Source organism: Pseudomonas sp. AC136 (genome assembly GCF_979258585.1).
This window is the reverse complement of the sequence record NZ_OZ409865.1, coordinates 1485522-2391298: the sequence shown is the minus strand read 5'-3', so window position 1 is coordinate 2391298 and position 905777 is coordinate 1485522. Positions and strand designations below refer to the sequence as shown.

Here is a 905777-nt window from a genome sequence, read left to right as displayed (position 1 = left end):
TGCTGGGCTCGGACTACATCTGGCCGCGCACCTCCATGAAAATCGCCCGCAAGCACATCGAAAACGTGCTCGGCGGCACCGTGGTTGGCGAGGAGTACTACCCGCTCGGCAACACCCAGTTCGGTTCGCTGACCAACAAAATCAAACTGAAAAAACCCGACGTGGTGTTCGCTGCCGTGGTCGGTGGCTCCAACGTGGCCTTCTACAAACAACTGAAAGCCGCCGGCATCACCAGCGACAAACAAACCCTGCTGACCCTGTCGGTTACCGAAGACGAAATGCTCGGTATCGGCGGCGAGAACATGAAGGGCTTCTACTCGTCGATGAAGTACTTCCAGACCCTGGATAACCCCAACAACAAGAAATTCGTTGAGGAATTCAAAGCCAAGTACGGCAAGGACTCGGTGATCGGCGACGTCACCCAGGCCGGCTACCTCGGCCCCTGGTTGTGGAAAGCCGCCGTGGAAAAAGCCGGCAGCTTTGATGTGGACAAAGTGGTCGCCGCCTCGCCTGGCATCGAACTGACCACCGCGCCCGAAGGCTACGTGAAAGTGCACGACAACCATCACCTGTGGAGCAAGGCGCGCATTGCCCAGATTCAGGCCGACGGTACGTTCAAGGTGGTGCATGAGTCGGACCTGATTGAGCCGAATCCGTTTCCTAAGGGTTATCAGTAAGGGCTGAAAGTCCCCCCTCACCCTAGCCCTCTCCCACGGGGGGAGAGGGACCGACCTGCGTTGCGTTGATGACGGCGTAACACCTGTCCGCCCCCTCGCCCCTCCGGGGAGAGGGCTGGGATGAGGGGCGGGTTTTACTCAGTCGCTTTGCGCATTCATCCCACCAACCATCAGGAGTCCACTCATGGAATGGCTTACCGACTTCGGCGCAATCGCCGTCATGCAGGGGTTCAACGGCTTGTCGGTGTTCTGTGTGCTGCTGCTGATGGCACTCGGCCTGGCAATTATTTTCGGGCAAATGGGCGTGATCAACATGGCCCATGGCGAGTTCCTCACCGTTGGCGCTTACACCACGTACGTGATCTCCACGCTCACGCTGCACTACGTACCGGCCTTGCAGCCGTACTACTTTTTCTTCGCGATCATCGCCTCGTTCTTTATCGCCGGCGCCCTCGGGTGGCTGGTGGAGTGGGCGATGATCAGCAAGCTGTACCACCGGCCGCTGGACACGCTGCTAGCCACCTGGGGCCTTTCGCTGGTGATGCAGCAAGCCTTCCGCTCGATCTTCGGCGCGCGTGAAGTGGGCGCGGAAATGCCCGAGTGGATCATGGGCTCCTGGAGCCCCACGGCAGCGGTGGATATTCCCAAGAACGGCCTGTTCGTGATGGCCCTCACCGCCGCGCTGACCGCCACCATTTTCCTCATGCTGTACCGCTCGCGCTGGGGCTTGCAGGTGCGCGCCACCATGCAAAACCGCGTGATGAGCCGTGCCGTGGGCATCAATACCAAGCGGGTCGACCGCATGACCTTTGCCCTCGGCTGCGGCGTGGCGGGCGTGGCTGGCGCCGCATTCACCACCATCGGCTCCACCGGGCCGACAGCGGGTTCGCTGTACATCGTCGACACCTTTCTCACCGTGGTCTTCGGCGGCGCTGCCAGCCTGGTGGGCACCATCGCCTCGGCATTCACCATCGCCCAGGCGCAATCGATCATGGAATTTTTCCTCTCGGGTTCGATGGCCAAGGTGCTGACGTTGTCGGCGGTGATTCTGATTTTGATGCTGCGCCCGCAAGGGCTGTTTTCAATCAAGGTTAGGAAGTGAGTTGGCTGGAGGTTCGCCAGCAAGCGGGCTACTACAGGCGAGTGCGGTCTGCTCTTCGTAGGAGCCAGCTTGCTGGCGAAGTGCACGAATACACGATAGGAAACCGCCCATGAAAAACGCATATGAAAGCCTGCTTGGTGGCAAGCAGGGGGCCATTGGCCTGTTGGTGCTGGCCACGCTGATATTGGTGGTGTTCCCGCTGCTGCTCGACACCTTCCGCCTGAACATGGTCGGCAAATACCTGACCTACGCCTTCGTCGCCGTTGGCCTGGTGTTGTGCTGGGGGTACGGCGGCATTTTGAGCCTGGGCCAGGGCATTTTCTTCGGCGTTGGCGGCTACTGCATGGCGATGTTTTTGAAGCTCGAAGCATCTGACCCCGAGAGCACCAAAATTCAATCCACACCCGGCATTCCGGACTTTATGGATTGGAACCAGATCACCGAATTGCCAATGATGTGGCAGCCGTTTCACAGCTTCAGCTTTGCGCTGTTGGCGGTGGTGGCGGTGCCCACGTTGCTGGCGCTGATCATTGGCGTGGCGATGTTCAAACGACGCGTGGGCGATGTGTATTTCTCCATCGTCACCCAGGCGATTGCGGCGATTCTTACCATCCTCATCATCGGCCAGCAGGGGCTTACTGGCGGCGTCAACGGCATCACCGATTTGAAAACCTTACTCGGTTGGGACATCCGCCCGGACAGCTCGAAAACCATTCTCTACTTCGTTAACGCCTTCCTGTTGTTGGGCTGCGTGTTGCTCGGGCGTTTCATCCTCACCTCCAAGCTCGGCCGCCTGCTCATGGCCATGCGCGACAAGGAAGAGCGCGTGCGTTTTTCCGGCTACGACGTGGCCAGTTTCAAGGTCTTCGTGTTCTGCGTGGCGGCGGCGTTTTCGGCCATTGGCGGGGCGATGTTTGCCTTGCAGGTCGGGTTCATGTCCCCGAGCTTCGTCGGCATCGTGCCGTCGATTGAAATGGTCATTTTTGCCGCGGTAGGCGGGCGCATGTCGCTGCTTGGCGCGGTGTACGGCACCTTGCTGGTGAGCTTTGGCAAAACCTATTTCTCCGAGAGCTTCCCCGAGCTGTGGCTGTACCTGATGGGCGGGCTGTTTATCGTGGTGGTCATGTACTTCCCCAACGGCATCGCCGGGTTGTGGGAAAGCCACGGGCGCAAATGGCTGTCGCGTTTTGCCCTGGGTAAAAAACTGTTTGGCGTGCCGGAAACCAAAGCCCGTGTGTTTGCCGTCAAGCCTGAACCGAAAACCGCACCGCGCGAACTGGAGACCACGCCATGAACAGCCCCGCCGGATTTCAAGCGGCCAAACCGGTATTGGCCATCGAAGGGCTGACGGTTTCGTTCGACGGTTTCAAGGCCGTGAACGACCTCAACCTGTACGTCGACCGCAATGAAGTGCACGTGGTGATCGGCCCCAACGGCGCCGGCAAAACCACGGTGCTGGACCTGATTTGCGGCAAGACCAAATCCACCGCCGGCAGCATCGAATTTGAAGGCCGCGAACTGACCAAGATGCGCGAGTACGACATTGTTCGCGCCGGCGTCGGCCGCAAGTTTCAAAACCCCTCGATCTACGAAAACCTCACCGTGTTCGAGAACCTGGAAATGTCATACCCGGCCGGGCGCAAAGTGTTCGGCGCGCTGTTTTTCAAACGCAGCACCGAAGTGATCGCGCGGGTGGAGGAGGTGGCCGGTGAAATCTTCCTCAGCGACTTCCTCGACAAGCAGGCCGACCTGCTTTCCCACGGCCAGAAGCAATGGCTGGAGATCGGCATGTTGCTGATGCAAGACCCGGCGCTGCTGATGCTCGACGAACCGGTGGCCGGCATGAGCGTGAGCGAGCGGGTGCAAACCGCCGACCTGCTCAACCGCATCAGCCAAGGGCGCTCGGTGCTGGTGATTGAGCACGACATGGAATTTGTGAAAAGCATCGCCCACCGCGTGACCGTGCTGCACCAGGGCAAGGTGCTGGCGGAAGGGAGCATGGAGGCGGTGCAGAGTAATCCGAAGGTGATTGAGGTTTATCTGGGGCATTGAGGTCGAACAGCCCCTCACCCGCCCTTCGGGCACCCTCTCCCGCAAGCGGGCGAGGGGATTGGACGGAGACCGCGTTTGAGTTCCCCTCGCCCGCTTGCGGGAGAGGGGCTGGGGGTGAGGGCCGGGTATTTCATCTATTGCGAACAAGAGGCACACCCTATGTTCACCATTTCCAACCTGGTGTCCGGCTACGGCCAGAGCCAAATCCTTCACGAGCTGAACCTTGATGTCGCGAAAAAAGAAATCGTCGCGGTCATGGGCCGCAACGGCATGGGCAAAACCACGCTGTTCAAAAGCCTGATGGGCGTGCTGCCGCAGTGGGGCGGGCAAATCTCGGTAGACGGGCACGACGTGTCGAAGCTGGAAACCCACCAGCGCGTCGAGCACGGCATCGCCTATGTGCCGCAAGGCCGAATGATTTTTTCCCACATGACCGTGCTGGAGAACATCCAGACCGGCCTGCCCGCATCAGCCAAAGGCAAGGTGCCAGACGACCTCTACGCGTTGTTCCCCGTGCTGCACGAAATGCGTTCGCGCAAAGGCGGCAACCTCTCCGGCGGCCAGCAACAACAACTGGCAATTGCCCGCGCCCTGGCCACCAACCCCAAGGTGCTGCTGCTCGACGAACCCACCGAAGGCATCCAGCCCTCGATCATCAAAGACATCGCCCACAAGCTCAAAGAAATCCGCAATCTGCGTGACCTGACCATTGTGGTGTCCGAGCAGGTGCTGAGTTTCACCATGGAAATCGCCGATCGTTTTTTGGTCATCGAAAAAGGCAAATTCGTGGTCGAGGAAACGCGCGATAACGTGGATGAGAAATCCATCAGCCGGTATTTGTCGGTGTGATTGCCTGTTCCACCAATCGCGGCTGAAGCCGCTCCCACGGGTGCGAGTACAACTGTGGGAGCGGCTTTAGCCGCGATGCTTTTCGCCCGCCCGAAAATCCGCTGTAGCCCCCGCCATTCAAGCCCTGCACGCATACGTCATCCAACGTATTTATCCATTTCCCCAGCCGAACAAGACTAGCTCCGTACCCCGGCGCTTCACTGCGCACCACCCTCACAAGGTCCAGGAGCTTTGTCATGACCGATACGCTGATCAAGGTTGACCTCAACCAGGCCGCCACCGAAAACGAGCAGATTCACAACCGCTGGCACCCGGACATTCCAATGGCCTGCTGGGTCAAGCCGGGCGACGATTTCATTCTGGAAACCTATGACTGGACCGCCGGCGCGATCAAGAACAATGACGACGCCAGCGACGTGCGCGATGTGGACCTGACCACCGTGCACTACCTCTCCGGCCCGGTGGGCGTGCACGGTGCCGAACCCGGCGATTTGCTGGTGGTTGATCTGCTCGACATCGGCGCCAAGCCGGATTCGCTGTGGGGTTTCAACGGCTTTTTCTCCAAGCAGAACGGCGGCGGTTTTCTCACTGATTATTTTCCCGAAGCGCAGAAGTCCATCTGGGATTTCAAAGGCATGTTCACCAGCTCGCGGCACATTCCGGGCGTTAACTTTGCCGGCCTGATTCACCCCGGCCTGATTGGCTGCCTGCCGGATCACAAAATGCTCGCCGAGTGGAACAAGCGCGAGCAGGAACTGATCGACACCAACCCCACCCGCGTGCCGCCGCTGGCCAACGCGCCGATGGCGCCAACCGCGCACATGGGCAAGATGAAGGGCGAAGCCCGCGACCTGGCCGCCATGACCGGCGCCCGCACCGTGCCGCCACGCGAGCACGGCGGTAACTGCGATATCAAAGACCTGTCGCGCGGCTCGAAGATTTTCTTCCCGGTGTATGTGGACGGCGCCGGGTTGTCGGTGGGCGATTTGCACTTTAGCCAGGGCGACGGCGAAATCACCTTTTGCGGCGCCATCGAAATGGCCGGCTGGGTGCACATGAAGGTCGAGCTGATCAAAGGCGGCATGGCCAAGTACGGCATCAAGAACCCAATCTTCAAACCCAGCCCCATCGTGCCGACGTACAACAATTACCTGATCTTCGAAGGCATCTCGGTAGACGACGCCGGCAAGCAGCATTACCTCGACGTCAACCTGGCCTACAAACAGGCCTGCCTGAACGCCATCAACTACCTGACCAAGTTCGGCTACTCACCGGCCCAGGGTTACTCGCTGCTCGGCTCCGCGCCGGTGCAGGGCCATATCAGCGGCGTAGTGGATATCCCCAACGCCTGCGCCACCTTGTGGCTGCCGACTGAGATTTTCGAATTCGACATCAACCCGAATGCCTCCGGCCCGACCAAGTACCTCGATGGCAGCATCGACCTACCCAAAGCGCCGGACAAATGAGTTTCGTCGCCTGGGCTGTGCCGGGGCCGGGCGGCGTTGGCATGGCCCAGGTGATGAAACCCTGATGTAGAGAACGTTGTTTTCAGGTTTGGCCAATCGCGGCTAAAGCCGCTCCTACAGAGGGTGCGGTTTGTAGGAGCGGCTTTAGCCGCGATTGGCCCTCAAGGGATAACCCAATGCCCATCTACGAATACGACTGCGCCGATTGCGGCGACTTTACGATGTTGCGTCCCATGGCGGACCGCGACGAACCGTGCCTGTGCCCGGCCTGCGGCAGCACCAGCAAACGGGTGATTCTCTCGGCGCCGTGCCTGTCGACCATGGCCGGCAGCCAGCGCCGCGCCCACGCGGCCAACGAGCGCAGCGCCCATGCGCCGCAAACGCTCGATGAGTACAAGCAAGCGCGCAAACACCCGGCCGGTTGCGGCTGCTGCAGCGCCAATAAACCCTTGGCGCCGACCAAGGCCAATCCTCACGCCATGAAAGGCAAACCGGCCGGGCGGCCGTGGATGATCAGCCATTGAAGAACCATTTATCAGGTAGTGGCGGTTTGCCGCCCCTACATGGCTGGCGGCGGCGTAAATTCGCCACCCTCAGCCAGCAACACGCCGTCGAAAGGCTCTAGAAAGGGGCCGTGGGTTAAGCTGGCAGCGGGTATGTGTCTTGCTAAGGTTAGGTAACGACTCATACCACCAATAAAAACAGCTGTTGGAACCCCTATGCCCAGAGCCTCCCACCATGCGCTGCGCGGCACCTTCCGTGCGTTGCTGTCATCCGAATTCTGCTACCACACCGCGTCGGTGTTCGACCCCATGTCCGCGCGCATTGCCGGCGACCTCGGTTTCGAAGTCGGCATTCTTGGCGGCTCGGTTGCCTCCTTGCAGGTACTGGCCGCGCCGGACTTCGCGCTGATTACCCTGAGCGAATTTGTCGAACAGGCCACCCGCATCGGTCGCGTCGCTAACCTGCCGGTGATCGCCGATGCTGACCACGGCTACGGCAACGCGCTGAACGTGATGCGTACCGTGAAGGAACTTGAGCGCGCCGGCGTCGCCGCGCTGACGCTGGAAGACACGCTGCTACCGGCGCAGTTCGGGCGCAAGTCCACCGACCTGATCCCCGTGGAAGAAGGCGTCGGCAAGATTCGCGCAGCGCTGGAAGCCCGTGTCGATGCGGCGTTGGCGATCATCGCCCGCACCAATGCCGGCGTGCTGTCGGTGGATGAAGTCATCAGCCGCACCCTGGCCTATCAAGCCGCCGGTGCCGACGGCATCTGCATGGTCGGCATCACCGACTTCGAACACCTGGAACGCATCGCCGCGCACCTCACCGTGCCGATCATGCTGGTGACCTATGGCAACCCGTCGCTACGTGACGACGCCCGTCTTGCCAGCCTGGGCGTGCGCATTGTGGTGGACGGTCATGCCGCGTATTTCGCCGCCATCAAAGCCACCTACGACTGCCTGCGCGAACAGCGCCAAGTGGTCGCCAGTGATCTCAGCGCATCGGAGCTTTCGCACAAATACACGCACCCCGAAGACTATTTGCTCTGGGCGAAAGAGTTTATGGAAGTGAAGGAATAATCCGACCGTTCATGCGGCTCCATACCGCTTGAGCTTGTAAAAAACCACCCGCGCGTCCATATCTTTCTCTAACGCAAAACGAGCGGGAGACAGATCATGGCCGGCGGTTGGGCAAGTGATGGAGCGGTACAAGAGCAGATCGACAGCAGCATCGAAGACGCCATCGCGCGTGCGCGCAGCAATCTGCCCAAGGGCGAAAGCCTGAAACACTGCGAAGAATGCGACGCCGCCATCCCCGAGGCGCGGCGCCAAGCCATCCCCGGCGTGCGCCTGTGCGTCGCCTGCCAGGCTGAACACGACAAAGCGAACTCGGCCAGCGCCGGGTATAACCGTCGCGGCAGCAAAGACAGCCAGCTTCGCTAGAAAAAACTACTGATCAGGCAATTGCCGCCGCTTTCCCGCCGAATGTAAAAACGTAGCGAGCGCAGGGAAAGCAAGGCGAAAGGTGGTGAAAAAAGCGGAGTTGGCTATAGCCAATGAGCATTTTTGAATCCACCTTTCAACGCCGCTTAGCCGTGCGCCGCTTTGCCGCTGACTTTAAAAACGTAGCGAGCGAAGGGAAAGCAAGGCGAACGGTGGTGAAAAAAGCGGAGTTGGCTGTAGCCAATGAGCATTTTTGAATCCACCTTTCAACGCCGCTTAACCGAGCGCCGCTTTGCCGCTGACTTTAAAAACGTAGCGAGCGCAGGGAAAGCAAGGCGAAAGGTGGTGAAAAAAGCGGAGTTGGCTGTAGCCAATGAGCATTTTTGAATCCACCTTTCAACGCCGCTTAGCCGTGCGCCGCTTTGCCGCTGACTTTAAAAACGTAGCGAGCGAAGGGAAAGCAAGGCGAAAGGTGGTGAAAAAAGCGGAGTTGGCTGTAGCCAATGAGCATTTTTGAATCCACCTTTCAACGCCGCTTAACCGAGCGCAGTAGGTTTCGCTCGGGTGCAGGCGACTGCCGTTGCCGATCGCCGCTTTCCCGCCGAATTTAAAAACGTAGCGAGCGAAGGGAAAGCAAGGCGAAAGGTGGTGAAAAAAGCGGAGTTGGCTATAGCCAATGAGCATTTTTGAATCCACCTTTCAACGCCGCTTAACCGAGCGCAGTAGTTTTTAGGAGTGACGATGGACTTTAAGGACTACTACAAAATTCTGGGCGTCGAGCCCACGGCAGACGAGAAGGCGATCAAAGCCGCCTACCGCAAGCTCGCGCGCAAATACCACCCTGACGTGAGTAAGGAAAAGGATGCGGAAGTCCACTTCAAAGAAGTGGCCGAGGCCTATGACGTGCTCAAGGATGCCGACAAACGCGCCGAGTTCGATGACCTGCGCAAGTACGGCCAGCATGGCCGCCCGTTCGAGCACCCGCGCGGTCGGCAGCCGGGTGCCGGTGCGTTTACCGATGCCTACGGTGGCGATTATTCCGACTTTTTCGAGTCGATCTTTCGCCGTGGCGGTGGCGCCGAGCAGGCGCGCAACCGTGCTCGCAAAGGCCAGGATGTGGAAATGGATCTGCCGGTGTTTCTTGAAGAAACGCTGACCGGCGAGGCGAAGAAAATTTCCTTCCAGCTCCCCGCCGCCATGGGCCAGGCGGCGCAGAGCAAAAGCCTCAACGTGAAGATTCCCTTCGGCGTTACCGACGGCGAGCGCATTCGCCTGAAAGGGCAGGGTGGGCCCGGCAGTGCCGGCGGGCAGCCGGGCGATCTGTACCTGAACGTGCGCTTCGCGCCCCATCCCTTGTTTGATGTGCAGGGCAGCGACTTGGTGCTCACCGTACCGTTGGCGCCATGGGAGGCCGCGCTTGGCACCAAGGTCGAGGCGCCGACGCTAAACGGCCGCATCACCCTGACCATTCCGGCCAACAGCCAGAGCGGCCAGCGCCTGCGCATTAAAGGCCGAGGCCTGGGCACCAAAGCCGGAGAGCGCGGCGATTTGTATGCGCAGCTCAAAGTTGTGATGCCAAAAACCACCAGCGACGATGCGCGCAAGCTCTGGGAGAAACTGGCGCAGAAAGTCGACTTCGATCCCCGCAGCGAATGGAGCAAATGAGCATGAGCGACCCATTAGGCATGCAAGAAATTTGTCAGACCGTGGCTATTCCCACCTCACTGCTGATGGAAATCGTCGAGCACGGCATCATCGATCCGGCCGGGCGCGGCCCGGACAACTGGCAATTCGATCAGCACGCGCTGATCACCTGCCGCCGCGCCGCACGGCTACAGCGCGAATTGGAGATGGAATGGTCGGGCATTGCCCTGGCCTTGCAGCTGCTCGACGACCTCGAGCAGGTGCGCCGGGAAAACCGTCAGCTGAAAAGCCAGCTAGGCCGTTTTCTCAGCGAGTAGCGGCGCCGTCAGAACAGCGACCGCTCTGCCTTGAACATGAAGTAATCCTCGCAATAGCCGTTGTGCCCCGAATACGCCACGCACTGCGGCCCGCTCAAGGTTGAACCGCTGTACGACAGGTTCAAATCAATGCCCGCCCACGGGCGCGACAGGTTCAGCGACCAATCGTTGAACACCCGCACCAACCCGCCATCGCCGTAGGTCACCGCGTCGTCCAACGTGTGGTTGGCGTACTTCATCGACAGGTTCATCGCCAACGGCGGATTCAGCGCCAAGTCCATTAACAGCGTACTGTCGGCGCGCCCCGGTGCCTGGCTGAAGGCCGCGCCGAAGCGGCTGTCGAGCAGGGTCAGGCCGGCGTAATACTCGTTGCTGTCATTGGCGCTGAAGCCGGGATGGCTGTAGCGGATCAAGCCCATTTCATAGCCGAAGCGGTTGTTGAACGGGCGCTTGAAGCCGCTGTAGGAATCGAGCTCCAGCTGGCTGTCACGGGCGATGCCCATGCTGGGCGACCATTGGCCCAGGTACCAGCCGCTTTCGTGAGTCAGGTCGAGGCCGCCCTGAAAGGTGCCGTTTTGCGCCGGCTGCACCAGGCCCTGCGCCATGCTGCGAGTAGGGGTGGTGCCGAGTTGCAGATCGTATGCGCCCAGTTCGCGTTCCAGCACCTGGCCGTGGGCAGCGGTGCAGGCAACCAGTGTGGCGGCCAGCACTGTGGCCTTTAAAGACGTGATCATTGTTCACTCCAGATGTTGATCAAGGAGTGGCTTGCACGCTGGCAGGGGCGCTCAGCCTGTAACGGCAGCGGTTGGCGCGCTGGCGTTACCCGTGTGTTGTTGCCTGCGGTGGGCTCTCTGTGGAGCTTTTATGACGCGAAGCCGCAGGCTAGAGCGGTCCGAGGTTACCGCCATCGGCGGAGGATGGACGGCCATTCGTCGATAGGGCGGGAAAAATCGACGGGCTGTCAGAAAGGCCACTATTTCAGCGCAAAGGCGCTGGCTAGACGCTACCAAGACGCTAGTAGGGGTTGTATCGGCCCAAACGCCCCGGCAGGATGCTTGCCACCCTAACGATCTCGCCTTCTTCCTTTGTCGTCTGGAGCGGTCATGTTTTCCCAGATTCTCTCAACCCTGATGCCGGTGTTCTTGATCACCGGCTGCGGCGCGCTGTACGGCCATTTGCGCAAGCCCGACATGCGCGGCCTGAACACCCTGAACATGGAATTGCTGGTGCCGCTGCTGGTATTCGCCGTGCTGGCCGACAGCAAGGCGGCGCTGCAGGACTACGCCAGTTTGGCGCTCGCCGGGGCGGGGATTGTGTTGGGCTCGGGGCTGGTGCTGTGGCCGTTTGCGCGCTGGCTGAAGCTGGACCTGCGCACCTTTCTACCGCCGATGATGTTCAGCAACACCGGCAACATGGGCTTGCCACTGATGGCCCTGGCATTCGGCGAGAACGCGCTGCCGGCAGCCGTGGTGCTGTTTATCGTGGAAATGCTGCTGCACTTCACCGTCGGCCTGCGCATGCTCGACCCCGCCACGCCGCTGTGGCGCCTGTACCGGATTCCCGTGGTGCTGGCGACCATCGCTGGTTTGGCCATCAACCTGAGCGGTCTGCACCTGCCGCACTGGCTGCTGGAATCGGCCACCATGCTGGGCACCACCAGCGTTCCGCTGATGCTCTTCGCCCTTGGCGTTCGCATGCTAGACGTGGACTTCAGTGCCTGGAAAATCGGCCTGCTCGGCGCGATTGCCTGCCCTGCGAGTGGCTTGATTCTCGCCTGGCCACTTATCCAACTGCTCGACCTGCAAGGCCTGCAACTGGCCTGCCTGTGGGTGTTCGCTGCGCTGCCGCCAGCGGTACTCAACTACATGCTCGCCGAGCAATACCACCGCCACCCGCACAAAGTGGCGTCGATGGTATTGATCGGTAATCTGGGAAGTGCGGCGGTTATGCCCGTGGTGTTGGGCCTGCTGTTTTCCGCCGGCTATGGCGCGCCGGTGATGGCGCCGTAAGCGCTCAACGCTTGGGTAACATCACCGTGAATGTGGTGCCGTCTTCGTGGTTGGAGCTCACGTTGACGGTGCCGCCGTGGGCGAGCACCACTTCGTTGACGATGAACAAGCCCAGACCCAGGCTGGTTTCGCCGGCGCGGTCGCTGGTGCTGCGCACGAGCGGGAAGAAGATGGTGGAGATGGCGCTTTCCAGAATGGGCTCGCCCTGGTTGTGCACCACCAGGGTCACGCTGTCGGTTTCACCGAGCAGGCGCACGGTGATCGGCAGATTGCTGGCGCCGTGTTGCAGGGCGTTGCCGATCAGGTTTTGCAGCAGCTGTTCAATCCGGCCCTGATCCCACTCGCCCTCAGTGTCGCCGCTCATTTCAAAGCGCAGATCGCTCAGCGGCTGGCCGGCGCTGGCTTCGTCGATAGCGGCCTGGCACAACAGGCTCATGTCGACGGGCGAGCGCACGATGGGCAGGCTGTTGCCCAGTCGGCTGCGCACGAATTCCAACAGGTCGTTAACCATGCCGCTCATGTGCCGGGTGCTGTTGCGGATGCGCTGCACATGGCTGCGGGCTTTGTCGTCCAGGCCCTGCTTGCTGGCCAGCAATTCGCTGGACATGCTCACCGCCTGCAACGGCGCGCGCAGGTCGTGGCCAAGAATGGCCAGGAAAATATCGCGGGAGTGATTGACCTGCTCGGCGTAGGCGGCCGTGGATTCGGCCAGCGCTTCGTCGATGGCTTCGTTAAAGCGGATCAGGTCGCGCATGTGCACCAGTTCCATCTGCACCAGGCTGTCGGTCCACAAACGGATAACACTGGCGCGCAGATGGCGGAATTCGGACGTCATTTGCACCAGGTCAAACCCCACCTGATGCCGCAGTTCGCCGTGGCTGGCGGCCGCTACGTCAAGGCTCGGGGTTTTGTCCGGCCCTTCGCCCATGGCTTTGGCCGCGCTTTCCATGCGCGTTTGCGCGGTGTTCATGTCGCGCGCGGCGGCCAGCAAAATGGCCTTGGCATGGTCGCGCAGTTCGACCTTATTCATGCTGTCGGCAGCGGGACGAATGGTCATGGCAAAGGCCTCCCATTCATCGACGATGCGGTCAACGGTGGCGACGATAAACTCGGCAAGACGCATGGCTTGAACACCCCGGACAGCTACGACGATCAGGCATATTAGCTGCTTTCGTTGCGCTTGCTAGCGGCGTTTTGCTGGCGTCGGTTTTCAGGGTTTTACCTCGACCAGTCGGTCATTTTCCAAGCGCAAGGTGATCACCACCGGCAGGCTTGGAAAATTGGGTGGATCGTCTTCGGTGTTGGCCATGGCGGGGATGTTAAACGTGACGGCGCCGCTGGTTTCGTCGCGACTGGCGGTAGCCTTGAGGGCATCAATCGAGCGGCGCATGTCACCGCCGATTTGCATCACATCAATCAAGCGGTAATGCGGGTCGCCGGCCTCGTTGGCATCGGGCTCGAACACCGCCAGGTACTGGTTGTAGCTGTTGCCCATGGAAAAGCCTTCCACGGTGAACACGGCCAGCGTCAGGTAATTGTGGCTGCCCAGGTCAAGGTCTTGCGCCAGGGTTGCTTCGGGGTAGCCGGTGGCGAAACTGTCGCTGAGTGCGGCCACCAAGTGTTCGACCTGGATGGTCAGCGCTTTGGGTGGCGCTTCGGGTGTTGTTTCGGCTTCACCGTCGGCATGGGCCAGCACACAGAACAAGGCCAGAGCGGCCGGCAGCAGAGCGATTTTCATACCTGAATATCCGCGAGAACAGGGGTGGCGGATGGTAGAACATCGCGGCTGAAGCCGCTCCCACAGGTTGTGCGATTTCTGTAGGAGCGGCTTTAGCCGCGAGATGTTGATCTGCTGCTTCTGATCAACGCTTACAGCGTCGTCGCTTTAAACGTATCGCACCCACTCACCTTGCCGCCTTCATAGCCCGCCTTAAACCAACGCACGCGCTGCTGCGACGTGCCGTGGGTGAAGGAGTCCGGCACCACGCGACCACGCGACTGTTGCTGCAAACGATCGTCGCCGATGGCGTTGGCGGCGTTTAACGCCTCTTCCAAGTCGCCCGGCTCCAGCCAGTTCAAGCGTTGCTGTGCATGAAACGCCCACACCCCGGCCAGGCAGTCGGCTTGCAGCTCCTGGCGCACCAGCAGACCGTTGGCACCTTCCATCTTGGCGCCGCTCTGCCGTGCGCTGTCGACCTTGGCCGACACACCCAACAGTGTTTGTACGTGGTGGCCGACCTCGTGAGCGATCACGTAAGCCTGCGCGAAATCGCCAGCGGCGGAGAAGCGTTGAGCCATTTCTTTGAAGAAGTCGAGGTCGAGATAGACCTGATGGTCGCCTGGGCAATAAAACGGCCCGGTGGCTGAGTCGGCGAAGCCGCAGGCGGAATTCACGCCGCCGCGAAACAGCACCAGGGTGGGGTCCTGATACTGCTTGCCGGCTTGTTGGAAAATGGCGCGCCAGGTGTCTTCGGTGTCGCCGAGTACGGAGCGCACGAACTCGGCTTGTTCGTCGTTGGCCGGCGGCGCGTGGCCTTCGGTTTGGCTGGGGGCGGTGGAGACGCCAGCCTGGTTGGCCAGTTGCCCGAGAATTTGCATCGGGTCTTGGCCGGTAACCAGCCCAAACACCACGATGATCGCCACGGCACCGAGGCTCAGTCCTTTGCCGCCGCCGATGCGCATACCGCCGCCACCACCGCCGCTGTCGCGGGCATCCACTACGTTGTCGCTGCGTCGGCCTTTCTTCCAGAGCATGGTGTTTCTCCTTTGTGTGGCGCTTGAGTGTTGCCAGTTAAAGGTGCTCGCGCCAGGCCGACGGTCTGTTACATCACTTGCCGTCGTAGTGGGTCAGCACCTGCTCGGCGCCATTACTCTGCACACCGATCACATCATAGGCATCACGAACGTCGCCATGTTCCATCCCTGGTGATCCCATTGGCATACCGGGCGCTGCGGCGCCGATCAAATCGGCGCGAGCACGCAGTTTGAGGATGTCACTGGCGGGTACATGGCCTTCGACAAATTTGCCGTCGATCACGCCGGTGTGACAGCTGCCGAGCTTGTGGGGAACGCCGAGGCGGGTTTTCACCGCGCTCATGTCGGTTTCCACATGGTCGTTCACTTTGAAGCCGTTGGTTTCCAAATGGCTGATCCAGGCTTTGCAGCAACCGCAATTGGCGTCGCGGTGAACATCAATGGCGATGGGCTCGGCGGCCTGCAGGGTGCCGGCGAACAAAAGAGAAGCGAGAGCAAAACGGCGCATGACGGTGACTCCACGGTTAAAAGTGCCATGCAGCATAGCCGCTGGTCATGTGGGGCCTAAGTGGGTCGCTGTTTATAGATATGTCAGAAGGACAGCAAGGCGCCTACGTTTCCTTCCGGCAGAACGACTATCCTGCAGCCTTTCCCAAACGCTGGAGCGTTCCGATGCTGTTTGCCCGTGTGTTTCTGCTGCTTCAGGCTCTGGTGTTGGGCGGCTTTGGCGTGGCGTATTTCGTGTACCCGCAAGAGATGGCCAATCTCACCGGCATGCTGCTGATGCAAACCGCGGCGGTGGTGGATGTGCGCGCCTACTACGGCGCCTTGCAGCTGGGGCTTGGGGTATTTCTGTTGTCCGCCGCCTTTCGCCCGGCTTACTGGCGCCCGGCGCTGAGCCTGCTGACGCTGCTGTTCGCCGCGCTTGCACTGGGCCGCATCGCCGGTTTGTACCTCGACGGCCTGATTGGCCAGACTTTCAACTTCTACGCCCTGGGTTATGAAGCGGCGTCGGCGCTGTTGGCCTATGTCGGTTTCCGGCGCCTGCCGGCGTAACCGTTCGCACCAAAACGAGCCCCGTTTTCAGCGTTAGTTTTAAAACGGAGCAGGCGCAAGGCCCGTGCTTGAGCGTAAGCGAAAGAATTCGGCGTTAACGTAGTGGCACTGTGCTTGCACGACCCTGTGTCTAACAGGGAGAACACAACTATGTTGCTACTGCGCACCAAAGCCCGTCGAGCCGAAGACGACGGCGCCTTGAGCTTGCTGGTGGACCACCTTGACCTGACCAGTCAGTTGTCCACCGTGCAGCCCATCAATACTCGCCTCAACCACTTCGCCCAGACCCTGCATAAACGCTTGGGCGACAGCCTCGCCGCGTCTGTCGATATTGCCGCCCACGCCCCGGAACTGGCGCGCATCGCCAGCGAAACCGAAGCCAGCGGCCAGCGCCTGGCGCAAGCCTCGGAGCTGATCGCCAGCGCCAGCGAAGAAGTCAGCACCACCCTGGACAGCGAGCTGGTGCCGGGTGCCGCGCACGTGGCGAAGCTGGCGGCCGACGTGTCGGCAACCTTGCGCAGCTGCCAGCAAACCGGCGACGCCGTGCTGCGCCAAGTGGATGCGATCGACGCCAGCGAAGCGCAGCTCGAAGGCGTGATCGGCCAACTGGTCGGGCAACTGGAAGAAGTCAGCCAAGTGCTCGGCGTGATCGCCAGCATTTCCCAACAAACCAACCTGTTGGCCCTGAACGCCGCCATCGAAGCCGCGCGCGCTGGTGAGCATGGTCGAGGTTTTGCCGTGGTCGCCGATGAAGTGCGGCGCCTGGCCGGCCACACCACCGAGGCCACCGGCAAAGTCAGCCAGATTCTCGAACGCTTTCGCGACGGCATGGCCCAGCTCGGCACCGCCGGCCAGCACATGCACAGCGCCGTTGCCGATGGCCGCGACGGCATGACCCGCATGGGCGAGGACCTGCGCAACACCCGCGCGGCCATGGACCAGCTCGACCAGCGCGTCGGCCATATTGCCGCCGGCACCGAACAGATCGGCATCGCGGTGCACGCCATCAATGGCGACGTGCAAAACATCGCCGGGGTGGCGGCCGAGCTGCTCAGCAAAGCCGGCCAGGTGTCCACCCACAGCCAAGCCGTGCGCCGCAGCGGTGACCAACTGCTTGATGGCCTCGGTGCGTTTCGCTTGCAGATTCACAAAGACGTGCAAGCCAGTGTCGAGCGCCTGGCCATGGAGGCCTCGCTGCACGGCGACGTCGCTCGCGCTGAAGACTTTCTGCGCGACACATTGAGGCGAGATCCGCGCTTTGAATTGTTCTACCTGGTCGGCAGCGACGGCACTCAACTGAGCGAAAACGTCTTCGCCCAAGGGCTGGACAAAGGCGATAGCTGCAAGGGGCGCAACTGGGCGCAACGGCCGTGGTTCCGGGCAGTGGCCGAACAACTGAGCAGCCACATCACCCCCGTGTACCGCTCCAGCGCCACCGACGCGTATTGCTTCACCGTGTCGGTGCCGGTGTTTACTGCCAGCGGGCAATTGCAGCGGGTATTGGGGGCGGATGTGCGGTTGTCGGCGTTGGTGTAGGGGAGGGCGGACTGCCGCCCGCGCAAGGATGACGGAGGTTTTTCTTGAGGCCTGCGCAAGTCGATGCACAAACCCCCGTCATCCTCGCGCAGGCGGCGGTCCGACGATTCGGGATCCAGAGTTTTGAGTCGTACGAAAAACGCCGACACATCCAATATTCTGGATCCCCGCCTGCGCGGGGATGACGGAAGTTTTTCTTGAGACCTCCGTATTGATGCACAAACTCCCGTCATCCTCGCGCAGACGATGGTCCGACGATTCGGGATCCAGAGTTTTGAGTCGTACGAAAACCGGCGACACATCCGAGATTCTGGATCCCCGCATACGCGAGGATGACGGAGGTTTTTCTTGAGATCTCCGCAAGTCGATGCACAAACCCACCGTCATCCCCGCGCAGGCGGGGATCCAGAGTTTTAAGTCGTACAAAAACCTCAGACACATCCGACATTCTTCGCGAGGATGGCGGAGGTTTCTGTTGAGCCCTCCGCCTTCGCGAGGATGACGGAGGTTTTTCTCAAGACATCCGCAAGTTGATGCACAAACCCACCGTCATCCCCGCGCAGGCGGGGATCCGACGATTCGGGATCCAGACTTTTGAGCCGTACGAAAACCGCCGTTCCATCCAACATTCTGGATCCCCGCATACGCGAGGATGACGGAGGTTTTCTTGAAACCTCCGCAAGTCGATGCACATACCCCCGTCATCCTCGCGCACGCGGGGATCCAGGCTCGTTCAGGCGATAAAGCACTCGGAATATTGGATCACGCCAACACCACGTTCCCCACCGCCGGCAGCGGCAACAACGGTGCATGCGGATCCTTGGCAATCGTCTCCCGCCAACTCTCAATCCACTCGCCCGGCTGGTCTTCCCAAACGGCAGCATGCAGCCGCGCCAAGGCCACCGGGTCGCTCAGCAAAGCCATGCGCGCCGTGCCGTCCAGCTGTTTCGGTCCAACCTTGAGGGCATGGCGCACCTGCTCCGTGCGCTGCCATTGCAGCGGTTCGGCCTGGCGATGGCGGGCGGTGGCCAGCGCGTAGGCGAGGGCGTTTTGTTTTGGGTCGACCACAGCGTGCACGAAGCCGTTGTGCAGCGCGTGCCAGTTGTTTTCGTGGTTGTACTCATCGGTGGCCACCAGCTCGCGCGGTGGCTGGTATTCCTCGGGAATCAGGAACAGTTGCTCGTCTTTGGCCTTTAAGCCCAAGCCCACGCGACTGGACAACACTGACAGCGGAATCGACAGCATCAGCGACCCCACAATCGGCGCCAGCCACCACAGAAAGCTCGGGTTCAGCCACGCCACCAACGCCGTCCACACCACGCCGAGCGCGGTTTGCGGGCCATGGCGCAGCGCCGCTTCGCGCCAGGTGGTGGAACCGTCGTCACGGCTTGGCGAATGCCACACGGCTTCCCATCCGAGAAACGCCGCCAGCACAAAACGCGTGTGAAACAGCATGCGCACGGGCGCCAGCAGGATGGAAAAGAGCATCTCCAACAGCATCGACATGGTCACCCGCAGCCGACCGCCGTAGGCTTTGGCGCCCTTGGCCCAGACCAGCACCACGCTCAGCAACTTGGGCAAAAACAGCAGCACCACGGTGGTGGAAAACAGTGCGATGGCTTTTTCCGGATGCCATTGCGGCCACAGCGGATACAGTTGGCGCGGCTCCATAAAGTACTGCGGTTCCATCAGCGTATTGGTCGCCAGCAGCGCGGTGGACAGCAGCAAGAAGAAGAACCACAACGGCGCCGACAGGTACGACATCACGCCGGTTAGAAACACCGCGCGGTGCACCGGGTGCATGCCCTTGACCATAAACAGGCGGAAGTTCATCAGGTTGCCGTGGCACCAGCGCCGATCACGCTTGAGCTCATCGAGCAGGTTGGGCGGCAGCTCTTCGTAACTGCCCGGCAAGTCATAGGCGATCCACACTCCCCATCCGGCGCGGCGCATCAGCGCGGCTTCGACGAAGTCGTGGGACAGAATCGCCCCCGCAAACGCACCCTTGCCCGGCAGCGGCGCCAAGGCGCAGTGCTCGATAAAGGGCTTCATGCGGATGATCGCGTTATGGCCCCAGTAGTGCGATTCGCCGAGCTGCCAGAAGTGCAGGCCCGCGGTGAAAAGCGGCCCGTACACACGGGTGGCGAACTGTTGAATGCGCGCATACAAACTGTTCATGCCCGACGCGCGCGGGGCGGTCTGGATGATGCCGGCGTCTGGTGTGGCTTCCATCAAACGCACCAGGCTGGTCAGGCATTCGCCGCTCATCACGCTGTCGGCATCAAGCACCACCATGTAGCGGTAGTCGCTGCCCCAGCGGCGGCAGAAGTCGTCGAGGTTGCCGCTTTTGCGTTTTACCCGGCGGCGACGACGGCGGTAGAAGATGCGTCCGAATCCTTGGGTTTCGCGGCACAGGTCGAGCCAGGCCTGTTGTTCGGCCACGGCGATGTCGGCGTCGTTACTGTCGCTGAGCACGAAGAAGTCGAAGTGCGCCAAATCGCCCGTGGCGGCCACCGACTCATATGTAGCCCGCAGCCCGGCAAATACTCGCGCCACGTCTTCGTTACAAATCGGCATGACGATGGCCGTGCGCGCCTCGGCAGGTATCGGTTCGTTGCCGGCGCTGGCGCCGGAAATGCGGTACTTGTCGCGCCCGGTGAGCAATTCCAGAAAGCCCATGAGCGCGGTCCAGAACCCGGCCGACACCCAACAGAACAAAATGCCGAACAGCAGCAAAATGCTGCCCTGCAAAAAATACGGCAGCACCTGGGTGACCGTTTGCAGAATGGTTTGCTGGCGCACTTCGTCCCATTCAAAAAACGCCCAGCCCTGGTACGGCATGATGCCTTTCATGTACCAACCGGCGACGAGCGTTTGCCCCAGCATCAGCACCAGCAAAATGTAGCGGCGAATGGAGCCGACATGCCGCCAGCGCGCCGACGGCAGCTCGCGCTTGGGTGCGCGCGGCGGATTTTCCCGACCGCGAAACGTGCGCCAGGCGCGCACCAGCACATTGGTGCGCCAGGGCTCGGGAATCACCCGCGTGCGTTTGATCGGCGGCGTCGCCTTCAGGCGCACGCGGCCTTCGGCATCGGCGTCGAGCAGTTGCGTATCGGTGCTGAGCAAGGTCAGCCGCTGCGCCACGGAGGCATGCACCGCCGCCTCGTTATTCTCGACAGGCTGCGCGGCGAGGCGCTGATGCACGTCCTGCAGCGAGGCACTGTCGCTGAGCGAGGCGCGTTGCGCTTCGCTCAGCGGCAGGTGCGCCAGGTACTCGCGCACGGTTTGGGCGGCTGGCTTATTCATCGGCGGGCAACTGGTTGCTCCAGGTTTCCGTCAGCACTTGCACGGCTGGCGGGGCGGGCGGCACGTCGTTCGCAGGCGCGGCAGGTGCCGGTGCGGCAGCAGGTGCCGGTGCGGCGGCGCTCCCATCGCCTGGCGCAGGCGCAGGGGCGGTGGCCGCAGTGGCGGGTGCTGCTGGAGCTGCTGCTGGTGCCGCTGGCGCATGGTCTTCATCCACCGCCGCCGGCTCCTCAACAGGCAGATCGCGCACCAAGGCCGCGCGCATTTCCACCGGCTTGTTTGGGTCGACCACTTTGAAGCGCAGCGTCAGGCGCCAGCCCTTGGTTTCAGGGTTATAGCGCACGTTGTTTTCCATCAGCTTGGCGTTGTCGTCCAGGCTGATCTGGCTGCGCACCGGCGCGTCTTCCAGCAGGGCTTTGAGGGCCGGGCCTTCGAAGTCGACCAAAAAGGCGATGCTGCCGTCAGGCTCGCGAATCAGGTTCGACTGCTTCACGTCGCCCGTGGAACGCAGCGTTTGTTTAACCGAGGCCAACTCCTGTGAGCCCAGCGCTTTTTCATCGCTGCTCCAGTGCAAGCGGTAGCTGAAGTCAATCGGCTGGCCGGCCTCAGGCAGCGACTCGGGTTTCCAGAACGCCACGATGTTGTCGTTGGTTTCATCGGCGGTGGGAATTTCCACCAGGTTGACGGTGCCCTTGCCCCAATCACCCTGCGGCTCAATCCACGCGCTCGGGCGCTGGTCGTAGCGGTCGTCGAGGTCTTCGTAATGGGAGAAGTCGCGACCGCGTTGCAGCAGGCCGAAGCCTTTCGGGTTTTCCACGGCAAAGCTGCTCACGCCCAAGTGCTTGGGATTGTTCAGCGGGCGCCAGATCCACTCATCGTTGCCGGTGTGAATAGATAGGCCGTTGGAGTCATGCAACTCGCGGCGGTAGTTCAGGGTTTTCGGCGGCTGATTGGCGCCGAACAAGTACATGCTCGTCAGCGGTGCAACGCCCAACTGCGCCACGTTTTCGCGCAGGTACATACGGGTTTTCACATCCACCACCGAGTCGGTGCCCGGGCGCAGCACCATGCGATAAGCGCCGGTAGCGCGCGGCGAATCCAGCAGGGCGTAAATCACCAATTGCTTCTCGCCGGCCTTGGGCCGCTCAATCCAGAATTCCGTGAAATGGGGGAATTCTTCGCCCGAGGGCAACGCCGTATCAATCGCCATTCCGCGCGCCGACAAACCATACGTCTGGTCTTTGCCGATCACGCGGAAATAGCTGGCACCGAGCAGGGTCATGATCTCGTCCTGCTTGTCGGCCTTGTTGATCGGGTACAGCACACGAAAGCCGGCGTAACCCAACTGTTCGGTGGCCTTGGCGTCGAACTTGAGGTCGCCGAAATCGAACCGGCTGGGGTCGTACTTGATTTCGCTCACCGTGGTGGCGGTGACTTCGTTGATCTTCACCGGCGTATTGAAGTGCATGCCCTGGTGATAGAACGACAACTTGAACGGCGTTTTCAGGTCTTGCCACTCGGCTTTTTCGGGGCGAAAGCGGATCTTCTGGTAATCCGCAAACTTCATCTCACTGAACTCGGCCGGCAGGTTGCTTTTGGGCACCACATACTTTTGCGCCGCCAGGTCTTTAGCTTTCTGCGCCACGTCGTCCAGGCTGAACGCCCAGAGCTGTCCGGCAGCCATTAACGACACCAGCGCCGCCATGGTGGTGAGGGAATGGCGCAGTCGTTTGCGCTTACCGGTTGCTGCGTTTGGGGTGCTGAAGGTCACTGAGGGCTCCTCGCTGTAATCGGGTTGCCAACGAAATTGCTAAGCGAGCTAAGCGAGTTGGCGGGACAAAGTTCCGACTGCAATTGGCTTCAATGATTCCGCGGCGAAGCGTCAAGCACGGCCTGACCAGGCTGGCGGGGGCTGTGCCCGCGTTGTCCGCCCCCCAGCGAAGCGCCACAACGGCGGGCGCTGGCGAGCGTCGAGCGGCGCTTGGCCAGTACCGGCTTTTTGCCGATGAAAGGTGCGCAAGCGATGCTATTTGTCGCAACGTATGGCCTTTCGCCGGCTCGCGCTTTACCTCGTGCTCGGCGCTGGTTCTAATGCGCGCCCGAAGACGGAGGTCTTCGCCAGTCCCCGCCATTGCAAGGAGCGCAGGCCTGCCATGTTCGTCCCCGCCGTTTCTGTTTTCGCCGCGCCGCCTCGCTGGAAAACCGCACCGTGAGCTGCTGGGAAGTGCTCGGCCTCGACGCTCAAAGTGATGCGCGTGCGATCAAGCGTCGTTATGCCGAGCTGGTCAAAGTGTTCCGCCCGGATGCTGACCCCGTAGGCTTTCAACGCGTGCGTGAAGCCTACGATCATGCGCTGTTCATGGCGCGGCTTGATGAAAGCGCTGCGCCGGTTCAGGCCGATACGCCACCGACCTCGCCGTCGCCAGGCGCGGATGCACAATGGCTGCACGCGCTGATGGCGACCCTCACGCTCGATGCCCTCGATAACGCCCTGCACACCGCCCGCACCCATGGCGGCCAGGCCTTGTTCGAGCGCGCGTTACTCGCGCACTGTGTTTCGCCACGCCCTGAGGCGCCGGCCTGGACGGCGTGGGCGCTCACCCACCTGCAATGGCTGACGCCTTGGCAAACCGCAGAGCTGCCCCAGGCGCAGCTCGACATGCTGGCGCAGCACCTGTTGCGCCGGCATTGGGCTGAGTTGAACGGTTGGGTGGACGCCGATGACTGGGCACAGGCCATTGCCTGCGTGCAGCGTTTTTACGCCCAGCCCTGGATGCAGTCGGTCGACCGCAGCCTTAGCTATTCGCAGGCGCTGGTGAACTGGCAGGTGGAAAACGACGCCGTCACGCTCGTTTTTTTCCTGGAGACCGCGAAGTTGTTCGGCTGGGGTGAGAACACTGAGCGGATGCCGATTGCCCATTGGCAGCGCGACGTTCTGCTCAAGCGTCAGGACGAGCGTTGGTTCAGCAGGAAAATCAACCGGCTATTGGCCGTAAAAGAACCGCGTAACACTGAGGAATCGGCGGCCTGGATGCTGTTCAAACCGCTCGGCGCTGCCCAGCGGCGACGCTTGGCTGATGATTTCATCAAGCTTGACTGGGCCGCCTGCGAGCAAATGCAGCGCATCGCCAACAGCCAGCCGAAGCACCTGTGGCCGCCTGCCGATCCTGACGGCGATGCCGAGCCGTTTGATTGGCAGCGCTACCGCGCCGGCCAACGGTGGTCGGGCGCTTATGCCTGGCTGGTGGTGTTGTGCATCGCGACCTTCGCCCTGATCAACAGCCTGCCGCATTCATTGTCGGGGGTGCGTGGCCAGACGCCCGGCGCCCCGGCCTGGGTGGTCATCCAAAGCTGCGTAAATGGTGCGTTCGCGGCCTTGCTGCTTAGCGGTGTGCATCGCACATGGAGTTGGCTGGCGCGGCGATTGACCGTCGTCGACTTTGCGCTCGGCAGGTTGTGTATGCCGGCCGCTGTTTTCTGTCGCGGTGCAGGCCTGCTGCCGTTACGCAACGGCGTGCCCTGCATCGGGCTCGGGGTGGTGGTCGGCGCTCTGCTGGCCAGCACCACGGATCTGTCGCCCTTGCTGGTGTTTGCTTTCGGGCTGCTGGCTAGTGGGCTCGCGGGGGCCTATTCGCTGTTGCAGTTTTTCCGTCCCGGCCTGCGTGCGCCCCGTCTGAGCCTATGGCTGAACGCCAACCTCGAAGGACTGCTCGCGCACGCCATGTGGATAGGCGGCTTGCTGGGCTTGGGCTGGATGCTGTGGTTCAGCACGCCGCGTTAATCATTTTTACTTTCTCGTCTTGGCAAGGAGCGGCGTCAGCATGATTGTCGGCATCGATTTAGGCACCACCAACAGTCTCGTCGCGGTTTGGCAGGACGATAAACCCTGTCTGGTTGCCAATGCCCTCGGTGGTTTTCTCACGCCCAGCGTGGTCGGGCTCGATGACCTCGGCCAGGTTCTGGTTGGCGAAGTGGCGCGCGAACGCCTGCAAACCCACCCGCACCTCACCACGTCGTTGTTCAAACGCTACATGGGCAGCAAGCGCGACATTCAGTTGGGAAAGCGCACCTTCCGCCCGGAAGAGCTCTCCGCGCTGGTGCTCAAAAGCCTGATGGCGGACGTGGAGCGCGCCTACGGCGAGCCGGTGACAGAGGCGGTGATCAGCGTGCCGGCCTATTTCAGCGACGCTCAGCGCAAAGCTACGCGCACGGCGGGCGAGCTGGCTGGGCTGACGGTGGAAAAACTCATCAACGAACCCACCGCCGCCGCGCTTTCTTATGGCCTGCACCGTAAGGAAGAAAGCTCGTTTCTGGTCTTCGATCTGGGCGGCGGCACGTTCGATGTGTCGATTCTTGAACTGTTCGACGGCGTCATGGAAGTGCGCGCCAGCGCCGGCGATAACTTCCTCGGCGGTGAAGATTTCGACGATGTGCTGGTGCAGCGCTTCGTGAAACTGCAAGGCAAGACGCCGGGCTTTCCGGACGCCAACCAGCCCGCTATCCGCAACCGTTTGCGCCGCGAAGCGCAACGCGTTCGTCATGAGCTGGGCAGCCGCGAAGAGAGCGTATTTAGCCTGCGCTTGAACGATCAGCAATGGTCCGAGCCGTTCACCGCCGAGCGCTTGCACGAAGCGGCCATGCCGCTGCTCGATCGTTTGCGTGCGCCCATCGAGCGAGCGCTGCGTGATGCCAGCATTCGTGCGGCCGATCTCGACGAAGTGCTGTTGGTGGGCGGCACCACCCGCATGCCACTGCTGCGCAAATTGACCGCCGGCCTGTTTGGGCGAATTCCTTCCATGCACCTCAATCCTGATGAAGTAGTGGCGTTGGGCGCGGCTGTGCAGGCAGCGCTCAAAGCGCGGCACGCGGCGCTGGAGGAAGTGGTGTTGACCGATGTGTGCCCTTACAGCTTGGGCATCGAAGTGACGAACCAAAGTGCGGTGGGCAATGAGCACGGCCATTACCTGCCCATCATCGAGCGCAACAGCGTAGTGCCGGTCAGCCGCGTGGAGCGGGTGCACACCACCCATCCCCAGCAGCGTCAGGTGCACGTCAAAGTATTTCAAGGCGAGAGCCGCCTGGTGAAAGACAACATTTTCCTTGGCGAGCTGCAGATCGAGGTGCCGCCGCAAACCGACAGCCTGCTCGACCTCGACGTGCGGTTTACCTACGACATCAACGGCCTGCTGGAAGCCTTCGTGACCATTGCGCTCACCCAGGAAAGCCACAGCCTGGTGATCGAAAACAGTCCGGGCGCGATGACGGCCGATGAAATTGCCGAGCGCCTGAAGCAGCTGCAAGACCTGAAAATTCATCCACGCGAACAACAGGTCAACAGCGTGTTGGTGGCGCGGCTCGAGCGCTTGTATCAGGAAAGCCTCGGGGAGCAGCGCCAATACGTCGGCACCTTGGCGCAGCAGTTTCAGCAACTGCTTGAGACTCAGGACGAACGGCAGATACGCGTCGGTCGCGCGGAAATTGGCCAACGCCTGGAAGCATTGGAAAAAGGGTTTAACGGGCTATGAACCAGAGTTGCTGGCAGGTGCTGGGCTTAAGCGATGAGAGTGATAGCGGCACCATCAAACGTCGTTATGCCCAACTGCTCAAAGTCACCCGCCCGGACGACGACCCGCAGGCTTTTCAGTGTCTGCGCGAGGCTTATGAAGCCGCGCTGCAACAGGCTCGCCGGTCGGATATGCACGCGTCGTTGCAGGTCGTAGCGTTGGAAATTGAAGCGGTGCAAGCGCCTTCGGAACCTGCGGCCTGGTCCGATCACAACCCTTGGCTGAACGAGATTTTCGCCGAGCTCAGCGTGGCGCAACTCGACGCTCACCTGCTCCAGGCACGTGAGCGCGACTGTCAGCCACTGTTTGAAGCACGTTTGCTGACCCACTGTCTGGCTGCTGGGAATGACGCCATTGCGTGCGTGCAGTGGGCGGTGGACGCGCTGCGCTGGTTAACGCCGTGGCAGTCGTCAGCGCTGGCCCACAAACAGACCGAGCAATTGGCCGCGCAACTGCTGAACGCGCGAATCGCTGAACTCGCCCAGTGGTTGGCAGAGGGGCAGGAAAGCCGCGCATTCGACGGGCTGACCGCCCTGTTGCGCAGCCCCTGGCTGGAAAGCGTGGACCGCCAGGCGCAGGCCCGCGAGGCGCTGCTGGAGTGGTTGGCCAGCGACGAAAACCGCACCCCTGCGATGGTCGAGCGTTTGTTTGATTTGCTGGGCATCGACGACAAACAAGCCCGCGAGTACCACCAACATTGGGCACTGACCCACTTGCACCAGTACTTGGCCAAACAGGCGGTGCTGCGACGACTGCGCAAGCAACTGGCCTTGACCTGGCCGGTGCGCCACGAGGAGCAAGCGGCATGGCTGCTGTTCAAAGACATGAGCGCCAGCGAAGGGCGGCGTCTGAGCGATGCGGTGGCGCCGGATGTCTGGGAAGCCTGCGCAACCCTGGAGTTCGAGATGCGCCATGAGGTCCCGGAGCTGGTCCCGGCACTGCGTGAGCAGGGTATTCAAAACTGGCGCAAATGGTTGGCACGCGCCGAAGGAGTTTGGCTGAACCTGTGGTTGATGCTGCTGGTGATGCTGGCCACCGCCGCGCCTGGGTGGGTCAAGATCATGGGCGGCGCGCCACTGCCGGACGATCTCGGCGCCAAGGCGGTGGCCACGGTTGGCGCCGGGGTTATCACGATGCTGCTGGTCCGATGGGTGGGCCGAGGTGTGGACCGCATCGCGCGGCTCCTGGCAGGCACAGACGCCTGGATCAGCGAGCGCCTGTTGCCTCGCTTCGTGGCGAATGACGGGGCCGGTTTTCTGCTACTGCGCCACGGTGTGCCTTGCGCGTTGCTCGGTGCCGTATACGGCGGTTGGGCCAGCGGTTTGGGCCCCTACGCTCCGCTCTTCGGCAGCGCGGTGGGGGTGGGAGCCGTGGCGTACGCGCTGCAAAACCTGCGCAGCGATGCGCCCACCAGTGGCCGCATGGACGCGCTGCGGGACTTTTGGCAGCGGCGCAAAGCCACATTTGGCTGGGCGCTGGTGGCGGTTCTGATCGTTTGCTTTGTGGCGATACGCAACGTGCAATTCTCAACGGCTCAGCAGCTAGGTGCTGGTCAATCATGCCAACAGAAGGTCGGCGAGTGGGGTCTTAAATGCGAGCAACGGCCTGCTGGGGCACGGTGATCGAAGAGGCAGCCACCGCTTGGCATAAACCCTGAACCCCCTTCCAAAGGGAGCAGTCGTACCCCATAGACGCAGCTAACTGCGCCGCCGCCCATGCGCGGCCCGCCGATTACCGCGAGGCTTCTATGAGTACGACTCTGACTGGCGAAGGCCTGGAAAATGAGCGCGACGATCTGTTCGCGCTGCACACCCTGCGTTTCACCATCAATGGCGAGCAGCGCCGGGTTCAGGTGCCGGCCTGGACCACGTTGTTGGACATGCTGCGTGAGCAACTGCAACTCACTGGCACCAAAAAAGGCTGCGACCACGGCCAATGTGGTGCGTGCACGGTGTTGCTCGACGGCAAGCGTATCAACAGCTGCCTGACCCTGGCGGTGATGCACGATGGCGCGGAACTGACGACCATTGAAGGCGTGGCCAACGGCGAAGAGCTGCATCCGTTGCAGCGCGCGTTTATCAAGCACGATGCCTTTCAATGCGGCTTCTGTACGCCGGGGCAAATCTGTTCGGCGCTGGCGATGGCCGGTGAAAACCGTGCCCACAGCACCGACGAAATTCGCGAGCAAATGAGCGGCAATCTGTGCCGTTGCGGCGCCTACAACAACATTCTGGCGGCCATCGAAGAAGCGTTGCCGGTGTGTCGCGGTGAGTTGGAAACCAGCGCGCCGGCGTTGATCAAGAAGGGGGACGCGGCATGAGTCCCTTTGCTTATGCGCGGCCCACGGCACTGGATGAAGCCCTGCGGTTGGCCGGGCCACATGCGCGTTTTATTGCCGGTGGCACCAACCTGCTCGATTTGATGAAAGAGAACGTCGAGCGTCCGCAACGCTTGATCGATATTACCGGCCTGCCGCTGCACGAACTCACCGATACGGTGGACGGCGGCCTGCTGATCGGCGCCTTGGTCAGCAACAGCGACCTCGCCTGGCACCCTCGCGTGGAGCGCGATTATCCGTTGCTGGCGCAGGCGATTCTGGCCGGTGCTTCGCCGCAGCTGCGCAACATGGCCACCACCGGCGGCAACCTGTTGCAACGCACCCGCTGCCTGTATTTCTACGACACCGCCACGCCATGCAATAAGCGCGAGCCGGGCTCCGGTTGCAGCGCGCTAAAGGGCTTGAACCGTAACCACGCGATTCTGGGCGCCAGTGAACACTGCGTGGCGACCCATCCTTCGGACATGTGCGTGGCCCTTGCCGCCTTGCAGGCCAAGGTGCATGTGGCCGGACCGCAAGGCGCGCGGGTGATTGCCTTTGCCGATTTCCATCGCCTGCCCGGCGATGAGCCGCAGCGCGACAATGTGCTGGCGCAGGACGAGCTGATTACCGCCATCGAACTGCCCCCCGCCGGGTTTGCCGCCCACAGCCACTACCTGAAGGTGCGCGACCGTGAGTCGTACGCCTTCGCCTTGGTGTCGGTGGCGGCGGCGCTGGATATCGACGGCCTTGTGATCCGCGAGGCGCGTATCGCCCTGGGTGGCGTGGCGCACAAACCGTGGCGCAACCCGGACGCCGAAGCGGCGCTGGTGGGCAAACCGGCGACGCCCGCGAATTTCCGCCTGGCCGCCGATTTGCTCCTCGACGGTGCCAACGGCCTGGGCCGCAACACGTTCAAAATTGAACTGGCGCGCCAGGCTGTGGTGCGTGCCCTCAACGATGCCGCGAAAGCAGGGGAGGCCGCATGAGCGCCACCGTTACAGCCCTTCACACGCCACTTGAAGCGCCCATGGGCGTGCCAATGGACCGCGTCGACGGCTACGCCAAAGTCACCGGCGAAGCGCGCTATGCAGCGGATTTTCACACGGCCGAGTTGACCTACGGTTGGGTGGTGTCCAGCCCCATCGCCCATGGCCGCATTGTCGATATCGACGCCCGCGCCGCCTTGGCATTGCCTGGCGTGTTGCTGGTGCTCAGCCACCTGAATCGGCCCGAATTGGCCAGCTACGACGAGGCGTATATGGACGCCGATGCGGGCGACGGCTCGCCGTTCCGTCCGTTCTACAACGACCGCATTCTCTACAGCGGCCAGCCGGTGGCGCTGGTGGTGGCGAAGACATTGGAACAGGCGCGCATGGCTGCCGCCCAGGTGCACGTTGAATACCGCAGCGAGCCCCATCACACCGATCTGCGCGAGCAGTTGGGCAACAGCCACAAAGCCCCCGCCGAGTTGCCCGAACCGCGCGGCGATGTCGACGCGGCGCTGGCGCGCTCCACCGCCCGCGTCGACGTGGAATACGAGACGCCGATCGAGCACCACAACCCCATGGAGCCTCACGCCTCCACCGTGGTGGTGCAACCCGATGGTGGCCTGCTGATTTACGACAAAACCCAAGGCACGCAAAACTGCCGCACCTTTGTCGAGCAAGTGTTCGGCCTGGAGCCGGGCAGCGTGCGGGTGGTGGCGCATTACGTGGGCGGCGCCTTTGGTTCCGGCCTGCGTCCGCAATACCAATTGACCTTGGCAGTGATGGCCGCGCTGAAGCTCAAACGCTCAGTGCGTGTGGCCCTGACTCGCCAGCAAATGTTCACCTTTGGCTACCGGCCGCGCACCATCCAACGCTTGAGTCTGGGCGCCGATGCCAGCGGCAAGTTGCAAGCCATTCGCCATGAAGCGATTGCGCAAACCGCCAGTTTTGAGGACTTCACTGAGCATCTGGTCGAGTGGTCCGGCATGCTTTACCACTGCGATAACGTGGCGCTCGACTACCACTTGGTGCCGTTGGATGTGTACACGCCGTTGGACATGCGCGCACCGGGCGCCGCCACGGGCGTGTCGGCACTGGAATGCGCTATCGACGAATTGGCCTACGCCGCCAACGTCTGCCCGCTGAAGCTGCGCATCGAAAACTACAGCGACCGTAACCAGAACGAAGACAAACCCTACTCAAGCAAGGCCCTGCGCGAGTGCTACAGCGAAGGCGCCGAACGCTTCGGCTGGGCCAGACGTTCGCCCGAGCCGCGCAGCATGCGCGACGGCAACGACCTGCTCGGCTGGGGCGTGGCCACCGGCGTGTGGGAAGCCATGCAGCAGAAAGCCAGCGCCCGCGTGGTGCTCGACGTTTACGGGCGCCTGCACGTCAGCAGCGCCGTGACGGACATCGGCACTGGCACCTATACCGCGCTCACGCAAATTGCAGCCGCTGCCATGGGGCTGGACACCGATGACGTGGCGGTGCTGATCGGCGACTCCAGCCTGCCCACCTCGCCGCTGCAAGGCGGCTCGTTCACCATTTCCTCGGTTGGCAGCGCCGTGCAGCAAGCCTGCGCCGCCCTGCAAAAACAACTGCTGGAAGCGGCGCAACAGCTCGACGATTCGCCGTTCGCCGAGGCCACCCGCGAGCAGGTGGAGTTCGCTGATGGCGCGTTGCGTCTGAAGGCCGACCCGAGCCAGCAAGTAGCCCTTGGCGAGATTGTGCGCGGCAGCGGCAGCGGGCATATCGAGGCCCATGTCGACGCTGAGCCGGACCAAGAGAAACGCGACCCCTACGCCACCGCCACGCATTCGGCGGTGTTCGTGGAAGTGCGCGTCGACGAAGCGCTGGGCAAAGTGCGCGTCAGCCGTGTGGTCAGCGCCATTGCCGCCGGGCGCGTGGTGAATCCGAAAACCGCCCGCAGCCAGATCCTCGGCGGCGTGGTGTGGGGCATTGGCATGGCCCTGCAGGAAGAGACGCAAATCGACCACAACCTGGGCCGCTACATGAACCACAACCTGGCCGAATACCACGTGCCGGTGCATGCCGACATGGGCGACATCGATGTGATTTTTGTCGACGAGCCCGACACCATCGTCAACGCCCTGGGCTCAAAAGGCGTGGGTGAAATTGGCCTGGTGGGCGTCGGCGCGGCGATTGCCAACGCCGTGTATCACGCGACCGGCAAGCGCATTCGGGAGTTCCCGATTACGGTGGAGAAGGTGTTGTAGGCGCGGCGGGTTCCGGCGCGCTGAGGGTTTCGCGGTTGGCCAGGGTGGGGAACAGCTTGTACCAAGTGCCGGTAATCAACAGCGTGCCGACCCCGCCCATGACCACCGCGTTAACCGTGCCGAACCAATGGGCGGTCAGGCCGGACTCGAACTCGCCGAGCTGATTGGACGCGCCGATAAACAAGCCATTCACCGCACTGACGCGGCCGCGCATGGCATCGGGCGTTTCCAGCTGCACGAACGCGCCGCGAATGACCATGCTGATCATGTCGGCCGCACCGAGAATCACCAGCACCAGCAGCGAGAACCACAACGAGGTCGACAACCCAAAGGCGATGGTCGCCACGCCAAACACGCCGACCGCAATAAACATCACGCGGCCCACCTTGCGCTTGATCGGAAAGCGCGCAATCCAGAACGCCATCAACAGCGCGCCCACCGCTGGCGCCGAACGCAGCATGCCCAGGCCCCACGGGCCGGTGAGCAGAATGTCTTTAGCGAATACCGGCAACAGCGCCGTAGCGCCGCCCAGCAGCACCGCGAATAAATCCAGCGAAATGGCGCCGAAAATATCCGGCCGGCTGCGAATAAAACGGATACCCGCCAACAGCGAATGCACTGACGGCCGCTCCTGGCTGAGCTTGGCCTGGTTCTTCGGCAGGCTCAGCATCAACCCGCACGCCAGCACATACAGCGCCGTGGTGGGCGCATACACCCAGATACTGCCAAACGCATAAAGAAAACCGCCCAGCGCCGGGGCGACGATGGTGGCCGTTTGAATCGCCGAGGAAGACGCCGCAATGGCCGCCGGAAACAACGCCGCCGGCACCAGGCTCGGCAACAGCGCTTGGGTGGCCGGCATCTCAAAGGCACGGGTACTGCCGAGCAGGAAAGCCAATACAAAAATCATCTCGCGCGTGACATCGCCGCTGGTGCTGCCCAGCACCAAAGCCAAGGCAATCACCGCCTGACAACCCTGACAAAACGCCGCCACCTTGCGCCGGTCATAGCGGTCCGCCACGTGGCCGGTGTGCAACATAAACAGCACCCGCGGCAAGAACTCCACCAAGCCGACCCAGCCCAGGTCCATGACGCTGCCGGTGAGCTGATACATATGCCAACCGATAGCGACCGTGAGCATTTGAAAACCACTCGCCGTGAATACGCGGGCGAGCCAGAACGTGAGGAACGGAACGTGATGACGCAAGAGCACGGGCGTGGTGGTGGACATAGTTCATCTGGGGAATTGGGGCGGGGACGGCAGAGGCTAGCATGGGGGCGGTTGGCGGTGACCATGAAGCGGCCAGTGATCGCCCGGTTTTTTTGGGGGGGGATTGGTAAAGCAAAAGGCCCCTCACCCCCAGCCCCTCTCCCGCGAGCGGGCGAGGGGAGGCGAGCATCGGCGTTTCCAGGAATCGCGGCTAAAGCCGCTCCCACAGTAGCCACGCATCCCCCTGTGGGAGCGGCCGGGCGGCGATCCGCTTTAGCCGCGATGGTGTTGATCTGCTGCTTTTGATCCACCGCTTTTGATCTACCCGCCCCATTCATCGCAGGCCGAGTGGAGTCGACGTGGAGGGGGTTGAGCGGCCGGGAGCCGCGAAAGGCGTGTCGGGCCAAGGATGGCCCGTCTCGCCGGCCCCCGTAGCGGCGATGGAGGGAGGGAAGTCGAAGCGCAGCGTAGACCCAAGGTAGGGGCAAGCTTTTTTGCTTAGTTTTTCATGGTCCGGCATACCGGCGACTGGAAAAAGTGAGTCGCGCGTAAGGCGCGAAACAAAACGTTCAGCACACGCGGTAATGAATACCTCTGCACATCCACCGTGCAAGGCTTGAGACTCTGGATCCCCGCCTGCGCGGGGATGACGGTGGGCTGGTTGAAACGCGCGTAAGGCGCGAAACAAAACGTTCAGTACACGCGGTAATGAAACCTCTGCACATCCACCGTGCAAGGCTTGAGACTCTGGATCCCGAATCGTCGGACCGCCGCGTTCGCGAGGATGACGGAGGTATGGCGAAGGATCTGCGTAAAGGTATTCGCCTAGCGGACGTTTCGGTGTCGTCTAAACGCCGGAAAACCTTCGCGCGACAATCCACCACATCAGCCCTCAACCCGCAAAAGCGTTAGGCTTTGACCCACATCAACACGCCATCAACCATGGCGTGCAGGGCCAAGCCGCCCATCCCGTAACACGCCGCCCTAACAATAATTTCCTGAACCGATCGCAAATTTTCGGGGCTAACGAGAAGCCCCCACGAACGCGCGATAACTGATTTCTGACGAGGAATATCCATGTTTGGCTTAGAGGCGCTGGATCTGGCCCGAATGCAGTTCGCGTTCACCATTTCCTTTCACATCATCTTCCCCGCCATCACCATCGGCCTGGCCAGTTACCTGGCTGTGCTCGAAGGGCTGTGGCTGAAGACCCGCGACGAAACCTACCGTGACCTGTACCACTTCTGGTCGAAAATTTTCGCCGTCAACTTCGGCATGGGCGTGGTCTCGGGCTTGGTGATGGCCTACCAATTCGGCACCAACTGGAGCGGATTTTCCGATTTCGCCGGCGCCATCACGGGGCCGCTGCTGACCTACGAGGTGCTCACGGCGTTCTTCCTCGAAGCCGGGTTCCTCGGTGTGATGCTGTTTGGCTGGAACCGCGTAGGCCCCGGTTTGCACTTTTTCTCCACCGTGATGGTGGCCATCGGTACGTTGATTTCCACCTTCTGGATTCTCGCGTCCAATAGCTGGATGCACACCCCGCAAGGCTTCGACATTGTTGACGGGCGCGTGGTGCCGTTGGATTGGTTCGCGGTGATTTTCAACCCGTCGTTCCCCTATCGCCTGATTCATATGTCCATCGCGGCCTTCCTGGCCACGGCGTTTTTTGTCGGCTCGTCGGCGGCCTGGCACTTGCTGCGCGGGCGCGGCAATCCGGCGATTCGGCGCATGTTGTCGATGGCCATGTGGATGGCGTTGATCGTGGCGCCAATCCAGATGGTGGTCGGCGATTTCCATGGCCTGAACACGCTTAAACACCAGCCGGCGAAAATCGCTGCCATCGAAGGCCATTGGGAAAACGTCGGCAACGAACCGACGCCGTTGATCCTGTTTGGCTGGCCCGACATGAAGGCGGAGAAAACCCGTTTCGCCGTCGAAATTCCGTACATGGGCAGCCTGATTCTGACCCACAGCCTGGACAAACAAGTGCCGGCGCTGAAGGAGTTCAAGGCTGAAGACCGGCCCAACTCCACCATCGTGTTCTGGACGTTCCGCATCATGGTCGCGCTCGGCATGCTGATGTTGCTGACCGGCGTGTGGAGCCTGTGGCTGCGGTTTCGCGGTCGGCTGTACGAGTCCAAGCCGTTTCTGTACCTGGCGTTGTGGATGGGGCCTTCCGGCGTGATTGCCATTCTGGCCGGCTGGTTTACCACGGAAGTCGGCCGCCAGCCGTGGGTGGTGTACGGCCTGATGCGCACGGCCGATGCGTCGTCCAACCACAGCTTCGCGCAAATGAGCCTGACCCTGATTCTCTTCGTGGTGGTGTACTTCGCCCTGTTTGGCGCGGGGTTCGGCTACATGATGCGCCTGGTGCGCAAAGGCCCGATCACCGACGAAGGCCGCGAGCCACGCGAAGGCGGGCCGGGGACCAAACGGACACCGGCGCGGCCGTTGTCGGCGCCGGGCGAAGGCCTGGAAACTGACCAGAACCTGGGCAGAGGTAACTGAGTATGGGCGGTATCGATCTTTCGTTGATCTGGGCGGTCATCATCGTCTTCGGCATCATGATGTACGTGGTCATGGACGGCTTCGACCTGGGCATCGGCATTCTCTTCCCGTTTGTGAAAGACGACGGTGAACGGGACATCATGATGAACACCGTGGCGCCGGTTTGGGACGGTAATGAGACCTGGCTGGTGCTGGGCGGCGCGGGCCTGTTCGGCGCCTTTCCGCTGGCCTATTCGGTGGTGCTCAGCGCCTTGTATTTGCCGCTGATTTTCATGCTGCTGGGCCTGATCTTTCGCGGCGTGGCGTTCGAGTTCCGCTTCAAAGCCAAAGAGCACAAGCGCCATCTGTGGGACAAAGCCTTTATCGGTGGCTCGCTGACCGCCACGTTCTTTCAGGGCGTGGCGCTGGGGGCGTATATCGACGGCCTGCCCGTGGTTAACCGTACCTATGCCGGCGGCTCGCTGGATTGGCTGGCGCCGTTCCCGTTGTTCTGCGGCGTGGCGCTGATTGCCGCTTACGCGCTGCTGGGCTGCACCTGGCTCATCATGAAAACCGAAGGCCGTTTGCAAAAGCAGATGCACGACATGGCGCGGCCCTTAGCATTCGTGCTGCTGGGCGTGACTGGCGTGGTCAGCCTGTGGACACCCTTGGCCCATAGCGAAATCGCCGAACGCTGGTTCAGCCTGCCGAACCTGTTCTATTTCCTGCCGGTTCCCGTGCTGGTGCTGGTGACGTTCGTGGCCCTGCTGCGCGCCGTGGAGCGCAACCGCAACTACGTGCCGTTCCTGCTGACGCTGGTGCTGATTTTCCTCGGCTACAGCGGCTTGGGCATCAGCTTGTGGCCGAACATCATTCCGCCGTCAGTGAGCATCTGGCAGGCCGCGTCGCCGCCGTCGAGCCAGGGTTTCATTCTGGTCGGCGCGCTATTCATCATCCCATTCATCCTGATGTACACCGCCTGGAGCTACTACGTATTCCGCGGCAAGGTGACACCGGATCAGGGCTATCACTAGGGGCGCGGCGATGGAAACCAGCGAAAAACAACCCTTTTGGAAACGCCTCGGCTGGCTGGTCCTCATCTGGACCGCCAGCGTGCTGGCCTTGGGCGTGGTGTCGTATTTGCTGCGCCTGTTTATGCAGGCGGCGGGCATGAGCACGCCGTAGGGCGAGGCCGGCGTTAAACAAACGCATCCCCTGTAGGAGAGGCTTTAGCCTCGAGCTTTTGATCTCCAGCGCCGCACTGCCTTCTCGCCATTAATCGCATTTGAAATCAATTCTCAACAAAGGTATGTTGCGCTTCCCTCGTTTCAGCCGGAAGCCGCCGTGCCTTCGCCTCTCGACCCTCACTCTGAGGACGACCCGTTTCAGCGCCATGCCGGCGAGCTGCTGCGTTTTTTCCAGCGGCAGTTGAAGTGCGCCGAGTTGGCGGCCGATTTGCGCCAGGAAGCGTGGTTGCGTTTCAGCCGCCGCGAGCAGACGGAGGACATCGGCAACCTGCGCGCGTTTCTCTACCGCATTGCACGCAATCTCATCATCGACCACCACCGTCAGCAGGAAGCTCGTCCGACTCAGGAAGCCATGGACGATCAGCTGGAGTCCGAGCTGCCCGGTCCCGAGCGCATTGCCAGCGGCGCGCAAGGCGTGAGCCGTTTGCAGAACGTGCTCGACGGTTTGCCCGAGCACTTGCGCCAGGCGCTGCTGTGGAATCGGCTCGACGGCTTGACCCAGCGTGAAATCGGTGAGCGCCTCGGTGTCTCGGAAAGCATGGCCGGACGCTATATCCTCAAGGCCCTCGAAACCTGTCAGCAGCACATGGACGCCGGCCAATGACACACACCCAACCCGCCACCGATTTGCCCTTGGCGCAAGCGCGCGAATGGCAGGTGCTGCTGCATTCCGGGCGCGCGACGGCGGCGGACCATGCACGGCTTGATGCCTGGCGGGCGGCGTCGCAGCAGAACGCCGAGGCCATGCAGCAGGTGGAAAATCTGTGGTCGCTGCTCGGCGAAGTGTCACGGCCGGCGCCGGCCGCGAACGTGGTCAAGGTGAAGCGGGCCCCTCGCGCGACGAGCTGGGGTTTGCCGCTGGCCGCAGCCGCCGCGTTGCTGCTGGCGGTGTGGCTGCCGCAAGGCACCTGGGTTGGCCTGTACGCCGACTACCACACCCAGCCTGGCGAGGTGCGCGAGGTGCGCTTGAGCGATGGCTCGGTGCTCACGCTCAACGGTGACACGGCGCTGGACTGGTCGGTAACCGAGGGCCGCCGCGAGGTGAAGTTGTATCGCGGCGAAGCGGATTTCCAGGTCGCCCATGACGCCACCCAGCCGTTCTTCGTGCTCGCCGGCCCGGCGCAGATTCGCGTCACCGGCACCCGGTTCGACGTCCACTACAGCGGCGACAGGCAGGTTCAACTGGCCGTCAGTCAGGGCCAAGTGCACGTCAGCGACGGCAACCAGCCCGCGCAGTTTGTGAACGCGCACCAGCAGATCGCCTGGCGCAACGGCGCACTGCAAACCCTCGAACCGCTGGACGAAGCACAACGTCTGGCCTGGCAACGGGGGCGGCTGGTGTTCCGTTCGCAGCCGCTGGTGGAGGTGTTCGCCCAGTTGCAACGGGTGCAGCGCGAGCGCGTGGTGTTTCTGGACGACGCGGCGCGGCGCCTGCAAGTGACCGGGGTATTTGCCAGCGCCGACCCAAACGCGCTGTTGCGTGCCATCGAAAGCAATTTGCCGGTGCGCCTCACGCGTCTGCCGGGGCTGTTGCTGGTGTCTTCACGCGAGCCGGCGGCCGAGTAAATTCCGGGCCTGCGCGACGGCGCGAAAAATAATCGAAAAAAAATGGCGGCGTCGGTTCAGAAAGCTCGCGCGCTTACGTCTTCTGTTTCTGCAAATGCGAAGTTATCGCAAAAGAGAACAGAAGCAACAGACCCGGCAGAACAGGACATCACCATGGGCCGCAAGCCATCGCGCGTTTTTCACTCTTTCCTGGCCATTCCGTTGGCCTGCGCCAGCCTCGCCGCGTCGGCCGTCGAACTGAACGTGCCCGCGCAAAGCCTGGAAGCGGCGCTGACCGATTTCGCTGAACAGGCCAACGTGCGCCTGCTCTACGACGCCGGCCTGACCCGCAGCCAGCAGGCGCCGGCGCTACAGGGTGATTACTCGGTGGCAGACGGTCTGCAGCGCTTGCTGCAAGGTTCTGGCCTGACTTACCGCATCGACGCCGACGGCACCGTGAGCGTGCAGCCGATTCCGGCAGATACCGGCGCGGTCGAGCTGGACGTAACCAACGTCAACAGCGTGGCCGATGGCCGTCGCGACCTGCCGGAAACCTACGCCGGCGGCGACGTGGCCCGTGGCGCGCGCGTCGGTGTGCTGGGCAACCAAGACATGCAAGACGTGCCCTTCAGCGTGTCGAGCTACACCAGCCAACTGATCGAAAACCGCCAGGCCCAAAGCCTGGGCGAGGTGATGGACAGCGACCCGGCGGTGCGTCAGTCCTATGGCTTCGGCAACTTCTCGCAAGTGTTCGTGATCCGTGGCCTGCAACTGTATTCCGACGACATTTCGCTGAACGGTTTGTACGGCGTTCTGCCGCGCCAAATCATTTCCACTGAAGCGGTGGAACGGGTGGAAGTGTTCAAAGGCTCGAACGCCTTTCTCAACGGCGTATCGCCCGGCGGTAGCGGCGTGGGCGGCGGTATCAACATCGTCTCCAAGCACGCTGAAGACACGCCCACCCGCAGCGCCACGCTGGATTACAGCAGCAGCGACCGCGTCGGTGGCAGCTTCGATCTGGGCCAGCGTTTCGGCGAAGACAACAAGTTCGGCGTGCGCGTGAACATGGCCAAACGCGATGGCGAAACGGCGGTGGACGACGAGCACCAGCACTTCAGCCTGGTGGCGTTTGGCCTGGACTACCGGGGCGAGCGCCTGCGTGTATCGACCGACTTTGGCTATCAGAAACAGCGGGTCAACGAAGGCCGCTCGGTGGTTTACCTCACGCCCGCCTCGCTAAGCAAAACCCCGAAAGTGCCAGACGCTGACCACAACTACTCCCAGCCCTGGGCGTATTCGCAGATGGAAGACACCTTCGGCATGGCCACTGTCGAATTCGACCTCAACGACACCTGGACCCTCTACGGCGCCGCTGGCGGCAAATACACCCGCGAGAACGGCGTGTACTCATCGCTGTACGTCAGCAGCCTGGATGGCAGCGGACGCGTCGGGCGCTTGTACGCCCCGCGCGATGAAGAAAGCCGCAGCGCCCTTGGCGGTTTGCGCGGCACGTTCGATACCGGGCCGGTCAGCCATAAACTCAACTTCGGCTTGAGCGGCAACTGGCGGGAATGGCGTAGCGCGAATGAGTCGACGTCTGAAGCCAATCGCTTGCCGGGCAATCTCTACGACCCTTTCGACAGTCCCATACCACGCGCCACTATCAACGGCGATATTCACGACCCACGCAAGACCGGATCCTCAATCGCCCGCAGCGCCGCCATTTCCGACACCTTGGGTTTCTTTGACGAGCGCGTGTTGTTCACCCTTGGCATTCGTCGTCAGCAGATCGTCACCAGCGCCTGGAACGCCCGCACCGGTGTGCGCAGCTCGGACTACGACCAAAGCATCAACACGCCCGTGTATGGCCTGGTGATCAAGCCCACGGAGTACCTGTCGTTCTACGCGAACCGCATCGAAGGACTCTCGCCGGGGCAGGTGAGCACGGCAGCGGGAAACCGTGGCGAGATGTTCCCGCCGTATCGTTCGAAGCAAATCGAAGCGGGCGTGAAGCTTGACTGGCAAACCTTCGGTGCCAGTTTCGGCGTGTACCGCATCGAGCAGCCGCAGCTGGTGACCGTCAACAACGTCTCCAGCGTGGATGCCGAGCAGCGTAATCGGGGCGTTGAAGTGAGCGTATTCGGCGAACCGCTGCCGGGCTTACGCCTGTTGGCGGGCGGTACGTGGGTGGACACCGAACTGCGCGGCACGGTGGCCAGCGTCGGCACACCGGCACGCACCGTGCGCGGCGTGAACGACGGCAATCGTGCCGTGGGCGTACCCAACTTCCAATACAACCTGAGCGCCGACTGGGACGTGCCGGGCGTGCAAGGCTTGGCTGTCAACGGCCTGTTGCTGCGCACCGGCGGGCAATACTACGACTCAGCCAACGACCTCAGCATTCCCGCCTGGACCCGCATCGATCTGGGGGCGCGTTATGCCTTCAAGCTGGATGAGCGCGATATCACGGTGCGGGCGGGGATGGAGAACGTGGCGAACAAGGATTATTGGGAGTCGGCTAATGGCGGGTACTTGACCCAGGGCGCGCCGAGGACGGTGAAGGTGTCGGCTACGGTGGATTTTTGAGGGGGGCTTCGGACTTTGCGCTCGGCTTACGACTCTAAATTCCGAGTCGTCGGACCGCCGCCTGCGCGGGAATGACGGGTTATGGATTTTCGAAAGCGTTTAAGTAAACACCGTCATTCCCGCGAAGGCGGGAATCCAGAGTGTCGCGTCAGCCTCGGTCCTCACCCAAACGGCAACCTACTTAACCCCCTTCAACACCACAAACTTCGGATTCGCCGCCACCTGCTCAACCCCCCGAAACAGCCGCTTCAACTTGGCGTGGTACCCCAAGTGCCGGTTCCCCACAATCCACAACTCACCCCCCGTAACCAACGCCGCGCGCGCCTGCTGAAACATGCGCCACGCGAGAAAATCCCCCAGCACTTGCTGCTGATGAAACGGCGGATTACACAGCACGATATCCAGCGAATCTTCCGCCTGTTCGGCCAACCCATCATCGGCACGGATCGTCACCGCCCGGTCGCCCAACGCCGCCTGCCAATTCTCGGCGGCCGATTGCACGGCCATGTACGACTCATCCACCAGCGTCAGCTGCGCATCCGGATTGCCCAGGGCGCAGGCGATGCCCAGCACGCCGTTGCCGCAGCCCAGGTCAGCCACGCGGGCGCTGCCGATGTTTTTTGGCAGGTGCGGGAGGAAGGCGCGGGTGCCGATGTCCAGGCCTTCGCGGCAGAACACGTTGGCGTGGTTGAGCAGCTCCAGGCGCGGCGAATCGAGCAGATAACGGCTGGGGTAGGGCGATGCGACCGGGGCTTTATGCGTCGGCGTTGCCAGCAGCAGGCGGGCTTTTTTCACCGCCAGCGAGGCCTGTACTGGACCGACGTATTGCTCCAGCAAATCGCCAGCGCTGCGTGGCAAGTGCTTGACCATGCCGGCTGCCACGACCTGTGCGCCGGGGGCGAGTTGGCCGTGCAGGCGGATCAGCTGTTCTTCCAGCAGTGCCAGGGTTTTGGGGATGCGGATCAGCACCCAGTCGAACGGCCCCTGCACGGTTTGGCTGGCCGGCACGAACTGCACGCTGTCCGCCGCCAAGTCGTTGCACGCCAGGTTATTGCGCAGCGCCAGCGCACCGAGGTGCGAGTCGCCGCTGCTGATGATCTGCGCCTTGCCCGCCAAGCTCGCCGCTAATGCACCAAAGCTGTCATTGAGCAGCAGCACGCGCGCCTCGGGCGCCAGACCCTGTTCGGCCAGATGATTGAGCAGGTATTCGTCTGCCGCATCGAACGCCTGCAACGGATCGTCGCGCTGCGGCGGCTGGCGGAACAGGTCGAGAGAAGCGAAGGGCGTGGTGAACACAGGCATGGCGCGAACCGCTGAAGAGCAAGGGCGGCAATGATGGCGGATGTGCTCGATGCTGCAAAGTGGCGCGAGCCGGGCGCGCCGTTTGGCCGGCTAAAACCCCATGCTTTGCAGGTATTGCCGCGCCGCACTTTGCGCGACACTTGGGCCATCGGCTTTGAAAGGATGTATGCGTATGACCGCTAGCGACGACAAGTTCACCCGCGAAACCTTGCTGGACGTGCGGCCCTGGTCGCCAACCCTGTTTAGCCTGCGTGGCACCCGCGATGCCGGCTTTCGTTTCCGCGCCGGGCAGTTCGCGCGCCTGGGTGTGCAGAAGGCCGACGGCAGCGTGGTGTGGCGTGCCTATTCAATGCTGTCGGCGCCCCATGACGAACACTTGGAATTCTTCTCCATCGTGGTGCCGGGCGGGGAATTCACCAGCGAGCTGAGCCGCTTGCAGGTTGGCGACGAATTGCTGGTGGAGCGTCAGGCGGTGGGCTATCTGACCCTGGACCGTTTCGTCGATGGCCGCGATTTGTGGCTGATCGGCACCGGCACCGGGTTGGCGCCGTTTTTGTCGATTTTGCAAGACTTCGAGGTGTGGCAGCGCTTCGAGCGCGTGGTGCTGGTGTACAGCGCCCGCAGCAGAACCGAGTTGGCTTATCAGGACATGATCGCCGGCCTGATGCAGCGCGATTACCTGGCCGAATACGCTGACAAGTTTGTTTACGTGCCCATTGTTACCCGCGAAGCAGTGCCCGGCGCGCTGCATGGCCGGGTCACCGGATTGATCGCCAATGGCGAACTGGAAAAAGCGGCCGGGCTTGAACTGACGCCGGAGCATTCACGGGTGATGCTGTGCGGCAACCCGCAAATGATCGACGACTGCCGCGCCGTGCTGAAGACCCGCGACATGCAACTGAGCCTGACCCGCCGGCCAGGCGCGGTGGCGGTGGAGAATTATTGGTAAAGGTCGCGCTCAATTGTGGGAGCAGCCGGGCGGCGATCCGCTTTAGCCGCGATTGGCCGGGCCTGGAACCGCAGTGGTCAAGGTCAAGAGCATCGCGGCTAAAGCCGCTCCCACAGGATTTCGAGGTCTGTGGGAGCGGCTTTAGCCGCGATGCTTTTTTCAGCCGGCGTGCTTCGCTGAAAATTCGCCGATTACTTCGTCAAAAATCGCTAACGCCTGCGCTACCTGCTCCGGGTTCACGATGCACGGCGGCACCACGTGAATGCGGTTTTCAACGATAAACGTCAGCAACCCACGCGCCTGAAACGCCGCTTTCATCTGCGCCATCACCGGCGCCGCCAGCGGTGTTTTCTTCTGCCGGTCGCTGACCAGTTCCAGCGCCCAGAACAGGCCGATACCACGCGCTTCGCCGATCAACGCGTGCTTGGCGGCCAGTGCTTTAAGGCCTGGGCCGAGGTATTCCTGGCCGATCATGCGGGCGTTGTCGACGATGCCTTCTTCGGCCATCACATCCAGCGTGGCAACGATTGCCGCCATCGCCAGCGGGTGTCCGGAATAGGTCAGGCCGCCGGGGAAGAAACGGTTCTCGTAGAACTCGGCAATCGGCTGCGAAATCATCACGCCGCCAGCCGGCACGTAGCCTGAGTTCACGCCTTTGGCGAAGCAGATCAGGTCGGGCACTACGTCGAAATTATCCAGCGCCAGCCAGGCGCCGGTGCGGCCGAAACCAGCCATCACTTCGTCGAGAATCAGCACGATGCCGAACTCGTCAGCCAGCGCCCGCACGCCTTTCATGTAGCCCTTGGGCGGCACCAGAATGCCGGCGGTGCCGGGCACGCTTTCCAGCAGAATTGCCGCCACCGAGTTCGGCCCTTCGCATTCGATAATTCGGCGCAGGTGCTGCAACGCTCGCTCGCATTCCTGCTCTTCACTGCCGGCGTAGAACTCGGTGCGGTACAGGTACGGGTTGAAGAAATGCACATGGCCACGGGCGAATTCATTGGGCACGCGGCGCAAGTCGCCGGTGGCGGCAATCGCCGAGCCGGTGCTGCCGTGGTAGGAGCGATAGGCCGAGAGAATTTTGTCGCGCCCAGTGAATTGGCGGGCCATGCGCATGGCGTTTTCGTTGGCGTCGGCACCGGCGTTGGTGAAGAACACTTTGCTGAAGTTGCTCGGCGCGTGGGACAGGATGCGCTTGGCCGCTTCGCCGCGCATCAGGTTGGCGGTGGCGGGCGCGACCGTCACCAGCGAGCCGGCCTGTTCTTGAATGGCCGCGATCACTTTCGGGTGTTGGTGGCCGATGTTGGTGTTGACCAACTGGCTGCTGAAATCCAGGTACTGATTGCCGTCGTAATCCCACAGCGTGCAACCCTGACCGCCGGCGATCACCAGCGGATTGAGGGCGCTCTGAATCGACCAGGAATGGAACACGAACTGGCGGTCGAGGGCGTGGACGTAGGCGTTGGAAATCTCGGTGCTCATGGCGGACCTCGCGAGCTGGACGGGGAATGGGGCCACCTTAGGAATAAACGCTGGCGGGGTCGTAGGGCCAGATGGGGGGAAAGGGTGGGTCAGGGCAGTTCGTTTGCCGCGGCCCTCACCCCCAGCCCCTCTCCCCGCGTGGCGGGAGAGGGGAGACCCGCCGCGCTCTGACGCCGATCGCGGTTGAATTCCCCTCTCCCGTTTACGGGAGAGGGGCTAGGGGTGAGGGCCGAACCCACCGCAATTCCATCTGGCCCATTGCGCCGGCCCATCTGCCCCTATCCAATCCAGCCAGCCCCGCTAGTCTTAGCCCATCCCACTTCACCAGGAGCCTGCCATGGCCCACGCCTTCGAACTCAACCGCGCCCCAGCCGCCGAGGTGCTTGCCGCCGACCTCAACACCGCCGCCATCCGCGAGGCGCGAATCGACTTGGCGGCGTGCTTTCGCATGGCCGCCCACCTGGGTATGGGCGAGGGCATTTGCAACCACTTCTCGGTGGTCCTGCCCGGCCATCCGCAGTTGTTTCTGGTCAATCCCTATGGCTTGGCGTTTGCCGAGGTCACGGCGTCGTCGTTGCTGATCTGCGACTTCCAGGGGCGTGTGGTGCTGGGGGAGGGCAAACCCGAGGCCACGGCGTTTTTTATTCACGCCCAACTGCACCGTTTGAATCCGCGCGCCACGGCGGCCTTTCACACCCATATGCCCAACGCCACCGCGCTGTGCATGCTCGAAGGGGAACCGTTTGTGTGGGCCGGGCAAACGGCGTTGAAGTTCTACGGGCGCATGGCCGTCGATGAGCATTACAACGGGCTGGCGCTGGACAACGCCGAAGGCGAGCGCATCGCCCGCGCGGCCGGCAATGCCGATGTGGTGATGCTGAAAAATCACGGCCCGCTGGTGCTGGGGCCGAGCATCGCCGAGGCCTGGGACGACCTCTATTACCTCGAACGCGCCGCCGAGGTGCAGCTCAAAGCCATGAGCAGCGGCCGCCCGTTAAAACCCGTGTCCCATGAAATTGCCAGTGCGGCGAGCAAGCAGATGCTGATCGGCAACGCCGACAGTGCGCGCCTGCATCTGGATAGCGTGAAGCGGCAGTTGGCCAAGCGCGAGCCCGAGTACAGCGTTTAAATCGCCACCAACCCGCGTACCCCATCCGCTTCCATGGTTTCGCCGCGCCCTTGCTGCACGATTTCGCCGCGTGACATCACCAGGTACTGGTCGGCCAGTTCCGCCGCAAAGTCATAGAACTGCTCGACCAGCAAAATCGCCATGTCACCCCGGGCGGCGAGCTTTTTGATCACCACGCCGATTTCCTTGATCACCGAGGGCTGAATGCCTTCGGTGGGCTCGTCGAGAATCAGCAGGCGCGGGTTGCTTGCCAGGGCGCGGCCAATCGCCAGTTGCTGCTGCTGACCGCCAGACAAGTCGCCGCCGCGACGCTGCTTCATTTCCTTGAGTACCGGGAACAGCTCGTAGATAAACGCCGGCACTTCCTTGGCCTGTGAACCGGGGAAACGCGACAGGCCCATCAGCAGGTTTTCTTCCACCGTCAGGCGCCCGAAAATTTCCCGGCCCTGGGGCACATAGGCGATTCCGGCGTGCACGCGCTGGTGCGGTTTGAACTGGGTGATGGGCTTGCCTTCCCACTGCACCGCGCCTTCCTTGGACGGGATCAAGCCCATCAGGCATTTGAGCAACGTGGTTTTGCCCACGCCGTTGCGGCCCAGCAGGCAGGTGACTTCGCCAACCTTGGCCTCGAACGACAAGCCGCGAAGAATGTGGCTGCCGCCGTAGAACTGGTGGAGTTTTTCGACTTGAAGCATGGTCATGTACTCGAATGTGTTGGTCAGACCGCTTCGCGAGCAAGCTCGCTCCTACAGGCGATGCACGGTCCGTAGGAGCGAGCTTGCTCGCGAACAGGCGGCGAACTCAGCGCCCCAAATAAACCTCAATCACGCGTTCATCCGCCTGCACATCGGCCAGCGAGCCTTCGGCCAGCACGCTGCCTTGGTGCAGCACGGTGACGTGGTCGGCAATGGAACCGACAAAGCCCATGTCGTGCTCCACCACCATCAGCGAATGCTTGCGCGCCAGCGACTTGAATAGCTCGGCGGTGAACTCGGTTTCGGCGTCGGTCATGCCCGCCACCGGTTCGTCGAGCAGTAGCAGTTGCGGGTCTTGCATCAGCAACATGCCGATTTCCAGGAACTGTTTCTGCCCGTGGGACAGCAAACCGGCGGGGCGCTGCCGCGAGCTGTCGAGACGAATGGTGGTCAGCACTTCATCAATGCGGTCGCGCTGCTCGCCGCTCAATTTGGCGCGCAGGCTGGCCCATACCGACTTGTTGGTTTTAAGCGCCAGTTCCAGATTTTCAAACACGCTCAGGGCTTCGAATACCGTGGGTTTCTGGAACTTGCGACCAATGCCGGACTGGGCGATTTGCACTTCGCTCATGCGCGTGAGGTCGAGGGTTTCGCCGAAGTAGGCTTTGCCGTTGTCGGGCCGGGTTTTGCCGGTGATCACGTCCATCATCGTGGTTTTGCCGGCGCCGTTCGGGCCAATGATGCAGCGCAGTTCACCCACGCCGATGTACAGGCTGAGGTTGGTTAATGCCTTGAAGCCGTCGAAACTGACGTTGATGTCTTCCAGGGTCAGGATGGTGCCGTGGCGCACATCCAGCCCCGGCCCGGCGGCACGGCCCAAGCCCAGGGCGTCGCGGCTGGTGCCGGCGTCGCTGTTGGGGTTCTGGTTCGCCGGGTCGTAGGCCGGTTCGAGCATAAATTCGGGTACGGGCGTGGCGCGCATTTACTGTTCCCCCTTTTTACGCAGCAAGCCGATCACGCCCTTGGGCAGATACAGCGTCACCAGAATGAACAAGGCCCCGAGAGCAAACAGCCAATACTCGGGAAAGGCCACGGTGAACCAGCTCTTCATGCCGTTGACCAGACCGGCGCCGAGCAGCGGCCCCACGAGACTGCCGCGTCCGCCGAGTGCCACCCATACGGCGGCTTCGATGGAGTTGGTCGGCGACATTTCGCTGGGGTTGATGATGCCCACCAGCGGCACATACAACGCCCCGGCCAGGCCGCACAGCACGGCGCTCAGTACCCAAATAAACAGCTTGTAACCGCGCGGGTCGTAGCCGCAGAACATCAGGCGGTTTTCCGCATCGCGCAGGGCAGTCAGCACCCGGCCGAATTTGCTTTTCGCCAGGCGCCAGCCCAGCAGCAGGCTGGCGGTGAGCAGCGCGACAATCGCCAGAAACAGCACGGTGCGAGTGCCTTGGGCGGTGATGTCGAAACCCAGAATGGTGCGGAAGTTGGTGAAGCCGTTATTGCCGCCAAAACCGGTTTCGTTGCGGAAAAACAGCAGCATGCCGGCGAAGGTCAGGGCCTGGGTCATGATCGAGAAGTACACGCCCTTGATCCGCGAACGGAAGGCGAAGAAACCGAACACCAGGGCCAGCAAGCCGGGGGCCAGCACCACCAGGCACATGGCCCAGAGGAAATGCTGAGTTCCGGTCCAGTACCACGGCAGTTCAGTCCACGACAGAAACACCATGAATGCCGGCAAGCCGTCGCCCGCGCTTTCGCGCATCAGGTACATGCCCATGGCGTAACCGCCGAGGGCAAAGAACAGGCCGTGGCCCAGCGACAACAACCCGGCGTAACCCCACACCAAGTCGAGCGCCAGGGCGACGATGGCGTAGCAGAGAATCTTGCCCACCAGCGTCAGCGTGTAGGCCGACACTTGCAGCGGGTTGTCGGCCGGCAGCAGGTGCAGCAGCGGCAGAATCACCAGAATGGCGAGCACCACGGCGCCCACGGCGAGGGTCAATTTGGGGCCGGCTTTTTGCGCCAGCGTAAGGCTTATTGGCTGGTTCAATCGATCACCCGACCTTTAAGTGCAAAGAGGCCCTGCGGACGTTTCTGAATGAACAGAATGATCAACGCGAGGATAAGGATCTTGCCCAGTACGGCGCCGATCTGCGGTTCCAGAATTTTGTTGGCGATGCCCAAGCCGAAGGCCGCCATGACACTGCCCGCCAGTTGCCCGACGCCGCCGAGCACCACCACCAGGAACGAGTCGATGATGTAGCTCTGGCCGAGGTCCGGGCCGACGTTGCCGATCTGGCTCAGCGCCACGCCACCGAGCCCGGCAATGCCTGAGCCAAGGCCGAAGGCGAGCATGTCGACGCGCCCGGTCGGCACGCCGCAGCAGGCGGCCATGTTGCGGTTCTGGGTGACGGCGCGAACGTTGAGACCGAGGCGGGTTTTGTTCAGCAGCAGCCAGGTGAGCAGCACCACAAACAGGGCGAAACCGATGATCACCATGCGGCTGTAAGGCAGCACGAGATTGGGCAACACCTGCACGCCGCCGGACAACCATGCTGGGTTGGCCACTTCCACGTTCTGCGCGCCAAACAGCACGCGCACCAACTGGATGAGGATCAGGCTGATGCCCCAGGTCGCCAGCAAGGTTTCCAGTGGGCGGCCATACAGATGGCGAATGACCGTGCGCTCAAGGGCCATGCCGATGGCAGCGGTGACGAAGAACGCTACCGGCAGCGCCACCAGCGGATACAACGCCAGCGCATCGGGAGCGAAGCGCTGAAACAGGATCTGCACCATGTAGGTGGAGTAGGCGCCGAGCATCAGCATTTCGCCGTGGGCCATGTTGATCACGCCCAGCAAGCCAAAGGTGATCGCCAAGCCAAGGGCCGCGAGCAGCAGAATCGAGCCAAGCGACAAGCCGCTAAAGGCTTGGCCCAACAGCTCGCCGAACAGCAGTCGACGCTTCACTTGCGCCAGGCTGGTTTCGGCAGCAGTGCGCACGGCGGCGTCCGTTTCAACCGCCGGGTCGAGTAAGGTTTCCAGACGCGTGCGCGCCAGCGGCTCGCCGGTGTCGCCCAGCAGGCGCACGGCGGCCAGGCGAATGGCCGGGTTGGGGTCGATCAGCTGCAAGTTCGCCAGCGCGAGTGAAAGGGCGCCGCGCACGGTGTCGTCGTCTTCGCTGGCGACACGGGCATTGAGCAACGCCAACTGCGCCGGCTTGGCGCTTTTTTGCAATTGCTGAGCGGCGTTCAGGCGCACGGCCGGGTCTTTGTCGAGCAACTGGTGACTGGCTTGCGCGGTGCCGATCAAGCCGCGCAGGCGGTTGTTCAGCGGGATCTTCTTCGGCGTCGAAGCCGGTTGCGCCTCGCCACCTTCAGCGGCTTGCCAGCCGGTGTCGGTTTGCAGGAACGGGGCTTTATTGCTGTCGCTCGCCAAACGGCCTTGTTGCAGCGCCTCGATCAGAGGCAGGCGATTGGCGTCCGGTTGCGCGGACCAGGTTTCCAGCAGCGTCGCCTGTTTGGCGGCGTTAGCGGCAACGAAGTCGGCTGCATCGCCGGCCTGCACGGCAGGCGCCAGCAGGGTCAGCAACAGCAGAAAAAATAATGGGGGGCGGAGCAGGGCAGTGAGCATGGAAGCGTCCTTGAGGGTGGTGCCGGACGAAGGGTGCAGGGTGCGAGATGTGGCCGCCGCTTTCTGTGGGAGCGGCTTTAGCCGCGATGCTCTTGCGACCAAAAGCATCGCGGCTAAAGCCGCTCCCACAGAACGTCGGCGTCAGGAGTGGAACGCTAGGTTCACAACCCCTGACGACTCAGCGTCTTACTTCGACTTAACCGCGTAATCCGGCTTCTTGTCGTTCCCTGGGATGTACGGGCTCCACGGTTGGGCGCGTACCGGCCCTTCGGTCTGCCAGACCACGTTGAACTGCCCGTCTTCCTGAACCTCGCCGATCATCACCGGCTTGTGCAGGTGGTGGTTGGTTTTGTCCATGACCATGGTGTAGCCGTCTGGCGATACGAATTCCTGGCCCGCCATGGCTTCACGCACTTTGTCGACGTCGGTGGTGCCGGCTTTGTTGACGGCTTGCGCCCACATGTTGATGCCGACATACGTGGCTTCCATCGGGTCGTTGGTGACCGCGGTCTGGTAGTTCGGCAGGTTCTTCGCCTTGGCGTAGGCCTTCCAGCTGTCGACGAATTTCTTGTTGGTGGGGTTATCCACCGACTGGAAGTAGTTCCAGGCAGCTAGTTGGCCCACCAGCGGTTTGGTGTCGATGCCGCGCAGTTCTTCTTCACCTACCGAGAACGCCACCACCGGCGTTTCGGTCGCTTCGATGCCCTGGTTGCCCAGCTCTTTATAGAACGGCACGTTGGAGTCGCCGTTGACGGTGGAGATCACCGCGGTTTTGCCGCCAGCCGAGAATTTCTTGATGTTGGCGACGATGGTTTGATAGTCGCTGTGGCCGAACGGGGTGTAGACCTCTTCGATGTCTTTGTCTGCTACGCCTTTGCTGTGTAGGAAGGAACGCAGAATTTTGTTGGTGGTGCGCGGGTACACGTAGTCCGTGCCCAGTAGGAAGAAGCGCTTGGCGGCGCCGCCGTCTTCGCTCATCAAATACTCAACGGCTGGAATCGCTTGCTGGTTTGGCGCAGCGCCGGTGTAGAACACGTTTGGCGACATCTCTTCGCCTTCGTACTGCACCGGGTAGAACAGCAGGCCATTGAGTTCTTCGTACACCGGCAGCACCGATTTACGCGATACGGAGGTCCAGCAACCGAAGGTCACCGCGACTTTGTCCTGGGTCAGCAGCTGACGGGCTTTTTCAGCAAACAGCGGCCAGTTGGAAGCAGGATCGACCACAACCGGCTCAAGCTTTTTACCGAGCACGCCACCTTTGGCGTTGATTTCATCGATGGTCATCAACGCCATGTCTTTAAGCGACGTTTCCGAGATGGCCATGGTGCCGGACAGCGAATGCAGAATGCCGACCTTGATGGTTTCGGCAGCTTGCAAGGTGTAAGGGAACAGGCCGCTGAGCAGCAGGGTACTGGCAGCGAGGGTAGCTTTGAGGAACGGGCGGCGTTTCATCGGGGGAAGCTCCTGGGCGGTCCGTGCACATCACTGGTGGAAGGCAGATGGTTTTTATCAGTGGGTGCGCTTGTCTCTAAGGCACCAATCTCTAGCCACAGCAGGCAGTTGCGTGAAGTCCGGCTGCGCGTCAATGCAATGGCAGCATCCGTGCCAAATCGCGCAAACCGCGTGGCCATGCGGTTGACTGCCTTCTCAGGTTTTTCCGTCGTCTACTGAATGCGCTGTATTGGTGCATTTTTTAGCGGTTTTTCCTAGCGCGGGCGCGTTTGTGTTCTGTTTTGTCGCTTTCAGAACAGGCCACGCTGAATCGTGCTTGCGGTGCTGTCTGGATATACAGTAGTCTGAGCGCCTTCTCCAGGTCGGAACCTTCCCCGCTTCCGGCCCATTAGCAGCTCTTTTATAGAGCTGCTTTTTTTTGCCTGTCTGTTGGCCGTCACATCCTACGAGGCCAGCGAACTGCATCGATATTCATCGCTTTATCCAGTTGTTCAAAAGAACTCTCCGAACTGCGCTTCGGACGTAGGCGATTTGTTTGCGCAAGAACCCTGACTACCTTCTTGTTCCGACGACCAAAGCGAATGCCGCTGGTTTCTTAATGATTTTTCAATCAGGAGTTGTATATGGGTCACTCACAATCAATAGCGCAAATGCAGGCCAAAGAAGATGAGTACCGGGCGTATATAAACAAGATCGAAAACGAGCTCGAGGAAAAAGCGAAGAAACACGGCGATGAGATGCAGGCGAAAATCGACAGTTTCTACAAAGACAACGACTACGATAAAACCGATTTTATCTCCGGCCGTAACTCAGATTTTATGCAGGCCTCTGATTGGTCGCTTGGTAATGTGCAGAAAATAATCGACTCCATTGCCAAAGCCGTATTGGGCGGTGAAGGCAAAGTACCGAAGGGCGTAGAAGTCAATAAAGACATTGATCTCGGTAAATCGGTTGCCAACTTAACCAGTCTGCAAACCTACGTGGCCGGCAAATGCTTTGAAGTGTTGGGCGGCATCGTCGAGAGTTTCGGCAGCGCCAGCTCGGTATCGTTTAACTCGTCCTACAAGAGCCAGCCGCTCGGCAACGGCATGCATCTGTTCGCCACGGTGGTTTGCGATTCGTACAAGTCGACCAGTTTTTTCGAAAACCAGCAGATCTACCAGTACCTGTATATCTATGAAGTTAAATACTCGGTAGGTGAAGCGCAAACACAAGCGAAAATGGAGCTGACCAAACTTTACGAAGATCAGATCGCCACATTTACGCAGAAAGTTCATGGCTACCTAGATCAGCTTGCGGCGGACAAGATCACCCCCGAGCAGTATCAGTCCAGTGTTGAAATTTACAGCGACTTAATTGCCAAGAGCACCAAGGCGCTCGCCGGGTTGCGCGCGAAACTTATGCTGGCTGCCCGCTAATTTATCCCACTCGCAGCCCTTAAGCGGGCTGCTTTGTTATCCCTATGAGAATTCGATATGAGTTATGAAATTGCGCTCTGGCGCGTACCTGCGCCGGTTGTGAAAGAAGGTAAGTATTCAAGTGTTATTGAAGATCGCGGAGTCCTGAAAAAAGCCATTGCCGATAGCAACTCAAACTACTTGTTCAGCGAAGCGGGCCCTGGCGTGCAGCCGCTGGCCATTATTGGCACACGCATGGAAATAGCAGCCTACCTGATCGGCAAGAAAGACAAAAAGGTCGTTAACAAGATCGCAGCCCTCCCAGACATTTACATGGGCATAACGCCTTACAAAAAAGGCGAGCGTTTTCGCGGTTTGTTTCCCGCTCAGGACTTTGGCACTCAGTTGTTTGGCAAGTTAGCCAAATTCTTCCCCAACGTCGCCGACCTCAACATTCCGTGGTTTGTCGACACCGCCGACCTGACGGGCGATGCCAAAGAGCTGCTGTCGGTGCTGGAGCGCTTCAATCGCGAGCAAGGCGAGTCGCAGGGTGACCTGGTGTACTTGAAGCTCAGCTATTTGCCGGAAGACCAGATGAGCAAGATCGGCACGTCCGAAATTTCGTTCGCCGCGATCCTTAATCTGCTGGCAGTAGCCAACAAAAAGTAAGCGAACCCGGAGGTCGCGATGATCATCGACTCCACCACCTACCGCTCACGACTGGGTTTCGACAGCCGGGTGCGCTTTTTGGTTATGCATTACACCGCATGCGATTTCGCGGCCTCCATCCAGACGTTGACCGGGCCGAAGGTCAGTGCGCATTACCTTGTTCCAGACCTCGAAGACCTGACCTATCGGAACGCCGGCTTTAGCGAAATGCGCGGCTTCAACCTGGTGGAAGAATCAGAGCGTGCCTGGCATGCGGGCGTGAGCGCATGGCGTGGCCGCAACAACCTGAATGACAGCTCCATTGGTATCGAAATCGTAAACCAGGCTCACGAAGGTGCCGACGGGCTGCCCGTTTTTCCATCCTATAGCCGCGCTCAGATCGACGCCATAAAGGCGATTGCGCTGGATATCTTGCAGCGCTACCCCAGCATTGAGCCGCGCAATGTGGTGGGGCATAGCGACATCGCGCCGCTACGCAAAATTGATCCGGGGCCCATGTTTCCTTGGCAGGAGTTGTACCGGGCAGGCATCGGCGCCTGGTACGAGCAAGCCACCAAAAATCGCTACGTCCAGGAATACACCATGGCGGGCGTCGATCCCCGCGAGTGCCTGAATCTATTTGCCCGTTTCGGTTACGACGTGAGCGTGGCCACCGATGCCGACAGCAAGTGCAAGTTGGTTCGCGCGTTCCAGCTGCATTTCCGCCCCAGCAACTACGACGGTGTGCTGGACGTTGAAACGGCGGCAATCCTGGCTGCGTTAACCGAGCGCTATTGCTGAGAACTGCTATGTCCATAAGCGTGCAACAACTGCTGCAAATATTCCCCGCTAGCCCTTCGCGCGTCAGCCTGTTTGCGGAGCCGCTGAGTGCGGCCATGGTGGCGTATCACATCAATAATCCCGCGCGCGTGGCCGCCTTTGTTGCTCAAGTTGGCTATGAAAGCGCGCACTTCAATCACTTGGTTGAGAGCCTTGCCTTCAACGCATCACGTCTGGCTGCCGTGTGGCCGAATCGCTTCGCCGAGGGGCCGGGTAAACCCAATGCGCTGGCACTACAACTCGGTGGACATCCCGAGGCGATTGCCAATTCGGTGTATGCCAACCGGCTCGGCAATGGCCCGCCAGAATCGGGGGATGGCTGGCGCTTTCGTGGCCGGGGGCTGATTCAGCTGACCGGGCGCAGTAATTACCAGGCAGCGGGCGTCGCGTTGGGTCTGGATTTGGAAAGCAAACCTGAATGGCTTGAGGAACCCGGTTACGCCTGTTTGTCGGCGGCATGGTTCTGGGCAGTGCATGGCTTGAATGAGCTAGCCGATTCCGGTGATTTCAAAACCATCACCTCGCGCATAAACGGAGGGTTGAACGGTTATGACGGCCGCGCCGCCTTGTGGGCAGCGGCGCGCCGGGCATTGGCGGAGTCGTCACAAGGTGAAGCGGTTGACCAGGTTGTTGAGGTCGACGGCCAGACGTGAAAGATCCTGGCTGGCGGCGCTGGTTTCGTGCGCGCCGGCTGACGTTTGCTGCGCCAGGTCGCGAATGTTTACCAGGTTGCGGTCCACTTCGCGGGCCACTTGCGCCTGCTGTTCCGAGGCGCTGGCGATCACCAGATTTCGCTCGCTGATATGGCTGATGGCCTGGGTGATTTCGCTCAGGGCAGCGCCAGCGGCACGGGCCAGTTCGAGGGTGCTGTTGGCGCGCTCGGTGCTGCTTTGCATGGCATTCATGGCCTGATCGGTGCCGTGCTGGATGCCGCCGATCATTTGCTCGATTTCCTGCGTTGATTGCTGGGTGCGGTGCGCCAGGGCACGCACTTCGTCCGCCACCACGGCAAAGCCGCGACCGGCATCACCGGCGCGCGCGGCTTCGATGGCTGCGTTCAGGGCCAGCAAGTTGGTTTGCTCGGCGATGGAGCGAATGACATCGAGCACCTTGCTGATGTCGCGCACCTTGGTCGCCAGTTGTTCCACGTGCTCGGAGGTGGTGGATACGTCGCCCGCCAGATCGCTGATGGAATTGACGGTTTTGTTCACCTGCTCCTGGCCAAGTCGGGCGGTGCGGTCGGAGGCATTCGAGGCTTCGGAGGTGGCCACGGCGTTGCGCGCCACTTCATCCACGGCGGCGGTCATTTGGTTGACCGCAGTGGCGGCCTGTTCGATTTCGTTGTTCTGCTGGTGCAAGCCACGGCTCGAGTCTTCGGTGACGGCATTGAGTTCTTCGGCGGCGGAGGCGAGCTGGTCGGACGACTGGGCGATGTGGTGAATGGTGTCTTTCAAGCTCTGTTGCATGGCGCGCAAGGAGCCGAGTAGCAGGGCAGGCTCGTCGGTGCCGTTGACCTGGATGGTGGTGGACAGATTGCCCTTGGCCACGGTGGCCGCCACCTCCATCGCCTCGTTCAACGGCGTGACGATGCTGCGCGTGAGCAGCACCGCGAGGATGCCGGTCAGCGCGGCGGCCACCAACATAAAGGCCACCACCACCATCACCGCATCGTCGTAGTTGCGGGCCGACTGTTTGGCCTCTTCGTCAGCGCCCACACGGTTAATTTCCATGAGCTTTTCCAGCTGCGCGCCGAGGCCGTCGGAGTAGGTTTTGTACTCGCTGGCAAGGAAGGCTTTCATCTCGTCGACCTTGTCCTGGCTGGAAAGGGCGGCGAGCTTGCTGTTGGCTTGGTAGTAGCTGTCGAGCATGGCCTTGAAGGCTTGGTACTGGTCGCGCTCGGCGGTGCTGTTGATCAGTGGCTCATACGCGGCCTGAGCCTGATGCAGCTGCTGGGTCAGCTCTTGCTGGCGACTGATGACGGCCGGCAGTTGCGTGTCGCTGCGCTCGACCACGAAGCGAAAGGCGAGGATGCGCAGGCGCAGCATTTTTTCATTGATGACGCCTAGCGCGGCGTAGCTGGGCATGCCGTTGTCGTTGAGATCGACGGTGGTGGCGCGGATGTCCTTCATTTTGCCCAGGGCAAAAAGTCCGAGAAGCACCACCAGCAGCGCCACCAAGGAAAAGCTGAAAATAGCCCTCGGCGCAATCTTCAAACGACGTAACAGCATGGCAAAACACCTCATTGTGTTAGGAGTCGGAGCGTCTGGCTGCTCCGTGTTACGGGCCTTATAGGGCTATATCGTCAAACACTGCGCGAACATGAGTTGGCAAACGTTTGCGTTTACACTGCGCCGCTTTACCCGCCGCGATAAACCGTTATGCACAGTCCCGCTCTAGCCGCTCTTCACACCCACCTGCTGACCGAATTGGCTGGCGACCTCAGTCATGCGCGCCGGTTGTTTCACGGCCGTGGCCTGCGGTGGCCGGGGCTGGAGGAAATCACGGTCGACTGGCTGCAAGGCGTGGTGTTGGTGTGGCTGTTCCGCCAGCCCAGTGATGACGAGTTGGCGGCGCTGACGGCAACGCTGTCGAACCTAACGCAAAGCCCTGAATGGCAACGTGCTCAGGCGCACAGCCTGTTGCTGCAACACCGCTACAAGGAAGGCGACAACGCGCAAGGTGAGCTTCAGCGTAGCCGCGCCGAATGGATTGTGGGTGGGCCGCATGAACAGTGGATCATCAGCGAAGACGGCCTGCGCTTTGAGCTGGACCTCGGCCAGAAGCAGAACACTGGTCTGTTTCTGGACATGCGCTACGGCCGGCGCTGGGTGCGCGCGCAGGCCGACGGCAAACGCGTGCTCAATCTGTTCGCCTACACCTGCGGGTTCTCGGTAGCAGCGCTGGCCGGTGGCGCTCGCCAGGTGGTGAATCTGGATATGGCCAAAGGCGCCCTCAATCGTGGCCGCGACAATCATCGCTTGAACGGGCAAGACCTCAGCCGCGTGAGCTTTCTCGGTCACGAGCTGTTCAAGTCGTGGAGCGCGGTGAAGCGCCACGCGCCGTACGACATGATCATCATCGACCCGCCCACGTTCCAGAAAGGCAGCTTCGCCCTGACCCAGGACTACGGCAAAATTCTGCGCCGTCTTCCCGATCTGCTGAACCCCCGCGGCGTGGTGTTGGCCTGCGTGAACGATCCCCATATTGGCCCCGACTTTCTGATCACCAGCATGGCCGAACACGCCCCGGCGCTGCGCTTTGAACAGCGCCTGGACAACCCACCCGAGTTCGCCGATGTGCACGAGCACGGCGGACTCAAAGCCCTGGTTTTTCGCCAGGTCGGCGACGGGCAAAATGCGCCTGCGCCGGACGCGCAAAACCCCTAAGCTGCCTCGCTTGCATTCCCGGAAAGGAGCTTCGCATGTCTGACTTGTCCGCGTTTCCCATCACCGCTAAATGGCCGGCACAGCACCCTGAGCGCATTCAGCTGTATTCGTTGCCCACGCCCAACGGCGTGAAAGTGTCGATTCTGCTGGAGGAAACCGGGCTGGCGTACGAGCCGCACAAGGTGCGCTTTGATCAAAACGATCAGCTGTCGGGAGAGTTCTTGTCGCTCAACCCGAACAACAAGATTCCGGCGATTCTCGACCCCAACGGCCCGGACGGTAAGCCGCTGATGTTATTTGAGTCCGGTGCGATTCTGCTGTACCTGGCGGACAAGGCCGGCGCGTTTATCCCTAACGATGCGGCTGACCGTTACCAGACTATCCAATGGCTGATGTGGCAAATGGGCGGCGTCGGGCCGATGTTTGGCCAGTTGGGTTTCTTCAACAAATTTGCCGGCAAAGACTATGAAGACAAACGCCCGCGCGACCGCTATGTCGCTGAGAGCAAGCGCCTGCTTGGCGTGCTCGACCAGCGCTTGCAAGGCCGCGACTGGATCATGGGCAGCGCATACAGCATCGCTGATATCGCCACCTTTCCGTGGGTACGCAATCTCATCGGCTTCTACGATGCAGGCGATCTGGTGGGCATCGATAATTTCCCCGAGGTCACCCGCGTGCTGAACACCTTCCTTGAGCGTCCGGCCGTGATCAAAGGCCTGACCATTCCTGAATGAAGCCGATAATCCGAGACGCCCGCGACGACGACATGCCGGCGGTGCAGGCGATTTATGCCCAGCACGTACTCACCGGCATCGCCAGTTTTGAACTGCAAGCGCCGAGCCTGGAGGAAATGCGCCGCCGTCGCGGTGACGTGCTGAGCAATGGTTTGCCGTATCTGGTGGCCGAGCTTGCCGGCGAGGTGGTCGGCTACGGCTACGCCACGCTATACCGTCCGCGCCCGGCTTACGGCAACACGGTGGAAGATTCGGTGTACGTGAAAGACGGCATGGGCGGGCGCGGCATTGGCCAGGCGCTGCTGGGCGAGGTGATCGAGCGCTGCATCGCCAATGGCCGTCGGCAGATGGTGGCGGTGATCGGCAACAGCGAAAACCACGGCTCCATTGCCTTGCACACACGCATGGGGTTTCGTTTGGTGGGCGTGTTCGAGTCGGTGGGTTTCAAGCACGGCCGCTGGGTGGACACCGTGCTGATGCAGCGCCGTCTGGGCGACGGTGCCGACACGCTGCCCGACGCTTAAGCCGTCATCACCTGCTCGTGCAGCAGCGCGAGCAGCTCGCGTTGCAGGGCGGTCACCACGCCGCCACCGCTGACCAGGGCCAATTCGGTTGGCGCCAGTGCCGGCATTTGTTCGCACACCTGATGTTCGGCGAGCACGGCGCTGGTGGGTAACACGGAAATGCCAAGGCCCGACGCCACGGCCGCCTGGATGCCGGTCAGGCTATGGCTGGCGAATGCCAGGCGCCAGGGTCGTTTGGCTTTGTCCAGGCTGCCGATAGCGCGTTGGCGGTAGAGGCAGCCTTGCGGAAATAGCGCCAGGGGCACCGGCTGATCGCTCAACTGCAAGCGCTGACTTTTTACCCAAACCAAGTCTTCCGGCCAACTGGCCAGGCACTCGCCGCTGCCGGGCTCGCGTTTGATCAGGGCAATATCCAGCTCGCCGTTTGCCAGTTTTTCCCGCAGGTCTGTGCTCATGCCGCTGACGGTTTCCAGCCGCGCCTCTGGCCGCGCCAGCGTGAAACCGGCGAGCAGGGCGGTCATGCGTTGGGCATCGAAATCTTCCGGCACACCCAGGCGCAGCGGCAGCAGCGTGCCGTCGCTGGCCAAGGCTTCCTCGGCTTCCTGTGCCAGGCTGAGCAAGCGACGGGCGTAGTGCGCCAGCAGTTCGCCTTGCGCGGTGGGCGTGACCTGGTTGCCGCTGCGATCGCGCACCAGCAGGCAATGGCCGACGGTTTCTTCAAGCCGCCGAACCTGTTGGCTGACGGTCGATTGCGTGCGGTGCACCCGTTCGCCGGCGCGCGTGAAGCTGCCTTCATCGACCACGCACACCAGGGTTTTCAGCAGTTCGAGATCGAGCAAACGGCGCACCTGCTTAGTTGATAGTCCACTGAGGTGAAGAGGTTAATTTAATTTAACACTATGCAACAGCGCTTCTATGCTGGCCGCTCATCTCTTTCAGGAGCGGGCCCATGTCCCTTGAGCACACCCCTCAGCCGTTGTGGCTGACCTTTGATTGCTACGGCACGCTGATTCAGTGGGACGAAGGGCTTCTAGCCGCCGTCGGTAAAATGCTCAGCCAGCGCCCCGGTCATGCCGTGGAGCCGGCGCGGTTTATCGAGGTGTATGACCGGCACGAGCACGCGCTGGAGCAAACGCCGCCGCACCGCTCGTTTCGCCATGTGACCCGCGAAGGACTGCGCCTGGCCATGGAGCAACTCGGGCTACCGTCCAGCCCGGCCGATGGCGAGTTGCTGGCCGACAGCATCAGCGCGATGCCGCCGTTTCCTGAGGTGCCCGCTGCGCTCGCACAGTTGAAAGCGATGGGCTTCAAGCTGTGCATTGTTTCCAATACGGATGACGACATCATCGCCGGCAATGTCGCCCAGCTCGGCGGCCATATCGACCGCGTCATCACCGCCCAGCAAGCCGGCGCTTACAAACCGGCGCCGCGCCTGTTTGAATTCGCCCATGAGCAGCTGGGTGTGGGCCGCGACGAGGTGGTGCACATCTGCGCCAGCCCGCACCTGGATCACGCCGCCGCTCGTGACATGGGCTTTCGTTGCGTGTGGGTTGACCGCGGCACCGGCCGCCAGTTGCTGCCTGACTATCGGCCCGACGCGACGGTTTCCACCCTCGACCAGGTACCGGCGCTATTCGCCAGCCTAGGTTGGGCGCGCGGTTAAGCGGCGACGCCGTCTCGATTAAAGCCTGAACCATTTGCCAGACCTCACACTCAAGTTTTATAGGCCCCACGTAGGAATCGCGGGGCCATAAAGCGCAATGCGTGAGGAAAAAAATAATGTTGAATTCAGATGCTTATGTTGCTGCCTTGGATGAATCTTCAACCGCCTCTGGCGTTTCGTGGGCGGCAGTATTTGCAGGCGCTGTTGCGGCTGCAGCACTGTCGCTGATCCTGCTGTTGCTGGGTTCCGGCCTTGGCTTTTCGGCTATTTCGCCGTGGGCCGACAAGGGCATGAGTGCAGAAGGGTTGGGCATTTCGGCGATTATCTGGCTGGCGTTCACCCAGTTGGTCGCTGCCGCCATGGGCGGTTACCTGGCGGGCCGTCTGCGTAAACGCTGGGCGACGCTGCATAACGACGAAGTGTATTTCCGCGACACCGCTCACGGCTTCCTGGCCTGGTCGGTGGCCACCCTGCTGACGGCGACGTTGGTGGTGGGCTCGGTCAGCACCTTGATCGGCGGCACCGCGCAAGTAGGCGCCACGCTGAGCACTAGTCCGGCCACGCAAGACATGGCCAACGCGGATAACAGCGACAGCTATTTCATTGACGTGCTGTTCCGCGACAGCCGTGGTGCGCCGGTTACTCAGGACGCTGCCCACGATGTAGCCGCGCGTATTTTCGCCCGTAACCTGGCCTCTGACGACGGCGCGCTGAACGCCGACGACCGTGCGTACCTGGCGCAGTTGGTAGCCCAGCGCACCGACCTCAGCCAAACCGATGCCCAAGCCCGCGTAGACGCTGTTTACGGCCAGGCGCACCAAGCGGTGCAAGAGCTGAAAGTAGCGGCCGATGCGGCCAAGAAAGCCGCGACCCACGCAACCCTGTGGATGTTCGTTGCCCTGTTGATCGGCGCCTTCGTGGCCAGCTTCGCTGCCATCTTCGGTGGTCGTAGCCGTGACGCGGTGGTGATTGTCGACGACCGTCGCACCGCCACTACCCTCCGTTAATTAGCCGGTCACTACGTGTTCGAAAGGAGAACAACATATGCGCTCATTACTGCTCTGGTTCCTTGGCATCCCAATTCCAATCATCATTTTGATTGCTCTGCTGACATAGCAGAAAACCCTGGGGCGCTTATTGCGCCCCTTTTGCTAAAAAGGAGAAACACCCCATGGCGACTCCTGTGATCCATTACAAAACCGCTGGTCATTTGGCGTGTGGTCGGGAAACCGGCCAACTCGCTGCGACCACGGAATTGGCGCGGGTGAAATGCCGTACCTGTCGAAACTCCGAGGCGTTCAAAAGCGCGCGCAAAGACACCCGCAATGCGGCGCGTCGTGCGGCACGCAAAGCCAAGGCCACCCACAGTTCTCTTGACTGGCGCGCAGGATGGCGCGAGCAAATTGGCGCGTTGCCGGGCCACAACCGACTACCCCGTGGTTTCGGCAGCCAGCCGTTTGTGTAAGTAGTGGCGGGTGGAAGAGGGGCCCGGCAGGCGACTGTCGGGCCTTTTTCGTTGTGCAGTAAACTTCACGCCTTCATCGGGCCTGGAGCACATCATGAGCGACGAACTGCAGATAGAAGACCTGACCCTTGGCGAGGGCAAAGCGGCGGTGAAGGGCGCGTTGATCACCACGCATTACCGAGGCTTTCTCGACGACGGCAGCGAATTCGATTCTTCGTTTGAACGCGGCAAACCTTTCCAGTGCGTGATCGGTACTGGCCGAGTGATCAAAGGATGGGATCAAGGCCTGATGGGCATGCGCGTTGGCGGCAAACGGATGTTGCGGGTGCCGGCGCACCTGGCCTATGCCGAGCGTGGCATGGGTTCACGGGTGCCGGCGCATGCCAATTTGCGCTTTGAAATCGAACTGCTGGAAGTGCTGACGCGCGACGACTGAGCGGCGCAAGCGGCCTTCTTGGCCCCATGTGTAACCCGCGCGCTTGAGCGGCGCGGCTATACTGCCGAGCTTTGTTGGCGAGGATGCTCTGGTGTTGGACGTTGTGAGTTTTGTTTTACTCGGTATGGCCATGGGCACCATGGGCGGTCTGTTCGGCATCGGCGGCGGGCTGGTCACCATTCCCATTCTGGGCGTGCTTTTCAACCTCGATCAGCAACTTGCCCAGGGCACCGCGCTGTTGATGGTGCTGCCCAACGTGCTGCTGGCGCTGTGGCGCTATAACCAACGCAATCGCATCGTGCCGCGCAACGCGCTGATGCTGATCGTGCCGAGCTTTTTGCTCGCCTGGCTGACGTCGCTGTTTGCCGTACGTCTCGACCCGCAGGTAATGCGCATCGCCTTCGTCGGCTTTCTGTTGCTGCTGGTGCTGTTCAACGTCGGCCAGATGTTTTGGCAAAAACCTGGCGGCGAACGGCAATTGCGCCATGAGAACCGGCTGTGGCTGTTGGGCGCGTTGTCGGGCATGACCGGCGGGTTGTTCGGTGTCGGCGGCGGCGTGGTGGCTACGCCGGTGCTGACCAGCCTGTTCGGCGCCACTCAAGTAGTGGCGCAGGGGTTGGCGCTGGCATTGGCGGCACCTTCTACCGGCATCACCTTAGTGACCTATGCCCTGCACGACCATGTGAATTGGGCGATGGGCATTCCCTTGGCAGTCGGCGGCTTGCTCAGCATCAGTTGGGGCGTGCGGCTGGCCCATGCGCTGCCAGAGCGCGTGCTGCGTTCGCTGTTCTGTGTGTTTCTGGTGATCTGCGGCGCGCTGCTGCTATCGAAGGTGTAAACATGACTGAACGCGCTCCTGAACACGCCCAAGAGCAGGGCTGGCACCACCTGTTTCCGCTGGTTACCGTGATGATCTGGAGCGGCAACACGTTGGTGACCAAGTTGTCGTCCGGCCTGATTGCACCCCCCTCGATCACGTTTTATCGCTGGGCGTTGGCGTTCCTGTTGCTCTCGCTGTTTATGCTGCCGAGCGCCTGGCGTGCGCGCCGCCAGTTGCTCGGCTTGTTGCCCAAACTGTGGGTGCTCGGCTTGCTGGGCATGCTGGTGTATCAGGGCCTGGCGTACTTCGCGGCGGCCAGTACCAGCGCGACCAACATGGGCATTTTGATCGCCTTGTCGCCGCTGTTGTCCTCGTTGTTTTCCAGCGTGCTGACCGACGAGCGTTTAACCCAAGGCGCGCTGGCCGGTGGCGTGGTGTCGTTTGCCGGTGTGCTGTGGTTGATCAGCGGCGGGCAACCACAGGCGTTGCTGCATTTTCAGCTCAGCCACGGCGATGCGCTGATGCTGGTGGCGGTGATGGCCAACGCCTTGTATGGCGTGTTGCTGCGGCGCTGGAATTTCGACCTCAGCCGCTGGCTGCAACTGTATGTGCAAATCGCCTGCGCGCTGGTGTTCCTCACGCCCTGGTTTTTGCTCAGCACGCCTTCGCCGTTAACCCGCGAGAACTTGCCGCTGGTGCTGTATGCCGGCACGTTGGCATCCATCGGCGCGCCGTGGTTGTGGATCAAGGGCATTCAAACCTTGGGGCCGGCGCGGGCCAGTCTGTATATGAATTTGATGCCAATCACTGTTGCTGTAGCCGCCATGTGGCTGTTGGGCGAAACACTCGGCTGGCACCACTTGGTCGGCGGTAGCCTGGCGTTGGCCGGTGTGTGGATGGGCCAACGGTTACGCAAACCGTTGCGCCAGAGCGCCTGACGGCCCGAACGCGCAGGCGCTTGCCCTGCGCGATTCCCTTCCTTTTAGTGTTTTTGCAGGCCTGGGCTTTTCAGCGCGGCTGACTGCGTGCTTTACTTGTACATACAAGTTCGTACGAGTTGTCTTATCTTCCGCCTGCGGGCGTCTGGGAGCCTTTCATGAGCACATCTAGTCGTTACCGTGACACCGTCGTGCGCGCCGCCCGTGGCACACAACTCAGCGCCAAAAGCTGGATGACCGAAGCGCCGCTGCGCATGTTGATGAACAACCTCGACCCGGAAGTGGCCGAGAACCCGAACGAGCTGGTGGTGTACGGCGGCATTGGGCGCGCCGCGCGGAACTGGGAATGCTACGACGCCATCGTTAAAGCGCTCATCGCCCTGGAAGAAGACGAAACCTTGCTGGTGCAGTCGGGCAAACCGGTCGGCGTGTTCAAAACCCACAGCAACGCGCCGCGCGTGTTGATCGCCAACTCCAACCTGGTACCGCACTGGGCCACCTGGGAACATTTCAACGAACTGGATGCCAAGGGCCTGGCCATGTACGGCCAGATGACCGCCGGCAGTTGGATCTACATCGGCAGCCAGGGCATCGTGCAAGGCACCTACGAAACCTTCGTCGAAGCGGGCCGCCAGCATTACAACGGCAACCTCACCGGCAAGTGGGTGCTCACCGCTGGCTTGGGCGGCATGGGCGGCGCGCAACCGTTGGCCGCGGGCATGGCCGGCGCCTGTTCGCTGAACATTGAATGCCAGCAAAGCCGCATCGATTTTCGCCTGAAAACCCGCTACGTCGACGAACAAGCCGACGACCTCGACGATGCCCTGGCGCGTATCGCCCGTTACACCGGCGAAGGCAAAGCGGTATCCATCGCCCTGTGCGGCAACGCCGCCGACATTCTGCCGGAGCTGGTGCGCCGTGGCGTTCGCCCCGATATGGTCACCGACCAAACCAGCGCCCACGACCCGCTGAACGGCTACCTGCCCAGCGGCTGGACCTGGGACGACTACCGCGCCAAAGCGCAAACCCAGCCGGCCGACGTGGTGAAAGCGGCCAAGCAATCAATGGCCGTGCACGTTGAAGCCATGTTGGCGTTCCAGAAAATGGGCGTGCCGACCTTCGACTACGGCAACAACATCCGCCAAATGGCCAAAGACGAAGGCGTGGCCAACGCCTTCGATTTCCCCGGCTTCGTGCCAGCCTATATCCGCCCGCTGTTCTGCCGTGGCGTGGGGCCATTTCGCTGGGCCGCGCTGTCGGGCAATGCTGAAGACATTTACAAAACCGACGCCAAGGTCAAAGAACTGATCGCCGACGACGCGCACCTGCACCGCTGGCTCGACATGGCCCGCGAGCGCATTGCCTTCCAAGGTTTGCCGGCGCGCATCTGCTGGGTGGGCTTGGGCCAGCGCGCGAAGCTTGGCCTGGCGTTCAACGAAATGGTGCGCAGTGGCGAGCTGTCGGCGCCTATCGTCATCGGCCGCGACCACCTCGATTCCGGATCGGTGGCCAGCCCGAACCGTGAAACCGAAGCCATGCGCGATGGGTCGGATGCAGTGTCCGACTGGCCGCTGCTCAACGCATTGCTGAACACCGCGAGCGGCGCCACTTGGGTATCGCTGCACCACGGTGGCGGCGTGGGCATGGGCTTTTCCCAGCATTCGGGCATGGTCATTGTCTGCGACGGCACCGATGAAGCCGCAGCGCGTATCGCCCGTGTACTGCACAACGACCCGGCGACCGGCGTGATGCGCCATGCCGATGCTGGGTATCAAATCGCGATTGATTGCGCCGAGGAGCAGGGCTTGAACCTGCCGATGATCACGCGGTGATGCTTTGCTCCCCTCTCCCGCAGGCGGGAGAGGGAACTGAACGTAAACGCTTCACTGGCTCGGAGGCTCCATGCAGCACCTTTGGTTCAACTGCCACGCCGCCACCCTGGCCGGCGGCGCATATTCGAACATCGAGAACGCCGCCATCGTCACGGCCGATGGGCTGATCCAATGGATCGGCCCCTCCGCCGAGTTGCCCTCCGCCGACTACGCCCAGCGCCATGACTTGCAAGGCGCCTGGGTTACGCCCGGCCTGATTGATTGCCACACCCACGCGGTATTCGGCAGTAACCGCAGCGCCGAGTTCGAGCAGCGCCTGCAAGGCGTGAGCTATGCCGAAATCGCTGCAGCCGGCGGCGGCATTGCCAGTACCGTGCGCGCCACCCGGGCGGCCAGTGAAGATGAATTACTCGCCAGCGCCACCCAACGCGTCCGCGCGCTGCTGCGTGATGGCGTGACCACCATTGAAATCAAGTCTGGCTACGGCCTGGATCTGGCCAACGAACGCACGATGCTGCGGGTCATCCGGCGTCTGGGCGACACCTTGCCCGTCACGGTGCGCAGCACTTGCCTGGCGGCACACGCTTTGCCCCCGGAATTTGCCGGACGCAGCGATGACTACATCGACCACGTCTGCACGCGAATGCTGCCCGCGCTGGCAGCGGAAAATCTGGTCGATGCGGTCGACGCTTTCTGCGAGCACTTGGCGTTCTCGCCGGCGCAGGTGGAGCGTGTGTTTATCACGGCGCGTGCCTTGGGCTTGCCGGTGAAGCTGCACGCCGAGCAACTTTCTTCGCTGGCGGGCTCGAGCCTGGCGGCGCGGTATCAGGCGTTGTCGGCGGATCATTTGGAATTCATGACGGCCGACGACGCCAAGGCCATGGCGGCGGCTGGCACCGTCGCGGTGTTGCTGCCCGGCGCGTTTTATTTCCTGCGTGAAACCCAATTGCCGCCCATTTCGCTGTTGCGCGAACACGGCGTGGCTATGGCCATCGCCAGCGACCTCAACCCTGGCACCTCGCCGGTGTTGTCACTGCGGCTGATGCTGAATATGGCGTGCACCTTGTTCCGTCTCACCCCAGAAGAAGCCTTGGCTGGCGTCACTCTCAACGCGGCAAAAGCGCTGGGGTTGGGCGCCAGCCATGGCAGTCTTGAAGTAGGCAAGGTGGCGGATTTCGTCGCCTGGCAAATCGCCCAACCGGCCGAGTTGAGCTACTGGCTCGGCGGCGATTTGAGCAAGCGCGTGATCCGCCATGGCCAGGAGCTAAGTGATGTCTGACTTGATCGAACGTCCCTACGAATTCGCCCAAGGCACGGTGCCGCTGCTGATCAGCATGCCCCACGCCGGCCTGCAACTGACGCCCGCCGTGCAGGCCGGGCTGGTGCCGCAAGCGCAAGGCTTGCCGGACACCGACTGGCATATTCCGACGCTCTACGCGTTCGCTGCCGACCTGGGCGCCAGCACTTTGGCCGCGAACTATTCGCGCTATGTGGTGGACCTGAACCGGCCAGCCGACGACCGCCCGTTGTATGCCAGCGCAACCACTGGCCTGTTCCCCGACACCCTGTTCGACGGCGCGCCGCTGTTTATCGAAGGCGGCGTGCCCTCAGCCTTGGAGCGCGAGCGTTATCTGCAGGAAATCTGGACGCCCTATCACCGCGCGCTGAATGACGAATTGGCGCGGCTCAAAGCACAGTTTGGTTATGCGCTGTTATTCGACGCGCACTCGATTTGTTCTCGAGTACCACGCCTGTTCGACGGCAAATTGCCCGACTTCAACCTAGGCACCAACGACGGCGCTAGTTGTGCTGCCGAGCTGGCGGAGCAATTGGTGCAGGTGTGCGCGCGGTCGCCGCGCTACAGCCATGTGCTCAATGGGCGCTTCAAAGGCGGGCACATTACCCGCCATTACGGGCGTCCGGCTGAACGGGTGCAGGCGGTGCAGCTGGAGATTGGCCAATGCATTTATATGGATGAACAAGCGCCGTTCACCTTCCGGCCGGACCTGGCCGAGGACGCGCAAGTGGTGCTGCGTGGATTGTTGCGCACGTACCTGGCGTGGGCGCAGACGCATTACGCCGGCGAAGCGGACGCCCTCTGATCTTTACTCCCAATTGATCCGCGCCAACTTCCATTCCTTGTCTTCCAACCACCACTCCAGTTTCACGCTGTAGTGGTTGGCGTTGTCTGGTATCAAACCTTCGGCGCCAGTAACCGCCACTTGCGCCTCGGTGTAACCCTTGCTGGACGAGGCAGGGTCCAGGTTGCTGGTTTTGCTCAGGGCGATCACCCGCACGTTTTTGTAGCGCAGAAACAGGCCGAGCATGGTGCGCTTGGCCCATTCGCTGTCGTACTGCTGCTGGGCGCGAAACTCGGAGTGCAGCTGTTCCATGACGTCGCTGCTGCGCTTGGCTTCAAGGTTGTCTTGTAGCTGCTGCACGGCGGCTTCCAGCGAGGCCATGGGATCACTGTTTGAGCAACCGGCAAGCACGGTCAGCGCCATGGCGATAAACCACAAGCGGGCAAAGGGAATTATCCGGTCTGGCATGCTCAACTCCGTTTTCATGGTTATGATGCCCGGCAGAGCTCAGGCGCCTTGCCGGGAAAATGTACCCGACCTTCAGGGATTGCGCGTGGCAGCGTCTTAATTAACAAGGGAGTGCAGCATGCAGACTTTGTATCCGGAGATTAAGCCTTACGCGCGCCACGAACTGGCCGTGCAGGCGCCGCACGTGCTGTATGTCGACGAAAGCGGCACGCCGGAAGGTCTTCCCGTGGTGTTTCTGCATGGCGGCCCTGGCGCCGGTTGCGACGGCGCCAGCCGCCGCTATTTCGATCCTAACCAGTACCGAATCATCACCTTCGACCAGCGCGGCTGCGGGCGCTCCACTCCCCACGCCAGTCTGGAAAACAACACCACCTGGGATTTGGTCGCTGACCTCGAAGTGATTCGCCAGCATCTGGGCATCGACAAATGGGTGCTGTTTGGCGGCTCGTGGGGCTCGACCTTGGCGCTGGCCTACGCGCAAACCCATCCTGAACGTGTACACGCCCTGATTCTTCGCGGCATTTTTTTGTGCCGTCCCCAGGAAATTCGCTGGTTTTATCAGGAAGGCGCCAGTCGCCTGTTCCCCGATTATTGGCAGGATTATGTGGCGCCGATTCCGCCGGAAGAGCGTCACGACTTGGTTTCGGCCTTCCATAAACGCCTGAGCGGCAGCGACCAGATTGCGCAAATGCACGCCGCCAAAGCCTGGTCGACGTGGGAAGGCCGCACCGCCACGCTGCGCCCAAACACCCAGGTGGTGGAACGCTTCAGCGAGCCACAGCGCGCGCTGTCGATCGCTCGGGTGGAGTGCCACTACTTTATGCACAACGCGTTTCTTGAACCGGACCAGCTGATTCGCGACATGCACAAGATTGCCCACCTGCCCGGCATCATCGTGCACGGGCGCTACGACATGATCTGCCCGCTGGATAACGCCTGGGAACTGCACCAAGCCTGGCCCAACAGCGAGCTGCAGATTATTCGCGACGCCGGCCATGCCGCTGCCGAGCCGGGCATCACGGATGCACTGGTGCGCGCCGCCGAGCAAATCGCTCGCCGCCTGCTTAACCTGGCACCGGACGAAGCATGAAGGGACTGATTCAACGCGTCACTCAGGCGCGTGTCGATGTGGCGGGCGAAACCGTTGGGGCGATCGATCAGGGCCTTCTGGTGCTGGTCGGCGTCGAACCGCAAGACAGCAAAGCCAGCGCCGACAAACTGCTGCACAAACTGCTCAACTACCGCGTATTCAGCGATGCCGACGGCAAGATGAATTTGTCGCTGACTGACGTGGCGGGCGGGTTGCTGCTGGTCTCGCAATTCACCCTGGCAGCCGACACCAAAAGCGGCCTGCGCCCGAGCTTTTCCACTGCAGCGCCGCCAGCGTTGGGCGCCGAGCTGTTCGACTATCTGGTTGAGCAGGCGCGGGTGAAACACCCGGTGGTTGCCACCGGGCGTTTTGGTGCGGATATGCAGGTGTCGTTGGTGAACGACGGACCCGTGACGTTTCTGCTGGAAACCTGATTAGCGATTCAACGCTTCGGCCACGAAATCCAGCCGATCCTGGCCGAAATGCATTTCTCCATCGACAAAGAACGTCGGCGCACCAAAGGCGCCGCGTTTGACGGCGTCCTCGGTAATGTCTTTCAGGCGCTGCTTCACGTCCTCGTCATTCACCAGCCGCTCGAACTCCGCCGGCTCCAGCCCGGCTGCGCTAAGCACCTGCGCGACCACGGCCGGGTCGCCCATGTTTTTCTGCTCGATCCACATTGCCGTGAACACAGCATTTACGTACGGATGGAAATTCGCGCTGCCCAAGTAACCGGCCGCGCCGCGCATCAAAAGCAGTGTATTGATCGGAAAGAACGGGTTGAACGCCATCGGCACGCCGTAACGGGTGGCGAAGCGCGCCAGGTCGCCAAAGGTGTACTTGGCCTTAGCCGGAATCGCGACCGGCGACTGGTTGCCCGTGGCCTTGAACACGCCGCCAAGCAGCATCGGTTTCCACGTGATTTCCACGCCGGCATCGGCCGCAATTTTCGGCAGTTGAGTCCACGCCAGGTAAGTGGTGGGGCTGCCGAAGTCGAAGAAGAATTCCAGGGTTTTGCTCATGTTTTGATCCGCTGTTTTTGTTGGTTGTCGGAAGGTGCCGTTACCGAGTTCGAGGTTTTCGGGGCTAAGGCATTGCAAGGCGCCCCGCAGCTTTAAAGCGCAGCGTACTTAGGTACGTGAGCATTTAAAGCGAGGACGCAACGCAGCAAGGCCGACGACCCGGAAACCGTCCATGGACTAGAACGTTTCTAGCCAGGGGCGTAGATCAAGTTCGTGGGTCCACGAGTCTCTGGGTTGGGTGTGAATCTGCCAATACGAATCGGCAATATGGTCCGGATTCAAAATCCCGTCCTGCTCTTTCATGGCGTAGCGCTCAGGGAAGTTGTCGCGGATAAACGCCGTGTCTATCGCGCCATCAATAATGGGATGGGCCACATGAATGCCCAGCGGCCCTAACTCGCGCGCCATGCTCTGGGCCGTGGCGCGCAGGGCGAACTTGGCGCTGGCAAACGCTGCGAAGCCTTTGCCGCCGCGTAACGATGCCGTGGCGCCGGTGAAAATGATGGTGCCGCGTGCACGGGGCAGCATGACCCGCGCGGCTTCGCGACCAGTGAGGAAGCCGGCGAGCGCGGCCATTTCCCAAACCTTGCGGTATACGCGCTCGGTGGTGTCGGTGATGGAGAAGTGCACGTTGGCGCCGATGTTGAACACCACCACTTCCAGCGGCCCGATCTCGCGTTCGATGGTGGCGAACATCTCGACCACTTGGTCTTCGAGCCGCGCATCGCAGCCGAAGGCGCGCGCTTGGCCGCCAGCGGCGGTGATCTCGGCCACCAGCGGTTCGAGTTTTTCGGCGTTACGCCGCGCTACACACGCCACATAACCTTCACGGGCAAAGCGCTTGGCTATCGCGCCGCCGGTGGCATCGCCGGCTCCCACCACTAACACTGCTTTGCGTTCGCTCATTGTTGTTCTCTCGTCGGTTGCGTGAGTAAGTTCCTTTTTGGAACTGAGCTGGATAGTCAGTTCCTTTTTGGAACCTGTCAAGCTAGAGTAGCCAGCAGAACGTTCTGGAGAATCGTCATGCGCTGGGAAGAACTGGGCGACCAGCCCTGCTCGCTGTCACGCACGTTATCGGTGGTCGGTGACCGCTGGACCCTGCTGGTGCTGCGCGAATGTTTTATGGGCGTGCGCCGTTTCGACGACTTCGAAAAGCGCATGGGCATCACCCGACATGTGTTGGCAGAGCGCCTGAAGCGCCTGACCGAGCATGGCGTGCTGGTGAAAAGCGCCTACCAACAGCGGCCTGTGCGCGAGGAGTATAGGTTGACCGAAAAGGGCCACGACCTTTACCCGGCCGTGCTCGCGCTGGTGAACTGGGGCGACCGGCACATGAGCGGCGACACTGGCCAACCGATTCGCCATGTGCACAAACGCTGTGGCCACGAGGTGCGCGGCGTGCTGGTGTGTTCGGAATGCGGCGAACCGCTGCACGCGCGGGATATGAGCCTGCGCGAAGCGCCGGAGTTAGAAGGGAAGTTATTGCCGGCGCACTGGCACCGCAAAGGCTGATCAGGCCTTGGAATCGCTTTTGGATTCAAGGACGCTTTCGCGAGCAAGCTCGCACCTACAGGGTATTCGTCACGCCCGAGGGCGCCGCGTGGCCTAAAACAGCCGCGCTATCAGCGCCGTTACCGCTGTTTCCACCCGCAGAATCCGCTCGCCTAATTGCACGGGCTGCAAACCCGCCTCGGCGAGCTTATCGACTTCGTAGGGAATCCAACCGCCTTCCGGGCCGATGGCCAGCGTCACCGGGCCGTCCACCGCGCGGGGGCACGCCGGGAATAGGCCGGGATGCCCGACCAAACCCTGGGTGCCGGCACAGAGCTGCGCCAGGTGGTCTTCCACAAACGGTTTGAAGCGCTTTTCGATGCGCACTTCAGGTAGCACCGTATCGCGCGATTGCTCCAGCCCCAGAATCAATTGCTCGCGAATGGCCGCCGGTTCGAGAAACGGGGTCTGCCAGAAGCTTTTTTCGACGCGGTAGCTGTTGAGCAGAATTAAGCGCGGCACGCCCATGCTGGCGACGGTTTGCAGCACGCGCCGCAGCATTTTCGGGCGGGGCAGGGCCAGCAGCAGGGTCAGCGGTAGTTTTGCCGGCGGCGGCTGGTCGAGGGTGATTTGCAGCTCGGCTTCAGCGCTTTCCAAACGCAGGATGTGCGCCTTGCCCATCAACCCGCCGATTTGGCCAACCCGCAGGCTGTCGCCCGATTCGGCGCGGTGCACCTCTTGCAGGTGAGTCAGACGGCGGTCGCGCAGAATCACGCGGTCGGCGCCGACAAAGTCGGCGTCTTCCAGAAGCAGCAGGTTCACGGTTGGGTGGCGGGCGGTTGCGCGTCGTCGCTGGCCGCTTCTTCGCGCGGGCGTTTGCGCACCATGGCGCCGAAGAACACGCCAATTTCGAACAGCATCCACATCGGCACGGCCAGCAGGGTCTGCGACAGCGGGTCCGGCGGCGTAAGGATCATGCCGACCACAAAGCAGCCGATGATTACGTACGGACGAATCTTGCGCAGGTACGCCACGTCCACCACGCCGATAGTCACCAGCAGCACCACGGCCACCGGAATCTCGAACGCCACGCCAAAGGCGAACAGCAGCGTCAGCACGGAGTCGAGGTAGGTGTTGATGTCAGTCATGGGCGTAACGCCGACTGGCGCCGAGCCCAGCAGGAAGTGGTAAATCAGCGGCAGCACGAGGAAGTAGGCGAACGCCATGCCGCCGTAGAACAGCACCACGCTCGAGGTCAGCAGCGGCACGGCGACGCGTTTTTCATGCTTGTACAGGCCCGGCGCAATAAAGCCCCAGGCCTGGTAGAGAATCACCGGCATGCTGGCAAACAGCGCCACCACCATGGTCAGTTTCAGCGGTGCCAGAAATGCCGACGCCGGGTCGATGGCGATCATCGTGGCGCCTTCGGGCAAGAAGCGGCGCAGCGGCTCCGAGGCCAGGGTGTAGATGTCGCGCGCGAAGTAGAACAGGCTGGCGAAAATCAGGAAGGTGGCCGCCACGCAGCGCAGCAAGCGCGAGCGCAGTTCGGTGAGGTGCGAGACCAGCGGCATTTGCTGGTCGTTTTCCGGGGTGTCTGCGCTCATGGGGCTCGCGGCGGTTGGGGGCTGACAGGCAGTTCCAGCTGGGTTTGCTGCTGCTCGGGCGGGCTGGGTTCAGGTGCTGGTTTGGGCGCCGGCGCAGGCGCTTCGGCGGCCGCGACGGCGGGCTGTGTCACGGGCGGCGCAACGGGCGTGGCCTCGGCAATCGGTGCGGCAGCCGGCACCTGCGGCGGGGCGATGGCGTTTCGGGCTTCCTGTTCCAGCGCCAGAATGTGCTCGTTGTGCAGCTGCCGACGAATTTCATCGGCGCCGATTTCGCGTTCCACTTCCTGTTTGATCGCATTGAAGCTGCGTTTCAGGCGCCCGATCCACAGGCCTGCGGTGCGCGCGGCACCGGGCAGGCGTTCAGGGCCGAGCACCAGCAGGGCCACCAGGCCCACCAGCAGCAATTCGCCGAAGCTAATGCCAAACATGGGTCAGTCCTTGCGCGCTGGCTCTTCGACTTTCTGCGCGTGCGCGTCGATGGTGTGCGGTTGGTTCAGCGGTGCGTTTTGCGCTTGGGTCGGCTGCGCCGGAGCGGGCTGCTCGCTCGGCTTCTCATCGTCATTCATGGCTTTACGGAAGCCTTTGATGGCCTCGCCAACATCGCTGCCCAGGCCTTTGAGCTTCTTGGTACCGAAGACCAACACGACCACGATCAGAATGACGACCCAGTGTTTCCAGTCAAAAATACCCATGGAACGGTTCCTCTCGAGATGGTGGGTTACGCAGCGCGGGCTGCGAATAACGCATTAAAACGGATAAGTCAGGACGGCTCGCGCGCGGCTTTTTCCGCATGGCCCGACAAGCCAAAACGCCGGTCCAGTTCGTCCAGTACCGCTTGTGGGTGCTGGCCCAGCGCGGCAAGCATCACCAGGCTGTGGAACCACAAGTCGGCGGTTTCGTAGATGACGTCGCTGCAGTCGCCACTGACGGCAGCATCTTTAGCGGCAAGAATGGTTTCGACCGATTCTTCGCCGACTTTTTCCAGAATTTTGTTCAAGCCCTTGTGATACAGGCTGGCCACGTACGAGCTGTCGGGCGCGGCGCCTTTGCGCTCTTCAAGCACCTGGGCAAGGCGGGCGAGGGTGTCGTTCATGCCTGCGTTATTCATGCCTGGGTTACTCATGTTTGTGTTCGCCGGCATAGATCGCGTGGGGGTCTTTGAGCACCGGGTCGACTGCCTTCCACGCGCCGCTTTCGTAAACGCGGTAGAAGCAGCTTTCACGACCGGTGTGGCAGGCGATGCCGCCGAGTTGCTCGACCATCAGAATGATCACGTCTTCGTCGCAATCCAGGCGCATCTCATGCAGCTTTTGCACGTGGCCGGACTCTTCGCCTTTGCGCCAGAGTTTGCCACGCGAGCGCGACCAGTAGATGGCGCGCTGCTCGGCGGCGGTGAGGCTCAGGGCCTCACGGTTCATCCAGGCCATCATCAGTACGCGCCCGGTTTTGTAGTCCTGGGCAATGGCCGGCACCAGGCCGTCACTGTTCCAGTTGATTTCATCTAGCCAATCGTTCATTGCAATTCCGTCGTTCGGGCGGGCACATCGTCGGGCGAGTTTGCCAGTTGAGGCCGCTACTGGCTATCGGCGCAAAATCAGGTACAGCCCGCTCGCGGCCATCAGCCAGGCCGGCCAGGTGGTCGCTGCCGTCAGGCTCGCGGCTGCCAACGCCAGGGTAATGCCGCCGCCCAACAGGGCGGTGCCCAGCAAGCGCAGCGTCCATTTATCACCGCCGCCCGGCTGCTGTTGCATGGGCGGGTTATACAGATGCGGCTGCGCCATGCGTTCGAGCAACTCGCGGGTCATGTGTGCCAAGTGCGGCACTTGTTCGACTTGCGATTGCAGGTTCTGCAGCAGGTTTTTCGGGCTCACGCGTTCACGCATCCAGCGTTCCAGGTACGGCTGTGCGGTGGCCCACAGGTCGAGGTCCGGATACAGCTGGCGACCCAAGCCTTCAATGTTCAGCAAGGTTTTTTGCAGCAGCACCAGTTGCGGCTGAATTTCCATGTTGAAGCGCCGCGCGGTCTGGAACAGGCGCATCAGCAGCAGCCCGAAAGAAATGTCTTTCAGCGGCCGCTCGAAAATCGGTTCGCACACAGTACGGATCGCCGCTTCGAAGTCGTTCACTTTGGTTTCTGCAGGCACCCAACCGGAGTCGATGTGCAACTGGGCGACCTTGCGGTAGTCACGCTTGAAAAAGGCCACGAGGTTGCGCGCCAGGTAGTCCTGATCTTCCGGGGTCAGGCTGCCGATAATGCCGCAGTCGATGGCGATGTACTGCGGGCTCCACGGCGTACGGGTGCTAACAAAGATATTGCCGGGGTGCATGTCGGCGTGGAAGAAGCTGTCGCGAAACACCTGGGTGAAGAAGATTTCCACGCCGCGCTCGGCCAGCACTTTCAGGTCGGTGCGCTGGTCGGCGAGGGTGGCGAGGTCGGTGACCTGCACGCCGTAGATGCGCTCCATCACCAGCACTTGCGGGCGGCACCAGTCCCAATACACCTGCGGCACGTATAGCAGCGGCGAACCTTCGAAGTTGCGGCGCAGCTGGCTGGCGTTGGCCGCCTCGCGCAGCAGATCGAGTTCGTCGTAGATGGTTTTTTCGTAGTCGCTGACCACTTCCACCGGGTGCAGGCGGCGCGCTTCGCCAGACACACGCTCGGCCAGTTTGGCCAGCAAAAACAGCCAGGCAATGTCGGCGCGGATCACTGGTTTCAAACCGGGGCGAACCACTTTCACCACCACTTCTTCACCACTGCGCAGTTGCGCAGCGTGCACCTGGGCCACCGAAGCGGAAGCCAGTGGCTGGGTGTCGAAACGGGCGAACACGTCGCCGACCTTGGCGCCCAGCTGCGCTTCAATCAGCGCCACCGAATGCGCCGGGTCGAAGGGCGGCACCTGGTCTTGCAGGAACGCCAGCTCGTCGGCCATGTCCAGCGGCAGCAGGTCGCGGCGCGTGGACAGTAGCTGGCCGAATTTAATAAAGATCGGCCCCAGATCCTGAAGCGCCAGGCGTACGCGTTCGCCCCGGCTCAGCGCCAGCTTGCGACGCGGCAGCCAACGCCACGGCAGAAAGTAGCTGACGCTGCGCAGCCACCATGGCAGCGGCAGCTCAAGAATCAGATCATCGAGACGGTAGCGAATGACCACGCGCTGGATGCGCAACAAACGGCGGACGGCAAGCAGCTTCATTCGGGTTCGCTAGGTTTGGAGTTGAGGGTCAGGGCCAGGCGCTCGACGCGGGCGTCGAGCCGATCAAGGGCAAGCTTGAGGTCATCCAGCTCGGCAAAACGCGCTTGTGCTTCGTTCTCGCCGACCAGGGTGCGCGACTCTTCGCTGAGGTAATCCGCCACGTTCTGGCGCAGGCTGTCGAGGTTCTGACTGGTCCAGCGCGCGCGGCTTTTCAAATGACTGCTGAGCAACTGGCTGCCTATCGGCCCGAGCCAGCGGCCAATTTCGTATTCCCAGTCTAATTCGAGGTCTTGCAGCACGCCGGCCAAATCGAGCAGTACGGCGCTGTCGCCATCCAACTCAACCTCGGGGCTGTGCAACACAGCGGTTTTGTCTTTGCTGACGCCCAACCGCACCAAGCTACTGGCCGGCGCGCGCAGGCGGCAGGCGATGTCGCCTTCCCACTGCGAAGCCAGACGCAGACCGGCACCGTCGGCCAGCACGAATGCCTTCACGGCCGGCGAGCTGCATTCCACGGCGATCACTTTACCGGCCAGGTGCGCGAGACGCGGCAAGGCGGTCGCGTCGAGGCGCAGCACGCGGTTGATGCCGGTCTCGGCCGCAGCCAGAAGCGCCTGGGTCAACATCAGGGTTTGATACCGCGGTGCAAGGCGACGATGCCGCCGGTCATGTTGTGGTACGTGGCGCGCTCGAAACCGGCCTCGATCATCATGGCTTTCAGGGTTTCTTGATCCGGGTGCATGCGGATCGATTCGGCCAGGTAGCGGTAGCTTTCCGAATCGTTGGTGATCAGCTTGCCCATTAGCGGCAGCAGGCTGAACGAGTAGGCGTCGTAGGCCTTGGACAGCAGGTTGCTGGTGGGCTTGGAGAATTCCAGAATCAGCAAGCGGCCGCCCGGTTTGAGCACGCGCAGCATGGAGCGGATCGCTTCATCTTTATGGGTGACGTTGCGCAAGCCAAAGGCGATGGTCACGCAGTCGAAGTGGTTGTCCGGGAACGGCAGCTTTTCCGCGTCGGCCTGCACGAACTGCACATTGTTGGCCACGCCGCTGTCGAGCAGTTTGTCGCGGCCCACTTTGAGCATCGAGGCGTTGATGTCGGCCAGGACCACTTCACCGGTGGGGCCGACCAAGCGGGAAAACTGACGGGTCAGATCGCCCGTGCCGCCGGCGATATCCAACACCCGATTGCCCGTGCGCACGCCCGAAAGCTCGATGGTGAAGCGCTTCCAAAGACGGTGAACGCCCCCGGACATGAGGTCGTTCATCAAGTCATATTTGGCGGCTACAGAGTGGAAAACCTCGGCGACTTTGTCGGCCTTTTGGCTTTCCGGCACGCTTTGGTAGCCGAAGTGGGTAGTCGGTTCGGCATCACTGCCTTTGCGCGGATCGTTCATATGCGGTCACCGGAAGAAAGTGCCGGCCATTCTAATCGCGGTCACCGGCTTTGTCTTGGCAAGGCGTGCGGTGGCGGTTACGGGGCGACTGCCCTTGGCGTGGCGCTCGCGTTATAGTCGCGCGACTTTTGGTCGCATGAGTTATCAACTATGGCCCGCATTACCGTCGAACGTTCACACACTCTTGGCACGCAAGGCGCGCGCGCCAAAGCCGAGGCGCTGGCCGAGCGCCTGGCCGAAGAGTATTCGGTGCGTTATCAGTGGAAGGGCGACGTGTTGGAATTCAAACGCAGTGGCGCTGACGGCACCATTGAAGTGGGCGAAGACAACGTGCGCGTCGAACTCAAGTTGGGCCTGCTGTTATCGGCCATGAGCGGCACGATAAAACGCGAAATTGAAAAAGGCTTGGACGAGTCCCTTAGTTGAGCCCGCGCATACCTAGTATGTGAATTCTAATTTTCCCGGCTAATTTCAGTGCAGGCCTGCAAAGAGCAGGCGGTTTTTTCCTTCTCTTTGTGAGGTGCACCATGGCCAAAGTTGCAGCTAAAAAAGTCGTCGTAAAAAAAGACGAAATCCAAGCGTCCCTGCTGACCGATGTTAAACATTACAGCCGCCAAATTTGGCTGGCCGGTTTGGGTGCCTACGCCAAGGTTGGCAAAGAAGGTGCGGGCTATATCAAAGGCCTGGTGAGCGAAGGCGAAGGCATCGAACGACAAGGCAAAAAACTGGTCACAACGCAGGTCGAAGCGGCGAATAGCCAGCTCGACTCGGTTAAACAATCAGTCAGCAGCAATGTCTCCAGCGTTAAAAGCAAAGTTGAAGTGCAGTTCGACAAAATCGAAAAACTTTTCGATCGTCGGGTCGCCAGCGCGTTAAATCGTGTGGGTATCCCTTCGCGCCAGGATGTTGATGCGCTCTCTGCTAAGCTGGACGTGCTGAATGCGTTGGTTGCACGTGTCGCTAAGACTCAATAAGGAGAGCGGGATGGTTGCTAAAAAGAAAGTCGAAAAACAAAGCAGCTCGTGGGTTGGCGAAGTTGAAAAATACTCGCGCCAAATCTGGCTGGCTGGGTTGGGCGCCTATTCGAAAATCAGCAAGGACGGCACCAAGCTGTTCGACACGCTGGTAACCGATGGCGAGAAAGCTGAAAAGTTGGCCAAGACCGAAGTCGAGAAGCAAGTTGGCGCCGTGAAAACGTCCGCTAAAACATCTGCCAAGTCGGCTAAATCCAAGGTCGATGAAGTTCGCGGCCTGGCGATTGGTAAATGGGGCGAGTTGGAAGAAGCCTTCGACAAACGTCTGAACAGTGCCATTTCGCGTCTCGGCGTTCCGAGCCGCAATGAAGTGAAAGACCTGAACAGCAAAGTTGACGTGTTGACCAAGCAGCTGGAAAAACTGACTGGCATTTCTGCCAAAACAGTGGCCGCTAAACCAGCACCGAAAGCCGCTGCCAAACCAGCCGCTAAACCGGCTGCCAAGGCCGCTGCTAAACCTGCAGCCAAGCCCGCAGCAAAAGCGGCGGCCAAACCCGCAGCCAAGCCAGCAGCAAAAGCCGCCGCTAAACCGGCTGCCAAAGCTGCCGCAAAACCGGCGGCCAAGCCTTTGGTTAAAGCCGCTGCTAAACCGGCTGCTAAACCCGCCGCCAAAGCCGCCGTCAAGCCAGCCGCAAAACCGGCCGCCAAGCCGGCTGTTAAAGCCGCTGCCAAGCCGGCTAATAAACCTGCAGCGAAAGCCGCAGCCAAGCCCGCTGCAAAACCGGCCGCCAAGCCAGCCGCGAAACCCGCTGCCGCTAAGCCGGCTGCCAAGCCTGCGGTAAAACCTGCACCGAAGCCGGCCGCTGCCAAGCCTGCTGCACCGAAGCCGGCGGCCGCTGCTGCCAAACCGGCGACACCCGCACCAACGCCAGCGCCAGCAGCTACCGCTGCAACTACGCCGGCTGCAACGCCAGCTGCACCGACGACGCCAAGCACGTCGTCCTGAGTGAATGTGCGGTAAATGAAAAACCCGGCCAGATGGCCGGGTTTTTTTATGGGCAACTCAAATCAAACAGGACCGCAGCTCATGGTCACGCTTGCAGGTAGCGCTGCGCCAAGAGTTCAGCCGTGCCGCGCGAGTCTTCGCGCAAATGCGGCGTCACCAGCATCATCACCTGAAACACCACCAACCGAAGCTCGCCGACGTTGCCCAGAATGCGTTGGTAGTCGAGGGAGAACAGCAGCGTCAGGGTGATTTGTTCCACCAACAATCCCAGCGCCTGGGTGTTGCTCGTGACATGCCCGTCCGCTTTCAAACCCGCCAGCAATGCCGCCAGGGTGCGCTTCAGCGAGTTGAGCCACAGGCGAATACCGCGTGCCAGTTTGGGCAAGCGGCCGGCCAGATTGGAAAGGTCTTGGAACAGGAAACGATAGTGCGCCAGGCGCTCGACGATCAGGTGCAGGAACAGCCAGTAATCCTCCACGTTCAAGCGCGCACCGGCCGGTGGGTCGAGCAGCGGCGCCATGTCGGTTTCGAAGCGTTCGAACAGCTCCATCACCAGCGGCTCTTTGCCGTGGAAGTGGTAATAGAGATTGCCTGGGCTTATTTCCAGCTCGTTAGCAATTTCCAGGGTGGAGACGTTGGGTTCGCCCTGCTGGTTGAATAACACCAAGGCACATTCGAGGATTCGGTCGCGGGTTTTCATCCATTCTTCTTATGTCAGACGATCCATTGGCCGACGTTAACTGGCCAGACGCCGCCTGGCCAGTGTTGTTGCGCTTTACACCTCGTGCACGTAGGTGCCGGGCGCGGCTTGCATCGGCGGGTAGTTCTGGTTGCCGATGGCCAGTAGCGTTTCGCGCTGTTCACCAGAGCGCGCTTGAATCCACTCCATCCACACGGGCCACCAACTGCCCGTGTGCTGCTTGGCGTCGTAATACCAGGCGCGCGGGTCGGAGGTGAGCTTGGCGTTCTCGAAGAAGTTGGCTTTCGGGTTGCCAGGCGGATTAAGGATGCTTTGGATGTGGCCGCTGTTGGACAAAATAAAACGCCGGTCGCCGCCCATTAGCAGGGTGGAGCGATACACCGCGTCCCACGGCGTGATGTGGTCGTTGATGCCGGCCACGCTAAAGCTGTCGACGTTTACTTTTTGCAGGTCGATGGGCGTGCCGCACACTTCCATGGCGCCGGGGCGGGTCAGTGGGTTGTGTTTGAAGAAGTCCAACAAGTCGCCATGAAACGCTGCTGGCAGGCGGGTGTTGTCGTTGTTCCAGTAGAGAATGTCGAAGGCCGGCGGCTGCTTGCCGAGCAGGTAGTTGTTGACCCAGTAATTCCAGATCAGGTCGTTCGGGCGCATCCAGGCGAACACGCGCGCCATGTCGCGACCGTCCAGCACACCGTTCTGGTAAGACCGGCGTTTGGCGGCTTCGAGGGTTTTCTCGTCGGCGAACAACATGGCCGGGCTCTCGATCTGGCTGTCGAGCAGACTCACCAAATAACTGGCGCTGCTGACGCGGCGCAGTTGCCGTTTGGCCAATAGATGGCCTTGCATCGCCGCGATGGTCAGGCCGCCAGCGCAGGCGCCGATCAGGTTGACGTCTTTGCTGCCGGTGATGGCGCGGGCCACATCGGTGGCCGCCTCCAGCGCTTGTACGTAACTCGACAAGCCCCATTCCCGGTGACGTGCATCGGGGTTGCGCCAGCTCACCATGAACACTTGCAGGCCGTTCTTCAGGCAGTACTGGACGAAGCTCTTTTCCGGGCTGAGGTCGAAGATATAAAACTTGTTGATTTGCGGCGGCACGATCACCAGCGGTTTGGCGAACTGCTTTTCGCTCATCGGTTTGTACTGGATCAGCTCCAGCATCTCGTTGCGAAACACCACGCTGCCCGGCGTGGTGGCCAGGTTGCGGCCCACTTCAAACGCCGTTTTGTTCACTTGCCGGGGCAGACCGCTGTTGTGTAGCAGGTCGTCATAGAGGTGGCGCACGCCTTTGAACAAGCTGGTGCCGCCGCTGTTGAGCAGTTCTTTGATGGCCAGCGGGTTGAGCACGCTGTTGGAGGGCGACATGGCATCGCCGAGCAAGGTGGCGATAAACCTCGCGCGGGTGCGGTCGTCGGCGGGTAGATCGCTCTCTTCGATCCAGCGGTGCAATTGCTGCTGCCAGGCGAGATACGCTTGCAAGCTGCGGCGGTAGAACGGGTTGAGTTGCCAGGTGGGATCGGCAAAGCGCGCATCGTTCGGGTTGGGTTTGTGCAGCGTATCGCCGATAAGCACACGGCCTAACTGCCCGCCCAATGCCAAGGCGTGCTTGGCGCTGTAAACCGGCCGGCGCAGGCCTTGCAGCGCCACGGTGCGCATGGTGCTGAGCAGGTCGCGCCCGCGCAAACCCATGACGGCGTTCTGCGCGTTCATTGCATTGGCCGGTGCAGTGGTCACCGGGGTGGTCACAGATTTGTCTCGCATGGGGCAACACTCCGTCGTCAAACCAGCAAGGGACTCAACGTCAATTGGTACAGAGCAAGGCTTGTACCAAGGCGCGCCGGAGGTGCATTCCAGACAACCGCGCAAAGAACAGCAGGTGGGGCGCCCAGCGCCCTATTGGGTCAGGCGCGCACTGCTCGAACTGATTCAGTGCGCACCGCTGGGCTGCTTGTTGTTATGGGTCAGTGATCGCGAGCCGGCGAAGGTGTCGGCTGTGGGTGCATCACCGCACGTTGGCGTTCCTCTTGTAAGAATTTCATGATGATCGGCGCGACCGCTTCTGCCCGGGTAATGAGGAAGAGGTGGCCGTCGTCGATCACATGCAGTTCCGAATTCGGAATTCTCCAGGCTAGCAGACGCATGTTGATCAGGGGGATCAACGGGTCGTCATCGCCCGCTAGCACCAGGGTCGGTTGGGTGATTTTGTGCAGCCAGTGCACGCTGGTCCAACCCATGCCGGCGAACAACTGCCAGTAGTAACCGAGCTTGCCGGAGGAGCGCACTTTGCTGGCGTGGGCCATCGCCAGGTTGGGGTCGCGGCGGAAGGCACCGCCGTAAATATCCGGGGCGATCTGCACGCCGTAAGACGGCTGCACGTAGCGCCGAGGACTGGCCATGCGCCACAGCACTTTTGGTTTGCCCGGCACCATCAAGGCGCCCGCTGAGGTGGCCGCGAGCACCAGCTTTTTACAGCGCTCCGGGTAGTCATGGGCAAACTGCTGGGCCAGCGCGCCGCCCCACGACACGCCGATGGCGTTGACCTGGCCGATGTCCAAATAGTCGAGCATGCGCGCCGCCAGTTTGGCCAAGCCAGGAAAGCGGTAAGGCCGATTGGGCGTCGACGAACCGCCTACGCCCGGTACGTCGAAGGCGATGACTTCGAGGTCGGGGTCCAGAGCGGCAACGAAGGGAAACACCAATTCGAGGTTGGCGCCGATGCCATTGAAGATCAGCAACGGCGTCAGGTGCGGCTTACCCGGTCGGACCGCCGTGCGAATGGTTTGCCCATCGAGATCGATGGTGCGGAAAACAAATGGTAACGGCATGCGCTAGCCCTATGGGTGACCCTACGAAGCTCTGGCGGCGCCGTCCCGCGCGCCTATCCAGAATAACGAAACCGGCATCCGTGCTGGCTTCGTGTCCACTGCAGGCGCGTAGCACGTCAGCAGTGGGCGGCACATCCGGGTGCCGCGGGCAGTGTATGCAGTCAATCGGTTGGTAAAACCGCTCAGCCGTTCGAGCATCGGCCGCGCGTATTGCAAACAGTGCTCGCCCTTAGCGCTCGTGAACATACGTGCCGGGCGATGCTTCGCCTGGCGTGTACTGTTTGTTGCCCAGCACCACAGGTGCCTTTTTCAATTTGCCCGAGCGATCGGCCAGCCATTTCTGCCAGTGCAGCCACCAGGAATCGGTGTGCTTGGTGGCGTCTTCTTGCCAGGCTTTGGGACAGTCCGGCAGGTCGCCTTCGCTGGTGGAGAAGCGCGCTTTCGGGTTGCCCGGCGGGTTGAGAATGCTTTGGATATGGCCGCTGTTGGACAGCACAAATTCGATCTTGCCGCCAAACAGGCGCGCCGAGCGGTAGCAGGCTTCCCACGGCGTGATGTGGTCGTTGGTGCCCGCCAGGCTGAAGATATCGGCGGTGACTTTCTTCAGGTCGATGGGCGTGCCGCACACTTCCAGCGCGTCGGCGCGGGTCAGCGGGTTGGTTTTGAACAGTTCGATCAGGTCGCCGTGGAAGGCGGCCGGCAAGCGCGTGGTGTCGTTGTTCCAATACAGAATGTCGAACACCGGCGGTTCATTGCCGAGCAGGTAGTTGTTGACCCAGTAATTCCAGATCAGGTCGTTGGGGCGCATCCAGGCGAACACCTTGGCCATGTCGCTGCCTTCCAGCACGCCGGCCTGATACGAACGACGCTTGGCGGCTTCCAGGGTCTGCTCGTTAACGAACAGCGCCACCTGGGTGTCGAGTTTGGTATCGAGCACGCTGACCAGCAGGGTCAGGGCATTCACCTTCTTCTCGCCAATGGCCTGGTAGTGGCCGAGCAGGGCGGCGGTGGTGATGCCGCCGGAGCAGGCGCCAAGCATGTTGACGTCTTTGGCACCGGTGATCGAAAGGATCACTTCAATGGCTTCTTTCAGCGCTTCGATGTACGTCGACAGGCCCCATTCACGCTGTGCCTTGGTCGGGTTGCGCCAACTGACGATAAACGTCTGCACGCCATTGCGCAGGCAGAAACGCGCCAGGCTTTTTTCCTGCGACAGGTCGAATACGTAGAACTTGTTGATTTGCGGCGGCACCACCAGCAGCGGACGTTCGTGCACTTGCTCGGTGGTGGGCTTGTACTGGATCAGCTCCAGCAGGTTGTTGCGAAACACCACTGAGCCTTCGCTGAGGGCCAGGTTTTTGCCGACCTCGAAGGCGTCCATGTTGACCTGGCTCGGCATGCCGCCGTTGTTGACCAAGTCTTTGGCCAGGTGGCCGAGGCCGTCTAGCAAACTCTTGCCGCCGGTTTCGAAGAAGCGTTTGAGCGCGGCCGGGTTGGCCATGCTGTTGCTGGGCGCCATGGCTTCGGTGAGCAGATTGATCACGAAGTGGCCCCGGCTGATGTCGGTCTCTGACAAGTTGCTGTGCTCGACCCAGCTGTGCAGTTCTTTGCGCCAGGCCAGGTAGCTTTGCAGGTAGCGCTTGTACAGAGGGTTTTGACTCCAGGCGGGATCGGCGAAACGTTTGTCGCCGGCGTCGGCGTCCAGTTCGGAGCTGCCGAGCAGGACGTTTTTCAATTCGATGCCCAGGTGGGCGATGTGCTTGGCACTGTGCAGCGGTTGTTTGTAAGCCTGTGCAAGGATCATGCGGGCAGAAGCGAGAATGTCTTTGCCGCGCAGGCCAATGACAGGATTGAGCCCTAGGGTGTTGTCCGAGGCCTGGCGTTGCAGGTCTTCATTATTTTTGTTGCTCATCAACGACGCTCCATTGTCCTGAGGCTGATACCGGCATGCTGCTGTGCACGGACACAGGGCGTTAGCGCCTAGTACTGCTCGGGTTACCGGGGGCGGAGCTAGCTCCGCTTCATTCATTGCATCTGACACAGTCAAATGCACGGAACCTGCCAGGTAATTGGTTACCCGAGTTTCAGCGTTTGCGCAAGCAGGCCAGTCACTTGGCCAAGCGCGTAGGGGAGTATGCCGAGGGGGTTTAGAAAGTTCGCCCTAACCTGTCGGAAGGGTCGGATTAGAGCATCAGCTTGACCACGGACACCGCCGGGTCACGCGACTTTCCAGCGCGCGCGAGCTCTTGAAGATAATCAGCCCAGAGTTCTTCCTGACGTTGCGCCAGTTGCTCCAGGTAGTCCCAGGTGAACAATCCGCTGTCATGCCCGTCGTCGAAGCACAACTTTAGTGCGTACTGCCCAGCCGGTTCGATACGGCTTAAGCCGACGCCTAATTTGCCAACCTGCAGAATCGGTTTGCCATGGCCCTGCACTTCCGCCGAGGGCGAATGCACCCGCAGAAATTCAGCGGGCAGGGTGTAGGTTTCGTGCTCGCCGTATTTCAGCGTGAGGGTTTTTGAGGCTTTGTGCAGCTCGATGGCGGTGGGAATACGCATGGTGCTGCTCGCTTGGAAAACAGGATGTTGAATCGTAGGAGCCAGCTTGCTGGCGAACCCTGGAAACGAGGTTTTCCAGGGTTCGCCAGCAAGCTGGCTCCTACGAAAAGAAGACCGCGTTAGAGAATATAGCGCGACAGATCTTCGTCTTGCGCCAACTCGCCCAGGTGGCTGTTGACGTACTCGGCGTCGATGCTGATGGCGTTGCCGTCCTGGCTGCTGGCCAGGTCACCGGCGCTGAACGACACCTCTTCCAGCAACCGCTCAAGCAATGTGTGCAAACGGCGCGCGCCAATATTCTCGGTCTTCTCGTTAACCTGCCAGGCAATTTCGGCCAGACGTTTGATACCGTCCGGGGCGAAGTTGATGGTCAGGCCTTCGGTCAGCAACAGCTCGCGGTATTGCTCGGTGAGCGAGGCGTGCGGCTCGGTGAGAATGCGCTCGAAGTCATTCGGCGTCAGGGCCTTCAACTCAACGCGAATCGGCAAGCGGCCTTGCAGCTCGGGCACCAAATCGCTTGGCTTACTCAGGTGGAAAGCGCCCGAGGCGATGAACAGGATGTGGTCGGTTTTGACCATGCCCAGCTTGGTGTTTACCGTGCAGCCTTCGATCAGCGGCAGCAAGTCGCGCTGCACACCTTCGCGGGACACATCGGCACCGCCGACATTGCCGCGCTTGGCCACTTTGTCGATTTCATCGATAAACACGATGCCGTGCTGTTCGACGGCTTCCAGCGCCTGAGCTTTTAATTCCTCTTCGTTGACCAGGCGCGCCGCTTCTTCGTCGCGCACCAACTTGAGTGCCTCTTTCACCTTGAGCTTGCGGGCTTTCTTTTTGCCCTTGCCCATATTGGAGAACAGGCTTTGCAGCTGGTTGGTCATTTCTTCCATGCCGGGCGGGGCCATGATCTCCACGCCACCTGGCGCGTCGGCCACTTCGATCTCGATGTCTTTGTCGTCCAGCTGCCCTTCGCGCAGACGCTTGCGGAACAGCTGGCGGGTGTTGGAGTCGTGACTTGGCGTCTGGTCTTCATTGAAACCAACGCGGGCCGGCGGCAACAGGGCGTCGAGGATGCGTTCCTCGGCGGCGTCTTCCGCGCGGTGACGGACTTTGACCATCTCCTGTTCGCGCAGCATTTTGATCGCGGCGTCTGCGAGGTCACGGATGATCGATTCCACATCGCGACCGACGTAGCCGACCTCGGTGAATTTGGTCGCTTCCACTTTCAGGAAGGGCGCGTTGGCCAACTTGGCCAGGCGGCGGGCGATTTCGGTTTTACCGACGCCGGTCGGGCCGATCATCAGAATGTTCTTCGGCGTCACTTCAGCACGCAATTCGGCAGGCAGCTGCATGCGGCGCCAGCGGTTGCGCAGCGCGATGGCTACGGCACGCTTGGCTTCGTCCTGGCCGATGATGTGACGGCTCAGTTCGTGAACAATTTCGCGGGGCGTCATGGGCATGGAATGGTCGGGCCTCAGACAGCGAGGTCCAGCTCCTCGATAGTCAGATTGTGATTGGTGAACACGCAGATATCGCCGGCGATACCCAATGCAGTTTCGGCCACTTCGCGGGCACTGAGTTCACTGTGCATCAGCAGCGCGCGGGCAGCGGCCTGGGCGTAAGGCCCGCCGGAGCCCATGGCAATCAGGCCGTCTTCGGGCTCAACGACGTCACCGTTGCCGGTGATGATCAACGAGGCGTCTTTATTCGCCACAGCGAGCATGGCTTCCAACCGGCTGAGGGAGCGGTCGGTGCGCCATTCTTTGGCCAACTCGACGGCCGCACGAACCAGGTGACCCTGGTGTTTTTCCAGTTGCCCTTCGAAGCGCTCGAACAGGGTGAAGGCGTCGGCGGTTGCGCCGGCGAAACCGGCAATTACCTGGCCGTGGTACAGGCGACGGACTTTTTTCGCATTGCCTTTCATCACGGTGTTGCCGAGAGAAACCTGGCCGTCGCCGCCCATGACGACTTTGCCGTGGCGACGAACTGAAACGATGGTGGTCAAGGGGAAAGTCTCCACGCTGGGGGCGAAAGTGCCCTAGTGGAAACTCATATGGGGGAGGGTGCCGGGCATTTCAACCGCTGCCGGGCAATGGGGTGGGATCAACGTTTACGTCAGTGTGTGTCAGGGTGGCGACGCTTAAGAAACAGCGAGGCAAGCGCCTCGCTGTTTCAACCGAACGCTAGTGGCTTCTCAGCTTATTCGCGGGTCCAGGCCATCTGCCAGTGCGAACCGGTGCCCGGCTCGTATTGGGTTGCGCTGGTGCTCCACTGCACGCAGTAGCCGCTGTAGGGGAACGGCTTGCAGACGTAAGTGTTGCCGTCGCGGGCCAACACTTTCGTGCCGGCTTTGTAGCTCTTCAGGCCTGTGGGGAACACGTAGTCATGGGCGCTGGCGCTTGGCGCGTCGATAGTGAAACGGTGGGTTTTTTGCAGCGGCTCGCCTTGTTCCGGCTTCGCCACCACCACCAGGTCGTAGGTGCCGCCCGCCGGGTTATCCAAGGTGAACATCAGGTGTGGCGAGGTTACGCCCGCAGCGCTCTGTTGATACGCCACGCTTTCGCCAGCGGCGTTGAAGATAGTGGCGCTGACGGTGTACGCGCCGCCTTGGGTGAGAGCGTTGAAATGCAGCTGTGCTTTACCGCCTTCCACCCGGTAGGTGTCTTGCAGGCCGTTTAGCTCGAGGCTACCCGCGGTGATGGGTGCGCCTTGAATTTTCTGGATTTCGACCCGCACGACATCGCTGTCGGCCTTGCTGTACACGCTGTTTTGCCCGTAGTTAGGCACCACTTCGTTGCGCGTGTTGAGCTCGCCCATCAAGTAACCGGCGTTGGCTTTTGCCACCTTTTGCGCCAGCAGGAACGGCCAGATGTTGGCTTGGGCCTGATCGACCGTTTCGATGGTCAGCAAGGTTTGGCGGTCGGCTTGTTCGCCTTGGGCAGTGAACACGCGGGTTTTTACCGTGTCGCCCACTTGCAGGGCTTGCGGCTGCACGGTGCCGATATTTCTCCAGGCAGCGGCCGGTACGGTAACAGGCGGTGTGGCTGTACCTGGAGCGCTGGCGCCGGTGCCGCTGATGTTGACGTCGATGACTTGGTAGAACGTGGCGGCGGTGTCGGCAATTTTCCACGTGGCCAAGATGACGTGGTAGCCACTGTGGTCGTTCGGAATATTCACCGTATGGTCGCTGCTGTCGCCGTTTGCGGGGCGCGCACCGTAGGCATCTTCATGCAGCAGCGGCGTCAGTTCGAAAGAGTCGCGCGTCAGCGGTTGGTTGGGATTCCAGTCTTTCTTGGTGATGTAGAACTGGTAGTACGACGTGGCGTGGCCAGCGGTGTAGTGCCATTTGAAGGTGTTCGGGCCGGGCTTGATCGGGTTCTTTGCCCAGCGCGTGGCGGATTGCTCGTTCAACTGACCGAACGCCGCCATGCCAGCAGCGGCGATGGTTTCGTTGGCCGGGCCGCACTGAGTGAAGTCGCCGGCACAGTAAGCGCCGTTGAAGTGATGGTTGACCGAGGGGCCGTACTCCAGGCTTTGAGGTTCGTATGCCACGTTGCCGCAGTTGCTGTTCAGGTTGCCGGCCGAGGCGGTGCACAGAACGGCACGCGATTTAGGTTGTTCCACATAACCGTGGGCCGATACCTGCTGAGCCGTAAGCCCGGCCAGACTCATCGCAGCTAGAAGTGGCAGATGACGTAAAGGCGAAGGAAGGGATGACTTATGCATACGAAGCGACCTTTTCATAGGAGAGGACGCTCGGGCGGATAGGGCGTTGGCGTAGCTTTTTCACGCTTGGCCCGAGCGGCATCGACTATGCCGCTCGGGGGTATGGCGCCTATGTAGGAAGCTGCCCAAGGGCATTGGGGCAACTTTGCGGCGCGTGGTGGCTTAACGTCCTTGTCGCTGTTGCAGCAGCAAGTTGCTGAAGCCGCTGCCGGCCAGCTTCTTCTGCGCGGCCGTGAGTTGCTCACGGTTGCTAAACGGACCCACCAGCACGCGGTACCAGGTTTCTTCGCGCACCATGCCCGACTCCACCTGAACGTCCTGCCCCAGCAGAATGATCTGCGCGCGCACTTTGTCGGCGTCGTCTTGCTTGCGGAATGAGCCGGCCTGCAAGAAATATTGGGTCACTGCCGCTTTAACTGCCGTGGGCAATGGCGGCGGGGTTTCGCCCTTGAGTGCCGCTTCCGCGCGCGCGGCGTCGGCTTTGGCCAGCTCGGCCGGCGTGGCAGGTGGCGGCGTTTTTTCCGGCACGGCTTCCGGCGGCACGATGACTTCCGACTCGGGCAGCAAGGTATAGAAGTCGTACTTGGGCTTGACCGGACCGCTGGGCGTCGGCGTATTGGGGTTCGCCGGCGTTTTCGGCACCACGGTGGTTTTGGTGTTTTTGTCGTCGGGCTTGTCGCGCTGGATTTCTTTGCGCCCCGGTTCAAGCTTCATCAACAGCACAATGAATGCGCCGATGGCCAAGCCGCACGCCAGCCAGATCCAGCCCGGAACGGGACGTTTTGCAGGCGCTTGATAGCGGCTTGCGCCGCGCTTGGGTGCAGGTTTTTTCTTAGCCGCCAACTTACATACGCTCCAGAGTTTCCAGGCCCAGCAATTCCAGACCCTGCTTGAGGGTGCGACCCGTCAGGGCCGCCAGGCGCAGGCGGCTTTGTTGGGTAGCCGGGTCTTCGGCAGCAAGAATTGGGCAGTGTTCATAGAAACTGGAGAACAGGCCGGCGAGCTCGTAGAGGTAGGTGCACAAGGTATGCGGCGTACCTTTCTCGGCCACGTTGCTCAACACTTCACCGAACTGCGCGAGCTTGGCGGCAAGGTCTTGCTCTTGTGCGGCGTCCAGACGGATCTGGCCTTCCACTTCGTCGTAACCCTTGCCCAGCTTGCGGAAAATGCTCGCCACGCGGGTGTAGGCGTAGAGCAAATACGGCGCGGTGTTGCCTTCAAAGCTGAGCATCTGTTCGAAGTTGAAGCTGTAGTCGCTGGTGCGGTGTTTGCTCAGGTCGGCATATTTCACCGAGCCGATGCCCACTACACGGGCAATGGTGCGCAATTCGTCTTCGCTAACGTCCGGGTTCTTTTCTTTAACCAGCGTATAGGCCCGCTCCTGCGCTTCGTCGAGCAGGTCGATCAGCTTGACGGTGCCGCCATCGCGGGTTTTGAACGGTTTGCCATCGGCGCCGTTCATGGTGCCAAAACCCATGTGCTCAAGTTGCATGCCGGGATGCACGAAGCCGGCGCGGCGCGCCACTTCGAATACCTGCTGGAAATGCAGCGCCTGGCGCTGGTCGACGAAATACAGCACGCGATCAGCCTTCAACACCTGGCTGCGGTAGCGCATGGCGGCCAGGTCTGTGGTGGCATAGAGGTAACCACCGCCAGCCTTTTGCACGATCACCGGCAGCGGGTTGCCTTCGGCGTTTTTGAACTCATCAAGGAACACGCATTGTGCGCCGTTGCTTTCGACCAGCAGGCCGGCGCTTTTCAAGTCGGCTACTACGTTGGCCAGGTCGTCGTTATAGGCGCTCTCGCCTTTTACGTCGGCGGGGGTGAGTTTCACGTTGAGGCGGTCGTAGGCTTTCTGGCAATGAGCCAGGGAGATGGCGTTAAAGCTGTGCCACAGGCGCATGCACTCCGGTTCACCGGCTTGCAGCTGTACCACGAGCTCACGGGCGCGGTCAGCGAATTCTGGGGATTCATCGAAGCGCTGCTTGGCCGCGCGATAAAATCCCTCGAGGTCTGACAATTCTGTTTCGCTGGTCGCCGGATTTTCCTGCAGGTAGGCCAGCAGCATGCCGAACTGGGTGCCCCAATCGCCCACATGGTTTTGGCGAATGACTGTATCGCCAAGGAACTCCAGCACCCGCGACACGCCGTCGCCAATGATGGTGGAGCGTAGGTGACCGACGTGCATTTCTTTCGCCAGGTTGGGCGATGACAAGTCGATCACCACGCGCTGGGCAGGACTGCCTTTGCGCACCGCAAGTTTGGCATCGGCCAGGGCCAGCTCAAGGCGTTCGGCGAGGGCCTGGGTGTCTTGGTAGAAATTCAGGAAGCCGGGGCCGGCGATTTCGACCTTGCGGATTTGCGGGTCGGCGGGCAGGGCAGCGATGATTTTTTCAGCCAGGTCGCGCGGCTTCATGGCAGCCGGTTTCGCCAACATCATGGCGATGTTGCTGGCGAAATCGCCGTGGCTTTTGTCTTTGGTGTTCTCGACCTGGATCACTGGCGTCAGGCCTTCGGGCAGTACGCCGTCGCTGACGAGGCGGGTGAGGGCTTGCTGGATCAGCTGGCGAATGGTGTCTTTCATGGTCTGCTCGTGCGGCCATCGGGGCGCCAGGGCGCCGGGAAGCGGGTGGAAAATGGGCCATTATCCGTGGCGATGACGGCATTGCCAACCGCACCGGTCATCGGTGGGCCTGCGATGGGGACTGACAGGGTGTACGAAAAACGCATCGAACCGTCGGTTTTTGCTTACGTCTAGCTAAAACAGATCGATCGGATCAACGTCCAGCGACCACCGAACGGCTCGGCCGCTGGGCATTTTTTCCAGCGCTGTCAGCCAGTAGTTGAGCAGCTTGTGCAGCGGCGCACGGGCGTTGGCTTGCACCAGCAATTGAGCACGGTAGCGGCCGGCGCGGCGTTCCATGGGGGCCGGCACCGGGCCGAGGAGTTCAATGCCGGTGAGGCTCAGCTCACCCAACAGGTGTTCTGCTTCGGCACAGGCCTCGTCCAGGAAACCCTCGGCTTGGCCGGGTTTGTGTGCTTCGGCGCGCAGCAATGCCAGATGACAGAACGGCGGCAGGCCCGCCGCGCGGCGCTCGCTCAGGGCTTGCTCGGCAAAGGCGAAATAACCTTGCTCGGTCAGTTGCACCAGCAGTGGGTGATCGGCGAGATGGGTTTGGATAATCACTTTGCCGGGCTCTTCCGCCCGGCCGGCGCGGCCAGCCACCTGCACAATCAACTGCGCCATGCGCTCGCTGGCGCGGAAGTCGGCGGAGAACAGGCCGCCGTCGGCATCCAGAATGGAAACCAGCGTGACCCTCGGGAAGTGGTGCCCCTTGGCCAGCATCTGCGTGCCGATGAGGATGCACGGCTCGCCTTTATTAATGGTGTTAAACAGGTTCTGCATGGCGTCTTTGCGCGAGGTGCTTTCGCGGTCGACGCGCAGCACCGGCACATCGGGGAACAAGGTAGCGAGGCGATCTTCAGCGCGCTCGGTACCGGCGCCGACCGGGCGCAGATCCACTTGTGCACACTTCGGGCAATTGCTGTGCTGACGCTCGACGTGGCCGCAGTGGTGGCAACGCAGTTCGCGCGAGCGCTGATGCACCGTCATGCGCGCATCGCAGCGGGGGCATTCCGACAGCCAGCCACAGTCGTGGCACAACAACGTAGGGGCAAAACCGCGACGGTTGAGAAACACCAGCACCTGTTGGCCTGCCGCCAGGGTTTGACCGATGGCTTGCTGCATGGGGCCGGAGATGCCGCTATCGAGCGGCCGGCTTTTTATATCCAGGCGCAAGAAACGCGGTTGCTGAGCGCCGCCGGCGCGCTGGTTCAGCCGCAGCAGGCCATAGCGGCCGGCGTGGGCGTTTTGCAAACTTTCGAGGGAGGGCGTAGCCGAGCCCAGCACAATCGGAATGTTTTCCTGTCGGGCTCGCACCAGCGCCAGGTCGCGCGCGTGGTAACGCAAGCCCTCCTGCTGCTTATAAGAGGCGTCGTGCTCTTCATCGATGATGATCAGGCCTGGGTTTTTCATCGGCGTGAACAGCGCGGAGCGCGTACCGATAATGATGTCCGCCTCACCGTCGCGCGCGGCGAGCCAGGCGTCCAGGCGCTCGCGGTCGTTGACGGCTGAGTGCAGCAAGGCGATGCGCGCATTGAAGCGACGCTCGAAGCGCGCCAGTGTCTGCGGGCCCAGGTTGATTTCAGGAATCAGCACCAGCGCCTGCTTGCCGGCCTCGAGCGTTTCGCGGATCAGCTGCAAATACACTTCGGTTTTGCCACTGCCGGTTACGCCCGCCAGCAAAAACGCATTAAAGGTATCGAAACCGCTGCGGATGGCCTCGGTGGCGGCGCGCTGTTCCGGATTGAGCGGCAGTTCGGGTTGGGCAAGCCAATTGCCGTGGCGCTCGATGGCGGCATGGCGGCGAGCCTCAACGGTCACAAGGCCTTTCTCGCGCAGCAGTTCGAGGCTGTCTTTGTTGAGCTGCAGCTGACTGAGCAACCGATGCGCTACACCATGGGGATGCTGCGCGATGATTTTCAGGGCGTCGCGCTGGCGCGGGGCGCGGGCGAGGCGCGGGTCGTCCTGGGACGCTCCTTCGGCGACCTGCCAAAAGCGTTCCTGCCGCGCTTCGGCCGGTTCGCCTTGGCGCAGCAATGTGGGCAGTGCCCAGCTAAAGGTGTCGCCAAGGCTGTGCTGGTAATACTGAGCGGTCCACAGGCACAGCTTGAAGAACGCGGGCGGCACGGGCGACTGCGCATCGATGAGCGCGATGGCGGGCTTGAGCTTGTCGGCCGGCACATCGCTGTGGTCGCTGAGCTCGACCAAGATGCCGATTATTTCCCGTTTTCCAAACGGCACTCGCAGCCGCATGCCCGGCTGCAAGTCGCTGCCTGACACGCCATTGGGCGGCAGATAGTCGAACAGGCGACGCAGGGGAGAGGGCAGGGCGAGGCGCAAAATGACGGCGGGCACGCGGTTATGTCCTGAAAAACGAGGCGCGATCTTAGCATGCACATGGCTGACGATCGGTCTTGCGTCAGCGCCGCACTCTGATAAGATGCGCGGCCTAATTCCGTGCGGTACTCGACAATAGTGTTGGGTGGCGGCGCGATAGACCTGAGGAATACACCATGAAAGCTGATATCCATCCAGTATACGAAGCCGTAACCGCTACCTGCAGCTGCGGTAACGTGATCGAAACTCGCTCCACCCTGGCCAAGCCGCTGAGCCTGGACGTGTGCAACGAGTGCCACCCGTTCTACACCGGCAAGCAGAAAGTGCTGGATGTTGGCGGCCGTGTTGATCGCTTCAAGCAGCGTTTCGGTGTGTTCGGCTCCAAGGCCTAATTGGTCTTGTTGCTTCGGAGGGCCTGATGGGCTTTTCGATGTTGTTGAAAAAGGCGTCCCTTGTGGGCGCCTTTTTCGTTTCTGCGATTTATCTATCCCCCGTTGCTGCGTTTTGCTCGGCGCCTGAGGGATTGCCCATCGTCGCGGTGCAGAGAGTGGTCGATGGCGACACGCTGCGTTTGGCCGACGGACGCAGCGTGCGTCTGATCGGCATTAATGCGCCGGAAGTTGCCCACAATCGCCGCCCCGCTGAGCCATTTGCCGAGCAGGCCAAGCGGCGGCTTCAGGCGTTGGTTTCGGAAAATTCTGGACGCGTGGCTGTGCAGGTCGGACAGCAAGAGAAAGACCGTTACGGTCGCACGCTCGCCCATGTTTACAACGCCCGCGGGCAAAACATCGAAGCGCAGCTGCTAGCGGAAGGGCTGGGCTTGCAGGTTGCGATTGCGCCGAATGTGGCGTTACTCGCGTGCCAGCAAGCGGCAGAGCGTCAGGCCCGTTCCGCACGACTTGGGGTTTGGCAGCAATCGCTGATGCTTACCGCAGAGCAGCTCAGCGCCAGCGGCTTCGCCTTGATTCACGGCAAGGTCGTCAAGGTTGAGCAGAATCGAGGCGGAATCTGGTTGCAAATGGATGGCCCGCTGGTCGTCCATGTCGCCGAAAAGGCGCTCCCGACGTTCGAGCTAAAAACGCTACGCTCATTGCAAGGGCGACGGGTTGAAGTGCGAGGCTGGGTCATTGATCGTGCGCGCCGTGGTAATCAGCAGTCAGGCCAGGCGCGCTGGATGTTGCCCCTGACCCATCCGGGAATGTTGGAGGTTCTGCCATGAGAATGCGGTTGTTTGGCCTGCTGACGCTGCTCATGTTGCTGCAGGGCTGCGCGCAGAATCCGGCTACCGGCGAGAGCAATTTCGTGATGATGAGCGAGCGCCAAGAGCTTGAGCTCGGCCAAAGCTATAGCCAGGAAATTGCTAAGCAATACCCGCGTTACCCCGACGAGAAATTGCAGGCTTACGTTCAGCAAGTGGGTGAGCGCGTGGCCAAGCACAGCCACCGCAGCAACCTGACGTACCACTTCACCGTGATCGATAGTCCAGACATCAATGCGTTCGCGTTGCCCGGCGGCTACATCTACATCCATCGCGGCTTGCTGGCGTACCTGAGTTCTGAGGCTGAACTGGCGGCGGTGCTCGGCCATGAGGTTGGTCATGTCACGGCGCGCCACAGCGTGCAGCAGCAAAGCCAGTCGCAAGCCTGGGGCATTCTCGGCCAGGCGGTGGCGATAGGCACAGGCGTGGGCGCGGCGGCAGATGTCACCAGCGCGTTGGGTTCAGCGTTCGTGCGCGGCTACGGGCGTGATATGGAGCTACAGGCCGACGGGCTCGGCGCGCAATACCTTGCCCGCGCCGGCTATGACCCGCAGGCGATGATCGAGGTGGTTGAGGTGTTGAAAAGCCAGGACGACTACGCCCGCGACGAGGCCAGAAAAGCCGGGAAAGCGGAGCCAACGTCGAGCTACCACGGCGTGTTTAATACCCATCCCGGCAATGACCAGCGCCTTCAACAAGTGGTCGGTCCGGCCCGCGCGTTGGCGTCCGGCCAGCAAGAGGTGGGGCGCGACGTCTTCATGCAGCACCTCGATGGGCTGCCCTACGGCGATTCTGAATCAACCGGCATTCGTCGCGGCCAGCAGTTCTACCATGCAGAACTGGATTTCACGTTCAGCGCGCCGCAGCGCTGGCAGTTGATCAATCGCCCCGATGCGGTAATTGCCACCACTCCCGAGCAGGACGCGTTTATTGCCGTGGTGTTGGAGAAGACCAAGCCGGGGCAAACGCCCCAGCAGTTCATCCGTTCGAAAGTTTCGGGAAGCCTCGCCGAGGAGCGCGAGTTGCAGCAAGCCGGGTTGCAGGGGCACACCGCAATTATTCCGGGGCGACCGGCCAAGCGTGTGGCTGTCATCTACAAAGGCGACTCGGCGTACGTCTTTATTGCGAGCGTTAAAGCGCCGGCCTCGTTGCAAACCGAAGACGAAAATTTCCTAAAAGTGATCAATAGTTTTCGACCTCTTAGGCCGGACGAGCGTAAGCTAGCGCAACCTCTCCGGCTGCAACTGGTGCGTGCCACAAGCGCGCAAACCATGACCAAGCTAGCTCAGGGCAGTACGCTGCCCGGTGACGCCGAGTCCCGTCTGCGCCTACTCAATCATCTATACCCAAGTGGCGAGCCCCGTCCTGGGGATTGGCTTAAAGTCGTACGTTAGAGCGCTTGACAGACGTGACTGATCAGTCTTGTTCGGGTTCGGCATCTTGCGTATCCTCGCTGCCTTGTCTGATTAACAGCATAAAAATGCGGAAATGCCACCATGTCTGATCTGAAAACTGCCGCTCTTGAGTACCACGCCCATCCACGTCCGGGAAAGCTGAGTGTCGAGCTGACCAAGCCCACTTCTACCGCACGTGACCTTTCTTTGGCGTACAGCCCGGGCGTGGCCGAGCCGGTACGGGAAATTGCCCGTGACCCGGAGCTGGCCTACAAGTACACCGGCAAAGGCAACCTGGTTGCAGTGATTTCCGATGGCACCGCCATCCTTGGTCTGGGCGACCTCGGCCCGCTGGCTTCCAAGCCAGTAATGGAAGGTAAGGGTGTGTTGTTCAAGCGTTTCGCCGGCATCGACGTGTTCGATATCGAAGTCGATTCTGAAAGCCCGCAAGCCTTCATCGACACCGTTAAGCGCATCTCCATCACCTTCGGCGGTATCAACCTCGAAGACATCAAAGCGCCTGAGTGCTTTGAAATTGAACGCGCTTTGATTGAGCAATGCGACATTCCGGTTTTCCACGATGACCAGCACGGCACCGCGATCGTAACGGCTGCCGGCATGCTCAATGCGTTGGAAATTGTTGGCAAAACCCTGTCCGATGCCAAGATCGTTTGCCTGGGCGCTGGCGCTGCCGCCATCTCGTGCATGAAGCTGCTGGTCAGCATGGGCGCCAAGATCGAAAACATCTTTATGGTCGACCGCAAAGGCGTGATTCACGCCGGTCGCGACGACCTGAACCAGTACAAAGCAGTGTTCGCTCACGAAACCCCGAAACGCTCACTGTCGGACGCGTTGGACGGTGCAGATGTGTTCGTGGGCCTGTCGGGCGCCAATCTGCTGACTGCCGAAAACCTGAAGCGCATGGCGGCGGACCCTATCGTGTTCGCCTGCTCCAATCCTGACCCTGAGATCTCGCCGGAGCTGGCGCACGCCACCCGTGACGACGTGATCATGGCGACCGGTCGTTCGGATTACCCGAACCAGGTGAACAACGTGTTGGGCTTCCCGTTCATTTTCCGTGGCGCACTCGACGTTCGTGCGACCCGCATTAACGAAGAGATGAAAATCGCTGCCGCGGTTGCCTTGCGCGAGTTGGCCAAACTGCCGGTGCCCAAGGAAGTATGTGATGCGTACGGTGGCGTTGAGCTGTCGTTCGGTCGCCAGTACATCATTCCAAAGCCGATGGACGCGCGCTTGATCACGGTTGTTGCTGATGCTGTGGCCAAGGCTGCGATTGAAAGCGGTGTGGCAACGCTGCCATATCCGAAGCACTACCCGCTGACTTCGGTTGAAGACGTGTTCAACGGCTAACCGCAGTGACCCAATAAAAAGCCCCGCTAAGTGCGGGGCTTTTTATTGGGCTGTGCATCAGCATTAAGGCGAGCTACCTGCCTTGCATTTGATGCGTTAGAACAGATCAATGGGCGCAGCGTCATCGGCGGGCAATGGGCTGCCGGGTGCGCTGGTGCCGGGATCTAGCTCGTTCATGGGTGGCGGAGAATCTTCATTCTTGAACACTTCGAAGTAGGCGTTTGGCGTGCCCGGCGCCGCAGCACGGCCGCTTACCGGATCGATGCGCAAAGTGAGCAAGCCAGGTGGTTCCGGCAAGGTATGAGCCGGTTTGTCTTTCAGGGCGGCGCTCATGTAGTTCATCCAGATTGGCAGCGCGACGGTGCCACCGAATTCATGGCTGCCGAGGCTTTCTGGCTGATCGAAGCCGGTCCAGACGGTGGTCATGTAGTCGGCGTTGAAACCTGAGAACCAGCTGTCCTTCGACTCGTTGGTCGTGCCTGTTTTGCCCGCGATGTCGCTACGACCCATCGACAGTGCGCGGCGCCCGGTGCCGCGCTTGATCACGTCCTGCAGCATGCTGGTGAGGATGTAAGTGGTGCGGGCGTCGACGATGCGTTCGGCAACAGCGGGGGCGGGGGCGTTGCTGGCTTGTACTGGCAGGTTCTCTGCAACCGCTGCTGGGTCGACCACTGTTTCCGGTTGGTCTTCGTTTTCGCCGGGTGCGCTGGGCGGATTGGCCACGAAAAGGGCTTCGCCATTGCGGCTGTGAATGCTTTGAATCAGGTATGGCTGAACCTTGTAACCGCCATTGGCGAACGTGCTCCAGCCGCCGGCGATCTCCACTGGCGTGAGGTTGGCGGTGCCCAGCGCTAAAGAGAGGTTGCGCGGCAACTCCTGCTTGTTGAAGCCGAAGCGGCTGACGTAGTCGAGGGCGTATTCGATGCCAATGGCCTGCAACAGGCGAATCGATACCAGATTGCGCGACTTATAAAGTGCTTCACGCAAGCGAATGGGGCCGAGGAACGTATTGGTGTCGTTTTTCGGCCGCCATACCTGGTCGAGGTATTCGTCTACAAACACAATCGGGGCGTCGTTCACCAAGGTGGCGGCTGTGTAACCCTTGTCCAGCGCGGCGCTATAAATGAAGGGCTTGAAACTTGACCCGGGCTGGCGCTTGGCTTGAGTGGCGCGGTTGTAATTGCTCTGTTCAAACGAGAAACCGCCGACCAGTGCTCGGATGGCTCCATTCTTCGGATCAAGCGAAACCAGAGCACCTTGCGCCGCTGGGATCTGGCTGAAGCCGAGGTTCCCGTCTTCCTGGCGGAGCACGCGAATCAGGTCGCCAACTTGTACAACATCATCCGGTTTTTGCGGGCGTGGGCCGAGGCTGTTGGTATTCAGGAAGGGGCGCGCCCATTTCATGCTCTCCCAGCTGACGGTTTCTTCCTGGCCGCCGCGAGTGAGTACCAGAATTCCGCTTTTTTCAACTTGCGTGACGATTGCAGGCTCGATGCCATTCTGCACTTTCTGCTTGGCTAGCTCGGTTTGCCACGCTTCACGGGTCATGCCGGGGAGGCGCGTTTCCGGGCCTCGGTAGCCGTGACGCTGGTCGTAACTGACCAAACCGCTGCGAACTGCTTCGTTGGCTGCTTCCTGCAAGTTGCTAGGAACTGTCGTCGTGACGTGAAAGCCTTCGGTATAGGCTTCGCTGCCATAGCGTCCGACCATTTCCGCGCGCGCCATTTCGGCAATGTAAGGAGCCTGAACTTCCGGGGTTGGCACGTGGTAACTGGCGTCGATGGGTTCCGCCAGGGCGGTCTCGTATTGGCCTTGATCGATCTTGCCAAGTTTGAACATGCGGCCCAGGATCCAGTCGCGGCGTTCTTTACTGCGCTGTGGATTGACCAGTGGGTTGAAGCGAGAAGGTGCTTTTGGCAAGCCGGCGATCATCGCCATCTGTCCCAGGCTCAAATCGTGCATGGGTTTTCCGTAGTAAACCTGTGCTGCTGCTTCGATGCCGTAAGCTCGGTTGCCAAGGTAGATCTTGTTGACGTAGAGCTCGAGAATTTCATCTTTGCTCAGCTCACGCTCAATCTGTAACGCCAACAGGATTTCATTGATCTTGCGGGAGAAGCTGCGCTCGTTGGTGAGGAAGAAGTTCTTCGCCACCTGCATAGTGATGGTGCTACCGCCTGACTGGATTTGGCCGCCGCTTTTTAATAATTGCGTGGCAGCGCGCATCAGGCTGCTGAGGTCGACGCCATAATGATTGGCAAAGTTGTCGTCTTCGGCTGAAAGCAACGCTTTGATGAAGTTTGGAGGGATGTCAGCGAAGCGGATGGGGGTGCGGCGCATCTCGCCAAATTCGGCGATCAGCTTGGCGTCACTACTGTAGACGCGCAGCGGGATCTGCAGCTGGATGCGGCGCAGCGAATCCACGGATGGCAAACCGGGGCTAAGGTACAGATAAGCGCCGGACAGACTGAGCAACAGTCCACAAAAAACGGCTACGCAGGACCACCAGAAGAACTTCAGCAGGCGCATCAAAATGTTTGGATTTCCAGATAAAAGAAAGAGTTAAGCGTAGGGCGATGTCGAAAGGGAAAAACTGTTCACATTATAAGCGCTTTTTTTGCCAGGTAGCCATTTGCGCTTATGTCAAGACTGTTATTTAATGTGAAAAAACATAAATAGTCCGTAAGTCGCGGATGCCAATAGGAAATCGGTCGTGCTAGGGCTCTTCAATAAGAAAGCGAATACGCTGCTGGGGATCGATATCAGTTCGACCTCCGTCAAGCTCCTCGAATTGAGTCGCTCAGGAAGCCGCTACAAAGTAGAGGCTTATGCTGTAGAGCCGCTCCCACCAAACGCAGTGGTCGAGAAAAACATTGCTGAACTGGAAGGCGTAGGCCAGGCACTGTCGCGCGTATTGGCCAAGGCCAAGACCGGCGTCAAGACTGTTGCCGTCGCAGTAGCCGGTTCTGCGGTCATTACCAAAACCATCGAGATGGAAGCCGGCCTTTCTGACGATGACTTGGAAAACCAGCTCAAAATTGAAGCTGACCAGTACATTCCTTATCCGCTTGAAGAAGTAGCTATCGACTTCGAAGTGCAGGGACCTTCGGCACGCAATTCTGATCGTGTAGACGTGCTGCTAGCCGCCTGCCGTAAAGAAAACGTGGAAGTTCGCGAAGCCGCGCTAGCGTTGTCTGGCATGACCGCCAAGGTCGTCGACGTTGAAGCGTATGCGCTGGAGCGTGCATACGGCTTGCTGTCTGCCCAGTTGGGTAGCGGTCATGATGAGTTGACCGTAGCAATTGTCGATATCGGCGCCACCATGACGACGCTGAGCGTTTTGCATAACGGTCGGACCATTTACACCCGCGAGCAGTTGTTCGGTGGTCGCCAGTTGACGGAAGAGATTCAGCGCCGTTATGGCCTGTCTGTGGAAGAAGCTGGGCTTGCTAAGAAGCAGGGCGGTCTTCCGGATGACTACGACAGCGAAGTATTGCAGCCGTTCAAAGAGGCCGTTGTGCAACAGGTTTCTCGATCGCTGCAGTTTTTCTTCGCTGCTGGCCAGTACAACGATGTCGATTACATCCTGCTGGCAGGTGGCACCGCCTCAATCCCTGATCTGGATCGCTTGATTCAGCAGAAGATCGGTACGCAAACATTGGTTGCCAACCCGTTTGCCGACATGGCGCTTAGTGGCAAGGTCAACGCAGGCGCTCTAGCTAGTGATGCGCCAGCTTTGATGATTGCCTGTGGTCTGGCGATGAGGAGTTTCGACTAATGGCGCGTATTAACTTACTGCCGTGGCGGGAACAGCTGCGCGAGGAGCGCAAACAGCGGTTTCTGGTGACGTTGGCAGGCGTATTGATTGTAGCCGGCGGTGCTGTTTTTCTCGGCGATCAATACTTGAATGGCGCGATTGACCAGCAGAACGCGCGTAACGAGTTCGTCAAGAAAGAAATTGCGGTACTGGACGCTCGAATTAAAGAAATCAGCGAATTGAAGACTCGTCGCCAGCAACTGCTTGAGCGAATGAAGATCATCCAGGACTTGCAGGGCAATCGGCCGATTATTGGGCGAGTATTTGATCAGTTGGCCAGGACGTTGCCTGATGGCGTGTACTTCACTTCATTGAATATGAAAGGCAGTACGATAGCTATTGAAGGCGCCGCCGAGTCTAACAACCGCGTCTCGAACCTTATGCGTAACCTCGATGCTTCAGAGTGGCTGACCGCTCCGAACCTGACGGCAGTTAAAGCGATTACCGCAGGTGAAATTGATCAGGCCAACGTATTCCAGTTGACGGTCCAACAGACCCAGCCTTCCATCGAAGCAGAAGGGGCTAAGAAGTGAGCATTTCTGATTCGTTAGCAAGTTTGCGGAACGTAGACTTTGCAGATCTGGATTTTAACAATTTGGGTTCCTGGCCCGCAGCTGTTAAAGCAATAGCCTGTTTTATTCTGCTCGTGGTGGTGTTGGCGCTCGGTTATAACTTTCACCTCAAAGAGCTCCAAGAGAACCTTGAGGCGCAGCGCGCTCAAGAGGAGACGCTTAAGCAACAGTTCTCCACAAAAGCATTTCAGGCTGCCAATTTGGAAGCTTATAAAGACCAGATGAAAGAAATGGAAGTTTCTTTCGGTGCGCTCTTGCGGCAACTGCCAAGTGATACCGAAGTGCCTGGTCTTCTGGAAGATATAACCCGTACCGGTCTTGGTAGCGGCTTGGAGTTTGAAGAAATTAAGCTTCTTCCAGAGTCCACTCAGCAGTTCTATATCGAACTGCCGATTCAGATTTCGGTTGTAGGCGCTTATCACGATCTGGCGACATTCGTCAGCGGCGTGGCAAGTCTTCCGCGTATTGTTACCTTGCATGATTTTGCTATTAAGCCTGTAAGTGCTGATAGCACCTCTAAGTTGCGAATGACCATCTTGGCTAAGACCTATCGCTACAACGATAAGAATGTCATCGATGACAAGGCTTCAGCGAAAGCCAAGGCGGGGGCGAAAAAATGAGACGCTCCAAACTAATCCTTAGTGCTTTGGTACTCGCTACATTGGCTGGCTGTGATTCGAGCGGCGATTTTGCCGACCTGCAGACGTATATGGACGAAGTCCGTACTCGTCCGAAAGGCTCGATTGAACCGCTTCCCAAGTTTCAGCCGTACGAAGCTTTTACCTACAGTGCTGCTGCGCTGCGAAGTCCTTTCCAGCCGCCGATCAAAATTGATCTGGTCAATCGCCAGAAAGGCTCGAAAGAGATCAAGCCTGACGAAACGCGCATCAAACAATTCTTGGAAGGCTTCAATATTGAAGTCTTCCAGATGGTGGGCACACTCTCAAACGAGGCCGGTATGTTTGCCTTGGTTAACGGCGCGGGTGGAGTGCACCGTGTGAGAGTGGGTGACTACTTGGGACGTAACAATGGACGCATCATTGCCATCAGCGAAGGCAAAATCGACGTAGTCGAAATTGTTCCTGATGGTGAAGGTGGCTGGCTAGAGCGGCCACGAAGCCTCTCTCTCAAAGAGCGCTCTTAAGGGTGGGGTGGAAGATGAAAAACAATTACCGGTCGGTACAACGGAACCTGAGTATGAAAAGCTCGCTGTCGCGCATCTGCATATCTGTTTTGGTCGCGGTTATGTCGCCAACCTTGTTGGCCGCTAACTTGAAAACGCTCGACGTCGCTGCTTTGCCGGGCGATCGCGTTGAGCTCAAATTGGCATTTGACGAGCCGGTCGCTGCGCCTCGTGGTTACACCATCGAGCAGCCGGCGCGCATCGCCCTGGATCTTCCAGGCGTAACCAACCAGACGGGTTCGAAGAACCGCGAACTGGGTGTTGGCAACGCACGCAGCGTGACCGTTGTGGAAGCTAAAGACCGCACGCGGCTGATTATTAACCTCGCCACATTGGTTCCCTACAGCACCCGCGCTGAAGGCAATAACCTGTTCGTGGTGGTAGGCGAAGGCGCGTTGTCCAACGCTCCGGTGGCAAGCGCCGTGGCGCCTGTTGCACCCCTCTCGTCTACTCCAGCGAAGAAGAACTTCGCACCAGTCAATAAAAGCATTGGCAACATCGATTTCCAACGCGGTGAGCAGGGCGAAGGTAACGTCGTTATCCAATTGTCCGATGCATCGGTGAACCCGGATATCCAAGAGCAAGGCGGCAAGATCCGCCTAGCCTTTGCCAAGACTGATCTTCCCGAGTCGTTGCGCGTTCGTCTTGATGTAAAAGACTTCGCCACGCCTGTGCAGTTCGTGAGCGCGGTTGAAGAGGGTGATAAAGCAATCATCACCGTCGAGCCTACCGGCATGTACGATTACCTGGCTTACCAGGCTGATAACAAACTGACAATTAGTGTCAAGCCGTTGAGCCAGCAAGATGCCGAAAAGCGTAAGCAGGATCGCTTCGCCTACAGCGGCGAGAAACTGTCGCTTAACTTCCAGGACATCGATGTTCGCTCGGTTCTTCAGCTGATCGCCGACTTCACCGACCTCAACCTGGTCGCGAGCGACACGGTTCAAGGCAACATCACTCTGCGTCTGCAGAACGTACCGTGGGATCAGGCGTTGGACTTGGTGCTGAAAACCAAGGGCCTGGACAAGCGCAAAATCGGCAACGTGCTGATGGTCGCTCCGGCTGACGAAATTGCTGCCCGTGAGCGCCAAGAGTTGGAGTCCCAGAAGCAAGTTGCTGAGCTGGCTCCGCTGCGCAAAGACATCATTCAGCTGAACTACGCCAAGGCTTCGGACATTGCCAAGATCTACGAAGATGAAGGCGCAAAAGGCACGCTGAAAGACGATATGCGTGGCTCGGTAATTTTCGATGACCGCACTAACAGCCTGATCGTGACCCTGACCCAGGAACGTATCGACGAGCTGCGCCGCATCATTACTCAGCTCGACATCCCGGTTCGTCAGGTGATGATTGAAGCGCGCATCGTTGAAGCCAACGTCAACTACGACAAGAGCCTCGGTGTTCGTTGGGGCGGTACCCAGACCTTCGGCAATGGCAAAGGAGTGGTCTACGGTAACGACGATCTCGGCGACGAAGGTGGCGACACTGGCGACGACATGTCCGGCAACGTGCCGTTCGTGGACATGGGCGTTGTGAATCGCACTGCCGGCATCGGTATCGGTTTCGTGAGCGACAACCTGATCCTCGATTTGGAATTGTCGGCCATGGAAAAAACCGGTAACGGTGAAGTGGTTTCCCAGCCCAAGGTTGTAACCTCGGACAAAGAAACCGCGAAGATCCTCAAGGGCTCTGAGATCCCGTACCAGGAAGCTAGCTCCAGCGGCGCCACCAGCACCTCGTTCAAAGAAGCATCGTTGTCGCTGGAAGTAACCCCGCAGATCACGCCGGACAACCGCATCATCATCGAGGTGAAAGTCACCAAGGATGAGCCTGACTTCGCCAACGCGTTGAACGGTGTCCCGCCGATTAAGAAAAACGAAGTTAACGCCAAGGTGCTCGTGAGTGATGGCGAAACCATCGTGATCGGTGGTGTGTTCTCCAACACCCAAACCAAGTCGGTGGATAAAGTGCCGTTCCTGGGCGACTTGCCTTACCTCGGTCGTTTGTTCCGTCGCGACATCGTTTCGGACAACAAGAACGAACTGCTGGTTTTCCTGACTCCGCGTATCATGAACACCTCGGCAATCGCTGTGAGTCGCTAAATCTGTGCGAAATTTGATTCTTGTAGGCCCGATGGGAGCAGGGAAAAGCACCATCGGGAGATTGCTGGCAAAAGAGTTAAGGCTGTCATTCAAAGACTCTGATAAGGAAATCGAGCAGCGAACCGGAGCCAACATTCCCTGGATCTTCGATGTTGAAGGGGAGGCTGGCTTTCGTGAGCGCGAGCAAGCAGTAATCGGTGAGCTCTGTGAGCTTGACGGAGTCGTGCTTGCAACCGGAGGTGGCGCAGTGCTGCGTCCGGAAAATCGCTCGGCGTTGCGTGCTGGTGGTCGCGTGGTCTATCTGCATACATCGGTTGATCAGCAGATAGACCGCACCTCGCGGGATCGTAATCGTCCTCTTCTTCGCACGGCGAATCCTGGCAAAGTGCTCGCCGATTTGATGCATATCCGTGACCCCCTTTACCGGGAAATCGCGGATGTGATTATCGAAACGGACGAGCGCCCACCGCGTATGGTGGTGCAGGAAATTCTGGAGCGCCTTGAGGCGCTTCATCCCCGTTAAAGCGCGCTTCGATATGCGCTATCCTATGGCCCTTTTCTCGTGGGGGCTTCATGCAGACTCTTCAGGTTGAGCTGGGCGAACGTAGTTATCCCATCTATATCGGCGCGAACCTTCTGGTTCAGTCCGCCCTTTTTTCACCGCACATTGCCGGCAAGCAAGTTGCCATCGTCAGCAATGAAACCGTTGCTCCTCTTTATCTCGAGTCCCTCAAGCAAGCGCTAAGCGGCTTTGATGTAGCGACCGTTATTTTGCCGGACGGCGAGGCTTATAAAGGGTGGGAAACGCTGCAGCTGATTTTTGATGGTCTGCTGACCGCGCGACACGAACGCAGCACCACGGTTATTGCCTTGGGTGGCGGCGTTATCGGCGACATGGCGGGCTTCGCGGCGGCCTGTTACCAGCGTGGAGTTGACTTTATTCAGGTGCCTACCACGTTGTTGTCGCAGGTCGATTCTTCGGTGGGCGGCAAGACGGGCATCAATCACCCGTTAGGCAAAAACATGGTCGGCGCGTTTTATCAGCCCAACGCCGTGCTCATCGATACCGCAACCCTCAACACATTGCCGCCGCGTGAGTTGTCCGCCGGTTTAGCCGAGGTGATCAAGTACGGGTTAATTTGCGATGAGCCCTTTCTGTCCTGGCTCGAAGAAAACATGGACGCATTGCTTCGTCTCGACCAAACAGCGCTTACCGAAGCCATTGCGCGCTCGTGCGCGGCGAAGGCCAAAGTCGTAGGCGCTGACGAGCGCGAGTCCGGCGTGCGCGCCACGCTCAATCTTGGCCATACCTTCGGCCATGCCATCGAGACCCACATGGGTTATGGCGTGTGGCTGCACGGTGAAGCTGTTGCTGCCGGCACCGTAATGGCGCTGGAAATGTCCTGCCGGCTTGGCTGGATCAGCACGGCCGATCGTGACCGTGGCATTCGCCTGTTCCTTAAGGCGGGACTGCCCGTTATTCCGCCAGAAGAAATGACCGCTGAGGACTTTCTCACCCATATGGCGGTCGATAAGAAAGTTCTTGGCGGTCGGTTGCGCCTTGTCCTGCTCCGCCAGATCGGCGAAGCCGTGGTGACAGGCGATTTTCCGCGCGAGATTTTGGATGCCACTCTGGTTGCGGACTACCGCGCCATGGTGGAACACCTTGAAGACTAATTGAGAGCCACATGACCAGTCTGCACGCCGACGAGGCCTTTCTCGGCCACTACCAATTCAGTCACGACCCTTTTGCCGCTCGCGTCCCAGGCTTCAAGTTTTTTCCTGCGCAGCGCAAGCCGGTACTCGGCCAACTGCACCACTTGGCGCGCTACAGCCAGTTGCTGCTGGTGGTGAGCGGGCCGCAAGGCAGCGGCAAAACCCTGTTGCGTCAAGCGCTGGTGGCCAGCACCAATAAACAGGCCGTGCATAGCGTGGTGTTCTCCGCACGCGGTGCGACCGATGCCGCTGGCGTGATGCGTCAAATTGCTCAAGGGCTGAACGTCCAGCAAGCGGACGCTCGGTCGCTACTCTCGCAGGTCGCGCAATTGTCGTTGACCGGCCAAGAGGTTTACCTGCTGATTGATGACGCCGAGTCGCTGGACGACGAGGCGTTGGACGCTTTACTGGCATTGGCCGCTGGCAATGCCGAAGGTCGTCCTCACGTGTTCCTGTTCGGCGAGTCTGGCTTATTGCCGCGCTTGGAGCTGTTAGCTGATGGCGAAGAGCGCTTTCACGCCATTGAGCTCGATCCGTACAGCGAAGAAGAAACCCGCGAGTACCTGGCCCAGCGCCTGGAAGGTGCGGGGCAGGGCGTCGAGTTGTTCACCGATGAGCAGGTGGCAGATATTCACCAGCAGTCGGCCGGCTGGCCGGGCGCAATTAACCAGGTGGCTCGGGAGACGTTGGTCGAATCGATGCTGGCCAACCGGGGCAGCGCGCCCAAGGGTGGTATGGCGTTTAAACTGCCGAAAAAGCATTTGCTGGCCTTGGTGGTTGTGGCCATTGCCGTCGGCGCAGCATGGATGATGCAGGGGCGCAGCAAGCAGGAATCCGAGGCACCAGCGACGGCTCAGTTGCCGCTGGGCAGCGGAGCCGCGCCCGCCACCGAAGGTGCGGCGCCAACTGACGGTAAAGGGCCGGCAATGGAGTTTGCTGGCTCGAACCAGCCTTTGCCGCTGCCGCTCGTAGGGCAGGCGCAGCCTGTTATTCGCGAGCCGCTCGCACAAGCGTCGGGGCTGGGTGACAGCGACGATGACGGCGCCATCGAGCCGCCGGCCAGCGCCGTTCCGCCGACGGTGACCAGCATGGCGCCACCGCAAGGCGCTATTGCCAGCACGCCCCCGGCCGCGCCCGTGATCGCCCCATCCGCTCCCGTTGTTGCGCCAGCCGCGCCGACCGTTGCCACGGCGGCGAAGCCACAGACGCCTGCGCCAGCATCGGCACCGACCACCAAACCGGCAACGCCAGCGGCGCCGGCTGCAAAACCTGTTGCCGCTCCAGTGAAACCTGTGGCGAAGGCTGAGAAGCCCGCAGCACCCGTCGCAAGCGGCTCCGGCGGCAGTTGGTATGCCAGTCAGGCGGGCGGCAATTTTGCGCTGCAGGTATTGGGTACGGGTTCGGAGAGCGCCGCGCAGGCGTTTGTTCGTCAGAACGGCGGCGAGTACCACTACTTCAAGAAAACCTTGAACGGCAAGCCGCTGTACGTCGTCACGTATGGCAGCTTCGCTAACCGCAGTGCCGCCCAGGCCGCGATCAAGAACCTGCCTGCCAAGGTGCAAGCCGGCAAGCCGTGGCCGCGTACCTTCTCCAGCATTCAGCAGGAAGCTCAAGCGCGCTGACCGATGCGCGCTTAGACGGCAATGACCGGGTGGTCTTTAGCACGACCGCCTGGTACTTTCTTATAAAAAGGCGACATAAGGTTTCGCGGTTTCGCCGCTCAACATTTGTTCGCTGATATTCGTCTGTGTACAATGACCCCCCTTTTGCCTGCGCAAAGCTGGCGCAACGACCTGCGCGCACGGTAAGTGTTTGAAATAGATCAAAGTTTGCCTGGTGAGAGTCCCTATGAAAGCAGGTCTATACCATCCTGATGAGTTCAAGGATAACTGCGGCTTCGGCCTGATCGCCCATATGCAGGGCGAGGCGAGTCATCACTTGCTGCAAACGGCTATCGAAGCCTTGACCTGTATGACGCACCGTGGCGGCATCAACGCCGACGGTAAGACAGGTGACGGCTGCGGCCTGCTGATCCAGAAGCCTGACGCCTTCCTGCGTGCCGTTGCCAACGAGCAATTCGCCGCCGAGCTGCCCGCGCAGTACGCCGTGGGCATGGTGTTCCTCAACCAGGACGCCGGCAAAGCCGACGTTGCGCGCGAGAACATGAACCGCGAGATTCTCGCCGCCGGCTTGCAACTGATCGGCTGGCGCAAAGTGCCGATCGACACCAGCGTTCTTGGCCGTCTGGCCTTGGAGCGTCTGCCGCAAATCGAGCAGGTGTTTATCGGCGGTGAAGGCCTGAGCGACCAAGAGTTCGCGATCAAACTGTTCAGCGCCCGTCGCCGCTCTTCGGTGGCCAACGCCGCCGACACCGACCACTACATCTGCAGCTTTTCGGCCAAGACCATCATCTATAAAGGCTTGATGATGCCGGTCGACCTGCAGCAGTTTTATCCGGACCTCGGCGACGAGCGTTTGATGACCGCTATCTGCGTGTTCCACCAGCGCTTCTCCACCAACACCCTGCCAAAATGGCCGTTGGCCCAGCCGTTCCGCCTGTTGGCGCACAACGGTGAAATCAACACCATCACCGGCAACCGCAACTGGGCTCTGGCCCGTCGCACCAAGTTTGCCAACGATCAACTGCCGGACCTGGATGAACTGGGCCCGCTGGTTAACCGTGTGGGTTCCGACTCCTCGAGCATGGACAACATGCTTGAGCTGATGGTTACCGGCGGTATGGACCTGTTCCGTGGCATCCGCATGATCATTCCGCCGGCATGGCAGAACGTCGAAACCATGGACGCCGACCTGCGTGCCTTCTACGAATACAACTCCATGCACATGGAGCCGTGGGATGGTCCGGCCGGCGTGGTGCTGACCGACGGCCGCTACGCGGTGTGCCTGCTCGACCGTAACGGTCTGCGTCCGGCGCGTTGGGTCACTACCAACAACGGCTACATCACCATCGCCTCGGAAATCGGCGTGTGGGATTACAAGCCGGAAGACGTCATTGCCAAAGGCCGTGTCGGTCCGGGTCAAGTGCTGGCCGTGGACACCGAGACCGGCCAGGTGCTGCATACCGACGACATCGACAGCCGCCTGAAATCGCGCCACCCCTATAAACAGTGGCTGCGCAAGAGTGCCGTACGCATTCAGGCGACCATGGACGACGACCATGGCGCCGCCAGCTATGGCAGCGACCAGCTCAAGCACTACATGAAAATGTTCCAGGTCACCTTTGAAGAGCGTGATCAGGTGCTGCGTCCGCTCGCCGAGCAGGGCCAGGAAGCCGTAGGCTCCATGGGCGATGACACGCCGATGGCCGTGCTGTCGCAGCGCGTGCGCCCGACGTACGACTACTTCCGCCAGCAGTTCGCGCAGGTCACCAACCCGCCGATCGACCCGCTGCGTGAAGCCATCGTAATGTCCCTGGAAATCTGCCTGGGCGCCGAGCGCAACATCTTTGAAGAGTCGCCGGCTCACGCTTCCCGCGTGATCCTCAGCTCGCCGGTCATCTCTCCGGCCAAGTGGCGTTCGCTGATGAACCTCGACACCCCCGGGTTCGAGCGTCACGTCATCGACCTCAACTACGACGAGAGCATGGGCCTGGAAGCGGCCGTGCGTAACGTTGCCGATCAGGCTGAAGAAGCCGTTCGTAGCGGCAAGTGCCTGTTGGTCCTCACCGACCGCAACATCGCGCCGGGCAAGCTGCCGATCCACGCCTCGCTGGCGGTGGGCGCTGCGCACCACCGTTTGATCGAGAAAGGCCTGCGTTGCGACTGCAACATCCTGGTCGAAACCGCTACCGCCCGTGACCCGCACCATTTCGCGGTACTGGTGGGCTTCGGTGCCTCGGCGGTTTATCCGTACCTGGCGTACGAAGTGCTGGCTGACTTGATCCGCACCGGCGAAGTGCTGGGCGATCTGTATGAAGTGTTCAAGAACTACCGCAAAGGCATCTCCAAAGGCCTGCTGAAAATTCTTTCGAAAATGGGCATTTCTACCGTGGCTTCGTACCGCGGTGCCCAGCTGTTCGAAGCTGTCGGCCTGTCGGAAGAAGTGGTCAACCTCAGCTTCCGTGGCGTTGCCAGCCGTATCAAAGGCGCGCGTTTCGTCGATATCGAAGCCGAGCAGAAGTTGCTGGCTGCCGAAGCCTGGAACAACCGCAAAGCCATTCAACAGGGCGGGTTGCTCAAGTTCGTGTACGGCGGTGAATACCACGCCTACAACCCGGACGTGGTCAACACCCTGCAAGCCGCCGTGCAACAAGGCAGCTACGCCAAGTACAAGGAATACGCCACGCTGGTCGACACCCGCCCGGTGTCGATGATCCGCGACCTGCTGAAAGTCAAAGAAGCCGAAACGCCGTTGGCGCTCGACCAAGTCGAGCCGCTGGAAGCGATCCTCAAGCGCTTCGACTCTGCCGGCATTTCGCTGGGTGCTTTGTCGCCTGAGGCGCACGAAGCCATCGCCGAAGCCATGAACCGCCTCGGTGCGCGTTCCAACTCCGGTGAGGGTGGCGAAGACCCAGCGCGTTACGGCACTGTGCGCAGCTCAAAAATCAAGCAAGTGGCCACCGGCCGTTTCGGTGTAACGCCGGAATACCTGGTTAACGCTGAAGTGCTGCAGATCAAAGTTGCCCAAGGCGCCAAGCCGGGCGAGGGCGGTCAGCTGCCAGGCGGCAAGGTCAACGGCCTGATCGCCAAGCTGCGTTATGCGGTACCAGGCGTGACGCTGATTTCGCCACCGCCGCACCACGACATCTATTCCATCGAAGACTTGTCGCAGCTGATTTTTGACCTCAAGCAGGTCAACCCATCGGCGCTGGTTTCGGTGAAACTCGTGGCTGAGGCAGGCGTGGGCACCATCGCCGCTGGCGTGGCGAAGGCTTATGCCGACCTGATCACCATTTCCGGCTACGACGGCGGTACCGGCGCTTCGCCGCTGACCTCCATTAAGTACGCCGGTGCGCCGTGGGAACTCGGCCTGGCCGAAACCCACCAGACCCTGCGCGGCAACGACTTGCGCGGCAAGGTCCGGGTACAAACCGACGGCGGTTTGAAAACCGGTCTGGACGTGATCAAGGCCGCGATTCTTGGCGCTGAAAGCTTCGGCTTCGGCACCGCGCCGATGATCGCCCTGGGGTGCAAATACCTGCGTATCTGTCACCTGAACAACTGCGCCACCGGTGTCGCGACCCAGAACGACAAGCTGCGCAAAGACCACTTCATCGGCACCGTGGAAATGGTGATGAATTTCTTCACCTTCGTGGCCGAAGAAACCCGTGAGTGGCTGGCGAAAGTGGGCGTGGCAAGCCTTGAACAACTGATTGGTCGTACCGATCTGTTGGAAATGCTGCCGGGCGAAACCGACAAGCAGAAGTTCCTCGACCTCAGCCCGTTGCTGGGCAGCGACCATATTCCGGCGGACAAACCTCAGTTCTGCCAGGTCGACCGCAACCCGCCGTTCGACGAAGGCAAACTGGCCGAGCAAATGGTCGGCATGGCCAAGTCGGCTATCGACGGTCTGACCGGCGCCGAGTTCGAGATGGACATTTGCAACTGCGACCGTTCCATTGGTGCCCGTGTTTCCGGCGAGATCGCCCGTGTGCATGGCAACCAAGGCATGGCCAAAGCGCCGATCACCTTCCGCTTCAAAGGCACGGCAGGCCAGAGCTTCGGCGTGTGGAACGCCGGTGGCCTGAATCTTTATCTGCAGGGCGATGCCAACGACTACGTCGGCAAGGGCATGACTGGCGGCAAGCTGGTCATCGTGCCGCCTGCCAATAGCGCTTTCAAAACCCAAGACGGCGCCATTGTCGGCAACACCTGCCTGTACGGCGCTACCGGCGGCAAGCTGTTCGCCGCCGGTACGGCCGGTGAGCGATTCGCGGTGCGTAACTCCGGTGCTCACACCGTAGTGGAAGGCACAGGCGACCACTGCTGCGAATACATGACGGGCGGTTTTGTCTGCGTGCTGGGCAAGACGGGCTACAACTTCGGTTCGGGCATGACCGGCGGTTTCGCCTACGTGCTCGATCTGGACAACACCTTCGTTGACCGCGTGAACCATGAGCTGGTGGAAATCCAGCGCATCAGCGGCGAGTCGATGGAGTCGTACCGTAGCCACTTGCAACGTGTGCTGGCCGAGTATGTGCAGGAAACTTCCAGCGAATGGGGTCGCAACCTCCTGGAAAACCTGGACGACTACCTGCGCAAGTTCTGGCTGGTCAAGCCGAAAGCCGCCAGCCTCGGGTCGCTGCTGTCCAGCACCCGTGCTAACCCACAATAATTTGCGCCTGCCGTAGTGTGATGAGGTTTTTACAATGACTGAACGTCTGAACAACGACTTCCAGTTCCTCGATGTCGGGCGCAAAGATCCGAAGAAGAAGCTCTTGCGCCAGCGCAAGAAGGAATTCGTCGAGATCTATGAGCCCTTCAAACCGGCCCACGCCGCTGACCAGTCGCATCGTTGCCTGGGCTGCGGTAACCCGTATTGCGAGTGGAAGTGCCCCGTGCACAACTTCATTCCGAACTGGCTGAAGCTGGTATCGGAAGGCAACATTCTGGCCGCCGCTGAGCTGTCGCATCAAACCAACACCCTGCCGGAAGTGTGCGGCCGCGTGTGCCCGCAAGACCGTCTGTGCGAAGGGGCGTGCACCCTTAACGACGGTTTCGGCGCGGTCACCATTGGTTCGGTGGAGAAGTACATCACCGACACCGCGTTCGCCATGGGCTGGCGTCCGGATATGTCCAAAGTCGTACCGACCGGCAAACGCGTCGCCATCATCGGCGCCGGTCCTGCTGGTCTGGGTTGCGCCGACGTGCTCGTGCGTAACGGTGTATCGCCGGTGGTGTTCGACAAGAACCCAGAAATCGGTGGTCTGCTGACCTTCGGCATCCCCGAGTTCAAGTTGGAAAAAAGCGTACTGACCCGCCGTCGTGAAGTGTTCACCGGCATGGGTATCGAGTTCCGCCTGAACACCGAAGTGGGCAAAGACGTCACCGTCGACCAGCTGCTCGAAGAATACGATGCCGTGTTCATGGGCATGGGCACCTACACCTACATGAAGGGCGGCTTCCCCGGTGAAGACTTGCCCGGCGTGCACGATGCGTTGGATTTCCTGATCGCCAACGTCAACCGCAACCTCGGTTTCGAGAAGGCGCCGGAAGACTTCATCAACATGAAGGGCAAGCGCATCGTCGTACTCGGCGGCGGCGACACGGCGATGGACTGCAACCGCACCTCCATTCGCCAAGGCGCCAAGTCGGTAACCTGTGCTTATCGTCGTGACGAAGAGAACATGCCCGGCTCGCGCAAAGAGGTGAAGAACGCCAAGGAAGAAGGCGTGAAATTCCTCTACAACCGCCAGCCAATCGCCATTGTTGGCGAAGACAAAGTCGAAGGCGTGAAGGTGGTCGAGACCCGTCTCGGCGAGCCGGATGCCCGTGGCCGTCGCAGCCCCGAGCCGATTCCGGGCTCCGAGGAAATCATCCCGGCTGAAGCCGTGCTGATCGCCTTCGGCTTCCGTCCAAGCCCGGCGCCGTGGTTCGAGCAGTTCAGCATTCAGACCGACAGCCAAGGCCGCGTGATCGCGCCGGAGCAATCCAAGTTCAAACACCAGACCAGCAACCCGAAGATCTTTGCGGGCGGCGATATGGTGCGGGGTTCGGACTTGGTGGTTACGGCGATCTTTGAAGGTCGCCAGGCGGCGGAAGGGATTCTCGACTACCTCGAGGTTTAATCCCGGCCGCTCCTACAGCGTCTGGCGCGCGACAAATTGACTCCATAGACAAAAGGCACGGCACCCGCCGTGCCTTTTGCTGTGCGCTCTGCGAAAATGCCGGCACTTTTTTGCTGCCTACTTTTTCTCAGGAAATGACATGACCGCCCTGAAGAACGACCGCTTCCTACGTGCTTTGCTAAAACAGCCTGTCGATGTCACCCCGGTGTGGATGATGCGCCAGGCCGGTCGTTACCTGCCGGAGTACCGTGCCAGCCGCGCCAAGGCCGGCGATTTCATGGGCCTGATGCAGAACCCGCAATTCGCTTGTGAAGTAACCCTGCAACCACTCGACCGCTACCCACAACTGGATGCGGCCATTCTGTTCTCCGACATCCTCACCATTCCCGACGCCATGGGCCAAGGCCTGTACTTCGAAACCGGCGAAGGCCCGCGTTTCAAGAAGGTGATCAGCAGCCTGGCCGACGTTGAAGCCCTGCCAATTCCCGATCCGGAAAAAGACCTCGGTTATGTGATGGACGCCGTGCGCACCATTCGCGGCGCTCTCAATGGCCGCGTGCCGTTGATTGGTTTCTCTGGCAGCCCGTGGACGCTGGCGACCTATATGGTTGAAGGCGGCTCCTCCAAGGACTTCCGCAAATCCAAGGCCATGCTTTACGACAACCCGCAGGCCATGCACTTGCTGCTCGACAAGCTGGCGCAGTCGGTGACCCTGTACCTCAACGGCCAAATCCGTGCCGGCGCACAAGCGGTGCAGATTTTCGATACCTGGGGCGGCAACTTGTCTTCGGCGGCGTACTTGGAGTTCTCGCTGGCTTATATGAAAAAGATCGTCAGCGGTCTGATTCGCGAGCACGAAGGTCGCAAGATTCCGGTGATTCTGTTCACCAAGAACGGCGGGCTGTGGCTAGAGTCGCTCGCCGACGCCGGTGCCGACGCGCTGGGCCTGGATTGGACGTGCGACATCGGCGAAGCGCGCCGTCGCGTGGGTGAGCAGGTCTCGCTGCAAGGCAACATGGACCCCACCGTGCTCTACGCCCAGCCCGCGGCCATTCGCAACGAAGTGGCGCGCATTCTGGCCAGCTACGGCAAAGGCAGCGGCCACGTATTCAACCTCGGTCACGGCATCACGCCGGAAGTGAACCCGGCCCATGCCGGTGCATTCCTGGAAGCGGTGCATGAGTTGTCGGCGCCGTATCACCAGTAAGGTGATAGGCCAAACAAAAAGGGCGCCGTGAGGCGCCCTTTTTGTGTGTAGATGATTACACCGTGCCGAGGACTCAACTCCCTATGGGAGCGGCTTCAGCCGCGATGCTTTTAGGGGAGTGGCGCAAACGGCGATCCACCGTCCGCCGTCTGCAACTCAATCAAGTAATTACGAAAAATCTGCCCCAGCACCTGCGTGGCGATTTCCAACTGTTCGCGGGGCATTTGCGCGGCGACCTGGTCGGCCGTATCCAACGCATCTTCGGCACCGTTTACCGCCGCCATCTTCAGCACGATATACGCCTGCACATTGTTGGCCGGCACGCCTTCGCCGCGGAAGAACATCATTCCCAACCGATACTGGCTTTGCGCGTGGCCTTGCAGCGACGCTTGCTCGAACAGGGTTAACGCCTGCGGCAAGTCACGCGGCGTGCGTTGGCCATCGTAGTAATACTCGCCAAGTTCGTACTGAGCTTCGGGGTCGCCACTTTGAGCGGCTTGCTGGCAGGAGGCCAAGGCTTCCGCCTGGTCTTCAGGAAGGGTGTTGAGCGAACAGCGGCCAGCGGCCGGAATCAGCAAGGAGTTGCCGCCCGCCGATGCAACCAGTGGCAGCAAAAGCAACAGGCAGCCCAGGGACAGGGTGCGGCCGATGCAATTCATAACAATCAACACGCCTCATCAAACAGTGCGGGCCAGGCCCGGCCGACGGAACGCGACGGCCCGCGCATTATGGAATAAGCCGGGCGCCCGTTACAAAGTGTTTACCGACTTTTGTGTCCCCTCTGTCACACCCTGGCGGCCGTGCAAGTGCAGCAGCAACCAGGCCAACAGCGGATACGCAACGCTAAGCAGCCCATGAAACAAGTCGACCCGCAGAAGCGGCCCGAAGTTTCCCTGAGTGCCGACCACCAGTCCCGCGACGATAAACAGCGTCACCGCAACCGCCGCTGCTGGCAGCGCTTTACCGCCTTGCGTAACGCCCGCGTAAAGCAGCATCAGCAACGTGGCCAGGTTGAGTAGAAGTGTGTAGCTGCCAAGCAATCCCCAGCGTTTGGCACCTTCGAACAAAACGCTGAGGCTGATGATCACCCAGCACCACCCCAACCGCTGCCAATGCCAGCCGCGCACCAGCGTCAGCGCCGCCACGCCGAGGGCCGGAAGGGCGAGCAGGCTGCTCGCCTGGCTGAGTCTGGCGTGCAAGGGTTGCCAGCTTTCGTTCACGCCGAAATGCAGTACGCCCACTGCCGCTGTGACGCCGGTCACCAGCAAGGCCGCGATCACCGCCAGCCAGGTGGCGCGCAACGGTTTCTCGCCCCAGCGCCGGCTACGCCAAATGCCCAGCACGCTGGCCAGACAGGCCAGGGCCAACAACGCATCGGACGCGGCGGTGCTGTATTGCATCAGCGCAGGGCCGCGAAGGCGCGCTCGGCGGCGTCGAGGGTGATTTGCAGCTCTTTGTCGCCATGGGCGATAGAAGTAAAGCCGGCTTCGAAGGCGCTCGGCGCCAGGTACACGCCGCCTTCCAGCATCAGGTGGAAGAATTTCTTGAAGCGCTCGGAATCGCTGCCCATCACGTCGTCAAAGGTGACGATGTCATCAGCGCCGCTGAAGTACAGGCCAAACATGCCACCCGCCTGCGTCGTTACGAACGGCACACCGGCCGCGTCGGCGCGTTGTTGCAGACCATCGAGCATGCGGCTGGTGTAGGCGGTGAGTTCGTCGTGAAAGCCCGGACGGCGAATCAGGTTCAGCGTGGTCAAACCGGCCGCCATCGCCAGCGGGTTACCCGACAGCGTGCCGGCTTGGTACACCGGGCCGAGCGGGGCGATCTGCTGCATGATTTCGCGCTTGCCGCCGAAGCAGCCCACCGGCATGCCGCCGCCGATGATTTTGCCGAACGTGGACAGATCCGGCGTTACGCCGTAATGCGCCTGGGCGCCGCCGAGGGCGACGCGGAAACCGGTCATCACTTCGTCAAAAATCAGCACCACGCCGTGTTTGTCGCACTGCTCGCGCAGGCCTTCAAGAAAGCCAGGCGCGGGCGGCACGCAGTTCATGTTGCCGGCCACGGGCTCAACGATGATGCACGCCACCTCGTTGCCCACTTCGCTGAGCATTTGCTCCACGGCGCCGATGTCGTTGAACGGCAGGGTCAGCGTGTGTTTGGCGAAGGCCGCCGGTACGCCGGCCGAACTGGGTACGCCTTGAGTCAGGGCGCCAGAGCCGGCTTTCACCAGCAGGCTGTCGGAGTGGCCGTGGTAGCAGCCTTCGAATTTGATGATGCTGTCGCGGCCGGTAAAACCACGGGCCAGGCGGATGGCGCTCATGGTCGCTTCGGTGCCGGAGCTGACCATGCGGACCATTTCCATCGACGGCACGATCGAGCACACCAGCTCTGCCATTTCGGTTTCCATGGCGGTTGGCGCGCCATAGGACAACCCATGTTCCAACTGCTTGCGTACGGCCTCCAGCACGTCCGGGTGGCTGTGGCCGAGAATCATCGGGCCCCACGAGCCCACGTAGTCAACGTACTGCTTGTTGTCTTCGTCCATCACATAGGCGCCGGCCGCGTGCTTGAAGAACAAAGGCGTGCCGCCGACGCTGCGGAATGCGCGCACGGGCGAGTTAACGCCGCCGGGAATGTGTTTTTGCGCGCTGGCGAACAGGGCTTCGGAACGGGACTGGGTCATGGGCAGACTCCTTTAACTGAACAGGTGGCGGCGGGCAGGCTGACCTGCCGGCGCACTGGAATTCGACGGTTACGACTGAAACAGGGCGCTGAAGGCGCGGGCGCGGCGGTTCACTTCCTGGGCGCTGTCGGCGCTGAACAGGGCGTGAATGACGGCTAACAAACTGACCCCGCCGGCCACCAGAGGTGCGGCATTTTCCAGGTCGATACCGCCAATGGCGCAGATCGGCAATTGCACGCTGGCGCGCGCTTGCTGCACCAACTCCAGGGTGGCAGCCGGGGCGCCCGGCTTGGTCTGCGAGTTGAAGAAACGGCCGAAAGCTACGTAACTGGCGCCTTCGCGGGCGGCCTGCTCGGCCAGCTCAAGCTGCGCCAGGCAGGTGCCGCCAATAATGGCTTTGCGGCCCAGCAAGGCGCGAGCGGCGGACAATGAGCCATCGCCCTGGCCCAGGTGCACGCCAACGCCCAAGCGCGCAGCAAGCTCGGCATCGTCATTAATCAACAGGTGGGCACCGTAGCGCTCGCAGAGGTTTTTCAGCGCTTGGGCTTCGCGCAGGCGACGGGCTTCGTCGCTGCTTTTGTCACGGTATTGCAGCAGCGTGGCGCCACCGTCGAGGGCGGCTTCCACATACGGCAGCAGCTTGCCACCGGCCAGTAATTGGCTGTCGGTGATGGCGTACAGGCCGCGCAACGTCACGAGTTGAAGTCCAGCGGCAAGCGGCGCGGCACGTACTGGCCTCGGCCCAACTGCTCGGCATCGCGCAAGGTGCGCCAGGTATAGGCCAGCGCCGACTGCACCGCGCTCACCAGCTCTTCGCCCTGAGCGAGCCGGCCGGCAAGGGTGCTGGCCAAGGTGCAGCCCGAGCCGTGATAACTGCCCGGCAGACGTTCACAGGTGAAGGTGTGCTGGCTGCCGTCGCGGCTGTAAAGACGGTTGTGTATTTGCGCTTCATCGCCATGGCCGCCGGTGATCAGCAGGTGCTGGCAGAACGGCAGAAGTTTAGCCGCGCACTCATCGGCCGTGCCTTCTGGCAGTTCGGCGAGAATGCGCGCTTCGGGCAGGTTAGGCGTGGCGATGGTGGCCACCGGCAGCAAGCGCTCGCGCATGGCGAAGCCCACTTCATCCTTGCCCAACGCGCCGCCGCCGCCGGCTCGCAGCACGGGGTCGCATACTAGGGGAACGCCGGGCAGTTTCTGCATGATTTCCAGCACGGTTTCGACCATCTGCACCGAGCCGAGCATGCCCAGTTTGACGGCCGCCACCGGCATGTCGGCGATCACGGCATGGGCCTGGGCCAGCACCCATTCCCGGTCGAGCACGCGGAAGTCGCTGACGTTGACGGTGTCTTGCACGGTCAACGCGGTTACCGCCGGAGCGGCGTGGCAGCCTTGCGCAAGCAGGGCTTCGATATCGGCCTGAAGGCCGGCGCCGCCACTCGGGTCGTGACCGGAAAGGCAGAGAACAACGGGGCGGGAGGTATAGGTAGTCATGGTGCGCGAGCTTATCACTTTTCACCTTTTTTGCCCCAGGCGGGCGCTCTGTTCACAGGGTGAGTAGTGAGATGGCGGATGGCACCAACGGGGCACCACATTTTCCCCTCAAGCTGGTGGCCAGTATCGCTGCTGGCACTCGCGATGCCTTGCTGGGGGCGGCTTTCAGCGTGGGGCGGCTATGCTAGAGTGGCCCCCATTTTTGAATAAATCAGGTCGGCAGGTGACGTCACTTACGGAGATGGGGCTCCGACGTCAACCGCCAGGCCTTTGCGGGGCAGCATGCGCTACGGTCTTCTACTTGTTCTGTGTTTACTGACGAACCTGGCCCACGCGGTCGAATTCGACGAGTACACCACTCAGCTGGTGCTCGGTCAGGAAATGGACGTGTTCGAAGATGTGCGCGGCGACGCCACCATCAACGACATCACCTCGCCGGCACTGCAAGCCAACTTCCGCCGCCACGACAAACCGGTGCTCAACTACGGTTACTCGCACTCGGTGTTCTGGCTGCGTATCGACCTCGCCTACCGCCCGCAAGCGCTGCTCGGCCAGCAACCCTGGCTGCTGGAATTGGCGTATCCGCCGCTCGATCATCTCGACCTGTATTTGCCCGATGGCCGCGGCGGCTTTCAACTAGCCGAGCGCACCGGCGATGCATTGCCGTTCGACAGCCGGCAGATCAAGCAGAACAACTACCTGTTCGAAATCAACTTGCAGCCGTACCAGCCGCAACGCGTGTACCTGCGCATTCAGAGTCAGGGCTCGATTCAGGCGCCCCTCAATCTGTGGTCACCGAAGGTGTACATGGAACAGATGCCCGGGCGCATTTACCTGCTCGGCATCATCTATGGCGTGCTGCTGGGCATGCTGATTTACAACCTGTTCATCTTCCTCAGCGTGCGCGACCCGAGCTACCTCTACTACATCCTCTACATCGCCTCGTTCGGGCTGTATCAGGTGTCGGTCAACGGCGCCGGCATCGAATATTTCTGGCCCGACAACCCCTGGTGGGCCAACGCCTCCACGCCGTTCCTGATCGGCTCGGCGACGCTGTTCGGCTGTCAGTTCGCGCGCACCTTTTTGCATACCGGCGAGCACAGTCCGTGGGTGGACCGCACGTTGCTGGCGCTTATGGCCGTTGGCGCGCTCGTGATGGTGCTGGCGCTCACGGTCAGTTACAGCGTGTCGCTGCGCCTGGCCACGTACCTGGCGCTGCTGTTCACGGTGGTGGTGTTTTCCGCTGGGCTTATCGCCTGGCGACGCGGCATGCGCGTGGCGCGCTATTTCATCTTTGCCTGGACCACCTTCCTGATTGGCGGCGTGATTAACACCTTGATGGTGCTCGGCTACCTGCCCAACGTGTTCCTCACCATGTACGCCAGCCAGATCGGCTCAGCGATTGAAGTGGGGCTGCTGTCGCTGGCCTTGGCCGACCGCATCAATTCCATGAAAGAAGAGCGCGCGCGAATCCTTTATGACTCGGGCCGCAAACTGGAAACCCTCAACCTTGAACTCGCCAACAGCAACCGCCTGAAAGACGAATTCCTGGCCACCGTCACCCATGAATTGCGCACCCCCATGAACGGCGTTATTGGCTCGCTGGAGCTGATGCAAACCGTGCCCATGGACGTCGAGCTGGAGCAATACCAGAAAACTGCCAGCGCCTCGGCGCGCGACATGATGCGCATGGTCAGCGACATCCTTACCCTCACCGAACTGCAAGCCGGCAAGCTGTACCCATGGCGCGAGCCGTTCAGCCTGCGCGGTCTGTTTGGCGGACTGCGCAGCCAGTTCGCCCCGCGTGCCGAAGAGAAAGGGCTGGGCTTCACCCTGGAAATGGACGAAAGCCTGCCCGACACCCTGGAAGGCGACGCCGGCAAACTCAGTCAATGCATCGGTTACCTGCTCGATAACGCGATCAAATTCACCCCCGGCGGCGCCGTAACCTTGCGCGTGTCGGCCGTGGAGCGTGGGCGCGAAGGATTGGTGCTGAAAGTGGGCGTCATCGACAGCGGCATCGGGTTCAGCACGCCGAAAGACGGCTCGCTGTATCAGCGCTTCCACCAGCTCGACGGCTCGATGACTCGGGAATACGGCGGCTTGGGCGTGGGTTTGGCGATTTGCCGCAAGCTGGTCAGCCTGATGGGCGGCGGCTTGAGCCATACCTCAGAAGTGGGCGAGGGCAGTCACTTCGAGCTGACCGTGCCGCTGTTTCTTTCCAACAGCGGCAACCACCTCGCCAGCGCGCCGTCCCGTGAGCCCGCGCGCCGTGGCGGCGGCCAGGCCCTGCGCCGGCCGGAGGAGTGCACGGTGTTGGTGGTGGAAGACAACGGCATCAACCAACTGGTGATGCGCGGCATGTTGCTCAAACTCGGGTACCGCGTGCGCTGCGCCGACAACGGCAGCGATGCCCTTGAACTGCTGCGCCGAGAGCCGGTAGACGCCGTGCTGCTCGACTGCCAGATGCCGGTGATGGACGGCTTTGCCACCTGCCGCGCCTTGCGCGCCATGTCCAACTGCGCCGACTTGCCGGTGCTGGCCATTACCGCCCACAGCCACAGCGGCGACCGCGAGCGCTGTTTGGCCGCCGGCATGAGCGACTACCTGGCCAAGCCGGTGAAATTTGAACAGCTGCAAGCGTTGCTGCATGACTGGCTGCTCAGCCTGGAGCCGCCAGCGCCGGTGCGGATTTCCTGAACGCCACGCTGATCCTGTAGGAGCGGCTTCAGCCGCGATGGGTGCCGACGCATCAAGAGCATCGCGGCTAATCGCAATGCCACCCAGCCGCTCCTACAGCGCCCCCTCGTTGACCCCTTTCTTTTGGCAAGAATGCCCCTTCTTCCAAACTCTGAATCCTGATTCACTAGCGCCAAATGAATCAGGATTCAGACTATGGCCTACCGACACAGCGCCGCCCGCATCGACCGCGACCAAGAACAACGCGAGCGCATTCTTGACTGCGCGTTGTTGCTGGTGGTCGAGGGTGGTTTCGCCGCATTGACCATGCAAACCCTCGCCGAGCGCGTGGGCATCGCCACGGGCAGCCTGTACCGGCACTTTCGCGGCAAGGGCGAACTGGCGGCCGAGGTATTTGCCCGGGCCAGCCAGCGTGAAGTCGACGCCATGGCCGGCGCGCTGCAACTGCCGGGCAGCGAACCAAAACGCCTGGCCGGCGCCCTTGAGCAATTCGCCGCCCGCGCCTGGCAAAGCCGTCAGCTGGCATTCGCCCTGATCGCCGAACCCGTGGATCCGGAAGTGGATGAACGCCGTCTCGAGTTTCGCGAGGCGTACGCCGCCCAACTCAGCACCGTCATCGAACAGGGCGTGGCCACTGGCGCGTTTCGAACCTCGTCGGTGGCGGTCAGCGCCGCCTGCCTGGTGGGCGCCATCAGCGAAGCGCTGGTCGGTCCGCTTTCACCCCAAGCCCGCGCCGCTCGCGAAGCGGGCGAGCCTGCTCTGCAATTGGCGGACGTCAGCGCCGCCCTTGTTTCCTTTTGTTTACGCGCCCTTGCCGCCGAGGAGTCACTGCCATGAGCACTGCCGTTAATAACTACGCCGCGTTTGCCGAAACCCACGAAGTGAGCAATCAGCCGCCGTCGCTCGACGGCATCAACCTGTACCGCGCCGACCTGCCGCTGCAGGAGTGGACGCGCCACTTCGGCGGCGGCTGGGCGCACGACCGCATCGATGCCTACGGCGCCTTGGCCGGCGGCCCGCTGATGGCGGCAGGCTTTCTCGCCAACGAAAACAAACCGGTGTTCAAAAGCCACGACCGCTACGGCAACCGCATCGACCTGGTGGAGTTTCATCCCGCCTACCACGAGCTGATGAAGGCGGCGGTGGAACATGGCTTGCCGTCACTGCCCTGGACCAATCCGCGCGCCGGCGCCCATGTGGCCCGCGCGGCCATGACCTACATGCACAGCCAGGCCGAAGCCGGCACCGGCTGCCCGCTGACCATGACCTTCGCCAGCGTGCCGGCGTTGCGTATGCAGCCAGACGTTGCCGAGGTGTGGGTGCCGAAAGTGCTCGCCACCCAATACGACCCGCGCAACGTGCCGCTGGCGCAGAAGGCCGGCGTCACCATTGGCATGGCGATGACGGAAAAACAAGGCGGCACCGATGTGCGCGCCAACACCACCCGCGCTTATCCGGTCGGTGTTCCCGGCCCCGGTCAGGCGTACGAACTGGTCGGGCATAAATGGTTTTGCTCGGCGCCCATGTGCGACGCCTTCCTTACCCTGGCGCAAACCGACAAAGGCTTGAGCTGCTTCCTGCTGCCGCGTCATCGCCCGGATGGCACCCGCAACGAGTTCTACATCCAGCGCCTGAAAAACAAGCTCGGCAATTGCTCCAACGCCTCCAGCGAAGTGGAATACCGCGGCGCCCTGGCGTGGATGCTGGGCGAAGAAGGGCGCGGCGTACCGACCATTATCGAGATGGTGTCGATGACCCGCTTCGACTGCATGGTCGGCTCCAGCGCCCTGATGCGCCAAGCGCTGAGCCAGGCGGCCAACCACTGCGCACACCGCACCGTGGGCGGCCGCGTCCTCAGCGAGCACGCCTTGATGCAAAACGTGCTGGCCGATTTGGCCCTGGAAAGCGAAGCCGCCATCGCTTTGAGCCTGCGCATGGCCAAAGCGCTGGATAACGCCCATGACGAAGGCGAAGACAAATTCGCGCGCCTGGTAACGGCCGTAGGCAAGTATTGGATCTGCAAACGCGCGCCGGCCATGATCAACGAAGCCGCCGAATGCATGGGCGGCGCCGGTTATGTGGAAGACAGCATTCTGCCGCGCCTGTACCGCGAAGCGCCGGTGAACTCGACTTGGGAAGGCTCCGGCAATGTGCAGTGCCTGGACGTATTGCGCGCCTTGTCGAAAGAGCCGGGCGTGCTCGACGTGTTGTTCAACGAGCTGGGCGACGGCCACGGCGACGCGCGCCTGAAAGCCCATATCGACGGGCTGAAGGCCGGCTTTCGCGACACCGCCGACATCCAGTACCGCGCCCGTCAGCTCACCGAAGACGTTGCCGTTGGCTTGCAGGCCAAACTGTTGCTGGAAAGCGGCAATGCCGTGGTGTCCGACGCGTTTATCGCCAGTCGCCTCGGCCAGGGCGGCCGCGCTTATGGCACCTTGCCGCGCGGGGCGGACGTGGAGGCGTTGGTTGCGCGCAGCACGCCCCATGTCATGGAGTAATGCCACGTGATCGATGCGGGGCAGGCTTCAGTCTCGATTGCCTTTTCCAGGAATCGCAGCTGAAGCCTTCCCCACAGTCATGCCTTTTGCGAACGATGCAGGCAAGATAGGCCGCATGCGAGTCCAGACAGGAAGGCCGATCGTGACCAGCAATACCGACAGTTTTGTTATCGCCCACACCCCCGAAGACGCCGTAGAACGCCTGGCCGAGTTGCATCAGCGGGCCGTGGATGGCCTTAGCCAGGCGCTCAAGGCGTACCTCAAAGATCGGGTCAAACCGGACCCGAGTCAGCGCGGTCTGTTCCGCTACCCCGAACTGCGCCTGACCTACCTGTGCCAAGGCGAAGTGCCAACCACCGTGCGCGCCTACGCCAAAGTGCAGGTGCCTGGCACTTACAGCGTGACCGTCACCCACCCGGCGGCGTTTCGTAAGTACCTGCTCGAACAACTGCGCCCATTGATGAACGACTTCACCGTGCAGGTGGAAGTCGGCGTGAGCCAACAGGACATTCCGTACCCCTACGTGGTGGAAGGCGGCGATGAACTGGCCGGTTCGGGCGTGACCGCAGCGGAATTGTCGCGCGTGTTCCCAAGCACCGATCTGTCAGCCGCCACCGACGGTATCGCCGACGGCTTGTACGATTGGCAAAACATCGACCCACTGCCGCTGGCCCTGTTCGACGCCGCTCGGGTGGACTTTTCCCTGCGCCGGCTGGTGCATTACACCGGCAGCGACTGGCGCCATGTGCAGCCGTGGATTCTTCTGACCAACTACCACCGCTACGTTGACCAATTCATTCGCCACGGCCTGGCGCAACTGCGCGACGACCCGCGCTTTGTACGAATGGTCTTGCCGGGCAACGTGATCATTGAGCGCGGTACGTCCGAAGAAGACGCGCAAGCGGTTGCCGATGCCGTGGTGTGGCACCGTTATCAAATGCCGGCTTACCACCTGATCGCCGCGGATGGCCATGGCGTGACGCTGGTAAATATCGGCGTGGGCCCCTCGAACGCGAAAAACATCACCGACCACTTGGCCGTTTTGCGCCCGCACTGCTGGCTGATGATTGGTCACTGCGGCGGCTTGCGTCAGTCGCAAACCATTGGCGACTACGTGCTGGCCCACGCCTATATGCGCCGCGACGGCATTTTGGACCGCGTGGTGCCGCCGCACGTGCCGATTCCGGCCCTGGCCGAAGTACAACTGGCGCTGCAGGAAGCCGCCGCTGCCGTTACCGGCGAAAAGGGCGAAGCGCTGAAACGGCGTTTGCGCACCGGCACGGTATTGACCTACGACGACCGCAACTGGGAACTGCGCTGGGCCCAGGAACGGCCGCTGATCAACCTGGCTCGCGCCATTGCCGTGGACATGGAAAGCGGCACCATCGCCGCCCAGGGCTATCGGTTGCGAGTGCCGTACGGCACGTTGTTGTGCGTATCGGACAAACCGCTGCACAGCGAAATCAAACTGCCGGGCGCGGCGGGCGCGTTCTACGAGCGCGCGGTGAACCAACACCTGCACATCGGCATCGCCGCCCTCGACCTGATGCGCACTCAGCTCGACTCACTGCACTCACGCAAACTGCGCAGCTTCGACGAGCCGCCGTTTAGATAAGGCGGGAGCTGAAAAAACGCCGTCATTCCCGCGAAGGCGGGAATCCAGAATCTCCAAGGGAACCCACAACCGTGGACATTCCCCGCTCGCGAACGACCAAGCCGCTCACACAGGATAAATACCGCCCCTGTGGGAGCGGCTTCAGCCGCGATGCTGTTGAAATCACCGTCTCAAAGCGTTACCCACCGAGGGCATGCTCAAGGAATGGCCCACGAATCCCCCGGCTGCGGCACGCGAAAGCTCTGCGGGTCCACGTCCTGCTCCTGCAACGCCGCCGCCAGATCCGCCGGCGGGGCGAACTGCCCTTCATCGGTGAGGCGGAAGGTGCCGAAGTGAATGGCCATGCTGTTTTTGGCCTGCAATTGCCGGTGCGCCTGCACGGCGTCGTCGGGGTTCATGTGATGGTCGCGCATAAACCAGCGTGGCGCGTAGGCGCCGATCGGCAAAAGCGCGAAGCGCATCGGCCCGAACCGTTCGTTGATCAATTTGAATTCCGGCCCCAACCCCGTGTCGCCGGGGAACAGCAGCGGACCACTCGGTGCTTGCAGCACAAAGCCCAGCCACAACGTGTGGTTGGTATCGCTGCGGGTGCGTGACGACCAATGCTGCACCGGCACGCCATGCACGCTGAGGGTCGGGCTGATGGCCAGTTCCTGCCACCAATCAATCTCTGCCACATCGGTAAAGCCGGTCTGCTTGATCAGCGTGCCGTTGCCCAGGCCGGTGACCACTTTGGCCGTCGGAAAGCGCAGCGCCAGTTTGCGCAGGCTTTCCAGGTCAAGGTGGTCGTAGTGGTTGTGGCTGACGAGAATCAGGTCAATCGGCGGTAACTGCTCGATGCTCAGCCCCGGTTGCTGGAAGCGTTTCGGGCCAATAAACGTGAACGGGCTGACCCGCTCGGACCACACCGGGTCCGTGAGAACGTTCAGGCCCTGATGCTGCAACAGCACGGTGGCGTGGTTGATATAAGTGGCTTGAAGCGCATCGCCCATCACCCGCTGCGCCAGCACGGGCGGTGTTTTTGCCGCCGGTTGGCTGACCCAGGCGTCGGTGCGCTCGCGGTTGAGCTGCCACTTGAGCAGGTCGCGCAGGCTTTTTTCCGGGGTGGGTTGAATGTTGCGGAAGCGCTCGCCATCGAAGTGGTCGCTGGTGGGGCCTTGGTAGGCGGAGTTGTTACAGCCGGCCAGGGTCAGCAGGCTCAGTAACCAGGTCGGGCGGAGGTTACGTGGCATCGACGAAACTCGCGGGGGAAGATGCAGGCAAACCTAGCATGGCCGCTTGGGTTTGCCTGCTCCCTTACATGTTTTGCAACTCAACGCAGCGCGTTATTTGCTGGCGTCGAGCACCACGCGGTAACGGGCTTTGCCAGCGCGCAGGTGATCGATGGCCTCGTTCACTTTGCTCATGGGGAACATTTCCACCTGAGGCACGATTTGATGACGGGCGCAGAATTCCAGCATTTTCGCCATATTGGCCGGTGAGCCTACGGGCGAGCCGGAGATGGCTTTTTGCGCTGGAATCAAGCTGAACACGTGCACCGGAATTGCGCTCGGCACGATGCCGACAAAGTGCAACCGGCCACGGCCACGCAAGGTGGCGAGCAGGCTGTTCCAGTCGAGGTCGGCGCTGGCGGTAACGAGCAGGAAATCCAGAGTGCCGGCGATCGCTTTCATCGCCGCGCTGTCGGTGGACGCGACAGCCTTGTGCGCGCCCAGGCGCTGGGCTTCTTCCTGCTTGCTTGGCGAGGAGGTAAACGCCGTGACTTCGCAGCCCCACGCATTGAGGAATTTCAGTGCCAGGTGACCGAGGCCGCCGATGCCAACCACGCCGACACGGTCGGTGGGTTTGATGTCCAAGTCCACCAGCGGGCTGAACACAGTCGAGCCGGCGCAGAACAGCGGGCCGGCCAGGCTTGGGTCGATGGCCTCTGGAATCGGAATGGCCCAGGCCCAATGGGCACGCAGGCGATCAGCGAAGCCGCCGTTGCCGCCAATGATGGTCGGCTGCACGGTGCGACACAGCTGATGCGAGCCTTCCATGCAGGAGGCGCAATGCATGCAGCTGCCTTTGTTCCAACCGATGCCCACACGCTGGCCAAGTTTGAGGCCGCGCACCTGGTCGCCCACGCGCACCACGGTGCCGACCACTTCATGGCCGGGAATGAACGGATAGCGGGTGCGGCCCCATTCGTTGTCGATCATCGATTGGTCGGAGTGGCAGATGCCGCAGAACTCCACCGCCACTTCAACATCTTCGGCGACCAGCGGGCCTGGATCGTATTCATACGATTGCAGCGGGGCTTTGGGCGCGGTAGCGGCCCAACCGGTGAACTTCTCGACCTCGGACTTGCTCATGCAAGGATTCCTTGTGGGTTAGACGGCGCAACGCAGCAGCATAACCATAGACGGCAAATGATGAAGCGAGATAAGCCCGGTTGATGGTGCGTGCATGGCCTCGCGTTACACTGTGCAGCCTGCTCGTTGCCCTGGATTGTTCATGTCGCGCCCACCTCGTCCCGCCCGCCCAGCTCCCCGCCGCGTCGCCAAAGCGCCGCCGGCTGAGCCGACGTTGTTGCTGTTCAACAAGCCGTTCGACGTGCTGACCCAGTTCAACGATGAGCAGGGCCGCAGCACGCTCAAAGACTTTATTGCGGTGCCCGGCGTTTACCCGGCCGGGCGGCTGGACCGCGACAGTGAAGGGCTGCTGCTACTGACCAACGATGGGCAGCTGCAAGCGCGAATTGCCGACCCCAAACACAAACTGGCGAAAACCTATTGGGTGCAGGTCGAAGGCGAGCCGACCGAAGCGCAGCTGCAACAATTGCGTGATGGCGTGACCTTGAATGACGGACCGACCTTGCCGGCTGAAGCGCGGCAACTGGCCGAACCTGAACTGTGGGAGCGCAATCCGCCGGTGCGGTTTCGCAAGAGCATTCCGACGTCGTGGTTGGAATTGGTGATCAGGGAAGGGCGCAACCGCCAGGTGCGTCGTATGACGGCGGCGGTAGGGTTGCCGACGTTGCGGCTGGTACGGGTGCGGATTGGGCCGTGGAGTATCGAGGGGCTGGGGTTGGGGGAGTGGAAGGCAGTTGAGGCGCGGCTTTGAGTCGTTCGTCGTAGGTTGGGCGGTGCGCGTGGCTCAGCGAGCGCGACCAACCCAACCAGCGCGCAAATTCTTGCTCGGCTCTAGAAGCCTTCCAGGCTTCCAATCACCACGGTCTTGATGATGAAGCCCAACACGCCCAGGCCGAGGGCGAGGAACAGGATCATGGTGCCGTAGCGGCCGGCTTTGGATTTTTTTGCCAGGTCCCACACGATAAAGGCCATGAACATCACCAGGCCGCCGACCAGGATGATCATCATCCACTCTTCAAACTTTTCCGGTTCCATTACAACCTCAGGTATTCGTCAGACACATACGTACGGCCACACGCCTCAAGGGCGGGCCTTGGCGGGCGATTATACGTCAGCCTCCAGGCCCGTGGCCGCAGGTTGTCGGGGCAAGCGTTTAGCTGCGCAGGTGTTGTAACGGCAGTTGGGTGCTGGAGATTACCTGGTTGAGCACGAAGCTCGACCGCACGCTGGTCACGCCTTCGATGCGCGTGAGCTGGCCCAGCAGGAATTTCTGATAGTGGTCCATATCCGGCACCACGACCTTCAGTTGGTAGTCGGCGTCCATCCCGGTTACCAGGCAGCACTCCAGCACTTCCGGGCATTGGGTAATCACCGCTTCGAAGTGCTCGAAACGCTCGGGCGTGTGACGGTCCATGCCGATGTTCACGTACGCCGTCAGGCTCAAACCGAGCTTCTTGCGATCCAGCAGCGCCACTTGGCGAAGAATGTAGCCGTCATCTTCCAACTGTTTGACCCGGCGCGAGCAGGGCGAGGGCGACAGGCCGATGCGTTCGGCCAGTTCCTGATTGGAAATGCGCGCGTCGCGCTGTAATTCGGCCAGTATGTTCAGGTCGTAGCGGTCTAGGTTGTTCAAGATGGCGCCCCATTCGGTGTTAATTGCGCGACATGGTGCGTTAGGAGCTAAAGATTGCGCAAGTGGCGTATCGATCAGCAATATTCGCAATCCTGTGTCGCACGGTCAGGCCTACACTTTCCTTCAAGTTAAATGACCCGGACGCAAGTCCAACTGGCCCGCTCAATCAGGCGCGCCAGAGCCGCCGATCCCACCGGGTCGCCTCGGCAACCGGGTCCGCACTGCCCAACCAGGCGGGCGAGACAGGCGGCGACACAATCGCCAGCAGAGGACAGAAATGGGCCCCCCTGAGGGCCCTTTTTTTTTGTGTTCCTAAGCGATCGGCTGCGCGTCGGCCTGGCTGCGTTGGAAACCAATTTCCAATGCTCATGGGCTACAGCCCACTGCGCTTGTAAATTGATTTCCGCCTTGCCAGACCTAGCTCGCTCGATCTGGAGCGGCGGGGCGGCGGAAATCTTTTTTGGTTGTGCTTCCTGTTCTGCAACTCCGCTAGTGGCCGTTGTCGAAGTGGTTACCGATGGGCTACAACTGCCAGCCGTTGTGCAATACGGGTGGCAGGTGTGTCGCGGTCTTTCCTCTCTGGAGTAACAGGCATGAAGTCGCAGTTGTGGCGTCTGGCAGGTGTAGGCGTTCTTTCCCTGGCGATGGGCGCCAATGCGCTCGCCGATGACGGGCCGGATGTGCGTTCGGTAATGGGCGGCAGTTCGCAGCGTGATCAGGGGCGCGGCAACAGCGGCGGCAATCAGGGCGGGCAGCAGCAAGCGCGTCCGCAGCAACAACAAGGGCCGCAAGGCGCTGCCCGGACGTTGGGGGCCAGCAGCCCGTTGCAGCGTGATCGTGATGATCGCGGTGGCAATGGGCACAACGGCGGCTACAACGGCGGCGGCTATAACCAGGGTGGCCATAACCAAGGCGGCTATGGCAATCAAGGCGGTTACAACGGCGGCGGATACAACCAGGGCGCCGGCCAGAACCATAACGGCAATGGCTACAACGGTGGTTATAACAGCGGCCACAACGGTGGCGGGCGCGATGATGACCGCAACCGTCCGAGCAACAACGAGCAGCGAGGTCCGCAGGGTCCGGCCCGGCAGCTGATCGTTAAATCACCGCCGCCGCCGAGCAATCAGTGGCATGGCGGGCGTCCGGGCGGCGGTTGGGGGGCAGGGCCGCGCTGGCAGCCGGGCTATCGGGTAAACACCATTCCTTCGGGCCGTTGGCGCGTGCCGCACGGCGGTGTCGACTATTACTACGCCGACGGTTACTGGTACCGGCCATATGGCCCGAGCTACATCGTCGTCACGCCGCCTTACGGCGTTCGGGTGCGCACGCTGCCCTCGTACGCCGAGCAGCTGTGGATTGGCAGCGCGCTGTATTTCATCGCGGCTGGCACCTATTACCTGTACCAGGCCGACCGCCAGGAATATGTGGTCACCAGTCCACCCGTTCAGGTGACGAGCAACAACGGCTGGCAGGGCAACGGTTACGACGTGGTGGCGTATCCGGCGCGCGGGCAGAGCGAAGCGCAGTTGGCGCAGGACCGCTACGACTGCCATCGCTGGGCCGTGAATCAAAGCGGCTTTGATCCCTCGCAAGCCACCTATGCGCCGGCGCAAAACGTGGCGGACATCTACCGCCGCTCGCTGGGTGCCTGCATGGCCGGGCGCGGTTACAGCGTGAATTAGCCTTTCAGCGCACACAAAAAAGCCCCGCAGTTGTCGGGGCTTTTTTATCGGCTGACCGTTTACAGGCGCTTGAGCAACCCTTCGAGCAGCACGGCTTGGTCTTCGGCCAAATCGATGATGTGGAAGCCCGACCAACAATGCTGACCGTCGGCGCCCGGGCGGCTCCACAGACAATCCGCACCCAGGCGAACTTCGGTCAGGCCTTCGACTGGCGGGTAGGAAACAAGGCGGCATTCCAGCAGCGCATCGGCTTCTTGCGGGCAGTCACCAAATAGCATGAAGCCCTCGGCGGAGAGATCCACTACGCGGCCCAAGTGGCGCTCGGTGTGCAAGTCGTACACTTCCAGATGCAGCTCTGCGGCGTGTCGGCTGTGCTGGCGACGATCGTCCATTACGGCTCCTTAACTGTTGTCGGCGCGACCGGTGAAGCGTTGCAACACCCGGTAGATGGCGGTCAGGGCGCGGTCCACCAGCGGGGCCTCGCGTTCGGTTTGGAGGATGCGAACCAGACCTTGTTCCATCTCATTGGCTAAAATCGTCAGCGGTTTAATCGCCACGCGCTGGCCGCTGTGGTCGACGAACATGTAGTTGTGCGTGGTCGGGCTGAACCATGACAGCTTGAGGTTACGCACCTGCGCGCCGTCGATAAATTCAAACCAGGTACCGAACTCGATACGGCCCAATTCCTTGGCAATTAGCTGAGCCTGGTGCGACAGACCCGAGGCTTGCGGGGCGATGGTCGCTAACGCGGCGTCCTCGCCAAGCATGGCGCCGAGCGGGCTTTCCGGCAGCACCGGATTGAGCTTGGCGGCCACTTGGGGCTGCTTGGCCTGCACCGCATGCTGGCAGGCGACGATGTCTTGAAGTAAGCGGCGGATGCCGTCTTCGTGATAGCCGCCGAGAATCTCCAGGCCTTTGCGCAGGTCTTCCAGAAGTTGCACTCGAATCGACTGCAAGCGTTCCTGACCGGCTGCGTTCAGCGGCGTGCTGCTCCAGGCAAGCTGCTCGGCCACATCGCTGTAGCGTTGCCACTCGGGGCTGCGTTCGCCGTGGCGCAGCAGCACAAATACCAGCGCGTCGGTCCAGGTGAGTTCGAGAAAATTGCGAATGAGCGGTGGCGGCTGACGGTTGGCTAGCGCGCGAGCAATGATGTCCACCGCTTGCTGGCGCGCACCGAGCAATTTGTCGCGACCTTTGGCGGCTTCCACCGCACGCCGCTCCCGCAGCGCCACCTTGTGTTGCAGGTTGGTGGTGAACTCGTTGAATTCTTCGAGCAGGCTATCGAACAGTTTCAGCTCGCCGTCGAAACCCTGAATGACGCGTTCGACCACCCAGTGAATTTTCGCCAACAGGCCACGGTCGTCTTCTTCGCCGCCATACAGCACGCCGGCCTGGGCCATGGCGTTGAGCAAGCGTCGCGCCGGGTGATGGTGTTGGGTGAACAGCGCCTTATCCAGCAGCGCCACTTTCAGGTAAGGCGTGTGCAGGTGGGAGAGGGCGGTTTTGCAATTGTCTGGCAGGTTTTCGTCATCAAGGATGAAGTCGAACAGCATGCCCACCAGGTCGATTACATCCGCTTCCTGGTCCGACAGTTTTTGCTGGCCGGGTTCGCTGCTGTGAGTTTCCAACTGCTGCTGCAGATCGACTTTGAAATCTTCGACTTGCTGCGGACGTTGCAAACGCTGTGAGAAATCCAGCGCCGACTGTTGCTGCAAACGGTTCAGTGCGTCGAGCAGGTCGCTGGCCGCGTAGGTACGTGTCGCGCCGCTGGGGGCGAAGCTGGCGATACTGCGCGTGCCGCCCAGAAGCGGCGCATCGACGTTGTAATGCCGGCGCTCGCCAAGCAAGGCAGCAAGGCTACTGAACAATGCGGTTGGGTCGGTCGGCTCCGGGCCAGACGCATCGTAAGGCACGCGTGCGGCTTCGGCGCTAGGTACGGCGGCCGAGGCGGCGGGCGCTGTGCCGGCGGGTGCCGGTTGCGCATTGCGCACGGGCTCGTTGGTCGCTGCGGGCGCTGCACTGGCCGGCTCACGCGGCGCCGTTGGGGCGCGTCGGGCATCGGGGGTGCGTTGCGGGGCGTACTTGAGGTTGGGCAAAACGCCGGCATCGATCAGGCGCTGGTTCATCGCTTCATACAGACGGTCGAGGCTCTGCATGACGTGGCGATCAAACAACATATAGAGGATGGTTTTGATCTGCGGCGGAAACGGCGTGGGCGCCAGCGCTTCGCGAAACGCCTGGGCAATCGCGCGCGGACCGAATGGGTTGTTGTCTTCGCCCAGCTTCTGGCCGTTGTTCAACACTGCCAGCCGTTGCTCGAGTGCGAACAGCGGCTCGGCGCAGCGGGCTTTGACCCGGCTGACCATATTGGTGACTTGCAGACTCTCTTCGTAATCTTCGTTTTGAATCAACGACAGATCTTCAGCACGCAACCCTGTCGCGTTCGCTTCGGGCTCGAGCGTGCCTTCAAGAAAATTAGAGAAGTTTTGCGCCACGCGCTGGTGGTAGCTGCGCTCGATTTGCGGTCGCTGCCGACGAATTTCGCGCATGTTGTCGAAAAACAACGACTGCACTTTATTGTTCTCGGCTTTCTCGGCGCATTCAAACAACGTGTCATCAACCTGCCCGAATACCCCAGTGAGGTGTTCGGCCAAACGATTCATCGCGAGCTTGCGGCAACCCTGCACCAGGTCCCCAAAACGCGGTTGAATTCCGCGGCTGGCAAGCGTCTGGTGGGTTCTCGATGGTGGGGGTACGTCCTGCGTGCTCATGGACTGTCCTGTTCAAGCCAAGCGGCTTATGCATCCTGCGGCGATCATATCTCACGCAAACATAGAGTGGCGATCACGTCGCTGCAAATCATTGTCTTAAAAGCTATTTAGGGGGTTGACAGGGTCGCGGATATCCTTAAAATGCAGCGCCTCGATACGGCAAATGGCTAACGCCAAATGACGTAAAGAGATGGAAGCAAGTAGTTCCGCGATAGCTCAGTCGGTAGAGCAAATGACTGTTAATCATTGGGTCCCAGGTTCGAGTCCTGGTCGCGGAGCCAATCTTTCAACCGGGGTATAGCGCAGTCCGGTAGCGCGCCTGCTTTGGGAGCAGGATGTCAGGAGTTCGAATCCCCTTACCCCGACCATTTTTGGGTCGTTAGCTCAGTTGGTAGAGCAGTTGGCTTTTAACCAATTGGTCGTAGGTTCGAGTCCCACACGACCCACCATTTTTGGCTCTTGATGTTTGAAGAGTTAAATCTTAGGTAAAGCGCTTAGCGGCGTGGAACCAACAAAAAAGGCGTCCTTCGGGACGCCTTTTTTGTTTGTGTTTTTTAAAGCCGCCGCATTCGACGGCGGCGCGTGGCAGGCGTGGGCAGAGCTTCGCCCACGCCTGCATCTCGTTGTCAGTGCAGCTTTAAACGTGGCTCCGTCCCACGTCCGATTCGGTCGCTGAGCATCAGCATCATGGTGCGGAACACGCCATACAGCGCCATCTGATGCATGCGATACAGCGACACGTAAAACATCCGCGCCAGCCAACCTTCCAGCATCACGCTGCCGGTGAGGTTGCCCATCAGATTGCCCACCGCCGAAAAACTCGCCAGCGAAATCAGCGAGCCGTAGTCTCGGTAGCGATAAGCCGGAAGCGCTTTGCCTTCAATACGCAGCTTCAGCGATTTGGCCAATAGGGACGCCTGCTGATGCGCCGCCTGCGCGCGAGGCGGTACGTTGCGGCCGTCTTCGCCTTGCGGGCAGGCGGCGCAATCGCCGAAGGCAAAAATATTGTCGTCACGCGTGGTTTGCAGAGTAGGGCGCACTTGCAACTGGTTGATGCGATTGCTCTCCAGCCCATCAAGGTCTTTCAAGAACTCCGGCGCCCGAATCCCCGCCGCCCACACCTTCAAGCTGGCCGGAATCTCTTGGCCCTGCACCGTTTTCAAACTGTCGCGCGTCACCTCGCTGACCGCTGCGTTGGTCAGCACCGTTACGCCGAGCTTTTCCAGGGTTCTATGCACCGGCTGGCCGATGCGCTCCGGTAGCGCGGGCAATACCCGCGGTCCTGCTTCGATCACGGTAATGCGCATGTTTTCCGGCTTGATTCTGTCCAGGCCGTACGCCGCCAACTCATGGGCGGCGTGGTGCAACTCGGCCGCCAGTTCGACGCCCGTGGCCCCGGCACCGACGATGGCTACGCTGATTTGTCCTGTGCTGTCCGCCTGATTGGCGTGGGCGCGCATGTAGTGATTCAGCAATTGCCGGTGGAAGCGTTCGGCCTGCACGCGGGTATCGAGGAACAGGCAATGCTCGGCCGCGCCTGGCGTGCCGAAGTCGTTGGTGGTGCTGCCGACCGCAATCACCAGCGAGTCGTAATCCAGCGTGCGCGCCGGTACGAGCTCTTCGCCGTGTTCATCAACGGTGGCGGCCAATTGAACTTTCTTCGCGGTGCGGTCCAGCCCCTGCATCCGTCCCAACTGAAACTCGAAGTGGTTCCACTTGGCTTGGGCGACATAGTTGAGCTCATCTTCGGACGAGTTCAACGAGCCGGCCGCGACTTCGTGCAGCAGCGGTTTCCAGATGTGGGTGAGGTTGGCGTCAACCAGGGTTACGCGCGCGATGTCGCGTTTACCCAAGGTTTTACCCAGGCGGGTGGCAAGCTCCAGGCCGCCGGCGCCGCCGCCGACAATAACAATGCGATGGGACATGGTGAGTTCTCACAAGGCTTTTAAGGATTCGGGGAAAAGCCGGCAAGGCGAGCGCGAGGCAGCTCATAGCACTAACCGGCTGAGTAAGCGGCTGAGAAGGCCCAGACCAATAACCGAGACCAACACGATTGAAAGCAAAAACCACGGACGGAACGGCCGGCGCTCGACTTGGTGATGCGGCGCGCTGAGGTGCTGGTCGACGCGTTGCTGGTCGTCTGGGCTGAGTCGGCTGGTCATGGCAGGCCTCGTTTGGGATAAATCCATTCTAGTCGTGGGATTTAATCTGGCTCAACGTAAAGCGTGTCCTGCAAACGAATAATCCCACCCTCCAGCACACGGGCGGTAATTCCGCCGTGTCCCCGCGCAGCCTGAAACGTGCCACGCCCCAAGCGTTGTTCGAGGCGGGCACAGGGCTGGCACCAACCGGTGGTTTCCAGCAGTGCCTGGCCCAAGCGGAAGCGCCGGTTCTTCAGGCTGAACAGATTGATGCCGCTCACCGCGATGTTGCGGCGCATGTCGGCCGGCGTGATCGCTTGCTCGGCGGGCCGACCTAACAGCGCGCTGATGACCGCCAAGTGCTCCCATTGAATCAGCGTCACTTGCCGTGCGTTGCGCGGTCCGGGCCGGCTGTGGTCGCCGGTCAAGCCGGCTTCTCGCCGTGCTTCCACTGCATCCAATTCGATCATCGGCTCGCGCGAAACCGGTCGCACACCAATCCAGCGAACCTCGCCGTGTTGCGGTACGTCGGCGATGAGTTCCAACAGCTGACTCATAGACTGATTCCAATATCCAACAGCACCGTGCGGCCAAGGTTGATGCGCAGAAAATCGGGCGCGCCGGGATGGGCGAACAACACCCGAGCGAAGTTCGGTCCTAACACAGACAGCGACCGCCAGCCCTGGTGCAGAAATTCGGTGGGAGGCGGGAAGGCGCTGTTGAAATTGGTGATCTCACGCTTGAGGTTCACGTAGGCGAGCATGTCGAGGTTGGCCACGTCGATACCGCGTTCGCGGTAGCTCGCGGTCTTTTTGCGAAGGGTCGGCGCTAACCGGTTATGCAGTTCGGCGGCGGTAATTTTTTTCGGCCGGGGCTCGTGCTCGACCAATTGGCTGAGGGAATACGCGTTGCGGCGCCGCTCCAGCTCCTGCCGCCATTCATCGTTAAGGCGGCGGCCTTCATCCAGCACGAAAAACACCTCGAAATGGGCGTCGTGAAACAGCACATCAGGCGGGTCTTTTTCAGCGGCGCTGAATTCTTCCAAGCGATGCGGCACATTCAGCGCCTGCAAAAAACGCCGGCATACCCAGCGCTCCCGCTCCCATTTCTGGGCGTTGGAAAGCAGGGCGTTGGCCTGTTCGGCTTGGTCGGTCAGTAGACGCAGGTAGTCGGAATCATCCATGCCCGCCAGTTTAGACGTCTGACAAGGCCGGTGTAGACTGCGATTTCGCCTAGGCAGGAGTCCTCTATGTCGATTCGCCCCGCGCTGCTTACTCGCCGTGCCGCATTACGCGGGCTGGGGAGCGTTCGCGTGTTCGCAGAGGACGTGCCGTCGTGATCGCCGCCGAGTTGCTATCCACCACTACGTTGACGGCCGGCTGGCTGATTTATCTGCTAGTGCTGGCATGGGCCGTATTTCGTTCGCCCTGGCTGGAGCTGTTCAGCGACACGCGCCGCCAGCACTTGCTGTTCGGCACCGTGCTGGGCTTGTTTGTGCTGTGGTTGGTCAGGCGCGATTTCGACGTGGGCGTGTCATTCCATTTTATCGGCATGACAGTCGTGACCCTGTTGCTCGACTGGCCGCTGGCAATCGTCGGCGGCCTGGTCGCCCAGCTCGGCTTGCTCGCCATTGGCCGGCAAGACCTAGCGGCCATCGGCGTGAACGGTGTGTTGCTGGTGCTGGTGCCGGTATTGGTCACCGAGGTGTGCGCGCTGTGGGTAGAGCGCCGGCAATCGCAGAATCTGTTCGTCTATATCTTCTGTTCCGGCTTTTTTCCGGCCGCGTTGGCCGCACTGCTTTGCGTGCTGTTGGGCCTGTGGGTGCTGTGGCTGGACGGCCGCTTTCCGATGCCGTTCTGGCTGGAAGACTTTGTCGGCTACCTGTGGCTGGTGATGTTTCCGGAGGCGTTTATCAACGGCACGCTGGTCACTGCGCTGGTGGTGTTCAAACCCGAATGGCTCGAGACCTTCAACCGCGATCGCTACCTGCAAGCGCCGTGGAACGATGATGAGTGATTCGCCGTTTTTATAGCGCTGCGCTGCTTGATCACGATCAGTTTTCGCGCCGAGCACGATTGTCACGCTCCAGCCCAGCCGCACCGGCATAAACCGAGGAGATCGCGAGATGAGTGCACACGCATGGGCCACACAGCAGCTGCAGCGCAGCCTGGAAGACGCTGGCACTCAAGGGCTTGAAACGAGCTTGGCGTTGAGGGCAATGCTCAGCGCGGTGATCGAACAGAGCAAGCACCACCGCAGCCCTGCGGACCTGGCACAGGAACTGCAGTTTCTCGCCGATAACCTGGACGACGACCGCGACTACAGCTTTATGCGGCCCTGAAACTCAGTGGCGTTGCGGCGGAACGTCGAAATCGCTGGAGAAGACGTCGTCTTCCACAGGGTCGCCCGGAATCGCATGTTCGCCGGACGCCCAGGCGCCAAGGTCGATCAACTTGCAGCGTTCGCTGCAAAACGGGCGAGTGACATTCTTCGGCGTCCATTCGACGGGGGCGCCGCAGGTAGGGCATTTAACGATGGGAGCAGGGCTCATGGCTGGCCTCCATGAAGAGTGAGATAGAAGCGGTGCAAGCGTTCAACTTCGGCTTGCAGCCAGGGTAAATCGCGGTCATTGAGCAACACGTCGTCCGCATGTTTCAAGCGGTCCTCGCGCAAGGCCTGGGCCTTGAGAATCGCATGGACCTGCTCCTGGGAGGCGCTATCGCGCAGCATCGTGCGCTCCAGTTGCAGGCTTTCGGGGGCGTCGACCACCAGCACTCGTTGCGTCAGCTTGTATTGACCCGACTCGATCAACAGCGGCGAAACCAGGATGGCGTACGGCGACGTGGCGCTCGCCAAGCTGGCCATGATTTCTTCGCCAATCAGCGGATGCAACAGCGTTTCGAGCCAGCGGCGTTCTTCCGGCGCTTGAAAGATAAGGCCGCGTAACGCCGTGCGATCGAGTTCTCCATTGGCTTGCAGCACCTGCGGGCCGAAGTGCTCGACGATGGCAGCCAAGGCCGGCTTGCCCGGCTCAACCACCCAGCGCGCGGCGTGGTCGGCGTCGACGCAGTGGACGCCTAGATCGATGAAGTGCTGCGCGACGGCGCTCTTGCCACTGCCGATGCCGCCAGTGAGCCCAAGAATCCAGGGTGTAGTCATTTAAATCCGGCGATTTGCAGATAGGTGCCGGTTATTTGATCACCCCAGAGCAGCGCAATCCAGCCGGCAATTGCCAGGTAAGGGCCAAAGGGAATCGGTGTGCTGGTTTCAGCGTTACGCAAACGCAGCATGATCACCCCCAACACCGCGCCCACCAGCGAGGACAGCAGAATCGTCAGCGGCAACACCTGCCACCCGCCCCACGCCCCGAGCATGGCCAGCAACTTGAAGTCGCCATAGCCCATGCCTTCCTTGCCCGTCACCAGCTTGAACAGCCAATACACCGACCACAAACTCAGGTAGCCGGCGACTGCGCCGAACAATGCGTCCTGCGCAGTGGCAAACAAGCCAAACTGATTAACGATCAAGCCGACCCACAACAGCGGCAACACCAACGCGTCCGGTAGCAACTGGTGGTCCGCATCAATCAGGCTCATCGCCAACAAACCCCACGTCAGCAACAGCATCGCGCCGGCTTGCCAAGTGAAACCGAAATGCCAAGCGACATAAGCCGAGAGAAAGCCGCAGGTGAGCTCGACCAAGGGGTAGCGTTTGCTGATCGGAGCTTTGCAGGAAGAGCATTTGCCGCGCAGGGCGAGCCAACTGACGACCGGAATGTTTTCCCATGCTTTGATTTCGTGGTTGCAATGCGGGCAGCTGGAGTTGGGCAGTATCAGGTTGAACGTTTTGCCCTTCGGCTCTGGCGGCAGCTCCAGAATTTCCCGCGCCTGGTTTTGCCAATCGCGCTTCATCATCACCGGCAGGCGATAAACCACCACGTTGAGGAAGCTGCCTACCAGCAGGCCGAGGATTAGGGTGCAAAAAACAAAGGCCAGCGAATCGCTGGCCAGGAGTTGGAATAGAGACATGTTTTTAAACTACGGCACCCAACTGGAAGATAGGGAGATACATCGCTACGACCAAGCCGCCAACCAAGACGCCGAGAATCGACATGATCAGGGGCTCCATCAGCGCGGTCAGGCCGTCTACGGCGTTATCTACTTCGGCTTCGTAATACAGCGCGACTTTGTCGAGCATCATATCCAGGGAACCGGACTCTTCGCCGATAGCTGTCATTTGCACAGCCATTGATGGGAACACGCCGGTCGACTTCATCGAGAAGTTCAGTTGCATACCCGAGGTCACGTCCTGCTTGACCTTGTTTACTGCGTTTCTGAAAACAATGTTGCCGGTGGCGCCAGCAACTGAATCAAGGGCTTCTACAAGTGGTACGCCGGCAGCGAACGTGGTTGCCAAAGTGCGGGCATAACGGGCAACGGAAGACTTGTAAATGATATCGCCGACGATGGGGGCCTTCAGGAGTGTGCGGTCCAAGCCATTGCGGAATTTTTCGGAGCGCTTATTGATCTCGATAAATCCGACCACTACCACAACGATACCGATCAGAAAGAGATACCAAGTTTCGGTTAGCCCTCGCGAAAGATTTACCACCATCTGGGTAAAGGCTGGAAGTTCAGCACCAAAGTTTTTAAACACCGACTCAAACTGCGGCACCACCTTCAGAAGAAGAATGGCGGTCACGATCACGGCAACACACACAACCGCGATCGGGTAGTTCATTGCCTTTTTGATCTTTGCTTTCAGTGCTTCAGTTTTTTCTTTGTAAGTAGCAACGCGGTCCAGCAAATTTTCCAGCGCACCGGCTTGTTCACCAGCGTCTACTAGATTGCAGAACAAGTCATCAAAGTACATCGGGCGGGTTCGCAGTGCGGCAGCGAAACTATTACCGGCCGCGACGTGCTGTTTGATCTCATCCACCAGCTTGCGCATGTTGGGGTTGTCGAGCCCTTCGCCAATGATGTCGAAGGACTGCAACAGCGGCACCCCAGCCTTCATCATGGTCGCCATTTGCCGAGCAAACAGCGCGATATCCATGGGCTTAATTTTTTTGCCGGCACTGAACAGGGAAACCGGTTTTTTGCGCACCTTGGTCGGGTTGATGCCCTGCTTGCGAAGTTGTGCTTTTACCAGTGCAGGATTCTGGCCGCTTGTTTCGCCCTTCAGCTTGGAGCCTTTACGATCAGTGCCTTCCCAGGTGAAGGTGCTGGTTTTTAATGCTTTAGCGGCCATGACTTAATCCTTAGTGACGCGGTTCACTTCTTCGAGGCTGGTGACTCCCTGCATGGCCTTCAGCAGTGCCGAGGTGCGTAGGTCGTTAAAGCCATCTTTGCGCATCTGCACCGAAATATCGATGGAGTTGCCTTCCTCCATGATAATGCGTTGCAGCGCAGGCGTGTTTTTAACCACTTCATATATTCCGACTCGGCCTTTGTAACCGCCGTTGCAGTTATCGCAGCCAACCGGGCCGTAAATCTTGAAGGTGCCGATTTTGTCAGCTGGGAAACCTTCTTCTATCAACGTCTCTGGTGGAATCGGCACTTCTTTTTTACACACGCTGCAAAGCTTGCGCGCCAGGCGCTGGGCAATGATCAGGTTGACCGATGTAGCGATGTTAAAAGACGGCACACCCATGTTGCGCAAGCGTGTGAGGGTTTCAGCCGCGCTGTTGGTGTGCAGCGTCGACATCACCATATGGCCCGTCTGCGCAGCCTTGATGGCAATGGATGCGGTATCCAAATCCCGGATCTCGCCGACCATGATGATATCCGGATCCTGACGCAGGAAAGATTTCAACGCGGCGGTGAAGTCCATGCCCTGTTTCGGGTTGACGTTGACCTGATTGATACCTTCCAGGTTGATTTCCACCGGGTCTTCTGCGGTGGAAATATTGACGTCCACAGTGTTGAGAATATTCAGGCCGGTGTACAGCGAAACGGTTTTGCCGGAGCCAGTCGGGCCGGTTACCAGAATCATCCCCTGCGGCTGCTTGAGGGCTGACATATAAAGCTCTTTCTGCGATTCCTCGTAGCCGAGGGCGTCGATGCCCATCTGCGCGCTGGAGGAGTCGAGAATCCGCATCACGATCTTTTCGCCCCAGAGAGTGGGGCAGGTGCTGACGCGAAAGTCGATGGATTTGGTTTTCGAAATACGCATCTTGATGCGGCCGTCTTGCGGCTTGCGGCGCTCGGAAATATCCAGGCTGGCCATCACCTTCAAGCGGGCGGAAATTCGGGGTGCCAATTGGATTGGCGGGCGGGCGATTTCGTGAAGAATGCCGTCGGTACGAAAGCGTACACGGTAGCTTTTCTCATAAGGTTCGAAGTGCAGGTCGGACGAACCCATTTTGATGGCGTCCAACAGCATCTTGTTTACGAAGCGTACAACCGGTGCGTCGTCGGCCTCCTGGCTTTCTTCCTTGCCAGGCCCATTCTCGTCGACCGTTTCGATATCTAGATCGAGGTCACCAAGGTCGTCCATTGCACTGCTGGCGCTGTCGAAGAATTTTTCGATGGCGTCGCCTAGCTTGTCGTCTTCCACCAAGATGGCTTCAGTGTTCAGACCGGTGCTGAATTGCACATCCGTGATGGCTTGGTGGTTGGTGGGGTCGGAAATCCCAACAAATAATTTGTTGCCGCGACGCCATAGAGGCAGAACGCGGTGCTGCCGCATAAGCTTCTCAGCTATGAGATCCCTAGGCTGGCTTTCTTTATCCAAGCTAGTCAAATCTAAAAAGGCTACCCCAAATTGGTCGGCCGCCAATTCAGCCAGCTGGCGGCTTCTCACCAGCTTGTTTTGAACCAGATAGGTTACGAGCGAAGTTTTGTTACGCTGAGCTTGAACATGAGCCTGCTTAGCGCTTTTTTCATCAAGCAGCTCCGCGAGCACGAGTTGTTTAGCCAGGCCAGACAGGTTGACTATGTCATTCATAGATGGAACTCGAGATGTACGTTGGCATGCATTCTAGACGTATGTGATTGCCAACTATAAACCAGCATTCGCAGCAGACAGGCGGTATCCCATGCTGAAGGCACACTCTTAGAACGATCGTTAGCGATCCAGATATTCTTTGCTATAGAAAAAGGCCGCATGTGCGGCCTCTTCTTATGTCGTCTTTCGATGCGTCTTGCTATCAGTTGCCTGCAGCAGGAGCAGCGGCAGTGGCGCGGCAGTTGGCTGGCAGAAACTTTTTCTTGATGGTCGTAGCTTGAGTGGTGCAATCCCATACGATCGAGCCAGTGGAGTGGTCATCGTCAATTGCATTGCCGTTGATGGTTGGGACGAGGGCGAGCTTGTTATCCGTGCCGAGCTGCGGAATGTCCATGGTAACGGTGATAGCGCCAGTATCAGCGATAGCTACGTCACTGATGAGCTTGGTTTTCAGGTTGGCGATGTCGGCGAGAACTTCAGTTTTATAAGCGGAGATACCCGCTTCGCCTTTATCGGCAAACGCGTCAGTAACACCGACTTTCAGGGCGCTGGCAGCGATAAAGCCTTCCGATACCTTGGCGCGAACGGTGTAGTCCTGATATGCCGGCAGGGCGATGGCAGCCAAGATACCGATGATCGCAACTACGATCATCAATTCGATAAGGGTAAAGCCTTTCTGCATAGTCTTCATGTAATGCTCTCCGGGGTTGTAAGTAGCAACGTCTTAGTTGCGTTGCAGGAGATATTGCAGCTTGCGTGCCAGGTTTTACGCGTCCCTTATTTGGCACTTCTTTTGGGCTTTTTTCGCTTGGTCTCACCGCCTGTGGTTTCACGCGGTGGCGGTAACTGACAAAAAGCGTCATCTGACAAGGTCGTGGGATGTCACCTACGGCTATTGGCCACCATTGCAGGCTTGCAACCCCCGGAGTCAATACGATTCGTCTCGCTTGCGTGATCGGGTAACCATTGCGCTTACCGCTTTTGAATGCCGCCTGATTTCCCTGCTAGATTGCCGACCACATCTGCTTACAGGAGGTTGCTGTGCCCATTCGCATCAAGGCTTTCGCCCTGCATCTGTTGATTTCCGCAGCGATTGGCGTGCTGTCGCTGCTGCTCATCTTCATGGTTTGGTATCCCGAGCCGCTGTATACGGCGTTGGGCGTGACCCACGTTTTTTTGATGTTGTTGGCGATCGACGTGTGCCTAGGCCCGGCGCTTACGTTGCTTATCTATAAGGAAGGCAAGAAGAGCCTCAAATTCGACTTGGCAGTAATTGCCGCGCTTCAGCTGTCGGCGTTGGTCTATGGGCTCTGGTCTGTGGCGGAAGGGCGGCCGGCTTGGCTTGTGTTTAACGCTGACCGATTCGATGCGGTGCGGGTGTTGGATATTGATACTCGGGACATTGGCAATGCGCCTGCCGCGTATCAGTCGGCCCCGCTATTTGGCCCCAAGTGGGTTGGGGCAGAGAACCCTGCCGACGTGCAAGAGCGCAATAACATTACTTTCGAGGCCACTAAAGGCGGGCCGGACCTGGCCCAGCGGCCAAAGCTCTATAAGCCCTTGGAGGACATGGCCTCAGCGGTACGTTTGCAGGCCAAGCCCCTCGATGAGTTGAAGCGCTTCAATAAAGACGACTCGGTCGCCGCCGCGTTGAGCGAGTACCCGGAGGCAGACGGTTGGCTACCGCTTATGGCTAGCGTTAAACCGATGGTGGTGCTGGTCGACCGAAAAGCGGGCCAGGTCGTGGCAATTGTCGATCTGAATCCCTGGAACTGACGGAAGCGGCCTGCCTGCGGTGCGGTTGAGTCAAATGCTCAACCGCATCGACAAATCCACCGCCTTAACATCCTTAGTCAACGTGCCAATCGACACGTAATCCACCCCCGTCTCAGCAATCACCCGCAGTGTCGTTTCATTAATACCGCCCGACGCTTCCAGCTTCGCCTTGCCGGCGGTCATTGCCACCGCCGTGCGCATCTCATCCAGGCTCAGTTCGTCGAGCATGATGATGTCGGCCCCCGCATCCAGCGCTTCTTGTAGTTCTGCCAAGCTCTCTACCTCCACTTCCACCGGCTTGCCTGGCGCAATGCCATGGGCGGCTTTAATGGCTTGCGCGATGCCGCCGCACGCGGCGATGTGGTTTTCTTTTATCAAGAAAGCGTCGTACAGGCCGATGCGGTGGTTATGGCAACCGCCTTGGGTGACGGCGTATTTCTGTGCCAGGCGCAGGCCAGGCAGGGTTTTTCGGGTGTCGAGCAGCTTCACGCCGGTGCCTTCGACGAGGTCGGCGTAGTGGCGGCAGCGGGTGGCGACGGCGGAGAGGGTTTGCAGGAAGTTGAGGGCGCTGCGCTCGCCGGTGAGCAGGGCGCGGGCGGGGCCTTCGAGGTGAAACAAAGCTTGGTTAGGCTGCACACGATCGCCGTCCTGAACTTGCCAGTGCACAGCGACGCGCGGATCTATTTGGGCAAATACGTTGTCAACCCAAGCGCTGCCGGCTATGACGGCAGCGTCGCGGGTGATGATGGTGGCGTGAGCAAGGCGTTCGGCGGGGATCAGTTGGGCGGTGATGTCGCCGCTGCCGACGTCTTCACGAAGAGCACGGCGTACGTTGGCTTGAATTTCTGCGCCAAGGTCGGCGAGGGCAAGGTTCGGCATTGGGAGCTCCCGTTTCGGATGGGAGCAATTATAAGGAGGCGAAGGTCTCTGTGCAGCGCCATTTATTTAGGCGGATCTGTGCGGAGTTTCGCGCGTTGGTCGTCCGTTAGTAGCCGTTTGGAATCAGATGCGGTACATGTGTGATGTAGGTCATATCTGGGCAAGAAGTAGGGTTTCATCTTGCTCCGGCTCTCTATAATCGCTTTTACTGCTTATTATTGACGCCATGCCCTTGACGTAAAACGGATGACGCTCAGTTGATCGTTATGCAGATGTGAGAGCCAGATGGCCGGTCTGCGGGAGAGTTGCAATGACTGATGCGAAAGTGGTGCACCTCAATAAGGTTGCCCCCGAGCACTCGCCAACATCACCGGCGGGGAGGCTGCCCGTGGCACTCATTCACGTGCGCGACAAAGCTGCTCAGCAGCTGAAACAAGCCTTGCAGGCGTTGTTCGACAACGCGGACGACACCCTCTTCGAGATGGCCGACCGCGCGACCAGTAACGCCGAGCAGAACGCCTTTTTCGAGGCCATGCGTGACCTGCGTCTGAAGCGCAAGGGCATTGAGCGCGGCTTCCTGCAGAAAGTCTTCGAAACCTTCGCCAACCTTAACCAGTACGAAATCGGCCGCGCGCCGCAGTTGGACGCCGTGTCGTTCGACACCCTGGCGTTGGTGCAAAACGATGAGCTGGAAGAGACCGTAGCGCTGGATTCCATGGTCGCCAAGGTGATGAGCCGTGATTCGGTTGCTCTCGGCCACCTGACCACGCGGATCAACGCGATGGTCAGCAAGAAAATCGACGACAAAACCAACCCGCTCGGTCCGACCGTTCTCTGTGAATTTTTCCTGGAGGCCTGCAGCCGTCTGGGCGTTGAGATCAAGGTCAAGCTGATCATTCTCAAGCTGTTTGAGAAATATGTACTGGCTGACCTCGACCAACTCTATTCCGACACCAACGAACAGCTGATTCAGGCCGGCGTATTGCCAGAGCTGAAGACGGCCCCGGTGCGTCGTAAAGCCGGTCCGGCCAGCAGTGGTATGCGCAGTTCTTCCGCCGCCGGTGCGCCTGGCGAAGCCAGCCACAGTGGCGGTTACGCCGATGAAGGCGTGCAGGAAGTGTTCGGCGTGCTGCAAGAGCTGTTGTCGCAAGTGCGCGGCAGTGGCCTGCCGCGTCGCGAAATGCCGGCCGACGCCTTGCCGATTTCCAGCAATGACTTGATGCGTCTGCTTTCGCATATGCAGCAGCGCCCGGCGTTCACTACCGCCGTGCAAGACGACTTCGACCTGCGCAACCAACTGGAACAACTGCTGGTGCGCGCCAGCGCCAAGAGCGGCAAGTCGCGCGTGGTCGGTGAGGTTGATGAGGACGTCATCAATCTGGTGTCGATGTTGTTCGAGTTCATCCTCGACGACCGCACCCTGTCCGACTCGCTGAAAGCGCTGATTGGCCGTCTGCAAATTCCGATGTTGAAGGTCGCGGTTCTCGATAAAACCTTCTTCAGCCGTGGCAGCCATCCGGCGCGCCGTCTACTCAACGAAATTGCTGCGGCCGCCTTGGGCTGGGCAGAGCAGGACGACGCCCAGCGCGACAGCCTGTATCAGAAGATCGAAAGCATCGTGCAGCGCCTGCTTAACGATTTCGTTGACGATCCGGCGATTTTCTCCGAATTGTTGGCCGATTTCCTCGCCTTTACCGGCGATGAGCGTCGCCGCAGCGAGTTGCTCGAGCAACGTACCCGTGATGCCGAAGAGGGCAGCGCCAAGGCTGAACTGGCCCGTCGCGAAGTCGAACATGCGTTGAATGAACGTCTGCTCGGTAAAACGCTGCCCGAAGTGGTGGTGCGCTTGCTCCAAGAAGCCTGGAGCAAAGTGATGATGCTCACCTGCCTCAAACACGGCGTGAATTCGCCGGAGTGGGACGCGGCGCTGAGCACCATGGACGATTTGGTCTGGAGTGTGGCCCCGCATGAAGATCCCGAGGCGCGTCTGCGTCTGCTGGAACTGGTGCCCGGCCTGCTGAAAGCCCTGCGCGAAGGCATGGCCAGCGCGGCGTTCGACCCGTTCTCCACCAGCGAATTTTTCAGTCAGCTGGAAAACCTGCATGTACAGGCGTTCCAGCGCTTCAAACGGCCGATGCCTGAGGCGGTTGAACCTGACGCCAATGCAGCCGCAGCAGACGGCGACGCACCGCTGCTGGAGCTGCCGCCTGAAGACGAAGTCGAGGCGGTTGCCGTGCCGGCGATGGTCGAGGTCGTTGAAGAAATCGTGCTGCTGGCGCCGGGTGAAAACCGCCTGCCGGAACCAGAAATGGTGCTGCCGGACGACGACGAAGGCCTGGCCCGTGTCGACAGCCTTGTGGTCGGTAGCTGGGTCGAGTTTCAGGAAGACGAAGAGCACAAAGTGCGTTGCAAGTTGGCGGCGATCATCAAGCCGACCGGCAAGTACATCTTCGTTAACCGCACGGGCATGAAAGTACTCGAGAAAACTCGTATGGGTCTTGCGGTGGAGTTCCGCCGCAACGCGATTCGTCTGCTCGACGATGCGCTGTTGTTTGACCGTGCCCTGGAGTCGGTAATCGGTAACTTGCGCCGGTTGAAAAACGCCTAAGCGCTACGTGCTGTTCCAACAACGCCCGGCCTTTGCCGGGCGTTGTCGTTTTCAGGGTTGGCCGCGGCGGTGGCCTGCTCTAGAGTGGTCGGCAGTTTGCGGCCCGGTTGCAGCGGGCCTGCCAAGGAGAATGTATGCAGTTGGACCCCACCACCGGCTGGTGCGACGGTATCCGCCATTGCCCGTCGCCAAATTTCAACGAGCGGCCCAATGGGGAAATTTCGCTGCTGGTGATTCACAACATCAGCCTCCCGCCGGGGCAATTCGGTACGGGAAAGGTGGTTGAGCTGTTTCAGAATTGCCTATGTGCTGACGAGCATCCGTACTTTGCCGGCATCGCCGAGCTGCGTGTGTCGGCGCATTTTTTAATTCAGCGCGATGGCAGCGTCATCCAGTTCGTGTCCTGCCTGGACCGTGCCTGGCACGCCGGCCTGTCGTTGTTTGAAGGACGCGACAACTGCAATGATTTTTCTATAGGCATTGAGTTGGAAGGCACCGACGACCAGCCGTTTACCGCTATTCAATATGCGGTGCTCGCGCAACTCAGTGCGCAGTTGTGCGCGGCATACCCCGCTATCAGCCCTGAGCGGATCTGCGGCCACAGCGATATCGCGCCAGGCCGTAAGACCGATCCGGGTGAATGTTTCGAGTGGCCGCGTTTTTTTGCCGGCCTGGCAGATCAAGGAAAGGCGGGCGAACGCCCGTCGTCAGAGGGAGGCGTGTCATGAGTTTTCTAGTGCTGCTCTTGGTGTTGTGGGTCGAGAAGTTCTCGTCCTGGCGCGCCAGAATCCAGCAAGACGGTGCCTGGTTGCGCCTGTTGGCGTGGGCCGAGCGGCAAGCCGCGTTTCGCCATAATCCGTGGCTGCAACTGGCGATGTTAGTGTTGGTGCCCGTCGCGGCGCTGGCCGTATTGCTCGCGGTGTTGGGTGTTCCGTTGCACGGTTGGCTGACGTTGCCGGTGCATTTGTGGGTGCTGGTTTACAGCCTGGGCCGCGGCGATCCACTGGTGGCGCTGGGGCCGTTTCGCGACGCCTGGCGCCGCGAAGATGTAGAAGGGGCGTACTTGGTGGCGCAACGTGATTTGAACGTCGAAGCGCCCGACCCCGACAGCCTGTTGCAGCAAGCGCAGGGTTTTCTTCTGTGGCAGGGCTATCAGAGCTTCTTCGCGGTGATCTTTTGGTACGCGTTGCTGGGGCCGTTGGCGGCGATTGCCTATCGGCTGTTGGCGTTGACCGTTGAGCACGCTGAAGACCCCGCCTTGCGCGCCCGCGCGGGGCAATGGCGACATGCGTTCGACTGGTTGCCGGTGCGCCTGCTGGCCGGCAGCTTTGCGCTGGTCGGCAGCTTTGTGGCGGTGAGCCGCGTGCTGCTCAATGAATTGCTGAACTGGAATATTTCGGCGGCTCAATTAATCGCCAACAGCGGTCGTGCGGCTGAAGATTTTGGCGCGCCGACCTTGGGCGAAAGCGGCGTATCGAGCCTCGACGGCTTGTGGCAACTGCTGGTGCGCGCCGGGGTGTTTTGGTACGCCGGTTTTGCCGTCTGGACATTATTGTTTTAGCCCCGTCACGGAACCACTGGTCGGGCTGAAACGCCCGCGCTGGCTGGGGTTGCGTTGCCATGGGGTGTGAAGTGCCATCACTCAGATCAATGGCCCTTCCTGGCGATGGACGCTCACTTAACCTTAAGTTACAAAGGTGCGTGCCGATATCGGGTATACAGAATGCCGCGCCCGGCAGTTTGTGACTCGTGTCACGCTCACTGCACGGTTAATGCGCACTGCGACGCGCACGGGTCGACAGAGACGAAAGCGATTGACCCCCGCTGCGTCCCCGCTCTGCCCTGTGACGATCCAATAACAATAATGTGATCAGGAGACGTCTTGTGAAGACCGTGCTGTATCCGGCCATCGCGCTGATGAATCGCCTCAGTTTTGGTATGAAATTCAGCTTGATCAGCGTCCTGTTCTTTCTGCCGATGCTGGTTACCAACTTCTATCTCGTGCAGGACTCGTATAACGAGTTCATCGGCACGCGCGCCGAGCTGCAAAGCCTCGACTTGATGAGCGCTAGCCTCAAGTTGCGCGGCGACCTTGAAAACCTCAACGACATGGTCGAGATCAACGCTGCCGTCGGCCAATCCGGCAAGGCGGGCGATCTCGAAGCGCGTATTGGCGCGCTGAGCAAACGCATCGAAGCTGACCTGCTCAAGCTCGAACCGGTGGTCACCGATGCCGACCAGATCGAGCTGTTCATCTCCAAGCGTGACGAGCTGGTAAAAGCCCTGCAGGCCGCTGACGCCGAAACGTCGTTGCAGAGCAAAGCGCCGATGATCGAGAAGCTGCAGGGCAACATGCAGGTGCTGATCAAGATCATCGCCAACCAGGCCGGCCTCAGCCAAGACAACCAGACCACCGTGCGCCAGATGATCGAGCTGGTCACCAACGGCACCACTTCCGTCACCGCAGCCCTGAGCACTGGTCGCTCGCTGGGCGCAGCGTCGCTGGCGCAAGGCTTCCTCAACTCCTCCGCGAGCGGCAAGTTCGATGAATTGCTGTTGCTGCTGGAAAAACTCCACGCTGAGTACGGCCTGACCATCAACGACGCGCTCGATGGCAGCCCGGCTGCACAAGAAGCGTTGAAAAGCCTGGCCGAAGCCAGCCGCGCCACATTGAAAGAAAGCAGCACGTTCTTCGAAGACCAAGTGGTGATGGCCGACTCCCTGGACGAGCCGTGGCAGGGGTTCTACGACAAAGTGTCGGCGTCGATGGAAAAAACCTACCAACTGAACGACGCCGCCTTGGTGTTCCTCAAGCAACAACTGCAAAAACGTCTGGAGCGTAAGCAAACCCAGATGGTGCTGTTGGTGGTGGCGCTGCTAGTGGTGTTCATCCTCATCGGCTATCTCTACGGCGCGTTTTATGTGTCCACCCGCACCACGCTGAAAAGCCTCGGCAAGGTAATGGACCAAGTCGCGGCCGGCGACATGACCGTCAGCTTCCGCGCCCAGAGTCGTGACGAACTCGGCGAATTGGGTGAAGTGTTCAACGGCACCGTGCAGAAGATTCACCACCTCATTGAGCGCGTCGGCCACACGGTTAGCGCCGTAGGCGTGCAGGCCGACCGGGTGGAAGACGTGTCCGCGCAAAGCAACCAGGCCGTCGCTGGGCAGCGTAGCCAGATCGAACAAGTGGCCACGGCGATGAACCAGATGTCCGCCACCGCGCAGGAAGTTGCCCGTAGCGCCGCGGCCGCCGTAGACAGCGCGCAAAGCGTTAATCACGAAACCGTCAACGGTCGCGCGCTGGTGGAATTGCAGGTTGGCAGCATCCAACGGCTGGCCGATGAGATTGACCAGTCGGTAACCGTCATTAATCAACTGGCCAGCGACAGTGCCTCGATCAGCCAAGTGCTCGACGTGATCAAAGGCATCGCTGAACAAACCAACCTCTTGGCCCTAAACGCGGCCATCGAGGCAGCGCGTGCTGGCGAGCAGGGTCGTGGGTTTGCCGTGGTGGCCGACGAGGTCCGCAACCTGGCCAAGCGCACCCAGCAGTCCACTGAAGAAATCGAAAAGATGATTGCCAAGCTGCAAGGCGGCGTCGGTGCAGCGGTCAAAACCATGCACAGCAGTCACAGCATGGCCGACAACACCGTGGCCGAGTCCGGCAAGGTGCAGGTGGCGCTGGAAAATATTCTTGGTGCGGTGGGCATGATCGTCGACCAAAACCAGCAGATCGCGGCGGCAGCGGAGCAGCAAACAGCTGTGGCGCACGACATCGACCAGAACATCGTCGAAATCAACCTGGCCGGCGAGCGCACGGCTGAAGGCGCAAGCCAGACCGAGCAAGCGAGCCGTGAACTGTCGGGCGAAGTGGCCCATCTCAAGCAACTGATCAGCGCGTTCCGCGTATAGCCACGACTCACGTTCTTTGGCTAAGCACCCCGCGCTCGGCGGGGCTGCGTTAAGGGGCAATAACGATTGATCGCGTATCAACGGTTATTGCCCTTTTTTCTTGCCAACCTGATTGCCCGACTTCTTCTTTCAGGCGGTTTCGCCAAACCGCAGCGCAGGGTCTGTAGTCTCGGTCGGTAGGATCGCTGCCGACAAAATAGGCCGACCTACGTCTACTCAATACGCGCGTCGTTAAGGTTCTGGCTCTTTTTGAGTTCGGGGCCGGTTATGAACAAGGGTTGCTTTCGTCTAGTTTTCAGTACGATTTTCGGTTGCTTGATTCCCGTCGCGGAAATCGCGCGCTCTCGACGCAAGCCTGGCCAATGCCCGGATGGCTTAATCGACGCGATGCCATTGCGCATCCAGCCGGCTCCCATTCTCAAGCCACTTTCGCTAGCTGTGCTGCTTGCTGGTTTACCGAATTGGGCCGCCGCAGAAATTCTCCTAGACCGGATGTCGCCAGGCCCCAGCGTCATCAGCTCAGCTAATGGAGTGCCCGTAATCGAGATTGCCAACGGTTGTTGATTTGACCACGCCTGCTGATCTTGCTAAGTATGATCTTACTGATTATCGGCCTTCTAACGCGGGCGAGGCTGTATCTAAATTGAGAGGTTATGCGGCGGAGTTTCAACTGGTCAACCGAAACCCACATAACTCTATAGCCGACGCAACTTCTGGAGGACTGGGTATTAAATTGACTTACCCTGATGGCTCAGTCGCTCACAACGAAGTTAAGTATTTAAATATACCCGTTAGTGACCTGCACACTAAGGAGACGGGTTGGCTCAACAGTGTTGCGGCGGATATAAACGAAGCCCGTACGGCGGCGAAAGACGCTGATAAATGCGTGGCGATACATTGCACGACAGGGGTTGGGCGCACGGGGATGGTCATTGTGGCGGCGCAACTGCAGACGGCTTATCTCAACCGAAAACTGGACACCCACAATACGAAACACGTAGTGGACGAGATGATTCTGGCTTTACGCACTCAGCGTAGCGATAAGATGGTGCACAACGCTACCCAGTATCGGATGCTTCGAAATTATGCGAATGATTTGACGGTCGGAAAGTTCGACGCCAGTTTCCCTGTTTATCAAAAGCTGGACGCTGCGACTGCAACGGCTGACAGGACGCAATATGTCTACAACGTGCCGTTGAGTGCGTCATCAAGCGGTGCGCATGCCTGGCCCGATGGGAATACTTCGGACCGATATGTGATGCTTCCCGCTGATTTCCCGAGTGCCGGCGGCAGTGCCGCAGTTCCGAAGGTTAAACCGATACCGAAACCGCGTAAAAAACAGAGACCTGTAGGTGAAGAATTTCCTCTCGCGGTAGAGCCTATTGGGCCAAATCCGTTTCACCCTACCCAACAGCCTAAGCGGAATGACGGTAATTAACGCTGTTTTACGATAGTTCTAAGGTACGGATGAATTAAGTGTCAGCCTGAATCAATAAAAGGAACATCGCTAAAGTCTTTGCGATAAATAATTAAGTCCAGCCAAACAGGGCTCGCGCGTTACCGGTAGTAGTCCGCGCGAGCTCTAGCGTGTTCACACCAAGCAACTGAGCGAGCGCCTGGCAAATTTCGGGAAGATGTTCGGGACTATTGCGCTGGTTGGGGTACATGGCTGGCGCCATATCCGGAGAATCCGTTTCCAGCACGATGGCCTCCAGAGGCAGTCGCTGCACCGTCTTGCGCAAGCGCAAGGCCTGCGGCCAGGTGGCGGCACCGCCAAGCCCCAATTTAAAGCCCAACTTCATGTATTCACGGGCTTCCTCATAGCTCCCCGCAAACGCATGAATGATGCCAGGGCGTTTCAAGTTGAAGCGCTTGAGCGTGGCGATCACCTGCGCGTGGCTGCGACGCACGTGCAAAAGCGGCGGTAGTTCAAAGTCGGCCGCCAGGGCGAGTTGTGCTTCGAACAGGGTTTGTTGGCGGTCGCGGTCCAGCTCTGGCAGGTAATAGTCCAAACCGAACTCGCCCACGGCGCAGAGCTTTTTGTCGCCGGCCAAGCGTTCCAGCCAGGTGCGCAATTCGTTTAGGTGGTCGGGGTGGTGCTGCTCCAGGTAAACGGGATGCAGGCCGAGGGCCGCATAGAGGCTGTCGTTTTCCTGGGCCAAGTCCCATACGCGCTGCCAGTTGCTCTGATAGACGCCGAGCACTACTAAACGCTCCACTCCTTTGTCTCGGGCATTCGCCAAGAGCTGGCTGCGATCGGCATCGAAGTCGGGGAAGTCGAGGTGGGTGTGGGTGTCGATTAGGCGCATGGGGAGTAGGGTAAATGGATTTACGTGGGCGTGCCAAAGGGTTGCGAGGGGCGGCGACGGAGGCGGAGCGGGTGATGTGGTTTAGGTTGAGGGACCGGCGTTTTTTGGGGCTTAAGTTCAGGCGTCAGGTGCCGCTTGGGCGATACATCGTGGATTTCGTTTGCAGGGAGTTGAAGCTGATTGTTGAGCTCGACGGCGGCCAGCACTCAGAACAAGTTGGATACGATAACTGTCGTAGCGATTGGCTGAGGACCCAGGGATATAGCGTGTTGCGCTTCTGGAATAATCAGGTATTTGGCGAGATGGACTCGGTTATGGAAGCGTTGCGGATTTGGGTGGAACAGCAAGGGCGGCCCTCACCCCCAGCCCCTCTCCCGCAGAGCGGGAGAGGGGAGACCGGCCCGACCGAGTTGCGCCGATTAGAACCCCTCTCCCGCTTGCGGGAGAGGGGCAGCGGTGAGGGGCCGTTGAGGCAACATCACTAAATCAATGATGTTCCCGCGTAGCCCTGAACTTCACCTCAGGCCAGCGCTCTTCCATCAAGCTCAAGTTCACGCGCGTCGGCGCCAGGTATGTCAGGTGCCCGCCGCCGTCGATGGCCAGGTTTTCCACGGCCTTGACCTTGAATTCCTCAAGCTTCTTCTTATCGCTGCTGTCGATCCAGCGGGCAGACCACACGGTGATCGGCTCGTACTGGCACTCGACCTTGTATTCCTCTTTCAACCGGCTGGCGACCACGTCGAACTGCAGCACGCCCACGGCGCCGAGGATGATGTCGTTGCTGCGTTCCGGGAAGAACACCTGTGTGGCGCCTTCTTCGGCTAGTTCTTGCAAGCCTTGGCGCAGTTGCTTGGATTTCAGCGGATCTTTCAGGCGCACGCGGCGGAACAATTCCGGGGCGAAGTGCGGGATGCCGGTGAAGCCGAGGTTTTCGCCTTCGGTGAAGGTGTCGCCAATCTGGATGGTGCCGTGGTTGTGCAAGCCGATGATGTCGCCGGCAAACGCTTCTTCCAGTTGCTCACGTTCGGAGGAGAAGAAGGTCAGGGCGTCGCCGATGCGCACGTCTTTGCCCAGGCGCACGTGGCGCATTTTCATGCCTTTGTCGTATTTGCCGGAGCAGATGCGCATAAAGGCGATGCGGTCGCGGTGTTTGGGGTCCATGTTCGCTTGAATCTTGAACACGAAGCCGCTGAATTTCTCTTCCTCTGGCTCCACGGTGCGCTCGTTGGCCACACGGGCCAGCGGCTGCGGTGCCCAATCGACCACGGCGTCGAGTACGTGGTCGACGCCGAAGTTGCCCAGCGCCGTGCCGAAAAATACCGGGGTCAGTTTGCCGTCGAGAAATTCCTGGCGGTTGAATTCATGGCAGGCGCCCTGAACCAATTCCAGCTGTTCGATAAAGCGCTCGTACTCGTCGCCCAGGTGCGCACGGGCTTCGTCGGAGTCGAGTTTTTCGATGATTTTGGTTTCGGTGCGTTCGTGGCCGTGGCCCGGGGTGTAGACGATGATGTAGTCGTCAGCCAGGTGGTACACACCTTTGAAGTCGCGGTAGCAGCCAATCGGCCAGGTCACCGGCGCCGCCTTGATTTTCAGCACGGCTTCAATTTCATCGAGCAGTTCGATGGGGTCGCGAATGTCGCGGTCCAGCTTGTTGATAAAGCTGACGATGGGCGTGTCGCGCAGGCGGCACACGTCCATCAGGGCGATGGTGCGCGGCTCAACGCCTTTACCGCCGTCGAGCACCATCAGGGCCGAGTCCACTGCCGTCAGGGTGCGGTAGGTGTCTTCCGAGAAGTCTTCGTGGCCGGGGGTGTCGAGCAGGTTGATCATGTGCTCGCGGTAGGGGAACTGCATCACCGAGGTGGTGATGGAGATGCCGCGCTGCTTCTCCATTTCCATCCAGTCAGACGTCGCATGGCGGTCGGATTTACGCGATTTCACCGTACCCGCCACGGCAATGGCTTTACCCATAAGCAGAAGCTTCTCGGTAATGGTGGTTTTACCGGCGTCGGGGTGGGAGATGATGGCGAACGTACGGCGTTTCGCGACTTCGGCGGCCTGAATGGACATGCGAGAACCTGGTCGTGGAGCTGGAAATTGGGCGCGAAGTATACAGGATGCCCCGCCTCGATGGGCGGCCGAGGCGTAAGCGCCGGTCGCTCCGTTGAGTCGATCCAAATGAACCCTGATGGTGATAGCCGGTCTGTCAAAAACGGACTGGATACTTCCCCTCAGCACCTGCGCTGGAAGCCAAGCGCCGCAACGGTTTGTGCAGCATTTCGGACGTTGTGTTTGGAATCCAAAACGGGCAATCGGTAAGGCGACAATCAGGTGCAAAACAGCGGCATTTTTTGATTGATCTTGCCCCCACATGCTCCTAAAGTTCGCGCCCGAACGTCCATGCTGGAAACGATCCATGCGGCTCAAGTACTGACGACGAGAGATCGGTTTCGATACTCGGCGACAAGCCTTGGGAAGTAGGCGAACCAAAGTGGGGAAACGGATTAGACGTTCGCGGCTTTGTCACAAAGCCACCCCTTACTACCTTTGTTTGTTTTGCCCATGGAGTCCCCCGCATGTCGATTAAGGTCGAAGACTACTACCCGCGCGAAACCTTCCAGAAAATGAAGGCCTTCGCCGACCAGCAAGAAACCCCGTTCGTGGTGATCGACACCAACATCATCAGCCAGGCTTACGATGACCTGCGCGCCGGTTTCGAGTTCGCCAAGGTCTACTACGCCGTCAAGGCCAACCCCGCTATCGAAATCATTGAGCTGCTGCGCGACAAAGGCTCGAACTTCGACATCGCTTCTATCTATGAGCTGGACAAAGTCATGTCCGCCGGTGTCGGCCCGGAGCGCATCAGCTACGGCAACACCATCAAGAAGTCTCGCGACATCCGTTACTTCTATGACAAAGGCGTGCGCCTGTACGCCACCGACTCCGAAGCCGACCTGCGCAACATCGCCAAGGCCGCTCCCGGTTCGAAAGTGTATGTGCGCATTCTCACGGAAGGCTCGACCACCGCTGACTGGCCGCTGTCGCGCAAGTTCGGCTGCCAGACCGATATGGCCATGGACCTGCTGATTCTGGCTCGAGACCTGGGCCTGGTGCCTTACGGCCTGTCGTTCCACGTCGGTTCGCAGCAGCGCGACATCTCGGTGTGGGACGCGGCTATCGCCAAGGTAAAAGTGATTTTCGAGCGTTTGAAAGAAGAAGACGGCATCGAACTGAAACTAATCAACATGGGCGGCGGCTTCCCGGCCAACTACATCACCCGCACTAACAGCCTGGAAACCTACGCCGAAGAGATCATTCGCTTCCTCAAGGAAGACTTCGGTGACGACCTGCCGGAAATCATTCTGGAGCCGGGCCGTTCGCTGATCGCCAACGCTGGCATCCTGGTCAGCGAAGTCGTCTTGGTGGCGCGTAAATCGCGTACTGCTGTTGAGCGTTGGGTGTATGTGGACGTGGGCAAGTTCTCTGGTCTGATCGAAACCATGGACGAGTCCATCAAGTTCCCGATCTGGACCGAGAAGAAAGGCGAGATGGAAGAAGTGGTCATCGCTGGCCCGACCTGCGACAGCGCCGACATCATGTACGAGAACTACAAGTACGGCCTGCCGCTGAACCTGTCGATTGGTGATCGCCTGTACTGGCTCTCCACCGGTGCCTACACCACCAGCTATAGCGCAGTGGAATTCAACGGCTTCCCGCCGTTGAAAGCGTTCTACCTGTAAGCGATAACTGAACGAAAAGCCCCGCCAAAACGCGGGGCTTTTTATTGCACTGAATCTGCCAATGACCAGCGCTGAATTTGCCAACAACCACCGTCGTCCTCGCGCACGCGGGGACCCAGTATCTGCCGCCGAGCGCGTTTTCCCGAACTGCCCCGGATTTCTGCCTGCGCAGGAATGACGCCGACGGGGCGCTGGCAAATCAGCAAAACGCAGCGTACGCCTCACGATCGCTCTCATCCCCCAATTCGGCCGCACGGCGAAAGTAATCCGCCGCCAACGCGCGAATTCCCGGCTGCTCGGCCTGTTGCAGCGAATGTCTCGCCACCCGCAGGAAATTCAGATTTCCATGCTCCAGCGCCAACTCCAGCCAGGCCGCCGCCGCGCGCACGTCACCTTTTTCCGCCAGCACGGCGGCGTAGCTGAACTGGCCGCGAAAATCGCCGGCCTCGGCGGAGCGGCGGTACCAGTCGTGGGCCAGCGCGACGTCGCGAATCACCACCTGACCTTCTTCGAAATAACGGCCGACCAAGTTCATCGATTTGGCGTGCCCTTGCACGGCCGCACGCTTGTACAGGGCGAACGCCTGCGGCGGGTCGCGCAGCACGCCTCGGCCGGTGGCGAGCAGGTTGGCGAGGTTGTATTGGCCCCAGTCCAGCCCGGCGTCTGCCGCGCGGCGGTAGTGTTCGGCGGCTTCGGTGAGATTCGCCTCCGCGCCCCAGCCATGCTCCAGACAGCGGCCGAGCATGTTGTCCGCCATGGCGTGGCCGTTGCGCGCAGCGATGCGGAACCAGGTAACGGCCAGCGCCGGGTCGCGCTGAATGCCGCGGCCTTCCAGCAACAGTTGGCCGAGCATGGTTTGCGCATCCAGCGAGCCCTGCCTGGCGGCGGTTAATACGGCATTGGCGGCGCGGCCGGGATCACTCGCCAGCAGTGCCGCCAGGTCGTCGGTGTCGAGGTGTTCTTCGCGGCGTAGGAGGGCGGTCAACGGTTTAGACCTCGGCCCAGCGGCGTAGCAGGTTGTGGTAGTTGCCGGTCAGTTGCAGCAGGGCAGGGTGGTCGGGCACGGCCTGGGTCAGTTGTTGAATGGCCTGGTCCATTTCAAACAGCAAGGCGCGCTGGCTGTCTTCGCGCACCAGGCTTTGCGTCCAGAAAAACGAGGCGAAGCGCGCGCCGCGAGTCACGGCTTCTACCTTGTGCAGGCTGGTGCCGGGGTACAGCACCATGTCGCCGGCCGGCAACTTGACGCGCTGGTTGCCGTAGGTGTCCTGGATGATCAGCTCGCCGCCGTCGTAGTCGTCCGGGTCGCTGAAAAAAACCGTGGCGGAGAGGTCGGTGCGTACCCGCTCCACGCTGTTTTTTACCTGGCGAATGGCGTTGTCGATGTGGAAGTCGAACGAGCCGCCGCCGGTGTAGCAGTTGAACAGCGGCGGGAAGACTTTGTGCGGCAACGCGGCGGACATGAACAACGGGTTTTGCCACAAACGGGTGAGCATTTCGCTGCTGATTTCGCGGACCAACGGATGGTCGTCGGGCAGTTGCAAATTATGTTTGGCCTTGGCCGATTGGAAGCCTGCCGTCACCTTGCCATCGGCCCATTCGGCCTGTTCCAACGCGCTGCGAATCTGCCGGACTTCATCGCTGCTGAAAACGCCGGGAATGTGCAAAAGCATGGCGGAACCGTTTGTATTTGAAAGTAAGTCGCAAATGATAATTCGCCGCCTGGCTCGCTGGCAACTGGATTAAACCCACGCGCCATGCGGCCTTCAGCGTTTTTTAAAAGTGTAAACATTATGTAAAGATTGTTACATGCGAATTATTACCAATTGCTAACCTTTAACTGTTGCTCTACATTCCGCGGCCTTTGCCATTCCTGGGGAGGGAAACCGCATGTCCGCCACGTCCACAGAATCCACTGTTTTTTCGCCACGTTTGCTCGCCACCGCTGTTGGCATGGCGATGTCCGCTTCGCCCCTCGCGCATGCTGCCGAGCCGGTTGCATTGGAAGCCACCAGCGTGGTCGGTGAGCAAGATCAGGCCGAGAACTACAAGGTCGACGAATCGGCTTCGAAGAAGTACACCGCGCCGCTGCGTGAAACGCCGAAAAGCATCACCGTTATCAGCGAGCAAGTGATCAAGGACACCGGTTCCCTCTCCCTGGCCGACGCGCTGCGCACCACCTCCGGCATCACCTTTGGTGCCGGCGAGGGCGGCAACCCAGCGGGCGACCGTCCGATCATTCGCGGCTTCAACGCCGAGAGCGACATGTTTATCGACGGCCTGCGGGATGTTGCGTCGCAAACCCGCGAAGTGTTCAACATCGAGCAAGTGGAAGTGAGCAAGGGCCCAGGCTCGGCCTTCACCGGCGCCGGTTCCACCGGTGGCAGCCTCAACCTGATTAGCAAGACTGCCAAGCAGCAGGACTTTGCCGACGCCGGTTTCACCTTCGGCTCCGACCAGACCCGTCGCTACACCCTCGACGTTAACCGCGTGCTCACCGAGAACATCGCCGCGCGCATTAACTTGATGCAGCACGACGCCAATGTCGCTGGCCGCGCCGGTGTCGACGTCAGCCGCTGGGGCGTGGCGCCGACCGTTACGTTCGGCCTGAACACGCCGACCCGCGCCACCGTGTCGTACTACCACGTCGAAGGCGAAGACACGCCCGACCTCGGCAACCCGCTGCAAAGCACCGTCGGTGCTGATGGCGTACGCACGCCCACCGGCAACAAAGACAAATTTTACGGCTTCGCCTCACGCGACTACCGCGACAGCACCACTGACACCGGCACCATCAAGCTCGAGCACGACCTGAACGAAAACGTCACCGTGTCGAACAGCTCCCGCATCGTGCGCACCACGCTGGACTACATCGCCACCAACCCGGACGACTCGCGCAATAACGTGGCGCGCGGTTTCGTGCAGCGCTCGGCGAAAAGCCGCAACTCGACCTCCGAAGGGCTGATTAACCAGACTGACCTCAGCGCCCGTTTCAATACGGCGTTCATTGAGCACTCGCTGAATACGGGCGTCGAATTCAGCAAAGAAGGCGTGCATAACCGCAACTACTTCGTGTCGCAGCGTGTAGCTGGCAACACCTGTAATACCGCGATGCTGAACTCGAACGACTGCACCACCCTAGCCGACCCGAACTACAACGACACCTTTCACGGCACCATCACCGACAGCGTTGCTTACACCGACACCGACAGCAAAACCCTCTCGGCTTACGTGTTCGACACGTTGAAGTTCAATGAGCAATGGTCGATCAACGGCGGCGTTCGATACGACGACTACCAAACCAAATCCCAAGGCCTTACTGCGAGTACAGCCAATCTTGTGTCTGGCTCGTTCGACAACGAAAACAACTCGCACTTTTGGAACTACCAGTTGGGCGTGGTCTTCAATCCCTTGCCAAACGGCAGCATCTACGCGGCGTGGTCGACCTCCAGCAACCCAGTGGGTGAAACCAGTGGCGAAGGCGCTGATGCCATTGCTGTGGGCACGCAGTCGCTTGAGCCAGAGCGCAACCGCAATTACGAAGTGGGCACCAAGTGGGACTTTTTCGACGAGCGCCTGGGCGTGAACGCGGCCGTATTCCGCACTGAAAAAACCAACGCCCGCGTGAGTGACGAGCTCGGTCTGACGCAGAACATCGGTGAAACTCGCGTCGACGGTTTCGAAGTCGGCCTTAGCGGCAAGATCACCAGCAAATGGCAAGTGTTCGCCAACTACACCTATCTCGACGGTGAGCTGGTTGATGGCGGTGTGATCAACACTGCCGGCCGAGGCGCACCACCGGTGTATGTGAAAGGCCTGTACGACGGCAACGACATCCCGAGCACCCCGCAAAACAGCGCCAGCTTCTGGACCACCTACCAACTGCTGCCAAAGCTGTCCCTGGGCGCCGGCGCTTACTACGTGGATTCGCGCTTCGGCAACACCGCCAACACCGTGCAGGTGCCGGACTACTGGCGCTACGACGCCATGGCCAAGTACGTGGTGAATAAGAATCTGGACTTGCAACTTAACGTGCAGAACCTGACGGATGAGCGTTATTACGATCAGGTTTATTCGACGCACATGGCGCACGTGGCGGCAGGCCGGACCGCCCTGGTCTCGACCAACTTTCATTTTTGAAAATGAGTTGGCTTGACGCGGTCGAGGGTTGATGGGCTAAGGCCCTGCAAGGCGCCCCGCAGCTTTAAAGCGCAGCGTACTTGAGTACGTGAGCATTTAAAGCGAGGACGCAACGCCGCAGGGGCGACGACCATCAGCCCGGCGCCAAACAACAACCCTGAGCGATGCATCGCTCGGGGTTTTTCTTTGCTAGGTAAACGATCAGTAAAGGTTGCGCGGTTGCTATAAATTCTCAAATAGAATTCGCCGCTATTAACGGTTGGTCGCGCTGAGAAGCGCCGGTTCAGGTGAGGTTGTCGTGTTCAAGAACGTGTTGTTCCAGTTGCATTGGCTGTTCGGCATCACCGCCGGCTTGGTGCTTGCCCTCATGGGCATCACCGGGGCGCTGTATTCCTTTCAGGAAGAAATCTCCACGGCGCTGAATCCGGAAGTGTTGCAGGTTCAGGTGCGCGAAAGTGGTGTGTTGCCGCCCGGCCAGTTGATGGAAAAACTGGAAAGCGCGGCAGGCATGAAAATCGCCGGCATGCGTGTGTACACGCTGGAGAACAAAGCGTCGCAGGTGTTCTTTGCGCCCAAGCCGGGCGAGCGTCGTGGGCCGATGCGTTATTTCGACCCCTACACCGGCGAGCTGCGCGGCGAGCCGGCAGGCAAGGCGTTTTTCGACCTGATGTTCCAGCTGCACCGCTTCCTGGCGATGGGCGAATTCGGCAAGCAAATTACCGGCGCCTGTACGTTGATGCTGCTGTTTTTCTGTCTGTCCGGCTTGTACCTGCGCTGGCCGCGCAATGCGCTGAGCTGGCGGACGTGGCTGACGTTCGACTGGGCCAAGAAAGGCCGCGCCTTTAATTGGGATCTGCACGCCGTGGCCGGCACCTGGTGCCTGGTGTTTTATTTGCTCGCGGCGGTAACCGGGCTGACCTGGTCGTACCAGTGGTTCAACAATGGCGCCACGGCGTTGCTTGGCGGTGCGCCGGCGGGCCAGCAGGGCGGCAAGCCCGGTGGTGGCCGTGGCGAGCGCGGTGATCGGCGCGGCCCTCCGCAGCAAGCGGCCGAATCGGTGCCGGTCAACTATGACGCGCTGTGGTCGGCAGTAGTGGGCATCGCTGGCCCACAGCTTGCGATGTACAACTTGCGTCTTCCACAAGCGCCGAAGCAGCCGGTCACCGTGCTGTACCTGCTGGACGATTCGCCGCACGAGCGGGCGATGAACGAAATTCAGCTCGATGCCTCCACCGGCGCAGTGCGCAGCCAGAAGCGTTATGCCGATCAGCCTCTGGGCAAGCAACTGTTGACCAGCATTTACAGCCTGCACGTGGGCAGTTATTTCGGCCTGACCGGCCGCATTCTGATGACCGCCGCCAGCGTGACCATGCCGCTGTTCTTTATCACCGGCTGGCTGCTCTACCTCGACCGTCGTCGTAAAAAACGCCAGGTGCTGGCGGCTAGAAAAGGTGTGAGTGCGGGTTCCGGCCAGGGCGATAACTGGCTGATCGGTTTCGCCAGCCAGAGCGGCTTCGCCGAGCAACTGGCTTGGCAAAGCGCCGGGCAACTGCAAGCCGCTGGCCATGCCGTCAACGTGCAACCTCTGGCCAGCTTGAGTTCAAGTCACCTGCGCGAGGCGCGCCATGCGCTGTTTGTGGTCAGCACCTTTGGCGACGGCGAAGCGCCGGACAGCGCCCGTGGTTTCGAGCGCAAGCTGCTGGGGCAAACCCTCGGCCTGAGCGAATTGAAATACGCCGTGCTGGCCTTGGGTGATCGCCAGTACGCGCACTTTTGCGGTTTCGCCCATCGTCTGCAGCATTGGCTCAGCCACGAAGGCGGCGCTCAGCAATTTCACACGGTTGAGGTCGACAACGGCGACGCTGCCGCGCTGCAACAGTGGCAACAGCACCTTGCGCAGCTGTCGGGCGGTTCGGTCGCCGCACCGTGGCAGGCGCCGTCCTACGGCAACTGGACCCTCACCGCGCGTGAACTGCTCAACCCAGGCAGCGCCGGCTCGCCGACTTACCTGCTCAGCCTGACGCCGCCCGATAGCCAGTCGGCGTGGCAAGCCGGCGACCTGGTCGAAGTGATGCCGCGCAATAGCGTCGCCGCTGTCGAGGCCTTCCTCGCCGGGCTGGGTATTGCCGCGACCACGCACGTGCAGGTTGGCGGCTTGCAGGAAACGCTGGCCCAGGCCCTGGCCCATCGCCAACTGCCTGCGAGTCGTGGGCATTTGGTGGGCTTGCATGCCCAGGCATTGGTGGATGCCTTGGTGCCGATCACCGCGCGCGAATACTCGATTGCCTCGGTGGTAGAAGACGGCGCGCTGCAACTGCTGGTGCGGGTTGAAACCCATGTCGACGGCAGCTTCGGCCTTGGTTCGGGTTGGTTGTGCGTGCATGCCCAGGTGGGCGACAGCATCAGCTTGCGCCTGCGCCGCAACAGCGGTTTCCATCTACCGAGCGAGCCGCGTCCGTTGATTCTGCTGGGCAACGGCACCGGTTTGGCCGGGCTGCGCAGTTTGCTGAAAGCGCGCGCGGCTGAAAGCTTGACGCGCAATTGGCTGCTGTTTGGTGAGCGCAATGAGGCTCACGACTTCTTCTGCCGCGACGAGTTGCAGGGCTGGCTGGCGACGGGCGAGCTGGCGCGGTTGGACCTGGCGTTTTCTCGGGATCAGGCAGAAAAAATCTACGTGCAGCATCGCTTGCTGGACGCGGCCGACGCGCTTAAAGCGTGGGTGGAAGAGGGTGCGGCGATTTACGTGTGCGGCAGTTTGCTGGGCATGGCCGAAGGCGTGGACCAGGCGTTGCGCCAGGTGCTGGGCGATGAGCGGGTTGTGCAGTTGACCGAAGAAGGGCGTTACCGGCGCGACGTTTATTGATCGGCTAAAAAGCATCGCGGCTAAAGCCGCTCCCACAGGATCTTGAGTACCTGTGGGAGCGGCTTTAGCCGCGATGGGTTGACCTCACAACCCGTTAATCACCTCGGCGTGGTGACACGCCACTTGCCGCGCATCGAGCAGGCGCAGTTGCGGCTCTTCGTTGATGCAGCGTTCGGTGGCGTGGGGGCAGCGTTTGTGGAAGGCGCAGCCGCTCGGTGGGTTCAGCGGGTTGGGCAGTTCGCCGACGATTTTGATTTTCGGCTTGTCCGGGTCCGGGTGAATGGTCGGGGTCGCCGACAGCAGCGCCTGGGTGTAGGGGTGCAGAGGCTTGGCGTAAATCTTCTCTTTCGGCCCCATCTCTGCCGGACGGCCGAGGTACATCACCAGCACGTCATCGGCCACGTGCTGAACCACGGCAAGGTTGTGCGAGATGAACACATAGGCGGTGTTGAACTCGGCTTGCAGGTCCATAAACAGGTTGAGCACCTGCGCCTGAATGGACACGTCCAGCGCCGAGGTCGGTTCATCGGCCACCAGCACTTTCGGGTTGAGCATCATGGCGCGGGCCAGGGCGATACGTTGGCGCTGGCCGCCCGAGAACATGTGCGGATAACGCTGGTAATGCTCAGGGCGCAAGCCGACCTGCTGCATCATCGCCTGCACTTTTTCTCGGCGTTCGCTGCGCGACAGGTTGGTGTTGATCAACAGCGGCTCGGCCAACTGATCACCAATTTTCTGCCGTGGATTAAGCGAGGCGTAGGGGCTTTGGAAAACCATCTGCACGTCGCGGCGCAACTGTTTGCGTTCGGCCTTGCTGGCGCCGTTCACTTCTTGTCCGCCAATTTGCAGCGAGCCGGAAGAAGGTTCTTCGATCAGCGTCAGCGCGCGGGCCAGGGTCGATTTACCGCACCCGGATTCGCCCACCACGGCCAAGGTTTTGCCAGCTTCCAGTTCGAACGACACGCCGTTCAAGGCGCGCACCGTGGCGTGCGGTTGGAACAACCCACGGGAGACGTCGTAGTGGCGAGTAAGGTCGCGAGCCGTCAGTACTACGCTCATCGTGCGGGCTCCTGATTCTCTGGGTGGCTGGGGGCGGTGTTCTGGTTACGCGGGAAGAAGCAGCGCACTTCGCCCAGTTCGCTGGGGTCCAGGGCGGGGCGCAGGTCGCGGCATTTCTGTTGCACATACGGACAGCGCGGCGACAGCAGGCAGCCCACCGGCCGGTCGTAACGGCCCGGCACGATGCCGGGCAAGGTGGCCAGGCGTTTGGCGCCTTGGCTGTGTTCCGGAATTGCGGCCAGCAGCGCTTCGGTATACGGGTGCGCCGGGGCGTCGAACAAGGCCGGCACCTGGCCGACTTCCACCGCTTGCCCGGCGTACATCACGCACACGCGGTTGGCGGTTTCTGCCACTACCGCCAGGTCGTGGGTGATCAGTACCAACGCCATGTCTTTGTCCCGTTGCAGGTCGAGCAACAGGTCCATGATTTGCGCCTGGATGGTCACGTCTAGCGCGGTGGTGGGTTCGTCGGCGATCAGCAGTTTCGGCTCGCCGGCAATCGCCATGGCAATTGCCACGCGCTGGCTCATGCCACCGGAAAGCTGATGCGGGTAGGCGTTCAAGCGGCTCGCGGCGCCCGGAATTTCCACCCGTTCGAGCAGTTCCAGGGCGCGTTGGCGTGCGGCTTTGCCAGACAGGCCCAAGTGCTGACGAATCACTTCTTCAATTTGGAAACCCACGGTGTAGCTGGGGTTCAGGGCGGTCATGGGGTCTTGGAAGACCATGGCCAGGTCTTTGCCGATGATCTTGCGACGCTGGCGGCTTTTCAGCGTCAGCATGTCGTGGCCATCGAAGTTCAGGGCGTCGGCCTTGATGATGCCGGGTGCGTCGATCAGGACCATCAGCGCCATCATGGTCACCGATTTGCCGGAACCCGATTCGCCGACAATCGCCAGCACTTCGCCTTTTTCCACGCTCAGGTCGAGACCGTCGACCACCGGTACGGCATTGACGTCGCCGAAGCGCACGCTCAGGTTTTTGATATTCAGCAGGCTCATTACGGGCTCCTCAAATGGCGTTCTTGAGTTTCGGGTCGAGCGCATCGCGCAACCCATCGCCCATCAAGTTGATTGCCAGCACGCTGAGCAAAATGGTCAGGCCCGGCAGGCTCACAACCCACCACGCGCGTTCGATGTAGTCGCGCGCCGAGGCCAGCATGGTGCCCCACTCAGGCGTTGGCGGTTGCACGCCCAAGCCGAGGAAGCCCAAGGCGGCGGCGTCGAGAATTGCCGAAGAAAAGCTCAGGGTCGCCTGCACAATCAGCGGCGCCATGCAGTTGGGCAGCACGGTGACAAACATCAGGCGGAACAGGCCGGCACCGGCCAGGCGCGCCGCCGTCACGTAGTCACGGTTCAGCTCGCCCATCACCGCCGCGCGGGTCAGGCGCACGTAGGAGGGCAGCGACACCACGGCAATCGCGATCACGGTGTTGATCAGGCCAGGGCCGAGAATGGCGACAATCGCCACCGCCAGCAGCAGCGAGGGCAGGGCGAGCATCACGTCCATCACACGCATGATGGTCGGGCCGAGAATGCGCGGGAAGAAACCGCCCACCAGGCCAAGGAAAATGCCCGGAATCAGCGACATCAGTACCGAGGCCAAGCCGATCAGCAGCGACAAACGCGCGCCGTGAATCAGCCGCGACAGCAGATCGCGCCCCAGCTCATCGGTGCCCAGCAGGAATTGGCTGTGGCCTTCAGCCACCCAGGCCGGCGGCGTGAGCAGGAAGTCACGGTATTGCTCACTCGGGTCGTGGGGCGCCACCCACGGCGCGAACAGTGCGCAGAACACAATTAGCAGCATAAACAGCAGGCCCGCCACAGCGCCTTTGTTGCGGGCGAAGTGCTGCCAGAATTCTTTCATTGGCGAGGGGTACAGGGTGCTCGGGTCGGCCAGTGCCGGCGCAGGAGACGGTGCGTTGGTGGTCATGTTCAGGCCTCCCTTAACGTTGATGGCGAATGCGTGGGTTGGCCAGGCCGTAGAGGATATCCACTACGAAGTTGACCAGAATCACCAGGCAGGCGATCAGCAAAATGCCGTTCTGCACCACCGGGTAGTCACGCGCGCCAATCGATTCGATCAGCCACTTGCCGATGCCCGGCCAGGAGAAAATGGTTTCAGTCAGCACAGCACCGGCCAACAGCGCGCCGATTTGCAGGCCGAATACGGTGAGTACCGGAATCAAGGCATTGCGCAGGCCGTGGACAAAAATCACTCGAGTCGGCGACAGGCCTTTGGCCCGCGCGGTGCGCACGTAGTCTTCGCGCAGCACTTCGAGCATGGCCGAGCGGGTCATGCGCGCAATTACCGCCAAGGGAATGGTGCCCAACACGATGGCGGGCAGAATCAGGTGGCGCAGGGCGTCGACAAACGCGCCTTCTTCATCGCTGAGCAGGGTGTCGATCAGCATGAAGCCGGTGACGGGTTCGATGTCGTAGAGCAGGTCGATACGCCCCGACACCGGCGTCCAGCCCAGCCACACCGAAAAGAACATGATCAGCAGCAGGCCCCACCAGAAAATCGGCATGGAATAACCCGCCAGCGAAATGCCCATCACCCCATGGTCAAACAGCGAGCCGCGCTTGAGCGCGGCGATTACTCCCGCCAACAACCCCAGCGTGCCCGCGAACAGCAAGGCCGCCAGCGACAGCTCCAGAGTGGCCGGGAACAGGGTGAGGAATTCGTGCCACACGCTTTCACGCGTGCGCAGCGACTCGCCCAGATTGCCCTGCGCCAGATCGCCGATGTAGTTCAGGTATTGCTCGTAGAGCGGCTTGTTCAGGCCCAGACGCTCCAAGGCTTCGGCGTGCATCTGTGGGTCTACGCGGCGTTCACCCATCATCACTTCCACGGGGTCGCCGGGAATCAGGCGAATCAGGGAGAAGGTCAGCAAGGTGATGCCAAAGAACGTGGGGATCAGTAACCCCAATCGTCGGGCAATGAAAGTGAACATCGCGGGGCGGTACTCCTGGTCTGGTGCAACTCATCAGCCGGTTAGGCATACCTGGCAGCGCTATGGGTCAACGGCGCCGGGCGTTTTTTATGGCTTCGCGTGGGTGTGCGCGAGGCTGTTATGGGTCAGCGGGTGGGTAGTGGTGCCCGTGACGGTGGTGTTCGTGTTGACTCGTTTCGTCCCCTCGCCCGCTTGCGGGAGAGGGTTAGGGAGAGGGCGGACGTTTCGCGAACTATTGAGCCCAACCTCTTGCGCAGGTTCAGTCTCCGCGCGAGCCCAGGCGAAAAGGGCGCGTATTTTTCTCGCATTCGCCAACCCGTGCAACCCAGCATAGGCGCTGGCTGACGGCCGGCCTCGGTGTCGGCGCGCAGGTTTGTAGGCTCATTCTGCAAAAGCACGGCGCTGCACCTTGGCGAAGTTGTTCGAGCCCATGGGGCTTAGCACAAAGCCCTGCACGTCACGGCGGATTACGCTGAATTGCTTCGGATGGGCCAGCGAAATCCACGGCGCCTGCTGATGAAAAATCCCAAGCGCCTGGCGGTAAAGTTCGGCACGTTGCGCCTGATCACTGTTCAGTCGAGCCTGGGTAATCAATCCGTCGAATTCGGCGTTGCACCAGCCGGCCTGGTTTTCGCCAGAACGGGCGGCAGCGCAGGACAGGTTGGGCGTGAGGAAATTGTCCGGGTCGCCGTTGTCGCCGGCCCAACCCATGAATATGAGGTCGTGCTCGCCATTCTTGGCGCGCTTGAGCAGCTCGCCCCATTCGTACACGCGAATGGTGGCCTTGATGCCGAGCTGGGCCAGGTCGTTTTGCAGTAATTGCGCGCCGATACCGGGGTTGGGGTTGGTCGGGCCGCCGCCAGGGCGGGTCCAGATGGTCAGTGCAAAACCGTCGCCATGCCCGGCTTCTTTCAATAACTGCTTGGCTCGCTGCACGTCGTGCGGCCAGTCTTTGATAGTCGGGTCGCTGCCCCACAGCGTGGGCGGGTAGGGCGCTACTGCCGGGGAGGCGCCGCCTTCGCCGAATTGCGCGCGCACATACACGGCTTTGTCGAACGCCAGGTTGATGGCCTGGCGCACACGCACGTCGTCCAGCGGCGGATGGCGGGTGTTGATGCCGACATAGGCGATCAGCAGCGAATCAAGCTCCAACACCTTCAGTTCGGGCTCGGCGCGCAGGGCGGGAATGTCGGTAGGGCGCGGATACACCGCCACCTGGCAATCATTGGCCTTCAGCCGTTGCAGGCGCACGTTGGGGTCGGGGGTTATGGCGAAAATCAGCCGCGTCAGCGTTGGGGCACCGTCCCAATAGTCGGGGTTGCTGCGAAAGCGGATCTGCGCGTCTTTGCTGTAGCGCTCGAACACAAACGGGCCGGTGCCGATGGGCTGTTGGTTCAGCTGTTCGGTGTTACCGCTGGCCAGCAATTGCGCGGCGTATTCGGCGCTGTAAATGGAGGCAAAACCCATGGCCAGGTCGGCCAGAAAGGGCGCTTCGGCGTGGTTAAGGGTAAACACCACGGTGTGTGCATCCGCTGCTTCGATGCGTGCGATCAGCGCGGCCATGCCCATGGCTTCGGCATAGGGAAAGCCGCGGGTGGCCAGCTTGTGCCACGGATGCGTTGGGTCCAGCTGACGCTGAAAACTCCAGAGCACATCCTCGGCATTAAATTCTCGGGTCGGCTTAAACGCCTTGTTGCGGTGAAACTTCACCCCGGCTCGCAGGTGAAAGGTGTAGGTCAAACCGTCTTGGGAAATCTCCCAGCTTTCAGCCAGACCTGGGACGAGTTCAGTGCTGCCCTGTTTGAAATTGACCAAGCGATTGAACACTGTTTCTGACGATGCATCGGCCGTGGTCGCGGCCGTGTACTGCACGATGTCGAACCCTTCCGGGCTGGCTTCGGTGCAGACCACCAAGGACTGTTCAGGCGCTGCAAAAGCAGCAGGTGCCAAAAGACCGGCCGCTAGAAGCAGCGCCCTGAAAAAATGGGCATTTTTCGGAGTCTTCAAACAAGCGCCTCTGCAATCGAGACCGTCCGGCGCGACGCCGGACGGTCGACGCGATAGCTATTTCTCTACGCTGACGCCGTAGAAGGAGTTAAGCGCGAACGGGCTGATCTTGAAATCCTTCACGCTTTTGCGCATCGGCTGGTAAACCGTGGAGTGGGCGATGGGAGTGATCGGCACCTGTGCTTTCAGCACCTGCTGAGCTTGCTTGTACAGCTCGGTGCGTTTGGCTTGGTCGGTGGTGCGTTTGGCGGCCACAACCAGCTTGTCGTAGTCCTGGTCACACCATTTGGAGAAGTTGTTGCCTTCTACCGCGTCGCAGCTGTAGAGGGTGCCCATCCAGTTATCGGGGTCACCATTGTCGCCGCTCCAGCCGATCAACATGATGTCGTGCTCGCCGCCTTTGGCGCGCTTCATGTACTCGCCCCATTCGTAGCTGACGATCTTGGCCTTGATGCCAATTTTGGCCCAGTCGGCTTGCAGCATTTCAGCCATCAGCTTGGCGTTGGGGTTGTACGGGCGCTGTACCGGCATGGCCCACAGGGTGAACTCGGTGCCCTCTGCTACGCCGGCTTCTTTAAGCAGCGCCTTGGCTTTTTCCGGATCGAAGGCCGGGTCTTTGATGCTGTTGTCGTAAGACCATTGGGTCGGCGGCATGCCGTTGGTGGCGAGCTGGCCGGCGCTTTGGTACACGGCGTCGATGATGCCTTTCTTGTTCACTGCCATATCCAGCGCCTGACGCACTTTCAATTGCTCGAACGGTTTGTGCTGCACGTTGTACGCGATGTAGCCGAGGTTGAAGCCCGCTTGTTCTGGCAGCACCAGGTTGGGGTCTTTCTTCAGCGATTCCAGGTCAGCCGGACGCGGGTTCAGGGTGATCTGGCACTCGTTGGCCTTGAGCTTTTGCATGCGCACGGAGGCGTCGGTGACGATGGAGAAGATCAGGTTGTCGATCTTCACGTCTTCCGGCTTCCAGTAGTCCTTGTTTGCCGTGTAACGAATCTGCGCGTCTTTCTGATAACGCTTGAACACGAACGGACCAGTGCCTACAGGCTTCTGGTTGATGTCCGAGGCTTTGCCGTCTTTAAGCAACTTGTCGGCGTATTCGGCCGAGAGGATGTCAGCGAAGCTCATGGCCAGGTTTTGAATGAACGCTGCATCGACCGCCGTGAGGGTAAACTTCACGGTTTTGGCGTCGATTTTCTCGACTTTGGTGATGTTGGTGTCCATGCCCATATCGGTGAAATACGGGAACTCGGTGGGGTAGGCCTTACGGAACGGATGGTCTTTATTGAGCATGCGTTCGAACGTGAACAGCACGTCGTCGGCGTTGAATTCGCGGGTTGGTTTGAAGTACTCGGTGGTGTGGAACTTCACGCCGTCGCGCAGGTGAAAGGTGTAGGTGAGGCCGTCTTCCGACACATCCCAGCTGGTCGCCAGGCCGGGCTCTACAGCGGTGCCGCCGCGCTCGAATTGAGTCAGGCGGTTAAACATGGTTTCGGCCGCCGCATCGAACTCGGTGCCGGTGGTGTACTGCGCGGCATCGAAGCCAGCGGGGCTGCCTTCAGAACAAAACACCAGGGTGCTGGCGGCGTGGGCGAAAGGAGCGCTGGTCAGCAATCCGCTTGCAAGTAACAAAGGAAGGGCAACTTTCTTTTGCATGGTGGCCTCAGGTTGTTGTCGTTTTTTGCGAGTTCGGCCTTCAGATCGTGAGCGACCGAGTGGCTGGAAAGTATGCAGGGCACATGCCCACTGCAAGCTGCATAGGTCAAAGAGTGTAGAAGCTGTGGCGGGATCGTCTGAGGATGTCGCGTTTTTATAAGTGTTAGGGAAAGTGACCGGGCGGTCGGGGAAGGGCGCGGCGGTGGCGGGTGGGGCGAGTGCTTCGAAAAGGAGCACGGGGGTGGGGCGTAGAGCATCGCGGCTAATCGGATCGCCGCGATGCAGGCTTGCGGGTAGCTTCGAGTTACTGCATCTGCACTTCAATCACGCCATCTGCCGCCACGGTCACTTCGCTGGTGCCGGCTTCAATTTCCTGCGGCGCCGCTGATTTGCTCATGCTGGACATCGCCTCCATGCGCATCGGCCGGATTGGTTGGAAGCCAGCGCTGTTGAGGTTCAGGCTCACCAGTTTGTAGCTCTTGCCGCCCACGGCTGCGGTCGCGATGTCGGCGCGTGCTTTGAAGGCGGCAACGGCTTCTTTGAGCAATTCGTCTTCGCTCTTTTTGCGGGTGGCGTTGGAGATGGCGAAGTCCATGCTGGCGACTTTCAGGTCTTTCAGCAGGTCGGCGGTGAGGGTGGACAGGGCGGCGAAGTCGCTGCTTTCCAGGCGAATTTCGCCGCGCTCGCGCCAGCCGGTGATTTTCTGGCCGTCGTTATCGTAGATCGGGTAGCTGTTGCGGCTGCCGAGTTTCACCGTCACGCCTTTGGCTTGGCGGGCGCGTTCCACGGCGATGTTGAGGGTTTCACTGGTGGCAGCGGCGAGCTTGGCCGGATCACTGTTTTGCGCTTCGGTGTAGAGCGTGACGTTCATCAGGTCGTGCGGCACGTCCTGATTGACTTCGGCGCGCAGGGAAACCTGGTTGTAACGCGCCTCATCGGCATGGCTGGGCAGCGCCGTGAGGGTGGCGGCACTGAGGGCGATGGCAGCGGTAAGGCGGCTGAGCGAAGACATGCAAACTCCTTATGGGCACAGGGCAGGGTTACGCGGTTCAGACTGTAGCGGCAGGGGCGGGTTCCGTCACGGTGCCGCTCGCGCAGGAGCGACCTCTGTCGCGAATTCTGCGTGCAACGCTGGAAATCACGTTTGCAGGGTTCGCCAGCAAGCTGGCTCCTACGGGGGCTGTATTGAATGGCGTTGCGACGGGTTGCCGCACTTGGCGCGGTTTGTCGCACTGCTGGTTATACTCGCCCGTCGTTTGTGGCTCTCATCAGGAGCGCTCATGCTCGCCCCCGTGTTGTTGCTTTCCGCCAGCCGCCAGAATCTTTGGCGCTTGAGCCTGATCCGCGTGCTGGTGCTGGCCGCGCAGGCCACCTCGGTGGGCGTCGCCTACCTGCTCGACCTCTTGCCACTGCCGTGGCTGCCGCTGTGTTTGACCCTCGTCTGTTCAGCCGTGCTGTGTTGCCTGACCGCCCTGCGCTTGCGCGGCCCATGGCCGGTGACTGAGTTGGAATATGCCGGGCAACTGGCCTGCGACCTGCTGATTCACAGCGTGTTGCTGTACTACTCCGGCGGCTCGACCAACCCCTTCGTTTCCTATTACCTGGTGCCGCTGACCATCGCCGCCGCCACCTTGCCGTGGCTGTATTCCATGGTGCTCAGCGGCCTGGCATTGAGCGGCTACACCGCGTTGCTGATTTGGTATCACCCGCTGCACCTGCATGGCGTGCAGCACGAGGCCATGTTGATCAGCCTGCACCTGTTTGGCATGTGGCTGAACTTCGCGCTGTCGGCGGCGTTTATTACCTTCTTCGTGGTGAAAATGGCCGGGGCGGTGCGGCGTCAGGTGCAGTTGCAGGCCGAGCGCCGTGAAGAAAGCATGCGCGACCAACAACTGCTCGCGGTGGCCACGCAAGCAGCCGGCGCCGCGCACGAGCTGGGCACGCCGCTGGCGACCATGAGTGTGTTGATCAAAGAGCTGCGCCGCGAGCATCCCGATCCGCTGCTGCAAGAAGACCTGGCCGTGCTGCAAGAGCAGGTGAGCCTGTGCAAAGACACCTTGCAGCAACTGGTACGCGCCGCCGAGGCCGACCGCCGCCTGACCGTGGAAGAGCAGTCGGTGGCCAGTTGGCTGGAAACCACGCTTAACCGCTGGCACCTGATGCGGCCCGAAGCCACCTACCGTTATCAGATTCTCGGCATCGGCGCCGTGCCGCGTCTGGCGCCGCCGCCAGACCTCACCCAAGCCCTGCTCAACCTGCTGAACAACGCCGCCGACGCGTGCGCCGACAAGCTCGACATTCGCGTGGATTGGAACGTGCTGGAAATGTGCATCAGCATTCGCGACCACGGCGCCGGCGTGCCGCTGGCCATTGCCGAGCAACTCGGCAAACCTTTTATCACCACCAAAGGCAAAGGCTTTGGCCTGGGTCTGTTCCTGAGCCAGGCCAGCGTTACGCGGGCTGGCGGTTCGGTGAAACTCTACAATCATGAAGACGGCGGCACGCTTACCGAGCTGCGCCTGCCTCGTCAGCCAAGCTGAACCGGAGAAGCCAATGAGCGAAGAAACCCCCATCGAAGGCGAAGAACAACCGCATCTGCTGCTGGTCGATGACGACGAAACCTTCACCCGCGTAATGGCCCGCGCCATGAGCCGCCGAGGCTTGCGCGTGTCGATTGCCGGCTCCGCCGAAGCCGGCCTGGCCCTGGCCGAGCAGGATATTCCCGACTACGCCGTGCTCGACCTGAAAATGGAAGGCGACTCCGGGCTGGTGCTGCTGCCCAAATTGCTCGCGCTGGACACCGAAATGCGCGTGGTGATTCTCACCGGTTATTCCAGCATCGCCACCGCCGTGGAAGCGATCAAACGCGGCGCCTGCAATTACCTGTGCAAACCCGCCGACGCCGATGATGTGCTGACGGCGCTGGTGTCCGAACATGCGGACTTGTCGACGCTGGTGCCGGAAAACCCGATGTCGGTGGACCGCCTGCAGTGGGAACACATCCAGCGCGTATTGGGCGAACACGACGGCAATATCTCCGCCACTGCGCGCGCGTTGGGCATGCACCGTCGGACGTTGCAGCGCAAATTGCAGAAGCGTCCGGTACGTCGCTGAACTGGCCGCGAGACAGGCTATCCAAGGGGGCTGGAAACTGTCTTAATCAGCGCCCCCACATGCAGTAAAGCGCCTGGTTAGGCGCTTTTTTTTCATCCCCGTCTTGAGTGCCATCCATGAGTAAGAACGCCGAATATTCAGCGGTCAATGATGCGCTGCCCAGCCACTTTTTCTCCCGTGTCTGGCACCTGGCCAGCGCCTACTGGCGCAGCGAAGAAAAAGGCATGGCCTGGTTGTTGTTGATTGCGGTGATCGCCATGTCGCTGGTGGGCGTGGCGATTTCGGTGTGGTTCAACAGCTGGTACCGCGACTTTTACAACGCCCTGCAAAACAAAGACCTTGAAGCGTTTACCCGGCTGATTCTGTACTTCTGCGGCATCGCCGCGGTGGCGATTCTGATCGCGGTGTACAAGCTCTACCTCACGCAAATGCTGACCATCCGCTGGCGTCGCTGGCTCACGGAAAAACACTTTGCCGCCTGGTTGGCGCACAAGAACTACTACCGCCTTGAGCAAGCCGGCTACACCGATAACCCGGACCAACGTCTGGCCGAAGACCTCAACAGCTTTACCGACAGCACGCTGAGCCTTGGCCTGGGGCTGATTCGCAACGTGGTCAGTCTGGTGTCGTTCTCGGTGATCCTGTGGGGCGTGTCCGGCAGCATGGAAATCTTCGGCATCGACGTGCCGGGCTATATGTTCTGGGCGGCGCTGCTGTATGCGCTGGTCGGCAGCTGGCTGGTGCATTTGGTGGCGCGGCGCTTGATCGTGCTTAACAACAACCAGCAGCGCTACGAAGCCGATCTGCGTTTTGGCTTGGTGCGTATTCGTGAAAACGCCGAGAGCATCGCGCTGTACAACGGCGAGCAAAACGAACAGCAGCGGCTGATGGGGCGTTTCACCAAAGTGTGGAGCAACTTTTGGGAGCTGATGAAGGTGCAGAAGCGTCTGACATTCTTCAGTTCGGGCTACGGCCAGATCGCCATTATCTTTCCCATGATCGTCGCTGCGCCGCGTTATTTCGCCGGCAAGATTCAGCTCGGCGATCTTATGCAAATCAACTCGGCGTTCAGCAACGTGCAGGAAAGCATGAGCTGGTTTATCGACGCCTACGCCAGCCTCGCGGCGTGGCGCGCCACCTGCGACCGGATTCTGAGCTTCCGTCAGGCGCTGGCCGAGGGCGAGCATCTGGACGCCAATCCGGCGATTACCCGTACGCGCAACGCTGAGCAGTTGAGCCTGAATCAGGTGCAACTGAGCCTCGCCGATGGCCGCATATTGCTGAAGCCGACTTCATTGAATATCGCGCCGGGCGAGCATGTGCTGATCAGTGGCGCCTCGGGCAGTGGCAAAAGCACCTTGCTGCGCGCGCTGAGTGGGCTATGGCCGTTCGGCAACGGCGCGCTGAACGTGCCGGACAGCAGTCTGTTCCTGCCGCAAAAACCGTATCTGCCCATCGGCAGTCTGCGCGCTGCGCTGAGTTATCCGCAGGCAGACGACACCTATTCCACCGAGCGCCTGAACGAAGTGCTGCAGACGTGCAACCTGGCCCATCTGGCCAGCCGGCTGGACGAGGAAGATCACTGGGAGCGGGTGCTTTCGCCGGGCGAGCAACAGCGCGTGGCCATTGCCCGTGCGCTGCTGGTGCAGCCGCGCTGGTTGTTCCTCGATGAAGCCACGTCGGCCATGGACGAGGCCAATGAGACGGCGGTGTATCGCCTGCTGACCGAGAAACTGCCGGGCAGCAGCCTGATCAGCATTGGCCATCGGGGCAGCCTCAAGCAATTCCATGGGCGGCAGTTGCGCCTGGAAGAGCAGGGGCTGGTCGAGGCTTAGTGGTGTTGGGCTTCGCCCAACCTACGATTTTGGCGTGGCCGGTTCGTAGCTTTCGATAACTTCCTGCGCGGCGCGGAAGGCGTCGATGGTGGCCGGCACGCCGGCGTATACGGCGCAGTGCAGCAGCGCTTCGCGAATTTCTTCGACCGTGCAGCCATTGTTCAGCGCGCCGCGCACGTGGCCCTTCAGCTCTTGCGGACATTTCAGGGCGGTAAGGGCGGCGAGGGTGATCAGGCTGCGGGTTTTTAGCGGCAAGCCTTCACGGCTCCAGACCGAACCCCAGGCGTGCTCGTTGACGAAGTCTTGCAGCGGCTGGGTGAAGTCGGTGGCGTTGTTCAAGGCGCGGTCGACAAAGGCATCGCCCATCACCTGACGGCGCATCTGCTCGCCGTTTTTAGGCTGTTCGCTCATAGCGTTTCCTCAAGAGATCAGTCGAGACTCTGCACGCGTACCGTCGCTACGCCGCTGCGCACCATGCCCAGTTGTTCGGCGGCCGCGCGCGACACATCGATCAACCGCTTGCGGCTGTAAGGGCCACGGTCGTTAACGCGCAGAATCACGGATTTGTTGTTGTCCAGATTGGTCACTCGAACTTGCGTGCCGAAGGGCAGGGTGCGGTGGGCAGCGGTCATTTGCGCCTGGTCGAAGCGCTCGCCGCTGGCGGTCTTTTTGCCATGGTGCTTGGCACCGTAATACGACGCCTCGCCGCGTTCATCGTAATGACCGTTGTAGGCCGGCGTGTTGTCGCTGGTGCTGCCGCGAAAGTAGGGAGTGGTACAGGCGCTCAACAGCGCGAGAAAGCTTCCTGCTACTAGAACGCGCCACATACCTGTGTCTCCGGGAGTAAGGCTTGCGCGATCAGTCCCCTCTCCCACGTGTGGGAGAGGGCTAGGGTGAGGGGCCGTTAAAGCACCCTCACCCCTCTCTCGCAGACGGAGAGGGGAGCTGATCGGCGTACGGTTTTAACCTTCCAGCTTCTGCTTCAACAGTTCATTAACCTGCTGCGGGTTGGCTTTGCCTTTGGAGGCCTTCATCGCCTGGCCCACAAAGAAGCCGAACATCTTGCCGCGCTTGGCTTCATCGGCGGCGCGGTACTGTTCAACCTGCTCGGCGTTGGCCGCCAGCATTTCATCGAGCACGGCGGAAATGGCGCCGCTGTCGGTGACTTGCTTGAGACCCTTGGCTTCGATGATTTGATCTGCGCTGCCTTCGCCATTGGCCATGGCTTCAAAAACCATCTTGGCGATCTTGCCGGAGATGGTGTTGTCTTTGATGCGCAGCAGCATGCCGCCCAGTTGTTCGGCGCTCACCGGCGAGGCGTCGATTTCCACGCCTTGTTTGTTGAGCAGGCTGCCCAGCTCCACCATCACCCAGTTGGCCGCCAACTTGGCGTCGCCGCTGATGCTGACCACGTGCTCGAAGTAATCGGCTTGCTCGCGGCTGGAAGCCAGCACGCTGGCGTCGTAGGCCGACAAACCGAACTGCGCCTGGAAGCGCTCGCGTTTTTGCGGCGGCAACTCCGGCAGGGTGGCGCGGGTGGTGTCGAGGAAGGCGTTGTCGATAATTACCGGCAGCAGGTCAGGGTCGGGGAAGTAACGGTAGTCGTTGGCTTCTTCCTTGCTGCGCATGGCGCGGGTTTCGTCTTTGTTCGGGTCGTACAGGCGGGTTTGCTGAATGACCTTGCCGCCGTCTTCGATCAGCTCGATCTGGCGCTGCACTTCGGTGTTGATCGCCTTCTCGATAAAGCGGAACGAGTTGACGTTCTTGATCTCGCAGCGCGTGCCGAATTCGGCCTGGCCCTTGGGGCGTACCGACACGTTGCAGTCGCAGCGCAGCGAGCCTTCGGCCATGTTGCCGTCGCAAATGCCCAAGTAACGCACCAGGGCGTGAATGGCTTTCACATACGCTACTGCCTCTTTGGCGCTGCGCATGTCCGGCTCGGAAACGATTTCCAGCAGCGGCGTGCCAGCGCGGTTGAGATCGATGCCGCTCATGCCGCTGAAGTCTTCGTGCAGGCTTTTGCCGGCGTCTTCTTCTAAGTGCGCGCGGGTGATGCCGACGCGTTTGACGGTGCCGTCTTCCAGGGTGATATCCAGGTGGCCTTTGCCGACGATGGGCAGTTCCATCTGGCTGATCTGGTAGCCCTTGGGCAGGTCCGGGTAGAAGTAGTTTTTGCGCGCGAACACGTTGTGTTGGCCGATCTCGGCATCAATTGCCAGACCGAATTTCACGGCCATGCGCACGGCTTCTTCGTTGAGCACCGGCAGCACGCCGGGCATGCCCAGGTCGATCAGGCTGGCCTGGGTGTTCGGCGCTTGACCAAAGGTGGTGGCGCTGCCGGAAAAAATCTTCGATTGGGTGGCGAGCTGGGTGTGAATCTCCAGCCCGATAACAACTTCCCATTGCATGGTGTTTCTCCTCAGAAGCCTGTCGGTGTGCGCGTGTGCCAGTCAGTGTTGAGCTGATACTGGTGAGCGACGTTGAGCAGGCGACCTTCCTGGAAGTAGGGCGCGAGCAGTTGTACGCCAACCGGCAAGCCCTCAACGAAACCCGCTGGCATGGAAATGCCCGGCAAGCCCGCAAGGTTGGCGGTGATGGTGTAGACGTCTTCGAGGTAGGCGGCGACCGGGTCGTTGTTCTTCGCGCCAATTTTCCACGCCGGGTTGGGCGTGGTCGGGCCGAGGATCACGTCCACATCCTGAAACGCGGCCATAAAGTCGTTCTTGATCAGGCGACGAATTTTCTGCGCTTGCAGGTAATAGGCGTCGTAGTACCCGGCGGACAACGCGTACGCGCCGACCATGATGCGCCGCTGCACTTCGGCCCCGAAGCCTTCGGCGCGCGAGCGCTTGTAGAGGTCGGTGAGGTCTTTGGGATCTTCGCAGCGGTAGCCGAACCGCACGCCGTCAAAACGCGAGAGGTTGGAGGAAGCCTCCGCCGGGGCGATGACGTAGTACGCCGGAATCGCGTGCTGCATGTTTGGCAGGCTGATTTCCTTAACCACGGCACCGAGTGCTTCCAGCTGTTTGACGCTGGCGTGAATCAGCTCGGCAATGCGCGGATCCAGGCCTTCGCCAAAGTATTCCTTGGGCAGACCGATGCGCAGGCCTTTCAGTGAGTCGTTGAGGGTGGCGGAATAATCCGGCACGGGCTCGTCGACGCTTGTGGAGTCTTTCGCATCGAAACCGGCCATGCCTTGCAGCAGCAGGGCGCAGTCTTCGGCGGTGCGGGCCAATGGGCCGCCTTGGTCGAGGCTCGACGCGTAGGCAATCATGCCCCAGCGCGAAACACGGCCGTAGGTGGGCTTGAGACCGGTGAGGTTGGTCAGTGCGGCGGGCTGGCGGATCGAGCCGCCGGTGTCAGTGCCTGTCGCGGCAGGCAGCAAGCGCGCAGCGACGGCCGCCGCCGAACCACCGGACGAGCCGCCCGGTACGTGCTCAAGATTCCACGGGTTTTTCACCGCGCCGTAATGGCTCGACTCGTTGGCCGAGCCCATGGCGAATTCGTCCATGTTGGTTTTGCCCAGGCTCACGGCGCCGGCGGCGGCGAGCTTGGCGACCACGGTGGCATCGTACGGGGCAGTGAAGTTGTCGAGCATTTTCGAGCCGCAGCTGGTGCGAATGCCCTGGGTGCAGAACAAATCTTTATGGGCCAGCGGCGCGCCAAGCAGAGCGCCGGTTTCGCCGGCCGCACGACGGGCGTCAGCGGCTTTGGCCTGCTGCAACGCGCTGTCTTGGGTCACGGTAATAAAGCTGTTGAGCTGTGGGTCCAGTGCGGCGATACGCGCCAGCAAACTGCGGGTCAGCTCTTCGGAGGAGAATTTCTTGGCTTCGAGGCCATGGGCAATCTCGGCCAGGGTCAGTTGGTGCATGTCCACGTCCTTACTCACTCGATAACCCTCACTCGATTACTTTCGGAACCAGATACAGACCGTCTTGCACGGCCGGGGCGATGGCTTGGTAAGCCTCGCGCTGATTCTGTTCGGTGACGGTGTCTTCACGCAGGCGCTGGGTTGCTTCCAGCGGGTGGGCCAGCGGCTCGATGCCGGTGGTGTCGACCGCTTGCATGCGGTCAATGAGGCCCAGAATGTTATTCAGTGTTTCGGTGGTGCGAGGGATATCGGCTTCGTTCAGACCCAGTCGGGCCAGATGAGCGATTTTCTCCACCTCGGAGCGTTCGAGCGCCATCGGGTGTTCTCCAATTAAATAGAACGGCCTGCGAGAGGCGAGTAGAAGTCCGTAGGGAATGTCGTACGGAACGGATAAGATCAGCGCGCGGTCATAAGCCGCTAACTGGGCGCTAATGCCGGGAAAAGGCGGCAATTTAACATATTGGCGCCTTGCCCAAAATCCCCGTCGTTGTTAGAGTTTGCCGCACTTTTTTACCCACGCGTTGCCTAGGGTCCCTATCCCATGTTTAAGAAACTGCGTGGCATGTTTTCCAGTGATCTTTCGATCGACCTGGGCACTGCCAATACCCTGATTTATGTTCGCGAACGCGGCATCGTGCTGAACGAGCCATCCGTGGTCGCCATCCGTACCCACGGCAACCAGAAGAGTGTCGTGGCAGTCGGAACCGAGGCCAAGCGCATGCTCGGCCGTACCCCCGGCAACATCGCAGCCATTCGCCCCATGAAAGACGGCGTGATCGCCGACTTCAGCGTCTGCGAAAAAATGCTGCAGTACTTCATTAATAAAGTGCACGAAAACAGCTTCCTGCAGCCCAGCCCTCGCGTGCTGATCTGCGTTCCGTGCAAATCCACCCAAGTTGAACGTCGCGCCATTCGCGAATCGGCCCTCGGTGCCGGTGCTCGTGAAGTGTTCCTGATCGAAGAGCCCATGGCCGCTGCTATCGGTGCCGGCCTGCCGGTAGAAGAAGCGCGCGGTTCCATGGTGGTGGACATCGGTGGTGGTACCACTGAAATCGCCCTGATCTCCCTCAACGGTGTGGTGTATGCCGAATCCGTGCGTGTGGGCGGCGACCGTTTCGACGAAGCGATCATCACCTACGTGCGCCGTAACTACGGCAGCCTCATTGGTGAATCCACCGCTGAGCGCATCAAGCAGGAAATCGGTACCGCCTACGCGGGCGGCGAATTGCGCGAAGTGGATGTACGTGGCCGTAACCTGGCTGAAGGCGTACCGCGCAGCTTCACCCTGAACTCCAACGAAGTGCTCGAAGCGTTGCAAGAGTCGCTGGCCACCATCGTGCAAGCGGTGAAAAGCGCCCTCGAACAATCGCCGCCGGAACTGGCGTCCGACATCGCCGAGCGCGGTCTGGTGCTGACCGGTGGTGGCGCCTTGTTGCGTGACCTCGACAAGCTGCTGGCCCAAGAAACTGGCCTGCCGGTGATCGTTGCCGAAGACCCGCTGACGTGCGTAGCACGCGGTGGCGGTAAAGCTTTGGAGATGATGGATCGTCACACGATGGACCTGCTCTCGAGCGAATGAGTCCCAGGCCTTGAGAAAACTACTGCGCTCGGTTACGCCGCGTTAAAAACAGCTTCACAATGCTCATTGGCTACAGCCAACTCCGCTTGTTCATCTGTTTTTGCCTCGCGTACCCTTCGCTCGCTACGTTTTCACCAGCCCTGAACATTAAAAAAGCATGGCTGTTGGGCCCACTCCGGTGGGCTCATTGCATTTAAGTCGGTCACTGCCGTTACACTTCGCGCTTCAGAATCCACGCCCACCAGCCAGCGATGCGGACCGTATGAATATTCACTTCAGCGTCGGAGCAATCAGCCATTAAGCCGCTCTTTGCCAAAGGACCGTCATTGGGTGTGCGCCTGCTGGTGCTGGTTGTGCTGTCGGCCACGCTGATGGTGGTCGACGCCCGTTTCGAATCCCTCAAGCCCATGCGCAGCCAGCTCGGTCTGGTGCTGACGCCGTTCTATTGGCTGGCCGACTTCCCCGTGCGTATGTGGGATGGCGCCACCGCGCAGTTCACCAGCCGTAGCGAGCTGCTCGGCGAGAACGAAAAACTCAAAGCTGAAGCGCTGTTGATGCAGCGTCGCCTGCAAAAGCTGGCGGCGCTCACTGAGCAGAACGTGCGTTTGCGCGAATTGCTCAATTCCTCCTCGTTGGTGGATGAAAAAGTGTTGGTGGGCGAGCTGATCGGCGTAGACCCCAACCCCTTCACCCATCGCATCCTGATCGACAAAGGCGGCAAAGACGGCGTGTTCCTCGGCCAGCCGGTGCTCGACGCGCGTGGTCTGATGGGCCAGGTGGTTGAAGTAATGCCGTACACCTCGCGCGTGCTGCTGCTCACCGACATCACCCACAGCATTCCCGTGCAGGTGAACCGCAATGGCCTGCGCGCCATCGCCAGTGGCACCGGTAACCCGGAGCGCCTGGAACTGCGTCATGTCGCCGACACGGCAGATATTAAAGAAGGCGATTTGCTCGTCAGCTCCGGGCTGGGCCAGCGCTTTCCGGCGGGTTACCCAGTGGCGGTGGTGAAAGAGGTGGTGCACGACTCCGGCCAGCCCTTCGCCATTGTTCGCGCCGTGCCCACTGCCGCGCTCAACCGCAGCCGTTATGTGCTGCTGGTATTTACCGACACCCGCACCCCGGAACAGCGCGCGACGGATTCGGCCGAAGCGCAAGAAAAGGTTGATCGCCAGGCTGAACAGAAAGCCGCTGAGGCCCTGCAAAATGAAGGCGCCGGCTCCGCGCCAGCGCCGTCACCCGCGCCCGCTGCCACGCCTGCACCCGCTGGCGCAGCTGCTCCAAGCCCAGCGCCGACGGCGCCTGCCAAACCGGCGACCACGCCCGCCAAACCTGCCGCCACACCGGCCAAGCCCGCCACTCAGGGAGAGCGTCGATGATTGGTCTGCGTCCACGTAATGGTTGGGTCATCTGGTTCAGCCTCGGTCTGGCGCTGCTGCTCAGCGTGGCGCCGTTGCCAGACTTCATGGAAGTGGGTCGTCCGCTGTGGCCTGCCTTGATTCTCACCTACTGGGTGCTGGCCCTGCCGCACCGCGTGGGCATGACCACCGCCTGGCTGCTCGGGCTGGGCGTCGACGTGTTGTACGGCACATTGCTCGGTCAGAACGCGCTGATCCTCACCCTCGTGACCTTCCTTGTGCTCAACCTGCATCAGCGCCTGCGCATGTTCCCCATGTGGCAACAGAGCCTGGTGCTGCTGGTGGTGTTTGGCTTGGCCCAGCTGGTGCAGTTGTGGCTCAATGCGTTGACCGGCAACCGGCCGCCTACCTTGGCTTTTGTGCTGCCCGCGCTGGTCAGTGCGCTGCTCTGGCCTTGGGTGTCGGTGGCCTTGCGCGGTGTGCACCAGCGTTTGAACGTCAACTAAGCGGGGCAGGGCCTAGGCCTGCCTCTTTACTGCTCGACAGGGAGAGGTCTGCATGGCCACGCTTTACCTGGCCTCCGGGTCTCCACGCCGGCGCGAACTGCTGACGCAGATCGGCGTAGGCTTTTCCATTCTTGCTGCCCCCATCGACGAAAGCGTCCAGCCTGGCGAGTCGGCCGAGCACTATGTGCAGCGTCTGGCGCTGGCCAAGGCCGCTGCAGGTTTGGCGACGGTGTCCGCTGCCACCGATGCCGTCGTGCTCGGCGCCGACACGGCGGTCGTCGTCGATGGCCACATTCTCGGCAAGCCTGCCGACCAGGCCGACGCCTTGGCCATGTTGCAATTACTCTCCGGCCGCGAACACCAAGTGATGACCGCCGTCGCCCTGGCGAATGGCCAGCGCAGCGAAGTGCGGTTGGTCAGCAGCGACGTCAGTTTCCGTTCCATTTCCACCGCTGAAGCAACCACCTATTGGGCCAGCGGCGAGCCGCAGGACAAAGCGGGCGGCTACGCTATTCAAGGCCTGGCCGCCGTGTTTGTCAGCGGCATGCGTGGCAGCTATTCGGCCGTGGTCGGCCTGCCACTGTGTGAAACCGCCGCCTTACTCGCCGAATTCGGTATTCCCTGCTGGCAGGCCATGAGCGAGAGCCGTCATGAGTGAAGAAATTCTGATCAACATCACGCCCATGGAATCCCGTGTGGCGGTGGTGGAAAACGGTGTGTTGCAGGAAGTGCATGTCGAGCGCACGCAGCGCCGTGGCATCGTCGGCAATATCTATAAAGGCAAAGTGGTGCGCGTGTTGCCGGGTATGCAGGCGGCGTTTGTCGACATCGGCCTGGAGCGCGCGGCGTTTATTCACGCCTCGGAAATTTCCACCCGCGAAGGTCCGGCCGTGGAAAGCATCAGCGCCTTGGTGCACGAAGGGCAGAGCCTCACCGTGCAGGTGACCAAAGACCCCATCGGCAGCAAAGGCGCGCGCCTGACCACGCAGCTGTCGATTCCGTCGCGCTACCTGGTGTACATGCCGCGCACCAGCCATGTCGGCATTTCGCTGCGTATCGAAGACGAAGTGGAGCGCGAACGCCTGAAGAAAGTGGTGGCCGACTGCATCGCCGCCGAAGGCATTGAAGAGGCCGGCGGTTTTATTTTGCGCACCGCGGCCGACGGTGCGGGCGCCGATGAAATCGTGGCGGACATCCGCTACCTGCGCCGCCTCTGGAGCCAGATCGCCACGCAGATGAAAACCGCGCCTACGCCTTCGGTGATTTACGAAGATCTCAGCCTGGCGCTGCGCACCCTGCGCGACCTGGTCAGTTTGCGCACCGAGAAATTGCGCGTCGATTCGCGGGAAACCTTCCAGAAAGTTACCCAGTTCGTTGACGAGCTGATGCCCGAAGTGGCCGACCGTATCGAGCATTACCCCGGCGAGCGGCCGATCTTCGACCTGTACGGCGTTGAAGACGAGATTCAGAAAGCGCTGGAGCGCAAAGTGCCGTTGAAGTCCGGCGGCTACTTGATCATCGACCCAGCCGAGGCGATGAGCACCATTGATGTGAACACCGGCGCCTTTGTCGGCCATCGCACGTTGGAAGAGACCATCTTCAAAACCAACCTCGAAGCGGCCACCGCCATTGCCCGCCAACTGCGGCTGCGCAACCTGGGCGGCATCATCATCATCGACTTCATCGACATGGAAGACGAAGAGCACCAGCGCCAGGTACTGCGCACGTTGGAGAAACAGCTGGAACGCGACCACGCGAAAACCAACATCATCGGCATCACCGAACTGGGCCTGGTGCAGATGACGCGCAAGCGCACCCGTGAAAGCCTCGAACAGATTCTGTGCGAGCCGTGCGTCAGCTGTCAGGGGCGCGGCAAACTGAAAACCCCGGAAACCATCTGCTACGAAATCTTCCGCGAGATTCTGCGCGAGGCCCGTGCCTACCAGGCCGAAAGCTATCGCGTGCTGGCCAACCAGAAAGTGGTCGACCGCCTGTTGGACGAGGAATCGGGTAATGTGGCCGACCTCGAGAGCTTTATCGGCCGCACCATTAAATTTCAGGTCGAGAGCATGTATTCGCAGGAACAATACGACGTGGTTCTACTCTGACACCTCTCGCGACCTTAACCGGCGCCGCGTTTAGCCGCGGGCCGGCAGCGTCGACCCGGCCTAACAATAAAAGGAAAGCCGCCTGATCATGCAGCGCCTCGCCCGCCTGATTGCCACCCTGACGCGCTGGGGCCTGTACCTCTGCGCCACGGGCCTGATCGTGGCAGCGCTCTATGTGAGCATCGGCCGCATGCTGGTGCCGATGGTTGCCGACTACCGCCTGCAAGCCGAAGACCGGCTGCGCGAAGCCGTCGGCCTGCCGGTCACCATTGGCAGCCTGGAAGGCAGCTGGCGCGGTTTGGCGCCGCTGCTGGTGGCCCATGACGTGCAGGTGGGCGAGGGCGCCAGCGCGCTGCGCCTGGATCAGGTTCGTGTAGTGCCCGCGTTGTGGGCCAGCGTTCAGGCTCAGCAGGTGCGCGTCGGCAGTCTGGAAGTCGATGGCTTGCAACTCAGTGCCGTGCAGGATGCCGACGGCAAATGGACGATGGAAGGGCTGCCCAAGCGAGAGAACGATCCGCCGCTGGACCCTGAACAACTGCTGCGCAACCTCAAACGGGTGCAACAGCTTTCCCTCTTCAACAGCCAGCTCACGCTGGAACCGCACGACAGCAAGCCGCTGACCTTTACCTACATCAACCTCGACCTGATCACCGGCGCCAGCCGCCAGCGCCTCGATGGCCGCGTTACGTTGCCTGACGGTCAGCCGCTGAGCCTGAGCATCGATGCCCGCGTGAAGCCGAAAACCTGGCGCGAGGCGCAGGCGCAGGTTTACTTGAGCTTGCCGCAGAGCGATTGGGCGCGTTGGCTACCGGCCGGCGTAACGCGTGACTGGCAGGTGGAGCGCTTTCAGGCGGGCGGCGAGTTCTGGCTGACCTGGGCCGACGGTGCGGTGCAACGCGCCGTGGCTCGCCTGAATGCCCCAGAGCTGCGCGCCGCCTATGCCGAACGCAAGGCCGTGCAGATCAATGACTTGGCGGTTATGGCCTACATGAACCGCACCGAGCTGGGCTATAACGTGCTGCTCAACTCACTGGCCGCCACACTCGGTGAAACCCGCTGGGGCGAAGTGCAAGTGGGTTTGGTCTATCAAAGCGCCGCTGAAAACCGCCCGCAGCGCTGGCAGGTCAGCGCCGACCGGCTCGACCTGGCGCCGTTGACGCCCACCATCGAAGCCCTGGCGCCGCTGCCGGCAAAAGCCGCCGAGGTGCTGCACGGCCTGAAGCCGCAAGGTGCGTTGCGCAACCTGCAGTTGAGTATTACGCCCGAGGCGCCCAACCGCGACCAGCGCGTTGAGTTTGCCGCCAACCTTCAGCAAATCACCTTTAGCGCTTACGGCGGCGCGCCGGCAGCGGAAAACGTGACGGGCAGCATCAGCGGCGACCTCGGCCATGGCGAGCTGCGCATGGACACCGAGAATTTCGCCCTGCACCTGGATCACCTGTTCCCCAAACCCTGGCGTTACCAGAAAGCCAACGCGCGCCTGACGTGGACGCTGAATGCCGACGCCTTCACCCTGATTGCCCCGTACATGAAGCTGGTCGGCGATGAAGGCAAGCTGGCCGGCGACTTCCTGATTCGCCTGACCCTGGCGCCCGACACCGAAGACTACATGGACCTGCGCGTCGGGCTGCAGGAAGGCAACGCCCAATACGTCGAGAAATACCTGCCGACTCTGGTGCCCAGTTTCAGCCAGGATCTGGCCAAGTGGCTGACGACGGCCATCCACCGTGGCGCCATTGATGAAGGTTATTTCCAGTACCAGGGCTCGCTTAACAAAGGCGCCGACCCGACAGCCACCAGCATCAGTCTGTTCTTTAAGGTGCATGACACCGAACTGGCGTTTCAACCGGGCTGGCCCGTGCTGCAAAACGTCACCGGCGATGTGCTGATCGAAGACAGCGGCGTTCGCGTTCGCGCCCCCAGCGGACAGATGCTCAACAGCACGGTCAGCAATGTGAACGTCGACGTACCGCACGTTGCCAAGGGTCAGCCGTCGCGCTTGCTGGTCACGGGTGATGTCGCCAGCAGCATGACCGACGCGCTGAAAATTCTGCAGGAAGCGCCCATCGGCACGGCCTCGATATTCGAAGGCTGGGGCGGTGAAGGCGATCTGAAAGCCAAGCTCAACCTCGATATTCCGCTGGGCCAGGGTCCGACCACGCGCGCGATTGTCGACTTCAGTGCCGACGGCGCCACGCTGAATATGGCAACGCCGAAGCTGGCGCTGAGTCAGGTGAAAGGCGATTTCCGCTACGACACGGCCACCGGCCTGAGCGCACCGGACATTCGCGCTCAGGTGTTCGGTCGGCCGGTTCGCGGCAAGGCCGTGGCGAGCAAAACAGTTGGTAAACCGTCGAGCCGCATCGAAGTGGCCGGGCAGGTGCCGGTGAAAACCCTCACCGATTGGTCGGGCATCACCCGGCCGCTGCCGGTCTCCGGCGAATTGCCGTTGCAGCTGGCGGTGGTGTTGGACGGCGACAACAGCTTGTTGCAGGTCAACTCGACGCTTAAAGGCGTGGCCATTGATTTGCCGGCGCCCTTGGGCAAAGCCGCAACGGATGAGCGCCCGAGCCAATGGCGCATGAGTTTGCAGGGTGCCGAGCGCGGCTACGCGCTGACGTACGCCAACCTCGCCAGCCTCGCTGCCAGTGCGCCGGCCAGCGGCTTCAGCGACGGGCGCGCCGAGTTGCGCCTGGGCAGCGAGCCGGCTCGTGTGCCCAACGCCAAAGGTTTGCAGGTTAACGGCGACATCAGCGAACTGGACGCCACCGCCTGGCAAGACGTCGCCAAGCGCTACGCCGGCGACCAGGCCGCCAGCGCCAAGCAATTCTTCAACAGTGCCGACCTGCACATCGGCGCCTTTCATGGCCTGGGCGCCGACATCGACAACCTGAACGTCAAGATGACCCGTATCGCCAGCGGCTGGAACGTGGGCTTGAGCAGCGACCGCGTCAGTGGCGTGGTGGGCTTGCCCGACGCTGACGGTGCGCCTATCGATATACAGCTCAAGCACCTGCGTTTCCCGGCGGCGCAACCGCCGCAGCCCGCCGACCCAGCCGCGCCCGAGGTGGAAGAACCGGACGCGTTGGCTGACGTCGACCCCCGGCAAATTCCGGCACTGAACCTGAACATCGAGCGGGTTTACCAAGGCGATGCGCTGCTCGGCGCGTGGTCGTTGAAAGCACGGCCGAACGCCAACGGCGTGGTGTTCAGCGACGTCAACATGGGTCTTAAAGGCTTGCAGCTGGAAGGCGACGTGGGCTGGGAAGGCGCGCCGGGCTCGACCAGCAGTTGGTTCAAAGGGCGCATTGGCGGCGGCAACCTGTCGGATGTGCTGCTGGCCTGGAACTTCGCGCCCACTGCTACCAGCCAGGACTTCCACATGGACATCGACGGCCGCTGGCCAGGATCGCCCGCATGGATCAGCCTCAAACGCTTCAGCGGCACGCTCGATCCCACGCTGCGCAAAGGCCAGTTCGTCGAAGCCCAAGGCTCGACGGCGGCGCTGCGAGTGTTTGGTCTGCTTAACTTCAACTCCATCGGCCGCCGCCTGCGCCTGGATTTCTCCGACCTGCTAGACAAAGGCCTGAGCTACGACCGGGTAAAAGGCCTGCTGGTCGCCACCAACGGCGTGTACGTGACCAAAGAGCCGATCACCCTCACTGGGCCGTCGAGCAACCTGGAAATGAATGGCACGCTGGACATGGCGAGCAACCAGGTGGATGCCAAACTGTTGGTGACCTTGCCGCTGACCAACAACCTGCCGCTGGCCGCGCTGATTGTCGGTGCGCCGGCCATTGGTGGTGCGCTGTTCGTGGCCGACAAGCTGCTGGGCAAACAAGTCGCCCGCTTCGCCAGCGTGCAGTACAGCGTGAAGGGTTCTTGGCAAGATCCGAAAATTGCCTTCGACAAGCCCTTCGAAAAACCTCGCTAACCTTAAGGGAGCGCCTATGTCCCTCGCGGTGATTCAAATGGTCAGCCAGGACGACGTGCTGGCCAACCTCGCCCAAGCTCGCCTGCTGTTGCAGCAAGCCGCCGAGCAGGGCGCGCAACTGGCGGTGCTGCCGGAAAACTTTGCCGCCATGGGCCGCAGCGACCTCGCCACACTGGGACGCGCCGAAGCCCTTGGCGACGGACCGATACTGCCGTGGTTGAAACAGACCGCCCGCGACCTCAAGTTATGGATAGTGGCGGGCACCATGCCTCTGCCGCCGCAGGATCAGCCAGACGCCAAGTCCCACGCGTGCTCGTTATTGATCAATGCGCACGGCGAGCAAGTCGCGCGATACGACAAGCTGCACCTGTTCGATGTGGACGTGGCTGACAGCCGTGGTCGTTACCGCGAGTCGGATGACTACGCGTTTGGCGGCAATGTGGTGGTCGCCGATACGCCTGTAGGACGCTTGGGCCTGACGGTCTGTTACGACCTGCGCTTCCCCGAGTTGTATGGCGCCTTGCGTGAGGCGGGTGCCGAGCTGATTACCGCGCCCGCAGCGTTCACCGCCGTGACGGGCGCCGCACATTGGCAGGTGCTGCTCAGGGCGCGAGCGATAGAAACGCAGTGCTACATCCTGGCCGCCGCACAGGGCGGTCTGCACCCGAAGGGGCGCGAAACATTCGGCCATGCGGCAATCATCGACCCCTGGGGTCGGGTGCTTGCCGAGCAGGCCCAAGGTGCGGCTGTGCTGCTGGCCGACCGCGATGCGGTTGAGCAGGCAGACATCCGTCAACGTATGCCGGTGCACACGCACCGCCGTTTTGCTGTGTCGTCGCTGAAGGCGCCGACCTGAAGGCTCACCAGAGCCTATGGAGTAACTAAATGAGCGACATGTTGCTGTCCGTGAGCGAGCATCTGCTGGGCCCTGGCGGTTTGAGCATTGACCAGTTGCCGGGCGTGCTCGGCGAGCTGGCTGGGCCGGGAATCGATGCGGCTGACCTGTACTTTCACGGTCAGGTTTCGGAAACCTGGGTGCTGGAAGACGGCATCGTCAAAGAAGGCAGTTTCAACCTCGATCAAGGCGTTGGCGTGCGCGCCCAATCCGGCGAAAAAACCGGCTTCGCCTACAGCAACGCCATCACCCCCGTCGCATTGAGCGAAGCGGCCCGCGCTGCCCGTTCGATCGCTCGGGCTGGCCAGAATGGTCGAGTGCAGGCGTTTGTCAGTCCCGAAGTGGCGCGTCTGTATGCGCCGGAAAACCCGCTGGAAGTGCTGACCCGTGCGGAAAAGGTCGAGCTGCTCAAACGCGTCGACGTTGCCACGCGCGCGCTTGATCCGCGCATTAAACAAGTGACCGTCAGCCTTGCCGGCGTGTGGGAACGCATTCTGGTCGCTGCCGCCGATGGCAGCCTGGGCGCCGATATTCGTCCGCTGGTGCGCTTCAACGTCAGCGTCATCGTCGAACAGAACGGCCGTCGCGAACGCGGCGGGCAGGGCGGTGGTGGCCGCTCCGACTACCTGTACTTCCTCACCGAAGACCGCGCCATGGGCTATGCACGCGAAGCGCTGCGCCAGGCACTGGTGAACCTCGAAGCCATTCCCGCACCGGCCGGCTCCATGCCAGTGGTGATGGGCGCGGGCTGGTCTGGCGTGCTGCTGCACGAAGCGGTTGGCCATGGCCTGGAAGGCGACTTCAACCGCAAAGGCAGCTCGGCCTACAGCGGCCGCATCGGTGAAAAAGTGGCGTCCAGCCTGTGCACCATCGTTGACGACGGCACCCTGTTCGGCCGCCGTGGTTCGTTGAGCATGGACGACGAAGGCACACCGACCCAATGCACCACCCTGATCGAAAACGGCGTGTTGAAGGGCTATATGCAAGACAAACTCAACGCCCGCCTGATGGGCGTGGCCGCCACCGGTAATGGCCGCCGCGAATCCTACGCACACCTGCCGATGCCACGCATGACCAACACCTACATGCTGGCCGGCGAAAGCGACCCGGAAGAAATTATTCGCTCGGTGAAGAAGGGCATCTACTGCGCCAACCTCGGCGGCGGCCAGGTCGACATCACCAGCGGCAAGTTCGTGTTCTCCACCAGCGAGGCCTACCTGATCGAAGACGGCAAAATCACCGCCCCGGTCAAAGGCGCCACGCTGATCGGCAACGGCCCGGAAGCCATGAGCAAGGTATCGATGGTCGGCAACGATCTGGAACTGGACAGCGGCGTGGGCACCTGCGGCAAAGACGGGCAGTCGGTGCCGGTCGGTGTGGGGCAGCCGACGTTGAAGATTGATTTGATTACCGTGGGCGGGACTGGGAGCTGATGGTCGACGGAGTTCTCAGCGTTATTGTCGATTTGCTGGCGTACCAGTTGGGGCGCGGTTTGCTGCTGCTACTGACCTGGGGCCGCTACGACGCTACCAAACGCAATGCCAATATCTGGCTGGTGGGTGGGTTTGGTGTGATGGTGTTTTTGGTTGTGGTGGTGGGCGTAGCCGGTTGGATAAACAACGGCTGGTCATAAGCAAACCGAGATCCTTGTGGGAGAGGCTTCAGCCTCGATGCTTTCAAGATCAAAAGATCGAGGCTGAAGCCTCTCCCACAAAAGTTCATCACCCGAGAAAACGGGGTAGGGCTTAGCGCAAGCCGCGTTTGGTTTCGTCCAGGTCGCGGATGTATTTGAAGATTTTGCGCGTGGCGGCCGGGGCTTTGTTTTGTGCCGCTTCGTGTTGGGCCTGGCGGATCAGCTGACGCAAATGGGTGCGGTCGGCGTCCGGGTATTCGGCGACGAAGGCTTCGAGCACATCGTCGGTGCCGGTGGCCAAGCGATCACGCCAGCGTTCTAGGTTGTGGAAGCGTTCGTTGTACTGCCGGGTCGAGGCATCGAGCTGGTCCAGCAGTACCAGAATTTCATCGACGTTCTGATCACGCATCAGCTTGCCGATGAATTGGATATGCCGTTTACGAGCGATGTTAGCCGTGTGTTTCGGCGCATCGGCCAGGGCGCGACGCAGGGCGTCGGTCAGTGGCAGTTTCTCGATCAGGGCGGGTTTGAGCGTGGTCAGTCGCTCGCCAAGGTCAACCAGCGCGTGCAGCTCGCGCTTGACTTGGCTTTTGCTCTTCTCTTCGGAGAAGTCGTCGGAATAGTCAGACATGGGGTCGATCCAGTTGGAAACGCCGCCATGATAACGAGTCGAAGGCCGCTTGTCCGGCCTGGCCAGGTGACTGGTCTCTGAACTGGAGTTGTAGGTTATGAGTGCAGCAGACGTAGTTGGGCCGCAGGCCCTGCCGCAATTGCAGGAGCAAGTGGCGCGGATTATCGCCGAGGCCAAGGCCCAGGGCGCCAGCGCCTGCGAAGTGGCGGTTTCGGTGGAGCAGGGGTTGTCGACCTCGGTGCGCCAGGGCGAGGTGGAAACCGTCGAGTTCAACCGCGACCAGGGCTTTGGCATCACCTTGTATCTCGGCCAACGCAAAGGCTCGGCCAGCACCTCGGCGAGCGGCGATGCGGCCATTCGTGAAACCGTGGCGGCCGCACTGGCCATCGCCAAACATGCCTCTGAGGACGACTGTGCCGGCCTGGCCGACGCCGAGCTGATGGCGCGCGACTTGCCGGACCTCGACCTGTTCCACCCCTGGGACATCACTCCCGAGCAAGCCATCGAGCGCGCCCTGGAATGTGAAGCGGCGGCGTTCGCCACCGATGCCCGCATCAAAAACGCCGACGGCACCAGCCTGAACACTCACCGCGGCTGCCGCGTCTACGGCAACAGCCACGGCTTTGTCGGCGGCTACGCCAGCACGCGGCAGAGCCTGAGCTGCGTGATGATTGCCGAGGCCGACGGCCTGATGCAGCGTGATTATTGGTATGACGTGAGCCGTCGCGGTGAAGATTTGGCTGACGCGGTCAGCATTGGCCGTCGTGCCGCCGAGCGCGCGGTTAGCCGCTTGGGCGCGCGTCCGGTGCCGACGTGCGAAGTGCCGGTGCTGTTTGCCGCCGAGCTGGCCACCGGGCTGTTCGGGCATTTTCTGTCGGCGGTATCCGGCGGCAACCTGTACCGCAAGTCGTCCTTTCTGGAAGGCAGTCTGGGGCAGGTGTTGTTTCCGGAATGGCTGAGCCTTGAAGAGCGTCCGCATATTCGCGGCGCCTTGGGCAGCGCCACGTTTGATGGGGACGGGCTGGCGACCTATGCCAAGTCGTTTGTCGAAAACGGTGAGCTGCGTTCCTACATTCTCGGCACGTATTCAGGGCGCAAATTGGGCATGCCGAGCACGGCCAACTCGGGCGGTGTGCATAACCTGTTCGTCAGCCATGGCGATGAAAATCAGCAAGCGCTGATCAAACGCATGGGGCGCGGCTTGTTGGTCACCGAACTCATGGGCCAAGGGCTGAACATGGTGACCGGCGATTATTCGCGCGGTGCCGGTGGCTACTGGGTGGAGAATGGGGAGATTCAGTTCCCGGTGCAGGAGGTGACCATTGCGGGCAACCTGCGCGACATGTTCAAACAAATCGTCGCGGTGGGTAACGATCTGGAGCTGCGCAGCAACGTGCGCACCGGGTCAGTATTGATCGAGAAAATGACGGTGGCCGGTAGTTGAGGCCGGCCGGCGCACGCCTGTCGTGCGCCGCGCTTGCTTAAGCGCGGGGCGTTATTCGCCTTCGTCGAAGCGGTTGTTGATTAGCTCCACCAAGGCCGCCAGCGCTTCATCGCCTTGCTCGCCATCGGTACTCAGGTGAATGTCGGTGCCTTTGCCGGCGGCCAACATCATGACGGCCATGATGCTCTTACCGTCTACGCAGCTTTCCGGGCTGCGACCAATGCGAATCTGGCAGGGGAAACGTCCCGCAACGCCGACGAATTTGGCCGCGGCGCGTGCGTGCAGGCCGAGCTTGTTGATGATGGTGATTTCACAGGCAGGCATCGCTGCTTAAGTCCTTCTATAGAGTCCCGCGGTTCTAGAGATCGCGGTGACGAACCTGGATATTTTTCAGGGTTTTCTTCAGTTCTTTTCCCAGCCGGTCCGCCAGGTATACCGAGCGATGATGACCGCCTGTGCAGCCGATGGCGACGGTGACGTACGAGCGGTTGCTGGCGGCAATGCGCGGCAGCCATTTGTGCAGGTAGGCGTAAATGTCGTCGTACATTTCCTGTACGTCCGGTTGTTCCTGCAAATAGTCCGACACCACCGAATCCAGGCCCGAATGCTCACGCAGTTCGGGCTTCCAGTACGGGTTGGGCAGGCAGCGCACGTCGAACACCAAGTCGGCATCGACCGGCATACCACGCTTGAAGCCAAACGACTCGACCAAAAACGCAGTGCCCGGCTCCGGCTTGTTCAGCAGGCGCAGCTTGAGGGTGTCACGAAGCTGGTAGAGGTTGAGGTGCGTGGTGTCGACCTTGAGGTCGGCCAGGTCGGTGATCGGGCTCAGTAGTACGCTTTCATCGCGGATGGCTTCAGCCAGCGAGCGCTCGTCGGTGGTCAATGGGTGGCGGCGGCGAGTTTCGGAGAAGCGCTTGAGCAGGGTTTCGTCGTCGGCGTCCAGGTACAGCACATCGCACTGAATGTGGCGGGCACGCACTTCGGCAAGCAGTTCGGGGAAGCGTTTAAGCTGGCTGGGCAGGTTGCGCGCATCGATGGATACGGCCACCAGCGGTTGAACCAGTTCGGTGTGCAGCAGGGAGCGTTCGGCCAATTCGGGCAAGAGCCCGGCGGGCAGGTTATCGATGCAGTAGAAACCGTTGTCTTCAAGCACGTCGAGCGCTGTGCTTTTACCTGAACCGGACCGGCCACTGACGATGATCAAACGCATGCACAGTCACCTGTTCGTCTAGCGGCCGTTTTGTACGTCGACGACGACCTGGTAAAGACTTTCGCTGGTTGAGGCGTGGCGCAATTGGTCACGAACCTCGCTGCGATCAAGCATGCTGGCGATCTGGCGAAGCAATTCCAAGTGCTCATCGGTTGCCGCTTCGGGCACCAGCAGCACAAACAGCAAGTCGACCGGCGCACCGTCAATGGCGTCGAAATCGACAGCGGAATCGAGACGCAGCAGGGCGCTGATGGGAGCCGTGCAGCCCGGCAGGCGGCAATGGGGAATGGCGATGCCATTGCCAAAACCGGTGGAGCCGAGTTTCTCGCGCGCCACCAGGCTTTCGAAAATGTCTTGGCCGTCGAGGTCGGGCAATTCGCGGGCGACCAGGTTGGCGATTTGTTCGAGTACGCGCTTTTTGCTGCCGCCCGGCACGCCCACGAGGGAGCGGCCGGGGGTCAGGATATTTTCAAGTCGAATCATGGGTTGGGGTGGTGTCAGCGAGCTGTGGCGCCTTGCAGGCGACCCAGTTGCTTTTCCTTATGTTTGATAAGTTGGCGGTCGAGTTTGTCGGTGAGTAGATCGATGGCTGCGTACATGTCGTCATGTTCGGCGTTGGCGACCACTTCGCCCCCGGCGATGTGCAAAGTCGCTTCGATTTTCTGCTTGAGCTTCTCGACCTCCATGGTCACTTGCACGTTGGTGATCTTGTCGAAGTGGCGTTCCAATCGACTGAGCTTCTCGTCGATGTAGTCGCGTAGGGCGTCGGTCACATCCAGCTGATGTCCACTGATGTTGACTTGCATACCGCTTTCTCCTTATTGCCGTGTGTAAGAGACAAGCTAACGGGCTTGTCGCCGGAACACTTTGGCCTTGGATCAGTGTAGCCGTCTTGCCAGAGCGAGGTTCGCAGGCGAACCGGGTCAGGCGTTTACATCAGTCGCTTACGTTCACTGGAAGGCGCTATCCCGAGGGATTCGCGGTATTTGGCGACTGTGCGACGGGCTACCTGAATGCCCTGTGCCTCCAGTAAACCAGCGATCTTGCTGTCACTCAACGGCTTTTTCGCATTTTCCGCCGCAACCAGTTTTTTGATGATTGCGCGTATCGCCGTTGACGAGCATTCGCCGCCTTCGGAGGTGCTGACGTGGCTGGAGAAGAAGTACTTCAGCTCGTAAATGCCACGCGGGGTGTGCATGAATTTTTGCGTCGTCACGCGCGAGATCGTTGATTCGTGCATGCCCACTGCTTCGGCGATGTCATGCAGAACCAGCGGTTTCATGGCTTCGTCGCCGTAGTCGAGGAAGCCGCGCTGGTGCTCGACGATCTGGCTGGCCACTTTCATCAGTGTTTCGTTGCGGCTTTGCAGACTTTTGATAAACCAACGCGCCTCTTGCAGCTGATTGCGCATAAAGGTGTTGTCGGCGCTGGAGTCGGCGCGGCGAACGAAGCCGGCGTATTGCGGATTGACCCGCAGCTTGGGCATGGCTTCCTGATTCAGCTCCACCAGCCAGCGATCGTTGTGCTTGCGCACGATCACGTCGGGCACCACGTACTCCGGCTCGCTCGGTTCAATTTGCGAACCCGGGCGCGGGTTAAGGCTTTGAATCAGTTCGATGACCTGACGCAGCTCGTCTTCCTTGAGCTTCATGCGGCGCATCAATTGGCTGTAATCGCGGTTGCCGAGCAGGTCGAGGTAATCGCCGGCCAAGCGCTGCGCTTCGGGCAGCCATGGGGTTTTTGTTGGCAACTGACGCAGTTGCAGCAACAGGCATTCGCGCAGGTCGCGGGCGCCAATGCCGGAGGGTTCGAATTGCTGGATGCGGTGCAGCACGGCTTCGACTTCGTCCAGTTCGATATCCAGTTCCGGATCGAACGCCTCCAGCACTTCTTCGAGGGTTTCTTCCAGGTAGCCCTGGTCGTTGATGCAGTCGATCAGGGTGACGGCAATCAGGCGGTCCTTGTCGGACATCGGCGCCAGGTTGAGCTGCCAGAGCATATGGCTTTGCAAGCTTTCGCCAGCCGAGGTGCGGGTGGTGAAATCCCACTCGTCATCGTCGTTGGAGGGCAGGCTGCTGGCGCTGGTTTGGTAGATGTCTTCCCACGCCGTGTCGACGGGAAGCTCATTGGGAATGCGTTCGCCCCATTCGCCGTCTTCCAGGTTGTCGACGGTAGGTGCCGAGGTTTCCTGGTAGCTGGTGTCTTGGTAGGACTCTTCGTTGTTCGGCGCGGGCGGCGCGCTTTCGGCGCCATCGGCCAGCGGATCGCTGTTATCGAAGTCCTCGCCTTCTTCCTGGCGTTCGAGCATGGGATTGGACTCCAGCGCCTCCTGAATCTCTTGTTGAAGATCCAGCGTGGACAGTTGGAGTAAGCGGATGGCTTGTTGCAGCTGCGGTGTCATCGTCAGCTGCTGGCCCATTTTTAGGACGAGCGATGGTTTCATGGAGGGGGCTTAAGACCTTATTCGCCGGCGCATACGCGCTTCCACAACGAGGGCGCCGAAGCGCCACCAGGAAGCAAATTATATGCCTAAGTCTGAGGCGTTTGCCTAGTCCTCAATCGAAGTCTGTAGTGCGCATCTGATTGCGGCTACAGAATGCTCTTAGAGGCGGAATTCGTGACCCAGGTAAACCTCTTTCACCAACTGGTTGGCGAGGATGGTTTCAGCGTCGCCTTCGGCAATCAATTGGCCGTCGTTGACGATGTACGCGGTCTCGCAGATATCCAGGGTTTCACGCACGTTGTGGTCAGTAATCAGCACGCCAATGCCTTTGGCTTTGAGGTGATGAATGATCTGCTTGATATCGCCGACCGAGATGGGGTCTACGCCTGCGAAGGGTTCATCGAGCAGGATGAATTTCGGCGCAGTGGCCAGGGCACGGGCGATTTCCACACGGCGGCGTTCACCGCCGGACAAGCTCATGCCGAGGTTGTCGCGAATGTGGCTGATGTGAAATTCCTGCAACAGGCTTTCGAGTTCTTTGCGGCGGCTGGCGCTGTCGAGCTCTTTGCGGGTTTCCAGAATGGCCATGATGTTATCGGCCACCGACAGCTTGCGGAAAATCGATGCTTCCTGCGGCAGATAACCAATGCCGGCGCGCGCGCGGCCGTGCATGGGCAGGCTGGTGACGTCCTGCTGATCGATCAGGACGCGGCCCTGATCGGCATTGACCAGGCCGACGATCATGTAGAAACACGTGGTTTTGCCGGCGCCGTTAGGACCTAGCAAGCCAACGATCTGGCCGCTTTCGATCGACAGGCTGACATCACGAACCACCTGGCGGCCTTTGTAGGCTTTGGCCAGGTGTTGGGCTTTGAGAGTCGCCATTACTGCGCCTGTTTGTCGGCTGGTTGAGCGCCAGCGGGTTTGTTCTTGGGCTGAATGACCATGTCGATGCGTGGGCGCGGTGTGGTCACGTTGGTGCCATTGGCGCGGCCGGCGTTGACGATCTGGCGCTGGGTGTCATAGACGATTTTCTCGCCTTCGAAGGTGTTGCCTTCCTGAATCACCTTGGCCTGGTCGATCAGCACGATGCGGTCTTTAGCAGCGAAGTACTGGATGGTCAGGCCGTAGGCCTTGACGATTTGCTTATCTACCGCTGGCTTCTGCTCGTAGTAGGCGGGGGTGCCCACGGCGGTGAACACTTCGATGTCACCCGTGGCGTTTTGCGTGATGGTCACTGTGTGGCCAGTGATCTTCATGCTGCCCTGGGTAATGACGACGTCGCCGCGGTATACGGCTACGCCTTGTTTGTCGTCGAGTTCAGCACTGTCGGCCTGCACACGAATGGGTTGCTCGCGGTCCGTTGGCAATGCCCAGGCGCTGGAGCTGGCAATCGCCGCACCCAGACTCATGAGCAAGGACAGGGTGTGAAGGGAGAATTTATTAACGAACCTCATGCTGGCCTCTTACGTTGGACAGCAGGAGCACCCGGCTGTCTTTCAAATACGCTTTCATTCCGTTAGCCGTGGTCACTCCATTGGCGGCCTCGATTCTAACGGCTTGCTGGGTCTGCGCAAATTCCTTGTCCGGGAACACGGTCATGCGACTGCTGGTAATGATGGTGGGGCGATTTTTTTCGTCGGTGCGGGCGATGCGCACATTGTCGATCAGCTCGACTTCGGTGCCGCCTGGCGCCACTTCGCCACGCTCGCTTTGAACGTGCCATGGCTCGGCGGCGCCGCGATAAAGCAGCAGGTCCGGCTTGGTCACCAGGCTCTTGTCGCTGTCTTTCAAGTGCTCGACTTTATCGCTGGTCATTTCGTAGTGCAGCTTGCCGTCGGCTTGGAATTCGACGCTTTTGGCGTTGATCACATAGAAGTCCACGGCGTTGTCGGTGCTGGCCTGTGGTTTCTGCTCCAGCAAACTTTCCGGGTTCAGATTCCAATAGCCGAGCGCCGCTACCAGCAGCGCCGCGAGGCCAAACGATAAGGTAAGAAGCAGTTTGCGCAGCATGATCGGCTCTATAGATAGGCGGCTTGCGCCGCTTCAAGGTTGCCCTGCGCCTGCAGGATCAGCTCGCAGAATTCCCGCGCCGCGCCTTCGCCGCCGCGGGCGTGGGTGACACCATGGGCATGTTGGCGAACAAAATCATTGGCGTTGGCGACAGCCATGCCCAGGCCAACGCGGCGAATTGCCGGCAGGTCTGGCAAGTCGTCACCCAGGTAGGCGACGTCTTCGTACTGTAGGCCGAGTTCGGCGAGAAGCTCATCGAGCACCACCAGTTTATCTTCGCGACCTTGGTACAAGTGCTGAATGCCTAGGTTCTGTGCACGACGCTCAACCACTGGGGTTGAGCGCCCGGTGATGATGGCCGTACGCACGCCGGAGTTGATCAGCATTTTGATGCCCTGACCGTCCAGCGTACTGAAGGTTTTGAATTCACTGCCGTCGACCAAGAAGTACAGCTTGCCGTCAGTCAGTACGCCGTCGACGTCAAAAACGGCCAGTTTGATGGCCTTGCCGCGTTGCAATAGATCAGCACTCATTACATCACTCCAGCGCGCAGCAGGTCGCCCAGGTTGAAGGCGCCAACTGGGCGGTCTTGTTCGTCGACGACAATCAATGCGCCGATTTTGTGGTCTTCCATGATCTTCAAGGCTTCGGCAGCGAGCATCTCTGGCCGTGCTGTTTTGCCGTGTGCGGTCATCACGTCGTCGATGGTGGCCTGGCGGATATCCAGGTCGCGATCCAGCGTGCGGCGCAAATCGCCGTCGGTGAAAATTCCGGCCAGTGTGCCGTCGGCTTCGAGCACGGCGGTCATGCCCAGGCCCTTGCGGGTCATTTCCATCAACGCATCGCGCAGCAAGGTGCCGCGTTGCACTTTCGGCAGCTGTTCGCCGGTGTGCATGACATTTTCCACTTTCAGCAGAAGACGACGGCCAAGCGCTCCACCCGGGTGGGAAAAGGCGAAATCTTCAGCGGTAAAGCCGCGCGCTTCCAACAAGGCGATGGCCAGGGCATCGCCCAGAACCAGCGAGGCGGTGGTGGAAGAGGTGGGCGCCAGATTCAGTGGGCAGGCTTCCTGCGCCACACGCGCATCGAGGTTGACCTCGGCGGCTTTGGCCAGCGGCGAATCCGGGTTGCCGGTCATGCTGATCAAGGTGATGCCCAGGCGCTTGATCAGCGGCAGCAGCGTCACGATCTCGGCGGTTGAGCCGGAGTTGGATAGAGCCAGCACCACGTCGTCACGGGTAATCATGCCCATGTCGCCATGGCTGGCTTCGGCCGGGTGCACGAAAAATGAGGTGGTGCCGGTGCTCGCGAGGGTCGCGGCGATCTTGTTGCCGATGTGGCCAGACTTGCCCATGCCGACCACAACCACGCGGCCTTTACTGGCAAGAATCAGCTCGCAGGCCTTGACGAAAGCCGCGTCAATACGGGGGAGCAGGCCTTCCACCGCTTCGATTTCAAGGCGCACGGTGCGCAGTGCCGATTGGATCAGGTCGTTGGTCTGGTTCATATCGTAAAGACAGTGGCCGCGGGAAAAGGCCGGGATTATAACGATAAAACCCCGTTCGGCTCATCCTCGAATGTGCGCGCATTGATGCAGCGATCACGGCGTCGCACTTCGCCGGTCACGCGCCGGGTTTGCCGCTGGCGGGTTTTCCACCTTGGGCGCGGCTGGATGCCGGTGATATAGTTGCCGCCCTATCCGGCATGTTCACTCCCGTGGTGTCCCCACCGTGAGACATGGCGTCCGATAGGCGGCTGCACCAAGGAGTTCAGATGAGTGCCGATCACGCCTACGCGGTCGAGCTGAAGGGCGTGTCCTTCATGCGCGGTTCGCGCAGCATTTTCAAGAATGTCGATATTTCCATTCCGCGCGGCAAGGTCACCGGCATCATGGGGCCTTCCGGGAGTGGTAAAACCACCTTGCTTCGTTTAATGGGCGCCCAGCTGCGGCCCAGTAGCGGGCAAGTGTTGGTCAACGGCCAGAACTTGCCGGACCTGTCGCGCAGCGACCTCTTCGACATGCGCAAACAAATGGGTGTGCTGTTTCAAAGCGGCGCGTTGTTTACCGATCTCGATGTGTTCGAGAACGTGGCCTTTCCCCTGCGCGTGCACACCGAATTACCCGAAGACATGATTCGCGACATCGTCTTGATGAAGCTGCAAGCCGTTGGCCTGCGCGGTGCCATCGAGCTGATGCCCGATGAACTGTCGGGCGGCATGAAGCGCCGCGTTGCACTGGCCCGCGCCATCGCGCTGGACCCGCAAATTCTCATGTATGACGAACCCTTCGTTGGCCAGGACCCGATTGCCATGGGCATTCTGGTGCGCCTGATCCGCCTGCTTAACGATGCGCTGGGTATCACCAGCATCGTGGTGTCCCACGACCTCGCCGAAACCGCCAGCATCGCCGACTACCTGTATGTAGTGGGCGACACTCAGGTGCTCGGCCAAGGCACGCCAAAAGAATTGATGGAGTCGGATAACCCGCGCATCCGTCAATTTATGAAAGGCGTGGCCGATGGCCCCGTGCCGTTCCATTTCCCGGCTGCGGACTACCGCGACGACCTGTTGGGGACGCGTTGATGCGCAGAAAATCCATTGGCGAACGTATTCGCCTGCTTGGCCGTGCCGGCATCGACGTGGTCGGTTCGCTCGGCAGCTCCACCCTGTTTCTGCTGCGTGCGCTGTTTGGTCGAGGCAATGTGGGTAACGGCTTTGGTCATTTATTGATCAAGCAGCTGTTCTCGGTTGGCGTGATGTCGCTGGTGATCATTGTCGTGTCGGGCTTGTTTATCGGCATGGTGCTGGCGCTGCAGGGCTTCAATATCTTGTCCAGCTACGGTTCCGAGCAGGCTGTGGGGCAGATGGTAGCGCTCACGTTGCTGCGCGAGCTCGGACCGGTGGTGACCGCCTTGCTGTTCGCCGGCCGCGCGGGTTCGGCTCTGACCGCCGAAATTGGCAACATGAAATCCACCGAGCAGCTGTCGAGCCTGGAAATGATTGGCGTCGACCCGCTCAAGTACATCATTGCGCCGCGCTTGTGGGCCGGGTTTATCTCGCTGCCGCTGCTGACCATGATCTTCTGCGTAGTCGGCATCTGGGGCGGCGCCATGGTGGCCGTGGACTGGCTGGGCGTGTTCGAAGGCTCGTTCTGGGCCAATATGCAGAACAGCGTGTCGTTCGAGAAGGATGTGCTCAACGGCCTGATCAAAAGTATCGTGTTTGCCTTTGTAGTGACCTGGATCGCCGTGTTCCAAGGGTATGACTGTGAACCCACGTCTGAAGGGATCAGTCGCGCTACCACCAAAACAGTGGTTTATGCCTCGCTTGCCGTGCTGGGCCTGGACTTCATCTTGACCGCCTTGATGTTTGGAGACTTCTGATGCAAAACCGCACCCTGGAAATCGGTGTCGGCCTGTTCCTCTTGGCCGGTCTGTTGGCCTTGCTGCTCCTGGCATTGCGCGTGAGCGGCCTGACCGTCGGCGCAGGACAAGACACCTACAAGCTGTACGCCAATTTTGAAAACCTGGCCGGGCTCACCGTGCGCGCCAAGGTGACGATGGCCGGCGTCGGTATCGGCAAAGTCACCGCCATTGACCTGGATCGCGACACCTTCACCGGGCGCGTGACCATGGAATTGGAAAAGCGCGTGGATAACCTGCCGGAGGACTCCACCGCGTCTATCCTCACCGCCGGTTTGCTGGGCGAGAAGTACATCGGCATCAGCGTGGGCGGCGACGAAGCGCTGCTCAAGGATGGCGGAACCATTCACGACACCCAGTCGTCGTTAGTACTGGAAGACTTGATCGGTAAGTTCCTGATCAACTCGGTTAATAAAGAATCCAAGTGAGGAATACAGGCATGGTTAGCGCTCTGCGTCGCGGTTTGCTGGTGCTGTTGGCAATGGTTCCATTGGTTGCCATGGCCGGCCCAGCCCCTCAGGAAATCGTACAGAACACCACAAACGAGCTGTTGAACGACCTCAAGGCCAACAAAGACCAATACAAGGCCAACCCGCAGAAGTTCTACGACTCGCTGAACCGCATCATTGGCCCGGTTGTGGATGCCGACGGCATTTCCCGCAGCATCATGACGGTCAAGTATTCCCGTAACGCCACCCCGGCGCAGATGAAGCGTTTCCAGGAAAACTTCAAACGCAGCCTGATGGAGTTCTACGGCAACGCCTTGCTCGAATACAACAATCAGGACATCCGCGTGCTGCCCAGCAGCGCCAAGCAGTCCGACCCTGATCGCACCAGCGTGAACATGGAAGTGCGCGACACCAAGGGCACCGTGTACCCAGTCAACTACACCATGACCAAAGTGAACGGCGAGTGGATGCTGCGTAACGTGACCATCAACGGCATCAACATCGGCAAGCTGTTCCGCGATCAGTTCGCCGACGCCATGCAGAAGAACGGCAACGACCTGGACAAAACCATCGACGGTTGGGCGCAGGTTGTCGCCAACGCCAAGAACACCGAAGAAGGGCAAAAGGCTGCGGGTCATGACGACTGATAGCGTGATTCGCCAGCAAGCGGACGGCGTGTTGCAACTGGTCGGCGTGCTCGATTTCCGTACCGGTGCCACGCTACGAAGCGAAGGCGAAAAGCTGATTCGCGCGACGCCGACTGCCACCGTAGTGGTCGACTGCGCGCAGGTCGAGCACTCCAGTAGCGTGGGCTTGTCGCTGCTGCTCGCGTACATGCGGGTCGCGCAGCAGGCAGGCAAGCAGCTGTCAGTGCGTGGCTTGCCGACCGACATGAAAAAAATTGCCGAGGTTTCCGGCCTGCTCGACATTCTGCCGCTGCAGGCTTAACGCCGTTGCGTTGCACATTGCTGCGACAGGTAGCAAAAAACCAAAGCCCCTCTGTCAGTGTTCCGATTTCGGGGTTCGCAGGCGGGGGGCTTTTTTGTATCATGGCCGACCCGCGCGCGTAGGGCGCCGATCGAGGTTTAGCATGCAGGCCATAGAAGTAAAAAGCCTCCTTGAGGAAAAGCTGTCCGACACTGAGGTCAACGTGGAAGGCGAAGGCTGTAATTTCCAGTTGAATGTGATCAGTGATGAATTGGCGGGCATGAGCCCGGTCAAACGTCAGCAGCAAATCTATGCCCACCTCAACCCGTGGATCGCCGATGGCCGAATTCACGCGGTTACCATGAAATTCTTCAGCCGCGCCGCTTGGGCCGAGCGTTCCTAAGCCCACGGGCGACGAGACTCCTATGGATAAATTGATTATTACCGGCGGCGTTTGCCTGAATGGCGAAATCCGCATCTCCGGCGCGAAGAACTCCGCCTTGCCGATTCTGGCTGCGACCTTGCTGGCCGATGCGCCGGTTACCGTGTGCAACCTGCCGCACCTGCACGACATCACCACCATGATCGAGCTGTTCGGTCGCATGGGCATCGAGCCTGTGATCGACGAAAAGCTCAGCGTCGAAGTAGACGCCCGCGCTATTAAAACGCTGGTTGCGCCGTACGAATTGGTGAAAACCATGCGTGCGTCGATTCTGGTACTCGGCCCGATGGTTGCGCGCTTCGGTGAAGCCGAAGTGGCCTTGCCTGGCGGCTGCGCCATCGGCTCGCGTCCGGTTGATCTGCACATCCGTGGCCTCGAAGCCATGGGCGCAATCATCGACGTTGAAGGCGGCTACATCAAAGCCAAGGCGCCTGAAGGCGGTTTGCGTGGCGCGCATTTCTTCTTCGACACCGTCAGTGTGACCGGCACTGAAAACATCATGATGGCCGCCACCCTGGCCAAAGGCCGCAGCGTGCTGGAAAACGCCGCGCGCGAACCGGAAGTGGTCGACCTGGCCAACTGCCTGATCGCCATGGGCGCGAAAATTACCGGTGCTGGCACCGACACCATCACCATTGATGGCGTTGAGCGTCTCGGCGGCGCGCGTTACAGCGTGATGCCTGACCGTATCGAAACCGGCACCTACCTGGTTGCCGCAGCGGCCACCGGCGGCAAGGTCAAACTGAAAGACACCGATCCAACCATCCTCGAAGCGGTTCTGCTGAAACTGCAGGAAGCCGGCGCCGAAATCACCACGGGCCCGGATTGGATCGAGTTGGACATGAAAGGCAAGCGTCCGAAAGCTGTGAACCTGCGCACCGCGCCGTACCCGGCATTCCCTACCGACATGCAGGCGCAGTTCATCGCCCTGAACGCCATTGCCGAAGGCACCGGCGCGGTGATCGAGACCGTGTTCGAAAACCGCTTTATGCACGTGTACGAAATGACCCGCATGGGCGCGCAAATTCAGGTTGAAGGCAACACCGCCATCGTCACCGGCACCCAAACGCTGAAAGGCGCGCCGGTAATGGCAACCGACCTGCGTGCATCCGCCAGCCTGGTGATTTCGGCCCTGGTGGCCGACGGCGACACCCTGATCGATCGCATCTACCACATCGACCGTGGTTACGAGTGCATCGAAGAGAAGCTGCAGTTGTTGGGCGCGAAAATCCGTCGCGTGCCGGGCTAGTCGAGCCAAGGCCCCGTTCGGCACTGCGCCGGGCGGGGCTGCACAACCGCTTGTAATCAGGTTTTAAGGACATTCCGCGCCATGTTGACCATCGCCTTATCCAAAGGCCGCATTCTTGACGACACCCTGCCATTGCTCGCCAAGGCGGGGATCGTGCCGACTGAAAACCCGGACAAGAGCCGCAAGCTGATTATTCCCACCACCCAGGACGACGTGCGTTTGCTGATCGTGCGGGCCACCGACGTGCCGACCTATGTCGAGCATGGTGCGGCGGACCTCGGCGTAGCCGGCAAAGACGTGTTGCTGGAATACGGCGGCCAGGGTTTGTACGAGCCGCTGGACCTGAAAATTGCCCGCTGCAAATTGATGACTGCTGGCGCCGTTGGCGTGCCGGAACCCAAAGGTCGTCTGCGCGTGGCCACCAAGTTCGTCAACGTGGCCAAGCGTTACTACGCCGAGCAGGGCCGTCAGGTTGAAGTGATCAAACTCTACGGCTCCATGGAGCTGGCGCCGCTGGTGGGCTTGGCCGACAAGATCATCGACGTGGTCGACACCGGCAACACTCTCAAAGCCAACGGTCTGGAAGCGCAGGAACTGATCGCCCATATCAGCTCGCGCCTGATCGTTAACAAAGCCTCGATGAAGATGCAGCACGGGCGCATCCAGCAACTCATCGATACGCTGCGCGACGCGGTTGAAGCCAACCACCGAAGCTAATACCTCTACGCGCGACTATCAGTCGCGCGCTGCTGTCCCTGTCTTAGCCATCTTTTCTCGGACGTCCACAGGGCTGGCTTGGTAGCCTAGCGACGCTCGAGAACCGGTTGATGTGGCATTCGTCATTCAGCCGCTCTAAACGTCCATGCCTATCACGAGGTCCGTCATGACTGCTCCCATTGCTCTTCGTCGACTCAACGCCGCTGACCAGGACTTTTCCAAGCATCTGGATCATCTGCTGAGCTGGGAAAGCGTGTCGGATGACGGCGTTAACGAGCGCGTACTCGACATCATCAAAAACGTGCGCGAGCGTGGCGACGCAGCGCTGGTGGAATACACCCAGCGCTTCGACGGCCTCAGCGTCAACAGCATGGCCGACCTGATTCTGCCGCGTGAGCGCCTGGAACTGGCGCTTACCCGCATCACTCCAGCCCAGCGTGAAGCCCTCGAAGTGGCAGCCGAGCGAGTGCGCAGCTACCACGAAAAACAGAAACAGGATTCCTGGACCTACACCGAGGCCGACGGCACCGTGCTGGGCCAGAAGGTCACGCCGCTGGATCGCGCCGGCCTGTATGTGCCAGGTGGCAAAGCGTCGTATCCCTCGTCGGTGTTGATGAACGCCATTCCCGCCAAGGTCGCCGGTGTACCAGAAGTGGTAATGGTGGTGCCGACGCCCCGTGGCGAAATCAATGAAATCGTGCTGGCCGCCGCGTGCATCGCCGGCGTTGATCGCGTGTTCACCATCGGCGGCGCGCAAGCTGTTGCGGCCCTGGCGTACGGCACTGAAAGCGTTCCGCCGGTGGATAAAATTGTCGGCCCGGGCAACATCTATGTCGCCACCGCCAAGCGCCATGTGTTCGGTAAAGTCGGCATCGACATGATCGCCGGCCCTTCGGAGATTCTCGTGGTGTGCGACGGCCAGACCGATCCGGACTGGATTGCCATGGATCTGTTCTCCCAAGCCGAGCATGACGAAGACGCGCAATCGATTCTGCTCAGCCCCGACGCCGACTTCCTCGACAAAGTGGCCGCCAGCATCGCCAAGTTGCTGCCGACCATGGAGCGCGAAGCGATTATCCGCACCTCGCTGGAAACCCGCGGCGCGCTGATTCAAGTGGCGGACATGCAGCAGGCCATCGACGTCGCCAACCGCATCGCGCCGGAGCACTTGGAGCTGTCAGTGGCCGATCCGGACGCCTGGCTGCCGCAGATTCGCCACGCCGGCGCGATCTTTATGGGCCGCTACACCGCAGAAGCGCTGGGCGATTACTGCGCAGGTCCCAACCACGTGCTGCCTACTTCCGGCACCGCGCGCTTCTCGTCGCCGCTGGGCGTGTACGACTTCCAGAAACGTTCGTCGATCATTCACTGCTCGGCAGACGGCGCTTCGGAACTCGGCAAAAGCGCCTCGGTGCTGGCCCGTGGCGAGTCGCTGACCGCCCATGCCCGCAGCGCCGAATACCGCATCAAAAATTAATGGTGCGGGCGTTTCGTCGCCCGCTTAGACCTGTCGCATTCGAGGAGAGAAGGGCAATGAGCAAATTCTGGAGCCCCTTCGTCAAAGACCTGGTGCCGTACGTGCCCGGCGAGCAGCCAAAGCTGAACAACCTGGTCAAGCTCAACACCAACGAAAACCCCTATGGCCCGTCGCCAAAAGCGATCGCGGCGATGCAAGCGGTGCTTAACGACGACCTGCGCTTGTACCCGGACCCTAACGGCGAGCGTTTAAAGAACGCCGTGGCCGAGTACTACGGCGTGCAGCCGGCGCAGGTGTTTGTCGGCAACGGTTCGGATGAAGTGTTGGCCCACGCGTTCCACGGCCTGTTCCAACACGGCAAACCGTTGCTGTTCCCCGACATCAGCTACAGCTTCTACCCGGTTTACTGCGGTCTGTATGGCATCGAATTCGACGCGGTGCCGCTGGACGAGCAGTTCCAAATTCGCCCGCAGGATTACGCTAAAGCCAACGGCGGCATCGTCTTCCCCAACCCGAACGCGCCCACCGGCTGCGTGTTGGCGCTGGATGCCATCGAGCACATTTTGCAAAGCAACCCGGACAGCGTGGTGCTGGTGGACGAAGCCTATATCGACTTTGGCGGCGAAACTGCCATCGCCCTGGTGGATCGCTACCCGAACCTGCTGGTGTCGCAGACCTTGTCGAAATCCCGCTCGCTGGCTGGCCTGCGTGTGGGTTTCGCGGTGGGGCATCCGGACCTGATCGAAGCCCTGGAGCGGATCAAGAACAGCTTCAACTCGTACCCATTGGATCGCATGGCGATTGCCGGTGCGGCAGCTGCATTCGAAGACAAGGCTTACTTCGAGCAAACCTGTCAGGCCGTGATCGACAGCCGCGAGAAGCTGGTGGGCGAAATGACGGCGCTGGGCTTTGACGTGCTGCCCTCGGGCGCCAACTTCATTTTTGCTCGTCACCCCGAAAAAGATGCGGCCGCGCTGGCAGCCGGCTTGCGGGAGCAGAGCGTTATCGTTCGGCATTTCAACAAGCCGCGTATCGACCAGTTCCTGCGTATTACCATCGGTAATCCGCAGCAGAATCAGGCGCTGGTGGAGGCGTTGAAGCAGTTGTGATAGTCGCTTGAAAGGAAAAGCCCGGTCATGTGCCGGGCTTTTTGTTGCCTCCACGTTCGGCTTGACCCGCGCGCCGATCCAACCTTGGTTCTGGCTCGGGCTTCTCCAACAAGCTCAACATTCTGGATTCCCGCCTACGCGGGAATGACGGAGATGCACCCACTACCACCGTCATCCCCGCGCAGGCGGGGATCCAGTATTTCGGATCACTCCTCCTGCTCGACGCTGACCAGCTCAGAGAATGTGGGTTGGGTCTGGTTGCGTTCAGTGAGCGCAGCGAAGCCCAACGTTTGCATGCCTACTCGCTGTGCGCGCTGCCGACGAAACTCAACGATGTAAACAACCCACGCTCATCGATATCCGCATTCTGGATTCCCGCCTACGCGGGAATGACGGAGATGCACCCACCACCATCGTCATCCTCGCGCAGGCGGGGATCCAGTATTTCGGATCACTCCTCCTGCTCGACGCTCGACAAGCTCAGAGAATGTGGGTTGGGTCTGGTTGCGTTCAGTGAACGCAGCGAAGCCCAACGTTTGCATGCCTACTCGCTGTGCGCGCTGCCGACAAAACTCAACGATGTAAACAACCCACGCTCATCGATATCCGCATTCTGGATTCCCGCCTACGCGGGAATGACGGAGATACACCCACCACCACCGTCATCCCCGCGCAGGCGGGGATCCAGTATTTCGGATCACTCCTCCTGCTCAATGCTCGACAAGCTCAGAGAATGTGGGTTGGGTCTGGTTGCGTTAAGTGAGCGCAGCGAAGCCAAACGTTTACATGCCTACTCGCTGTGCGCGCTGCCAATAAAACTCAACGATGTAAACAGCCCGCGCTCATCGATATCCGCATCGCCGCTGACCGGCACGCTGGTTTCGGCGGCGATGATATTCAGGCCCTCGTTGCGGACCAGCACCTGCGCTTCGCCGTTCTTGTCGGTGGTGGCGCTGGTGGTCGACGGTGCGCTGCGGTAGTCGCCGATCAATGCGATGCCGGCAACCGGCTTGCCATCGAGCAGCACCTGCACCCGCAGCGGTTTGCCAGGCCCAACGCTGAGCGGGTCTTGCAGCGGCTTGATTACCAGCTTGAGCGCACTTAAGTCCGGCAGCACCGCGCCTTGCTTATAGATGGCCAGGCTGTATTTCCAGGTGTGCAACGCGTGAACCGCATTAGGTACTTTCGAGCGCCCCTCGTTGATCCATTTGTTGTCCGGCGTTTGCGACCAGGCGCCGTTGTCCAGCGCCACGGCCAGGGTGGCAGGTGCGCTGGTTGGGTGGAGGCGGGCGTGGTCGTCGAGGCGTTCGATGTTGACATTGATGGGCTTGCCGTTGAGGTCGTAGGCCCAGGCGTCAGAGATTTTTCGGGCCTTGAAGGCGTCGTCTTCGGCGCCATGACCGTAGACCACTTCAAAGTTGCCGCGCCGTTGCTCGGTCCATAGCCCGTGGGCTTGAACTTCCATTGTGAACAGGGCGGCGATCAATAGCAGGTGAAGTTTTGGCATTGGGCTTCCTTGGCAGTGCGTGAGTTAGAGGGAGAGGGTCAGGCTGACGCTGACATTGCGCGGCTCGCCCGGCAGCACCCAGGTGCTGTTGTAGGAGCGCTCGTAGTAGCTGCGGTCGAACAGGTTGTTCAGGTTGAGGCCGACGGTGAGGTCTTCGCTGGCCTTGTAATGGGCTAGCAGGTCGACGGTGCTGTAGGCCGGCAACTCGAATGGCGTGCCGGTCTGGCCTGAGCGATCACCGACGTAATTGCCAGCGATGCCAAGGTCTGAGCCGCGCAGTTCGCCGTCTTGGAATTCGTAGACGGCCATCACGCTCGCGCTATTGCGGGCGATGCCCAGCAGGTCGCTGCCTTCGGCAATGACGTTGTCTTGGGTGACCTCGGCATCGATGTAGGCGTAGGCGCCGATGACCCGCACGGCGTCGGTCAGCTGCCCGCTGAATTGCAGGTCCAACCCTTGGCTGCGGGCTTTTCCGGCGGCAATGCTGTCGCCGTTGCCATCGGTGGTCAGCACGTTTTCCTTGTCGATGTGGAACAGCGCCACGGTCGCGCCAAGGCGGCCGTCGAGCAGGTCCAGCTTGAGTCCGGTTTCGTAGCCGATGCCCTTTTCCGGTTTGTACACCTGGCCCTGAGTGCCGATGCTGTTGGGTTTGAACGAGGTCGAGGCGTTGGCGAACACGCCGACTTGCGGGGTGAGCTGGTACAGCGCACCGATGCGCGGGGTGGCGACGTCTTTCTCCTGCACGTTATCGACGCCGGTGCTGCGGTTAAGCGCGTGCTGCTCGATGCGCTCCAGCCGAACGCCGACCAAGCCGCGCCAGCGTTCGGAGAACACGATCTGGTCTTGCAGATTGAGGGCGTAACTTTCGGTGTGTTCGAAGAAGTCGTTTTTGTTCGCCAGCGCGGGCTTGGGCTGACCGTACACCGGGTTGAACACGTCCAGGCCGTAGCCGAGCGACGTCAGGCTTTGCGGGTATTTTTGGCTGTTGCGGTAGTTTTCATACTCCAGCCCGGTGAGCGTCTGGTGTTCCCAGCCACCCAATTCAAATGTGCCGTGCAGTTCGGCCTGGGTGATGCTGTCGTTCCATTCGAAGTCGCGCTGGCGGTAGAAACGCGAGACCTGGCTGCCGATTAAACGCTGCGGTTCCGAACTGTCGCCCTTCAATGTGCCTTGGCTGTAGTGGGTGGCCAGGCGGGTTTTCCAGTTGTCGTTGAGGAAATGTTCGAGGCTGATTTGCAGCAATTGGTTGTCGTTGCGGACGTGGCCATCGTTAGGCTCGCCCAGAAAGGTGGAGCGTGACACCGCGCCCATCTCGCCATTGACGGCCGGAATGCCTCGGTCGAACACGGATTGGGTGCGGCTGAATTCGCTTTCAATCGTGAGGAAAGTGTCTGGGCTGAGCTGCCACGAAAGCGTTGGGCTGACGAGCTTGCGCTGGCTGGTCACGTGGTCGCGAAAGCTGTGGCTGTCTTCCACGGCCAGGTTGACGCGAGAGAGCAGGGTGCCTTCGTCGTTGAGGGGCGTGTTGACGTCCAGGCTGCTGCGGTAGCGATCCCACGAGCCGGCGCTGAGCTGGAGTGAACTGAACGCGTCTGCCTGCGGCCTTTTGCTGACGATATTGACCAGGCCGCCGGGGTCGCCACGCCCGTACAAACTGGCGGCGGGGCCTTTGAGCACTTCGATGCGTTCGATGGTGGCGGTGTCTGGCGCGCTGTTGCTGCCCCGGTTGTAGGCGAATCCGTTGCGGTAAAGCTCGCCGGTGGTGAAGCCGCGCACGCTGTAGTTGAGGAAGGTCAGGCCACCGAAATTGTTCTGCCGCGACACACCGCCGGCGAAATCCAGCGCACGGTCGATTCGTGTGCTGTTGAGGTCGACGAGCACTTGAGCCGGAACTACAGCGATGCTCTGCGGGGTGTCGCGGATATCGGTATCGGTGCGCGTGGCGGTGGCCGAGCGCGTGGCGCGATAACCACGAACGGGACCCTCCGCGCGCTCGTCGGCGTGTTCGGCCGAGATGCTGGTTTCCTCCAATTCCAGCGGTTCAGTCGCGGTAACGATGGGAGCGTTGAGCAAGCCGGCGGCGAGCAAAGCAAAAGGGGTGAGCGTGGGGGACTTCATGTCAGGCTTCCGTGTAAAACATGTAATAACATAACATTTTAAGCACGGAAAAACGGTCGCGTCATCTATGGCAATCGGTTTGAGGCCAAATCGCAGGCATAAAAAAGGCGCCTACGCGGCGCCTTTCCGGGGTGAAACCTTTATTCCGAGGCGTCGCTGGTGGCCGGTGGTGGGCGCAAACCAATCTCCGCTTTCAGCTCCATCGGTTTGCCATTACGCATGATTTCGATGCTGGTCGTCTCGCCCGGCTTGGCGCGCGCCACCTGGTTCATCGAACGGCGGCCGTCGCTGGCTGGCTCGCCATCGATGCTCAAAATAAGATCGCCCGGTTGCAAGCCCGCTTTTTGCGCCGGACCGTCACGGTAAATGCCTGCCACGATAATCCCGGGGCGGCCTTCCAAGCCGAACGACTCCGCCAGCTCCGGCGTCAGCGGCTGCACTTCGATGCCCAGCCAGCCGCGAATCACCTGGCCGTGCTCGATGATGTTCTTCATCACGTCCAACGCCAGCTTGGTTGGAATGGCAAAGCCGATGCCCTGCGAGCCATTGGACTTCGACAAAATCGCCGTATTGATGCCCACCAGATTGCCGTGCGCATCCACCAGCGCGCCGCCCGAGTTGCCAGGGTTGATGGCGGCGTCGGTCTGAATGAAATCTTCGTAGGTGTTCAAGCCGAGTTGATTACGGCCGGTGGCGCTGATGATGCCCATGGTCACGGTTTGGCCAACACCAAACGGGTTGCCAATGGCCAGCGCGACGTCGCCGATGGCGATGTTGTCGGAGCGGCCGAGGGTGATTGAGGGCAAATCCTTGAGGTCGATCTTGAGCACGGCGAGGTCCGTTTCCGGGTCGCTACCGATCACGCGTGCCAAGGTTTCGCGACCGTCTTTGAGCGCCACGACAATCTGGTCGGCGCCGGCGGTCACGTGGTTATTGGTGAGCAGATACCCCTCGGGGCTCATGATCACCGCCGAGCCGAGGCTCGATTCCATGCGCCGCTGTTTGGGCAGGTTGTTGCCGAAGAAACGGCGGAACTGCGGATCTTCAAACAGCGAGTTGGCCGGTTTGCTGACGATTTTAGTGGTGTACAGGTTGGCGACGGCGGGGGCGGCGATGGTTACCGCGTCGGCATACGACACCGGTCCCTGTTGCGCCACGCCGTACTGCGGAGCTTGCCGCATATGCACATCCTGGCGCGGCAGACCTACCCATTGCGGGTAGTACTGAATAATCAGCAACGCGAGCAACACACCGACCACCAGCGGCCAGCCAAGATAACGCAGAGCCTTGAACATCGATAAATCCTGAGGGTTGCGAGGGCCATGGCAGGCCCTTAAGGTGGCGCCATTATAGAGGCCGTCGCGGCAATAAAAAGCAGCTTACATTTGTACGGGAGAGTAAATGTTATGGCGATTGCGCTGACCACCTTGCTGGAAGAAGCCGAGCGTTTCCTCGCTGCTGCGCGCATTGCCGACTACTGCCCCAACGGCTTGCAGGTCGAAGGGCGGCCGCAGGTGCGCCGTATCGTCAGCGGCGTTACGGCGAGTCAGGCGCTGCTCGATGCGGCTGTCGAAGCCGACGCCGATGTGGTGTTGGTGCATCACGGCTATTTCTGGAAAGGCGAAAACCCCTGCGTGGTCGGCATGAAACAGCGGCGCCTGAAAACCCTGCTCAGCAACGACATCAGCCTGCTCGCCTACCACCTGCCGCTCGACCTGCATCCCCAGGTCGGCAACAACGTGCAGCTCGCTCAGCAACTCGACATCACCGTCGAAGGCCCGCTGGATCCTGATAACCCGAAAGTGGTCGGCCTGGTGGGCTCGCTCGACGAACCCATGAGCGCGCGCGACTTCGCCCGCCGCGTGCAGGATGTGCTCGGCCGTGAGCCTCTATTAATAGAAGGTTCGCAGATGATCCGTCGCGTCGGCTGGTGCACCGGAGGCGGTCAGGGGTATATCGACCAGGCCATCGCCGCCGGCGTCGACCTCTACCTGACCGGTGAAGCCTCAGAGCAAACCGTGCACAGCGCGCGGGAAAACGACATCAGCTTTATTGCCGCAGGTCATCACGCCACGGAACGCTACGGCGTGCAGGCGCTCGGCGAATACCTGGCCAAACGCTTCGCTCTGGAACACCTGTTTATCGACTGCCCGAACCCCGTTTAGCGGGCATATGACTAGATCGTTTAGGTCTAAGTAGCTGCCTGATTAGAATAGAGTGCTGTGCTAAAGTGCCGCCCTCGTCCACGGCCCGTAGGCCGTCCAATAACGCTCTCTTCGTGAGAAAGCCGTGAGTAGCCATGCTCGATAAATTGACGCATCTGAAGCAGTTGGAGGCGGAAAGCATCCACATCATCCGCGAGGTCGCCGCCGAGTTCGATAACCCGGTGATGCTGTACTCCATCGGTAAAGATTCCGCGGTCATGTTGCACCTCGCCCGCAAAGCGTTTTTCCCCGGCAAGTTGCCGTTCCCGGTCATGCACGTGGATACCCGCTGGAAATTCCAGGAGATGTATTCGTTCCGCGACAAGATGGTGGCCGATCTGGGTCTGGACCTGATCACGCACATCAACCCGGACGGCGTGGCGCAGAACATCAACCCGTTCACCCACGGCAGCGCCAAGCACACCGACATCATGAAAACCGAGGGCCTTAAGCAGGCGCTCGACAAGCACGGCTTTGACGCCGCTTTCGGTGGCGCGCGCCGCGACGAAGAAAAGTCGCGCGCCAAAGAGCGCGTGTATTCGTTCCGCGACAGCAAGCACCGCTGGGATCCCAAGAACCAGCGCCCTGAGCTGTGGAACGTGTACAACGGCAAGGTCAACAAGGGCGAGTCGATCCGCGTGTTCCCGCTCTCCAACTGGACCGAGCTGGACATCTGGCAGTACATCTACCTCGAAGGCATCCCGATTGTGCCGCTGTACTTCGCGGCCGAACGCGACGTAATCGAAATGAACGGCACGCTGATCATGATCGACGACGACCGCATCCTCGAGCATTTGTCGCCTGAACAGAAAGCCAGCATTCACAAGAAGATGGTGCGGTTCCGCACCCTCGGCTGCTACCCACTGACTGGCGCGGTTGAATCCACCGCCACCAGCTTGACCGACATCATTCAGGAAATGCTCCTGACCAGAACCTCCGAGCGCCAGGGTCGTGTTATCGACCATGACCAGGCCGGTTCGATGGAAGACAAGAAACGTCAGGGGTACTTTTAATATGTCGCACCAATCCGATTTGATCAGCGAGGACATCCTCGCCTACCTGGCGCAGCACGAGCGCAAGGAAATGCTGCGCTTCCTCACCTGCGGCAACGTCGATGACGGCAAAAGCACCCTGATCGGGCGCCTGCTGCACGACTCGAAAATGATTTACGAAGACCACCTCGAAGCCATCACCCGCGACTCGAAAAAAGTCGGCACCACCGGTGAAGACATCGACCTGGCGCTGCTGGTAGACGGCCTGCAAGCCGAGCGCGAGCAAGGCATCACCATCGACGTGGCGTACCGCTATTTCTCCACCGCCAAGCGCAAATTCATCATCGCCGACACCCCCGGCCATGAGCAGTACACCCGCAACATGGCCACCGGTGCGTCCACCTGTGACCTGGCGATTATCCTGGTCGACGCCCGTTACGGCGTGCAGACCCAAACCCGTCGCCACAGCTATATCGCCTCGCTGCTGGGTATCAAGCACATCGTCGTGGCCATCAACAAGATGGACCTCAAAGGGTTCGACGAAGGCGTGTTCGAATCGATCAAAGCCGACTACCTCGACTTCGCTGCCAAGGTGTCGCTGAAACCGACGTCGATTCACTTCGTGCCGATGTCCGCCTTGAAGGGCGACAACGTGGTCAACCACAGCGATCGCTCGCCTTGGTACACCGGCCAGACGCTGATGGAAATTCTCGAAACCGTCGAAATTTCCGCCGACCGCAACTTCACCGACATGCGTTTCCCGGTGCAGTACGTCAACCGTCCAAACCTGAACTTCCGTGGCTTCGCCGGCACTCTGGCCAGCGGCATCGTGCACAAAGGCGACGAAGTCGTGGTGCTGCCGTCGGGCAAAAGCAGCCGGGTGAAATCCATCGTCACCTTTGAAGGTGAACTGGAAAGCGCAGGCCCAGGCCAAGCCATCACGTTGACCATGGAAGATGAAATCGACATCTCCCGTGGCGACCTGCTGGTGCATGCCGACAGCAAGCCGCAAGTGACCGACAGCTTCGAAGCCATGCTGGTGTGGATGGCCGAAGAGCCCATGCTGCCGGGCAAGAAATACGACATCAAACGCGCCACCAGCTATGTGCCAGGCTCGATTGCCAGCATCGTTCACAAGGTTGACGTGAACACGCTGGAAGAGGGCGCCGCGAGCGCGCTCCAGTTGAACGAGATCGCCAAGGTCAAAGTCAGCCTCGACGCCTCCATTGCCCTCGACGGCTATGACCGCAACCGCACCACCGGCTCGTTTATCGTGGTCGATCGCCTCACCAACGGCACCGTTGGCGCCGGCATGATCGTCGCCGCACCGGTTGGTGGTCAGGCCGGCGGCGTGCACGGCAAGCTCGCTCACGTGGCCACTGAAGAACGCGCCGCGCGCTTCGGCCAGCAGCCAGCCACCGTGTTGTTCAGCGGTTTGTCGGGCGCGGGCAAAAGCACGCTGGCCTACGCCGTGGAGCGCAAGCTGTTCGATATGGGCCGTGCGGTTTACGTGCTCGACGGTCAGAACCTGCGTCACGACCTGAACAAAGGCCTGCCGCAAGACCGAGCCGGGCGTACCGAGAACTGGCGTCGTGCCGCGCACGTGGCGCGTCAGTTCAACGAAGCCGGCTTGATCACCCTGGCTGCGTTCGTGGCGCCGGATGCCGAAGGTCGTGAACAGGCCAAGGCCCTGATCGGCAATCAGCGTTTGCTCACCGTGTACGTTCAGGCGTCGCCGCAAGTCTGCGCCGAACGCGACCCGCAAGGGCTGTACGCAGCGGGCGGCGATAACATTCCGGGCGAATCCTTCCCATATGACATTCCGCTGAATGCCGACCTGGTGGTCGACACCCAGAGTGTGTCGGTGGAAGAGGGCGTGAAGCTGGTGCTGGATCTGCTGCGTAGTCGTGGGGCTATCTAAAAAGCATCGCGGCTGAAGCCGCTCCCACAGGAAAACGCGAATCCTGTAGGAGGGGCTTCAGCCGCGATTCCTGCAAACTCCGGTACATAAAAAAAGCCCCGCATCGGCGGGGCTTTTTGTTGCCTGCGAATTAACGCGGCGAGGTGTCGCTCACGGGCGGCTTCTTCAAGCCAAAGGTCGCGTCGAGCATGCCCGGTGCATCGGCACTTTTCGGTGCGTAGTCGCGGGGCACTTCGGAATCACGCGGCGGGGTCAAACGCTCGCGACTGCCCGGTTTTTCATCGTGCAAGGCGGCCAGCAAACGCTGACGGGTGAGTTCGTCCAAGGCCAGGCGATTAGCGCCTTCAGACAAGTGCTCCTGCACTTCCTGGTAGCTCTGAGTGAGCTTTTTCACCAGGCTGGCGGTGGTGTTGAAATGGGTGACCACTTCGCTCTGGTAGCTATCGAAGCGCTCTTGAATTTCGTCCAGTTGCCGTTGGGTACGGCTCGGTGCGGCGCTGGGAACCAGGCGGGCCACCAGAAAACCGATGGTCACACCTGCGAGCAGGGCGAGTGCCGGGAGTAACCAGGCCAATAGGGTCTGTTCCACGAGTCCTTCCTCTATAAACGGCTTTGCTTTACGTTAACGGCTCACACCGGCGCTGTATAGCGCGGCGCGGTCCTGAAGGGGCGGGCGTCGCTTGCAAGCGTCCGCAGGTTGCTAATCACAGGATCTTATCCAACGAGATCTTTCCCAAGACGTGTCGACCCTATCTCGGGTCACGGAGTTCCGCCGTTGTCAGTTCGCGAAGTCTCTCTGTTTATTGAAGGGCCCACCGGGCAACTTGAAGCGCTTTACCTCGACCTGCCCGAAGCCCGTGGCCTGGCGCTGATCTGCCACCCCAACCCGGCGCAGGGCGGCACCATGCTCAACAAAGTGGTGTCGACCTTGCAGCGCACCGCCCGCGACGCCGGCTTTGCCACGTTGCGTTTCAACTATCGCGGCGTGGGTGCCAGCGAAGGCGTAAGCGAGATGGTCAGCTGCGAAGTGGACGACGCCGAAGCCGTGGCCAACTGGCTGCTCACCGAACAACCGGACCTGCCACTCAACCTGTTTGGCTTCTCGTTCGGCGGCTTCGTCGCCGCCAGTTTGAGTGGCCGCCTCGAAGCGCGTGGCGTGGATATCGAGCGCCTGTTTATGGTCGCCCCCGCCGTCAGCCGTCTGAACGAGCAAACCCCCATCGCCCAGCGCGGCGCCCTGACGCTGATTCAGCCAGAGCAGGATGAAGTCATCGCGCCGGAAACGGTTTTCACCTGGTCGGCCCACCTTCAGCGCCCCCACGAGCTGCTGAAAGTGGCAGAATGCGGGCACTTTTTTCACGGCAAACTCACGGATCTCAAAGACCTGCTGCTGCCGCGCCTGTCGAACTGACTGAATAAGCGATCGCCATGACCACTCGTATCCTCACCGGTATCACCACCACCGGCACGCCGCACCTGGGCAACTACGCCGGCGCCATTCGCCCGGCCATTGTCGCCAGTCGCGCCGCCGACGCCGACTCGTTCTATTTCCTGGCCGACTACCACGCCCTGATCAAATGCGACGACCCGGTGCGCATTCAGCGCTCGCGGCTGGAAATTGCCGCCACCTGGCTGGCTGCTGGTCTGGATACCGACCGCGTGACCTTCTATCGCCAGTCCGACATTCCGGAAATCACCGAACTCACTTGGCTGCTTACCTGTGTAGCGGGTAAAGGTCTGCTCAACCGTGCCCACGCCTACAAAGCCTCGGTGGACAAAAACCTGGAGCAAGGCGAAGACCCGGATGCCGGCGTCACCATGGGGCTGTTTAGCTACCCGGTGCTGATGGCGGCGGACATTCTGATGTTCAACGCGCACCAGGTTCCGGTGGGTCGCGACCAGATTCAGCACGTGGAAATGGCCCGGGACATCGGCCAACGCTTCAACCATCTATTCGGCAAAGGCCGTGAGTTTTTCGTGATGCCGCAAGCGTTGATCGAAGAAAGCGTCGCCACCTTGCCCGGCCTCGATGGCCGCAAAATGTCGAAGAGCTACGACAACACCATCCCGCTGTTCAGCAGCCCTAAACAGTTGAAGGCGGCGGTGTCCTCCATCGTCACCGACTCGCGTGCACCGGGCGAAGCCAAAGACCCGGACAGCTCCCATCTGTTCACCCTCTACCAAGCCTTCGCCACCTCGCAGCAGCAAGAAGAATTTCGCAGCGACCTGCTCGGCGGTCTCGCCTGGGGTGAAGCCAAGCAGCGCCTGTTCGAATTGCTCGACAGCGAACTGGGCGAAGCGCGGGAGCGTTACAACACGCTGATCGAGCGGCCTGCCGACCTGGAAGACATCTTGCTGGCTGGCGCAGCCAAGGCCCGTAAAATTGCCACGCCATTTCTCGGCGAGCTGCGCGAAGCGGTGGGGCTGCGTTCGTTCCGTAGCGATATGCAGAGCGCTCAAACCAGTAAGAAAAAAGCCGCGAAGGGCGCACGGTTTGTCAGCTTCCGTGAAGACGACGGCAGCTTCCGCTTCCGCCTGTTGGCCGCCGAGGGTGAGCAATTGCTGCTGTCCAAACGCTTTGCCGACGGCAAGACCGCCGGCCAGGTGAGCAAGCGTCTTCAGGACGGCAGCGCGCTCGACGTGCGCGTGGACGGCAATGGCTTTGCCGTCTGGCTGGACGACGAAGCCGTCGGTGAAAGCCCGCAATTCGCCGATGCCGCTGCCTGTGAACAGGCCGTTGCCCAATTGCGTGAAGCATTGGCGCCACAGCCGGAATAACGCGCGAAGGCCAGCGTGCATGGCTGGCTGATTGCCAAGCAACGGGGTCGCCGCTAAAGTGACGACCCCGTTTTTGCGGTCTCGGGCGTTTCGACCCACCACGCGCGCCACAGCGCGTCGGCAAAACGCAGACCCTGGGTACTGTTTACTCGTTACCTGCCCATCACCTGCCTCGCGCTGCCCACCACTCGGCCCGGTCGCGAGCTAGTAAATAGTTGAGAGCATTACGCGATGACGCCCCTCGAGCGATACCAGGCGGACCTCAAACGTCCCGACTTCTTCCATGACGCCGCGCAAGAAACTGCGGTGCGCCATCTGCAACGCCTCTACGATGACCTGATCGCCGCCGGTGACAACAAGCCCGGTTTGTTCGGCAAACTGTTGGGCAAAAAGAACCACGATCCGGTCAAGGGTTTGTACTTCTGGGGCGGCGTTGGCCGCGGCAAAACCTACCTGGTCGACACCTTCTTCGAAGCGCTGCCCTTCAAAGAAAAAACCCGTACGCACTTCCACCGTTTCATGAAGCGCGTGCACGAAGACCTGACGTCATTGAGCGGTGAAAAAAACCCGCTGCAAGCCATCGCCAAGCGTTACGCCGCCGAAACGCGGGTAATTTGCTTCGACGAATTTTTCGTCTCGGACATTACCGACGCGATGATTCTGGCGACGCTACTCGAAGAGCTGTTCAAAAACGGCGTCAGCCTGGTCGCCACCTCCAACATCGTGCCGGACGGTTTGTACAAAGACGGCCTGCAACGCGCGCGCTTCTTGCCGGCCATTGCGCTGCTGAAAGAACACACGGTCATCGTTAACGTCGACAGTGGCGTCGATTACCGCCTGCGTGCCCTTGAGCAGGCCGAGCTCTACTACTGGCCGCTCAACGAAGGCGCGGAAATCAGCCTGAACAAAAGCTTTGTCAGCCTGGTGCCCGACTGCGTGAAGGCGCAGGAAAACGAAGTGCTGATGATCGAAAATCGCGGCATTACGGCACGTAAGGTTTGCGACGACGTGGCCTGGTTCGAATTCCGCGAACTGTGCGACGGGCCGCGTAGCCAGAATGACTACATCGAACTGGCAAAAATCTTCCACGCGATTCTGATCTCCAACGTGGAGCAGATGGGCGTCAACGAAGACGACTTGGCGCGCCGCTTCATCAACCTGGTAGACGAGTTCTACGACCGCAACGTCAAGCTGATCATCTCGGCAGCCGTCGAATTGAAAGACCTTTACACCGGTGGGCGCTTGAACTTCGAATTCCAGCGCACCCTGAGCCGGTTGCTGGAAATGCAGTCCCACGAATTCCTGTCGCGGGCGCATAAGCCGTAAGGGATTCGAGCGTAAAAAAGGCTGCCCAAGGGCAGCCTTTTTTGTGGGCATTGAGAGGCGAGCCTCGACCATTTACTCGGTCATCCCCGCGAAAGCGGGGATCCAGAATTTCGAATGGGACACGGTTTGGTGTTCGCCGCGCACCTCAGGAACCCGAATCGTCGACCGCCGCCTTGGGGATGACGGTGTTTAGGTCGGGTTCGGCCCCGCAAACCGCATCAGTTCTGCGCCACCTTCTGCTCATGCTCTTTCAGCAATTCCTTGGCATGCGCCACTTCCAACGCCTCCATGGCATTGATGGGCTTTAGCGCGACCGCCTGCTTCAGATGCTGAATGGCCTTGGCTTCTTCGTCATCGCCATACACGTAGGTAAGCGCGTTGGCGTATTCGTAATGGCCGATTGGCAGATTGTCAGCCTGCTTAAACGATTGCGCGAAGTAGGTTTCCATTTTGTCGGCACTGACGCCGTAGGTCATTTTCCCCACCATTTTCCCAACCTTGCGAATCACGCCGGCTTCGTAGCCGCCGTATAGCGCCAGAGCAAATGGTTGGTCCGGTTGTTTGGCCAGCAGTGCATCAAGTTCTTTCGGAATCTGGCTGGTGTAACCGCGCTTGAGCACGACCGGCACCGACAGCTCTTCACCGAGTCGCGCCTTGGCATACACGCGGCCGAACTGCGCGACCGTGTCGGCTTGCACCAGCTCGCCGGCCTTGTCGGTGTAGTCGATGACTTCTTCAAGTAAGCGGTGCTTTTCTTCCTGATTCGGTACCAGGAACATCGCGTACACCACTTGGGCAAACATCGCCGGCACCTGGCCGCCAACGCCGAGGGCCAGGCCTTCTTTCTTGGCTTGGGCGAAATCGCCCTTGAATACCAGGCGCCAGACGTTTTGCAGTTTTTGCGCGTAGACCTCGGCGTCTTCCGGCTTACCGGTAAAGCCGGTGTTGCCGGCTACGGTCATCTCCAGCGCTTTCGGGTAGCTGGTGGCCATCTTCATGACCCACTGCGCGTCGGGGAACGGATAGTTGTCGCCGAAGCCGCGGGTCAGCTGCGGCCAGGCCTGCCGCAGCTTGTCACCGGAGTAGTCGAAGCCGCTTTGATCGTACGGAAAAGGTTTCCATTGTTCGTCCGCCACAGCCACCAGGCTGCACAGCGTAAGCAGGGCAAAGATAAACGAGCGCATGACAAGTACCTGTTTTTGTTAGAGGTTCACAGGCCCGATCATAGGTCGCAGGGCAGGGCGACCAACCCCCATCCTAGGAATGGCTGTCCTTCTGCTGGAATTGGCGACGGTATTGGTTGGGCGACAATTCTGTGTGCTGACGGAACAACCGCGCGAAGAAGCTGGCATCGTCGTAGCCCACTTCGTAGCTGATGGTCTTGATGCTTTTGCGGGTGGCGCTGAGCAAACCCTTGGCTGTTTCGATCCGTAACCGTTGCAGGTAGTGCAGCGGCTTGTCGCCGGTTGCCGTCTGAAAGCGGCGCATAAAGTTGCGAATGCTCATGCCGTGCTGGCGCGCCACGTCTTCAAAGCGAAACTTCTCGGCGAAGTTTTCTTCCAGCCATTGCTGAATTTGCAGAATGGTCACGTCCTGATGCAGCTTCTGGCCGCCAAAGCCGATACGGCCTGGCGTGTAGTTGCGCTGCACCTCGTAAAGGATGTCGCGGGCGACGGCCTGGGCAACGCTGGCGCCGCAGAAGTGTTCAATCAGATACAGGTACAAATCGCACGCCGAGGTGGTGCCGCCGGCACAGTACAAATTATCGCCGTCCGAAAGATGTTTCTCCTGATTCAACAGAACCTTGGGGAAGCGTTCGCTGAACTCACGGAAAAAACGCCAGTAGGTCGTAGCCTCTTTGCCGTCCAGCAAGCCGGACTGCGCCATCCAGAACACGCCCATGGCCTCGCCGCAGATCATGCTGCCAGCGGCGTGCTGCTTGCGCAGCCACGTCAGAATTTGCGGGTAGCGCTGGTGCAATGTGTCGAAGTCGCCCCAGTACGCCGGCAGGATGATGATGTCGGCTGGCTCCAGGCCTCCTTCGACCGGCAACACCACATCGCTGAAGCTGCGCGCAGGCTGGCCATCAGGACTTACCAAATGGATTTCGAAAGCGGGCGTGAGGCCCAGCCCCAGTTGGCGGCCGTAGCGCAGGCTGGCCATGTGGAAGAAGTCTTTGGCTTGCATAAGCGTGGAGGCGAACACGCCTTCGATGGCCAGTATGGCGACGCGTTTGAGTGCGCTGGGCTGAGCGGTTGGCATGGATGCTTATTCTTATTAGGGGATAGTGGTCAGTGGCTGGCTGGATCGTCTTATTTTTTGTCGCATGTGTCCAGTGCGTCTGAACGTTTGACTGTCCTACAGTCGGCGCCATGCCAATCCCGGCTCCAGACGTATTCAGTGGGTAAAACAATGATTCCAAGAACCCTGTTCAGCTCGGACCATGAGCTGTTTCGCGACAGCGTGCGCAAGTTCCTCGAACAGGAAGCCGTGCCTTTCCATCATCAGTGGGAAAAGGACGGCCATATCGACCGCGCGCTTTGGAACAAGGCGGGCGAGGCCGGCATGCTCTGCTCCCATCTGCCGGAAGAATATGGCGGCATGGCGGCCGATTTCCTCTACAGCACTGTGGTCATCGAAGAAATCAGTCGCCTTGGGTTGAGTGGCATCGGCTTCTCGCTGCACTCGGACATCGTCGCGCCTTACATCCTGCATTACGGCTCTGAGCATCTGAAACTCAAATACCTGCCCAAGCTGGTATCGGGCGAAATGGTCACCGCCATTGCCATGACCGAGCCGGGTGCCGGGTCCGACCTGCAAGGCGTGAAAACCACCGCTGTGTTGGATGGCGATGAGTACGTGCTTAATGGCTCGAAGACCTTCATCACCAACGGTTTTCTCGCCGATCTGGTGATCGTCGTGGCCAAAACCGATCCTAAAGCTGGCGCTAAGGGCACCAGTCTTTTCCTCGTTGAAGCGGGGACGCCGGGCTTTTCCAAGGGCAAGCGCTTGGAGAAGGTCGGCATGAAGGCGCAGGACACGTCCGAATTGTTCTTCCAGGACGTACGCATTCCCAAGGAAAACCTGCTCGGCCAGGCCGGCATGGGCTTCGCCTACCTTATGCAAGAGCTGCCGCAAGAGCGCCTGACCGTGGCGCTGGGCGCATTGGCTAATGCCGAAGCTGCCCTGAAGTGGACGCTGGATTACACCCGCGAGCGCAAAGCGTTCGGCAAAGCGATCAGCGACTTTCAGAACACGCGCTTCAAACTGGCGGAAATTGCCACAGAGGTGCAGGTGGGGCGTGTATTCGTCGACCGCTGCCTGGAGCAGCATCTGGAAGGTAAGCTCGATGTGCCTACCGCCGCCATGTGCAAATACTGGACGACCGACCTGCAATGCAAAGTGCTGGATGAGTGCGTGCAGTTGCACGGCGGTTACGGCTACATGTGGGAATACCCGGTCGCGCGCTCGTGGGCGGATGCGCGGGTACAGCGCATTTACGCTGGCACCAACGAGATCATGAAGGAAATTATTTCGCGGTCGTTGTGAGTGCTTGGTGTAACTGAAAAGCCCGGCTGAGTGCCGGGCTTTTTCGTTCTTGCGGGGAATTACGGCGCCGGGTTCGGCTGGGTTTTGTGGATGGCGTCGATCTGTTCCAGCAGCTCGGTACTCAGGGTAAGTTCCGCGCTGGCCAGGTTGCTGCGCAACTGCTCGTTGCTGGTAGCGCCGATGATATTGCTGGTAACGAAGGGGCGAGCTGTCACGAATGCCAGCGCCATCTGCGCAGGATCCAAGCCGTTTTCACGCGCCAGCGCGACGTAGCGCGAGCACGCCGCTTCTGCCTGGGGGTTGGTGTACCGCGTGAAGCGGCTGAACAAACTGATGCGCGCGTTGGCCGGTCGGGCGCCGCCTTCGTATTTGCCGGAGAGCATGCCGAAGGCTAAAGGCGAGTAGGCCAACAGCCCGCATTGCTCTCTGATTGCCACTTCAGCCAGGCCGACTTCGAACGTGCGGTTCAGCAGGTTGTACGGGTTCTGAATCGACACCGCACGCGGCAGGCCCAATTGGTCGGCGAGCTGCAGAAACTTCATGGCGCCCCACGGGGTTTCGTTGGAAAGACCGATGTGACGGATCTTGCCGGCCTTCACTTGCTCATCCAGCACCTCAAGGATTTCGGCGATGGGCGTGAAGTCTTCATCTTTATGTTGATAGCCGAGCTGGCCGAAAAAGTTAGTGCTGCGCTCAGGCCAGTGCAGTTGGTAGAGGTCGATGTAGTCGGTTTGCAGACGCTTCAGGCTGGCGTCAACAGCGGCCACGATGTGCGCACGGTTGTGTTTCAGCTGGCCGTCACGGATGTGAGAAATACCATTGCCGGGGCCGGCGATCTTGCTGGCGAGAATCCAGTCGCCACGGTTGCCGCGGGCTTTGAAGTAGTTGCCGATGATTTGTTCGGTGCGGCTGTACGTCTCTGCGCGTGGCGGGACGGGGTACATTTCCGCGGTGTCGATGAAGTTCACGCCAGCGGCGCGGGCGATATCGATCTGCTCGAAAGCGTGCTCCTGGGTGTTCTGCTCGCCCCAGGTCATGGTGCCTAGACAGATAGCGCTGACGTTCAAATCGGTGCGGCCGAGCTTACGAAACTGCATGAATTTCTCCTCGTGCAAAAGTGACCATCAAATCAGGTTGATATTTTTCCTGCAATCGGCATAATTCCGCAGCTGTTTTCAGCAGGGGATGCCTAGCCTGCTTGAATCCGCCGTACGGACGTGATGACCCGAGCCCCCGATAGCGTCCGTCTCTGGCTGCCTTTGCTTGTCAAAGCGCGCACTATTCAGTAAGATCCGCCGTCTTATTTTCAGGGCGGCCCCTGAGGCTATTAAAGAATGAAAACTTTTACTGCTAAACCGGAAACTGTTAAGCGCGACTGGTTTGTCGTCGACGCTGCAGGTCAGACTCTGGGTCGTCTGGCCACAGAAATCGCTAGCCGTCTGCGTGGCAAGCACAAAGCCGAATACACCCCGCACGTTGATACTGGCGACTACATCGTCGTTATCAACGCTGAGCAAGTGCGTGTAACCGGTGCTAAGACCACTGACAAGATGTACTACTCTCACTCCGGTTTCCCGGGTGGCATCAAGTCGATCAACTTTGAAAAGTTGATCGCCAAGGCGCCTGAGCGTGTGATCGAGACCGCGGTTAAAGGCATGCTGCCGAAGAACCCGCTGGGTCGCGACATGTACCGTAAGCTGAAAGTGTACAAGGGTGCTGTTCACCCACACACTGCTCAGCAGCCCCAAGAACTGAAGATTTAACGGAATAGTTCATTATGTCGGCGACTCAAAATTACGGCACTGGCCGTCGCAAGACTGCAACCGCTCGCGTTTTCCTGCGTGCAGGCACTGGCAAGATCTCCATCAACAACCGCACCCTGGAAAACTTCTTCGGTCGCGAAACTGCCCGCATGGTAGTTCGCCAGCCGCTGGAGCTGACTGAGACTGTTGAAAAATTCGACATCTACGTCACCGTTCTGGGTGGTGGTGTAAGCGGCCAGGCTGGCGCGATCCGTCACGGCATCACTCGTGCTCTGATGGACTATGATGAAGCTCTGCGTCCTGCTCTGCGCAAAGCTGGTTTCGTCACTCGTGACGCTCGTGAAGTTGAACGTAAGAAAGTCGGTCTGCGTAAAGCGCGTAAGCGTCCGCAGTACTCGAAGCGTTAATTCGCACTTCGTTCAAAGACGCCCAGTTTCCCAAAGGAACTGGGCGTTTTTTATGGGCGAGAGTATTAATTGCGACAACTTGCCGCACCGGTAAATGCCACGTCCGGCAAGGCTTTCAGCCATTTTGTATCCAGTAATTGCCTTGTCAGAAATGGGGCTTTTCTTTACCATTTGGCAAATTTTTTGCGCGGCTTGAATTTTACTTAGTAGATGCCTGAATAACAGGCCACAAAGCTGATGGGAGACGACTGAATGAGCAATGACGGCGTGAATGCAGGCCGGCGTCGCTTCCTTGTAGCAGCCACTTCGGTGGTCGGTGCTGCAGGAGCGGTGGGTGCTGCGGTCCCGTTCGTGGGGTCATGGTTCCCGAGTGCCAAGGCCAAGGCCGCTGGTGCTGCGGTGAAGGTGAATGTCAGCAAAGTCGAACCAGGTCAGCAGATGATTGCTGAGTGGCGCGGCCAGCCGGTATTCATCGTTCGCCGTACAGATGAAATTCTGGGCAACCTGACCAAGATCCACGATCGGATGTCTGACCCGGAGTCGAAAGCTTCCGTGCAGCCCACCTATGTCGACCCGACTGTGCGTTCGATCCGCCCGGAGATTTTAGTGTTGGTCGGTATCTGCACCCACCTGGGTTGCTCGCCATCCTTCCGTCCTGAAGTGGCTCCGGCTGACCTCGGCGCTGAATGGGTCGGTGGCTACTTCTGCCCATGCCACGGTTCGCGCTACGACCTCGCGGGTCGTGTCTATAAATCGCAACCAGCCCCGTTGAATCTGCCAGTGCCGCCTCACTCTTACGAGTCTGACGACGTCATTGTCATCGGTGTGGACCAGGAGAAAGCCTGATGAGCAAATTCATGGAGTGGGTAGATGCGCGCTTTCCCGCCACAAAAATGTGGGAAGACCATCTCAGCAAGTATTACGCACCGAAGAACTTCAACTTCTTCTACTTCTTTGGCTCGCTGGCTCTGCTGGTTCTGGTTAACCAGATCCTGACCGGCGTCTGGCTGACCATGAGCTACACCCCGTCCGCCGAAGAGGCTTTCGCCTCCGTTGAATACATCATGCGTGATGTGGAATACGGCTGGATCATTCGTCTGATGCACTCCACCGGCGCGTCGGCGTTCTTCATCGTGGTTTATCTGCATATGTTCCGTGGCTTGCTTTACGGGTCGTATCAGAAGCCGCGTGAGCTCGTTTGGGTGTTCGGTATGTTGATCTACCTGGCGCTGATGGCTGAAGCGTTCATGGGCTATCTCCTGCCGTGGGGTCAGATGTCGTACTGGGGCGCCCAGGTAATCATCTCGCTGTTCGGTGCGATTCCGGTGATCGGCGATGACCTGACTCAGTGGATCCGTGGTGACTACCTCATCTCTGGCATCACCCTGAACCGCTTCTTTGCGCTACACGTTATCGCCTTGCCGATCGTGATTCTGGGCCTGGTCGTGCTGCACATTCTGGCACTGCACGAAGTCGGTTCGAACAACCCGCAAGGCGTGGACATCAAGAAGTTCAAAGACGAGAACGGCGTACCGTTGGACGGCATTGCCTTCCACCCGTACTACACCGTGAAAGATATCGTCGGCGTGGTGGTGTTCCTGTTCATCTTCTGTTCGATCATCTTCTTCTTCCCAGAAATGGGCGGATATTTCCTTGAGAAGCCGAACTTCGAAGTCGCGAACTCGTTCAAGACGCCAGAACACATTGCTCCGGTTTGGTACTTCACACCGTTCTACGCAATTCTGCGTGCGGTACCGGATAAGTTGCTCGGCGTAATCGCCATGGGTGCTGCAATTGCTGTTCTGTTCGTACTTCCATGGCTTGACCGTAGCCCGGTTAAGTCGATGAAGTACAAAGGCTGGATGAGCAAAATCTGGCTGGCGGTGTTCTGCGTTTCCTTCGTGATTCTGGGCGTGTTGGGCGTATTGGCCCCGACCGACGAGCGCACGTTGCTGTCGCGTATCTGCACCTTCTTGTACTTCGCATACTTCATCCTCATGCCGTTCTACACCAAGCTTGAGAAGACCAAACCGGTTCCGGAAAGGGTGACTGGCTGATGAAAAAGCTATTTGCTGCACTAGTTTTCGCTGTTCTGCCGGCCATCGCGTTCGCCAACACTGGCCATGGCCCTGAGTTGGATTCGGTTGATATTGACCTGACCGACAAAGCCGCCATGCAAGACGGCGCGCGTACCTTCGCCAACTACTGCATGGGCTGCCACAGCGCCAAGTTTCAGCGTTACGAGCGCGTTGCCGATGACCTCGGCATCCCGCATGACCTGATGCTTAGCAACCTGGTTTTCACCGGTGCAAAAATTGGCGACCTGATGAAAAACAGCATGTCGCCGGTTGATGCCAAGAAGTGGTTCGGTGCGGCTCCGCCCGACCTGACCTTGGTGGCTCGTGTTCGTGGCAACGATTGGCTCTACAGCTATCTGCGCAACTTCTACGAAGACCCGGCACGCCCTTGGGGTGTGAACAACAAGGTGTTCCCGAACGTGGGTATGCCTAACGTGCTGGTCGGTCTGCAAGGTCGTCAGGTTGTAGGCTGCAAGCAAGTACAGGTGGTTGAGGACGGTAAAAAGCAGTACGACCCACTCACCGGTACTCCGCTGACCCACGAAGCCTGTGACCAGCTCACCATCGTGCCGAAGACCGGCAAGTTGAACGAAGCTGAGTTCGACGAGAAGATCAAAAATCTTGTGACCTTCCTCGCCTACTCGGCAAACCCAGTGAAGCTTAAAAGCGAGCGCATCGGTACTTACGTGCTGCTGTACTTGGCCTTCTTCTTTGTGTTCGCGTATCTGCTGAAGCGTGAATACTGGAAGGATGTGCACTAAGTAACTGGTATTCTCCGCTGTCGACTTGCGCGCCCAATTGGGCGCGCACGTTTTTCTGCTTCAAATAACTTTAACAAGCGAGGAGGATCGCCATGGGCGTGACCAACCGGTTGGCCTGCTACTCCGACCCCGCCGATCACTATTCCCATCGCGTACGTATCGTGCTCGCCGAGAAAGGTGTTAGCGCGGAAATCATCAACGTCGAACCCGGGCGTACACCGCCCAAGCTGGTTGAGGTCAATCCTTACGCCAGTCTGCCGACCTTGGTGGACCGTGATTTGGCGTTGTACGAGTCAACGGTCGTGATGGAATATCTTGACGAGCGTTACCCACATCCACCGCTCCTGCCGGTGTATCCGGTGGCACGCGCCAATAGCCGTTTGCTGATGCACCGTATTCAGCGCGACTGGTGCGTATTGGTAGACCAGATACTTGATCCGCGCAGCAAAGAGCCAGCGCGCGTTCAGGCCCGCAAAGAACTGCGCGAGAGCCTGACCGGCGTATCGCCATTGTTTGCCGACAAGGCTTATTTCCTCAGTGACGAGTTGAGTTTGGTAGATTGTTGCCTCTTGCCGATCCTGTGGCGGTTGCCGATATTAGGCATCGAACTGCCCAAACCGGCGAAACCGCTGCTCGATTACATGGAGCGCCAGTTCGCCCGTGAGGCCTTCCAAATCAGCCTGTCGGGTGTAGAGCGCGATATGCGCTGAAGCTGAAGGAGCTTTTGATGAACTCCAGTCGTCCGTATCTGATTCGCGCTTTATACGAGTGGATCGTCGATAACGATTGCACACCGCATCTGTTGGTAAACGCGGAATACCCGAACGTGCAAGTGCCGCAAGGTTTCGCCAATGACGGTCAGATTGTCTTGAATGTATCGCCTAGCGCCGTTCGCCATTTGCACATGGATAACGAGGCGGTGAGCTTCGAAGGGCGATTCGGTGGCATTGCGCATACCTTGTTCATTCCGGCTTCTGCCGTGCTGGCGATTTATGCGCGGGAGAACGGCCAGGGCATGGTCTTTGATTTGGAATCGCCGGTGGCTGACGAAGAGCCAGACGATGATCCGGATGACGACGGCCCATCAGGTTCCGAGCCACCGCGTCCAAGCGGCCGGCCGAGCTTGAAGGTGGTCAAGTAAAGCGTCGGCGGGTTTCGCGCAACATGAAACCCGACCCAATAAAAAAGGCGATCCGAAGATCGCCTTTTTTATTGCCTGCGAATCGACTTAGTCGACGTACTCGAACAGCTTCACGATCTTCTGAACGCCCGATACGCCTTGGACTAGGTTGGTCGCCAGTTGCGCTTGCTGACGGCTTACCACGCCAAGCATGTAGACGATCCCGTTCTCGGTGACCACCTTGATCTGCGAACTCGACACGCTGCTGTCGGCGAGCATTTCGGTTTTGATTTTAGTGGTCAGCAAGGCGTCATTGCTGCGCGCCAGCGCCGAGGAGGGCGCGGTCACTTGCAGTTCGTTGTAAACCTTGCGCACGCCTTGTACAGAGCGAGCAGCTTGCTCGGCAGAGGCTTTCAAGTCCGCACGTGGGGTTTGTCCTGCCAGCAGCACGATGCCGTTGTAGCTGGTAACAATGATGTGCGAGCCATTGGCCAAATCAGGGCTGGCCTGTTTGATCTTCTGCTCGACGTTCGATGGGATGAATTGGTCATCGATCTTGTTGCCGAACGAACGGCTGCCACACCCGGAAAGCACCAGAGTGATGGCAAGAGCGGCAAGGATTAATGGCGAACGGGTCATTCTTCACTCCCAAACAGTTGGCTATCAATCAGGTCGCACAGGCAGTGGATGGCCAGCAAATGGACTTCCTGAATGCGTGCGGTAACTTTCGATGGAACACGGATTTCCACGTCTTCTGGCAGCAGCAGCGAGGCCATGCCGCCGCCGTCGCGGCCGGTGAGGGCGACGACGATCATTTCGCGGTCGTGAGCGGCCTGAATCGCCTGGATGACGTTGGCGGAGTTGCCGCTGGTGGAGATGGCCAACAATACGTCGCCAGGCTGGCCCAGGGCGCGAATCTGCTTGGAAAACACTTCGTTGTAGCTGTAATCGTTGGCGATCGAAGTAATGGTCGAGCTGTCGGTAGTCAGCGCGATGGCTGGCAAGCTTGGACGTTCACGTTCGAAGCGGTTGAGCAGTTCGGAGGAAAAGTGCTGCGCATCGCCGGCAGAGCCGCCGTTGCCGCAGGTGAGAATTTTGCCTTCGTTGAGCAGGGCTTGAACCATGACCAGACTGCCGTGCTCGATGTAAGGAATCAGCACCTCCATGGCTTGCTGTTTGGTTTCGATACTGGCTTGAAACAGCTGGCGGATACGGGCTTGCATGTCCATCGGAATGACCTTCAGTGTGGCTGCTGATCAGGTGGGCCAGGGTAATGCTGGCGCCTGCCTGTTACAGGTAAAAATCGCTCGGCGCCGCAGTCGCTGCTGGCTGTGCCGAAACCAGGTTCGGTCTTGCACTAACTTGCTGCCGCACAGCGTACTGCCGGCAATCGATTGTGTTGGTTCAGGCTGATTCAGGTATCAAACGCGTTGCGAATCCAGTTCAGGCGGCTCGACTGGGTTTCGGCCGTATTGATGGCTACGACATCGAAACGGCACGGATGTTTGGCCCAGCGAGGTTGCTGCTGAAGAAAGCTGCTGGCGGCGATTATCAGCTTCTGCTGCTTGCGGCCATCAACGCTTTCAACGGCGCCACCCCAGGCGCTATGCCGGCGGGCGCGAACTTCGACGAATACTACTGTATCGCCGTCCAGCATGACCAGATCGAGCTCGCCGCCCTTGCAGCGCCAATTCTTGCTTAGCAGCTTCAAGCCGTGCCGGCGCAGGTGCTCGAACGCCTCTGCTTCGCCTTCACGGCCTGCTGTTTGCGTGCTGGCAGCGATCAATCAGAAGCCGCTATCGGGCAGGCGCTGAACGGTGCCGTCGCGGAACTCGGCCCATGGCAACTGGCGCTCAACGCGTTGGCTGGCGGTGAGGCTCAGGCTGCCGGACAGGCCGTCGACGCGGCTTTGCGGCAATGCCTTGAGCTCGGTTAGGCGCGGTGCCAGGCGATACGCGTCCACGCCCATGGCGTACAGGCGGCCGAGGCTGCCCGCGGCCTGGGGCCATTGGCCGCTGACTTGTTGGCGCAGTGGGTCATTGGCGTCGAGCAGCCACGGCGTTTCGCAGAAACGGATGCCGTTCAGATCCTGATACTGCGCCGGATTGCTGCCGCCGGTGAACAGGTGCGAGGTGGCATACACCGGCACGTCACCGGCGTACTGGAAGGCCAGCGTGGGCTTGATCTGTTGGGCTTGCTGAGGCGTGGCGGCGAGGAAGATGAAGTCGATGTCCTGGCGACGTGCAGGTTGTGCGGCAACTTGAGTGCCCAGCACGCTCTGCAGGCGTTTGGCGCGTGCTTCGCTCTGGCGCAGCTGGAACAGGTCGGCAATCTGCTGAGCGAGCTCTACGGGTTGGTCGACGTGTTCAGCCGCGATCAGGCTGCCGCCTTTGGCTTGCCAGCTTTGACGGAAGGCGTCCAGTACACGGTCGCCCCATTCGCCACGCGGCACCAGAGCGACGGCGCGACGCATGCCGTCATCCCACGCCCGGCGTGAAACTTCGCGCGCTTCGTCTTCAGCGGCCAGGCCGAACTGGAACAACTGCGGCGGGCCTTCGCGGCCGACCTCGCTGTAGTTAAGCGCCAGCGTGGTAATCGGCAACTGCTCGCGATCACTCAGTTGCTTGACCAGATTTTTCTCCAGCGGGCCAATCACCAGCTGCACGCCAGACGCCTGCGCCTGACGGTAAAACTCGTCCATCGAGGCCAGGCGCGAGCTGTCGTAAAGCTCGACGCTTGGCGGATTCTGGCCGGCTTGCTGAGCCTGGAAGTGCGCGGCCATAAAGCCGTCACGCAGAGCGCGGGCCACGGAAGCCAGTTGGCCGTCCTGAGGCAGCAGAAGAGCGACTTTGGTCAGCGGCTGGCTGGCGAGTTCCTTGAGTTTGGTCAGCGGAGCGGGCAGATGTTCGGCAGCGGGGTGCTGCGGATTCTGCTGGCGCCAGGTGTCGATGGCGGCTTGCTGCTGTTGCAGCGTGCCGGCGGTTTTCACCACGCCTGCCAATTGCAGCCAGCCGGCGAGGTCGGCATCACCGCCGCCTTGCAACTGATCGACAGGCAATGCAGATACCAGAGTCCAGATGTGCTCATGGTTTTCGACAGCGCGGTCGCCGCTTAGCAGTGGCGCGATAAATACGCGCTCGCGTGCGGCAGCGAGAGTCTGGCCATCGGCTTCCAGCGCCTGAGCGCGAACCAGTTGGGTGCGTACCTGCTGCTCAACCGGCAGCTCGGCCAGGCGTTGCATGCCGGGCTGGTCGAGCGCCGTCAGGGCATTTTTCGGTTTGCCTCGGGCCAGCGCGAGTTCGGCGCTCAGCGTGGCGGCAAACACTTGCTGGGCCGGTTTCAAGGTGGCGATCGGAACCTGATCGAGAATCTGCGCGGCGCGACCGACGTCCTTCTGTTGGTAGGCCTGATCGGCAGCCGCCAGACGCAACGAAGCGGCTTCTTCCGGTTTGGCTTCGGCGGCTTGCTGCAACAACTGATCGATGCTGGCCTGCGGCGTGCGCGGCAATTCGCCAAGGGTGGAGGACGGCGAGCTTGAGCAAGCGGCCAGGAGAGCGGCAAGGCTGATAGCGAGGAGCGGGCGCAGGCCGGCGGTCAGGCGGTTGATCATGTAGACGTTCCTGGTACTTGATCGAAGAGGGCGGATTGTACCCAAGGGGCACCCCAGGCGCGATGTCGATGCTGTGAATCGGGCTACAATGCGCGCTTTCCGAGATTTAAGAGGTGTGCGTTGTGACCACTCAGGGTGCTTTGAATTCCACCGCCGGTACCCTCTATGTGGTCGCCACACCCATCGGCAACCTAGACGATATCAGCGCTCGGGCGTTGAAGATTCTGCGCGACGTTGCGCTGATTGCCGCTGAAGACACGCGTCATTCCATGCGTCTGATGCAACATTTCGGCATTCCTACACCGCTGGCGGCCTGCCATGAGCACAACGAGCGTGATGAAGGCAGTCGTTTTCTATCGCGCCTGCAGGCGGGTGATGACGTAGCGCTGATTTCTGACGCGGGTACGCCGCTAATTTCCGATCCCGGCTACCACCTCGTGCGACAAGTGCGTGCCGCTGGCATAAAAGTGGTACCGGTGCCCGGGCCTTGCGCGCTGATCGCGGCGCTGTCGGCTGCCGGGTTGCCGTCTGATCGATTTATCTTCGAGGGCTTCTTGCCCGCCAAAGCGGTCGGCCGCCGAGCGCGGTTGGAAGCTGTAAAAGAAGAGCCGCGCACGCTGATTTTCTACGAAGCGCCGCACCGTATTCTCGAATGCCTGGAAGACATGGAGCTGGTGTTTGGCGGCGAGCGCGTGGCCTTGTTGGCGCGTGAACTGACCAAGACATTTGAGACATTGAATGGCCTGCCGCTTGCCGAGTTGCGCGCTTGGGTGGCGGGCGACAGCAACCAGCAGCGCGGCGAATGTGTGGTGCTGGTGGCCGGTTGGCAGGCGCCGGAAGGCGAGGAAGCGGTAAGCGCCGACACCCTGCGCGTGCTCGATTTACTGCTCAAGGAAATGCCGCTCAAACGCGCGGCTGCCGTGGCGGCGGAGATCACTGGGGTGCGCAAGAACCTGCTCTATCAGGTGGCCCTGGAGCGGCAATAACGGATTTCGGCTTGTTCTAACAGGAGGCTGCCGCTACCCTAGGCGGCGGAGAGTCGATTGGACAGTCGCTGCCTCGTTTCGTTCACGCGAGCGGGGGGGAGGAAAGTCCGGGCTCCATAGGGCGGAGTGCCAGGTAACACCTGGGAGGCGTGAGCCTACGGAAAGTGCCACAGAAAATAACCGCCTAAGCACTTCGGTGCCGGTAAGGGTGAAAAGGTGCGGTAAGAGCGCACCGCGCGTCTGGTAACAGTTCGTGGCTAGGCAAACCCCACTCGGAGCAAGACCAAATAGGGTTCCATGGCGTGGCCCGCGTCGGAACCGGGTAGGTTGCTAAAGGCGTCCAGTGATGGCCGTCGTAGAGGAATGACTGTCCTCGACAGAACCCGGCTTACAGATCGACTCTCCACCTCCTTCCGCTGTTTCGTTTTACCTCCCGTCGCAGCATTTCTAAATCCGAAAAAATCTAACTCTTAAGAAGTTACTTTAACTTCGAGTCGCAGCTCATTGAACGGGCTTGCGTACACCCTCCGAAACACCCCTAAAACCGCCTTTCATCGCCCCTAAAAGCTCGCTAAATCACCGTCCCATAAGGATTTTTCCCTTCAAGCGCGCCTTGACGGTGGGGTAGCTGCGTTCCTATAGTGTGCCGAAGTGGTACAAAGTGGTACGAAGTGGGTTTTTTAGGCATGGAAAGCTAGTAAAAAAGGGGAAGCGCTGTCGTGTTTCGCGGAGCTAACGCAATCAGTCTCGACGCCAAAGGGCGCCTCGCGATGCCAAGTCGGTATCGGGACGAGATCGTGTCGCGTTCGGCTGGCCAGCTCATCGTTACCATCGACGCCATTGACCCCTGCCTCTGTGTCTACCCGTTGCCTGAGTGGGAAATCATCGAAACCAAACTCCGTGAGCTGCCATCGCTGCGTGAAGAAAGCCGTCGCCTGCAGCGTTTGCTGATCGGTAATGCGGTGGATATCGAACTCGACAGCGCCGGCCGCTTCCTGGTGCCGCCGCGTTTGCGCGAGTACGCCAAGCTCGACAAGCACGCGATGCTGGTGGGGCAACTGAACAAATTCCAACTGTGGGACGAAAACGCCTGGAACGCGCTTGCTGATGCGGACCTGGCAGCCATTAAACAGCCGGGCGGTCTGCCGGACGAATTGCGTGATCTGATCCTGTGACAACCCCAACTAGCAGCGGCTTTCGCCACATCACCGTATTGCTCGACGAAGCCGTAGAGGCTCTCGCCGTGCGCGCGGACGGCTGCTATGTGGACGGCACGTTTGGCCGGGGCGGGCACAGCCGGTTGATCTTGCAAAAGCTCGGGCCAGGTGGACGGCTCCTCGGATTTGATAAAGACCCTCTGGCGATTGCGACCGGAGAAGCGCTGGCGGCCGAAGACGGCCGCTTTGTCGTTGTGCAGCGCAGTTTTGCCGAGCTCGGCGAAGCGGTTGCCGAGCGGGGCGATGCGGGCAAAGTGTCCGGCATTCTGCTCGATCTCGGTGTGTCGTCGCCGCAGCTGGATGACGCCGAGCGTGGCTTCAGTTTTATGAACGACGGCCCGCTCGACATGCGCATGGACCCTACCCGTGGCATCAGCGCCGCGCAGTTCATTGCCACTGCGGCCGAAGAAGAAATTGCCCGCGTCTTTAAAGAGTATGGCGAAGAGCGTTTCGCCAAGCGCATGGCGCGCGCCGTGGTGCAGCGCCGTGACGTGCAGCCGTTCGAGCGCACTGGCGATCTGGCCGAAGTATTAAAAGTAGCGAACCCGGCGTGGGAGAAGGGCAAGAACCCGGCGACTCGTGCTTTCCAGGGTTTGCGCATTCACGTGAATAACGAACTGGGCGATTTGGAGCGTGGCCTGCAAGCGGCCATGGACGTGCTCGAAGTCGGCGGTCGTCTGGTGGTGATCAGTTTCCACTCGCTGGAAGACCGCATCGTCAAATTGTTTATGCGCCGTCTGGAAAAAGGCGAGGCGGACAAACTCCCGCGCAACCTGCCCGTGCGCGTCGAGCGATTTGAGCCGAAAATTCGCACTATTGGCAAGGCTCAGTTCCCATCCGACGCCGAGCAGTCGGCCAACCCGCGCTCGCGCAGTGCGGTCATGCGTGTTGCGGAGAAGTTGCGTTGAGCCGCTCCTTCGCCAAGCCGCTCCCGGCCGGCAGCACTGTGCTGCTGCTTCTCTTTATAGCGGTATTGGTTTCGGCCATCGCCGTGGCCTACAGCGCGCACTGGAATCGCCAGTTGCTCAACTCGCTGTATGGCGAACTCAGCGTGCGCGACAAAGCGCAAGCCGAGTGGGGCCGCCTGATTCTCGAACAAAGCACCTGGACCGCCCACAGCCGCATCGAAACCCTCGCCAGTGAACAGCTGAAAATGCGCATTCCTGAGCCAGCCGAAGTTCGGATGGTGGCGAAATGATGAAGCTCGAAGGCGCCCTCTATCCGTGGCGGTTCCGCGTGGTTCTGGGCCTGCTCGGAATCATGGTCGCTGCGATCTGCTGGCGCATCATCGACCTGCAAGTGCTCGACCACGCCTTCCTGCAAGGCCAGGGCGATGCCCGTAGCGTGCGTCACGTACCGATTCCTGCGCACCGTGGCCTGATTACCGACCGTAACGGCGAGCCATTGGCGGTGAGTACACCGGTCACTACGCTGTGGGCCAACGGCAAAGAACTGCAAGCCGGCAAAGATCGCTGGCCAGCGCTGGCCGCCGCCCTGGGGCAAGAGCCAAAAGCCTTTGCCGCCCGGCTGGAGGACAACGCCGGGCGCGAATTTATGTACCTGGTGCGGGGGCTGACCCCGGAGCAGGGCCAGTCCGTGCTCGACCTCAAAGTGCCAGGCGTCTACTCCATTGAGGAGTTTCGTCGTTTCTACCCGGCCGGCGAAGTGACCGCGCACGTGGTGGGCTTCACCGACATTGACGACCACGGCCGCGAAGGCGTGGAGTTGGCGTTCGACCAATGGCTGTCGGGCGTACCCGGCAAGCGCGAAGTGTTGAAAGACCGTCGCGGTCGCCTGATCAAAGACGTGCAAGTGACCCGCAACGCCAAAGCCGGCAAGGCGCTGGCGCTGTCCATCGACCTGCGTCTGCAGTACCTGGCCCACCGCGAACTGCGCAATGTGGTCACCGAGTTCGGCGCCAAGGGCGCGAGCCTGGTGATGCTCGACGTGAAAACCGGCGAAGTGCTGGCCATGGTCAACCAGCCCACTTACAACCCCAACAACCGCCGCAACCTGCAGCCGGCGATGATGCGCAACCGCGCGATGATCGACGTGTTTGAGCCAGGTTCCACCGTTAAGCCGTTCTCCATGAGTGCTGCGCTGGAAAGCGGGCGCTGGAAGCCGACCGATACGGTTGACGTTTACCCCGGCACCCTGCAAATCGGCAAATACACCATCCGCGACGTTTCGAAGAACGAAGGCGTGCTCGACCTCACCGGCATCCTCATAAAGTCCAGTAACGTCGGCATCAGCAAGATCGCTTTCGATATCGGCGCCGAGCCGATTTACAACGTTATGCAGCAGGTCGGCCTGGGCCAGGACACTGGCCTGGGCTTCCCCGGCGAGCGCGTCGGCAATCTGCCCAACCACCGCATCTGGCCGAAAGCTGAAACCGCGACCCTGGCCTACGGCTACGGCCTGTCGGTAACCGCTGTCCAGCTCGCCCACGCCTATGCGGTGCTCGCCAACAATGGCCGCAGCATTCCCATGACCATGACCCGCGTTGATGGCCGTACTCAAGACGGCGTGCAGGTCATTCCGGAAGACACTGCGAAAACCATCCAGGGCATGCTCCAGCAAGTGGTCGAAGCGCCAAGCGGCGTGTTCCGCGCCAAGGTGCCGGCGTATCACGTGGGCGGCAAGTCGGGTACCGCGCGTAAAGCCACCGTCGGCACCAAGGGTTACACCCAGAACGCCTACCGCTCGCTGTTCGCCGGCTTCGCTCCGATCAGCAATCCGCGCATCGCCATGGTGGTAGTCGTGGACGAGCCAAGCACCGGCGCCTACTTCGGCGGCCTGATCTCGGCGCCGGTATTCGGCAAGGTCATGGCCGGCGCCCTGCGCCTGATGAACATTGCCCCAGACAACCTGACCCCGGCTGACGTTGCGCCCGCCGTGGCGCTCTCTATTCCTCGGGAGTTAGCGCGCTAATGCCAATGCCACTGAACCAATTGCTGCCACAAGCCGAGAGCTCGGTGCTGATCCGCGAACTGACGCTGGACAGTCGCAAAGTGCGCCCCGGCGACTTGTTCCTGGCCGTGCCAGGCGGTCAGCAAGATGGTCGCGTGCACATCAGCGATGCGATTGCCCGTGGCGCTGCCGCCGTTGCCTATGAAGCCGAAGGCGCACCTGTTATCGATGCGCAAGGCACAGAGCTGGTGGCGTTGAAGAATCTGGCCGGTCAGTTGTCCGCCATCGCCGGCCGCTTCTACGGCGAGCCGAGTCGTGGCCTGCACCTGGTCGGCGTTACCGGCACCAACGGCAAAACCAGCATCAGCCAATTGGTGGCCCAGGCTCTGGATCACTTCGGCGAGCGCTGCGGCATCGTCGGCACCCTGGGCACCGGTTTCCACAATGAACTGGAGCAAGGCCGCCACACCACGCCAGACCCCATCGGCGTGCAAGCGGTGTTGGCCAACCTGAAACAAGCTGGCGCTCGCGCCGTGGCGATGGAAGTGTCGTCGCACGGTTTGGACCAAGGCCGCGTCGCGGCACTGGCCTTTGACGTGGCGGTGTTCACCAACCTGTCGCGCGACCACCTGGACTACCACGGTTCCATGCAGGCCTACGGCGAAGCCAAAGCCAAGCTGTTCCGCTGGCCGAGCCTGCGCTGCCGCGTGCTGAATCTGGACGACGCCTTTGGCCGCGAACTGGCCGCCGAACAGCATGAGTCGCGCCTGATCACTTACAGCCTCGAAGACCGCAACGCCTACCTGTATTGCAGCGAAGCGGTGTTCGACGACCACGGCGTGCGCGCCAAGCTGGTCACGCCCAAAGGCGAGGGCAGCCTGCGTTCGTCCCTGCTGGGCCGCTTCAACCTGAGCAACCTGCTCGGCGTTGTCGGCGCGCTGTTGGGCCTGGATTACCCGCTGGACGAAATTCTGAAAGTGCTACCCAAGCTCGAAGGCCCGGCCGGCCGTATGCAGCGGCTGGGCGGCGGCACCCAGCCGCTGGTGGTGGTCGATTACGCCCACACCCCCGATGCGCTGGAAAAAGTACTGACGGCCCTGCGCCCCCACGCCACCGGCAAACTGCTGTGCCTGTTCGGCTGTGGCGGCGACCGTGATCGCGGCAAACGTCCGCTGATGGCCGAAGTGGTGGAGCGCCTCGCCGATGGCGTGATGGTCACCGACGACAACCCGCGCACCGAATCGCCCGAGCAGATTTTCGCCGACATCCGCGCCGGTCTCACCGCGCCGCAAAACGCCCAGTTTGTATACGGTCGCGGCCAGGCCATCGCGCAGCTGATCGCCAGTGCCGATGCCGCCGATGTGATCGTGCTGGCCGGTAAAGGCCACGAGGATTACCAGGAAATCAACGGCGAGCGCCAACCGTTCTCCGACCTGCATCAAGCCACCACGGCCCTGGCCGCCTGGGAGGCCGCTCATGCTTAAAGCCTTGCGGTTGAGCGAAGTCGTCAATGCCCTCAATGGCTGCCTGGTCGGCGCCGACGCCACCTTTAGTGCAGTAAGCACCGACAGCCGCGCGATCAAGCCGGGTCAGCTGTTTATTGCCCTGACTGGCCCACGTTTCGACGGCCACAGCTATTTGCAGGAAGTCACGCAGAAAGGCGCGGTCGCTGCGCTGGTCGAGCGTGAAACCGTTGGCGTGAGCATTCCGCAATTGGTGGTAGCCGACACTCGTCACGCGCTGGGCCAACTCGCCGCGCTCAATCGTCAGGCTTACACCGGCCCCCTGGCTGCCATCACCGGCTCCAGCGGTAAAACCACGGTCAAGGAAATGCTCGCCAGCATTCTGCGCGCCGGCATCGACGGCGCCGTTCTGGCCACCCGTGGCAATTTGAATAACGACCTTGGTGTGCCGTTGACCCTGCTTGAGCTGGGCGCAGAACACAAAGGCGCCGTTATCGAACTGGGCGCCAATCGCGTCGGCGAAATCGCCTACACCGTGGCGTTGGCCAAGCCGCACGTAGCCGTGCTGAACAATGCCGGCACCGCCCACATCGGCGAGTTCGGCGGCGCCGACAAAATTGTCGAAGCCAAAGGCGAAATCATCGACGGCCTGAGCGCCAGCGGCACCGCAGTGCTCAACCTCGACGACAAAGCCTTCGGCATCTGGAAAGCCCGTGCGGGCGAGCGCAAGGTGCTGACCTTCGCCTTGAACAACAGCGCCGCCGACTTCTACGCCAGCGACCTCGGCCGCGATGCCCGTGGTTGCCCGTTCTTCACCCTGAACAGCGCTCAAGGCAGCGCCAAGGTGCAGATCAATCTGCTCGGCACCCACAACATCGCCAATGCGTTGGCGTCAGCTGCAGCCGCCGCTGCGCTTGGCCTGCCGTTGGTCAGTATCGTTGCCGGGTTGGAAAATGTGCAGCCGGTCAAAGGCCGCGCGGTAGCGCAGTTGGCGAGTAATGGCGCGCGCGTGATCGATGACACCTACAACGCCAACCCGACTTCCATGTGCGCCGCCGTTGATATACTCGCGGCCTTTTCCGGCCGGACCGTTTTGGTTTTGGGCGATATCGGCGAGCTAGGCGAGTGGGCTGAACAGGGCCACCGCGATGTCGGCGCTTACGCCGCCGGGAAAGTCGATGCTCTTTATGCCGTCGGCCCGAACATGGCCCACGCCGTGGCCGCTTTCGGCGCCAATGGCCGGCACTTTGCCGATCAGGCCAGCCTGATCGCCGCCGTCAGTGCCGAGCCAGGCAACACCACCATTCTAATTAAAGGATCGCGCAGCGCAGCGATGGAAAACGTCGTTGCGGCTTTGTGCGGCACCCAGGGGAGTCATTAAATGCTGCTGCTGTTGGCCGAGTATCTGCAACAGTTCTACAAGGGCTTCGCGGTCTTTCAATACCTGACCCTGCGCGGGATTCTGGGTGTATTGACCGCGTTGTCGCTGTCGCTGTGGCTGGGCCCCTGGATGATCCGCACCCTGCAGATTCGTCAAATCGGTCAGGCCGTGCGCAACGATGGTCCGCAATCGCACCTGTCCAAATCCGGCACGCCGACCATGGGTGGCGCGCTGATTCTTTCCGCCATTGCCATTAGCACGCTGCTCTGGGCTGACCTGACTAACCGCTACGTGTGGGTGGTACTGATTGTGACCTTGCTGTTCGGCGGCATCGGCTGGGTGGACGACTACCGCAAGGTCATCGAGAAGAACTCGAAAGGCCTGCCGAGCCGCTGGAAGTATTTCTGGCAATCGGTGTTTGGCCTGGGCGCTGCCGTGTTCCTTTATATGACTGCGCCTAGCGCGGTTGAAACCACCCTGATCGTGCCGATGCTCAAAGACGTCAGCATCGCCCTCGGTGTGGGCTTCGTGGTGCTGACCTACTTCGTGATCGTCGGCTCGAGCAACGCAGTGAACCTGACTGACGGCCTCGACGGTCTGGCGATAATGCCCACCGTAATGGTCGGCGGCGCGCTGGGCATTTTTTGCTACCTGTCCGGCAACATCAAATTCGCTGATTACCTGTTGATTCCCTACGTACCGGGCGCTGGCGAACTGATCGTGTTCTGTTCGGCGCTTGTGGGTGCGGGCCTGGGGTTTCTCTGGTTCAACACCTACCCGGCACAAGTCTTCATGGGTGATGTCGGCGCGCTGGCGCTCGGCGCTGCGCTGGGCACCATCGCCGTGATCGTGCGCCAGGAAATCGTGCTGTTCATCATGGGCGGCGTGTTCGTGATGGAAACCCTGTCGGTGGTGATTCAGGTGGCTTCGTTCAAGCTCACCGGCAAGCGCGTGTTCCGCATGGCGCCAATCCATCACCACTTTGAACTCAAAGGCTGGCCTGAGCCGCGCGTGATCGTGCGCTTCTGGATCATCACCGTAATTCTGGTGCTGGTCGGCCTCGCCACTCTGAAACTGCGTTAAGGACAAGGAACCCAATGAGCCTCATCGCTACTGACCACTTCCGCATCGTTGTCGGCCTCGGCAAGAGCGGCATGTCCCTGGTGCGCTTCCTCGCGCGCCAAGGCATCCGCTTTGCCGTGGCCGACACCCGTGCGAACCCACCGGAGCTGGCCGCCATCCGCGCCCAGTACCCGGAGGTGGAAGTGCGTTGTGGCGAACTGGACGTTGAGTTCCTCTGCCGCGCCGACGAGCTGTACGTGAGTCCGGGTCTGGCCTTGGCCACTCCGGCGCTGCAAGCGGCCGCCGCCCGTGGCGTGAAACTGCTGGGCGACATCGAGTTGTTCGCCCGCCACGCCAAGGCGCCGATTGTTGCCATCACCGGCTCCAACGCGAAAAGCACCGTCACCACCTTGGTAGGCGAGATGGCCGTAGCGGCCGGCAAGCGTGTAGCGGTCGGCGGCAATCTGGGCACGCCGGCGCTGGATTTGCTCAGCGACGACGTCGAGCTGTACGTGGTCGAGCTGTCGAGTTTCCAACTGGAAACCACCGACCAGCTAAATGCTGAAGTCGCCACCGTGCTGAACATCAGCGAAGACCACATGGACCGCTACAGCGGCCTGCCGGCGTATCACCTGGCCAAGCACCGGATCTTCCGTGGCGCGCGGCAAGTGGTTGTAAACCGTCAGGACGGTTTGTCCCGTCCGCTGATTGGCGAAAACACACCGTGCTGGACCTTTGGCTTGAACAAGCCCGACTTCAAAGGGTTCGGACTGGTGGAAGAGCAGGGCGAGAAACATCTGGCCTTCCAGTTTGAAACCCTGATGCCGGCGCGCGAATTGAAAGTGCGTGGCGCCCACAACCAAGTCAACGCCCTGGCGGCCTTGGCACTCGGCCATGCCGTGGGCTTGCCGTTTGAACCGATGCTGCAAGCGCTGCGCGAATTCACTGGCCTGGCGCATCGCTGCCAGTGGCTGCGTGAGCGTGACGGCGTGAGTTATTACGATGACTCGAAAGCCACCAACGTCGGCGCCGCGCTGGCTGCCATCGAAGGCTTGGGCGCCGACATCGCTGGCAAGCTGGTGCTCGTTGCGGGCGGCGATGGCAAAGGTGCGGATTTCTCCGCCCTGCGTGCGCCGGTCGCTGCCCATTGCCGCGCTGTGATTCTGCTGGGCCGCGATGCACCGCTGTTGGCCGACGTGCTGGCTGATACCGGCGTGCCGCTGATTCGCGTCACCTCGCTGGATGAGTCGGTCGCCAAGGCCGCCGAGCTGGCCCAGAGCGGCGATGCCGTGCTGCTGTCGCCAGCCTGCGCGAGCCTGGACATGTTCAAGAATTTCGAAGAACGCGGGCGCCTGTTCGCCCAGGCCGTCGGGGGGCTCAACTGATGCTCGCTCGCCTGCTTAGCATTCTGCGCCCGTACCCGTCGCCGCTGTTCAGCCGTCGCGGCATCGACCTCGATTTCCCGTTGCTGGCCGGCTGCCTGGCGCTGCTGGGCCTTGGCTTGGTGATGATCACCTCGGCCTCCACCGAAGTGGCCGCCGTGCAGACCGGCAACCCGTTCTATCACATGATCCGCCACGTCATTTACATGACCATCGGCCTCGGCGCTGCTGGCCTGATGCTGGTGATTCCGATGTCCACCTGGCAGCGCATGGGCGGCACCTTGCTGGTGGTGGCGTTCGGGTTGCTGGTGCTGGTGTTGGTGCCAGGCATTGGCCGCGAAGTGAACGGTTCGATGCGCTGGATCGGCTTCGGCGCATTCAACGTGCAGCCTTCGGAAATCGCCAAAGTGTTCTCGGTTATCTACCTCGCCGGCTATCTGGTGCGCCGCCAGGAAGAAGTGCGCGAGAGCTGGATGGGCTTTTTCAAACCCTTCATCGTGCTGTTGCCGATGGCTGGCTTGCTGCTGATGGAACCGGACTTCGGTGCCACCGTTGTACTGATGGGTGCTGCCGCCGCCATGCTGTTCCTGGGCGGTGTCGGCCTGTTCCGTTTCTCGCTGATGGTGGCCTTGGCAGTCGGCGCGGTATTCGTGCTGGTGCAGGCGCAGCCGTATCGCATGGCGCGGCTGGTGACCTTTACCGACCCGTGGGCCGACCAGTTCGGCTCGGGCTATCAATTGACTCAAGCGCTGATCGCCTTCGGCCGTGGCCAATGGCTAGGCGTCGGCCTGGGCAACAGCGTGCAGAAGCAGTTCTATCTGCCGGAAGCACACACCGACTTCGTTTACTCCGTGCTCGCCGAAGAACTCGGCTTGTTCGGTTCGCTGGCCACCGTGGCGCTGTTTGTGTTCGTCAGCGTGCGCGCGCTGTACATCGGGCTTTGGGCTGAAAAGGCCAAGCAGTTCTTCTCCGCGTACGTCGCGTTCGGCCTGGCCTTCCTGTGGATCGGCCAGTTCTTGATCAACATCGGCGTGAACGTCGGCCTGCTGCCAACCAAAGGGCTGACCCTGCCGTTCCTCAGCTACGGCGGCAGCTCGTTGGTGATTTGCTGCGCCTGCCTGGGGTTGCTGCTGCGTATCGAGTGGGAGCGCCGCACCATTCTTGGCAGCGAAGATGTCGATTTCGTCGAGAGCGATTTCGCCGAAGAGCCGGCTGCCAGCAAAGCGTCCAAGGAGGTGGTCCATGGCCGCTAATGTTCTGATCATGGCCGGCGGCACTGGCGGCCACGTGTTCCCGGCGCTGGCCTGTGCTCGCGAGTTTCAGGCGCGCGGTTACACCGTGCACTGGCTCGGCACGCCGCGCGGCATTGAAAACCAACTGGTGCCGGAAGCCGGTCTGGACCTGCACCTGATCAACGTCGCCGGCCTGCGTGGCAAAGGCTTCGTCAACCTGCTCAAGGCGCCGTTCAGCTTGCTGCGCTCGCTGTTCCAGGCGCGCCGCATCGTGCGCAAACTGAAGCCCGTCTGCGTGCTGGGCATGGGCGGCTACGTCACCGGCCCAGGTGGCCTGGCGGCGAAAATGGCTGGCGTGCCGCTGATCATTCACGAGCAGAACGCCGTGGCCGGCACCGCCAATCGCAGCCTGGTGCGTTTCGCCACGCGCGTGTGCGAAGCCTTCCCGAATACTTTCAGCCAGTCGGCCAAGCGCCGCACCACCGGCAACCCGGTGCGTGAAGAGCTGTTCCTGGAAACACCACGCGACACGCTGCAAGGCCGTCGTCCGCGTTTGCTGATTCTGGGCGGCAGCCTGGGCGCCGAGCCGTTGAACAAGCTGCTGCCTGAAGCCTTGCGCGAAGTGGCGGTCGAGATCCGTCCGGAAGTGGTGCACCAATCCGGCAAGAATCACGATGAAATCACCAAGGACCGTTACGACGCGGCCGGTGTCCAAGCGCACGTCGCGCCTTTCATTAAAGACATGGCCGGTGCGTATGCCTGGGCCGACCTGGTGGTGTGCCGCGCAGGCGCGCTGACCATCAGTGAACTGGCTGCTGCCGGTCTGCCGTCGATGCTGGTGCCACTGCCGCACGCCATCGACGACCACCAGACTCGCAACGCCGATTATCTGGCTCGTGAAGGCGCTGCCTTCCTGCTGCCACAAGCGACTACTGGCGCCGCCGAATTGGCCGAGCGCCTGACCGAGGTTTTGATGCATCCCGAACGCCTTATTTACATGGCCAGCACCGCGCGCCGCCTGTCCAAGCCCGACGCGACCCGCACCGTCGTCGACATCTGCCTGGAGGTGGCCCGTGGTTGAGAGCCAGAAAGCGTTTCCGCAGCCAGAAATGCGCCGTATCCGTCGCATCCACTTCGTCGGCATCGGCGGCGCGGGCATGTGCGGTATTGCCGAAGTGTTGTTGAACCTGGGCTACGACGTATCCGGTTCCGACATCAAGGGCTCGGCCGTTACCGAGCGCCTGCAGAACTTCGGCGCCCAGGTGTTTATCGGCCACCGCGCCGAGAACGCTCAGCACGCTGACGTGCTGGTGGTGTCCAGCGCCATCAACACCGCCAACCCGGAAGTGGCCAACGCCCTTGAGCGCCGTATTCCCATCGTGCCGCGCGCCGAAATGCTCGCCGAGCTGATGCGCTATCGCCACGGCATCGCCGTTGCTGGCACCCATGGCAAAACCACAACCACCAGCTTGATTGCTTCGGTGTTTGCCGCCGCAGGCCTGGACCCGACGTTTGTAATCGGTGGCCGCTTGAACGCTGCCGGCACCAACGCCCAGCTCGGCACTAGCCGCTACCTGGTCGCCGAAGCGGACGAAAGCGACGCCAGCTTCCTGCACCTGCAACCGATGGTGGCCGTGGTCACCAACATCGACATGGACCACATGAGCACCTACGAAGGTGACTTCAACAAGTTGAAGAAAACCTTCGTCGAGTTCCTCCACAACCTGCCGTTCTACGGGCTGGCGGTGGTGTGCGTGGACGATCCAGTGGTGCGCGAAATTCTGCCCCAGGTTAAACGCCCGACCATGACTTATGGCCTGAGCGAAGACGCCGATGTGCGCGCCATCAACCTGCGCCAGAACGGCATGCAAACCTATTTCACTGTGCTGCGCGCGGGCCGCGAGCCGCTGGATGTGTCGGTGAACATGCCGGGCAACCACAACGTATTGAACGCGCTGGCCACCATCGCTATCGCCACCGACGAAGGCCTTACAGACGAGGCCATCGTTCACGGCCTGTCGAAATTCCAGGGCGTGGGCCGCCGCTTTCAGGTGTACGGCGAACTGCCGGTCGAGGGCGGCAGCGTGATGTTGGTCGACGATTACGGCCACCACCCGCGTGAAGTGGCAGCGGTGATCAAGGCCGTACGCGGTGGCTGGCCGGAGCGTCGCTTGGTGATGGTGTACCAACCGCACCGTTACAGCCGCACACGCGATCTGTACGACGACTTCGTGCAGGTGCTGGCCGACTCGAACGTGCTGCTGCTGATGGAAGTGTACCCAGCGGGCGAGGAGCCGATTCCTGGCGCCGACAGCCGTCAGCTGTGCCACAGCATTCGTCAGCGCGGCCAGTTGGATCCTATCTATATCGAGCGTGGCACTGAGCTGGCGCCGATCGTTAAACCGTTGCTGCGCGCTGGCGACATCCTCCTGTGCCAAGGCGCCGGGGATATCGGTGGCCTGGCGCCGCAGTTGTTGCAGAGCCCGTTGTTTGCCGGCGCGGTTGTCGCCGGTGGGAGTAAGAAATGAGTGGCCTGTTAGATCGCAACCTGACCCCGGACGCTTTCGGCCGTGTGGCCGTGCTGTTCGGTGGCAAGAGCGCTGAGCGCCCGGTTTCGCTGAAGTCCGGCGCTGCCGTACTGGAAGCGCTGCAAGCGGCGGGCGTGGACGCCTTCGGTATCGACGTGGGCGACGACTTTCTGCAGCGTTTGGTCAGCGAGAAGATCGACCGCGCGTTTATCGTGCTGCACGGTCGCGGCGGTGAAGACGGCAGCATGCAAGGCCTGTTGGAGTGCGTTGGCATTCCGTACACCGGCAGCCGCGTGCTGGCATCGGCGCTCGCGATGGACAAGCTGCGCACTAAACAAGTGTGGCAGAGCCTCGGTTTGTCGACCCCGCGCCACGCGGTGTTGGCCAACGTCGATGACTGCCGGTCGGCAGCCATGGAACTGGGGTTCCCCCTCATCGTCAAACCGGCGCATGAAGGGTCCAGTATCGGTATGGCCAAAGTGAACAGCGTCGACGAGTTGATCAGCGCCTGGCGCGACGCCAGCGGCTACGACTCGCAGGTGTTGGTCGAGCAGTGGATCAGCGGTCCGGAATTCACCGTTGCCGTATTGCGCGGCGAGGTGCTGCCACCGATTGGCCTGGGCACTCCCCACAGCTTCTACGACTACGACGCCAAGTACCTGGCCAATGACACCCAGTACCGCATTCCGTGTGGGCTGGATGCCGCCAAAGAACAGGAACTCAAAGACCTCACCGCCCGCGCCTGCGATGCCGTTGGCATTCATGGCTGGGCCCGTGCCGATGTGATGCAAGACAAAGACGGCAAATTCTGGCTGCTGGAAGTCAACACCGTTCCCGGTATGACCGACCACAGCCTGGTGCCAATGGCCGCTCGCGCCGCAGGGCTGGATTTCCAGCAACTGGTCGTGGCGATTCTTTCCGACAGCGTTGAGGCACGAGGTTAAGACCATGCACGGCGCAACCCTCCGACATCAGCAACCTGTTCCCGGCCGTGGCGCTTTGCCGCGCAAGCCGGCGCAGCGGGGTGCCAGCCGGATGGTGGCCAAGGAACCGTTGTCGGTTCGCGTACCGAAGCCCAGCTTCTCGGCGATCAAGCGTGTGCTCTGGCCGGTGATGTTGCTGGTGCTGGGCTTTGGCACTTACGAAGCGGCCCAGCGTTTGCTGCCGTACGCCGATCGCCCGATTGCGAAAATCAGCGTGCAGGGCGAGCTCAGCTACATCAGCCAGCAAGCGGTGCAGCAGCGTATCGCGCCCTTCGTGGCGGCGAGCTTCTTCACCGTTGACCTGGCCGGGATGCGCGCTGAGTTGGAACAAATGCCGTGGATCGCCCACGCCGAAGTGCGCCGCGTTTGGCCCGACACTGTGAGCATTTCGCTGGAAGAACAACTGCCGGTGGCCCGTTGGGGCGACGAGGCGTTGCTGAACAATCAGGGTCAGGCGTTCACCCCGCGTGAACTGGCCAATTACGAAAACCTGCCGCAACTGGTCGGCCCGCAGCGCGCCCAGGAAGACGTGATGCAGCGCTACCAGATGCTCAGCCAGATGCTGCGCCCACTGGGGTTTTCGGTGGCGCGTCTGGAACTGCGTGAACGCGGCAGCTGGTTTATCACCACCGGGGTGAATAACACCGGACAAAGCATTGAGTTGTTGTTAGGTCGGGATCACTTGGTCGAGAAAATGCGCCGCTTCGTGTCCATCTACGACAAGAGTTTGAAAGACCAGATCGCGAATATTTCGCGCATCGACCTGCGTTATTCCAACGGCCTGGCCGTGGCGTGGCGTGAACCGATTGCGCCGGCGACGGACAAAACCGTCGCGCAGAAGTGAATTAGGAGAAGGCAGCAACATGGCAAACGTGCAGAGCGGCAAGATGATCGTCGGCCTCGATATCGGCACCTCCAAGGTGGTGGCGCTGGTAGGCGAAGTCACGGCTGATGGCCAGCTGGAAATCGTCGGGATCGGCACGCACCCATCGCGCGGCTTGAAAAAGGGCGTGGTGGTGAATATCGAATCCACCGTGCAATCGATTCAGCGCGCCATCGAAGAAGCGCAAATGATGGCCGGCTGCCGTATTCACTCGGCATTCGTCGGCGTGGCGGGCAACCACATCCGCAGCCTGAACTCCCACGGCATCGTCGCCATTCGCGACCGCGAAGTGAGCCAGGCCGACCTTGAGCGTGTGCTCGACGCCGCACAGGCCGTGGCCATTCCGGCTGACCAGCGCGTGCTGCACACCTTGCCGCAGGATTACGTGATCGATAACCAGGAAGGCGTTCGCGAGCCGCTGGGTATGTCAGGCGTGCGCCTTGAAGCCAAAGTGCACGTGGTGACGTGCGCGGTGAACGCGGCGCAGAACATCGAAAAATGCGTGCGTCGCTGCGGTCTGGAAGTGGACGACATCATTCTTGAGCAGTTGGCCTCGGCCTACGCCGTGCTGACTGACGACGAGAAAGAATTGGGCGTGTGCCTGGTGGACATCGGCGGTGGCACTACCGATATCGCCATCTTTACCGAAGGCGCAATTCGCCACACGGCGGTGATCCCGATTGCGGGTGATCAGGTCACCAACGACATCGCCATGGCCCTGCGTACGCCAACCCAGTACGCCGAAGAAATCAAGATTCGCTACGCCTGTGCCCTGGCCAAACTGGCTGGCGCTGGCGAAACCATCAAGGTGCCAAGCGTGGGCGACCGTCCGCCGCGCGATTTGTCGCGACAGTCGCTGGCCGAAGTGGTCGAACCGCGTTACGACGAGCTATTCACCCTGGTTCAGGCTGAACTGCGCCGCAGCGGTTACGAAGACCTGATTCCGGCCGGCATCGTGCTGACCGGCGGCACCTCGAAGATGGAAGGCGCGGTCGAACTGGCCGAAGAAATTTTCCACATGCCGGTTCGCCTGGGCATGCCGCAAGGCATCAAAGGCCTGGGCGATGTGGTGCACAACCCGATTTATTCGACCGGCGTGGGCTTGCTCATGTACGGGCTGCAAAAGCAGAACGACGGCATCTCGCTGTCCGGTGGCAGCAGCTACAACGACGAACCAAAGACACCTGTACTGGAGCGGCTGAAACGCTGGGTCCAGGGCAATTTTTGATGTTAAACCGCGTGTGCTGTAGGCGTTACAACTAGAAAAGCAAAGGAGAGGGGACCATGTTCGAGCTCGTAGACAATATCCCGCAAAGCGCTGTTATCAAGGTAATCGGCGTAGGTGGTGGTGGCGGCAACGCTGTTAACCACATGGCGAAAAACAACATCGAAGGCGTTGAGTTCATCTGCGCCAACACTGACGCCCAGGCATTGAAAAATGTCGGCGCGCGTACCGTGCTGCAACTCGGTACCGGTGTGACCAAGGGCCTGGGCGCTGGCGCCAACCCGGAAGTCGGCCGTCAAGCTGCAATGGAAGACCGCGAGCGTATCGCCGAAGTGCTGCAAGGCACCGACATGGTCTTCATCACCACTGGCATGGGCGGCGGTACCGGTACCGGTGCGGCGCCGATCATTGCTGAAGTGGCCAAAGAGATGGGCATCCTCACCGTTGCGGTGGTGACCCGTCCGTTCCCGTTCGAAGGTCGCAAGCGCATGCTGATCGCCGAAGAGGGCATTCGTGCTCTGCAGGCCAGCGTCGACTCGCTGATCACCATTCCGAACGAAAAATTGCTGACCATCCTCGGAAAAGACGCGAGCCTGCTGTCGGCTTTCGCGAAGGCTGACGATGTATTGGCCGGTGCCGTTCGCGGTATCTCCGACATCATCAAGCGTCCGGGCATGATCAACGTCGACTTCGCCGACGTGAAAACCGTGATGAGCGAAATGGGCATGGCGATGATGGGCACTGGCTGCGCCAGCGGTCCAAACCGTGCACGTGAAGCCACCGAAGCGGCCATCCGCAACCCGTTGCTCGAAGACGTGAACCTGCAAGGCGCGCGCGGCATTCTGGTGAACATCACCGCCGGTCCTGACCTGTCTCTGGGTGAGTACTCCGACGTGGGTAACATCATCGAGCAGTTCGCTTCCGAGCACGCCACCGTTAAGGTCGGCACCGTAATCGACCCGGACATGCGCGACGAATTGCACGTGACTGTTGTGGCCACCGGCCTGGGCGCGAAAATCGAGAAGCCGGTCAAGGTTATCGACAACACCGTGCAAGCTGCTGCCGTTCCATCGGCCGCCGCACCGCGTAACGAACAGCCTTCGGTTAACTACCGCGACCTGGATCGTCCAACCGTCATGCGCAACCAAGCCCACGCTGGCGCGGCTGCTGCAGCCAAGTTGAACGCTCAGGACGACCTGGATTACCTGGATATTCCAGCGTTCCTGCGTCGCCAAGCTGATTGATGAAATTTATCAGGAGTATTGGGGTGATTGGTGTTCAGCACGGGTCGGGTCTGGTATTATCCCCGGCCATTGTTGAAAACAATTCGCAACTAGTGTTATAGCGGCCAAGCCATGATCAGACAACGCACCCTGAAGAACATCATTCGCGCCACTGGCGTCGGCCTGCATTCCGGGGAAAAGGTTTACCTGACCCTTAAGCCGGCACCGGTCGATACCGGTATCGTGTTTCGCCGTACCGACTTGGACCCCGTCGTGGAAATTCGCGCACGGGCCGAGAATGTCGGTGAAACCACCATGTCGACCACACTGGTCAATGGTGATGTGAAAGTGGACACCGTGGAGCACCTGCTTTCGGCCATGGCTGGCCTGGGCATCGATAACGCCTACGTCGAGCTCTCCGCGTCCGAAGTGCCGATCATGGATGGCAGTGCTGGTCCCTTCGTATTCCTGATTCAATCCGCAGGCCTGCAAGAGCAGGAATCGGCGAAGAAATTCATCCGCATCACCCGCGAAGTAACGGTGACAGAGGGCGACAAGCGCGCCACCTTCGTTCCTTTCGATGGTTTCAAGGTGAGTTTCGAGATCGACTTCGATCACCCGGTTTTCCGCAATCGCACCCAAAGCGCGAGCGTGGACTTCTCTAGCACCTCCTTCGTAAAAGAAGTGAGCCGTGCGCGCACCTTCGGCTTTATGAGTGATATCGAGTTCCTGCGTTCGCAGAACCTGGCACTCGGCGGCAGCGTAGAAAACGCCATCGTGGTTGACGAGTTTCGCGTACTGAACGAAGACGGCCTGCGGTATGAGGACGAATTCGTTAAGCACAAAATCCTCGACGCCATCGGCGACCTCTACCTGCTGGGTAACAGTTTGATTGGCGAGTTCCGCGGCTTCAAGTCGGGACATGCGCTGAACAACCGTCTGTTGCGCACCTTGATTGAGCAACGTGACGCTTGGGAAGTGGTGACTTTCGACGACGTGAAGAGCGCGCCGATTTCGTACATGCGACCAGTTGCGGCTGGTTGAGCAATACCCTCCTTAGCTGTTTTTAAAGCCACCCTCGGGTGGCTTTTTTTATGCGTGTAAATAAACGATCGGCTGCGCGTCGGCCGGGCTGCGTTAAAAATCGATTTTGAATGCTCATTGGCTACAGCCAACTGCGCTTCAAAATCGATTTTTGCCTTGCGCGGCCCTAGCTCGCTCGATCTCGACTGTGGGATGCATAGTCTTGAACATCAAAAACGCCAGGCTGAATTAGCCTTTCCCATGCCGCGCGAGTCGTTCCAAGGCCGCACGCAACCCCGGATCGCTAATCCCTTCCGCCACTTCCTGAATGCCTTCAGCCGTTTCCGTGGAAAGCTGCATGGTGTGACCGCGAAGTTTCGCGACGCCCACGCGCGGCTGCACTTTAAACAGAATGCGGTTGAGGTTGCGGAACGGTTCCAGCGCTTGCAGCTGGCGTTCCAAACGGCGCTGTTGGTAGCGCAGGCGGGTGGCCCAATGGCCGTCGGTGACGATCAATAACAGACACCCTTCGCGCCACGAGGCGACGTGGCAATGCTCGCGCGCAGCGGGTTGCAATTGGCTTTCCACCAGACGCTGCAGGTGATCCAGGCGGTGCGCCTGATTGATCAGCGCCTGCAAAGGTTTAGCGTCGCGCAGGAGCGCAGTGTGACCTTTTGCGGGTAGAGGACGAAATGCCATGGCGAAGTGCCTGAAATAACCGGGCGCCAATGGTAGCAGAGCGATGATTCGTCAGCAGAACCATAGGGGTTGATTGGCGCACGTTCGCCCCCATATAGGGGCTTCGAGGAAAGCAATAGTGCCGCTCACCGATTCGTCACGCGCGTTGTACAAGCGGACCGTATAGTCATTTCCGCAAGCTGCCGAGCGTGCTGGCACCGTGCAACAACGCTACTTTCCTCGCTAACGATTCCGGGTAGAATGCCCGCTTCGCAAGCAGCCATGAAGGCTGCGCGGGCGACTCACGGGGCCGCCCTCCATCCCTATGTGTGGAAGATCCTGCCGATATGTTTGCGCCTTTGTTAAAGAAACTCTTTGGAAGCAAGAACGAGCGCGAAGTTAAGCGCATGCAAAAGACGGTGGTAGCCGTCAATTCGTTCGAAGAGCAGATGCTGACTCTGTCCGACGAGCAACTGCGCGGCAAAACCGAAGAGTTCAAGGCCCGTCTGGCCAAAGGCGAAACCCTCGACCAACTGCTCCCCGAAGCCTTCGCTGTCGCCCGTGAAGCGGGTAAGCGCGTGATGGGTATGCGGCACTTCGACGTACAGCTCATTGGTGGCGCCACCCTGCACGAAGGCAAGATCGCCGAGATGCGTACCGGTGAAGGTAAAACCCTCGTAGGTACGCTGGCCGTTTACCTCAACGCGCTGTCCGGTAAAGGCGTGCACGTGGTCACCGTGAACGACTACCTCGCTCGCCGCGACGCCAACTGGATGCGCCCGCTTTATGAATTCCTTGGTCTGTCGGTCGGCATCGTCAGCCCGTTCCAGCCGCCGGAAGAAAAGCGCGCCGCTTACGCCGCCGACATCACTTACGGCACCAACAACGAATTCGGTTTCGACTACCTGCGCGACAACATGGCGTTCAGCGTGGAAGAAAAATTCCAGCGCGAACTCAACTTTGCCGTAATCGACGAAGTCGACTCGATCCTCATCGACGAAGCCCGTACGCCGCTGATCATCTCCGGCCAGGCCGAAGACAGCTCCAAGCTGTACATGCAGATCAACCTGCTGATTCCGCGCCTCAAGCAGCACATCGAGGAAGTGGAAGGCGTCGTTACCCAGGAAGGCCATTTCACCGTTGACGAGAAGACCCGTCAGGTCGAGCTCAACGAAGCCGGTCACCAGTTCATCGAAGACATGCTGACCCACGCCGGCCTGCTGGCTGAGGGCGAGAGCCTGTACTCGGCGCACAACCTGGGTCTGCTGACCCACGTGTACGCCGGCTTGCGCGCCCACAAGCTGTTCCATCGCAACGTCGAATACATCGTGCAGAACGATCAGGTGTTGCTGGTCGACGAACACACCGGTCGTACCATGCCGGGTCGTCGTTTATCCGAGGGCTTGCACCAGGCCATCGAAGCGAAGGAAGGCTTGCCGATTCAGGCTGAGAGCCAGACCCTGGCCTCGACCACGTTCCAGAACTACTTCCGTCTCTACAACAAGCTGTCCGGCATGACCGGTACGGCTGACACCGAAGCGTTCGAGTTCCATCAAATCTACGGTCTGCCGGTGGTTGTGATTCCGCCGAACAAACCGTTGGCACGTAAGGATTACAACGACCTGGTCTACCTGACCCAGGAAGAAAAGTACGCCGCTATCGTTGCCGACATCAAAGAAAGCCAGGCCGTGGGCCGCCCGATTCTGGTGGGTACCGCGTCCATCGACAGCTCGGAATACGTGTCCCAGCTGCTTACCAAAGAAGGCATCGAGCACAAAGTGCTCAACGCCAAATTCCACGAAAAAGAAGCAGAAATCATTGCTCAGGCCGGTCGCCCCGGCGCGCTGACCATCGCCACCAACATGGCCGGTCGTGGTACCGACATTCTCTTGGGCGGTAACTGGGAAGTTGAAGTCGCTGCCCTGGAAAACCCGACCGAAGAGCAGATCGCGCAAATCAAGGCCGACTGGCACAAGCGTCACCAGTTGGTGATTGAGTCCGGTGGTCTGCACGTGATCGCTTCCGAGCGTCACGAATCGCGTCGTATCGACAACCAGTTGCGCGGCCGTTCGGGCCGTCAGGGTGACCCGGGTTCCAGCCGTTTCTACTTGTCGCTGGAAGACAACCTGATGCGCATCTTCGCCTCTGATCGGGTGAAGAATTTCATGAAGGCGCTGGGCATGCAGTCCGGCGAAGCCATCGAACACCGCATGGTCAGCAATGCCATCGAGAAGGCTCAGCGCAAGGTTGAAGGCCGCAACTTCGACATGCGTAAGCAACTGCTCGAGTTCGACGACGTGGCGAACGAGCAGCGCAAAGTGATCTACCACATGCGCAACAGCTTGCTGGCTGCCAGCGACGTGGGCGACACCATCGCCGAGTTCCGTCAGGAAGTGTTGGATAGCACCATCAACTCGCACATCCCGCCGCAATCGCTGCCAGAGCAGTGGGACATCGCCGGCTTAGAAGCGGCGCTGCTCAACGATTTCAGCATCAAGTTGCCGATTCAGCAGTGGCTCGACGAAGACGCTCAGCTTTACGAAGAACCGCTGCGCGCGAAAATTCTGGAAGCGCTGTTGGCTGCCTACAACGAGAAAGAAGACCAAGCCAGCGCCGAAGCGCTGCGCACCTTCGAGAAGCAGATTCTGCTGCGCGTGCTGGACGATCTGTGGAAAGACCACCTGTCCACCATGGACCACCTGCGTCACGGTATTCACCTGCGCGGTTACGCTCAGAAGAACCCGAAGCAGGAATACAAGCGCGAGTCCTTCACGCTGTTCCAGGAACTGCTGGACTCGATCAAGCGCGACACCATTCGCGTGCTGTCCCACGTTCAGGTTCGTCGCGAAGACCCGGTCGAGGAAGAGGCGCGTCTGCGCCAGGAAGCCGAGGCGCTGGCCGCCCGTATGCAGTTCGAACACGCCGAAGCATCGGCGCTGGACGAGCCCGAGCTGGAACCAGTGGGCGAGGTTGCAGTGCCGACGTATTCGCCGGCGCGTAATGATCAGAAGATTGGTCGCAACGAGCTGTGCTACTGCGGCAGTGGCAAGAAGTACAAACACTGCCACGGCCAAATTTCTTAGTCTGGCGGCCGATCTCCTGGTCGTCGGCCATACTGCGTTGAAACCGCGCTTTAAATGCTCACGTACTACAGTACGCTGCGCTTTAAACCGCGGTTTCGCCTTGTCTGGCCTTAGCCCAGTAGATCTCGAATGCGATGTCAAAAGCCGTTTTCGGCTTGAATATTTCCACGCCGTGACCGGTCTACCGTTCGCGGCGTTTTTGCCTGAATCGATGCTGCGCCGTGGTGGCGTGGTTTAACGTTTTTCTGCCAAGGAGCTCGCCCCATGCCTGTTGGTCTCGGTCCTCTGCCTACGCTGCATCCGGTTGCCGGTTTTGAATTGGGTATTTCGTCTGCCGGTATCAAGCGCGAGGGTCGCAAGGATGTGGTGGTGATGCGCTGTGCCGAAGGCTCCAGCGTGGCGGGCGTGTTTACGCTGAATGCGTTTTGCGCGGCGCCGGTGATTCTGGCGAAGAAGAATGTGGTCGGCCCGGTTCGTTATCTGCTGACCAACACCGGCAACGCCAACGCCGGCACTGGCGAGCCGGGCCTGCAAGCCGCCGCGCGTACCTGCGCCAAGCTGGCCGAGCTGACCGGTGTGCCGGAAACGGCCGTGCTGCCGTTTTCGACCGGCGTGATCGGCGAGCCGTTGCCGGTGGAAAAAATTGAAGGCGCACTGGCCGCTGCCCTGGCTGATCTTTCAGTCGATAACTGGGCCGCTGCGGCTGCTGGCATTATGACCACCGACACCCAGCCCAAAGGCGCCAGCCGCCAGTTTGTGCATGACGGCGTCACCGTGACCGTCACCGGCATCAGCAAAGGCGCCGGCATGATCAAACCGAACATGGCGACCATGCTTGGCTACATCGCCACCGACGCCAAAGTGTCCCAAGGGCTGCTGCAAGACTTGCTGCGCGACGCCGCCAACAAGTCTTTCAACCGTATCACCATCGACGGCGACACCTCGACCAACGACTGCTGCATCCTCGTGGCGACCGGTCAGGCGGCATTGCCTGAGGTCACGCAAGCCAGCGGCGCCTTGTTCGCCGAGCTCAAGCAAGCGGTGCTGGATGTGTCGATGGAATTGGCGCAGGCCATCGTCCGTGACGGCGAAGGCGCCACCAAGTTTGTCACCGTGCAAGCCAATGGCGGCGCGACCCACCAGGAATGCCTGGACGTTGCCTACGCCGTTGCGCATTCACCGCTGATCAAAACCGCCTTGTTCGCCTCCGACCCGAACTGGGGCCGGATCCTGGCCGCCGTTGGCCGCGCCGGTGTGGCGCAATTGGATGTCAGCAAAATCGACGTGTTCCTTGGCGACGTCTGCATCGCCAGCCGTGGCTGCCGTGCTGCCAGCTACACCGAAGAGCAGGGCGCTGCGGTGATGGCCCAGGAAGAAATCGGCATTCGTATCGAGCTTGGCCGCGGTACATGCAGTGAAACGATCTGGACCACCGACCTGTCCCACGAGTACGTGCGCATCAACGCCGAATACCGCTCCTGACCGGTCCCGGCCGCTGCGCTCTGCGGCGGCCATTCCTGCGGTTTATCCGCACATGAACAATCGGAATTTGCCCTCGGCCGACGCGCTGCCTATTGTCGCAGTTCGATAAATGGACGCTTAAACGGGTGACTCAAATGGCTTTGAATCTGGTAATCGGCGACAAGACTTACTCCTCTTGGTCGCTGCGCGCAGCGCTGGCTTTGGAATTGAGCGGCGCGCCTTACACTGAGCAGCTCGTTCGCCTGAATCAGCCCGACAGCCGCGAACGCATTCTCGAGCATTCGCCCACCGGCAAAGTGCCGTTGCTGAAAACGGACGAAGGCTCCATCTGGGATTCGCTGGCCATCAGCGAATACCTCGCCGAAACCTACCCTGAAGCGCATCTGTGGCCGCGCGGCGCGTTTGCCCGTGCGATCGCCCGCAGCGTCTGCGCGGAGATGCATAGCGGCTTTGTGCCACTGCGTGTGGCCATGCCCATGGATCTGTCGCGCGACGAAGCGTTGCCCAATGTGCCGGCCGACGTGCTCGCCGACATCGAACGTATCAGCGCCATCTGGGCGCATTGCCGCAGCGAGTTCGGGCAGGAAGGGCCGTTTCTGTTTGGTCGCGTCAGCCTCGCCGATGCGTTTTTCGCCCCGGTGGCCGTGCGTTTTCGCGGCTACCGCGTGGCACTTTCGGCCCAGGCGCTGGCCTATGTTGAAACCATTTACCAGTGGCCAGCCTTCCAGCGCTGGCAACAGGCAGCACGAGAGGAACAGCAGGCGTGAAACGAGTGCATGTGGCAGCAGCGGTTATCCGAGGCGAGGACGGGCGCATTTTGCTGGCCCGTCGCGCAGACGATAAACACCAGGGTGGCCTGTGGGAATTTCCCGGCGGCAAGGTCGAGGAGGGCGAGTCGGTACGTGCCGCGCTCGACCGCGAGCTAGCCGAAGAATTGGGCATTCAGGTGACGGCGGCGCGCCCGCTGATTCAGGTCCGCCACGACTACGCCGACAAGCACGTGTTGCTGGACGTGTGGGAAGTCAGCGCGTTTACCGGCGAGGCCCACGGTGCCGAAGGGCAGCCGTTGGCGTGGGTTAGCAATCGCGAACTCAGCGACTACGAATTCCCGGCCGCCAACCGCCCCATCGTCGCTGCCGCACGCTTACCTGAGCACTACCTGATCACGCCCGACAATCTTGAGCCGAAGGCGCTGCTGCTCGGCCTCAAAGCGGCGTTGGAAAGTGGTATTCGATTGGTGCAATTGCGCGCCCCGAATATGTACGACCCGCAATACCGCGACCTCGCCGTAGACGCCGTCGGTCTGTGCGCCGGCCGGGCGCAATTGATGCTCAAAGGCCCGCTGGAATGGCTCGGTGATTTCCCAGCGGCCGGTTGGCATTTGACCTCCACGCAGCTGCGCAAGTTGGTCACTGGCGGGCGCCCGTTCCCCACAAACCGGTGGTTAGCGGCGTCTTGTCACAACGCAGAAGAGTTGGCGCTGGCGGCGGAAATGGGCGTGGATTTCGTCACGCTGTCGCCGGTTCAAGCCACGCAAACTCATCCTGACGCGCAGCCGCTTGGCTGGGGCGCGGCGCAGGAAATGATTGCAGGCTTCAACCAGCCGGTGTTTCTGCTCGGTGGCGTTGGGGCTGGGGATACCGAGAAGGCGTGGCAGGTGGGCGCGCAAGGTGTGGCGGGGATCAGAGCGTTCTGGCCTCAGCCTGCTGACTGACGAGATTTTTGTAGGAGCGGCTTTAGCCGCGATGCTTTTGTTTGTTAAAAGCTCGCGGCTAAAGCCGCTCCTACAGACTGCGACATAACTCACTCCGGCTTCGCCGCCGCCTCCCACAGCACTTCGTTAATCTGCATCCGCCGCCCAATCAATCGCGCGGCCACAAACAGCAAGTCCGACAGCCGATTCACATACGCCAAGCCCACCCCAGCCAACGGTTCCATCGCATTCAATTGCTGGCACCGCCGCTCGGCGCTGCGTGCCTGCGCCCGGCATACGTGAGCTTGAGCCACTAGCAACGAGCCGCCCGGCAAGATGAAGTTTTCGAGCGGCCCCAGCTCCTCGTTCCACAGGTCGATCGCCGCTTCGAGGCGTTCCACTTCGGCCTGGTTCAAGGCTTGGTACTGGGGCATTGCCAGCTCGCCACCGAGGTCGAACAAGCGGTGCTGACAAGGGCTGAGCACGTCAATTACTTCGCTCAATCCCGGCCACATCACTTCATGCTCGGCCAACCCGGCCAGCAACAAACCGAGCTGGCTGTTCAGGCTGTCCAGCTCGCCCATGGCTTCTACGCGCGGGTGGTCTTTGGGTACGCGGCGGCCGTCGGCCAGGCCAGTCTCGCCGGCGTCGCCGGTGCGGGTGTAAATCTTTGACAGGCGAAAGCCCATGGCTCAGCTCACTTCAGGGTTGTCGGAAGGCGTTGCCAGCGGCAAGCGCAGGGTGAAGCAGGTGCCTTGGTCCAGCGCGGACTGCACCTCCATCTGCCCTTTGTGGTTGTTGGTGATGATGAAGTACGAAACCGACAGGCCCAAGCCGGTGCCTTGGCCGACTTCTTTGGTGGTGAAGAACGGCTCGAAGATGCGCTTGCGCACTAGCTCCGGCATACCGATGCCGTTGTCTTCCACTTGGATTTCCGCCCACGGCTCGACCAGTCGCGTACGCAATATGATGCGGCCCGGTTCCAACAATGAACCGGGTTTGGCTTCGCGCTGGTGGATGGCTTGTGCGGCGTTCTTCAGCAAGTTCAGCAGCACCTGTTCCAGCTCGTTGGCGATGCCGGGCACCAGGCCCACGTTCGGGTCGAAGTCGCGTTCGATGTTCAGGCCTTTGAAGTCGAAGCCTTCGGTCAGGTCGAAGTCATTGCCGGCAATTTCTATCGCCTGGTCCAGCAATGCCGGCAGCTGGCACGGCGCTAATTGGCGGTTGCTCATGCGGCTGAAGCTGAGCATGTGCGAGACAATTTTCGCCGCGCGCGAGCCGGCTTGTTGAATGCCGTCGAGCAGTTGCGGCACTTCTCGGCCGTGCAGGTAGCGGTTAACGGTTTCCAGCGGCACGCCGACAGCCTCTGCCACTTCCTGGTTGCGAGGTAATTCGCTGGAAAGTCGGCGGCGAATGTTCTGCACGTTGTGCAAAATCGCGCCCAGCGGGTTGTTGATTTCATGAGCCATGCCGGCCGCCAAGCCGCCTACTGAAAGCATCTTTTCCGACTGCACCATCATTTCTTCCAGCGACAAGCGCTGGCTGATGTCATCGATACGGATCACCACGCCTCGGCCCGCGCCGCCCATTAGCGGGTAGAACGTCAGCGCGTAATGGCATTTGGTGTCGCCCCGCGTCCATGTCACCCGCTCGATTTTCTCCACCGTGTGGCGCTCGGCGGTGCGCTTGAGTTGTTGCAGGTAAGGCTTGAGGGGCGGGAAGGCGAGAAACACCGGCTGGTTCAGCGCTTCGTCCAGACGTGTGCCGGAAAGTACGCTGGCTTCCTGATTCCACTGGCTGACATACAGCTGCTCATCCAGGGCGATCAGCGCGGATGGCATGGAGTCGATGATGCTGTTGAGGTAGTTCTGAAAACCGGTGAGTTTCTTCTCGATCTTGCTGCGAACCTGAACCTCCAGTTCCAACTTGCGGTTGGAATGGCGGGTCTCTTCGGCCAGACGCTGGGCTTGGTCGAAGGCCATTTGCGCGTCGTCCCGGGCGCGCTTGAGCTGCTGCTCGCGGGCTTCGATGCGCGACAACATGGTGTTGAACGCTTCGGCCAGGCTGCCGATTTCATCCTGATTGCCACGGGCGGCGCGCAGGGCGTAGTTCTCCTCGCGCGTTACTTGCCGGGAGAGTTCTTCCAGACGCCGAATCGGCCGCGTGACCAGCCGACGGATTTGCCGCGCCACCAGCGACCACAGCAACACGCTGCAAGCCAGAATCACCAGGCTGGCGGTTAACGTGCCGGTGTAGAAAGCGCCGGGCAATTCGCTGGAGGCCACCAACAACAGATGGCCGGGCGGCTTGCCCTCTTGCGGCAATTCGAACAATTGGTTGGTGCGGAATTCGCCGTAGCGCCAGGTCGACAGCTGCTCGATGCGGCGCGGCAGATGCAATTTGTCGCCATGTTCCAACTGCGCCAGGCGGCGCCCGTCGCTGCCATACAGCGCGGCTGCGCGCAGCGGGCTGTAGCTATCCAGGCGCTGCAACAGGTCTTCGGCGGTGGCACGTGAGCTCAACGCTTCGTTGCTGAGGGCGGGGGTGGACAGCAGCCGGCCCAACGTCTGCAACGCCTGCGGCGCCATGTTTTCCTGGGAGATCCAATACGCCGCGCTGATAAACGCGAGGTTGGCGACCAGCAGCACCGTGGTCAGCAACGCCAATAACGCCGCCAATAATTTGCGGCCGACCGAGAGGTTTTCCAGGCGCTTGCGCAGGGTCATAAGCCAAGGGTGCCTTCAGAAAGAGAGGTACGCAGGGTAGCGCCTGGCCGGTGACGGCTCAACGACTTCGACGGCTTGCCTTGGCGGCAGGGGTTTTAGTCGCGAGTCGGCAGGCACGCGGCGTAGCCATCGCGGCTAAAGCCGCTCCCACAATAGGCCGGGTTAATCGATGGGTAGGCCTTTGTTCTGCAGTTCGTTCTGCAGACGCTCAAGCAACATGTGCAGATGCGGCGCCGGGCAGTTGTGGCGCTGCGCCACGGCGCACACATGGCCGAGCAGGTAGCTGATTTCGGTGCGGCGCTGCTGGGCGACGTCCTGATGCATAGAGGAATAATTGGCCGCAGTGGCTGTGATCACGCGCTGCACTTCTTCGGCGAGATTTTCCGCCGCAGCCGGTTGGCCGCACAGATCGAGCAACTGGCTGAGTTCCGCGCAGAGCGTTGCCACTTCGGCAGGGTGTTCCAGCAAACCGCCGTTGCGGCAGTCGTGGAGCACGGTCAGCGGGTTGATGGCGCAGTTCAGCGCCAGCTTGCGCCACACGCGACTAAGGATGTCGGGCGTCCATTCATGGGAAATTTCAGCGCTTTGCACATCGGCCAACCAGCTCGGCGGCGTGGGATTGAGCGGGTCGCCCAGCCAGGTGTGACCATGGCCGGCAAATACCACCCGGAAATCTCCGTCGCGAAAGGCGCCCTCGGTGCTGGACGCCACGATGCAGCGCGCGCGGGGCAAGCGAGCGGCCACGGCGTCCTGGCTGCCCATGCCGTTTTGCAGCAGCACCACGTCGGTGTCGGCAGTCAGACGATGGGCCACGCTGGCAGCAGCGGCTTCGGCTTCATACGCCTTGCAAGCGAGCAACAACAGGCGGATCGGGATGGTGTCGTCAACGCTTTGCGCCGGCACCGGGTACAGGCTGCTGAGCCCTTGCTCAACCAGCGTCAAACCGCCCGCCTGGCGGTAACTGGCCAGGCGTTGGCGGTTGCGCAGCAGGAGCGTGACCGGCACGTTGGCCCGGGCGAGGCGGGCGGCCCACAAGGTGCCCAGGCTGCCCGCGCCAAGAACGTGCCAGTGCATTTATTTGTACAGCGGCAAACGCAGCGCCGCGACACGGCCGCTGCCGTAGGCTTCGGGAAGCAAGCCGGCGGCGCGATCGATGAGTTCTTGCGGCTGGATGGGCAGCGCTTTGGCGTCCATGCCGACCAGGCTGATGCCGGCCTTGAGCGTGATAAACCCTTCGCTGGTCTTGAACGCTTTGAGGTTGAGGCCCTCGTGCAGGCGCTTGAAGCTGCTGGGCGAGCATTCCTGCAAATCTTCCAGCAGGGTCAGCAGGCCAAAGTGGTGGTCGTCCAGGCGCACCAGCACATCCAGCGGCCGCACCAGTTGTTGCAGGCGACGGGCAACGCCGTGCAGCAACTCGTTGTAGAAGGCTTCGCCGTACTGCTGGCGCAGGTTGGGCGCGTCTTGCAGGCCGATGAGCAGGTAGCACACGGCGCCGCCGCGCGATTCCACCTGACGGATGCTGTCCACCAGCATTTGCTGCAGGTAGCGCGGGTTGCCCAGCCCGGTCAGCGGGTCGACCAGGTTGCGTTCTTCGAGGCTGGAAATGTTCTGCGTGAGCATGCGGTTTTCCTGCAACAGACGCTGCAGGGTGTTGCACAAACGGTCGGCGGCATACACGCGCGGCACCAATTGTTCGCTCATGGCCGACTTGCTAACGAAGTCGTCGACGCCCCGGTCGAAGGCCTCGCTCAACACGTTTTCGCCTTCTTTGCCGGTGAGCAGCATCACGTAGGTGTAGTGATCGGCCATTTCGTCGAGCTGGCGCACGCGGCCGGTGAGTTCAAGGCCGTCAATTTCCGGCATCAGCCAGTCGGCGAGCAGCACGCTGGCGGGACGTTCTTCCAACAGCGTCAAGGCCTCGAGCGCGCTGCTGGCGAAGCGCACATCGAGGTAACCGGCTTGGCTCAGGGCACGGCCGATCATGGCGCTGGAGAACTTGGCGTCGTCCACCACCAGGATGCTGAGATGGGGGTTGGGCATTGGCGAACTCGAGAGAAATAATAGAGGCGCTGGCTCATCGCCGGGCGGTGTTTGTATCGGCAGATATATAATGATCCGGCATTTTAACCGTCAAGCTTGGCGTGCACTGTCTGTAAGACTTATCGCGCCGTCTATCTGGAGATTTCCCATGCCCTCGTTCGACGTGGTGTCCGAACTGGACAAACACGAAGTAACCAACGCTGTCGACAACGCCATAAAAGAGCTGGAGCGTCGCTATGACTTGCGTGGCAAAGGCACCTTTGAATTCAAGGAGCTGACCATCAACATCACCGCTGACGCCGAGTTTCAGCTGGAGCAGATGGTCGAGATTCTCAGACTCAGCCTAGTCAAGCGCAAGATCGATGTGCAGTGTCTCGAGCTGAAAGACGCTTACCCATCGGGCAAGAGTGTGAAGCAGGAAGCGATTCTGCGCGAGGGCATCGATAAAGAGCTGGCGAAGAAAATCGTCGCCCACATCAAAGAAGCCAAACTCAAGGTGCAGGCCGCCATCCAGGGCGAGCAAGTGCGCGTGACCGGCAAGAAGCGTGATGACCTGCAAGAGGCCATCGCGGCGCTGCGGGCTAAAGAGTTCGGGATGCCGCTGCAGTTCAATAACTTCAGAGATTAAGCTTTCTTAAACGGTGGAGATTGGGCGGCATTCTGCTTAGCCGCGATGCTCTTTTGATTTAAAAGCATCGCGGCTGAAGCCGCTCCCACAGGAAAAGCGCCGGGAATTGTTGGGAACCATCGCGCCTCTGGCAGCGTCGCAAAAGACGCAGCCGCTGTTTTTTATGACTGGCATCTGGGCGGTCAGGCAGCGAAGGAGGCGCTATGGATTTCGATGCACAACTGGATCACTTGGTCGATGCCTCGCAGGCATGGCTACCCATCATCATGGCCTACAGCGGCCGCGTGCTGCTGGCGTTGGTGGTTTTGGCGATTGGCTGGTGGCTGATCAATCGGGTCACCGGCAACCTCAGCGCGCTGATCGGCAAGCGCCTCGGCGACCCGGCCTTGCAGAGCTTCATCAGCACCCTGGCCAATATCATTCTCAAAGTGCTGCTGGTGATCAGCGCTGCGTCGATGATCGGCGTGGAAACCACCTCGTTTATTGCCGCCATCGGTGCCGCCGGCCTGGCGATTGGCTTGGCGCTGCAAGGCAGCCTGGCCAACTTCGCCGGCGGTGTGCTGATTCTGCTGTTTCGCCCGTTCCGCATCGGTGACTGGATTGAAGCGCAGGGCGTAGCGGGCACGGTGGATAACATTCAAATCTTTCACACCGTGCTGCGCACCGGCGACAACAAAACCGTCATCGTGCCCAACGGCAGCCTGTCCAACGGCATCATCACCAACTACAACCGCCAGGCCACGCGCCAAATCATTTATGACATCGGCATCAACTATGACGCTGACCTGCAAGCTGCCAAGCGCGTGCTGACCGAGATGGCCGAAGACGAACGCGTGCTTAAAGATCCGGCGCCTGCGGTGGTGGTTGCGGGGTTGGGTGACAGCGCGATCAAGATGTCATTGCGCGTGTGGGTGAAAACCGCCGACTACTGGAGCCTGACGTTTAAATACAACGAAGAGATTCGTGATCGGTTGCAGGCGGCCGGTATCGAGATTCCGTTCCCGCAACGGGTGATTCGCATGGTTCAAGAGAACGCTTGAGGTTGTGGGAGCGGCTTTAGCCGCGATTGGCCGGCGCTGGCGACGCAGGCTTTGAATCAAAAGCTCGAGACTAAAGTCTCTCCCACAAATGAGCAGTCCTATCAGCTACGACAGTTTTTCTTCCGTCACAACCGCCTGCGCTTCTTCCACTTCCGGCACTTTCTGGCTCGCCATGCGCTGCCACTGCCAGCAAATCAAAATCAACGTCGGAATGCCGAGCAGGGCGGTGATGAGGAAGAACTTGTGGTAGCCAACGTTCTCGACCATCACGCCCGAGTAGCCGCCGATCAAGCGCGGCAGCAGCAGCATGATCGAGCTGAGCAGGGCGTATTGGGTGGCGGAGAATTTGAGGTTGGTCAAACTCGACAGGTAGGCCACGAACGCGGAAGTGGCCAGACCGGCACTGAAGTTATCGGCGGAGATGGTGAGAATCAGCATGTCGAGATTCGCGCCCATGTCGCTAAGCAGCATGAACAGCAAGTTGGTGCTGGCTGACAGCACGCCGCCAATCAGCAGAATCGGCATGATGCCGAAGCGCATGATCAGCACACCTCCCGCCCCGGCACCGAGCAGGGTCATCACCAGGCCGAACAGCTTGCTGACGCTGGCGATCTGCTCTTTGCTAAACCCTTGATCGATGTAGAACACGTTGGCCATCACGCCCATCACCGTGTCGGACATCCGGTACGTCGCGATCAGCCCGAGCAACAGCAACGCCTGCCAGCGATAGCGCTGCACGAATTCACTGATCGGCGTGACCACCGGCGCCATCAACAGGCGGCCCGGTGCCGACAAACAGGCCATGGCGATCAGCACATACATCGTGCCGCGTGGCCAGGCGCCGCTGTTGAATGCTTTGGCAGCGGCGGCGGCGGTGACCAGGATGATGATTAGTACAATCATCGACACGGCTTGGTGCACGAAGTCGAAGTTGGGAATCACCTTGCCGCGCGCCGCCACGATCAGCTGTTTACGCTGCTGGCTAAGCAGATCGCGCACGGGCGCAATCAAACGGCGGCCGGCGGGCATCAGGCATATGCCGAGGAAGATGGCGTACAACGCGGCGCGGGGCCAGGCGCGGTCGAGCAGGCCCGTAATCATGGCCGGCAGCGAGATCAGCATCACCAGCAAAATCAGTACGGAGTAGAGCTGGTCTTTGAGCTTGAAGCGCGAGGTGGTGGTTTGTACCGGCACGTCCACATGGGGTTCGCGCATCCACAAGGAGGTGAGCAAACCCGGCACCATCAGCATGGCGAACAATAGATAGGTGCTGGCCCAGGCGCCAAATTCGTAGGCGGTGGTGGTGGAGCCGAACCATTCGGCGAAATACAGCGCGCCGGCGGTGGCGAGCAGGGCGGCGACGCGGTAGCCGAGCATATAGCTGGCGGCCAGGGCGGCCTGACGGGTGTCGTCGGCAATTTCCAGGCGGTAAGCGTCAACGGCGATATCTTGCGTGGCAGAAGCAAACGCCACCAGCACGGCGATGGCGACCAGCCAGGTGAGGTTGGTGCGTGGGTCGCACAGCGCCATGCCGATCAGGCCCATGGCGATGACAATTTGCGAGAGCACCAGCCACGAGCGGCGCCGGCCCAAGCGGCCGAGCAGCGGCAGACGCCATTGGTCGAGCAGCGGCGACCATATCCATTTAAAAGCGTAAGCGAGGCCGATGAGGCTGGCGAAACCGATGGTTTCACGCGACACGCCGGCTTCGCGCATCCACACCGACAAGGTGGAGAACACCAGCATGTACGGCAGGCCAGCGGCGAAACCGAGAAGCAAGAGGGCCAGACTGGCCGGCGAAGCGTAGGCGGCGAGTGCCGCGCGCCAGGTTTTACGGGGCATTGGGCTGTGATCTGCCTGGGTTTAGCAAAACGTGGAGTGCCCAGTTGGCCAGGCCAAACTGGATGGCAAAAACAGGGCGCACTCTAACCGCTGTGCTCCATCGGGCGCCACCCATGGCGCTTTATATCCACGCGCTGATTGACCATCCGCACCCCTTCGGCGCGCAACCGCGCTCGTTGCTCCTCGCCCGATACAGTGCCGGCTGCCAGGCTCAGTCGGCCACCGGCGGCGACCACACGGTGCCAGGGCAGGGCGCTGCCCTCCGGCAACTGGCTCAAGGTGCGACCCACCCACCGCGCCGCGCGGCCCAGGCCTGCCAAATCAGCCAGTTGGCCATAACTGACCACATAGCCAGCGGGCACTTGCGCCAACGTCAGGTACAGTGCGGCGCGCCGAGCTTCAGCGTTTTCGCCAGCCACATCGGCGGCGGCTGTCTTAGTGCTGTCTTCTTTCGCTGGCATGTTTTGACCTTACACAGAGCGGTGCATGGCGGGCAGCTTAACTGAGCGTTTTCGCGCATCAAGCGTTCATGCCATTACGGTGCCCGTCTGGCCGTAGAACGTGCGCGCCGGCGTGCGCTGGCGTGAGCCTTGCTTTAGATTGCGCGGAACTTGCAGGACAGCCACCGGTCACTCCTTGCAGTGCTTTTTGGGCCAGCGGCTTTTTATCTTGGATAATGCCCGCCCTTCACATTTACGGAGCGGTAAATCTCCCCATGCGGTTATCCAACAAGCTGTCTTACGCCCTGTCCTGCGCCGCGCTCACGCTGGCCGCAACCCCTGCAATGGCCGACACCGTATGGTTGAAAAACGGCGACCGCATCACCGGTACCATCAAGGTGTTCGACGGCGGCAAGCTGGTGGTTGAAACCAGCTATGGCGGCACCATTCCGGTTGATTGGAAACAGGTCAAAACCCTGGAAAGCGACCGTGAGCTGATGGTTAAGCAAGACGAATTCACCGGCGAGCGCGCCAAGTCGCTGCAAGCCGCCGAAGACGGCAAGGTCACGTTGATCAATGGCGAGGCGCCGAAGACGGTCGAGCTGGCCAGCATCGAGCAGATCATCAAGCCCAAGCCGATCCTCGAAGACCTGGTGTGGAAGGGCAACGTCGACCTCGGGCTGGACTACAAGCGTGCCGAAACCGACACCGACGACTACGACGTCGACTTCAAAACCACCGCCCGCCATGGCGCCTGGCGCCACAACGCCGAGGGTGGCTACAACCGCGAGTCGCAAGACGACGTCACCACCACCAACAACTGGAACGCCGAATACGCCCTCGACCGTTTCTTGGATGAACATTGGTTCTGGCAAGGCCGCTTGAGCTACAAGCGCGACCACATCGAAGACGTTTCCAGCCAGCGCACCATCGGTACCGGTCCTGGCTACCAGTTCTGGGACGACGAACTCGGCGCGTTCTCGCTGGCGACCTTGGTCAACCAGAACGACTACGAATACAGAGACGGCGGCAGCGACAACTTCTACTCGCTGGGTCTGAAGTGGGACTACAACCGCTACCTGGTCGGCAAGACCTTCGAGATGTTCAGCAACGGCGAACTGGGCAAGCCCATCGGCGGCGACAGCGAGTACGAACTCGAAGCCGAAGCAGGCCTGCGCTACAAAGTCACCGACTGGGCGTCGCTTAACGTGAAGGCTGAGAAAAACATCGTAAGCGGCGCCAAAGATGGCGAAGTGGACGAGACCCGCTATAGCGTCGGGTTCGGTGTCGGCTGGTAATCGCCGTTTGCAGCAATCGCGGCTAAAGCCGCTCCCACAGAAGCACGCTTAGTGTAGGAGCGGCTTTAGCCGCGATGCATTTGATCTTCGAGCTCGGCCGCTCCGACGAATACCGAGCGCAATAAAAAGCCCCGCATTTAGCAGGGCTTTTTTGTGAGGTCGCGTTGCGCTGATCTTCGAACCCAGCAGCCAATCGACCGATTACAACCGCATGCCGCCGTCGAGCTCCAGAATCCGCCCGGTGTAGTACTCGTTTTCCAGAATGTAGGCCACCGAGTGCGCGATCTCTTTCGGCTGGCCCAGACGCTTGAGCGGAATGCCCGACGTCATTCTTTCCAACGCTTCGGGTTTCATGCTGGCGACCATTTCGGTCTCGATAAAGCCCGGTGCCACGCCCGCGACACGAATGCCGTAACGCGCCAACTCTTTGGCCCACACCACGGTGTCTGCCGCAACGCCGGCCTTGGCGGCCGAGTAGTTGGCCTGGCCCATGTTGCCGGCGCGGGAGATGGAGGAAATGTTGACGATCGCGCCCTGGTTTTTCAGCTCGATCATTTTGGCCGCCACTTCACGGGTGCACAGGAAAACGCCGGTCAGGTTGACGTCGATAACCGACTGCCACTGCGCCAGGCTCATCTTCGACAGCTCGCCGTCTTTCACTTTGATAGTCAGGCCATCGCGCAAGATACCGGCGTTGTTGACCAGGCCGTTGATGGCGCCGAAGTCGTCAGCAATCTGGCCCACGGTGTGGATCACTTGTTCTTCATTGGCCACGTTGCAGATATAGGCGCGGGCATCGCCACCGGCTGCTTTGCAGGCGGCAACGGCTTCATCGAGGCGTTCCTGATTGAGGTCTACCAGCGCCAGCTTGGCGCCGCGCGCGGCCAGGTACTCGCCCATGGCGCGGCCAAGGCCTTGACCACCGCCGGTAATCACGATGACTTTGTCTTTCAGTTCCATAACCACATCCCCAAAAAGTAGATTGAGCGCGCGCACCTTTTATAGGTGCCGCTGCCAACCGGATACGTTGTTCCCCGCTGATGCGCGCAACCGTTAAGCTGGGCACCTGTCCGTCTTCAATACGAATTCTCGACGAGGAGTCATAAGGTGAGCGTGAAAGTCGGCAAGCATGCCCGAGAATTGCTACTCAAGGAATACCGTGGGGCGCTCTCCACGTTGTCCAAAGCCATGCCCGGCTACCCGTTCGGATCAGTGGTGCCGTACTGCCTGGATGCCAGCGGGCACCCGCTGATTCTCATCAGCCGCATCGCTCAGCACACCCACAATTTGCAGGTGGAACCCAAGTGTTCGCTGTTGGTGGGCGAGCGCGGCGCCGAAGATATTCAAGCCGTCGGCCGTTTAACGGTGCTGGCGCAGGCGCGCAAAATTACCGATGAGGCGGCCACCGTCGCCGCTGCCGCACGTTACTACCGCTACTTTCCAGAATCGGAGGGCTATCACCAGGCCCACGATTTTGATTTTTGGGTGCTGGAGCCGGTGCGCTCGCGCTATATCGGCGGCTTTGGCGCCATTCACTGGCTCGATGAAGTGACGCTGGCCAACCCGTTTGCCGGCGACATTGAGCTGAGCATGGTCGAACACATGAACAGCGACCACGCCAGCGCCATCGCCCATTACGTTGAGCTGGCCGGGTTGCCCAACCATGTGCCCGCCGAGTTAGCCGGTATCGACAGCGAAGGCTTTCACCTGCGCATCGGCCAAGGCCTGCATTGGCTGGCGTTTCCAACATCCTGTAACACTGCGCTGGAAGTGCGCCAGGCCTTGGTAGCGCTGGCGCGGGCCGAAACCTGGCCGGCTGCCGGGCAAGAATCTGCTTGAATTAAAAGCCACGCAGCACCACCTAAATCTTTCCGGCGATAAAACGCTCGCGGGTTAAGCGAATCGCCGCCCGGCCGTCCTACAGGAACCCCATTGATGCGTGCTTTTCTGTTTTTGTTTTTGCTGTTCCCGATTATCGAACTGGCGGTGCTGATCAAAGTCGGCAGCGCCATTGGCGTGCTGCCCACGCTGCTGTTGGTCATCGGCAGCGCGGTGCTGGGCAGCGTGTTGCTGCGCGTGGCCGGCGTGGCCACCGCGTGGCGCGCCCGTGAGCGTCTGGCCCGTGGCGAATTGCCGGAACAGGAAATGCTCGAAGGTTTGCTGATTGCCGTCGGCGGTGGCCTGCTGCTGTTGCCTGGGTTTATCAGCGACATTTTCGGTCTGCTGTGTCTTATTCCGTTCACGCGCCGGCTGATGGTCGGCAAGCTTCGCCAGCGCGCGGCAGAGCAGGCGTTGCGTCAGCGTGCCTTCGCCGATGACCTCGCTGCGCGATCCGGGCAGGCTCGCCCGAACGTGATCGAAGGCGAGTTCGAGCACCGCGATCCGAAGTGAAAGCCGCGCGAATGAGCGCTGCCCGCAGCGCTCATTGTCTGGCGCAAACCGTGTAAAAAATTTTCACCCCCGCCCTTGTAATCCCTTTCCCCGCCCCTATGTAGTGGTCACCGCAAGGTCTCTGTCGGTTTTACGACAGTCAGTCTTCCGCGTGGCCGCGTTGCGGCTCGCGACCGGCCACGCCGGATAGCAAACAACCAGCCGGTGGATAAACCGGCGGCTTTAAACCACCTTACTTGGGAGAGATCGACAATGAAGCTTCGTCCTCTGCATGACCGCGTCGTCATCCGTCGCAGCGAAGAAGAAACCAAAACCGCTGGTGGCATCGTTCTGCCGGGCTCGGCTGCGGAAAAACCGAACCGTGGCGAGATCCTCGCTGTAGGCGCCGGCCGTGTGCTGGACAGCGGCGAAGTGCGCCCACTGGCCGTTAAAGTCGGCGACAAAGTGGTGTTTGGCCCGTACTCGGGCAGCAACACCATCAAGGTTGATGGCGAAGACCTGCTGGTCATGAGCGAGAACGAAATCCTGGCTGTTGTTGAAGGCTGATTTCCCGCTCCGTTGCTACCACTTGCGTTAACGAAACGAATTTGAGGAATAACGATCATGGCTGCAAAAGAAGTTAAGTTTGGCGACTCCGCTCGTAAAAAAATGCTGGCTGGCGTTAACGTCCTGGCCGACGCGGTAAAAGCCACCCTCGGCCCGAAAGGCCGTAACGTGATCATCGAGAAGAGCTACGGCGCTCCGACCATCACCAAAGACGGTGTGTCGGTTGCCAAAGAAATCGAGCTGAAAGACCGTTTCGAAAACATGGGCGCGCAGCTGGTTAAAGACGTTGCCTCCCGTGCCAACGACGACGCCGGTGACGGCACCACCACCGCCACCGTTCTGGCTCAGTCGATCGTCAACGAAGGCCTGAAAGCCGTCGCTGCCGGCATGAACCCGATGGACCTCAAGCGCGGCATCGACAAGGCGACCATCGCCATCGTTGCTCAGCTGAAATCGCAGTCCAAGCCATGCGCTGACACCAAAGCCATCGCTCAGGTCGGCACCATCTCCGCCAACTCCGATAGCTCCATCGGCGACATCATTGCTCAGGCAATGGAGAAAGTTGGTAAAGAAGGCGTGATCACCGTTGAAGAAGGCTCGGGCCTGGAAAACGAACTGTCGGTTGTAGAAGGCATGCAGTTCGACCGTGGCTACCTGTCGCCGTACTTCATCAACAAGCCAGACACCATGGTTGCCGAGCTGGACAGCCCGCTGATCCTGCTGGTCGACAAAAAAATCTCCAACATCCGCGAAATGCTGCCGGTGCTGGAAGCTGTTGCCAAAGCTGGCCGTCCGCTGCTGATCGTTGCTGAAGACGTTGAAGGCGAAGCCCTGGCGACTCTGGTTGTGAACAACATGCGCGGCATCGTTAAAGTCGCTGCTGTTAAAGCACCAGGTTTCGGCGACCGTCGTAAAGCCATGCTGCAAGACATCGCCGTTCTGACTGGCGGTACCGTGATCTCCGAAGAGATCGGCCTGAGCCTGGAAAGCGCTACCCTAGAACACCTGGGTAATGCCAAACGCGTCATCCTCAGCAAAGAAAACACCACCGTTATCGACGGTGCTGGCGTTCAAGCTGACATCGAAGCGCGTGTTGCTCAGATCCGCAAACAAGTTGAAGACACCTCGTCCGACTACGACCGTGAAAAACTGCAAGAGCGTCTGGCCAAACTGGCTGGCGGTGTTGCCGTGATCAAGGTTGGCGCCGGTTCCGAAGTGGAAATGAAAGAGAAGAAAGCCCGCGTTGAAGACGCCCTGCACGCGACCCGCGCAGCCGTTGAAGAAGGCGTGGTACCTGGCGGTGGCGTGGCACTGGTTCGCGCTCTGCAAGCCATCTCCGAACTGAAAGGCGACAACGCTGATCAGAACGTGGGTATCGCGCTGCTGCGTCGTGCTGTTGAGGCACCGCTGCGTCAGATCGTTTCCAACTCCGGCGACGAGCCGAGCGTTGTGGTCGACAAGGTCAAGCAGGGTTCCGGTAACTTCGGTTACAACGCTGCCACCGGCGAATACGGCGACATGATCGAAATGGGTATTCTCGACCCGGCTAAAGTGACCCGTTCTGCTCTGCAGGCCGCGGCCTCGATCGCCAGCTTGATGATCACCACTGAAGCGATGATTGCTGAAATCGTGGAAGACAAGCCAGCTGCCGGCGGTATGCCGGATATGGGTGGCATGGGTGGTATGGGCGGCATGATGTAATAGCTGTTGACGTAAAAAACCCCGCCTTGTGCGGGGTTTTTTTATGGCTGGTCGATCGGCTGCGCGTCGGCATTGCGGCGTTGAAATGTTTTTTTGAATGCTCATTGGCTACAGCCAACTGCGCTTCAAAAAACCATTTCGCCTTGCACTGCTCTAGCTCGCTCGATCTCGAGAGGCGGCGCGGCTCGTATCGCAACGGCAACGGCCAAAGCCTTTCCCGCAGGTGCCGGGTTGTTGTGGGAGAGGCTTTAGCCTCGAGTTTTTGATCTTATGGCGGGGTTATACGGCTGCCGTGGAGGCGGGTTTCGCCACCATGCTCTTGGCCGGCCTATACAACACCGCCCAATACGACCCCAAACAAATCAACCAACAAAAAATCGCCGTCCACAGGTTGTGGGAGAAGAAGTGCGCGCCTTGCAGCATGCGGCTCACGGAGAACACGGTGCCGAGTGTGAGGGCGAAGACGAAACCTGCACGGGCCCAGCGGGGTTTGCGGTCGCGCCACACGAAGTAAAGCGCGAATAACGTAAAGCCCGCTGCGGCGTGACCGCCTGGCCAGCAGCGGCCGGGTTTGTCGGTGGCGGGGCGGTGGCTGAGCAGGGGGCTGTAGGTTTCCTGGCCGCCAAATTGGCTCAGGCTCCACGGACACTGCACGGCGGTGACCGCTTTCATTGGCGTAACGAAACTGGTGGACAGCCCCATGGCCAATACCAGGTAACCCAGTTCTCGCCGCATTGGTTTCAGGCGGTTGATAAAGAAGCTGCCGACGAAGCCAAGAATGGCCAACACGGCGAAGGCGATCACGGCCTGTTTCGCGCGGTCGTGCAGGATGTCTTCGAGAAATGCGCTGTGTTTTCCCACAAACCCCACGCCCGGTGTGTACATCAGATTGGCCAGGGCGAAGTCCAGTTTGGTGGGTTCGATCAATAGCAGTAACGCGGCGATGGCCAGAGGAATGCCCAGGGCCAGGCGCAGGTTCAGGCGGTGTGAAAAAGTAGTGAATGGAGTCGACGACATGCTGAGTCCAGGCGTAGCGGAAGTAGCGTGCATGCTGCTCCAGGCGCTGTCAGCATGGCGTTAAGTTGTCGTGAAAAAATCGTGAAAGCCGCTTCAATCATTAAATGTTGAGGTAATGTCGCGCCCCGTGACGTGCCTGTAACGCCCCGCCTCAAGGAACCGCCATGCGCATTCTGATCGTTGAAGACAACCGCGACATTCTCGCCAACCTTGCCGATTATCTGGGCATGAAAGGCTACAGCGTCGACTGCGCGCAAGACGGTTTGTCGGGTCTGCACCTGGCGGCAACCGAGCACTACGACTTGATCGTGCTCGACATCATGATGCCCGGCATGGACGGCTACACCTTGTGCAAACGCCTGCGTGAAGACGCGCGTCGCGACACGCCGGTGATCATGCTCACCGCACGCGACCAACTCGACGACCGCCTGCAAGGCTTCCGCTCCGGCGCCGACGATTACCTGCTCAAACCTTTCGCCCTGTCCGAATTGGCCGCCCGCATCGAAGCCGTGCTGCGCCGCAGTCAGGGTGGCGGTCGGCGCATTTTGCAAGTCGCCGACTTGGTGTATGACCTCGACACCTTGCAAGTCAGCCGCGCCAGCAAAGCCCTGAAGCTCAACCCCATCGGCCTGAAATTGCTCGCCGCGCTGATGCAGAAAAGTCCCCACGTGCTGCGCCGTGAAGTATTGGAAGAAGCGCTGTGGGGCGACGATTGCCCGGACAGCGACAGCCTGCGCAGCCACATTCACCAACTGCGCCAGGTGATCGACAAACCGTTTGAATTGCCGCTGCTGCAAACCGTGCACGGCGTGGGCTATCGCTTGGCGGAAGTCACCGATGGAGTTTAAGCAAAGCCTGTCACGCCGCATCGTTATTGCGTTTGTACTGATGACCACGCTGGTAGCCGCCGCCTTTGCCATTGGCATTTATATGGCCGTGCACATGCTTGAGGAAAAGCTGATTTCCGGCGTCCTCAGCGGCGACCTCGACCGCCTGCTGCACATGGACAACATGGATGAATGGCGCACCCGTCCCGAGCCCGACCAGTTGTTTTACTTCTCCGGCGGCCACGGCGATTTCGCTCTGCCGGATTACCTCACGGGCATGACGCCAGGCTTCCATGAAATCTTCCGCGACGACTCGTCGTATCACGCGTTTGTGCGCGTGGTGGCGGGGCAGGAATATGTGTTGCTGCAAGACCAGAGCGAGTTCGAGGAACGCGAGCGAACGCTGTACACCACGGTGTGGATTGGTTTCGTGTTGTGCGTGGCGCTGGCGGTGTTGCTCGGACAATTTCTCGCGCGCAAGGTGATCGAGCCTGTGTCGCGGCTTTCGCGGCAGGTACGCCACCCCGATCAGCTGTTGTCGATGGCGCCGCCCTTGGCGCCCAATTACGCGGCTGATGAAGTGGGTCAGTTGGCTGCCTCGTTCGACACGACGCTGGGGCTGCTACGTCACGCCCTGACGCGTGAGCGCTTGTTCACCAGCGATGTCAGCCACGAGCTGCGAACACCGTTGATGGTGCTTGCCAGCTCGTGCGAATTGCTTTTGGAAAACCCCAACCTCGACGACCGCGCCCGCGCTCAAGTGCAGCGCATATTTCGCGCCTGTGAAGATATGCGCGCCTTGGTGCAAACCTTCTTCCTGCTGGCGCGGGCGCAGAACACCGATGTCAGCCAGATTCCTACCATCAGCGTAGAAAGCGCGGCCTGTGAGCTGCTCGAACAGTGGCGTCAGCCCATTGAAAGCAAGGGGCTGACGTTGAACTACCGCGCCGTGCAGGTGCTGGACGGAGAGTTCAACGCCACCCATTTGCGCACGGTAATGAGCAACCTGTTGCGCAACGCCCTGCATTACACCGACAGCGGGCACATCAGCCTGACCTTGGTGGCCGACGGTTTTGAAGTAGAAGACAGCGGCGTCGGTATTCCCGAGGCTCAACGTGAGGCCGTGTTCCAGCCCTTTGTGCGCGGCGACAGTCAGCGCGGCGATGGTTTGGGGCTTGGCCTGTCGTTGGTGCAACGTATCTGTGCAAGCCAGGGTTGGGATGTCAGCCTCAGTGCAGCGCAACCGCGAGGATGTTGTTTCAAGGTGGTGTTGGTGCCTAGGCGCAGTTAAACGGGTTGCCGGTGGATAGTCGTTATTTGGCCGATATTCGGTAGGAATTTTCGGAACTTGGCCTCCATTGTGCACACAAAGGCTGTTACATTCGTCGTCGGTCAGGGCTTACAAGAACTCACCCGACCACGCCAGCGCCTTCCCAGGCCTCAAGGATATGGTCGCCCCACGGGCGGCAGCTTTCTATCTTCTGTACAGGACATCACGCATGACACTAGCGCTGCACTCGCCGACTCCCGGTCTGTTCGAACAATGGTGGCAACAGCAGGGCGAGTGGGTTGAAGAGCCCAACAGCAGGCGCGGCGGCACCAGCGGTGTTCAGCGAATTCACGACCGAGACGGCAGCCTGTTATATGCCAAGCGCCAAGTCGGCCACATCTACCACAGCTTCTTCCATCCGTTCGGCCGCCCTACGGTGTTGCGCGAAGTAAAAGCGCTGACCTCGTTTGCGCGCTTGGGCATCAACGTGCCGAAAGTGGTGTATTGCGGCGCCGAGCGCGGTGTCGATAACGCCTGGCGCGCCCTACTGATCACAGCCGACATGAAAGGCTTCATTGAAATAAACCAGTGGCACGCTGGTGGCGGGCGCGAACGTCACGGCGAAGCGTTTCATGGGCGAGTCATGCAAGCGGTGGGCGCCATGATTGCGCGCATGAACAACGCGCGCTGGCAGCACAACTGCCTGTATTCCAAGCACGTGTTCATTCGCGTGGAAGGCGAGGGCGAGCACGCCACCTTCGAGGTGGGCATGCTGGATTTGGAAAAGTCGCGCCGTCGCCTGACCCGTCAGCAAGCCGCTCGTCACGATCTGCGTCAATTGCGCCGCCATTCGTCGTGGAGTTCAGCAGATTGGCAACAGGTTATCTATGGTCATTCCACGGCGTTTGGCAGCGCTATCAAAGGGTTGTGACATGAAGCTAGATATTGCACGAGGTATTTTCCTCATCGGCGCGTTGGGTGTGGCTTCTTTGGCGGCGGCGGCCTGGCATGAACCGGGCCCGGAAGTTCTGCATTCGGCCTCGGCGGCCAAGCAGTGCTCGATGCCCGCGAAATTGAAGTCGGCCGTGGCCGTTCGGCCCGACCAGGATTTGCTGCTACTGATGTTCGGCCTCGCGCAAGGCGGCACCCGCTAAGCCCTAGCTTTTGTGGGAGCGGCTTTAGCCGCGATAGGCGTTAAGCAGATCAATGACAGTGTCGCCCAGTCGCTCCCACAAGGTTTGACTGGGCCGGGCCTCGCCCCGCAGGTCGCGCTCCCAGGCGTGGTGGCTTATCATTAGCCACCTAACGACACCCGCCCGGTTCTGCTTCCCATGTTCGCGATCATCGCCGCCACCTTCGGCATCACCATGCCGGTGTTTGCCATGCTGTTTCTCGGCGTTTTCCTCAAACGCCTGGCCCTGATCGACAGCCATTTCATCAATACCGCCTCGGCGCTGGTGTTCAACGTCACCATGCCGGTCATGTTGTTTCTCGCCATTATTCACGCCGACCTCAGCACCGCGATGCAGCCTGCCGTGCTCGGCTACTTCGTGCTGGCGACCGTGGTGGGCTTTCTGGTGGCGTGGGGCTGGGCGATTTGGCGGGTGCCGGTGGCGGATCGCGGCGTGTATACCCAAGGGGCGTTTCGCGGCAACAACGGCATCATCGGTCTGGCCCTGGCCACCAGCCTTTATGGCGACTATGGCCTGTCGCTCGGCGGCATTCTGGCCGGCGTGGTAATCCTCTCCTACAACAGCCTTTCGGCCATCGTGCTGGCTATCTATAGCCCCAGCGCCAAGTCGGACGTGTGGAGCATCAGCAAAAGCATCATCTGCAACCCGTTGATTATCGGCGTGCTGTCGGCCATCCCGTTCGCGTACTGGAAAATTCCATTGCCGGTCTGGCTGACGACTTCCGGCGAATACCTGGCGCAACTGACGTTGCCGCTTGCGCTGATCTGCATCGGCGGCACCTTGTCGCTTGCCTCGTTGCGCAAGAGTGGGGCGCTGGCTGTCAGCGCTAGCCTGATGAAAATGGTCTGGCTGCCAATTATCTCCACCGCCGGTGCGTTCGCTTTTGGCTTTCGCGGCGCCGATCTGGGCGTGCTGTTTCTGTACTTCGCCAGCCCGACGGCAGCGGCCAGTTTTGTCATGGCCAAGGCGGCCAATGGCAATCATGAACTGGCAGCGGCAATCATCGTTATCACCACACTGGTGGCGGCGATCACGACGAATATCGGCATTGTTTTCCTGCAATGGGGCGGTTGGATGTAAGCCGCTGACCCTGGGCGGTGTGAGCCATTCGGTAACTCTTACAAAATGTGTCGCAAGGTCATTGTCAGGCTCGTGAGCTAGCGATACCTTTGCCGCCTTTCGCACGCTAAAGGATTACGCATGCGCTCCCTGCTGTTGTTCTGCCTGGCCGCTTTCTGCGCCTGTGTCGTGGCTGAACCTTCTGCTGACTTGCAAAACCCGGTCGCCGGCTGGCGATACTCCGGGCTGCTTGAGCGCGCCGACGATGCGCGCGTGGCGTACCCGACGCCGCCGATTGACCGTGGCGCCCAGCGCGGTCGCACCCTTATTCAAGGCACCCTGAAAAACCTGCAAGGCAGCCGCCAGCCCCATCGCCTGGTGGTCAACGGCAATCCGCTGCCGCTGTACACCGACGACCAAGGCCGCTTCGTGCGCCCTTACAACATGGGCGCCGGTTCCAACAGCGTGGAAGTGGTGAGCGGTGACGGCCAGTCGCTCAAGCGTGTGCAGTTTTACGAAGCCAATCACAGCAAAACCCCCGCCCAGGTGCGTATCGCGCTGGGCTGGGACGACCCCAAAGCCGAACTCGACCTGCACGTGGTTACGCCGGACGGTCAGCACGCCTTCTGGGCCGATCCGGTAATGAGCAACGGCGGCGGGTTGGACACCGACAGCGTCGACGGCCCCGGCCCCGAGATGTTCACCATGACCGCGCCGCTGCACGGCCGCTATCTGGTGTTCGTCAACTACTGGGGCAACCTCAACAATCAGGGTTACAACTTCGACGAAGGCAGTAACCAGAACGAAGTGATCACCGCGCAAATAAACCTGGTGTTCAACGAAAACACGCCGAACGAAAAACGCGAGACCTTTATCGTGCCGTTGCGCGGTATTGGCGATCTGCAACTGATCAAGTCATTCAACTATTGAGCTAGCGCCCGCACGCGGCGCCTGGCTACCAGCGACGCACGGACGAATTGGGGTTTCTTACATGAGCGATAACACCACCCAGAACGGGGAAACCGGTTCCACGGAAGGCAAAGCCGGGCGCAAGCGTCGCGTGCTCATCGCCCTGGCGGTTGCCGTGCCGCTGGTCGCGGGTGCCGGTGTGCTTGGCTGGTTGCAGCAGCACATGGCACCGCCGCGCACGCTGGCCGACGCCAGTGAATTGCAGCTCGACCTGCAACATCCGCAGGTTCTGATCGAAAGCGAATCGCTGAGCCGTCTGCCCAAAGACCTGCTGGCCGTGCCGCTGCTGCGCGACACCCTCACCGAAGACCTGGTGTTCTATTACGAAGCCAACCCGGATCGCCTCGGCATCACCGGCAGCCTGCGTCGCATCATCTACGAACACGACCTGCAACTGCAGGACACCCTGCTCGAACAGTTGCTCGACCAACCGGCCCAGGTCGCCCTGTGGCGCGGCGCCGACGGCAAGTTGAAAAACTTCGTGGTGCTGATGGAACGTGGCGGTCTGGCGCGTTTGCTCGAGCCGCTGGCCCACGTGGCCACCGACGACACCCAACTGCGCAAAGTGGCCGAGCTGCAAGTGGATGGCGACGCCGTGCCGCTTTACCGCCTGCGCTACAACGGCGAGCGCGCGCTGCTGTTCGCCAGCTACGGCGACAAGCTGGTCATGCTGTCCAACCCGAGCATGTTGCTCGAAGGCGATTACGACGGCGCCAACCTCGGCAAGGGCGCCACCGAAGCCGTGGAAGCCATGCTCAATGGCGACACCGTATTCACCGAAGCCTTCGGCCTGAAAGAGCGCGGCGAGCTCAAGCAGCGTATTTCCCTGGGCAGCGATTACGTTGCCATGGGCTACCAGCGCTTTATTCCAAGCTTCGCCGGTTTGCGTTTTGAAATGGACGGCGCTGGCTGGCACAGCTTCCTGGCGCTGAACGACAGCGGCGAAAAAACCAACCTCGACTTCAACCCCATCTGGCGCGCCATGCCCATGGGCGCCAGCGCCTGCGTGGCGTTGCCCGTTGCGCCAGCCGTGCATGAAAAAATGCTCGCCAAGGTCGGCGCCCAGCCGGATGTAGCCAAGCAACTGGCCGAGCACATGACCGGTGCCGCTGGCCTGTGCTGGTATCCGAATTCGCGCCTGCACAGCCCGTTGCTGGTCGGCCAACTCGACGACAAAGCCGGCACCAGCCTGGACGAGAATCTTGGCAAGTTGTTCGGCTCGGTGATCGGCGCCTGGGAAGCCAACGTAGAAGGCGGCATCTTCCCGCTGAGCGACGAAACCCGCGCAGACGGCACCCATGTCTGGCAGCGCGAAGTCAGCTCCAACTTCGGCCAATACCCCGCCAGCGAAGCCGAAGTGCCCGACGCCATGGCCGCCAGCGGTTTCTTCCGCGTGAGCATGGCGCGCCACGGCTCCACGCTGCTGTTCTCCCTGGACGACAGCATCGTCAACAAAGGCCTGGACGCGCTGAACAAACGCTTCCCGCCGTTGGCCGACGTATTGCCCAAGGACGCCGTAGTGCCGGCCTACCTGGCGCCGTCCACGCTCTCGGCCTTGTTCGAACAGGAAACCCTCGACGCGCTGCCCAGCGACATCGAGCCGGTGTTCCGCAACGCCGCGCAAACCCTGTTGCTGCCCAAGCTGAAAGCCTTGGCCGGACACAACAACTACGCCCTGACCCTGCCGGCCGACGCCGCGCCGGACTCCAACTGGCAATGGCTGCCACTGGAGTGGCGTTCGCTGTGAAATCGCGCGCTGCCATCACGCTGGTGCTGCTGGGAAGCCTCTTGCTGCCCACGCTCGCCTGCGCGACTGCATCGGCCATAACGCCGCTGGATGCCGAGCAGTCGCAGATTTTCCGCGCCTGGTTTGTGCGCATCGCACAAGAGCAACTGCGCCAGGGCCCGAGCCCGCGCTGGCATCAGCAAGACTGTGCCGGCCTGGTGCGTTTTGCCGCCAACGAAGCTCTGAAAGTGCACGACGCCAAGTGGCTGCGCGCCAACGGCCTGAGCAACCGCTACCTGCCGCCAGAACTGCAGGTGCAAAACGAACAACGCAGCCTGGCCCAGCAATGGCAGCAGGGCGGCGGCAAGGTTGGCCCGTACGTCAACGCGATCAAACTGATTCAGTACAACAGCCAATTTCTGGGCCGCGACCTTAACCAGGCGCGCCCGGGCGATCTGATTTTCTTCGACCAGGGCGATGAGCAACATCTGATGATTTGGATGGGCCGCGAAATCGCATACCACACAGGCACCACCACGCCGACCGATAACGGCATGCGTTCGGTCAGCGTGCAACAACTCATGAAATGGAAGGACACCCGATGGATACCCGACGATTCCAATCCGAACTTTATCGGCATCTATCGCCTGCAATTCCTCGCTCGATGAAACTGGCCCTAGCTCTGGTCGCCAGCGTGCTCCTGCCCCTGAGCAGCCTGCACGCCGAAGACACGGTAAACCCCAGCGGCTATTCGCCCGTGGGTGGCGAGTCGTTCTTTCTGCTGGCCGATGCCAGCTTCGCCACCGACGAAGTGGCCCAGGTGCGCCTTGAAGCGCCCGGTCGCGATTACCGTCGCTACACCATGGAACCTTACGGCGGCGTGGACATGCGCGTGTACCGCATCGACCAGCCGCTGGAATTCCTCAAGCGCCAAAAGAACCTGCACCGCGTCGTCGCGGAAGGGCAGTTCAAGGGGGAAGGGCTGTCCAACACGCTCTCGTACCTGTGGGATAACTGGTACCGCAAGTCCCGCCGGGTGATGCAGCGCGCGTTCTCTTATGAGTCGCGCAAGAACGTCACCGAAGAAGCGCCGGAACTGAAAATGGGCACGGCCATCGCCACGCCCACGCAATACGAAAACACGCCGCAATTTGCGCCGATGAAAGGCCTGCCACTGGTGGCGCAATTCCGCTATCCGCTGTGGGATGCCAAAGCCATCCAACCGCCTAAAGGCGTGGAGTTGGCCGGTTCGTCCAGCGACTTCGTCAGCGTTAACCCAGGCAATGTGTATGTGCCGTTGGGCAAACTGAAACCCGGCTTGTACCTGGTCGAAGCGCTGGTGGGTAAATACCGCGCCACCACCATGGTGTTCGTCTCCAACACCGTGGCGGTGAGCAAAATCGCCGGCGACCAACTGCTGGTGTGGACCGCGCGCAAGCACGAAGGCAGCGTCGTGCCCAAAGCCAAGGTGCTGTGGAGTGACGGCCTGGGCGTGATGAGCAGTGGTGAAACCGACGAGCAAGGCCTACTGCGCCTGAAACACGCCAGCCCCGAACGCTCTTATGTGCTGGGCGAAGACAGCGAAGGCGGCGTGTTCGTCTCGGAAAACTTCTACTACGACAGCGAAATCTACGACACCAAGCTCTACGCCTTCACCGACCGCCCGCTGTACCGTCCTGGCGATTGGGTGGAAGTGAAAATTCTCGGCCGCGAATTCAAAAACGCCCGTGATTCGGTAGCGCCCACCAGCGCGCCGGTGAAGCTCACCGTGCTCGACGCCAACGGCACCGCCCTGCAAACGCTCGACCTGAACATGGACAGCAAAGCCGGTAGCCAAGGCCGCTTCCAGTTGCCGAGCAACGCCGTGGCCGGTGGTTACGAACTGCGTTTCGGCTACCGCGACCAGCAATACAGCAGCGCCTTCCGCGTGGCGGACTACATCAAACCGCACTTCGAAATCGCCCTCGACCTGGCCAAGCCAGACTTCCGGACCGGCGAAGAAGTGAAAGGCAATCTGGTGCTCGTCTACCCCGACGGCAAGCCGGTAAAAGACGCCAAAGTGCAACTGACCTTGCGCGCCCAGCAACTGTCGATGATCGACAACGAATTGCAGTACCTCGGCCAATTCCCGGTTGAACTGGCGACCACCGAAGTCACCACCGACAGCCAGGGCCGCGCCGAGCTGAAACTGCCCGCCGCCGACAAACCCAGCCGTTACCTGCTGACCGTGTTCGCCAGCGACGGCGCGGCGTACCGCGTGAAAACCAGCAAGGAAATCCTGATCGAACGTGGCGCCGCCCGTTACCGCCTCAGCGCCCCGCAGCGCTTCAGTGCGGCTAAGGAAAAAGTGCGCTTTAGCTACCGCAGTGAAACCGCTGCCGGGCAGAAAAAAGAAAGCCACAAACCGGCGCACTACGAATGGGTTCGCCTGGAAGACCAGAGCAAAGACGACGGCAGCCTGGCCGCCGACGCCGATGGTTTCGACCTGAGCTTCGAACGCCCTGGCAGCTACAGCATCACCATCAAAGACAAAGACGGCCTGATCCTCGGCGCCACCGGCCATTCGGTCAGCGGCGAAGGCGTGAAAGCGGTCGCTGGCACCATTGAAATCGTGCTGGATAAAGCCGAATACAAAGCCGGCGAAGAAGCCCTGGCCTTGATCACCTTCCCGGAACCGGTGGGCGATGCCCTGCTGACCCTGGAGCGTGATTCGGTGGAAGCCACCGCCTTGCTGAGCAAAGGCGCCGACTGGCTGAAGCTGGAGAAACTCAGCGACACCCAATACCGCGCGCGCATTCCAGTTACCGAGCAGTTCTCGCCGAACCTGACCTTCTCTGCCCTGTACACCAAAGGCGGCGACTACAGCTTCCAGAACGCCGGCATCAAAGTGGCGGCGCCGCAAATCGACATCGCCATCGCCGCCGATAAAGAGCAGTACCAACCGGGCGACTTGGTCACCATCGACCTCACCACCCAGTTCGCCGGCAAGCCGGCCGGTACGCGTCTGACCGTTAGCGTGGTGGACGAAATGATCTACGCCCTGCAACCGGAAATCGCGCCGAGCATTGACCAGTTCTTCTACCACCCGCGTCGCAACAACGTGCGCACCAGCGCCAGCCTGTCGTTTATCAGCTACGACGTGGCGCTACCGGGTTCGCCCACCGCGCCGGGCAAAGCCAACCGCAGTGACCGCAGCGTGAAAGTGCTGGAGCGGCCGCGTCGTGAAGAAGTCGACACCGCCGCCTGGCAGCCTGACTTGGTGACCGACGAAAACGGCCACGCCAAGCTGACCTTCCGTATGCCCGACTCCCTGACCCGCTGGCGCATCACCGCGCGCGCCGTCAGTGACGCCGGCACCGTGGGCCAGAAGAAGCAGTTCATCCGTTCGGAAAAACCGCTGTACCTGAAATGGAGCGGGCCGACCCAGTTCCGCGCGGACGACCAACCGGCCATGGGTGTGTTCGTCTTCAATCAGGGCGAGCAAGCGACCAAAGCCGAATTGGTCAGCCACTTCAACGGCCAGGAAAAGCGCACGCCGATTGACCTGGAAAAAGGCATCAACTACCTGCCGCTGCCAAAAGTGCCGGTCGCGGCGGGCGAGTGGAAAGCCGAGCTGTTGCTCGACGGCAAGCCGGTGGACGCCCTGAGCGTCACCCTGCGTACCGTTGGCAAAGGCTGGCAAGACCTGCAAACCCAGCGCGTGGCCGCCAACGCCGGCGCCAATGCCCTGCAACTGCCCAGCGACGCCCGTGACATCAGCGTGCGCCTGGACGACAGCGCTAAAGCGTTGTTCAACAGCAACCTCGACGACCTGCTGGAATACCCCTATGGCTGCGTGGAGCAAACCGCTAGCCGCTTGCTGCCGTTGAGCCTCGCCTATCCATTACTGAGCAAGGCCGAGCAGGGCAATGCTGAAGGCGGGCGCATTGAAAAACGCGTCACCGACCGCTTGCGTCTGATCATGCAGAACAGCCGCCTGCGACTGGTGCAAATGGCCGGGCCGGAAGCGTTGTTCACCTGGTGGGGCGAAGGCGCCGAGCCGGACGCCTTCCTTACCGCTTACGCCTACTACGCCGACTGGTACGCCAGCAAAGCGCTGGAACTGAGCCTGCCTGCCGATCACTGGCAGCGGGTGATGGACATCTACGCCAAGCAGGCCGCGACTACGCCGCTGCTGCAACGCGCGCTGATCCTGGATTTTGCCAAAGACATGAACCTGCCCATCAATACCCTGGTGGAAGGCTTGATGACTGACCTGACCAACCACGACGCGCAGACCAAGGCCGACGCCGAAGTGGCAGCGAAAGTCGATGCCGCGACCCAAGCGGGCAGCAACGGCGAAGCCGAAGTGGCTGCCGATGCACCGCGCACCGACGTGGCCAGCGTGCAACCCGCCGACGCCGAGCCGACCCCGAGCGACGATGGCCTGACCAGTCTGGTTCTGGCTGCACCGAACTCCAAGCTCGGCCTGGCCGTTGCCCGTGTGCTCACCGCCGAACTGGCCAAGCAGAGCAAAGTGACCGCGCCTGCTGCGTTTAGCGCGCAGCTGCCGGCCGCGCAAGAGGTGGTGTACGCCAGCGAGCATCCGTTCGTGGCCAGCCTCAAAGCCAAGCTGGCCGGCGTCGATCAAGGGCAGGCCAAGGCCTTGCTGCAACGTCTGGCGCCTGAGCAGTCGACCCTGGAACGCGCCCTGGCGCTGACCTGGCTGCAAGCGGCCAGCCAGCAAAAAGCCGCGGCCAGTGAACTGAAACCGGGCGAAGGCTGGCAGGCGCAACAGCGCGCCAGTGGCGAAACCCAGTGGGTGTGGGTCGGCAATGGCGTGCCGAGCAACCTGGAACTGCCCGCCTCGGTGACCGAGCCGGTTAACGTCGCCGTTAGCTACCGCAGCGCGCAGAGCAAACCGGGCGTGTTGCCGGTGACGCTCAGCCGCCGTCTGCTGCGTCTGGTGCCGGGCGATGCCGCGTTTGAGTTCAGCGTGAAGGAAGTCGGCGAAGGCGAAGCTATCTCCGGCGACGACCTGTACCTGGACGAAGTGAGCCTCAGCAGCGAAGACGCCCGCGCCCTGCGCTACGGCTTGCTGGAAGTGCCGCTGCCGCCAGGCGCCGACGTGGAACGCACCACCTGGGGCATTCAAGTCAGCGGTCTGGATTCCGAAGAAGCCGCGCCGCTGGAAAAAGCCCGCTACGAAGACGGTCAACTGCTGTACGCGGTGCCGGTCGACAGCCTGCAAGGTGGCCTGACCGTGCGGCACTTGGTGCGCTTCTCGCAGAAAGGCGAATTCTCGCTGCCGCCAGCGCGCTACGTGCGCATGTACGCGCCGCAAGATCAGGCACTGGAAAGCGAACCGAGCTACGGCAGCCTGAAGGTCGAGTAAGCCGTGCGCCTTGGCTGGTTGTGCATTGTGTTGTTTCCCCTGCTCGCCAGAGCCGGGGACGCACCGCTGCAACTGGCCATTGGCGCCGCGCCGGACACGCAACTGCTGCACCTCAATCAGCAAGGCGTGACGAGTCGCGGCCCATTGCCGGCCGACCTCAGCGCGCCACTGGGCAGCCTGTGGAAATTGTTCGTGTATGCCTATTTGGTCGACACGCACAAACCCGAAGTGGGCTACACCTGCAAAGGTCAGGACCGCGACGAGGTGTATTGCTGCAAAGCCGGTGAACGCATCGAACGCGATCAGGCGCTGACGCAAAGCTGCGGCCTGTATTTTTCCCCCGCCAATCTCAAACTCGATGCCGCCGATTGGCGCGCCTACTGGCAGCAACGCCAGGCGCCGTTGTGGCTGAGCGACATGGCGCAGTTGCAGCCGCAACAGCGCGTAGCGGTTGGTGAACTGCTGCAACAACTCGCCAGCTTGCCGGCGCAGGAGCAGGCGCGTCGGGTGCTGCTCGACGTGATGCTGCATGCCCCCGACGGCGCCACCCTCGGCGCACTGGGCAGTCGCTTGCGGGTGAAAACCTGGAGCTGGCTCGCCGACCACGATGCCCAGGCGCGCCAAGGTGGTTTCGCCGGCTGGTTAGTGGACGGCACCCCGGTTTGGGCGGGCGGCGTGGGCACCAGCCAGCGCATTCTGAAAAACTACGCGCAAGCCTTGGGCGCTGCGCTGCCGACACCGCCACCGCTCGACCAGGGCCGCTGCGTGCAGGTGCAATTGTTCGCCCGTTACCCGGTTCGGCAAGTGCGCAGCAAAGCCAGCGGGCAACTGGTCGGCGCCGGTGCCTTGCGCGGCGACTACGAGGTGCAGTTCGCCAACGGCAACCGCTTGCCCATCAGTAGCGAAGGCGAGTTGTTTGTCGGCGCCGATGGCCAGCTCACCGCACGCCTCAGCCGCGAAGACTACGTCGCCCGCGTGCTCGACCGCGAAGCCTCGGCGCAACCGGCCGAAGCGGCGAAAGCCCTGGCCGTGACCATTCGCACCTACTTGCTGCAAACCGCCACCCGCAACGGCGAATGCCTGAGCATCAGCGACAGCAGCGCCAGCCAGCGCGTGGCACCACGCCCGGCCAGCGAAGGGGCCCGACAAATTGCAGCCTGGACCACCGATCTGGTGTTAGCCGGCAGCCCGGTGAACTACCACAGCGACAAAGCCGGAACGGATCGTCTGTCTTGGCAAAACGCCGTGGGGCAAGCCGGGCAGGGCCTGCGCTACGACGCCATTCTCGCCCGTGCCTTTCCCCGCGCCAGCCTCAGCCGATGGGACCAACCCACCGCCGCCTGCCAGGCGCTCGGTAACGCCGAGGAGTGGTTGAAAAACCAGCAGCGCGGCTGGCGTGAGCGCCTGCAACGCGAGCCCGGTTATGTGGAAACCAGTGATTTCGCCGTGTGCCAACTGAGCGGCGGCAAACCCCATGTCGACCGTGAGCGCCAACGCATTTTTGTTCGAGGCTTCTACTCACTGCAGGACCGCCTCGACCTGACCCACGAATACTTGCACCTGGCCTTTGCCGCACACCCCAACGGCCAGGACGAAACCTACATCGAAGGCCTCGCCCGCCACCTACTTCTGGAATAGCCCCATGCGTGTACGCCTGACTGAAATCGCCCTGTTCCTCGCCTGCTTGCCGCTGGCGGCGCTCGCCACCGACGGTGTGCAAATCGACACGCCGGTTGGCGGCTGGCGCAAAGGCTCCGACGAGGGCGCGCACTTTATGCAGGAAGTGAATTACCCCGCTTCCTCGGTGAACAGCGCGGCCGACCAAGCCAACACCGCGCGCATTGCCGGGCAGATCACGGCCACGCCCAAAGACGCGAGCAAGCCGGCGCGCTTGATCGTCAACGGCATCAGCATGCCGCTGAAAGTGCAGGAAGACGGCAGCTTCGACCGCCCGTTCGTGTTCCCCTCCGGCAGCAACAGCGTGGAAGTACGCAACGCCGAAGGCACCGCCAAACACCGCGTGCAGTTCTACAACCGCGGCAGCGGCGAAACCGCCGCCAAGCTGCGCGTGGTGCTGTCGTGGGACAGCGACAACACCGACCTCGACCTGCACGTGGTCACGCCCGATGGCGGGCACATTTGGTATGGCGATCGTTCGGCTGCCAATGGCGGCGCGCTCGATGTGGACGTGACCACCGGCTTCGGCCCGGAAATGTTCGCCTCGCCGACGCCACTGAGCGGTGAATACCTGGTGTACGTGAACTACTTCGGCGGCGGTTCCAGCAGCGATGAAGAAGGCGTGGAAACCCCCGAGCAAATTCTCACCACCGCGCAGGTCACCGTCATTTCCCAGGAAGGCACCGCCAACGAAAAGCAGGAATCGTTCATCGTGCCCATGCGCGCCACGGGCGAGTTGACCATGGTGAAGCGCTTCAGTTATCCCTGAGGGTTTTGCCGCCGGGCTCAGTGCAGTTCCGGCGTGGCCCGCAGCTGGCGCAAGCGCTCGCTGAGCAGCAAACGCTGCGCCGTGTCTTCGCTTAACAACAGCGCGTGTTCCACGTCGTAACGCTCGGCCTGCGGGCAGTCGAGCTGGCGGTAAATGTCGGCCCGCGCCAAGTGATCGACCAGATTAGGCGAACCGAGCAACAGCACCCGCTCCGCATCTTTCAACGCCGCCAGCGGCTCCTGCGCCTGCGTGTGCAAACCACGCAGATTGCGCGACAGGCGTTGCAGCATCTGCCGCGCAGTGCAGCTTTGCAGGTGCGTGGCATGCAGCTCCGCTTTCGGGCCCAGGGTGCGCAGCAGTAACTCGCGGCAGTCGCGGGTATACAGACGGCGCCCGCTGCTGGGGTCGAGCAGATGATCGGCGCCAGGCACACGCAGCAAAAAATGGCCGGGGAAATTCACGCCTTGCAGAGGAATGTGCAGGCGCTCGGCCAGCTCCAATGCGATTAGCGCCAACGACAACGGTTGTCCACGCTTGCGCAGCAGCACCTGATCGAGCAGGGCGGAGCGGGGCAGTAGAGGGCTGCTGTCGTCTTCGTGGAAATCGATTTCGCCCAGGCGCCGCAGCAACGGTTGCGCCAGTTCATGGGCGGGCAGATGGGGCAAGCCGCTGCTGACCTGATGAACCAAACCGGTGAATTCGCGCAGCACCTGTTGCGGCACCAGGCTGTCGTCGTGCTCAGCCGCAATCCATAGCGCGGCTTCGAACAGCGCAGGCGGTTCACGGTCCAGACAGGCAAGGCAGGCTTGGCGTGGGGTCATGGGCTTCTCCGGGTCGCCCTAGGGTTGTAGCGGTTAGCTAACACTTCGTCCAGCGCGGCGTTATGCCTGGCTTTGCGCAACGCGGCCTTGCTTATGCTCGCCTGGTCAGTTGGGTCGTATGCGGCCACCTATACTGCTCGGAACCACAACAATAAGGAGTCATCACATGTTCGCTTTAATGGAAGCGGCACGTGTCGAGGCCCTGCACTGTTTCAACGATGCGGCCACCGGGCTTCGGGCCGTTATCGTCATTCACAACAGCCGACTCGGCCCAGCGCTGGGCGGTTGCCGCTACCTCAGTTACCCCGACGAAAAAAGCGCCATCGACGACGCCGTGCGCCTGGCTCAGGGCATGAGCTACAAAGCCGCGCTCGCAGGCCTAAGCCAGGGCGGCGGCAAGGCGGTGATCTTGCGGCCGCCCGGCGTAGACAACCGCGCCGCCTTGTTCGAAGCGTTTGGCCGCGCCATCGACAGCCTCGGCGGCCAGTACATCACCGCCATCGACAGCGGCACCCTCAGCGCCGACATGGACTGCGTGGCGCAATACACCCGCCACGTCACCAGCACCACCAGCGCCGGCGACCCGTCGCCCCACACCGCCATGGGCGTGTTCGCTGGCATCCGCGCCACTGCCCAGGCGCGCTTGGGCAGCGACGACCTGGAAGGCTTGCGCGTGGCCATTCAAGGTTTGGGCAACGTCGGCTTTGCCCTCGCCGAACAGCTGCACGCAGCGGGCGCCGAACTGTTGGTCAGCGACCTTGACCCCGGCCGCGTGCAACTAGCCGTTGAGCAGCTCAACGCCCGGCCGGTGGCCAACGAAGCGCTGCTTTGCACACCGTGCGACATCCTTGCGCCGTGCGGCCTGGGCGGCGTTTTGAATTCGGCCAGCGTGGCCAAGCTGCGCTGCTCGGCGGTGGCAGGCGCGGCCAATAACCAACTGCTCAGCGCCAACGCGGCGGATGAACTGGAAGCGCGCGGCATCCTCTACGCGCCGGATTACGTCATCAATTCCGGCGGGCTGATTTATGTCGCCCTCAAACATCGCGGTGAAGAGCTGCCAGCCATTACCGCGCACCTCACCCAAATCGATCGGCGCTTAACGGAAATTTATGGCCACGCACAGGCAGACAAACGCTCGCCCGCGCGGGTGGCGGATGCGTTGGCGGAAAAGATTTTGTACGGGAGTCGATAATAAGCAGCGTAAAGAATGTCAAATATAAGGATTTGTAGCGTAGGGACTAAGAGTGTTCTTACCCTTATTGCAGTCCCGTACAGCTGAACCAAGTAAGGGCAAATGTATACGCTCTTCCGACACGCTTCTTCTACTGCGTGTTGGAGTTTGATCATGAACAAATCACTATTGCTACTTGCACTTTCATTGTCACCGCTAGTTGCCGATGCCGCGACTGCGTGGACACCCTGGAATCGCACCTATGTCCGTCTTGAAAACGATGGCAACATCGCCTGTGCTACAGGCACTGATCGCAAGGAGTGCAACTGGGACAGTAAAGGCGTGCCTTCAGCCAACACCCCTTCATTAGTATGCGGCGTAAAACATTTAAAACTGCATGGTATTACCGGGTACGACTACGTTGACCATTGGTGCAATAAAGCGTACGCGGATATTTACGCTAAGTGGACGCTGGCAAACTTTTCCGGATTCGACGTTTACCTCTCCGAGAATCCAGCTGGGGACCTGATGTGCGACTCGGCCAATGGCTCGGACTGCTACTGGTATCACGCTACGACTACGATTCTACCGTCCAAGCCAATCAACCCGCTGGTGTGCGGCCCCATCCACAAAGCCATAAAAGGCGAAAACGCCGATGGCCCCGACCACTGGTGCCACCAGGGGCGGCTAGTCGCGGACTATCGTGATTTTTCCGAGAACGCTTGGGCCAACGCAACTTTTGATTACGAGCGTGGCTGGGCTGGAATCGGCTTTGGTTTAACCGGCACGCAACGCGGAGCGCCGGAGTCGATGAGGATTACCAGCAAGGAGGGTCACCAGGGGCTTGGAATCAGATCGCTCGTCCGGGACGCGCAATGGTTTAAGCAGCATCCCACCGGTCCATACAGTACGGCGGACCGGGAGGCGCAAGACGATTTATTTATGTACAGCAAAAAAGTCTGGCAAGCAGACGACGAGCCCATTGTGGTCATGCATATATATCGGCCTAAAGGCACCACGGTGTCGTTGCGTATGCCGTCTATATATAACAACCGCGGCGCTGAAGATAAGCGTTGGCCCGGTATATGGTTAAAGCCAGAGGGAATTCGCTTGAGAACGGTTCAGGGCGATTATTTCGTAGCGGATGCGGCATTGGAAAATTCAGCGGGACGTTGGTGGACCCTGGGGATGAAAATTACCAAAGAGGGCGATATTGAATATTACGCGGCAGCAGATTGGCGAGACTCGCCGTTTGACTCTTCGCTTTTGCGTGGTGAACAAAGCACATTATTAGGCTCGTCAGCGTTCAATGTTATTCGTCAGGCTGACGCCGTCGTGATGATCTCCAATGTATTACCTGACAACAGCGAAGCAGTTATTGGCGATATTCGCTATGGCTTGAAAACCAAGGGACAGAAGACTGTGCCTTAACATTTAGTCAGGAGCGAATAACCCGGAGGTTATTCGCTCCACCCGCATTTACAGATCGATTTCGCCTTCAGCCTTGCGCTTCCAGCTGTCGTTACCCGGCAGCAGCAAATTCAAGGCGATGGCGACGATGGCACACAGGGCAATGCCTTTGAGGCCGACGTCATCCGGCCCGGTGCCGGTGCCGACCAGCACGCCGCCGATGCCGAACACCAGGGTCACCGACACAATCACCAGATTGCGCGCTTCGCTGAGGTCGACCTTATGGCGAATCAGCGTGTTCATGCCTACCGCTGCGATCGAGCCGAACAGCAGGCACAAAATGCCGCCCATGACCGGTACCGGAATGCTTTGCAGCAACGCGCCGAACTTGCCGATAAAGGCCAGCACGATGGCGAAGACGGCCGCCCAGGTCATGATTTTCGGGTTGTAGTTTTTCGTCAGCATCACCGCGCCAGTCACTTCGGCGTAGGTGGTGTTGGGCGGGCCGCCAAACAGACCGGCTACCGAGGTAGCGATGCCGTCGCCCAGCAGGGTGCGGTGCAAGCCAGGCTTTTTCAGGTAGTCGCGGCCCGTCACGCTGCCCACGGCAATCACGCCGCCGATGTGTTCAATGGCCGGTGCCAGGGCGACCGGTACGATGAATAGAATCGCCTGCCAGTTGAATTCCGGCGCGGTGAATTTCGGCAGTTCCAGCCACGGTGCGGCGGCGATTTTTGCGGTGTCGACCACGCCGAAATAAAACGCCAGGGCAAAGCCCACCAGCACGCCGGAAATGATCGGCACCAAGCGGAAGATGCCTTTGCCGAACACGGCGACGATCAACGTTGTGAGCAATGCCGGCATGGAGATCAGCATGGCGGTTTTGTACGGGATCAACTCCGCGCCATCGCCGGATTTGCCCATGGCCATGTTGGCCGCGATTGGCGCCATGGCCAGGCCGATGGAAATCACCACCGGGCCGATGACCACCGGCGGCAGCAGACGGTCGATAAACCCGGTGCCTTTGATTTTCACGGCCAAGCCGAGAAAGGTGTAAACGAAGCCTGCCGCGACAATACCGCCCATGGTGGCGGCCAGGCCGAACTGGCCCTTGGCAAGAATGATCGGCGTGATAAAGGCAAAGCTCGACGCCAAGAAAACCGGCACCTGCCGGCCCGTGACGATCTGGAACAAGATGGTGCCCAGGCCAGCGGTGAACAACGCCACGTTGGGATCCAATCCGGTAATCAGCGGCATCAGCACCAAGGCGCCAAACGCCACAAACAGCATCTGTGCGCCCGACAGCACCGTGCGCCAGAGTGGATCGTTGAAGTCGTCTTGCATCGCTTAGGCGTCCTTCTGCTTGGTGCCGAAAATCTTGTCGCCGGCATCGCCCAGCCCGGGAATGATGTAGCCGTGTTCGTTGAGTTTTTCATCGATGGAGGCGGTGAAAATCATCACCTCGGGGTGCGCGTCTTGCACCGCCTTGATGCCTTCCGGCGCGGCCACCAGCACCATGGCACGAATGTCTTTGCAGCCGGCTTTTTTCAGCAGGTCGATGGTGGCAACCATCGAGCCGCCGGTGGCCAGCATCGGGTCGATAATCAGCGCCAGGCGCTCATCAATTTCCGGCACCAGCTTTTCCAGATACGTGTGCGCTTGCAGCGTTTCCTCATTACGCGCCACGCCCACGGCGCTGACCTTGGCGCCTGGAATCAGGCTGAGCACGCCTTCGAGCATGCCAATGCCGGCCCGCAGAATCGGCACGATGGTGATTTTCTTGCCGGCAATTTTTTCCACATGAACAGTGCCGCACCAGCCATCGATGGCGTAGTTTTCCAGGGGCAGATCCTGGGTGGCTTCGTAGGTGAGCAGGGCGCCCACTTCCTGGGCCAGTTCGCGGAAGTTTTTTGTGCTGATATCGGCGCGACGCATCAGACCTAGCTTGTGGCGGATCAGTGGGTGGCGGATTTCGCGGATGGGCATGGGGTGGGCTCCGAACGTGCTGGCAAAAAATTGTGCCAAGAGTAAAGCATTCGATATGCCAAGTGGCGCCGTGACTGGGTGGTCGCCTACATTTCCTGTACCTGCGGACAGGAAATGTCGCCAACAGATACGCCGCGCATCATTGGCGACACGTGACCGATGGGGCTTGCCCCACGCCAAGGGGATGCGTACCTTTGCCGACTTTTATTTTGACGCCTTGATCAGGTTTTGATCAGCACCTAGACCCCGTGAGGAATAGCCCATGTCCGTCGATATCGCCCACATCCAGCAAGTGATGGCCGAGGCCGATTGCCTGTACAGCAACGCCGAGGTCGAAGTGGCCATCGACACCATGGCAGCTGCCATCAACAGCGAAATGGCCGAGAGCAATCCGGTGGTGTTTTGCGTCATGAACGGCGGGCTGATTTTCTCCGGCAAGCTGCTGCCCAAACTGAACTTCCCGCTCGAACTGTCCTACCTGCACGCCACGCGCTACCGCAACGAAACCAGCGGTGGCGAGCTGTTTTGGAAAGCCAAACCCGAGATTTCCTTCATTGATCGCGAAGTGCTGATCATCGACGACATCCTCGACGAAGGTCACACCCTGGGCGCCATCATCGACTTCTGCCGCCATGCTGGCGCCAAGCACGTGCGCATCGCCGTGCTGGTCGACAAAACCCACGACCGTAAGGCGCGGCCGGATTTGAAGGCCGATTATGTGGGTATGCCGTGTGTGGATCGGTATGTGTTTGGTTATGGCATGGATTACAAGGGCTATTGGCGTAATGCCCCCGGGATCTACGCCGTCAAAGGGATGTAATGGGTAAGTAACCGATCGGCTGCGCGTCGGCCCTCCGGCGTTAAAAAGCCCTGCTGAAATGCTCATTGGCTACAGCCAACTCCGCTTTCAGCAGGGCTTTTTGCCTTGTAGGGCTCTAGCTCGCTCGATCTCGATTTTTAGTGGGTTGGGGATTTTTTTAAGGTCAAGGGCATCGCGGCTGAAGCCGCTCCCACAGGTATCGCGCTGTCTGTGGGAGCGGCTTTAGCCGCGATGCTTTTAGGGCAAGAAAGACGAGGTTCCCGCCCAATAAGCCGCGATGCTTTTTACAACCCTACGTCCAACAACACCGGCCGCTTGGCCAGCGCGTTTTTCATCACGCTTTCTACAAATTGCCGATCACTGTCGGGCAGCGCGAGGCGCGGCGGGCGGGTGAGGGCGGTGCCGCGTTGCATGATCTGCTCGCACAGCTTGATGCATTGCACCAGGTCCGGGCGGGCGTCGAGGTGCAGCAGGGGCATAAACCATTCGTACAGCGGCATCGCCTCAGCGAAGCGGCCGGCTTTGGCAAGGCGGAACAAGGTTTCGCCTTCTTTGGGAAAGGCGTTGGACATGCCCGATACCCAGCCCACGGCGCCCACGGCAATGCTTTCCAACACCACGTCATCAAGCCCGGCGAACAGCACGAAGCGGTCGCCGACTTCGTTGCGCACGTCGATGAAGCGGCGGGTGTCGCCGGAGGAGTCTTTGAAGCAGACGATGTTGTCGCAGTCGGCCAGGGAAATGAGGATGTCGGGCGTCACGTCGTTTTTGTAGATCGGCGGGTTGTTGTAGACCATCACCGGCAGGTCGATGCTGGCGGCCACGCTGCGAAAGTGCGCGGCGGTTTCGAACGGTTTGGAGGAGTACACCAAGGCGGGCATCAACATGATGCCGTCAGCGCCCACGCGTTGAACCTCTTTGGCCACCTTGCTGGCGTTGAGGCTGGTGAATTCGGCCACACCGGAAATCACCGGTACGCGCCCGGCCGAGGCGTCTTTGGCCACTTCCACCAAGCTTATTTTCTCCTCGACGCTCAGCGAGGTGTTTTCCCCCACCGTGCCGCAGATCACCAGACCCGACACGCCATCGCGTACCAGCCCGCTGATGACCGCATGGGTGGCGTCCAGGTCGACGGAAAAGTCAGAACGAAATTGTGTGGTGACGGCGGGAAACACCCCGCTCCAGTTAGGCTTGTTGCTCATGTGCGACTCCTGGGATGGCTGTAGGTAACGGACGGGAAAAGACAGGACAAACGCCCACGCGCCGACGCGGAAACGTTTCCGGGCGGCATGCGATCAAGGGCAGTTAGTGGGCGAGGCTTTCGCGATAACGCGTCGGCGACAAACCGGTGAGGGCTTTGAATTGGCGGCTGAAAGCGCTGTGGTCGGTGTAGCCGCAGAGCAGGGCGATTTCGGTGATCGGCAAGTCGCCGGCCAGTAGCTGCGAGGCGGCGCCCAGGCGCGCTTTGTGAATCATCTGCCGCGGCGTGAGCTGGAAGATGCGCTTGCAGTGGCGCTCCAGTTGCGCCACCGACAACCCCGCCAGTTGCGTGAGGTCGCGCAAGCTGATGGGCTGGGCGTAGTGCTGGCGAATATGGGCGTCGACGCTGGCCAGTTTCTGGTACGCCGGATGGCTGGACTGCGGTGCCAGCAGGTCGTAGGAAATGCCCGCCATGCCAATGATCGCGCCGTGCACATCGCGCAATGCCAGCTTGTGCGTCAGGCACCAACCGGGCTCGCGACCGGGATACAGGTGCAGCTCCAACTGGTCGCTCAGCGGGTTGCCGGCGCTCATTACGTGCAGATCTTGCTCGGTATACAGCGAGCCAAACCGGGTGGGAAATACCTCGGCCGCCGTCTTGCCCAACAGTTCGTTTTTGTCGCGCAGGCCGCAGCGCTGCGCCAGTGTCTGGTTGGCCAGTACGTAGCGCGCCTGCATGTCTTTGATGAAGAACACCACGCCGGGCATGGCATCGAGCAGCGGCGCAATTTGCGTCAGGCGGCCGAGCAGGTCGGGCAAGTCCCGTGGGGTGGGCAGCGCGGTGGGAAACATGGGCGGCGATGGCTCCGGTCATGGTGGCGGCCCTTACTCTACGGCCGGCTGCGCGGCGCTGGGAAGCAGGCTTTCAACCCGCGCCGGCACAAACGGGGCGCGCAAGCCGGGCGCCGGCCAGCCGAGTAGAAATTCAGCCGCGCTGCCACACACGCGGCCCTGACACGCGCCCATGCCGCAGCGGCTTTGCAGCTTGGCCTGGCGCCAATCGTCGAACCCGGCCACGGCGCCATAGGGCACGTCTTCGCAGCGGCATAGCACGGTGTCGGCCTGGGGCAGGTGATTCAAGGCCGGGTCAAGGGCGAAGCAGCGGTTGAGTTGATCGGCAAAGTGCTGCCAGTGCTGGCGCTGTGCTGCCAGCGCTTGGGCCTGGTCGAGCAAGCCGGCTGCCGCATAGCCGGCAATGGCGCCTTCGACGCGTGCCAGTTCGTTGCCGCCAATGCCGGTGCATTCGCCCGCTGCAAAATGCCCCGCGCGGCTGGTGCGCTGCTGGGCATCGACGACGATGGCGCGCTCGCGTACCTCGCAGCCTAAGGCGCTGGCCAGCTCGGTATTGGCGCGCAGACCAAAGCCACAGGCCAGGCGCGTGCAGGTAATTTCCCGCACGCGGTTGCCCTGGCGAATACGCACCGCTTCCAAGCGGTCGTGGCCCAGCGCTTCGAGCACGTGGCTACTCATTTGATAACGCCAGTCGGCCAACTGCATGGCCTGACGCAGCTTGCTCGGCCAGCGCGGCAGCTGCGCGGCAAAGGCGGCGATAGAGCGGACCGGTGCCTGCTCGGCGATGGCAACCACCTGGGCACCCGCCGCTTTGGCGCTGGCCGCGCTGGCCAACAACAACGGCCCACTGCCGGCGATAACCACGCGCTCGTCGCGCACCGGAACGCCGCCTTTTATCAGCGCCTGCAACGCCCCCGCGCCGGTAACGCCTGGCAGCGTCCAGCCGGGGAAGGGCAGCAAGATTTCCCGCGCGCCGGTGCAGAAAATCAACTGCCCATAGTTCACCCGCCAACTGTGCGACGCGTTCTCTAGAAGCAATTGCTGGGCGCCGGTTTGGGCGATGACGCGGGTGCCGGTGAACAGCTCAATGTTGGGGGCCGCGGCCAATTGCGCGCGCAGGGTTTGCGCAGGGTTAGCGGCCGGGGAATGAATATCGGCGCGCCAGATTTGCCCGCCGGTAGCGGGGTTGTCATCGAGCAAGGCGATGCGTTGTCCGCTGCTGCTGGCAGCCACGGCGGCAGCCATGCCGGCTGGGCCGGCGCCGATGATCAGCAGGTCGAAATCGCGGGTCATGGCTGCGTCTCCACCTGCATGCCATCGGCACACAAGGTTTGGCAGGCCAGGCGGCGTTGGCCGTTGATGCTCACGCGGCATTCCTGGCATACGCCCATGCCGCAGAACGGCGCGCGACGTTTGCCGTCGAGCGCGGTGCGGCTGGTTCCGTCGCCGGCCAGGTACAGCGCGGCGGCAACGCTGGTGCCGAGGGCTACGCGCACGGCGCGGCCATCCACGTGCAGTTCGATGGCCGCGCTCATGCCGGTTGCTCCGCCTTGGCAAAGCGCAAGGGCGAGTAGGGCGCAGAGTCGATGGCGCTGGGTTGCTTGAGCACTTGGTTGACCAGCAACTGCGCGCTGCCCGGCGCCGTGGTCACGCCCAGGCCTTCATGGCCCAGCGCCAACCACAAGCCGGCTTGGCTCGGGTGCGGGCCGAGCAGCGGCAAGCTATCGGGTGTGGCGGCGCGAAAGCCGGTCCAGCTGCGGATGGCGTTCATGTTCGCCAGCTCCGGCAAGTAATCGAGGGCACGGGCCAACATGCGCGCGAGCACGTCGTGGTCTACGGCGGGGTCGAGGCTGTCGAACTGGCGCGACGAGCCGATCAGAATTTGCCCGGTGGGGCGCGGTTGGGCATTGAATGCTACCGAGGTGCCGCTGCTGCTGTGGGCGCTGCTGACGTAGCCCAATTCCACCAATTGATGACGAATGCGCGCGGGGTAACGGTCGGTGATCAGCAAGTGACCCTTCTTCGGCCGAATCGGCAACTCCGGGCACAGGTCGCGGGCACTGCCCGATGCCAGCACCACCGCCGAGGCGCTTAGCCATTCGCCGCTGTCCAGGCGCACGCGGTTGCCGCTCACTTCGCTGACCGTGGCCTGGCGCTGACGAATACGTTCGGGTTGTTGCGTGAGTAACCAGCGCACCACGTTAGGCGCGTAAACAATGCCGTCGCCGCTGACATGCAGCCCACCCACAAGGCCCGGTCGCAGCATCGGTTCCGCCTCACGGACGGCCTCGGCGCCGAGCATGCGGCAGCCCAAGCCTTCGGCTTCCAGCAGCGCACGTTTATGTTCGGCCACGGCCAGTTCTTCGTCGTTGGCTGCCAGCCACAACGTGCCGCAATTTCGATAGGCGCAGCCCTCGTCCAACGCCGGCGCCCAGCGTCGCCACAGGCCCAGCGAGTACTGGCTGAGCGCCAGTTCGGCGGGGTTGTCGTCCATCACCACCAAGTGGCCCATGCCGGCGGCGGTGGCGCCGCCGCGCAGGTCGTCGAGCAGCAGCACATCGAGGCCGTGCTGGGCGAAGGCGTGGGCGCAGGCCGCGCCGACGATACCGGCGCCGACGATGATGACGTCCGCATTCACAACACGATGCCCCAGGCGAACGGGTCGTCGTCTTGCAGCAGTAGCGTGGCTTCGGCGCTTAAATGCGCCCGGCCGCGAATGGTAGGAATCACTCGGCCGGGCTCGCCGTCATTGAGCCAGGTGTAGCTGCCTTCGAACTGGCTGCCGATGACGCTGGCCTGACGCCAGATTTCGCCGGGTTTGAGCTTGCCGTCTGCCGCCAGGCACGCCAGCTTGGCGCTGGTGCCGGTGCCGCAGGGCGAGCGGTCGTAGGCGTTGCCTGGGCATAAGACGAAGTTGCGGCTCTCGGCTTGGTCGTCGTCGGCGAACAGTTCGATGTGATCGATCACGCCGCCGTCTTCACCATAAATGCCGTTGGCTTGCAGCGCCGCGCTGATGGCCACGGTGTAGGCGGTAAGGGCGTCGAGGTTGCTGCCGTCGATGCGTTGGCCGTGTTCGCCGATGAGGAAAAACCAATTGCCGCCCCAGGCAATGTCGCCGGTCACGGCGCCGTAACCCGGCACATCCACCTGCACGGCGGAGCGATAACGGTATGCCGGCACGTTGCGCACGCTCACCGAGTGGTCGTCATGCAACGTGGCCTCCACGGTGCCCACCGGCGTTTCAATGCGGTGCGTACCTGCCCCGATGCGGCCCAGGTGCGCCAGGGAAATCACCAGGCCGATGGTGCCGTGGCCGCACATGCCGAGGTAGCCGCTGTTGTTGAAGAAAATCACCCCTGCGCAGGCCGACGGATCGACCGGCGCACAGAGCAGGGCGCCGACCAATACGTCGCTGCCGCGTGGCTCTAGCAACGTGGCGGCGCGGTAGGCGTCGTAGCGGTCCGCCAACAGCGCACGGCGCTCGGCCATGCTGCCGGTGCCCAAGTCGGGAAAACCGTCGATCACCAGCCGGGTCGGCTCGCCGCCGGTGTGGCTGTCGATAATCTGGATGCGGCGCATGGGGCGTCTCCGAAACCGTAGAAGGTTCTGCAAGACTGAGCGTTCAGGCGTCAATCGGCTTGAGGGTTTTGCGCCGCGCGGATGACGAAATCGGCACAGAACGCTGCCACTTGGCTGTAGGAAAACGCGTGCTAAGGTGGCGCGCTGATTTTTCCGAGGAGCTGACCGTGCTGCGTTTTTCTTTAATTGCCTTGTTTCTCTGTGCCGCACCGCTGGCCAGCGCCGCGTTGCCTCACGAACAGTACCTGCCGCCCGACGACCAGAACCTGCGCCATGAAGCGCCAGAACAGCAGCAAGTGCTGCAAGTGACCGAGTATTCGGTGGTGGTTGGCAGCGAGCGGGAGTCGAACCAGCAACCCATTCCCATCACCTCACCGGCCTGGCTGCTGCTCAAGACCAAAGCCGTGAGCAAGGGCGCCACGGTTACGCAGGTGCTGGTGCGCTTCGAGACGGAAGGCAAAAGCCTCAAGCGCCCGGGCCTGGACGAAGCTGGCAAAACCCTAAACCTTAATTACCCGCTGGCGCAGTACTCCATGTTGCTCGACCTGCTGCGCAGCGGCGGCGTGTATGTGCAGTTTCTGAGTTACCCCAACGGCCACGTCTGGGCTGATCTGCACAGCGCTGCCCAGCGTGTGCGTTGAGCCAGCGCCCCGGCGCAGAGTAAACTGCCGGCCCGGCGTTCCCCCGTTAAGAGAAAAGACCCATGCGTAAAGACAAGAAACAGGTGATTGGCGAAGAGATTGGTGACGAGCCGATCAAGCTGTTCCTCGCGGTGGAACCGGCCGATGAGACGCCGCCGTCGCTGCACAAATTGGTCAAGGCCTACCGTGGTTTGCGCATCGACGACTTCGAGCGCTTTCTGACCTTCTTCGTGGAAGCCGGCTACGACCTCAACGCCAAAGATGCCAAGGGCAGTGATTTCGTCGCCCTGATTCAGGATCAGCGCCTGGCTGAGCCGTACATCGAGGCGATCAAAGCGGCTCGCGGTTGAGTGGGTTGGCAATGCTGAAAAGCCCGTCCAGGTGACGGGCTTTTTTGTGGGCGCTACGGCGTGACGGGCAGGGTGCTGGTGCTGCGGCAGGTGTCGACCAAATAGGTTTCGAACTGCTGAACAATCGCCGGCCAGCCCTGGCGGCTGGCATGTTGCCGGGCATTGAGGCGTACGCGGCGCAGGGTTTCCGGGTCTTCGAGCAGCCAGCAGGCGCTGTCGATAAACGCCTCTTCATCACCGGGCATCGCCAGCGCGCCGTTGTGGCCGTGGCGAATATGCTGCGCCGCTGCCGCCTGGTCATACGCGACCACCGCCAGCCCCGACGCGAGCGCTTCGAGCAGCACATTGCCGAAGGTTTCCGACAGGCTGGGAAACAGGAACAGATCGCCGCTGGCGTAGTGCGCGGCGAGCGCTTGGTCGCGCTGCACGCCGCAGAACACGGCGTCGGGCAATTCCTTTTGCAGGCCTGAGCGCTGCGGTCCGTCGCCGACCATGATCAACTTCAGGCGCTGCTCGGGGTAACGCGATTGCAACGCTCGAAAACTGCGCACCAACAGCGCTAAGTTCTTCTCGGCGGCAATGCGTCCGACATGGATGACCGCCAGCTCGCCGTCCTCCACACCCCACGCACGGCGCAGTTCGGCATTGCGTTTGGCCGGATGAAACAGCTGACTGTCGACGCCACGGGCAAGCAAATGCACGCGCTCGAAACTGCGCCGCTGCAACTCCAGGCTCTGACTGGCACTGGGCACTAACGTGAGTTGCGAGCGGTTGTGAAACCAGCGCAAATAATTGGTCAGCACGCGAGTCAGCATGCCCAGCCCGTAGTGGCTGCTGTATTGCTGGAAATTGGTGTGAAAGCCGCTGATCACCGGAATGCGCAAGCGCCTGGCCGCGCGCAACGCCGAAAGCCCGAGTGGGCCTTCGGTGGCGATGTACAGCACGTCCGGCCGCCGCCGTTTCCAGCGCCGCAGCAGTTTGTGCATCGACGCCTGCCCCCACTGCAAACCCGGATAGCCCGGCAACGGCCAGCCGCGCGTGAGCAACAACTCGTCGGTACTTTTCTGCCCGTCGTCCACGCTTTGCCGTGGACGCACCAGCTGCAGCTGATGGCCGCGCTCACGCAACCCCGCACACAAACGCCCTAGCGTGTTGGCGACGCCGTTTATTTCCGGAGGGAAGGTTTCGCTGATCAGCGCGATGTGGAGGGGGAATTGGCTCATAACGCCAGTCTCGGCTGGCGTCGTTTAAGCCGTATGACGTTAGCGTTGCACGGTTGTGACAGCCGCTGCCGAGCGCTCACGCACCCAAAACAACGTAGCCCCAGCCACTGCGGCCGGCATCATCACCACGTTGACGCCGGGAATCAGCAACGCCAGGTACACCGAGCCGCCAAAACCCAAACTCTGCCAGCGCTTTTCGCGCAGCCAGGCGAGCATTTCGTTCCAGCCGAGTTTGTTGTTGTCGGCCGGGTAGTCGATGTACTCACAACGTTCATTTGTTAGCCGTAGGCCGCGAAATCACAAGCCCCTTTCCCAAGGGTTGTGGCACAAATGTATCAGCAACGTGGTTCAGCAAGCGAGTGTCTGCGATGAGGTCCATTCAGTACGCACCTTCCACATTCGACGGATTGGCATAGATCGATAGTTGGCCTTTAATGAAGGCATTCTGATGGCAACCAAGGAGAGAGTGGGTGCTTACGCTTATTGAAGGACGGAGTGAAAAGGTCGCCGCCCAGAGGCAGTTTGCCAAAGGAATAGAAGCTGCTTGGACAGGGGCGGAGCGCCGTACTGTTGTATGGAGACCGTCCAGCAAAGTACTACCGATTGCACACAACAATCGCTTTTGGTTTGCTCAAATCAGGCCACACGACGACCAGCAAACACCACGTTATTGGAACTCATTCGGAGTCTATGACCACGCTGGTAACCTTCAAATCGTAGTGGAGATAAACATCCCGACTGAAAGCAATACGCGACGAGTTTCTGGCTTCTTTGCGAAAGATACTGTCACTGGTCAAATCTTTGTAATGCATGACGGTGGGGTAGGTGGAGGCCGGGCTGGAATCGGCCAAGAAAACTTTCTTCGGTGGACCAGCAAACAGCCAGTTCCAGTAATAGCCGCTGATGGCAGTATTCGGTTTGGCATAATTGTATCGGCTATCAATTACGATCTTAGCGACAATGTTTCATCTTTTGTTCAATCGGTAATGGACTTTAAGGCTGCTGTGATAGCTGGTGATTATATTGCAACTCAGGAAGTGGAAACTGGGTCCAGTTATCAAGAGTATTTTAAGGAGTTTTCAGGTCGTAAGAAAGGTAAGCGTGAACGTGAGTTTGAATACATTACTCGCCATGGTGACATAGTTCATGCGTTGTCAACCTGGGTAACGCAGCGCGGAGTTGGCTCAAATCACAGAATAGTGAAGAGCCAGTTAATCGACTTGGGGGTCGAGGATGATAAAAAGCAGCTTGTGAAAGTGTTTGAGGTTAAAACTAACTCTAGTCGGCAGGCGTTATATACGGCTATAGGGCAGTTATTGGTGCATCAAGGGTGTGGTAAACAGCTGACCCAAAAGTATGTGGTGGTTCCGACGGGCGAAAAAATCCCGAATGATATTGAATCTGCCCTAAAGAGCTTGGATATTAATGTTATATCGTTTGTGCTGCATAAGAATCGCGTCTCGATTGAAGGTTAGCTGAACTGTTGGTGGTGTTGACAGGAATCTAAAGCCATGGCGTTTTGACCAAGGTTTGATTAAAACAAGGATGTCGAATGTGAAAGAGTTATCTGTAGAGCTGGTTAACTGCTATGGCATCAAATCATTAAAGTATTGTTTCGATTTTGGCGCCATTGAAAGCCGGAAAAAGTCATTTGCAATTTATGCGCCTAATGGATTGATGAAAACGTCATTCACCAAGACTTTTGATCGTCTTAGTGAAGGTGTAGCTCCTAAAGAAGAGAGATTTAATCGCACTTCTGAATGTACTGTAACAATCGATAGTGATCCGATAGCGCAGCAGGCAATTTTTGTACTTAAAGCTGAGGTGGATATATCACAGGAAAGTCCGGAAATATCCAATATTCTGGTAAGTCCTGACAAAAAAGTTCGATACGATGCATTGATTATTAATATCGAGAAGCAGAAAGTCAAAGCGATTAATGCTCTTCAGAAGCTGTCTGGGGTGCCGAAGAGTGAAGTTGAATCAAAGATAATAGGTGATGTGGGGGGTAGCGATCTTATAAGCTGCCTGGATAAATTGGCCCAAAGTAATTCAATTGATTCGCCTCCATTGAGTTATAACTATGCCACCATCTTTGATGGTAGAGTTGCCGATTTATTGAATCGTCCCGATTTTTTGAGTAATGCGCATGAGTTCAGTGAGCGTTACCAAGAAATTTTCACGCAGGAAGGTACAATCTTTAAAAGAGATATATTCAATCCGATCAAAGCAGAGAAGTCTTTCTCTACTTTGAAGTCTCAGGGTTATTTTGAGGGTGGTCACCTTTTGTATCTTCAGGGTGACAATGGTCCGGTGGGTTTGGATGAAGTGGAAGCCAGAGTTAAATCAATTCTCTCTAAAATCGAAGCCGATCAACGTTTGAATTCAATCAAAAATGAAATTGCAAAGAATGTTCAAACGCAAGCAATTGCACGTATCTTTGAAAACCGGCCGCTTAGTGAGATCGGAATTTTGTTGGAGGGGTTAAAGCCCGAAAACCAAAGTGACTTCAGGAATATGCTTTGGAAAATGTATTCCGATGCGCCTGAGGTATCGGCCTATGTAAGTCTGTATGCAGCTGCAAAGCAAGAAATAAGCGATATCGAACTGGAAGCGGCGACTTTGGTGCCGGAGTGGACCGAGGCTGTTGAACTTTTCAATAATCGTTTTACGGATATGCCATTTCGATTGAACGTGGATAACCATGTTAATGCTGCGCTTGGCAAAGAAAAAGCGCGACTTGCATATGTGTTCAAGGATGAAGATGGGACAGAGGCATCACTTAAGCGTGATGATTTGAAAACCCTTAGTCAGGGGGAGAAACGAGCGCTTTATCTTTTGAATTTTATATTTGAAGTCGAAGCTAAAAGTAAGCTGGATCATGAGGCGGTGTTTATTATTGATGATATTGCGGATTCATTTGATTATAAAAACAAACACGCGATAATTCAGTATCTTGAAGATATCGAAGCCAAGAATAATGTATATCAAATTATACTTACGCATAATTACGATTTCTTTCGCAGTTTGACAAAGTTTGTACATAGAAAGCGTTGTTTGATGGCAAATAAACATCCCGGGAAAATTGAGTTAGAGGTTGCGCAGGGGGTAGAGAATTATTTCATAGGTATTCTGAAGCGTGATTTTTCTACCAATCTACGTGCCATGTGTGCGTCTATTCCATTCACCCGGAATATCATCGAGTACACCCAAGGTCATGATGCTTTGCCGTATTTGACTCTTACAAGCATGCTGCATCAGAAGCCTGATACTTCCGGAATAACGCATCAAAATTTTGTGGATATTTACAATTCTACGTTTGGTTGCAATCATCCCGGTAGCATAAAACCCCTCCAGGAAATCATCTTCGAGCAAGCTGAGGCGATTATTGCTAATCCGGTACAGAGTGGACTGAATCTTGAGGACAAAGTGGTGATGTCCATCGCGATTCGGTTAAAGGCTGAGTATTATATGCTTGCTCGGATTCGTGATGAGTTGGCGAATCCCAATTATTGGTGTACGGATAACAGTCAGTTCGGAAAGCTCCTTGGTATTTATTCCAGAACTTTTTCCACCTGCCCTTCGTTATCAACGCTGCGAAAGGTTAGTGTTACTGTTAGTTCAAATATTCACCTCAATTCGTTTATGTATGAGCCTATCCTCGATTTGTCGACGGGGCATCTGGCTGCATTGTATGCTGAGGTCAATTTGCTGTAGGGCTTTAGATTTATAGTTAGTAGGTGTATATCAGCATATTGCTTGATACTTCTATGGCCTGGCGAAATATATTGTAATTTATGGGTGGGGTTTATATGGTTTTTTGATTTTATTTATACCTAGTTTTTCGATAGTGCGTTTAATGCCGGTTGCTGACCATTGTTTGCCTTTGATAGTTTTCAGGTTTTTTATATTCAAACAGTCAGCTATTCCCTGCAATGTTGTAATTTGGTCGAACATGCATGATTTGATTTCTTGCTCTATGGATTTTGCGAAAGCGTAAGAGCTTTTCTGACGAGCAGCCGTAGCGATCTTATGGGATTCCATTGAGTGCGCCAATTGGCGGCCTGCATCACGCGACATTATTTTTATTTTAGCTTCGACATCTCCATTCTGCGCCCGTTGTTTCAATGCCTTCAATGCGTCTCGCGTTCGGTTTGCAATAAAGGTTCTCTCTTGCTCGGCAAGTGCTGCATATAGATGTAATTGAAATTTGTCTGCTGTTGGCATAGTTGCGACTCTGAAATCTATCTCTTTCATAATTCGCGCAACATGTTCTACATCACGACTCAATCTATCCAACTTAGCCACTACCAGAATCGCTTTTTCCGTTCTACATGCGTTCATGGCTTTCATAAATTCCGCACGATCGCCCGGAGTAATTGAGCCGCTAGCGGTATCAATGAACTCTCCGATAATTTCCCAGCTGTAGCTATTCGCTGCGGTGGTTATATATTCACGTTGGGCTTCAAGTCCTAGGCCTGATCCGGCTTGACCTTTTGTTGAAACCCGCAGATAGGCAATTACTTTCATGTAAACGGCTCATTGGCAATGTATATCAACAATATTACATTTCCTGGACGGTGGTCAACGAAATGATAAATTTCAGTTTGTGCTTAACGATAATTGATCTGGTTTAATCGATAGATTTTGGTAATTTCGGCTTGTCGTTAGGTCACTCTGTGCGTTGTGTATTCAAGAAGCGTTTTGGATGATGGTGGAGCAGCGGACTGGTAGAATGCACCACTGATTTTTGTACGTGAGTTTCGCGTATGCATTGTTCCTGTTACGCAAGTCATGTAGTGGGTGTTATCAGTGAAGGGTCAACAGATTTGCAGACTGCATATAACAATGGAAAGCCGAGTGGCTTTTTCGGTTTAGGGGGCAAGGAATGAAGTCCGTTGAGCTTTTCGCTGGGGCTGGTGGTCTTGCAATGGGGTGTGAAATTGCCGGATTTTCGCATTCTGCGGTGGTGGAGTGGGACAAATGGGCGTGCGACACGGTTCGTGAGAACCAAAAGCGTGGTTACCCTTTAGTTAAAGATTGGACTCTCCACGAGGGTGATGTGCGGGGATTCGATTGGACCAGTATTCCCGAAGGCATCGAATTGCTTGCCGGTGGTCCCCCTTGCCAACCATTTTCCATTGGCGGTAAGCACGGTGCCTACGATGATAGTCGCGATATGTTCCCGGCAACGGTGGACGTGATTCGACGACTCAAACCAAAGGCGTTCATCGTTGAGAACGTCAAAGGCCTCACCCGTGCCGCTTTTGCAAACTACTACCAGTACATTCTGCTTCAGCTGGAATTTCCGGAATTGCCGCGTAGAAAGGACGAGGGTTGGTACGACCACCTGATGCGCCTTCAAATCGAACGCACGTCCGGTAAACGCAAGGGTAAAGGGCATACCTACAACGTGGTGCCAACCCTCGTGAATGCTGCGGATTTTGGTGTGCCACAGAAGCGCGAAAGGGTTTTCATCGTCGGTTTCAGAGACGACCTTGGCGTTGAATGGTCATTCCCAGAAGAAACCCACAGCTACGATGCCTTGCTTCATTCTCAGTGGGTCACTGGTGAATATTGGGCCAGGCATAGCCTGCGAATGCCTGAGCTGCCTGCCAAGCTCTATTCGCGTGTACGGAAGCTAAAAACCGATTTATTACCCATGGATAAACTTCCTTGGCGGACGGTTCGTGACGCGATTTCCGATTTGCCGGACCCCGAAAGCAAAGCCGCCGTAAAGGTGCCAAATCATGCGTTTCAGGGCGGTGCAAGATCATACCCTGGGCACACTGGCAGTCCGCTGGACTTACCTGCTAAAACGCTAAAGGCGGGCGATCACGGTGTGCCTGGTGGCGAGAATATGCTGGTCAAGGATAATGGCGATGTCCGTTATTTCACCGTACGTGAAAGCGCTCGGATTCAAACCTTCCCCGATGGGTTCCGCTTTCATGGCAGCTGGTCGGAAACGATGCGTCAGCTTGGAAATGCAGTGCCCGTTCTGCTTGCACAGCAGGTCGCTTCGAGCGTCGCTGAAAAACTGGCAATTGCAGAGCTAATTGCGATTCAGAAATCCGTTAAGAAAGTGGGACACGTCGCATGACAGGGAAGGTCGTTCCATTTAACCCGTTGGACAAGAAGAACCTAGGTGCAAGTGTTGCGGAAGCGCTTTTATCCAAAGAGGTGCATCCGCTTAACGCTCTACCATCCTTTGACGGTGCTGGGGTTTACGCCATCTATTACACAGGGGATTTCGCTGCATACTCTCGGCTAGCTTCGCTGAATCAGAACGGGCAGTTCATGCTACCTATTTATGTAGGTAAGGCTGTTCCAGCCGGGGCGCGAATGGGGGGGGATTTGGGTACTACGCCGGGCAAAGTTCTTCAGAAACGTCTGAAGGAACACGCCGATAGTATCCGTGCTGCAGAAAACCTAAGCATTGATGATTTCTACTGCCGCTTTCTGGTGGTGGATGACATCTGGATACCGCTGGGTGAGTCATTGATCATCGCCAGGTTCACCCCTGTCTGGAATTCACTCATTGATGGGTTTGGCAACCATAACCCTGGCAAAGGTAGACACGCCGGAATGAGACCCCGCTGGGACGTATTGCATCCTGGTCGTTCCTGGGCGATGAGTCTCGCCGACAGACCCGAAAAAGCGAAGGACATTGCAGATGATGCCGCAACCTACCTCCGTGAACGTACGCCGAGCCTGTCTACCCAATTCATTCAAGCCGAAGGCGAATAGCAGATAAGGCACTGCCAACGCAGCTCAATGCAACGCTTTTGGCTGATTCAACTGATGTTCAACTAACGGTCGAAGGAGTGACTGAATGCTGCTCGGAATTGCTCGCAAGCGAAGGCTCAAAAACATCGTGACACTTCGTCGTCATATCAAAATGATAGGTTCTGACCTTCGCCAATTACATCGCCAGCGGTTGTGTCTTGAAATCGAAATCTCGGAAGCCGAAAAATCAAAACCCAATCGGATTGCACGATTAGTCGCTGGTGCACGTACTGTTGCTAAGGCCAGCGTAGTAGTGGCGGGTGGGGCAATAGCTGTCGTCAGCGGTCAATCTGGCGGCGTTGTGGGAGCAGTAGGGGAGCGTGTCGGTCACGAAATATTGGGCGCTGCTGATTGGCTTTCGAACCCGTCAGGTGACGTTGTAGCCGCATACGATGAACGGATGAAAAGCGCCAAACTTAAGCTGGCCAGTGTTGTTAAAAGAACACACAAGACACAACAAAATTTAGCGTATTACGCTGACAGCCTTGCCCGTCTGACGGATAGAAGTGTCTACCATGATCTTGCTGTGCAATTGGCGGGATATGCCTTGGTGATAGCCTTGCCGGCGATCCTGGTTGCGATCTATCTGCAAAAAATTCAATCGGTACTGTCGAGTCTGTAGCCAGCAGCTGAGTCCTAACCACGGATCGGTTAGTTTACTTCCCCCCCAACAACTTACGAACAGCTTTTAGTACTTCAGCGAGCTGTTCGCTCTCATTGTTACGGAACACCAGCTCACAGATTTCCTGACGGATTTGCGACGCGCTCATTTGATCGTTGTCGTCCAACTGTACAAGCTGATGTAACGGAATTTCTAGCGCTTCAGCCAGCATCACCAACGCATCGAACCCCGGCGAATTCTCACCGCGTTCGAATCGGCTGATTGTCATCGGTTCGTAGCCGCACCGCTCTCCAAGCTTGGCTTGGGTCATACCCTTAGCCTTCCTCAGCGCTTTAATACGAATGCCTAACAGAACTGACGCTTGCTGATTCATTGGGCCACCAAATCTAAACCGCAATGGTTACCGGCCCGGGCGCTGTCATGAACAACACGTGGTGTTAGTTTTATGTTGAAAACTAGACCTGTGGCGTTAGAATCTGCTCCGTAAATTGTCGTCTGTCGGTACACAGACGAATCACGTATCAAGGAGCAGTAATCGTGAAAATCCTACTAGCCATATTTATCGCAGCATCCAGCACGCCAGTTGCTTTCCTCGTCGGTTTCATCGGTTACCGGATGCACTTATCCGCAGATATTCCAATGGCATTTGCGCAGGGGGCTTTGGTAACCGTCGCGATGCTTCTGCTGGCGTCGGTTCTGTTTCTTTGGGGAATACCGTCGGCACTGAAACGACTGAAATCCCAGCACCAGCAAGGTGTTTGAAAATGACCAAATCTAAATCTCTGCCGTTGGCTATTGGCCTGAATCTGCTTCTGCCAGGATTGGGTTATGTCTACATGTCTCGCTGGATTCTAGGCATCGCTGCGTGTGCGCTGATCCTGGCGATTTTCAAATCGAACGCTGCTCAAAATATCTTGATGGTATGGGCATGTATGAATGTGGTGATGGCAATAGATATGGTGATGTTGCACAGCAAAAATCAAAAGAAGATCGAAACTCGCGCCACCGTCAAATGTGGTTCGTGTGCCGAGCTGATTTTGAAACAGGCGAAGGTTTGTCGTTTCTGTAAGGCGTCATTCAAATGATGCCGCTCACACGGCGCTATGCCGCGATCCTAGGAGGTGTTTTGCTTAGTGGTATGGCATGTGCTGGTACGAACCAGGACCCCACTCAAACGGACTTTTACAAGCACGCTACCGGCCAGGATGAAGACGCAGTTAGGCAGCAACAAGCTGCTCGGATGAAGGCTGAAGCATACGAAGATTTTGCTAATGAATGGCAGCGTACAGGCAAGGGTTTGAAGGAAGAAAACGCGGTTGATACCAAGCAGGTAGTTAAAGATTGGAAAGCCAATCCTGCGCGTGCAACGATCAAGTACGACACACGAAACATCTATAAAGGTGTGCTCGGGCGGATCGCGGTTTACGATAATGCGGTCAACATGATCATCGACCCTGACACCCCTAGTGAAGTGGTTGTGACCCTGTACCGGCTGCAATCCTTATTGAGGGTCAAGAACGGCAAGCCGGAAGTAGAAGACGTGGTGCCGCAGATGCAGTTTGCAGCCCGCTATGATCCTGGCCAGCGGTTCTACTTCTTTTGCCCGAAAGCTACTCCCCTGTTCGGGAAAGTACATTTGCTTGAGTGCATAGCTGTTGAGGCAAAGCTAGCTGAAATGCCGTAATTCCCACGAATGAGAAGGGCCCATATGGACTCTTCTTGTCTATACTTTGAAGTAGCTATTCCTGATGTACTTTCCGGTGGTCTTTGATGCTGGCGAAAATTTTCTACCATTTATAAGGTTCAGTAATTGACTACGAAATCTGAATTTCGGCTGCGCAATAAAACTATTCAGTGAGTCAATAGGTATGAATCCATATAGCGTATCTTCAAGTTTGTTTTTTGTGGCACCTCTTGATGCGATTCCAATAACCTCCATTGAGTCATTGAAGACGGGGCCTCCGCTGTTTCCCTCCATTAATGCGACATCAATTAACCATAGCTCTAAATCGACCTGTCGTCGAAATTGAGTAGTATGCCCCTTGGTAATGTAGTGAGCAGTATCTTCCCGAGGTTTCGGAAAACCTATGGACAATATCGGGTCCATGGGTTTAATAGGTCTTTTGGTTGACCTGTTCAATAGGGGTATTTTGTTGAACTCCGGTCCAGGGTGAAATACAGCCAAATCAGCTTTGGAGTCAGCATGAATCAGCTGGGCCGTATACTGCTTACTATCCCCGTGACGTTTGAAATATATCATATTTGGTGCTGATGCCTGGTCAACGCCGTTTATTACGTGTTCGTTTGTGACTATTCCAACACCTTCAAGCAGGAACGCTGTGCCATAACTATAATTAGTTAAGTTTTCTACGGAAAAAATAGAATTACCCAAAATTTCTTGCGGGCTTTTCTTAAACTCAATATTTGGCTTTCCTATGGCGACAGTGAACTGATAGGCCAGTCTGCGATAAACAGTGTCTGTTCGGCCGCGAATCATTTGAATGTAGTTCAAACGTCCTTTGACGATTTTTATGAACAGGTCGCCGGAGTCTTTTTTGACCCTTTCATTTTGTCGAGCAGGTACGCTTTTTTTGCCCCCATTTATTATTTCAAAATATCTTTCTTCAGCGAGCTGCGCGCCGTATCTTCTGAGCGCATTAATCATAGAGCTTGTAAGGCGTATATACTCGCGAGGAACATTTGGAAACTTATTTACGACTAGGCCTGTCACCATTTGACGCTGTAAACGGTTTTGAAGTCTGGTCTTCTCTGGGTTGATTTTGAACCCATTTACCTTTATTACTTTTTCTAACTCTTCACCAGGAATCGCTCTGCCGTCTGCTGTAACCTCCACAATGGCCGGAGGTAAATGTCTAAGCGAGCTAGTAAACGAAAAGGAAATGTCATCTGCATAGCGCGTCACATGGCATTTATTGATTTTTGCTAATGCCTGAAGTTGCGCGTCTAGTTTTCGGCAAATCATGTTTGATATTAAAGGAGATATAGGCGAACCCTGCACAAGGGTTCCTTCGTGACAGCACATGTGGGCTACTACGGTCGCTACATTATGAGGCGCGTTGAATGGCGGAGCCATCATAAGGTTCTTAATGCGGCCGAAGTGTATGCTTCCAAAGAAGTCTTTTAAATCGATGTTAAATACGAAATTTTTGTTCGCATGAAGGATTGCATTGGATTTAATGCTTCTTCCTTTTATGAAGCCATGGCTTGATGATTTTGGTGTGTAGTATGGTTCTAGCTTGGAAAGTAGTCGTCTTTGTAATGCTTTCATTGCCCGTTTCGGAGCTTTGATAACGCGTTCGGAGCCATTCTTCTTGGGAACTGGAAAGCTTTTATAATGAATTGACTTCGTTTTGTATAAGAATTTAAGAAGGATTTCTTGATCAACTTCTAGCAGCTTGCATAAGCCGTAAAGGCTTTTGAGGTTGGGTTCGAGAATGTTGTCGAAGATTTCATCTAAATTCATTTAAAGGACCGAGTATAGGGGCTATTTTGTCTTTTACACTCATCGCCAAGCTGAATAATACTTCAAGGCGCGTAACGGGCAAAGCTAACTTTGACTAGACCACCGCATATAGTCAGTGGAAAGTTAAATTTTGCCCCTATACTCGGTAGGTAATTGATATCAGTGCGCTATGCCCCTGTCAAGGACGTGTCCGTTGTGGGACACCTGATCAGAGTGGGTTGATACATGAGTGAATGAGTTGCTTGGGTTATTCCCCAGACTTCGCCGACATCAATGACCTTTAGCAGCTTGTCACGGCGTTCAAGGGCGCAGATATCAACGACACCCCCTGTTGACTGTTGCCATCGCGTGATTTGCGAGCTTTGCGAGCGTCTTTGACGTGGCAATACCCACACCCACAGGTAAGCCGGTAGAACGCAACACACGCGCCCTGACGGCGTGCCTTTCCAGTGGCACGGTCATACCGGTTAAATCGGCGAAGCATTCATCAATGCTGTAAACCTCGGTCGCCCGAACCATGGATTCGATGACAGACATCATCCGTTCGCTCAATGTGTGGCGATCCGATGCGCAGCAGATCATCCAGCGAGATTTCATCTCCAGGTGATCCTGAGCTGGCGATGGAAATCCTGCTGACACCTTGCTGGAGTAAGGCGAATTGAAGGTGGTGGCGCCGCCGGCTGGGCCAAGGATGTGGGCGGTTGTCATGTACGTCACCTTGGAATGTAGCTGTATGTATATACAGTATTTATTCTCGGGCGTCCGGTGGTCAACGTCTGGTGACGGGTGGGGGGAAAAATGGGTTAACACCCAAGAGGTGGAATCGGGCTGACCGTAATCAGTTTAGAAGCGCAAGTACAGTCATGCCCAAAAGGCGGATGCTGAAGCGGGGGTAAGAGTTATTCAATTGCCTTACCGAGTATCACAGCTGAAAAATGGGCGAAACCAAAGTGTTGGACTTATACCATGGTTTAACGGAGTGGCCCGCTAGGGCAAATACGATAAGTGTGTTTATAACCTGTACCCACCAAATAGTTAAAAACTGATTGGGAACGAAGTTCCCGCCGAGCCGTAGGCGAAGGCTGACTAGTACGGTTTAGGTTCGGAAAGTCCTTATAAACCTTTAAGGTATTAACGCACTATGAATGTCTAAAAAGGGTCAGCGTTCCTTCGGACCGCTTCCCGAACCTACGGTTCTATTACTGTTCTGGTACGGTTTAGGTTCGGAAAGTCCTTATAAACCTTTAAGGTATTAACGCACTATGAATGTCTAAAAAGGGTCAGCGTTCCTTCGGACCGCTTCCCGAACCTACGGTTCTATTGCTGTTCTGGTACGGTTTAGGTTCGGAAAGTCCTTATAAACCTTTAAGGTATTAACGCACTATGAATGTCTAAAAAGGGTCAGCGTTCCTTCGGACCGCTTCCCGAACCTACGGTTCTATTACTATTCTGGTATGGTTTAGGTTCGAAAATTCTAAAGTATTAATAGCCGGTGACATTCGGGTATGTTGATGGCTCAAGCGGCTAATTTAAGTCGTCGCCGAATGTCCGATACCCAGGTTTTGCTCATGTTGAGCTTCACCGCTATTTCTGGCGTCTTTAATCGTTGCTTGATCATATCCTCCGCTTCAATGTGTTTTTCGGATTTTGGCCGACCTAGTGGTTTTACGGCCAGTTTGAATTCTAAGTCTACGTATATCTTCGCATTCGGTAGATGCTCCTTCAGGAAGTTTGCGATTTCGTGGTCTACTACAAAAAAATTGAATTTTTTTTCACATAGGGGATTCCGAATGCCGGTTCGGAACACGTTTTGTAACGCTACCTCGAGTTTGTTCGTAGTCTTCCAAGCGTCATAGAAATTACCGCTTGGTATTCCGTACTTTTCAGACAGATAGACAAACGCTTTCGACGCTAACGTCGGTGGGTTCCCGTGAATGGCAACGAATGCATTTTTATGATGCTGAAGGTTGTTGATTCCGCGACTGTCGTATTTGCAGGGTATGAACGTGTCGCCCAAATCAATCGATGCCCATGAATGAGTGAAAAACAGACATTGCTCATTTGGTATTTTAGCTTTTACGGAAGCGGCCATCTTCGAGAGCACAGAGGTTATATTGTCATCGGACGAAGTTGCAACGGTCTTTGAAAACTTCTTTGTTTTAGGTAGGGTTGGGTATATTGCTACTTCCGGGTAATCCTCACGTGGTTCAGGTGTAAAAAATGATCGCTCATAACCTATTGTGTTCAGCTTTGCATAAAGGTCAAAAACGGTGCCTTCAATGGTGGCGGTAAGTAGATCAACCCGTTTTACTTTCGATATTTTTTCAAAGAAATTTGATTCAATGACAGCGCAAACCACCCGCAGCCCCTTTTTTTTCGCTGCTTCGTATATCAACACGGGGTGATCATCTAATAACGCCTGATAGATGGTTCCTATTTCAGCACTTATAGTAGGACTTGCTAGTTTATTACTATCATCACGTTTTTTTGTAAGAGCAACTTCTTTTTCGACGTCTGGACGCTTGCCGTGACGTATTTTCAACTGACCATGAATCTCGTGTAACAGTCCAAGGTCGTCAATTTGTGTTTGATTGAACGTATTTAACGCGAACTTAAGTATCGTGGGAGTCTCGTCGACGATTAGCCACCAGTCCTTCAAGTGCTTTTCCGAACACGTAGGAAATGTTGCGTGTTGGCAGATAATAAAGTTGATGTTGCTGTCAGGTTTCAGTGCTTCGTCCAGATCAGCAGTGCAACTAACTCCACGTTCAACTTGACTGTCAATTCTGTAAGCATCCACACCCTCGGATTTCAATCGTCCAACAATTTCTACTGCTAAATCAATCGTTGGGGCGCAATAAATAATTTTATTGCCCTTCTGAAGGATGCGTGACATTGATTCAATAACTTTTTTTGATTTTCCTGTCCCCGGTAATCCGGTCGCTAAATGTATGGTTGTCGTTTGCATGGTTTCTATTCAGATTTTAATGGGCGAGTGGGTGCGCAGCAGGCAATCATGTGACTGCCAAGATACGTAACCCGCTTGTTTTGATGTCGCCCATGGTAAAACATCTTCAACCAGGATTAAACAAATTCGCCAATAAAAATTAGCTTTGTCAAGATTATTTCTATTGTATTAAACGGCCCTTGATAAAATTCACTTATAGGCCTTTAGATGCAGGCTTTTCGGAAGGTCGACAGGGGTACAGGGCAATGCAAAGCTATTAATAGATAATTGATGCAATCCTCACGTGAGTAATGATTGATATCTGTGTATTTGTTGTTACGAAGGTAACAATCCTGCTGCTTTTGCAATGCTTGGAAATTTATTCATTTCCGTCGCCATACGTGACAACGGGTTGATGCCGTAGTCATCACCAAGATTGTTTGACGCATGCCCTGTGATCCAGTCGCTGACCTCTTTGGGAATACCGACTTCGCGAGCAATGGTTTTGAAGGTATGACGGAATGCGTGAAGGGGATGTCTGCCGGGTCGGTACACGCCACATTGCTGGGTTATGGGGCGCCACGCTTTGGAAACGATGCCAGCAAAACCATCTGAAACCTTTGTCAATTGGGGGAACAGTCTTTGATCCGTGTGGGTACATTTCAAGAGCTCTAGCAACCCCAATGCCACTAGGTCTGAATGAATCGGTACGTTGCGGCGACTGCTATGGTTTTTCACCGATTGGTCAGGTTTGTCGTCGTTGATCCTAAAGTACCAATGCCCGTCGTCATTCCGACGAATGTCGTCAACATACAATTGCGCCGCTTCTTCACGACGCATTCCAGTGTAGGCGGTTAGTAGGGGAATCCAGTACACCGCGTTGCCTGGTCGTCCAGATACATGCTGACAGCGTTTAAATTGTTCACAGCTGAACATCGTGATCAGCTCATTCCATTTGTAGCCCTTGTCATCGTCAAATGACCGCTTGGGTTTGGTTGTACCGATCCGTTTGTGAATGCGTGATGCACTGACCGGGTTTTGAATCAGCCAGCCCGAATCCACGGCAAAAGACAGCACAGACGAAATCCGGGCGAGCAACAGCTTGGTGCTAGACGCTGCCAATGGTCCCGTTCCAGTCGGTGGATTGATTAGTTCAGCTGCGAACGAATGGATGTTTTCGGGCGTGACGGCTGTGATTGACTGGTTGCCAATGTTCGCTATCAGACGATTCACTGCACGGCTGTAATCCACCGAATGACGCGTTATGACGTGTTGAGGTTTGCCCGACATCGGCAGCGAGCTGACATAGCGTCTAAGCACCTCAGAGAGCGTTATAGGCGTATGGCCGATAGTGCGTAACTCGGGTCCAACTAGCGGGGCTGAAATACCGTTTAACGTGTTTCGGGTGTTTTGGAAAAGCTGTTCCGATTCGGCATACGCAGCGAGAAATGCAGCCTTTGCGACCTGCGGGTCTCGTGTATTCAGTGATCGGCGAATTTCGGTTTTGCCGAGGTCATCGCGAAGGTCATCGGGCACCCGTCGGCGTAAATAGTAGATTCCAGAATCAGGATGCCGGAATGGTTGTGCGATCAGTCCCATGTGTACCTGCCTTATGTATCAGTTGCAGGAAAGGGACTGAGATTTCACGTCTAAGGCATGACGCCGATTAGGTACTGACCACAACCGCCGGGCTGCGTTCACGCACCCAGAACAACGTGGCGCCAGCAACGGCAGCAGGCATCATCACCACGTTTACGCCGGGAATCAGCAGCGCCAGGTACACCGAGCCGCCAAAACCCAAACTCTGCCAGCGCTTCTCGCGCAGCCAGGCGAGCATTTCGTTCCAGCCGAGTTTGTTGTTGTCGGCCGGGTAGTCGATGTACTGCACGCACATCATCCAAATGCCGAACAGCACCCACAGCGGTGCAGCGATGATGTTCAGGCCGGGAATGAAGGAGAGGATAAACAGGCCGATGGCACGCGGCAGAAAGTAGCCCAACTTGCGCGCTTCGCGGCCCAGGGTACGCGGCACCATGGCGACCAATTCGCTCCAGCGGAAGGGCGGGAAGTTGTCTTCGCCGCGCACCACTACTTCCACTTTTTCTGAGAGAAAGCCGTTGAACGGCGCGGCGATGATGTTGGCCAGGGTGGTGAAGGTGAAGAACACCATCAGGAGGATCAGCACGAAGAATATGGGCCAAAGAATAAAGCTCAGAAAGCTCAGCCAGCCGTCCGGGTTGGGCATCAACGCATGGAGCCAGCCGTTGAATTGCTGGGTGGCGAAGACGATCAGGCCGACAAATAAAATCAGGTTGATGGCCAGCGGCAGCAACACGAACAGGCGCAGGCCGGGGCTGAGCACCAGCTTCAGGCCTTCGCGAAGGTATTGCGGGCCGGAGAGGACGGGAGCGGGCATGGCGTTTTCCTTGAATAAGACCGGCCGACCTTAGCGCCTTCGCTCAGGGATCGGAAGCGGTTGGCTGTAACGGTGTGTCTGAAGCGGGATAGCGTTCGGCTATGACGCACATAAGTATTCGACATTTCCTAGATAACAATCGGCTCCGTAACCTTGCCGCCATTGCCGTCCGCTAGCGGACACGGTTTACGGGACTGCCCCTCTTCAAAGCCTTCCCCAAGTGCTCGGGTGGTCTCTTTTTATTTCCGGTGATGCCGGAGGAGGCGGTCCATGGCTGTTCGTCACGCTCGGGTGATTATTCTCGGCTCCGGCCCTGCCGGTTATTCGGCGGCGGTGTATGCCGCGCGCGCCAACCTCAAACCGCTGCTGATCACCGGCATGCAGGCCGGCGGCCAACTGACCACGACCACCGAAGTGGATAACTGGCCTGGCGACGTGCATGGCCTGACTGGCCCCGCGCTGATGCAGCGTATGCAGGAACATGCCGAGCGTTTTGAGACCGAGATCGTCTTCGACCATATCAATGCCGTCGACCTGGCCGGCAAGCCGTTCACGCTCACCGGCGACAGCGCCACCTACACCTGCGATGCCTTGATTATCGCCACCGGCGCCAGCGCGCGTTACCTGGGCTTGCCATCCGAGCAGACGTTTATGGGCCAAGGCGTTTCGGCCTGCGCCACCTGCGACGGTTTCTTCTACCGCAACCGCGAAGTGGCGGTAGTCGGCGGTGGCAACACGGCCGTGGAGGAAGCGCTGTACCTGGCCAACATCGCCAGCAAAGTGACGTTGGTGCACCGCCGCGAAACCTTCCGGGCAGAGAAAATTCTGATCGACAAACTGTATGCGCGAGTCGCGGAGGGGAAAATCGAGCTCAAGCTCAATGCTTCGGTAAACGAGGTGCTCGGCGACGACAAAGGCGTAACCGGCGTGCGTTTGCAGCACAACGATGGCGGTACATCAGAGCTGAAAGTGGACGGGGTGTTTATCGCCATCGGCCACACGCCAAACACCGCGTTGTTCGAAGGGCAGTTGGCGTTGAAGGATGGTTATCTGGTGGTTAATGGCGGGCGCGAAGGCAATGCCACGGCGACCAGCATTCCGGGCGTGTTTGCGGCAGGCGATGTGGCTGACCACGTTTATCGCCAGGCCATCACATCCGCCGGTGCGGGTTGCATGGCTGCACTTGATGTAGAGCGCTATCTGGAAGATTAACGGTCTTGAGGCTACAGCCGCGCTGCGTTGCATGGCTGTAGCTCCGAAACCCTCTACTGCGTGATGGCGACGATTATTCTTTGCGCCGATGTCAGGCTTCTTCCGTGCTATTGAGCTCGTTCAACGCTTCTGGATTTTTAAAAGCTTTCGCGAAAACATCTCTGTTCTTCGCCATATAAATCCCGATTTCCTCAACCTGCTGTTCGCTCAGCGACGGCACGGCTTTTTGCAGCACCACGGCCAGTGATTCGGCCAGTTCGAGCATCTTGTCGTAACGATCGGCTTCGGCTTTATCCATGAACAAGCGCTCCGGATCGCGACTGCTGCGGTACACCACTTCGACGGCCATTCATCACCTCACCTTCTAGCAACAATTACTGTGTATTTATACAGGTAGGCGAGCATAAAGGACTCGCGCCTGGTTGAACAGTGGCACCCCGCAATCAGGGTTTGGGCAACGGCGAAAATTCGATAGGCACCCAGGCAAAGCCCGTGCCTCTTTTGCGCACGTGGCCGATGCCGGGGAAGGGCAGGTGCGCGCCGGCGACCAGGAATTTCTCTGCCGAGGCCTCGGCGAAGATGTGTTTGCGCGTGGCGATGGCTTGTTTGGCGTCGCTGTCGAATTCGATGGCCACTTGCGGATGGGCGAATTGAATCGAGTGGCTGTGCACCACATCGCCCCATACCAGCAACTTGTGCCCTTTGGAGGTGAACATGAATCCGCTGTGGCCAGGGGTGTGGCCGTACAGGGCCATGTCTTTCACGCCCGGCACCAGCTCGCTGCCGTCGGTGAACAGCTTCAACTTGCCGGCGGCTTTATAAGGCGCGGCGCTGGCGGCGATCATTTTCAGCCGTGCTTGTTTGTCGGCAGGTGCCTTTGCCAGCAATTCCGGGTTCAGCCAATAGTCGGCTTCGGCTTTGTTGAGCATCAGCGTGGCGTTGGGAAACGCGCGTTCGCCCTTGGCGTCGAGCACGCCGCAGGCATGGTCGGGGTGCAGGTGGGTGAGTAGCAGGGTGTCGACTTGTTCCAGCGTATAGCCGGCCGCTTCGATGTCGCGTTGGACGTTGCCGAGGTTGTCGGTCAGGCACTTGCCGGCGCCGCTGTCGACCAGCACCAGGTGCTCGCCGGTGTTGATCAGGAACGCGTTCACGGCGGTTTGCACGCCGTTGGTGGCGTCGAGGAACTGCCGCGCTTGCGCGCTCTGGATGGTGTCGGCGCTGGCGCCCTTGAGCAGTTTGTTGTTGATCAGGTTGAAGCCGTCGTACAGCGCGGTAACTTCAAAATCGCCCAGGGCCAGGCGGTAATAGCCGGGCACTTGGGTGTTTTGTTTGGCCACTGGGGCGGCAATGGCGAGGCCGGGGTGCACGAGGCTGAACGCGCACATCAACACCAGCACAATCAGCAGCAGCGCCTGGTGCGTGCAGCACACTGGATTTTTCATCTTCAAGCTCCCTTGCGAAGTGGTCTCAACCACCATAGACGGACGTGGGCCGGACGCAGGTTATCGCTGGGAAATAACCGCCGTGTCCAGCCCCCTGCGCTGTCACAGACTGTTTCAATGCGCTCGCCATGGCCTTTAACGTGCATATGAGCTTGTCATCTGCTGGCCATACCCTTGGCTGCACAGTTCCTCAAGGAAGCGCGTGTTGAAAATCAAATGGGCGGAACACCTCAAACAGTCCATGCATGGTCTGGCCGAGTCGCTGGGCGATTTGCTGGTGGAGAGTTTTCACTACCTGGCGCTGTTCGGCATCGGTGGCATAACGGCGTGGGCGGCGGTCACGGCGTTTTTGCAGATGATCGAAAAAGGCCACATCACGGTCGACGACATTCTGCTGTTGTTCATTTACTTGGAGCTGGGTGCCATGGTCGGCATCTACTTCAAGACCAACCACATGCCGGTGCGCTTTCTGATTTACGTGGCGATTACGGCGCTCACGCGGTTGCTGATTTCCGATGTGTCACATCATCAGAGACCGGATATGGGCGTGGTGTATGTGTCGGGCGCGATCTTGCTGCTGGCCCTGGCGGTGTTGGTGGTGCGCTATGCGTCGTCGAACTTTCCGTCGGTGACGGCGAAGGGGGAAAGCAGAAGCGCCTCGTCCTCACGTTCGACTGAAGCCGAAGCCGCGGACACCGACTAGGCGCTGTGCTCTAACAGGCAGGTTGAGAAATACCGGCGTTAAACCGCAGCGTGTTCGAGCTCGATGCGTTGTTGCAGCGAGCGGATCACGTTGCGCAGGCGCTTCTCGTCGTTACGTTGGTCCGGGCTGATCAGACGCTTGGCTACCACGGTCTGGTCTTCGGACAAGGTCAACATGATGCTGCCATCGAGCCGCTCGATGCTCAGGTTGACGCGGTATTGCGGGTGGAACGCTTCGGTCAGTAACTGAAAGGGATTGTGCATGGTCCATTACCTGTTTGCTAAATAGGGCTGAATAAAACTTGGCAGGGGCAGGTAGTTAAAACAGCCTGGTTTGCACACCAGTTAGGCAAGTCTTGTTATTCAAGTCTTGGTTGTTGACCGGTCACGCTCGTACAAAGTTCTAGTCTTCGGACAAGATGTTTTTAGCGCGCCGTGTTTCAGCGTAGACGGCCTTCGGCAAAGCTCAAACTTTCCCTTCGCAATTATTTTAATAGCACTTACTGGCCCAGTAGTGGCACCGGATGCTGACTGCCCGGTTAAGGGGCAAGTGGTTGTTTGCGGTGCACTTTTCGCTTAAACGGCCGTGTGAATTCGGGGGTGGAAAACGGCCTTCGTCGTGCGCGGAACTGCCAAGTCGAATAAATAACGACCTAAAGCCTTTCATTCCCGACCGCCTGTCGCGTTGCTGGCGAAGTTGGCCCCCGACTTGCGAAGGGGTTAAGCAAGTAATGAACAAACCGAGGTATGAGGCCATGGTTAATCCCTTTAAATACGTCAGCGACTCTTTTAAGGATGAGTTCCTGGTGCGTTTCAGCATTGGCGGCCCGGATGGCAGCGCAATGCTTTCGCTCTCCAACGATCAAGGTCGCGTGGCGCAGCGGATGTTGAGCAGCGATCAGTTGGCCGATATCGAAAAACTGGAGCAAGTCATCACCAGCATCCGCTTTGGTCTGGCCATCGATCAGGGGCGCGGGTTGTCGTGCCTCGGCAAGTTGAGCCCGGCGGCGAACGAAACCTTGGTCTGAGCCGTGACGTGCGTGACACTGTGTCTTAATTGAAATATATTCGCATTTAAGAACGTGTCGCTCATTCAGGTGCTGCTGTGCCGGCTCACTCCGCCTTTTCCTCTTTTCTGACCGCGCTCTACCACGACCATCATCGATGGCTGAACGGCTGGCTGCGTCAACGTACGGATTGCCCGCACAACGCCGCGGACCTGGCGCAAGACACCTTCGTGCGTGTGCTGCTGCAACGCGAAAGCAAACAGCTGCGTGAGCCGCGCGCCTTTCTCGCCACCATCGCCCGTGGCTTGCTGGTGGATCATTACCGCCGCGCCAGTCTGGAACGCGCGTATCTCGACGCACTCGCCGTGCTGCCAGAGCCAGAAGTGCCCTCGCCGGAATCACGCGCGCTTGTACTCGAAACCCTGATTGAAATCGACCGCCTGCTCGACGGGCTGAAACCGCGCGTGCGCGAAGCCTTTCTGCTGTCGCAGCTCGATGGCCTGACCTACCCGCAGATCGCCGAGCGCATGGGCCTGTCGCTCAGCTCCATTCAGCAATACATGACGCTCGCGTTCAGCCACTGCTACAAGGCGCTGTATTCATGAGCGCGCCGCTGAACATGGCCGTGGTGGAACAGGCCATTGCCTGGCGCGTGCGCTTGGCCTCGGGCGCGTGCGCGGCCGATGAACTCAGCGCCTGCCAGCATTGGCGTGCGCAACACCCGGACAACGAATTGGCCTGGCAGCGCTTGGACGCTTTGAGCGGACGCTTCGCGGCCGTGGGCCCAGGTGTCGGCCGCGCCACCTTGGACGGCGCCCGTCACGACCCGCAGCGGCGCCGTGCCCTTAAAGCGCTGGCGGTTCTTGTTGCAGCCGGCGGCGCCGGGGTGATCGCACAGCGCAACGATGCCATCCAGCCGTGGCTGGCCGACGTGCGCACCGGTATCGGCGAGCGGCGCAAGGTTGTTCTGCCCGACGGCGGCCGCCTGCACCTGAACGCCGGCACTGCGGTGGACATCCAGTACACCAGCGAGCAGCGGCTGATCCGTCTGTACCAGGGCGAAATCTTTGTCGAAACCGCCGCCGACCCGCAGCGCCGCCTGTTTTGGGTGAATACCGCCCAAGGCCGTTTGCGTGCGCTGGGTACGCGCTTTCTGCTGCGTGAACGTGGCGAGCTGTGCGAGGTGGCGGTGTACGAGGGCTCGGTAGAGGTGCATCCCGGCGATGGCAGCAACGCCAGCGTCATCAATCAAGGCTGGCAAACGCGCTTCAGCAGTCACGCGGTGCAAACGCCGCTAGCGGTAGAAAGCGAGCGCAGCAGCTGGATGGACGGCGTGCTGGTGGCGCGGCACATGCGCCTGGCCGATTTCACCGCCGAGTTCAGCCGTCAGCGCCGTGGCCTGTTGCGCTGCGATCCGGCTGTGGCCGAGCTGCGTATTTCCGGTGTGTTCCCCCTGGATGACAGCGAGCGTGCACTGCAAGCCGTGGCGCGAACCCTGCCGGTTCAGGTGCTGTATCGCACCCGTTGGTGGGTGACGTTGGCGGCCGTTTAGAACCGTTCATGTACACACCTTGTTAAAGACAGAGTGCCATTCGGACACGCGTCGATTGCAATTTCTTCGCCGATGTAAATAATTCCCAAAAAGTTTTGCAGGTTTTTCGGAGTTGCTCGGCCTCCCTTCCGCTAACCACTTTTTCTAGCCGAAGGATTCGTTCATGGCCGTTCTTTGCACTCCGCATCTCCTGGCTCGCGCGGTGCGCGTGGCACTGCTTAGCGTCAGCCTGCCTCTGGCAGCGCTGCCAATGGTCGTCAGCGCTGCGCCCGCCAACCAGAATTACCAGATTCCGGCGGGTTCGCTGGACAACGCCTTGAACGCGTTCGCCCGGCGTGCCGGTGTGCTGCTCAGCTTTGACCCGCAATTAACCGCCGGGCGCAGCAGCGCTGGGCTGAACGGCCAGTTTCCGGTGCAGCAAGGGTTCGCCCAATTGCTCGCTGGCTCAGGCTTGCGAGCGGTGCAGGCCAGCGATGGCAGTTTTCGTATTGAACAGGCGCCGGCCCTAAAGGAGGGACAGGTGGAATTGGGTGACGTCAACATCAACAGCAGCAGCCAGGTCGACTCTCCCGTCGGCCCGGTGGGCGGTTATGTGGCCAAACGCACCCGAGTCGGCACCAAAACCGACGCCTCGATTCTGGAAACCCCACAGTCCATTTCCGTGGTCAGCCGCGAACAAATGGAAGCCCGTGGCGTAACCACCGTTGAACAAGCGTTGCGCTATACCCCAAGCGTCAGCGTGCCGTACGGCTACGACCCGCGTTACGACTGGATGAGCCTGCGCGGCTTCGACTCGAAAAGCTCCACCTTCGTCAACGGCCTGCCATTGTCGCGCGGCACCTACGGCATGATGCGCCCCGACACCTATTTGCTGGAGCGCGTTGAAGTGCTGCGCGGCCCGGCCTCGGTGCTATACGGCCAAAGCGAGCCGGGTGGGGTGATCAACCTGGTGAGCAAACGCGCCCCCGATACGCCGTTGCACCAGGTCAGCGTTCGCGCCGGCAGTGATGAGCTGGGCGAACTCGCCGCCGACTTCGGTGGCCCGCTGGACGACCAAGGCACGTTGGCCTATCGCGTGACCATGCTCGGCAACGACATGAACGGCCAGGTCGACAAAACCGACAACAAGCGCCAAGCCTTCGCTCCGACCCTGACCTGGAAGCCGAACGACGACACCGAGCTGACGCTGCTGGCCACCTATCAAAAAGACGACGGCAACTTCGCCTTCAGCCGCGCCTTCGCCCCGGAGCTGATGCAAGCCTTCCGCCTGAAAGACAACCGCGACCCCGATTTTTACGAAGGCGACCCGAACTTCAATAAGTTCGAACGCACCCATGCCTCGCTCGGCTACGAGCTGTCGCACCGCCTCAACGACGTGTGGTCGCTGCGCCAGAACGTGCGCTACGAAAACATGAATTACGACTACCGCTACCTGAACAACATCGGCGTGCGCTTCGACGGCCGCACCCTGACCCGCAGCGCGAACGTGAAAGACGAGCAGTTCAGCGCCTGGTCGATGGACAACCAGGCCGAAGCGAATTTCGACACCGGCCCGGTGAGCCACGACCTGTTGCTGGGCGTGGACTGGCGCCGGCTCGACAACCACGAAATCAGCCGCCTGGGCACTGGCCCGACGCTGGACCTGTACAACCCGCAATACGGCCTCGACGTGCCGCTGCCGGCCAAAGATTCCGACAACGACATCATGCGTCGGCAGACCGGCTTTTACGCCCAGGACCAGATCAAGTTCGACGAACACTGGAATCTGCTGCTTGGCGGGCGTTACGACATCGCCAAAGGCGACACCACCAGCAACCTCAACGGCAGCCGCGTGAGCCGCGATGACGAAGCCTTCACCGGCCGCGTCGGCCTGGTGTATGTCGCTGACAACGGCTTGGCGCCTTACGTCAGCTACAGCGAGTCGTTCAACCCGACCACCGCCACGGATCCTGTAACCAACCAGCCGTTCGAGCCGGAAACCGGCAAGCAATACGAAGCGGGCATCAAGTTCCAGCCCGAAGGGCAGCGCAGCTTTGTGAGCCTGGCGTTTTTCGATATCACCAAGCAAAACGTGGTCAGCACCAACCCCAACAACATCACCGAAGTGCGTCAGGTGGGCGAGGTGCGCAGCAAAGGGTTTGAGATCGAAGCGCTGGCCAGTTTGGCCGAAGGCCTGGACCTGACCGCCAACTACAGCCGCACCGACGCCCGCGTGCAAAAGAGTGTTAACGCCTGGGAAGAAGACACGCGCATGCCGTATGTGCCGCGTGAATCGGCCGGCGCCTGGCTGGATTACACCCAACCGAGCGGCCCGCTGGCCGGCCTTGGCGCAGGCTTTGGTGCGCGCTACACCGGCGAAACCTCGTACACCGGCCGCAACGCCCTGTATGGCTTGTACGGCCCGCGCATCATCAACGTGGAAACCGGCGGCTACACCCTGTTCGACGCCAGCCTGCACTACAAAATCGACGGCCTGAAACTGGCAGTGAATGCCAGCAACCTGGACGACAAGGAATATTACAGTTCGTGCACCGAGCAAGCCTGCTACTACGGCTACGGGCGCACAGTGACCGCGAGCGCGACCTATGACTGGTAACGCTTGGCTATGAAGGAGTCCCGTGAGTAACGCTATTTCGAGCAAAAGCGCCGCCGGCAACTGGAGAACGTCTCCGGTGCTGGCGACCACGTCGCGCATCATCGCGGCCATCTTCGCCGGCTATGGCCTGGCTTACGCCAGCACCATGTTCCTGACGGTGTACCTGCCGCTGGTGCGCAGCGACCGGGTGGTGTTCGCCAGCCTGGCGAGTTTTATCGTCTACGCGGCGGCCATTATTTACACCTTCGCCGCCCGGTCCGCCTCGCGGGCCTGGTTGGTGTTGGTGGGGCTGAGCGTGGTATTGGCGGCAGCGGCGTTGGTCGCGGGTGATTTCGGAGCACGGCGATGAGTTCGGCAGAGAGCACGGTAAAAAACAAAAGTTTGCGTCAGGCCATGGCCGGGCTGCACACCTGGGGCGGGTTGCTGCCGTCCTGGTTGCTGTTCGTCATCTTGTTCGGCGGCAGCATTGCCTGCTTCGACAAAGAGCTGGAAGTGTGGATGCGCCCGACCCTGCACCCGGTTGGCGAAACCTCGCTGACGCTGGATCAGGTCAGCGCCTGGGTGCAGAAACAGGCACCGAAACCGCCGCACGCCATCTGGATGCGTCCGCCCGACGAGCGCCAACCTTACTGGTACGCCGGCTACGAGCCGCAAAACGAGCTGGAGCCGTTTGTTAGCTTCACCCTCGATCCGCAAACTGGCGAGGTGCTGCCGAAAACCCTCGGCGGTAACTTCTGGTTCACCCTGCATTACAACCTGTTTGGCGGCATGCTCGGCATGTACATCGTCGCCATTGCCGGCATGTTCATGCTGGTGGCGCTGGTCAGCGGCATCATCATTCACCGGCGCATTTTCAAAGATTTCTTCACCCTGCGTCCCGACGCCAACGGCCAGCGCGCCTGGCTCGACGCACACAACCTGTTCGGCGTGGTCGGCCTGCCGTTCCACCTGCTGATCGCCTACACCGGCCTGGCGATTTTCGTCACCTTCTATATGCCCGCAGGCTTGAAGGTGGGCTACAAGGGCGACATCGAAAAGATGTTCTCCGAAGTGCAAGGCCAGTTCGGCCGTGAAGAACTCAAACGTAAAACCGACCACGCTGCCTCCATCGACAAGCTGGTGCTGGACGCCAAACGGCGCTGGGCCGCGAGCGGCGAAGGCGGCACCGAAACCGGTTGGATCAGCGTGCACCACCCGGGCGACAAAGCCGCTGTGGTCGACATTCGCCGCTACGACCGCTCTCGCGTGGTCGACTTCCAATGGATCATGTCGTACGACGCCACTACAGGCGCCTTCCTCCACGAACAGAAACCCTACAAACCCGGCTACACCGCGTACGCCTGGCTGACCAACGTGCACATGGCGCAGTTTGGTGGCGCCATCGTGCGCTGGCTGTACCTCGGGTTGGGCCTGATGGGCTGCGCCATGGTGGCCGGCGGCTTACAGGTGTGGCTGCGCAAGCGCGAAGCCAAAGGCGGCTGGGGCGTGGGGTTTGTGCGCGCCATGAACGGCGCGGTGCTCGGCGGCTTGCCGATTGCCAGCCTCGGTCTGCTGTACGGCAACCGGCTGATTCCGAACACCGTCAACCTGCGCGACCACTGGGAGGCATACACCTTTATTGGCGTGTGGGTCGCCGTCGCGCTCTGGGCCATCGCTCGCCGCAACAGTGGCCGGGTAGGGCGAGATCTATTCTCCGTCGCTGCCGTGTTGGCGTTGGGGCTGCCGGCGCTGGACGTACTCACCGGCCAACCGGGCGCCCTGAGCGCCGCCATAGCGCGCGGTGACTGGCGCGTGCCGGGCATCGACCTGGCGATTTTTGCCGTCGGCCTGCTGTGCGCGAAATTGGCCTGGTGGCCGCGCGTGGCCAAAGAAGCGCCGGTGAAGGTCCGCGCGAAACGGGAACGCCGTGAGCTGGCAGAGGAGAGCGTCTGATGTTGTTTCTTGCTTTCGGCCTTAACTATCTGGGCATGACAGCCCTGTGCCTGGCCATGTCGCGCCACCATAAAGCGCTGCTCAACAGCGCACCGTCCAACGCCCGCACCTACGGTTTGCGCGCGGTCGGCGCGTTGTTGCTGGCGCTGGGCATGGCCTTGAACATCATCGAGCTGACTGCCGACATGGGCATCATCACCGGGCTGTTGCAGCTGATGCTCGCCGGGCTGAGCGTCGGCTTGCTGATGGCGTGGCGCAGCGGCTGGGTGCTGCCGCTGAGTGGGATTTTGCCGCTGAGTGGGTTGATCGCGTTGTTGGCATGAGTAGCGGCTTTAAACCAACCCACCGTCATCCTCGCGAACGCGGGGATCCAGGCTTTGCCGGCCACTGAATATACCTGCAGCACTCTGGATTCCCGCCTGCGCGGGAATGACAGTTTTTTTGTTCGGTTACGCTTTCAACGCCGCCCGATATTCCCCAGGCGTTGCCCCCAAGGCACTGCGAAACCTATTACTGAAATGACTGGCACTGGCAAACCCACACGCCAGCGCCACATCCCCCAGCGGCAGAGCAGTGTCTTTCAACAAATGCTGAGCCCGCACCAGACGCCGCGCCAGTAGATACCGGTGCGGCGGCACGCCAAAGCTTTCCCGGAACATGCGCGCAAAGTGGTATTCCGACAGCGCCGCCAGCGTGGCCAGTTGGCCCAGACTAATGGGTTCGCTCAGGTGCGCTTCGATGTACTCGCCCAGCACGCGGCGCAACGCCGGCGCCAGTCCGCCCTTAAGCCGCAGGTTTTGCCGCTGGCCCACCTGGTTGAGTAGGGCATGGCTGATCATTTCGTGCGCCAGGCTGCTGGTCAGCAAACGCTCGCCGGGCTCATTCCAGTTCAGCGACGTGAGTTGGTGGAAGCGTTGGGCTTGCAGCGGGTCGTCGACAAAGGTGCCTTCGCGCAATTCCACTTCCCGTGGCTCGCGGTCCAGCAGGCTGATGGCGCTCAGGGCGAAGCGTTCGGGGCTGATATATAGGTGCGCCAGGCGGATGTCGCCGTTTATGACCCAGGAAGAATCGTGGCCCACCGGCATGATGCACAACTTGCCCGGCGCGCCTTTTTCGCCCGGTTTTTCGCGGCGAAACGTGCCGGTGCCGCCAGCCAGATAACACGACAAGGTGTGATGACTCGGCCCCTCGTACTCGCGCGCGTCGTGGTGGTTGCTCCACATGGCGGCGCTCAAGCCGTCGCCCAATTCGGCGCAATGCTCCAGCTGCGCATTGGGCGAGCTGTTGAGCGCTTGGAACACCTGAATGTGAGAAAGCTGCGACATGGCACGGGGCGCTGACGGGGGGCGATGACGGCTATGGTAACGCCGACGCACGTGGCTGCCAGCCGCCGCCGGTAAATAAGCGCAAGTTTGTGCAAGCGGGCGCGAGGTGAGCTGAGCAGACTGCCGGCATCGCTCAGGAGCACTGCCATGAACCTCTCGTTGTACCTGCTTACCGTGCTGATCTGGGGCACCACCTGGATCGCCATCAAGCTGCAAGTCGGCAGCGTTGCCATCCCGCTGTCCATCGCCTATCGCTTCGGCCTGGCGGCGCTGGTGCTGTTTGCCGTGTTGCTGCTCAGCCGCCGCCTGCAACCGCTTAACCGCCGCGCGCAATGGCTGTGTCTGGCCCAGGGGTTGTGCCTGTTCTGCGTGAACTTCATGTGCTTTTACACCGCCAGTCAGTGGATTCCGAGCGGGCTGATCGCCGTGGTGTTTTCCACCGCCACGCTGTGGAACGCCATTAACGCGCGGGTGTTTTTCGGCCAGCGCATCGCCCTCAACGTAATGACCGGCGGGGCTCTTGGCCTGGCCGGGTTGGCGTTGTTGTTCTGGCCGGAAATGGCCGGCCATGAAGCCAGCCGCGAAACCCTGATCGGCCTGGCATTGGCGCTGTTCGGCACGCTGTGTTTTTCCGCCGGCAACATGCTCTCCAGCCTGCAACAAAAAGCCGGCTTCAAACCGCTGACCACCAACGCCTGGGGCATGCTCTACGGCGCGCTGATTCTGAGCGGCTATTGCCTTGTAACCGGCACGCCGCTGAGTTTTGACGCGAGCGCGCAGTACGTGTGGTCGCTGCTGTACCTGGCGATTCCGGGTTCGGTGATTGGCTTCACCGCGTACCTGACCCTGGTCGGGCGCATGGGGCCGGACCGGGCGGCGTACTGCACGGTGCTGTTTCCGGTGGTGGCGCTGAACATCTCGGCGTTTGTTGAGGGTTACCAATGGAGCGCACCGGCATTGATGGGGCTGGTGTTGGTGATGGTGGGGAATGTGTTGGTGTTCAGGAAGGCGAAGCCGGTTGTGGGGGTGGCGTTGGCGCGGTGACCGAGGTTTGGTCCGGCCCTCACCCCTAGCCCCTCTCCCGCCAGCGAGAGAGGGGAACTGAACGGCGTTCGACGCTTGATCTTCGGTCGGCTCCCTATCCCGCTAGGCCGACCGGGCAGGCGAGAGGGGCCGTTGATCTTGATCGACCGGCCATTGACCCAATTCTGACCCACGGGTTTAATTCCCGCTCTTCCAACGGAGCACGCCCCGTGTTAACCCATCTCGACTCCCAAGGCCGCGCCAATATGGTCGATGTCACCGACAAAGCGGTGACCTTCCGTGAAGCCGTGGCCGAAGCTTACGTGCGCATGCAGCCGCAGACGCTGCAATTGATTCAATCCGGCGGCCACCCCAAGGGCGACGTGTTTGCCGTCGCGCGCATTGCCGGTATTCAAGCGGCGAAAAAAACCAGCGACCTCATTCCCCTGTGCCATCCGCTGATGCTCACCGGCGTCAAAGTCGAGCTCAACGCCGAGGGCGAAGACCGCGTGCATATTCAGGCGCGGTGCAAATTGTCCGGCCAGACCGGCGTGGAAATGGAAGCCCTGACCGCCGCCAGCGTTGCCGCGCTGACGCTGTATGACATGTGCAAGGCCGTGGATCGCGGCATGGTGATCGAGTCGGTGCGCCTGCTGGAAAAACTCGGCGGCAAGAGCGGCCATTTCAAGGCCGACGAGGTGCAGTGATGATCCGCGTGCAGTATTTCGCCCGTTACCGCGAGGCCGTCGGCATCGACGCCGAGCAAATAAACGACACCAGCGCATTCGCTACCCTCGACGCCCTGCGCCTGCACCTGCTGGCCCGTGGCGGCGTATGGCAGGTGCTCGGCGAGCAGAACCTGATGTGCGCCCGCAACCAGGAACTGTGCAGCCTCGACGAGCCCCTGGCAGACGGCGATGAAGTGGCGTTTTTCCCCACCGTGACCGGAGGCTGACATGGCCATTCGCGTACAAGCTGCCGCCTTCGACCCGGGCCTGGAACTCAACACCATGCACGCCGCCAATGCCGGCGTGGGGGCGGTGGTGAGCTTTGTCGGCTACGTACGCGACTTCAACGATGGCCGTGATGTGTCGGGCATGTTCCTCGAACATTTTCCCGGCATGACTGAAAAAGCCCTCGGCAAAATTGCCGACGAAGCGGGCCAGCGCTGGCCGCTTTTAAAGGTTGAGGTGCTGCACCGCATTGGCCGACTGGAACCGGGCGAGCCCATCGTATTCGTCGCCACCAGCAGCGCGCATCGCCAGGCCGCGTTCGAGGCCTGCGCCTTCATCATGGACTACCTGAAAACCCGCGCGCCGTTCTGGAAACAGGAAGACACCCCCGAAGGGCCGCGTTGGGTTGAAGGCAAGTGCAGCGATAAGGATGCGGCGCAGCGGTGGGAGAAGTAGGGGCAAAAGCATCGCCCGCCCACGGTCTGTAGGAGCGGCTTTAGCCGCGATGCTTTTTTCACCATCCTCCCGCGCGCGGCGGTCTGACGTTCGGGGGCTAGGCTCGCCCAGGCGTGTGTATTTCCCTGACAAATACTGGATCCCCGCGTGCGCGAGGATGACGGAGGTTTTGTTGGAAGATTTCCGTCAATCATAAAAAAGCCCGTCACAAAGACGGGCTTTTTCGTAAAACCACCAGCGCTTTAGTGCTTACGCGGCACCGGCGTCAGTAACTCGGTCGGCGGCGTCTCGCAGTTGATCTTGCGACCGAGCAATTCTTCAATCGCCGGCAACTGATACGAGTCGTCTTCCCCGGCAAAGCTGATCGACACGCCACTGGCACCCGCGCGGCCGGTGCGGCCGATGCGGTGTACGTAGTCGTCCGGCATTTCCGGCAGGGTGAAGTTGATCACGTGGCTGATGCCGTCGATGTGAATGCCGCGCCCGGCCACATCGGTGGCGACCATCACGCGAATCTTGCCTTCGCGGAAGCCTTCCAGGGTTTTGATGCGTTTGTGCTGCGGCACGTCGCCAGACATTTGCGCGGCGCTCACGCCATCACGAAGCAGGCGTTCTTCAATGCGGCGTACTTCGTCTTTGCGGTTGGCAAACACCATCACGCGTTCCCAGTTGTTCTGGGTGATGAGGTTGTACAGCAGCTTGTATTTGTCGCTGCCGGCGACGGCGTAGATGTGTTGCTCCACGCTGTCGCTGGCGACGTTTTCCGGCTCGATTTCAACAATGGCCGGGGTGGTGGTCCATTGCTTGGCGAGGTTCATTACGTCTTCGGTGAAGGTCGCGGAGAACAGCAGCGTCTGGCGCTCGTTCTTCGGCGGCGTCTGGCGAATGATCTGCCGAACCTGCGGAATAAAGCCCATGTCGAGCATGCGGTCGGCTTCGTCCAGCACCATCACTTCGACCATATCCAGGTGCACTTCACCGCGTTGGGCGAAGTCCAGCAGGCGACCCGGAGTGGCCACCAGAATGTCGCAGTAACGCGATTCGAGCTGCTTGAGCTGCTTGTCGAAATCCATGCCGCCGACAAACGACATCACGTTCAGGCCGGTGTACTTGGTCAGTGCCACGGCGTCTTTGGCGATCTGAACCACCAGTTCGCGGGTGGGGGCAATGATCAGCGCACGCGGCTCGCCCATGTAGCGCTCTTTCGGCGCTGGGGTTTGCTGCAGCTGGGTGATGATCGAAATCAGAAACGCGGCGGTTTTGCCGGTGCCGGTTTGCGCGCGGCCGATGGCGTCTTGACCTTTGAGCGTGTAGCCGAGCACTTCGGCCTGAATCGGCGTGCAGTACGGGAAGCCCAGGTCATGGATAGCGTGCATCAGCTCGGGCGACAGGGCGAAGTCGTGAAAGCGGGTTTTGCCGGCTTGCGGCTCTACGGCGAAGTCTTCCAGTTTCCAGGTGCTGACCACCGGCGCAGGACGGGCGCGGCGCGGTTTTTCGGTTGGCGTGGCAGGCGCGCTAGGCGCTGGAGCGGCGTCGGTGTGCTCGGTTTTCGCTGCGCGTGGCGGCCGCGGCTGGCTGGTGCTGGCCTGGCGGGGGCTGTCTACGGCAGGAGAGGACGCGGAAGAGGGGGCGGCAGGAACAGACGTCGGCTGCTCGCCTTCGCCTTTGCCAAACATTTTCTTGAGTGCTTTGAGCACGGGAATCTCTTCAATTGGTTAAGGAATGAACGCCCGCCAGTGTAAAGCAATAAGCCGGTGCGGCGAAATGTTGCACGCAACCGGCTCAATATCTGCTAGCGACAGACGTTCCGTCCGTTCACCTCACGCCTCTGGCAGCGTTTGCAGCAACAGGCGCTGCACGTTGCCGCCCATGATCGCCGCGATGTCTTGCTGGCTGAAACCGGCCTTGAGCAGCCCCTCGGTCAGCTGCGCCAGGCCGGTGCTGTCGAACGGGGCATGAATGGTGCCGTTGAAGTCCGAGCCCAAGGCCACGTGCTCCACGCCCACTTTGTCTGCGGTGTAGCGAATGGCTTTGACGATGGCCGGCACGCTGGTTTCGCACACCGCCGTTTCCCAGAAACCGATGCCAATCACGCCGCCGGTGGCAGCAATTTTCTGGATGTGGGCGTCGCTAAGGTTGCGCGTGCCGGGGCAGGTGCCTTCGACGCCGGTGTGGGAGACCAGCACCGGGCGGGTGGCCATGGCGAGTACGTCATCAATCAATGGGCGCGAGGCGTGGGCCAGGTCGATGAGCATGCCTTTCTGTTCCAGGCGCGTAATCACCTGACGCCCCAGCGGGGTGAGGCCGCCTTTATCCCAACCATGGGCTGAGCCGCCCACTTCATTGTCGAAAAAGTGCGTGAGGCCGGCGATGCGGAAGTCGGCGTCGTACAGGCGGTCGACGTTCTCCAGTTTGCCTTCGATCACCTGCAAGCCTTCGGTGGCCATGATGCCGGCGACGCGGTGCGGGTCTTTTTTCCAGGCCTCTATAAAGGAAGCGAGGCCGCTGCGGGTTCTGATCACCACCAACTTGCCTTCGCTGCCGGCCGCCGCTTCGTTGAGCTTCTGGCTTTGGTACAGCGCGCGTTGCAACAGGCTTTTCCAGGTGTTGGTCGGCCAGCGCTGAGCCATGACCAGCAAGGTGATGTCGTCGCTGTCGCTGCCGTTTTTCTCGTAATTGAGGTTGTGCGGGGTTTTGGTCACGGTGGAAAACACCTGCAAGGCCACGCCGCCTTCGATCAGGCGCGGCAGGTCGGAATGGCCGTAGCTCACGCGTTTGAGCAGGTCGCGCTGCCACAGCAACTCGTCGTTGTGCAGGTCGGCGATAAACAGGGTTTTGTGCAGGGTTTCGGCTTGTTCGCTGGCGGGGTAGGGCGCCGGGTTTTCCACGCTGTTGAGCGTGCGGTCCAGGTACGTTGGCAGGCTGAAGAAAACCCCCAAACCAATGACCAGCAGAACCAGTACCACAATCGATAATTTGCGCATGGGGTGCTTCCGAGCTTTGTAATTGTGGGCGCGACTCTAGCAAATCGCGCAGAAGGCGTGGGGCTGGCCCCTGTCCCCTAAACGCAGGTGAGCGCGATAAATTTAGCCGCGTGTCGGTGCTCAAGCTCCCTCTCCCGCCAGCGGGAGAGGGCTGGGGTGAGGGCCTGCCGTTACGCTATCTCGGCATTCGTCGGAAACCCAACCAGCGTCATAAGCCTGGAGTAGAATCCGCCGCCGTAGCGCCCCGAATCCGGTCGGCGCACGGTTAGCCAGGGCCTTTCGAAGTGGCCCTGAAGGTGAGGTTGTTGATGTCGCTGCAAACGCTGTTTTCCCTCGCGTTGTCCCACCCCGCTCAATCGATTAACGCGCTGGCCCTGTTCTTCGCCGTCGCCGGTAGTTGGCTGTTGATCGCCACCCATATTCGTCAGCGCCGTGCGGTGAGTGGTCTGGTAGCCGACAGTGCTGAACTCGCCGCGCTGGATATCTCCACCCAGCAGCTCAATCGTTTTTTCACCAGCTTTGGTTACGCATGTTTGGGTATTGCGCTAGCGGTGTCGTGGTTTAGCACCCAGGTTTGATCGAACGCCACAAACAAAAAAGGCGGCCCCCGAATAACCGGGGCCGCCTTTTTTATTGCTTGGCTGAGGGCTACAACGGCAACCCCGCCTTGATGCGGTACTGATTACCCACCGGCTTTGCGTACTGCACCACCAAATAAGGCCGCTGCTCGGCAGGGCAGCTGTCCAGGCGCTTTTGCCATTCGGTCTGCGCCGCCGCCAATTCCTCGGCAGGAAACAACTCGGTGGCATCCGGCACCTGCAACGTCGGGTCGCGATCGGCCCATTGCGCATAGGCCAGGTAGTGCGCCGGGAACAGGCGGTAGCCGCTGAGAATCTGCCGGTCCATTTCCATTGCCAACTGCTTGGCGTCCTCGAAGCCTTCGGTTACCGGCGGTGCGAAGTTCAAATGCACGCGGCCTTTGTAGCCGGTGATGCCTTGGCCGATGCTCTTGTCATCTTCCCCGGCCGCCTTTTCGTAGCTGCCAGTGCTGGCGCGGATGTACAGCTCGCGCGCTTTGGCCTGGTCGCACGGGTCGTACTCGTAGCTGATGGACACCGGCACCAGATTCAGCCCAGCAATCACCTCGGCGAACGGCTCGTCTTTGCGGCTCATGTGGAACATCTTGAGAATGGCCGAATCGGTACGGTCGTCACCGTCCTTGGCGCGGCCTTCGGCCTGGGCGATCCAGATGGACTCACCGTCGTTACGAATCGAATGGTTGATGTACGCCGACAACAACTGAAACGCCGCCAGCTTCTCGCGGCGGCCGGTGATTGAACGGTGCACGATAAAGCTCTTGTTCAAACGCATCAGGTCGCTGACAAACGGCTTTTGCAGCAGGTTGTCGCCGATGGCAATGCGCGGCGTCGGCAGGCCGGCGTGGTAGACAGCGTAATTGACGAAGGCTGGGTCCATCACGATGTCGCGGTGGTTGGCCAAAAACAGGTAGGCGTTGCCAGCTTTCAAGTGCTCCAGGCCGCTGTATGTGACGCCATCGGTGGCGTGCTCAATGCTGCGGTCGACGTACACCTCAACCTTGTCCTGCAACGCGGCCACCGAATTGATCGAGGCAAACTGCGAACGCAGGCGGTGGGCGATCAGTGGCTTGAGCAGCCAGGAAAAGTGGCGAGACAAACGCGGAAAACGGAAGTGGGTAATGATCTGCAAAAACGCGGGGTCTGCCAGCAGGCGCGCCAAAACGGCAGGGACCTCGGCGTCAGCGTACGGTCGGATGGCATCGAATTCGCCCATCATGCTCTCTTGTTCTGGGAGTGGAATGGCACTGTGGGTGCGTGGTCAGCAATAGACCGGCGATTATACAGACAAGTCACAGCGCAGCTTGCGCCTTAATAATTAGGCGAAACGGCGGCGTCTGGAGTCTTATGGTTAACACCTCAACCTGAGAGGCTTTGCCCATGCTCGAAACCCAGTTCTACGACTGCCCGTACTGCGGCGAACCCGCGGAAGCGGTGCTCGATCTGTCTGGCGGCGATCAGCAGTACATTGAAGATTGCCCGGTGTGCTGCCGGCCCATTGTGTTTGATTTGCGTACCGATGGGGACGGCTGGGAGTTGGATGTTCGTGCGGAGAACGACTGATGCAACGCATATACGAGCCACAAGATTTGCTCGAAGCCGAATTGCTCACGCGCATGTTGGCCAGCGAGGGGGTTGAAGCCCACGTCACCGGCGGTCACCTGCTCGGCGCCGCCGGTGAGCTGCCGGCGTTGGGTTTGCTCGGTTTGATGGTGGCCAATCAGCAGGCCGAGCACGCGCGCAGCCTGATCGCCGCGTACAATGCCGCGCTGCCGTTGCCGGGTGAAGAACCGCCCGAAGACCCGCACGGCGTGCTGCTCTGTTGATCCCTTCTTTTTGTGAGCCCGTTGCCTGATGTGTGGACGCTACGCCCTGTTTCGTTGGACGCCCGCGCTGGCGGCAATTCCTGGCTTTCCTGCCGCGCAACAGCCGGGCTGGAACATCGCCCCGGCCAGCCAGGTGCTGATGCTGCGTCAGGTAGAAGGCGAACGACACGCCGCCCTCGCGCGTTGGGGCCTGACGCCGCCGTGGCTCACTGACCTGTCGAAAACCCCCGCCCACGCCCGCGCCGAAACCCTGGCCGAACAACCGATGTTTCGCGAGGCCTTTCGCCTGCGTCGCGCCCTGCTGCCGGCCAATGGTTTTTACGAATGGCGCGGCACGGTGCGCAAGCGGCCTTACTGGATTACCCGCGAAGAATCGCCGCTTTATTTCGCGGCTGTCTGGGAGGCGTTTCCGGTGGAAGGCCACACCTACCTGAGCGTGGCGGTAGTGACGCAGCCGGCGAATGGCTTGCGCCGACCGCTGATTCTCGATGCCCGGGGCCAGGACGTCTGGCTGGCCGACGATGCGCCACTGCCGGCGCTGCAGGAATTGTTATGCCAGCCCAACCCGGTGTTGCGCGAGCGGGCGCTGGCGCACTTTGTGAACGACCCAAAACTCAATGCGCCGGAATGTCTGACACCGGCTTAAGGCTGCTCGGGGAACAGGTTTTTGTCGCTGAATTGCGCGAGCAAATGGTCGAACACCAGCCGCACCCGAGGCGACACCGGCCCCCGCTGCGGGCGGTAGATAAACAAATCCCAAGGGCTTGGCGCCAGCGCATCCAGCACGCTGACCAGCGCCCCGCTGCGCAGGTGCGGCACGGCTAAATAGCTGGGTATTTGTGCATAGGCCAGGCCGGCCAACACCACTTCCAACTCCGCCTCCGGGTCGTCGCTGATAAACGCGGCGGGCTCGGGGAACAGCTGCTCGTTATTGGCAAACATCCACGGCCAGGGCCTGCCGCTGCGGCGGTCGATGAGCGCGCTCAGCGGCTGTTGTTGCAGGTGCTCAAGCGACCTCGGTTCCCCGCCACTGGCCAACAGCGCCGGGCTGGCGACCACATGCAGCGGCACTTTGGCCATGGGCCGGGCGATGTAGCGACGGTCGCGAATCATGCCGACGCGAATGCCGATATCGATTTGCCCGGCCACGGCGTCGGTCATTTCGTCCTCCAGGCGCAATTCCACCTGCAAACCAGGATGCTCGCGCAGCAACGGCACCAAGAGTTGCACCAGAAAACGTCGGCCGATGGCGTGGGGCGCGGTAATGCCAACCCGGCCGCTAAGGGCGACCGCCTGGCTGCGGGTGTTGCGTTGAAACAACTCGTCCACGCTTTCCAGTGTTTGCTGCGCCTGCGCGGCCACCCGCTGGCCGAACGCGGTTATCTGCACCTGGCGTGTACTGCGGTGAAACAGAATTTCGCCGAACTGCTGCTCCAACTCCTGGATCGCCCGCGTCACGCTTTGCGGCGAAATACTTAGGCGCGTGGCCGCCTCGCGAAAGCTGCCGGCTTCGGCGGCGGCGCACAGTATTTTCAGCAGTTCCATGCGGTTGAGCATTGGCGGGCGCCTTGTCTGATTGTTCCAGAATTAGGAATAGCTAAATCCTAACTGTTCCATTTTCAGTTGCAAGCGTGCTCTCCATACTCGCCTTCAACCGGAGCCAACTACCTGGCCCGACACCTTGAGGATTGCAGCATGAGCACGAACATTTCTGGAAAAGTAGTGGTGATCACCGGCGCCAGCAGCGGTTTGGGTGAAGCGACAGCCCGTCACCTGTCGGCCCTGGGCGCCTCGGTGGTGCTCGGCGCGCGCCGCAAAGACCGGCTCGACACACTGGTCAGCGAGCTGACCGCTGCCGGCGGCAAGGCCGTGGCCTACACCACCGATGTCACCAACCGCGCCGAAGTCGAAGCGCTGCTGCAAGGCGCCGTCGACACCTTTGGCCGGGTAGACGTGCTGATCAACAACGCCGGTTTGATGTCCATCGCGCCGATGAGCGAAGTGAAAGTGGACGAGTGGGACCGCATGATCGACATCAACATCAAAGGTCTGCTCTACGGCATCGCCGCCGCCTTGCCGCGCTTCCAGCAGCAGAACAGCGGCCACTTCATCAACGTCGCTTCGATCGCCGGCCACAAAGTGTTCAGCCCGGGCGGCACCGTTTACAGCGGCACCAAGTTCGCCGTGCGCGCCATCAGCGACGGCTTGCGCCATGAAGTGGGCGGGGCGATTCGCACCACCGTTATTTCGCCGGGCGCTGTGGACACCGAGCTGAAACACGGCAGCTCGCACAAGGCCAGCAGCGACACCGTCAATGAGTTCTACAAAATGGCCATTCCGGCGGACTCGGTCGCGCGGGCGATTGCCTTCGCCATTGAGCAGCCGGCGGATGTGGATGTCAGCGATATTTTGCTGCGCCCCACCGTGCAGGACTTCTAAGGTCGATCGGCTGCGCGTCGGCCGGCTCTAACTCGCTTGATCTTGGGTGAGGGCAGGGAAGATCAAAAGCATCGAGGCTGAAGCCTCTCCTACAGAGAACGGTTCCGTTGGGGAAACGGATCTCTTGTAGGAGAGGCTTTAGCCTCGATTTCCTGCAAACGACGAGCACCAACCCTGGCGCGGTTCATCCTTGAAGGGCGCCTCGGGTGGTGTGGAGGCAGCGAAGATCAAAGGCATCGAGGCTGAAGCCTCTCCTACAGGGAACGGGTTCCGTTGGGGAAACGGATCTCTTGTAGGAGAGGCTTTAGCCTCGATTTCCTGCAAACGATGAACGTTGACCCAGGCGCGGTCAGTCCTTGCGACGCTTGAGCTGATCCATCAACTGCGTAGGCAAGTTGCGGATGGTCAGGGTGCCTTGTTCTTCGTTGTAGTCGATGTTCGAGCCCAGCAAATGCGCTTCGAAGCTGATCGACAACCCCTCGGCCCGGCCGGTGAAGCGGCGGAATTGGCTGAGGGTGCGTTTGTCGGCCGGAATCTCTGGCGACAGGCCGTAGTCTTTGTTGCGGATATGGTCGTAGAACGCTTTCGGCCGTTCTTCGTCCAGCAGGCCCGACAATTCCTGCAGCGTCATCGGCTCACCGATTTTGGCTTGGCTGGTGGCGTAGTCCACCAGGGTGTCGGTCTTGGCGCGGGCCTGCTCTTCGGGCAGGTCTTCGCTTTCCACGAAGTCGCTGAAGGCTTTGAGCAGGGTGCGGGTTTCGCTTGGCGAGTCGACGCCTTCCTGGCAGCCGATAAAGTCGCGGAAGTATTCCGACACCTTCTTGCCGTTCTTGCCTTTGATAAACGAGATGTACTGTTTGGACTGTTTGTTGTTCTGCCATTCCGACAGGTTGATGCGCGCCGCCAGGTGCAGTTGACCGAGGTCCAGATGCTTGGCCGGGGTCACGTCCAGCGCGGCGTTCACTGCTACGCCTTCACTGTGGTGAAGCAGGGCGATGGCCAGGTAATCGGTCATGCCTTGCTGGTAGTGAGCGAACAACACGTGGCCGCCGGTGGAGAGGTTCGACTCTTCCATCAGCTTTTGCAGGTGCTCCACGGCCTGACGGCTGAAGGCGGTGAAATCCTGATTGCCCGCCTGGTACTCCTGCAACCAGCCACTGAACGGAAACGCCCCCGACTCCGCCTGGAAAAAGCCCCACGCTTTGCCCTGCTTGGCGTTATAGCTTTCGTTGAGGTCGGCCAACATGTTCTCGATGGCTTGCGACTCGGCCAACTCGCTGTCGCGGGCATGGAGCACGGCGGGCGTGCCGTCGGGTTTCTTTTCGATCAGGTGGACGATGCAGTGGCGGATGGGCATGGGATTACCTTTGAAGCGAATTCGGGTAGCAGCGCAGAAGCCGCCAGAATTGCTCTGGCCAGACCCGCGTGCACGTGGCGCGAAGTGTACCTGAGCTATTGGGCCGAAGGGCACGGCGGCGAGCTTGTGGACGGTCATCCTGACTGGCTAAAGTAGCGGCTTTATTGCTGGCCACGGACGGTGTCGATGCATTCTTCAAGCACTTTTGCGCCCCAGATGGAGAGCGCTGCAACCGCGCAAAACCTTGCTCACATCGAAGCGATGGTGGAGCGAGGCCTGTTTGCTCAGGCTCACAGCCTGGCGCAATCGCTGGGGGACTACCGCCAATGGCGCGGCCCGGTTGCTATGGCGCTGGCGTCGCGGTTGGTCAACCAACTGGGCGTACCGCGTCTGGCCGATGTGCTGGCCTACCTTGGCTACAAACGCTATCCGCTGGCACCCGAGTCGCGGCTGCGCTATGCCTATTTTCTGCTGGCACGGCGAGGGCCGTATCGGGCCTGGCAGTTTATGCGCCAGCTCGCCGAGTGGTGGCCCGAACACGCCACGCACCGTGCCGAGTGGCTGGCGTTTCAATCACGGGTCTACGCCCAGCTTCGCGACTTCTCCCGCAGCGCCGAGTTGCACGCCCAGGTGCAAGCCTGTGCGGTGGACGATCCGTGGCTGGACGTACAGCGCAGCTATAGCCTCGAGCGCGAAGATCGTTTTCACGAAGCGCTGGAACTCTGCGAAGCGGCGTTGTTGCGCCATCCCGACCATCACCATGCGCTGTTGCAGGCGGCCGATTTGCAGTTTCAGCTAAACCAGGACGAACAGGCCCTGGCTCGCCTGCGGGCGGCTGCAGCGCGCATGGAAAGTTCGGCGATGTGCGGGCAACTGGCCGAACAGTTGCTGGAGCGTCAGCACCTGGATGAAGCGTGGGAGTGGTTTGACCGCTCCCAGCAATGGGCGCTGTTGGCCGATAAAAACGGGGTGCACTGGTACGCCGGTCGGCGCTGCGACATCGCCTGTCTTCGCGGCGACTACGAAGCGGCTGCGGGCTACGCCGAAGCGGCCGGCGGCGGCTTCTATCAGGCGATACGCGAACGCCTGGCCGCGCCGCAGGGGCAGCGCAAGGTGCTGCCGGTCACGTTTATTCGTCAACACCACATGACCTGCGCCCCGGCCACGTTGACCGCGCTGTCGGGCTACTGGGGCCGCGCCGTGTCGCACCTCGACGTTGCAGAGGCTATCTGCTACGACGGCACCAGCCATTTAGCTGAGCGCACCTGGGCGCAGAACAACCAGTGGCTGACCGTGGAATTCACCGTCGACTGGCCGACCAGCGTGGCGCTAATTGAGCGCGGCGTGCCCTTTACGCTCACCGTTCAGTACACCGGCAGCGGTCACCTTCAGGCCGTGGTGGGCTACGACGAACCGCGCGGCTCGCTGCTGATTCGTGATCCGGCGCAGTCACAATTCGCCGAGTACCTGGCCGAGCCGCTGTTTATCAATCAGGCCGTGGCGGGGCCGCGCGGGATGTTGATGCTGCCGATGGACGAAGCAGCGCGAATCGACGGCGTGCACCTGCCCGACCGCGAGCTATGGGACATCTATTACCGGTTCAACGCAGCCTTGCAAAACCACCAGCGTGCCGACGCGGTGGCGTGCGTCGACGAGCTGCTGGCCTCTGCCCCGGACCATCGCTTGACCTTGCAGGCCCAGCGCGCGCTGTACGGCTACGACGGTCGCGAGCAGCAAACCCTGGAGGCGGTGGAAAAGCTGCTGGAGCGTTTCCCCGCCGACTCCAACCTTATTTTGTCGAAAACGTCGTCCCTGGCAGTGCTACAGCCGCGCGATGTGCAACTGGCGTGGTTGCAATCACACGGCCAGGAACGCTGGAGCGATCCGCTGATTACGCTGCGCTACGCCGACTTGCTGAGCGCGGACGAGCGCATGAACGCGCAGGTGCAACTGCTGGTGGAGCGCGCGTTGCGCCAATCGCCTTTCGAGCCGCACGGCTGGCGAATACTGGCCGGTCAACGTTGGAGCGAAGGGCTGCGCGAGCAAGCGTGCGAGTTGTACCGCATTGCCAGTTGCCTGAACGGCACCCTGGAGAGCTTCGCCGGCGAATACTTCCGTGCCATGCGCTGCGTCGGGCGGGTGGATGAAGGCCTGCTATTTCTACGTCAGCGTCAGGCGCGGCTGGGGCGACTGGACGCAGGCCCGAGCCTGACCCTCAGCGAGTTCCTCGAAGAACTGGAAATGAACCACGAAGCCCGCGCCGCCCTGGAGCAGGCGCAGCAATGGCGACCGCAAGACGCCGATGTGCTGCTGAGTCTGGCGAGCTTTTGCAGCCGCCACGGCGACCATGAGCAGGCGCTGGCCTGGCTGCAGCAGGCCGAACCCTACAGCCGCCGCAGCAGTTGGTTGCGCGCCTCGGTACTGTGCAGCCAGCGCAGCAATGGTGATCTCAACCAGGCACTGGTCTGGTGTCAGGAAGCGGCTGCACTGGAACCGCTGAATATGGTGTCGCACCGCATGCTGGTGCGCCTGTTGGTGCTTACCGAAGGCGATGAAGCGGCGGACGCTTATGTTCAAGGGCTGATAGCCGAGCACCCACACCATTACGGCATCGCCGAATTACATGTGCAGCGCGCTCAGCGTATTTCCCTTTCCCACGCTGAGGCAGCGTTGCGGCGCTTGCTTGAGCACCACCCGCAAGACGCCTGGGCATTGCGCGAACTGGCTGTTGTGCTAACCCGCCAGGGCCGACCTGACGAGGCATTGACCCTGTGCGAACTTGCGAAGCGCTTCAACTCCAACACGCCCGCGCTCTACCAAACCCTGGCCTATGTGTTGCTGCAACATGGCCAGCGTGAGCAAGCGCGCGACGCACTGCGCACCGCTCTGCGTCTGAGCGTCGACAGCGACTACGCCATCGGTGTGCTGCTCGACACCCGCGACAGCCGAGAAGAAGCCCAGCAAGACCTTGCATTTATTCACAGTGAACTGGCGCGCCAGATTACCTTCGGTGCCGGCTGGATGGCTTACGCCGAGCAGGCGCAAGGCCTGATTGAGCCGGAACAACTGCTCGAACAATTGAGCGACGCGTTGCACCACCGCTCCGATCTCTGGCAGCTGTGGGTGGTGTTGGCGCGCCAACATGGGCGCATGGGCCAGCCGGAAAAAGCCGGCAGCGTGTTGCAAAGTGCCATCGAGCGCTTCCCGTTCCTGCCCCGTTTGTCACTGGAAAAAGCCGACCTGCAAAAACAACAGGGTCAGCTCGAAGACAGCCTCGTCACCTTGCGTGAAAGTTTCCGCATCAGTCCCCATTGGACGGCCACCGTCAGCCTCTACGTGGATTGCCTGCTGGAGCTGGGCGGGCGGTTGCCGGAGGCCGAAACCCTGCTGCGCGATGTGCTCAAACGCGAGCCTGACGACAGCGAGCTGCGCGCCTACCTGGCCTATGTGCTGGGCGAGCAGGAAATTTATGTGTACGCCGCCGATGAGGCCGAACGCGTGTTACGCGACGAGCCCGGCAACGGCTGGGCCTGGAACCAATTGCGCCGTTACTGCGAAGCGCTGAAGGAACCCCAGCGGCCACTGCAACTGGCGCAGGAGTTGGTTCAGCGGCGCAGTGCTGATGTTGACGCCTGGTTGGCCCTGGCGATTCTTGAAGCAGACGCTGAAGCCAAAGAGCGGGCGCTGCGTGAAGCGCTGCGCTACTCGCCGCGTCATCGCCAAGGCAACGAACGCCTGCTCAACCTGCTGCTGCAAGCCAAACGCTACGACGAGCTGCATGCGCTGCTGGCCGCACCAGTTTGGGGTGGTTCTGTGCCGGTGGAGTTGGCGGTTTTCGGCCCGCGCGCGCTGTATGAAGCGGAGCAGGTAGACACGGCAATTGCCGGTATGCGGCAGCTCGTCGAGCTGCACCCAACGTACCGCGACGGCTGGGAAGAGTTAGCCAAGTGGTACGACGCTCAGGAGCGTTATGCCGACTACCTCACCGCGGCTCAGCAGTTAGTGCACATCGAACCCAAGTCGGCTGTCAGCTACGGCTACCTCGGGCACGCGTTGTTGGTTAGCGGGCGTGACGAAGAGGCGCTGCCCATGTTTGAAAATGCCTTCGCGCTGGACCCCGAGTACGCATTCGCCGGCTACCGCGAAGTCGACCTGAAATTGAAATTGCGCTCGCCGGTCGAAGCGCTGGAAACGGTGCAGCGCTTGCTACAGTCCTGCCCGTCGCCGGAGGCGTGGACGCTGGGCCTGAAAGTGGCGCGGGCCGCCAACGATTTCCCGTTGAAGGAACGTGCGCTGCTGGCGCTGGCTACGGAGGGTGAGGCGCAAAACGCCTGGAAACAGGTGATGAGCGATTATCCCTGGAAAGACAAAGTGCTCGCCCGTCAGCTTGAGGTGGGCGTCGAACAGGGCACCTTGCACGAGGCGGCGTTCGATACCTGGTTCCGGGCACAGGAACGTAAATGGGGGCTTGAACCGCTGGTCAAGGCGTTCAAAAAAGCTCTGCGCAACGACCCGAACCATGCGGCGAAAGCCGCCATGCTGACGCTGCTGGCAGACCGGCAGAACTGCAACCGCCAACTGAGCCTGGCGCTGGACGCTGCCCGCCCGGCCATTGCTACGGATGGTGCGCTGTGGGGCACGCTGACCTATGCGCTGATGCGCCACGGTCGCTACGAAACCATGTTCGCCTGGCTAAGCGATTGGCAGCGCGACGACGTGCCGGTGTGGGGCATCGACAACGTGGCCACGGCGCTGCGAATTCGCGGTCGCCACAAGAGCGCCCATGCCGTGTCCTTGCGTTCACATGAACGTGAACCGGACGGCGTAGACGCCATGGTCTGGCTGGCATTCGATGCCGCAGTGACAGCAGAGCATGATGCGCTGGCCCATTGGTTACAGAGCATCGGCGACACCACGCTGCGCCCGTACTTCAGCGCGGTGTGGCACCTGCTTAAAGGCTATGCCAAGGCCGTGGAGGGCAACGATAGCCAGTTGGCCGTCTGGTATTTTCGGGCCGGCAAGGCCCTGGCCAAGCGCGAGCGTCACCCGCCGTTCAAACATCTATTGCGGCTGCTGAGCAAACGCCTGGTCAATGGCGCGATGACGCCTTCCTGGCGGCGTCCGGCGCGCTATCTGCAGCTGCGCTTTTAAACGCCGTTGGCCGGCGCGTGTTCGGCAACGAGCGCGCGTCGCCGCTGCAACGCCTGAAGGCGCTCGATCATGTAGCGCAAATGCATGTGCAGCTCATACAGCTCGTTGGAGTAGGACAGCGGCACTTCCACCCGCGCCAGTTCGTCTTCCAAGTGCTCTAGGCGGATGATTTCGGCGCTGAGGTCGCTGGGCAGTTTGCCTTTGTAAAGCAGCTGGTCGATTTCACGCAGGTGTTTGTACCAGCGGTAAATGCGCGCGCGGATGCGCCATTGGTATATCGGGCCAATGGCTTTGAATAAGGGGAACAGCAACACCAGCAGCGGAATCGCCAGAATGATGTAGCGGTCGGCCAGGGAGGCGATGCGAAACGGCAAGTAGCGTTGCAGAATCGGCAGGCCTTTTTTGTAGTAATAGTCGGCCTCGTCCAACGTGCGCAGCGACAACGGCGGCGGCGCCGGATAGCTGCCGGCCGGGTCGAGCAGGCTGCCGTTTTTCAGCACGGTTTTCGCCGCTTCAAGAATCAAGGCGGTGAGCGAGGGGTGGAAGTTTTCGCCGCTCACCAGGGTTGCCATCGGGCCGAGGGTGACGATGTCGTGATCGGGCGTGTTTTGCGCCATGTCGAGCATGCCTTCGCCGACTTGCAGCTCGGTCAGGTACGGCAGCCGCGCCAGGTAGGCGGCCGTGCGACGCAGGCTTACCAGTTGCAACGTAGGGTCGGCCGCCAGACGCTGGATCAACGCGTTCTCTGCCGGACCGACGAAAAACGCGGCGTCCAGTTCACCGGCGATCAACGCGTCCGCCGCCTTGCCGCCGCCCAGCGCTTGCCAGGTGCCGGGGTATTGCGCGGGTTCAATACGGTTGGCGGCAAACAGCGCGGCCGTTACCGCTTGCGTGCCGCTGTCTTGCGCACCGATGGCGACGCGTAGCGTCATCAAGTCGGCGAGGCGGTCGAAGCGGGCGTTTTTGCCCAGAAATAGCCACAGCGGCTCGCGGTACATCACACCCAGGCCGCTGAGCTTGTTTCGCTCGTCAGTGGCGATGCTGACTTCCTGGCCGCTTTGCACCAACGCCAGTTCAACTTCGCCTTTGGCGAGCTTGTTGAGGTTGTCTTGCGAGCCTTGGCTTTGCACCAGCTCCAAGGTGAAGCCTTGCTTGTGCAGCTCGGCTTTCAGTTTTTCCGCGAAGGCGTGATAACCGCCGCCCACGGCGCCAGTGGCCATGCGCGCGTGCATGGGCGGGGGCGGGGCGACGAAATAGAAGAGGGCGCCAACCAGCGCTGCCACCACCGGCACAATCCACAGGTTGGTGAGCAGCATGATCTTGAGGTCTCGCAAAATCCTACGCATTGCACATCCTTAGCGGCGCTCGACAGTGGATAGAGCGTAACCGCGAAGAGGTGTTTCTGCTTGCCGGGATCCGCACATCAAGCGCTTCGCGAGCAAGCTCGTTCTTAAGTAGGAGCGAGCTTGCTCGCGAAGCGTCGGATTTAATGCGCGATAGGAGTCGTGCGCCGGGAGCGCATCAGGTCCATCGCCGCCAAGAGCAGCAACAGCCCCACCGCGTACCAGGCGTCATTGCCCAACGCGACCATCACCAACGCGCAGAGCATCGCGCTGAACGCCGCTACCCAGCGCCACAGGCCTTTGAGCAGCACCCAGCCGGCCGCCATGCTGAACAGGTAAATGAGCACGAAGTTGCCGTTGGCGTAGCGAATCAATTGGTCCACCGACACGTCCAGCAGCGCGGTCAAACTGGCGCATACCGCGCAGCTGATCACCACCAACAACAGCGCGCGAGCCGGCACGCCGTGTTGATTACGTTGCGCCAGCGAACTTGGCAGCTTGCCTTCATCGGCCAGGCTCCAGATCAACCGCGCGAAGCCTTGCACATACACATTCATCGAAGCGAAGCAGGCCAGGTAGCCAATCAGCGCACTTAGCCAGCGCGCCTTGGCGCCGAACAGTTGGTCCAACATGCGCGGCAAGGAAGCGGCGTCGGTGGTTACATCGCCGTACGCATGGAAGCTCAGTACCGCCAGCGAACAGGCCCAATACACCAAGCCCGCGAGCAGCACGCCCAGCAGCAGGGCCAGGGGGAAATCGCGGTGCGGGTGTTTGAATTCTTCGCCCATGTGAGTGAACGCTTCGATGCCCACGAAGCACCAGAACATCACGCCCAACGCGGCCGGCATCAGATGCCACGAACCGTTCAAATCCGGCAGCAGCGGTTGATTGGCGTGGGGCAGATCACCGGCCCACCAGATCAGCCCCACCGTGGCGATAATCGCGACTGCAATAATGCCCTGCACCATGCCCGAGGCTTTCGCCGGGCGTTGCCCGAGCAGCAACATGGCGCCGAGCGTTGCCAACTGAATCGCCAGCGCCTCGCCGCGGCCCATGTCGAACAGCGCCTGGAAAAACCCGGTGGAAATGTTCAGTGCCGCCGGCAAGCCGACCGGCAGCGCCGCGAGAAACAACAACGCACTGACGCGCTCGGATCGCGGCCCGAAGGCGCGACCAATCAAATGCGGTGCGCCGCCCGCGTGGGGAAAGTTTCGCCCTAGTTGCGCAAAGGTAAACGCCACCGGCAACACCAAGGCAATCAGCAGCACCCACGCCCATAGCGAGGCGCCGCCTGCCGCAGTGGCGGCCAACGCCGGCACCACGAAAATGCCCGTGCCGAGCAGTGAAGTACTCAGCAGGCCGATGCCCTGCAACAGGCTTAGTTCTTGGTTCAAGCGACTCATGGGGTATGCTCTGCGGTCCGTCGTTGCCCATGGTAAGCCGCGCGTTATTTCTGCGGTTTAGACAGACTGTCGGCATTGCCCGGCAAACTGGCGGAAGTCGCCGTCAACCTGCTTTCAGCGAGAAATTCCGTGGACAAATTCGATCAGCAGATCGTTGCCTTACTGCGTGCCGACGCCCGCCTGGCCGTGAGCCAGATCGCCCGCGAAGTAAACCTGTCGCGCTCCGCCGTGAGCGAGCGGGTGCGCCACCTCGAACAAACCGGCGTCATCCAGGGCTACCACGCCCGCATCGGCGAACCGCAGAGCGCAATCAAGGCGTTTCTGGAACTGTTTTACGAAGGCGGCCCATGTGAAAGCTACGTCGACCGCCTGCGCGCATTCAGCGAAGTACGACGCTGTAACGGCATCAGCGGTGAGACTGACATGCTGGTTTACATCGAAGCGCCGTCCATGCAACGGCTGGCGGAAGTGCGCGGGGAAATCGAAAAATTCCCCGGCATGCGCAAAGTAAAAACCCATGTGGTGGTTAAGGCATGGGAGTTCTGATCCACGACGCAAGGATGTGAACGTGTGTCGAAGGCAAGCACTGCCCTTCGACACACGCCATCGGCTTAGTCGTTCGCCAGTATTTTCGGGTTGGAATTGCCCCACACCGTGTACAAGTCAGCGAGCAGCGCATCGTTGATTTCTTCGGTTTCCGCCTGGGAAATCTCGGCCGATCCTTGCTTGCCGAACAGCACCACCTCGTCGCCACTTTTCACGGAGGGCACGTCGGTGACATCCACCATCACCGTATTCATCGACACCTTGCCCACCACCGGCACCCGCTGCCCATTGATCAGCACGATGCCTTTGTTGGTGAACGCGCGGCGGTAGCCATCCGAATAGCCCACGGTGACATTGGCCAGTTTTGAATCGCGTTTGAGCGTGAAGGTGCGGTCATACCCAACAGTGTTGCCCGCCGCGTAGTGATTCACCGACGCCACCCGACTTTTGAATTGCATCACCCGTCGGTATTCGGTGTGCGAGGGCACCGTATCGCCAAACAACAGCCCGCCCGTGCGCACCATGTCCAGCCGCGATTCGGGCACTTCCAACGTGGCGAACGAATTGGCGACATGCAGCGTGACCGCCTTACGATCCAGCTTCGCCTCCTTGATGACCCAGGCCGCTTGCTCATTGAAAACGTTCAGCCCCTTGCGTACGTCGGCGGCATCCTCTACCGCGAAGTGCGTCATGATCGCCTTCACCTGCACGTTGGGCAGTTGGGTAATGGCGAGCGCGTCGAGCCGCCCTTGTTTGCTGTTCAAATCAAGCCCGTTGCGGCTCATGCCACCGGCATTTAGCGTCAGGTGAACCACGAGTTTTCTCCCCGCCTTAGCCGCCAGCGCGTCCGCTTGTTGAACAAAGGCCAGGTTCCCCGCGAGCTCTTCCATACCGTACGGCAATGCGGCTTCCACCTCGCTCAATGAGGCGGCACGAACCCGCACCAGTTGGCCTTTGAAACCGCTGGCACGGACCACGCGTGCCTCTTCGTTGCTGGCGATACCCACGCACGGCACGCCCATCTTGATCACCGACGGCATTAGCAAACCGATGCCGTGGCCGTAGGCGTCCGCCTTGAGGATGGCGCAAATTTGCGAGCGGTCGGCGAGTGCCAATTGCAACGTACGAATGTTGCGCTCGAAGGCGGCCTTGTTGATTTCAACCCAGGCATTGCTGGTTTGTTCAGACACCTGCGCAACGCCGTCGATCATGGTCAAAGGCGGCGCAGCAAAGCCTGTGGTCTGGATAATTGCAGTGCTCAACGCAACGGCGAGCAGGGTTCGAGAGAAAAGCATGAAGGAGTCTCCAGCGCTGCACGCACGGACCAGCAGAGCCGTCAGCCGCGCCCGTGCGTCATGGAAAACCGATTGGTGGCCGACGCTGGGACTATGTGCTTCGAGGCTGGCAAGCGATGGAAGACGGCATGATTTGTTGTGTCGGAAATAAGCGGCAGCGGCTAATGACACTTCAGGAGTTGAGGCCATGTTCCCGCCGGAATCGGCGAGCGGCTTTAGACGGTGTAGGTTGCAAATGGCGTTGATGTAGCCCGCGTCCTGAAGTGCCTGAAAGGCCTTGTGGCGGCGATTACTGGCATCGACCTGGGGTTCGAGCCAGCCCAGCAGGCGCCACTGAGCGACATTGCGATTGCCGTGTCGAGCAGGTGCTCTGTAAGAGCCAGCAAGCTGGCTCCTACGGCATCCGCGGTTTGCGTTACACCAGCACGCTCTTCGGCGGCTCGCGGCGCAGGCGTTCGACCAGCGCTGGCAGTTCGTCCATTTGTTTAATCAAGTGTTCTACGCCCAATTCGCGCAGGGTCTCGCCGTGTTCCGGTGGAATATGGCTGGCGCCGAGAAAGCCGATCACGCGCATGCCGGCGGTCAGCGCGGCGGTGACGCCGGTGCTGCTGTCTTCCACCACCAGGCAGCGCTCGGGCGGCACGCCATTGGTTTTCGCGGCGAACAGGTAAACGTCTGGCGCGGGTTTGGGGCGGGGTACTTGTTCGGCGGCGAAGATGCCGCTGTCGACGCGTTCGGTAAGTTCGCAGCGGTGCAGGGAACGAACGATGCCGTCGAGGTTGCTGTTGGAGGCCACGGCCAACGGCAGGTCGATGCTTAGGTAGGCTTCGCGCGCGCCGGGAATGGGTTGCGCCAGTTCGTGAATGCGCGAGGCGGTGCCGTGTTGCAGGTCGCGGATAAAGCTGGCGGGCAATTCGATGCCGAAGTGCGCTTGCACTCGCGCCAGAATATCGCGCCCTTGCAGGCCGAACGTGCCATGCAGCACCACATCCAATTCATGGCGCGGAACCAGGGTGGCCAAGGCATCGCGCAGGATGCGCTCGGCGACGATTTCGCTGTCGATCAGTACGCCATCGCAATCGCTGATCAACAAGTCGATGTAGCTGGCTGTTGTCATGGGAATCAAGCTCCAGAGCGCTGCGACCACAGCGCGGTGTGATTTGCCAAGGGGGGCGCTTTGATTCAAGGTTGGCGCCTTGAAAACCGCGAGAATAAAACCGGGATGCGCATTCTGCACAGCTCTGACTGGCACCTTGGCCAGCATTTTATGGGCAAGACCCGCCAAGCCGAGCACCAGGCTTTTACCACATGGTTGATTGAACAATGTGCGGTGCATGCCGTGGACGCGCTGATTATTGCCGGCGATATCTTCGACACCGGCGCACCGCCCAGTTACGCCCGCGAGTTGTATAACGAATTTATCGTTGCCTTGCGCGCCACCGGCACGCAGCTGGTGGTGCTGGGTGGCAACCATGATTCGGTGGCCATGCTCGGCGAAAGCAAAAGCCTGCTGGCGCACCTGAATACCCGTGTTATTCCTGCCGTGTGCAATTCGCTTAGCGAGCAACTGCTGGTGCTTAACGACCGCACCGGCAACCCCGCTGCGCTGTTGTGCGGCATTCCTTTTATTCGTCCTCGCGATGTACTGCACAGCCAGGCCGGGCAGAGCGCGCAAGACAAACAGCTGTCGCTGCAAGAAGCCATTCACGAGCATTACCAGCAGCTGTTTGCCCTGGCCGAAGCGCGCCGCGATGAGCTGGGCGCTGCGCTGCCGATTATCGCCACGGGCCACCTCACCACCGTCGGCGCCAGCGCCAGCGAGTCGGTGCGCGAGATTTACGTCGGTGCCCTTGAAGCCTTCCCCACCAGTGCGTTTCCGCCGGCCGCGTATATCGCGCTGGGGCATATTCATCGGCCGCAGAAGGTCGGGGGGCTGGAGCATATTCGCTACTGCGGTTCGCCCATCCCGTTGAGCTTCGACGAAGCCAAACAGAGCAAAGAAGTGTTGTTGGTGGAGTTTGCCGGGCGCGAGTTGGCCAACATCCAGGCGCTGACGGTGCCGCGCTCGCAGGCGTTGGTGTCGGTGCGCGGTTCGCTGGTCGAGTTGCAGCAGGCGATCACCGAAGCGGCGCAGCAGGGTACGGCCGAGCGGCCGGTGTGGGTGGAAGTGTGCGTGAGTGGCGACGACTACCTGAGCGATCTGCAAACCCGCGTTCAGGCGATGACTGAAGGGTTGCCGGTGGAGGTGCTGCGAATTCGCCGTGAGCGCGGCAATGCCAACGCCAGCCTGCAAGGCAACGCCAAGGAAACGCTGGATGAGTTGAGCACCGACGATGTGTTCGCCCAGCGCCTTGCCAGCGAAACCGTCGAACCGGAACTGCATCAGCGCTTGCACGGCTTATACCGGCAAGTGGTCAGCGAATTGCGTGAGGAGGACGTATGAAAATCCTCAGCCTGCGCCTGAAGAATCTCAATTCCCTCAAGGGCGAATGGAAGATCGACTTCGCCGCCGAGCCGTTCAAAGACAACGGTCTGTTCGCCATCACCGGGCCGACAGGTGCCGGCAAAACTACATTGCTCGACGCCATCTGCCTGGCGCTTTACCACCGCACGCCGCGTATGAGTACGTTGTCGGCCAGTGCCAATGAATTAATGACCCGCCATACCGCCGATTGCCTGGCTGAGGTGGAGTTCGAGGTGAAGGGCCAGCGTTATCGGGCCTTCTGGAGCCAACGCCGCGCGCGGGACAAAAGCGACGGCGCATTGCAGGCGCCCAAGGTCGAGCTGGCCAAGGTAGATGCCAGCACCGGCGAGGGCGAAATTCTCAGCGACAAGATCAACGAAAAGTACCGGTTGACCGAAAGCCTCACGGGGCTCGATTTCGAGCGGTTCACCAAGTCCATGTTGCTGGCGCAAGGCGGCTTTGCGGCGTTTCTCGAAGCCAACGCCAATCAGCGCGCCGAGCTGTTGGAAGAGCTGACCGGCACCGACATTTATGGGCAGATTTCCCAGCGCGTATTCGAGCGCACCCGCGAGGTGCGTGACGAGCTGGGCCACCTGCGCGCCCGCGCCGAGGGCGTCGAGTTGCTCACCGATGAGCAGCGTCAGGTGCTGGAAGAGGAGGGCGCGCAGCTGGGCGCCAGCGAGGCCGTATTGCTTGCCGAACAGCAGCAGGTTCAGCAGCAGCGGCAGTGGCGCGAAGACCTCGCAAAAGCCGAGCGTCAGGCGCAGTTGGCCGCGACTCAGGCGCAACACGCCAGCGCCCAACTGGCCGAGGCAGAGCCGCACTTGCAGCGCCTTGCCGCCAGCGCCCCGGCGCTGAAATTGCAGCCCAGCCATAGTGCCTGGCAACGGGCGTTGCAGTGCGTGGCGCAACGCACTCAGGAATTGGAAAGCACCGAGCAGGCCCAGCGCCAGGCCAGCCAACAGGTGCAGCGCGACCTCTGGCAAGCGTGTCAGTTGAGTCAACACATCGCCGCCGCTCGCCACACGCGGGCTGCGCAATTGTCTGACCAGTTGCAGACGTTGAGTCAGCAGCTCGCCGAGCAACCGCATCATGCCCAGTGGGGCGAAAAACTTGGCGTATGGCGCGAACAATTCGCCGCCGACGCCGAACTGGCCGCCGCCATTGCGCAACTGCAACAGCGTCACCAAGCGCTCGCGCAATCCGCCACTAGCGTCGCGCAGCAACTGAACACGGTGACGGCCCAAGTGGCCGAGGCGCAGGAGCAACTACAGCGCACCGAGGCCGCCGAACAGGCGCAGCACCAACAGCTGCAAACTCTGTTGGCTGGCCAGGCCGACGCTCAACTGCGCGACCTTGGTCAACGTCTGGTCGCTCAGGGGCATGGCCTGGAGCGCTTGCAGCAGATTGGCCTGCAACGCCAACAACTGGCGCAACAGGCCCAGCAATTGGCAACGGCGTTAGCTGAGTTAGCACTGGAAAAAGACGCCAAGGAGCAAAGCCTTATCGCGCTGCGCGAGCAGTACAAAGACGTGCAGCAACAGGTACGTGACAAGGAAAAATTGCTGGAGCAAGAGCAGCGCATTCAGGCGCTGGATGCCTACCGGGCGCAGTTGCAAGCGCATGAGCCGTGCCCGTTGTGCGGCGCCTTGGAGCATCCGGCCGTCAGTGCCTATCAACAGCTCGACAGCTCGGCGACGCAACGGGAATTGCTGGCGAAAAAAACGCAATTGGATACGTTGCGGGCCCAGGGCGAAGCCGTCAGCGCCGAGCTGGCCGCGCTGGTAGAGCGCGCCCAGCAACAGACGCAGCAACAGCAAAACGTGGAGCGTGACCGAGTGCAGCAGGCCCAGCAATGGACCGAGCAGTGCGCCGCATTGAACGTGAACCTGGAAGACAACGCCGGACTCAAGGCGGAGCAGGCGCGTCATCAACACGCACTCGAAGACTTGCAGCAGCGCCTCGCGGCGGTGGACGTGCTCAAGGCCGCTATCGATTCGGCGCGCACCGCCAGTCAAGCGGCGCAGCTGCACCATCGCGACCGCCTCCAACAGCTCGCGCTGCTTCACAAAGACCAGCACGCCACGGCGCAGCAGCAGGCAGAACTCGACGAGCAATTGGCTCGTGTGATCGAACAACGCCGCGACCAGCAAACACGCCTGGCCGCCGCGTTGACTGAACTGGGCTACGCCTTGCCTGAAGACGGCGCCCAGTGGATAGCGGAACGTGAACAGGAATGGAGCCGCTTCCAAGCGCGCCAGCGCGCGCTGCTTGATGTGCAAGGGCAACTGGTCGACGCCCAGCATGCATTGAATACCGCCGCCGAAGTCACCGCGCAGTGGCAGCAACGTTGGCAAGCCCAAGGCCAGGAAGCACTGGCGCCGGTGCCTGAGGACGACGATGCATTGTCTCGCCTGGCAGCGGTTGAGCAGGACTACCACGCTGCGCTGCAACATGTCAGCGCCTTGCTCGGCAAACACCAGACCCTCAGCGAACTGCTGGAAGCGGATCAACGCACCCTGCAATCGGCGCAACAGGTCTGGCACGAGGCGCTGGCGCAGAGCCCGTTTGCCGACGAGGCGGCGTACCAGGCAGCACTATTGAGCGAGGCGCAGCAGGCGCAGTTGCACGCATTGAAAACCTCACTGGAAAAAGCCCTGACCGAGGCCCAGGCCCTGCATGCCGCCAGCAGCGAAGCGCTCGCGCGCTTACAAGCCACGCCGCTGACCGAGCTGGCGAGCGAGCAGCTGGATGCCCAGACGCAACAGCTTAGCGAGCAGCTCAAGCAGCTCAGCCAACGCCAGGGTGAAATCCGCGCGCAACTGCACAGCGACACCACTCGCCGTGCCAGTCAGCAAGCGTTGTTTGCGGCGATCACAGACAAGGGCGCCGAGCATGACCTGTGGCAGCACCTCAACGGTTTGATCGGCTCAGCGGACGGCGCCAAGTACCGCAAGTTCGCCCAAGGCCTGACACTCGATCATCTGGTCTATCTCGCCAATCAGCAGCTACAGCGCCTGCACGGCCGCTACCAACTAGCGCGGCGCGGCAGCGGCGAACTGGAACTTGAAGTGCTGGACACTTGGCAAGGCGACGTCGCCCGCGATTGCAAAACGCTGTCGGGCGGCGAGAGTTTTCTCGTCAGCCTGGCGTTGGCATTGGCTCTGTCCGACCTGGTCAGCCACAAAACCAGCATCGACTCGCTGTTCCTCGACGAAGGCTTCGGCACGCTCGACGGCGAGACGCTGGAGGTGGCCCTCGACGCGCTCGACGCGCTGAACGCCAGCGGCAAAATGATCGGCATCATCAGCCACGTGGAAGCCCTGAAAGAGCGGATACCGGTGCAGCTGAAAGTGCACAAAAATGTGGGGTTGGGGTATAGCGCACTGGATCGGCGATATGCGGTGACGCCCGGCTGATGCACGTTCCTGTAGGAGCGGCTTCAGCCGCGAGCTGTTGGTGTGGTGGCGGTGCAGGGCGCGGTGTGCAGGCCCGACCCATCGCGGCTAAAGCCGCTCCTACAGGAGTGATGTTGAGACTTATTGCACCGAACTCACTGTAGGAGCGGCTTCAGTCGCGAGCTGTTGATGTGGTGGCGGTGCAGGGCGCGGTGTGCAGGCCCGCCCCATCGCGGCTAAAGCCGCTCCTACAGGAGTGATGTGGAGACTTATTGCACCGAACTCACTGTAGGAGCGGCTTCAGCCGCGAGCTGTTGATGTGGTGGCGGTGCAGGGCGCGGTGTGCAGGCCCGCCCCATCGCGGCTAAAGCCGCTCCTACAGGGGTGATGTGGGGAATTATTCGACCGAACTCACCGCGCTGATCTGCTCTTCTGAATAGGTGCCGCGATAAAACGTGGCCAGGGTGCCGTCGCGTTTCATCTCATCAAGTGCGGTTTGCCAGCGCTGCACGGTGCTGTCGGGAGTGGCGAGGGAGAAAGCGATGTACAACTCCCGCATTTCCAGTTTAAGCACTCGGGTGATGGTGGTGGGCGGCAGACTGAGGCTGGCCAGGAAGGCGTCTTTTTCGACATCGCTGGTGGCCCACATGGCGACGCGTTTGTGCAGCAACATGCTTAGGCATTGTTCCGGCAAGGTCGGCAGGGCCAGGTTGGCGAAGCCCTGCTGCACCAGCAGGTCGGCGCTGCTGTCGCCGTTGTAGGCGCAAATGCCGGAGCTGGCGCGGGCATCTTCCAGGCGTTCCAGCGGCTGGGCATTCTCTTCGAGGGCATACAGCCCCCGAGAGATGCGCTTGATCGGCCCCACCCACTTGAACAGGCTTTCGCGTTCGCGGGTGCGGGCCGTTTCGAACAGCGCGACGGGCTGGTCGCTCAAGGCGTAGTCGTAGCCGCGCTTCCACGGGTGCAATTCTATTTCGGCGCTTTCGCCGGCACGCCGCATCAGCTCGCGCACCATCTCGGCGGTGGGCCCGGTGACGCGACCGGACGCTTCTTGGTATTCGCCAGGTGGCGAATGTTCGGTGAGTACGCGCAGCTTGCCGGCGGTGTTATTCGGTTCGGCTGAAGCCATCACGGGAAGGGTAAACAGCGCGGCCAGAAACAGTCGGCAAACGACATGAACACGACGGGCATACACGGCCATGCGGTCGGTCTCCTCAGTCATGTTTCATCTGCTCTGGCCAGTCGAAGGAACCGGAAGGCTATCAGAACTCTGCGGCTTCGACAGGGCAATTTAATGCCCCGAATCAGTGCGGTTTAGAGCGCTTGGTGGCCTGTTGGCGCTGTTCGCGTATCAGCTCGATAAAGTGCTGCGCACCGAGCCCCAATGGCTTGCTGTTTGACCACACCAGGTCGACCCACAACGACAGTTGAGAAATGTTGCTCAGCTGCAATTCCACCAGGCTGCCGGCCTGCAATGTTGGACGCACCAGCGACTCCGGCAAATAGCCCCAACCGAGCCCGGCTTGCATCATGCGCAGGGCGGCGGTGTGACTGTCGGTGCGCCAGTGGTGATGGGCTTGCAGAAAGCGCGGTTGCAGCGGCTCCGGGTCGCGGCCCGCCACGACGATTTGCCGGTGTTCGGCCAGTTCATCGATTCGCAATTGGCGGCCGCTGGCGATAGCGGGATGGTGCGGGGCAATCACCGCCAGCAAGGTTTCCTGGGTGGTTTCCTGGCAGCACTCGCGGCTGTCGAAGTTGGGATTCTCGAACACCAGCGCCAGCTGCACACGGCCTTCGTGCAGCAGGCGAATCGCGTCGGCTTCGGGCGCGGCCAGCACTTCCACGTCGAGCGTTGGGTAGCGTTCGGCCAGCTTGGCCAGAGGTGTAGCCCAATCGGAGGCAAGCAGTTCCGGGGCGATGGCCAGACTCAGGCAGCTCTCCAATCCAGTCGACAACGCCAAGGCTTGCGCTTCCCACAGCTCGAACTGCTGCAACATGAAACGAGCCTTGGCTTGCAGGGCGAGCGCCGCGGCGGTGGGTTGCGGCTCACGGCCGGAACGGTCGAACAGCTCCAAATTGAGGTCGGCTTCCAGATTGCTGATGGTCATGCTCACCGCCGAAGGCACACGCCCAATGCTGCGGGCGGCCGCCGAGAACGAGCCCTTGTCGAGCACGGCGAGGAAGACTTGCACGGCATCTTTGCTGAGGCTCATCTATCAGTTTTCCTGAAACAAGCTGACTTAAGGTTTCAGTGCATTAGAAATACAGTGGCCGCACATTGGCAAGCGTGAGTACGCAGTGATGCAAGGCAAAAAACGCAAGGTGGTTCAGGCGATCAGCTACGAAGCGGTGGCGCTGTTGTTTATTACCCCGGCCATGGCCTGGGCGTTTGATGGTGGTTTAGCGGTAACCGGTGCCTTGGCGTTGTCGCTGTGTTTGGTGGCGATGGCCTGGAACATGGTGTTCAACAGCCTGTTCGAAGGCTGGGAAAAGCGCCAACGCAAACCCCAGCGCACCGTGGCGCGGCGCGTGCTGCATGCCATTGCTTTCGAGCTGGGCTTGTTGCTGATGACGGTGCCGATGCTGGTGTGGGGGCTGAGCATCGGTTGGTGGCAGGCGCTGGCCACAGACTTCTCGCTGATGCTGTTTTTTCTGCTGTACGCGTTTGTGTTCCAGTGGGGCTTCGACCTGCTGTTCGGCGTGCCGAGCGCGACGTTGGGGGCTGGGCACGAGGTGCAGGCGGGGTAGGGTTTGCGGGTGCTGTTGGGCTTCCTTTGTCAGCCCAACCTACGGATCGGGTATCGCATCCCAGAGAAGAGCAGCGCGGCCGATCGAAAAGCCGCCCTGCCGCCCTCAGCTTCCGTACGGCTATTGCCGCTCTCAAACCTCACGCAAGCCCCGCAGGAGCTAGCTTGCTAGCGAACCCTGCAGACACAGATTGGGAATTTCGTTTCCACGATTCGAAGTGTCGGAGTTCTGTGGGAGCGGCTTTAGCCGCGATGCTTTTAACGAATATCGCCAACGGTCGTCACCTTCTTGATGTCCTTCAAAAAGTAGGCGTACCACTGCAGTTCATTGCGGCTGTATTTACCAAGGTCGCGCTTGGCGATGCGTTTGCCGTTGGCGTACGCGTCGGCATAAGAGGCGTGCTGGTATTTCATGGCATAGGCAGCGGCGATTTCGCCGGTGCGGTCTTTACCGGCTTCGCAATGGATGTACAGCACCAAGGGCAGCCCGGATTGCTGGGGTGCCTGAAGCAGGCTCTGGATGTTTTCCAGCAGCACGTCGGTGTTGCTCAGCGTGGGTATTTTTTCCAGCTTTTTGCGCACGCTTTTCGAGTAGTCGTTCGGCGAGGTCAAGCTGCCGTACACCGGATGGTTGATTAACCGTCCGAGCGCGCTGTTTTTCTCCCAAAACGTTTTTTCTACCTTCAGATCGTCCGCCTCCTGACGGTTGATGCCGTTCACCAAACTGATATCCACCAAGTAGAACTGTTCGGGCAATGACTGGCCCGGCGCAGCTTGCTGCAACGCCATGCGCAGTTCGTTGTAGGTGAATTGTTTGTCTTTGACCGGCATGTTGCCGCGGAACAGGAAATTGCCGGAATCCGCGCGCTCGATCAGCGCGATCATCCCCGGATTGAACGCACTCATCACGGCCGTTTCTTCGGCCTGCTGTTCAAGTACCTGGGCGTAGACGTCTCGCGAATCTTGTATGGGCGGCGCGCTGCAAGCGCTAAGCAGCAGGCAGAGCGGAAGCAGAAGGGAGAGGGCGCGGGCAGTGAACATGGTGGCTCCTGAAAGCGGAAATCGTCAGGTAGCGATGTTCTATTGAGCAGCGCGCGCGCTCTGTAGGCTGGCTCTTTCGGTGCGATGGCAATGGCGTCGCGCTACTCCTTCCCGTTCCGATGCCCGCGGGGCGGCATGGCAAGAAATTGCGTGTTATCGCTACAGCTGCCGGCCGCGTTAGGCCCAGCGCGCCTTACGCCACGCGCGGCGTTGGTTTTTGTCGAGGAAGGTCCAGGCCACGAAGCGGCTTTGTTTCTGCCCTTGGGCCATATCCACCACGCGAACATCGCCGGCGCCGAGTGCTTGTAGTCGCGCCTGTAGCAAGGCGACGTTGCTGACTTTCGACACCAGGGTGCTGAAGCAAAACACCTGCGCGCCGACGGCCACGCTTTCTTCCGCCATGCGACTGATAAACGCCAGCTCGCCGCCTTCGCAGTGCAGTTCGTTGCTTTGGCCACCAAAATTCAGCGCGGGCAGCGTGCGGTTGGGGTCGAGCTTGCCGAGGTTTTTCCATTTGCGCTGGCTGCCGCTGCGGGCTTCGTCCAGGGAGGCATGGAAGGGTGGGTTGCAGAGGGTGAAGTCGAAGCGTTCTTCGCTGCCGATCAGCCCTTCGAAGATATGCGTGGCATCTGCTTGCTGCCGCAATTCGATCGCCGCAGCAGCCTGCGGGTTGGCGCTGAGGATGGCGGCGGCCGAGGCCAGCGACTGCGCATCAATGTCGGCGCCGACAAAGCTCCAGCCGTACTCATGCTGACCAATCAGCGGATAGATGCAGTTGGCGCCGACGCCAATGTCCAGGCCGCGCACGCCCGCGCCGCGCGGGATGACGCCGTCATGGCTGGCGCCGAGCAGGTCGGCAAGGTAGTGCAAATAGTCGGCGCGGCCAGGCACGGGTGGGCACAGGTAGGCCGGCGGAATGTCCCAGTCGCGCACGCCGTAGAACTGCTGAAGCAGCGCGCGGTTGAAGGCTTTTACTGCCGCAGGATTGGCGAAGTCGATGCTTTGCTTGCCGTAGGGATTGATGATCAAAAAGGCGCCGAGCTCGGGGCTGGCTTTGATCATCTCGGCGAAGTCGTAGCGGCCTTGATGGCGGTTGCGTGGGTGCAGCACGGCTTTTTTCTCAGCCGGTGCCGGTTTTTTTGCGGACATTACGGATAACCCAGCACGCGCTTTATTTGTGGCAGGTTGGCGCCGATCCACTGTTTGTCGATGGCGCCCCAGCTGCGAATTTCGTAGTGCCCGGCGTTGTTGCGCTCGCCGGCTTGCTGGGCAAAGTGACAGTCAATATCCAGGTCTGCCAGCGCCAGCAAGGTGTCTTGAGCGGTACGCCGAGGCATGCCGGTGACACCCACCAACGCCGGCACATTGGTGGCGCCGCCGCTGTCGATCAGCCAGGCCACGTACAGGCGGCGGTAGTAGCTGCTTTTGGTTTTGCTGACATCCATGGCGGCGACCTCGATAAGAAACGGCCCTGAAAATCAGGGCCGTGGAGTAGAGAGCTTAGAGGCTGGCGATGCGGGCGCGTTGTTCATTGAACTTGGCCACGGCCTGTTCGGCCTCGGCCAGTTTGGCGCGCTCTTTGGCGATGACGTCGGCGGGTGCCTTGTCGACAAACGCGGCGTTGCCGAGTTTGCCGCCAACACGCTGCACTTCCTGGCTGAGACGTTGAATCTCTTTGTCCAGGCGCGCCAGTTCGGCGTCCTTGTCGATCAGGCCGGCCATGGGCACCAGCACCTGCATGTCGCCAACCAAGGCGGTGGCAGACATGGGGGCTTCAGCGCCAGCGGCCAGCACGGTGACGTTATCGAGCTTGGCCAGTTTATTCAGCAGCGGTGCGTTGTCGTTGAGGCGACGCTGGTCTTCGCTGCTGACGTTTTGCAGGAACACGTCGATGCGTTTGGCCATGGAGATGTTCATTTCGCCGCGAATCTGGCGCAGGCCGAGCATCAGCGCTTTCACCCATTCGATATCGCCTTCGGCAGCGGCATCGATGCGTGTTTCGTTAGCCACGGGCCAGGCTTGCAGCATGATGGTTTCACCGCTGACGCCGGCCTGCGCTTTGATGCGTTGCCAGATTTCTTCGGTGATAAACGGCATGAACGGATGCGCCAGGCGCAGGATGACTTCGAGCACGCGCACCAGCGTGCGACGGGTGCCGCGCTGACGTTCGACCGGCGCGTTCTCATCCCACAGAACCGGTTTAACCAGTTCCAAGTACCAGGCGCAGTACTCGTCCCACACGAATTCGTAGAGGCTTTGTGCGGCCAGGTCGAAGCGGAAGTTGTCGAGCTGACGGGTCACTTCGGCTTCGGTGCGTTGCAGCTGGGAGATGATCCAGCGGTCTACCGACGACAATTCGACTTCTTCACCGTTAACGCCAGTGTCCTGGCCATCGGTGTTTTCGATCACGAAGTTGGCGGCGTTCCACAGCTTGTTGCAGAAGTTGCGGTAGCCCTCGACGCGGCCCATGTCGAACTTGATGTCGCGACCGGTGGAGGCCAGCGAGCAGAAGGTGAAGCGCAGGGCGTCGGTGCCGTAGCTGGCGATGCCTTCGGGGAATTCAGCCTTGGTTTGCTTGGCGATTTTCTCGGCCATTTTCGGCTGCATCAGGCCGCTGGTGCGTTTTTCCAGCAGGGTGTCGAGGTCGATGCCGTCGACGATGTCCAATGGGTCGAGCACGTTGCCCTTGGACTTGGACATTTTCTGGCCCTGGCCGTCGCGCACCAGACCGTGCACGTACACGGTCTTGAACGGAATCTGCCCGGTCAGGTGGGTGGACAGCATGATCATCCGGGCAACCCAGAAGAAGATGATGTCGAAACCGGTCACCAGCACGTCGGTGGGGTGGAAGGTTTTTAGCGCTTCGGTCTGGTTGGGCCAGCCGAGAGTCGAGAAGGTCCACAGGCCCGAGCTGAACCAGGTGTCGAGCACGTCTTCATCCTGGCGCAGGGCGATGTCGCCGAGGTTGTGCTTGGCGCGCACCTCTGCTTCGTCACGGCCTACATAAACCTGGCCGGCTTCGTCGTACCAGGCCGGAATGCGGTGGCCCCACCAGAGCTGGCGGCTGATGCACCAGTCCTGGATGTCGCGCATCCAACTGAAGTACATGTTTTCGTACTGCTTGGGCACGAACTGAATTTCACCGCTCTCGACCACGGCGATGGCTTTTTCGGCCAGTGGCTTGGTGGACACGTACCACTGATCTGTCAGCCACGGCTCGATCACAGTGCCCGAGCGGTCGCCCTTCGGCACCTTCAGTGCATGGTCATCGACCTTTTCCAGCAAGCCCTGGGCGTCGAGGTCGGCAACCATTTGTTTGCGCGCGACGAAGCGGTCGAGGCCGGCGTATTGCTGCGGCAGGCTGGCTTCGAACTCGGCGTTGACGCTGCCGTCGATGTTGAACACCTGAGCGCGGCCAAGCAGGGCGGCGTTCTTGTCCAGTACGTTGATCAGCGGCAGGTTGTGGCGCTTGCCCACTTCGTAGTCGTTGAAGTCATGCGCCGGGGTGATTTTCACGCAGCCGGTGCCAAATTCGGGGTCGCAGTATTCGTCGGCCACGATAGGGATGCGGCGGCCAACCAAAGGCAGCTCAACAAATTTGCCGATTAACGCCTGATAGCGCTCGTCGCTCGGGTGCACGGCCACGGCGCTGTCGCCCAGCAGGGTTTCCGGGCGGGTGGTGGCGACTACCAAGTAACCCAGACCATCGGCGGTTTTGGCGCCGTCGGCCAGCGGGTAACGCAGGTTCCAGAGGAAGCCCTTCTCGTCGTGGTTTTCCACTTCGAGGTCGGAGATGGCGGTGTGCAGCTTGGTATCCCAGTTCACCAGGCGCTTGCCACGGTAGATCAAGCCGTCTTCATGCAGGCGCACGAAGGCTTCCTGCACGGCTTCGGACAGGTCGGGGTCCATGGTGAATTTTTCGCGGCTCCAGTCAACGGAGGAGCCAAGGCGGCGGATTTGCCGGCTGATATTGCCGCCGGACTGACCTTTCCATTCCCAGACTTTTTCCAAGAATTTTTCACGACCCAGGTCGTGGCGGCTCAGGCCTTGGGCGCCGATCTGACGCTCTACCAGCATTTGCGTGGCGATACCGGCGTGGTCGGTGCCGGGCTGCCAGAGGGTGTTGCGGCCTTGCATCCGACGGAAGCGAATCAGCGCATCCATGATCGCGTTGTTGAAGCCGTGGCCCATGTGCAGGCTGCCGGTGACGTTCGGCGGCGGAATCATGATGGTGTAGGAGTCGCCGCTACCTTGCGGGGCGAAATAGTTCTTCGACTCCCAGGTTTCGTACCAGGAGGTTTCAATGGCGTGGGGCTGGTACGTCTTGTCCATGCGGATCGGGACCCTGTTTTGGCAGCTAATCGGAAAGCCGGGAAGTATAACGGGGATGGCTGCGATCGGGGAACGCGAGTGATGCGGGGTTGGGGTGGAGCACCGGTTTGCCGGGGTTATAAGCGGTCCCACGGGGAAATGGTTGCGGCTGCTTTGAAATCGCATCCCTCTGCGTGAGCCTGGATCCCGCTTTCGCGGGGATGACGGTCGTTTGGGGCGGGTTATGGCGTGACTCACCGGTAAGGCGGGCGAGCCATCGAGCCGGCTCAACCCTTACGCGGCGGCAACAACCGGGTCAGGCGCGCTTCAAGGCGACGTTTGAGTTCGGCTTCAATTTGCGGCACGAAGTCGTCGATGACGTCTTGCAGAATCAACTGCGCGGCGGCGCGCAGTTCAGCGTCCAGGCGCAGCAGGTCGCTGGTGGTGTTGCTCGATTGCAGGCTGCGCTGCACGGTTTGCGCGGTGCTGGCTGGCGGAGGCGTTGGCGTCACGGCGGCGGGCGAGGGGTCTGGTCGGGCGACAGCAGGCGGCGGCACATGGGCGGGTGCAGCGGGAATGCTCGGGCGCGGCTGGGGCTGCGTGTGGAGGTGTGGCTGTGGCTGAAGCGGGGGCGGCGCAGTGGCAGGTACTGGCGCCGTGGGGCCGGGCGCAACGATGTCGGAGAGCAGCGGAATCTGGCCCATTTCCACCGAGTCGGTGAGCAGCGGCAAATCGGCAAAATCGTCGGTAACGCCTGGACCGGTGGGTTCCTTGTGGCTCAGAAACTCACGAATCGACTCCAGATCGTCGAGCAGGTGGTTGGGCTTTTGCGGCGGTTTTGGTGTGTCCATGGGCAGGCTACAGTTCAACTCGCTTGGGGTCATAACCCTGCTGGCGGTAGGTGCGGAAGTTTTCCCGCGAGCTCGCCAATTGTTCGGGTTGCTGGTTAACGATTTCGATCACCCGGCTGAAACGCTGCACATGGGGTGACAGGCTGCTGTTGAGGTTGATGAGCAAGCCTTGGCTGGCCGCCGGCTCGTCGTCCAGGCCAATCACCACCGGCGCATCCGGTGCGTCGCGGTGCAGGCTGTGGGGTACGAAGGTTTCGGCCTTGAAACGCCACAAAAGTTCGTCCACTTCGCTGCATTGCGCTTCATCGCTGGCGCGCATGAACACCGGCATACCGTGGCGCCAGGCCTTCATCGCCAACTGACACGCCGCGCGCAGGCGGTCGGCGGGGGCGGTGGAGGACAGGACGTAGAATTCGATGCGGGGCATGGTGGAGTGGGTTCTCAGAATGCGTAAAACGCTCTTTGTAGGAGCGGCTTTAGCCGCGATGCTCCGGAAAAACATCGCGGCTAAAGCCGCTCCCACAGGAACAGCGCCGTTTTAAACCTTGATGCGATCCAACAGATATTGCGTCAGCAATGGCACCGGGCGGCCGGTGGCGCCCTTGTCTTTGCCGCCGCTGATCCACGCCGTGCCGGCGATGTCCAGGTGCGCCCAGTTGAGGTTTTTGGTGAAGCGCGACAGGAAGCAGGCCGCGGTGATGGTGCCGGCCTTTGGGCCGCCGATGTTAGCGATGTCGGCGAACGGGCTGTCGAGTTGCTCCTGGTATTCGTCGAACAACGGCAACTGCCAGGCGCGGTCGTCAGCGGTTTGGCCAGCGGCGAGCAGCTGTTGCACCAGCTCGTCGTTGTTGCCGAGCAGGCCGGAGGTGTGGCTGCCCAGGGCGACGATGCAGGCGCCGGTCAGGGTGGCGATGTCGATGACCGCCTGTGGCTTGAAGCGCTCGGTGTAGGTCAGGGCGTCGCACAGCACCAGACGGCCTTCAGCGTCGGTGTTGAGAATTTCGACAGTCTGGCCGCTCATGGTGGTGACGATGTCCCCTGGGCGCGTGGCGCTGCCGCTGGGCATGTTTTCGGCGCAGGCCATCACGCCCACCAGGTTGATCGGCAGCTGCATTTCCAGCACGGCTTTAAAGGTGCCGAACACACTCGCGGCGCCGCCCATGTCGTACTTCATTTCGTCCATGCCGGCGGCGGGCTTGATGCTGATACCGCCGGTGTCGAAGGTGATGCCTTTGCCAACCAGGGCAAACGGCTGCTCACCTTTCTTGCCGCCGTTGTATTGCAGCACGATCAGGCGCGGCGGTTGCACGCTGCCCTGGGCCACGGCCAGGAACGAGCCCATGCCCAGGTCTTTGAGTTTTTTCTCATCCAGCACTTCGACTTTCAGCGACTTGTAAGCTTTACCCAAGGCTTTGGCTTGCTCGCCCAGGTAAGTGGGGTGGCAGATGTTCGGCGGCAGGTTGCCCAGGTCGCGGGTAAAGGCCATGCCGGCGGCAATGGCTTGAGCCTGAAGGCTGGCGCGCTCGACGTCGGCGAGGCTGGCCTTTTCAGTGAGCAGGGTAATTTTCCCGAGAGGGCGGGGTTTGCTCTTCTGGCTTTTGAATTGTTCGAAGCTGTATTGGTTGTCGGCGAGGGTTTCGACCACCAGACGGGTTTTGCTGTAAGTGTCGCGACCTTTTACCTGCAAATCGTCCAGGGCCAGCACCGCGTCTTTGCCGCCCAGGCTTTTCAGCGTGGTTTGCACGGCGGTGACTACCTTGCGCAGTTGGCGGTCAGAGAGTTCGCTTTCTTTACCGACGCCGACCAGCAATACGCGCTCGGCTTTGAGGTTGGGCAAGCTTTGCAGCAGGAGGGTTTGGCCGACTTTGCCGTTCAGGTCGCCGCGCTTGAGTACGCTGCTGAGTGCGCCGTTGCTGGCGACATCGAGAATCTGGGCGGCGCCGCTGAGTGCGCGGTCTTCGCCGACGGCGACTACCAGGGTGGCGGTTTTCAGTGCGTCTGGACGTGCGTTCTTAACAACAAATTCCATGGCGAGGAGTCCCCAAGACAACCGGTAGGTATTACAGGATAATGCCGCGCTCGATCGGTGTTGAACCGCGCGGCCAGAAAAGGCCTTTTGCAAAAACGGGCTCGGACTGCGCAGCTGGCTCTAGTAAACTCCGCGTCCTTGTCGTTGTTCGGCAGGCGTGAACCGCGTTGGTTTCGTATCCACACCTGCAAATTTTTCGGTCGTCGGCCTTATAGGGCCGGCAACAGGCAGCTAGTTTGAGCTTAGCCGCCTGAGCCTGACAACCCTGGAGTGTCTGGTTTGATTGTCTTCCGTTATCTGTCCCGTGAAGTGCTGCTGACCCTCAGCGCGGTGAGTGCCGTGTTGCTGGTGATCATCATGAGTGGTCGCTTCATCAAGTACCTGGCGCAGGCTGCGCAGGGTGCGCTCGATCCCGGCGTGCTGTTTTTGATCATGGGCTTTCGCCTGCCGGGCTTTCTTGAGCTGATTCTGCCGCTGGGGTTGTTCCTCGGTATTTTGCTGGCGTACGGGCGTTTGTACCTGGACAGCGAAATGACCGTGCTGGCCGCCACCGGCATGAGCCAGCAGCGCTTGCTGGCCTACACCTTAGCGCCTGCCACGCTGGTGGCATTGATTGTGGCGTGGCTGAGCATGGGTTTGGCGCCACAAGGCGTGGCCCAGGTGGCGAAAATTCTCAATGAGCAAGACGCCCTCACCGAATTCGACACGCTGGTTCCCGGCCGCTTCCAGGCCATGCGCAGCGGCACGCGCGTGACCTATACGCAGGAAATGTCGGATGACCGCAGCCAATTGGGCGGCATCTTCATCTCGGAAAAACGCCTGTCGAAAGAGGGCGACAAAGAGCGCGGCATCACCGTGCTGGTGGCCGATAAAGGCCGCCAGGAAATTCAGCCCGACGGCAGCCGCTACCTGATTTTGGAAAACGGTTACCGCTACGACGGCAACCCCGGCGCCGCCGATTACCGCGCCATCAAGTACGACACCTACGGCGTGTTGCTGGTGAAACCGGAAGTCAGCAGCGATATCAGCGAGCGTGAAGCGCTGACCACCCGTGAGCTGATCGGCAGTGACGAGCCACGCCATCAGGCCGAACTGCAATGGCGCATATCGATTCCCCTGCTGGTGTTTGTGGTCACATTGCTGGCGGTGCCGCTGTCGCGGGTGAACCCACGTCAGGGTCGCTTCCTCAAGTTGCTGCCGGCCATCCTTCTTTATATGGCGTACCTGTCGTTGCTGATCGCCGCTCGCGGCGCGTTGGACAAGGGCAAGATTCCCATGAGCCTTGGCTTGTGGTGGGTACACGGGTTGTTTTTGCTGATTGGTCTGACGCTGCAGTTCTGGGAGCCGATGCGCCTGAAGTTGGCGGGTCGCCGCATGGCGCGGGAGTTGGCGCATGGTTAAGTTGGATCGTTACATCGGCAAAGCCGTGTTTTTGGCGATTTTGTCGGTGCTGGGCATCATCGTTGGCTTGGCGTTGCTGTTCGCCTTTATCGATGAACTGGGTGACGTGCAGGGCAGCTACGGCCTGGACGACGCGGCGTGGTACGTGTTCCTGACCTCGCCCCGGCGGGTGTATGAAATGCTGCCGATGGCCGCGCTGATCGGTTGCCTGATTGGCCTGGGCAGCCTGGCCAGCAGCAGCGAACTGACGATTATGCGAGCGGCCGGTGTGTCGGTCGGCCGTATCGTTTGGGCAGTGATGAAGCCAATGCTGGTGCTGATGTTGGCCGGCGTGCTGATTGGCGAGTACCTCGCACCGTGGAGCGAAAACATTGGCCAGGCCAGCCGCTCCATGGCCCAGGGCGGCGGCGAAGCGCAGAGTTCCAAGCGCGGCGTGTGGCACCGTCAGGGCAACGAGTTCGTCCACATCAACGCCGTGCAACCCAACGGCGTGCTGTATGGCGTTACCCGGTACGAGTTCGACAAAGAGCGGCACTTGCAGTCGTCGAGCTTCGCCAAGAAGGCGCAGTATCAGGGCGACCATTGGCAGCTCGAAGACGTTGCGACCACCGTATTCCATGAGCGCAACACCGAAGTGGTGCAAACCCCGACCGAGCGCTGGGACGTGCAGCTGACGCCGCAACTGCTCGGCACTGTGGTGCTGGAGCCGGAAGCGCTCTCTGTGACCGGTCTGTGGCGTTACATCCACTACCTGGCCGACCAAGGCTTGGCTAACGGCAAATACTGGCTGGCGTTCTGGACCAAAGTGCTGCAACCGGTGGTGACCGCCGCGTTGGTGCTGATGGCCATCTCCTTTATCTTTGGTCCGCTGCGTTCGGTGACGCTCGGCCAGCGCGTGTTTACCGGCGTGCTGGTGGGCTTTGTGTTCCGCATTGCCCAGGACCTGCTCGGACCCTCGAGCCTGGTGTTCGGCTTCCCGCCGTTGCTGGCCGTGCTGATCCCGAGTTTGATTTGTGCGGTGGCCGGGTTCTGGATGTTGAGGCGGGCGGGGTAAATCTCGCGCAAAGAAAAGCCGGCTTAATGCCGGCTTTTTTGTGGGCCGATGTTGAGGCCGCGATGCTTTAGCTCTTTTTCTTCTTCGGAATATGCACCAGCCGCGTCTCCGAATAGATGTCATGCCAGCTGCGTTTTTGCTTGTCCCAGAGCGCCCATAGGAAACCCAGCCCCAGGCACAGCCACGACGCCATCGACACCATAAACCGCAGCAGTGCTTGCCAAAGGCTGATGGCGCTGCCGTCGGCGTTCTGCACGCGCACGCCCCACACTTGCATGCCGAGGGTCTGGCCGGAGTGAGTCCAGAACTTGGCGAAGAAGGCGAAAATGGCCAGCAGCACCACCGTGGAAAATACCGGATCAACATCCAGCGCTCGGTTGTTGGCCAATTCCTGCAAACGCTCGCTGCCGAAAATCAGGCGCAGCACCACCTGCTGATAGAGCAGGCCGGTGACGATGGCGATGGCCACGCACAACAGAAAGTCATAAAACATCGCGGCAAGGCGGCGGGGCAGGGCGACAGGGGGGAAGTCACCCTGGGGCTGGAGAAGACGTTTGGACATGCAAGGCTCGCGGTGAGTGAAAAGCGCGAGGCACTTTACTGCAAAAGTGGTGTTGGGAAAAAACTCGCTGTCTCGTCGGCCGGCTCTGTTGTAGGAGCAACCTTGGTCGCGAACCCTGCAAACCTCGGCGAATGGCGTTTCCAGGATTCGCCAGCAAGCTGGCTCCTACAACAAAAAGCCCCGCACTTGGCGGGGCTTTTTGTTTCGCGTTCGGATCAGCCGATAACTTGGACTTGATCTGCTTGCAGGCCTTTTTGACCTTGTACCGAAACGAAGCTGACTTTCTGGCCTTCTTTCAGGCTCTTGAAGCCGTCGCCTTCGATAGCGCGGAAGTGCACGAACAGATCCGGACCGCTTTCTGGAGTGATGAAACCAAAACCTTTCTCGTCGTTAAACCACTTGACGGTACCGTTCTGACGATTCGACATATCTTATTTCCTTGGAACTTGAGTTGATGACAGCCTCGGTTTTCTATCGAGGGCTGGACTGGTTGCAGGGAGTAAGAAAAGCCGAGCGGGATGTAGCAAATCGAAGATCTACTGCACCAGGTCGCGATTCAACAGCGACCCATGCAAACACAGTGGGCGAAAAGATACGCCAACTTTGTGGCGAAAAACAACCCCCGAAATTAGGCCTTACAGCGCCTGAATACGGTGCTTCCAGAGCTTTTTGGCATAGCTTCAAAACCGCTCGGAATAGCAACTGAGTTTCTGCTGAAACACGCTTGTAAAGTCACCGTGCGGTAATTGACGCGTGGAAATTTCCGAGAATACAATTAGCTTGCTAACTAATTAATTCCTCGTGTTTCCGATGACCCTCGACGCCCTCCAGCTCAGCATAACCAGCGGCATGGTTTCCACTGCGCGCCATTGGCGACGCATTTGCCAAGCCACGCTGGTCAACTACGGAATTTCCGAAGCCTGCGCAGTGCCGCTGTTGATGATCGTGCGCCTGGGCGATGGCGTGCGGCAGGTGGCAGTGGCGCAAGCATCGGGGTTGGAAAGCCCGTCACTGGTGCGCTTGTTGGATCAACTGTGCCGCTCGGGGCTTGTTTGTCGCTGCGAAGACCCGAGCGATCGCCGCGCCAAAGCCCTGAGCCTGACGCCGCGCGGTCGAGAGCTGGCCGAGTCGATTGAAAACGAGTTAGTGCGCCTGCGCCGCGATGTGCTCAAAGACATTTCCTTGGCTGACCTCGAAGCGACCTTGCGCGTGATGCGTGCCTTTGAAGACGCCGGCCGAAATCAGAATGGGGCGCCGACATGACTGGCTTTTTCGCCGGCATGCCACCGGCGCGCGATTGGTTTTACGGGGTGCGCACCTTTGCCGCCTCGATGCTCGCGCTGTACATCGCCATGATCATGCAGATGCCGCGTCCTTACTGGGCGATGGCCACGGTGTATATCGTCTCCAGTCCCTTTGTCGGTCCCACCAGTTCCAAGGCGCTGTACCGCGCGGTCGGCACATTTGTCGGTGCGGCAGCGGCGGTGTTGTTCGTGCCGATGTTTGTGCAGGCGCCGTTGATGCTTTCAGTGGTGGTGGCGCTGTGGACCGGCACGCTGCTGTTTTTGTCGCTGCACCTGCGCACGGCGAATAGCTACGCGCTGATGCTCTCGGGCTACACGCTGCCGCTGATTGCCTTGCCGGTGGTGGATAACCCCAACGCGGTGTTCGATATCGCCTCGTCGCGCACGCAGGAAATTTTCCTCGGCATCGTGTGCGCCGCCGTGGTGGGCGCGGTGTTCTGGCCGCGTCGCCTGGCGCCGGTTTTCATGGATGCTGCCCAGGCCTGGTTCGCCGATGCCACACGCTACAGTCAGCACTTTCTTACCCGTGGCGCGTCGCCTGCCGAGGTGGGCAATCTGCGCGCCGCCATGGTCGCCAGCTTTAACTCGCTGGAGCTGATGATCGGCCAACTTCCCCACGAAGGGGCGCAGCCGCAGACGGTGCGCAACAGCAAAGAACTGCGCGGGCGGATGATTCATTTACTGCCGGTAATCGACGGCCTGGACGACGCGCTGATTGCCATCGAGCGTCGCTCGCCCGATCTGGTCGCCATGCTTGCGCCACTTTTAGAAGAGACCCGGCAGTGGCTCCTGAGCACCACCGATAACGCCGACCCCGCCCGCTGGCGCGCCTTGCGTGATCAGCTTGAAGCGCTGCAACCCAGCGCCGAGGCATTGGATGAGCGCCGGCAGTTACTGCTGTCCAACGCCTTGTACCGCCTGGGAGAATGGATCGACTTGTGGCAAGACTGCCGCAGCCTGCAGCACGCGTTGCTGCTGGATGACCAAACACCGTGGCGCGCGGTTTATCGCCACTGGCGCCTAGGCCGTCTCACGCCGTTTTTCGACCGAGGTCTGATGCTGTATTCGGTGTTTTCCACCATCAGCGCCATCATTGTCGCCTCGTTGTTGTGGATCGGGCTGGGTTGGACCGACGGCGGCAGCGCCGTTATTTTGGCCGCCGTGGCCTGCAGCTTTTTCGCCGCCATGGACGACCCGGCGCCGCAGATTTATCGGTTCTTTTTCTGGACCGCAATGTCGGTGCTGTTCGCCAGCCTTTACCTGTTTCTGATCCTGCCGAACCTGCACGACTTCCCCATGCTGGTGCTGGCGTTTGCGGTGCCGTTTATTTGCGTGGGCACGCTCACCGTGCAGCCGCGCTTTTACCTGGGCATGTTGCTGACCATCGTTAACACCTCGTCGTTTATCAGCATCCAGGGCGCCTACGACGCCAACTTCATGACCTTTATCAACAGCAACCTCGCCGGGCCGGTGGGGCTGTTGTTTGCGTTTGTCTGGACCCTGGTGATGCGCCCGTTTGGCGTGGAGGTGGCGGCCAAACGTATGACCCGTTTCAGTTGGCGCGACATCGTCGCCCTTACCGAGCCGGCAACCCTGGCCGAGCATCGGCGCATGGGCGTGCGCATGCTCGACCGTCTGATGCAGCATTTGCCGCGCCTGACGCAGACCGCTCAGGACACGGGCGGCGCGTTGCGTGATCTGCGCGTGGCGCTGTGTTTGCTCGATGTGCTGGCGTATTTGCCGCGCTTGCCGCAGTCGGCGCAGGGCCAGTTGCAGCAGGTGGTGGCGGATGTGGGCGAGTACTTTCGCGCCTGCCTGAAAGCGGGTGAGCGGCTGCCGGCGCCTGTGGGTCTGTTGATGACCATGGACCGTGCGCGACGGGCGCTGAATGTATCGGCCTGCGCCGACGCCGAGCAGGCGCGCTTGCACAGCTTGCTGGCCCTCAGCGGCTTGCGTCTGGCCTTGTTGCCGGGCGCGGAAGTGCTGGTTGAGGCGGGTCAGGAGCCCGAGCAACTTCCTTACGGTATCGATGGAGCCTCTTTGTGATCGGTGATCTGGATATCAGCGGCGTGTTTCTACCCACGCTGCTGGTGATGATGGCGTTTACCTACGTGTTGTACCTGCTGGTGCACGGGCTATTGAACCGCGCGCACTTCTATCGCCTGGTCTGGCACCGGGCCCTGTTTAACGTTGCTCTGTATGCCGTGCTGCTTGGCGCGGTGGATGCCATTTGCCGAAGCCTGATGCTATGAAAAAACCGATGTTGACCTTGGGCCGCGTGGTCCTGACGTTGTTGATGGTGACCCTGGCGGCCGTCGTGGTGTGGCGCATGGTGATGTATTACATGTTTGCGCCGTGGACGCGCGACGGGCATATCCGCGCCGACGTGATTCAGATCGCGCCTGATGTGTCTGGCCTGATCGAGGGCGTGAACGTGCATGACAACCAGCCGGTCAAGCGCGGCGATGTGCTGTTCACCATCGATCAGGAGCGCTTCACCCTGGCACTGCGTCAGGCCGAAGCGAGCGCCGCCGAGCGCAAGGAAGCGCTGGCCCAGGCGCAGCGCGAAGCCAAGCGTAATCGCGGCTTGGGCAATTTGGTGGCGCGCGAACAATTGGAAGAAAGCCAGTCTCGCGAGAGCCGCGCGCAGTCCGCTGTGGCGGCCGCGCAGGTGGCGGTGGATGCGGCCAAACTCAACCTGGAACGCTCGGTGATTCGCAGCCCGGTCGACGGCTACCTCAACGACCGCGCGCCGCGCGCCCATGAATTCGTCACAGCGGGCCGGCCGGTGCTGTCGGTGGTCGACAGCGAGTCGTTCCATATCGACGGTTATTTCGAAGAAACCAAGCTGCAGCACATTCGCGTCGGCCAAGCCGTGGACATTCGCGTGCTCGGCGACAACAGCCGCCTGCGCGGCCACGTGCAGAGCGTGGCCGCTGCGGTGGAAGACCGCGATCGCAGCAGCGGCAGCAACTTGCTTCCAAACGTGAACCCGGCATTCAGTTGGGTGCAATTGGCCCAACGGATTCCCGTGCGCATCGCGCTGGACGAAGTGCCAGCAGACTTCCGCATGATTGCCGGGCGCACGGCGACGGTGTCGATCATCGAGGGCAGCGACAAGGCGGAGCCCCAGCAATGAAGCGTTATGCAGTGATGGGCTTCGCGCTGGTGCTGTCTGCCTGCCAGGCGGTCGGCCCGGATTATCAATTGCCAAAAGACGCGGCCCTTGAGCGCGGCGATTTGCAGGGGCAATTGGCAACCGGCAACAGCGACGTGGTGTCGGCGCCGGTGCCGGCCGATTGGTGGCGGCTCTACCAGGACGCGCGCCTGGATCAGTTGGTGCAGCAGGCGTTGGCCTCTAATACCGACTTGCGCGTGGCGGCCGCCAACCTGGCGCGCGCCCGCACGCAGGTAGAGGAAGCGCAGGCCGAAGGTGGCTTCAGTGGCAGCGCGCGGTTTGGCGCGGAGCGTTTGCAGGAGTCCGGCGAGGCATTCCTGCTGGAGGAGAAAGTGCCGGTGGCGAACATCGGCAGCGGCTCGATCAACACCTCCTACCAATTCGATTTGTGGGGCACCTTGCAGCGTGGCATCGAGTCGGCCCAGGCCAATGCCGATGCGGCGCAGGCGGCTGCAGATACGGCGCGCATCACCTTGGTTGCCGAAGTGGTGCGCGCCTACACGCAGGTGTGTGCCGCCAATGAAGAACGCCATATCGCCCAGCAGTCGTTGGACCTGCAGGAAAAAGGCGTGACCCTGGTGCAGCGCCTGCGCGATGCCGGGCGAGGGGATGAAACCCAGGTGACGCGCACGCAAACCCAGTTCAAATCGCTGCGCGCCGAAATGCCGCGCTACGACGCGGCTCAGCAAGCGGGACTGTTCACCTTGTCGATGCTGTTGGCCAAGCCGGTCAGCGAACTGCCGGCCGGGGTGAGCGACTGCGCCGAGCTGCCGCATATCGCCCAACTGGTGCCAGTGGGCGACGGCGCGGAGTTGCTTAAACGGCGCCCGGATATCCGCCAGGCCGAGCGCAATCTGGCCGCCGCCACGGCGAAGATTGGCGTGGCAACCGGGCAGCTTTACCCAAACATCAGCATTGGCGCGACGGTCGGAACGGTGGGCATTCTCGAGCACCTGGGCGAGCCGGCGACAAATCGTTGGGGCTTCGGCCCGCTGATCAGTTGGACCATTCCCACCAACGGCGCACGTGCCCGCATTCGCGAAGCCGAGGCGGCGACGCAAGCGGCGCTGGCGCATTTCGACGGTGTGGTGCTCAACGCCGTACGTGAAACGCAGACAGGACTGGTGCAATACAGCGCCATGCTCGACCGCCGCGACGCCCTGGCGGACGCCGAGCATTCGGCGCAGCAGGCGGCGGACCAGACGCACCAGTTCTTCCAGGCCGGCCGCGCTTCGTTTCTGGCCGACCTGCAAGCCACCAAAACCTACACCGACATGCGCGCGCAGTTGGCGGCAGCGAACACGCAGGTGGCGATGGCGCAGATCAATTTGTTTTTGGCATTGGGCGGGGGTTGGCAACAAGCAACGCCCTAAAAGCATCGCGGCTGAAGCCGCTCCCACAGGTACGCGTGGTCTGTAGGAGCGGCTTTAGCCGCGATGCTTTTAGCCAAATCAGAGGCATAAAAAAAGGCCTTGCTTAGCAAGGCCTTTCTAATGTGCTTGGTGCCCCGGGGGAGACTCGAACTCCCACTCCTTTCGAAAACGGATTTTGAATCCGCCGCGTCTACCAATTCCGCCACCAGGGCACATAGGGCGCGCAGTATAGGGAGAGGTTTGCGTGTGGTCAACGGGGTCGCGTGGTGAATTTTGCGTATTTCCGTTAAACTTCGCGCCCCTGAAAAATGACCTCCCACCATGCGTGTTGCCGATTTTAATTTCGAGCTGCCAGACGCCCTGATTGCGCGTCACCCCTTGGCCGAGCGCCAGGGCAGCCGCCTGCTTTGCCTCGACGGCCCGACCGGTGCATTGGCGCACCGTCAGTTTTCCGATTTGTTGGAATACCTGCGTCCGGGCGACTTGATGGTGTTCAACAACACCCGCGTTATCCCCGCGCGCTTGTTTGGCCAGAAGGCCTCTGGCGGCAAACTGGAAGTGTTGGTGGAACGCGTGCTGGACAACCGCCGCGTGCTCGCCCACGTGCGCTCAAGCAAATCGCCGAAACCGGGCTCGACCATTCTTATCGATGGCGGCGCTGAAGCGCAGATGCTCGCGCGCCACGATGCGTTGTTCGAGCTGGGCTTCAACGAAGACGTATTGCCCCTGCTTGAGCGCGTCGGCCATATGCCGTTGCCTCCTTATATAGATCGCCCTGACGACAGCGCCGACCGCGAGCGTTATCAGACCGTGTACGCCGAGCGTGCCGGTGCAGTGGCGGCGCCTACCGCCGGCCTGCATTTCGATCAACCGTTGCTGGAAGCCATCCGCGCCAAAGGTGTGGTCACCGCGTTCGTGACGCTGCACGTTGGCGCGGGCACTTTTCAGCCTGTGCGCGTGGAAAAGATCGAAGACCACCACATGCATAACGAGTGGCTGGAGGTGACCGAAGAGGTGGTCGAGGCCGTTGCTGCCTGCCGCGCACGGGGCGGTCGGGTGATTGCAGTGGGCACCACCAGCGTGCGCTCGCTGGAAAGCGCGGCGCGCGATGGCCAGCTCAAACCGTTCAGTGGCGACACCGACATCTTCATCTACCCCGGCCGGCCGTTTCATGTGGTCGACGCCTTGGTGACCAATTTCCATTTGCCGGAATCGACATTGCTGATGCTGGTTTCCGCATTTGCCGGCTACCCGCAAACCATGGCGGCCTACGCCACGGCCATTGCCGAGGGTTACCGATTCTTCAGTTACGGTGATGCCATGTTCATTACCCGCAACCCCGCCGCGCGCGGACCCGAGGAGCACGCATGAGCCGCACCTGCCGCATGACATTCGAACTGCTGGCCACCGATGGCAAAGCCCGCCGTGGTCGCCTGACCTTCCCGCGCGGCGTCGTCGAAACGCCGGCGTTCATGCCGGTGGGCACCTATGGCACGGTGAAGGGCATGCTGCCGCGCGACATCGAAGCGATTGGCGCGCAGATGATCCTCGGCAATACCTTCCACCTGTGGCTGCGCCCCGGCATGGAAGTCATCAAACAGCACGGCGACCTGCATGACTTTATGCAGTGGAAAGGTCCGATCCTCACCGACTCCGGCGGCTTCCAGGTGTTCAGCCTGGGCGCCATGCGCAAGATCAAGGAAGAGGGCGTGACCTTCGCCTCGCCGGTCAACGGCAGCAAAGTGTTCATGGGCCCGGAAGAATCGATGCAAGTGCAGCGCGATCTCGGCTCCGATGTGGTGATGATTTTTGACGAGTGCACGCCGTATCCGGCCGACCTCGACGTGGCGCGCACCTCCATGGAACTGTCGTTGCGCTGGGCCAAGCGTTCGAAGATTGCCCATGGCGACAACACCGCCGCACTGTTCGGCATCGTTCAGGGCGGCATGCACCAGGACTTGCGCATGCGCTCGCTGGAAGGGCTCAGCGAAATCGGCTTCGATGGCTTGGCCATTGGCGGCTTGTCGGTCGGTGAGCCTAAGGAAGAGATGATTCGCGTGCTGGACTACCTGCCAGGGCAGATGCCAGCGGACAAACCGCGTTACCTCATGGGCGTTGGCAAACCTGAAGACCTGGTCGAAGGTGTGCGCCGTGGTGTGGATATGTTCGACTGCGTGATGCCGACGCGTAACGCGCGCAATGGTCATCTGTTCGTTGATACCGGCGTTCTGAAAATTCGCAATTCGGCTCATAAGCAAGACAACAGCACGCTTGATCCGACCTGCGATTGCTACACCTGCCAGAACTTCTCCCGGGCCTATTTGCACCACTTGGATAAGTGCGACGAAATGCTCGGTAGCATGTTGAATACCATCCACAATTTGCGTCATTACCAGCGCCTGATGGCTGGTTTGCGCGAGGCTATTCAACAGGGTACATTGGCCGCCTTCGTCGATTCCTTCTACGCCCGGCGCGGGCTCACCACACCGCCGCTGGACTGATCGTTCACCTTATAAAAGAATCTTTAACAGGAGTTTTACATGGGCTTTTTCATTTCCGACGCGCTCGCTGAAACGGCACCAGCCGCTGCTGCTGGCCCGGTGGGCGGCGACAGCATGTCGATCATTTTCCTGGTCGGCTTCATGGTCATTTTCTACCTCATGATCTGGCGTCCACAGGCCAAGCGCGCGAAAGAGCAGAAGAACCTGCTGAGCAATCTTCAGAAGGGCGACGAAGTGGTCACCTCCGGTGGCATCGCCGGCAAGATCACCAAAGTGACTGACGATTTCGTGGTCATCGAAGTATCCGACACCGTTGAACTGAAAATTCAGAAAGGCGCCATTGGTGCCACGCTGCCCAAGGGCACGCTGAAAGCCATCTAAACTCCACCATTTTTACCATTCGACGGGGCGCTAAAGGCGCCCCGCGTCATAAGCGGGCGGCGTCATGCTGAACAAATACCCTCTGTGGAAATACCTGCTGATCGTCGCGGTTCTGGTGATCGGCTTCATTTACTCTGCGCCGAACCTGTACCCGGATGATCCGGCTGTACAGATCAGCGGTGCCAGCACCGCATTGCAGGTCGGCCAGGCTGACCTGGACCGCGCGAGCAAGGCGCTGACTGACGCAGGTATCGAGGTCAAAGCGGCCACCTTGGCTGCGCAGGGGAAGGGCGGTCTGATCCGTCTGGTTAAGAAAGAACAGCAACTGCCGGCCAAAGACGTCATTCGCAAAACGATGGGCGACGACTACGTGGTGGCGTTGAACCTGGCCCAAACCACGCCGACCTGGCTGCGCAACCTAGGCGCCAGCCCGATGAAGCTGGGTCTGGACTTGTCCGGTGGCGTGCACTTCCTGTTGGAAGTGGACATGGACAAAGCGCTGGACGCGCGCCGCAAAGTGTACGAAGGCGATGTGAAGAGCCTGCTGCGCAAAGAGCGCGTGAAATACCGCAGTTTGCCCGAGCAAGATGGCGCCATTCAGTTGGGCTTCAGTGACGATGAGTCGCTGAGCAAAGCGAAAACACTGATCCGCAAAGATTTCATAGATTTCCAGGTGACCGAAGTCGAGCGCAATGGCATGCAAGTGCTGCGTCTGGAAATGACCCCGGCCAAGCTGGCTGAAATTCGCGAATACTCGATCAAGCAGAACTTGACCACGGTACGTAACCGCGTCAACGAGCTGGGCGTGGCCGAACCGCTGGTTCAGCGCCAGGGTGCCAACCGCATCGTGGTTGAGCTGCCAGGCGTGCAAGACACTGCCGAGGCCAAACGTATTCTCGGTAAAACCGCCAACCTGGAGTTCCGTCTGGCGGCTGGCCCTGATGCGACCAAGGCGACCACTGAGTCGTTTGAGTTCCGCGAGCCGGGTCGTCCGGCTGTGCCGTTGGAGCGTGGCTTGATCATCACCGGTGATCAGGTGACCGACGCCTCGGCCAGCTTCGATGAGAACGGCCGTCCGCAAGTGAACATCCGTCTCGACGGCCATGGCGGCGAATTGATGAGCCGCGCTACGCGCAGCAACGTCGGCCGCAGCATGGCGGTGATCTTTATCGAGCAGAAGCCGACCACGCGCTACACCAAGCAAATGGTCAACGGTGTCGAGCAAGACGTAGCGGTTCAGACGTTTAAAGAAGATAAGAAAATCATCAGCCTGGCGACCATTCAGTCGCCACTGGGCAGCCAGTTCCGTATCACTGGCTTGGAAGGCAAGGGCGAGTCGTCTGAACTGGCTCTGCTGCTGCGTGCTGGTGGTTTGGCGGCGCCGATGTACTTCGCTGAAGAACGCACCATCGGCCCAAGCCTGGGTGCGGACAACATCACCAAAGGTATCGATGCTTCGCTGTGGGGCATGCTGCTGGTGTCGCTGTTCATCATCTGCATCTACCGCTTCTTTGGTGTGCTGGCCACTGTGGCTCTGGCCTTCAACATGGTCATGCTGTTGGCGCTGATGTCCCTGTTGGGCGCTACGCTGACCCTGCCAGGTATCGCCGGTATCGTGCTGACCATGGGTATGGCGGTGGACGCCAACGTGCTGATTTTCTCGCGGATACGTGAAGAGATTGCCAATGGCATGTCGGTACAGCGCGCGATTCACGAAGGTTTCGACCGCGCCTACGCCGCGATCCTCGACGCCAACCTGACCACGCTGTTGGTCGGCGGCATCCTGTTTGCCATGGGTACCGGGCCGATCAAAGGCTTCGCGGTGACCATGTCGCTGGGTATCGTCACTTCGATGTTCACCGCCATCATGGTTACCCGCGGCATGGTTAACCTGATTTTCGGTGGTCGTGACTTCAAGAAGTTGTGGATTTAAGGGGCCGCTATGAAACGTACGATTAAGTTTATGGCCGTGCGCAACATCGCGTTCGGCTTCACCTTGGTGCTCACTGCGATTGCGCTGTTCAGCCTGTTCACTAAAGGTCTCAACTACGGCCTGGATTTCACCGGCGGCACATTGATCGAGCTGACTTACGAGCGCGACGCCAACCTGCTGCAAGTGCGTGAAGAACTGCAAAAAGCCGGCTTCAACGATGCCGTTGTGCAGAGCTTCGGCGCTGCGAACGAATTGCTGGTGCGCATGCCGGGTGATGATCCGCAATTAGGCACGCGCGTCGCCGATGCGCTGCGTGCGGTAGACGGCGATAACCCGGCCACCGTGAAGCGCGTTGAATTCGTGGGCCCGCAGGTCGGTGAAGAACTACGCGACCAGGGCGGCCTGGGCATGTTGCTGGCCTTGGGCGGCATCATGCTGTACCTGGCTTTCCGCTTTCAGTGGAAGTTTGGTTTGGGCGCAATCGCCTCGCTGATCCACGACGTAATCGTAGCCATGGGTGTGATTTCCTACTTCCAGATCACGTTCGACCTGACTGTACTGGCGGCGGTACTGGCGATCATCGGTTACTCGCTCAACGACACCATCGTGGTATTCGACCGTGTGCGGGAGAACTTCCGTGTGCTGCGTAAAGCCACGCTGGTCGAGAACATTGATATTTCCACCACGCAAACCCTGCTGCGCACCATGGCGACGTCGATTTCGACCTTGCTGGCTATCGGCGCGTTGCTGGTCTGGGGTGGCGATAACCTTTACGGTTTCTCCATCACCCTGTTCATTGGCGTATTGGCCGGTACCTACTCGTCGATCTACATCGCCAACGTAGTGCTGATCTGGCTGAACCTGAGTGTTGAAGATCTGATTCCGCCAGTCTCCACAGAAGAGGTAGACGAACGCCCATAAGGCGCTTTGTCGACCAGACCGCGATGGTGCTGAGCAGCCCATCGCGGTTTTTTTTCGTCGGCAATTTTGAACTGGCTGTAGGAAAAAGACTCCAAGGCTAGGAGAAAGGCGCTACGGCGTCTCGGTGTAAACCAGGAGGTTCAAGTGAACAAGTCGATGCTAGTTGGTGCGGTGCTGGGCGCGGTAGGTGTTACCGCCGGAGGTGCTGTTGCAACTTACAGCTTGGTGGGTGGCGGTCCTGAATACGCGCAAGTGCTCGCGGTGGAACCGATCAACGAAACCATCAAGACTCCGCGGCAAGTTTGCAAAGATGTAACCGTCACTCGGCAAAAACCGGTCAAGGATCAACATCAAATCGTGGGTAGCGTATTGGGCGCTGTGGCAGGTGGTCTGCTCGGTAACCAGGTTGGCGGCGGTAACGGCAAGAAAATTGCCACCGTAGCGGGTGCGGTTGGCGGCGGTTATGCCGGTAACAAGGTGCAGGAAAACATGCAGTCCAATGACACCTATACCACCACCGAAACCAAGTGCAATACGGTCACCGACACCAGCGACAAGCTGGTCGGCTACAACGTGAAGTACCAGTTGAAAGACAAAGTGGGTCAGGTGCGGATGGATCGTGATCCGGGCAGCCAAATTCCGGTCGATGAAAAAACCGGTCAGCTGATTCTGGGTCAGAACCAGCCCGTCCAGCAGTAAGAAAAAAGCGTCCTTCGGGGCGCTTTTTTTCGCCCATAAAAAAACCGGCGCTTGGCCGGTTTTTTATTGTTCTTAGGCTTAGCGTTTTTGCTGAGCCGACAGGTGCGGCTGAATGGCCGTCAACACTGCCTTAAAGCATTTGGTGTTGCCGGCTACCACGTGGCCCTTTTCCAGGAATTCGTGGCCACCAGTGAAGTCGCTGACCAAACCGCCAGCTTCCTGAATCAGCAGCACGCCTGCGGCCATGTCCCATTCGGACAGGCCCGCTTCCCAGAATGCATCGAAACGACCGGCGGCCACGTACGCCAAGTCCAGACTGGCAGCGCCGGCGCGGCGAATGCCGGCGGTTTGGCCGACCAGGCTGCGGAACATGCCGAGGTAATTGTCGAGGCCGTCCATTTGGTCGTCGCGGAACGGGAAGCCGGTGCCGAGCAGGGCGCCTTCGAGGCTGGTGCGACCGCTAACGCGCAGACGACGGCCGTTCAGCTGAGCGCCACGGCCACGGCTGGCGGTGAATTCTTCTTGGCGGACTGGGTCGAGCACGACGGCGTGTTCCAGGCGGCCACGGTATTTGCAGGCAATGCTGACCGCGAAGTGCGGGATGCCGCGCAGGAAGTTGGTGGTGCCGTCTAGTGGGTCGATGATCCAGAGGTAGTCTTCGCCGTCGCCACTGCCGGCGTGCAGGCCGGTTTCTTCGCCGAGGATGGCGTGGGTTGGGTAGGCTTTGCGCAGCGCGGTGATGATGCTGGTTTCAGCGGCGCGGTCCACTTCGGACACGTAGTCCTTGGCGTCTTTTTCGTCGACCTTGATGGTGTCCAGGCGCTCGATGGAGCGGAAGATCAGTTCACTGGCGCTGCGGGCGGCGCGCAGCGCGATATTCAGCATAGGCTGCATGGAGGGTCACCTGGGTCGTTAAAGAAAGCCGAGCATTCTAACAGAAAACCATAGATGAAGAAGGCCCACCTGGCGTGCGCATGGTGTTTGCCGGGGTGCTTCTGTAAGATTTGCCTCCCTTTGTTGTCCGTGTGAGCGCTTTCGTTGCTGGAAAATATCCGCGTCGTTTTGGTCAATACCAGTCATCCCGGCAATATCGGCGGCGCCGCGCGGGCGATGAAAAACATGGGCTTGTCGCGCCTGGTGTTGGTCGATCCGCAAGACTTTCCCAGCCACGAAGCCAGCGCCCGGGCGTCCGGTGCCGATAGCATTCTTGAAGCTGCACACGTTGTCGCCACGCTCGAAGAGGCGCTGGTTGGGTGCACGCTGGTGCTGGGCACCAGTGCGCGCGATCGCCGAATGCCGTGGCCCATGCTCGACCCTCGTGAGTGTGGCGTGCACGCCGTCGAGCGTGCCGCCGAAGGGGGCGAAGTGGCGCTGGTTTTTGGTCGTGAATATGCCGGCCTTACCAATGAAGAATTGCAGCGTTGCCACTACCACGTACACATTCCGTCCGACCCCGACTTCAGCTCCCTAAACCTTGCCGCCGCCGTGCAGGTGCTCTGTTATGAGGTGCGTATGGGGTGGCTGGCCAGCCAGGGGCAAAGCAAGCGCGCGGAAAAAACAGAAGTGGCGTCGCCGCGCAGCGAGCAGTTGTCGACCATGGACGAGTTAGAGCGGTTTTACGGTCATCTGGAAACGACGCTGGTGCAGATCGGTTTTCTCGACCCGGAAAACCCCCGGCATTTGATGTCGCGCTTGCGTCGGCTGTTTGCCCGTAGCGCGGTAAGTCAGTCGGAAATGAATATTCTGCGCGGCATTTTGACCGAGACTCAAAAAGCCGCTCGCGGTGAGCCACACAAGCGGAGAAGTGACGATGTTTGAGCGCGTACGAGAAGACATTCAAAGCGTATTCCACCGAGACCCGGCGGCGCGTAACGCTTTCGAAGTTCTGACGTGCTATCCGGGTCTGCACGCCATTTGGTTGCATCGCCTGTCTGGCTGGTTGTGGTTGGCGGGCTGGAAATGGCTGGCGCGCATGGTGTCGAACTTCGGTCGCTGGCTGACCGGCATCGAAATTCACCCGGGCGCCAAAATCGGCAAGCGCTTCTTTATTGACCACGGCATGGGCATCGTCATCGGCGAAACCGCCGAGATTGGCGACGACGTTACCCTTTATCAAGGCGTGACCCTGGGCGGCACCAGTTGGAACAAAGGCAAGCGTCACCCAACATTGGAAAACGGTGTGGTAGTGGGAGCGGGCGCCAAGGTGCTCGGGCCGTTCACGGTTGGCGCGAACGCCAAGGTTGGCTCCAATGCGGTGGTAACCAAGCCGGTGCCGGCCGGTGCGACGGTTGTCGGCATTCCGGGGCGCATCATCGTCAAGGCTGATGACGAAGCAGAAGCAAAGCGCCAGGCCATCGCCGAAAAGCTCGGGTTCGACGCTTATGGCGTCAGTCCTGACATGCCTGATCCCGTGGCCAAAGCCATCGGTCAGATGCTCGATCACCTGCAGGCGGTAGACGGTCGCCTGGAAGGCATGTGCTCGGCGCTCAAGGCGCTGGGTAGCGATTATTGCGCGAAAGATCTGCCGACATTGCGTGACGAAGACTTCAACGACGTCTGCAAAGGTCTGGACGACAAGCCCGCCGCCTGACGCGCGCCGCTATGCGTTTTTTGCTATGATTCGCGCCCTTCATTTCGCGCAATCCCGAGTGTTTTAATCGGTCTTATAGTTGACCTAAATACTCGGGAATAGCATACTTACGGCATATTCAGTGATCTTGCGGTACAAGCCATGCGACTGACTACCAAAGGCCGTTACGCCGTGACCGCCATGCTCGATTTGGCACTTCATGCCCAGCATGGTCCGGTTTCTCTGGCGGATATTTCCGAGCGCCAGGGCATTTCCCTGTCGTATCTCGAGCAACTATTCGCCAAATTGCGTCGCGGAAATCTGGTTTCCAGTGTGCGTGGTCCCGGTGGCGGCTATCAGTTGTCCCGTGACATGGGCGGCATTCAGGTTGTGCAGGTGATCGACGCGGTGAACGAGTCGGTCGATGCCACGCGCTGCCAAGGCTTGAGCGGTTGCCACGATGGCGACACCTGTCTGACCCACCACTTGTGGTCCGACCTGAGCCAGCAAATTCACGAATTTCTTAGTGGTATCAGTTTGGCCGACCTTGTCACCCGTCACGAGGTGCAAGACATCGCCAGGCGCCAGGATCAGCGTCACTGCTCAGGCAGAACGCCACGCATGGATAAAATTGAAGCGTCCGCCATCGATTGAGTAGGGCGCCAGGCTGACCGGCCTACACCTGATTAGGAGACATCAATGAAATTGCCGATTTATCTCGATTACTCCGCGACTACACCGATTGATCCTCGTGTGGCGCAGAAAATGAGCGAATGCCTGTTGGTCGACGGTAACTTCGGTAACCCGGCCTCGCGCTCCCACGTGTTTGGCTGGAAAGCTGAAGAAGCCGTGGAAAACGGTCGCCGTCAGGTGGCTGAGTTGGTGAATGCCGACCCGCGCGAAATCGTCTGGACCTCCGGTGCCACCGAGTCGGACAACCTGGCAATCAAAGGTGTTGCGCACTTCTATAAGAGCAAGGGCAAACACATCATCACCTCGAAGATCGAGCACAAAGCCGTGCTCGATACCACGCGCCAACTTGAGCGCGAAGGCTTCGAAGTGACCTATCTCGACCCGCAGGAAGATGGCCTGATCACTCCGGCTATGATCGAAGCGGTGCTGCGTGAAGACACCATTCTGGTGTCGATCATGCACGTCAACAACGAGATCGGCGTTATCAACGACATCGCGGCCATTGGTGAGCTGACTCGCTCGCGCGGCGTGTTGTTCCACGTCGATGCGGCTCAGTCCACCGGCAAGGTCGATATCGATCTGAGCAAGCTGAAGGTCGATTTGATGTCCTTCTCGGCGCACAAAACCTACGGTCCTAAAGGCATCGGCGCCCTGTATGTCAGCCGTAAGCCACGTGTACGTCTTGAAGCTCAGACACACGGCGGCGGTCACGAGCGCGGCATGCGTTCGGGCACCTTGGCCACTCACCAAATCGTCGGCATGGGCGAAGCGTTCCGTATCGCCAAAGAAGAAATGGCTCAGGAAAACCAGCGCATCGCTGCCCTGAACGAGCGCTTCTTCAAGCAGGTCGACGGCCTGGAAGAGCTGTATGTGAACGGCAGCAGCACCGCTCGCGTGCCGCACAACCTGAACCTGAGCTTCAACTATGTGGAAGGCGAGTCGCTGATCATGGCGCTTAAAGACCTGGCGGTTTCGTCCGGTTCGGCCTGCACCTCGGCTTCCCTTGAGCCTTCGTATGTACTGCGCGCCCTGGGCCGCAACGACGAACTGGCACATAGCTCGATCCGTTTCACCTTCGGCCGTTTCACCACCGAAGAAGAAGTTGATTACGCCGCAGCCAAAGTGCGCGAGGCAGTTACCAAGCTGCGCGAACTGTCGCCGCTGTGGGACATGTTTAAAGAAGGTGTCGATATTTCCAAAGTGGAATGGGCGGCACATTAATTAGCTGCCAATAAGAGCGGCACCTGCTCCTGATGAGAGAGAAATGAATCATGGCTTATAGCGAAAAGGTCATCGACCACTACGAGAACCCGCGCAACGTCGGCAAGATGGACGCGGAAGATCCTGATGTCGGCACCGGCATGGTCGGCGCGCCGGCGTGCGGCGACGTGATGCGTCTGCAGATCAAGGTTAACGATCAGGGCGTTATTGAAGACGCCAAGTTCAAAACCTACGGCTGCGGTTCGGCTATCGCCTCCAGCTCCCTCGCCACCGAGTGGATGAAGGGCAAAACCCTGGATGAAGCCGAAACCATCAAGAACACCCAGTTGGCTGAAGAGCTTGCTCTGCCACCGGTGAAGATTCACTGCTCGGTACTCGCCGAAGACGCCATCAAGGCGGCCGTTCGCGACTACAAGCAGAAGAAAGGCCTGCTCTAACCAGCAGTCGTTTGCGACTAAGGAGTTCTCATGGCTATCAGCATGACCGAAGCGGCGGCCCAACACGTACGCCGCTCCCTCGACGGGCGTGGCAAAGGTGACGGTATTCGCCTGGGTGTTCGCACCACCGGCTGCTCGGGCCTGGCCTACGTCCTGGAGTTTGTCGACGAAGCACAAGGCGAAGACCAGGTGTTCGAAAGTCACGGCGTGAAAGTGATCATCGACCCGAAAAGCCTGGTGTACCTCGACGGTACTGAACTGGACTTCGTCAAAGAAGGTTTGAACGAAGGCTTCAAGTTCAATAACCCCAACGTGCGCGGCGAATGTGGCTGCGGCGAGAGCTTCAACATCTGAGGCTGGCTGTGGGCACCCCTTGTCACTTTGCATTGTTTGACCTGCAACCCAGCTTCCGTCTGGATCTTGAGCAGCTGGCTACGCGATATCGCGAGCTGGCGCGTAGCGTGCACCCCGACCGTTTTGCCGACGCCTCTGAGCGCGAGCAACGGTTGGCGCTGGAGCATTCGGCGAGTCTCAATGAGGCCTACCAGACGCTGAAAAACGCGCCAAAACGGGCGCGTTATCTGCTGGCGTTGCGTGGTCACGAGCTGCCGCTGGAAGTCACCGTGCAGGATCCCGAGTTCCTCATGCAGCAGATGCAATGGCGCGAGGAGCTTGAAGACCTGCAAGACAGCGCCGACCTGGCCGGTGTCGCCACATTCAAGCGCCGCTTAAAGGCTGCTCAGGATGAGCTCAACGACCGTTTTGCCGCCTGTTGGGATGAGACTGCGCGCATAGACGAGGCCGAGCGCCTGGTCCGCCGCATGCAGTTCCTCGACAAGCTCAGCTACGAAGTGCGCCAGTTGGAAGAGCGCCTCGACGATTAATTCCGCGCCGCCCAGGCGGCGCGCCTGATGCGCAGACAAGCATGGCATTACTGCAGATCGCTGAACCCGGGCAAAGCCCGCAACCGCATCAACGGCGTTTGGCCGTTGGTATCGACCTGGGCACCACCAACTCGCTGGTAGCGGCGTTGCGCAGTGGCGTTTCGGCGCCCATCGCCGACGCCGATGGCGAGGTCATCCTGCCGTCCGCCGTGCGTTATCACAGCGATCACGTTGAGGTCGGGGGCGCTGCCAAAGCCGCCGCCGCGAGTGACCCGTTCAATACCGTGTTGTCGGTCAAACGTCTTATGGGTCGCGGCCTGGCAGACGTGAAGCAGCTCGGTGAGCAGCTGCCTTACCGCTTTGTCGGCGGCGAGTCGCACATGCCCTTTATCGAAACGGTGCAGGGCGCCAAGAGCCCGGTGGAAGTGTCTGCCGAAATTCTTAAAGTGCTGCGAGTGCGTGCCGAAGCGGCCTTGGGTGGTGACTTGGTTGGCGCGGTGATCACTGTTCCGGCTTATTTCGACGATGCACAGCGCCAAGCCACCAAAGACGCCGCCCGCCTGGCTGGCCTCAACGTATTGCGCCTGCTTAACGAGCCGACCGCCGCAGCCGTGGCCTATGGGCTGGATCAAAAAGCTGAAGGCGTAGTCGCCATTTATGACTTGGGCGGCGGCACCTTCGATATTTCCATTCTGCGCCTGACTGGCGGCGTGTTCGAAGTGCTTGCCACCGGCGGCGATACCGCGCTGGGCGGCGACGATTTCGACCATGCCATTGCTGGCTGGATTGTTGAGCAGGCGGGTATTTCCACCGACATCGCCCCCGGTGAGCAGCGCGGTTTGTTGCAGGCCGCTTGTGCTGCCAAAGAAGCGCTGACCGACGCCGATTCTGTGAACGTCAGCTTCGGCGACTGGAGCGGTGAGCTGTCACGCGCCCATTTCGATAGCCTTATCGAGCCCATGTTGCAGCGCAGCCTCAAAGCCTGCCGCCGCGCCGTGCGTGACGCAAACATCGAAGTGGATGAAGTCAAAGCTGTGGTCATGGTCGGCGGCTCGACTCGCGTGCCACGTGTGCGCACGGTGGTGGGCGAGCTGTTTGGCCGCACGCCGCTGACCGATATCGACCCGGATCAAGTGGTGGCCATTGGCGCCGCGATTCAGGCCGACACCTTGGCGGGCAACAAACGCAATGGCGAAGAGCTGCTGTTGCTGGACGTCATTCCGCTGTCCCTGGGGCTGGAAACCATGGGCGGCTTGATGGAGAAAGTCATCCCGCGCAACACCACGATTCCGGTTGCCCGCGCGCAAGACTTCACCACCTATAAAGACGGCCAGACGGCCATGATGATTCACGTGCTGCAAGGCGAGCGCGAGCTGATCAGCGACTGCCGCTCCCTGGCACGCTTTGAGCTGCGCGGCATTCCCGCCATGGTGGCCGGCGCGGCGAAAATTCGCGTGACCTTTCAGGTGGATGCCGATGGCCTGCTCAGTGTTGCCGCACGCGAATTGGCGTCCGGCGTTGAAGCCAGTATCCAGGTGAAGCCGTCTTACGGGCTCACCGACGGCGAAATCGCCCGCATGCTTCAGGACTCGTTCCAGAACGCCGGCGATGACAAGGTCGCCCGCGTGTTGCGTGAGCAGCAAGTGGATGCGCAGCGTTTGATTGAGGCCGTTCAAGCGGCGTTGGAAGCGGACGGCGAGCGGTTGCTCGACGCCGAAGAGCGCATGGTCATCGACCTGCAGATGCAGGAATTGAGTGAATTGATGAAAGGCTCGGATGGTTATGCCATCGAGCAGCAGACCAAGCGCCTGTCGCAGGTCACCGACGCTTTTGCTGCCCGCCGTCTGGATTCGACGGTGAAAGCCGCGCTGGCAGGGCGCAATCTGAATGAAATCGAGGACAACTGATGCCGCAGGTTATTTTTCTGCCCCACCCGAAATTTTGCCCTGAAGGCATGGTTGTCGAGGCTGAGCCGGGCACTTCCATTTTGGATTTGGCGCACGAGCACCATATTGAAATGGAAAGCGCCTGCGGCGGCGTCTGCGCCTGCACGACCTGCCATTGCATCGTGCGCGAAGGGTTCGATTCCCTGGAAGAGGCGGACGAGCTCGAGGAGGACTTTCTCGACCGTGCCTGGGGCCTTGAGGCTCAGTCGCGTCTGGCGTGTCAGGCGATTGTTGGTACCGAAGACATCACCGTCGAAATTCCGAAATACTCGCTCAATCACGCCGCCGAAGCGCCGCATTGATTCAAGGAAGTGTCATGAGTCTGAAGTGGACTGATGTTCTGGAAATCGCCATTCAACTGGCTGACAGCAAGCCCGACGTGGATCCGCGCTACGTCAACTTCGTCGACCTGCAACGTTGGGTCGCTGCATTGCCTGAGTTCAACGACGATCCGCAACGTGGCGGTGAGAAAGTATTAGAGGCCATTCAGGCGGCGTGGATCGAAGAAGCCGACTGATTTCGCCTCAGTTGGCGCACCACAGCTGGGCGCCAGCCCTACGCATTTAACAGGAACCCGCGTATAATTCGCGGGTTTAATTTTTGGCTTAACTCTCAGTTTCTGGAGCTTCACATGGCTGTTCAACGCACTTTCTCCATCATCAAGCCCGACGCCGTTGCTAAAAACGTAATCGGCGAAATCGTTACACGTTTCGAAAAAGCCGGCCTGCGCGTCGTTGCTTCGAAAATGAAACAACTGTCCAAAGCTGAAGCTGAAGGCTTCTACGCTGAGCACAGCGCTCGTGGCTTCTTCGGCGAGCTGGTTGCTTTCATGATCTCCGGTCCGGTTGTTGTTCAGGTTCTGGAAGGCGAAGACGCCATCGCCAAAAACCGCGAACTGATGGGCGCTACCAACCCTAAAGAAGCTGCCGCCGGCACCATCCGCGCTGACTTCGCCGACTCGATCGACGCCAACGCCGTTCACGGTTCGGACTCCGAAGCCGCTGCTGCTCGCGAAATTTCGTACTTCTTCGCTGCAACCGAAGTAACTGCACGTACTCGCTAATCAGCGAACGGGCGAGGGTGAAGACATGACTGAAGCTACCGGCAAAATCAATCTCCTGGGTCTGACCCAGCCTGAGATGGAACAATTCTTCGACTCTATCGGGGAGAAGCGTTTTCGTGCCGGTCAGGTGATGAAGTGGATTCACCACTTTGGCGTCGATAATTTCGCCGCCATGACCAATGTCGGCAAGGTCTTGCGCGAAAAGCTCGAGGCCCGTGCCGAGATTCGTGGGCCGGAGGTGGTGAGTGAAGATATCTCCACCGACGGAACCCGCAAATGGGTCGTGCGTGTGGCCTCTGGCAGCTGTGTCGAGACCGTATACATTCCCCAAGGCAGTCGCGGCACCCTCTGCGTTTCCTCGCAGGCCGGTTGCGCGCTGGACTGCAGTTTCTGCTCCACCGGTAAACAAGGTTTCAACAGCGATCTGACGGCGGCCGAAATCATCGGCCAGGTGTGGATCGCCAACAAATCGTTCGGCAGTGTGCCGGCGAAAATTGATCGCGCCATCACCAACGTGGTGATGATGGGCATGGGCGAACCGCTGTTGAACTTCGACAACGTGGTCGCCGCCATGCACCTGATGATGGACGACCTCGGCTATGGCATCTCCAAGCGCAAGGTGACGTTGTCCACCTCGGGCGTGGTGCCGATGATCGACAAGCTCGGTGAAGTCATCGACGTGTCCCTGGCCCTGTCGCTGCACGCGCCCAATGATGCGCTGCGCAACACACTCGTGCCGATCAACAAGAAGTATCCTCTGGCCATGCTCCTCGCCGCGTGCAAACGCTACGTGGCGCGCCTCGGCGAAAAGCGTGTATTGACCATCGAGTACACCTTGCTCAAAGACGTCAACGACCGCACCGAACACGCTGAGGAGATGATCGAGTTGCTCAAGGACATTCCTTGCAAGATCAACTTGATCCCGTTCAACCCTTTCCCCCATTCCGGTTACGAGCGGCCCAGCAACAACAGTATTCGCCGCTTCCAAGACCTGCTGTATAAAGCAGGGCACAACGTCACCGTGCGCACCACGCGCGGCGAAGACATTGATGCTGCTTGCGGGCAACTGGTTGGCCAGGTTATGGATCGCACCCGCCGTAGCGAGCGCTACATTGCCGTGCGCCAACTGAGCAACGAGGCTGACGCTCCACGTACCGCTGCAAACCGAACCTAAGGTAGGACACCTATGACATTGCGCACTGCGCTGCTGCTTCTGTTCACTGGCTTACTGTTTGGCTGTGTCTCGACGGGTCAGGTCGACCCGATGAAAACCGACAAAGGGCGTGACGAAGCGCGTGATGCGTACATTCAACTGGGCATCGGCTACCTCAATCAGGGCAACACCGAACAGGCCAAAGTGCCGTTGAAAAAGGCCTTGGAGCTTGACCCAAGCAATGCCGACGCCAATGGCGCGCTCGCCATCCTGTTCCAAACCGAAATGGAACCGGAACTGGCCGATGAGCATTTTCGTAAAGCCATCTCCAGCCGTCCGGATCCGCGCTTTCTGAATAACTACGGGGCATTCCTGTACGAGCAAGGCCGTTACCAGGAAGCTAAAGACCGCTATCTCGAAGCGGTAAAAGACAACATGTACCCGGAGCGCTCGCGGGTGTTCCAGAACCTTGGCCTGGTGTCTTTGAAACTCAAAGATCGCGCCCAGGCCAAACAATACTTCGAACGCTCGATTCGTCTGAACAAACGTCAGGCGCGCCCGCATTTGGAGTTGGCCAAGCTGGCCTATGAAGACAAGGAATACGTGCCTGCGCGCAAGTATTACGACGCCTTCAGCAAGATCACCGAACAAAATGCTGAAAGCCTGCTGCTTGGCGCTCGACTGGCCAAGATTTTCGATGACCGCGACAAAGCGGCGACGCTTGGCCTGCAGCTCAAACGTCTCTATCCCGGTACGCCGGAATACAAGCAATACATGTCGGAGCAATGATGAAAGCGGTGCATCCAGAAGCTCTAGCGGTCCCTCGCAGTAACCCCGGCGAGACGCTGCGTAAAGCCCGCGAAAACCGGAACTGGTCGCTGGCCGACGTGGCCGGTCAGCTCAATCTGACCACCCAACGCCTTACTCAATTGGAAGCCGGACAGTTCGATCAACTGCCAGGCCACACGTTCGCGCGCGGCTATGTGCGTGCCTACGCCAAACTGCTGGGCATGGATCAAACCCTGATCGTTCAGGAGTTCGACCAATACACCGGCACCGATGCCACCGGCAGCAGCGTGCATGGCCTCGGCCGTATCGAAGAGCCCATGCGCCTTTCGCAAAACCTGCTGCGTATCGTGTGCCTGCTGCTGTTGCTGGCCATGGTGGCGGGTGGTTTCTTCTGGTGGCAGGACCAATCCGCTGGGCGCACCACTGAAACAGGCGGTATCAGCCTGGGCCATGTTGAAGTCGATGGCGCCGATGGTAAAACCGAAATTCATCCATTGGACGAGCCGGAAGATCAGGCGGTGGTCGACGCCGAAGGCGCCGAAGAAGCCGTGCCGGCCGAAGTGTCGCCTGAAGTGGCGATGCAGCCGGAAGCACCTGTCGCTCAAGCCCCGGTTACAACGCCCCCAGCCACAACCGCACCAGGCGCAACGGCTCCGTCCGTAGCGAGCCCTGCACCGGCCGCTCCCGCTTCCGCGCCGTCACTTACACAAGCGCCCGCCGCACCGACTGCGCCTGCTGGCCAGACACCTCAGGCCGCACCCGCCGCGCCGGTAGTGGCCGCTGCTGGCGAAGGCGTTGTGGCGTTGGACTTCAGCGCCAACTGCTGGATCCAGCTCACCGATGGCAACGGCAAAGTTGTGGTCAGCGGTTTGAAACGCGCCGGTGAAAAGCTCGAAGTCTCCGGCAAAGCGCCGCTTGAACTGCGCCTGGGTTATGCCCGCGGCGCGCAAGTGCGCTTCAACGGTCAGGCCGTTGACGTAGCGCCGTTCACCAGTGGCGAAACCGCCCGTATCAAGTTGGGACAATAACCATGCACGCCGAATCGCCAATCATCCGTCGCGTCTCGCGCAAGATCTGGGTCGGTTCCGTACCGGTCGGCGGCGACGCGCCGATTGCCGTACAGAGCATGACCAACACCGATACCTGCGACGTTGCCGCCACGGTCGATCAAATCCGTCGTTTGGAAGAAGCCGGCGCCGACATCGTGCGCGTCTCCGTACCGGACATGGACGCTGCCGAAGCCTTCGGCAAAATCAAATTGCAGAGCAATGTGCCGCTGGTGGCCGACATCCACTTCGACTACAAAATCGCCCTGCGCGTGGCTGAGTTAGGTGTTGACTGCCTGCGTATCAACCCAGGCAATATCGGTCGCGAAGACCGCGTTAAAGCCGTGGTCGAAGCCGCACGCGAACGTGGCATTCCAATCCGCATCGGCGTGAACGCCGGCTCGCTGGAAAAAGACCTGCAAAAGAAATACGGCGAACCGACACCTGAAGCGCTGGTGGAATCGGCCCTGCGCCATGTCGAGCACCTCGACCGCCTGAATTTCCCCGACTTCAAAGTCAGCGTCAAAGCGTCCGATGTGTTCATGGCGGTGGCGGCCTATCGCCTGTTGGCCAAGCAAATCGAGCAGCCGCTGCACCTGGGCATCACCGAGGCTGGCGGCTTGCGTTCGGGCACGGTGAAGTCGGCTGTGGGCCTGGGCATGCTGCTTGCCGATGGGATTGGCGATACCATCCGCATCTCGCTGGCGGCAGACCCGGTGGAAGAGGTGAAAGTCGGTTACGACATCCTCAAATCCCTGCGCTTGCGCTCGCGTGGCATCAACTTTATTGCGTGTCCAAGCTGCTCTCGCCAGAACTTCGACGTGGTGAAAACCATGAACGAGCTGGAAGGGCGCTTGGAAGACTTGCTGGTTCCGCTGGACGTGGCCGTAATCGGCTGTATCGTCAACGGTCCTGGCGAGGCCAAGGAAGCCCATATCGGCCTCACTGGCGGTACGCCGAATAACCTGGTGTACATCGACGGCAAGCCCGCTTCAAAGCTGACTAACGAAAATCTGGTGGATCAGCTTGAACAGATGATTCGCCAGAAAGCGGCCGAAAAGGTCGAAGCCGACGCAGCGCTCATCGCCCGCGGCTAATAAGAAGAACTCTAAGGATTCTGTGTGAGTAAGTCCCTGCAAGCCATTCGTGGCATGAACGACATCCTTCCGGAGCAAACCCCGCTCTGGCGCTACTTCGAAAACAGCGTCGCTGGTTTGCTCGACGGCTATGGCTATCGCCAAATCCGCATGCCCATCGTCGAAGCGACCGAGCTGTTCAAACGCTCCATCGGCGAAGTGACTGATATCGTCGAAAAAGAGATGTACACCTTCGAAGACCGCAACGGCGACTCCCTGACCCTGCGTCCGGAAGGCACCGCCAGTTGCGTTCGTGCCGTGCTTGAGCACGGTATTTCCGGCGGCGGCCAGGTGCAGAAGCTCTGGTACATCGGTCCGATGTTTCGCCATGAGCGTCCGCAAAAAGGGCGCTATCGCCAGTTTCACCAAATCGGCGTGGAAGTATTCAATCTCGACGGTCCGGACATCGACGCCGAATTGATCATCCTGACGTGGCGTCTGTGGGGCCTTCTCGGCATTCGCGATGCAGTCAAACTTGAGCTCAACAGCCTGGGCACCAGCGAAGCACGTGCCACTTACCGTGATGCGCTGGTGAACTACCTGTCGGCGCGTGTCGAGCAGCTCGATGAAGACAGCAAGCGTCGTCTGCACAGCAACCCGCTGCGCGTGCTCGACAGCAAAGTGCCGGAAACCCAGGCGCTGCTGGTCGATGCGCCGAAACTAGCCGATTACCTCGACGAGGCCTCGCGCCTGCACTTCGAAGGCTTGAAGTCGCGTTTGGACGCCGCCGGCATTCCGTACGTGCTCAATAGCAAACTGGTACGCGGCCTCGACTACTACAGCAAAACCGTATTCGAATGGGTTACCGACAAACTCGGCGCGCAGGGCACCGTGTGTGCCGGTGGCCGCTACGATGGTCTGGTCGAGCAAATGGGCGGCAAGCCTACCGCCGGCGTGGGTTTCGCCATGGGCATTGAGCGTCTGATTCTGCTGCTCGAAACCCTGGAAAAAGTACCAGAAGAAATTGCGCGCCAAGTGGACGTGTACTTCTGTGCATTTGGCGACACGGCCGAACTGGCCGGGCTGCAACTGGCCGAGCGTCTGCGTGATCAGATTCCGGGCCTGCGCCTGGTTGTTAACGCCGGCGCTGGTAGTTTCAAAAGCCAGCTCAAGAAAGCAGACAAGAGCGGCGCGTTGTTCGCCGTGGTGCTGGGCGAAGATGAACTGGCTCAGCAAGTGGTAGGTTTCAAACCGCTCCGTGGTCAGGGCGAACAAGAAAATATTGCCTGGGATGCTCTGGCCGAGCACCTGGTAACCCGCTTGCAACAGGCGTGACAGCGCGGGTTCAAAACACAACCGGTGTGAACACCAGGTTTGAGCATTCAGCAGGTTTAAGGAGCATTGGCGTGTCGAGTACCGAAGACGAACAACTGGCGGACATCAAGGACTGGTGGAACCGCAACGGCAAACCCCTGCTGACCGGCGGCGTGCTCGCCCTGGCAGTCGTGGCGGGCTGGAATTACTGGCACAAGTACCAGACCAGCCAGGCGCAAAACGCCTCGATGCTTTATCAGCAGCTGCTGGAAACGACCTTTGATCCAGCCGGTAAGCCCGATGTCGCCAAAGTGGCCGAGCTGTCCAACAAGCTCAAAAACGATTACGCAGGCACCTATTACGCCCAGTACGCCAGTCTGTTCGCCGCAAAAATCGCGGTGGATGCCGGCAAGCTAGACGATGCTGCAGCAGAGCTGAAAACCGTGGTCGACAAGCCTGTTGATTCCACTCTTCAGGAACTGGCACGTCAGCGTCTGGCCCGTGTTCTGGCTGCTCAGAACAAAGCTGAAGAGGGTCTCAAGTTGCTTGATGGCGATGCGGAAAAAGCGTTCGTCGCCAGCCGCGAAGAGCTTAAAGGCGACCTGCTGGTCAAAGTCGGCCGTGCCGACGATGCCCGTGGCGCTTATGAAAAGGCCAAGGCAGCCCTGTCCGATGAAGCGGCAGTGGGTGGCTTGCAAATGAAGCTCGACGATCTGGCCAAAGGGGATGCGTGAAGTGATGCGCTGGAAATATGCCGCACTGCTGGCCCTGGCCGTTCTTGCCACGGGTTGCAGCAGCACTAGCAAGAAAGAACTGCCACCAGCCGAGCTGCCTGACTTCACCGAAGAAGTTGAGCTGAAAAAAGAATGGAGCCGCTCGATTGGCGATGGCCAGGGCGACACCTTCAACATGCTGGTTCCCGCCATTGATGGCGACACCATCTTCGCCGCTGACGTAAACGGCGAAGTCATGGCCATTAATCGTTTCTCCGGCGACAAGCTGTGGGAAACCGACCTCGACCTGCCGGTATCGGGTGCCGTTGGCGCCGGTAGCGGTCTGGTATTGGTCGGCACCCTGAAAGGCGAAGTGGTTGCCCTGGACGGTGCGACCGGCGAAGAAAAATGGCGCGCCAAGGTCACCAGCGAAGTGCTGGCACCGCCGGCCACCAACGGTGATGTGGTCGTGGTGCAAACCCAGGACGACCGCATCATTGGCCTGGAAGCCAGCAGCGGCGCTCAGCGCTGGATCTACGAAAGCACCCCAGCGGTGCTGACCCTGCGTGGCACCGGCGCCCCTGTCGTCAACGACCGTTTGGCCTTCGCCGGCCTGTCGACCGGCAAGGTGATTGCTCTCGACACCCAGCGCGGCTTGCCGGCGTGGGAGCAGCGTGTTGCCGTGCCACAAGGTCGATCCGAGCTGGACCGCGTGGTCGATATCGACGGCGGCTTGCTGCTCTCGGGCAACACCTTGTACGCAGTGACCTACAACGGTCGCGTCGCCGGTCTGGATGCGAGCAATGGCCGCATCATCTGGCAGCGCGAAGCGTCGAGTAACGTCGGCCTGGCCGAGAGCATCGGCAGCGTTTACCTCTGCCTGGCCAATGGCACGGTGGAAAGCGTTGATGAGCGTTCCGCTTCGGCGCTGTGGAGCAACGAATCCCTGGCGCGCCGCGAGTTGTCGGCGCCGGAAGTGTTCTCCAGCTACATTGCCTTTGGTGACTTCGAAGGCTATTTGCACTTGGTCAGCCAAGTAGACGGTCGTTTTGTCGGGCGTACGCGCATCGACAGCGACGGTCTGCGTGCTCGGCCATTGGTGGTCGCCGACTGGCTGTATGCCTTCGGTAACAGCGGTGAGCTGGTTGCGCTGACCATCAAGTAGGCGTGGCTCAGCGGGCGGCTCCCACTAGGGAGCAACCCGTTGGCTAACCTACGCTTCATGAGTCCGGCCGCTGCCGTTCGACGGTAGCGGCCTTTGTGTTTTCTGCAATTGAGTGGAGGGGCCGCATGGTTCCCGTAATCGCCCTGGTGGGCCGTCCTAACGTCGGTAAGTCCACCTTATTTAACCGCCTGACCAGAAGTCGCGACGCCATCGTCGGCGACCTGGCTGGTCTGACCCGTGATCGCCAGTACGGTGAAGCCAAATGGCAAGGGCGAACCTACATCCTGATCGACACCGGCGGTATCTCCGGTGACGAGCACGGCATGGACGAAAAAATGGCCGAGCAGTCGCTGCTGGCCATTGAAGAAGCTGACGTTGTGCTGTTCCTCGTGGACTCGCGCGCAGGCTTCACCGCCGCCGACCAGATGATTGGCGAGCACCTGCGCAAGCGCAACAAGACCTCCTACGTGGTCGCCAACAAAGTCGACAACATCGACCCCGACCTGGCGCGCGCCGAGTTCGCCCCGCTGGGCATGGGCGATGCGATTCCAATCGCCGGCGCCCATGGCCGCGGTATTGCGCAGATGATGGAAATTGCCTTGGGCAGCTTTCCTAAAGATGACGCCGAAGAGCCGGAAGAAGGCGAAGAGGAAGTGGTTGCCGAAGGTCAGGAAGCCAAGCGCATTCCGGGCCCGAGCGAAAAAGACGGCATCAAGATCGCCATCATCGGCCGGCCTAACGTCGGCAAGTCGACGCTGGTGAACCGCATGCTCGGCGAAGACCGGGTCATCGTCTACGACCAGCCCGGCACCACCCGCGACAGCATCTACATTCCCTTCGAGCGTAACGAAGAGAAGTACACCCTGATCGACACTGCCGGTGTGCGCAAACGCGGCAAGATCCACGAAGAAGTCGAAAAGTTTTCCGTCGTTAAAACTCTGCAAGCGATCAAAGACGCCAACGTCGTGATCTTTGTAATGGACGCCCGCGAAGGCGTGGTGGACCACGACCTGAACCTGCTGGGTTTCGCCTTGGAATCGGGCCGTGCTCTGGTAATCGCACTGAACAAGTGGGATGGCATGGAGCCGAGCGAGCGCGACTACGTTAAAACCGAGTTGCAGCGTCGCCTGTTCTTCGTCGACTTCGCGGACATCCACTTCATTTCCGCGCTGCACGGCACGGGCGTGGGCAACCTCTACCAGTCAGTGCAGAACGCTTTCAAATCCGCTGTTACGCGCTGGCCCACCAGCCGTCTGACGCAGATTCTCGAAGATGCCGTAAGCGAGCACGCTCCACCCATGGTTGGCAGCCGTCGAATTAAATTGCGCTACGCCCACTTGGGCGGCGCCAACCCGCCGCTGATCGTGATTCACGGCAACCAGGTTGAAGCGGTGCCGAAATCCTATGTTCGGTACCTCGAAAACACCTATCGCCGTGTGTTGAAGCTGGTCGGCACGCCGATTCGCATCGAATTCAAAGGCGGCGAGAACCCGTACGAGGGTAAGAAAAACACCCTGACGGATCGCCAGGTGAACAAGAAGCGCCGCCTTATGTCGCACCACAAGAAGGCCGATAAAAAGCGCCGCGACAAGAAGTGATGGGTTCGGCTTCGATCGGCTGCGCGTCGGCATTGCTAGCGCTGGACTTGTGGCGCTGCGCAAGTCGGTAGATCAAAAGCATCGCGGCTGAAGCCGCTCCTACAACAGGCCCGCCGTTGAGGTTTCTGTAGGAGCGGCTTCCGCCGCGATCCCTGCAAACGGCGAGCTCAAGCAGTGGCCGCAAAAACGGTTATAGCGATAGACGAAAGGGCACCTGCGGGTGCCCTTTTTCGTGTCCGACCGATCCGTTATCCTCGCCCGTCATGGCCGCAGTAGAGCCATCAATGCTCACACCAGGAAGACGTGATGATCACCAGCAAGTTGCCCAACATCGGCACCACCATTTTTACTCGCATGTCTCAGTTGGCTAACGAGGTCGGTGCGCTGAATCTGTCCCAGGGCTTCCCGGACTTTGATGGTCCGCAGGCACTTCTGGATGCAGTTGCCCGCCATGTTCACAGTGGGCATAACCAGTACGCGCCGATGACGGGCCTGCCCGCTTTGCGTGAGCAGGTGGCGGCAAAGATCGCCGCTTGCTACAGCCGTAACGTCAGTGCCGACAGCGAAATCACGATTACTCCTGGCGCGACCCAGGCGATTTTTTGTGCGATTCAAACGCTGATTCGCCCGGGCGATGAGGTGATTGTTTTTGACCCGAGCTACGACAGCTATGAGCCGTCGGTTGATCTGGCCGGTGGGCGCTGCGTCCATATCCCGCTCAGCCAACCGGACTTCCGCATCGACTGGCAGCGTCTGGCCGATGCCATTTCCCCGCGCACCCGTTTGATCATCCTCAACAGCCCGCACAACCCGAGCGGCGCGCTGCTTACTCGGGCCGATCTGGATCAACTGGCTGAGCTGATTCGCAACCGCGACCTCTACCTGATCAGTGACGAGGTGTACGAACATCTGGTGTTCGATGGCCGCACGCATGACAGCGTGCTGGCCCATGACGAGCTGTACGAGCGCGCGTTTGTGGTCAGCTCCTTCGGCAAGAGCTACCACGTCACCGGCTGGAAAACCGGCTACGTGGTCGCCCCGCCCGCGCTCAGCGCTGAGCTGCGCAAAGTGCATCAGTACGTCAGCTTCTGTGGCGTCACCCCGTTGCAGTGGGGGTTGGCCGATTTTATGGCGGCCAACCCGCAGCACGTGAACGAGCTGCCGGCGTTCTACCAAGCCAAGCGCGATTTATTCTGCGATCGCCTGCAATCCTCTAAATTTCGTTTCACCCGCACGGCCGGAACCTTCTTCCAACTGGCTGACTACTCGGCCATTCGCGACGACCTGGATGACGTCGCCATGGCTGAATGGCTCACCCGCGAGCACCGCGTTGCGGTCATTCCAATTTCAGTGTTCTACCAAGAACCGCCGCAGGGCTTGCGGCTTGTACGGTTCTGCTTTGCCAAACGTGAAGAAACCCTTATTCAAGCCGCGGAGCAGCTATGTCGGATTTAACCAGCGGACGCGACATCACCAGTCTTCCTGACCTCAAGCTGGCCCTGGTGCAAACCACGCTGGCCTGGCACGACCCGGCGGCTAACTTTGCCCATTTCGAGGCGTTGCTTGAGCAAGCCCGCGGCGCGCATTTGGTGGTGTTACCGGAAATGTTCACCACCGGTTTTTCCATGGACTCCGCTACCTTGGCCGAGCCGGAGGAGGGCACCACGTACGCCTGGCTTCGCCAGCAGGCCAAACGCCTGGATGCGGTTATCACCGGCAGCGTGATCATTCAGGCCGCCGACGGCAGCCACCGCAATCGCCTGTTATGGGCGCGCCCGGATGGCGAGATTTTGCATTACGACAAGCGCCATCTGTTTCGTATGGCCGGCGAGCACAAGCACTACAGCCCGGGCGAGCGCCAGGTGCAGATGGAGCTGCACGGCTGGCGGATTCGACCGCTGATTTGCTACGACCTGCGTTTTCCCGTGTGGAGCCGCGACCCCCATAACACCGACCTGCTGCTCTACACCGCGAACTGGCCGGCTGCGCGCCGTCTCCATTGGAATCGGCTGCTACCGGCGCGTGCGATTGAAAACCTTTGCTTCGTCGCCGCCGTGAACCGTATCGGCAACGACGGTAAAGGCCATCCCTACAGCGGCGACAGCCAAGTGCTCGACTTTCAGGGCGAGCCACTGCTGGAGGCGAACGCCGGCGACGGCGTGTTCAGTGTTGTGCTCAAAGCGGCTGACCTGGCCGCTTATCGCACGCGCTTCCCGGCGCATCTGGATGCTGACGCCTTCACGCTTTAACCCGTCGACTAGCAGCGGCGTTAGAAGCGAAGCAGGCCGGCCTGGGGCAGGATTTCATTGTTCTCCATCAGCATCCCGCCTTCAGTGTTCAACTCTGAAAGCCGACCTTTGATGTTCAGTGACTCAAGCCCATGGATGATTGAGTCACGGCGGTTGTGAACGATGTCGGCGGTGATGCTGACTTGTAGGCCATCGATAGTTGAGTCCTGGTCGTTCGTCGCCCCTTTGCCGGCATCGATAACAAGCTTGCCGCCGCTGCTGATCATCGATTCAGTGCGGTTGTAAAAGTCGCCGGCGGAGGTGAGCGTAAGGTCTTCCCACGTCGTCAGGATTGCCACGTGCTCGTTTATAAACGACTGACCACTGCTCATGGTCAGGGCACCTGTGCTGAAAATCATGCCGGTGTTGGTCAAATTGCCCTTGGCAGTGACTGATGTCGTTCCGCCCGAGTCGATCTGCGCCGCTGTTGTCACGCTGGTTCCGGCGTTCAATTCGATATTGCCTGAAGAGGCGAGGGTCGAATTGGCTTCGCTGCGCAGGCTGCTCTTGGCGTCGATACGAATATCACCGAGCGAGGCGAGGCGCGCGCCGCTGTCGAGCTGGAATGTGTAGGCGGTTGCGCCTATTTGTCCTGCGGCAGTTATGTGGGTCGCATTGACGAGATAAAGATCGGCGTTCATTGACACGTCACCGGCGGCCGATACGGGGTTGTGCAGGTAAATGCTTTCTTCTGATGCAAGTTGAATGTCGCCGCCGGCAAACAGGCCAGGCTGTTCGGCGAAGGATTGAGGCGGCTGGACGTTGCCGCTTTCCTTTACGATCTCGATGTCGCCGCTGGATCGTATGACGATGTCGCCGTTCGCATGGATCGGTCCGGCGTGGCGCACGCCAGGGCCTTCTTCGGTGCTGATCAGTGAGATGTGACCACCGTACATGGCGCCGGCGGCGGAGCCATCAATCGCGATCTCTGGCCGGCCTTGGTCCGCTTTCGCCCCTTTGCTGATGCTGCGGTTGAGCACATTGTATTGGTTGGAGCCGGCGATGAGCTGAACGTCTGCAGTGGCGTTCGGTGCGCCGATGCTTCCGTTCAAAACAATGGCGCGGGCGATCACGTCGAAATAGCTGAGGCCGCTCGTATCGACGCCGCCCGCGTTTATCACCACCCTGTTGGCATTGGCGGCGACGCTCAGCTTAAGCCCATCGGCGCCGTTCGGGACTGCCGTAGTGGCCACGAAGCCTCTGACGTTCAGGGTCGTTACGCCGTTGAGCGTAAGGCCATTTGGGTTGGCAATAATGAGGTCGGCGCGGGGGCCGAATACTTCAAGAATGCCTTCCATGTTGCTGGGCAGCAGGCCCGTTACTTCGCCGAGAATCAAGGTGGCGTTTGTGCTCAGGTTTGGGTTGGCGGGCAGTGCTCCGGCCAGCTGACTTTGCCCTTGTTCCGTGCTGTTGTTGAAAACGACGCCAGGTTTCTGAACGTCAAAGTGCTCGAATCGATTGTGGGAAATGCCGTGGCTGTTGGGCGCGACAATGTTGATGACGGGCACCCCCGGCGTGGAGACAGGGAGAGCTGCGCGGCTGGTGATCACGATTTCGGCCGGGACCAGGCTTGAAAAACAGGTTGTTAGTGCGAGTACCGAATAAAGCGGCAGGGCGCGGCCGGGCAGTAACCGCGATGATGAGTGGTGCTTTCTGTTGAGTGAGGATTTCAAAGCGCTGTTCCCTATTTGTTTAATAGAGACACAGGCTAGCCCCCCTGGATTTTGCTAATGCAGCGCGGCTCGCTGCGAGCCGTAGGTAGTCTCTTTCTTGCGCCAGGTTTTGGTGTAAGAAAACTGTATTTGGATCTTCACCACCAATAAAAAGGGCAGCCCATGGGCTGCCCTTTTCTCAACACCTTCGCATCATTCTGCCAATGCCACTTCCGGTGTTTCCGGTGGCTTGGGCAGCGACGACAGCAACGCCATGATCAGCGCCGCCAGGTACGGCAAGGACTGCACCAGCAACATCGCCACCCAGAACTTCACGTCGTTGCTTGGGAAGCCCTGAACGATGCCGATGCCCACCGCAGCGCCCCACAGCAGCAGCATGATGAAGACTTCTTCCCGTGCTTCGGCCATGGCCACCATAAAGCCGTGGCTAGAGCGCATTTTCGGCGTGCGGAAGAACGGAATGCTGGTGGTGAAGAAGCCGTACAGCACCGCCTTGGCGATGGTGTGCGACAACGCCAAACCGGCCAGCGCCGCACAAAACGCGTCCTTCAAATTCACGCCAACCGCGCGTTGATAGAGGAACACGATCTTGCCGAATTTAAAGAAGAACAATGCCAGTGGTGGGATAGCGAAAATCAGCAACGGCGGGTCGACCCGCTGCGGCACGATGATCATCGCCGCCGACCACAACAGGGCGCCTGCGGTGAAGAAGATGTTCAAACCGTCGGCAACCCAAGGCAGCCAGCCGGCTACGAAGTGGTAACGCTGACCGCGTTTGAGCTCGGTTTCTTTACCGCGGAACAGCTGGCGAGCGTGGCCTTTCATAATCTGAATGGCGCCATAGGCCCAACGGAAGCGCTGCTTTTTGTAGTCGATAAAGGTATCGGGCATCAGGCCCTTGCCGAAGCTGTCGTACGCATACGCAGCGGAATAACCTTTTTCGAATACGCGCAGGCCCAGCTCGGCGTCTTCGCAAATGGTCCAGTCGGCCCACTTCAGTTCGTCCATTACGGTGCGACGAATCATGGTCATGGTGCCGTGCTGAATGATCGCGTCGCGGTCGTTGCGGGTCACCATGCCGATGTGGAAGAAGCCTTTGTACTCGGCGTAGCAGAGCTTTTTGAAGGCGCTGCCGTCCTGGTCGCGGTAGTCCTGCGGCGATTGCACCACGGCGATTTTCGGATCGGCGAAGTGCGGCACCATGTGCTTGAGCCAGTTCGGGTCGACGCAGTAGTCCGAGTCGATTACCGCCACCACTTCTGCATCCGGCGCGGTGTGCGGCAGGATGTAGTTCAGCGCGCCACCTTTGAAGCCATGCAGCGGCGCCACGTGGAAGAAACGGAAGCGCGGGCCGAGCTCTTCGCAGTAGGCCTGCACTGGTTCCCATACGGCCGGATCTTTGGTGTTGTTGTCGATGATCAACACTTCAAAGTCGGGGTAATCCAGGGCAGCGAGGGCGTCGAGGGTTTGTTTCACCATCTCCGGCGGCTCGTTGTAGCACGGCACGTGAATCGACACTTTCGGCCGGTAGGTGCTGTCGCCGCTCACGGGAATAAACGGACGGCGGCGCTTGTGCACCCACACCGCCTCGGCCAGTTCGTGCGCTTCGGTAAGCAGCACGATAAACACGCCGATGGCACCGACGCCCAGCAACAGGCCGACCGTGAGGCTGAACCAGGTGCTGTATTGCTGGCTGTAGTCGTAGCCGATCCACACCAATACCGAACCGCCGGCGAATGCCACGAAGGTTAGGAAGGTGCGACCGCGTTGGCGCAGGGCGCTGCCGTCAATCAGCAGCAAGGCCAGGGCCAGCATCGCCAGGACCACCGAGCCGATGGCCAATACGCGCCACTGCGGAATGGCGACAACCGGGCCTTCGAAGGCGAACTTCTGTTGGCGCGCGGCGTTGAACACGCCCCAGTACGCGCCTACGGAACCCTCGTCGCTGGCCTTCCACGGTTGGTCGAAGGCTTCGATCACGAAGTAGTTGTAGCCCTTGGCGTTCAGCGTGTTGACCAAGGTGCGCAGGTAAATGGCCTGGTCCGCCTGGGTGGCGTCGGCACCGCCGCGCATACGGCCGTTGCTCGGCCAGCCGACTTCCGAAAGCAGCAGTGGTTTTTTCGGGAAGATACGTTTCAAGTCGCGCGCGCGGTCGAGCACGAACTGCGTGGAGTCTTCCATGGGAATGAATTCCCAGTACGGCAGGATGTGCGCAGCTACCAGGTCGGTGTGGTTTGCCAACTGGGGATATTTTTCCCAGATGTGCCACTGCTCCGAGGTCGTCACGGGCACTTTCACCTGCGCGCGAACGCGGTCGATGAAGCTCATCAATTGCTTGGGCGTTACTTCGCGGCGGAACAGCGCCTCGTTACCCACCACCACGCGAACGACGCTGCGTGAGGAGTTGGCGATTTCAATACCACGGGCGATTTCGCGCTCGTTGCGCTCCTCGTCCGGGCTGATCCAGATGCCCAAGGTGACGCGCAAACCGAACTCTTCGGCGAGCTTGGGAATGTCGCCCAAGGTGCCGTCCACCGAATAGGTGCGCACGTTGTCGGTGTGCTTGCTGAGAAGACTGAGGTCTTCACGCATTTGCTCGTCGGTGGGGTATTGATCTTTCTGCGGGTTCTGGTCGAGCCGGAACGGCGAGAAGGAAAAACCGGAGATTTGTTCAGGCCAATCCGGCGCACTGACCGGACGGTTATACAGTGCCCAGATACCGGTGAAGAGCGCGGCGATTGCCACGAATACCACCAGGTTGAGTCCAAATTTACGCGATGACATAGACGTTTCAGGTTCCAAAGGGTGGAACGGAGAGGTGCCGGCGAGCGCCGGTCGGCGCGCATCCTACTCCGGCGATAAATGGCTGTATAGCTCAGCTCATTTACCCGGTTTTATCGCCCGCAAACCTTGGTCAGCGCCGTCTGGCATTAGTTCGCCATCAGCCAGACCGCGCGGGATCCATCGGTGTGCAGTACCGGTGGCAGTTAAGCATAAGCAGGCATCGCTGCGCACGCGCCAGGCCATACTCAAACGTGCGCGAGGGCACGTGCTGAAGCAGGCGTTTCACCGTCGGTACTTGGGCCTGGCGAGCGCGCTCCCTATAATGCGCGCCGATTTGCCGGCTGCTCGCGCTGAGCGCATGCCGTTATAGAGGTGCTGTGATGAGTACAGATGAACAACGCTTTGGCGGCATCGCCCGCTTATATGGTCGCGACGGTTTGGCACGCCTGGCCGCCGCTCATGTGGCCGTGGTCGGCATCGGTGGCGTTGGCTCATGGACGGCCGAAGCGCTAGCGCGCAGTGGCGTTGGCGAAATTTCGCTGTTCGACCTGGACGACGTCTGCGTCAGCAACACCAACCGGCAAATCCATGCGCTTCAGGGCGCGATTGGCCAGTCCAAGGTCGAGGTTATGGCTGAGCGCATTCGCGCCATCAACCCCGCTTGCGTGGTGCACGCAGTCAGCGACTTCGTCACGCGCGAGACCATGGCCCAATACATCACCGTGCAACTGGACTGCGTGATCGACTGCATCGACAGCGTCAACGCCAAGGCCGCGCTCATTGCCTGGTGCAAGCGCCGCAAGATTCAAATCATCACCACCGGAGGCGCGGGCGGGCAGATTGACCCGTTGTTGATTCAGGTTGGCGATCTGAACAAAACCGTCAACGACCCGCTGGCCTCCAGCGTGCGTTCGGCGCTGCGTCGCGATTATGGTTTTTCCCGCACGCAGGGCCGTCATTACAGCGTGCCTTGCGTGTATTCGCGCGAGCAGCTGCGCTACCCGAAACCCGACGGCAGCATTTGCCTGGAGAAAAAGTTTGTCGGCGACGGCGTGAAGCTCGACTGCGCCGGCGGTTTTGGCGCGGTGATGATGGTGACCGCCACCTTTGGCATGGTGGCGGCGGCCAAGGCGGTGGATAAGTTGGTGGCCGGGGTCCGTCGGCCTTCGGAGCGGATGCCGGGGTGACGGCGATGCTTTGAGTTGAGGTGTTGCTGGCGGTTTGGCGCGTTTCCTGTGGGGGCCAATCGCGGCTGAAGCCGCTCCCACAGGTTGTTCGTGCTTGTGTACCCAGAAACTTACCGAGTTGTGACGTGCTTTTCACAGCGCCTCAGGCACACTGCAAGCGCCTCCGGTTCGCCGGTTTTCTTGCGGATTTTTTCATGTCCTATCCCTCGTTCAAGGCGCGTCGGCTGCCTGTCGCATTGCTGTTGTCCACTGTGCTGCTGGGCGCCTGCGCCAGTAAGCCCAACGATTTGCGTAATCCCCACGAAGCGATTGCCGCCTTTGCGGAGAAGTCTTACCAAGCGCCAATTCACGGCTCGGTTCAGGGCTGGGAGGCGCAGTTCACCGTGGCCGAACAACCCATCGACGTCACCTGGCTAGCGCCGGCGCAGGGCGCTGCGCCAGCGCCGTTAGTGGTGTTCTTGCCCGGCCTCGGTGAAGGCGCGGGCGCGGGGCTGCAATGGCGTAAGGCGTGGGCGGAGGCGGGCTACGCCGTGGTGTCGATTCAGGCGCCGCAGGTCGGTCGCGGCATTTATTCCAGCAGTGAGGCGCAGGCCGGCACGTTTCGCGGTATCGCTCAGCGCGCCTATGCCGATGCCGCCTTGAAAGCCCGCCTCAACGCTGTTGCGCAGGTACTCAATCAATTACGCATACGCGGCCAGGGCGGTGACGCGCAGGTGGCGGGTGTCGACTGGAACACGCTGGCCTTCGCCGGCTACGACCTGGGCGCGCAAAGCGCTGCGGCATTGGCAGGCGACAGCATGCTCCCCGGTTGGCAGCCCAAAGCGGTGCTGCTGCTAAGCCCCTACGTCGGCCCCGGCGTTGCCGCCGCGCGCGTCGATGTACCGCTGCTGAGCGTGACCGGCCCCCACGATGAGGACCCGTTCAGTTGGGTGGAATCTCCAGAGCGGCGCCAGGCCATTTGGCGAGGCAATCCCAATCCTGGCAGCTATCAGTTGATCGCGAAAAATGCCCAGCATCCCTTGTTCAGCGGTTCGTTGGACGAGTTGCCCGGGCCAGACGATGCCGAGCAAAAACGCCCACCCCGTGACCCTGACCTGGGCGCCGGCGCCGGTGGTCGCGATGGCACCAGCGGTCCGCCCGGTGCCGACGGTGGCGAAACGCCGAAGCGTCGTCCGCGACCCGACACCATGGGCCACGGGCAAGACAGTCAGAACTGGTTTGATGCCCATCAAGTCGCCAACGTACAGGCGGTGAGTACGGCGTTTCTCGACGCCACGCTGCGTCATTCGGCCGAAGCCAAAACGTGGCTGGGTACTGAGGCGGCCAAGGCCATTGGCCCGGCTGCGTCTATCGAGGCGCGTTAGCGGTCAGTTCTGCCATGCGCGTGAGCACGGCCTGCAAGCCGTTGCTACGCGAGGGCGAGAGGTGGCGGGCCAGGCCGAGCTGGGTAAACCAGTCGGCCAGGTCGAGCTGTTTCAAGTGCTCCGCTGGCAAGCCGTTAACCCGCACCAGTAACAACGCCAGCAGCCCACGAATCAGGCGGGCATCGCTGCTGGCGCGAAATTGCCAGCCGTCGCCCTGCTGCACGCCCACCAACCACACCTGACTCTCGCAGCCGCTGACCCGAGTGCCCTCGGTGCGCTCCTCGTCAGTCAATCGCGCCAGCTGTTCGCCCCAGCTCATAAGAAGGCGCGCCCGTTGTTCCCAGCTCATGGGTTGGCTGAACGCCGCCAGGGCGGCGTGGGCAGCGCTCGGCAGGTTCATTGCAAAATCTCCAGGGCCTGGTCCAGCGCGGCGAAAAAGCGCTGCAAATCGCTGCTGTCGTTGTACAGGGCTAACGATGCGCGAATCGCGCCCGGCAACCCCAGGCCGCGCAGCAACGGCATCGCACAATGGTGCCCGGCGCGCACGGCGATGCCTTGTTCGGTGAGCAAATGTGCCAGGTCGGCGCTGTGCACGTCTTCCACCACAAAGCTGGCCAGTGCGATGTCCGGCTCGCCTAACAGGCGTACGCCAGCGCGAGCTTTGAGGCCGGCCACCAACTCTTGATGCAGGGCCGTTTCGTGGGCGAGCACCGCATGCGCGTCGAGGCTGGCGAGGTAGTCCAGCGTCGCGCCCAGGGCAATCACAGAGGACACCGCTGGCGTGCCGGCTTCGAACCCGAGCGGGGCCGGGCGGAACTTGGCGGTGTAGTAGTCGGTTTGCAGCAGCATTTCGCCGCCGAACTGCCACGGCAGCACGCGTTCCAAGGCGGCGGCGCGGCCATAGAGCACGCCCACGCCGTCCGGGCCGTAGAGCTTGTGGCTTGAGCACACGTAGAAGTCGCAGTCCAGTTGCTGCACGTCGTGGCGACCGTGAACCACGCCTTGGGCGCCATCAATCACGGTGATGGCGCCATGGGCTTTTGCCAGCGCCAGCAACTCATTCACCGGTTGCCAGGTGCCGAGGACGTTGGACAGTTGGCTCACCGCCAACAAACGCGTACGCGGGCCGATCAATTGCTGGGCAGCCCCCAAATCAATGCGCCCTTCAGCGGTGATCGGCAACACAATCAACGCCAGGTCGCGACGCTGAGCCAGTTGTTGCCAAGGCAGCAAGTTGGCGTGGTGCTCCAGGGCGCTGATGACTATTTCATCGCCAGAGTGGAAGTGCTCTTCGAGCCCATAAGCCAGCAGGTTCAGCGCTTCGGTGGCGCCGCGGGTAAACACGATTTCCTCACTGCTGGCGGCATTCAACCAACGCGCCGCTGTGCCCCGGGTTGCTTCAAACGCGCGCGTGGCTCGTTCGCCCGGCAAATGCTGGGCACGGTGCACGTTGGCCGCGCCCGCGCTGTAGTAGCCGAGCAGCGCATCGATCACGGCTTGCGGTTTTTGTGAAGTGGCGGCGCTGTCGAGGTAGGTCTGGCCTTCGGCTGCGAGGGCAGCGAGGGCGGGGAAGTCAGAGCGCCAGGGAGATGAGTTCGGCATGGTGTTATCGCTGCGCCGGGATATGGACACCGTCATTCACGCGTAGGCACCGGCCCGACGATTCGTAAATCCAGCATCGCGCGTTGTTCCGCGACCCTGGGTCCCCGCGTGCGCGAGGACGACGGTGTTCAGATTGTAGGTTGGGGTGAACCTATCAGTTGTGCGCGTGCAGGGCTTCGTTGAGTTCGATCGCGGTTTTGTGCGATTTGGCTTCGACGGCGCCGGTCTGCGAGTTACGACGGAACAGCAAGTCTGGCTGGCCAGCCAGATCGCGAGCCTTGAGCACTTTTACCAGTTGGTTCTGATCGTCGAGCAGCGCGACTTTGGTGCCGGCCGTGATGTACAGGCCCGACTCCACGGTGTTGCGATCGCCCAACGGAATGCCGATGCCGGCGTTCGCGCCGATCAGGCAGCCTTCGCCCACGCTGATCACGATGTTGCCGCCGCCAGACAGCGTGCCCATGGTCGAGCAGCCGCCGCCAAGGTCCGACCCTTTGCCCACGAACACCCCAGCCGACACGCGGCCTTCGATCATGCCTGGACCTGCGGTGCCGGCGTTGAAGTTGATAAAGCCTTCGTGCATTACCGTTGTGCCTTCACCCACGTAAGCGCCGAGGCGAATACGCGAGCTGTCCGCCAGACGCACGCCAGCAGGCACGACGTAGTCGGTCATTTTCGGGAATTTATCCACCGAGAACACTTCCAGCAGTTCGCCTTTGAGGCGCGCTTCCAGTTGGCGCTCGGCCAGTTCACTCAGATCGACCGCACCTTGGCTGGTCCACGCCACGTTCGGCAGCAGCGGGAAAATGCCCGCCAGGCTCAGGCCATGCGGCTTGACCAAACGGTGGGAGAGCAGGTGCAGCTTCAGGTAGGCCTCGGGCGTGGACGTCAACGCAGCGTCTTCGGCCAGCAGGGTGGCCACCAGCGGCCGCTGGCTTTCGGCCAGGCGGGTGAGCAGGGCGGCTTGCGCGGCATCGACATTTTTCAACAGGTCGGCCAGTTCACCAGCCTGATTACTGGTGAACGCGACAGCTTGGTTGCCGCCGCTGTAGCCGAGCTTGGCGCTGACTTTGGCGACCAGTTCTTCGGACGGGTTGAGCAGCGGCAGGGCGTAGAACACTTCCAACCAGTTGCCTTCGCGGTTTTGAGTGCCGACGCCGAAGGCCAGGCTGAACAGGGAATTGGACATGGTGTTTCCTCTTGCTGAATTAGGTCGACGCGCCGGATGGCGGCGGCTGTCACGGTGTTATTGCGCGTGCCTGGTCATGGCCAGGCCACGGGTTATTCGCGGTGCAAGTGCCCTACTTGAAAGCGGCCGAATAGCTATCGGGCTGGAAACCGAGCAGGGTTTTGCTGCCCAGGTCGAGCACCGGGCGTTTGATCATGGAAGGCTGCGCCACCATCAGTTCAATCGCCTTGGTTTGGTCGAGGTCGCTTTTATCAGCGTCGCTCAATTTGCGAAATGTGGTGCCGGCGCGGTTAAGCACCTTTTCCCAACCATGTTCGCTGCACCATTGCTGCAAATGCTCACGGTCGATGCCCACGGCTTTGTAGTCGTGAAAGGCGTACTCGACCTTGTGCTCATCCAGCCAGGTGCGGGCTTTTTTCATCGTGTCACAAGCTTTGATGCCGTAGAGGGTGATGCTCATGCGTTTGCCTTGTTCTGAAGGAAGGCGCGAATCCGCGTGGCGGCTTCCACGCATTCGGCCAGCGGGGCAACCAAGGCCATGCGCACGCGGCCGGCGCCGGGGTTGAAGCCGTCGACCTCGCGAGAAAGATACGAGCCAGGCACCACCGTGACGTGTTCCTGAGCGAACAATTCACGGGTGAAGTCGGCGTCGTCCATCGGCGTTTTCGCCCACAGATAAAAGCCGCCGTCCGGGCGCTGCACATCCATCACCGGCTGCAGTATGTCCAGCACGGCGTCGTATTTTTCCCGGTACAGGTCGCGGTTGGCGCGCACATGGGCTTCGTCGTTCCAGGCGGCGACGCTGGCCAGCTGGGTTTGTACCGGCATGGCGCAGCCGTGGTAGGTACGGTACAGCAGGAATGATTTCAGGATTGCGGCATCGCCGGCGACGAACCCGGAGCGCAAGCCCGGCAGGTTCGAGCGCTTGGACAAACTGTGGAACACCACGCAGCGGGCGAAATCGCTACGGCCCATGGCGGCGCAGGCGCTGAGCAACCCGGCGGGCGGATTGGCTTCGTCGAAGTACAACTCGCTGTAGCACTCGTCGGCGGCGATAACGAAATCGTACTGGTCGGCCAGGTTGATCAGCTTTTGCAGCGTTTCCTGTGGAATCAGCGCGCCGGTCGGGTTGCCGGGCGAGCACAGGAACAGAATCTGGCAGCGCTGCCAGACGTCGGCCGATACCGCGTCGAAGTCCGGGTTGAAGCCGTTCTCTTCCAGGCACGGCAGGTAGTGCGGCTTCGCACCGGCCAGCAGGGCCGCGCCTTCGTAGATTTGGTAGAACGGGTTGGGGCTGACTACTAGGCCGTCGTCGCTGCGCTGCACCACGGTTTGCGTGAAGGCGAACAGCGCTTCGCGCGTGCCGTTGACCGGCAGCACGTGGCGCGCCGCGTCGAGCCAGCCGGCCGGTACGTTGAAACGCCGCTCGCACCATTGCGCAATCGCTTCGCGCAGCGCGGGGATGCCCAGCGTCGTTGGGTACACCGCCAACTGGTCGAGGTTGTCGCTCAACGCCTTGGCGACGAAATCAGGCGAGCGGTGTTTGGGCTCGCCAATCGACAAGGCAATCGCGCGTTTATTGGCCGGCGGCTGAGCACTGGCCAGCAGGGCGCGGAGCTTTTCAAACGGGTAGGGCTGCAGGTTGTTCAGGGCGTCATTCATGTGCGGCGTGTCGTTCTATTCAAATACTGATTCGGGAAAGCTCGACCCGATTGCCGTCGGCATCGGAGAGCTGTTCGATGATCGCGTCCTGCAAACGGGCACACAGGTCGGGATCGGAAAGCGGCTGGTTGCGCGCATCGGTGACAAAAAACACGTCTTCCACGCGCTCGCCCAGGGTGGCGATCTTGGCGTTCTGCAACGACAGGTCGAAGTCGAGGAATATCTTGCCAATGCGGGCCAGCAAGCCAGGGCGGTCCGGTGACGTCAGCTCCAACACGGTGACCGGGCGGCCGGCGTCGTTGGAAATGATCACCTGCGGCGCGAAGGCGAAGTGCTTGAGCTGACGCGGCACGCGACGCTGGATGATGGTCGGGTAGTCATCCGGATGGCTCAGGGCGCTGACCAGCCCTTCGCGAATTTCCTTGATGCGCACCGGGTTGTCGCCAATCGAGCCGCCATCGGCATCTAGCACCACGTAGGTGTCGAGGGTGAACTGGCTGGTCGAAGTAATCACGCGGGCGTCATGGATGTTCAGGTTCAACTGGTCCATGGCCGCCACGGTTACGGCGAAGAAATCATGCTGGTCGGGCGCATAAATGAAGATTTGCGTGCCGCCTTCGAATTCGCGCTGGGTCGTTTCCTTGATCAGCACCAACGGGTCGTGCGCGGAGCTGTGTTGCAGGATGGCATCGGTGTGCCAAGCCACGTCGCCTGCGGTGTGGCGCAGGAAATAGTCATCGCCCAATTGCGACCACAGCTGTTCGGCGTCGTCGGGGTCGGTGCCGCTGCGCACCAGAATGTCGAGCGCCGCGTTTTGGGTCTGGCGAATCTGCTCTTCGCGGTCGACCGGATGCTCCAGCCCACGGCGCAACGCGCGCTTGGTTTCGCTGTAGAGCTGGCGTAGCAGGCTGGCGCGCCAGGAGTTCCAGAGGGTCGGGTTGGTGGCGTTGATGTCGGCGACAGTGAGCACGTAGAGGTAATCGAGGTGCACCTGGTCGCCCACCAATTGTGCGAAGTCGTGGATCACCTGCGGGTCGGACAAGTCTTTGCGCTGGGCCGTGGTCGACATCACCAGATGGTTCTGCACCAGCCAGACGATCAGACGGCTGTCCCAGGCGGGCAGTTGATGCCGTTCGCAGAACGCTTGGGCGTCTACCGCGCCAAGCTCCGAATGGTCGCCGCCGCGACCTTTGCCGATGTCGTGGTACAGGCCGGCCAGGTAAATAAGCTCGGGCTTAGGCAGCGTGCCCATAAGCTTACTGGCGAGCGGAAATTTCTCGGAAATGGGCGTGTACTGCAGCTTGCGCAGGTGCTTGATCAAATTCAGCGTGTGCGCATCGACGGTGTAGATGTGGAACAGGTCGTGCTGCATTTGCCCAACGATGTCGCCGAACTCTGGCAAGTAACGGCCGAGAATGCCGTAGCGGTTCATCCGTCGCAGGTTGCGATGAATGCCGATCTCGCACTTGAACAGTTCGATAAACAGGCTGGTGTTGCGGATGTCTTTGCGGAACTCGTCGTCCATCAGGTGCCGGTGTTCACGCAGCAGACGCACGGTGTCGGCACGCACGCCTTTGATTTCCGGGTTCTGCGCCATCAGCACAAACACTTCGAGAATCGCGAACGGGGTGCGCTTGAAGACGTTGGACGACGTGACTTCGATGTAGCCGTCGCGCAGCTGGAAGCGGCTGTTGATCGGCAGTACCTGGCAACCCTCTTCGCTGCGCAGAATCACCTCTTCGAAGTGCTGCACCACCAACTCGCTGAGCTCGGAGATGCTCATCACCACACGGTAGTAGTTCTGCATAAAGTGTTCGATGGCCAGTTTGCCGTTGCTGTCTTCAAAGCCCAGCAGCGTGGCAATTGAACGCTGGTGGTCGAACAGCAGGCGGTCTTCGGCGCGGCCGGCGAGCATGTGCAAGGCGTAGCGCACCTTCCAGAGAAACTCCTGGGACGAAGCGAGCAGGGAATATTCGCTTTCCAGCAAAAAGCCCTGGCCGACCATGGCGTGCAGGTTGAGCGTGCCGAAGTGGCGACGGGCTACCCACAGAATGGTCTGAATATCGCGAAGGCCACCGGGCGAGCCTTTGACGTTTGGCTCCAGGTTGTACTCGGTGTCGTTGTACTTGGCGTGCCGGGCGGTTTGCTCGGCGCGCTTGGCCAGGAAGAAATCTTTGCTGGGCCACATTTTGCTGGTGCTGGTGACCTCGATCATGCGCTGACGCAAGCGCTCCGGCCCGGCAATGGTGCGGCTTTCCATCAGGTTGGTGACGACCGTGAGGTCTGCCTGCGCTTCGGAGGCGCATTCGTCTACCGAACGCACGCTTTGGCCTACTTCCAGGCCGATGTCCCAGAGCAGCGTGAGAAAGCGCTCAATGGAGTCGCGGAAAATTTCGTGGTCCGCGCTGTCGAGCAACAGCAGCAGGTCGATGTCGGAATACGGGTGCAGCTCGCCACGGCCGTAGCCGCCAACGGCCAGCAGCGCGATATCGGCGTCTTCGCTCCAATCGAACTGCGCCCAGGCCTCGCGCAAGATCTGGTCGATGCACCACGCGCGGTCTTCAACCAGGCGGCGGACGTCACGGCCTTCTTTAAAGCGCGCGTCCAGCACCTCATGGGCGCGGCGGATGGCTTTTTTGAATGCCGCGATGGGGCTGGCTTTCAGCGCCAGTTCCGCCTGGAACTGGCCGCGGTCGAACAACTCGGGATCCACCTGCGGCATTCAGCAGCTTTCCTTTCTATCTATAGGGTGCGGGCGTCAGAGCAGCGAGCCTTCAGGCCGACGTGCGGGCAATGGTGTCGTCCGAGCGCAGGGTGAAGATTTCGTAGCCGGTGGGCGTCACCAAAATGGTGTGTTCCCACTGCGCCGAGAGCTTGCGGTCCTTGGTGATCGCGGTCCAGCCGTCGCCCAGCAGGCGGGTTTCGGCACGGCCCTGGTTGATCATCGGTTCGATGGTGAAGGTCATGCCTTCTTTCAATTCCATGCCTGTGCCCGCGCGGCCGTAGTGCAGCACTTGCGGCTCTTCGTGGAACACCTTGCCGATGCCGTGACCGCAGTATTCGCGCACCACGGAGAAACCGTTTTTCTCGGCGTGCTTCTGAATGACCTCGCCGATATCGCCCAGGCGCGCGCCGGGCTTAACCAACTCGATGCCTTTGTACATGCATTCCTGGGTGATCTTGGACAGGCGCACCGCCCATTCTGGGACATTGCCCACGTGGAACATTTTGCTGGTGTCACCGTGGTAGCCATCTTTGATCACGGTGATGTCGATGTTCAGTACGTCGCCATCTTTGAGCGGCTTCTCGTTCGGGATGCCGTGGCAGACCACGTGGTTGATCGAGGTGCAGATGGATTTCGGGTAGCCCTTGTAGTTCAGCGGGGCGGGAATGGCCTGTTGAACGTTGACAATGTAGTCGTGGCAGATGCGGTCGAGCTCGTCGGTGGTGACACCGGGCTTGACGTATTCGCCGATCATTTCCAGCACTTCACTGGCCAGACGGCCGGCGATGCGCATTTTTTCAATTTCTTCGGGCGTCTTGATAGTGACGGTCATACACACACTCTCTCAGCGCCCGTTGGCGCCTGGCAAAAATACGGAAACCGCGATTCTAGCATTGGGAAAGGGCGATCTAGCCACTTTAGGGGTGAGCCCTACGGGCATTGCCGGCTTTCCTTATAGTAATAGGGCGCTGGGGCTGAAGCGGTTGCGGCGTTTCGAGCAACTTTTTGGGTTCCGTTCCAGCGCCTCCTGTGCTATAAAGTGCGCCGCTTTCAGGGCAGCAGTCCGAAAGCCTAAACCCCACACACGTATCGACACGATGGCCTGGGTGCCTTTCAGTTAATTGCTCGCAGTTAATTGCTGAAGGTTGGTCATTGGGATACGTGGAGGCCTAACCCGACTTATCAAGGAACTATCATGTCCCAAGTCAATATGCGCGATATGCTGAAGGCCGGTGTGCACTTCGGCCACCAGACCCGTTACTGGAACCCGAAAATGGGCAAGTACATTTTCGGCGCGCGCAACAAGATCCACATCATTAACCTCGAAAAAACCCTGCCAATGTTCAACGACGCGCTGTCGTTCGTTGAGAAACTGGCTTCGGGCAAAAACAAAATTCTGTTCGTCGGCACCAAGCGTTCCGCTGGCAAGATCGTTGCTGAAGAAGCAGCACGTTGCGGTTCGCCGTACGTCGATCACCGCTGGTTGGGCGGCATGCTGACCAACTACAAAACCATCCGTCAGTCGATCAAGCGTCTGCGTGATCTGGAAGTTCAGTCGCAAGACGGCACTTTCACCAAGCTGACCAAGAAAGAAGCGCTGATGCGCACTCGCGATCTGGAAAAACTGGACCGCAGCCTGGGTGGTATCAAGGACATGGGCGGCCTGCCTGATGCCCTGTTCGTAATCGACGTTGATCACGAGCGCATCGCTATCACCGAAGCTAACAAGCTCGGTATCCCGGTTATCGGCGTAGTCGATACCAACAGCAGCCCGGAAGGTGTTGATTTCATCATCCCAGGTAACGATGACGCCATCCGCGCCATCCAGCTGTACATGGGTGCAATGGCCGACGCAGTAGTACGTGGCCGCAGCAACGCCAACGGCGGCACCGACGAATTCGTCGAAGCCCCGGCCGCTGCTGAACAAGCTGAAGGCTGAGTAGACCGCGTCTAGCGTCTCTCGGTTAGCAAAAAGGGGGCTAGGCCCCCTTTTTGCCACCTTAGAATTGATCATCATCCGGCTCGCCGGGTGGGACTTATCCAAGAGGATTTCGAAATGGCAGAGATTACTGCAGCGCTGGTTAAAGAACTGCGTGAGCGTACTGGCGAAGGCATGATGGATTGCAAAAAGGCCTTGACCAAGGCTGGCGGCGACATCGAGAAAGCCATCGACGATATGCGTGCTTCGGGCGCCATCAAGGCTGCCAAGAAAGCCGGTAACGTGGCCGCCGAAGGCGCCATCGCGGTTAAAGTTGCGGCTGACAACAAGCGCGCCGTGATCATGGAAGTGAACTCGCAGACCGACTTCCTGGCTCTGCAAGACGACTTCAAAAAATTCGTTGCTGACAGCATCGACCAGGCCCTGGCCGAAAACCTGACCACCGTTGAGCCGCTGATCGCTGCTCGCGAAACTGCCCGCGTTGAGCTGGTGGCCAAGGTTGGTGAGAACGTCAACATTCGCCGTCTGACCGCTGTTGAAGGCGACGTGCTGGGTGCTTACGTTCACGGCAACAAAATTGGTGTGATCGTTTCGCTGAAAGGCGGTACTCCGGAACTGGCTCGCGACATCGCGATGCACGTTGCCGCCAGCAACCCTGAGTTCCTGCTTCCGTCGGAAGTTTCCGCTGAAGCCATCGAGCGTGAGAAGGGCGTTTTCATGTCCCTCAACGAAGACAAGATCAAAGGCAAGCCAGCCGAGATCGTTGAGAAGATGGTTGCCGGCCGTATCTCCAAGTTCCTGGCTGAAGCCAGCTTGGTAGAACAGGCTTTCGTTAAGGATCCAGAAGTCACCGTTGGTGCTCTGGCCAAGAAAGCCGGCGCTGAAATCGTTTCCTTCGTACGTTACGGCGTAGGCGAAGGCATCGAGAAAGTTGAATCGAACTTCGCTGACGAAGTAGCGGCTCAACTGGCTGCCAGCAAGCAGTAAGACGGGTTTCAACCTGTCGCCCCGAAGAGGCTGCCCGCTCACGCGCGCAGCCTCTTTGTCGAAGTGGGGCCGACAATTGCATGTGTAAGCGGTATTGGTGCACTGTGCTGCACCAATTGCCATGGGCGCTGTCCAAGCGCTCGATCAATGCGGGCATATAGCCTGTTCAGAATTCAAACGCCGCAGGAGAGACACGCATGGCTCAGCAGGTGAGTGGTCGCCAACCTCGCTACAAACGCATTCTGCTCAAACTTAGCGGCGAAGCCTTGATGGGATCCGAAGATTTCGGTATCGACCCCAAGGTGCTCGACCGTATGGCCCTTGAAATCGGCCAACTGGTCGGTATCGGTGTTCAGGTAGGCCTGGTGATTGGTGGCGGTAACCTGTTCCGCGGCGCGGCATTGAGCGCTGCCGGCATGGACCGCGTCACCGGCGACCACATGGGTATGCTGGCCACGGTGATGAACGCCCTGGCCATGCGCGATGCGCTGGAACGCTCGAATATCCCCGCTATCGTGATGTCGGCGATTTCCATGGTTGGCGTGACCGACCATTACGACCGCCGCAAAGGCATCCGTCATTTGAATTCCGGCGACGTAGTGATTTTCGCTGCGGGCACCGGTAACCCGTTCTTCACCACCGACTCCGCAGCGTGCCTGCGCGCCATCGAAATCGATGCCGACGTGGTGTTGAAAGCGACCAAGGTGGACGGCGTTTATACGGCCGATCCATTCAAAGACCCGAACGCAGAAAAGTTCGACAAGTTGACCTACGACGAAGTGCTTGATCGCAAACTCGGCGTGATGGACCTGACGGCCATCTGTCTGTGTCGCGATCACAAGATGCCGCTTCGGGTCTTCAATATGAACAAGCCCGGCGCACTGCTTAACGTAGTAGTGGGCGGCGCGGAAGGAACCCTGATCGAGGAAGGCGAGCAATGATCAACGAAATCAAGAAAGATGCCCAAGAACGCATGCAGAAAAGCCTGGAATCGCTTGTCCACGCTTTCAGTCGCATCCGCACCGGCCAGGCGCACCCAAGCGTGCTCGGCGGCGTGATGGTGCCTTATTACGGCGCCGACACCCCGCTGAACCAGGTCGCCAACGTGACCGTTAAAGACTCCCGTACCCTGCAAATCGTCGCCTTCGAGCGCAACATGCTCTCGGCTGTCGACAAGGCCATCCAGAGCTCGGGCCTGGGCTTGAATCCAACCAACTTGGGCGAGCTGTTGCTGGTAACCATGCCGGCGCTGACCGAAGAAACCCGTCGCGGTTTCACCAAGCAAGCCCGTGACGCCGCTGAAGATGGCCGCGTAGCCGTGCGTAACATCCGTCGTGATGCGCTGAGCCAACTGAAAGATTTGGTGAAAGAGAAAGAAATCAGCGAAGACGAAGAGCGCCGCGCGGCTGACGACATTCAAAAGCTGACGGACAAGTTCGTCGCCGAGATCGAAGTAGCCGTTAAGCAGAAAGAAGCGGATTTGATGGCCGTTTGACGGCCGGTTTCGTCATGGAAAAGACCGTAAAGGCCGGCTCGCCGGGCGTGCCACGACATGTGGCAATCATCATGGATGGCAATAACCGCTGGGCCAAGAAGCGCCTGCTGCCTGGTGTTGCCGGGCACAAGGCCGGCGTTGATGCGGTGCGTGCAGTCATTGAAGTGTGCGCCGAGGAAGGCGTTGAAGTGCTCACCCTGTTTGCCTTTTCCAGTGAGAACTGGGATCGGCCGGCAGATGAAGTGGGCGCTTTGATGGAGTTGTTTCTATCGGCCTTGCGCCGCGAGGCCAGACGGCTGAATGCCAACGGCATCAGCTTGCGCATCATTGGCGACCGTTCGCGCTTCCATCCTGAATTGCAAAGCGCAATGCGCGAAGCCGAGGCGTTAACTGCCGGCAATGATCGATTTGTTCTGCAAGTGGCGGCCAACTATGGCGGCCAGTGGGACATCGCTCAGGCCGCTCAACAGTTGGCGCACCAGGTGCAAGCCGGGCATCTTCGTCCCGAAGACATCACTCCGCGTTTGCTTCAGGGTTTGCTGGCAACCGGTGACCAGCCGCTGCCCGACCTGTGCATTCGCACCGGGGGCGAACACCGCATCAGTAACTTCCTGCTCTGGCAGCTTGCTTATTCCGAGCTGTATTTCTCCGACCTGTTCTGGCCGGACTTCAAACACGACGCCATGCGCAAAGCGCTGGCCGATTACGCTACCCGCCAGCGTCGCTTTGGTAAGACCAGCGAGCAGGTGGCAGCGGAGGCTCGCGCACAATGTTGAAGCAACGAATCATCACCGCCCTGATTCTGGCGCCGATCGCCCTGGGTGGATTTTTCCTCCTCAGTGGCGCGGCATTCGCCTTGTTCATCGGTGCGGTGGTAACGCTAGGTGCCTGGGAATGGGCGCGTCTGGCTGGCTTCAACGCGCAGGCCGCCCGTGTGGGGTATGCGGCCGTTGTGGCGGTGTTGCTGTTCGGGCTTTATCACATTCCTGCTCTGGCCCCAGTGTTGCTGTTGCTGGGCATTGTCTGGTGGGTGGCGGCGACGTTTCTGGTTATCAACTTCCCGGAAAGCAGCCGCTACTGGACCTCTACGCCCATCAAGCTGGTGATTGGCTTGTTGATTCTGCTGCCGGCCTGGCAAGGCCTGGTGCTGATCAAGCAGTGGCCGCTGGCTAACTGGCTGATCTTTGCGGTGATGGTGCTGGTGTGGGGCGCTGACATTGGTGCGTACTTTTCCGGTCGCGCCTTTGGCAAACGCAAGCTGGCGCCCAAAGTCAGCCCCGGCAAAAGCTGGGAAGGCGTATTCGGCGGCTTGCTGACCTGCCTGCTGATCGCTATCGGCGTGGGCGTTTACCGCGGCTGGAGCGCCGGTGAGTTCGCTCTGGGCTTGGCCGGTGTGGCGCTGGTGGTGATGGTGTCGGTGGTGGGCGATCTAACCGAAAGCATGTTCAAGCGCCAGGCCGGTCTTAAAGACAGCAGCAACTTGCTGCCCGGCCATGGCGGTGTGCTCGACCGCATCGACAGCCTGACCGCCGCCATCCCGATGTTTGCCGTATTGCTCTGGGGCGCTGGCTGGGGTTCGCTGTGACTCAACCGCAACAGATCACCGTGCTGGGAGCTACCGGCTCCATCGGCCTGAGTACGCTCGACGTCATTGCTCGTCACCCGCAGCGTTATCAAGTGTTTGCCCTGAGCGGTTTCTCCCGTCTGGCTGAGCTTGAAGCGTTGTGCCTGCTCCATCGCCCGCGCTACGCCGTGGTCGCCGATGCACTCGCCGCCAACGGCCTGCGCTCAGCGCTGCAGGCTGCAGGTCTGGCCACTCAGGTGCTGGAAGGGGAGGGCGGCCTTTGTGAAGTGGCGGCGCACCCCGAGGTTGATGCAGTTATGGCGGCCATCGTCGGTGCGGCGGGTTTGAAGCCGACGCTGGCGGCAGTCGAAGCGGGCAAGAAAGTATTGCTCGCCAATAAAGAAGCGCTGGTCATGTCCGGTGCGCTGTTTATGCAAGCGGTGCGCAAAAACGGCGCCGTGTTGCTGCCGATCGACAGCGAGCACAACGCGATCTTCCAATGCCTGCCCACTGACTACGCGCGCGGTCTCAATAACGTAGGCGTGCGCAGAATTCTATTGACCGCTTCGGGTGGTCCGTTCCGTCAGACGCCGTTGGGTGATCTTCAGCACGTGACCCCTGAGCAAGCCTGCGCTCACCCGAACTGGTCCATGGGCCGGAAAATTTCCGTCGACTCCGCCAGCATGATGAACAAAGGCCTTGAGCTGATTGAAGCGTGCTGGCTGTTCGACGCACCGCCCTCGAAGGTCGAGGTGGTGATCCACCCGCAAAGCGTTATTCACTCGCTGGTCGATTATGTCGATGGCTCGGTGTTGGCGCAGTTGGGCAATCCTGATATGCGCACACCCATCAGTCACGCCTTGGCCTGGCCTGAGCGCATCGACTCTGGTGTATTGCCACTGGATCTGTTCGCCATCGCCCGTCTGGATTTCCTGCCGCCCGACGAGCAGCGCTTCCCTTGTTTGCGCCTGGCGCGCCAGGCTGCCGAAGCCGGCGGAACGGCGCCCGCTGTATTGAACGCGGCAAACGAAGTGGCGGTGGCGGCGTTCCTCGAGCGGCGCATTTGTTTCCCAGAGATCGCGAGTATGATTGACGCGGTCTTGAATGCTCAGCCGGCGGTGCCGGTAGACAGTCTCGACGCCGTACTGGCGGCCGACGCCAGTGCGCGCGTCCAAGCTGAGCATTGGTTGAGTCACCACGGGCGGTAAGCCCGGAGGATGTAAATGAACATGCTGTATATGGTTTGCGGCCTTTTGGTCGCCCTGGGCGTGCTGGTCACCTTCCACGAGTTCGGCCATTTCTGGGTCGCTCGCCGCTGTGGTGTGAAAGTGCTGCGCTTCTCCGTGGGCTTCGGCACGCCCCTGGTGCGCTGGCATGACCGTCACGGCACCGAATTTGTTGTGGCCGCCATCCCGCTGGGCGGCTACGTGAAAATGCTTGATGAGCGCGAAACCGACGCCGTCATTGCTCCTGAAGATCTTCCCTATACGTTCAACCGCAAGCCGGTACTGCAGCGCATCGCCATTGTGTCTGCCGGTCCGATCGCTAACTTCCTGCTGGCCATCTTCTTCTTCTGGATTCTGGCCATGATGGGCAGCCAGCAGGTTCGTCCGGTGATCGGTGCCGTCGAGCCGCAGAGCCTGGCGGCTCAGGCGGGTCTGAAAAGCGGTCAGGAAATTCTCGCGGTTGATGGCGAACGTACGAGCGGTTGGAGTGCGATTGGTCTGCAATTGGTGCGTCGACTGGGCGAGACCGGGCAGATTTCCGTTCAGGTACGTGAGCCGGATTCGACCACGGAGACGGCTTATCAGGTTCAGTTGCAAGACTGGCTAAAAGGCGCGGATGAGCCGGACCCGATTTCATCCTTAGGTATCCGCCCATGGCGCCCGGTGCTTGAGCCGGTATTGGCCACCCTTGATCCCGATGGCCCGGCGCAAGCTGCCGGCCTGAAAGTCGGTGATCGGCTGCTGAGCCTTGATGGCGCGGCGTTGAGCGACTGGCAGCAATTGGTCGACGGTGTTCGTCCGCGTGCCGGTCAGCGCGTGGTGCTGGCTATTCAGCGCGACGGCCAATCCCTGGAAGTGCCCGTTACACTGGCGTCCAAAGGCAACGACAAGGCGCAATCAGGCTATCTCGGCGCAGGTGTGCAGGGCGGTGAATGGCCGGCCGATATGCTGCGCGAAGTCAGCTTTGGTCCGCTGGAATCTGTGTCCCAGGCGCTTAATCGCACCTGGACGATGAGCCTCTTGACCCTTGATTCGCTGAAGAAAATGCTCTTTGGCCAGCTCTCGGTAAAAAACTTGAGCGGGCCGATAACCATTGCTAAAGTGGCGGGCGCTTCGGCCCAGTCCGGCCTAGGGGATTTTCTGAATTTCCTGGCTTACCTGAGCATTAGTCTGGGGGTTCTCAATCTGTTGCCGATTCCCGTGCTTGATGGGGGGCACCTGCTTTTCTATCTGATTGAATGGGTGCGTGGTCGTCCAGTGTCAGAGCGAGTGCAGGGGTGGGGGATGCAGATCGGCATCAGTCTGGTGGTTGGCGTGATGCTGCTGGCGCTGGTTAACGACTTGAGCCGGTTCTGAGTTTCAGCGAAACACCGTTCACCGAATTACAAAAAGTGCCGCAATCGCGGCAGATTTTTTATCGTCAGTTGGAATAAGAAAGGACTTCATGAAACGTCTGCTGCTGCTACCTGTGGTGCTCTTCGCACTGATGATCGCCGAAGTTCACGCCGAGTCCTTCACCATCTCCGATATCCGCGTCAACGGCCTGCAGCGGGTTTCCGCCGGCAGCGTGTTCGGCGCCTTGCCCCTGAACGTAGGTGAAACCGCTGACGACCGCCAACTGGTCGAAGCCACCCGCTCGCTGTTCAAAACCGGTTTTTTCCAAGACATTCAGTTGGGTCGTGACGGCAACGTGCTGGTCATCACCGTGGTTGAGCGCCCGTCGATTTCCAGCATCGAAATCGAAGGTAACAAGGCCATCACCAGTGAAGACCTCCTTAAAGGTCTGAACCAGTCCGGACTGTCTGAAGGCGAAATTTTCCAGCGCGCTACCCTCGAAGGCGTGCGTAACGAACTGCAGCGTCAGTACGTGGCTCAGGGCCGCTACTCGGCCGAGATTGAAGCCGAAGTTATTCCCCAGCCGCGCAACCGCGTCGCGCTGAAGATCAACATCAACGAAGGCACCGTGGCGGCCATCCAGCACATTAACGTGGTGGGTAACACCGTGTTCCCGGATGAAGACCTGGTTGATCTGTTCGAGTTGAAAACGACCAACTGGCTGTCGTTCTTCAAGAACGACGACAAGTACGCCCGTGAAAAGCTTTCCGGTGACTTGGAGCGTCTGCGCTCCTACTACCTGGACCGCGGCTACATCAATATGGATATCTCCTCCACGCAGGTATCCATCACCCCGGACAAGAAGCACGTCTACATCACCGTCAACGTTGATGAAGGCCAGAAGTACAGCGTTCGTGAAGTGAAGCTCAGCGGTGACCTCAAAGTGCCTGAGGACGAAGTCAAAGCGCTGTTGCTGGTGAAGAAAGGTCAGGTGTTCTCGCGCAAGCTGATGACCACCACCTCCGAGCTGATCACCCGCCGCCTGGGTAACGAGGGTTACACCTTCGCCAACGTTAACGGCGTACCCGAAGCTCACGATGATGACCACACCGTATCGATCACCTTTGCCGTTAACCCTGGCAAGCGCGCTTACGTAAACCGCATCAACTTCCGCGGCAACACCAAGTCCGAAGACGAAGTGCTGCGTCGTGAAATGCGTCAGATGGAAGGTGGTTGGGCTTCTACTTATCTGATCGACCAATCGAAAACCCGTCTTGAACGTCTGGGCTTCTTTAAAGAAGTGAACGTCGAAACGCCGCAAGTGCCGGGCACCGACGACCAGGTTGACGTGAACTACAGCGTGGAAGAGCAAGCCTCCGGCTCGATCACCGCCAGCGTCGGTTTCGCCCAGAACGCCGGTCTGATCCTTGGTGGTTCGATCAGCCAGAACAACTTCCTGGGTACCGGTAACAAGGTCAGCATTGGTTTGACCCGCAGCGAATACCAAACCCGCTACAACTTCGGCTTCGTTGACCCCTACTGGACCGTCGACGGTGTGAGCCTGGGCTACAACGCCTTCTACCGCACCACTGACTACGATGAACTCGATACCGACGTATCCAGCTACGCCGTGGACAGCTTTGGTGGTGGCGTGAGCATTGGCTACCCGATCAGCGAAACCGCGCGCCTGACCTTTGGTTTGACCGTGCAGGAAGATGAGATCAAAACCGGTGACTACACCGTTGACGAAATCATCAACTTCCTCGATCAGGAAGGGGATAACTTCCTGAACTTCAAAGGCTCCGTCGGCTGGTCCGAATCCACCCTGAACCGTGGCGTGTTGGCCAACCGTGGTCACTCGCAAAGTCTGGTGCTGGAAAGCACCATCCCAGGCAGCGACTTGTCCTTCTTCAAGTTGGACTACCGCGCACAGATCTTCGCGCCGCTGACCACCAACACCACCATGCGTTTCCATACCGAGCTCGGTTATGGCGACGGCTACGGCTCCACCTCCGGCCTGCCGTTCTACGAGAACTACTACGCCGGTGGTTTCAACTCGGTTCGCGGTTTCGAAGACAGCAGTCTCGGCCCGCGCAGTACGCCGAGCTTCGTGGCTGGCGGCGGTCGCGACAAATACGGTCGCTACACCGACCCGGACCAAGATCCGCTGCCGTTCGGCGGTAACGTGTTGATCCAGGGTGGCGCGGAATACCTGTTCCCGCTGCCTTTCGTGAAAGACCAGCGTTCCCTGCGTACCTCGTTGTTCTGGGATGTGGGTAATGTGTTCGACACCAACTGCAGCTCCACGCAGAAAAATCGTGGTGACAGCGGTTGCGATCTCGACCTGAGCAGTCTGGCCAGCTCCGTGGGTGTTGGCGTGACCTGGATTACTGCGCTGGGTCCGCTCAGCTTCAGCTTGGCCATGCCAATCAAGAAGCCGGACGATGCAGATACACAAGTGTTCCAGTTCTCTCTCGGTCAGACTTTCTAATTACCTGATCACACAACAGTTTTGCAGGAGTACATCGTGCGCAAGTTGATTCAGTTGGTGTTGTTAAGTGCTGCCGTTCTGGCAGGTCCGGCTTTCGCCGACATGAAAATTGCGGTGCTGAACTATCAGCAGGCGCTGCTGGAATCGGACGCGGCGAAGAAGTACGCCGTTGATGCCGAGAAGAAGTTCGGCCCTCAGCTGACCAAGCTGAAGTCTTTGGAAACCAGCGCCAAAAGCATTCAGGATCGTCTGGTTAAAGAAGGCGAGAAAATGCAGCAAGGCGAGCGCGAGCGTCTGGAGCTTGAATTCAAGCAAAAGGCCCGCGACTTCCAGTTCCAGTCCAAAGAGCTGAACGAAGCCAAAGCTGCTGCTGACCGTGAAATGCTGAAAAAGCTGAAGCCAACTCTGGACAAGGCCGTTGAAGACGTCATCAAAAATGGCGCCTTCGATCTGGTGCTGGAGCGCGGTGCGGTGATTGATGTCAAACCTCAGTACGACATCACCCGCCAAGTCATCGAGCGCATGAACCAGTCGCGTTAATCATGACAGCTTTGGTTTTCTCCCTCGGCCAATTGGCCGAGCGCCTCGGCGCCACGTTGCGCGGCGCCGAGGACACTCGCATCACAGGCCTGGCTACCTTGCATGAGGCAGGCCCGGACCAGCTGAGTTTTCTCGCCAACCCCCAATACCGCAAATACCTCGCCGACACCAAAGCCGGCGCGGTGCTGCTGACGGCTGCCGATGCCGAAGGCTTTGCTGGCGCGGCGCTTATCGTAGCCAACCCGTACCTGGCGTATGCCGAACTCTCCCATCTGTTTGATCGCAAGCCGCGCGCGGCTGCCGGCGTGCATGCCACGGCGGTAGTGGCTGACGATGCGGTAATCGACGCGACCGCCAGCATTGGCGCGTACGCGGTCGTCGAAAGCGGCGCGCAGATCGGCCCAGGCGTTACCGTCGGCGCTCAGTGCTTTATCGGTGCGCGCACGGTGATCGGCGAGGGCGGTTGGCTTGCTCCCCGAGTGACGCTGTACCACGACGTGCACATTGGTAAGCGCGTGGTCATTCAGTCGGGCGCTGTTATCGGCGGCGAAGGCTTTGGCTTTGCTAACGAAAAAGGCGTGTGGCAGAAAATCGCGCAAATTGGCGGCGTCACGCTGGGCGACGATGTGGAAGTTGGCTCCAACACCACCATCGACCGCGGCGCGCTGGCCGACACCATTATTGGTAACGGCGTGAAGCTGGATAACCAGATCATGATCGCCCACAACGTCCAGGTCGGTGATCACACCGCCATGGCCGCCTGCGTGGGTATTTCCGGCAGCACCAAAATCGGTAAGCACTGTATGCTTGCCGGCGGCGTTGGGTTGGTCGGGCATATCGAGATTTGTGATGGCGTGTTCGTCACCGGTATGACCATGGTTACCCGTTCCATTACCGAACCCGGTTCGTATTCTTCCGGCACCGCCATGCAAACGGCTGCGGACTGGCGCAAAAGCGCTGCCCGTTTCCGCAACCTGGATGACATGGCCCGTCGCCTGCAGCAGCTAGAAAAGCGTCTGGCCGCCGTGACCCCGGCCGACGATGCTTCATCTGATGCGTGACTGACAGCATTCGTCAGTCCCCTTCCTCTCTTACAGGCTTTTCCGAACATGATGGACATTAACCAGATCCGCGAATACTTGCCGCACCGCTACCCGTTCCTGCTGGTAGACCGTGTGGTCGACTTGGATGTGGCAGACACCAAGACCATTCGCGCCTACAAGAATGTCAGCATCAACGAGCCTTTCTTCAACGGCCACTTCCCTGAGCACCCGATCATGCCGGGCGTGCTGATCATTGAAGCCATGGCCCAAGCCGCCGGCATCCTTGGTTTCAAAATGCTCGACGTGAAACCTGCCGATGGCACGCTTTACTACTTCGTAGGCTCCGATAAGCTGCGTTTTCGTCAGCCCGTGACCCCGGGCGACCAGCTGATTCTTGAAGCCCGTTTCATCAGCAGCAAGCGCAGCATCTGGAAATTCGAATGCCGCGCAAGCGTTGATGGCAAGGAAGTCTGCTCGGCAGAAATCATCTGTGCGGAACGCAAACTATGAGTTTGATTGACCCTCGAGCGATCATCGATTCGACTGCCAAACTGGCCGACGACGTCGAAGTCGGTCCTTGGTCGATTGTTGGGCCAGGTGTAGAAATCGGTGCGGGCACGGTAATCGGGCCCCACGTGATTCTCAAAGGGCCGACGCGCATTGGTAGGCACAACCGCATTTACCAGTTTTCGTCCGTGGGCGAAGACACGCCGGACCTGAAGTACAAAGGTGAAGACACTCGCCTGGTCATCGGTGACCACAACGTGATCCGCGAAGGCGTGACCATTCACCGTGGCACCATTCAAGACCGCGCCGAAACCACCATCGGCGATCACAACCTGATCATGGCGTATGCCCATATCGGTCACGACAGCGTCATCGGCAACCACTGCATTCTGGTCAACAACACCGCCCTGGCCGGTCACGTGCATGTGGACGACTGGGCGATTCTGTCCGGTTTCACCCTGGTACATCAGTTCTGCCACATCGGCGCCCACAGCTTTTCCGGCATGGGCACCGCGATTGGCAAAGACGTGCCGGCCTACGTCACCGTATTCGGTAACCCGGCCGAAGCGCGCAGCATGAACTTTGAAGGCATGCGCCGTCGCGGTTTCAGCGAAGAGGCAATCCAGGCGCTGCGCCGCGCTTATAAAGTGGTGTATCGCCAGGGGCTGACGGTCGACAAGGCGCTCGCTGATCTCGCCGATTCGGCTGCTCAATACCCGGAAGTCGCCGTGTTTATCGACTCCATCAAAGCCTCCTCTCGCGGCATCACTCGCTGATCATGGCGGGTCCAGTGCGCATCGCCATCGTTGCCGGTGAGGCTTCTGGCGATATTCTGGGCGCCGGCCTGATGCAGGCACTCAAGGCGCAACATCCTCAAGTCGAGTTCATTGGCGTTGGCGGCCCGCGCATGCAGGCCCAGGGCCTGAGCTCGTATTTCCCGATGGAACGTTTGTCGGTCATGGGCCTGGTGGAAGTGCTGGGTCGTCTGCGGGAATTGCTGTCGCGGCGTAAACGTCTGGTGCAAACCTTTATTGCAGCCAAACCCGATGTGTTCATCGGCATCGACGCGCCAGATTTCAACCTCGACCTCGAACTCAAACTGCGCCGTGCCGGCATCAAGACCGTGCATTACGTCAGCCCGTCTGTCTGGGCATGGCGGCAAAAACGCGTGCTGAAAATTCGCGAAGCCTGCGATCTGATGCTGACGCTGTTCCCGTTCGAGGCAAAGTTTTACGACGAGCACCAGGTGCCGGTCCGTTTCGTTGGCCACACGCTGGCGGATGCCATTCCGTTGGCAGCCGACCGAGCCGCTGCGCGCGCTGAGCTGAATCTTCCAGATGACGCGCCGGTCGTGGCGCTGATGCCGGGCAGCCGCGGTGGGGAAGTGTCGCGTCTTGGCGGCCTGTTCCTCGATGCGGCGGTGCGGTTGCGCGCCCTGCGCCCCGGCGTGCGCTTTGTGTTGCCGTGCGCCAGCCCCGAGCGACGCACGCAAATCGAAGCGCAACTGGCGGGCCACGATATTCCCGTGACCCTGCTCGACGGCCAGTCCCACACCGCCTTGGCGGCCTGCGACGCGGTGCTGATTGCCTCTGGCACCGCGACCCTGGAAGCGCTGCTGTACAAGCGGCCGATGGTGGTGGCGTACCGCGTGGCGCCGATGACCTACCGCATTCTCAAGCGCATGCTGAAAAGCCCGTACGTGTCGCTGCCCAACCTGTTGGCCGGGCGTCTGCTTGTGCCCGAGTTGCTGCAAGATGACGCCACGCCAGACGCCCTGGCTAATACCCTGGCGCCGCTGTTGAGTGGCGGCGAAGCGCAAACCGAAGGCTTCGATCAGATTCACCGCACCTTGCGCCGCGACGCCTCCACCGAGGCTGCCAAAGCGGTGCTGGAATTGGCGGGAGCACGTTGATGCAAATGGGCCTGGATTTCACCTTGGTTGAAGAGCTGGTTGCCGGCGTCGATGAAGTCGGTCGCGGGCCGTTGTGCGGCGCGGTGGTGACGGCGGCTGTGATCCTCGACCCGACGCGCCCGATTCTCGGGCTCAACGATTCAAAGAAACTCACCGAAGCCAAGCGCGAACTGCTCTTCGATGAGATCAAGGAAAAAGCCTTGGCCTGGTGCATCGCCCGCGCTGAAGTGGAAGAAATCGACGAATTGAATATTTTGCACGCCACCATGTTGGCGATGCAACGCGCCGTCGAAGGCCTGAGCGTGACCCCGCGTCTGGCACTGATTGACGGCAACCGTTGCCCGAAACTAAAGGTGCCCAGCGCCCCGGTGATTCAGGGCGACGCTCAGGTGCCGGCCATTGCTGCCGCGTCCATTCTGGCCAAGGTCAGTCGCGACCGGGAGATGCAGGCGCTCGACCTGATCTACCCCGGCTATGGCATGGCCACGCACAAGGGCTATCCCACGCCGGTGCATCTGGAAGCCTTGCAGCGCCTGGGCCCGACGCCGATTCATCGGCGCTCGTTCGCGCCGGTGCGCGTGCTGGTTGAAGCGGCAGCGCTAATCAAGCTTTAACAACCGCAAGCTGATGTTTGCGCCAAGGCCCGGTACAATCCGGGCCTTGTCGTTTTTGCGCTTTATAGGATCAGCATGCCGGCCACTTTTGTTCACCTGCGTTTGCATACCGAGTTCTCCTTGGTCGATGGTCTGGTACGGGTCAAACCGTTGGTCAAGGCGGCCGCCAGCGCCGGTATGCCGGCCGTGGCAGTGACCGATCAACGCAACCTGTGCTCGCTGGTGAAGTTTTACAAAGCGGCCATGGGCGCCGGCATCAAGCCGATTTGCGGCGCCGACCTGATGCTCGCCAGCAAAGACGAAGACGGCCCGCTGAGCCGCATGACCCTGCTGGTGATGAACGCCAAGGGTTACCGCAACCTCACCGAATTGATCTCGCGCGGTTTCACCGAAGGCCAGCGCAATGGCGAAGTGATCATTGAGCGCGAGTGGGTGAAAGAAGCCTCGGAAGGACTGATCGCCTTGTCCGGTGCGAAAGAGGGCGAGATCGGCCTCAGTTTGCTCGCCGGCAACACCCAGGAAGCCGAAGCCAGCCTGCGCGAATGGCAGGACGTGTTCCCGGATCGCTTCTACCTCGAGCTGCAACGCACCAGCCGTACTAACGACGAAGAATATTTGCACCTGGCCGTCGACCTGGCCGGTCGCTGCGACGCGATGCTGGTGGCCACCAACGACGTGCGCTTCATCAAGCAGGGCGACTTCGAAGCCCACGAAACCCGCGTCTGCATCGGTGAAGGCCGCGCCCTCGACGACCCTCGTCGTGCGCGCACTTACAGCGATCAGCAGTACCTGAAATCGCCGGAAGAAATGTGGGAACTGTTCAGCGACATTCCCGAGGCGCTGGAAAACACCGTCGAAATCGCTAAGCGCTGCAACATCGAAATTCTGCTGGGCAAAAGCTTCCTGCCGAACTTCCCCGTGCCGGATGGCATGACCATGGACGAGTTCTTTCGCAAGATTTCGTTCGAGGGCCTGGAAGAACGCCTGGCTGTGCTGTGGCCTAAAGAGACCACGCCCAACTACGAAGAGAAGCGTCAGGTTTACATCGATCGGCTGAATTTCGAGCTGGATATCATCATCCAGATGGGCTTCCCCGGTTACTTCCTGATCGTGATGGACTTTATCCAGTGGGCCAAACGCAACGGCATCCCGGTCGGCCCGGGTCGGGGGTCAGGTGCTGGTTCGCTGGTGGCCTATGTGCAAAAGATCACCGACCTGGACCCGCTGCAGTACGACCTGCTGTTCGAACGCTTCCTGAATCCGGAACGGGTATCGATGCCCGACTTCGACATCGACTTCTGCATGGACGGTCGCGACCGCGTAATCGAATACGTGGCCCAGGCTTATGGGCGCAACGCGGTTAGCCAGATCATCACCTTCGGTACCATGGCCGCAAAGGCGGTGGTGCGCGACGTGGCGCGGGTGCAGGGCAAGTCGTATGGCTTGGCTGATCGTCTGTCGAAGATGATTCCGTTCGAGGTCGGCATGACCTTGGAAAAAGCCTACGAGCAAGAAGAAGCACTGCGCGATTTCCTCAAGATTGATGAGGAAGCGGCAGAAATCTGGGAGATGGCCAAAAAGCTCGAAGGCGTCACCCGTAACGTCGGTAAACACGCCGGTGGTGTGGTAATTGCGCCGACCAAGCTCACCGACTTCGCCGCTATTTATTGCGATGACGAAGGCGGTGGTCTGGTTACCCAGTTCGACAAAGACGACGTGGAAGCCGCCGGCCTGGTGAAGTTCGACTTCCTTGGCTTGCGCACCCTGACCATCATCGACTGGGCGCTGAAAACCATTAACCGCGAACAGGCCAAGGCTGGCCTGGAACCGCTGAACATCGACTTCATTCCGCTGGACGACAAGCCGACCTACGCCTTGCTGCAAAAGGCGGAAACCACCGCCGTGTTCCAGCTTGAATCGCGCGGCATGAAAGAGCTGATCAAAAAGCTCAAGCCCGACTGCCTGGAAGACCTCATCGCACTGGTGGCCCTGTTCCGCCCGGGCCCGTTGCAGTCCGGCATGGTGGATGACTTTATTAACCGTAAGCACGGCCGCGCCGAATTGGCGTATCCGCATCCGGACTATCAATACGACGGCTTGCGCCCGGTGCTGGCGCCGACCTACGGCATCATCCTGTACCAGGAACAGGTGATGCAGATCGCCCAGGTCATGGCCGGTTATACCCTCGGCGAGGCAGACATGCTGCGCCGCGCCATGGGTAAGAAAAAACCTGAGGAAATGGCCAAACAGCGCGGCGGCTTTATTGAAGGGTGCGCGAACAACAATATCGACGCGGACCTTGCCGGCAACATTTTCGACCTGGTGGAAAAGTTCGCCGGTTACGGCTTCAACAAATCCCACTCTGCGGCCTACGGTCTGGTTTCGTACCAGACCGCGTGGCTGAAAGCGCATTACCCGTCGCCGTTCATGGCGGCGGTGTTGTCGGCGGATATGCACAACACCGACAAGGTGGTTACGTTGATCGAGGAATGCCGCAGCATGAAGCTGCGCCTCGATGCGCCGGATGTGAACACCTCGGAATTCAAATTCACCGTGAACGACGACGGCCGCATCGTGTACGGTCTGGGCGCCATTAAAGGCGTGGGCGAGGGTCCGGTGGAGGCGATTGTTGAATCGCGTCAGGCCGGTCCGTTCAAAGACCTGTTCGACTTCTGCGCCCGTGTCGACCTCAAACGCATCAACAAACGCACCACTGATGCGCTCATTCGCAGCGGCGCGTTGGATCGTCTGGGTCCGTATTTTCACGACGAAATCAAAGCCTACCAAGCCAACATCGACCGCAATCGCGCGGTGCTGCTGGCGTCGATGGAAGAAGCGATTCAAGCCGCCGAGCAGACTGCCCGCAGCCATGACAGCGGCCACGCCGACCTGTTTGGCGGCGTGTTCGCCGACACCGATGCCGACGTGTATGCCAAGCACAAGAAGGCCAAAGAACTGTCGCTCAAAGAGCGTCTGCGCGGCGAGAAAGAAACCCTCGGCCTGTACCTGACTGGTCACCCGATTGACGAATACGAAGGTGAAATCCGCCGCTTCGCCCGTCAACGAATCATTGATCTGAAACCCGCTCGCGACAGTCAGACCATTGCGGGCTTGATCGTTAACCTGCGGGTGATGAAGAACAAGAAGGGCGACAAGATGGGCTTTATCACCCTCGACGACCGCTCCGGGCGCATCGAGGCCTCGCTGTTTGCCGAGGCCTTCAACTCGGCGCAGGCCTTGCTGCAAACCGATGCGTTGGTGGTGGTGGAAGGCGAGGTGAGCAACGACGACTTTTCCGGCGGCTTGCGCCTGCGGGCCAAGCGCGTGATGAGCCTGGAAGATGCGCGTACGGGCCTGGCCGAAAGCCTGCGCGTACGGGTGAAAAGCGATGCCTTGAAAGGTGATCGCCTACGCTGGTTGGCGGAGCTGTGTAAGCGTCACCGTGGCGGTTGCCCGATCACGCTCGACTACACCGGCAGCGAAGCCAAGGCGCTGTTGCAGTTCGGTGAAGGCTGGCGGATCGACCCGGCCGATGGATTGATTCAAACATTGCGTGACCAGTTCGGGCGCGACAACGTCTTTTTGCACTATCGCTAGCAAGTCGCACTTGATCGCTAGTAGGCGAGCGGCGCCGAGCGCCATTTTTACCCTCGACCTGAATGCGCCTGTTCCCGTAAGGTAAGGCGTTCAACGGACTCAGCCGCCGGCCCCTGGCCAGGCGCAAGACGGATGACTATGAACCCGAATTTTCTCGATTTCGAACAGCCGATTGCCGATCTCCAAGCCAAGATCGAAGAGCTGCGCCTGGTCGGTAACGACAACTCGCTGAACATCAGCGATGAAATTGCCCGTCTGCAAGACAAAAGCAACACGCTGACTGCCAGCATTTTCGGCAGCCTCACCAGTTGGCAAATCGCCAAGCTGGCCCGCCATCCCCGTCGGCCTTACACGCTCGACTACATCGAACATATCTTCACCGAGTTCGACGAACTGCACGGCGACCGTCACTTCTCCGACGACCCTGCCATCGTTGGCGGCGTAGCGCGTTTGAATGACCAGCCGGTGATGGTCATCGGTCACCAGAAAGGCCGCGAAGTGCGTGAGAAGGTTCGCCGTAACTTCGGTATGCCGCGTCCTGAGGGCTACCGCAAAGCTTGTCGTCTGATGGAGATGGCTGAGCGTTTCAAAATGCCGATTCTGACCTTTATCGACACGCCCGGTGCCTACCCAGGCATCGACGCCGAAGAGCGCGGCCAAAGTGAGGCGATTGCCTGGAACCTGCGCGTGATGGCGCGGCTGAAAACCCCGATTATCGCCACCGTTATCGGCGAAGGCGGTTCCGGTGGCGCATTGGCCATTGGCGTATGCGACCAACTGAACATGCTGCAGTACTCCACCTACGCGGTGATCTCGCCGGAAGGCTGCGCTTCGATTCTGTGGAAAACCGCCGAGAAGGCGCCGGACGCTGCCGAGGCCATGGGCATTACGGCTGAGCGCCTGAGAGGCCTGGGCATTGTCGATCAAGTCATTGACGAGCCATTGGGCGGCGCGCATTCGGCCCCGGCCGTTGCCGCTGAATCGATCCGGGCGGCCCTGAGCGAGCAGCTGCAATCGCTGCAAAAGTTCGATATCGACGGGTTGCTGACCCGCCGTTACGAGCGTCTGATGAGCTACGGCGTCTAAGGTGAAGCTTCACGCCAGGTTGCTAGCGGGTCTGGCACCCTGGCGCAGCGCACCGGCCTGGCATGTGGCCCTGTCCGGTGGGCTTGATTCCACCGTATTACTCCATCTTCTGGCTTCGCTCGGCAAAACCGAGCGCCTGCCGCCTCTCTCCGCCCTTCATATCCATCACGGCCTTCAAGCTGCGGCTGACGCGTGGCCGGCCCATTGCCAACAGCTGTGCGACGAGCTGGGCGTGCCATTGCGCGTGGTGAACGTGCAGGTGGCTGCTGGCGCGAGTGTCGAGCGCGCGGCGCGGGAAGCGCGGTACCAGGCGTTCGCTCATGTGCTGGGGAAGGGCGAGGTATTGCTGACGGCGCAGCATCGTGACGATCAGGCAGAGACGCTGCTGTTCCGCTTGCTGCGTGGCGCTGGGGTGCGCGGGCTGGCGGGAATTCCTCAGAGTCGCGCGCTGGCGGCCGGTGTTGTCGTGCGGCCATTGCTGGAGTGTTGCCGTGCTGAGCTGCTGGCGTATGCGCTCGAGCATGGTTTGAGCTGGGTGGAAGATCCCAGCAATGGCGACACCGGTTTTGCGCGCAACCATTTGCGTCATCAAGTGTTTCCCCAACTCGCCGTGCACTGGCCGCAAGCGGCGCAGACCATGGCCCGCACGGCTGCGCATTTACGCGAGGCGCAGGGGCTGTTGGATGACCTGGCCGCGCTCGATCTCGCTGCGGCGCGAACCGCCAATCCGCTGCCGTGGCTAAGCGTGCCGTCGCTTGAACTGCAGCCGCTGCTCGGCCTTTCCTCGGAGCGCCAACGCAACGCGCTGCGTCATTGGCTCGCGCCGCTGACGCTGCTGCCCGACAGCGAGCATTGGGCGGGTTGGAATGACCTGCGCGACGCGGCGGGCGATGCGAAACCAGTGTGGCGTTTAGCCGATGGCGAGCTGCATCGCAGTGGCGGGCGGCTGTGGTGGCTCGCGGGCAGTTGGCTCGTGGCACCCGAGCCGGCACCCGAGTGGACTCATCCGGGCAAGCCGTTGGCCTTGCCCGGCAATGGAGAGCTGCACATTGAGGGCGAGACGCCGCAGGGTCCGTTGCGCATTTGTTATCGCCAGGGCGGCGAAGTGATGAATGTGCCAGGCCGAGGGCATCGCGACCTCAAGCGGCTGCTCAACGAACACGCGATTCCGACATTTGTGCGCAAGCGATTGCCCTTGTTGTACCGCGGCGACGAGCTTCTGGCGGTGGCAAACCTGTCTGCACTCCGCAGCCCTGCTGACGCTGGCTTGCGATTGCACTGGCAGCCACCGACGAATGACCAACGTTTGAGCTGAAAGGGTAGTTCCGGTAGACTACGCTCCCGTCTCATACAGCTAATGCGCAGGCCTTCCGGTTCTCTGCACGGCTATCAATTTTCAAGGCACGGCCAACAGGCTTTGCTGGTAATGGTGGGCAGCAGCCCTCATTCAGCTTTCCCCGGCGGCGCAAACCGCCTAAACGCAGACTTCTAGGGTTTTTCATGACGCGCTACATATTCGTCACGGGCGGTGTTGTTTCTTCATTGGGGAAAGGCATCGCCTCGGCTTCATTGGCGGCTATCCTGGAGGCGCGGGGCCTGAAGGTCACGATGCTCAAACTGGACCCTTATATCAACGTCGATCCGGGCACGATGAGCCCGTTCCAGCACGGTGAAGTGTTCGTCACTCACGACGGTGCCGAGACCGACCTCGACCTTGGCCACTACGAGCGGTTCATCCGCACCACGATGACCAAGGGCAACAACTTCACCACCGGCCGCGTCTACGAAGACGTGCTGCGCAAAGAGCGCCGTGGTGATTACCTGGGTGCGACCATCCAGGTCATTCCGCACATCACCGACGAAATCAAACGCCGCATCATCAAGGGTGCTGGCGATGCCGACGTGGCCATGGTGGAAATCGGCGGTACCGTTGGCGACATCGAGTCCCAGCCGTTCCTCGAAGCCATTCGCCAGTTGCGCGTGGAAGTGGGCGCCAAGCGCGCCATGCTGATGCACCTGACGCTGGTGCCATACATCGCCACTGCCGGCGAAACCAAAACCAAGCCGACCCAGCATTCGGTTAAAGAACTGCGCTCCATCGGCCTGCAGCCTGACGTGCTGATCTGCCGTTCCGATCACCCGATCGACGTGTCGTCGCGCCGCAAAATCGCCCTGTTCACCAACGTGGAAGAGCGCGCGGTAATCGGTCTGGAAGACGTCGACACCATCTACAAAATTCCTTCCGTGTTACATGCCCAGGGCCTGGACGATTTCGTCGTCGAGCGTTTTGGCCTGGAATGCGGCGGTGCCGATTTGTCCGAGTGGGAGCGCGTAGTCGACGCCAAGCTCAACCCGGAAAAAGAAGTCAACATCGCCATGGTCGGTAAGTACATGGAGCTGCTGGACGCTTACAAATCGCTGATTGAAGCGATGAGCCATGCCGGCATCCAGAACCGCACCAAGGTCAATCTGCGCTACATCGACTCTGAAGACATCGAGCAAAAAGGCACCGGCCTGCTGGAAGGCGTGGACGCCATTCTGGTGCCCGGCGGCTTCGGTCTGCGCGGCGTGGAAGGCAAGATCACCACGGTGCAATACGCCCGTGAAAACAAGATTCCGTACCTGGGCATCTGCTTGGGCATGCAAGTGGCGGTCATCGAGTTTGCCCGTAACGTGCTGGGCTGGACCGACGCCAACTCCACCGAATTCGACAAAGTCAGCGGCCACCCGGTCGTGGGTTTGATCACCGAGTGGGAAGACGCCGGCGGCGGTGTGGAAATTCGCACCGAAGCCTCCGACCTCGGCGGCACCATGCGCCTCGGCGCGCAAGACTGCCATCTGGAAGCGGGCTCGAAAGTATTCGACTGCTACGCCAAAGAAACCATCGTCGAGCGTCACCGTCACCGCTACGAAGTGAACAACAACCTGCTGCCGCAACTGCAGGACGCCGGCCTGAAAATCACCGGTCGCTCCGCTGACGGCGCGCTGGTGGAAGTGGTTGAAGCGCCGGATCACCCGTGGTTCGTGGCCTGCCAATTCCACCCCGAGTTCACCTCCACACCGCGCGATGGGCACCCATTGTTCAGTGGTTTCGTTAACGCCGCACTGGCGCAGAAAGCGAGAAAGGCATGACCCAGAAAGTCGTCAAAGTTGGCGCCATCGAAATCGCCAACGACAAACCCTTCGTGCTGTTCGGCGGTATCAACGTTCTAGAGTCGCGCGACCTGGCCATGAAGGCCTGTGAAGAGTACGCACGGGTTACCGAAAAGCTCGGCATCCCTTATGTATTCAAAGCCAGCTTCGACAAAGCCAACCGCTCCTCCGTCAGCTCCTTCCGTGGCCCAGGCCTGGAAGAGGGCATGAAGATTTTCGAGGAAGTGAAGAAGACCTTCGGCGTGCCGGTCATCACCGACGTGCACGAGCCCGAGCAAGCGGCGCCTGTCGCTGCCGTGTGCGACATCATCCAATTGCCCGCTTTCCTGTCGCGCCAAACTGACCTCGTCGTGGCCATGGCCAAGACCGGCGCGATCATCAACATCAAGAAAGCCCAGTTCCTCGCTCCGCAAGAAATGAAACATATCCTGGCCAAATGCGTCGAAGCCGGGAATGACCAGTTGATCCTGTGCGAACGCGGTTCCAGTTTTGGCTACAACAACCTCGTGGTAGACATGCTCGGCTTCGGCATCATGAAGTCGTTCGAATACCCGGTGTTCTTTGACGTGACCCACGCTCTGCAAATGCCGGGCGGGCGCTCCGATTCGGCAGGCGGTCGTCGTGCGCAAGTAACCGACCTCGCCAAAGCGGGCATGAGTCAGGGCCTGGCAGGCTTGTTCCTCGAAGCTCACCCGGACCCGGACAACGCCAAGTGCGACGGTCCATGCGCCTTGCGTCTGGACAAGCTGGAGCCGTTCCTTACCCAGCTTAAAGCGCTGGATGATCTGGTCAAGAGCTTCCCGCCGATTGAGACTGCCTAAGCGCAGGAATCTTCGGTAAAGTGCCGCTCGGGCGAGCTCTGACCCGTGAGTCAGAGAGTCGTCGAGCGGGCTGGTTTTGTTCCAGGCAGCCTGCATCAACCTCTCTGCAGCGCCGTTTTCGTCAAATTTTGGAGTGTTAACAACAATGGCAAAGATCGTCGACATCAAAGGTCGTGAAGTTCTCGACTCCCGTGGCAACCCGACCGTCGAAGCGGACGTCATTCTCGACAACGGCATCGTCGGCAGCGCGTGCGCACCGTCGGGCGCTTCCACCGGTTCGCGCGAAGCGCTGGAACTGCGTGATGGCGACAAGAGCCGTTACATGGGCAAAGGCGTGTTGAAAGCTGTGGCCAATATCAATGGCCCGATCCGCTCGTTGCTGCTGGGCAAAGACCCGGTTGATCAGAAGGCCCTCGACCACGCGATGATCGCCCTCGACGCCACTGAAAACAAAGCCAGCCTGGGCGCCAACGCCATCCTCGCTGTGTCGCTGGCCGCTGCCAAAGCTGCCGCACAAGACCAAGACCTGCCGCTGTACGCCCACATCGCCAACCTCAACGGCACCCCTGGCGTTTACTCCATGCCGGTGCCGATGATGAACATCATTAACGGCGGCGAGCACGCGGATAACAACGTCGACATCCAGGAATTCATGGTTCAGCCCGTTGGCGCGAAAACCTTCGCCGATGGCCTGCGCATGGGCACCGAAATTTTCCACCACCTCAAAGCCGTACTGAAAGCGCGCGGCCTGAGCACTTCGGTGGGTGATGAAGGCGGTTTCGCACCGAACCTGGCTTCCAACGAAGACGCTCTGGCTGCCATCGCCGAAGCCGTTGCCAATGCCGGTTACAAGCTGGGCACCGACGTGACTCTGGCGCTGGACTGCGCTTCGAGCGAGTTCTTCGAAGGCGGCAAATACGACCTGGCCGGCGAAGGCAAAGTGTTCGACGCCGCCGGTTTCGCTGACTACCTGGCTGGCCTGACCCAGCGTTACCCGATCATCTCCATCGAAGACGGCATGGACGAATCGGACTGGGACGGCTGGAAAGTGCTGACCGATAAGATCGGCGACAAAGTCCAACTGGTCGGCGACGATCTGTTCGTCACCAACACCAAGATCCTCAAAGAAGGCATCGACAAGTCGATCGCCAACTCGATCCTGATCAAGTTCAACCAGATCGGCACCCTGACCGAAACCCTGGAAGCCATTCAAATGGCCAAGGCAGCCGGTTACACCGCCGTGATCTCGCACCGTTCGGGTGAAACCGAAGACAGCACCATCGCCGACCTGGCCGTGGGCACTGCTGCCGGTCAGATCAAAACCGGCTCGCTGTGCCGCTCGGACCGCGTGTCCAAGTACAACCAACTGCTGCGCATCGAAGAGCAGTTGGGTGCAAAAGCACCGTACCGTGGTCGCTCCGAATTCCGCGGCTAAGCTGACGGTGGTAAAAAGGGCAGCGAAAGCTGCCCTTTTCTTATGAGAAAAAGCCCGATTCATGCGTAGCCCCTACTGGTTATTCGTCGTTCTGATCCTTGTGCTGGCAGGCCTGCAGTACCGCTTGTGGGTGGGCGAGGGCAGCTTTGCGCAGGTCACCGACTTGCAGCGACAAATCGCCGAGCAAAAGGGCGAAAACGAAAACCTGCTGGAACGTAACCGTATCCTCGAAGCTGAAGTCATGGAGCTGAAGAAAGGTATGGAAACCGTGGAAGAACGTGCCCGTCACGAACTGGGCATGGTCAAAGAGGGCGAAACCCTCTATCAGCTAACCGAATGACCTCGCCTGCTTTGCCTGCCTTCTGGGCTTTGATCCCGGCCGCAGGCGTCGGCGCCCGAATGCTCGCCGACCGGCCCAAGCAGTATCTGCAACTGGCTGGTAAAACCATTCTCGAACATACCCTCGACTGCTTCCTCGACCACCCGCAATTGCGCGGCTTAGTGGTGAGTTTGTCGGTGGACGATGCTTATTGGCCGACGCTGCCCTACGCCAGCAACGAACGCATCCAACGTGCCGATGGCGGCGCCGAGCGTGCCGACTCGGTGCTCAACGGCCTTATCCGATTGGCCGAACTGGGCGCCGGTGAAAACGACTGGGTGCTGGTGCACGACGCGGCCCGGCCGAACCTGTCGCGCTACGACCTGGACTTGTTGCTCGCCGAATTGGCGGACGACACGGTCGGCGGCCTGCTGGCCGTGCCAGCGCGCGACACCTTGAAACGTGCCGGCGCCGATGGTCGCGTGGCCGAGACGGTCGACCGCTCGGTGATCTGGCAGGCCTTCACGCCGCAAATGTTTCGCCTCGGCACATTGCACCGCGTGCTGGCGGATGCGTTGGTGTCCGGCGTGCAGGTCACCGACGAAGCCTCGGCCATCGAATGGGCCGGGCAATCGCCGCGCTTGATTGAAGGGCGGGCGGATAACCTTAAAGTCACCCGGCCGGAAGATTTGGAGTGGCTGCGTCAGCGGTGGGCGCATAAGCGCTAACGGCCCCTCACCCCCAACCCCTCTCCCGCAAGCGGGAGAGGGAAGCCAACTCGCAATTTTGGTTAAAACGCGGTCGGCCCCCTCTCCCGTTTACGGGAGAGGGTTGGGGTGAGGGGCTCTTCGAACGCTCACCCCAAATGCCCCAACCCCGCCTTCAAGTGATCCACCAACTGCCTCACCTTCGGCGACAAATGCCGCTGCTGCGGATACAACGCCCACACCGCCGTATTCGGCGCCTCATGCTTTTCCAGCAGCGACACCAGCGCGCCACTGCTCAAGTGCTCCTGCACGTAATAGTCCGGCAACTGGCACAACCCCAACCCTTGTAGCGCCGCGTCCAGCACCGCCTGCCCGCTGTTGCAGCGCCAGTTGCCGTGCACCCGTTGCGACACCTCGCGGCCTTCCTGTTGAAAACTCCAACTGTCGCTGCTGCCGATCAGGCAGTTGTGCTGGTTGAGCTCCGACAAACTGTGCGGCCGCCCGTAACGCTGCACATAGCTGGGCGCGGCGCACAGGTACATGCGGCGCGGCGCCAGGCGCGTGGCCACCAGCCGCGAGTCTTGCAAACGGCCCAGGCGAATCGCCAGGTCGAGGCCGTCCTGAACCATATCGAGGGTGCGGTTGCTCAGTTCTATATCCACCTTCAACTGCGGATGGCGGCTCATAAATTGCGTCACCAGCGGCACGATAAAACGTTCGCCGTAGGCCACCGCGCAGGTCATTCGCAGCAACCCTTTCGGCTCGCTGCCTAAATCGCCGACCGCGCGCAGCGCTTCTTCGCGGCCGTCTTGCAGGCGCTGGCAATGCTGTAAAAACGTTTGCCCTGCTTCGGTGAGTGCGACGCGCCGGGTGCTGCGGTAGAAAAGGCGCGTCTGTAGGCTTTCTTCGAGGCGGGCGATTTGCCGGCTGACTTGTGAGGACGACAGCCCCAAGCGCTGCGCCGCTGCGGTGAACTGTCCGCACTCGGCCACCGCGACAAACTCATCCAGCCCATCCCAACTGTTCATTCCGCGCTCCGTCCAGTGCCCTCTAATGCCGGGATTATCCCTCACGGGCAGTAATGTTTTGCTAATTCCGCGATTATTTACAGAAAGCACTGTGGACTACACTTTGCGCCACTGTTTAAACCCGCTGGAGAGCGACCATGATCAAGTCCCGTGCTGCCGTAGCCTTTGCCCCGAACGAGCCGCTGAAAATTGTCGAAGTGGATGTGGAAGCGCCGAAGGCCAGCGAGGTGCTGGTGCGCATTGTCGCCACCGGCGTATGTCATACCGACGCCTACACACTGTCGGGTGCTGACTCCGAGGGCGTGTTCCCGGCCATTCTCGGCCACGAAGGCGGCGGCATTGTTGAAGCGGTCGGTGAGGGCGTCACCTCGGTGAAAGTCGGCGACCACGTGATTCCGCTGTACACCGCCGAATGCCGCGAGTGCAAATTCTGCAAATCCGGCAAAACCAACCTGTGCAGCTCGGTGCGCGCTACTCAAGGCAAAGGCCTGATGCCCGATGGCACCAGCCGCTTCTCTTACCAGGGCCAGCCGATTTATCACTACATGGGCTGCTCGACCTTTTCCGAATACACCGTGCTGCCGGAAGTGTCGCTGGCGGTTATCCCTAAAGAAGCGCCTCTGGAAAAGGTCTGCCTGCTGGGCTGTGGCGTCACCACCGGCATTGGCGCCGTGTTGAACACCGCGAAGGTTGAAGAGGGCGCCACCGTCGCCATCTTCGGTTTGGGCGGCATCGGCTTGGCGGCGATCATCGGCGCGAAAATGGCGAAGGCCTCGCGCATCATCGCCATCGACATCAACCCGGCCAAGTTCGATGTGGCCCGCGAACTGGGCGCCACTGACTTCGTCAATCCAAAGGATTACGACAAGCCGATTCAGGACGTCATCGTCGAACTCACCGACGGCGGCGTGGATTACAGCTTTGAATGCGTCGGCAACGTGCAACTGATGCGCGCCGCGCTGGAGTGCGCGCACAAAGGCTGGGGCGAGTCGGTAATCATCGGCGTAGCCGGCGCCGGCCAGGAAATTAGCACCCGTCCGTTCCAACTGGTGACCGGTCGCGTATGGCGCGGTTCAGCGTTCGGCGGCGTCAAAGGCCGCACCGAGTTGCCGAGCTACGTGGAGAAAGCGCAGAAGGGCGAGATTCCGTTGGACACGTTCATCACCCACACCATGGGCCTGGACAAAATCAACGAAGCGTTCGACCTGATGCACGAAGGCAAAAGCATTCGCACCGTCATCCATTACTGATCAGGGCGGGCATTCCCATGACCCTTGAAATCGTTTCCAGCAACAAAGCATTCGGCGGCTGGCACAAGCGTTATCGCCACCGCTCCAGCTCGCTTAATTGCGACATGGTGTTCGCCGTCTACTTGCCGCCGCAAGCCGAGCAGGGCGCCAAGCTGCCGGTGCTGTATTGGCTCAGCGGCCTGACCTGCACCGACGAAAATTTTATGCAGAAAGCCGGTGCCCAGCGCCTGGCGGCCGAGCTGGGGTTGATCATCGTCGCGCCGGACACCAGCCCGCGCGGCGAAGGTGTGCCGGACGACGCAGCGGGCGCCTACGACTTCGGTCTGGGCGCCGGTTTTTACGTCAACGCCACGCAGGAACCGTGGGCGCGCCACTATCGGATGTACGACTACGTGGTGCAGGAATTGCCCGAGCTGATCGAAGCCAACTTCCCTGTATCAGACAAACGCGGCATCAGCGGCCACTCCATGGGCGGCCACGGCGCGTTGATTTGCGCGCTGAAAAATCCGGGGCGTTATCAGTCGGTGTCGGCGTTCGCGCCGATTGCCAATCCGCTGAATTGCCCGTGGGGCGAGAAAGCCTTGGGCAACTACCTGGGCGCCGACCGTTCGCGCTGGCGTGAATGGGATGCCAGCGTGCTAATTGCCGACGCCGGCGAAAAGCTGCCGATTCTGGTGGACCAGGGCGACCGTGACGACTTCCTCGAAGGCCAGCTAAAACCGCAAGCGCTGGAAGCGGCGGCGAAGGCGGCGGGCCATCCGCTGACCCTGCGCATGCAGCCGGGGTATGACCATAGCTACTACTTTATCGCCAGCTTTATTGATGACCACTTGCGCCATCATGCGGCGGCGTTGAAGTAGCACAAGGGCTGAGACCCCGATTGCCCAATCGAGGCTGAAGCCTCTCCTACAAGAATCGCGGTTCTTATGCAGGAGAGGCTTCAGCCTCGATGCTTTTGCGCTACCGGTTTCAAGTGCCAGCGGCGCTCGCGGGGCCCTTCGGGTAAACTCGCGACTTTTCTCAGGACCCCTCGGCTCATGCGTATCGGCCACGGCTACGATGTTCACCGCTTTTGCGACGGCACCTTTATTACCTTGGGTGGCGTGCAGATTCCCCATAAGTTCGGGCTGCTCGCCCATTCCGACGGCGACGTGCTGCTGCATGCCTTGAGCGATGCCTTGCTGGGCGCTGCCGCGCTGGGCGATATCGGCAAACATTTCCCTGATACCGATCCCAATTTCAAAGGCGCCGACAGCCGTGTGCTGCTGCGTCATGTGGTGGGGCTGATCAAGGCCAAGGGCTGGAAGGTCGGCAATGTCGATGCCACCATCGTTGCCCAGGCGCCAAAAATGGCACCGCATATCGAAACCATGCGCGCCGCCATCGCCGCCGACCTTGAGGTCGCGCTGGATCAAGTCAACGTCAAAGCCACCACCGAAGAAAAGCTCGGGTTTACCGGCCGTGAAGAGGGCATCGCCGTACACGCGGTCGCCTTGTTGGTAGCGCAATGAACGAACTCGAATTGCTCGGCCCTCGTGCCTATGGTGAAGCGGCCGGGCGCGCGGTACTCAAGGCCACTGCCGAAGATTTCCAGGTCGATGAAGTGCTCGACATTCCCCTGGCCGGCGAAGGCGAACACTTGTGGCTGTGGGTGGAAAAGCGCGGTCTGAATACTGAAGACGCCGCGCGCCGCCTGGCTAAAGCTGCTGGCGTGCCGTTGCGCATGATCAGCTACGCCGGCCTTAAAGACCGGCAGGCCCTGACCCGTCAATGGTTCAGCCTGCACTTGCCAGGCAAGGCCGACCCGGATTTCTCCGCCGCGCAAAGTGACAGCCTGATTATCGTCAAAACCGCACGGCACAAGCGCAAGCTGCAACGCGGCGCCCACTCGGCCAACGGTTTCACCTTGCGCCTCACGCAACTGCAAGGCGATAGCGCTGCACTCGACGCGCGCCTGGAACAGATCAAGGCCCATGGCGTGCCGAATTATTTCGGTGAACAACGCTTCGCCTATCAAGGTGGCAACGTGGTGCAGGCGCGTGATTTCGCCAGTCGTAGCGAGCTGCCGGACGCGCGCAACGTACGTTCGCGCCTGCTCTCGGCGGCGCGCAGTTATGTGTTCAATCAGGTGGTGGCCGCACGAGTCGCCGACGGCAGTTGGCAGCGCGCGCAGGTCGGTGACTTGCTGGCCTTTACCGACAGCCGCAGTTTTTTCCCGGCCGGTGAGGCCGAGTGCAGCGACCCGCGTCTGGCCATTCTCGATCTACATCCCACCGGCCCACTGTGGGGCGAAGGGCCTTCGCCGGCAGCCGGTGCGACCCATGAAATCGAACAAGCGGTCGCGGCAAAAGAGACGGCGTTGTGCGACTGGTTAATCTCTGCGGGCATGGCTCACGAACGGCGTATTCTGCGCCTCCCCATCGGCGGTTTGACGTGGCATTATCCCGAGCCTGACATTCTGCAACTGGAATTCGTCTTGCCGGCTGGATGCTTCGCCACCGCTGTGGTGCGTGAAATCGTCGAGTTGTTGCCGGCAGGGCAGACGGACAACTCATGCGTATTCTGATTTCAAACGACGATGGGGTGATGGCTCCCGGCCTCGCCGCGCTGCATGGCGCGCTGGCGGATTACGCCGAGTGCGTGGTAATTGCCCCCGACACGGACAAGAGCGGCGCCAGCAGCTCGTTGACACTCGATCGTCCGCTGCACCCGATGGTGTTGCCCAACGGTTTTATCAGCATCAACGGAACGCCTACCGACTGCGTGCACCTGGGCCTTAACGGCTTGTTGCCCGAGCTGCCAGACATGGTGGTGTCAGGCATCAACCTGGGTGCGAACCTGGGCGATGACGTGCTGTATTCCGGCACCGTGGCGGCTGCGCTCGAAGGGCGTTTTATCGGCTGCCCGGCCTTCGCCTTTTCTTTGGTTTCCCGGCAAACCGACAACCTGCCGGCCGCTGCGTACATCGCCCGCCGTCTGGTGGAAGCGCGAGACAAACTCGATTTGCCGCCGCGTACCGTGCTCAACGTGAACATTCCCAACTTGCCGCTGGACCACATTCGCGGCATTCAGCTGACGCGCCTGGGCCACCGCGCCCGTGCCGCAGCGCCGGTGAAGGTGGTTAACCCGCGCGGTAAAGAAGGCTATTGGATTTCGGTGTCGGGCGATGCCGAAGACGGCGGCCCCGGCACCGACTTCCATGCGGTGGTGCAAGGCTATGTGTCGATCACGCCGCTGCAACTGGACCGCACCTTTAACGAGGCGTTTGCAACGATCGAGCCTTGGTTGGAGGGATTGCTCTGATGTCGCGCGGGCAAGACGATCTGCAACACCGTGGTATTGGCATGACCTCGCAGCGCACCCGCGAGCGCCTGATCCAACGCTTGTACGACGAAGGTCTTTCCAACGCCCGGGTGCTTGAAGTTATTCGCCGTACGCCGCGTCATCTGTTTGTCGATGAAGCGTTCGCGCACCGTGCCTACGAAGACACGGCGCTGCCCATCGGCCACAACCAGACCATCTCGCAACCCTATATGGTCGGGCGCATGACCGAGCTGCTGCTGGCGGCCGGCCCGTTGGACAAGGTGCTGGAGATCGGCACCGGCTCCGGCTACCAGACGGCGGTGTTGGCCCAATTGGTTGAGCGAGTCTTCTCAGTGGAGCGTATCCAGGCTCTGCAAGAGCGGGCGAAAGAACGATTGCTGGCACTCAACTTGCGCAACGTGGTCTTTCGTTGGGGCGACGGCTGGGAAGGCTGGCCTGCACTGGCCAGTTACAACGGCATTATCGTCACCGCCGCTGCGGCTGAAGTGCCGCAGGCGCTGCTGGATCAGCTGGCTCCAGGCGGGCGCCTGGTGATTCCGGTGGGAGCGGGCGATGTTCAGCAGCTGATGTTGATCATCCGCGAAGAGCACGGCTTCTCCCGTCATGTGCTGGATGCGGTGCGCTTCGTACCCTTGCTGAACGGGCCCACCGCTTGAGTTGGGCGAGGGTGGCACTACTTAAGTATGGGTTTTGTCGTTTTACATTTTTCAACAGTCACCGGAAAGGGAGAGGCGGGTGAGTCTCACAGCCATTCAGCAGTGGATTTGCATCGCAGGCGCCAGAAGTCTGGTGAGTGGCTTGGTCCTTGGAGTGTTACTGGTCGGTTGCAGCAGCACCCCTCCTGGCGGCGTACGTGTGGTTGATCGTACCGCTGGCGGTTCGACCAGCAGCACCAGCGCCGCCACCCCGCAGCGTCCCGCGACCACCACCGGCCAATACCGCGTTCAGCGCAGCGACACCCTTTATTCCATCGCCTTTCGTTTTGGTTGGGATTGGCGCGCGCTAGCGGCTCGAAACAACATTCCGGCCCCTTACACCATCAAGGTCGGTCAGGTGATCCGCTTCGACGGCGGGCGTTCGCCAACGGTGGTCAAAGGTCCGATTGCAACAGCCAATAGTGGCAATAAGCCGCCCTTGGTGGTGGTGCCGACCAACACCGTTCCGGTCATCGCCAGGCCCGCCCAACCCCCGGTTGTTACCACGCCAGCGACCACGCCGGTGCAGGCTGTGAGTCGTTCTGCTACAGGCTGGGCGTGGCCTACAGGCGGGGCTTTGATCGGTAAATTCTCCTCAAACGGTAGTTTGAATAAAGGAATTGATATAGCTGGGGAATTGGGCCAGCCTGTTCTTGCCGCGTCGGATGGTTCTGTTGTGTACGCCGGAAGTGGATTACGGGGCTACGGCGAATTAGTGATCATCAAACACAGCGATACCTACGTAAGCGCTTACGGTCACAACCGCAAGTTGCTGGTAAGGGAGGGACAGCAAGTCAAGGTCGGGCAGACGATTGCCGAAATGGGTTCCACCGGCACCGATCGGGTGAAGCTCCATTTTGAGATTCGCCGACAGGGTAAACCTGTGGATCCGCTGCAATTTTTGCCTGCGCGTTGAAAGGTTGTCAGCCCGCTCCAGCCACGTAGGCCGGACGGGCTCAGGGATTGCCATGGATTAAGGTGATGCCGGGGCTTATGTCGAACTCAGCAAGGGATAAGAACAATGGCACTCAACAAAGAAGCGCCGGAGTTTGACTTGGATGATGACGTGCTGCTCATGGAGCCCGGCATCGTCTTGGACGACGTGCATAACGATGAGCCGGAAGCTCCGGCTAAACGCACGAAGGCCAAGCAGTCCACTGCGGTCAAGCAACACAAATACATTGACTACACCCGGGCGCTAGACGCCACTCAGCTTTACCTCAACGAAATCGGTTTCTCCCCCCTCCTGACTCCCGAAGAAGAAGTCCATTTTGCGCGGCTGGCGCAGAAGGGCGACCCTGCGGGCCGTAAGCGCATGATCGAAAGTAACTTGCGCCTGGTGGTGAAGATTGCCCGTCGGTACGTCAATCGGGGTTTGTCCCTGTTGGACCTTATCGAAGAAGGCAATCTCGGGCTGATTCGGGCGGTCGAGAAATTCGACCCTGAGCGTGGCTTCCGCTTCTCCACTTACGCCACCTGGTGGATTCGACAGACCATCGAACGCGCGATCATGAACCAGACGCGCACCATTCGTTTACCTATTCATGTGGTCAAGGAGCTAAACGTCTACCTGCGCGCCGCGCGCGAATTGACGCAGAAACTTGACCACGAGCCCTCCGCCGAGGAAATCGCCAACCTGCTGGAAAAACCGGTCGGCGAGGTCAAGCGCATGCTTGGCCTCAATGAACGGGTGTCCTCGGTTGACGTTTCGCTTGGCCCGGACTCCGACAAAACCCTGCTCGATACCCTGACCGACGACCGCCCGACCGATCCCTGCGAATTGCTGCAGGATGACGATCTCTCGCAAAGCATCGATCAGTGGCTCTCGGAACTGACCGACAAGCAGCGTGAAGTGGTCGTCAGACGTTTTGGTCTGCGCGGTCACGAAAGCTGTACGTTGGAAGAAGTGGGTCAAGAAATCGGCTTAACCCGCGAGCGGGTGCGGCAGATTCAGGTCGAAGCGCTTAAACGACTGCGGGAAATCCTGGAAAAGAACGGTCTCTCCAGTGACGCGCTGTTCCAATAACCCCCGTTAACACCGCGCAAAAAACACCCGGCTCAGGCCGGGTTTTTTGTCGGTGTCTTCCTGCAAGCTCCAGCTTTGTAAGACATTGCTTACAGAGTGTGTAAGTGATTCGAGGAATGATTAGCCGGCGTATCGCCTGCGTTACACTGAGCGGGAATCGCAAGCCATTGAATTATAAGGAATAAGTTAATTTATGAGAGTGCGCGCGACTGTCCGTTAGGCGATTTCGCGACTTGAACGGCATCTGGATATCGCTAATATCACCCCTGTGCTTACGGACTAGCACGGGCTGAAATGGATATCGGCCAGGAACCATCGAAGGACACGATTCATCAGGACGATGAGCAGGAAATAGAGGGATTAGGGACGAAAGAGTGGGCGGGTCAAACCGCCCCTTTTTTTTGCCTGCCGAAAGGTGGGCACAACAAAAGGCCCGCATTGCGGGCCTTTTGTCTTTCACGGTGTTTGTCCTGCAGCGGGAAGCACTCGTCGGTGCGTTCTCTCGCTCTGGAAGCCTGGCGCTTAGCGCTCCAGGAGTTCCAGTTTGTTTTTCTTGCCATCCCACTCTTCAGCGTCTGGCAGCGCTTCTTTGCGCTCGGTGATGTTCGGCCAGATTTCGGCAAGATCAGTGTTCAACTGAATGAACTCTTGCATATCTTCAGGCACTTCATCTTCCGAGAAGATCGCTTGGGCCGGGCATTCTGGCTCGCACAGGGCGCAGTCAATGCACTCGTCCGGGTGGATCACCAAAAAGTTCGGGCCTTCGTAAAAGCAGTCCACCGGACACACTTCTACGCAGTCGGTGTACTTGCACTTGATGCAGTTGTCGGTGACGACGAAGGTCATTTCTAATTCTCTCCTCAGGCGGCTGGGGAGCCCGGTTCAGTAATTGAGCTCCTCGGCTCGGGAAACGAGAGCGGCGGTCCAGGCTAATAGACCACCGCTTTCCCAAAGCGCGCGGGATTCTAACAGCTTGCGCGCGCAGGCGTTAGATGCGTGCCTTCAATGTATATAACAGTTCGAGTGCGCGGCGCGGGGTTAAATCATCAGGATTGATGCGGCCCAATTCTTCAATCACCGGGTGCGGCGCGCTGGCGAACAAGTCGCTTTGCACGGGCACCGCCGGTTTCCCTGGCTCGCTACGCGGCTGCTCGTGGGGCAAGGCGGTGGTTTCCAGGCGCGCCAAGTGCTCCTTGGCGCGCACGATCACATCGCCCGGAACCCCGGCCAACTGCGCAACTGCCAAGCCATAACTCTGGCTCGCCGGTCCTGGCAGCACGTGGTGCAGAAACACGATGCGCTCGTTGTGCTCGGTGGCGTTCAAATGCACGTTGGCGACAATCGGCTCGCTTTCCGGCAACACCGTCAGCTCGAAATAATGCGTGGCGAACAAGGTGTAGGCACGCAAGCGCGCCAAATGTTCGGCCGCTGCCCAGGCCAGCGACAGGCCGTCAAAAGTGCTGGTGCCGCGACCGACTTCATCCATGAGCACCAGGCTGCGTTCGGTAGCGTTGTGCAGAATGTTGGCCGTCTCGCTCATCTCCACCATAAAGGTGGAGCGACCACCGGCCAGGTCGTCGCTCGAGCCGATGCGGGTAAAGATGCGGTCCACCAGCGACAGCTCGCAGCTGGCCGCCGGCACGAAACTGCCGATATGGGCGAGCAGCACAATGAGTGCGGTCTGGCGCATGTACGTGGACTTACCGCCCATGTTCGGGCCGGTGATGATCAGCATCCGGGTGTTGTCATCCAGGCTCAGGTCGTTTGCCACAAACGGCGTTGTCAGCACCTGTTCCACCACCGGGTGGCGGCCCTGGTTGATGCGCATGCACGGCTCGTCGACAAAGCGCGGGCGGTTGAGGTCGAGCGTCAGGGCGCGTTCTGCCAGGTTGCTCAGTACGTCCAACTCGGCCAGCGCGCCGGCCGAATCCTGCAGCGGGCCGAGGTGGCCGATCAAACGCTCCAACAGCTCGTCGTAAAGCATCTTTTCCCGCGCAAGCGCCCGGCTTTTCGCCGACAGCGCCTTGTCTTCGAACTCTTTCAGCTCCGGCGTAATAAAGCGCTCGGCGCCTTTGAGCGTCTGGCGGCGGATGTAGTCGGCCGGCGCTGATTCGGCCTGCTTGCTCGGCAGCTCAATAAAGTAGCCGTGAATGCGGTTGTAGCCGACCTTCAAATTGGCCAGGCCGGTGCGGGCTTTTTCCCGCGCTTCCAAGTCCATCAGGAACTGGCCGGCGTTTTCGCTGAGCGATTGCAACTCGTCCAACTCCGGGTCGTAACCGGTCTTCAACACGCCGCCATCGCGGATCACCGCCGGCGGGTTGTCGATAATTGCTCTGGCCAGCAGCTCGGCCAGTTCCGGGTATGTGCTCACGGTACCGGCGAGGGTTTGCAGGTGCGGGCTTTCCAAATTGGCCATGGCCATTTGCAGCTCCGGCAACGCTGCCAGGGCATCGCGCAGACGCGCCAAATCGCGGGGGCGCGCATTGCGCAAGCCGATGCGCGCGAGAATGCGCTCCACGTCGCCGATCTCTTTTAACTGCGGCTGCAAGTTCTCGAAACGATAGCGTTCGAGCAGGCAGGCAATCGATTCCTGGCGGGCGTCCAGTACCGCGCGCTGGCGCAGTGGGCGGTTAAGCCAGCGGGTCAGCAGGCGACTGCCCATGGCGGTTTGGCAGCGGTCGACCACCGATTGCAGCGTGTTGTCGCGGCCACCGGCGAGGTTGGTGTCCAGCTCCAGATTGCGCCGGCTGGCGCCGTCGAGAATCACCGTGTCGTCGAGGCGCTCATGGCGCAGGCTGCGCAGGTGGGGCAGGGCGGTGCGCTGGGTTTCCTTGGCGTAGGCCAGCAGGCAGCCGGCAGCGCCGATGGCCAGGGTCAGGTTTTCGCAACCGAAGCCCTTGAGGTCTTGCGTGGCGAACTGTTGGCACAGGCTTTTGTGCGCTGAGTCGCGCTCGAAATCCCATGGCGCGCGGCGACGCGAGCCGCGGCGTTTCTCAGCCGGCAGGCCTTGCGGCCAATCGTCCGGAATCAATAACTCAACCGGATTTAGACGCTCCAGTTCGGCCAGCAAATTCTCCCAGGCCGGAATTTCCAGCACGCTGAAACGGCCGCTGGTGATGTCCAGCACCGCCAGGCCAAACAGGCGTTCGTCGCCGAGCACGGCGGCGAGTAAATTGTCCCGGCGCTCATCAAGCAAGGCTTCGTCGCTAACCGTGCCGGGCGTGATGATGCGCACCACCTGACGTTCCACCGGCCCCTTGCTGGTGGCTGGATCGCCGATCTGCTCGCAAATAACAACCGACTCCCCGAGCTTCACCAACTTGGCCAGATAACCTTCGGCGGCGTGGTAAGGAATGCCGCACATAGGAATGGCCATGCCCGCCGATTGGCCGCGCGCGGTCAGGGTAATGTCGAGCAACTTCGCGGCTTTTTTCGCGTCTTCGTAGAAAATCTCGTAGAAGTCGCCCATGCGGTAAAACATCAACTGGTCGGGGTGCTGATTCTTCAGCCGCCAGTACTGCTGCATCATCGGGGTGTGTGCGGAGAGATCGCTCATTACCAGGCCTTGCGCGCAAAAGGCGCTAGTGTACGGTATCCCCCTCATCCTCTTTAAGCCCGGAGATTGCCTTGGACGCGATTACTCAACTGGCCGCGCAACTGGGCCAGCGTCTGCGTGCGCTGGACGCGCGTGTCACCACTGCCGAGTCATGTACCGGCGGCGGTATCGCCGAAGCCATCACCCGAATTCCTGGAAGCTCCGCTTGGTTTGAAGCCGGTTACGTCACTTATTCCAACGCCCAGAAGACCCGTCAGCTTGATGTGCCCGTCACTTTATTTGCCTCCGTAGGGGCGGTCAGCCGTGAGGTCGTCGAAGCCATGGCACGCGGGGCGCAAGACAAAAGCGCTGCACAATTTTCCGTAGCCGTCAGCGGTGTTGCCGGCCCGGACGGCGGTTCAGTCGACAAACCTGTAGGCACCGTCTGGCTGGCTTGGGCGAATGGCGACCAGGTGTTTACCCGCAAGCGTCTTTTTGCTGGCGACCGTGACGCGGTGAGACGACAAACGGTGGAAGCCGCACTGGCCGGGCTGATCCGACTAGCTGCAGGAGAAATTCCGGATCAGGGGTAGGCGCTCGACTTGCGCTGTGGAATAATACTGGCTACTTATACAGTTGTTAGCGGCCGCTAGGCCCTCTTGATCACGTGAGGATTCAATGGACGAGAATAAGAAGCGCGCCTTGGCTGCAGCCCTGGGTCAAATCGAAAAACAATTCGGTAAAGGCGCAGTCATGCGCATGGGCGACCATGAACGTCAGGCCATTCCGTCGATTTCCACCGGCTCCCTGGGCTTGGACATCGCCCTGGGTATTGGCGGCCTGCCACGCGGTCGTATCGTAGAAATCTACGGTCCGGAATCGTCGGGTAAAACCACACTCACCTTGTCCGTCATCGCTGAAGCACAGCGCATGGGCGCCACCTGCGCCTTCGTCGATGCTGAACACGCACTCGACCCGGACTACGCCGGCAAGCTCGGCGTCAACGTCGACGACCTGCTGGTTTCCCAACCAGACACCGGCGAGCAAGCGCTGGAAATCACCGACATGCTGGTGCGCTCCAATGCCATCGACGTAATCATCGTCGACTCCGTTGCCGCCTTGGTGCCGAAAGCAGAAATCGAAGGCGAAATGGGCGACATGCACGTCGGCCTGCAAGCCCGTCTGATGTCGCAAGCGCTGCGTAAAATCACCGGCAACATCAAAAACGCCAACTGCCTGGTTATCTTCATCAACCAGATCCGTATGAAAATCGGTGTGATGTTCGGCAGCCCGGAAACCACCACCGGTGGTAACGCGTTGAAGTTCTACGCCTCGGTGCGTCTGGACATCCGTCGTACCGGCGCCGTGAAAGAAGGCGACGAAGTAGTCGGCAGCGAAACCCGCGTCAAAGTGGTGAAAAACAAGGTAGCCCCGCCGTTCCGTCAGGCTGAGTTCCAGATTCTGTACGGCAAGGGCATCTACCGTAACGGCGAGATCATCGACCTGGGCGTGCAGCTCGGTCTGCTGGAAAAATCCGGCGCCTGGTACAGCTACCTGGGTAGCAAGATTGGTCAGGGTAAAGCCAACTCGGCCAAGTACCTGGAAGACAACCCGGAAATCGCCAAAACCATCGAGAAGCAGATCCGCGATCAACTGCTTATGGCCGGTAAAGATGCAGCCGCAGCGGCCGCCGCTGCCGCTGTAAACAACACCGAAGACGATCTGGCAGACGCCTGAGTCTGTTATGTCCGTCGTACTCGACAGCCCTGCCGCAGTACGACGGACAGCCATGGACTTGCTCGCACGCCGCGAGCATGGCCGTGTCGAGTTAACCCGCAAGTTGCGCCAACGCGGCGCCCCGCCTGAACTTATCGAACCGGAACTCGACCGCTTGACGGAAGAGGGCCTGCTGTCCGAAACCCGCTACCTCGAAAGCTTCGTTTCCTACCGTGCCCGCTCTGGCTACGGGCCTATGCGCATTCGCGAGGAACTGGGGCAGCGTGGACTGGCGCGCGCCGATATCGAACAGGCGCTGCGTGAATGCGGTATCGATTGGCGTGAACAGATGAACGAAGTCTGGCAGCGCAAATTCGGCGAGCAACCGAACGACGCCAAGGAGCGCGCCAAGCAAGGGCGCTTTCTTGCGTATCGCGGTTATTCCATGGACATGATCAGCCGCCTGCTGCGCGGCGAGCTGTACGATTGAAGTCCCTTCCTGCCTATTCAAAACCTAACAAGCAGCGCAGCCCTGTAGGAGCGGCTTCAGCCGCGATGCTCTTAATTGGCGCCTCGCGCTCCTGCCAGCCAACTAGGGTCTACGCCCAATTCTCCGGCGTATTCACAAAGTCATACAGCTCACGCAACCGCCCGTATTCCCGACCGCGGAAGGCAAACGCCAGGCGATGTAATGGAGCCAACTCCGGCTCATCCCCCTCGTTTTCAAACGCGCCTTGCTGCTGCACAAAGCCGCCGCTTTTGCAGAGGTCGGCGAACAGTTCCGGCAACTGACTCACCGCTTCAGCCGACAGCCCGTGATGCAGGCGAACCACAAAGCGATCCTTCAGCCAGCGGCTCGAATGAAAGTTGCTGTAGAACCGAGTGATCTGCTCGACCGCCTCGTCGGCATTGTTGGCCATGGTCAGCAGTTTCAGGTCGCTGGGCAGAATGTAGCCGTTGCCTTTGAGTTGCCGTTGGATAAACGCCAAGGCGTCTTTCCAGAAGGTGCCGTCGGGCTCGTCCAGCAGTACCACTGGAACCAAGGGGCTTTTGCCGGTTTGGATGAGCGTCAGCACTTCCAGCGCTTCGTCCAACGTGCCGAAGCCGCCTGGACAAAGCACCAGCGCGTCGGCTTCTTTAACGAAGAACAGTTTGCGCAGAAAGAAGAACTTGAACGACAGCAGGTTGCTGCTGCCTTGCATGGTGGCGTTGGCGCTTTGCTCGAAGGGCAAGCTGATGTTCAGTCCTAGGCTGTGCTCCAGCCCCGCGCCTTCATGGGCGGCGGCCATGATGCCGCCACCCGCGCCGGTAATTGCCATCAGCTCGTGACGGGCCAAGGCAGCGCCAAGATCTTTGGCCAGTTGGTAGACGGGATGGTTGGCTGGCGTGCGGGCCGAGCCGAATACGGTGACCTTGCGACGACGTTTGAACTGCTCCAGCACGCTGAAGGCATGTTCCATCTCACGCAGGGTTTGCAGCATGATTTTCGCGTCCCAGCGGTTGCGGTCGGCCTGGGCCATGCGAATGACGGTGGAGAGCATGTCGCGGTAGAGCGACAGGTTGAGACTGGAATCAGGCGTAGCGAGGGCGAGCAATTCGTCCACTTTGGCGGCCAGATCAACGCTCGGGGTTTGCACATGACGGTTCAGATAATCGTCCGGTTCGTAAGGCATGGAACAGCTCCTTGAGGGTGAACCTTGGATCGGAAGCGGCAGGTTGGGTGAAGCCGGTCGCGGCTCGACCCAACCTGAAGTAAAGCTTATTTGATCGAGCAGTCAGCTTTGCTGAAGTTTTCAGCGGCGATGTAGTTGTTGGTTTTGTATTCGCTGAACTGGTAACGCAGCACGGCGCCACGGGCCAGCAGTTGGCGGAAGCCGTTGTTCTGGCAGACGCTGGCGCCCAGTTGCTTGCGCACGGCATCCGGATTGCCGCGCATTTGTGCGGCGTGGGCCGGCTGAACGCTCAGGTGGTTGATCAGCACGTTGCCGTCGACGGTGTAGCCCTGATCGAGAATGTCTTCGTTGATGGCCCGCGGCGTGCCTTCGCTGCTTTGGGTAGCCACCTGATTGAGCAGCTTGTTCAGCTCGAAATCCTGAAGCGAGGCCGCGTGCGCAGCGGGAAGGGCGAAGCAAAGGGCCAGGGCCGTGAAGCGCAGCATGTAAATCTCCATATCCATAAAGCGGGTTGGACCCTGGCCTCAAGGCTAGGTTCGTAAGCCCGCAACTATTACGTGGGCCAGCGCTCAGCCCGGGTTGCATCCTGACCAAGCGCCTGCGGCAGATCAAGCGCGAGCACGTCCATGGTTCATTGCCGATGAGCATTCTTCTTTTATTTGCGACTAACGCCGTTCAGCCCGCCGATATCGTCGCCAAAAACGCCGGTTCCATCTTCCCGCAAAAATCTTCGAATCTTTTTGAATTATTTGGTCATACAAATCTGTACGGCTTGGTGTGAAACGGTAACGGTTTTATTACACCGGCAGACGGGGCTTGAGGCCCCTAACGGCGGGCTTCGGGGGAAGCCGACATTTTGCCAGGTGCAATCCGGCCACCTTCACAGCGGCTCGGGTGTTACCTCGGCCCAGGCCGGATAGGACCGTAGGCAGTACGAAGGATTGGGGATCGTCAGCAAAGGAGGCCGGTCACAGGTCGCATACCGCTTCATTCGAAAGTCGGTTTTATCGCTGCGCTACAGAGGTTCCGGTTGGCCTAAACCGGAGACGTATCGCGGCTTATATCGTGCGTGTAGGAGTCGAGAATAATGATAAGAACTCGCCCATCTTGCTGGCAGACCGCGCTTTACAGCGGGAGCTTGATGTTGGTTTGGACCTCCGGAGCCATGGCGTCCGGTTACCACTTTGGTTCGCAGTCGGTGGCAGCCCAGGGCACAGCCCACGCCAACGGCGCGGAAGCGGTCGACCCTTCGACCATTTTCTACAACCCCGCAGGCCTTGCGCGCTTACCCGGCACCCAGGTCACCAATGGCATCACCATCGTCATTCCCAAGGGCAGCTTTAAAGACACCGGCAGCACCGACGTTTTCGGTAACTCCACCGGCGGCACGGGCGCCGGCTCCTACCTGCCAGACGCCGCTGCCGCACCGGATTTCTACTTTTCCAGCCAGATCAATGACAACGTCACCGTCGGCCTCGGCATCTTCGTGCCCTACGGCGCCAAACTTGATTACAAGGAGAACTGGAGCGGTCGCTACGGCATTCAGTCGGCGAACCTGGAAACGGTGAACATCAACCCGAGCATTGCCTACCGCTTCAATGAGCACCACAGCATTGGTTTCGGGCTGTCGGCGCAGTACATCAAGTCGATTCAGCGCGGGGCGGCAGATGTTCAGGGCGCGTCGCGGCAGTTAGCCGGACAGTTTGTGCGGCAAAATCAGGCACTGACGGAGTTGGCAGCCAATCCACTCGGACAGATTGGTATTCCTTTGCTTTATCCGGGCTTAACCGTGCCGGACGAAATCACCAGTTGTAACGGTCAGCAGAGCGACGACGACGCCTTCGTCGACTGCGTGGCGCAAAACTTCGCCAGCAATGTGGAAGGCGATGGCTATTTCCGGGTCAAGGGTGACGATTGGGGGTTTGGCTGGAACATCGGATACATGTGGGAGCCCACCGACAAAACCCGTTTCGGCGTGGCCTATCGTTCGAAAATCAGTCACACCATGGAAGGCAAGTCGAAGTGGAGTTTTGCTGACGTACAAGGTGCGGTCCCGGATCCTTCAACCGATTTACGGCCGGATGGAAATACTTTTCTTGAATTCATCGGCCTGCCGCCCCGCGACGAACTGGGCCAAGTGCTCGACCCGAGCAATTGGATCAACCCAGGCAATTTCGCTGCCAGCAACCTGCACCCGAACTCGGACGCAAAAACCAGCATCGATACGCCCGAGTCGTTCTCGATCAACGCCTTCCACCAGTTGAACGACAAAGTGGCACTGATGGGCGACGTGACTTGGACGCGCCACTCGCGCCTGGACCAGATCGGCATTCAGCTCAAAGAAGTTAATGGTTACCCCTACTTCAACGGCGTGAATGAAGGCGACGCCACGGTCGACCAAGATTGGAACGACACCTACAAAATCTCCCTCGGTATGAACTACCAATGGGACAAAGACCTGATGCTGCGCACCGGCGTCGCCTACGACAAATCCCCCGTCAGCGGCAGCGATAAACGCCACCCCGCGTTCCCGGATGCCGACCGTTACTGGTTGTCCCTCGGCGCCAACTACAAGTTCGACGAGGACACGTCGGTCGATCTCGCCTACAGCTACGTGCAATTCGCCAGCGGCAAGATGGATTACAAAGATGGCTGCTCACCAGCGGGTTGGGCGCCAGGCGGTGGCAGTCTTTACGTCGACAGTGGCGTGCGTTGCACCGGCAACGGCGGCAACTTCAAGGGTGAATACGAAACCCGCATCCACTTCGTAGGCTTGGCCTTCAACCAGTCGTTCTAACCCCCTCGCCCGGCGGGTCGTCTGTCGACCCGCCTCAGGCCCGCTGCGGTTTTGCCCAGCGCCTCTGCTAGACTCGCCGGCTTCTTTTTTGCTGGTCGGATGCAGTCGATGATCTCCTTTTCTTCCCGAGCGGACCGCGTGCAATGAGCCACGCCGTCTCGCGTTTGCGCCTGGAGCGGCTGGAGCTCAGCACCAAGCCGTTTACGGCGCGTGGTTCCCGAGCGCCGCGTTGCGAGGGCTGTCGTGTGATTCCGGAATACTGCCTGTGCGCGCTGCGGCCGAAGGTGCCAACCAACGCCGGTATGTTTCTGCTGATGCACGACGTCGAGCCGTTGAAGCCGACCAACACCGGCTGGCTGATCGCCGACCTGGTTACCGACACGTTCGCCTACCGCTGGTTTCGCACCTCGGTGGAGCCGGAAATTCCGGCGCTGCTCAACGACCCGCAATGGCAACCGTACGTGGTCTTTCCCGGTGAGTTTGTCGCGCCTGAGCGGGTGGTCACTGAAGTGAAGGTGGAGGAGGGCAAGCGACCTCTGTTTATCTTGCTGGACGCGACCTGGACCGAGGCCCGCAAGATGTTTCGCAAGAGCCCGTACCTGGACAAATTTCCGGTGCTCAGTTTGCAGCCCGAACAGCTGTCGCGTTATCGCCTGCGTCGGTCCAAGCGTGACGACCATTTGTGTACGTCGGAAGTGGCAGCGCTGTGTTTGGAACTGGCGGGCGAGCCGCGTGCCGGGGCGGCACTGGATGCATATCTGGATGTGTTTACCGCCCATTATCTGGGGGCGAAGTTTCAGCGGCCGGTGGATTTGGAGGATGAGGTGCATCGGCGGATGGGGGAGTATTTGTAAGCGCCGTGCCACCGCGTGGGTGCCGAGATTTCCCCTCACCCTAGCCCTCTCCCCAAGGAGAGGGGACTGATAGCGTAAGTCCAGGCATCCGCGTTCGACCCCCTCGCCCCTCCGTGGAGAGGGCTGGGGTGAGGGGGCGACGGTCTCGAATGTAAACGCCCTATACCACCTTCCCCTCAACCACTTCCTCCGCCACCTTGCGCGGCCACAGCTGCGCCACCAGCATGCCGGCAAACATCAGCGCGCAACCGATATACCCGCGCAGGTGCAGCGACTCATCGAGAAACACCGCCCCGGCCACAGCGGCAAATACCGCCTCTAGCGAAAAGATGATCGCCGCGTGCGAGGCGATGGCGTGCTTCTGCGCAATCACCTGCAAGGTGTAAGCGATGCCAACCGAAATAAGCCCGCCATAAACAATCGACGGCCCGGCAGCGACGATGCCGGTCATTTGAATATCTTCCAGCGTGACGGCGAGGCCCAGGCTGATGACGGCGCAGACGGCGAACTGAATGGCCGCCAAGCGGATCGGGTCGAAGCGGCCAGCAAAATAGCCCACGAGCAAAACGTGCGTGCCCCACACAAATGCGCCCGCCAGTTGCAGCCAATCGCCGGAGGCCACGTGGAAACCTTCGCCGACGCTGAGCAGAAACATGCCGACCACCGCCAGGATGCAACCGAGCCACGTGCCGATGCCGGTTTTATGGCCGAGGAAAAGGCCCACCAGCGGCACGATGATGACGTACAACCCGGTGATAAAGCCGGCGTTGGTTACGCTGGTGAACAGCAGGCCCACCTGCTGCAAGTTAATGCCCAGGGCCAAAACCAGGCCCATCAATCCGCCGCCTATAAATAAGCCGCGATTGAACGGTTGTTTGTTGCCACGGCTGAGTACGTACACCACTGGCAACAACACCAGCGTGCCCAAGGCGAAGCGCAGGCCGGAGTATAAATATGGGCCGATGGAATCCATGCCCATGCGCTGCGCCACGAAGGCGCTGCCCCAGATAAGCGCGGTGGTCAGCATTAACAGGTCGGCGCGCAGGGCTTGGTTTCGCATGGTCGGTCTCGGCAGGAAAAGCCTCGAACTGTGCCGCAAACCTAAAGGCTTGACCACCCCATTCTGGCTCGGCATGCTGGGCGCCGCCGCTGCGCTGCACACCCCGCGCGGCGGTACTTTCGTACACCGAGAAGCGCCCCCTTAAAACAAGAGCAGCCCATGGCCGACTACGAAATCCTGATTGCCGATGATCACCCGCTATTTCGCAGTGCGCTGCATCAGGCCCTCACCTTGGGCCTCGGCCCGCAGGTGCGTCTGGTCGAAGCGGCGAGCATCGCCGAGCTTGAAGCGCGACTCGGGGAAAAGTCGGATTGGGATCTGGTCTTGCTCGACCTGAACATGCCCGGCGCCTACGGTTTTTCCGGTTTGGTGATGGTGCGCGGACAGTATCCGCAGGTGCCGGTGGTGATGGTGTCGGCACAGGAAGAAGCAGCGGTGGTAGCCCGCGCCCGTGAATTCGGCGCCAGCGGGTTTATTCCCAAATCCAGCCCCCTAGAAACCATTCAGCAAGCGGTGCGCGAAGTGCTCGACGGCGACGTTTGGTGGCCGCCGCAATCGGAAGAAAGCGCGGGTCTGTCTGCCGAAGCGAAGGCAGTAAGCGCCGGTCTGGCCAGCCTGACACCGCAGCAGTTTCGCGTGTTGACCATGGTGTGCGACGGCTTGCTGAATAAGCAGATCGCCTATGAACTCAACGTGTCCGAGGCCACCATCAAGGCCCACGTCACCGCTATTTTCCGCAAGCTGGGTGTGCGCACCCGCACGCAAGCCGCGCTGCTGTTGCAACATCTGGAATCCATTCCCGCCAGCTAAGCGTCAGCAGGTCATTGGTTTTTCACGCATTTTTGACCGCGTTTGACGTAGCCTGCGGCCTCACAAATTTTGGTTGTATTTCCCATGTCGCCATTCAAAGGCCAGACCGGCTTTAAACGTGTTCTTAACGCCACCGGCTATTCCTTCGACGGCCTGCGCGCCGCCTTCACCGGTGAAGCAGCGTTTCGCCAGTTGGTACTGCTCAATGCGGTGTTGATTCCGCTGGCGTTCTGGTTCGACGTCAGCCGTGGTGAGCGCGCCCTAATGATCGGCGTGTGCCTGGTGGCGCTGATCGTGGAATTGCTCAACTCGGCAGTGGAGGCGGCGATTGACCGTATTTCGCTGGAGCTGCATCCGTTGTCGAAAAATGCCAAAGATATGGGCAGCGCCGCGCAGTTTGTGGCGCTGAGCCTGATTGGTAGTGTCTGGTTGGTAATTCTTCTGGGTTGAAAGCAAAAAGCATCGCGGCTTAAGCCGCTCCCACAGATTGTGCGATTCGTAGGAGTGGCTTCAGCCGCGATGCTTTTCAAGCAATCGAGGGCAACACAATCTCATCACTGCGCCGCACCCCGGCGGTCAGCTTGCGGCACTGTTCGAGAAACTCACGCATGGCGCTGGTCTGGTACTTCTGCTTGTGCCAGATGAAATAGAACTGCCGCGTTAGGTCCAGCTCGGGAGTTTCCACTGGCACCAGACTTCCCCGGCGAAACGCATCGCGCAGGGCCAGGCGGGAAATACAGCCGATGCCCAGGCCCGACTCGACGGCTCGTTTGATCGCTTCGGTGTGTTCCAACTCCAAACGAATATTCAGCGCCGTGGGGTGGTGGCGCATGGCTTGGTCGAAGGTCAGGCGTGTGCCGGAGCCTTGTTCGCGAAGAATCCAGGCCTCCTGCGTAAGCTCCAATAGCGAAGCGCGGCCGTTGGCGGCCAACGGATGCTGCGGCGCGCAAAACACCACCAACTCGTCTTCTACCCAGGGCTGCACTTCGATGTCCGGGTGCTGGCAGTCGCCTTCAATCAAGCCCAAATCAATTTCGTAATGCGCCACCTGCTGTACAACGTGCGCCGTATTTTGCACATGCAACTTCACGCGGCATTCGGGGTGCTGCTGCATGAAACTGCCGATCAGCAAGGTGGCGAGGTAATTACCGACCGTCAGCGTGGCGCCGACGGATAACGAGCTGAAACCGCCCTGACCGTTGAGCATGCGCTCGATCTCTTTGGCTTGATCGAGCAGCGCAACCGCCTGCGGCAATAGCTGATGACCTAAGGCGTTGAGCGACAGGCGTTTGCCCGCGCGGTCGAACAATTGGCAGGCCGACTGGCGCTCCAGTTCGGTGACCGCAGTGCTTGCCGCAGACTGCGACAGCGCCAGTGACTCAGCCGCCCGCGAGACGCTTTCCTGTTGGGCGACGGCGACGAAAACCTGAAGTTGGCGGAGTGTGAATCGCATATCTATATAACCGATAACCTATATCTTAATAATCCACTTAACAGATATGGTTGTCGCCCTTAAAATGCCGCGCATTGGCACCCGTCGGTCGGGTGAGCGCGATTCATCGAGGAAGCAAGCATGAGCAACTTGAACGTCGAGCGTGTGCTCAGCGTCCACCACTGGAACGACACCCTGTTCAGCTTCAAAACCACCCGCAACCCGGGCCTGCGTTTTGAAAACGGCCAGTTCGTAATGATCGGCCTGCAACAGGAAAACGGTCGCCCGCTGATGCGAGCTTACTCAATTGCCAGCCCGAACTATGAAGAGCACCTGGAGTTCTTCAGCATCAAGGTTCCGGATGGTCCGCTGACGTCCCAACTGCAACACCTGAAAGTCGGCGACGAGCTGATGGTCAGCCGCAAACCCACCGGCACCCTGGTGCTGGACGATTTGCTGCCAGGCAAACACCTCTACCTGCTCAGCACCGGCACCGGGCTGGCGCCGTTCATGAGCGTGATTCAAGACCCCGAAACCTACGAGCGTTTCGAGAAGGTCATCCTGATTCACGGCGTGCGCTACGTGAACGAAGTCGCCTACCGCGAGTTCATCACCGAGCATCTGCCGAAGAACGAATTCTTCGGTGAAGCGCTGAAAGAAAAGCTGATCTACTACCCCACCGTGACTCGCGAGCCGTTCGAGAACATGGGCCGCCTCACCGACCTGATGCGCAGCGGCAAGCTGTTCACCGACATCGGGCTGCCACCGATCAACCCGCAGGACGACCGCGCCATGATCTGCGGCAGCCCAAGCATGTTGGACGAGACCAGCGAAGTGCTGGATGGCTTTGGTCTGAAGATTTCGGCTCGCATGGGCGAGCCGGGTGATTATCTGATCGAGCGTGCATTCGTGGAGAAGTAATCGCGAAGAATAAAAAGCCCGCCTATATGGCGGGTTTTTTTATGGCTTGGAAAAACGGGTTTTTCATCAATGACCGATCGGCTGCGCGTCGGCATTGCGGCGTTAAAAATGTTTTTTAAATGCTCATTGGCTACAGCCAACTGCGCTTTAAAAAACATTTTTGCCTTGCACTGCTCTAGCTCGCTCAATCTCGATAGGCGTGATGCTGAGATCGCAAAAGAGCGATGCGGCGGTTACGCTGCAACCACCTCAACCACACAAATCTGCTCCGGCGTCGGGTAATGCCAGCGCACCTGAACATCCCAAAATTGCGTGCCGTAAATACGGCTGGGCTCAGGCTGCTGATACGCAGGCCTCGGGTCTTGCGCCAGGCATTGTTCGATCAACTCACGCACCGGCTGCTGCAACCGCTGGCCGTGCTCCAGCGCCTGAACCAGGGCTGCATCGCTCCACACCACATCTATCAGCGTCGGCGCGCCAGCGGCCATGTGGTTGAACGCGCCGGTCACCGCGTCGGCGTAAGGCACGTAGGGTTTGATATCCAGCACTGGCGTGCCGTCGAGCAGGTCGATGCCGGACAGCCAGAGCTTGCCGGCCTCAACCTTTTCAAGTTTCACCACCGACTGACCAATGCCGTTGGGTCGGTGCGTGGCGCGCGTGGCGAATACGCCCATCGATTGATTCCCCCCCAGGCGCGGCGGGCGCACTTTCAGGCGCGGTTTGTCTTCTAGCGCCTGGTGAAAGAGAAAGAGCAGCCACACATGACTGACTTGCTCCAAGCCCGCCACGGCCTCGCCGCTGTCGAACGGCGGAAGCAATTCCAGCACCCCGCGCGCGGCGGGGGCCAGTTTCGGCTGGCGGGGAATGGCGAACTTCTCCTTGAAGCAGGAGCGCACCACGCCGATGGGGGAGACCGAATAAGACATAAAAAAGCCCGGTTGAAAAACCGGGCCAATCATACCTGTCACATCTGACGTTTAGAAAAAGCTCTTGAGTTGGCTAACTGCTGTTCGGCTCTTGAATCACGCTCTTTCGGGCTAAGACCAGACAAGGCGAAACCTCGTTTTGAAGCGCAGCGTACTGCAGTACGTGAGCATTCAAAACGAGGTTTCAACGCCGTATGGTCGACGACCGGAAGAGCGTTACGGTCTACATCGCAAAACCGCCGTCGATGGGAACTACTGCGCCGGTCATATACGCGCCGGCCTTGCTCGCCAACGCAATCGCCAACGCGCCCATTTCCTCTTCACGTCCCCAACGCTTCATCGGAATGATCGCGGTGTCTTCAGCCAGCGCTTCTTCATCGTTGGCGATATGGCTGGTCATCTTGCTCGGGAAACGGCCGGGGGCGATGACGTTGACGTTGATGTGCTGGCTCACCAGGTCCCGCGCCAGCGAGCGCGACAAATGATGCAGCGCCGCCTTGCTCGGGCCATAGGCATAAGCCTCTTCGCCGTAAGAGGTGATGCCCGCCACCGAGCCGATGTTGATGACCCGCGCCGGGCTCTCGCTGTTGCCGGCTTTGCGCAGCAGAGGCAGGAGTTTCTGGATGCACAAGAACACTGAGGTCACGTTCAACTGCATGACCTTTTCAAAACCCTTCACCGGATAGGTTTCCAGCGGCGCGCCCCAGGTGGTGCCGGCGTTGTTGACCAGAATGTCGAGCTTGTCGATTTGCCCGCTCAGCTGCTCGGCCAAGGCAACCACACCTTCCTCGTGGGCGAGGTTGGCGGCGATGCCATGGCACTCGCCAAAGGCCGACAATTCGGCGGCCGTGGCGGCGCAGGCTTCGCCATCGCGGGCGCATACATACACGCGGGCGCCGGCTTCAACGAACGCTTTGGCGATCATCTTGCCAATACCACGGGTGCCGCCGGTCACCAACGCGGTGCGGCCTTGCAGGGAAAAGTAGGAATGCATGGGGAGCGCTCTTTTAGGGTTGTTGTGCAACTACCCTAATGCGCGGGGCGCGATTGCGCAGGAACTATTGCCGCTGAGAATGCGAGGTTATGCAGAACGCTGTTCGTGTGGGAGCGGCTTCAGTCGCGATGCGTTTCATGGCTAACGCATCGCGGCTGAAGCCGCTCCCACAGTTGGTTATTTGTCGCGCACGCGCTGGGTCAAGCCTTTGAGGAAATTGCGCAGCAACTGGTCGCCACAGGTGCGGTAGTTGCTATGGCCGAACTTGCGGAACAAGGCGCTGAGTTCCGGCTTGCTCACGGGGAAATCCACGCTCTGCAAAATCTCGTGCAGGTCTTCTTCTTTAAGCTCGAAGGCGACACGCAGTTTCTTCAGCACCATGTTATTGGTGACCGGCAGTTCGATGGGCTGCGCCGGGCGGCTGTCATCTTTGCCGCGCAGGTGCACGATCAGGCCGTCGAGGAAATACGCGAGCACGTCGTCGTCACACTCCAGGTAGCCCTCTTCTTCATCCTTTTTCAGGTAGGCGCGAAGGGTATCGAGGTCCACGTCCAGGCCGGACAGTTTGATGACCTGCACCACCTTCGCGTCGCTGAGGTCGAGCATGTAGCGCACGCTGCGCAGTACGTCGTTATTAATCATGGAAGCGGTCCTGAAAAGGGAAGGGCGGCGCGGCGGCCTTAGAATTTTTCGGTTTTGGCCAAGTAGCGCCACTGCCCGGCAGGCAGCTTGCCCATCGACACGCCGCCGATGCGGATGCGCTTGATACTGGTCGGCGTCAGGCCAACGCTGGCGCAAAGTGCGGCAACCAGGCCCGGCGCCGGATTCTTCAACGCAAAGCGCAGGCGCGTTTCGCTCTGCCAGCTGGCTTTAACCGGTGGCAGCACCTGGCCTTTGTGGGTGCGGCCCTGGTTGAGGCGGCTCAAGCCGTGCTCGATCATTTCGCCGCTGACTTCCACCACGTACTCCTGCTCGATCTTGGCCAGGTCGTCGGTGAGCTTGCGCAGAATCTTCCAATCCTGGGTAAACACCAGCAGGCCCGACGCGTTTTTCTGCAACGGGGCGCTGCTGTTCAGGCGCAGGAAGTGGCCCTTGAGCGGGCGGGTGCCGAAGCGGTGTTCGGCCGACAGGGTGCCGGGGCTTATCAGCGCGTGGGCGGCGTCGATGTCCAGGTCCGGCAGTTGGTTGAACAGAATGGTGACCGGCTCCGGCGCCGTCAGCACGGCGTCCGGCAGCAGGGCGACGGTTTGCTCGCCGACCTTGAATTGCGGCTCGTCGACGACTTCGCCATCCACCGTCACCCAGCCGCCCTCGATATACAGTTCGGCCTCGCGGCGCGAGCAGCCGATCACTTCGATCAGGCGTTTGGAAAGGCGAATGGGGTCTGTCATGACGAGGGCCGTAAAGAAGTGGGCGGGCATTGTACCCGCCTGGGCTGAGTAAGGCCCGCCTGATTGGCTCGGGCGGCCTGCTTAACCTTAGCTGCCTGCGTAGGCTTTGCGCAGCGTGGCGACGTCCAGTTTGATCATGCCCAGCATGGCGCTGAAGGCTCGCTGCGCGGCCGCCTTGTCGGGGCTGTTGAGCATGTCGTAAATCGCCGTGGGCACCACTTGCCAGGAAACTCCGTATTTGTCCGTGAGCCAGCCGCACTGCACTTCCTGACCGCCGTCGAGCAGCGCGGCCCACAGGCGGTCGACTTCGAACTGGTCAGCGCAATTGGCAACAAACGATACCGCGGGTGAAAACTGAAACTCCGGGCCGCCGTTCAAGGCAATGAATTCTTCCCCGTCGAGGCTGAAACGCACGGTCATCACCGAACCTGCCGGCTTGGGCGCGCCTTCGAGAAAGTAGTTGGTTTCGATGATTCGCGAATTGCGAAACACCGACACATAGAAGTTCGCCGCTTCTTCGGCCTGGGTGTCGAACCACAGGCAAGGACCGATTTTCTGCATGACAGGGCCTCCTGTTCTTCGGAACGTGGAGTTACCGAGTTTAGTCGCTGGCCTGCAATGCGCTGCCTTGCAGCTACGCAATGGCAGCGGCGGGAGACATGGGCTTGCGTAGTAGGAGCCAGCTTGCTGGCGAACCCTGTAAACGGTGTTCGCCTGCGCGACCGCTTCGCGAGCACACTCGCTCCTGCGGGAACGAGGTGGCGAGCGGCCAAGAAAAAGCCCCGCATCGGCGGGGCTTTTTGTTTACAGGGTTTCGGCCCAGAGGTCGTACTCGTCGGCGTCGGTGACGCGGCACATCACTTTGTCGCCGGGCTTGAGGTCCTGGTCGCTGTCCACATACACGCGGCCGTCAATTTCCGGGGCGTCGAAGAAGCTGCGGCCGATGGCGCCTTGCTCGTCCACTTCATCGATCAGCACTTCAATCTCTTTGCCAATTTTCAGCTGCAGGCGGGCGGCGCTGATGGCTTGCTGGTGTTCCATGAAACGGTCCCAGCGCGATTGCTTGACGTCGTCCGGCACGACTTGCGCATCCAGCAAGTTGGCCGGAGCGCCTTCAACGGGCGAGTACTGGAAGCAGCCGACGCGGTCGAGCTGGGCTTCGGTCAGCCAGTTGAGCAGGTACTGGAAGTCTTCTTCGGTTTCGCCGGGGAAGCCGACGATAAAGGTGGAGCGAATAATCAGTTCCGGGCACTGCTCGCGCCAGCTTTTGATGCGGGCCAGGGTGCGGTCTTCGAACGCCGGGCGCTTCATAGCTTTGAGAATTTTCGGGCTGGCGTGCTGGAACGGGATGTCCAGGTACGGCAGGATTTTGCCCGCCGCCATCAGCGGAATAACGTCGTCGACGTTCGGGTACGGGTACACGTAGTGCAAGCGCACCCACACGCCCAATGTGCTGAGTGCCTGGCACAGCTCGAGCATGCGGGTTTTCACCGGCTGGCCGTTCCAGAAGTCGGTTTTGTACTTCACGTCGACGCCGTAGGCGCTGGTGTCTTGCGAAATCACCAGCAGCTCTTTGACCCCCGCTTTAACCAGACGCTCAGCCTCGCTCAGCACCTCGCCCACCGGACGGCTGACCAGCTTGCCGCGCATCGACGGAATGATGCAGAAGCTGCAGCTGTGGTTACAGCCTTCGGAAATCTTCAGGTAGGCATAGTGGCGCGGGGTGAGCTTGATGCCTTGCGGCGGCACCAGGTCGATAAGCGGGTTGTGGTCTTTACGGGGCGGCACCGCGTCGTGCACGGCGTTGACCACTTGTTCGTACTGCTGCGGACCGGTAACGGCCAATACGCTGGGGTGCACGTTGCGGATGGCGCTTTCTTCCACGCCCATGCAGCCGGTGACGATCACTTTGCCGTTTTCGGCGATGGCTTCGCCGATCACTTCCAACGATTCAGCTTTCGCGGTGTCGATGAAACCGCAGGTGTTGACCACCACCACGTCGGCGTCCTGATAGGTCGCCACGACTTCGTAGCCTTCCATGCGCAACTGGGTGAGGATGCGTTCGGAATCGACGAGTGCCTTGGGGCAACCCAGGGATACGAAGCCGACTTTCGGCGTGGCGACGGTGGACATGACTAACCTCAGGCGTTTGGACGGGCGCTTTGGGCGCCTCTGGTCAAAAAGTGCGCAATTCTAGCGGCAGGCCACCCGCTTGACCAGCCTCCATCCGGCAGGTGAGGCCTCAGCTATGCTCTGGGCGGGCGCTGCGCGGGCAGACGCGCTTGAATTGCTCGGGGCAACGGTCGTTCATTTATAGAAAAGCTGCGTTCGTTTGTTCGGGTTTGCCGGCTCAGCCAGCGTAAACAGGTGCTCTGGACGCGGAGTTTCAGGTATAAAGCCGCCCAGTTTCAGGTGCACACGATTCACTCAGGAGCTTAGTGCATGTCCAAAGCGCAGTCCGCGCCCGGTAAGTCCTCGACCGTCAGCCTGATGGTCGCCGCCGTCGGTGTGGTGTTTGGCGATATCGGTACCAGCCCGCTGTACACCCTTAAAGAAGTGTTCAGCCCGCACTATGGCGTGCAGGCCAACCACGACGGCGTGCTTGGCATTTTGTCGCTGATCTTCTGGTCGCTGTTCTGGGTGGTGTCGCTCAAGTACGTGCTCTTTATGCTGCGCGCCGACAATCAGGGCGAGGGCGGCGTCATGGCCCTTACCGCATTGGCCCGTCGCGCGGCCAACGATTATCCGAAACTGCGCAACGTGCTGGTACTGCTCGGCCTGTTTGGCGCGGCGCTGTTCTACGGCGACAGCATGATCACGCCGGCCATCTCGGTGCTCTCGGCGGTGGAAGGCTTGGAACTGGCGTTCGACGGCATCGACCATTGGGTCGTGCCGTTGTCGCTGGTGGTGCTGGTGGCGTTGTTTCTGATTCAAAAGCACGGCACCGCGCGCATCGGCATTCTGTTCGGCCCGGTGATGCTCACCTGGTTCAGTGCGCTCAGCGTGCTGGGCATCTACGGCATCATGCAGAGCCCCGAAGTGCTGCATGCACTGAACCCGTATTGGGCGGTTAACTTCTTTATTTCCCACCCCGGCATCGGCATCACCATTCTCGGTGCGGTGGTGCTGTCGCTGACGGGCGCCGAAGCGCTGTATGCCGACATGGGCCACTTTGGCCGCAAGCCGATTGCCCGCGCCTGGTTTGTGCTGGTGCTGCCGGGCTTGGCGCTGAACTATTTCGGGCAGGGCGCCTTGCTGTTGCAAAACCCGGAAGCGGCGCGCAATCCGTTCTATTTGCTGGCGCCGAGCTGGGCGCTGTTGCCGATGATTCTGCTGTCGACCTTCGCCACCATCATTGCCTCGCAGGCGGTGATTTCCGGGGCCTTCTCCCTGACGCGTCAAGCCATTCAATTGGGCTACGTGCCGCGCATGTTTATTCAGCACACCTCTAGCCACGAGCAGGGCCAGATTTACATTGGCGCGGTGAACTGGACGCTGATGGTGGGCGTGGTGTTGCTGGTGCTGGGCTTCGAATCGTCCAGCGCTCTCGCCGCTGCGTATGGCGTGGCGGTGACGGGCACCATGTTGATCGACACATTGCTGGTGTCGGCGGTGGTGCTGCTGCTGTGGCGCTGGTCGCCATGGGTGTCGGTGCCGATGCTGCTGGCCTTCTTCCTGGTCGATAGCCTGTTCTTCGCCGCCAACCTGCCCAAGGTCCTGCAAGGCGGCGCCTTCCCGGTGGTTGCTGGTAGCGCGCTGTTTATTCTGATGACCACGTGGAAGCGTGGCCGCCAACTGCTGGTGGATCGCCTCGACGAGAGTGCCATTCCGCTGCCGCTGTTTATCAGCAGTATCCGCGTGCAACCGCCGCATCGCGTGCAGGGCACCGCCGTGTTCCTCACCGCCCGCGCCGACGCGGTACCGCACGCGCTGTTGCATAACCTGCTGCACAACCAGGTGCTGCACGGAACGGTGGTGCTGCTGACGGTGATGAACGAAGACGAGCCGCGCGTACCCAACGAGCGCCGCTTTGAGGTGGACGCCTTCGGCGAAGGCTTCTACCGCGTGGTGCTGCACTTTGGGTTCATGGACGAAACCGATGTGCCGGCCGCGCTGGGCCTGTGTCACCTCGAAGGGCTGGACTTCAGCCCGATGCGCACCACGTACTTCCTGAGTCGCGAAACCATTATTTCCACCAAGTTGGTGGGCATGGCGCGGTGGCGGGAAATGCTGTTTGCCTTTCTGCTAAAGAACGCCAACGGCAACTTGCGCTTCTTCAACCTGCCGCTTAATCGAGTGATCGAGCTGGGGACGCAGGTCGAGATTTAACCTCGTGTAAAAGACGTTGGGCTTCCTTTGTCAGCCCAACCTACGGTTTTGTAGGTTGGGCTGATGGGGGAAGCCCACGTCGTTTTCAGCGCCGGCTCGGCAACATGCGCCGCAGCGTGTTATCGCGAATCACGTAGTGATGCGCCAGCCCAGCCACGGCGTGCAGGCCAATCAGCCAATACCCCACCGAACCGCCTAACTCGTGCCACTCCTTGATCTGCTTGGCCAGGTCCGGGTTCTTGTCCACCAGCGGCGGCAGCTCAAGCCCGAAGAACGGCACCGGCTTGCCGGCCGCGCTGAGAATCAGCCAGCCCGCGAAGGGCAGCCCGATCATGAACAGATAAAGTGCCGCGTGCACGAGCTTGGCGGCGAGCATTTGCCAGGTCGGCGGCGCCGGCGCGATCAGTGGGGTAGGGCTGATTAGGCGCAGCAGCAAGCGCAGCCACACCAGCAGGAACACGCTCAGGCCGAGCATGAAGTGAAACTGCTTCATCAGGTCGCGTTCCACGCTGTCTTTGGGAAAGATCCCGCGCAGTTCGATGCAGGCGTAGACCGCCGCCAACAGAATGACCATCAGCCAGTGCAGCGTGATATTCGCAGTGCCGTAGCGCGCTTCGGTGTTTTTCCAGCTCATCAGGTTTTTCCTTTTCGACAAAAAGCCCGCTCTGCGGCGGGCTGAAAGGAGACCTTAGCATTTTGCCGGCGTCTGTCTGTGAAGCCGGCAAAACGAAAAACCGAAGATTACGGCGCGGGGCGCTTTTCGATGTCTTTGATCAGGCGTGCGGCGAGGGCCGGGTAGTCCTCGTCGAAATGGTGGCCGCCGGGCAATTCCAGTCGCTCACCGACGGTGGTGCTTTCGGTGCAGCCACTTTCATTCGCTTCGTCTTTGCCATATACGCACAGCACTTTCGCGGCCGGCAGCTTCGCCACTTCCGGGCCGGTGGCGGCTTCTTTGCCCGCCGTGCCGAGCCAACCTTGCACTTCAATTTCAAAGCTGCCGCTGCGCGCCAGGGCGATCAGTTGAATAGCCCGCACTTGTTGCTGCTGCGCGGCTGGCAGGCGGTTGTAGATGGCGGGCAGCACGTCGGCGCCGAACGAATAGCCGATCAGCACGAAGTTCTTCGCACCCCATTTCTCCCGGTACAGCTTCATCAGCTTGGCCAGGTCGGCGGCGCTTTGTTCCGGGCTTTTGTGCTGCCAGTAGTAGCGCAGGGCATCAACGCCCACGACCGGGTAATTGCGCTTGGCCATTTCTTCGGCCACGTCGCGGTCCAGGTCGCGCCAGCCGCCATCGCCCGAGTAGAACAGGCTGACGGTATCGGAGGCTTTGTCGCTATCCACCGCTGGCACTTCCACCACCGGCATGGCATCGCTTTCACCTTGCAGCAGGTTGCGCAGCTCTTTGTCGAGCACTTGCGGCAGCGTGGTGTCGTAGTCGCTGATGCTGGTGACGCCGTTGCTTTGCTCGCGGGCGAAGGCGGCGCTCGGGTCGTCCGGATTGTCGTTCCAGGCAGCCACCCAGCGGCCGTGGGGCGCTTTTGGCGGTTGCGGACAGGCGGGTTTTTCGATGGAGAAATCCACCGACAAGGCTTTGGCCTGATCGCTGGTCTGCCCGGCCAGCCAGTTCCACGCCAGGGTGGCGCCCGGGCCGATGCCGGCCACCAGCGTCGCGGGGCCGCTCAGTTGGGCCAGGCTTTCTTCAAGGCGTTTCTGTTGCACCGCGCAGTCGCTACCCTCAAGGGTGAACTGCACCACTTGCGCCTGGCTGTCGCGGCTCAGGGCCAGCAGTTGTGCGTCGGTCAACTGCATGTCGGGCGGCACGCCGATTGCCACCTGGGCCTTGGCTGCCGTGGCTGGCACTGCCTTCGACAATGCGCTGCCGTCGCTCAATTGCAGATGCTCCACCGTCGGCGCGCCGCCGCGACTTTTGTACAACAGCGCGGCGACGGCCACCGCGGTTATCAGCAGTGCGACCAACAGCGGTCGCCAGTAGCGTCGAGTCATCAGCGTTTCACCAATCCTGTTAAACCGCCGGCAATCAGCGCAGCGGTGTCGGCCAATGCCACCAGCGGGTCGAGGCCGGCCGGTACGGCCATGTAGCGCGGCTCCCAGTCGGGCTGGAATTTGTCTTTGAAGCGGCGCAGGCCCTGGAAGTTATACAACTGCTCGCCACGGCGGAACACCATGGCGCCCAAGCGTTGCGTCAGCGGTGCGCCGCGCCGTGGTTGCAGACCCGACAGCGGCACCATGCCCAGGCTGAAGCGGCTGTAGCCGGCCTGCTTGTAATGCAGGATCAGGCCCAGCATCAGAAACTCCATGGTCAGCTTCGGCGCCTCGGGGTGCGCGCGCATCAGATCCAGGCTGGCCAGTTCCGTGCTGTGGGTTTCCAGCAGGTTGGCGAATGCCACCGCGCGGCCCTCGAAGCGAATCACCGCGATGCGGAAGTGCTTGAGGTATGACTCGGTAAAACGGCCCAGGGAGAAGCCTTTCTCGCGCACATTCTTGCCTTCCACCCACGCTGCAGAAATGGCTTGCAGCTCGTCCATCGGCGCGGCGCCGGCTTCGAAGATTTCCAGCGACAGACCGTCGCGCCCGCCACGGTTCCAGGTGTAGCGCAGGTCTTTCATCTCTTTGCCTTTGGCTTCGAGATCAAAGGCTGGCAGATCGACGCGCGCTTCTTCGCCGAGCTTCAGGGCGGTCAGGCCGATGTCCATGTAGAACGGCAGGTTCTCGGCACGCACTTGGTAGAACACGGGGCGCGCATGGTGCAGGTCGCACAGGTCGCGGAATTGCCAGATCAACTCAGCGCGCTGTTGCGCCGGGCCGATGGGGTCGTACAGCGCGATCATGCTGCGGCCACGGCGGGCGTACATCAGGAACGCGTCGTTGTCTTTGTGGAACAGCAGCGCTTTATCGCCGGTCAGGGCCAGGCCGCCATCGGGTTGGTCGGAGGCGCGAAGGATGCGGGCCGCATTGTCCAATTCGGCTTCGTCAGGCAGGCGAATTTCCGGTGGCTCGGTACGCAGCAGCCAGGTCAGCACCACGATCACCAATAGTAAGGCGCTGCCCAATGCCGAGCGCAGCGCACGCGGGGCGCCGGCGTCGAGCGCGAACTGCCACCACAGCTCATGGTTGTACGGCACGTCCTGGTAGGCGAAGAACATCAGCCAGATCGAGGCGCCAAGCACGCACAGGGCGGCCACCAGGTAGACCGAGGAAAACGGCAACTCCAACAAGCGGCTCGGGCGGTAGAACGACCGGCGGAACACGGCGAGCAGGCTGGCAGTGAGAATCAGCAGGCTGGCTTCTTCCCAATCGAAGCCTTTCATCAGCGACAGCAAGGCACCAACCAGCAACAACACCATGGTCAGCACCCAGGCTGCCGACAGGCGTCGACGCAAGCCTTGAGCGAGCAGCAGGCAGAGCACGCCGATCAGGCTGGCGCCCAAGTGCGAGGCGTCGATCAGGCGGTGGGGAATCAGAAAGCCGAGGTCTTCGATGCGTGAGTCGATGGCCGGCGTTGCGCCGGAAAATAGCAGCACCATGCCGGAGATAAACACCAGCAACGCCAACACCGGCGCGGCCAGGCCCGAGGCGACGCGCACGGCCTGATGCTTGACGATCAGCCGGTAGGCCTCGTTGCACAGCAACAACAGGCACGCCACCAACAGCGGCAGCACCACATAAATCAAGCGATACAGCAGCAGCGCGGCGGCCAGCGGCGCGCTGCCAAGTTGGTCGGCAAAGGCGGCCAGCAACACTGCCTCGAACACGCCGACGCCGCCTGGAACGTGGCTGAGTACGCCGGCGGCCAGGGCCAACAAGTAAATAAGCAAGAACGCGCCGAAGGGCGGTGCCTCGGGCAACAGCAGGTACAACACGGTGGCGGCTGCGGCCACGTCCAGTGCGGTGATCACTAGCTGCAACGCCGCCAATCGCCAGCCCGGCAAGCGCAGGGTGCGGCGCCCGAGCTGAATCAGCACGTTATGGGGGAAGGGTTGTTCAGGCAGGCGACGGCGCTTGATCGCCATTAGCAGTGCGCCACAGCCCAGCAGAATGGCCACGGCAATTGCAGCCAATACACTAGCCGGCAGGCGCAGGGCGCTGGCGGCGGCGGGCAGGTCGCTGAGGGTGGCAAGCGCGGCGAGTACGGGCAGGGCGCAACCCAGCGACAAGCTGGCGAACAGCGTCATGCGCGCGACTTCGCCAGGGCCAAGGCCATGACGCGCGTACAGGCGGTAGCGCACCGAACCGCCGGACAGCATCGACAGGCCCACCGCGTTGCCAATGGCAAAGGCGTTGAAACCACCAAACGCCAGCGCGGGCAGCGGCAGGTTCACATTGGCGAAGCGGCTGGCGGACCATTCGTAGCCGAGCAGAATGACAAAACCCACGGCGGTGGCCGCCAGCGCGCCGAGCAAGGCGCTGGTGGGAACATGCAGCACCGACTCGCGCAGGGAATCGGGATCCAGGTCGTTGACCAAATGGCGGCAGGCGATCAGCGCAATGGTGAACAGCAGCAACGTGACGGCCAGGCCGATGGGCTGGCGGTACGTGCTCAGGCGCTCCATCCACTGCAAGCGCGAGGGGTGAACGTCGGACGCTGGCGGGTGTTGCGCGTCAGGAGGGTTAGCGCGCATGCGGCACCTCAACAGTGCAATGGGTGGCCGATAGGCGAGCGAGACAGAATGGGGCGGCGCAGGTGTGTCGCGAAGCGCAGTGCGGTCCTGGATAAAGCATGCATGACTCCCTATGGCGAACGAGCCCGGCAATGATCAGCTGCGTGGCGGCGCGGAGCAACCGGTTTGCACTTCCATCGGCGCTTGTTTCGAAGGGGAGCAGGCGGGCGAGGTTCACGGCCGACGGCAACCCTCCTTTCTATATAGAAGAAACCGGCGCCTGATGACGGCGGGGCAGGCAAGGCAGGGTTTTCCAAACGCCAGAAACACAAAAGGCCACTTGTTTCCAAGTGGCCTTTAAATGTTTGGTTGCGGGAGCCGGATTTGAACCGACGACCTTCGGGTTATGAGCCCGACGAGCTACCAGACTGCTCCATCCCGCGCCGGCAATTCTACAGTTCGAGGCGTTCGTGTCAACCGTTAATTTCTTTTTTATCAAAGAGTTATGCGCCAACAAAAACGCCAGGCAACAAAAAAGGGCCACTTAGTGATAAGTGGCCCTTTGTTTGTCTGGTTGCGGGAGCCGGATTTGAACCGACGACCTTCGGGTTATGAGCCCGACGAGCTACCAGACTGCTCCATCCCGCGCCGCACATTCTACAGTCGAAGTCTTCTCTGTCAACCTTTAATCTTGAAAAACTGTTGTTTGTTCAGATGCTTAGCGCAGCCGCGATGCTACACTGCGCCTTCCCAGCCCATGCCAGACGGGGCTTACCGGACTTTTCGTGCGCAAGATTATCCACGTGGATTGTGACTGTTTTTACGCAGCCATCGAGATGCGCGACGACCCGCGTCTGGCCAACAGGCCCATCGCCGTGGGCGGTTCGGCGGATCGTCGTGGGGTGATCGCCACCTGCAACTACGAAGCGCGCGCATACGGCGTTCGCTCGGCGATGTCGTCGCGCCATGCGCTAAAGCTGTGCCCCGACCTGCTGATCGTGCGGCCGCGTATGGACGTTTATAAGGAAGCGTCCCGCGAGATTCAGGGGATCTTCCGCGAGTACACCGACATCATCGAACCGCTGTCGCTGGACGAGGCCTACCTGGACGTCTCCGATTGTCCGCACTTCGCCGGCAGTGCCACGCGTATCGCACAAGACATTCGCCGCCGTGTTTCCATGCAGGTGCACATCACCGTGTCGGCCGGCGTCGCGCCAAACAAGTTCCTGGCCAAAATCGCCAGCGATTGGCGCAAACCTAACGGCCTTTTTGTGATTACCCCCGACGAGGTGGAAGGGTTTGTCGCGGTGCTGCCGGTGGGCAAACTGCACGGCGTGGGCAAGGTGACTGCCGACAAAATGCTGCGCCTTGGCATTGAAACCTGCGCGCAGCTACGCGAGTGGAGCAAGGTGGAGCTGGCGCGCGAATTCGGCAGCTTCGGCGAGCGCCTGTGGAACCTTGCGCGCGGCATCGATGAGCGTCAGGTGCAGGTAGACCACCGCCGCCAGACCATGAGTGTCGAGACCACCTACGACAAGGATCTGCCCGATCTCGAAGCCTGCCTTGAGCGCTTGCCGGGGCTGCTGGACGAGCTGGACCGCCGCATGCAGCGCCTCGACGACAGCTACCGACCGGACAAACCGCTGGTGAAATTGAAATTCCACGACTTTACCCAGACGACGTTGGAACAGGCCGGTGCCGGGCGGGATTTGGACAGTTACCGGAAGTTGCTCAGCAGTGCGTTTGAACGCGGGGGGAAGCCGGTGCGGTTGATTGGGGTGGGGGTGCGGTTGATTGATTTGCGGCGGGTGAGTGAGCAGTTGGAGTTGTTTGAGCGGTGAGTGGGGGCTTGCTGATTGACTCGTTACTTGGAGGACTCGGAATCCGGATTCGCCTGGCGAGCACCGTTACCTGAAACATACTGGATCCCCGCCTTCGCGAGGATGACGGTGGGGGTTCCAGCAGATGGTCATCCTCGCGCTCAAGCCGTACGGCGCTTATACAACACGCACCGTCATCCTCGCGAACGCGGGGATCCAGAGTCGCCAGGCGAGCACCGTTACTTGAAAGATACTGGATCCCGAATCGTCGGACCGCCGTATTCGCGAGGATGACGGTGGGGGTTCCAGCAGATGGTCATCGTCGCGCTCAAGCCGTACGGTGCTTATACAACACGCACCGTCATCCTCGCGAACGCGGGGATCCAGAGTCGTCCGTCGAGCACCGGTACCTAAAACATACTGAATCCCAGATCGTCCCACCGCCGCCTTCGCGAAGATGACGGGGAGCCAATAAGGATGACGGTAAAACATTCACCTCATCCTCGTCCCAACCCTCAATACTCCGCCGCCCACAACCGAATCGGTTTCCCCTGCGCTGGCCACAGCTGCAGCTGGTCAATCGCCGAAATATCCCAACGCTCTACGGCACTCAATGCATCCAGGAAGCGTTGTTCCTGCTCCATCAAGGCCGGGGCGCACATTTTTCGGGTGCTGCCGGCCTGGCTGAAGCTGATTTGCTGACCCTTGAGGCTGTATGCCGCAAACCAATGGTTGCAGCCGGCGCTGCCGTAAGCGCGGCCGTCGGCGCCCAGGGTGAGGGTCAGGTGGCTGTTGTCGATCAGCGGACGCTCACCGATCCATTCCACTTGATAGGCGCTGTCCTGTTGCAGTTGCGGGGTGCTGCTGGCGCAGCCGAGCAGGCTGAGGGCGAGCGCGCCGAGGGCGAGGGGTGCTTTCATGACGGGTCCTTATTGCGGCTGGTCCTTGGTTTGGCACGCCGGGCACAGGTGGCGTCCGTCGCGGTTTTGCCAGTGCAGTTCGGCGATTCGGGCTTCGGCAGCCGGCGCATGGGCCTTCTTGCCAAGCGCCGCATCCACGGCAAATTCAAAGTCCAGCTGTTTGTCGCAGCTGTCGCATTTCACGTGCCAGTTGAGGATAGACAATTCGGTGAACACCGGCCCCTGCGCAACGGCGACCCACTGGCCGGTCGGGTTGATCAGGTGGCGAACCTTGTCGACGTTCAGGCGCATGCTCAAGTCGCGGCTGCCTTTGAGGGTTACCAGCAGCACGTCGCCGCTTTTTACCGAGCCGCCATTGCCGGTGACCTGGTAGCGGCCGGGCACCAGGGCACGGCATTCGATCAGGGTGTGTTCAGGGTTGAGCAGGTTGTAGCGAAAGTCGTGTTCGGCCATGGCGCAGGTTCAATTCGGTCAGAAAAACAAGGGCGGCATGGTAGCACGGGCCTTGCCGGCCGCCGGGCTGCGGCGGGCGGGAGAGTTACACGGCATGTGCAGTTTCCGCCAGGCGGAGCATTGCCGCGTCCAGTTCATCGAGTGCCTCGCGGTACGCCGGGTCAGCTTGTTTGAGCAGCGTTTCGGTGCGTTGGCAGACGGCGCGTAATTGCGGAACGCCGCAGTAACGCGTGGCGCCATGCAGGCGATGCACACGTTCGATCAGCGCGCCGCGATCGTCACTGTCACGGGCCTGGCGAATGGTTTCCCGGTCGCCCTCCAGCGAGGCCAGCAGCATCGCCAGCATGTCCGCCGCCAAGTCAGCTTTGCCAGCGGCCAGGCGCAAGCCTTCCTCTTCGTCGAGCACCTTTTGCTGGGGCGCGGCGTGGGGAGGCGTCGTTTCCGTTGGACGCTCGCTGCCCTGGTTGCGCAACCCCAAGCCCGTCCACTTCAGCACCACCTGCGCCAATTGCCGCTCGCTGATGGGTTTGGTCAGGTAGTCGTCCATGCCGCCCTGCAGCAGCGCACGTTTTTCATTGGCCAGGGCGTGAGCGGTGAGGGCGATGATGGGCGTGGGCACGGCTTCCTGCTCGGCTTCCCAATGGCGGATTTCTTCGGTGGCCTGGCGCCCGTCCATGCCCGGCATTTGCACGTCCATGAAGATCAGGTCGAAGGTCTTGTGTTTGACCACCTCAACCGCCGCGTAACCGCTGTCCACTGCGGTGACGTCGGCGCCCATGTCGCTGAGCAAGGTGTACACCAGCTTGAGGTTGGCCGGGTTGTCGTCCACGCACAGCAGCTTCGGCGGCCGGCTGGTGGCGGCCGGCGCGGGTGGTTCGCTGGGTTGATGGCGCGGGCCGAGCAGCTCAATCAGCGCGCGCTGCATTTTGCGCGTGCAGGCGGGCTTGGCCTGCAGCTGGCTGTGCGCGTCGGGCAGCGACTCGTGATACAGCGCCTGTTCGGTGGTGGGGCAGAGCACCAGGCTCTTGCAACCGATGCGCTCCAGATCCCATACCCGTTGGCTCAACTGCTCTGGCGGCAAGTCTTGGGTGGTCACGCCCAGTACCGCCAGGGTGATGGCGCTTTCGGTGTACTGCTGCGTGCTCACTGCGCTGAGCAGACTGTCCAGGTGTTGATGGTGAACCACCACCAGGCCGCAATCTTCCAGTTGATGCTGCAGCGCTTGGCGCGCCAGCGAGTGCTGTTCAACCACGGCCACGGTGCGACCCAGCAGCGGCGCTTGCGGTTGATCTTCGGCATCTTCCCGCGCCTTGGGTAAGGTCAGGCTGACCCAAAATTCCGAACCTTCCCCTGGTGTGCTGGCCACGCCAATCTCGCCGCCCATCTGTTCGATCAGTCGTTTGGAAATCACCAGGCCCAAACCCGTACCGCCGGCTTGGCGCGACAGCGAGTTGTCGGCCTGACTGAATGCCTGGAACAGCGCACGCAGATCTTCATCCGATAAACCGATGCCGGTGTCCTGCACGCTGATGCGCAGCTGCGCCCGCTCGCCGCTGTCTTCCTCAACCATGGCGCGGATGGCGATGGTGCCGTCGCGGGTGAACTTGATGGCGTTGCTCACCAGGTTTGTGAGCACCTGCTTGAGTCGCTGCGGGTCGCCGATCAGAGCGATTGGCGTGTCGCGATAGACCAGGCTCACCAGCTCCAGTCCCTTGGCATGGGCGGTCGGGGCCAGAATGGTGAGGGCGTCTTGCAGGACGTCGCGCAAGTTAAAGGGGATGTTCTCCAGTACCAGCTTGCCGGCCTCGATTTTCGAGAAATCGAGAATTTCGTTGATGATGCCTAACAGGCTGTCGGCGGACTTCTCGATGGTGCCCAGATAGTCTTGCTGGCGCGGCGTTAGCTCGCTTTTTTGCAGCAGGTTGGTAAAGCCGAGAATGCCGTTGAGCGGGGTGCGAATTTCGTGGCTCATGTTGGCCAAAAACTCGGATTTGATGCGGCTGGCTTCCAGCGCCTCTTTGCGCGCGAAGTCGAGTTCGATGTTCTGGATTTCGATGGTTTCCAGGTTCTGGCGCACGTCTTCGGTGGCCTGGTCGATGCTGTGTTGCAGTTCTTCCTGGGCGTTCTGCAGGGTTTCGGCCATGCGATTGATGCCCGAGGCCAACTCGTCCATCTCGTGACTGCCCAGCGGCGGCAAGCGCGTTTCCAGGCGGCCTTCTTTTAACAGCGCTACGCCTTGTTTGATGCGTCGCAGCGGGTCGTTGATCGAGCGGCTCATCTGCACCGCCAGCAGCGCCGTGACGCCCAGGCCGGTGATGATTAACAACAGGCTGGCGAACAAACTGCGGTAGCCACGCAGCAAGGTGCCGTGGTGGGAAAGCTCCAGCTCGACCCAGCCGAGCAAACGGTCCGGATCGTCAGCCACCGGGTCGCCCGACAAGCTGCGATGGCGGCCGAATACCGGCAGCAGAAAGCGCGTGGCGTCATTGCCGCTGCGCAGCTGCAGCACGCGGTTATCGCCGTCGGGCATCGGGTTGAGCATGCTCGGGCCGGCGTTGGCCAGGCGCGAATGGTCTTCGCCCAGGAAGTGCACCGAACGCACGTCAGGTTGCTCAAGCACCTCGTTAGCGATGCGCTCCAGCAGGGCCGCATCGCAGCGCGCCAAGGCCGGCGCGGCAATCGGCGCCAACTGCTCGATGGTCATTTGTCCACGTTGGAGCAACTGCGCCTGTAGGTCAGACAATTGCATCCAGGTGAAATAGCCGCCCAACACCAATGCCAACAAACTGGTGGGAAGTAGAGTGAGCAGCAGCACGCGGCCCTTGATACTGAGATCCTTGAACACACCGCCCTCGCTGAAAATACTGGCTCCAAGCCCCGTCCCGCAGTGTAGCGTCTGGGCTTTGTTCGTAACGTTTGAATTTTACTCAAACTCCCGTCGCTTGCGGCGGCGCCTGCGCGGATGCACGGGGTGTTTGCCTACCGAAAGGCGCACACGCCCAAGCGACCTTTCGCGGACGATCAGGAGGTTGCGCAGGCAATTTCTCGCTATCATGTCGCCCCCGCTGGAACGGATCGGACCGCTTTCATGACTACCCCTGTTACCTACCCAACGATCGCCGACACCGTCGGCAACACCCCACTGGTGCGCTTGCAGCGCCTGCCGGGCAACACCAGCAATACGTTATTGGTGAAGTTGGAAGGCAATAACCCCGCCGGTTCGGTAAAAGACCGTCCGGCCTTGTCGATGATTACCCGCGCTGAGCTCAGTGGTGCGGTGAAGCCCGGCGATACGCTGATCGAAGCGACCTCCGGCAACACCGGCATCGCCCTGGCCATGGTCGCGGCGATCAAGGGCTACCGCATGATTCTGATCATGCCGGACAACATGAGCGCCGAGCGCAAAGCGGCCATGACCGCTTACGGCGCCGAGCTGATCATTGTCAGCAAGGAAGACGGCATGGAAGGCGCCCGAGACCTGGCCGAACGTATGCAAGCCGAAGGCAAAGGCATCGTGCTGGATCAGTTCGCCAACGGCGACAACCCGATTGCGCACTACACCGGCACCGGCCCGGAAATTTGGCAGCAGACCCAGGGCACCATTACCCATTTCGTCAGCTCCATGGGCACCACCGGCACCATCATGGGCACCTCGCGCTATTTGAAAGAACAAAACCCGGCCATTCAGATTGTCGGTCTGCAACCCATGGAAGGCTCCGCCATTCCGGGCATCCGCCGTTGGCCGCAAGAGTATTTGCCGAAGATTTACCAAGCCGAACGCGTTGACCGCATCATTGACATGCTCCAGCGCGAAGCCGAAGACACCATGCGCCGCCTGGCGCGTGAAGAAGGCATTTTCTGCGGCGTGTCGTCGGGCGGTTCGGTGGCGGCGGCGTTGCGTTTGTCGCAAGAAGTGGAGAACGCCACCATCGTCGCGATCATCTGCGACCGCGGCGACCGTTACCTGTCCACCGGCGTCTACGATGACCCACGCTAATGGCTAAGAAACCCACGGGGCTGCGCTTTCAACCCAGCGGCGGCACACGCGCCGTGCAAATTCCGGTCGGCAAAAAGCAGCGTTTGGAGATTGAGCGCCTGGCCAATGACGGCCGTGGCATCAGCTTTTTCGAGAACCGCACCTGGTTCGTCGCGGGCGCCTTGCCGGGTGAGCAGGTGGAAGCGCGGGTGCTGGCCGCGCGCAGCCAAATCGTTGATGCCCGCGCCGAACGTATTCTGGTGGCCGCCCCGTCACGCCGTGCGGAGCCGTGCCGGCATGCGCGGGTATGCGGGGGCTGCAGCCTGCAACACATGCCCCATGAGCAACAGTTGCTGCTGAAGCAACAACAGTTGACCGAGCAATTCAGCCGTATCGCCGGGGTGCAGCCCGAAGAGTGGGCGCCGCCGCTGGTTGGCCCGGAGTTCGGCTACCGCCGCCGTGCGCGTATCGCCGTGCGTTGGGACGTCAAAGCCAAGCGCCTGGACGTAGGTTTTCGCGCCGCCGCCAGCCAAGACATCATCGCCATCAGCGAATGCCTGGTGCTGGTACAGCCCTTGCAGACCATCGTGCAGGTGTTACCGCAGGTGTTGCGCGGGTTGTCCAAGCCGCAGGCGCTGGGCCACGTCGAATTGTTCAGCGGCACGGCCAGCGCCGTTTTGGTGCGTCATACCGCGCCGTTGCCAGAGGCCGACGTAGCAGTGCTGCAAGCGTTCTGCGCCGAGCATGACGCGCAGCTTTGGCTACACGGCGCCGGCGACCCGCAACCTTTGGATACCACGTTGGCACTGGGGTACCGGTTAGCGCAGTGGGATTTGCAGCTAGCCTATCGCCCCGGAGATTTTGTGCAGGTGAACGCGCCGGTTAACGAGGCAATGATTGCCCAGGCGCTAGACTGGTTAGCACCGCAAGCCCACGAACGGGTGCTGGATTTGTTTTGCGGCCTGGGCAATTTCAGTTTGCCGCTGGCTCGTCAGGCGCAGGAAGTGGTCGCGGTGGAAGGCGTGCAAGTGATGGTGGAGAGGGCGGCGGGCAATGCCTTGGCCAATGGTCTGAGCAACGCGCACTTTTATCAGGCCGACTTGTCGAACTCGCTTGCCGGCGCCCCCTGGGCCGCTCAAGGTTTTTCTGCAGTACTGCTGGACCCCCCGCGCGACGGCGCATTGCAGGCCGTTGAGGGCATGGCGAAATTGGGTGCCAAGCGCGTGCTGTATGTGTCTTGCAACCCCGCCACGCTGGCCCGTGACGCGGCGGTATTGGTGCAACAGGGTTACCGGCTAAAACGTGCCGCAATCCTCGATATGTTTCCGCAGACGGCGCATGTCGAGGCGATGGCGTTATTTGTGGCGGACTAGGATGTTCGCGTAACCGACTGGCCCGCAGAGGTCGGCGTATTCGGCGCGTTTACTGCGCGTCGTAGGGAAGGTAAACGATGGTACAGGTTAGAGCGCAGCAACCGATCAACACGGATGGCAGCATCAACCTAGAGGCCTGGCTCGATTACGTGCTGAGCGTCGACCCGGCGCTGGACCGAGAGGCCCTGCGAGCCGCGTGCGAGTTCGCTCGCGAAGCCGAGCAGCAAGCCAACGCGGCCCAGAACCTGTGGACCGAAGGCACTTCCAGCTTTCGCACGGGCCTGGAAATTGCCGAAATTCTCGCCGACCTCAAACTCGACCAAGACTCCCTGGTGGCCGCCGTTGTGTACCGCGGCGTGCGAGAGGGCCAAATTCCCCTGGCCAACGTGCAGCAGCGCTGCGGCGCGGTGGTCGCCAAGCTGATCGAAGGCGTGCTGCGCATGGCCGCCATCAGTGCCAGCCTCAACCCGCGTGAATCGCTGGTGCTGGGCACTCAGGTGCAAGTCGACAACCTGCGCAAAATGCTCGTGGCCATGGTCGATGACGTGCGCGTGCCGCTGATCAAGCTGGCCGAACGGACCTGCGCCATTCGTGCGATCAAAAACGGCGACGACGAAAAGCGCCAGCGCGTGGCCCGCGAAGTGTTCGATATTTACGCGCCGCTAGCCCACAGGCTCGGTATAGGTCATATCAAATGGGAGCTGGAAGACCTGTCTTTCCGCTACCTCGAGCCCGAACAGTACAAACAGATCGCCACCTTGCTGCATGAGCGGCGCCTGGACCGCGAGCGCTTCATCACAGACGTAATGGCCCAGCTCAAAGACGAGCTGGCGGCCACTGGCGTGCAGGCCGACATCAGCGGCCGGGCCAAACACATCTATTCCATCTGGCGCAAAATGCAGCGCAAAGGGCTGGCCTTCAGCCAGATTTACGACGTGCGGGCGCTGCGTGTGCTGGTGCCGGAAATGCGCGATTGCTACACCGCGCTCGGCATCGTCCATACCCTGTGGCGGCATATTCCGAAGGAGTTCGACGATTACATCGCCAATCCTAAGGAAAACGGCTACCGCTCCTTGCACACTGCGGTAATCGGTCCGGAGGGCAAGGTGCTGGAAGTGCAAATTCGCACCCACGCCATGCACGAAGAAGCGGAACTCGGTGTGTGCGCGCACTGGCGCTACAAGGGCACCGACGTCAAATCCGGCTCTAATCACTACGAAGAGAAAATTTCCTGGCTGCGCCAAGTGCTGGAATGGCATGAGGAGCTGGGCGATATCGGTGGCCTGGCCGAACAGCTGCGGGTGGATATCGAGCCCGACCGCGTGTACGTGTTTACCCCCGACGGTCATGCCATCGACCTGCCCAAAGGCGCTACGCCGCTGGACTTTGCCTACCGCGTGCACACCGAGATCGGCCACAACTGCCGAGGCGCGAAAATCAACGGGCGCATCGTGCCGCTCAACTACAGCCTGCAAACCGGCGAGCAGGTGGAAATCATCACCAGCAAGCATGGCGTGCCGAGCCGCGACTGGCTGAACAGCAACCTCGGTTACGTCACCACCTCGCGGGCGCGGGCCAAAATTGTTCACTGGTTCAAGCTGCAAGACCGCGACCAGAACGTGGCCGCTGGTCGCTCGATGCTGGAGCGTGAATTGGCGCGTCTGGCGCTGCCTAGCGTCGACTTCGACAAAGTCGCAGACAAGGCCAACATGCGCACCGCCGATGACCTGTTCGCCGCACTGGGCGCCGGCGACTTGCGCCTGGCTCAGGTGGTTAATGCGGCGCAGCAATTGGTCGAGCCGGAACGTGGCAACGAACAGCTTGAGCTGATTCCGCGCCGTCACACCGCCTTCAAACCGGGCAAGCGCGGCGACATCCAGATTCAGGGCGTCGGCAACCTGCTCACGCAAATGGCCGGCTGCTGCCAGCCGTTGCCCGGCGATGCCATCGTTGGCTACATCACGCTGGGCCGTGGCGTCAGCATTCACCGCCAAGACTGCGCCTCGGTGCTGCAACTGGGCGGCCGCGAGCCCGAGCGCATCATTCAAGTGAGCTGGGGCCCGGTGCCGGTACAAACCTACCCGGTGGACATCATCATTCGCGCCTACGACCGCTCGGGTCTGCTGCGTGACGTGTCGCAGGTGTTGCTCAACGAGAAGATCAACGTGCTGGCGGTTAACACCCGGTCCAACAAAGAAGACAACACGGCGGCGATGTCGCTGACCATCGAGATTCCGGGGCTGGACGCGTTGGGCCGGTTGCTCGGTCGCATCTCGCAGTTGCCGAATATCATCGAAGTGCGCCGCCACAGAACCTCTTAACGCGTCGTCCTACAGTGGCGTGTATCGGCCAAGGAATTTTTCATGTACCAACTTCCTGACCTCCTGCACCTCATGGCCCGCCTGCGCGACCCGCAGTACGGCTGCCCGTGGGACCTGCAACAGAACTACGCCAGCATCGTGCCGCACACCATCGAAGAAGCTTACGAAGTGGCCGACGCCATTGAGCGTGCCGACTTCGAGCATTTGCCGGGAGAGTTGGGCGATCTGCTTTTTCAGGTGGTGTATTACAGCCAACTGGCGAAAGAAGAAGGGCGCTTCGAGTTTGCTTCGGTGGTCGATGCCATCACCCGCAAGCTGGTGCGTCGCCATCCCCATGTATTCCCTGACGGCGATTTGTATGGCGCCCCCGACATGGCACGGCTGAGCGAAGCCGCCGTAAAACAGCGCTGGGAAGAAATCAAAGCCGAAGAACGCGCCGAAAAAGCCGCAGCGCCGGAACAGTTGTCGTTGCTCGACGATGTGCCGAACACGCTGCCCTCGCTGTCGCGCGCCGCCAAGCTGCAAAAGCGCGCGGCGCAGGTCGGCTTCGATTGGCCTGAAGCGTTGCCCGTGGTGGACAAGGTTCGTGAAGAACTCGACGAAGTCTTGGAAGCCATGAGCGCCAACGACAGCGAGGCGATGGCCGAGGAAATCGGCGATTTGCTGTTCGTGGTCGTCAACCTGGCGCGGCACCTGAAAGCCGACCCGGAAACCGCACTGCGCGCCGCCAATGCCAAGTTTGAGCGGCGTTTCCGCTTTATCGAGCAGGTGCTGCGCGAGCAGGGCCGCGATATTCAGGCGTGTAGCCTGGACGAGCTGGACGCCATCTGGGGCCAAGCCAAACGCGAAGAGCGGCAGGCAGGCATAGCTAGTTGCGGATAGTCAGATAGAAGAGTCGGCCGGGTAGGTGTTCGCCCTGGCTTGTGGAAGAATAGCGGCGTTTTTTACCGGTGCCCTTGAGAGAGTCATCAAGCATGAGCATGTCATTGCGTGACCAGTTGCTGAAAGCCGGCCTGGTCAACGAGAAGCAGGCCAAACAGGTCAGCAAGGAAAAGCAAAAGCAAAAGCGCCTTGAGCACAAAGGCCAGGTTGAGGTCGACGACTCGCAGCAGCGCGTTGCACTCGAAGCCAAGGCCGAGAAGATTGCCCGCGACCAGGAACTCAATCGTCAGCAGCAGGAAAAGGCGCAGAAGAAAGCCGAAGCCGCGCAGATCAAGCAATTGATCGAATCGAGCCGCCTGCCCAAGCTGACCACCGAGGACTACTACAACTTCGTTGACGACAAGAAGGTCAAGCGCATCTCCGTCAACGCCCTGATGCGCAACAAGCTCAGCAGCGGCTCGCTGGCCATTGTTCAACATGGCGGCGGTTACGAAGTGATTCCCCGCGAAGCCGCCCTGAAAATTCAGGAACGCGACCCGCGCCGCATCGTGCAACTGAACGTGCAAACCGAGGAAGACGACTCCAACGATCCGTACGCGGCGTACAAGATTCCCGACGATTTGATGTGGTGAGGTGATTCACCGGGTGTGGGGCGTACCGCACATCCGGTGATGCCGTTTGGCCATCAATTAAAGTTCGCACACTCTGGAACGTGCTCGGTCCAACCCCCTAGACCGTCACTTCCGGAGCCCAGCCAATGGCCGATATCCACAACCTGCAACGCTTTGTAGACGCCCAAGCTTCCACCTACGATCAGGCCCTCGCCGAAATCCAGGCCGGACAGAAACGAAGTCACTGGATGTGGTTTATCTTCCCGCAGCTCAAAGGCCTGGGGCACAGCGCCAATTCCGAGTTCTACGGAATCTCTGGCCTCGATGAGGCCAACGCCTACATCACCCACCCCATCCTCGGCCCCCGCCTGCATGCTTGCACCAACGCATTGCTGGCCTGGCCCGACCGCAGCGCCCGCGACATTCTCGGCAGCCCCGATGACACCAAGTTGTGCTCCTGCATGACCCTGTTCGCCACGCTGACCCACGAGCCGAATATTTTCTCGCAGGTGCTTGAGCTTTTTTTCGCCGGGCATGCGGATCCGTTGACGTTGGCGCGGGTGGGATAGGCGTTTAACAATCGTGCAGGGATCGCGACTAAAGTCGCTCCCACTGAAGGCAGAGCACACGCGCATCTAGGCCAACGCTTTCCCTGTAGGAGCGGCTTCAGCCGCGATTGCGAACTGCCGACGTTCACCGTTTGCAGGGATCGCGACTAAAGCCGCTCCCACAGAAGCCAGAGCACGCGGGCATCTAGGCCAACGCTTTCCTGTAGGAGCGGCTTTAGCCGCGATTGCGATCTGCCGGCGTTCACCGTTTGCAGGGATCGCGACTAAAATCGCTCCCACAGAAGGCAGAGCACGCGGGCGTCTAGGCCAACGCTTTCCTGTAGGAGCGGCTTTAGCCGCGATTGCGATCTGCCGGCGTTCACCGTTTGCAGGGATCGCGACTAAAGTCGCTCCCACAGAAGCCAGAGCACGCGGGCATCTAGGCCAACGCTTTCCTGTAGGAGCGGCTTTAGCCGCGATTGCGATCTGCCGTCTTCCCCACCCGCATATTCTCCAGCACCCGCTCAGCGTTATCGCCGCAGCCCATGCCTTCGGGGCGGTTTTCGATATCGCCAATGATCGCCAGTAGTCGCGCTTTGTTCTGCGCCAGACGCTGCTGCATCGCTTCGATTTCGACGACTTTGCGGCGCAGGCTGACAAGAATTTCGCCGTGATCGAGCCCCTGCGGATTGTTGTCCGGCAGGAAGCGGCGGATTTCATCGAGGGAGAAACCGGCGCGCTGGGCGTTGAGGATGATTTCCAACGTACTGACGGTATGGGCCGGATAGTGCCGGTAACCGTTGGCGTGGCGCTGGGCGGCGATCAAGCCGCTGGCTTCGTAGTAGCGAATGCGGGACGGAGCCAGTTGGGTGCGTTGTGCCAGTTCGCCGATTTTCATCAGTACTCCACGGCGATGCTTCGCCAGGAAAAAGAGGGGTTGACCTTAAAGCTGACTTTAACCTTAGGCTCGCGTCTACTGCCAACTGCATTTTTCTCTGGAGTTCGAGATGCCTGTCTTTTCGCCGCTGCAATTGCCCAACGGCACTAGCGTTCCCAACCGCATTTGCAAAGCGGCGATGGAGGAAAACCTGGCCGATGCGGACCAGGGGCCATCGCCCGAACTGTTTCGCCTGTACCAGGCTTGGGCCGAAGGCGGCGCCGGGATGATTCTGACCGGCAACGTGATGGTCGACCGCCGCGCCATGACCGGCCCGGGCGGGGTAGTGCTGGAAGATGCGCGGCAGTTGGATAAATTCCGCCAGTGGGCGCGCATCAGCCGCAGCCACGGCGCTCAGGTGTGGATGCAGCTCAACCACCCCGGCCGTCAAATGCAAGCCAGCCTGGGTCAGCAAACCGTCGCGCCGTCGGCTGTCTCGCTGCAACTGGGCGGCATGTCGAAAATGTTCGCCGAGCCCAAGCCGATGAGCGAGGCGGACATCGCCGAGCTGATTCAACGCTTCGCCACCAGTGCGCAGCTAGCCGAACAAGCCGGCTTCAACGGCGTGCAAATCCACGCCGCGCACGGCTACCTGCTCAGCCAATTCCTGTCGCCACTGAGCAACCAACGCACCGACCGCTGGGGCGGCAGCCTGGAAAATCGCGCGCGCGTGTTAGTGGAAGTGGTCAAGGCAGTGCGTGCCGTCGTCGCCCCGGCGTTCGGCGTATCGGTCAAACTCAACTCGGCCGATTTCCAACGCGGCGGTTTCGACGGCGCCGATGCGTTGAAGGTGGTGGAACTGCTCAACGAGTTGCCCGTGGACGTGGTCGAGCTATCCGGCGGCAGCTACGAAGCGCCCGCGATGCAAGGCCAGGCGCGCGACGGTCGTACGCTGGCGCGTGAGGCCTATTTCCTCGAGTTCGCCAGCGACATCGCCAAAACCGCACGCATGCCGCTGATGGTCACCGGCGGCATTCGTCGCTTGCCCGTCGTCGAACAGGTACTGGCCAGCGGCGTCGCCATGGCCGGCATTGCCACGGCGTTGTCCATTGATCCGGCATTGCCCAAACGCTGGCAGGCCGGCGAGCCCAGCAGCCCTGAACTGGCGCCAATCAACTGGAAAAACAAAGTGTTCGCCTCGCTGGCCTACATGGCAGTGGTGAAATTTCAGCTCAACCAACTCAGCCGTGGGAAACAGCCCAAGCCGGATGTATCGCCGCTCAAGGCACTGGTGATGGAACAGCTGAAAACCCTGCGCCGCACCCGTCAGTACAAGCGGTGGATGGCGGCGGATTAAAGGAACATGCCGCGTTAGACGTAGCCGCATTCGCACGCACCGTTTTTGGGGTAGTCAAACGCGGCGCTTGACAGGCAGCATGCGAACTCTAAAAATGTACGCAAGTTGCGCATACTTATGAGAGCTACGTTTATCGAAATGCCCGCCTTCGCGCGTCAACGGCTCGAACACTTCGACGACGTTGCGTTTGCAGATTTTCAGCAAGCGTTGCTGCAGCAACCCGACGTAGGTGACGTCATCCAGAACACGGGTGGCTTGCGAAAGGTTCGCTTCGGCGATGCGGCGAGAGGGAAAGGGAAGCGGGGAGGGCTGCGGGTAATTTACTACTGGTGGCAGAGTGGAGCGCAATTCTGGCTGTTCACGCTTTACGACAAGGATGATTTCGATGATCTCAGCTATGACCAACGCAAACTGTTGAAGCAACGACTAGAAGCCGAGATAACAGAGAGAAAAATGCCATGACCAAAAAGCGCGATATTTTTGCAGACTTGATGGAAGGCTTTGATGCCTTGGCTGAACAACGCCAAGGGAAGGTTACCCTGCGCACGCATGACGTGATCATTAAGCCGTTGGCGCCCGCTACGGCCGAAGAAATTATTGCTGTGCGCAACAAGCTGAACATGTCGCAGCCGGTATTCGCCCAGCACCTGCACGCAACGCCCGGCACGGTAAAAAATTGGGAGCAGAACCGTGCCAAACCTAACCCGCAAGCGACCGTGCTGATTCGATTGCTAAATGCTTATCCCGAAACGGCCAAGCATCTGGCGCGGATCTCCTAGATCGAAACCGACCACACCGCCAACTCATACCCATCCAAATCCAGAAACTGAAAGCGGCGCCCGCCTGGAAAGCTAAATACTGCTTTGCTGATGGTGCCGCCCGCTGCTTCGACACGGGCCTGGATGGCCGCAAGGTCATCGCCATACACGATCACCAACGGCCCACCGGGGCGCACGGGCTCGCCTGTGGTGAAGCCTCCGGTGAGCCGGCCGTCGCTGAATTCACAATAGGTTGGACCGTAGTCGGTGAAGGTCCAACCAAATACGCTGCCGTAAAACACTTTGCTGCGTTCGATATCAGCGACGTTGAACTCGATGTTATCGATCTGCTTATCGTTGCCTCGGGTGCCCATCGTTTCCTCCTCGTTCGGTAACTAAGCGAATGGTGACTAAGTCAAATCCCGCAACGCCTCTTCAAGGTTCGGGTAGCGGAAGCTGAAGCCTTCGCTCAGCAGCCGAGCCGGCGTCACGTTCTGGCCATCGACAAACAGTTGCGCCATTTCACCGGCCAGCAAACGAACCGGGGCAGCCGGCAGGTGCAGCCACACGGGTCGATTAAGCACGCGACCCGCGGTGGCAGCGAACTGCGCCTGGCTCACGGCTTCGGGGGCGACTGCGTTGTAGGTGCCGTGCATGTTGGAGTCGGCGAGCGTACGGGCGAATAGGCGCAGCAGGTCGTCGCGGTGAATCCAACTCATCATTTGTTTACCGCTGCCCAGGCGTCCGCCGAGGCCGAAACGGTGGGGCAGCAGCAACGGTTGCAGCGCGCCGCCTGGGCCAAACACCACGCCCAAACGCATCACCACTTGGCGCACGCCGGCCGCTTGCGCGGCGGCGGCGGAGGCTTCCCAGCGGGCGCAGAGTTCAGCCATAAATCCGCCGCCTTTTGCGCTGTCTTCAGTCAGCATTTCGTCCGGGCTGCGCACGCCGTAGTAGCCGATGGCCGAGGCTTGCAGCCACACAGTGGGTTTGTGCCGGGCTTTTTCCAGCCAGGCGACCAGGGCGTCGGTGACACCCACGCGGCTGGCGAGCAGTTGCGCCTGACGCTTGGCCGACCAACGTGGCCCCGCCACCGGCGCACCCGCCAGGTTGATGACGGCGTCGAAAGCGTCCCATTCGGTCAGCGCGGCAAGGCTGCTAACGCACCGTGCGCGACTGTTAAACTGGAAGGCGGCGCGCCGCGGGTTACGGGCGAACACGGTGACCTCGTGCCCGCCGTCCAAGAGTTGCTTGACCAGCGTTTCACCGATAAATCCGGTGCCTCCGGTGATCAATACGCGCTGATGAGCAAGTTCGGTGAAAGGGTTGTGCGCTGGGGCGCTGAGGCCTTGGCTGAGCGCCGCCGGGGCACTGTCTTGGCGCAGCAGCCATACCAGCGGCACGAGCAAGCTAACCATGGCGAAGCAGTCGACCCAGACGTGTGACCACACGCCCGCCTGCATGGACATCCAGATGTCTTGTGGCCCCCACAACACCACGCCCGCGATCATCGCTCCCCAGGCCACGCGGCTGCGGTAGCGATTGCCCATGTACACCAATGCGCCCATAAACAGCGCGTAGCTTTGCACCGTGGCGCCGAACAAGGCGAACCACCACACTTGCAGGCCGTGCAGGTTCGCCGCTGTGCCGCTGCTCTGAAACGCGAGCTCGATATTGCGGTGGTAATCGGCCAACGCCGCGGCATCGCCCAGGTATGTCATCAACAATCCGCCCACCAGATGGCCGACTGCCACCGCGTACAGCCAGAAAATAAGCCAGGGTCTGAGGCGGGTTTTTTCTGCGCGTTGCATGGGAATCGCCTGTGCTGTTGCGAGGAAGTTGCTGGCTGGATGATAGCAGCGGGGCTGATGCAACCATTCGTTGATTGTGTTGAGCAAGGCTGAATAAGATGCCGGCGAGCCACTCTCCAACGGACGCCTCCATGCACATCGCCATTCTGACCTTTGACGGTTTTAACGAACTCGACTCCCTGATTCCTTTCGGCATTTTGCAGCGCGTGAAAACGCCTGGCTGGACGGTGTCCATCGCCAGCCCGTCGGCGCGGGTGCGGTCAATGAATGGCGTGTGGATGGATGCACATATTTCCCTGGAGCAGGCGTGCGAAGCGGATGCGGTGCTTGTAGGTAGCGGCATCGCCACGCGCGAGGTGGTGCAGTCCGCCGAGCTGATGGCGCAACTGCAACTGGACCCCGCGCGGCAACTGATCGGCGCGCAATGCTCCGGCACATTGATTCTGGCCAAGCTCGGCCTGCTGCAAGGCGGCGTCGCCTGCACGGACCTGACCACCAAACCGTGGGTGATGGAGGCGGGTGTCGATGTGTTGAACCAGCCGTTCTTCGCCAATGGCAACGTCGCCACGGCGGGAGGCTGCCTGGCGTCGCAATACTTGGCGGCCTGGACCATCGCCCGCCTTGAAGGGCTCGACGCAGCAGAAGCGGCCATCCATTACGTGGCGCCTGTGGGAGAGAAAGAGGGTTACGTGGAACGGGCGATGGCCGCGATTGCGGCGTATCTGTAGAAGCTTAACGGGCCGGGCGGCGGCGAGGCTTAACCGGATCGACTGTCGCTGGCCCGCTGGGCGCGGAATTGCAACACTTCAATCTCGATTTCGATGGCCTGGGCGATGATCTCCACGTCTTCTTCCGACAGCGTGGTGCCGCACGGAATGCAGGTGATCACTACCAGGTTTTCGCCGGTTTGCGGGTCGTAGACCCGGGCGGTCATGGACGTCGGCGAACTCAATACGCCTTCGAAGCCAAGCGGCGCGAAGTGGTTTTGTAACCTGGCGCAAGCGGCAGGGAAGATCATTCTGGCCATTAATGACCCTCTGGGAAAAGTCCGACGAAGCCAAGGATAATTCAACGGCGCGGAATGTGACAGGCTGCTCATTGTTGCTGTGAGGCAGTCGTCACCCGTAGACGGTGCTGGGCGGGCGTTTCGCCGGTTTGCTGTTTGAACATTCTGCTGAACGAGCTGAGGGTGGGGTAGCCCACCGCCAGCGCGATGTCACTCACCGGCGCAGCGCTTCGCTTTAACAATAGCTGAGCGCGCTCGATGCGTAGTTGCATCAGCCAAGTGGCCGGCGCAATGCCGGTGGCGGCGACGAACGCACGGACGAAATTGGAGCGCGACATGCTCGCGCACTCCGCCAAACTTTCCACCGACCAGGCCTGACTCAGGTCGGCCAGTAATGCCTGCGCCGCCTTGGCCAGGCGCTTGTCGCGCAGCAGCGCAAATACGCCTGGCAGTTCGTGCTGGTGCTCACAGACATGGCGCAGCACCAGGGTAAACAGAATCACCGACAGCCCATCGACCACCGACTGATTGGCCACTTGCTGCCCCTCGGCCTCAAGGCGCATGAGGGTGATAAGGGCGTTGAGCCGCTCGTGTTGGGGCGGCGCGCTGGCGTTAATGACCAGCACCTCCGGCAAGGCCGCCAGCAAGGTGGCGTTGGGCAAATAATCGATACGCCCACACAGCATGTTCAGTTCGCCGCTGCCGGCGCCGTTGCGCAATTGGGTAATGCGCCCTGGTTCGGCGAGTTTGCGCAACGCGGACGTGCTGCTTCGTCCGGCATCTCCCGCTGCCAGTACATGGACGGCGCTTCGCGGCAGCAACACCACATCACCGGCACGCAGTGGCACGGGCGCCTGGCCGGGCAATTCCAGGCGGCATTGGCCTTCAAGAATCACGTGATAACTGGCTTGCCCAGCGGGCAACGGCGGGTGGTTCAAGGCCCAATCGCCTTGCAATTGGCAGTGCAAGTCGAGCACGCCGCGCAGGTTGGCCAGGGCAATCAGATGGTCGAAAGCATGCATTTGGGACGATTCGGCAAATGGATGGGCGTTGCGGAAAAACCCGCACCAAGCGGACGGCCGACACTGTGTTCGTCGGCCTTGAGGCCACCGGCAGCCCCCCGCCAACATAGGAGAATCCACCATGCTGTTCAACTGGTCTGAATATGTGCCCGCCGTGAAAAAAGCCTTTGGCAAGCTCGGCAAAACCCACCCGAAAATGCTGCAAGCCTATGGCGCGTTGAGCGACGCTGCGGCCGACGGCGATGCACTGGATGTCAAAACCCGCGAGCTAATCGCCATCGCCGTGGCCATCACTACGCGCTGCGACGGTTGTATCGGCGTGCACGTGCAAGCGGCGCGAAAAGCCGGTGCCACCGAGGCCGAGTTGGCGCAAACCTTGGCCACGGCCATTTCCCTGAATGCCGGCGCCGCCTACGTGTATTCACTCAAAGCGCTGGAAGCGTACGAGCAATTGGCGCCCTGAGCGGCTGCGGGCGCATTGCGCAATGGAAGGGGCTGGCTATATTCCTTACTAAACGCGGCCTTGTTACCGTGTGGTCTTAAGCCCCTTCCAACCGCCTGTTTCACTGTTTCGCCGTGTCCGTAAGCGGCGTTTCTGGAGTGTTGCCAGCATGGTTTTCCTCGAAATGGGCCGCCGCTGATGCCCGGCAAACGCTTGCAGCAATTCTGGAATTCCTCCGACCTGGCACTGATCCATCACCGGCGCGAACGACGCGTGCGGGTGTTGGCCAGTTTCGTGATGTGGGTGCTGGGCGGTATCTGGGCGGTTTATTTTTCCCTGCACGGCCATTGGCTGATTGTCGGCATCGACCTGGTGCTGATGGGCACCGGCGTGGCTGTTTTCGTCTTGAGCTGGCTGCACTACGACCGCACCGCGCGGTTGCTGCTGTTTGGCGTGCTGTTGCTGGTGATCATCGGCATTTCCCTGGTGCTGGATGTGCCGAATGCCAGCGTGCCGCGTTCCACCCATTTGTATCTGCTGCCGCTCGGCGTGGCCGCGATGATGGCGTTTCGCGACGAACCGCGCTGGCTGCGCTACAGCGTTATAGCCCTGTGTTTGCTGGCCTTTATCGGGCTGGCCGGCAGCTACTGGACGCCGGTGCCCGGCCACAGCCTGCCGGATGCAACGCGCGGCCCCGGCACATGGGTCAACACCTGGGCGGCCATCCTGTCGCTGTTCGCCATGCTGCATGTGTTGCAAACCGATGCGGTGCAGCGTTCGGCCTGGGAAAGCGAGTTGCTTGAGGCGCTATCCAGCGGCCAGTTTCAATTGCACTACCAGCCGCAGCTGGACGTGCACGGCCGTGTGATCGGCGCCGAAGGTTTGCTGCGCTGGTTTCATCCCAAGCGCGGCATGATCGCGCCGGGCAAATTCATTCCCCATGCTGAAGAAACCGGTCTGATCATTCCAATTGGCAAGTGGGTGCTGGAAACGGCGTGCGCGCAGTTGCGCATCTGGATGGACGAACCGGCCATGCAGCACCTGTGTCTGGCGGTGAACATCAGCCAGAAGCAGTTCAATCAGGCCAGTTTCGAGTCCGACATGCTGGCGCTGATCAAGCGCTCCGGCATCGACCCCAGTCGCCTGGAACTGGAGGTCACCGAAACCATGGTGGTCAAAGACATGGAAGAGCTGTCGCGCAAGATGGCGAACCTGGTCAGCCATGGCATCACCTTCGCGCTGGACGACTTTGGTACCGGCTACTCATCCCTCAGCCATCTCAAGCAGCTGCCGTTGACCAAGCTGAAGATCGACCAATCCTTCGTCTGCGACGTGCTCACCGACCACAACAGCGAAGCCATTGTGCGCACCGTCATCGGCCTGGGCAGCAACATGGGTCTGACGGTGATTGCCGAAGGTGTGGAAACCGCTGCCCAGCATCAATTTCTACTCGACAACGGTTGCCAGCAATTCCAGGGCTACCTGTTCAGCAAACCGCTGCCGCTGGTGGCCTTCACCGAATTCACCAGCGGGCGCAATGCCTGAGCCCAGGCGTTATTCCACCAACGGTACTTTTGCGGCGCGCTGATAAGGCCCGAATTCCACCGGCACCCAGGCGAAGCCTTTGCCCTCTACGCGGATATGGCCGATGGCCGGGAAGGGCAGGTGGGCGGCGGCCACCCAGGTGTTGTCACGCGCCACTTGGGTGAACAACTTCTTGCGCGCGGCGATGGCTTCGGTGCCGTTGTTATCAAAGCCGATGCTCACTTCCGGATGGGCAAACTGCACGGCGAAGCTGTGAATGATGTCGCCCGTAAAAATGATGCGTTGCCCGTTGGACTCGAAGGCATAGCCGGTGCTGCCCGGCGTGTGGCCGGCCAGGTTCAGGGTGCTTACGCCAGGAATTGGTGCTTGGCCCGGCGTGAAGGTTTTCAGGCGGCCGGCTGCCACATACGGCGCGGTGGAGTTCTGCGCGATCTGGAAGAAGCCCTGCGCCTCTTTCGGTGCCTTGTTGAGGTTTTCCTTGCTCAGCCAGAAGTCGGCTTCGGCTTTTGCCGCGTACACGTCGGCGTTGGCAAATACCGCTGCGCCCTTGTCGTCGACCAGCCCGCACACGTGGTCCAGGTGCATGTGGGTGAGCAGTACGGTGTCGACTTGATCGGGGCTGTAGCCCGCCGCGCGGATAACGTCCGGCAAGCCGCCAGCAGTCGGGCCGATGCATTTGCCGGCGCCGGTATCAACCAGCACCAGATTCTTGCCGGTGTTGATCAGAAAGGCGTTGAACGCCGTTTGTACGCCGACCGACGTGATGTTTTTGCGTGCCAGCAGCGCGCGGATTTCTTTCTGCGACAAGCCTTTGAGCAACGACGGCCCAAGGTCGTTGTAACCGTCGAACAACGCCGTTACTTCATAGTCGCCCACCGCCACGCGCTGGAAACCGGGCGCTTGGGTTTTTATCTGTGCAGGCGGTGTTGCCTGTGCGGCAAACGGTGCCAGGGCTGCGCCCAGCAGTAGAACTGGAGTGAGCAACAACGCGGCGTTCGAGCGAGTGGTGCGCATGGCGAGCCTCTGTCAGGTGGGCACGCAGGCCCATTTTGGGGAGGCTCGATAGTGGCGGGTGAAGGCGCCCGCTGCTTGCACCGATGTGCTGAAACGAAAACGGGGTGAACAGCGGTTTCCCACTGCTCACCCCGTACGCTGTCAACGTGGCGCCGAGCGATGCCGGCGCGGTTGTCAGAAGATTTCCAGCGGGTATTCCACAAACGCGCGAACTTCGTTCAGGTTCGGGCCCACGTCGCGGTCGGCACGGTAGATCGAGTTACGCAGTTTCAGCGACAGGTTTTTCAACGAGCCGTCCTGCACCACGTATTTCACCTGGTTGAAGAATTCGCGCTCGGTGCCGTCCTGCTCGCCGCCAGCATCAATGTTGCTGCCGCGCACGTAGGCGGTTTTGTAGCTCAGGCCGGCGACGCCGTACTCGGTGAAGTCCAGCTCGTAGCTGACCTGCCACGACTCTTCATCTTTCAGGTTGAAGTCGGAGTAGTAGGAGTTGGCCACGTAAATGGTGCTGCCGCCGTCGCCGTAGTCGTAGGCGTAGCCCGCGTCGCCGCTGCTGCGCTGGTGCGCCACGATAAAGGCGTGAGCGCCGACGCTGTACTTGGCCGCCAGGCTCCACAGGGTGTTGCTGTCGTTGTTGCCGTCGCCGCCGAAATCCAGCGCCGCTTGGGCGTTGTCGTCGTAGTCGGTGCGGTAGATGTTGAAGTCGAAGTTCAGCGCCTGGTCTTCGCTCAGCACCTGGGTGAAGTTCACGTTGCCGTAGTACTTCTTGAAGGTGTCTTCCACGTCGGAGTGGTAAGCGGCCACGCTCAGGGCGTCGTTGACCACATAGCTGCCGCCGATCACGTCGATGCTTTTCAGACGGTTCGGGTCGCGTGCGGCGTCGCCCATTGGGCTGTCAGCGGTGAAGCGGCCGGCGTTGAGTTCCAGACCTTCGATTTCTTTGCTGGTCACCAGGGTGCCGGTGAACGCTTGCGGCAGCAGGCGCGAATCGTCGTACGCCAATACCGGCAACGATGGGAACTGGTTGCCGTAACGCAGCACGGTGTTGGAGATACGCAGCTTCACCACGCCGCCCGCTTCAGACAGGTCGTCTACCGGGTGGCCGTCGCTATCGGTGTCGAAGAAGGCGCCATAATTGCGACCACGGCCGCTGTCGAGCTTGATGCCCAGCAGGCCATAGGCGTCAACGCCAAAGCCGACCGTGCCCTGGGTGAAACCGGACTCGAACGTGCCGATAAAGCCCTGGCCCCAGACCTTGCGGTCGGCGGCGCCGTTTTTGTAGTCACGGTTGAAGTAGGCGTTGCGCAGCAGCAGGTTGAGGCTGCTGTCTTCAACGAAGCCCTTGGACTCGGATTGCTCACTGGCAAACGCCGGGGAAAGACTCAGCGAGGCCAGCGCGCAGGCCAGCGCGATGCGTGTGCGATTGAACATAGGTGCTCCCAATAACGGTTCTTGGCATGTGTTGTTGTTGCTAAAGGCGGCAGGCGCTGCACGGCGCATCGGGTCGGCCTGGCGGGCAGGCGAACCACGGGCGGGACGTTATTGAGCTATAGGAAGTCCCAGCCTATGCAGCGGATGGGATAAATACGCGGTTTGAAATCATCGGTAAAACTGCTTATTTCAATTTTTACTATCGACGCTATTAATGGTGCGTTTGGCGGGCTGGGGCTTACTCTTGGCCGCGATGAATCCCCAACGCACTGAATTCAGACACTAATTCGGTGCCTTGCTCCCTTCATCACCTTTGGTTTTATTTGCCGCCCCCCCGAGGGCGGCTTTTTTATGGGCGCAGATTTATCGAGCAAGTCGATTAATGGCGCCCGTTAGCGGTCGAGGAGTGCGCGGATGCGTTCGAGCAGGTCGTTGCTGTTGAACGGCTTGCTGAGCATGTCCATGCCGGTGCCGGCCAGATCCTGGCGGTCCAAGGCGTTTTCGGCGTAGCCCGACACATACAGCACCGGCAAGCCAGCGCGCATGGTGCGGGCAAGGGCGGCCAGGTCGCGGCCGTCCATGCGCGGCAGGCCGATGTCGGTCAGCAGCAAGTCGATGGAGGGGTCGTTCTTCAACGCTTGCACCGCGCCTTCCGCGTCGTACACCTGGGTGAACGTGTAGCCGGCATCGCTGAGAATTTCCGACATCAGCGCGCTCACCGAGGCCAGGTCTTCAACGATCAGCACATGCTCACCGCTGCCTTGTTGCGGCTTGGACGCTGGCGCGGCTTCAGTGGCGGGCAAGGCATCGCCGGCCGGCAACAGCAACACCACTTCGGTGCCTTTGTTGATGCGGCTGCGAATGCTTACATCGCCGCCCGACTGGCGGGCAAAACCATAAATACTCGACAGGCCCAGGCCGGTGCCTTGGCCCACCGGCTTGGTGCTGAAGAACGGGTCGAAGACTTTGCCGATCACTGACTCATCGATACCAACGCCATCGTCACGAACCGACAGGGCGATATAGGTGCCGTCTTCCAACTTGGCGTTCCCTGAAACCACCGTCGCGTAGGTGGCGATGCGAATGCTGCCGCCTTTGGGCAGCGCATCGCGCGCGTTGATGATCAGGTTGAGTACCGAACTCTCGAACTGGAATGGGTCGACCATCGCAATCGAGGTGCCGGCGGTGAGTTCCAGCGTCAGGGAAATGCGTTCGCCAATGGTGCGTCGCAGCATTTCTTCCAGCGACAGCACGTGTTCGTTGATATCGATGGGGCGTGTGTCCAGCGGCTGCTGGCGGGCAAAGGCAAGCAGGCGATGGGTGAGCGCGGCGGCACTGTTGGCCGAACTCAGCGCGGCGTCGGCGTAGCGCATCAGGGTGTCGTAGCGCTGGTCTTCAACGCGACGCTTCATCAATTCCACGGCGGCAATAATGCCGGTGAGCATGTTGTTGAAGTCATGGGCGATGCCGCCGGTGAGCTTGCCGAGGGCATCCATTTTTTGCGCTTGCAGCAGTTGTTCTTCGGTACGCGCACGCTCGGCGACTTCCTGGGCGATGCGACTGTGGGCTTTGTCCAACTGCTGGCGCTGGACGCGATCACGTTCGCGGTGTTCGGTCACGTCTTCAACAAACACCAGGCTGTGGCCGGGCAGGCGATAGGGCGAAACCTGCCACTCTGTCTCACGGTTTTCGCCGTTGAGTTGCAGCGTTAGGGTGCCTTTCCAGCGTTCGCCGGCCAGCACCTGTTTGCGCAGTTCGATCAACGGCTCGTCCTGGCCTGCGCCGATGTGTTCGAGCAGGCGTTCGTCGCCGTGAAGCAACTGGGCAAACGCCTGATTGCTCTCGATGACGTTGAGTTGTTCGTCGATCACGGCAATGGGCGCCGACACGTTGCGGAAAATCTCGCGGAAGCGCGCTTCGCTTTCACGCAGCGCGTTTTCGCTGTCACGCACGCGCAACAAGGTGCGCAGCGTCGCCATCAACACTTCGGGGTCGATGGGGTGCGTCAGGTAGGCGTCGGCGCCGGTTTCAAGGCCGGTGACAATGTCGTGGGTCTGAATCGAGGCAGCCGATACGTGAATGACCGGCACCAGTTCGGTTCGCGCGTGCTGGCGGATCTCGCGCACGATATCGAAGCCGGTCATGTCCGGCAGGTTCACGTCGAGAATCAACCCGTCGTACTCATTTGCTGCAATCAGCGCCAGGCCTTCAGCACCTGTGCCGGCTTCGTCGATGACATAGCCTTGCTGCTCAAGGCGGCGCCGCAAGGCATACCGCGTGGCTACGTTGTCGTCGACGATCAGCAAATGAACGTCAGTCTTCATCGGGTTTTTCCTGACCAATTGCAAAAGGAATAATCACGTAGAAGGTCGAGCCGACGCCGGGTTCGCTCTCCACGCCAACGCGCCCGCCCAGCAACGCGGCGAAGCGTTTGCACAATGACAGACCCAGGCCGGTGCCACGGAAGCGTTTCTGCAGCGGTGAGTCCACTTGCGAGAAATCTTCAAACAGCGTGCCGTGCATTTCCGCTGGAATGCCAATCCCGGTATCCGACACGGCAAAGCGCACTTCGGTGTCGCTTTCCAGACGCGCGGACACGCGCACTTCGCCGCGCTGGGTGAACTTCAACGAGTTGGAAATGAAATTGCGCAGAATCTGCGCCAGCTTTTTATCGTCGGTGTAGAGCCTGGGCATGTTCACCGGCTCGGCAAACACCAGATCCACGGACCTGCCATCGACGATGGGGCGGAACATGCCGCGCAGCGCCGAGAACAGATCGAACATATCGAACCAGTCCGGCGAAATGCTGATACGCCCGGCCTCGATTTTCGCCAGGTCGAGCAGGTCGTCAACCATGTCGCTGAGCTCGCTGGCGGCGGTGCGCACAAAGCCCACCTGCTTGTGCTGCTCGGGGCTCAATGGCCCGTCCAGTTCGTCATCCAGCAGGCTGGTGATGCTCAGAATCGAGCCCAGCGGCGTGCGGAATTCGTGGCTCATGTACGAGAGAAAGCGGCTTTTCAAATCCGACGCCTGGCGCAATTCATCGGCCTGCGTATCCAGTTCGGCATACAAGGCCAGCACGCCCTGATTGGTTTCTTCGAGCTCGGCGCGCAGCGCTTCGTTTTCAGCCAGCACGGCCTGCAGGCGCGCCTGAATATCGCTGTCAGCCATTGGCTGCCTCCAGTGGAACGACCAATACGGTTACATCATCACGGCCCCGGCAAAAATCACGGTGCAGCACGGCGGCGATCACGGCGGGGTGGCGGTGCACCAGGCCGGGGTAGTCGCGCAGGTTCCAGCGCGACTGCAAGCCGTCACTGAACATCACCAGCAGTTGGCCGCCGCAGTCGGCGAAGTCGAAGCCCTGTGCCTTGCGAAACTGGGCGCCAAGAATGCCGGGGTGCGAAGCCAGGCCACGGCTCTTGTCGGCAGTTATAAGCGTAGCGCCGATATTGCCGATGCCGGCGAAATGCAGGCTGCCCGTGTTGGCGTTGTATTGCGCCACGGCGCCCGCGCCACCTCGGGTTCCGCACATGGCCCGGTGCATATCGTCAATCAGTACCACCGGCACTGAAAATGGCGAGGCGGCGAAGGCGACTTCGCCAGCACGCGAGGCTTCTTCGGCTTCTTCCCCATGGCCGAGACCGTCGATGATCATTGCGCTGACATGGTTGTCCTTGACCACCAGATGCCAGGTATCGCCGCACGCCGGTACGTTGTGCAGCGAATGCTGGGTGACGCCAAAGCGCAGGTCGGCGCTGTGTTTGCCGCGCGGGTACAACCGCGCCATCAGCACCGCACCACGGGCGTCGGCAAACACATCGAAGACATCCGACTGCCGATCCACCGCGCCCATGCCAATGCCTTGCGTGCCGCCGGTGGAAAAACCGTCCGCCAGGCAGTCGTTCAGCTCGAAGCCTGGGCCGCGATCCACCGCCACCAGCTCAATGCCAGTGGCCTCGGAAAAAGGCAGCGTGCGCACATGCAGCTCACCACGGCCGGCGTGCTTGAGCAGGTTGCTGGTGAGTTCGGTGGCCACCAGGGCCGCGCGACCCGCATCGTTGGCGTTGAAGCCGCTGTCTTCAGCCAGCTTCTGCACCACGCGGCGGGCGTGCCCGACCTGGCTTTCGTCATCCACATGCAGCACCACGGTGAGGGAGCTGCCTAGGTTCACGTCCATCGGGTGATCGTCACGCGGGTGCCTTTGCCGGGCGCCGTGTCCAGCTCGAACTCGTCGACCAGACGCTTGGCGCCGGTCAGCCCCAGGCCCATGCCGCTGCCGGAGGTCCAGCCATCGGTCATTGCTAGTTTGAGGTCGGGAATGCCGGGGCCTTCGTCACGAAACGTCAGGCGCAGGCCGGTGCGGCCGCCGTCGTCGAGCACTTGCCAGTCCATGTCGCCGCCACCGCCATACACCACGGTGTTGCGGGCCAGCTCGCTGACGGCGGTCACCAGCTTGGTCAGGTCGATCAAGCGCATGCCGCATTCCTGGGCCAGCTTGCGCGACGTTTGCCGGGCCATTACCACGTCTTGCTCAATGCGTACCGGTTGCGTGCCGCTGTTGCGCACGTTCATTGCGCGCCAACCCGCTCGCGCAAGAGCTTCATGCCGCGCTCAACGTTCAGCGCGGTGCTCACGCCCGGCAGGGTCAGGCCCAGTTCCACGAGGGTGATGGCCACGGCCGGCTGCAAACCGACCACCACGGTTTCGGCGTCCATGATGCGCGACAGCCCGGAGATGGTGCCGATCATGCGGCCGATAAACGAGTCGACCATGTCCAGCGCGGAGATATCGATAAGAACACCACGCGCCGACGTGGCGCTGATGCGTTCGGACAAATCGTCTTGCAGGGTCATGGCCAGTTGGTCATGCATGTCCACCTGAATGGTGACCAGCAGGAACTGACCCATCTGCAGAATGGGAATGCGCTCCATGATTACTGCGCCTTGGTCACGGTGACGCCCAGACGGCGTAGCGCCAGTGCCAGGGCGTCGGCCAGGTTAGCCTTGGTGACGACGCCTTGCAGATCCAGACCCAGGTGCACGATGGTTTGCGCAATTTGTGGGCGCACGCCGCTGATGATGCAATCCGCGCCCATCAGGCGAATGGCCGTCACGGTTTTCAGCAGGTGTTGGGCCACCAGGGTGTCAACGGTCGGCACGCCGGTGATGTCGATGATGGCGATTTCCGAACCTGTGTCGACGATGCGTTGCAGCAGCGACTCCATCACCACCTGGGTGCGTTGCGAATCCAGGGTGCCGATCATCGGCAGCGCCAGCACGCCGTCCCACAGTTTCACCACTGGGGTCGACAGTTCCAGCAGCTCTTCTTGCTGGCGACGGATTACTGCTTCGCGCGAAGCCTGGTAGGTGCGGATGGTGTGCAGGCCGAGGGAGTCGAACAGCTCGGAGGCTTGCAACAGTTGCGCTGCCAACACGGCGGGTTGGTCACCGAACTCTTTTTGCAGCAGGCTAAAAAATGGACCTTTAAGGGCGAAAATAAAATTGGCGGTCTGGCTGGAGTCCTGCCCCAACTGAGCGCGGCTGCGCGACAGGCGTTCGAGGAACTGACGGGTGTCTTCCCACTGCGCAGTGCCGATGGCGGCGCTGGCACCGTTTTCCAGTGCGGTGCTGATCAGCTTGAGGAATTCGCGGGTGTCGGCTTTGAGTTCGTCTTCTTTCAGATTGCGGGTGCCGCCTGTGGCTTGCAGCGAGGCGATCCACTCTTGGGACAGCTGCGACTCGGCGGCTTTGATTTTCTGAACGGCATCTTGACCCAGTGCGGCCATGCTGAAACTCCTGTGTTGGCTGTTCTTTTAATAGGTGCAGTGGCGGGCGCAGACGGTGTCATTGATGGCACACGGCCTTCACCCTTAAAGAAGGTTTTGACGAAATACAGCAAGGCGGGCTTCCGGTAAAGAAGTGTTCGCATCTTGTGCAGGAAAGTGTATCCAACACACACACGAACACCGCCTGTTGCCTCGCTAACGCGTAGGCCACGAGGGCTGACTTTAGTTCAGGAAATATGAACGATGCACCGGCGCATCACCGAAGAATGGCGAGCGGGCGCTGAAGGCACTAGGAGAGGAGTAGAAAGCTGCATCGGGCTCATCCGTGAGCAAGGCTTTGTCCGTCAAGCCATCCGTTAAGCAGTGCATCCAAAACACATCAACAGGGCGGCGCGAGTGCGCCGCAGCCTGCTTATAAACAGTTAGGCCTGAGCGCGCAGCCACTCGCGGGGTGCGTAGTCTTGGCGTTGAGCGCGGGCGGCTTCGTTGGCACGGTTCGCCAGGAAAGCACCTTGTTCAACATTCAAGGTTAGGGCGCCGCTGGCGATGCGCATGTCACGGCGCAGTTCGCGAATCAGGCGGCCGACCATCTTCTCGTTAAAAATCATCGCCGGCTCGATCACCTTGGTGAAGGTTTCGCGGGCGTTTTTCAGGGTCAACAGCACCGAAGTGTCTGGACGTGGGCTGAACGTGATTTCGTAAGTCGGGAAGGCGTTGAACAGGTGCTTAACGGGATATTTCATTTTTCACCGCTCCATGGGGGTTTTAAGTCGTTGTAGAACATAGAGCAGCAGACGTGCCAACTTTTGAAACCGCTTGCAGCCCAGTAAATTCGGGGGCTGCGCCAGTTTTGCAATCAGCCTGCCATTAGCAATTTGCACGATTGCCCTACGGCCGCCATGCAAATCGCATGAAGCGCTTACGCTGGACGGCGCATCATCAGCAATGCCACCACTACGGCTGCCGCTGCGCCCACCGTCGCCAGTACGCCGAGGCTTTCCAGGCCGAAGTGGCGAATACCCAGACCACCGAAAATAGCGCCAAGGCCAATGCCAGCGTTGGCGGCGGAAATGTTCATGCTCGCCGCCAAGGCCTGCGCACTGGCGCCAGCCTGCATGACGCGTACCTGGCAAATCGGGAACAGCGCGGTATGCGCAACACCCCACGCGGTGAGCGCCACCACCAGCCAGAACGTGTGTCCGGCAGCGGGCACGGCGGCGAGCATGCCGGCAGCCAGCATCAGCAGAAACAGCACCATGGCGGCGAGTGGGTTGCGATCAACCATTTTCCCGCCCAGGTGATTGCCGAGCATGCCGACGGCGCCGAAGCCCATCAGCCACCAGCCCACCTGCGCCGACGGAATCGCCGCTAGGCGTTCAAGGGTATCGGCCAGGTAGGTGTACGCGGTGAACATGGCGGTGAAGGCCAGCGTTGAGAGCAACACGTGGGCCAGGAAGCGCGGTTGTTTAAGGATGTCGGTCTGGCGTTTGCCGCTGGCTTGCACAGGCGCGGCAGGCATGGCGGGCATTACCAATTGAATGAGCAGGGCGATTAACAATGCGGCGCCGGCCAACAGCCAGAAACTGCCGCGCCAGCCCAGCGCGTCGGCGGCCAACGTGCCCAGCGGAATGCCAAACACAAAGGCGGCAGAAATGCCCATGTACACCTGGGCAACCGCTTTGCCACTGTTGCCCGGTCCGGCCAGTTGGCCTGCGGTTTCGCTGGCCGTGCTCCAGAACACCGGCAAGAACAGCGCCGCCATAAAGCGCGCCACCGCCAGCACCCAAATGGACGACGACGCGGCGGCCAGCGCGTTGGACGCCACAAACACCAGCAGCACGAACACAAAGAGTTTTTTGCGCGGCAGGTGCGCCAGTTTGGCCGTGAGCAGCGGGCCGAACAGCATCACGGTAAAGGCAAACAGCGTGACCAGCTGGCCGGCCAGAGGAATGGAGATATTCAGGTCCCGCGCCAAGGCTGGCAGCAGACCCAGAATCAGGAACTCGGTGGTGAGAATAATGAAGCCGGCGATCGCCAGAATCAGAATGGACAAACCGGCGCGAGGTGCCGCCTTGGACGCGGCGGCGGCGGTAGAAGCCGTTGAAGTGGAAGATTGCATCGTCAGTTGCTCTTGAGAAAACCAGGCGGCAAGCTTATTAGCGAATGCAGTTCCGATTTGCGCTGGTTTATCCCGACTGCTGTGACCAGAATTCCTTAATGAAGGCGCGCCATGTTTTCCTCTGAACGCTTGAAAGGTATTGATCTGTTCGTCTGCGTAGCCGATGCCGGCAGCTTTACCGCCGCGGCCGAGCGCATGAACCTCACCAGTTCGGCGGTGAGCAAAGGCATTGCGCGGCTCGAATCGCGCCTCAACACGCGGCTGTTCCAACGCACCACCCGGCGCCTGGCACTCACCGAAGCGGGGGTGGATTTCTACCGAACCTGCACGGGTGTGTTAGCCGAACTGGAAGAAGCCGAGCTGGCGCTGCACACCGAACATGGCGAACCGTGCGGCAAGGTGCGGGTCGATTTGCCCGCCTCGTTCGGCCGTCTGCATGTGCTGCCCGTGATTCTCGACTTCGTCGCCGAGCACGGGCTGTTGCACCCCCATGTGTCGTTCTCCGACCGCTTCGTCGATCCGGTGGAAGAGGGCATCGACATCCTCGTGCGCATCGGTGGCCCCGATGAATGGCCCATCGCCCTTGGCCACCGTTACCTGGGCGCAGAGCGCCTGATTTTCTGCGCGGCGCCGCGCTATCTGGCCGAGCACGGCGAGCCGCGCACCGTGCCCGACCTCGAGCAGCACAGCTGCGTGGTGTATGGGCGCAGCGATGGCGGCGTGAACCCGTGGCTGTTTTCCGGCGAGCACGCCGGCGACCGCGAGCGGCGGGTAATGCCGGGGCGTATTGCCGTGGGCGACGGCGAAGCGCAGGTGGTGGCGGTGCTGGCCGGGCAGGGCATCGCGCAGTTGCCGCTGTGGCTGGTGCAAGACCACCTGCACAGCGGCAGCCTGGTGCAAGTGCTGCCGGACTTGGCGCTGGAGGGCTCGCCGATCAACCTGGTGTGGCTCAAAACCCGGCAAAACCTACCGAAGGTCAGCGCGCTGCTGGAGGCGCTGGCGGCTGCGTTGACACCTTCCGGGCGGCGGCGTTAAGCGTCGCGCAGCAGGTCGTTGGCGTTAAGCAGGTCGAAGGCAATTTGCGGAGTGTGTTCCAGGCCACGGCGAATGGCGGCTGGAATGGCTTGGCGGGTTTTGCGGCACAGGCCTGGCAGGTCGTGCACATAGATGGCAATGCCGCGCATGGTGCGCACTTCGGTGTGCCCGGGGCCGATGTCCAGGCGAATGCCCAATTGCTCGTGCATGCGCCGGCACATGTGTTCCAGGTCGGCCAGGCTGTCGATGCGCTCTAGGCGTTCGAGCAGCTTTTTCTCTTCCAGGCGGGTGAGTCGCACAATACGCAGGTCGGCGTCAGCGGCCGTGCGCAGTTCTTCCAGTCGGCAAATGCAGACACCAGGCGGGCAGGGTTGGCGGATCGGCGTGGCGCTATTCATGGGCTCCGATCATAGCCAGCCCGCCCGGGCCTTGCCCATGGCTTTTTATCTGGCGCTGCGCGGGCGCAGCGCCAGGGTGGCTCAGGCCAGCGAGGCCATGTCGATGACGAAGCGATAGCGCACGTCCGAGCGCTCCATGCGTTCGAACGCCTCGTTGATCTCATCCATGCGGATCATTTCGCAGTCCGGAAGGATGTTTTTCCGCGCGCAGAAATCCAGCATTTCCTGGGTTTCAGCAATGCCGCCAATGGGCGAACCGGCCAAGCGGCGGCGACCAAGGACGAAGGGCAGGGTCATCTGTTGGTCGATGGGGCCGATCTGGCCGACGATCACCAGCGTGCCGTCGACATCCAGCAGCGACATGTATGGCGACACGTCGTGGCGCACCGGCACCGTGTCGATGATCAGGTCAAAGCTGGACGCGGCTTTTTTCATGGCGTCTTTGTCGGAGGACACCAGCAGCGCGTCGGCACCCAGCTCCAGAGCGTCGGCTTGTTTGTCACTGCTGCGGCTGAGCACGGTCACTTGCGCGCCCATGCCGGCCGCCAGTTTCACCGCCATGTGGCCCAGGCCGCCGAGGCCGATGACCCCAACGCGACTGCCGGGCCCGACATTCCAGGTGCGCAGCGGCGAATAGGTGGTGATGCCTGCGCACAACAGCGGCGCGGCTTTGGCCAGGTCCAACGCGTCGGGCACGCGCAGCACGAACTCTTCACGCACCACCAAATGTTTGGAGTAACCGCCGTAGGTGGGTTCTTTGGTAATGCGGTCGCGGCTGTTGTAGGTCTGGGTGTTGGCCTGGCGACACAACTGCTCTTCGCCTTTGCGGCACTGGTCGCACTCCTGGCAGGAATCGACCATGCAGCCCACGGCCACGGCATCGCCGACCTTGTAGCGTTTCACCGCGCTGCCCACCTCGGTGACGCGGCCGACAATTTCGTGGCCAGGCACGATTGGGAAGGTGCTGAAGCCCCAGTCATCCCGTGCCTGGTGGAGGTCGGAATGGCACACGCCGCAGTAGAGAATTTCCATCGCGACATCGTTCGGGCGCAGGGCGCGGCGCTCGAATTTGAATGGTGCCAGGGGCGATTTGGCCGTTTGGGCGGCATAACCAATGGTGAGCATGAAAACCTCCAAATACGCAAAACGTGGGCGAAGAAAATTCGGCGTGTAGCGATCGATCTGTTGCAGTCGGGCCAATGCCCAAGGGGTGCGGCGGGCGGCCAAGTCCTATGCTAGACACTTGCCGGGGTGAAACGCTCCGTTGTCTATCGGGCTATAGCGTGTGGCGCCGTGTTCGCCGACACTCATGGCACAGTGGCATGGGTGAACCTTACCCGCCCCGCTGCGCTCTGATTAGGCATATAAACCTGCATGCCGTTATACGCTCTGCTAATAAGCTGGCCGCTGAAGTTCCGGCGGATTGACCGGGGCAGAGCCAGGCGAAATCGCTGATCATGGGGGCAGTCCGCTCAAAAGGGAGAGTTACATGCGCGTCCGTTCAACCGTTGTGCCAGTCGTGTTGTTGTCGTTGTCCGTACTCACTACCACGCCGGTGTGGGCTGATGATGAAACGCAACTGGTGCAGGCCATCAACGCCTACCGCGGCCAGGTTCAGCGCTGCGAAGGCCAGGCCTCGCCAGAGCTGCCGCCGCTGGCCGACGACCCGCGCCTGCGCCTGCGCTCGGACAGCTTCGGCGGTTTGCAGACGGCACTGGCCAAGAACGGCTACCCCATGGTCAATGTGCAAGCCATCAGCCTAGCGGGCGCGCGTGACAGCGATGCGGCGATGAAGGCGGTTCAGGAAAGCTTCTGCCGCGTGATTCTCGACCCACAATTCGTGGATATCGGCGTACGCCGCGAAGGCGATTTGTGGCGCATCACCCTGGCCCGCCCGATGCTCACGGCGCGCATGGGCGACTGGCAAAGCCAAGGCCAACAGTTGCTGCAAATGATCAACACCGCGCGTAACCAGGCCCGCCAGTGCGGCACCCAGGCCTACGCGGCAGCCGCGCCTTTGAGTTGGAACAACACCCTGGCCGGCGCCGCCGAAGCCCATAGCCGGGCCATGGCCAACGGCAATTTCTTCGACCACAAAGACCGCGACGGCCGCACCCCAGGCGACCGCGCCGAGCTGGCTGGCTATGCCGGTCAAGCCATTGGCGAAAACATCGCCGCCGGTAACGACAGCCCGCGCAAAGTGCTCGACGGCTGGCTGGCCAGCCCCGGCCACTGCGCCAACCTGATGAACCCGCAATACCGCGAGCTGGGCGCCGCCTACGCGCTGGACCCACGCAGCGACGCCGGCATTTATTGGACCGCTATGTTTGGCAGCCAATAAGCGGGGCTAGATCACCCCGGTATCGTCATCATTAATCAGCTTATGCAGCCCGCCCAACGCCTCACGCGATTGGGTACGGCTGAGCAGTTTGCTCTGCGCTGCCGGCGGCAAGTCGGTAATGCGCAGCACGCCTTTATTCATCAGCACTGAAATCAAGTCGTCGATTACCCGGATCATCTCCAGATCGCTCTGCTTGAGTTGCATCAGGTTGCTTTCGACGGTCTGGTTCGAATACCAGGCCAATGCCTCTTGATCGTCTGCCGGCAAGGTGCCGTTCATTCCCTCGAACTCGGCGGCTTCGACGCGCGTCAGCTGGCCCTGCTCATTGCGCTGGATATACAGCATCCGCAAATCCCTCTTGGTTTCGTGCAACACGTTGGGTTGGAAGACAGAGCCGCAGACCCTGCCAGTAGTGTGTAGCGCCTGCAACGCTTTCTTGCCAGGCAAAAAAACGGCGCGAACTCCACACTGCTAGAGAACGCGCCGTTTAGTCCCGCCCTAATTAATGGTGGTCGGTTTTCACCACCGGATCGGTACCTGCCACCAACGACTTGATGATGTCGGCCGAGCTTGAACCGTAGTTGTTCAAGTCCACGCCTTGCAGGGTAATGCTCACATCCGAACCCTGGTCGATATGGCCGCTGGTGCTGACCTGAATGGTCGACGTCGCGGTGTCCACTTTCAGGTAGCTCAGCACGTTGGTGTCGGTGATATCCGGCAGCAAATCGCTGAGGTTGATGCGGTCGCCTTCGCTGGCGTTGAAGTCGGTGATGGTTGATTTACCGACATCGCCGGCCTGCCAGGTGAAGGTGTCTGCACCGCTACCGCCAGTGAGAATGTTGTTGCCGCTGCCGCCGTACAGGATGTCGTCGCCGGCACCGCCGATAAGCAAGTCATTACCGGCGCCGCCAAACAGCGAGTCGTTGCCGTTGCCGCCTTCCAGACGATCGTTGCCGGCCAGGCCGTGCAAGGTGTCGTTGCCGTCACCGCCACGCAGCAGATCAGCCGCTGTCGAGCCGGTGAGGGTGTCGGCGCCCGCCGTGCCGGTGGCCAGCACCGACGTGCCGTTGGCCAGTGTCAGCGCCTGGTAGGTGGTGCTCACATCGCCATTGGCGGCGGTGTTGGTGCCGGTGAAGATCAGCGTGCCCGAGTCGGTGCCGGTGTGGCTGAGGGTCAGGTTGCTGGTGGTCCAGTTGCTCAGGTCGATCAGCGAGTCAACGCCGGTCGAGGTCGCGGTGTGGCCGTTACCGTCGCTGATGATCATGCCGGCTTCCAGGCCGCTCACTTTCAGCACGCTGGCGTTGTCGGTCACGCTCAGGCTCAGGGTGCTTTCGTTAGTGGTGGTGGCGTTGGCAATCGCGGTGCCCTGGTAGCCGTTTTCCACGTGGTGGATGGCGGCCACTTGGTCAGCGCTCAACACGCCGCTGTAAATGCGCAGGTCATCCAACGCGCCCTTGAAGTAGCTCGTGTCGTTGGCATCTTTACCGTTGCCGGTGAAAGCATTGGTCGCGCCAATTTCCAGCAACTGATTCAGCGCGCCGGTGAAGGCGGCGTCGACCGGGCTGCCGGTGGCTTCCAGTTTGCCGTCCACATACACGTTCACCAGGCCCGTGGAGGAATCGCGAGAGATGGCCACGTTGTGCCACTGGCTGTCGTTAACCGAGGTGGTGCTGTACACGCCGTCGACGTTGCCCAGACCGAAACCGATTTTGCCGGCGGCGTTGATGGCGCCCCACTGAATGTCGTTGCCGCCACTCACTTGTTCGCTGCCGATAATGCTCGGGTTGCTCCACGCGCTGCCGGCGCCGTTGGCGTTGCCTGCCTGGGCGGTATTGATCCAGAACGTCAGCGTGGCGGTGCCCATCAGCGCTGCCGTTACCGAGGTGCTGACATCGATGTGGTCACCGGTGTCGCTGCCGGAGTTGAACACCAGATTCTTGCCGGCGCCCTCGGCGCGGCTGGTGGAACTCAGCTGCGGCAGATCGCCGGTTTTATTGCTGTCGGCATCGGCCAGCGTGCCGGTCTGTTTGGTGATCTCGTTGGTGACGACCGAGCCGTTGCTGGTGGTGGAGTCGAAAGTCCAGTAACCCTTCGGCGTCACGCTGACTGTTGGAATAGCCGCATCGCTGACCGAGTTGACCATCAGGCTGACGGTCGAGGTTTCGGTCACGCCGCCGGACGTCACGGTGTAGGTGAAGTTCGACTGGCCGTGGTAATCGGCAGTCGGGGTGAACTCCAACTTGCCGTTAACCAATTTCACCGAACCGTGGTCCACCGTCACCGAGCCATTGTTGGCAATGCTGGTGCCGTTGATGGCGCTGATGGTGGCGGTGTTGCTGAAGTTGTCGTTGCCCAGCACGTTGAGGGTGATGGCGGTGTCTTCGTCTGTCACACCCGTGTCGGCCTTGATATCGGCCACCGGTTTAACGGTGAGCACAGCGCTGTCGGCAGTGGCCACGGTGCCATCGCTGACGGTGTAGCTGAACTTGACCTCGCCGTTCCAGTCTTTGGTCGGCGTGAACGTCCAGGTGCCATCGGCATTGGCAACCAGCGTGCCTTCGCCGGATGTTTTGCTCAGGCCCACCACGGTTAGCGCGTTGCCGTCCGGGTCGGTGGCATTGCCCAGCAGTTGCGCCGAGGTAATGGTGATGGAAGTGTCTTCGTCGCCACTCAGGGCGACCGGCGTTACTGCCACCACTGGCGCATCGTTCACCGGCGTCACGTACATCGTGACGGTCGCGCTGGCGGTGCCGCCCTTGCCGTCGCTAACGCTGTACTGGAAGGTCGCTTCGCCGTTGTAGTTGGCCTCTGGCGTGAACGTGATCACGCCGTTGTTCAACGCAACGGTGCCGTGGGTGGCGTTCTGCACGCTGGTCAGCGTGAGGGCGTTGCCATCCACGTCGGAATCGTTCTTTAGCAGGGTGCTGGCGTTGATGGTCAACGCGGTGTCTTCGGCAGTGACCAATGAACCGGTGTTGCCGCTGGCGCCGAGCACGGTGTAAGCGGAGTCGGCAGCGCCCGCTGCTTTCACTTCCACTTTCAGCGCGGCGTTGCCGCCTTGGTCCCAGTAAACGATCTCGATCTGGTGCGCGCCGCCGGTGGGAATCGTGAAGTTGGCAGTGGTGGCTGCGGCACTGCGGTTGCCGTCGAACTTGACCACGTCCTGACCATCGATACGCAGGATAAAGCCGTCGTCCGAGGTCACTTTGAAGGTGTAGTTGCCGGCCGCCAGGCTGATCTGGCCGCTGAGCTTGATGATGGCGTCGCTGGTGTTGCCCGGGTCGGTCGACAGGCTGGCCTTGTCATTGCCCAGGAACGTTTGCAGGTTGGTGCCTTCACCCAGATTGGTGCTGACGCCACCGTAGTTCAGGTTGGTGGAAACGAACGTGGCATCCGGGGTTTTGCCCGCGATCAGCGACTCGACCTGGGAAATGGTCGCCAGGTTGGCGCCATTGCCTTGTGCATAACCGTAGTACTGGCCCGTCAGGCCCAGCACATAGGTGTCAGCCACGGCCACTGGCGCATCGTTGGTGCCGGTGACGTTGACGTTGATGACCTGCGTGGTGGTGCCGCCCAAGCCGTCGGACACGGTGGCCGTAAAGGTTTCCGTGCCGGTGCTGCCCGCGCCCAAGGCTTGGGTGGCTGGCTTGCTGTTGTCCAGGGTGTAGGTCCACACGCCGGCGCTGCTCATGGTCAGCGAACCGTAAGTGCCGGTGCCGTTGGCCACGCTCCAGGTGGTGCTTGAACCGTGGTCCGCATCGCTGGCCGTGAGGGTGCCGGTGGCCGACGGGGTGCCCGCCGTGGCAGCGCCCGCAGGCGTCAGGCCGGCCTCGACCACAGTGCCGGTCGCGGCGCTGGCGGCGGAAGTAACCACCGGTGCATCGTTGGTGCCGTTAACAGTGACGGTGATGACCTGCACCTTGCTGCCGCCCTGGCCGTCGGACACGGTGGCGTTGAAGGTTTCGGTACGGCTCTCGCCCACCGCCAACGCTTGGGTGGCCGGCTTGCTGTTATCCAGGGTGTACGTCCAGGCGCCAGCGGCGCTCAGGGTCAGCGAACCGTAGGTGCCAGTGCCGGTGCCGCTGGCCAGGCTCCAGCTGGTGCTGGAATCGTGGTCCACGTCGGTGGCCGTCAGGGTGCCGCTGGCCGTGGCGGTGCCAGCAGTGGCAGCACCGGCCGGGGTCAGACCGGCTTCGGTGACGGTACCGGCTGCGGCGGCAGCGTTCGAGGTGATAACCGGTGCGTCATTAGTGCCGGTGACGGTGATTACGGCGGTTTGCGCCACCACCGCGCCTTTGTCATCGATCACGTTGTAAGTGACGGTCAGCGTCTGCTGCTCGCCCGCTTTCAACGCCTGGAAGGCGCTGTTGCTTGGGTCGACGGTGAGCACGCTGCCCACGCGGGAAACGCCTGCCGGCAAGGTGCCGACGTTGGCCACGCTGAGGCTGGAACCGCTGTCCACATCGCTGGCGCCGGCCAGCAGGTTGACGGTGAAGCTGGCACCGTCTTCCACGCCCGAGGCGGTGACTGCGCCGCTGACTACAGGCGAATCGTTGGTGCCGGTGACGTTAACGGTGATTACCTGAGTCGCCGTGCCGCCCTGGCCGTCGGAGACGAGGGCCGTAAAGGTTTCTTTGCCAACCTGACCTTCTGCCAACGCCTGAGTCGAGGCCTTGGCATTGTCCAGCGTGTACGTCCACACGCCGACGGCGGTGAGTGCCAGCGTACCGAAGCTGCCGGCGCCGCCGTTTGGCAGGCTCCAGGTGGTGCTGGAATTGTGGTCGACATCGCTTGCGGTCAGCGTGCCAGTGGCCGACGGCGTGCCTGCGACCACAGCGCCCGGATCGGTATTGCCGGCTTCTACCACTGTGCCGGTGGCGGCAGCGGCGGAAGAGGTCACCACGGGCGCATCGTTGGTGCCGGTGATGGTGATCACGGCGGTTTGTGCTGTCTTGGCGCCAAACTGATCGGTCACGCTGTACGTGATGGTCAGCACCTTCGACTCGCCCACTGCCAGCGACTGGAAGCTGCTGTCGGATGGGTTAACGGTCAGGGTTGTGCCCGAACGGGTGACGCCCGCCGGCAAGGTGCCGACATCGGTCACGCTCAGCACGGCGCCGTTATCAACATCGCTGGCATTGGTCAGCAGATTGACGTTGAAGCTGGCGCTGTCTTCGGCGCCCGTCGCGGTCACAGCGCCGCTAACGGTTGGCGCATCGTTGGTGCCGGTCACGGTGATGGTCGCGGTTTGTGGGGTGACGGCGCCTTTGTCGTCTTCCACGTTGTAGGTCACGGTGATGACCTTGGTTTCGCCCTGCGCCAACGACTGGAAGCTGGCGTTGCTCGGGTTCACGGTCAAGGTGCTGCCCGACAGGCTCACCCCGGCCGGCAAGGCGCTGACGCCGCTGACTTTCAGCAGGGCGCCGGCATCCACATCGCTAGCGCCGGAGAGGAGGTTAACGACGATAGCCGCGCCATCCTCAGCGCCCGCCGCCGTCAGTGCCGCAGCGACGACTGGCGAATCGTTGGTGCCGGTGACATCGATCGTGATGACTTGGGTAGCAGTGCCGCCCTGGCCATCCGACACGGTCGCGATGAAGGTTTCTTTCCCGGTCTGGCCTTCAGCCAATGCCTGAGTCGCGGCGTTGGCGTTATCCAGCGTGTAGGTCCATACGCCAGCAGCGGTGATTGCCAGGGTGCCGTAGTTGCCGGCGCCGTTGGCGACAGTCCAGGTCGTAACCGAACCCTGATCAACATCACTGGCAGTCAGTGTGCCGGTCACGCTCGGTGTACCCGCCACGGTGGCGCCTGCATCGGTATTGCCAGCTTCCACCGCAGTGCCGGTCGCAGCAGCCGGGGAGGAGGTGACCACTGGCGCGTCGTTAACCGGCGTAACGCCGATGTTGATCACGCTATCAACGGTGCCGCCTTTGCCATCGGAAACGGTCACGGTGAAGGTGTCGGAGCCGTTGTAATTGCTGGCTGGCGAATAGGTGAACTTACCGTCCGTACCCACCAGCACCGAGCCGTTGGCCGGACCTGTTTTCAGGGTGTAAGTCAGGGTGTCGCCATCGGCATCGCTGCCCATCACGGCGCCAGTCAGCGGCGTGTCTTCGGCCGTGGTCAGCGCCTGGTTTTCAGTAATTGGCTTGTCGTTAACCGGCGTGACGCCGACGGTGATCACGCTATCAACGGTGCCGCCTTTGCCGTCGGAAACGGTGACGGTAAAACTGTCGCCGCCGTTGTAGTTACTGTTCGGCGTGTAGGTGAAAGTGCCGTCGGCATTCAGCGCGACGTTGCCGTTGGCGGCCGGGGTTTTCACGGTATAGCTGAGGCTGTCGCCATCCACATCGGTGCCGGTTACGGTGCCGGTCAGCGGGGTGTCTTCGGCAGTGGTAAGCGTTTGGTTGGCGGTAGTCGGTGCGTCGTTGACCGGCGTAACGCCGATGCTGATCACGCTATCAACCGTGCCGCCTTTGCCGTCGGCAACGGTGACGGTGAAAGTGTCGGAACCGTTGTAGTTGCTGTTCGGCGTATAGGTAAACGTGCCGTCGGCGTTCAGCGCGACGTTGCCGTTAGCGGCTGGAGTTTTCACGGTGTAGCTGAGGCTGTCGCCGTCGACATCAGTGCCGGTCACAGCGCCGGTCAGCGGGGTGTCTTCGGCAGTGGTCAGCGATTGGTTGGCGGTAGTCGGTGCATCGTTTACCGGCGTAACGCCGATGCTGATCACGCTATCAACAGTGCCGCCTTTGCCGTCGGAAACAGTGACGGTGAAGCTGTCCGAACCGTTGTAGTTGCTGTTCGGCGTATAGGTGAACGTGCCGTCGGCATTCAGCGCGACGTTGCCGTTGGCAGCCGGCGTTTTCACGGTGTAGTTGAGGCTGTCGCCGTCTACATCATTGCCGGTCACGGCGCCGGTCAGCGGCGTGTCTTCGGCAGTGGTAAGCGTTTGGTTGGCGGTAGTCGGTGCGTCGTTAACCGGCGTGACGCCGATGCTGATCACGCTATCAACCGTGCCGCCTTTGCCGTCGGCAACGGTCACGGTGAAGGTGTCGGAACCGTTGTAGTTGCTGTTCGGCGTGTAGGTGAACGTGCCGTCGGCATTCAGCGCGACGTTGCCGTTGGCGGCCGGGGTTTTCACGGTGTAGCTGAGGCTGTCGCCGTCTACATCAGTGCCGGTTACGGCGCCGTTCAGCGGGGTGTCTTCCGCGGTCGTCAGGGTTTGGTTAGCGCTGGTCGGTGCATCGTTTACCGGCGTTACGCCGATGCTGATCACGCTATCAACGGTGCCGCCTTTGCCGTCGGAAACAGTGACGGTGAAGGTGTCGGAACCGTTGTAGTTGCTGTTCGGCGTATAGGTGAACGTGCCGTCGGCATTCAGCGCGACGTTGCCGTTGGCGGCCGGGGTTTTCAGGTTGTAGCTGAGGCTGTCGCCATCGGCATCGCTGGCGGTCACGGCGCCGGTCAGCGGGGTGTCTTCGGCGGTGGTCAGCGATTGGTTGGCGCTGGTCGGCGCATCGTTTACCGGCGTAACGCCGACGCTGATCACGCTATCAACAGTGCCGCCTTTTCCGTCGGAAACAGTGACGGTGAAGGTGTCGGAACCGTTGTAGTTGCTGTTCGGCGTGTAGGTGAACGTGCCGTCGGCATTTAGCGCGACGTTGCCATTAGCAGCCGGGGTTTTCACGGTGTAGCTGAGGCTGTCGCCGTCGACATCAGTGCCGGTCACAGCGCCGGTCAGCGGAGTGTCTTCGGCAGTGGTCAGCGTTTGGTTGGCGGTAGTCGGTGCGTCGTTGACCGGCGTAACGCCGATGCTGATCACGCTATCAACCGTGCCGCCTTTGCCGTCGGCAACGGTGACGGTGAAAGTGTCGGAACCGTTGTAGTTGCTGTTCGGCGTATAGGTAAACGTGCCGTCGGCGTTCAGCGCGACGTTGCCGTTAGCGGCTGGAGTTTTCACGGTGTAGCTGAGGCTGTCGCCGTCGACATCAGTGCCGGTCACAGCGCCGGTCAGCGGGGTGTCTTCGGCAGTGGTCAGCGATTGGTTGGCGGTAGTCGGTGCATCGTTTACCGGCGTAACGCCGATGCTGATCACGCTATCAACAGTGCCGCCTTTGCCGTCGGCAACGGTGACGGTGAAAGTGTCGGAACCGTTGTAGTTGCTGTTCGGCGTGTAGGTGAAAGTGCCGTCGGCGTTAAGCGCGACGTTGCCGTTAGCGGCTGGAGTTTTCACGGTGTAGCTGAGGCTGTCGCCGTCGACATCAGTGCCGGTCACAGCGCCGGTCAGCGGGGTGTCTTCGGCAGTGGTCAGCGATTGGTTGGCGGTAGTCGGTGCGTCGTTGACCGGCGTAACGCCGATGCTGATCACGCTATCAACAGTGCCGCCTTTGCCGTCGGAAACAGTGACGGTGAAGCTGTCGCCGCCGTTGTAGTTGCTATTCGGCGTATAGGTGAACGTGCCGTCGGCATTCAGCGCGACGTTGCCGTTAGCGGCCGGCGTTTTCACGGTGTAGTTGAGGCTGTCGCCGTCTACATCATTGCCGGTCACGGCGCCGGTCAGCGGCGTGTCTTCGGCAGTGGTAAGCGTTTGGTTGGCGGTAGTCGGTGCGTCGTTAACCGGCGTGACGCCGATGCTGATCACGCTATCAACCGTGCCGCCTTTGCCGTCGGCAACGGTCACGGTGAAGGTGTCGGAACCGTTGTAGTTGCTGTTCGGCGTGTAGGTGAACGTGCCGTCGGCATTCAGCGCGACGTTGCCGTTGGCGGCCGGGGTTTTCAGGTTGTAGCTGAGGCTGTCGCCATCGGCATCGCTGCCGGTCACGGCGCCAGTCAGCGGGGTGTCTTCAGCGGTCGTGAGCGTTTGGTTGCCCACAATCGGCGCGTCGTTGTCGGGCGTAACGCCAATGCTGATGGTGCTGGTGGTGGTGCCGCCTTTGCCGTCGCTGACCAGGGCCTGGAAGCTGTCCGGGCCGGTGTAGTCCTTCACGGGCGTGTAGGTGAAGCTGCCGTTGGCATCGAGCGTCAGGGTGCCGTGGGCCGGGCCGCTGACCAGGCTGTAGGTCAGGGTGTCACCGTCAATGTCGGCGCCGGTTACGGTGCCGGTCAGCGGGGTGTCTTCTTCGGTGGTCAAGCTTTGGTTGGTGGCGGTCGGTGCGTCGTTTTCCGGGCGCACGGTAACGGTCAGCGGCAGGGTCGTGGTGGCGCTGCCGCCAGTCGCTTCGGAGGACGTGGCGCTAACGTGCAGCACGATGGTGCCGTTGAAGTTCGCCGGCGGCGTGAGCGTCAGGCTGCCTTTGGCCCAGCCGGTGATGTCCACCGGGCTGCCGGTGCTGGTCACGGTGTTGCCGTTGCCATCGCTCAGTACCGAGCCGGCCGGCGCGTCGTCGATGGTGATTTTGCTGATGCTTTCCGAACCGTCGGTGTCGGTCACCGCAGCGGTGATGCTCGACAAGCGAATGGCGTGATCTTCCAGGCCAACATTGACCTGCTGACCGAGGCTGATGTTGTCGAGCAGGCCGCCGACCGAGTTGCTGTCGGTGGCACGGAATTCCAGGGTGTAGTTGCCGGCCTTGTCGGCTGGCAGGGTGAAGCTGTAATTGGTCAGCCCGGCGGTGGTGCCGCTCAGGGTGCCGACTTTTACGCCGCCCCAGAACACGTCGATGCTCGAGCTTGCTTCCGAACCGCTGCGTGGCGAGTACTGCAATTGCACCACGAAGGTGTCGCCGGCTTGCGCGGCCACGGTGGTGTACAGGTTGCTGGCATCGCCTGGGTTGCGTTCCAGTTCAATGACCTGGTTGCTGCCGCTGCCGCCGTTGATGTAAGTGCCTTCGCTACCGACTTCCACAGCGTTGCCGCTGTTATCGGTGTGCCATTGGCCGCCGCCCAGCGAGCCCTCGGAAACGCTGTTGCTGAAACCGCCGCTCAGGTTGATTTCCTGGAAGTCGGTGGACGCCAGTTGGCTGCCGGCACCGAAGGTCAGGGTAGGCGCATCGGCCACTGGCGTGACGTTGATGGCGGCGCTGCCAGTGGTGGAGCTGGCGCCATTGTTGTCGATGGCTTTGAAGTCGAAGGTGGTGCTGCCGCCCCAGTTGGCGGTGGGCACGAAATACACCGGGCCGCTGACCACTTGGCCAACGCTGATGGCTTGCGTGCCGGCTGCATCGGAATACAGGGTGCCGTGGTCCGGGAGCGATTCAATCGAGTAGCTGGTGACGGTGCCGTCGACGTCGCTGCCGCCCAGGGTGACGGCAATCGGCGCCGCCGAATCTTCATTGCCGCTGGCGACCACGGTGCTGCTGGCAACCGGTGCGTCGTTGGTGCCGTTGATGGTCACGGTCACGGTGGTCGGCGTGCCATCGGCACTGACTACGGTGAAGGTGTCGCTGACGCTCTGGCCGACGTTCAGGTTGTTGTAGGCCGAGTTGGCCTGGTAGGTCCACGCGCCGTTGGCGTTGACGCTAAAGGTGCCGTAGGTGCCAGCGGTGTTGGTTTGCGCGGCGAAGGTGGCGGGGCTGTCGATGTCGGTAATGCTCAGCGTGCCGCCGGTGGTGATGGCGGCATCGGTTTCGGCCACGGCGACGTTGGCCGGAGTGAGCACGGCAGCATCGTTGACCGGGTTGACGTTCACGGTGACGGTTGCGGTTTCAGTCACGCCGCCCGAGGTCACGGTGTAGGTGAAGGTGTCGGTGCCGTTGTAGTTGGCGGCTGGCGTGTACACCAGCGTGCCGTCGGCGTTGAAGGTCACGCTGCCATGGGCGCCTTGGGTTACCGAGGTCACAGCACGGCCGGCGTTTTCGAAATTGTCGGCAGTGCCGCCGCCCACGCCGGTGATGGCGTTGAAGGTGAGCACGTTGTCTTCGTTGACGCTGACGGTATCCGGGCGGATGTCGGCCACGGCATCAACGCGAATGGCGACGTTGCTGTTGGTGGTCAGGCTGCCGTCGGTGCTGCTGATTTTCAGGTTGTCGACGCCGTTGTAGTCGGCGGTCGGCTTGTAGTTCAGGCCTTGCAAGGCGGCGTTGATGGCCGCCGAGCTGCCGCTGAGCACCAGGCTGCCGGTGCCATTGCCGGTCACGGTGACGCCGCCGGCCAATGGGCCGAGGGTCAGGGTGCCGTGGTCGACGTTCAAGGTGGTGGTCAGGTTGGCGCTGTCGATGTCGCCGGTGGCGATGCTGTTGCCACGCAGCACAGAAAACACTTTGCTGGTGTCTTCGCTGGTGACCTGCACGCTGCTCGGCGCGGTAATGAATGGCGCGTCGTTGACCGGCGTGACGTTGATATTCAGCGTGGCGGTGCTGGTGGCAGTGCCGTCGCTCAAGGTGTAAGTCACGGTCGGCACCGGGCCGTTGTAGTTGGCAACCGGGGTAAAGGTGAAATCACCGTTGGCGCTGATGGTCAGCTTGCCGACGATTGTGTTCAGGGTTTCGCCGGCGTTGGCGCTGAAGGTAAACGGGCCAACCGAGTAGCTGAATTTGGTTACCGACAGCACGGCGCCTGCGTCCACGTCGCTGTCGTTGCTGATCACGTTGCCGGTGATCACCGTGTCTTCGCTGCCCGACTTCACGTCGGCCACGGCTACCGGTGCGTCGTTGCGGCCGTCGATGGTGATGGTGGCCGTCGTTGGCGTAACGCCGCCGTTGCTGTCAATGACGTCGTAGGTGTAGTTCAGCACCACCTGCTGGCCGGCAGCCAAATAGGTGTAGGCGTTCGGGTTGACGCTCAGGGTGCCGTCGGCATTCAGCGATACGCCGGCAGTGTTGCCGCCGCTGGTTTCCTGCAGATTGGCCACGCTGAGGCTGTCGCTCAGGTCTACGTCGGTGGCGTTTTGCAGCAGGTTAACGCTGAGCGGGGCAGCGTCTTCGTTGGTCGCGGCACTCACAGCAGCACTGACCACGGGCGCATCGTTGACGCCGTCGATGGTGAGGGTGGCGCTGGCCGGGGTAACGCCGCCGTTCTGGTCGACCACGTTATAGGTGTAAGTGAGGGTGACGCTCTCGCCGGCGGCCAGGTAGTTGTAGGCACCGGGGGTCACGCTCAGGGTGCCGTTGGCATTGATGGTGACGCCTGAAGCATCGCCTGCGCCGGACTGGGCAACATTGGTCACGCTGACCACATCGCCCTTGTCGACATCGCTGGCGTTGGCGAGCAGGTCGACCGTCAGGCCGCCGGCGTCTTCGTCGGTGGTAACGGTGACATCGCCGCTCACCACCGGGGCATCGTTTACGCCGGTGATGGTCAGGGTCAGCACGTTGTTGCTGGTCAGGCCACCGCTGTCGGTGACGGTGAACGGCACGTTAATGGTCAGCTGTTCGCCGGCCGCCAGGTTCTGGTACGCCGCATTGCTTGGGTCGATGGACCAGGTGCCATTGCCGTTCAGGGTGAAACCGGCTGGCGCGGCGGCGCCGGCTTGCAGGGTGAAGGTTTGGGTGTCGCCGGTATCAACGTCGCTGGCGGTCAGTTGGCCAGAGACGATGGCGCCGTCTTCTGTGGCGCTGCCGTTGGCGGCATCGGCAACCGGTGCATCGTTAACCGGCGTCACGCCGATGTTCACGGTCAGGGTGTCGCTGGCGCCACGGCCATCGGTCACCACCACCTGGAAACTGTCGGGGCCGTTGTAGTTGGCCACCGGGGTGTACACCCAGACGCCTTGCGGGCTCAGCGTCAAGGAACCGTTCGCCGGGCCCGTGCCGACCAAGGTGTACGTCAATGCGTCGCCGTTGTTGTCGACGGCAGTGAAGGCGCCATTGAAGGTCACGTCTTCGTCGGTAGTGACGTTAATTGTCGGACTTGCATCATTTCCGTCGGCAGTGACGAAACGCGGCGCCACGTTTTGCTCGGCGCCGAACGCTTGCTGCTGAACAACCCCATCACCGTCCGTCGTGTTGCTGAAGTTGATACCGATCTCAGGCTGCACTTCGCCTGCGGTTTCGCTCAGCAATACAAAGCTGCGGCCACCACCGGCTGCACCACCGGCCGCGCCACCCGCGCCAGGGCCAGCAGCGGTAGCCGGGAGGTCTTGAGTCGGGTCGGCGCCGGCGACGATGGCGCGCTGCACATCCACCACTTCGGCACGGGCCTCGGCGGCGCTTTGTGCCGTCGCTTCGGTGATGGGGCTCGCGGCATCGGCGCTGCTCCACTGCGTGTCGCGGCCCAGGTCGAGCATGCGGCCGTCGGCCAACTCCAGTGTGACCATGCCGCCGGCACCGGTATCCAAAGTGTCGCCTACATACAAACGGTCGCCTTCAACCAGCACGCGATGAGCGCCCTCGGCGGATGTCGCGATGACTTGGCCAACAATGCTTTTAACGATGGCGACGACGGTGCTCATGTGAAGACTCTCCCTGGAAACTCAGGTAAACGGCAGTGCAAAGGGGTGGTTTGGGTCAAGCGGCCGAACGAATAGCAGCGAATAAGGCAAGGATCTTGCCAGTACAAATAGTCTTAAAATTGGCGTCAGTAACTTGGCGTAAATGTCGATTTGTTCATCTTTTTGCCAAACTATTGACCAATTTTGCGACATCCTAAACAATCCATTCCGTAATGTCACTTTGATAGTAGTGTGGAATCGGACGGTTGGAATTGAGAAGCCGGTCTCACTTATTTTTTGGCATCAAAACCAGTAAAACATCTGCCGCTGTCGTGCCCATCACAAGCCTGTAGTTGGCGTCCGTAGTAGGTTTCAGGGGAAATACTCACCATGCGTTTTGGTCTTTTTGCGTTGCTGCCGCTTGCGGTAAGTGCCAGCTTTTCTGTGTCCGCTCAGTCGCTTCAGGAGGCCATGCAGCAAGCGGTCACCGATCACCCTGAGGTTCACGCGGCAGTTAACCGGCGCCTGGCCGCTGACTCCGGCTTGCGCGCTGCCCAAGGCGGCTACCTGCCTAAAGTGGATGTATTAGCCGGTTATGGCCGCGAAGGCACCGACAATCCCTCCAGCCGCGCCGAGGCTGGCAGCAACGATTGGAATACCCTGAACCGCGGTGAATCCACCGTTCGCCTGAGCCAAATGCTGTTCGACGGTTTCGCCACCTCCAGCGAAATCGGCCGCAACAAAGCCACTGTCAACTCTCGCGCTTACGCCTTGCTCAACACCTCCGAGCGCACGGCGCTGAGCGTTGCCCAGGTGTACCTGGAAATGCTCACCCGTCAGGAACTGGTGCGCCTGGCTCAAGACAACCTCACCAGCCACGAACGCATTCACGACCAGATTCGCCTGCGCACCGACCGTGGCGTAGGGCGTTTGGCCGACCTCAACCAGGCCGAAGCGCGCCTGGCCCAGGCCCGCAACAACCTGATCACCGAGCAGACCAATCTGGTCGATGCGCAAACCAACTTCTACAGCGCCGTGGGCGCCGACCCGGTTGACCTGCAACAGCCCGCCACCGGCGTGCAACTGCCGGAAACCCTGGCTCAGGCGCGTCAGCAGTTGATCGAAAACAGCCCCGTGCTGCGCTCGGCCGAAGCCGATATCGCCGCCGCTGAAGAGCAATACAACGCTGCCAAATCCACCTACTACCCACGTTTCGACGCCGAGTTGGGCCGCTCCGCCAACAACGATATCGACGGCCAGGACGGTCACTACAACGAATGGGAAGCCATGGTGCGCATGCGCTACAACCTCTACAGCGGCGGCAGCGACAAGGCCACCCTGGAAGCGCGTTCCTACCAGGCCGGTGAGGCGTTGGACATCCGCAACAACGCCCTGCGCCAGCTCAACGAAGAACTGGGCCTGGCCTGGAACGCCCTGAGCAACGCCCGCGCCCAGCTGCCGATCGCACAGAAATACGTCGACGAAACCAGCGAAGTGCGCAACGCCTACCAGAAACAATTTGGTCTGGGCGAACGCACCCTGCTGGACTTGCTCGACAGCGAAAACGAGCTGTTCAGCGCCCAGCGCCGTCTGGCCGAAATCAAATTGGCCGAGCAATACACCCAGTACCGCCTGCAAGCCACCCTCGGCACCTTGCTGAAAAGCCAGGGCGTGGTCGCGCCGATGGAGACGGTGGTGCAGAACGACGTGAAGCCGAAGATTGCGTTGCCGGGGTTGAACTGATTCCGCCAGCGCCTTCAAAAGCTCGCGGCTGAAGCCGCTCCTACAGGGTGCGATGTGCCTCTGTGGGAGCGGCTTCAGCCGCGAGTGGTTTATGCAGGAAACCTCAACTCGCCCCCTCGCCGACAACCAGCTAAAGTCCAGGCACCCTTGTTGCATTGCCCTACATCGTCATCAGACGTTGCCGATACAACTGGCTCAAGTACACCCCACCTCCAGCGTCAAGAGTGTTTAGCGTGGAATCAGACGTTCGCCCCACCCAGCCTCACCATGATCCCCGTGCTCAGCATGACGACCCTTTGCTCGACAGCCTCATGTCGCTGTGCGCGCTGCATCAGAAACCTGTCAGCCGCGCCATGCTTACCACCGGTCTGCCGCTGCCGGCCCAGCGCCTGAGCGCCGATTTACTGCCACGCGCCGCTGCCCGCGCCGGGCTGCAAGGCCGTTTGCTGCAACGCAAACTGGCGCAAATTCCAGCCATGGCGTTGCCCGCCATGCTGCTGCTTAAAGACGGCCGCAGCGCCATTCTGGTGGCCATCGACGCCACGTACGCACGCCTGCTGCTGAGCGAAAGCGACGGCGGCGAAGTGCAAGTGGCCGTAGAAAAACTGCAGGCCGACTACAGCGGCCAAGTGTTCTTCGCCCAGCCGCAACACAAATTCGACGCCGACAACGGCTCGCTCATTCCGCGCACCTCGTCGTGGTTTCGCGACACGCTCAAGCGCTCGCGCTGGCTGTACGCCGACGCCATCGCCGCCAGCCTGCTGATCAACGTCATCTCGCTCGGCGCGCCGCTGTTCGTGATGAACGTGTACGACCGCGTAGTGCCCAACCAGGCCGCCGCCACCTTGTGGGTGCTGGCCATCGGCATCAGTGGCGCGTACCTGTTCGACATCCTGCTGAAAAGCCTGCGTGGGCTGTGCCTGGACCTGGCCGGCAAGAAAACCGACCTGATCATTTCCGCCACGCTGTTCGAACGCATCGTCGGCATGTCGATGAAATATCGCCCCAAGCGCGTCGGCAGCTTTGCCCAGAACATTCATGAATTTCAGACCCTGCGCGATTTCCTCGCCTCGCTGACCCTCACCAGCCTGATCGACCTGCCCTTCACCTTGCTGGTGCTGCTGGTGATTGCGCTCTTGGGCGGGCACCTGGTGTGGATTCCGGTGATGGCCTTTCCCCTGGCCTTGCTGATCAGCTGGGCGCTGCAAAAGCCGCTCACCGAAACCATCGAGCGCAGCATGGCGCTGGCCGCTGAGCGGCAATCCAGCCTGATCGAAACCCTCGCCGGTCTCGACGCGGTGAAGGTCAACAACGCCGAAAGCGAACGCCAATACCAGTGGGAGCAAACCATCGGCACCCTCAGCCGCCTGGAACTGAAGGCGCGCATGCTGTCGAACCTGGCCATGAACTCGACCATGCTGATTCAGCAGTTGGCCGGGGTGATCATGATTATTTTCGGCGTGTACCAAATCATCGACGGCAACCTCAGCATGGGCGGCCTGATCGCCTGCTACATGCTCAGCGGCCGCGCGCTGGGCCCGCTGTCGCAACTCTCCGGTCTGCTTAGCCGTTATCAGCAAGCCAAGGTCACCATGGCCTCGGTCGACCAGATGATGGACCTGCCGCAAGAGCGTCAATCCGACGACCGCCCGCTGACTCGTCAGCGCGTGCAGGGCGCCATCGAACTGCGCCAGCTCAACTTCAACTACCCGCAGCAGCAGAACACCGCGCTGATCAACATGAACCTGGTGATTCGTCCGGGCGAGAAGGTCGGCATCATCGGCCGCAGCGGCTCGGGCAAAAGCTCGCTGGCCAAGTTGATCGTCGGCCTGCATCAAGCCGACTCCGGCAGCCTGCTGATCGACGGCGTGGATATGCGCCAACTCGACATCAGCGAACTGCGCCACAACATCGGCTACGTGCCGCAAGACATCCACCTGTTCAGCGGCACCTTGCGCGACAACCTGGTCAGCGGCGCCCGCTACGTGGAAGACGAACTGGTGCTACAAGCGGCCGAACTGGCCGGTGTGCATGAATTTGCCCGCCTGCACCCGCAAGGCTACGAACTGCAAGTGGGCGAGCGCGGCCATCAGCTGTCCGGCGGCCAGCGCCAGAACGTCGCCCTGGCCCGCGCGCTGCTACTCGACCCGCCGATTTTGCTGCTCGACGAACCCACCAGCGGCATGGACAACACCGGCGAAGTGCACCTCAAACAACGCCTGCAAACGATGATCGCCAACAAAACCGTGCTGCTCATCACCCACCGTTCTTCCATGCTCGACTTGGTGGATCGCCTGCTGATTATCGACAAAGGCCAGATCATTGCTGACGGGCCAAAAGGTGCCGTTATGGACGCTCTGAAGAAGGGGCAAATCAGTGTCGCTTAAAAGCCTCGCCCGTTACTTCAAAGGCCGTGACTCGCTCGAAGGCGAGCCGCTGCCAGAACTCAGCAAAGCCCTGGTTGAAGATGCTCCGCGCGTGGTGCGGCTGACCATTTGGGGCCTGATCGCCTTCTTCGTATTTATGTTCGGCTGGGCGCATTTCGCCCAGATCGATGAAGTGACGCGTGGCGACGGCAAAGCCATTCCGTCGTCAAAAATTCAGAAGATCCAGAATCTGGAAGGCGGCATCGTTGCCGAGCTGTTTGTGCACGAAGGGCAGATCGTCAAAGTCGGCGACCCGCTGGTGCGCCTCGACGACACCCGCTTTGTTTCCAACGTCGGCGAAACCGAAGCCGAGCGCCTCGGCTGGCAACTGCGCGTCGACCGTCTGGTGGCGGAAACCGAAGGCAAGCCGCTGGTCATCAACCCGGAAATCAGCAGCAAAGTGCCAAGCCAGGCCGCCAGCGAACTGGCCCTGTACCAAAGCCGCCAGCAGCAACTCAGCGACGAAGTGGCCGGTCTGCAACAGCAGCTTGTGCAAAAGCAGCAGGAACTGCGCGAGTTTCAATCCAAGCAGGAGCAATACCGCAACAGCCTGACCCTGCTGCGCCAGGAAATCGCCATGAGCGAGCCGCTGGTGGCCCAGGGCGCGATTTCGCAAGTGGAAGTGCTGCGCCTCAAACGCGCCGAAGTGGAAAACCGTGGGCAGATGGATGCCACCAGCCTGGCCATTCCCCGCGCGCAATCGGCCATCACCGAAGCCGAGCGCAAAATCGACGAAACCCGTGGCAAATTCCGCAGCGACGCCCTTACCCAACTCAACGAAGCGCGCACCGAACTCTCCAAATCCCAAGCCACCGGCCGGGCCCTGGAAGACCGCGTCAACCGCACCCTGGTCACTTCGCCCGTGCGCGGCATCGTCAAGAGTTTGCTGGTCAACACCATCGGCGGCGTGATCCAGCCCGGCAGCGACCTGGCCGAAGTGGTGCCGCTGGACGACACCCTATTGGTAGAAGCGCGCATCCGCCCGCAAGACATCGCCTTCCTGCACCCCGGCCAGGAAGCCGTGGTGAAATTCACCGCCTACGACTACACGATCTACGGCGGCCTGAAAGCCAAACTCGAACAAATCGGCGCCGACACGGTGACCGACGAAGACGGCAAAACCACCTACTACCTGATCAAACTGCGCACCGATAAAAGCCACCTTGGCACCGAGGAAAAACCGCTGCTGATCATTCCTGGGATGGTCGCGTCGGTGGACATCATCACGGGCAAGAAGAGCATCTTGAGCTATTTGCTGAAACCGATTTTGCGGGCGAAAGCTGAGGCGTTGCGCGAGCGGTGACAGATCAAGGGCATCGCGGCTAAAGCCGCTCCCACAGGTTTAGCGCCGGTGGCTTTGGATCTGTTTTTGATCTGGCTTGTGATCCACCCCGCACCGTTTATCGCAGGCCGAGTGGAGTCGTTGCGTAGGGGGTGGAGCGGCCGGGAGCCGCGAAAGGCGTGTCGGGCCAAGGATGGCCCGTCTCGCCGACCCCCGGAGCGGCGACGGAGCGAGGGAAGTCGGAGCGCAGCGTAGACCCAAGGTAGGGGCTTGTACGAGACAACCACATGGGTAACAAAAGTGTTCAATCACATGGGTGACACTTTCAAGGATAGATACCCATCCTTCTGCTCCCTTTCGTCCAGCCTACCTATCACAACCGGGCCGAAATGAACGGCCCAAAGATCATCGCCAATTTGCTCCAGCCCAATTAGTTCGTGCCTTAAAAGATACCCCACATAAATGCGCATACCGTGGCGATTGATGATCCCGCTGCAGTCGGCCCGGTGCGGTTCGACATAGCCAGGATATGTCGGCTCCGGCAAGCGTTCCGGGTATGGCCGTGGCGAATTCTGGTAATGGGTTTTGGGCGTGCTCTGGTTTAGCGCTTCGTGCGGCCGCTGCTCATTGTAATTATGACGAAACAGGTCGAACTGCCTTTGCTGCTCCGCCATATGCGCAGAACAGGGGTGAGTGACGGCCCGTTTCAGCGTCCGATGCATACGTTCGTGGCGCCCATTCTGTTCGGGGCGGCCAGGTGCTATTCGTTCAGGAATGATGCCCAGCCGTAGCCACCAAATGGAGAGTTGGCTTAGACCTGTTTTGCCAGCGCTAGCGAAGGGGGTGCCGTTGTCTGTTCGCAGGCGCGAAGGTAATCCGTAGCAGCGAAACAAATCTTCGAAAGCCGACTTGGTCTCCTTTAGCCGTGTGCCGGACATGCCTTCGCAAGCCAGCAGAAAACGACTGGCGTGATCCATCACCGTCAACGGATAACACCACTTCCCGTCCTGAGTCAGGAACTGACCTTTGTAGTCGGCGCTCCAGAGTTCATTAGGTTCGTTGGTCGATTTAAGCGGCTTTGGATAGCTAGGTACCCGCTTACGAAGCCGGCGGGGCGTGACCAATCCCGCCTGTTTGAGGATGCTGTAGATCGTGGTCCGGGAAGGACTTTGCCCAGGATATCGCTGCTCCACGAGTGCCTGGATCTTCTTCGGCCCCAGTTCAACCGCAGATCGGCGCCTTAGATCAAGGATGTACTCGCGGATAACAAATGGCGTGCACACCTGTTCGCGACGCCGCCGACTTTGCTCAGCCAACCCCTCCATGCCGGCTAAGTTGTAGCGTTCCACCCACTTGTAGCCGGTCTTTCGACTGATGCCGAAGTGCTCGCACAACGCAGTGAAGCTGCTGACCTGCCTGAGGTAATCAGCAATGAACAACACTTTCTCGTCCATAGGTTTCAGTTCTCGCCACGGCATGAGGGCACCCTCCTGAGGGAGACCCCATTAGGTTAAAAACTGTTACCCATGTGGTTGAACTGATTTGTTACCTATGTGGGTGAGTCGTACCGGCTAGCGTTTTTGGTTACTTTTGTCGCAATGACAAAAGTGACTCGCGCGTAAGGCGCGAAACCAAAACGTCCAGCACACGCGGTAATGAATACCTCCACACCGCAAAAATGCCCCCAACTGTGGGAGCGGCTTTAGCCGCGATGCCCTTGACCTTCACCCCCGCAACACCGCCAACAAGGCACTCGGCGCCAACCCCGTCCAGCGTTTAAACGAGCGCCGAAAATTCGTCGCGTCGTGAAAGCGTAAATGACTGGCCACTTCATCATTGCTGTAGCCCTTCAATTGATACAGATACAACGCCACCAACATCCGAATCTGGTCGTGCTGTTCCTGATAGCTGGTGCCATGTTTGTGCAGTTTGCGTTTCAGTGTGGCCGGGCTCATGGCAAACGCGGCGGCCGCGTGGTCGAGGTTGGGCGCTTCGCGTACGTGGCGAAATAACCAGCGCTGCAAGGTGTCGAGCAAACTCGCCTCGGCACCCAAATCATGCAGTTGCTGACGGGCCTGTTGGCAGGCGACCTGCGCGGTGCTTTGCACGGTTTGCGGCCAGGCGCGGGTGAGGTATTCGCGCGGCAGGCGCAGCAGGTTGTAGGGTCGGTTGAAGTGCAGGTCTTCACCGAGGTTGACCCAGTACTGTTCGATATAGCGCGGCGGCGCCTGGCGGAAGTGGCATTGCCAGGGCAGGTGCTCACCGCCCAGGCGCCGGCTCATGGCGACCACGGCGGTCATGTTGGCTTCGAGCAGAAACCGCGCCTGGCTGCCGGCGCCGCAGCTGTCGAGCCAGTACACATAGGCGTGCTGTTCATCCAGCAATAAGCGCGGGCTCAGCAGGGGCGAGAGCAGGGCGCGTAATTCGCCGAGCAGTTCCAAGGCTTGTTGCAGATTATTGGCCAGCGCCAAGGCCTGGCTGGCGGCGCCGTGGTGGCCGGGCAGCAGGCGTTGGCCGAATAGAAAGCTGGAGTCGTCAGCGCCGAGCAAGCGCTGGGCGTTGTCGATCAGGGTGAGAAATTGCGTGGGGCTGATCAGCGTCTCGGCGTTGGACACGTCTTCCACGAACAAGCCGGTGCCGCGCAGCAGTCGGTGGCTGTCGATGCCGCGCGACAGGCACAGTTCGATCAACGTTGCCGGCTGCTGATGCGCGGCGATGATGCGGCTGTCGCTTTCGTACCAGGGGCAAGGCACGGTCATGGCTGCCTCACGCGCTCAGGGCCAACGGCCGCTTGGCTTTGGCCAACGCCAGGTTGAGCCGTTGCAGCAGGCTGTCCGGGGTTTCCTGCAGGGCCATGACCGTGGCGACCGTTGCGCTCAGTTGAATGCGTTCGCCGTGCTGGCGCGACTTGTGCGCCAGGTGCCGCACGGCCTCGGCCAACTCGCCGGCGAACTGCGTGGCCAGGGTTTCGCCGGTGGCCGGCAGCAGCACTACAAAGCGGTCGCCAGCCAGGCGGCAGAGCAAGTCTTGTTGGCGCAGGTTGAGCAGCAGAAGCTGGGTCATGGCTTGCAGCACGCGGTCGCCTTCGTCGTGGCCGTAGCGCTGGTTGATGCCGTCGAAGTTGTTGATATCCACCACCACCAGCGACAGTGGCTGTTGCGCCTGGGCGCTGTGCTGCACGCTCAATTGCAGTTGCCGACGCAGGTAGTCGGCACCGCCCAGCGGGGTGAGTTTGTCGAACAGCCGATGCTCGCGGAACAGGCGCTCGCGCTTTTCCATTTGCTGGGAAATGGCCAGTTGTTCGTGGTGCCAGTGGTAGATGCCGTAGGTCAGAAATAGCAAGCCCACGGGCATCGGCCCCGACTCCAGCCAGTGATCCCACACCACGCTGTCGGGCAGGCGAATAAATTCGTCGAGCAGGTCGATCCACCAGGAAAAGAACACGCAGCTCAGGCCGATGGCGAGCAGGTTGGTCACCCGTCCGGCCGGGCGGCTTTTCAGGATCAGCCCCAGCCAGACCAGCGCCAACAACGCCGAACCGCCTTCGCCGATCACATCGAGCCACACCCATTCGGCCATCGCCTTTAAATCGCCCGCCGCCAGGTGCAACAGCAAGCCGAGGTTGGCGGCGAGAAACAGCGCCGTGAGTTTCAGGCGGTGGTGGTGAAGAAGGTTGGACATCGACGGGCTCCCGGAAGGCGGCGAACCTGAGTCCCTGTAGGAGAGGCTTCAGCCTCGATGCGCTTAATCGCAAGCGCATCGAGGCTAAAGCCTCTCCTACAAGAAGCCAGGTCGCCGAACTGATGCCGCTCAGCTAACCAGCGCTTTATGACGCTCAGGTTGCAGCGGGGGAGGTCAATTGGGCTCAGGCATTCGTGCGGTTTTTTTGTGCCACGACGGCGCGCTGCCATAAGCCGTGGCCCGTGGCCGGAAAACGGCGGGTCATTTCAGCCCATTTACCCTGCGTAACCCCGCCAAACCCCCGGTTTTACTGGGTTGGCGTCCCGCGCTGTCACAGAAGCGTCATGGCCGCTGCCTAGCGTGTCGCTCCACTTGCCGGGTCCTGCCGGCCTCTTGGGGAGTTACCGATGACCAGAAGTTTTCGCCACGCCCGCCGCGCCGGGCATGCTCTTAGTGCTCTGACCCTGGCGATGGCCGCCAGCGCCGCGTGCGCCGTCGAGCCGTCGGAGACCGAGCACGTCAACGTGGTCGGCCAGGCCGTGAGCATGGACAAAGCGATCAAAGAGCAGCGCACCTCCGATGCCGTGAAAAGCGTGGTCAGTGCCGACGGCGTCGCCCAGTTGCCCGATGAGAACGTCGCTGAAGCGGCGCAGCGGTTGCCGGGCGTGAGCGTTGAGCGCGACCAGGGCGAAGGACGTTTTGTCAGCGTGCGCGGCCTGGGGCCAGACCTGAACAGCGTTAGCATCAACGGCACGCTGATTCCCTCGCCCAACAGCGGCACCCGCGCGGTGGCGTTGGACGTGCTGCCTTCCGAGCTGGTGCAGTCGCTGAGCGTGATCAAAACCCTTACCCCGGACATGGACGCCAACTCCCTCGGCGGCACCATCGAGGTCCAAAGTCTTTCCGCGTTCGACCATAAAGGCCTGTTCTACACCGGCAGCGTCGAGGGCAGTCACGACGACAACACCGGCCAGAACAGCCCGAAAGTGTCCGGCGCAGTAAGCGACCGTTTCAGCCTGGGCGAGGGCACCAACAACTTTGGCGTGGCGGCAGCGGTGAGCTGGGGCAAGCGTGACTTTGGCTCCGACAATGTCGAAACCGGCGGCGCCTGGGACTTCACCGATGGCGCCAAGCTGGAAGAATTCGAACAGCGCGACTACGACATCACCCGCGAGCGCACCGGCCTGGGCTTGAACTTCGACTACCAGGCCGACGACTACAACAGCTATTACCTGCGCACCCTTTACAGCCGCTACAAAGACAGCGAAACCCGCAACGCCGCCGGCGTCGAATTTGCCGATGCGCAAGCCGCTGGCGAGCTAGGCGAAAGCGAAGGCTGGCGCGAGCTGAAAAGCCGTGAGGAAACGCAAAAGATTCAGAGCTACGTGCTCGGCAGCGAGCACCTGCGTGGCGACTGGACCATCAACGCCCAGGCCGGCTGGAGCGAGTCCAGCGAAGACAGCCCCGGCCATATCGCCTCGGCCACGTTTGAGGGCACCGACGATTTCGCCGACAGCGGTTTTAGCAGCACGCGCAAACCGCGTTTGAACATTGGCAGCGACTTCTACAACCCGGCTAATTTCGAACTCGACAGCGTGGAGTGGGAAGAGCAGAACACCACCGACACCGAGAAAAACATCAAGCTCGATTTCGCCCGCGACTACGAGCTGGCCGGCAACACGGCGCAGGTGAAGTTCGGCGGCAAACTCAGCCGCCGCGACAAAGACAACGACACCGACAGCTGGGCGTATGAGGACTTCGACGACTTTGGCATCACCGACGACGAGCTGTCGCTGACTCAATTCACCAAGGGCACCGTGCACTACGGTCTGGACAATTTCGGCCCCGGCATCAGCGCGGGCTCGATCAAACACCTGCTCGGTCGGCTGGACCGCAGCGAGTTTTATGACGAGGAACAGTCGCGGGTAAACGACTTCGACATGAGCGAAGACATCAATGCCGCGTACCTGATGCACACCGTCGACGTCGATGACTGGCGCATCATCGCCGGCCTGCGCTACGAGGGCACCGAGTTCAAGGCCAAAGGCACCGGCATTGAAGACGGCGATTTCGTCTCCAGCGAAGCCGACAGAAAGTACGACCACTGGTTGCCGGGCCTGCACGTGCGTTACCAGATCGACAAGCAAACCCAGGTGCGTTTCGCCTGGACCAACACCGTGGTGCGCCCGACCTTCGAGCAACTGGCGCCGGGGTTTGTGATTGATGGCGATGAGGCCGAATTCGGTAACCCCGACCTCGACGCGCTGGAGTCGAGCAACTTCGATTTGGGCATCGAGCACTACCTGAATGACGACGGCGTGGTCTCGGCTTTCGTGTTCTACAAAGACATCGAAAACTTCGTCTACAACACCGACCTGGCCGGCACCGGTCGCTGGGCCGCGTTCGATCAGGCCAACACCTTCGCCAACGGCAACAGCGCCGATCTGTACGGCCTGGAATTGGTCTGGCAGCAGAAGTTCAGCAGCCTGCCGGCGCCCTGGAATGGCTTGCTGATGGGCGCCAACGCCACCTTCAGCCGCTCCGATGCGCAGATTGAAGGGCAGGGCCAAAAGCGCGATATCGACTTGCCGTTTCAGTCCGACAGCGTTGGCAACCTGATGCTCGGGTGGGAAAACGACAAGCTCAGCCTGCGCCTGTCGGCCAACTACAAATCCGACTACCTGTTCGAAGTCGCGTCGGTCGACGACAAAGCCCACGACCTGCACGTGGACGATCAGACCTTTGTCGACTTCACCGCGCGCTATTTCCTGACCAAGAACCTGCAACTGTCGTTCGAGGCGCAAAACCTCACCGACGAGTCGTACTACGTGTACACCGGCAGCCGTTCCTACAACGCGCAGTACGAGGAATACGGCCCGACGTACAAGCTCGGCCTGACCTTCACCCACTTCTGATCCAGCCCGCGCGCCCCCCGTGCGGGGCGCCGTGGCGTGTGCGTTTTGTTTAAGGACACCGTGAATGACACCGTTGTTTAGCACCCCCTGGTTTGCTCCCACTTTGCTGGCCGCCGCGTTGCTGCTGGCCGGCTGCGATGGGCTGCCGAAAACATCCGAAACCAAGCCAACCGTCAGCCTGTCGCCCTGGGGCGCGTCGGCAAAAGTGAAGGCCGAAGACGTGCGCTTTTTGCCGGCCGATGTACGCGACGGCAGCGACCTGCGCCTGGCCGCCAGCGAGCGCAATGGTTTGTTGTTGCTGACCGGCGATGGCGCCGAGCTGGCACGTTTGCCGGGCGCTTATAACGGGCTCGACAGCCGCTCTCTGGGCAACGACGTGCTGGTGGCCAGCGTCGACGGCGCCACCCAACAAGCGGCATTGGTGGTGCTCGACCCGCGCACGCGTGAGTGGGGCAAACCGCTGTTGTTGCCGGCGCGCGATTACGCCGTGTCGGGCCTGTGCCTGTACCGCGACGAAGCCGCCAACCTGCACCTGTTTCTGCTCGGCGAAGACGGTAAGGGCGAGCAATGGCTAGTGGGCAGCGGCGCACGCATGAACAAGGAACCGCTGCGCCTGCGTGGCCTGCCAACGCCACCGGGCGCCGAGTATTGCCATGCCGATGACGCCGCCAATCGCCTGTATGTGAACGAAGAAAACGTCGGCCTGTGGGCGTTCTCGGCGGCGCCGGAAGCCGATACCGCACGGGTGCCGGTGGATATGCGCGCGCCGTTCGGCAGCCTGGCCGGCAGCCCGCAAGCGATGGTCAGCGTGCCGGGCGGGTTGGTGGCGTTGGACGCCGAAAGCGCCACGTTGAATCTGTATCAGCAAGACGCCGAGCAGTGGAAAAGCGTCGCCAGCCTGCACCTCGATGGCCTCACGGAGCCCGAGCGCCTCGACGCCCGCGTGACTGCCAACGGCCTGGAATTGCTGGTGGAAGACGGCGAGCAAAAACGCGTCTATCACGGCCAGCTCAACTGGAAGCCGACACCGCAACCCTTACCGCCGCGTTTGCCCAATGTCTCGGCGCTGCGCCAGACCGAACCGGTCGGGCGCCAGGGTGATGCCGCGGATGATCCGGCCGTGTGGCTGCATCCGACGCAGCCGCACCTGTCCCGCGTGCTCGGCACCAACAAAAAGCAGGGTCTGTTGGCGTACGACCTCGACGGTCGCTTGCTGCAAGAGCTGCCGGTGGGCCGTTTGAACAACGTCGACGTGCGCGCCGGTTTTACCCTGGCGGGCAAACCGATTGACCTGGCGGTGGCCAGCAACCGCGACCGCAACAGCATCAGCCTGTTCGCCATCGACCGCGCCACGGGGGCGCTGCGTGAGGCCGGCGAGGTGCGCACGCCGCTGGCGGAAATCTACGGCATCTGTCTGTTCCAGCCGGCGCCCGGCGAGCTGTATGCGTTTGCCAACGGCAAAGACGGCACCTTTCTGCAGTACCGCCTGAGCGACGTGCAGGGCCAGATTCAGGGCCAGCAGGTGCGCCGCTTCAAGGTCGACAGCCAGCCCGAAGGCTGCGTCGCCGATGACCGTCAGCAGCGTTTGTTTATCGGCGAGGAAGACGTTGGCGTGTGGACGCTCGACGCGCGTCCCGACGCCTCGGGCGAGCTGACCAGCGTGCTCAAGGTTGGCGATGTGCTCAAGGCCGACGTGGAAGGCATGGGCCTGTACCACGGGCCGCGCGGCAACTACCTAGTGGTGTCGAGCCAGGGCAACGACAGCTACGTACTGCTTGATGCGCAGCCGCCGTTTGCAGTGCGCGGCGCGTTTCGCGTTGGCCTCAATGGCGCGCTGGGTATCGACGGCGCCTCGGAAACCGACGGCCTGGAAGTGACTGGCGCCAACCTCGGCGGTGCCTGGAGCGAGGGGTTGCTGGTGGTGCAAGACGGCCGCAAGCGCATGCCCGAGAGCACGCAGAACTTCAAGTTAGTGCCCTGGAGTGATGTCGCCAAGGCGCTGCGCCTGCCGTAGGCGCTGTCATCAGTTCGCAACATCCACGTAATCGAATAGCCGATCACAACCCCGCCACGGCGGGGTTAGAAAAGAAGGAGCCGCACCATGCACAGCACCCTCGAACAGATGAGCGTCTGGAGCCTGATCAACGATGCCTCACTGCTGGTTAAAGGCGTGATGTTGATTCTGCTGCTGGCCTCGTTGGTCAGCTGGTACCTGATCGTGCAGCGCAGCCTGTTGCTGGGTCGTACCGAGCGCCTGCTTAAAGCGTTTCAACTGCGCTTTCGCAACAGCAACGACCTGGCGCAACTGCACCGCGACAGCGGTGAAAACGCCGATGACGACGCCTGCCTACAGCGCATTTTTCACGAAGGTTTTAGCGAATACAGCCACCTGCGCCGCGAGCCCGGCATTACGCCTGAAGCGGTGGTGGATGGCGTGGAGCGTCGCTTGCTGGTGAGCATCAGCGAGGAGCAGGAGCGCTTGGAGAAGGGCTTGGCCTTTCTCGCCACCGTCGGCTCGGTGAGCCCGTACATCGGCCTGTTTGGTACGGTGTGGGGGATTATGAATTCGTTTATCGGGTTGTCGCAGGTGCAGCAGGCCACGCTCGGCACTGTGGCGCCGGGCATTGCCGAAGCGCTGATCGCCACCGCCATCGGCCTGTTCGCGGCCATTCCGGCGGTGATCGCCTACAACCGTTTTGCCGCCCGCGTGGAAACCTTGAGCACGCGTTTCTACAGCTTTGGCAATGAGCTGCAAGGCCGCCTGCACCGCGCCTTGCAAGCCTCCACGCGCCTCGCGCACGCGGCCTGAGGAAATCGCCATGCGCAAGCCTCAACGCAAGCACGGCCCGAAAGCGGAAATGAACGTGGTGCCCTACATCGACGTGATGCTGGTGCTGCTGGTGATCTTTATGGTCACCGCGCCGATGCTCACCCAGGGCGTAAAAATCGAACTGCCCAAGGTGGCCGCGCAGGCGCTGGCGACCACCAGCCAGCAGCAGATTCTCACGCTCTCGGTAAAGGCCGACGGCGGCTACTACTGGAATGTCGGCGCTGAGTTGGACAGCCACGAGCAGCAAGACAGCGCCGTGGGCTTGGAGGAAATGACCGCTAAGGTCGGCGCCATCATTGCCAGTCGCGGCGACACTCAGGTGTACATCCGCGCGGACCACAACACCGACTACGCCACGGTGGTGGCCGGCATGGCGGCGCTGCAAAAAGGCGGCGTACGCAACCTCGGCCTGATCACCGAGGCGCCGCAATGAGTGCTGCGCTAATGCCAAGCCTGCAACCGATGCCGAGCCTGCAACTGCCCAACCGCAAATGGCTGCGGCAAGCATTGGCGATGGCCGTCGCCGCTGGCGTGCATGGCTTGGTGATCGTGGCGTTGGTCAGCCATTGGCAGCCCACGCCGCCGCCTGAGCCGCAGGTGCAAACGCTGACCACGCAGTTGATTACCTTGGCACCGCCTGCGCCTGCGCCTTTGCCTGAGCCTGTTCAAGCGTCGGCGCCGGCCGAAATCATCAGCCCACCACCGCAGCCGGTCGAGGTCGCCAAACCCGTTGAGCCGGTTAAAACGCCGGCCAAGCCCACGCCGGTTATTGACCACGCCGCCCTGGCGCGCAAGCGCGTGCAGGAGCAGGAAAAAGCGCAGCAACAGCAGCGTGAGCAACAGGCCCAAGCGCGCCAGATGGAGCAGCAACGCCAGGCCGAACAGCAACGCCAACAGCAAGCCGCCGCAGCCGCGCGCGAAGCCAGCGCCCGCGCCGCCGCCGACAAGCTGGCGGCCGAGAGTCGCCCGTATCTGCCGGTAAGCAAGGAAGCCCCGGAGTACCCAGACAAAGCGCTGGAAAAAGGCATCGAAGGCGACTGCACCGTCACCTACACCGTCACGCCCCAAGGCCGCGTCGATAACCCGCAAGTGCTGGGGCAATGCCACCCGCTGCTGGTGCGGCCATCGCTTGCCGCCGCGCGCACCTTTCGTTACCAGCCACGTATCGTCGACGGCCAGGCCGTGAGCGTGGCCAACGTGAAAAACACCTTTCACTACCGAATCGAGTAAGCCCGTCTGCCGGGCTGTTTTTTCTCTTTATTTGCGAGTCTTGCCATGCGCCACGATCACCAGCAGTTTCATCAACAACTGGAAAGCCACGACGACATCGCCATCAACCCCAGCAGCAATCCGAGCCTGGCCGAGCTGTTGAATCCCAGCCGCCGCAATGTGCTCAAGGGCGGGCTAAGCGTGGCGATTCTGGGCTTCTTCGGTGGCCTTGGTGCGTGCAGCAAAGCGGGCGCCAGTCCGTTGCTGAACTTCAAAGGCGTGCCCGTGCAGCTCGACCCGAACTTCGACCGCGTGCTGGTGGCCGAGGGGTATCGCGCCGTGCCGTTTTTTTCGTGGGGCGACCCGGTGGAAGCGGGCGCGCCGGCGTGGAATCCCGACGCCAGCGACGACTGGCAAGCGCAGTTGAAACAGGCCGGCGACAACCACGACGGCATGGATTTCTTCGCCTTCCCAGGCGAAACCGACCGTGGCCTGCTGGTAATGAACCACGAATACATCAACCCGCACCTGCATCCTTCCAGCACCATCGACCAGAGCAAGCCGCGCCCGCTGAACGAAGTGCGTAAGGAACAGGCGGCCCACGGGGTGTCGGTGATCGAGGTGAAGAAGGGCGCCGATGGCCAATGGCAGCGCGTGCTTGATTCGGCTTACAACCGACGCATCAGTATGCTCACGCCCATGCGCTTGGCTGGCCCGTTGGCCGGGCACGCGCTGATGCAAACCGCCAGCGATCCGAGCGGTTTGGAAGTGCTCGGCACTCTGAATAACTGCGCCACCGGGGTCACGCCGTGGGGCACGTTTTTGACCTGCGAAGAGAACTGGCCGAATTACTTTATCAACCGTGACCAGGCTGACTTCGCCCAGCGCGTCGCCCATAAGCGCTACGGCCTGGCGAGCAGCGGCACCAGTAAAAACTACGCCTGGGAAACCGCCGACCCGCGCTTCGACGCCACACCCGACGCCAGCCAACCCCACGGCGGCCATGTGAATGAGCCCAGCCGTTTCGGCTGGGTGGTGGAAATCGATCCATTCGACCCCAGCGCGCAGCCGATCAAACGCACCGCCTTCGGTCGCTTCAGCCGAGAGTGCGCCGCGTTGAGCCTGGGCGACGACGGCAAGATGGCGTTCTATTCAGGCGACGACGCCAAGGGCGAGTACATCTACAAATTCGTGCCGACGGGCAAGCACGACGCCAGCAACCCCAAAGCCAGCCGCGACCTGCTCGACAGCGGCACGCTGTACGTCGCCAAGCTCAACGCCGACGGCAGCGGCGAGTGGCTCGCGCTGGTGCACGGGCAGAACGGGCTAAGCGCCGAGAACGGTTTTGCCAGTCAGGCCGAGGTGCTGGTCAATGCGCGTGCGGCGGCCGACAAAGCCGGCGCCACGCCCATGGACCGCCCGGAATGGGCGGCCGTGCACCCGCGTACCCGCGAGGTGTACGTGACCCTCACCAACAACGACGGACGCGGCACTAAACAGCCGTTGGACAAGGCCAACCCGCGCGCGCAAAACCTGCATGGGCACATCCTGCGGTTCAACGAAAAAGACGCCAATCCAACGGCTACCACGTTTACCTGGGAGCTGTTTTTGCTCGCTGGCGAAGCGCTGGGCAGCAAAGGCAAAGATGGCAAGCCGGTGCCGGCCAACCTGACGGGCACCATCAACGGCGACGTGTTGTCCTCGCCCGATGGCCTGGCCTTCGATGCGGCGGGGCGGCTGTGGATTCAGACCGACTACGACGACGTCGACCCGGCGATGCAGAACATGGGCTGCAATCAGTTGCTGTGTGCGGATCCGTCGAGCCGTGAGGTGCGGCGTTTTCTGGTCGGGCCGCGTGGCTGCGAGATCACCGGGTTGGCCTGGAGCCCGGATGGCAAGGCGATGTGGGCGAACATCCAGCACCCCGGCATCAGCTTTCCGGCCAGCGACGGCAAAACCCGCCCACGCTCGACCACGCTGCTGATCACCCGGCTGGATGGCGGGGTGATCGGCGCGTAATTCGAATAAGGGATGAGGGACTGCTCAGGAGAAATACAGGGTGGTCTTGGCCTGCTGAGTGACTGTGCCGGAGAGCTCTTCCCCGGCAAAGCGCACGATCACGTAGCTGGCACCGGTGGGTAATTCCCAGTCGGTGGCGGCGGCGGAGTAAACGCCTAACCGCTCTTCGCGAATAACGGTGGGTTTGCTCAGCTCGATGGAGCCTTGAGCGAAGCAAAAAATAATATCGGCGGGGCCCTCATGCAGAATGCGGCGCGACATGGGTGGCTCTCGTCAAATCAGGCATGAGCGCTTGAGGGTTGTCGCTTTTTCGCGTCGTCACGCATGATCGCCACCTCTTTTGGCGCGGCGATGCCGATACGCACTTGGTTGCCATTAACCTCCACCACGGTGACCGAGATGTCAGTACCAATCTGAAGTGTTTCGCCAACGCGGCGGGTGAGTATCAACATGAGCGTGCTCCAGTGGTGCCAGAGCGCCTCGGAAATGGCACTCCCTATTGATAGCTCTGACTCGATAGTTTGCGCAGAGGTTTCAAGAATTTTTGCCAAACCTTGGGCGGGCGTTTCAGTCCGCTGCGCTCTGTTGCCCCGCCAGGGCGTCTGCTTAAATCACCAAGCCCTTAACTGCCGCGAGTTCTTCCATGGTGTTCAGCGTTAGCCGTTTGCCAAGCCGCCTGTTCCTTGCGGCGATTGTTTCCCTGCTTTCGCCGTTGGCTGTTGCTGCCTGCACGGTAACTACCTTGCCCGAAGACTGGCCCGCAGCGTCGGCGCGCTGGGACGGTGAGTGCGCCGGCAACGTAGCCGATGGCTTGGGTGTGTTGAAGGAAGTGCAGGGCGCGCAGGTGATGCGATTGGTCTTCGGTCGCGCCGCCCATGGCGAGCTGCAACAGGGTGTGCTCGATTTGCCCGAAGGCGGGTTTATGGCGGGCCGTTTCGATCACGGCCAGGTGGTGGCCAGTGATGACCGGCAAACGCTGATCGATGCGTTCAACGTGGCTGCCGATGCCGCCGGGGCGGTCGCCGCCCGTTACGAAAGCGCCGGCAATGGTGGCTCGGCGCAGTTTTATCGGTTGAAGGAGCGGACGCTGCGCAACCAGCTGGATTGAGTGCGCCCGTCCGCTGCCCGCGCGCTTATGCCGTCAGCGCGTCGATCTTCGCTAAGGTCTTGGCGTGCTCTTCGTTTAACTCCGACTCGCCAATCAGGTCCGCTGCCAGGCGGGCTTTGCGGCTGACCAGAATAATGTCGGGCACCTTGCGTTCAATGCGGTCCAGCGCCTCGCGCATGGCATTGGCGCTGGGGAACGGCCCGAAGCGCCCGAACGGCGCGCGCTGCACATGCATGTCATCAAGGATGAAATACGACAGGTAACCGGCTTCGCGCGTCCAGGCCGATTGGCTGCCAAGCATCGCCGATGCCGGTGAGGTCATGTTGCCAATCAGCGAGTCGACCACCGTTTTGGCGGACTGCAAGGTGTGGTGAGTCAGCCAGGCGGCGTTGTCTTGCAGCGGCAGGTTGCCGACGGCGGCGTCGAGAATGCCGTCTTCCATGCTGGTGAGCAGGCACGACACGCTGTGCAGGGCGTCGAGCAGCGGCACATCGGGCGTTACGCTAAACAGCCCGCGTGAGTATTCGACCTGGCCGGTGGAATGGAAGCGGTGGCCGTGTTCAGTGGTGATGCAGTGCTTGGTCATGCGGCGAGTCCTTTCCGTTGTAGCGCGAAGTGCGCGTACGCAGAGTGGCGCGGCTGGCGCAAGGCTCGGAAGAGGAAGGCGATCAGCGCCGCGTAGGATCAAAAGGGCGTTGCCGGACGGCCGTTCGCTGAAATCGACCACAAAGCCACGCAGGCCCGATTACGGCGCGCTGATGCGATTACGGCCCTGTTTTTTCGCTTCATACAAGGCGGCGTCGGCCTGTTGCACCAGCAACTGCGGCGACGTGTCGGCGCTCGGTTCCAGGCTGACCACGCCAACGCTTACCGTCACATGGCCAAGCGGCGAGGCCGCATGGGGCAGCTGCAAGGCGGCGATGGCCTGCACCACTTTGCGCGCCATGGCCTGGGCACCGGCGGTGTCGGTCATGGGCGCAAGAAACACGAACTCTTCGCCGCCGTAGCGCGCCACCAGATCACTGGCGCGGCACACGGTGGCGGCCAGCGCCTTGCCGATTTGCTGCAAGCAGGCGTCGCCGGCGGGGTGGCCGTAGTGGTCGTTGTAGGGCTTGAACCAGTCGACGTCGAGAATCGCCAGGCCCAACGGCGAGCCGATGCGCTGCGCACGCGCCCATTCCTGGGTCAGCACCTCGTCGAATCGGCGACGGTTGGCGATGCCGGTGAGGGCGTCGGTAAGACTCAGGGTTTCCAGTTGGATGTTGAGTGCTTGCAACTGCTCGGTGCGCTCGGCCACGCGCTGTTCCAGTTCGCGTTCGGAGTGCTGCAGGGTGTGCACCAGTTGTTCCTGGGTGTGCAGCAGTTGCTCGCGCACGCGGGCTTTTTCCCGGCGCAGCACGTTGTAACGGTCGGCGAGGGCGAAGGCCAACAGCAGCATTTCCAGGGCTGAGCCCAGTTGCAAACCGTCTACGGTAAACAGGTTGGTGGGCATGATCCCCATGGCGCGCAGTGAGGTCATGGCCCCGCCGAGCATGAGCAAAGCAAACGCACCGAGAAAGAAATAAGCGCTGCGCTGGCGCTTCAACGCCGCCGCGATGCCCACGCCTACCACCACCAGCGCAGTGACGAGGTTGAGCACAATGCCGGCGCGGGAAAACAGCGGCAACGCTACGGCATAGGCGATGGGCGTAAGCAGGTACAGCGCGATAAAACCGACCAGCACGCGGTCGGTGCGCGGCAGCAACTGCGCGGTGGCGAGCATGCGCCGCATAAACAGCAGCATGGCGGCCAGTGCCAGCGACGTGGCCGAGTAATAGACCACGTTGGCATTAAGCGGCACGCCGGCCAGTTGCAGGTCCGGCGCCAGGCCATTCTTGATTGCCAGGGCGGCGAAGGTCAGCGTGGCAAAGGTGACATAGAGCAAATAGATGCGGTCGCGCAGCGACACCAGCAGCATCAGGTTGAACAAGATCATCGCCACGGCAATGCCGAAATACCACGCCTGGCCGGCGTAGTCGTCACGCTCGTGGGCATGAAAGGCCTCGGGCGCCCATAGCTGCAGCGGAATCAGCAAGCCAACGGCCGATTGCATGCGCAGGTAAATAACCTGCTCGCTGTTGGCGGGAACCGTCAGCGGGAAGATGAAGTTGCGGTTGGCGTACACCTTGGTGTCGGCAGGTACATCGGAGCCGGTGATAACGGCGCGGTATTGTCCCTGGCCGTCGGGCAGGTACGCCTGAATATGGGAGATGCGCGGGTTCTCCACCGCCAGCATCCTGTGCAGCGTGGTGCTGCTGGTGTTGCGCAGCGGCACGCGCAACCAGTACGCCGAACGGGTAAAACCCAGGCCCAGGGCGCTGGTGGCCGGTAAGTCGGTTTGGAAGCGGTTTGCCCAATCGGGCTGTTGCACATCGGCGAGGGTGAGGGTGCCGGTGGGGTCTTCGAGCAAGGCGATAAAGGCGGTCAGCGAAGCCGGCTGCTCGCGCACGTCGACGACATCCAGCGGCTCAGCCGCCCGCAGCGGCGCCGAACTCAGGGCAATCATCAGCAGCACGCCGTTGACCAACCACCGCCAACTCAAGCAACAACCTTGCATGGGACTAAACCAGAGGCCAGTAAGGCCGGGGAGTCTACAAGAGCGGCGGCGCTGATCGCAAAAGCGCCGGAAAGGTCGCCGTTGTATTTGCCTGAATGCCCCGCTAGGCTTGCGCTTATTCAGCGAAAAACGCACAAACCCGCATAAGCAGGCATAACCATGCAGAGTCAACACACCGTTACCGATTTACCGCAAGTTCGGCGCCAGAAGATTCTGCTGATGTTGGAGCGTGATGGGCGCGTATTGGCGAGTGAATTGAGCGCGCATTTCGAGGTGTCAGAAGACACCATTCGCCGCGACCTGGCCGAGCTGGCCGGCGCCGGCCTGGTGCAGCGCGTACATGGCGGCGCGCTGCCACGGCCCAAGGATTCCGGGAAAGATTATTTCGCGCGGCTGAACGATAGCGACGACATGAAACGCCAACTGGCGCAATTGGCCGCCGAGCGCGTGCAAGACGGCCAAGTGGTGATTTTCGATTCCGGCACCACGCCCCTGCATATCGCCCGCGCGTTGCCGCTGGATATTCGCCTGACCGCCATCACCGCTTCGCCGATGACCGCCGTAGCGTTGGCCGAGTATCCCGGCATCAACGTGATTGTGGCGGGCGGGCAGCTCAATCCCACCACCATGGCCACCAACGGCCGCGAGGCGCTGGAGTTGATTCGCAGCGTGAAGGCCGACCTGCTGTTTACCGGCGTGTGCGCGTTGCACCCGGACATCGGCCTGACCACGCCTCGCTTCGAAGAAGTGGAATTGAAACAGGCGCTGCTGAACAGTGCCTCGCAGGTGATCGCCGTGACCACCGCCGACAAACTGGGCGCTGTGGAGCCCTTTGTGATTGCGCCCTGCACGCGGGTGCACACGCTGTTCACTGAAGCCCGTGTGCCTTCTGGTGACATCGAGGACTATCGGCGCGTCGGCCTTGAAGTGGTGGTGGCCGACGCGTGATCGGCGATTAAGCGTGCTCGGCGCCGGCGCGCTTGAGCAGCTTCTTGCAGCGTTCGGACAAATGCACCACGCGCAGGTGCTTGCCGGCTTTGCTGTAGCGCTCGCGCAGGGTTTTTAGCGCGGCAATGGCGGAGTAGTCGACAAAGCTCAGGTGCTGGCAATCGAGCGTGACATGCGCCGGGTCTTGAGCAGGGTCGAACTGATTGAGGAACGGCGTCGTCGAGGCAAAGAACAAGGTGCCGTGCAGGCGGTACAGCTTGCTGCCGTCGGGTTCCAGGTGAATGTCGGCGTACAGCTCACGGGCGTGCTGCCAGGCGAAGTTGAGCGCGGCAATGATGATGCCCAGCAGCACGGCGGTGGCCAGGTCGGTGAACACGGTGATTACCGTCACCGCCACGATCACCAACACATCGTTCAACGGCACTTTGTGCAGCACCCGCAGCGAGGCCCAGGCGAAGGTTTGCTGCGACACCACAAACATCACGCCCACCAATGCGGCCAGCGGAATGCGCTCGATCAGCGGCGACAGAAACAGCACGAACAGCAGAATCATCACCCCGGCGACCACGCCTGACAGCCGCCCTCGGCCGCCGGAGCTGAGGTTGATGACGGTTTGCCCGATCATCGCGCAGCCACCCATGCCGCCAAAGGCGCCCGACACCATGTTCGCCGCGCCCAACGCCACGCACTCGCGGTCGGGGTAGCCACGGCTTTCGGTCACTTCATCGGTGAGGTTAAGGGTGAGCAGCGTTTCCAGCAGGCCGACCATGGCCATCAGCAGCGCATAGGGCGCGATGATTTTTAGCGTCTCGACGGTCCAGGGCAGCGCGGGCAGGGCGAAGGTCGGCAGGCCGCCGGCGATGTGCGCCATGTCACCGAGGGTGCGGGTGGGCAGGTTCAGCAGATACACGGCCAGGCCAACGCTGAGAATCGCCACCAAGGCCGGCGGCACCGAGCGGGTCAGGCGCGGCAGCAGATAGACGATGGCCATGGTTAGCGCCACCAGGCCGAGCATCAGCGCCAACGGCAAGCCGTTCAGCCACTGCTCGCCGCTTTTGAAGTGCTCTAACTGCGCCAGCGCAATGATGATCGCCAAGCCATTCACAAATCCCAGCATCACCGGGTGCGGCACCATGCGCACCAGCTTGCCCAGGCGCAACAGCCCGAACAGCACCATGATCGCCCCGCCGAGCAACACCGTTGCGAGCAAGTATTGAACGCCGTGCTGCACCACCAGCGCCACGATCACCACCGCCATCGACCCCGCCGCCCCCGACACCATGCCAGGCCGCCCGCCAAATAAGGCGGTGAGCGTGCAAATGATAAAAGCGCCATACAGGCCCATCAGCGGATTGAGGTGCGCCACCAAGGCAAAGGCGATGCACTCCGGCACCAACGCGAATGAGGTAGTAAGGCCGGCGAGGAGGTCGGCGCGAAGGCGAGCGGGTTTCATGGCAGCGGCTGCGGTACGGCAAAAAGGGGGGCGGATAGTACGGAAAATAGACGGGGGCGGCCAGCGCGCGCCAGCGTCAGGCAGGTAGCGGTTTATGGCTGAGTTGCGTGTGAAAGTTGGCGTTTTAATTCGGTTTCAGGCTGATTAATTTTTCTTCGATCCCAATGCTTTGTAGGGAAGTTCCTTGGCGTGGACAACTAAGTTTTCAACTTGGTACCGTCCGCGCCTGTTGTTTCCGTCGGTCCCCATTTTCTTCTAATGCTTCGGCCGTTATGGCAGCAGCGAATTTTTTGTTTCGCCTATTAAGTGTCGCGGTGAAGTTGCTTTCTCAAGGAATAATCATGAATACATTTAAGTTGTCTGTTATTTGCGCTGTTGTTGCTCAGATTATTGCGGGGCATGCACTGGCCGCGAACTACGATGCAAGCACCGACGGTGCTATCGCCATAGATATGGGCTTTGCCGGGCAAGATGTGGTGCAAGCAAATATAGAACACACATTTCAAGCGGGAACTTCGGCTGAGTTTTCCGGGGATAGTCAGTTGCAAGCAACAGTCGCCAACGCGCTGGATGCTGGCAAACAATACTTTAAAGATAATTCAAGTCTTGTGGCTTCTGCTAAAGGCTCGTTGAACGGTGCGCAAGTTACATTTTCGGATGCAAGTTTTATTCGCGTGACGGCCGCAGACGCTATTGCAGGTGGTTTGCTTACATTCAACGACAGCAGTTATTTGAAACTCGAAGGCGTGGACCTGACCAGCAAGATTGTCGCGGTGAAACTCAAGGGCACGGCAACCAGCGTGCAACTGGCCGGCCAGCGCATGACGTTGGGTGGTTTGGTGGGCGAGGGCACCGTTCGCAATGGCGGGCAAGACAACAGCACATTGATCATCGACACCGGCGCGCTCGGAGCCTCGGCGTTCGACGGTGTGCTGGCTGATGGCGGCACCGGCACGCTCAGCCTGATCAAAGACGGTTTGCACGAATGGACATTTAATGGCGATGGCAGCGCCATGACTGGCACCACCAGCGTGAACGACGGGCAACTGACCGTTAACGGTACGCTGGCCAATTCCGCCCTTACCGTTAACAGCGGCGGCGTGTTGAGCGGCAAAGGCACGGTCGGCAGCGTGGAAGTGAAGAAAGGCGGTGCGCTGGGCGCGGAGTTTGCCGGCGACACCCTGACCATCAACGGCAGTTTGAAAATGGAGCTGGGCACTACGTTCTATGTCAGCGCCGGTCCAGACGGCAAAGCCGGGCTGGTGGACGTGCGCGACAACGTCTCGATTCAAAACGCCAGCGTGCAAGTGGCGGCCGGGATGGGCGCCTATGAGCCAAATACCCGATACACCATCCTCACTGGCGGAGCGGGCGTAAGCGGCACGTTCGAAGGGGTAAAAACCAATCTGTATTTCCTCGACCCGAAGCTTATCTATAACAGTCACTCCGTCGAGCTTGAGCTGCATCGTAACGACAATTCGATTGTTACGGCAGCCACCAGCCCCAGCGCGGTCAACGCGGCCAACAGCATGGGCGTGGCAACTCCAGGCCTGATTAATCACCTGTTGGTGAGCGATCTGAATACAGCCGGCGTCGCCCTGGAGCAGCTGGCTGGTGCCGCCAATGCCAGCCGCGTTTCGGCCATGCTTGCCAGCACTGGGCAAGTCAGCAGCGGCATGTTGCAGGCGATGCAACAACTGGAAAGCCGCGGCAACAGTTTGCAAGCGGCGATGCTGCGTGATGACGGTCCGCTGCTGGTCGCTACCGGCACACCCGACGACGCGCGTGGCCTGCAAGATCCGCAGGCGCAGGGGCGCGTCTGGCTGCAGGCACTCGGCAGCCAAGGCACATTCGAGCAGGACGATAACCCCGCAGAACTGCAACAGCGCACCAGCGGCGCGTTGGTCGGTGCCGACTGGTCGGTTACCAGCGACTGGCGCTTGGGCGTGGTGAGCGGTTACTCGAAAACCGACCTGGACGCCGGCAACTTTCTCACCGGCGCAGTGAACACCTACCACCTCGGCGCCTATGCCCTGCATCAGAACGGCGCGCTGGCCACGCGGATGGGCATGGCCTACAGCGGCCACAGCGGCACCAGCAAACGGGAGCTGAGCTTCAACCAATTCAGCGATGCTCCCCGTGGCGAATATTCGGCGAACGGGCAGCAAGCCTTTGTGGAGTTCGCCTATCAGACCGCCAGCGGTCGGTTGCTTAAAGAACCGTTTTTCAACCTGGGTTACCAGCGCTACACCCGCGAGGCCTACGATGAAAAGGGTGGCGCAGCGGCGCTGCACGTCGACGACCAACAGCAAAGCAATGTCAGCGCTACGCTTGGTCTGCGTTTGGCGCACCTCGGCCAGCTTGATAACGGCATGAGCGTCACGCCCCATGCGAGCGCTGGCTGGCGTCGCCTGTTTGGCAATGTTGACGTGGTCACTCAGCAGGCCTACCGCTCCGGCGGCAGCACCTTCGACGTTTACGGCAGCACGCTGGACCGCAATAGCATTACGCTGGAGGCTGGCGTCGACCTGGGCATCAGTCCTGCGCAAAACCTTGGCGTGGGTTATGTCGGCGATGTGGGCAGCAACTCTCGTAACCATGGTTTGCAAGCGGAATGGCGTGTGAATTTTTAAACACTGTTGCAGTTCCGACCACGCTGAAACGCCGTCTTGTGACGGCGTTTTTTTTGCCTGTCCCAGCCACAAAACGGCAATTTTGTTCCCGTTAACCTGCGACTTTTTCCGTCGCAGCCGACATATTCGCGCCACGTCACGACTTAGAGTTCTCCGTCGCTCGAATTGCAGCTCGCTTGGCCGCTTAACGGAGCTAAGGAAGATGACGATGAAAAACGCCTTAACCACGCCCCAACCCTTCGACACCGTAGACGGCATTGCGCTGTTTTCGGTCAATGCCGGTGTGCCCATCGAGGCTGCGCTGGAGCGCGCCGCCGACTTAATGCTCTACGTCGAAACGCTTGCCACCGCTGACGCTTTTATCAACAAGGCCCACGAATCTGGCGTGATTCAGCAGCTGAGCCAAATGGCCAGTGCGTTAGTGAGAGCGAGCCAGCTCAGCGTGCGTGAGCTACTTGGCGCCAGGATGTGACGCACGTTTGCACACGGTGAATCCCGGCGTTTCCCTTCTACAACCCAACCCCTAATGAATCCACGTTACGCCACAGACGCACCTTTATCGTAAATATGTGCGCCCATAGGCGCACATATAATTGCTAACTGAGTGTCTATAGGCGTACACAAAGGTGTATGTTGTGTGCTTATACACATACAAATCGCTTTTTTGCTTCGCGGGGGGCCGCCATGCAGACGTTCTCTTTCTTCAAGCTTCGTCTCCATCAAATTGAACGTGCCGTTGAGCCTTTCATGCTGGTGCAAGGCACCACTAAACCGCGCGGGGGGTGGTTAAAAGCCATCCGCGAATCGCTTGGCCGCTCGGTTCGGGTTCAGGCGGCACTGGTCGGGGTATCGCCTTCCACGCTGCAAAAATGCGAGGTGTCAGAGGCCAACGACCGCATCACGCTCGGTCAACTTCGAAAACTGGCGGCCGGGCTGGATTGCGAACTTGTGTACGCTCTGGTCCCTCGCCAGCCGCTTGGCGACATGATCGAAGCGCGGGCCGACGCGTTGGCACGGCAAGAGGTGATGGGCGTCGCTCACACCATGGCGCTGGAAGATCAGCGGCCTTCGGACAGTTACATCGAGCGCAAAGTGGCGGACCGGCGACAGGAGTTGTTGTCCGGCTCATGGACGCGTTTGTGGCGGTGACGGTGGCGTTGCAGCCCGGTCAAACTCCGCTCGACCCCGACGAGGCGGCGGGGCTGTTGCCCACTCATATCCGCACTCAAAGCGAGCTGGATGAGTGGGAGGCCGAGAATATCTACAGCGCCCACCGCTGGCTCGATCGACAGAAAAAACTCGACGTGCTCACCGATCAGTTTTGCCGCGAGCTGCACAAACGCATGTTCTCCAACACCTGGGAATGGGCGGGGCGGTTTCGCCAGACTGGCAAGAATATCGGCTGTGATTGGACCCAGATTGCTGAGCAGCTCCGGCAACTTCTTGGCAATGTCAGCTACTGGATCGAAAACGACGTTTACCCCCTCGAAGAGACTGCCGCGCGCTTCCATCACAAGCTCGTGTGGCTCCACCCGTTTGCTAACGGCAACGGTCGCCATGCTCGGCTGATGGCCGACTTGCTACTGCGTCAATGTGGCAGTCGCGCCTTTTCATGGGGAAGCGCGGCTAGCCTTGCGGTGGCTGGCGCAGTGCGCAAAAAGTACATCGAGGCCCTGCGGGCCGCCGACAGGGGCGATTACCAGGCCCTTTTTGCCTTCGTTCGCACTTAGCGCCTCGCTGAGTGCCTTAGACCGATCGTATGCGCGACCGATACTCGCCCGGCGTCAACCCTGTCCAGTTTCTGAACGCCCGAAAGAACACGCTCGGCTCCGAATACCCCAACAACAGCGCAATTTCCGCCGCCGGTAATTGGCCGTCGTCGAGGTAGCGTTCGGCCAATTGCTGGCGGGTGTCGGTAAGCAATTGCTGGTAGCTACTGCCTTCTTCGGCCAGACGGCGTTGCAGGGTTCGCTCGCTCAGGTTGAGGGTGCGCGCCAGATCGGCACGGTCCGGTTCGCCATGGGCGAGTTGGGCGCCGAGTAGGGCGACCACGCGGGCGACTAAACCTTCGCTGGGCAGGCGCGCCAGTAGCGCTTCGGCGTGCTGGCGCAGCAGGATTTGCAACGGTGGGTTGGCTTGAATCAACGGCGCACTGCGAAGCACCAATGGCAATACCAGTACGTAGTCGGCGCAGCCGAAGCGAAGTTCGGCATTGAAGGCGGCGAGGTAGGGCTGCGTTTCAAGCGGTTGCGGATGGATAAATTCGGCACGAAGCAGGCGATAAGCATGCAGCAGCGGCGCCATCATGTGCACCCAGAAAACCATCAGCGCCAGCACGCGTGTGCGGGTGGCGGGAAGTTCGGGGTGCACGGGGCGATAAATCACGCGCAGTTCGTCCCCCTCGGCGTGCAGGTGCAGCTCGCCGCCTTCGCCAACCAGGCGTTGATAACGCAGCGCCGCCCCCAGCGCGTCGCCCAAGGTGGCGCTGCTTTGCAGCAAGTAACCCAGCACACTGAATGGGCCGGGCGCCAGATTGGCACCGATCAATAGGCCTGGCTCGCTGGCTTCCAGACGATTATCCAATTCCTGCCAAAGCTGCTCATGGGCGCTGAAAGCCACGCGGCCGTCGGGATCGGTCAACTGCTGCTCGTTCAAGCCGCAGCGGGCTAGCAAGTCGTTGCGGTCCAAACCCAGCCGCACAGCGGCGTGCAACACCGACTGGGTGAGGCTGGCGCTGACGGAGGCGTGGCGGGGGTCGATGGCGTTGGGCATGGCGCCAGATTCTGCCCAAGCCGTCGGTTAAAAGACAGCGCTCAACGTGCCGCCGGTTTTGCCTCGGGGGAATCGAGATCGGTGGCCTGCTGCGCGGCTGATTCAGCATGATCGTCGTCACCATCGGCCAACGCACCGTGTTCGTGTGCTTCCAGCGCGGCATAGGCGCTGCTGCAGAACAGCGAGTTAAGACGCTTCATGTCCGCGATCAGCTCCAGGTGCAGCGAGCTGGTTTCGATGCTTTGCACAATGTGGTGATGCAGCCGGTACACGTGGGCATGGGCCATGCGTCGCTCTTGCGCGCGGAACCGACGTTTCTCGCGCAGCAGTTGGCGCGCACTGTGGGCGTCGCCCGACAAAAACACGCTCAGCCCCAAGCGCAGGTTGGCCACCAGTTGCTGATGCATTTCGGTCAGCTCTTGCAGGCCAGCTTCCGAAAACGAATGTTGCTGCGCGGTCTTCTGGTTTTGCACTTTGCCGAGCATACGTTCGAGCAGGTCAGCGGCCTGTTGCAAGTCCACGGTCAGCTCGATGATCTCCGCCCAGCGCCGGCGATCATGCTCGCCCAGCGCCTCGCCCGGCACCTGCGCCAAATACAGCTTCACCGCGTTATAGAGCGCATCCACGTCATCGCCCAGGCGTCGCAATTCTTTGCCTGCCAGCGGCTGTGGGCCGCGCAAAACGGCGAGGAAATGGCCGAGCATGGTTTCGATCAAATCGCCGATGCGCAGGGTTTCGCGCACCGCGTTGTTGAGCGCCAGGCTGGGGGTGTCCAGCGCGGTCATGTCGAGATGACGGGGCTTGGCGATGCCGTTGTCCAACTGACGGTCAGGCAGCAGCCAATTGCAAAAGCGCGCCATCACATGAACCGTCGGCAGCATCAGCAGGCAGCGCGTGGTGTTGTAGGCCAGATGAAAGCCGATCACCAAGGTTTGCGGGCTCATTTTCAAGGTGCTCAGCCAGTGCACTAACGGGTGAATAAACGGGCTGATCAGTAGCAGGCCGATGACCTTGTACAGCAGGCTGCCCAACGCCACGCGGCGGCCCGCTTCGGTCTGCATGCTGCTGGTAAGCAGGGCCAGAATGCCGCTGCCGATATTGGCGCCAATCACCAAGCCCAGCGCCACGGGCAGGCTGATCAAGCCGGCGCTGGCCATGGTCGCGGTCAGGAGCACGGCGGCCAGGCTGGAATAGGAAATCAGGGCAAACAACGCACCTACTAGCGCGTCGAGCAACACGTCGCCGGTCAGTGAGGAAAACAGCACTTTGATGCCGTGGGCTTCGGTGATCGGCAGGGCGGCGCTGACGATCAATTGCAGCGCCAACACAATCAACCCCAAGCCAATCGCCACGCGCCCCAACTGGCCGGCGCGGCTCTGTTTGCGCGAGAGGAAAAAAATAACGCCGAGGAAAATCAGCAGCGGCGACAGCCAGGACAAATCCAGGGTCAGCACCCGCGCCATCAACGCGGTGCCGACGTCGGCGCCGAGCATGATCGTCAGCGCCGGCGTCAGCGCCATTAGTCCCTGGCCCACGAACGAGGTCACCAGCAGCGCGGTGGCGTTGCTGCTTTGCACCAGCGCGGTCACGCCGATGCCAGCCGCGAAGGCCAGCGGGCGCGTATCCATGTTGTGGCTGAGTACTTTGCGCAGTTGCGAGCCGTACACCCGAAGGATGCCGGTTCGCACAATATGGGTGCCCCAAATCAGCAGGGCGACGGCAGAAAGCAGGTTGAGCAGGGTCAGCATAAGCGCGGCCTCCCTGGCAGCATGGCGAATATGGGCAGTGGACCGGAAGCAAACGGCCCGCGTTCGATTTTTTCTTGTGCGCCATGCAGTTAGCTGTAGTTGGCGAATGCGCTTCACGCCAGTTTCGACGCGCGATTTGCCGGTCCCGAACGGCCTGCCGAGCTGTTAACCTACGTGCCATCTTTGCAAGCGACGGCGCCCATGCTCACGCTCTACCACGCCCCCGATCTGGAAACCCTTGGCGCGTTGGCCACCACCCTGTTGGCCCAACCGCAGCGCGAACCGTTTGCCCCGGCTTTGGTCGTGGTGCCGAGCCAGGGCATGGGCCGTTGGCTGACGCTGGAGTTGGCGCGAAAGCAAGGCATCGCCATGCAACTGGAGGTGCAACTGCCGGCCAAATTTGTCTGGGAAGTTTCGCGGCTGGTGCTGGGCGAGCTGATCGACAAGCTGCCGGAGCAATCGGCGTTTTCCCCCACCACATTGACGTGGCGCCTGTACGACTGGCTGTGCGAACCGAGCAACCTGGAACAAGCGCCGCGGCTGGCGCAGTACCTGGAAGGCGGCGATGAGCGTCGGCGATTGTCGCTCGGCGCTCGCATTGCCGACGTCTTCGACCAATACCTGTTGTACCGCGACGACTGGCTCGCCGCCTGGGAGCGCAACGAGTTGCTCGACCTTGGCGCCGACGAAGGTTGGCAAGCCTTGCTCTGGCGTGAACTGACCCGCGACGGCCACCCGCACCGCGCGCGCTTGCTCGACGATTTACTGCGCCGCCTGCACGACGACACGCCCATCGCCGGCCTGCCCGAGCGCCTTTTGGTGTTCGGCATCAGCAGTTTGCCGCCGCACCATATGCGCGTGCTCGACGGCCTGGCTCGCCATGTTGAAGTGGTGGTCTGCGCCCTCAACCCGTGCCGCGAAGCCTGGGGCGATATTCGTGACGTTCGCGAGCTGGCCCGCCAGCCGGTGCTCAATAGCGCCACGGCGGCTGACGATTGGTACCTGGACGTCGGCCACCCGCTGCTCGCCAGTCTCGGCAAACAAGGGCGCGACTTTTTCGACGCGCTGTTCGGCCTCGGCGGCCAGGAAATAGGGCTGTACTCCGAAGACGCCGACCTGCACGACACCTCGCTGCTGCGCGCCCTGCAAAACGATATTTTGCGCCTGCGCACGCGCCAGCCCGAAGAGCGGTTGGTGCTGCGTGAAGACGACCGCTCCCTGGAAGTGCATATCGCCCATTCGCCGCTGCGCGAAGTGGAAATTCTGCACGACCAACTGCTCGCCCGTTTTGCTGCCGACCCCACGCTCACGCCCGATCAGGTGGTGGTGCTGACGCCCGATATCGAACGCTACGCGCCCTTTATCGAAGCCGTGTTTGCCACCCGCGACAGCCACGGTCGCGGCCCCCGTTCGCCGCGTATTCCGTTCAGCCTGGCCGACCGCAGCTTGCGCGCCGAGCTGCCGATTATCGAAGCCTTCCTCGCTCTGCTGACCTTGGAGCAAAGCCGGTTCGGCGCCGAAGAAATTCTGACTTGGCTGGAACAACCGTCGATTGCCCGCCGTGCTGGTATCGAAAACGAAGACTTGCCGCTGCTGCGCGATTGGCTGCGCGAAGCCGGCGTGCGCTGGGGCCGTGACAGCGAACACCGCGAGCAGCTGGGCTTGCCTGCCGATGCAGCCTTCACCTGGCGCCAGGGCCTGGACCGTCTGCTGCTCGGGTTTGCCGCGCCGCCTCAATTGGCTGGCGATGCCGCGCCGCTGTTGGGCGACACCTGGCCGCTGGATGCCCTCGAAGGCGCCCGCGCGCAACTGCTCGGGCGCCTGGCGGGTTTCGTTCAGCGCCTGGCGTCCTTGGCCGAAGACCTGCAGCGCCCGCGCTCCTTGGCCGCCTGGGCCGACACGCTGCAAGCGATGATCGACGCACTGTTCGACGAGCGCGAAGCCGGCGACACCTTGTTGCTGCTCAGCCAAGCCTGCGCCGCCTTGCGTGACCAGGCGCAAGCCGCCGGCATCGAGCGGCCGCTGGAGCTGGCGCTAGTGCGTCAGCAACTGAGCACGGCGCTGGAGCAGGGCAGCGGGGCGTCCGGATTTCTCACCGGCGCGGTGACCTTCTGCACCATGGTGCCGATGCGCAGCCTGCCGTTCCGTCTGGTTTGTTTGCTGGGCCTGGACGATGGCGCGCTGCCCCGGCGCACGCCTGCTGCCGGCTTCGACCTGATTACCCAACACCCCCGTCGCGGCGACCGCGCGCGGCGCCTGGATGACCGTTATCTGCTGCTGGAAATTCTGCTGTCGGCGCGCGATGCCCTGTACCTCAGCTATGTCGGCCGCGACCCACGCAACAACGCCGAACTGCCGCCATCGGTACTGATCAGCGAAGTGCTCGAAGCCGTCGACCTCACCGCCCACCTACCCGGTAAGAGCGGCTTCAGCCGCGATGCCCTTGAAGCTGACACCCAGGCTCAGGAGCTCGCCAGCAAACACCTGACCATCGCCCACCCGCTGCAACCTTTCTCGCCTGGCAACTTTGCCGGCGGCGCCCAGCGCAGTTACGCCGCGTCGTGGTTCCGCGCCGCCCAGCGCCTGGCCGAGCCGCCGCAAAGCAGCCCGGCAGCGTTTGCCGGGCGCCTGCCGGAACCCGACGCCGATTGGCTGCACATCGAGCCGTCGCAGCTGCTGCAATGCTTCCGCCACCCGGCGCGGTTTCTGCTGGAGCAACGCTTGGGCTTGCGCCTGGCCGACAGCGACGAAGCCTTGGCCAGCGACGAGCCATTCGTTCTTGAAGGCCCGGCATGGCGCGGGTTGCGCCAGTTGGCGCTGGAAGCGGTAGAGCGCGACTGGACGCTGGAGCAGGAACGCGACATCGCCCGCGCCGCCGGCTGGTTGCCCACCGGCGAGTTGGGCCAGGCGTTGTGGGGCAAGCTGCGCGGCCCGGTGCGTGCCTTTGCGCCACGGCTGTTTGAAGCGCGCCCGGAAGAACAGCCGCAGCCGCTTTTGGTCGACGTGCACATGGCCGGCGTGCATATCCACGGTTGGCTCGACGGCGTGACCTCCAGCGGCTTGTTTGAATGGCGCCTCAACGCACCGAGCGCCTGGGATTTGCCCTCGTTCTGGCTGCGTCATGTGCTGCTCAACCTCAGCGCCACGGCGGATATCGCCCGCGAAAGCCTGCTGATTTCCCCCGTCCACGATTGGCAACTGGGCCCGCTGGCCAATCCGCGCGAACTGCTGGAACCGTGGCTGCTGGCCTACCGCGAGGCGCTGTGCGAACCGCTGCCGCTGATGCTGAAAAGCAGCTATGGCTTTGCCGAGGGATTGCTCAAGCCAGGGCGCAAAGAGCCCATCGAGGCGGCGCGCTTTAAGGCCAAAGTGGCCTGGGAAGGTGCGGACTTCAGCCCGCTGCCCGGCGAGTCGCAAGACCCGTGGTACGCCCTGGCGTTTCGTGATCGCGAGGTGCTCGGCGAGCGCTTTGAGGCCTTGGCCCACGCGCTGATTCTGCCCGCCCTGCAAGCGTTGGCACCGGAAGGGGAGGACGAAGAATGAGCCTCGACCTTCACACCTCATCATTCGCTGGCCGTTCGCTGATTGAAGCCAGCGCCGGCACCGGCAAAACCTGGACGCTCACCGCGCTGTACGCGCGCTTGCTGCTGGAGCGGCAACTGGGCGTCGGGCAGATTCTGGTGGTCACCTACACCACGGCGGCCACGGCGGAATTGCGCGAACGTATTCGCGGGCGCCTGGCCGAGTTGCTGGCGGTGTATGAAGGCACGCCCAGCAGCGACGACTTCCTCACGCGCCTGCACGCTCAGTACCCCGGCGAAGAGGCGCGGCGGCGTTTGCTGTTGGCCGTGCATGGTTTCGATGAAGCGGCAATTTTCACCATTCACGGCTTCTGCCAACGCGCCCTGCAAGACGCCGCGTTCGAAGCCGGTGGCGATTTCGACAGCGAACTGGCCAGCGACGACCGCGAAGTGCTCGACGCCTTGCTCACCGACGCCTGGCGCCATGAATTGGCATCGGCCGATCCGGCCTGGGCGCGCTTTCTGGCGAAGAAAAAAATCACTCCGGCGCTGTTGCGCCAGCGCTTGCGTCCGCATTTGGGCAAGCCCTATTTGCGTATCGAGCCGCGCCTGGCTGAACCGGCGCCGGCTTCTGATGAGCTAGCCGCCGCCAGCCAGGCTTGGAATACCGCCGCCGAGCTGTGGCGCCGTGGCGGCTACGGCTGGATTGAGGAACTGCAAGAACACGGTGGCCTGAGCCAGAGCACGCACAAGGTGGCGAAGCTGCCATTGTGGTCGGCCGAACTGGACAGCTATTTCGCCGACCCGGCGGCGCTGTTCGATGCGCCAATTGGCTTGGGCAAACTCACCGGCAGCGCGTTGTTCAAAGCCACCAAGAAAGGCCATAACCCGCCGGTCAGCGCCGTTGCCGAAGCGTTCGACGCGCTGTTGCTGGCCATCGCCGACGCGCTGCCGGCTGGCGAGCAACGCTTGATTGCCTTGCAGGTGCGTCTGCTCGACCGCCTGAACGCCGAGCTGCCGGCACGCAAAGCCGCCCAGCGCATTCTGGCGTTTGATGATCTGCTCAATCGCCTGAACGAAGCCCTGCACGGCCCGGTGGCCGAGACCCTGGCGCAAACGCTGCGCACGCGTTATCCGGTGGCCTTGATCGATGAGTTTCAAGACACCGATCCGGTGCAGTACCAGATTTTCGACCGCATCTACCGAGACGGCGGCGACCTGTGTTTTGTCGGCGATCCCAAGCAGGCCATCTATGCGTTTCGCGGCGCCGACCTGGCCACCTACTTAACCGCCCGCGCCGCCGCCGAGCGGCGCTACGACTTGCCGTTTAACTACCGCTCCACCGCCGAGCTGATTGCCGCCCTGAACCTGCTGTTCGCGCGGCCGCAACCCTTTGCCGTGGATGGCTTGGACTATCCCCAGGTAAGGGCTGGCACCAAGGCGCGCTCGCAACTGGTGCTGCCGCCCGGCAATGAAGCGCCGTTGTCGCTGGTGTGGCTCGGCGATGAACCGCTGAACAAGGGCCGCGCCGATGCGCTGGTGGCGGTCGATACCGCGCAACGCATCGCCACGCTGCTGGCTGCCAGTGCGCAGGGGCAGGCGTATTTCGACAAAGACGGCACGCGCACGCCGCTCAAGGGCGGCGACATTGCCGTGCTGGTGTCCAACCACCGGCAAGCCTCGGACGTGGCCGAGCAATTGGTGGCGCGGGGCGTGCCCAGCGTGCGGCGCGGCAACCAAAGCGTGTGGCACAGCGAGGAGGCAGCCGAGCTGGCGGCGGTGCTGGCGGCCTATGCCGAACCGGGCCGCGAGGGCGTGCTGCGGTATGCGTTGTCCACGCGCTTGCTCGGCCGCGACGCTCAGCAACTGGCGCGCTGTCAGGACGACGAGCGCGCCTGGGACCGCGAGCGCGAAGACGCCGAGTTGTATCACCAGCTCTGGCAGCTACAAGGGTTTATGCGCGCCTTCCGCGCCTGGCTCGATCAAGAACAAGTGGCCGAGCGCCTGCTGGCAGCGCCCGATGGCGAGCGACGCCTGACCAACGTGCTGCATCTGGCCGAACTGCTGCAAGCCGAGAGCCAGCAGCGGCCAGGCTTTGAGCCGTTGCTGGCCTGGCTCAACGCGCAGCGCGGCAGCGAAGGCGCCGGCGAAGATGCCCTGCTGCGTTTGGAGAGCGATGCCGAGCGCGTGCAGATCGTCACCATCCATACCAGTAAAGGGCTGGAATACCCGTTGGTGTTCTGTCCGTATCTGTGGAACGGCCGGCTGCTGGGGCAGCACAAAGACAGCGCCACCTGCCACGACGAGCACGGCCAGCCGATGCTCGACATGGGCAGCGAAAACCTCGACAGCAATCTGCAGCGCGCCCGCGAAGAAGTGTTCGCCGAGCAATTGCGCCTGGCCTATGTCGCGCTGACCCGCGCCCGCGATCGCCTGTGGTTGCATTGGGGCCCGGTGGCGGTGCCGGCACCGGTGAAGAAAACCGGCTTGCTGCCCGAAGAAGGCCTGCACAGCAGCGCCCTGGCGTGGTTGCTCCACGGCCGCGAACTGGCCGGCGCCGACGCGCTGGGCGAGTTGGCGCAGCACCTGAACGAGCGCAGCGGCGAAGCGCTGGCCAGCGAAATTGATGAACTGGTAGCCGTAAGCGGCGGCACCTTTGCGCGCTTGCCGCTGCTCAATAGCGAAGCTTCGGCAGCGGGCGAGCAGCGCGCACCGGCGCCGCAGCAGCTCGGACAATTTGAGCGCAGCCTGCACAGCGCCTGGCGTATCGGCAGCTTTTCCGGGTTGTCGGCGGGCATGCACATGGAGGCGCCCGACCGCGACAACCTGAGCATTCCTGACGCCAGCGATCCGGGCCTGGGCTTTTTCGCCTTTCCCCGTGGCGCTCGCGCCGGTACCTGCCTGCACGCGGTATTGGAAGACTGGGCGCGGGGTAAAGGCGAGCTGCCGGCGTTGGTGGAACACGCGCTGACCGACCACGGCCTGTCGCGCGACTGGACCGAGCTTGCCGCCGACCATTTGCAACGCGTGCTCGACACCGACCTCGACGGCCACGGCCTGACGCTGGCCAGCCTGGTATCGGCGCGGCGTTTGCCTGAGCTGGGCTTTACCTTTCCGGTGGCGCATCTGGATGTGTATCGCCTGCGCGCCATTCTCGCCGACCCGCAATACGGCCTGGCGGCACCCATGCGCGAAGCAGCGCAGCGGCTGGAATTCGACAGCCTCAAAGGCTTTCTCAAAGGCTTTATCGACCTTACGTTCGAGCACGAAGGCCGCTGGTATATCGCCGATTACAAATCCAACTGGCTGGGGCCGGACGCCAGCTTCTACAGCGGCGAGCGCCTATTGCAAGCGCTGGCGGGCGAGCATTACTACCTGCAATACCTCATCTATTTGGTAGCGCTGCGCCGCTTCTTGCGCCAGCGCCTGGCCGACTTTACCGACGCGCAACTGGGCGGCGCCTATTACCTGTTTTTGCGCGGCATGCCGACAGCGGGCGTGTATTTTTCGCGGCCCGCCGACAGCCTGCTCGATGCCCTCGACCAGTTGTTCAACGAGGAGCAGCCATGAGCCTTGCCGATCTGCCCCTTGGGCCATTAGAGCGCGCATTTGTCGCCAGCTTGCAGCGCCTGGATGAAGACGCCAGCGAGCCGGTGCTGCTGGCCGCGGCGCTGACCTGCGCGGCGTTGGGCAACGGCGATGTGTGCCTGCTGCTGCGCCGCTGGGCCGGGCAGCGCGCGTGGCCGGAAGTGGGCGGCGGTTTGCTGGTGCCGGCGCTGGCGCCTTGGGTGGAGCAGTTGCAGGCTTCGCCGCTGGTGGGCGCGCCCGGTGAGTTCGCGCCGCTGATACTCGACGGCGAGCGCCTGTATCTGGCGCGCTATCACCATTACGAAACGCAATTGGCGGCGCAGCTGCTGGCCCGAGGCAGCGCCAACCCGGAGGTGGACGAGAGCGTGCTGGCCGACGGCCTGGCGCGTCTGTTTGCCCGCAACAACAATCAAGCTGGGCCGGACTGGCAGCGTCTGGCCGCCGCGCAAGCGGTGCGCCGTAATCTTGCGGTTATCTCCGGCGGTCCGGGTACAGGCAAAACCACCACGGTGGTGCGCCTGCTCGCCGCGTTACTTGAACAACCGGGCGGCGAACGCTTGGCCATTGGCCTGGCAGCACCCACCGGCAAAGCCGCCGCGCGCATGGCCGAAGCCATTCGTAATGCCAAGGCCGAGTTGCCGGTAAGCGAGGCGATCAAAGCGGCCTTGCCGGAAGAAGCGCGCACCTTGCACCGCCTGCTCGGCAGCCGGGGCGACACGCCGCGCGTGCGCCACACGGCGGCCAGCCCGTTGCCGCTGGACGTGCTGGTGGTGGACGAAGCGTCGATGGTCGACCTGGCGCTCATGGCCAAACTGCTCGACGCGCTGCCCACTCACGCGCGCCTGATTTTGCTCGGCGACAAAGACCAACTCTCCGCCGTGGAAGCCGGCGCAGTGTTTGCCGAGCTGTGCGAGGGCCGAGGCTTTACCGCCGAAACCGCCGCCGATCTGCAACGCCTCACCGGCCAACCGGTGGAAGCACAAACGCCGAATTCGCGGCTTGGCGATGCGGTGGTGCTGCTCACCCACAGCCACCGTTTTGCTGGCGACAGCGGCATCGGTGAGTTGGCGCGCCGCATCAACAGCGGCGATGCCACTGGCACGCTCAACCTGCTGAAAGAGGGCAGGGCAGACCTGGCCTGGGAGCGTGAGCCTACGCCGAGTGCGCTGCTCGATCGTCTGGACCAAGGCTACGCGCCTTATCTGACGGCAGCGCGCAGCGGCGACGTGGCGGCGACCTTCGCGGCCTTCAACCGTTTCCGCGCCCTAACGGCGCAACGCCAGGGCGCATGGGGCGTGGAGGGCATCAACGAGGCGCTGGAAGCGCGGTTCAAACGACGCTTCAGCCTGCCCAGCCGCGAGCGTTGGTATCCCGGTCGGGCGGTGATGGTGCGTCAGAACGACTATGCGCTCGGCCTTTTCAACGGCGACATCGGCATCTGCCTGGCCAGTGAAAATGGCCTGCGCGTGTTCTTTGAAAGTGCCGGCGAAACCGAACCGACCTTCCGCCCGTTTTCCCCGGCGCGGTTGCCCAGCCACGACAGCGCCTTCGCCATGACCGTGCACAAAAGCCAGGGCTCGGAATTCAGCGAAGTGCTGCTGGCGCTGCCCGACACCGCCAGCCCGCTGCTTACGCGCTCGCTGTTCTACACCGGCATTACCCGCGCCAAGCACAAGGTTGAAATCTGGGCGTTGCCGGCGCGCTTGATGGAAGCCGTCGGCACCCGCGCCGAACGGGCGGCGGGGTTGGCGGAGCGCTTGCGAGTGGACGGGTTTGTGGCGCCGGTGGACGCGGCCGAACCCGCGCCCGCGCCGCCGAAAAGCCCGGAGAGCAAACCGGCAGGCGAGCAGGATCAGTTGAGTTTGTTTTAAGGCGAAAGGCAGGCCTTTGGTCGGGTGCTGCCGCGGCGGTTTGACTCTGGGGAAAAGCGGTCAATGCTTGGCAGCAGCAGTGTTTCCCACCTCTGGACAAGGAACGGTCATGGCCAAGCGTCCTGTTGCCTCCGGCGCGCCTGCAACCGCAGCGAGCACCGGCAAAAAAGCTGCCTCCACGAAAAGCCCCGCCAAGAAGCCCGCCAAGCCCTCTAAGAAAAGAAGCGCCCCGCAAACATTGGATGTGCGCCGCGACTCCATGGATTTTCGCGACCTCACCTACAGCGCCTCGCTCACGCCGCTACCCGATGAGTTGTACCCGGTGTGGCCGCACCTGACGATTCTCGACCAGGGCACGCAAGGCGCCTGCACCGGTTTTGGCCTGGCCGCCACGGTCAATTATTTGCGCGCCAGCCGAGGCCAGCAGGGCTTGGTCAGCCCGGCCATGCTGTTCGCCATGGCGCGCCGCTACGACCAATGGCCGGGCGAGCGCTACGACTACAGCAGCGCTCGCGGGGCCATGAAAGGCTGGCACAAACACGGTGTATGTCTGGAGGCCAGCTGGCCGTTGACGCGCAAAGCCGGCATCACCCCGGCGATTCAGCAGGAAGCCTTGGACATTCCTCTCGGCGCCTATTTTCGGGTGTTCTCGCGTATCAATGATGTGCAAGCAGCGTTGCGCGATGTGGGCGTGGTGTTTGCCTCGGCGCAAACCCATGGCGGCTGGGAGGCGCCGCGCGATGGCGCGATTGTCTGGCGCCCGCAAGCTGGGGAAGAAGACGGCGGTCACGCCTTCGCCATCGTCGGCTACACCCGCGACGGATTTCTGGTGCAAAACTCTTGGAGTGACTGGGGCGGTTTCACCGTTGGCAAGCACACCTATCCCGGCGTGGCGCTGTGGAGCTATGCCGACTTTGAAGCCAACATCTGGGACGTGTGGGTGGCGCAGCTCGGGGTGAAGGTCAATTTCCAGGTCACCGATACCGCCAGCCGCTACACCGCCGATGGCGGCGTCGCTCGAGCCGCGCAACCGGCGCCGCCTCAGGAATCGATTTACTTGCATTACCTGCACATCGACAACGGCCGCTTCGACGACCAGGGCCAATACGCCTCCGACGCCACGCAGCTGGACGCCATTATCGCCTCGCTGCAAATCACTCAGCCCAAGCACATTGTGCTGTACGCCCACGGCGGCCTGAATGCGGTGGAAGGCTCGGCCATGCGCGCCTTCAAATGGCGGCCGGTGTTCGAGGCCAACGGCATCTTTGAGCTGCACTTCATTTGGGAAACCGGCTTGTGGAGCGAACTCGGCGATTTATTGCGTATCAAGAAACCGGCGGTGGATGAGCGCGTCGGCGCGGCGAGTTCGTGGTGGGACAACCAGGTCGAAAAACTCACGCAGCCGTTGGGCTTTTCGCTGTGGCAGGAAATGAAGCTCGATGCCCAGCGCGCGTTCGTGCCGCAGGGCGCCGGCACCCAGGTGCTGAAGCGCTTGATTGCATGGTTAGCGGGGCAGGGCAGCGCGGCGCCAAACGTGCATTTGGCCGGCCACAGCGCCGGTTCAATCTGGCACGCCCATCTATTGCAGCGCTGGCAGGCGCAGGGCGGGCCGAAAATTGCCAACCTGCTGTTGTTCGCCCCGGCGTGCAGCGTGGCGCTGTATGAGCAAACCATTCTGCCGGCGTTGGGCACGACCATTGCCCAGCAAAAGCTGCTGATCCTCTCGGACCAGGCAGAGCAAGACGACAACGTGGGCCAGGTGTATCGCAAGTCGCTGCTGTATTTGGTTTCTAACGCCTACGACAACAAAACCGCGCGCATTCCGATTCTGGGCATGGAAGTTTTTCAGCCTGAGCGCCAGCCGAAAAACAGCACGCTGGTGATCGCCAACAGTGCCAGCGCACAAAGCAGCAGTCGCAGCCATGGCGGGTTCGATAACGATTTGCCGAGCATGAACAACTTGCTGCAAACGGTACTGGGCAGCGAGGTGCGGCGCTTGTTTAAAGACGAGGATAAGCAGGGGTATTGAAGCGCCGTTTTGCCTGCGGGCAGACAAAACGGCGGCGGTGAACCATACAGATCAGAGCGTCCAGAACGGACGCAGCGCCTCATGGTTGGCTTCAGCGCGGGTAATGCCGATGTCGGCGAGTTGGGCGTCGGTCAAATTCAGCAGCGCGCGGCGGGTGGTCAGTCGCCGCCAGAAGGCGCTCCAGCGCGAGGCGTGCGGCGCTGCCACGGCGGTGTTGAGCGCCACTGCCTTGGCGTGCGCCACTCTTCCCACCAACTGATCGTGACCCAAGGTCAACCGAACATCGCTAAGCCCATTCATTTCCCTCACCTGCTTCTGTGTGTATGTGGGAAGCATGATGCCGAGCCAAACAGAAACCCGACAGATTCAAAAAATGGGTATTTGCTCCATACAGATAAACCCCGCGCTGAGCTGAATGGCGTTTTTTAATGGCATCTGTATGGGTGTTGCCAAAACGCTGCACAAAACGCACGATCTGTGCTTTCCACGCGTGCGCAGGCTTTCCCCATGACCCTTTATGTAAACCTCGCCGAATTGCTCGGTGCCCGTATTGAGCAGGGCTTGTATCGCCCGGGCGATCGGCTGCCGTCGGTGCGTGCGCTGAGCGCCGAGCACGGCGTGAGCCTGAGCACGGTGCAACAGGCTTACCGTCATCTTGAGGATCAGGGCTTGGCGCTGCCGCGTCCGAAGTCGGGCTATTACGTACCGGAGGAACGCCAACAGCCGGCGCTGCCGATGGTCTCGCGTACCGCGCAGCGGCCGGTGGAGGTTTCGCAATGGGACCAGGTGCTGGAGCTGATCAGCGTGGCGCCGGGCAGCGATGGTCTGATTCAACTTGGCCGCGGCCGGCCGGATCACACTAGCCCGACGCTCAAACCATTGCTGCGTTCGTTGTCGCGCCTCAGTCGCCGACAAGACCTCAACGGCCTCACCTACGGCTGCATTCGCGGCCACTTGCCGCTGCGTCAGCAAATTTCCCGGCTCATGCTCGACTCCGGCTGCCAGATTCCTGCCGAAGACGTGGTGGTGACCACCGGATGTCACGAGGCGCTGTCGGCCGCCATTCGCGCCATTTGCGAGCCGGGTGACATCGTCGCGGTGGATTCGCCCAGCTTTCACGGCGTGATGCAGGCGCTTAAAGGCTTCGGCATGAAAGCGCTGGAACTGCCCACCGACCCGCTCACCGGCATCAGCCTGGAGGCGTTGGAACTGGCATTGGAACAGTGGCCGATCAAAGCCATTCAACTGACCCCCACGTGCAACAACCCCATGGGCTACATCATGCCGGACGCCAACAAGCGCGCTTTGATCGCCCTGGCCCAGCGCTATGACGTGGCGATTATCGAGGACGACGTGTACGGCGAACTGGCTTACCACTACCCGCGTCCACGCACGATCAAGTCTTACGACGATGACGGTCGCGTGCTGCTGTGCAGCTCATTTTCCAAAACCGTGGTGCCGGGGCTGCGCATCGGCTGGATCGCGCCGGGACGCTATCTGGAGCGCGTGCTGCACATGAAATACATGGGCACCGGCACCACGGCGCAGCTGCCGCAACTGGCTCTGACCGAGTTTATTGAAGGCGGTCATTACGAGCCGCACATTCGCCGTATGCGCGCGCAATACGCCCGTGGTCGCGACCAGATGACCGAGTGGGTGCGCCGCTATTTCCCGGCAGGTACGCGAGTGAGTCGGCCGCAAGGCAGCTTTATGATTTGGGTGGAAATGCCCGAAGGCTTCGACAGCCTGCGCCTGAACCGGGAACTGAAAGCGCACAAAATTCAGATCGCACCAGGCAGCATCTTTTCGGCGGCGGGCAAATACCGCAACTGCTTGCGCATGAGCTACGCCAGCAAGCCAGACGCCAAGACGGAGGCGGCGGTGAAGGTGGTAGGGGAGACGGTGGCGCGGTTGTTGGCGGAGCATGCCTGACCGCTAAAAGCCCCTCACCCCTAGCCCCTCTCCCGCAAGCGGGCGAGGGGGACGGAACAGCGCGGTCAGCTCCCTCTCCCGTTTATGGGAGAGGGTTGGGGTGAGGGCAAGCGGCTGACGCGATCATTTCCCCCCGACCGCATTAGAGGGCGCGTGCTCGCCCAACCCATTCCCCCGCCACAACAACAGCACAAACCCCGCCGCGCCCACGGCCATCAGCAGCGGCAACGCATGGCCGCTAATCCACTGGCTAACGGCGCCCGTCAGCAGCGGCCCGATCAGGCAGCCAATACCCCAAAGCTGCGAAATGTGGGCATTGGCGCGCACCAGTTGGTCATCGCGAAAACGCTCGCCGATCAGAATCAGCGACAGCGTAAACAGCCCGCCCGCACTGGCGCCGAACAGCACCCATACCGGCCAGATCAGCGGCGTGTGCAGCAGCACTGGCACGCACAAGCTGGAGATCAACAGCACCAAGCCGCACCCCAGAAACAGTCGCTCGCGCGACATACGATCGGCCAGCCAGCCGATGGGCAGTTGCAACAACGCATCGCCCACCACCACCACGCTGGCCATCAGCAGCGCTGTTTCCTGACTGAAGCCCTGACGCAAGCCGTAAACCGGCAGCAGGGTCAGCATCATCGCCTCGAAGGCGGCAAACAGACTGACCGCCCAGGCAATCGCCGGCATGCTCGCGCAAAATGCCCACAGGCCGCGACCCGAGGCGCTATGGCCGTCGACCTTCGGCGCGCCGGTGCGGCCCATCAGCATCAGTGAGCCGCCAATCAACAAGCCGGTGCCGGTCCAGAAACCTAGATCGGTGGCGGTGCCCAGCAGGCTTAGCACCAGCGGCCCGCACAGTTGGCTCAGCGCGTAGCCCGTGCCATACAGTGCCACCAGGCGCCCGCGCCAACGGTCGACGGCCAGTTGATTGATCCAACTTTCGCCGAGGATAAACACCACCGTCAGCGCGACGCCCAAGAGCAAGCGCAGCACCAGCCAAACCGGGTAGCTGGGCAGCAACGCCATCGTGGAAATGCCCAGGGCGCTTATCAGAAAACAGATTTGCATCAAGCCCGTGGTGCCAAAACGCGCCGCCAACCGGCCGGCCAATACCGAGCCGAGCAACACGCCCACCGCCGGCATCGCCGCCATTACACCGATGGCGAAGTTGCCGTAACCCCAGCCCTCCAAACGCAGCGACACCAACGGCATGGTCACGCCAAGTGCCAAGCCGATGCTGACCACCGCCGCGACCACGGCGAAATAGGTTCCCCAACGCATCACCACGGACTCTCTCCCTCCAGTCGGGCCCAAAATAAAACGGCCGGGTCTCTTCGCAGAAACCCGGCCGCAGGTATGGCTCCAAGAGCCGGCTCTTAAAGAGCGGACCTTACTGTTCAGTCGTAAAAACCGAACTCACCTCAACACCATCTTCAAACGGACGACCCGGAGATCGCCCCGATATCACAGTTTAATCCACGTCGATTTCAGCTCGGTGTACTTATCGAAAGCGTGCAGCGACTTGTCCCGACCATTACCCGACTGCTTGAAGCCGCCAAACGGAGCGGTCATGTCGCCGCCGTCGTATTGGTTCACCCACACGCTGCCGGCGCGCAGGGCCTTGGCGGTAAGGTGGGCTTTGGAGATGTTGCTGGTCCAGACCGCAGCGGCCAGGCCGTAGATGCTGTCGTTGGCGATTTCGACGGCTTCTTCGGCGGTGTCGAAGGCGATAACCGACAGCACAGGGCCGAAGATTTCTTCCTGGGCGATACGCATGGAGTTGGTCACGCCGTCGAAAATGGTCGGCTCAACGTAAGTGCCGCCAGTGGATTCCAGCGTGCGCTTGCCGCCAGCCACCAGCTTGGCGCCATCGGCATGGCCGGCTTCGATGTAGCTCAGCACGTTGTTCATTTGCTGGGTGTCGACCAGGGCACCGACGTTGGTTTCCGGGTCCAGCGGGTTGCCGGCTTTCCAGCCTTTGAGGGCGTCGATCACCATCGGCACGAATTTGTCTTTGATCGAACGCTCGACCAGCAGACGCGAACCAGCGGTGCACACTTCGCCCTGGTTGAAAGCGATGGCGCCGGCAGCGGATTCAGCCGCCGCTTGCAGGTCTGGCGCGTCGGCGAAAACGATGTTGGGGCTCTTGCCGCCGGCTTCCAGCCAAACGCGTTTCATGTTGGATTCGCCCGCATACACCATCAGTTGCTTGGCGATTTTGGTCGAACCGGTGAACACGATGGTGTCGACATCCATATGCAGCGCCAATGCCTTCCCAACGGTGTGGCCGTAGCCGGGCAGCACGTTCAGCACGCCAGCTGGAATGCCGGCTTCGATGGCCAGTTGGGCGATGCGGATGGCGGTCAGCGGCGATTTTTCCGAAGGCTTGAGTACCACCGAGTTACCGGTGGACAGCGCTGGGCCGAGTTTCCAGCAGGCCATCATCAGCGGGAAGTTCCACGGCACGATGGCGCCGACCACGCCGATTGGCTCGCGCGTCACCAGGCCCAGCTCGTTGTGCGCGGTGGCGGCTACTTCGTCGTAGATTTTGTCGATGGCTTCACCGCTCCACGACAGCGCGCGGGCGGCGCCCGGTACGTCAATGTTCAGCGAGTCGCTAATGGGTTTGCCCATGTCCAGGGTTTCGAGCAGGGCCAGCTCTTCGGCGTTCTGATCGAGCAGGGCGGCAAAGCGGATCATGATTTCTTTGCGCTCAACCGGCGCTTTGCGCGACCACACGCCGGAATTGAAGGTGGCGCGGGCGTCTTTGACAGCGAGGTCGGCATCCGCCTGGTCACAGCTGGCGACTTGGCCCAGCACACGGCCGTCAACCGGGCTGACGCAGTCGAAGGTGTCGCCCGATACCGCAGCGGTGTATTCACCGTGGATAAAGGCGCGGCCTTCAATCTTCAGATCCTGGGCGCGTTTTTCCCAATCGGCGCGGCTCAAGGTAGTCATGTGTGCGTCCTCTTATTAGTTGAGCTTTATCAAGACGAAACAGGCGTTGCTTGCACGCGCGCCTGTCAAAAATTCTGCAAGCCTACTCGGCTCGCCGGTGCCGGCCACACTAAACCAGAGCACAGCGCCTTTCCAATATTTTTTACACGAGGGCAGTAAACGCCCTTGTCATGTTCGTTTTATTAAACATAGACTGCGACGCTCCGCTGCATGGGTCGTCGTCTCGACGTTCAAGGCATTGAGCGGCTGTGCTGGCCACGAAGGCTGCGCAGAAAAACACACACTTACTTACGCGCTTGGACTGGGACCAGACCATGAATATTGCCGCCGTCGTCGACTTCGCCACTGCCACCACTGCCGCCGAGCACTATCGCCCCGCCGCAGAAAAGGTGCTCCAGGGCGACCCCGAGCAAAGCGTGCGCAACCACTACGCCAGCCCGTGCGGCCAGTTTGCCAGCGGCATCTGGGAAGGCGCGGTGGGGCAGTGGACGGTGAACTACAGCGAACATGAATACTGCGAAATTCTGCAAGGCGTGTCGGTGCTGCGCGACGGCGAAGGCAACGCCAAAACCCTGCGCACCGGCGACCGCTTTGTTATCCCGGCTGGCTTCTCCGGTACCTGGGAAGTGCTGGAAGCGACCCGCAAGGTCTATGTGATTTTCGAGCAAGCGGCGAGCTGATCCCGCTTCGACTGATTCCCTGCGTGAACTTTTAACCCGCTCCCCGCGGGTTTTTTTATGGCCCGAATAACCCGGATGTGGATGGGCTGCGTGACATCTATATAGGGGCGCTTGTGCTCATCCGCGTTCAAGTCGGTACCGGGGGCGTTTTGAGTCCCCATCTCGCCACGCCTGTGAAAGGAGCGCGCGCAGTTGAAACTGTTACGCGTAGCACCGCGGTGACCTGTCAATTTTAGGGAAAACGATCATCTGCGCAGGCCTGGTGCGAAGCACGTCCAGTTGAGGTAAGTAGCGCGAGCAGGCGGTCCTGAGCAATGGGAATCTGCATTTTTCGCTCTCTCGCCGGTTGCATTGCGCAATTCTAGGGTTTCGCGCAATTGACATTAGATAGTGGCTAGCCGGGCTCACCTGAACAGTTGCCGCGAAACCGGAAAAAATCTGTTTTCCCTGCGCATCAACAGAGAAAACACCTGTAGGAAATTGGAAACTGTACTGGTCGGCAGCCGCCGTCTTCGCAGAACCTGACGAACTCGACAGGATTTTTTGAGTAAAAACGCCTCAAAAGTGGGCGAACCGATACAGTTTGCACCGTTATGGATAAAACAGTTTGTGTATAAACTTCCCGCTACCAGCACAATTTGAGGGAACTGTGACTACAAGGTCAGCTGTGCGAGGCGCAACATACGCTTCAGTTAAATAACCAGTCCCGCCATAAGCGGAAGGAAGCAAACCATGGAACGTACCCTCAGTTCCGACATGTTCGTAAGCGAAAAAAGTTCGAAAGCCCAAGCTGCTCTGCCACTGCGCATCGTCTCCAATCTGCTGCTCTGGCAACGCCGCATGTCCAGCCGCCACCAGTTGGCCCGCCTGGATCCACGTCTGCTGGCAGACGCCGGTATCAGTGAAGCCCAGCGCTTCGCCGAGCTGAGCAAGCCGTTCTGGCGTTAAGTGTTGTAACTGGCTGAGGCATTTTTCGCACCAGCCACTGAATTGAATAAACGAAGCCCGCCGCAGGAAACTGCCGGCGGGCTTCGTCGTTTCTGGCCCAGAAAAGCCATTTACACAGCTGCGCCTGGGAAGGGCGGTACAGTTTGAAAAATACGTAAACTGAAGCCGTACAATTTCTGCCCGCTGTCACTGCCGCGTTACCGCTCGCTGGGGGACGATGTTTTCCCATACCCAGCACTCGCGACACAGCGAGAAGGAACGTGCCATGGAACGCGCACTCGGCCAAACCGCCGCTCTTCTGCCCACCCTTGCCCAACGGCGTCCTTTTGTTAAACGCGTTGCCGGCGCAGTTGCGCTGTGGCTGCGCAACGCCCATACCCGCCGGCAGTTGGCGCGGTTGGATGAACGCCAGTTGGCGGATGCGGGCATCAGCTTGTGTGATCGGGAAGTGGAGTTGAGCAAACCGTTCTGGCGCGAGTGAGCGCCATGGTTCGCCTTGTGTTGGGCTTCGCCAGAGGCTCAACCCAACCTGCGGTCGCGAACCTTTTGTTTTCCGCGTGCGAACCTTCCTTATTCGTGCCCCTCCAAGTGCGACCCAAGCGCCGCCGCTGCGCTAGTCTGTCTAGCGATGTCGCCCTTCGTCTCATCTGGAGAAATGCCATGACCACCTTGCGCCTGCTAACTGCTGCTGCACTGCTAACCGTCGCCGCTAGCGCCTCGGCGACCAGTTTTGTTTACACCACCGATGCCGTGGTCGGCGCCGTTAAAGGCACGTCCGATGTCACGTCGGATCTTTCCTCCTCCTTTGGCGACGACAAAATCGTGCTCGCCGCCCGCGAAGACGCTGCCAGCTTTGTCGCCACCGCCGGTGATCTCCGTGGCGCGCGCCTGGAAGCTGCTCTGGCGCATATCCGTCAGCAAGCGCCGCAATTGCAAGCCAGCAGCGACTTGCAACTGGCCCAGTCCATCCTGGTTTTGTAAGCCTGCCGACACGGCGCGACGCTGGCCCCACGTCGCGCCTTCAGCTAGCCTTGGCGCCCGCCGTTGCGGGCGTTTTTGCGACCGCCATCAAATAGCCACAATTGGCTTGGAACTGGCTCTGTCCAAATTCGTCCAAGTGTTTCACTCGCTATCAAGTCATTTTTCCCGCATTTGTTTCGGAGATTTCTCTATGCGCCGTCCGCTTCCGCTCGCCGCTTTCGCTTTGCTGCTCGCCACCGGTGCCGCCCAGGCCCATACCTTGGTGGAAACCAGCGAAATCATCGTTCGCGCCTTCGGCCGTACTATCGATTTCACCTCCGACACCACCACTTCCGTGCGCGATTCCAAAGTGGTGCTCGAAGCCCGTGATGACGCTGCCAGCTTTGTCGCCAGCGAAGGCTCCATTCGTGGCGCCCAACTGGAAGCGGCGTTCACCACCCTGCGAGACCGTGTTCCCGAAGCCCGCGATGCCAGCGACCAGACGCTGGCCGAGGCTATTCTCGCCCTGTGAAACGCCTTTTAGTTCGAGGCGGCGCCTGGCTGTTAGGCGCCGCGCTGCTGTGCGGCGCGAGCCTGGCCCAGGCGCAACTGCGCCTTGAGCTGCAACGTGACGGGTTGGATGCGAACCAGCAGCAGGCCAGTCAGGCACTGCTCGACGAGGCCATGGCGGCGCTACCGCCGGCGTTCGTTCAGCGCCTCGACCGGTCGGTGCGGGTGCGCTGGACCGACGAGTTGCAAAGCAACGCCTATGGTCAGGCCCGCAATGCGACCTTGCTGGTGCTCAACCAACGGCTGTTGCCCGCGCTGACTGACGGCTCGGCCGCCCGCGAACAAACCAATCGCCCCCACGGCACGGTGCGCCAGGAACTGCTCGCCACTGTGCTGCATGAGCTCACTCATATTTACGACCGTGCGCGGCTGTGGTCGCCGGCTGAAAAAACGCTGCTGTTGCGTTGCCAACGCCAAGTTAAAAGCCAGGGCGTGATTGGCCAGATGAACGATTGCCGAGGCCAATCCGAGCGGCGCTTTACCCTCAGCGACGATCCGCGCCTGCTCGATCTTGCCGGCTGGCCGCAATACGTCGGCCGACGTGGCGAGCGTGAAGCGCATAACGGCCAGGTGGCGCGCAGCCCGGACATCTACGAACTGAGCAACCCGCGCGAATTCGTCGCCGTGAACATGGAGTACTTCCTCCTTGACCCGGCGTACGGCTGCCGCCGCCCAGCGCTCAATCGCTACTACCGCGAACAGTTTGACGGCTGGGCGCCGGCCAATGCCGAGTCTTGCCCGAGCACGTTTGCCTACCTAAATGCCGGTCGTGACTTTGCCCGCCAGCCCTTAGGCAAGCTGGATCCCGAGCGCATATACGAGGTTGATTACCTGCTCGCCGAGGCTAACGACGAGTGGGCCAGCCGCTGGGGCCATAGCATGTTGCGCCTGGTGATTTGCGCCCCAGGCCGGCCGCGCGGGCCTGATTGCCGGCTGGACATGGACCAGCACCTGGTCTTGTCCTACCGCGCCTTTGTCGGCGACTTGCAATTGTCGAGCTGGGACGGCCTTACCGGCGTGTACCCCTCGCGTCTGTTCGTGCTGCCGCTTAGCCAGGTGATCGAGGAGTACACCAAGGTGGAGCTGCGCGGGCTGGTCTCGGTGCCGCTCAAACTCGATCGCCCGCAGCTCGAAGCGCTCGTCGAACGCGCCGCCGAGCAGCATTGGAGCTACGACGGCAACTACTACTTCCTGTCCAATAACTGCGCCGTGGAAACCCTGAAACTGCTGCGCAGCGGCACCGATCAGGCGCAGCTGCAAACCCTCGACAACATCATGCCCAACGGCCTGCTGGAAGTGCTGGCGGGGCGGAATCTGGCGGACCTCAGCGTGCTGGATGACCGCCGCGAAGCGCTGCGCCGCGGCTATCGATTCGACTCGTTTCGCGACCGTTACCAGGCCATGTTCGAGGTGCTGAAAGAGCGCATGCCCATCCCGCAGCAAGCCGTGGATGAGTGGATCAGCCTGAGCGCCGAGCAGCGTCGCAGCTGGTTTGAAAAAGCCGACCTGCGTGCCAGCGCCGCCATGCTGCTACTCGAACAAGCCGCGCAGCGCCGGCAGTTGTTATTGGCGCAAGACGAACTCAAGCGCCGCTACCTCAGCAGCCGGGCGCTGGCCGATGGCAGCAGCGGTGAAGCGGGTAAAACTCTGGAGAAAATCCTCGCCAATAGCGGCTTTCTAAGCCGCCCGGCGGAGCTGCTCGACGGTGGCTACGGCCTGCCGCAGGCCAGCGAATGGCAGAAGCTACAAGCCGAGAGCGACAGTCGCCAGAAAGAACTTCGCCAGCTTAGCGACGACCTCGACGGCCAAGTGCGCAGCCTGCTCGAACCCCAGCGCCTGGCCGCGCTGGATGCCGGAGACGCCAACCTGAAACTGCTTAGCGAACACCTGCGCGCGCTGCACAAAGCGTCCGGCGGTTTGGTGCTGCCGTAAGCCTCAGGTGCTTTCGCCATCTTCCGACGGCAAGTGTTCATCCAGATGCAGCCACGGCAAACGCGTGGTGACCCAGATGTGCCGATCAGGTTTGGCCTGGTCGGGGTGGTCGAGGGTGCCGACCGTAATGTCGATGGTTTGCGGGCTGTGCTCGGTATGAAACGTCAGGTGCGCGCCGCAGGTGGGGCAAAACGAACGGGTACAGCCGGGTGAAGAAACGAAGCCTTGGGGCGTGCCCTGGGTCCATTCGAAACGCTCCAGCGGCACCGTGAACCAGGTGGTGACCACCGCGCCGCTGGTGCGCCGGCACATGCTGCAGTGGCAGTGGGCAACGTCGTTGAATGGCGCGTTGAAGCGGTAGCGCAGGGCGCCGCATTGGCAACCGCCGGTGTGGATGTCCGTCATGGATGGCTCTCCTGAATGACCGACACGCCGCCCGGTTCGTGTTGCGCCTCGCGCCTGGGCTGCGCAAGATGCCGGCTCGAGCCAGTCGGGGAGTGTGTCGTGTTGCAGTTGTGGTTGGCCTTGTGGCCGTTGTTCGCCTTGATCATCGCCGGTTTCGCCCTGCGTCGCCTGCGCTTTGCCGGTGACGAATTCTGGCCGACGGCGGAACGTCTCAATTACTTCGTTCTCTTTCCGGCGCTGTTGTTCAGCAATTTAGCCACCGCCCCACTGGCCGACCCGGCATTGCCGCGCCTGGCGTTGGCCGTGCTGTTGGGCTTGGGCGTGGCGTGGGCGGCGCTGCTGCTGTGCAAGCGTTTGCGCAAGTGGACGGCCGCGCGTTTCGGCGCCATCAGCCAGGGCGTGCTGCGGTTCAACACCTACCTGGGGCTCGCCGCAGTGGGCAGCTTGTACGGCAAGGAAGGGCTGACGCTCGCCGCGTTGATGCTGGCAATGATGGTGCCGGCGGTGAACCTGCTGTCGGTGTGGGCGCTGACGGCGGAGCGGGGCGTCAGCGTGCGCAACTTGCTGCTGCCGATTGCCCGCAATCCGCTGATTATCGCCTGCGCTGCTGGCGCGCTGGTCAACGTGTTGGGCATCGGTTTGCCCGGTGGCAGCGACCGCCTACTCAACCTGCTGGCCGTCGCCAGTTTGCCCCTTGGCTTGCTCTGCGTCGGCGCGGCCTTGCGCCCGCAAGAGCTGGCCGGCGAGGCCTCGGCATTGGCCTGGAACTGTGTGGTTCGCTTGCTGCTGATGCCGCTGCTGGCCTTTGCCGTGGCCCGCGCCTTGAGCCTGCCGCCGTTGCCGAGCAGCGTGCTGATCCTGTTTTTCGCCCTGCCTACCGCGCCGACTTCCTATGTGCTCACCCGCCAGCTGGGCGGCGACAGCCAGCTCATGGCCGGCATCATCACCCTGCAAACCTTGTTCGCTGCCGTCAGCCTGCTGTTGGTCCTGAGCCTGCTCGGTTAAGCCCGCTGCGCATTGAAAGCTGGCTGAAAGTTTCGCCGCTTAGCATCCCACCACCGCCGGCACTCGACCGGCCGCCGGCCGCTGTGTGCGTGCTGGCGAGACTTCCAACAATAAAAATTGGTGATTGCCATGCCCCGCTGCGCTGTTGCTGCACCTGTTCTCCGTCCCCCTCGAGCCTGTCGCTGAGCCCGTCACCCTGACGGCCGCCCGCCACCACGCCCGCTAATGCACGGAGAATTCCTATGTTGACCCTCCTTGGCTTCGCCATGGTCATCACGTTCATGTACCTGATCATGAGCAAACGCCTGTCGGCGCTGATCGCCCTCATCATCATCCCGATTGTTTACGCGCTGGTTGGCGGCTTTGCCGGGCAGATCGGCCCGATGATGCTCGAAGGCATCACCAAGCTCGCGCCCACCGGCGTGATGCTGATGTTCGCCATTCTCTACTTCGCCCTGATGATCGATTCCGGCCTGTTCGACCCCGCCGTGCGCAAGATTCTCAAACTGGTCAAAGGCGACCCGCTGAAAGTGTCGGTGGGCACCGCCGTGCTGGCGCTGGTGGTGTCAATGGATGGCGACGGCGCCACGACCTACATGATCTGCGTGGCGGCCATGCTGCCGCTTTACCAGCGCCTGGGCATGAGCCCACGGATCATGGCCGGTCTGATTATTCTGGCCGGCGGGGTGATGAACATGACCCCGTGGGGCGGACCCACCGCCCGCGCGGCCAGTGCACTGCATGTCGACCCCTCCGATATTTTCGTGCCGATGATTCCGGCCATGGCGGCAGGCGTGCTGGCGATTCTGGCCATCGCCTACTTCTACGGCAAACGTGAGCGTGCGCGCTTGGGTGAACTGCATTTGCCGGGCGAAGCCGTGGGCGGCGCCGAGATTAGCGTGTCGCAATTTCCCGACGCACGCCGGCCGAAACTGCTGTGTTTCAACGCCGCGTTGACCGTGGCCTTGATGGTCGCGCTGATTCAAGGCCTGCTGCCGCTGCCGGTGCTGTTTATGCTCGCGTTCGGCATCGCCATGATCGTCAACTACCCCTGCCTGCAGCAGCAAAAAGAGCGCGTGGCGGCCCACTCGGCCAACGTGCTGGCGGTGGTTGGGTTGATTTTTGCGGCGGGTATTTTCACCGGCATTCTTTCTGGAACCGGCATGGTCGACGCCATGTCGAAAAGTTTGCTGGCCGTTATTCCCACCGCCATGGGCCCGTATTTGGCGGTGATTACGGCCGTGGTGAGCATGCCGTTCACGTTTTTCATGTCCAACGACGCCTTCTACTACGGCGTTCTGCCGGTGCTGGCCGAAGCCGCGAGCCACTACGGCATCAGTGCCGTGGAAATGGCCCGGGCTTCAATCGTTGGCCAGCCGGTGCATTTGCTCAGTCCGTTGGTGCCTTCGACCTATTTGTTGGTGGGCCTGGCCGGCATCGAGTTTGGTGACCATCAGCGCTTTACCCTGAAATGGGCAGTTCTGGTTTGCCTGTGTATCCTTGTCGCCGCGCTGCTGATGGGAATTTTCCCAGTGTTTGGCGGCTAACGATTTTTTTCACCTTCACGTATTGGAAAGACGAGGACGCTGTACATGGAATGGCTGACCAGCCCGGAAATCTGGATTGCATTTTTTACCCTGACGGCGCTGGAGATTGTGCTCGGGATCGACAACATCATCATGATTTCGATCTTGGTCAGCCGTATGCCCAAAGACATGCAGCCCAAGACCCGTTTCTTCGGTTTGGCGCTGGCCATGGTCACGCGAATTCTGCTGTTGCTGTCGATCACCTGGGTGATGCGCCTGACCGCTGACCTGTTCAGCATCATGGGTCACGGCTTCTCCGGGCGTGACTTGATTCTGTTCTTCGGTGGCCTGTTTCTGCTGTGGAAAAGCAGCACCGAGATGTACCAGAGCCTGGAAGGTGAAGACGAAACCAACGACGCGCCCAAGGGCATGGGCAGCGGCTTTATCGGCACCATCATTCAGATCGCCATTATCGATATCGTGTTCTCGCTGGACTCGGTCATCACCGCTGTCGGCATGGTGTCCCATGTACCGGTCATGATCGCCGCCATCGTCGTGGCCGTGATGGTGATGATGCTCGCCGCCGGCACCATCAGCGCGTTCATCGATAAACACCCGTCGCTGAAAATGCTCGCCTTGTCGTTCCTGATCATGGTCGGCACGGTGTTGATTGCCGAGGCCTTTGATGTGCATGCGCCCAAAGGCTACGTGTACTTCGCCATGGCGTTCTCGCTGGCGGTGGAAGCGGTGAACATCAAAATGCGCACCGTGCGTGATCGCAAAAAGAATGAAGCGGTGAAGCTACGCAAGGATATTCCGGGGCAGTAATGGCCCAGCGGTTGAGGTGAAAATCCCCGGTTATGCCGGGGATTTTTTTATCCGTGGTTTTCTTTGTACTGGGCGAGGGCGGGCAGCAATTGCCGTGAAATGGCTTCGCGCACGGCCGGCAGCATCACCGCGCCGCTGCCGAGCATCTGCTCGACGAGCTTGCGCAGCGCCAACGCGCGCGGGCCGTCGAGGCCGAGTACAGCGTGCTCGCAGGCCTGTTCCGGCGAGGCGCCGGGCGGCACGGCGAAGCCCAGGGTTTGCAGGCGTTCGCGCAGGTCGTCCTGGTCGATCAGGTCAGCGTGCATCATGGCTGTGGTCCTTGTTGCGGGGGAGGTGGGGTCGATTCTGGTGAGGGGTTGGGCTGGCTTCAAGGGCGATGGCTGTTATATGCATGAAGAGGTCGTTTTCAACTAATTCCCGGTCGTTCGTGATGGGCACAATGGCGGCCAGAGTGTCAGCCTTGATTGGCGGGCGTTGGCTGTTTTGGTTGGGTTTGGTCACCTGATCGAGGTTGTCCGGTTCGACGTTGGCGCTCCCTGTTAGAAGCATTTTGGCCCCCCGTGCTGTGTCGGCTTTTCGGGGGGTTTTTTTTTGGGTGCTGGATCGTCGTTTGGCGCAGGCGGCGGCCCAAACCTCCGTCATCCTCGCGCAGCCGGCGGTCCGACGATTCGGGATCCAGAATTTCCAGTCAAGCGCGGTGGTAGCACAAACCCCCGTCGTTCCCGCGCAGGCGGCGGTCCGACGATTCGGAATCCAGAATCTTCAGTCGAACGCGGTGGCAACACAAACCCCCGTCATCCTCGCGCACGCGGGGATCCAGAATTTCCGGGCGGACGCAGTTGTGGAGGTATTCATTACCGCGTGTGCTGGACGTTTTGGTTTCGCGCCTTACGCGCGAGTCACTTTTGTCATTGCGACAAAAGTAACCAAAAACGCTAGCCGGTACGACTCACCCACATAGGTAACAAATCAGTTCAACCACATGGGTAACAGTTTTTAACCTAATGGGGTCTCCCTCAGGAGGGTGCCCTCATGCCGTGGCGAGAACTGAAACCTATGGACGAGAAAGTGTTGTTCATTGCTGATTACCTCAGGCAGGTCAGCAGCTTCACTGCGTTGTGCGAGCACTTCGGCATCAGTCGAAAGACCGGCTACAAGTGGGTGGAACGCTACAACTTAGCCGGCATGGAGGGGTTGGCTGAGCAAAGTCGGCGGCGTCGCGAACAGGTGTGCACGCCATTTGTTATCCGCGAGTACATCCTTGATCTAAGGCGCCGATCTGCGGTTGAACTGGGGCCGAAGAAGATCCAGGCACTCGTGGAGCAGCGATATCCTGGGCAAAGTCCTTCCCGGACCACGATCTACAGCATCCTCAAACAGGCGGGATTGGTCACGCCCCGCCGGCTTCGTAAGCGGGTACCTAGCTATCCAAAGCCGCTTAAATCGACCAACGAACCTAATGAACTCTGGAGCGCCGACTACAAAGGTCAGTTCCTGACTCAGGACGGGAAGTGGTGTTATCCGTTGACGGTGATGGATCACGCCAGTCGTTTTCTGCTGGCTTGCGAAGGCATGTCCGGCACACGGCTAAAGGAGACCAAGTCGGCTTTCGAAGATTTGTTTCGCTGCTACGGATTACCTTCGCGCCTGCGAACAGACAACGGCACCCCCTTCGCTAGCGCTGGCAAAACAGGTCTAAGCCAACTCTCCATTTGGTGGCTACGGCTGGGCATCATTCCTGAACGAATAGCACCTGGCCGCCCCGAACAGAATGGGCGCCACGAACGTATGCATCGGACGCTGAAACGGGCCGTCACTCACCCCTGTTCTGCGCATATGGCGGAGCAGCAAAGGCAGTTCGACCTGTTTCGTCATAATTACAATGAGCAGCGGCCGCACGAAGCGCTAAACCAGAGCACGCCCAAAACCCATTACCAGAATTCGCCACGGCCATACCCGGAACGCTTGCCGGAGCCGACATATCCTGGCTATGTCGAACCGCACCGGGCCGACTGCAGCGGGATCATCAATCGCCACGGTATGCGCATTTATGTGGGGTATCTTTTAAGGCACGAACTAATTGGGCTGGAGCAAATTGGCGATGATCTTTGGGCCGTTCATTTCGGCCCGGTTGTGATAGGTAGGCTGGACGAAAGGGAGCAGAAGGATGGGTATCTATCCTTGAAAGTGTCACCCATGTGATTGAACACTTTTGTTACCCATGTGGTTGTCTCGTACAAGCCCCTACCTTGGCCCTACGCTGCGCTACGGGTCCCCTCCTTCCGTCGCCGCTCCGGGGGCCGGCGAGACGGGCCAACCTTGGCCCGACACGCCTTTCGCGGCTCCCGGCCGCTCAACCCCCTACGCGTCGACTCCACTCGGCCTGCGATAAACGGTGCGGGGTGGATCACAAGCGAGATCAAAAGCGGTGAAGCAAGAGCGTGAAGCAAAAGCGCTGGGCAAAAGCGCTGAGCAAAAGCGGTAGATCAACATCTCGCGGCTGAAGCCGCTCCCACAGGGGGGTGGTGGTGCTTTGCTTATTGTGGGAGCGGCTTTAGCCGCGATGCTTTTGCGGCGGAAGGCTGATTATCCGGCCGGCATATTCGGGCTTTTCCATCTCGCCTTGCGCGACGACAAGTCCTTCAATCCTGGCCAATGCCGTGGCACTAAACGGCGTGGATTTCGGCCCGTGGGTGTCCACGTGCAGCAGCATCTGTTCACTCACGGCCACGGCATCTTGCTGTCCGTCGCGGTAAAGGCTGAGGTACAGGTGCAGCCGTTTCTGGTCGTGCCCGAGCACCTGCAATCGAACCTCTACAGTTTGGTTTTCTTTCACTTCGTGCAGGTAGTTGAGGTGCACTTCCAGAGTGAACAGGCTGTGGCCGGCGGCTTCGCGGGCGGTGGCGTCGAGGCCGAGGGTGTCCATCAGCGCATCCACGGCCTGGCTGAAGATCAGCAGGTAGTAGGCGTCGCGCAGGTGGCCGTTGTAGTCGACCCAGTCGGCGCTGATGGGGGTGCGGTAAAGGCGGTGTTCCATGGGCGCGGTCCTCAGTCGGCGAAGGCGAAGCCGTGTTTGGTTTTGCAGGTTTTGACGGCGTCCAGCACGGCCATCAGGCAGTCGTCGCGGTAGCGTTCCAGTTCGGCGATGCTGCGTTGGCCTTGCTGTTCGGTAGTGCCGGCCACCACGTCGTCGATGAGTCTTTCGGTCAGCTCGGGGGCGGGCAAGTAGGTCCAGGGCAGTTGCAGGGCGGGGCCGAATTGGGCCATGAAGTGGCGCATGCCTGCGTCGCCACCTGCCAGGGTGTAGGTCAGAAAGGTGCCCATGAACGACCAGCGCAAACCGGCGCCAAACCGAATCGCGTCGTCGATTTCGCCGGTAGTGGCGACGCCGTCGTTGACCAGGTGTAGGGCTTCTCGCCACAGCGCTTCGAGCAGACGGTCGGCTATAAAACCGGGCACTTCCTTGCGTACGTGCAGGGGCCGCATGCCAAGGGCCTGGTAAACCTCGATGGCGGCCTGAACCGCTGCCGGTGCGGTGTGTTGGCCGCCGACCACTTCCACCAGCGGCAGCAGGTAAACCGGGTTGAACGGGTGGCCGACTACGCAGCGTTCCGGGTGCGTGGCGTCGGCGTAGAAGTCGCTGGGTAACAGGCCCGAGGTGGACGAGGCAATCAAGGCGTTGGGCTTGGCCGCCGCGCTGATTTTGGCGTGCAGGTCGAGTTTCAGGTCGAGGCGTTCCGGGGCGCTTTCTTGGATGAAGTCGGCGTCGCGTACGCAGGCTTCAATGCTGTCGACAACGCGCAATCGCTCCAGGCTCGCGCCTTCTGCCACGCCTTGTTTGACCAGCGCCGGCCAGGCGTCGGCGACGCGCTGGCGCAGGGCGGTTTCGGCGCCGGGTGCGGGGTCCCAGGCGATTACGTCGAGGCCGTGAGCGAGGGCGCGCGCAACCCAGCCGCTGCCGATTACGCCGCTGCCCAGGGCTGCGAAAACTTTGATGTCGGTGATAAAGCTCATAGCCACTCCAGCAGTAAAAAAGCAGGTCAGCCGCGACGGCTGAGGTTCATTTTTGCCCGGCCCTCGGCCGGCGTCAGAATGCGTGCGCCAAGGCGGGTGAGAATTTCGCTGACCCGTTCGACCAGCGCGCCATTGCTGGCGAGCACGCCTTTGTCCAGCCACAGGTTGTCTTCCAGCCCAACCCGCACGTTGCCGCCCAGCAGCACGGCTTGTGCGGCCATGGGCATTTGCAGGCGGCCGATGCCAAAGCCGGCCCAGGTGCAGTCGGCGGGCAGGTTGTCGACCATGGCTTTCATGGTGGTGGTGTCGGCCGGCGCGCCCCAGGGAATGCCCAGGCACAGTTGGAACAGCGGGTCGTGCAGCAGGCCTTCCTTGATCATCTGTTTGGCGAACCACAGGTGGCCGGTGTCGAAGATTTCCAGCTCGGCTTTCACGCCTAGCTCGGTGATGCGTTTGGCCCCGGCGCGCAGTTGGGCGGGGGTGGAAACGTAGATGGTGTCGCCGTCGCCGAAGTTGAGCGTGCCGCAGTCCAGGGTGCAGATTTCCGGCAGCAGTTCTTCCACGTGGGCCAGGCGGGTGAGCGGGCCGACCAGGTCGGTGTTGGGGCCGAATTCCATGGGCGTTTCGCCCGCGCCGATTTCCAGGTCGCCGCCCATGCCGGCGGTGAGGTTGACGATGATGTCTACGTCGGCCTCGCGGATGCGTTCCATCACTTCGCGGTACAGCGCCACATCGCGGCTGAATTTGCCGGTGTCGGGGTCGCGCACGTGGCAGTGCACCACCGTCGCGCCGGCCTTGGCGGCTTCCACGGCAGCGGCGGCAATTTGTTTGGGGGTGATGGGCACCAGATGGCTTTTGCCGGTGGTGTCGCCGGCACCGGTCAGGGCGCAGGTAATGATCACGTCGTGGTTCATGGCATGTCCTTCAACAAGCAGGCAGGGCAAGCCGCTGCGCAGTCACGGTGGGCTGCGCGGCGGTTGGGGAGCGGTCAGGGGTTGGTGCTGAGTTTCAGGTGTTCGCTGGCCGGGCGGCCGTCGAGGGTGGTCACGCCTTCAAGCCAGCGCTGCTGGTCTTGCGGGTGATCCTTGAGCCATTGCTTGGCCGATTCCAGCGGGCCTTTGTGGTCGAGCAGCGGCTGCATCATGCGGCTCTCGTCGGCGGCGGTGAAATGCAGGTTGTTGAGCAGTTTGTCGACGTTCGGGCAGCGGCTGGCGTAGTCCGGCGCGGTGACCGTCCACACCGTTGCGCGGCCTTCGTCCGGGCCGAGGGCGTCCTGGCTGCCGGACAGGTAGGTCATGTCCTGGTTGACGTTCATGGGGTGCGGCGCCCAGCCAAAGAAGACCACGGCTTCCTTGCGTTTCACCGCACGGCTGACGGCGGACAACATGCCGGCTTCGCTGGATTCCACCAACTGGAATTTGCCCAGGCCGAACTGGTCTTTGGCGATCATTTCCTTGATCTGAGTGTTAGCGCCGGAGCCCGGCTCGATGCCGTAGATTTTCCCGCCCAGCTCTTTCTCGAATTTGGCGATGTCGGCGAAGGTTTTCAGGCCTTTGTCGGCCAGGTAGGTGGGGACGGCGAGGGTGGCGCGGGCATCGTCAAGGCTGGGTTTGTCGAGTACGCGCACCTGTTTGGCCTCGATAAACGGCGCGATGGTGCGGGTCATGATCGGGTTCCAATAGCCGAGGAACAGGTCCAGGCGTTTGTCGCGGATGCCGGCGAAAATGATTTGCTGCGAGGCGCTGGTTTGCTTGGTTTCATAGCCCAGGCCGTCGAGCAGCACTTGGGTCATGGCGCTGGTGGCGATCACGTCGGTCCAATTGACCACGCCCAGGCGCACGTTCTTGCAGGAGGCCGGGTCGGCGGCGAAAGCGGTCTGGCTGGCGAGCACTAACAAACAGCAACTGAGTACGGTCTTCATCGGTGTTCCTCATGTGGCTGACTTCTCATCAGCGCGGTGCTGGCGGAAGTACTTGTTGTCGAGTGTGGAGCCAGCGATGCCTTGCCAGCTGTGGGCCAAATTACCGGCAGCGCAGGCGGCAAAATCACACGGTAGCGACCCGCATTTGTACTCAGGCGACCTGCTGCATTGCCAACGCCACCGCAACGGCGTAAGCCACGACTATTCCCTTGCCGAGCCGTGTCATGCCTTCGACTCCAGTTACTGAAGACTTCTGGTTTCTGCTGCTGCCGGGCTTTTCCATGCTCGGCTTTCTGTCGGCGGTGGAGCCGTTGCGCGTGGCCAACCGTTTTCAGGCCGATTTGTACCGGTGGCAGGTGATGAGTCTGGACGGCGGGCCGGTATTGGCCAGCAATGGCATGTCGATCAACGCCGACAGCGCCCTGGCGGCGCTTGGCCGTGATGCGCGCGTGTTATTGGTGGCCGGTTTCGAGCCGTTGCAGGCCTATAGCCCGGCGCTGGCGCGTTGGCTCAAGCGCCTGGATGGCGACGGCGTTACGCTGGGCGGCATCGACACCGGCGCCGTGGTTTTGGCCGAAGCCGGGCTGCTCGACGGCCACACTGTCACGCTGCATTGGGAAGCGCTGGACGCCTTCAAGGAGTCATACCCGCGTCTGCATGTGACACAGGAATTATTCGAAGTGGATCGCTCGCGCATCACCTGCGCCGGCGGCACGGCGTCGATTGATCTGATGCTCGACCTGATTGCCCAGGCCCACGGCGCCGAGCTGGCGGTGCAGGTGTCGGAGCAGTTTGTGCTCAGCCGCATTCGGCCGCGTCAGGACCACCAGCGCATGGAAATCGCCACGCGCTACGGCATCAGCAACCGCAAGCTGGTGCAGGTGATTGGCGATATGGAGCGCCACACCGAACCGCCACTCGACACCCTGGAATTGGCCGAGCGCATTCAGGTGACGCGGCGGCAATTGGAGCGCTTGTTTCGCTTGTACCTCAACGACACGCCATCGAATTTTTACCTGCGCCTGCGCCTGGAAAAAGCCCGGCAACTGCTGCGCCAGACCGACATGAGCGTGTTGGAAATCAGCCTGGCGTGCGGCTTTGAATCGCAGTCGTATTTTTCCCGCTGCTACCGCACGCGCTTCGCCTGTTGCCCGCGTGAAGACAGGCACCCGGTGCCTGCACGTTCACGCAAAACCCTGGCGCCGCTGCTGGGCTGAGGCGCCTGTCAAAACACCTCGTTGGGCTGCACGATGCCGTGCTTTTTCATCTTGCGGTACAGCGTGGAGCGCGAGATGCCAAAGCTCTCGGCGGCGGCGGTGATGTTCCATTGGTGCTGACGCAGCGTGGCGTACAGGTGGCGCACTTCATCGCTGTCCAATTGCTCGGCGAGGTTGTTGCTCGCCGGCGCGGCGACGGGGACGGGCGCTGGGCTGATCGCGCCTTGTAACTCGGCGGGCAGGCAGTCGCTGTCGATCACGCCGTCTTCGGCCAGGGCCACGGCGTAGCGCAGGCAGTTGAGCAACTGACGGATATTTCCCGGCCAGCCGTAGCCGAGTAACCGCGCCCGCGCCTGTTCATCCAGTCGCAATCCTTTAGCCCCCGGCTGCGTAGTCAACAGCTGCTCGATCAGTTGCTCGCGGTCGCTGCGTTCGCGCAAGGCTGGCAGGTGCAGCGTCATGCCGCTGAGGCGGTAGAACAAGTCTTCGCGAAACTGCTTGGCGCTAATCATGCCGGCTAAGTGCTGGTGGGTAGCGGACACCACTTGTACATCCAACCCAACCGGCGTTTCGGCACCCAGTGGGGTGATCTCGCGTTCAGCCAATACGCGCAACAAACGGGTTTGCAGGTGCGCCGGCATGTCGCCAATTTCATCCAGAAACAGCGTGCCGCCGTTGGCCAGTTCCAGCTTGCCCTTCATGCCTTTTTTGTTGGCGCCGGTGAAGCTGCCGCTGCGGTAGCCGAACAGTTCGCTTTCGATCAGGGTTTCCGGAATGGCCGCGCAGTTGAGCGCCACGAACGGACCGTGGCGTCGCGCACTGGCCTGGTGAATGGCGCGGGCGAAGGCTTCTTTGCCGGTGCCGGTTTCGCCGGTAATCAGCACGGCGATGCCTTTGTCGAGCACCTTGCGGATGCGCCGCACGCCTTGTTGAAGCAGCGGGTCGTTGCCACCCAGTTGGTCGAGCTGCGGATGCTGCTGAGCCGTGCTGCGTGCGGGAACTGGGCTGACGGTCGCCGGGCTCGCCTGAGCCGGACGAACACGGCCGACGGGAATGCGCAGGCCCACGTCAACCAAGGCTTCGTCCACCAGCGCTCGCAGTTGCACGCCGCGTGCGCCGCCGCTGGTCATGCTCAGCAGTTCATCCACGCTGGCGGGCAACAGCGTGTCGATACGCCGGCCCAGCAGCGCCTGGTTGTGCGCCTGGTCGTAGGCCACAAAGGCGGCGCGGTTGGCGCCGATAATGCGGCCGCTTTCGTCGATGGCCAGCAGCTGCTCGTTGGCCAGGTCGGTGACGTCGTCACGGGGTTTGATGGCCAGGGTCAGGCAGTCGCGGTAGCGCTGGCGAAAGTGCGCGTTCTCGATCAGACGCGCATACATGATCACCAGTTGCAGCGTCAGGTACTGCGCTTCTTTAGGCCCGTCGCTGTTCAGGCTGGTGGCGTTCAGGCAGCCGCGCAGTGCGCCTTGGGCGTCGAAAATCGGCGCCACCGAGCAGCTCAGGCGAAAGTTCGAGGTCAGGAAATGTTCTTCACGGTGAATGGTCATCGCCTGCTCGGCCGCCAGGGCGGTGCCGATGCCGTTGGTACCCGCTACGGACTCATCCCAACGCGCGCCGACGATCAGCCCCGACTGGGTGTACAGGTCGCGCTGATTGGGCAACCGCGAGTCGAGGGTGATGCCTTTTTCATCGCTCAGTAATACCGCGAAGCCGGCTTGCACCACACGCTTGGCCAAGCCACTGACGCCCTGGCTGGCGATGGCCAGATACTCCTGATGTTGCTGCTGATGCTGGCGAATTTCTTCGGCGGTGAGAATGTGTTTGACGTTTACCGCACGGGGGTTGAGTTGGTGCTGGTTAACGCTGCGGTACCAGGATTGGGCGATAACGCCGTCGGGGCGAATACCGCGTTCGGGGAAGTTTTCGCTGACGAAAGCGGCCAGCTCACTGGCGCTGGTTTCCACGGCATGCAAAGGCATAGCAGGACTCCCGATGGCCGATGTCGCGGGGCGAATCGGCCTTTTGTTCTTGTGATGAATCGGCGCCGGAATGTCGTGCTTAAGAGCAAGGCAGACGCTGCGCAGGTGACACAACCATAGCCTGATGGGTTGCCGCTTGCAGTCATCCTTCCGTCGCATGCTGAGGTTGCAGCAAGCGACATGCCCAAAGCCCCGCGCCTGGCTAAGAGGCCCGAGCCAGCGCGGGGCAAGGCGTGCGGGGCGGTTGCAGAGGGTGCGTCGGGAGTGACACACCTGTCGCAGCGCGCTGAATCATCTGTTGCAGCCTCGCACCGGGTATTACTCAATCGCCTCGTAAGGCAAGCCCACATAGTTTTCGGCAATGGTCTTGCGTCCCGCCTCTGAGCTCACGAAGTAATCCAGCTCGGTTTGCTGCATGCGCAGGCTGAACGCATCGGTGTCGGGAAAGCGGTGCAGCATCGAGGTCATCCACCAGGAAAAGCGCTCGGCTTTCCACACCCGGCGCAGGCAGATTTCCGAGTATTTTTCGAGCAAATCGGTGCGGCCTTCGCCATACACTTTGAGCAGAATGCGGTACAGCGTGCTGACGTCGCTGGCCGCCAGGTTCAAGCCCTTGGCGCCGGTCGGCGGCACGATGTGCGCGGCGTCGCCAAGCAGGAACAGGCGGCCGTATTGCATGGGCTCGACCACAAAACTGCGCAGTGGCGCGATGCTTTTCTCGATTGAGGGGCCGGTCACCAAGCGCGCGGCTACCGGAGCGGGAAGGCGCAGTTTGAGTTCGTCCCAGAAGCGCTCGTCGGACCAGTCTTCCACCTGTTCATCCGCGCCAACTTGCACGTAATAACGGGTGCGGGTGGGCGAGCGCATGCTGCACAGGGCAAAGCCGCGTTCGTGGTTGGCGTAGATCAGTTCTTCGTTTACCGGCGGGGTGTCGGCCAGGATGCCCAGCCAGCCGAACGGGTAAACCCGCTCGAATTCCTTGAGCACGCCGGCCGGAATGGACTGACGCGACACGCCGTGAAAACCGTCGCAACCGGCGATGTAGTCGCAGTCCAGGCGCAAGGTTTCGCCGTTGTGTTCGAAGGTGACGTAGGGCTGGGCGCTTTTCATGTCGTGCGGCTGCACGTTGCTGGCGCTGTAGAACGTCTGCGCGCCGGCGGCCTCGCGGGCCTGCATTAGGTCGCGGGTCACTTCGGTCTGGCCGTACACCATCACGGTTTTGCCGCCGGTCAGGCCCTTGAGGTCGATGTGTTCACTGCGCCCGTCAAAGGCCAGTTCGAAGCCATCGTGCACCAGGCCTTCGGCGTCCATGCGCTCGTTTACGCCGGCTTCGCGCAGCAGGTCGACCATGCCTTGTTCGAGAACGCCGGCGCGGATGCGGCCGAGGATGTAATCGGGGGTTTGGCGTTCGATGATGACGTTGGCGATGCCCGCTTTATGCAGCAGCTGGCCGAGCAACAAACCGGACGGGCCGGCACCGATAATTGCGATCTGGGTTTTCATGGCGTTGTCCTGTGCAGCTCTGCGGTGGGCGAGAGCACTTAGTTGTTTTTATGACTCCTGTATTTTTTGTGGTTAAAGGGTGGCGGGGAAGGCAATATCGAATCGCTTTTCTGTACTTTTCGTGGGTGATGGTTGTGCTGAAAACTGCTGAAAACCCCGTTCCGGTGTTCAAGTTGTATGGCGAAACGGCGGCCTGGCCGACGCCGGATCTGATCCATTGCGAAACCATTCCGGCGCGCAGCCGGTTGCACCATTGGGAAATCAAACCGCACCGCCATGGCGACCTGGTGCAGTTGCTGTATGTGCAATCGGGGCAGGCGCAGTTGCAGGTGGAGGGCTCGCTGGTCGACGTGGTCAGCAGTTCGGTGCAGGTGGTGCCGGCGTTGTGTGTGCACGGTTTTCGCTTTTCCGACGATGTGCAGGGCTACATCCTCAGCCTGGCGCAACCCTTGGCCGAGCAACTCGCCGCCACGCTGGAAAGCCAGGTGCTGCGCCAGCCCGCCTGTTTCGCCATCGACCGCGAGGGCGGCAGCGAGGGGCGATATCTGGACGCGCTGTTCGAGTCGATAGCCGCCGAGTACGACCAGCAGCAAAGCGGCCGTGATGTGATGTTGCAGTCTTTGATCAGCGTGTTGCTGGTGTCGCTGAGTCGCCGCGCCCAGGCGCAATCGCTGGCGCACGGGCCGGACCGGGGGCGCGAGCATGTCGACGCGTTCACCCGTTTGCTCGAAGCCCATTACCGCGAACACCTGCCAATTGAGCATTACGCCAGCGCCCTGAACATCAGCACCGCCCACCTGAATGCGCTGTGCCGACGTTTGGCCGGGCAATCGGCGTTGCAGATGATCAATCAGCGGCTACTTTTAGAAGCCAAACGCTGCCTGGTTTACAGCGCCATGACCGTTAATCAGGTCTCTGACCGTTTGGGGTTTTCCGATCCTGCTTATTTTTCGCGCTTCTTCAAGCGCGGCACGGGGCTGTCGCCCAAAGGCTTTCGGATTCAGCGCTAGCGCAGGCAGCGACGCCTTGCTAGCTTCAATGGTGTGGCCCATACGCGGTGTCGGTACGCGGAAAAAACTTTGCCTATGCTGTCCTTACACGCCGTTTAACTGAGAGTGAGCTCATGGATATAGAAACGCTGTTTGCCGACCTGCACGCTCTGCCGAGCATTCCCAAGGTGGCCCTGGAACTGATTCAGCAATTTGACAGCCCCTCGTCCAGCCTGGACGCCGTGGCGCGCAATATCTCTCTGGACCCGGTGATCGCTGCCAAGGTGCTGCGTTTGGCGAACTCCTCGCGCTACCGCGGCGCACGTGAATCCACCAGCATCGAAGACGCCGCCTCGCGCCTGGGCTTCAACACCTTGCGCACCTTGGTCATGGCCTCGGCGGTAACGGGCGCCTTTAAAGCCGACGCCACGTTCGATCTCAAAGGGTTCTGGATTCACAGCTTTCAGGTCGCCAGTATCAGCCGCTTGCTGGCCAAGCAGGCCGGGCAAGACGCCGATACCGCCTTCACCTGCGGCATGATGCACAACATCGGTGAATTGCTGATTCAAACGGGCGCGCCGCAATACGCACCGCAACTGAACAACAGCAAACACGCCAACGCTGCTGGGCGCGCTGCCAATGAAACCTTGCAGTTAGGGTTCGGCTACCCGGAAGTGGGCGCCGAACTGGCCCGTCGCTGGCAGCTGCCGAAACTGATTCAGACCGCCATCGCCCTGCAGGGCAATCCGCAACAGGCGCCAGCCGACCAGCCCCTGGCGAAAACCCTGGCGCAAGCTGTGCTGATTGCCGAAGCCATGAAAGCCCATGGCGGCGCCACCGAAGAAGCCAAAGCCTCGTTGAGCGGGCCATTAGTGGAGGAGCTGGATCTGGACGCCGTGTTTGCCGCATTGCCCGCTGTGCTTGAGGCGGACAAGGCGTTTGCGGAGCTGCTTGGGTAACGATCAACAGCATCGCGGCTAAAGCCGCTCCTACGCAGCCTTGTAGGAGCGGCTTTAGCCGCGATTCCTGGAAACGGTTATGCATCAGTTGGGTAAGGATCAACCGCATCGCGGCTGAAGCCGCTCCTACAAACCACTGCGTCCACCTAGGGCAACCGACACCGCTGCACTTCCCACCACGTTGGCAATAACCGCCGCACGGCCGCCTGGCTGAAGCGGTCGTCCATCAGATACACCACGCCGTTGTCTTGCTGGGTGCGGATCACGCGGCCCGCTGCCTGCACCACTTTCTGCAAACCGGGATACAGGTAGGTGTAGTCGTAGCCGCTGCCGAACATCGCTTGCATGCGTTGCTTGATCTGCTCGTTGATCGGGTTGATTTGTGGCAGCCCGAGGGTGGCGATAAAGGCGCCGATCAGGCGATTGCCTGGCAGGTCGATGCCTTCGCCAAACGCGCCGCCCAGCACGGCAAAGCCGATGCCCTGGCCGTCGGCGTGGAAACGGTCGAGAAAATGCTGGCGTTCGGCTTCGTCCATTTGCCGCGATTGCACCCAGATGGGGACCAGCGGGTGCGCGGCGATAAATTCGTCGCGCACTTGTTCCAAGTAGGCGTAGCTGCTGAAAAACGCCAAGTAGTTGCCCGGCCGTTCGGCAAATTGGCGGGCCATCAGCGCGCTGATCGGCGCCAGGGAACGCTCGCGGTCGACATAACGGGTCGACAGGTTGCTCACCGCCTGCACCTTCAACTGCTCAGCCAGAAACGGTGATTCCACGTCCAGCCAGGGCGTGTGTTCCGGCAGGCCGAGCAGGTCGGCATAGTAATTGGCAGGACTCAACGTGGCGGAGAACAGCGTGCAACTGTGGGCCGCTGCCAGTCGCGGGGCGAGAAACGGCGCGGGCACCACGTTGCGAATGCACAGGGTCGATTGCGCGGTGCCGCCCGGGCCGAGGTGGCGGCTGATGTCGAACAGCGAGTGGGGGCCGAACACTTCGGCCAGACGACAGAACAGCATGGCGTCGAGGTAGAAGTGCAGCAGTTCGGCTTCGTTGCCGGTGGGCTGGTCGGTGAGGTGGTCGGTGATCGCGCTCACGGCTTTTTGCAGGGCCATGATGAACAGGTCCGGCGCGGCCGGGTACACCTGATACAGCGCTTCCTGGTCTTTGTGCAGTTGGTTCCAGTGACGGTTTACCCGGTCCAGCACGCTCTTCAGGGCTTTGGGCGCCAGGCCGCGCATGGTCTTGAAGCGCGCTTGCTGCAGCTCGGCGCTGTACATGCCGCGTCCGCGCTCGACCAGGTTGTGGGCTTCATCGACCAGCAGCGTCACTTTCCACTCGTTGAGCTGGGTGAGGCCGTAAAGCAGAGCGGTCATGTCGAAGTAATAGTTGTAGTCGCCGACCACCACGTCGCTCCAACGACACAGTTCCTGGCTCAGGTAGTACGGGCAAATGCCGTGCGCCAGGGCCACGTCGCGCACGGCGTTCTGGTTCAACCACTGACTGTCGAGGGCAGCTTTGCGCGCGGCGGGCAGGCGGTCGTAGAAGCCTTTGGCCAACGGACAGGAATCGCCGTGGCAGGCTTTGTCGGGGTGTTCGCAGGCCTTGTCGCGCGCCACATGCTCGAGCACGCGCAGGGCAATTTTCGGCTCCTGGGCGCGCAGGGTTTCCAGTGCATCGAGGGCCAATCGCCGGCCCGGTGTTTTCGCGGTAAGGAAAAACAGACGATCAAGCTTCTGCTCGGGAAAGGCCTTTAGCTGCGGGAACAGCGTGCCGATGGTTTTGCCAATGCCGGTGGTGGCCTGGGCCATCAGGCTGTGGCCGTCACGGGCGGCGCGGTACACCGCTTCCGCCAGTTGGCGCTGGCCGCTGCGAAACGTGGCGTGGGGGAAACGCAGATGGCCGAGGCTGTCGTCGCGCTCGATACGGTGCGCCTGTTCCTGCTTGGCCCAGGTGATAAAGCGCTGACAATGCAGCTCGAAAAACGCCTGCAAGGCGCTGGCGCTGAAGGTTTCGCGAAAGCTGGTTTCCTTGTGGGTGAGCACATTGAAATAAACCACGGCGAGGTCGACTTCTTCCAACTCGTACTCGCGGCACAGCAGGGCGCCGTACACCTTTACCTGCGCCCAATGCAGCAGCCGATGATTTTCCGGAATGCGCGAGATGTCGCCGCGGTGGGTTTTGATTTCTTCCAGCAGGTTTTCGTCGGGGTTGTAGCCATCGGCGCGCCCACGTACCAGCAGGCCTTCGTACTCGCCGCTCAGCGGCAGTTCGGCGATGTAACCCGAGCCGCGCCGGGCGACCACGCTCATGTGCCCGGCGATGCCTTCCTGGGCCGTGGGCGAGGGGGTGAAGCGCAAGTCGAGGTCGCCCTGTTTAGCGGTGAACTCGCAGAGGGCGCGCACGGCCACCTGATAAATCACGCGTCGCTCCACTGCACATAGCACACGTCCACCGGCATACCGTGCTCGGCGCAAAAGGCCAGCCAGCGCTTTTGATTGTCTTGCAGGCGGTCGCCGGGGCCTTTCACTTCGATCATGCGGTAGCGCTGTTCGGCGGGCCAAAACTGGATCAGGTCGGGCATGCCGGCGCGGTTGGCTTTGATGTCGCCCAGCAAGCGCTGAAACCAGGCGCGCAGGTGAGCAGCGGGCAGGCAGAGCAGGGCATGGTCCAGCAGTTCTTCGCTGAGCAGGCCCCAATACACGAAGGGCGACTGAATGCCGAACTTCTCGGCATAGGTGGCGCGGATGCGCTGCTGGTAGGCATCGGAATTCAAGGCGTCCAGGCAGTCGGCGAACTGCGCGGCGCGGCGTTGGCTGAAGTCGGCGCGCAGCAAGTCCACGGGCCCGGCATGAAATGGGTGGAAAAACGCGCCCGGCAGTGGCGCATAAATCGCCGGCCAGCAAAGCAAACCGAACAGGCTGCAAATCAGCGCGTTTTCTACGTAATACACCGGTGCGCCGTCTTCGCTCAGGTGCAGTTGCACGCGCTGCTCCACGCTGAAGTCAGGATGGAACGGCAGGCTCAGTTCGATCAGCCCGGCTTCCACCTTCGCCGGCCGGCTGGCTTTGGCCAGGCCCAACTGCCGATTGAGCCGAGTGAGCGCGCGGCCCACCAGTTGCGCCTCGGCATCATTGACCGGCGCGGCGGCCGCTTGCTGCGCTAGGGCGTGGGCCTGTTCAAAATCACTAAGGCGTTCCAGCACCCGGATCTGCCGCTGCCGCGCCTGCGGGTAGCCGCTGACGCCATACAGCCCCAAGGCGTGTTCAAGCTCGCCGAGGCGTTCTAGGTGCTGGCCAATGCGAAACAGCAGCTTGCCGCGTCGCTCCAAAAGCAGCGGGTTGTCGGTGTGCACCTCGGCGATCTGCTCAATCACTTCGGCCAACGGCTCGCCCGCCTCGAAGCGCTGGCGGCAATTCCATAGGTGGATATAGGTGTCGACGTCTTCACGGCGGGTAAACCCACGAGACTCGGCGCTGAGCTCCACCTGTTCGTAGCGGAAAATGCCCAGGTCCGAGAGCACGAATTCCACCCAGTCCTGATGCAGATTGCCGAAGAACATCAGACGCAGGCGGTCGATCAGTTCGCCAATGGCCAGGGTTAACAAGGGATCGTCCAGCGCCGGGCACCACTGACTGAACGGGCGCTCGCCGGGCAAGTGCTCTTCGAGCTGTTCCAGCAATTGAGGCTTGTTGGCCGTGCGGGTGAGTAGCAAGGCGCCGAAGTGATTGAGCACTTCGTCTTTGCGCAGATAGGCAAACAGCTCGGCGAGGCTCAGCGCGTGTTCGTTATGAACCCAGCCATAGGCCAGCAGCGGCTCGGCGGCCTGGCGCGGACAGCCGATTTCTTCATAGCTGAGCTTGCTGGCGCGAAAGTGCGGCCCTTTGCGCATGATCATCCGCGTGAGCAGCGCTTGCGAAGGCAACGGCAACTCGACAAACACGCGCACGAAGGCCGCCTCGTCGGCGCTCAGCAGGTCGCTGTAGCGCGCAGCAAGCCAGGCCAGCGCCTTGTGAAAGTTGGCCAGGTAGTAGAAACGGGGATCGTCGAGGGAGTGCATCGGTACGCCAAACCACTGTGTGCATGTACAGATACCAGCGCTCGGGCGCGCTGGCAAATACAAATAGATCGGTGGCTTGGCGAGGGCGGTGGCGGTTAGTTATAGGTGATGGTGATCACTGGGTTGTCGAGATCGGTTTGGCTGCCGTCGAGCGAGCCGACCTGGGTTGTAAACGCCGGGGCGCCGCGCGAGCAGGCGTCGTTTGCGGCGCTGGTTGTTACGTGGATATTGGCTGCGGTTTTAGTGGGCTCGATGGTGACTGTGCAGGCGGCTTCAATAATCTGGCCCTCGAAGCGGATCGTGCCGCCGTCGGCAAGGGCGGGTAGGGCGGTGAACAGGGAAAGCAGCAAGGCGAGGCGTGCGGGCATGGCGGTGGCTCCGTGGGCTGATGGCGCACGGGTAAGTTAAGAGGGGTTTGAAGGTAGGTGCCAGATGGGGATGTTTATTTTGTGGGCAGGGTCTTGGATTGATTATTTTCCTACAGGTGTAGGACGGGGTTTTGTGGTTGGGGGATTTGCGGGGTGGGTGGTGATTGAGGTTTGGGGGCGATAGGGCAGCAGCTTCACGATTCTGGATTCCCGAATCGTCGGACCGCCGCCATCGCGGGAATGACGGTGGAGATTAAATGGGCCTCCGTCATTCCCTGCTTCCATCACCCACAAAAAAACCCCGCACAAGGCGGGGCTTTTTTCGCAGTCGGTCAGGCGTTAGCTGCCCTTTACTGCCTTGCCATCGACGCTGCCGTCTTTGAGCATGATTTGGTATTCCTTGCCGTCTTTCTCGACCTGATACAGGCGAACCAACAAGTAATTCCAGTCTTTGGCAAACCACAGCACGGTTTTGCGGCTGCTTTGGGTGGGGTCGCGCACGCGTTCGACTTTGATGGCGTCGACGCTGCCGGCCATGGTTTCGACTTTCTCTTCGCCCAGCACGCGGAAGTCGTAGGTTTCAATTTCGCCGCCATCAACCACTTGGTAGCTCATGGTTTTTTTGCCGGCTGCGACGTCGGCTTGCAGCACCACTTGATAGGTGGATTTATCTTGCACGCCACGGTTGAGTGGCAAGGACACCTGATCGCCACGGTCGCTGCCGATGACTTTCTTGGCTTCCCAGTCGAAGTCCAACTCAACCGATTTGCCCTTGCCCAGGCCGCTGCGTTCGTAGCGGTAGGTTTGTGGCAAGAAGGCGTTGTTGTCGATGCGGAAGGCGCTTTCTTCGGTAAGGCCGGCCACCAACATGGAGGCTTTGAAGTTCAGCAACCAGCGGCCGTCTGCTTGTTTTTGCAGACTGCGCTCGGCAGTGCCGCTAACGGGAAGCTGCTTCCAGTCGGCGGTGTAGCTGGCCGAAAAGGGTTTCAGCTCCAGGGCCTGCGCCGGCAGGGTGAGCACGGCGAGGACGAACAGCAAGGCGCGACGCATAAAGTCTCCTAGGTTCGAATCAAATGGCCAGTGGCCGGTAACAACTGCTGGTGGAGCATTGCCCCCTCGCGGGTGAGTTGCAAGTCGCCGGTGGCAAACCAGCGAACCGCGAGCGGGTAAATCTGGTGTTCCTGTGCGTGCACACGGTTGGCCAGGCTTTGCGCCGTGTCATCCGAGCGCACCGGCACAACTGCTTGTACGACCAGAGGCCCTCCGTCGAGTTCCTCCGTTACAAAGTGCACGCTGCAGCCGTGTTCGCGGTCGCCGGCATCCAGCGCGCGCTGATGGGTGTGCAGGCCTTTGTATTTCGGAAGCAGGGAAGGGTGGATGTTCAGCAAGCGCCCTTCGTAGTGCCGCACAAAGGCGCCGCTGAGGATGCGCATGAAGCCGGCCAGCAGCACGAGCTGCGGTTGGCAGCTGTCGATCAGCGCCATGAGCGCGGTGTCGAACTGTTCGCGGTCGGTAAAAGTGGTGTGGTCGAGCACATGGGTGGCGATGCCGGCCGCCTTGGCCCGTTCCAGGCCATAGGCGTCGCTGCGGTTGGAGATGACGGCGCAAATCCGCGCGGGGCTGTGCGCTTGCGCGTCAGCACCGCCGTGGAGATCGTCGATCAATGCCTGCAGATTGCTGCCCGAACCGGACAGCAGAACCACCACGTTGCAGGGTGAGGCGTCTGGCATTAGTGGGCTTTCAGGTTGTTCAGCACAACGCGCTCGGCATCGGCTGCGCCGGCGTTGATCTGGCCGATCACCCAAGGCTGCTCGCCGCTGGCACGCAGGTTGGCCAGAGCCGCTTCCACGTGTTCCTGAGCCACGCAGATCACCATGCCTACGCCGCAGTTCAGCACGCGGTGCATTTCGGTTTCGTTGACGTTGCCTTGTTGCTGCAGCCAATCAAACACGGCCGGGCGTTTCCAGCTGGCCACGTCGACCACAGCCTGAGCGCCGTCTGGCAGCACACGCGGAATGTTGTCCAGCAGGCCGCCACCGGTGATGTGCGCCATGGCTTTCACGGCGCCGGTGTCTTTGATCAGCTTGAGCAGCGGTTTGACGTAGATGCGCGTCGGGGCCATCAGCAGTTCAGTCAGGGCTTTGCCTTCGAGCTGAACGGTTTCGATGTCGGCGCCAGATACTTCGATGATTTTGCGGATCAGCGAGTAGCCGTTGGAGTGTGGGCCGGACGAAGGCAGGGCGATCAGGGCGTCGCCGGTTTGCACCTTGGAGCCGTCGATGATTTCAGACTTTTCCACCACGCCAACGCAGAAACCGGCCAGGTCGTAATCTTCGCCTTCGTACATGCCAGGCATTTCTGCGGTTTCGCCGCCCACCAGCGAGCAACCGGCCAGTTCGCAGCCGGCGCCGATGCCGGTGACCACGGTGGCAGCTACATCCACGTTGAGCTTGCCGGTGGCGTAGTAGTCGAGGAAGAACAGCGGCTCGGCCCCGCACACCACCAAATCGTTGACGCACATGGCGACCAGGTCCTGGCCGATGCTGTCGTGTTTGTTCAGGTTCAAGGCCAGGCGCAGCTTGGTGCCCACGCCGTCGGTGCCGCTGACCAGGACCGGCTGTTTGTAGCCAGCGGGGATCTCGCAGAGGGCGCCGAAGCCACCCAGGCCGCCCATCACTTCCGGACGCGCGGTGCGCTTGGCCACGCTTTTGATGCGCTCGACCAGGGCTTCACCTGCATCGATATCGACGCCGGCGTCCTTGTAGCTAATGGAGGGTTGCTTGCTCATAGATCCAGGCCTTTAGAAAGGGATGTTCGGGGAGCGACCGAGACAGGCGTAGGCACTTGGCCAGCGCGCGGAAGAGGCACGGTCTGCGAAGGCGCGCGATTTTATCAGGCTTGCCCGTAGGCGGCCATCCGCGCAGCCGGATGGCCAGAAAATTAATAAAAAACGCGGGGCCAGGCCTACAGACGAAAGCGATCGACCGATAACGACAGCTGCCCGGCCAGACCCGAGAGTTCATCCGTGGTGTCGGCGGTTTTGCCAATTACCGTGCTGTTGCTGACCGACATGCTGGCGATGGTTTCCACCTGATGGGCAATCTCGTTGCTGGCCAGGCTTTGTTCGCCGATGGTGCGGCTGATGTCGTTCACCAGTTGCGTGGTGCTCAACGTGGCGGCCAGGATTTCGCGAATCGCCCGTTCCACATCGGCGGTCACGGCCATGCCTTTATCCACCTGCGCCACGCCGGCTTCCATGCTGTTGGCGGCCTCGCGGGTGCTGGTTTGAATGCGCTGCACCATGGCGGCAATTTCCTGGGTCGAAGCGCTGGTGCGGCCCGCCAGGCTGCGCACTTCATCTGCCACCACGGCAAACCCCCGGCCCTGTTCGCCGGCCCGCGCTGCTTCAATGGCGGCGTTTAGGGCGAGCAGGTTCGTTTGGTCGGCGATGCCCTTGATCACCTGAATGATGCTGAAAATCTGCTCGGACTCTTGGTCCAGCGTGCGGATCACCTGCGCTGATTGCTGCACGGAGCGGGCGATGCCGTCCATGTCTTGCACCACTTGGTGAATCACTTTGCCGCCGTCGTTCGCCAGGCGCTCGGCCTGGTTGGCCATGTCCAGCGCCTGACCGGCATGGCGGGTAATTTCCTCAATGCTGGCGGTCATTTCGCTGGCAGCGGCGGCCATGGTGTTGGACGCCTCGCTTTGTTGCGTGCTGCTGTTGGCGACTTGGTGGCAGCCGGCGCTGAGTTGCTGGGTGAGGCTGTTGACGTTGTTGGCGTTGCTGCGCACCACGCCGATCATGTCGCGCAGGTCGCGTTGCATGGTGGCCAGGCTGCGGATCAGCGCGCTGGCTTCGTCCTGGGTAGCTGGCTCTTCGATGCGCCGGCTGAGGTCGCCCTGGGCGATGCTGGTGGCAATTTCACTGGCAGCGAGCAGCGGTCGCATGATGCCGCGAATGATCCATGCGCCTTGCAATACCAACAGCACCAAGCTCGCTATTAACACAACGGTCAGCGTGAGGTTGGCGGTGCTGATGGCGCTTTCGGTGTCTTTCGAGGTTTGCCCGGTGTTGCTCTCGATCAGCTCGCTGAGGGCGGCCATTTCGCCTTCCAACTTGCTGAACGCCGCGTTGAACGTGGGCAACTGCCCTTGTGCCGCGTCGGGGTTGGTGAGCGCTTGGGCGACGATGGCTTCGGCGGCAGCGATGTAGGAATCAAGGCTGGGTTTGACCGTGTTCAGTCCAGCCTTGATTGCCTCGTTCACCGGCAATTTCAGGTTGTCGGCCAGCACCTCGCGAAAATGCCCGGCGTGTTCTTCCAGGCTACTGCGTGCTTCGGCAGCGGTGGTGGGGCTTTTGCCCAGCCCGACTAACATGGCCGCCAACACATCGGCGCGCAGGGCGTCGTGCATCATGTCCGCTTCCATATGGTTGCGCAGGGCACTGAGGCTGGTCTGATTGGCTCGTACGGCATCGGCCACGTGGTAGTTACCCACGAAGCCAACCAGGCTGAGAATCAGCGCAGCCAGCAGGCCGGTACCGGTTAGTAGCAGCAAACGTAATTTTATCGACACCGCAAGTACCCCTTCCTTTGTTGGCCAAACGGCGCCTGTGCTGCTCGCCTAATGTGCTTATGTGCTGCGTATCGGCCGGCCGCTGTGCTTGTTGAGCGGGACGTTTGATTAGCTAGTTAAGCCGCAAATGTAAGGGCGTGCCGGTTGTGCGGGTTATATGCGCTCGACAGCCCCCAAGTCGCCTGTTTAAGGTAGGGCTCTTTGCATTAAGGTAAGGCGCGTTTTCGCAGCGCCGCACCGCCGTCATGCGACTGGCCACTAGCGCTGGCGCCCCTTTCCGAGCCGAGAGCCCATCATGCGTTTGTCCGCCTCACTGTTCAGCCCGTTACTCGCCCTGAGCTTGTCGTTGTGCAGCCTCGCGTCCCAGGCAGCGAGCGTTGAAGACCTGTATCAAGTGCGCCAACCGGTGACCAGCCAGCAACCGCAGGAACGCGCCGCCGCCCTCAGCAGCGCCCTCGATACGCTGGTGCTGCGCCTGACCGGCGACAACAAAGCCCTAACCAATCCTGCCATTGCCGAACTGCGCAAAGACCCGCAGCAATTGGTTAGCCAATACGCTTACGAGAATGGTCCGCCTGAAGTGCTGGTGGTCGACTTCGACGCCATCAGCACCGACCGCAGCCTGCGTCAGGCCGGCATTCCATTGTGGAGCGCCAACCGCCCTGCGGTGCTGGCTTGGTGGCTGAACACCACGGCCGAAGGCGCCAGCCTGGTGGGCGACAGCCAGCCAGCGGCCACGGCGCTGCAACGTGCCGCGCAAAACCGTGGCTTGCCGCTGCGTTTGCCAATTGCCGATCTCAACGAACAACTGGCCGGTACCGCTGAAAACCTGGCGGCGACCAATGCCGATGCATTGAAAGAACCGTCTGCCCGCTATGGCGCCGACGCCTTGTTAGCCGTAAACGCTCAGGAAGACGCAGGCAAATGGCAGGCGCAATGGCGGCTGTGGATGGGCGAGAGCCGCGAGCAGGGCAAAGCCGAAGGTGCCGACGCCGATGCGCTGGCCGACGCAGTAATGCTCGCCGTTAGCCAACGCCTGGCCACCCACTTCGTCGCGGCGCAAGGCGCGGCCCAAGCGTTGACCTTGGATATCCAGGGCGCCGACCTTAACCGCTACGCCGAGCTGCAACGCCTGCTGGAACCGTTCGATGCCCGCCTGCAAAGCGCCGTGGGTGATCGCTTGACCTACCAAGTGAAGGCCAGCCCCGACCAGTTGCGTGCGCAGCTGGCCCTGGCTCGCCTGCGCGAGTTGCCGCCAGAACCGGTTGCCGCCGCGCCGGTAGACGCCAGCACCGCGCCCGCCGGCCAAGCGCCAACACCTGCGCCAACACCTGCGCCAATGGCGCCTGCACCGGCGACCAACGTGCTGCATTACGGCTGGTGAATTCTTCTCCCTTGAGGTTGTTGAGCATGACTGACTCACGTCATTGGCCATGGATTGCCGCGCTGGTTGTGCTCGGTGTTCTGCTGTACGCCATTCACCCAATACTTTCGCCCTTTCTGATCGGCATTCTGCTGGCCTACATGGGCGACCCGCTGGCCGACCGCTTGGAGCGCTGGAAACTGTCGCGCACCTGGGCCGTGATCGTGGTGTTCAGCGTATTTACCCTGATTTTGGTGATCGCCCTGCTGGTGCTGGTGCCTATGCTTGGCAAACAACTGGTGCGCCTGTACGAACTGGCGCCGCAGATGATCGATTGGGCCCAGCACAGCGCGCTGCCATGGGTACAAGCCAAGCTTGGCCTCTCGGACGGTTTCTGGAAGTTCGATCAGGTTAAAACTGCGGTCACCGAACACCTGGGTAAAACCACCGACATTGTTGGCGCGGTGCTGGCCTCGGCCACGGCTTCAAGCCTGGCGTTGCTCGGCTGGCTGGGCAACGTGGTGCTGATTCCGGTGGTGAGTTTTTATCTGCTGCGCGACTGGGACGTCATGGTCGCCAAGCTGCGTGGCCTGCTCCCTCGCAGCCGCGAAGGCTTCATCGTGCAGTTGATGGGCGAATGCCACGAAGTGCTTGGCGCGTTTCTACGGGGGCAACTGCTGGTCATGCTCGGCCTCGGCGTGATTTACGCCAGTGGCCTGATGCTGGTCGGGCTGGAGCTGGGCCTGCTGATCGGCGTAATTGCCGGGCTCGCCAGCATCGTGCCGTATATGGGCTTCGTTATTGGTTTTGGCGCAGCGATCACGGCCGGCCTGTTCCAATTTGGCCCGGAGTTGTACCCCTTGCTAGGTATTGCCGCCGTGTTCACGGTCGGCCAATTGCTCGAAGGCATGCTGCTCACGCCGCTGTTGGTGGGCGACCGCATTGGCTTGCACCCGGTGGCGGTGATCTTCGCCATTCTCGCTGGCGGTCAGCTATTTGGCTTTACCGGCATTCTTCTCGCGCTGCCGGTGGCGGCGGTAATCATGGTGCTGCTGCGTCATGTCCACGACTTCTATAAACAGTCGGATATGTATGACGACGGGCAGCCAGTGGAAGCGGTTGAAGTTGTCGAGGTAGTGCCCGTACAGCCCGAGTAGCGGTTCCTCAGTGTTCAGCGAAAACGTCAGGTGGTTGGGTTCGCGAAGGAGCCCTACCACCTGTTTGCGTTTCAGGGTTTGGTGTTATGCGCCGCATGGTCGCGGACCGCGGCTCTACTGACCGCTCGGCCCACGCCTTGGGACAACACATACCCGCCTATCCCACCCAGCAAGGTGCCTAAGGTGTTTTCGGTTAGCAGCTTCGACATGCCGAGCACGCAGATCACGATCAATATCACCATCACGGTGGCGAATTGAATGACCTGGCCCGAGGCGATCAGCTCCACTTGTATTTCTGACGGGAATATCCGCACCGCCAGAAACATCAAAATGCCAAAGGCGCAGAACACGCCGATGATGAACCCGAGCTGGTCCGCTACTTTTGTGGCGGGGGCACTTTGCTCTTCGATCGATTTCATCAGCAGGTCCCGATACTGTGACCACGCTTCGCTCAGCGCCTTGGCTCGCGGCGCTCGTTCATTGATAGCGGAAATCTCTTCGGCCAGTTTTTTGCTGGCGATGCTGATGGTGGATTTCAACTGGTTGCGCATCGTCTCAAATGCATTCTTATCGCTGTATTTCTCGCAGATAACTTCAGGGCTTAGCGCCAGGAAATGAACGACGTCGGCAATGGTCGTCGCTTCGCTTTCGTTGAGTGATTGATCTTCCTGAGGCGCGGAAAAAATATCGAAGGCGATGGTGTTGTCGAACTGCAGCAGTTGGCGCCGGATGATCAGAATGTTCTCGGCAATATCCGTTTCGCGGCAGTCTTTAATCACGTCAGGGAGCTTGTTCATCGCCTCCGCTGTTCGGCTTCTGATGCTATCCACGGATATTTTTTCGAGCGCCATCAACTCTTCAGGAATGCGGGCATAGCGTTCGGCTGCTTCCCGCGCCTCGGCGAGGGCTTCTTGATTTAACGCCGCGCTTTTTGACGGTGTGAGTTTGCGGATTCGATCAATCTCGCGGCTGGTGGACTGCTCCGAAACAAGCACTTCGGAACCGCTCGCGCTGACGGGATAGGCGGCGCGGGCATGGCCAGCCAGCGCCAGTAAACACAAAACAAAAATAGCCACTGTTGCGTAAGACGACGGGGCGGGTGCGTTTTTCAGAGTGGTCATGATTAGGGTCTGATGGGCTGAGGGATGTAAGGCGCAAGCGCCGCTTTGTTCGGCGGCGATGGCCAGGACGCTGGGCAATCTAAATCAGGCTTGTTGGGCGGTGGGTACGCCCTAAATTGGCGACGGCTATCAAGCAGCAGGCATTGATAGGGAACGTCTGCTGACAGCTGGGGACGTTCATCAGGAGCGATTGCGCGGCAGCCATCCGCACTGTCTCTTCAAGCGAGGCCGCGCGCGGCTTTGAGCGAAGCGCTAGACGAAGGGGGCCGCTCTTACATGCGACCGATACCGATATGTGGCTCGCGAGTGGTTCGCGAAGATCGGGAAACTCCTCGCGCTCAGTAGAAAGGGGCCTACGGATGTTTAGCCAGGTTCACGCGGCTGTCGCTGCCGCTGCTGCCTCTTCTGTCGATGCTTTTGCCATCAATGACTTAGCGCTCAGAAGCCGATAAACTTCGCCCCCTTTGTCGCGCGCCTTCCTGGCGCCGCCCGGAACCGCCCGATCCTGCATGAAACCGATACAGCTGCCCCTTGGCGTGCGCTTGCGCGATGACGCCACCTTCGCGAACTACTACCCCGGCGCCAACGCCGCAGCGCTTGGCTATGTGGAGCGTTTGTGCGAGGCCGACTCGGGTTGGACGGAAAGCTTGATGTACCTCTGGGGCAGCGATGGCGTAGGCCGAACTCACCTGTTGCAAGCGGCGTGTTTGCGTTTCGAACAGCGCGGCGAGTCGGCGGTGTATTTGCCGTTGGCGGACGTGGTGCAGTTGGGTCCGGAGCTGCTGGATAACCTGGAGCAGTGCGAGTTGGTGTGCCTGGATGATCTGGACGCCATCGCTGGCAATGCCGTGTGGGAAGAGGCGCTGTTCCACCTGTTCAATCGGTTGCGTGACAGCGGTCGGCGGCTATTGCTTGCAGCGGGGGCGGCGCCTCGCGAGTTGCTGGTGCAGTTGCCGGATCTAAAATCGCGCCTGACCTTGGCGCTGGTGTTCCAACTGCAAACCCTTTCGGACGAAGACAAACTGCGCGCCCTGCAATTGCGCGCCTCGCGCCGAGGCTTGCACCTGACCGACGAAGTCGGGCGCTTTATCCTCACCCGCGGTACGCGCAGCATGAGCGCGCTGTTTGAGTTGCTGGAGCAACTGGACCAGGCCTCGTTGCAGGCGCAGCGCAAGCTGACGATTCCGTTTCTGAAAGAGACGTTGGGCTGGTAACAGCAAGGTCGGCTGGATTTTCTATTGTCTTCGCGAAGGTGGCGTCCGGACTGTTTCGTTGGGCGCGGACTCGACGTTTCCAGGAATCGCGGCTAAAGCCGCTCCCACAGGATGTGCGATCTGTAGGAGCGGCTGGGCGGCATTCCGATTAACCGCGAAGCTTTTAGATCACTCGCCCGCCAACTTCCGGTCATGCTGAAAACGCCAGCGCGTGTAGAGCAGCGCGCTGGTGAAAAGCGCCAGGCTTAGCAGCGCTTCGCTCCAGCCCAGCCAACTGCGGTGCGGGTCGAAGGCGGCGAGCACGCCTTTGATGAAGTACAGGTTAACGACGAAACAGGTCCAGGCATGGGCACGCGCGTTGCCCATCAGCAGGCCGGGGGCGAGCAGGGCCAGCGGGCCGAGCTCGATGCACAGAATTACCCAAGTGCGGGCGCCATGCAGGTCGGCGTAAACCAGATTCCACGTCAGCAGCAGCGCCGCCAGAGCGAAGAAGCTGATGAGCGTGAGCACGCGGCTGACTTTCAAACGCGGCGCCAGCCAGGACAGCTCGGGCAATGGCTTCGGGGTTTTAGCCACGGGTGTTCTCCAACGGCGCGCGCAGGCGCAAGGCGGTCTCGGCCAGGCGCTTGCCCAGGGCTCGGCACAAGCTGATTTCGTGTTCGTCGAGCGGGCGTTTGCCATCCTGCCCCGCATGGTGGCTGGCGCCGTAGGGCGTGCCGCCGCCACGGGTTTCCAGCAACGCGCCTTCGCTGTAAGGCAGCCCGGCGACGAGCATGCCGTGGTGCAGCAGCGGCAACATCATCGACAGCAACGTGCTCTCCTGGCCGCCATGCAGGCTGGCGGTGGAAGTGAACACACCGGCCGGTTTACCCACCAGTTCGCCGGTCAGCCACAGGCTGCTGGTGCCATCCAGAAAGTATTTCAGCGGTGCGGCCATATTGCCGAAGCGGGTCGGGCTGCCAAGGATCAATCCGGCGCAGTTCTTCAGGTCATCCAGCGTGGCGTACAGCGCGCCTTCAGCCGGGATGCTCGGCGCCACAGCTTCGCATTCGGTGGAGATGGCCGGCACGGTGCGCAGGCGGGCATCGATGCCGGCCAGCTCCACGCCACGGGCGATTTGCTTGGCCATCTCCAAGGTCGCGCCGTTACGGCTGTAGTAAAGAACCAGAATGTACGGTTGGCTCATGGCAGCAGCTCCAGAACACGCTCGGGTGGACGGCCGATGACGGCCTTGTTGCCCGCGACGAGAATCGGTCGCTCGATCAGTTTCGGGTGCGCGGCCATGGCGGTGATTAGCTGTGCATCGCTAAGGCTGGCGTCGGCGAGATTCAAGGTTTTGTATTCGTCTTCGCCAGTGCGCAGTAGGTCGCGGGCCGAGAGTTGCAGTTTGTTCAGCAGCGCGCTGAGCTCGGCCTCAGATGGCGGAGTTTCGAGGTAGCGCACCACGGTCGGTTGCAGGCCTCGGGCTTCAAGAAGCTCCAGCGCGCCGCGAGATTTGCTGCAGCGCGGGTTGTGATAAAGCGTCAGGTCGGTCATGTGCGTATCGCATCTTGCCTAGGGTGGCGGCTATTCTACCCGCGTCGGCAGCCAGGCCTGAATACGGCGTTGCGCGCACGGCGCGAATTACTACTGAACAAGGGAAAGGGCATGCGCCAAGGTTTCGATGATTTTGTGGAATTCTGGCGATTTCTCCTGCATCGCTTTCTGGCCGATCACGGCCCCAACAGCGCGGCAGCTCTGACTTACACCACGCTGTTCGCCGTGGTGCCGATGATGACCGTGACCTTCGCCATGCTCTCCGCTGTGCCGGCTTTTTCCGGCGTGGGCGAGCAGATTCAGCATTTCATCTTCCATAACTTTCTGCCCGCCTCCGGCGAAATGGTGCAGGAGTACCTGAACAACTTCACCACCCAGGCGCGGCAACTCACGTGGATTGGCGTGGTGTTTCTCGCGGTCACGGCGTTCGCGATGTTGGTGACGGTGGAAAAGGCGCTGAACAATATCTGGCGTGTGCGTCAGCCGCGTCGGGGCATTTCCAGCTTTCTGCTGTATTGGGCGATTCTCAGCCTCGGCCCGCTGCTGCTCGGCGTGGGGTTTGTGGTGAGCACCTACATCACCTCACTGTCGCTGATTTCCGGGCCGGACGCGGTTATCGGCGCGCAGGCTTTGCTGCGTCTTACCCCGCTGATGTCGAGCATGGCGGCCTTCACGCTGATCTACGCCTCGGTTCCCAACACCCGTGTGCCGTTGAAGAACGCCTTGCTTGGCGGCGTCTTTGCAGCGGTGTTGTTTGAAGTGGCCAAGGCCCTGTTCGGGTTGTATGTGCGGCTGTTCCCCGGTTTCCAACTGATTTATGGCGCCTTTGCCACGGTGCCGCTGTTTCTGCTGTGGCTGTATCTGTCGTGGTTGATCGTGCTGTTTGGCGCAGAGCTGGCGTGCAACCTCGGTTCGTCCCGGCACTGGCGCCGTCGCGCCTTGCCGCGTTTGTTGGTGACGCTGGGGCTGCTGCGCATGTTCCACGATGCCCAGGTACGCGGCGAAGTGCTGCGCCTTAACGATGTTCACGGTCAGGGTTGGCGGCTGCCTGAGGATGAGTGGGACGAGATCGTCGAGTTTCTTGAGGGCGAGTTGCTGATCTGTCGCGCCAGTGGTGGCGGCTGGGTGCTGTGCCGCGACCTCGGCCAGTACACGTTGCATCAGCTGTTGCTGCATTGCCCCTGGCCGCTGCCGCGTTTGGAACAACTGCCGGCGCAAATGGATGAAGCGTGGTATCCCGGCTTGCGCGCTGGATTGAAGGCCTTGCATGACGAGCAGGCCGAACTGTTCGGCGCTAGCTTGTTGCAGTGGCTGCAAGCGGCGGACGAGCAAGAGGGCGGGGCGGACTGACAAAAAGTGTCAGTTTGCGCGTAGCCCCGCGCTGCACGGCGCGCGCCAGGCCGTCGGGACGCTGCGAAATAGCAGAGATTACAGTTGGCACGCTTTTGGCTCTCTTACCTGCAGATAGCTATCAAACTGCCAGCCTGGCACGGACTAGCCAAGGAATCGGGTGCTATGAGTAAGCCCAACAGCCACACCGCGAAAAAGCACGGCACCGTGATTGCCCTGCACCACAGCCATCCCGAACACGCGCTGGAAGGGCTCAATCGCATTACCGGTCTTAACTTTGCGCGCTGGCCCGAGTCGCTGGCAGTGCGCGCGCCGGTTGAGCAAGACGCTGACGTCGACTACCTGCCCGAGCGCGCGACTGGCAACTGCACGCCTCGTTAACAGATCAAGTGCATCGCGGCTAAAGCCGCTCCTACAGTGGGTGCATGCTGTGGGAGCGGGCCGGGCCTGAGACGCTTCCCTCGGTTCAAATAAAAAACCCCGCAGCCAAGGCGCGGGGTTTTTTGTTTACCGGGAAACGGTTCGCTCGGTTCAAGCCAGTGCTTGTTGGCTCTGGGCGACGGCGGGTTCCACGGCTTGAACGAACAATTCCTCGACCACCAGGCTGGTAGGAGCAATGGCCGAGCGCAAGCACACCTGCATGTCTTCAATCTTCTGTTTCACCGGCACGCGGCCGATGCCGGACAGCAAAATCTTGCCCTGACCGTTGACCTTGCCGTGGTCCACCAGCACTTCGCGGCGGGCACCGGCGTCGCGGTAGCTGATTACCAGCGACACCGGCAGATTGGCCAAGCCGGGCAGTTGCAGCCAGGCGGCGACGTTGAAGTCAGCTACGCGACCGTCGTATTCGGTCACGAGCAGGCGGGCGGCGTCGGTGATGCGCGACGGCACGGGGCCGATCAGCTTGTCGTGGGCTTGAGACATGGAGGCTTCCGGGCTGATTTTAGAATGGGGTGTAGGGACAGACGGCCGAAATTATAGGCACGGCGGTACAAGCAAACTGTGCGCTTGGCCGCCGGTCGGCGTGATCGGTCTCGCAGTTTTGACTATTAGGCCAGCTTCAATGGGTGACGGCTGACCGAGGCTGTTTCGAGGTTCGCGGGGGGTAGGGGCAGGGCGGCCTGGTTGTGCACGCTGACCAATTGCAGCCAGAGGTTTTCGCCAGCGCTGAACTGGCCATTGGGCAGCCACAGGCCGTGGTTCCAGCCGCCCCCGACAACCGGCGTGCTTTGCAATACGCCTGGGTGAGTCTGCGTGCTGGGGCTACGTCGCAGCCACACCGGGCGCGGCAGGCCTTTTAAATAGCGCAGGCCCAAATACAGGCCGTCGGCGTTCTGGTGCCGCCAGCGCAACAAGGCGAGGGTGGGCGTGCCGCTGTTGGTCAGCAGCAGGACCAACTGGCCGACGGGCAGCAAGCGGCCTTGGTCGGCGTTGCACAACAGGCGCGCGCCGCCGGAGCTGGTATCGAGCATTTGCGCGGCGCAATGGCCCGGTCGGTGCTCAAGCAGTTGCGCATGAATAGCCGGCAAGCCGACTACCAGGCTGCAATCCCCGACTTGATCGGAGCGCTCATGGCGACGCGGTTGGCGGCCCAGCCAGTGGTGTCGCACCCGCTGCAGCAGTTCGCCTTCTACGTTGGTTTGCAGCGGTGCCGGTTCGTGCAGCGCCACCAGCAAGGCGCCCAGTTCGAAGCGGCGCAAGTACGCTGGATCGCTGTCGGCGTGTTGCTCAAAGGGCAGGCTGGGTTGCGATTCGGTCAGGTCAACGATGGGCCCTTCGGTGTCATCTTCGTCATCCCACGGCAGCAAGCGCGCCAGACTCGCCAGCGGCGCCAGTGCGCTGAACAACTGCGGGCTTTCGCCTTCAGCCAAATGGAATGGATTGCTCAAGGACAGCAGCAGCATTTGTTGGTACAGGCCACGCAAGGTGTTCGCGGGCAGCGGATGAAAGGCGGCGGCCACGGGCTCGTCGAGGCACTCCTGGTGCTCGCCAATCCAATACAGTAAATGGCTGTCGCGCCACAGGCTGGCCGGTGGCTCTTGGTACAGCTGGTAATGGCGCAACAGGTTCTGCGCCAGGAAGTGCTGGGCCATATACAGGCACCAAGCCAAGTGCGGGCGCGAAGGTTGCCGGCCTTGCAGAATCTGCAGCAGCAGGCGCTTGAAGCCGATGGCCATTTCCCCACAGAAACGCACAAACAACATCGGCGGCGTGTTGCCGTGACGGTAGTGCTCGGCGTAGTGGCGATACTCATCGCTCAGACTTTGCAGCGCGCGTTGCCTTTCGAGTAAGGTCATGGCGCTGCGATTGAGGCGAAACAGCAAACCCAGCACCAGGTGCAGCGCGCTTTCATGGGATTGCAGGCGGGCTTCGGCCAAGCGCTCATTGAGATCGGCCAGCGGCGCGGCCGCTTCGTCGAGGATGTCCGGCACCTCTAGGCGTAGGGCGTCCAGTGTCATACCACCCCTGCAGATACGAGGATCGAATGCATGGTTGCGCTTGCGCGTAGGGTCATTAAAAAAGTGCTCATGGGGCAGATTGCGTTATGTATCTGCGCGGGGCTTTTGCTGGCTGGCTGCGCTGATGACTACGGCGTCGATCAGCATGGACGAAAGGTAACGGCTGAGCAGTTGGATGGCCAGTGGTTAGTGATTAATTACTGGGCTGAGTGGTGCGGACCCTGCCGCACGGAGATTCCAGAGCTCAATAGCCTGTCCGAGCAACTCAAAGGTCAGCACGCGCAAGTGCTGGGTGTGAACTTCGATGCCCTGCAAAGCGAGGCGCTGAGCAAGGCCAGCGAAACCATGGGCATTCGTTTTACCGTACTGGCGAGCGATCCCGGCGAGCGCTTCAAACTGCCGCGCAGCGAGGCGTTGCCGGTCACGTATCTGGTCGACCCGAAAGGCCAGGTGCGCGAACGCCTGATGGGCGAACAAACCGCAGCGGGCCTGAGCAAGCGCCTGGCTGAACTGCAAGCGAAGGAGTAGCGCAATGGCTCGAATCTGTTTGCATGGCTATGTCAGTGGCAAGGTGCAGGGCGTGTTTTTTCGCCAAAGCACCGAAACCGAAGCTACCCGATTGGACCTTGATGGTTGGGTACGCAATTTGGCCGATGGCCGGGTTGAGGTGTTGGTTGAAGGCGAAGAAGAGGCGGTGCGGGAATTAGCTGCCTGGCTGGAAACCGGGCCGAAAAAGGCCAAGGTGACGGCGGTGGAGTTGCAGGAACATCCGCTGCAGGGGATTGCGGGGTTTGTGGTTCGTGGGTGAAAAACGCGATGTCCTGGTAGAGCCCATCGAGGCTAAAGCCTCTCCCACAGCAGCGCGTTCAACTGTGGGAGAGGCTTTAGCCTCGATGCGTCTCAGGGTTTCACATACCAATAATCCTGCCAATAACCGACCACCTTCCCTGAATACGTAGTTTTGCCGAGGCTGCCGTTGTAGCGGGCCAGGGCGCGGTTAAGGTCGCCGTTCTCTTTCTTCAGGTAGTAGCTGAGGATGGTGCAGCCGTAGCGCAGGTTGGTGGCGTTGTCGGTGAGGTTGTCTTGCTCGCGGCCCAGTTCGGCCTTCCAGAAGGTCATCACCTGCATCATGCCCTGGGCGCCGACTGAAGAAATGGCGAAGCGATTGAAGCGGCTCTCGGCATGAATCAGCGCCATGACCAACTCCGGCTTCAGCCCGGCTTTGCTGGCTTCGTGGTGCACCTGTTTGAGCAGCGTCAGACGCTCTTCAGCGTCGGGCATGTAGCGGCTTAGCCGCGTGGACATGTCGAGCAGCCAGACTTCAGCGTCGTAGCGATCAACAAAACTGTCCGCCTCGGACACCGTGCGTTGCAGCAGGTCGCGCAACTCCGGTTCCGGTGCCTGGCGCACATTTGCGCTCAGGGGCAGGGCGAGTAGTAACAGGCAGTACAGCGCCAGGCGCAGGCACGCGGTCATGCCAGGCTCAGTTGTTGGCGCCAGGATCGGCCACGAGGCGGCCGGCATCCTTGCGCAGCGAGGTGAGAAATTCCTGCTGCAACTCGGGGTCGTTGCGGGTCAGTTCAATCAGGCTTTGTTCCAACTCGTTGGCTTCTTCTTCCAAGCCCAGGTCAGACAGGCGCTTGACCCGGTGCACCCACTGCGCGACTTCGTCATCTTCCAGATCGTCGTAAATCAGCGCGTGCGCTTCCAGCAACTTGCCGCGCAGTGTGCGGCTGACTTGCAGAGTGGCGTCGGCGCGGGTGTGGTCTTGATCGTCTTCTACGCTCAGCACGATTTTGCCGACGCGGCTGACATCCTGTTCGGCAAACGGCCCGTCGAGCAGATTAAGGCGCAGCACGCCGTTGCGGTCTGTGCTCAATTCGTGGGTTTGCGGGCCTGCTTTGATCATCACCGGACGTTCAGCCCAGGGCAGGCTGGAATACTCGGTAAGTTTGTCTTTCTGCAGTTCGTTGATGCGCGCCAGGTTTTGCTCGGAGCGTCCGTTGGACTGCACGTTCATAAACGGATTGAGGCCCGCAAAACCGTAGTCGATCCAGCCTTTGGTCGCTGTTTCCGGGACGTTGCCGAGCAACACCACATTCACCACGTTGGCGCCCACGCCGGCCACCACTGCCACTACGCCAAGCGGCACTTCGTACAGCTCGCGCCACGCCTGGTAAGGGGTGTAGCGGTCGTAGATGCGGGTGACTTCGAATTCAGTGACCTCGAAGGTTTTCTGGTCCTGAATGCGCACGCGCCGCTGCGGCAGTTCGAGCACGTCAGGTTGCCCCACGTCGATCTGCAGGCTGTGGTTGAGCAGTTTGCGCTCAGCGCGGTCCTCGCGCTCAGCCCGCTGCGACATGTGGTTGGCGCAGCCGCTGAGCAGCAAGGCGCCGCACAGGGCGGCGCCGATGAGGCTAATGGAACGTGGCTTGAACATGGGAGCTCTGGCTAACACTCAACGACCGGTACGGGCCTGGATAAAGGACAACACCTCAGCAACCGGAATGGCCTGCGCCTCGGTTTCCCGACGGTTTTTGTATTCCAGATTGCCTTCGGCCAGACCACGGTCACTGACCACGATACGGTGCGGGATGCCGATCAATTCCATGTCGGCAAACTTGATGCCGGGGCTGGTTTTCTTGTCGCGGTCATCCAACAGCACTTCGAAGCCGGCAGCGGTGAGGTCGGCGTAGAGCTTGTCGGTCGCCGCGCGCACGTCTTCGTTTTCATAGCGCAGCGGTACCAGCGCGATCTGGAAGGGCGCCAGGGCGTCGCTCCAGAGAATGCCGCGCTCGTCGTTGTTCTGCTCGATGGCAGCCGCCACCACGCGCGACACGCCGATGCCATAGCAGCCCATGGTCAGAATGGCGGGTTTGCCGTTTTCACCCATCACGGTGCAGTTCATGGCTTCGCTGTATTTGCTGCCGAGCTGGAAGATGTGCCCGACTTCGATGCCGCGTTTGATCTCCAGCGTGCCTTGGCCGTCTGGGCTTGGGTCACCGGCAACGACGTTGCGCAGGTCAGCGATTTCCGGCAGCGGCAAGTCGCGCTCCCAGTTCACGCCGAAGTAGTGCTTGTCGTCGATGTTGGCGCCGATGGCGAAGTCGCTCATCAGGGCAACCGAACGGTCGATTACGCAAGGCAGCGGCAAATTCAGCGGGCCGAGGGAGCCGGCGCCAGCGCCGATGGCGTTGCGCAGTTCTGCTTCGGTGGCGAATTCGAGCGGGCTGGCAACTTGCTCAAGATTGGCGGCCTTGATTTCGTTGAGTTCGTGGTCGCCACGAACGATCAGCGCCACCAACTTGCCTGCTTCAGCGCCATGCACCACCAGTGTTTTGATGGTTTTTTCGATGGGCAGGTTGAAGCCTTCTACCAGCTCGGCGATGGTTTTGGCGTTTGGCGTGTCCACCAGGCGCATTTCTTCGGTCGCGGCGCCGCGTGAGGTTTCGCGCGGAATGGCTTCCGCTTTCTCGATGTTGGCGGCGTAGTCCGACACGTTGCTGAAGGCGATATCGTCTTCACCCGACTCGGCCAGCACATGGAATTCGTGCGAGCCGGTGCCGCCGATGGAGCCGGTGTCGGCTTGCACAGGGCGGAAGTTCAGGCCCAGGCGGCTAAACACATTGCAGTACGCCTGGTGCATGCGGTCGTAGGTTTGTTGCAAAGAGGCCTGGTCGATATGGAACGAGTAGGCGTCTTTCATGGTGAATTCGCGGCCGCGCATCAAACCGAAGCGTGGGCGGATTTCATCGCGGAATTTGGTTTGAATCTGGTACAGGTTGATAGGCAACTGTTTATAGCTGCTCAACTCGTTGCGCATCAGATCGGTGATGACTTCTTCGTGCGTCGGGCCGACGCAGAAATCACGCGCGTGGCGATCTTTCAAACGCAGCAGCTCAGGACCGTATTGTTCCCAGCGCCCGGATTCCTGCCACAGCTCGGCAGGTTGAATGGCGGGCATCAACACTTCGAGCGCACCGGCCGCGTTCATTTCTTCACGAACGACAGTTTCAACTTTGCGCAAAACACGCAGGCCCATCGGCAGCCAGGTGTACAGGCCAGAGGCCAGTTTGCGGATCATGCCGGCACGCAGCATCAGCTGGTGGCTAACCACGACAGCGTCGGTTGGGTTTTCTTTGAGGGTCGAGAGCAAATACTGACTGGTACGCATGTTTGGCCGTTATATCAGTTGCGAAGGCAAGGAAGTGCTCGGCATTGTACGGGGCCTGTACTGCCGCGTACAGGATTCAGGCCATCGCAATGTAAGGGGTTTCCAGTGTCCGCTTTGACTGCTGAACAAGTACAAGCCTTGATCCGATTTGGTGTGCCGATGGCCGAGGATATTGACCTGTGCATCGACCAACTGGACGCCAATAACGCCTACGCCCGCGTGCCGTTCCAGGCCAAATTGGTGCGCCCGGGCGGCACCGTTTCGGGGCCGACGATCATGGCGCTTGCCGACGCCGCGATGTACGCCGTGGTGCTGGGGCGCCTCGGCAAGGTCGAGATGGCGGTGACCGCGAACTTGAACATCAACTTTCTGGCGAAACCAAAGCCGGTCGACTTAATCGCCCATGCGCAAATACTTAAACTAAGTCGTCGTCAAGCGGTGTGTGAAGTGTCTTTATATTCGGCGGGGGATGATGACAATCTAGTGGCTCATGTAACGGGAACCTATGCACTTCCGTTGTAAGTTAGTTAACCCGTACCAACTTGCAGACGAAAAAAAGCCCGGCTAATGCCGGGCTTTTTCTTATATCGAATTACCTGCTGAGTTCTAGATTACAGAATGCTCAGTGGGTATTCGACGATCAGGCGCAGTTCGTCGATCGAAGGCGAAGAACGCAGGTACACGGCGTCGCTCGAACGGTAGGTAGCTTGACGAATACGCAGGCTCAGATCTTTAGCTGGACCGTCTTGCAGGACGTATTTAGCTTCGATATCGCGTTCCCACTCTTTCCCGTTGTCGGTCGACTCAACGTTCGCGCCTTTACCGGTTACGTAGCGAGTCATGAACGACAGGCCAGGAACGCCGAGGGTGGCGAAGTCCAGGTCATAACGAACGCCGTACGATTTTTCGTCTTCAGTGTTGAAGTCGGAACGAGCGATCGAGTTGTTCAGGTAAACGGTACCGCCGCCGTCGATGCCGTACGCATAATCGCCGTCACCAGTCACGTCCTGGAAGCTAACGGTGAACTTGTGAGCGTCGATGCTGTAGGAGGCTGCGAAGCTGTAAGTCAGGTTGTCGATGTCGCCGCTGCCGTTGGTGTTGTCAGCGTCGGCCAGACCCTTGCCGGTGCTGTCGACCTTGTAGGCGTTGACGTCGAGACCGAATGCCTGGCCTTCAGTAATAGGCAGGGTCCAGTTGACGTTGGCATAGATCTTCTTGAAATAGTCTTCAACTTTCGAGTAGTACAAGGTAGTCGAAAGCGTATCGGAGAAGGTGTAAGTACCGCCGATCACGTTTGCTTCGGTCAGGCCGCCGATGCTGTCATGGCCAGTTTGCGATTGAGCGTTGATAGCGGTGAAGTGACCCGCGTTCAGGGCCAGACCTTCGATTTCGTTGCTAGTTACCAAGAAGCCTACGGCGGTTTCTGGCAGCAGACGGCTATCGTCAGTTGCGAAAACCGGCATGGTGGTGAACTGGCCGCCGTATTTCAGGGTGGTGTTAGAGATGCGCATTTTGACTGCGCCGGTCGATTCGCCATAGCTGTCTTCCGAACGACCGTCGGAGTCTTCAGGGAACAGACCAGTGCCTGCACGGCCGCGGCCGCTGTCCAGTTTGATGCCGGCCAGGCCGATTGCATCAACGCCGAAGCCTACAGTGCCTTGGGTGAAACCGGACTCGAAAGTACCGATGAAGCCTTGGCCCCATTCTTCAACACGGCTTTGCGAAGTGTTAGGTACGTTACGGAAGTCACGGGAGAAGTAGAGGTTGCGAGCCAGAACATCCAGGCTGCTGTCTTCTACGAAGCCCTTCGAATCGGACTGTTCGCTGGCTACTGCCAGTTGGGTGCTGCCCGCTACTGCGAGGGCGATTAAGCTCCACTTCATCACTTGCATCGTGATTGCTCCTTTGGTTTAGAAGTTGCGCTGCCCATCTTATTTGTTGTATGGGCTAGCTCTTTCTTTTTGTGTCGGCGCTAAGTTATAGCACGGCGACATTGTTGGCGACAGATAGTGCAGAGACCCTACAAATTCTTTACGACAATGTCGCAAAAGCTTATGTGGCATGTCGCAAATTCGTAGTTTTACGCTTGCATCCTAGCGATTACTTTTTCCGTGACTTCTGATGATTAACGAGTCGATAAAAACCGCTCTCATTAATCCCTTTTAAAGACCAACGGTTAATTCCTGTCCGTAGGGTTAACTGTTGTTCCAAGCAAGGTACACAAACACTGTTGGGCGTATGTGCTCATTGATCTTGGTTTGGGATAAAGCAATTAGCGTGCACAAACGCCAAAACGATCGTGAAAATTTCGTAATGTGTGATTTTCTGAGCGTTGCGTTGAGCAAAGCACAACAGAAGCGGGGTTTGCCGCTGCGCTTGGGTGGCGCGGCGGGCTGCGGCCAACCGTTACTAGCGGTGGCAGTAACGCTGCAAAAGTGGGGCTTGCGGCGCTTGGGTAACAAAGTGTGCACAGCGGCGGTGCATGGTCGAGCGGCTCGCGCTCGGAGCTGGCGCCGTTTTGGTGCGGCTCATACTGGCGGGCGATAGACGCGTCGCAGGGTCGTTCGCTGTTGTGAACTTGCCCCGGGGTAGTGGGGCGAATGATCAGCTAAGCAGGTATCCTTGCGTCATTGCGCGGTCGGCTTGTTCGCAGCGCTTGGCATCGTTGTACCTATATATAAGTAGGAGTCTGTGTATGTTCGCCCTGGATTCGCGTTTGCAGAACGACACCCTGCTGATCGGCGACTTTCCGTTGTGCCGTTTATTGTTAATGAACGACGTCCATTATCCGTGGTTCATCCTGGTTCCGCGTCGCGATGAAGTGAGCGAGTTGTTCCAACTCAGTGGTGACGAACAGCAGCAGCTGTGGCACGAAACGGTCACGCTGACGGAGCTTTTGAAGGACACCTTCGCCGCCGACAAAATGAACGTCGCCACGCTTGGCAACGTTGTCAGTCAGTTGCATATGCACGTGATCGTCCGTCGACGCAACGATGCCGCATGGCCGGCGCCGGTGTGGGGCAGATTTCCGGCACAGGCCTACGGCGCCGAGCAGGTTGCCGCGATCCGCGCGAAGTTGCGTTCGGTGTTGGGCAGCGATTTTACGTTCGCTGAGGAGTAAGCCATGACCTTGGAAAACCGAGTGATGGAGCTGGAAACCAGGCTGGCGTTTCAGGACGACACCATTCAGGCGCTGAACGACGAGCTGGTCAGTCAGCAGCGAATCATTGAGCGCTTGAGTCTGCAGATCGCCGCGCTGGCCAAGCGCCAGGAAGATATGCAGAGCGGCTTTGGCATGAGCGAGCACGAGGCGCCGCCGCCGCACTATTAATAGAAGGCTTCTCGACAGGTATAAAAAAACCCGCCAGTGGCGGGTTTTTTGTGGGTGTAGCCAGCGCTTAGCGACGTAGCGGAAGGGCTGCGATCACATCCTCAGCTTGCAGGCCCTTGTCGCGCTGCATCACCGAGAATTCAACGCGTTGTCCTTCGACCAGCACGCGGTGGCCTTCGCCACGAATGGCACGAAAGTGCACAAAGATATCGTCGCCGCTGTCGCGGGAGATAAAGCCGAAGCCTTTCGAGGTGTTGAACCACTTCACGGTGCCGGTTTCGCGATCACCCAGGTCTTGCGGTACTGCTTTGCTGCGACCTTTCATGCGCAGGTTTGCGCACAGGTGTAGTACCACCGCCAGCAACACGGTGAGCAGGCTCAGTAATACGGCCGGCTGCCCGCCGATGACGGGCAGCGGGGCCAGCAAAATCAGCACTTGCAGCACAACGGCCAGTACCAGCAGCGCGCTGACCAAGCCCTGAATGTGTTGGCGTGCACCCATATGCCAGATTGGAAAAAGAGGGGCCAGCAACAGGTTGATCAAACCAAACAGAGCGAGGTAAACGGCATCGGGCTGTTGCAGGTAAGGAAGGCTGTCGGCATGGAGACTAGGAGCAAAAGACAGGAGTAGTGCGGCGACTCCTACAAGCAGGTGGACGATTTTAAGCATGTGCAATGAGCTCACTTATAAGGATATTCAGCAGAAGAGCGGGGTGGGGCACGGGTTGCCGTAACTGAAAATCGGCTCTCGACACGCGTTCCATCCGCCTATGCGCCGCGCCAAGCGGCAACACGGGGGAGTATTTAACAGCAAAGCGGAGGGCTACTCAAATCAAGCGCTTAGCGCTGGCTCGGGCAGGTGAGGGTGAACCTGATTACGGCCGCTGCGTTTGGCTTGATACAGGGCGTCGTCGGCTCGGGTGAGCAGGCTTTCGAGGTTGTCGCCGGCTTCGGCCAGGGCGAAACCGAACGAGGCGGTAATGGTGTCGAGGATCTCGTCAGTACGGCGGACTTTCACTCGCAGCGCCTGAATTTTCAGGCGTAATTGTTCCGAAAACGCGTGGGCAGTTTCCAGGTCCGGGCATTCGCGCATGATCACGCAGAACTCTTCACCGCCATACCGCGCCGCCATCGCCCGCGGCGGCAACAGCTCACGCAGCAGTTGGCCGACGTGCTGAAGCACGCGGTCGCCGAGTGGATGGCCGTACTGGTCGTTGAAGTGTTTGAAATGATCGATGTCCAGCATGACCAGCGCGACGCCTTGATGGCCATTGCTCAGTGTCTGCTCGAGCAAGCGGGTAAAAGCGTGGCGGTTGAAAACGTTGGTCAGGCTGTCGAGCGTCGCGGCCATATGGGCACGTTCGAGCTGGCCGCGCAGGTGCGAAATTTCTTCTTGGGCGCTGCGCAGGCGGTAGAGGAATTTTTCTTGCTGGTCCTGCATAAGCTGGGTGCTTTGTTGCAGGTCGTTGAGCACGCTGGGCAGGTCGTCGATCAAGGGCTCCTGCAAGGCGCTGAGGCCGTGGTTGAGGCTGTCTTGATAGGCTTTGCTGGTGCTGACGCTTTGCGAAACGCCGCCTTCGATGTCGTCGACCAGTTCAATGACTTGCTGCTGCCCGGCGCGCGCTTCTTCAAGTTCGCCGCGAATAATGAAGTCGCGAAAGAGCTTCGCTGCGGTTTCTGGTGGAAAGCTATCGAAATCTTTAACGGCTTTGTCGAGCCGACGATTGAGCTCCGGCTCCTTGCCTTTGCTGTAGGTGTACCAAAGCGCGTAGTGCACGGGGTTGGGCGGAATATCGTGGCGCACCATGAGTGGTACGGCCTGCTTTAACAGATCAGCTGCCTCGCGGGTCTCCTCCGGATAGAGACTGAGAATGGTGGGCGATTTCGGCGGCTGGCTCATGCGTCGTACAAGTTCAAACTATTGATTGCCAGAGCATAGAGCAGCCACACAGCTTGCGCCTAGCAAAAGGCCCGGTTTTGCGCCGGGCCTTTACTGTTTTTTGCGGGATTGGATCACGCTGCCAGGAGGCTGCGAAGCATCCATGCGGTTTTTTCGTGGATCTGCATGCGCTGGGTCAGAAGGTCGGCGGTAGGCTCGTCGCTGACTTTGTCCAATAGCGGGAAAATGCCACGCGAGGTGCGCACGACCGCTTCCTGGCCCTGAATCAGTTGCTTGATCATGTCTTCGGCGCTCGGTACGCCTTCCTCTTCTTTAATAGAGGAAAGGCGAGCGTAAGCGGCGTAAGTGCCTGGCGCGTTGAAGCCAAGGGCGCGGATGCGCTCGGCGATGGAGTCGACGGCCAATGCCAGCTCGGTGTACTGGCCTTCAAACATCAGGTGCAGGGTATTGAACATTGGACCCGTGACGTTCCAATGAAAGTTGTGGGTTTTCAGGTACAGGGTGTAGGTGTCGGCGAGCAAGCGAGACAGGCCTTCGGCAATGGCGGCGCGGTCCTGTTCGGCAATTCCGATATTGATTTCCATGGCATTTCTCCTTTTTCAGGCTAATGAAGACGGGCTGACGCGATGGCGAGAGCCTAGCATGGGCCCTAGGGGGGATGTCGCGGTGCGAGAGTCAATAAATGCTATTGGGCAAATGCATTGCACGCTTGGACGCCTGCGCTGTTAATCGCGTTCAGTTCGCGCACGACTTTCCGCTTAATTGACTGTTATTGGCTGCTGGCGTGCACGGTTTTTGGGTTTATTGCCAGGCGCGATCCGTCATATACTCCCGCACCTTGCCGCGAGCAGGCGTCCCCTGCGCAATCGCGGCGCGCCCAGGGCCAGCCCCAGGGCCGAGTTTGCAGTCACGCATGCTGAGATGAGCCAAATGCCAATTTACGATTACCAATGCGCTTCCTGTGGCCATCAGATGGAAGCCATTCAGAAATTCAGCGATTCGCCTCTGGTCGATTGCCCGACCTGCAAGGCCCCCGAGTTGAAGAAGTTGCTGTCCATGCCGGGCTTTCGTTTGAAGGGCAACGGCTGGTACGAAACCGATTTCAAGACCGGCGCTAAAAAGAACCTCGCTGGCGGCGACAAAGCCGATTAAGCAGCACCCCGATTAGTCGAATTACGAGAAGCGAAACCACCATCATGATGCGCAGCCATTATTGCGGCCAATTGAACGAGAGCCTGGAAGGTCAGGAAGTCACCCTGTGCGGTTGGGTTCATCGCCGCCGAGATCACGGCGGGGTGATCTTCCTAGACATCCGCGACCGTGAAGGTCTGGCCCAGGTGGTATTCGATCCGGACCGCGCCGACACCTTCGCCAAGGCTGACCGCGTGCGCAGCGAGTACGTGGTGAAAATCACCGGTAAAGTGCGCCTGCGTCCGGCCGGCGCCAACAACGCCAACATGGCATCCGGCGCCATTGAAGTGCTGGGTTATGAGTTGGAAGTGCTCAACGAAGCGGAAACCCCGCCGTTCTCGCTCAACGAATACACCGACGTCGGTGAAGAAACCCGTTTGCGCTATCGCTTCATTGATTTGCGCCGTCCGGAAATGGCCGAGAAGCTCAAGCTGCGCTCGCGCGTGACCAGCAGCATCCGCCGTTACCTCGACGAAAACGGTTTCATTGACGTGGAAACGCCGATTCTCACCCGCGCCACGCCCGAAGGCGCCCGTGACTACCTGGTGCCTAGCCGTACCCACCCCGGTAGCTTCTTCGCATTGCCACAATCTCCGCAGCTGTTCAAACAACTGCTGATGGTTGCCGGCTTCGACCGTTACTACCAGATCGCCAAATGCTTCCGCGACGAAGACCTGCGTGCTGACCGTCAGCCGGAATTCACCCAGATCGACATCGAAACCAGCTTCCTCGACGAAGACGACATTATCGGCATCACCGAGAAGATGATTCGCCAGCTGTTCAAGGAAGTGTTGAACCTGGAATTCGGCGAATTCCCGCACATGCCGTTCTCCGAAGCCATGAGCCGCTACGGTTCCGACAAGCCGGACCTGCGTATTCCGCTGGAACTGGTCGACGTTGCCGATCAGCTTAAAGACGTGGACTTCAAAGTATTCAGCGGTCCGGCCAACGACCCGAAATGCCGCATCGCTGCCCTGCGTGTTCCTGGCGGTGGCGCCATGCCGCGCAAGCAAATCGACGATTACACCAAGTTCGTCGGCAACTACGGCGCCAAGGGCCTGGCGTACATCAAGGTCAACGAGCGCGCCAAAGGTGTTGAAGGCCTGCAATCGCCCATCGTGAAAAACATTCCGGAAGCCAACCTCAACGTCATTCTTGACCGCGTAGGCGCTGTGGATGGCGACATCGTGTTCTTCGGCGCTGACAAAACCAAGATCGTGTGCGATGCCCTCGGCGCGCTGCGTATCAAGGTGGGCCATGACCTGAATCTGCTGACCTGCGAATGGGCGCCGATGTGGGTGGTGGACTTCCCGATGTTCGAAGAAGCCGACGACGGCAGCCTGAACTCGCTGCACCACCCGTTCACCTCGCCCAAGTGCACTCCCGAAGAGCTGGAAGCCAACCCGGCTGCCGCTCTGTCGCGCGCTTACGACATGGTGTTGAACGGTACTGAATTGGGTGGCGGTTCAATCCGTATCCACGACAAGGCCATGCAGCAAACGGTATTCCGCGTGCTGGGCATCAGCGAAGAAGAGCAAGAAGAGAAGTTCGGCTTCCTGCTCGACGCGCTGAAATTCGGCGCACCGCCCCACGGTGGTCTGGCGTTTGGCCTCGACCGTCTGGTGATGCTGATGACCGGTGCGCAGTCGATTCGTGAAGTGATCGCCTTCCCGAAAACCCAAAGCGCTGCCGATGTGATGACGCAGGCGCCGGGCGAAGTCGATGCGCGTCAGCTGCGCGACTTGCACATTCGTTTGCGCGAGCAGGTTAAAGCCGACTAAGGCTTTTGTTGGGCTTCTATAGCGCCCCTCTCTCGTCCGGGACAGGGGCGTTTTCAATTCAAATGGTTTGAACGGAAAGGACGGAGCGAGTTATGGCGGGTCATTCCAAATGGGCCAACATCAAGCATCGTAAAGGGCGTCAGGACGCCAAAAAGGGCAAGATTTTCACCAAGCTGATTCGTGAACTGACGGTCGCGGCCAGCCAGGGCGGCGGCATTCCGGCCGACAACCCGCGCTTGCGACTCGCGGTGGACAAGGCGCTGGGCGCCAACATGACCCGTGACACCATCGATCGCGCGATCGCCCGTGGGGTGGGCGCGGACGACGGCACCAAGGTTGAGGAACTGAGCTACGAGGGTTACGCACCGAACGGTGTGGCGGTGATCGTCGAAGCCATGACCGACAACCGCAATCGCACCGCTGCGGCGGTGCGCCACGCCTTTACCAAGTGCGGCGGCAACCTCGGCACCGATGGTTCGGTGGCGTATATGTTCGACCGCAAAGGCCAGATCAGCTTCGCCCCCGGCGTCGATGAAGATGCGCTGATGGAAGCGGCACTTGAAGCGGGCGCCGACGATGTGGTCACCCATGAAGACGGCTCTATCGATGTGTTCACCAGTTTCGTCGACTTCATTTCCGTCAACGAAGCGCTGCAAAAAGCCGGCTTCAAAGGCGAGGAGGCGGAGATCAACATGATTCCGTCGATCACCGTCGAGCTAAGTGAGCTGGAGACGGCGCAGAAGGTGCTCAAGCTGATCGACATGCTCGAAGACCTGGACGACGTGCAAAACGTGTATTTCAACGGCCAGATTCCAGAAGAGATCATGGAGCAGGTGGGGTAACCGCGGTGGAAATGCATCGAGGCTAAAGCCTCTCCCACAGGCAGGTACGGTTCCTGTAGGAGAGGCTTTAGCCTCGATTGCGCCCTATAGGGGATGTTCGGCAAACCGCCTGCGCCGCCGCAACCGTCGCTATGCGCGTCCCCCATCTGCCTTTAAGCTGACCCCACTTACCCCCTTCGCCCAATCGCAGGTGCTATGACCCTTATTCTCGGCATTGACCCCGGTTCCCGCATCACCGGTTATGGCGTGGTGCGTGACATCGGGCGTGGCTGTGAGTACGTGGCCTCGGGCTGCATCCGTACCGGCGCCGGCGAGCTGCATGAACGGTTGCAAATCGTGTTTCGCGGCGTGCGCGAGGTGATCGAAACGTACGGGCCGATCACCATGGGTATCGAGAAAGTGTTTATGGCCAAGAACGCCGACTCCGCACTCAAGCTCGGTCAGGCCAGGGGCGCGGCGATTGTTGCCGCCGCCGAGCATGGGTTGGAAATTGCCGAGTACACGGCTACCCAAGTGAAGCAGGCAATTGCCGGCACGGGCGGGGCGGACAAGCAGCAGGTGCAGTTGATGGTGATGCACTTACTGAAATTGACACAAAAACCGCAGATCGATGCCTCTGACGCGCTGGCAATTGCCTTGTGTCATGCCCACACTCGCTCCAGTTTGATCCCTCATGGCCTGGTCGGCGCTCGCAGTCGCGGCGGGCGTCTGCGTCTGTGAGGCTGCGCTTCTTTATTAAGGAACTGATGTTGTGATTGGACGCCTGCGCGGGACCTTGCTGGAAAAGCAGCCGCCGCACCTTATCGTCGATGTGAACGGCGTGGGGTACGAAATCGAAGTGCCGATGACCACGCTGTATCGCTTGCCGTCGCTGGGCGAGCCGGTGACGTTGCACACCCATTTGGTGGTGCGCGAAGACGCTCATCTGCTGTTTGGTTTCGCCGAGAAGCGCGAGCGCGAGCTGTTCCGTGAGCTGATTCGTCTTAACGGCGTGGGGCCAAAGCTGGCGCTGGCGCTGATGTCTGGCCTGGAAGTCGATGAGCTGGTGCGCTGTGTGCAAGCGCAAGACACCTCGGCACTCACCCGCATTCCCGGCGTCGGCAAAAAGACCGCTGAGCGTTTGCTGGTGGAATTGAAAGACCGCTTCAAAGCCTGGGAAACCGTGCCGGGCATCGCCACTTTTGTCACTGAACCTCGTGCCGGTGGCACAGTCTCAAGTGCGGAGAACGATGCCGTGAGCGCCCTGATTTCCTTGGGCTTTAAGCCGCAAGAGGCCAGTCGCGCGGTATCGGCGGTGCAGGAAGAAGGTTTGAGCAGCGAAGAATTGATCCGTCGTTCATTGAAAGGAATGGTTTAAGTGATAGACGCCGATCGCCTGATCACCGCTTCTGGCCGTGACCGCGATGAACAACTGGACCGCGCCATTCGGCCGCTGCGCCTGGCTGAGTACATTGGTCAGCCGAAAGTCCGTGAGCAGATGGAGCTGTTTATTCAGGCGGCGCGCGGCCGTGCCGAATCCCTTGACCACACCTTGATCTTCGGGCCGCCCGGTCTGGGTAAAACCACGCTCGCCAATATCATTGCCCAGGAAATGGGCGTGTCGATCAAGAGCACCTCGGGTCCGGTTCTTGAACGCCCCGGCGATCTGGCGGCGATGCTGACCAATCTTGAGCCTGGCGACGTGCTGTTTATCGATGAAATCCATCGCCTGTCTCCCATCGTTGAAGAAGTGCTGTACCCGGCGATGGAAGATTTTCAGCTCGACATCATGATCGGCGAAGGGCCCGCTGCACGTTCGATCAAACTCGATTTGCCTCCTTTTACCTTGGTCGGCGCCACTACCCGCGCGGGCATGCTGACCAATCCGCTGCGTGACCGTTTCGGCATTGTTCAGCGCCTCGAGTTTTACAGCACGGCGGACCTGGCTACGATCGTTCAGCGCTCGGCCGGCATTCTTGGCTTGCCGCTGGATGCCGATGGCGCGTTTGAAATTGCCCGTCGCGCCCGTGGCACACCGCGTATTGCCAACCGCTTACTGCGCCGCGTGCGCGACTTCGCTGAAGTGCGTGCTCAGGGGCATATCACGCGCGCGATTGCAGACCTGGCGCTGAATTTGTTGGATGTCGATGAGCATGGTTTCGACCATCAGGACCGACGCCTGCTGTTGACCATGATCGAGAAGTTCGACGGCGGCCCAGTGGGCGTCGACAGTCTCGCGGCGGCCATTAGCGAAGAGCGGCACACCATCGAAGATGTGCTCGAACCGTACCTGATTCAGCAGGGCTACATCATGCGTACACCGCGCGGTCGTGTGGTGACCCGCCATGCTTATCTGCACTTTGGCCTCAACGTGCCCAAGCGCATGGGTGATCTGCCGCAGACCGATCTGTTTGCAGTGGACGAATAAGATGAACTTGCAGATGCAAATGGATGAAAAACAGTTGGTTTGCCCAATTGGCAACCCGGGGAGTAAGCACTAGAGTATGCGCGCGCAAAATGGGCTTGAGCCGTTCACGCATCGCTGTCGGGTTTACTACGAAGACACCGATGCCGGCGGCATCGTTTACTACGTCAATTATCTGAAATTCATGGAGCGGGCCCGCACCGAGCGGCTACGTGATCTGGGCTTTTCCCAGTCACAGCTGGCGGGCGACATGTTGTTTGTCGTGCATTCCAGCGAAGCGCGTTATCACGTGCCGGCGCGGTTGGACGATGAGCTGCTGGTGAGTGCCGACGTAATCGAATTAAACCGTGCCAGCCTGCGCTTCCGTCAACAGGTGCGGCGGGCTACGGATAAAACGCTGCTCTGTGAAGGGCAGTTCCTGGTGGCCTGTGTGCGCGCCGACAGTTTGAAACCCCGGGCCATTCCCGAAGCGTTGCGTACCGCCTTTGCCGGCGTGAGCGACGCGGGTACATCTAAAGCAGGAGATTAAGCGTGGAAGCCACCGTCGTCGACCATACCTCTATGTGGAGCCTGATCAGCAACGCCAGCATCGTGGTACAGCTGGTCATGCTGATCCTTGTAGGCGCATCGGTTACCTCATGGATCATGATTTTCCAGCGCAGCACCATGATCCGTGCAGCCCGCCGTTCGCTTGAATCGTTTGAAGAGCGCTTCTGGTCGGGTATCGATTTGTCCAAGCTGTATCGCCAAGCGGGTGCCAACCCGGACCCGGATTCGGGCGTGGAGCAGATTTTCCGTGGCGGTTTCAAAGAGTTCTCGCGCCTGCGTCAGCAGCCGGGCGTTGACCCTGACGCAGTCATGGACGGCGTGAACCGTGCCATGCGCGTTGCCATCTCCCGCGAAGAAGAAAAGCTCGAGCAGAGCTTGCCGTTCCTGGCCACCGTAGGTTCCACCAGCCCGTACATCGGTCTGTTCGGCACCGTGTGGGGCATCATGAACTCCTTCCGTGGTCTGGCCTCCGCTCAACAAGCCACGCTGGCGACCGTAGCGCCGGGTATTGCCGAAGCCTTGATCGCCACGGCCATCGGCCTGTTCGCTGCGATTCCGGCGGTAATTGCCTATAACCGTTTTGCTGCTCGCGGCGAAACCCTGATCGGCCGCTACTACACCTTCGCCGATGAATTCCAAGCCATCTTGCACCGCAAAGTGCACACCAGCGACGAATAAGACGCCGGTTCTACTGAAGGCTATATGGAAAGGTTTTAACTCATGGCACGTATTCGTAAGAGACGTAAACCAGTCGCCGAAATGAACGTGGTGCCCTACATCGACGTGATGTTGGTGCTGCTGGTGATTTTCATGGTGACTGCCCCGATGCTCAACCAGGGTGTGAAGGTGGATTTGCCCAAGGTGTCGAGCGATGCCTTGCCGCAAGACAACAACACCCAGGTGCTGACCATCTCGATCAAGGCCGACAAGACCTACTACTGGAACCTGGGTAGTGAAGTGGACACCGACAAGCAGCAGGCCAAAGCCCTGACGCTGCCGGAAATGACCACTGCCGTGACCGCGATCATGAATCAGAGCCGCGCCCAGGGTAAGCAAACTCAAGTGTTTATCCGCGCCGACAAAGTGGTCGACTACGGTGCCGTGATGGCCGCTATGGGCGGGCTGCAGCAAGCGGGCGTGGGTAACGTCGGCCTGATTACCGAGGCGCCCTGATGCAGGAACGCGAGCGCTCCTCATCGGAAGGCTATTTCTGGCCAAGCATTTGGGCGGTAGGGCTGCATGTCCTGCTGTTCGGCATGCTGTTTGTCAGCTTTGCTTTTACGCCGGAGCTTCCACCGACTAAACCCATTGTTCAGGCCACACTGTACGAGCTCAAATCCAAGAGCCCGGCGACCACGCAGACCAATCAGAAAATTGCCGGCGAAGCCAAGAAAACTGCCGCCAAGCAATATGAAGTCGAGCAACTGGAAGCCAAGAAAGTTGAGCAGGAAAAGCAGGCCGTGAAGGCCGCAGAACAAAAGAAAGCGGAAGAAGCTCAAAAAGCCGAACAAGCTGAGGCAGAGGCGGCCAAGGCAGCCGAAGCGAAAAAGGCAGCTGAAACCAAAGCGGCCGAAGAAAAGAAACTCGCCGATATCGCGAAAAAGAAAACCGAAGAAGAAAAGAAAAAAGCTGAAGAAGAGGCCAAGAAGAAAGCCGACGCTGAAGCCGAGAAGAAAAAAGCCGCGGACGATGCCAAGAAAAAGGCAGCCGATGCGAAGAAAGCAGCAGACGCTAAAAAGAAAGAAGCGGAGGCCGTGAAAAAGAAAGCAGCCGAAGCCGCCCGCAAATCCGCCCAAGATAAAAAGGCGCAGGCGCTGGCAGAACTGCTGTCGGATACAACCGAGCGTGAAGCGACCACCGCTGATGAAGTGGGCGACACCGTTTCCGGAAACTTCGATGATTTGATTCGTATGCGGGCTTCGGAAGTGTGGACTCGTCCACCAGGCGCCCGAAATGGTATGGCGGTAGTTCTGCAGATCACCATGCTGCCGGACGGCACCATTACCAGTGCAAGTATTGCCAAATCGAGCGGTAACGCGCCGTTTGATAACTCGGCTGTAGCCGCAGTGAAAAACATTGGGCGTTTAGTAGAAATGCAGGGTCTGAGTCCTACTGACTTTAATCCGTACCGTTCATTCAAGATGACCTTCAAACCTGAGGATCTAGATTTGTGATCAACCTTCTTCGAGGAATGCTCCTGGTCCTTTGCTGCGCTGCAGGACTGGCAGTGGCAGAGGAAAAAAACATTGTGGTTGGCACCGGCTCTGACCGCGCCATCCCAATTGCCGTGGTTCCGTTCGGCTGGCAGGGCGGCAATGTGTTGCCCGAAGACATGTCTGACCTGATCGGCAAAGACCTTCGCAACTCCGGTATTTTCGAACCGATCCCGCGCCAGAACATGATCAGCCTGCCGAGTCAGGCCAGCGAAGTGATCTTCCGTGATTGGAAAGCACTCGGCGCCCAATACGTGCTGGTCGGCAACATCGTGCCTAACGGCGGCCGACTCCAAGTGCAGTTCGCCTTGTTCAACGTGGCCACCGAGCAGCAAGTATTTGCCGGTAGCGTTGGCGGTACCACCGACCAACTTCGCGATATGTCGCACTACGTTTCGGATCAGTCGTTCGAAAAACTCACGGGCATCAAGGGCGCGTTTTCTACCCAGATGCTGTACGTGACTGCCGAGCGTTTCTCCGGCACCAACACCCGTTACACCTTGCAGCGTTCCGACTATGACGGCGCCCGCGCCGTGACATTGCTGCAATCGCGCGAGCCCATTTTGTCGCCGCGTTTCGCCAGCGATGGTAAGCGCATCGCCTATGTGTCGTTTGAACAGAAGCGTCCACGCATCTTTATTCAGCACATCGACACCGGGCGCCGTGAACAGATCACTAACTTCGAAGGCCTTAATGGCGCGCCGGCTTTCTCGCCGGACGGAAGCAAGTTGGCGTTTGTATTGTCGCGTGATGGCAACCCGGAAATTTATGTGATGGACCTGGGCAGTCGCCAGATGACCCGCGTGACCAATCACTACGCAATTGATACCGAACCGTTCTGGGGCAAGGACGGTCAGACTATTTACTTCACTTCGGATCGCGCTGGGAAACCACAGATCTACAAGACGAGTATTGGCGGCGGTGCAGTTGACCGGGTGACCTTTGTAGGTAACTACAATGCCAACCCTAAACTGTCTGCTGACGAGAAGACGTTGGTGATGATTCACCGTCAGGACGGTTTCACCAACTTCAAAGTTGCGGCGCAGGACCTTCAAACGTCCCGTTTGCGCATTCTTTCAGATACTAATCTGGATGAGTCGCCTACTGTTGCGCCCAACGGCACCATGGTAATCTACGCCACCCGCCAGCAGGGCCGTGGAGTCTTGATTCTTGCCTCCATCAATGGACGAGTAAAACTCCCGATTCCAACCGCGCAAGGCGAAATCCGAGAGCCATCCTGGTCGCCCTTCCTGAACTGACGCGGCGCTACACCTTTTACTTAACACACTGGGGTTCATTAGGAGTTTTACTATGGAAATGTTGAAATTCGGTAAGTTCGCAGCTCTGGCTCTGTCCATGGCCGTAGCAGTAGGTTGCTCCTCCAAAGGCGGCGACAACGCTGGCGAAGGCGCTGTTGATCCAAACGCTGGCTACAACGCTAACAACAGCGGCGTAGACGGCAGCATGAGCGAAGAAGCTGCTCTGCGCGCTATCACTACTTTCTACTTCGAATACGACAGCTCGGATCTGAAGCCAGAAGCCATGCGCGCTCTTGACGTTCACGCCAAGGACCTGAAAGGCAACGGCGCTCGCGTCGTTCTGGAAGGCAACACCGACGAACGCGGCACCCGCGAGTACAACATGGCTCTGGGCGAGCGTCGCGCCAAAGCTGTTCAGCGCTACCTCGTGCTGCAAGGTGTTTCCCCAGCTCAGCTGGAACTGGTTTCCTACGGTGAAGAGCGTCCAGTTGCTACCGGCAACGACGAGCAATCCTGGGCTCAAAACCGTCGCGTTGAACTGCGTAAGTAATTCGACATGCGAACGTGCCGTCGTGCTCTGACTATATTGACTCTCAGCCTTCCGCTTTCAGCGTGGGCTGCGGTTCCGGTGGTAGAAGACAACGCCAGTAATGGCGGTGGCAGCTATCCACCTGCAGGTTATGGCACGACCGGCGCCTATGCAGGGGGAGGGGTTACGGCCCCTGCCTCGGCACAGGGCGAGCTGTTCATGCAGCTGCAACAAATGCAAGACGAAGTCGCGCGTCTGCGCGGCATGGTCGAGGAGCAACAGAACGAAATTCAGCGCCTGAAACAAGAAGGCCTGGAGCGTTATCAAGACCTCGACAGACGTATAGCTGGCGGCGCCACTGGTGCTCCTGCCGCTACTCAAGATTCCAGCAACGCCGGGGCTATCAATGCCGGCGCTGCGCCTGTTCAGCCGGCAGCGCAACAGCCTGCGGCGAGTTCAGAGCCGGGTGATCCGGCGAAGGAAAAGCTCTATTACGATGCTGCCTTCGATCTCATCAAAGCTAAAGACTTCGACAAAGCCAGCCAGGCTTTCGCCGCATTCCTGCGCAAATACCCACAAAGCCAATATGCCGGTAACGCGCAATATTGGTTGGGCGAAGTAAACCTCACCAAAGGTGATCTGCAAGGCGCCGGTCAAGCGTTTGCCAAGGTTAGCCAGCTGTATCCGACTCATAACAAGGTGCCGGATTCGTTGTACAAACTTGCCGATGTTGAGCAGCGTCTAGGCCATACCGACAAAGCCAAAGGTATCTTGCAGCAAGTTATTGCGCAGTACCCCGGCAGCTCAGCCGCACAGTTGGCCCAGCGGGATTTGCAGCGTTTGTAAAAGCCTGACTTTCTGTTCAATAAAACCCGCGCCTGTCGCGGGTTTTTTGTTTAGAATCGCCGCCCCAATTCCCGCAACGGAGGCGGATGGCCTGTTTCGCCGTCACGCCCGTGGCTGATATGCAAAAAAACCTGCGCATTACCGAGATTTTTTATTCGTTGCAGGGTGAGACGCGCACTGCCGGTTTACCGACTGTGTTCGTTCGCCTGACTGGCTGCCCGTTACGCTGCCAGTACTGCGACACCGCCTACGCCTTCAGCGGCGGCGAAATCATGTCCCTCGACGACATCGTTGAGCAGATTGCGGCGTATAAGCCGCGCTACGTCTGTGTCACCGGTGGCGAGCCACTGGCTCAGCCCAACTGCATTCCTCTGCTGGAGCGCCTGTGCGACGCCGGCTTCGAGGTGTCGCTGGAAACCAGTGGCGCGCTCGATGTGTCGGCGGTCGACCCACGTGTGAGCAAGGTGGTCGATCTCAAGACCCCAGGTTCGGCGGAGGTTGGCCGCAATCGCTACGAGAATATCGAGTTCCTGACGGAAAACGATCAGGTCAAATTCGTTATCTGTTCCCGTGAAGACTACGACTGGTCCGTCTCCAAACTCATCCAGTACGGTTTGCAGAACCGTGCCGGTGAAGTGTTGTTTTCGCCCAGCCACCAACAAGTAGACGCCCGTGCGTTGGCCGACTGGATTGTGGCCGACAACCTGCCAGTGCGTTTGCAGTTGCAGCTGCACAAAATTCTTTGGAACGACCAGCCGGGGCACTGACATGACGACGAAAAAAGCGGTAATTCTGCTCTCCGGCGGCCTCGACTCCGCCACCGTTGTGGCGATGGCCAAGGCCGACGGTTACGCCTGCTACACCATGAGTTTCGACTATGGCCAGCGTCACCGTTCCGAGCTGCAAGCCGCCGAGCGCGTGGCCGAACAGCTCGGCGTCATCGAGCACAAAGTGATTGGCTTGAACCTCAACGGCATGGGCGGTTCGGCGTTGACCGACAGCAGCATCGCCGTGCCGGAAACGCCCGGCGAAGGCATTCCGGTGACGTACGTTCCGGCACGCAATACCGTATTCCTCTCGCTCGCTCTGGGTTGGGCTGAAGTACTCGGCGCGCAGGATATTTTTATTGGCGTGAACGCGGTGGACTACTCGGGTTATCCCGATTGCCGCCCCGAGTTCGTCGAGGCGTTTGAGCGCATGGCCAATCTGGCCACCAAGGCGGGCGTGGAAGGGCAGGGCTTTCGTATCCAGGCGCCGTTGCAGTTTCTGAGCAAGGCGCAGATCGTTCAGGCAGGCATGGCGCAGGGCGTCGATTACGCATTGACTGTCTCGTGCTACCAGGCCGACGACGATGGCCGCGCCTGTGGCAAGTGCGACAGCTGTCGTTTGCGCGCTGCCGGGTTTGCCGAGGCCGGCGTGAATGACCCTACGAGATATTTCTAAATCTTTACCGCATGCTGTTGATTTTATGAATTAAATCAGTATTATGCACACCGCGGGTCGTTAGCTCAGTTGGTAGAGCAGTTGGCTTTTAACCAATTGGTCGTAGGTTCGAGTCCCACACGACCCACCATATTTCCTTCGCAAGAAGGACCGGAAAACCCGGAACATTCCACCGCGAATGTTCCGGGTTTTTTCGTTTCTGTCGTCCCAGTTTTATTCTCGCCGCGCGCTTGCGCTGACATTCGGGCGGGTATACTCCGCCCCACTGAAAGCATATTCAGAGCCTGATGACATGACCCAGATTTCCGAACGCCTGTTGGTTCAGGCACACCTCGATGCCAAACAACCCAAGCCCCTGTCGCCGGAAGAAGAGGCGCGTTTGCGCGCAGACATTGCGGCCGAACTGAAGGCGCAGGATGCGGTGTTGGTCGCGCACTACTATTGCGATCCGGTGATTCAGGCGCTGGCCGAAGAAACCGGCGGTTGCGTGTCCGACTCGCTGGAAATGGCGCGGTTCGGCAACCAGCACTCGGCCAAAACCGTGCTGGTTGCGGGCGTGAAATTCATGGGTGAGACCGCGAAGATTCTCAACCCTGAAAAGCGCGTTTTAATGCCGACGCTGGAAGCGACCTGCTCGCTGGACCTCGGCTGTCCGGTAGATGAATTCTCTGCATTTTGCGACCAGCATCCCGAGCGCACGGTGGTGGTGTACGCCAACACCTCGGCCGCCGTTAAGGCGCGTGCCGACTGGGTGGTGACATCGAGCTGCGCGTTGGAAATCGTCGAAAGCCTGATGGATAACGGCGAGAAAATCATCTGGGCGCCCGACAAGCACCTGGGCCGCTATATCCAGAAACAGACCGGCGCCGACATGCTGCTCTGGGACGGTGCCTGCATCGTTCACGAAGAGTTCAAGTCCAAACAGCTCGAAGACATGAAGGCGCTGTACCCGGACGCCGCCATTCTCGTGCACCCCGAGTCGCCGGAGTCGGTTATTGATCTGGCCGATGCGGTGGGCTCGACCAGTCAGCTGATCAAAGCCGCGCAGACCTTGCCAAACTCCACGTTCATCGTCGCCACTGACCGCGGCATCTTCTACAAGATGCAGCAGCTGTGCCCCGATAAGATTTTCGTGGAAGCGCCAACAGCCGGCAATGGCGCGGCCTGTCGCAGCTGCGCGCATTGTCCGTGGATGGCGATGAATACCCTGGAGCGCACGCTGCAATGTTTGCGTGAGGGCAGCAATGAAATCTTCGTTGACCCGGCGTTGATTCCGCGCGCGCTCAAGCCGCTCAAACGTATGCTCGATTTCACTCAGGCGGCGCGGTTGAAGGTGGTCGGTAACGCTTGATGGATTGGCGTTGCGGCTATCGCGGCTGAAGCGGCTCCTACAAGGAGCGCGCCGTGTCGGGATTCGCCGCGAGGCTTTTTAGCGCATCAACTGCTTGATCATGCGTTGTTGCTCCATGATTTCTTTCTGTCTGGCATCGATTTTCGAGGCCAGCGGGAAGTTGTTGATGGCGCGGCGTTTGGCGAAGTCCAGTTGTTCCAGCGCCTGGTCAAAGTCAGCCATCAAGGCGAAGTACTCGGCACGCGCTTGATGCAGGCCGATGATGTCGCCCGCCTGGCCGCGCACTTCGGCGATTTGGTACCAGACATCCGGGTCGTTTGGCCGAGCTTTCAGCAGTTCTTCTAGCGCTTTCTGCGCCTGCGGTGCCTGGTTCTGTTTCAACAGTAAATCGATGCGGCTTTGTTGCAGCGGGTAGTCGTCTGGGAACTGGCTGAGCATTTTGTCGACGCGCTGCTTGGCATCCGGCAGGCGGTTAGCGGTGATGTCCAAGTCAACCTGCGCCAGGTTATAGGTGATGTTGCTGGGGTCTTTCTTCAGCAATATCGCCAGGCTGTCGCGGGCTTCGTTGAGCTGGCCGTTCTTCACTTGCGCCAGGGCCAGGCCGTAGCGGGCGGCGTCCATGCCAGGGTCGTCTTGCAACATGGCGCGGAAGCGCTTGCCGGCGATGCCCGGCGTTTCCTCGAAGGTGAGCTGAACCCGTGCGCGCATCAGCTGATATTGCAGGGTGTCTTCACGACCGGTCGCGCCGAATTGTTCGGCGCGGTTGCGGGTGTCGGCGATACGCGATTCGGTCACCGGGTGAGTCAGCAAGAATTCGGGCGGACGTTTGTCGTAGCGGTATTGGCGGGCCATGCGTTCGAACATGTTCGGCATGGCGCGCGGGTCGTAACCGGCGCGCTCAAGATTGACCACGCCGACGCGGTCGGCCTCTTGTTCGTTCTGCCGCGAGAAGCGCAGCTGGTTCTGGATGGCCGCCGCCTGCGTGCCCATGATCGTTGCCATGCCGACGTCCCCGGCACCGGCTGCCGCCGCGATAATGCCGGCGAGCATCGCCGCCATCACCGGAATTTGCATTTGTTGTTGGGCCTGCAAGCCTCGGGCGTAGTGGCGCTGAATCAAGTGACCCAATTCGTGCGCCAATACGGCGGCGTATTCCGCTTCGGTTTGCGCGTACAGAAACAGACCGCCGTTTACGCCAATGACGCCGCCGGGTGCGGCGAAGGCGTTGATCTGCGGGTCTTTGATCAGGATGAACACCAAGCGATGGTCATGCAGGTCGCTGGTTTCGGCGAGCTTGTACACGCTGCTTTCCACGAACGCTTTGAGCTGCGGGTCGTTCAGCTGCGGCACCTGGCTGCGCACCACGCTGAGCCAGGCGCGGCCCAGTTGAAACTCCTGCTCCGGCGACACAATGGAGGAGCTCGAGTCGCCCAGCGAGGGCAGGTCGTCGGCGATGGCGGGGGAGGCGAGCAAGCAGGCAAGTGACAGCAGAGTGGGGCGCAGAAGATTCATGCACGGAGCTCTTGGCGGCAAAGTCGCTACTGTAGCCGCCATGGCGGTCGGCTGACCACCTCGGTATCCTGATCCACCGATTTTGGAGCCCGATTTGATGAGTGATGCTGTGAACGCTGATGCCGAGCTGGATGCCAGCGGCCTGAATTGCCCGCTGCCGCTGCTTAAGGCCAAGCTCGAACTCAATCGTCTGGCCAGTGGCGCGGTGTTGAAAGTGACCGCCACCGATGCCGGCTCTCAGCGCGACTTCCACGCCTTCGCCAGGCTGGCCGGCCACACGCTTCTGCATGAAGAAGTGGACGCTGGCGTTTACCGCTACTGGTTGCGCAAGGCCTAGCTCAAGCCGTTAAGGAATTGTGATGTTCAACGTGTTACGCAATTGGGTGCAGCGCTATTTCTCGGACGAGCAAGCCGTGGTGCTTGCCGTGCTGCTGGTGGTCGCGTTCGCGGTCATTCTGACGTTCGGCGGCATGCTCGCGCCGGTGCTGGCGGGCTTGGTTTTGGCGTTTCTGATGCAGGGACTGGTGCGTACGTTGCAGCGTTTGCGAGTGCCGAAGGTGGCGGCGGTGTGGGTGGTGTTCGCCTGCTTCATGGGGTTGCTGAGCGTTTGCTTATTGGTGATGGTGCCATTGCTCTGGCAGCAGGTGATCAAGCTGTTCAACGAGCTGCCGGGCATGTTGGGCAAATGGCAATCGCTGCTGCTGTTGTTGCCAGAGCGATATCCGCAGTTGGTTTCCGATGAGCAAGTGCTGCACTTGATCGAAGTGGTGCGCAATGAAATCGGCAGCTTCGGCCAGATGGCATTGACGGTTTCGCTGTCGAGCCTGCCGTTGCTAGTCAACGCCATGATCTATCTGGTGCTGGTGCCGATTCTGGTGTTTTTCTTTTTGAAAGACGGCGCATTGATTGCGCGCTGGCTGCGCAGTTATCTGCCCCGTGAACGCACGCTGATAACGCGAGTGGCGCGGGAAATGAACCAGCAAATCGCCAATTACATTCGCGGCAAAGTCATCGAAATTCTGATTTGTGGCGGGGCGACCTACGTGGCATTCATCGCCCTGGGGCTTAACTACGCGGCGCTGTTGGCATTGCTGGTCGGGCTTTCGGTTGTGGTGCCTTATGTGGGCGCCGTGGTGGTTACCGTGCCGGTTGCCCTCATTGCGTTGTTCCAGTGGGGCTGGGGCGATCAGTTTATTTACCTGATGGCGGTGTACGGCATCATCCAGGCATTGGACGGCAACGTATTGGTGCCGCTGTTGTTCGCAGAAGCGGTGAACCTGCATCCGGTGGTCATCATCTGCGCGGTACTGCTGTTCGGCGGTATGTGGGGTTTCTGGGGCATCTTCTTTGCCATTCCGTTGGCCACGCTGTGCAAGGCCTTGCTCGACGCCTGGCCCCGGCAGGAGCCGGTGGTGGCGCCGTTGATGTAAAGCCTGCGTCGCACGCACAAAAAAGCCCAGCACTTAGCCGGGCTTTTCGTTGGCGAACGGTGCTGCTTAGTTGGCGTTCAGCGCCTGGGCGGCAGCCAGCACGGCGTCGACATGGCCAGGCACTTTCACGCCGCGCCATTCCTGACGCAACACGCCATTCGCGTCGATCAGAAAGGTGCTGCGATCCACGCCCAGGTATTCCTTGCCGTAGAGCTTTTTCAGCTTGATCACGTCGAACAACTGGCACAGCGCTTCGTCTTTATCCGACAGCAGCTCGAAGGGGAATTCCTGCTTGCACTTGAAGTTCTCGTGCGACTTCAGGCTGTCGCGCGATACGCCAAATACTTCGGTGTTCGCCGCTTTGAAGGCCGCGTATTGATCGCGGAAGCCCTGGCCTTCGGTGGTGCAGCCGGGCGTGCTGTCTTTGGGGTAGAAATAAATCACCACCTGCTGGCCTTTTAGCGCCGAGAGGGTGATTTGCTTGCCGCTGGTGGCCGGCACGGTGAAGTCGGCCACGGCCTGGTCGAGGGAAACGCTCATGCGGGAGTTCCTTATGCAGGCGTTTGTGGGCGCCAGGGTTCGATCAGGGCATCCAGGTTCAACGCGTCGGCGAAGTCGAGGAATTGGTCGCGCAGCCAGCTGATTTGCGTGCCGGCAGGCAGCGTGACGGTCAGCGTGGCGTTAAGCATGGTGCCGCCGGTTTGCGGCGCCAGGTAGGTGTCGCAGGTGAGGTTTTCCAGCTCCACATTGTGGTCGAGGAAAAACTGGCACAGCTCATTAAGAATGTCGGGACGGTACGCCGAGCTGACGTACGCGACGTAGGGCAGCGCCTGCGGGCGGACTTCAGCCGCTGCGCTGCGCACCACGCTGGCGGTGAACGCGTGCTTTTTCGACAGCGAAGGCAGGCTGGTTTCCAGGCGGGCCAAAGCGTCCCAGCTACCCGACACCTGAACGACCAGCGCGCTGTATTCACCATGACGACTCAACCGCGTGCTGACCACGGCGCAACGGTTCTCATGGCAAGTGCGGCAGAGAATGTTGGTCAGCTCCATCGGGTTGGTGCCAAGGGCACTGATGACAAGGAATTGTTCGCGGACGATGGGGGTGGACATGCAGCATTCCTAAAGCGATGAGCGGTCGGCAGGTTAACTGTCGATCAAAGCCGGAAGGTTAGCGAAAACTGTCGCTGAGGGGAATGCTCATAGCGCGGTACTTCGCTTGTGCAAGGCAGGTGGCGCCAGTACCATTACGGCTCTCTTTTTCCGGCAGGAGCGGTTGCATGATTGCGGGCAGTATGGTGGCACTGGTCACGCCTATGGATGCGCAGGGTCGTCTTGATTGGGACGCGCTGAGCAAGCTGGTGGACTTCCACCTGCAAGAAGGCACCAACGCCATTGTCGCGGTCGGCACCACCGGTGAGTCGGCGACCCTGGATGTCAACGAACACATCGAAGTGATCCGCCGCGTAGTCGATCAGGTCGCCGGGCGTATTCCGGTCATTGCCGGCACGGGGGCAAACTCCACGCGCGAAGCGGTCGAGCTCACCACCAACGCCAAGATCGCCGGCGCCGATGCCTGCCTGCTGGTCACCCCGTACTACAACAAGCCGACCCAGGAAGGCTTGTATCAGCACTTCCGCCACATCGCTGAAGCCGTGGCCATTCCGCAGATTCTCTACAACGTTCCCGGCCGCACCGTGTGCGACATGCTGCCGGAAACAGTTGAGCGTCTGTCGAAGATCTCCAACATCGTCGGTATCAAGGAAGCCACGGGCGACCTGCAACGCGGCCAGGAAGTGCTGGACCGTGTGAGCAGCGATTTCCTCGTGTATTCCGGCGATGACGCCACCGCCGTCGAGCTGATGCTGATGGGCGGCAAAGGCAATATTTCCGTGACTGCCAACGTTGCACCGCGCGCCATGAGCGAGCTTTGCGCTGCGGCGATGGCCGGCGATGCCGTGACAGCCCGGGCGATCCATGACCGCCTGATGCCGCTGCACAAAACGCTGTTCATCGAATCCAACCCGATTCCGGTGAAGTGGGCCCTGCAGGAAATGGGCTTGATGGTCGAAGGCATTCGTCTGCCGCTGACCTGGCTTAGTCCGCGTTGTCATGAACCGCTGCGTCAGGCCCTGCGCCAGTCCGGCGTATTGGTTTAATTGAAGGAAGCACTACGCATGAAGCGACTGGCCGGACTTTCTGCCCTTGCCGTAATCATTTCCAGCACCAGCGGTTGCGGGTGGCTGTGGGGTGAAGATGGTTATTTCCGTGATCGTGGCAGTGATTACCTGACCCAACACCAGAGCCCGGCGATGCAAGTGCCGCAGGGCCTCGACGTTAAACCGCTCGACCCGCTGCTGCCTGTTCCACGTAACGTGGCCGACTCCACCGTACAGGGCGAATACGACGTACCGCGTCCGCAACCGCTGACTGCCCAGGCCGACTCCAGCGAATTCAGCCTGCAAAAAAGCGGCGATGCCCGTTGGCTGGTGGCGCAGCGTCCGCCGGCAGAAGTCTGGCCAGTGGCTCATCAGTTCTTTGAAGACAACGGCTTTCGCATTAGCGAAGACCGTCCGCAAACCGGCGAATTCAGCACCGACTGGCAGCGTTTCGAAGAACTGTCCGCTCCGATGGCGCGTCGCCTCAGCGGTCGTGTCGCCGATGTTGATCCGAAAAGCGAAACCCGCGTTCGCGTTCGTATCGAGCCGGGCGTTCAACGCAACACCAGCGAAATTTATGTCGTAAGTGCCGCGCGTCCAGCCGACAGCACCGCCGACGTCGCCTTCCCGGACAAATCGACCAACGCCAGCCTCGACGCTGCGCTGCTCGACGAAATGCTCGCCAGCATGGCGCGTAGCGCTGAGCAGGGCGGTTCGGTTTCTTTGCTCGCCGCACGCGACTTCGACGCGCCGAGCCGCGTCAGCCTGACCGAAGACGGCAACAACAATCCGGTGCTGAACCTGGGTGCCGACTTCGACCGCGCTTGGTCCAGCGTGGGCCGTTCGTTGGAAACCGCCAACGTGCGCGTCGACGACCTCAACCGCAGCTTGGGTGTGTACTACATCAACCTGGCTGAAGGCGCAGAGAGCAAAGACAAAGAGCGCGGTTTCTTCAGCCGTCTGTGGAGCAGCGAGCCGACCAAAGAAGAGGTCGACGCCCGTGCCGAGCGTTATCAAGTGCGCCTGACCAAAGCCGCCGACAACGTGCAAGTCACCGTGGAAAAAGACCTCAATACCGTGGCACCGGCCGAAGTGGCCCGCCGCGTTCTGGCCTTGATCCAGGAAAACCTGGGCTGATGATGTTCCAGCCGCCCTTGATGGGGCGGCAGGGGCGGGGCCACAAGGCTCCTGCAGCTCGCTTGATCGATAGGCGAAACCCTGGTGGTTTCGCCTGTTTCGTTTAATAAAGGCGGAAATTTTCCATGACCACTCCCTCCACCTTGAGCTTGAAGAAAATCTATTCCGGCAAGGTTCGTGATCTGTACGAAATCGACGACGCGCGCATGCTGATGGTTGCCACCGACCGTCTCTCCGCCTTCGACGTCATTCTTGCCGAGCCGATTCCGGACAAAGGCAAGATTCTCACCGCCATTTCCAACTTCTGGTTCGACAAACTCGCCGGCATCGTCCCCAACCACTTCACCGGCGACCGCGTTGAAGACGTTGTGCCAGCGGCCGAGCTGCCGTTGGTGGAAGGGCGCGCCGTGGTGGCCAAGCGGCTGAAACCGGTCGCCGTGGAGGCGATCGTGCGTGGCTACATTGTGGGTTCCGGCTGGAAGGAATACCAAAAAAGCGGCACCGTCTGTGGCATTCAACTGCCGGCCGGGTTGAAGGAAGCGTCGAAGCTGGCTCAGCCGATCTTCACGCCGTCGACCAAAGCGGCGGTGGGCGACCATGACGAAAATATCTCGTTTGAGCAGTGCGAGGCGGTGATCGGCAAGGAGCTGGCCGCCAAGGTTCGCGACACCGCCATCGCCTTGTACAGCGCGGCGGTGGAATACGCCGCCACGCGCGGCATCATCATCGCCGACACCAAGTTTGAGTTCGGCCTTGATGAAAACGGCACGCTGACCTTGATGGACGAAGCGCTGACGCCTGACTCCAGCCGTTTCTGGCCCGTGGAAAGCTACGTGGAAGGCAAGAACCCGCCGAGCTTCGACAAGCAATTCGTGCGTGACTGGCTGGAATCCACCGGTTGGAACAAAGAGCCGCCGGCTCCGGCAGTGCCCGCTGACGTCGCGCAGAAGACCGCCGACAAATACCGCGAAGCGCTGACCAAACTCACGGCGTAACGCTCAGCTCTGCAACGCAAAAGAGAGGCTTCGGCCTCTCTTTTGCGTTTAGTCGAGGGCGGGGCAGTAATTAGCGCAACCGCCTGAAAGCAGGCGAAAAATTTCCATTTTTGGGTTTCACCAATCGCAATTGAGCTGTTATCATGCGCGCCGCTGGGGAGATGCCGGAGTGGCCGAACGGGACGGATTCGAAATCCGTTGTATCAGCGATGGTACCTAGGGTTCGAATCCCTATTTCCCCGCCATCATTTAAAACGAAAGCCCCCGAAATCTTCACGGTTTCGGGGGCTTTTGCGTTTCCGGGGTTTGGTCGTCGGCAGTGAGCGCGCCCCTGTCAAAAACTCATTCCAGAAAGCAGCGATCAAACAGGTACAGGCTGGAAGGCTTGATGTTTTCCAGCGTCGCCTGTGGTCGTCCGCCGTCGCCGTTTTTCTTGCGGCCGGTTTCGCGCAAATAGCCGGCTTCGGTCATTTTCATCAAGCGTTGTCGCATGCTGGTTTTCAGCACGGGGCGGGCCAGCACTTGGGAAAAAATCATCACCGCTTCCGGCGCGCTGAATTCATTGCCGAGGAACATCAGCGGCAGGCTGCTGTAGAGCGATTTCGACAGCAGCCGTTCGTGTGCCGCCTTCACTAGGGCGTTGTGGTCGAAAGGCAATTTGAGCGAAGCGTCCGACGCGTCAGCCAGCGGGAAAAACGCCTGGGTGCTGTTGAGCGCTACGTCTTCGTAGGCGATGGCCAGATAGAAGGTTGAAGACGACCAGCACCGTGGATCGCGAAACGCATCGCCGACGGTGCCCACTTGCTCAATGTAGGCTAGCGCCATGCCCACCTTGTTGGAGGCGCGCAGGCGGTCTACGGCATCGTCCAGTGTCAGGTCGGCTGTCGCGCCATTGACCACGATGCCCGGCAACGCCCAATGCCCGGCAAACGGTTCGGCTTCGCGCTTGTTGAGCAGAATCTGCAGCGCCTGGCTGTCGCGGCAATAGCGCACAACGCAGAGGTCGACGGTGTGGAGGTAGGCGCTTCGTTCTTCTCGATGGTTTGGCATTTCAGTTACCGCAGGGCAGGGTGGTGGCGCATCGCTTTGGTGCGTTGAAAGGTATATGTCATGTACTTTCTTTTCAAGCTTGTTGAGGGGATTGCGCTTTTATAAGAAATAAATACGACTCGGGTGTTGAACTGTAAGTACATGACGTGTACTTTGTGAGTCGTGTACAGGAGAGATGCCATGAACAGTGCCGTGACGAACACCGCTTCCTTCGATGTTGATGCGCAGAAAAGCTTCACCCCGCTGTGCCCTGATGAGTTGCCCGTCGCTGGCGGAGACCTGATTGGCGCCGAGCTGAATGTGATGGCGAGCCTGGCCCGCGTTCGTGTCGGCAGCAAAGATGCCCACACGCCGATGGCGCCTTGGGTGGTGGCTCAGCCTTCACAGATGTTGCAGGCGACCGGCCTCGAGCACGCCGACCTCACGTGGGTGAGCCACTGCGTACCGGGTACCGAAGGCTTCACGCTGCTTGATGAGCTGCCGACTCCCTACGACTACGACTATTTCGTGTGGAAGGGCGTGGAGCCGGACCTTCACCCATACGGCGCCTGCTACCACGATTTGCACAACAAACTGTCCACGGGGGTTATCGAATACCTGCGCGGTCAGGACATTTCACGGGTCATCGTGGGTGGGCTGGCATTGGATTTCTGCGTGAAGACCACTGCGTTGCAGCTGGCATCCGCAGGCTTCGACGTAATCGTCCATCTTCCCGCCTGCCGCGCGATTAGCGAAGATGGCGCCCAACAAGCGGTCGCCGACATGCAGGCGCAAGGCATACGCCTGAGCAGCAGCCGCGAACAGTTAGCCTTGATGCAAGGCCAATAAGGACATGACCATGGAAAGTGCTTACGGCCGCGAAGGCGGGGTGATTCAGAGTCTTCTGGATACCGACTACTACACCTTCACCATGATGCAGGCGGTTCTGCACCAGCACCCGAACGTCGATGTGGAATACCAATTCATCGTGCGCTCCAAGGAAAACCTGGGGCACCTGATTCCGGAAATTCGCGAGGAACTGGAGAAGTTGTCTCAGCTGCGTATGCGCGACGACGAGCTGCGCTTCCTGTTCAACCGACGTTTTCGCGAATACCTGACGCCTGACTTCGAGCAGTTTTTAGGATTGTTCCGCTTCAACCTGCGCTACATCCTGGTCAACGAAGTGGATGGGCAACTGAATATTCGCGTCCGTGGCCCGATGCTGCACTGCATCATGTTTGAGCAGCCGGTGTTGGCCTTGGTCAGCGAGCTGCGTAACCGCGAGAAATACGCCGATATCGAGTTGGAAGATGTCACGCGTCGGCTGTATCAGAAGTTCGAATGGCTGGAAAAAAACGTCAGTAAAGAAGAACTCGCCGACTTTCGTGTGTCTGACTTTTCAACACGCCGGCGTTTATCGTTCAAAGCGCAGCGTGAGGTGGTCGACATCATGCGCCGCGATTTCCCCGGCGTGTTTGTCGGCACCAGTAACGGGCACTTGGCCTACGAGTTCGATCTTCCGTTGATTGGCACAATGGCGCACCAGTGGCTGATGGTTCACCAGCAACTGAGCCGCTTGCGTGAAAGCCAGAACGTGGCATTGGAAAACTGGGTGCATGAATACCGCGGGCGCTTGGGCATTGCCCTGACCGACTGCATCAGCACAGATTTTTTCCTCAAGGATTTCGATCTGTATTTCGCCAAGCTTTACGACGGGCTGCGCCAGGACTCGGGCAACCCAATCGTTTGGGCTGACAAAGTGCTGGCCCGCTATGGTCAGTTGGGGATCGACCCGATGACCAAAGAACTGATGTTTTCCGATGGGCTGAATTTCGAAAAGTGCTTGCCCATCCTGCGTCACGTTCGCGGCAGGGCAAAATTCGGCTTTGGCATGGGCACGAGCTTGGCCTGTGACGTAGACGGTGTAGAGCCGTTGAGTATTGTGATGAAACTGGTGCGGGTGCACGGCGAACCGGTGGTGAAGTTCTCCGACGACCCGGTGAAAAATGTCTGCGAAGACGCCTCGTTCCTGCAATACGCCTCGAACGTATTCGGCGTACGCGACACCAAACAGCAACTGGTAGGAGTGTGAAATGGGCACGGCAAAACAAGATGCGATTGCGCGCGAGCTGGGGGTAAACCGCCAGTTGGCCAAAGGTGGCGAGCAAGCGGAAATTGCTCGTCGTGTCGACTTTATCAAAGGCGTGGTGCGCAATTCGGGTTGCAAGTCGCTGGTGCTGGGCATCAGTGGTGGCGTCGATTCGCTGACCGCCGGGCGCCTGTGTCAGCTGGCCGCCGAACAACTGCGTGACGAAGGTTATGAGGCCCAGTTCATTGCCGTGCGCCTGCCGTACAAAACCCAGGCTGACGAGCATCATGCCCAGGCCTCGCTGGACTTTATCAAGCCGGACAAAATCACCACCGTTAACATCGCCGACAGTGTCGAAGGCCTGATGTCCAACATCGCCATCGAAGGGTTGCAGCCGAGCGAGGGGCTGATCGACTTCACCAAGGGCAACGTGAAAGCGCGCACGCGGATGGTGGCTCAGTACGCTATCGCCAACTTCACCAACGGTTTGGTGGTGGGCACCGACCACGCGGCCGAGGCGTTGATGGGCTTCTTCACCAAATTCGGTGACGGTGCCTGCGATTTGGCGCCGTTAAGCGGCTTGTGCAAAAGCCAGGTGCGGATGGTGAGCGCTGCATTGGGCGCGCCCCATGAGCTGGTGTTCAAGGCGCCTACTGCGGATCTGGAAGAGTTAGTGCCAGGCAAGTTGGACGAAGATTCGTACGGCTGCACCTACGAAGACATCGACAACTATCTGCTAGGCAATGAAGTGCCTGCCGCGGCGGTGGAGATCATCGAGCGCGCGTTCGCCAAAACAGCGCACAAGCGCGCACTGCCTCTGGCGCCGTAACACAGCGTCTATTCCGGCCTGTGTCATATCGAGCGCGCTGTTACAGCGTGCTCGATATCGTTTTTATCCCTGCGTTTTCCGTTGCGCCGCGTCGCGATAGGCGAGGTATTTGCGCTGCGTGGCGATATGGTCGGCGATAATTTTCGCGTCGTGCCACACCCCCCAGATAAACGTCGAGCCTCGGCGTAGCAGCCAGGGCAGGCCCAGGAAGTAAACCCCAGGCTCGCTGGACACGCCGCGTTGATGCTGCGGCTTGCCATTGGCGTCGAAGGCATTCACCTGCAGCCAGCTGTAATCCACCGCATAGCCGGTGGCCCAGATAATCGAAGTGACACCGGCCTCGGCTAAATCCAGCTGCAAGAGGGGGTTTTTTACGCACTCTGGTTCCGGCAAGAAGAAACGGGCTTCCGGTTCTTCGGGAAGATCGAGCCCGTTGCGAGCGATATAGGCATCGGCCGCGTCCAGCAGCGACAGATAATTCTGATCCCCATTGGCCAGGTTCTGAGCGAGATCGCCCTTGAATTTCACTACGCCATGCTCGAACGAGTCGGTCAGTCCCACCAGTGTGATGCCCAGTTTCGCCAGGGCACGAAAGTCCACGGTATGGCCACCGCGAGCACCGCTGACGGCAATGGTCACATGCTCTTTGCCGGGCTTGCTGGCGGGCGCATCCCATTCGCCCAACACCCCGAGCCACCAACAGAAATCACGGTTGCGGTACGCGCGCGGCGGGCGATCGTGGGCGCCTACCGACAAGTACACCTGCTTGCCCGCACGCTGCAATTCGTCGGCAATTTGCACACCGGAAGAGCCCGCGCCAACGACCAGCACTGCGCCCTCGGGCAATTGTGCCGGGTTGCGGTAGTCGGCTGAGTGGATCTGGTGAATGTCGGTGGCGGTGGGTGCAATCGGTGGAATCACCGGGCGCTGAAACGGACCGGTTGCCGCCACGATTCGGTTGGCTTCGTAGGTGCCTTCTGAGGTCTCAATGGTAAATCCTGCGCGTTCCGCGTTGCGGGTGACTTTTTTCACCTCGACGCCGGTGCGGATCGGCGCGTTGAATTTTTTCGCATAGGTCACGAAATAGTCGGCGACGCGCTCTTTTGAGGCGAACGCGTCGGGCTCCAGGTCGTCGAATTCCAAGCCGGGAAAACGGTCGTGCCACACCGGACCGTTGGCCACCAAAGAATCCCAGCGGCCCGAGCGCCACGCTTCAGCAATACGGCTTCGCTCCAGGACCAGATGCGGTACGCCGAGGTTGTTCAGGTGCTCGCTCATGGCGATGCCGGCTTGGCCTGCGCCAATCACAAGTGTGTCGATGGAGATTTTTTCGGCTGTCACATCTCAGTCCTTCTGAATGGCGTTTGGCCTTTCCCGGTCGTGACGAGCGAAATGGTTGGCGCCGCCATTACCGAGGAGATAGGGCGCATTCTGTTCAGAGGAAGGAAATAGCGAAAATATGATTTATGTAGTCGCTAGCTAGGAAAAAGATGCCTCTGCGGAGGCCGCACGGCGTGTCGTGCAAGCGGGGCTATGGGAAGCGACGTCCACGCTGCGGCGCAGCGTACGAAGTGGCTTTAATGGGCTGCGCAATGCGTTGTGCCGCCCTGGGGCTTTAGCAGATACTGCGCGTGGATTTTGTCTCTCATTTCTTGCAAGAAGGGCTCAGCAATGGGCGTTTTAAGGAATGAGTGCGGTGCTAAGGATGGCAATTAACAGGTTAAGGCATGCCCCACAGAGGCGCAGCCATGAGTAGAACCGTTGTTGCATCCAGAAACTGAAACAGGCGCCGCATAAGGACACCGAATGAAGCGTCTATTAATACTGCTAACCGTACTGGCGATCGCCGGCTGTTCGTCGAGCCCTACGGTGCATAAGAAGTACGGCAAGAAAGCAGGACTGCACATCAGCTGTTCCGGGCTGACGTCCTCTTGGGAAAACTGTCTGGCTGAGGCCGCGAAAAGTTGCGGCAGTGCCGGGTACAAAGTGCTGGCGAAGTCGGGTGTGGGGGAAGGGGACTACGATGAAAATTATCCGTTTGGCCTGAACCCGGACGGCTTCTCCAGCCGAAACATGATCGTTCTCTGCCGTTAGCGGTCAATTGAAAGGCTGCGGTGTTGCAAAAGCTCACCGAGCGCTCACATGGGAAGGACTATGGCTAAGTTGGGCTGGGGATTACTGGGTGGCGCTGCGTTATTGCTGGCGCTGAATGGCTGCGCAACGGTCAACCCAACGATTACCAAGGATGGCGATCAGGCGCTGAGCATCGACTGCTCGGGGCAGGCGCTCAAATGGCAACACTGCTATGAGAAAGCCACGCAGAGCTGCCCGAGCGGCTATGACGTGGTCGGCAAAAAGGGGCGCGCCGATGCGGCCCCGGATGACCGTGTGCTGGGCATGGAGCCAGGCGACTATGCGTACCGCAGCCTGGTAGTGACCTGCCACTGACGCGTATTTCGTAGCCATAAAAAAACCGGAGTCTGTGAAAACAGGCTCCGGTTTTTTTATGGCGCTGTCGGCAATCAGGCCGGTATGTAACTCATGACCCCGGCGTTATCCACCAGTTGCTTGCGCATCTCTGACGAGAGTGAGCCGGCACGTACGCACAGCTCGCGGCGTACGCCTTCAACCACCTGGCCAAACACCTCGGCGCTGACCACTTCATCCGAACTGATAACGCGGCTATAGGCCATTTCATCGTTGCTGTCGGCGAGGGTCAACACCACGCTGCCATCGGGGCGGAGCTGGCCGAGTGAAGGGCGCAGCGGGTGGAAGGCTTTCTCGAGCAGGTCGAAATTAACATGACGCATATAAGCGCTCCGTCGCGGGTGAGTTAGCTCAGACCGTCCCGCTTTGCGGAGGTTCAGGCCGCCAGGCCTTTGGTTGCCAGCGATTGACGCGTGCGGTCGATCACGTGCTGCAACGAGCCGTTTTCATACTGCTCTGGGTACAGGCGTTCGCAGTGACGGGCCACGCCGCGTTCGTTGACGATGGTGAAGCTGAAGCAGCCATTGCGCACGGCCTGGATGTGGCAGGCCAGAGGGGCGAAGGCGTTACGAAGGGTGCTGATTGCATCCTGAACTTGGGGTTGGGTATTCATCATTATTAGATGTTCCTACACGTGCGGCGTCTTGCCGCTAATAAAATAACTCCGATATTGGCCGCCAAACGGGCGAGCTCAAATGACTCTGATCGGAGCAGGACCGCACGCTAAAAGTTCCGCCAATATGCGGGGCTCATCGTGCAGGTAGGTACTTCGGAGGGCAGGTGCCACGGAACGCTTTCAGTGCGTTTCCAGTGGTGGTCCTGATCAATCGACAGATTGGCGTTGCAGAGTTGGAGGCAGCACGGCGATCTTTGGAGAGGGCGGTGAAGCTTTATCTGGAGGCCAGCCAGGTGTGCCGAAAAAGCGGTCACTTGGCATCAGGCACTTCGCATCAGCTGGGCTCGGCAGAGCGAGAAAGCTGGAGAGGAGGGCGTAAATTGACTTTCAAACGTGGTACTAACCGGCCGGCACCCTACGGTAAAAACGCCGGTGTGACCAGCTAGTCTGACCAGCGGTTGCGTTATCGGCGTATGCGGTCGCAGGTCAAGCACAAACAATGACCCATAAAAAAGCCCCACCGGAGTGGGGCTTTTTACATTCAGCGCTGGGCTGAATTAGGCAACCTGAACTTCTTCAGCTTGCATGCCTTTCTGGCCTTTAGCAGCTACGAAAGTAACTGACTGGCCTTCTTTCAGGCTTTTGAAGCCATCGCTTTGGATAGCTTTGAAGTGTACGAAAAGATCGTCGCCGCCCGATTGTGGAGTGATGAAGCCGTAGCCTTTTTCATCGTTGAACCACTTAACGGTACCCGCTTGGCGATTGGACATGGTGTAGCTCCTTGAACAAAGTTAACTGAGGTCAAAAGACCAGGTTCGGACTGAGTGCAAAGAGTAAAAGGAGTCGTGGAGCAAGAGCTAGCTTCCATTGCGATTCACGGTGACACAAGCAGCACAGTGGCGACACCATACAAGGTTTATTCGCCGAGTGCGAGCCCTTCGCATCGCCGAAAATCACCCTGTATTTACTGGCTAAATGACGTAGTCGGCAACGTCGTTGCTTTCAGAAAATTTGCTTAAAAATTGCTGCGTCCGCACCTCGCGCGGGTTGGCAAATAACGCCTTGGCTTCGCCCTGTTCGACGATCACGCCCTGGTCGATAAACACCACGCGATTGGCTACGTCGCGAGCGAAACTCATCTCGTGGGTGACGATGATCATCGTGCGATTTTCTTGGGCCAGACCGCGAATAGTTGCCAGCACTTCGCCGACCAATTCCGGGTCGAGCGCCGAGGTTGGTTCGTCGAACAGAATCACGTCGGGCTGCATGGCCAGGGCCCTGGCGATGGCCACGCGTTGCTGCTGGCCGCCTGACAAGCGCCGGGGATACGCATCCTCCTTGCCCGCCAAACCGACCTTCGCCAGCAGCGCGCGGGCCCGTTCGACCGCGGTGGCGCGCGCTTCTTTTTTCACCACCAGCGGCCCTTCGATAATGTTTTCCAGCGCTGTGCGATGGGGAAACAAATTGAAGTTCTGAAACACAAAACCGACGCGCTGACGCAGGCTGCGAATCAGCTCTTTTTGTTTGGCCAACGGCTTGCTCGCATCGATAAACATATCGCCAACGCGAATGCTGCCGCTGTCCGGTTCTTCGAGCAGATTGAGGCAGCGCAGCAGCGTGGTTTTACCCGAGCCGCTGGGGCCGATAATGGCCACCACTTCGCCCGTGGCCACATCCAGATCAATGCCTTTGAGCACCGTCTGGCCGTTGAACATTTTTGTCAGCGCACGGACTTCAATCATCGGTCTGTCATGGCTCATGGTTGTGGCGGTTGACCCGCGCTTCCAGATGGTTTTGCAGCGTCGCCAGGGCGGTGGCCAGCAGCCAATAAATCAACGCGGCGGCCAAGTACATCGTGAAGATTTCGAAGGTTCGCGCGGTAATCAATTGCGCCTGACGGAACAGCTCCGGCACTTGGATGGTTGCGGCCAACGCCGTGTCTTTCACCAGCGAAATGAAACTGTTGCCCAACGGCGGGAGAGCCGTACGCGCGGCTTGAGGAAGGATGGCGCGACGCAACGTTTGAGCGCGGGTCATGCCGATACTCGCGGCAGCTTCCCATTGGCCTTTGTCGATAGAGCTGATGGCCGCACGCAAAATTTCGCACACGTACGCAGCCATATTCAGCGAGAAACCCACGAGCGCTGCCGGCAGTGGATCCAATTGGATACCCAGCTGCGGCAGGCCGTAATAGATCATGAACAGCTGCACCAACAGCGGCGTGCCGCGAAAGAACGACACGTAGATGCGCGACGTCCAACTCAGCAGCCGCAATGCCGACAAGCGCATCAGGGCCAGGCCAAAGCCCAGCAACAGGCCGAAAAACATGCCGCCCAGGCTAAGCACGATGGTGTACATCGCGCCCTTGAGCAGAAAGGGCGCCGAGTTCAGCGCCAGTTGTAGGCTTTGTTCCATTATTGGGCGTCGATCATTGGGTTACGTCGGCCTTGAACCATTTCACTGAAAGCTTCTGCAAGGTGCCGTCGGCACGCAGTTTAGCGATGGCTTTGTCGATTGCGGCGAGCAGTTGCGGGTTGCCTTTACGCAGGGCGATGCCGGCTTCCTGCGGGGCGAACGGCTTGCCGGCAACGGCCAGGGTGTCACCGGTTTTTTCGATCAGTTCAAACGCGGCCAGGCGGTCGCCGAGAATCGCGTCCAAACGGCCTACGCGCACGTCTTGGTTACGGCTGGCGTCGTCGTCATAGGTGCGGATGTCAGCTTGCGGCACGTTCTCTTTCAGCCATTGCTCGTAATTGGTGCCCAGCACCACGCCGACTTTTTTGCCGTTCAGATCGGTCGGCTTGGAGAAGTTGCCTTCCTGACCTTTGCGCGTCAGCACCTGAATGCCGGAGACGGTGTACGGGCTGGAAAAGTCGTACTTCTTCTTGCGCTCTTCCGAGATGGTCACCTGGTTGACCACGATGTCCAGACGCTTGGATTCCAGCGCCGCGAGAATGCCGTCCCACTTGGTGGGCTGGAACTCGGCTTTCACGCCCAGCTCCTTGGCCACTGCTTCGGCGAATTCCACTTCAAAGCCGGTCAGCTTGCCGCTCTCGTCCTGAAAGTTGAACGGCGGGTAGGTGCCTTCCAAACCAATCTGAATGGTGCCTTTTTTCTGGATGGTTTGAAGCAGATCGTCGGCAGCTTGGCTAGTGCCGATAAAACTGGCCCCGAGCATCAAGCTCAAGCCGCCGAGAATGAAGGTGCGGCGCAATGCGGAAATGGTCATAGCAGAGTCCCTGTTACCGGTGAGTGGCGTGAAGTGGGGATAACTATAGAGCGAAAAATACTATGCATTTAAATAATAAAAAAGTAGATCTGCCGCACTTTGGAGAATAAGCGACGCGGCCCTGATTTTCGGTTGTGCTTAGCCGTGCGTTGCTCCGGCAGGCTGATACGCGAATAGCGCGGGTGCGCCGCCCGTGTGCAGAAACAGTAGAGGGCCGTCACCGTCAAAACGTTGCGTGGAAATGCCATCCAGCAGACCGGCAAACGCCTTGCCGGTGTAAACCGGGTCGAGCAACACGCCTTCCTGACTGGCTAGCAGCCTGATCGCGGCCAGCGTACCGGCATTGGCCTCGCCGTAGCGGGGCCCGAAATACTCATCCCACAGGTTTACTTTGAACGCCGCCGGCAGACTGATACCGAGCAACTCGGCAGTGCGTTCGGCCAGGCTTTGCACCTTGGGAAATTGGGTGGCAACGGGGCGCGACACCGTTACGCCAATCACCGGCAAGGCAGGCAAACGCTCCGCCAGGGCCAACGCCAGTCCACTGTGCGTGCCGGCGCTACCGGAGGCCAGCACCACGGCGGAGAAGGTGACGCCGCTGGCTTCGATTTGCTCGGCCAATTCCAGACCCGCGCGCACATAGCCCAAGGCGCCCAGCGCGTTGGAGCCACCAATCGGCACCACATACGGCCGCTTGCCTTGCTGGCGCAGGCGTTCAGCGCTTTGTTGCAGCAGCTCGTCAGCGTTGTCGAGCGTAGCGACGGGCTCGATGTGCGCGCCGAACAAATCCAGCAGCAGGCGATTGCCGTTGTTCAGGTAATTAGCGTCTGACGTGCCGATCGGGTTTTCCAGCAGCGCCACGCAGCCCAGTCCCAGCCGCGCGGCGACGGCAGACGTCTGGCGAACGTGATTCGATTGAATCGCCCCGGCCGTTACCAGCGTATCGGCGCCCTTGTGCAGGGCATCGGCCAGCAAGTATTCGAGCTTGCGCACTTTATTGCCGCCCAGGGCGAACTGCGTGGTGTCGTCGCGCTTGATATACACCTCGCGACCCAACGTGGCCGAAAGGCGCGGCAGGTGTTCAAGCGGGGTAGGGGCGGTGAACAGCGGTAGGCGGGCAACGGCTTCGAGGCGGTGGCTAATCATGGTGTCCGGTCAGCAATCAGGAGCGGGAAGCAGAGGACTATAGGCAGCGATCCGATCAGCCACAACCCGGATTCTCGTCGTCGTCATACTGGCCTTTTGCGCCGTGCGCACAGCTTTAGCGCAGCCTTTGTCTGGCGCAATGCCACCTTGAAAACCGCTTTGCTGGCGTCGCCGTGGAAGCGGCTAGCAAATTTTCGTGATGCTTGTATGTCAGCCCTTTCGCTGACGACCAAGCGCGGGCGCAGTAGTTCCGTGGGTTCCAGCGAATGCTGTAGGAAAACTACCTGGCGTTTTAGCTATTTTTGGCACTTCGGCGCCCTGAAAAAGGGCGCCAAGCAAGCGAGCGTCAAAACTTGTGCACAATTGAGAAGCGGCACTTTCCAGGACGCGCAAAATCCTATATGGGCGTTCAAGTTTTTTCCTGTGCCCATTAAGTCAATGAAAAATATAGGTTTTTTCAGTTGGTGAAAAAATCATCAATTCGACTTCGAGCCCCGCATCATCGGCCTTGGCGAGGCTTGCTCCCAAGTTACCCACTGAGTTATCCACAGGTTCTGTGGATTGTCCCAAGCGCTTGCTCTAGATCGCGGGTGCCAGTTTTTTGCAAGACTTTACTGACATAAAAATCGGAGTAGAGTGGCCGCCCTCTGTCGCCATTGCCCACTCTTATGCCGCGCAATTCCGCTTCTGCCGTTCCTCAGACCGCACCGCGTTTTCCGCTGCGAGTCGCTTTATGGCTATTGGACAGCCCTCGCTTTGGTCGCCGCGTCAGCACGAAACAGTTCGCCGGCCGCCTGCTCAAACAGCCGGCTCGCCAGGGCGTAGTGGTTGCGCAAACGCGGTTGGGTGAGTTGCTGTGCCGCGATTGCGGCAATGCCCGCGACCGCCGCATTGGCTTTGAGTTGTTGCGCCAAGCGGGCCGCGCTCATGACGCGCGCGCTCAGCTGGAGCTGGGCCGCTTGTATAGCCTGCCGCGTCATTTCGATTTGGCCGAAGCCCGGCACTGGTTGGAAATGGCCGCTGCGCAAGGCTGCGAGGAAGCGGTCAAGCGTTTGCAGGCCCTGCCGAGCGCTTAATAAAGCGCGTCGCCTCTTGCTCGCGCGCCCTGATCCGCCGTCTGGAACCCTGGTTATACTGCCCGCCATTCTCGCGCGGAGCCTTTCATGCCTATCGATTTGCCCACTCTGTTAATTGGTTTGGCCGCCGCCGCCGTGCTGTTGTTGGCGCTGCTCTGGCAACAGCAGCGGCGCCTCGCGCAAGCGCAATCGCACGTGGCGCTGCTGGACGAGCGCCTGAGCACGGCGCAACTGGCCCAGGATGGTTTGGCCGCGCAGCTCGATGGCTACCGCAACGACCTCGCCGATCTCATTGAAACCAAAGCCGAGCAACAGGCCGAGCTGGCGGCACTGCGCCGTGAAACCGATTTGCTGCAAAGCGAACGCAGCCGTGCCCGCGAAGCCGCGCAAGAATGGCGAAGCGAGCGCGAACTGAAAGAGGCGGAGCTGCGTCAGCTGTCGGCCGAGCGCGCCAGCCTTAGCGCCGAACTTCGCGAACAACACGACAGCCATCAGCAGCGGCTTAACGACCTGCAAGGTTCGCGCGATGAGCTGCGCGCGCAGTTCGCCGAGTTGGCCGGGAAGATTTTTGACGAGCGCGAGCAGCGCTTCGCCGAAACCAGCCAGCAGCGCCTTGGCCAGTTGCTCGACCCACTGAAAGAACGCATCCAGTCGTTCGAAAAGCGCGTGGAAGAGAGCTACCAACAAGAAGCCCGCGAGCGGTTCTCCCTGAGCAAGGAGTTGGAGCGCTTGCAGCTGCTTAACCAGCGCCTCGGAGACGAAGCCACCAACCTGACACGCGCGCTGCAAGGCCAGAAAACCCAAGGCAATTGGGGCGAGTTGGTGCTGGAACGGGTGCTGGAACATGCCGGCCTGGAGAAGGGCCGCGAGTACCAGACGCAGGTCAGCCTCAAGGGGCAAGACGGCGCACGCTTTCAACCGGATGTGCTGATTCAGTTGCCGGGCGAGCGGCAGGTGGTGGTGGACGCCAAGGTCAGCCTCACCGCCTACCAACACTATGTGGTGGCTGAAAACGACGCGGCGCGTCAGCACGCTCTGAAGCAGCATGTGCTGTCGCTGCGCAGTCATTTGAAAGGCTTGTCGTTGAAGGATTATCAGCGTCTGGAAGGGCTGCACAGTCTGGATTTCGTGCTGCTTTTCGTACCGATTGAAGCCGCTTTCGCCGCCGCTTTGCAGGCCGATCCGGGGCTGTTTCAGGAAGCGTTCGAGCAGAACATCGTTATCGTCAGCCCCACGACATTGCTGGCGACGTTGCGGGTAATCGACAGCCTCTGGCGCCAGGAACGGCAAAGCCAGAACGCCCGCGAAATTGCTGAACGTGCCGGCGCGCTGTACGACAAGTTCGTGGCCTTTATCGTGGATTTGGATGAAGTGGGCAGCCGCTTGAGCCAGCTCGACAAAGCCTACGCCGCCGCGCGCAACAAGCTCGCCGATGGGCGCGGCAATATCATCAGCCGGGTGGAAAACCTCAAATTGCTGGGCGCGCGGGCGAGCAAAAGTTTGCCCACTGATTTGCTCGAGCGTGCCGCTGGATTGCCTCAGTTCGACGACGCGGACGAACCCGCCGACGTCTCCAACTCCGCCGAAGCCCCCAACCCGTAGGAGCCAGCTTGCTGGCGAAGCCGTTTCCAGGGTTCGCCCGCAAGCTGGCTACAACGTCAATCTCGGTCCTGCTGCGCGACAAATTCGCGGATCCAATCGGCCAACTGAGTGGGCTCGGCGAGCAGTTGCCAATGCCCGGCCGCCACTTCCCGACGCAGCAGATTCGGCGCCCAGTGCTGCAAGTTATCGAACAGGTGCGGTCGCACAAACCGGTCGCGAGTGAGCACCACCACCTGCACAGGCACCTGAGTAAACCGTTGGCGCGGCGTAAACAAACTGCGGATGAAATTCGCCCGGTACAGCTTTACGCCGTATTGGCCGTCTTCGCGCTGGGTCGGGTTAATGCGCACCGGGCGGATGCCTTCCATGTTGCGCAAAAAGCGCGGCCATAGCGTCGCCATGCCGTGACGCCAGGCCAGTTCGGGCAGCCAGGGAATATGGAAAAAACCGATGTACCACGAGCTAAGCAGTTGGCTCAGCATCTGCTTCAGCCCGCCAAGACTGCGGGCCTTGCCGCGCTGGCCCATCCAGTAGCCGATGTGGTCCAGGCACGGCCCGGAAATGCTGGTGTAAGAGGCGATCCGGCGCTGAAGACGCGGCTCGGTCACGCCTTCCCAGCTTTGAATCGAACCCCAGTCGTGGGCGACCAGATGCACCGGTTTATCGGGACTGTGAGCCAGAATCACGGCCTCTAAGTCATCGGCCAAGAGCGGCAAACGGTAGTCGCGACGATGCCGGGGTTTATCCGATGCGCCAGCGCCACGCACGTCATAGGCGATGAGGTTGAAGTCTGCTGCCAATTGGTTAATCAGCGGGAGCCAGATGTCGTGGTTATCGGGGTAGCCGTGCACCAACAGCACTGTCGGCCCGTCTGGGTTGCCCCAGCGGTACGTAGCCAGGCGCACGCCGGCGCTGTCGACCATCACCTGATCGGTTACGGCGGCGGGGCTGGCGATGTGAACGGCAACAGTCATGGCAACACTCCAATTCGGGCAGGTTGTCAGTATTGAAGGGCGACGGCGCAGGTGACCAGAGGGCGGCGTGCAGTGCGTAGGTCGTGCGCAGGCGCTGTTTGAGTCGACAGGTGCCGCGCTAGAGCGGTGGCCCTTATTTATAGGCCCGGCCTGGCAAATGGAGTTCCAACCCAAGGTTGGGGCGGGAGATAAGATTTGGGTGTTCAACTGCGTGCCAGGCGAAAACCTGGGTCCCCGCTTTCGCGAGGACGACGGTCAGCCGGGGTTCGACGTTCCCTTCATTCACCGCAACGACAAATGCCGGCTCAACAGGGCCCGCAACGCCGCCGGCTTCACCGGTTTAGGCAGGAAGTCCAAACCCGCTGCATGAACTTGAGCAATCAGTTCCGGGCGCCCATCGGCGCTGATCACCACCCCGGGCACCGGCTCGCCCAAGCGTGTGCGCAGCCAGGCCATGAGTTCGGTGCCGGTTTCGCCTTCGTCGAGGTGGTAGTCAACCAATGCCAGTTGCGGGCGCACGTCTTCGGCCAGCAGGTGCTCGCATTCCAGGCGATTTCGCGCGGTCCACACCTGGCAACCCCAGCGCGATAGCAGGCTGTGCATGCCGACCAAAATGCTGTCTTCGTTGTCCACGCACAGCACATGGGCACCGCTCAGGTGGTGACCGTTGGCATCGGCACCGTTGCCATTCACGGCGGCGGGCGCGGGCGTGCGTGCCAGCGGTACGGTCACGCTGAAGACGCTGCCTTTGCCCGGCCAGGAACGCACTTCAAGCTTGTGGCCCAGCACGCGGCACAAGCCATCGGCGATGGCCAAGCCCAGCCCCAGGCCTTTTTCGGCGCGGGTCTGGTGGCTGTCCAGGCGCTTGAATTCTTCGAAAATCACCGCGCGTTTGTCGTCTGGAATGCCCGGTCCGCGGTCCCACACTTCCAGGCGCAACCCTTCGCTGCACCGGCGCACGCCTAGCAATACGTGGCCGCTGGCGTAGCGGAAGGCGTTGGTGAGGAAGTTTTGCAGCACGCGGCGCAGCAGTTTGATGTCGCTGTCGACGCGCAATTGGCTGCCGCGCAGGTGGAAGGCCACGCCCTGTTCTTGCGCCTGGGCTTTGAACTCGGCGCCCAAGGCATCGAACAGCGTGTTCAGCTCGAAGGCATGACGCTCGGGGGTGATGCGGCCGTTTTCCAGGCGCGAAATATCCAGCAGGTCGCTGATCAGGTCTTCAGCGGAGCGCAGCGAGCTGTCGAGGTGGCGGATCAATTGCTGGGCCTCGGCCGGCAGCGCTTCAGCCTGGTGGGCGAGGGCGGCGGAGAACAGCCGCGCCGCGTTCAGAGGCTGCATCAGGTCGTGGCTGACGGCGGCAAGAAAACGGGTTTTCGATTGGTTGGCGTGTTCCGCCACGCCCTTGGCTTCGCTCAGGGCCAGGTTGAGCTGCGACAGTTCGTGGGTGCGCGCGGCAACCCGTTGTTCCAACCCTTCGTTGGCCTCTTTCAACTGTTGCTCTGCATCGCGGAACGCGGTGATGTCGGTGAAGCTCATAACGAAGCCGCCGCCCGGCATCGGGTTGCCGATCAGCTCAATCACACGGCCATTGGGGAACAGTCGTTCAGAGGTGTGCGCACGGCCTTGGCGCATCCAGTACAGCCGGCGCTCGACATGCGCATCCGCTTCGCCCGGCCCGCACAGACCGCGCTCGGCATTGTGGCGAATGATGTCGGCAATCGGCCGGCCGACGCTGATCAAACCATCCGGGTAATCGAACAATTCCAGGTAGCGGTGGTTCCACGCCACCAACCGCAGCGCGGGGTCGACCACGCTGATGCCTTGGGTGATGTTTTCGATCGCGCCTTGCAACAGGGTGCGGTTGAACTGCAGCACCTCAGAGGCTTCGTCGACGATGCGCACCACGTCCTCGACCTGCATGTCGCGGCCTTCAATGGCAGCCTTCACCACCGCGCGGGTCGATGACGCGCCGAGCACGCCGGCCAGCAAACGTTCGGTGTGGGCAATCCAGTCGCCGTTGGCCGGCTGGTCGGGGTTGAAGGTTTTGCCTTGGCGGTAGGCGAAGCGAATAAAGCTTTGCTGCGCGCGCTCTTCGCCGACGAAACGGCTGGCGAGGTTGAGCAAGTCGTCCACCTGCACGGCAAGTTGGTTGCGGCTGCTGGGCTTGTTGCCGAATTCCTGGCTGATAAACCGCCCGGCTTGCCAGTGCTCGGCCACGCGTGTGCGGGAAAAGTACGACACCCACACGAACAGCGTGCAGTTGCTCGCCAGCGACAACACGACGCCACGGGTGAGCGGGTCGACCTGCATGCCAATGGACTGATACAGCAGAAACTCCAGCCCCGGAAATTTTGCCAATGACCAGCCCAGACTGTGAGCCACCACTGGCAGTACCAGCGTGTAGAACCACACCAGGCAGCCGGCCGTAAGCCCGGCGAACACGCCCCGGCGGTTGGCTTGTTTCCACAGCAGGGCGCCGAACATCGCCGGCGCCAATTGCGTGATGGCGGCGAAGGAAATCTGGCCGATGGTGGCCAGGCTGGCGTTCGAGCCGAGCAGGCGATAGCAGACGTACGCCAGCAGCAGAATCACCACAATGCTGACGCGGCGAACCGAGAGCATCCAATGGCGGAACACCTCGAAGGGCCGCTCGGCGTTTTGCCGGCGCAGCAACCAGGGCAACAGCATGTCGTTGGAGACCATGGTAGACAGCGCCACCGCTTCGACAATCACCATGCCTGTGGCGGCCGAGGCGCCGCCGATAAAGGCCAGCATCGCCAGGGCTGGGTGGGCATGGGCCAACGGCAGGCTGATGACGAATGAGTCGGGAATCACCCCGGCCGGCAACAGCATTTTCCCCGCCAGGGCGATGGGGATGACAAACAGCGCGGCCAGCGCCAAATAGGCTGGAAACACCCAGCGGGCCAGGCGCGTATTTTTCGGCTCGATGTTTTCCACCACCGTCACGTGGAACTGCCGTGGCAGGCAGACGATGGCCATCATCGCCACGCCGGTTTGCACGATTAGTGACGGCCAGTTGATGGTTTCGGCCCAGAACGATTCGAGCTGCGGCGCGGCGGCGGCTTGGTCGAGCAGGTCGCCGAAGCCATTGAATACGCCCCACGTGACGTAGGCACCGACCGCCAGAAAGGCGAGCAATTTCACCAGCGACTCGAAGGCAATCGCCAGCACCATGCCTCGGTGGTGTTCCGTGGCGTCGAGGTTGCGGGTGCCGAATAAAATCGAGAACAGGGCCAGCACCAGCGACACCACCAACGCGGTGTCTTGCGAGCGGGTGCCAGTGGTGTCTTGCACGTGGCCGGTGCCAATCAGCATGTTGACGCCGAGCACGATGCCTTTGAGTTGCAGGGCGATATACGGCAGCACGCCCACCAGGCAGATCAGTGCGACCACCACCGCCAGCAGCTGCGATTTGCCGTAGCGCGCGGCAATAAAGTCGGCGATGGAGGTGATGTTTTCCTGCTTGCTGATCATCACCATTTTCTGCAGCACCCAGGGTGCGAACAGCATCAGCAGAATGGGCCCCAGGTAAATCGGCAGAAACGACCACAGCTGCCCGGCGGCCTGGCCAACGCCGCCGAAGAAGGTCCAGCTGGTGCAATACACCGCCAGCGACAGGCTGTACACCCACGCTTGTACGTTGGCCGGCATGGGCGTGCGGCGGCGATCACCGTAAAAGGCGATGGCAAACATAATGGCCATGTAGCACAGGGCGACCGTGGCGATCAGCCCGCTGGACAGCGACATGCGTACTCCGAAAACAGCTGGTTTATTTGGCGCGTTGAGGTGGCGAGGTGGAACGCCAGCACGCTGCTGAGTGTCGCATCAAAGTGTCATCCAGTCAGGCGCGACTAAGGTCGCACGCAGCGTATCGCCGCACTCACGCGCCGGCAGCCGTCCATAGGAATTCAGTCATGTTCAAGCCCCAACTCATCACCTTGCAGCGTGGCGCGCTGCGTTTGGAACCGTTGCTCGAAGCGGATATTCCAGCGCTGGTCACGCTCGCCGACGCCAATCGCGCGCAGCTTGTTTATATGAGCGGCCCGTTGCGCCTGGATTGGTACCGCAGCGCGCTGGCCCAGCAACGCGAGGAACAGGCGCTGCCGTTGGTGGTGCGCTTGGGTGATCGGCTGGTGGGCACTACGCGCTTCTTCGATTTTCACCCGGAGCTGCCGTCGTGCGAAATCGGCGGCACGTGGCTCGACGCCAGCCAACACGGCACGGGGCTGAACCGAATGATCAAGTACCTGATGCTGCGTCATGCCTTCGAAAGCTGGGACATGGTTCGCGTGCAACTGCGAACCGCCGCCAGCAACGGGCGCTCGCAAGCGGCCATCGAAGCGCTGGGCGCGGTGCGTGAAGGCGTGCTGCGCAACCATCGGCGTTTAGCCGATGGGCGCCTGGACGACAGCGTGCTATATAGCCTGACCGACCGCGAGTGGCCGGCAATCAAGCAGCAGTTGGAGGCGCGTTTCAGCGGGTAGCGATGGCAGCGGGTAGTTCAGCAGGGCGTTTGCAGGACCAGCATTTACACGGCGTCGAGCGGCTTGAGGCGCAGCGCATCAACGTGGGCGCGAGCACGTCGACGGTTTGGCAGGCGAACCCATGAACCGCTCGCAATTGTTCGCTTACGGCTTGCGCGACAGCGTGCCGATGATTGTCGGCATCGCGCCCTTCGGCATTATTTACGGCACCTTGGCGAGCGTGGCCGGGCTCAGCCTGTGGCAGGCGTTGGGCATGTCGTTGCTGGTGTATGCCGGCTCGGCGCAGTTCATTGCTATCAGCTTGCTCACCGCCGGCACCGGGGCGGCGGTTATTTTGTTCACCACCTTGATCGTCAACTTGCGCCATGTGCTCTACAGCGCTTCGTTGCAGCCTTACATCGCCCATCTACCGCAAGCGTGGCGCGTGCCCTTGGCCTTTGGCCTGACCGACGAAACCTTTGCCGTGGTGCAGCGCCGCTACCTGGCGCACGGCGCCGGTGGCCATGGGCACTGGTATCACGCTGGCGTAGCCCTGGCCTTGTACCTGTGTTGGATCAGTTCGTCATTGCTCGGCGTGTTGTTCGGGCAAGCGATGCCGAGCCTGGCTGGCTGGGGGTTGGATTTCGCCATGTTGGCCACCTTTATTGGCATCGTCGTGCCGCTGCTGCGCAACACGCCGCAGGTGGCCGCTGCCGTAGTCGCGGGCGCCGTGGCGGTGGCGTGTCACGCCCTGCCTTACAAACTGGGGTTACTGGCGGCGGCCATGGCCGGGATTGTCGTGGGTGTATTGCTGGAGCGTCGCGTCAGCAACTCCGTGGTTGGGGAGGGCGCGTAGTGCAAACGTGGTGGCTGATTCTCGGCATGGCGCTGATCACCTTTGCCGTGCGCTACAGCTTGTTCGCCTGGCCGAACCTGCGCTTCCCGCCGCTGGTGCTGCAAGGCTTGCATTACGTGCCGACCGCGGTGCTTACGGCGATTGTCGTGCCCGGCATGTTGATGCCCGATGGCGAGCACCTGGCGCTTCGTCTGGACAACGCTTACTTGCTCGCCGGTCTTGGCGCGATTGTGATCGCCGCCGTCACCCGGCACTTGCTCGCTACCATCGCCGGTGGCTTTGTCCTGTTCTTCCTGCTGCGCTGGGCGTTCGGCCAGTTGCCACTGTAACGGCGATTTTTTTTCGCACTTTCCAGCACAAAATCCGTTTCGTCCTGTGGCTTTGTGCCACGCATTTGCAGTCCAATGCTGGACGGCCGGCGTGGCCTCACCACAGGTACACAGGGATCATGACCACACACTCGCAGTTCGCTTTGTTGGGTAAAAAACGCTTTCTGCCTTTCTTCGTGACGCAATTGCTCGGCGCCTTCAACGACAACATTTTCAAGCAGTCGTTGATTCTGGCCATCCTGTTCAAACTGAGTATTTCTGGCGACCGCACCGTGCTGGTGAACCTGTGCGCGCTGCTGTTTATCCTGCCGTTTTTCCTGTTCTCGGCGCTGGGCGGCCAGTTCGGCGAGAAGTTCGACAAGCACCGGCTGATCCGCGCCATCAAGCTCGCGGAAATTCTGATCATGTCGGTGGGCGCAGCGGGCTTTCTGCTCAACAACCTGACGCTGATGTTCGTCGCGCTGTTCGGCATGGGCACGCATTCCGCGCTGTTCGGGCCGGTGAAGTACTCGATTTTGCCGGCAGCGCTACGTGAAGACGAACTGGTGGGCGGCAACGCCTTGGTCGAGATGGGCACGTTTCTGGCCATTCTGGCGGGCACCATCGGCGCCGGTGTGATGATGTCCGAGCAAACGTATGCGCCGCTGGTGGCCACCGCCATCGTCGCCATCGCGGTTGCCGGTTACGTCGCCAGCCGAGGCATTCCGCCCGCGTCGGCGGCGCTGCCGAGTCTGGTGCTGGACTGGAATATCTTTCGCCAGTCGTGGGCCATTTTGCGCATGGGCCTGGGCCAGCGTCCGGCGGTATCGCGCTCGATTGTTGGCAACTCGTGGTTCTGGTTTCTCGGCGCAATTTATCTAACGCAAATTCCTGCGTACGCCAAAGAGTGGCTGTTTGGTGACGAAACCGTGGTGACGCTGATTCTCACCGTGTTCTCGGTCGGCATCGCCTTGGGCTCGATGCTGTGTGAGCGCTTGTCGGGGCGCAAAGTCGAGATCGGTCTGGTGCCGTTTGGCTCGATCGGTCTGACCGTGTTCGGCATTTTGCTGTGGTGTCATTCCGGCAACTTCCCACAAACCGCCGAGCCGCACAGCTGGCTGCAAGTGTTGGGCTACGGCCAGGCGTGGTGGGTGTTGGGCGACATTCTTGGCATCGGTATTTTTGGTGGTTTTTACATCGTGCCGCTGTACGCCTTGATTCAGTCGCGCACCGCTGAGAATGAGCGTGCACGCGTGATCGCTGCCAACAACATCCTCAACGCGTTGTTCATGGTGGTCTCGGCCATCGCCTCGATTCTGTTCCTGGCCGTCGCCAAGCTGACCATTCCGCAGCTGTTTTTGGTGGTGTCGCTGATGAACATCGCGGTGAACAGCTACATCTTCAAAATCGTCCCTGAATTCACAATGCGCTTCATGATCTGGCTGCTCAGCCATTCCATGTACCGCGTCGAGCACCGCGAACTGGACCGAATTCCAGACGAGGGCGCCGCCGTGTTGGTGTGCAACCACGTTTCGTTTGTGGATGCGCTGCTGATTGGCGGCGCGGTGCGGCGGCCGATTCGCTTCGTCATGTATTACAAGATCTACAACTTGCCGGTACTCAACTTTATATTCCGCACCGCCGGCGCCGTGCCGATTGCCGGGCGCAGCGAGGACCTGCTGATCTACGACCAGGCATTCAAAAGAATTGGCGACTACCTGAAGAACGGCGAGTTGGTGCTGATTTTCCCGGAGGGCAAGCTGACCACTGATGGCGAGATCAACGAGTTCAAAGCCGGCGTGACGCGCATTCTGGAAGAGAACCCGGTACCAGTGATTCCGCTGGCGCTGCAAGGCTTGTGGGGCAGCTTCTTCAGCAGGGACCCGAACAAAGGCTTGTTCCGTCGCCTGTGGTCGCGCATCACCTTGGTGGCCGGCACGCCGCTGGCGCCAGAGATGGTCACGCCGGCCTTGTTGCAAGCGCAGGTGGCAGAGTTGCGCGGCAGCATCAGGTAAGCCTTTTGTAGGAGTCAGCTTGCTGGCGAATCCCGCAAACTGATCGCGAATCTCGTTTGCAGGGTTCGCTAGCACGCTAGCTCCTACAGCCGTCGCCCTTGCTAGTGGCTGAGCTTGAGGCCAACCAAGCCGCAAATAATCAACGCCACGCTACCCAAGCGGACCAGAGTCACGGCTTCGCCAAACAGGATGATGCCGGCGATGACCGTGCCCACGGCACCCACCCCTGTCCATATCGCATAAGCAGTGCCCAGCGGCAGCTCTTTCATGGCAAGACCCAGCAGGCCCAGGCTGACCAGCATGGCGCCAACGGTGAGTGCAGTGGGAAGAGGGCGGCTGAAGCCGTCGGTGTATTTCAGGCCGATGGCCCACGCCACTTCGAACAAGCCGGCGACGATCAGAATGATCCAGGACATGAGACTAACTCCACAGTGTGTGGGGTCGTCCCCGAGTGAAAGGCAGGCCCAAGGTCGTCCTCAGGCTGTGCGGTATTTTGCACAAGGTTTGTCAGATGGCAAGCCTGGCAGACGTTTCAGGATATGGACTGATTAGGCTTTTCTAGGGAGCCAGGTGCCGCTTGGTCATCTTGCATACGGCGAAACCACGTTGCGAGCAGCGCCCCGGAAATGTTGTGCCATACGCTGAACAGCGCGCTGGGCACCGCAGCTAGCGGGGAGAAATGCGCGCTGGCAAGCGCGGCGCCGAGCCCGGAGTTTTGCATCCCCACTTCCAGCGCCAGCGATTTACGTTGCGCCAGCGGCAGCTTGAAGACCTTGCCAGTGAAGTAGCCCAGCAAAAATCCAAAGCTGTTGTGCAGAATTACCACCGCCATGATCAGCAAACCGGACTCGGCGATTTTCGCCTGACTGGCTGCCACCACGGCGCTGACGATCAGCACAATGCTGACGACCGAGACCAGCGGCAGCACATCCACCGCCAACCGCGTGCGTTCGCCGAGCAGCCGTTGCGCGACGACGCCCAGCACGATCGGCAGCAACACCACTTGCAAAATCGACCAGAACAGCTCGGCAAACGACACCGGCAACCAGGCCGACGCCAGCAGCCAGATCAGCGCAGGCGTCGGCAGCGGCGCAAGCAAGGTGGTGACGGCGGCAATGGCTACCGACAACGCCAGGTCGCCTTTGGCCAGCCACGTCATCACGTTGGAGGCGGTACCGCTCGGGCAACAGCCGACCAGAATCACACCCACTGCAATCTCTGGCGGCAGGTTAAACAGCTGGCACAACAGCCACGCCACGCCCGGCATGATCACAAAATGCGCAACCACGCCCAATGCCACGCGCCACGGATGGCGAGCGACTTCGGCGAAATCGTCGAGCTTGAGTGTCAGGCCCATGCCGAACATCACCACGCCCAGCAACGGCACGATGGCGACCTTCAAGCCGATAAATAAATGGGGGAAAAAGAACGCCACCACGGCGAACAGCAGCACCCAATACGCGAACGTATTGCCAACGAAACGACTGAGAGCTGCGAGTGCGCGCATGGTGAGTTCCTGAACGGGGGGTTAAACGCCTTGCGGAATTTCTTCGCCGCCCAGTGCTTCGAACAGCTGCGGCAGGAACTCGTTAAAGGTCAGCATCATCAGCGTGAAGCTGGCATCCAGCTGGCCGAGAGCTTCGTCGCCGCCGTCCTGTTCAGCCTGGTCGGTGAGCAAGTCTTCGAAGCGCAGGCGCTTGATGATCAGTTTGTCGTCGAGCACAAAGGACAGCTTGTCTTCCCAGGCCAGGGACAGCTGAGTGACGAATTTGCCTGACGACAGGTGCAGCTGAATTTCTTCGCTGGTCAGGTCCTGGCGTTTGCAACGAACAATGCCGCCGTCTTCCTGGGTGTCGCGCAGCTCGCATTCGTCGAGCACATGGAAGCCCGGCGTAGCCGTTTGGGTTTTGACCCACTCGGTCATGGTGGCGGTCGGTGCAACCTTCACCGAAAGCGGACGCACCGGCAGCGAGCCAATGGCTTCACGCAGGGTGGACAGCAGGTCTTCGGCGCGTTTCGGGCTGGAGGCATTCACCAGAATCAGGCCTTGTTTCGGCGCGATGGCGGCAAAGGTGGAGGAGCGGCGAATAAAGGCGCGTGGCAGGAAGGCTTGGATGATTTCATCCTTGATCTGGTCGCGTTCCTTTTTATAGACCTTGCGCATTTGCTCGGCTTCGATCTCATCGACCTTCTCTTTAACGGCATCGCGCACGACGCTGCCGGGAAGAATGCGGTCTTCTTTACGCGCGGCGATCAGCATGAAGTCCTGGCTGACATGAACCAGCGGGGCGTCTTCACCTTTGCCGAATGGGGCGATAAAACCGTAGGTGGTCAGTTCCTGGCTGGCGCAGGGGCGAGCGGGTTTGGCGGCCAGTGCGGTTTCCAGTGCTTGCGCATCGAAGGGCAGATCTTGGGTGAGGCGATAGACGAGCAGGTTGCGGAACCACATGAGGGAAGAACTCCATTTTTCGCAAAGCGCGCATTATTCCCCCCTGAACGCCATTGGCCAACCCTGCGCTAAGCCTTTGGAACGTCAGTAAAAATTATTTTAAAAAGGGCTTGCCAGGGTGAGGATCGCTCCGTAGAATGCGCCCCACTTCGAGAGTGAAGGGTGATTAGCTCAGCTGGGAGAGCATCTGCCTTACAAGCAGAGGGTCGGCGGTTCGATCCCGTCATCACCCACCAATCGAGGTTACGCGCAGCGGTAGTTCAGTCGGTTAGAATACCGGCCTGTCACGCCGGGGGTCGCGGGTTCGAGTCCCGTCCGCTGCGCCATATTATGAGTCTCTATAGACTGAAGTAGAGACTCAACGAGGAAGCGGCCATTGGCCGCTTTTTTCGTTTCTGCCCGCCACGTTTTGCTCCCTCCTTTATTCCCCGCCGCCGCTCAACTGAGTCGCTTGCGCGCCAGTATTTTTTTCAAGAAATACGCCGGATTTTTCCTCGCCATTTCCCGGATAAATTCCGTTTGGATGCCTGAACTTATGGCACTTTTCCCGTTCGTATCCCCGTAGCCAGTGATCCCGGCGGCCTGCTAAGCTCCCCGCTTCACTCGATTGCCCTCTTTAGCACTAACAAGGAATGAGTATGAGACAACATCGTTTAGCGGCGGCGGTGGCCTTGGTTGGCCTGGTGCTCGCGGGCTGCGATTCGCAGACCAGCGTTGAGCTGAAAACCCCCGCGCAAAAAGCGTCCTACGGTATCGGCTTGAACATGGGCAAAAGCCTGGCTCAAGAAGGTATGGACGATCTCGATTCCAAGGCAGTTGCTCAAGGCATCGAAGACGCTATCGGCAAGAAAGAGCAGAAGCTCAAAGATGAAGAGTTGATGGAAGCCTTCGCTTCGCTGCAGAAGCGTGCTGAAGAGCGCAGCGCCAAGCTCGCCGAAGAGTCGGCTGCAGCCGGCAAGAAATTCCTCGAAGAAAACAAGAAGCGTGACGGTGTGACCACCACGGCTTCGGGTCTGCAATACGAAGTCGTCAAGAAGGCCGATGGCCCTCAACCTAAAGCTTCCGATGTGGTGACTGTTCACTACGAAGGCAAGCTGACCGATGGCAAAGTGTTCGACAGCTCTGTTGAGCGCGGCAGCCCGATTGATCTGCCGGTTAGCGGCGTGATTCCAGGTTGGGTCGAAGCCCTGCAACTGATGCACGTTGGCGAGAAGATCAAGCTCTTCATCCCGAGCGAACTCGCTTACGGCGCGCAGAGCCCGAGCCCGGCGATCCCTGCCAACTCGGTACTGGTTTTCGACCTGGAACTGCTGGGCATCAAAGACCCATCCGCAGCATCGGCTCCAGAACCCGCTCAGTAATACCTTTGTCATCCCAGCGCCCCGCCTCGACGGGGCGTTGTTGTTTCTACGGGTTTAAAATCCGAACCACGGGTTGACTGGCGGGTCTCAAATAAGCATAGGTGTTACGGTTATGCACATTTCGCGAACAACTCCCATCGCCGCCAAGTGACACTTCCGTACCAGATTTATATATTCAGTAACTCGCTGATTTAGTTGGTTTTTTTGCGCTGATTAAAAAATGCCCGATCTGTAGCAAAGCCCCGCGCCATGGGCTTTGGCTTGCACCCTTAGCCGCTTGTTCACAAGGTTATCCACAGCTTCGGTGGATAACCCAGCCAGCCCAGCGCGCACGCGGGCTGAGGAGAAATGCCGATGAAAACCCCATGGAATTTCGCCCGTTACCTGCCATTGGCGCAGCGGTTTATCGCCCGCGGCCGATTGCCTGCGTTGCTCCTCGCAGTCACGCGCAAGAGCGCATCCCAGGGCGGTCGTCTGGGCGCATTGAAGGCAGAGTTACGAGTGTTACTGGCGCTGTGTATGGCGGGGTGGCGCGGTGAATATCGCGGCATCAGCTCACAAGCGCTGCTCTCGGTGGTGGCGGCGTTGTTGTATTTCCTCTCGCCGATTGACGCGATACCAGATGCGTTGCTTGGCGTGGGCTTCATTGACGACATCGCCGTGCTTGGTTGGCTGCTGCGCACCTGGAGCGGCGAGCTGGATGAATTCCGTGCCTGGCTCGCCGCGCGAACCCCGGCGCAGCAGGAAGAATTGCTGAGGTTGCCATCACCAGTGCCATCATCCGAAAGCAATTCCGCGCCCTAGCCACGGGGAAAACTTGCCCCGCGCATCACGCCCCGTTGGCGATTTGGGCTGTTAAGATGCCCGCTTACAAGGAAAGTGCTGAGCCAGTCGGCACTGCTTTTCCATGGGGTGGGCGGTGATGGATGTTCAGGTAATCATGCGTGATGGCGAGGCCGAATATGCGGTGCTGCCATGGGCGGAGTATCAAGCGTTATTGCAAGCGGCAGGGCGTGCTCCGGCCACAGCGGTAGCGGCCAGCGAGCCGATTGCGTCGGCGTCCAGTCTCAGTGAAATAACCGCGCTTCGTGAGGCCAAGGGTCTGAGCCTCGAGGCGTTAGCGCGTATGGTGGGCATCAGCCCGCACTACCTCGAGATGATCGAAAGCGGCGAGCGCCAGCCGGATTCGGCGATTCGCCGCGCCCTGGCCTGGAACCTTGGTGTCAGCAGTTGGGAGGCCGATACGTGAGCGTTAGTATCAGTCGCCAGCATTGGCAGGCACTTCTGGGTGAGCTCGCTGAGGCGCGCCGGCAACGGCATCTACTCACGTATCGCGCCCTGATCGAACGGTTGGAATTGCCAACCCCGGCGATGCAAACCCTCACTGCAGCATTGGAGCACTTGGCGGCTCTAGACGCCCGTGCGGAAAACCCGCTGCGCAGCGCCTTAGTCATCAGCCAAGGTGCCAGCCGTTTACCGCGCACGGGTTTTTTCGAATGCGCCGTTCGCTTGGGTCGCTTCAGTGGTCCGAGCGACGGCATCGCGGCGGCCTCCTGGCACGCTGCCGAAGTGGTGCGTGTGTTTGAGTACGACTACCCGGAAGAGGTCTGAGTGGTTTATTGGCGAGTTAAAGCGCGCCTGGGCTATTTCGTTGCCCGGCGCTTGTTGCGCTGGCATGCGTTGGTGAAGCAGCCGCGAGTCTGGGCCTGGATGGAAGGCCAGTTTGCCCGAATGGCGGCATTGGACGACGTGCCCGCGCAAAGTTTCTACGGTCATTTACTGGTGTTTCGCGGTCGCGGTTTCGGCGCCCGGGAAGAAGGTATTCGCCTGCTCGGCAAGGCTGCGGCGGGTGGCGATGCCAAGGCGGCATATCAGCTTGGCGTGCTCAGCCTGGCGGGCGATACGCGCAAGACGCCGGATGGCGTCGAGGCGGCGCGTTGGTGGACGCTGGCGGCCGACGCGGGTCACCCACTGGCCGCTCGCCGTCTGGCGCAGTTGTACGCCGAAGGTGAGCACGGCTTGGCCGCCGACCCGGCGCTCGCCGAGCGTTACGCTCAACGCGCCACCGAGTTGGGTATTTAGTCAGGCGGTAAGCTTTTGCGTGTCGATAATGTGCAGGCTGTAGCCGGGCACATTTTTCGCCTGGCGTTTGGCTTCCGAGGCCAAGGCGGCCAGTTGCGCTGCGTCCAGATTGGCGCAACTGGACGGATGCAAATGCACCACGCCCAATGACAGCGATAACAACGGAAACTCCTCGCGGTGGCCTTTGCGGTTATGCGCGATGAAGCAGCCGGCCTCCAAGTGTTCCGCGCTGTAAAAGCGTCGGCACTGGCCCTGAAAATCTTCCAGCAGACGATTCAAGCGCGCCCGCCAATCTTCCGAGCCCAGCACCAGAAGAAAGTCGTCGCCGCCAATATGGCCGACGAAGTCTCGAGTCGGGTCCACTCGTTCATTCAGACATTGCGCCAGGCACAACAGAATTTCGTCGCCTTTAGCGTAGCCGTACAGGTCGTTGAACGGCTTGAAACTGTCGATATCCACGTAGCAAATCACCGCCTCGCGGCTCTGTTGCAAGAGGCGCGTCAAGCATTGCTGAATGGGCACGTTGCCGGGCAGTAGCGTGAGCGGATTAGCGTGCCGCGCCTGCTGAATTTTAAGTTCGGTAATCAGCTTGAGCACATCGATCACGCGCCCGAGGCCCAGATAACGACCGTGCAGCGTGATGATGAAATCCTCTTCCATGCGTTGCCGCGCGCGGCTGGTGAGTAGGCGGCTGACCTTTTGCAGGCTTTGGCCGATGTCCACGGCCAGGAAGTCGGTGCTCATCAGGCGACTGATCGGCTTACGCGCGAACAGGTCGGTGGCGAAGGGTTTGAGCAGTGCATCGGACAACGAGTGCCGATGGACGATGCCCACCGGCTGCTGTTCTTCGTTCAGCACCGCTAGCGAGTTCAGGTTCGCTTGGGCACGAAAGGCTTCGAGCACGGCGGCAATCGGCAAGCTTTCTTTTACCGCAGGTTGTTCATTGAGCAAGGCGGTGAGGTCGCTGCCTTCGTCGTTCAGTGCCGGCGCGCTGGCATCAAGTTTGGGCAACAAACTACGTGCATCACGAGGCGGTACTTCCTGAGGTCGGCTGAGTAAGTAACCTTGCAGCAGGTCGACGCCCATTTCGGCCAACACTGTCAGCTCTTCAGCCAGCTCGATGCCTTCGGCAATGACTTGCGCGCGCGAGGCTTTGGCCATTTGCAAAATGGAGCCGACGAACTCGCGCTTCACGGCGTCCTGGTGGATGCCATCGATAAAGTGCCGGTCAATCTTGACGTAATCAGGGCGCAGTTCGGACCACAAACGCAGACTCGAATAGCCCGCGCCGAGGTCGTCCAAGGCAATCGAAAAGCCCATGGCACGGTAGTGGTGGAGGGCGGTGTACAGGAGGGAGAAGTCTTCGGTCGGCGATTGCTCGGTTAGTTCGATCACCACCTGGCTCGGCGGAATGCCGTAATTCTGCAGCAGTTGCAGGGTGCGCCCGGGCTGGTGCGTCGGCTCCAGCAATGAGTCTGGGGAGACGTTGAGAAACAGCTTTCCCTCGAGTCGGAGCTCGCTGAACGCACGGCACGCGCTCTTGCGGCAGGCCAGTTCCAGTTCGCTCAGGCGGCCGGCGTGGCGGGCTACGCCAAACAGATTGACGGGGGAGTGCAGCGGGCTGTTTGAGGGGCCGCGTGTGAGGGCTTCGTAGCCAAGAATGCGTCGTTCGGACAGCGACACGATGGGCTGAAACAGGCTATGCAGGTCGCCGTGAGCAAGGATGTGGTCCAGCGCGCTCAACTGCTCGGTGACGGTCATGGGTCGCTCTCGATGTCCTGAAAAAACAAAGGGGCTGATATCGCTATCAGCCCCTTATTTCACGACAGTTTGATGACTGCTTGATGACGCTCCGTCAGTGCTTGGCCATTGCCGAGTTCAAACCCAGGTAGTCGAGCAGAATCTGGCCGGTTTCGGACAGATAGGCATCGTCTTCGGGTTTCAGTTTGTCGTCTTCGGTGGGCAGCGCGTCTTCGTCCTCTTTCTTCAGTTCCTTCAGCGGCTCCTGGCCCTTGGCGGCACGGCGGGTGTTCTCCATGGCCAACTGCTGGGTTTCGATGTCGGTGTGCTGCGCGCGGCGTTTCACTTCGTTGAGGCTCACGGTGGTTTCGTGGCTCAGCTTTTGCGCCAGTTCCAAACGCTCGCGGGTGAACACGAAGTCGGCGTCTTTGGCGACGCGCGCATCGTGACGGGCTTTGAGCTCAACCAGGAACGGTTTGAACGGATCGCTTTCCGGCTTGATGGCCGGGCGGATGCTGTCCCATGGCATGGCTTCTGGCAGCGCACTTTCGCCAATTTCCTTGGTGTCGACCACGGCAGGGTAAGCGATGTCCGGCAGTACGCCCTGATGCTGAGTGCTCTGGCCGGAGACGCGGTAGAACTTGGCCAGGGTCAGTTTCAGTTCGCCATGGTTAAGCGGCTGAATGGTTTGTACGGTGCCTTTGCCGAAGGTCTGGCCGCCGAGGATCAAGGCGCGGTGATAGTCCTGCATGGCGCCGGCGAAAATCTCCGAAGCCGACGCCGAGAGACGGTTCACCAACAATGCCATCGGGCCGCTGTAATAGGTGCCTGGGTTTTCATCGGCCAGCACGTCGACACGACCATCGGCATTACGCACCAGTACGGTCGGGCCCTGGTTGATAAACAGACCGGTTAGCTCGGTGGCTTCCTGAAGCGAGCCGCCGCCGTTATTGCGCAGGTCGATAACCACGCCGTCGACTTTCTCTTTCTGCAATTCAGCCAGCAGTTTTTTAACGTCACGCGTGGTGCTTTTGTAGTCTGGATCGCCAGCACGGAACGCTTTGAAGTCGAGGTAGAACGCCGGAATTTCAATCACGCCGAGCTTGTAGTCGCGCCCATCGTGCTTGAGTTTGAGTACCGATTTTTTCGCGGCTTGCTCTTCAAGTTTTACCGCTTCGCGGGTAATCGAAACGACTTTGCTGGTCTGGTCATTCGGGCCGTTGGTGGCAGGCACCACTTCCAGGCGAACCACCGAACCTTTTGGACCGCGAATCAGTTTGACCACTTCATCCAGACGCCAGCCGATGACGTCGACCATCTCGCCATTGCCTTGGGCAACGCCAACAATCTTGTCAGCCGGGGCCACCTGTTTGCTCTTGTCGGCAGGACCTGCCGGCACCAGGCGAACCACTTTCACGGTGTCGTTATCGCTTTGCAGCACGGCACCGATGCCTTCAAGCGACAGGCTCATGTTGATGTCGAAGTTTTCCGCGCTGTCGGGAGACAGGTAGTTGGTGTGCGGATCGTAGGACTGGGCGAAGGTGTTGATGTAGGCCTGGAAGATGTCTTCGCTACGGGTTTGCTCCAGACGCGACAGTTGATTCTTGTAGCGCTTGGTCAGCAATTCCTGGATCGCCGCCGGTTCTTTACCAGCGATTTTCAAGCGCAGCACTTCGTCTTTTACGCGCTTGCGCCACAGCTCATCGAGTTCGGCGGTGTCTTTGGCCCACGGCGCTTTTTCGCGATCGACCATCAGGCTTTCATCAACGCCGAAGTCGATTTTGTCGATGCCTTTATTGAGCAGGCCGAGGGCAAAATCGAGGCGCTGTTTCAGGCGGTCGAGGTGACGTTTGTAAATGGTGAACCCAGGGTCGAGATCGCCACTCTTAAGAAAATCGTCGAACTGTGTGCGCCACTTATCAAACTCGGCAATGTCGCCGGCCGTGAAGTAGCTGCGCGACGGGTCGAGCAGCTTCAGGTAGCTCTCATAGATGATTACCGAGCGGTCATCGTTGAGCGGCGGTTTACTGTAGTGATGACGCTTGAGCAGCTCCACTACGTTGAGACTGGCGATTACCTGCTCGCGGTCTGGTTGCAACGCGTCCCAACTGTTTTTCGCGGTCGCAGTGGCGCACGCCGTGAGAGGGAGGGCACTGAAACCGATCAAAAGGGCTAAGGCGGAACTGGGTAAAAAGCGCTGCATGCTGAGTCGACGCGAGGGTAGTTGATAACGCATATTAGGCCGTCTTTGAGAGCGCCGGTTCCGTTGCCCGGCTGCATAATGCAAATAGCTCGATGGTTCGCACCGGGCTCAGTCCGAACTCACTATGGAGGCACCGTGAAGGCATTGCAAGGCGTTGAAGGACGCGCTGAATGGGCAGATCGACCAAGTCTCACCTGCGACGTCGGACAGATCCGAATTCGCGTTGCCGCGGCCGGTCTCAATCGTGCCGACCTGCTCCAGCGAGCCGGCCATTATCCGCCGCCTCCGGGTGCCAGCGACACGCTGGGTCTGGAATGCTCCGGGGTTATCACCGAAGTCGGTGCAGGCGGCTCATGGCAGGTCGGCGATCGCGTTTGCGCGCTGTTGGCAGGCGGTGCGATGGCCGAGGAAGTGGTGGTCGATGGCCGTCATGCGTTGCCGGTTCCACAAGGGTTGAGTTTGGTTGAAGCGGCTGTGATTCCTGAGGTGTACGCCACTGCCTGGCTGAACATTTTTCAGCTGGCGCAGTTGAAACCCGGCGAGAAAGTGTTGCTGCACGCCGGCGCCAGCGGCGTCGGTTCGGCAGCCATTCAGCTGTGTAAAGCGTTCGGTAACCCGTGCTGGGTGAGTGTGGGTTCTTCAGATCGCCTGGCCTATTGCGAAAGCCTTGGCGCACAAGGTGGCGTGCTGCGAGACAAAGACCTTGAAAGCCTGCGCGATTTCGCACCGTTCGATGTGATTCTGGATCCGGTGGGCGCGAACTACGCCGAGCTCAACCAGCAAGTAATCGCACTGGATGGGCGCTGGGTGTCCATTGGTGTAATGGGCGGCCGCCAAGCGACGTTCGACTTGGGCCTGATGCTGGCCAAACGCGTGCAGTTTTGCGGTTCCACGCTGCGTAGCCGAAGCGATCAGTTCAAGGCCGATTTGCTGAGCGATTTGAGTCAGCACGTCTGGCCGCTGTTCACAGAGGGTCGACTAAAACCGCAATTGGAGCGTACCTTTGCCAGCAAGGATGTGGAGGCCGCTTTTGCTGCACTCGCCAGCAATACTGTGTCCGGAAAGGTTGCGTTGCTGTTGGATGAATCTTTAAGTTAATCAGCAGTTTCCATTGCGCTTTTATATTGCTGTTCCGTGGCATCGATTGGGTAAACCAATCGTTGCCATGGTTTCAATCAATATGCTCTTTCAGACAGATCGGCCTACTATCCTTCCTGTAAATTTTCCAACCAGAAGGATTTAGCGAATGTCTCTGATCAATACCGAAGTCAAACCGTTCACCGCCAATGCTTTCCACAACGGTAAATTCATCGAAGTGACCGAGCAGTCCCTGAAGGGCAAGTGGTCGGTCCTGATCTTCATGCCGGCAGCGTTCACCTTTAACTGCCCGACCGAAATTGAAGACGCCGCTAACAACTACGCCGAGTTCCAAAAAGCCGGCGCTGAAGTGTACATCGTCACCACCGACACCCATTTCTCCCACAAGGTTTGGCACGAAACTTCGCCAGCCGTTGGCAAAGCTCAGTTCCCGCTGATCGGCGACCCGACTCACCAGCTGACCAACGCTTTCGGCGTGCACATTGCTGAAGAAGGTCTGGCACTGCGCGGCACTTTCGTGATCAACCCAGAAGGCCTGATCAAGACCGTAGAAATCCACTCCAACGAGATCGCTCGTGACGTGTCGGAAACCCTGCGTAAGTTGAAAGCTGCTCAGTACACCGCTGCTCACCCAGGCGAAGTGTGCCCAGCCAAGTGGAAAGAAGGCGAAGCCACTCTGGCTCCTTCGCTCGACCTGGTCGGCAAAATCTAAAAACGACTCCAAGCCCGCTGCGCAGTCACGCGGCGGCACTGAAAACAGATCCGCCATCTCGTAGTTAGCTGGGTTTGGAATTCGTTTAAGCAAGCAGCGCTGCGGGGCTTTATCGGCTCCGCACGCCCAATGCCTGGGCGCGATCCGCTCGGGCATTTTTTTCCCTGAATTTTGTAAACGGAAGGTACCGCATCATGTTGGACGCCACTCTGAAGACCCAGTTGAAGGCTTACCTCGAGAAGGTTACTCAGCCATTCGAGATCGTCGCGTCCCTCGATGACAGCGACAAATCCCGTGAACTCAGCGGCCTGCTGAACGACATCGTCAGCCTGACCGACAAAATTACCCTGCGTGAAGATGGCAACGATGCCCGTAAGCCGTCTTTCGCCCTGAATCGTCCTGGCGCCAATATCAGCCTGCGTTTTGCTGGTATTCCCATGGGCCACGAATTCACCTCGTTGGTGCTGGCCCTGCTGCAAGTGGGCGGCCACCCTTCGAAAGTCGCTGCGGACGTGATCGAGCAGATCAAGAACATCCCGGGCGAATTCAACTTCGAAACCTACTTCTCGCTGTCGTGCCAGAACTGCCCGGACGTGGTCCAGGCGCTGAACCTGATGGCCGTGCTCAACCCCAACATCCGCCACGTGGCCATCGACGGCGCGCTCTTCCAAGAAGAAGTTGAGCAGCGTCAGATCATGTCGGTGCCGAGCATCTACCTCAACGGCGAACTGTTCGGCCAAGGCCGCATGGACGTTGAACAAGTACTGGCGAAGATCGACACCGGCGCCTCCGCCCGTGATGCCGAGAAGCTCAATAGCAAAGAAGCCTTCGACGTATTGGTGGTTGGCGGTGGCCCAGCCGGTGCCGCAGCCGCTATTTACGCCGCTCGTAAAGGCATCCGCACTGGCGTGGCGGCTGAGCGTTTCGGCGGTCAGGTGCTCGACACCATGGCCATCGAGAACTTCATTTCCGTGCAGGAAACCGAAGGCCCGAAACTGGCCCGTGCCCTTGAAGAGCACGTGAAGCAGTACGAAGTCGACATCATGAACCTGCAACGTGCCAGCGCTTTGGTGCCGGCGAAAAACGCGGGCGAGCTGCACGAGATCAAGTTCGAAAGCGGCGCGTCGCTGAAGGCCAAAACCGTGATTCTGGCCACCGGTGCCCGCTGGCGCGAAATGAACGTGCCGGGTGAGCAGGAATACCGCAACCGTGGCGTGGCTTACTGCCCGCACTGCGACGGCCCGCTGTTCAAAGGCAAGCGCGTAGCGGTGATCGGCGGTGGTAACTCGGGCGTGGAAGCGGCCATTGACCTGGCCGGTATCGTCAGCCACGTGACCCTGATCGAGTTCGACAGCAAGCTGCGCGCCGACGCTGTACTGCAACGCAAACTGCACAGCCTGCCGAACGTCAACGTGATCACCAGCGCGCTGACCAGCGAAGTGAAAGGCGACGGCCAGAAAGTGACCGGCCTGGTCTACAAAGACCGCAACTCCGATGAGTTCATCAACATCGAACTGGAAGGGATTTTCGTGCAAATCGGCCTGCTGCCTAACAGCGAATGGCTCAAGGGCACCATCGAACTGTCGAACCGTGGCGAGATCATTGTCGACGCCCGTGGTGAAACCTCGTTGCCCGGCATCTTTGCTGCCGGCGACGTCACCACCGTGCCGTACAAGCAGATCGTTATCGCGGTAGGCGAGGGGGCCAAAGCGTCGTTGAGCGCGTTTGACCACCTGATCCGTACCACCTGATCGCTTCGGCGATAAACAAAAAAGGCAGCCTTCGGGCTGCCTTTTTTTGTCGCCCATTTGCGCTCAATTTGCGGGTTGCCCCTGTAGGAGCGGGCTTGCTCGCGAAGCTCTTCGTTGCGACGCAAAGTGCTTCGCGAGCAAGCTCGCTCCTACATAACGATCAGCGCTTGGCGCGAATAAATTCGGCCTGGGCGTTAGCCGATGTCAGGATTGAATACCGGGTGGAGCGCGACACACGCCCGGTCAGAAAGCGCTCGAACACCGGATCGAACATCTGCCGATCCAGCCCCGGTTGTTCTGCCAGAAGGTAGCGCTCGCAACAGGCGCGGTAGTCGTCGAGGGCGACAAAGCGTTTGAGCCAGTAGGTGAACACGTAACCCATCAGAAAACCCAGGCTGGCATCGCGGTTGATGACGGTATGGGCGCAGCATTCGAAGTCGATCAGTTTCAGTTGGCCATCCGGCGCAATCAGGATGTTTTTCGGATGGGGATCCATGTGCACGAAACCGTCGTCGAGCATCCGTGCGAACAGGCGAAACACCTCGGGCAGCAGCGTTGGCGCCTGCTCAGGCGCCACCGTCAATCGCGCGTCAACACTCTGGTGATCGGGCAAAAAACCGATCAGCAAATACTCCTCCCGCAGAAACGGGAAGCGGGCCTTGTAGCCGTAGGCGGCGATGCGCGGCACGTAATCCGCTTTGGCGCTGATGGCCGACAGGTTGACGAATTCATTGGTCAGGTCGTGCAAGCCCACCGCTTTGCGAATGCCCAGGTAATTCTGCAGTTGCTTCTTCCAATGCTGCAGCCGGTTGTATTTCAGCACCCACTGTTGTTCGCCGTTTAATAGGCAAACCAGGCGCGTGTCTTCCGGCGGATCGAGGGTGATGCGTTGTTCGGGGTTGGTGAAGAACTGCTCGATGGCGGCGGCGATGGCTACCCGCTGAGTCGGCTCGAGGTGAAACGTGATGCCCCGAATGGTTTGCTCGGTGTAATGGCGGGTAAGCGGTTTGAGGTGACGCATGCAGCCGGTCCTTGTGCCTGGGCGGAAAAAGCGCGCCATGGTAAGCCAAGGAGGCCAGTTTGCAGAGCGGGGGAACCGCCCAACTATCGGAAGCAGGAGTGTCAGGCCTCTCCCGCAGCAACAAAGCGCTAGCGGGAGAGGGCGCGGCAAGCGTTAACGCCAGCTAAGAATCGGCCAGCCGTCCTTCTCGGCATGCTCGCGCAACACGGGGTCTGGATTCACCACGCGGGGGTGGCTGACCTGCGACAACAGCGGTAAATCGTTGCGCGAGTCGGAGTAGAAATAGGCGCCTTCCAGACTCTCATTCTGTTCAGCCAGCCAAGCGTGCAGGCGCGTCACTTTGCCTTCGCGGTAAGTCAGCACGCCGCGCGTGTTGCCGCTGTAGTGGCCGTGCAGTTCTTCAAGATCAATCGCCAGCACGTCATCAATTTTCAGCCGCGCCGCAATGGCACTGACCAAAAAATGCGCTGAAGCGGAGATCACCAGAATCCGGTCGCCGGCCGCGCGGTGCGTGGCCAGGCAACGGGTGGCGTCGCTGAAGAAAATCGGCTCGATGACATCTTCCACGAACGGCTCGACCACAAACGCCACTTCCTCGGCGGTGCGCCCCACCAGCGGCGACAGGCTGAAGGTCATGTAGTCTTCCATCGCCAGTTTGCCCTCGGCATACAACGCCATCAGCTCGTGGTCTTTTTTCACAAACGACTCGCCGTCCACCCAGCCGATATCGGCCATGTGTTCGCTCCACAAGCTGGCGCAGTCGCCGTCGATCAGGGTGTCGTCGAGGTCGAAAATCGCCAGGGCCATCACGCCACCTCCCGGATCGCGTTGCTGTCGATGCTCAGGGTCAGCTGCGTACCGTTGCCATGCACGTCATCGGCGCTGCGGTTCAGCACGTCCACCAGCAGTTCGACGCCACGGGCTTCCACCCGATAACGGATCACGTTGCCGAGCAGGCTGTGGCTGCGCACCTGAGCGTCGATATCACCGTTGCCCAAGGAAATCGCTTCCGGGCGAATCGCCACGCGGCTGTTCACCGGGCGCAGCAACAGGCGGCTGGCAGCATCGGCGTCGAGCAGGTTGTAGTTGCCGATAAAACCGGCGGCAAAGGCATCGACCGGTGCCGTGTAGAGGGTTTCGGCGTCGCCGCTTTGCACGATTTTGCCCGCGTTCATCAGGAAGATGCGGTCCGACATGGTCAGCGCTTCTTCCTGGTCGTGGGTCACGAAAATAGTCGTCAGTCCCAGCTCTTGCTGAATGCTGCGAATTTGCTCGCGCAGGTGCTTGCGGATGCGCGCATCGAGGGCCGAAAGCGGCTCATCGAGCAGCAGCAAACGCGGACGCGTCACCAGCGAGCGTGCCAATGCCACTCGCTGGCATTGGCCACCGGAAAGCTGGTGCGGGTAACGGTCGGCGAAGGTGCCGAGTTCCACCATGTCCAGCGCTTCCTTCACGCGCTTGGCGCTGTCGTCTTTGCTGACTTTTTGCATGCGCAGGCCGAAGGCGACGTTCTGTTGCACGCTCATGTTGGGAAACAGCGCATAGCTCTGGAACACCATGCCGATGTCGCGTTTCTGCGGCGACAGCGGCACCAGGTCGTTGCCTTCAAGCAGAATTTTGCCGCCGTTCACTTCCGTCAAGCCGGCGATGCAGCGCAGTAGGGTGGACTTGCCGCAGCCGGACGGGCCGAGCAGCGTCACGAATTCGCCCTTGCCGATTTCGCAGTTGATATCGCTGAAAATCGAGGTGGCGGCGTAGCTTTTGTGCAGCCCCTGAATGCTCAGAAAACTCATGCTTTGTCCTTGTTCAAACGGTTGGCTGCCCAGGTGAACAGCAGCACAAAAAAGAAGTAGGAAATCACCAGCGCGCTGTTGAAGTGGCCGCTGCTGTTTTTCATGTTGTTCAAGTACACCTGCAAGGTTTCGTAGCGCGTACCGACTAGCAAGTTGGCGAACACGAACTCGCCGAACAGGAAGGAAAATGACAGGAACAACGACACCATCAGACCCTTGCGCAGGTTGGGCAGCACCACCAGAAAGGCCGCTTTCCAGGTGCTGGCGCCGAGCAGGTGAGCGGCGTCCATCAGGTCGGTGAGGTTGATCGCTTGCAGGTTGTTGGTGATGGCCCGGTACATAAACGGCAGCGCCACGGTGAAGTAGCAGCCGATCAGAATCCACGGCGTGCCCACCATGGCCAGCGGGCCGGACCCGTAGATCTGCAACAGGCCCACCGACGACACCACGGGCGGCACGGCGAAGGGCAGCAAGATCAGAATGTTCATCAAGCCGTCGAGCTTGGGGAAGTGGTAATGCACCACGAACAGCAGCGGCAAAATCAGCAGCACCGACAGCAGCAGCGCGCCAAAACACACCAGCAGCGATTGCCCGAATGCGGTGAGAAAACGCGGATCGGTCCACAGCTGTGCATACCATTTCAGCGTCAGGCCGTCGGGCAGGATGGTCGCCGACCAGCTAGTGGACACGGAGTAAAGCAGGGTGCCGGCCAGCGGCAGCAACAGAATGAGGAACAGCACGGTGACCACCGTGCGGTGATACAGCCCGGCTGCCCGGGTTTCAACGCGTGACATGGTAGCTCCTCTTCAACAGCCATTGATGCACCACGGTAATCACCGCCATCAGCCCCACCAGCACCATCGCCAGGGCGCTGGCCAGGTTTGGATTGAGGGAAATATCACCGGCCACCATGGCCGCGATGCGAATCGGCAGGACGTTGAAATTGCCGGTGGTGAGGGCGTACACGGTGGCGTAAGCGCCCAAGGCATTGGCCAGCAAAATGATGAACGTGCCCAGCAGCGCTGGCGTCAGCACTGGCAAACCGATGTGGCGCCAGAAGTCCCAGGTGCTGGCGCCCAGCAGTTCGGCTGACTCGCGCCAGTCTTCACGCAGCGCGTCAAAGGCGGGGTAGAGCAGCAGCACGCCGAGGGGAATCTGGAAGTAGGTGTAGAGCACGATCAAGCCGGTTTTCGAATACAGGTTGAAGTCGTCGATGACGCCGGCTTGCTTAAGGATGATGGTCAGCGCGCCGTTGAAGCCGAGCAGAATCACAAAGGCAAACGCCAGCGGCACGCCCGCGAAGTTGCTGGTCATGTTGGAAAACGCCATGACGAAATCGCGTAGTTTGCTGTCGACCTTGCGCAGCGAATACGCGCCGAGAATGGCGATCACGATGCCGATCACGCTCGACCAGAAGGAAATTTCCAGGCTGTGCTGAATGGCCTGCAAATAGAACTTCGAGCTGAACACTTTCGCGTAGTTGCTCAAGCCCCAGCCGGCGGCGCTGTCCAGGCTGTTAATCGCCACCCACAGCAACGGCGCGATCTGAAAGGCAATAAAGAAAACGGCAAAGGGCAGCAGGCACAGCAGGCCGAGCCATTTACCACAGGTGACTGAACTCACTTCAACAGCTCCCGGCAGACAGGTTTGTCGTGGGGCACACCCAGCAGTTCGCAGATGGTGCCGCACAGGTCGGTTTGTTTCGGTTGGGCAAAATTGTCGAGGCTGAAGGCATCGCCGAGCACAAACAGCGGCACTTCGCGCTCTTCGGTGAGCAGGCCGTTGTGCGAGCGGTCGTTGTTCATGCCGTGGTCAGCGGTCACCAGCACTTGATAGCCGGCGTCGAGCCAGCGTTGCAGGTATTCGGCGAGCAACAGGTCGGCGCTGCGGGCGCTGTTGCGGTATTGCGGACTGTCGAGACCGTGCTTGTGGCCGGCGTCGTCGATGTTCATCGGATGCGCCAGCAGGAAGTTGGGCGCGTGGCGCACCCGCAGGCTTTCGGCATCGGCGAACAAATGGGAATCGGGGTAATGGTCGGCGTAATAGAAATGTCCATGCTGAATGGGCAATTCCGGCGCCTCGGTATGACGGTCGCGCGCTGCGTGGAATGGGCTGCGGTTATACAGCTCGCTGACCCAATGGTAGGCCGCTGCCGCCGTGCTCAAACCTGCCGCGCTGGCGTAGTGGAAGATGCTTTTTTGAGTGGAAAGACGCGACACATCGTTGTGCACGATGCCGCTTTCGATCGGTGGTACGCCGCTCAGAATGCATTCATACAAAGGCCGCGAGAGTGCCGGCAGTTCGCATTCGAGCTTGTACAACGCTGCGCGCCCAGCGCCGCAGTAAGCCTGCAAGTGCCCCATGGCATGCTCGGCCACGCCGTAGTTGAGGCCGTCGAGCACCACGAGTATGACGTTGTGTTTCATGTGCTATTCCACCGTTGGAAAGGCGTGCCTCAGTCCCTGTAGGAGCGGCTTTAGCCGCGATGCTGTTGCGCTTGAAAAGCATCGCGGCTAAAGCCGCTCCTGCATTGACCGTACGGGCTGAAAAAGAAGAAAGCGGTCACGCCGCTTTCTTCTATCGCCGCCTGACGCTTTATTCCATGTTGATGATCACGTTTTCCTGCCACAGGCTCGGCAGGGCCTTGGACGTTTCTTCCCAGGCTTTGGCATCTTTGATCGGTTGAACTTTGGCGTATTGCTCGTTCGGCAGCAGCTTGGCCTGCACCTCAGCCGGCAGTTTCAGGTGCTCGGCGCGGATCGGACGGGCGTTGCCTTTGGCCAGGTTGATCTGACCGGCGTCGCTCAGAATGTACTCACGCGCCAGCTTGGCCGCGTTCGGGTTCTTGGCGTATTTGTTGATGATGGTGGTGTAGCCAGAAATCACCGAACCGTCGGACGGAATCAGCACTTCAAAGCGGCTTGGGTCGATCTGATCGCGGTAGCTCAGACCGTTGAAGTCCCAGACCACGCCCACTTCCACTTCGCCTTTTTCCAGGGTCTGAATGGTGGGGTTGGACAGCGACAAGCGACCTTGCTTGGCGATTTCAGCGAACAGGTCGAGGCCCGGCTGAATGTTCTTCTCGTCACCGCCTTTGGCAATGGCGGCAGCCAGTACGCCGTTTACTGCTTGAGCGGCAGCGCTGACGTCACCGATGGCGACTTTGTACTTACCTTTTTCCAGGTCGGCCCAGGACTTCGGTACGTCTTTCACCAGCTTCTTATTGACGATGAAGGCGATGGAGCCGGTGTAGGCGAGCATCCAGTGGCCGTCTTTGTCTTTGGCCCACTCGGGAATCTGTGCCCAGGTGCTGGGTTTGTAGGGTTGGGTTACACCCTGCTGCGCCGCGATGGGGCCAAAGGCCGCACCCACGTCACCGATATCGGCGGTGGCGTTGTCTTTTTCCGCTGCGAATTTGGCGATTTCCTGCGCCGAACTCATGTCGGTGTCCAGGTGCTTGAGGCCGTAGAGTTTGCCCAGGTCGACCCAGGTGTCTTTCCAGTTGGCCCAGCTGTCTGGCATGCCCACGCTGTTTACCGCGCCCTCGGACTTGGCGGCGGCTTCCAGGCTTTTCAGGTCGGTATCGGCGGCCATGGCAAGGTTAGCCAGAGCAATGGTCGATCCCAGGATTGAAGCTAGCAACAGGCGTTTCATTCGACGCTCCTTCGTGTTGAGGGTGTTGGTCTAGATCAGCAATAGCCAAGCCAAGTTAGCGGTAATGGATGACAATTTTGTGTCGGACCGCTCTGGCACGCCGCCCGGCAAAAGTTCCCAGGGCGAGCGTCCAGCAAGCGTAGACCATGGATAAGTGCTTGATTTAAAAAATATCGTTGGCCGCACACGGTTGGCATGAGGCGTGCAAAAGCACAGCCGTGTCATCCAATAGTCATCTAGGCTGGCTAGGGTTATTTGTAGGTTTCGGGCAGTTTCGGCGCTCGAGTCGGCTCCGAAATGGGGCTGGACTAGTCCAGATGAGGGCAATTAATGCGAGACGAGGCGCCCCGTGCCGTGACAGCGATCTGTCGCGCACTGGAAGAACAGATAGAGCATGGCCTGCTGCCCTCGGGCAGCAAGTTGCCGGCCGAGCGCAAACTGAGCGAGGTGTTCGACACCACGCGCATTACCTTGCGCGAAGCCTTGGGCCAGTTGGAAGCTCAAGGCCTGATTTACCGGGAAGAGCGCCGTGGCTGGTTTGTGTCGCTGCCACGCCTGGCCTACAACCCGCTGGTGCGTAGCCACTTTGACGCTATGGTCGGCGAACAAGGGCGCACGCCTTCCACCGAAGTGATTGCCGCACGGCTGTTGCCAGCGCCTGCGGCAATTTGCGATTTGCTTGAACTGCCGGCGTTATCCAGCGTGATTCAGATTCGCCGCGCACGGCGCGTCGATGGCCGGCTGGTGCTGTACGTCGAGCATTACCTGAACCCGGCGTACTTCCCCGGCATTCTCGATTTTGACCTGACCTTGTCGCTGACTGAGCTATACGCCCGCGAATACGGCATTCATTACGGCCGCGTGCGCTTTGACATGGTGCCCACGGCGTTGCATCTGGAAGCGGCGGCGGCCTTGAAGGTGTCGGTGGGCAGCCCGGCGCTGCGCATTACCCGTGTGAACCGCGACCAGCACGGTCGCTTGATTGACTGCGACATCGAATGCTGGCGGCACGACGCGATTCACGTGAGTGTGGAAGTGCCGGAGTAGGGAGGGTTCATTCCTTGTGGGAGCGGCTGGGCGGCACTCCGATTAGCCGCGATGTTTTTAACAGCATCGCGGCTCATCGGGATGCCGCCCAGCCGCTTCTACAGGATTTAGGCTCGGGTTTAGAACAACTCGGTCGCGTAAAACGCCGTGAGCACTTTCACCAGATGCTCAAGGTCATGGCTGCCCGCCAGTTCGCGAATGGAGTGCATGGCGAAGGTCGGCAGGCCGATGTCGACGGTGCGCACGCCCAGGTTGCTGGCGATGATGGGGCCGATGGTTGAGCCGCAGCCCATGTCGCTGCGCACCACGAAGCTTTGAACGGGCACTTCTTCGGCCAGGCATAAATGGCGGAAGAAGCCGGCGGTTTCGCTGCTGGTGGCGTAGCGCTGGTTGCTGTTGACCTTGATCACCGGACCGGCGTTGAGCTTCGGGCCGTGGTTGCCGTCGTGTTTGTCGGCGTAGTTGGGGTGCACGCCGTGGGCGTTGTCGGCCGACACCAGCAGCGATTTCTGGATCACTCGCACAAAGTCTTCGTCTTGCGGCAGCACGCGGCGCAGCACTTGCTCGAGCATCGGACCATCGGCGCCGCAGCAGGAACTGGAGCCGACTTCTTCGTGGTCGGTGCAGATGAGGAAGCAGCTTTCTTCGTCGGCGCTGTGCAGCAGCGCTTGCAGGCCGGCGAAGCACGACAGCAGATTGTCGAGACGTGCGCCGGCGATGAAGTCGGCATTCAGGCCAATAACGGCGGCGTCCTGGGTGTCGTAGAAGCTCAGCTCGTAATCGAGCACCGCGTCGGCATTCAGGCCGTGTTCGCGACCGAGCTGATCGGCGAGCAGGGCGCGGAAGTCGTAGCGTTCGTCCCCTGCAACCTGGGCCAGAATCGGCGGCAATTCGTTCTGCGGGTTGATCGCCCAGCCCTGGTTCGCTTCACGGTTCAGGTGAATGGCCAGGTTGGGAATGGTGGCGATGGGCACCAGAAAGTCGATGAGCTGGCTTTCAACCTTGCCGTCGCGGCGGAAGGTGACGCGCCCGGCCAACGACAAGTCGCGGTCGAACCACGGCGCGAGCAGGGCGCCGCCATACACTTCCACGCCCAACTGCAAGAAGCCTTGGCGCTGCAATTCCGGCTGCGGTTTTACCCGCAGGCAGGGGCTGTCGGTGTGCGCGCCAACCAGGCGCAAACCGCCTTCCAGCGCTGGGCGCTTGCCGAGCTTGAACGCGATAATGGAGGAGTCGTTACGGGTAACGTAGTAGCGGCCACCGGCTTCGGTGTGCCAGGTTTCCCGCTCATTGAGGTGCACATAACCGGCCGTTTCCAGGCGCATGGCCAGGCTGGCGGTGGCATGAAACGGCGTTGGCGAGGCCTTGAGAAAGTCGATCAGGCCCTGATTCAATTCTTCGCGCATAAGGCACTCCAGGCGGCAATGCGCGGAGTTTACCGTATACCGCCGCAGGCTTCAGCCGATCACCAGCTTGCCGCTGAGAAACACGTCACGACGCTCTTTGCGGCCCACTTTCTCGTGCTTGGCGAGCTGGTACACCGCGTCGAAGCGGGCGCGGTCCAGCGGCCCTTGCGTGGCAATGAACGCCTCCACCAGCGCGTCGTAGTGCCGTTCGATAATGAACTTGTGGATCTCGCGGTAATAGAAGAAGCCCATCTGGAAACCCAGGGTTTCGCTGAAGTATTCCGAACGGTGGGAGAAACCGTTTTCCAGGTCGATGGCGTGCGCGGTGGTACCGTCCGCGCTAATCATCACGTTGCCTACCCAAAAATCCATATGGGTAATGTTTTTCTCGATCAGGCTGCCGAGCAGGGCGAAGGCGGTGGCAATGAACTGATTCACCGCTTCCGGGTTTTGCTTGAGCCACAAGTGGCCGTCGACCAGATCGTTCAGCAGCCCGGTGAGCAGGAACAGTTCACGGGTAATGCCGAGCCCGGATTTGGTATGACCGAAGCCCACCAGCGGCGGCACCTGCGCGCCACGGCGATTGGCTTCGGCGGTGTTGATCAGCTCTTCGATGGCCCAGTCATAGCGCCCATCGCGATGGGTTTTGCGCCAGGTAACACGCAGCTTGGACTTGATGTCAGTGAGCGGCTGAATCTTGGCGAACAACGCTTTGCTGCCCGCGCAGAAAGGGCGGCTGTAGCGTTTGTGGTTGGCGTTCTTGCGGCCATGCACCAATTGCTCCAGGGCTTGCAGCGCGGAAGCATCAGGCGCTTCGCGCAGGAACAACGTGGTGTTCTGGAATTGCACGGGGAAGGGGTAGTCGCGATGAAGCTGTTGAATAAACATTGCGCCAGCCTCCGTGCTGGTGACGAGTGAAAGGGCGCCATTATGAGGCCATCACTGTTGCTTTCTGCAATGTTTTGTAACGCGAGTGACACAACATCCTGATATGGGTCAGGCCGGTGTGGTACTCAGCCCCATCTTTTCATTAATCAGAACGGCGCTAGGCATTCAAAGCGCAAACGCTCGCCGGTTTTGGGATGCGTGAAGGCCAACATTGCCGCATGCAGACACAAGCGCGGATAGGCGGCCAGCGCCTGTGGGTGGGCGTACAAGCCGTCGCCCAGCAGCGGATGGCCGATGGACAACATGTGCACGCGCAATTGGTGCGAGCGGCCGGTGATGGGGGTTAGCTCGACACGAGCCCAGTCGCCGCAGCGCTCGAGCACGCGCCAGAAGGTCAGGGCGTTGCGGCCGTGTTCGTGGTCAACCACATGGCGAGGTTTGGTCGGTGGGTCGTAGCGCAGGGGCAGATCGATGCTGCCGCTGTCCAGTTCCGGCTGGCCCCAGCACAAGGCGATATAGGCTTTTTCGGTTTCGCGGTCATGGAACTGGCGCGACAGCTCGCGGTGGGTGTCGGTATCGCGGGCCAGCAGAATCAGGCCCGAGGTTTCCCAGTCCAGGCGGTGCACGATGCGCGCTTCGGGGTAACCGTTTTCTTGCAAGCGGGTGATCAAGCAATCCTTGTTGTCGTCCGCGCGCCCAGGCACCGAGAGCAGCAGGGTGGGCTTGTTGACCAGCAGGATCTGTTCGTCCTGGTAGACGATTTCAACGTTCGACAGCGGCATGCAGAGGCCCTACAAAAACACATTCGCAAAAAACGACAACGGCGGCCGAAGCCGCCGTTATCTGAACCCTTCGAATCAACGATCCGGCAGGGTGATGTTGAGCTCGAGAATCGAACAGCTGCCTTGGTTTTCCAGGGCAACCTGCACTTGATCCGAGTCGATGTTCACGTATTTGCGGATCACTTCAACCAGCTCTTGCTGCAAGGCCGGCAAGTAGTCCGGTTTGCTGCGCTGGCCGCGCTCGTGGGCGACGATGATCTGCAGACGCTCTTTCGCAATCGAGGCGGTGGTCTCTTTTTTACGCTCGCGAAAGAAGTCGAAAATATTCATTCGCGACCTCCGAACAGGCGTTGCATGAAGCCCTGCTTTTTAACGTCGAGGAAACGGTGCGCGACTTCTTTGCCCAGCAGGCGGTCGACGGCATCGCTGTAAGCTTGGCCGGCGTCGCTCTGGTCATCGAGAATTACCGGCACGCCCTGGTTGGACGCCTTGAGTACCGCTTGCGACTCGGGAATAACGCCGAGCAGGCGAATGGCGAGGATTTCTTCAACGTCTTCGACGCCAAGCATTTCGCCTTTCTGCACGCGCTCTGGGTTGTAGCGAGTCAGCAACAGGTGTTCTTTGATCGGGTCTTCGCCCAGTTCGGCGCGGCGCGACTTGCTGGCCAGCAGGCCGAGCATGCGGTCGGAGTCACGTACCGAGGACACTTCCGGGTTGGTTACGACGATGGCTTCATCGGCGAAGTACATCGCCAGGTGAGCGCCTTTTTCGATACCGGCTGGCGAGTCGCAAACCACGTATTCGAAGGTCTGGCGCAGCTCGTTGATGATTTTTTCCACGCCTTCTTTGGTCAGCGCGTCTTTGTCGCGGGTTTGGCTGGCGGCCAAAACGTAGAGGTTTTCCAGGCGTTTGTCTTTGATCAGCGCTTGAGTCAGGGTGGCTTCGCCGTTAACGACGTTAACGAAGTCGTACACAACGCGGCGTTCACAGCCCATGATCAGATCGAGGTTACGCAGACCGACGTCGAAGTCGACGATGACAGTCTTGTGCCCACGCAGGGCGAGGCCGGTACCGATGGCGGCGCTGGTGGTGGTTTTACCGACGCCACCTTTGCCGGATGTGACTACGAGGATCTTGGCCAAGGTGATTCACCCCAAATATGAAGAAATGCGGGAATCTGGCGCCAACGAAAAGGTGGCTTCCAGATGCCCGTTTTGTGTCCTGAAAAGTGGCCGCAGTATCCGTTAAAGCCGGGTGATGTTCAACACGTCACCGGTCAGGCTGACCTGAACTGCATCGCCCCATAGCGGGTCGCGGCGCAGGTCTTCAGCGACCTTGTATTGCCCTGCAATCGAGAGCATTTCGGCGCCCAACTGCTGGCAGAAAATCCGCGCTTTGGTGTCGCCTTTTACCCCGGCCAGAGCACGGCCGCGCATGGGCGCGTAAACATGGATGTTGCCGTCAGCGAGAAGTTCCGCACCGGCACTGACGGGTGCTAGCACGATCAAATCGCCACCCTGGGCATACACCTGCATACCGCCACGCACGGGTGAATTGATAACTTTGGTCGGTTTAACCACAGGCTCTGGCGGTTTTTCCGCCTTCTTTTTCGCCGTGATCTCCACCGGTTCTACGAGCTTTTCCCGTGCGCCGGAAGGCGGTAGCACCGGGATGTCGAGGGCCAGGGCGGCGGCGATGTCTTCTTCACGGTTGGCGCGAATGGCCAGGGTGCGCAAACCATGGCGACGGCACAGCGCCATCAGCTCGCCAAGGTCGAGAATCCCTTCGGCGGCGGGCAGTTTGTCTAGCGCGAGCACGAGCGGAATGTTGCTGAAGAAGTTCGGCGCCTGGGCAACCTTTTCGGCCAGTTGCTGTTCCAGGCGCTCAAGATCATTGTGCGCAAGCTCGAGCACCGTGATGGCGAGCATGCTGCCTTTGAGCTGGAATACGGGGTCTTGGTTGAGCAGATCGGCTTGGCTCATGGGGTGCCTGATGGCCTTAATAATGTGCTGATGTCGGAAATAACTAACGGGCCGGCGCGCTGGCGGGCGGCCCCGAATAAGACCGGACTTATAGCGAGAACGCGGTTGGGCCGCAACCCGCGTGCAGTCCTGTAGAATGCGCGCCTTTGTTTGATTTTCGGAAAGCTCGATGGATCGTCCACAGTTTCGCCGCCAATTTCTTCATCCGCGTTACTGGCTGCTTTGGCTCGGCCTCGGTTTGCTGTGGCTGTTGGTGCAGTTGCCGTATCCGCTGCTGCTGGGGTTGGGCCGGGGGCTTGGTTGGATCATGTATGCGGGCGCCCGCTCTCGTCGCGAGATTGCGGCGCGCAACCTTGAGTTGTGCTTCCCACAGATGTCGGCCAGCGAACGCAAAAAGCTGCTGAAAGAAAACTTCGCCTCCACCGGTATCGCCTTTTTTGAAATGGCCATGAGCTGGTGGTGGCCGACCAAACGCCTGGCGCGCCTGGCCCACATTGAAGGGCTGGAGTATTTGCAGGAAGCGCAGCTGCAAGGGCAGGGCGTGATTCTGATGGCGGTGCACTTCACCACGTTGGAAATTGGCGCCGCCTTGTTGGGCCAGCGCCACACCATCGACGGTATGTACCGCGAACATAAAAACGCGGTGTTCGATTTTGTTCAGCGCCGTGGCCGCGAGCGCCATAACCAGGATGCCCAGGCCATTGAGCGCGAAGACGTGCGCGCCATGCTCAAAGTGCTGCGTGCCGGCCGCGCCATCTGGTACGCCCCGGATCAGGATTACGGCCTCAAGCAAAGCGTGTTCGTGCCGCTGTTTGGCATTACTGCCGCCACCGTTACGGCCACCAGCAAGTTCGCCCGCCTGGGCCGTGCGCAGGTGATGCCGTTCACGCAGAAACGTCTGCCCAACGGCGGCGGCTATAAATTGGTGATACATCCGCCACTGCGCAATTTTCCTGGCGAGTCCGAGGAAGAAGACTGCCTGCGGGTGAATCAGTGGGTGGAGCGGGCCATTCTCAGTTGCCCCGAACAATACTTGTGGGCGCACCGTCGTTTTAAAACGCGGCCACCGGGGCAGGCGAAGCTTTACGGCAAACGCTGAATCGCACGAGCTGCTCACACAATCGCGACGCACTTCTATACTCGCGAAAACCCCCGCAGAGAGGCTTCGATGAATCTGGCGCACGATCCAAGCAAACCGGTGACTGGCCTGATTCTCTCTGGCGGTGGAGCGCGAGCGGCTTATCAGGTGGGCGTGCTGGCGGCGATTGCCGACTTGCTGCCCGACACCACGCAAAATCCCTTTCCCGTTATCGTCGGCACGTCGGCCGGCGCCATCAACGCCGTGGGCCTGGCGTGCGGTGCGTTGCAGTTCAATGAAGCGATTAAACGCCTGACCCATGTGTGGCAAAACTTCCACACGCATCAGGTGTACCGCAGTGATTTTTCCGGCGTCGTGCGTCAAGCCAGTCGCTTCTTTGGCCATAGCCTGCTGGGCCTGGGGAAACGGGCGCCGGTAGCGCTGCTCGACAGCTCTCCATTGGGCGGGCTGCTGGCTGAAAACCTCGACTTCACCGGAATCGCCGCCGCCGTGCGTATGCGAAAGCTGCGTGCCGTGGCAGTGACTGCCTTTGGCTACGACTCTGGCCAGGCGGTGACGTTCTACCAGGGGCGCGCCGCCATCGACCCTTGGTTTCGTCATCGCCGCGTGGGAGTGCCGACGCGTTTGCAGCTCGAACATCTGTTGGCCAGCGCGGCGATTCCGCTGATATTCCCGCCGGTGAAAATCAATCGGGAATATTTTGGCGACGGTGCCATGCGCTCATCCGCCCCCATCAGCCCGGCGCTGCACTTGGGCGCCAACCGCGTGCTGGTGGTCGGTGTGAGTGGCAACGCCAATCCGCATAACGTGCCAACCCGCACGAAAGTGGCGGGGCCGCCGAGTCTGGCGCAGGTCAGCGGCCATTTGCTCAACAGCACCTTTATCGACAGCCTGGAAAGCGACATCGAGCTGCTCGAACGCATGAACCAGATGTGCCGCTTGCTGCCCGCTGACTTGCCGGCGAAAAGTTCGGCAATCAAGCCGGTAGACGTATTGGTGATTTCCCCCAGCCAGCCGCTGGACCACATCGCCGCCCGCCATTGGCACGAGCTGCCGCGCACCCTGCGCATGTTTTTGCGCGGGCCGGGAGCGAAGAAAGCCGGTGGGGCGGGGGTGCTGAGTTACTTGCTGTTCGAGTCGGGTTATTGCAATGAGCTGATCGAACTGGGGTATCAGGACGCCATGGCCAAGAAGGCCGAGTTGGTGCGTTTTCTGGGGTTGGAACCGCAGGTGGCGCAGTCGTTGGCGCCGGAGCTGAGCCGTTAGCGAGCGGCCCTTTGGGCTTCGCCGAAGCGAAGCCCAACACAATCTTTACTCAGCCACCTGCAACTTGCGCGCTTCGGTGTACACGTAACGCACTTTCTCGTACTCGAACGGCGAGTTGGTCTGGCCGTAGCGGAAGGTGGTCACGTAGCGGCGGTCGATGGAGCGCAGCAGGAACAATTCCGGGTGGTCCTGGCTGATTTCGGCCACGTTGAGGAAGTTGATCTGGTTTTCCAGCGTGAAGTCTGCCAGCAACCCACCGGTATCACGCAGGTTCGAAGGGCCGAGAATCGGCAACATCACGTACGGACCCGCAGGCACGCCATAGAAGCCCAGCGTCTGGCCGAAGTCTTCCGACTGTTTAGGCAAACCCATCATGGTCGCGGGGTCCCACAGGCCCACCACGCCAATGGTGGTGTTCAGCAGCAGGCGGCCGGTGGTTTCCAGTGAGCGCTGACCTTTGAACTGCAGCAGGCTGTTGACCAGGTTGGGGATGTCGCCAATGTTGCTGAAGAAGTTGCTCACGCCACTGCGCACGAACTGCGGGGTAACGTAGCGATAGCCTTCCACAACCGGCAGGAACACCCACTCATCGAAGCGGTAGTTGAAGTGGTAAATGCGCCGGTTCACCGATTCCAGCGGGTCGTACACGTTCAAGGCGTCGAGGGTCGAGCGTTCGAATTCGTGCTGGTCCAGGCCGGCGTTGAATTTCAGCGCTTTGAGCGGCTCGGTGAAGCCATCCGCGTCGGCAGCCGGCGCGGTCGTCGGTGTTTGTGGGTCGGCAGCCTGCGCCGCGCCAGTGGCCAGCAACAGAGCCAGCAGCAAGGAAGTCTTGGTCATTTCAGCAGCTCCAGCATGGCGGCGGTATTTACGCGGTAGTTGAGGTTGCCGCAGTGCCCGCCGTGCGGGTAAACGGTCAAACGGTCGCCCATCGTTCTGCGTAAAAAGCCCAGGTCGCCGGGGCCGAGAATCACGTCATCCTTGTTGTGCATCACCAGCACCTTGTCGCTGGTTTTCAGGTAATCCTCCAGCGCGTACAAGCTCACCTGATCGATCAGTTGCAGCAAGCTGCCGCCGTCGGTGCGCGCGCGCCACATGGGAATCAGTTGCTCGCGAATGTAGCAGTCGAAGTCGCACTGCAGGGCTTTGCGGAAATACGGGGTCAGGCTGGTGCCTTCGCTGATCGGGGTTTCCGGCGGGGTGATGAGGCCGCGGCGGTTGATCAGGTCAGACGTAAAGGCGATGTCGGCCGAGGAGAAGCGGAACGAAGTGCCGATCAGCATCGCCAACTGCTCGTCAGACAGGTGCTCTTTGGACTGTTGCAGGTCGTAGAGCATCGCATCGTTGATGTCAATGTAACCCTTCTGCTGGAAGTAGCGGGTCAGCTTGCTCAGCACCGTGTCATAAAAGGTGCTGCTGTTGGACACGCCCTTTACCTCGGTTTGCACCAGGCGATCGAGGTTGGTAATCGAGGTGTAGAGGTTCACCGGCGGGTTGAGCATCAACACTTTCTTGAAGTTGAAGCTGCGCCGGGTTTCATCCAGCTTGCTGACAAACGCCGCGTTCAACGCGCCCAGGCTGTAGCCGGTGAGGTAGAAGTCGGTCACTTCCACTTCCGGGTGCTGGGCACGCACCGCTTGCATCACGTTGTACAAGTCTTCAGCGTCTTCGGTGCTGACACCTGGCGTGGCGTGGCGCGAAGCGGCGGTCATGAAGTCGTAGCTGGTGGGCGAGGAGAGCTGCACGACGTGGTAGCCCGCGCCGTAGAACACCTTCTTCAGGCCTTCGGCCAGCGAGCTGGAATAATGCCCGCCGGTGCCGGCAATGATGAAAATCAGCGGCGCCGGGCCTTTTTGTTTGGCCATGCGGTAGCGCAGGGTTTTCACCGGCCAGAAGTTATCTGGCACTTCCAGTTCACGCTCGGGGCGCAGTTTGAGGTTGTAATCGGCCTGGTCGATGTCCAGGTCATCCGGCACTTGCGCGCGCAATTCCGGAGGCGTCGTGGCGATGGTCGCCTCGAACGGGTTGGTCAGTGGAAACCCATAGCTGGCCTCATCGATGTCGGCAGCCGACAACAACGGACTGAGGCATAAACCTGCCATAAGCGCAGCAAAACGTGAGAGGCGCGGCATCGCAAATCCCTTTAGAAGATAAAGTGCGGAGTGAATCTGGCGATATGACAGCAGACACGCTGGTATAGCACAGACATATTTACTCGGCTTGTTTTGCCAGCTCAGCCAGTGCTGCGCCGCTGAGTCGGTAGGTGGTCCAGTCGTCCTGCGGGCGCGCGCCAAGGCGGCGATAAAAGCCCAGCGCCGGCTCGTTCCAGTCCAGCACCGCCCACTCCAAGCGACCACAACCGCGCTCTACGGCCAGCTGCGCCAAACGTGCCAACAAGGCCTTGCCCAGCCCGGAACTGCGCGCCGCTTCGCGAACGTACAGGTCTTCCAGATAAATACCGGGCTTGCCCAGGAAGGTCGAGAAGCTGGAGAAGAACAGGGCAAACCCCTGGGGCTCGCCATCCAGCTCGCCGATCAGCACTTCGGCGAACGGGCGTGGGCCAAACAGGTTAGCCGTGAGGTCTTCGGGAGTGGCGACGGCTTGGTCGCCGAGTTTTTCATACACCGCCAACTCGTGAATCAGGCTGAGGATCAGGCCGACGTCATCGGGCGTGGCGGTGCGCAATTGAATACGGGACATACAGGCTCCTGGAATGGCGAACTGAGCGGAGCTTGCCGGCTCCCTGCGCGTGCGGCAACAGGATGATATGAAAACCGTGGCCAAGGCTTGATCTTTGGTGCTCCGGCGCTTGCATACGGCGTTCGGGCGTTTATCCTGAGCGCCGATTTATTTACCGGAGAAACCCATGTCCCGTCGTTTGCCCCTGATCGCCTTGCTGATCGTTCTGGCCCTGTGGCTGGCCGCCGCCTACGGACTGCGTTTCGCCCTGATGGAAGACAGCCAGTGGGTCGGCATTTGCGTTGACCAGGCGCAGCGCTGGGAATGCCAGGTGCGTGACGGCCTGGGGCTGTTGATTCATTTCCGTGTTATCGCCTGGGCCGGTCTGGGCGGCGCCTTGCTGGCATTCGTGGTGCCGGGCCGCGCTGGCTGGTGGCTGGCGGTTGCTGCGCTGGTGTTCGCCCTGCCGGCGCTGGTGCTGTATAGCGCCAGCCTGGCGGTGTTTGCCGTGGTGATAGCGGCATTGCGCTTGGTTCGGGCGCCGCGTCTGGCTTGAAAATATCGCGGCTAAAGCCGCTCCTACAGGTGGGCGTGATCCTGTAGGAGCGGCTTTAGCCGCGATTGCTGTTAACCAAAAAAAAACGGGGCTCATCGTGAGCCCCGTTTTTTTATTGCCTGCGTTTGGCCTAGCTGGCCGAACCCCCGCATGACGCCAGAAAAGCATCGCGGCTAAAGCCGCTCCTACAGGATGAGTGTGATTCTGTAGGAGCGGCTTTAGCCGCGATGCTGTTGACCAAAAAAAACGGGGCTCATCGTGAGCCCCGTTTTTTATTGCCTGCCTTTGGCCTAGCTGGCCCGAACCCGCAAGCTGCGCCACAGCGCGGCGACCATCAGCACACTCACCGCTGCCCAACCCAGCGCCTGCCAGTTGCCCAGGGTTTCCTGGTACAGCTGCGGCAGGATGCCGGCGCCGACGATCAGCGTCAGAAGGGCAATTTCACGGCGTGGCCCGGCCACGGGGCGGCATACGTACACCAGCGTCGGCAGCAGCAACACCATGCTTGGGAAGCAGCGGTAGCGCGGGTCGAATACCAAACCGAGCATCAGTACCGCCGCCGCGAACCCACTGGCCGCCAACCACCAGCCACCGCGCGCTTGCAGCCATTGATAGGCGCCGGCACGCCAGCCGCCCTTGCTCGACAACGCCAACGCGCCATGGGCCAGCACGATCAGGTTCAGCCCCACCAGAAATGCCGCCCACGCCCATTCGCCGATGTAGCGGCTATTAACCCGCGCCATCTCGCCCCACAGCGCAATGCTGCAAGCGCCTACAGCGGCGAGCAGCGGCAGCAGCAAGGCCGAACGGGTGGAGTTGGGGCGCCCGGCCAGCAGCAGGGTGGCGAAGAAAATCACACCGCTGACGCTCAGCCACAACGTCCAGTTGGCGAAGTTCGAGACCGGACCGGCCAGCACGTTTTTGTCTTGGCGGTCGGCGTCGTACAGGCCCCAGTAGCCGCCCATGGCGCCTTCGCTGACGCGCTTCCACGGTTGGTCGAATGCTTCGATCAGGTTGTAATTCCAGCCGTTCTTTTCGGCCATGGCCACGAAGCCACGGATGAACTTGGCTTCGTTGACGCGGCTCGGCACAGCGGTTTCGCGCTGACGGCCTTCGCTTGGCCAGCCGGTTTCGCCGATGAAAATGTCTTTGGGCGCGAACTTGCTGCCGAACACCTGACGAATTTCAGCTACGTGAGCCAGGGCTTCGTCGATGCCGGTGGGGTCATCTTCCCAGTACGGCAGCAAGTGAATGGTCAGGAAGTCTACCGCTGGCGCCACTTCCGGGTGCTTGAGCCAGAATTCCCACACGTCCGCGTAGGTGACCGGCTGCTTGATTTGCGCCTTTACGTCGCCGATCAGCTTGGCCAGTTGCGCGCCGGTGACTTCCTTGCGCAGCAAGGTTTCGTTGCCGACGATCACCGACTCCACCACATCCGGGTTCTCGTTGGCCGACTTGATCAGCGCATCGACTTCCTTCTTGGTGTCCACCGGATTGCCGTTCACCCAGGCGCCCAGCATCAGCTTCAGGCCGTGCTTGCGAGCGAGGTCGGGAATGGCTTCAAGGCCAGTCATGGAGTAGGTGCGAATGCAGTGAAAGCGCGTGGCCAGCAATGCCAGGTCGGCATCCATGCGCTCGGGACGCAGGGCGAAAGGCTGGTCGAAGGGCGACTGATCCTTGTCGAACGGCGTGTACGAGGCGCACTGCAATTTGTGCGTCGGCGTCGCTGCGTCGGGCAGTACCAACGGTTGACCCAGGCCAAACCACAGGCCGCCAATGGCGAACAGGGCAAGCAGGCAGGCGAACACATAGGGCAGGGCGGGGAAGCGAGAGGATGCGGGCATAGTTAGGCGCGTCTGGGGGCAAAGCCGCGCAGTTTACCTGCATTCGTTCTGTTTAGCGTAGAGCCGCCAATGCCGTGTGTGAGTGCATATTAATGGGCCCGGCGCAGCGGTACTTGAATGCGCGTTCAATCATAAATTTCAAGGGCTTGGAGCAGGCGTTGACGGTGCTGGATATCGACCTTGTCGTTCCTGAGTCAACGATGTCGTTTCTTCGCGGTGTTGATGTCGTTCTTGGAGCAGGTGAGCGCTGCGGTTGGGTCGATTATCAGGGCGTCGGCACACGACTGACTCAGGGCGTGGGCCAGCAGAATTTTGCGAGAGGCCCGTCCACAAGAACAACCACACAGACACAACTACCTGCCACTCGGCAGCCGCCGAGCCACACTTTTCGGGGAACAGACTTATGAGCAAAATGCGTCGGTTATTGGGTTTGGGTGCCGGTTTGGCACTGGCACTGAGCACCGGTTTGGCAGGTGCCGCCGATAAACCCACATTGAAAATCGGCTACGTCGATGGCTGGTCCGACAGCGTCGCCACCACCCACGTGGCGGCGGAAATCATCAAACAGAAACTCGGCTACGACGTGCAGCTGATGCCTGTCGCTACCGGCATCATGTGGCAGGGCGTGGCCAAAGGTCAGCTCGACGCCATGCTCTCGGCGTGGCTGCCCGTCACCCACGGCGCTTACTACGAAAAACTCAAAGACCAAGTGGTCGACCTCGGCCCGAACTTCAACGACGCCAAAATCGGTTTGATCGTGCCTGAGTACGTCACCGCGAAAACCGTAGGCGATCTGCAAGCGCAAAAAGACGCCTTCGGCGGCCGCATCGTCGGCATCGACGCTGGCTCAGGGGTGATGCTGAAAACCGACCAGGCCATCAAAGACTACGGCCTGGAGTACAAACTGCTCGCCAGCTCCGGCAGCGCCATGACCGCCGAACTGGCCCGCGCCATCCGCTCGGAAAAACCGATCGCGGTCACCGGCTGGATTCCGCACTGGATGTTCGCCAAGTGGAAACTGCGTTTCCTCGAAGACCCGAAAAACGTTTATGGCGCAGCCGAACACGTCGACAGCGTGGCCAACCCTGGCCTGGAAGCCAAAGCACCGACCGTGGTGGCCTTCTTGAAGAAATTCAACTGGACCCCCGACGAAATCGGCAGCGTGATGCTGGCCGTGGAAGAGGGCGCCAAGCCAGCCGAAGCCGCGAAAAAATGGGTGGCAGAGCACCCGGATCGCGTGGATGGCTGGTTGAAATAAGGGTAATTGCGCTTGGCACGAAGCCGCTCACTTGAGCGGCTTTGTTGTTTTGGGGCATGCCAGCCGCTACTACAGGAACGTGGAATCTGTGGGAGCGGCTTTAGCCGCGATGCTTTTAAATGTTTCGAATAAGACTAAGGTCGTCTGTCTTCCGGCCCTGAGCGAACTATTGTTAGCTCACCAGCAACCCGTGCTGCGGAGGATAAAAATAAAATGAACGACAGCATCTACGAGCGGATTGAGCAAAGTCCGCGTTTCAAAGAGTTGGTAGCCAAGCGCGAGCGCTTCGCCTGGATACTTTCCGCCATCATGCTTGGCCTCTACGTGGCCTTCATTCTGATCATTGCCTTCGACCCCAGCCTGTTCGGTACGCCGATCAGCGAAGGGTCGCCCACCACCTGGGGTATTCCAGCCGGTATCGGTTTGATTCTCTCTGCCTTCGTGCTGACCGGTATCTATGTGTACCGCGCCAACGGCGAGTTCGATGACATGAACCAGGCGATTCTGGACGAGGTGAAAAATGATCGCGCGTAACCTTGCGGCGTGCGCCTTGCTCGCCTTCGCTCCCGCCCTCTGGGCTGCCGATGCCATTAGCGGCGCGGTGCAGCGGCAACCGATCAACGTGGCGGCCATCGTCATGTTCGTGGCGTTTGTCGGTGCCACCTTGTTCATCACCTACTGGGCGTCCAAGCGCAATAACTCCACCGCTGACCATTACGCGGCGGGCGGCAAAATCACCGGCTTCCAGAACGGTTTGGCGATTGCCGGCGACTACATGTCGGCGGCCTCCTTCCTGGGTATTTCCGCGCTGGTGTACACCTCCGGCTACGACGGTTTGATCTACTCCATCGGCTTCTTGGTGGGCTGGCCGATCATTCTGTTCCTGATCGCTGAGCGTCTGCGCAACCTGGGCAAATACACCTTTGCCGACGTGGCGTCATACCGCCTCAAGCAGAAAGAAATCCGCACCCTGTCGGCAAGTGGTTCGCTGGTGGTGGTGGCGTTCTACCTGATCGCGCAGATGGTTGGCGCCGGCAAGCTGATTCAGCTGCTGTTCGGGTTGGATTACCACGTGGCGGTGATTCTGGTCGGCATTCTGATGGTGCTGTACGTGCTGTTCGGCGGCATGTTGGCCACCACCTGGGTACAAATCATCAAAGCCGTGCTGCTGCTCTCGGGCGCTTCGTTCATGGCGCTGATGGTGATGAAAACCGTCAACTTCGACTTCGGTACGCTGTTCTCCGAAGCCGTGAAAGTGCACGCCAAAGGCCAGGCAATCATGAGCCCCGGTGCGCTGGTGAGTGACCCGATTTCGGCGATCTCCCTCGGCTTGGCGCTGATGTTCGGTACCGCCGGTTTGCCGCACATCCTCATGCGCTTCTTCACCGTGAGCGATGCCAAGGAAGCCCGCAAAAGCGTGTTCTACGCCACCGGCTTCATCGGCTACTTCTACATCCTGACCTTCATCATCGGCTTCGGCGCGATCTTGCTGGTGAGCACCAACCCGGCGTTCAAAGATGCAGCCGGCGCGTTGCTGGGCGGTAACAACATGGCGGCGGTGCACTTGGCCAACGCCGTGGGCGGCAGTCTGTTCCTGGGCTTCATCTCGGCCGTAGCGTTCGCCACCATTCTGGCTGTGGTTGCGGGCTTGACCCTGGCCGGCGCCTCGGCGGTGTCGCATGACATTTATGCCAGCGTCATCAAAGGCGGCAAAGCCAACGAAAAAGATGAACTGCGCGTATCGAAGATCACCACCATCGCCCTCGGCGTTCTCGCTATCGGCCTGGGCATTCTCTTCGAGAAACAGAACATCGCCTTTATGGTGGGCCTGGCGTTCTCCATTGCTGCGAGCTGCAACTTCCCCGTGCTGTTCCTTTCCATGTACTGGAAAAACCTCACTACCCGCGGCGCGATGGTGGGTGGTTGGTTGGGGCTGCTGACGGCCGTGGGCCTGATGATTCTCGGCCCAACCATCTGGGTTCAGGTGCTGGGTAACGCCAAGGCCATTTTCCCCTACGAATACCCGGCGTTGTTCTCGATGTTCGTCGCGTTCGTGGGCATCTGGTTCTTCTCGATCACCGACAAATCCACCTCGGCCAGCGAAGAGCGTGCGCGCTTCCTGCCGCAATTCGTTCGCTCGCAAACCGGCCTGGGTGCCAGTGGTGCAGCGGCGCATTGATCGACATAGCTTCTGAGTGATTTTGGGCAGCCTTCGGGCTGCCTTTTTTTATGAGCGCATGGCGGTTATAGCTGCTCCTACCCACTTTGTAGGAGCGGCTTTAGCCGCGATGCTTTTAAATTTTCACACGCAAATCGCGATCGAGCGAGCTAGAGACGGGCAAGGCAAAAACGGGTTTTCAAGCGCAGTTGGCTGTAGCCAATGAGCATTGAAAGCCCGTTTTTAACGCCGCCCGGCCGACGCGCAGCCGATCGCCAGGCATAAAAAAGCCCCGCACTAGGCGGGGCTTTTTATGCCGGCGAGGAACTAGATCCTGCCAAGCAGCGCCAAAATGATCACGATGATCAAAATGGTGCCCAGAATGCCCGACGGGCCATAGCCCCAGCTTCTGGAGTGCGGGTACAGCGGCAGGCCGCCGACGAGGAGAAGAATAAGTACCACGATCAAAATTGTGCTGAGGCCCATGGGTGTATTCCTTGTTCTAGACCGTTGAATGCAACTTCCTTCGGAGGCCGTGCAACCGTTGCGCTTGCCTCGTCTACTTAGTACGACTAAGCGAGCTTTCTAATAATTCAGGTTATTTCTGCGCAATGCAGGAGGAGGGAAGATGGCGTTTCGCCTGGCCGCTGATGCCGTGGTGCTGGTGCACCTGTTGTTCATTCTGTTTGTACTGTTCGGCGGGCTGCTGGTGTTGCGCTGGCGCTGGGTCATGGCGCTGCACCTGCCTGCGGTGGCGTGGGGCGCCGCCGTGGAATTTCTGCACCTGTATTGCCCACTTACGCCGCTGGAAAACCAGCTGCGCCAGGCCGCCGGCCAGCAGGGTTACGACGGCGGTTTTATTGAGCATTACCTCATTCCCCTGATTTACCCGCGCGGCCTGACTGCCGAGATGCAGCTGGGGTTCGGCGCTGTGGTGCTGGTGCTGAATATCGCCGTGTACGCCTATGTGATTCGCGGCGCCGTGCAGGCAAAAAAGGCCCAGGCATGAGCACGGTTTGCTTCGCTCATTCAGCAGCCTAATGGTGCGTGGGCCGGGGGATTGCGTTCGCTACACTGGCATCACTCCTCACCCATGACACCTATAAGAAAAGGCAGCCTTACTATGCAAAATCGCATGATGATCACCGGCGCGGGTTCTGGCTTGGGCCGCGAAATCGCGTTGCGTTGGGCGCGCGAAGGCTGGCAATTGGCGCTGTCCGATGTCAGCGAGCCGGGCCTGGCAGAAACCCTGAAGCTGGTGCGCGAAGCCGGCGGCGATGGCTTTACCCTGCGTTGCGACGTGCGCGATTACAGCCAGCTCACCGCCCTGGCGCAGGCATGCGAAACCAAGTTTGGTGGCGTCGATATCATCGTCAACAACGCTGGCGTCGCCTCGGGCGGCTTCTTCAGCGACCTGTCGCTGGAAGACTGGGACTGGCAGATTTCCATCAACCTGATGGGCGTGGTCAAAGGCTGCAAAGCCTTCCTGCCGCTGCTGGAACGCAGTAAAGGTCGGATCATCAACATCGCCTCTATGGCCGCGTTGATGCAGGGCCCGGCGATGAGCAACTACAACGTGGCCAAGGCCGGCGTGGTGGCGTTGTCGGAAAGCTTGCTGGCCGAACTCAAGCAGCAGGAAATCGGTGTGCACGTGGTGTGCCCATCGTTCTTCCAGACCAACCTGATGGATTCGTTCCGCGGCCCGACCCCGACCATGAAAGCCCAAGTCGGCAAACTGCTCGAAAGCAGCCCCATCAGCGCGGCCGACATTGCCGACTACATCTTCAGCTCGGTGGCCAACAACGAGTTCATGATTCTGCCGCACGAGCAAGGCCGCATGGCCTGGGCCGTTAAGCAGAAGAACCCGGAGCTGCTGTACAACGAAATGGCCGTGATGGCCGAGAAGATGCGCGCCAAAGGCAAGTAAGTCGTGTGCTGTTAACTTGTCTGGCCGGTCAATTTTTTTGCCGGCCAGGCTTGTTCGTCACCGCCCTTGAATAGTAGGGTTGCTGGCCCGGCCTGCCTGGTCGTCGCCACGTTGACTATTCCTGTGAAACCCATCTCTCGGGGCCTGCTCTTTGTCGCCCTGGTGCTGGCCGCAATCAATTTGCGCCCTGGCATCACCTCCCTCGCTCCGCTCATCGAACAGATCGCCAATGAACTGTCGTTGAGTCGCGGCCTTATCGCCTTGACCACCGCCTTGCCCGTGTTGTGCATGGGTTTGCTCGCGCCTTTTGCGCCGCGCCTCGCCGTGCGTTTCGGCCTGGAGCGCACCATTACCGGCTGCATGGCATTGATCGGCGGCGCCTTGCTGCTGCGTCTGGCCAGCCATAACAGCGTGGTTTTAATCGGCAGTGCGGTGTTTGTCGGCGCCGGCATTGCCGTGGCGGGGCCGCTGCTTTCCGGTTTTATCAAGCGCCACTTTGTCGGCAAGGTCGGCCGCGTGGTGGCCTGGTATTCCTTGAGCATGACCATCGGCGGTGCCGGCGGCGCGGTATTGACCGGGCCGATGACCGGCCTGCTCGACGAGCGCTGGCATTGGGGGCTGGCGATCTGGGCGGTGCCGGCGCTGGTTGCCGTGCTGCTCTGGCTGTGGGTGCCAAACAAACAGGAAGACCCGGCCGAGGTTGGCGGCGGCGGTGGCTTGCCGTGGCGCGAACCGCGCGCCTGGGTGATTACCGGTTTCTTCGCCATTCAGGCCGGGCTGTTTTACACGCTCACCACCTGGCTGACGGCGCGTTATCACGAAGTCGGCTTCGACGCTTCGCAGAGCAACACCTTGTTCAGCTCGTTCATGATGATCGGCCTGCCCAGCGCCTTCGTGCTGCCATGGCTGGCCCAGCGCTACGACAATCGCGCGCAGCTGCTGCTGGTCTGTGCCATCACCTCAAGCCTGTGCCTGGGCATGATTTCCTTTATGCCGCAGCTGCTGCCGCAGGTTGTTGCGCTGCTGTTGGGCTTTGCCTTGAGCGGCTCGTTTGCGTTGTCGTTGGTGCTGCCGATGTACGAAGTGAACACGCCGCTGGCCGTCAGCCGATGGACTGCCATGATGCTGTGCGCCGGTTACAGCATCAGCAGTTTCACGCCGATTCTGACTGGCCTGGTGCGCGATTTGACCGGCAGTTATCAGGTGCCGTTTATCGTCCTCACCGGGCTGGCCGCCAGCATGATCGTTCTGGCTGTGCTGCTTCGTCCGCGTGCCGCATCGCTCGCTGCCCAGTAACAATTTGCCGCACCGGCCCGCATCCCGCGCGGGCTGTGGGGTTTATGACCGTGTCGTGACGGTTTTTCTCTGCTAGCGTTACCAGCCAGCAGTTTGAGGATTTTCACACTGCGGTTATCTGGCATAATCGCGCCCCCTTTCGACCTGAACAGAAAACCACATGTTCGATCTTTTCAGCGGGCTGGAACCCTGGGTACTCATCAGCCTGATCCTGGCCCTGGCATTCGTCCTGTTCTTCGAGTTCATCAACGGCTTCCATGACACCGCCAACGCGGTGGCAACCGTTATCTACACCAAAGCCATGCCGCCCCATCTGGCGGTGATGCTCTCCGGTGTTTTCAACTTCCTCGGTGTGTTGCTCGGCGGCGTTGGCGTGGCGTATGCCATTGTTCACTTGCTGCCGGTCGAACTGCTGATCAACGTAAACACCGGCCACGGCCTGGCCATGGTGTTCTCGTTGCTGGCAGCGGCCATCACCTGGAACCTCGGCACCTGGTACTTCGGTATTCCAGCGTCCAGCTCGCACACCTTGATCGGCTCGATTCTTGGTGTCGGCCTGGCCAATGCGCTGATCAGCGATATCCCGCTGGCAGACGGCGTGAACTGGCAGAAAGCGATTGATATCGGCATGTCGCTGATCGCCTCGCCCATTGCCGGCTTTGCGGTCGCGGCGCTGGTACTGCTGGGCCTGAAATGGTGGCGCCCGCTGTCGAAGATGCACAAAACCCCGGAACAGCGCCGCAAGATCGACGACAAGAAACACCCGCCATTTTGGAATCGCCTGGTGCTGGTGTTGTCGGCCATGGGCGTGAGTTTTGTACACGGCTCCAACGATGGGCAGAAAGGCATCGGCCTGATCATGCTGGTGCTTATCGGTATTGTGCCGGCGCAGTTCGTTCTGGACCTCAACAGCACCACCTACCAGATTGAACGCACCCGTGATGCCACCATTCACCTGAGCCAGTTCTACGACCGCAATCGCGAAAGCCTCGGTGAATTCCTGGCGCTGGGCAAAGGCGACACCGCCGAGATGCCGGAACTGTTCCGCTGCAACCCGCAGCAAACCGAAGCCACCATCGCCGGTCTGTTGAAAGACCTCAAAGGCGTGAGCGACTACCACAGCCTGGAAGCCGATACCCGCATTCAAGTGCGCCGCTACCTGCTGTGCCTGGACGACACCGCGAAGAAAGTCGGCAAGCTCGACGCCCTGGACTCGCGGGAAAAATCCGACCTCGACAAGCTGCGTAAAGACCTCACCGCCACCACCGAATACTCGCCGTTTTGGGTCATTCTGGCCGTGGCGCTGGCGCTGGGTATCGGCACCATGGTCGGTTGGAAACGCGTAGTGCTGACCATTGGCGAGAAGATTGGTAAACAAGGCATGACCTACGCCCAAGGCATGTCGGCACAGATTACCGCCGCGTGCGCCATTGGCCTGGCCAACGTGTTCAGCCTGCCGGTGTCGACCACTCACGTATTGTCGTCCGGTGTTGCCGGCACAATGGTCGCGAACAAAAGCGGCCTGCAGGGCGGCACGGTGCGCAATATCTTGCTGGCGTGGTTGCTGACCTTGCCCATTTCGATGGGGCTGGCAGCCAGCCTGTTCTGGATAGCCACACGGTTCGTCGATTAATAAAAAGCCCCGCAGATGCGGGGCTTTTTTGTTAATCGACATTCGGCTTCCGGGCCGTCGGCCATGCTGCGTTGAAAGCCAACTTTAAATGCTAAAGCCCGACATTGAGTCGGGCTTTCTCATGGGTTCACGGAAGATTTTGTAGGAGCGGCTTCAGCCGCGATGCTCTTAAACACACCATCGCGGCTAATCGAAACGCCGCCCAGCGCTCCCGCTACAGCTCAACCACATGCCCTTCCTTCGGCGACACCTTGCCGTGGTACAGCTGGGCAATCAGCGCTTGCGCAGCCGGGAAGCCCTGGCTGACGACCACGTCCAGCAGCGGCGTGACCTGATCGTAAAAACGCACCAGCCCCTCTCCGATATGCTCCGACACCTTTTCTGGTCCCCAGTCAGCATTGCGTTTGCGCAGCTGAATCGGCGCGAAGAACAGTTGCGGCTGCGGCCCGGTAATGGCGGTGAGTTGGGCCGGGTCGGTGTTCTGCGCTGAGCCGGCGCAGCAGCTGTAAACCAGGTGCTCGCCGAAGTGTTGGTGGACGCGGTCGCGCAAGGCCAGGTCGCTGGAGAAGTCGACGTACAGCGTCGGTTGATCGTTGGCCAACTGCTCCAACTGCTCATACGCAACGCTCTGCTCGTAGCAGCCCAGGCCGGCGACGAACTCGGTGTTGCTGCCGGAGGTGAGTGCCACGCGCTTTACGCCTGCGTCGTTCAGGCATACGGCCGTGGCGAACGCGGTCTTGCTGGAGGCGCTGGAGAACACCAGGCGGGTGGCGCCGAAGAAGCCGTTGTCCTCGAGGAAGTCGGCCAGCATGGAGGACGTCAGAAACAGCGGCTTAAGCAGAATTTGCAAGTTTTCGGTGCGTGGGTTGTAGAACGTGTCCCAGCTGCAGCGGGTGTATTGGTTGTACGCCGAGGTCAGCACGCGGCGATGGTCGGCGCCGTCGTAGAAACCACGGTCCGTTACGCGTTCGGGCTTCATCCGTAAATGACTGGCAATGGGGAAGTAGCCATAGAAACGCTCGCCAACCGCCACGCCTTCAACCGTCGACGACACCACGTCGGCAAAACCCCACACCGGCACATGACCCAACGCCGCGTCACCGGTGGGGAAGAAGTCCCAATAATTCATCGAGTCGCCAAACGCGGCGTAGGTGATGTTGTTGGTGGTCAGCGACAGCCGATCGAGCTTGACCACCACCTCGCCAGGCCCCGCGCTGAGGTCTTCTTCGTGGGTGCGGATGTGGCTCTGGTCCAGTGCGTTTTTTTCGGTAAGAAGGCGTGTTACGTTGCGGCGATCTGACATGACGGCTCCTGTTTTTTGTGGGGGCAAAGCGTGTCTCCACAGAGTACGAGCTAACCATGAAACGCGGGTTCGGAAACGCCAGCACACCGCCAGCCAGCCCGGTAAAGCCGCGCAGCAAGCCGCTTAAGCGGCCGAGCCAGGCCCGCGCGATCTTCACCGTCGAGGCCATCTTCGAGGCCTTTGTTCGGATTTGGTTGCGCGATGGCTGGAGTGCCTTGACCACCCGCGCCGTGGCACTGGAAGCGGGCGTCGCCATCGGCACCCTCTACGACTATTTCCCCAGCAAGGAAGCGCTGCTGTCGGGCTATGTGCGCTATGGCATCGAATGCATGCTGCAACGCGTGGACGCCGAAGTGGTGCAACCCATCGCACTCAGCTGGCAACAGCGCATCGAGCAATTGCTGGAGGTGTGCTGCAACCCACCGGAACCCGAGCGCTCGATGTTCGGGTATGAGCTGATCGCATTGGAATACAAGATCGCCGAGCGCAAACACCAGCAGCGCGCCTATGAAGAGCTGGCCGGTAAATGGCGTGAGGTGTTTGCCGCCTGCCACGACCTGCCTCGCCAGCCAAGCGGCGAAACCGTGGATGCGTGGCTGGCGGCGGTGTGGGGCGGGCGTCGTTACTGCCTGACTGCGCAGCTCAGTACGGCGCAGCAACAGGCGTGGTTGGCGGAGATGAAAAGCATGTTGGTGCAGCGGGTGGCCGCGTTAGCGGCAGGAGATTAGCGCTCGGGCTGTTGGCGAACCCTTACAGCACGTGTTTGGAAATCAGCTTGGAGATTTCCACCATCGAGGTGCGCCCCGTGAACTCGAACTTCACCCGGCCAACCGAGGAGAAATAGATCTCCAGCTCCGAGTCCAGATCAAACGTGCCTGAGGTTTCGACCGAGTAGGCCACGATGTTTTTGTAAGGCAGAGAGGTGAAGTCTTTCTTGCTGCCGGTGAGGCCTTGGACGTTCACCGCGATGATGCGCTTATTGGTAAACACCACGCCGTCGCGCATGGATTTGTAGGCGTCGATCACCTGTTCACCGTCGACCAGCAGCGCGGTCACGCGCTCGGCGTACTCGTCGTTTTGCTTGAGCTTGAAGAAACCTTTGTTGTTGAAGTCGATCATGCTGCGCTCCTGGCATAGCGGATGACGGGCTAAGCGCGCCCGATAACGTGGCCGACGCGCAGGGCTATCGGTTGCGAGTGCTCAACTGCATTTCTCGCTTGCAGTCGCGGTATCTGATGCTGCCTTGTGGGTAGTCCGAGCAAGCGTCGTTGGTGTCGGTTTTGTCGGGCACGCCGGTTACCACGCTGTCTTCCGCGTCGTCGCGGCGATACGAGTCGGTGGATGTCTGCTCGACAGCAGCGGGAGCCGGTTTGCCTTTCACGCCAAAGGCGTGGAAGTTCGTCTGATTGGGCGTTCTGACCACAGGGTCCGGCAGCTGGTACGCGTCTTTAGGCGCTTGCTTTTCAGCGTCTTCGGGCTGATAGCGAAGGTACGGGACGTCGGCCGGTGGGGCGTCATAGCTCCGATGCTTGGACGGCTGGCTGGTTACGAACAGCGCGAACAAGGCGAAGGTGGAGCAGAAGGCAATCGCCATGCCCCAGCGCAGGGTGGCGGAGGCGCGGTGCTGATTGCGGTAGTGCGAGGAGTTTCTGTAGTGGCTGCCCATTCCCTGAACCTTGTAGTGATGCGCTTACCTGCGCGTGATGGCGCGAATAATGCCGGGGAAATTAGCGCCTGGCTAGCTCAATGCCAGCATCACACCAAGCGTCTGATCTGCCGATGCCGCCACACCAGCCGGTAATACAAAACCTGCAACGCCAGCATGGTCAGGTAGGCCAGGGGAAAGGCCATCCACACGCCTTCGAGGCCGAAGTGGGCGTCGAGCAAATAGGCACCGGGCGTTTGCACGCCGAGGATGCAGAAGATCGAAATGGCCACGGGCACCAACACCACGCCGCTGGCGCGCATGATGCCGCCCACGACGGCTTGGTAACCGAAAATCAGCATGCTCCAGAGCATGATATGCAGCAGGTGTTCGGCTTCGGCGCGGGTGGCCGGGTCGGTGATAAACAGGCCCAGCAACCAGTGCGACAGGCCATAGCCCAACAGCACCAGCGCGCCGGTCAGGTAGGTGTTGATCAGCAGGCCGGTGCGCAAGATGGCGCCGATGCGGTTGGCCTGGCCGGCGCCGATGGCTTGGGCGCCGAGTATGGAGGCGGTGATGGCAATCGACAGCGCGGGGAATTGCACGTAGTTGACGATCTGCGTGACCGCGCCATAGGCGGCAGTGGCTTGCGAGCCGTGGCCGTTGACCAACGCCAGAATCACCAGCTCCGAGAGAGAAATCACCACCATCTGCAACCCCGTCGGCAGGCCGATGCGCATCACCAGACCGATAATCTCGCGGTTTACCCGCAGCGCCCGAAACAGCTCGCGGTCGGGGGCGAGCACGTGGCGTTTGTGTCGCAAGCGCACGGTGAGCAGCACCATCGCCAGCAGGTTACTGAACAGGCCGGCATACGCCGCGCTCTGAATGCCCAATGGCGGTAAGCCCAGCCAGCCTTTAATCAGCGCCGGCGTTAACAGCAAGCCGGCGACGGTCGAGAGAAGCAGCGCCAACAGCGGCGAAACGGTATCGCTGACGCCGCGCAACAGTTGGGTGAACAGCACGAACACCAGCAGCAGCGGCATGATCAGCATCATCACCTGCATGTAGGCGGTGGCGTCGTCCAGCACGTCGGCCGGTGTGCCCAGCGCCACCATGGCCTGACGGGCGAACACCGTGCCGAGCACGGCGGCCAGCACGCCAATCAACGCCCCGAGTGTCAGCGTGGTGCCGGCGATGGCTTTGACCCGCTGCGGTTCATTAGCGCCCCACGCCTGACCGATCAATACCGAGGCGCCGGCGCCCAGGCCGATGACCAGGGCGATAAAGAAAAACACGATGGGAAACATGCCCGACACCGCCGCGAGCGCCTGGGTGCCAAGCATTTGGCCGATGTAAATGCTATTGAGCGTGCCCGACAGCCCTTGCAGGAAGTTGGACAGCACCATAGGAACCAGGAAGAGGGCGTAGACCTGCCACAGCGGGCGTTGAGCGGGGACGTGCATTGGAAAGGCTCAGGGTGCGTGGGCGACCATCTGAGCATGAAAGCGGGGTGGCTTGCATCTGACGTGGCGCTTTGCAGGGCATTTGGTAAAGGAGGCAGCTGTACGCGGGTTGACCGACCGGCCCCATAGACACCGGTACACTTCGCAGTGTCCCGCGCACAGCCGCCATGACGCGGGGTCTGGCGGTTGTTGCAACAGCGGCGGCGACTATAGAAAACCGAGAGTGCGGCGGTCTGGCGGCTAAGGATGGCGGTTGCGTAGGTGAGATAGCCATGGGCCTGGAGAAACACGCCCGCTGCCGGTGACTGTTTCACCGGGCAGCGGCGCGCTGGCGCCTACAAGTCGTGCAGCGGGTGTTCGCCTTCCCAGGTCGGCACAAAGTGCGCGTCGATCACCGAGCGGGGAATGGTCGCCACATCGGGCCAATGCCAGTGCGGGGCGTTGTCTTTGTCGATCAGGCGCGCGCGCACCCCTTCGGCAAATTCAGGATGCCGGCAGCTGTTCAAGCTCATGGCGTATTCCATACGGAACACCTCGGCCAACGACAGATGCTTGCTGCGCTCAATCTGTTCCCAGACCAAATGCGCGGTCAGCGGACAGCCGCCGGCCAGTGTCTTGGCGCCGCGGGCGAGCAAACCGTCGCTGCTGCCTTCCATGGCCACCAGCACTTTCCAGGCGCTGGGCAGGTCGGCGACGTCGAGCAGGTTGTCGATGTGGTTGCGCCGGGGCATCAGTTGAGCGTCGGGCAATTGCTGGTTGGCTTCGTGTTCCAGCGCTTTGAGCAAACTGTTGAGCTGGCGCGCCGGTTGTTCGCTCCAGTTCAGTTGCAGCAGGCCGTCGATTAGCGTGTCTTGCTGGTCGTCGGCCAGGAAACGGTCGGCCCAGCCGAGTAGCAGGGCGTCGTGGGCGTTGACCTGCGTGGCGCTCAGGCCAAGGAACAGCCCGAGCTTGCCCGGCAAGCGGCTGAGGAACCAACTGCCGCCCACGTCGGGGTAAAGGCCGATATTAATTTCCGGCATGGCCAGGCGGCTGCTCGGCGTGACGATGCGGATGCTCGCGCCTTGCAGCAGGCCCATGCCGCCGCCCAGCACATAGCCGTGGCCCCAGCAGATAAAGGGTTTCGGGTAGGTGTGAATGCGGTAGTCGAGGCGGTATTCGTCGCTAAAGAAACGCCCGGCCAGCGGCGGAATTTCGCCCGGATGTTCGCGGCACGCTTCTACCAACTTGCGCACGTCGCCGCCGGCGCAAAAGGCTTTTTCGCCGTTGGCCCGCAGCAATACGCAGGCGATGCTGGGGTCTTGCGCCCACGCCGCGAGCTTGGCGTCCAGCGCCTCGATCATCGGCAACGACAACGCGTTCAGGCTGCTGGCGGCGTCCAATGTGGCGACACCAATACGGGCGCCATGCTGGCCTGCCAGTTCTTCAAAAATCACATTCATAGAAAGCGGTTCCTAAACTCTGCCGTGCTCGGCATATGGCGGGCGGGCGAGCGCTTGCCGTCGCTCGCCCCGGCGAAAGGCTTATTTGTTGCGCCACTGCGGGTCGCGTTTTTCCAGGAACGCGTTGACGCCCTCGCGGGTGTCGTCGGCATCGAAGAGGTCGACGAAGCGCTCGCGCTCTTCAGACAGCCAACTGTTGGGGCCGCGTTCGCGGGCGCCTTGAATCAGCGGTTTGATGGTGCGCACCGCCACCGGACTTTGCCGCGCCACTTTGGCCGCCAGCAACAGCGCATGGCCACGGGCTTCGCCGCTGTCGACCACTTGCTCGACCAGGCCGATGCGCAGCGCCGTGTCGGCATCGACCCGGTCGCCGCACAAAATCATGCGCTTGGCCCAGCCTTCGCCCACCAGCCAGGCCAGGGCCTGAGTGCCGCCTGCGCAAGGCAGCAAGCCGACGGTGGCTTCGGGCAGCGCCATTTGCGCCTGGCGTTCGGCGATGCGGATGTCACACGCCAGCGCGCATTCCAGCCCGCCACCCATGGCATAGCCATTGATGGCAGCGATGGACACACCGCGAAAATCGCGCAGCGCTTCGAATGCTTCGCCGAAGCGCCGAGCCATTTCCCGTGCGCGGCTTTTGTCGCCGTCGGCAAACAGGTTGAGGTCGGCGCCGGCGCTGAAGAATTTGCTGCCCTGGCCGGTAATGACCAACGCGTAAATGTCGTCGTCGTGGTTGAGGTGCTCGATCAGTTGTTTCAGACCAATCAACGATTCCCGGTCCCAGGTATTGGCGGGCGGATGGTTGATAGTCAGCAGGGCAGTGTGGCCATGTTTTTCGACCGTCAGCTTGTGGGTGAGGTCGGCCAGGCCTGGGTGATAGGTTTCGATGGCAGTGCTCATTAACTCGTGTCCCTGTCGTTGGTGGCGGCGCCCCATGGGTAATGGCCGGCGCCTTCAGCAAATGGCACGGCTGAGTATGCAAAAAGTAAGTGGCTTGCGCACCCCGCCGTTTTGCCTGAGCGACGTGTTTTTCCAACCGAAGATTTCGCCAGCCGTGGGTGCCGCTCAAACACTCGGTTTGCCGCCGAGCAGCTTGAACCAGAACGCCACCTCGCCGCCCAACTCGTCGCGCAGCATTTGCGGCGCCAGGTCGTCGGCACGGTCCGCGAGTAAGCGGCGCCAGGCCGGCAGTTGCACCAGCTGTTCGTCGTCGCAGTCGCTGCTCAGCTGCCGCGCCACTTGCACCACGTCCACCAGGTCAGCGTTGCCCTCATGCTGACGCTGCCAGCCGCTGCGATAACGGGCGCAGTCGATCAGCACCGAGGGCAAGCGCCAGGCGGTCAGCACAATCACGCCGACGTCGGCTGACAGCTGATCGCACAAACTTTGCAACTCCTGCGGCTCGCGCGGTACTTCCGGCCAGCGTTCCAGCTCGTCGAGCAACGGCAGGCTGCCGATGTCTTGCAATAAGCCGCCGAGCATGGCGTCTTCCATCGGCAGGCGAGTGAGTTGTTGGGCGAGGCAGGCGCAATACGCACCGCACATCAGCGAAGCGTTCCAGCGCGCGCGAAACACTTTTTGCAACACCGGGTCCTGGCTGGTGAACAGGTGCTCCACGGCAAAGGTCAGCACCAGGTTGTTGACCCGCTGCATGCCGATGCGCGACACCACTTCCTGCAGATTCACGCCCTGGCGGACATTGCGCAGCATGGGGCTCGAGGCGAACTGCAATAAATACGCGGCCAGCGGCGGATTGCTGTGCAGCAGGCGGGTAACTTGCTCCAGCGAGGCGTGGGGCGAATCCAATAACTTGCGCAGGCGCAACGAGGTTTCCGGCATTTGCGGAACCTTGGCGTTGCCCTTGAGGAAGCTCGAGTACAGCGAAAACTTCAGACCTTCGTGGCCGGTCTCCATTAATGCAATCTCCTGGTCTGCTTACCCTTTCAAGCGTAGTAAGCATTTCGCCAGGCGAAGGACCATTGGGCGGCCTTGATGCTGTGCACGGTCGTTTTTACACCCGGGCGATGGTCGCCAAGCCAGTCGCCACCAGCTTCTCGACGCCATCTTTCACGGCGAACACATCGGCACGGCACACGGCTTGGCGTTGCCCGGCCTTGAGCACTTCGCTGCGGCAGATGAGCTTTTCACCGAGCGCCGGCGCCAGCAGGTTGAGTTTGTATTCGCTGGTGACCACATCGCCCACCATCGAGGCCGCCGCCCAGGCGCAACCGCTGTCGACCATAAAGCCGACCACTGCGCCGTGAATGTAACCGTGGTGTTGGCACAGGTCGGGCCGCGCATGCACCTGCAGGCTGACCTTGCCCGGGGCGAAATCCACCAGCTCGGCACCGAGCATATTGGCGAACGTCGAGTGGGCGATGGCCTGTTCCAGGCGTTCGCGGGTAATGCCGGCAGCTGCGTTCATGGCGGTGACTCCGTGGGGTTCGGCTGGAGTCTTGACCCGCCAACGCCTGCCGACAACGTGCATCCAGCACCGTGATGCACGCGCATCACCTCGGGTTGACTTGGCACGCTGCGTTCCTTAGCGTGCGCAGCAGTTTTTTCAAGGGGTAGGCGCATGACCGCAGATGATCGAATCAAGCTCGAAGCAGGCTGGAAAGAGGCGTTGCGCGAGGAGTTCGACAAGCCCTACATGCAAACCCTGAGCGAATTTCTGCGCACCGAGAAAGCCGCCGGCAAAGTGATTTTTCCGCCGGGCCCGATGATCTTCAACGCACTGAACTCCACACCGCTGGATCAGGTGAAAGTGGTGATCATCGGCCAGGACCCTTACCACGGCCCGGGCCAGGCCCATGGCCTGTGCTTCTCCGTGCAGCCGGGCGTACCGACGCCGCCGTCGTTGCAAAACATCTACAAAGAACTCAAGCGTGACCTGAACATCGACATCGCCCCCCACGGGTATCTACAAAGCTGGGCAGAGCAGGGCGTGCTGCTGCTCAATACCTCGCTGACCGTTGAGCAGGCCAACGCCGGGTCGCACGCCAAGAAAGGCTGGCAGCCGTTCACCGACAAAGTCATCGAAGTGGTGAATGCGCGGCCGGGGCATCTGGTGTTCTTGCTCTGGGGCGCCCATGCGCAAAGCAAACAACCGTTGATCGATACCACCCGGCATCTGGTGCTGAAATCCGTGCACCCGTCGCCGTTGTCGGCGCACCGGGGTTTTATCGGCAACGGGCATTTCAGCCGGGCGAATCAGTACTTGAAAGACCGAGGGCTTACGCCGATCAACTGGCAGTTGCCGCCGTTGTAAGGCGGTACACGATCAAAAACTCGAGGCTAAAGCCTCTCCCACAGGAAATGCACTGCACCTCTAGGAGCCAGCTTGCTGGCGAAACCTGCAACCATCGGTGTCGGCCTGAACGACCGCATCGCGACTAAAGTCGCTCCTACAGAAATCAAATGCGTCACTCAGTCCCTGTAGGAGAGGCTTCAGCCTCGATTCCTGCAAACGCCGATTTAACTAAAGCGCCGCCGGGCAAGTCATTTCCGTCACTTGCTTGCGCGCGCCCTGCAGCCGCTCCACCAGGCGCTCGCGCTGCTGCTGGCTGGCGCTGGCGAGCAGGTCGCTGAACAAATCTGCCAAAGCGTTCTGGGCGCCAACGAAGCGTTCGCGGTACGCCGGGGTCGCAACGCTCATGCGGTCTTGCAGCAGGCCTTTCACCTGATCTGGAAACTCTGAACCGCGCCGCTCCCGCACGGCCGCCAGAAACGCCTGTTGCCAGGCACGATTGTTATCTAGCCACGCCTCGTTGTAGTCGCCAAGCTGCTCGGCCCATACCTTCACCCGCGCTTTCTGTTCCGGCTGCAAGCGGCCAAACCACGGCTTGAGCCGTTCTTCCATGCGCTCGCGACGTTCGTCGATCTGCTCCGCGAGCGGAACGCCGAGGTATTCGTCGCGCTGTTCCTCGTTCTGCTTGGCCATGTTCTCGCCTAGCGCCGTGACTTGTTTATCGCTCAAGCCTTGCAGCAATTGAGTGGCGTCGGGTGTGAGGCGCACGGCCACAGCGTCGACGGCACGGCGAAAGGCGCTGAATTGCGCGTCGAACTCGGCGGGGGTTGGATCGGGTTCGGTTGCCAGCTCGGCACTGCGTTGTAGCCAGTCTGCATACAGCGGCATCTGCGTGGTGCAGTGCCAGTTCAGGTGGGTGACCAAGCGCGGTTTGAGCCAGGCTTTCTGCTCGGGTGTGAGGGGAATGTAGTTGTCCAGCGACCAGGGAATCAGCCAGTCGAGGTTGCGGTAGCCCAGGTCCAGGCGGCTGCACGAGGTGAGCAGCGCCAGGCTGATGACCAGCAACACAATGCGCAATCGCGTGGCCATGGGCGGCTCCTCTGCAGATGTACGCAAGCATAGACCCGGCACGGGTGCAGAAGTGCTAGGTGTCGCGTTGGCCCGAATGAGACTGCCAGCGGCGGAACAGCGGCTCGGCCAGGAACAACACCAGCAGCAAGCGCATCACCTGCATGGCGGTTACCAGCGGCACCGACAGTTGCAGGGTTTCGGCGGTCAGGCTCATCTCGGCAATGCCGCCGGGCATCATGCCCAGGGTCAGCGAGCGGATATCCAACTGCGTGAGCCAGCCCAGGCCCAGCGCGCACACGGCGGCAAAGCCAATCATCAGCGCGGTGCCCAGTAAGGTGCGGGCGAGAAAGGAGGGCGCGCGGCGGAAGAAGGCGCGGTCGAAGTGGCAGCCTAGGCCACTGCCGATAAGCAACTGCCCAACCTGACTGGCACCTGGCGGCAAACCAAGGTTCAAGTCGAACAGCATGCTCGCGCCGGCGCTGATAAGCAGCGGGCCGAACAGCCAGGGATTGGGTTGCTTCAAGCGTTGCCACAGCAGCGCCACCGCGCCACCGAGTGGAACCAGTGCAGCGAGCCACAGCCAGTCGACCTGCCCGCTATGGCTGAGCGCCGGGCCATCGCCCATAAAGAATTTGAAGGTGGCCGGCACGCACAGCACCACCGCGACCACGCGCAAGCTTTGGCCTGCGGCCACGCGACTGGTGACGGCGCCGTTGCGCAGGCCGAGGTTGACCATCTCACCGGAACCGCCCGGCATGCTGGAGAAAAACGCGGTGGCGCGGTCCTCGCCGGTGCGGCGCAGAAGCCACACGGCGATGCCGCTGGAGAGGGTGGTGATCAGCGCGCCAAACAGAATCAGCCAGAAGTGCGCGGCGACCTGTTCGACCACCGCGCTGGAGAAGTGCAAACCGATGCCAATGCCGATAATCCATTGCCCGGTTTTGCGTCCGCCCGGCAGATCACGGATCAGCCAGGGCGTGCTGCAACGAAACAGGATGACCGCCACCAGTGCGCCGATCATCCAGGGCAGCGGCCAATGGGCCAGGCTGGCCAGGACGCCACCCACGGCGCCCACCAGCGGCGTCGGCCACCAGGGCCGCCCGTTCTCAGGCATTGGCCACCTCGCGGCGTTGTTTCGCACGGCGGCGCCAGATACGCACAATCGGCAGTGCCAACATCACCACCACCAGCACCCACACGCCCATGGTGATTGGGCTGCCCCACAAAATGCCCAGTTCACCATTGGAGATCGACAGCGCGCGGCGCAGGTTCTGCTCCATCAGCCCGCCGAGAATAAAGCCCAGCAGCAGCGGCGACAGCGGGAAGTCGAGCTTGCGCAGGATGTAGCCGAAGATGCCGATGATCACCATCAGGAACAAATCGAAGGTGGTGGCATGCACGGCGTACACGCCGATGGAGGTGATGATGGCGATCACCGGCACCAGCACCCAGTTCGGCACGTTAAGGATGCGGGTGAACAGACGGATCATCGGAATGTTGAGGATCACCAGCATGAAGTTGGCGATAAACAGCGAGGCGATCAGGCCCCAGACGATGTCCGGTTGTTCCTGGAACAGCATCGGGCCGGGGGTGATGTTGTACAGCGTCAGCGCGCCGATCATCACCGCCGTGGTGCCCGAGCCTGGAACGCCGAGGGTCAGCATCGGCACCATGGCACCGCACGCCGCTGCGCCAATCGCCGTTTCCGGTGCGGCCAGGCCGCGCATGTCGCCCTTGCCGAAATTGCCTTTCTCGCCGGCAATTTTCTTCTCGGTCATGTAGGCCACGGCGCTGGCCAGCGTGGCGCCGGCACCCGGCAATACGCCGAGCACAAAACCCATGAGGCCGCAGCGCAGGTTGACGACAAACACCGACGCCGCTTCTTTCACGTTGAACAACATGCGCCCGGTGGCTTTCACCGCGACGTGGCCGTGGTGGGTTTTTTCCAGCAGCAGCAACATCTCACTGACCGAGAACAGCCCGAGCACCAGCACCACGAACTGAATGCCGTCGGCCACATGAATGCTGTCAAAGGTGAAGCGGTACACGCCGCTGTTGGCGTCGATGCCAATGGTCGACAGGAACAGGCCGAGCAGGGCAGCGATAAAGGTTTTCATCGGCCGGTCGCCGGCCATGCCGCCCAAGGCGACGATGGCAAATACCATCAGCACGAAATACTCCGCCGGGCCGAAGGCAATCGCCCACTTGGCCAGCAACGGCGCAAACAGCACCATGCCGCAAATGGCGATAAACGCGCCGATGAACGAACTCCACGCCGACAGCGACAAGGCCACGCCGGCCATGCCCTGACGAGCCATGGGGTAACCGTCGAGGGTGGTCATCACGGTGGAGGCTTCGCCCGGAATGTTCAGCAGAATCGAGCTGATGCGTCCGCCGTATTCGCAGCCCAAGTACACGGCGGCGAGCAGAATCAGCGCCGACTCAGGCGGCAGGCCGAGGGCAAAGGCCACAGGAATCAGCAGTGCCACGCCATTGATTGGCCCCAGGCCCGGCAGCAGGCCGACGACGGTGCCGATCAGCGTGCCGATCAGCGCGGTAATCAGGTTGTACGGGGTGAGGGCAACGCCGAAGCCTTGGCCCAGATAGCCGAGTGTGTCCATGTCAAAGCTCCAGGAAGTCGAGCACGCCGAGCGGCAGGGGAACGTCGAGGGTGCGGTCGAACAGCACGTACAAACCGATGCTGATCAGCACGGCGGCGATGGCGCTGGGTTTCCAGCGGCCGCCATACAGACGGCCCATCAGCATGCCGACCACGGTGCTGGAGATGATAAAGCCCAGCGGCTCGAACAGCCCGGCGTACACCAGCATCAGGACCACGCAGGCCATTACTTTGCGCAGCGAATCGCGGTCCAGCACCGGCTCGCCTTCTTTGTGTTCGATGTGCGTGGGGCGCAGGGTCAGCCACAGCAAGGCGGCGGCCATCAGCCCGAGCATTAGCAGCGGAAAAGCGCGCGGGCCGACCGGCTCGTAAGAGAACGCGGCCTGGTAGCTCCAGGCCAGGTAGGCAAAAACCAGGCATGCGACTAGCCAGCCCGCACTGAAGAGGCGTTGAAAAAGCATGGTGATCTCCTGGCCTGGAGGCGCCGCGATTCGGGCGCCCCGGCTACAGAACGGTGAGAGGAATTACTGGGTCAGGCCGAACTCTTGGGCCATCTGCTTGTAGTCGGCGACGCGTTTTTTCACGTAGCTGTCCAGCTCTTCACCCGTCATTGCGAAGGGATACAGCTCGCGTTGGTCGCGCAGCTTGGCGAAGTCTTCCGAGGCCAATAGTTGGTCGAAGCTGGCTTTCCACCAGGCGTAGTCTTCATCGCTGACCTTTGGCCCGAGGTAGAAGCCGCGCACCACCGGCCAGCTGATGTCGTAGCCCTGTTCCTTGGCGGTCGGAATGTCGGCCTTGTCGGCACCCGGCAGGCGCTCGTCCGAGAGCACCGCGAGGATGCGCATGTTGCCGGCCTTGATGTGCGGCATGGAGTCGGAAATGTCGGTACTGCCGACCTGGATATGCCCGCCCAGCAGGGCCGTGGCAATTTCGCCGCCGCCTTCGAGCGCCACATAACGCAGGTCACGCGGGTTGATGCCGGCCGCCTTGGCGAGCATGGCGGTTTGCATCCAGTCCTGGCTGCCGACGGTGCCGGACGAACCGATCACCACTTTGCCCGGATCGGCCTTGAGCGCTTTCACCAGGTCGTCGAGGTTTTTGTACGGCGAGTCGTTGCGCACGGCGATGGCGCCGTAGCTGGTGCCGATGCCGGCCAGCCAGCGCACCGCATTTTCATCGAAACGACCGAATTTGCCCTGCGCCAGGTTGAGCAGCGAACCGCTGGACCAGGCCGTAATCGTGCCGGCATCGCCAGGCCGCTGCGCGACCACGGCGTTATAGGCCACGGCACCCACGCCGCCGGGCATGTAGGTGACGCGCATGGGTTTGGTCAGCAGCTTGGAATTCATCAGCGCGCTTTGCGCCAGCTTGCACGTCAGATCGAAACCGCCACCGGGTGCGGCCGGTGCGATGCATTCAGGGCGTTTGGGCTCGGCCATCAATTGGCTGCTGAGCATCAGGCAGCCAGCGGCCAAGGCGAGGCGGCGGTGCAGGGGCTTGATCATGTGAAGTCTCCCGTGGAGTTTTTATTTTGGGTCAGGAAATCAGGTGATGGCTTCGCAGTTCAGTACAGGGCGAGCGTATAGCCGACCATGATGCGAATCTCGTCGGCGTCACGGGCGAAGTTCGAGCGGAACGTGGCGTTGCGCACGCGCAGCGATACGTTCTTCAGCGCGCCGCTCTGCACCACGTATTTGAACTCGGTGTTGCGTTCCCACTCTTTGCCGGTTTCGTTGCTGCCGGTGACCTCGGCGTTGTCGCCGCTTACATAGCGGGTCATGAACGTCAGGCCGGGCACGCCGAGCTTGGCGAAGTCATAGTCGTAGCGCGCCTGCCAGGAACGTTCTTCGGCGTTGGCGAAGTCGTTGATCTGCACGAAGTTGATCAGGTACGGGTCGGTGCCGTCGACATAGGCAAAGCCGGTGTCGCCGCTCATGTGCTGATAGCCGAGGCTCAGCTTGTGGCCATTGAGGGCGTAGCTGAGCATGCCGTTGAGGGCGCGGTTGTCGACCTTGCCGCCTTCGGCTTTGCCTTGGTCGTCGCTGAACGAGGCGCGCACGTCGGCCGAAACGGTGCCGGGGCCCATGGGCTGCGCGGCAACCAGGCCGAGGTAATGCTGGCGGTACACGTCGTCGAGTTGGGCGAAGTGGTAGCTGCCGGTGATCTTGTCGGTGAGCTTGTAGTCGAGGCCAGCGAAGTCGAAGTTGTCGGCGCTGGCGGCACTGGAGAAGCGGCTGTTCTTGTTGTTCAGCGCCAGGTCTTCGTAGTTGGTGTCGTTGCGGTCTTTGGCTTTTTCCAGGCGGCCACCGGTGAAGGTTAGGCCTTTGATTTCTTCGGACGTCAGCAGACCGCCTTCAAAGGTTTGCGGCAGGATGCGGCCGTCGTTGGGGTTTAGCGTGGGCAGTTCGGGAATCAAGCTGCCGACTTTCAAGACGCTGTTGGACACCTTGACCTTGGCGGTCACGCCCAACTTGGAGTATTCGTCGGCCGCTTTGCCGTCATCGTGGGTGGGCAACAGGCCGGTGCCGGTGCGGTCGGGGCTGGAGTCGAGCTTGAGACCGAGCATGCCGAGTGCATCAACGCCGAAACCGACGGTGCCTTCGGTGAAGCCCGACTGCATATCAAGCATAAAACCCTGCGCCCATTCATCGCGCTTGGACTGGCCGGTGCCGTCACGGAAGTCGCGGTTGAAGTACATGTTGCGGGTTTCGAAATTGACGCTGCTGTCTTTGATGAATTCGGCGTGAGCCGTGACGGGCGTCAGGGAAGCGAGGGTGGCGCCTGCGAGCACGAGGGACAGTGGACGCACAGGTGGCAATGCCTGCCGGGTAGCAGTGGGCATGAGGTGTCTCCAGTTTTTGTTTTTGTTTTTGATAGGTGGTTCGAGCCACCTTGGCCGGATGCTAAGGCGCGAAACTTTCGCCAAGCTTTCACGCTGAAAGAAAACGGCGCGGCCCTTCACACGCGCGAGCGGCCCGTTACACTCCACGGCACACGCCGTCTTGCGGAGAATCCCGGTGCGCATTTTGTTGGTCGAAGACCACCCCCAACTGGCCGATAGCATTGCCCAGGCTTTCAAGGCCGCCGGCTGGACAGTAGACGTACTGCACGACGGCGTGGCGGCCGACTTGGCCCTGAGCAGCGAAGACTACGCACTGGCGGTGCTCGATGTCGGGTTGCCGCGTATGGAGGGGTTTGAAGTGCTCGCGCGCCTGCGGGCGCGGGGCAAAACCCTGCCGGTGCTGATGCTCACCGCACGCGGTGAAGTGAAAGACCGCGTGCACGGGCTTAACCTCGGCGCCGACGATTACCTGGCCAAACCGTTTGAACTGAGCGAGCTGGAGGCGCGGGTAAAAGCCTTGCTGCGCCGCAGCGTGTTGGGCGGCGAACAGCAGCAGCGCTGCGGCCCCTTGTTGTATGACTTGGGCACGCGGCGCTTCAGCCTGAATGACGAGGTGCTGACGCTCACCTCCCGCGAGCAAGCTGTGCTCGAAGTACTGATTGCCAGGCCGGGGCGGGTGATGAGTAAGGAACAGCTCGCTTCGCAAGTGTTCGGCCTGGACCAGGACGCCAGTCCCGACGCCATCGAAATCTATGTGCACCGTCTGCGCAAAAAACTGGAAGGCAGCTCGGTGCGCATCGTGACCTTTCGCGGCTTGGGCTACTTGTTGGAAAGCCAGGATGCGTGAGATCGGCAGCCTCCGTGGGCGCCTGCTGCGTCGCTTGGCCGCACTGTTCGCCGCGTTGTTGCTGATTGGCAGCCTGAGCGCCTATTGGAACGCGCGCCAAGCCGCCGACACCGCCTACGACCGCACGCTGTTGGCATCCGCCCGGGCAATTTCGGCGGGGTTGTACGAAGACGACGGCAGCCTGCGCGCCGACGTGCCTTATGTGGCGCTGGATACCTTTGCCTACGACAGCGCCGGGCGAATTTTCTATCAAGTCACCGACGTACAAGGAAAGCTGATTTCCGGCTACGAAAGCCTGCCCGACCCGCCGCGCAACACGCCGCGCACCGACGACTATCCGGCGCTGGCGCGTTTTTACGACGCCAATTACCAGGGCGTGGACGTGCGCGTGGTGAGCCTGTTGCGCCCGGTCAGCGAGCCGACCATCAGCGGCACCGCCGAAATTCGCGTGGCCGAAACCGAAGAAGCGCGCGAACGTTTGGCGCGCGGGCTGCTGGTGGATTCGTTGTGGCGGCTGGCGCTGCTGTCGCTGACGGCGCTGGTGCTGGTGTGGCTCACCATCAGCGCCGCGCTGCGCCCGCTTAACCAGCTGCGCAACGCCGTGGCCGAGCGGCAACTGGACGATTTGCGGCCGTTGCCGGTGGTCGCCACTGCGCGGGAATTGATGCCGCTGGTGGAGGCGCTGAACCAATTCACCGAACGTTTGCGCGGGCTGTTTCAGCGCCAGGCCGACTTTATTGCCGAAGCGTCCCACGAACTGCGTACGCCGTTGGCAGCGTTGAAAGCGCGGGTTGAGCTGGGGTTGCGCGAGCAGGAGCCGCAGCGTTGGCAGCAGACACTGCGCGAAACCGCGCAAAACACCGACAGCCTCACGCATCTGGCCAATCAGTTGCTGTCGTTGGCGCGCATTGAAAGTGGCGCGCGAGCAATCGCCGAGGGTGGCGCCGAGCAAATCGACCTGAGTCAGCTGTGCCGCGAGCTGGGCATGGCACTGGCACCGCTGGCGCATTCCAAAGGCATTGCGTTAGCGCTGGAGGCCGAGCAGCCCGTGTGGCTGACCGGCGAGCCGACGTTGCTGAACGAGCTGCTGAGCAACCTGGTCGACAACGCCCTGGCCCATACGCCGGCCGGCGGCAATGTAATTCTGCGCGTGCTGGCGCCGGGCATTCTGGAAGTGGAAGACGACGGACCGGGCATTCCGACCGATCAGCGCGACAAGGTATTCCAGCGCTTCTACCGGCGCAATCCGCAGAAAATTGGTGGGGCAGGGCTGGGATTGGCGATTGTTGGCGAGATTTGCCGTGCGCATCAGGCGACCATCACGTTGCATGACGGGCCGAGTGGCGGGCTGTTGGTGCGGGTGGCGTTTTTGCCGGTCTAGCGTGTTGGGCTTCGCTGGCGCTCAGCCCAACCTACGGTGATGGGGCGCTGTTATTGCAGCATGCCCATGGCCGCTTCCATGGCGGCGGAGAGGTCTTCGTCTGCGTTCAAGACGGCGCTTGGGTCGAGGCCGAGTTTGGCGAAGGCCGGAATTTGCGACCAGTCGAGCTGGGTGTACGGGTGCTCGCTGCCCAGGTAGCTCTGCAGGGTGGCGACCTGAACGATGTCGACGTAATCGGCTTTTGGCGAGTTGCGTGTGAAGTCCAGATACTGGCTCGGCAGAATGGCGATGTTCTCGGGGAAATCCCACGCTCTGAGAATTTTGTCGCCAATGATCGGGTGAATTTTCTCGATCACGTGGTTGAGGCTGATGGAGTCGGACAGCAACTCATCGTGTTCCTCGGCGTAGGTCAGAATCGGCAGCACGCCGATCTGGTGGATCAGGCCGGCGAGGGTGGCTTGGTCGGGCATCAGGCGCGTGTAGTGACGGCACAGCACGTGGCTGATGCCGGCAATTTCGGTGCTCTTGTTCCACACTTCACGCATTTTGCGGTCGACCACGTCGGAGGTGGCCTGGAACATCTGCTCCATCGCCAGGCCGGTCGCCAGGTTGCAGGTGTAGTTGATGCCGAGGCGGCTGACGGCCATTTGCAGGTCGGTGATTTCTTTATTGGTGCGCAGCAACGGGCTGTTCACCACTTTGATGATGCGCGCAGTCAGGGCGGCGTCGTTGCCGATCACTTTGCTGAGCTGGGGGATGCTGATGTCCGGGTCTTCCGCCGCTTCGCGAACTTTCAGCGCCACTTCAGGAAGGGTCGGCAGTACCAGTTCATCGTTTTCGATGGCCTGGATCAGTTCGTGTTGGACTTTATCAGCGAGTTTGCTCATGGACGTTTCTCTGGAGACTAGGGCGCTTGGTGGGCAGGCGGCCGGAAAGTAATAGGGTTAACGCTGAATCTCGCGATCCGAGTTCAAGGTGTAAGGCAGGTCCAAGAGCTGCAAAGCCGGGCCGGTTTCGCTGCCGAGATGAATCCGTCCATCCGTGACGGCATCTTCCTGCAATACCGCCAACAGTTCCACGCCCGTTTCGCTTTGTGCGGCCAGCACCACTTCGCCAACGCTGGAGCGGTGCACGGGGGAGAACAGTTCGCTGGCCACGGCCGGTAGCTCGGCGCCTTCCAGGCTCAAGCGCTGTAAGCGGCGTTTGAGTTTGCCGAGGTACTGCATGCGCGCGACGATTTCCTGGCCGGTGTAGCAGCCTTTCTTGAAACTGACGCCGCCCACGGCCTGCAAATTGATCATCTGCGGAATAAACAGCTCGCGCGTCGCGCCAAATACCTGGCCGATGCCGGCGCGAACCTGGGCGAGTAGCCAGCTGTTAAGGGGACGCTCTGGGAGTTTGGCCTGGATTTGTTGCATGACGTCGGCGCTGATGGCGCTGCGAATCCACAGCTCGACGCGGCCGTCGCTCAGGCGAATGGCGAACAAATTGTCTGTACGGGCAACGCCATCGGCTTCGGTCGGCAGCATCAGGCCAAGCTCGCTGAGGACTTCGTCGGCGTTGTAGAGGCCGATACGCAGCCAGTCGGCGCTTTCGTCACTGAGCGTGGATTTGGAAAAGACGGCGTATTTTTTCAGGTCGGTGAGCTGCGGTTCCAGCAGTTCGCTGGCCATCGCCAGCACATAGCCGTCGCCTTCGCTGACAATGCGAAAGCTCGACACCATGCGGCCTTTGGGGGTGCAGCGGGCGCCGAGGCTGGCGTTGCTATCGCTCAGGTAGTTGAGATTGCAGGTGACCTGGCCTTGGAGGAATTTGCTGGCGTCGGGGCCGCGAACGGCAAGAACGCCTTCGTGGGACAGCGTGCAGAAAAAAGCTGAATCGGCCATGAGAAATCGCTGATTGAAAGTCTGGGGGCTAATCATAGGGCCCTGCCTTGAGCTTGTCAGCGGGTGCCGGTATCGGCGTGGCGCCGCTATACTGCCGGCCTATTTTGCAGGAGCCGCTTTGATGGTCGACGATATTGAACTGAACCGCCTGTTTTGGCACAGCCGCCGCGGCATGCTGGAACTCGACGTGTTGCTGGTGCCCTTCGTTCGCGAAGTCTACCCGAGCCTGGATGACGCAGACCGCGAGCGCTATCGCAAACTGCTGGAGTGCGAAGATCAGGACATGTTTGGCTGGTTCATGCAGCGCGGCGAGCCGGAAGACGCCGACCTGCGCCGCATGGTTCGCATGATTCTGGATCGTGTCCAACCCAAGTAAAGCTTTCGAATGCCGCTGGCAGCCCTCCCGGCGTCTGCTGGCGGTGTACTTCGGCGCCCAGCTCGGCGCCTGGCTCGCCTTGCTGGTGGCGGCCTTTCCTTTATGGATGACGCTTCTGGGCGGTGCGCTGTGTAGCGCTCATGCCGTCTGGACTTGGCGCTTCGCCACTTCTCACTTTTCTGGCATTCGCCATGACGCGGACGGGTGGCACCTTTGGCAGACCGGCCATGGCTGGCAGTCGGTTCAGTTGTTCCCCGACAGCGTGGCGTTGCCGCAAGCGGTTGTGCTGCGCTTTCGTCTGCCGGGGCAGTGGTGGGTTCGGGGGCTTTGTGTGGCGAGCGACGCATTGCCGGCGGATGTCCACCGGCGCCTGCGGGTACGGCTGAAATTCACTCGCCGTAGATGGGCGGCACCAGAATAGTGTCGCGGGCTTCGGGCAGTTGGTCCGGGTAGTCGAGGGTGTAATGCAGGCCGCGTGATTCTTTGCGCTGCATGGCGGAGCGAATGATCAGCTCGGCCACCTGGGCCAGGTTGCGCAGCTCGATCAGGTCGCGGCTGACTTTGTAGTTGCTGTAGAACTCATCAATTTCGTCGAGCAACAAGCGCACGCGGTGCTGAGCGCGCTGCAGGCGCTTGTTGGTGCGCACGATGCCGACGTAGTCCCACATAAAGCGCCGCAACTCATCCCAGTTGTGGGCAATGATCACGTCTTCGTCCGAATCGGTCACCTGACTGGCGTCCCAGCTCGGCAGGCGCTGCGGTGTGGGCTTGCTCACCAATTGTTGAAGGATGTCCGCCGCTGCCGAGCGGGCATAGACGAAGCATTCGAGCAACGAGTTGCTGGCCATGCGGTTGGCGCCGTGCAGGCCGGTAAAGGTGGTTTCGCCAATGGCGTACAGGCCCGGCACGTCGGTGTGGCCATGTTGGTCGACCACCACGCCGCCGCAGGTGTAGTGGGCGGCCGGTACCACCGGGATCGCTTCCTTGGTGATGTCGATGCCAAACCCCAGGCAGCGCTCATAAACAGTGGGGAAGTGGCTTTTGATGAATTCGGCGGGTTTGTGGCTGATGTCCAGGTACAAACAGTCGACACCGAGGCGCTTCATTTCGTGGTCGATGGCGCGGGCCACGATATCGCGCGGGGCCAACTCGGCGCGTGGGTCGAAACGCTGCATAAAGCGCTCGCCGTTCGGCAGCTTGAGCAAGCCGCCTTCGCCACGGATGGCTTCGGTAATCAGAAAGCTCTTGGCCTTGGGGTGGTACAGGCAGGTCGGGTGGAATTGATTGAATTCCAGGTTGCCGACCCGACAGCCCGCGCGCCAAGCCATGGCAATGCCGTCGCCACAGGCGCCGTCAGGGTTACTGGTGTACAGATAAACCTTGGCGGCACCGCCGCTGGCCAGCACGGTGAAGCGCGCTCCGTAGGTGTCGACTTCGCCGCTGTTTCTATTCAGCACGTACGCGCCCAGGCAGTTGTGGCCGGGCAGCCCTAGCTTGCGTTCGGTAATGAGGTCGACTGCAACGCGCTGTTCTAGCAGCTCGATATTCGGACGCTGCCGGGCTTGGGCGAGGAGGGTGTTGAAAATGGCTGCGCCAGTGGCGTCGGCGGCATGGATAATTCTGCGGTGGCTGTGGCCGCCTTCTCGCGTCAGGTGGAATTCGAACCCACCATCTTCCCGCGCGGTTTCATCGTCACGGGTAAAGGGCACGCCTTGTTCGATCAACCATTCGATGGCCTCGCGGCTGTGCTCGACGGTGAAGCGCACAGCGTCTTCACGGCATAGGCCGGCGCCTGCGTCGAGGGTGTCGGCAACGTGGGATTCGACGGTGTCAGTGGTGTCGAGCACAGCTGCAACGCCGCCCTGTGCCCAATAAGTTGAACCATTTGTGAGGTCACCCTTACTAAGCACGGCTATGCGCAAATGGCTTGGCAGGGTCAGCGCCAGAGTGAGGCCGGCAGCGCCGCTGCCGATGACCAGAACGTCGTGCTGAAAATGTTGGCTCATGTTCGAATTCCACGAGAAGCGGCCACTAGTATATAGGCGGGGCGGGCTGCACAATAGCGGGCTTATGACGGCCGCTGGGCCCTGGGAACTTTCTTAGACTTCCAGGTTCCATAGGCAGTCACCCAGACGGGGACAATGCCGTTTGCGTTGTATCGAGAGCGGCTGTTGCCGCGGCCTCATTACAACTAAACCGGTGACAAGATTATCCGCGCAGCCGGCGTGCTAGCCGTGCTGCGCGATTCCGTGCAAGACAAAAGAATATGTGTGCGGAACGTGTTTGGAGGGGAGAACTTTTGCGCAAGACCCGAGTCTATCTTGGCAAGTTGATTCACTTGCTGGAACAGCATTCTCTCCGAACTCAATTGAGGAGTGTTCATGCTTACCCAGGAAGATGATCAGCAGTTGGTCGAGCGGGTGCAGCGTGGCGACAAACGAGCTTTTGATCTGTTGGTGCTGAAGTATCAGCACAAGATTCTCGGGTTGATAGTGCGTTTTGTGCACGATCCTCATGAAGCTCAGGATGTTGCCCAGGAAGCGTTTATTAAAGCTTTCCGTGCACTGGCTAATTTTCGCGGCGACAGCGCCTTTTATACATGGCTGTACCGCATCGCCATCAACACGGCGAAGAATCATCTGGTGTCGCGCGGTCGTCGCCCACCAGAAAGTGATGTTAGCGCTGAAGACGCAGAGTTCTACGAGGGCGATCACGCACTCAAGGACATCGAATCTCCAGAGCGGTTGATGCTACGGGACGAGATTGAAAACGCCGTGCATCGAACCATTGAACAATTGCCAGAAGATTTGCGCACCGCGCTAACTTTGCGAGAGTTTGATGGTCTTAGTTACGAGGACATTGCGAGCGTCATGCAATGTCCAGTAGGTACCGTACGGTCGCGGATTTTCCGAGCCCGTGAGGCCATTGATAAAGTCCTGCAACCTTTGTTGCAGGGAGCCTGAGACAGCGGCGCTAGCCAAGAGAGGAATCGCCATGAGTCGTGAAGCCCTGCAAGAATCGTTATCCGCCCTTATGGATAACGAGGCAGATGAGTTGGAGCTGCGCCGCGTGCTCAGCGCCAGCGAAGACGCCCAATTGCGCTCGACTTGGGCGCGCTATCAAGTAGCTCGTGCAGTTATGCACAAAGATCTGCTGGTACCGAACCTCGATATCGCTTCGGCGGTGTCCAAGGCTCTCGCCGATGAAGCTGCTCCGGTTGTTGCTCCTGTAGCTGCGGTTGCGGGTCGTTGGCGCGGTCTGGGTCGCCTGGCAGTTGCTGCCTCGGTGACTCTGGCGGTTCTGGCTGGCGTTCGTCTCTATAACCAAGACGAAGTGATGGGTACGCAACTCGCCCAGAACAACGTGCAGCCAACGCTGCCAATGCCTCAAGTACAGGGCGCTGCTCTGTTGGCTGGCTATACCGAGAGCTCCGAGCCGGTTTCCGCTCAGCAATCCAAAGCTTCAAGCCCGAGCCAATTGAACTGGCACGAGCAGCGCTTGCCGGGCTATCTGCGTCAACACGCGCAGCAGGCTGCGATGAGCACGTCTGAAGGTGTGTTGCCCTATGCGCGTGCTGCAAGTCTGGAAAACCGCTGAGGAGGATCATGCGCGGACTTTCCTACCTGCTTCTGTTAGGTGGCGCGCTGGCCCAGCCAGTTGGCGCCGCCGACGCGCAAGATTGGCTGGGCCGCCTCGCTGAGGCCCAGCAGCAGCAAAGTTTCCACGGCACGTTTGTCTACGAACGTAACGGCAGTTTCTCCACTCATACAATCTGGCATCAGGCGTCTGGTGGCGCAGAAGTGCGCGAGCGGCTTTTGCAACTCGACGGGCCGGTGCAAGAAGTGGTGAAGGTTGGGCGTCGCACCGAGTGTGTAAGCGGTGGCTTGGCCGATCAGGTTGCCGAAGGTCAGAGTTGGCCTGCTCGAGCGCTGGATACCAAACAACTTTCAGCCTGGTACGACTTGCGCATTATTGGCGAGTCGCGTGTCGCTGGGCGGGACGCGGTGGTGCTAGCGGTGTTGCCGCGTGATCAGCACCGTTATGGCTTCGAGCTGCATCTAGACCGCGAAACAGGCTTGCCGCTGAAGTCGTTGCTGCTTAATGAAAAAGGCCAACTGCTTGAGCGTTTCCAGTTTTCTACTATCGAAATGACCCCTCCTTCAGAAGCTGATCTGAAACCAGGTTCGAGCTGCCAGCCCGTTCGCTTTGTCGAAAGTAAGGCCGTGGATCCGAAGGCGTGGCACTCCGAGTGGATGCCTCCAGGTTTTAATCTGAACAGCGCGGTCGAGCGCCACAGCGCGTTATCTTCCCAGCCCGTTGCATGCCTGATGTATGGCGACGGATTGGCGCGTTTTTCGGTTTTCCTCGAGCCACTGAATGGTGCCACGGTCGAAGATGCTCGCACGCAGTTGGGTCCCACCGTTGCGGTTTCCAAACGCATCTCTACCACCTCGGGCGACGTGATGGTCACGGTAATTGGCGAAATCCCGTTAGGAACGGCCGAGCGTGTCGCGCTATCGATGCGCGCCGGGGACATGCAGGCGGCGCAATAACGCTGTCGAGATTTTCACGCGAGCGCTCAGTTACGGTTCGCGTGTTCACCATAGAGTCGTATGTCGCGTTCTATCGGCGCGACAATTCATGTGGTACTTGCTTTTCCTTTATGGGAGCCGAAGTCAATGCTTAGCCTTAAATCTGGCTTATCTGCCTTTCTGACATTGTTTTTACTGGGGCAGACGTTAACTGCCCACGCTGAACTTCCTGATTTCACTACCCTGGTCGAGGCTGCCGCGCCGGCCGTCGTCAACATCAGTACGACGCAGAAGGTTCCGGACCGTGTTGCAGGCGCTTCCGGCCAAGACATTCCTGATCTGGAAGGTCTGCCGCCGATGTTTCGCGAATTCTTCGAACGCAACATGCCCCCACAGCAACGCTCGCCCCAAGGCCGCCAGCAACAGCGTGGCGCGCAGTCGCTGGGCTCCGGCTTCATCATTTCTCCCGATGGCTATGTGCTGACCAACAACCACGTCGTGACTGGCGCTGACGAAATTATCGTGCGCCTGTCTGACCGCAGCGAATTGAAAGCCAAGCTGATCGGCGCTGATCCTCGCACCGACGTGGCATTGCTCAAGGTTGATGGCAAAAATCTTCCGGTCGTGAAAATCGGTAAATCGGAAGAACTCAAAGTTGGCGCTTGGGTGCTCGCCATTGGCTCGCCATTTGGCTTTGACCACTCCGCTACCGCCGGCATCGTCAGCGCGAAGGGACGCAGCCTGCCGAATGAGAGCTATGTGCCGTTCATTCAAACTGACGTGGCGATCAACCCCGGCAATTCGGGTGGCCCGCTGTTTAACCTGAATGGCGAAGTAATCGGTATCAACTCGCAAATTTTCACCCGTTCGGGTGGCTTCATGGGCCTGTCATTCGCCATTCCGATGGATGTGGCGATGGACGTGGCCAATCAGTTGCGAACCGAAGGCAAAGTCAGCCGTGGCTGGCTGGGCGTAGTGATCCAAGAGGTCAACAAAGACCTGGCTGAGTCGTTTGGTCTGGATAGACCAGCCGGCGCATTGGTCGCTCAAGTGATGGAAGACGGTCCCGCAGCCAAAGGCGGCCTGCTGGTCGGCGACGTTATTTTGAGCCTAAACGGCCAACCTATCGTCATGTCGGCAGATCTACCTCACCTTGTAGGCCGCATGAAGGCGGGCAGCAAAGCCCAGTTGGAAGTGATTCGTGAAGGCTCGCGCAAGACCGTGGAATTGACCATCGGCAACCTGCCCGCCGATGACGATGAAGTCGCTGCCAACGGTGGCGGTGAGTCGGCCGTGGAACGCAACAGCAATCGTATGGGCGTCAAGGTTGCTGAGCTCACCGCTGACGAGCGCAAAGCGCTTGATCTCAAGGGCGGTGTGGTCATCAAGGAAGTACAAGACGGCCCTGCCGCTCTTATTGGTCTGCGTCCAGGCGATGTCATCACTCACCTGAATAACCAGGCCATTGATTCGGCGAAGACTTTTACCCAGGTCGCTCAAGCGCTGCCGAAGAACCGTTCGGTGTCGATGCGCGTGCTTCGTGAAGGCCGTGCAAGCTTCATTACCTTCAAGTTGTCTGAGTGACGCTTAGTCGGTAATACACAAAAGGGCGGTTTTTACCGCCCTTTTTCGTGGGCGCCTGTCGGCGGCACGGGTGACGCCCCTGCCGCCGATCGGGTACACTTCCCGGCTATTTTTCGGCGGGCAATCTGCCTGCGGCCTTTTTGAGTGTTGATCCGTGAGTGACCTGAGTCATATCCGTAATTTCTCCATCATCGCCCACATCGACCACGGCAAATCGACCCTGGCCGACCGATTCATTCAGATGTGCGGCGGTTTGTCCGAACGCGAAATGGAAGCCCAGGTTCTTGATTCCATGGACCTCGAGCGCGAACGCGGCATCACCATCAAGGCCCACAGCGTCACCCTCCATTACAAGGCGCGTGACGGTAAAACCTACCAGCTGAACTTCATTGATACCCCCGGTCACGTTGACTTCACATACGAAGTCAGCCGGTCGCTGGCTGCCTGCGAGGGCGCATTGCTGGTAGTCGACGCCGGTCAAGGCGTTGAGGCGCAATCGGTCGCGAACTGCTACACCGCAATCGAGCAAGGCCTGGAAGTGATGCCCGTATTGAACAAAATGGACCTGCCGCAGGCCGATCCAGACCGCGTCAAAGAAGAAATCGAGAAAATCATCGGCATTGATGCCACCGACGCCGTCGCGTGCAGCGCGAAGAGCGGCATGGGTGTTGATGAAGTGCTCGAGCGTCTGGTGCAAACCATTCCGGCGCCCACCGGCAATATTGAAGATCCGCTGCAAGCCCTGATCATCGACTCCTGGTTCGACAATTACCTAGGCGTCGTCTCGCTGGTGCGCGTGCGCCACGGCTGCGTGAAGAAGGGCGACAAGATTCTGGTCAAGTCCACCGGCAAGATTCACTTGGTGGACAGCGTGGGTGTGTTCACGCCCAAGCACACCGCCACGGTGGACCTGAAAGCCGGCGAAGTAGGCTTTATCATCGCGGGCATCAAAGACATTCACGGCGCCCCCGTTGGCGATACGCTGACCCTCAGCTCGACGCCGGACGTTGACGTGCTGCCAGGCTTCAAGCGTATTCAGCCGCAGGTTTACGCCGGTCTGTTCCCGGTAAGCTCGGATGACTTCGAAGACTTCCGTGAAGCCCTGCAAAAGCTGACGCTCAACGACTCCTCGCTGCAATACTTGCCCGAAAGTTCCGATGCGCTGGGTTTCGGCTTCCGTTGCGGCTTCCTCGGCATGCTGCACATGGAGATCATTCAGGAGCGACTGGAGCGCGAGTACGACCTGGACCTGATCACCACAGCGCCGACGGTAATCTTCGAATTGCTGTTGAAAAATGGCGAAACGATCTACGTCGATAACCCGTCGAAGTTGCCAGATTTGTCGGCAATAGAAGACATGCGCGAGCCGATCGTGCGGGCCAACATCCTGGTTCCCCAGGAGCACTTGGGGAATGTCATCACCTTGTGCATCGAGAAACGTGGCGTTCAGCGCGACATGCTGTTCCTCGGTACTCAGGTTCAGGTCAGCTACGACCTGCCGATGAACGAAGTGGTGTTGGACTTCTTCGACCGTCTGAAGTCCACCAGCCGCGGTTATGCCTCGTTGGATTACCATTTCGACCGTTATCAGTCGGCCAATCTGGTGAAGCTTGATGTGCTGATCAACGGCGACAAGGTAGACGCCCTGGCCCTGATCGTGCACCGCGACAATGCGCATTACAAAGGTCGTGCGCTGACTGAAAAGATGAAAGAACTGATTCCGCGGCAGATGTTCGATGTGGCCATTCAGGCTGCCATCGGCGGGCAGATTGTGGCTCGCACCACCGTCAAGGCGCTGCGCAAGAACGTATTGGCTAAGTGCTACGGCGGTGACGTCAGCCGTAAGCGCAAGCTGCTTGAAAAGCAGAAAGCCGGTAAAAAACGGATGAAGCAGGTCGGCAACGTGGAAATTCCACAAGAAGCCTTCCTCGCAGTGCTCAGGTTGGATGGTTAATACCTATGTCGTTCAATTTTCCGCTGTTGTTGGTAATCGCTGTGGCTGTCTGCGGTGTGCTCGCTCTGTTCGACCTGGTGCTGTTGGCGCCTCGTCGCAATGCAGCGGTCGCCGCCTACCAAGGGCAGGTGGCCGAGCCCGATCAAGCCGTGCTTGATCAGCTCAATCGCGAGCCTTTGCTGGTGGAATATGGCAAATCGTTCTTTCCGGTTTTGGCGATCGTGCTGGTGCTTCGCTCGTTCCTGGTTGAACCGTTCCAGATTCCGTCTGGCTCGATGAAGCCAACGCTAGAAGTCGGCGATTTCATTCTGGTGAACAAATTCGCCTATGGCATTCGCTTGCCGGTGCTTGATACCAAGGTCATCGAAGTGGGCGACCCGCAGCGCGGCGATGTTATGGTGTTTCGCTATCCCAGCGAGCCGACCATCAACTACATCAAACGGGTAGTGGGTTTGCCGGGCGACAAGGTGCGCTACACCGCCGATAAACAGCTGTTCGTAAACGGCGAGTCAGTGGCTAAAAAGCTGCTCGGCGAAGAGCCCGGTTCCCTTGGCAGCGCCACGCTGTATCAGGAAAAACTGGGCGAAGTGGAGCACTTGATCCGCATCGAAATGAACCGTTACCGCGCCGATCCGGGCAACGAGTGGACCGTGCCAGCCGGTCATTACTTCATGATGGGCGACAACCGCGATAACTCGAACGACAGCCGTTATTGGAACGATCCGAAAATTCCGAAAGAGTTGCTCGGCATGGTTCCAGACAAGAATATCGTCGGCAAAGCGTTTGCGGTCTGGTTGAGCTGGGCTGATCCGAAATTGCGCAACGTGCCGACTCTGTCACGGGTAGGCCTGATTCACTGATCTGTCGGCGCTGCGAAAACCAGCGCCGCACGCTATATATAGTCAGGCCCGCAGAGGCTGTGGACTTTTAAAAAAATACTGACACTGAGGTCAAACATGGCGCTTGCGCGTTCGCAGAAGGGTATGTCGTTGTTGGGGTGGATGTGCACCTTGGCTTTTTTGGCGTTCGTCGCCACCGCCGTCTTCAAGATGGTTCCCCATTACATGGACAACGCCGCCCTTTCTAAAACAATCACCTCGATTGAAACCGACAAGGCCGCGGACATCCGCACCGTTCCTGAAGTGTATGGCTACGTCGAGAAAGCGATGCAGCTCAACTCCATCAACAACCTTGATCCTAAAGAAGCGATGGACGTGAAGCTGGAGAACGGTGAATTCCTTATCCATCTCAAGTACGAACGTCGCGAGTCGCTGATCAGTAACCTCGATCTCGTCGCTCGTTTCGACAAAGAATTCCGCGTGCGTATGCCGTGAGTGCTGCTCTGAGTCGTTTAGAGCGTCAGCTCGGTTATACCTTCCAAGACCAGGATCTGATGATCCTGGCCCTCACTCACCGCAGCTTTGCCGGACGTAATAACGAGCGTCTGGAGTTCCTCGGTGATGCCATCCTCAATTTTGTTGCCGGCGAGGCCTTGTTCGAGCGCTTTCCACAGGCGCGCGAAGGCCAATTGTCGCGTTTGCGCGCGCGCCTGGTAAAAGGCGAAACCCTGGCCGTTCTGGCGCGCGGGTTCGATTTGGGTGAATACCTGCGCCTGGGTTCCGGTGAGTTGAAGAGCGGTGGTTTCCGCCGTGAGTCGATTTTGGCGGATGCGCTGGAAGCCCTGATCGGCGCCATTTATTTGGACGCTGGCATGGAAGCGGCGCGCGAGCGCGTGTTGGCGTGGCTAAGCTCAGAGCTCGACGGTCTGACGCTGGTCGACACCAACAAAGACCCGAAAACCCGCCTGCAGGAGTTTCTGCAGTCGCGCGGCTGCGACCTGCCGCGCTACGAAGTGGTGGATATCCAGGGCGACCCGCACTGCCGGACCTTTGTAGTCGAGTGCCAGATCACCTTATTGAATGACAAAACCATCGGGCAGGGCGCTAGCCGCCGTATTGCCGAACAAGTGGCCGCAGCTGCCGCTTTGATTGCCCTTGGTGTGGAGAATGGCCATGACTGATTCAACCGCAACACGCTGTGGCTATGTCGCCATCGTCGGCCGGCCCAACGTAGGCAAGTCGACGCTGCTCAACCACATTCTTGGCCAGAAACTGGCGATCACCTCGCGCAAGCCGCAAACCACTCGCCACAACATGCTTGGCATCAAGACGGAAGGCACGGTTCAAGCCATCTACGTCGATACCCCCGGCATGCACAAGAACGGTGAGAAAGCGCTGAACCGCTACATGAACAAAACCGCATCGGCTGCGTTGAAAGACGTCGACGTGGTGATCTTCGTGGTCGAGCGCACCCGCTGGACCGACGAAGACCAAATGGTTCTGGAGCGCGTGCAGTACGTAGAAGGTCCGGTGATTCTGGCGATCAATAAAACCGACCGCATTGAAGATAAATCCGAGCTGATGCCGCATCTGGAATGGCTACAAGGCCAACTGCCGAACGCGCAGATCGTGCCGATTTCCGCGCAGCACGGGCATAACCTTGATGCGTTGGAAGGCCTGATCGAGAAATACCTGCCGGAAAACGAGCACTTCTTCCCCGAAGATCAGATCACCGACCGCAGCAGCCGTTTCCTCGCCGCCGAACTGGTGCGTGAAAAAATCATGCGTCAGCTGGGCGCCGAGCTGCCGTACCAGATCACCGTCGAAATTGAAGAATTCAAGCAGCAGGGCAAGACCTTGCACATCCACGCCTTGATTCTGGTGGAGCGCGACGGCCAGAAGAAAATCATCATCGGCGACAAAGGCGAGCGCATTAAACGCATCGGCATGGATGCGCGCAAAGACATGGAAGTGCTGTTCGACTCCAAAGTCATGCTCAACCTTTGGGTCAAAGTTAAAGGCGGCTGGTCCGACGATGAACGCGCCCTGCGTTCGCTGGGTTATGCCGACCTTTAAGCCCCGTTGCTGCGAGGCTTCCCATGTTAAACAGCGCGCAACCGGCCTTCATTCTGCATAGCCGGGCCTACCGCGAAAGCAGCGCGCTGGTTGATTTCCTCACACCACAAGGTCGGCTGCGCGCCGTGCTTCGTGGTGCGCGCGGCAAGGCGGGTACGCTCGCTCGGCCGTTTGTGCCGGTGGAAGTCGAGTTTCGTGGGCGGGGCGAACTGAAAAACGTTGGCCGCCTCGAAGCCGCCGGCATTCCCCGCTGGCTAAATGGCGAGGCGCTGTTTAGCGGTTTGTATCTGAACGAGCTGATCCTGCGCTTGCTGCCCGCTGAAGATCCCCATCCCATTCTGTTTGAGCATTACGCCGCCACGCTTGAGGCCTTGGCCGCCGGCCGCGCGCTGGAGCCGTTGCTGCGTGCGTTCGAATGGCGCCTGCTCGATGAGCTGGGGTATGGTTTTGCCCTCGGTGAAGACCTGAACGGCCAGCCGGTCGTAGCCGGTCAGCTCTATCGCCTGCTGCCCGATGCCGGTTTGGAGCCGGTTCATTTGTTCCAACCGGGGCTGTTTCAAGGCGCCGAATTGCTCGCCATGGCCGAAGCCGATTGGACCGCGCCCGGCGCCCTTGCCGCCGCTAAACGTTTAATGCGCCAAGCCCTGGCACCCCATTTAGGCGGCCGACCGCTGGTCAGCCGTGAATTGTTCATGACGTTGAAGGAGCCACCCCGTGACTGACGCCAACCGAATTCTGTTGGGCGTGAACATCGACCACGTCGCCACGCTGCGCCAAGCCCGTGGCACCCGCTACCCGGACCCGGTAAAAGCCGCGCTCGACGCCGAAGAAGCCGGCGCCGACGGCATTACCGTGCACCTGCGCGAAGACCGCCGCCATATCCAAGAGCGCGACGTGCTGCTGCTCAAGGACGTGCTGCAAACGCGCATGAACTTCGAAATGGGCGTGACCGAAGAAATGCTCAATTTCGCCGAGCGTATTCGTCCGGCCCACATCTGCCTGGTACCGGAAACGCGGCAGGAACTCACCACCGAAGGCGGCCTTGACGTGGCCGGCCAGGAAGCGCGAATCAAAGCGGCGGTAGAGCGCCTGGCCCGACTGGGCTGTGAGGTGTCGCTGTTTATCGACGCCGACGAGCGCCAGATTGAAGCCTCACGGCGCATCGGCGCACCGGCTATCGAACTGCACACCGGCCGCTACGCCGACGCCCACACGCCAAGCGAAACCGCCGATGAACTGAAACGAATTGCCGACGGCGTCGCTTTTGGCCTGGCCCAAGGTCTGATCGTCAACGCAGGCCATGGTTTGCACTACCACAACGTGGAAGCGGTGGCGGCGATCAAAGGCGTTAACGAACTGAACATCGGCCATGCGCTGGTGGCGCACGCGTTGTTTGTGGGCTTCAAAGCGGCGGTGGCGGAGATGAAGCAATTGATCGTGGCGGCGGCGAATCGCTAACGCGGTACCCCGATTGTTAAATGGCGCTTGGGTTATTTGCGCGCCGTAATTACGGCGCGCATCGGCGCTGGCAGGCCTTCCACGGTTTTGCTGTGGTCGTCGGGATCCAGAAAATGACTCAGCGACTGATAGCGCATCCACTCGGTGCTGCGCTGTTCTTCAACACTGGTCACGCTGACATCCACGCACTTCACATCGCTGAAGCCAGCACGGCGCAGCCAGAGTTCCAAGGCCGGTACTGAGGGCAAAAACCACACGTTGCGCATCTGCGCGTAACGGTCTTCGGGCACCAACACTTGGTTGACGTCGCCCTCGATCACCAGGGTTTCCAGCACCAACTCGCCGCCTTTAACCAAGCAGTCCTTCAGCGCCAGCAAATGCTCGATGGGCGAGCGGCGGTGGTAGAAAACGCCCATGGAAAATACGGTGTCGAAGCCTTCCAGCCCCGCCGGCAAATCTTCCAGCGCGAACGGCAGATGCCAGGCGCGGCGGTCCGGCAGGTAGCGTTGTACGGCCTGGAATTGGCAGAAGAACAGCCAGTTGGGGTCGATGCCGATCACGCTGTCGGCACCGGCGCCGAGCATTCGCCATTGGTAATAGCCGTTGCCGCAGCCAACATCGAGCACGCGCTTGCCGCGTAAATCCAAATGCGGCGACACCCGCGACCATTTCCAATCCGAGCGCCATTCGGTGTCGACGTGCACGCCGAACAAGTCGAACGGGCCCTTGCGCCAGGGCGACAAGCCCATCAGTGCCTGACGCATCTGTGCGCGCGTGGCGTCGTCGCAGTCGCAATCCAGGCGCAGGCCGCTTTCCAGATCAATCTGTGTGGGATGCAAAGCGGGAAGGGCGTCCAGCGCGCCTTGCCAGCGTTCCAGGTCGCCGTGACCTTTTTCCATTTTGCTGTCGAGTTGCGCTTGCAAGCCATTGGCCCAGGTAGCCAACGGTGTGCCCGCCAAGTGGCGGACCAAGGGGGATAAATCAATCATGGCAAGGCAATCAACGAAGCAAAGTTCAGACACTGAAACCACGGCACTACTTTGCTGAACCCTGCGGCCAGCAGGCGCTCGCGGTGTTGCTCAAGGCTGTCGGGTTTCATCACGTTTTCAATGGCGTTGCGCTTCTGGGCAATTTCCAACTCGCTGTAGCCGTTGGCGCGCTTGAAGGCGACATGCAGCTCGGTCAGCAGATCGTGTTCCTGTTCATCATCGAAGCGCAGTTTCTCCGACAGAATCAGCGCGCCGCCCGGCAGCAACGCCTGGCGGATCTGAGTCAGCAACTGCAAGCGTTGCTCGGGCTGGATGAATTGCAGGGTGAAATTCAGCGCCACCAGTGACGTGGGTTGCAGTTGCAGGCCAAGAATATCGGCCTCGACCACCTCGACCGGCAGCAACTCCTGAAACATCGAGTCCTGGGCATGCAGGTACTCGGCGCAGCGCTCGACCATGGCGCTGGAGTTATCCACCGCAATCACCCGGCAATCGCTGCAGGTCACATGCCGGCGCAAGGCCTGGGTGACCGCACCCAGCGACGAGCCTAGGTCGTAGAGCACGCTGTGCGGCTGAGCGAACTGGGCCGCCAGCACGCCGATGTTCTCGACGATGGTCGGGTAGCCGGGCACCGAGCGTTTAATCATGTCCGGGAACACGCGCGCCACGGCTTCATTGAAGGTGAAGTCCGGCACGGAAGGCAGCGGCACAGCAAAGAGACGGTCGGATTCCTGGCTCACGGTGGTTACGCTTGGCTCAAAAGGGCGCCATTTTAACCAGCTGCACGAGCGCCGCCAGCCCCTTCGGCTGCAAAGGGGCTAAGCGGCGATTGCGCAGCGAACTCGGTTTATTTAACGGTGATGGGGCAGTCGAACAGCTCGGCCGGCGCGACTTCTGGTTCCCATGGGCGGTGATAGGCCATCAGCAACTCGCCCGTGCCAGCCGAGGTGGCCTGAAAACGCCAGGTCGACACGCCCGCGCTGCCGACGATGCCGGCGTCTTCCGGGTTGCTGTAAACCTCTGGGCCAAGGCTGCGCAGCACGTTGGCGGCGGCATCTTTGGTTTGCCAGCGAAAGCCGGTGGTGGGGTTGCTGCTCAGGGTCACGATCAATTGCTGGCCGGGACGCAAGGTCGCCGGGCAGTCGCTCGACTTATCCACCTGGACGGCAACATTTTTGCCGGGTTGTTGGGCGCAGGCAGCGAGCAGAGCGATGCCGATCGGGAGAAGCAGGCGTGCAGCGGTCATGAATTGATCCTGTCCAAGGGGCGATGAGTGGCGGCAAGCATAGCGCCAAATTATGGCGCTATGCCTGGCAAACCTCCGCCATTTCCGGCCACTTCGATTCCAAAACTGGAGGCTTCAAGGTCACCGTCACAGCAAAAACTCTAAATCCCCGCCTGCGCGGGGATGACGGTGCTTTGCGCTATCCGTGCACGCCAAACGTGCAGTTGTTTAGAAAAGCACCTTCGCCACATCGGTAAAGCGCTTGGCGAAGTGCACGGTGATGCCTTCTTTCAAATACTCCGGCAATTCGGTGAAGTCGCCCCGGTTGGCTTCCGGAAGAATCAGCTCGTAGATTTTCTGGCGCCGCGCGGCGATCACTTTTTCGCGTACGCCGCCGATGGGCAGTACATGGCCGGTCAGGGTCAGCTCGCCGGTCATGGCCACGCCTTTTTTCGGCGCCTGGTTGCGCGCGAGCGAGAGCAGGGCGCTGGCCATGGTCACACCGGCGCTGGGGCCATCCTTTGGCGTAGCGCCTTCCGGCACGTGCAGGTGAACGAAAGCTTGGTCGAAGAAGGTCGGGTCGCCACGAAATTCCTTCAGGTGCGAACTGACGTAGCTGTACGCAATCTCGGCCGACTCTTTCATCACTTCGCCCAGTTGGCCGGTCAGCTTGAAGCCCCGGTTGAGCGTGTGGATGCGCGTCGCTTCAATCGGCAAGGTGGCGCCGCCCATGCTGGTCCAGGCCAGGCCGGTAATAACGCCGACGCCTGCCAACAGTTGTTCGCGGCGAAACAACGGCATCCCCAAGTAACCTTCCAAATCTTTCGGGCCGATTTTCAGCTTGCTGTCCGGGTCGCCGAGCAGTTTCACCACGGCCTTGCGCACCACTTTGCCCAGCTGTTTTTCCAACTGCCGAACCCCGGCCTCGCGGGCATAGCCTTCAATCACTGCCTTGAGCGCGTTGTCGCTGATGCTGAGGCGGTGTTTGGGTACGCCGGCTTTTTCCAACTGCTTGGGCCACAAGTGGCGCTTGGCGATGGCGAATTTTTCTTCGGCGATATAGCCGGCCAGGCGAATGACTTCCATCCGGTCGAGCAACGGCCCGGGGATGGAATCCAAGGTATTGGCGGTGCACACGAACAGCACCTTGGACAGGTCAAGGCGCAGGTCGAGGTAGTGGTCGAGAAATTCCGCGTTCTGCTCCGGGTCCAGGGTTTCCAGCAGCGCCGAGGCCGGGTCGCCTTGGTGGCTGGCGCCGAGCTTGTCGATTTCGTCGAGCATGATCACCGGGTTCATCACTTCGACGTCTTTCAAGGCCTGCACCAATTTGCCGGGCAGGGCGCCGATGTAGGTGCGGCGATGACCTTTGATTTCCGCTTCGTCGCGCATGCCGCCGACGCTGAAGCGGTAGAACGGCCGGCCCAGGGTTTCGGCGATGGATTTACCAATACTGGTTTTGCCCACGCCCGGCGGCCCGACCAGCAAGACGATGGAGCCGGAAATCTCGCCCTTGAACGCACCAACGGCGAGAAACTCGAGAATCCGCTCTTTAATGTCATCCAGCCCGGAATGCTGGGCGTCGAGCACCTGCTTGGCGTGTTGCAGGTCGAGCTTGTCTTTGCCGTGTACGCCCCAGGGGATGTTGGTGGCCCAGTCGAGGTAATTGCGCGTCACCGCATATTCCGGTGAGCCGGTTTCCAAAATCGACAGTTTGTTCAGCTCTTCCTCAATGCGCTTTTTCGCCTGCTCCGGCAGGGTTTTGCCTTCCAAGCGCTGCTCGAATTGTTCCAGGTCGGCGCTGCGGTCGTCTTTGGTCAGCCCCAGTTCCTGCTGGATCAGCTTGAGCTGCTCCTTGAGGAAAAACTCGCGCTGATGCTCGCCAATGGTGCGGTTCACCTCGGCCGACAGTTCGCTTTGCAGGCGCGCCACTTCCACTTCCTTGCGCAGCATCGGCAGCACTTTTTCCATGCGTTCCAGCACGGGCACGGTGTCGAGCACATCTTGCAGCTCTTTAGGCGTGGCGGTGGTAAGCGCGGCGGCAAAGTCGGTGAGCGGCGAAGGCTGGTTAGGGCTGAAGCGGTTCAGGTAGTTCTTCAACTCTTCGCTGTACAGCGGGTTGAGCGGTAGCAGTTCTTTGATCGCGTTGATCAGCGCCATGCCGTAGGCCTTGACCTCATCGCGGCGGTCATCGGCACTTGGCGGGTACTCCACTTCCGCCAAGTAGGGCGGACGATGCCGTTTCAGCCAGCCGCGAATCTTCACCCGTTGCATGCCTTGGGCTACGAATTGCAGCTTGCCGTCGACGCGGCTGGCCTGGTGAATTTTCACCAGCGTGCCGTGCTCGGGAAGGCTGTCGGTATTGAAATGGCGCGGGTCGGTCACCGGTTCGTCGACGTAGAACAGCGCCAGGCTGTGGTGGTCGGTTTTGCCGACCAACTCCAGCGTTTCGGTCCAGTGTTCTTCGTTGACGATCACCGGCAACACCTGGGCCGGGAAGAACGGGCGGTTATGAATAGGAATAACGTAAAGCCGTTCAGGGGGGCGCACGTTGGGCAACGCCAGGGCGTGGGGAAGGTGCAGGCCCTCGGGCATTTGCGTTTCGTCGTCGTCGATATCAGTAACGTGGTCGTTCATGCGGCACCTGTGATCACTACATGACTAGGTAGATGGGTCGGACGGGTAACTAATTCAATGGCGCGCGTTGATTGACAAGCGAAGCGGCTCGATTTTGCGCCTGGGCAGCGCACCCATAAGTTGCTGCAGGCCCCGGAAAAAGCCAGCTTGCGTGGCATTCACCCGTCGGTTGCGGCTGGGAAAAAATGGCCCGTTCACGTACCATGCGCGCCTCATTTCGACCCGCCTTGCGCCATGCTTGAAGCTCGCCTGCTCCGTCTCGACGACCAAACCCATGAACACGCTCACGACCACCATCAACTGGTGTTGTCGCTGGCTGGCCGTGCGGAATTCGAGGTGAACGGGCGTGGCGGTGAGGTGTGCCGGATGCGCGCGTGCCTGGTGCCGGGCGATGCCGAGCATCAGTTCGCCGGCGTCGGCGACAACCGCATGTTGATCATTGATCTGGATGAACAGGGTAGTTCCGCCGACGACCTGGAACTGCTCGCCCGTCTGTTCGACATGCCGCGTTACCCCGCGCTGGATGCCGACTTCCAAAACCTGCTCAGCTACGCCGGCGCCGAACTGGCGCGCTATGGCAGCGATACGCAGTTGGCGCGCTCCTTGAGTGGTGTGCTGCTGCGCGCCTTGCACGTGCGGCTGTTTGGCGAGCGCAACGAACGGGCGCCCGGCCCGTTGAACGTCGAGCGGCTCGACGCCTATATCGACCAACACCTGGCCCGGCGCATCAGCGTAGCGGAACTGGCCCACGTCGCGTGCTTGAGCCCCAGCCATTTCCACGCGCAGTTCAAAGACAGCCTCGGCCTCACGCCGCACCAGTACCTGCTGAAAATTCGCCTCGACCGCGCCTCGCGTTTGTTGCGTGAAAGCGCCATGCCGCTGATTCGCATCGCCGAGGAGTGCGGTTTCTCCAGCCAGAGCGCGCTCACCACCGCCATGCGCCGCTATTTGGGCCTCACGCCGAAACGTCTACGCGGCGAGCCGTAGCGCTGATTGCCAGCAATACTGGGCCTCGCCCATTTCCCGTCTATATTTCCTACATGCCGCCACGGGCTGACGCTTTTCTATGGTAGTGGCACATTGCCGCTTTTTGCAGGTGAAGTTCGCGTGTAACTCCGTTAGGCTGCTGGTTGGCGCGTTGCTGGCGACGGCGTAAAGCGCTCTAAACCGCCGTTTCGCCTCACACTTCAACGCCACACACTCAAGGTAGTAGCTATGCCCGGATCGCGTCGCTTGGCCCAGATTGTTCGCAGGTGTTCGTCATGGCTGTCGCTGGCCGCAGCGTGTGTAGTGTTCACCAGTTGCTCGGTCGGCGCGGCGCCGTTTCAAGCCAGCCTTGTGGACGCGCAGGGCAAACCGCTCGAAGGCGCGGTGATAACCCTGCAAGGTCCTACCAATGCGGCCTTGCCGGCGCAGACGGGGATCATGGACCAGGTGCAAAAACAGTTCGCCCCCTCCGTGCTAGCGGTTCACACCAGCACCAAAGTCACCTTCCCCAATAGCGACAATATTCGCCACCACGTTTATTCCTTTTCGCCGGCCAAGCGTTTTGAACTGCGCCTGTATGAGGGCACGCCATCCGAGCCGATCACCTTCGACAAACCGGGCGTGGTGGTGCTGGGCTGCAATATTCACGACTGGATGGTCGGCTACATCTATGTCACCGATGACCCCTGGTTTGCCGCCAGCGACGCCGCCGGCAAGGTGCGCCTCGACCTGCCTGCTGGCCATTACAACGTCACGCTCTGGCACCCGAAAGCGCCCGATCTATTACCGCAAAAGGGCGGCGAACTGACCCTCGGCGACGCCGACAGCACTCAGCAATACGCGATAAACGTGGGCGCGGCGGCGGATACTTCGGTGGCCGCGCCAGCACCCAAGCCGTCGGCATTTGGCAACGCATTCAAGAAGGCAGCGAGTGAAACTCAGCAATAGCTTCCAATCGCGCATTGCCGGTGTCCTGATCCTGCTGTTGTTGGTGGTGATCGGCACGCTGTACTTCGCCGTAAAAGTGGCCACCGCCGAAGCGGTTAAAAAACAGGCTGGGGAACAGCTTGAAGTGGGCGTGCGGGTGTTCGAGCGTTTGATGGACATGCGCAGCCGGCAAATTCGTGACGCGGTGCAGGTGCTGTCCTCCGACTTCGGCTTCAAAGACGCAGTGGCCAGCGGCGACAACGCCACCATCCGCTCTGTGCTGGCCAATCATGGTGGCCGCATCGATGCCACTGAAGTGCTGCTGCTCGGCCTCGACGGCACCATCACGGCCACCGCCAGCAAGCCTGGCAGCGCCGGCCCAGATCCGTTTCCCGAAGGCGCGCTGTTTCGCTACGCCACTGAATTGGCCGAGGCGCGGCGTAACGGGCAGTCGGCGCTAATCGTGTCGATCAACCACGAGCCGCATCTGCTGGTTGAAACCCAGATTCTCGCGCCCATTCCTATCGCCCGCGTGGTCATGGGCTTTCGCATGGACGAAGCGCTGGCGGCTGAGCTGCGCGCGCTGACCAACCTCGACGTGTCGTTCCTGGCTATTGAAGACGGTTCCCCCGGCCGCCTGATCAGCACACTGAGTGCGGCGCAGGAAACCGAAATGATGTCGTCGAACCTGCAGCTGGAACGCACCACCACGCTGAAGGAATTCGAGTTTTCCGGGCAGCGGTACCTGAACGAACAACTGGTGCTCGCCACCGGCAGCCATTACCAAGTGCAGGCCTTTTTGCACAGTTCGCTGGACCAGGCGCTGGTCGCCTTCAAGCCGCTGGATCAGCGCGTGCTGCTGATTGCGGTCTGTGCGCTTATTGCCTCGCTGGCCGGCGCCTTGTTATTGGCGCGCAGCATTTCACGTCCGGTTCGTGAGCTGGCGCGGGTGGCCGAGCGCGTGGGGCAGGGGGATTACCAGGGCACCCTGGATTTGCACCGCAGCGATGAGCTGGGTGTGCTGGCCAAAACCTTTCAGCAAATGCAGACCGACCTCGCCGAGCGCGAACGGCAACTCGCCTACAACGCCTTGCACGACGGCCTGACCGGCTTGCCCAATCGCACCCTGGCCATCGAGAGGCTTGGCAGTTCGATTACCGCCGAGCGCCCGGTGGCACTGCTCAATCTGGGCATCGGCAATATCCGTTCGGTCAACGAAACCTGCGGTGCCGGCGGCAGCGACCTCGCCTTGCAACAGGTCAGCCGCCGTCTGCAAGCGTTGCTGCGCCCGGGCGACAGCCTGGCGCGACTATTAGCCGATGAGTTCCTGTTGATGGTCGATGGCAGCGACCGCGACAGCGCCGTGGCCACCGCCGACCAGTTGCAGCAGTTGCTGATCAAACCCTTGCGGGTCGGCAGCCATGACGTTGCCCTCGATTGCGCCATTGGCATCGCCGTCTACCCGGACGATGGCGCCACGCCCGACGAATTGCTGCGCCGCGCCAACCTCGCGATGCGCGACGCGGCCAGTGCGCCGGGCCGCTTGCAGCTGTATCAGCACGGGCGCGAAGACGACCACGAGCGCCAGATCACCCTGATCCGCGACTTGCGCCGAGCGGCCGAAGCCGGCGAGCTGGTGCTGCATTACCAGCCCAAGCTCAACATCAAAGAGGGCCATGTGCGCCAAGCCGAAGCGCTGTTGCGGTGGCAGCATCCGCAATACGGCATGGTTTCGCCAGGCGAGTTCATTCCGCTGGCCGAGCGCACCGGCAGTATTCAGGGCCTTACCGCCTGGGTAATCGAAGACGTGCTGCGGCAACTGCGGGAATGGAACCAGCGCGGGCTGCGGGTGCTGATGTCGTTAAACATTTCCGCTGAAGACCTGCACGACATCGGCCTGGCCACCCGTGTCAGCCGTTTGCTGGCGCATTACGCGGTACCGGCCGAGCAACTGATTTTCGAAATCACCGAAAGCGCCGTCATGGCCAACCCCGACATTGCCCTGAAAGTGCTGCACAGCCTGCGCGCCTGCGGCATCAGCTTGTCGGTCGACGATTTCGGCACCGGCTATTCCTCGCTTGCCCAGCTCAAACGCATGCCCGTACAGGAATTGAAGATCGACCAATCGTTTGTGCGCGAACTGGATGACGCCAGCGAAGACTCAGTCATCGTTCGCTCCACCATCGAAATGAGCCACAGCCTGGGCCTGAAAGTGGTGGCCGAAGGCGTGGAATTCGAGCGCAGCCTGCGCCTGCTGCAAAAATGGAAGTGCGACACCGCCCAGGGCTACCTGATTAGCCGGCCGCTCACGGCCAGCGCGTTCGAGGCCTGGGTCGCACAGCCGTTACACGCCAACCTGGCGATGGCGCATTAGATCTGCACAGGGACGAGCCAATGATTAAAACCGTGAGCGCGCTGACCCTGGGGCTCAGCCTGACATTCGGCACCAGTCTGGTGCTGGCCGACAACGGCCGCCTGCTCGCCACCGGCGGTGCCAGCAGCATCGACGGCGCGGCCGGCGGCGGCATTACGCCCTGGGCCGTGCTGGCCGGCTATGGCGAGCAGGGCGAGTGGGGCGGCAATGCCTTTGTCACCCGCGTGGAAACCGGCGACTACCGGCTCGATGTAGCGGGCGGCGCGGTGTCGTACGGCAACCGCATCGAGCTCTCCTACGCCCGTCAACGCTTTGATCTCGGCACGTTGGCGCGTGATCTGAACCTGCCGGAAAACACCTTGAGCCAGGACATATTCGGCCTCAAGGTTCGCCTGTTTGGCGACTTGATCTACGACGCGTTGCCGCAAGTGTCCCTTGGCATTGAGCACAAACGGCAAAAAGACTTTCTGATTCCCAGCCTGGTGGGCGCCAGCCGTGACGAAGACACCGAAGGCTACATCGCCGCCAGTCGCCTGTTTCTCGGCGGCGCGTTTGGCTACAACCTGCTGGTTAACGGCGGCCTGCGCTACAGCCGGGCGAACGAGTTGGGCTTGCTGGGCTTTGGCGGCGACCGGCGCGATGAGCGCAGCGTGCTTAAAGAAGGATCGGTCGCGGTGCTGTTCAACCCCCGCTGGGCGCTGGGCGTGGAATACCGTGAGAAGCCCGACAACCTGTCCTTTGCCGGCGAAAGCGATTGGGCAGACGTGTTTATCGGTTACTTCCCCAACAAGCACCTTTCCGTGGTGCTGGCCTACGCCCGGTTGGGCGAGATCGCCACGCTGGACAACCAGGACGGCGCTTACTTGTCCATCCAGGGGAGCTTTTAGCATGCGCCTGCTACTCAGCCTGACGCTGGTGCTGCTCGCCGCCTGCGCCCAGCAGCCGCCCACCGATGACAGCCTGTACCGGGAGCTGGGTGAGCGCGAAGGCATTACTCGCATCGTCGAAGGCATGTTGCTCAACATTGCCAAAGACCCGCGCATCGTTGAGCACTTCGCCAACGTCGATATCGAGCGCCTGCGCGACAAGTTGGTCGAGCAATTCTGCGTGCAAGCCGGCGGCCCGTGCATTTACACCGGCGACACCATGGAAGAAAGCCACAAAGGCCAGAACCTGACCCGCAGCGACTTCAACGCCCTGGTGGAAAACCTGCAAGACGCCATGACTGCCGAGGGCGTGCCGCAGCCGGCACAGAATCGGTTGCTGGCGCGGTTGGCGGCGATGCGCGGGCAGGTGATTGAGCGGTAGGGGCCAAGGAGACGTTTTTATAGGAGCGACCTTGGTCGCGAACCCTGGAAACGCTGGTCGCCGAGGTTTGCAGGGTTCGCTAGCAAGCTAGCTCCTACAGGGCATCGCATCATCATTAGCCGAAGTTCCCGCCCCCGGAGTTTTCAACAAAAACTCCAGAGTTTTTAATAAGAACCCCGTCGCACTAAGCCTCTACATTCCGTGCTCCGCTTTTCCGCCCCTACTGTCCGAATGTTCACATTGCCCGGGGGCTTGCACTAAACCCAATAAAGCGTCGAGCGTTTCCTACGGACGGATGCCGTACTGGTTTTCATCGCCGGGCCTGGCCCGTGCGATGTTTGCGACAGGTGCCACAAGCGCCGTCGGGTTGCACAGCAATTGATAAAACCAACGCCGAAGGCGGGCTATCCCCAGCTTTCGCATAACAACAAATAAGAGAGACCTTCTTATGACTGCCAGCACTCCCATGCTGATCACCTTTGTGGTGTACATCGCCGCCATGGTCATGATCGGCCTGTTCGCCTACCTGCGTACCAAAAACCTCTCCGACTACATTCTCGGCGGCCGTAGCCTCGGCAGTTTCGTTACGGCGTTGTCTGCCGGTGCGTCCGACATGTCCGGCTGGCTGCTCATGGGCCTACCAGGCGCGGTGTACATGTCCGGCCTGTCGGAAAGCTGGATCGCCATCGGCCTGATCATCGGTGCCTACCTGAACTGGCTGTTCGTGGCGGGTCGTCTGCGCGTGCAAACCGAGCACAACGGCAACGCCCTTACCCTGCCGGACTACTTCACCAACCGCTTCGAAGACACCAGCAAAGTGCTGCGTATTTTCTCCGCCCTGGTGATTCTGCTGTTCTTCACCATCTATTGCGCCTCGGGCGTGGTAGCCGGTGCGCGTCTGTTTGAAAGCACTTTTGGCATGAGCTACGAAACCGCGCTGTGGGCCGGTGCTGTGGCCACCATCGCTTACACCTTCATCGGTGGTTTCCTGGCAGTGAGCTGGACCGACACCGTGCAGGCGTCGCTGATGATCTTCGCCCTGATCCTCACGCCCATCGTGGTCATGTTGGCTACCGGCGGTATCGACCCCACCTTCGCCGCCATTGAGCTGAAAGACTCCACCAGCTTCGACATGCTCAAAGGCGCGAGCTTTATCGGCGTGATTTCGCTGATGGGCTGGGGCCTGGGCTATTTCGGTCAGCCGCACATTCTCGCGCGCTTCATGGCCGCTGACTCGGTGAAGTCGATTGCCACGGCCCGTCGTATTTCCATGACCTGGATGGTGCTGTGCCTGGGCGGCGCGGTCGCCGTGGGCTTCTTCGGTATCGCTTACTTCTCGGCGCACCCGGAAGTCGCTGGCGCCGTCACCGAGAACCCAGAGCGCGTGTTTATCGAGCTGGCGAAAATCCTCTTCAACCCGTGGGTGGCCGGTGTGCTGTTGTCGGCCATTCTGGCGGCAGTGATGAGCACCTTGAGCTGCCAGTTGCTGGTGTGCTCCAGCGCCCTGACCGAAGACTTCTACAAATCCTTCCTGCGTAAAAACGCATCGCAAGTGGAGCTGGTCTGGGTCGGCCGCGCCATGGTGCTGCTGGTTGCCATCGTGGCCATCGCCATCGCGGCTAACCCGGAAAGCAAAGTATTGGGTCTGGTTTCCTACGCATGGGCCGGTTTCGGCGCGGCGTTCGGGCCGGTCGTTCTGATTTCCCTGACCTGGAAAAACATGACCCGCAACGGCGCGCTCGCCGGCATGTTGGTCGGTGCGCTGACCGTGATCCTATGGAAAAACTTCCTCAACGATCTGGGGCTGTACGAAATCATTCCGGGCTTTATTTTCGCGTCCATCGCCATTCTGGTGTTCAGCAAGATTGGCCAAGGCCCGACGCCGACTATGTTGGCGCGCTTCGATAAGGCCGAGCAGGAATATCAGGACGCCTGATTACGTTTTTAGTGCTTTTGCCGGCTCCTAGTGAGCCGGTTTTTTTGCCTGAATTTCAGTAAATCGTCATTCCCGCGCAGGCGGGAATCCAGGCTCGCCGCTAGGACGCCGATATTCGTAACGCCACAAATGCCGTTTTGAATCCCCGCGCCCATCAGCAACTTAGAACACATTTATCTAAAACTCTCAGGCCCTAAGCCGGTCTGCTTCAGTAGCGCAGTGAAAGCGCGCCCCCTTCATCCCCAACGGAAACCCGGTAAGGACTATGTGCGGAATATCTGGAGAGTTACGTTTCAACAATCGCCCCGCCGACCTCGCAGCGGTCGAGCGCATTACCCATCACCTCGCCCCGCGAGGCCCCGATGCCCACGGCTTTCATAGCCAGGGTTCGATCGCGTTGGGCCACCGGCGGCTAAAAATCATGGACCTGGAGGAAGCCTCCGGTCAGCCGATGATCGACAGCCAACTGGGCTTGTCGATGGTCTTCAACGGCGCCATTTACAACTACCCGGAGCTGCGCACCGAGCTGCAAGCGCTGGGCTATCAGTTTTTCTCCGACGGCGACACCGAGGTGTTGCTCAAGGGCTACCACGCGTGGGGCGCGGATCTGCTGCCCAAGCTCAACGGCATGTTTGCATTCGCCATCTGGGAGCGCGACAAGCGCGAGCTGTTCATCGCCCGCGACCGCCTGGGCATCAAGCCGCTGTACCTGTCGCACACCGCCGAGCGCCTGCGTTTTGCCTCCACCTTGCCGGCCTTGCTGCAAGGAGGCGATATCGACAAAACCCTCGACCCGGTCGCCCTCAACCACTACCTGAACTTCCACGCCGTGGTGCCGGCGCCGCGCACGCTGCTGGCCAACGTCAGCAAGCTGCCGCCCGCTACTTGGCTGCGTATCGACGCCAACGGTAAAACCACCCAGCAAACCTGGTGGACCCTGAACTACGGCGCCGCTGCAGACGAACAGGGCTACGGCCTGACGGAATGGCGCGACCTGACGCTGGACAGCCTGCGCGAAGCCGTGGCCATTCGCCAACGCGCGGCCGTGGATGTGGGCGTGCTGCTTTCGGGTGGCGTCGATTCCAGCTTGCTGGTGGGCCTGCTGCGGGAAGTGGGCGTGGAAAATCTGTCGACCTTCTCGATTGGTTTTCAGGATGCCGGCGGTGAGCGCGGTGACGAATTTCAGTATTCCGACCTGATCGCCCAGCACTACGGCACGCGCCATCACCAACTGCGCATCGACGAGCGCGAGATCATCGAACAGCTGCCGTCCGCCTTCCGCGCCATGAGCGAGCCGATGGTCAGCCACGACTGCATCGCCTTTTATCTGCTGTCGCGCGAAGTGGCCAAGCACTGCAAGGTGGTGCAGAGCGGGCAGGGCGCCGATGAGCTGTTTGCCGGTTATCACTGGTATCCGCTGGTGGACGGCGCGGCCGACCCGTATGCCGCTTATCGCGCGGCCTTTCTGGACCGCACCTACGACGAATACCGCGACACCGTGCAACCCGCCTGGCTGACCGGCGACTGCGCCGGCGATTACGTGCGCGAGCACTTCCAGCGCCCCGGCGCGCAGGCTGCCGTGGACAAAGCGCTGCGCCTGGACAGCACGGTGATGCTGGTCGACGACCCGGTCAAACGCGTGGACAACATGACCATGGCGTGGGGTCTGGAGGCGCGTACGCCTTTTCTGGATTACCGCCTGGTCGAGCTTTCGGCCCGCATTCCGGGGCGTTTCAAGTTGCCCGATGGCGGCAAGCAGGTGCTCAAGGAGGCCGCACGCCTGGTCATTCCATCGGCCGTCATTGACCGACCGAAAGGCTATTTCCCCGTGCCGGGGCTCAAGCATCTGGAAGGCAATACGCTGGGCTGGGTGCGCGACCTGCTGCTAGACCCCAGCCAGGATCGCGGCCTGTTCAACCCCACCATGCTGGATCAATTACTCACCGACCCCCAAGGCCAACTCACCCCGTTGCGCGGCTCCAAGCTGTGGCAGTTGGCGGCCTTGAACCTGTGGTTAAGCGAGCAGGGCCTGTAACGGGCCCGTGTTTTCGATGGTTTTCAGACGGTCTGTTTTGCAAGGGAATTTTTGTTGATGAAAGGCTATGCCTACAGCCAGCGCCTGTTGCGCGGCCAACCGCCGTCCTATGAGCGCTTGCAGGCGCGTTTTGCCGAAGATGGTGTCCAGAACCCCCATCCGCCGCAGGCACTGCATTGCGGCTGGGGAAGGATTCTGATCGGGCACACCTACCCGACCCCTGAACTGCTGGCCAGCGATCTGCTGAACGAAAAACCCGGCGAACGTGACATCGCGTTGTACGTGTCGGCGCCGCATCAAGTGTTGGCGCAGGCGCCGCAGGGCTTGTTCCTTGATCCCTCGGACACCTTGCGCCTGTGGTTCACCGACTACCGCCAGGCGCGCCGTGGTTTTCGCGGGTTCAACGTGCGTCGCGCGCAAAGCGTGGAAGACTGGCAAGCGCTGAACAATCTCTACCAGGAACGCGGCATGTTGCCGGTCGACCCGGAGCGCCTGACCCCGCGCGAAGAGGGCGGGCCGGAATACTGGCTGGCCGAAGACGCCGACAGCGGCATGATTATCGGCGGCATGATGGGCCTCAACCATCGCAAAGCCTTCAATGACCCGGACAACGGTTGCAGCCTGTGGTGCCTGGCCGTGTCGCCGCGCTGCACGCGACCGGGCGTGGGCGAAGTGCTGGTGCGGCACCTGATCGAGCACTTTATGAGCCGAGGCCTGAGTTACCTCGACTTGTCGGTGCTGCACGACAACCATCAAGCCAAGCGCTTGTACGCCAAGCTGGGTTTCCGCGACCTGGCCACGTTCACGCTCAAGCGCAAGAACGGCATCAACGAAACCCTGTTCCTCGGTCCCGGTCCTGAAGCGGAGCTAAACCCTTACGCCAAGATCATCGTCGACGAAGCCCGTCGTCGCGGCATCGAGGTGCAGGTGGATGACGCCGAAGCCGGCCTGTTTACCCTCAGCCAGGGCGGGCGGCGCATTCGTTGCCGCGAGTCGCTGAGCGATTTGACCAGCGCCGTGAGCATGACGCTGTGCCAAGACAAAGTGCTCACCCACCGCGCCTTGCGCCGTGTGGGCCTGGAGTTGCCGGCCCAGCAGTTGGCCGGCGAGCCTGAAGAGAACGCCGACTTTCTCGCCGAACATGGCCGCGTGGTGGTCAAGCCCGTGGATGGCGAGCAGGGCAAGGGTGTGGCCATCGACTTGCGCAGCGACGAAGAAGTCGAGGCCGCCATCAAACGCGCCAAGGCGTTCGATAACCGCGTGCTGCTGGAAAGTTTCCACGAAGGCGCCGACCTGCGCATTCTGGTGATCGGCTTTGAAGTGGTGGCCGCTGCTATCCGCCGTCCGGCTGAGGTGATTGGTGATGGACGCCACAGCATCGGCGCGCTGATCGAAGCGCAAAGCCGCCGTCGGCAAGCGGCCACGGGCGGTGAAAGCCGTATTCCACTGGATGAAGAAACCCACCGCACCCTGCGCGCCGCCGGTTTCGACTACGACAGTGTGTTGCCCGCCGGCCAACGCTTGGCGGTACGCCGTACAGCTAACCTGCACACGGGCGGCACTCTGGAAGACGTCACCGAGATTCTTCATCCGGTGCTCGCCGATGCCGCCGTACGCGCGGCGCGGGCGCTGGATATTCCCGTGGTCGGCCTCGACCTGCTGGTGCCGGCAGCCGACCAGCCCGAGTACGTGTTTATCGAAGCGAACGAGCGCGCCGGCCTGGCCAACCACCAACCGCAGCCGACGGCAGAACGGTTTATCGACCTGCTGTTTCCGCTTAGCCAGACCGCTGGCTGATCCTCCGTCGTCCCCGCGCACGCGGGGATTCAGCAAATGGGTTGGCGCGGCTTTCGCGTCACACCCTGCCATTCTGGATTCCCGCCTGCGCGGGAATGACGTCATTCATAGAAGGAGACCTGAATGAAAAAAGTCCCCGAACCCGACCTCGACTACCTGCGCCGCGTGCTGCTGGAAATGCTCGCCATTCCCAGCCCCACCGGTTTCACCGACACCATCGTGCGCTACGTGGCCGAACGCCTGGAAGAACTCGGCATTCCGTTCGAGCTGACCCGTCGAGGCACCATTCGCGCCACCATCAAGGGCAAGCAGAACAGCCCCGACCGCGCGGTATCGACTCACCTGGACACCATCGGCGCCATTGTTCGGCAAGTGCAAGACAACGGTCGTCTGGGCCTGGCACCAGTGGGCTGCTGGTCGAGCCGGTTCGCCGAAGGCAGCCGCGTCAGCGTATTTACTGAAACCGGCGTGTTCCGTGGCAGCGTGCTGCCGCTGATGGCGTCGGGGCATGCGTTCAACACCGCCATCGACCAGATGCCGATCAGTTGGGACCACGTTGAACTGCGCCTGGATGCTTACAGCAGCACCCGCGCGGACTGCGAGTCGCTGGGCATTAATGTGGGTGACTTCGTGGCATTCGATCCGCTGCCGGAGTTCACCGAGAGCGGCCACATCAGCGCCCGCCATCTGGATGACAAAGCCGGCACCGCCGCCTTGCTCACCGCGCTCAAAGGGTTGGTCGAAAGCGGCATCGAGCCGGCCATTGACTGCCACCCGCTGTTCACCATCACCGAGGAAGTGGGCTCGGGGGCGGCCGGGGCGTTGCATTGGGATGTGAGCGAGTTCGTCGGCATCGACATTGCGCCGGTAGCGCCGGGGCAACAATCCAGCGAGCACACCGTCAGCGTGGCCATGCAGGATTCCGGCGGGCCGTACGACTATCACTTGTCGCGCCACCTGCTGCGCCTGGCGGAAAAAAACGAAGTGCCGGTGCGCCGCGACCTGTTTCGCTACTACCACAGCGATGCGCAATCGGCCGTTGCGGCGGGCCACGACACCCGCACGGCTCTGCTAGCCTTTGGCTGTGACGCGACCCACGGCTACGAACGTACCCATATCGACAGCCTGGCGGGCCTCAGTCGTTTGCTCAGCGCCTACATCTTGAGCCCGCCGGTATTTGCCAGCGATGCCAAGCCTGGCGGCCAGTCGCTGGAGAATTTCAGCCACCAGATCGAGCACGACGCGCAGATGGAAAGCGACACCCGGGTGCCAACGGTAGAGAGCGTGTTGAACTCGCGTGAAAACGACACTTGAAGGGCGGCCGGCATAGAGGCAAAGTGCCAGACAAACAAGAGTGGAGCGAACTGACAGCTCTGCCGGATATTTATCAGAGGTTTACGGATGCCTCGTGTTTGTTTGGTCTTGCTGCTGTGCCTGTTCGCTGGAAGCTCCTGGGCCAGCGTACGTACGCTTGCCCCGCTTAATCAGGACGACCTGCGCCTGTCGCTGTCGCCTTATGTGGGCTATATCGAAGATCCCAAAGGCATTCTCAGCCTTGAGCAGGTGCTGGCCATTCCCGACGAGGAATTCACCGGCGCCCGCAGCGACCACGTTAATGTCGGCAAAAACGCCTCGGTGTGGTGGTTCAAGGTTCGCTTGCTGAATAGCCGCCCGCACGATCTGGCGGGCTATCTGGAAATCAACTATCCGCTGCTCGACCATATTCAACTCTTCCTCAAAACCGCTGACGGCAAGGTGGCGATCCAGGAAAGCGGTGATCGTTTTGCCTTCTCCCAGCGCCCGGTGCAGGTGCGCAATTTCTGGTTCCCCATGGCTCTGCCGCAGGGCGAGAGCACGGTAATTCTGCGTATTGAAAGCACCAGCACGTTGTTCGTGCCGATGTTTTTCAGCACCTACAGCGCCAGCGCCGCCGCTCAGGAAAACCTCATGGGCGTGAACGGCGCCTTCTACGGCGTGCTGTTCGCGATGTTCTGCTACAACCTGTTCCTGTTCTTTTCCCTGCGCGAACGGGCGTACTTCTGGTACCTGGTTTACAACCTCAACATCGGCCTGTTCGCCGCCAGTTTCGACGGCATGTTGTTCAAGCTGATGCCCAACCTGATCGAGCTGCAATCGGTGAGCATCTATGTGCTGATGTTCCTGCACAGCTTCAGCGCCACTCAGTTCAGCCGCCATTTTCTGCACACCGCCCAGTTCTCGCCGCGCCTGGACCGTGGCCTGCAATACCTGATGGCGCTGATTTTGTGTTGCATGGCCTCGGTGGCGGTGATCGGCCTGCAAGCCTGGAACATTCTGGCCAGCCTCACGGTGCTGTCGGTGTCGTTTATTTTGTTGGTCAGCGGCGTGTACATCTGGCGCCAAGGCCTGCGCTACGGCTCGTACTACATTCTGGCGTGGGGCATTTTGCTGACCTCGTTTATCGTCGCCACCAGCGGCTCGCTGGGCATCGAAATCTTCGGCATTTATGGCGGCACGATGGTCAAGGTGGGCGTCACCATCGAGTTGATCACGCTTTCCATCGGCCTGGCCGACCGCATCAACCTGCTCAAAGAAGAAGGCTTCCGTTCGCGCCAGGCGGCGGCCAAGTCGGAAATTGAAAACCAGGCCAAGAGCCGTTTCCTGGCCAAGATGAGCCACGAAATTCGCACGCCGCTCAACGGCGTTTTGGGCATGTTGCAACTGCTCAAGGGCACCTCGCTGGACCGCAGCCAACGCTTTTACGTCGACACCATCGCCAGCTCCGGCAGCTCGCTGATGGCGGTGATCAACGACATCCTCGACTACGCCCGGATCGAGTCCGGCAAGCTGAGCCTGGAGAACATCGAGTTCGACCTCGAAGTGCTGATCTCGGACACCCTGACCCTGTTCACCGCCCAGGCGCTGGAGAAAAACCTGCGCCTGTACGTGAGCTTGGAAACCGGCGTGCCGCAGCGCATCAAAGGCGACCCCACTCGCCTGAAACAGGTGCTGATGAACCTACTGAGCAATTCGCTGAAGTTCACCGCCCAAGGGCATGTGGCCGTCAGCGTGTGCCGGCGCAATAACAGCCTGGGCGATCCGCACCTGATCTTCGCCGTGAGCGACAGCGGCATCGGTATTTCCGGCGATGCACAAACGCAATTGTTCGAATCGTTCTCCCAAGGCGACTCCAGCACCACGCGCCGTTACGGCGGCAGCGGCCTGGGCCTGGCCATCAGCAAAGAGCTGGTGGAAATGATGGGCGGCACGATTGAAGTGCAAAGCACGCCGGGGCAGGGCACGCGCCTGGCATTCGATATCGCCCTGCAAGAAGGTGAGCGCAACGACGACCGACTGCGCCAACTGTTGAAAGGCAAAACCGCGCTGATCACTTCCCTGGACGGCCTTGGCCTTGATGCCCTGAGTCGCTTGCTGGAGCGCTGGGGCATGCGCACCGAACGCTGCCAGAACCCGGAAAAGCTGCAGGCTTATCTGGATGACTTTGCCGTCACGCCGTTGCTCATTCTGATGGCGCCGTGGCCCGGCAGCGTTGTGCATTGGCTCGACGCCCTGCGCCCGCGCCTGGAAAAGGGCCAACGCATTCTGCTGCTGTGCCCGCCCGAACAATGCCAGCTGTTGCCGCCGAGCAACGGCCTCCGCTTGCTCAACCTCGCCCAACCGTTAGCCATTACGCCGCTGCGCGAAGCACTGCTGGAGTTTTACCAGGAACGGCGCAGCGAACATCGCCCGCCGCGTGACGAGCAAACGGGCAATAGCGCCTGCATTCTGGTGGTGGAAGACAACCCGGTGAATCAACTGGTGGTGCAGGGCCTGCTGAAAAAGCGCGGCTACGTGGTGCGCGTGGTCGCCAATGGGGTTGAAGCCGTCAAAGACTACAGCCGCGACCCCAGCGCCGTTGATTTGGTCTTGATGGACTGTGAAATGCCGGAAATGGACGGCTTCGAGGCCACGCGGCAAATCCGTCGGCTGGAGAAGCAACAAAACCTGCGCGCCGTGCCCATCGTTGCGCTCACCGCGCATATCCTCGACGAGCACCGCGAGCATGGCGCTCAGGTAGGCATGGACGACTTCCTGAGCAAACCGTTGGACTGTCAGGTGCTGTACGACACCCTTGATCGTTTCCTGGTCGCCAGAGAGCAAACCCCAGCCAGCGAAGAAATTTCGCCGTCTTAATGGGACGGCGTGGAGTGGGTTAACATCGCCGGGCTTTCTGGAGAAGTGCCATGTTGATCCCGCAAGAAATGCTTGAACCCGAGACACTCACACGCCTGATCGAAGATTTCGTCACCCGTGACGGCACCGACAACGGCGACGAAACCCCACTCGACACCCGCGTCGCCCGCGTGCGCCGCGCCCTGGACAAAGGCGAGGCGGTGATTGTTTTCGACGTGGAAAGTGAACAGTGCCAGCTCGCCATGAAGCGCGACGTGCCGAGGGAATGGTTGGAAGAGTGAGCGAAACCACATTCAGCTTTTTACAGAATGCAATTCAGGACGGAATCGCGCGGGGCCCTAGCAAGATAATCAACGCGCCCACCACGCAAAACGCCGCGCCGATCCAATCGGTGCTCAGCGGCCGCGCCCGCTCCACCACACCCAACCAGAACAACGACGCCACCACGTAGATGCCGCCATACGCGGCATAGGCGCGCCCGGCATACGCCGCTTCCACGCGGGTGAGCAGTAACGCAAACAGCACCAGGCTGATAAGCCCCGGCGCAATCCACCAGGCGCTTTTGCCCATGCGCAGCCACGACCAAAAGGCGTAGCAGCCGGCAATTTCAAACAGCGCGGCGAGGAAGAACCACAGGTAATTGAGCATGCAGATGCGGCCTTGGCGAGATTAGCTGTGCAACGCGCCTTCGCGTTCCCAGGCGCAGCGAACCAGCAGGCCGCCGCTGTCTTGCGGGCTGTGAAAGCCCTGTTCCGATTCCCAGCGAAAGGTGTGGCTGCCGCTCAGCTCGGTTTCCAGGTGTACCACTGCACTGCCCCAGTACAAGCGCTTGAGCAGCGCTTCGAACTGCTCGACCCACAAACTCCATTCGTATTCGATGGCCCGGTAGCTGGCGCCGAAATGGATGACTTGCGTCTGGTACAAGCCTTCGCCGAGCTGTGGGCAAAACGAAAACATGTCGCGGCCAATAAACGGCCAGGCATCGCCGCTGGGCAGGGCTCGCAGTTCACGCCTGTTGATCGCACGACGCACACGCGCCTGCTCTGGATCCGTCGACGGCCAGTCGCGGATGCAGCCATAGACGATGGATTCAGACTCCAAGCGGGTACTCCAGACAGCAGGGAAATAGGGCGCCGCAGATATTACCAGCGGGTCAGTGTCAGGGGCAGCGGCAAATGCTTGGAGCTAGCGCCCAGCTCAGAGCCGCCCGTAGGCGCTAGCTTGCTAGCGAACCCTGCAAACGCACATTTCAGCATCATCGTTTGCAGGGTTCGCCACCAAGGTGGCTCCTACAAGGTGTTCGTCGCCTGCTGTGGAATGGCCACACACTGCGTGCCCGCGCGCAAATACGGTTGCAGCGTGGGCGCCATGCCTTTGAGCACTTGCACCGGCAACGCCGAGGTAAAGCGGAAGCCTTCCGCCGCCCGCCCGGGCACGAACGCAGTGAGCGTGCCGAAGTGGTTGTCGCCCAGGTAAAACACAAACGTGGCGGTGCGGTTCAGCGAGCGCGAACTGAGAATGCGCCCGCCCGCGCCGACGCTTTCGATGCGGTTGTCGCCCGTGCCGGTTTTGCCGCCCAGGGTCATGGCGCTGCCGTCGTCGAGGGTGAAGCTGCCGTTCAAGCGCCGTGCGGTGCCCTTGGCCACCACCTGCGCCAAGGCGCTGCGCAAGGCCGCCGCCACTTCGCTGGAAAGCACGCGCTTGCCTTGATCGGGGTTGGTGCTTAGCTGCGTTTCGTAAGGCGTGCCGGCGGCAAAGTGCAGGCCGTCGATGCGCACCGTGGGCTGGCGAATGCCATCGTTGAGGATGATGCCCATCAGTTCCGCCAACGCAGCGGGGCGATCACCCGAACTGCCGATGGCGGTGGCAAGCGACGGCACCAAGTGGTCGAACGGGTAGCCGACGCGCTGCCAGCGCTGGTGGATGTCCAGAAACGCTTCAACCTCCAACATGATGCGAATGCGGCTGTCGCGCGCGCGTTTGTGCCGACTCTTGAACAGCCAGCCATACACTTCCTGGCGCTGGCTGTTACTGGCGGTCACCGCTTCGTTGAAGCTGGCCTGCGGGTGTTGCAGCAGGTAGCCGAGCAGCCACAGTTCCAGCGGGTGCACGCGGGCGATATAGCCTTGGTCGGGCAGGCTGTAGGCGCCGGGGCCGTATTTTTCATACAGCTCGTGAACGCGTGCCGGCCCGACTTTCTCGGCCACCAGGTGCGCGTTGATAAACGTGCCAAAGGTGGCTTCGTCGACATCCGGCATCAGGTAGCGGTGCACCGCCGCCAAGCGCGACGCGGTGGGGTGCATGCCGTCGAGAAAGGTGTCGAGGCGTTCGGTGGCGTTCTTGCCTTGGTACTTGCGCCAGAAACGCAGCAAAAACACCGTGCCTTCGTGGTCGGCAAAACGCTGCAGGTAATCTTGGCGGCGCGGGTCGTGGTCGTCTTTAAGCAGTTGCGCGCTGCTGTTGCTGGCTTGGTAGGTGCTATAGCGCACCACGTCGCGCATCAGGCGAATGAACGGCAGGTTGATCGACTCTTGCAGCGACTCGCGCATGGTCGGGATACGGCCGTTGTCTTCGCGGCGGAAGTTGTTGAAATGGTGCAGCCCGCCGCCGGTGAAAAACCGTTCGCCAGGGTTTGCCGAATAACGCCGCTCCAGGGCGGCGTCGAGCATGGCGGTGAGGCTGGGGTCGTTGCCCGCCGCCAGGTAATCGACGGCCCAGCGCGTGAGGTAATCCTGCTCCGGCACCTCGACCTTGCGCAGCTGCGCCGGGGTTTGGCCGACGAAGCGGCGGTGCAGTTCATCGATGATTTCCAAATAGGTGGTCAGTACCCGCAGCTTGGCTGTGGAGCCCAATTCCAGCTTGCTGCCCTCGTTGATGTCGAACGGCTGGTCGGTGCTGTCGGTTTGCACCCGCACCCGTGAACCGTCCGGCGTGCGCTCGAAGAGGGTGAAGCTGTAGCGCACTGCTTGCGTGGTTTGCGCGGTCAGCAAGTGGTCGCCGAGCAGCCCCGCCTGGGCGGCGAACGCGGGATCGGCCAAGCGCTGCAAATAATCGCTGGCGGCTTGCTGCAGTTGACCGTTAAGGGTCGTGGTGGCGGCGAGGTCGAGGCGGTCGAGGTCGTACAGCGGCTTATTCAGCAGGCTCGACAAGCGGCTGCGCGCCACGCTGATGCCTTTGTTGCTTTCCACCATTTGTACGCCGGGCTGGGCGTTGAGGTCGCGCCAGGTGGCGGTGCTGGCCAAGGCGGCATCGCGCAGGGCCGGGTCGATCACGCCGCCACTGGCCAAAATGCGGATGTGGCTGTCGGTCAGGGTCGCCAACTGGCTGTGGCCCTGGGCCAGGTAATAAGAAGGGCGGCGCTGGGCGATCATCAGCGACAGCACCTGACGCAGGGCCAGACCGCGTTGCGCCACGTCGGCCTTGGCATCGCTCAGCAGGCGGTTCACTTCACCGAAGTCGGCGCCATACCAAACCCGCAGGCCATCGGCCATGCCATGCACCTCGCCATACCCCGGCGCCGCCGACAGCGGCACGCTGTTGAGGTAGTCGCGCACAATGTTTTGCCGCGCAGGTAATGTCTGCGGCCCGTTTTGGTAGGCGCGCACGCTGGCCGAGGCCATTTGCTTGAGCTTGTCGACGCCCGAGAGGGTCAGGCCATCGGGAGAATGGCGGTACTTTTCCAGTTGCGTGGCCAACGTGCTGCCACCGGCGGACTGGCCTTGAACGTCGAGTTTTTTGCCGACCTGGGTGATGGCTGCCATCACGAACCGGGGCCAGTCCACAGCCGGGTTGCTCAGCGGCTGCTGCGGGTCGAGCAGGTAGCGGTTTTCGATGAACAGCAGGCTATTGACCACCAAGGGCGGAATGTCGCTGAAGTGGGCGTACAGCTGTTGCGGGTAAGTAAAGCTGTACAGCGGCGCGCCTCGGCAGTCGGCGATGGCCAGGCCGCTTTGCAGTTTTTCGGGGTAGGGAATAAACAGGCCGTGGCGGCTGTATTCCATCAAGGCGGGCGAAAAACGCGTTTGCTGCTGGATGAGGTAATCGCGTTTTTGCAGGCGCTCCAGCATGTTTGGCAAATAGGCGTAGCCCAGGCGTTTGTCGAACGGTCCGAATTCGGGGTAGCGGATGGCGTTGCTCGGGCCTTCAGCCAATTCATAGGTGAGCGTGGCGGCGTAGCGGCTCAGTTCGCGGGATTGAAACCGGGCGGTGGTGGTTTCTTCGTAGACCAGCCAGGCGCCAGCGACCACCAGCAACAACAGCGTTAACCAGAAGGTTCGCCGCACCGCCCGGCGCCAAGGGGAGCGGGGTGGCGGGCGTTTTGCGTTGGGCAAAGGAGAGGAAGTCAGGCCGGGCACCGTTTGCTCAGCCGAATTACTGTTCGATTGCCACAATGCGCCCATATCAATATTGGCCTTGGCTCTGCGTTGCTCTGCATGGGTTAAAGCGTAGACGCTGTTGTCGGTGGCAAAATGCGGTTAACGTTTCCGCGCGTCTTTTTTCTCTTTTCTTCGAGCGCCACCATGCAACGCGATCATCGAGAACAGCTCAATTTCAGCTGGCAGGCCAACGCCGACGCCTGGACCGCCGCCGTGCGCGAACAACGCATTGAAAGCCGACGGCTGGTTACCGACGCCGCCATCGTGCGCGCCATTTTGGCCTGCGAGCCCAAGCGCGTGCTGGACATCGGCTGCGGTGAAGGCTGGTTGTGTCGCGGCTTGATGGCCCATGGCATCGAAGCCGTGGGCGTGGATGCCTCGGTGCCGCTGATTGAAACGGCGCGGGCCATTTGCTCCGGGCAATACCGCGTGTGCGGTTACGCCGACCTCGAAGCGCAGGCGCCGCTGTTGGGCAAGTTCGATGTGCTGGTGTGCAACTTCGCCTTGCTCGACGAACCGCTGGCGCCGGTGCTGAATGCCTTGCACAGCCTGATCGCACCGGGCGGCGTGTTGCTGATTCAAACCATCCACCCGTGGAGCTCGCGGGGCGAAGGGCAGTATCAGGACGGTTGGCGCGTCGAGCATTTCGAAGGGTTTGGTGAGGGCTTCGCCGAACCTATGCCGTGGTTCTTCCGCACACTGGAATCGTGGCTGACGCTGCTGGCTGAAACAGACTGGCGCTTGCAGTGGCTGCAAGAGCCGCTGCATCCGGAAAGTGAACAACCGGTGTCGCTGCTGCTCTTACTGAAATCCGGGCTCCGATCTGAGCCCAGATAAGTCGAGCCCACGTCAACCGAGCCAGCCACGGATGCCTCCATGAATCTACTGCTTAACATCGACGTTCCCGACCTCGAAGCGGGTATCGCCTTTTACACCCAAGCGTTCGGCGTGCACCTCAAGCGCTACCTGTTCGACGGCCAGGTGGCGGAACTGCTGGGCGGCCCGGTGCCGATCTACCTGCTCGCCAACCCCACCGGCAGCCAACCGTGCCGAGGCGCCGCGCGCCAGTACCAGCGGCACTGGACGCCGGTGCACATCGACATTGTGGTTGATGACCTGACCGCCGCCTGCGAACGCGCCATTGCCGCCGGGGCGAAAAACGAAACGCCGATCCGCCACGAAGCCTGGTGCAGCATCGCCACCTTTGCCGACCCGTTCGGCCATGGCTTCTGCCTGATGCAATGGAACGGCGACGGCTATGGCGAAGTGGAAAGTGCCGCTCCATCGCACTGAGCCTTGTAGGAGCCAGCTTGCTGGCGAAGCTGTTGGTTTCCAGGATTGGCCAGCAAGCTGGCTCCTACGAAAAACAGAACAAAAAATTGGATAAGGAACGCCCCATGCACACCGTTCAACTCGCCAACCAAACCCTTCCGGCCATTGGCCAAGGCACCTGGCGCATGGGCGAGCGCGCCAGCGAACACAAGGCCGAAGTGGACGCCCTGCGCCTGGGCGTGGAATTGGGCATGCGCCTGATCGACACCGCTGAAATGTACGGCGAAGGTGGCGCGGAAAACGTGGTGGGTGATGCCCTGCAAGGCATTCGCGATCAGGTGTATCTGGTCAGCAAGGTGTACCCGCATAACGCCAGCCGCCGAGGCGCCATCGAAGCCTGCGAGCGCAGCCTCAAACGCCTGCGCACCGATACCCTGGACCTGTACTTGTTGCACTGGCGCGGTCAGTACCCGCTGGACGAAACCGTCGAGGCGTTCGAGCGCTTGCGTGAGCAAGGCAAAATCCGCGACTGGGGCGTGTCCAATTTCGACCTCGACGACATGCTCGAACTGGACAACCGCGCTTGCGCCGCCAACCAAGTGCTCTACAGCCTGGAGCAGCGTGGTGTCGGCTTTGATTTGCTGCCTTGGTGTCAGCAGCACATGCCGCTCATGGCCTATTGCCCGATTGGGCAGGGCGGTCGGATGTTGGCCGATGTCACGCTGAACCAGATCGCCGAACGCCGTGGTGTCGGCGCGGCGCAGGTGGCCTTGGCCTGGCTGGTGCAGCAAGGCGGCGTGATCGCCATTCCCAAAGCGGTGACGCCCAGCCACGTGCGCGCCAATGCCGCTGCCCTTGAACTGACCCTGGACGCCGCCGACCTGCGCCTGCTCGACGGCGTGTTCCCGCCGCCGACGCGCAAGCAACCCCTGGCCATGGTGTAACGCCCAATGCTCAAGCGCCGAGGTGTGACGCTCAGCCTATTTAGTTGCGCAATTGCCGTAGCGCTCAGCGCGGCGGTGCTGGTGACGGCGCCGTTGCCCGTGCAAAAGCTGCACAACGCCGTGTTCGACCAATACCAGCGCTGGCAGCCGCGCGCGTATAACAACGCGCCCGTGCGCATTATCGATATCGACGAAGCCAGCCTGGCGCGCCTGGGCCAATGGCCGTGGCCACGCACGCGGGTGGCCGAGTTGGTGACCAAGCTGCATGAGGCGGGCACGGCGGCGATTGTCTTCGACGTGCTGTTTGCCGAGCCGGACCGCACCTCGCCGGCGTCGCTGTTGAAAGATCAGGGCCTGGACGATGGGCTGATCAGCCAGCTGCAAGCCTTGCCCGATCACGATGCGCAACTGGCCAACACGCTGACCGCGCGCAACGTGGTACTCGGCTTTGCTACCGAGCGGCGCGGTGCTGGCGGTGAATTACCCTTGAGCCGCTTTGGTCTGGTGACTGCCGGGCAACCGCCGCTGGCGTTTCTGCCCAGTTACGCCTCGGCCGTGCGCGCCTTGCCGGCATTGGAGCAAGCGGCGGCCGGTACGGGCGCGCTGACGTTCGAGCCCGACACTGACGGCGTGGTGCGCAAAGTGCCGTTGCTACTGGCGCTGGGCGAGCAAGTACGACCGTCGCTGGTGGCCGAAGCTTTGCGCGTGGCGCAGCGGGCGGGCATGTACCGAGTGCGGGCCGGCGAGGCGGGTATTGAACAAATCGACATCGGCCGCGTGCAGATTCCCACCAACCGGCGCGGCGAATTCTGGGTGCACTTCACCGAGCCGCAAGCGGCGCGGACCATCCCTGTCTGGCAAGTGTTGGCCGGGCAGGCGCCAGAAGGTTTGGCCGGCAGCATTGCCTTGATCGGCACCTCCGCCCAGGGCCTGCAAGACCTGCGCTTCAGTCCATTGGGCGGCATCATTCCGGGCGTTGAAGTCCACGCGCAGGCGCTGGAGCAAATTCTCAGCGGCGAGTTTTTACAGCGGCCGGGCTGGGCGGTTGCGGTCGAAGCGCTGGTGCTGGTGCTCGGCAGCGTGCTGGTGGCGCTGTTGGCGCTGCGCCTGCCCGCGCTGGTGGCGGCCGTGCTGACGGCGCTGCTGATCGGCGCTGCAAACGGCGCCAGTTGGTACGCCTTCACCGAGCATCGCGTGTTGCTTGATTTGTTCACCCCTGGCATCGGTTTGGCGCTGATTTACAGCGTGGCGAGCATCAGTCACCACGTCGCCAGTGAGCGGGAACAGCGCTGGGTGCGCGAGGCGTTTTCGCGTTACGTGTCGCCCAACCTGGTCAAACACTTGGTGGATAACCCCGGCCAACTGACGCTTGGTGGCAAGCGCCAGGTGTGCAGTTTTGTGTTCACCGACCTAACCGGTTTTACCGAAATGATGGAGCGGCAAAGCCCTGAAGCCGTGGTCAGCCTGCTCAACGATTACCTGGAAGAAGTGATCGGCATTGCCTTTCGCCACGACGGCACGCTCGACCGCATTGTTGGCGATGCCGTGGCCATTATGTTTTCAGCGCCGCTGCCACAGACCGACCATGCCCAGCGCGCGCTGAACTGCGCGCTGGAAATCGACCGCTTTGCGCAAGGTTATGTCTCGCAGCTGCAAGCGTGCGGCACCGCCTTCGGCCAAACCCGTATCGGCGTGCACAGCGGGGAAGTGGTGGTGGGCAATTTCGGTGGCTCGACCATTTTCGACTACCGCGCCTTGGGCGACCCGGTGAACACCACCTCGCGCCTGGAAAGCCTCAACCAGCACCTCGGCACGCGCGTGTGTGTGTCGGCGGCTATTGCACGTAGCAATCCGCAGGTGCCGATGCGCGCGGTGGGCAAGGTGCAGCTCAAGGGCAAGTCGGCGGCAGTGGAAGTGTTCGAGCCGATAAGCGCAGCGGACGAGCCGTATGACGCGGCCTACGTGTTGCTGATGGCCGGCGATGCCGGCGCGCTGGCGGCATTCGCGGCGCTGCATGAGCAACGCCCGAATGATGGCTTGGTGCAGTTTCACTGGCAGCGGTTGCTGGCGGGGGAGCAGGGCGATGCGTTTGCCATGAACCGCAAGTGAGCTAGCGGACGATGATTTCCACGCGCCGGTTACGGGGCTCGGGAGTGTCGTCCGGCGTTTTGATCAGCAAATTGCTTTCGCCGTGGGACGTCACCACCAACTCGATCACCTCGATGCGTTCCTTCTTGAACATCTCGGCAATGGCCGTGGCGCGCTTCAGGCCAATTTGCTCATTCCACTTGCTCTTGCCTTCGGTGTCGGTATGGCCGATCACCGACACGGCCGACGGCCCGCGCTCGCGCAACGTGCTGAGCACGCTCTGGAATTCGCCTTTCGACTCTTTGGTGAGGTTGGCCGTGCCGGAATCAAAGTACAGACGGAAGGTGATCGGCAGTGCCGGTTGCGCGCCCAGCGCGGCGGAGAAATCTTGCTGCACGCGTGGCGGCTCGACGGCAAAGGTGTTGACGGTTTTGCCATCGAGCGCCACGGCGTTGAGCTTTTTATCGACACGGGTCCTGCCGTTGGCCGTTTGCACGACGATGGCGCCGGTGGTGCCGTCGGGGCTTTCCATCAACACCACATAAGACTTCGACGTGGCACAGCCCGTGGCGCACAGGGCCAACAACAGAACGGCTAGGCCGCGAATCAGATACCCAGGCATGAACAGGCTCAGTCCACCTTCACCAGAAAATGGGTGCCGCGCACGCCGATAGTGCCGGTGGGGGTATTGATCTCCACGGCTTCGGGTTTGAGCTTGGCGATCACGCCCGAAATGTAATTGAGCGTGCCGTGGGTGATCTTCGCGCTGAGCTTGAGGTCTTGCTCACTGGGCTCGTACTGGAACGCATCGAAACTCAGCTGGCTGTTGGGGCCGAACGACATCAACGTATTGTCTTCCAGCGTCACGCCCAACGAGCCGTTGGCGCCGGTTTTAATCGAGCTGCCAACAAAAACTGGCATTCCGACCTTGGCGGGCTGCGGCTTACCGTCGACAATGACGGCCGCTTCACCCTCGGTTTTCATTACATAACCAATGGCTTTGCTAGCGGCAGGTTGCGTCGACGGCTCGTCGGCGGCATGCAGCCATGACGAAAAAAACAGTGGCGCAAGCAAACCGCATAACCATAGGCTGGTTTTTTTTGGCACAAACATACTAGTCTCCCTGATGACCCGAATTCTTGGGCTCAACACCCTCTGAGCAAGCTGGGTAAAACGGTGCGAAACGTGTGACGCCGTATTGTCGCTACTTATAAAAGCTGCGATCAACGTGATTTGCCAGTATTACGGCAAAAAGGAAATTTTAATAACGGGTTGCAGTATGACAACAGGATTTATCAAGTTCAGATTTAAGAACTGGTCAGTTGTTCTAACCGCGTTTTTTCTTCTGCAGTTGCTGCCGATTCTGGCACTGACTTTTGGCCTCGCGCCGACCACTGTGCTGTGCCTGTCGGTGCTGGTGCTTTTGTGCACCTTGCCGTTGGCGCTCAACGGCATGGACAGCATCAACCGCACCATCGAACGCCTGGCCGAAGACACGCGCCTAATCCGCAATCTGGACTTCTCGGGCGAGCAGCCCAAAGCCTCGATGTTCCATGAGGTCGACAGCCTCAACCGCAACCATTCGAGCATGAAGGCCGCGTTGCAGCTGCAAACCCAAACTTTGCAGGAAACCCAAGCCAAGCTCGCCAGCCTGGTGGAAAACGGTTTGCTGCTGTCCTCCGAGCGCGACCGCGATGCGCTGCTCAAGCACATCCTGATGCAGGGCAAACTCATCTGTAACGCCCAAGCCGCGACCATGTACCTGAAAACCGAGAACGACACGCTGCGCTTTGCGTTGCGCTCGATGGACGACGACCTGCCGGCCAGCGAAATCGTGCTGCACGACCCGGTTAGCGGCCTGCCCAACGAGCGTCATGTGTCCACCTACACCGCGTTGCACAACAAGGCCGTGGTGATCGACGACGTGTACGCCGAAACCCGTTTCGACCTCAGCGGCACCCGCCATTTCGATGCCGAGTCCGGCTACCACACCGTGTCGATGCTCAGCGTGCCGTTGGCGCCGCGTCAGGGCGAAGTGATTGGCGTGCTGCAATTTATGAACGCGCTCGACCCGCTCACCGGCGAAGTGGTGGCGTTCTCGCCGCAAGTGCTCTCGTTTGTCGGCGCCTTGGCTTCCCAAGCGGCCATCGCCCTGGACAACCACAACTTAATCGACGCGCAGAAAGCGCTGATCGACGCCATGATCGAAATTCTCGCCGGCGCCATCGACGCCAAAAGCGCCTACACGGGCGCCCACTGCGAACGCGTGCCGGAGCTGGCGCTGATGCTGGCCGAAGAAGCCTGCAAGGTCAGCGAAGGGCCATTGGCCGATTTCAGCTTCAACTCGGCAGACGAATGGCGCGAATTCCGCATCGGCGCCTGGCTGCACGATTGCGGCAAGATCACCACGCCCGAACACGTGGTCGACAAAGCCACCAAACTGGAAACCATCTACAACCGCATCCACGAAGTACGCATGCGGTTTGAAGTGCTGCTGCGCGACGCCCATATCGCCTGCCTGGAAGCCATTCGCGATGGCGTTGACGAAGACGTCGCGCGTGCCGACTACCAGCGCGCCATGGCGCAGTTGCAAGACGACTTCGCCTACGTGGCTGAATGCAACATTGGCAGCGAGCTGATGGAGCCTGAGCGCATCGAGCGCTTGAATCAGATTGGCAAGCGGCTCTGGCTGCGCCACTTCGATGATCGCCTGGGGTTGTCCGAAGGTGAATTGCACCGCGTCGAACACCTTGCAGTGGTGGAATTGCCGGCGCAGGAAGCGCTGCTGGCCGACAAGCCACAGCACATCTTCCCGCGCCTGGCGAGCCGCGAGTACGACCCCAAATACGGCTTCAAGGTCACGGTGCCCGAGCACCTGTACAACTACGGCGAGCTCTACAACCTGAGTGTCAGCCGCGGCACGTTGACGGCCGAAGAGCGCTACAAGATCAACGAACACATCATCCAGACCATCATGATGCTGGAAAACCTGCCGCTGCCCGCCAACCTCAAGCGCGTACCCGAATACGCCGGCACCCACCACGAAACGCTGATGGGCACCGGATATCCGCGGCAATTGGACAAAGACAAACTGTCGATTCCGGCGCGCATCATGGCCATTGCCGACGTGTTCGAAGCGCTGACTGCCTCTGACCGCCCGTATAAGAAAGCCAAGACCTTGTCCGAATCGGTGCGCATCTTGGCCAACCTGCGCGACAAGGGGCATATCGATGCCGACCTGTTCGCCCTGTTCCTGCGCAGTGGCATGCCGCAGCGCTACGCCAAACGCTACTTGCAGGCGGAACAGATCGACGAAATCGACATCGCCGTTTTCTTACCTGCCTGATCAGTCGACCTTCACCACCCGCGAATCCCCCGTCAGATAAAACTGCCCGCCTGCCACATAGTGCAGGCTGCGCAGTTCGGGGTCGGCGTGTTCGAACTGCCAATGGCCATTGGCAAAGGCGCGAGTGTCAGCCCAGGCGCCTACCACCTCGGCAATAAACAAGTCATAGGTCTGCTCGTTGTGCGGCTCGGGAATTCGCCGGCAGGCCAGCCAGGCGGAGCAACCCGCCACGAACGGCAAGTCGTATCCCGCGAACTCCATTAATTGCACGCCGGCATGGGCGAGCTTGTCGGCGTCGTCGGCCAGGCTGTGGTTGCCCACCGTGTGGGTGAGCTGGGCTTGGGCGGCGGTGGGCACTTGAATCACAAACTCGCCGCTGCCTTCCACCAAGGCGCGGGTGCGCGTGGCTTTGTCGATGACTACCGTGAGCTTGGGCGGCGAAAAGTCCAAGGCGCAGGCCCAGGCGGCGGCCATTACGTTGGTCACGCCGGCATGGCGCGCCGACACCAGCACGGTGGGGCCGTGGTTGAGCAGGCGATAGGCTTTGGACAATTCCACCGGGGCGATACTGGCACTCATAGCGATACTCGCGGCTAACAGGGTAGGCCGGCGATAGTAACGGGGAGGGCGGCTCGATGTGAAAGCTCGGTTTTACGGCAAGCGTCCTACCGGATGTTCAGCTGGGCATGCTGCGCTGTCGGGTGTACAGTCATTTGCATTATCTGCGTCAGTCAAATGACTGAAGGAGTGGCCCCATGGCTTCCCGTAAAAAACCCGCAAATGCTCCGGCAAAACAGTCCGACGCCGCTGAAAAGCCAGAGCGCGCGCCCATCGCTGTTGCTGAAATGCCAGCCCATTACCACCACGCCGCGCCGGCCGCGATTTGGAATGTGCCGGCGGGCATCGTCTGGCCGGATGAGCCTAATGACTTTCCCGCCATCACCCGCAGCGTGCAAACCATGAGCGATGAAGTTCAGGTGGGCGTCATTCGCCACGGGCTGAGTGCGAATCTGGCTCGCAGCCTGGGGAAAACGTTTGATATCTCGGTGGGCGAGTTATCGAAGGTGTTGCTGGTCTCCGAGTCCACCCTCACTCGCAAGAGCCGCGACAACGCCTTGCTCGACCCGTCCACCACCGAGCGCGTGTTGCGCATCGCCGCCATTACGGCGCTGGCAATCGAGGTGTTCGAAGACGAAGCCAAAGCCACCGCCTGGATGAAGCGCGCAAACGTCGCTCTGGGCGGACAGGCACCGTTGTCGTTGTGCGACAACGACATCAGCGCCGCCCAGGTGCGTCGGGTATTGCGCGCGATTGAATACGGTGGCGTGGTCTGATGCGGGCATGGCGACTGTGCACCGCGAAATGGGCGCACAACCTCGACGGCATGGGCGCCGCCAAGGAAGGCGGGCGCTGGAACGAGCAAGACGTGCCGGCCATTTACCTGGCCCTGGATTCGTCCACCTGCGTATTGGAAACCTTCGTTCACCAAAGCGGCCCACCGCAGATGCCGCTGGTGATGGTGGAGTTAGCGCTGCCCGACGACGCCAGTCTTTACGTTCAGCCGGCCCTCAGCGATCTGCCGCCAGGCTGGGACCGCCTACCTGCCGATGTACCGAGCCGCGCCTACGGCACCCACTTTCTGCAACACTCCGGCAAGTTCGGTCTGATTATTCCCTCGGTCGTTAACCCCTTGGCCAACAACCTTGTACTAACCCCCAACCACCGTGCGCGCTTCGACATCGCCGTGGTCAACACCCGTGCGTTTATCTACGACGCGCGGATGTTTAGCCTTAAGTAGCCCGTTCAGCACGCGGAAAATAATCTTCGTTGCATGCAAAAATGGCCCATCGCGCAAACCGGCAGCCTCAACCGAGGCAGCGCTTGGCAAGCCAGCAACCCGCTGACTACAGTGCGCCGAGCGCTCTGCGCCCTGGCGTTATGGTGTGTTCCGGTGCCGTTTAAGTAGCGCACACATCCATAAATGGAGGGAGAACAATGTCCACGCAAAACAATATTCGCTTCACCAACGCCGTTCCTGTCTTGCGTATTTTCGACGAAGCGAAAGCGCGGGAGTTTTATCTGGGTTTTCTCGGTTTCAACGTGGAGTTCGAACATCGCTTCGAACCTTCATTGCCGTTGTACATGGGCATTGAGCGCGCCGGTTTGAGCCTGCACCTGTCCGAACACCACGGCGATGCGTGCCCTGGCTCAACCGTCTTCGTGCCGATGGAAAACATCGAGGCTTATCACGCCGAGCTGCTGGCCAAGCAATACGGCTACGGCCGCCCGGGTATCGAAAACATGCCGTGGGGAAAAGTCATGGAAGTGCATGACCCGTTCGGAAACCGCATCCGGTTTAATCAGTCTTGATCGAAATCGACGTTGCGCACAGGCTGGCTGCGTTTCGCCATGAACGGTATCGCCGCACATCCACTCTACAAAGCGGCCCTGACTGAAAAGGACTTTACCCATGCAAGACTCCACACCGCCCCCTATGGTCGTCACCTTGCCGAATAGCACCTTCGCAGAACGCTTCACGCCGCTGCGCGCCACCTTGCTTGATCCCGAAGGCATTTTCAGTGGCTCGCAGATGCATGCCGACCTCACCGCCCTGATTCCATTGGCCGAAGCCCAAGGCGAACACTCCGTCGAACTCGCCGAACTCTATGCCGCGCTGGCGCTGTTGCAGGGCAAGCGCGATGAGTGGCAAGAGCAACGCAGCTACGGCTTGAAAGCGCTGGCGATTCAACAGCACAGCCCGGTGCTGGCGCCGGACGAAGTGCTGGCGCTGCATTACAGTTTGTCCATGGGCGCGGCCGAGTTGGAGCTGACCGAAGAGGTGATCGAACACCTTCGCGCCGCCATCGCACTGATTCCGCAGGATCACAGCCTGGACGTGCGACAGCAGTTCGGCCTGCGGCAGGAGCTGGGTTATTGGCTGCATATTCATGGCGAATACGCTGCGGCGCTGGCCTATAACCAGCAACTGCTGACCGATGCCGAAGCCACATTCGGTGCCGACGAAGCCGAGCTCACCGGCATGCTCACCAACCTGGCGCAAAACGCGTACGAGCTAAAAGACCTGGCGCAGAGCGAGGCGTACCTACAGCGCGTGGTGAGCCTGTCGCGCCAGCACGACAAGCTCGATATCGAGCTCGATGGGCTGTTTCAACTCGGCGTACTGGCCCATGAACAGGGCGACAACGCCCAGGCCCTGGCCTATTTCCAGCAACGCGTAGAACTGGCTAAAACGGCAGACGACGACTACCTGCTCGAACGCGCCGAGGAAGACCTCACCGAGTTTTACCAGCGCGCGAAGCAATAAAAAGCATGAGCGAAACCCTCGAACTCCCCGACATTGCGAACACCTCCGGCAATCCCATGCGCACCGTGCCGCCGCAAGCGCGAGGCGGCAGCTGGGGCGCGTTTGTGTTCGGTGGCGTATGGGCGTTAAGCAACGGCGTGTGGTTTGGCGCGCTGAGTTTTCTGGCCTTTATGGCGCCGTTTATGGTGCAGCGGTACTCCGCGCTCAATACCTTGGCCACGCTGCTGGGCGTCGGCGTGTGGCTGTACATCACCGCACGCGGCCGCACCTTGGCGTGGCGGCATAAACGCTGGGCCAGCTACGCGCATTTTCATGCCGTGCAGCGCAGGTGGTCGAAGGTGGCGAAGGCGGTGTTTGGCGTGACGCTGGTGCTGAGCACGGCGTTTGCCGTGGCGTTTTGGCTGATGCTGAGCGTGGCGCTCACTGCGATGAAGGGGTAGAGCGCGAAGCAGTCATCAACGCTTTACCGGAGAGGTCGACGCAATAGGCCGAACCGTCAGCTCCACGCCCATTGCAATCATCAGTTTATTGATCGTCGAGAAGCGGGTCTTTTCGCCGCCTTTCAGCGATTTATAAAGACTCTCTCGATTAACCCCCGCCGCCTGAGCAACGTTATTTACGCCTTTGGCTTTCGCCACTTGGGCCAGGGCATTCAGCAGAATGTGTGGGTCTTGCGATTTCATGCTTTCAGCGAGGTACGCACTGATTTCCTCGGGGGTGTTGAGAAAGCGAGACGCCTCGTAGGGAGTGGTGTTGGACAGATCCACTTCGATGATCGGCATGTCTTGCGGATTGAATGTTGGTTTGCTCATGTTCGATTCCCTCGCGCCGCATTAAGAATTTCTTTCGCGCGCTTTATGCCCCGACGCTGGTCCGACTTGTCGCTGCCCCAAAGCAGCATGTAAGTGGTAAGGCCGATGCGTGTGAAATACACCCGGTACCCTGGCCCAACAAACACCCGTAGTTCGCTCATGCCATCGCCGACGGGCTCGCAGTCGCCGAATGTACAGACGGTCACGTAAGCGTGCCGAACCGTACGTTTCCCGACGAATTCGTGGATAAAAGACCAAGGCTCGATGCAATTGGCCGGAAGCGAGAATTCTTAAGGCGCACCAAGGCCCGCGCTAGCGTACCGTTCCGTGTACGTTCAGCTGGTTTCGGTTCGAAGGTGAGGGCTTTTCCATGAAATGCGTATTTTGGCGTCTGCGCCATTTAGCAATAGCGGCCGTCATCGCTACAGCATCCGGCTGCGCCACGGTGAGCGAAACGTTCAATGAGAACGCGCAATGCGGCGCCCATCCCTATTGTGGAACGGCTACTGAAATTGAGTATTTGAAGGGGTTGACCGATGGGAACGCCGGGCCGCTGGCCGCATTCATTCCGCTGGTGGTTATCGACATTCCGTTGTGCGTGGTAGCCGATACGCTGTTTCTGCCTTACACCGTGTTCAATGGTCCCGCGCCGTCGCGCCCCTAGTGGGAGCGCATTTTGTGCAGGCGATGTGCTGGAGGCTTACACGGATTTGAGTAGTCCCCTCGCCCGCAAACGGGAGAGGGTGCCCGAAGGGCGGGAGAGGGGCTTTGCTTGCAGGCGAAACGACTCAGTCGTCCATCTTGAGTACGGCCTTGACCTTGTCGATGACCTTCAGAATATCGAAAGGCTTTTCCAGCACGTCGATAAACAAGTCCGGTCGCCCCACGCCCAAATGAGCTTGCGCGCCGCTCATTAAAATCATCGGCGTGTTCGCGTGGGTTTCCCGTTTGCGCACCGCTTCGGCGAATTCGATGCCGGTCATGCCCGGCATCATAAAGTCGGTGATGATCAAATCCGGGCGTTCGCGGTCGAGAATTTCCAGGGCTTTCTGACCACGACCTGCTGTCACGGTGAGGATGCCCTCGTCTTCGAGCGCGTAGCTCAAAATGTCCGCGATCAAATATTCGTCGTCGAGAATCAACACCGTCTTCATAGCGCCCCTGCTGCTTTGCAGAGCACTTGGAAAACAGGCAGGAACGTCGTTGTCCCCGTCGTTGATTGTGTCGCCCAGCGCATGCTTCAGACCTTCTTCACTGATATACCAGGAGTTCCGATGACGACTTCCATCAACGACGGGTCATAAGCGCTATCTCTTATTTTCAGAATCGATAGTTGGCGCTGAAGTTCAGAACCATTTTGCTCAAACCGGACGAGGAGCAGGTTGTCGACGATGCTTGAGAGGTCGGGCGCCGGGGCGTCGATCTGGCTGCCGAGCAAACTCTGGATTTCCCAGGTGGCCAGCACGGTCACGCCGCGGGAGCGAAGTTCAGCCATTAAGGCCGAATAGAAATCTTGCACCCGTGAACGGTCGGCCGATACGCGCGCCATGCCGCCCAGGCTGTCGATGAATACGCGCTTGATGCCGTGCTTCTCGACGGTATCGAGCAAGGCGTAACCCAAGCGATCGATCAGGCCGGCAGTGGTCGAGTTCCACATCACATGGAGTGCGCCACTGGCTTCCATGGCTTTGAAATCATGACCCAAAGCCGCAGCTTTAAGGCGCAGGCGCTGTGGCGACTCGTAGAAGCCGAAGTACAGGCCAGGTTCCTGCTCCGTGCACTCGCCAATGAACTCGATGCCAATGGAAGTTTTGCCAGCGCCCGCAGGGCCGGCCACCAGGGTCACGGAAGAGCCAGCCAGACCGCCGCCGATAAACTCGTCGAGCGACTCGATGCCGCTACTGACGCGCACCAGGTAATCGCTGTCGGGGCGCGAGGGACGATTGAAAAAGCTTTCAAAGCGCGGGTACACAATGAGGCCGTCGTCGGTAATTTCGAATTCATGCACACCCGGTAGCGCGCCGCTGCCTCGCGTCTTTCGCAGTTTGATGCGGCGTACGGTTCGCGGCCCGATGGCTTCTTCGCCGATCTCAATTACGCCATCAACCATGGTGTGTTCCGGGCTGCCGTCTTCCAACTGGGAACTGGTCAAAAACAAAACGGTGCAGCCGGCAAATGCGGCGTGCCCTTGGAGTTCGGAAATAAACTTTTTCGTGTCGATGGGCGATTCGGCGCGCGAGCGAGCGTTAAGCAGCCCGTCGAGAATCATGACGGTGGCTTTCTGCCGACTGATCTCACGGCGCAACAGCTTCACCACTTCTTCCAACCCTTCGTTTTCCAGGGTGTCGAAAGCGCTGACAAATTGAATGTTTTCGCCGATCTGCGTCTTGTCGAAAAAGCTCAGGGTCGACAAGAAATGAAACAGCCGGTCATGCGGCTCCGCGAGCAGGGTGGCGAACAACACTCGGCCGCCATTGTTCACGTGATTAAAGCCAAGCTGGTTCGCCAGGATCGTTTTGCCCGACCCTGGCCGCCCTTGAATAATGTACGACGCGCCCGCAACAAAGCCGCCCTTCAACAGCGTATCCAGGCCGGCGATTCCACTTTTGAGGCGTTTTAACTGATCCAAACCTAAGCCCTCTGCTGATCTCAACCAGCTTCGAAAGATGCGCGTGCAACGTGGTTGTGTAAGACGCGCATTGTTGCCGGTTTGAGCGCGCATTCCTAGTCGTTAACCTTGATCAAACGCAGAGGCGGCCAGGCGCGTCACGAGCCATCGGTAGAGATTGGAAGTGCCAGAACGTTCAATGCCAATCATCCGTGCTTTGAAAAAATGTGACCGTGTCGCAGCTGGCGCTGCCGCTTCCTTGGCAAGACTCTAATTCCCGGCATGCGAATACTGCAGGTGCAGCAGCGGATAAGCACGTCCCTGACCATCCAGCGGCGAGCGGCCGAACACCGTGAAACCCAGGCGTTGATAGAAACCGACCGCTTGCTCGTTCTGCTCGTTGACGTCCGTGCTCATCGACCCGCACAGGGTCAGTCCATGCTCAACCAACAGCCGACCCACGCCCTGACCACGATGGGCCGGGTCGATAAACAAGGCCTCCATGTGGCTGCCATCAAGCAGCATAAAACCCAGCGCACGGTCGGACTGATCCACCGCCAACAACAGCGGCGCTGCGGGCAGAAATGCGCGCACGTCGGCTTCGATGGCGATGCGGTCGGCGGGGGTCAAAAAATGGTGAGTGGCATCGACAGCGTTGCACCAGATGTCGACAACGCGCTCGCTATCGCGAGCGTGAGAGGGGCGGATTGTAAGCATGAGTTTTAACGTGTAGTTGGGGTGTGAATCGGGAGTAAGCGCTCAACCTCTGGAGGTCTGGCTGTAATCATAAAACGCCAGCGATGCCAGGTTCTTGTTTTTGGCTTCGAGCATGATGTCGAAGCGGTCGAGAAACTGCAGGGCGTAATCGTTGGTCCAGCGGTTCCACATCATGTCGCTGTGGGCATACAGGTCGCGCTTGGACACTACCTTCAGCAGCTCCGCCATTTCCAGTTTCTGCTCGGCACCGAACCCGAAGGCCTGCAAGCTTTCCGGCGGCTGCGAGTAGTGCATGGTGGGGCGCAGCCCGCGCCAGCTGTCGATCACGCGTTGCACCCTAGGATCGTCGGGGGCGATGTAGTCGTTCTCGTGAATCCAGCAGTGGTGGATGTCCAACACCACGGGCGCCAGGTCGGCCATTTTCAGACAGTCATCCAGCCCATAGGTCTTTTCATCGTTTTCAAAGGTGATGCAATTGCGCGCCACTTCAGACAGCCGCGCCCACACTGCGCGCGTGCCCTCAACGCCCAGGCGCCCGGCGATATGGACGTTGCACTTGAGGTCTTGGAAGCGCTGACCGTAGCCCATCATTCGAATCATGTCGGCGTGGTATTCGAATTCCGCCACGCTGTTTTCCACCACACCGGGGTTCTCCGAACCCAGCACGCAGTACTGGCCGGGGTGAAACGACAAACGAATATTCGCCGCGCGCGCCGCCGTGCCAATGGCGGCAAAGCCATCGACCAGTTGCTGCGCGATGGCCGGATCCTGATAAAAGCCATGCACTTTCGGGTGGCTATAAAACGGCAGCAAGTCGCTGCTCAACCGCAGCATGCGCAAGGGCAGCGGCAGCTCGGCCACGTATGCCAGCAAACGCAACTGCGCGGCCAGGTTATGCAGCACCACCTCCAGCAATTTTTCCCGCGCCACCTGCGGCTCCACGCTTTCCATCCAGCGCAGGGTGGTGGTGCGTGGGTTGAAAGGGGTTTCCACCAGCTTCAGCGCCGAGGGCGACAACTCACGGTCTGGGTGTTTGTACTGGCAGGCGAAACCGATTCGAGGGTGGGTCATAGCGAGGCCTGGCGAGAGAGGGCGTTAGGGTGCGCAGCTTATACAGAGTTAGGTTTGTAGGGTGGCTGGGGTTCACTAATTCTGCGAGGCCTCAGGGGGGAATTTATGTGCGTGAGTTATGACTGCATTGTTCTGGGTGCGGTTTATCGAATAATTCTGGCGCGCTACCGTGGCTGCTCGCTTACCCGTGGAGCATCGCCTGATGAACAGAACCCTTTTAGGTCTCGCCGTGTGCGTGGCCAGCCCGTTTGTAGAAACAGCAGCAGGCGCGGGCGAGATTAGCGCCGCGCAACACATCAGCCGGGCCGGTGAGCAGGCCGCCGTCAAAGGCCCGGATGATTTCTTTACCGGTCCTGTGCGCGTCGAGCCCTTGTTTGCAGCCGACACTGACATTGAAGTTTCCGGCGCCTACGTCACTTTCGAGCCCGGCTCGCGCTCGGCCTGGCATACCCATCCGGCTGGGCAACGCTTGGTGGTGACGTCAGGCATTGGCCTTACTCAGGAATGGGGCAAGCCGGTGCAGCAAATTCACCCAGGCGATGTGGTGGTGTGTCCGCCCGGCGTCAAGCATTGGCACGGCGCAGCGCCTTCCTCGCCCATGACCCATCTGGCACTCACCGGCACGGTGGATGGCAAAGCAGTGGACTGGATGGAAAAGGTCTCGGACGAGCAATACCAAGCCGGCCAAGCCCACGCGCCTCGACCCGAGGCAACACCAGCAGCCACCTCGCAAACGCTGTCGGCTAAACAGCAAGCCATTCCGCTAATGGCGGCGGCCGTGGCGGCGAGCGATCTGCCCGCACTCGACGCTGCACTGAACCAAGGCCTGGATGCTGGACTGACCGTTAGCGAAGCCAAGGAAGTTCTGGTGCAGCTCTACGCCTACAGCGGCTTTCCGCGCAGCCTCAACGCCCTGGGGCAACTGATGAAAGTGCTCGATGCCCGCAAGCAGCGGGGCATCACCGACGTTCCTGGCCGTGAACCGAGTCGAGCAGCGCCCACCGGCAATGCCTTGCTCGCCGCCGGTACGGCAAACCAGACACACATTGCCGGCGCGCCCGTGCAGGGTCCGCTGTTCGATTTCGCCCCGGCGATCAATCAGTTCCTGCAAACGCATTTGTTCGGCGATCTGTTCGAGCGCGACAACCTCGACTGGCAGAGCCGTGAGCTGGCAACCGTCGGCGCACTCGCCGCCACGCCGGGTGCCGAGTCGCAACTGCGCGCGCACATGGCCGCAAGCCTGCGGGTTGGCTTGACCGTTGCGCAATTGCAGCAGGCGGCGCAGGTGCTGGCCGACCACCACAACGCCGATGCGGCGCAACGTGCCCGCGACGCCTTGGCCGCAACGCGCTAGCCCTTACGCCGAATAACGCAGGGCCTCGCGCAGCAGGGTAAAGGCGGGCGAGGCCTGGCGGCGGCTGGGGTAATAAAGGTGATAGCCGGAGTAGGGCGTGCACCAGTCGGCCAGCACCTGAACCAGGCGGCCGGCTTCGATATGCGGCCGAACGATGTCTTCGGGCATAAACGTCAGGCCCAACCCTTGCAGCGCCGCGTCCAGCCGCAAGGCGATGGTGTTAAACACCAGTTGCCCTTCAACCCGCACTTTCAGTGCCTGGCCCTTCTTCGAAAACTCCCACGGGAAAATACCGCCGTAGGTCGGCAGCCGCATGTTGATGCAGTTGTGCTGCATCAAATCACGCGGCACTTTCGGGCGAGCATGGCGGCTGAAATAGTCGGGTGAGCCAACAACCGCAAAGCGAAAGTCCGGACCGATGCGCACCGCAACCATGTCTTTGGCCACCTGCTCGCCGATGCGCACGCCAGCGTCGTAGCCTTCGGCAACAATGTCGGTAAGGCCGTAATCGACGATGATCTCGATGTTCAGATCCGGATGGTCCGGCAGCAATTTCCCCAGCATCGGTTGCAGCACCGTGTTGGCCGCATGCTCGCCCGCGGTAATGCGTAATGTGCCGGCCGGTTTGTCGCGAAATGCGCTGAGCAGCGCGAGCTCGTCATTGATCTCCTCGAACCGTGGCGCCACCACCTGCAACAAATGCTCACCCGCTTCAGTGGGCGACACACTGCGCGTGGTGCGCGCCAACAGGCGCACGCCCAAGCGCTCTTCCAACTGGCGCATGGCCCGACTCAGCGCCGGCTGCGACATACCCAACTTGGCCGCCGCACGGGTAAAACTGCGCTCCTGCGCCACCACCGCAAACAGCGCGATCTGGTCGTAGCTCTCAGTGGTCATTTATCTATTCCCGCTATGAGTTGCCGCCGATTATGCCAGCTGTGCGCAACAGAGCTGCCCGCATGTCGTTTGTAGGAATGGGCGCCGCCGCGGACTGGGCGACCATAGGCAAAGGCACGACCAACGAGGCACCTGGCATGCAACGTCGAACCTTCAGTGACGTGATGAAAAACAAAAACTACCGTTACCTCGACGACGAGAAAACGCCCGCGAGCAAGCAAACGCGCGTCGGGTTTCTGCTACTCGAACACTTCTCCCTGCCGGCCTTCACCCAAGCCCTGGATAGCCTGGTGACCGCCAACCTGCTGCAAAGCGGCCTCTTCGCCGTGCGCCATTTCAGCCTCGACGGCAATGAAGTCATCAGCGACCTGGGCCTCGTCATTCGCCCAGACGCCATCTTCAACCACGCCAGCCTGAGCGCCCTCGACCTGCTGGTGGTCTGCGGCGGCTACCGCACCGCCTTGCACGCCAGCGCCGACTTGAACCGCCTATTAAAAGACGCCGCCGCCCTGAACATTCCCCTCGGCGGCCTATGGAACGGCGCCTGGTTTCTCGGCAACGCCGGCTTGCTCAACGGCTACCGCTGCGCCATTCACCCCGAACACCGCTCCGCCCTGGCCGAAGTCGCGAAACGAGCTGAAGTCACCAGCGAGCCCTACGTCATCGACCGTGACCGCCTGACCGCCTCATCCGCCTCTGGCGCGCCAACGCTGATTCTTGAATGGATCAAACAACTGCACACCCGCGCACTGGTCGACGGCATCGAAGACATCCTCGCCTTCGAAGCCTCCCGCTATCGTCGGGTCAATCCCAAATCCCTCCTGAAAATCAGCGACCCCACCCGCGAAGTGGTGCAACTGATGGAAGCCAACCTGGAAGAATTGCTCGAACTCGACCAACTCGCCGACTACGTCGGCCGCTCCCGCCGCCAAGTCGAACGCCTGTTCCGCGAACAACTCGGCACCACGCCACAGCGCTACTACCTGGAACTGCGCATCACCGAAGCACGGCGGCTGTTGCAACACACCAAGCTGTCGGTGGCCGAGGTGGCGCTGGCGTGCGGGTTTGTGACGGGGAGTCATTTCAGCCGCTGTTACAGCTCGTATTACGGGTATCGGCCTTCTAAGGAGAGGCGGTTGGTGTGAAGCGGCTGGGAATGTGAAAAGCAGAAACAGAAAAGCCCCGCATCAGCGCCGCGTCAGCGGGGCATATGGGTTTTAAATCTGGAGGGCCGGTGCAATCCGGCGCAACGTACTTCGCCAATTCCCCGATTTGAGGGGGTTACCACCTGTCACGTTCTGAGCGGGTGGTTTATACCGGATGCGTTGGCGGCGCTCGGGCTGCGCGAAGACGTTGAAGTAGTGCGTGAAGACGGCGAGCCGGATCCGGATCTACCTATCCTGACCAGCCTGCCTGTGCCGGCGTCGATGGGTGGCCAGGAATCCGGCATGTTTGGCTTTCCAGAAAAGGGCACAACCGTGGTGATCGGCTTCGCCTACGACAGGCCGCACGAGCCCTTTATCATCAAATGCTGCCCATGGCCTGAGCTTGCCCAAAGTACCGGAAAGGGGGTCAGGTTTGGCAACCCAGCGAGGCCTGTAAGCCGCGTGTGGACGCCGACGCAAACTGACGAGAAAATCCTTGACAAGGTCATCGAGAGAGAAGTGGACACCCCAGAGGCATTACTGAGCCACACTAGGACGGTGGACGACCACTCCACTGAATCATTGATGGCTTCAAGAAGATCGAGGCGCTGGGTGCGCTCAAGCTGTTGTCGGGCGGCTCCGCGACGCTGGCGGCAGTTGACGATGTGCACCAGGCCACTGGGCGCGATCTGAACATGGTGGGGTAAAAATACAACACTACGGCGGCGGCAACCTGTAGGAGCGGATAAAGGAGTTTTAACGAGCCCAGCATTTAATCCCGTCGAAAATTTGGATAAGATCTGAGGCTGTCAACGCCCTGCAGATCCTGGCCGAGAAAATGGATAGGCGAATTGCTAGCTATGTGCACGCGGGCGGTCCTATTGTTAGTAACGTAGCGCTGTTTACTTCGGCTGCGACTACCAGCAAAAGCTTGCGAGCCATCTAAAACCAATTATCGCTTAGAGTCAGCTCCATAATTGCGGATCTGATTCGCCTTTTATGGTTCGAACTCGTCTATTGCATTTAGCAACTTTGGCACGTCTGTATATGGGTTAAGCAGGTAAGGCCGAGTTGTGTTTGGAGGGGCAGTCGCCAACGTTTGAGCATTGATCCGGATAGCTCGAGCTCTCGCTCTTCCGACATCTTCCGAAACTAATCTGTAGATTCCATTTGAACCTTTGTCATAGTTTTTCCCAGTGAGAGTTCGGATTTTATCTTTTAAGCAGCTATTTGATAGCAAGTCGTCGAAGCAACTATAAGGGGCATTGCTGTCAATGAAGTGTAGGATAATCCAGAACTCAAAGCAAACATTGCTGAGGGCGATGTTTATTCCGTTACTTGCGGCAAGGTTGAAAGCCCGTTCATGAAGAGAATCGTCATATTTAGCAGGCGACTCTCTGTCGTATACAACCCAGTACTCATCTCCTTTCGGATGGGATCCGCCGTTTTTTCCTTTCATCGCCTCCGTAACTAATTGTACCGGTGTATTGCTCTTAGCGTTTTCGACTACTACGACGTCGCGCAATCTATCGCCAAATTTATCCTGAATGTACGACTCCAGATAGTTCGGTTCGGTCTTCCGTCCTTCGCAATAGATGTGCATGCGACGCAGAACTTTTGCTTTATTCGATGAACGCTTTTTTGGCATGTTTATGCTTCTTTTATTTGTGCGGCTTCATTTTTTCTTTTTAAGTCCTCATCTAATCCGAGCGACTCGATTATATGACTGCGGATGTCTTGATATTTCAGGGCTGGGATCGCACCAAACCTTCCGTCCTGGTACCAGTCACCGTAAGGGCTAGTTGCAGTGACCACGGTTTTATCAAACTCATCCAATGAATAAAGTTTCGATACTCCGGATTTCTTGCTCGTGAACCAAATTTGATCCCTTCGATAAAGACGAGGGGACATAAGCTCTACATTGTGTGTGGTGAATATAAGTTGAGCGCCATTGACGTTTATTTCTGGGTCGTTGAAGAGCTTTACAATTGACTCGGCAATATGGGGGTGGAAACTGTTTTCTAGCTCGTCAATAAAAAGCACGTTGCCAATTTTTAATGTTGAAAGGATAGAGGGGAACATCGCGAAGAGCTTTTGAGTGCCCTCGGATTCTTCACGCTGTTCAAATTTCACATCTGCTCCTTCACTGTTTTTGTGATGGAAAAAGAAGGTATATTTATGTTGGCTTAAAAATCTCTCTTTTACAGAGTTCGGCATATCAGTAGGGAACGATCCAAAAGATGAAAGATCGTTTTCTTCTCTCGATACTGTTGATATTCCGATATCGACTCTAGAGAGCATGTCGCTAGTTAATTGCAACATCATGTCGTGAGAATAGATATCACCCACTGGCATTTCGTGTTGGCTCGAGATAACGAGCATCTGTGTCAAATAGTTATAGACCTTTCTGATTATTTCAGGTGAGGCCGGGCTGTTTCCAGCTTTGGAAAGATAGCTGCAGTTTTTGAAAAATGGGATGCGTTTGATTCCACCTTTATAATGTCCCCCAAACGAGATGGTCTCCCACGTGTCATTTTTTTTTCGTTCAAAGATGTTGGCTTTTGAGCGGCTTGGATAGAAATCGAGGGACTCAGAAACAATTTCCCGCTCGGTGTAGCTAATTTGATAAATATATCGATGGTCATCTGGGATGACGAATTCGATTTCGAATACGATAGGTTTTGTCTTGCTGTCTGCATCTAGTAAGTAGGGTTCGTAGCAATAAATTTTTCGTGACTCTTTATAAGCGTGACTGTCACTGACGAGATGCTTTATAGCCTTGAAGCCTAGCAAAATGTTCGACTTTCCAGAGGCATTTGCCCCATATATAACTGCGCTACGAAGGATGCCCAGGTCGTTATTCAGTGGGTAAGCGATGTTGTCCAAAAGGTTATTTTTTGGATGCTCAGCGTGGAGGCTGAGTACTGCCTCGTCGCGAAAAGATCTGAAATTTTTGAGTGTAAAATCGACAATCATTAGTTTGGTGTCCGCGCTGGAGAGCGTTTTTCTGAAATCTGACAGAAAATATAGCGTTGTAAGCGATATTTATCTATTTAATCCTTGTGCGTCTTGGTGTCTTTCGTCCAGGTTGTTATACCGTGCGTCTCCTTTGGCCTTGTGAGGTTGATGGGACACCGTTTGAACCTGTAGGAGGCCTGTAGGGCAAAAAGAGGACCAGGAAATCACTGTCCGCTCCCGCCGACGCGCCTTATCTCTTTTTTATGCAAATCCTTGAGCATTGCAACGGCGTCAGGGAAACAAAGCGGACGGGTTTATTAATCGACTCTAAACTAGAGCTGTTTAATCAATCTGTCCCCTTTGTGATGCCCTGGCCGAAGTCGCGAAACGAGCCGAAGTCACCAGCGAGCCCTACGTCATCGACCGCGACCGCCTGACCGCCTCATCCGCCTCTGGCGCGCCAACGCTGATACTGGAATGGATCAAACAACTGCACACCCGCGCACTGGTCGACGGCATCGAAGACATCCTCGCCTTCGAAGCCTCCCGCTATCGTCGGGTCAATCCCAAATCCCTCCTGAAAATCAGCGACCCCACCCGCGAAGTGGTGCAACTGATGGAAGCCAACCTGGAAGAATTGCTCGAACTCGACCAACTCGCCGAATACGTCGGCCGCCCCCGCCGCCAAGTCGAACGCCTCTTCCGCGAACAACTCGGCACCACGCCACAGCGCTACTACCTTGAACTGCGCATCACCGAAGCACGGCGGCTGTTGCAACACACCAAGCTGTCGGTGGCCGAGGTGGCGCTGGCGTGCGGGTTTGTGACGGGGAGTCATTTCAGCCGGTGTTACAGCTCCTATTACGGGTATCGGCCTTCTAAGGAGAGGCGGTTGGTGTGAAGCGGCTGGGAATGTGAAAAGCAGAAACAAAAAAGCCCCGCATCAGCGGGGCTTTTTTCTATTTCGAATTCTGGAGCGGGTGAAGGGAATCGAACCCTCGTTATCAGCTTGGGAAGCTGGAGTAATGCCATTATACGACACCCGCTTTTGCGGGGGCCTTTGTACCAGAAGCCGCCTAGGAAATGAAGCCCGCCGCGATAAACAGGGCGATGTTTTTCGCGGTGGGCGGGCTTTTCGTACGTGGGTTACACGGCGATGGCGGTCGTGACCTCGTACGTCGGGACGCGGCGTTGTTGGCCGGTTTGCAGGAAGCCGAGCATGGCGGCTTGGGTTTGCTGCCAGGCGCCTTTGTGTTCCATGTCGAGGAAATGACCGGCGTTGGTCACGGTGGTGAATTGGCAGTCGTTGAGGTGGTTGCCGAACAGGCGGGCGTCGGTGGCGGTGGTGTATTCGTCGTGCTCGCCGTTGATGAATAGCAGCGGCGTGTCGATGCTGTGCAGGCAGGCCATTTGGCAATGCGTGTCCAGGTGCAGCACTTTGTGGATGTGCGCGTACATCTGCCGGTATTCGTGGTCGTGCAGGTTGCTAATGTGCCGGTGGTTGTAGCGTTTGAACAGCGAGGGCAAGTGTTTGCCGATGGTGTCGTTGACCAGGTGCCCCATGTTCTCGCGGTCCATGGTGTGCAGGTAGAACAGGCCTTTTTCCAGGTAGTCGAGCATCGGCTCGTTCAGCAGCGGCGAGAAGGAGTTGATCACTGCTTTCTCGATACGTTTGGGCCGCTGCGCCAGGGCCAGCAGCGCGGCCACGCCGCCCCAGGAGAAGGACGACACGTAGTCGGCGTCGAAGTGTTCGATCAGCTCGAGCAGAATTTCGGCTTCGTCTTCTTTGCTGATGGGGTGCGCGTGGGCGTTGTGCGCTTTCGATTGGCCGGCGTAGGGCTGGTCGTAGCAGACGACGTTGAATTGCGGCGTCAGGTATTTGAGCGTGTGCGCGAACGAGGCGGTGGTGGCCAACGAGCCGTTAACCAGGATGACGGTTTTACGCGCCGCCGGGTTGGCGTAGTACTCGGTGTGTACGTTGTGGCTGTTTGCATGAACGACGGCGGTTTCTGGCCTCATGTCGTTTTCCTCCTTGGCGCAAGGTGGTGCTCCGGTAAGCGGGGTAGCCGCTAAAAAGAGCCGTGTTGGGCAGACAGCAAAACGCCTGGACATGACAACTGAATGTCAGCCATGAAAATAAGTAAGTTATTGTTTTTAAAGCGGTTAGGATCGAACAACACAGCTGCTGCACGGCGCGGGGAGCGCGTGCGAGAAGGCGGGGTGAACCAGGCAGGAATCCAATTGACGCAGGGCGTCAGTAACCGGGGACGTGCTTAGATGGTCGTGGTGACTGATAAGTCACGCTCTGACCTTGTGACTAGATTTAAGCAGCCACCGTTTACCACTGCAAGCGCACGGCGGGGCTTTTTTGGAAATTAAACGGCTGTGGCACGGGCTGTCCGATGAGTGACCGGTTTCGCCTGCCGGTCACGCGCATTCACTTTTGTACAACAGCCAGCGTTTCGCCGGTGCTCGGGCAGCTCTGCGCGCCGAGGTAGCGCGAGGTGTCGAGCCATTTTTTCTGCGGGTAGTAGGCGAATACGTAGCTGCCGGTTTTCAGGGTGTCGATCAGTTTGCCGGCAATGGCTGGGCGCACGGCGGGGCAGCCTTGGCTGCGACCGAGCCGGCCAAGACCTGGCACCACTTTCGGGTCGGCATACGCAGCGGCATGCATGACGATGGCGCGCGATTGACTGTTGTCGTTGAAGCCCGGTTCCAGGCCGACCAGGCGCAACGAGCGGCCGTGTTTGCCGCTGTAGGTGACGCCGGTTTGGTACAGGCCGATAGAGCTTTGGTAGCTGTTGGGCACGTTGGAAAACGAGGTGGCCAAGTCGGCGCCGCTGTTTTTGCCGTGGGCGACCCATTCCTCGAACAGCAGCTTTTTATGCTTGAGGTCGAACACCCATAGGCGCTTGTCGCGTGAGGGTTTGGAGTAGTCGATGACGGTCAGCAGTTTGTCCGGGTCGGTCTGGCTGGCGCACTGGTAGGCGGTGAGCGCGAGCTTTAGCGCGCTCAGGCTGGCGCTGGGCGCGAGGCGTTGCAGGTCGGTGGCGCTGGGCAAGGTTTGCGCCTGGGCAGCGAAACCGCTGGTGAAGGCGAGCAGGCCGATAACGCCCGCGCAGCGCTGAATAGCGCGTCCCCAAAGAAGTCGAGTGAACAATCAAATGGCCCTGTTTGAGTTCGAGTGCGGGCGCATTGTGCACAAATGATCGAAGCCTTCCGATCATTTTTTGACCAGCGGTTACGGGCTTTTTTCGGCTTCGGTGGTGATCACGGTGAAGTTGCCGTTGTTGCGCGTTTGCGAAGTGGAGGCGAGGTCGGTAATCACCAGCGTGCTGCCGATGTCCATCGCGGCGTGCAGGTTCTTGAGGAACTGCGGGTCGACGCTGAGCGAGCCCAGTTGGTCGCGCGGGGAGTTGCCGTATTCCGGGTTGGTCACTTGCACGGCCGACCAATGCAGCGGTTGCGGCGGCAGCAGTTCGTTGGTGGAAGGCTTTTCCAGCAGCGAAAAAACCGCCATGCCACGGTGTTGCTCGTTACTGTCTAGCGACAGCACCGGCGCGCTGCCCACCAATTGGCCGCCGCGGAATACATAGGCGCGCAGGTCAGCGCGGCTGATCAACACCGACAGCGGCCCGGCGCTGACGCCAGGGTCATTCCAGAACGTGTCGCCACTCAACACGGCGGTCGCCACCGGTTTGCCGGCGCTCACGGTCGGCGCCAGCAAACCGGGGTGATACACCTCAACCGGCGCGCTGTGGGCGTCGGAAACAATCACGGTGGTGGAGCTGAAACCGGTGGTTTCGAACAGCTTTTTGGCGAACTCCATGGGCAGGCGCACGCAGCCGTGGGAGGCCGGATAGCCCGGCAAATGGCCTGCGTGCAACGCCACGCCGTCCCACGTCAGGCGCTGCATATACGGCATGGGCGCGTCGTTGTAGAGGTCGGATTTATGCTCGACGCTTTTCTGCAAAATGCTGAATACACCGGTTGGCGTTTCGCGGCCTTTCTTGCCGCTGCTGACCGTGCTGACGCCGATGGCGATGCCGTTTCTGTACACGTAGGCGCGTTGTTCGGTGAGGCTGACCACTACCGTCACCGGGCCTTGCGGTGATACCTGCGGATACCACAGAAACTGGCCCGGCTTGAGATCTTGCAGCTGCTGGCGCAGGTCTTGCGCGGACGGCAACGGGGCCAAGGTGGCCGGCGCAGTGACGGCGCCGGTAAGCGAAATGACAACGAGCGAACCCACGAGCAACTTCAGCGCCTTCATCACGGCCCTCCAGAACGACTGCATGGGTTTTGAGCGAGTAGTAGCGACTTTAGTCCCGAAATTTTTTGGCTGCTTGGGTGGGGGAGATGTGGACAGTTGGTGGGAGTGGTTTGCTGGTCGGGTGAGCGCCTGTGGATCGGTATTCCTTTTCGAGACTCTGGATTCCCGCCTTCGCGGGAATGACGGAGGTTTTGCTTAGGTTCATCGTCATTCCCTTGCAGGAATCGAGGCTAAAGCCTCTCCTACAGTCAGCCGCGATTCGATATGGCAGCGGCTGTTCTTCCCTCAAAACGCCGCAATCTCATCCGCACTCAGCGCCCGGTATTCGCCCGGCGCTAGCGCCGCATCAAGCACCAGCGCCCCCACGCTTTCCCGGTGCAGGCGCAGCACTTTGTTTTGGAAGTGGCCGAACATGCGTTTCACCTGGTGATAACGGCCTTCATAGAGCGTCAGCCGAGCACTGTGCGAGCTAAGAATGTCGAGCTGAGCGGGCAGGGTGGTGAGGTTTTCGTAGGCGAAGTACAGGCCCTCGGCGAACACGGCGTGGTAGTCGTCGGTGATCGCCTGCTCGGTCTCTACGTAGTAAACCTTTGGTTGTTTGCTGGTCGGTTGGGTTACCCGCCGCGACCATTGACCATCGTTGGTCAGCAGCAGCAAACCGGTGGTGGTCAGGTCCAGGCGGCCGGCCAGGTGCAGGTCGTGCTCGGCGGCGTCGGGCAACAGGTCGAGCACGGTGGGGTGCTCCTCATGTTCGGTGGCGCTCACGTAGCCGGCGGGTTTGTGCAGCATGAAATACAGCGCCGGTTTGCCCGTTTGCAGTAACTGCCCATCCAGCTCCACGCGATTGAATTCGCGGATATCCAGCAGGCCATCGCGCGTTACCACACCGTCCACCTTTACCCGCCCGGCAGCCAGCTGCGCCCGCGCATCGAAGCGGGTGGCGGCGGGAAGGTTGGAGAGAAAACGATCTAGGCGCATTCGGTGCTCACGCGGAAAAGGGTTGCGTGGGAGCGGCTTTAGCCGCGATGCGGTCGTAACCGCATCGGGACGTCTGGTTGGGCCGGTTCGGTCCTTTTTGCGCAGCGCGGGCACAAGCAGCTTTTATCAATCTGCTCATCACTCAACCGCGCCAACGCCTCGGCCGATATTTCGGCGCTGAAGCACCAGCAATCATCACTGCCCACCGCGCACTGGTTCGCCTGCCCACACAGCGGGCAGCGCTCGGTGTCAGTTGGCATGGCCGGGCTCGATGCACACGCGGTTGCGGCCTGATTGTTTGGCGCGGTACAGCGCGCGGTCGGCTCGGCTGAGCAGGGTGTGCAAGGTGTCGCCTGGCGCCAGCTCGGTGAGGCCGATACTGGTGTTTACTTGCAGCACCTGATCGCCGACGGCATAGCGGCTTTGCTCGGCCAGAAGGCGCACCTTTTCGGCAATCAGCTGCGCCGCGGCGGGGTTGGTGTCTTTGAGCAATACGATGAATTCTTCACCGCCCCATCGGCAGATGATATCGGCCTGACGCAAGCAACCGCGCAGGTTGGCGGCGAAACCCCGCAGCACGTCATCGCCGGCCAGATGGCCGTGGGTGTCGTTAAGGGTTTTGAAGTTGTCGAGGTCGATCATCAGCGTGGCGAGCGGCTTCTGTTCGCGCACCGCCTCTTGTAAAGCCTGATTGGCGAGAATGTCGAAGCCTCGGCGGTTGGGCAGTCGGGTCAGGGTGTCGGTGGTGGCGAGCGCCACGATGCGTGCCTGATAACGGCGCAGCGCCAGGTTCACCAGCAGCAACACCAATCCGGTCACCACTGCGCAAATCAGCAAGTTCAGGTACAGGGTTTTGCGCACGCCGGCCAAGGCGTCGTCTTCATGCTTGTCGACAAACAGATACCAGTTCAGCTCCGGGATATAACGCACATTCAGGAAGTGGTCGCGGCCGTGTTCCCGATACTTGAAGTTTCCGCTTTGGGGCTTGGGCAGATTTTTCTTCAGTTCGTCGAGCCCAGGCACGTCATTGAGCGACTGGCCGACCCTGGCGCCGAGCGGCCCGCCCGAAGCTCCCGTGAGTACGATGTTGCCTTGGGTATCGACGAAGTACACCGAGCGACCGTAGCGCTGCTGGTAGGTGTCGATCAGCTTGACTACTGCGTCCACGGTCAGCCCCACACCCGTGGCGCCGATGAAGTTGCCGTTGAAGTCGGTCACTTTGTAGTTGATGAAGATGGTCAGCCGGTCCTCGTTGGCCATGTCCACATCCACATTGATTTCATACGGCGCGTGCATGTCGCGCACACGGAAATACCAGACGTCGCGCGACTCGTCCTCGCGCACGGTTTTCAGCAGGCCTTTGGCCTGGTAATAGCGATGGGTTTTCTCCGAGATGAAGAAGCTGGTGAACGCCCCGTAGTGGGCCTGTACTTCGGCGAGGTAGCGCGTGAGCTGTTCCGGATTCTGCTCGCCATCAAGCACCCAGTCGCGCATGAAGGTGTCGCGGCTCATCATCGACGAGATAAGAATGGGCCGGACCAGGTCTTTCTGAATTTCCGAATAGACGTTGTCGGACGTCAGCGGCAGTTCGGTGTCTACGATGCTGCTGCGAATCGAATCAAGCGAGGCGTAATAGCTGACCAGCGAGGTGGCCAGAAAACCGCTGGCCAGTAGTAGCAATAACGCCACTACCAGATAACGCTGAGCAGTTTGGGTTGGGGCACGTAACGGCATTGGACCAGCAGCTCTGACGGAATGGGACATGCTAGCTCGGTATCCCGCTGACGTCAGCTAGCAGTGGCGAGTCGAGTCTTGAGGATTCAGGTAGCAGATTCTGGCGAAGGGTGTGGATCGACCCCTTCGCCAGCACGCTGGATCCTACGAATTATCTGCTTTTCAGGTAGGCGCGCCAGCCGCCGAAATGGCTGATGTCGCTGGCCCCTTCCAAGCCATACGGCTCGCAGATAAACCCGCTCTCCCAGCTGCCATCGGCCAGTTGCACCTTGCCCAAACCGAGGGGCGCTGGAATGCCGGTGAGGAACGAGCCCAGCTCGCTGCTCGGCAATTCCCACACCTCCACTTCGATTGCTACGCCGCCCTCGGCGACGCGAACCATACCCGGACGGAACGGTGGGCCGCCGGCCAGCGCCCAGAGTTGGTAGTCAGGTGAGCTTTGCGTGGCTGTCAGCAGTCGGCCGCCGCGTTGTTTGAGTTGCCAGTTCAGCGGCAGTCCGTCCAGGTGCGCGCCACATACCACCACGCGTGCCAGGTCATTGCGCGCGATGGCGCCCGGTGCGCTGAGGCTCAAGCTGCGTTCGCCCGCTATCGGCAAACCGTGTTGACGCTGCAACCCATCGGCGAGGCCGAGCAGGTACTGGTCAGTGAACGGCCGCCCAAACAGCGTCACGCCCCAGGGCAAGCCATTGGCCATGAAACCGGCCGGCACAGCGATGGCGGCGTAGTCGAGCATGTTCATAAAGTTGGTGTAGTAGCCCAGGTCGGTATTGCGTTTCACCGGCTCGGCGTCCAGCTCGGCCAGGGTGACCGGGCGCGGGTAGGCCGGGGTGAGCACGCAGTCCAGCTGGGCCATGGCGCGATCACACACGGCTTTGAGCTGCTGCAAACGGTACTGCGCGCGGAATAATTCAACCGCCGTGGTGCCCGGAGCTTTCGACAGCACGGCATGAATCACCGGCAGCACGGCGTCGGGCTGCGCCTCGATCAGCTCGCCGGCCACGCTGTAGCGCTCGGCCACCCACGGGCCTTCATAGAGCAGGCGCGCGGCTTCGGCGAAGGGTTCGAAATCGAGTTCTACAGCCACGCCGCCCAGCGCTTCAAGTTGCTTCACGGTGGCCGCGAACAGCGCCGGGCTTTGCGGGCAGCCGAGGAACTCAAGCTGCTTCGGCACACCGAAGCGGAAGCCTTTGCGCGGTACGCCGAACGCACTGCCATCGTTCCAAAGGGGATTTTTGCGGCTGTATTCATCGGCCGGATCGAGCGTGGCCGTAAGCGCCAGTAGTTGGCTGGCTTCGCGCGCAGTGGCGGTGAAGTAGGTGACGCAATCCAGCGTGCGACAGGCCGGCACCACGCCTGCCGTGGAGAGCAAACCTTTGGTGGCCTTCAGCCCAACCAGATTATTCAGCGCTGCCGGCACACGACCGGAACCGGCAGTGTCGGTGCCCAACGAGAAGCTGGCGACGCCGAGCGCAACGGCCAGCGACGAACCCGCGCTCGAACCGCCTGACGGATAGTCCGGATTCACGCTGTTGCGGCACGGGCCATACGGCGAGCGTGTGCCGTTAAGGCCGGTGGCGAATTGGTCGAGATTGGTCTTGCCCAGCGGCACGGCGCCAAGGGCCAGCAATTGCTTGACCAAGGTCGACGATTCGCTCGGCGTATAGGCGAACGCCGGACAGGCGGCGGTGGTGGGAATGCCGGCCAGATCAATGTTGTCCTTGATCGCGAATGGCACGCCGAACAGCGGCAGGCTGTCGGCGCTTTTGCCGTCGAGGGCGGCGAGGTAGGGCTCCAGCTCTTCTGGCGTGAGCAGATGAATGAACAGGTTGAATTCCGGATTCAGTGCTGCAGCTTGCTCACGCAGCGCGCCGATAAGCTGGCGCGGCGTAGTGGCGCCGGCCAGGTAGGCGGCTTTGACGGCGCTCAGGCGCAGGTCGAATGGGTGGGTCATGGTTGGCTCCTTAAATATTGCCTAAATCTCGGTCGGTCCCCTCGCCCCTGTGGGGAGAGGGTTAGGGTGAGGGGGGACTTTGATTTTGCGCGTGCGTCTGCCCTCACCCCCGGCCCCTCTCCCGCGAGCGGGGGAGGGGAGCAAAGCCGTTGAGTTTGTTTCGACTTCAGATTTCCTCCAGCACAACAACCCGCTGCCCAGCCCTGACCGCCGAGCCCGGTTGCACGCGCACTTCCTTCACCACCCCGTCACGCGGCGCCAGTAGCGGAATTTCCATTTTCATCGACTCCAATATCACCAGCACATCGCCGGCCTTGACGCTGTGCCCGGCCTCGACCTGCACCTGCCACAGGTTGCCGGCAATATGGCTTTCAATGCTGTGTTGGCCCACGGCGAGCGGGGCGTCTTCGCCGAGTTCGGCCACCGCTTCTTCGCTGTCGAAATGCGCCTGACCACTGGCGATCCAGCGTTCGCGTTCGGCGTTAAAAGCGCCTTGTTGCTGACGGCGGAAGGCGCCGATGGTGTCGGCTTCCTTGGCGAGAAATTCCTGGTAGTCGGCGAGGTTGAGCACGCTGTGTTCGATCTGCAGCGGGTAGCGGCCCAGGGGGAAGTCTTTGCGTATTTGCAGCAGTTCTTCGGCGCTCACCGGGTAGAAACGAATCTGGTCGAAGAAACGCAGCAGCCACGGTTTGCCGTCGAACGCCTCGACTTCGCGGTAGCGGTTCCACATCTGCAACGTGCGACCCACGAACTGATAGCCGCCGGGGCCTTCCATGCCGTACACGCACATGTACGCGCCGCCGATGCCCACCGAGTTTTCCGCCGTCCAGGTGCGCGCCGGGTTGTATTTGGTGGTCACCAGGCGGTGGCGCGGATCCAGCGGCGTGGCCACCGGTGCGCCGAGGTAAACGTCGCCCAGGCCCATCACCAGGTAGCTGGCCTCGAACACGGTGCGGTACACCTCGTCGAGATTGGGCAGGTCGTTGATGCGGCGGATGAACTCCAGGTTGCTCGGGCACCAGGGCGCGTCTTTGCGCACGGTGGTCATGTATTTTTCGATGGCCAACTGGCACGCCGGGTCGTCCCACGACAGCGGCAAATGCACGATGCGCGACGGCACTTCCAAGTTCTGCGCCGCACACACGGCGTCCCACTCGCCGGCGATGATGCCGAGCAAATCGGTGAGGCTGAGGGTTTCCGGCTGGTAGTGCACTTGCAGCGAACGGATGCCTGGCGTCAGGTCGATCACGCCGTTCAATTGCTTGGCTTCCAGCGCCTGCATCAGCGCATGGCCACGGAAGCGCAGCACCAGATCCAGCTCCGGCGCGCCGATCTCCACCAGCAAATGGGTGTCGCCGGAAAGGCGGGCGACGAGGCGGGTGTCGTTGTCGCCGAGGTCGAGCACGATGGGGGAAATTAGCTCGCTCGCCTGTGTTTTTGTAGGAGCCAGCTTGCTGGCGAAGCTGTTAAACGCAGGAGCTTCGCCAGCAAGCTGGCTCCTACGGGCAGCGTGAAGTTCGCGCGCTTCGCCAATGCTGACGGCCGTGAACTGCACCTTGTCCCCAGCCTTCAGCTGCCCCAGTTGCCAAAGGTCTGCCTCAATAATCGTCACCGGGCACACAAACCCGCCCAGGCTCGGCCCGTCGGGCCCGAGGATCACCGGCATGTCGCCGGTAAAGTCCACGGCGCCAATGGCATACGGGTTGTCGTGGATATTCGATGGATGCAGGCCGGCCTCACCACCGCTCTCACGCACCCATTGCGGTTTCGGGCCGATCAGGCGCACGCCGGTGCGGCTGGAGTTGAAGTGCACTTCCCAATGCGTGGCGAAGAAGGTGTCGATGTACTCGGGGGTGAAATATTCCGGCGCGCCATGGGGACCGTAAATCCCACGGATGCTGCGCACGGCGGGCAGCGGCGGGCACAGCTCGGCGTCCAGGGCGGCGCCGTGGCTCGCGTCGGTGAGCGCCGGAATATGCAGCACATCGCCGGCGCGCAAGGCACGGCCGCCATGGCCGCCGAACTGACCGAGGGTGAAGGTGCTTTTGCTGCCCAGATAATCCGGCACTTGCAGGCCGCCGCGCAGGCACAGGTAACTGCGTGCGCCGGCCCCGGCGATGGTGCCGAGGGTCAGGGTGCTGCCGGCTTTTACCAGCAGCGCGGTGTTCATCGGTTGCGCCGCGCCGTCGAGGCTCAGGGGAATGTCGGCGCCGGTAACCGCTAATACCGCATCGGTGTTAAAGCGCAGCGTCGGGCCGCTCATGGTGATTTCCAGCGCGGCGGCGCCTTCTTCATTGCCGAGCAAGCGGTTGCCCAGACGCAGCGCCAGACTGTCCATCGGCCCGGACGGCGGTACGCCAACGGCCCAGTAGCCGAGGCGGCCGGGGTAGTCCTGCACGGTGGTTTGCGTGCCGGCGCCGAGCACCTCGAAGGTGTCAGCCTTGTAAACCAATTGCTCGAGGCAGCGGGTCCACGGGTTGCCGCTGGCGAACGGGGCGTCTTGGATGATTTGGCGCAGGTAGTCGCGGTTGCTTTCCACGCCGTACAGCACGCTGTCGCCCAAGGCGTTGCAAAGCCCGGCGCTGGCTTCTTCGCGGGTTGGCGCCCAAGCGATGAGCTTGGCGATCATCGGGTCGAAGTAGGGCGGAATTTCGCAGCCGGCCTCTACCCAAGTGTCGATGCGCAGGGTTTTGCCATCGGCCGGCGGGAACTGCACGGCGGTCAGCAAGCCTGGGCTCGGCTGGAAGTCGCGGCCCGGATCTTCCGCATACAACCGCGCTTGAATCGCATGGCCGTTCGGGCGCAGGTTCGCGCTCAATTCGCTGAGCGGCGGCAGGTCGCCAGCGGCCAGTTGAATCATCCAGCTGACCAGATCGACGCCCCACACTTGCTCGGTCACGCCGTGTTCGACCTGCAAGCGGGTGTTCACTTCGAGGAAATAAAACTGGCTGGCTTCGCTGTCGTAGACGAACTCCACGGTGCCGGCGCTGCGGTAGTTCACCGCCTTGGCCAGCTTGATGGCGGCGGCGCAGAGTTCGTCGGCCATGCCGGCAGGCAGGTTGGTGGCTGGGGTTTCTTCCAGCACTTTCTGATTGCGCCGCTGCACGGAACAGTCGCGCACGCCGAGGGCGATTACCTCGCCAGCGCCATCGCCGAACACCTGCACTTCCAGGTGGCGGGCGCGCTGGATGTATTTCTCGATGAACACGCCGGCGTCGCTGAAGTTGTTCTGGCCCAAGCGTTTGACCGCGTCGAACGCCTCGCTCAATTCATCGGCCGAACGGCACACGCGCATGCCGATGCCGCCGCCGCCAGCAGTGCTTTTCAGCATCACCGGGTAGCCAACCTGTTCGCCCGCCACTAGGGCGGCGTCGAGGTTTTCCAGCAGTTCGGTGCCTTCAAGCATGCCTACGCCGTGCTGCTTGGCCAGGGCGCGCGCCGTGTGCTTGAGGCCAAACACCCGCAGTTGTTCTGGCGTTGGGCCGACAAAGGCAATGCCGGCGGCTTCGCAGGCTTCGGCAAAGGCGGCGTTTTCCGAGAGAAAGCCGTAGCCCGGGTGAATGGCTTGGGCGCCGGTTTGCTGGGCCACGGCAAGAATTTTCTGCACCTGCAAATACGTGCCCGCCGCCGCGCCTTCGCCGAGGCTGAAGGCTTCATCGGCTTGCTGAATGTGCAGGCTGGCGGCGTCGGCCTCGGAATACACGGCTACGCCCTGCACCTCGAGCGCGCGCAGGGTTCGCAAAATGCGGCAGGCAATGGCGCCACGGTTGGCGATCAGCAGTTTGGTGAACATGGCGTTAAGCCCTCGAAAGGGGAGGCGGGCCGTCCCGCTGTATTTGGGTGTGCACCGGCGGTCGTCCGCGGTGTGGGAATTTCGTGCAAGCGTCAGGTGGACTCGGTCCGTCCCCTCGCCCCTGCGGGGAGAGGGCTAGGGTGAGGGGGGACTTTGATGTTGCGTTCTGCCTTTTCCCTCACCCCCAGCCCCTCTCCCGCAGGCGGGAGAGGGGAGCAAAACCTGCCCACTGCGGCTCTGACACAGCGCAAACAACCACCGCCGAATCAGTCCCATACCAAAAACTCCGCGGGCGTCGGGTTGTAGCCGTTGCAGGGGTTGTTCAATTGCGGGCAGTTGGAAATCAGCACGATGACGTCCATGTGCGCCACCAGCTCGACGTATTTGCCGGCAGCGGAAATGCCGTCTTCAAACGTCAGCCCGCCTTCAGGCGTAACCGGCACGTTCATGAAGAAGTTGATGTTGGCGCTGATGTCGGCTTTGTTCAGGCGGCCGTCGTGCAGGCTGGCACGCAGGAAGTTGTCGCGGCAGCTGTGCATGTAGCGTTTGTCGAGGGCGTAGCGCACGGTGTTGCTCTCTTGCGCGCAGGCGCCGCCGAGGGTGTCGTGGCGCCCGCAGGTGTCGGCGGTGATGGTCAGCAGCGGGTTGCCGAGGTTGGAATACAGCACGGTGCCCGTGGTGAGGTACACGCGGTTCTGTTTGCGCAGGGTGCGTTGCACGTCGTAGCGCTCGCGCGGGTTGCGGGCGCTGTAGAACAAGGTGTCGACGGCCTGGTTTCCTTCCAGGTCGAGCAGGCGCAGGGTCTGCCCGGCTTTGACTTCTTTCAGGAACGGCTCGCCGGCAGCAATGGTGGCGCGGTAAACGGCGGCTTCTTCATGGAAAGGGCTGTGGGTAAGCGACATGGTTAAGGCCCTCAGATGTACAGACGTTCGGTGTTGTGGAAGCCACGGCCGTTTTCCGGACGCGAGGTGCGGCACAGCACGCTGATGCCGTCTTCAGCCACTTTGCTGAAGCTCAGTTGCACTGGCTTTGGCGCGTAATCGGGGTTGGGGTCCATGGGGTGTTGCAGGGCGGTGAGCACCACCAAGGTGTCCATCGGCGCGTACAGCTCGACGTAGTCGCCGGCCTTGGAATTGCCCTCGGCAAAGTGGAAGCAGCCGTCGCTGTCGACCGTCACTTTGCTGAACAGATTGAGGGTCATGAGCAGGTCTTGCAGGTTGAGGTTCCACTTGCCCATTTCCACCAACAGGTTGTCGACGCCGTTGCGGAAGAAGCCGTTGCGCAGTTCCTGATAGCGGCCGACGCCGTATTTTTCCTGCACTTCGGCGGCATTCAGTACGCCGCCAAAACTGTCGTGCCAGCCGCAGGTGTCGGCGGTGATGGCGGCCAGAACACGGCCCATGTCTGAGTACAGGCAATGGCCGACGGTGAGCTTGGCGGTGTGCTGGCCCTTGAGGCTGTCGGGCAGGTTCAGGCGCTCACTTTTCTCGGCGGCATTGAGCAGCATGAGGCTGACGTTGGCGCCGCCTTCGAGGTCGGTGATGCGCAGCAGTTGGCCGCGTTTGAGCACGAACGAGGTATGGCCGCCGCCCGGTACGGTTTCTTCATACAGGCTGGGGCGCAGGCTCAAGGCACTGGTCATGATCAGGCTCCTTGGTAGACGGAATGCAGGCTGCCGGTGACATGCGCCGGCAGGGCGTCGACGGCGGCGCGGGTGGCGCGGCGGTCGGGGTTCAGGGGAATGTCGTAGGTGATGCGTGCGCCATAGGCGTTCGGCGCGTGCGGGTCGTGGCGAACCTTGTCGAACACCAGAATGCGGGTGCCGAGGGTGAAGCCTTCCGAGAGGTCGTGGGTGACCATGAATACCGTCAGCTTGGTTTCGCGCCACAGCTCCAGTAGCAGCGCGTGCATGTCTTTGCGGATGCCGGGGTCGAGGGCGCCGAAGGGTTCGTCGAGCAGCAGCACGCGCGGTTGCATGATCAGCACCTGGGCGATGGCCAGCCGTTGTTGCATGCCGCCGGAAAGCTGCGTCGGGTATTTGTCCAGCGCGTGGCCGAGGCCGACCTTTTTCAACAGCTCGGCGGCTTGCTCGCGAGCGTCGCGTTTGGCCCGGCCGAACAGGCGCCCGAGCAGCGGCGAGCGCGGCAATTCCAGACCCAGCGCCACGTTGTTCAGCACCGATAAATGCGGGAACACTGAATAGCGCTGAAACACCACGCCCCGGCTGGCATCCGGCTCGCCGACCAGCTGTTGGCCGCCCAGCAGAATCTGCCCTTTGCTCGGTACTTCCTGGCCCAGCAACAGGCGCAGAAAGGTGGATTTGCCGCAGCCCGAGGTGCCCACCAAGGTGCAGAACTCACCTTCGGCGACGTTGATGTTGAGGTTCTCCAAAACCACTTGATCGCCGTAGGTTTGCCACACATTTTTGACTTCGATGAACGCACTCATGCCTTCGCCCCCTCATACCAAGGGAACGCCAACTGAGTCAGGCGCTTGAGGCCCAGGTCCATCAGCCAGGCGAGCAGGGTGATCCACACCACGTACGGCAGAATCACGTCCATGGCCATATACCGGCGCACCAGAAACACGCGGTAGCCGAGGCCGTCGGTGGAGGCAATAGCTTCGGCGGCAATCAGAAACAGCCAGGCCGAACCGAGCACCAGGCGCAGGGCGATAAGCAGACGCGGCAGCAGTTGCGGCAGGATCACGCGCAGAATCAGGGTCCAGGTCGAAGCGCCGAGGGTTTGTGCCTTGATCAGCAGTTCCGCCGGAATTTCCCGCGCCCGTTGTTCCAAATCGCGCGCCAGCACCGGGGTGATGCCGATGACGATAAGCATGACTTTCGACAGTTCACCGAGGCCGAAAACGATAAACAGAATCGGCAGAATCGCCAGCGGCGGCACCATCGACAGCACCGTGAGCAGTGGCGACAGCGGCGCACTGAACAGCGGCAGGGTGCCAGCGGCGATGCCCAGGCACAGCCCGATAATGGCGGCAATGCCCAGGCCCATGCCGAGGCGTTGCAGGCTGGAAGCGGTGTCTTGCCAGAGCAGATAGCCGCCGCTGCGTTTGTCTTCGGTAAACGCCATGCGCTTGACCGCGTCCGTCATTTGCACGGCGCTGGGCAGCAGCTTGTCATTGGGGTTGTCCGCCAACCGCGCCGAGGAGCCGGTGAAGTAGGCGAACAGCACCAGCGCGAACGGCAGCAGAATCAGCAGCAGTCGGCCGGCACCGTCGGGGTGGCGATTGATCAGGCGCATGGGGGTCTCGAATTTGGGATCGGGTTGCCCCGACCATTTCCTTCACCTGCAACACTCTGGATTCCCGCCTGCGCGGGAATGACGGAGGGTTTGGTCGAGTTCATCGTCAGCAGGGTTACAGCGTGCCATCCGCCGCCATCTGCACGTAGCTGGGGTCGAAGCGCAGTTTGATGTTGCCGCTGTCGCCGGTGACCACGTCTTTGGCGAAGCTCATGCCGACCGCGCCAGCGTCTTTGGCGCCTTCACCGAGCAGGCCGTGGGCGAAGGAGAAGCTGGCGACCTTGCTCATGGTTTCCGGCAGCTGTGGGCTGGTGGCGAAGGCGAGGGCGTCTTTGGCGGTGTAGAAGAGTTTGGTGGTCGCCAGTTGCGATTTGAAGCCGGCCAGATCCGTGCCTGAGGCCTTGGCCATGTGCTCCAGTGCGGCGGTGGCGCGCGGGGTGTCGCTGGCCATCAGCTCCATGATTTCGAACCAGGCGCCGGTCAGGGCTTTGCCCAGTGCTGGGTTGTCTTTGAGGGTGGCGGTGTTGACCACCATCATGTCCATGATCTCGCCGGGAATCTGGCTGGAGTTGAACACTTCAGTGGTGTCCGGCTGGGCTTTGATTTCCGCCAGCATCGGGTTCCACGTGACCACCGAATTGACATCGCTGGTGTTGAAAGCGGCAGCGATATCGGCGTCTGAAGTGTTCACCACGCTGAGGTCTTTTTCGCTCATGCCGGCTGTTTCCAGGGCGCGTGCCAGCAGGTAGTGAGAAACCGAAAGCTCGACCAGATTCACCGGCTGGCCCTTGAGGTCGGCCAGGGTTTTGCCTTTGCCTTTGAGCACGATGCCGTCGTTGCCGTTGGAGAAGTCGCTGACCACCAGGGCGGTGGAATCGACGCCGCCGGCGGCCGGAATGGTCAAGGCGTCCATGTTGGTCATGGTGCAGCCATCGAACTGGCCGGCGGTGTACTGGTTGATCGACTCGACGTAGTCATTGAGCTGCACCACGTCGATGGCGATGTTGTACTTCTTCGCCCACTTATCAACGATGCCTTCGGCGGCTGCGTATTCCCACGGCATCCAGCCGGCGTAGAGGGTCCAGCAGACGCTGAATTTTTCTTTGGGTGCAGCCTGGGCGCTGAAACTGAACGTGGCGGCAAGGCCGGCGAGAACGAGGGCGAATAACGGGGACTTGCGCATGTAAAACCTCCAGTTCGAGATAAAAGCGGGCAGGCGCAACGCGGCGTGGCGTTCGTCTCCCGGGCTTTTGTCCCGCCGTGTAACCTCACTGGAGGTCGATAACTCTCGGACCAGTCACTGAGCGTTTTAACCGCTAGCCGGAACCCTAGTCATCCATTGCGAATTGTGGTGCCGCGTACCCGGGCAACTGCCCGGTTAATCCTGCACATCTGAACTAAAGCGAGAGCCGTGCCAAGTTGCCCAGTGTCCAGCGCCCATGGGGCTCAAGGTGTTTTTCAAGCGCCGGCCGAGGAGCGCGTGTGCGCGAAAACGAGGCGCAGGGTAGTGGCGTGCTGCGCTTTGGTGCGCGTATGAAATAACTGGCAATGGAATATGAATGGCCCTACAGCAAGCCGGACGGAATCTGTGCTGTCCAAGACCGTGGGAACACTGCTGAACGGCATTCGCCGCTCGGTTCCCATGCGGTCTCAGGAGGCTGCCATGATGCGTTATCGAACCCTGCTGCTTGGCCTGTTAGGGCTGTCTTTGGTGGGTTGTGCGGGTTATGACTACGACGACAACTACGGCCGCAGCTATGGTCGCTCCGGGAGTTACACCACGGTGTACGGCGCGCCGTACGTTCAACGCTACGAGGTGTATTCGGCGCCGCGCTATTACCGCGCACCGGCTCCTCGTTACTACGTGCCGGCTCCTGCGCCGCGTTATTACAGCGCGCCACGCCGTGGCCCGGTTTACAACGGCTGGAATCAACCGCCGCGCGGCTACTACCCAGCCCCGCACCGCTATAACGGCGACCGTGATCGCCACCACGCCCGCGACCGCGACGGTCATCGAGGGGATGGGCATCGGGGCAATGATCGTCGCGGCGAACATCGCAGCGACAATCGCAATGGCGGCGACTGGCGCCAGCGCAATCGCTAACCGCCCCTTTTACGCCGCGCAAACAAAAGCCCGCTGTCGCGGGCCTCTGTGCATTCAACTAGCGGGGCGCTAGGGAATGTAGGTACTGCTTGGCAGGGCGGCTAGTCAGCTTTTATTGCCGTGGCTGGCCTGCCCACCCTTGCGACCGGCTTCGGACGCTTTTTGCGGGTCGTTGGCAAAGTTACCGCCACTGTTGTGGCCGCCTTTACGTCCGGCTTCCGAGGCCCGCGCTCGATCATTAGCGAAGTTACCGGGGTTTTTGTTGGTGGTCATATTGGTTTCTCCTCTTCTATGAGTTGTCGCAAAACCCGCTTGGGCCTTACAGAAACTCTGAAGGGGAGCGCTGGAGTTTCGTTCGGCTGAATTTAAGTCGTTGGCGACAAACGGTTTTTTGATATTAAAGTGCAACTTCTCTTCTTTTTTTTTATGGGCGAACAAACTTGCGCAAACTCGGTTTAGCAACTATGGCGGCCGCGTTTTTCCCTATTTACAGCCAATAAAAACGGCGCAGATGACCGCCCATCCCTTACACGGAACTGCCGCGATGGCAGTTTGCTCGGATGTTTCACACACCGATAAAACCCTTCAAGCACTCGGCGTAGCGGCCGGGTGCCGATGGGCAAGTGATTCAGGGACATAGACGGCATGGGCGACTACCACATCAACCGTGTGCCAGAGGGCTGGCAACTCATCAAAAAAGGCGCAACCCGCCCCTCTAAACGCGCGCTGACCAAAGCGCGCCTACTTCAGGAAACCGAACGCTTCCTGCGCGGCAAAGACGCGACATTGATCATTCACAACGAAGACGGCACTACCGAAGAAAAGTCCTACCTGGCGGGGCGGGTGATGCCTGCCCGTTGGGCGAGGTGGCAAGAAGAAAGCGAGCGCGCCAAAGACGACGCCTCATCCGGCTGAGGGCATAAAAAAGCCCACCGAAGGGGTGGGCGTTTTTCTTGCCAGGCGATCACCAGCGACCGTGGTGACCATAGCCGCGCGGCTCGTAATACACCGGCCGTGGAGCGTAATAACGCGGGCCGTAATAGCGCGGCGCTTGCACAACCACCGGTTGGTAATAAACCGGCTGCGGGTACACGGGCTGCGCATACACAGGCTGCGCGTATACCGGTTGTGGCGGCGGATAGTAGGCAACGGGCGGCGGCGGGGCTTCGACGTACACCGGTGCTCGCTGCGAGGCGACCACGGCGCCGCCTACGACAGCACCGACCACGGCGCCTAAAACGAAAGGTCCACCGTCTCCACCGTGGGCGGACGCTTGCCCGGCGAGGGCAAGGCTGCCTAACAGCAGGGCAACTTTGGGCAGACTGAACATGGTTGTCTCCTGATACCCGGGCGAGATGAATCCGGGGTATCTGTAAGACGCGTCTCGATTGAGGAAGTGCCGGGGTGAGGTGTAAAGGTTTTGTAAGGGAAGGCGCCGGACCAACCGCAACCACAGGCCGGACGCAGTCTGTAGGAGCGGCTTCAGCCGCGATCCCTGCAAACGGCCATTTCAGGTCACCCACTCAGCCCTGCACAAACTCCGCAAACTTAACGCCCGTACCCGTCGGCCGCACATCCTGAAACAGCGAATCCCGATCCGCCGACAGCTCCAGGCTGACGGTGGCGTTGCGGCTGCCTTTGTTACGCGTCACCAGACCATCTTCATGGGTGCGCAAATACAGGGTCGGCACGCGCAGGTGGTGCAGCTCATCGGTCACGTGGTTGTGCATCAGCAGGTGCACCCATTCGTACTGGCCGATTTTCAGACGCCCGACGGGAATGTCGAACCACCAGATATTTTTGTTCAGGTTGATGGTCGCGAAGTGCGTGTTGTTGACGCCGAGCACTGCGCTGCCGAGTTGTTGATTACGGCGGGCAATGGCGGTTTTTTTGTCGATTTTCATGCTGTTCCTGACACGCAAACGATGTGGGGCGAAGGCGGCTGGGGCCGCGCGGCGCGTAGTGTAACAGCGGACAACCGCTTGCCAATCACTGGCGATCGCGGCGCAGTGCGACGAGCGTTTTGGTCCGTTGGTATCGGGCGAATCGTTCAGCCAAGGAAGCCGGCAACGATTCACCACGGCTAAAGCCTAGACGAGCGTAAAAGTCGCCAAGTGTGGGGTGGCAAAAAAGCCACACCGGGCCGTTCGCTTCGGTGCAGGCAACCTCCACGAGCTGGCTGGCGATGCCGCGACCGCGCAGCGCCGGCGCCACAAACAGACCGGTCAACCAAACCCCTTCGTCCGCGTGCGAACCGATGCTGCGCAAGCCCAGCGCCGCGACAATTTCCGTTTCTTTCGCCACCCACAGCTGCTCGTCTGCGCCCGCTCGCATGGGCGAGCGATGTGCGCGGTAGAACTTGTTCACCAATGGGCGTAGGGCGGCGGGCAGGGCGCAGTAAATCAGTTCAGACATGGCGGATAAGCATTGAGAAAAACGCCGCTATTAAATCATTTACCCCGTTCGCCTTGGCACAAATGCCCTACGAATCGCCGGGGCGCGCCTTGTCTGGCTAGGCATGATAGGAACCCCAATGGTTTTGCCAGGAGCGGCGCATGTCCTACAACACCCTCAGTTATCAGGTAAGCGAGAACATTCTGACCCTGACCCTTAATCGCCCGGAACAGCTCAACGCGTTCACGGTGGAGATGGCTCACGAGCTGATCGATGCGTTTAACCGTGCCAGTGATGATGAAGACGTTCGCGCCATTGTGGTGACCGGCGCGGGCCGCGCGTTTTGTGCCGGCATGGATTTGTCGGTAGGCGGCAATGTGTTCGGCCTGGACGAAAGCCAGCAGCCGACCCTGGAAGATATGCAAAACCGCCTGGACGACCCGGCCATTCGCGACGGCGTGCGCGATACCGGCGGGCGCGTGACCTTGGCGATTTACGAATGCAAGAAGCCGGTGATTGCCGCCATCAACGGCGCGGCGGTGGGCATCGGCGCCAGCATGACCTGCGCCATGGACATTCGCCTGGCCAGCGAGCACGCGCGTATCGGGTTTGTGTTCAACAAGATCGGCATCGTGCCGGAGGCGTGTTCGAGCTGGTTTCTGCCGCGCATTGTCGGCATTTCCCAAGCGCTGGAGTGGGTGTACAGCGGCGACATTCTCAAGCCGGAAGAAGCCTTGCAGGGGCGCTTTGTAAAGGCCGTGGTGCCAGCCGATCAATTGCTCGAGGAGGCTTACAAAATTGCCCGGCGCATTACCCAGCACAACCCGGTGGCCATCGCCCTGACGCGGCAGATGATGTACCGCAACGCCGCTCAGCCCCACCCGCTTGAGGCGCACAAGGTTGATTCGCTCGGCATGTTCTACACCAGCGTTGGCGGTGGTAAAGAGGGCGTGCAGGCGTTTCTGGAGAAGCGTCCGGCCGACTACAGCGAACAGTCAGCCAACGCGATGCCGTCGTTCTATCCGTGGTGGAAATAACACGGGTCAGAGCCGGCCGAGGATCATGTGCGCGGCTTTGATCATGGCCGCGATGGGTTGATCAACGTCCAACTGCAGCGTGTCCGCCTGGGCATTGTTCAGCACCGCCACCAGCGTGGCGCCACCGGGTAGGGTCAGCGACACCTCGGTTTCCGCTGATCCTCGAATAATCTCGCGCACTTGGCCGTGCAGCCAATTGTCGCCGGGTTGCGCCGCGTCGGTGCTGGCGGCCATCAGTTGCACCCATGACGCTTTAATCAGCGCATACAGCGCCACGCCGGGCTGCAATTCCAGGCGCGTGGTGCTGTCGTGGGTAATCGAGGCGGTGAGGCGCTCGCCGGTGTTGAGCTGAAACTCGATGAGGTCGTTGACCTCACCGTTGTGAACGGCGACCACGCTGCCGAACAGCTGGTTACGCGCGCTGGTTTTCATGCGCAGACGCTCCATGAATTCCAGCAGGCTCGACACACCAGCGTCGTCGCCCAAGCGCTGCAAGAAGGCTTGGTGCTCTTGCTGGTAACGCTGGTAGCTGGCGATCAAGGCGCGCCCGGCCTCGGTCAGTTGGGTGCCGCCGCCGCCTTTGCCACCGGCGCTACGCGCCACCAGCGGACTGCCGGACGCGCCGTTCATGGCGTCGATGGAATCCCAGGCGAATTTGTAGCTAATGCCCACGGCTTTGGCCGCCTGGCTGATCGAGCCCGTGGCGTCAATGGCCCGCAGCAGGGCAACGCGGGCCTCGCCAGCGACGTCGTTACCGTTGTGGGTGATCCAGAATTGGCCTTCGAGTTTCATTAACGGCAGCTTGCTCAAGCAGGGTGGCAGGCATGGTAGCACCCGAATTTTGCGCGGGCGAAATTCCGAACTTGACTTGCTGGTCAGATATTTTCAAAGATGCGCCCGTTGTTTTTACCGGATCGCTATCCGCCACTCCGTCCACCGCTATATAGTTCCGAAAATAGCGCTCGGTGTGGTGATTGTCCTCTTCGCTGGAACTTGCCTCTACAAAGGAACTGTTTATGACGTTGACCCTGTCTCGCCTGGTTGTTGCCTTGTCCGCCTCGTTCGCCTTGAGCAGCGTGTTCGCTGATGAGGTGCAAGTGGCGGTTGCCGCGAATTTCACCGCGCCGATTCAAGCTTTGGCGGCCGATTTTGAGAAAGACACCGGGCACAAGTTGGTCGCCTCCTACGGCGCCACCGGCCAGTTCTACAGCCAGATTAAAAATGGCGCGCCGTTTGAGGTGTTCCTTGCCGCCGACGATGCAACGCCGGCCAAGCTGGAGCGCGAAGGCGAAACGGTGTCCGGCTCGCGCTTCACTTACGCGATTGGCGCGCTGGCGCTGTGGTCGGCGAAAAACGGCTACGTCGACAGCAACGGTGAAGTGTTGAAGAAAAACGCGTTCACCCACTTGGCCATCGCCAATCCGAAAGCCGCGCCCTATGGCCTGGCCGCCACGCAAGTGCTGGAAAAGTTGGGGCTCACCGATGCGCTGAAACCCAAGCTGGTTGAAGGCCAGAGCATCACCCAGGCGTTGCAATTCGTGTCCACCGGCAACGCCGAGCTGGGTTTCGTGGCGCTTTCCCAGGTTTATAAAGACGGCAAGGTCACTAGCGGTTCCGCGTGGTTGGTGCCGGCCAACTTGCATGAGCCGATCAAACAGGACGCGGTGATCCTGAACAAAGGCAAAGACAGCGCAGCCGCCAAGGCGTTGGTCGATTACCTGCGCGGTGACAAGGCCGCAGCGGTGATCAAGTCGTTCGGCTATCAGCTTTAAGAGTTATCGGAATGTCTCTGACAGGCGCGGATTTCGCGGCCATTTGGCTGACCTTGCAATTGGCCACGGTGACCACCGTGTTGCTGCTGATCATCGGCACGCCTATCGCCTGGTGGCTGGCGCGAACCCGCTCGCGGCTCAAGGCGCCGGTGGCTGCGGTGGTGGCGTTGCCGCTGGTGCTGCCGCCGACGGTGATCGGTTTCTATTTGCTGATCACCCTCGGGCCAAACGGTGTCATTGGCCAACTGACTCAGAGTCTGGGCTTGGGCATTCTGCCGTTCAGTTTCGCGGGCCTGGTGGTGGGCTCGGTGTTTTATTCCATGCCGTTTGTGGTGCAGCCGATTCAAACCGCGTTTGAGGCGATTGGCGACCGGCCGTTGGAAGTGGCTGCCACGTTGCGGGCCAGTCCACTGGATACGTTTTTCAGCGTGGCGTTGCCGTTGGCGCGGCCGGGGTTTTTAACCGCGTCGATTCTGGGTTTCGCCCACACCATTGGTGAATTCGGCGTGGTGCTGATGATTGGCGGCAACATTCCAGATAAAACGCGGGTGGTGTCGGTGCAGATTTTCGACCACGTCGAGGCCATGGAATACGCCCAAGCCCACTGGCTGTCGGGCGGCATGCTGGTGTTCTCGTTCGCGATTCTGCTGCTGTTGCAGGCCAAAGGGCGCAAGGCGGTGGTGCGATGATCGAAGCGCGCTTCAAGGTGGACTATGCGGCGTTCAGTCTGGATGTCGACCTGCAATTGCCCGGCCGTGGCGTCAGCGCTTTGTTCGGCGATTCCGGCTCGGGGAAAACAACCTGCCTGCGCTGCGTGGCCGGGCTGGAACGCGCCAGCTCGGGTTATTTGCGGGTCAATGGCGAGTTGTGGCAGGACAGCGCCACGGGTTTTTTCTTGCCGGTGCATCAGCGCGCGTTGGGCTATGTGTTTCAGGAGGCCAGCCTGTTTGCGCACCTGTCGGTGCGGGCCAATCTGACCTTTGGTTTCAAGCGCATTGGCGCCGCCGCGCAACGGGTGAAGCTCGCTCAGGCGGTCGAATTATTGGGTATCGAACATTTGCTAGAACGCATGCCGGAGCATCTTTCCGGCGGCGAGCGCCAGCGCGTAGGTATTGCCCGGGCGTTGCTGACCAGTCCAAAACTGTTACTGATGGACGAGCCGCTGGCGGCGCTGGACTACAGGCGCAAACAGGAAATCTTGCCCTACCTGGAGCGTCTGCATGACGAGCTGGATATTCCTGTGCTGTACGTCAGCCATGCGCCGGATGAAGTCGGGCGGCTGGCCGATCATATGGTGCTACTCGAAGGCGGTCGCGCTCGGGCCAGCGGGCCGGTGGGCGAGTTGTTGTCGCGCCTCGACTTGCCCATGGCCCAAGGCGACGACGCCGGCGTGGTGCTTCAGGCAACGGTGTGCGACTACAACGCCGACTATCAGCTACTCAGCCTGGGGTTCGCCGACGGCCCGCTGCGCGTTCAGGTGGCCCATGTGCCGGTGGCACTGGGCAAGCAGATGCGCTTCAAGGTGCAGGCGCGCGACGTCAGCCTGGCCCTGGAAAAGCCGCTGCACAGCAGTATTCTCAACGTATTGCCGGTAACAGTGGTGGCCGAAGTGGCGGCGCAAAACAGCGCCCACGTGCTGGTGCAACTGGACATGCAAGGCACGCCGCTGCTGGCGCGGATCACGCGTTTTTCTCGGGATCAGCTTGAATTGAAGATCGGTCAGGCATTGTGGGCGCAGGTGAAATCTGTCGCGGTGCTGGCCTAAACCTTAACGAGGAGGAGGGGGCAGATGCTGGAACGCCTCGACACCTGTCGCGCGTTGGAAGAGCAGATTTGCGCCGGTCAGCATTGGCCGCCGGAACTGCGCGCGGCATTGCATGAGCTGCTGGAAAAAATCACCGTGGCCGGGCACGACATCAACCTGCTGAGCCTGGGCCTGTTCCTCGCCGATTTCGTGCCGCGCCATAGCCTGGATCGCGCAGAAGAATGGCAGGAGCGGGCAGCTAAGCGTTGGTTTACCCACAGCAAACCGTTGTTGATCGAACGCCTGGCGGATTTTTTCGTCGGCGCGGACGCGGCCTACAGCAGACCTTCGTAGGCCAGGTCGTAGGCTTTGCCTAAGTCGACGGTGGCCGGCTTCTGCTCCTTGCTGTCACCGGCTTTGCGCTCGGTGGCTTTCAGCGTGGCGGGGTGAACGAAATCCACTGGAACCAGCGAGCAGGCCAACACCACACCTTCCAACAGAAACGTACCGGCGCCACCTGCGCCCTGGCCGCTGGTGGCGCGGCGGTTGAGCACCAGTTTTTCCACCTTGTTGGCGGTACAGAACGCCGTTAGCGCCTGCACGAATGCCGCCACGTCTTCGCGGGTCGGGTTCTTCACCACGGCCAACTTATTCATTTTCTCGGCCACCAACACGTGGCTCGCCCGCGTGCCCGCCAGCGTCACGATTCGCGCTTCATTGGCCTTTAGCAGCAGGCCGGCAACGACGCTGCTCAACGTTTGCCCATCGAGCGGCGGGTGCCGTTTGGTGCGCGGCCCGGCTTCTTGTCGTGGTTGGATTTGTCGATTGGCTTGTAGCCCAGTGGCATGTTGTCTTTAGCGCCTTTGGCGAACGCCGAGAAGGGAAAGCTAAAGCCAGGCTTTTTCGCTGGGGTGTCGGCGGTGGCGTCCACTTCGCTCGGTTGGTCTGGCTGATCGGGCGAAGGTGTTTGCGTGGTCATTGGGGAAGTCCGGGAGAGGTAATAAAGGTGGAGCGGTGTTTCCAGGAATCGCGGCTGAAGCCGCTCCTACAGGTTGAGTGTAGAAGCGGCTGTTGCGATCAGCCCGAGAGACCGACGTACACGTTCTGCACGTCATCATGGTTGTCGAGGGCTTCGAGGAAGGCTTCGACTTCTTCCATTTGCTCCGGCGTCAGCGAGGTCACTGGGTTTTTCGGACGGTAGCCCAGCGTCGCGGAGTTCACGGTAAAGCCGTGCTCCGGCAGGGCGCGGCTAACGGCGTCGAGGTCGGTGGGTTCGGTGATGAACAGCGTGGCGCCTTCTTCAGCGGGTTCGAAATCTTGCGCGCCCGCTTCGATGGCGGCCAGCTCAGGATCGGCGTCGCCTTCCGGGCTGGCTTCGATCATGCCGACGTGGTCGAAATCCCAGGTCACCGAACCCGATGCGCCCATTTGCCCCTTGCGGAACAGCACGCGAATTTCGGCCACGGTGCGGTTGATGTTGTCGGTCAGGCACTCAATGATCACTGGCACCTGGTGCGGGGCGAAGCCTTCATAGGTGGCCGAGTGGAAAGTAACGGTGTCGCCCAGCAAACCGGCGCCTTTTTTAATGGCACGCTCGAGGGTGTCTTTGGGCATCGAGGCCTTTTTCGACTGGTGGATGGCCAAACGCAGCTTGGGGTTGAGGTCCGGATCGGCGCCGTTGCGTGCGGCGATCATGATTTCTTTCACCAAACGTCCAAAAATCTTGCCTCTGGCGTTGGCGGCGGCTTCTTTAGGTTTGGCTTTCCACTGTGCGCCCATGCTGGCTCTCTTGCTCTGACTGGTTGGTAAGCGGGTCGTGGCGCGGTGTTTACGGGGCCGGTGAGTGGGCAGTAAAACCAGGGCGACGAAATAAGGTTGCCGATTTTAGTCGCTCTGCATCGCGCTGGCACCCCCTCAAATCGAGTTGTCTGTCGCATGGCCAAGGCTCGACTGTTTAACACTTTTGCGTAAAAGCGATGACAGCCCGGTGGCGGGGTCGCATGATTCGACGTCGCTTAATTTGTTATCCACTTCTCAAACGGTCCGCCATCGGCCTATGCCTACTCCCTTTGCCCCAGTCTCCCTCGGTTATGCAGCGCTTTCGGTCAGCGGTCGCGTGCGCACGCACAACGAGGATTCACTGCTGTGCTGCCCCGCGTTGCAGTTGTGGGCAGTGGCCGACGGCATGGGCGGGCATCAGCGCGGCGAAGTGGCCAGCGCCATAGCTCTGGATACGTTGCTCGACGCGGTGCAGGCCGGCGAGTCGCTGGACACCGCCACCCACAGTGCCAACCAGGCGATTATTGCCGCCGGCGAGCAAGACCCGGAGTCCGCCGGCATGGGCACCACCCTGGTGGCGGCGCGCTTCAATGGCGCAGCGTTCGAACTGGCCTGGGTCGGCGACAGCCGCGCTTATCGCCTCAGCGCCCAGGGCATCGCCCAACTCAGCCGCGACCACAGCCTGGTGCAAAGTTTGGTGGACGCCGGCGAACTCAGCGCTGAAGAGGCGCGCCATCATCCGCGGCGCAACGTGGTCACCCGTTGCCTCGGCCAGGCCCAGCAAACCCTGGAAGTGAGCGTGGAGCAGGGCAGCCTGGCGCCCGGCGAGTTGTTGCTGCTGTGCAGCGACGGCCTCAGCGGTGAATTGCGCGACGAAGATATTCAGGCCGTATGCGCTGGCGCCAGCACCTTGGACGAGGTGGTGGAACAACTGATCGCGGCGGCAAACGAGGCGGGCGGGCGCGACAATATTTCCTGCATCGTGATCGGTCTCGCAGTCGTGGAACAAATGGACGCGAATCAACGCCCGCAAAGTTTCCTCAGGAAACTTTTGAATCTAGGAAAACTCTGACAGTTTGTTGGAAAATGCGCCGAATCTGAGCGAACCTTCCCAGGCTTTTCGTGATACCTGGTTGGCGGCACTGCCGATTTTTCTTCGCCCCCCTGACCTAGAGCTTCTGGGCCGATAACTACAAGACGCGTACCACCTTCTTATGAATGACAGCTTGCTAGAAATTCCCGGTTACCTCGTGCATGGCCGGTTGGGTAAAGGCGGTATGGCCGAGGTGTACCTGGCGACCCAGGAATCGTTGCACCGCCAAGTGGCGATCAAGGTGCTGCTCAGCGCCGACGACGAAGCCTTCAGCAAGCGCTTTATAAAAGAGGGGCACATCGTTGCCTCGTTGCATCACCCCTCGATCATCACCATTCATGACATCGACCAGTTGCCCGATGGCCGCTATTACCTGGCCATGGAATTCGTGGCGGGTGGCGACCTGGCCCAACACAAAGGCGAAGTGTTTGAGCCGCAGCGCGCGCTGAGCATCGTTCGGCAAATCGCCAGCGGCCTGGCCGTTGTGCATGACAAGGGCATGGTGCACCGCGACATCAAGCCCGCGAATATCCTCTTTCGCGCCGACGGCACGGCGGTAATCACCGACTTCGGTATCGCCAAAGAGCTGGACATCAACAGCGAGCTGACCCAATTCAACGTGGCGGTTGGCAGCCCGGCCTACAGCAGCCCCGAACAGACGCAGTGCGAGCCGCTGGATGCGCGCACCGACATCTACAGCCTCGGCGTGATTTTGCTGGAGATGCTCACCGGCAATAATCCCTTCAAAGGTTCGAGCTACACCCAGACCGTGATGAACCATGTGCAGATGGACGCGCCGGAGTTGCCGGATCATCTGCGCCAATACCAGCACTTGCTGAGCCGCATGCTGGCGAAAAACCCGGACGAACGATTTGCCGATTGCCACGTGTTGCTGGCGAGTCTGGCCGAGCTGAACGAACAGGAACTGGACCACACCCGCATCGCCAAAGTGGTTCCCATCAAGGCTGAAAAAGCGGACCGCACCGCCAAGCTTGCCGCCGTAAAAACCGCGCCCGCCAACGTGGCAGCGGTTAAACCAGCCAGACCGCCGAAACCAGCGAAGGCGCCGCGCGCCCCGCGAAGCAAGCGCGCCCTGTGGGTGGCTGCGTTGGTGGTGTTGGTTGTGGCCGGTGGCGCCGGGCTGGGTGGTTACTACTATCAGCAACAACAGAAAATCGCCGGGCTGCTCACTCAAGGTGAGTTGAGCCTCAACGAGGGCAAGCTGGTTGAACCGCCGGAGCACAACGCCGACTACTTCTATCGCCAAGTGCTGCTGATCGATCAAAACAACGACGAGGCTTTGGATGGCTTGCAACGGGTGTTGCAAGCACGCATCGCCAACAGCCTGAACCTGGCGCAGAAAGCCGCCACCGAAGACCACTTGCTGCAACCCGAAGGCAACAATGCGGTGTTCTACTACCAGCAAGTACTGGGCTGGTCGCCGGGTAATGAGCAAGCAATGACGGGGCTGCAGGCGGTGGCTGAACGGTTCCTCGACCTGAGCGAAGTGGCCTACGACAAGCTGCAATATGACCAGGCCCTGCAACTGATCAAAAGCGGTTTGGAAGCGCAGCCTGATAACGAAAAACTCCTCGCCAGCCTTAATGGCCATGAAGAGCGGGTGCGCAAAACCGAGGCCGAAATCGCCGCGCGCGCTGCCGCGAAGAAGAAAGCCGCGCTCGCCGCCGCCGCCAAGCCAGCGCGTGCCCCCGCCAGCGCGGCGAAGAGCGCACCGACAACGACCGCTGAAGAAAATAATCCGAACGTCGTCAAACGCTTGTGGAATAAACTCTTCAACTAGTGGCAAAGTGACACCCCTGTTGCGCGAGGCTCCGGCGGGCCTCGCGTTAACGATTAATTGCTCCCGTTTGGTTGTCATTTCTCAAGGTCGTGCCGCACATGCTCAGGATTCATTTCAGCGACAACCGTCAGGCGCCTATCTGGCTGGTTGACGAGCGTTTCACCATCGGCCAGGACAGCCGCAACAACCTGGTTTTGAGCGACGCCGACATCAGCCCATTCCACGCGGAAATCCGCCAGGACCACGGCCTTTACTACCTCACCGACTGCGGCACTGCCGCGGGCACGTTCGTTAATGGCGAGCGGGTTGGGGCGCGCTATCAATTGCGTTCAGACGACAAAGTGAAACTCGGCGACCTGGAGCTGACGCTTATCGACCCGGCCAAAAGCAAGCCCAAGCCGGTTGCCGCGCCGCGCTGGTTCTTGCAGGTGATTACTGGCGAGCAGCATCAGGGGCACAAATTCCACGTCACCGGCTCGATGACGTTTGGCCGTTCGGTGAAGTGCGAGATGTGCTTTGGCGATCTGGAACTGTCGCGCCGCCACGCTGAGTTTTTCCTTAAAGACGAAGTGCTGGAAATCAAAGACCTCGCCTCGGCCAACGGCGTGTTCGTCAATCACCAGAAAGTGGCGATGGCCGTGCTGCAACCTGGCGATCAGGTGCGCATGGGTTCGGTCACGCTGTTGGTGATCGGACCGAAAGTGGAAGTGTCGCAATCGGATGACGAAGACGCGACGCTGTTTATGCCAGCGCTAAACGTGCCCAAGCCCACGGTGATTCGCCCAAGCGTGCAGGCGGCGACGGTCAATCCGTTGAAAGTGGCCACCGCCAACGCCGCCACTGCGCAGCAGGAAGCGGTGGTTGAAGCGCGGCCGGTGAACAAAGCGTTGATCGCCGTGTTGGCGTTCGCCCTGGCAGTCGGCGCTGCATTCGCGATCAAAACCTTGCTGTAAGCACACCGCTGCGAGAAAAAGCCCGAGCGTAAAACCTCGGGCTTTTTGCGTTTGATAGGCCGGGGGTTGGGCTTAACTTGCTGATAGCCAAACCTTTTCAGCAATATCATTCTCATCGATGATAGCTATCTCGAGCGTTCACTTTTTAAACAACTGGCGATCCGTAAGATTGGCTCCGTACTCACTTACACACCCAATCTTCTGGAGCAACCACCATGAAATCTCAAGCCTTCGCTGCACTGTTCATCGCTAGCCTGTTCACCGTACCAGCTGCTCAAGCCGCTGCTGTCGCAAGCCCTGCAGTCGTGCAAACCGTTCTGGCCGAAAGTGGCGCCGACCGCCGTGTCGCCGACGAAGGTGGCTACATGGTGATTGACCGCGTAGCCGAAGGCGGCGCAGAACGCACCAACACCGTTGCCGAAGGTGGCGCTGAACGTACCAACCGCGTAGCTGAAGGCGGTGCTGATCGTACCAACACCGTTGCCGAAGGCGGCGCTGAACGCACCAACCGCGTAGCTGAAGGCGGCGCAGAACGCACCAACACCGTTGCCGAAGGCGGCGCTGAACGTACCAACCGTGTAGCTGAAGGCGGCGCAGAACGCACCAACACCGTTGCCGAAGGCGGCGCTGAACGTACCAACCGTGTAGCTGAAGGCGGTGCTGATCGTACCAACACCGTTGCCGAAGGCGGCGCTGAACGTACCAACCGCGTAGCTGAAGGCGGCGCAGAACGCACCAACACCGTTGCCGAAGGCGGTGCTGAACGTACCAACCGTGTAGCTGAAGGCGGTGCTGATCGTCTGCAGGCTCATACCCTGGCCTAACACCGGCCAGGTTTCACCCCTTCAAAGCCCGGCACTGGCCGGGCTTTTTGTTGCCTGCGATTTAGGCCGACCGTCACGCCACTGCGTCTTCTTGCATCGCGATCAGCTCCCAAATGTGGCCGTCCAGATCTTCGAACGAATGCTGGTACATAAAGCCGTAATCCTTCGGATCGCCAAGCGTGCGTCCGCCGGCGGCCAGAGCTTTGCTCACCAGGTCATCGACCTTTTCGCGGTCGGCCACGGCCACGCAGGTCAGCACTTCGCTGTGGGTGTGAGCGTTGCAGATGGCCTTGGGGGTGAAGCCCTTGAATTTTTCCTCGGTCAGCAGCATGGCGTAGATGTGCTCGCCGAGAATCATGCAAGTGGCGGTGTCGTCGGTGTATTGCGGGTTGAAGGTGAAACCCAGGTGGGTGAAGAAGGCGATGGCGTTTGGCAGATTCTTAACCGCAAGGTTGATAAAGATGTCACGGACCATAGAGGTTCTCCTGAAAGAGCGCTTCGCTGGAGCCAGTGATTGCGCCCTGGTCGACTGCCGGGGCGAGGCATCGACCGGGCGTCAACGTGTAGGTCCATTTCCGCGCGGTTAAAGAAGGGTAGTAGAAGACAGCCGTTCAGCATGAGTGTGATGGCTGTGACCGTTCTTGCAGGTGCCGTTCTGGCAGTTGCCACTGCAGGTTTTCTGCAGGCGGCGCTCGGCGCGAATTTCCGGTAAGTCGCGGCGGCCCATGTACACATGAAGTGCGGGCGAGAGGTTGAGGCGGTCGTCAATATTCTGGTTGAACAGCAGTTGCAGGCATTCGCGGCTGAGGGTCATCACGTCGCCGTCTACTTGTACCCAGACGAACTCGGCGGTGGGCGTGATGCTGCTTTCGACGACGTCCAGGCCAAAGGAGTCTTCGCTGAAACGCACGATGTGCTGGCCGGTTTTGCTGTTGAAACCGACGAAGCCTTTCAGCTCGTCTGCGGCGGCGCAGATGGTGGCGGCAGTGGTGGTTGGAGTGGGGGTGTTCATGCTCGACCTCGGGGGCAAAAAAAGCGCGGTGGCGCGGGTCGCACGGTTATACGGCGGCCTTTGCGCGGCGACGTTGCCTTGGGTCAAGCGCAGCTCAATGCGAACGCATTGCATCTTCGTGGGTGTCAGCGAACCGTTGCGGCCGCCTTTATCGGGACGGTAAGCAGATACAAAAACGCCCCCGGCGCGCAGCGGCACCGAGGGCGTTAGGGGCGGATCAGTCCTGGCGGCTGGTCACTTCCAGCAAGTGGTAGCCGAACTGGGTTTTCACCGGGCCCTGCACCACGTTGACCGGGGCGCTGAAAACCACGGTGTCGAACTCTTTAACCATCTGACCAGGGCCGAACGAGCCGAGGTTGCCGCCTTCGCGGCTGGATGGGCAGGACGAGTTGTCTTTAGCCACCTGGGCGAAATCGGCGCCGCCTTCGATAGCAGCTTTCAGTTCATTGCACTTAGCTTCGGTGGAAACCAGGATGTGGCGAGCGGTGGCTTTAGGCATGGCAGAAACTCCTCTGAGAAAGGCCACGAGCCTACCGGATTTGCCGTCGTATTCAAGGCTGGCGCGCAGGCTTTACCCGCGCTGCAAACGCTCCAGTGCCAATGGCGCGTTCATTCGTTGTGCCAGATCCAGCGCGCTCAACCCGCCTTGTTCGCGGGCGTCGCGGTTCGCGCCATGGGCGAGCAACACATCAATGGCTGCGGTTTGGTTAAACATCGCCGCCATCATCAGCGCGGTTTTGCCGTCCGGCGTCGCACCTTCGACATCGGCCCCGCTTGCCAACAACAACTCCAGCATCGTCACATTGCCTTTGAATACGGCGCCGGCCAGCGGGGTTTGACCATTGTTGTTGCGCAGGTCCGGGTCGGCGCCGCGTTCCAGCAGCATGGCCACCGTCTGCACGTGGCCGTGGTAGCTGGCGAGCATTACCAGGCTGTCGCCTTTGTGGTTGCGCAGGTCTGGCGGCAAACCTTGGCTGAGCAGCGCTTGCAAATCCTCGGTGGCACCGGCGCGGGCCGCATCGAATACGCGCTCGGCAAAGGCCAGGGTTTCGTCATCGAGCGAGGCGGCGTCGGTCATGGTGTGGCTCCGTGCAGAAGTAGGAATGCGCGAAGCATAGAGGTCGTGCCGCAGCGAAGCTTATTGAGAAAGTTGATAGCGGCGATGGCTTTGCCCACGCCCTTACGCCGGCAGCAAGCCGGCCTGTTGATAGCCGGCTACCAATTCATCGTACAACGCGATGTCGGCGCGGCTTCTGGCCACCAGCTGCGCACCGGCAATGGCCGCGTAAATCGACCGAGCGCGCTGGTCGCTGTGTTCGGCACTGACCACCTCGGCCGCCGTCAGCGTTTTGCTCAGCCAGGCGATATTCACGTCGGCAAAGGTCTGCACCTGGGCTTTGACCTGCTCTGGCAAGTCGTCGTATTCGGCCGCCATGTAACTGCACATGCACAGGCGATTTTCGTTCTCAAGCGAGCGGCGAAAAATGCTCGGGTACTGGCGCAGGCTTTCCAGTGGGTCGCCCGTTTGCTCGAGCAAGTCTTCGAGCACGGCGACGGTGTCTTGCCAGTACCGCTCGGCCACAGCCGCGCCCAAATCGGCTTTGGTGGGGAAGTGGTAGTGAATGCTCGCGCTCTTGATGCCGACGGTGGCGGCCAAATCGCGGAAGTTCAGCCCGCTATAGCCATGGGCCTGCGCGGCTAGTCTGGCGGCGTCGAGAATGGCTTCCCGGGCGTTTGCGCTCACGGCGTTTCCCCTCGGTAAATAGGTGATGGTCGATGCGAAATGGTAGCGGGATCCTCTTTACCTGCCAACTGATAGATAGAGGTTGACGGCCTGAAATTTCGAGTTTAAGGTTTGCCTACCAACTGATAGGTAAGGAGATCGCAGCATGACCGCTTTGAAAATTTACGACTGGCCCACCGGCCCTTATCCGGCGCGCGTTCGCATTGCTCTGGCAGAGAAAAACCTGCAAGCGCAGGTGCGCTTTGAGTCGGTGGATTTGTGGAAAGGCATGCACAAAAAGCCCGAGTTCCTGACCAAAAACTTTTCCGGCACGTTGCCAGTATTGGAGCTTGAAGACGGCACGTTGATCGCCGAATGCACCGCCATCACCCAATACCTCGATGCGCTCGACGGCACGCCAAGCCTGACAGGCCGCACGCCTAAGGAAATGGGTGTGATCCATATGATGAGCAAGCGCGCCGAATTGGAGCTGCTCGACGCCATCAGCGTGTATTTCCACCACGCCACTCCCGGCCTCGGGCCTGACGTGGAGCTTTATCAGAACCAAGAATGGGGCTTGCGTCAGCGCGACAAAGCACTTCGCGGTATGCGCTATTTCGACCAGGTGCTGCGTCGCCAACCGTTTGTGGCCGGCGACCAGTTCACCATGGCCGACATCACGGTCATTGGCGGGTTGATATTTGCCGGCCTGGTCGAGCTGGAAATCCCGCAAGAGCTGGATGCCCTTCGCGGCTGGTGGGCGCGGATGCAGGAGCGGCCCAGCGTTCGGGACCGCGTGAGCATGTCCGAGCCCGCGTAACCTAACGGCTCGCCTGCGCGGCCCTGATGCGCCAGAGGCGAGCAATATCCCGAGCGCGCTCGCGCAATAGCGTGGGCGCTTGCTTGCAGGCTTCTTCCAAGGTCATCGGCCCGTTGGCGAGCGAGAACGCGGCATCGATGCCAGCCTCGTACACCTCGGCGTAGCCGTCTCCCAACGTGCCTGCGACGACAATAACTGGCACGTCGAATTGCTTGGCCACCCGCGCTACGCCAAGTGGCGTCTTGCCGCGCAAGGTCTGGGCGTCGAACCGACCCTCACCGGTGACCACCAGATCGGCGCCGTGCATTTTTTCCGCGAGCCCCGTCAGCTCCGCCACCACTTCCACGCCCGGCCGGAACGTGGCGTTAAGAAAAGCCTTGGCGGCGAACCCAATGCCACCGGCCGCACCGGCACCCGGCTCGTCACGCCGATCAGTTCCCAAGGCCACCGCTGCACAATCGGCAAAGTGGGCGAGGGCGGCATCCAGTTGCTCGATCTGCTCGGCGCTGGCGCCTTTCTGTTTGCCAAAGGTGAACGAGGCACCGTGGGGGCCGCATAGCGGATTGTCGACGTCAGCAGCCACTTCCACCTGCACCTGGGCCAGACGCGGGTCGAGCCCTTTTATTTCGACACTATTGAGCACCGATAGCGGCAAGCCGCCGGGCCCGATCGAATGGCCGCCGGCGTCCAGCAGCTTCACGCCCAAGGCCTGCAACATGCCGGCGCCGCCGTCGTTGGTCGCGCTGCCGCCAATGGTCAGAATGATTTTCTGCGCGCCGGCATCCAGCGCGGCGAGTACCAATTCACCGGTGCCACGGGTGGAGCTGAAGCGCGCATCCCGCAGCTGCACCGGCACCAACTGCAAGCCGCTGGCTTCGGCCATCTCGATAATCGCGGTGCGTGATTGCGCCAGCCAACCCCAACGGGCGTTCACCTGCTGTCCCAGCGGGCCGCTTACCCGCGTGGTGCGCGCCTCGCCCTGCAGCGCGGTGAGAATGGCCTCTACCGTGCCTTCGCCACCGTCTGCCATTGGGCATTGCACCAGCTCGGCTTCGGGCCACACGTCCTGGAACCCGCGCGCTAACGCCGAGGCGGCATGGGCGGCGCTCAGGCTGTCTTTGAACGAGTCGGGGGCGATGACAATTTTCATAACGGGCTCCGGCAGGTGAGGGCGTCCATGCTGGCACGCTTTATCGGCGCCGCGCTTTGGCCGGTGCTACAAGGCAGCGCGACGTGGTTTGTGCAGGCACACAAAAACTCAGCCGCTGCTGGGCATGAGTTGCACGGCCAAGTACAGCTCCACCAGGTCGTCCAGGCGGGTGAGGTCTTTGCCCGTCAGCTCGGTGATGCGCTCCATGCGATAACGCAGGCTGTTGCGATGAATGCCCAGCGCGTCGGCACACGCCTGCGGCTGACCGTTGTGTTCGCACCAACTGCGCAGCGTGCGCAAGAGCTGGCCGTTGCCATCGCGGGCGACGATGTTGTGCAACGGCACCAACAGTTCGCTCAGGGTGTCTTCGGTGCGGTGGGTCCAGAGCAAGGTCGGCAGGCGGCAACGGGTCAGCGACAGCAACTGGCGATACGGTTTCACCGCCTGCCCGTACGCCAGCAGTTCGGCGATGCGGTGGCAGCAGCGGCGCAAGGCGTGCACGTCGCTGCACGGCATGCCCGAGGCCATGCGTTGCAGTGTCCAGCCCTGGTTTTTCAAGCGGTCGGCAAACCGTGAGGGTTCGATGGCGACCGGGCAGCACCACAGCACCGTGTGGGGCGCCGGTGCGCTGCACCAACTGTCGGCGTACTGGCTGCGCAGCCAATCGGCGAGGTCGGCCGAGCTTTGGCCGTCGGCAATTTCGATCAGGTGTGGCGTGCGGCTCAGGTGCGGCTTGAGCCCAAGCTGGTGGGCTTCGTCAATCAACCGTTGCGAGCCGCCGGTTTCGCCCAACATGACGGCCAGTAGGTCATCACAGCGGGTTTTACGCCATTGCTGTTCGGCCTGAATGCGGCTTTGGTCGACCAGCATTTCGGCGGTCATGCGCACCAGTTCGGCATAAGTGCGCAGCGCCTGCGGGTCGCCGGAAATGCCCAGCACGCCGATCAATTGCTCGTCGTGCATCAGGGGCAAATTGATGCCTGGCTGCACGCCCTTGAGCGTGCGCGCGGCTTGTTCGTCCAGCTCGACGATCCGGTGGTTGGCGAGCACCAATTGCGCGCCTTCGTGGCGGGTATTGATGCGGTTCGGCTCGCCGCTGGCCAGAATCAATCCTTGGCTGTCCATCACGTTGACGTTGTAAGGAAGAATGGCCATCGCCCGGTCCACGATGTTTTGCGCCAATTGATGTGTGAGTTCGAACATGGCCCTGGCCCTGAAAAAGCAGTTGGGCAACCATACAACAACTGCTCGGGTCGAATTGTTCCAAGTGCCAAAGGCGGCAAGGTGGTGCAGCACGCGTGCGTAGATGAGCCGGCAAACTCACCGCGCTTTTGTGCGAGCACACAGAAAATTGTCGGCAAATGGGTGCAAAACCCCAAAGCCCGGTTACGTCCAAATCACTAAGCTCGAGACGCGCTTAGCACTGGCGTCCAGCAGACCTTGGATACAACAACAAAGCACAGAGGAATGATCCCATGCCTACCCCCTCGATTCGCGATGTGGGCGACGTTGAAGGCGATCACGTCTACCGTCGCGTCACGCTGCACCTGATTCCTTTCCTGTTTATTTGCTACCTGTTCAACTACCTCGACCGCGTCAACGTGGGCTTTGCCAAGTTGCAAATGCTTGACGCCTTGAGCTTCAGCGAAACCGTGTACGGGTTTGGCGCCGGCATCTTCTTTATCGGGTATGTGCTCTGCGGTTTGCCCAGCAACCTGGCGCTGAGCCGCTTTGGGCCACGGCGCTGGATTGGTCTGATGATGATCACCTGGGGCGTGTTCTCTACCTGCCTGCTGTTTGTCACCACGCCCATTGAGTTCTACGTGCTGCGTTTTCTGACCGGCATGGCGGAAGCGGGCTTTTTCCCTGGCATCGTGCTGTACCTCTCGCGCTGGTACCCGAACCAGCGCCGTGGGCGAATCATGGCGTTGTTTATGTCGGCGATCCCGGTGTCGGGTCTACTCGGCGGGCCGTTCTCTGGCTGGATTCTCAATCACTTCGCCGCCGGCCAGGGCGGTTTGGCGGGTTGGCAGTGGATGTTCCTGATTCAAGGCGTGCCCACCGTATTGCTCGGCGCCTTGGCGTTTGTGCTGCTGTGCGACAACGCCGAAAGCGCGCGCTGGCTGTCGCCTGAACAACGCGCCCGCGTGGCGGCAGACATCGCATTCGACGACCGCAGCCGTCCTGTGCAAGCCAATGTGTCGGCGCTGTCGGTGCTGACCATGCCCTTCGTGTGGGTGCTTGGCTTTGTCTACTTCTGCATCCAAAGCGGCGTGTACGCGATCAACTTCTGGCTGCCCTCAATCATCAAAACCCTGGGCTTCAGCGATGCACTGGTGATCGGCTGGATCAGCGCGTTGCCGTACCTGATGGCGGGCATTTTCATGCTGCTAGTCGGCCGCTCGGCAGACCTGCGCAACGAGCGGCGCTGGCATTTGGTTATACCGATGTGGATGGGCGCCATCGGCCTGGTGATCGCCGCCAACTTCGCTGCGGTGCCGGTCATCGCCATCCTGGGCCTGACCATCGCCACCATGGGCGCGCTGACCGGGCTGCCGATGTTCTGGCCGCTGCCCACGGCGTTCCTGAGCGCCAGCGTGGCGGTGGCAGCGTTAGCGCTGATCAACTCGATTGGCCAGATGGCGGGCTTTCTCAGCCCGTATATCGTCGGCTGGATCAAAGACCAGACCGGCTCCACCGATGCGGCGCTCTACAGCCTGGCGGCGTTGACGGTGGTGGGCAGCGTGGTTGCCTTGCGTGTTAGTCGGCCTGCCAGAGCGGCGGCTGCAACGGCGTAATCGGTTAAAAGCGAGGCGAGCGATGCAATGTCGCTCGCCGAGTCAGATGGCCCAATCCGCGCTCGTTTCGTTTATTGCGCTTTTCGTTTGTTTCGAATAATCTGCCTCCGTGTTGTATTTGTTGCGATTCGGAGGCTTTCCCATGACCCACGCTGATGTACAAACCCCGTTGCCCCCGGCCGAGCGCGAAGTGGCGGCAGCCGTGCAGGGGCAGCGCACGCTCGCTGCGTATCTTGAAACCGGGGTCGACACCCAGCGCATCGATATTTTCGACAAAGACGACGTCGCCCACACGGTGGAACTGCCCACCTCGGCGCTGCGTTTGCTGGTCGATATTCTCGGTGAGCTGGCGTTGGGCAATGCGGTAAAAGTGGTGCCCATCCACGCCGAGCTAACCACCCAGGAAGCGGCTGACATGCTCAACGTGTCGCGCCCGCACTTGGTCAAGATGCTGGAGAATGGCGAACTCAAGTTCACCAAAACCGGACGTCATCGCCGGGTGTTGTTTGCCGATCTCATGGCTTACAAAACCAAGCGTGACCAACTCAGTGCCGCCGCAATGGATGCGTTGGCCCAACAGGCGCAGGAGCTGCGTATGGGATATGAATGAGATGCTCACCGTTTACCGCAGTGTTTGACGCCAACGTGCTGTACCCAGCTGCATTAAGGGACCTGCTGATGTGGCTGGGATTGTCCGGTTTGTTTCGGGCGCGCTGGACCGAGCAGATTCATGAAGAATGGAAGCGCAATCTATTGAAAGACCGTTCGGATATCTCACCTGAACAAGTAAACCGAACCTCGCAATTAATGGACGCCGCCATTCCCGATGCGGTGGTGCGTGGTTATCAACGCTTATGTGCGGGTCTGCAACTACCCGACCCCGACGACCGCCACGTGCTGGCAGCCGCCATCCGTTGCAAGGCCGACGTGGTGGTGACCTTCAACCTGAAGGATTTCCCCGCCCATGCGCTCGCCGCCTATGACATCGAAGCTGTGCACCCGGACGAATTTATTGCTGACCTCGCCGACCTTGATCAAGCGGCCGTGCTCGGTGCTGCGCAACAGCATTTTCGCTCCCTGAAAAACCCACCGTTCACGGTACAGGCCTATTTCGACTTACTGCTGCGCCAGGGCCTCACCCAAACGGTCAATCGCCTGGTGCGCTTCCAGATGCTCTTCTAGCGGCACTGCCCGTTAGGCAAACACAAAATACTTACGCACGGTTTCCACCACTTCCCACGTGCCCTTCATGCCCGGTTCCACCACAAAAATGTCGCCAGCTTTGAGGTGAATCGGCGCCATGCCGTCGGGCGTGATCACGCAATAGCCTTCCTGGAAGTGGCAGTACTCCCATTTCACGTACTCCACACGCCATTTGCCCGGTGTGCAGATCCACGTGCCCATGATTTTGCTGCCGTCATCGGAGGTGTATGCGTTGAGGTTCACCGTATGCGGGTCGCCCTCGATGCGCTCCCACTTGCAGGCATCCACAACGGGCATCGGTTGGGTTTCGCGCAATACGGTAATCGGTGGGTTGGCCACGGTCAGCTCCAGCGGTAGGGAAGAAGACACCACCCTAGAGCGCAACGCGCCACAGGTATTGTCTGAGCAAGACATGCAGGTGTCTGTTCGCGCTGTAGCCGGGCCGCTGGTTGCCAAAGCGTCGCCCAGAAATAATCAAAGCAGGGGACTGCTCTGTGCCGCCAATAAATGCTAAATGGTGCGCCTGTCTTTCTGTCAGGTTAAAACCGGATGCCCACACTGCCGCCGCTGAGTGCCCGCGAGGTGTACCAATTGCTAAAAGACGTGGCCCTCGGCGTGCGGTCTATCAGTCGTTGCGGCGGGCCGGCTTGGCGTGAGTTGGAATTCGGCGCGTTCACTGTGAACGTGGAAAGCTGGCAGCTCACCGTTTTCAACGAAAGCGGCGATTTGGACCATTGCGTAGGCTGCACCGCACCCGATGGCCGAACCGTCAACGAAGACACCTGGGCCCGTTACGGCACCGACCCGATTCATCTGTTGAGCCGTTGGGAACGCGAACAACTGGAGCGCCAGCTGCGCCAGTGTTAAAGCGAACGGCGACGCTACCGTCGGGCGGAACCGGCTCACGACCGTCACAGAGCAGCCTCTATATTGAGAAGGCTGCATCAAGTTTTTCACGCAACATTCCGGCACGCACAGCCGGTAAGCAAGGAGCATGGGAATGACCGAAACCATTCGGGTATTTGTGGGTTGCGATCCAAACGACTGCGACCTCGAGCAAATGATGGTGCTGGATTACAGCATCCGTAAGCACTGCTCGCAGCCGGTGGATATCCATTGGATGCAGCTGTCGCGCGACCCGCAGAGCTTTTGGTTTTCAGACCCGCAAGCGCAGCAGGGCTGGCGCACCGAAGCCTGGACCACGCCATTTTCCGGGTTCCGTTGGGGCATTCCGGCTTTTTGCGATTACCAAGGCAAAGCCATTTACATGGACACCGACGTCATCGTGCTCTGCGACCTGGCGGAAATCTGGAACACGCCATTCGAGCCCGGCAAAGTCGTCATGGCCAAAGGGGGCGAGCAGTCGTGGCGCTTCTGTGTATCGATGTGGGATTGCGCCGCCGCGCGCGATCATTTGCCGGCTATCGACGAGCTACGCAGCAAGCCGGAAATCCACCAGCAGCTGAAAAAGTACTACAAGAAAAACCCGCAAGTGATTCAGCCGTTCGACACGCAGTACAACAACATCGACGGCGAAAACTCGCCCATCGAACAGATCAAGATTCTTCACTACTCGGACATGGGCACGCAGTTTTCCCATGCACTGTCTTTCGAACGGTTGCAGCGCGAAGGCGGCACGCATTGGTTCGACGGAACCGTGATGCCGCACCCACGCCCGGACTTGCAGGTGCTGTTTGATCGCTACTACCAGCAGGCGCTGGAGGCCGGTTACAGCCTCGACACCTACCGCATGGCCAAGGTGTTCGGGCCATTCCCCAAGTACTCGCAAAAAACCTATACCGGCAACAAAGTCACGCGGCCCAAACATTGGTGGCAGCGCCTGGGATTGTTCAAAGCCTTGTCGCGCTCGTAATCAGGGTGGGCTTCGCAGTGAAGCCAGCCCAACGGTTCTACGCCAAACCTCGACCGGTGCCGTTTGCTAAACAGCGCGTCTGCTAAATTCAGATGCGCGCCCGTCGTGCGGCGCGGTGATGAGGGAAATGCCAATGTTCGGGTTCATCGGCGAGTTGCTTGAAGGGATTCTGAGTTTTCTGGCGGATGTGTTTCTGCTACGAAAACACCGCGATATTAACGGCCGCCCTCGCAACAGCTGGAAGAAAGACGCCACCGACGTGGCTCACCTCGAAGGCTGGATCGCGCCGCTGCTCACAGTGCTCGGCGTCGCCGCATTCTTCTTCCTGTTTTCCTTCATCGGGCTCAGCTTCACGCTGAGCTTTTTTATTGCCGTGGTTCCTGTTGCCTTTTACGGCGCGTATCGGCTGGTGCGTCTGATGAATGCGTGAGCGGCGAGGGCGTGATTAGCGCTGATGCTCACGCCCTTGACCGCCCAACAAACCACTCAAATTTCCATGCCCGTGACCGCGCTCGCGGTCCGCTTTGGCGCCTCGGCGCAGCCACAAGCGCTCGTGAAAATAGAACGCTACGGTGTTGCAGGCCGGCTCGATCAGGGCGATCAGCCCACCGGTCAACACGCTTCCGGTTAATAGGTACGCCACTGTGAACGCGATGCTGAAATGCAGCACCGCGAACGACAGGGTTTTTGCCAGCGGCGCTTGAGTGTCGCGCGGTGCGCAACAGCCGTGCTGGAAAATGGATTTCATCGTTTGGCGTCCAGCCCTGGCGCTTCGGAGCGATCCAGGAACGCTTGCGTCAACTCATCCAAATGCTCTCTGAGCCAATCGGCCATGGCGATTTCCTGCGGCAGAATTTTCTCGCAGGCCTGCTGCACTTCCTTCGCACCGGCCGCTTTGGCGGCGGCGATGAGCACGGTGTACGTGGCAATTTCCAGGTTCTCGAATACATAGCCGGACATTGCGCCCTTGATCACCTCATCGCTCATGGCCATGCCGCCCACCGCTTGCCCGAACGCCATCAACTTGCCGCCGATGTCCTTGAGCGTCGACGCTTCGCCGCCCAGGCTTTTCAGCGCCTGTTCCAACAGCTGTTTTTGGCCTCGGGTTTCTTCGATGTGTTTTTCGATGCGTGTGCGCAGTTTCGGGTAATTCTCCAAGCGCGACGCTTGCGCGGTCAGCATCTGTTCGGCTTGTTGTTCCATGGCGTGTGCGTCGCGCAGCCAGTCCAAAAGATTTTCCAGTTTTGTCGCCATTTTCCACTCTCCTGAAGTGATCCGGTTTAGGTCAGTCCTTACTTGGGAGCGTGGCATTTTCGCGTCGGTTCAAATTCTTTATGCAGTCTCGTAAAAACGCTGAACAAGCGAAGCGGCGGGGCTTTGCGGGGTTTTACAAGCGAGCCGTACAACGAAAAAAACTGCCTGAACCTTCTTCGCGCCACTCCCCTCATTTACGTCATGGGCAATGAAAACGTCCCATGCCAAGGAGCAATGGAAATGGACTGAACACGTTAACCGTGAGAGGAAAAAACACCATGTTCGTACACAACAAGCGGCTGCAATATACGGTGCGCGTCGGTGCACCGAATCCAGGTTTGGCCAACCTGCTGCTGGAACAATTTGGGGGGCCGCAAGGCGAGCTGGCAGCCGCAATGCGTTACTTCACACAAGGCTTGGCCGAGGACGATGCAGGGCGCAAAGACTTGCTGCTGGACATCGCCACCGAAGAGCTCAGCCACCTCGAAATCATCGGTTCCATCGTCGGCATGCTCAACAAAGGCGCCAAGGGCGATCTGGCCGAAGGCATCGAACAGGAAGCCGAGTTGTACCGCTCGCTAACCGGCGGCGGCAACGACTCCCATATCACCTCGCTGCTGTACGGCGGTGGCCCGGCGCTGACCAACTCGGCCGGCGTGCCGTGGACCGCTGCCTACATCGACACCATTGGCGAGCCCACCGCGGATTTCCGTTCTAACATCGCTGCCGAAGCGCGGGCGAAGATCGTTTACGAACGGCTGATCAACGTCACCGATGACCCTGGCATCAAAGATGCGCTGGGCTTTCTGATGACGCGCGAACTGGCGCACCAGAAGTCATTCGAAAAAGCCCTGCACAGCATTCAGCCCAACTTCCCGCAAGGGAAACTGCCGGGCGTGCCGGAGTACGTCAGCGTTTACTACAACCTGTCGCAAGGCGAAGGCGACCAGCGCGGTTCGTGGAACCAGGGCGATGAGTGGGAATTCGTCGAGTCGCCGGCACCGGCCGTTGATGGCGGCGATGGCATGGCCACGGTGGATCTGCCTACCAAGCAGCTCACCACGGTTGAGCAGATGGCGGTGCGCACGGCATCAGACCCATCGGCCGACCCGCTCACCGGTGCCGATCTGGGCATGGGCGCGGCCTACAAAAAAGACAGTTGAGTGTGTCGAGGCCCACGGTTGACGTGGGCCTTTTTTTTGCGCGCTGCATGGCTGACGACGCCTGCAATTCGCGCGTGCCAACGCCAAACCAAACGGGCGACGGATGGCGTGTTCGATCGGTTGAACTCCCTCGAACATCGGTCAATCCATTTTTCGAATGGCCATTTTTTAAGCGAAACGGCGGTGCCAGAGCGTTGCGCACACGCATGGACCGCGGCACGGAGATGGAAATTATGAGCTGGGCAGGACCCTCACAGCAGCCAATTGGCAAATCGCATCACCCGCATATCGCGACCGAACCGGTCGTGGTTTTCGACCCACTCATACCCACGCTGTTGTGCCTTTCGCACCTGCGCTGGAGCTTCGTCTACCAGCGTCCCCAGCACCTGATGTCGCGGTTCGCCCGCGAGTACAACGTGCTGTTTTTTGAAGAGCCGGTACCCACCGATGAAGTCTCGCCGTGGCTCGAAGTGCGGCCAGACGAGGAGGGCGTGCAAGTGCTGGTGCCACGCCTGCCGGCCGGGCTCGACGAGCAGCGCACCCACACCGCGCTGCGTTATCTGCTCGACGACTACCTCGGCAAGCTGGGTGTCGAAGACCTGCTGGTCTGGTACTACACGCCGATGAGCCTGAGCTTTGCCGACCACCTCAACGCCAACGTGGTGGTCTACGACTGCATGGACGAGCTCTCGGCGTTTCGTGGTGCGCCGCCCGAACTGGTCGTGCGCGAACAGCAATTGCTCGAACGTGCGGACGTGGTATTCACCGGCGGCTTCAGCATCTGGAAAGCCAAACACACCTTGCACCCGAACGTGCATGCCTTTCCCAGCAGCGTCGATGTGGCGCATTTCGCCGCCGCGCGCAAATTCCAGAACAACCCGCCAGACCAGGCCGGCCTGGGCGCGCCACGCCTCGGTTTCTACGGCGTGATCGACGAGCGTTTCGATATCGACCTGCTCGACCAAATCGCCGCGCTGCGCCCCGAATGGCAGTTCGTGATGATCGGCCCCGTGGTGAAAATCGACCCGGCAACGCTGCCCAAGCGCGACAACATTCACTATCTGGGCGGCAAAACCTACGACGAGCTGCCGGGCTATCTCGCCGGCTGGAACGTCGCCCTGATGCCGTTCGCTATGAACGAATCCACGCGTTTTATCAGCCCGACCAAAACCCCTGAGTACCTGGCCGGCGGCTGCCCCGTGGTGTCCACGCCGATTGCCGATGTAGTTAGCGGTTACGGCGACAGCGGCGTGGTGCTGATCGCCGCCACGGCCGAGGAGTTTGTCGCGGCCTGTGAGAAGGCGCTGGAAATGGGCGCCGACCGCGAGAATTTTCTAACCGATGCCGACCGTGTGCTCGGCGACATGTCTTGGGATCACACCCAGGCGACCATGCAGGAGATGATCAAATGCCTTCGTTGATTCCCGAGAGCTTTCTGGCCCTACCCAGCAATGATGACGCCACCGAGCCGCGCCGCCATGGTTTCGATTACCTGATTGTCGGCGCTGGTTTTGCCGGCAGCGTGCTCGCCGAACGCCTGGCCGCCGGCTTGGGCAAACGCGTGCTGGTGGTGGACCGCCGCCCGCACATCGGCGGGAACGCCTACGACCATTACGACGAGGCGGGCGTGCTGGTGCACCGCTACGGGCCGCATATTTTCCACACCAACTCGCAGCGCATCGTCGACTACCTGTCGCGCTTCACCCAATGGCGCCCCTACGAGCACCGTGTGCTGGCGGCGGTGGACGGCAAACAGGTGCCCATTCCGATCAACCGCACCACGCTGAATGCCCTGTATGGCCTGAGCCTGGAAACCGATGAACAGGCGGCGGAGTACCTGGCCGGCCGCGCCGAGCGTGTCGAAGACATTCGCACCAGCGAAGACGTGGTGATCAACCAGATCGGTCGCGAGCTGTACGAAAAATTCTTCCGTGGCTACACCCGCAAGCAGTGGGGCCTGGACCCCTCGCAGCTGGATAAATCGGTGACCGCCCGCATTCCCACGCGTACCAACACCGACGACCGCTACTTCGGCGACACCTTCCAGCAAATGCCGCTGCACGGTTACACCCGCATGTTCGAGCGCATGCTTAACCACCCAAACATCAAAGTCATGCTCAACACCGACTACCGCGAAGTGCGTGACGAGGTGGAATACGACCACCTGATTTTTTGCGGCCCCATCGACGAATACTTCGACTTCCGCTTTGGCAAGCTGCCGTATCGGTCGCTGACCTTCGAACATAAAACCCTCGATCAGGAATGCTTTCAGGCGGTGGGCACGGTTAACTACCCGGCCGAAGATGTGCTGTACACGCGCATCAGCGAATACAAACACCTGACCGGCCAGCAGCACGCGAAAACCAGCATCACCTACGAATACCCGTCCGCCGACGGCGATCCTTACTACCCTATCCCATGTCAGAAAAACACCGAGCTGTACAAGCGCTACCAACGCTTGGCGGCCGAGACACCGGGCGTGACCTTTGTGGGGCGGCTCGGCACCTACAAGTACTACAACATGGATCAAGTGGTGGGCCAGGCATTGGCGTTGTATCAGCGGATCGAGGAAGCCCATCGCGAGGCGGCCGCCCGGGCGCGCGTCGAGCAGAGCGAACCGCTGGCCCAGCAGGTGCGATGAGGACGGACGATGCATGTACCTTCGCTGTTCAGCAGTTTTTTCCTCGGGGGTTTTGAATGCTCCACCCACCGGCGCCAGGACGGGCGCCGGCTCGACCTGTTGCACGGCACCGGCCACGACCGCTGGGCGGCCAACGACTTCGCCGCGCTGCAACCCCACGGCATTCGCAGCGTGCGCGATGGGTTGCGCTGGCACCTTATCGAAACCACCCCGGGGCAGTACGACTGGTCGAGTTTTCTGCCGCAGCTGAAGGCCGCGAACGAGGCGGGCGTGCAGGTGATCTGGGATCTGTGCCACTACGGTTGGCCCGATGACATCGACATCTGGCGCCCGCAGTTTGTCGAGCGTTTCGCTCGGTTTGCGGCAGCGGCCGCACGGCTGATCCGCGAACACAGCGACGCGATACCGTTTTATTCACCGCTCAACGAAATGTCGTTCTGGTCGTGGGCTGGCGGCGAAGTGGCGTACTTCGCACCGTTGGGTCAGGGCCGTGGCGATGAGCTGAAGCATCAGCTGGTGCGTGCCAGCATCGCCGCCATCGACGCCATTCGTGAAGTGGAACCCCGAGCGCGCTTCGTGCAAGTCGACCCGATTATTCACGTGGTGCCCCGTGGCAGCAGCGCCGCCGAGCAGGAAGACGCCGAGCGCTATCGACTCTCGCAGTTCCAGGCCTGGGACATGCTGGCCGGAAAACAGTGGCCCGGGCTCGGCGGCAAACCCGAGTACCTGGACATCGTCGGCGTGAATTTCTACAACAACAACCAGTGGTTCGCCGGCGGCGGCACCCTGTGGCGTGGCGAACCGTTGTACCGCCCGTTCAGCGGGATGCTGGCCGAGGTGTACCAGCGTTATCGACGGCCTTTACTGGTGGCCGAAACCGGCGCCGAATGCGACTTGCGCGCCGACTGGCTGCGCTACGTGTGTGAGCAGGTGCGCCTGGCCATGCAACGCGGCATTCCCATGGAGGGCATCTGTTTGTATCCCGTACTCGACTACCCCGGTTGGACCGATGACCGCCACTGCGAAGTGGGCTTGTTCGGTTTTGCCAACGAGCAGGGCGAGCGCCCGTTGTGTCAGGCGCTGGCCGATGAGCTGCACTTTCAACAGGCCCAGTTCGCTGCTTTGCAGCGCCAGTTAGTGGAGCACGCATGAGCAGCCGTCCCGCAGCCGACGAGGTGCCGTTACCGGGACGCCCGGTCGCCTTTCTCGCCCACTACGTGCGTCGCCGCCCTTGGCATTTCGGCGGCATGTTTTTATTGATCGTGGGCGCCGGCAGCTGCGCGGTGGCGGTGCAATACGGCATGAAATTGCTGGTGGATGCCATGGCCACCAGCGACCGCCAGCACGCCGATGTGTGGTTTCCGCTGAGCGTGTTTATTGGCCTGATCGTTGTCGAAAACGTGTTCTGGCGCCTCGGCGGCTGGCTGGGTTGTCGCACGGTGGTGGCCAGTTGCGTGGACCTGCGCGTCGACCTGTTCCGCCACCTCACCGGCCACCCCATGCGCTATTTCGCGCAGCACTACGCGGGCGCGCTGGGCAATCGCATATCGGCCACCGGCCAGGCAGCGGGCGCCATCTATGGTGGGCTGGCCTGGAAGATCATGCCGCCGTGTGTCGACTTCGCGGGCGCCGTGCTGGTGCTGTTCACCGTGCATTGGCAAATGGCCTGGGCGCTGATCGGGTTTGTCGCGGTAGTGGGCGTATTGATCGTTTCGTTCGGCATTCGTGGCCGCAGCAAACATCAACGCTTTGCTGCTCAGGCGGCGCGGGTCGGCGGTGAGTTGGTCGACGTCGTGTCCAACGTCTGGACCATCAAAGCCTTCTCCGCCCGCGACCGAGAAGCACAGCGCCTGGCCGAAGAAATCGGCCTGGAAGCCCGGGCCCAGCGCCGCAGCTGGATGTATCTGGAAAAGGCCCGGGTGATCCACGATATCTGCTTGTCGTTGATGGCCGGCGGCATGTTGATCTGGGCGATCAAACTGTGGCTGGCCGGCACCGTGACGGCGGGCGATGTGGTGATGGTCAGCGCCCTTACATTCCGCATTTTGCACGGCTCCCGTGACCTGGCCCTGGCGTTGGTCGACACCACGCAGCAGCTCGGCGCCATCGATGACACCTTGCGCATCATCGTGCAGCCCCACGAACTCGACGATCCCGAACCACAACTGGCGCTGTCGCGCGGCGATATCGAATTCCGTCAGGTCACTTTCAGCTACCCCGACGGGCGTAAGGTTTTCGACGGCTTCGACCTGCATATTCCGGTGGGCCAGAAAGTCGGCATTGTCGGCCCCTCGGGCGCGGGCAAGTCGACGCTTATCAGCCTGATTCAACGCCTCGACGATGTGCAGGGCGGAAGCGTGATGATCGACGGCCAAGACATCAGCGAAGTCAGCCAGGACAGCCTGCGCGCGCGCATGGCCGTGGTGCCGCAAGAAACCGCGCTGTTCAACCGCAGCATCCGCGACAACATCCGCTACGGGCGGCCCGAGGCCACCGATGAAGAAGTCATCGACGCCGCGCGTCACGCCTTTTGCGATGCGTTTATCCGCGAGTTGCCGCAGGGCTACGACACCCCCGTGGGCGAGCGCGGCGTGATGCTTTCCGGTGGTCAGCGCCAGCGTCTGGGCATCGCGCGCGCCTTTGTTAAAAACGCGCCGATCCTGATTCTGGATGAAGCCACCTCGGCGCTGGACACCCATTCCGAAGCGGAAATTCAAGCCGCGCTGGCCAACCTGATGCAAGGCCGCACCGTGCTGGCGGTGGCGCATCGGCTGTCGACGCTGGCTAACTTCGACCGCGTGGTGGTGCTGGAAAAAGGGCGCATCGTTGAAGACGGCCCGCCCGAACACCTGCGCTTGCTCGGCGGTACGTTTGCCGCGTTGTGGAGCATCCAGGCGGCCGGTTTTAAAGAGGGGCACGATCCGGCCGGCGTGGCCGAACCGGACGTCGCCAAGCGCTGAGCCAGCCACGCTACACCGCTACCTCGTGGGCCCTGTGATACGGCTCGCTGAGCGCCACATCAGTGAGCACGAACGGCCGGCCAAAGGCCATCGGAAAACGATCGCGACGCGGCGTCTCTTTCAGCACCGGTGCGTGATAGCTGAGGCGCGTGGCGAAGGCCCGAACGACGGTTTCCATCACGGCCACCGTGAGCCACTCGCCGGCACAGCGGTGGCCGGTGGGGGCATCGCCGCCGCCTTGGGAAATGAGCGTGAAGGGGTCCAGGTGCACATTGTTAAAGCGCTCCGGGTCAAACATCTCCGGTTGCTTCCAGCTGTCGGTGTTGCGGTTGCTGCCATACAGATCGAGCATCACCCGTGCGCCTTTAACGAAGTGCAGGCCGTTCCAGACGAAGTCGCGGGTCACCCGCGCGGCCACGAACGGAAAGAACGCATACAGGCGCCGTACTTCTTGAACGAAACCGTGAAGCGCTTGCTGGTCGTGGGCCACGCGCGGCAGCCACTGCGGATGCCGCGCCAGTTCCACCAGGGCGTACAGAATGAAATAACTCACCGCCACCACGGGCCGCAGCAAATTGAGTAATTCAACGGCGGCAATTCGCGCGGGGACGTGTTTTTCACCGGGCTCCTGGAAGCGGGCGATCACATCGAACGGACTGCCTTTGGAGGCCACCGAGGCATCGTCCCGTTGCCGGCGAATCAACCCGGTGGCCCAATGCTCGGCGGTCCTGCGGGCCAGCCCAGCCTGAAAATGTTTAACGCCTTTGCTGCCTGCGCCGGCAATCAACGTCACCAACTGGTGTTGATGCCCGGCATGTATTTCCCGCTCCGGCAATCCGGCCCAGCGCGCCACTGCTTCGTAGAGCACGGTCTGCATGGCGGGCAGTACGTCCACGCTGCCGTCCTGTGCCCACTGGCGCATCGCGCCACTTAACTGACGATCGATTTCGCTCGCCAGCCGCTCGCCTTCAGCGCCCGTCAGCAAACCGAGAAACACGTGCTTGCGCGCCCGATGCCGGGGCCCGTCCAGGCCCTGAAGCGCGCCTTTGCCGAACAAGGTGCGCACCAGTGCACGCGGCGCGGCGTTGGTGCGGCACAGGTGTGGGCTTTGATAAAACAAAGTGGCCGCCTCGCGGCCTTGCAGGCAATAGGTGCGCTGCAACATCAGCCGGCATTCAAAGACCGGCGAGTTGAGTTGACGGCAGCCATTGCTGACAAATTCGTAACCGTCGCGCAGCAGGGCGAGGGTGCTTTCAAGCTGCTTTAACCGGGGCATGTTCATTGGCATCACCGTGGCCAGCAATCAACAAATCCTACAAAAACGTCCAACAAAAAAGGGCCTGGAATCCAGGCCCCCTTTCTCACACGGCGATAGCCTTAGCTACGTCCACCGCCGTGGCTGTTTTGGCCGCCTTTTTTGCCAGCCTCGGAGGCTTTCTGGCGGTCGTTGGCAAAGTTGCCGCCGCTGTTATGGCCGCCTTTTTTGCCCGCTTCGGATGCCTTCTCGCGGTCGTTGGCGAAGTTACCTGGGTTGCTGTTGCCGGTGCTTTTAGTGGTCATTTTCATCACTCCTAATTTAGCAGTCGAGGTGTGCGAAGCCGTTTGGCCCCCACATGAATTCTGTCCGCCGCCGTTTACGAAGGTTCAGGCTTTTTTGAAAAATAAGTCATTGATAAATAACAGATATTATTTCGATTTCAGCTCAATATCAGCGGCGTTTGGCGAAGCTAAAACGATATCAAGACGCCGTGTGCAACTGCGCTGGCCGTATGAAAACGGCTGAACTAAAGCGGCGCGCGTTGCGTCTGCACCCTTAACAGCGACCGATAAAAGGACACCCGCCATGAGCGACAACCGAGGCCACGCACCGGCTGATAAAACCGCCAACCCGATCAATTCGCCGCAAGCGCAAACCAACCAAACACTGCCCGACGACGAAGCGGTTTTGGAGCAGCCAAACCCGAAAACCGAAGACGTCGACAAGGTCATCACGCCGACCTCGATCAAGAACAAAGAACGCGACGCCGAGCAGCTCGAAGAGAAAAACCGCGAGGTTGAACGCGAGCTGAACAAGCGCCCCTGACACCGGCGGCGCCCCTGCATAAACGGACATTGTTCTATGGCCAAGGCACTCGACGAATACAACCGCAAGCGGGACTTCGACGCCACACCAGAACCCAGCGGCGCTAAGCGCTCCGGCGCGAAGAAAAGCGCCGAGCATGCGCTGCAGTTCTGCATCCAAAAGCACGACGCCACGCGCCTGCATTACGACTTCCGCCTGGAGCTGCAAGGAACGCTGAAAAGCTGGGCGGTGCCCAAAGGTCCGAGCCTGGACCCGAAGGTCAAGCGTCTGGCTGTGCATGTCGAAGACCACCCGCTGGACTACGCCACCTTCGAGGGCAACATTCCCGAAGGGCACTACGGCGCCGGTGATGTGATCGTCTGGGACCGTGGCATCTGGAAGCCGGTCGGCGACCCAGTGGCCGGGTACGAAAAAGGCCGGCTCAAGTTTGAGCTTGAAGGCGAAAAACTCAGCGGCCAGTGGAACCTGGTGCGCACCCATATGCAGGGCGCGAAGGAACAGTGGTTTCTGATCAAACATCAGGACGAAGCCGCCAAGCCCGAAGCCGACTACGACATCGTCGAAGCCCAACCCGACAGCGTGCTTAGCGACCGCACCATCGTGCCGAAAAAGCGCGGCGCCAGGGGCAAGGCGGCTGAGCCGAAACCGGTGGCCAGCGAGCCGGCCAAGCCCAAGCGCGCGGCGTCCAAAAAAAGCGCCACCCTCAGCGGCGCCGTGAAAGCGGCGATGCCCGCAACCATCAAGCCGGAACTCGCGACGCTGGTGGAAACCCCGCCGGGCGGCGAGTGGCGCTACGAAATCAAATTCGACGGCTACCGCATCCTCGCCCGCGTGCAAGACGGCGATGTGCGCCTGTACACCCGCAGTGGTCACGACTGGACTGCAAAAATGCCACGCCAGGCCGAGGCCGTGGCCAGTCTGGGCCTGGAATCAGCCTGGCTGGATGGCGAAATTATCGTCGCCAACGAACACGGCAACCCGGATTTCCAAGCGCTGCAAAACGCCTTCGAGAGCGGCGCCAGCGGCGCCATCGTCTACTACCTGTTCGACCTCATGTACCTCAATGGCATGGACTTGCGCGACGTGCCGGTGGAACAGCGCCGCGCCGCCCTGGAGCAAGTGCTCGAACGCAGCGAAGACGAAGTGGTGCGCTTTTCCGCCGACTTCGAAGAATCCCCCGAAGCCATGCTCAACAGCGCGTGCCAAATGCAGCTGGAAGGGCTGATCGGTAAGCGCGTGGGCAGTCGCTACGTCAGCCGGCGCAGCGATGACTGGATCAAGCTCAAATGCAAACACCGGCAAGAATTCGTCATCGTCGGCTTCACCGAGCCCAAAGGCAGCCGCAGCGCTTTTGGCGCGTTGCTGCTCGGCCTGCATGACAAAGACAGCGGCGAGCTGCGCTACGCCGGCAAGGTTGGCACCGGCTTCAACGAGCGCACCCTGGCCACCGTGCATGCGCAACTCACACCCTTGGAAGTGAAAAAGCCGGCGTTCGCCAACCCGCCAACCGGCTCCGAGTTTCGCGGTGTGCACTGGCTGAAACCGTCGCTGCTGGCCGAGGTGGCGTATGCCGAAATGACCCGCGACGGCTCGGTGCGCCATGCGGTATTCCATGGCCTGCGCAACGACAAACCGGCTGAACAGATCACCGAAGAAACCCCAAAAGCGCCGCCCGCCAAAGGCAAAAGCAAAGGCGCCGCTAAAGCCGAGCCAGAAGCCAAGGCTGCGGCCACACCCAAAGCGCAAGCCAAGCCAAAAGCCAAGCTGGCCGTGACCAAGGGCAACGAGCAGATCCGCATCACCCACCCCGAGCGCGTCATCGACGCCAGCAGCGGCTCGACCAAAATGCAACTGGTCGAGTACTACGCCAGCGTCGCCGAGTGGATTCTGCCGCACCTACAGCATCGCCCCGTGGCGCTGGTGCGCGCGCCGGAAGGCATCGCCGGTGAGTTGTTCTTCCAGAAAAACGCCGAAAAGTTGGCGATTCCGGGCATTGAATCCATGGGCAAGGAATTCGCCGGCCAGCCGGTGATGATGATCAACAACCCTGAGGCGCTGATTGGTGCCGTGCAAATGAGCACCATCGAACTGCACACCTGGAACGCCACCTCGGCCGACTTCCAGCACCCCGACCGCTTTGTGCTCGACCTTGACCCGGACCCGGCGCTGCCCTGGAAAGCCATGGTCGAAGCCACGCAGCTGACCCAGGCCTTGCTCGATGAACTGGGCTTGAAATCATTCCTGAAAACCAGCGGAGGCAAAGGTATTCACCTGGTGGTACCGCTCAAGCCGAAAGACAGCTGGGAGGCGGTGAAAAACTTTAGCCAGCGCATCGTGCAGCACATGGCGCACCTGATGCCGGACCGTTTCTCAGCGGTGTCGGGGCCGAAGAATCGCATCGGTAAAATCTTCATCGACTACCTGCGTAACAGCCAGGGCGCCACCACCATTGGCGCCTATGCGGTGCGCACCCGTGAAGGCTTGCCGGTGTCGGTGCCCATTTACCGCGATGAAATCTTCGAGCTGAAAAGCGCCAACCAATGGACCATCCATAACCTGCACGAACGCCTCGGCGAGCTGGGCGACGATCCGTGGGAAGGCTACGACAAGGTCAAACAAACCATTACCGCGCAGATGCGCAAGCGTCTGGGCATGAAGTAACAAGGACTGTCGCATGACTGACCGCACCCACGATTCGCTCCAGCGCGAGCAGCACTTGCTCACCCGCTTGCTTGCCGCGCGCGGCCCCGGCGGCCAGGAAGACGAAGTGCGCGCCATCTGCCTGGAAGAACTGCAACGCCACTGCGACGACGTGTGGGTCGACTCGGCTGGTAACGTGCTCGGCGTGATTGGCGCAGCCGCCTGCGCCGGCGCTGCCCCTGAACATGGCGTGAGCGTGATGGCGCACATGGATGAAATCGCCATGGTGGTCAAACGTGTGGAGCCCGACGGCACTTTGCGCGTGATCGCCTTGGGCGGCGCCAACCCGGTGAACTTCGGCATGTGCCCGGTGGAAATCATGGCCGACGAGGGCTTGCTGCCGGGCGTGTTGTCGTTTGGCTCGATGCACGAAACCAGCGGCTCGTTGCAAGGCAAAGACGTGCAAAGCGGCGCGGTGAAATGGGCCGATGTGCACGTGATCACCCGCCAATCGCCGCAAGCCTTGAAGCGCCTGGGCGTGCGGCCCGGCGTGCGCGTGGTGCTGAGCAAACAGTGGCGCAGCCCCTGGCGGGTAAACGACGCCCTGGCCGCGCACTTCATGGACGACCGCGCCCCCGTGGCGGCCGTGCTGCAAGCGGCGCAAGCGCTGGCCGAGCGCCGGGGCGAGCTCACCCGCCCGGTGTACTTCGTGTTCACCACCCTGGAAGAAGAAAGCAACGCGGGCGCCGCCTATGCCGCCGCCACCTTGCCGTGCGACGTGGCGATTGCCATTGAAGTCGGCCCGGTGGTGGACGAATACGGCACCGAGCTGAGCGTAAATCCGATCATCAACACGGGCGATCAGAAGGGCTACTACACCCGCGCCGTCGCCACCGAACTGGCCCACGCCGCCGAGCGTTGTGGCTACACACCGCAGTTCGCCTTGCTGGTGGATTTCGCCTCCGACGCCAGCGCCGTGATGGCCCAGGGCACGGTAGCGCAAGCCGGTTGCCTGGCCATTCCCACCGAAAATACCCATGGCTACGAGATGGTTCTCGACGGCGCGATCACCGCGTGCGCCGATACTCTGGTGGCCTACCTAACCGCGCCCGCCGCTTCGTAAGCCCAGGCTTATTCGAAGCTCAGCACTTCGGCACCCTTGGCCTGGAGCATGTCGGCGAAGGCCGGCAGCCTGGCCACAAAATCGGTCTCAAAGGCCAGGTAGCGGTCCTGCGCGGGCACATAGCGAACCTCGGGTTTTACACGCGGTATGTCCAGGCTGGTCAGCTTCACCACCTCGTCGCTGCGTTGATTCCACCACCACGCCAAGGTGTGGGTGCCGAACGTGTTGGAGCGGTATGTCCACAACCACCAATCGCCATGCCCCCGGCAAACCTGTAACTGCCCCTGGAACGTGCGCAGCGTGATGCTGTGCTTGGGCTGGGTGACGAGCATCCGCGTTTCCTGCTGCACCTCGGTGCCAAAGCCATCGAGCAACGCCTTTCTCGTGGCGCCGCTCAGCACATTGAAACGCCAGGCCTGCAATACCGTTTCCTGGTAACCGTCGTGCTCAGTGTTCTGCCGATGGCTTTCGCTGAACAGCAGCACCTCGTCATCACCCAGGTAAGCGCTGGCGGCACGCAGCTGATAGGCGGAGCAGGGCAGGGGTTGGCCTTGGCTAACCTGTTGCGTCTGCCGGTTCCAAACCCAGCAACCCGAACCGTTGTGCTGCATAAACAACAGGCGGCCCAGGCCGAACGACAGCAGGGTCAGCTCGTCCTCAAACTCGAAAATAACCTCGCTGCTATTGGGCGTAATGCGCCACACGCGGGTCAGCGGGCTGGGCTCATACAGGCGCTGGCGTTCGAAGATTTCACCGTCCACCACCAGGCCCGGTATTTCAAACCCCGGCCATTGCTCGCCGGCCGGGCCGAACGGCTGAATATCATCGCCACGGCGCAGCTCATACACATAGCGATCATCGTGGCTGTAATCGCCAGACACAGCGCGGCGCTTCCACAGGCTGTGTTCGGCGCTGGCCTCCAGCAGCCGCAAGTCCGCGCCGTCGATGTCGTCGCTGCGGTTTTCCAGCATGTCCTGCTCAGTGGGCGGCCATTGGTTGTAATCGATCAGAAAGCACAGCCACTGGCCTTCGTCTTCCTCAGTGATGGCGGCGTAGCCGTTGCTGAACTGCGACTCGTCGAAATACGTCGGCCCTGGGTACTCGTGGACCTCGTGCAACCACTTGAGCTTGCTGCGTTTGGCTTTAGTTTTTTTCGTGGCGGGCGCGGGCGGCTCAATCAGGCACGGCGTAAGTTCTAAATCGCCGGGATGGTTTTCCCAGTGCTCGGCAAACGCCTGGCGCAGTGCAGTGGGCACGATCACTGGGCGGTAATCGTCGGCACCGGCGTCCAGGTTCCACAGGTCATACCCCTGCGCCGCTAACAAAGGCGCCAACGCATCCAGGCAGCGCTCCGGCATTTCATTGCAGAACTCATCGAGCAGGCCTTCCAAGGAAGAGCCGGCGAACAGCGGCAGGTCCGGGTAGTAATGCTGGAACAACGCCAGCAACTCCCCGCCCGGGAGTTTCCAATCGATATGAATCAGCGGCTCGAAAGAGGCATGCATGGCGTCGGCGTTCCGTGTGACGGTGTGGGCGGTATCTTAGAACGCGGCGGTTGTAGAGCGCTTGTAGCGGTCGCAAATAATGGAACGCGGTAGCCGAACAGTCCCCTCGCCCGCTAGCGGGAGAGGGTGCCCGAAGGGCGGGAGAGGGGCTTTTGGCGGCGAATGCAAACCCTCACCCCCAGCCCCTCTCCCGCAAACGGGCAGAGGGGAGCAAAGCCGATCGCGGTGGCTGAACAATCCCCTCGCCCGCTTGCGGGAGAGGGTGCCCGAAGGGCGGGTGAGGGGCTTTTGGCGGCGAACGCAAACCCTCACCCCCAGCCCCTCTCCCGCAAACGGGCAGAGGGGAGCCAAGCGGAACGCGGTGCCTGAACAATCCCCTCGCCCGCTAGGGGAGAGGGTGCCCGAAGGGCGGGAGCGGGGCCTTTTGCGGCGAATGCAAAACCCTCACCCCCAGCCCCTCTCCCGCAAACGGGCAGAGGGGAGCAAAGCCGATCGCGGTGGCTGAACAATCCCCTCGCCCGCTTGCGGGAGAGGGTGCCCGAAGGGCGGGTGAGGGGCCTTTGGGCTGCGAATGCAAAACCCGCTATTGTAGGAGCCACCTTGGTGGCGAACCCTGGAACAGGAATGCTCGATTTTCGTTTGCAGGGTTCGCTAGCAAGCTAGCTCCTACGGGGTGGTGTGCTGGTTTGGAATTTGGATTTTGCAGGGCCGGCGCATCGCGGCTAAAGCCGCTCCTACAGGTTGCTGTTGCTGTTGTGGGAGCGGCTTTAGCCGCGATTCCTGCAAACGCTGATCACCGCCACAAACGCTTCAAAACCCCGCCCCCTGCAACGCCTGCTTCACATGCTCAATAAAATGCCGCGTCGCCGACGAAATGCCTTTATGCGGCAACGTCAGCGCCCGCAGCGTCACCACGCCAACTGCTTCATTCGGGCACGCCAGTTCCAACCGCTGCGCGGCCAGTTCTGCCTGGCAAGTGTGCAGCGGCAAGTACGCCACGCCCAGTCCCGCACACGCGGCTTTAAGTGCGGTTTGCGCCGACTCCACTACCAGCGCCGGGTGGCTGATGCGGCGGGTGTCGTAGGCCAGTTGCCAGGGGTCGGGCAGGGCGGCGCTGCCGGTGGTGATCAGTTGCTGGTCGTTTACGGTGGCCAGTTTCTTCGGGTGGCCCAGTTGTTTGTTCAGGGCCGGGCTGGCGACGATGGCCATGTTCAATTGCGCCAGCTCGCGCGCCACCATCGAACTGCTGGTGGTGGACACAGCGCCGAGCGTCAGCGCCAGGTCGAGGCGTTTGGCGCCCAGGTCTATCGGGCCGTCTTCCACGCTCAGGGCGAATTGCACGTCGGGGTGGCGGCGCTGGAAGCTGGCCATTGTCAGCAACGCCCAGTCGGCCAAGGCGCTGGGCACGGCCAGTTTGAGCAAGCCGGCCGGCAGCGTGGCCGATTCCTGTGCGCTAAGCAGCACGGCGTCCAGGGCGGCGACCATGTCCAGCGCGTGGCGGTACACCTGCTCGCCAATGGTGGTCATGGTGCACAGGCGCGCGCTGCGGTTGAGGAGCTGCGCGTTGAGTTGACGTTCCAATTGCGCGATGCGCCGGCTCAAGCTCGATTTGCCCACCCCGGTCTGTTCGGCCGCAGCGGAAAAACCGCCCGCTTCGATCACGCACACGTACCAGTACAGGTCGCCCAGCAAATTGGCGTGGGTAACGGCCTTGGGTTGCTGCCTGAACAACGGTTGGTTGTCGGATTTCGCGAGCTTGGGCATGTTTCCCCCTGTGTTTGTTGCGCTATCGTAGCGGCCCCGCAAACCGCCCACCTTTGAATCCACGGGTGGGGCTTTTGAATGCGGGGACGCTGCCCAAATCAGGGCGAAGTGCGCAGCAGGGGGAAGGGAACATGAGCATGCCGGCCAGTTATGTGCCGCAGATTTTGGTGATCGATGATGTGCCGGAAGACATCCGCTCGATCCTGACCCTGCTGCGCGCGCAACCTTGGCGCCTGTCTCTGGCCACCGACGCCCGCCAGGGCTACCAGCGCGCCCTGGCGCTGCGCCCCGACCTAATTCTGCTGGATGTGCGCATGCCGCAAATGGACGGCTTCACCCTTGGCCGTTTGCTGCGTGAAGCGCCGGCCACCCAGCGCGTACCGATCATTTATCTGACCTCCGCCGGTTCGCTTGAAGAGCGGCTGGAAGGCTTGTCGCTGGGCGGTGTGGATTACGTGCTCAAGTCATGCGAGCCGCAGGAAGTGCTGGCGCGTATGCGCATTCACTTGCAGCTCGCCTGGCGCGAAACGGCGGTTATGCCCAATCATTCACCGGCTGAATCCGCCTCGCCCGACGAACTGATTCTGCGCGCCGCCATGCGCCTGATTGGTCAAAGCCTGGACGAGTTGCCGTCGCTGGCCGACCTAGCGCGCAAGGTCGGCACCCATGACAAACGCCTGTCGACGATTTTCCGTGAGCACCTGGGCACCACCGTGTTCGCCTATGTGCGCGACGCGCGTATCCGCCGTGCGCAAGAGCTGCTGGCCGACAGCGCCATGAGCATGCAAGACATCGCCGAGTTGGTGGGTTTTCGCAGCGCCTGCAATTTCACCACTGCATTTCGTGAACGCCAGGGCATCACGCCCAGCCAATTCCGCCAGCAAATGCAGGATGCGGTGCCGGCTGCACAATGATCCGCTTGGCTCTTCTGCTCATCACGTTGTGCTGGTCGTCGCTGACGCTGGCCATGCCGCTGTGTGGCAGCGGCAAAACTGACCTGAGCGGTCATGTGCAACTGCTTGAAGACCCCAGCGCCGCCCTGACGCTGGAGCAGGTGCAAGCCAGCGACGCGTTTGTCACCCAGCAACGCTTGCCCGTGGTGCGCGAGTACGGCCGCACCGCGTATTGGCTGCGCCTGGCAATCCGCAACGACGGTGCAGAGGCTTGCCAGCGCTGGCTCACGGTCGGCAACCCGCGCTTGCATGATGTTCAGGTGTTCGTGCAGCGCGGCGCACAGGTGGCGGCCATGCGTGCTGGCAGCGCGTATCCGCTGGAGCAATGGCCGGTGGCGGATCGTCAGCCGCGTTTTCCCGTGGCGTTGGCAGCCGGCGAGCAGGGCACGGTGCTGGTTCGGGTGGCCGGCCCGTCGCTGTTTATTCTGGCGCCCACGCTATGGACCGACGACGCACTGCTTGAGCAGCGCCAGTCGGTGTACCTGGCCGACGGCGTGACCCTGGGCATCGTGCTGCTGATTGTGCCGTTCAGCCTGATCGTCGGCTGGATTCTCGGCTCGCGGCTGCTGCAAGCCCATGCCGGCGTGGTGTGTTTTTATCTGCTGCTCACCGCCGTTATCAACGGCTATCTGGTGACCTGGCCGAGCCTGCTGCGCTGGTCGCTGGAGATCACCACGCTCATCAGCATTCTCTCGTTTATCTGCTTGCTCGGTTACGCGCGGTTATTGCTGGAGGTGCGCCGGCTGCCGGCGGTGTGGCGCCACCTGTTCAACCTGCTGCTGCTGGCCTACCTCGCCGGTTACGCCTGGGACTGGTTTGTGGCGCGGCCGGACGGGCGAGTCTTCGTTGAGTGGGTGGTGCGCGTGGGCATCTATGCGCTGCTGCCGGCCACGCTGTTCGCCGCCTGGCGCCAGGGCGTGCGGTTGCGCTGGATGGCCTACGCGGTGCCGGCGTTGTACACCGTGCAGTTTGTGGTGCGCTATGTGCTTTCGCTCAACGACGTGCTGCCCGGCCAATCGCGCGATGCGTTTCTCAGCCTGTCGTCCACGTTGCCCGGCGTGGTGCTGCTGGTGTGCACGCTGATCACCGAAGTGATCCTCAGCCGCCGCCGGGAAAACCGCGCGCTCACCGATCTCAACGTCCAGCGTCAGGCCGAGCACGAGCGCCTGGAAAGCACGGTGGAGCGCCGTACCCGCCAGCTGCGCGAATCGTTGCAAGCGCGCAGCTCGCTGATGGCGCGCATCAGCCATGACTTGCGCTCGCCCTTGGTGGGCATCATTGATTACGCGCGGCTGCTGCAGGGCGGCGAGTCGCGGGACTACCCACGCAAAATCGAGCGCCACGCCCGCCAGCAACTGGAAATGATCGATGAGCTGCTGGAGTTCTCCCGCAGCGAGTTGCAGCAGATGGAACTGACCCTCGCCCCCGGTTACCTGTACGGCTTTCTGCGCGAGATCGAAGAGGAAGCGGCGTTTCTCGCCCAGCGCCAAGGCAACTGCTTCGCCTGCCACCTCGGCGACGACCTGCCGCCGCTGGTGCGTGCCGATTTCCAGCGCTTGCGTCAGGTGCTGATCAACTTGCTGAGCAATGCCGCCAAATTCACCCACGACGGCGATATTCGCTTCGAGGTCGAGTGCCTGCGCACGGAAGCCGGCAGCGCGGTGGTGCGCTTTGCCGTCACCGATACCGGCATCGGCATTCATCCCGACGAGCGCGAGCACTTGCTGCTGCCGTTCCGCCGTGGTCGCAATGCCGCGCAGTTCCAGGGCACCGGCCTCGGTCTTTCGATCGTCAGCCAACTGCTGCTGCACATGGGCGCGGAACTCAAGCTTGATGCGCCCGATGGCGTGGGCAGCCGTTTCACCTTTGACCTCAGCCTGGAGCTGGCCGCCGAAGATGAACTGGAAAGCGGCTTGCTCGACAGCCACGGCGGCAGCGTCGAGGGCGGCGAGCGGCGCATTCTTGTGGTTGATGACGTAGCGCATAACCGCGAAGCGCTGTTCGATTTGCTCGCCGGCTACAACTTCGATGTAGACGTGGCCGCCGATGGCCCCAGCGCCTTGGACTACCTTGCAAAAGCGCCGTACTGCCTGTTGATCAGCGACCAAAACATGCCCGGCATGGACGGTTGGGCGTTGCTCGACGAGGTGCGTCAGCGCTACCCGCACCTGCCGGCGTTGCTGTATTCCGCGTCTCCGGCCAGGCCACCGGCTGGCATGACCGAGCGTTTCGACGCGGTGCTGCTCAAGCCCGTGGGCAGTGGCGAGTTGCTGGCCTGCATCGAACGCTGGAGCTGCACCAAACACGAGGCACTGACGGGTTGATGCGCCGCTCCACACTCAGCCTGAAAACCTCTGCTGCGCTCTTGGCCTTGCTGCTGCCAGGCGGCTTGCCCGTTGCCGAGGAAAAGCCTCAAACGGTTGCCGTGAGCGAGCCGCTGCAACTGGAAGAGGTGCGGGTCAGCGCCCGCCACCGTGACGAACGCGCCGGCGATGTGCCGGTGGCCATGAACGTGCTCGACGGCGAGCGCCTCGACGCTCAAGCGCTGCACGACATGGAAGCCATTCAACAGGCGGTGCCGGCCTTGCTCGTTTCCGTGCCCAATCAGCGCTACGCCAGCTACGGCATTCGCGGCCTGGGCTCCAGCGCTTATAACGACGGCCTGGAAGGCAGCGTCGGGGTGTTTCTTGATGGCGTGTACCTGGGCCGTGCCGGGATGTCGGTTTCCGAGCTGACCGACATTGAGCGCATCGAAGTGCTGCGCGGCCCGCAGGGCACGCTGTATGGCAAAAACACCACGGCCGGCGCGGTCAACGTGTTCAGCCGAGCGCCCACTTTCACGCCAGAAGGCAGCGCCGAAATCACCGTTGGCGAGCACGGCACCGAGCAGTATCGCGGCACGTTTTCCGGGCCGCTGGTGGACGGCGTGCTGGCCGGGCGCCTGACTGCGTTTGACGTCAGCCGCGACGGCCTGATCGACAACCGCTACGACGGCCATGACCTCGCCAACCAAAACCGCCAAGGCGTTCGCGGCCAGTTGCTGTTTACGCCAACCGACGCATTCAGCGCGCGGTTGATCGGCGAATACGGTTGGCAAGACGAGCACAGCAACGTGTTCCTGCCCAGCCACTACAGCCAGCAAACCTTGCAGCGCGCGGCGTATGTCGGCTATCGCCCGCTGAAGGTCGACCCGTACAAACGCGAGGTGCAGCAAGACCAACGCAACAGCACGCAAACCCTGCAAAACGCCGTGACGCTGCAGCTTGACCAGCAGCTTGGAAACGGCGCCACGCTCACCAGCATCAGCGGCTACCGCGACTGGCGTTACAGCACTGATCTGGACGGCGACGGCGGCGGCCTCGACGTTGCCAAGGTCGGCGCTGAGCTCGACCACCACCAGTTCAGTCAGGAATTGCGCCTGAGCGATTCGCTCGGCGACACGCTGGAGTACGTGGTAGGCGCGTATTACCTGAAGCAACATTTCAACCGGCAGGTCGATGTTGGCTTCGGTGACGATGCCGCCGCGTTTTTTCTCGGGGATCGGCCGGAAGTGAAGCTGCTCGGCATTCGCCCCTCGATGATTCCCAAATCGTTGCTGGCGGGTTCGCGGCAGGCATTCGACGGTGAGCAAACCAGCGTCAGCCAGGCCGTGTTCGGCCAGTTCACCTGGCACGCCACCGAGCGCTTGGATATCACCCCGGGCTTGCGTTACAGCCACGAGAAAAAGCAGGGCTGGTTGTCGCGCTCGGTGTCCGGCCTGGCGCCGTTGGGCAATGATCTGGTCTCGCGCATCGGCGGGCAGCTGTTGCGCGACACCACGTTGGGCAAGCCGTATGGCTATTACCGCGACGATGACATTGACGAGCACAACGTCTCCGGCCAACTGGCCCTCAGCTACCGCTTTACCGATGAGCTGCTGGGTTACGCCAGCGCCTCGCGCGGTTACAAAGCCGGTGGCATCAATCTGGAAGTGATTCAACCGGGCGCCCAGCCGACCTTTGATTCCGAGCGCGCCACGGCTTATGAAGTGGGCCTTAAACGCAGCTTCTGGAACGAGCGCGCGTCGCTGGACCTGGCGCTGTATCAGACCGATGTCGATGACTACCAGGCGCTGTCGAACTCGGCGCCGGTGGACCAATTCTCGCCGCCCATTCGCAACAACCTGATCAACGTCGGCCAGGTGCGCCTTCGCGGTGTGGAGCTGGACGGCGCCCTGCGTGCCACCGAGCGTCTGGACCTGCGCCTGGGCGTGGCACTCAGCGACGCGCGCTACACCGACTTTGCCAACGCACCGTGCAGCCCCGGCTCGCCGCAGCTGGTGTGTGATCGCAGCGGCGAACGGCTGTTCAACGCGCCGCGCTGGAGCGCCAGCGCTGGCCTTGACTATCACCGGCCATGGTTGCCCGGTTGGCAACAGTACGTTGGCCTGGACTACAGCTTTCGCAGCAGCTACCAAGGCACGCTCGAAGGCGGGCCGGGCAGTGAAATGCCCTCGCGCGCCATCACCAACCTGCGGCTGGGCGTGCGCGAAAACGACGCCAGCTGGAGCGCCGAATTCTGGGTGCGCAACCTGTTCGATGAGCGTTACCTGACGGCGGTGTACGCTCAGTTAGGTGCCGGTGATTACGGCGTGCTGGTGGGCGACCCGCGCACCGCCGGCGTGACGCTGCGGACCCGCTACTGAAAAAATGGTTCATGCCGCCGGTCGCCGCTGTGTTTGCCCGCGTGGGTTTTGCCGTCCGCGCTGGCAAAGGTCGGCGCCTGCCACGCGATGCCGAGGGCGCCCATACGTGCCGGCGCTTTGCCGTGTTTCAACCCTGACTCCCTTCCCTTAACGACCTTTGCCGGCCCGGACGCCCGTGCGTTTTTGCGCACCGTTCAGTTGCCGGTTCGCGGCTTGTTCGCGGGTCTGCGTTCGCCGATCTTCGCCGCACTTTTTTGACGCCACCGTAATGACCTTCAGGGCTGCGGCATCTGCCGCCCGGCTCTAGGAGCGTTTTGCTTTGCAAAGCGCAGAAGGCCCGTTTGGCACCATAGGGAGAGTCGCGTTGTGTCGGGTTTGATTCGCAGGAAGCGCTTATACGGCGCCGTGTTGGCAACCGTTTGGGCTATGACCGGGGCGGCGCAGGCGGCCACCACCGATTTGAGCCTGACGCAATGTTTGACCAGCCCCAACCCCGGCATTCGCGGTGGCGTGGTCACCGTCGACCTGAACTATGAGAACGGCTCGTCGGCGGCTGCCAGCGGCGCGTCCATTCGTATTCCGTTGCCGGCCACCGCCAGCTATGTGCCGGGTTCGGCCTCGGCTGGCTGTACCCATGACGGCGCCACGCCTGGCGAAGTGACGTGCGCATTTCCAACGCTTGCCGGGGCGTCCAGCGGCACCGTGCGCCTGCAACTGCGCACCTCGGCGCCCACGGGCCCGAGCATCAGCAGCAACGCCGTGTTCACCGCAGGCTCCGGCGACACCGACCCGAACCCGGCCAACAACCAGCAAACCTGCAGCGCCACCATCAACAATGGCGCCGACTTGTCGGCCGTGGTCACCGGCCCGGCAAGCGCTCCTGGCGGCAGCGACATCACCTGGACCGTCAACGGCGGCAACGCCGGCCCCGACGCCGCCACTAACCAGACCTTCACCACCACCTTGCCGGCCACGCTGACTTACCAGTCCGCGTCGGGCAGCGGCTGGGGCTGCGCCATCAACGGCCAAGTGGTGAGTTGCTTGCGGCCGCTGAGTCTGGCGTCGGGCGGCAACTACCCGCCGCTGTCGATTGTCACGCGGCTGTCCAACTCGGTCACCAGCGGCAACGTGTCGGTAAGCGGCACCATTAGCTCCGCCACCGCCGACCCGAACGGCAACAACAACAGCAGCAGCGCCAGCGTCAGCGTCAGCCCCGGCGCCGATCTGCAAATCACCCAGGCCGTGCCGTCGCCGTCTCCCGTTGAACCGGGCGAAACCGTGACCTACGTGCTCACCGCCGTGAACGCCGGCCCGAGCCCGGCCACCGATGGCCTTAACGTCACCTTCCAGCTGCCGGCCGGTTTCACCCCCGGTACCGCCACGCCAAGCGGGGCAGGGTGGGGCGCCTGCACCTGGAGCGGCCAACTGCTGACCTGCCCGTTCTCCGGCAGCTACGCCAGCGGGCGCAGCAACACCATTACCGTAACGGCCACTGCGCCGAACGACGCCACGCCGACGTCTTACAGCGGCCCGAACGACAACCGCGCGGTGATCACCGGCGGCGCGGCCGGCCCGGTTGATCCGCTGCCGAGCAACAACACGGCCACCCGTCCGCTGCTGGTCAGCCCCGACAACGCTGTGGACTTGGCCTTCACCAAAACCAAAGCCCCGAACCCGGTAGCCATCGGCACCAACATGACCAGCACCTTGCGCGTGACCAACGTGCAGGGTCCGTACGCCGCGCAAACCGGCACCGTAACGCTGACCGACGTGCTCAACGACAACCAGGAAACCTTCGTCAGCGCCAGCGGCCCCTGGAATTGCACCGCGCAACCGGGCGTGCCGAGCGCGGGCCGTACCTCGGTGGCCTGTACCAACACCGCGCCGATTCCTGTGCGCAACGCCGACAACAACCCACTGGTGATCATCACCCGCGCCGAACAGGCCGGCGTGCTGAGCAACTCCGCCACCATCGCCCATCCCGGCCAATGGAACAGCATCGGCGTGATTTCCGCGTCGGTCACCGCCACGGCGGCCACTGCATCGGTGGACCTGGCCATCGCCAAGTCGGTAACCACGCCGTCCAACACCACCACGGCGCCGGGCAACCGCGTCACCTTGCTCAACACCGAAAACGCACTGACCTACAGCTTGGTGGTGCGCAACCTGGGCGACAGCAACAGCAACCCCATCGACGCCGTTGACCTGCAAGTGCGCGACCAACTGCCGGCCTACCGCACCGGCACGGTGGTGGGCACCGTCACTTCAGTGGTCAGCAACACCAACGGTTCGACCGCCACCTTTGCCTGCGCCGTAAACGGCAGCGGCCTGGTCAGCTGTGACCAGAACGGCGGCGTGCTGAAAACCGGCGACACCGTTACCGTCAGCATCCCCATGGCTCGCGCCCTTAACGACGGTGACTTCACCAACCAGGCCTCGGTGTATTCCACCAGCCAGGGCGACCCGAATCGCGGCAACAACGTGGCCTCGGTGGATGTGCGCATTCAGCCGATTGCCGACCTGAACATGGTGTCCAAAGTGGTAACGCCCACCACGCTGGAAGCGGGCACCAACGCTACCTACACCCTGACCTTCCGCAACGTCGGCCCAAGCACCGCGCAGAACGTGGTGGTCAAAGATGACTTCCTGATTGGCAACGGCGCGCCGGGCTTCACCTTTATTTCTGCCAGCGCCACAGGCGGCGGCACCTGTTCCGGCCTGACTGCCAACACCTCGTACAGCAACGCCGGCACGCAAACGCTTACGTGCAGCAACTTCACCTTGCCAGCGGGCGAGCAACGCACCATCAGCGTGGTGGTTCGCCCCAACTGGCAAAGCGGTTCGCAAGGCAGCGCGACGCTGACCAACCAGGCGCGCGTATACAGCACCACCACCGCTGAAGACCTGACCGGCGTAACCGGCGACATCGGCACCGACGCCTCGGTCACCCGTGGCACACAAGGCAACTTCGCCAGCGCCAGCCTGACCGTCAGCAACGCCGCGCTTAACGTGTTGATCGTCACCAACGACAACGCGCCAGCCGGCCCCGACCCGCTGGGTTTTGATCCCACCAGCGGCGGCAACAACGCCAACAACGACATCGACTACCTGGCGCGCATCACCAACCAGGGCCCGTCGCTGGCCACCGGTTTGCGCTTCAGCTACGCCATGACGCCACCGGCCGGCAAAACCATGCGCTTCAACGGCATCGCCACGGCAGCGGGAGGCGCCGACCTGGGCATTTGTGACCAAGTGGGCAGCAGCGTCACCGGCCCGGCGACGATGACCGTGAACTGCGTATTCACCGGCAGCGATGCGCAACTGGCCACCGGCGCCAGCATTTCGCGCTACCTGACCTTCCGCGCCCTGACCATTCCGGACACCAGCGGCTACACCGTCAGCACCCGCGCCGAAGTGTTCACCAACGAAAACGACACCAACCCGGCCGACGACGCCGACACCGAAACCACCACCATCCGCGTGCGTTCCGACATCGCCATCAGCGTGCCGAACCAAGGCCCGGTGGAGGTGCGCGAGCCGTTCAACTGGCGCTTCGAAGTGGACAACAACGGGCCGGGCACCTCCGGGCAAACCGACCTCAGCAGCACGCTGCCGTCCGAGATGGAATACATCAGCGGCTCGCCGGTGACTTGGACCAACACCGTCGATAACACCAGCGGCACCTGCACCGTCACCGGCCAGGCCTTGGCGTGTGATTTCGGCACCGTGACAGCGGGCGCCAAACCCATCGTCACCGCGCCCGTTCGCTTTATCAGCTACCCCACCGGCGGCACCGCGCAAACCTGCGCCACCGCCACCACCGACCAGATCGACCCGGTGTCGGGCAACAACGTCAGCGCCTGCGGCACTGTGCGGGTGATCAAATCCAGCATCGCCGGCACGGTGTTTGTCGACGGCAACAACGACGGCGCGTTTGGCGCGGGCGAAAACCCGATTCCCAACGCCGCCGTGCGCCTGACCGGTAACGACGCCTACGGCAACGCCGTCGACGTGACCGTGCAAACCATCGCCAACGGCAGCTTCATTTTCGACAACCTCAACTCGGCGGACGCCGCTGGTTACACCGTCACCGAAGTGCTGCCCACCGGCTACTTCGATGGTCGTGACACCGTTGGCACCGCCGGCGGCACCCATGTGCAAACCGGCAGCACCGACGAAGTGCGCGCCGTTGCCCTGGGCCGCGAAGAAGCCGCCACTGGTTACCTGTTCGGCGAGTTGGTCAGCGCCAGCCTGGCCGGCCGCGTGTGCGTAGACGCTAACGACAACGGCATTTGCGAAGCGGGCGAGAAGGGCATTCAAGGCGTGAGCATCAGCCTGTCTGGCAACACCCTGAACGGCGTAGACGTGTGCACCGTGCAAACCACCTGCACCGTACAAACCGATGCTACCGGCGCGTACCTGTTCACCCTGCCGGCCAGCGATGCCAGCGGTTACACCCTGACCCAGCAAGCCAACAACAGCGCGCCGCTGAACGCCTTTGCCGACGGCCGCGAACACGCCGGCAGCCTGGGCGGCACCGCGACCAACAACCCCGGCGGCAGCGACCGCATCAGCGCCATTGTGGTGGCGCCCGATGAAGACGGCACCGCCTATGACTTCGCCGAAACCGGCTTCAGCCTGTCGGGCCTGGTGTACCTGGACAACAACGACAACGGCAGCCGCGAACCGGACGAGCAGGGCATTCCCGGCGTGACCGTCACCCTCAGCGGCACCACCGCAGACGGCACCGCCATTTGCGGCACCTTGTTGCCCCTGAGCGCCTGCACCACCGTGACGGCGGCCGATGGCACCTATCACTTCGACGGGTTGCCCAACGGCACCTACCGCGTCAACGAAACCCAACCTGCGGCCTATCAGGATGGTCGCGACACCGCCGGCAGCGGCGGTGGTGCACCTGGCGGCGTCGGCAGCGATGCCATCAGCGCCGTGCAAATCAACGGCGCCGATGTGGTCGGCTACCTGTTCGGCGAGCGCGACGGCGCAGCCACCAGTGCCAGCGTGTCGGGCAAGGTGTGGTTTGAATCGGTCAGCCGCGACGAGCAACAAAACGCCAACGAGCGAGGCCTGGAAGGCTGGCTGGTGGAGGCGCGCAACGCGGGCGGTCAGGTGCTCGCCACCGCGACCACGGCCAACGATGGTTCCTACCAACTGACCTTGTTGCCGGGCGCCTACAGCCTGTCGTTCTTCCACCCCGTGAGCCGCGCGCCGTATGGCACGCCGGTGGCGCAAGACCCGAACGGCGCGGTAAACGGCACGGTGAACCCGGCCAACCGCACCATCGATATCGTGGTGACGGGCGGCGCGCAAATCGTTGAACAGAACCTGCCGGTCGATCCGTCCGGCGTGGTCTACGACGCCGTGACCCGCGAACCGGTTGGCGGCGCCGTGGTGCGCATCATCGGCCCGAGCGGCTTCAACCCGGCCGTGCATCTGGTGGGCGGCAACGCCAGCGCCGTGCAGAGCACCGGCAGCGATGGCTTCTACCAGTTCTTCCTGACCCCGGCCGCACCGGCCGGTAACTACCAACTGGAAGTAACGCCACCGGCCGGCTACCTGCAACAGCCGTCGGCATTGATTCCACGCTGCCAGGCCACGCTGGTCGCCACCAACAACGGCGCGCCGACGCTGGTACAAAACGGCGCCACGGCCCCCGGCCCCGGCATTCCTGCCCATAACCCGGACGCCTGCCCGGCCTCGGCCGCCGGCCTGCCGGTTGGCAGCGGCACCACCCAGTACTACCTGGCCTTCCGCTTGAGCGGCAGTTCCGATGACGTGATCAACAACCACATTCCGCTCGACCCGATTCTGGGTGGCGCGATTGTGATGACCAAGAACACGCCAAAAGTGAACGTCAGCCGTGGCGAGCTGGTGCCCTATGTGCTGACCGCGCGTAACACGCTGTCCAGCGCGCTGGCCAATATCGCCATCGAAGACCAGATTCCGCCGGGCTTCAAATACATCAAAAACTCCGCACAAGTGGACGGCGTTCCGACTGAACCAGAAGTGGAAGGGCGACGCCTGCGCTGGCCGGCGCGCACCCTCAACGGCGGCCAGGTGGTCAGCATCAAGGTGCTGCTGGTGGTCGGTTCGGGCGTGGGCTTCAACGAATACGTGAACCAGACGTGGGCGCTGAACCTGTCGGCCAACGCGCGGGTATCCAACGTCGCCACCGCCAGCGTGCGCGTGGTGGCCGACCCGACGTTCGACTGCTCCGACCTGATCGGCAAAGTGTTCGACGACAAAAACCGCAACGGCTACCAGGACGAAGGCGAGCCCGGCATTCCTGGCGTGCGCCTGGCCACCCCGAAAGGCTGGCTGATTACCACCGATGAATTCGGCCGTTACCACATCGCCTGCGCCGACGTGCCGAGCGAAATGCGTGGCAGCAACTTCATTCTGAAAGTGGACGAACGCACCCTGCCAACCGGCTACCGCATCACCACCGAAAACCCGCGCGTCGTGCGCATGACTCAAGGCCGTCTGGTGAAAGCCAACTTCGGCGCCAGCGTGCACCGCGTGGTGCGTCTGGACCTCAACAGCGAGGCCTTCGACGCCAGCAACAAACTGACCGCGCAGTACCTGGCGCGGCTCGATGAAGTACTGCCATTGCTGTACGCACAGCCCTCGATTCTGCGAATCGCCTACCGCATGCCGGTAGACGGTGAAGTGAGCGATGCCCGTGCCCGTGTCGACTATGTGAAGGACTGGATCAAAGCCCATTGGGAGCCCCACGACTGCTGCTACGACCTGCAACTGGAGGAAGAAATCGTACCGGCGACTGATAGCGTGGAGGTGATCCGATGAGCATGCGTAAATTGTGGGTATGCGGCATCGCCGCCTTGACCCTGAACCCCTTGGCGCTGGCCGTGGCCGAGCAAGTGGATGGCAAACAATGTGCCCTGAACAAAGGCTGCGGCCTGCATGGGCCACGCGGGGCGATGGAAGATGAATCGCTGGTGCAAAGCCGGCCGTTCACGCCGGGTGGTTTGCCGGCACTGCCGGCCAACGCCGAGCGCGAATTGCCGCGCGAGAAACTGATTCTCTGGCAACTCGACGGTGCCCTGGGCGACCGCGATCAGATCGTCAACATCAGCGACGAAACCGTTAGCGCGGTGGTGCTGCGTGAAGGCTTGCCCGTAGTGCGTTTCGCCTCGGGCCGTTCGGCCGTGCCGGAGCGTGACAGCGACGCCCTGCAAAAACACCTCGACCATTTGGTTGGCAAACGCAACCTGCGCGTGCGCCTGGTCGGCCACACCGACCCGCAGCACCTGTCGCAACGTAGCCAGGCCATCTATCAGGACAACCAGGGCCTTGGCCTGCAGCGCGCCCGTGAAGTGGCCGAGGTATTCCGCGAGCGCCTGAAGCTCAAACCCGAACAGATTCAGCTCGACAGCCGCGGCGCCACTCAGCCGCTGATTACCGGCGACAGCCCGCAAGCCTGGACCTTGAACCGCCGTGTGGAAGTGGAAATCTGGTACGACGAAGCGCTCGTTAGCACGCCAGCCAAACCGCAAGCCTGCGCGCCGGGCAGCGTGGCACCGGCCGCGATGACGCCGTTTAGCATCAGCGTCGACGGCCAGCCGCAAGACGGCACCCAGCCCGGCAGCGCCGACACGCAGCGCTGCGTCGACGTGGCCCTGGCGCAAGACCTGCTGCAAGTGCGCTTCGACAACCTGTCGGCCAAGCCACGCCTGAACGTGGTGTCTGGCGCACGGGTGGCACGTATTGGCGAGCCGATGACCTTCAGCGGCTACAGCAACTACCTGCACTGGATCAAACGTGCCGAGGTGCGCATTCTCGGCAAGCGTCGCCTGTTCGACGAGGCGCAACTGCTTGAGACCGTGGCTCTGGACCCGGAACTGAACGGCACCTGGACGCCGCCCGAAGGCGCACCGGAACACGTTTACTACGAACTGCGCGTGTACGACGAAGCCGGTCGTTTCGACGAAACCAGCACGCAATTGTTGGCCGTGAGCCGTGGCGAGTTGCCCAAGGAAAAACCCGAAGACGTGGCCGCCGACCTGTTGGCCGGCTACGGCGGCAACCGTTTGCAGCGCCACAACATTCCAGTGGCCGGCGGCACCGTTACGCTCAACGGCAAGCAGGTAAAAGACGGCCAGCACGTGTTCGTCATGGGCCGTCCGGTGCCGGTCGACAGCAACGGTACCTTTGCCAGCGCCCAGATCATTCCGCGCGGTTTGCACACCGTGGAAGTAGCCGTGCTCGATGACCAGGGCAAAGGCCGCATCTACCGCCGCGACCTGCGCCTGCCGCAAGACGACTGGTTCACGGTGGCCATCGCCGACTTCACCGTCGGCCAGCAAGACACCAGCGGCCCGGCCCGAGTAGTCACTCAGGAAGACCGCTACTACGACGACAAGCTCTACGCCGACGGCCGCCTGGCGTTCTACACCAAAGGCAAGGTGGACGATAAATACACCGTGACCGGCAGCGTCGACACCGGCGAAGCGCCCGCCGACAGCCTGTTCAGCAACTTCAACGACAAAGACCCGCGCGAATTCCTGCGCCGCATGACCTCCGACTCGGACAAAGGCTGGGCCACCTTCGGCGACGACTCGACGCTGGTCGAAGACGCGCCGACCCGTGGCAAGTTCTACGTCAAGGTGGAGGACGAGAAGTCCCATGCCATGTGGGGTAACTTCCGCGAGCAGATTCGCGACACCGAACTGACCCAGATCGACCGCAGCCTCTACGGTGCGCAGGTGCGCTACCGCGACGACGCCTTCACCGCTTTTGGCGAACGCCGCGCGCAGATCGAAGGCTTCGCCGCCGAACCCGGCACCGCCTCGGCCCGTGAAGACTTCCGTGGCACCGGTGGCTCGTTGTACTACCTCCGTCACCAAGACCTCACCGAAGGCAGCGAGCGTGTACGCATCGAAGTACGCGACAAAGACTCCGGGCTGGTGCTGCATAGCCAGGACCTTTCCGCCGGCATCGACTATGACGTGAACGCGCTGCAAGGCCGGGTCATCCTCACCCAGCCGCTGTCGGCCACCGCCGATGGCAGCACGCTGATTCGCTCCGGCGGCAGCCTGTCCGGCAACCCGGTGTTCCTGGTGGTCGGCTACGAATACTCGCCGGGCCTGGAACAGCTCGACGACCTCGCCTACGGTGGTCGCGCCGCCTACTGGGTGAACGACAACGTGCGCGTCGGCGTAACCGGCAGCATGCAAGAACAGACCGGCCGCGAAGACCAGACCCTTGGCGGCGGCGACCTGTTGCTGCGCCACAGCGAAGGCACCTGGCTGAAACTGGAATCGGCACAAAGCGAAGGCGACAGCCTCGACCAGCGCTTCTCCTACGACGGCGGTTTCGGCTTTGGTCAGCAAGTGGCCGGTACCGACTCCCGCGCTCGCGCCAACCGCGTGGAAACCGCGTTCGACCTCAAAGACGTGGTCGACGACGCCGAAGGGCGCGGCACCTTCTACTTCGAAAACCGCGACGCCGGCTTCTCGGCACCGGGGCGTTTGTCCGAACTGGCCACCGATCAGGTGGGCGGCAGCTACACCGCGCCGCTGAACGAAAAAACCGAGGTGACGGTAAAAGCCGACGAAACCGAAGAAGACGGCGGCCGCTCACGCCGCGCCGCCGAAGCGCAACTGGCCTACGACCTGAGCGACGCCTGGCGTCTGTCGGGCGGCATGCGCAATGACCGGCAAACCTACGGCGGCGCCTACCGCAACCTGTACACCGGCACCTACGCCGGTTACGACAACGGCAGCTACGACGAAGGCGAGCGCAACGACGCGCTGTTCCAGGCCCTGTACCACGCCCAGGAAGACTGGTCGGTGTACGGCTTTGGCCAAGGCACGCTGACCCGCGACGGCACCCGTCAAGCCAACAACCGCCTCGGCGTGGGCGGCGACTATCGCCTGAACGAACGCACGTCGCTGAACGGCGAATTGTCTGGCGGCAACCTGGGCCTGGGTGCCAAAGCGGGCGTGGGCTACGACGCCTCGGACCGCACCAACGTCTACCTCAACTACCAGCTCGACAGCGACCGCAGCGACGACGGTTTCGCCAGCCGCAGCGGCCTGGACAGCAGCGGCCGCACCGGCCAGTTCGTCTCCGGCGCCCGTTCGCGCTGGACCGACACCACCAGCGTGTACGCCGAACAGCGCGTGCAACACGGCGACCAGGCCGGCGTGATTCAAGGCTACGGCCTGGACTTCGCCCCGGACGACCACTGGAGCTACGGCGTAACCACCGAATTCGGCACCTTCAACGAAGAGACCGACTACGCCCTGAAACGCCGCGCCATTGGCGGCAAGGTCGGCTACAGCAACGGCGACTTGCGCTACGCCAGCCGCCTGGAATACCGCGAAGACAGCAGCGACGTGCAAGACCTCAGCGTGTGGCTGATGCGCAACAACATCAGCTACAAGGTCAACCCGGACTGGCGCTTTATCGGCAAGTTGGACTTCTCCGTCGGCAACTCCGACCGTGGCGACTACTTCAACGGCGACTTCGTCGAAGCGTCCCTGGGCTACGCGTACCGCCCGGTGTTTAACGACAAGCTCAACCTGCTGACCAAATACACCTACCTGGCCGACCTGCCGCCGCCCGACCAAGTGTCGACCGCCACCGGCACGTCCGTGGACTACGCCCAGCGCAGCCACGTATTCGCCATCGACGGCATCTACGACCTGACCGAACGCTGGAGCGTGGGCGGCAAATACGCCTACCGCCTGAGCGAACTGCGCATGAGCCGCGACACGTCTGCCGACTGGTTCGACAGCCGCGGGCAATTGGTCGCCGCGCGGGTGGACTGGCACGTCGTGAAAAAATGGGACCTGATGGCCGAAGTCCGCCGCCGCGACGAATTCGCCGCCGAAGACAGCCGCACCGGCATGCTGGTGGGCGTTTATCGCCACTTCGGCAACCACTTCAAAGCCGGCGTGGGCTACAACTTCAGCGACTTCAGCGATGACCTGACCGACTTGTCCTATCGCAGCCAGGGCTGGTTCTTTAACGCGGTGGGGAAATATTGAGAACGGAGCGAAGCTGGAACGCGGTGGCCGACCGATCCCCTCGCCCGCAAGCGGGAGAGGGTGCCCGAAGGGCGGGAGAGGGGCACTTGGGCGGCAACCGCAAAACCCTCACCCCTGGCCCCTCTCGCACCTAGGGGGCGGGGGGAGCGAAGCCGAGCGCCTCATCCTCATCGTCCCCAAAGCATCGCGGCTAAAGCCGCTCCTACAGTTGATGGTGTAGGAGCGGCTTCAGCCGCGATCCCTGCACACCACGATCCCACGCCCGCCTAAAGAAGAACGGCCTTTAACAGCGAACAAACCCCAGCTTTTTTCCGCCCCGTCACACGGCACCTCCGGCCCCGCCCGGCAGCTGCCCCCGCTTGCGCGCCGTAGTTTTGCAGCCTTCCCACCGCTGCCGAACGAGACGCCCACATGGACGTAACCAGTCCGCTCTTCCGCTCAATCGCCCGCCTGCTCGCGGGCGTCTTGTTCCTCAATCCGCTTGTCAGCACCGCTGCTGAACTCACCCTCGACCCCAACGCCGCAGGCAACGCTGCCATCACCCAAGCGGCTAACGGCGTGCCGATCATCAACATCGCCACACCCAACGCCAGCGGCCTGTCCCACAACAAATTCACCGACTACAACGTCGGCAAGCCAGGCCTGATCCTCAATAACGGCACCGGCCCATTCAATGACACGCAACTGGGCGGCGTAATTCTCGGCAACAGCAACCTCAACGGTCGTGCCGCGAACCTGATCCTCAACGAAGTCACCGGCGGCAACCAAAGCCAGCTCAAGGGCTACACCGAAGTGGCCGGGCAGGGCGCTCATGTCGTGGTCGCCAACCCCCATGGCATCACCTGCGACGGCTGCGGCTTCATCAACACCCCGCGCGCCACACTCACCACCGGCACGCCGGTCATCGACAACGGCAAGCTCGACCACTTCGACGTCAACGGCGGCGAAATCAACATCGAAGGCGCCGGCCTCAACGCGTCGAACATCAGCCAGTTCGACCTCATCACCCGCAGCGCCAAACTCAACGCCGAGCTGCAAGCCCAGCGCCTGAACATCATCGCCGGCCGCAACGAAGTGGATGCGACCACTCTGGCCGCCACCGCCAAGGCCGACGACGGCAGCGCCAAGCCGCTGCTGGCCATCGACAGCTCCGCGCTCGGCGGCATGTACGCCGGCGCCATCCGCCTGGTCGGCACCGAGGCCGGCGTGGGCGTAAAACTCGCCGCCGACATGGCCGCCAGCGGCGGCGACATCCACATCGACGCCAACGGCAAACTCACCGTCGCCCGCGTTGCCAGTGCCGGCAGCGTGAGCGCCACCGCCAAGCACATCGACCTCACCGACAGCGTGTACGCCACGCAAAACGCCACGCTGACCGCCGACCAGATCGACATCGCCAGCAGCCTCGCCAGCGGCGCCAACCTGAGCCTCACAAGCGCCGCCATCACCAACAACGGCAGCCTCGAAGCCGGGGTAAAAGCCGACGGCAGCGGCAACAGCGCGGCACTACTCGATATCCACGGCGGCACGCTAAACAACAACGGCAGCGTCAGCTCGCAAGGGCGTTTGAACACCGATCTGCAACACCTCAACAACGCCGGCAAAACCATCGTCGCCGTGGGCGATGCCAGCGTAAAAGCTACCACCCTCGACAACCGTGGCGGCACGCTCGTCGGCCAGAAAACCCTCACCGTCACCGCCGACAACCTCGACAACCGCGCCGGCACCCTCGCCAGCAACAAAGCCCTGAGCCTCACCCTGGCCGACACCCTCAACAACAGCGCCGACGGCCTGCTGCTGAGCAAAACCGACGGCCTGACCCTCACCGCCAAAACGCTGAACAACGCGGGCGGCACCGTGCAGGCGGACGGCAGCGCGCTGACCATGACCGCCAACCACGCCGACAACAGCGCCGGTACGCTGCGAGGCGCGAGCGTCGTCCTGACCGCTGGCGCCCTCAGCAACCAGGGCGGCAGTCTGCTGGCCAAAACCGAGCTCACCGTTAACGCCGCCAGCTTGAACAACAGCGACGGCACCGTTGGCGCCAACACCGTCGGCCTGAACCTCGGCGGCCACCTCAACAACGCCGATGGTCTGGTCGAATCTGCCACCGCCTTGCAACTCAAAGCCGGCAGCGTCAGCAACAGCGGCGGCAAGCTGCGCGCCCTCGGCCGCAGCGGCACCAGCGCGTTTGAAATAGGCGGCCTGTTCAGCAACGATGGCGGCCTGGTCGAAGTCGGCAACGCCACCCTCAGCCTCACCAGCGCCAGCCTCAGCAACCAACTCGGCACCGTGCGCCACCTCGGCAGCCAGTTCGCCCTTACGCTCACCGACGCGTACAGCGGTGACGGCTCGCTGCTGAGCCAAGGCGACCTGACGGTGATCGCCGCGCGCCTGGAAACGGGCGCAAAGGCGGTGTGGACTATCGGCGGCAATGCCGACTTCACCGTGAGCGGTGTGTTCAGCAACCGGGGGGCACTGACAGCGGGCAAAGGTCTGATTGCCCGAGCTGAAAGCCTGCAGAACCACGGCACATTGGGCGCGGCAGGAACGCTGCGCCTTGAAGGCACAAGCCTGCTTAACGACGGCGGGCTGATCTTCAGCGGGCAGGACATGACGCTGCGCCTCGACCGTTTTACCAACAGGTCGGCAGACGTGTTCAGTCTGGGTCGGCTCAGCATCGCCAAAGACGACAGCGACAACCTGCTCAGCCTGTTGGAAAACCGCTCTGGCAGCATCGAAAGCACGGGTGACATGAGCCTGCGGGCGGCTGTGCTCACCAACCGCAAAGACCTGTTCCGCACCGAAAACACTCAAATTCACGGCTGGGTCAGCGTCAACTGCTTCGACTGCGGCGGCGGTCACCACAACGTCGATTACATCGCCAGGGAGGTTTTCGAAACCAGCGTTGTTGAAGACTCGGCGGCTGCGCGTATCAGTAGCGGTGGCAACCTGGATATTAAGGGCGGCGAGCTCGCCAACCACTACAGCACCATCGCCGCCAGCGGTGCCATTTCCATCACCGCCACTAGCCTGGAAAACATGGGCGCCACCACCGGCACGTTGGAGCGCGTGCGCCGCTACAACACCGGACGCATTTCCGATGGTTCGGATGAGCGCTTCCGCGACAACTACGTCGACCCTTACAACGCCCAGGGTTTTCCAAAGGTTCTGCCTGCCTACTTCGGCCGCTGGACGCTAGTCAGCGACATCGAAACCCAAACCCCAGGCGCTATCGCCGCGCCGGCCATTATCCAAGCTGGCGGCGCGGTCACCATCCAGGCCACCCAGCCCATCACCAACGCGTCCGTGATTGCCCACCAAGCGCCCCAGCTCGGCGGCGCGCAAGGCACCGACGCGGTAGCGGACGCCAGTCGGCCGGTGGTGGTGCAGCTCAACCCGCAGTTAGTGCCGGACGCCACCCAGCAACCGGTAACGCTGCCGGCCTTCAACTTGCCGCAAGGTCACAACGGCCTGTTTCACGTCAACACCGATAGCAGCCACCCATTCCTGGTGGAAACCAATCCAGCCTTTGCCTCGCTGCGCGGCTTCCTCAGCTCCGACTACCTGCTCAACACCATCGGCTACAACCAGGACGTAACTCAGCGCCGCCTCGGCGACGGCCTGTACGAGCAGCGTCTGGTTCAACAAGCCATTGCCGCGCGCACCGGCAAACGCTTCCTCGACGGCCTGAGTTCCGACGAAGCGCAATTCCGATACCTGATGGACAACGCCATCGCCAGCAAGACCGCGCTCAACCTGGTGCCCGGCATCGCTCTGAGCGCCGAACAAGTCGCCGCGCTCACCCATGACATCGTCTGGATGCAAGAGCAGGAAATAGACGGCCAGAAAGTGCTGGTGCCCGTGCTCTACCTCGCCCAGGCCACCGATCGCCTGGCACCTAATGGCGCTTTGATTCAGGGCCACGACGTCACGCTGGTCAGCGGCGCCGCGCTACTCAACAGCGGCACCCTGCGCGCCAGCAACAACCTGACCGTGAGCGCCGAAACCATCGGCAACGGCGGCCTGATGCAAGCCAACGAGCGCTTGTCGATGCTCGCCGCCGACAGCATTCACAACGCCCAAGGCGGCGTCATTGCCGGCAAAGACGTCAGCCTCACCGCGCTGACCGGCGACATCCTCAACCAGCGCACCGTCACCACCGACGCACGCCGCGGCAAAGGCTTTAGCCAGGTCACCAGCGTTGTCGATAACGCGGCCAGCATCGAAGCGGCCAACGATCTTCACCTTTCCGCTGGCGGCGACATCGTCAACCTCGGCAGCCAGTTGAAAGCGGGCGGCAATGCCGAGCTCAAAGCCGGTGGCGACGTGGTGATCGGCTCGGCTGAAGCCCAAGACAGCCAGATGCGCAAAGACAAACGCCACGCCTGGGAGACCAGCAGCACGTCGCAGTACGGCAGCGACGTGCAAGTGGGCGGCGATCTTCACGTCAACGCAGGCAATGACCTGGCCGTGATCGCCAGCGAGGTGAAAGCCGGTGGCGACGTCGCATTGCAAGCTGGCCACGACGTCACCCTCAGCGCCGCCGCCGACGAATCCAGCAGCGAGTACCGCTACAAAGGCAACGGCAAAAAGGTCACCAAAGAAACCAGCACCGTCCGCCAGCAAGCCAGCGTGATTGAAGCCGGAGGCGACCTGGAAGTCAGCGCGGACAATAACCTGATCATCAGCGCCAGCGAGCTAACGGCCGGGAAGGAAGCCTACCTCTACGCCGGTGAGCAACTGGCCGTTATCTCTGCCGAAGACAGCGACTACAGCCTTAGCGACAAATCGAAAAAAGGCTCATGGGGCCGAAAATCCGGCAAGCGCGATGAAGTAACCGATGTGCGCAACGTCGGCAGCGCCATCACCACAGGCGGCGACCTGACCCTGGAAAGTGGCGGCGACCAGCTCTACCGCAAAGCCACCCTCGACAGCGCTGGCGACCTGAGCCTCGACAGCGGCGGCGCCATCACCTTCGAAGCGGTAGCCGACAGCCACTCCGAAAGTCACGAAAAGAGCAGCAACAGCTGGGTGTGGACCAGCCTGGACAACAAAGGCCGCGTCGACGAAACCCTGCGCCAGAGCCAACTCAGCGCCAAGGGCGAAGTGCTCATCGAGGCCGTCAAAGGTCTGCACATCGACGTCAAGCAGATCAACAAAGAAACCGTCAGCCAATCCATCGACGCCATGGTGCAAGCCGACCCGAGCATGGCCTGGCTAAAAGACGTCGAAGCGCGCGGCGACGTCGACTGGCGGCAGGTCAAAGAGCTGCATGACAAATGGCACGACAGCCATTCCGGGCTGGGCGGACCGGCCACCATCGTCATTATCATCATCGTCGCCTACTTCACCGCAGGCGCGGCGTCCGGGCTGATCGGCACGCTCGCAGGCGGTGCCGGAGGTGGCGCTTTCGCTGCGGGTACGGCCGCCACGGTGGCCGCAGACGCGACCGCCGCCGGCTGGGCCAACGTCGCCGGCTCGGCCATGCTCACCTCAGCTGCTGGCACAGCCACCGTCAGCACCATCAACAACAAAGGCAACCTCGCCGCTGCCGCCAAAGAAACCTTCAACAGCAACAGCCTCAAGAACTACGCCGTCGCCGGCATAACCGCCGGCTTGACCGCTGGCATCTTCAACGACTGGACCGGCACCACCACCGGCCCGGCCCCAGCCCTCACCGACGCCACCAACGGCGCCCTGGCCAACACCGGCGCCGTCGGCGTCGCCAACGCCAGCGGCGGGCTCAGCAGCCTGCAAGGCGTTGGGCAGTTCGCCGCCAACCAAATGCTGCAAAACAGCACCTCGGCGGTGTTGAACAAAATGCTGGGCCGCGAAGGGAGCCTGGGCGACGCCCTGCAAGCCTCGCTCGCCAACACCTTCGCAGCCGCCGGCTTCAACCTGATCGGCGACCTGACCAGCGCAACCAACTGGGATTTCAAAGACGGCAGCCCCGCGAAAATCGCCCTGCATGCCGTCATGGGCGGTCTGGCAGCCGAAGCAGCGGGTGGCAGCTTCAAAACCGGCGCGTTGGCAGCGGGCGTAAACGAGGCCGTGGTCGATGCCCTGGCCAACCAATACGGCCAGATGGACCCCGACCACAAAAAAGCCCTGCTGGTGATGAACTCACAGCTTATCGGCGTGATGACCGCGACGGTTCAGGGTGGGGACGAGCAGGACCTGCAGACGGGGTCGTGGGTTGCGCAAAACAGCACACAATACAACTGGCTGCTGCATCACGAAGTCGAGGAGGCAGACAAAGCGCGAGCCGCCTGCGAAGGCTCGGCCAGTGCTGCTCAGGCCTGTAAAGACGATATCACCCGCGCGACCGATCAGCTGAGCAAACTGCGCGACCAACAGATGTACGACTACGGCCGGGCACTCCAGGAGAAAGCCTATGTAGAAGGGTGGGCGCGGCAAGACTACGAAGAAGGCATCAACGCCTACTGGGGAAATATCGACAAGAGCCAAGTGGTAGTCGGTGATCCTGCCGCTACACAGACCGGCTTTATCTTTCGAGAAATGACCTCCGGCGCCAAAGAAGCGGCCGGCACCTTGCCAGGCCGTGTGTGGGACACCGTTTCACACCCGCTGGACCTAATAAACGGCGTGTTCAACGGCGTAGTCAGCATCCCTGGCGCTACCGTCGACTGGATAACCAGCCCCATCCCCGCGCAGTCCATCGAAAGCGCACTCGACAACGTAGCAACGTTGCCCGCAGGGGCTACCGGCGGGATGCTGTTCGACAGCGCGACGGGACTGTTGGTCGCAGGAATTGGCGGAAAGCTTGTCGCCTGGGTTGGGGGGAAGTGGGTCGATTTTAAAGCGGCGCCTGTGGCGAATGGGGAGTTGCCGAAAGGGCAGGTTGGGGGTGTGCCGGTCGTAGTGGCAGACATAGCGGACAGGGGTTCAAAAGCGACAGGCCAGACCGGTGGGAACCTTGTTGTCGATGATGGCCCTAAGCTCCTGACTCACTCCCCAGCAACAAAGTTTTTCAAGGGTGATGAAGCGGCTCAGCACTTCGGAAAGCATGGCTCAGAGTTGATGGAGGCATTTGGCCGGAGCTCTTATAATCTTAAAAATTATCTAGATGATGCAAATCATGTGATTAAAAACGGAACATTTGTTCCGGAAATGAATGGTTATGTAAGGCTAATTGGCGGCGAGGGAAGTGCTAAATATGGGTTTGTAGGTCTGGATAAGGCGACAGGAAATATCACTACATTCCATATTAAGTCTGTAAGTGAGCTGGCAAGAAAAGCACCTAGTTTAGGGTTTTCTAAATGATCGTTAAGCGGTGTGAATGGATTTCTGAAGATGCGCAAGAGGCAATGCTGACAATTGGTGATGAAAATCTTGAGTGCGTTGCTTTTTCTCATCCATGCAGCATGCAGGTGGGGGATCGCCTGCGCGAGCCTTTGCTTGCCATCTTGATTAGGGGAGTAACCAAGGCGGAATCGAGTGCTCGGCCACTCTTGCAACGTTTAGGTGAAAGTTTTGCTCATGAGTTTCTGGCTGAGGTAATTGATCTAAAAGAGCGGTTAGTAATGGTTGGCTCGGTTGTCGTTGAATTAGATGACGTTTTGCCCGGAGAAATTAGGGTCGGCGATTTGATTTGGTTTTCCTGTGGTCGTCTTGACGTGATTTCTTAGTTGGCCAAAAGAAGCACGTACATCCTTAGAGCGAGGTCTTGCCTATGACGATCCATCAACCCTCGTCCAAAATCCTGTAAGTGAAATTCAGTCACAAATACCAGCGAACTCTCAAGGCCGAATAACTATGGGTGTTGCGGTAGTAGAAGATGCGAATGGTGTTCGCTCTGTTCTAGTCAGTACAAGTGAACCTCGGGGCTATCTCCGTCCTGGAGTGAGTTTGCAAGAAGGCGAGAAGGTAGTTGTTGGAACTGGCCACGCAGAAGCGGATATTGTCAGCTATGCTAACGCTAACGGATTGAAAGTTGTTGGTATCGGTGCGACAGGCCCTGTCTGTGCATCATGTCAGAACGTAATCGAGCCGACAGAGTTCAATAATAAATCTGTCCCCTTTTTTGCACTGATGCCGCCCGTTTGCAACACATCTACAAGAGACACGAAGTCGACTTTATCAATAAAGGAGTCTCCCGGGATGACATTCTAAATGTTGTGATGAATGCTCTTTAGCGTGGACAAGTTGTCGGGATCAATGGTTCGGCTAACGTTTATCGCATCACTTACAATGGTGTTGAACAAAATATTGCTGTTGGGGTTGGCTCAAACGGCTTCGTGGTTCGAGCTAATCCGGTCAGTTATTGGAAACCATTGCCATGATCAGGTTGAGACTAGCAAGTGAGTATTTGGCTGGGCCGATATTCTGCCCAGATCCGGATAGCATGGGGCACATTGATATTGAAGATCTGCCGATTTCTCAAGATTTGAGGGCCAAAATTAATAAATGGGACGGTGAGTATCAGGCGACATTCAACAGTGACTACCCACCAGACTCTGGTTTTACCACGTGTGAGGCAGAGCTTCGGCACATAGCCGAAGGGATGCAACTGGCCAAATCGATACAACAAGAACTAGAGAGTGATTATACGGTGGAGTACTGCCCATAGCCGATAATTAGTCGGTACAGAAGGGGGCGGGGAAGTAGCTACTACTGAGTAGAAAAGGGGACAGATTTATTAAGTTGGTTTAATTTAGAGTTCAATAATAAATCCGTCCCCTTTTTGCACAGTTCAGTCTGAAATGTCTGGATCACAAATCAAGCGACTCGCCAAGGATATGGAGAAGAATGGATTTGATCCGAGCAAGCCTGTTGATGCTTGGAGAAACGCTAGTACAGGGCGATTAGAAATCCAAGACGGCCATCATAGAACTGAGGCGGCCAAGAAAGCGGGCTTAGATAAGATACCTGTAGAGGTTTGGGAGTAATGCAATGACACGGCCATATCAAGCGGTTTTTATAATTCCTAATGGTGCGCGAAAACTTTTCGGCGAGGATGGGTGGGAGTTTATAAGTTCTAGCCGACTGTCAAGCGATTTGGCGGATTATTTGATAAATGTTTTCGGTCTTGAACTGGTCGAGACCTATTCTGGTATTAAAAAGTATTTTGGTCGTAAGATGGATATGCTGATTATTTGCGATAAAAACGGTAAAATTAGCAATTTATATTTGCGGCTTTATAATATATGTCCGGCGGACCTGGTTGAGATCTGTCACGCTTTTTCCAGCTTTAATGAGGTCGAAGTATTTATCCCTGATATACAAAAATAACGTAAACATCTCAAGATTTTATCGGATGGGTAATGCGGGAGCTAAGAGGAAAAAGGCGGATCTGTTAAGTTTATTTAATTCAGGGTTCAATAATAAATCTGTCCCCTTTTCCCCACACAAATAAAAATGACCCGGGATGGATTGCGCCATGGGAATGATCACAGTCGAAGTTTCTGCAGAAACACTACCTATCGCTCCAACGTTGTTGTGGAACGGAATCCATTTGTTTGATTTTTTTGCTTCAATTCGACTGATCCAATATTGTAAGTTAAATGATATCGCAATTCTTGGCATTGAAGGCTTTGAGGTCAAAGGAGCCAGTCGCAATCCAAATATGGATTGGATTATTGATTTCTCTGCGCTGTTGGATGAGGAGGGTTTCGTGGAGAAATCTAGTGACGAAAGCATTCATATTTTTGAATCTCTAATAACTACTGACCTGCTTTTTGAGTTTGTACTTCTAAAACTCGGTGCGAAATAGTGGTAACTATGGAGTAAAAAAGGCGAAAAGGGAGCAGATTTATTGAGTTGCTGTCCCTTTTTTCTTCAGGCCGACCTCGGTGGAGTGTCAATGAGTCTTATATGGTCGGAGGAAATTGATCCGATTCTAAGTAGAGGTATATCCCTAGAGAGTTTTGGGGTGCGGAACTGGGCCCTAGGTCGTGATGAGGCTTTACATGCTATTTATGAACTCAAGGCTCTCGGAATTGCGATTCTTGGAGGGGATGTATACAGATTGGTTGGCGAGAAAGCAGAGCAGACGTACGACAGTTGGTACTGCCGCCAAGAGCCCGATGAGTCTGATTCTGTTTTTTCTAAGCGCAGTTCAGATAAGGCAAAGAGTTATATTTTTAGCTGCCTAATGCCGGAGGCGGTTTTTGCGATAGTGCCTAAAATTTGATGGTCCGCAGAAAAGGGGACAGATTTATTAAGTTGCTCTAATTTAGAGTTCAATAATAAATCTATCCCCTTTTTTGCTTCCTGGTCAAACAAGCCCTTATTGAGAATGGTCATGGACTTAAAAAGAATTGGCGAGTCGGATCTTTTGTTGCAGTTAAGCTCCTGTGAGCTAGAGCTTCTTTCGGCTTGCCTCCGTGAGTCATTTGCTACATTGGACTCTCGGGAGTACCGCTTGAGAGTGGGGGGTTCCCGTGAAGGAGGCCTCAGCGATTGCATTGAGGTTGAAGGAGCTAATGGAAGCGGAAGGTTTAGATGTTTAGAAGAAAAGGGGGGCAGCTTTATTAAGCTGCTTTAATTTAGAGTTTAATAATAAATCTGTCCCCTTTTTTTCACACGTAGTTAGAATGACCGGGCGGGAGCTATAGTGCAAGTTTAAAATAAAAATGACCCGGGATGGATTGCGCCATGGGAATGATCACAGCCGAACTTTCTGCAGAAACACTACCTATCGCTCCAACCTTGTTGTGGAACGGAATCCCTTTGTTTGATTTTTTTGCTTCAGTTCGACTGATCCAATATTGTAAGTTAAATGATATCGCGATTCTGGGTATTGAAGGCTTTGAGATCAAAGGAGCCAATCGCATTCCAAATATGGATTGGATTATTGATTTCTCCGCGCTGTTGGATGAGGAGGGTTTTGTGGAGAAATCTAGTGGCGAAAGCATCAAAATTTTTGAATCTCTAATAACTACGGACCTGCTTTTTGAGTTTGTGCTTCTAAAGCTCGGTACGAAATAGTGGGAGCTATGAGGTAAAAGAGGAGAAAAGGGAGCAGATTTATTAAGTTGCTTTAATTTAGAGTTCAATAATAAAACTGTCCCTTTTCTTACTGCTTAATAAAGGAGGTCTCAAGTTTTATTTTAGGCGGCTACACCATTGGCGCTGATGGCGGTCGCCAACAGTTTGAGATAATAGTTGATCCCGGCGATTTGGTGATTCGCGAATTATTACTCTCGATTTCCATAGGCGCTGCAGTTGTCAAGATTAAGCCCGTGCCCGCACCTCAACTGGACCCTTATGAATTGGCGTTATATGCGGAAAACGGAAATTTTTTACTGATGCTTAGTGAGTGTAATGCAGAAGGTGATCATCGTGTCAGGACGTTAAATAGTCCTGGTGCGAAAAAAGAAATTGTCACTGTCAGCATTCTCGGTGAAAAATATCCTGTAACGGCAGCCACGCGGGACATAAAGCTGGTCGGTGCTGTTTTTACAGAATTTGCATTCACAGGAAATGTCTCAAAAGAGCTTATGGTCTAAAGGCAAATATTGAAAAAGGAAGCGAGAAGGGGCGGTTTTACTAAGTTGCTCTAATTTATAGTTTAATGATGCATCTGTCCTCTTTTCTATGAGGGCACGTTACTGAGTGCAACGCAGGTAAGGTGATTGGAACAAACGTCTCAGGCGCTCTAGCATCGGCAATCAAAACAAATTTTTGGGATAGTATGTTCAGACTGCTTTCCCGTACTAGTTAGGAATGATTATGGAGAGTAGAAAAGGGGACAGATTTATTAAGTTGCTCTAATTTAGAGTTCAAAAATAAATCTGTCCCCTTTTTTTGGATGGGAGCTATAGTGCAAGTTTCAAATAAAAATGACCCGGGATGGATTGCGCCATGGGAATGATCACAACCGAACTTTCTGCAGAAACACTATCTATCGCTCCAACCTTGTTGTAGAACGGAATCCCTTTGTTTGATTTTTTTGCTTCAGTTCGACTGATCCAATATTGTAAGTTAAATGATATCGCGATTATGGGTATTTAGGGCTTTGAGATCAAAGGAGCCAGTCGCATCCCAAATATGGATTGGATTGTTGATTTCTCCGCGTTGTTGGATGAGGAGGGTTTTGTGGAGAAATCTAGTGACGAAAGCATCCAAATTTTCGAATCTCTAATAACTACTGACCTGCTTTTTGAGTTTGTACTTCTAAAGCTCGGCACGAAATAGAAGTAGAAAAAGGGACAGAGTTATTAAGTTGCTCTAATTAGAGTTCAATAATAAATATGTCCCCTTTTTTGCTCCGTTCACTACCAGTACAATGCCGTTACCGGAAAGTCGTACGACGTAAAAATAACAACACCAGAACAGCTGCCGCCTCCGCTGCAGCCCGGAACAACTATTGAGTAAGCGTATATGATTGTTCGAGAAAATGGGCGCAATGATTCCGTAGAAGTATTTGGTATTTATTGGGTTGATGGTATGCGTTACTACTGGGTTGTTCCGTATGATGGTTACGGTGGTTTTGTAGTTCTGTCGGATTTGGAGGTGGACGTTATTGATGCGTCGTTATCTAGCAGTTTTGTTCTATGCAAAGATGGTGATGGGCTGGATATGATTCTACACTGGGCGGCTGAAGGTTTAATAGGTGACTTAGTAGAGCGCGACCCACTAGCAATGGAAGAGTTCCTGCGGCGGATAAAATCTTAGGAGAATAAAGGAGTGGAGCGCGTTTATTAAGTTGTTTTGGGGGAAGTGGAAGGGAGGGGGAAATTAATAAATTTCTCCATTTTAGAGAGGGAAAAGCGAAAGGGGGGCAGGTTTATCAAGTCGCTTTAATTTAGAGTTCAATTATAAACCTGCACCATTTTCACTTAATTCGCACGGTCAGTATAGAAAAAGGGACGGATTTATTAAGTTGCTCTAATTTAGAGTTCAATAATAAATCTGTCCCCTTTTTTGTCCCTGGCTTTTTGGATCCGAGGAATAAGCAATGAAAGTTGATAGTGATCTGGATCTTGAAATATTAGAGTATAGCGACAGTCGCTATGAAAGACTCACGATTGAAATCCAATATAAAGGCGAGCCGGTTGCTCAGTTAAATCAAGAGCTTGGGGCGGATAATCTTGAGTTGGAGATATTTGCTAGTCCTGATCAGGCAATGTTGAAAGTGCCTTTTTCTGGTTTTCTAGAGGCACTAATCCTAGCGGAAAAATTAATTTTGGATGAAATTTAATAGTAGAAAATTGGGCAGATTTATTAAGTTGCTCTATTTTATAGCGACAAAAGGGGGCAGATTTATTAAGCAGCTCTAATTCAGAGCCGAATAATAAATCTACCCCCCTATTCTAAATCTATGCCGTCTCCGCCAATCGCGGCTAATCGCAATGCTGCTTTTTTGTAGGAGCCACCTTGGTGGCGAACCCTGGAACAGCAATTCTCTAATTTCGTTTGCAGGGTTCGCTAGCAAGCAAGCTAGCTCCTACGGGGCAGCGTAATGGTCTGGAATCCGCGTATTCGAGCAAATCTGATCTCGGCTAATCGCAACGCCGCCCAGCCGCCCCCACAGTGGATCACCAATCCCTGTAAGAGCAGCTTTAGCCGCGATCCCTATAACCAACAATCGCCCCCAAAACGCGCCCTCAATTCCCCCCACCCACCCGCTGCCAATACCCCGGCGAATACCCGGTCCACCGGCTAAACGCCCGCGAGAAACTTGCGGCTTCCGCGTACCCCAATCGCTGCGCCACAGCGTTCACGTCCAGCCGCGATTCGCTCAGTAGCCGTTTGGCCAGGCGTTTTTTTATCTGTTCATTTAGTTGTTGAAACGAGTGCCCTTCACTGGCCAAACGTCGGTGCAAGGTGCGTTCAGAAAGCCCTAAGCGTTCGGCGACGGTGCGGCAGGCGAGCAGGGTGTCGGGGTGGGCCATGAGGATGGTTTGGACTTGGCCGGCCGTGGGGCCGTTGGTTTGTGGGTGGGCGATTTCCTGGCATTGCGCTTGGCACCATTGCCCAGCCTTGTAGCTGGGCGTCGATGTGAGCTTGGGGCAGGGGGCTTTGCAGTTCCTGGGTGGAGAACAGAATGCCGTCGCGCTCGGCCGACACGCTAACGCCGTAGGGGAACGCGCTGTGCGCTACGCGGCCGCTGGCGGTCATTTCCACGGCCAGGGGGGTGGCTTGGCGTTTGAGCAGTTCGCTGGTGATTTGCAGCGAGCCTGCCAGGCCGCGTTCGACGACGAAGGCGCAGGTGTCGCGGGGCAATACGCTGGAGTCGAACAGCAGCCACATGCCGCGGCGGTCGCGTTCCAGGCGGGTGGGGCAGAGGGTGAGTGCCATCAGTTGGAAGCGGCTGAAGGAGGCGAAGGCTTCGAGCAGGGTGCGGCTGGCGAGCATGGTGAAGCCGAGCAGGCCAAGCGAGGTCAGGTGGTAGCGCTGGCCGGCGAGAAAGCCCAGCCCGGGGCGGTCGCAGTGTTCGAGCAGGTTTCGGATGACGGCGAGTTCTTGCCAGGCTTCGATCTGGGCGGTGCTGGTGTGCACGTCGACAAGGGTGATGGCGCTGCCTTTCAGGCAACTGCAGGCGTCGAGCCCTTCGGCCTGGGCGGTGTCGAGCAGGTAACGCACGCCGGTCAGGGTGCGGTGTTGGCGCCAGTTCATGGGGCGAGCCTCTTGTTGTTCTGGCATTTCTTATAGTCCAACCGCTGGCAGTGTTCATCATGAAATGGCAGGAATGATCATGGAGCCGCCTGCTCAGCCGTCCCATGCTGGGCCCACCTGATCGCAGCGAGAACAACAAAAAATGAGCGAATTCATCTACACGCTACCCAGCAGCAATCCACCCGGCCGTTATGAACATTTCAGCGCGACGCCAACCACTGGCGCGCTGGGCGCCGATGTCGAGGGGCTGGATTTACGCGCGTTGAACGCCGAAGGTTTTGCCGAGTTGCGCCAGGCGCTGCTCAGTCACAAGGTGCTGTTTATCCATGGGCAATCGCTAAGTGTCAGCGACCTTGAACGGGTGACGCAGCAGTTCGGTGAGTTCGGCCGCGAGCCCTACGTCACGTGCATGGAAGACCATCCACACGTGGTGCATGTGGTGAAGGAGGCGGACGAGAAAGCGCCGTTCGTGTTTGGTGGTGCCTGGCAAACGGACTGGACGTTCCAGGAATGCCCGCCCGCTTTCACGTTGCTGTACGGCCACGACATTCCGGCCTACGGCGGTGATACCTGTTTCGCCAATCTGGCGCTGGCGTATGAATGGCTGTCGCCTGGCATGAAAGCGCTGCTGGCGCCGCTGGAAGCCGAGCACAGCCCGGAGCGCGCCTACGGGAAAAACGCCAATCACAACGCGCTGTTGGAGAACATGCAGATCCGCTATGGCAGCGACGCCTCCCACGAGGCGCGCAGTCATCCACTGGTGACGCGCCACCCGGAAACCGGCAAGCAGGTGTTGTTTATCAACCCGGCCTACACCTCGGGCATCAAAGGGTTGCGCCCGCCCGAGGCGCAGCCGTTGCTGGATTATTTGTTCAGCCTCGCCACTTCCCCAGCCTTCACCTGCCGCATGCGTTGGCGCCAAGGCACCTTGGCAATTTGGGATAACCGCAGCACCTGGCATATGCCGATTTCCGACTACCACGGCATGCGCCGCGAGATGTTCCGCACCACGGTAAAGGGCGAGGCGCCGACGCGTTAATGCTGGGCGAACATACCCGCGAACCAGGCGCGCAGGCGGGCGAGGCCGTCGGGGATGAAAGGCCGCGTCTGGCATTCATAAGGCGAAACCAGCTGCGGCAGCATGTAGCTGAGTTCGCGCTCTGAACTGGTACAAGGCAGCGCGGCGGGTTCCTCGGTGGGGTCGTGCCAGGGCGACACGGCGTCGTTGAAGGTCAGTGTGCGCATCACGCGTCTCCTTAGAGGTCCAGAACCAGTGGCTGAACGCCGTTTTTGCTGTCGGCCGGCACGGCGCAGCAGATCAGCACCATGTCGTCGTCGGGCAATTGGGCGGGCGGGTTGGGGTAGTGCACCTGACCGCTGATGCGCCGGGTGCGGCAAGTGCCGCACGAGCCGCCGCGGCAGCTGAACTCGGGGTTCAGGCCACGGCTTTCGGCCAGTTCCAGCAGCGTGCCGCTTTGTGGGGTCCAGCGTGCTTCTTTGGCGGAGTTGGCAAAGTACACCGGCACAGGCGCGGTGGCGGGCGGCGGTTGCACGAGCGTGGCGCGCTGCTCGTCGCCTTGGCGGCGCAAGGTGGAGGGGCCGAACGCTTCGGCATGGATGCGCGCGTCGGGGATGTTCAGTCGGCGCAGGCCGTCGTAAATATTCTGGGTAAAACTCGCCGGGCCGCAGAGGTAGAAGTCGTAATCGTCTAGCGGCAAACGGGCTTTGATCTGGGCAATGCTCAACCTGCCGGCCAGTTCAAAGTCCACGCCCAACGTCGCCTGTTCGCCGGCAGTGCTTAGCGCGCGTGTGAGGTGGAGCAGGCCATTGGCGCGCTGTTGAAGGGCTTGCAGTTCCAGCTGAAAGGGCAGGTCGGCCAGGCTTCGGCCGCCTTGAAACAGGTGCACCGGTTGTTGCCGTTGGCCGCTGCTGATCTGGGCGACCAATTCACGCGCCATGGACAGCAGCGGCGTAATGCCGACGCCCGCACCAATCAACACCACCGGCCGCGCAGCGTCGGTTTTCAAGGTGAAGCTGCCGAGCGGATGGCGAATCTCCAGCACGTCACCGAGCTTCAGTTGCTCATGCAAGTGCCGCGACGCCGGGCCCTGGGCTTTAACGCTGATTCGCACATGCCCATCGGCCGGCGCGCTGGACACGCTGTAGGTGCGCACCACGCTGTCGCCATTGCCGAGGTGCAAGCGCACGGGAATATGTTGGCCGGGCAGAAAGCTCACGGCGCCGCCGTCCACGGCCTCCAGGTACAGCGAGCGAATGTCGTGGCTTTCCTGTTCTACACGGGCGATGCGCCACGGGTGCCATTGCTTGCGCGCTTCGGTCTGGCGCAGGCGCTGGTTGGCGTCGGCCCAGGTTCCGGTCATCAGGCTGGTGGGCGCGAAACTCTGGAACTGCCAGCGCAGCGACAGCGCTGCCGGGCGCCGCACCACCTGCTGCACGTCGAAGGTCCACAGCCGTTCCGCCCCTTCAAAGGCGGTGATCAGCGGGCTTTCCAGCACCAGTTCGGTATGGCCGCTCAGTTGCAGCACATCGCCCGTGGTGAAGTCGACAAACAGCAGCCCGGCCTGCGGGTTGGTTTGCAGGTTGCCCAAGGTGTTGAAGTGCAGGTTGCCGGCGTAGTCGGGAATGGTCAGGCGGTTGCCTTCCACCTGAATAAACCCCGGCCGGCCGCCACGGTGCGACACATCCACCGAGCGTTGACCGTCTTCATGCACCACGTAGCTGGCGACAAAAAAGGTGTCGGCGTTGGTGATCACGGCCGTGGCGTCGGCATCCAGTGCGGTGAAGTCCTGACGTGCCGGTTTGCCGGCCGCGTCATCGGCAACGCGGGTGTAAGCGCGCTGTTGGATGTACTGCGGGCAGTTGCCAAAGGCGTGCTCCACGGCGATATCCAGTTGCTGCTGGGAGGCGCGGGTAATGACGCCATTGATGCGGTTGCGCCGCCTGGTATGCAGCTCAATGCCCAGCAGGCCCAGCGCGTTGCCGGCTTGCAGGCCGGAGGCAGCGGGGTCTTGCGGATCCAGAGCGGTGTTCAGGCTCAGTTGCTTGGCATCGGCGGAGTGGGCAAAGCCAGGCTCGCCTTCCAGCAAAGTCGCCCAGGGTCGGCCGACATCGTCCACGGCGCCGACGATCATGAACGGCAGCTGCTGGTAAAACTCGCGGTGCTGGTCGGGCATGTAGTCGCGAATAAATTTCTGGCCGGCGACTTCCATGCGCTCGAGCACGCCCACTTTCTGCTGCAGAACGCGTTCGCCGTCATGCCAGGGCGAACGGCGGTGTTTGGGCAAGGTTTCCATGGGCGATCCTCCTTGTGAGCTGCCGGGCTGACCGGCAGCGGGGCGCGACGATCAGTTGGCGAGCAGGCCGGCGGCGGTCGGCGGCATCGGCACAAAACCCGGCAGCGCTTCCACTCGCGCCAGCCACGCGCGCAAGTTCGGGTAGGCCTCCAGCGACACGTTGCCCTCTGGCGCATGGGCGATGTAACTGTAGTTCGCGACGTCGGCGATGCTCGGCTCGGCACCGGCCAGGAAGGCGGTGTTGGCCAGTTCCCGTTCCATCATGGCGAACAGGTTGTGGGCGCGGTTGATCACTTCCTCGGCATTGAACGAGGCGCCGAACACGGTCACCAACCGTGCCGCTGCCGGCCCGAATGCCACTTGCCCGGCGGCCACCGACAACCAGCGTTGCACGCGCGCGGCGGCAGCGGGTTCTTCACTCAGCCAGCGGCCTTCGCCGTAGGTTTTCGCCAGGTACACCAGAATGGCGTTGGAGTCGGCGAGCACGGTGCCGTTGTCGTCGATCACCGGCACTTGGCCGAACGGGTTGAGCTTGAGAAATTCCGGTTGCTTGTGCGCGCCTTTGGCCAGGTCGACAAACACCACCTCGGTCGGCAGGTTCATCAGCGACAGCATCAGCTGCACGCGGTGGGCGTGGCCGGAGAGGGGAAAGTGGTAAAGGGTGATCGGCTGCTGTGGCATGGGGTGCACTCCGCTGGAGGGGGCGTCGACTGAATGTGACGCTGTGCAGGCATGCTGCGCGCGCCGGCCGTTGAGCAGAATCGCCACGCCGGGCAATGCAGAATTTCAGTTTGCGAAATAACCGGCGGCGTTTAGGGGCGAAAGGCCGGATGGGCGCGCAGGCGCGGGGCAATAAAGTCGATAAAGCTGCGCACCCGCCCGTTGGCTTTGCGCCCTTCGCGGTAGGTCAAGTGCACGGGCAACAGCGGCGCCGGGAAGGCCTGTAGCACCGGTTCGAGCGAGCCGTTTTGCAGTTCCTGGTGAGCTTCGTAGCGCAGGCAACGAATCAGCCCCAAGCCACACACCGCTGCCTGAATGGCGCCTTGTTGCGTAGAGCAGGTGAGCACCGGCGCGGTTCGCACCGAGCGCGTCCCGCCTTCAACAGGCAGGCGCCACTCCGAACCCTGGGCGGTGGCGCTGGCCACCAGGGTGCGGTGATTTTTCAAGTCTTCAGCGCTCTGGGGAACGCCCCATTGCGCGAGGTAAGTCGGCGCTGCACAAATGATCGGCCGCACCTCGCCGACCTGGACGGCAAAGCCGGTGGAATCGGGAAGATGGCCCACCACCAGCGCCACGTCGATGCCGTCATCCAGCAGCTTGGGCAGGGTTTCGTGCGCCTGGGTCAGCAGTTGCATGTCGGGGAAGGCGTCGAGGTAGTCCGTCGCCAGCGGCATAAATACTTGATGGGTCATCAGCAGTGGCATCGACACCGTCAGCCTGCCGGCGGCGTCGCTGTGCAGGCCGCTGGCGGAGCGTTCGGCCTCGGCGGTTTGCGCAAGAATCAACTGGCAGCGCTCGGCAAATTGTTCACCCACGGCACTCAGGGTCACGCCACGCGGGCTGCGCTTCAACAAGGTGGCGCCCAGTCGCGCTTCCAGTGCCGCCACCGTGCGCATCAGGGTGGCGGTGGACACCTTCAGCTCACGCGCTGCTGCCGCCAGGCTGCCGGTGCGGGCCACGGTGGCGAAGGCGTGCATCTGTTGGTGGCGGTTGGGCAGGGTGCTCATGGCGTTACGAGGCGCTGAGCTGTTGCAGCGCCGGGTCGTTCACCAGGCGCTCGTAGCAGTGGTCGACAAAGGTGCGCACCTTGGCCGACACCTGCTTGCCGCCCTGGTACACCAGGTGCACCGGGATGGGCGCGGTGGCGAATGCGCTGAGCACAATTTCCAGCTCGCCCTTGGCGACCGCTTCGGCCACTTGGTACGACAACACGCAGGTAAACCCCCAGCCCATGCGTGCGGCGTTAATGGCCGCCTGGTTGGAGCTGACCACCAGGCGCGGCGTCGGCGTCACGCTCTGGTTGCCGTCCGGGCCGGTGAAATACCAGTGGGCTAACAAGGTGCTGGCCGACGACATCACCACCTGCGCGCCGAGCAAATCGTCCGGCTTTGTCGGCCTGCCGACGCGGTCGAGAAAGGCCGGCGCGGCGCACACCACCGGGCGAATGTCGCCGACCTTCAAGGCATTGAAGTTGCCTTCGGGTAACTGGCCGATGCGCAGGCCCACGTCGACACCTTCGTCGGCCATGTGCACCAAGCGATCGACCAGCAGCGCGTTCACCGACACCTGCGGGTGCGCGGCCAAGTAACTGGTGATCAGCGGAATCACGTACAGCTCGCCGAACATCACCGGCGCCGTCACCGTCAGGTTGCCGCGCGCACGCAGGGCGCTGCCGGCGGCCAGTTCCTCGGCTTCTTCAAGCTCGAGCAAGATGCGTTTGCAGTCTTCCACATAGCGCCGCCCGGCTTCGGTAAGCCGCAGGCTGCGGGTGTTGCGCGCCAACAGCACGGTGCCCAGCCGGCTTTCCAGCGCGGCGATGGCGCGGGTGGCGCTGGGCGGCGACATGCCCAGCAGCTTGGCGCCGCCGGCAAAGCTCTCGGCCTCGGTCACGGCCAGCAGCACCTTCATTTCCTGAAATCTATCCATGACGACATCCGGCTTGGCGAGTAGCAAAGAGTAGGGGGTTGCAACGGTATTGTCCGCCGGCCACCGTCAGTGGCCGGCCAGGTGCTGCTCGGCAATGCTCACCAGCAGATTGCCCGGCGCGGACAGCGGCGCCGTGGCGCTGTGGATCACCAGGGTATTGAAGTAGATGTCTTCTTTGAGCGGCAGCAATTTCAGCCCCGGCCATTCAAAGGCTTCTAGGGCGATGGGGTCGACAAGGCCGACGCCGGCACCGCTGACCACCAGCGAGGCGATGGTCAGCGTGTACGGCGTTTCAATGGTGATGCGCAGGGCCTTGCCGGCTTCGGCCATCACGCCATTGAGAAAGCGTTGGGTCGAGTCGGTAGACGACAAACCCAGGTACGAATAGTCGGCCAGATCCAGCACCGACACCTCGCTCATCGCCGCCACGGGATGATCCACCGGCACCGCCAGCAAGGCGCGGCGCCGGGCGATGCTGCGGGCGACGATACCGTGGGTGTCGATCTCTTCGGCGGCAAAACCGATGTCGCAGCGGCCGCTGGCGATCAGTTCCCGGACCTCGTTGGAGGAGCAGATATCCAGACGCACCGAAAGGTCGGGCAACTGGCGCTGCAACTCGGCGAGAAATTTCGGCATCGGCCCGTAAGCCATGGCAGGCAGGCAGGCGATAGAAAGCAAACCGCTGCGGCCTTCGCGCAGGCTTTTGGCTTTTTTCTCCAGCTGATCCATGCCGGAGTAGAGCTTTTCCACGTCGACGAATAGCGACTTGGCTTCCGGCGTTGGCCGCAACCGCGACGATTCGCGCTCGAACAGTTTGAAGCGCAAGTTGCTCTCCAGCTGGGCAATCAGGCGGCTGACCACCGGCTGCGAGGTGTGGATCATTTCGGCGGCGCGCACGGTACTTCCAGTGACCATAACCGCCCGGAAAGCCTCGATTTGTCGCGGGTTCATCGCTTACCTATATCAATAATGAATTGATGCAAGACATCTTCGCATTGGAAGTTATACGTGCAATGCGTCAATTTCGGAACCCTAAGAACCTGGCACGCCAAAGGCCCTCCGTGAAATCACTCTTTCTGCCCGCTGACCTTCGCCCCATTCGCGCGCTTATGCCCGAGTTCACGGCGCTGAATATGTCGGTTCACCATGCGTCCACGCTGACCTTCACCTCGGCGCGCAGCTTTTTGAACCGTTCGGAGCGCATGTTCGACGGCTTCAGCTACGGCCTGTACGGCACGCCGACCGGGCGGGCGCTGGAAAAGCAGATAGCGACCATTGAAGGCGGCGAGTTCAGCTTGCTGGTGCCCTCAGGGCTGGCTGCCGTCACGCACCCGATGCTGGCCCTGCTCAAGCAAGGCGATCACGTGTTGCTGGCCGACTGCGTGTACGGCCCAACGCGCGAGCTGTGCACCTCGCTGCTGGCGCAGTACGGCATCACCCACACGTTTTTCCCGGCCGACGCGGCCACTATCGAACCGTGGCTAACGCCTTCAACGCGCCTGGTGGTGCTGGAGTCGCCGGGCTCGTACACCATGGAAATTCAGGATATTTCGGTCATCTCAGCACAAGCGCACAAGAACGGAAGCCTGGTGTTGATGGATAACGCATGGGGTTTTGGGCAGATCAACTGCTTCGAGCATGGCGTCGACATCGTCAGCACCGCGCTGTCGAAATACGCCAGCGGCCACTCCGATGTGTGCATGGGCGTGTGCACGGTGAAAGACCGCAAGCTGTTCGAGCGCCTGAAAACAGCGTTCATGGCGCTGGGCACCGGCGTTGCGGCGAGCGACGCGTACCTGGTATTGCGCGGCTTGCAGACGCTACCGGTACGTCTGGCCGAACACGCCAGACGCGGTTACCACATCGCCAAATGGCTAATAGGCGTCGAGGCCGTGGAGCAGGTATTTTTCCCGGCACTGGAAAGCGACAGCCAGCACGAGCGCTTCAAGCGCTACTTCAGCGGCGGCAACGGCGTGATCAGTTTGACGCTCCGTGAAACCGATCAAGCCCGCATCGAGCGCTTTGTCGATAGCCTGAAGCACTTCCAGATCGGCGCCAGTTGGGGCGGTACGCAAAGCCTGGTGGCCTTGGCCAACATCAGCGCCAGCCGCACCTCGGTGCCGTGGAAACAATCGCCATGGATCGTGCGTCTGCACATCGGCCTGGAACCCTTGGACCAGTTGCAGCGCGACCTTGAGTTGGCGCTTGCGACGCTTTCGAAAAAATAACCACAGGGCAGCACATACGATGAACAAGGTCTTGGCACTCGCTCCGCTATTGTTGGTGGCTCAACTGGGGCTGGCGCACGCCGCCGGCACGTTGGACAAAATCAAAGCGACCGGCGCCATCACCCTCGGCACGCGAGAGGCTTCGACGCCGTTCAACTTCATCGACGACAACGGCAACCATGCCGGCTTCGGTTGGGAGATTTCCCAGCGCATCGCCCAGCGTGCACAGCAGGAGCTGGGTTTGCAGGCTCTCCAGATCAACACCCTCAATCTCACGCCGCAAACCCGTATCGCCCTGGTGGCTAACCAAACCGTTGACCTGGAATGCAGCTCCACCACTAACAACACCGAGCGGCAAAAACAGGTGGCGTTCTCCAATACCTTTTTTGTCGTTGGCACGCGCCTGTTAACCCGCAAGGATTCCGGCGTTCACGACTTCGCCGACCTGGCCGGCAAGTCGGTAGTGGTTGAAGCCGGCACCACCTCCGAACGCCTGCTGCGCACGTTGAACAGCGAGAAAAACCTCGACATCCGCATCCTGTTATCGAAAGACAACATCTCAAACTTCACCACCGTCGAGACGGGCCGCGCGGTGGCTTCGATGGGTGACGACATCATGTTCTACGGCAACATCGCGACCGCGAAAAAGCCCGAGCTGTGGACCGTGGTCGGCACGCCGCAGTCGCTCGAAGCATACGGCTGCATGCTGCGCAAGGATGACCCGGCGTTTAAAAAACTAGCCGATGAGGTGATCGTTGGCATGCAGAAGTCTGGAGAAATGCACCAGCTCTACGACAAGTACTTCAACACCCGAATCAACGTGAAAGGCGGCTTGCAAATACACGCACCGCTGTCGGCCGAAAACGCGCAGCTCTACCAGAATCCCAACGACCGGGCGCTTCAGTAAGCCTTTCAGGACCGCACGTTTATGAACTACAGCTGGGACTGGAGCTTCTTTTTCAAACCCTCTATCACGGGCGAAGGCCTGTATGGAGTGCTCCTGGCTGAGGGCGTGCTGTGGACGCTGGCGCTTTCGTTGTTGTCGTGGGGCTTGGCGTTGGGGCTGGGCACGCTCACCGGCATGGCCAGAGGTGCGGCTAACCGCGCGCTGCGTTGGACTGCGGCGGTCTATGTGCACTGTTTTCGCAACACGCCGCTGCTGGTGCAGTTGTTTCTTTGGTACTTCGTGGTGCCGGAGCTGTTGCCGACAACGTGGGGCGACGCGCTGAAGCAGATGAACCCGATGCTGAACCAGTTCCTCAGCGTGGTGATGTGCTTGACGCTGTACACCACGGCGGGCGTGGCAGAGCAGGTGCGGGCCGGGCTGCAATCGGTGTCGGCGGAGCAGGCGATGGCGGCGCGGGCCATGGGGTTCGGGCGCTGGGGCGTGTACCGGTTTGTGCTGCTGCCGCAGGCGTTTCGCGTGGTGCTGCCGTCGTTGACGTCAGACTTTATGAATGTGTTCAAGAACTCGGCGGCGGCCTTGACCATCGGGCTGATGGAATTGACCGGCCAGAGCCGGCAGATCAGCGAGTTTTCCGGTCAGCCGTTTGAGTCGTTTATTGCCGCCACGTTGATTTACATGGGCATCACCTACGCCGTCGTGCTGCTAATGCGCCACCTGGAAATGAAGACGGCGGAGCCCGAGCTGCGCGAAGCCGGGGCGCTGCGGTGAGTTACGAATTTGATTGGAGCGGCATCGTGCCGGCGCTGCCTTATTTGTGGCAGGGCCTGCAGACCACGCTGCTGCTGGTGGCCGTCGCGCTGGTGCTGGGTTTTTCGCTGGGCTGCGTGCTGGCCGTGGTGCGAATTTACGGGCCGAGGCCGCTGGCCAAACTGGCGGCGGGCTACGTCAATCTGTTCCGCGCCATTCCGCTGATTTTGACGATTTTCTGGATGTTTTTTCTGATGCCGTTTGTGCTCAGGGCAATCACGGGCAACCCCTACCTGACGGTGGGGGCGATGTACTCGGCGATTATCGCGCTGGTGCTGGCCGAGTCCGCCTACTTCTGCGAAGTGGTGCGCGCCGGCATCAACAGCGTGAGGGGCGAGCACATGGCGGCCGGCAAAGCGTTGGGCATGAGCACCTTGCAGTGCCTGCGTTTGATCGTGATGCCGCAAGCGTTGCGCAACATGAGCCCGGCCCTGGTCAGCCAAACCATCGGGCTGCTCAAAGACACCTCGCTGGTGTACGTCATCAGCCTTAACGACTTTCTCGGTGCGGCCGGGCAAATGGGCCAGCGCAATGGCCAATTGGTGGAGTTCTATTTGTTGACGGCAGCGGTTTATTTAGTGCTGTGCAGTGCCGGTGTCGTACTGGTTAATTATTTACAGAAGAGGAACCGGCAAGCGATTTGAATCAGCTGCTTTGAATTAGCTGTTGTTGAACTCGCTAAGTTGAAACAACAAACAACGATAATTCGATACATAACGAGCGCCGCGCTAGCCAGCAGCGGACGCCAGCAACACCGCGGCTCGCAAGTCAGTCGCCTTTAACTTTCTGCCCAATTATTTGTGCACCCAATCCTTATATCCATTTCAGGAGAATCTGTTATGGCGAGTCTTTCGCGCGCCTATGTTTTGCCCACGGCTGATCATTTCGAACAGTCCAAACAGACTCAAGTAATCGGTGGTTTAGCGCCTTGGCGCGAACGATTGGCTAAACAGATGATTGCGGAAAACCTCGGCTGTCGATTAACCGTTCCGCAATTGGCAGAGGCCTGCGCCATGTCGCGCAGCCATTTTTCCAGGGCCTTTAAACGCACCACTGGGCTGTCGCCGCAAGAATGGATTCACCAGCAGCGCATGGCTCAGGCCAAGCAACTGATTGCTAACTCCGACAAGAGCCTGACCCAGATCGGCGCTGAATGCGGCTTCTGCGACCAGGCGCATTTCTGCCGCACCTTTTTGAAAACCGAAGGCACCAACCCAAGCACCTGGCGCTCCGGTACGGCGGCGATTCAATACGCGTCGATGTAAACGCAGGGTAGGGCGCACGCATGTTCCGTGCGGCAATTGCGCCCACTGCGCTGTCTGTTCGTTGCCAAAGCGCGGTGCTAGAGTCGCGCCCCATGAAAATGGCCCGCCACACTCGCTCACTGACTGCATGGATGCTGTACGCCAGCGTGCTGTTCAGTCTGTTCGCGTGCGGTATTCATCACGGCCAGATGAGCGCGCTAAACCTCAGCGGCCTGGGCGGCGGCTTCTGCTCGGTGTCGACAGACAGCGGCGCAGGCGTGGAGCTGACCGGCTCGGACACGCAAAGTGTTCATCTCGATCAGGTCAGTTGCCCGCTGTGTTCCTCGTTTGCAGCCGCGGTGGCGGTTAATACCGGCGACTGGTCGCTGGATTTCATCCCCGCGCGCAGCGTCGCGCCCATCGTCGTTCGCAGCTTCGCGCAACCGCCCCCGCGCCTGAATTGGCCCTCGCTCAACCCCCGCGCTCCGCCCATCGCTTGAACTGCCTCACGCGCCTTGCCGCGTTTTGTTGACGTGCCGTTTCGCAAGAAACGTGCATTCGCTTATCTGGCTTTTCAGGATTTCCTTCGATGGCTTATTCGCCTGTTTTTTTCCGCTCGTTCGGCGGCCTGTTTCTGCTCGTTCCCGCCTTCACTTTTGCCGCCACGCCGGCCGATTCAACCCTGACCCTCGGCGCCGTTACGGTGACTGCACCCGATGCCGGCCCGCTGGCCAGCCGCAATATTCTCAGCTCAGTCGATGTGGTCGGCAGCGACATCATTGAAAAGCAGCCGGTGCAATACAGCTGGGAGCTGTTCAACCGCGTGCCCGGCGTGATGCTCACCCAATTCAACCAGGGCACCACCTCCGGCAAATTGTCGTTTCGTGGCTTCAATGGCGAGGGCGAAGTGAACGCTGTGAAGCTGTTGATCGACGGTATTCCCAGCAACACCAACGACGGCAACATGCCCTTTATCGACATGGTGTTCCCGCTGGATATCGACAGCATCGAAGTGGTGCGCGGCACCAACGACCCGCGCTACGGCCTGCACAACATCGCCGGCAACGCCAGCATCAACACCCGCATCGGCGGCAACGAGGGCAAGCTGCGGGTGCGTTACGGCAGCTTTGATACCCAGGAAGTGCAGGTGGTCAAAGGCCTCGAAAGCGGCAACTGGAGCCAGAACTATTTTCTCGCCTACCAGCAAAGCGACGGCTACCGCGACCATGCCAACGCCGACCGCCAGAGCTTCGCCGGCAAGTGGTTCTACACCGCCGATGAAGACGCCTGGCGCGCCGGCTTGATCCTGCGCCACTACCAGGGCGACGCCGACGAAGCCGGTTACCTGAACCGGCGCGATGCCCATGACCACCCGCGCGATTCCTATGCCAACAACGCCACCGATCAAGGCAACCGGGAAATGAACCAGGCCAGCCTGCACCTGGATATCAACCTGGAGCACGACCTGTCGTGGGCCAGCAAGGCCTACCTCAATACCTTCAAAGATGAGCGCTGGACCCAATACTGGCGCAGCGTTTCCCAGCAGGAACGGGTGGCCGATGAACGTCAGTACGGCGCCCTCAGCACCCTGACCTGGCGCCCGGACGTGGAACACCTGCATGGCTTCGCCTTGGAAGGTGGCGCCGACGTGCAGCGCCAGGAGAACGAAAGTCGCCGCTACCGCACCACTCAGCGCGTACGCAGCGCGCAAACCCGCGACCAGCAGTTCGATCTGGATGTGGTCGGCGGCTATGTGCAGGCGGTGATCGAGCCCGTGGAGTCGCTGAAAATCATCCCGGCGTATCGCGTGGACAAGGTGTACGGCGACTACAGCAACGCGCTCACCGGCGAGCGCGCCGACGTCAACGACTACGGCCTGATCCGCCAGCCAAAACTCAGCGTGGTCTATGCCCCATGGGAGCACGCCAGCCTCTACGCCAACTGGGGCCGTAGCTTTCAGATCGGCGTCGGTTCGGCCAGCTACCGCCTGGCCAGCCAGCGCGACGACCTCAACCCCTCGATCAACGACGGTTGGGAAACCGGGCTGAAATTCAACCCGACGCCGTGGCTGGACGGGCGCATCGCCTACTGGGAACAAAAGGCCTCGGACGAGGTGCAACGCAAGCTCAACGATGCCGTCGGCGACTCGGAAAACGTCGGCGAAACCCTGCGCCGTGGCTACGACATTCAGCTCAATCTGTACCCCACCGAGGCCACCAGTGTGTGGCTGTCGTACTCGCGGCAGTTCTCGGAAATTCTCAAACCCAACCCCAACCTGCCCGCCAGCAAAGGCCAGGAAATG

Annotated in this window: 825 protein-coding genes, 11 tRNA genes, 1 other RNA gene, 12 pseudogenes and 1 riboswitch (2 of these 850 cut by a window edge); of the genes and pseudogenes, 486 read left to right on the top strand and 363 right to left on the bottom strand. The window is 60.5% G+C overall.

The features are described from left to right. The 13 genes from urtA (ACZZZU_RS10860) to ACZZZU_RS10800 all read left to right on the top strand — a co-directional run. A protein-coding gene (gene urtA / locus ACZZZU_RS10860; RefSeq protein ID WP_463550587.1) for an urea ABC transporter substrate-binding protein crosses the window boundary here: on the top strand, positions 1-677 show its 3' portion. Its footprint begins 559 nt before the window's first position; the window shows 677 of its 1236 coding nt (coding positions 560-1236); its start codon lies off the left edge, out of view; the stop codon is at positions 675-677. Between the two features lie 184 nt (positions 678-861). Beyond that, on the top strand, positions 862-1779 hold the full coding sequence (gene urtB, locus ACZZZU_RS10855) for an urea ABC transporter permease subunit UrtB (RefSeq protein WP_162998709.1): 918 nt from the start codon (positions 862-864) through the stop codon (positions 1777-1779). Between the two features lie 109 nt (positions 1780-1888). Then, entirely contained in the window at positions 1889-3073 is a 1185-nt protein-coding gene (urtC, locus tag ACZZZU_RS10850; RefSeq protein WP_122494673.1) for an urea ABC transporter permease subunit UrtC, read from the top strand. After that, positions 3070-3831 carry an urea ABC transporter ATP-binding protein UrtD gene (urtD, locus tag ACZZZU_RS10845; RefSeq protein WP_463550586.1) on the top strand — a complete coding sequence of 254 codons (762 nt, stop codon included), beginning with the start codon at positions 3070-3072 and terminating at the stop codon, positions 3829-3831. The genes urtC (ACZZZU_RS10850) and urtD (ACZZZU_RS10845) overlap by 4 nt, the downstream gene beginning before the upstream one ends. 159 nt (positions 3832-3990) lie before the next feature. After that, complete coding sequence (gene urtE / locus ACZZZU_RS10840; RefSeq protein ID WP_463550585.1) at positions 3991-4680, top strand: urea ABC transporter ATP-binding subunit UrtE; 690 nt, start codon at positions 3991-3993, stop codon at positions 4678-4680. Positions 4681-4916: 236 nt separating this feature from the next. Beyond that, the gene (fmdA, locus tag ACZZZU_RS10835; RefSeq protein WP_463383837.1) at positions 4917-6146 is read left to right on the top strand and encodes a formamidase; all 1230 of its coding nucleotides are present in this window, start codon (positions 4917-4919) and stop codon (positions 6144-6146) included. Between the two features lie 176 nt (positions 6147-6322). Then, the gene (locus ACZZZU_RS10830; protein ID WP_122452229.1) at positions 6323-6670 is read left to right on the top strand and encodes an FmdB family zinc ribbon protein; all 348 of its coding nucleotides are present in this window, start codon (positions 6323-6325) and stop codon (positions 6668-6670) included. A 195-nt stretch (positions 6671-6865) separates the two neighbouring features. Then, positions 6866-7729: an isocitrate lyase/PEP mutase family protein gene (locus ACZZZU_RS10825; RefSeq protein WP_122452231.1), complete on the top strand. Its 864-nt coding sequence runs from the start codon at positions 6866-6868 to the stop codon at positions 7727-7729. Positions 7730-7825: 96 nt separating this feature from the next. Next, complete coding sequence (locus ACZZZU_RS10820) at positions 7826-8092, top strand: DksA/TraR family C4-type zinc finger protein (RefSeq protein WP_122494665.1); 267 nt, start codon at positions 7826-7828, stop codon at positions 8090-8092. A 113-nt stretch (positions 8093-8205) separates the two neighbouring features. Beyond that, complete coding sequence (locus tag ACZZZU_RS10815; protein WP_463550584.1) at positions 8206-8349, top strand: hypothetical protein; 144 nt, start codon at positions 8206-8208, stop codon at positions 8347-8349. 116 nt (positions 8350-8465) lie between these two features. After that, positions 8466-8609 (top strand): hypothetical protein, encoded by a 144-nt coding sequence (locus ACZZZU_RS10810; RefSeq protein ID WP_463550583.1) that lies wholly within the window; start codon positions 8466-8468, stop codon positions 8607-8609. A 224-nt stretch (positions 8610-8833) separates the two neighbouring features. Beyond that, positions 8834-9757, top strand: coding sequence for a DnaJ C-terminal domain-containing protein (locus tag ACZZZU_RS10805; protein WP_463550582.1), 924 nt, complete (start codon positions 8834-8836; stop codon positions 9755-9757). A 2-nt stretch (positions 9758-9759) separates the two neighbouring features. Beyond that, positions 9760-10053 carry a chaperone modulator CbpM gene (locus ACZZZU_RS10800; RefSeq protein WP_241000575.1) on the top strand — a complete coding sequence of 98 codons (294 nt, stop codon included), beginning with the start codon at positions 9760-9762 and terminating at the stop codon, positions 10051-10053. Between the two features lie 8 nt (positions 10054-10061). Here ACZZZU_RS10800 and ACZZZU_RS10795 read toward each other — a convergent pair whose 3' ends face one another. Continuing rightward, positions 10062-10787: a TorF family putative porin gene (locus tag ACZZZU_RS10795; RefSeq protein ID WP_463550581.1), complete on the bottom strand. Its 726-nt coding sequence runs from the start codon at positions 10785-10787 to the stop codon at positions 10062-10064. Between the two features lie 369 nt (positions 10788-11156). Between ACZZZU_RS10795 and ACZZZU_RS10790 the strand changes: the two genes are divergently transcribed. Further along, entirely contained in the window at positions 11157-12062 is a 906-nt protein-coding gene (locus ACZZZU_RS10790; RefSeq protein ID WP_463550580.1) for an AEC family transporter, read from the top strand. A gap of 4 nt (positions 12063-12066) precedes the next feature. On the opposite strand, the gene ACZZZU_RS10785 is transcribed toward ACZZZU_RS10790, so the two are convergent. From ACZZZU_RS10785 to ACZZZU_RS10770, 4 genes are all read right to left on the bottom strand, one after another. Beyond that, positions 12067-13185, bottom strand: a complete 1119-nt coding sequence (locus ACZZZU_RS10785; RefSeq protein ID WP_463550579.1) for a sensor histidine kinase — start codon at positions 13183-13185, stop codon at positions 12067-12069. Between the two features lie 87 nt (positions 13186-13272). Then, positions 13273-13800, bottom strand: a complete 528-nt coding sequence (locus tag ACZZZU_RS10780; protein WP_463550578.1) for a hypothetical protein — start codon at positions 13798-13800, stop codon at positions 13273-13275. 131 nt (positions 13801-13931) lie between these two features. Continuing rightward, the gene (ypfJ, locus tag ACZZZU_RS10775) at positions 13932-14816 is read right to left on the bottom strand and encodes a KPN_02809 family neutral zinc metallopeptidase (protein WP_463550577.1); all 885 of its coding nucleotides are present in this window, start codon (positions 14814-14816) and stop codon (positions 13932-13934) included. A gap of 73 nt (positions 14817-14889) precedes the next feature. Continuing rightward, complete coding sequence (locus tag ACZZZU_RS10770) at positions 14890-15324, bottom strand: DUF411 domain-containing protein (RefSeq protein WP_463550576.1); 435 nt, start codon at positions 15322-15324, stop codon at positions 14890-14892. 164 nt (positions 15325-15488) lie between these two features. Between ACZZZU_RS10770 and ACZZZU_RS10765 the strand changes: the two genes are divergently transcribed. Both ACZZZU_RS10765 and ACZZZU_RS10760 read left to right on the top strand, forming a co-directional pair. Continuing rightward, complete coding sequence (locus ACZZZU_RS10765) at positions 15489-15872, top strand: DUF4345 domain-containing protein (protein ID WP_463550575.1); 384 nt, start codon at positions 15489-15491, stop codon at positions 15870-15872. A 150-nt stretch (positions 15873-16022) separates the two neighbouring features. Continuing rightward, the gene (locus tag ACZZZU_RS10760) at positions 16023-17408 is read left to right on the top strand and encodes a methyl-accepting chemotaxis protein (RefSeq protein WP_463550574.1); all 1386 of its coding nucleotides are present in this window, start codon (positions 16023-16025) and stop codon (positions 17406-17408) included. Between the two features lie 762 nt (positions 17409-18170). Here ACZZZU_RS10760 and mdoH read toward each other — a convergent pair. Continuing rightward, positions 18171-20714: a glucans biosynthesis glucosyltransferase MdoH gene (gene mdoH, locus ACZZZU_RS10755; RefSeq protein WP_463550573.1), complete on the bottom strand. Its 2544-nt coding sequence runs from the start codon at positions 20712-20714 to the stop codon at positions 18171-18173. Beyond that, complete coding sequence (locus tag ACZZZU_RS10750; protein WP_463552129.1) at positions 20707-22416, bottom strand: glucan biosynthesis protein G; 1710 nt, start codon at positions 22414-22416, stop codon at positions 20707-20709. Before ACZZZU_RS10750 ends, mdoH begins: the two co-directional genes overlap by 8 nt. Before the next feature lie 504 nt (positions 22417-22920). Between ACZZZU_RS10750 and ACZZZU_RS10745 the strand changes: the two genes are divergently transcribed. From ACZZZU_RS10745 to ACZZZU_RS10720, 6 genes are all read left to right on the top strand, one after another. Beyond that, positions 22921-24492: a hypothetical protein gene (locus ACZZZU_RS10745; protein WP_463550572.1), complete on the top strand. Its 1572-nt coding sequence runs from the start codon at positions 22921-22923 to the stop codon at positions 24490-24492. 40 nt (positions 24493-24532) lie between these two features. Next, positions 24533-26236 (top strand): molecular chaperone HscC, encoded by a 1704-nt coding sequence (locus ACZZZU_RS10740; protein ID WP_463550571.1) that lies wholly within the window; start codon positions 24533-24535, stop codon positions 26234-26236. Continuing rightward, complete coding sequence (locus ACZZZU_RS10735; protein WP_463550570.1) at positions 26233-27897, top strand: hypothetical protein; 1665 nt, start codon at positions 26233-26235, stop codon at positions 27895-27897. The genes ACZZZU_RS10740 and ACZZZU_RS10735 overlap by 4 nt, the downstream gene beginning before the upstream one ends. Before the next feature lie 125 nt (positions 27898-28022). Then, positions 28023-28595: a (2Fe-2S)-binding protein gene (locus tag ACZZZU_RS10730; RefSeq protein ID WP_463550569.1), complete on the top strand. Its 573-nt coding sequence runs from the start codon at positions 28023-28025 to the stop codon at positions 28593-28595. After that, entirely contained in the window at positions 28592-29581 is a 990-nt protein-coding gene (locus tag ACZZZU_RS10725; RefSeq protein ID WP_463550568.1) for an FAD binding domain-containing protein, read from the top strand. The genes ACZZZU_RS10730 and ACZZZU_RS10725 overlap by 4 nt, the downstream gene beginning before the upstream one ends. After that, complete coding sequence (locus tag ACZZZU_RS10720) at positions 29578-31818, top strand: xanthine dehydrogenase family protein molybdopterin-binding subunit (RefSeq protein ID WP_463550567.1); 2241 nt, start codon at positions 29578-29580, stop codon at positions 31816-31818. The genes ACZZZU_RS10725 and ACZZZU_RS10720 overlap by 4 nt, the downstream gene beginning before the upstream one ends. Here ACZZZU_RS10720 and ACZZZU_RS10715 read toward each other — a convergent pair. After that, the gene (locus tag ACZZZU_RS10715; RefSeq protein WP_463550566.1) at positions 31796-33049 is read right to left on the bottom strand and encodes an MFS transporter; all 1254 of its coding nucleotides are present in this window, start codon (positions 33047-33049) and stop codon (positions 31796-31798) included. The two genes, ACZZZU_RS10720 and ACZZZU_RS10715, sit on opposite strands and share 23 nt — an antisense overlap. 1056 nt (positions 33050-34105) lie before the next feature. On the opposite strand from ACZZZU_RS10715, the gene ACZZZU_RS10710 reads away from it, so the two are divergent. The 6 genes from ACZZZU_RS10710 to ACZZZU_RS10685 all read left to right on the top strand — a co-directional run bounded on the left by ACZZZU_RS10710 (position 34106) and on the right by ACZZZU_RS10685 (position 40896). Next, on the top strand, positions 34106-35539 hold the full coding sequence (locus ACZZZU_RS10710) for a cytochrome ubiquinol oxidase subunit I (protein ID WP_463550565.1): 1434 nt from the start codon (positions 34106-34108) through the stop codon (positions 35537-35539). A gap of 2 nt (positions 35540-35541) precedes the next feature. Beyond that, entirely contained in the window at positions 35542-36552 is a 1011-nt protein-coding gene (cydB, locus tag ACZZZU_RS10705; protein ID WP_122494628.1) for a cytochrome d ubiquinol oxidase subunit II, read from the top strand. A gap of 10 nt (positions 36553-36562) precedes the next feature. Next, positions 36563-36703, top strand: coding sequence for a DUF2474 domain-containing protein (locus ACZZZU_RS10700; RefSeq protein WP_463550564.1), 141 nt, complete (start codon positions 36563-36565; stop codon positions 36701-36703). 159 nt (positions 36704-36862) lie between these two features. Further along, positions 36863-37369: an RNA polymerase sigma factor gene (locus tag ACZZZU_RS10695; RefSeq protein WP_463550563.1), complete on the top strand. Its 507-nt coding sequence runs from the start codon at positions 36863-36865 to the stop codon at positions 37367-37369. Beyond that, complete coding sequence (locus ACZZZU_RS10690) at positions 37366-38331, top strand: FecR family protein (RefSeq protein ID WP_463550562.1); 966 nt, start codon at positions 37366-37368, stop codon at positions 38329-38331. Before ACZZZU_RS10695 ends, ACZZZU_RS10690 begins: the two co-directional genes overlap by 4 nt. 153 nt (positions 38332-38484) lie before the next feature. Beyond that, positions 38485-40896 carry a TonB-dependent siderophore receptor gene (locus ACZZZU_RS10685; RefSeq protein WP_463550561.1) on the top strand — a complete coding sequence of 804 codons (2412 nt, stop codon included), beginning with the start codon at positions 38485-38487 and terminating at the stop codon, positions 40894-40896. Between the two features lie 177 nt (positions 40897-41073). Here ACZZZU_RS10685 and ACZZZU_RS10680 read toward each other — a convergent pair whose 3' ends face one another. Then, positions 41074-42198, bottom strand: coding sequence for a methyltransferase (locus tag ACZZZU_RS10680; RefSeq protein WP_463550560.1), 1125 nt, complete (start codon positions 42196-42198; stop codon positions 41074-41076). Between the two features lie 172 nt (positions 42199-42370). Here ACZZZU_RS10680 and ACZZZU_RS10675 point away from each other — a divergent pair, with 172 nt between their 5' ends. After that, the gene (locus ACZZZU_RS10675; protein WP_463550559.1) at positions 42371-43147 is read left to right on the top strand and encodes a ferredoxin--NADP reductase; all 777 of its coding nucleotides are present in this window, start codon (positions 42371-42373) and stop codon (positions 43145-43147) included. Positions 43148-43306: 159 nt separating this feature from the next. Here ACZZZU_RS10675 and ACZZZU_RS10670 read toward each other — a convergent pair whose 3' ends face one another. Then, positions 43307-44629: an aminotransferase class III-fold pyridoxal phosphate-dependent enzyme gene (locus ACZZZU_RS10670; RefSeq protein ID WP_463550558.1), complete on the bottom strand. Its 1323-nt coding sequence runs from the start codon at positions 44627-44629 to the stop codon at positions 43307-43309. A gap of 337 nt (positions 44630-44966) precedes the next feature. Here ACZZZU_RS10670 and ACZZZU_RS10665 point away from each other — a divergent pair, with 337 nt between their 5' ends. Further along, entirely contained in the window at positions 44967-45758 is a 792-nt protein-coding gene (locus tag ACZZZU_RS10665; protein WP_463550557.1) for an aldolase, read from the top strand. Here ACZZZU_RS10665 and urtE (ACZZZU_RS10660) read toward each other — a convergent pair. The 5 genes from urtE (ACZZZU_RS10660) to urtA (ACZZZU_RS10640) form a co-directional block, all read right to left on the bottom strand. Beyond that, positions 45755-46453: an urea ABC transporter ATP-binding subunit UrtE gene (gene urtE / locus ACZZZU_RS10660; protein WP_122452264.1), complete on the bottom strand. Its 699-nt coding sequence runs from the start codon at positions 46451-46453 to the stop codon at positions 45755-45757. The genes ACZZZU_RS10665 and urtE (ACZZZU_RS10660) overlap by 4 nt on opposite strands. Positions 46454-46559: 106 nt before the next feature. Beyond that, complete coding sequence (urtD, locus tag ACZZZU_RS10655) at positions 46560-47435, bottom strand: urea ABC transporter ATP-binding protein UrtD (protein ID WP_463550556.1); 876 nt, start codon at positions 47433-47435, stop codon at positions 46560-46562. Further along, positions 47436-48515, bottom strand: a complete 1080-nt coding sequence (urtC, locus tag ACZZZU_RS10650; RefSeq protein WP_463550555.1) for an urea ABC transporter permease subunit UrtC — start codon at positions 48513-48515, stop codon at positions 47436-47438. Further along, positions 48512-50095, bottom strand: a complete 1584-nt coding sequence (gene urtB / locus ACZZZU_RS10645) for an urea ABC transporter permease subunit UrtB (RefSeq protein ID WP_463550554.1) — start codon at positions 50093-50095, stop codon at positions 48512-48514. The genes urtC (ACZZZU_RS10650) and urtB (ACZZZU_RS10645) overlap by 4 nt, the downstream gene beginning before the upstream one ends. 186 nt (positions 50096-50281) lie before the next feature. Continuing rightward, positions 50282-51550, bottom strand: coding sequence for an urea ABC transporter substrate-binding protein (gene urtA / locus ACZZZU_RS10640; protein WP_122452268.1), 1269 nt, complete (start codon positions 51548-51550; stop codon positions 50282-50284). A 623-nt stretch (positions 51551-52173) separates the two neighbouring features. On the opposite strand from urtA (ACZZZU_RS10640), the gene ACZZZU_RS10635 reads away from it, so the two are divergent. The 4 genes from ACZZZU_RS10635 to ACZZZU_RS10620 are packed head-to-tail and all read left to right on the top strand — an operon-like array spanning position 52174 to position 55088. Continuing rightward, a complete protein-coding gene (locus ACZZZU_RS10635) occupies positions 52174-52968 on the top strand; it encodes a hypothetical protein (protein WP_463550553.1) in 795 nt (264 codons plus the stop codon). A gap of 57 nt (positions 52969-53025) precedes the next feature. Then, positions 53026-53616, top strand: coding sequence for a hypothetical protein (locus ACZZZU_RS10630; protein ID WP_463550552.1), 591 nt, complete (start codon positions 53026-53028; stop codon positions 53614-53616). An 18-nt stretch (positions 53617-53634) separates the two neighbouring features. Beyond that, the gene (locus ACZZZU_RS10625; RefSeq protein ID WP_463550551.1) at positions 53635-54396 is read left to right on the top strand and encodes an N-acetylmuramoyl-L-alanine amidase; all 762 of its coding nucleotides are present in this window, start codon (positions 53635-53637) and stop codon (positions 54394-54396) included. A gap of 8 nt (positions 54397-54404) precedes the next feature. After that, a complete protein-coding gene (locus tag ACZZZU_RS10620) occupies positions 54405-55088 on the top strand; it encodes a glycoside hydrolase family 19 protein (protein WP_463550550.1) in 684 nt (227 codons plus the stop codon). Here the strand turns inward: ACZZZU_RS10620 and ACZZZU_RS10615 are convergent. Continuing rightward, entirely contained in the window at positions 55038-55901 is an 864-nt protein-coding gene (locus tag ACZZZU_RS10615; protein ID WP_463384755.1) for a methyl-accepting chemotaxis protein, read from the bottom strand. The two genes, ACZZZU_RS10620 and ACZZZU_RS10615, sit on opposite strands and share 51 nt — an antisense overlap. Then, a pseudogene (locus ACZZZU_RS10610) lies at positions 55893-56663 on the bottom strand (MCP four helix bundle domain-containing protein); the annotation flags it as partial. The pseudogene ACZZZU_RS10610 and the gene ACZZZU_RS10615, both read right to left, overlap by 9 nt. 150 nt (positions 56664-56813) lie before the next feature. Between ACZZZU_RS10610 and ACZZZU_RS10605 the strand changes: the two are divergent. From ACZZZU_RS10605 to ACZZZU_RS10595, 3 genes are read left to right on the top strand one after another with little or no spacing between them, the layout of a single operon-like run. After that, entirely contained in the window at positions 56814-57821 is a 1008-nt protein-coding gene (locus ACZZZU_RS10605; protein WP_463550549.1) for a class I SAM-dependent methyltransferase, read from the top strand. A gap of 35 nt (positions 57822-57856) precedes the next feature. Next, entirely contained in the window at positions 57857-58555 is a 699-nt protein-coding gene (locus ACZZZU_RS10600) for a glutathione S-transferase N-terminal domain-containing protein (protein ID WP_463550548.1), read from the top strand. Further along, a complete protein-coding gene (locus tag ACZZZU_RS10595; protein WP_463550547.1) occupies positions 58552-59079 on the top strand; it encodes an N-acetyltransferase family protein in 528 nt (175 codons plus the stop codon). The genes ACZZZU_RS10600 and ACZZZU_RS10595 overlap by 4 nt, the downstream gene beginning before the upstream one ends. Here the strand turns inward: ACZZZU_RS10595 and ACZZZU_RS10590 are convergent. After that, entirely contained in the window at positions 59076-59918 is an 843-nt protein-coding gene (locus ACZZZU_RS10590; protein ID WP_463550546.1) for a LysR family transcriptional regulator, read from the bottom strand. The two genes, ACZZZU_RS10595 and ACZZZU_RS10590, sit on opposite strands and share 4 nt — an antisense overlap. A gap of 110 nt (positions 59919-60028) precedes the next feature. Here ACZZZU_RS10590 and ACZZZU_RS10585 point away from each other — a divergent pair, with 110 nt between their 5' ends. The 9 genes from ACZZZU_RS10585 (at position 60029) to hutG (ending at position 68335) form a co-directional block, all read left to right on the top strand. After that, positions 60029-60742: a haloacid dehalogenase type II gene (locus ACZZZU_RS10585; RefSeq protein WP_463550545.1), complete on the top strand. Its 714-nt coding sequence runs from the start codon at positions 60029-60031 to the stop codon at positions 60740-60742. Positions 60743-60858: 116 nt separating this feature from the next. Then, positions 60859-61749 (top strand): hypothetical protein, encoded by an 891-nt coding sequence (locus ACZZZU_RS10580; RefSeq protein WP_463550544.1) that lies wholly within the window; start codon positions 60859-60861, stop codon positions 61747-61749. Positions 61750-61913: 164 nt separating this feature from the next. After that, a complete protein-coding gene (locus ACZZZU_RS10575; RefSeq protein WP_122452279.1) occupies positions 61914-62207 on the top strand; it encodes a hypothetical protein in 294 nt (97 codons plus the stop codon). A gap of 94 nt (positions 62208-62301) precedes the next feature. Further along, positions 62302-62643, top strand: a complete 342-nt coding sequence (locus ACZZZU_RS10570; RefSeq protein WP_463550543.1) for an FKBP-type peptidyl-prolyl cis-trans isomerase — start codon at positions 62302-62304, stop codon at positions 62641-62643. A 91-nt stretch (positions 62644-62734) separates the two neighbouring features. After that, on the top strand, positions 62735-63481 hold the full coding sequence (locus ACZZZU_RS10565; protein ID WP_463550542.1) for a sulfite exporter TauE/SafE family protein: 747 nt from the start codon (positions 62735-62737) through the stop codon (positions 63479-63481). 2 nt (positions 63482-63483) lie between these two features. Further along, positions 63484-64401 carry a DMT family transporter gene (locus ACZZZU_RS10560; RefSeq protein ID WP_463550541.1) on the top strand — a complete coding sequence of 306 codons (918 nt, stop codon included), beginning with the start codon at positions 63484-63486 and terminating at the stop codon, positions 64399-64401. Between the two features lie 158 nt (positions 64402-64559). Continuing rightward, positions 64560-66233, top strand: coding sequence for a urocanate hydratase (hutU, locus tag ACZZZU_RS10555; protein WP_463550540.1), 1674 nt, complete (start codon positions 64560-64562; stop codon positions 66231-66233). Positions 66234-66303: 70 nt separating this feature from the next. After that, positions 66304-67512, top strand: coding sequence for an imidazolonepropionase (gene hutI, locus ACZZZU_RS10550; RefSeq protein WP_463550539.1), 1209 nt, complete (start codon positions 66304-66306; stop codon positions 67510-67512). After that, the gene (gene hutG, locus ACZZZU_RS10545) at positions 67505-68335 is read left to right on the top strand and encodes an N-formylglutamate deformylase (RefSeq protein ID WP_463383802.1); all 831 of its coding nucleotides are present in this window, start codon (positions 67505-67507) and stop codon (positions 68333-68335) included. Before hutI ends, hutG begins: the two co-directional genes overlap by 8 nt. 3 nt (positions 68336-68338) lie before the next feature. Here the strand turns inward: hutG and ACZZZU_RS10540 are convergent, their stop codons facing one another. Next, positions 68339-68782, bottom strand: coding sequence for a hypothetical protein (locus ACZZZU_RS10540; RefSeq protein WP_463383801.1), 444 nt, complete (start codon positions 68780-68782; stop codon positions 68339-68341). 118 nt (positions 68783-68900) lie between these two features. On the opposite strand from ACZZZU_RS10540, the gene pip reads away from it, so the two are divergent. Both pip and dtd read left to right on the top strand, forming a co-directional pair. After that, on the top strand, positions 68901-69872 hold the full coding sequence (gene pip / locus ACZZZU_RS10535) for a prolyl aminopeptidase (protein WP_122494571.1): 972 nt from the start codon (positions 68901-68903) through the stop codon (positions 69870-69872). Next, positions 69869-70306, top strand: coding sequence for a D-aminoacyl-tRNA deacylase (gene dtd / locus ACZZZU_RS10530; protein WP_463550538.1), 438 nt, complete (start codon positions 69869-69871; stop codon positions 70304-70306). The genes pip and dtd overlap by 4 nt, the downstream gene beginning before the upstream one ends. Here the strand turns inward: dtd and ACZZZU_RS10525 are convergent, their stop codons facing one another. Then, entirely contained in the window at positions 70307-70894 is a 588-nt protein-coding gene (locus tag ACZZZU_RS10525) for a 2-hydroxychromene-2-carboxylate isomerase (protein ID WP_122494567.1), read from the bottom strand. It lies immediately after the preceding gene. A 177-nt stretch (positions 70895-71071) separates the two neighbouring features. Beyond that, entirely contained in the window at positions 71072-71800 is a 729-nt protein-coding gene (locus tag ACZZZU_RS10520) for an SDR family oxidoreductase (RefSeq protein ID WP_122494565.1), read from the bottom strand. Between the two features lie 117 nt (positions 71801-71917). Here ACZZZU_RS10520 and ACZZZU_RS10515 point away from each other — a divergent pair, with 117 nt between their 5' ends. Then, positions 71918-72406: a winged helix-turn-helix transcriptional regulator gene (locus ACZZZU_RS10515; RefSeq protein WP_463550537.1), complete on the top strand. Its 489-nt coding sequence runs from the start codon at positions 71918-71920 to the stop codon at positions 72404-72406. Between the two features lie 93 nt (positions 72407-72499). Here ACZZZU_RS10515 and ACZZZU_RS10510 read toward each other — a convergent pair whose 3' ends face one another. From ACZZZU_RS10510 to ubiE, 9 genes are all read right to left on the bottom strand, one after another. Then, entirely contained in the window at positions 72500-73207 is a 708-nt protein-coding gene (locus ACZZZU_RS10510; protein ID WP_463550536.1) for a 16S rRNA (uracil(1498)-N(3))-methyltransferase, read from the bottom strand. Continuing rightward, on the bottom strand, positions 73204-73989 hold the full coding sequence (gene tatC, locus ACZZZU_RS10505) for a twin-arginine translocase subunit TatC (RefSeq protein ID WP_122494559.1): 786 nt from the start codon (positions 73987-73989) through the stop codon (positions 73204-73206). Before tatC ends, ACZZZU_RS10510 begins: the two co-directional genes overlap by 4 nt. Next, entirely contained in the window at positions 73986-74417 is a 432-nt protein-coding gene (gene tatB, locus ACZZZU_RS10500; protein WP_463550535.1) for a Sec-independent protein translocase protein TatB, read from the bottom strand. Before tatB ends, tatC begins: the two co-directional genes overlap by 4 nt. A 3-nt stretch (positions 74418-74420) precedes the next feature. After that, the gene (locus ACZZZU_RS10495; protein WP_463383796.1) at positions 74421-74681 is read right to left on the bottom strand and encodes a twin-arginine translocase TatA/TatE family subunit; all 261 of its coding nucleotides are present in this window, start codon (positions 74679-74681) and stop codon (positions 74421-74423) included. A 68-nt stretch (positions 74682-74749) separates the two neighbouring features. After that, positions 74750-75082 carry a phosphoribosyl-ATP diphosphatase gene (locus ACZZZU_RS10490; RefSeq protein WP_122494769.1) on the bottom strand — a complete coding sequence of 111 codons (333 nt, stop codon included), beginning with the start codon at positions 75080-75082 and terminating at the stop codon, positions 74750-74752. 22 nt (positions 75083-75104) lie between these two features. Then, positions 75105-75506 (bottom strand): phosphoribosyl-AMP cyclohydrolase, encoded by a 402-nt coding sequence (gene hisI / locus ACZZZU_RS10485; RefSeq protein ID WP_463383795.1) that lies wholly within the window; start codon positions 75504-75506, stop codon positions 75105-75107. Positions 75507-75569: 63 nt separating this feature from the next. Beyond that, a complete protein-coding gene (ubiB, locus tag ACZZZU_RS10480; protein WP_122494551.1) occupies positions 75570-77180 on the bottom strand; it encodes a ubiquinone biosynthesis regulatory protein kinase UbiB in 1611 nt (536 codons plus the stop codon). Continuing rightward, positions 77177-77806 carry an SCP2 sterol-binding domain-containing protein gene (locus ACZZZU_RS10475; protein WP_122494549.1) on the bottom strand — a complete coding sequence of 210 codons (630 nt, stop codon included), beginning with the start codon at positions 77804-77806 and terminating at the stop codon, positions 77177-77179. Before ACZZZU_RS10475 ends, ubiB begins: the two co-directional genes overlap by 4 nt. Beyond that, positions 77806-78576, bottom strand: coding sequence for a bifunctional demethylmenaquinone methyltransferase/2-methoxy-6-polyprenyl-1,4-benzoquinol methylase UbiE (gene ubiE, locus ACZZZU_RS10470; RefSeq protein WP_122494547.1), 771 nt, complete (start codon positions 78574-78576; stop codon positions 77806-77808). Before ubiE ends, ACZZZU_RS10475 begins: the two co-directional genes overlap by 1 nt. Positions 78577-78726: 150 nt before the next feature. On the opposite strand from ubiE, the gene ACZZZU_RS10465 reads away from it, so the two are divergent. From ACZZZU_RS10465 to ACZZZU_RS10455, 3 genes are all read left to right on the top strand, one after another. Next, on the top strand, positions 78727-79002 hold the full coding sequence (locus ACZZZU_RS10465) for a polyhydroxyalkanoic acid system family protein (protein WP_122494545.1): 276 nt from the start codon (positions 78727-78729) through the stop codon (positions 79000-79002). Positions 79003-79103: 101 nt separating this feature from the next. Then, complete coding sequence (locus ACZZZU_RS10460; RefSeq protein WP_122494543.1) at positions 79104-79550, top strand: phasin family protein; 447 nt, start codon at positions 79104-79106, stop codon at positions 79548-79550. A gap of 10 nt (positions 79551-79560) precedes the next feature. Next, entirely contained in the window at positions 79561-80556 is a 996-nt protein-coding gene (locus ACZZZU_RS10455) for a phasin family protein (protein ID WP_463550534.1), read from the top strand. An 85-nt stretch (positions 80557-80641) separates the two neighbouring features. Here the strand turns inward: ACZZZU_RS10455 and ACZZZU_RS10450 are convergent, their stop codons facing one another. The 11 genes from ACZZZU_RS10450 to ACZZZU_RS10400 form a co-directional block, all read right to left on the bottom strand. After that, positions 80642-81256 (bottom strand): TetR/AcrR family transcriptional regulator, encoded by a 615-nt coding sequence (locus ACZZZU_RS10450; protein ID WP_463550533.1) that lies wholly within the window; start codon positions 81254-81256, stop codon positions 80642-80644. 75 nt (positions 81257-81331) lie between these two features. Beyond that, positions 81332-83017, bottom strand: a complete 1686-nt coding sequence (gene phaC / locus ACZZZU_RS10445; protein ID WP_122494537.1) for a class II poly(R)-hydroxyalkanoic acid synthase — start codon at positions 83015-83017, stop codon at positions 81332-81334. Between the two features lie 200 nt (positions 83018-83217). Then, complete coding sequence (phaZ, locus tag ACZZZU_RS10440; RefSeq protein ID WP_463550532.1) at positions 83218-84081, bottom strand: poly(3-hydroxyalkanoate) depolymerase; 864 nt, start codon at positions 84079-84081, stop codon at positions 83218-83220. Positions 84082-84310: 229 nt separating this feature from the next. Then, positions 84311-85993 (bottom strand): class II poly(R)-hydroxyalkanoic acid synthase, encoded by a 1683-nt coding sequence (gene phaC, locus ACZZZU_RS10435; protein ID WP_122494533.1) that lies wholly within the window; start codon positions 85991-85993, stop codon positions 84311-84313. Between the two features lie 271 nt (positions 85994-86264). After that, positions 86265-86639: a gamma-butyrobetaine hydroxylase family protein gene (locus ACZZZU_RS10430; protein ID WP_463550531.1), complete on the bottom strand. Its 375-nt coding sequence runs from the start codon at positions 86637-86639 to the stop codon at positions 86265-86267. Positions 86640-86758: 119 nt separating this feature from the next. Further along, the gene (gene hslU / locus ACZZZU_RS10425; RefSeq protein ID WP_463550530.1) at positions 86759-88099 is read right to left on the bottom strand and encodes an ATP-dependent protease ATPase subunit HslU; all 1341 of its coding nucleotides are present in this window, start codon (positions 88097-88099) and stop codon (positions 86759-86761) included. 14 nt (positions 88100-88113) lie between these two features. Continuing rightward, positions 88114-88644, bottom strand: a complete 531-nt coding sequence (gene hslV / locus ACZZZU_RS10420) for an ATP-dependent protease subunit HslV (RefSeq protein ID WP_122494527.1) — start codon at positions 88642-88644, stop codon at positions 88114-88116. Between the two features lie 194 nt (positions 88645-88838). Beyond that, positions 88839-90365 (bottom strand): N-acetylglucosamine-binding protein GbpA, encoded by a 1527-nt coding sequence (gbpA, locus tag ACZZZU_RS10415; protein ID WP_463550529.1) that lies wholly within the window; start codon positions 90363-90365, stop codon positions 88839-88841. Between the two features lie 162 nt (positions 90366-90527). Further along, positions 90528-91208, bottom strand: a complete 681-nt coding sequence (locus ACZZZU_RS10410; protein WP_122494523.1) for an SPOR domain-containing protein — start codon at positions 91206-91208, stop codon at positions 90528-90530. A gap of 1 nt (position 91209) precedes the next feature. Beyond that, on the bottom strand, positions 91210-92949 hold the full coding sequence (gene argS, locus ACZZZU_RS10405) for an arginine--tRNA ligase (protein ID WP_463550528.1): 1740 nt from the start codon (positions 92947-92949) through the stop codon (positions 91210-91212). A gap of 174 nt (positions 92950-93123) precedes the next feature. Further along, positions 93124-95343: a primosomal protein N' gene (locus ACZZZU_RS10400; RefSeq protein ID WP_463550527.1), complete on the bottom strand. Its 2220-nt coding sequence runs from the start codon at positions 95341-95343 to the stop codon at positions 93124-93126. 158 nt (positions 95344-95501) lie between these two features. Between ACZZZU_RS10400 and rpmE the strand changes: the two genes are divergently transcribed. The 4 genes from rpmE (at position 95502) to ACZZZU_RS10380 (ending at position 99348) form a co-directional block, all read left to right on the top strand. Beyond that, a complete protein-coding gene (rpmE, locus tag ACZZZU_RS10395) occupies positions 95502-95717 on the top strand; it encodes a 50S ribosomal protein L31 (RefSeq protein WP_122452315.1) in 216 nt (71 codons plus the stop codon). Positions 95718-95743: 26 nt separating this feature from the next. Then, entirely contained in the window at positions 95744-96544 is an 801-nt protein-coding gene (locus tag ACZZZU_RS10390; protein ID WP_463550526.1) for a thermonuclease family protein, read from the top strand. Positions 96545-96546: 2 nt separating this feature from the next. Next, positions 96547-97977 carry a M48 family metalloprotease gene (locus ACZZZU_RS10385; RefSeq protein WP_463552128.1) on the top strand — a complete coding sequence of 477 codons (1431 nt, stop codon included), beginning with the start codon at positions 96547-96549 and terminating at the stop codon, positions 97975-97977. A 102-nt stretch (positions 97978-98079) separates the two neighbouring features. After that, positions 98080-99348: a malic enzyme-like NAD(P)-binding protein gene (locus ACZZZU_RS10380; protein WP_122494513.1), complete on the top strand. Its 1269-nt coding sequence runs from the start codon at positions 98080-98082 to the stop codon at positions 99346-99348. A 96-nt stretch (positions 99349-99444) separates the two neighbouring features. On the opposite strand, the gene ACZZZU_RS10375 is transcribed toward ACZZZU_RS10380, so the two are convergent. Next, positions 99445-101874: a penicillin-binding protein 1A gene (locus ACZZZU_RS10375; protein ID WP_463550525.1), complete on the bottom strand. Its 2430-nt coding sequence runs from the start codon at positions 101872-101874 to the stop codon at positions 99445-99447. Between the two features lie 184 nt (positions 101875-102058). On the opposite strand from ACZZZU_RS10375, the gene ACZZZU_RS10370 reads away from it, so the two are divergent. The 11 genes from ACZZZU_RS10370 to hemE all read left to right on the top strand — a co-directional run bounded on the left by ACZZZU_RS10370 (position 102059) and on the right by hemE (position 117689). Beyond that, positions 102059-103123 carry a pilus assembly protein PilM gene (locus tag ACZZZU_RS10370; protein ID WP_122494509.1) on the top strand — a complete coding sequence of 355 codons (1065 nt, stop codon included), beginning with the start codon at positions 102059-102061 and terminating at the stop codon, positions 103121-103123. Then, positions 103123-103695, top strand: coding sequence for a PilN domain-containing protein (locus tag ACZZZU_RS10365; RefSeq protein WP_463550524.1), 573 nt, complete (start codon positions 103123-103125; stop codon positions 103693-103695). The genes ACZZZU_RS10370 and ACZZZU_RS10365 overlap by 1 nt, the downstream gene beginning before the upstream one ends. Beyond that, a complete protein-coding gene (pilO, locus tag ACZZZU_RS10360; protein WP_463550523.1) occupies positions 103692-104354 on the top strand; it encodes a type 4a pilus biogenesis protein PilO in 663 nt (220 codons plus the stop codon). The genes ACZZZU_RS10365 and pilO overlap by 4 nt, the downstream gene beginning before the upstream one ends. After that, positions 104351-104878 carry a type 4a pilus biogenesis lipoprotein PilP gene (gene pilP / locus ACZZZU_RS10355; RefSeq protein WP_122494503.1) on the top strand — a complete coding sequence of 176 codons (528 nt, stop codon included), beginning with the start codon at positions 104351-104353 and terminating at the stop codon, positions 104876-104878. Before pilO ends, pilP begins: the two co-directional genes overlap by 4 nt. 53 nt (positions 104879-104931) lie before the next feature. Beyond that, a complete protein-coding gene (pilQ, locus tag ACZZZU_RS10350; RefSeq protein WP_463550522.1) occupies positions 104932-107019 on the top strand; it encodes a type IV pilus secretin PilQ in 2088 nt (695 codons plus the stop codon). A 4-nt stretch (positions 107020-107023) separates the two neighbouring features. Then, positions 107024-107542, top strand: a complete 519-nt coding sequence (gene aroK / locus ACZZZU_RS10345; protein ID WP_122494498.1) for a shikimate kinase AroK — start codon at positions 107024-107026, stop codon at positions 107540-107542. Positions 107543-107592: 50 nt separating this feature from the next. After that, positions 107593-108696, top strand: coding sequence for a 3-dehydroquinate synthase (aroB, locus tag ACZZZU_RS10340; RefSeq protein ID WP_463550521.1), 1104 nt, complete (start codon positions 107593-107595; stop codon positions 108694-108696). An 11-nt stretch (positions 108697-108707) separates the two neighbouring features. Further along, on the top strand, positions 108708-110357 hold the full coding sequence (locus ACZZZU_RS10335) for an AAA family ATPase (protein WP_463550520.1): 1650 nt from the start codon (positions 108708-108710) through the stop codon (positions 110355-110357). Between the two features lie 226 nt (positions 110358-110583). Continuing rightward, positions 110584-115029 (top strand): glutamate synthase large subunit, encoded by a 4446-nt coding sequence (gene gltB, locus ACZZZU_RS10330; RefSeq protein ID WP_463550519.1) that lies wholly within the window; start codon positions 110584-110586, stop codon positions 115027-115029. A gap of 34 nt (positions 115030-115063) precedes the next feature. Further along, positions 115064-116482, top strand: a complete 1419-nt coding sequence (locus ACZZZU_RS10325) for an FAD-dependent oxidoreductase (RefSeq protein ID WP_122452328.1) — start codon at positions 115064-115066, stop codon at positions 116480-116482. A gap of 139 nt (positions 116483-116621) precedes the next feature. Beyond that, positions 116622-117689 (top strand): uroporphyrinogen decarboxylase, encoded by a 1068-nt coding sequence (hemE, locus tag ACZZZU_RS10320; RefSeq protein ID WP_463550518.1) that lies wholly within the window; start codon positions 116622-116624, stop codon positions 117687-117689. A 110-nt stretch (positions 117690-117799) separates the two neighbouring features. On the opposite strand, the gene ACZZZU_RS10315 is transcribed toward hemE, so the two are convergent. From ACZZZU_RS10315 to ACZZZU_RS10295, 5 genes are all read right to left on the bottom strand, one after another. Continuing rightward, entirely contained in the window at positions 117800-118348 is a 549-nt protein-coding gene (locus ACZZZU_RS10315; RefSeq protein WP_122494486.1) for a tetratricopeptide repeat protein, read from the bottom strand. Positions 118349-118438: 90 nt separating this feature from the next. Beyond that, on the bottom strand, positions 118439-119089 hold the full coding sequence (locus tag ACZZZU_RS10310) for a DUF6962 family protein (protein WP_463550517.1): 651 nt from the start codon (positions 119087-119089) through the stop codon (positions 118439-118441). Beyond that, positions 119089-120378 (bottom strand): glutamate-1-semialdehyde 2,1-aminomutase, encoded by a 1290-nt coding sequence (hemL, locus tag ACZZZU_RS10305; protein WP_122494482.1) that lies wholly within the window; start codon positions 120376-120378, stop codon positions 119089-119091. Before hemL ends, ACZZZU_RS10310 begins: the two co-directional genes overlap by 1 nt. 69 nt (positions 120379-120447) lie before the next feature. Next, entirely contained in the window at positions 120448-121074 is a 627-nt protein-coding gene (gene thiE, locus ACZZZU_RS10300; RefSeq protein ID WP_463550516.1) for a thiamine phosphate synthase, read from the bottom strand. Next, on the bottom strand, positions 121071-121868 hold the full coding sequence (locus tag ACZZZU_RS10295; protein WP_122494478.1) for a hydroxymethylpyrimidine/phosphomethylpyrimidine kinase: 798 nt from the start codon (positions 121866-121868) through the stop codon (positions 121071-121073). Before ACZZZU_RS10295 ends, thiE begins: the two co-directional genes overlap by 4 nt. 282 nt (positions 121869-122150) lie before the next feature. Here ACZZZU_RS10295 and ACZZZU_RS10290 point away from each other — a divergent pair, with 282 nt between their 5' ends. From ACZZZU_RS10290 to amn, 4 genes are all read left to right on the top strand, one after another. Further along, positions 122151-124568, top strand: coding sequence for a hybrid sensor histidine kinase/response regulator (locus tag ACZZZU_RS10290; protein ID WP_463550515.1), 2418 nt, complete (start codon positions 122151-122153; stop codon positions 124566-124568). Positions 124569-124763: 195 nt separating this feature from the next. Further along, positions 124764-125405, top strand: coding sequence for a TetR/AcrR family transcriptional regulator (locus tag ACZZZU_RS10285; RefSeq protein WP_463550514.1), 642 nt, complete (start codon positions 124764-124766; stop codon positions 125403-125405). Next, complete coding sequence (locus ACZZZU_RS10280; protein WP_463550513.1) at positions 125402-127069, top strand: acyl-CoA dehydrogenase family protein; 1668 nt, start codon at positions 125402-125404, stop codon at positions 127067-127069. Before ACZZZU_RS10285 ends, ACZZZU_RS10280 begins: the two co-directional genes overlap by 4 nt. A gap of 142 nt (positions 127070-127211) precedes the next feature. Then, on the top strand, positions 127212-128684 hold the full coding sequence (amn, locus tag ACZZZU_RS10275; protein WP_241000574.1) for an AMP nucleosidase: 1473 nt from the start codon (positions 127212-127214) through the stop codon (positions 128682-128684). A gap of 197 nt (positions 128685-128881) precedes the next feature. Here the strand turns inward: amn and ACZZZU_RS10270 are convergent, their stop codons facing one another. Both ACZZZU_RS10270 and ahr read right to left on the bottom strand, forming a co-directional pair. Then, the gene (locus tag ACZZZU_RS10270; RefSeq protein ID WP_463550512.1) at positions 128882-129916 is read right to left on the bottom strand and encodes an MBL fold metallo-hydrolase; all 1035 of its coding nucleotides are present in this window, start codon (positions 129914-129916) and stop codon (positions 128882-128884) included. Positions 129917-130009: 93 nt separating this feature from the next. Then, the gene (gene ahr / locus ACZZZU_RS10265) at positions 130010-131038 is read right to left on the bottom strand and encodes an NADPH-dependent aldehyde reductase Ahr (protein WP_463550511.1); all 1029 of its coding nucleotides are present in this window, start codon (positions 131036-131038) and stop codon (positions 130010-130012) included. Between the two features lie 142 nt (positions 131039-131180). Between ahr and ACZZZU_RS10260 the strand changes: the two genes are divergently transcribed. After that, positions 131181-131789, top strand: coding sequence for a pseudouridine synthase (locus tag ACZZZU_RS10260; RefSeq protein WP_463383768.1), 609 nt, complete (start codon positions 131181-131183; stop codon positions 131787-131789). A gap of 80 nt (positions 131790-131869) precedes the next feature. On the opposite strand, the gene ACZZZU_RS10255 is transcribed toward ACZZZU_RS10260, so the two are convergent. Continuing rightward, the gene (locus ACZZZU_RS10255; protein ID WP_122452341.1) at positions 131870-132073 is read right to left on the bottom strand and encodes a DUF2788 domain-containing protein; all 204 of its coding nucleotides are present in this window, start codon (positions 132071-132073) and stop codon (positions 131870-131872) included. Positions 132074-132191: 118 nt separating this feature from the next. Continuing rightward, a complete protein-coding gene (locus ACZZZU_RS10250; RefSeq protein WP_122494463.1) occupies positions 132192-132671 on the bottom strand; it encodes an Lrp/AsnC family transcriptional regulator in 480 nt (159 codons plus the stop codon). A 593-nt stretch (positions 132672-133264) separates the two neighbouring features. Here ACZZZU_RS10250 and ACZZZU_RS10245 point away from each other — a divergent pair. Next, on the top strand, positions 133265-134356 hold the full coding sequence (locus ACZZZU_RS10245; protein ID WP_463550510.1) for a DUF6515 family protein: 1092 nt from the start codon (positions 133265-133267) through the stop codon (positions 134354-134356). A gap of 59 nt (positions 134357-134415) precedes the next feature. Here the strand turns inward: ACZZZU_RS10245 and ACZZZU_RS10240 are convergent, their stop codons facing one another. After that, positions 134416-134748 (bottom strand): PilZ domain-containing protein, encoded by a 333-nt coding sequence (locus tag ACZZZU_RS10240; protein ID WP_122452344.1) that lies wholly within the window; start codon positions 134746-134748, stop codon positions 134416-134418. Positions 134749-134757: 9 nt separating this feature from the next. Further along, positions 134758-137127 carry a DUF1631 domain-containing protein gene (locus ACZZZU_RS10235; protein WP_122494457.1) on the bottom strand — a complete coding sequence of 790 codons (2370 nt, stop codon included), beginning with the start codon at positions 137125-137127 and terminating at the stop codon, positions 134758-134760. Between the two features lie 205 nt (positions 137128-137332). Here ACZZZU_RS10235 and ACZZZU_RS10230 point away from each other — a divergent pair. From ACZZZU_RS10230 to ACZZZU_RS10220, 3 genes are all read left to right on the top strand, one after another. Next, positions 137333-137408: transfer RNA gene (locus ACZZZU_RS10230), tRNA-Asn, on the top strand. A gap of 10 nt (positions 137409-137418) precedes the next feature. After that, positions 137419-137495 (top strand) — tRNA-Pro (locus ACZZZU_RS10225). Between the two features lie 5 nt (positions 137496-137500). After that, positions 137501-137576: transfer RNA gene (locus ACZZZU_RS10220), tRNA-Lys, on the top strand. A 177-nt stretch (positions 137577-137753) separates the two neighbouring features. On the opposite strand, the gene ACZZZU_RS10215 is transcribed toward ACZZZU_RS10220, so the two are convergent. The 4 genes from ACZZZU_RS10215 to ACZZZU_RS10200 form a co-directional block, all read right to left on the bottom strand. Continuing rightward, complete coding sequence (locus ACZZZU_RS10215; RefSeq protein WP_463550509.1) at positions 137754-139052, bottom strand: NAD(P)/FAD-dependent oxidoreductase; 1299 nt, start codon at positions 139050-139052, stop codon at positions 137754-137756. Between the two features lie 63 nt (positions 139053-139115). Next, positions 139116-139289, bottom strand: a complete 174-nt coding sequence (locus ACZZZU_RS10210) for a DUF3094 family protein (RefSeq protein ID WP_122494453.1) — start codon at positions 139287-139289, stop codon at positions 139116-139118. A gap of 41 nt (positions 139290-139330) precedes the next feature. After that, on the bottom strand, positions 139331-139825 hold the full coding sequence (locus ACZZZU_RS10205; protein ID WP_463550508.1) for an MOSC domain-containing protein: 495 nt from the start codon (positions 139823-139825) through the stop codon (positions 139331-139333). After that, a complete protein-coding gene (locus ACZZZU_RS10200; protein ID WP_122494449.1) occupies positions 139822-140451 on the bottom strand; it encodes a DUF1780 domain-containing protein in 630 nt (209 codons plus the stop codon). Before ACZZZU_RS10200 ends, ACZZZU_RS10205 begins: the two co-directional genes overlap by 4 nt. A gap of 152 nt (positions 140452-140603) precedes the next feature. Here ACZZZU_RS10200 and ACZZZU_RS10195 point away from each other — a divergent pair, with 152 nt between their 5' ends. Both ACZZZU_RS10195 and ACZZZU_RS10190 read left to right on the top strand, forming a co-directional pair. Beyond that, positions 140604-141284: an energy-coupling factor ABC transporter permease gene (locus tag ACZZZU_RS10195; RefSeq protein ID WP_463550507.1), complete on the top strand. Its 681-nt coding sequence runs from the start codon at positions 140604-140606 to the stop codon at positions 141282-141284. A gap of 109 nt (positions 141285-141393) precedes the next feature. Continuing rightward, the gene (locus ACZZZU_RS10190; protein WP_463550506.1) at positions 141394-141609 is read left to right on the top strand and encodes a hypothetical protein; all 216 of its coding nucleotides are present in this window, start codon (positions 141394-141396) and stop codon (positions 141607-141609) included. A gap of 3 nt (positions 141610-141612) precedes the next feature. On the opposite strand, the gene yacG is transcribed toward ACZZZU_RS10190, so the two are convergent. The 6 genes from yacG to ACZZZU_RS10160 all read right to left on the bottom strand — a co-directional run bounded on the left by yacG (position 141613) and on the right by ACZZZU_RS10160 (position 146907). Next, a complete protein-coding gene (gene yacG / locus ACZZZU_RS10185; protein ID WP_463550505.1) occupies positions 141613-141819 on the bottom strand; it encodes a DNA gyrase inhibitor YacG in 207 nt (68 codons plus the stop codon). After that, positions 141816-142427: a dephospho-CoA kinase gene (coaE, locus tag ACZZZU_RS10180; protein ID WP_463550504.1), complete on the bottom strand. Its 612-nt coding sequence runs from the start codon at positions 142425-142427 to the stop codon at positions 141816-141818. Before coaE ends, yacG begins: the two co-directional genes overlap by 4 nt. Beyond that, on the bottom strand, positions 142424-143296 hold the full coding sequence (locus ACZZZU_RS10175; RefSeq protein WP_463550503.1) for a prepilin peptidase: 873 nt from the start codon (positions 143294-143296) through the stop codon (positions 142424-142426). Before ACZZZU_RS10175 ends, coaE begins: the two co-directional genes overlap by 4 nt. Before the next feature lie 4 nt (positions 143297-143300). After that, positions 143301-144518: a type II secretion system F family protein gene (locus ACZZZU_RS10170; RefSeq protein WP_463550502.1), complete on the bottom strand. Its 1218-nt coding sequence runs from the start codon at positions 144516-144518 to the stop codon at positions 143301-143303. A gap of 3 nt (positions 144519-144521) precedes the next feature. Then, on the bottom strand, positions 144522-146216 hold the full coding sequence (gene pilB / locus ACZZZU_RS10165) for a type IV-A pilus assembly ATPase PilB (protein WP_463550501.1): 1695 nt from the start codon (positions 146214-146216) through the stop codon (positions 144522-144524). A 202-nt stretch (positions 146217-146418) separates the two neighbouring features. Next, entirely contained in the window at positions 146419-146907 is a 489-nt protein-coding gene (locus ACZZZU_RS10160) for a pilin (RefSeq protein ID WP_463550500.1), read from the bottom strand. Between the two features lie 350 nt (positions 146908-147257). Between ACZZZU_RS10160 and tfpZ the strand changes: the two genes are divergently transcribed. Beyond that, positions 147258-147992: a TfpX/TfpZ family type IV pilin accessory protein gene (gene tfpZ / locus ACZZZU_RS10155; RefSeq protein ID WP_463550499.1), complete on the top strand. Its 735-nt coding sequence runs from the start codon at positions 147258-147260 to the stop codon at positions 147990-147992. A gap of 30 nt (positions 147993-148022) precedes the next feature. Here the strand turns inward: tfpZ and nadC are convergent, their stop codons facing one another. Then, complete coding sequence (nadC, locus tag ACZZZU_RS10150) at positions 148023-148871, bottom strand: carboxylating nicotinate-nucleotide diphosphorylase (protein ID WP_463550498.1); 849 nt, start codon at positions 148869-148871, stop codon at positions 148023-148025. A gap of 310 nt (positions 148872-149181) precedes the next feature. Here nadC and ACZZZU_RS10145 point away from each other — a divergent pair, with 310 nt between their 5' ends. From ACZZZU_RS10145 to ACZZZU_RS10115, 7 genes and pseudogenes are all read left to right on the top strand, one after another. Further along, a complete protein-coding gene (locus ACZZZU_RS10145; RefSeq protein WP_463383744.1) occupies positions 149182-151479 on the top strand; it encodes a DUF1631 domain-containing protein in 2298 nt (765 codons plus the stop codon). Positions 151480-151613: 134 nt separating this feature from the next. Continuing rightward, positions 151614-152207 (top strand): 1,6-anhydro-N-acetylmuramyl-L-alanine amidase AmpD, encoded by a 594-nt coding sequence (ampD, locus tag ACZZZU_RS10140; RefSeq protein WP_463383743.1) that lies wholly within the window; start codon positions 151614-151616, stop codon positions 152205-152207. Continuing rightward, positions 152204-153040, top strand: a complete 837-nt coding sequence (ampE, locus tag ACZZZU_RS10135) for a regulatory signaling modulator protein AmpE (protein ID WP_122494424.1) — start codon at positions 152204-152206, stop codon at positions 153038-153040. Before ampD ends, ampE begins: the two co-directional genes overlap by 4 nt. 356 nt (positions 153041-153396) lie before the next feature. Continuing rightward, a pseudogene (locus ACZZZU_RS10130) lies at positions 153397-154536 on the top strand (HAMP domain-containing protein); the annotation flags it as partial. A 144-nt stretch (positions 154537-154680) separates the two neighbouring features. Further along, positions 154681-155394: a methyl-accepting chemotaxis protein gene (locus tag ACZZZU_RS10125; protein WP_463552127.1), complete on the top strand. Its 714-nt coding sequence runs from the start codon at positions 154681-154683 to the stop codon at positions 155392-155394. Between the two features lie 267 nt (positions 155395-155661). Next, the gene (locus ACZZZU_RS10120; protein ID WP_463550497.1) at positions 155662-155958 is read left to right on the top strand and encodes an ESPR-type extended signal peptide-containing protein; all 297 of its coding nucleotides are present in this window, start codon (positions 155662-155664) and stop codon (positions 155956-155958) included. Between the two features lies 1 nt (position 155959). Then, positions 155960-156832 (top strand): dual specificity protein phosphatase family protein, encoded by an 873-nt coding sequence (locus tag ACZZZU_RS10115; RefSeq protein WP_463550496.1) that lies wholly within the window; start codon positions 155960-155962, stop codon positions 156830-156832. Positions 156833-156923: 91 nt separating this feature from the next. Here the strand turns inward: ACZZZU_RS10115 and ACZZZU_RS10110 are convergent, their stop codons facing one another. Continuing rightward, positions 156924-157703 (bottom strand): TatD family hydrolase, encoded by a 780-nt coding sequence (locus ACZZZU_RS10110; RefSeq protein ID WP_463550495.1) that lies wholly within the window; start codon positions 157701-157703, stop codon positions 156924-156926. Positions 157704-157717: 14 nt separating this feature from the next. On the opposite strand from ACZZZU_RS10110, the gene ACZZZU_RS10105 reads away from it, so the two are divergent. After that, positions 157718-158188 (top strand): endonuclease domain-containing protein, encoded by a 471-nt coding sequence (locus ACZZZU_RS10105; RefSeq protein ID WP_463550494.1) that lies wholly within the window; start codon positions 157718-157720, stop codon positions 158186-158188. Position 158189: 1 nt separating this feature from the next. On the opposite strand, the gene ACZZZU_RS10100 is transcribed toward ACZZZU_RS10105, so the two are convergent. After that, on the bottom strand, positions 158190-159773 hold the full coding sequence (locus ACZZZU_RS10100; protein WP_122494415.1) for a peptide chain release factor 3: 1584 nt from the start codon (positions 159771-159773) through the stop codon (positions 158190-158192). Positions 159774-160279: 506 nt separating this feature from the next. On the opposite strand from ACZZZU_RS10100, the gene ACZZZU_RS10095 reads away from it, so the two are divergent. Then, entirely contained in the window at positions 160280-161443 is a 1164-nt protein-coding gene (locus tag ACZZZU_RS10095; protein ID WP_122494413.1) for a type III PLP-dependent enzyme, read from the top strand. 199 nt (positions 161444-161642) lie between these two features. On the opposite strand, the gene ACZZZU_RS10090 is transcribed toward ACZZZU_RS10095, so the two are convergent. Beyond that, complete coding sequence (locus ACZZZU_RS10090) at positions 161643-162428, bottom strand: tetratricopeptide repeat protein (protein ID WP_463550493.1); 786 nt, start codon at positions 162426-162428, stop codon at positions 161643-161645. Between the two features lie 4 nt (positions 162429-162432). After that, positions 162433-163113 carry a Fe2+-dependent dioxygenase gene (locus ACZZZU_RS10085; protein ID WP_463550492.1) on the bottom strand — a complete coding sequence of 227 codons (681 nt, stop codon included), beginning with the start codon at positions 163111-163113 and terminating at the stop codon, positions 162433-162435. A 217-nt stretch (positions 163114-163330) separates the two neighbouring features. Here ACZZZU_RS10085 and ACZZZU_RS10080 point away from each other — a divergent pair, with 217 nt between their 5' ends. Then, the gene (locus tag ACZZZU_RS10080) at positions 163331-165580 is read left to right on the top strand and encodes a TonB-dependent receptor (protein ID WP_463550491.1); all 2250 of its coding nucleotides are present in this window, start codon (positions 163331-163333) and stop codon (positions 165578-165580) included. A gap of 298 nt (positions 165581-165878) precedes the next feature. Beyond that, positions 165879-168443, top strand: coding sequence for a PepSY domain-containing protein (locus tag ACZZZU_RS10075; protein WP_463550490.1), 2565 nt, complete (start codon positions 165879-165881; stop codon positions 168441-168443). Between the two features lie 84 nt (positions 168444-168527). On the opposite strand, the gene ACZZZU_RS10070 is transcribed toward ACZZZU_RS10075, so the two are convergent. The 7 genes from ACZZZU_RS10070 to ACZZZU_RS10040 form a co-directional block, all read right to left on the bottom strand. Further along, positions 168528-169502 carry a peptide ABC transporter ATP-binding protein gene (locus tag ACZZZU_RS10070; protein ID WP_463550489.1) on the bottom strand — a complete coding sequence of 325 codons (975 nt, stop codon included), beginning with the start codon at positions 169500-169502 and terminating at the stop codon, positions 168528-168530. Beyond that, entirely contained in the window at positions 169499-170500 is a 1002-nt protein-coding gene (locus ACZZZU_RS10065) for an ABC transporter ATP-binding protein (RefSeq protein ID WP_463550488.1), read from the bottom strand. The genes ACZZZU_RS10070 and ACZZZU_RS10065 overlap by 4 nt, the downstream gene beginning before the upstream one ends. A 10-nt stretch (positions 170501-170510) precedes the next feature. Further along, positions 170511-171431 (bottom strand): ABC transporter permease subunit, encoded by a 921-nt coding sequence (locus ACZZZU_RS10060; RefSeq protein WP_122494399.1) that lies wholly within the window; start codon positions 171429-171431, stop codon positions 170511-170513. A gap of 13 nt (positions 171432-171444) precedes the next feature. Beyond that, entirely contained in the window at positions 171445-172455 is a 1011-nt protein-coding gene (locus ACZZZU_RS10055; protein ID WP_122494397.1) for an ABC transporter permease subunit, read from the bottom strand. Between the two features lie 381 nt (positions 172456-172836). Further along, entirely contained in the window at positions 172837-174405 is a 1569-nt protein-coding gene (locus ACZZZU_RS10050) for an ABC transporter substrate-binding protein (protein ID WP_463550487.1), read from the bottom strand. Positions 174406-174519: 114 nt separating this feature from the next. After that, on the bottom strand, positions 174520-176121 hold the full coding sequence (locus tag ACZZZU_RS10045) for an ABC transporter substrate-binding protein (RefSeq protein WP_463550486.1): 1602 nt from the start codon (positions 176119-176121) through the stop codon (positions 174520-174522). Between the two features lie 304 nt (positions 176122-176425). After that, positions 176426-177133: an SIMPL domain-containing protein gene (locus tag ACZZZU_RS10040; RefSeq protein WP_122494393.1), complete on the bottom strand. Its 708-nt coding sequence runs from the start codon at positions 177131-177133 to the stop codon at positions 176426-176428. 268 nt (positions 177134-177401) lie between these two features. On the opposite strand from ACZZZU_RS10040, the gene ACZZZU_RS10035 reads away from it, so the two are divergent. From ACZZZU_RS10035 to ACZZZU_RS10025, 3 genes are all read left to right on the top strand, one after another. Then, entirely contained in the window at positions 177402-178661 is a 1260-nt protein-coding gene (locus tag ACZZZU_RS10035; protein ID WP_122494391.1) for an ATP-binding protein, read from the top strand. A 13-nt stretch (positions 178662-178674) separates the two neighbouring features. Continuing rightward, on the top strand, positions 178675-179235 hold the full coding sequence (locus ACZZZU_RS10030; protein ID WP_122494389.1) for a response regulator transcription factor: 561 nt from the start codon (positions 178675-178677) through the stop codon (positions 179233-179235). A gap of 116 nt (positions 179236-179351) precedes the next feature. Further along, positions 179352-181070: an ABC transporter ATP-binding protein/permease gene (locus ACZZZU_RS10025; protein WP_463550485.1), complete on the top strand. Its 1719-nt coding sequence runs from the start codon at positions 179352-179354 to the stop codon at positions 181068-181070. A gap of 21 nt (positions 181071-181091) precedes the next feature. On the opposite strand, the gene ACZZZU_RS10020 is transcribed toward ACZZZU_RS10025, so the two are convergent. The 5 genes from ACZZZU_RS10020 to gatC all read right to left on the bottom strand — a co-directional run bounded on the left by ACZZZU_RS10020 (position 181092) and on the right by gatC (position 185257). Beyond that, positions 181092-181481: a carboxymuconolactone decarboxylase family protein gene (locus ACZZZU_RS10020; RefSeq protein ID WP_463383733.1), complete on the bottom strand. Its 390-nt coding sequence runs from the start codon at positions 181479-181481 to the stop codon at positions 181092-181094. A 17-nt stretch (positions 181482-181498) separates the two neighbouring features. Beyond that, positions 181499-181897 carry a septal ring lytic transglycosylase RlpA family protein gene (locus tag ACZZZU_RS10015; protein ID WP_463383732.1) on the bottom strand — a complete coding sequence of 133 codons (399 nt, stop codon included), beginning with the start codon at positions 181895-181897 and terminating at the stop codon, positions 181499-181501. Between the two features lie 135 nt (positions 181898-182032). After that, positions 182033-183478: an Asp-tRNA(Asn)/Glu-tRNA(Gln) amidotransferase subunit GatB gene (gene gatB / locus ACZZZU_RS10010; RefSeq protein WP_122494381.1), complete on the bottom strand. Its 1446-nt coding sequence runs from the start codon at positions 183476-183478 to the stop codon at positions 182033-182035. Positions 183479-183489: 11 nt separating this feature from the next. Beyond that, a complete protein-coding gene (gatA, locus tag ACZZZU_RS10005) occupies positions 183490-184941 on the bottom strand; it encodes an Asp-tRNA(Asn)/Glu-tRNA(Gln) amidotransferase subunit GatA (RefSeq protein WP_463550484.1) in 1452 nt (483 codons plus the stop codon). A 28-nt stretch (positions 184942-184969) separates the two neighbouring features. Then, a complete protein-coding gene (gene gatC, locus ACZZZU_RS10000; protein ID WP_122452389.1) occupies positions 184970-185257 on the bottom strand; it encodes an Asp-tRNA(Asn)/Glu-tRNA(Gln) amidotransferase subunit GatC in 288 nt (95 codons plus the stop codon). A gap of 225 nt (positions 185258-185482) precedes the next feature. Between gatC and mreB the strand changes: the two genes are divergently transcribed. From mreB to ACZZZU_RS09955, 9 genes are all read left to right on the top strand, one after another. Beyond that, positions 185483-186520, top strand: coding sequence for a rod shape-determining protein MreB (gene mreB, locus ACZZZU_RS09995; RefSeq protein WP_108096189.1), 1038 nt, complete (start codon positions 185483-185485; stop codon positions 186518-186520). 344 nt (positions 186521-186864) lie between these two features. Beyond that, positions 186865-187899: a rod shape-determining protein MreC gene (gene mreC, locus ACZZZU_RS09990; RefSeq protein ID WP_463384750.1), complete on the top strand. Its 1035-nt coding sequence runs from the start codon at positions 186865-186867 to the stop codon at positions 187897-187899. Then, a complete protein-coding gene (mreD, locus tag ACZZZU_RS09985; protein ID WP_122494374.1) occupies positions 187896-188384 on the top strand; it encodes a rod shape-determining protein MreD in 489 nt (162 codons plus the stop codon). The genes mreC and mreD overlap by 4 nt, the downstream gene beginning before the upstream one ends. Before the next feature lie 52 nt (positions 188385-188436). Then, positions 188437-189042, top strand: coding sequence for a Maf family protein (locus ACZZZU_RS09980; protein WP_463383729.1), 606 nt, complete (start codon positions 188437-188439; stop codon positions 189040-189042). Continuing rightward, positions 189035-190492: a ribonuclease G gene (gene rng, locus ACZZZU_RS09975; protein WP_463383728.1), complete on the top strand. Its 1458-nt coding sequence runs from the start codon at positions 189035-189037 to the stop codon at positions 190490-190492. The genes ACZZZU_RS09980 and rng overlap by 8 nt, the downstream gene beginning before the upstream one ends. An 88-nt stretch (positions 190493-190580) precedes the next feature. Beyond that, the gene (locus ACZZZU_RS09970; protein WP_463550483.1) at positions 190581-194426 is read left to right on the top strand and encodes a YhdP family protein; all 3846 of its coding nucleotides are present in this window, start codon (positions 190581-190583) and stop codon (positions 194424-194426) included. A gap of 16 nt (positions 194427-194442) precedes the next feature. Next, positions 194443-195282 carry a carbon-nitrogen hydrolase family protein gene (locus ACZZZU_RS09965; RefSeq protein ID WP_122494366.1) on the top strand — a complete coding sequence of 280 codons (840 nt, stop codon included), beginning with the start codon at positions 194443-194445 and terminating at the stop codon, positions 195280-195282. Between the two features lie 29 nt (positions 195283-195311). Then, positions 195312-196754 carry a metalloprotease TldD gene (tldD, locus tag ACZZZU_RS09960; protein ID WP_463550482.1) on the top strand — a complete coding sequence of 481 codons (1443 nt, stop codon included), beginning with the start codon at positions 195312-195314 and terminating at the stop codon, positions 196752-196754. Continuing rightward, the gene (locus ACZZZU_RS09955; RefSeq protein ID WP_463550481.1) at positions 196754-196954 is read left to right on the top strand and encodes a hypothetical protein; all 201 of its coding nucleotides are present in this window, start codon (positions 196754-196756) and stop codon (positions 196952-196954) included. The genes tldD and ACZZZU_RS09955 overlap by 1 nt, the downstream gene beginning before the upstream one ends. A gap of 112 nt (positions 196955-197066) precedes the next feature. Here ACZZZU_RS09955 and yjgA read toward each other — a convergent pair whose 3' ends face one another. After that, positions 197067-197585 carry a ribosome biogenesis factor YjgA gene (yjgA, locus tag ACZZZU_RS09950; protein WP_463539990.1) on the bottom strand — a complete coding sequence of 173 codons (519 nt, stop codon included), beginning with the start codon at positions 197583-197585 and terminating at the stop codon, positions 197067-197069. 97 nt (positions 197586-197682) lie between these two features. Here yjgA and pmbA point away from each other — a divergent pair, with 97 nt between their 5' ends. Next, the gene (pmbA, locus tag ACZZZU_RS09945; RefSeq protein WP_463539989.1) at positions 197683-199029 is read left to right on the top strand and encodes a metalloprotease PmbA; all 1347 of its coding nucleotides are present in this window, start codon (positions 197683-197685) and stop codon (positions 199027-199029) included. 51 nt (positions 199030-199080) lie between these two features. On the opposite strand, the gene ACZZZU_RS09940 is transcribed toward pmbA, so the two are convergent. The 10 genes from ACZZZU_RS09940 to ACZZZU_RS09895 all read right to left on the bottom strand — a co-directional run bounded on the left by ACZZZU_RS09940 (position 199081) and on the right by ACZZZU_RS09895 (position 206205). Then, the gene (locus tag ACZZZU_RS09940) at positions 199081-199353 is read right to left on the bottom strand and encodes an HPr family phosphocarrier protein (RefSeq protein WP_122494356.1); all 273 of its coding nucleotides are present in this window, start codon (positions 199351-199353) and stop codon (positions 199081-199083) included. 34 nt (positions 199354-199387) lie between these two features. Further along, positions 199388-200242 (bottom strand): RNase adapter RapZ, encoded by an 855-nt coding sequence (gene rapZ, locus ACZZZU_RS09935; RefSeq protein ID WP_122494354.1) that lies wholly within the window; start codon positions 200240-200242, stop codon positions 199388-199390. A gap of 18 nt (positions 200243-200260) precedes the next feature. After that, the gene (ptsN, locus tag ACZZZU_RS09930; protein WP_122494352.1) at positions 200261-200725 is read right to left on the bottom strand and encodes a PTS IIA-like nitrogen regulatory protein PtsN; all 465 of its coding nucleotides are present in this window, start codon (positions 200723-200725) and stop codon (positions 200261-200263) included. Between the two features lie 14 nt (positions 200726-200739). Then, a complete protein-coding gene (gene hpf, locus ACZZZU_RS09925; RefSeq protein WP_108096173.1) occupies positions 200740-201048 on the bottom strand; it encodes a ribosome hibernation-promoting factor, HPF/YfiA family in 309 nt (102 codons plus the stop codon). A gap of 125 nt (positions 201049-201173) precedes the next feature. Beyond that, the gene (locus ACZZZU_RS09920) at positions 201174-202685 is read right to left on the bottom strand and encodes an RNA polymerase factor sigma-54 (protein ID WP_463550480.1); all 1512 of its coding nucleotides are present in this window, start codon (positions 202683-202685) and stop codon (positions 201174-201176) included. A 159-nt stretch (positions 202686-202844) separates the two neighbouring features. Further along, positions 202845-203570 carry an LPS export ABC transporter ATP-binding protein gene (lptB, locus tag ACZZZU_RS09915; protein ID WP_463550479.1) on the bottom strand — a complete coding sequence of 242 codons (726 nt, stop codon included), beginning with the start codon at positions 203568-203570 and terminating at the stop codon, positions 202845-202847. Further along, positions 203570-204142 carry a lipopolysaccharide transport periplasmic protein LptA gene (gene lptA, locus ACZZZU_RS09910; protein WP_463550478.1) on the bottom strand — a complete coding sequence of 191 codons (573 nt, stop codon included), beginning with the start codon at positions 204140-204142 and terminating at the stop codon, positions 203570-203572. Before lptA ends, lptB begins: the two co-directional genes overlap by 1 nt. Beyond that, positions 204129-204698, bottom strand: a complete 570-nt coding sequence (lptC, locus tag ACZZZU_RS09905) for an LPS export ABC transporter periplasmic protein LptC (RefSeq protein WP_122494344.1) — start codon at positions 204696-204698, stop codon at positions 204129-204131. Before lptC ends, lptA begins: the two co-directional genes overlap by 14 nt. An 8-nt stretch (positions 204699-204706) precedes the next feature. Next, on the bottom strand, positions 204707-205231 hold the full coding sequence (locus ACZZZU_RS09900) for a KdsC family phosphatase (protein WP_122494341.1): 525 nt from the start codon (positions 205229-205231) through the stop codon (positions 204707-204709). Further along, entirely contained in the window at positions 205231-206205 is a 975-nt protein-coding gene (locus ACZZZU_RS09895) for a KpsF/GutQ family sugar-phosphate isomerase (protein WP_122494339.1), read from the bottom strand. The genes ACZZZU_RS09900 and ACZZZU_RS09895 overlap by 1 nt, the downstream gene beginning before the upstream one ends. 266 nt (positions 206206-206471) lie before the next feature. Here ACZZZU_RS09895 and ACZZZU_RS09890 point away from each other — a divergent pair, with 266 nt between their 5' ends. The 10 genes from ACZZZU_RS09890 (at position 206472) to hisC (ending at position 214490) form a co-directional block, all read left to right on the top strand. Then, the gene (locus ACZZZU_RS09890; protein ID WP_122494337.1) at positions 206472-207281 is read left to right on the top strand and encodes an ATP-binding cassette domain-containing protein; all 810 of its coding nucleotides are present in this window, start codon (positions 206472-206474) and stop codon (positions 207279-207281) included. Beyond that, a complete protein-coding gene (mlaE, locus tag ACZZZU_RS09885) occupies positions 207281-208081 on the top strand; it encodes a lipid asymmetry maintenance ABC transporter permease subunit MlaE (RefSeq protein ID WP_122494335.1) in 801 nt (266 codons plus the stop codon). Before ACZZZU_RS09890 ends, mlaE begins: the two co-directional genes overlap by 1 nt. After that, entirely contained in the window at positions 208081-208548 is a 468-nt protein-coding gene (mlaD, locus tag ACZZZU_RS09880) for an outer membrane lipid asymmetry maintenance protein MlaD (RefSeq protein WP_122494334.1), read from the top strand. Before mlaE ends, mlaD begins: the two co-directional genes overlap by 1 nt. Before the next feature lie 11 nt (positions 208549-208559). After that, positions 208560-209216, top strand: coding sequence for an ABC transporter substrate-binding protein (locus tag ACZZZU_RS09875; RefSeq protein ID WP_122494332.1), 657 nt, complete (start codon positions 208560-208562; stop codon positions 209214-209216). Further along, complete coding sequence (locus ACZZZU_RS09870; protein ID WP_122494330.1) at positions 209206-209517, top strand: STAS domain-containing protein; 312 nt, start codon at positions 209206-209208, stop codon at positions 209515-209517. Before ACZZZU_RS09875 ends, ACZZZU_RS09870 begins: the two co-directional genes overlap by 11 nt. Before the next feature lie 142 nt (positions 209518-209659). Beyond that, on the top strand, positions 209660-209899 hold the full coding sequence (locus tag ACZZZU_RS09865; RefSeq protein ID WP_122452416.1) for a BolA family protein: 240 nt from the start codon (positions 209660-209662) through the stop codon (positions 209897-209899). A gap of 22 nt (positions 209900-209921) precedes the next feature. After that, positions 209922-211187, top strand: coding sequence for a UDP-N-acetylglucosamine 1-carboxyvinyltransferase (gene murA, locus ACZZZU_RS09860; protein ID WP_122494328.1), 1266 nt, complete (start codon positions 209922-209924; stop codon positions 211185-211187). An 81-nt stretch (positions 211188-211268) separates the two neighbouring features. Next, on the top strand, positions 211269-211904 hold the full coding sequence (hisG, locus tag ACZZZU_RS09855; protein WP_463550477.1) for an ATP phosphoribosyltransferase: 636 nt from the start codon (positions 211269-211271) through the stop codon (positions 211902-211904). A 166-nt stretch (positions 211905-212070) separates the two neighbouring features. Continuing rightward, positions 212071-213381: a histidinol dehydrogenase gene (hisD, locus tag ACZZZU_RS09850; RefSeq protein WP_122494324.1), complete on the top strand. Its 1311-nt coding sequence runs from the start codon at positions 212071-212073 to the stop codon at positions 213379-213381. A gap of 56 nt (positions 213382-213437) precedes the next feature. Beyond that, a complete protein-coding gene (gene hisC, locus ACZZZU_RS09845; RefSeq protein WP_463550476.1) occupies positions 213438-214490 on the top strand; it encodes a histidinol-phosphate transaminase in 1053 nt (350 codons plus the stop codon). A gap of 790 nt (positions 214491-215280) precedes the next feature. Here hisC and ACZZZU_RS09840 read toward each other — a convergent pair. The 3 genes from ACZZZU_RS09840 to algW all read right to left on the bottom strand — a co-directional run bounded on the left by ACZZZU_RS09840 (position 215281) and on the right by algW (position 219410). Continuing rightward, positions 215281-215997 carry a DUF4198 domain-containing protein gene (locus ACZZZU_RS09840; RefSeq protein WP_463550475.1) on the bottom strand — a complete coding sequence of 239 codons (717 nt, stop codon included), beginning with the start codon at positions 215995-215997 and terminating at the stop codon, positions 215281-215283. A 24-nt stretch (positions 215998-216021) separates the two neighbouring features. After that, entirely contained in the window at positions 216022-218115 is a 2094-nt protein-coding gene (locus tag ACZZZU_RS09835; RefSeq protein WP_463550474.1) for a TonB-dependent siderophore receptor, read from the bottom strand. 140 nt (positions 218116-218255) lie between these two features. Continuing rightward, the gene (algW, locus tag ACZZZU_RS09830; RefSeq protein ID WP_122494316.1) at positions 218256-219410 is read right to left on the bottom strand and encodes a Do family serine endopeptidase AlgW; all 1155 of its coding nucleotides are present in this window, start codon (positions 219408-219410) and stop codon (positions 218256-218258) included. Positions 219411-219521: 111 nt separating this feature from the next. On the opposite strand from algW, the gene ACZZZU_RS09825 reads away from it, so the two are divergent. The 3 genes from ACZZZU_RS09825 to cysN all read left to right on the top strand — a co-directional run bounded on the left by ACZZZU_RS09825 (position 219522) and on the right by cysN (position 223232). After that, positions 219522-220280, top strand: coding sequence for a Nif3-like dinuclear metal center hexameric protein (locus tag ACZZZU_RS09825; protein WP_463383715.1), 759 nt, complete (start codon positions 219522-219524; stop codon positions 220278-220280). A 134-nt stretch (positions 220281-220414) separates the two neighbouring features. Next, positions 220415-221332 carry a sulfate adenylyltransferase subunit CysD gene (gene cysD / locus ACZZZU_RS09820; RefSeq protein ID WP_463536758.1) on the top strand — a complete coding sequence of 306 codons (918 nt, stop codon included), beginning with the start codon at positions 220415-220417 and terminating at the stop codon, positions 221330-221332. A 1-nt stretch (position 221333) separates the two neighbouring features. Continuing rightward, positions 221334-223232 carry a sulfate adenylyltransferase subunit CysN gene (gene cysN / locus ACZZZU_RS09815; protein ID WP_463550473.1) on the top strand — a complete coding sequence of 633 codons (1899 nt, stop codon included), beginning with the start codon at positions 221334-221336 and terminating at the stop codon, positions 223230-223232. 130 nt (positions 223233-223362) lie between these two features. Here the strand turns inward: cysN and ACZZZU_RS09810 are convergent, their stop codons facing one another. Then, positions 223363-223821 (bottom strand): ZapG family protein, encoded by a 459-nt coding sequence (locus ACZZZU_RS09810; protein ID WP_122494309.1) that lies wholly within the window; start codon positions 223819-223821, stop codon positions 223363-223365. A gap of 186 nt (positions 223822-224007) precedes the next feature. On the opposite strand from ACZZZU_RS09810, the gene ACZZZU_RS09805 reads away from it, so the two are divergent. The 3 genes from ACZZZU_RS09805 to zapE all read left to right on the top strand — a co-directional run bounded on the left by ACZZZU_RS09805 (position 224008) and on the right by zapE (position 227336). Beyond that, positions 224008-224643: an alpha/beta hydrolase gene (locus ACZZZU_RS09805; RefSeq protein ID WP_463550472.1), complete on the top strand. Its 636-nt coding sequence runs from the start codon at positions 224008-224010 to the stop codon at positions 224641-224643. Positions 224644-224660: 17 nt separating this feature from the next. Next, complete coding sequence (locus tag ACZZZU_RS09800) at positions 224661-226010, top strand: tryptophan--tRNA ligase (protein WP_463550471.1); 1350 nt, start codon at positions 224661-224663, stop codon at positions 226008-226010. A gap of 231 nt (positions 226011-226241) precedes the next feature. After that, the gene (gene zapE, locus ACZZZU_RS09795; RefSeq protein ID WP_463550470.1) at positions 226242-227336 is read left to right on the top strand and encodes a cell division protein ZapE; all 1095 of its coding nucleotides are present in this window, start codon (positions 226242-226244) and stop codon (positions 227334-227336) included. Between the two features lie 218 nt (positions 227337-227554). On the opposite strand, the gene ACZZZU_RS09790 is transcribed toward zapE, so the two are convergent. Further along, positions 227555-228520: a hypothetical protein gene (locus tag ACZZZU_RS09790; protein WP_122494301.1), complete on the bottom strand. Its 966-nt coding sequence runs from the start codon at positions 228518-228520 to the stop codon at positions 227555-227557. Positions 228521-228593: 73 nt separating this feature from the next. Beyond that, positions 228594-229499, bottom strand: a complete 906-nt coding sequence (locus ACZZZU_RS09785) for a GlxA family transcriptional regulator (RefSeq protein WP_463384749.1) — start codon at positions 229497-229499, stop codon at positions 228594-228596. Between the two features lie 249 nt (positions 229500-229748). Here ACZZZU_RS09785 and ACZZZU_RS09780 point away from each other — a divergent pair, with 249 nt between their 5' ends. Further along, positions 229749-230885, top strand: coding sequence for an acyl-CoA dehydrogenase family protein (locus tag ACZZZU_RS09780; RefSeq protein ID WP_122494297.1), 1137 nt, complete (start codon positions 229749-229751; stop codon positions 230883-230885). A gap of 59 nt (positions 230886-230944) precedes the next feature. On the opposite strand, the gene ACZZZU_RS09775 is transcribed toward ACZZZU_RS09780, so the two are convergent. Next, a complete protein-coding gene (locus ACZZZU_RS09775) occupies positions 230945-231982 on the bottom strand; it encodes an NADP(H)-dependent aldo-keto reductase (RefSeq protein ID WP_463550469.1) in 1038 nt (345 codons plus the stop codon). A 237-nt stretch (positions 231983-232219) separates the two neighbouring features. Between ACZZZU_RS09775 and rplM the strand changes: the two genes are divergently transcribed. The 7 genes from rplM (at position 232220) to ACZZZU_RS09740 (ending at position 237035) form a co-directional block, all read left to right on the top strand. Further along, positions 232220-232648 carry a 50S ribosomal protein L13 gene (gene rplM / locus ACZZZU_RS09770; RefSeq protein WP_110616662.1) on the top strand — a complete coding sequence of 143 codons (429 nt, stop codon included), beginning with the start codon at positions 232220-232222 and terminating at the stop codon, positions 232646-232648. Positions 232649-232662: 14 nt separating this feature from the next. Next, positions 232663-233055 carry a 30S ribosomal protein S9 gene (gene rpsI / locus ACZZZU_RS09765; protein WP_122452435.1) on the top strand — a complete coding sequence of 131 codons (393 nt, stop codon included), beginning with the start codon at positions 232663-232665 and terminating at the stop codon, positions 233053-233055. Between the two features lie 252 nt (positions 233056-233307). Then, positions 233308-233901, top strand: a complete 594-nt coding sequence (petA, locus tag ACZZZU_RS09760) for a ubiquinol-cytochrome c reductase iron-sulfur subunit (RefSeq protein ID WP_122494293.1) — start codon at positions 233308-233310, stop codon at positions 233899-233901. Beyond that, the gene (locus ACZZZU_RS09755) at positions 233901-235112 is read left to right on the top strand and encodes a cytochrome b (RefSeq protein WP_122494291.1); all 1212 of its coding nucleotides are present in this window, start codon (positions 233901-233903) and stop codon (positions 235110-235112) included. Before petA ends, ACZZZU_RS09755 begins: the two co-directional genes overlap by 1 nt. Next, positions 235112-235894 carry a cytochrome c1 gene (locus ACZZZU_RS09750; RefSeq protein ID WP_122494290.1) on the top strand — a complete coding sequence of 261 codons (783 nt, stop codon included), beginning with the start codon at positions 235112-235114 and terminating at the stop codon, positions 235892-235894. The genes ACZZZU_RS09755 and ACZZZU_RS09750 overlap by 1 nt, the downstream gene beginning before the upstream one ends. A gap of 92 nt (positions 235895-235986) precedes the next feature. Continuing rightward, the gene (locus ACZZZU_RS09745) at positions 235987-236604 is read left to right on the top strand and encodes a glutathione S-transferase N-terminal domain-containing protein (RefSeq protein WP_122452440.1); all 618 of its coding nucleotides are present in this window, start codon (positions 235987-235989) and stop codon (positions 236602-236604) included. A gap of 17 nt (positions 236605-236621) precedes the next feature. Beyond that, positions 236622-237035 (top strand): ClpXP protease specificity-enhancing factor, encoded by a 414-nt coding sequence (locus ACZZZU_RS09740; RefSeq protein ID WP_122494287.1) that lies wholly within the window; start codon positions 236622-236624, stop codon positions 237033-237035. Between the two features lie 87 nt (positions 237036-237122). Here the strand turns inward: ACZZZU_RS09740 and ACZZZU_RS09735 are convergent, their stop codons facing one another. From ACZZZU_RS09735 to ACZZZU_RS09720, 4 genes are all read right to left on the bottom strand, one after another. Next, positions 237123-237653, bottom strand: coding sequence for a BON domain-containing protein (locus tag ACZZZU_RS09735; protein ID WP_463383707.1), 531 nt, complete (start codon positions 237651-237653; stop codon positions 237123-237125). Then, positions 237650-238243 carry a phosphoheptose isomerase gene (locus ACZZZU_RS09730; protein ID WP_122452443.1) on the bottom strand — a complete coding sequence of 198 codons (594 nt, stop codon included), beginning with the start codon at positions 238241-238243 and terminating at the stop codon, positions 237650-237652. Before ACZZZU_RS09730 ends, ACZZZU_RS09735 begins: the two co-directional genes overlap by 4 nt. A gap of 185 nt (positions 238244-238428) precedes the next feature. Continuing rightward, positions 238429-238800 (bottom strand): YraN family protein, encoded by a 372-nt coding sequence (locus ACZZZU_RS09725; RefSeq protein WP_463550468.1) that lies wholly within the window; start codon positions 238798-238800, stop codon positions 238429-238431. After that, entirely contained in the window at positions 238801-240612 is a 1812-nt protein-coding gene (locus tag ACZZZU_RS09720; protein WP_463552126.1) for a penicillin-binding protein activator, read from the bottom strand. It abuts the gene before it with no gap. 134 nt (positions 240613-240746) lie between these two features. On the opposite strand from ACZZZU_RS09720, the gene rsmI reads away from it, so the two are divergent. The 18 genes from rsmI to lpxC all read left to right on the top strand — a co-directional run bounded on the left by rsmI (position 240747) and on the right by lpxC (position 260143). After that, the gene (rsmI, locus tag ACZZZU_RS09715) at positions 240747-241610 is read left to right on the top strand and encodes a 16S rRNA (cytidine(1402)-2'-O)-methyltransferase (protein ID WP_122494282.1); all 864 of its coding nucleotides are present in this window, start codon (positions 240747-240749) and stop codon (positions 241608-241610) included. A gap of 49 nt (positions 241611-241659) precedes the next feature. Continuing rightward, positions 241660-242017, top strand: an RNA gene (gene rnpB, locus ACZZZU_RS09710) — RNase P RNA component class A. A 312-nt stretch (positions 242018-242329) separates the two neighbouring features. Beyond that, positions 242330-242785 (top strand): division/cell wall cluster transcriptional repressor MraZ, encoded by a 456-nt coding sequence (gene mraZ, locus ACZZZU_RS09705; RefSeq protein WP_122452446.1) that lies wholly within the window; start codon positions 242330-242332, stop codon positions 242783-242785. Beyond that, positions 242782-243735, top strand: a complete 954-nt coding sequence (gene rsmH / locus ACZZZU_RS09700; protein WP_463550467.1) for a 16S rRNA (cytosine(1402)-N(4))-methyltransferase RsmH — start codon at positions 242782-242784, stop codon at positions 243733-243735. Before mraZ ends, rsmH begins: the two co-directional genes overlap by 4 nt. Next, entirely contained in the window at positions 243732-244025 is a 294-nt protein-coding gene (ftsL, locus tag ACZZZU_RS09695; protein ID WP_122494278.1) for a cell division protein FtsL, read from the top strand. The genes rsmH and ftsL overlap by 4 nt, the downstream gene beginning before the upstream one ends. Further along, a complete protein-coding gene (locus ACZZZU_RS09690) occupies positions 244022-245758 on the top strand; it encodes a peptidoglycan D,D-transpeptidase FtsI family protein (RefSeq protein ID WP_463383705.1) in 1737 nt (578 codons plus the stop codon). The genes ftsL and ACZZZU_RS09690 overlap by 4 nt, the downstream gene beginning before the upstream one ends. Next, entirely contained in the window at positions 245758-247221 is a 1464-nt protein-coding gene (locus tag ACZZZU_RS09685) for a UDP-N-acetylmuramoyl-L-alanyl-D-glutamate--2,6-diaminopimelate ligase (RefSeq protein ID WP_463550466.1), read from the top strand. The genes ACZZZU_RS09690 and ACZZZU_RS09685 overlap by 1 nt, the downstream gene beginning before the upstream one ends. Continuing rightward, complete coding sequence (locus ACZZZU_RS09680; protein WP_463550465.1) at positions 247214-248581, top strand: UDP-N-acetylmuramoyl-tripeptide--D-alanyl-D-alanine ligase; 1368 nt, start codon at positions 247214-247216, stop codon at positions 248579-248581. Before ACZZZU_RS09685 ends, ACZZZU_RS09680 begins: the two co-directional genes overlap by 8 nt. Further along, positions 248582-249664, top strand: coding sequence for a phospho-N-acetylmuramoyl-pentapeptide-transferase (mraY, locus tag ACZZZU_RS09675; protein ID WP_122494271.1), 1083 nt, complete (start codon positions 248582-248584; stop codon positions 249662-249664). Positions 249665-249678: 14 nt separating this feature from the next. After that, on the top strand, positions 249679-251028 hold the full coding sequence (gene murD, locus ACZZZU_RS09670; RefSeq protein ID WP_463550464.1) for a UDP-N-acetylmuramoyl-L-alanine--D-glutamate ligase: 1350 nt from the start codon (positions 249679-249681) through the stop codon (positions 251026-251028). An 11-nt stretch (positions 251029-251039) separates the two neighbouring features. Then, positions 251040-252278: a putative lipid II flippase FtsW gene (gene ftsW / locus ACZZZU_RS09665; RefSeq protein ID WP_163016624.1), complete on the top strand. Its 1239-nt coding sequence runs from the start codon at positions 251040-251042 to the stop codon at positions 252276-252278. Next, positions 252268-253338, top strand: a complete 1071-nt coding sequence (murG, locus tag ACZZZU_RS09660; RefSeq protein ID WP_463383701.1) for an undecaprenyldiphospho-muramoylpentapeptide beta-N-acetylglucosaminyltransferase — start codon at positions 252268-252270, stop codon at positions 253336-253338. The genes ftsW and murG overlap by 11 nt, the downstream gene beginning before the upstream one ends. Positions 253339-253366: 28 nt before the next feature. Next, complete coding sequence (gene murC / locus ACZZZU_RS09655; RefSeq protein WP_206000613.1) at positions 253367-254785, top strand: UDP-N-acetylmuramate--L-alanine ligase; 1419 nt, start codon at positions 253367-253369, stop codon at positions 254783-254785. After that, complete coding sequence (locus ACZZZU_RS09650; RefSeq protein WP_463550463.1) at positions 254782-255729, top strand: D-alanine--D-alanine ligase; 948 nt, start codon at positions 254782-254784, stop codon at positions 255727-255729. The genes murC and ACZZZU_RS09650 overlap by 4 nt, the downstream gene beginning before the upstream one ends. A gap of 4 nt (positions 255730-255733) precedes the next feature. Next, positions 255734-256612, top strand: a complete 879-nt coding sequence (locus tag ACZZZU_RS09645) for a cell division protein FtsQ/DivIB (protein WP_463550462.1) — start codon at positions 255734-255736, stop codon at positions 256610-256612. Between the two features lie 19 nt (positions 256613-256631). Next, the gene (ftsA, locus tag ACZZZU_RS09640) at positions 256632-257879 is read left to right on the top strand and encodes a cell division protein FtsA (protein ID WP_122494257.1); all 1248 of its coding nucleotides are present in this window, start codon (positions 256632-256634) and stop codon (positions 257877-257879) included. Between the two features lie 56 nt (positions 257880-257935). After that, a complete protein-coding gene (gene ftsZ / locus ACZZZU_RS09635) occupies positions 257936-259120 on the top strand; it encodes a cell division protein FtsZ (RefSeq protein ID WP_122452459.1) in 1185 nt (394 codons plus the stop codon). Positions 259121-259231: 111 nt separating this feature from the next. Further along, positions 259232-260143: a UDP-3-O-acyl-N-acetylglucosamine deacetylase gene (gene lpxC / locus ACZZZU_RS09630; protein WP_122452460.1), complete on the top strand. Its 912-nt coding sequence runs from the start codon at positions 259232-259234 to the stop codon at positions 260141-260143. Between the two features lie 228 nt (positions 260144-260371). Here the strand turns inward: lpxC and ACZZZU_RS09625 are convergent, their stop codons facing one another. Beyond that, on the bottom strand, positions 260372-260821 hold the full coding sequence (locus ACZZZU_RS09625) for a DciA family protein (RefSeq protein WP_122452461.1): 450 nt from the start codon (positions 260819-260821) through the stop codon (positions 260372-260374). A 326-nt stretch (positions 260822-261147) separates the two neighbouring features. On the opposite strand from ACZZZU_RS09625, the gene secA reads away from it, so the two are divergent. From secA to ACZZZU_RS09605, 4 genes are all read left to right on the top strand, one after another. Next, positions 261148-263883, top strand: coding sequence for a preprotein translocase subunit SecA (secA, locus tag ACZZZU_RS09620; RefSeq protein WP_122494255.1), 2736 nt, complete (start codon positions 261148-261150; stop codon positions 263881-263883). Between the two features lie 264 nt (positions 263884-264147). Continuing rightward, complete coding sequence (gene argJ, locus ACZZZU_RS09615; protein ID WP_122452463.1) at positions 264148-265365, top strand: bifunctional glutamate N-acetyltransferase/amino-acid acetyltransferase ArgJ; 1218 nt, start codon at positions 264148-264150, stop codon at positions 265363-265365. Positions 265366-265499: 134 nt separating this feature from the next. Beyond that, a complete protein-coding gene (locus tag ACZZZU_RS09610) occupies positions 265500-266132 on the top strand; it encodes a glutathione S-transferase family protein (RefSeq protein ID WP_463550461.1) in 633 nt (210 codons plus the stop codon). Then, positions 266129-267079, top strand: a complete 951-nt coding sequence (locus ACZZZU_RS09605; RefSeq protein ID WP_463550460.1) for a Nudix family hydrolase — start codon at positions 266129-266131, stop codon at positions 267077-267079. The genes ACZZZU_RS09610 and ACZZZU_RS09605 overlap by 4 nt, the downstream gene beginning before the upstream one ends. Before the next feature lie 89 nt (positions 267080-267168). Here the strand turns inward: ACZZZU_RS09605 and ACZZZU_RS09600 are convergent, their stop codons facing one another. From ACZZZU_RS09600 to ACZZZU_RS09585, 4 genes and pseudogenes are all read right to left on the bottom strand, one after another. Then, entirely contained in the window at positions 267169-267747 is a 579-nt protein-coding gene (locus ACZZZU_RS09600) for a cob(I)yrinic acid a,c-diamide adenosyltransferase (protein WP_463550459.1), read from the bottom strand. A 3-nt stretch (positions 267748-267750) separates the two neighbouring features. Then, positions 267751-269784: a sensor histidine kinase gene (locus ACZZZU_RS09595; RefSeq protein ID WP_463550458.1), complete on the bottom strand. Its 2034-nt coding sequence runs from the start codon at positions 269782-269784 to the stop codon at positions 267751-267753. Between the two features lie 162 nt (positions 269785-269946). After that, positions 269947-270858: a putative 2-dehydropantoate 2-reductase gene (locus tag ACZZZU_RS09590; protein WP_463550457.1), complete on the bottom strand. Its 912-nt coding sequence runs from the start codon at positions 270856-270858 to the stop codon at positions 269947-269949. Then, positions 270859-271866: pseudogene (locus ACZZZU_RS09585) on the bottom strand (GGDEF domain-containing response regulator); the annotation flags it as partial. It abuts the gene before it with no gap. Positions 271867-271972: 106 nt separating this feature from the next. Between ACZZZU_RS09585 and ACZZZU_RS09580 the strand changes: the two are divergent. Together ACZZZU_RS09580 and ACZZZU_RS09575 are read left to right on the top strand one after the other, a co-directional pair. Further along, positions 271973-272452: a YajQ family cyclic di-GMP-binding protein gene (locus tag ACZZZU_RS09580; RefSeq protein ID WP_463550456.1), complete on the top strand. Its 480-nt coding sequence runs from the start codon at positions 271973-271975 to the stop codon at positions 272450-272452. 203 nt (positions 272453-272655) lie between these two features. Further along, positions 272656-273492 carry a mechanosensitive ion channel family protein gene (locus ACZZZU_RS09575; protein WP_463550455.1) on the top strand — a complete coding sequence of 279 codons (837 nt, stop codon included), beginning with the start codon at positions 272656-272658 and terminating at the stop codon, positions 273490-273492. A 105-nt stretch (positions 273493-273597) separates the two neighbouring features. Here the strand turns inward: ACZZZU_RS09575 and ACZZZU_RS09570 are convergent, their stop codons facing one another. Continuing rightward, positions 273598-275334 carry an AmpG family muropeptide MFS transporter gene (locus ACZZZU_RS09570; protein WP_463550454.1) on the bottom strand — a complete coding sequence of 579 codons (1737 nt, stop codon included), beginning with the start codon at positions 275332-275334 and terminating at the stop codon, positions 273598-273600. An 83-nt stretch (positions 275335-275417) separates the two neighbouring features. Next, positions 275418-275795: an MGMT family protein gene (locus ACZZZU_RS09565; RefSeq protein WP_122494234.1), complete on the bottom strand. Its 378-nt coding sequence runs from the start codon at positions 275793-275795 to the stop codon at positions 275418-275420. Between the two features lie 254 nt (positions 275796-276049). Here ACZZZU_RS09565 and ACZZZU_RS09560 point away from each other — a divergent pair, with 254 nt between their 5' ends. Then, the gene (locus ACZZZU_RS09560; RefSeq protein WP_463539955.1) at positions 276050-277072 is read left to right on the top strand and encodes a DUF481 domain-containing protein; all 1023 of its coding nucleotides are present in this window, start codon (positions 276050-276052) and stop codon (positions 277070-277072) included. Between the two features lie 201 nt (positions 277073-277273). Here ACZZZU_RS09560 and ACZZZU_RS09555 read toward each other — a convergent pair whose 3' ends face one another. Continuing rightward, positions 277274-278032 (bottom strand): SDR family oxidoreductase, encoded by a 759-nt coding sequence (locus tag ACZZZU_RS09555; RefSeq protein ID WP_122494230.1) that lies wholly within the window; start codon positions 278030-278032, stop codon positions 277274-277276. 147 nt (positions 278033-278179) lie between these two features. Between ACZZZU_RS09555 and ACZZZU_RS09550 the strand changes: the two genes are divergently transcribed. The 4 genes from ACZZZU_RS09550 to groL all read left to right on the top strand — a co-directional run bounded on the left by ACZZZU_RS09550 (position 278180) and on the right by groL (position 281710). Beyond that, positions 278180-278911, top strand: coding sequence for a HugZ family pyridoxamine 5'-phosphate oxidase (locus tag ACZZZU_RS09550; protein ID WP_463539953.1), 732 nt, complete (start codon positions 278180-278182; stop codon positions 278909-278911). Between the two features lie 96 nt (positions 278912-279007). Continuing rightward, positions 279008-279463, top strand: coding sequence for an FxsA family protein (locus tag ACZZZU_RS09545; protein ID WP_122452476.1), 456 nt, complete (start codon positions 279008-279010; stop codon positions 279461-279463). 252 nt (positions 279464-279715) lie between these two features. Beyond that, positions 279716-280009, top strand: a complete 294-nt coding sequence (locus ACZZZU_RS09540; RefSeq protein ID WP_463550453.1) for a co-chaperone GroES — start codon at positions 279716-279718, stop codon at positions 280007-280009. Positions 280010-280066: 57 nt separating this feature from the next. Next, positions 280067-281710 (top strand): chaperonin GroEL, encoded by a 1644-nt coding sequence (gene groL, locus ACZZZU_RS09535; RefSeq protein WP_463550452.1) that lies wholly within the window; start codon positions 280067-280069, stop codon positions 281708-281710. Positions 281711-281989: 279 nt separating this feature from the next. Here the strand turns inward: groL and ACZZZU_RS09530 are convergent, their stop codons facing one another. Beyond that, positions 281990-282727, bottom strand: coding sequence for a phosphatase PAP2 family protein (locus ACZZZU_RS09530; RefSeq protein WP_463550451.1), 738 nt, complete (start codon positions 282725-282727; stop codon positions 281990-281992). 164 nt (positions 282728-282891) lie between these two features. Between ACZZZU_RS09530 and ACZZZU_RS09525 the strand changes: the two genes are divergently transcribed. The 11 genes from ACZZZU_RS09525 (at position 282892) to ACZZZU_RS09475 (ending at position 297591) form a co-directional block, all read left to right on the top strand. Further along, positions 282892-283575, top strand: coding sequence for a response regulator transcription factor (locus ACZZZU_RS09525; protein WP_122494224.1), 684 nt, complete (start codon positions 282892-282894; stop codon positions 283573-283575). Next, positions 283565-284845 carry a sensor histidine kinase gene (locus tag ACZZZU_RS09520; protein ID WP_463550450.1) on the top strand — a complete coding sequence of 427 codons (1281 nt, stop codon included), beginning with the start codon at positions 283565-283567 and terminating at the stop codon, positions 284843-284845. The genes ACZZZU_RS09525 and ACZZZU_RS09520 overlap by 11 nt, the downstream gene beginning before the upstream one ends. Before the next feature lie 208 nt (positions 284846-285053). Beyond that, on the top strand, positions 285054-285755 hold the full coding sequence (locus ACZZZU_RS09515) for a lipopolysaccharide kinase InaA family protein (protein ID WP_463550449.1): 702 nt from the start codon (positions 285054-285056) through the stop codon (positions 285753-285755). A 1-nt stretch (position 285756) separates the two neighbouring features. Next, positions 285757-285978, top strand: coding sequence for a hypothetical protein (locus ACZZZU_RS09510; protein ID WP_122494218.1), 222 nt, complete (start codon positions 285757-285759; stop codon positions 285976-285978). 177 nt (positions 285979-286155) lie between these two features. Next, positions 286156-287097, top strand: coding sequence for an AEC family transporter (locus ACZZZU_RS09505; protein WP_463550448.1), 942 nt, complete (start codon positions 286156-286158; stop codon positions 287095-287097). A gap of 120 nt (positions 287098-287217) precedes the next feature. Then, the gene (locus ACZZZU_RS09500) at positions 287218-288006 is read left to right on the top strand and encodes a DUF2135 domain-containing protein (protein WP_122494214.1); all 789 of its coding nucleotides are present in this window, start codon (positions 287218-287220) and stop codon (positions 288004-288006) included. Between the two features lie 61 nt (positions 288007-288067). Continuing rightward, complete coding sequence (locus tag ACZZZU_RS09495) at positions 288068-289792, top strand: DUF2138 domain-containing protein (RefSeq protein WP_463550447.1); 1725 nt, start codon at positions 288068-288070, stop codon at positions 289790-289792. Beyond that, a complete protein-coding gene (locus tag ACZZZU_RS09490; protein WP_463550446.1) occupies positions 289762-290439 on the top strand; it encodes a DUF1175 domain-containing protein in 678 nt (225 codons plus the stop codon). The genes ACZZZU_RS09495 and ACZZZU_RS09490 overlap by 31 nt, the downstream gene beginning before the upstream one ends. Beyond that, entirely contained in the window at positions 290436-295145 is a 4710-nt protein-coding gene (locus ACZZZU_RS09485) for an alpha-2-macroglobulin family protein (protein WP_463550445.1), read from the top strand. The genes ACZZZU_RS09490 and ACZZZU_RS09485 overlap by 4 nt, the downstream gene beginning before the upstream one ends. Before the next feature lie 3 nt (positions 295146-295148). Beyond that, a complete protein-coding gene (locus ACZZZU_RS09480) occupies positions 295149-296783 on the top strand; it encodes a DUF2300 domain-containing protein (protein WP_463550444.1) in 1635 nt (544 codons plus the stop codon). Between the two features lie 4 nt (positions 296784-296787). Further along, positions 296788-297591, top strand: a complete 804-nt coding sequence (locus ACZZZU_RS09475; protein ID WP_122494206.1) for a DUF2135 domain-containing protein — start codon at positions 296788-296790, stop codon at positions 297589-297591. Between the two features lie 17 nt (positions 297592-297608). Here the strand turns inward: ACZZZU_RS09475 and ACZZZU_RS09470 are convergent, their stop codons facing one another. Continuing rightward, positions 297609-298412 (bottom strand): transglutaminase family protein, encoded by an 804-nt coding sequence (locus ACZZZU_RS09470; protein WP_122494204.1) that lies wholly within the window; start codon positions 298410-298412, stop codon positions 297609-297611. 166 nt (positions 298413-298578) lie between these two features. Between ACZZZU_RS09470 and ACZZZU_RS09465 the strand changes: the two genes are divergently transcribed. Beyond that, the gene (locus tag ACZZZU_RS09465; protein ID WP_122494202.1) at positions 298579-299604 is read left to right on the top strand and encodes a Glu/Leu/Phe/Val dehydrogenase dimerization domain-containing protein; all 1026 of its coding nucleotides are present in this window, start codon (positions 298579-298581) and stop codon (positions 299602-299604) included. A 153-nt stretch (positions 299605-299757) separates the two neighbouring features. Then, complete coding sequence (locus ACZZZU_RS09460; protein ID WP_463550443.1) at positions 299758-301014, top strand: hypothetical protein; 1257 nt, start codon at positions 299758-299760, stop codon at positions 301012-301014. 48 nt (positions 301015-301062) lie between these two features. On the opposite strand, the gene ACZZZU_RS09455 is transcribed toward ACZZZU_RS09460, so the two are convergent. Together ACZZZU_RS09455 and upp are read right to left on the bottom strand one after the other, a co-directional pair. Further along, positions 301063-302337, bottom strand: coding sequence for a uracil-xanthine permease family protein (locus ACZZZU_RS09455; RefSeq protein ID WP_122494200.1), 1275 nt, complete (start codon positions 302335-302337; stop codon positions 301063-301065). 3 nt (positions 302338-302340) lie between these two features. Beyond that, entirely contained in the window at positions 302341-302979 is a 639-nt protein-coding gene (gene upp / locus ACZZZU_RS09450) for a uracil phosphoribosyltransferase (RefSeq protein WP_122452495.1), read from the bottom strand. A gap of 262 nt (positions 302980-303241) precedes the next feature. Here upp and ACZZZU_RS09445 point away from each other — a divergent pair, with 262 nt between their 5' ends. Then, positions 303242-303799, top strand: a complete 558-nt coding sequence (locus ACZZZU_RS09445; RefSeq protein ID WP_463539941.1) for a hypoxanthine-guanine phosphoribosyltransferase — start codon at positions 303242-303244, stop codon at positions 303797-303799. Between the two features lie 284 nt (positions 303800-304083). Here ACZZZU_RS09445 and ACZZZU_RS09440 read toward each other — a convergent pair whose 3' ends face one another. From ACZZZU_RS09440 to ACZZZU_RS09415, 6 genes are all read right to left on the bottom strand, one after another. Beyond that, a complete protein-coding gene (locus ACZZZU_RS09440; protein ID WP_463550442.1) occupies positions 304084-305001 on the bottom strand; it encodes a dihydrodipicolinate synthase family protein in 918 nt (305 codons plus the stop codon). Positions 305002-305104: 103 nt separating this feature from the next. After that, positions 305105-305851, bottom strand: a complete 747-nt coding sequence (locus ACZZZU_RS09435; protein WP_463550441.1) for a PAS domain-containing protein — start codon at positions 305849-305851, stop codon at positions 305105-305107. A 33-nt stretch (positions 305852-305884) separates the two neighbouring features. After that, the gene (locus ACZZZU_RS09430; RefSeq protein WP_463550440.1) at positions 305885-307144 is read right to left on the bottom strand and encodes an FAD-dependent oxidoreductase; all 1260 of its coding nucleotides are present in this window, start codon (positions 307142-307144) and stop codon (positions 305885-305887) included. Beyond that, positions 307141-307386 carry a (2Fe-2S)-binding protein gene (locus ACZZZU_RS09425; protein WP_463550439.1) on the bottom strand — a complete coding sequence of 82 codons (246 nt, stop codon included), beginning with the start codon at positions 307384-307386 and terminating at the stop codon, positions 307141-307143. Before ACZZZU_RS09425 ends, ACZZZU_RS09430 begins: the two co-directional genes overlap by 4 nt. Next, a complete protein-coding gene (locus ACZZZU_RS09420; protein ID WP_463550438.1) occupies positions 307383-308489 on the bottom strand; it encodes an NAD(P)/FAD-dependent oxidoreductase in 1107 nt (368 codons plus the stop codon). Before ACZZZU_RS09420 ends, ACZZZU_RS09425 begins: the two co-directional genes overlap by 4 nt. Continuing rightward, entirely contained in the window at positions 308486-309430 is a 945-nt protein-coding gene (locus ACZZZU_RS09415; RefSeq protein ID WP_463550437.1) for a 4-hydroxyproline epimerase, read from the bottom strand. The genes ACZZZU_RS09420 and ACZZZU_RS09415 overlap by 4 nt, the downstream gene beginning before the upstream one ends. Before the next feature lie 170 nt (positions 309431-309600). Between ACZZZU_RS09415 and ACZZZU_RS09410 the strand changes: the two genes are divergently transcribed. Further along, positions 309601-310071 carry a hypothetical protein gene (locus tag ACZZZU_RS09410; protein WP_463552125.1) on the top strand — a complete coding sequence of 157 codons (471 nt, stop codon included), beginning with the start codon at positions 309601-309603 and terminating at the stop codon, positions 310069-310071. 62 nt (positions 310072-310133) lie between these two features. Next, a complete protein-coding gene (locus ACZZZU_RS09405; protein WP_463550436.1) occupies positions 310134-310421 on the top strand; it encodes a PA4642 family protein in 288 nt (95 codons plus the stop codon). Between the two features lie 53 nt (positions 310422-310474). On the opposite strand, the gene ACZZZU_RS09400 is transcribed toward ACZZZU_RS09405, so the two are convergent. Then, positions 310475-311644 carry a glycosyltransferase family 4 protein gene (locus ACZZZU_RS09400; protein ID WP_122494187.1) on the bottom strand — a complete coding sequence of 390 codons (1170 nt, stop codon included), beginning with the start codon at positions 311642-311644 and terminating at the stop codon, positions 310475-310477. Between the two features lie 39 nt (positions 311645-311683). Next, positions 311684-311908: pseudogene (locus tag ACZZZU_RS09395) on the bottom strand (EI24 domain-containing protein); the annotation flags it as partial. A 206-nt stretch (positions 311909-312114) separates the two neighbouring features. Between ACZZZU_RS09395 and ACZZZU_RS09390 the strand changes: the two are divergent. Together ACZZZU_RS09390 and ACZZZU_RS09385 are read left to right on the top strand one after the other, a co-directional pair. Next, positions 312115-313119 (top strand): hypothetical protein, encoded by a 1005-nt coding sequence (locus tag ACZZZU_RS09390; RefSeq protein ID WP_463550435.1) that lies wholly within the window; start codon positions 312115-312117, stop codon positions 313117-313119. Positions 313120-313198: 79 nt separating this feature from the next. Further along, positions 313199-315361: an AAA family ATPase gene (locus ACZZZU_RS09385; RefSeq protein ID WP_463550434.1), complete on the top strand. Its 2163-nt coding sequence runs from the start codon at positions 313199-313201 to the stop codon at positions 315359-315361. A gap of 78 nt (positions 315362-315439) precedes the next feature. Here ACZZZU_RS09385 and ACZZZU_RS09380 read toward each other — a convergent pair whose 3' ends face one another. After that, positions 315440-316174 carry a recombinase family protein gene (locus ACZZZU_RS09380; protein WP_463550433.1) on the bottom strand — a complete coding sequence of 245 codons (735 nt, stop codon included), beginning with the start codon at positions 316172-316174 and terminating at the stop codon, positions 315440-315442. Positions 316175-316532: 358 nt separating this feature from the next. Between ACZZZU_RS09380 and ACZZZU_RS09375 the strand changes: the two genes are divergently transcribed. From ACZZZU_RS09375 to ACZZZU_RS09365, 3 genes are all read left to right on the top strand, one after another. Then, the gene (locus ACZZZU_RS09375) at positions 316533-317744 is read left to right on the top strand and encodes a DNA cytosine methyltransferase (protein WP_463550432.1); all 1212 of its coding nucleotides are present in this window, start codon (positions 316533-316535) and stop codon (positions 317742-317744) included. Then, positions 317741-318391, top strand: coding sequence for an Eco29kI family restriction endonuclease (locus ACZZZU_RS09370; protein ID WP_463550431.1), 651 nt, complete (start codon positions 317741-317743; stop codon positions 318389-318391). Before ACZZZU_RS09375 ends, ACZZZU_RS09370 begins: the two co-directional genes overlap by 4 nt. 85 nt (positions 318392-318476) lie before the next feature. Then, positions 318477-319052: a hypothetical protein gene (locus ACZZZU_RS09365; RefSeq protein ID WP_463550430.1), complete on the top strand. Its 576-nt coding sequence runs from the start codon at positions 318477-318479 to the stop codon at positions 319050-319052. 34 nt (positions 319053-319086) lie between these two features. On the opposite strand, the gene ACZZZU_RS09360 is transcribed toward ACZZZU_RS09365, so the two are convergent. Next, positions 319087-319425 carry a helix-turn-helix domain-containing protein gene (locus ACZZZU_RS09360; RefSeq protein WP_463550429.1) on the bottom strand — a complete coding sequence of 113 codons (339 nt, stop codon included), beginning with the start codon at positions 319423-319425 and terminating at the stop codon, positions 319087-319089. 164 nt (positions 319426-319589) lie between these two features. Between ACZZZU_RS09360 and ACZZZU_RS09355 the strand changes: the two genes are divergently transcribed. From ACZZZU_RS09355 to ACZZZU_RS09345, 3 genes are read left to right on the top strand one after another with little or no spacing between them, the layout of a single operon-like run. After that, a complete protein-coding gene (locus tag ACZZZU_RS09355) occupies positions 319590-319814 on the top strand; it encodes a hypothetical protein (RefSeq protein ID WP_463550428.1) in 225 nt (74 codons plus the stop codon). 2 nt (positions 319815-319816) lie between these two features. After that, on the top strand, positions 319817-320137 hold the full coding sequence (locus ACZZZU_RS09350) for a hypothetical protein (RefSeq protein ID WP_463550427.1): 321 nt from the start codon (positions 319817-319819) through the stop codon (positions 320135-320137). Further along, the gene (locus tag ACZZZU_RS09345; protein WP_463550426.1) at positions 320134-320736 is read left to right on the top strand and encodes a hypothetical protein; all 603 of its coding nucleotides are present in this window, start codon (positions 320134-320136) and stop codon (positions 320734-320736) included. Before ACZZZU_RS09350 ends, ACZZZU_RS09345 begins: the two co-directional genes overlap by 4 nt. A gap of 39 nt (positions 320737-320775) precedes the next feature. On the opposite strand, the gene ACZZZU_RS09340 is transcribed toward ACZZZU_RS09345, so the two are convergent. The 5 genes and pseudogenes from ACZZZU_RS09340 to cysZ all read right to left on the bottom strand — a co-directional run bounded on the left by ACZZZU_RS09340 (position 320776) and on the right by cysZ (position 327899). Then, positions 320776-322536: a reverse transcriptase domain-containing protein gene (locus ACZZZU_RS09340; RefSeq protein ID WP_463550425.1), complete on the bottom strand. Its 1761-nt coding sequence runs from the start codon at positions 322534-322536 to the stop codon at positions 320776-320778. 248 nt (positions 322537-322784) lie between these two features. Then, positions 322785-323088 (bottom strand): annotated as a pseudogene (locus tag ACZZZU_RS09335) (Y-family DNA polymerase); the annotation flags it as partial. A gap of 964 nt (positions 323089-324052) precedes the next feature. Continuing rightward, complete coding sequence (locus ACZZZU_RS09330; RefSeq protein ID WP_463550424.1) at positions 324053-325504, bottom strand: DEAD/DEAH box helicase family protein; 1452 nt, start codon at positions 325502-325504, stop codon at positions 324053-324055. Between the two features lie 315 nt (positions 325505-325819). After that, positions 325820-327082 carry a DUF6538 domain-containing protein gene (locus ACZZZU_RS09325; RefSeq protein ID WP_463550423.1) on the bottom strand — a complete coding sequence of 421 codons (1263 nt, stop codon included), beginning with the start codon at positions 327080-327082 and terminating at the stop codon, positions 325820-325822. Positions 327083-327149: 67 nt separating this feature from the next. Next, the gene (gene cysZ / locus ACZZZU_RS09320; protein ID WP_463550422.1) at positions 327150-327899 is read right to left on the bottom strand and encodes a sulfate transporter CysZ; all 750 of its coding nucleotides are present in this window, start codon (positions 327897-327899) and stop codon (positions 327150-327152) included. A 270-nt stretch (positions 327900-328169) separates the two neighbouring features. On the opposite strand from cysZ, the gene trxB reads away from it, so the two are divergent. Further along, on the top strand, positions 328170-329111 hold the full coding sequence (gene trxB, locus ACZZZU_RS09315; RefSeq protein ID WP_122494183.1) for a thioredoxin-disulfide reductase: 942 nt from the start codon (positions 328170-328172) through the stop codon (positions 329109-329111). Between the two features lie 91 nt (positions 329112-329202). Here the strand turns inward: trxB and ACZZZU_RS09310 are convergent, their stop codons facing one another. Both ACZZZU_RS09310 and ACZZZU_RS09305 read right to left on the bottom strand, forming a co-directional pair. Further along, positions 329203-329460 carry a YebG family protein gene (locus tag ACZZZU_RS09310; RefSeq protein WP_122452509.1) on the bottom strand — a complete coding sequence of 86 codons (258 nt, stop codon included), beginning with the start codon at positions 329458-329460 and terminating at the stop codon, positions 329203-329205. 94 nt (positions 329461-329554) lie between these two features. Continuing rightward, positions 329555-330496: an MBL fold metallo-hydrolase gene (locus ACZZZU_RS09305; RefSeq protein ID WP_206000612.1), complete on the bottom strand. Its 942-nt coding sequence runs from the start codon at positions 330494-330496 to the stop codon at positions 329555-329557. Positions 330497-330758: 262 nt separating this feature from the next. Between ACZZZU_RS09305 and ACZZZU_RS09300 the strand changes: the two genes are divergently transcribed. Continuing rightward, entirely contained in the window at positions 330759-331256 is a 498-nt protein-coding gene (locus ACZZZU_RS09300; protein WP_122494179.1) for a phosphate-starvation-inducible PsiE family protein, read from the top strand. Between the two features lie 41 nt (positions 331257-331297). Here ACZZZU_RS09300 and ACZZZU_RS09295 read toward each other — a convergent pair. Beyond that, positions 331298-331519, bottom strand: a pseudogene (locus ACZZZU_RS09295) (DUF3509 domain-containing protein); the annotation flags it as partial. A gap of 491 nt (positions 331520-332010) precedes the next feature. Here ACZZZU_RS09295 and ACZZZU_RS09290 point away from each other — a divergent pair. From ACZZZU_RS09290 to ACZZZU_RS09260, 7 genes are all read left to right on the top strand, one after another. Next, positions 332011-332283 (top strand): DUF3509 domain-containing protein, encoded by a 273-nt coding sequence (locus ACZZZU_RS09290; RefSeq protein ID WP_163016616.1) that lies wholly within the window; start codon positions 332011-332013, stop codon positions 332281-332283. 77 nt (positions 332284-332360) lie between these two features. Continuing rightward, positions 332361-332867: a sigma-70 family RNA polymerase sigma factor gene (locus ACZZZU_RS09285; RefSeq protein WP_463550421.1), complete on the top strand. Its 507-nt coding sequence runs from the start codon at positions 332361-332363 to the stop codon at positions 332865-332867. Next, positions 332864-333814, top strand: coding sequence for a FecR domain-containing protein (locus ACZZZU_RS09280; RefSeq protein WP_463550420.1), 951 nt, complete (start codon positions 332864-332866; stop codon positions 333812-333814). Before ACZZZU_RS09285 ends, ACZZZU_RS09280 begins: the two co-directional genes overlap by 4 nt. A gap of 163 nt (positions 333815-333977) precedes the next feature. Beyond that, entirely contained in the window at positions 333978-336410 is a 2433-nt protein-coding gene (locus ACZZZU_RS09275) for a TonB-dependent siderophore receptor (RefSeq protein WP_463550419.1), read from the top strand. A gap of 76 nt (positions 336411-336486) precedes the next feature. Beyond that, complete coding sequence (locus ACZZZU_RS09270; RefSeq protein ID WP_463552124.1) at positions 336487-336759, top strand: DUF3649 domain-containing protein; 273 nt, start codon at positions 336487-336489, stop codon at positions 336757-336759. Continuing rightward, positions 336756-338342 carry a PepSY-associated TM helix domain-containing protein gene (locus tag ACZZZU_RS09265; protein WP_463550418.1) on the top strand — a complete coding sequence of 529 codons (1587 nt, stop codon included), beginning with the start codon at positions 336756-336758 and terminating at the stop codon, positions 338340-338342. The genes ACZZZU_RS09270 and ACZZZU_RS09265 overlap by 4 nt, the downstream gene beginning before the upstream one ends. Beyond that, a complete protein-coding gene (locus ACZZZU_RS09260) occupies positions 338342-338665 on the top strand; it encodes a DUF3325 domain-containing protein (protein ID WP_463383666.1) in 324 nt (107 codons plus the stop codon). Before ACZZZU_RS09265 ends, ACZZZU_RS09260 begins: the two co-directional genes overlap by 1 nt. Before the next feature lie 126 nt (positions 338666-338791). On the opposite strand, the gene ACZZZU_RS09255 is transcribed toward ACZZZU_RS09260, so the two are convergent. Continuing rightward, positions 338792-339667: a helix-turn-helix domain-containing protein gene (locus tag ACZZZU_RS09255; RefSeq protein WP_463550417.1), complete on the bottom strand. Its 876-nt coding sequence runs from the start codon at positions 339665-339667 to the stop codon at positions 338792-338794. Between the two features lie 147 nt (positions 339668-339814). On the opposite strand from ACZZZU_RS09255, the gene ACZZZU_RS09250 reads away from it, so the two are divergent. The 4 genes from ACZZZU_RS09250 (at position 339815) to moaE (ending at position 342099) form a co-directional block, all read left to right on the top strand. Then, positions 339815-340711: a DMT family transporter gene (locus tag ACZZZU_RS09250; RefSeq protein WP_463550416.1), complete on the top strand. Its 897-nt coding sequence runs from the start codon at positions 339815-339817 to the stop codon at positions 340709-340711. Between the two features lie 209 nt (positions 340712-340920). Continuing rightward, the gene (gene moaC / locus ACZZZU_RS09245) at positions 340921-341397 is read left to right on the top strand and encodes a cyclic pyranopterin monophosphate synthase MoaC (protein ID WP_122452520.1); all 477 of its coding nucleotides are present in this window, start codon (positions 340921-340923) and stop codon (positions 341395-341397) included. Further along, on the top strand, positions 341397-341645 hold the full coding sequence (locus tag ACZZZU_RS09240) for a MoaD/ThiS family protein (RefSeq protein ID WP_122494163.1): 249 nt from the start codon (positions 341397-341399) through the stop codon (positions 341643-341645). The genes moaC and ACZZZU_RS09240 overlap by 1 nt, the downstream gene beginning before the upstream one ends. Position 341646: 1 nt before the next feature. Further along, positions 341647-342099: a molybdopterin synthase catalytic subunit MoaE gene (moaE, locus tag ACZZZU_RS09235; protein WP_463550415.1), complete on the top strand. Its 453-nt coding sequence runs from the start codon at positions 341647-341649 to the stop codon at positions 342097-342099. A 242-nt stretch (positions 342100-342341) separates the two neighbouring features. Here moaE and rhlB read toward each other — a convergent pair whose 3' ends face one another. Both rhlB and ACZZZU_RS09225 read right to left on the bottom strand, forming a co-directional pair. Continuing rightward, a complete protein-coding gene (rhlB, locus tag ACZZZU_RS09230; RefSeq protein WP_122494161.1) occupies positions 342342-343796 on the bottom strand; it encodes an ATP-dependent RNA helicase RhlB in 1455 nt (484 codons plus the stop codon). 123 nt (positions 343797-343919) lie between these two features. After that, on the bottom strand, positions 343920-345083 hold the full coding sequence (locus ACZZZU_RS09225; protein WP_463550414.1) for a dipeptidase: 1164 nt from the start codon (positions 345081-345083) through the stop codon (positions 343920-343922). Between the two features lie 308 nt (positions 345084-345391). Here ACZZZU_RS09225 and ACZZZU_RS09220 point away from each other — a divergent pair, with 308 nt between their 5' ends. Beyond that, entirely contained in the window at positions 345392-345661 is a 270-nt protein-coding gene (locus ACZZZU_RS09220) for a hypothetical protein (RefSeq protein ID WP_122494157.1), read from the top strand. A gap of 70 nt (positions 345662-345731) precedes the next feature. On the opposite strand, the gene ACZZZU_RS09215 is transcribed toward ACZZZU_RS09220, so the two are convergent. Further along, on the bottom strand, positions 345732-346895 hold the full coding sequence (locus tag ACZZZU_RS09215; protein WP_463550413.1) for a 1-acyl-sn-glycerol-3-phosphate acyltransferase: 1164 nt from the start codon (positions 346893-346895) through the stop codon (positions 345732-345734). 164 nt (positions 346896-347059) lie between these two features. On the opposite strand from ACZZZU_RS09215, the gene ACZZZU_RS09210 reads away from it, so the two are divergent. Genes ACZZZU_RS09210 through ACZZZU_RS09200 form a run of 3 tightly spaced genes read left to right on the top strand, consistent with a single transcriptional unit; the run spans position 347060 to position 348151 of the window. Continuing rightward, entirely contained in the window at positions 347060-347242 is a 183-nt protein-coding gene (locus tag ACZZZU_RS09210) for a CPXCG motif-containing cysteine-rich protein (RefSeq protein ID WP_122452527.1), read from the top strand. Continuing rightward, entirely contained in the window at positions 347242-347505 is a 264-nt protein-coding gene (locus ACZZZU_RS09205; protein ID WP_463550412.1) for a putative signal transducing protein, read from the top strand. The genes ACZZZU_RS09210 and ACZZZU_RS09205 overlap by 1 nt, the downstream gene beginning before the upstream one ends. 28 nt (positions 347506-347533) lie before the next feature. Further along, positions 347534-348151, top strand: a complete 618-nt coding sequence (locus ACZZZU_RS09200) for an SOS response-associated peptidase (RefSeq protein ID WP_463383659.1) — start codon at positions 347534-347536, stop codon at positions 348149-348151. Here ACZZZU_RS09200 and ACZZZU_RS09195 read toward each other — a convergent pair. Continuing rightward, complete coding sequence (locus ACZZZU_RS09195; protein ID WP_463550411.1) at positions 348148-349062, bottom strand: LysR family transcriptional regulator; 915 nt, start codon at positions 349060-349062, stop codon at positions 348148-348150. The two genes, ACZZZU_RS09200 and ACZZZU_RS09195, sit on opposite strands and share 4 nt — an antisense overlap. Positions 349063-349200: 138 nt before the next feature. On the opposite strand from ACZZZU_RS09195, the gene ACZZZU_RS09190 reads away from it, so the two are divergent. Further along, a complete protein-coding gene (locus ACZZZU_RS09190; RefSeq protein WP_463550410.1) occupies positions 349201-349944 on the top strand; it encodes an SDR family oxidoreductase in 744 nt (247 codons plus the stop codon). A gap of 349 nt (positions 349945-350293) precedes the next feature. Here ACZZZU_RS09190 and yejK read toward each other — a convergent pair whose 3' ends face one another. Further along, positions 350294-351301: a nucleoid-associated protein YejK gene (yejK, locus tag ACZZZU_RS09185; RefSeq protein ID WP_122452532.1), complete on the bottom strand. Its 1008-nt coding sequence runs from the start codon at positions 351299-351301 to the stop codon at positions 350294-350296. Between the two features lie 186 nt (positions 351302-351487). Here yejK and ACZZZU_RS09180 point away from each other — a divergent pair, with 186 nt between their 5' ends. Continuing rightward, on the top strand, positions 351488-356452 hold the full coding sequence (locus ACZZZU_RS09180; protein WP_463550409.1) for a tetratricopeptide repeat protein: 4965 nt from the start codon (positions 351488-351490) through the stop codon (positions 356450-356452). On the opposite strand, the gene ACZZZU_RS09175 is transcribed toward ACZZZU_RS09180, so the two are convergent. After that, positions 356449-357798, bottom strand: coding sequence for a TAXI family TRAP transporter solute-binding subunit (locus ACZZZU_RS09175; RefSeq protein ID WP_463550408.1), 1350 nt, complete (start codon positions 357796-357798; stop codon positions 356449-356451). The genes ACZZZU_RS09180 and ACZZZU_RS09175 overlap by 4 nt on opposite strands. Before the next feature lie 140 nt (positions 357799-357938). Beyond that, positions 357939-359198: an L-methionine/branched-chain amino acid transporter gene (gene yjeH, locus ACZZZU_RS09170; RefSeq protein WP_463550407.1), complete on the bottom strand. Its 1260-nt coding sequence runs from the start codon at positions 359196-359198 to the stop codon at positions 357939-357941. Between the two features lie 129 nt (positions 359199-359327). Between yjeH and ACZZZU_RS09165 the strand changes: the two genes are divergently transcribed. Beyond that, on the top strand, positions 359328-359744 hold the full coding sequence (locus ACZZZU_RS09165) for an Lrp/AsnC family transcriptional regulator (protein WP_463550406.1): 417 nt from the start codon (positions 359328-359330) through the stop codon (positions 359742-359744). 65 nt (positions 359745-359809) lie between these two features. On the opposite strand, the gene alr is transcribed toward ACZZZU_RS09165, so the two are convergent. Then, a complete protein-coding gene (gene alr / locus ACZZZU_RS09160; RefSeq protein WP_463550405.1) occupies positions 359810-361039 on the bottom strand; it encodes an alanine racemase in 1230 nt (409 codons plus the stop codon). Between the two features lie 415 nt (positions 361040-361454). Then, positions 361455-362156 carry an HAD family hydrolase gene (locus ACZZZU_RS09155; protein WP_463550404.1) on the bottom strand — a complete coding sequence of 234 codons (702 nt, stop codon included), beginning with the start codon at positions 362154-362156 and terminating at the stop codon, positions 361455-361457. Positions 362157-362261: 105 nt separating this feature from the next. Here ACZZZU_RS09155 and sbcD point away from each other — a divergent pair, with 105 nt between their 5' ends. Both sbcD and ACZZZU_RS09145 read left to right on the top strand, forming a co-directional pair. Continuing rightward, the gene (gene sbcD / locus ACZZZU_RS09150; protein WP_463550403.1) at positions 362262-363482 is read left to right on the top strand and encodes an exonuclease subunit SbcD; all 1221 of its coding nucleotides are present in this window, start codon (positions 362262-362264) and stop codon (positions 363480-363482) included. Next, positions 363479-366922, top strand: a complete 3444-nt coding sequence (locus tag ACZZZU_RS09145; RefSeq protein ID WP_463550402.1) for an AAA family ATPase — start codon at positions 363479-363481, stop codon at positions 366920-366922. The genes sbcD and ACZZZU_RS09145 overlap by 4 nt, the downstream gene beginning before the upstream one ends. Before the next feature lie 376 nt (positions 366923-367298). Here the strand turns inward: ACZZZU_RS09145 and ACZZZU_RS09140 are convergent, their stop codons facing one another. Next, positions 367299-368123, bottom strand: a complete 825-nt coding sequence (locus ACZZZU_RS09140) for a substrate-binding periplasmic protein (RefSeq protein ID WP_122494131.1) — start codon at positions 368121-368123, stop codon at positions 367299-367301. Positions 368124-368205: 82 nt separating this feature from the next. Continuing rightward, a complete protein-coding gene (locus ACZZZU_RS09135) occupies positions 368206-369114 on the bottom strand; it encodes a LysR family transcriptional regulator (protein WP_463550401.1) in 909 nt (302 codons plus the stop codon). 88 nt (positions 369115-369202) lie between these two features. On the opposite strand from ACZZZU_RS09135, the gene ACZZZU_RS09130 reads away from it, so the two are divergent. Then, a complete protein-coding gene (locus ACZZZU_RS09130; RefSeq protein WP_463550400.1) occupies positions 369203-369649 on the top strand; it encodes a PACE efflux transporter in 447 nt (148 codons plus the stop codon). Positions 369650-369906: 257 nt separating this feature from the next. Here the strand turns inward: ACZZZU_RS09130 and ACZZZU_RS09125 are convergent, their stop codons facing one another. From ACZZZU_RS09125 to ACZZZU_RS09095, 7 genes and pseudogenes are all read right to left on the bottom strand, one after another. Continuing rightward, positions 369907-370689 (bottom strand): protein-tyrosine phosphatase family protein, encoded by a 783-nt coding sequence (locus ACZZZU_RS09125; protein ID WP_463550399.1) that lies wholly within the window; start codon positions 370687-370689, stop codon positions 369907-369909. Between the two features lie 177 nt (positions 370690-370866). Continuing rightward, positions 370867-371838 (bottom strand): 23S rRNA (adenine(1618)-N(6))-methyltransferase RlmF, encoded by a 972-nt coding sequence (rlmF, locus tag ACZZZU_RS09120; protein ID WP_463550398.1) that lies wholly within the window; start codon positions 371836-371838, stop codon positions 370867-370869. Continuing rightward, positions 371838-372134, bottom strand: coding sequence for a winged helix-turn-helix domain-containing protein (locus ACZZZU_RS09115; RefSeq protein WP_122494126.1), 297 nt, complete (start codon positions 372132-372134; stop codon positions 371838-371840). Before ACZZZU_RS09115 ends, rlmF begins: the two co-directional genes overlap by 1 nt. Before the next feature lie 55 nt (positions 372135-372189). Beyond that, the gene (locus ACZZZU_RS09110) at positions 372190-375021 is read right to left on the bottom strand and encodes a valine--tRNA ligase (RefSeq protein ID WP_463550397.1); all 2832 of its coding nucleotides are present in this window, start codon (positions 375019-375021) and stop codon (positions 372190-372192) included. Positions 375022-375287: 266 nt separating this feature from the next. Then, positions 375288-375428: pseudogene (locus tag ACZZZU_RS09105) on the bottom strand (DNA polymerase III subunit chi); the annotation flags it as partial. Between the two features lie 430 nt (positions 375429-375858). Further along, entirely contained in the window at positions 375859-376278 is a 420-nt protein-coding gene (locus ACZZZU_RS09100; protein WP_122452551.1) for a DNA polymerase III subunit chi, read from the bottom strand. A gap of 111 nt (positions 376279-376389) precedes the next feature. Next, the gene (locus tag ACZZZU_RS09095; RefSeq protein ID WP_463550396.1) at positions 376390-377880 is read right to left on the bottom strand and encodes a leucyl aminopeptidase; all 1491 of its coding nucleotides are present in this window, start codon (positions 377878-377880) and stop codon (positions 376390-376392) included. Between the two features lie 279 nt (positions 377881-378159). On the opposite strand from ACZZZU_RS09095, the gene lptF reads away from it, so the two are divergent. Further along, the gene (lptF, locus tag ACZZZU_RS09090) at positions 378160-379281 is read left to right on the top strand and encodes an LPS export ABC transporter permease LptF (protein ID WP_463383642.1); all 1122 of its coding nucleotides are present in this window, start codon (positions 378160-378162) and stop codon (positions 379279-379281) included. Further along, entirely contained in the window at positions 379274-380335 is a 1062-nt protein-coding gene (gene lptG / locus ACZZZU_RS09085; protein WP_463539893.1) for an LPS export ABC transporter permease LptG, read from the top strand. Before lptF ends, lptG begins: the two co-directional genes overlap by 8 nt. 67 nt (positions 380336-380402) lie before the next feature. On the opposite strand, the gene ACZZZU_RS09080 is transcribed toward lptG, so the two are convergent. Continuing rightward, the gene (locus ACZZZU_RS09080) at positions 380403-380897 is read right to left on the bottom strand and encodes an RDD family protein (RefSeq protein ID WP_463550395.1); all 495 of its coding nucleotides are present in this window, start codon (positions 380895-380897) and stop codon (positions 380403-380405) included. 215 nt (positions 380898-381112) lie between these two features. Further along, positions 381113-381325: a cold-shock protein gene (locus ACZZZU_RS09075; RefSeq protein ID WP_122452556.1), complete on the bottom strand. Its 213-nt coding sequence runs from the start codon at positions 381323-381325 to the stop codon at positions 381113-381115. 382 nt (positions 381326-381707) lie between these two features. Between ACZZZU_RS09075 and ACZZZU_RS09070 the strand changes: the two genes are divergently transcribed. The 5 genes from ACZZZU_RS09070 to ACZZZU_RS09050 are packed head-to-tail and all read left to right on the top strand — an operon-like array spanning position 381708 to position 386752. Next, on the top strand, positions 381708-382160 hold the full coding sequence (locus tag ACZZZU_RS09070; RefSeq protein ID WP_463550394.1) for a MarR family winged helix-turn-helix transcriptional regulator: 453 nt from the start codon (positions 381708-381710) through the stop codon (positions 382158-382160). Then, on the top strand, positions 382157-384247 hold the full coding sequence (locus ACZZZU_RS09065) for an FUSC family protein (protein WP_463550393.1): 2091 nt from the start codon (positions 382157-382159) through the stop codon (positions 384245-384247). Before ACZZZU_RS09070 ends, ACZZZU_RS09065 begins: the two co-directional genes overlap by 4 nt. Further along, a complete protein-coding gene (locus tag ACZZZU_RS09060; RefSeq protein WP_122494117.1) occupies positions 384244-384453 on the top strand; it encodes a DUF1656 domain-containing protein in 210 nt (69 codons plus the stop codon). Before ACZZZU_RS09065 ends, ACZZZU_RS09060 begins: the two co-directional genes overlap by 4 nt. Then, positions 384450-385340, top strand: coding sequence for an efflux RND transporter periplasmic adaptor subunit (locus ACZZZU_RS09055; protein WP_463550392.1), 891 nt, complete (start codon positions 384450-384452; stop codon positions 385338-385340). The genes ACZZZU_RS09060 and ACZZZU_RS09055 overlap by 4 nt, the downstream gene beginning before the upstream one ends. Then, a complete protein-coding gene (locus ACZZZU_RS09050; RefSeq protein ID WP_463550391.1) occupies positions 385337-386752 on the top strand; it encodes an efflux transporter outer membrane subunit in 1416 nt (471 codons plus the stop codon). Before ACZZZU_RS09055 ends, ACZZZU_RS09050 begins: the two co-directional genes overlap by 4 nt. 127 nt (positions 386753-386879) lie before the next feature. Here the strand turns inward: ACZZZU_RS09050 and ACZZZU_RS09045 are convergent. Then, positions 386880-386964: transfer RNA gene (locus tag ACZZZU_RS09045), tRNA-Leu, on the bottom strand. A 109-nt stretch (positions 386965-387073) separates the two neighbouring features. On the opposite strand from ACZZZU_RS09045, the gene queA reads away from it, so the two are divergent. The 6 genes from queA to ACZZZU_RS09015 all read left to right on the top strand — a co-directional run bounded on the left by queA (position 387074) and on the right by ACZZZU_RS09015 (position 393187). Then, complete coding sequence (gene queA, locus ACZZZU_RS09040) at positions 387074-388123, top strand: tRNA preQ1(34) S-adenosylmethionine ribosyltransferase-isomerase QueA (protein WP_463550390.1); 1050 nt, start codon at positions 387074-387076, stop codon at positions 388121-388123. Between the two features lie 14 nt (positions 388124-388137). After that, a complete protein-coding gene (tgt, locus tag ACZZZU_RS09035; RefSeq protein WP_206000611.1) occupies positions 388138-389253 on the top strand; it encodes a tRNA guanosine(34) transglycosylase Tgt in 1116 nt (371 codons plus the stop codon). Between the two features lie 39 nt (positions 389254-389292). Beyond that, positions 389293-389634 carry a preprotein translocase subunit YajC gene (gene yajC / locus ACZZZU_RS09030; protein WP_122452563.1) on the top strand — a complete coding sequence of 114 codons (342 nt, stop codon included), beginning with the start codon at positions 389293-389295 and terminating at the stop codon, positions 389632-389634. 64 nt (positions 389635-389698) lie between these two features. Beyond that, positions 389699-391567: a protein translocase subunit SecD gene (gene secD / locus ACZZZU_RS09025; RefSeq protein ID WP_463550389.1), complete on the top strand. Its 1869-nt coding sequence runs from the start codon at positions 389699-389701 to the stop codon at positions 391565-391567. Between the two features lie 9 nt (positions 391568-391576). Continuing rightward, entirely contained in the window at positions 391577-392488 is a 912-nt protein-coding gene (gene secF, locus ACZZZU_RS09020; RefSeq protein WP_463550388.1) for a protein translocase subunit SecF, read from the top strand. Between the two features lie 144 nt (positions 392489-392632). Further along, on the top strand, positions 392633-393187 hold the full coding sequence (locus ACZZZU_RS09015; protein WP_122494110.1) for a glycine zipper 2TM domain-containing protein: 555 nt from the start codon (positions 392633-392635) through the stop codon (positions 393185-393187). Between the two features lie 78 nt (positions 393188-393265). Here the strand turns inward: ACZZZU_RS09015 and suhB are convergent, their stop codons facing one another. Then, positions 393266-394081: a type III secretion system regulator SuhB gene (suhB, locus tag ACZZZU_RS09010; RefSeq protein WP_122494109.1), complete on the bottom strand. Its 816-nt coding sequence runs from the start codon at positions 394079-394081 to the stop codon at positions 393266-393268. Between the two features lie 144 nt (positions 394082-394225). Here suhB and trmJ point away from each other — a divergent pair, with 144 nt between their 5' ends. The 21 genes from trmJ (at position 394226) to ACZZZU_RS08905 (ending at position 413103) form a co-directional block, all read left to right on the top strand. Continuing rightward, positions 394226-395005 carry a tRNA (cytosine(32)/uridine(32)-2'-O)-methyltransferase TrmJ gene (gene trmJ / locus ACZZZU_RS09005; protein WP_463550387.1) on the top strand — a complete coding sequence of 260 codons (780 nt, stop codon included), beginning with the start codon at positions 394226-394228 and terminating at the stop codon, positions 395003-395005. Continuing rightward, complete coding sequence (gene cysE / locus ACZZZU_RS09000) at positions 394998-395777, top strand: serine O-acetyltransferase (RefSeq protein ID WP_122494107.1); 780 nt, start codon at positions 394998-395000, stop codon at positions 395775-395777. The genes trmJ and cysE overlap by 8 nt, the downstream gene beginning before the upstream one ends. A 141-nt stretch (positions 395778-395918) precedes the next feature. Continuing rightward, the gene (gene iscR / locus ACZZZU_RS08995; protein WP_122452570.1) at positions 395919-396410 is read left to right on the top strand and encodes a Fe-S cluster assembly transcriptional regulator IscR; all 492 of its coding nucleotides are present in this window, start codon (positions 395919-395921) and stop codon (positions 396408-396410) included. Between the two features lie 45 nt (positions 396411-396455). Further along, a complete protein-coding gene (locus ACZZZU_RS08990; RefSeq protein ID WP_122494106.1) occupies positions 396456-397670 on the top strand; it encodes an IscS subfamily cysteine desulfurase in 1215 nt (404 codons plus the stop codon). 50 nt (positions 397671-397720) lie between these two features. After that, entirely contained in the window at positions 397721-398107 is a 387-nt protein-coding gene (gene iscU, locus ACZZZU_RS08985; RefSeq protein ID WP_108095972.1) for a Fe-S cluster assembly scaffold IscU, read from the top strand. A gap of 30 nt (positions 398108-398137) precedes the next feature. Continuing rightward, positions 398138-398461 (top strand): iron-sulfur cluster assembly protein IscA, encoded by a 324-nt coding sequence (gene iscA / locus ACZZZU_RS08980; protein WP_122494105.1) that lies wholly within the window; start codon positions 398138-398140, stop codon positions 398459-398461. 8 nt (positions 398462-398469) lie between these two features. Beyond that, on the top strand, positions 398470-398991 hold the full coding sequence (hscB, locus tag ACZZZU_RS08975) for a co-chaperone HscB (RefSeq protein ID WP_463550386.1): 522 nt from the start codon (positions 398470-398472) through the stop codon (positions 398989-398991). Between the two features lie 41 nt (positions 398992-399032). Further along, positions 399033-400898 (top strand): Fe-S protein assembly chaperone HscA, encoded by a 1866-nt coding sequence (gene hscA, locus ACZZZU_RS08970; protein WP_463550385.1) that lies wholly within the window; start codon positions 399033-399035, stop codon positions 400896-400898. Beyond that, entirely contained in the window at positions 400898-401239 is a 342-nt protein-coding gene (gene fdx / locus ACZZZU_RS08965) for an ISC system 2Fe-2S type ferredoxin (RefSeq protein ID WP_122452574.1), read from the top strand. Before hscA ends, fdx begins: the two co-directional genes overlap by 1 nt. A gap of 14 nt (positions 401240-401253) precedes the next feature. Continuing rightward, positions 401254-401454, top strand: coding sequence for a Fe-S cluster assembly protein IscX (iscX, locus tag ACZZZU_RS08960; RefSeq protein WP_122494102.1), 201 nt, complete (start codon positions 401254-401256; stop codon positions 401452-401454). 114 nt (positions 401455-401568) lie between these two features. Next, positions 401569-402000 carry a nucleoside-diphosphate kinase gene (ndk, locus tag ACZZZU_RS08955; protein ID WP_108095966.1) on the top strand — a complete coding sequence of 144 codons (432 nt, stop codon included), beginning with the start codon at positions 401569-401571 and terminating at the stop codon, positions 401998-402000. A 25-nt stretch (positions 402001-402025) separates the two neighbouring features. Then, positions 402026-403174, top strand: a complete 1149-nt coding sequence (gene rlmN / locus ACZZZU_RS08950) for a dual-specificity RNA methyltransferase RlmN (protein ID WP_122452576.1) — start codon at positions 402026-402028, stop codon at positions 403172-403174. Between the two features lie 12 nt (positions 403175-403186). Beyond that, complete coding sequence (gene pilW, locus ACZZZU_RS08945) at positions 403187-403942, top strand: type IV pilus biogenesis/stability protein PilW (RefSeq protein WP_463383631.1); 756 nt, start codon at positions 403187-403189, stop codon at positions 403940-403942. Then, complete coding sequence (locus tag ACZZZU_RS08940; RefSeq protein WP_463383630.1) at positions 403942-404970, top strand: helix-turn-helix domain-containing protein; 1029 nt, start codon at positions 403942-403944, stop codon at positions 404968-404970. Before pilW ends, ACZZZU_RS08940 begins: the two co-directional genes overlap by 1 nt. A 2-nt stretch (positions 404971-404972) precedes the next feature. Then, positions 404973-406085: a flavodoxin-dependent (E)-4-hydroxy-3-methylbut-2-enyl-diphosphate synthase gene (ispG, locus tag ACZZZU_RS08935; protein ID WP_122494099.1), complete on the top strand. Its 1113-nt coding sequence runs from the start codon at positions 404973-404975 to the stop codon at positions 406083-406085. Positions 406086-406109: 24 nt separating this feature from the next. Beyond that, the gene (gene hisS / locus ACZZZU_RS08930; RefSeq protein ID WP_463550384.1) at positions 406110-407399 is read left to right on the top strand and encodes a histidine--tRNA ligase; all 1290 of its coding nucleotides are present in this window, start codon (positions 406110-406112) and stop codon (positions 407397-407399) included. Positions 407400-407470: 71 nt separating this feature from the next. Then, entirely contained in the window at positions 407471-408112 is a 642-nt protein-coding gene (locus ACZZZU_RS08925) for a tetratricopeptide repeat protein (RefSeq protein WP_122494097.1), read from the top strand. Further along, the gene (bamB, locus tag ACZZZU_RS08920; protein WP_122494096.1) at positions 408105-409256 is read left to right on the top strand and encodes an outer membrane protein assembly factor BamB; all 1152 of its coding nucleotides are present in this window, start codon (positions 408105-408107) and stop codon (positions 409254-409256) included. The genes ACZZZU_RS08925 and bamB overlap by 8 nt, the downstream gene beginning before the upstream one ends. 125 nt (positions 409257-409381) lie before the next feature. Beyond that, the gene (der, locus tag ACZZZU_RS08915; protein WP_122494095.1) at positions 409382-410854 is read left to right on the top strand and encodes a ribosome biogenesis GTPase Der; all 1473 of its coding nucleotides are present in this window, start codon (positions 409382-409384) and stop codon (positions 410852-410854) included. 306 nt (positions 410855-411160) lie between these two features. Continuing rightward, complete coding sequence (locus ACZZZU_RS08910; RefSeq protein WP_463550383.1) at positions 411161-412309, top strand: pyridoxal phosphate-dependent aminotransferase; 1149 nt, start codon at positions 411161-411163, stop codon at positions 412307-412309. Continuing rightward, complete coding sequence (locus ACZZZU_RS08905) at positions 412297-413103, top strand: amidohydrolase (protein ID WP_122494093.1); 807 nt, start codon at positions 412297-412299, stop codon at positions 413101-413103. The genes ACZZZU_RS08910 and ACZZZU_RS08905 overlap by 13 nt, the downstream gene beginning before the upstream one ends. A gap of 20 nt (positions 413104-413123) precedes the next feature. Here the strand turns inward: ACZZZU_RS08905 and ACZZZU_RS08900 are convergent, their stop codons facing one another. Then, on the bottom strand, positions 413124-414815 hold the full coding sequence (locus ACZZZU_RS08900) for a filamentous hemagglutinin N-terminal domain-containing protein (protein ID WP_463550382.1): 1692 nt from the start codon (positions 414813-414815) through the stop codon (positions 413124-413126). A gap of 192 nt (positions 414816-415007) precedes the next feature. After that, positions 415008-417599, bottom strand: coding sequence for a glycosyltransferase (locus tag ACZZZU_RS08895; protein WP_122494091.1), 2592 nt, complete (start codon positions 417597-417599; stop codon positions 415008-415010). Between the two features lie 380 nt (positions 417600-417979). On the opposite strand from ACZZZU_RS08895, the gene tcdA reads away from it, so the two are divergent. Continuing rightward, positions 417980-418786, top strand: coding sequence for a tRNA cyclic N6-threonylcarbamoyladenosine(37) synthase TcdA (tcdA, locus tag ACZZZU_RS08890; RefSeq protein ID WP_122494090.1), 807 nt, complete (start codon positions 417980-417982; stop codon positions 418784-418786). A 194-nt stretch (positions 418787-418980) separates the two neighbouring features. Continuing rightward, on the top strand, positions 418981-420150 hold the full coding sequence (locus ACZZZU_RS08885) for an alpha/beta hydrolase (RefSeq protein ID WP_463550381.1): 1170 nt from the start codon (positions 418981-418983) through the stop codon (positions 420148-420150). Here the strand turns inward: ACZZZU_RS08885 and ACZZZU_RS08880 are convergent. From ACZZZU_RS08880 to map, 7 genes are all read right to left on the bottom strand, one after another. Then, complete coding sequence (locus ACZZZU_RS08880) at positions 420134-420550, bottom strand: SufE family protein (protein WP_463550380.1); 417 nt, start codon at positions 420548-420550, stop codon at positions 420134-420136. The genes ACZZZU_RS08885 and ACZZZU_RS08880 overlap by 17 nt on opposite strands. Next, positions 420547-421752, bottom strand: coding sequence for an aminotransferase class V-fold PLP-dependent enzyme (locus ACZZZU_RS08875; protein ID WP_463383621.1), 1206 nt, complete (start codon positions 421750-421752; stop codon positions 420547-420549). Before ACZZZU_RS08875 ends, ACZZZU_RS08880 begins: the two co-directional genes overlap by 4 nt. A gap of 154 nt (positions 421753-421906) precedes the next feature. Next, complete coding sequence (gene dapD / locus ACZZZU_RS08870; RefSeq protein ID WP_463550379.1) at positions 421907-422941, bottom strand: 2,3,4,5-tetrahydropyridine-2,6-dicarboxylate N-succinyltransferase; 1035 nt, start codon at positions 422939-422941, stop codon at positions 421907-421909. 112 nt (positions 422942-423053) lie between these two features. Beyond that, entirely contained in the window at positions 423054-423401 is a 348-nt protein-coding gene (locus tag ACZZZU_RS08865; RefSeq protein WP_122494085.1) for an ArsC family reductase, read from the bottom strand. Further along, complete coding sequence (gene dapC / locus ACZZZU_RS08860) at positions 423398-424603, bottom strand: succinyldiaminopimelate transaminase (RefSeq protein WP_463550378.1); 1206 nt, start codon at positions 424601-424603, stop codon at positions 423398-423400. Before dapC ends, ACZZZU_RS08865 begins: the two co-directional genes overlap by 4 nt. Positions 424604-424622: 19 nt before the next feature. Beyond that, on the bottom strand, positions 424623-427325 hold the full coding sequence (locus ACZZZU_RS08855) for a [protein-PII] uridylyltransferase (RefSeq protein WP_463550377.1): 2703 nt from the start codon (positions 427323-427325) through the stop codon (positions 424623-424625). Positions 427326-427377: 52 nt separating this feature from the next. Next, complete coding sequence (gene map, locus ACZZZU_RS08850) at positions 427378-428160, bottom strand: type I methionyl aminopeptidase (protein WP_122494082.1); 783 nt, start codon at positions 428158-428160, stop codon at positions 427378-427380. Between the two features lie 363 nt (positions 428161-428523). On the opposite strand from map, the gene rpsB reads away from it, so the two are divergent. The 23 genes from rpsB to ispD all read left to right on the top strand — a co-directional run bounded on the left by rpsB (position 428524) and on the right by ispD (position 454120). Further along, positions 428524-429267 carry a 30S ribosomal protein S2 gene (gene rpsB, locus ACZZZU_RS08845; protein ID WP_122494081.1) on the top strand — a complete coding sequence of 248 codons (744 nt, stop codon included), beginning with the start codon at positions 428524-428526 and terminating at the stop codon, positions 429265-429267. 117 nt (positions 429268-429384) lie between these two features. Beyond that, positions 429385-430254 (top strand): translation elongation factor Ts, encoded by an 870-nt coding sequence (gene tsf / locus ACZZZU_RS08840; protein WP_122452597.1) that lies wholly within the window; start codon positions 429385-429387, stop codon positions 430252-430254. Between the two features lie 197 nt (positions 430255-430451). Further along, on the top strand, positions 430452-431195 hold the full coding sequence (gene pyrH / locus ACZZZU_RS08835) for a UMP kinase (protein WP_122452598.1): 744 nt from the start codon (positions 430452-430454) through the stop codon (positions 431193-431195). Beyond that, positions 431192-431749, top strand: a complete 558-nt coding sequence (gene frr, locus ACZZZU_RS08830) for a ribosome recycling factor (RefSeq protein ID WP_122494080.1) — start codon at positions 431192-431194, stop codon at positions 431747-431749. Before pyrH ends, frr begins: the two co-directional genes overlap by 4 nt. A gap of 14 nt (positions 431750-431763) precedes the next feature. Further along, on the top strand, positions 431764-432525 hold the full coding sequence (uppS, locus tag ACZZZU_RS08825) for a polyprenyl diphosphate synthase (protein ID WP_122494751.1): 762 nt from the start codon (positions 431764-431766) through the stop codon (positions 432523-432525). Continuing rightward, positions 432519-433334 (top strand): phosphatidate cytidylyltransferase, encoded by an 816-nt coding sequence (locus ACZZZU_RS08820; RefSeq protein ID WP_463550376.1) that lies wholly within the window; start codon positions 432519-432521, stop codon positions 433332-433334. The genes uppS and ACZZZU_RS08820 overlap by 7 nt, the downstream gene beginning before the upstream one ends. Then, positions 433331-434521, top strand: coding sequence for a 1-deoxy-D-xylulose-5-phosphate reductoisomerase (ispC, locus tag ACZZZU_RS08815; protein WP_463550375.1), 1191 nt, complete (start codon positions 433331-433333; stop codon positions 434519-434521). Before ACZZZU_RS08820 ends, ispC begins: the two co-directional genes overlap by 4 nt. A 15-nt stretch (positions 434522-434536) precedes the next feature. Further along, on the top strand, positions 434537-435895 hold the full coding sequence (gene rseP / locus ACZZZU_RS08810; protein ID WP_463550374.1) for a sigma E protease regulator RseP: 1359 nt from the start codon (positions 434537-434539) through the stop codon (positions 435893-435895). Between the two features lie 88 nt (positions 435896-435983). Next, positions 435984-438365: an outer membrane protein assembly factor BamA gene (gene bamA / locus ACZZZU_RS08805; protein WP_463550373.1), complete on the top strand. Its 2382-nt coding sequence runs from the start codon at positions 435984-435986 to the stop codon at positions 438363-438365. Positions 438366-438401: 36 nt separating this feature from the next. Next, positions 438402-438905: an OmpH/Skp family outer membrane protein gene (locus ACZZZU_RS08800; protein ID WP_122494075.1), complete on the top strand. Its 504-nt coding sequence runs from the start codon at positions 438402-438404 to the stop codon at positions 438903-438905. A 2-nt stretch (positions 438906-438907) separates the two neighbouring features. Next, a complete protein-coding gene (lpxD, locus tag ACZZZU_RS08795) occupies positions 438908-439966 on the top strand; it encodes a UDP-3-O-(3-hydroxymyristoyl)glucosamine N-acyltransferase (RefSeq protein ID WP_463550372.1) in 1059 nt (352 codons plus the stop codon). A gap of 48 nt (positions 439967-440014) precedes the next feature. After that, positions 440015-440458, top strand: a complete 444-nt coding sequence (gene fabZ / locus ACZZZU_RS08790; protein ID WP_122452607.1) for a 3-hydroxyacyl-ACP dehydratase FabZ — start codon at positions 440015-440017, stop codon at positions 440456-440458. Next, positions 440455-441231, top strand: coding sequence for an acyl-ACP--UDP-N-acetylglucosamine O-acyltransferase (gene lpxA / locus ACZZZU_RS08785; RefSeq protein WP_463550371.1), 777 nt, complete (start codon positions 440455-440457; stop codon positions 441229-441231). Before fabZ ends, lpxA begins: the two co-directional genes overlap by 4 nt. Positions 441232-441233: 2 nt before the next feature. Next, positions 441234-442367: a lipid-A-disaccharide synthase gene (gene lpxB / locus ACZZZU_RS08780; protein ID WP_463550370.1), complete on the top strand. Its 1134-nt coding sequence runs from the start codon at positions 441234-441236 to the stop codon at positions 442365-442367. Then, on the top strand, positions 442367-442981 hold the full coding sequence (gene rnhB / locus ACZZZU_RS08775) for a ribonuclease HII (RefSeq protein ID WP_122494071.1): 615 nt from the start codon (positions 442367-442369) through the stop codon (positions 442979-442981). Before lpxB ends, rnhB begins: the two co-directional genes overlap by 1 nt. Positions 442982-443056: 75 nt before the next feature. Further along, the gene (gene dnaE, locus ACZZZU_RS08770) at positions 443057-446578 is read left to right on the top strand and encodes a DNA polymerase III subunit alpha (RefSeq protein ID WP_463550369.1); all 3522 of its coding nucleotides are present in this window, start codon (positions 443057-443059) and stop codon (positions 446576-446578) included. A gap of 138 nt (positions 446579-446716) precedes the next feature. Beyond that, positions 446717-447664, top strand: coding sequence for an acetyl-CoA carboxylase carboxyltransferase subunit alpha (locus ACZZZU_RS08765; RefSeq protein ID WP_463552123.1), 948 nt, complete (start codon positions 446717-446719; stop codon positions 447662-447664). A gap of 1 nt (position 447665) precedes the next feature. Beyond that, positions 447666-448979: a tRNA lysidine(34) synthetase TilS gene (gene tilS / locus ACZZZU_RS08760; protein ID WP_463550368.1), complete on the top strand. Its 1314-nt coding sequence runs from the start codon at positions 447666-447668 to the stop codon at positions 448977-448979. A gap of 185 nt (positions 448980-449164) precedes the next feature. Beyond that, positions 449165-450796, top strand: coding sequence for a CTP synthase (locus tag ACZZZU_RS08755; protein ID WP_122494068.1), 1632 nt, complete (start codon positions 449165-449167; stop codon positions 450794-450796). Further along, positions 450793-451638 carry a 3-deoxy-8-phosphooctulonate synthase gene (kdsA, locus tag ACZZZU_RS08750; protein WP_463550367.1) on the top strand — a complete coding sequence of 282 codons (846 nt, stop codon included), beginning with the start codon at positions 450793-450795 and terminating at the stop codon, positions 451636-451638. The genes ACZZZU_RS08755 and kdsA overlap by 4 nt, the downstream gene beginning before the upstream one ends. Before the next feature lie 145 nt (positions 451639-451783). Further along, positions 451784-453073: a phosphopyruvate hydratase gene (gene eno, locus ACZZZU_RS08745; protein WP_122494066.1), complete on the top strand. Its 1290-nt coding sequence runs from the start codon at positions 451784-451786 to the stop codon at positions 453071-453073. A 61-nt stretch (positions 453074-453134) separates the two neighbouring features. Further along, positions 453135-453413, top strand: coding sequence for a cell division protein FtsB (gene ftsB, locus ACZZZU_RS08740; protein ID WP_122452616.1), 279 nt, complete (start codon positions 453135-453137; stop codon positions 453411-453413). Beyond that, positions 453410-454120: a 2-C-methyl-D-erythritol 4-phosphate cytidylyltransferase gene (gene ispD / locus ACZZZU_RS08735; protein WP_463550366.1), complete on the top strand. Its 711-nt coding sequence runs from the start codon at positions 453410-453412 to the stop codon at positions 454118-454120. Before ftsB ends, ispD begins: the two co-directional genes overlap by 4 nt. Positions 454121-454248: 128 nt before the next feature. Here ispD and ACZZZU_RS08730 read toward each other — a convergent pair whose 3' ends face one another. Further along, positions 454249-455127 (bottom strand): LysR substrate-binding domain-containing protein, encoded by an 879-nt coding sequence (locus tag ACZZZU_RS08730; RefSeq protein WP_463550365.1) that lies wholly within the window; start codon positions 455125-455127, stop codon positions 454249-454251. A gap of 137 nt (positions 455128-455264) precedes the next feature. Between ACZZZU_RS08730 and ACZZZU_RS08725 the strand changes: the two genes are divergently transcribed. The 8 genes from ACZZZU_RS08725 (at position 455265) to rpoS (ending at position 462422) form a co-directional block, all read left to right on the top strand. Continuing rightward, the gene (locus ACZZZU_RS08725) at positions 455265-456377 is read left to right on the top strand and encodes an S-(hydroxymethyl)glutathione dehydrogenase/class III alcohol dehydrogenase (protein ID WP_463550364.1); all 1113 of its coding nucleotides are present in this window, start codon (positions 455265-455267) and stop codon (positions 456375-456377) included. 17 nt (positions 456378-456394) lie between these two features. Further along, the gene (gene fghA / locus ACZZZU_RS08720) at positions 456395-457237 is read left to right on the top strand and encodes an S-formylglutathione hydrolase (RefSeq protein ID WP_463550363.1); all 843 of its coding nucleotides are present in this window, start codon (positions 456395-456397) and stop codon (positions 457235-457237) included. Between the two features lie 177 nt (positions 457238-457414). Further along, positions 457415-457888: a 2-C-methyl-D-erythritol 2,4-cyclodiphosphate synthase gene (gene ispF, locus ACZZZU_RS08715; protein ID WP_122452621.1), complete on the top strand. Its 474-nt coding sequence runs from the start codon at positions 457415-457417 to the stop codon at positions 457886-457888. Further along, positions 457885-458943, top strand: a complete 1059-nt coding sequence (gene truD, locus ACZZZU_RS08710) for a tRNA pseudouridine(13) synthase TruD (protein WP_463550362.1) — start codon at positions 457885-457887, stop codon at positions 458941-458943. Before ispF ends, truD begins: the two co-directional genes overlap by 4 nt. Beyond that, positions 458931-459680, top strand: coding sequence for a 5'/3'-nucleotidase SurE (gene surE, locus ACZZZU_RS08705; RefSeq protein ID WP_463550361.1), 750 nt, complete (start codon positions 458931-458933; stop codon positions 459678-459680). The genes truD and surE overlap by 13 nt, the downstream gene beginning before the upstream one ends. Positions 459681-459721: 41 nt before the next feature. Beyond that, the gene (locus ACZZZU_RS08700) at positions 459722-460357 is read left to right on the top strand and encodes a protein-L-isoaspartate(D-aspartate) O-methyltransferase (RefSeq protein ID WP_463384742.1); all 636 of its coding nucleotides are present in this window, start codon (positions 459722-459724) and stop codon (positions 460355-460357) included. Between the two features lie 79 nt (positions 460358-460436). Further along, a complete protein-coding gene (locus ACZZZU_RS08695) occupies positions 460437-461312 on the top strand; it encodes a peptidoglycan DD-metalloendopeptidase family protein (RefSeq protein ID WP_463550360.1) in 876 nt (291 codons plus the stop codon). A gap of 105 nt (positions 461313-461417) precedes the next feature. After that, complete coding sequence (gene rpoS / locus ACZZZU_RS08690) at positions 461418-462422, top strand: RNA polymerase sigma factor RpoS (protein ID WP_122494057.1); 1005 nt, start codon at positions 461418-461420, stop codon at positions 462420-462422. 522 nt (positions 462423-462944) lie between these two features. On the opposite strand, the gene fdxA is transcribed toward rpoS, so the two are convergent. Both fdxA and mutS read right to left on the bottom strand, forming a co-directional pair. After that, positions 462945-463268 carry a ferredoxin FdxA gene (gene fdxA, locus ACZZZU_RS08685; RefSeq protein ID WP_122494056.1) on the bottom strand — a complete coding sequence of 108 codons (324 nt, stop codon included), beginning with the start codon at positions 463266-463268 and terminating at the stop codon, positions 462945-462947. A 142-nt stretch (positions 463269-463410) separates the two neighbouring features. After that, positions 463411-465978, bottom strand: coding sequence for a DNA mismatch repair protein MutS (mutS, locus tag ACZZZU_RS08680; RefSeq protein WP_463550359.1), 2568 nt, complete (start codon positions 465976-465978; stop codon positions 463411-463413). A gap of 71 nt (positions 465979-466049) precedes the next feature. Here mutS and ACZZZU_RS08675 point away from each other — a divergent pair, with 71 nt between their 5' ends. The 3 genes from ACZZZU_RS08675 (at position 466050) to recX (ending at position 468163) form a co-directional block, all read left to right on the top strand. Next, positions 466050-466550 carry a CinA family protein gene (locus ACZZZU_RS08675; protein ID WP_122494054.1) on the top strand — a complete coding sequence of 167 codons (501 nt, stop codon included), beginning with the start codon at positions 466050-466052 and terminating at the stop codon, positions 466548-466550. A gap of 85 nt (positions 466551-466635) precedes the next feature. Then, complete coding sequence (recA, locus tag ACZZZU_RS08670; protein WP_122452630.1) at positions 466636-467694, top strand: recombinase RecA; 1059 nt, start codon at positions 466636-466638, stop codon at positions 467692-467694. A gap of 7 nt (positions 467695-467701) precedes the next feature. After that, positions 467702-468163, top strand: a complete 462-nt coding sequence (gene recX / locus ACZZZU_RS08665) for a recombination regulator RecX (protein WP_463383603.1) — start codon at positions 467702-467704, stop codon at positions 468161-468163. Between the two features lie 109 nt (positions 468164-468272). On the opposite strand, the gene ACZZZU_RS08660 is transcribed toward recX, so the two are convergent. Then, on the bottom strand, positions 468273-469346 hold the full coding sequence (locus ACZZZU_RS08660; RefSeq protein ID WP_463550358.1) for an LOG family protein: 1074 nt from the start codon (positions 469344-469346) through the stop codon (positions 468273-468275). 86 nt (positions 469347-469432) lie between these two features. After that, positions 469433-469831, bottom strand: a complete 399-nt coding sequence (locus ACZZZU_RS08655) for a quorum-sensing-regulated virulence factor family protein (protein WP_122494051.1) — start codon at positions 469829-469831, stop codon at positions 469433-469435. 155 nt (positions 469832-469986) lie between these two features. Between ACZZZU_RS08655 and ACZZZU_RS08650 the strand changes: the two genes are divergently transcribed. The 3 genes from ACZZZU_RS08650 to ACZZZU_RS08640 all read left to right on the top strand — a co-directional run bounded on the left by ACZZZU_RS08650 (position 469987) and on the right by ACZZZU_RS08640 (position 472997). After that, positions 469987-470127 carry a hypothetical protein gene (locus tag ACZZZU_RS08650; RefSeq protein WP_463550357.1) on the top strand — a complete coding sequence of 47 codons (141 nt, stop codon included), beginning with the start codon at positions 469987-469989 and terminating at the stop codon, positions 470125-470127. 360 nt (positions 470128-470487) lie between these two features. Next, on the top strand, positions 470488-472143 hold the full coding sequence (locus ACZZZU_RS08645) for an OmpP1/FadL family transporter (protein WP_463550356.1): 1656 nt from the start codon (positions 470488-470490) through the stop codon (positions 472141-472143). A 143-nt stretch (positions 472144-472286) separates the two neighbouring features. Then, positions 472287-472997: a tRNA-uridine aminocarboxypropyltransferase gene (locus ACZZZU_RS08640; RefSeq protein ID WP_463550355.1), complete on the top strand. Its 711-nt coding sequence runs from the start codon at positions 472287-472289 to the stop codon at positions 472995-472997. Between the two features lie 160 nt (positions 472998-473157). Here the strand turns inward: ACZZZU_RS08640 and ACZZZU_RS08635 are convergent, their stop codons facing one another. Beyond that, positions 473158-474057: a DMT family transporter gene (locus tag ACZZZU_RS08635; protein WP_463550354.1), complete on the bottom strand. Its 900-nt coding sequence runs from the start codon at positions 474055-474057 to the stop codon at positions 473158-473160. A 159-nt stretch (positions 474058-474216) separates the two neighbouring features. Here ACZZZU_RS08635 and erdR point away from each other — a divergent pair, with 159 nt between their 5' ends. Continuing rightward, complete coding sequence (gene erdR, locus ACZZZU_RS08630; protein WP_122494047.1) at positions 474217-474867, top strand: response regulator transcription factor ErdR; 651 nt, start codon at positions 474217-474219, stop codon at positions 474865-474867. Positions 474868-474951: 84 nt separating this feature from the next. Continuing rightward, positions 474952-475317: a diacylglycerol kinase gene (locus ACZZZU_RS08625; RefSeq protein WP_463383598.1), complete on the top strand. Its 366-nt coding sequence runs from the start codon at positions 474952-474954 to the stop codon at positions 475315-475317. A gap of 76 nt (positions 475318-475393) precedes the next feature. Here ACZZZU_RS08625 and ACZZZU_RS08620 read toward each other — a convergent pair whose 3' ends face one another. Next, on the bottom strand, positions 475394-476320 hold the full coding sequence (locus tag ACZZZU_RS08620) for a LysR family transcriptional regulator (protein WP_122494045.1): 927 nt from the start codon (positions 476318-476320) through the stop codon (positions 475394-475396). 120 nt (positions 476321-476440) lie between these two features. Here ACZZZU_RS08620 and fpr point away from each other — a divergent pair, with 120 nt between their 5' ends. Continuing rightward, positions 476441-477220 (top strand): ferredoxin-NADP reductase, encoded by a 780-nt coding sequence (gene fpr, locus ACZZZU_RS08615; protein ID WP_122494044.1) that lies wholly within the window; start codon positions 476441-476443, stop codon positions 477218-477220. A 233-nt stretch (positions 477221-477453) separates the two neighbouring features. On the opposite strand, the gene tsaA is transcribed toward fpr, so the two are convergent. The 6 genes from tsaA to rimO all read right to left on the bottom strand — a co-directional run bounded on the left by tsaA (position 477454) and on the right by rimO (position 482664). Continuing rightward, on the bottom strand, positions 477454-478146 hold the full coding sequence (gene tsaA / locus ACZZZU_RS08610) for a tRNA (N6-threonylcarbamoyladenosine(37)-N6)-methyltransferase TrmO (RefSeq protein ID WP_463550353.1): 693 nt from the start codon (positions 478144-478146) through the stop codon (positions 477454-477456). A gap of 223 nt (positions 478147-478369) precedes the next feature. Then, positions 478370-479140 (bottom strand): SDR family oxidoreductase, encoded by a 771-nt coding sequence (locus tag ACZZZU_RS08605; RefSeq protein WP_463539834.1) that lies wholly within the window; start codon positions 479138-479140, stop codon positions 478370-478372. Between the two features lie 177 nt (positions 479141-479317). After that, on the bottom strand, positions 479318-479782 hold the full coding sequence (locus ACZZZU_RS08600; RefSeq protein ID WP_463550352.1) for a YehS family protein: 465 nt from the start codon (positions 479780-479782) through the stop codon (positions 479318-479320). A gap of 38 nt (positions 479783-479820) precedes the next feature. Continuing rightward, positions 479821-480531: an rRNA pseudouridine synthase gene (locus tag ACZZZU_RS08595; protein WP_122494747.1), complete on the bottom strand. Its 711-nt coding sequence runs from the start codon at positions 480529-480531 to the stop codon at positions 479821-479823. Between the two features lie 87 nt (positions 480532-480618). After that, the gene (locus ACZZZU_RS08590; RefSeq protein WP_122494041.1) at positions 480619-481092 is read right to left on the bottom strand and encodes a VOC family protein; all 474 of its coding nucleotides are present in this window, start codon (positions 481090-481092) and stop codon (positions 480619-480621) included. A 243-nt stretch (positions 481093-481335) separates the two neighbouring features. Next, positions 481336-482664, bottom strand: coding sequence for a 30S ribosomal protein S12 methylthiotransferase RimO (rimO, locus tag ACZZZU_RS08585; RefSeq protein WP_122494040.1), 1329 nt, complete (start codon positions 482662-482664; stop codon positions 481336-481338). Between the two features lie 309 nt (positions 482665-482973). Between rimO and ACZZZU_RS08580 the strand changes: the two genes are divergently transcribed. Further along, positions 482974-484860 (top strand): potassium transporter Kup, encoded by a 1887-nt coding sequence (locus ACZZZU_RS08580; protein WP_463550351.1) that lies wholly within the window; start codon positions 482974-482976, stop codon positions 484858-484860. An 85-nt stretch (positions 484861-484945) separates the two neighbouring features. On the opposite strand, the gene ACZZZU_RS08575 is transcribed toward ACZZZU_RS08580, so the two are convergent. The 5 genes from ACZZZU_RS08575 to ACZZZU_RS08555 form a co-directional block, all read right to left on the bottom strand. Further along, the gene (locus ACZZZU_RS08575; protein WP_463550350.1) at positions 484946-485494 is read right to left on the bottom strand and encodes a cytochrome b; all 549 of its coding nucleotides are present in this window, start codon (positions 485492-485494) and stop codon (positions 484946-484948) included. A gap of 107 nt (positions 485495-485601) precedes the next feature. Then, positions 485602-486864 carry a virulence factor family protein gene (locus tag ACZZZU_RS08570; protein ID WP_463550349.1) on the bottom strand — a complete coding sequence of 421 codons (1263 nt, stop codon included), beginning with the start codon at positions 486862-486864 and terminating at the stop codon, positions 485602-485604. Continuing rightward, complete coding sequence (mprF, locus tag ACZZZU_RS08565; protein WP_463550348.1) at positions 486864-489500, bottom strand: bifunctional lysylphosphatidylglycerol flippase/synthetase MprF; 2637 nt, start codon at positions 489498-489500, stop codon at positions 486864-486866. The genes ACZZZU_RS08570 and mprF overlap by 1 nt, the downstream gene beginning before the upstream one ends. Positions 489501-489845: 345 nt before the next feature. Then, positions 489846-489922, bottom strand: a tRNA-Met gene (locus tag ACZZZU_RS08560). Between the two features lie 128 nt (positions 489923-490050). Further along, positions 490051-490127 (bottom strand) — tRNA-Met (locus ACZZZU_RS08555). Between the two features lie 137 nt (positions 490128-490264). Between ACZZZU_RS08555 and dinB the strand changes: the two genes are divergently transcribed. After that, positions 490265-491320 carry a DNA polymerase IV gene (gene dinB, locus ACZZZU_RS08550; RefSeq protein WP_463550347.1) on the top strand — a complete coding sequence of 352 codons (1056 nt, stop codon included), beginning with the start codon at positions 490265-490267 and terminating at the stop codon, positions 491318-491320. Between the two features lie 494 nt (positions 491321-491814). Here dinB and ACZZZU_RS08545 read toward each other — a convergent pair whose 3' ends face one another. The 3 genes from ACZZZU_RS08545 to ACZZZU_RS08535 form a co-directional block, all read right to left on the bottom strand. Beyond that, positions 491815-492219, bottom strand: a complete 405-nt coding sequence (locus ACZZZU_RS08545; protein WP_463550346.1) for an META domain-containing protein — start codon at positions 492217-492219, stop codon at positions 491815-491817. A 9-nt stretch (positions 492220-492228) separates the two neighbouring features. Beyond that, positions 492229-492672, bottom strand: coding sequence for a hypothetical protein (locus ACZZZU_RS08540; protein WP_122494033.1), 444 nt, complete (start codon positions 492670-492672; stop codon positions 492229-492231). 85 nt (positions 492673-492757) lie between these two features. Further along, on the bottom strand, positions 492758-495517 hold the full coding sequence (locus ACZZZU_RS08535; RefSeq protein ID WP_463550345.1) for a response regulator: 2760 nt from the start codon (positions 495515-495517) through the stop codon (positions 492758-492760). Between the two features lie 243 nt (positions 495518-495760). On the opposite strand from ACZZZU_RS08535, the gene cysM reads away from it, so the two are divergent. The 6 genes from cysM (at position 495761) to ACZZZU_RS08505 (ending at position 502404) form a co-directional block, all read left to right on the top strand. Further along, complete coding sequence (cysM, locus tag ACZZZU_RS08530; RefSeq protein WP_463383588.1) at positions 495761-496669, top strand: cysteine synthase CysM; 909 nt, start codon at positions 495761-495763, stop codon at positions 496667-496669. Then, on the top strand, positions 496669-498021 hold the full coding sequence (gene rlmD / locus ACZZZU_RS08525; protein WP_463550344.1) for a 23S rRNA (uracil(1939)-C(5))-methyltransferase RlmD: 1353 nt from the start codon (positions 496669-496671) through the stop codon (positions 498019-498021). The genes cysM and rlmD overlap by 1 nt, the downstream gene beginning before the upstream one ends. A gap of 77 nt (positions 498022-498098) precedes the next feature. Next, the gene (gene relA, locus ACZZZU_RS08520; RefSeq protein ID WP_122494029.1) at positions 498099-500342 is read left to right on the top strand and encodes a GTP diphosphokinase; all 2244 of its coding nucleotides are present in this window, start codon (positions 498099-498101) and stop codon (positions 500340-500342) included. A gap of 42 nt (positions 500343-500384) precedes the next feature. Then, positions 500385-501224 (top strand): nucleoside triphosphate pyrophosphohydrolase, encoded by an 840-nt coding sequence (mazG, locus tag ACZZZU_RS08515; protein WP_122494028.1) that lies wholly within the window; start codon positions 500385-500387, stop codon positions 501222-501224. A 92-nt stretch (positions 501225-501316) separates the two neighbouring features. Then, positions 501317-501856 (top strand): DUF2058 domain-containing protein, encoded by a 540-nt coding sequence (locus ACZZZU_RS08510; RefSeq protein WP_463550343.1) that lies wholly within the window; start codon positions 501317-501319, stop codon positions 501854-501856. A gap of 125 nt (positions 501857-501981) precedes the next feature. Next, positions 501982-502404 carry a DUF1810 domain-containing protein gene (locus ACZZZU_RS08505; protein WP_463550342.1) on the top strand — a complete coding sequence of 141 codons (423 nt, stop codon included), beginning with the start codon at positions 501982-501984 and terminating at the stop codon, positions 502402-502404. A 448-nt stretch (positions 502405-502852) separates the two neighbouring features. On the opposite strand, the gene ACZZZU_RS08500 is transcribed toward ACZZZU_RS08505, so the two are convergent. After that, complete coding sequence (locus tag ACZZZU_RS08500; protein WP_463550341.1) at positions 502853-503281, bottom strand: MerR family transcriptional regulator; 429 nt, start codon at positions 503279-503281, stop codon at positions 502853-502855. Between the two features lie 109 nt (positions 503282-503390). Here ACZZZU_RS08500 and ACZZZU_RS08495 point away from each other — a divergent pair, with 109 nt between their 5' ends. From ACZZZU_RS08495 to ACZZZU_RS08485, 3 genes are all read left to right on the top strand, one after another. Continuing rightward, a complete protein-coding gene (locus ACZZZU_RS08495) occupies positions 503391-504617 on the top strand; it encodes an NADH:flavin oxidoreductase/NADH oxidase family protein (protein ID WP_463550340.1) in 1227 nt (408 codons plus the stop codon). Between the two features lie 117 nt (positions 504618-504734). Further along, on the top strand, positions 504735-505079 hold the full coding sequence (locus tag ACZZZU_RS08490) for a toxin (protein ID WP_463550339.1): 345 nt from the start codon (positions 504735-504737) through the stop codon (positions 505077-505079). Beyond that, positions 505076-505396: a helix-turn-helix domain-containing protein gene (locus tag ACZZZU_RS08485; RefSeq protein ID WP_122494020.1), complete on the top strand. Its 321-nt coding sequence runs from the start codon at positions 505076-505078 to the stop codon at positions 505394-505396. The genes ACZZZU_RS08490 and ACZZZU_RS08485 overlap by 4 nt, the downstream gene beginning before the upstream one ends. On the opposite strand, the gene ACZZZU_RS08480 is transcribed toward ACZZZU_RS08485, so the two are convergent. Both ACZZZU_RS08480 and ACZZZU_RS08475 read right to left on the bottom strand, forming a co-directional pair. Next, positions 505393-505749 carry a VOC family protein gene (locus ACZZZU_RS08480; RefSeq protein WP_463383583.1) on the bottom strand — a complete coding sequence of 119 codons (357 nt, stop codon included), beginning with the start codon at positions 505747-505749 and terminating at the stop codon, positions 505393-505395. The genes ACZZZU_RS08485 and ACZZZU_RS08480 overlap by 4 nt on opposite strands. A 36-nt stretch (positions 505750-505785) precedes the next feature. Continuing rightward, complete coding sequence (locus tag ACZZZU_RS08475; RefSeq protein ID WP_463550338.1) at positions 505786-507186, bottom strand: TIGR01777 family oxidoreductase; 1401 nt, start codon at positions 507184-507186, stop codon at positions 505786-505788. A 131-nt stretch (positions 507187-507317) separates the two neighbouring features. On the opposite strand from ACZZZU_RS08475, the gene ACZZZU_RS08470 reads away from it, so the two are divergent. Then, entirely contained in the window at positions 507318-507914 is a 597-nt protein-coding gene (locus ACZZZU_RS08470) for a DJ-1/PfpI family protein (protein WP_122494017.1), read from the top strand. Positions 507915-507943: 29 nt separating this feature from the next. Here the strand turns inward: ACZZZU_RS08470 and ACZZZU_RS08465 are convergent, their stop codons facing one another. Both ACZZZU_RS08465 and ACZZZU_RS08460 read right to left on the bottom strand, forming a co-directional pair. Then, the gene (locus ACZZZU_RS08465) at positions 507944-508213 is read right to left on the bottom strand and encodes a DUF1652 domain-containing protein (protein ID WP_463539813.1); all 270 of its coding nucleotides are present in this window, start codon (positions 508211-508213) and stop codon (positions 507944-507946) included. A 68-nt stretch (positions 508214-508281) separates the two neighbouring features. Beyond that, positions 508282-509214, bottom strand: coding sequence for an AraC family transcriptional regulator (locus ACZZZU_RS08460; protein ID WP_463550337.1), 933 nt, complete (start codon positions 509212-509214; stop codon positions 508282-508284). A gap of 121 nt (positions 509215-509335) precedes the next feature. Here ACZZZU_RS08460 and ACZZZU_RS08455 point away from each other — a divergent pair, with 121 nt between their 5' ends. Beyond that, entirely contained in the window at positions 509336-509677 is a 342-nt protein-coding gene (locus tag ACZZZU_RS08455; protein ID WP_463550336.1) for a carboxymuconolactone decarboxylase family protein, read from the top strand. Positions 509678-509854: 177 nt separating this feature from the next. After that, positions 509855-511201, top strand: coding sequence for a putative bifunctional diguanylate cyclase/phosphodiesterase (locus ACZZZU_RS08450; RefSeq protein WP_463550335.1), 1347 nt, complete (start codon positions 509855-509857; stop codon positions 511199-511201). 9 nt (positions 511202-511210) lie between these two features. On the opposite strand, the gene ACZZZU_RS08445 is transcribed toward ACZZZU_RS08450, so the two are convergent. The 10 genes from ACZZZU_RS08445 to ACZZZU_RS08400 form a co-directional block, all read right to left on the bottom strand. Next, positions 511211-512215 (bottom strand): MBL fold metallo-hydrolase, encoded by a 1005-nt coding sequence (locus tag ACZZZU_RS08445; protein WP_463383577.1) that lies wholly within the window; start codon positions 512213-512215, stop codon positions 511211-511213. A gap of 174 nt (positions 512216-512389) precedes the next feature. Further along, positions 512390-513646 (bottom strand): OprD family porin, encoded by a 1257-nt coding sequence (locus ACZZZU_RS08440; protein ID WP_463383576.1) that lies wholly within the window; start codon positions 513644-513646, stop codon positions 512390-512392. Positions 513647-514038: 392 nt separating this feature from the next. Next, positions 514039-515970, bottom strand: coding sequence for a response regulator (locus ACZZZU_RS08435; protein WP_463550334.1), 1932 nt, complete (start codon positions 515968-515970; stop codon positions 514039-514041). Then, entirely contained in the window at positions 515960-516817 is an 858-nt protein-coding gene (locus ACZZZU_RS08430) for an ATP-binding protein (RefSeq protein ID WP_122494009.1), read from the bottom strand. Before ACZZZU_RS08430 ends, ACZZZU_RS08435 begins: the two co-directional genes overlap by 11 nt. After that, positions 516810-517826, bottom strand: coding sequence for an ATP-binding protein (locus ACZZZU_RS08425; RefSeq protein ID WP_463383574.1), 1017 nt, complete (start codon positions 517824-517826; stop codon positions 516810-516812). Before ACZZZU_RS08425 ends, ACZZZU_RS08430 begins: the two co-directional genes overlap by 8 nt. Further along, a complete protein-coding gene (locus ACZZZU_RS08420; protein ID WP_463383573.1) occupies positions 517817-518221 on the bottom strand; it encodes an anti-sigma regulatory factor in 405 nt (134 codons plus the stop codon). Before ACZZZU_RS08420 ends, ACZZZU_RS08425 begins: the two co-directional genes overlap by 10 nt. After that, positions 518218-518580, bottom strand: a complete 363-nt coding sequence (locus ACZZZU_RS08415) for an STAS domain-containing protein (protein WP_122452678.1) — start codon at positions 518578-518580, stop codon at positions 518218-518220. The genes ACZZZU_RS08420 and ACZZZU_RS08415 overlap by 4 nt, the downstream gene beginning before the upstream one ends. A gap of 2 nt (positions 518581-518582) precedes the next feature. Then, a complete protein-coding gene (locus ACZZZU_RS08410) occupies positions 518583-519434 on the bottom strand; it encodes an STAS domain-containing protein (protein WP_463383572.1) in 852 nt (283 codons plus the stop codon). Between the two features lie 422 nt (positions 519435-519856). Further along, positions 519857-520177: a DUF3509 domain-containing protein gene (locus ACZZZU_RS08405; RefSeq protein ID WP_122494007.1), complete on the bottom strand. Its 321-nt coding sequence runs from the start codon at positions 520175-520177 to the stop codon at positions 519857-519859. Between the two features lie 176 nt (positions 520178-520353). Then, positions 520354-521553, bottom strand: a complete 1200-nt coding sequence (locus tag ACZZZU_RS08400; protein ID WP_463383571.1) for an MFS transporter — start codon at positions 521551-521553, stop codon at positions 520354-520356. Positions 521554-521664: 111 nt separating this feature from the next. On the opposite strand from ACZZZU_RS08400, the gene ACZZZU_RS08395 reads away from it, so the two are divergent. Next, positions 521665-522588, top strand: coding sequence for a LysR family transcriptional regulator (locus ACZZZU_RS08395; RefSeq protein WP_463383570.1), 924 nt, complete (start codon positions 521665-521667; stop codon positions 522586-522588). Here ACZZZU_RS08395 and ACZZZU_RS08390 read toward each other — a convergent pair. Further along, complete coding sequence (locus ACZZZU_RS08390) at positions 522585-522986, bottom strand: hypothetical protein (RefSeq protein WP_463383569.1); 402 nt, start codon at positions 522984-522986, stop codon at positions 522585-522587. The two genes, ACZZZU_RS08395 and ACZZZU_RS08390, sit on opposite strands and share 4 nt — an antisense overlap. Positions 522987-523067: 81 nt before the next feature. Then, the gene (locus ACZZZU_RS08385) at positions 523068-524111 is read right to left on the bottom strand and encodes an NAD(P)-dependent alcohol dehydrogenase (protein ID WP_122494743.1); all 1044 of its coding nucleotides are present in this window, start codon (positions 524109-524111) and stop codon (positions 523068-523070) included. 364 nt (positions 524112-524475) lie between these two features. On the opposite strand from ACZZZU_RS08385, the gene ACZZZU_RS08380 reads away from it, so the two are divergent. Then, entirely contained in the window at positions 524476-525327 is an 852-nt protein-coding gene (locus ACZZZU_RS08380; RefSeq protein WP_463383568.1) for a CAP domain-containing protein, read from the top strand. A 6-nt stretch (positions 525328-525333) separates the two neighbouring features. On the opposite strand, the gene ACZZZU_RS08375 is transcribed toward ACZZZU_RS08380, so the two are convergent. Both ACZZZU_RS08375 and ACZZZU_RS08370 read right to left on the bottom strand, forming a co-directional pair. Continuing rightward, positions 525334-525672 (bottom strand): tryptophan synthase subunit beta, encoded by a 339-nt coding sequence (locus tag ACZZZU_RS08375; RefSeq protein ID WP_122494002.1) that lies wholly within the window; start codon positions 525670-525672, stop codon positions 525334-525336. Between the two features lie 157 nt (positions 525673-525829). Further along, positions 525830-538654, bottom strand: coding sequence for a retention module-containing protein (locus ACZZZU_RS08370; RefSeq protein WP_463550333.1), 12825 nt, complete (start codon positions 538652-538654; stop codon positions 525830-525832). A 369-nt stretch (positions 538655-539023) separates the two neighbouring features. Here ACZZZU_RS08370 and ACZZZU_RS08365 point away from each other — a divergent pair, with 369 nt between their 5' ends. The 3 genes from ACZZZU_RS08365 (at position 539024) to ACZZZU_RS08355 (ending at position 544105) form a co-directional block, all read left to right on the top strand. After that, a complete protein-coding gene (locus tag ACZZZU_RS08365) occupies positions 539024-540376 on the top strand; it encodes a TolC family outer membrane protein (protein ID WP_463550332.1) in 1353 nt (450 codons plus the stop codon). Positions 540377-540609: 233 nt separating this feature from the next. After that, positions 540610-542763 carry a type I secretion system permease/ATPase gene (locus ACZZZU_RS08360; RefSeq protein ID WP_463550331.1) on the top strand — a complete coding sequence of 718 codons (2154 nt, stop codon included), beginning with the start codon at positions 540610-540612 and terminating at the stop codon, positions 542761-542763. After that, positions 542753-544105 carry an HlyD family type I secretion periplasmic adaptor subunit gene (locus ACZZZU_RS08355; protein WP_122493998.1) on the top strand — a complete coding sequence of 451 codons (1353 nt, stop codon included), beginning with the start codon at positions 542753-542755 and terminating at the stop codon, positions 544103-544105. Before ACZZZU_RS08360 ends, ACZZZU_RS08355 begins: the two co-directional genes overlap by 11 nt. A 287-nt stretch (positions 544106-544392) precedes the next feature. Here the strand turns inward: ACZZZU_RS08355 and ACZZZU_RS08350 are convergent, their stop codons facing one another. The 3 genes from ACZZZU_RS08350 to ACZZZU_RS08340 form a co-directional block, all read right to left on the bottom strand. Further along, entirely contained in the window at positions 544393-545562 is a 1170-nt protein-coding gene (locus tag ACZZZU_RS08350; protein WP_463549367.1) for an integrase core domain-containing protein, read from the bottom strand. A gap of 246 nt (positions 545563-545808) precedes the next feature. Then, positions 545809-546843: an AraC family transcriptional regulator gene (locus tag ACZZZU_RS08345; protein WP_463550330.1), complete on the bottom strand. Its 1035-nt coding sequence runs from the start codon at positions 546841-546843 to the stop codon at positions 545809-545811. A 7-nt stretch (positions 546844-546850) separates the two neighbouring features. Further along, complete coding sequence (locus tag ACZZZU_RS08340; protein ID WP_463550329.1) at positions 546851-547765, bottom strand: GGDEF domain-containing protein; 915 nt, start codon at positions 547763-547765, stop codon at positions 546851-546853. Positions 547766-548172: 407 nt separating this feature from the next. On the opposite strand from ACZZZU_RS08340, the gene ACZZZU_RS08335 reads away from it, so the two are divergent. The 6 genes from ACZZZU_RS08335 (at position 548173) to ACZZZU_RS08310 (ending at position 556738) form a co-directional block, all read left to right on the top strand. Then, positions 548173-550680: a TonB-dependent receptor gene (locus ACZZZU_RS08335; protein ID WP_463550328.1), complete on the top strand. Its 2508-nt coding sequence runs from the start codon at positions 548173-548175 to the stop codon at positions 550678-550680. Positions 550681-550744: 64 nt separating this feature from the next. Continuing rightward, positions 550745-552694, top strand: a complete 1950-nt coding sequence (locus ACZZZU_RS08330; RefSeq protein WP_463550327.1) for a phytase — start codon at positions 550745-550747, stop codon at positions 552692-552694. 87 nt (positions 552695-552781) lie between these two features. Further along, positions 552782-553489: a protein TolQ gene (tolQ, locus tag ACZZZU_RS08325; protein ID WP_122493993.1), complete on the top strand. Its 708-nt coding sequence runs from the start codon at positions 552782-552784 to the stop codon at positions 553487-553489. A 10-nt stretch (positions 553490-553499) separates the two neighbouring features. Further along, positions 553500-553943 carry a protein TolR gene (gene tolR / locus ACZZZU_RS08320; protein WP_122452696.1) on the top strand — a complete coding sequence of 148 codons (444 nt, stop codon included), beginning with the start codon at positions 553500-553502 and terminating at the stop codon, positions 553941-553943. Next, positions 553940-554740: an energy transducer TonB gene (locus ACZZZU_RS08315; protein ID WP_463550326.1), complete on the top strand. Its 801-nt coding sequence runs from the start codon at positions 553940-553942 to the stop codon at positions 554738-554740. The genes tolR (ACZZZU_RS08320) and ACZZZU_RS08315 overlap by 4 nt, the downstream gene beginning before the upstream one ends. A gap of 45 nt (positions 554741-554785) precedes the next feature. Next, positions 554786-556738, top strand: coding sequence for a PhoX family protein (locus tag ACZZZU_RS08310; protein ID WP_463550325.1), 1953 nt, complete (start codon positions 554786-554788; stop codon positions 556736-556738). Positions 556739-556762: 24 nt separating this feature from the next. Here the strand turns inward: ACZZZU_RS08310 and ACZZZU_RS08305 are convergent, their stop codons facing one another. Together ACZZZU_RS08305 and csrA are read right to left on the bottom strand one after the other, a co-directional pair. Further along, positions 556763-556999 carry a hypothetical protein gene (locus ACZZZU_RS08305; protein WP_122493991.1) on the bottom strand — a complete coding sequence of 79 codons (237 nt, stop codon included), beginning with the start codon at positions 556997-556999 and terminating at the stop codon, positions 556763-556765. A gap of 17 nt (positions 557000-557016) precedes the next feature. Continuing rightward, complete coding sequence (gene csrA / locus ACZZZU_RS08300) at positions 557017-557190, bottom strand: carbon storage regulator CsrA (RefSeq protein WP_122493990.1); 174 nt, start codon at positions 557188-557190, stop codon at positions 557017-557019. A 191-nt stretch (positions 557191-557381) separates the two neighbouring features. On the opposite strand from csrA, the gene ACZZZU_RS08295 reads away from it, so the two are divergent. Next, a complete protein-coding gene (locus ACZZZU_RS08295) occupies positions 557382-557846 on the top strand; it encodes a hypothetical protein (RefSeq protein ID WP_463383558.1) in 465 nt (154 codons plus the stop codon). A gap of 25 nt (positions 557847-557871) precedes the next feature. Here ACZZZU_RS08295 and ACZZZU_RS08290 read toward each other — a convergent pair whose 3' ends face one another. Further along, a complete protein-coding gene (locus ACZZZU_RS08290) occupies positions 557872-558432 on the bottom strand; it encodes a DUF3077 domain-containing protein (RefSeq protein WP_122493988.1) in 561 nt (186 codons plus the stop codon). Positions 558433-558591: 159 nt separating this feature from the next. Next, the gene (locus ACZZZU_RS08285) at positions 558592-560442 is read right to left on the bottom strand and encodes a diguanylate cyclase (protein WP_463550324.1); all 1851 of its coding nucleotides are present in this window, start codon (positions 560440-560442) and stop codon (positions 558592-558594) included. A gap of 159 nt (positions 560443-560601) precedes the next feature. Here ACZZZU_RS08285 and ACZZZU_RS08280 point away from each other — a divergent pair, with 159 nt between their 5' ends. After that, complete coding sequence (locus ACZZZU_RS08280) at positions 560602-561390, top strand: DeoR/GlpR family DNA-binding transcription regulator (protein ID WP_463550323.1); 789 nt, start codon at positions 560602-560604, stop codon at positions 561388-561390. Between the two features lie 7 nt (positions 561391-561397). Here ACZZZU_RS08280 and ACZZZU_RS08275 read toward each other — a convergent pair whose 3' ends face one another. Continuing rightward, positions 561398-562843, bottom strand: coding sequence for a SulP family inorganic anion transporter (locus ACZZZU_RS08275; protein WP_122493985.1), 1446 nt, complete (start codon positions 562841-562843; stop codon positions 561398-561400). Between the two features lie 704 nt (positions 562844-563547). Between ACZZZU_RS08275 and ACZZZU_RS08270 the strand changes: the two genes are divergently transcribed. From ACZZZU_RS08270 to ACZZZU_RS08255, 4 genes are all read left to right on the top strand, one after another. Then, entirely contained in the window at positions 563548-565476 is a 1929-nt protein-coding gene (locus tag ACZZZU_RS08270) for an autotransporter family protein (protein ID WP_463550322.1), read from the top strand. 208 nt (positions 565477-565684) lie between these two features. Further along, positions 565685-565948: a DUF3077 domain-containing protein gene (locus tag ACZZZU_RS08265; protein ID WP_163016609.1), complete on the top strand. Its 264-nt coding sequence runs from the start codon at positions 565685-565687 to the stop codon at positions 565946-565948. 212 nt (positions 565949-566160) lie between these two features. After that, entirely contained in the window at positions 566161-566625 is a 465-nt protein-coding gene (locus ACZZZU_RS08260) for a helix-turn-helix domain-containing protein (protein WP_122493982.1), read from the top strand. Further along, on the top strand, positions 566604-567206 hold the full coding sequence (locus ACZZZU_RS08255) for a mobile mystery protein B (RefSeq protein ID WP_122493981.1): 603 nt from the start codon (positions 566604-566606) through the stop codon (positions 567204-567206). The genes ACZZZU_RS08260 and ACZZZU_RS08255 overlap by 22 nt, the downstream gene beginning before the upstream one ends. A 16-nt stretch (positions 567207-567222) precedes the next feature. Here ACZZZU_RS08255 and ACZZZU_RS08250 read toward each other — a convergent pair whose 3' ends face one another. Continuing rightward, positions 567223-568248: an AraC family transcriptional regulator gene (locus ACZZZU_RS08250; protein WP_463550321.1), complete on the bottom strand. Its 1026-nt coding sequence runs from the start codon at positions 568246-568248 to the stop codon at positions 567223-567225. Positions 568249-568289: 41 nt separating this feature from the next. Then, a complete protein-coding gene (locus tag ACZZZU_RS08245) occupies positions 568290-569996 on the bottom strand; it encodes a Na/Pi cotransporter family protein (RefSeq protein ID WP_463550320.1) in 1707 nt (568 codons plus the stop codon). A gap of 201 nt (positions 569997-570197) precedes the next feature. On the opposite strand from ACZZZU_RS08245, the gene recC reads away from it, so the two are divergent. The 4 genes from recC to ACZZZU_RS08225 all read left to right on the top strand — a co-directional run bounded on the left by recC (position 570198) and on the right by ACZZZU_RS08225 (position 581005). Beyond that, positions 570198-573539, top strand: a complete 3342-nt coding sequence (gene recC, locus ACZZZU_RS08240) for an exodeoxyribonuclease V subunit gamma (RefSeq protein WP_463550319.1) — start codon at positions 570198-570200, stop codon at positions 573537-573539. After that, entirely contained in the window at positions 573536-577087 is a 3552-nt protein-coding gene (gene recB / locus ACZZZU_RS08235) for an exodeoxyribonuclease V subunit beta (RefSeq protein WP_463550318.1), read from the top strand. Before recC ends, recB begins: the two co-directional genes overlap by 4 nt. After that, positions 577084-578976, top strand: a complete 1893-nt coding sequence (recD, locus tag ACZZZU_RS08230) for an exodeoxyribonuclease V subunit alpha (protein ID WP_463550317.1) — start codon at positions 577084-577086, stop codon at positions 578974-578976. The genes recB and recD overlap by 4 nt, the downstream gene beginning before the upstream one ends. 109 nt (positions 578977-579085) lie before the next feature. After that, positions 579086-581005 (top strand): C1 family peptidase, encoded by a 1920-nt coding sequence (locus tag ACZZZU_RS08225; RefSeq protein ID WP_463550316.1) that lies wholly within the window; start codon positions 579086-579088, stop codon positions 581003-581005. 51 nt (positions 581006-581056) lie between these two features. Here the strand turns inward: ACZZZU_RS08225 and ACZZZU_RS08220 are convergent, their stop codons facing one another. Next, positions 581057-581305 (bottom strand): YjiS-like domain-containing protein, encoded by a 249-nt coding sequence (locus tag ACZZZU_RS08220; protein WP_122493974.1) that lies wholly within the window; start codon positions 581303-581305, stop codon positions 581057-581059. 207 nt (positions 581306-581512) lie between these two features. Between ACZZZU_RS08220 and ACZZZU_RS08215 the strand changes: the two genes are divergently transcribed. After that, complete coding sequence (locus ACZZZU_RS08215; protein WP_463383547.1) at positions 581513-582937, top strand: aminotransferase-like domain-containing protein; 1425 nt, start codon at positions 581513-581515, stop codon at positions 582935-582937. A gap of 123 nt (positions 582938-583060) precedes the next feature. Here ACZZZU_RS08215 and ACZZZU_RS08210 read toward each other — a convergent pair whose 3' ends face one another. Together ACZZZU_RS08210 and ACZZZU_RS08205 are read right to left on the bottom strand one after the other, a co-directional pair. Continuing rightward, positions 583061-584221 carry an MFS transporter gene (locus tag ACZZZU_RS08210; RefSeq protein ID WP_463536961.1) on the bottom strand — a complete coding sequence of 387 codons (1161 nt, stop codon included), beginning with the start codon at positions 584219-584221 and terminating at the stop codon, positions 583061-583063. Between the two features lie 183 nt (positions 584222-584404). Continuing rightward, complete coding sequence (locus ACZZZU_RS08205; RefSeq protein ID WP_122493971.1) at positions 584405-585898, bottom strand: aldehyde dehydrogenase; 1494 nt, start codon at positions 585896-585898, stop codon at positions 584405-584407. A 314-nt stretch (positions 585899-586212) separates the two neighbouring features. Between ACZZZU_RS08205 and ACZZZU_RS08200 the strand changes: the two genes are divergently transcribed. From ACZZZU_RS08200 to ACZZZU_RS08175, 6 genes are all read left to right on the top strand, one after another. Further along, positions 586213-586578, top strand: a complete 366-nt coding sequence (locus ACZZZU_RS08200) for a cupin domain-containing protein (RefSeq protein WP_463383546.1) — start codon at positions 586213-586215, stop codon at positions 586576-586578. 732 nt (positions 586579-587310) lie between these two features. Further along, positions 587311-587526 (top strand): YjiS-like domain-containing protein, encoded by a 216-nt coding sequence (locus ACZZZU_RS08195; protein ID WP_122452719.1) that lies wholly within the window; start codon positions 587311-587313, stop codon positions 587524-587526. 265 nt (positions 587527-587791) lie between these two features. Continuing rightward, positions 587792-588007, top strand: a complete 216-nt coding sequence (locus tag ACZZZU_RS08190) for a DUF1127 domain-containing protein (protein ID WP_463550315.1) — start codon at positions 587792-587794, stop codon at positions 588005-588007. Positions 588008-588186: 179 nt separating this feature from the next. Next, complete coding sequence (locus ACZZZU_RS08185; RefSeq protein ID WP_463383545.1) at positions 588187-588507, top strand: DUF2388 domain-containing protein; 321 nt, start codon at positions 588187-588189, stop codon at positions 588505-588507. A gap of 190 nt (positions 588508-588697) precedes the next feature. Then, positions 588698-589018, top strand: coding sequence for a DUF2388 domain-containing protein (locus tag ACZZZU_RS08180; protein WP_463383544.1), 321 nt, complete (start codon positions 588698-588700; stop codon positions 589016-589018). Continuing rightward, positions 589015-590988 carry a DUF7844 domain-containing protein gene (locus ACZZZU_RS08175; RefSeq protein WP_463550314.1) on the top strand — a complete coding sequence of 658 codons (1974 nt, stop codon included), beginning with the start codon at positions 589015-589017 and terminating at the stop codon, positions 590986-590988. Before ACZZZU_RS08180 ends, ACZZZU_RS08175 begins: the two co-directional genes overlap by 4 nt. 3 nt (positions 590989-590991) lie before the next feature. Here the strand turns inward: ACZZZU_RS08175 and ACZZZU_RS08170 are convergent, their stop codons facing one another. Next, complete coding sequence (locus ACZZZU_RS08170) at positions 590992-591393, bottom strand: GFA family protein (RefSeq protein WP_122493967.1); 402 nt, start codon at positions 591391-591393, stop codon at positions 590992-590994. 99 nt (positions 591394-591492) lie between these two features. On the opposite strand from ACZZZU_RS08170, the gene ACZZZU_RS08165 reads away from it, so the two are divergent. The 3 genes from ACZZZU_RS08165 to ACZZZU_RS08155 all read left to right on the top strand — a co-directional run bounded on the left by ACZZZU_RS08165 (position 591493) and on the right by ACZZZU_RS08155 (position 594752). Then, positions 591493-592398 carry an AEC family transporter gene (locus ACZZZU_RS08165; protein ID WP_463550313.1) on the top strand — a complete coding sequence of 302 codons (906 nt, stop codon included), beginning with the start codon at positions 591493-591495 and terminating at the stop codon, positions 592396-592398. A gap of 242 nt (positions 592399-592640) precedes the next feature. Beyond that, a complete protein-coding gene (locus ACZZZU_RS08160; RefSeq protein ID WP_463550312.1) occupies positions 592641-593945 on the top strand; it encodes a CitMHS family transporter in 1305 nt (434 codons plus the stop codon). Positions 593946-593990: 45 nt separating this feature from the next. Next, positions 593991-594752 (top strand): TerC family protein, encoded by a 762-nt coding sequence (locus ACZZZU_RS08155; RefSeq protein ID WP_463383541.1) that lies wholly within the window; start codon positions 593991-593993, stop codon positions 594750-594752. Between the two features lie 47 nt (positions 594753-594799). Here ACZZZU_RS08155 and ACZZZU_RS08150 read toward each other — a convergent pair whose 3' ends face one another. Further along, positions 594800-595060: a hypothetical protein gene (locus ACZZZU_RS08150; protein WP_463539767.1), complete on the bottom strand. Its 261-nt coding sequence runs from the start codon at positions 595058-595060 to the stop codon at positions 594800-594802. A 724-nt stretch (positions 595061-595784) separates the two neighbouring features. Here ACZZZU_RS08150 and ACZZZU_RS08145 point away from each other — a divergent pair. Continuing rightward, positions 595785-596954, top strand: a complete 1170-nt coding sequence (locus ACZZZU_RS08145; RefSeq protein WP_463549367.1) for an integrase core domain-containing protein — start codon at positions 595785-595787, stop codon at positions 596952-596954. Positions 596955-597306: 352 nt separating this feature from the next. Here the strand turns inward: ACZZZU_RS08145 and ACZZZU_RS08140 are convergent, their stop codons facing one another. The 4 genes from ACZZZU_RS08140 to choX form a co-directional block, all read right to left on the bottom strand. Next, positions 597307-597789: a thioesterase family protein gene (locus ACZZZU_RS08140; protein WP_463550311.1), complete on the bottom strand. Its 483-nt coding sequence runs from the start codon at positions 597787-597789 to the stop codon at positions 597307-597309. Positions 597790-597800: 11 nt separating this feature from the next. Then, positions 597801-598766 carry an L-carnitine dehydrogenase gene (locus ACZZZU_RS08135; protein WP_463550310.1) on the bottom strand — a complete coding sequence of 322 codons (966 nt, stop codon included), beginning with the start codon at positions 598764-598766 and terminating at the stop codon, positions 597801-597803. A gap of 26 nt (positions 598767-598792) precedes the next feature. Beyond that, a complete protein-coding gene (gene cdhC / locus ACZZZU_RS08130; protein ID WP_463550309.1) occupies positions 598793-599680 on the bottom strand; it encodes a 3-dehydrocarnitine:acetyl-CoA trimethylamine transferase CdhC in 888 nt (295 codons plus the stop codon). 74 nt (positions 599681-599754) lie between these two features. Next, the gene (gene choX, locus ACZZZU_RS08125) at positions 599755-600687 is read right to left on the bottom strand and encodes a choline ABC transporter substrate-binding protein (protein WP_463550308.1); all 933 of its coding nucleotides are present in this window, start codon (positions 600685-600687) and stop codon (positions 599755-599757) included. A gap of 76 nt (positions 600688-600763) precedes the next feature. Here choX and ACZZZU_RS08120 point away from each other — a divergent pair, with 76 nt between their 5' ends. Together ACZZZU_RS08120 and ACZZZU_RS08115 are read left to right on the top strand one after the other, a co-directional pair. Next, positions 600764-600934, top strand: a complete 171-nt coding sequence (locus tag ACZZZU_RS08120; protein WP_463550307.1) for a hypothetical protein — start codon at positions 600764-600766, stop codon at positions 600932-600934. Next, positions 600912-601904 (top strand): GlxA family transcriptional regulator, encoded by a 993-nt coding sequence (locus tag ACZZZU_RS08115; RefSeq protein ID WP_463550306.1) that lies wholly within the window; start codon positions 600912-600914, stop codon positions 601902-601904. The genes ACZZZU_RS08120 and ACZZZU_RS08115 overlap by 23 nt, the downstream gene beginning before the upstream one ends. Before the next feature lie 8 nt (positions 601905-601912). On the opposite strand, the gene ACZZZU_RS08110 is transcribed toward ACZZZU_RS08115, so the two are convergent. Both ACZZZU_RS08110 and pobA read right to left on the bottom strand, forming a co-directional pair. After that, the gene (locus ACZZZU_RS08110; protein ID WP_463550305.1) at positions 601913-603883 is read right to left on the bottom strand and encodes a sigma-54-dependent Fis family transcriptional regulator; all 1971 of its coding nucleotides are present in this window, start codon (positions 603881-603883) and stop codon (positions 601913-601915) included. Between the two features lie 318 nt (positions 603884-604201). Then, positions 604202-605386: a 4-hydroxybenzoate 3-monooxygenase gene (gene pobA, locus ACZZZU_RS08105; RefSeq protein WP_463550304.1), complete on the bottom strand. Its 1185-nt coding sequence runs from the start codon at positions 605384-605386 to the stop codon at positions 604202-604204. Positions 605387-605520: 134 nt separating this feature from the next. Between pobA and ACZZZU_RS08100 the strand changes: the two genes are divergently transcribed. After that, positions 605521-606396: a helix-turn-helix domain-containing protein gene (locus ACZZZU_RS08100; protein ID WP_463550303.1), complete on the top strand. Its 876-nt coding sequence runs from the start codon at positions 605521-605523 to the stop codon at positions 606394-606396. A gap of 113 nt (positions 606397-606509) precedes the next feature. Continuing rightward, positions 606510-607334, top strand: coding sequence for an HDOD domain-containing protein (locus tag ACZZZU_RS08095; protein ID WP_122493952.1), 825 nt, complete (start codon positions 606510-606512; stop codon positions 607332-607334). A 146-nt stretch (positions 607335-607480) separates the two neighbouring features. Here the strand turns inward: ACZZZU_RS08095 and ACZZZU_RS08090 are convergent, their stop codons facing one another. The 7 genes from ACZZZU_RS08090 to ACZZZU_RS08060 form a co-directional block, all read right to left on the bottom strand. After that, complete coding sequence (locus ACZZZU_RS08090) at positions 607481-609751, bottom strand: ATP-dependent DNA helicase (protein ID WP_463550302.1); 2271 nt, start codon at positions 609749-609751, stop codon at positions 607481-607483. Next, positions 609748-611388 carry a VRR-NUC domain-containing protein gene (locus tag ACZZZU_RS08085; protein WP_463550301.1) on the bottom strand — a complete coding sequence of 547 codons (1641 nt, stop codon included), beginning with the start codon at positions 611386-611388 and terminating at the stop codon, positions 609748-609750. The genes ACZZZU_RS08090 and ACZZZU_RS08085 overlap by 4 nt, the downstream gene beginning before the upstream one ends. Positions 611389-611483: 95 nt before the next feature. Beyond that, positions 611484-611756: a hypothetical protein gene (locus tag ACZZZU_RS08080; RefSeq protein WP_463550300.1), complete on the bottom strand. Its 273-nt coding sequence runs from the start codon at positions 611754-611756 to the stop codon at positions 611484-611486. 339 nt (positions 611757-612095) lie between these two features. Then, positions 612096-612806: a DUF3108 domain-containing protein gene (locus ACZZZU_RS08075; RefSeq protein ID WP_463383528.1), complete on the bottom strand. Its 711-nt coding sequence runs from the start codon at positions 612804-612806 to the stop codon at positions 612096-612098. 8 nt (positions 612807-612814) lie between these two features. After that, complete coding sequence (gene purN / locus ACZZZU_RS08070; protein ID WP_463550299.1) at positions 612815-613486, bottom strand: phosphoribosylglycinamide formyltransferase; 672 nt, start codon at positions 613484-613486, stop codon at positions 612815-612817. Then, positions 613486-614544, bottom strand: a complete 1059-nt coding sequence (gene purM / locus ACZZZU_RS08065; RefSeq protein WP_122452748.1) for a phosphoribosylformylglycinamidine cyclo-ligase — start codon at positions 614542-614544, stop codon at positions 613486-613488. Before purM ends, purN begins: the two co-directional genes overlap by 1 nt. 176 nt (positions 614545-614720) lie before the next feature. Beyond that, positions 614721-616334 carry a methyl-accepting chemotaxis protein gene (locus ACZZZU_RS08060; RefSeq protein ID WP_463550298.1) on the bottom strand — a complete coding sequence of 538 codons (1614 nt, stop codon included), beginning with the start codon at positions 616332-616334 and terminating at the stop codon, positions 614721-614723. 295 nt (positions 616335-616629) lie between these two features. On the opposite strand from ACZZZU_RS08060, the gene ACZZZU_RS08055 reads away from it, so the two are divergent. Beyond that, positions 616630-617718: a DUF2066 domain-containing protein gene (locus tag ACZZZU_RS08055; RefSeq protein WP_463550297.1), complete on the top strand. Its 1089-nt coding sequence runs from the start codon at positions 616630-616632 to the stop codon at positions 617716-617718. Between the two features lie 26 nt (positions 617719-617744). Then, positions 617745-618854 (top strand): AI-2E family transporter, encoded by a 1110-nt coding sequence (locus ACZZZU_RS08050; protein WP_122493943.1) that lies wholly within the window; start codon positions 617745-617747, stop codon positions 618852-618854. A gap of 71 nt (positions 618855-618925) precedes the next feature. On the opposite strand, the gene ACZZZU_RS08045 is transcribed toward ACZZZU_RS08050, so the two are convergent. Next, complete coding sequence (locus tag ACZZZU_RS08045; RefSeq protein WP_463550296.1) at positions 618926-619975, bottom strand: hypothetical protein; 1050 nt, start codon at positions 619973-619975, stop codon at positions 618926-618928. 509 nt (positions 619976-620484) lie between these two features. Here ACZZZU_RS08045 and hda point away from each other — a divergent pair. Beyond that, positions 620485-621189, top strand: a complete 705-nt coding sequence (gene hda, locus ACZZZU_RS08040) for a DnaA regulatory inactivator Hda (protein WP_463550295.1) — start codon at positions 620485-620487, stop codon at positions 621187-621189. A 168-nt stretch (positions 621190-621357) separates the two neighbouring features. Here the strand turns inward: hda and ACZZZU_RS08035 are convergent, their stop codons facing one another. Genes ACZZZU_RS08035 through arsC form a run of 3 tightly spaced genes read right to left on the bottom strand, consistent with a single transcriptional unit; the run spans position 621358 to position 622725 of the window. Beyond that, positions 621358-621765 carry a DUF2069 domain-containing protein gene (locus tag ACZZZU_RS08035; protein WP_122493940.1) on the bottom strand — a complete coding sequence of 136 codons (408 nt, stop codon included), beginning with the start codon at positions 621763-621765 and terminating at the stop codon, positions 621358-621360. After that, positions 621758-622375 (bottom strand): NAD(P)H:quinone oxidoreductase, encoded by a 618-nt coding sequence (gene wrbA, locus ACZZZU_RS08030; protein WP_463383521.1) that lies wholly within the window; start codon positions 622373-622375, stop codon positions 621758-621760. Before wrbA ends, ACZZZU_RS08035 begins: the two co-directional genes overlap by 8 nt. Continuing rightward, a complete protein-coding gene (gene arsC / locus ACZZZU_RS08025; protein ID WP_463550294.1) occupies positions 622372-622725 on the bottom strand; it encodes an arsenate reductase (glutaredoxin) in 354 nt (117 codons plus the stop codon). The genes wrbA and arsC overlap by 4 nt, the downstream gene beginning before the upstream one ends. Positions 622726-622836: 111 nt before the next feature. Between arsC and ACZZZU_RS08020 the strand changes: the two genes are divergently transcribed. Next, entirely contained in the window at positions 622837-624075 is a 1239-nt protein-coding gene (locus tag ACZZZU_RS08020) for a virulence factor BrkB family protein (RefSeq protein ID WP_122493937.1), read from the top strand. A gap of 165 nt (positions 624076-624240) precedes the next feature. Continuing rightward, on the top strand, positions 624241-624456 hold the full coding sequence (locus ACZZZU_RS08015; protein ID WP_122493936.1) for a hypothetical protein: 216 nt from the start codon (positions 624241-624243) through the stop codon (positions 624454-624456). A 150-nt stretch (positions 624457-624606) separates the two neighbouring features. Here the strand turns inward: ACZZZU_RS08015 and ACZZZU_RS08010 are convergent, their stop codons facing one another. Both ACZZZU_RS08010 and ACZZZU_RS08005 read right to left on the bottom strand, forming a co-directional pair. After that, a complete protein-coding gene (locus ACZZZU_RS08010; RefSeq protein ID WP_122493935.1) occupies positions 624607-624999 on the bottom strand; it encodes a hypothetical protein in 393 nt (130 codons plus the stop codon). Positions 625000-625124: 125 nt separating this feature from the next. Further along, complete coding sequence (locus ACZZZU_RS08005; RefSeq protein ID WP_463550293.1) at positions 625125-626534, bottom strand: PilZ domain-containing protein; 1410 nt, start codon at positions 626532-626534, stop codon at positions 625125-625127. A gap of 69 nt (positions 626535-626603) precedes the next feature. Between ACZZZU_RS08005 and ACZZZU_RS08000 the strand changes: the two genes are divergently transcribed. Both ACZZZU_RS08000 and ACZZZU_RS07995 read left to right on the top strand, forming a co-directional pair. Continuing rightward, entirely contained in the window at positions 626604-627062 is a 459-nt protein-coding gene (locus ACZZZU_RS08000) for a TlpA disulfide reductase family protein (RefSeq protein ID WP_463552122.1), read from the top strand. A gap of 4 nt (positions 627063-627066) precedes the next feature. Beyond that, positions 627067-627342 (top strand): acylphosphatase, encoded by a 276-nt coding sequence (locus ACZZZU_RS07995; protein ID WP_122493933.1) that lies wholly within the window; start codon positions 627067-627069, stop codon positions 627340-627342. A 92-nt stretch (positions 627343-627434) separates the two neighbouring features. Here ACZZZU_RS07995 and ACZZZU_RS07990 read toward each other — a convergent pair whose 3' ends face one another. From ACZZZU_RS07990 to ACZZZU_RS07980, 3 genes are read right to left on the bottom strand one after another with little or no spacing between them, the layout of a single operon-like run. After that, complete coding sequence (locus ACZZZU_RS07990; protein WP_463550292.1) at positions 627435-628010, bottom strand: lytic transglycosylase domain-containing protein; 576 nt, start codon at positions 628008-628010, stop codon at positions 627435-627437. Between the two features lie 7 nt (positions 628011-628017). After that, a complete protein-coding gene (locus ACZZZU_RS07985) occupies positions 628018-628974 on the bottom strand; it encodes a hypothetical protein (protein WP_122493931.1) in 957 nt (318 codons plus the stop codon). Positions 628975-628992: 18 nt separating this feature from the next. Continuing rightward, the gene (locus ACZZZU_RS07980) at positions 628993-630708 is read right to left on the bottom strand and encodes a proline--tRNA ligase (protein WP_463550291.1); all 1716 of its coding nucleotides are present in this window, start codon (positions 630706-630708) and stop codon (positions 628993-628995) included. 114 nt (positions 630709-630822) lie between these two features. Here ACZZZU_RS07980 and ACZZZU_RS07975 point away from each other — a divergent pair, with 114 nt between their 5' ends. Then, on the top strand, positions 630823-631230 hold the full coding sequence (locus ACZZZU_RS07975) for a PaaI family thioesterase (RefSeq protein ID WP_463384737.1): 408 nt from the start codon (positions 630823-630825) through the stop codon (positions 631228-631230). Between the two features lie 89 nt (positions 631231-631319). Here the strand turns inward: ACZZZU_RS07975 and ACZZZU_RS07970 are convergent, their stop codons facing one another. Beyond that, positions 631320-632600, bottom strand: coding sequence for an OprD family porin (locus ACZZZU_RS07970; RefSeq protein ID WP_463550290.1), 1281 nt, complete (start codon positions 632598-632600; stop codon positions 631320-631322). A gap of 803 nt (positions 632601-633403) precedes the next feature. On the opposite strand from ACZZZU_RS07970, the gene ACZZZU_RS07965 reads away from it, so the two are divergent. Together ACZZZU_RS07965 and ACZZZU_RS07960 are read left to right on the top strand one after the other, a co-directional pair. Next, a complete protein-coding gene (locus ACZZZU_RS07965; RefSeq protein ID WP_463550289.1) occupies positions 633404-633829 on the top strand; it encodes an HIT family protein in 426 nt (141 codons plus the stop codon). Positions 633830-633832: 3 nt separating this feature from the next. Continuing rightward, positions 633833-634039: a SlyX family protein gene (locus ACZZZU_RS07960; protein WP_122493927.1), complete on the top strand. Its 207-nt coding sequence runs from the start codon at positions 633833-633835 to the stop codon at positions 634037-634039. A gap of 67 nt (positions 634040-634106) precedes the next feature. On the opposite strand, the gene ACZZZU_RS07955 is transcribed toward ACZZZU_RS07960, so the two are convergent. From ACZZZU_RS07955 to ACZZZU_RS07940, 4 genes and pseudogenes are all read right to left on the bottom strand, one after another. Beyond that, positions 634107-634331, bottom strand: a complete 225-nt coding sequence (locus ACZZZU_RS07955; RefSeq protein ID WP_163016622.1) for a cold-shock protein — start codon at positions 634329-634331, stop codon at positions 634107-634109. A gap of 57 nt (positions 634332-634388) precedes the next feature. Next, positions 634389-634709 (bottom strand): annotated as a pseudogene (locus tag ACZZZU_RS07950) (cold shock domain-containing protein membrane protein); the annotation flags it as partial. A 162-nt stretch (positions 634710-634871) separates the two neighbouring features. Then, positions 634872-635939 carry a GGDEF domain-containing protein gene (locus ACZZZU_RS07945; protein ID WP_463550288.1) on the bottom strand — a complete coding sequence of 356 codons (1068 nt, stop codon included), beginning with the start codon at positions 635937-635939 and terminating at the stop codon, positions 634872-634874. Positions 635940-636052: 113 nt separating this feature from the next. After that, on the bottom strand, positions 636053-636523 hold the full coding sequence (locus ACZZZU_RS07940; protein ID WP_122493924.1) for a Dps family protein: 471 nt from the start codon (positions 636521-636523) through the stop codon (positions 636053-636055). A gap of 346 nt (positions 636524-636869) precedes the next feature. On the opposite strand from ACZZZU_RS07940, the gene ACZZZU_RS07935 reads away from it, so the two are divergent. The 17 genes from ACZZZU_RS07935 to nadA all read left to right on the top strand — a co-directional run bounded on the left by ACZZZU_RS07935 (position 636870) and on the right by nadA (position 650347). Beyond that, on the top strand, positions 636870-637091 hold the full coding sequence (locus ACZZZU_RS07935) for an FmdB family zinc ribbon protein (protein WP_110616213.1): 222 nt from the start codon (positions 636870-636872) through the stop codon (positions 637089-637091). A gap of 44 nt (positions 637092-637135) precedes the next feature. Next, complete coding sequence (gene aspS, locus ACZZZU_RS07930) at positions 637136-638911, top strand: aspartate--tRNA ligase (RefSeq protein ID WP_463383513.1); 1776 nt, start codon at positions 637136-637138, stop codon at positions 638909-638911. Between the two features lie 92 nt (positions 638912-639003). Further along, the gene (locus ACZZZU_RS07925) at positions 639004-639753 is read left to right on the top strand and encodes a YebC/PmpR family DNA-binding transcriptional regulator (protein WP_463383512.1); all 750 of its coding nucleotides are present in this window, start codon (positions 639004-639006) and stop codon (positions 639751-639753) included. 195 nt (positions 639754-639948) lie between these two features. Then, complete coding sequence (gene ruvC, locus ACZZZU_RS07920) at positions 639949-640473, top strand: crossover junction endodeoxyribonuclease RuvC (RefSeq protein ID WP_122493921.1); 525 nt, start codon at positions 639949-639951, stop codon at positions 640471-640473. 31 nt (positions 640474-640504) lie between these two features. Continuing rightward, positions 640505-641110 carry a Holliday junction branch migration protein RuvA gene (ruvA, locus tag ACZZZU_RS07915; protein ID WP_122493920.1) on the top strand — a complete coding sequence of 202 codons (606 nt, stop codon included), beginning with the start codon at positions 640505-640507 and terminating at the stop codon, positions 641108-641110. After that, a complete protein-coding gene (gene ruvB / locus ACZZZU_RS07910) occupies positions 641111-642160 on the top strand; it encodes a Holliday junction branch migration DNA helicase RuvB (protein ID WP_122493919.1) in 1050 nt (349 codons plus the stop codon). Between the two features lie 76 nt (positions 642161-642236). Then, a complete protein-coding gene (ybgC, locus tag ACZZZU_RS07905; protein ID WP_463383510.1) occupies positions 642237-642686 on the top strand; it encodes a tol-pal system-associated acyl-CoA thioesterase in 450 nt (149 codons plus the stop codon). 2 nt (positions 642687-642688) lie between these two features. Then, positions 642689-643384, top strand: a complete 696-nt coding sequence (tolQ, locus tag ACZZZU_RS07900) for a protein TolQ (protein WP_122493917.1) — start codon at positions 642689-642691, stop codon at positions 643382-643384. A 42-nt stretch (positions 643385-643426) separates the two neighbouring features. Then, complete coding sequence (gene tolR / locus ACZZZU_RS07895; RefSeq protein WP_122493916.1) at positions 643427-643879, top strand: protein TolR; 453 nt, start codon at positions 643427-643429, stop codon at positions 643877-643879. Beyond that, positions 643879-644880 carry a cell envelope integrity protein TolA gene (gene tolA, locus ACZZZU_RS07890; protein ID WP_463550287.1) on the top strand — a complete coding sequence of 334 codons (1002 nt, stop codon included), beginning with the start codon at positions 643879-643881 and terminating at the stop codon, positions 644878-644880. Before tolR (ACZZZU_RS07895) ends, tolA begins: the two co-directional genes overlap by 1 nt. Before the next feature lie 17 nt (positions 644881-644897). Continuing rightward, entirely contained in the window at positions 644898-646178 is a 1281-nt protein-coding gene (tolB, locus tag ACZZZU_RS07885) for a Tol-Pal system beta propeller repeat protein TolB (protein WP_206000609.1), read from the top strand. A 52-nt stretch (positions 646179-646230) separates the two neighbouring features. Further along, positions 646231-646728: a peptidoglycan-associated lipoprotein Pal gene (pal, locus tag ACZZZU_RS07880; protein ID WP_122452781.1), complete on the top strand. Its 498-nt coding sequence runs from the start codon at positions 646231-646233 to the stop codon at positions 646726-646728. Positions 646729-646734: 6 nt separating this feature from the next. After that, the gene (ybgF, locus tag ACZZZU_RS07875) at positions 646735-647553 is read left to right on the top strand and encodes a tol-pal system protein YbgF (protein ID WP_463550286.1); all 819 of its coding nucleotides are present in this window, start codon (positions 646735-646737) and stop codon (positions 647551-647553) included. A gap of 119 nt (positions 647554-647672) precedes the next feature. Beyond that, entirely contained in the window at positions 647673-648320 is a 648-nt protein-coding gene (gene queE / locus ACZZZU_RS07870; RefSeq protein ID WP_122494734.1) for a 7-carboxy-7-deazaguanine synthase QueE, read from the top strand. A gap of 1 nt (position 648321) precedes the next feature. After that, on the top strand, positions 648322-648996 hold the full coding sequence (gene queC, locus ACZZZU_RS07865) for a 7-cyano-7-deazaguanine synthase QueC (protein WP_463383508.1): 675 nt from the start codon (positions 648322-648324) through the stop codon (positions 648994-648996). 54 nt (positions 648997-649050) lie between these two features. After that, a tRNA-Lys gene (locus ACZZZU_RS07860) sits at positions 649051-649126 on the top strand. A gap of 162 nt (positions 649127-649288) precedes the next feature. Beyond that, a complete protein-coding gene (nadA, locus tag ACZZZU_RS07855) occupies positions 649289-650347 on the top strand; it encodes a quinolinate synthase NadA (RefSeq protein WP_463383507.1) in 1059 nt (352 codons plus the stop codon). Between the two features lie 78 nt (positions 650348-650425). Here the strand turns inward: nadA and ACZZZU_RS07850 are convergent, their stop codons facing one another. After that, entirely contained in the window at positions 650426-651859 is a 1434-nt protein-coding gene (locus ACZZZU_RS07850; protein WP_122493911.1) for a M48 family metalloprotease, read from the bottom strand. Between the two features lie 97 nt (positions 651860-651956). Between ACZZZU_RS07850 and ACZZZU_RS07845 the strand changes: the two genes are divergently transcribed. Both ACZZZU_RS07845 and ACZZZU_RS07840 read left to right on the top strand, forming a co-directional pair. After that, positions 651957-652196, top strand: a complete 240-nt coding sequence (locus ACZZZU_RS07845; RefSeq protein ID WP_122493910.1) for a sulfurtransferase TusA family protein — start codon at positions 651957-651959, stop codon at positions 652194-652196. 22 nt (positions 652197-652218) lie between these two features. After that, positions 652219-653289 (top strand): AI-2E family transporter, encoded by a 1071-nt coding sequence (locus ACZZZU_RS07840; protein WP_463550285.1) that lies wholly within the window; start codon positions 652219-652221, stop codon positions 653287-653289. Positions 653290-653355: 66 nt separating this feature from the next. Here ACZZZU_RS07840 and ACZZZU_RS07835 read toward each other — a convergent pair whose 3' ends face one another. Then, positions 653356-653829, bottom strand: a complete 474-nt coding sequence (locus ACZZZU_RS07835; protein WP_463539730.1) for a peroxiredoxin — start codon at positions 653827-653829, stop codon at positions 653356-653358. An 11-nt stretch (positions 653830-653840) separates the two neighbouring features. Then, positions 653841-654401, bottom strand: a complete 561-nt coding sequence (locus ACZZZU_RS07830; protein ID WP_122493907.1) for a glycine cleavage system transcriptional repressor — start codon at positions 654399-654401, stop codon at positions 653841-653843. Between the two features lie 167 nt (positions 654402-654568). Here ACZZZU_RS07830 and dapA point away from each other — a divergent pair, with 167 nt between their 5' ends. The 4 genes from dapA (at position 654569) to ACZZZU_RS07810 (ending at position 657824) form a co-directional block, all read left to right on the top strand. Further along, positions 654569-655447 (top strand): 4-hydroxy-tetrahydrodipicolinate synthase, encoded by an 879-nt coding sequence (gene dapA, locus ACZZZU_RS07825; RefSeq protein ID WP_463550284.1) that lies wholly within the window; start codon positions 654569-654571, stop codon positions 655445-655447. An 18-nt stretch (positions 655448-655465) separates the two neighbouring features. Further along, positions 655466-656584, top strand: a complete 1119-nt coding sequence (gene bamC / locus ACZZZU_RS07820) for an outer membrane protein assembly factor BamC (RefSeq protein WP_463550283.1) — start codon at positions 655466-655468, stop codon at positions 656582-656584. Between the two features lie 125 nt (positions 656585-656709). After that, positions 656710-657579 (top strand): phosphoribosylaminoimidazolesuccinocarboxamide synthase, encoded by an 870-nt coding sequence (locus ACZZZU_RS07815; protein ID WP_463383503.1) that lies wholly within the window; start codon positions 656710-656712, stop codon positions 657577-657579. Between the two features lie 155 nt (positions 657580-657734). After that, positions 657735-657824 (top strand) — tRNA-Ser (locus tag ACZZZU_RS07810). A 97-nt stretch (positions 657825-657921) separates the two neighbouring features. On the opposite strand, the gene ACZZZU_RS07805 is transcribed toward ACZZZU_RS07810, so the two are convergent. Continuing rightward, positions 657922-658629 (bottom strand): NUDIX hydrolase, encoded by a 708-nt coding sequence (locus ACZZZU_RS07805; protein WP_463383502.1) that lies wholly within the window; start codon positions 658627-658629, stop codon positions 657922-657924. A gap of 180 nt (positions 658630-658809) precedes the next feature. Between ACZZZU_RS07805 and ACZZZU_RS07800 the strand changes: the two genes are divergently transcribed. Genes ACZZZU_RS07800 through nadE form a run of 3 tightly spaced genes read left to right on the top strand, consistent with a single transcriptional unit; the run spans position 658810 to position 661526 of the window. Further along, the gene (locus ACZZZU_RS07800) at positions 658810-659457 is read left to right on the top strand and encodes a nicotinamidase (protein ID WP_463550282.1); all 648 of its coding nucleotides are present in this window, start codon (positions 658810-658812) and stop codon (positions 659455-659457) included. A gap of 10 nt (positions 659458-659467) precedes the next feature. Continuing rightward, positions 659468-660700, top strand: coding sequence for a nicotinate phosphoribosyltransferase (gene pncB, locus ACZZZU_RS07795; protein ID WP_122493901.1), 1233 nt, complete (start codon positions 659468-659470; stop codon positions 660698-660700). 1 nt (position 660701) lies between these two features. Then, a complete protein-coding gene (gene nadE / locus ACZZZU_RS07790) occupies positions 660702-661526 on the top strand; it encodes an ammonia-dependent NAD(+) synthetase (protein WP_463550281.1) in 825 nt (274 codons plus the stop codon). A 63-nt stretch (positions 661527-661589) separates the two neighbouring features. On the opposite strand, the gene ACZZZU_RS07785 is transcribed toward nadE, so the two are convergent. Further along, a complete protein-coding gene (locus tag ACZZZU_RS07785; RefSeq protein ID WP_463550280.1) occupies positions 661590-662867 on the bottom strand; it encodes a flavin-containing monooxygenase in 1278 nt (425 codons plus the stop codon). 465 nt (positions 662868-663332) lie between these two features. Here ACZZZU_RS07785 and ACZZZU_RS07780 point away from each other — a divergent pair, with 465 nt between their 5' ends. Continuing rightward, positions 663333-663620: a hypothetical protein gene (locus ACZZZU_RS07780; RefSeq protein WP_122493898.1), complete on the top strand. Its 288-nt coding sequence runs from the start codon at positions 663333-663335 to the stop codon at positions 663618-663620. Between the two features lie 60 nt (positions 663621-663680). After that, positions 663681-663974, top strand: coding sequence for a hypothetical protein (locus ACZZZU_RS07775; protein WP_463536716.1), 294 nt, complete (start codon positions 663681-663683; stop codon positions 663972-663974). A gap of 74 nt (positions 663975-664048) precedes the next feature. Here ACZZZU_RS07775 and ACZZZU_RS07770 read toward each other — a convergent pair whose 3' ends face one another. From ACZZZU_RS07770 to ACZZZU_RS07740, 7 genes are all read right to left on the bottom strand, one after another. Beyond that, positions 664049-664336 carry a DUF3509 domain-containing protein gene (locus ACZZZU_RS07770; RefSeq protein ID WP_122493896.1) on the bottom strand — a complete coding sequence of 96 codons (288 nt, stop codon included), beginning with the start codon at positions 664334-664336 and terminating at the stop codon, positions 664049-664051. Positions 664337-664389: 53 nt separating this feature from the next. Continuing rightward, positions 664390-664626 carry a hypothetical protein gene (locus ACZZZU_RS07765; RefSeq protein WP_122452914.1) on the bottom strand — a complete coding sequence of 79 codons (237 nt, stop codon included), beginning with the start codon at positions 664624-664626 and terminating at the stop codon, positions 664390-664392. Positions 664627-665186: 560 nt separating this feature from the next. Next, positions 665187-665399 carry a cold-shock protein gene (locus ACZZZU_RS07760; RefSeq protein WP_108095560.1) on the bottom strand — a complete coding sequence of 71 codons (213 nt, stop codon included), beginning with the start codon at positions 665397-665399 and terminating at the stop codon, positions 665187-665189. Positions 665400-665600: 201 nt separating this feature from the next. After that, positions 665601-666371, bottom strand: coding sequence for an L-cystine ABC transporter ATP-binding protein TcyN (tcyN, locus tag ACZZZU_RS07755; protein ID WP_463383498.1), 771 nt, complete (start codon positions 666369-666371; stop codon positions 665601-665603). A gap of 7 nt (positions 666372-666378) precedes the next feature. After that, entirely contained in the window at positions 666379-667044 is a 666-nt protein-coding gene (tcyL, locus tag ACZZZU_RS07750; protein WP_163016606.1) for a cystine ABC transporter permease, read from the bottom strand. A 13-nt stretch (positions 667045-667057) separates the two neighbouring features. After that, positions 667058-667858: a cystine ABC transporter substrate-binding protein gene (tcyJ, locus tag ACZZZU_RS07745; RefSeq protein ID WP_463383497.1), complete on the bottom strand. Its 801-nt coding sequence runs from the start codon at positions 667856-667858 to the stop codon at positions 667058-667060. A gap of 138 nt (positions 667859-667996) precedes the next feature. Next, the gene (locus ACZZZU_RS07740) at positions 667997-669004 is read right to left on the bottom strand and encodes a D-cysteine desulfhydrase (protein WP_122493892.1); all 1008 of its coding nucleotides are present in this window, start codon (positions 669002-669004) and stop codon (positions 667997-667999) included. Between the two features lie 668 nt (positions 669005-669672). Here ACZZZU_RS07740 and ACZZZU_RS07735 point away from each other — a divergent pair. Both ACZZZU_RS07735 and ACZZZU_RS07730 read left to right on the top strand, forming a co-directional pair. Beyond that, positions 669673-670080 carry a tetratricopeptide repeat protein gene (locus tag ACZZZU_RS07735; RefSeq protein ID WP_463550279.1) on the top strand — a complete coding sequence of 136 codons (408 nt, stop codon included), beginning with the start codon at positions 669673-669675 and terminating at the stop codon, positions 670078-670080. Positions 670081-670281: 201 nt separating this feature from the next. Further along, a complete protein-coding gene (locus tag ACZZZU_RS07730; RefSeq protein WP_463552121.1) occupies positions 670282-671682 on the top strand; it encodes a DNA recombination protein RmuC in 1401 nt (466 codons plus the stop codon). A gap of 56 nt (positions 671683-671738) precedes the next feature. Here the strand turns inward: ACZZZU_RS07730 and ACZZZU_RS07725 are convergent, their stop codons facing one another. Beyond that, the gene (locus ACZZZU_RS07725; RefSeq protein WP_463550278.1) at positions 671739-672656 is read right to left on the bottom strand and encodes an alpha/beta fold hydrolase; all 918 of its coding nucleotides are present in this window, start codon (positions 672654-672656) and stop codon (positions 671739-671741) included. A gap of 282 nt (positions 672657-672938) precedes the next feature. Then, positions 672939-676424 (bottom strand): hybrid sensor histidine kinase/response regulator, encoded by a 3486-nt coding sequence (locus ACZZZU_RS07720; protein WP_463550277.1) that lies wholly within the window; start codon positions 676422-676424, stop codon positions 672939-672941. Positions 676425-676591: 167 nt separating this feature from the next. Between ACZZZU_RS07720 and ACZZZU_RS07715 the strand changes: the two genes are divergently transcribed. The 4 genes from ACZZZU_RS07715 to ACZZZU_RS07700 all read left to right on the top strand — a co-directional run bounded on the left by ACZZZU_RS07715 (position 676592) and on the right by ACZZZU_RS07700 (position 680319). Continuing rightward, positions 676592-677161 carry a GNAT family N-acetyltransferase gene (locus ACZZZU_RS07715; RefSeq protein ID WP_463550276.1) on the top strand — a complete coding sequence of 190 codons (570 nt, stop codon included), beginning with the start codon at positions 676592-676594 and terminating at the stop codon, positions 677159-677161. 121 nt (positions 677162-677282) lie between these two features. Then, on the top strand, positions 677283-677996 hold the full coding sequence (locus ACZZZU_RS07710) for an AzlC family ABC transporter permease (protein ID WP_463550275.1): 714 nt from the start codon (positions 677283-677285) through the stop codon (positions 677994-677996). After that, entirely contained in the window at positions 677996-678325 is a 330-nt protein-coding gene (locus ACZZZU_RS07705) for an AzlD domain-containing protein (RefSeq protein WP_463550274.1), read from the top strand. Before ACZZZU_RS07710 ends, ACZZZU_RS07705 begins: the two co-directional genes overlap by 1 nt. A gap of 119 nt (positions 678326-678444) precedes the next feature. Further along, entirely contained in the window at positions 678445-680319 is a 1875-nt protein-coding gene (locus tag ACZZZU_RS07700) for an MFS transporter (RefSeq protein ID WP_463550273.1), read from the top strand. A 101-nt stretch (positions 680320-680420) separates the two neighbouring features. Here ACZZZU_RS07700 and sugE read toward each other — a convergent pair whose 3' ends face one another. The 3 genes from sugE to rdgC form a co-directional block, all read right to left on the bottom strand. Further along, positions 680421-680735, bottom strand: coding sequence for a quaternary ammonium compound efflux SMR transporter SugE (gene sugE / locus ACZZZU_RS07695; protein WP_463550272.1), 315 nt, complete (start codon positions 680733-680735; stop codon positions 680421-680423). 116 nt (positions 680736-680851) lie between these two features. Further along, positions 680852-681826 carry a bile acid:sodium symporter family protein gene (locus ACZZZU_RS07690; RefSeq protein WP_463550271.1) on the bottom strand — a complete coding sequence of 325 codons (975 nt, stop codon included), beginning with the start codon at positions 681824-681826 and terminating at the stop codon, positions 680852-680854. A 21-nt stretch (positions 681827-681847) separates the two neighbouring features. Continuing rightward, entirely contained in the window at positions 681848-682768 is a 921-nt protein-coding gene (rdgC, locus tag ACZZZU_RS07685) for a recombination-associated protein RdgC (RefSeq protein WP_463550270.1), read from the bottom strand. 160 nt (positions 682769-682928) lie between these two features. Here rdgC and ACZZZU_RS07680 point away from each other — a divergent pair. The 7 genes from ACZZZU_RS07680 (at position 682929) to ACZZZU_RS07650 (ending at position 686211) form a co-directional block, all read left to right on the top strand. Further along, a tRNA-Val gene (locus ACZZZU_RS07680) sits at positions 682929-683004 on the top strand. 13 nt (positions 683005-683017) lie between these two features. Further along, a tRNA-Asp gene (locus ACZZZU_RS07675) sits at positions 683018-683094 on the top strand. A gap of 312 nt (positions 683095-683406) precedes the next feature. Continuing rightward, on the top strand, positions 683407-684129 hold the full coding sequence (locus tag ACZZZU_RS07670) for an FKBP-type peptidyl-prolyl cis-trans isomerase (RefSeq protein WP_463550269.1): 723 nt from the start codon (positions 683407-683409) through the stop codon (positions 684127-684129). A gap of 354 nt (positions 684130-684483) precedes the next feature. Then, positions 684484-684933 carry a YkvA family protein gene (locus ACZZZU_RS07665; RefSeq protein WP_463550268.1) on the top strand — a complete coding sequence of 150 codons (450 nt, stop codon included), beginning with the start codon at positions 684484-684486 and terminating at the stop codon, positions 684931-684933. 118 nt (positions 684934-685051) lie between these two features. Beyond that, the gene (locus ACZZZU_RS07660) at positions 685052-685378 is read left to right on the top strand and encodes a helix-turn-helix domain-containing protein (RefSeq protein WP_463550267.1); all 327 of its coding nucleotides are present in this window, start codon (positions 685052-685054) and stop codon (positions 685376-685378) included. Then, a complete protein-coding gene (locus ACZZZU_RS07655; RefSeq protein ID WP_122493879.1) occupies positions 685375-685740 on the top strand; it encodes a hypothetical protein in 366 nt (121 codons plus the stop codon). The genes ACZZZU_RS07660 and ACZZZU_RS07655 overlap by 4 nt, the downstream gene beginning before the upstream one ends. Further along, the gene (locus tag ACZZZU_RS07650; RefSeq protein WP_463550266.1) at positions 685741-686211 is read left to right on the top strand and encodes an SEL1-like repeat protein; all 471 of its coding nucleotides are present in this window, start codon (positions 685741-685743) and stop codon (positions 686209-686211) included. Here ACZZZU_RS07650 and ACZZZU_RS07645 read toward each other — a convergent pair whose 3' ends face one another. Beyond that, the gene (locus ACZZZU_RS07645; RefSeq protein WP_463550265.1) at positions 686212-687972 is read right to left on the bottom strand and encodes an EAL domain-containing protein; all 1761 of its coding nucleotides are present in this window, start codon (positions 687970-687972) and stop codon (positions 686212-686214) included. Between the two features lie 94 nt (positions 687973-688066). Next, a complete protein-coding gene (locus tag ACZZZU_RS07640; RefSeq protein WP_463552120.1) occupies positions 688067-690154 on the bottom strand; it encodes a carboxy terminal-processing peptidase in 2088 nt (695 codons plus the stop codon). Positions 690155-690289: 135 nt separating this feature from the next. On the opposite strand from ACZZZU_RS07640, the gene ACZZZU_RS07635 reads away from it, so the two are divergent. The 3 genes from ACZZZU_RS07635 (at position 690290) to ahpF (ending at position 693715) form a co-directional block, all read left to right on the top strand. Further along, complete coding sequence (locus tag ACZZZU_RS07635) at positions 690290-691252, top strand: NAD(P)H-quinone oxidoreductase (protein WP_463550264.1); 963 nt, start codon at positions 690290-690292, stop codon at positions 691250-691252. Between the two features lie 148 nt (positions 691253-691400). Further along, positions 691401-691964: an alkyl hydroperoxide reductase subunit C gene (gene ahpC / locus ACZZZU_RS07630; RefSeq protein WP_122452823.1), complete on the top strand. Its 564-nt coding sequence runs from the start codon at positions 691401-691403 to the stop codon at positions 691962-691964. Positions 691965-692158: 194 nt separating this feature from the next. After that, the gene (gene ahpF, locus ACZZZU_RS07625) at positions 692159-693715 is read left to right on the top strand and encodes an alkyl hydroperoxide reductase subunit F (protein WP_122493874.1); all 1557 of its coding nucleotides are present in this window, start codon (positions 692159-692161) and stop codon (positions 693713-693715) included. A 160-nt stretch (positions 693716-693875) separates the two neighbouring features. On the opposite strand, the gene ACZZZU_RS07620 is transcribed toward ahpF, so the two are convergent. The 7 genes from ACZZZU_RS07620 to ACZZZU_RS07590 form a co-directional block, all read right to left on the bottom strand. After that, complete coding sequence (locus ACZZZU_RS07620) at positions 693876-694736, bottom strand: lipopolysaccharide kinase InaA family protein (RefSeq protein WP_463550263.1); 861 nt, start codon at positions 694734-694736, stop codon at positions 693876-693878. A gap of 153 nt (positions 694737-694889) precedes the next feature. Beyond that, positions 694890-695543 (bottom strand): HAD family hydrolase, encoded by a 654-nt coding sequence (locus ACZZZU_RS07615; protein ID WP_463550262.1) that lies wholly within the window; start codon positions 695541-695543, stop codon positions 694890-694892. Continuing rightward, positions 695543-696529: an ABC transporter ATP-binding protein gene (locus ACZZZU_RS07610; RefSeq protein ID WP_463550261.1), complete on the bottom strand. Its 987-nt coding sequence runs from the start codon at positions 696527-696529 to the stop codon at positions 695543-695545. Before ACZZZU_RS07610 ends, ACZZZU_RS07615 begins: the two co-directional genes overlap by 1 nt. Continuing rightward, on the bottom strand, positions 696526-697323 hold the full coding sequence (locus ACZZZU_RS07605) for an ABC transporter permease (protein WP_463550260.1): 798 nt from the start codon (positions 697321-697323) through the stop codon (positions 696526-696528). The genes ACZZZU_RS07610 and ACZZZU_RS07605 overlap by 4 nt, the downstream gene beginning before the upstream one ends. Continuing rightward, positions 697310-698152 (bottom strand): ABC transporter permease, encoded by an 843-nt coding sequence (locus ACZZZU_RS07600; RefSeq protein WP_463550259.1) that lies wholly within the window; start codon positions 698150-698152, stop codon positions 697310-697312. Before ACZZZU_RS07600 ends, ACZZZU_RS07605 begins: the two co-directional genes overlap by 14 nt. Beyond that, a complete protein-coding gene (locus tag ACZZZU_RS07595) occupies positions 698149-698955 on the bottom strand; it encodes an alkaline phosphatase family protein (RefSeq protein ID WP_463550258.1) in 807 nt (268 codons plus the stop codon). Before ACZZZU_RS07595 ends, ACZZZU_RS07600 begins: the two co-directional genes overlap by 4 nt. A 169-nt stretch (positions 698956-699124) precedes the next feature. Next, the gene (locus tag ACZZZU_RS07590; RefSeq protein WP_122493867.1) at positions 699125-700183 is read right to left on the bottom strand and encodes an ABC transporter substrate-binding protein; all 1059 of its coding nucleotides are present in this window, start codon (positions 700181-700183) and stop codon (positions 699125-699127) included. Positions 700184-700513: 330 nt separating this feature from the next. Here ACZZZU_RS07590 and ACZZZU_RS07585 point away from each other — a divergent pair, with 330 nt between their 5' ends. Next, positions 700514-701230 carry a UTRA domain-containing protein gene (locus ACZZZU_RS07585; RefSeq protein ID WP_463383474.1) on the top strand — a complete coding sequence of 239 codons (717 nt, stop codon included), beginning with the start codon at positions 700514-700516 and terminating at the stop codon, positions 701228-701230. Positions 701231-701349: 119 nt separating this feature from the next. Here the strand turns inward: ACZZZU_RS07585 and ACZZZU_RS07580 are convergent, their stop codons facing one another. The 6 genes from ACZZZU_RS07580 to minC form a co-directional block, all read right to left on the bottom strand. Next, positions 701350-702636 (bottom strand): M18 family aminopeptidase, encoded by a 1287-nt coding sequence (locus tag ACZZZU_RS07580; protein WP_463550257.1) that lies wholly within the window; start codon positions 702634-702636, stop codon positions 701350-701352. Between the two features lie 51 nt (positions 702637-702687). Then, entirely contained in the window at positions 702688-703524 is an 837-nt protein-coding gene (locus ACZZZU_RS07575) for a hypothetical protein (RefSeq protein ID WP_463550256.1), read from the bottom strand. Between the two features lie 146 nt (positions 703525-703670). After that, entirely contained in the window at positions 703671-704306 is a 636-nt protein-coding gene (locus tag ACZZZU_RS07570; RefSeq protein WP_463550255.1) for an RluA family pseudouridine synthase, read from the bottom strand. 75 nt (positions 704307-704381) lie between these two features. Next, positions 704382-704636 carry a cell division topological specificity factor MinE gene (minE, locus tag ACZZZU_RS07565; RefSeq protein WP_108095523.1) on the bottom strand — a complete coding sequence of 85 codons (255 nt, stop codon included), beginning with the start codon at positions 704634-704636 and terminating at the stop codon, positions 704382-704384. After that, entirely contained in the window at positions 704633-705448 is an 816-nt protein-coding gene (gene minD, locus ACZZZU_RS07560; protein WP_122452834.1) for a septum site-determining protein MinD, read from the bottom strand. The genes minE and minD overlap by 4 nt, the downstream gene beginning before the upstream one ends. A gap of 102 nt (positions 705449-705550) precedes the next feature. Next, positions 705551-706288, bottom strand: coding sequence for a septum site-determining protein MinC (minC, locus tag ACZZZU_RS07555; RefSeq protein WP_463383471.1), 738 nt, complete (start codon positions 706286-706288; stop codon positions 705551-705553). 169 nt (positions 706289-706457) lie between these two features. Here minC and ACZZZU_RS07550 point away from each other — a divergent pair, with 169 nt between their 5' ends. Next, positions 706458-707387: a lipid A biosynthesis lauroyl acyltransferase gene (locus tag ACZZZU_RS07550; protein WP_463383470.1), complete on the top strand. Its 930-nt coding sequence runs from the start codon at positions 706458-706460 to the stop codon at positions 707385-707387. Between the two features lie 69 nt (positions 707388-707456). Beyond that, complete coding sequence (locus ACZZZU_RS07545; RefSeq protein WP_463550254.1) at positions 707457-708653, top strand: patatin-like phospholipase family protein; 1197 nt, start codon at positions 707457-707459, stop codon at positions 708651-708653. A 45-nt stretch (positions 708654-708698) separates the two neighbouring features. Here ACZZZU_RS07545 and ACZZZU_RS07540 read toward each other — a convergent pair whose 3' ends face one another. From ACZZZU_RS07540 to ACZZZU_RS07530, 3 genes are all read right to left on the bottom strand, one after another. After that, the gene (locus tag ACZZZU_RS07540) at positions 708699-709490 is read right to left on the bottom strand and encodes an MlaA family lipoprotein (protein ID WP_463383468.1); all 792 of its coding nucleotides are present in this window, start codon (positions 709488-709490) and stop codon (positions 708699-708701) included. Next, positions 709487-710782 carry an alpha/beta fold hydrolase family protein gene (locus ACZZZU_RS07535; protein ID WP_463383467.1) on the bottom strand — a complete coding sequence of 432 codons (1296 nt, stop codon included), beginning with the start codon at positions 710780-710782 and terminating at the stop codon, positions 709487-709489. Before ACZZZU_RS07535 ends, ACZZZU_RS07540 begins: the two co-directional genes overlap by 4 nt. A gap of 79 nt (positions 710783-710861) precedes the next feature. Continuing rightward, positions 710862-711350: a GNAT family N-acetyltransferase gene (locus tag ACZZZU_RS07530; protein WP_122493857.1), complete on the bottom strand. Its 489-nt coding sequence runs from the start codon at positions 711348-711350 to the stop codon at positions 710862-710864. Between the two features lie 166 nt (positions 711351-711516). Here ACZZZU_RS07530 and ACZZZU_RS07525 point away from each other — a divergent pair, with 166 nt between their 5' ends. Continuing rightward, positions 711517-711885: a hypothetical protein gene (locus ACZZZU_RS07525; protein WP_122452841.1), complete on the top strand. Its 369-nt coding sequence runs from the start codon at positions 711517-711519 to the stop codon at positions 711883-711885. A gap of 290 nt (positions 711886-712175) precedes the next feature. Here ACZZZU_RS07525 and ACZZZU_RS07520 read toward each other — a convergent pair whose 3' ends face one another. Further along, the gene (locus tag ACZZZU_RS07520) at positions 712176-713729 is read right to left on the bottom strand and encodes a glycoside hydrolase family 17 protein (RefSeq protein WP_463550253.1); all 1554 of its coding nucleotides are present in this window, start codon (positions 713727-713729) and stop codon (positions 712176-712178) included. A gap of 403 nt (positions 713730-714132) precedes the next feature. On the opposite strand from ACZZZU_RS07520, the gene ACZZZU_RS07515 reads away from it, so the two are divergent. The 3 genes from ACZZZU_RS07515 to ACZZZU_RS07505 all read left to right on the top strand — a co-directional run bounded on the left by ACZZZU_RS07515 (position 714133) and on the right by ACZZZU_RS07505 (position 717166). Then, positions 714133-714987 carry a glycine betaine ABC transporter substrate-binding protein gene (locus ACZZZU_RS07515; protein WP_463383464.1) on the top strand — a complete coding sequence of 285 codons (855 nt, stop codon included), beginning with the start codon at positions 714133-714135 and terminating at the stop codon, positions 714985-714987. A 213-nt stretch (positions 714988-715200) separates the two neighbouring features. After that, entirely contained in the window at positions 715201-715521 is a 321-nt protein-coding gene (locus ACZZZU_RS07510) for a DUF485 domain-containing protein (protein WP_463550252.1), read from the top strand. After that, positions 715508-717166 carry a cation acetate symporter gene (locus ACZZZU_RS07505; RefSeq protein WP_122493853.1) on the top strand — a complete coding sequence of 553 codons (1659 nt, stop codon included), beginning with the start codon at positions 715508-715510 and terminating at the stop codon, positions 717164-717166. The genes ACZZZU_RS07510 and ACZZZU_RS07505 overlap by 14 nt, the downstream gene beginning before the upstream one ends. A gap of 306 nt (positions 717167-717472) precedes the next feature. On the opposite strand, the gene ACZZZU_RS07500 is transcribed toward ACZZZU_RS07505, so the two are convergent. Then, positions 717473-717631, bottom strand: a complete 159-nt coding sequence (locus ACZZZU_RS07500; RefSeq protein WP_108095509.1) for a DUF3309 family protein — start codon at positions 717629-717631, stop codon at positions 717473-717475. Positions 717632-717773: 142 nt separating this feature from the next. Here ACZZZU_RS07500 and ACZZZU_RS07495 point away from each other — a divergent pair, with 142 nt between their 5' ends. From ACZZZU_RS07495 to ACZZZU_RS07480, 4 genes are all read left to right on the top strand, one after another. Further along, positions 717774-718154 (top strand): DUF2784 domain-containing protein, encoded by a 381-nt coding sequence (locus ACZZZU_RS07495; protein ID WP_463550251.1) that lies wholly within the window; start codon positions 717774-717776, stop codon positions 718152-718154. 114 nt (positions 718155-718268) lie between these two features. Then, positions 718269-719072, top strand: coding sequence for an SDR family oxidoreductase (locus ACZZZU_RS07490; RefSeq protein WP_463550250.1), 804 nt, complete (start codon positions 718269-718271; stop codon positions 719070-719072). A gap of 123 nt (positions 719073-719195) precedes the next feature. Next, positions 719196-720368, top strand: a complete 1173-nt coding sequence (locus tag ACZZZU_RS07485; protein WP_463550249.1) for an MFS transporter — start codon at positions 719196-719198, stop codon at positions 720366-720368. A gap of 160 nt (positions 720369-720528) precedes the next feature. Further along, positions 720529-722001: an inorganic phosphate transporter gene (locus tag ACZZZU_RS07480; protein WP_463550248.1), complete on the top strand. Its 1473-nt coding sequence runs from the start codon at positions 720529-720531 to the stop codon at positions 721999-722001. Positions 722002-722215: 214 nt separating this feature from the next. Here the strand turns inward: ACZZZU_RS07480 and ACZZZU_RS07475 are convergent, their stop codons facing one another. Beyond that, positions 722216-723304 (bottom strand): DUF2855 family protein, encoded by a 1089-nt coding sequence (locus ACZZZU_RS07475; RefSeq protein WP_463550247.1) that lies wholly within the window; start codon positions 723302-723304, stop codon positions 722216-722218. A 56-nt stretch (positions 723305-723360) separates the two neighbouring features. Between ACZZZU_RS07475 and ACZZZU_RS07470 the strand changes: the two genes are divergently transcribed. Then, positions 723361-724032, top strand: a complete 672-nt coding sequence (locus ACZZZU_RS07470) for a TetR/AcrR family transcriptional regulator (RefSeq protein ID WP_463550246.1) — start codon at positions 723361-723363, stop codon at positions 724030-724032. Positions 724033-724054: 22 nt separating this feature from the next. On the opposite strand, the gene ACZZZU_RS07465 is transcribed toward ACZZZU_RS07470, so the two are convergent. From ACZZZU_RS07465 to ACZZZU_RS07435, 7 genes are all read right to left on the bottom strand, one after another. Then, positions 724055-724423 carry a PH domain-containing protein gene (locus ACZZZU_RS07465; RefSeq protein WP_463383460.1) on the bottom strand — a complete coding sequence of 123 codons (369 nt, stop codon included), beginning with the start codon at positions 724421-724423 and terminating at the stop codon, positions 724055-724057. Between the two features lie 64 nt (positions 724424-724487). Continuing rightward, on the bottom strand, positions 724488-724970 hold the full coding sequence (locus tag ACZZZU_RS07460; protein ID WP_122493845.1) for a hypothetical protein: 483 nt from the start codon (positions 724968-724970) through the stop codon (positions 724488-724490). 89 nt (positions 724971-725059) lie between these two features. After that, on the bottom strand, positions 725060-726415 hold the full coding sequence (locus tag ACZZZU_RS07455; protein WP_122493844.1) for an MATE family efflux transporter: 1356 nt from the start codon (positions 726413-726415) through the stop codon (positions 725060-725062). A gap of 335 nt (positions 726416-726750) precedes the next feature. Beyond that, complete coding sequence (locus tag ACZZZU_RS07450; RefSeq protein WP_463550245.1) at positions 726751-727854, bottom strand: enoyl-CoA hydratase/isomerase family protein; 1104 nt, start codon at positions 727852-727854, stop codon at positions 726751-726753. Positions 727855-727935: 81 nt separating this feature from the next. Next, the gene (locus ACZZZU_RS07445; protein ID WP_463539679.1) at positions 727936-728754 is read right to left on the bottom strand and encodes an enoyl-CoA hydratase; all 819 of its coding nucleotides are present in this window, start codon (positions 728752-728754) and stop codon (positions 727936-727938) included. 165 nt (positions 728755-728919) lie between these two features. Beyond that, on the bottom strand, positions 728920-729768 hold the full coding sequence (locus ACZZZU_RS07440; RefSeq protein WP_463550244.1) for an HDOD domain-containing protein: 849 nt from the start codon (positions 729766-729768) through the stop codon (positions 728920-728922). A 97-nt stretch (positions 729769-729865) separates the two neighbouring features. Then, complete coding sequence (locus tag ACZZZU_RS07435; RefSeq protein WP_463539677.1) at positions 729866-730279, bottom strand: PaaI family thioesterase; 414 nt, start codon at positions 730277-730279, stop codon at positions 729866-729868. Positions 730280-730432: 153 nt separating this feature from the next. Here ACZZZU_RS07435 and ung point away from each other — a divergent pair, with 153 nt between their 5' ends. Then, positions 730433-731125, top strand: a complete 693-nt coding sequence (gene ung / locus ACZZZU_RS07430; protein WP_463550243.1) for a uracil-DNA glycosylase — start codon at positions 730433-730435, stop codon at positions 731123-731125. Positions 731126-731335: 210 nt separating this feature from the next. On the opposite strand, the gene ACZZZU_RS07425 is transcribed toward ung, so the two are convergent. From ACZZZU_RS07425 to ACZZZU_RS07400, 6 genes are all read right to left on the bottom strand, one after another. Further along, the gene (locus ACZZZU_RS07425; RefSeq protein ID WP_463550242.1) at positions 731336-732193 is read right to left on the bottom strand and encodes a DUF6279 family lipoprotein; all 858 of its coding nucleotides are present in this window, start codon (positions 732191-732193) and stop codon (positions 731336-731338) included. A gap of 55 nt (positions 732194-732248) precedes the next feature. Continuing rightward, positions 732249-733289, bottom strand: coding sequence for an AbrB family transcriptional regulator (locus tag ACZZZU_RS07420; RefSeq protein WP_463550241.1), 1041 nt, complete (start codon positions 733287-733289; stop codon positions 732249-732251). Beyond that, entirely contained in the window at positions 733282-734796 is a 1515-nt protein-coding gene (locus tag ACZZZU_RS07415) for a tripartite tricarboxylate transporter permease (RefSeq protein WP_122493836.1), read from the bottom strand. The genes ACZZZU_RS07420 and ACZZZU_RS07415 overlap by 8 nt, the downstream gene beginning before the upstream one ends. A gap of 1 nt (position 734797) precedes the next feature. Then, positions 734798-735256, bottom strand: a complete 459-nt coding sequence (locus tag ACZZZU_RS07410; RefSeq protein ID WP_463383455.1) for a tripartite tricarboxylate transporter TctB family protein — start codon at positions 735254-735256, stop codon at positions 734798-734800. A gap of 63 nt (positions 735257-735319) precedes the next feature. Continuing rightward, positions 735320-736300, bottom strand: coding sequence for a Bug family tripartite tricarboxylate transporter substrate binding protein (locus ACZZZU_RS07405; protein WP_122493834.1), 981 nt, complete (start codon positions 736298-736300; stop codon positions 735320-735322). A gap of 59 nt (positions 736301-736359) precedes the next feature. After that, positions 736360-737637, bottom strand: a complete 1278-nt coding sequence (locus tag ACZZZU_RS07400; RefSeq protein WP_463550240.1) for an OprD family porin — start codon at positions 737635-737637, stop codon at positions 736360-736362. A 175-nt stretch (positions 737638-737812) separates the two neighbouring features. On the opposite strand from ACZZZU_RS07400, the gene ACZZZU_RS07395 reads away from it, so the two are divergent. Together ACZZZU_RS07395 and ACZZZU_RS07390 are read left to right on the top strand one after the other, a co-directional pair. After that, the gene (locus tag ACZZZU_RS07395; protein WP_463550239.1) at positions 737813-738484 is read left to right on the top strand and encodes a response regulator; all 672 of its coding nucleotides are present in this window, start codon (positions 737813-737815) and stop codon (positions 738482-738484) included. Beyond that, positions 738477-739865 (top strand): sensor histidine kinase, encoded by a 1389-nt coding sequence (locus tag ACZZZU_RS07390; protein WP_463550238.1) that lies wholly within the window; start codon positions 738477-738479, stop codon positions 739863-739865. Before ACZZZU_RS07395 ends, ACZZZU_RS07390 begins: the two co-directional genes overlap by 8 nt. 50 nt (positions 739866-739915) lie before the next feature. Here the strand turns inward: ACZZZU_RS07390 and ACZZZU_RS07385 are convergent, their stop codons facing one another. Together ACZZZU_RS07385 and ygfZ are read right to left on the bottom strand one after the other, a co-directional pair. Next, positions 739916-740752: an HDOD domain-containing protein gene (locus ACZZZU_RS07385; RefSeq protein ID WP_463550237.1), complete on the bottom strand. Its 837-nt coding sequence runs from the start codon at positions 740750-740752 to the stop codon at positions 739916-739918. A 57-nt stretch (positions 740753-740809) separates the two neighbouring features. Beyond that, on the bottom strand, positions 740810-741751 hold the full coding sequence (gene ygfZ / locus ACZZZU_RS07380; protein WP_463536706.1) for a CAF17-like 4Fe-4S cluster assembly/insertion protein YgfZ: 942 nt from the start codon (positions 741749-741751) through the stop codon (positions 740810-740812). A gap of 121 nt (positions 741752-741872) precedes the next feature. Here ygfZ and ACZZZU_RS07375 point away from each other — a divergent pair, with 121 nt between their 5' ends. Both ACZZZU_RS07375 and ACZZZU_RS07370 read left to right on the top strand, forming a co-directional pair. Then, positions 741873-742127: an FAD assembly factor SdhE gene (locus ACZZZU_RS07375; RefSeq protein WP_122452870.1), complete on the top strand. Its 255-nt coding sequence runs from the start codon at positions 741873-741875 to the stop codon at positions 742125-742127. Continuing rightward, positions 742111-742548 carry a protein YgfX gene (locus ACZZZU_RS07370; RefSeq protein ID WP_463550236.1) on the top strand — a complete coding sequence of 146 codons (438 nt, stop codon included), beginning with the start codon at positions 742111-742113 and terminating at the stop codon, positions 742546-742548. The genes ACZZZU_RS07375 and ACZZZU_RS07370 overlap by 17 nt, the downstream gene beginning before the upstream one ends. Here the strand turns inward: ACZZZU_RS07370 and nadB are convergent. Continuing rightward, on the bottom strand, positions 742517-744133 hold the full coding sequence (gene nadB / locus ACZZZU_RS07365) for an L-aspartate oxidase (protein ID WP_463383450.1): 1617 nt from the start codon (positions 744131-744133) through the stop codon (positions 742517-742519). The two genes, ACZZZU_RS07370 and nadB, sit on opposite strands and share 32 nt — an antisense overlap. 375 nt (positions 744134-744508) lie before the next feature. Between nadB and rpoE the strand changes: the two genes are divergently transcribed. The 11 genes from rpoE (at position 744509) to pdxJ (ending at position 754570) form a co-directional block, all read left to right on the top strand. Next, complete coding sequence (gene rpoE, locus ACZZZU_RS07360; protein ID WP_108095477.1) at positions 744509-745090, top strand: RNA polymerase sigma factor RpoE; 582 nt, start codon at positions 744509-744511, stop codon at positions 745088-745090. 31 nt (positions 745091-745121) lie between these two features. After that, positions 745122-745724, top strand: coding sequence for a sigma-E factor negative regulatory protein (locus tag ACZZZU_RS07355; RefSeq protein WP_463550235.1), 603 nt, complete (start codon positions 745122-745124; stop codon positions 745722-745724). A gap of 8 nt (positions 745725-745732) precedes the next feature. Then, entirely contained in the window at positions 745733-746680 is a 948-nt protein-coding gene (locus ACZZZU_RS07350) for a MucB/RseB C-terminal domain-containing protein (protein ID WP_463550234.1), read from the top strand. Positions 746681-746806: 126 nt separating this feature from the next. Beyond that, entirely contained in the window at positions 746807-748243 is a 1437-nt protein-coding gene (locus ACZZZU_RS07345) for a DegQ family serine endoprotease (protein WP_463383447.1), read from the top strand. 154 nt (positions 748244-748397) lie between these two features. Then, a complete protein-coding gene (gene lepA / locus ACZZZU_RS07340) occupies positions 748398-750197 on the top strand; it encodes a translation elongation factor 4 (RefSeq protein ID WP_122452876.1) in 1800 nt (599 codons plus the stop codon). 5 nt (positions 750198-750202) lie between these two features. After that, positions 750203-751057 (top strand): signal peptidase I, encoded by an 855-nt coding sequence (gene lepB, locus ACZZZU_RS07335; RefSeq protein ID WP_122493823.1) that lies wholly within the window; start codon positions 750203-750205, stop codon positions 751055-751057. 96 nt (positions 751058-751153) lie between these two features. Continuing rightward, positions 751154-751531, top strand: a complete 378-nt coding sequence (locus tag ACZZZU_RS07330; RefSeq protein WP_122493822.1) for a DUF4845 domain-containing protein — start codon at positions 751154-751156, stop codon at positions 751529-751531. Then, complete coding sequence (rnc, locus tag ACZZZU_RS07325; RefSeq protein ID WP_122452879.1) at positions 751528-752217, top strand: ribonuclease III; 690 nt, start codon at positions 751528-751530, stop codon at positions 752215-752217. The genes ACZZZU_RS07330 and rnc overlap by 4 nt, the downstream gene beginning before the upstream one ends. Next, positions 752210-753112, top strand: coding sequence for a GTPase Era (gene era / locus ACZZZU_RS07320; RefSeq protein WP_463550233.1), 903 nt, complete (start codon positions 752210-752212; stop codon positions 753110-753112). Before rnc ends, era begins: the two co-directional genes overlap by 8 nt. A gap of 23 nt (positions 753113-753135) precedes the next feature. After that, positions 753136-753834 (top strand): DNA repair protein RecO, encoded by a 699-nt coding sequence (gene recO / locus ACZZZU_RS07315; protein WP_122493820.1) that lies wholly within the window; start codon positions 753136-753138, stop codon positions 753832-753834. Further along, positions 753827-754570, top strand: coding sequence for a pyridoxine 5'-phosphate synthase (pdxJ, locus tag ACZZZU_RS07310; RefSeq protein WP_463550232.1), 744 nt, complete (start codon positions 753827-753829; stop codon positions 754568-754570). The genes recO and pdxJ overlap by 8 nt, the downstream gene beginning before the upstream one ends. Before the next feature lie 32 nt (positions 754571-754602). Here the strand turns inward: pdxJ and cmoB are convergent, their stop codons facing one another. The 4 genes from cmoB to lon form a co-directional block, all read right to left on the bottom strand. Continuing rightward, a complete protein-coding gene (gene cmoB / locus ACZZZU_RS07305; RefSeq protein WP_463550231.1) occupies positions 754603-755559 on the bottom strand; it encodes a tRNA 5-methoxyuridine(34)/uridine 5-oxyacetic acid(34) synthase CmoB in 957 nt (318 codons plus the stop codon). After that, positions 755556-756299 carry a carboxy-S-adenosyl-L-methionine synthase CmoA gene (gene cmoA / locus ACZZZU_RS07300; RefSeq protein WP_463550230.1) on the bottom strand — a complete coding sequence of 248 codons (744 nt, stop codon included), beginning with the start codon at positions 756297-756299 and terminating at the stop codon, positions 755556-755558. Before cmoA ends, cmoB begins: the two co-directional genes overlap by 4 nt. 107 nt (positions 756300-756406) lie before the next feature. Further along, positions 756407-756805, bottom strand: coding sequence for a protease inhibitor I42 family protein (locus ACZZZU_RS07295; RefSeq protein ID WP_122493816.1), 399 nt, complete (start codon positions 756803-756805; stop codon positions 756407-756409). A 207-nt stretch (positions 756806-757012) separates the two neighbouring features. Beyond that, positions 757013-759376: an endopeptidase La gene (gene lon / locus ACZZZU_RS07290; protein ID WP_122494726.1), complete on the bottom strand. Its 2364-nt coding sequence runs from the start codon at positions 759374-759376 to the stop codon at positions 757013-757015. A 276-nt stretch (positions 759377-759652) separates the two neighbouring features. On the opposite strand from lon, the gene ACZZZU_RS07285 reads away from it, so the two are divergent. The 11 genes from ACZZZU_RS07285 to ACZZZU_RS07235 all read left to right on the top strand — a co-directional run bounded on the left by ACZZZU_RS07285 (position 759653) and on the right by ACZZZU_RS07235 (position 775236). Then, positions 759653-760405, top strand: coding sequence for a helix-turn-helix domain-containing protein (locus ACZZZU_RS07285; RefSeq protein ID WP_463550229.1), 753 nt, complete (start codon positions 759653-759655; stop codon positions 760403-760405). Positions 760406-760708: 303 nt separating this feature from the next. Then, on the top strand, positions 760709-761353 hold the full coding sequence (locus ACZZZU_RS07280) for a methylamine utilization protein (protein ID WP_463552119.1): 645 nt from the start codon (positions 760709-760711) through the stop codon (positions 761351-761353). After that, positions 761337-763706: a putative bifunctional diguanylate cyclase/phosphodiesterase gene (locus ACZZZU_RS07275; protein ID WP_463550228.1), complete on the top strand. Its 2370-nt coding sequence runs from the start codon at positions 761337-761339 to the stop codon at positions 763704-763706. The genes ACZZZU_RS07280 and ACZZZU_RS07275 overlap by 17 nt, the downstream gene beginning before the upstream one ends. A gap of 20 nt (positions 763707-763726) precedes the next feature. After that, complete coding sequence (locus ACZZZU_RS07270) at positions 763727-764593, top strand: DUF3034 family protein (RefSeq protein ID WP_463550227.1); 867 nt, start codon at positions 763727-763729, stop codon at positions 764591-764593. A 1-nt stretch (position 764594) separates the two neighbouring features. Next, positions 764595-765014 carry a group I truncated hemoglobin gene (locus ACZZZU_RS07265; RefSeq protein ID WP_463550226.1) on the top strand — a complete coding sequence of 140 codons (420 nt, stop codon included), beginning with the start codon at positions 764595-764597 and terminating at the stop codon, positions 765012-765014. Positions 765015-765462: 448 nt separating this feature from the next. Continuing rightward, a complete protein-coding gene (putP, locus tag ACZZZU_RS07260) occupies positions 765463-766950 on the top strand; it encodes a sodium/proline symporter PutP (protein ID WP_122493811.1) in 1488 nt (495 codons plus the stop codon). 265 nt (positions 766951-767215) lie between these two features. After that, positions 767216-768985, top strand: a complete 1770-nt coding sequence (locus ACZZZU_RS07255) for an N-acetylglutaminylglutamine amidotransferase (protein ID WP_463550225.1) — start codon at positions 767216-767218, stop codon at positions 768983-768985. Between the two features lie 57 nt (positions 768986-769042). Next, entirely contained in the window at positions 769043-770782 is a 1740-nt protein-coding gene (gene ngg, locus ACZZZU_RS07250; RefSeq protein WP_463550224.1) for an N-acetylglutaminylglutamine synthetase, read from the top strand. A 123-nt stretch (positions 770783-770905) separates the two neighbouring features. Beyond that, the gene (locus ACZZZU_RS07245) at positions 770906-772096 is read left to right on the top strand and encodes an osmoprotectant NAGGN system M42 family peptidase (protein WP_463550223.1); all 1191 of its coding nucleotides are present in this window, start codon (positions 770906-770908) and stop codon (positions 772094-772096) included. Positions 772097-772183: 87 nt separating this feature from the next. Further along, a complete protein-coding gene (locus ACZZZU_RS07240; RefSeq protein WP_463550222.1) occupies positions 772184-774955 on the top strand; it encodes a 7TM diverse intracellular signaling domain-containing protein in 2772 nt (923 codons plus the stop codon). 50 nt (positions 774956-775005) lie between these two features. Continuing rightward, positions 775006-775236, top strand: coding sequence for a YheU family protein (locus ACZZZU_RS07235; protein WP_463550221.1), 231 nt, complete (start codon positions 775006-775008; stop codon positions 775234-775236). A 34-nt stretch (positions 775237-775270) separates the two neighbouring features. Here the strand turns inward: ACZZZU_RS07235 and ACZZZU_RS07230 are convergent, their stop codons facing one another. From ACZZZU_RS07230 to ACZZZU_RS07220, 3 genes are all read right to left on the bottom strand, one after another. Beyond that, positions 775271-775603, bottom strand: coding sequence for a YnfA family protein (locus tag ACZZZU_RS07230; RefSeq protein ID WP_122493805.1), 333 nt, complete (start codon positions 775601-775603; stop codon positions 775271-775273). Between the two features lie 21 nt (positions 775604-775624). Continuing rightward, entirely contained in the window at positions 775625-776056 is a 432-nt protein-coding gene (locus ACZZZU_RS07225; RefSeq protein ID WP_122493804.1) for a hypothetical protein, read from the bottom strand. A 188-nt stretch (positions 776057-776244) separates the two neighbouring features. Next, positions 776245-779355: a transglycosylase domain-containing protein gene (locus ACZZZU_RS07220; RefSeq protein WP_463550220.1), complete on the bottom strand. Its 3111-nt coding sequence runs from the start codon at positions 779353-779355 to the stop codon at positions 776245-776247. Between the two features lie 120 nt (positions 779356-779475). On the opposite strand from ACZZZU_RS07220, the gene ACZZZU_RS07215 reads away from it, so the two are divergent. From ACZZZU_RS07215 to ACZZZU_RS07200, 4 genes are all read left to right on the top strand, one after another. Next, on the top strand, positions 779476-780168 hold the full coding sequence (locus ACZZZU_RS07215; RefSeq protein ID WP_122493802.1) for a class I SAM-dependent methyltransferase: 693 nt from the start codon (positions 779476-779478) through the stop codon (positions 780166-780168). Positions 780169-780207: 39 nt separating this feature from the next. Next, the gene (locus ACZZZU_RS07210; RefSeq protein ID WP_463550219.1) at positions 780208-780624 is read left to right on the top strand and encodes a VOC family protein; all 417 of its coding nucleotides are present in this window, start codon (positions 780208-780210) and stop codon (positions 780622-780624) included. Between the two features lie 104 nt (positions 780625-780728). Further along, positions 780729-781547, top strand: a complete 819-nt coding sequence (locus tag ACZZZU_RS07205) for an aldo/keto reductase (protein WP_463550218.1) — start codon at positions 780729-780731, stop codon at positions 781545-781547. Positions 781548-781553: 6 nt separating this feature from the next. Continuing rightward, positions 781554-783656: a CHASE2 domain-containing protein gene (locus ACZZZU_RS07200; RefSeq protein WP_463550217.1), complete on the top strand. Its 2103-nt coding sequence runs from the start codon at positions 781554-781556 to the stop codon at positions 783654-783656. Position 783657: 1 nt separating this feature from the next. On the opposite strand, the gene ACZZZU_RS07195 is transcribed toward ACZZZU_RS07200, so the two are convergent. Both ACZZZU_RS07195 and ACZZZU_RS07190 read right to left on the bottom strand, forming a co-directional pair. Beyond that, the gene (locus ACZZZU_RS07195) at positions 783658-784257 is read right to left on the bottom strand and encodes an OmpA family protein (RefSeq protein WP_463550216.1); all 600 of its coding nucleotides are present in this window, start codon (positions 784255-784257) and stop codon (positions 783658-783660) included. An 8-nt stretch (positions 784258-784265) separates the two neighbouring features. Further along, positions 784266-784748, bottom strand: coding sequence for a FecR domain-containing protein (locus tag ACZZZU_RS07190; protein WP_122493798.1), 483 nt, complete (start codon positions 784746-784748; stop codon positions 784266-784268). A 166-nt stretch (positions 784749-784914) separates the two neighbouring features. Between ACZZZU_RS07190 and ACZZZU_RS07185 the strand changes: the two genes are divergently transcribed. Beyond that, positions 784915-786981: an HD family phosphohydrolase gene (locus ACZZZU_RS07185; RefSeq protein ID WP_122493797.1), complete on the top strand. Its 2067-nt coding sequence runs from the start codon at positions 784915-784917 to the stop codon at positions 786979-786981. Here ACZZZU_RS07185 and ACZZZU_RS07180 read toward each other — a convergent pair whose 3' ends face one another. Further along, positions 786982-787560, bottom strand: a complete 579-nt coding sequence (locus ACZZZU_RS07180; protein ID WP_122493796.1) for a flavin reductase family protein — start codon at positions 787558-787560, stop codon at positions 786982-786984. It abuts the gene before it with no gap. Positions 787561-787736: 176 nt separating this feature from the next. Between ACZZZU_RS07180 and parS the strand changes: the two genes are divergently transcribed. The 5 genes and pseudogenes from parS (at position 787737) to ACZZZU_RS07155 (ending at position 790746) form a co-directional block, all read left to right on the top strand. Further along, the gene (gene parS / locus ACZZZU_RS07175) at positions 787737-788315 is read left to right on the top strand and encodes a type II RES/Xre toxin-antitoxin system antitoxin (protein WP_463550215.1); all 579 of its coding nucleotides are present in this window, start codon (positions 787737-787739) and stop codon (positions 788313-788315) included. Continuing rightward, positions 788315-788779, top strand: coding sequence for an RES family NAD+ phosphorylase (locus tag ACZZZU_RS07170; protein WP_463550214.1), 465 nt, complete (start codon positions 788315-788317; stop codon positions 788777-788779). Before parS ends, ACZZZU_RS07170 begins: the two co-directional genes overlap by 1 nt. 215 nt (positions 788780-788994) lie before the next feature. Further along, positions 788995-789351 (top strand): annotated as a pseudogene (locus tag ACZZZU_RS07165) (glyoxalase superfamily protein); the annotation flags it as partial. Between the two features lie 100 nt (positions 789352-789451). After that, positions 789452-790306, top strand: a complete 855-nt coding sequence (locus tag ACZZZU_RS07160; RefSeq protein ID WP_463550213.1) for a tetratricopeptide repeat protein — start codon at positions 789452-789454, stop codon at positions 790304-790306. A gap of 5 nt (positions 790307-790311) precedes the next feature. Further along, on the top strand, positions 790312-790746 hold the full coding sequence (locus ACZZZU_RS07155) for a hypothetical protein (protein WP_463550212.1): 435 nt from the start codon (positions 790312-790314) through the stop codon (positions 790744-790746). A gap of 15 nt (positions 790747-790761) precedes the next feature. On the opposite strand, the gene ACZZZU_RS07150 is transcribed toward ACZZZU_RS07155, so the two are convergent. Together ACZZZU_RS07150 and ACZZZU_RS07145 are read right to left on the bottom strand one after the other, a co-directional pair. Continuing rightward, entirely contained in the window at positions 790762-791118 is a 357-nt protein-coding gene (locus tag ACZZZU_RS07150; protein WP_122493790.1) for an addiction module antidote protein, read from the bottom strand. Beyond that, a complete protein-coding gene (locus tag ACZZZU_RS07145; RefSeq protein ID WP_463552118.1) occupies positions 791115-791366 on the bottom strand; it encodes a type II toxin-antitoxin system RelE/ParE family toxin in 252 nt (83 codons plus the stop codon). Before ACZZZU_RS07145 ends, ACZZZU_RS07150 begins: the two co-directional genes overlap by 4 nt. A 122-nt stretch (positions 791367-791488) precedes the next feature. On the opposite strand from ACZZZU_RS07145, the gene ACZZZU_RS07140 reads away from it, so the two are divergent. Next, positions 791489-791782 (top strand): YceK/YidQ family lipoprotein, encoded by a 294-nt coding sequence (locus ACZZZU_RS07140; RefSeq protein ID WP_463539635.1) that lies wholly within the window; start codon positions 791489-791491, stop codon positions 791780-791782. A 124-nt stretch (positions 791783-791906) separates the two neighbouring features. Here the strand turns inward: ACZZZU_RS07140 and ACZZZU_RS07135 are convergent, their stop codons facing one another. The 4 genes from ACZZZU_RS07135 to ACZZZU_RS07120 form a co-directional block, all read right to left on the bottom strand. Beyond that, on the bottom strand, positions 791907-792272 hold the full coding sequence (locus tag ACZZZU_RS07135) for a response regulator (RefSeq protein ID WP_122493787.1): 366 nt from the start codon (positions 792270-792272) through the stop codon (positions 791907-791909). Positions 792273-792358: 86 nt separating this feature from the next. Then, positions 792359-793747, bottom strand: coding sequence for an ATPase domain-containing protein (locus tag ACZZZU_RS07130; RefSeq protein ID WP_463383421.1), 1389 nt, complete (start codon positions 793745-793747; stop codon positions 792359-792361). Positions 793748-793996: 249 nt separating this feature from the next. After that, positions 793997-794443, bottom strand: a complete 447-nt coding sequence (locus tag ACZZZU_RS07125) for an acetyltransferase (RefSeq protein ID WP_463383420.1) — start codon at positions 794441-794443, stop codon at positions 793997-793999. 42 nt (positions 794444-794485) lie between these two features. Continuing rightward, a complete protein-coding gene (locus tag ACZZZU_RS07120) occupies positions 794486-795514 on the bottom strand; it encodes a UV damage endonuclease UvsE (protein WP_463550211.1) in 1029 nt (342 codons plus the stop codon). A 202-nt stretch (positions 795515-795716) separates the two neighbouring features. On the opposite strand from ACZZZU_RS07120, the gene ACZZZU_RS07115 reads away from it, so the two are divergent. Further along, on the top strand, positions 795717-796868 hold the full coding sequence (locus tag ACZZZU_RS07115; protein ID WP_463550210.1) for a (R)-mandelonitrile lyase: 1152 nt from the start codon (positions 795717-795719) through the stop codon (positions 796866-796868). 3 nt (positions 796869-796871) lie between these two features. Here ACZZZU_RS07115 and ACZZZU_RS07110 read toward each other — a convergent pair whose 3' ends face one another. Continuing rightward, the gene (locus tag ACZZZU_RS07110) at positions 796872-797765 is read right to left on the bottom strand and encodes a LysR family transcriptional regulator (RefSeq protein WP_463550209.1); all 894 of its coding nucleotides are present in this window, start codon (positions 797763-797765) and stop codon (positions 796872-796874) included. A gap of 137 nt (positions 797766-797902) precedes the next feature. Here ACZZZU_RS07110 and ACZZZU_RS07105 point away from each other — a divergent pair, with 137 nt between their 5' ends. Together ACZZZU_RS07105 and ACZZZU_RS07100 are read left to right on the top strand one after the other, a co-directional pair. Further along, a complete protein-coding gene (locus ACZZZU_RS07105) occupies positions 797903-798910 on the top strand; it encodes a GlxA family transcriptional regulator (protein ID WP_463550208.1) in 1008 nt (335 codons plus the stop codon). 76 nt (positions 798911-798986) lie between these two features. Continuing rightward, a pseudogene (locus ACZZZU_RS07100) lies at positions 798987-799856 on the top strand (hypothetical protein). A 51-nt stretch (positions 799857-799907) separates the two neighbouring features. Here ACZZZU_RS07100 and ACZZZU_RS07095 read toward each other — a convergent pair. Both ACZZZU_RS07095 and ACZZZU_RS07090 read right to left on the bottom strand, forming a co-directional pair. Then, complete coding sequence (locus ACZZZU_RS07095; RefSeq protein WP_463550207.1) at positions 799908-800558, bottom strand: RloB family protein; 651 nt, start codon at positions 800556-800558, stop codon at positions 799908-799910. Positions 800559-800560: 2 nt separating this feature from the next. Further along, on the bottom strand, positions 800561-801886 hold the full coding sequence (locus ACZZZU_RS07090) for an AAA family ATPase (RefSeq protein ID WP_463550206.1): 1326 nt from the start codon (positions 801884-801886) through the stop codon (positions 800561-800563). Between the two features lie 349 nt (positions 801887-802235). On the opposite strand from ACZZZU_RS07090, the pseudogene ACZZZU_RS07085 reads away from it, so the two are divergent. After that, a pseudogene (locus tag ACZZZU_RS07085) lies at positions 802236-802769 on the top strand (helix-turn-helix domain-containing protein); the annotation flags it as partial. Positions 802770-802840: 71 nt separating this feature from the next. Here ACZZZU_RS07085 and ACZZZU_RS07080 read toward each other — a convergent pair. The 14 genes from ACZZZU_RS07080 to ACZZZU_RS07015 form a co-directional block, all read right to left on the bottom strand. Further along, positions 802841-802914, bottom strand: a tRNA-Gly gene (locus ACZZZU_RS07080). Positions 802915-803014: 100 nt separating this feature from the next. Then, positions 803015-803887, bottom strand: coding sequence for an alpha/beta fold hydrolase (locus ACZZZU_RS07075; protein ID WP_463550205.1), 873 nt, complete (start codon positions 803885-803887; stop codon positions 803015-803017). Between the two features lie 418 nt (positions 803888-804305). Continuing rightward, complete coding sequence (locus ACZZZU_RS07070) at positions 804306-804998, bottom strand: murein L,D-transpeptidase catalytic domain family protein (RefSeq protein WP_463552117.1); 693 nt, start codon at positions 804996-804998, stop codon at positions 804306-804308. A 111-nt stretch (positions 804999-805109) separates the two neighbouring features. Continuing rightward, complete coding sequence (locus ACZZZU_RS07065) at positions 805110-806144, bottom strand: L,D-transpeptidase (RefSeq protein WP_463552116.1); 1035 nt, start codon at positions 806142-806144, stop codon at positions 805110-805112. Positions 806145-806426: 282 nt separating this feature from the next. Then, the gene (locus ACZZZU_RS07060; RefSeq protein WP_463550204.1) at positions 806427-807119 is read right to left on the bottom strand and encodes a pseudouridine synthase; all 693 of its coding nucleotides are present in this window, start codon (positions 807117-807119) and stop codon (positions 806427-806429) included. A 38-nt stretch (positions 807120-807157) separates the two neighbouring features. Continuing rightward, positions 807158-807379, bottom strand: a complete 222-nt coding sequence (locus tag ACZZZU_RS07055; RefSeq protein WP_122493778.1) for a cysteine-rich CWC family protein — start codon at positions 807377-807379, stop codon at positions 807158-807160. Continuing rightward, a complete protein-coding gene (locus ACZZZU_RS07050; protein ID WP_463550203.1) occupies positions 807369-808853 on the bottom strand; it encodes a sensor domain-containing diguanylate cyclase in 1485 nt (494 codons plus the stop codon). Before ACZZZU_RS07050 ends, ACZZZU_RS07055 begins: the two co-directional genes overlap by 11 nt. A gap of 151 nt (positions 808854-809004) precedes the next feature. Further along, on the bottom strand, positions 809005-810807 hold the full coding sequence (gene atzF, locus ACZZZU_RS07045) for an allophanate hydrolase (protein WP_463550202.1): 1803 nt from the start codon (positions 810805-810807) through the stop codon (positions 809005-809007). A 166-nt stretch (positions 810808-810973) separates the two neighbouring features. After that, entirely contained in the window at positions 810974-814600 is a 3627-nt protein-coding gene (gene uca, locus ACZZZU_RS07040) for an urea carboxylase (RefSeq protein ID WP_463550201.1), read from the bottom strand. A gap of 266 nt (positions 814601-814866) precedes the next feature. Further along, positions 814867-815502 (bottom strand): urea amidolyase associated protein UAAP2, encoded by a 636-nt coding sequence (locus ACZZZU_RS07035; RefSeq protein ID WP_122493774.1) that lies wholly within the window; start codon positions 815500-815502, stop codon positions 814867-814869. A gap of 11 nt (positions 815503-815513) precedes the next feature. Then, positions 815514-816242 (bottom strand): urea amidolyase associated protein UAAP1, encoded by a 729-nt coding sequence (locus ACZZZU_RS07030; RefSeq protein ID WP_463550200.1) that lies wholly within the window; start codon positions 816240-816242, stop codon positions 815514-815516. Between the two features lie 2 nt (positions 816243-816244). Further along, positions 816245-817048, bottom strand: a complete 804-nt coding sequence (locus ACZZZU_RS07025) for an ABC transporter ATP-binding protein (protein WP_463550199.1) — start codon at positions 817046-817048, stop codon at positions 816245-816247. Continuing rightward, a complete protein-coding gene (locus ACZZZU_RS07020; RefSeq protein WP_463539621.1) occupies positions 817045-817860 on the bottom strand; it encodes an ABC transporter permease in 816 nt (271 codons plus the stop codon). The genes ACZZZU_RS07025 and ACZZZU_RS07020 overlap by 4 nt, the downstream gene beginning before the upstream one ends. A 115-nt stretch (positions 817861-817975) precedes the next feature. Beyond that, positions 817976-819043: a putative urea ABC transporter substrate-binding protein gene (locus ACZZZU_RS07015; RefSeq protein ID WP_463550198.1), complete on the bottom strand. Its 1068-nt coding sequence runs from the start codon at positions 819041-819043 to the stop codon at positions 817976-817978. A 54-nt stretch (positions 819044-819097) separates the two neighbouring features. Beyond that, a riboswitch (guanidine-I (ykkC/yxkD leader) is annotated at positions 819098-819203 on the bottom strand. Between the two features lie 320 nt (positions 819204-819523). Here ACZZZU_RS07015 and ACZZZU_RS07010 point away from each other — a divergent pair. After that, a complete protein-coding gene (locus ACZZZU_RS07010; RefSeq protein WP_463550197.1) occupies positions 819524-819964 on the top strand; it encodes a hypothetical protein in 441 nt (146 codons plus the stop codon). A 105-nt stretch (positions 819965-820069) separates the two neighbouring features. Here ACZZZU_RS07010 and ACZZZU_RS07005 read toward each other — a convergent pair whose 3' ends face one another. Beyond that, complete coding sequence (locus tag ACZZZU_RS07005) at positions 820070-820237, bottom strand: con-10 family general stress protein (protein WP_122493769.1); 168 nt, start codon at positions 820235-820237, stop codon at positions 820070-820072. 372 nt (positions 820238-820609) lie between these two features. Between ACZZZU_RS07005 and ACZZZU_RS07000 the strand changes: the two genes are divergently transcribed. Next, on the top strand, positions 820610-820879 hold the full coding sequence (locus ACZZZU_RS07000) for a DUF2188 domain-containing protein (RefSeq protein ID WP_463550196.1): 270 nt from the start codon (positions 820610-820612) through the stop codon (positions 820877-820879). A 49-nt stretch (positions 820880-820928) separates the two neighbouring features. Here the strand turns inward: ACZZZU_RS07000 and ACZZZU_RS06995 are convergent, their stop codons facing one another. The 3 genes from ACZZZU_RS06995 to ACZZZU_RS06985 form a co-directional block, all read right to left on the bottom strand. Next, positions 820929-821294, bottom strand: a complete 366-nt coding sequence (locus ACZZZU_RS06995; RefSeq protein ID WP_463550195.1) for a hypothetical protein — start codon at positions 821292-821294, stop codon at positions 820929-820931. Between the two features lie 193 nt (positions 821295-821487). Next, positions 821488-821868: a hypothetical protein gene (locus tag ACZZZU_RS06990; RefSeq protein ID WP_463383403.1), complete on the bottom strand. Its 381-nt coding sequence runs from the start codon at positions 821866-821868 to the stop codon at positions 821488-821490. 85 nt (positions 821869-821953) lie between these two features. Beyond that, positions 821954-822379: a GNAT family N-acetyltransferase gene (locus ACZZZU_RS06985; protein WP_463550194.1), complete on the bottom strand. Its 426-nt coding sequence runs from the start codon at positions 822377-822379 to the stop codon at positions 821954-821956. A gap of 140 nt (positions 822380-822519) precedes the next feature. Between ACZZZU_RS06985 and ACZZZU_RS06980 the strand changes: the two genes are divergently transcribed. Then, positions 822520-823395 (top strand): crotonase/enoyl-CoA hydratase family protein, encoded by an 876-nt coding sequence (locus ACZZZU_RS06980; RefSeq protein WP_463550193.1) that lies wholly within the window; start codon positions 822520-822522, stop codon positions 823393-823395. A 6-nt stretch (positions 823396-823401) separates the two neighbouring features. Here the strand turns inward: ACZZZU_RS06980 and ACZZZU_RS06975 are convergent, their stop codons facing one another. Then, entirely contained in the window at positions 823402-824187 is a 786-nt protein-coding gene (locus ACZZZU_RS06975) for a TOBE domain-containing protein (RefSeq protein WP_463550192.1), read from the bottom strand. A gap of 224 nt (positions 824188-824411) precedes the next feature. On the opposite strand from ACZZZU_RS06975, the gene modA reads away from it, so the two are divergent. Genes modA through ACZZZU_RS06955 form a run of 4 tightly spaced genes read left to right on the top strand, consistent with a single transcriptional unit; the run spans position 824412 to position 827265 of the window. Beyond that, positions 824412-825167 carry a molybdate ABC transporter substrate-binding protein gene (gene modA / locus ACZZZU_RS06970; RefSeq protein ID WP_463550191.1) on the top strand — a complete coding sequence of 252 codons (756 nt, stop codon included), beginning with the start codon at positions 824412-824414 and terminating at the stop codon, positions 825165-825167. An 11-nt stretch (positions 825168-825178) separates the two neighbouring features. Beyond that, the gene (modB, locus tag ACZZZU_RS06965; protein ID WP_463550190.1) at positions 825179-825856 is read left to right on the top strand and encodes a molybdate ABC transporter permease subunit; all 678 of its coding nucleotides are present in this window, start codon (positions 825179-825181) and stop codon (positions 825854-825856) included. Continuing rightward, positions 825853-826932, top strand: coding sequence for a molybdenum ABC transporter ATP-binding protein (gene modC / locus ACZZZU_RS06960; protein WP_463550189.1), 1080 nt, complete (start codon positions 825853-825855; stop codon positions 826930-826932). The genes modB and modC overlap by 4 nt, the downstream gene beginning before the upstream one ends. Positions 826933-826956: 24 nt before the next feature. Next, entirely contained in the window at positions 826957-827265 is a 309-nt protein-coding gene (locus ACZZZU_RS06955; RefSeq protein ID WP_122493759.1) for a hypothetical protein, read from the top strand. Here ACZZZU_RS06955 and ACZZZU_RS06950 read toward each other — a convergent pair. From ACZZZU_RS06950 to ACZZZU_RS06940, 3 genes are all read right to left on the bottom strand, one after another. Next, on the bottom strand, positions 827247-827666 hold the full coding sequence (locus ACZZZU_RS06950) for a DUF3010 family protein (protein WP_463550188.1): 420 nt from the start codon (positions 827664-827666) through the stop codon (positions 827247-827249). The two genes, ACZZZU_RS06955 and ACZZZU_RS06950, sit on opposite strands and share 19 nt — an antisense overlap. Further along, positions 827663-827890: a hypothetical protein gene (locus tag ACZZZU_RS06945; RefSeq protein WP_463550187.1), complete on the bottom strand. Its 228-nt coding sequence runs from the start codon at positions 827888-827890 to the stop codon at positions 827663-827665. Before ACZZZU_RS06945 ends, ACZZZU_RS06950 begins: the two co-directional genes overlap by 4 nt. A 98-nt stretch (positions 827891-827988) precedes the next feature. Next, positions 827989-828690: a YebC/PmpR family DNA-binding transcriptional regulator gene (locus ACZZZU_RS06940; protein WP_122493756.1), complete on the bottom strand. Its 702-nt coding sequence runs from the start codon at positions 828688-828690 to the stop codon at positions 827989-827991. A gap of 277 nt (positions 828691-828967) precedes the next feature. Between ACZZZU_RS06940 and ACZZZU_RS06935 the strand changes: the two genes are divergently transcribed. The 4 genes from ACZZZU_RS06935 (at position 828968) to ACZZZU_RS06920 (ending at position 833361) form a co-directional block, all read left to right on the top strand. Next, complete coding sequence (locus tag ACZZZU_RS06935; protein ID WP_463550186.1) at positions 828968-829762, top strand: Stp1/IreP family PP2C-type Ser/Thr phosphatase; 795 nt, start codon at positions 828968-828970, stop codon at positions 829760-829762. A 142-nt stretch (positions 829763-829904) separates the two neighbouring features. Then, complete coding sequence (locus tag ACZZZU_RS06930) at positions 829905-831584, top strand: serine/threonine protein kinase (protein ID WP_463550185.1); 1680 nt, start codon at positions 829905-829907, stop codon at positions 831582-831584. A 98-nt stretch (positions 831585-831682) separates the two neighbouring features. Beyond that, positions 831683-832537 carry an FHA domain-containing protein gene (locus tag ACZZZU_RS06925; RefSeq protein ID WP_463550184.1) on the top strand — a complete coding sequence of 285 codons (855 nt, stop codon included), beginning with the start codon at positions 831683-831685 and terminating at the stop codon, positions 832535-832537. Positions 832538-832752: 215 nt separating this feature from the next. Beyond that, positions 832753-833361, top strand: a complete 609-nt coding sequence (locus ACZZZU_RS06920) for a hypothetical protein (RefSeq protein ID WP_463550183.1) — start codon at positions 832753-832755, stop codon at positions 833359-833361. Positions 833362-833434: 73 nt separating this feature from the next. Here the strand turns inward: ACZZZU_RS06920 and ACZZZU_RS06915 are convergent, their stop codons facing one another. From ACZZZU_RS06915 to ACZZZU_RS06895, 5 genes and pseudogenes are all read right to left on the bottom strand, one after another. Next, the gene (locus tag ACZZZU_RS06915) at positions 833435-833836 is read right to left on the bottom strand and encodes a VOC family protein (protein ID WP_122493751.1); all 402 of its coding nucleotides are present in this window, start codon (positions 833834-833836) and stop codon (positions 833435-833437) included. A gap of 207 nt (positions 833837-834043) precedes the next feature. Continuing rightward, positions 834044-834373 (bottom strand): annotated as a pseudogene (locus tag ACZZZU_RS06910) (DUF2025 family protein); the annotation flags it as partial. A gap of 217 nt (positions 834374-834590) precedes the next feature. Then, entirely contained in the window at positions 834591-834872 is a 282-nt protein-coding gene (locus ACZZZU_RS06905) for a peptidylprolyl isomerase (protein ID WP_122453555.1), read from the bottom strand. A gap of 72 nt (positions 834873-834944) precedes the next feature. Next, complete coding sequence (locus ACZZZU_RS06900; protein ID WP_463550182.1) at positions 834945-835451, bottom strand: ankyrin repeat domain-containing protein; 507 nt, start codon at positions 835449-835451, stop codon at positions 834945-834947. A gap of 102 nt (positions 835452-835553) precedes the next feature. Next, positions 835554-836117, bottom strand: coding sequence for a TetR/AcrR family transcriptional regulator (locus ACZZZU_RS06895; protein ID WP_463550181.1), 564 nt, complete (start codon positions 836115-836117; stop codon positions 835554-835556). A 145-nt stretch (positions 836118-836262) separates the two neighbouring features. Between ACZZZU_RS06895 and ACZZZU_RS06890 the strand changes: the two genes are divergently transcribed. After that, positions 836263-836916 (top strand): glutathione S-transferase, encoded by a 654-nt coding sequence (locus ACZZZU_RS06890; RefSeq protein WP_463550180.1) that lies wholly within the window; start codon positions 836263-836265, stop codon positions 836914-836916. Position 836917: 1 nt separating this feature from the next. Here ACZZZU_RS06890 and ACZZZU_RS06885 read toward each other — a convergent pair whose 3' ends face one another. Together ACZZZU_RS06885 and ACZZZU_RS06880 are read right to left on the bottom strand one after the other, a co-directional pair. Then, a complete protein-coding gene (locus tag ACZZZU_RS06885; protein ID WP_463550179.1) occupies positions 836918-838066 on the bottom strand; it encodes a glycerate kinase in 1149 nt (382 codons plus the stop codon). 108 nt (positions 838067-838174) lie between these two features. After that, positions 838175-839269 carry a sugar diacid recognition domain-containing protein gene (locus tag ACZZZU_RS06880; RefSeq protein WP_463550178.1) on the bottom strand — a complete coding sequence of 365 codons (1095 nt, stop codon included), beginning with the start codon at positions 839267-839269 and terminating at the stop codon, positions 838175-838177. Positions 839270-839541: 272 nt separating this feature from the next. Here ACZZZU_RS06880 and ACZZZU_RS06875 point away from each other — a divergent pair, with 272 nt between their 5' ends. The 3 genes from ACZZZU_RS06875 to ACZZZU_RS06865 all read left to right on the top strand — a co-directional run bounded on the left by ACZZZU_RS06875 (position 839542) and on the right by ACZZZU_RS06865 (position 842046). Then, complete coding sequence (locus tag ACZZZU_RS06875; RefSeq protein ID WP_463383384.1) at positions 839542-840864, top strand: MFS transporter; 1323 nt, start codon at positions 839542-839544, stop codon at positions 840862-840864. A 142-nt stretch (positions 840865-841006) separates the two neighbouring features. Next, positions 841007-841474, top strand: coding sequence for a helix-turn-helix domain-containing protein (locus tag ACZZZU_RS06870; protein WP_463550177.1), 468 nt, complete (start codon positions 841007-841009; stop codon positions 841472-841474). After that, entirely contained in the window at positions 841471-842046 is a 576-nt protein-coding gene (locus tag ACZZZU_RS06865; protein ID WP_463550176.1) for a PIN domain-containing protein, read from the top strand. The genes ACZZZU_RS06870 and ACZZZU_RS06865 overlap by 4 nt, the downstream gene beginning before the upstream one ends. Positions 842047-842058: 12 nt before the next feature. Here ACZZZU_RS06865 and ACZZZU_RS06860 read toward each other — a convergent pair whose 3' ends face one another. Further along, positions 842059-842364 (bottom strand): cupin domain-containing protein, encoded by a 306-nt coding sequence (locus tag ACZZZU_RS06860; protein ID WP_463552115.1) that lies wholly within the window; start codon positions 842362-842364, stop codon positions 842059-842061. Positions 842365-842616: 252 nt separating this feature from the next. On the opposite strand from ACZZZU_RS06860, the gene ACZZZU_RS06855 reads away from it, so the two are divergent. The 3 genes from ACZZZU_RS06855 (at position 842617) to ACZZZU_RS06845 (ending at position 844370) form a co-directional block, all read left to right on the top strand. Continuing rightward, complete coding sequence (locus ACZZZU_RS06855) at positions 842617-842934, top strand: DUF7693 family protein (protein WP_463550175.1); 318 nt, start codon at positions 842617-842619, stop codon at positions 842932-842934. Between the two features lie 133 nt (positions 842935-843067). After that, positions 843068-843940, top strand: a complete 873-nt coding sequence (locus ACZZZU_RS06850) for a glycosyltransferase (protein WP_463550174.1) — start codon at positions 843068-843070, stop codon at positions 843938-843940. A gap of 133 nt (positions 843941-844073) precedes the next feature. Continuing rightward, complete coding sequence (locus ACZZZU_RS06845; RefSeq protein ID WP_463550173.1) at positions 844074-844370, top strand: hypothetical protein; 297 nt, start codon at positions 844074-844076, stop codon at positions 844368-844370. Positions 844371-844385: 15 nt separating this feature from the next. Here ACZZZU_RS06845 and ACZZZU_RS06840 read toward each other — a convergent pair whose 3' ends face one another. Beyond that, positions 844386-844688, bottom strand: a complete 303-nt coding sequence (locus ACZZZU_RS06840; RefSeq protein ID WP_463550172.1) for a DUF2061 domain-containing protein — start codon at positions 844686-844688, stop codon at positions 844386-844388. Beyond that, positions 844685-845194, bottom strand: a complete 510-nt coding sequence (locus ACZZZU_RS06835; RefSeq protein WP_463550171.1) for a ferritin-like domain-containing protein — start codon at positions 845192-845194, stop codon at positions 844685-844687. The genes ACZZZU_RS06840 and ACZZZU_RS06835 overlap by 4 nt, the downstream gene beginning before the upstream one ends. Before the next feature lie 278 nt (positions 845195-845472). Between ACZZZU_RS06835 and ACZZZU_RS06830 the strand changes: the two genes are divergently transcribed. From ACZZZU_RS06830 to ACZZZU_RS06810, 5 genes are all read left to right on the top strand, one after another. Next, a complete protein-coding gene (locus ACZZZU_RS06830; RefSeq protein ID WP_122493739.1) occupies positions 845473-846357 on the top strand; it encodes a manganese catalase family protein in 885 nt (294 codons plus the stop codon). Positions 846358-846590: 233 nt separating this feature from the next. Next, on the top strand, positions 846591-847778 hold the full coding sequence (locus tag ACZZZU_RS06825; protein WP_463383377.1) for a glycosyltransferase family 1 protein: 1188 nt from the start codon (positions 846591-846593) through the stop codon (positions 847776-847778). Then, positions 847766-848998, top strand: a complete 1233-nt coding sequence (gene glf, locus ACZZZU_RS06820; RefSeq protein ID WP_463550170.1) for a UDP-galactopyranose mutase — start codon at positions 847766-847768, stop codon at positions 848996-848998. Before ACZZZU_RS06825 ends, glf begins: the two co-directional genes overlap by 13 nt. A gap of 9 nt (positions 848999-849007) precedes the next feature. Further along, the gene (locus tag ACZZZU_RS06815) at positions 849008-850150 is read left to right on the top strand and encodes a beta-glucosidase (RefSeq protein WP_463550169.1); all 1143 of its coding nucleotides are present in this window, start codon (positions 849008-849010) and stop codon (positions 850148-850150) included. Beyond that, positions 850147-851958 (top strand): ABC transporter ATP-binding protein, encoded by a 1812-nt coding sequence (locus ACZZZU_RS06810; protein ID WP_463550168.1) that lies wholly within the window; start codon positions 850147-850149, stop codon positions 851956-851958. Before ACZZZU_RS06815 ends, ACZZZU_RS06810 begins: the two co-directional genes overlap by 4 nt. A 10-nt stretch (positions 851959-851968) precedes the next feature. Here the strand turns inward: ACZZZU_RS06810 and ACZZZU_RS06805 are convergent, their stop codons facing one another. Further along, complete coding sequence (locus ACZZZU_RS06805) at positions 851969-853240, bottom strand: cytochrome P450 (protein WP_463550167.1); 1272 nt, start codon at positions 853238-853240, stop codon at positions 851969-851971. 95 nt (positions 853241-853335) lie between these two features. Beyond that, positions 853336-853518, bottom strand: coding sequence for a con-10 family general stress protein (locus ACZZZU_RS06800; protein ID WP_122493733.1), 183 nt, complete (start codon positions 853516-853518; stop codon positions 853336-853338). Between the two features lie 283 nt (positions 853519-853801). Here ACZZZU_RS06800 and ACZZZU_RS06795 point away from each other — a divergent pair, with 283 nt between their 5' ends. Genes ACZZZU_RS06795 through ACZZZU_RS06785 form a run of 3 tightly spaced genes read left to right on the top strand, consistent with a single transcriptional unit; the run spans position 853802 to position 857804 of the window. Beyond that, complete coding sequence (locus ACZZZU_RS06795) at positions 853802-854041, top strand: hypothetical protein (RefSeq protein ID WP_122493732.1); 240 nt, start codon at positions 853802-853804, stop codon at positions 854039-854041. A 36-nt stretch (positions 854042-854077) separates the two neighbouring features. Further along, positions 854078-856702 carry a DNA ligase D gene (gene ligD / locus ACZZZU_RS06790; RefSeq protein ID WP_463550166.1) on the top strand — a complete coding sequence of 875 codons (2625 nt, stop codon included), beginning with the start codon at positions 854078-854080 and terminating at the stop codon, positions 856700-856702. Between the two features lie 13 nt (positions 856703-856715). Further along, positions 856716-857804, top strand: coding sequence for a M20/M25/M40 family metallo-hydrolase (locus ACZZZU_RS06785; RefSeq protein ID WP_463550165.1), 1089 nt, complete (start codon positions 856716-856718; stop codon positions 857802-857804). A gap of 8 nt (positions 857805-857812) precedes the next feature. Here the strand turns inward: ACZZZU_RS06785 and ACZZZU_RS06780 are convergent, their stop codons facing one another. Then, on the bottom strand, positions 857813-859309 hold the full coding sequence (locus ACZZZU_RS06780; protein WP_463550164.1) for a hypothetical protein: 1497 nt from the start codon (positions 859307-859309) through the stop codon (positions 857813-857815). Positions 859310-860119: 810 nt separating this feature from the next. Continuing rightward, a complete protein-coding gene (locus tag ACZZZU_RS06775; protein WP_463550163.1) occupies positions 860120-861073 on the bottom strand; it encodes a LysR family transcriptional regulator in 954 nt (317 codons plus the stop codon). Between the two features lie 131 nt (positions 861074-861204). Here ACZZZU_RS06775 and ACZZZU_RS06770 point away from each other — a divergent pair, with 131 nt between their 5' ends. The 15 genes from ACZZZU_RS06770 (at position 861205) to ACZZZU_RS06700 (ending at position 890911) form a co-directional block, all read left to right on the top strand. Next, a complete protein-coding gene (locus ACZZZU_RS06770) occupies positions 861205-861987 on the top strand; it encodes a response regulator transcription factor (protein WP_463383369.1) in 783 nt (260 codons plus the stop codon). Next, a complete protein-coding gene (locus tag ACZZZU_RS06765) occupies positions 861984-864350 on the top strand; it encodes a hybrid sensor histidine kinase/response regulator (RefSeq protein ID WP_463550162.1) in 2367 nt (788 codons plus the stop codon). The genes ACZZZU_RS06770 and ACZZZU_RS06765 overlap by 4 nt, the downstream gene beginning before the upstream one ends. Continuing rightward, complete coding sequence (locus tag ACZZZU_RS06760; RefSeq protein WP_463550161.1) at positions 864350-866710, top strand: TonB-dependent receptor; 2361 nt, start codon at positions 864350-864352, stop codon at positions 866708-866710. Before ACZZZU_RS06765 ends, ACZZZU_RS06760 begins: the two co-directional genes overlap by 1 nt. 366 nt (positions 866711-867076) lie before the next feature. Next, positions 867077-873535: an SdrD B-like domain-containing protein gene (locus ACZZZU_RS06755; protein ID WP_463550160.1), complete on the top strand. Its 6459-nt coding sequence runs from the start codon at positions 867077-867079 to the stop codon at positions 873533-873535. After that, positions 873532-877743 (top strand): OmpA family protein, encoded by a 4212-nt coding sequence (locus tag ACZZZU_RS06750; RefSeq protein ID WP_463550159.1) that lies wholly within the window; start codon positions 873532-873534, stop codon positions 877741-877743. The genes ACZZZU_RS06755 and ACZZZU_RS06750 overlap by 4 nt, the downstream gene beginning before the upstream one ends. Before the next feature lie 411 nt (positions 877744-878154). Beyond that, positions 878155-885030 carry a two-partner secretion domain-containing protein gene (locus tag ACZZZU_RS06745; RefSeq protein ID WP_463550158.1) on the top strand — a complete coding sequence of 2292 codons (6876 nt, stop codon included), beginning with the start codon at positions 878155-878157 and terminating at the stop codon, positions 885028-885030. After that, the gene (locus ACZZZU_RS06740; RefSeq protein ID WP_463550157.1) at positions 885027-885395 is read left to right on the top strand and encodes a hypothetical protein; all 369 of its coding nucleotides are present in this window, start codon (positions 885027-885029) and stop codon (positions 885393-885395) included. The genes ACZZZU_RS06745 and ACZZZU_RS06740 overlap by 4 nt, the downstream gene beginning before the upstream one ends. A gap of 635 nt (positions 885396-886030) precedes the next feature. Then, complete coding sequence (locus ACZZZU_RS06735) at positions 886031-886336, top strand: hypothetical protein (RefSeq protein WP_463550156.1); 306 nt, start codon at positions 886031-886033, stop codon at positions 886334-886336. A 323-nt stretch (positions 886337-886659) separates the two neighbouring features. Next, on the top strand, positions 886660-886998 hold the full coding sequence (locus ACZZZU_RS06730; RefSeq protein WP_463550155.1) for a hypothetical protein: 339 nt from the start codon (positions 886660-886662) through the stop codon (positions 886996-886998). A 148-nt stretch (positions 886999-887146) separates the two neighbouring features. Then, complete coding sequence (locus ACZZZU_RS06725) at positions 887147-887479, top strand: hypothetical protein (protein ID WP_463550154.1); 333 nt, start codon at positions 887147-887149, stop codon at positions 887477-887479. 90 nt (positions 887480-887569) lie between these two features. Then, positions 887570-887899 (top strand): Imm40 family immunity protein, encoded by a 330-nt coding sequence (gene imm40, locus ACZZZU_RS06720; RefSeq protein WP_463550153.1) that lies wholly within the window; start codon positions 887570-887572, stop codon positions 887897-887899. Positions 887900-888363: 464 nt separating this feature from the next. Then, the gene (locus ACZZZU_RS06715) at positions 888364-888696 is read left to right on the top strand and encodes a hypothetical protein (RefSeq protein ID WP_463550152.1); all 333 of its coding nucleotides are present in this window, start codon (positions 888364-888366) and stop codon (positions 888694-888696) included. A gap of 98 nt (positions 888697-888794) precedes the next feature. Beyond that, the gene (locus ACZZZU_RS06710; protein ID WP_463552114.1) at positions 888795-889217 is read left to right on the top strand and encodes a DUF6911 family protein; all 423 of its coding nucleotides are present in this window, start codon (positions 888795-888797) and stop codon (positions 889215-889217) included. Between the two features lie 874 nt (positions 889218-890091). Continuing rightward, a complete protein-coding gene (locus ACZZZU_RS06705; RefSeq protein WP_463550151.1) occupies positions 890092-890385 on the top strand; it encodes a hypothetical protein in 294 nt (97 codons plus the stop codon). Between the two features lie 283 nt (positions 890386-890668). After that, positions 890669-890911: a hypothetical protein gene (locus ACZZZU_RS06700; protein ID WP_463550150.1), complete on the top strand. Its 243-nt coding sequence runs from the start codon at positions 890669-890671 to the stop codon at positions 890909-890911. A 406-nt stretch (positions 890912-891317) separates the two neighbouring features. On the opposite strand, the gene ACZZZU_RS06695 is transcribed toward ACZZZU_RS06700, so the two are convergent. Both ACZZZU_RS06695 and ACZZZU_RS06690 read right to left on the bottom strand, forming a co-directional pair. After that, positions 891318-891605 (bottom strand): helix-turn-helix transcriptional regulator, encoded by a 288-nt coding sequence (locus ACZZZU_RS06695; RefSeq protein ID WP_463550149.1) that lies wholly within the window; start codon positions 891603-891605, stop codon positions 891318-891320. Next, positions 891544-892329: an AraC family transcriptional regulator ligand-binding domain-containing protein gene (locus tag ACZZZU_RS06690; protein ID WP_463550148.1), complete on the bottom strand. Its 786-nt coding sequence runs from the start codon at positions 892327-892329 to the stop codon at positions 891544-891546. The genes ACZZZU_RS06695 and ACZZZU_RS06690 overlap by 62 nt, the downstream gene beginning before the upstream one ends. A gap of 142 nt (positions 892330-892471) precedes the next feature. Here ACZZZU_RS06690 and ACZZZU_RS06685 point away from each other — a divergent pair, with 142 nt between their 5' ends. After that, positions 892472-893368 (top strand): TauD/TfdA dioxygenase family protein, encoded by an 897-nt coding sequence (locus tag ACZZZU_RS06685; RefSeq protein ID WP_463550147.1) that lies wholly within the window; start codon positions 892472-892474, stop codon positions 893366-893368. Here ACZZZU_RS06685 and ACZZZU_RS06680 read toward each other — a convergent pair. The 6 genes from ACZZZU_RS06680 to ACZZZU_RS06655 form a co-directional block, all read right to left on the bottom strand. Next, complete coding sequence (locus ACZZZU_RS06680) at positions 893365-893574, bottom strand: hypothetical protein (RefSeq protein WP_122493716.1); 210 nt, start codon at positions 893572-893574, stop codon at positions 893365-893367. The genes ACZZZU_RS06685 and ACZZZU_RS06680 overlap by 4 nt on opposite strands. An 11-nt stretch (positions 893575-893585) precedes the next feature. After that, entirely contained in the window at positions 893586-895643 is a 2058-nt protein-coding gene (locus tag ACZZZU_RS06675; protein ID WP_463550146.1) for a pyridoxamine 5'-phosphate oxidase family protein, read from the bottom strand. Positions 895644-895694: 51 nt separating this feature from the next. Continuing rightward, entirely contained in the window at positions 895695-896324 is a 630-nt protein-coding gene (locus ACZZZU_RS06670; RefSeq protein WP_463536671.1) for a glutathione S-transferase family protein, read from the bottom strand. Positions 896325-896455: 131 nt separating this feature from the next. Continuing rightward, positions 896456-897370 carry a LysR family transcriptional regulator gene (locus tag ACZZZU_RS06665; RefSeq protein WP_463550145.1) on the bottom strand — a complete coding sequence of 305 codons (915 nt, stop codon included), beginning with the start codon at positions 897368-897370 and terminating at the stop codon, positions 896456-896458. Positions 897371-897374: 4 nt separating this feature from the next. Beyond that, entirely contained in the window at positions 897375-898289 is a 915-nt protein-coding gene (locus ACZZZU_RS06660; protein ID WP_463550144.1) for a LysR family transcriptional regulator, read from the bottom strand. A gap of 66 nt (positions 898290-898355) precedes the next feature. Then, entirely contained in the window at positions 898356-899240 is an 885-nt protein-coding gene (locus ACZZZU_RS06655) for a LysR substrate-binding domain-containing protein (protein ID WP_463550143.1), read from the bottom strand. Positions 899241-899398: 158 nt separating this feature from the next. On the opposite strand from ACZZZU_RS06655, the gene ACZZZU_RS06650 reads away from it, so the two are divergent. The 7 genes from ACZZZU_RS06650 to ACZZZU_RS06620 all read left to right on the top strand — a co-directional run. Beyond that, on the top strand, positions 899399-900517 hold the full coding sequence (locus tag ACZZZU_RS06650) for a trans-sulfuration enzyme family protein (RefSeq protein ID WP_463550142.1): 1119 nt from the start codon (positions 899399-899401) through the stop codon (positions 900515-900517). A 19-nt stretch (positions 900518-900536) separates the two neighbouring features. Then, the gene (locus ACZZZU_RS06645) at positions 900537-901424 is read left to right on the top strand and encodes a transporter substrate-binding domain-containing protein (RefSeq protein ID WP_463550141.1); all 888 of its coding nucleotides are present in this window, start codon (positions 900537-900539) and stop codon (positions 901422-901424) included. Between the two features lie 21 nt (positions 901425-901445). After that, positions 901446-902192, top strand: a complete 747-nt coding sequence (locus tag ACZZZU_RS06640; RefSeq protein ID WP_463550140.1) for an amino acid ABC transporter permease — start codon at positions 901446-901448, stop codon at positions 902190-902192. Next, complete coding sequence (locus ACZZZU_RS06635; protein ID WP_463550139.1) at positions 902189-902875, top strand: amino acid ABC transporter permease; 687 nt, start codon at positions 902189-902191, stop codon at positions 902873-902875. The genes ACZZZU_RS06640 and ACZZZU_RS06635 overlap by 4 nt, the downstream gene beginning before the upstream one ends. A 195-nt stretch (positions 902876-903070) precedes the next feature. Further along, positions 903071-903496: a helix-turn-helix domain-containing protein gene (locus ACZZZU_RS06630; protein WP_122493707.1), complete on the top strand. Its 426-nt coding sequence runs from the start codon at positions 903071-903073 to the stop codon at positions 903494-903496. 92 nt (positions 903497-903588) lie between these two features. Beyond that, a complete protein-coding gene (locus ACZZZU_RS06625; RefSeq protein ID WP_463550138.1) occupies positions 903589-903975 on the top strand; it encodes a DUF2946 domain-containing protein in 387 nt (128 codons plus the stop codon). Positions 903976-904064: 89 nt separating this feature from the next. After that, positions 904065-905777, top strand: partial view of a TonB-dependent receptor gene (locus ACZZZU_RS06620; protein WP_463550137.1) — the 5' portion only. 324 nt of this gene lie beyond the right edge of the window; the window shows 1713 of its 2037 coding nt (coding positions 1-1713); it begins with the start codon at positions 904065-904067; its stop codon lies beyond the right edge, outside the window.

Excerpts from the sequence above, each read along its gene's own strand:
- ACZZZU_RS09610 (WP_463550461.1), top strand. The coding sequence starts at position 265,500 with ATGGCTTTGAATCTGGTAATCGGCGACAAGACTTACTCCTCTTGGTCG.
- ndk (WP_108095966.1), top strand. The coding sequence starts at position 401,569 with ATGGCTGTTCAACGCACTTTCTCCATCATCAAGCCCGACGCCGTTGCT.
- ACZZZU_RS09785 (WP_463384749.1), bottom strand. The coding sequence starts at position 229,499 with ATGGCCAGCCTGCGCTACGGCCGCCAACTGGGGCTGGGCCTCACGCCC.
- ACZZZU_RS10105 (WP_463550494.1), top strand. The coding sequence starts at position 157,718 with ATGGATTTACGTGGGCGTGCCAAAGGGTTGCGAGGGGCGGCGACGGAG.
- ACZZZU_RS10760 (WP_463550574.1), top strand. The coding sequence starts at position 16,023 with ATGTTGCTACTGCGCACCAAAGCCCGTCGAGCCGAAGACGACGGCGCC.
- ACZZZU_RS10260 (WP_463383768.1), top strand. The coding sequence starts at position 131,181 with ATGTCGCGCCCACCTCGTCCCGCCCGCCCAGCTCCCCGCCGCGTCGCC.
- ACZZZU_RS09455 (WP_122494200.1), bottom strand. The coding sequence starts at position 302,337 with ATGCAAGACGACTTCAACGATCCACTCTGGCGCACGGTGCTGTCGGGC.
- groL (WP_463550452.1), top strand. The coding sequence starts at position 280,067 with ATGGCTGCAAAAGAAGTTAAGTTTGGCGACTCCGCTCGTAAAAAAATG.
- ACZZZU_RS09365 (WP_463550430.1), top strand. The coding sequence starts at position 318,477 with ATGCTGCTCGGAATTGCTCGCAAGCGAAGGCTCAAAAACATCGTGACA.
- ACZZZU_RS09840 (WP_463550475.1), bottom strand. The coding sequence starts at position 215,997 with ATGCCAAAACTTCACCTGCTATTGATCGCCGCCCTGTTCACAATGGAA.
- frr (WP_122494080.1), top strand. The coding sequence starts at position 431,192 with ATGATCAACGAAATCAAGAAAGATGCCCAAGAACGCATGCAGAAAAGC.
- ACZZZU_RS07235 (WP_463550221.1), top strand. The coding sequence starts at position 775,006 with ATGTTGATCCCGCAAGAAATGCTTGAACCCGAGACACTCACACGCCTG.
- ACZZZU_RS07115 (WP_463550210.1), top strand. The coding sequence starts at position 795,717 with ATGAACAGAACCCTTTTAGGTCTCGCCGTGTGCGTGGCCAGCCCGTTT.
- ACZZZU_RS06975 (WP_463550192.1), bottom strand. The coding sequence starts at position 824,187 with ATGAAACTCGAAGGCCAATTCTGGATCACCCACAACGGTAACGACGTC.
- ACZZZU_RS07480 (WP_463550248.1), top strand. The coding sequence starts at position 720,529 with ATGTTCGATCTTTTCAGCGGGCTGGAACCCTGGGTACTCATCAGCCTG.
- ACZZZU_RS06670 (WP_463536671.1), bottom strand. The coding sequence starts at position 896,324 with ATGCCACAGCAGCCGATCACCCTTTACCACTTTCCCCTCTCCGGCCAC.
- ACZZZU_RS08505 (WP_463550342.1), top strand. The coding sequence starts at position 501,982 with ATGGCCGATATCCACAACCTGCAACGCTTTGTAGACGCCCAAGCTTCC.
- der (WP_122494095.1), top strand. The coding sequence starts at position 409,382 with ATGGTTCCCGTAATCGCCCTGGTGGGCCGTCCTAACGTCGGTAAGTCC.
- ahpF (WP_122493874.1), top strand. The coding sequence starts at position 692,159 with ATGTTGGACGCCACTCTGAAGACCCAGTTGAAGGCTTACCTCGAGAAG.
- iscA (WP_122494105.1), top strand. The coding sequence starts at position 398,138 with ATGGCTATCAGCATGACCGAAGCGGCGGCCCAACACGTACGCCGCTCC.
- tatB (WP_463550535.1), bottom strand. The coding sequence starts at position 74,417 with ATGTTTGGCATTAGCTTCGGCGAATTGCTGCTGGTGGGCCTGGTGGCC.
- dnaE (WP_463550369.1), top strand. The coding sequence starts at position 443,057 with ATGCCGGCCACTTTTGTTCACCTGCGTTTGCATACCGAGTTCTCCTTG.
- ACZZZU_RS08465 (WP_463539813.1), bottom strand. The coding sequence starts at position 508,213 with ATGGCCAGAATGATCTTCCCTGCCGCTTGCGCCAGGTTACAAAACCAC.
- ACZZZU_RS09265 (WP_463550418.1), top strand. The coding sequence starts at position 336,756 with ATGAGTTCGGCAGAGAGCACGGTAAAAAACAAAAGTTTGCGTCAGGCC.
- dapC (WP_463550378.1), bottom strand. The coding sequence starts at position 424,603 with ATGAATGACGCCCTGAACAACCTGCAGCCCTACCCGTTTGAAAAGCTC.
- fghA (WP_463550363.1), top strand. The coding sequence starts at position 456,395 with ATGACCCTTGAAATCGTTTCCAGCAACAAAGCATTCGGCGGCTGGCAC.
- ACZZZU_RS09425 (WP_463550439.1), bottom strand. The coding sequence starts at position 307,386 with ATGAGCGCGGCCATCGAACTGCACGTGGATGGCCGCGCCGTGCGCGTA.
- hisG (WP_463550477.1), top strand. The coding sequence starts at position 211,269 with ATGTTGACCATCGCCTTATCCAAAGGCCGCATTCTTGACGACACCCTG.
- ACZZZU_RS06685 (WP_463550147.1), top strand. The coding sequence starts at position 892,472 with ATGAGCGAATTCATCTACACGCTACCCAGCAGCAATCCACCCGGCCGT.
- ACZZZU_RS10570 (WP_463550543.1), top strand. The coding sequence starts at position 62,302 with ATGAGCGACGAACTGCAGATAGAAGACCTGACCCTTGGCGAGGGCAAA.
- recB (WP_463550318.1), top strand. The coding sequence starts at position 573,536 with ATGAGCCTCGACCTTCACACCTCATCATTCGCTGGCCGTTCGCTGATT.
- argJ (WP_122452463.1), top strand. The coding sequence starts at position 264,148 with ATGCCTGTTGGTCTCGGTCCTCTGCCTACGCTGCATCCGGTTGCCGGT.
- ACZZZU_RS10780 (WP_463550578.1), bottom strand. The coding sequence starts at position 13,800 with ATGAAAATCGCTCTGCTGCCGGCCGCTCTGGCCTTGTTCTGTGTGCTG.
- ACZZZU_RS10700 (WP_463550564.1), top strand. The coding sequence starts at position 36,563 with ATGGAAACCAGCGAAAAACAACCCTTTTGGAAACGCCTCGGCTGGCTG.
- ACZZZU_RS07110 (WP_463550209.1), bottom strand. The coding sequence starts at position 797,765 with ATGACCACTGAGAGCTACGACCAGATCGCGCTGTTTGCGGTGGTGGCG.
- ACZZZU_RS09475 (WP_122494206.1), top strand. The coding sequence starts at position 296,788 with ATGCGTGTACGCCTGACTGAAATCGCCCTGTTCCTCGCCTGCTTGCCG.
- ACZZZU_RS09430 (WP_463550440.1), bottom strand. The coding sequence starts at position 307,144 with ATGACCCGCGATTTCGACCTGCTGATCATCGGCGCCGGCCCAGCCGGC.
- ACZZZU_RS10120 (WP_463550497.1), top strand. The coding sequence starts at position 155,662 with ATGAACAAGGGTTGCTTTCGTCTAGTTTTCAGTACGATTTTCGGTTGC.
- hisI (WP_463383795.1), bottom strand. The coding sequence starts at position 75,506 with ATGAACGATTGGCTAGATGAAATCAACTGGAACAGTGACGGCCTGGTG.
- ACZZZU_RS07995 (WP_122493933.1), top strand. The coding sequence starts at position 627,067 with ATGGCTCGAATCTGTTTGCATGGCTATGTCAGTGGCAAGGTGCAGGGC.
- ACZZZU_RS10730 (WP_463550569.1), top strand. The coding sequence starts at position 28,023 with ATGAGTACGACTCTGACTGGCGAAGGCCTGGAAAATGAGCGCGACGAT.
- ACZZZU_RS10325 (WP_122452328.1), top strand. The coding sequence starts at position 115,064 with ATGACTGAACGTCTGAACAACGACTTCCAGTTCCTCGATGTCGGGCGC.
- tcyL (WP_163016606.1), bottom strand. The coding sequence starts at position 667,044 with ATGGAACAAAGCCTACAACTGGCGCTGAACTCGGCGCCCTTTCTGCTC.
- ACZZZU_RS08310 (WP_463550325.1), top strand. The coding sequence starts at position 554,786 with ATGCGCCACGATCACCAGCAGTTTCATCAACAACTGGAAAGCCACGAC.
- ACZZZU_RS09465 (WP_122494202.1), top strand. The coding sequence starts at position 298,579 with ATGTTCGCTTTAATGGAAGCGGCACGTGTCGAGGCCCTGCACTGTTTC.
- ftsZ (WP_122452459.1), top strand. The coding sequence starts at position 257,936 with ATGTTCGAGCTCGTAGACAATATCCCGCAAAGCGCTGTTATCAAGGTA.
- ACZZZU_RS06905 (WP_122453555.1), bottom strand. The coding sequence starts at position 834,872 with ATGCCTAAAGCCACCGCTCGCCACATCCTGGTTTCCACCGAAGCTAAG.
- ACZZZU_RS06775 (WP_463550163.1), bottom strand. The coding sequence starts at position 861,073 with ATGCCCAAGCTCGCGAAATCCGACAACCAACCGTTGTTCAGGCAGCAA.
- ACZZZU_RS06625 (WP_463550138.1), top strand. The coding sequence starts at position 903,589 with ATGAAAATGGCCCGCCACACTCGCTCACTGACTGCATGGATGCTGTAC.
- ACZZZU_RS08510 (WP_463550343.1), top strand. The coding sequence starts at position 501,317 with ATGAGCATGTCATTGCGTGACCAGTTGCTGAAAGCCGGCCTGGTCAAC.
- ybgF (WP_463550286.1), top strand. The coding sequence starts at position 646,735 with ATGCGAACGTGCCGTCGTGCTCTGACTATATTGACTCTCAGCCTTCCG.
- ACZZZU_RS09140 (WP_122494131.1), bottom strand. The coding sequence starts at position 368,123 with ATGACTGAGGAGACCGACCGCATGGCCGTGTATGCCCGTCGTGTTCAT.
- ACZZZU_RS08155 (WP_463383541.1), top strand. The coding sequence starts at position 593,991 with ATGGAATGGCTGACCAGCCCGGAAATCTGGATTGCATTTTTTACCCTG.
- mreB (WP_108096189.1), top strand. The coding sequence starts at position 185,483 with ATGTTTAAGAAACTGCGTGGCATGTTTTCCAGTGATCTTTCGATCGAC.
- ACZZZU_RS10595 (WP_463550547.1), top strand. The coding sequence starts at position 58,552 with ATGAAGCCGATAATCCGAGACGCCCGCGACGACGACATGCCGGCGGTG.
- hutU (WP_463550540.1), top strand. The coding sequence starts at position 64,560 with ATGAGCACATCTAGTCGTTACCGTGACACCGTCGTGCGCGCCGCCCGT.
- ACZZZU_RS09460 (WP_463550443.1), top strand. The coding sequence starts at position 299,758 with ATGAACAAATCACTATTGCTACTTGCACTTTCATTGTCACCGCTAGTT.
- ACZZZU_RS08265 (WP_163016609.1), top strand. The coding sequence starts at position 565,685 with ATGAAAAACGCCTTAACCACGCCCCAACCCTTCGACACCGTAGACGGC.
- ACZZZU_RS08055 (WP_463550297.1), top strand. The coding sequence starts at position 616,630 with ATGCGTTTGTCCGCCTCACTGTTCAGCCCGTTACTCGCCCTGAGCTTG.
- ahpC (WP_122452823.1), top strand. The coding sequence starts at position 691,401 with ATGTCTCTGATCAATACCGAAGTCAAACCGTTCACCGCCAATGCTTTC.
- cysM (WP_463383588.1), top strand. The coding sequence starts at position 495,761 with ATGACTACCCCTGTTACCTACCCAACGATCGCCGACACCGTCGGCAAC.
- cydB (WP_122494628.1), top strand. The coding sequence starts at position 35,542 with ATGGGCGGTATCGATCTTTCGTTGATCTGGGCGGTCATCATCGTCTTC.
- ACZZZU_RS09540 (WP_463550453.1), top strand. The coding sequence starts at position 279,716 with ATGAAGCTTCGTCCTCTGCATGACCGCGTCGTCATCCGTCGCAGCGAA.
- argS (WP_463550528.1), bottom strand. The coding sequence starts at position 92,949 with ATGAAAGACACCATTCGCCAGCTGATCCAGCAAGCCCTCACCCGCCTC.
- yejK (WP_122452532.1), bottom strand. The coding sequence starts at position 351,301 with ATGCCCATCCGCCACTGCATCGTCCACCTGATCGAAAAGAAACCCGAC.
- secF (WP_463550388.1), top strand. The coding sequence starts at position 391,577 with ATGAAACGTACGATTAAGTTTATGGCCGTGCGCAACATCGCGTTCGGC.
- ACZZZU_RS10235 (WP_122494457.1), bottom strand. The coding sequence starts at position 137,127 with ATGAGCACGCAGGACGTACCCCCACCATCGAGAACCCACCAGACGCTT.
- secA (WP_122494255.1), top strand. The coding sequence starts at position 261,148 with ATGTTTGCGCCTTTGTTAAAGAAACTCTTTGGAAGCAAGAACGAGCGC.
- ACZZZU_RS10800 (WP_241000575.1), top strand. The coding sequence starts at position 9,760 with ATGAGCGACCCATTAGGCATGCAAGAAATTTGTCAGACCGTGGCTATT.
- ACZZZU_RS09225 (WP_463550414.1), bottom strand. The coding sequence starts at position 345,083 with ATGCGCAAATTATCGATTGTGGTACTGGTTCTGCTGGTCATTGGTTTG.
- ACZZZU_RS06845 (WP_463550173.1), top strand. The coding sequence starts at position 844,074 with ATGTTCGGGTTCATCGGCGAGTTGCTTGAAGGGATTCTGAGTTTTCTG.
- ACZZZU_RS09175 (WP_463550408.1), bottom strand. The coding sequence starts at position 357,798 with ATGCGTAGGATTTTGCGAGACCTCAAGATCATGCTGCTCACCAACCTG.
- ACZZZU_RS10560 (WP_463550541.1), top strand. The coding sequence starts at position 63,484 with ATGACTGAACGCGCTCCTGAACACGCCCAAGAGCAGGGCTGGCACCAC.
- nadC (WP_463550498.1), bottom strand. The coding sequence starts at position 148,871 with ATGCCGAACCTTGCCCTCGCCGACCTTGGCGCAGAAATTCAAGCCAAC.
- ACZZZU_RS08730 (WP_463550365.1), bottom strand. The coding sequence starts at position 455,127 with ATGAACAGTTGGGATGGGCTGGATGAGTTTGTCGCGGTGGCCGAGTGC.
- ACZZZU_RS07020 (WP_463539621.1), bottom strand. The coding sequence starts at position 817,860 with ATGCGCCTGATCAATCGCCACCCCGACGGTGCCGGCCGACTGCTGCTG.
- bamC (WP_463550283.1), top strand. The coding sequence starts at position 655,466 with ATGAAGCGACTGGCCGGACTTTCTGCCCTTGCCGTAATCATTTCCAGC.
- ACZZZU_RS09510 (WP_122494218.1), top strand. The coding sequence starts at position 285,757 with ATGAAGCTAGATATTGCACGAGGTATTTTCCTCATCGGCGCGTTGGGT.
- ACZZZU_RS09890 (WP_122494337.1), top strand. The coding sequence starts at position 206,472 with ATGAGTGCCGATCACGCCTACGCGGTCGAGCTGAAGGGCGTGTCCTTC.
- ACZZZU_RS07025 (WP_463550199.1), bottom strand. The coding sequence starts at position 817,048 with ATGAGTGCGTTCATCGAAGTCAAAAATGTGTGGCAAACCTACGGCGAT.
- ACZZZU_RS08635 (WP_463550354.1), bottom strand. The coding sequence starts at position 474,057 with ATGCGAAACCAAGCCCTGCGCGCCGACCTGTTAATGCTGACCACCGCG.
- ACZZZU_RS09570 (WP_463550454.1), bottom strand. The coding sequence starts at position 275,334 with ATGCCCCGTAAAACCTGGCGCGCGGCACTCGCCGCCTACGCTTCGCCG.
- mprF (WP_463550348.1), bottom strand. The coding sequence starts at position 489,500 with ATGCGCGCTAACCCTCCTGACGCGCAACACCCGCCAGCGTCCGACGTT.
- ACZZZU_RS08755 (WP_122494068.1), top strand. The coding sequence starts at position 449,165 with ATGACGCGCTACATATTCGTCACGGGCGGTGTTGTTTCTTCATTGGGG.
- ACZZZU_RS10815 (WP_463550584.1), top strand. The coding sequence starts at position 8,206 with ATGAGCATTTTTGAATCCACCTTTCAACGCCGCTTAGCCGTGCGCCGC.
- rseP (WP_463550374.1), top strand. The coding sequence starts at position 434,537 with ATGAACATGCTGTATATGGTTTGCGGCCTTTTGGTCGCCCTGGGCGTG.
- ACZZZU_RS06870 (WP_463550177.1), top strand. The coding sequence starts at position 841,007 with ATGACCCACGCTGATGTACAAACCCCGTTGCCCCCGGCCGAGCGCGAA.
- ACZZZU_RS09965 (WP_122494366.1), top strand. The coding sequence starts at position 194,443 with ATGTCCCTCGCGGTGATTCAAATGGTCAGCCAGGACGACGTGCTGGCC.
- gatB (WP_122494381.1), bottom strand. The coding sequence starts at position 183,478 with ATGCAATGGGAAGTTGTTATCGGGCTGGAGATTCACACCCAGCTCGCC.
- ACZZZU_RS10765 (WP_463550575.1), top strand. The coding sequence starts at position 15,489 with ATGCTGTTTGCCCGTGTGTTTCTGCTGCTTCAGGCTCTGGTGTTGGGC.
- ACZZZU_RS08490 (WP_463550339.1), top strand. The coding sequence starts at position 504,735 with ATGAGAGCTACGTTTATCGAAATGCCCGCCTTCGCGCGTCAACGGCTC.
- ACZZZU_RS09080 (WP_463550395.1), bottom strand. The coding sequence starts at position 380,897 with ATGTCCAAACGTCTTCTCCAGCCCCAGGGTGACTTCCCCCCTGTCGCC.
- tsf (WP_122452597.1), top strand. The coding sequence starts at position 429,385 with ATGGCAGAGATTACTGCAGCGCTGGTTAAAGAACTGCGTGAGCGTACT.
- ACZZZU_RS10455 (WP_463550534.1), top strand. The coding sequence starts at position 79,561 with ATGGTTGCTAAAAAGAAAGTCGAAAAACAAAGCAGCTCGTGGGTTGGC.
- ACZZZU_RS06860 (WP_463552115.1), bottom strand. The coding sequence starts at position 842,364 with ATGCCCGTTGTGGATGCCTGCAAGTGGGAGCGCATCGAGGGCGACCCG.
- ACZZZU_RS07775 (WP_463536716.1), top strand. The coding sequence starts at position 663,681 with ATGGCTAAGTTGGGCTGGGGATTACTGGGTGGCGCTGCGTTATTGCTG.
- ACZZZU_RS09110 (WP_463550397.1), bottom strand. The coding sequence starts at position 375,021 with ATGGACAAGACGTACCAGCCCCACGCCATTGAAACCTCCTGGTACGAA.
- ACZZZU_RS08600 (WP_463550352.1), bottom strand. The coding sequence starts at position 479,782 with ATGATTAATAACGACGTACTGCGCAGCGTGCGCTACATGCTCGACCTC.
- recO (WP_122493820.1), top strand. The coding sequence starts at position 753,136 with ATGTTAAACAGCGCGCAACCGGCCTTCATTCTGCATAGCCGGGCCTAC.
- rplM (WP_110616662.1), top strand. The coding sequence starts at position 232,220 with ATGAAAACTTTTACTGCTAAACCGGAAACTGTTAAGCGCGACTGGTTT.
- ACZZZU_RS07455 (WP_122493844.1), bottom strand. The coding sequence starts at position 726,415 with ATGCACGTCCCCGCTCAACGCCCGCTGTGGCAGGTCTACGCCCTCTTC.
- ACZZZU_RS07090 (WP_463550206.1), bottom strand. The coding sequence starts at position 801,886 with ATGATTGTCGATTTTACACTCAAAAATTTCAGATCTTTTCGCGACGAG.
- tatC (WP_122494559.1), bottom strand. The coding sequence starts at position 73,989 with ATGAGCGCAGACACCCCGGAAAACGACCAGCAAATGCCGCTGGTCTCG.
- ACZZZU_RS09600 (WP_463550459.1), bottom strand. The coding sequence starts at position 267,747 with ATGGGCTTTCGCCTGTCAAAGATTTACACCCGCACCGGCGACGCCGGC.
- ACZZZU_RS10110 (WP_463550495.1), bottom strand. The coding sequence starts at position 157,703 with ATGCGCCTAATCGACACCCACACCCACCTCGACTTCCCCGACTTCGAT.
- ACZZZU_RS09865 (WP_122452416.1), top strand. The coding sequence starts at position 209,660 with ATGCAGGCCATAGAAGTAAAAAGCCTCCTTGAGGAAAAGCTGTCCGAC.
- gbpA (WP_463550529.1), bottom strand. The coding sequence starts at position 90,365 with ATGCATAAGTCATCCCTTCCTTCGCCTTTACGTCATCTGCCACTTCTA.
- ACZZZU_RS10030 (WP_122494389.1), top strand. The coding sequence starts at position 178,675 with ATGAGCGAAGAAACCCCCATCGAAGGCGAAGAACAACCGCATCTGCTG.
- ACZZZU_RS07140 (WP_463539635.1), top strand. The coding sequence starts at position 791,489 with ATGAAATGCGTATTTTGGCGTCTGCGCCATTTAGCAATAGCGGCCGTC.
- ACZZZU_RS09115 (WP_122494126.1), bottom strand. The coding sequence starts at position 372,134 with ATGGATGTCAGCAAAACCAAAAGCAGCTACTACCGCCGCCTGTACGTG.
- ACZZZU_RS08455 (WP_463550336.1), top strand. The coding sequence starts at position 509,336 with ATGCTGTTCAACTGGTCTGAATATGTGCCCGCCGTGAAAAAAGCCTTT.
- ACZZZU_RS10635 (WP_463550553.1), top strand. The coding sequence starts at position 52,174 with ATGGGTCACTCACAATCAATAGCGCAAATGCAGGCCAAAGAAGATGAG.
- ACZZZU_RS09525 (WP_122494224.1), top strand. The coding sequence starts at position 282,892 with ATGCGCATTCTGATCGTTGAAGACAACCGCGACATTCTCGCCAACCTT.
- phaZ (WP_463550532.1), bottom strand. The coding sequence starts at position 84,081 with ATGCCGTTACCATTTGTTTTCCGCACCATCGATCTCGATGGGCAAACC.
- ampD (WP_463383743.1), top strand. The coding sequence starts at position 151,614 with ATGCAGTTGGACCCCACCACCGGCTGGTGCGACGGTATCCGCCATTGC.
- urtB (WP_162998709.1), top strand. The coding sequence starts at position 862 with ATGGAATGGCTTACCGACTTCGGCGCAATCGCCGTCATGCAGGGGTTC.
- ngg (WP_463550224.1), top strand. The coding sequence starts at position 769,043 with ATGAAAGGCTATGCCTACAGCCAGCGCCTGTTGCGCGGCCAACCGCCG.
- ACZZZU_RS08205 (WP_122493971.1), bottom strand. The coding sequence starts at position 585,898 with ATGACTACCTTGAGCCGCGCCGATTGGGAAAAACGCGCCCAGGATCTG.
- ACZZZU_RS09250 (WP_463550416.1), top strand. The coding sequence starts at position 339,815 with ATGAACCTCTCGTTGTACCTGCTTACCGTGCTGATCTGGGGCACCACC.
- ACZZZU_RS07475 (WP_463550247.1), bottom strand. The coding sequence starts at position 723,304 with ATGTCAGATCGCCGCAACGTAACACGCCTTCTTACCGAAAAAAACGCA.
- ACZZZU_RS08450 (WP_463550335.1), top strand. The coding sequence starts at position 509,855 with ATGCCCGGCAAACGCTTGCAGCAATTCTGGAATTCCTCCGACCTGGCA.
- cysZ (WP_463550422.1), bottom strand. The coding sequence starts at position 327,899 with ATGCCCGCTCCCGTCCTCTCCGGCCCGCAATACCTTCGCGAAGGCCTG.
- ACZZZU_RS08545 (WP_463550346.1), bottom strand. The coding sequence starts at position 492,219 with ATGAAAGCACCCCTCGCCCTCGGCGCGCTCGCCCTCAGCCTGCTCGGC.
- ACZZZU_RS10790 (WP_463550580.1), top strand. The coding sequence starts at position 11,157 with ATGTTTTCCCAGATTCTCTCAACCCTGATGCCGGTGTTCTTGATCACC.
- nadB (WP_463383450.1), bottom strand. The coding sequence starts at position 744,133 with ATGAGCCAACATTTTCAGCACGACGTTCTGGTCATCGGCAGCGGCGCT.
- fmdA (WP_463383837.1), top strand. The coding sequence starts at position 4,917 with ATGACCGATACGCTGATCAAGGTTGACCTCAACCAGGCCGCCACCGAA.
- map (WP_122494082.1), bottom strand. The coding sequence starts at position 428,160 with ATGACCGTCACTATCAAGACGCCCGAAGAAATTGAAAAAATGCGCATC.
- ACZZZU_RS09780 (WP_122494297.1), top strand. The coding sequence starts at position 229,749 with ATGATTCCAAGAACCCTGTTCAGCTCGGACCATGAGCTGTTTCGCGAC.
- ACZZZU_RS10675 (WP_463550559.1), top strand. The coding sequence starts at position 42,371 with ATGACCGCTAGCGACGACAAGTTCACCCGCGAAACCTTGCTGGACGTG.
- ACZZZU_RS09370 (WP_463550431.1), top strand. The coding sequence starts at position 317,741 with ATGACAGGGAAGGTCGTTCCATTTAACCCGTTGGACAAGAAGAACCTA.
- ACZZZU_RS08140 (WP_463550311.1), bottom strand. The coding sequence starts at position 597,789 with ATGGAACACCGCCTTTACCGCACCCCCATCAGCGCCGACTGGGTCGAC.
- ACZZZU_RS07780 (WP_122493898.1), top strand. The coding sequence starts at position 663,333 with ATGAAGCGTCTATTAATACTGCTAACCGTACTGGCGATCGCCGGCTGT.
- gltB (WP_463550519.1), top strand. The coding sequence starts at position 110,584 with ATGAAAGCAGGTCTATACCATCCTGATGAGTTCAAGGATAACTGCGGC.
- ACZZZU_RS09190 (WP_463550410.1), top strand. The coding sequence starts at position 349,201 with ATGAGCACGAACATTTCTGGAAAAGTAGTGGTGATCACCGGCGCCAGC.
- ACZZZU_RS07525 (WP_122452841.1), top strand. The coding sequence starts at position 711,517 with ATGTCCCGTCGTTTGCCCCTGATCGCCTTGCTGATCGTTCTGGCCCTG.
- ACZZZU_RS06765 (WP_463550162.1), top strand. The coding sequence starts at position 861,984 with ATGATCCGCTTGGCTCTTCTGCTCATCACGTTGTGCTGGTCGTCGCTG.
- ACZZZU_RS09485 (WP_463550445.1), top strand. The coding sequence starts at position 290,436 with ATGAAACTGGCCCTAGCTCTGGTCGCCAGCGTGCTCCTGCCCCTGAGC.
- ftsA (WP_122494257.1), top strand. The coding sequence starts at position 256,632 with ATGGCAAACGTGCAGAGCGGCAAGATGATCGTCGGCCTCGATATCGGC.
- ACZZZU_RS09065 (WP_463550393.1), top strand. The coding sequence starts at position 382,157 with ATGACTGGCTTTTTCGCCGGCATGCCACCGGCGCGCGATTGGTTTTAC.
- ACZZZU_RS10690 (WP_463550562.1), top strand. The coding sequence starts at position 37,366 with ATGACACACACCCAACCCGCCACCGATTTGCCCTTGGCGCAAGCGCGC.
- pilP (WP_122494503.1), top strand. The coding sequence starts at position 104,351 with ATGAGACGCTCCAAACTAATCCTTAGTGCTTTGGTACTCGCTACATTG.
- ACZZZU_RS07945 (WP_463550288.1), bottom strand. The coding sequence starts at position 635,939 with ATGAGCCAGCCGCCGAAATCGCCCACCATTCTCAGTCTCTATCCGGAG.
- ACZZZU_RS07700 (WP_463550273.1), top strand. The coding sequence starts at position 678,445 with ATGACCACACACTCGCAGTTCGCTTTGTTGGGTAAAAAACGCTTTCTG.
- ACZZZU_RS10825 (WP_122452231.1), top strand. The coding sequence starts at position 6,866 with ATGCCCAGAGCCTCCCACCATGCGCTGCGCGGCACCTTCCGTGCGTTG.
- ACZZZU_RS10035 (WP_122494391.1), top strand. The coding sequence starts at position 177,402 with ATGCTCGCCCCCGTGTTGTTGCTTTCCGCCAGCCGCCAGAATCTTTGG.
- tolB (WP_206000609.1), top strand. The coding sequence starts at position 644,898 with ATGCTCCTGGTCCTTTGCTGCGCTGCAGGACTGGCAGTGGCAGAGGAA.
- ACZZZU_RS07830 (WP_122493907.1), bottom strand. The coding sequence starts at position 654,401 with ATGTCCACCCCCATCGTCCGCGAACAATTCCTTGTCATCAGTGCCCTT.
- ACZZZU_RS10820 (WP_122494665.1), top strand. The coding sequence starts at position 7,826 with ATGGCCGGCGGTTGGGCAAGTGATGGAGCGGTACAAGAGCAGATCGAC.
- ACZZZU_RS08430 (WP_122494009.1), bottom strand. The coding sequence starts at position 516,817 with ATGGCTGACAGCGATATTCAGGCGCGCCTGCAGGCCGTGCTGGCTGAA.
- ACZZZU_RS10490 (WP_122494769.1), bottom strand. The coding sequence starts at position 75,082 with ATGAACGACACCCTCGCCCGCCTTGCCCAGGTGCTTGAAGAGCGCAAA.
- ACZZZU_RS07620 (WP_463550263.1), bottom strand. The coding sequence starts at position 694,736 with ATGCGTCACCTCAAACCGCTTACCCGCCATTACACCGAGCAAACCATT.
- ACZZZU_RS08245 (WP_463550320.1), bottom strand. The coding sequence starts at position 569,996 with ATGCTGACCCTGCTCAACCTGCTTTCTGCCGTCGCCCTGCTGATTTGG.
- ACZZZU_RS09240 (WP_122494163.1), top strand. The coding sequence starts at position 341,397 with ATGATCCGCGTGCAGTATTTCGCCCGTTACCGCGAGGCCGTCGGCATC.
- ACZZZU_RS06830 (WP_122493739.1), top strand. The coding sequence starts at position 845,473 with ATGTTCGTACACAACAAGCGGCTGCAATATACGGTGCGCGTCGGTGCA.
- ACZZZU_RS10045 (WP_463550486.1), bottom strand. The coding sequence starts at position 176,121 with ATGCAAAAGAAAGTTGCCCTTCCTTTGTTACTTGCAAGCGGATTGCTG.
- ACZZZU_RS08440 (WP_463383576.1), bottom strand. The coding sequence starts at position 513,646 with ATGTTCAATCGCACACGCATCGCGCTGGCCTGCGCGCTGGCCTCGCTG.
- pncB (WP_122493901.1), top strand. The coding sequence starts at position 659,468 with ATGGAAAGTGCTTACGGCCGCGAAGGCGGGGTGATTCAGAGTCTTCTG.
- recC (WP_463550319.1), top strand. The coding sequence starts at position 570,198 with ATGCTCACGCTCTACCACGCCCCCGATCTGGAAACCCTTGGCGCGTTG.
- ACZZZU_RS09690 (WP_463383705.1), top strand. The coding sequence starts at position 244,022 with ATGATGAAGCTCGAAGGCGCCCTCTATCCGTGGCGGTTCCGCGTGGTT.
- ACZZZU_RS07200 (WP_463550217.1), top strand. The coding sequence starts at position 781,554 with ATGCTCAAGCGCCGAGGTGTGACGCTCAGCCTATTTAGTTGCGCAATT.
- sugE (WP_463550272.1), bottom strand. The coding sequence starts at position 680,735 with ATGTCCTGGATCATTCTGATCGTCGCCGGCTTGTTCGAAGTGGCGTGG.
- ACZZZU_RS09530 (WP_463550451.1), bottom strand. The coding sequence starts at position 282,727 with ATGTCGTCGACTCCATTCACTACTTTTTCACACCGCCTGAACCTGCGC.
- ACZZZU_RS07610 (WP_463550261.1), bottom strand. The coding sequence starts at position 696,529 with ATGAGTTTTCTGAGCATTCAGGGGCTGCACAAAAGCTACGCCGCCACC.
- ACZZZU_RS07960 (WP_122493927.1), top strand. The coding sequence starts at position 633,833 with ATGACCTTGGAAAACCGAGTGATGGAGCTGGAAACCAGGCTGGCGTTT.
- ACZZZU_RS07220 (WP_463550220.1), bottom strand. The coding sequence starts at position 779,355 with ATGGGCGCATTGTGGCAATCGAACAGTAATTCGGCTGAGCAAACGGTG.
- purM (WP_122452748.1), bottom strand. The coding sequence starts at position 614,544 with ATGAGCAAGCAACCCTCCATTAGCTACAAGGACGCCGGCGTCGATATC.
- pmbA (WP_463539989.1), top strand. The coding sequence starts at position 197,683 with ATGAGTGCAGCAGACGTAGTTGGGCCGCAGGCCCTGCCGCAATTGCAG.
- ACZZZU_RS07545 (WP_463550254.1), top strand. The coding sequence starts at position 707,457 with ATGAATCTGGCGCACGATCCAAGCAAACCGGTGACTGGCCTGATTCTC.
- ACZZZU_RS09740 (WP_122494287.1), top strand. The coding sequence starts at position 236,622 with ATGAACTCCAGTCGTCCGTATCTGATTCGCGCTTTATACGAGTGGATC.
- atzF (WP_463550202.1), bottom strand. The coding sequence starts at position 810,807 with ATGACCCACCCATTCGACCTGCGCCTGAGCGCCGTCAAAGCCGCCTAC.
- relA (WP_122494029.1), top strand. The coding sequence starts at position 498,099 with ATGGTACAGGTTAGAGCGCAGCAACCGATCAACACGGATGGCAGCATC.
- ACZZZU_RS08115 (WP_463550306.1), top strand. The coding sequence starts at position 600,912 with ATGCCTTCGACTCCAGTTACTGAAGACTTCTGGTTTCTGCTGCTGCCG.
- ACZZZU_RS08435 (WP_463550334.1), bottom strand. The coding sequence starts at position 515,970 with ATGAAGACTGACGTTCATTTGCTGATCGTCGACGACAACGTAGCCACG.
- modC (WP_463550189.1), top strand. The coding sequence starts at position 825,853 with ATGATCGAAGCGCGCTTCAAGGTGGACTATGCGGCGTTCAGTCTGGAT.
- rpsB (WP_122494081.1), top strand. The coding sequence starts at position 428,524 with ATGTCCCAAGTCAATATGCGCGATATGCTGAAGGCCGGTGTGCACTTC.
- ACZZZU_RS07495 (WP_463550251.1), top strand. The coding sequence starts at position 717,774 with ATGGCGTTTCGCCTGGCCGCTGATGCCGTGGTGCTGGTGCACCTGTTG.
- ACZZZU_RS10465 (WP_122494545.1), top strand. The coding sequence starts at position 78,727 with ATGGCCCGCATTACCGTCGAACGTTCACACACTCTTGGCACGCAAGGC.
- ACZZZU_RS07490 (WP_463550250.1), top strand. The coding sequence starts at position 718,269 with ATGCAAAATCGCATGATGATCACCGGCGCGGGTTCTGGCTTGGGCCGC.
- lptG (WP_463539893.1), top strand. The coding sequence starts at position 379,274 with ATGGTTAAGTTGGATCGTTACATCGGCAAAGCCGTGTTTTTGGCGATT.
- pobA (WP_463550304.1), bottom strand. The coding sequence starts at position 605,386 with ATGAAAACCCAGATCGCAATTATCGGTGCCGGCCCGTCCGGTTTGTTG.
- ACZZZU_RS07295 (WP_122493816.1), bottom strand. The coding sequence starts at position 756,805 with ATGACCGCTGCACGCCTGCTTCTCCCGATCGGCATCGCTCTGCTCGCT.
- ACZZZU_RS08445 (WP_463383577.1), bottom strand. The coding sequence starts at position 512,215 with ATGCGCACCACTCGCTCGAACGCCGCGTTGTTGCTCACTCCAGTTCTA.
- tolR (WP_122452696.1), top strand. The coding sequence starts at position 553,500 with ATGCGCAAGCCTCAACGCAAGCACGGCCCGAAAGCGGAAATGAACGTG.
- ACZZZU_RS09405 (WP_463550436.1), top strand. The coding sequence starts at position 310,134 with ATGCGTAAAGACAAGAAACAGGTGATTGGCGAAGAGATTGGTGACGAG.
- rpoE (WP_108095477.1), top strand. The coding sequence starts at position 744,509 with ATGCTTACCCAGGAAGATGATCAGCAGTTGGTCGAGCGGGTGCAGCGT.
- ACZZZU_RS06935 (WP_463550186.1), top strand. The coding sequence starts at position 828,968 with ATGCCTACTCCCTTTGCCCCAGTCTCCCTCGGTTATGCAGCGCTTTCG.
- ACZZZU_RS10290 (WP_463550515.1), top strand. The coding sequence starts at position 122,151 with ATGCGCTACGGTCTTCTACTTGTTCTGTGTTTACTGACGAACCTGGCC.
- ACZZZU_RS08895 (WP_122494091.1), bottom strand. The coding sequence starts at position 417,599 with ATGTCATCGCGTAAATTTGGACTCAACCTGGTGGTATTCGTGGCAATC.
- ACZZZU_RS08275 (WP_122493985.1), bottom strand. The coding sequence starts at position 562,843 with ATGAAACCCGCTCGCCTTCGCGCCGACCTCCTCGCCGGCCTTACTACC.
- ACZZZU_RS07690 (WP_463550271.1), bottom strand. The coding sequence starts at position 681,826 with ATGCGCGCACTCGCAGCTCTCAGTCGTTTCGTTGGCAATACGTTCGCG.
- ACZZZU_RS10685 (WP_463550561.1), top strand. The coding sequence starts at position 38,485 with ATGGGCCGCAAGCCATCGCGCGTTTTTCACTCTTTCCTGGCCATTCCG.
- ACZZZU_RS09130 (WP_463550400.1), top strand. The coding sequence starts at position 369,203 with ATGCAAGGCAAAAAACGCAAGGTGGTTCAGGCGATCAGCTACGAAGCG.
- ampE (WP_122494424.1), top strand. The coding sequence starts at position 152,204 with ATGAGTTTTCTAGTGCTGCTCTTGGTGTTGTGGGTCGAGAAGTTCTCG.
- ACZZZU_RS06985 (WP_463550194.1), bottom strand. The coding sequence starts at position 822,379 with ATGTCTGAACTGATTTACTGCGCCCTGCCCGCCGCCCTACGCCCATTG.
- pip (WP_122494571.1), top strand. The coding sequence starts at position 68,901 with ATGCAGACTTTGTATCCGGAGATTAAGCCTTACGCGCGCCACGAACTG.
- ACZZZU_RS08200 (WP_463383546.1), top strand. The coding sequence starts at position 586,213 with ATGAATATTGCCGCCGTCGTCGACTTCGCCACTGCCACCACTGCCGCC.
- ACZZZU_RS10540 (WP_463383801.1), bottom strand. The coding sequence starts at position 68,782 with ATGCCAGACCGGATAATTCCCTTTGCCCGCTTGTGGTTTATCGCCATG.
- ACZZZU_RS09055 (WP_463550392.1), top strand. The coding sequence starts at position 384,450 with ATGAAAAAACCGATGTTGACCTTGGGCCGCGTGGTCCTGACGTTGTTG.
- ACZZZU_RS09835 (WP_463550474.1), bottom strand. The coding sequence starts at position 218,115 with ATGAAGTCCCCCACGCTCACCCCTTTTGCTTTGCTCGCCGCCGGCTTG.
- alr (WP_463550405.1), bottom strand. The coding sequence starts at position 361,039 with ATGCTTTTCTCTCGAACCCTGCTCGCCGTTGCGTTGAGCACTGCAATT.
- ACZZZU_RS09940 (WP_122494356.1), bottom strand. The coding sequence starts at position 199,353 with ATGCCTGCCTGTGAAATCACCATCATCAACAAGCTCGGCCTGCACGCA.
- ACZZZU_RS09980 (WP_463383729.1), top strand. The coding sequence starts at position 188,437 with ATGGCCACGCTTTACCTGGCCTCCGGGTCTCCACGCCGGCGCGAACTG.
- ACZZZU_RS10390 (WP_463550526.1), top strand. The coding sequence starts at position 95,744 with ATGGGCTTTTCGATGTTGTTGAAAAAGGCGTCCCTTGTGGGCGCCTTT.
- ACZZZU_RS08335 (WP_463550328.1), top strand. The coding sequence starts at position 548,173 with ATGACCAGAAGTTTTCGCCACGCCCGCCGCGCCGGGCATGCTCTTAGT.
- pal (WP_122452781.1), top strand. The coding sequence starts at position 646,231 with ATGGAAATGTTGAAATTCGGTAAGTTCGCAGCTCTGGCTCTGTCCATG.
- zapE (WP_463550470.1), top strand. The coding sequence starts at position 226,242 with ATGACGCCCCTCGAGCGATACCAGGCGGACCTCAAACGTCCCGACTTC.
- ACZZZU_RS08120 (WP_463550307.1), top strand. The coding sequence starts at position 600,764 with ATGCCTTGCCAGCTGTGGGCCAAATTACCGGCAGCGCAGGCGGCAAAA.
- ubiE (WP_122494547.1), bottom strand. The coding sequence starts at position 78,576 with ATGAACGATCCGCGCAAAGGCAGTGATGCCGAACCGACTACCCACTTC.
- ACZZZU_RS09920 (WP_463550480.1), bottom strand. The coding sequence starts at position 202,685 with ATGAAACCATCGCTCGTCCTAAAAATGGGCCAGCAGCTGACGATGACA.
- lpxC (WP_122452460.1), top strand. The coding sequence starts at position 259,232 with ATGATCAGACAACGCACCCTGAAGAACATCATTCGCGCCACTGGCGTC.
- aspS (WP_463383513.1), top strand. The coding sequence starts at position 637,136 with ATGATGCGCAGCCATTATTGCGGCCAATTGAACGAGAGCCTGGAAGGT.
- ACZZZU_RS07375 (WP_122452870.1), top strand. The coding sequence starts at position 741,873 with ATGGTCGACGATATTGAACTGAACCGCCTGTTTTGGCACAGCCGCCGC.
- ACZZZU_RS07715 (WP_463550276.1), top strand. The coding sequence starts at position 676,592 with ATGTTCAAGCCCCAACTCATCACCTTGCAGCGTGGCGCGCTGCGTTTG.
- ACZZZU_RS06795 (WP_122493732.1), top strand. The coding sequence starts at position 853,802 with ATGAGCGACAACCGAGGCCACGCACCGGCTGATAAAACCGCCAACCCG.
- ACZZZU_RS08145 (WP_463549367.1), top strand. The coding sequence starts at position 595,785 with ATGCCGTGGCGAGAACTGAAACCTATGGACGAGAAAGTGTTGTTCATT.
- rlmN (WP_122452576.1), top strand. The coding sequence starts at position 402,026 with ATGACTGAAGCTACCGGCAAAATCAATCTCCTGGGTCTGACCCAGCCT.
- ACZZZU_RS08280 (WP_463550323.1), top strand. The coding sequence starts at position 560,602 with ATGCAGAGTCAACACACCGTTACCGATTTACCGCAAGTTCGGCGCCAG.
- iscR (WP_122452570.1), top strand. The coding sequence starts at position 395,919 with ATGCGACTGACTACCAAAGGCCGTTACGCCGTGACCGCCATGCTCGAT.
- ACZZZU_RS07135 (WP_122493787.1), bottom strand. The coding sequence starts at position 792,272 with ATGAAGACGGTGTTGATTCTCGACGACGAATATTTGATCGCGGACATT.
- ACZZZU_RS10285 (WP_463550514.1), top strand. The coding sequence starts at position 124,764 with ATGGCCTACCGACACAGCGCCGCCCGCATCGACCGCGACCAAGAACAA.
- lpxD (WP_463550372.1), top strand. The coding sequence starts at position 438,908 with ATGACAGCTTTGGTTTTCTCCCTCGGCCAATTGGCCGAGCGCCTCGGC.
- ACZZZU_RS07990 (WP_463550292.1), bottom strand. The coding sequence starts at position 628,010 with ATGACCGCGTGCCTGCGCCTGGCGCTGTACTGCCTGTTACTACTCGCC.
- ACZZZU_RS07805 (WP_463383502.1), bottom strand. The coding sequence starts at position 658,629 with ATGCCAAACCATCGAGAAGAACGAAGCGCCTACCTCCACACCGTCGAC.
- cdhC (WP_463550309.1), bottom strand. The coding sequence starts at position 599,680 with ATGAACCACGACGTGATCATTACCTGCGCCCTGACCGGTGCCGGCGAC.
- ACZZZU_RS09145 (WP_463550402.1), top strand. The coding sequence starts at position 363,479 with ATGAAAATCCTCAGCCTGCGCCTGAAGAATCTCAATTCCCTCAAGGGC.
- ACZZZU_RS06885 (WP_463550179.1), bottom strand. The coding sequence starts at position 838,066 with ATGAAAATTGTCATCGCCCCCGACTCGTTCAAAGACAGCCTGAGCGCC.
- iscX (WP_122494102.1), top strand. The coding sequence starts at position 401,254 with ATGAGTCTGAAGTGGACTGATGTTCTGGAAATCGCCATTCAACTGGCT.
- hpf (WP_108096173.1), bottom strand. The coding sequence starts at position 201,048 with ATGCAAGTCAACATCAGTGGACATCAGCTGGATGTGACCGACGCCCTA.
- yajC (WP_122452563.1), top strand. The coding sequence starts at position 389,293 with ATGGGCTTTTTCATTTCCGACGCGCTCGCTGAAACGGCACCAGCCGCT.
- ACZZZU_RS07460 (WP_122493845.1), bottom strand. The coding sequence starts at position 724,970 with ATGGGCAGCCACTACAGAAACTCCTCGCACTACCGCAATCAGCACCGC.
- rapZ (WP_122494354.1), bottom strand. The coding sequence starts at position 200,242 with ATGCGTTTGATCATCGTCAGTGGCCGGTCCGGTTCAGGTAAAAGCACA.
- ACZZZU_RS09565 (WP_122494234.1), bottom strand. The coding sequence starts at position 275,795 with ATGCCAGCGAAAGAAGACAGCACTAAGACAGCCGCCGCCGATGTGGCT.
- ACZZZU_RS07445 (WP_463539679.1), bottom strand. The coding sequence starts at position 728,754 with ATGAGCACTGCCATCGAAACCTATCACCCAGGCCTGGCCGACCTCACC.
- ACZZZU_RS06990 (WP_463383403.1), bottom strand. The coding sequence starts at position 821,868 with ATGAAAATCGACAAAAAAACCGCCATTGCCCGCCGTAATCAACAACTC.
- ACZZZU_RS06770 (WP_463383369.1), top strand. The coding sequence starts at position 861,205 with ATGAGCATGCCGGCCAGTTATGTGCCGCAGATTTTGGTGATCGATGAT.
- ACZZZU_RS10495 (WP_463383796.1), bottom strand. The coding sequence starts at position 74,681 with ATGGGTATTTTTGACTGGAAACACTGGGTCGTCATTCTGATCGTGGTC.
- ACZZZU_RS09685 (WP_463550466.1), top strand. The coding sequence starts at position 245,758 with ATGCCAATGCCACTGAACCAATTGCTGCCACAAGCCGAGAGCTCGGTG.
- ptsN (WP_122494352.1), bottom strand. The coding sequence starts at position 200,725 with ATGATTCGACTTGAAAATATCCTGACCCCCGGCCGCTCCCTCGTGGGC.
- ACZZZU_RS09205 (WP_463550412.1), top strand. The coding sequence starts at position 347,242 with ATGCAACGCATATACGAGCCACAAGATTTGCTCGAAGCCGAATTGCTC.
- ACZZZU_RS06980 (WP_463550193.1), top strand. The coding sequence starts at position 822,520 with ATGTCCTACAACACCCTCAGTTATCAGGTAAGCGAGAACATTCTGACC.
- ACZZZU_RS09735 (WP_463383707.1), bottom strand. The coding sequence starts at position 237,653 with ATGACCCGTTCGCCATTAATCCTTGCCGCTCTTGCCATCACTCTGGTG.
- ACZZZU_RS08290 (WP_122493988.1), bottom strand. The coding sequence starts at position 558,432 with ATGACCAAGCACTGCATCACCACTGAACACGGCCACCGCTTCCATTCC.
- ACZZZU_RS10515 (WP_463550537.1), top strand. The coding sequence starts at position 71,918 with ATGCGCTGGGAAGAACTGGGCGACCAGCCCTGCTCGCTGTCACGCACG.
- ACZZZU_RS10240 (WP_122452344.1), bottom strand. The coding sequence starts at position 134,748 with ATGGACGATCGTCGCCAGCACAGCCGACACGCCGCAGAGCTGCATCTG.
- ACZZZU_RS10255 (WP_122452341.1), bottom strand. The coding sequence starts at position 132,073 with ATGGAACCGGAAAAGTTTGAAGAGTGGATGATGATCATCCTGGTCGGC.
- ACZZZU_RS06825 (WP_463383377.1), top strand. The coding sequence starts at position 846,591 with ATGAGCTGGGCAGGACCCTCACAGCAGCCAATTGGCAAATCGCATCAC.
- ACZZZU_RS06645 (WP_463550141.1), top strand. The coding sequence starts at position 900,537 with ATGAACAAGGTCTTGGCACTCGCTCCGCTATTGTTGGTGGCTCAACTG.
- ACZZZU_RS09345 (WP_463550426.1), top strand. The coding sequence starts at position 320,134 with ATGATGCCGCTCACACGGCGCTATGCCGCGATCCTAGGAGGTGTTTTG.
- kdsA (WP_463550367.1), top strand. The coding sequence starts at position 450,793 with ATGACCCAGAAAGTCGTCAAAGTTGGCGCCATCGAAATCGCCAACGAC.
- queA (WP_463550390.1), top strand. The coding sequence starts at position 387,074 with ATGCGTGTTGCCGATTTTAATTTCGAGCTGCCAGACGCCCTGATTGCG.
- ACZZZU_RS08625 (WP_463383598.1), top strand. The coding sequence starts at position 474,952 with ATGTCGCCATTCAAAGGCCAGACCGGCTTTAAACGTGTTCTTAACGCC.
- ACZZZU_RS07735 (WP_463550279.1), top strand. The coding sequence starts at position 669,673 with ATGCCGCGCAATTCCGCTTCTGCCGTTCCTCAGACCGCACCGCGTTTT.
- ACZZZU_RS09440 (WP_463550442.1), bottom strand. The coding sequence starts at position 305,001 with ATGAGCAACAAGCCTAACTGGAGCGGGGTGTTTCCCGCCGTCACCACA.
- ACZZZU_RS09970 (WP_463550483.1), top strand. The coding sequence starts at position 190,581 with ATGCAGCGCCTCGCCCGCCTGATTGCCACCCTGACGCGCTGGGGCCTG.
- ACZZZU_RS10585 (WP_463550545.1), top strand. The coding sequence starts at position 60,029 with ATGTCCCTTGAGCACACCCCTCAGCCGTTGTGGCTGACCTTTGATTGC.
- ACZZZU_RS08260 (WP_122493982.1), top strand. The coding sequence starts at position 566,161 with ATGCAGACGTTCTCTTTCTTCAAGCTTCGTCTCCATCAAATTGAACGT.
- ACZZZU_RS09560 (WP_463539955.1), top strand. The coding sequence starts at position 276,050 with ATGCGGTTATCCAACAAGCTGTCTTACGCCCTGTCCTGCGCCGCGCTC.
- ACZZZU_RS07435 (WP_463539677.1), bottom strand. The coding sequence starts at position 730,279 with ATGAACGCAGCTGCCGGCATTACCCGCGAACGCCTGGAACAGGCCATC.
- hda (WP_463550295.1), top strand. The coding sequence starts at position 620,485 with ATGAAACCGATACAGCTGCCCCTTGGCGTGCGCTTGCGCGATGACGCC.
- ACZZZU_RS10080 (WP_463550491.1), top strand. The coding sequence starts at position 163,331 with ATGTCCGCCACGTCCACAGAATCCACTGTTTTTTCGCCACGTTTGCTC.
- ACZZZU_RS08000 (WP_463552122.1), top strand. The coding sequence starts at position 626,604 with ATGGGGCAGATTGCGTTATGTATCTGCGCGGGGCTTTTGCTGGCTGGC.
- ACZZZU_RS06680 (WP_122493716.1), bottom strand. The coding sequence starts at position 893,574 with ATGCGCACACTGACCTTCAACGACGCCGTGTCGCCCTGGCACGACCCC.
- ACZZZU_RS08010 (WP_122493935.1), bottom strand. The coding sequence starts at position 624,999 with ATGTCTCAAGCCCACGACAAGCTGATCGGCCCCGTGCCGTCGCGCATC.
- ACZZZU_RS10520 (WP_122494565.1), bottom strand. The coding sequence starts at position 71,800 with ATGAGCGAACGCAAAGCAGTGTTAGTGGTGGGAGCCGGCGATGCCACC.
- uca (WP_463550201.1), bottom strand. The coding sequence starts at position 814,600 with ATGTTCACCAAACTGCTGATCGCCAACCGTGGCGCCATTGCCTGCCGC.
- ACZZZU_RS08940 (WP_463383630.1), top strand. The coding sequence starts at position 403,942 with ATGAAAGCGGTGCATCCAGAAGCTCTAGCGGTCCCTCGCAGTAACCCC.
- uppS (WP_122494751.1), top strand. The coding sequence starts at position 431,764 with ATGGAAAAGACCGTAAAGGCCGGCTCGCCGGGCGTGCCACGACATGTG.
- ACZZZU_RS07420 (WP_463550241.1), bottom strand. The coding sequence starts at position 733,289 with ATGCCTGAGAACGGGCGGCCCTGGTGGCCGACGCCGCTGGTGGGCGCC.
- ACZZZU_RS06995 (WP_463550195.1), bottom strand. The coding sequence starts at position 821,294 with ATGTTCAGTCTGCCCAAAGTTGCCCTGCTGTTAGGCAGCCTTGCCCTC.
- queE (WP_122494734.1), top strand. The coding sequence starts at position 647,673 with ATGCAAAAAAACCTGCGCATTACCGAGATTTTTTATTCGTTGCAGGGT.
- ahr (WP_463550511.1), bottom strand. The coding sequence starts at position 131,038 with ATGAGCAAGTCCGAGGTCGAGAAGTTCACCGGTTGGGCCGCTACCGCG.
- ACZZZU_RS06875 (WP_463383384.1), top strand. The coding sequence starts at position 839,542 with ATGCCTACCCCCTCGATTCGCGATGTGGGCGACGTTGAAGGCGATCAC.
- rimO (WP_122494040.1), bottom strand. The coding sequence starts at position 482,664 with ATGTCCACCGTCGCCACGCCGAAAGTCGGCTTCGTATCCCTGGGTTGC.
- ACZZZU_RS08015 (WP_122493936.1), top strand. The coding sequence starts at position 624,241 with ATGAGTAAGCCCAACAGCCACACCGCGAAAAAGCACGGCACCGTGATT.
- ACZZZU_RS09415 (WP_463550437.1), bottom strand. The coding sequence starts at position 309,430 with ATGCGCCGCATCCAGATTATCGACAGCCACACCGGCGGCGAGCCGACC.
- upp (WP_122452495.1), bottom strand. The coding sequence starts at position 302,979 with ATGCCCATCCGCGAAATCCGCCACCCACTGATCCGCCACAAGCTAGGT.
- ACZZZU_RS07500 (WP_108095509.1), bottom strand. The coding sequence starts at position 717,631 with ATGGGCCTCAGCACAATTTTGATCGTGGTACTTATTCTTCTCCTCGTC.
- ACZZZU_RS10210 (WP_122494453.1), bottom strand. The coding sequence starts at position 139,289 with ATGACCAGCCGACTCAGCCCAGACGACCAGCAACGCGTCGACCAGCAC.
- ACZZZU_RS10085 (WP_463550492.1), bottom strand. The coding sequence starts at position 163,113 with ATGCTTTTGCACATTCCCGGCGTTTTCAGCAGCGATGAAGTCCGGCAG.
- ACZZZU_RS10525 (WP_122494567.1), bottom strand. The coding sequence starts at position 70,894 with ATGAGCAAAACCCTGGAATTCTTCTTCGACTTCGGCAGCCCCACCACT.
- murC (WP_206000613.1), top strand. The coding sequence starts at position 253,367 with ATGCGCCGTATCCGTCGCATCCACTTCGTCGGCATCGGCGGCGCGGGC.
- petA (WP_122494293.1), top strand. The coding sequence starts at position 233,308 with ATGAGCAATGACGGCGTGAATGCAGGCCGGCGTCGCTTCCTTGTAGCA.
- ACZZZU_RS10600 (WP_463550548.1), top strand. The coding sequence starts at position 57,857 with ATGTCTGACTTGTCCGCGTTTCCCATCACCGCTAAATGGCCGGCACAG.
- ACZZZU_RS09650 (WP_463550463.1), top strand. The coding sequence starts at position 254,782 with ATGAGTGGCCTGTTAGATCGCAACCTGACCCCGGACGCTTTCGGCCGT.
- ACZZZU_RS10070 (WP_463550489.1), bottom strand. The coding sequence starts at position 169,502 with ATGAGCGTAGTACTGACGGCTCGCGACCTTACTCGCCACTACGACGTC.
- ACZZZU_RS07060 (WP_463550204.1), bottom strand. The coding sequence starts at position 807,119 with ATGCGCCTAGATCGTTTTCTCTCCAACCTTCCCGCCGCCACCCGCTTC.
- ACZZZU_RS08365 (WP_463550332.1), top strand. The coding sequence starts at position 539,024 with ATGCGTTTTGGTCTTTTTGCGTTGCTGCCGCTTGCGGTAAGTGCCAGC.
- ACZZZU_RS09435 (WP_463550441.1), bottom strand. The coding sequence starts at position 305,851 with ATGTTTCCCACCGCGCTGCCCACCCCACGGGACTTGCCCGACCTGCTC.
- murG (WP_463383701.1), top strand. The coding sequence starts at position 252,268 with ATGGCCGCTAATGTTCTGATCATGGCCGGCGGCACTGGCGGCCACGTG.
- ACZZZU_RS10430 (WP_463550531.1), bottom strand. The coding sequence starts at position 86,639 with ATGCGTATTCCCACCGCCATCGAGCTGCACAAAGCCTCAAAAACCCTC.
- ACZZZU_RS07970 (WP_463550290.1), bottom strand. The coding sequence starts at position 632,600 with ATGCAAGTGATGAAGTGGAGCTTAATCGCCCTCGCAGTAGCGGGCAGC.
- lptC (WP_122494344.1), bottom strand. The coding sequence starts at position 204,698 with ATGCTGCGCAAACTGCTTCTTACCTTATCGTTTGGCCTCGCGGCGCTG.
- ACZZZU_RS09490 (WP_463550446.1), top strand. The coding sequence starts at position 289,762 with ATGGCTGCCACTGGAGTGGCGTTCGCTGTGAAATCGCGCGCTGCCATC.
- ACZZZU_RS09505 (WP_463550448.1), top strand. The coding sequence starts at position 286,156 with ATGTTCGCGATCATCGCCGCCACCTTCGGCATCACCATGCCGGTGTTT.
- ACZZZU_RS06725 (WP_463550154.1), top strand. The coding sequence starts at position 887,147 with ATGGGAATGATCACAGTCGAAGTTTCTGCAGAAACACTACCTATCGCT.
- ACZZZU_RS07800 (WP_463550282.1), top strand. The coding sequence starts at position 658,810 with ATGAACAGTGCCGTGACGAACACCGCTTCCTTCGATGTTGATGCGCAG.
- ACZZZU_RS06715 (WP_463550152.1), top strand. The coding sequence starts at position 888,364 with ATGGGAATGATCACAGCCGAACTTTCTGCAGAAACACTACCTATCGCT.
- ACZZZU_RS08880 (WP_463550380.1), bottom strand. The coding sequence starts at position 420,550 with ATGAACCTGCCGAGCGCTGCCCACGCCGCCCTGGCGGCGTTCAGCCAA.
- ACZZZU_RS07840 (WP_463550285.1), top strand. The coding sequence starts at position 652,219 with ATGTTCAACGTGTTACGCAATTGGGTGCAGCGCTATTTCTCGGACGAG.
- hslU (WP_463550530.1), bottom strand. The coding sequence starts at position 88,099 with ATGCCCATGACGCCCCGCGAAATTGTTCACGAACTGAGCCGTCACATC.
- ACZZZU_RS07615 (WP_463550262.1), bottom strand. The coding sequence starts at position 695,543 with ATGGCCCTGGCGATTTTCGACCTCGACGACACCCTGATCGACGGCGAC.
- ACZZZU_RS10735 (WP_463550570.1), top strand. The coding sequence starts at position 26,233 with ATGAACCAGAGTTGCTGGCAGGTGCTGGGCTTAAGCGATGAGAGTGAT.
- ACZZZU_RS09500 (WP_122494214.1), top strand. The coding sequence starts at position 287,218 with ATGCGCTCCCTGCTGTTGTTCTGCCTGGCCGCTTTCTGCGCCTGTGTC.
- ACZZZU_RS07245 (WP_463550223.1), top strand. The coding sequence starts at position 770,906 with ATGAAAAAAGTCCCCGAACCCGACCTCGACTACCTGCGCCGCGTGCTG.
- ACZZZU_RS09135 (WP_463550401.1), bottom strand. The coding sequence starts at position 369,114 with ATGAGCCTCAGCAAAGATGCCGTGCAAGTCTTCCTCGCCGTGCTCGAC.
- ACZZZU_RS10065 (WP_463550488.1), bottom strand. The coding sequence starts at position 170,500 with ATGAGCCTGCTGAATATCAAAAACCTGAGCGTGCGCTTCGGCGACGTC.
- arsC (WP_463550294.1), bottom strand. The coding sequence starts at position 622,725 with ATGACCGACCTGACGCTTTATCACAACCCGCGCTGCAGCAAATCTCGC.
- ACZZZU_RS08045 (WP_463550296.1), bottom strand. The coding sequence starts at position 619,975 with ATGACCACTCTGAAAAACGCACCCGCCCCGTCGTCTTACGCAACAGTG.
- ACZZZU_RS10190 (WP_463550506.1), top strand. The coding sequence starts at position 141,394 with ATGAGTGCACACGCATGGGCCACACAGCAGCTGCAGCGCAGCCTGGAA.
- ACZZZU_RS09290 (WP_163016616.1), top strand. The coding sequence starts at position 332,011 with ATGGTTAATCCCTTTAAATACGTCAGCGACTCTTTTAAGGATGAGTTC.
- ACZZZU_RS09310 (WP_122452509.1), bottom strand. The coding sequence starts at position 329,460 with ATGGCCGTCGAAGTGGTGTACCGCAGCAGTCGCGATCCGGAGCGCTTG.
- ACZZZU_RS09870 (WP_122494330.1), top strand. The coding sequence starts at position 209,206 with ATGACGACTGATAGCGTGATTCGCCAGCAAGCGGACGGCGTGTTGCAA.
- ACZZZU_RS08425 (WP_463383574.1), bottom strand. The coding sequence starts at position 517,826 with ATGGACGTGAACCTAGGCAGCTCCCTCACCGTGGTGCTGCATGTGGAT.
- ACZZZU_RS08210 (WP_463536961.1), bottom strand. The coding sequence starts at position 584,221 with ATGCGTTGGGGAACCTATTTCGCCGTGGTCGCGGCGGTGGTCAGCATC.
- ACZZZU_RS07160 (WP_463550213.1), top strand. The coding sequence starts at position 789,452 with ATGCAAGACTCCACACCGCCCCCTATGGTCGTCACCTTGCCGAATAGC.
- ACZZZU_RS07595 (WP_463550258.1), bottom strand. The coding sequence starts at position 698,955 with ATGAAACACAACGTCATACTCGTGGTGCTCGACGGCCTCAACTACGGC.
- ACZZZU_RS10315 (WP_122494486.1), bottom strand. The coding sequence starts at position 118,348 with ATGAATTGCATCGGCCGCACCCTGTCCCTGGGCTGCCTGTTGCTTTTG.
- ACZZZU_RS07540 (WP_463383468.1), bottom strand. The coding sequence starts at position 709,490 with ATGACCAAGACTTCCTTGCTGCTGGCTCTGTTGCTGGCCACTGGCGCG.
- ACZZZU_RS09215 (WP_463550413.1), bottom strand. The coding sequence starts at position 346,895 with ATGGGCGAATTCGATGCCATCCGACCGTACGCTGACGCCGAGGTCCCT.
- ACZZZU_RS09195 (WP_463550411.1), bottom strand. The coding sequence starts at position 349,062 with ATGCTCAACCGCATGGAACTGCTGAAAATACTGTGCGCCGCCGCCGAA.
- ACZZZU_RS07640 (WP_463552120.1), bottom strand. The coding sequence starts at position 690,154 with ATGCAGCGCTTTTTACCCAGTTCCGCCTTAGCCCTTTTGATCGGTTTC.
- dtd (WP_463550538.1), top strand. The coding sequence starts at position 69,869 with ATGAAGGGACTGATTCAACGCGTCACTCAGGCGCGTGTCGATGTGGCG.
- ACZZZU_RS10720 (WP_463550567.1), top strand. The coding sequence starts at position 29,578 with ATGAGCGCCACCGTTACAGCCCTTCACACGCCACTTGAAGCGCCCATG.
- modA (WP_463550191.1), top strand. The coding sequence starts at position 824,412 with ATGACGTTGACCCTGTCTCGCCTGGTTGTTGCCTTGTCCGCCTCGTTC.
- ACZZZU_RS08330 (WP_463550327.1), top strand. The coding sequence starts at position 550,745 with ATGACACCGTTGTTTAGCACCCCCTGGTTTGCTCCCACTTTGCTGGCC.
- ACZZZU_RS08570 (WP_463550349.1), bottom strand. The coding sequence starts at position 486,864 with ATGACTCGACGCTACTGGCGACCGCTGTTGGTCGCACTGCTGATAACC.
- ACZZZU_RS07215 (WP_122493802.1), top strand. The coding sequence starts at position 779,476 with ATGCAACGCGATCATCGAGAACAGCTCAATTTCAGCTGGCAGGCCAAC.
- ACZZZU_RS07155 (WP_463550212.1), top strand. The coding sequence starts at position 790,312 with ATGAGCGAAACCCTCGAACTCCCCGACATTGCGAACACCTCCGGCAAT.
- ACZZZU_RS07590 (WP_122493867.1), bottom strand. The coding sequence starts at position 700,183 with ATGAAACGCCTGTTGCTAGCTTCAATCCTGGGATCGACCATTGCTCTG.
- ACZZZU_RS07385 (WP_463550237.1), bottom strand. The coding sequence starts at position 740,752 with ATGAGCAAACTCGCTGATAAAGTCCAACACGAACTGATCCAGGCCATC.
- urtB (WP_463550554.1), bottom strand. The coding sequence starts at position 50,095 with ATGCTCACTGCCCTGCTCCGCCCCCCATTATTTTTTCTGCTGTTGCTG.
- ACZZZU_RS07770 (WP_122493896.1), bottom strand. The coding sequence starts at position 664,336 with ATGCGTCATGTTAATTTCGACCTGCTCGAGAAAGCCTTCCACCCGCTG.
- eno (WP_122494066.1), top strand. The coding sequence starts at position 451,784 with ATGGCAAAGATCGTCGACATCAAAGGTCGTGAAGTTCTCGACTCCCGT.
- ACZZZU_RS08020 (WP_122493937.1), top strand. The coding sequence starts at position 622,837 with ATGCGCCAAGGTTTCGATGATTTTGTGGAATTCTGGCGATTTCTCCTG.
- moaE (WP_463550415.1), top strand. The coding sequence starts at position 341,647 with ATGGCCATTCGCGTACAAGCTGCCGCCTTCGACCCGGGCCTGGAACTC.
- pilW (WP_463383631.1), top strand. The coding sequence starts at position 403,187 with ATGACATTGCGCACTGCGCTGCTGCTTCTGTTCACTGGCTTACTGTTT.
- ACZZZU_RS08195 (WP_122452719.1), top strand. The coding sequence starts at position 587,311 with ATGGAACGTACCCTCAGTTCCGACATGTTCGTAAGCGAAAAAAGTTCG.
- tcyJ (WP_463383497.1), bottom strand. The coding sequence starts at position 667,858 with ATGACCATTTCCGCATTGCGCCGCACCTTCATTCTCGGCGGCTTGAGC.
- ACZZZU_RS07030 (WP_463550200.1), bottom strand. The coding sequence starts at position 816,242 with ATGACCAGTGCCTTGAGCCTGCGCCCCAGCCTGTATGAAGAAACCGTA.
- ACZZZU_RS08460 (WP_463550337.1), bottom strand. The coding sequence starts at position 509,214 with ATGCATGCTTTCGACCATCTGATTGCCCTGGCCAACCTGCGCGGCGTG.
- ACZZZU_RS08905 (WP_122494093.1), top strand. The coding sequence starts at position 412,297 with ATGTCGGATTTAACCAGCGGACGCGACATCACCAGTCTTCCTGACCTC.
- ACZZZU_RS06805 (WP_463550167.1), bottom strand. The coding sequence starts at position 853,240 with ATGAACATGCCCCGGTTAAAGCAGCTTGAAAGCACCCTCGCCCTGCTG.
- ACZZZU_RS07125 (WP_463383420.1), bottom strand. The coding sequence starts at position 794,443 with ATGCTTACAATCCGCCCCTCTCACGCTCGCGATAGCGAGCGCGTTGTC.
- ACZZZU_RS10630 (WP_463550552.1), top strand. The coding sequence starts at position 53,026 with ATGAGTTATGAAATTGCGCTCTGGCGCGTACCTGCGCCGGTTGTGAAA.
- ACZZZU_RS06800 (WP_122493733.1), bottom strand. The coding sequence starts at position 853,518 with ATGACCACTAAAAGCACCGGCAACAGCAACCCAGGTAACTTCGCCAAC.
- ACZZZU_RS07390 (WP_463550238.1), top strand. The coding sequence starts at position 738,477 with ATGCGTGAGATCGGCAGCCTCCGTGGGCGCCTGCTGCGTCGCTTGGCC.
- recX (WP_463383603.1), top strand. The coding sequence starts at position 467,702 with ATGTCCGTCGTACTCGACAGCCCTGCCGCAGTACGACGGACAGCCATG.
- ACZZZU_RS06925 (WP_463550184.1), top strand. The coding sequence starts at position 831,683 with ATGCTCAGGATTCATTTCAGCGACAACCGTCAGGCGCCTATCTGGCTG.
- urtE (WP_463550585.1), top strand. The coding sequence starts at position 3,991 with ATGTTCACCATTTCCAACCTGGTGTCCGGCTACGGCCAGAGCCAAATC.
- dapD (WP_463550379.1), bottom strand. The coding sequence starts at position 422,941 with ATGTCCAATTCCCTGTTCAGCCTGGCCTTCGGCGTCGGCACTCAAAAC.
- ACZZZU_RS07150 (WP_122493790.1), bottom strand. The coding sequence starts at position 791,118 with ATGAGCAAACCAACATTCAATCCGCAAGACATGCCGATCATCGAAGTG.
- ACZZZU_RS09495 (WP_463550447.1), top strand. The coding sequence starts at position 288,068 with ATGAGCGATAACACCACCCAGAACGGGGAAACCGGTTCCACGGAAGGC.
- ACZZZU_RS08085 (WP_463550301.1), bottom strand. The coding sequence starts at position 611,388 with ATGCACTCCCTCGACGATCCCCGTTTCTACTACCTGGCCAACTTTCAC.
- ACZZZU_RS09220 (WP_122494157.1), top strand. The coding sequence starts at position 345,392 with ATGTCGCTGCAAACGCTGTTTTCCCTCGCGTTGTCCCACCCCGCTCAA.
- ACZZZU_RS07940 (WP_122493924.1), bottom strand. The coding sequence starts at position 636,523 with ATGGAAATCAATATCGGAATTGCCGAACAGGACCGCGCCGCCATTGCC.
- ACZZZU_RS10710 (WP_463550565.1), top strand. The coding sequence starts at position 34,106 with ATGTTTGGCTTAGAGGCGCTGGATCTGGCCCGAATGCAGTTCGCGTTC.
- ACZZZU_RS09255 (WP_463550417.1), bottom strand. The coding sequence starts at position 339,667 with ATGTCGCAGCTTTCTCACATTCAGGTGTTCCAAGCGCTCAACAGCTCG.
- ACZZZU_RS09625 (WP_122452461.1), bottom strand. The coding sequence starts at position 260,821 with ATGGCATTTCGTCCTCTACCCGCAAAAGGTCACACTGCGCTCCTGCGC.
- ACZZZU_RS08855 (WP_463550377.1), bottom strand. The coding sequence starts at position 427,325 with ATGCCGCAGGTGGATCCCGAGTTGTTCGACCGCGGCCAGTTCCAGGCG.
- tcdA (WP_122494090.1), top strand. The coding sequence starts at position 417,980 with ATGAGTACAGATGAACAACGCTTTGGCGGCATCGCCCGCTTATATGGT.
- purN (WP_463550299.1), bottom strand. The coding sequence starts at position 613,486 with ATGCCAGACGCCTCACCCTGCAACGTGGTGGTTCTGCTGTCCGGTTCG.
- ACZZZU_RS07035 (WP_122493774.1), bottom strand. The coding sequence starts at position 815,502 with ATGTCGCTTACCCACAGCCCTTTCCATGAAGAAGCCGCCGTTTACCGC.
- ACZZZU_RS07195 (WP_463550216.1), bottom strand. The coding sequence starts at position 784,257 with ATGCCTGGGTATCTGATTCGCGGCCTAGCCGTTCTGTTGTTGGCCCTG.
- ACZZZU_RS07580 (WP_463550257.1), bottom strand. The coding sequence starts at position 702,636 with ATGCGCGAAGAATTGAATCAGGGCCTGATCGACTTTCTCAAGGCCTCG.
- ACZZZU_RS09790 (WP_122494301.1), bottom strand. The coding sequence starts at position 228,520 with ATGCGCTCGTTTATCTTTGCCCTGCTTACGCTGTGCAGCCTGGTGGCT.
- ACZZZU_RS07205 (WP_463550218.1), top strand. The coding sequence starts at position 780,729 with ATGCACACCGTTCAACTCGCCAACCAAACCCTTCCGGCCATTGGCCAA.
- ACZZZU_RS08470 (WP_122494017.1), top strand. The coding sequence starts at position 507,318 with ATGCACATCGCCATTCTGACCTTTGACGGTTTTAACGAACTCGACTCC.
- ACZZZU_RS07515 (WP_463383464.1), top strand. The coding sequence starts at position 714,133 with ATGAGCAAAATGCGTCGGTTATTGGGTTTGGGTGCCGGTTTGGCACTG.
- ACZZZU_RS09545 (WP_122452476.1), top strand. The coding sequence starts at position 279,008 with ATGCGTGCTTTTCTGTTTTTGTTTTTGCTGTTCCCGATTATCGAACTG.
- ACZZZU_RS07120 (WP_463550211.1), bottom strand. The coding sequence starts at position 795,514 with ATGACCCACCCTCGAATCGGTTTCGCCTGCCAGTACAAACACCCAGAC.
- tcyN (WP_463383498.1), bottom strand. The coding sequence starts at position 666,371 with ATGATTGAAGTCCGTGCGCTGACAAAAATGTTCAACGGCCAGACGGTG.
- ACZZZU_RS10215 (WP_463550509.1), bottom strand. The coding sequence starts at position 139,052 with ATGTCCCATCGCATTGTTATTGTCGGCGGCGGCGCCGGCGGCCTGGAG.
- ACZZZU_RS07720 (WP_463550277.1), bottom strand. The coding sequence starts at position 676,424 with ATGTCGCTGTCCAGCGGGCTGATCGCCACGGTCGCCCTGTGCTACATG.
- ACZZZU_RS07005 (WP_122493769.1), bottom strand. The coding sequence starts at position 820,237 with ATGACCACCAACAAAAACCCCGGTAACTTCGCTAATGATCGAGCGCGG.
- hisC (WP_463550476.1), top strand. The coding sequence starts at position 213,438 with ATGAGCAAATTCTGGAGCCCCTTCGTCAAAGACCTGGTGCCGTACGTG.
- ACZZZU_RS09350 (WP_463550427.1), top strand. The coding sequence starts at position 319,817 with ATGACCAAATCTAAATCTCTGCCGTTGGCTATTGGCCTGAATCTGCTT.
- tsaA (WP_463550353.1), bottom strand. The coding sequence starts at position 478,146 with ATGTCTTATTCGGTCTCCCCCATCGGCGTGGTGCGCTCCTGCTTCAAG.
- ACZZZU_RS10605 (WP_463550549.1), top strand. The coding sequence starts at position 56,814 with ATGCACAGTCCCGCTCTAGCCGCTCTTCACACCCACCTGCTGACCGAA.
- ACZZZU_RS09595 (WP_463550458.1), bottom strand. The coding sequence starts at position 269,784 with ATGACCCTGCGCAAGCGCCTGGAAAACCTCTCGGTCGGCCGCAAATTA.
- ACZZZU_RS07845 (WP_122493910.1), top strand. The coding sequence starts at position 651,957 with ATGAGTGATGCTGTGAACGCTGATGCCGAGCTGGATGCCAGCGGCCTG.
- ACZZZU_RS07350 (WP_463550234.1), top strand. The coding sequence starts at position 745,733 with ATGCGCGGACTTTCCTACCTGCTTCTGTTAGGTGGCGCGCTGGCCCAG.
- ACZZZU_RS10830 (WP_122452229.1), top strand. The coding sequence starts at position 6,323 with ATGCCCATCTACGAATACGACTGCGCCGATTGCGGCGACTTTACGATG.
- ACZZZU_RS07095 (WP_463550207.1), bottom strand. The coding sequence starts at position 800,558 with ATGCCAAAAAAGCGTTCATCGAATAAAGCAAAAGTTCTGCGTCGCATG.
- ACZZZU_RS09330 (WP_463550424.1), bottom strand. The coding sequence starts at position 325,504 with ATGCAAACGACAACCATACATTTAGCGACCGGATTACCGGGGACAGGA.
- ACZZZU_RS07010 (WP_463550197.1), top strand. The coding sequence starts at position 819,524 with ATGATGCGTTATCGAACCCTGCTGCTTGGCCTGTTAGGGCTGTCTTTG.
- ACZZZU_RS06865 (WP_463550176.1), top strand. The coding sequence starts at position 841,471 with ATGAGATGCTCACCGTTTACCGCAGTGTTTGACGCCAACGTGCTGTAC.
- trxB (WP_122494183.1), top strand. The coding sequence starts at position 328,170 with ATGGCTGTTCGTCACGCTCGGGTGATTATTCTCGGCTCCGGCCCTGCC.
- ACZZZU_RS08250 (WP_463550321.1), bottom strand. The coding sequence starts at position 568,248 with ATGCCCAACGCCATCGACCCCCGCCACGCCTCCGTCAGCGCCAGCCTC.
- ACZZZU_RS08390 (WP_463383569.1), bottom strand. The coding sequence starts at position 522,986 with ATGAATAGCGCCACGCCGATCCGCCAACCCTGCCCGCCTGGTGTCTGC.
- ACZZZU_RS07985 (WP_122493931.1), bottom strand. The coding sequence starts at position 628,974 with ATGTTCAAGCCACGTTCCATTAGCCTCATCGGCGCCGCCCTGTGCGGC.
- ispF (WP_122452621.1), top strand. The coding sequence starts at position 457,415 with ATGCGTATCGGCCACGGCTACGATGTTCACCGCTTTTGCGACGGCACC.
- ACZZZU_RS07505 (WP_122493853.1), top strand. The coding sequence starts at position 715,508 with ATGATCGCGCGTAACCTTGCGGCGTGCGCCTTGCTCGCCTTCGCTCCC.
- ACZZZU_RS10750 (WP_463552129.1), bottom strand. The coding sequence starts at position 22,416 with ATGGCGGCGCTGGTGTCGTTAATGGCTGCCGGACAGCTCTGGGCGTTC.
- ACZZZU_RS07410 (WP_463383455.1), bottom strand. The coding sequence starts at position 735,256 with ATGCTTTTTCAACGCCTCTTCAGTGCGGGCTGGCTAGTCGCATGCCTG.
- hisD (WP_122494324.1), top strand. The coding sequence starts at position 212,071 with ATGACTGCTCCCATTGCTCTTCGTCGACTCAACGCCGCTGACCAGGAC.
- ACZZZU_RS07815 (WP_463383503.1), top strand. The coding sequence starts at position 656,710 with ATGACCACTCCCTCCACCTTGAGCTTGAAGAAAATCTATTCCGGCAAG.
- ACZZZU_RS08340 (WP_463550329.1), bottom strand. The coding sequence starts at position 547,765 with ATGTCCAACCTTCTTCACCACCACCGCCTGAAACTCACGGCGCTGTTT.
- ACZZZU_RS08350 (WP_463549367.1), bottom strand. The coding sequence starts at position 545,562 with ATGCCGTGGCGAGAACTGAAACCTATGGACGAGAAAGTGTTGTTCATT.
- recA (WP_122452630.1), top strand. The coding sequence starts at position 466,636 with ATGGACGAGAATAAGAAGCGCGCCTTGGCTGCAGCCCTGGGTCAAATC.
- ACZZZU_RS08605 (WP_463539834.1), bottom strand. The coding sequence starts at position 479,140 with ATGCATTCCTACTTTTCCCTGCAAGGCCGCACCGCGTTGGTGACCGGC.
- ACZZZU_RS06780 (WP_463550164.1), bottom strand. The coding sequence starts at position 859,309 with ATGCATGCCTCTTTCGAGCCGCTGATTCATATCGATTGGAAACTCCCG.
- tolR (WP_122493916.1), top strand. The coding sequence starts at position 643,427 with ATGGCACGTATTCGTAAGAGACGTAAACCAGTCGCCGAAATGAACGTG.
- tldD (WP_463550482.1), top strand. The coding sequence starts at position 195,312 with ATGAGCGACATGTTGCTGTCCGTGAGCGAGCATCTGCTGGGCCCTGGC.
- ACZZZU_RS10770 (WP_463550576.1), bottom strand. The coding sequence starts at position 15,324 with ATGCGCCGTTTTGCTCTCGCTTCTCTTTTGTTCGCCGGCACCCTGCAG.
- rlmD (WP_463550344.1), top strand. The coding sequence starts at position 496,669 with ATGGCTAAGAAACCCACGGGGCTGCGCTTTCAACCCAGCGGCGGCACA.
- ACZZZU_RS08405 (WP_122494007.1), bottom strand. The coding sequence starts at position 520,177 with ATGAAATATCCCGTTAAGCACCTGTTCAACGCCTTCCCGACTTACGAA.
- hemL (WP_122494482.1), bottom strand. The coding sequence starts at position 120,378 with ATGACCCAGTCCCGTTCCGAAGCCCTGTTCGCCAGCGCGCAAAAACAC.
- ACZZZU_RS07185 (WP_122493797.1), top strand. The coding sequence starts at position 784,915 with ATGACAACAGGATTTATCAAGTTCAGATTTAAGAACTGGTCAGTTGTT.
- rpmE (WP_122452315.1), top strand. The coding sequence starts at position 95,502 with ATGAAAGCTGATATCCATCCAGTATACGAAGCCGTAACCGCTACCTGC.
- ACZZZU_RS08990 (WP_122494106.1), top strand. The coding sequence starts at position 396,456 with ATGAAATTGCCGATTTATCTCGATTACTCCGCGACTACACCGATTGAT.
- ACZZZU_RS06915 (WP_122493751.1), bottom strand. The coding sequence starts at position 833,836 with ATGGTCCGTGACATCTTTATCAACCTTGCGGTTAAGAATCTGCCAAAC.
- ACZZZU_RS08650 (WP_463550357.1), top strand. The coding sequence starts at position 469,987 with ATGAGCATTCTTCTTTTATTTGCGACTAACGCCGTTCAGCCCGCCGAT.
- ACZZZU_RS09955 (WP_463550481.1), top strand. The coding sequence starts at position 196,754 with ATGGTCGACGGAGTTCTCAGCGTTATTGTCGATTTGCTGGCGTACCAG.
- lon (WP_122494726.1), bottom strand. The coding sequence starts at position 759,376 with ATGCCCGAGGGCCTGCACCTTCCCCACGCCCTGGCGTTGCCCAACGTG.
- ACZZZU_RS07465 (WP_463383460.1), bottom strand. The coding sequence starts at position 724,423 with ATGATCGACTTCAACAACAAAGGTTTCTTCAAGCTCAAGCAAAACGAC.
- ACZZZU_RS09325 (WP_463550423.1), bottom strand. The coding sequence starts at position 327,082 with ATGGGACTGATCGCACAACCATTCCGGCATCCTGATTCTGGAATCTAC.
- ACZZZU_RS10055 (WP_122494397.1), bottom strand. The coding sequence starts at position 172,455 with ATGTTCACTTTCATTGCCCGACGATTGGGGTTACTGATCCCCACGTTC.
- ACZZZU_RS10680 (WP_463550560.1), bottom strand. The coding sequence starts at position 42,198 with ATGCCTGTGTTCACCACGCCCTTCGCTTCTCTCGACCTGTTCCGCCAG.
- ACZZZU_RS08575 (WP_463550350.1), bottom strand. The coding sequence starts at position 485,494 with ATGAGCTGGAAAAACACCGAAGCGCGCTACGGCACTGCGAATATCACG.
- ACZZZU_RS09380 (WP_463550433.1), bottom strand. The coding sequence starts at position 316,174 with ATGAAAGTAATTGCCTATCTGCGGGTTTCAACAAAAGGTCAAGCCGGA.
- ACZZZU_RS10475 (WP_122494549.1), bottom strand. The coding sequence starts at position 77,806 with ATGTTGACCCAGGCGCTTCTGGCTGCGGCCGAGACCGGCATCAACCGC.
- ACZZZU_RS07470 (WP_463550246.1), top strand. The coding sequence starts at position 723,361 with ATGAAACGCGGGTTCGGAAACGCCAGCACACCGCCAGCCAGCCCGGTA.
- ACZZZU_RS09470 (WP_122494204.1), bottom strand. The coding sequence starts at position 298,412 with ATGACCCCACGCCAAGCCTGCCTTGCCTGTCTGGACCGTGAACCGCCT.
- ubiB (WP_122494551.1), bottom strand. The coding sequence starts at position 77,180 with ATGAAGCTGCTTGCCGTCCGCCGTTTGTTGCGCATCCAGCGCGTGGTC.
- ACZZZU_RS08050 (WP_122493943.1), top strand. The coding sequence starts at position 617,745 with ATGACTGACTCACGTCATTGGCCATGGATTGCCGCGCTGGTTGTGCTC.
- ACZZZU_RS06650 (WP_463550142.1), top strand. The coding sequence starts at position 899,399 with ATGCCCGAGTTCACGGCGCTGAATATGTCGGTTCACCATGCGTCCACG.
- tolQ (WP_122493993.1), top strand. The coding sequence starts at position 552,782 with ATGCACAGCACCCTCGAACAGATGAGCGTCTGGAGCCTGATCAACGAT.
- ACZZZU_RS07760 (WP_108095560.1), bottom strand. The coding sequence starts at position 665,399 with ATGTCCAATCGCCAAGCGGGTACCGTTAAGTGGTTCAACGATGAAAAA.
- ACZZZU_RS06920 (WP_463550183.1), top strand. The coding sequence starts at position 832,753 with ATGAAATCTCAAGCCTTCGCTGCACTGTTCATCGCTAGCCTGTTCACC.
- ACZZZU_RS07570 (WP_463550255.1), bottom strand. The coding sequence starts at position 704,306 with ATGCCGCTGTCGAACGTTGAAATCGTCTACCAGGACGAACAGATCCTG.
- ACZZZU_RS07285 (WP_463550229.1), top strand. The coding sequence starts at position 759,653 with ATGCTTGAAGCTCGCCTGCTCCGTCTCGACGACCAAACCCATGAACAC.
- ACZZZU_RS07190 (WP_122493798.1), bottom strand. The coding sequence starts at position 784,748 with ATGTTTGTGCCAAAAAAAACCAGCCTATGGTTATGCGGTTTGCTTGCG.
- ACZZZU_RS10175 (WP_463550503.1), bottom strand. The coding sequence starts at position 143,296 with ATGTCTCTATTCCAACTCCTGGCCAGCGATTCGCTGGCCTTTGTTTTT.
- ACZZZU_RS06835 (WP_463550171.1), bottom strand. The coding sequence starts at position 845,194 with ATGGCGACAAAACTGGAAAATCTTTTGGACTGGCTGCGCGACGCACAC.
- urtD (WP_463550556.1), bottom strand. The coding sequence starts at position 47,435 with ATGCGCGCCACGCCCGTACCCGAATTTATGCTCGAACCGGCCTACGAC.
- ACZZZU_RS09210 (WP_122452527.1), top strand. The coding sequence starts at position 347,060 with ATGCTCGAAACCCAGTTCTACGACTGCCCGTACTGCGGCGAACCCGCG.
- ACZZZU_RS08580 (WP_463550351.1), top strand. The coding sequence starts at position 482,974 with ATGTCCAAAGCGCAGTCCGCGCCCGGTAAGTCCTCGACCGTCAGCCTG.
- ACZZZU_RS08640 (WP_463550355.1), top strand. The coding sequence starts at position 472,287 with ATGAGCCACGCCGTCTCGCGTTTGCGCCTGGAGCGGCTGGAGCTCAGC.
- ACZZZU_RS07015 (WP_463550198.1), bottom strand. The coding sequence starts at position 819,043 with ATGCGCAAGTCCCCGTTATTCGCCCTCGTTCTCGCCGGCCTTGCCGCC.
- ACZZZU_RS09050 (WP_463550391.1), top strand. The coding sequence starts at position 385,337 with ATGAAGCGTTATGCAGTGATGGGCTTCGCGCTGGTGCTGTCTGCCTGC.
- parS (WP_463550215.1), top strand. The coding sequence starts at position 787,737 with ATGGCTTCCCGTAAAAAACCCGCAAATGCTCCGGCAAAACAGTCCGAC.
- ACZZZU_RS08645 (WP_463550356.1), top strand. The coding sequence starts at position 470,488 with ATGTTGGTTTGGACCTCCGGAGCCATGGCGTCCGGTTACCACTTTGGT.
- ACZZZU_RS10160 (WP_463550500.1), bottom strand. The coding sequence starts at position 146,907 with ATGAAGACTATGCAGAAAGGCTTTACCCTTATCGAATTGATGATCGTA.
- ACZZZU_RS10665 (WP_463550557.1), top strand. The coding sequence starts at position 44,967 with ATGGCCCACGCCTTCGAACTCAACCGCGCCCCAGCCGCCGAGGTGCTT.
- nadA (WP_463383507.1), top strand. The coding sequence starts at position 649,289 with ATGACCCAGATTTCCGAACGCCTGTTGGTTCAGGCACACCTCGATGCC.
- ACZZZU_RS08385 (WP_122494743.1), bottom strand. The coding sequence starts at position 524,111 with ATGCTCACCATTGGTTATGCCGCCCAAACGGCCAAATCGCCCCTGGCA.
- yacG (WP_463550505.1), bottom strand. The coding sequence starts at position 141,819 with ATGAGCCCTGCTCCCATCGTTAAATGCCCTACCTGCGGCGCCCCCGTC.
- lptB (WP_463550479.1), bottom strand. The coding sequence starts at position 203,570 with ATGGCGACTCTCAAAGCCCAACACCTGGCCAAAGCCTACAAAGGCCGC.
- ACZZZU_RS08255 (WP_122493981.1), top strand. The coding sequence starts at position 566,604 with ATGGACGCGTTTGTGGCGGTGACGGTGGCGTTGCAGCCCGGTCAAACT.
- ACZZZU_RS07660 (WP_463550267.1), top strand. The coding sequence starts at position 685,052 with ATGGATGTTCAGGTAATCATGCGTGATGGCGAGGCCGAATATGCGGTG.
- ACZZZU_RS06655 (WP_463550143.1), bottom strand. The coding sequence starts at position 899,240 with ATGAACCCGCGACAAATCGAGGCTTTCCGGGCGGTTATGGTCACTGGA.
- ACZZZU_RS09515 (WP_463550449.1), top strand. The coding sequence starts at position 285,054 with ATGACACTAGCGCTGCACTCGCCGACTCCCGGTCTGTTCGAACAATGG.
- truD (WP_463550362.1), top strand. The coding sequence starts at position 457,885 with ATGAACGAACTCGAATTGCTCGGCCCTCGTGCCTATGGTGAAGCGGCC.
- hscA (WP_463550385.1), top strand. The coding sequence starts at position 399,033 with ATGGCATTACTGCAGATCGCTGAACCCGGGCAAAGCCCGCAACCGCAT.
- ACZZZU_RS07240 (WP_463550222.1), top strand. The coding sequence starts at position 772,184 with ATGCCTCGTGTTTGTTTGGTCTTGCTGCTGTGCCTGTTCGCTGGAAGC.
- ACZZZU_RS06850 (WP_463550174.1), top strand. The coding sequence starts at position 843,068 with ATGACCGAAACCATTCGGGTATTTGTGGGTTGCGATCCAAACGACTGC.
- ACZZZU_RS06855 (WP_463550175.1), top strand. The coding sequence starts at position 842,617 with ATGCCCACACTGCCGCCGCTGAGTGCCCGCGAGGTGTACCAATTGCTA.
- ACZZZU_RS06940 (WP_122493756.1), bottom strand. The coding sequence starts at position 828,690 with ATGGGCGCACAGTGGAAAGCCAAACCTAAAGAAGCCGCCGCCAACGCC.
- ACZZZU_RS08910 (WP_463550383.1), top strand. The coding sequence starts at position 411,161 with ATGATCACCAGCAAGTTGCCCAACATCGGCACCACCATTTTTACTCGC.
- ACZZZU_RS10125 (WP_463552127.1), top strand. The coding sequence starts at position 154,681 with ATGAACCAGATGTCCGCCACCGCGCAGGAAGTTGCCCGTAGCGCCGCG.
- ACZZZU_RS06900 (WP_463550182.1), bottom strand. The coding sequence starts at position 835,451 with ATGACCGACGCCGCCTCGCTCGATGACGAAACCCTGGCCTTTGCCGAG.
- ACZZZU_RS10375 (WP_463550525.1), bottom strand. The coding sequence starts at position 101,874 with ATGCGCCTGCTGAAGTTCTTCTGGTGGTCCTGCGTAGCCGTTTTTTGT.
- ACZZZU_RS08220 (WP_122493974.1), bottom strand. The coding sequence starts at position 581,305 with ATGAATGGGCTTAGCGATGTTCGGTTGACCTTGGGTCACGATCAGTTG.
- ACZZZU_RS08765 (WP_463552123.1), top strand. The coding sequence starts at position 446,717 with ATGAACCCGAATTTTCTCGATTTCGAACAGCCGATTGCCGATCTCCAA.
- queC (WP_463383508.1), top strand. The coding sequence starts at position 648,322 with ATGACGACGAAAAAAGCGGTAATTCTGCTCTCCGGCGGCCTCGACTCC.
- ispD (WP_463550366.1), top strand. The coding sequence starts at position 453,410 with ATGACCTCGCCTGCTTTGCCTGCCTTCTGGGCTTTGATCCCGGCCGCA.
- pilQ (WP_463550522.1), top strand. The coding sequence starts at position 104,932 with ATGAAAAGCTCGCTGTCGCGCATCTGCATATCTGTTTTGGTCGCGGTT.
- ACZZZU_RS08135 (WP_463550310.1), bottom strand. The coding sequence starts at position 598,766 with ATGAGCTTTATCACCGACATCAAAGTTTTCGCAGCCCTGGGCAGCGGC.
- ACZZZU_RS09375 (WP_463550432.1), top strand. The coding sequence starts at position 316,533 with ATGAAGTCCGTTGAGCTTTTCGCTGGGGCTGGTGGTCTTGCAATGGGG.
- ACZZZU_RS10795 (WP_463550581.1), bottom strand. The coding sequence starts at position 10,787 with ATGATCACGTCTTTAAAGGCCACAGTGCTGGCCGCCACACTGGTTGCC.
- ACZZZU_RS08305 (WP_122493991.1), bottom strand. The coding sequence starts at position 556,999 with ATGTCGCGCCGCATTCTGCATGAGGGCCCCGCCGATATTATTTTTTGC.
- ACZZZU_RS10575 (WP_122452279.1), top strand. The coding sequence starts at position 61,914 with ATGGCGACTCCTGTGATCCATTACAAAACCGCTGGTCATTTGGCGTGT.
- bamB (WP_122494096.1), top strand. The coding sequence starts at position 408,105 with ATGCGTGAAGTGATGCGCTGGAAATATGCCGCACTGCTGGCCCTGGCC.
- hemE (WP_463550518.1), top strand. The coding sequence starts at position 116,622 with ATGACCGCCCTGAAGAACGACCGCTTCCTACGTGCTTTGCTAAAACAG.
- ACZZZU_RS08865 (WP_122494085.1), bottom strand. The coding sequence starts at position 423,401 with ATGAGCATCACCCTCTACGGCATCAAAGCTTGTGACACGATGAAAAAA.
- ACZZZU_RS08110 (WP_463550305.1), bottom strand. The coding sequence starts at position 603,883 with ATGCCTTTGCATGCCGTGGAAACCAGCGCCAGTGAGCTGGCCGCTTTC.
- ACZZZU_RS07440 (WP_463550244.1), bottom strand. The coding sequence starts at position 729,768 with ATGGAGACCGGCCACGAAGGTCTGAAGTTTTCGCTGTACTCGAGCTTC.
- glf (WP_463550170.1), top strand. The coding sequence starts at position 847,766 with ATGCCTTCGTTGATTCCCGAGAGCTTTCTGGCCCTACCCAGCAATGAT.
- ypfJ (WP_463550577.1), bottom strand. The coding sequence starts at position 14,816 with ATGCTCTGGAAGAAAGGCCGACGCAGCGACAACGTAGTGGATGCCCGC.
- ACZZZU_RS07575 (WP_463550256.1), bottom strand. The coding sequence starts at position 703,524 with ATGTTTATTCAACAGCTTCATCGCGACTACCCCTTCCCCGTGCAATTC.
- cmoB (WP_463550231.1), bottom strand. The coding sequence starts at position 755,559 with ATGATTGATTTATCCCCCTTGGTCCGCCACTTGGCGGGCACACCGTTG.
- ACZZZU_RS07450 (WP_463550245.1), bottom strand. The coding sequence starts at position 727,854 with ATGAATGTGATTTTTGAAGAACTGGCAGGCCAGCATGGCGCCCGTATT.
- ACZZZU_RS10280 (WP_463550513.1), top strand. The coding sequence starts at position 125,402 with ATGAGCACTGCCGTTAATAACTACGCCGCGTTTGCCGAAACCCACGAA.
- ACZZZU_RS09875 (WP_122494332.1), top strand. The coding sequence starts at position 208,560 with ATGGTTAGCGCTCTGCGTCGCGGTTTGCTGGTGCTGTTGGCAATGGTT.
- ACZZZU_RS07645 (WP_463550265.1), bottom strand. The coding sequence starts at position 687,972 with ATGACCGTCACCGAGCAGTTGAGCGCGCTGGACCACATCCTTGCTCAC.
- mlaE (WP_122494335.1), top strand. The coding sequence starts at position 207,281 with ATGCGCAGAAAATCCATTGGCGAACGTATTCGCCTGCTTGGCCGTGCC.
- ACZZZU_RS07170 (WP_463550214.1), top strand. The coding sequence starts at position 788,315 with ATGCGGGCATGGCGACTGTGCACCGCGAAATGGGCGCACAACCTCGAC.
- surE (WP_463550361.1), top strand. The coding sequence starts at position 458,931 with ATGCGTATTCTGATTTCAAACGACGATGGGGTGATGGCTCCCGGCCTC.
- pyrH (WP_122452598.1), top strand. The coding sequence starts at position 430,452 with ATGGCTCAGCAGGTGAGTGGTCGCCAACCTCGCTACAAACGCATTCTG.
- murA (WP_122494328.1), top strand. The coding sequence starts at position 209,922 with ATGGATAAATTGATTATTACCGGCGGCGTTTGCCTGAATGGCGAAATC.
- ACZZZU_RS08590 (WP_122494041.1), bottom strand. The coding sequence starts at position 481,092 with ATGCAGAAAATCGGTCCTTGCCTGTGGTTCGACACCCAGGCCGAAGAA.
- ACZZZU_RS07665 (WP_463550268.1), top strand. The coding sequence starts at position 684,484 with ATGAAAACCCCATGGAATTTCGCCCGTTACCTGCCATTGGCGCAGCGG.
- ACZZZU_RS09800 (WP_463550471.1), top strand. The coding sequence starts at position 224,661 with ATGACCACTCGTATCCTCACCGGTATCACCACCACCGGCACGCCGCAC.
- ACZZZU_RS07530 (WP_122493857.1), bottom strand. The coding sequence starts at position 711,350 with ATGTCCCGTATTCAATTGCGCACCGCCACGCCCGATGACGTCGGCCTG.
- ACZZZU_RS08180 (WP_463383544.1), top strand. The coding sequence starts at position 588,698 with ATGCGCCGTCCGCTTCCGCTCGCCGCTTTCGCTTTGCTGCTCGCCACC.
- ACZZZU_RS08475 (WP_463550338.1), bottom strand. The coding sequence starts at position 507,186 with ATGCAACGCGCAGAAAAAACCCGCCTCAGACCCTGGCTTATTTTCTGG.
- ACZZZU_RS07935 (WP_110616213.1), top strand. The coding sequence starts at position 636,870 with ATGCCAATTTACGATTACCAATGCGCTTCCTGTGGCCATCAGATGGAA.
- ACZZZU_RS07000 (WP_463550196.1), top strand. The coding sequence starts at position 820,610 with ATGGGCGACTACCACATCAACCGTGTGCCAGAGGGCTGGCAACTCATC.
- yjeH (WP_463550407.1), bottom strand. The coding sequence starts at position 359,198 with ATGAGTCGCTTGAACCAAGAACTAAGCCTGTTGCAGGGCATCGGCCTG.
- ACZZZU_RS09340 (WP_463550425.1), bottom strand. The coding sequence starts at position 322,536 with ATGAATTTAGATGAAATCTTCGACAACATTCTCGAACCCAACCTCAAA.
- ACZZZU_RS08170 (WP_122493967.1), bottom strand. The coding sequence starts at position 591,393 with ATGACGGACATCCACACCGGCGGTTGCCAATGCGGCGCCCTGCGCTAC.
- ACZZZU_RS08160 (WP_463550312.1), top strand. The coding sequence starts at position 592,641 with ATGTTGACCCTCCTTGGCTTCGCCATGGTCATCACGTTCATGTACCTG.
- ACZZZU_RS10740 (WP_463550571.1), top strand. The coding sequence starts at position 24,533 with ATGATTGTCGGCATCGATTTAGGCACCACCAACAGTCTCGTCGCGGTT.
- iscU (WP_108095972.1), top strand. The coding sequence starts at position 397,721 with ATGGCTTATAGCGAAAAGGTCATCGACCACTACGAGAACCCGCGCAAC.
- ACZZZU_RS07550 (WP_463383470.1), top strand. The coding sequence starts at position 706,458 with ATGGATCGTCCACAGTTTCGCCGCCAATTTCTTCATCCGCGTTACTGG.
- ACZZZU_RS07585 (WP_463383474.1), top strand. The coding sequence starts at position 700,514 with ATGCGAGACGAGGCGCCCCGTGCCGTGACAGCGATCTGTCGCGCACTG.
- ACZZZU_RS09125 (WP_463550399.1), bottom strand. The coding sequence starts at position 370,689 with ATGTTCACTGCCCGCGCCCTCTCCCTTCTGCTTCCGCTCTGCCTGCTG.
- ACZZZU_RS07415 (WP_122493836.1), bottom strand. The coding sequence starts at position 734,796 with ATGGACACACTCGGCTATCTGGGCCAAGGCTTCGGCGTTGCCCTCACC.
- ACZZZU_RS09445 (WP_463539941.1), top strand. The coding sequence starts at position 303,242 with ATGTCCGTCGATATCGCCCACATCCAGCAAGTGATGGCCGAGGCCGAT.
- recD (WP_463550317.1), top strand. The coding sequence starts at position 577,084 with ATGAGCCTTGCCGATCTGCCCCTTGGGCCATTAGAGCGCGCATTTGTC.
- tgt (WP_206000611.1), top strand. The coding sequence starts at position 388,138 with ATGACATTCGAACTGCTGGCCACCGATGGCAAAGCCCGCCGTGGTCGC.
- ACZZZU_RS09075 (WP_122452556.1), bottom strand. The coding sequence starts at position 381,325 with ATGTCGAATCGTCAGAACGGTACCGTCAAGTGGTTTAACGACGAGAAA.
- mutS (WP_463550359.1), bottom strand. The coding sequence starts at position 465,978 with ATGAGCGATCTCTCCGCACACACCCCGATGATGCAGCAGTACTGGCGG.
- lepB (WP_122493823.1), top strand. The coding sequence starts at position 750,203 with ATGTCGTTCAATTTTCCGCTGTTGTTGGTAATCGCTGTGGCTGTCTGC.
- ACZZZU_RS09520 (WP_463550450.1), top strand. The coding sequence starts at position 283,565 with ATGGAGTTTAAGCAAAGCCTGTCACGCCGCATCGTTATTGCGTTTGTA.
- mdoH (WP_463550573.1), bottom strand. The coding sequence starts at position 20,714 with ATGAATAAGCCAGCCGCCCAAACCGTGCGCGAGTACCTGGCGCACCTG.
- ACZZZU_RS09775 (WP_463550469.1), bottom strand. The coding sequence starts at position 231,982 with ATGCAGTTTCGTAAGCTCGGCCGCACCGATTTGAACGTCAGCGCTATC.
- ACZZZU_RS08345 (WP_463550330.1), bottom strand. The coding sequence starts at position 546,843 with ATGACCGTGCCTTGCCCCTGGTACGAAAGCGACAGCCGCATCATCGCC.
- ACZZZU_RS06945 (WP_463550187.1), bottom strand. The coding sequence starts at position 827,890 with ATGACCACGCAAACACCTTCGCCCGATCAGCCAGACCAACCGAGCGAA.
- ACZZZU_RS08185 (WP_463383545.1), top strand. The coding sequence starts at position 588,187 with ATGACCACCTTGCGCCTGCTAACTGCTGCTGCACTGCTAACCGTCGCC.
- ACZZZU_RS06745 (WP_463550158.1), top strand. The coding sequence starts at position 878,155 with ATGGACGTAACCAGTCCGCTCTTCCGCTCAATCGCCCGCCTGCTCGCG.
- fpr (WP_122494044.1), top strand. The coding sequence starts at position 476,441 with ATGAGCAACTTGAACGTCGAGCGTGTGCTCAGCGTCCACCACTGGAAC.
- ACZZZU_RS09900 (WP_122494341.1), bottom strand. The coding sequence starts at position 205,231 with ATGAGTGCTGATCTATTGCAACGCGGCAAGGCCATCAAACTGGCCGTT.
- ACZZZU_RS07405 (WP_122493834.1), bottom strand. The coding sequence starts at position 736,300 with ATGATCAAGCCCCTGCACCGCCGCCTCGCCTTGGCCGCTGGCTGCCTG.
- ACZZZU_RS08295 (WP_463383558.1), top strand. The coding sequence starts at position 557,382 with ATGGTGTTCAGCGTTAGCCGTTTGCCAAGCCGCCTGTTCCTTGCGGCG.
- ACZZZU_RS08415 (WP_122452678.1), bottom strand. The coding sequence starts at position 518,580 with ATGGAGCGCATTCCCATTCTGCAGATGGGTCAGTTCCTGCTGGTCACC.
- ACZZZU_RS08215 (WP_463383547.1), top strand. The coding sequence starts at position 581,513 with ATGACCCTTTATGTAAACCTCGCCGAATTGCTCGGTGCCCGTATTGAG.
- ACZZZU_RS08485 (WP_122494020.1), top strand. The coding sequence starts at position 505,076 with ATGACCAAAAAGCGCGATATTTTTGCAGACTTGATGGAAGGCTTTGAT.
- era (WP_463550233.1), top strand. The coding sequence starts at position 752,210 with ATGACTGATTCAACCGCAACACGCTGTGGCTATGTCGCCATCGTCGGC.
- imm40 (WP_463550153.1), top strand. The coding sequence starts at position 887,570 with ATGAGTCTTATATGGTCGGAGGAAATTGATCCGATTCTAAGTAGAGGT.
- ACZZZU_RS08700 (WP_463384742.1), top strand. The coding sequence starts at position 459,722 with ATGACCTCGCAGCGCACCCGCGAGCGCCTGATCCAACGCTTGTACGAC.
- ACZZZU_RS08540 (WP_122494033.1), bottom strand. The coding sequence starts at position 492,672 with ATGGCCGAACACGACTTTCGCTACAACCTGCTCAACCCTGAACACACC.
- ung (WP_463550243.1), top strand. The coding sequence starts at position 730,433 with ATGACCGCAGATGATCGAATCAAGCTCGAAGCAGGCTGGAAAGAGGCG.
- ACZZZU_RS08725 (WP_463550364.1), top strand. The coding sequence starts at position 455,265 with ATGATCAAGTCCCGTGCTGCCGTAGCCTTTGCCCCGAACGAGCCGCTG.
- pilB (WP_463550501.1), bottom strand. The coding sequence starts at position 146,216 with ATGAATGACATAGTCAACCTGTCTGGCCTGGCTAAACAACTCGTGCTC.
- putP (WP_122493811.1), top strand. The coding sequence starts at position 765,463 with ATGACTGCCAGCACTCCCATGCTGATCACCTTTGTGGTGTACATCGCC.
- ACZZZU_RS09100 (WP_122452551.1), bottom strand. The coding sequence starts at position 376,278 with ATGCCCCGCATCGAATTCTACGTCCTGTCCTCCACCGCCCCCGCCGAC.
- ACZZZU_RS07520 (WP_463550253.1), bottom strand. The coding sequence starts at position 713,729 with ATGCCCGCATCCTCTCGCTTCCCCGCCCTGCCCTATGTGTTCGCCTGC.
- ACZZZU_RS09280 (WP_463550420.1), top strand. The coding sequence starts at position 332,864 with ATGAGCGCGCCGCTGAACATGGCCGTGGTGGAACAGGCCATTGCCTGG.
- ACZZZU_RS07670 (WP_463550269.1), top strand. The coding sequence starts at position 683,407 with ATGAGACAACATCGTTTAGCGGCGGCGGTGGCCTTGGTTGGCCTGGTG.
- ACZZZU_RS10270 (WP_463550512.1), bottom strand. The coding sequence starts at position 129,916 with ATGCCACGTAACCTCCGCCCGACCTGGTTACTGAGCCTGCTGACCCTG.
- ACZZZU_RS07740 (WP_122493892.1), bottom strand. The coding sequence starts at position 669,004 with ATGATTAGCCACCGCCTCGAAGCCGTTGCCCGCCTACCGCTGTTCACC.
- ACZZZU_RS08150 (WP_463539767.1), bottom strand. The coding sequence starts at position 595,060 with ATGATGCACGCTGACCTGATCGACCAGGACGACCTGCGCGAACGCCTG.
- rlmF (WP_463550398.1), bottom strand. The coding sequence starts at position 371,838 with ATGTCCGCAAAAAAACCGGCACCGGCTGAGAAAAAAGCCGTGCTGCAC.
- rnhB (WP_122494071.1), top strand. The coding sequence starts at position 442,367 with ATGCAAATGGGCCTGGATTTCACCTTGGTTGAAGAGCTGGTTGCCGGC.
- ACZZZU_RS10785 (WP_463550579.1), bottom strand. The coding sequence starts at position 13,185 with ATGCGTCTTGCCGAGTTTATCGTCGCCACCGTTGACCGCATCGTCGAT.
- ACZZZU_RS08420 (WP_463383573.1), bottom strand. The coding sequence starts at position 518,221 with ATGAACGTGCGCAACAGCGGCACGCAACCGGTACGCATTGAGCAAGAC.
- ACZZZU_RS07180 (WP_122493796.1), bottom strand. The coding sequence starts at position 787,560 with ATGAGTGCCAGTATCGCCCCGGTGGAATTGTCCAAAGCCTATCGCCTG.
- ACZZZU_RS08410 (WP_463383572.1), bottom strand. The coding sequence starts at position 519,434 with ATGGCCGCACTGGGTCAAGATGCCGTTCAGAAAATCAAAGCCGCCGAG.
- ACZZZU_RS09155 (WP_463550404.1), bottom strand. The coding sequence starts at position 362,156 with ATGACAACAGCCAGCTACATCGACTTGTTGATCAGCGATTGCGATGGC.
- ACZZZU_RS10715 (WP_463550566.1), bottom strand. The coding sequence starts at position 33,049 with ATGTCCACCACCACGCCCGTGCTCTTGCGTCATCACGTTCCGTTCCTC.
- ACZZZU_RS09360 (WP_463550429.1), bottom strand. The coding sequence starts at position 319,425 with ATGAATCAGCAAGCGTCAGTTCTGTTAGGCATTCGTATTAAAGCGCTG.
- ACZZZU_RS07330 (WP_122493822.1), top strand. The coding sequence starts at position 751,154 with ATGGCGCTTGCGCGTTCGCAGAAGGGTATGTCGTTGTTGGGGTGGATG.
- ACZZZU_RS06880 (WP_463550178.1), bottom strand. The coding sequence starts at position 839,269 with ATGTTCGAACTCACACATCAATTGGCGCAAAACATCGTGGACCGGGCG.
- ACZZZU_RS10040 (WP_122494393.1), bottom strand. The coding sequence starts at position 177,133 with ATGTCTTCGCTCAGCCGCCTTACCGCTGCCATCGCCCTCAGTGCCGCC.
- suhB (WP_122494109.1), bottom strand. The coding sequence starts at position 394,081 with ATGCAGCCTATGCTGAATATCGCGCTGCGCGCCGCCCGCAGCGCCAGT.
- ftsB (WP_122452616.1), top strand. The coding sequence starts at position 453,135 with ATGCGTAGCCCCTACTGGTTATTCGTCGTTCTGATCCTTGTGCTGGCA.
- ACZZZU_RS09070 (WP_463550394.1), top strand. The coding sequence starts at position 381,708 with ATGACCCTCGACGCCCTCCAGCTCAGCATAACCAGCGGCATGGTTTCC.
- rpoS (WP_122494057.1), top strand. The coding sequence starts at position 461,418 with ATGGCACTCAACAAAGAAGCGCCGGAGTTTGACTTGGATGATGACGTG.
- rpsI (WP_122452435.1), top strand. The coding sequence starts at position 232,663 with ATGTCGGCGACTCAAAATTACGGCACTGGCCGTCGCAAGACTGCAACC.
- ACZZZU_RS07055 (WP_122493778.1), bottom strand. The coding sequence starts at position 807,379 with ATGCCAACTGACACCGAGCGCTGCCCGCTGTGTGGGCAGGCGAACCAG.
- ACZZZU_RS10025 (WP_463550485.1), top strand. The coding sequence starts at position 179,352 with ATGAGTAAGAACGCCGAATATTCAGCGGTCAATGATGCGCTGCCCAGC.
- ACZZZU_RS06785 (WP_463550165.1), top strand. The coding sequence starts at position 856,716 with ATGACTGACCGCACCCACGATTCGCTCCAGCGCGAGCAGCACTTGCTC.
- dapA (WP_463550284.1), top strand. The coding sequence starts at position 654,569 with ATGATTGCGGGCAGTATGGTGGCACTGGTCACGCCTATGGATGCGCAG.
- algW (WP_122494316.1), bottom strand. The coding sequence starts at position 219,410 with ATGTTCAAGGCTCTGCGTTATCTTGGCTGGCCGCTGGTGGTCGGTGTG.
- ACZZZU_RS07355 (WP_463550235.1), top strand. The coding sequence starts at position 745,122 with ATGAGTCGTGAAGCCCTGCAAGAATCGTTATCCGCCCTTATGGATAAC.
- ACZZZU_RS10670 (WP_463550558.1), bottom strand. The coding sequence starts at position 44,629 with ATGAGCACCGAGATTTCCAACGCCTACGTCCACGCCCTCGACCGCCAG.
- ACZZZU_RS08225 (WP_463550316.1), top strand. The coding sequence starts at position 579,086 with ATGGCCAAGCGTCCTGTTGCCTCCGGCGCGCCTGCAACCGCAGCGAGC.
- lptA (WP_463550478.1), bottom strand. The coding sequence starts at position 204,142 with ATGAGGTTCGTTAATAAATTCTCCCTTCACACCCTGTCCTTGCTCATG.
- ACZZZU_RS07605 (WP_463550260.1), bottom strand. The coding sequence starts at position 697,323 with ATGTCACGCGTTGAAACCCGGGCAGCCGGGCTGTATCACCGCACGGTG.
- ACZZZU_RS09555 (WP_122494230.1), bottom strand. The coding sequence starts at position 278,032 with ATGGAACTGAAAGACAAAGTCATCGTGATTACCGGCGGTGGTCAAGGC.
- ACZZZU_RS10805 (WP_463550582.1), top strand. The coding sequence starts at position 8,834 with ATGGACTTTAAGGACTACTACAAAATTCTGGGCGTCGAGCCCACGGCA.
- ACZZZU_RS10365 (WP_463550524.1), top strand. The coding sequence starts at position 103,123 with ATGGCGCGTATTAACTTACTGCCGTGGCGGGAACAGCTGCGCGAGGAG.
- hutG (WP_463383802.1), top strand. The coding sequence starts at position 67,505 with ATGTCTGACTTGATCGAACGTCCCTACGAATTCGCCCAAGGCACGGTG.
- ACZZZU_RS06815 (WP_463550169.1), top strand. The coding sequence starts at position 849,008 with ATGCATGTACCTTCGCTGTTCAGCAGTTTTTTCCTCGGGGGTTTTGAA.
- ACZZZU_RS08005 (WP_463550293.1), bottom strand. The coding sequence starts at position 626,534 with ATGACACTGGACGCCCTACGCCTAGAGGTGCCGGACATCCTCGACGAA.
- phaC (WP_122494537.1), bottom strand. The coding sequence starts at position 83,017 with ATGCGAGACAAATCTGTGACCACCCCGGTGACCACTGCACCGGCCAAT.
- nadE (WP_463550281.1), top strand. The coding sequence starts at position 660,702 with ATGGGCACGGCAAAACAAGATGCGATTGCGCGCGAGCTGGGGGTAAAC.
- ACZZZU_RS10020 (WP_463383733.1), bottom strand. The coding sequence starts at position 181,481 with ATGAGCGAACAGCCTAAAAACGGCGAGCAGATGCGCCGTCAGGTGATG.
- fdx (WP_122452574.1), top strand. The coding sequence starts at position 400,898 with ATGCCGCAGGTTATTTTTCTGCCCCACCCGAAATTTTGCCCTGAAGGC.
- ACZZZU_RS07265 (WP_463550226.1), top strand. The coding sequence starts at position 764,595 with ATGCGCCTGCTACTCAGCCTGACGCTGGTGCTGCTCGCCGCCTGCGCC.
- ACZZZU_RS09305 (WP_206000612.1), bottom strand. The coding sequence starts at position 330,496 with ATGTGCGCGTTCAGCCTCGTGCACCCCGGCCTCGCCATTGCCGCCCCA.
- ACZZZU_RS09645 (WP_463550462.1), top strand. The coding sequence starts at position 255,734 with ATGCACGGCGCAACCCTCCGACATCAGCAACCTGTTCCCGGCCGTGGC.
- ACZZZU_RS09180 (WP_463550409.1), top strand. The coding sequence starts at position 351,488 with ATGCATTCTTCAAGCACTTTTGCGCCCCAGATGGAGAGCGCTGCAACC.
- modB (WP_463550190.1), top strand. The coding sequence starts at position 825,179 with ATGTCTCTGACAGGCGCGGATTTCGCGGCCATTTGGCTGACCTTGCAA.
- ACZZZU_RS07105 (WP_463550208.1), top strand. The coding sequence starts at position 797,903 with ATGCAACGTCGAACCTTCAGTGACGTGATGAAAAACAAAAACTACCGT.
- ACZZZU_RS08885 (WP_463550381.1), top strand. The coding sequence starts at position 418,981 with ATGTCCTATCCCTCGTTCAAGGCGCGTCGGCTGCCTGTCGCATTGCTG.
- ACZZZU_RS09745 (WP_122452440.1), top strand. The coding sequence starts at position 235,987 with ATGGGCGTGACCAACCGGTTGGCCTGCTACTCCGACCCCGCCGATCAC.
- ACZZZU_RS09575 (WP_463550455.1), top strand. The coding sequence starts at position 272,656 with ATGGATTTCGATGCACAACTGGATCACTTGGTCGATGCCTCGCAGGCA.
- urtC (WP_122494673.1), top strand. The coding sequence starts at position 1,889 with ATGAAAAACGCATATGAAAGCCTGCTTGGTGGCAAGCAGGGGGCCATT.
- ACZZZU_RS09095 (WP_463550396.1), bottom strand. The coding sequence starts at position 377,880 with ATGGAATTTGTTGTTAAGAACGCACGTCCAGACGCACTGAAAACCGCC.
- ACZZZU_RS10385 (WP_463552128.1), top strand. The coding sequence starts at position 96,547 with ATGCGGTTGTTTGGCCTGCTGACGCTGCTCATGTTGCTGCAGGGCTGC.
- urtA (WP_122452268.1), bottom strand. The coding sequence starts at position 51,550 with ATGAAACGCCGCCCGTTCCTCAAAGCTACCCTCGCTGCCAGTACCCTG.
- ACZZZU_RS06660 (WP_463550144.1), bottom strand. The coding sequence starts at position 898,289 with ATGGATAGATTTCAGGAAATGAAGGTGCTGCTGGCCGTGACCGAGGCC.
- ACZZZU_RS07210 (WP_463550219.1), top strand. The coding sequence starts at position 780,208 with ATGAATCTACTGCTTAACATCGACGTTCCCGACCTCGAAGCGGGTATC.
- ACZZZU_RS09590 (WP_463550457.1), bottom strand. The coding sequence starts at position 270,858 with ATGCACTGGCACGTTCTTGGCGCGGGCAGCCTGGGCACCTTGTGGGCC.
- murD (WP_463550464.1), top strand. The coding sequence starts at position 249,679 with ATGAGCCTCATCGCTACTGACCACTTCCGCATCGTTGTCGGCCTCGGC.
- ACZZZU_RS07850 (WP_122493911.1), bottom strand. The coding sequence starts at position 651,859 with ATGAATCTTCTGCGCCCCACTCTGCTGTCACTTGCCTGCTTGCTCGCC.
- ACZZZU_RS07075 (WP_463550205.1), bottom strand. The coding sequence starts at position 803,887 with ATGAGGCCAGAAACCGCCGTCGTTCATGCAAACAGCCACAACGTACAC.
- ygfZ (WP_463536706.1), bottom strand. The coding sequence starts at position 741,751 with ATGGCCGATTCAGCTTTTTTCTGCACGCTGTCCCACGAAGGCGTTCTT.
- ACZZZU_RS08190 (WP_463550315.1), top strand. The coding sequence starts at position 587,792 with ATGGAACGCGCACTCGGCCAAACCGCCGCTCTTCTGCCCACCCTTGCC.
- ACZZZU_RS08285 (WP_463550324.1), bottom strand. The coding sequence starts at position 560,442 with ATGCAAGGTTGTTGCTTGAGTTGGCGGTGGTTGGTCAACGGCGTGCTG.
- ACZZZU_RS07400 (WP_463550240.1), bottom strand. The coding sequence starts at position 737,637 with ATGCCCACTGCTACCCGGCAGGCATTGCCACCTGTGCGTCCACTGTCC.
- fdxA (WP_122494056.1), bottom strand. The coding sequence starts at position 463,268 with ATGACCTTCGTCGTCACCGACAACTGCATCAAGTGCAAGTACACCGAC.
- ligD (WP_463550166.1), top strand. The coding sequence starts at position 854,078 with ATGGCCAAGGCACTCGACGAATACAACCGCAAGCGGGACTTCGACGCC.
- ACZZZU_RS07510 (WP_463550252.1), top strand. The coding sequence starts at position 715,201 with ATGAACGACAGCATCTACGAGCGGATTGAGCAAAGTCCGCGTTTCAAA.
- ACZZZU_RS10170 (WP_463550502.1), bottom strand. The coding sequence starts at position 144,518 with ATGGCCGCTAAAGCATTAAAAACCAGCACCTTCACCTGGGAAGGCACT.
- ACZZZU_RS09680 (WP_463550465.1), top strand. The coding sequence starts at position 247,214 with ATGCTTAAAGCCTTGCGGTTGAGCGAAGTCGTCAATGCCCTCAATGGC.
- ACZZZU_RS07925 (WP_463383512.1), top strand. The coding sequence starts at position 639,004 with ATGGCGGGTCATTCCAAATGGGCCAACATCAAGCATCGTAAAGGGCGT.
- ACZZZU_RS10450 (WP_463550533.1), bottom strand. The coding sequence starts at position 81,256 with ATGAAAACCCGCGACCGAATCCTCGAATGTGCCTTGGTGTTATTCAAC.
- cysN (WP_463550473.1), top strand. The coding sequence starts at position 221,334 with ATGTCGCACCAATCCGATTTGATCAGCGAGGACATCCTCGCCTACCTG.
- ACZZZU_RS08095 (WP_122493952.1), top strand. The coding sequence starts at position 606,510 with ATGGATATAGAAACGCTGTTTGCCGACCTGCACGCTCTGCCGAGCATT.
- ACZZZU_RS10810 (WP_463550583.1), top strand. The coding sequence starts at position 8,466 with ATGAGCATTTTTGAATCCACCTTTCAACGCCGCTTAGCCGTGCGCCGC.
- ACZZZU_RS10615 (WP_463384755.1), bottom strand. The coding sequence starts at position 55,901 with ATGCAACAGAGCTTGAAAGACACCATTCACCACATCGCCCAGTCGTCC.
- coaE (WP_463550504.1), bottom strand. The coding sequence starts at position 142,427 with ATGACTACACCCTGGATTCTTGGGCTCACTGGCGGCATCGGCAGTGGC.
- ACZZZU_RS08495 (WP_463550340.1), top strand. The coding sequence starts at position 503,391 with ATGCCTGTCTTTTCGCCGCTGCAATTGCCCAACGGCACTAGCGTTCCC.
- ACZZZU_RS10015 (WP_463383732.1), bottom strand. The coding sequence starts at position 181,897 with ATGTGGCGCGTTCTAGTAGCAGGAAGCTTTCTCGCGCTGTTGAGCGCC.
- ACZZZU_RS06730 (WP_463550155.1), top strand. The coding sequence starts at position 886,660 with ATGACACGGCCATATCAAGCGGTTTTTATAATTCCTAATGGTGCGCGA.
- minC (WP_463383471.1), bottom strand. The coding sequence starts at position 706,288 with ATGAGCCAAGCCGATCTGCTCAACCAAGACCCCGTATTCCAGCTCAAA.
- mraY (WP_122494271.1), top strand. The coding sequence starts at position 248,582 with ATGCTGCTGCTGTTGGCCGAGTATCTGCAACAGTTCTACAAGGGCTTC.
- ACZZZU_RS06630 (WP_122493707.1), top strand. The coding sequence starts at position 903,071 with ATGGCGAGTCTTTCGCGCGCCTATGTTTTGCCCACGGCTGATCATTTC.
- aroB (WP_463550521.1), top strand. The coding sequence starts at position 107,593 with ATGCAGACTCTTCAGGTTGAGCTGGGCGAACGTAGTTATCCCATCTAT.
- ACZZZU_RS06740 (WP_463550157.1), top strand. The coding sequence starts at position 885,027 with ATGATCGTTAAGCGGTGTGAATGGATTTCTGAAGATGCGCAAGAGGCA.
- rdgC (WP_463550270.1), bottom strand. The coding sequence starts at position 682,768 with ATGTGGTTCCGCAACCTGCTCGTCTATCGCCTCACCCAAGATCTGCCC.
- ACZZZU_RS07980 (WP_463550291.1), bottom strand. The coding sequence starts at position 630,708 with ATGCGTACCAGTCAGTATTTGCTCTCGACCCTCAAAGAAAACCCAACC.
- ACZZZU_RS07725 (WP_463550278.1), bottom strand. The coding sequence starts at position 672,656 with ATGACTGTTGCCGTTCACATCGCCAGCCCCGCCGCCGTAACCGATCAG.
- ACZZZU_RS10580 (WP_463550544.1), top strand. The coding sequence starts at position 60,859 with ATGTTGAATTCAGATGCTTATGTTGCTGCCTTGGATGAATCTTCAACC.
- gatC (WP_122452389.1), bottom strand. The coding sequence starts at position 185,257 with ATGGCGCTCGAACGCTCCGAGGTGGAGAAAATCGCTCATCTGGCCCGA.
- ACZZZU_RS10200 (WP_122494449.1), bottom strand. The coding sequence starts at position 140,451 with ATGGATGATTCCGACTACCTGCGTCTACTGACCGACCAAGCCGAACAG.
- secD (WP_463550389.1), top strand. The coding sequence starts at position 389,699 with ATGCTGAACAAATACCCTCTGTGGAAATACCTGCTGATCGTCGCGGTT.
- ACZZZU_RS08875 (WP_463383621.1), bottom strand. The coding sequence starts at position 421,752 with ATGCCGAACTCATCTCCCTGGCGCTCTGACTTCCCCGCCCTCGCTGCC.
- ACZZZU_RS09755 (WP_122494291.1), top strand. The coding sequence starts at position 233,901 with ATGAGCAAATTCATGGAGTGGGTAGATGCGCGCTTTCCCGCCACAAAA.
- ACZZZU_RS10380 (WP_122494513.1), top strand. The coding sequence starts at position 98,080 with ATGTCTGATCTGAAAACTGCCGCTCTTGAGTACCACGCCCATCCACGT.
- ACZZZU_RS10310 (WP_463550517.1), bottom strand. The coding sequence starts at position 119,089 with ATGCAATACAGCACCGCCGCGTCCGATGCGTTGTTGGCCCTGGCCTGT.
- ACZZZU_RS09580 (WP_463550456.1), top strand. The coding sequence starts at position 271,973 with ATGCCCTCGTTCGACGTGGTGTCCGAACTGGACAAACACGAAGTAACC.
- ACZZZU_RS08380 (WP_463383568.1), top strand. The coding sequence starts at position 524,476 with ATGCGCGTCCGTTCAACCGTTGTGCCAGTCGTGTTGTTGTCGTTGTCC.
- ACZZZU_RS10625 (WP_463550551.1), top strand. The coding sequence starts at position 53,635 with ATGATCATCGACTCCACCACCTACCGCTCACGACTGGGTTTCGACAGC.
- csrA (WP_122493990.1), bottom strand. The coding sequence starts at position 557,190 with ATGTTGATACTCACCCGCCGCGTTGGCGAAACACTTCAGATTGGTACT.
- ACZZZU_RS08660 (WP_463550358.1), bottom strand. The coding sequence starts at position 469,346 with ATGCCTTACGAACCGGACGATTATCTGAACCGTCATGTGCAAACCCCG.
- cysD (WP_463536758.1), top strand. The coding sequence starts at position 220,415 with ATGCTCGATAAATTGACGCATCTGAAGCAGTTGGAGGCGGAAAGCATC.
- ACZZZU_RS06700 (WP_463550150.1), top strand. The coding sequence starts at position 890,669 with ATGAAAGTTGATAGTGATCTGGATCTTGAAATATTAGAGTATAGCGAC.
- ybgC (WP_463383510.1), top strand. The coding sequence starts at position 642,237 with ATGCGCGCGCAAAATGGGCTTGAGCCGTTCACGCATCGCTGTCGGGTT.
- ACZZZU_RS07050 (WP_463550203.1), bottom strand. The coding sequence starts at position 808,853 with ATGCCGTTACGTGCCCCAACCCAAACTGCTCAGCGTTATCTGGTAGTG.
- ACZZZU_RS07835 (WP_463539730.1), bottom strand. The coding sequence starts at position 653,829 with ATGAGCGTTTCCCTCGACCAGGCCGTGGCCGACTTCACCGTGCCGGCC.
- ACZZZU_RS06690 (WP_463550148.1), bottom strand. The coding sequence starts at position 892,329 with ATGAACTGGCGCCAACACCGCACCCTGACCGGCGTGCGTTACCTGCTC.
- ACZZZU_RS06705 (WP_463550151.1), top strand. The coding sequence starts at position 890,092 with ATGATTGTTCGAGAAAATGGGCGCAATGATTCCGTAGAAGTATTTGGT.
- ACZZZU_RS09260 (WP_463383666.1), top strand. The coding sequence starts at position 338,342 with ATGTTGTTTCTTGCTTTCGGCCTTAACTATCTGGGCATGACAGCCCTG.
- ACZZZU_RS08075 (WP_463383528.1), bottom strand. The coding sequence starts at position 612,806 with ATGCGTCGCGCCTTGCTGTTCGTCCTCGCCGTGCTCACCCTGCCGGCG.
- ACZZZU_RS10245 (WP_463550510.1), top strand. The coding sequence starts at position 133,265 with ATGAAGTCGCAGTTGTGGCGTCTGGCAGGTGTAGGCGTTCTTTCCCTG.
- yjgA (WP_463539990.1), bottom strand. The coding sequence starts at position 197,585 with ATGTCTGACTATTCCGACGACTTCTCCGAAGAGAAGAGCAAAAGCCAA.
- ACZZZU_RS06675 (WP_463550146.1), bottom strand. The coding sequence starts at position 895,643 with ATGGAAACCTTGCCCAAACACCGCCGTTCGCCCTGGCATGACGGCGAA.
- phaC (WP_122494533.1), bottom strand. The coding sequence starts at position 85,993 with ATGAGCAACAAAAATAATGAAGACCTGCAACGCCAGGCCTCGGACAAC.
- ACZZZU_RS10060 (WP_122494399.1), bottom strand. The coding sequence starts at position 171,431 with ATGACCACCAACGCACCGTCTCCTGCGCCGGCACTGGCCGACCCGAGC.
- ACZZZU_RS08595 (WP_122494747.1), bottom strand. The coding sequence starts at position 480,531 with ATGACAGACCCCATTCGCCTTTCCAAACGCCTGATCGAAGTGATCGGC.
- tolA (WP_463550287.1), top strand. The coding sequence starts at position 643,879 with ATGCAGGAACGCGAGCGCTCCTCATCGGAAGGCTATTTCTGGCCAAGC.
- ACZZZU_RS07765 (WP_122452914.1), bottom strand. The coding sequence starts at position 664,626 with ATGAATACCCAACCCCAAGTTCAGGATGCAATCAGCACCCTTCGTAAC.
- ACZZZU_RS06750 (WP_463550159.1), top strand. The coding sequence starts at position 873,532 with ATGAGCATGCGTAAATTGTGGGTATGCGGCATCGCCGCCTTGACCCTG.
- ACZZZU_RS08395 (WP_463383570.1), top strand. The coding sequence starts at position 521,665 with ATGTTTTCCTCTGAACGCTTGAAAGGTATTGATCTGTTCGTCTGCGTA.
- sbcD (WP_463550403.1), top strand. The coding sequence starts at position 362,262 with ATGCGCATTCTGCACAGCTCTGACTGGCACCTTGGCCAGCATTTTATG.
- ACZZZU_RS10145 (WP_463383744.1), top strand. The coding sequence starts at position 149,182 with ATGACTGATGCGAAAGTGGTGCACCTCAATAAGGTTGCCCCCGAGCAC.
- ACZZZU_RS06840 (WP_463550172.1), bottom strand. The coding sequence starts at position 844,688 with ATGAAATCCATTTTCCAGCACGGCTGTTGCGCACCGCGCGACACTCAA.
- ACZZZU_RS08080 (WP_463550300.1), bottom strand. The coding sequence starts at position 611,756 with ATGCCCGCACGCCTCGCCTTGCTGCTTTCCCTGTTCACCGCCCTACCC.
- minE (WP_108095523.1), bottom strand. The coding sequence starts at position 704,636 with ATGAATATTTTCGACTTCTTTCGCGAGCGTAAAAAAGAGACCACCGCC.
- ACZZZU_RS07345 (WP_463383447.1), top strand. The coding sequence starts at position 746,807 with ATGCTTAGCCTTAAATCTGGCTTATCTGCCTTTCTGACATTGTTTTTA.
- ACZZZU_RS10100 (WP_122494415.1), bottom strand. The coding sequence starts at position 159,773 with ATGTCCATTCAGGCCGCCGAAGTCGCGAAACGCCGTACGTTCGCCATC.
- ACZZZU_RS10095 (WP_122494413.1), top strand. The coding sequence starts at position 160,280 with ATGTCGATTAAGGTCGAAGACTACTACCCGCGCGAAACCTTCCAGAAA.
- rng (WP_463383728.1), top strand. The coding sequence starts at position 189,035 with ATGAGTGAAGAAATTCTGATCAACATCACGCCCATGGAATCCCGTGTG.
- ACZZZU_RS06695 (WP_463550149.1), bottom strand. The coding sequence starts at position 891,605 with ATGGCCCACCCCGACACCCTGCTCGCCTGCCGCACCGTCGCCGAACGC.
- ACZZZU_RS08375 (WP_122494002.1), bottom strand. The coding sequence starts at position 525,672 with ATGCTGTATATCCAGCGCAATGAGCAGGGCCAGCTGACGCGCGTCGAA.
- ACZZZU_RS06760 (WP_463550161.1), top strand. The coding sequence starts at position 864,350 with ATGCGCCGCTCCACACTCAGCCTGAAAACCTCTGCTGCGCTCTTGGCC.
- ACZZZU_RS09895 (WP_122494339.1), bottom strand. The coding sequence starts at position 206,205 with ATGAACCAGACCAACGACCTGATCCAATCGGCACTGCGCACCGTGCGC.
- erdR (WP_122494047.1), top strand. The coding sequence starts at position 474,217 with ATGGCCGACTACGAAATCCTGATTGCCGATGATCACCCGCTATTTCGC.
- fabZ (WP_122452607.1), top strand. The coding sequence starts at position 440,015 with ATGATGGACATTAACCAGATCCGCGAATACTTGCCGCACCGCTACCCG.
- ACZZZU_RS08480 (WP_463383583.1), bottom strand. The coding sequence starts at position 505,749 with ATGGGCACCCGAGGCAACGATAAGCAGATCGATAACATCGAGTTCAAC.
- mlaD (WP_122494334.1), top strand. The coding sequence starts at position 208,081 with ATGCAAAACCGCACCCTGGAAATCGGTGTCGGCCTGTTCCTCTTGGCC.
- ACZZZU_RS07710 (WP_463550275.1), top strand. The coding sequence starts at position 677,283 with ATGAACCGCTCGCAATTGTTCGCTTACGGCTTGCGCGACAGCGTGCCG.
- ruvC (WP_122493921.1), top strand. The coding sequence starts at position 639,949 with ATGACCCTTATTCTCGGCATTGACCCCGGTTCCCGCATCACCGGTTAT.
- ACZZZU_RS07230 (WP_122493805.1), bottom strand. The coding sequence starts at position 775,603 with ATGCTCAATTACCTGTGGTTCTTCCTCGCCGCGCTGTTTGAAATTGCC.
- ACZZZU_RS10725 (WP_463550568.1), top strand. The coding sequence starts at position 28,592 with ATGAGTCCCTTTGCTTATGCGCGGCCCACGGCACTGGATGAAGCCCTG.
- ACZZZU_RS08500 (WP_463550341.1), bottom strand. The coding sequence starts at position 503,281 with ATGAAAATCGGCGAACTGGCACAACGCACCCAACTGGCTCCGTCCCGC.
- ACZZZU_RS07425 (WP_463550242.1), bottom strand. The coding sequence starts at position 732,193 with ATGGCCACGCGATTGCGCATTGTGTTGCTGGTCATCAGCCTGGCGCTG.
- mreD (WP_122494374.1), top strand. The coding sequence starts at position 187,896 with ATGATTGGTCTGCGTCCACGTAATGGTTGGGTCATCTGGTTCAGCCTC.
- ACZZZU_RS06930 (WP_463550185.1), top strand. The coding sequence starts at position 829,905 with ATGAATGACAGCTTGCTAGAAATTCCCGGTTACCTCGTGCATGGCCGG.
- ACZZZU_RS10295 (WP_122494478.1), bottom strand. The coding sequence starts at position 121,868 with ATGACTACCTATACCTCCCGCCCCGTTGTTCTCTGCCTTTCCGGTCAC.
- ACZZZU_RS07535 (WP_463383467.1), bottom strand. The coding sequence starts at position 710,782 with ATGCCGCGCCTCTCACGTTTTGCTGCGCTTATGGCAGGTTTATGCCTC.
- ACZZZU_RS09825 (WP_463383715.1), top strand. The coding sequence starts at position 219,522 with ATGGCGATTGCGCTGACCACCTTGCTGGAAGAAGCCGAGCGTTTCCTC.
- ACZZZU_RS07255 (WP_463550225.1), top strand. The coding sequence starts at position 767,216 with ATGTGCGGAATATCTGGAGAGTTACGTTTCAACAATCGCCCCGCCGAC.
- ACZZZU_RS08820 (WP_463550376.1), top strand. The coding sequence starts at position 432,519 with ATGTTGAAGCAACGAATCATCACCGCCCTGATTCTGGCGCCGATCGCC.
- ACZZZU_RS06955 (WP_122493759.1), top strand. The coding sequence starts at position 826,957 with ATGCTGGAACGCCTCGACACCTGTCGCGCGTTGGAAGAGCAGATTTGC.
- cysE (WP_122494107.1), top strand. The coding sequence starts at position 394,998 with ATGTTTGAGCGCGTACGAGAAGACATTCAAAGCGTATTCCACCGAGAC.
- ACZZZU_RS10335 (WP_463550520.1), top strand. The coding sequence starts at position 108,708 with ATGACCAGTCTGCACGCCGACGAGGCCTTTCTCGGCCACTACCAATTC.
- mazG (WP_122494028.1), top strand. The coding sequence starts at position 500,385 with ATGTACCAACTTCCTGACCTCCTGCACCTCATGGCCCGCCTGCGCGAC.
- ACZZZU_RS10460 (WP_122494543.1), top strand. The coding sequence starts at position 79,104 with ATGGCCAAAGTTGCAGCTAAAAAAGTCGTCGTAAAAAAAGACGAAATC.
- lpxA (WP_463550371.1), top strand. The coding sequence starts at position 440,455 with ATGAGTTTGATTGACCCTCGAGCGATCATCGATTCGACTGCCAAACTG.
- ACZZZU_RS09275 (WP_463550419.1), top strand. The coding sequence starts at position 333,978 with ATGGCCGTTCTTTGCACTCCGCATCTCCTGGCTCGCGCGGTGCGCGTG.
- ACZZZU_RS08315 (WP_463550326.1), top strand. The coding sequence starts at position 553,940 with ATGAGTGCTGCGCTAATGCCAAGCCTGCAACCGATGCCGAGCCTGCAA.
- ACZZZU_RS10620 (WP_463550550.1), top strand. The coding sequence starts at position 54,405 with ATGTCCATAAGCGTGCAACAACTGCTGCAAATATTCCCCGCTAGCCCT.
- choX (WP_463550308.1), bottom strand. The coding sequence starts at position 600,687 with ATGAAGACCGTACTCAGTTGCTGTTTGTTAGTGCTCGCCAGCCAGACC.
- ACZZZU_RS08370 (WP_463550333.1), bottom strand. The coding sequence starts at position 538,654 with ATGAGCACCGTCGTCGCCATCGTTAAAAGCATTGTTGGCCAAGTCATC.
- ACZZZU_RS06665 (WP_463550145.1), bottom strand. The coding sequence starts at position 897,370 with ATGAGCACCCTGCCCAACCGCCACCAACAGATGCACGCCTTCGCCACC.
- ACZZZU_RS09400 (WP_122494187.1), bottom strand. The coding sequence starts at position 311,644 with ATGAGCCAATTCCCCCTCCACATCGCGCTGATCAGCGAAACCTTCCCT.
- bamA (WP_463550373.1), top strand. The coding sequence starts at position 435,984 with ATGAAACGTCTGCTGCTGCTACCTGTGGTGCTCTTCGCACTGATGATC.
- ACZZZU_RS09750 (WP_122494290.1), top strand. The coding sequence starts at position 235,112 with ATGAAAAAGCTATTTGCTGCACTAGTTTTCGCTGTTCTGCCGGCCATC.
- wrbA (WP_463383521.1), bottom strand. The coding sequence starts at position 622,375 with ATGAGCCAACCGTACATTCTGGTTCTTTACTACAGCCGTAACGGCGCG.
- ACZZZU_RS08655 (WP_122494051.1), bottom strand. The coding sequence starts at position 469,831 with ATGCTGCGCTTCACGGCCCTGGCCCTTTGCTTCGCCCTTCCCGCTGCG.
- ACZZZU_RS08620 (WP_122494045.1), bottom strand. The coding sequence starts at position 476,320 with ATGCGATTCACACTCCGCCAACTTCAGGTTTTCGTCGCCGTCGCCCAA.
- ACZZZU_RS06810 (WP_463550168.1), top strand. The coding sequence starts at position 850,147 with ATGAGCAGCCGTCCCGCAGCCGACGAGGTGCCGTTACCGGGACGCCCG.
- ACZZZU_RS06640 (WP_463550140.1), top strand. The coding sequence starts at position 901,446 with ATGAACTACAGCTGGGACTGGAGCTTCTTTTTCAAACCCTCTATCACG.
- lpxB (WP_463550370.1), top strand. The coding sequence starts at position 441,234 with ATGGCGGGTCCAGTGCGCATCGCCATCGTTGCCGGTGAGGCTTCTGGC.
- urtE (WP_122452264.1), bottom strand. The coding sequence starts at position 46,453 with ATGCTTCAAGTCGAAAAACTCCACCAGTTCTACGGCGGCAGCCACATT.
- ACZZZU_RS06890 (WP_463550180.1), top strand. The coding sequence starts at position 836,263 with ATGACCGCTTTGAAAATTTACGACTGGCCCACCGGCCCTTATCCGGCG.
- ACZZZU_RS09730 (WP_122452443.1), bottom strand. The coding sequence starts at position 238,243 with ATGGACATGCAAGCCCGTATCCGCCAGCTGTTTCAAGCCAGTATCGAA.
- ACZZZU_RS07965 (WP_463550289.1), top strand. The coding sequence starts at position 633,404 with ATGTTCGCCCTGGATTCGCGTTTGCAGAACGACACCCTGCTGATCGGC.
- ACZZZU_RS08400 (WP_463383571.1), bottom strand. The coding sequence starts at position 521,553 with ATGCAATCTTCCACTTCAACGGCTTCTACCGCCGCCGCCGCGTCCAAG.
- ACZZZU_RS10205 (WP_463550508.1), bottom strand. The coding sequence starts at position 139,825 with ATGAGTCAGCTGTTGGAACTCATCGCCGACGTACCGCAACACGGCGAG.
- gatA (WP_463550484.1), bottom strand. The coding sequence starts at position 184,941 with ATGCACCAACTGACCCTGGCCGAGATTGCCCATGGCCTCGAAGCCAAG.
- hutI (WP_463550539.1), top strand. The coding sequence starts at position 66,304 with ATGCAGCACCTTTGGTTCAACTGCCACGCCGCCACCCTGGCCGGCGGC.
- ACZZZU_RS09200 (WP_463383659.1), top strand. The coding sequence starts at position 347,534 with ATGTGTGGACGCTACGCCCTGTTTCGTTGGACGCCCGCGCTGGCGGCA.
- ispG (WP_122494099.1), top strand. The coding sequence starts at position 404,973 with ATGCACGCCGAATCGCCAATCATCCGTCGCGTCTCGCGCAAGATCTGG.
- ACZZZU_RS07270 (WP_463550227.1), top strand. The coding sequence starts at position 763,727 with ATGATTAAAACCGTGAGCGCGCTGACCCTGGGGCTCAGCCTGACATTC.
- urtD (WP_463550586.1), top strand. The coding sequence starts at position 3,070 with ATGAACAGCCCCGCCGGATTTCAAGCGGCCAAACCGGTATTGGCCATC.